Consider the following 922,746-nt stretch of genomic DNA (forward strand, 5'->3'; position numbering starts at 1 on the left):
CAACAACAGCAACGGCGCCCTGCCCTCGGCGCTCGACGACAAATCGCCTGGCGCCGTAGCGCCGGCCGATCCCCGCTACGCAGCCAAGGCCACCGAGGCCGCCGTCAAGTTCGAAGCTTTTTTTATCTCGCACATGCTGCGCCAGATGCGCTCGGGCACGCGCGAGATGGCGGGCGAAGACAGTGTCTACAAAGACCCCGTCAACAGCGACATGCTGGAACTGGCCGACAATCTGGTGGCCGACAAGATGGCAGGCCAGCGCGCATTTGGCATCGCCGACGCCATCTTGCGCCAGTTATTGCCTTCCGCCGCCGCGCCGGCAACGAAAATCGATGTCAAAGCGAACAAAGTTGCCGGCGGGCTTAATAAGCCGGCCTGAAGCGTCGCCTGTTACAGAGGTAGCGTTATCGCCCTCTATCACGAAAGAATGCCATGAGCATGATCAGCAATGCCCTGTCGGGCAGCATCGCCGCACAAGCCGCGCTCGGTGCGGCGAGCCAGAATATCGCCAACCTGCAAACCCCCGGCTACACTCGCCAGGGCGTATTGCTCAGTTCGCTTGCATCTGGTGCCGGGGTGCGATCGGCCGGCAACGGCGTGGAAGTGGGTGCGCTGATGCGCTTTTCCGATGCGTATAAAAGCCAGCAAATGTGGCGTGCCGCGTCGGACCAGGGCTTGCGCTCGCAGGCGCAGCCTTACCTGACCCAACTCGAACGTGTGATGGGCGACGACAAGTCGAGCATCAGCAACGGCATCGACGGCTTTTTCACGGCCTTGAATGCGGCCGCCGTCGATCCGACCTCGACGCCGCTGCGCCAGCAGATCATCACCTCGGCCGACGCCATGGCCCAGCACTTCAACAGCATCAACAATGTGATGAACAATCAGGTGCTGTCGCTGCACCAGCAACGCGCGGCGATGATGCCACAAGCCAACACCGCCCTGCAGAATATCGCCTCGCTGAACCAGCGCATTTCCACCTCCAACGCGGCCGGCACCAATGTATCGGGATTGATTGATGCGCGCGACCAGTTGGTTGATGGCCTGGCAGCGCAAATGGCCATCGAGGTCAGCACCCAGCCTGACGGTTCGCTCAATGTTTCGCTGAAAACCGGCCAGCCGCTGGTGATCGGCAATCTGTCGGCAACCTTGGAAAGCCGTGAAAACGTGACCGGCGAACAAAGCATGACTTTGAAATTCGCCAATTCGACGTTCAAGCTCGACAACATCGCGGTCGGCGGCCAGATCGGCGGACTGGGGGAATTCGAACAGAATACCCTGCAGCCGCTGCAGCAGTCACTGCGCGACCTGGGCAAGAGCCTGACCGACAAGATCAACAAGCAGCTGAACCTGGGCCAGACCATGACTGGCGCGCCGGGGCCGGACCTGTTCGAATACAACGACGGCGTCATGTCGATCAAGAAGACCTTCACAACGGCCGACCTGGCGCTGGCCAGTAGTGGCGGCGCTGCCGGTGATAGCAAGAACCTGCAAAGCCTTATCGACATCAAGAACCAGCCTGTCACCGTCGCCTGGCTGGGCCAGGTGCTGATGAGCGACGCCGACACCCAGCTGGTGGGCAAGCTGGGCATCGCCAGCCAGCAGAACCAGGCCTTGCTGAAAACTGCCGACACCGTGCGCACGCAAGCGGTCAACGACTGGAACGCGACCAGCGCCGTGAACAAGGACGAAGAAGCGATGAACTTGGTGGAATTCCAGAATATGTACCAGGCGAACATGAAAGTCATTTCGGTCGCCAATACCTTGTTTGACGCCACTTTGGCAATGATGGGTTAAGGAGCAAAGATCATGCGTGTAGCGAGCAGCCAGTATCAAACGATGATCAATGTATCGATCCAGCAGAACCAGGAACGCATCAATTACCTGACCCAGCAAATGTCTTCGGGCTTGCGCATTCAGGTGCCGTCGGACGATCCGATCGGCAATGTGCGCATTTCGCGCCTCACGCGCGAACAGGCGATGGTGACTCAGTACAAGGACAATATCTCTGCCGTCCAGACGCGGCTGTTGAAAAATGAGAACTACCTGTCGAGCATGGTCACCGACATGGGTCAGGCGCGCGACCTGCTGGTGTGGGCCGCCGACGGCAGCAACGCCCCGTCGGACCTGAAAGCGATGACCGAATCGCTGCGCGCCATGCGCGACAGCGTGATGTACACGTCGAACCTGAAGGACCAGGAAGGCCGCTACATGTTCTCCGGCACTGCCACCGACAAGCCGGCAATCAGCTACGACGCCAGCGCGCCGGTGGGTTCACGCTACAGCTATGCGGGGAACACCGAAACGCAAACGGTGGTGGTCGGCAACGGCATCACGCAAGCGGCCAATGTCGACGTGAAAAATCTGGAAAACTGGCTCAACAAGATCGACCAGACCATCGAGACACTGAGCGCTCCCGGCCTCAACCCGGCCGATCCGGCAGTGCGGGCGACGGTCACCGGTGCGCTGGACGGTACCGATGAAGGCATGGAATTGTTATCAGGTAAAATTGCCATCTTCGGTGGCGCGCAGAATATCCTGTCGACCCTGAACAACAACCTGGACAATGTGTCGCTGTCGAACAATAACGCCTTGCTGGAATTGAAAAAGGCCGACATTGGCGCTGCGGCCATTGACCTGACGGGCTACCAGACCGCACTCGAAGCAACCTATAAAGCCTACGGTAAAGTGGGTTCGCTGTCCCTGTTCGATATACTCTGATCCCATGCAAATCGCTCAGCTCCCCAATTCCACAGGTATCACCGGCAAAGGCAGTGGCACGGCGCGTGGCGTCGATGGCGCCTCGGGCAGTGTCGACAGTGCCAGCGCACGCACCGACGGCGCATCGCCGAGAGGCTCGGCGGCACCGCTTCAGCGTGGACTGAGCAACTGGGATCATCAACTGCAGGGCGAAATTTCGAATGCCCAGCAAACCCTCGATTACCTGGAGCGCAGCAGCAGCCAGCTGCAAGCGCTGAAAAGCGAGCTGGCCGCCAAGCTCGCCGCGCGCGCCGGCCGCGATGGCCAGGTCGAGGCGCGGGTACGCCAGTTCAGCAGTACCTGGCGCCAGCGCACGAGCGACTCGGGTGGCTCGCTCGATGCCCAACTGGGCTACAGCAGCCCGCAATCGGCGCAACAAAGCTTTACCATTCGCGGCCTGACCATGGCAAGCCTGCGCGAAGGCTCGCAAGAAGTGCTGGCGTTTGCCGTCGGCGGCGCCAATCAGGCGTTGCGGTCAGTAAGTATTGACCCTGGCTTGACGGATGAAGAAATTATTTCCCGTTTCGACCGTGCACTGATGCCATCGAATATCCGCGTGCGCCAGGGCGAGGACGGACAAGTCGTGTTCAGCACCCCCGAGTCGTCGTGGGCCAACGTGCGCGACAGTCTGTCTGTAAGGGGCAGCGGCATTCGTTTTCCGGGCGGCCAGATGAATCGCGTCAGGACCGACCCGGAACCACCCGCCATCATGCCTGAACAATGGGACACGAGCGACATCGAATCGCTGCGCGCAACCCTGCACGAGGTGGTGCAGGCACTGGCACATATCCAGCAATCGCGTGCTTCGGTCAGCCTGGCACTGGCGCAGGCCACCGCCAGGGTAGAAAGCGCCCAGGCCAAGCCAGTTGATGTCAGCATGGATACCGTGGCACAGAGCTTTACCGACAAGGCCAGCAAACCGGGCTATGATTCGCTGCTGGCGATCAGTTCCGCACTGGTCGGCATCAGCCGTGAACGCGTGATTTCGCTGCTGGGACTGCGGTAATATACGGCCTTCCTGCCTATCCTGAGTAAAGTTCACTTTGATAAAGACTGCCGCCCGCCTCATCAGTTACGCTCTTCTGGGAAAGTCCGACAAACCACTGCTCGACATCGCCAGCGTGCGCAAGGTACTGATTTTGCGTAACGACAAAATCGGCGACATGGTGGTCACCACGGCCCTGCTGCGCGAACTGAAGAAAAACTACCCGCACTGGCAAATCGATGTGGCAGCCAGCAGCGCCAATCGCGATATCATTGCCGACAATCCGCATGTCAGTGACATCATTATCTGGGACAAGCAGCCGCTGCTGCGCGATTTGCGCACCACCATCGCGGCGCTGCGCAGTCGCCGCTACGACGTTATCTTCAATCCCTACAACCGCTTTTCCATCCCCCTTTTGTTGCGCATCAAATGGCTGGGCGCGCGCTATCTGACCGGCTTTGCGATTCCCAAATACGGCACGTCGACGGCAAAGCTGGGCATGTTCGACTACACCGTACCGTGTGATCGCAACGCCCCTATCCTGGACAGCTACTTCGCCGCCTTTGGCCAATTCAAGCTGCGCAACATCGATACGCGCTACGAACTGTTCGGCGTGGACGCGCATGCCCCAGCCATCGACGCTGCCTGCGATACCCTGCTGCAGCAATACGATGGCCTGTTTTGCCTGAATTTCCAGGGAAGCAATGCGCAACGCACCGTCAGCGTGGACGATGCCAGGCGCTGCTGCGCCGCCCTCGCCGCCCGTTACCCGCGCCACGCCCTGCTGGTGATCGCCGCGCCGGGCAGCGAGGCGCGCGTGGCAGAGATCATTGCCGGCGCCGGCCATGCCAATGTCATGCTGGCGCCGCCTACGCGCCATATCCTGCAGCTGGCGGCGCTGATACGCCGCTGCGAGCTGGTGCTGTCGCCCGATACCTCGGTGATCCACATCGCCTCGGCGTTTGACAAGAAAATCGTCGGCTACTATATCCGTACCGACAACTACCGCTGGTTTTACCCAGCCAGCAGCCAGTATCGCGTCATGCTGGCGCCTGGCCTGACCCTGGCCAGCGTCAGCGCTGAAGAAACCCTGGCCGCTGTCGAAGCGCTGCTGCCTGGCCAGGCGCAAGCCCTGGCAGCCGGCTAAAAAACAGCCCAGCCACGGCGTTCACGTGCAGTTAAAAGCCGGCACGGCGCCGGCGCAGCCCGAAATCATGCCCGACCACCATCAAGGTGGATGCCACCAGGCTGGACAGCCCTACAATCAGCTGGATCAGCTTGTCGTCAGGCAAAATCCACAACGACGAATCCGGTGTTTCACAACCGGTGGCAGCGCTGATCAGCGGCGCCACCCAGGCTGCATCGGGCCTCACGTCGAGCACCACAGCGCCGTCGGCACTGGTTTGCATATAGATGTCGCCACCTTCGGCCAGCGTGAAGCAGATGCCCACGCCAGTTTCCTGCGTGCCGATATTGTCCTGCATGCTGCGGTTGTGCTCCTCGATCCACACTTCCACGTCATATGGCGTTTCCAAGTGCTCCCAGGGGCGGGGCCGGAAACGGGGGCGCGCCAGGATCTCGTCGGTTACCGTGCTGTCGGTTTGGTTGTCTGCTGCGTGCTCTGCTGCCTTGTCTGATGCGCCTTGCATGTTTGCCTTCTTTGCGGTGATGCGGCGTAACACTTTGTTCGCCAGCCATCATTATCCCCTGTTCACGCCAGCATGGACAGCCATCAATAAAACTGACAGCTATCAACTTTTAATATCAGCACGACTGACCTATCATGCTTGCCAGTTCATCAGGAAGGCAATATATGCAAGGTATAAAACGAAAAATCGTCTACGTCACCGCCTTTGAAATCATCGGCATGACCATTTCCACCGCGTGGCTCACTTTATTGTCGGGCGAAGCGCCCACCAGCACCGGGCCGCTGGCCCTGATGATCACCAGCATCGCCGTGATCTGGAACCTGCTCTACAACACGGCGTTTGAATATTGGGAAATCCGGCAGGTGTCGCGCACACGCACCGTGTGGCGCCGTATCGTGCATGCGATCGGCTTCCAGATCACCCTCGTGGTCTACCTGATCCCGCTGATCGCCTGGTGGTTGAACATCAGCCTGTGGGACGCCTTCGTGCTCGATTTTGCGCTGATGCTGATCATTCCCTGCTACAGCTTCGTGTTCAATTATGTGTTTGATGGCCTGTTCGGCGTGCCGCTGTCGGCGCAGCAACCAGAACAGCCAGCTGCGATTCAGGGCGCTTCGGCCAGCAGTTGAAGAAAGGTTCGCGCCGCCACACCGAGCGGCCGATCCTTCATCCACACCAGGTGGATCGGCAGCGCCAGGCCGTTGCCGGTATTCTTGAAGGCCAGGCGGCGCACCCGCCCCGCCGCCAGCGAGGGCGCAATCGCCGCCTGCGCAAAGTTGCCCCAGCCCAGGCCCGCCTCCACCATGGCCAGCGCCATCGGCAGGCTGTCGGTGCGCCAGTGAGACAGGCCCACCACCGGGCGCGCGTCGGCCAGTTCCAGCTCGCGGCTGGCAACGATGATCTGGCGCAGGTTGACCAGTTCCTCGATATACACGGCGCGCGCCGCCTCGCCCGGCGTATGCTGCGTAGAAATAATCGCCAGCAAGGCGTCGCTGCCCACCAGCTGGAATTGTTCCGCATGATTGATGCGCCCGCCGCCAAAGGCCATGCAGGCGCTGATGCGGCCCCGGTGCAGCAGGTCCAGCACATCATCCTGCGGTGCGGTCAAGACCTCAATATCAAGGAGCGGGTGGCGCTGCGACAGGGCCTGCACGGCGCGCAGGAAAGGCGCATGGTCGAGTTCGGCTGCAATGCCCAGCGAAATGCGGCTCTCCAGGCCCTGCGACAATTGCTGCACATGCAGGTGCAGTTGCCTCAACTGCTCGGCCACCAGGCGCGCGTGCGGTAGCAGCGCGATCGCAGCCGCGGTCGGCACGGCGATGCGTGCGCCGCGCTCAAACAAGGAAACGCCCAGTTCGGCTTCAAGGTGGGCAACCGCCATGCTGACAGCCGAAGGCGAGCGCCGCAGGGCGCGCGCGGCGCCGGAAAACGAACCGCCATCGACCACGGCCAGGAACAGTTCGATATGATGACTGGACAGTTTCATCGCGCAGGCGCCAGCCGCGCCGCGCCAGCCATCAACCTTTCCAGGTGCGCTGCAAGCCCGTATCGGCATGGATCCAGCCGCCGCGCGGACCGGCGCGATAATAGAAACCGACGCCGCCCTGCTTGAAGCTGCGCACCAGCGAACCGAGCACTTCCGAGTTCAGGTTGGCGACGCGGATATCGGCCGCCTTGCCTGAAATATGCAGCGACTGGCGTGCGGCGGGCACGCCTGCCTCGCGCAGCTTGCTGTTCGATTCGGCCGTGCGATAGCCGGACAAAATTTCCAGCGGCTGCTCGATGCCATAGCGGGCGATAAACGCCTGCGTGCCCCACAGCGTTTCAAACAGCTTGGGATCGATCGCTGTCGTCTTCTTGCCATTCACGTCGCGCAGCAGATGGCACAGTTCCTGATAGGCCGAATCGATGATCTGGCCATCTTTCCAGTACAGCAGCCGGGCTTTTTCATTGCTGGCCGGGCGCACCACTTCCAGCGTGCGCGGCTTGAGCCAGAAATCCAGGTCGAGGATCTGCGCATCGAAAATATCGGGCGGCGGCGCCATTTCAGTGATCTGCGCACCGCGCGGCGTGGTGATCGAACGGTCGACGCTGGCCAGCTGCTGCGACTGCGGCTGCGCTGGCACGCCGGTCTTCGGCGGGCGCGGCTTGGCGCCGGCCGACGCCATGGCCGGTTTTTCGGTGCGCGAAGCGCAACCGATCAGCGGCGCGGCCACCATCCCGATGGCGGCAAGGTTCATGCCATGTTGTAGAAAATTCCTGCGCGTTGCCATAGTCCATCCCCGATAAAACGATGGGGAATACTATAGCGTATTGTGCCCCGAAGAAAAACCCTCACGCTATCGTGCTGGCCATCATTTCACGCTATTTTCCATTCTGTAACGCATCAGGCGGCCGTGGCGGTGCGCAATTCGCTCGCGTCGACCACGGCCAGCTTGCTCAAGGGCTTGTCCAGCAGATAGCCTTGGGCCACGAGCGGCAGGCCCGTGGTCTCGGCGATACGCTGCAGCGCCTGCAGTGCGGCCGGCGTGTCGAGGCGCTTGAAGACCACGCGTATCTTTGCCGCATGGCACAGGGTGAGGAAATCAGCGACCGCAGTTTCATCGCTGAGGTTGCCTGCGTCGAGCTTGAAACTGTGCGGACGCAGGCGCTCCAGCAGGCCGAACGCTTCGTTGACGCTGTTGGCATTGATCGCCAGGCGAAAGCCGTTGCGGCGGTAATTGTCGGCCACATAGTTCAACAGCCAGCCCTGGTTGGCGGTGACGGTGGGCAGTTGCAGCACGATACGCTCTATTGGCAGGCCCAGCGCGTCGAGTATGCGCTGGAAGGCGTGACCATGGTTGCTGCTCACCGCACTGAGCAGGCGGTCGTGCACGCTCAGGTACAGATCGGCCTGCCCGGCCTCGGGCTGGCGGAAAAAGTTGATTGCATGCAGCATGCGGCACAGGCGATCGAGCTCCACCGATTCGTCGTCGCTGGCCGCGTGGTCGAGCAGCCGCCACAGCGACAGCCCTGCATCGGCCTTCGACACGCTGCGCGCCAGGCCTTCAAACGCCAGCACTTTGCCGCTTGCCAGCTCGCGCAGCGGCTGGAAGGCGCTAGTCACGCTGCAGTTGAAAAAGCGGCCCAGGGCCCTGCCCTCCTCGTCCAGCCAGCCACTGGTACCCGCCTGCGTCTGGTGCGACAAACGGGCCAGATAATTGTTGAGGAAGGGAAATGGCATGCTGACTCCTTGATATAGGCCTACACCGTCTGCCACCTGGCGAGGCCCGGCGACCAGGCATGCAGGTTAAGGCAGCGCCGCGCAAACGCGAACGAATGCTTTCGCCATTTGATATGCGCGGAACAGATAAGCGTATCAACAGTGGAACGGCATATGCATATGCGGAAAAAATCCTTTCCGCCCGGGCGTGCAGCCCTTACTGTGGTCCCGTACCGATATCAGCAGGAGGAATCAGCAATGTGCCAGTTACTCGCCATGAACAGCAGCAAGCCCGCGGCCCTGGGTTTTTCCTTTGCCGGCTTTGCGGAACGGGGCGGACGCACGGGCGAGCATCGCGATGGCTGGGGCATCGCTTTTCATTCAAGCGAAGGCTGCACCCTGCTGACCGACCACCTGGCCGCCATCGATTCGCCGCTGGCCAGGCAGCTGCACGAAAAACCGGTCAAGGCGCGCAATATCGTTGCCCATATCCGCAAGGCCACGCATGGCCGCATCGCGCCGGAAAACACCCATCCGTTTGCACGCACTTTATGGGGCAAGACCTGGTCATTCGCCCACAATGGTGAACTGAAGGCCTGGGACGCGCCGCAGCACGACGATTACCACGCCGAGGGCGACACCGACAGCGAGCAGGCCTTCTGCCATCTGTTGGCCGCACTGCACACGCGCTTTCCCGACGGCGAGCCGGCTCGCGCGGCCTTGCGCACAGCCATTACCGACATCGCAGCGCAGATCGCCAGCAACGGCACGTTCAATTTCATCTTGTCCGACGGCGAACTGCTGTACGCCCATTGCTCGACGCATCTGCATTACGTGATACGCGAATACCCGTTTTCCGTGGCGCATCTGATCGACTGCGAACGCAGCATCGACTTCCGCCAGCACAACCATCTCGACGACCGCATCGCCGTCATCGCCACCCATCCGTTGACGGAAAATGAAGCGTGGACAGCGTTTGCCCCGGGCGAATTGAAAGTGTTTGCGGGTGGCGCGCTGCTGCAGGAATCAGCGCCCAAGGGCGCCGTATATATACAGATCAGCTACTAGAAAGAATTAAAATACCAGTCGCCGCCATCGGCATTTTCTCGGGCTCGCGTCTCTGGCCCGCCATCTTCAGGTTCTTCGCCTTGCGCTTTTCAATATGCAGGACAGTTGACTTCAGCAAGCTACTCACGGCGCGTAGAAAAACTCAGGCGCCATTGCAGTTGCAAAAACGCTTGCGCTTGGGGTCAACCTGAGGGTCCCCCGCCACCAGGCAGGAAGGATCGAGCGCCTTCCAGCAGAATATCGTTTCCACGCCATACGGCGAACGCACATTGCCTGCTTCGGTATATCCCTGTTTGACAAAGAACGCCTGGCCACTGGTGGTGCTGTGCAGTTGCAGCGCCTTGATGCCCCACAACTTCGCCTGCGTTTCCAGTTGTTCCACCAAGGCCGTGCCAGCGCCGCGGCGCTGCGCTTCGGGCAGCAAATAGCACAGGGCCAGCTTGCCGGCGCGCGTCAGCAGCGCCACGCCAACGACCACGCCCGCGTCGACGGCGACCAGCGCAAAATTGTTGGGCGAGGTGAACCAGCACGCCACCATCTGCGGTGTTTTATTGCCCAGCCAGGCTTCCAGGATGGCCGGATCATGCCGGTGGTCGGGCGCGCAGCATTCGACGATGGAACGCCGCAATACCGTGCACGCGTCGACAGCGTCGGCCGAAGTTGCAATACGAATTTCAAGACTCATGGATACTCACAAATTATTACGGTTGCCGATACAGGCGGTATCACCCCTGCAGCGCGCGATTCCGACTATACACCAAGCGACGCGATCCGTTTTTTTCGCTCAGCAGCGCCAGCCGGCTCTAACGACGGCGGACCGTTTCAGGCTAAACGCTGGCGACGGCTTGGCCCACGAATATTTTCAACCTTCGATATCCGTTTTCTTGAAGGCATCTAAGCATATTACGAAAAGTTCGTTTCCTTTTCGGCCAGAATTTTAGACTATGTCCGTCTGCAATCACAACACGAGAAAAACATGTCCAGACAAAATGCCGCCTTGCCGTTCGCTGCATCGCCCCTTGCTGCGCGTACGCGCCGCTGGTTCCTGGCCAGTGCCATGGCCGTCAGCGCGATGGGCATGGGCTTGCCGATGGCGGCCAGCGCCGCCGAACCGGTGGTATTGCTGAACGTGTCGTACGACGTGATGCGCGAACTGTTCAAGGACGTCAACCCGGCCTTTATCGCCGAATGGCAAAAAAAGACCGGTGAAACCATCACCATCAAGCAATCGCACGGTGGTTCGAGCAAGCAGGCACGCTCGGTCGCCGATGGCCTGGAAGCGTCGGTCGTCACCATGAACCAGGCCAATGACATCGACCTGCTGGCCGACCGTGGCCTGGTGGTGACCGACTGGGCCAAGAAATTCCCGAACAATGCCGCGCCCTTCTATTCGACCATGGTGTACCTGGTGCGCAAGGGCAATCCGAAACAGATCAAGGACTGGGACGACCTGGCCAAGCCCGGCATCAAGGTGATCGTGCCGAATCCCAAGACCTCGGGCAACGGCCGCTACACCTACCTGGCGGCCTGGGGCTATGCCGTGAAAAAAGGCGGCACCGAAGCGCAGGCGCGCGACCTGGTGACGCGCCTGTTCAAGAACGTGCCGGTGCTGGACGGCGGCGGCCGTGGCGCCACCACCACCTTCACCCAGCGTGAAATCGGCGACGTGCTGGTGACGTTTGAAAACGAAGTGCAACTGGTACGCAAGGAATTCGGCGACAACTTCGAAGTGGTCTACCCGAGCGTGTCTATCCTGGCCGAGTCGCCCGTGGCCGTGGTCGATAAAGTCGTCGACCGCCGCGGCATCCGCAAGGAAGCTACCGCCTACCTGCAATACCTGTATTCGGAACCAGGCCAGGAACTGGCAGCCAAACACTTCCTGCGCCCACGCTCGGCCACCGTTGCCAAGAAATACGCGGCCAGCTTCAAGCCGATCAGCCTGTTCACGGTCGACGAGGTGTTCGGCGGCTGGAAACAAGCACAAAAGAAACACTTTGATGACGGCGGTGAGTTCGACAAGATCTACCAGAAATAATCAGCCCAGGCCCGCCCTGCCAAATATAGAAAAATCGCCTGACAACAATGCCCAGGCGATTTTTCGCATATGGGTATGCGGATCGATTCGTTTGCAAGCCGCCCGCCTAGCCTTACTCTGTCCCTGTCGCGCCAACCGGCGTCTCCACCAGCAAAAGGACAGATCATGGCTATCTCGGAAATCAACGTACGTAACCAGTTTCGCGGCAAGATCAAGGAAATCATCGAAGGCTCGGTCGTCTCCGAAGTCGACGTGGAAACCCCGCACGGCATCGTCACCTCGGTCATCACCACGCGCTCCATCAAGGACCTGGACCTGAAGGTGGGCAGCGAAGTGATCGCGCTGGTCAAGTCGACCGAAGTGTCGATTGCGAAGATTCAGTAGTTGCACGCCAATCCATTGCAACGCCCCGCCAAGTGCGGGGCGTTGGCGTTTCAAGGCGCCTATTCCCGGAACAGATAAGTAAAAGTCCTGCTCACCGGCAGCTTTTCCGTGCTGCCCTTGACCAGCACCTGCATCCGTTCGGCGTCGATGCGTTCGGCCGCTTCGATGGCTTTGACGTTGACCATGGTGCCACGGTGGATTTGCCAGAATTGGTCGGGGTCCAGGCCGCCGAGCAGGTCTTTCAAGGGTGTGCGCACCAGAGCTTCCGAGCCGGCCAGCACCACGCGCGTGTATTTCGTGTCGGCCTGGAAGAACAGCACCTCGTCGATGTCGATCAGGCGGATCTGCTTGCCCACGCTGGCCCTGATCCATTTCATTTTTTCACGTGGTGGCGCCGGCAGCGCGGCGCGCAGCGATTGCAGCAGGTCGGCCATGTCAGCCGGCTGGGCACCGAGTTTTTCGCGCAAGCGCGACAGCGCCCGTTGCAGGCGCTCGGCCTGTACCGGCTTCAACAGGTAGTCGACGGCGCCGGCGTCAAATGCGTCGACCGCATACTGGTCGTAGGCGGTGACGAACACCACGTGGGCCCGCTTGCCGATGCGCTGCGCCACTTCGAGACCGGACAGGCCTGGCATGCGGATATCGAGAAACACCACGTCTGGCTCGTGTTCCAGGAAACCATCCCAGGCGTCGTTGCCATTTTCGGCCACCAGCACAATGCGCGCTTCAGGCCAGGCTTGGGCCAGCATGGTTTGCAGGCGTTCGCGCATCAGCGGCTCGTCTTCGGCAATCAGGATGGTGGTGTTCATGCGGTGCTTTCTTTCAGGCTGGGTGCAGTTTTGATGGGCAGCAATATGTCGGCGATCACGCCGCCCTCTTCGCCGTCATGCAGGTTCAAGCTGGCGGACGGGTCGGACAAGCGCAGCCGGCTGCGCACGTTTTCCAGGCCCAGGCCGCCGTCCGGTACTTGGTTGGTAGTACATTGCGGCAAGCCCATGCCCGTATCGTGCACACGCAGGCGCAGCATGCTGTCCACTTGCTGCGCCGAGATGGTGATCTCGCCGCCACGCAAGGACGGCTCGATGCCGTGCTTGATGGCGTTCTCGGCCAGGGTCAGCAAGATCATGCTGGGTATCGTCATTTGTGCAAATTCGGCCGGCAAGTCCAGCGCATAGCGCAGCCGGGTACCCATGCGCGCCTGCATCACGCGCAAATACGCAGCCACCATGTCGAACTCGCTCTGCAAAGCGACTTGCTCGCTGCGCATCTCGGCCAGGCTGGCACGCAGAAACGCAATCAGGTCGGCCGTCAGCTCGGCGGCGCGGGGGGCACCCTGCTCGGCAAGTTGCTGCACCGCGCCCAGGGTATTGAACAGGAAATGCGGCTCGATCTGGGCGCGCAGCAGGCGCAACTGTGATTCGCTCAGTTCGCGCGCCAGGCGGTCGCGCTCGGCATCCTGCTGCAACTGCCGGGTCAGCGCTTCGTACTGGCGGTTGCGCCAGGTGGTGACGATGGCCAGCGGCACCATGTAAAACACCACCGCCACCAGCAAGGCGACGCCACCAACGCGCATCAGGCGCTCAAAGGCCATGCCCATGGAACCGGTATCGCTGAGGCCAGCGAGCAGCACGCCCGTCACCACACCAGCCATGCACATCGACACCACCAGCAGCAACTTCTTGAACTTGCCCCGCACGGAACTGCGGTAATTGAACCACACGCCTACCAGGCCCCATGCCAGCGCAAAGCCCATGCCGTTGCTGAAGAGCACAGCCTTGAGTAATTCAAACCTGGCTGGCAGCAGCAGGTGCAATACGACGCCGATCGCGCTGAACAACAGCATCAGCTTGAAGGCAGCAATAAAAAAGCCGGCACCACGGTACTTGAGCAGGAAGTCATGCAATTGCTGGCGTTCGATCGGCGTCAGTGTTGCCAGGTTGCGGGCCACGCAGCGGCGCAGGCGCCCCTGGACCTGCGCCGCCATCTCCGGATGTTTCAGCACCAGCAGCGATTCGTCATCGATGCTGCGATACCAGTCCCTGTATTTTTTCAACATGCTGCTTTCTCCGTGGCCCGTGATTCAAACATGAACGCAGTCTACGGCGGCGACCTTTGCAGGCAAAGCGGCGGGCGACGAAGCACGAAGCGGCGGGCATCAACGACGAAAACGCCACAAGAGTCCGCCGGAATTGCTGAAATAGTACGAAGTTTCCGAAATGAAATCAATACGCCACGAGAATTTTCACTCTGGCAATAGTCCGTCATTTATTTTGCACAATTGGTCCAAAATGGGCTTGACGAAACCGTGTAGCATAGACATTGCCTGCTTTTTGATGGTATCGTCTATGCTTGGCAAATATTGCCCCAGAGACATTGTTCATTTCACGAACATCAACCTCTGCGCGCAACGCCCGCCCGTGGCGCCCCGAAACTGCTGTCCCATACAAAGTCCCATGCTGAAAAAAATCTTCGCCGCCGTGCTGATGACGCTATCGACTGCGGCCATCGCCGTGCCCTTCGGTTCCCAGTCCATTCTGGTCGTCGAAGACGGCACGGGTAAAGTCCTGCTTGAAAAAAACGCCAACGTGGTCGTGCCCATCGCGTCCCTGACCAAGTTGATGACGGCCATGGTCGTGCTCGACTCCAAGGCCAATATGAAGGAAGAGATCCTGATCGATCAAAACGACGTCGATACGCTGAAACACAGCACCTCGCGCGTGCCGGTCGGCGCCACCCTGAGCCGCCACGATGTGCTGCAACTGGCGCTGATGTCGTCCGACAACCGCGCCGCCGCATCGCTGGCGCGCACCTATCCAGGTGGCCCGACCGCCTTCGCGGTGGCCGTCAACGCCAAGATCAAGGCCCTGGGCATGCGCCAGACCGTGATCGAAGAGCCGACCGGCCTGTCGCCGAACAACCAGTCGACCGCTGCCGATCTGGTCAAGATGGCCGTGGCCGCCTCGCGCTACCCGGAAATCAGCCGCATCACCACCGATTCGAAAGACGTCATCCAGATCAAGGGGCGCGATGTGGAATACCACAACACGAACCGCCTGGTGGGCGCCAAGGGCTGGGATATCGGCCTGTCGAAAACCGGCTTTACCAATGAAGCGGGCCGCTGCCTGATCATGCGCATCAAGTCGGCCGGCAAGTTCGCCACCATGATTTTGCTCAACGCACGCGCCAATTCCGTACGTGCCATGGACGCCGTCAATATCCGCCGCATGCTGGCGGCCGAAAACGGCGTCGCCGAACCGACAGTGATGCGCGCCAAGGCGAGCCGGCATAAAAAAGCGCCGGCCAAGCCATCGAAGCGCCGCCACGCTCGTTAAACCTGGCGGACGGAACTACCGCCAAATACCGCATGCTGGCGCAGCAAGGGCTTGAACAAGCTGTACAGCATTTTTTGTTCGGGCATGCTGACAGTGTCGAGCGCCTCACGATGCTGTGGTGACAACACGATATCGACCGCGGCAACATTGTCGGCAAGCTGCCCTGCGCGGCTCACACCCATCAGTGTCGCCGCCACTCCCGGGCGCGCAGTCACCCAGGCCAGTGCGATCTGCGCCTGGCTGTAGCCGCTGTCAATGGACACTTGCCTGAGCGTGTCCAGGATGGCCCAATTTCGCTCAGTAAATAATGTATCGCCAAATGGATTGGCGCCATCAAGGCGCTTGTCTGCGTCCGGCCGTTCCAGTCCCGCTGGCGCGGCATCGCGCGGCAAGCCGGCAGGTCGCGGCGAGGCGCTTTCAACAGTGGCGCGATCGTATTTTCCTGTCAGCAGGCCGAACGCCAGCGGACTCCACGGCACGATGCCCATCCCGAACTCCGCCGCCAAGGGCATGAATTCATCCTCGATATCGCGGTTGGCCAATGAGTAAAAATACTGCAGCGCAATCGGACCCGGCATGCCGCGCAGGGCTGCCAGGGTAGCGATCTTGGCAATATACCAGGCTGGCGTGTTCGACATGCCCCAGTAACGAATTTTTCCCGAGCGAACCAAGGCAGCCATGGTTTCCAGCAACTCCTCAGCCGGCGTGACCGAGTCCCACACATGTATCCAGTAGAGGTCAACATGGCCGGTACGCAGCCGGCGCAATGATGCGTCGAGCGAAGCAAGGATATGCCTGGCGCCATTGCCGCCGGCATGCGGCCCCTGGCCGTTGGCAAAACCCGATTTGGTGGACAGCACCATGCGCTGGCGCAAAGCGCTGCCCTCGCCGCCCATGAATTTGCCCAGCATTTCTTCGCTGGCGCCACTGGCATAGACGTCGGCGGTATCGATGAAATTGCCACCCGCATCAAGAAAGGCGTCGAATACCTCGTGCGACTGCGCTTCGCCGGAACCCCAGCGTGCAGTGCCGAAAGTCATGGTACCGAGGCAAAACGGGCTGACAACCAGGCCCGAACGGCCGAGGGTACGATAGTCTGTCATGGGCATGGCTTTACTTTCCGAGTGATTGATAGGAAAATAGTACTCGAGTTCTCCAGGCACCACAAGACATTTCCTATCGATCACTAAACTATATGCACGAGACCATCAAGAAAAAAGGACGGCCACTGTCGTTCGATCGCCAGGAGGCCTTGCAAAAAGCCATGCTGCTGTTCTGGCAGCATGGCTACGAGGCCACCTCGCTCAATGACATCACGGCAGCCCTCGGCGTCAAGCCGTCGAGCGTATATTCGGCATTCGGGGACAAGAAAGGGCTGTTTCTCGATGCCATCGGCCTGTACCTGTCAGGCCCCGTCACGTCGGACAGCATCATCGACGAAGCACCATCGGCACGTGCAGCGGCGTGCGAGCTGCTGCGCGTTGCGGCCATCGGTTTTACCGGCAAGGACACGCCACCCGGCTGCCTGTTGGCCAGTTCGGCGATCAGTTGCTCGGATTCGGCAAACGACGTCAGGCTGGAGCTGGCGGCGATAAGACGCGCCATCGAGGCGCGCCTGCGCGCAAAAATCCTCACCTCGATCGAGCAGCAGGCACTGCCGGACGATACCGACGCCGACAGCCTGGCGGCCATGATCATGGCCGTGATCCAGGGCATGTCGACCCTGGCCCGCGATGGTGCGACGCAGGACAGGTTGCTGGCAGTTGGCCATGCAGCCATGCGGGCATGGCCATAGCTTCGGGGCAGGTCCTTTTATTTGCTTTGCCGGTTGGTCATGATAACGCCGGCTATCGTCACCGCCCCGCCCACCAGCATCGACGCCAGCACCGGCTCGCCCAGCAAACCTGCCGCCAGCACGATGCCGAAAACCGGCACCAGATTGTTGAACACGGCCGTGCGCGATGGGCCGATCGCTTTCACGCCCTCGTAATACCAGACAAAACCGATCACCGTGCCGAACACGCCCAGGTAGCCGATGGCGGTCCACACCTGCCAGCCCAAGCTGCGCCATGGAACGCTGGCAAATTCAAACGCCGCACCGACCAGCAAAAAGGCCAGGCCCCACATGGCGGCATAGGTCGTGGCGGCCACCGGGCTCAGGCCCTTGAGCGCCACGCGCCCGATCAGGGTGTAGGCGGCCCAGCTGGAAATGCCGCAGAACATGTATATCTCGCCTGCGCCTATGCCGCCGCCATTGCCGTGCAGCAGGCCGACCAGGTCGCCGCGCGTGATCACGATGGCCGTGCCGCAAAACGCCAGCATGATGCCCAGCCACTTGATGGTCCCCAGGCGCTCGCGAAACAGCAGGGCCGAGGCCAGCGCCGTGACGATAGGGTTCAGTGCAACAAACAGCGCCGTGCGCCCGGCCGGCATGCGCGACAAGGCGGCTAAAAAGCACAGGTTGTACAGGAAGATGCCAGTCAGCCCCAGCGCGGCGGTCGTCGCCAGTTGCTTGCGGTCCAGGCGGGGCAGGCCGCCTTCGAATTTCCAGGCCAGCAGCACCAGCAGCAGCACGGCAACAAAGAAGCGCCCGCTGGCGGCGGTCATCAAAGGCATCTGCTGGGCCAGTACCCGCCCCGCAATAAACGTGCCGCCCCAGAACAGGGCGACGAAAATCAGTTTGATATAAACCAGTGGCGACTGGCTGGCAAACGTCGGAATGGCGATGGTGCGCATGAATAGTCCTGTAATGCCGCTTGTGCGGCGGATTGTGTGCCTATATATTAATGTTAATAGCGGCTCATGAAATAATGAGTAATTACTCATACCCTGCAGCGGACCTTTGATGACCTTCACGCAACTGGAAATTTTTACCCTGGTGGCCGAGCTGCGCGGCTTTTCGGCCGCTGCCATGCAGCTGGGCATCAGCCAGTCGGCCGTCTCGCATGCCTTAAAGGCGCTGGAAAAAGAGATGGGGGTGGACCTGATCGTGCGCCACCAAGCGTCGGCCGAGCTGACAGAAGTGGGCCGCCAGCTGCTGCTGCGCACTCGCGAAATCCTCGGCCTGTCCGAAGCGATGCGCCAGGAAGCGGCTGATGTCCTGGGCAAGCGCCAGGGGTCATTGCGCATCGGCTCGTTTGGAGCCACCTCGTCGCTTAATTTGCTGCCAGCGATTACCGCACAGTTCAAACAGCGCTACCCTGGTATCGAGCTGCGCATTGACGAGGGCGCCGACCATGAAGTGGTGCAATGGCTGCGCGAGCGCCGGGTCGACGTGGGTTTCGTGGTACTGCCCGACCAGCGCTTCGATACGCTGCCGCTGGTGGAAGACCAGATGATGGCGCTGCTGCCGCGCAGTCACGCCCTCGCCGGCAACGCCAGCGTCACGCTGGCGCAGCTGTGCGCGGACCCGTTCATCATGTCCGAAGCCGGTTGCGCGGCGCTGATCGAGCCACTGTTCGCCGACGCCCGGCTGAAACCCGACGTACCCTACCATATCAGCCAGATGATCACGATTTTCGACATGGTCAGCCGTGGCACGGGCGTGTCCATCGTGGCCGAAATGGCGCTGCCGCAGCGCCTGGCCAGCCAGTATCCGGAGCTGCTCGCCCTGCCCCTGGACCCACCCGTACTGCGCAAGGTGGGCCTGGCCGTGCGCGACCGGCGCCAGAATACGCCGGCCACCAATGCTTTCCTGGAGCTGGCCAGGCAGATGGCTCCCGCCTTGGCGCCGGCGCTGGCACCCAAGCTGGCAACGAGGCGCCTGCATGCGGTCTGATACTTTCGTCGAACTGATGTACCGCCGCCTGCACGGCGAGCTGCAAACGGCCGACTATATCGGCTGGGCCGACGCGCTGTTGGAACAAGGCTGCATGCTGCCCGAAATCGCCGAGATGGCCAGCTTTGCCTTCGAGCAAGCACCCGATGCGCGCGAGGTGGAGCGCTATTTTTTGCTTTGCGCACAGCAACTCGGCCTGCGCGTGCCACAGGACGAATACCAGGCCACGCGCGACCATTGGGCGCAAACCTGCGAGCAGATACTGGACGGCAGAGTGGGTCTGGACGACGGCGTCGCCCGGCTGCACGCAATCGATAATGACTGCGGCTACCATCTGATGCTGCCATGGAATGACCTGTCGGATTACGACGGCGCCGTGCACTGGCACGACCAACGCCGGCAGATCGCCGCCGAGGACATCAACCGCCTTGGCCGGGAGGCCTATGTGCGGCTGCTGACGCGCCAGTTTGCGGCGCTATGCCGGCTGCCGCAAGCCGCGCTGCCAGCGTGTTTTCCCGACGTCTGGCATTGCATCGCCTGTGGCCACGAGCATCATCGCGCTACAGATACGGCGCAGCGCGCGGCGCCCTGCCCCGGCTGCGGCGCGCCCGACACCTTGAAAAACATGCGCTACCTGGAGAACCGCCAGTACATGCTGTAAAGGCTGCGGCCCGGTTCAGCCGATCAGCCCGCGCAGCCCGCTGGCGCGCTGCGTGCGGCGCAAAATCGCGTCGAACAGCACCGCCTGGGTCGGCGACACCAGGGTGAAGAAATCGCGTGCGCGCGTGATGCCGGTATAGACCAGCTCGCGCGCCAGCATGGCGCCGCCTTCCTGCGGCAGCACCAGCACCGTGTGCCGAAATTCCGAGCCCTGCGACTTGTGCACCGTCATGGCAAACGCCGTTTCCACCTGGCGCAAGCGGGTGGCCAGCACGCTGCGCACCTTGTCGCCTTCGAGGAAATACACGCGCAAGGAGCCGGGCCGCGCCGGGTCGCGCAAGGTCAGGCCGATATCGCCATTGAACACGCCAGTGCCGTAGTCATTGCGGGTGACCATCACCGGCCGGCCCACATACCATTCGGCGCGCCGCAGCAGGCCCTCCCTTTCAAGGCGCAGTTCGATCGCCGTATTCAGGCCCGCCACGCCCCATTCGCCGTCGCGCACCGCGCACAGGATGCGAAACGCTTCAAAGCTGCGCAGCACGCTGCGCACCCAGTCATCGTGATCGTCATGGCCGTCGCTGCCCGCATTGACCAGTTCAAGATACGGCCGGTAGCCGCCCGGCGCGCCGTCACGGCCAGCCAGCGCCAGGCGCAGCACTTCTTCCGGCTGGGCCGGCACCCGCCACGCCACCCTGCCCTCGGCATCGCCGGCAAAACAGGCTTTGGCAAGTTCGGGCCGGCCCTCGTTGACGGCCTGCGCCAGCGCGCCGATCGGACCGCCGAAGCGGTGGCTGTGGCGCAGCATTACCGTCTGCTGGGCCAGCGCACCGGCAGCGCCCGCAAAACCATCGGGTATCGCCACGCCGCTGGCCGCCTGTGCATAGGCGATGGTGGCCGCATCGTAGCCACCGGACTGCGCATCGTGGCACAGGTCGCCCAGCACGGCGCCCGCCTCCACCGACGCCAGCTGGTCCTTGTCGCCCAGCAGGATCAGGATGGCGGTGGCCGGCAGGGCGTCCAGTACCGACGCCATCATTTCCAGGTGCACCATCGACGCTTCGTCGACGATCAGGACGTCCACATCGAGCTGGTTGCCCGCGTGGTGGGCAAACGCGCGCGTGCCTGGACGTGCGCCCAACAGGCTGTGCAGGGTGCGCGCTGCACCCATGCGCTGCGACAGTGTCATCAGGGGAAGTTCCGGGCCGACTTTTTCGGCCAGTCCAGCGAGCGCCTGGTCGATTGATTGCTTCAATCGTGCGGCCGCCTTGCCGGTCGGTGCAGCCAGCGCGATGCGCAACTGCCCGGGCTGCGGCGCGACGGCAAACAGCAGGGTCAGCAAACTGGCCACGGTATAGGTCTTTCCGGTGCCCGGCCCGCCCGTGATGATGGCCACCTTGCCGCGCAGAGCGATGGCGCAAGCGACTTTTTGCCAGTCCGGCCCGCCGCCTTCCGGTGGCCGGTCGAACAGCAGGTCCAGCCACTGGCGTACTTGTGGCAGCGGTGGCGCCACGGTGGTGGCAGCGCGCGTGGCGATTGCCATGCCGACCGCCGTTTCGTCGCGCCAGTGGCGGCGCAAATACAGGCGTTCGCCGTCGAGCACCAGCGGTTGATGGGTGTCGGCCACGCCGGCCGACCAGACCTGCGGCGCCCTGGCCAGCAGCGCGCACCAGTCTTCCAGGGTGGCCGGCAGCGGCCCGGAGACCGCCAGCACGGCCTGCCATTGTTCTTCCGTCCAGCCCATCAGCTGCGACGGCGCATGCGCCAGTTCCCCAAGCATCAGGCAGCTGTGGCCGCGCCCTTCCAGCTCCGACAGCACCACGCAGGCGACCGCCAGCGCAGGTGCATCGGGCTCATGCGCCTGGCTCTGCGCCAGGCTGCCGACAAAGCGCGCAAACGCCGCGCCCAGTCGGCGCACCTGGCCGGCATCGGCCACGCCATCGAAAAAGGCCAGCAAGGGTTCCACGTTGCTGCTATGCATGCGTCTCTTCCAGTAATTGATCTAGGCCGTCCAGCAGTTCGGCCTGCGGTGCCAGCCAGTAGCAGCCGTGCGTGTCAGGGTTGGCGATACCGCGCAAGAACAGGAAAATCGCCCCGCCCAGCTGGCGCGCCGGATCATAGTGTTCACCGAGCCGGCTTTTCAGCAAACGGTGCAGCGCCAGCATATAGATGGCGCCCTGGATATCGTAGCGGTGCTGGGCCATGCCGGCCGCCAGCGCCTCGGTATGATAGGCGCCATCGTTGTTGCCAAGCGCGTTCGATTTGTAGTCGAGCACCCAGTAGCGCCCATCGCGCTCGATCACCAGGTCGGCAAAGCCTTTCAGCATTCCGTGCAACTGGCGGCGCGGCAGCACCGGGCGGGGCGCGCCGTCCAATAGCAAACGCATGCACAGCTGGTCGAGCGCCTCGGTGGCCAGGTGCTCGCTGGGGAACCAGAATTCCATTTCCGGCAAGGTGCTGTCGAGCTGCGCCAATGATGCGTCCAGCAGCGGCAGCGGCGTGATGGCCACCTCGCGCAGCCAGGCGATGGCGTCCTCCTGGCGATGACCCCAGCCAGCCAGGGCGCAACGCTTGGCCAGGCGATCATCAAAAGTCGCTTGATGTACACAGTCGAAGCCTTCGCCGCCCATCCATTCAAGCTGGTTGTGCAGGAAGGTCCCGGCCAGCGAGCCACGCGGGAAACGGTGCTGCGGCGAGTCGGCAGCATGCTGCTGTGACGCTGGCGGCGCCACGCCCGTACCGTCTTCGAGCAGCGTTTCTTCCAGCGCCCGCTGCGGTACATGGCTGGCGACGGCGCCGATCTGGCGCGTCAGCGACGTAAAACTGCCAACCGACCAGTCGCGCTCGAAGCGGCCCGTGAATTGCGGTGCTTCGCGCAGCTCGGGGCGGTGCTCGATGCGGTGCAACAAGGTGGCAGGCCCGGGCTGCGCCAGGCTGGCAATGTCGATCGCGTCGCAATCGCCGCACACCTCGTGCCAGCGCTGCTGCAACTGCTCGCCCGGCAGCTTGTCGCCGCCCGTCAGCAAATACCCAAGCGCCGATTCATGCAAGGTATTTTCGCCCGCCTTGCGCGCCGCCAGCGCGGCCACGCCCAGCCATAAAAAATGGCGCGCGCGCGTCAGCGCTACATACAGCAGGCGCAGGTCTTCGTCGATGCGCGCTTCCTCCAAAAAGGCCATCGCTTCCTCCGACAGCGACAGGTCCAGGTGGCGCTCGCCCTGTTCGTCCGCATAGTCGACAAAGCTGCGGTTGCGTTTGTCGGCCTTGCGCGCCGTGACAGCGAACGGCAGGTAGACCAGCGGATATTCGAGGCCCTTCGACTTGTGCACGGTGATCACTTTCACCAGCTCGGCGTCGCTTTCCAGGCGCAGCACGCGCTCCTCGCCGCTCTCGCCGCCGCCTTCGATCTGCTCGGCCAGCCAGCGTATCAGCGCCTGTTCGCCATCGAGCTGGCGGCTGGCCGATTGCAGCAGCTCGGCCAGGTGCAGCAAATTGGTCAGGCGGCGCTCGCCACCAGTCTGCTGCAACAGCATGGCCGGCAGTTGCAACTCATGGATAAAGCGGCGCAACATGGCCAGCACGCCCTGGCGCTGCCAGACCAGGTGCAGCGCCTTGAGTTGTTCGATGCGGCGTTCCCATTCCAGTTCGTCGCTCGACAGGCGCGCCAGCGCGCCCAGCGGCAGCGCGATGGTGCGGGTGGCAAAGGCGGCCCTCGCCAGGGCGCCATCGAGCGGATTGGCCAGCGCCGCCAGCCAGCGCAGTACGTCTTGCGCCTCTTCGCTGTCGATCACGGAGTCCTTGTCGGACAAATACACGCTGGCCACGCGCCGGCGCGCCAGCGCCCGGCGTATCGCACCCGCCTCCCTGCGGTCGCGTACCAGCACCGCGATATCGGCCGGCTGCAGCCTTTCGAACCCGCCAGGACCGTCAAAGCCCGCTTGCGGGTCGTTCAGCATGGCGACGATATGCTCGGCGCAGTGATCGGCAAAATACGCGCGGTAGCTGTCGCCGCGCAGGGATTCGTCGCTGGCGCAGGCGGCCAGCATGGCCGGCAACGCACCGTCTGCATTTACCAGCCGCTCATCGCGGCCCTGGGCAGCGACCGCCTCGAACGGCAGCGGATTGGCCTCTGGCGTGCGGTAGCGGAAGGCACCAAGCGGCACTTCAGGGCGCTCGGCATGCAGGAACAGCTGGTTGACGGCGGCCACCAGCGGCGCCGTCGAGCGGTAGTTGGTACCGAGCTGGTAGTGGCGCCCCTCGGTGGCGCGGCGTGCCGCCAGGTAGCTTTGAATATCGGCGCCGCGAAAGCCGTAGATCGACTGTTTCGGGTCGCCGATCAGGAACAGGCCCAGGGTCGGGTCGTTGTCGGCAATCCGATACAGCAGGTTGAAGATCTGGTACTGGGCGGGCGCCGTGTCCTGGAATTCGTCGACCATCGCCAGCGGATACTGTTCCACGATGCGTTGGCGCAGCGCGGCGCCGTTCTCGCCCGCCAGCGCGTCGTGCAGGCGCTGCAGCATGTCGGCAAAGCCGAACTGGCGCGACTGGCGCTTGAGCTGGTCCATGCGGCGTGCGATCTTTGCTGCCGCATGCAGCTGCAAGGTGTGCGCCAGCGGCGTAATGGCCGCGAGATCACGCCCCAGTTGTTCGGTGTGTTCAAAGCATTCCGGCACGCTGGCCGTGAAGTTCTTGGCAAACGCGTCCTCGATGCCGGCCGGCGTCAGGCGCTCCCATATCTTGGCGCTCACGGCCGGCTGCAGCAACAGCGGGTCCTGCGCCCACTGGCGCAAGCCGTCAAACCATTTGAGCATGTTTTCGGGCTTCATCTTGCCGGCATGGAAGCACTTGGGCGTGGCGGCGCGATGGCCTTTGATCCACGCCTGCATGGCATTCGTCCGTTCCACCCAGCCCTGTTTCAGGCCGGCCAGCAGCGCCGCCTGCGCCTGCTGTTCGCGCTTGACCAGCGACGACAGCGACTCCTCGCTGCCCATCTCCATCATGCCGGGCCGGCGCGCCAGTTCGCGCACGCTTTTTTTCAGCACATCGACGCCGGCCCAGCAATCGAGCAGCACGGCCAGCGTTTGTTCGCGCAAGGGGTAGACCTGCTGGCGCCAGTAATCGTGGGCTGCATCCTCGAACAGTGCCTGCTCGTCGCTGACCAGTTCTTCGTCGAACAGGCTGCCGCTGTCAAACGCATGCTCGCGCAGCATGCGCTGGCACCAGGCGTCGATGGTGAAAATCGCCGCCTCGTCCATGGTTTCAGCGGCCAGCATCAGCCGGTGCGCCGCCTTTTGCCGCGCGCTGTCGTCAGGATAAAAATCGAGCAGTGCATCGAGAAACGGATCGCTGCCTTGCGACTCATTGCGAAAATAAGCAGCCGCCTCGATCAGGCGCTCGCGCACCCGGTTCGACAGTTCGCGCGTGGCGGCGCGGGTAAACGTCATCACCAGGATATCGGCCGGCAGCAAGGGGCGCGCAAAGCGCGTGTCGTCATCGCCGTGGCCCAGCACCAGCCGCACATACAGCGCGGCGATGGTCCAGGTCTTGCCGGTGCCGGCCGACGCTTCGATCAGGCGCGAGCCGTGCAGCGGAAACGCCAGTGGCTTGAGCAAATGGCTCGTCATTGTTCTTCTCCAGCACCTTCAGGCGCAACGATGGGGTCCACGGTGACATGCTCGCGCAGCCAGTCGGCCAGCGGGCCGTACAGCTCGCGCGAGCAGTCCTGCCATGCTTCCTCGGCTGCAAGCGCGGCAAACTCAGGCCACAAGCGGGCCAGGCACAGTTCCTCGCGCTCGCCGGCCATGTCAAAGCCGCCGTCATACACGGCGCGCGGATCGCCCTCCTGCACCAGCGCCAGGCCCGTCTTGCAGGCGGTGGGCAGCGGATGGTTCATGCCTTCGCGCCACAGCGCCAGCACGGCAGCCAGCGCCTCGCGCGAGGCGGCCGGCTCGAGTGGCGCCATGCTGACGATGGCGTCACGCGCCACCAGGTAGCCGGTGACGGGGAAACCGATGGCGGCGGCGGCCAGCTGGCGCAGCCACATCAGCATCAGTTTGTCGCCACGCGCCAGGCCCGACTTGTCCATCACCTTCGACGAAATCTGTTCCAGCCAGGCAATATCCCGGCCATTGCCGCGTAATTTGTCGAGCCAGTCCTCGACCAGCAGTTCGCCGAACGGCAGCGTTATGGCGCGCTTGGCGGCCACCTCGGGAAACGAGGCGCGCAAGGATAGCCAGGCGCTGCGCACCGGCACCAGCGCGTCGACCAGTTGCTCCTGCACCTGCCGGCCGATCAGGCCGATCGGCAGCACGCCTTCGCGCGCCAGTTTGTCTGCGCGCGCCTGCAAACCGGCGCGCACCTCGTCCAGCGCTTCCTCGGTGCCGCCATCGCCCAGCATGGTGTCTTCCAGCAGATAGCGCTCCAGTGCATTCAGGCCGAATGGTTCTTCGTCCTCGCCCAGCATGGCGGCGTCGGCAAAATGCACGGAGAGGCGGCGGCGGAAAAAATACTTGACCGGCTGGCGCACGAAGCTGGCCAGCTCGCCCAGGCTCAAGCGGGTGCCGGGGTCGAGTTCATACGGCCCCAGCGCCAGCGAATCGGGCGACTGGCCGGCCTCGGCATGGGCAATTCTCCATTCGCCGGCATAGGTCAGCAAGCCGCCATCTTCGAAATAGCGGCGGCTGAACGGCTGCAGTGCGTGTGTGGTGGTCAGCGTGCTCAAGTCACTGTCGAGCGACCAGCCGGCAGCCAGGTAATCGCGCAGCTGCGACACCAGCACCGAAGGCGGCTGCTCGGAATTGTCGCGTACATTGCGCCCGACCCAGCTGACATACAATTTATCGCGCGCGGCCAGCAGTGCTTCAAGCATCAGGTAGCGGTCGTCGTCGCGGCGCGAGCGGTCGCCGGGGCGCGCCATGCCGGGCACCGCCAGCAGATCGAAATCGGCCTTGGGCGCGCGGCGCGGAAAATCGCCATCGTTCATGCCCAACAGGCACACCACGCGAAACGGCACGGCGCGCATCGGCATCAGGGTGCAAAAAGTCACGCCACCGGAGACGAACTGGTGGTTCAGGGTCGGTTCGTCTAGCGCGCCCAGCCAGGCCACGCGCAATATATCCAGCGGCACCGTCTCGACAAAGCCCGCGTGCTCGCAGATTTCCAGCCAGCCCTGCAGCGCGCCTTCCAGTTGCGCCAGGGTGAGGCGGTCGCCTTCGTCGCCGGCATCAAAAAAGCTTGCCAGCAGCGAGCGCGCCTGCACGCCCCATTCAGCGGGCGTGCGCGATTGCGCCAGCACGGCGCGCCAGTGCAGCAGCGCTTCGACCAGTTGCGCCAGCGAGCCCGCCAGCGCGGCGTCCAGGCCGCCCACTTCCGCATACGGCTCGATGCCGTCGAAACTGGCGCCGCCGCCACTGGCGTAACCGAGCAACATGCGCCGCACGCCGAAGATCCAGGCATTCTGTTCACCGGCCGCACCCAGGCCCAGGCCGGCGCGGTGTTCGCGGTCCAGGCCCCAGCGCACGCCGGCCCCTTCGATCCAGGCGCCCAGGGTGTCCAGGTCGTCGCCCTGCAGGCCAAAGCGCGCGGCAAGTGCCGGCACGTCGAGCAGGTCGCGCACCTCGCTCTGGCGGCAGCGCTGCAGCGGCAGTTGTAGCAGCCATTCGAGGGCCACCAACAGCGGATTGACGCTGCGGTCCTTGACGTCGCCGATCTCGAACGGGATAAAGCGTGCGTCCGTGCGGCGGTGCTGGCCGAAGACGGCATGGATCGCCGCCGTGAAGACGTCGATATCGGGCACCATCACCACCACGTCGCGCGGACGCAGGCCGCTCTGGCTGCTGTGCGCAAACATCGCCAGCAGCTGGTCGTGCAGTACCTCGACTTCGCGCTGCACGCTGTGCGCCACGTGAAATTCGATCGAGCGGTCCTCGACTTCGGGCGGCACTTGTTCGTGCTCAAGCAGCGGCCGCAGTTCGCGAATCGCCACCTGCACCTGCTGTAGCAAGGTCACGCCCTGCTCTTCGCCGAACAGGTCGATGCGCAGGCTGTCGTCGCGCCCTTCGGCGTGCGCCTGTTCGTCGAATTCGTCGAGCATGCGGATAAAGTCGCGCCCTTGCCGGCCCCAGCTGGCCAGCAGCGGATGGCTGTGCGCATGCAGGGCCTCCAGCGGCAGCTGGGCCAGGTCCTGGCCATTGCGCTGCTGCTGGCGCTTGTAGCTGGCGCGCAGCAGGTCTCGACCTTCGATGATGTCGCCCCAGTAGTACTGGCAGGGGTTGGGCACGGCCAGCACCACCTGCGTGTGGCGCGCCAGCGCTGCCAGCGCCTGCAGGGTTTGATACGGCAAGGCCGACACGCCGAACAGCACCACCCGGCGCGGCAGTTTGCCGGCGGGCAGCTCGCCGGCGGCGATCGCCGCCAGGAAGGCGTCGTGGATATCGGCGCGGCCCGTATCGCGCTCGAAAACCTCGACGTCGGCGTTGACGGCGCGCCACAACTGCGGCTGCCACAACTGATCTTCCTTGAGCGCGATCGCTTCGCCGCGCGCCGTTTTCAGCACATTGCGCCCGGCCGCCCAGTCGGCCAGCCAGTCGGCGCGGTAGACCTGGTACTGGTCGAACAGGTCGGCCAGGCGCTCGGCCAGCTGCAGCCGCCGTTCACAATCGCCATCGGCCAGGAAGTAGCGCAGCGGCGCGAACACCGGCTCGGCCAGCAAGGACGGCAGCAGCCGCATCAGGCGCCAGGTCAGCGGCGACTTGTCGAACGGCGAAATACGCGGCACCCTTTCGCGGCCCAGCATGCTGCGGTAGCTTTCCCACAACAGGCGCGCCGGCAAGGCGATGTGGGTGGCGGCGCACACTCCCATTTCCTCGGCCAGCGCGATTTTCAGCCATTCGGCCACGCCGTTCGACTGCACCAGGAAGATATCGGTTTCCAGCGGCGCCAGCGGATGATTGCGCAGCCACTGGAAGACGGCGGCGCGCAAGTGTTCCAGCTGGTTGCCGTGCAAAATCAACAGGCCAGGCGTGATGGGAGTATGCATGCGGTGAGGTTCAGGGTGGGCCAGCGCCTATTATCGCCGCTGCCTGCGTCAGGTGGTGTCGCTGTTGGCAAAATCGAGAGAAATTTGTTGGCTATGTCACCATCAAGTGTGGGAAGGTTCCCATAGTGGCTTTGAGCAAGCTTTCCGGGGACAAAATTCTCCTGGCGTCGAGTATCCACCGCCAGCCCAGGTAACTGGGCAGATAGCGTGTCGCCACGCCATGAAAGGCGCTCAGCCAGCCGCGCAGGCGACTGTGATAGGCATTGACGTTTTGCACATGGATCGTGCCACGCACACGGATGCCTGCCCGCAAGTTCACAGCAGCGTGCATGACGCCGATTTCCCTGGCAAACACGGGATAGGCCGGATGGCCATCGCTGACCAGCAGAATGTCGCGATCGATCACCGAAGGCAGCCAGGCATGCAGTTTCGCCTTGCTGAGCTGGCCACGGCCGGCCACGAAATCAACGGTTTGCCCGGTGCGGTCGCGTGCGACCAGGATACAGACCTGTTCATTCGAAATGCCACGCTGGCGCGCTGCTCCTCCACGCCGCCGTGCCGGGCGGGTCAGGTGCCGCGATCCTTTTTGTGATTCAAGCAGATACATCTCATCGGCTTCGGCAATGCCGTGCAGGCAGCGCGGCCGGTCGTTTTTCGCCAGCGCAAGAAAACGATGGCGCCAGCGGAAGCTGGTGTTGCGGTGGATCTGCAGTTGGTCGGCCGCCTTGCGCACGGAAAACGATTCGAGCAGGCAACTGGCGTAGGCCAGCCAGCGTGTCTTGTGGTGCAGATGCGCCAGCGGCGTGCCGCTCAAGGCGTTGAATGTTTTCCGGCATGGCACGCAGCGATAACGCTGCAAGCCATGGGCATGGCCGTGCCTGTGGACACGCGTGGCGCCACAGGCCGGGCAATGCAGGTGTGCCAGCGCCGTCTGCTCGATCAGGGCGATGGCGGCATCCTGCCCGGTGCTGCCCTGCAACAGTGCGACGCCGGCCAGGCGCTGGCGGTGCGACAATTGCGAGAACTGTGCGATAAATGTGTGCCATTGAACTGGGTGCATGATCGTCTCCTGAAAGAAGAATTCTGTTCAGTTAGACGTCGGCAAGTTCAGATCGTTCCCACTTTTTTCGGTGACATAGCCAATTTGTTCGGCTACCCGGTCCAGCGCCTGCCCCATGGCAGACGTCAGGGCGCGCGCCTGCGCCAGGTCGCCACCATGGCGCAAGCCTTCCAGCGCCAGGCACAGGGCCGCGCATGCATGCGCGCCGACGGCCAGCGCCGACGACCGGGTGCGGTGGCCCAGGTCGGCCACGTGGTCCAGGTCTTCCAGCGCCAGCGCCTGTTCCATTTCGGCCAGGCCGTCGCGCGCCGTATCGACGAACAGCTGGGCGTACTTGCGCATCTTGACGGGATCGTTGCTGAAGGTCAGCGACAGCGCTGCCACGTCGAGCACCGCGACGTCGCGCGCACCGCTGTCCTGCAGCACGGTAGCCGGCGCCTGCACGGCGATGCCGCCACGCCGGCGCAGCCATTTGGCCAGCAGCTCGAACAGCTGGACCGGCGCGATCGGCTTGGTGAGGAATTCATCCATGCCCGCCTCCAGGCAGCGCAGCCGGTCTTCGCTGCCCGCATTGGCCGTCATGGCGATCACCAGCAGGCCAGCGAGCCGCGGATCGGCGCGGATACGGCGGGTGGTCTCGAAGCCGTCCATTTCTGGCATCTGCACGTCCATCAGCACGCAGTCATAGCTTTGCCGGGCCAACAGTTCCAGCGCTTCGCGGCCATTGTTGGCCACGCGCACGATGGCGCCCGCGTCTTCCAGCAGTTCGCAGCCCACCTGCTGGCTGAACACATTGTCTTCCACCAGCAGGATAGCTGCGCCCCGTATCACGTCCAGCAGCGGCGGCTCGCCCGTGCCGGCGATTTCTTCCGCAGCGCCCTCGTAGCTGTCCAGGCGGGCCGTAAACCAGAAGGTGCTGCCCAGCCCCGGCTGGCTGTGCACGCCCACCGTGCCCCCCATCAGCTCGGCCAGCTGCTTGCTGATCACCAGCCCCAGCCCGCTGCCGCCATACTTGCGCGTGGTCGACGTATCGGCCTGGTGGAAGGAGCGGAACAGCTGCGCTACTTCCTGCTGGCTCATGCCGATGCCACTGTCCTGCACCTCGAAATGCAGCATCGCATGGGGGCCGCCCGCCTCGGCCAGGCGCACGCGCACGACCACTTTGCCGTGTTCGGAAAACTTGATGGCGTTGCTGACCAGGTTCAGCAAGACCTGTTCGAGCCGCAAGGCGTCGCCGCACCAGCGCTGAGGCAAGTCGTGCGCAATGTCGAAATGCAATTGCAAATGCCTGGCGGCGGCGGCTTCGCCCAACTGGCTGGAAATATTCGCCAGCAGGGTATCGAGCCGGAACTGCCTGACCTCCAGCTCCAGCTTGCCGGCCTCTATCTTGGAAAAGTCGAGGATATCGTTGATCAGACCCAGCAAATGCTGGCCCGAATGGTAGATTTTTTGCAGGTAGTCGCGCTGGCGCGCATCGGCTACGGATTTCAGGGCCAGGTGGGCCATGCCGATGATGCTGTTCATCGGCGTGCGGATTTCATGGCTCATGTTCGACAAAAAGTCGCTCTTGGCCTGGCTGGCCGCGTCCGCACGCTCCTTGAGCTGGTGCAGCTCGGTCACGTCGGTGGACAGGCCTATCATGCCGGTCACGGCGCCCGGCGGGCCCATCGGCACTTTCACGCTCCACAGATGATGGACCTTGCCCTGCAGGTCGACAAAGCGCTCTTCGCCGATAAACTTGACGCCGGTGGCGCAGACCTGCTGCTCGCGGCCATGGAAAGCCGCCGCCAGGTCCTCGCCGATCAATTCACTGGCCTGGCGGCCCAGGACCTGTTCGATGGGGCGCTCGATGATGTCCAGCATGCGCGCATTGACGTAGCGAAAGCGCAGGTTTTCATCCTTCATGTAGACGTAGGCGTCGACGCTGTCGAGCACCGTATCGAGCAGCATGCGCTGGCCGATGGCGTTGCGGCGCGAGCGGTACAGCATCAGGATATAGGCATAGATCAGCAAGGTGCCGGCCATGCCCACGGCCAGCGCCAGCGCCGGCAAATAGCGGTCGAAGTCGCTGTAGAGTTCGCTCTTGCGCACGCGGAAGTGGGCTTTCCACTGGCCGCCGTGGTACTCGATCGGCAGCAGTTCGTCGAAATAGGCGGCGTCCTGGCCAGGCTTGGGCGGGCTTGCCGCCAGGTCGCCGCTATCATTGAACAGCAGCCGGTCCTGTGGCGTGAGGCGCAGTTCGTTGCCGGGCGCTGTCGGCACCGGTGCGCTGTACAGTGTCAGGTGCAGCAGCTGCAGCGTGTTCGCTTCGAGCGCACTGCGTACCAGTTGCGCGACGCCGAAGCCGATGCCGACCGAGCCTTTGTAGGCGGCACGGCGATCAGACACGGTGGCGCGCGGCATGCCGTTGCGGTAGACGGGCAGACGCATGCCCAGGCCGGTGCGTGAGGGTGGGCCCTTGATCAGGATCACCTGGCCCGATGCGCTGATCTCGCCGCTGTCGCGCGCCTGCGCCAGCGCCTGTGCGACGGCCGGGTTGGCGCCGATATCGACGCCCTGGCGCTCGGCTACCAGCGCATCGGGTTCAAGGAAGGTCAGTACGGTGTACTCTGCGCGCCGGCCAGGGGGGCGGATATCGAAGGCAGGATAGCCGCCCGCCACCAGGCTGTCGTCGGCGCGCACGGCGTCGACAAACGCATCGCGCTGGCCATCGGGCACGTAGACGGCGTAATTGAGCGATTCCACGGCGGGAAACTGGCCCGCGATATCAAGCCCGGACACATAATCGTGAAACTGCTTGCGCGACAGGTTTTCGTTGGTGCGGAACAGCGACTCCATGCCGCGCAGCAGGTCGGAATAGCTTTTCACGCGCGCCACAAGGCTCTGCTGGGCGCTGTAGCTGAGGCTGTCAAAGCGCTGGCGGGCATCTTCGTTGATGGTGCGTTGCGCCGCCGCATACAGGACGCCGCCGACCACCACCGCCAGCAGTAAGCCGCCGGCCCATATCCTGACCTGTAATACCGTCCAGCCCTTGCTCAGAGTATGCATTGTTGATCGCTTGTTCCAGTTCCTCGGCCTGCGGGCGTAACGACCCGTTACGCATGAGGATACTATCAAAGCTCGCCGACCATGCACCTGCTGCGAAAAAAAGCCGGGTCAGCCCGCTGCGGCCAGCGCATGCACACCACCATGCGCATCCCAGGCATCGGCGCAGCGCACCACTTCGCCTACCACAATAATGCTGGGGCTGCCCAGGCCGCTGGCCTGCAGCGCAAGCGGCAAGTCCTGCAAAGTCGACAGCAGCTGGCGCTGCGCGTCCAGGCTGGCCGACTGCACCACGGCCACCGGCGTGCCGGACGCCATGCCGCCAGCCAGCAGGCCCGCCTGTATCGACGCCACGCGTGCCACGCCCATGTAAATCACCAGCGTCAGCCCGCTCTGCGCCAGCGCTGCCCAGTTCGGCTCGGAGGCTGCATCCTTGCCGTGGCCGGTGACAAAAATCGCCCCCTGGCTCCAGCTGCGGTGGGTCAGCGGCACGCCGATGGCGGACGGTGCGGCCAGGCCGCTGCTGATACCGGGTACCTCCTCGACCCGCACGCCATGGCTGCGCAAGCAGGCGCGCTCTTCTCCACCGCGCCCGAAAAGATAAGGGTCGCCCCCTTTCAGGCGCACCACGTGCAAGCCGGCACGCGCTTCGGCCAGCATCAGGCGCTCGATAAACGCTTGCGGCGTCGAAGCGCAGCCGCCGCGCTTGCCCACTTCCACCACCCGCACGCCAGGCGCCGCATGGGCCAGGATGGCCGGGTTGACCAGGTCGTCGATCAGTATCACGTCGGCCGACGCGATCGCCTTGACCGCCTTCAAGGTCAGCAGATCCGGGTCGCCGGGACCAGCGCCCACCAGGGTAACGTAGCCTTGTGCCATGATAAACCTCCTGCTTTTCAGTAAAACTTTAAAAAAAATGGCGGATCGCAAACGATGCCGCGTACTGCTCGGGATTGCTGCCGTCCCACAGCACGCCATCACACAGGGTCGAGGCGCGCATGGGGCTGGAAGGCACGGGGGTGGCGGTCATCTCGGCCGCCTGGCGATACAGATCCAGGCGGCTGACCTGCATGGCGACGGCCAGGTAATCGGGTTCGTCGCGCAGCAGGCCCCAGCGCCGGTGCTGGGTCATGAACCACATGCCGTCTGATAGATACGGAAAATTGACGGCGCCATCCTGGTAAAAACGCAAGCCATGCGGCTCCTGCCAGGTCTTGCCGACGCCATCCTGATAATGGCCGAGGATGCGCGGCGCCAGCGATTCCTGCGCCGTATTGAGGAACCCGGGCGCGGCCAGCACGGCCGCCATGCGCAGCCGGTTGTCATCGCTCGCATCGATCCATCGGCCCGCTTCGAGCACGGCGGCGATCAGCGCACGGCAGGTATTCGGATGCGCGTGCGCAAATGCGGCGCTGGTGCCCAGCACCTTGCCCGGATGGTCGGGCCAGATGGCGCCACTGGTGGTGGCCGTCACACCCGCGCCGTCGACGATGGCCTTGTAGCCCCATGGTTCACCGGCGCAAAAGCCGTCCATCTGGCCGGCGCGCAAGGCCGCCACCATCTGCGACGGCGGCACCGTCATCACGCGCGCATCGCGCACCGGATCGATGCCGTGCGCGGCCAGCCAGTATTGCAGCAACATCGCATGGTTGCCGGTTGGGAAAGTATGCGCAAATACATAAGGACGTCCGGCGTGGCCCAGCTGGCGCGCCAGCGACGCGCCATCGACCACGCCGGCCCGCGCCAGCTCCGCCGACAAGGCCACCGACTGCCCGTTATGGTTCAAATTCATCAGTACGGCCATGTCGTTCTGCTGGCCGCCGATGCCCATCTGCACGCCGAACACCAGGCCGTACAGCACATGGGCGGCGTCAAGCTCGCCATTGCCCAGCTTGTCGCGCACGCTGGCCCACGAAGTCTCGCGGCTCAACTCGATCTTGATGCCGTATTGCTCGTCAAAACCCAGCTCCGCCGCCATGATCAGCGAGGCGCAGTCCGTCAGCGGCAGATAGCCGATCCGCACCACTTGTTTTTCAGGCTGCGCGCCTGGCATGTGACCACCCGCTTGCTCAGTCATACCATTCCTTGCTGAAAAATCTGCCGAATATTGCGGCATTTAAAAATAATGCACTGCATTGGTGCGTTGCACCAGAATGAGCTGGCCCGTCGGCATCGATATGTCATCCCAGCAAGTCCTCCACGTCAAGGATGCGCTGGGCAATCTCGGCCAGTTTCAGTTTCTTGTTCATGGCCATGGTGCGCAAGCGCTGGTAGGCCTGCTCTTCCGTCAGGCCATGATGCGTCATCAACAGGCCCTTGGCGCGCTCGATCACCTTGCGTTCCTGCAGCTTGTGGCGCGTGTCATCGAGTTCGGCGCGCAGCTTTTCTTCCTGGCGGAAACGCGACAGCGCCACGTTCAGCACCGGCGCGACGCGTTCGGCCTGCAGGCCGGCCACGATATAGGCCGACACCCCGGCCGCCATGGCGGCATCGATGCTGGCAGTGGCGCCGTCTTCGGTGAACAACACAATCGGACGGCGCTCGTCGCGGGTGGCGATAACGATATGTTCAAGCACGTCGCGCGCGTCCGATTCGGCGTCGATAATGATCAGGTCGGGTTGCAGCTGCCCTATGCGCTCGGGCAGGTAGAGGTCGGCAGGCAGCGAGGCGATGATGTCATAGCCCGCTTCCAGCAGGCCGATACGCAGGGCATTGCCGCGCTGCGCCTGGGCTGCCAGCGTACTATCCGACTGCGCAGCGTGGTCGACAATCGTATTAACGACCACGATGCGCAAGGGACGCTCAGAATGAGCAGGGATACGGCTGGACGTCATGTGGGCTTCTGCAATGGCTGATGATTTGCCACTACAACAAGCAAGAATCAAACCAGCGTCTTATTTTAGGGTCGGCATGGCAAACTCGGCGCCGGCTGCCGTCGAGGCCGGCCAGCGCTGGGTGACGGCCTTTTGTTTCGTATAGAAACGCACCGATTCCGGACCATGCGCGTGGTGGTCGCCAAACAGGCTGCGTTTCCAGCCGCCAAAGCTGTGGAACGCCATCGGCACGGGAATCGGCACATTGACACCAACCATGCCTACCTGCACCCGGTGCGTGTATTCGCGCGCGGTATTGCCGTCGCGCGTGTAGATCGCCGTGCCGTTGCCGTATTCATGCGCATTGACCAGGTCCAGCGCCGTGGCAAAATCGGGCACGCGCACGATGCATAGCACCGGGCCGAAGATCTCTTCCTTGTAGATGGTCATGTCCGGCGTGACATGGTCGAACAGGGTGCCGCCGAGGAAAAAACCGTTTTCATGGCCCGGCAGCACAAAGCCGCGGCCGTCCGCCACCAGTTTTGCGCCCTCTTTCACGCCGGTGGCGATATAGCCGGCAATTTTATCCTTGTGTACCTGCGTCACCACCGGGCCCATTTCCGCCGCCAGGTCCATGCCTTGGGTAATTTTCAGCGCCGCGATGCGCGGCACCATGGCTTCGACCAGTTGATCGGCCACATTGCCGACCGCCACCACGACTGAAATGGCCATGCAGCGCTCGCCGGCCGAACCAAAGGCGGCGCCCATCAGTGCGTCCACTGTTTGCGCCATATCGGCGTCGGGCATCACCACCATATGGTTTTTCGCGCCGCCCAGCGCCTGCACCCGCTTGCCCCGGGCGCAGCCGGTGGCGTAGATATATTCGGCGATCGGGGTCGAACCGACAAAGCTGACGGCGCGCACATCGGGGTGGTGCAGCAAGCCGTCGACAGCTTCCTTGTCGCCTTGCACCACATTGAAAACGCCATCGGGCAGGCCCGCTTGCGTGAGCAAGCTGGCCAGCAGCAGGCTGGCGGAAGGGTCGCGCTCCGACGGTTTCAGCACAAACGTATTGCCACAGGCAATCGCCATCGGGAACATCCACATTGGCACCATCACCGGGAAGTTGAATGGCGTAATGCCCACGCACACGCCCAGCGCCTGGCGGATCGACCAGGCGTCGATGCCGCCAGCCACCTGTTCACTGTATTCGCCCTTCATCATTTGCGGAATGCCGCAGGCGAACTCGACCACTTCGATGCCGCGGGTCACTTCCCCCTTGGCGTCCGTAAATACCTTGCCATGTTCGGCCGTGATCAGGGAGGACAGTTCATCGGAATGGGCCTCCAGCAATTCCTTGAACTTGAACATCACGCGGGCACGGCGCAGCGGCGAGGTTTGCGACCAGGCCGGGAATGCCGCATGGGCGGCTGCCACGGCGGCGTTCAGTTCGCCCGGTGTTGCCAGCGCAACCCTGGCGGTCACGGCGCCGGTGGCCGGGTTGAAGACGTCACTGCTGCGCTCGGAACGCGAAGCCATGGCTTTGCCACCAATAAAGTGGCCGATAGTCGGGATGCTCATTTTTTCTCCGTTATTTTGTCATCAGCCATTCATGGGCCGGATCGTTTTTAAAATGCCAGACCCGTTTCGGGCCGGCCATCACATTCAGGTAGTAGCCGTCATAGCCGTAGGGCACGGTGACCGGGTGGTAGCCGCGCGGCACCATCACCACATCGTGGTTTTCCACCGCCAGTGCCTGGTCGATGCTGCGGTCATCGGTGTAGACCCTTTGGTAGGCAAAGCCCTGTTCGGGATTGAGTCGGTGGTAATAGGTTTCTTCCAGTGAACTCTCTAGCGGAATATTGTCGTTGTCGTGCTTGTGCGGCGGGTAGCTCGACGAATGGCCCGATGGCGTGACCACTTCCACCACCAGCAGGCCATCGGCCGCCTCCGTCTGCGGCAGGATGTCGCACACATAGCGCGTGTTGGCGCCCTTGCCGCGCACCGAGCGCGTCATGGTATTCGTATCGATCAGGCGGGCCGGACGGTCGGTAGTACCCGGCGCGCTGCACAGCGCCACTTCGGCATCGGTGCTGGCCGTAATGCTCACTTGCATGGCGCGCGGTACATACACGGCTGCCGGCGGACGGTCCTCGAACACGCTGTGGCGGCTGCCGATGTCGGTCCAGACCTGGTCACCGGCCTGTACGGTAACCTTGCCCGCCAGGACCACGATGCACAGTTCGCGGCTGTCGGTTGCAAGATCAATCTTCTGTCCTGGCGCCAGCCGGTGCGCGGCAAAGCCGACATGGGTCCAGCCGGCCGATTCGGGCGTGACCTCGACGATCTTCGAGCCGGCCCGGCTTTTGACGAGCAGGCTGTTCATGCGGCCGCCCGAGCCAGCGTGGGGATTTCCCTGACCAATTTGGCCAGGTAGTCGTGACCCATCTTCGCGTACTGGTAGCTGGGCGCTACCGCCGGGTCCTGCTCGGCCTCCACCACCAGCCAGCCCTCATAGCCATGGCGGTACAAGGCGGCCAGAATGCCCGGGAAATCGATGCTGCCGTCGCCGGGCACGCTGAAGGCGCCGTTGATCACGGCCTGCAGGAAACTCCAGTGGCCGTTTCTCGCCAGCCTGATCACGTTCGGCCGCACGTCCTTGCAGTGCACATGGCAGATGCGATCGATATGTTTGTTCAGTACCGTCAGGGCATCGCCACCGCCAAAGGTGATATGGCCGGTGTCGAACAGCAGGCCGACTTCGTCACCCGTGAGCGCCATCAACTGGTCGACATCGGCCGGCGACTCCACATACGCGCCCATGTGGTGGTGGTAGGCCAGGCGCACGCCATGATCCAGCAAATGTCTGGCAAATACCGTCAATTTATCGGCATACGCCTGCCATTGTTGCTGCGACTGGAAACGTGGACGTTTATAGAGTGGGCGCGCTTCGCCCTGGATCGCGTCGGCCACTTCGCCATACACCATCACGGTGGCACCGCTCTCGGCCAGCAAGCGCAGATGGGGGCCAACGGCAGCGATTTCTTCTTCGGCCGAGCGGCTGGCCAGGCGGCCCGAATACCAGCCCGACACGCAGGCCAGGTCATATTTACCGAGCACGGCGCGCAAGGCGGACGATTCCTTGGGAAACTTGTTGCCCAGCTCAAAACCGGCATAGCCGATCTCTGCGCCCTCTTTCAAGGCGGTTTCCAAAGGCGTTTCGCCGCCCAGCGACGGCAGGTCGTCGTTCATCCACGAGATCGGGTTGATGCCGATCCTGACATTCCATGTTTGTGCGTTCATTTCAGTTGTCCTTGGCGCTCAAGTTCATAACGGGCGCGGGCGGCGCGCACGCCTTCCTGCGTCGACACTTCCGGTACTGCCACTTCCCACCAGCAACCGCCTTCTGCCGTGGTGCGCGTGTCATCGGTATCGATGCAAATCAGATAGGTGCGGCTGGCGGCGCGGGCGCGCACCAGGGCCGCTTCCAGCCCGGCAATGCCGTCCACATGTTCGGACAGGGCGCCCAGCGACTTCGCATGCAGCGCAAAGTCGATCTGTGGGGCACCATCGCCCTCCTGCAGGCAATCGGCCAGCATATTGTTGAATGGCGCATTGCCGCAGGCCTGCTGCAGGCGGTTGATGCAGCCGTAGCCGCGGTTGTCGAGCACGACGATGATCAATTTCTTGTCCAGCATGACCGAGGTGGCGATTTCCGAATTCATCATCAGATAGCTGCCGTCGCCGACCATCACGATCACGTCGGACGCCGGTTTCGCCATCTTCACGCCAAGGCCGCCGGCGATTTCATAGCCCATGCAGGAATAACCGTATTCCATATGGTAGCCACCGGGGGTGGACGTGCGCCACAGCTTGTGCAGCTCGGCCGGCAAGGTGCCGGCCGCGCAGACGACAATATCGTCGCTGGCCGAGGTGGTCGATGAGCGCTGCACGGCGCCGATCACTTCGCCGTCGTACGGCAAGCCGGCCACGTCGCGCTTGCCTGTAATGGCGCTGACCGTCTCGCGCCAGCCGGCCGCTTCACGGCGTGCCAGTTCGTTCCAGTCAGCGCTGCTGCACCAGTCCTGCAACAGGGCCGACAGTGCTTGCAGGCCGAGGGTCGCATCGGCCTGCACACCGAGGCCACGGCGTTTCAGGGCATCAAAACCGTTGACATTCAGGCTGACCAGCTCGGCTTTGGCAAACAGCGAATTGGAACCGGTCGTAAAGTCCTGCAAGCGCGTGCCGACCGCCAGCACCACATCAGCCTGGCTGGCAAGCGCATTGGCCGATGGCGCACCGGTGACGCCTATCGCCCCCAGCTGCAGTGGATGGTCCCACGGCAAGGAACTTTTACCGGCATGGGTTTCCGCCACGGGAATGCCATGGCGCTCGGCAAAGGCGCGCAAGGCTGCGCCAGCCTGGCCGTACAGTACGCCGCCACCAGCAACGATCAGCGGCTGCGTCGCTTTCTTCAATACATCCGTCGCTTCTTCCAGCTCGGACGGCACTGGCGGCAGCGCACGGAAGCGCACCACGCGAGGAGTAAAAAATTCTTCCGGATAGTCATACGCCATGGTCTGAACATCCTGCGGCAGCGCCAGGGTGACAGGGCCGCAGGCGGCCGGATCAGTCAAGGCGGCAATCGCGCGCGGCAGTGCCGTCAGCAGTTGTTCCGGATAGATAATGCGGTCGAAATAGCGCGACAGCGGCTTGAACGCGTCATTGACCGACACGCTGCCATCGACCGGATCTTCGAGTTGCTGCAATACCGGATCGGGCGCACGCGATACAAATACGTCGCCTGGCAATAACAGTACTGGCAAGCGGTTCACATGGGCCAACGCGCAAGCGGTGAGCAGATTGGTGGCACCGGGACCGATCGAGCTGGTCACCGCCATCATGCGCCGGCGCATATGGGCCTTGGCATAGGCAATCGCCGCATGCGCCATCGCCTGTTCATTGTGGGCGCGGTAGGTCGGGAAAGTATCGCGATACTGGTACAGCGCTTCGCCCAGGCCCGCCACATTGCCGTGGCCAAAGATGGCAAAGGCGCCGCCAAACAGGGCATCGCCCTCTTCCGTGCGCAGTGCCGCCAGGTAGCGCACCAGCGCCTGCGCCATGGTCAAGCGTATGGTTTTGTGTTGATACATCATGCTGCACGCTCCAGGTGGTTGCGGGTCTGTCGCCACAGCTGTATCAGCTGTTCGAAGTTGGCGCGCACCTGTGCGATCAGGGTGGCGTCATCGATCTGCCCGGCCAGCCAGCGGCGGCTTGGCTCCTGGAAAATCGTGCGCCCGACCATAAAGCCGCGGCAGGTGGTGCTGTGGCGCGCCTGCTCGAAACTGGCAGCCAGTTGCTCGATCGGCGCGTTCAGTCCCAGCAGCACCACGCCACGGCAATACGGATCGCGTTCCTGCACCAGCGCGTCGATGGCCTGCCATTGGGTAGCGGTGAGGCTTTCCAGCTTCCACCATTCCGGGTAGATGCCCAGGTTGTACAGGCGCTTGACGGCGCGCAGCACGGTGTGTTCGTCTTGCGGGAATGCATCGGACGGGATAATTTCCAGCAGCAGTTCATGACCGCTGATTTGCGCCGCATCGTACAGACCCTTGATCTGCGCTTCCTGCTCCAGCCGGTTTTCGGGCGTATCGTCCGGGTGCAGCTGCACCAGGCACTTGATCACATGTTCCTTCGGCCAGCTGATCAGGTGCGAACCGATCGAACGGCCCCAGTCGAATTGCAGCGGATTAGAACCCGGCAGTTCCACCGGACGGCCGATCCACCAGCCGCGCCCGGTCGCATCGTTGAGCGCATCGACGCCATAACGGCCATCGATCAGCACGCCGGTCTTGCCCGACAGTTGCAGTGCTTCCCGGGTTTGCGCCACGGCCCTGACCAGCAATTGTTTCAGCGCCGGGATAGCCGCTTCGCCAGCGCCGGCCTGTTGCGCCAGTTCAAAAAATTGCGTGCGGTGGTCAAAGGCGAACACACACAGTTCATCCCATTGCTTGCGCGCCACCGTCGTGCGGTGCAAGCGCGCCAGGGTCGCATCCTGGTCGGGATGGGTGAGCTTGTCGGCGTTGGCCAGGAAGTAATCGAGTTCAATCGTGGACGGCATGGCCGGCGCACAGCCGTGGCGCGACACCACCAGCGCGCCGCAGCCATTGGCGTAGCGGCAGCAGGCCTCGTAGTCTTCGCCGCGCAGCCAGCCTTTCAGGAACCCTGACAGGAAAGCGTCGCCGGCGCCCAGCACATTCAATACTTCCACGCGCACGCCACGGTAGTTGAAAGCGTCGTCGAGGTTGGCTGGAATCTCGCCATCGATCACGGCGCAGCCGAGCGGACCGCGCTTGACTACCAGCGTGGCCCGGGTCACGGCCCGTATCGCCCGCAGCGACGCCATGATGTCCAGGCCGCCGCCGGCGATCATGCATTCTTCTTGCGTGCCAACCACCAGGTCGAACTGCGGCAAGATAGCCTGCAAATGTTGCGTGACGCCCTCGTTCGAGACAAAGCGCGTCTCGCCATCGGCCTTGCCCGACAGCCCCCACAGCACGGGGCGGTAGTCGATGTCGAGCACGGTGCGCACGTTATTTGCGCGGGCCAGGGTCAACGCTTGCGTGCTGACCGCATGCATGGCGGCGGTGGAAAAATGCGTGCCGGTGATCAGCAGCGCGCGGCTCGCTGCGATAAACGCCTGGTCGACAGATGCCGCCTCGATGGCCATGTCGGCGCAGTTTTCGCGGTAGAAAATCAGCGGAAAAGTGTCCTTGTCCTTGAGGCCCAGCATCACCAGGGCGGTGAGCCGGTCAGGGTCGACGCCCACATGGCTGACGTCGCAGCCCTCTTTCGCCAGCGTATCGGTCAGGAAACGGCCCATATGGTCGTCGCCCACTTTCGACAGCATGGCGGACTTGAGACCCAGGCGTGCCGTACCGAAAGCGATATTGGCCGACGAGCCACCGAGGTATTTGGCAAAGCTGGTGGCGTCTTCCAGGGTGCTGCCGAGCTGCTGCGCGTACAGGTCCACCGCCAGGCGGCCCAGGCAGATCACATCCAGGCTACGGCCCGGGGCAAATTGTGTGGGGTTGTTCATGGTTATCCTTAAATCGTGACGCCGTCGAGTTCGCTCATAAGCGTTTGCATTTCTGCGCCGCCCGCCATCATGTCGAGCAGTTCATCCTTGCTCACCGTATCCTTGGTGAAGGTACCGAGCGACTTGCCACGGTTCAGCAGTGTGAATGAGTCGCCGACCGGATACGCATGGTGCACATTGTGGGTAATGAAGATGACGGAAATGCCCCGTTCGCGCGCCTTGTAGATCAGCTTGAGCACATTGAACGACTGCTTCACGCCCAGCGCCGCCGTCGGTTCATCGAGGATCAGCACGCGGGCGCCGAAGTGGATCGCGCGGGCAATCGCCAGGCACTGTTTTTCACCGCCCGACATGGTGCCGATGGCCTGGTGCGGGTCGCGCACCATGATGCCCATGTCGGCCAGCTTGGCGCGCGCCGTTTCGGCCGCGTAATCGATGTCCATCACCGGTACCAGCCCCAGCAGTTTTTTCATCGGCTCACGGCCCATAAAGAAATTGCGCGCCACCGACAGCAACGGCACCAGCGCCAGGTCCTGGTACACGGTGGCCACGCCCATGTCCAGCGCTTCGCTGGGTGAATTGAACACCACCGGCTTGCCGTCGACCAGATACTGGCCTTCAGTCGGCTTGTGCACGCCGGCCAGGGTCTTGATCAGGGTCGACTTGCCGGCGCCGTTATCGCCGAGCAGGCAATGAACCTCCCCCTCGCGCAAGCGCATGGTGATGTTCTGCAGCGCCAGCACGGAGCCGAAACGTTTGCTGACGTTTTCCAGCGCAAGAATATGCTCGCTCATGATTTACCTCGATTCCGTGACGCGTGAGCGTACAAAGTTATTGAACAGCACCGCGATCAGCAGCATCACGCCGAGGAACACGCGGAACCAGTCCGAATTGATATTGGTGTAGGTGATGCCGATCTGCACCACGCCGAAGATCAGCGCGCCGAAGCAGGCGCCAACCACCGAGCCGTAGCCGCCGGTCAGCAGGGCGCCGCCGATGACGGCCGCGATAATGGCTTCGAATTCTTTTTGCATGCCACGGTCGGCGGCGGCCGAACCGATGTCGCACACCTGCAAGGTAGCAAACAGGCAGGCGCAGAAGGCGGTAAAGACAAACAGCGAAATCTTGACCTTGCGCACCGGCACGCCGACGTTCTTGGCCGCGTTGGCGTCGCCGCCAACGGCGAACATCCAGTTGCCGAAGCGGGTACGCGACAGCACGAAGGAGGCGGCGCCGGCCAGCACGGCCCACCAGGCGATCACTTTCGGGATGCCCTTGACCAGCGGCGAGCCGTCGTCGAGTACGGCGATCCAGCCGTGCGCGCCCAGCCAGTGGAACAGGCCGGTAGCAACGTTACCCTGGAACAGCAAGCTTGCCAGCCAGTCGTTGGCGGCCAGGTCGCCCACGCCGCTGACGATGGTGCGGTTGGCAAACATGATCGACAGCGCCAGGGTCAGGCCGCGCAGGATAAACAAAAAAGCCAGGGTGACGATAAACGAAGGCAGGCGCGTCTTGATGACGATATAGCCGTTCAGCCAGCCCAGTGCCATCGAACCGGCAAATGCGAACACGATGGCGGCCCACAGCGGCCAATGGAAATAAATCGTGGGGATGGCGATCATCATGCCGGCAAAGCCGATCATGGAGCCGATCGACAGGTCGAATTCACCGGCGATCATCAACAGGCAGGCGCCGATGGCGATAATGCCCAGATAGGACGCGACCTGCATCCAGTTGACCACGCCGTCAAGGTTGAACATGCCGGAGTCGCCGGCGGTAATGATAAAGAAGGCAAATACCAGCACCGTGCCGGAGATGGAAGCGAATTCGGGCCGGCCGAACAGTTGCCTGGCGCGGCTGGTCTGGCCAACCCGTTCGTCGGCGGCAGGCGCAGCCTGCTTCGGGGCCGGGGTCACGCCTGGGGCGGCCAGGCTGGATTTGAGCGCAGTCATGTGATGTCCTTTCAGTTACTTGTTTGCCAGAAATACGGACGCAAGGCGTGCGCATCCTACGCGCCGCCCACGCGGGTGGCGCGGCGCTGGAACCGGCCCTCCAGCGATACGCTGCGGGCCGCTGGCAAAGTCTGGATTAGCGGAATTGCCCGGCGTACTTCTCGACCTTGGCAATGTTGTCCTTGGTGACGAAACCGGGGCCGGAACTGATATGGCGCGGGCCGTAGATCGGGGTCAGGCCATATTCGGCCAGGCGCGCCTGGTATTTGGGATTGGCGATCAGGATCTCCTTGACCTTGGCCAGGTCGGTGATCTTCTGCTGCTTCATGATGGCCATCACGGCGACCGGAATATAGCCTTGCAGGTAAGGTTGCTGGTCGATCGCGAACTGGATGCTGCCATCCTTGATGCCCTTGGTGATCTCTTCCGACAAGTCAAACGTGGCGAAATACATCTTGCCTTTCAAGCCCATTTTTTCCACCGCGCGCATGGCCGGCGGCGCCGAATCCGGTCCCAGTGCCAGCACGGCCTGGGTTTTCGGATTGCTGCGCAAATAGGCGCTGACCTTGCTTTCGATCACGCCAGGATCAACGCCGTTGGTGTCCAGCGTGGACGACTTGAAGTCGACCCCCAGCGCATCGGCAAAGCCGCGGCAGCGTTCGAACGATGAGGCATTCATCGCATAGTGATTCACGCACACGAAGGACTTGATGCCCGCTTCCTTGGCGCGCTTGCCGGCGCCCAGGCCGGCGTCATACTCGGGCTGGCCGACGTGCATGATGGCTTTCAGCTGTTCGCTTTGCGCCAGGGTGCCCGAATTGATGGTGACGAGCAGGATTTTTTTCGCCACCACCGTGCCCAGCGGTTTTTGCAGCACGCTGAAGTCGGCGATATCGGCGATCAGGCCATCGTAATTGCGCGCCGCCGATTGCTCGATCAGGCGCGCCATGTCGGCCAGGTCGCCATTCGGCGGATTACGGTAGTCGACCGTGACATTGAAGTCTTCGCCGGCCTGCTTGATGGCGTTCTTGATGGTATTCCACCAGGAATCGGAGTCCGGCGCATGGCTGACCATCACGAATTTTTCGCCCGCCGCATAGCTGGCGCCGCTGCTCAATCCCAGGCTGGCGCCGATGGCAGCGATGGCCAGGCATTTCAACAAACCCTTGCTCTTGATGCTATACATGAATGTCTCCTAGATGGATTAATTTTTATAGTTGTCAGCTTTTGATGAAGGGTGACACCGGCTTGCTCGACCGTTACGGCATGCAGTCCGGTGCACTGCGCATAGATTAGTCCAGGCTTACGGCAAACGCAATGAAATTTTCAAGAATTTTTCAAATAGAAAATTGTTTCTGTTTTTTTGAAATCGCTCTTATAATTATTGCGAGACGAACCACCCCAAAACAGGAGACACAGATGATCCAAGTAGCATTGTTTGGCGCCGGCCGCATCGGCAAAATCCACGCCGCCAACCTGGCCTCTCAGGCCGGCGTACAGTTCAAGTACGTGGTCGACGTCAACGCCGAAGCGGCCGCCGCGCTGGCCGCCGTCCATGGCGGCAGCAGCGCGTCAGTCGAAGCGGCGCTGGCCGACCCGGAGGTCAAGGCGGTCGTGATCGCGTCGAGCACCGACACCCACGCCGACCTGATACTGCGCTCGGCCGCTGCCGGCAAGGCCATCTTTTGCGAAAAGCCGGTCGACCTGACGCTGGAGCGCGCGCGCGCCTGCGCCGCCGCCGTCAAGGAGGCCGGCGTGCTGTGCATGCTGGGCTTCCAGCGCCGCTACGACCCCACATTCCATGCCCTGAAAAAACGCATCGACGCCGGTGAAATCGGTACGCCGGAGGTGCTGGTGGTCACCAGCCGCGACCCCGGCCCGCCGCCGGTTAGCTACATCAAGGTATCGGGCGGCATCTTCAAGGACATGCTGATACACGACTTCGATATCTTCCGCTGGATCCTGGACGACGCCGCCGTCAGCGTGCACGCCACCGGAAGTTGCCTGGTCGATCCGGCCATCGGCGAGGCCGGCGACCTCGATACGGCGGTGGTGACCATCCGCACCGTCTCGGGCCGCTTGTGCCAGATCAATGCCACGCGCCGCGCCGCCTATGGCTACGACCAGCGCTTCGAAGTGCTGGGCAGCAAAGGGATGCTGCAGGCGGGCAACCACAAGCCGACCGAAGTGACGGCCTATGGCGCGGTCAATGTCAGCGTGGACAAACCGGAAGACTTTTTCCTCGAACGCTACCGCGTTGCCTACGCCCAGGAAATGGCGCACTTTTTCGATGCGCTGTGCAATGGCACGCCACTACGCACCACGGTTGAAGACGGCCTGAAGGCACTGGAGCTGGCCGAAGCGGCAAGCCTGTCGTGGCGCGAACAGCGCGTCGTTACCCTGTAAGCGCCAGGAGAGCATATGTCATCGCCAACATTAAAAATCGGCATCGTCGGCCTGGGCCGGCTGGGCCAGCGCCACGCCATCAACCTGGTGCAGCGCGTGCCGAACGCCGACGTCGTCGCCGCCTGCAGCCCTGTACCTGCCGAGCTGGACTGGGCCGCACGCGAACTGGGCATCACCACCGGCTATGCCGACTATGACGCGCTGCTGGCCCACCCGGGCCTGGACGCCGTATTCCTCGTCACGCCCACTTCCATGCACCCTGACCAGATCATCGCCGCCCTGCGCGCCGGCAAGCACGTGTTTTGCGAAAAGCCGCTGTCGCTGGACCTGACCGACTGCCTGAAGGTGGAAGCGGAAGCGGCGCACCATCCGCACTTGACGACCATGATCGGCTTCGTGCGCCGTTTCGACGCCAGCTACCATGACGCGCAGCAAAAGATCGCCCAGGGCCTGATCGGCAAGCCGTATCTGGTGCGCTCGCAAACCTGCGACCAGAATGACCCCAGCGGCGCTTTCATGCGCTTTGCACCGACCAGCGGCGGCATCTTTCTCGATTGCAGCGTGCACGATATCGACCTGGCGCGCTGGCTGCTGGGCAACCCGACGCCCACCCGCGTGTACGCCAGCGGCACCAACGCCATCCACAAGGGCCTGCAGGAATTCGGCGACGTTGACAATGGCCTGGGCACGGTCGAATTTTCCGACGGCAGCATGGCCACTTTCATGGCCTCGCGCACCCTGGCGCACGGCCATGAAACGCTGACGGAAGTGTTCGGCACCAAAGGGCGCCTCAGCGTGGGCAGCAATCCGCGCCTGAACCGCGTCGAGATTTCGGACCTGCATGGCGTGCGCAATGAGTGCACGCCCGACTTCTACGCCCGCTTTGCCGACGCCTTTCTGATCGAGGCGCAGGAATTTACCGACGCGGCGCTGGGCCGGCGTACCCTGTCGCTGACCTTGAATGACGCGACAGAAGCAACACGGCTGGCGATCGCCATGACGCAAGCACTGCGCGAGCGACGCATCGTCGAGTTCTAACTAGCAGTTCGCAGCGAAAATCAGGGGTCAGATCCGCCGGGTCTGACCCCAACCTTTACTTTACCTCACCACTAACCTTCAACCGCCAACCCGGCGCTCGTCCCTATCCTTTTGCCATATGCTTGTACTGTCGAGCCTGCTTTAATAGCCAGGCGAGTCTCGACAGCCCTGTACCGTTTGAGTTAAACATACGCACGAGCAATTATTTCATTCATGTACTATACATGCCTGAAAATGTTATCATGCAAGACCCCCTCCCAGCCATACAGCCATAGGAGCATTACATGAAAGTCATCGGCATCTCTCCGCAGAGACGCAATTTCCTGCGCAAGGCGGCTGTCGCCGTGCCGGTCGCAGCCGCGGTCGGCGCCATCGGCACGGCCGGCACCGTGCTGGCCACCGGCGACGGACAAGCCAAATCGTACCAGCCCACGTACTTCAACGCCGCCGAATGGGCCACCTTGTGCGCGCTGGTCGACCGCCTGATCCCGGCCGATGCCGAAGGTCCCGGCGCGCTGCAGGCCGGCGTCCACGAATTCATCGACCTGCAAATGAACACGCCTTATGCCTACGGCAAGCTGTGGTTCATGCAGCCGCCATTCGTGCCCTCGCCGGAAGAATTCGGCTACCAGTTCCATATGGCGCCGCGCGAACTGTACCGCAGCGCCCTGCCCGGCTTTGCGCAAGCCGTACAGCGCAAGACCGGCAAGGCCTATACCGACCTGCCCGTGGCGCAGCGCGATGCCCTGATCAGCGAACTGGAAAAAGGCAGCTTGCCCATCGGCGAAGTTCCGGCCACCGTGTTCTTCAAGCAGCTGCTGCAAAACACGCGCGAAGGCTATTTCTGCGACCCGGCCCATGGCGGCAACAAGGACATGGCGGCCTGGCGCATGATCAATTTCCCGGGCGCGCGCGCCGACTATATGGACTGGGTCGAACAATACGGCGTCAAGTACCCGCTGCCACCCGCCTCCATCGCATAAGGACACACCATGGCAGACATTACATTGAAACCGGTCGACGTCGTCATCGTCGGCTTCGGCTGGACCGGCGCCATCATGGCCAAGGAATTGACGGAAGCGGGCCTGAACGTGCTGGCCCTGGAACGCGGCCCCTACCGCGACACCTATCCCGACGGCGCCTACCCGAAAACGCTGGACGAACTGACCTATATCCAGCGCAGCAAGATCTTCCAGGACATGTCGAAGAGCTCATTTACCTTCCGCCACGAGGTCAAGGGCATCGCCGTGCCGTATCGCCAGATCGGCGCCTTCAAGCCCGGTACGGGCGTGGGAGGCGCCGGCCTGCACTGGTCGGGCCAGCACTGGCGCGTGCTGCCGGAAGAGTTGAACTTGCGCAGCCATTACGAAAAGCGCTATGGCAAGAAGTTCATTCCCGAAGGCATGACGATCCAGGATTTCGGCGTCACCTACGAAGAGCTGGAACCGCATTTCGACTTCGTGGAAAAGGTGTTTGGCACCTCGGGCCAGGCCTACAAGGTCAAGGGCAAGATCGTTGGCGACGGCAATATCTATGAAGCGGACCGCTCCGACAATTTTGCGCTGCCGCCGCAAAAAGTACCGTACACCGCGCACCTGTTCCACCTGGCCGCAAAGGAAGTGGGCCTGAACCCCTTCGTGGCAGCGTCTTCGAATGCATCGCAGCCATACACCAACCCGTACAACTGCCAGATGGGGCCGTGCAATTTCTGCGGCTTCTGTTCCGGTTTTGCCTGCTACAACTATTCCAAGGCTTCCCCGCAAGTCAACATCATGCCGGCGCTGCGCCTGGCCGCCAACTTCGAACTGCGCGCCAACTGCAATGTGCTGCGCATCAACCTCGACGGCAGCAAGCAGAAAGCTACCGGCGTCACTTACGTGAACGCGGACGGCAAGACGGTCGAACAGCCGGCTGACCTGGTGATCGCCAGTACCTTTGCCTACAACAATGCCCATCTGCTGCTGGTGTCGGGCATCGGCAAGCCGTATGACCCGGTCAGCAACGAAGGCGTGGTCGGGCGCAATATCGCCTACCAGACCATGTCCACCGTGCAGATGTTCTTCGAGCCGGGCAAGAATACCAACGGCTTTATCGGTTCGGGCGGCAATGGCGTGGCAGTCGACGACTATAACGGCGACAATTTCGACCATGGCCCGCTGGGCTTTGTCGGCGGCTCGCCCGCCTGGTGCAACCCGGCCGGTGTCAAGCCGATTGCCGGCATCCCGGTACCGGACGGCACGCCGGCCTGGGGTTCGAGCTGGAAAAAAGCCGTCAAGGACAACTACACCAATACCGTCTCGTTCGACGTGCACGGCGCCAATATGGTCTACCGCGACTGCTATGTCGACCTCGACCCGACCTACACCGACGTATTCGGCCAGCCACTGCTGCGTTTCACCTTCGACTGGAAGGACAACGACATCAAGATGAGCCGCTACGTAACGGACAAAATGACCGACGTGGCGAAAGCCATGAAGCCGAAATCGATCCACGTGTCGGTGAAAAACTTTGGCGACCGCCTCGATTTGCGCAACTACCAGACCACTCACTGGGCCGGCGGCACGGCCATGGGCACGGACCGGCGCACCAGCGTCGTCAACCGCTACCTGCAAAGCTGGGATGTGCCGAACGTGTTCGTGGTCGGTTCGAGCGTGTTCCCGGTCGGCATCGGCTACAACCCGACCGGCCTGGCCGCCGCCCTGACCTACTGGTGCGCCAAGGCCGTGCGCGAACAATATCTGAAAGACCCGCGACCGCTGGTCGCCGCGTAAGGAGCGCCCCATGAAAAAACACACACAACGCTGGCTTGCCGCCCTGTCGCTGCTGCTCTCCGCTGGCAGCCATGCAGCCCCGGCCGATGCGCAACTGATCAAGCAGGGCGAATACCTGGCCCGCGCCGGCGACTGCATCGCCTGCCACACGGCGCCGCAAGGCAAACCCTACGCGGGCGGCCTCGGCATGGCGACACCGATCGGCAAGGTGTATTCCACCAATATCACGCCAGACAAAGAACACGGCATCGGCAACTGGAGTTTCGAGGACTTCGACAAGCTGATGCGTACCGGCGTGACAAAGCAGGGCTACACGGTCTACCCGGCCATGCCCTACCCTTCGTATTCGCGCCTCAGCGATGCCGACATGCGCGCCCTGTATGCCTACCTGATGCATGGCGTGCCGGCCAACGCGTCACCGAACCGCAGCTCGGATATTCCATGGCCGCTGTCGATGCGCTTTCCGCTCACCATCTGGCGCTGGGTGTTCGCACCGACACCGGCGCCGTATGTGCCAACGGCAACGGCGGGTGACCAGCAATTGCTGCGCGGCGCCTACCTGGTGCAGGGCCTGGGCCACTGCGGCGCCTGCCATACGGCGCGCGGCGTCGGCATGCAGGAAAAAGCCCTGAGCGAACTTGACGGCAGCGCCTACCTGGCAGGCGGCGCCGCCATCGACGGCTGGGTCGCACCATCGCTGCGCAACGAACACGGTGGTGGCCTGGCGCGCTGGAGCGAAGCCGATATCGCCGAGTTCCTGAAAACCGGCCGCAACAGCCACAGTGCCTCGTTTGGCGCCATGAACGACGTGGTCGCCCACTCGATGCAGTTCATGAACAAGGATGATCTGTCCAGCATCGCGAAATACCTGAAATCACTGCCGCCCGCGAATGCCAAAGCCCCGCCTTTTGTCGGCGATGACAAGATCGCCAAGGCGCTGTTTGCGGGCAAGGTCGACACCACCGGCGCGCAGCTGTACCTGAACAACTGCGCCGGCTGCCACCGCTCGGACGGCAAGGGCTACGGCAGGGCCTTCCCCGCGCTGGCCGGCAATGCGGTGCTGCAGACGGCAGATCCGACCTCGGCCATCAATATCGTGCTGTCGGGCGGCGTGGTGCCGGCCACCCATACGGCGCCCTCGGCACTGGTGATGGGCGGCTACGCCAGCACGCTGAATGACCAGCAGATTGCCGACGTCGTCAGCTTTATCCAGACCAGCTGGGGCAACCACGGCAGAGCAGCTACTGCCGCACAAGTGTCCAAGCTGCGCAAGAACGCCGTGCCGGTAAAAGGCACGACCGAGGCGTCATTCGCGCCGGGACGCAGCGGCACGCTACCCGTGTCGCCGCAAGCGCGGCCCAATGTGATGCAGCGATGATGTAAAAAAGCTCCGTAACTGGCAAGCAGGTACGGAGCTTTTCAACTTGTCGCAGCGGTATCGGCGCGCGTGTCAGCGAGCTATCAGCGATTGAAGCCATTGCTCCAGTAGCTGCCGCCGCCCGAACGGTCCTGCTTGCGCATGCGGAATTCCAGGTCATAGCGGTCGGTGGCTTCGGCCAGGTCCGCATCCTGTTCTTCACGCACGCGTTCTTCGATGCCGTTGGCGACCGCGTTGTGCAGACGCAGCATCACTGCTTGCACTGCCGATGCTGCCTTCTCAAAGGCGCCGGACAGGCTGTTGAAAGAGAAAACGGTCAGTGCTGGCAAGGTGGTGTGCGACATGGAAGACTCCTGAAGTATGCGGTATTTGGTGCAGTGCAATATCATCATAAGCGTTTCAAGATATAAAGCCACTTTCGATTTCAGATACCAGTTATTCACCTCCCTGATAAAAAGGGCATGCAACATGGGCGGCAGCAGGCGATCGTCCCATTTACAACAGCACGGCGCTGCTATACTGGTCTTCCCTGCCCTTTTCCGTTGCCTACATGCCCGCTTCCCTTTCCGATATTGCAGAACGTTATGTGCATCTGGTACTGGCCATCGGCCAGCATGATCCATCCTATGTCGACGCATATTACGGCCCGCCGGCATGGCAGGATGCTGCCGCTAACCCACTGTCGCTGCCGCAGATATCCAGGGATATCGCCGCAGTGCTGGCGCAGCTGGATGGCGGCGAAGTGAGCGCTGACGAGGAAACGCGGTTGCGCGCCACCAATCTGCGCACGCAGTTGCTGTCGATGCAGGCCAGGGTGGCGCTGCTCGGTGGCGCAACACTGGGCTTTGACGAAGAAAGTGCGCTGCTCTACGATGCCGTGTCGCCCCATCACACGCGCGCCTGGTATGAAGCCATCGTTGCGCAGGTAGCCGGCCTCCTGCCCGGCAGTGGGACGGTCAGCGAACGGGTGCAGCAATTTCGCCAGCAGTTCGTGATTGCGCCCGAGCGCCTGCAAGCGGTCATGCAGGCCGCCATCGCGGCTGGCCGCGAACGCACGCTGCGCCGTATTGCGCTGCCTCCCGAGGAAGACTTCGTGCTCGAATTTGTCACCGACAAGTCCTGGAGCGGCTACAACTGGTACAAGGGCAATTACCAGAGCGTGATCCAGATCAATACCGATTTGCCTATCTATATCGACCGCGCCGTGGACCTGGGCTGCCACGAAGCCTATCCGGGCCACCATGTGTATAACGTGCTGCTCGAGCGTGACCTGGTGCGCGGCAAGGGCTGGATGGAATACTGCGTCTATCCTTTGTTTTCGCCGCAATCGCTGATCGCCGAAGGCACGGCCAACCATGGCATCGAACTGTGCTTTACCGACGACGAGCGGCTGGCCTTCGAACAGCAGGTATTGTTTCCGCTGGCGGGGCTGGACCCCGCGCTGGCGCCGCGCTACCTGGAACTGAACCGTCTGCTGGCGAAGCTGGCCTATGCCGACAACGATATCGCGCGCCAGTACCTGGAAGGCAAGCTGGACAAGGAAGAAGCGGTGGAATGGCTGGTCAACGTGCGCCTGTATCCGGCGGAAAAAGCGCCGCAGCGGCTGCAGTTCTACGACGAGATGAAAGCCTACGTGATCAACTACAACCTGGGCCAGGACATGGCCAAGGCCTGGGTCGAACGCCAGGGCACGACGCGCGAGCAGCACTGGGCGGCGTTTCGCCAGCTGATGTCGTCGCCGCGCACGCCGGCCGGCCTGCTGGACTGACCAGGCTGATGCCTCAAGGCTGCGCCAGCACCGGCAAACTGGCCAGCGCCTTGCAGGCAGCGAGATTGAATTTTTTCTGCTTGCTCGCCTCGCTCACGGGCAGGGCCACTACCACAACCTTTTCGTCGGCCGCTCCGGAAATGCCGTACATGCGCAATTGTCCACCCCTGACCTCGTAAGCCAGCGCGCCGTCGTAGCCATGCGGCAGGGCCTTGCTGCGAAAACCGGTCAGGATTTTTCCCAGCTTCTTGTGTTTGGCCTGATTACTGACAGCGCCCAAGGCCAGTTCGCTGCCCAGCGACGGCGGCAAATCGTTGGTGTGCACATTTTGCAGGCGCAAGGCATAGTCACCACACTCGATGCCATCGGCTGTGTAGTCGATAAAAAACTGCTTCACGGAATTGGCGTACACCAGGGCAGACTTGTCGCCGATGGCGGCGATGTTCAAGCCATCGGGGGAGCCGGCGTGGGCAGAGGCGCAGATCAGAAGGCTGAGCGAGAGGGCCGTTTGTTTGCGTGTCAGTATCATGGTATTTTGTCGTTCATTTGCGTGGTGGCAGCAGGAATATTCAGTGCAGATTCTACCCGGAAGACGCATTTATGGCTCTGGCCGCAGCAATATCCAGCGCACCGACTCTCCTTGTGAAAACGCCATGCGCTGGCCTTTTTTCCGCACCTGTCTGATGGTGGGATACGCCTCGATCAGCCAGGTTCCGCTGGCCGGTGCGGCCGCGCCGCTCCATGCCCATACCACGCCATCGGGCGCTTCAGTGGCCGACGCCTTCGGACGCGAACGGTCCGGCTCGAGGAACTGATAGTGCGCCTCTACTTCAGGCACGGTGCCGTCGGTGTAGCGGTCCTCCTGCCACAGCAGGCGCCACGCCAGGTGCAGTTTTTCGCCGGCATCGTCGCTGTCGCTGCCGGTTTGCACAACCAGGCCGGGAGCACAGGCGCCGCGCACGAAATAGTTCATCGGTCCGACCACCGTAAAGGGTGCCGCAGGCTTCCATGCGCCGGCAAAACGGTCGACAAACCGGGTAGCCGGGGCAGCAACCGGCTCCCATATGCCGGCGCAAGGAACAAAACCATTCGCGCGGACCAGGCGGTTGACGGCAGGATCTGGCACCATTTCCATATCAACAGGAAAGTGCATCAGTGGCATATCGTTTTTCAGCCAGCGGTGGTAGTACCACATGCCACCGGCAAAATAATCGCGTTCGAACAGATGCATCGAGCATTCCTGCCAGGCATCGCAGGCATCGTGCATGGCCTGGCAGTACTCTTGCCAGTACGGCGTACGGGCTTCGTTAATGCCGTTTTCGCCTTCGTCCACGCGGCGCAGTACGCTCAATTGAATGGCAAGGCGCTTGCACGCATCGCTCAGTTCGAGAAAACACGGGTTTTCAAAGTTCTTGAAGTTGCGCTCTTCCAGCCGCGCCATGGCATTGCCGAACGCCGCCAGCCCGCCCTGCACATACGCCAGTGTCGAAGCGGGCAGCGAAGTTTCCAGCGCCCAGCCCTGCCGCGTCGCCTCCTGCAGGCTGGCCTTGGTCACGTCGGCCCAGGCTTGGTAGAACCCGTAATTACGGCGCCAGGCAGTCACCGAGCTCACTTTTTTGAGCAGGTGGAAAATTTTTTGGCGCTCGGTGCCAGACGGCACGATCAGGTCGCCGGCAGCCACGATTTCGCTCATGCGGGCAATCCTGCCTGCCGCGCCAGTGCCTGGCTTACCGTGGCCGCCAGGTCAGCCAGCTGGAACGGCTTGCGCAGCACCGTATTGCTGCCGATCACGCGGTCGATCGCCTCCATGTCGGCATAGCCGGTAGCAATAATCATCGGCAGGCCGGGAAACTCGCGATTGGCAATCGCCACCAGTTCAGCGCCGGTCATGCCCGGCATCAGGTAATCGGTGATCATCAGGCTGGGCTTGTCGCGGCGCAGTTCGTGCAGGCCTGCATGGCCATCCTGCGCCTGGCTGACGCTGTAGCCGAGCGCTTCAAGCGACTCGACCATGGACTGGCGCACCGAGTTATCGTCTTCGACCACCAGAATGCGCGCCCCGGCGCCGGACAGGGCGGGTGCCTGCACAGGCTCGGCTTCCTCTGCCTGCTGCGCGTGCTCGGCCAGCCGCAGCCAGATTTCAATCGTGGTACCGACACCCTGCTCGCTGAGCACGCGCGCAGTGCCGCCCGACTGCTGGGCCATGCCATACACCTGGCTCAGGCCCAGCCCGGTGCCCTTGCCGATCGCCTTGGTGGTGAAGAACGGCTCGAACACTTTGGCAACGATCGCCGGGTCCATGCCCTGGCCGTCATCGGTGATGGCGATCAGGCAGTACATGCCGGCTGGCAGCAGGCCGTCGGGCGCCTCGGCCAGGCTGGCGCGCACCAGCAGCTTGCCGCCACTGGGCATGGCGTCGCGTGCGTTGATGGCCAGGTTCAGCAGAGCCATCTCCATCTGGTTGACGTCGGCCATGACGAAGTGCAGATCGGCGTCAATATCGAAAACCAGCTGCACGCCAGAACCGAGCGAGGTCGCCATCAGTTCGCGCACGCCGTCGAACAAAGTGCGCATATCGGTAGCGCGCAGGTTCAGGCGCTGGTTGCGTGAAAATGCCAGCAACTGGCTGGTCAGCTTGCCGCCGCGTTCGCAGGCACGGCGTGCCACCTCCGCCTTGCGGCGGGCGTTCTCATCCTTGGATTGATACAAAATCAGGTCCATGCTGCCCTGGATTACATTGAGCAGGTTGTTGAAGTCGTGCGCAATGCCACCCGTCAGGCGCCCTACTGCCTCCATCTTTTGCAGCTGCACCATGGCCAGCTGCACCCGCTCCCGCTCCATCACCTCATTCATCAGGCGGTCATTGGCCTGGGCCAGGGCGCGCGTGCGCTCTTCGATGCGCGACTCCAGCGTCTCGTTGAGCTGCAGCAGCTGGGCCCTGCTCTCTCGCAGGCTTTCCGCCACCCGCATTCGCTCAGCGAGGATCTTGCGCGCCTCGTACTGGCGCTTGCGGCCGCGCAAGGCCGAGGCAACGGCGCTGCGCAGGGTTTCGGCATTCAGGGGCCGTTCCAGCAAGATGACATTGCCCAGCTGGTCAAAGGTGCTGCGCGCCGCTTGCGGGGTGCTGCCACTTTGCTTGGAAATGAGCACCACGAAGGGAAAGTCGGACCACGGCTCCTGCGTGCGCAGCCAGTCCAGCAATGCGACCACGCTGGAATCGTGCAAGGCCTCTTCGGCAATCACACAGGCGCCGGCACCGCACTGCAACTGGGCCACCATCGCATCGCAACCGGCCACCGCGCCACAGCCAAAGCCGCTGCGCGCCAGCACCTGGTGGATCACTTCGGCGTCGCGTCCGTGCGGCGCCAGGATCAGGATACGCTCGTCAAGTCCGCCGTTATCGCGCATCATCGGGTCCCGCCACCATCATGGGTGTGACGCCGTGATAGGTTGGCACGCCAGTCAGGATGCCTTCAAACCCTTCGAGTGCACCACCGATGGCAATCCCGCCCGGGCCCAGCGTCAGTTCGTGGATGGTCAGCGCATGGTTGCTGGTGCGGCTCTTGAGGACGGTAATGGCGCGGCGCAGTTTGCCGTTCGATTCGAAAAAACGCAGCAGCACGGTGGTGTCGCTCAGGTAGCTCAGGTCCACGTCGGAGCGCACTTCGCCGATCATGCCATGCTGGCCCAGCACCAGCACGGTGGTCACACCCTGCTGATTCAGGTAGGACAGCAGTTCGTGCATCTGCAGGGTCAGGAAATGTTCACCCGGCATCGCCTGCAGATAGGCGTTCAGGCTGTCGATCACAATGAATTGCACGCCTGACTGTTCGACCGAATCGCGCAGCATGTGGGCAAACTCGCCCGGCGCCAGTTCGGCCGGGTCGATATGGTGGATCGCCAGCTGGCCGCTGTCTGCGTAGGCCAGCAAGTTCATCTGCAAGGAAGCCGAACGCGAGAAAAATGTGGCCAGGCCTTCATCGAACAGATAGAACGCCGCCTTTTCGCCCCGTTCCAGGGCCGACAGCAGGCAGCGCACCGACATCGTGGTCTTGCCTATGCCGGACGGGCCCACGATCAGGGTATTGGTGCCGGACGCCAGGCCGCCGCCGAGCAGCTCGTCAAAGGCGCTGGAGCCGGTCGAACTGACATGGGCGACAAAATCACGGTTGTGTTCGGCGGCAACCAGGCGCGGGAAGATTTTCAGGCCGCCCGTTTCCATGATGTAGTCATGGTAGCCACCGCGAAACTTGGTGCCGCGCATCTTGATGACATTCACGCGGCGCCGTTCCTTGCCGAACTCCTGGGCAATCTGTTCCAGGCTGATGACGCCATGAGCAATACTGTGCAATTGCTGGTCCGGCGTGTTCGACTTGTCGTCCAGCAGCAGCACGGTGCAGTCGCGCACGGAAAAGAACTGTTTCAGCGCCAGTATCTGGCGCCGGTAGCGCAGCGGGTTTTGCGCCAGCAAGCGCATTTCGGACAGGCTGTCGAACACCACGCGCAGCGGCTTCAAGGTATTGACCCGCTCCATCACGCTCCTGGTGGTCTCGCCCAGTTCCACTTCCGACGGATGGAACACCGATTGCTGGGCGTCCGGATCCAGCGAGTTGTCGTTGGCAAGTTCCAGCATGCTGATGCCGTCCATGCTCCAGCCATGGCTTTCGGCCACGGCGTCGAGTTCGTCCGCCGTTTCCGACAACGTGATGTACAGGCCAGGCTCACCCTTTGCCACGCCTTCGAGCAGGAACTGCAGTCCCAGCGTGGTCTTGCCGGTGCCGGGCGAACCTTCCACCAGGTAGACGCGCTGGGCCGTCAGGCCGCCGCACAGGATATTGTCAAGACCGCTGATGCCGGTCGAGATGCGGATAACGGGCTTGCGCGCAGGGCGCGCGGGTGTATGGTCATTCATGGCAGGCCAGCTTCAGTTAAGAACAGCACTTCAATCAATCCAGGCGTCGAGCGGCACTGCACGATGCGCGTAGTGCCCTGAACGCTACTGACAGTTGATTGTAATTTCCCTCCATAAAATGTTGTGTTCGCCAACATACATATGCGGCTATCTTGCTGGTTTGCTGGTTCAGGGCGTGGCGGGACACGCCATCTGGTTGAATTCGCTGCCCACCTGCGCCAGGACCTCCTGCCCCAACTGGCGCAGGAGGTTCTGGCCCGCACGCGCCATGCGCGGCAGCATCTTCATGTCGACCTTGCTGACAACCACAAAGATGGCGCTGCGCTGCTGCGGCAACAGCGCCGTATAGCTCATGAAACCGGCGCCGCTGCCGGTCTTGTGCCAGATCGGCGAGGCAGCCTGTTGTCCATCAGCCAGGCGCACCCAGCCGATGCCCAGCGCATCTGCCGGCCCCGGCATATCAAATCCTTTCATGGCCGGCATGGCCGCGCGCGCCACCCACGGCTTGAGCACCATGCAGGTGGAAGCTTCGGGCGGCACCACGCTGACCAGCTTGCGCAGCCACACGCCCATGTCGAGCGGCGTGGAAAACAGCCCACTGCTGGCGGCCGTGGCGATGGTCGCGCCGCAAGGGTCGCTGTTATCCAGGTCAGGGCCACTCATCAGGCGCGCGCATTGCGCGGGCGTTGGCGTGGCCGTGGTATCGGCCATCTGCAGTGGAGCGGTAACCAGCCGCGCCAGCAGCGTTGCGTAGGGCGCGCCGCCGGCCGACGCCAGCGCGTCGCCCAGCAGGTCATAGCCGATATTCGAGTAGTCCGCTTGCGTGCCGGGCGCAGCTTCGGTCTTGCCGCCCTTCAGTTCGGCCCAGCGTACCTCGGCGCCGGGCCAGGCAAACGGCGCGGCATTTTTCGGTGGCCCGCTCGTGACGCCGCGCGGCAGGCCGCTCTGGTGCAGGGCCAGGTCACGCAGCGTGATCTCGCGTGCACCGGTGCGGCGCGGCACCGTGCGGCCCGCGCCGGCATGACGCTGCAGCGTGTCGTCCAGGCTCAGCTTGCCCTGTTCCAGCAGCCGCGCCAGCACCTCGGCCGTGAATACCTGCGAGCCGGAGCCGATGCGCACCAGCGACTGGCCGTCGGGCAAAGTACCGCTGCCAGGCCGTGTCTCGCCGCGCCCGTAGACCTGGATCAGGCCGCCATGCACCGTCACCACCACCATCCCCAAGGCACCGCTGTCGGCAAACATGCTCGAGACGGCTGCTTCATGGTCGGCTTTGGCGGCCAGTGCCGGCATGGACAGCAGCGACATACACAGGGTGGCAACAAGTTTTTTCATGGCGAAAATATTGGGTAGCAATGCCGGCAGTGTAAACGAAAAAGGCCCGCCAACCTCACGGCTGACGGGCCCGTCATGTGCTGCAATCAGTTATGCAATGCGCTCGCCAGTGGCCGGATCAAACAGGGCCGCTTTCGACAGGTTGAACGACAGCTGCATGGTCTGGCCGGGGCGTACCGCCTCGATCGGATGGGTGCGGCAAGTCACGGCAGCGCCGTTCAGGCGGGTGGTCAGCAAGGTGTCCGGACCGGTCGGCTCGACCAGGTCGACCAGGCAACCCAGTTCCTGGCCCACATCGCCGTGCGCGCTGCTGATGTCGGTGATCTGTTCCGGGCGGATGCCCAGGATCACGTCACGGCCGACGTGGCTGCGCAGCTTGTCCGCATCGAATGGCAGGTCCAGGCGCATATTGTTGCCGCCGTTTTCAATCACGGCCGACACGGCACCATTCTCGATCACCGGCTTGATGGTAATGAAGTTCATCGATGGCGAACCGATAAAGCCGGCCACGAACAGATTGGCCGGATTGTCGTAGATTTCCTGCGGCGTGCCCAACTGCTGCACCACGCCATCCTTCATCACGGCGATCAGGTCGCCCATCGTCATCGCTTCGATCTGGTCGTGCGTGACGTAGACGATGGTGGCCTTCAGGCGCTGGTGCAAGCGCTTGATCTCGGCGCGCATTTCCACGCGCAGCTTGGCGTCCAGGTTCGACAGCGGTTCGTCGAACAGGAACAGCGAAGGTTTACGCGAAATGGCGCGGCCCATCGCCACGCGCTGGCGCTGGCCACCCGACAATTGCGCCGGACGGCGGTCGAGCAGGTGCGAAATCTGCAGCGTCTCGGCGACGCGGTTGACGATCTCTTCCTGCTCGGCCTTGGCGACTTTTTTCACGTTCAGGCCAAACGCGATATTCTCGCGCACCGTCATTGACGGGTACAGGGCGTAGGACTGGAACACCATGGCGATGTCGCGGTCTTTCGGCGGCAGGTCATTGACGACCTTGTTGTCGATCATGATCTCGCCCGAGGTGACGCTTTCGAGGCCGGCGATCATGTTCAGCAAAGTGGACTTGCCGGAACCGGAGCCGCCCACCAGGATCAGGAACTGGCCGTCCTTGATCTCGATGTCGATGCCCTTGAGGACTTCGGCGCCGTTGGTATAGACCTTGCGGATATTACGAATCGATAAGCTAGACATGTTTTTCCTTAACCTTTGACTGCGCCTGCGGTCAGGCCGCGCACAAAATAACGGCCTGCGACCAGGTAGACCAGCAGTGTCGGCAGCGCTGCGATCACCGCCGCCGCCATGTTGACGTTGTATTCCTTCACGCCGGTCGATGTGTTGACCAGGTTGTTCAGGCCGACCGTGATCGGTTGCGAATCGCCGCTGGCGAACACGATGCCGAACAGGAAGTCGTTCCAGATCTGCGTGAATTGCCAGATGATGCAGACCACGAAAATCGGGCCGGAGATCGGCAGCACGATCTTGCGGAAGATCAGGAAGAAGCCGGCGCCGTCGATGCGGGCCGCCTTGATCAGCTCTTCCGGCACGCTGGTGTAGTAGTTACGGAAGAACAGGGTCGTAAATGCCGTGCCATAGACCACGTGCACGAACACCAGGCCGGTGGTGGTATTGGCCAGGCCGAAGTCGCCCAGCAGGCGCGCCATCGGCAGGATCACCACCTGGAACGGGATAAAGCAGCCCACCAGCAAGCCGGCGAACAGCAGTTCCGAACCACGGAAGCGCCAGTGCGCAAACACATAGCCGTTGAATGCGCCGATAAAGGTCGAAATCAATACGGCCGGCACCACCATTTCAAGCGAGTTCCAGAAGAACGGTTGCAGGCCGTTGCAGGTCACGCCGGTACAGGCCGAAGACCAGGCCTTGCCCCACGACTCGAACTGCCACACCTGCGGCAATGCCAGCAGGTTGCCGCTGCGGATCTCGTCGAGCGACTTGAACGACGTCGACAGGGTCACGTACAGCGGAATGATGTAATACAGGGCGAACAGAACCAGCAATAGGTACAGGACCACCCGCCCGAGAGTAAATTGATGCTTGCGTGTGTGTGTCATCTCATCGCCTTTGCGCTGCGCGTTTCCAGGTACATCAGCGGCACCAGCACGGCCACGATGGTGGCCAGCATCATCATCGCCGATGCCGAGCCCAGGCCCAACTGGCCACGGGTGAAGGAAAACTGGTACATGAAGATTGCCGGCACGTCGGACGAATTGCCCGGGCCGCCGGAAGTCAAGGCGATCACCAGGTCGAAACTCTTGATCGCGATATGCGACAGGATCAAAATCACGCTGAAGAACACCGGGCGCATGGCGGGGATCACGATGCGCCAGTAGATCGTCGGCAAGGACGCCCCGTCCACCTGGGCCGCCTTGATGATCTCGTCATCGATGCCGCGCAGGCCGGCCAGGAACAGCGCCATCACGAAACCGGACGACTGCCAGACGCCGGCGATCACCACCGTGTAGATCGACATGTCGGAATTGACCAGCCAGTCAAACGTGAACGAAGTCCAGCCCCAGTCGTGCATGACTTTTTCCAGGCCCAGGCTGGGGTTCAGCATCCATTTCCAGGCGGTACCGGTAACGATGAACGACAGCGCCATCGGATACAGGTAGATTGCGCGAAGAAAGCCTTCGCCGCGGATTTTCTGGTCGAGCAGAATGGCCAGGAACAGGCCGATGGTGATCGACAGGCCAATAAACAGCACACCGAAAATGCCGAGGTTCTTCAGCGACGTCCACCAGCGTTCGTTATCGAACAAATTATAGTATTGCGTCAGGCCGGAGAACTCGAAGTTCGGCATCATGCGCGATTCGGTCAGGGACAGATAACCGGTCAGGAAGATAAAACCATAGACAAATACCAGGCTGGCGATGAGCGTCGGGCCCAGCACCAGTTGCGGTATCCATCGATCAAATTGCTTGCGTATGGACATAGGACAGCCGTAGAAGTAGAACTGCGTAAGGCGCCCGTCCGGGCGAACGCCGAAGGGGGCCTGCGATAGCTGCAATACCTGCGATGCAGCAGCGCCGGCGGGGAGCCGGCGCTGTGGTGATTACTTCACTTTGGCGGCTTTGGCCAGTTCGGCAACAGCGTCTTTCGAGCTCATGTTGGTGTTCATGAACTTGGCGATGACGTCGGTGACGGCGCCTTGCGTGGCCGATGGCAGCGCCATGCCGTGCGCGAACGATGGCACCAGGCCGCCATTCTTGTTGCTGGCATCCATGTCGTCCATCGATTTCAGGGCACAAGCGTCGAACTTGTCCTTGGAAACGCCGGAACGCACAGGGATGGAACCCTTGTTCAGGTTGAAGATCGACTGGAACTTCGGATTCATGATGGCGTTGGCCAGCGCGATCTGCCCTTTCTTCGCATTCGCATCCTTTTGCGTGAACATGGCAAACGAATCGATATTGAAGGTGTAGGCTTTTTCGGTGCCAGGGGCGGCCACGCACAGGTAGTCCTTGCCTGGCACTTTGCCAGCGGCGGTGAATTCGCCCTTGGCCCAGTCACCCATGAACTGGAAGCCGGCCTTGTTGTTGATGACCATGGCGGTGGCCAGATTCCAGTCGCGGCCAGCCGCATCCTTGTCGATGTAGGTCTTGACCTTGCCCAAGGTATCGAACACCTTGATCATGGTCGGGCCGGTCAGCTCTTTCTGGTCCAGCTTCAGGATGGCTTTCTTGTAGAACTCGACACCGCCCACGCCCAGTGCGACGGTTTCGAAAACGGTGGCGTCCTGCCATGGCTGGCCGCCGTGGGCGATCGCGATGCCGCCCGATTTCTTGATCTTGTCAGCCGCTTCGAAGAACGCTGGCCAGGTGGTTGGCGTGCCAACGACGCCGGCTTTTTTCAGCACTTCAGGGTTGACCCACATCCAGTTGACGCGGTGGACATTGACCGGCGCGGCAACGTAGTGGCCCTTGTATTTCATGATATCGGCCACCACTTTCGGCAGGACCGCATCCCATTTGCCGGCAACGGCGGCTTCATCGATATTGGCCAGCACGCCTTCGGCGCCCCATTCCTGGATCGACGGGCCCTTGATCTGGGCGGCGGTCGGTGGATTGCCGGAAATGACACGGGTTTTCAGGGCGGTAGTGGCGTTTTCGCCGGCGCCGCCTGCTACTGCAAAATCTTTCCAGCCAAAACCGGCTTCCTTGACCATCTGCTGCAGCTGACCGACCGACTTGGCTTCGCCACCCGAGGTCCAGTAGTGCAACACTTCCACATCAGCGGCAAACGCGTTGCCGGCAAATGCCAGCGCGGTCAGGGCGGCGACCTGGGTAATCTTGAATTTCAGTTTCATCTCCACAATTCCTTTTTTGATCAAGCTTTTAGGGGGCTTCGGCGCAATTTGCCGAGAAAGGTCAATTTGCGCCTGTACCGGCGCTCTGTGTTGCCGAGACCCGCTTGCAAGCGGGTATCTCGTTTGTTTCAATTGGGGCGGGAAAGCGCCCCATGGTGTTAGAACCAGGCTTCAACCTGGAAGCCGTACGAGGTGCCGCTGGTATTGTTGTTGTAGATCGGGCCGCCGTTGTTGGCTGCGTTGACCGAGGCCGTGGCTGCATTGTTCCATTTGCCGTAGCTGACAAAGGCACGCAGTTCCGGACGCGACCACAGGCCAGGACCTGCCGAAATCGCCGGTGCGATGGTGATTTTCGTCAGGCGCTTGGTCGGGCCATTCGATTGCGTCACGCGGTCCGTGCCCAGTTCGCCAATCAGCTTGAAGTTGTTGGTGAATGCGTAGACAGGGCGTACGCCGGCCGAAGTCCAGGTCGACGAACCGGCAGCGTTCGACTCGTCTTTTTGCCACAGGGCGACGAATTCCATGCCGAAGTTGGTCATCGGCTGGATCGCCAGATCATTGAATACGCGCGTGCGCTTGACGTCCGAACCGAACGAGGTGTCGCCTGCGGCGCCGAACTGTGCACCCTTGCCAACGCCAGGACCGACGCCGTACTGCACGCCGAAGGTATTGGCGCCGCCCAGGACTTTACCTTGACGGTGGAATGCCGACAGCTGCCAGCCATTGTGTTTTTCGCCGAAAGCGTCGTTGTCCTTGCCTTCGCCGATGATGTAGGTGGCGGCCAGGTCCAGCGTGCCGTTGGTGTTGACCGGAATTTCACCGTAGATGAAGTTCTGGCGCACGGCCGACTTGGTGCTGACGATGCCGGTTGGCGACACGCTGTTGATGTCGTTGTCCTTGAAGAAGGCATACGAGAACTTGCCAGGACCGGCAGGAATGCGGTCCAGGCCGGCACCGGTACCGTTCATGTTGATGTACTGCAGATCCAGCATGTGGATGTCAGGACGGTAGTAGAAACGTTTGCCGACCCAGGCCGTGCCGCCGTTCAGGAAGTCCAGTCCCTGGGCTTCGACGTAGGCTTTGACGATGCCGACTTTGTTGTCGCCGAAGTCGGAGTTTGGTGCAAAAGCGTTGACCCAGACGGTGGCCATGTAGGTCACGTCGCCGGATTTTGCGATGGCTTTGGTGTAGCCGAATTCCGTGTAGGCGTCGCACTCATTGCCCAGACGATATTTCATGGTGTTGCCACCCAGGCCGAAGCAGCCTTGCGAGCCGCCGTCACTGGACGTGTTGCTGCCGGCGCCAGCGCGCAGGTAGCCGTGGAAGCCTTCGGAATCGGTTGGGTACATCGGGTCCGCCAGGGCGGAACCGCTGGCGATAGCTAATACGATGGCAGCAGGCAGCGCTTTCAAAGCGGCCTTCAACATGTTGCGATGCAGCATGGTAAGTCTCCTCAGTAGTTGTTTTTTTCTAGTACTTCGTGGCCGAATGTACTGGCCAGAAATCCTTCCAGCGGAGACATAGTAACTATACTACGAACAAATATCAACATATTATGTTGTAATCCTACGACTAGTCAGCCACACTTTATTTGACTATCTTTGCTCTTGCGCAAACTACTTTTTTCACACAGCCAGGCGCTGGTCCGGCATGCCAGGCGTTTTTTGGCACAGAGGCCAAATACCCTCTAGAATCCTTGGTTTTCACCATAACGACAGTTGCGCCGCAAAGACGGCGCACGCATACGAGACATTGAACGCCGCCATGAGAATTGATGAAAGAACAGACAGTGCGGGCAGCGATGTGGCCGACCGTTTCAGCGACGGGCCGCGCCTGCTGGCCGATATCGGCGGCACCAACGCCCGCTTTGTGCTGGAAACACGCCAGGGCCACCTGGAAGCGGTGGCCGTGCTGCCCTGCGACGACTATGCTTCGCTGCTCGACGCAATCAACGCCTACATGCACAGCATCGAGGCGCGCGCCGCCGGTTCGGCCCGCGTACGCCACGCGGCCATCGCGATCGCCAACCCGATCGACGACGACAATATCCGCATGATGAACCATCACTGGTTCTTCTCGATTGAAGCAATGCGCACGGCGCTGGGCCTGGACACCCTGCTGGTAGTGAACGACTTCACGGCGCTGGCGATGGCCCTGCCCTATCTGCGGCCCGACCAGCGCATGCAGATCGGCGGCGGCATGGCGCGCGCCGACAGCGTGATCGGCCTGCTCGGCTCGGGCACCGGCCTGGGCGTATCGGGCATGATCCCGGCCGAAGACCGCTGGATCGCGCTGGGCAGCGAAGGCGGCCACGTCAGCTTTGCGCCGTGCGACCAGCGCGAAATGGATGTGCTGAGCTACGCCTGGCGCGAACTGTCGCATGTGTCGGCCGAACGCCTCGCTTCCGGGCGCGGCCTGGAACTGATCTACCGCGCACTGTCCGAGCGCGCCGGCGTGATCGACGCGCAGCCGCTGCTGGCCTTTGAGATCACCAGCCGCGCGCTGGCCAACGACTGCGAAGTGTGCCTGGAAGCGGTCGACTGCTTCTGCGCCATCCTCGGCTCGATCGCCGGCAATGTCGCCATGACCCTGGGCGCCCTGGGCGGCATCTATATCGGCGGCGGCATCGTGCCGCGCCTGGGTCCCCTGTTCGAACGCTCGCAGTTCCGCGCCCGCTTCGAGCAGAAGGGCCGCCTGAACGAATACCTTGCACAGATTCCCACCTTTGTGATCACGGCAGAGCTGCCTACTTTTCTGGGCATCGCCGCCATCCTGGCGCAAAAGCTCAAGCGGGCCAATTCCGGCGCGCCGGTGCTCGACTCGGTACGCCAGGCCCGTGCACGCATGAGCCCTTCCGAGTGCAAGGTGGCCGACTGGGTGCTGAAGGAACCGAACGCCATGCTGACCCTGCCGATTGCGGAAATCGCCCAGCGCGTCGGCGTCAGCCAGCCGACCGTGATGCGTTTTTGCCGCTCGATCGGCGTGCAGGGCCTGGCTGACTTCAAGCTGAAACTGGCCTCGGGCCTGACGGGCGGCGCCATCACGGTGGCACACTGCCATGTGGAGATGTCGGACTCCGACGCCGAACTGGCGCGCAAGGTGCTGGGCAACAGCGCCTCGGCCGCGCTGGCCATGCGCGACATGCTGGATGTAAAAGCGCTGACCGAGGCGATCGACATGCTGCGTGGCGCGCGGCGGGTGGAACTGCTGGCCGTGGGCAGCGCGCGCGTGGTGGCCGACGACATGCAGCACAAGCTGCTCAACCTGGGCATCGTCAGCAGTTATTTCGCCGACCAGCAGGCGCAGGAAATGAGCGCCGCCATGCTGAAACCGGGCGACGTGGCACTGGTGATTTCACGCTCGGGCGCCCTGCCCGAACTGCTGCGCACGGTGAAGGTGGCGCAAAGTTGCGGCGCGCGCGTGCTGGCCATTACCGCCAGCGGCTCGCCGCTGTCGCGCCAGGCCGACGTGCTGCTGACCCTGAACCACCCGGAAGGCAATCTCAATTTCGTGCCGATGATCGTGCGCCTGCTGCAGCTGATGATGCTCGATATTTTGTCGGTGGGCCTGGCGCGGCGCGACACGGTGCAGCGCACCAGCGCGGCAGCACCCGATGAAGGCCAGCTGCACGGCATGCGCATCAGCGGCAAGCTGAAGTTCGGCGGCCATCTCGAATAGGATGGACGCCCCCGTGCCCTCACCCGTAGCCATCGATACGCCGGGCGGCGCCACCGTGCACGACGTGGCGCGCCTGGCCGGTGTATCGGCCATGACGGTGTCGCGCGTGATCAACGGGCGCGCCAGCGTCAGCGCCGCCACGCGTGGCAAGGTGGACGCAGCGATCGCCGCCCTGCGCTACCAGCCCAACCTGGCAGCCAGGGCCGCGCGTACCGGCACGCTGCGCATCGGCCTGCTGTACAGCAACCCGAGTGCCGCGTATATGAGCGAGTTCCTGGTCGGCGCCATGGAACAATGCAGCCAGAGCGGCGGACAGCTGCTGCTGGAGCGCTGTGGCGACCTGGCCAGCCAGCGTGCTGCGATTAAAAAACTGGTGGCGGCAGGCGTGGACGGCATTCTGGTGCCGCCGCCGCTGTGCGACTCGCCCGAGGTACAGGCGCAGTTGAACCGCATCGGCATGCCGTCGATCGCGGTCGCCACCGGCCAGCCCTCGCCGGCGATTTCCGCCGTGCGCATCGACGACTACCAGGGCGCGCTGGCAATGACGCGCCACCTCCTGGCGCTGGGCCACCGCGATATCGGCTTTATCCAGGGCGACCCGGCGCACACCCCTGCCCTGCTGCGCCAGCAGGCGTTTCTCGATGCAATGCATGAAGCAGGCTTGAGCGTGCCGCCGCAGCGGCTGGCGCAGGGACTCTTTACCTATCGTTCCGGGCTCGATGCAGCGCGCCGCCTGCTCGAAGCGTCCACGCGGCCCAGCGCCATCTTTGCCAGCAATGACGACATGGCGGCCGCCACCCTGGCCGTGGCGCACGGCATGGGCTTGCAGGTACCGCAGCAGCTTTCCGTCTGCGGCTTTGACGACACGCCGGTGGCCACCACCGTCTGGCCCGAGCTGACCACCATCCACCAGCCGATCGCCGCCATGGCGCGCGCTGCCGTGGCGCTGGTGCTCGACGAGATACGGCAGCGGCGTGCCGGCGACAGCGCGCCGGCCACGCATCGCCTGCTGGAATTTACGCTGATGGTACGGGGCTCGTCGGCGGCGCCGGGAAGTTAGGCGAAGGGCTGGGGTCAGCCCCCCGCGAGCGTTAGCGCAAGCCCTTGAGTTTGCGGCATTGAGGGTCTGAACCCGGCATTCAATTGCTGACCACGGTGTTTGCCGCCAGCGATTCGACCAGCTCCACCGACGGCGGCGAGCCGCCAGCCGCCAGGCAGGCGCCTGCACCGGCCGCCACGGCAAAGCGCAGGTGTTCGCTGCCATCGAGTCCGGGCCGGAACATCAGGCTGTACAGCAGGCCGCCGATGCTGGCGTCGCCGGCGCCGACCGAGTCGACCACGTCGATCTTCGGCGGCGCCGCTTGCCAGCTGCGCTCACCCTGGTACAAGGCTGCACCGGCGGCACCGCGCGTGTACAGGAAACCAGCTTGCGGATTCCAGCTGCGCAGCAGCGCAAACGAGGCGTCGATATCATCGTGGCGGAACAGGCCAGCCAGGTCTTCATCGGACACTTTCACCACGTCGGCCAGCGCCGTCATGCGCGCCAGCGTGGCGTCGTAACGCTGGTCCATCATCACGCGGAAATTCGGGTCATAGCTGATCTTCACGCCCGCCGCCTTCAGTTCTTCGGCCAGCGCCACCAGTTTGCCGGCCAGCGGCTCGCGCGCCAGGCTGATGCCACCGAAGTGTACCCATTGCGCGCCCTGCATCCAGCCGGCCGGCAGCTGCGCCGCGTCGAAATGCAGGTCGGCGCTGTCGTCGCCGATAAAGTAATACGTCGGTGGATGCAGCTCGTGCACGATGGCCAGCAGCGGCGACTTGGCATAGCGCTGCAAAAAGCGTGCATCGAGGCCGGCCGCATCGTTGGCCCTGGCCAGCGCATCGCCAAACACATCGAGGCTGACGGCGCCGGCAAAGGCGCTCGGCACGCCCAGCCTGGCCATCACGCGCGCCACGTTCCAGGTCGAGCCGCCGACCTGGCTGCTCCATTGGTCGCTGCCGGTGCGCAGCATGTCGGTCAGCGCTTCGCCGGCCGAGACAAAAGAAGGGAAGCCGCTCATGCTGCACCGCCGATCACGTTCAGCACTTCATAGCAGGCGCCCATGGTGTGGTAATCGGTCTTGCCGGCCGGACTTTTTTCGTTGCCGATCTTTTGATTGTCGGGCGTCAGGATGCGATACCAGGCGCCATGATCATGATCGACAAAATGTCGCCAGCTGTAGTCCCATATCTTGTCGTAGGTTTGCCAGTAGCCGTCCTCGCCGGTACGCTTGGCCAGCACGGCGGCGGCGGCAAAGCTTTCGGCCTGCACCCAGAAATACTTGTCGCCATCGCAGATCTCGTCCTGCGGGCCGAAGCCGTAATGGATGCCGCCATGCGCGCCATCCCAGGCCTTGGCCAGCGCCGTGTCGAACAGTTCGCGCGCGCGCGGCAGCAGCCAGTCGGAAGGCCCTGCCATGAATTTCGCGTGGCGTTCCATGATCAGCAGCAGCTTGGCCCATTCCGTGAAATGGCCGGGCTGGTAGCCCCATGGACGGAAGATATTGCTCTTGTCGTGCAGGTTGTAGTCCCAGTCGATGGACCAGTCGGGCTTGTAGTGCTCCCAGATCATGCCATTGGCCAGGCCAGCCTGGCGCACCGTAATATTGTGCGCCAGCGTTTCCGCACGATGCAGGTAGCGCGCCTCGCCAGTTGCCTCGAACGCGGCCAGCATCGCCTCGCAGGCATGCATATTGGCGTTCTGGCCCCGGTAGCCGTCCATGGTGGCCCAGTCGGCACTGGCAACGTCCGCGTACAAGCCGTGCTCGGGCAGCCACATGCGCTGTTCCATCAGTTCGAATGTTTCATCAAGATACGCGCGCGCTTCGCTCATGCCGGCGGCAAGCGCATGCGCATAGGCCAGCAGCACGAAAGCCAGGCCGTAGCAGTGATTCGCGCCGTCTTCCACCGTCTTGCGGCCGTCTTCCCAGTGCAGCTGCCAGGCATAACCGCCGGTGTCCGGGTCGCGATGCACGTCGCGCAAAAACGCCACGCCGTGGCGCAGCGCCGCTTGGTAGTCGTCGTCGCCGAACTGGCGGTAGGCCATGGCGTAATTGAAGATGAAGCGCGTGCTGCTGACCAGATGGCGCGTGCGGGCATCATAAATGGTGCCGTCGTCGAGGAAGAAATGGTAAAAACCGCCGCTGGCGTCGAGCGCGCGCGGATGGTAAAAACGCATGGTGTGCAGGATATGCTGTTCGAGCATGCTCTTGGAACGGAAATCGGGATTCATGAGTCTCTCATCATATTGTTATCGATAACAAATATCATAGCATGCCGCTTGCGGCCCGCGCTCGTGCCAGTTTTTAGCACCACGCGCTGGCGCCATGCTGGCGCTGGCGCTGGCTGAGCTGGTTTAGCGCGCTGCCTCCAGCGCCAGACAGGTAGTGCACGCATACGCAAGCCTGAGCGCATGGCTGGCACCAGGCGCCGTCAGATATTCGGCCAGCAAACGAGCCGGCAAATCGAGCCCCAATGCGCGCAGTGTGGCGCCATGGCGCGCCAGTTCATTGGCCACTTCCGGCTCCAGGCGTGGCCGGCCGCTACGCGCTTGCAGCGCCAGGCGCTCAAGTATCTGCGCCAGCACCAGCGCGATGCCGGAGGCCTGCTGCGCGACCGGCGGCGCCATGCTGGTGCCGGCCAGGCTTTTGAAAAAACGCGCCAGCGCCGACGGCAGCTTGCCCGCATCGACCGCGAAATCGAGCGACACCACGCGCAGCTTGCCATTCTTGGCGATCAACAGCGACACCGGCTGCCAGCCCTCCGAGTCATCGCGCGCGCGGCTGGCCAGCACGGCGCGGATATCGGCGCCATCGGCAACGGCCGCCTGCAGCCGCGTGATGCGTAATCGCAAAGCCTCCTGCGCCGGCAGCGTCAGATTCAGCACGGCCCCGGCAATGTCGAACACCTGCCAGTCCAGCTGCTGGCGCACTTCATCGAGCTGCGGCGCGGCGACGGCACTCGGCCGCAGCAGCACGCAGTCGACCGGCTGCGCCGCCAGGCCGACGTTGTCACTGATAGAGGCACCCAGCGTGTTCCAGTCGTCGAACCCGGCCTGCTGCCAGCGGGCATCGTCGAGTTCCCATAATGGCGCTGGCGCCGCGCGTACGCCGCTGTCCATCCCCAGCCGGCCGTCTGCCGCCAGCGACGCACCGGTCAATACCAGCGCCTGTTCGCACAGGCGCTGCGCGCTGCCCGCGCCCGGCCACAGGCTGACCGCATTCCAGCTGGATTCGCGTGTGAATGAGCGGTCGGTGGCGTCGGGCCGCGCCAGCACCGCCTGCACGATACGGCTTGCCGCGTGATCCCAGAATGACAGCGTGAGCCCATGCGCACCGCCACGCGTTTCCCACCAGTAGGCGCCCAGCGGCAGCAACTCCAGGGGACTGTCACCGGCGGCATCAAAACTGCGCCGCGCCTGCCCGCGCAGCCGCTGCAAGGCGTCATCCGTGGCGTGTTCGAGCGCCGTGCACAGTGCATAAATCGTCGCCATCTGGTCGAACGCCTGGCGTTCGCTGGCCTGATAATCGCGCCGCACCAGCAGGTCCAGCGTGCCGCCCAGGCCGCGCAGCATGGCGGCCAGTCGCGGCAAGCCCTCGCCGCGCGCCGACATGGTCAGCGCGCGCAACTGGCCGGCCGCGATCGCGCTGGCGTGCGACAGGCCATTGTCATACAGCTCGCCCAGCAGCCGGCGCACTTGGGCCAGGAACAGCAGTTCGGCGCTGCTGACGCCTTGCACTTCCTCGGCTGGCGCCGTTTCCATGCCCGCCGGCCATGCAAACTCCCGGCCATGCGCGCGCCAGACGCAGGCCAGCGCATACAAATGCAGCGCCTTGCGCAGCTTCACTGGTGTATCCGACACCATGCCTTCGTAGCCGGCGCCGCGCAGATAGCTGCAGGCCAGTTTCAAGGAAGGCAGTTCGATCTGCAGCCGGGCGTTGACCACGGTGGCTTGTACCTCGTCGCCGTCAAGCAGCCAGGCCAGCGCCTGCCGCACGGCCGGCTTGCCGGCCTGCTTGCACAGCAGCGCGCTATCGAACGCCAGGACTTCTTCCAGCACATCGGGCGCGGCGGCTACACCGGAGTTTTTATCGGGCAGTTCGCGCAGCCACACGCTAGCGGCCAGGATATGCTTGCAAATGCCGGGGGCCGGACAATCGCAGCGCGCCTTTTGCGGCCCGCCGCCATCGAGTGTGACCTGCTGGCCGTCCGCCAGCACGATGCCGCCGGCATCCTGCTGCCAGCCGACCTTGCCCGCCTCGACGTCTTTCAGGGCGCGCCGCAGCAGGCCCGCATTGGCCAGCGTGGCCAGGCTGTCGTCGTCGAAGCTGCGGTACACCGCTTGCCAGCTCATTGCATCACTCCCGCCAGCCATTCAGCGAAATGCTGCGGCGTCAGCGCCGCCACATGCATGCCCTGATCGGCCAGGCGCTGCGCCATGCCCCGGTCATACACAGGCTGCGCACGTTCGTCGAGCGCGGCCAGGCCCAGCAGGGTCACACGCGACTCGGCCATGCGTTTCAGTGACGCCAGCAGCGGCGCCGGTGGCGCGCCCTCCTCGAAGTCGCTGATCAGCGCAAAAATCGTCCGCTGCGGGGTGCTCACCAGCTGTTCGCAATACTGTACGGCGCGGCCGATATTGGTGCCGCCACCGAGCTGCACCGTCAGCAGCACTTCGACCGGGTCGCTGGCAAGGTGCGTCAGGTCGACCACGCTGGTGTCGAACACCACCAGCCGCACATTGACAGCCGGCAGGCTGGACAGAATGCCGGCCACCACGGCCGCATAGATCACCGAATCCATCATCGAGCCGCTCTGGTCAACGCACAGGATCACGTCCCACGGCAGGCTGCGCTTGACGCGCGCATTGAAGATGGGCCGCGCAATCACCATGCGCTGGCTTGCCACATCGAAGTGCTTGAGATTGGCGGCGATGGTGGCGCGCCAGTCGAAATTCTGCGCGCTTTTCATCTGCGTGCGGCGAAAGCGATTGCGCCGGCCAGTCACCGCATTGACAAAATCCTTGCGCAACCGCTCGGTGATTTCCTCGACCACGCGGCGGATAATCGCGCGCACCGCATCATGCATGTCGGCGCTCAGGCGTCCGCGCATGCCGATCAGCGCGCGCGCCAGCGACTGGTTCGGCTCCAGGCTGGCCAGCACCGCCGGATCGCGCAGCAGGCCGCTCAATTCATAGCGTTCGATCGCGTGACCCTGCACGCGCTCATACACCTCTTGCGGGAACAGCTTGCGCGCCTGGTTCAGCCAGTCGATGGCGCGCAGCTGGCTGGGGTCGAGCGACCCGCCACCGCCGGCGCGCCCGCCCAGCAGCATGCCCTTGCGTTCGTATTCGCGGCCATACAGATAATCGAGGCTGGCATCCAACCGGCCATCATGAGCGGACCACGCGTCATTTTGCAAGGGCTGTGCATAGCGCCCCAGGATCAGGCGCCAGCGGCGCAGCAGTTCGGCATTGTCGTGATGGTCAGCCATGCGGCGCCTCCGGTGTGGTGTTCAACCAGCCAGCCAGCGCGTCGCGCTCCAGGCAGGCAGCCAGCGCTGCGTTCAGGCGCCCGCCGGCCAGCATCTCGGCCTCGCTGACGTCGTAATGGAGTTCGGCCTGCAAGTCCTCCGGCGCGGCGCCATTGAGCAGCGCCAGCGCTTCGGCCAGCTCGCCCGTTTCCTGCGGTTTCAAGCCTGTAAACGCCAGCCGCAGATCGGGCAAGTACTGGATGAAGCTGGCCTCGTCCCAGCTGCCCACCAGTTGATTGAAACTGCGCCGCAAGCCTGGCTGCGTCAGCAGCAGCTCGGGCGCGGCGGCCATCAGGCCGGACAAAAATCGCACGGCGTCCTGCTGCGTGGCGCCCGCGCCAAAGCGCTGTTCCAGCAGCAGCGACAACTGCTGTTCGTCCCAGGCACCGTCGAGAAACAGCAAGGCCGCCGCCGCACCGCACACGCCAGCGGCGCCGTCACGCTGCTGCGTCAGGCCCACCAGATGGCGGTGCAGGTCGCCCAGTTCGAAAGCGAGGTCGGTTTCTTCTGCGGCCAGGGCGCTGCGCGCGGCGCGGCCAAACTCGCGCAAGGCCAGCAACTGGCCGACCTGCGCGCTTTCCGCCTCTGGCGCGGTGTCGGCCAGGCCATGCAGCAGAAACAGCGCGGCCGGCCAGACGCGCCGCATCAGCCGCAGCACGCCCGGATGCTCGCGCACACCCAGCGGCTCGCGCGCGCGCCACAGCGTGACCAGCGCATGGCCGCAGGCCACCACGGAAGCGAAATCCGGATCTTCATCGAGATGGTGGCCCAGCAGTGTCAACAGGTCCGGCAGCCGCTCATGCAGGCCAATCACGCAGGCACGCACCAGCAAGGCCGCAGCGCTGCCGGCCGAACGGGCGCGGCCTTCGGCGCCCAGCGCCTGCTCTTCGCGCAGCAGCCGCGCCAGCGCCACTTCCGCCAGAGTGGCGCCGTCGGCCGCCAGTTCGATCAGGCGCGCTTCGACCAGTGGCGTCCACGCATACGACCATTCCTCGAACAGCAGTTCGAGCCGGCTGCCGGACAGGAAATCAGGTCCTCCCTGCCAGCGCGCCAGCCCCGTTTCCAGGTACTGCATCAACTGGAAATAGCGGCTGCGCAGGCGATGCCGGTCCTTGCGGTACAGGTCCAGCCGCGCCAGCCGCTGCTCGCCGTCGTCCAGGCGCAGGCCGTGGCGGCGGGCCTCGGCGCGCGCGTCTTCCACCAGCGGCGGCGAACCGGCCGAAGGCGGCACGTCGCCCAGCCGGCTGCCCGTCATCTGGCGCCGCACATCGTCGAACAGGCCCTGCATGCCGTCGTCGATGGCGCCTTTGACGAAACACGAGCGCATGGCGTCAAGCAGGTCCATGCGGCCCGGTCCTGCATGGCCGCGCAAGGCCGCCAGGCGCGCTGCCTGCAGCACGGCAGCCTGCACTTCGGCCGTCGAGATGCGGTCCTGCAAGCCGCGTGCGCGGCTGTGCTGCGCCAGCGCCGTCAATTGATCGACGGCGACGGCCAGCTGATGCTCGCCGCCGCCCTTCTGCAGTGCTTCCCATGCGGCCTGGTAGTAGGCCGGCGCCGGCATGCCCGCGCCATAGCCATTGAGGGCATCGAGCCGCTCGAAGCTGTAGCGTATCAGCCAGCTGGCAGGCGCGGCCGCCGGTGCGGGACTGGGAGCTGGCGCCGTGGCCTTGGCCTGGGCCAGCAGGTCGATCAGCGCGCTGGTATGAAAGCCGCCCGTCACCACCACGATGGGGCCGTCCACCTGCTGGCGCCAGCGGGCAATATGGGCCGCCATATGGCGTTCGCGCGGCAGGCTGCCTTCCGCTTCCAGCACGGCCGGTTCGTAGTCGAGGCGGGCCATGGCGCAATAGGAAAACACATCACCGAACAGTGCACGCCAGTCCAGTAGATTGGCGCGCGAGCGCGATTCGAACAGATGGTCCCACAGTTCATCCTGGTCCCGGCAACCGGCCTGCCGCGCCAGCGCGTTCAAGTAGGCGCTGTGGGCCAGATAGCGCTCGGCCATCAGGCTGCGTGCTTCCTGATCGTTTTTTTCCCTGTCGGCGCGCGCCTGCCATGGCAGGTCGATAAACGCCAGCTGCGCGCCAAGCTCCTGCCCGGTTTTCAGTGCCACCCATTCCGGGCTGTAGTCGCAGAACGGGAAAAACGCCGACTGCGTGTGGGCCTGCCCGTCTGCTGCCGGCGCCTTTGTCTGGCACAGCAGCGCCACCGGCGGGCGCGTGCGTTCGTCGAGCAGCAGCGGCAGCATATAGTTAAAACCATCGGGCCCTTCGATCAGCACGGCGGCCGGGCGCAGTTCGCGCAGCATGGCCTGCAGGGCAAACGCGCAGGCCGGGCTGTGGTGGCGCAGCGGCGCAAAATACAGGCCGTTGGCGTGCAGTTTTTCGCGCGCCTCCGCCAAGCTGGCAGGCAATGCTACAGCCATAGCTGACGCGCCGCCTCGCCGAAGTTTTTCCACAGGTCGTCGCGCCGGCCCCGCTCGCGTACCACGGTGTCGAAGTAATGGCGCACGCGCTTGATATCGTCGGCGTTGTCCTTCAACACCACGCCTTGCAGCTGATTGGCCAGCTCGCGCGGGCGCAGCACCCCATCGCCGAAATGCAGCGCTTCGAGCGAAGCGGCATACACCAGGTTGACCGCTTCGGCGCTCGACATCACGGCGTCCGGCGTCTTGATGGCGGCGCCTTCGCGGGTCTGGCCGGCACGCAGTTCCTGGAAAGTGGTCACCAGCAGTTCGATCACATCGCGGCCCACCACCACGGTGGCGCCGATGGCGTCAAGTTCGCGCTGCAACTGCTGCATTACCAGTTCCACTTCAAAGCCATGGTCGCGGATCGGCTTGACGGTCTCGAAATTGAAGCGGCGTTTCAATGCCGACGACATTTCATGCACGCCACGGTCGCGCAAGTTGGCGCTGGCGATAATATTGAAACCGCGCCGCGCATGCACGCGCGCGTCGCCGCCGAGTTCAGGAATCATCAACTGCTTTTCCGACATCAGCGAAATGAGCACGTCCTGCATCTCGGGCGCGCAGCGCGTGATCTCTTCGAAGCGCACCAGCTTGCCCGCCTCCATGCCCTGGAACAAAGGGGATGGCACCAGCGCGCGCCGGCTCGGCCCTTCAGCCAGCAGCAACGCATAGTTCCACGAATACTTGATATGGTCTTCGGTGGTGCCGGCCGTGCCCTGTATCGCCAGCGCCGAATCGCCGCTGATGGCGGCGGCCAGCAACTCCGACAGCAGCGACTTGGCCGTACCCGGCTCGCCCACCAGCATCAGGCCCTGGTGGCCCATCAGCGTGACGATGGCGCGGTCGACCAGCGGATCGTCGCCATAAAACTTGCGGCTGACCTTCAGCGCCGCGTCGCCGAGAATAAACCGGCGCACGGCGCGCGGCGACAGCAGCCAGCCTTCCGGACGGGGATCGGTATCGGCTCGCGCCAGGCGCTGCAGTTCATCGGCATAGCGCTGTTCGGCGCTGCGGCGCACTGCGTGTTCTTGCTTGTCTGTTTCAGTCATTTTTTGTCCCGCTTAGAAGGGCGTTCTGCTTTCCCAAAATTCATCGTAGCCGCAGCTCAGGGCTACCGCATGATAATCCGCATACGCTTCGGCCAGCAACACGGGTGGTACCTCGGCCAGTGTAACGACATGCAAGTCTTTCAGCCGCTGGAACGACAGGGTCGTGAGGGCGGCTGGCTGGCGCTCCTCGGGCAGCTGGCTACCGGTAAAACCGATCCGCACTCGCAAGCCGGCACCCGCGAAATCCTTGAGGTAAGCGTCAAACACGCCGCCATCGACCGGGACAGCACGCACATAATTGCGCTTGCCGAATGCGGTACGCAGGCTGAAGTTATTACCGCTCCAGCCCAGCCGGTCATCGATTTCCAGGCCGGCCAGCAAAGCCCCGGCTGGCAGACGGTGATCGAACTGCGCGAACAGCGGCGTGATCTTGTAGTCCGCCAGATGCCGCCGCCATGCAGCGATCTGCGGCTCGTCGAGCAGTACCGCATGGGCCAGGCGCAGCAGGCTGCCCGGCTTCAACGTGACGTCGTTGTCCTGCACATCGATCAGGCAACCATCCTCCGTCGGCCGGAACATCTGCAGCAGCGCGCCATCTGGCGCCATCTCCAGCCATACCAGTTGCTGCAGCAAGCGGCCCGTGATCGGATGGCGGTGCAGATACTGCCGCCATTCGTCCACCGCCCACAGCCGGCCGGTACACATGGCTTCATACAGCCGCGCCGTCTCCAGCGCGACCACCTGCGCCACCGACTTCTTGCAGATCGACAGTTGGCGCTTTCCTTCCTTGATGCTGGCCGGATCGTCGTCCTGGCGCGGTTCGGGCAGCGCGGCCAGCAGTTTCCCCTCGGCATTGTGCAACACCGGCTTGACCGCCGCACCCAGTGTCACGACATACTCCCGCTGACCATACTGCAGCGCAAGGCGGCCACTGTCATCGAGTCCCGCATACGGTATCGTGCGGTCAGCCAGTTGGCCGGCGCTCCAGCCCATGGCTGCGGCGACGCGCTCGACCAGCAGGCGCGCCCTGTCCTGGATGGCCGCCGTGCGGTAGCGGCGCGCCACGGCCAGCAGCAGCTGGATGACGGCCGGATCGCAACCGGCTGCCAGGCTTTCCAGCAGCGCCTCGATCTGCGCGCGGCGCAAATAATGCTCGCGCATATAGTCCTGCACCAGGCTGACTGCCTGCTTGCCGGACGCATGCGAGGCCAGCGCCAGCACACCCTTTTCGCCGATGGCGCTGCCCACGTAATCGATCACCTCGAAACCGTACAGGGTCGACTTGAGGATGCGCGTATCGTGCGCGATAAACTGGCGCAACACCGCCAGCCCCAGGGCCGCGCGGCTGTCCGCCTGCAGCAGACCCAGGTAGCGCCTCAACAGCGCATTGCCGGCCGGCTCCCTGAGCTTGCAGGCCAGTACCAGCCACCAGCGCACGATATCCATCTCGACCGGCGTCGCATCAAGCCAGGAGCAAGGCGGCAAGGCCGGGAAATCGAACCAGGATAGGCCGGCCGGCGGCCTGGCTTTCAACCCCTTGCGCGCCTGCGCCAGCAATGCATCTGGCGCCAGCAGGGGCGCCAGATCTTCACCAAGCAGCTCCAGCGCCGACATCAGCACGGCGCTGACGGCTTCACGCTTTTCTTGCCGCAGGGCGCGGTACAGCGCCGGCACCACGCGTTTGTCACCGAGTCGTCCCAGCCACTCTGCCGTGCGCATGCGCAGCTCCTGCTGTTGCGACGCCAGGCTGGCCGCCACCTGGCTGGCGATGTCGGGCACGTGATGCAGCAAGCGCTGGGAAGGGCCACGCGACGCCTTCGCCTCGCCCAGCGCCAGTTCCAGCACGCGCGGCAGCCAGCGTTGCGGCAGGACCGGAAATGTCGCCAGCACGCCCAGGGTGGCGTCGAGCTGCAGCCGGTCTGGCGGGCTGCGCGGATCGGCCGCCATGCCCAGCCCCTGCTCGATCAGGTCGGGGCGTTGCTCGAAAAACGGCCAGATGCACTGCGCCGGCAAGACCGCATGGGGATACGGCTCACTCCAGTAGCGTTCGGCCAGGCAAGCCAGACCCACGGCGTCTTGCATATCGCCGGCTGCGCGCAGGCACTGGTCCAGCACCCGCAGATCGATGCTGGCGGCCGGCTGGCGCGCCAGCCAGGCGGTAAAGCCTTCATCGCTCCAGAACAGGCGGCTGCGATGGCGCGTGGCCAGCAGGTAGCGCGCCAGATGCATGAAACCCACGCCAGGCAAAGCGGCCAGCCGGTTTTTCCAGCGCAGCAACTCAGACGCCAGCGGCTGACTGAAGCATTGCCCTGCTTCCCCTGTTTCGCCATTCACGGCACGCAGCAGGCCGTGCAAGCGCCCGTCATTCCACCACGCGCACTGCTGTTCGACCTGCTGGTAGCGCTGCAAGGGATGTGGCGACGCCGGATAGGCTTCCTGGTCCGCCAGCATTTTCCGGTGAGCCATCTGCAGCAACTGCGCACGATTGTCCTGCAGCAGCCGGAACGCGTCGTCGCCCAGCGGCACGTCCGTCAAACGATATGAGGTAGCCACCGCTACCATGGCATTTTGCTTTCCCACTGCGCATCATAACCGCCGGTCGAGCTGGCCACGGCGTGGTAGTCGGCATAGGCTTCGGCCAGCAGCACCGGTGGCACGTCAAGGAGCAGCACGGCTTCGTCGCGCCACGACTGCGGCAGGCGGTAGAAGGCCAGCGTCTTGACTGCCGCAGCCATCTGTTCTTCGGGCAGCCCGCTGCCGGAAAAGTCGATCTGCGCGCGCAGGCCGGCGCTCGGGAAATCCTTGTGATATTCGGTAAACACGCCACCGTCCTCGGCCTGGCCGCGCAGGTAGCCACGTTTGCCGAAGGCGCCGCGCAGGCCGAAGGTGTCACCGACCCAGCCCTCACGGTCGGCGATCTCCCTGCCGGTCATCAGCGACGCATCGGGCAACTGGTGGGCCAGCTGGTCGAACAGGGGCTTGACCTTGTAATCCTTGAAGTGGCGCTGCCAGGCGGTGATTTGCCCGGCGTCCAGCAGCGAAGCGTGCGCCAGGCGCAGGGTGGCATGATCGTCCAGCGCGACTTCGTCGTCGTTCACGTCGAGCAGGCTGCCGTCATCGCTCGGGCGCAGCAGTGTCTGGCCGCCCTCGCCTTCGCTGATCCACACCAGCGACTGCACCAGGCGCCCGGCGATCGGATGGCGCAGCAGGTACTCGCTCCACTCGTTCGCCGGCCAGACGCGGCCCGCGCACATGGCCTCGTACAATCGCGCCGTCTGCATGGTGATGACCTGCTTGAGTTCCTTCTTGCACACCGACAGCTGCTGCTTGGCTTCCTTGGCCGCTTCGGGCGCTTCGTCCTGGCGCGGCTCGGGCAGCGCCTTGATTTCCTTGCCGTCCGGGTTGTGCAGCACCGGCTTCATGGCGCCGTCGAGCGTGACGTAAAACACCCGTTCGCCATACGGCAGGTCCAGGCGGCCGTTGTCATCGAAGCCGCCGGTCGGTATGGTACGGTCGCCCAGCTGATCCTGGCTCCAGCCCTTGCCCTGCGCGATGCGCTCGACCAGCAGGCGCGCTTTTTCCTGCACCGAGGCGGTGCGGTAGCGGCGCGCAATGCCCAGCAGCAGCTGGATCACGGCCGGATCATAGCCGTCGGCCAGGCCGTCGAGCATCGCTTCGATCTGCGCGCGGCGCGGATAATGGTCGCGGATATAGCCTTGCAACAGCGTCACCGCCAGGTGGCCGGGCGTGTAGGCAGCCAGCGCCAGGATACCTTTTTCGCCGATCGCGCTGCCCAGGTATTCGGCCAGCTTTTCGCGCCGCACTTCATCGAACACCTGTTCAGGTGTCAGCTTGCCCTGTTCGGTGTAGTACTGCGGGTAGCGCTTGGCGCTGTCCTGATAGCTTTGATAGCGCGCTGGCGCGTGCGCCTCGGCGTGCGCCGTGGCCACCTCCATGCTCGGGCCACGCGTATCCTGGGCGATAAACTGGCGCAAAATGGTTTCGCCCAGCACTGCCCGGCTGGCGTCATCGAGCAGGCTCAGATAGCGCAACAGCAGGCCATTGCCGCCCGGCTCCTTCAACTTGCAGGCCAACACCACCCACCAGCGGATAATATCGGGTTCCACCGCCGAACCGTCCTTCCAGTGGCAGGCCGGCAGCGCCTCGAACGAAAACCATGCCAGGCCAACCGGCGCCTTGCCTTTCAGGCCCTTGCGCGCAGCGGTCAGCAGCACCTCGGGCGACAGGCGCGGACCGAGGTCCTCGCCCAGCTTTTCCAGTGCCGTCAACAGCGCGGCGATCACGGTTTCGCGCGACTCCTTGTCCAGCGCCTGGTACAGGGCCGGTACGGCGGCGCGGTAATCGAGATCCGTCAGCCAGCGCGCCGCACCGATGCGCATATCCTGTTTGCCTGAGGCCAGCGCTTCGGCCACGCGCTTGCCGATATCGGGCAGGCCGGCCAGCACCTGCTGTGCGGCAGCGCGGTGCTGCTTGCCTTCGCCGAGCGCAAACTCCATCACGCGCGGCAGCCATTGCACCGGCAGCGTCGGGAACATCGCCAGTATCTCCAGCGTGGCGCCCAGTTCCGGCACGGCTGCGCCCTGGCGCTTTTCGACCGCGCGCAGGCCCAGGCCCTGGTCGATCAGTTCGCGCCGTTCGGCAAACAGGGGCCAGACCAGGGCAGCGTCGAGCATCTGCTGCGGCTTGCCGCCCCACCAGCTGCTGGCCAGGCAGACCATGGCCACGCTGTCGCTCTGGTCGCCCGCTTCGCGCATGGCGCGGTCCAGCAGGCGCAGGTCGAACGCTTGCAGGTCCTGGCGCGCCAGCCATTGCTGGAAGAAACCGTCATGCCAGAAGCGCAGGCTGTTGCGCCGCGTGGCGATCATCCAGCGCGCCATCTGCACCATGCCAAACTGCGGCAAGGCCGCCAGCTTGCCCTGGAACTCGACCACATTGCTCACCAGATTGTTTTTCACAGGCTGGTCGTCGCCCTTGCCCCCCTCGCCATTGAGCACGCGGATGGCGCCCACCAGGTAGTCGTCCTTCAGCGCCTCGTAGCGCTTCAGGGCATCCTGCTGCCACTTGTATTTGTGCTTGCCCTGCTGGTTTTCCTCGCGCTCCTTCTGCGCATCGATACGGTATTTGGCCAGCATTGCAGCGTGATTGTCGCGCAGCAGCTGCAGCGCATCATCGCCGAGCCGCGTGGCCGGTGGTGCCGGTGGCAACGGCACTTCCGGCAGTTCGCCGGCGCCCGCATCGCTGGCCGCGCCCAGCCACGACAGCGCATTGCGTATCGCCGCCTGCACCGGTTTGCTGGTTTCGGATGCCAGCGCCTGTTCGAGCAGCGCGCTTTGTTCCGGCCGCATGCCACGGCCCAGCAGCTCAGCCGCCTGCACGCGCTCTTCCGTCTTGCCGCTAACCAGCAACTGCTGCAGCAGGTCGACACGGCGCTGTTCGGGTATCGCCGCCAGGTGCGGCGCCGCTTCCACGCGCACGGTCTTGCCGCCATCGACAGCCAGGCGCACCAGAATCGCGGCAAACGCATCGGCCAGCGCCGGTGCGCCACCCAGACGCCGCGCCAGCTGCACCTTGCCGCTGGCCGACAGCAGTGCCGGCAGCTGCTCCACCAGCGCCGCATGTGCCAGCATATACTCGTCCAGCGCGCCGGGCACCAGCAGGGATGGAAACGCGCGGTCACGCTCATAGTCGGACAGGCCGCTGCGCTCGAACACCATCTGCAAGGCAGCGATCTCGGGTTCGCCCTCGGCGCTCAGCAGGCGCACCAGTTGGCCCACATGCCAGCCGCGCCGGTTGACCACGGTAGCGGTGAACCGCATGCTGTCAAAGCTGGCATGCAGCGCATCGTTAACGACGTAATGCAGCCAGTCGGGCACGGGCGCGCCGCCACGGTCAAGCGAGTCGCCCTGGTCGGCAGCCTGCAGCAACTTGCCCAGGCGAACCAGCACGTCGGTATCGATTTTTTCCGCATCGAACTGGGCATAAAACTGGTGGCGGTGGCGCAGGCTTTCCGAGGCCAGCGCGGCGTCCTTCTTGTCCATGTTGTAGGTGTAAAAACCGCTGACCAGGCGTCCCGGACGCCCCAGCAGCTTGCCGGCGCGCGGCGCATCTTTCTGCAGTTCCAGCAGCACTTGCGGGTCGCCGCCCTCGCAGACAAACGCGCAGGCGCTCTCCCATACCGGCTTGGATATCTGCGTCAGGCCGCGCAGGCCTTTTTTCAACTGATCGTAGTCATCCAGACCGACCGCCTGCTTTGCTGCTGCCAATATATTTTTGAACATAGTCAGTTGCTCCTTGTGGTTCGTATCATGCCAGCCCTACCAGGGCATTTTGGCTTCCCAATCGGCGTCGTAGGCGCCGTGCGCCGCTACCGCCAGATAATCGTTATATGCTTCGGCCAGCAAAACCGGCGGCACCTGCGCGGGCGACACGGCGCGCTGCTTCCATGGTCCCGACAGGCGCTCGAAGCTCAGTTCTTTGACGGCCGCCGGCAGATTGTCTTCGGGCAGTGCATTGCCTGAAAAGTGGATCACCACGCGCATGCCAGCGCCACTGAACTCCTTGAAATAATGGTCGAAAATGCCGCCATCCTCGGCCTGGGCACGCTGGTAGCCCAGCTTGCCGAACGCGCCGCGCAAGGTGTAGGCATCGCTGACCCAGCCCACGCGCTCGCCAATATCGATGCCGGTCAACAGGTCCGCAGCGGGCGAGGCGCGCTGCAATTGCTCGAACAGCGGCTTGACCTTGTAGTCCTTCAGGTGGCGCTGCCAGGCGGCCGCGTCCCCTGCGTCGAGCAGCGATGCGTGCGCCAGGCGCAGCGTGCTTGCGGGCGCCAGTGCCACTTCCTGGTCGTCCAGGTCGATCAGGCTGCCGTCTTCGGTTGGCCGCACTACCTGCAAAGCGCCTTCGGCGTCCTGCGCCAGCCACAGCAAACGCTGCACAAGGCGAGCGACGATCGGGTGGCCAGCCAGGTAGGCCTGCCACTCGTCGACCGGCCAGCTGCGGTCGGTGCACATGGCGTCGTACAGGCGCGCCGTCTGCATGTCCAGCACCTGTTTCAGTTCTTTCTTGCAGCTGGTCAGCGCCTGTTTCGCTTCCTTGATGCTGTCGGCGTCATCGCCATGGCGCGGCTCGGGCAGCGCCTTGACTTCCTTGCCGTCCGCATTGCGCAGCACCGGTTTCAAGGCCGCGTCGAGCGTGACGACGAACTGCCGCCCGCCGTAATCGAGTTCCAGCCGGCCATCGTCATCGAGACCGCCAGTGGGCACGGTGCGGTCGGCCAGCTGGTCTTCGCTCCAGCCGCGCCGTTCGGCGATCTGTTCGACCAGTTCACGCGCCTTGTCCTGCACCGAAGCAGTACGGTAGCGGCGCGACACGCCCAGCAGCAGCTGGATCACGGCCGGATCCATGCCGACGGCCAGGCCCTCCAGCATCGCTTCGATCTGCGCGCGGCGTACATGGAAGGCACGCATATAAGCTTGCAGCAGGCTGACCGCTACCGGTCCCGGCGCATGCGCGGCCAGGGCCAGTATGCCTTTTTCCCCAATCACGCTGCCGCGGCTTTCGTCATACGCGATAAAGGCCCGCAGCACCTGCTCGCCCAGGGCGGCGCGGCCGGCCGGCGACAGCAGGCCCAGGTAGCGGGCCAGCAGGCCATTGCCACCCGGCTCCTTCAACTTGCAGGCCAGCACCACCCACCAGCGAATGATGTCGGGTTCCACCGGCGCGCCATCGTGCCAGGTACACGCAGGCAGGGTCTCGAACGGGAACCAGTCCAGGCCGGCCGGCGCCCTGGCCTTCAAGCCTTTGAGTGCCTCGGCCAGCAGCTTGTCCGGGTGCAGGCGCGGCGCCAGGTCCGCGCCCAGGGTTTCCAGTGCCGCCATCAAGGTAGCGCTGACGGTTTCGCGGCTTTCCTTGTCCAGCGCCTGGTACAGCGCGGGCACGGCGGCGCGGCAATCAAGGTCGGCCAGCCAGCGCGCGGCCACGCTGCGTACTTCCTGTTTGCTGGACGCCAGGCTGGCAATCACCTGCAGGCCGATATCGGGCACCTTGCGCAAGACATCCTGCGCGCCCTGGCGGTAGGTCTTGCCTTCGCCCAGCGCCAGCTCCATCAGGCGCGGCCGCCAGCGCACGGGCGGCTGCGGGAACAGTTCGATCACTTTCAGGGTCCAGGCCAGCTCCAGCGTCACGTCGCTGCGCGCCACCGACAGACCCAGGCCCTGCTCGATCAGCGCCGGCTGCTCATGGAACAGCGGCCAGATATTTTCGGGCGGCAGCAGGTCATGTGGCGAACCGCGCCAACCCGGTTGCAGGCACTCGAGCGCCATCAGGTCCGGCATGGCGCCCGCTTCGCGCAGCAGATTGTCGATGGTGCGCAGGTCGATGCTAGCGGGATCCTGCTCGGCTATCCAGTCGCGCAGCGGACCGTCGTTCCATGCCGAGAACCAGCGCTGGCGTATCGGGCCATACCATAGCGCCAGCTGGCGCAGGCCAAAGCCTTCCAGTTCGAAGATGCGATCGCGGTATTCTATCGTCTGGCGCATCGCATGGTCTTTCAGCAGCGCGCGGCTGGCCGCATCGCCTTCGCCGTTAAAGGCGCGGATCACGGCGCGCAGTTGCGGCTCGTCGATGGCGTACTGCTGCTCCCTGCGCTGCTGCTCCCAATCGTACTGCTCGCGCCGGCTGCGGTTCTCCTCGACTTCCTCGCGCGCGTCTTCATCACATTTTTTCAACAGCGCGATATGGTTTTCCAGCAGGATCACCATCGCTTCTTCATCCAGAAAAGTGAGCGGCGCTTCGGGCGCCGGCGGTGGCGTCTCGTCAGCCTCGTTCGTTTGCACATCTCCCATGCGCGCCAGGGCGTTGGTGATGGCCTGTTTTACTGCTTTGCCCGCCTCGGTTGCCAGCGCCTGTTCGAGCAGCGCGCGGCGCGCCGGTGAAGGCGTGCGGCCCAGCAGTTCGGCTGCCTGCGTGCGCTCATCGAGCTTGCCATTGACCAGCCAGTGACGCAGCAATTCCAGTTGCCGCTCTTCCGCCATTGCGCTGACAAACGGCGCGGCCACCGCGCGCACGGTCTTGCTGCTGTCGACGGCGAGCGCCACCAGCACATCGTCAAAAGTGTGCGCCAGTTCTGCGGCGCCGCCTATGCGCCCGGCCAGCAAGCGCTTGCCCTGGGCCGACAAACGCGGCGCCAGCTCGCGCACATCGCCGGGCTGCTCCTGCATCACGTTGTCGATCACATTCGGCACCAGCAGCCGCTGCAGGCAGCGTTCCATCATATAGTCGGCAATATTGCGGCGCTCGAAAACCAGTTCCAGCGCCGCCGCTTCGGGCAAGCCCTCACATGCCAGCAAGCGCATCAGCAGCCGTATATTCCAGGCGCGCCGGTTGGCGCTGCTGGCGTCCTCGCGCGTTTCGCTGCAGGTAGCAAACAAGGCATCGTTGACCAGGTAGTGCAGCCAGTCGGGCACATCGGCGCCGGTCGGCTCGAACGACTGGCCCTGGTCGGCCGCCGCCAGCACCTTGCCCAGCCGCACCAGCATTTCGGGTGACAAGGTGTCGGCGTCGAGCAGGGCATAAAACTGCGCGCGCGCGACCAGGCCGGCACGCGCCTGTCTCGCTTCCTTGTCGGTGATGCCGATGGCGAAAAACGCGTGGCTGAGGCGCCCCGGATGACCGAGCATGGTGGCCCCGCGCAAGCCGGCATGGGTCAGTTCCTGGAGCACGATTTCGTGCTCGCCGGTCAGTACAAAGTCGCAGCTGCGCTGCCACAGGCTCGTGGCGCTCAGCGACAGTCCCTTGAGGCCCAGTTCCAGGGCCGCCTGCAATTCGCCGTCGACGGCGGGTTTGCTCGTATCGTTCATCAGCATCCTTGTCTTGCGCTTCTGTTGCACTGGATCAAGTTACCGATTGTATATTCTTGGCTTCCTGTTATGGCGTACGGTTGAACACGGCCCTTGCAAAGCCGCTGGACACCGGCGTATCCGGCGTGTCCGAAAATGGAAGACCCAGCGCGCGCAGGCGGGCGATGCTGGTACCTGGTCTGTCCCTGCGCTTATTTCATCGAGATGGTGGTATTCACGCCGCTGCCGCCATCGTCCGGTGCAAACCAGCGCGCCGTGACGGTCTTGGTCTGGGTCCAGAAGTACAGCGCCTGCTTGCCGTTCGGCCCCAGGTCGCCCAGTTTCGAGGCGCGCGAACCGGTAAAGCTGAAGTAGGCGACCGGCACGGGAATAGCCACGTTGATGCCCACCTGGCCGACGTCGATCTCGTTCTGGAATTTGCGCCCGGCCCAGCCGGACGAAGTAAAGATCGAGGTGCCGTTGCCGTTCGGATTGGCGTTGATAAAGGCAATCGCTTCATCGAGCGTGTCGGTTTCAACCACGCACATGGCCGGGCCGAAAATCTCCTGCGTATAGACGGAGTTGGTGGCGTTCACGTTCGAGAAAATCGTCGGCCCCATAAAGTTGCCGCCCTCGTAGCCGGCCACCTTGTGGCCACGACCGTCGAGCAGTAGCTGCGCGCCTTCGTCGACACCGGCCTGTATCAGTTTTTCGGCGCGCTGCATGGCGCTTTTCGACACCATCGGCCCCAGGTCGGCCTCGCGGTCGCTGCCCGGCCCCACTTTCAACGCTTTCGAGCGCTCGACGATGTCCGGCAACCACGAGCGTGCCTCGCCCACCAGCACCACCACCGAATTGGCCATGCAGCGCTGGCCGGCCGCCCCAAAAGCGGCGCCGATCAGGTTGTTGATCGCCTGCTCCTTGTTGGCGTCGGCCAGCACCACGCAATGGTTTTTCGCACCCATCATCGACTGCGCGCGTTTGCCCGATTCGCTGGCGCGGCGGTACACATGGGTGCCGACGGCGGTCGAACCGATAAACGAAACGGCCTTGATGTCCGGATGGTCGCACAGCAGGTTGACCACGTCCGCGCCGCCATGCACCACGTTCAAGACGCCAGGCGGCAAGCCGGCCTGGTACATCAGCTCGACCAGGTACATGGTCGACGACGGGTCCTGTTCCGATGGTTTCAGCACAAAGGTATTGCCGCAGGCAATCGCGATCGGGAACATGAAACATGGCAGCATCACCGGGAAATTGAAGGCCGTGATACCGGCGCCCACGCCCAGCGGCTGATAAATATTGTAGACATCGACGCCGTTGGCGGCGTTCTCGGCGATCTCGCCCAGCTGCAGGGTGGCGATCGAGCACGCATGCTCGACCACTTCCAGCCCGCGCATGACTTCGCCTTCGGCGTCCGGCAGGGTCTTGCCGTGTTCGCGCGTGATCAGCTCGGCCAGGGCGCCGATGTTGTCGCGTATCAGCTGCTGGTACTTGAGCATGATGCGCATGCGCGCGGCCAGCGGCGTATTGCGCCATGTTTTGAAGGCTTCCCTGGCGGTGGCAATCGCCAGTTCAACTTCGGCCGTGGTGGAAAACGGCACGCGGGCAACGATTTCCTGGGTGGCCGGATTGACCACGTCGCGCCATTCGGTGCTGATGGATGCGTGGTGCTTGCCGCCGATATGCAGGGGGACGGCGGGGACTTGGGTGAGGGACTGGTTCATTTTACGCTCCGTTAATTCGATAGGCGAAAGCCGCATCACAGCAGCGGAAATCCGGGGTCAGACCCGGCGGGTCTGACCCCAGCCCTCTGCTGCTCAGCCGAAAATTATTTTTTAACGAGATTGCACGCCGCCGCATCCATCGGCTTGAAGGCCTGGTCGGCAGGGATGGTCGACAGCACTTTCAGGTAGTCCCACGCGCCTTTCGATTCGGCCGGGGTTTTTACCTGCACCAGGTACATATCATGGATCACGCGCCCGTCAGGGCGGATCGAGGCGTTGTTCATCACCATGTCCTTGATCGGCAGCTCGCGCATTTTTTCGGCGACGATTTTCGCGTCGTCGCTTTTCGCCGCCGCCACCGATTTCAGATAGTGGTAGACGCTGGAATACACGCCGGCCTGCACCATGGTCGGCTTGGCGCCCTTGTTCAGCGCCTCGAACCGCTTGGCAAAGGCGCGGCTGCGGTCATCGAAATCCCAGTAAAAACCGTCGGCATAGACCAGGCCCTGCGCCGTTTCCAGGCCCAGTGCGTGCACGTCGGACAGGAACACCAGCAAGGCAGCCAGGCGCTGGTCCTTGCCGCTGCCGATGCGGAATTCACGTGCCTGCTTGATGGCCGAGACCACGTCGGCGCCGCCGTTGGCGAGGCCGATCACCTGCGCTTTCGAGCCTTGCGCCTGCACCAGAAAGGACGAAAAATCGGAAGCATTGAGGGGATGGCGTACGGCGCCCAGCACGGTGCCGCCATTGCGCTTGACGACCTCGCTGGCGTCTTTTTCCAGCGAATGACCAAAGGCGTAATCGACGGTGACGAAGTACCACGATTTTTGCCCCAGCCTGGTCAATGCCGCCGCCGTGCCGGCTGCCTGCGAATAGGTGTCGAACATCCAGTGAAAGCCGTTCGGCGAGCAGTCTTCATTGGTCAGCCGCCCCGTGGCCGGGCCACTGAACATGGCAATGCCGCCCTTCTCTTTCATCAGCTTTTGCACCGACAGCGCCACCGAGGAATTGGTCAGGTCGGCGATCGCATCGACCTTGTCGCGGTCTATCCATTCGCGCGCCTTGGAGGCGGCGATATCGGCCTTGTTCAAATGGTCGGCCGAGACAATTTCGATTTTCATGCCCTTGCACTCGGCTTTCAGGCAGTCTTCCATCGCCATCTGGCTGGCGATGACGGAGCCGCGCCCGCCCATCGCCGAATACGGGCCGGACATGTCGGTCAGGATGCCCACCTTGACGACGCCATCGGAAATCTGCGCCTGGGCAATAGTGGTGAAGGAAAGAGCGAGCGCAAGTGCGCCCATGGCCAGAACGGTCTTTTTCATGCAGTGTCTCCTGATGGAAGGGATATTTCTTATATGTTTAGCTGCATTCTGCATGTGTAAAAATATGTACTCAAGCGAAATTAATGCATAATTCCTTTGCAAAAATGCACAAGGAGAACACAGTGCTCGATTGGGACAATGTACGGGTCTTCCTGGAGCTCACGCGCAGCGCCGGCCTGGTGGACGCGGCGAAAAAGCTGGGCATCGATCACTCGACCGTATCGCGCCGCATGCGCAAGTTCGAAGAGCAGGTGGGCACCCAGCTGTTCGACCGCAATTACGTCGGCTACCAGCTGACGCCCGAAGGTCACCGTCTGATGGAATACGCGGAAAGCATGGAAAGCACGGTGTTCGCCGCCACCGAGGAATTGGGCGAGCACAACCGCTTGCTGTCGGGCCAGGTGCGCCTGGGCGCCACCGAGGGCTTTGGCGCTGTGGTGCTGGCGCCGCACCTGGCGCACTTTTGCGGCCGCCATCCGCATATCAGCGTCGACCTGATCGCCGTGCCGCGTTTTGTCAGCCTGTCCAAGCGCGAGGCGGACGTGGCCATCTCCATCGAGCGGCCGCTATCCGGCCCGTACGTGGTGACGAAACTGTCGGACTACCGCCTGAAACTCTATGCTACGCCGGCCTATCTGGTGCGCCATGACGCCATCACCAGCGTGGCCCAGCTGGCACAGCACCCCATCATCGGCTATGTGGACGACCTGGTCTTCAGCGCCGAGCTGCGCTATATGGACCATGTGGCGCCCGAGTCCCGGCGCGCGTTTCGCTCGACCAGCGTGCTGGCGCAATACCACGCGGCGCGCGCCGGCCAGGCGCTGGCGATACTGCCCTGCTTCGTGGCCCAGCAGTCCAGCGAACTGGTATCGGTGCTGGACGGCCAGATCGACTTGCAGAGGTCTTTCTGGATGATCTCGCCCACGGAGCGGCGCAATATCGCGCGGGTGCGGGCCTTGTGGAATTATCTGCGCGAGGTAATCGAACTGAACCACGGCTATCTGATGGGCGAGTCGTCCACGCCCCAGTGGCTGCCATAGAATCAAACCAGGAGAACATGATGCTGATGGACGCAAGCAAGGCGGTACTGGTGATTGTCGACCTGCAGGGGCGCTTGATGCCCGCCATTCACGACGGCGCAGCGGTGCTGGCGCAGAACGTGCGGCTGGCCACGATTGCCCGGCTGCTGGAGATTCCCGTGATAGGTACCGAGCAGAACAGTGCAAAGCTTGGCCCGAACGCGCCCGGGATCGCCGCACTGTGCCAGTACACCGTGCAAAAAACCCATTTCGGCGCCTGCGAGGACGGCTTGCAGGAACGCTTGCCGGCTGGCCGCACGCAGGTGATCGTCACCGGCTGCGAAGCCCATGTGTGCATGCTGCAAACAGCGATCGGGCTATTGGAACGCGATTGTGAGGTGATTATCGCCATCGACGCTGTCGGCTCGCGCCTGCCGTCCAGCCGCGATGCAGCACTAAGCAGGCTGGCGCGGCTGGGCGCGCAATTGCTGACGGTGGAAATGCTGGCCTTCGAGTGGCTGCGCGACTGCCGCCATCCGCGCTTTCGCGAGGTGCTTGCGCTGATTAAATAGCCGCTACCAGCGCTCAAAAATAACGCACCCAGGCTTGCGTCGACGTGCGCTTGTAGTTTGCAAACGCGCGGCACGGCCAGTACAGCAGCGGCATCAGCGCCAGCGCGATCAGCCACACCTGCCACACATGTTCGACGCCATAGCGGTCGCCATGATTGATACCGAGCACGGCCGTCAGGGTCCTGCCAATGATCAGGAGCAGGTACAGATGCAGCAGATAGTAGAACATCGGCGCGCCGCCAAAGACGGCGCAGGCGCGCACGAACCAGTTGTCCAGGGTTTCCAGCCAGGCCAGGCCCAGCATGCCGAAGCCCAGGGTGAACAGCAGGAAGTCCAGCGATGGCGGGTATTTCGTGAAATTCACGAAACTCATCACCGTCTGCACGGCAGTATCGCCGGCCACCCATGGCAGGTGTTCACCGTACAGGTTAAAGCCGCGCAGCACCGCCAGTAGCAGCAAGCTGCCGCCTCCCAGGGCGACCAGCCAGCGGCGCCGCTCTGCCGGTGAGCGGCTGCGCGCATACAGAGGGCCGGCTGCGTAGCCGAGCAGGATCACGCCTATCCAGGGCAGCAGCGGGTAGCTGGCCTTGATTTTCATGGCGCCGTCCGCCACCAGGTAGCCGCGCTGCAGCAGCACCGTCAGCAGGTAGTAGCCCGGCGTGCCAGGTTCCGCATGCAGCCAGGTAAACAGATGCTGGCCGGCGATAATCGCCACGCCCAGCACCAGCAGCACCTTCAACGGCAGCTTGTGCAGCACGGCTAGCGCCATCATCGACAGGCCGATGACCCAGATTACCTGCAGATACAGAATCGCCGGCGTAAACGTGCCCATCCAGGCGAAATTGACGAATACCACTTCCAGCACCACGAGCAGCAGGCCGCGCTTGAACAGAAAGCCGCTGGCGCTGCGCGGTCCTGCCGCCGGATGCGCGTACAGCCAGGCCGACAGGCCCGTCAGGAACACGAACATCGGTGCGCAGAAATGCGCCGCCGTGCGCGTGAAAAACAGCGCCGGCTCGACCGTGGAGATATCCATCGGATCGCTGACCTGATGGTGCATGAAGAAGGTCTCGCGCACATGATCGAACAGCATGATCAGCATGACCAGGCCGCGCATCACGTCGATGACGGCGATGCGGGCGCGCAAGGCGGCGGGGGGAGTCAGGGAATTGGAAATTGTCATTAAATATTGGAGGGTAGTTGACGTTACTTTTGCTACAGGCTGAAACCTGGGGTCAGACCCGCCGGGTCTGACCCCAGCTCTACGCTGCTGGCCCTAAAAAATTATGTAGCAAGCAGAAGTCTCGATCATCAAAACCTGTAATGTGCATTGAGTGTCACGGTGCGCTCGGATCCCGGCGCCACCCACAGCTGGCTGTAGGAACTGGCATAGTAGCTGCGGTTGAACAGGTTTTCCACATTCAGCGACAAGCGCAATTTGGGCGTGGGCGAGTACGAGGCCAGCAGCTTGGCGGTGGTATAGGCCGGCAAGGTAAAGTTGCTGCTGACGGCCACGTCACCTTGCCGCTCGCCCACATACTGCAGGCCACCGCCGAAGCTGGCCATCCCGGCACCGACGCTCAATTGCTGCGTGGCGATAATATTGGCGCTATGGCGCGCCACGTTGGGCAAACGAGTGCCGGTAACGATGGTGGTGTCGCCGTGCGTCACGGTGGCGTCCGTATACGCATAGGCACCCGACACGCGCAGGCCGCGCGCCAGTTCGCCCGACACGTCCAGCTCCACGCCCCGGCTGCCGACCTCGCCGGCGGCGATGGCAAAGTCGGTATTGAGCGGATTGGTGGTCAAGACATTGCGCTTGCTGATATCGTAGACCGCCACAGTGCCCGTCAGCTTGCCCGTTTCCAGTTTCGCGCCCAGCTCATACGAGCGGCTCTGCTCGGCGGGGAAAGCCTGGTTATCAATGCTGATGCCGCTATTGGGCCGGAAACCCTTGGCGGCACTGGCGTACAGCGACCACGCTTTGGTCGGCTGGTAGACCACGCCCACGCGCGGGCTGGTGGCCGACAGCGACTGGCTGTTGCTCACGTTCAGCCGATTGTTCGTCACATCCTGGTCATAGCTGTCGTGGCGCACGCCGACCAGTGCCTTCCACTGCGCACCGAGGTCGATCTGGTCCTGTGCATATACGCCGTACGCCTTCTGGCCTTCCCGGGTGTCGATCGACAGCGCCAGCGGATCGGCCACGCCGCCATACACGGGAGCAAAAATATCGATGGCGTAGGCGTTGCCAGCGGAAGGATTACGGCGCAGTTGCACCCGGTGGTCGTCAAAATGGTAGGCGTCCACACCCAGCAGCACCTCATGCTTGATCGTGCCCGTAGCGAGCTTGCCAACCAGCTCGACGCGGCCCGACACATCGGTCGCGGAAAAATCGCGGTAGCGGCGCTGACGGCGCAGGGTGCGCCCGTCGGCCAGCAGGTTGTTCGCTTCGCTCGAATAACCGGTCAGTTCGCTGTCACGATAGGACAGCCCGGCCTGCAAGATCCACCGATCCGACAGATCGTGGTGGATAAACAGCTGCTGGCCCAGCGACTTGACCGTCATCGGGCCGTCAGCGGGTTCGCCGAGAAAGCGCGACACGGGCAGCACGCCCAGCTTGCCATTGACAGCCAGCACGCCACGGTCAAACGGCGTGCGCTGGCGTACGGCTTCGATTTCATAGGACACGGTGGTATGGTCACCCAGCAGCCAGATAAACGACGGCGAGAACAGGCTGCGTTCGACCTTCAAGGTATCGCGGAAGCTGTCGCCCTCTTCATGCGCGGCGTTCAGGCGATAGGCAAAGTTCTCGCTCAGCGGCCCTGTCAGGTCGATGGCGGCACGCTTCATGTTGAAACTGCCCAGAGAAAAATCGGTACTGTATTCGGGCGCGAATTTCGGCTTCTTGGTGGTGATATTGACGGTGCCGCCCGGCTCGCCCCGGCCATACAGGGCCGACGCCGGCCCCTTGAGTACCTCGATGTTCTGCGTATTGGCCGCATCGCGCATGCCGTTGTAGCCGCGGCTGGAACTGAAACCGTTGACCATATAGTCGGAACCGAAATTCGGGTCACCCGTAAAGCCGCGCATGGCATAGCTGTCCCACAGGCCACCGAGCGGACTTTGCTTGGCAATCCCGCTGGCCAATTCAAGCGCACCAGCCAAGTTCGTCACGCCCGCGTCGCGCAGCAGGTCACCGGTCAGTACGCGCACGCTTTGCGGCAAGTCCATCAGCAGCGCATCGGTCTTGGTGGCGCCGGTGGCCGACAGGCTGCGGTAATACTGGCGCTCGCCTTTCACGTTCACCACCTCGGGCATATGGCTGTGGCCGGAGGTATCGGTGTCAGTGTCGGCGTAGGGAGCAGGATCGGCGGCAAACACCAGGGGAGTGGCGACGGCCAGGAGCAAGGCGGCGGGGCGGCGTATGTAGCGAGACATGGGTTTCGGGTTTCCTGATGGCGAAGCAAGTAAATGCAATAGCCTTGCATTGTAATTGATAATTGGTTCTCATTAAAGGGGGTTACCCATTTTTTTCAAATGCCGGCGCTGTTGCGCATCAACGCTGTTACTGCGCCGTTACAGGTACAGGCTGTTGCACGTCACCCAGACGCCGCCAGCGGCGCGCCATTGCCCGCCAGAGGCTCTGCTTTCACTTAAAATTCGCGCAGGCGGTCGAACTGCGCCAGCAGGCCGTCCGTGTCGGCGAGGTGCGTCCCCAGCTCGCGCAGGCATCCGGCCAGCACCGCATGGATTTCTTCACTCTCCACGGTGCCGATCAGCTTGCCACGTGCATCGAGTTGGTTGAAGGTGGTGACATAGGCCGCGACCATGGCAGACAAAGTAGCCTGCACGGCCTCGGCGTCCATGCTGGCATCGATGGCGCGCGTGGCGGACAACAGCGTTTTATAGGCGGTAGCAGCCTTCTTTGCCTGGGCGGTGGAAATCTGTTCACGGCCATCCCAGTCGCGAAACGGATTGTGCAGGTTTTCGGCCAGCCATGCGGGTTTGCGCGGCTGGGTGACCGACAAGTCCAGGCCTTGTGCCACCACTTTTTTATAGCTTTTCCTGACGGCCTGCGCCACGTCCAGCGGCAAGCTGCTTAGCCACAAAGTCGACAAACGTGACAATTTTTGCGGTGCTGGAAATTGCTCGGCCGTATAACCGAACAGGTCGTGCAGCATCAAGGTTTGCAACTGCGCCAGCCCGGCGATGGCGGACAGATTCGACACCGTGCCCGGCTTGCCCTGCAGCTGTAAATACGTCAGGTGTGGAAAGCGCTGCACCACGCCCTCGAGGTCGATCTCACTGAGCGCGGACAGCGACAGGCCGGCCAGGTGATCAAGGCCGGCAAAACCAGGCAAGCGCGCGGAACCAGACAGGACCAGCACGCGCCCTTCTGCTTCGCTGTGCAACTGCAACTGCGGCGAAATTTCTCCGCGCAGTATCAGCACGCCAAGATCCCGGTTCAGCAGCACCTTGGCCAGGCCGGTGGCGTCGATGCTGAGCCTGTCCAGGTGGCTGGCGCGCAGGTCCAGCTCGGCCACTTGCGACGAGCGCCACAGCAGTTCGGTGATCAGGGGCTGGCGATTGACATAATCGATCAGGGCCTGCGTCCCATGTTCCGTATGGATATGCATCAGGCAAGGCAGATGATCGAATTCGGCAAAATCCGTGACCGACTGCAGCACCGTGTCGTCGATGCGGGTGGTATCCTGGCGCAGCACATGGCCGCCGACCGTCACCTGGACGTCGCCGGACGCCGCCTTGAAACGCTGGCGCCGGGTCACGTCGATTTGCTCCCATGCACGCTGGTGATACAGGGTGTCGCCGGCATTCCAGTGGCCATGGGTGGTGGTGTCGTCGAGCACCAGCGGCGCAATATTGCCCACCAGTGTGTAAGCGGCCGGCACCTCGGCGCTGGCATAGGCGTGATCATGTTTGTCGCGCCAGAAAAAGAAATCAGGCACCAAAGGCCGCATGGCCCCCAATTCGCTCGCCTGCGGCAAGGCGTCGCCGCTCCAGTCCAGTTGCAGCACGGCAGCCAACTGCGCGCCCTTGCGCTCGCTGTTCTCCTTGAGCGCCGTCACCTGGCAGGCGACATACTGGCGCAGCTGGTTCGAATAAACGCTATAGATATCCCCAACGCGTGGCGGCACAGGCGGTCCTTTCAACGTTCGTGCAAGAAAACCGTACTCTAGCAGGAGGGAAAGCCTGGCGCTCGCACCGCTGTGACAGGCGGAAAGCGGCTTTGGCCACGCTGTCGTAGAATCGGCCATCGTCAAACAAGCAGGAGTCGCAGTGAACACACGCAATATCTACACCGTTATCATGCTGGCGCTGGGCGCCTCGTCCGCTGCCCTGGCCAGCGCCGATACCTCCCCAAAACCGGGTGGCGTCTACCAGCTCAAGCCCGGAATTTATGTTGCCAAAGGCAGCGACTGCGGCGCACCCGCCAACGCCGCCATCCGCCAGTACGACGGCCAGGGCCTGTCCACCGCCCATACGCGCGCCTGCAAGGCGACGGTGCGTAGCCACAAGCGCGGCAGCAGCACCTATACGATCGACCAGTCCTGCATCGACGCCGGCGCCGGCCCAGCACCGCGCGTGATGCAGCGCCAGCAGATCGTGGTGCAGGATGCGCTGACGTTTACACAGGTGATCAAGGGTGATCGCACGACCTACCGGTATTGCCCGGTATATCAGCTGCCGGCTGATCTGCAAAAGGCGGTGCGCTAGGCCATATCAGCCGCGTTCGCTGGCCAGCCGCTTGGCCAGCAGTTTGCCAGCCTCGTCCGCATAGGCGCGGCAGCCGTTCTTGTCGATAAAGGGATTGTGCTCGCTGGTGCGCCCGGTGGCTTTTTCCAGCAAGCCGGTGGTGCCGGGATGGACGGGAATAATGATATCGCAGGGTAGCGCCGCGACCTTGGCGATGCTGGCCTGAAACGAGGCCGCGATATCGGGCGTTTTTCCGTCGCCGGTGAACCTGAAATTGCCGCTGGCATAAGCGTTCAGGCTGTCGGCATACACGACGTTGTAACAGCGCCCGTCTTCGCACGAGGTCCAGGTCCAGGTGGTGCCGCCTGGCGTATGGCCGGGCGTCATATGTGCCGTGAGCGCCAGCTGACCCAGCTTGACGACGTCGCCCTCTTTGACCACGGTGACCTTGTCGACCTTGGCCACATGCACCACCGGCTTGGCCTGGTATTGGGGATCGTCACGGCCGTTGGTGCCGCTTTGCAGCACCTGCGCGCCCGAAGCGCTGGCCACCACGGTGGCGCCGCTGGCGCGCTGTAGCGCGGCGATGCCGCCTGCATGGTCCCAGTGGGCGTGCGAATTGAGGATCAGCTTGACGTCTTTCATGCTGAAGCCCAGCGACTCAATATTGGCGGCGATCAGTGGCGCCGATTGCGGCAGCGCGCCGTCGAGCAGGATATGGCCGCCCTCGCTGGTGACCAGCACGGCGGACAAGCCCGCCACGCCCACATACCAGGTATTGCCAACAATATTGAAGGGCTTGACGGGCGCATTCCACGCCTTGCAGTTGTCGCAGTTCACCGGCACATCCTGTGCCTGCACCATGCCCGCCGCCGTCATTGCCACCACCACCAACAGTTTTGCCAGTCTTGTCATTGTTATTCTCCAGGGTTAAAAATGGGTTTGTCCCGCCAGCGCGGTGCGTATATTGGCCGCATCGAGGCCACGCCGCTCGGCGCCATCGGCATCGAGCAGCACCACAGTGACATGCTTGCCGCCGCTCTTCATGCGCATGGTCAGGCAGCTGCCGGCCTGCTTGCTGCTGCCGGTCTTCGACAGTGCGATGTCCCAACCGGCATGGCCGACCAGCGCATTCGTGTTGTGCAGGGTGCGCGACTTGCCATTGACGGCCACGCTGGCCTGCGCGGCGGTGGTGATGCGGACGATCTCGGGATAGCGCGCGGCGGCCGCCACGATACGCGCCACTTCGGTGGCGGTCGAGGTATTGGCCGGCGAGACGCCGACCGGGTCGTCCAGGCTGGTGCGCTTCAGGCCCAGGCTGCGGATCTTCGCTTGCAGCGCCAGGTCAAACGCCGCGCGCCCGCCCGGATAGGTGCGCGCCAGGGCGGCAGCGGCGCGGTTTTCGGACGGCAGCAGCGCCAGTTGCAGCGCCACCGATCGCGGCACCTTCACGCCATCGGCCAGCATGCCATGGCGCTGTGTCGGTTCGCCATCGGCGCGCACGATGCGCAGTGCTTCATTGGGGTCCAGCCTGGCGTCGAGCACCACCATGGCCGTCATCAGCTTGGTGATCGAGGCGATCGGAACGATGGTGTCGGCGTCTTTCGCCATCAGCACCTTGCCGCTGCTGTCGTCGATCACCAGCATATGGCGCGCATTGACGGGCAGCGCCAGCATGCTGGCGGCAAGCTGCGCTGGCGCAGGCACTGGTGCTGCTGCCGGCTGGCGCTGCGCTTGCGTCGTCAAGGCAGCGACAGCGAGCAGCACCGCCGGCACGGCCAGTTTCCAGCCTGCGCGGCCAGGCATAGGCTCGGGCACCATCAGGCGCCGGATACGCAGCAGCAGCGTGCCACCGCGCGCCGACAGCATCAGCTGACTGTGATGTTGCGTAGCAGCCTGCAAGGACAACTGATGCAGCGCGCTGGCCAGCAGCGCCGGGTCCTGCAATGCCTGCGCCGCCAGCGCATCGGCCACCTGCTCGCGCTCGATCCGCATGCGCGCCGACAGCCACCAGATCACGGGATGGAAAAACAGCAGTGACTCTGCCACGCTTTGCAGCAGATTGACCAGGTAATCCCAGCGCCGTACATGGGCCAGTTCATGCGCCAGCAAGGCCTCGATCAGCGCCACCGGCATGCCGCTCAACAAGGAGGCCGGCAACAGCACAAGAGGACGGAAAAAACCGACCGTCACGGGGCTGGCCAGCGCGTCGTGCAGCTTGAGCGGCACAAGAAAACGCAAGCCCATGCGCTGCGCCAGCGCATCGAGACGCGCCTGCCAGAGGGCAGGCGCGGCCATGGCCTGACGGCGCAGCCGGGCTACCCAGGCCAGGCCCAGCAGCAGGCGCGTACTCATCAGCGCAACGCCGGCGCTCCAGGCCAGCACCAGCGAGGGCATCCATGCGTTCAGCGCAGCGACCGACAAGCCAGGGGCCGGAAGTTCGTCTGCACCGAGCAGATAAAGAAGATGCGCCAGGGGAATGCCCACGCATGCCAGCAGCGCCAGCGCGCACAGCGCATAGCGGGCACGGGCATCAGCGCTGCGCAGCAGCCACAAGCCTGACGCCGCCAGCACGCCGACAACCAGGCCCTGCCAGACGAAATACAGCAGGGACCAACCCAGCGCGGGGATCAACAGCGACAAGTTCATGGCTTGCCGGAATCTTTATTGCTGAGGATTTTTTCAATTTCCAAGCGATCGGCCTCGCTCACATGCTCGCGCAGCGCGGTCAGCACCAGCGCCTTGCCGGAGCCGGCAAACACCTTGCCGATCAGGTCCTTGAGCAGGCTGGTCTGCACTTTTTCCTGTGCCTCGACGGCCGCGTACCGCTGCGGTCGCCGGCTTTCGTCGCGGCTCAGCAGGCCCTTGCCATGCATCAGCTGCAACTGGCGCAAAACAGCAGCGTAGCTGGCGTCGGCACGTTCGAGAGCCAGCGCGTCATAGACGGCGCGCGCATCAAGCGGGCCGTGCTGCCACAGGATGCGCAGCAGTTCCAGTTCGGCGGGGGTAGGAGCAGGTTTGGTGAGTTGGGTTGTCATGCATCCAGAATAAAGTATCTAGATATTAAAGTCTAGACCTTTATTTCTGGATTGCTTCAGAATTCGCGCAGCCTGTCAAACAACTCGAGCAAGCGCTGCTGGTTCACCAGCGCCGCGCCCAGCTCGCTCTCCAGTTGCGTCAATACATCGACCAGCACGCTGTAGATTTCCTCGCGTTCCACGGTCTCGATAATGCTGGAACGGCGGTCCATCTTGTTGAAATCCTCGGTATAAGCCATTACCATGGCGTCGAGCGCGGCTGCCGCTTCGGCCGCACGCATGCTGGCGTCGATGCCGCGTGTGGCAGCCAGCAAGTTCTTGTAGGCCAGTGCCGCCTTTTTCGCCTGGGCTGCGGAAATCTGCTCGCGCCCGTCCCAGTCGCGAAACGGATTGTGCAAGTTCTCGGCCAGCCATTCCGGTTTGCGCGGCTTGCTGATAGACAAATCCAGTCCCTGCGCCACCGCTTTCTTGTAGGCCGTCTTGACGGCCTTGGCCACGTCGGCCGGCACGCTGTTCATCCACAGGCTGGCCAGTTTCGGCAATTGCTCGGGCGATGGAAAGTCGTCCGCTTCAAAGCCGAAGACATCAAACGTGGTCAGCATCTGCAACTGGGGCAGCTGGGCGATGCTTTGCATATTGCGCGCCATGCCGGGCTTGCCCCAGAGGCGCAACTGGCGCAAATGCGCAAAACGCTGCACCACCGGCGCCAGATCGATCTCCCTGACGGCGGTCAGCGACAAGGCGCCCAACTGGTCCAGGCCCTGCAAGAGCGGCAACCCGGCGGTACATTGCAATTCCAGGTCGCGCCCCTGCTCTGTCTGCTCGACCTGCAGCTGCGGCGACGGCATGGCCGTCAGCGAGAGAAAAGACAGGCCGCGATTGAGGCGCACGCTGGTGATCCCATCGGGCTGCAGGATAAAGCGGCTCAGGCGGGTAGTGCTGACATCGATCTCAGTGACCGACGGGGATTGCCAGTGCAGCTCGTTAATAAACGGATGCTGCTGGATATAGGCCATCAGTTCAGGCGTGCCGTGCGCGGTTTCAACGGTCATCAGGCAAGGCAGTTGATCCAGCTCGGACAAGTCCTTGACACCATCGAGCACGCTGTCGTTGATGCGGGTCGCGTTCTGCGACAGCTTCACGCCGCCAACGATCACCTTGTGCGCGCTGGAAGCGGCCTTGAATTGCTTGCGCAGGGCCGGATCGATCTGCTCCCAGCTGCGCTGGCGCGCCATGCTCGCGCCCACGTCCCAGCCGAACTTGTAGGTGTTGACCTCGTCTTCCACCAACGGCGGCAGATTGGCAATGAACACGTACTCAGGCGGCACGTTGGCCGTCACAAAAGCGTGGTCGAGGCGATTCCTGACAAAATAATAGCTGTAGCGCAAAGGCTGCATGCGGCTGGCCGCCGCCGCATCGGGCAAGGCGTCACCGCTCCAGTCCAGCTCCAGCACGGCCGCCAGCGGCTTGCCCCTGGGAGTCCTGGGCGGCTGGACATGGGTTACCTGGCACGCCACATACTGCTGCAGCTCGACTGAAAATACACTGTAGATATCACCGACATTCGCTATCACCATGGCTCCTTGTTAGGCAAGATGCCGGACGATAGCAAAATTCGGGCATGACTGTCGTACCGCTCAGTGCACATGCAGCTTGCGATGCATGCGCCGCAAGCCCAGCCACACGCCGGCCGCCACGAACGGCACCAGCGCGCCAACCAGGATTTCCGGATTGACCGGCAAGCCCATCACCTTGGCCGCCTTGCCGGTGTAGCTGAACAGGCCGATCACGTAGTAGGATATCGCCGCCACCGACAATCCCTCGACGGCCTGCTGCAGGCGCAGTTGCTGGGCGGCGCGTTCGTTCATCGACTGCAATATCTGCCGGTTCTGCAGCTCCTGCACGATACCCACGCGGGTACGCAGCAAGTCATTTGTATTGGCGATGCGCTGGGCCATCGCTTCCTGGCGGCTGGCCATCGCTTCGCAGGTGCTCATGGCCGGCGTCAGGCGGCGGTCCATGAATTCCCCGACCGTCGGGATGCCCTCGATGCGTACTTCGCGCAGTTCGTCGATGCGGGCGCGGACCAGGCCCATGTAGGCTTTCGAGGCAGAAAAACGGTAGCTATTGTCGAGCGACAGCTTTTCGATGCGGGCCGCCAGGCGCGTGATGCGGTCCAGCAAGGCTTGCTCGGAGGCGCCATCATCGCCGCGCGCATTATCGGTCTCGACCATCGCGGCGGCCAGGGTCGCCAGTTCATTTTCAATCGCGTTCAGCGACGGCGCGGCCTGCATGGCATAAGGCAGGCCCAGCAGGGCAAACATGCGGTAGGTTTCGATTTCCAGCACGCGCTGCACCAGCCGGCCCGACTGCTGCGAGCGCATGCCGGCGTCGCGGATAATGAAACGGCTGAAGCCGTCGGACTGGATGGTGAAGTCGGTCCACAATTCCCCGCCCTGCAGCACGCCGCTGCCAACCAGGGTATTGCCTTCGAACACACGCGACAGGCCCTGCATGTAAGTGTCGGCCGGTTCGACCGCGCGCTCAAGCACCACGTGCGCCGCCACCATCAGCTTGCCTTTCAGGCCCGCCAGCCATTGCTGCGGAAGTTGTTCGAGCGGCATGGACTCGAACGCTTGCGCCAGCGGTAGCGGAGCCCCGGGATGCTCGGCAAAAGTGAATGTCGCAAATTCCGTATGACATTCCCACTTCAGGCGGAAACGGCCGAAGTCATAATAAAAATATTTCGCTTCGCTGCTGGGACCGGTGACACCAAAATGCGTGCACAGCGCCGCCAGCGTAGCGTGCTGGGCTTGCATATTGGATACATCCTTACCTGGCTGGTCGTTGCTGTAGACGGCCAGGTGGGTGATCAGTTCTGGTGCATCGAGTTGCAAAAAGGGCCGCGAATGGATTTCCGCAGCCAGCGGCACGCGCAAGGCGTGGTTCAGACTGGAGCTAATAAGGTGCATGATTCTGCCAATAAAGTTACAAAGCTGCCTGGCCCCGTGCGGGCGACCGATGGTGACAGTGTAACAAAGCAGAATACATGCCTGACTATTGGTTGCTTTTGACTACCGGCTCTGCTGTATGCGCGCCATTTTTCACGCCTTAATCAAAGTTAGCAACGATCAGTGCTGCATCGCATGCGCCGCAGGCGCGCTGGCGAGCGGCCGGGCAACGGCATTGACCTGAATGGTTTCACGCTTCTTGCCTTCGCCTTCCAGCACCAGGGTCAGCGGCACCTTGTCGCCGGCCTTCACCTGGCCCTTGAGGTCGAGCAGCATCACGTGGTAGCCGCCCGGTTTCAGTTCGACCGCCTTGCCGGCCGGCAGCGCGAGTTCTTTCACCTGGCGCATGCGCATCATATTGTCGCTCATGCTCATTTCATGGATTTCGGCCACCCCAGCCACCGGCGAGCGCACTTCGACCAGGCGCATGGCCTTCGGCGCGGTGATCTGCATGAAGGCGCCGGTTGCCTTTTGTTGCGCAACGGTGGCGCGCACCCACGGCTCGGAGACGGTCACGGCACTTTGCGCGGCGGCGGAAAAAGAGAGTACGGCCAAAGTAGCGGCGACGACGGTTTTAAGCTGGAACATGGTAAGTCCTTTCAAAAGATTACAGGGTGTATTTGGCGGTCATCAGGGTCTTGATGTCTTGCACGCATTCGTCGGCCGTCAGTTGGTGCTTGAGGCCCAGGCGCATGCGCCCTTCCTTGTCGAGCACATAGCTGATGGCCGTGTGGTCCATGGTGTAGGAACTGCCGCTGGCCACGCGGCGGTAAAAGACCTTGTAGTTGAAGGCTGTCTGCGCCGTGTTTTTCGGATCGGTACGCAGGCCGAGGAAGCCGGGGTCGAAGGCGCGCATGTATTCGCCCAGCAGGGCCGCCGTATCGCGCTCGGGATCGATGCTGATAAAGATCACTTGCAGCTTGTCGGCATCGGTGCCCAGCTTGTTGCGGATTTCAACGGCGCGCGACAGCGCCGTCGGGCAAACGTCCGGGCATTGCGTGAAGCCGAAGAAGACCATCACATACTTGCCCTTGAAGTCGGCCAGGGTGTAGACCCTGCCGTCGGGGCCACTCAACTTGAAGTCGGGCTTATAGTCGCCACCGGTCAGGTCAATGCCGTTGTAATGGGGTTTTGGTTCTGGCTCGCCGCAAGCGGCAAGCGTCAGCATTCCCGCCGTGCCGGCGAGAAGGAATAAGCGACGTTTCATGGATATCAGGCCCGATGGGCGTAGTACTCAATGTGACCGCAAGGCGGCAGGAACGGAAAGAATGCTTCAGGCGAACGCTGGCGGGCCGCGCGGGCGGGCGCCGCGCCAGGCGAACTGCGGCAACAAAGCCTGATGGAACAGCGGCTGATACTGGTCGTGTCCCTTGATCACGGCAAGCAGCGGCGGCGGTGATGGCGGCAAGGCCAGATTGTCCGCATGGTGCATGCAGTACAGGCAGTGTTTGATATGCCGCGGCTGCGGCTCGGATGGCGGGGCCAGGTCAGCCTGCGTGTACACGGCGCCACTGGCCGAGCAAATCTCGGCGACGGCCCTGCCCTGGCTGGCGGCAAACGCGTGGGATATGGACGGCAACAGCGCATTGAGCAGCAGCGCCAGGCAGGCGAACCACAAACTCCACTGCTTGCGCTGTAAGAAATGTCCCATGCCGCGATTATAGCGGAGTATCACCGGGCAGGTCCTGGCCCGCCGAGGAACAGGCTTGGGCGCACGCCGGCCACATCGGAGCAGGCATCGCAAAACGCGGGCACCGACGCAAAGCCGGAACCGGCCGCCACTTCCGCCAGCCCACGGTCTTCATCAGGATCGGCTTGCGCCGCCGTATGCAGGGCATGCGCCAGGCGCTGTTCGCGCACCAGGCTGAGCAAGGCCTCGCCTTCTGCGAACAGGCGGGAGCGTGCCTTGTGCGGCGTTACCTGCCACAGCGCGGCCAGGCGGGCCGCCGTCCACTGGCCTTGCGGCGACTGGAAAATATGCTGCGCCAGCGCACGGCTCCAGCGCTTGCCGCCGCCATGCAGGCCCTCGGCTTCATCCTGTTCCAGCGCCAGGCTGAACACGGCCGGCTTGCCGCGACCAGGCATTACATCGCAGGCAAAACGCAGGAAGGCGGGCACCACGAAACTGTCGCCGCTGCCCAGTTTACGGGTGGCGATCTCGTTATGCAGGGTAACAAAACCCTGGCGCACGGTGACGCGCAGGCGCAGCGGAAAACGCAGGCCCAGCAGGTGTTGCGGATAATGGGAAACCAGGGCCATGTTTCAACTCGCTTGACAATGACAGCGCCCAGCATGCCATGCTTTGCGCGTGCAGTCTGTCATCACAGCGACGCGACGCCGTAATGGCGCAAGCCGTCCAGGTCGACCACGCGGATGGCTTGCCAGGCAATGCTGATCAGGCCCAGTTCAGCCAGCCGGCCCAGCGCAAGGTTGACGCGCTGGCGCGAAATGCCGGTCAGCATGCCAATTTCTTCCTGCGACAGCGCAAGCACGCTGGAGGTACGCGGATACAGCATCGGGTGAAACAGCTGCGCGATCGCCTGCGCCACCTGCGCATCGACGTCCAGCAGGCGCTGGTTCTGGATGGTGGCAATAAACTGGCCCATGCGCTCGTTGAGCTGGCGTATCACATAGGCATTGAAGGAGAGGCTTTCGGCCAGCAGCCGGTGGAACAGTGCGGCCGGCACCAGCAGCAGGCCCGAATCGCGCACGGCAACCACGTCGTAGCGGCGCAATTCACGCTTTAGCACGCTGCCCTCGCCACACCAGCCGCCGGCCGGCACGCCCGAAAACGTGGCGCCACGGCCATCGGCGTTATACACGGCCAGCTTGATCAGGCCCGCGTGCACGCCGAGCCAGTGCTGCGACGGCTCGCCGCGCCGCGCAACATGCGTACCCGCCTCGAACTGGCGCAACTCGCTGCCGGCGCGCAGCAGCGCCTGGTGGCCGGCGTCGAGGGCGAGGAACCAGTCGTGGCTGTCGAGTTCGGGCAGATCGTGTTCCATTCCATCCTTCGGCAAGTGCATCCTGGGGGGCAGCTCAGTTGTCACCAGGATGACAGTGGATTTGCGGTGGCGGTGCTATGCTGGCATCAACAGCCCCGCGCACAGGGAGCAGCAGATTTTCAATCAGGAGACGCACCATGACACCCGATTTCAATACCGGCCTGGGCAAGAACAGCGCCAACTATGCGGCCCTTACCCCGCTCGACTATATCGCCAGGGCAGCCGAAGTATATGGCAATCGCCTGGCAATTGCACACGGCAGCATGCTCCAGAACTGGCGCGACACCTATGCCCGCACGCGCCGGCTGGCATCGAGCCTGGTGAAACTGGGTGTGGGCGTGGGCGATACGGTGGCCGTGATGCTGCCCAATACGCCCGCCATGGTCGAAGCGAGCTTTGGCGTGCCGATGGCCGGGGCCGTCCTGAATGCGCTCAATATCCGGCTGGACCTGGCCTCGCTGACCTTTATGCTGCGCCACGGCCAGGCCAAGGTCTTGCTGGCCGATACTGAATTTGCCGAACTGGCGCGCCAGATGGCGGCGCAGATTCCCGGCCTGCACGTGATACAGGTCAATGACGAACTGGGGCCGCAAGTGGCGGCGTTTGCCGAGCTCGACTACGAAAGCCTGCTGGCCAGCGGCGACCCCGATTACGCCTGGCAGCCGCCGGCCGACGAATGGGATGCAATCGCCCTCAACTACACGTCCGGCACCACCGGCGACCCGAAAGGCGTGGTCTACCACCACCGTGGCGCGGCGCTGAACGCCGTGTCGAACATCCTCGAATGGGACATGCCCAAGCACGCGGTGTATCTGTGGACCTTGCCCATGTTCCACTGCAACGGCTGGTGCTTTCCCTGGACTATCGCCGCGCGCGCCGGCGTCAATGTGTGCCTGCGCAAGTTCGAACCGAAGCTGGTATTCGACCTGATGCGCGAACTGCACATCACGCACTACTGCGCGGCGCCCATCGTGCATGCGGCGCTGGCCAATGCGCCGGCCAGCTGGCGCGAAGGGCTGGACTGGACCGTGCACGGCATGGTGGCCGGCGCACCGCCACCGGCGGCGATGGTGGCGCGCATCGAAGAAATGGGCTTTGATCTGATCCACTCGTATGGCCTGACGGAAGTGTATGGCCCGGCCGCCATCTGCGCCGAGCAGGAGGAATGGGCCTGGCTGTCGCCGGAAGAACGCGCCGTCATGAAGTCGCGCCAGGGGGTGCGCTACCACCTGCAAAGCGAAGTGGCCGTGCTCGACCCGGACACCATGCAGCCGGTGACGCCGGACGGCGAACAGATCGGCGAGATCATGTTCCGCGGGAATATCTGCATGAAGGGTTATCTGAAAAACGAGAAAGCCACGCAGGACGCGTTTGCCGGCGGCTGGTTCCATACCGGCGACCTGGGCGTGCGCTATCCGGACGGCTATATCAAGCTGAAAGACCGCAGCAAGGACATCATTATTTCAGGCGGCGAAAACATTTCAAGCGTGGAAGTGGAAGACGCCTTGTATCACCACCCGCAAGTGCTGGCTGCCGCCGTGATTGCCCAGCCTGACGAAAAATGGGGCGAGACTCCGTGCGCCTTTGTCGAACTGCGTGAAGGCGCCAGCGTTACCGAAGCCGAGCTGATTGCCTTTTGCAAGAACAACCTGGCCGGTTTCAAGGTGCCGAAAGCGATCTGGTTCGGCCCCCTGCCCCGCACCTCGACCGGCAAGATCCAGAAGTTCGAACTGCGCAAGCGCATGCAGTCCGACAAGGCGATCGATGTCTGAACAGCCTCAGGGCTGGGCCGCGGGCTGCGTCACCACCAGCCGTGAAAAGCTGGCGATGCAGGCCAGCGCCGCAAAGCCGGCCGCCAGCAACAAGGCATAGGTGGTGCCGTGCGTGGCCGACACCGTGAAGCAGTAGGCCACCAGCGCGGCGCCGGTGGCCTGCCCGACCAGGCGCGAGGTGGCGACCACGCCGCTGGCGCCGCCACTGCGCTGCGGTGGCGCGCTGCCCATGATGGCTTTCAGGTTGGGCGCCTGGAAAAAGCCGAAACCAATGCCGCACAGCGCCATGCGCCAGCCGATATCGACCACGCTGGGGTTGGCTGGTATCCACACCAGTGTCAGCAGGCCGGTGGCCAGCGCGGCCAGGCCGATGCCGCCCAGCACGCCGGGCGAATAACGGTCGCTCAGCCTGCCGGCAATCGGCGCCATCACCGCCACCAGCACGGCCCACGGCGTCATCAAAAAACCCGTTTCGATCGGCGAGCGGCCCAGCGTCACTTCGAAATAGAACGGCAGCGACACAAACGCCAGGCCTTGCGCGGCGAAGGTGCAGATCGCCGTCATCGACGACAGGAAAAACAGCGGCCTGCGAAACAGGTCGACCGGCAACATCGGCGCCTGGTGGCCGCTCTGGCGGCGCAGCAGCAGGATAAAGAAGATCACCACCGCCATCAGCTCTGGCAGCAAGGTGGTCCATGGCGCATGGTGGGCGGCGTCGCCGAACAATAAAATCAGCAAGCCGAAAGCGCCCACGTTGTACAGCGCGGTGCGCGCATCCATGGTGTGGCCTGACAGCTTTGTGGCCGGCAGCATGCGGCTGGCGACAAAAAACCCGGCCACGCCGAGTGGCACATTGATGGCGAACAGCCACGGCCACGATGCGGTCGCCAGTATCAGCGAAGCGGCCGTGGGGCCGATGGCAAACGCCACCGCCACCACCAGCGAATTATTGCCAAAGGCGCGACCCTGCAAATGCCTGGGGTACAGCACGCGCAGCAGCGCCGTATTGACACTCATCATGGCGCTGGCGCCCACGCCCTGAAACAGGCGCGCCACCACCAGCGACGGCAGCGACCAGGCCAGTGCGCAAGCGAGCGAGGCCAGGGTGAACAAGAACATGCCTGAGATAAACACGCGGCGGTAGCCGACGATTTCGCCGAGGGCAGAAAACGGCAACAGGGTCGCCACCATCGCCAGTTGGTAGACGTTGACGATCCACACCGACGCGGCCGGCGTCGTGTGCAACTCACTGGCAATCGCCGGCAAGGCCGTATTGGCAATTGCCGTATCGAGCGAGGCCATGCCGACACCGATCGCCAGCGACAGCATGGCCCAGCCGCGCGCGCCGGGCGGCAGGCCATCCTCGCCGACCATGACGGCTTGCTTTATTTCTGACAATCGATCACCTTGAAATCCTTCGAGTAGCAGATACGCAGCTCGCCCGAGTGTTTTTCATAGCCCAGCCAGCGGCCTTTCAGTTGCGGATTGTGTTGCTTCATCCACTGGAACAACGCATTCTTGTCCATGCTGGTATCAGGCAATTTCAAGGCCTGGAACAGTTCACGTTCCTTCTCGAAATATTCTTTTGCCGTGCCGAAATCGCAGGCGCCATGCTTTTCCCATTCGCCCTGCAGCAGCGCTTCACCCGGCTGCATGCACATGTAGGGCAAGATCTCGGCCGGCGCCAGTTTCGGCAAATTGCCCTTGCAGTACCGCGGATGCAGGTCCGTCTTGCGCGGCGGCGTGACGGAAATATCGTCGCAGCTGGCCGGGTTGGCAGATTGTGCCCACAGGCCGTGCACGATCCAGCCGAAGTGGTTAGTTTCCGCGCACTGGAAGGCAGCCTTCTTCGAGATTTCACCACGGCGGCGCTGGCTGTCGCAAAAACCGGGCGACCAGGATAGTGCCAGCATAAAGTAATCAGTCGGCACATTCGTGCTCTGCTTGTAGCAGGTATTCTTTTCGTCCGATGGCCTGACGTCGTAATCGGCGTAGCTGACAGTGCGCGGGATGGCGCACTGGGCGTCGGCCGCCTGGGCCAGGCCACCAGCCAGGCTCAACAGGAGTGTGGCAAAGGCGGGCAATATAAAGCGCAGCTGCATGGGGTTCCTCCAGCGATGTAAAAACGCCGGCAACATGGTGCCGGCGCGGTGTTATTCAGACACAGTAAATCAGCAGACCTTGTGCATCCAGCCGTGCGTATCAGGCTTTGTACCGTGCTGCAAGCCCAGCAGTGCTTCGCGCAGGGCCAGGGTGACTGCGCCGTTTTCGTTATTGTTGATGGTCATCTCGAAGCCATTGGCCTTGGCCACGCCGACCGGCGTGATGACGGCGGCCGTGCCGCAGGCAAATACTTCGGTCATGCGGCCCGAAGCGATATCGTCGCGCCATTGCTGTACCGACAGCTTGCGCTCTTCGGTGGCGTAGCCGAGGTCTTTCGCCATCTCCAGCAGGCTGCGGCGGGTAATGCCTGGCAACAAGGTGCCCGTCAGCTCCGGCGTGACCACGGTCACCTTGTCGCCGTCCTGGTAGACGAAGAACAAGTTCATGCCGCCCATCTCTTCGATGAATTCGCGGTGCACGGCGTCGAGCCAGACGACCTGGTCGCAGCCCTTCTCTTGCGCTTGCGACTGGGCCATCAGGCTGGCCGCATAGTTGCCGGCGCACTTGGCTTCACCGGTGCCGCCCGGTGCGGCGCGCACGAAGTCTTCGCTGATCCACACGGTGACCGGTTTCACGCCCTGCGGGAAGTAGGCGCCGGCAGGCGAGGCAAACAGCACGAACAGGTATTCTTCTGACGGACGCACGCCCAGAAATGGGTCGGTGGCGATCATCAGTGGACGCATGTACAGGCTCTCGCCGGTCTTGCCTGGCACCCATTTGCGGTCGATCGAGATCAGGGCGTCGCCCGCTTCCAGGAACAGCTCGACCGGGATGGACGGCATGGCCAGGCGCGCGGCGCTGCGGTTGAAGCGCTCGGCGTTCTGTTCAGGACGGAAAGTCTTGATGCTGCCGTCGGGCTGGGCAAACGCCTTGTAGCCTTCGAAAATGGCCTGGCCGTAATGCAGCGACGAGGCTGACGGGTCCAGCATCAACGGACCGTAGGCTTTCAGTTCGCCTTGCTGCCACTTGCCGTCGCTGTAAGGAATCACCACCATATGATCGGTAAACACGCGGCCAAAGGCCGGCTTGTTCATGCGCTCGCCGCGCTCGGCGTCGGACAGGGGATGGGCGGAAGGCGTGATGGTGATATTCGATGTGGTCATGGGCGTTCGATGAGATTATGAAGTCAGGCGGCTATTGTAGTCCTTCGTCACGGCAGCAGCAGCGCGCCGCCCATGCGAGAGATACATTATCTGGCAGTATGCATGCCAAAACGCGGCGAGACAAGCGCCCCGCTGCCATCTTTGCCTGAAAACTGGTCGCAGAATTAGCGCGAATCATTCTCATTTGCGATATGATGGCGGCCTTCTCCGTTCCGCCAGCCAGCAATCCGACTCATGACAACACCCACCATCGCCGGCGCACCGGCATCGCGTGCAGCACCCACCTCGCAGCCACAGGCAAGCACGCGCCGTCGCAACAACGTGCAATGGAACTGGCCCAGCTGGAAGCAGGTCTGGTTCCAGCTGCACTGGTTTATCGGGATTACCGCCGGCACCGTTCTGATGATCATTGGCCTGTCCGGCGCGACCATCTCGTTCAAGGATGAATTGCTCGATCTGATGAACCCGGGCGTGCGCCATGTGCCGGTGGAAACACGCGCTGTGCTCACGCCCGGCCAGCTGACCAGCGTGGCGGCCGCCGGACACGGCCAGCGCGTTGCATCCGTTACTGTGTATGCCGAACCCGGCGCCGCGCCGCGCGTGTTTTTTGCGCCGAAGGCGGGCCAGCGCCGTGGCGAGTCCGTGTATGTGCACCCGTACACGGGCGCAACGCGGCCGGCGATGCAGGGCGCGGGCTTTTTCGAGTGGACCGAGTCCTTGCACCGATGGCTGCTGCTGCCGCGCGAACCGGGCCGCCAGGTACTGGGCGCGCTGGCGCTGTGCCTGCTTGGCCTGGCGCTGTCGGGCCTGTACCTGCGCTGGCCGCGCCGCCCGCTGGACTGGCGCACCTGGCTGATGTTCGACCCGGCACTGAAAGGCCGCTCATTCTTGTGGAACCTGCACTCGGTGATCGGCACCTGGTGCCTGGTGGTGTATGTGATGCTGACCCTGACCGGCCTGTACTGGAGCTACGATATCGTGCGCGACCAGATCGACGCCTGGGCCGGCAAGCCGCCGCGCATGGCGCAAGCATCCGCAAAACCGGCGCCGGCACGCGAGAAAAAACCGGAAGCGGCACACGCCGCCATCGATACCGCACTGGCCTGGAATACTTTCCAGCAACGTGCCGGCAACTGGACCCTGACCACCGTGCGCATGCCGACGCACCCGGGCGAAGCGGTGCAGTTCACCTGGCTGGCCAACGACGCACCACATGAGCGCGCGCGCAACACCATGACCATCCTGCCGGCCGATGGCACGGTTACCGAATACAAGCCCTACGACCAGCAGGGGCAAGGCGCGCGCCTGCTCAGCATCATCTACCCGCTGCACATGGGCAGCTATTTCGGTTTGCCGGGGCGCATTATCGTGACCGTCGCCAGCCTGTGCATGCCGCTGTTCGGCATCTCCGGCTGGATGTTGTACCTGGGCCGGCGCAAGGCCAAGCGCGCCGTTGCCGCCCAACGCGCCATGCTGGGCGCCGGTGCGCCCGGCCCGCATGTCAGCGCCCTGCCGACGCTGGTGGCCTATGCCAGCCAGTCGGGCCAGGCCGAAAGGCTGGCACTGGAAAGCGCGCGCGCCCTGCAGCAGGCCGGCGTGCCGGTCGACGTACAGTCGCTCGGGCAATTGTCGCCGACACAGCTGCGCCAGTATGAACACGTACTGATCGTCGCCAGCACCTTTGGCGAGGGCGAAGCACCCGATGGCGTGCGCCGCTTTGCGCGATTGCTGGACGACAGCAAGGCGCCCGATCTGGCCGGCCTGGAATTTGGCTTGCTGGCCCTGGGCGACCGCCATTACAGCCAGTTCTGCGGCTTTGGCCGCGCACTGGACTTGCGCCTGCAAGCGCTGGGCGCGACGCCGCTGTTTGCCATGATTGAAGTGGACAAGCATGACGCCCACGCACTGGCCGCCTGGTCGCAGGCGCTGGCGCGCACCAGCGGCAGCCCGATCGACGCCATCGGCCGCCAGGAAGATGCGTCGTATGAGGCGTGGCGCTTGACGCGCCGCGTGCTGCTCAATCCTGGCAGCCAGGGCGGCCAGCTGTATGAAATCGGCTTGTCCGGCCCTGCTGGCACCAGTTGGGAAGCCGGCGCGCTGGCCGAGATTATTCCGTGCAATAGCGACGGCAGCGAAGGCGAAGACAGCGGCGGCAGCGTGCCACACGCGCCGCGCAGCTATTCGGTGGCGTCCATGCCGCACGATGGCGAGCTGCAATTGCTGGTGCGCCAGGAGCGCCATGCGGGCGAGAACAACGGCGGCTATGGCGTGGCCTCGGGCTGGCTGACGCAGTTCGCGCCGCTGAGCGGTGAGATCCGCCTGCGTTTGCAAGCGAACCCGGCCTTCGCCCCGGCGCTGACCGACGTGCCGTGCATTTATATCGGCAACGGCTCGGGCCTGGCCGGCCTGCGCTCGCACCTGCGCGCGCGCCAGCGGGCGGGCTTGGGCCGCAACTGGCTGCTGTTCGGCGAGCGCCAGCAGAGCGCCGACAGCATCTGCACCGCAGAACTGGAGGCGTGGCTGCAAGAGGGCAATCTGGCGCGTCTGGACCGCACGTTTTCGCGCGACGGCGATAGCCGCGAGTACGTACAGGACCGCCTGCGCAGCGCGGTCAGTGAATTGCGCACTTGGCTGCAGGACGGCGCCATCGTGTATGTGTGCGGCAGCCTGCAGGGCATGGCGGCCGGCGTCGACGCGGTGCTGCTCGACGTGCTGGGCCAGGATGGCCTGGACGACTTGCGCACGCAAGACCGCTACCGCCGCGACGTTTATTGAACATCGACTGGCAGCTGTTGCTGCAGTGCATCACAGCAATCAGTTGAACTTGTCGCCAGCTGACCTACACTGCAAGCATGATGTCATCGCATAACCGGCTGGCGCCGCATTCCCGCGCTGCCGCTGGCGTGCCGGGAGATAATCATGTTGACGCTCAAAGTGCTGGCCTGCCTCGCCCTCTCTTCGCTGATGCTGGTGCCGCTGATGCTGCAGCGGTCCGGTCCTTCGCTGGCACAAATGCTGCAGACGCCGAATGTCGACGCCCATGCCATGTGGTCGCACTGGCCGCAGCGCTGACACCGCCATCGCCTGCGCTTGAAGCGATTGAATGTTTGATCCAGATCATGGATTTTCACCTTCAGCACGCCCACACTGAAGCCGCCCGGTCAGCCCGACCGCAGGCTGACACAGGAGCTGGCATGTTGACATCTCAATGGAAACAAGACATGGCGCTGGGCATACCCGCCATGGACGCGGCGCACGAAGCGCTGTTTGACGCAGTGGCGCGGCTGGAGCAGCTTGCGAACCTCGGCGACCCACAATTCAGCGTGGGCTTTCGGGAACTTGTCGCGGCGGTGGAACGCGATTTCCGCGAAGAAGAAGACCTGATGGAGGAAATCGGCTTTCCATCGCTGACCAACCACCGCGAGCAGCATGCTCGCGTGCTCGGCGGCCTGCACCACGCCTGGGCTGCCGTCGACGAGGGTGACGTGGAACAGGGCCGCCATGCGCTGGCCCTGCTGCCGCAGTGGCTGCTGTTTCACCAGGCAACGATGGACCTGGCGCTGGCGGCGGCGCTGGAACTGGTGCAGTGCAAGCCTGCCTGACAGCTTACAGTATCAGCACCGTCGCCTGTTCGGGCATCACCACGCGGTAGTGGCCCGGGTATTTGTCTTCGCCATCGAACATCTTGCAATACACAGGCAGGTTGATGTCGTTGACGGCGGCGTCGTTCATCGGCAGGGTGGCAATCAGTTGCTGGTCCTGCATCAGTTGCAGGGCGCTGCCCCGCTCGGGCGCGCAAAAGGCCAGCGCCTGCACTTCACTGGAAAACAGGCGTTTGTACCACGGTGTGATCGCATGCACGGCCAGCCTGGCGTCATGCAATACTTGCGCCACCCGCCCCACCGTCCAGGCATCGCGCGCCACGGCGGGCTGGATCACCATATTGGCTGTCAATTCCCCGCGGCCCTTGTTGACCAGGAAACTGCCATCCTGGGCCGCTATCTCGTCATTGATTGGCACGATGAAGACACCGCCCTCGCCCACCTTGATCGCCACCGGCGCGCCATCGCCTTGCAACGCCACCCGCACATCGTCGATAGTGGCGCTGAGCTTGGCCGGGATCAGGCGCAAGGCCATTACCACGTTACCGCGCGATACCTGCCAGACTTTTTTTGCCGTCAGATAGCTATCGCGGTACGCCGTGAAACGCACGCGCGGCGGCGCCGCCAGATTGCTGGCGGTAACCTTCACGGACTGGGGTATCACTCCGAGCAGTTCGGCTGCGACGGGCTCAGGTTCTGCTGCCGGAACCGGAGCCGGAACGGGACTGGCTGGCACCGGCTGCGCAGCAGGTGCGGGCAAGGCCGGCGCTTCATGCGTCGGCGGCACCGCTGGAGGCGTCTGCGCTTCCTGCGCATGGCCAGGCGAGATGGCGCACAGCCATCCGGCACAGGAGATGACTATCCCTATCGCGCTTTTCATACGCATGCAATTCCTTCAGCTGACAAATATCCTGCATGCATTATCGCAGAACCGTTGATTCTGAAACCATCCAGCATAAAAAGTTGCCACATACTTAATTTCATATTAGTATGCCGCAAGGCAACTTTTTATTCACCAGCGGGGAGCGGCGCATGGCGTATTACGTGGAATTGATACTGCTGGTTTCCGGCATCATCGGCATTACCCTCGGCTACCGCCGCAATGACCGCAAAACCATGCTGGCAGCGGCCTGGTTGCTGTATGTATCGGCCACAGGCGGACAACCGCTGGTCGACTTCGCTCACGGCCTGCACGATGGCTTTTATGGCGGCAAGCTGACGCAAGGCGAGCCGGTAGCCAAAGGCTGAATCTGGCGCAGATTGCTTTAATGCATAGTTGTTGACAAGGAATGTTCATGCTCTGTGTCTACAAGTTAATGCCCTCGCCAGTGGGCGAACTGACGCTGGTGGCGCGCGGCGCTGCACTGGCAGCGGTTTTGTGGCAGGACGACAAACCGACCCGGGTGCGCCTGGGCGAGCTGAGCGAAGACGGCACGCATCCGGTGCTGCTGCAAGCGCAGCAGCAATTGCGCGAGTATTTTGCCGGCACGCGCCAGCAGTTCGAGCTGCCATTGGACTTTGCCGGCACCGATTTCCAGAAGCAGGTATGGCAGGCGCTGCTGACGATACCATTCGGCCAGACGCGCAGCTATGGCGAAATCGCGTGCCAGGTCGGCCGGCCCGCCGCCGTGCGCGCGGTCGGCGCGGCAAATGGCAGGAATCCCGTTTCCATCATCGTGCCCTGCCACCGGGTGATCGGCGCCAGCGGCGCGCTGACAGGCTTTGCGGGCGGCCTGGAGGCCAAACAAACCTTGCTGGCGCTGGAGGGCATCGGCCTGTCCAGCGCGCAGGAGGCGCAAAAAACCGGGCTGGCCACGCGGCGCGCCCGGCAGGTCGACCTGGCGCAGGGCAAGCTTTTCTAGTTTATTCTCCCAGCAAGGCCAGTGACTCCAGCCAGGCCGCCTTCCATGGCCTGAGCAGCGGCTGGGTGGCAAATGCTTTTTTCAGATGCGGCATCGGCACGCGGTGCACATCGTGCAGGCCGAAGGCCAGTGTAACGGGATTCCACAGGTAATTGTTCTTGCCGCCACGCGAATTCTTGCGCACGCGCGCTCCATCGTCGCCAAAGACGCCCAGGCCGGCCAGCATGCCCTGCTCCAGGTTGACTTTGACGATGGACGCAAACGCTTGCAGGATCTCGTTGCGCTCCAGCCCCTTCAGGCTTTCCTGCGGCGCCAAAGGCGTTTCCGGCTCGACAGGCGTGGGATTGAGCAATTCCTTTACCAGCTTTAACAGGTCGCGTTCCTGGAAATGCAAACCGTCCAGCGATGCGCGCAAGCCTTGATCCTTCAGGGCAATGGCCAGGTTGCCGGAATCGCGCGTAAAGCGCAGCCAGACATCGCTGCCGCCGGCAGCCAGGTGCTGCTTGTCCTCGATAAACACCACCGGCGCCGCGTAGCGTGTCACGCCCTCGTGGAACAACTCGGCCCATTCATCCGAATAATCTATCCACACATACGGCAAGCCACCCTCTTCCAGCAGCCGCGCCAGGGTCCAGGGCGTGCCGGTCTGCGCTTGCAGCCACTGGCAAGCCTCGGCGGCGGTAGCGCGATAAGGCAAGGAAGAAAGCGTGGTGGTCATGATGGGGTTCCGTCAAAAAGAATGGTGGGCAGTGTAGCACTGCGCTGCATCCAAAGCGGCCCCGGCCGCGTTTATATGGAGCGACCATTCCTCCTGTTACAGGAAAGCCCAGGGCCTGCTTCAGCGATACGGTCGTCAGAGATACTTCTCGGGCGTCGTGTCGCCATCGACCATTTCGTACCACATTGCGTTGAGCACGGCGAACATCGCCGCCAGCGGAAGGCCCAGTATCCAGGCGAAATACCACATGATGATTCCTTTGAAGTTGAGTAAATGATGTATCAATGATCAGTAGGCGTGGCCCTTGCCGTCGCTGATGGCCTGGCCATCGACCTTGCCCCACAGCACCTTGTAGACCCAGCTGGTATAGGCCACGATCAGGGGGATGAAGATGGTGGTGACGACCAGCATGATAAACAGCGTCATGTGGCTGGACGACGAATCCCATACCGTCAGGCTGGCGCGCGGATCGAGCGACGACGGCAGGATGAATGGGAACATGGACGCGCCCACGCTGAGGATGATCGCGGCGATGCCCAGCGCACTGGCCAGCAGGGCCGGCACGGCGCGGCGCAGGCGCAGGAAAAGCAGGGCCAGCAGCGGCGCGGCAAGGCCCAGTACCGGTGCGGACCAGGTCCAAGGATGGGCCGCGTAGTTGAGGAACCAGGCGCCGGCCGCCACTTCAGCCGTCTTGAACATGGGGTTGGACGGGCCGGCCACGCTGATCGCGCTGGTAATGCGGTAGCCGTCAACCATGGTCCATAGTGCCACGCCGGCAGCCGCATACAGCACCACCGTGACGATCGCCGCCACGCTGCCGAAGGTGCGCGCCCGTTCGGCGACGATGCCTTCGGTTTTCACCTGCAGCCAGGTGGCGCCGTGCATCACCAGCATCGCCACCGAGACCAGGCCAGCTAGCAGTGCAAACGGGTTCAATAGGCCAAAGAAGCTGCCTTCGTAAAAGATATGCATGTCGTCGGAAAAGCGGAATGGCACGCCTTGCAGCACATTGCCGATGGCCACGCCAAAGATCAGGGCCGGCACGAAGCCGCCGATAAACAAGGCGATGTCCCAGCGTGCACGCCAGCTGGCGTCTTCACGCTTGCTGCGAAATTTGAAGGCGACCGGGCGCAGGATCAGCGCCACCAGGATCACGAACATGGCCAGGTAAAAGCCCGAGAACGACACCGCATACAGCTGCGGCCAGGCGGCAAAGACGGCGCCGCCGCCCAGTATCAGCCACACCTGGTTGCCCTCCCACACGGGACCGATGCTGTTGATGATAATGCGGCGTTCCAGATCGGTCTTGCCGGCAAAGGGCAGCAGCATGCCGGTGCCCAGGTCAAAGCCGTCGGTGACGGCAAAGCCGATCAGCAGCACGCCGATCAGCAGCCACCAGATCAGGCGCAGGGTTTCGTACGAAATCAGTTCATGCAAAATCACGATGCACCTCCTCAGGCAGGTTGTACGGTGGCGGGGATGGCAGCCACTGCTGCGGGCGCATGCAGTTGCGGTCCCTTGCGGATGGCTTTCAGCATCAGCTTCATCTCGATCACCAGCAGCACCGTATAGATGGCGGCAAAGCCGGCAATGGTGATCAGCAAGGTCGTCACGCCCAGGTTCGACACTGCCACGGCGGTCGGCAGCACGCCTTCGATGACCCAGGGCTGGCGGCCCAGTTCGGCCACGATCCAGCCTGCTTCAGCGGCCACCCATGGCAGCGGGATGGCGAACACGGCCACTTTCAGCAGCCAGCGGTGGGCGTCCAGGGTGCGGCGCACGGACAGTACAAAAAATGTGCCGGTGAGCAAAATAAAGAACATGCCCAGGCCGACCATCACGCGGAACGACCAGAACAGCGGCGCCACAGGCGGCACCGTGTCGCGCGCGGCCCTGGCGATCTGTTCGGGCGTGGCCAGGCGCGGATCATCGACATAGCGTTTCAGCAGCAAGGCGTAACCCAGCGACGGGCCTTTCGATTCGAACATGGCCTGCGCTTCTTCAGGTACCACGCCGCCGGGCGGCACAGCGCGGATGGTTTGCAGCGCGTCATAGGCCTTGATGCCGTCGCGTATCAGCAGCTCGCCGCGCTCGACCAGCTGGGCAATGCCGGGAATTTCGGTATTCAACGAACGCGTGCCGATCAGGCCCATCACCATCGGAATATGCAGCGCATAATGGGTTTCACGCGCTTGTTCGTCGGGAAAACCGATCGCCGTAAATGCCGCTGGGGCAGGTTCCGTTTCCCACATCGCTTCGATGGCGGCCAGTTTCATTTTCTGGTGTTCGGACGCCAGGTAACCGCTTTCATCGCCCAGCACCGCCGCCGACAGCGACGCCGCCAGGCCGAAGGCGGCGGCCACCGTCATCGAACGCTTGGCCAGCTGCACGTGACGGCCCTTGAGCAAATACCAGGCCGACACGCCCAGCACGAAGATGGCGGCCACCGTATAGCCTGCCGATACCGTGTGCACGAACTTGGCCTGCGCCACCGGATTGGTCAGCACGGCGCCAAAGTCGGTCACTTCCATGCGCATGGTTTGCGGATTGAAGGCGGCGCCCACCGGATTTTGCATCCAGCCATTGGCGACCAGTATCCACAAGGCAGAGAAATTCGAACCGATGGCGACCAGCCAGGTGGTAGCAAGGTGGCCGCGTGCGGACAATTTATCCCAGCCAAAGAAAAAGATGCCGACAAAGGTCGCTTCCAGGAAGAAGGCCATCAAGCCTTCGATCGCCAGCGGCGCGCCGAAAATATCACCCACATAATGGCTGTAGTAGCTCCAGTTCATGCCGAACTGGAATTCCATCACGATGCCGGTGGCCACGCCCATGGCGAAGTTAATGCCGAACAGCACGCCCCAGAATTTGGTCATGTCGCGCCAGATGGTGCGGCCCGTCATCACGTAGACGGTTTCCATGATGCCGAGTATCACTGACAAGCCTATCGTCAGCGGGACGAAAATGAAGTGGTACAGCGCTGTCAGCGCAAATTGTAGTCTTGATAATGCAACAATATCGAGGTCCATGATGTTCCTGTTTGTTTCCTTGGGAGTACTTCGTTAAAACAACGGTGCTACAAACTTTTTAATCTGCCCGCAAGCTGCCCAGCGCCTTGTCAAATTCCGGCGTGCCGCGCCGCGCTTCGGCCACGATGCGGCCATGGCGTATGGTCAGCAGCCGGTCCGCCAGTTGCGCTTCGCGCCGCAAATGGGTGGCGATCAGCAGGCTGCGCCCTCTGCTCTCCTCGCGCAAACGCCGCAGCACATCGGTGGCGGTGCCGGCATTGAGCGCCTCGGTGGCTTCATCGAGCAGCCACAAAGGCGAGTCATGCAGGAACAGCCGCGCCAGCGCCAGACGGCGCGACTGGCCACCCGACAGGCCCAGGCCGCCCTCGCCCAGCGGCGTGTCCAGGCCCTGGGCCAGCGCGCGCACTTCCTGCTCCAGGCCCGCTGCCCGCAAGGCATGCCACAGGCGCGCATCGTCGGCAGCCGGGTCGGCCAGGCGCAGGTTGTCGCGCAGGCTGTCCTGGAACAGTTCAGTTCTTTGGGTAAACAGACAGGCGCGCGGCGCGCTGACGGTACCGGACAAGGGCGCGATTTCACCCGCGGCCAAGGCCAGCAAGGTCGACTTGCCGGCGCCACTGGGGCCGATCAGCGCCACTTTCTCGCCGGGCGCCACCGCCAGGCTGACGGCATGCACGATGGCCGCCTGGCTACCGGCGTGACAGGCGCTGACCTGCTGCAGGCACAAGCCGGCCGTGGTGGGCTTGGGCGCCGGCGCCGGTTCTTCCTCGCGCGGATCCAGACGGCGCAGCGCCAGCAACATGCGCCCGGCTTCCAGTGCACCACGGCGCAGGCCGGCAAACGGTTCCATCGCCGTCAAGGCCAGCAGTACCGCCAGCGCTGCGGCCGGCACGCCGATCTGTTGCCGTTCGACCAGGGCGGCCGCCGCCAGCAGCGCTCCGGCCATGGTCAGGCTGGCCACCGCGCCATAGGCGGCGCCGGCATTGGCGTCCAGCCGCTGCAGGGCGATATCGGTGGCCGCCAGCGACTGGTCGATCTGCGCCAGGGCCTGGCATTGCGCAGCGATGCGCCCGGCCATCACCAGGTCGGTCTGGCCGGCCACCAGATCTATCGCGCCCGAGCGCAATTTTTCCATGCCACGCGCACGCTGGGCGGCGTGGCGGCGCGCACGTCGCAGCACGTAGAGCGCAATCGCGCCGCCACTGACTAATAACCAGACGGCAAACACCATGCCCAAGGTCGCGTCGAGAAACACCAGCGCCAGGCCGGCCAGCAGGGCCGCGCACACGGCTGTAAACACCGGTACCAGCAGGCGCAGATACAAGGCTTCCAGCGCATCGATATCGGCCGTCAGGCGAAACAGCATTTTGCTCGGCTGGCGCAGCAGGCGCCTGCCGGCGGCGGGCAGCGACCAGCGGCGAAACAGGTGCACGCGGATGGCGGCCAGCGCGGCGAACGTGGCGTCGTGCGTGACCAGGCGCTCCGCATAGCGGGTGCCGGTGCGCCCTAACGCGAGCAGGCGGATACCGGCCGAGGGTGCAAACACATCGAACGCCAGCGCGGTACTGCTGGCCAGGCCAGCGATCGAGGTGGCGGTGATGAACCAGCCGGACAGGCCCAGCAGCGCCATGCCGGCCACCACCGTCAGCGCCGACAGTGCGGCGCCCAGCAACATCTTGCGCGGCTGGCCCTGCAATAGCTGGCGCAAGATCGGATTCCGTAACAAGGTGATTTTCATGCCTGCAGCTCCCGGGTTTGCACGCCCAGCAGCACGCGGCGCGGCAAGCGCGCTGCCAGCACCGGGTCATGGGTGGCGACGATCATGGTCTTGCCTTTGGCCAGCATCAGCAGCGCGTCAGTCACGCGCGCCGCCGTTTCGCTGTCGAGGTGGGCTGTCGGCTCGTCGACCAGCAGCAGGTCGGCATGCGGATGGATGGCCACGCGGGCCAGCGCCAGGCGCACGGCTTCGCCGCCAGACAGGCCTTGCGCGCCATCGCCGAGCATGACACCGGCTTGCGCCTGGGCTACGCCGGCCAGTTCGGCCAGATGCAGCGCGGCGCCGACGCGACCGGCATCGGCATCGGCGCGGCCCAGCGTCACGTTCTGGCTGACGGAGGCGGCAAACACGTGCGGCCGCTGGCCCATCCAGGCCATGCGCTGGCGCAGGCCGGCAACATTAGCGTCGTCCAGCGCCACATCGGCAATCCGGATGACGCCGCCATCGGCTGGCAGCAAGCCGGCGATAAGTGACAACAAGGTGGACTTGCCGGCGCCGCTGGCGCCCAGCAGGGCCACATGTTCGCCGGCGCATACCTGCAAATCGAGACCGTCAAACAGCGGCGCCTCGCCGGCATGGGCGAACTGCAGTTGCTGCAGTTGCACCGCAGGCGGCGCGGCGTGGACCATCGCAGGCGCGCCGGGCTCGGCCCCGTCATCGCCGGGCATGACCAGGCCGCCATCGGCCAGGTCTGCCAGAGCGGCCAGGCCCGCCTGGCCGGCGGCCTTGTCGTGCCAGACGGCGGCCAGTTCGCGCAGTGGCTCGAAGAAAGCCGGCGCCAGCAGCAGGATGAACATGCCTTCGCCCAGCGTGAGCTTGCTGCCCCAACTGCCGAAATGGAAGGTGCCCAGCAGCGAAAAACCGATATAGGCCGCCACCATCGCCACGCCCAGTGCGGAAAACAGTTCCAGCACGGCCGACGACAAAAAGGCGATCCGCAGCACCGCCATGGTGCGGCGGCGCACGGATTGCGCGCTGGCGTCGAGGCGCCCGGCGGTTGCGTCGATGGCGCCCAGCGCGCGCAACGTGGCCAGGCCGCGCAGCCGGTCCAGCAGGAAGGCATTCATGCCACCCATTTCCACCATCTGCGCACGGCTGGCCGCCTGCGCGCCCATGCCCACCAAGGCCATGAAGACGGGAATCAAGGGGGCGGCAACCAGCAGGATCAGGGCGGCCAGCCAGGACAGCGGCGCGATGGCGACCAAGAGCGCCAGAGGCACCAGCAGCACTTTCCAGCGCGTGGGCTGGTAGCGCACCAGATAAGGCACGATGGCTTCGGCCTGCTCGGCGATCACGCTGGCGGCCTGGCCCGACTGGGCGCGCTGGCGGTCCAGCGGCGAGCGCCGCGCCAGGGCCAACGCCACCCGGGTGCGCAAGGCCGACAAATGCGCGCGCGCGGCCGCATACATGGTCCGTGCGCCCCACGCTTCTCCAGCGGCGCGCAGCAGGCCCAGCAGCAGCACTGCGGCGGCCGGCAACAAGGCCGCGCGCCAGCCGGCGCCAGCCTTCATTGCCGCCATGGTTGATGCCAGCAAGGCCGCCTGCGGCAGCCACAGCAATGCGGCGCCACCCTGCACCAGGCTGGCGAGGAGGGGAAGGACAAAGCGCGGCAACGCAGCAAACGGAGTATTCATGTTTAATTCGTAATTCTTGAGTTTTCAGACATTTCTGTAAATTCGATTTTTTGTATAATACTGCGAAACGTGACAGATATCAATTGACCTGCCAAAAATAGAGTGCAAAACTTCCAGATAATTATGAAAACTCACAATATTGAAATGACGCCGCTGATCCTGACCTTTGTCAGCCATTTCGGCGAGATGGGCAGCCGCTGGGGCTTCAACCGCACGGTGGGCCAGGTGTATGCCCTGCTGTTCGTGTCGGAACAGCCGCTGCATGCCGATGAAATCGCCGAGCACCTGAGTTTTTCGCGCTCGAACGTCAGCATCGGCCTGAAGGAATTGCAGGGCTGGGGCCTGATACGGCTGACGCGCATCCCCGGCGACCGGCGCGAATATTTCTCGTCACTGGGCGATGTCTGGCAGATTTTCCGGGTGGTGGCGGCCGAGCGGCGCCGGCGCGAAGTGGCGCCTACCCTGACAGTACTGCGCGAGTCGCTGATGGCGCCGGCCAATGAACCGGGCGACAAATATGCGCAGGCGCGCATGCGCGAAATGTATGAGCTGGTCGACCTGGCCAATACCTGGTTCGACGACTTGCAGCGGCTGTCGCCCGAATCGATGGCGCAGCTGATGAAGATGGGCGCCAAGGTACAAAAACTGCTCAATGCCAAGGATCGCCTGTTTGGCGCGGGGAACAAGGAAGAGTAGAGAGCGATGCCAAAAGCGCATCGAGGGCCAGCGATCGCTGGTCCGCCCAGAGGGAATCGAACCCCCATTCACGGTTTAGAAGACCGTTGTCCTATCCGTTGAACGATGGGCGGAAAGGTGCAGTATTTTAACTGAAGCAAGAGCAGGATTGCCTGCTCCCTGCCTGCAATGCAAAACGGGCTGTCATTTCTGACAGCCCGCTTTATGACTTTGGTCGGAGTACAAGGATTCGAACCTTGGACCCCCTGGTCCCAAACCAGGTGCGCTACCGGGCTGCGCCACACTCCGAAGACAAGATAATAAGGCCTGGCCACAATTTCGTCAATTGCCAGAGACGAATTAGATGGAAATAACTATCGCCAGGCCGCCACTTGCAAAAATTTATGCGGACAGCTTGTCGGCAATACGGCGCGCCATGCTGTCTGCCTTCAGCGCATCCTTGGCTTCGACCATCACGCGTATAAGAGGTTCCGTGCCGGATGCGCGTATCAGCACGCGGCCGGTGTCGCCCAGTTCGGCTTCCACCCTGGCGGTCTCGGCGACCATGGCGGCGTTCTGCCGCCAGTCGGTGCCGGGCGCCACGCGCACATTGATCAGGGTTTGCGGGAACAGCACCAGTTCGGCGAGGCACTGTTGCAGGCTCTGGCCGCTGCGCTTGAGCGCGGACAGCACTTGCAGCGCCGAGACAATGCCGTCGCCGGTGGTGTGCTTGTCCAGGCACAGCAAATGGCCGGAACCTTCGCCACCGAGGATCCAGCCCTTTTCCTTCATCACTTCCAGCACATAGCGGTCGCCCACCTTGGCGCGCGCAAAACCGACGCCCTGCTGCCTGAACAGCACTTCGAGCGCCATATTGGTCATCAGGGTGCCGACGGCGCCAGCCACCGGGCCGGTTGCCAGGCGGTCCTTGACCATCACGTACAGCAGCTCGTCGCCGTTATACAGGCGGCCGCTGGCATCGCACATGATCAGGCGGTCGGCATCGCCATCGAGCGCAATGCCCAGGTCGGCACCATGCTCGACAACAGCCGTAGCCATCGCCTTGGTGGCGGTGGCGCCAAAACCGGCGTTGATATTGAAGCCGTCCGGCTTGTTGCCGATAGCGATGACTTCGGCACCCAGTTCATGGAATACATGGGGCGCGATCTGATAGGCGGCGCCATGCGCACAGTCGACAACGATCTTCAGGCCGTGCAGGTCCAGCTCGTTCGGAAAAGTGCTCTTGCAAAACTCGATATAGCGGCCCGAAGCATCGTCCAGGCGCTTGGCGCGACCCAGCTTTTCGGACGGTACGCAATCCATGGGCTGCTCCAGCGCCGCTTCGATTTCCTGCTCCAGGCTGTCAGGCAGCTTGGCGCCCTGGCCTGAAAAGAACTTGATGCCATTGTCGTGGTAGGGATTGTGCGAAGCGGAGATCACCACGCCAGCCGTCAGGCGCAGCGCGCGCGTCAGGTAGGCAATCGCCGGCGTGGGCACCGGGCCGGCCAGCAACACGTCGACGCCGGCCGCCGCCAGCCCCGCCTGGAGCGCCGCTTCCAGCATATAGCCGGAAATGCGCGTGTCCTTGCCTATCAGCACGGTCGGGCGCACCTTGCTGCTTTGCGACCTGGCCAGCACCTTGCCGGCCGCATAGCCCAGGCGCATGACAAAGTCGGGAGTGATCGGGGCCGCACCCACCAGGCCGCGGATGCCATCGGTACCAAAATACTTGCGTGTCATTTTTTTCTCTTTTATTGTCTTTGATGAAATTTTAATAACTTAGTGTGCCATGCGCCATACTTTCAATGCATCGACGGTCTCCGCCACATCATGCACCCGCACGATTTCCGCACCTTGCGCCACGGCAGCCAGAGCGCCAGCGATGCTACCGGCCAGGCGCTGCTCCACCGGGCGGCCGGTTACGGCCCCGATCATCGATTTGCGCGACAAGCCGGCCAGGATCGGCAAGCCCAGTTCGTTGCGCAACTGCCGGCTTGCCCGCAGCAAGGCGTAGTTCTGTTCGACCGTCTTGCCAAAACCGAAGCCGGGATCAATGCACAGGCGTTCGCGGTCTATGCCGGCCGCCAGCATGGCATTGACGCGCTGGCGCAGGAAATTGATGACTTCGCGCACCACATCCTCGTATTGCGGGTGGTCCTGCATGGTTTGCGGCACGCTTTGCATATGCATGATGCACAGCGCGCAGTCGCTGTCTTTCACGGCCTCAATGGCGCCAGGAGCGCGGAAGCCATTGATATCGTTGATCATGTCGGCACCGGCCAGTATCGCTTCGCGCATCACCTCCGGCTTGTAGGTATCGACCGATAAAGGCTTGCCGCAGTCGCGCAGCGCATACAGCACCGGCATCACGCGCTGCAATTCTTCACGCAAAGGCAGCGGCGACGCCCCCGGACGGCTCGACTCGCCGCCGATATCGATGATGTCGGCGCCCTCAAGTATCATCTGCTCGGCGCGCGACAGGGCAAACTCCAAGTGCCGGAACTTGCCGGGGTCCGAAAAGGAATCGGGCGTGACATTGAGGATGCCCATCACCAGCGCCTGCCTGCCCTGTTCGGCGGCATGCAACTGGAAGCCGAAACGGCCGAATTGTAAATAATGTCGCATGTGAATCTGTGTGGTAGGGAAAAGTGGTAAGCGCTAACAAAAAAGGGCAAGGATCGCTCCTTACCCTTTCTTGTTGTTGCCGCCTGGCTAGCAGTCTAGCCGGCCGGCATGGTCAGGCTGGTGCCGTCACGTTTGGCGAGATGCCGCCAGCGCCACTGTCACCCGCATTGCGGCGTGGTGGAATGACTTTTGGCGGACGCGGCTCCAGGCCAGCCATGATGTCGTTGATCTGCTCGGCATCGATGGTTTCCCATTCCAGCAGCGCCTTGGTCATCATTTCGACCTTGTCGCGGTTGCTTTCCAGCAGCTTGCGCGACAGTGCATATTGCGTGTCGAGAATGCTGCGGATTTCGGCGTCAACCTTTTGCTGGGTTGCTTCCGAGATCGTCTTGGTGGCGCCACCGAAGAAACCTTCGTTTTCGCTGTCTTCGTAGACCATCACGCCCATGCTGTCGGACATGCCGAAGCGGGTCACCATCGAGCGGGCCAGCTTGGTGGCGCGCGAGAAGTCGTTCGATGCACCGGTCGACATCTGGCCAACGAATATCTCTTCCGCGATACGGCCACCGAACAGGATGGAAATTTCTTCCAGCATCTTGTCCTTGTAGGCGGACAGATTGTCGTGTTCCGGCAACTGCCAGGTCAGGCCCAAGGCCCAGCCGCGCGGCATGATCGTCACTTTATGGACCGGGTCGGCCTTCGGCAGCAGCTTCGCCACCACCGCGTGACCAGACTCATGGTAAGCCGTATTGCGGCGCTCTTCCTCGCGGATAATCATCGATTTGCGCTCGGGACCCATGTAGATCTTGTCTTTCGCGTCTTCGAAGTCCGACATTTCCACCAGGCGCTTGCTGCGGCGTGCAGCAAACAGGGCCGCTTCGTTGACCAGGTTGGCCAGATCCGCACCCGAGAAACCAGGCGTGCCGCGGGCCAGAATATCGGCCTTGACGTCGGTGCCGATCGGCACTTTGCGCATGTGCACGTTCAGGATCTGTTCACGGCCGCGGATGTCCGGCAAGCCAACCGAAACCTGGCGGTCGAAACGACCGGGACGCAGCAGCGCTTTATCGAGCACGTCGGCGCGGTTGGTGGCAGCCACGACGATCACGCCGGAGTTCGCTTCAAAACCGTCCATCTCGACCAGCAACTGGTTCAGCGTTTGTTCACGTTCGTCATTGCCGCCGCCAGTACCGGCGCCACGGTGACGGCCGACCGCGTCGATCTCGTCGATGAAGATAATGCACGGCGAATGCTTCTTGGCGTTTTCAAACATGTCACGCACACGGCTGGCGCCGACACCGACAAACATTTCAACGAAGTCCGAACCCGAGATCGAGAAGAACGGCACCTTGGCTTCGCCGGCGATGGCGCGCGCCAGCAGGGTTTTACCGGTGCCCGGAGGACCGACCATCAGCACGCCGCGTGGAATGCGGCCGCCCAGCTTCTGGAATTTGCTCGGATCCTTGAGGAAGTCGACCACTTCGTTGACTTCTTCTTTCGCTTCATCGCAACCGGCGACGTCGGCGAAGGTCACGGTGTTGCTGGCTTCATCCATCATGCGGGCTTTCGACTTGCCGAACGAGAAAGCCCCGCCCTTGCCGCCGCCCTGCATCTGACGCATGAAGAATACCCAGACGCCGATCAACAGCAGCATCGGGAACCAGGATACAAAAATCGATTGCAGGAACGATGGTTCCTCAGGCGGACGCACATCGAAATGCACGCCATTGTCGCGCAGGTCGCCGATCAGACCCTTGTCGAGGCTGGTGGCAGTGGTGCGCACCTTGGTATCGTCCATCAGCTTGGCGGTGATCGAGGAACCTTCGATCACGACATCCTTGACGCGCTTGGCTTTGACCTCATCCAGCAAATCGGAATAAGCGATGGCCTTGCTGCCGCCCGTGGCGCCATGGCTATCAAACTGCTTGAACAGCATGAACAGCAGCAGCAGTACGACGACCCAGATGGCAGATTTGGAAAACATGTTATTCACGAAGACTCCTTGGATGCAGTGCGCATCTTTTTGCTATAGCTAGAAACACGATTTTACTCGCAATAAGCAGGCCGTGCCAAAGCCTGCCGATCCGTGTGCGCCAAAAACCCGCGCCCACGTCAAAAGTGCAGTATAAACAATTTAGACCCGCAGGCCAGAACCATTGCCGCACTCCTCGTTCCCATGTGCGGATTCCAACTTAAATATCAAGAGCGGAATCGTCTTCTTCAACGGCATTTTTCAGGGGATTCTTGACGCCCCGGCCCATCAGGAATATCTCCGACGACTTGTCGCGGCTGGCCTTCGGTTTCTTTTGCACCACGACTTTGAATTCGGTGCGGAATTTTTCCACGATCTGGCTGAAGCCCATATCCTTGAAGCACTTGACCAGCAATACGCCGGAAGGCTTCAGGTGCAGCTGCGAAAATTCAATCGCCAGGTCGATCAGATGTTCCATGCGCGCGGCGTCTGCCGTGGCAATACCCGACAGATTGGGCGCCATGTCCGACAGCACCAGATCCACCTTGCGTCCCTGCAGCACTACTTCCAGCTGGCGCAGCACGCGTGCTTCGCGGAAGTCGCCCTGGATAAAATGGAAGTCGGCGATCGGCTCCATCTCCAGCATGTCGAGGCCGATCAGGGTACCATTGACGCCGCCGCCATCCTTGCCGGCCAGCTTGCGGCGCGTGTACTGCGCCCAGCTGCCAGGGGTGCACCCGAGGTCCACAATCACCTGACCAGGCTTGATCAGTTTCTCGTCTTCATCGATTTCCTTGAGCTTGTATGCGGCCCGGGCACGGTAGCCCTCTTTTTGCGCCAACTTCACATAAGGGTCATTAATGTGGTCGTGCAACCAGTTTTTGTTTAATTTCTTCTTTGCCATTCGCGTAGAATACTGCTTTTAAGGGAATTACTAAAAATTATTATGCTAAAACTTACACCCGTAGAGCGCAGCGCACTGCGCGCCGAAGCACACGCGCTGAAGCCTATCGTCATTATCGGCGAAGCGGGCTTGACACCTGCTGTCCTCAAAGAGATTGACCTGGGCCTCGATTCACACGGCCTGATTAAAGTGCGCGTGTTCGGCGACGACCGCGAAGCCCGCGTCGGAATGTACGAAACGATTTGCGGCAATCTCGGCGCCGCTCCCGTACAACATATAGGCAAACTGCTGGTAATCTACCGTCCGAAAAAAGAAGTGGTGAAGGAGAAGGTCAGTTCCGGCAAGGGTATGCGCGAAGTGACCATCGTCAAAGCCAGCGCCAGCGGCACCAAGCGCCCGAGCGTGACGAAAGTCATGATCAAGGGCAATGAGCGCGTTACCGAAGGCGGTTCCATCAAGCGTGCCAAGCCGCGCCAGAAGAGCGCCAAGAAAAGCGCACTGGGCAGCAAGTAAGCCCACCCTCAACCGCCCCAGGCGGTTGAAAAAGGAAGCGGAGCACGGGATCTTCCCTGCTCCGCTTTTTTACGCCACGATCAAGACAAGCTTATTGTTGTTTCCAGATCAGCACACCCGCCAGCAGGCTCTGCACCGCAAACACCAGCGTCGACACCCCGTGCAGCATGCCGAAACGGCTGCGCATGGCGTCGTCCATGATGCCCGATGGCGCCTGCGCCTTGAGTTCGCTCATCAAGGGCGTGATGCCGAAATGGCTGACCAGCGCGCACACCAGCATCGACAGCACCAGCGCCCCCAGCAAGCGGCGGCGCTTGGGCTCCAGCACACCCGGCGCCCATTGCAGCAAGGCCAGCAGAATCAGCGCACAGGCAATCGACAGCCAGGCCTCGGCACGGAACAGGCTGCCGGCGATATTGCCTGCCAGCACACGGTCGCTCAAGGTGGCAAACAGGGTGGGCGCGACGATAAAGCCGATGGTCCACAGGCTGCCGGCCCACAGGGTGGCAACCAGGATGCGGATGCGCGTGGGCATCAGATGTACAGCACTTCCAGGATTTCGTATTCGCGCGGGCCGGACGGCGCCTGCACTTCAACCACGTCGCCGGCATACTTGCCGATCAGCGCGCGGGCAATCGGCGACGTGACGGAAACCTTGTTCAGCTTCAGGTCGGCTTCATCGAGGCCAACGATCTGGTACGTCACTTTCTGGCCCGACTCCAGATCTTCCAGATTCACGGTCGAGGCGAACACCACGCGGCCTTCCGCGTCGAGGGTGGTCGGGTCGATGATCTGCGCGGCGCCCAGCTTGCCTTCGAGTTCGGCGATGCGGCCTTCGACGAATGCCTGGCGTTCCTTGGCGGCGTCGTACTCGGCGTTTTCCGACAGGTCACCGTGCGAGCGCGCTTCGGCGATCGCATCGATGACGATACGGCGTTCCTTGGTCTTCAAATGATGCAGTTCCTCTTTCAGGAGTTCTGCGCCGAATTTGGTCAATGGGACTGAGGTCATGTTATCTCTACTATCTGCTAGTTATCGGTGTCGTTGTTAATGCCTGCACCAAGTGAAAACCACAGAGGCCGCGCGCTGCTCTGCACGGAACTCTGTGGTTGATAAGCATGCAGTGTACCGCCTAACGGCGGCCACTGCAAATAACACGCTGGCTTACGCCTGTTGCAAGGTCTTGTGCAAGCCCTGCAGATCGTACACGCGCAACTCGTCGAGGTGACGGATGCCTTCGACAGCCGCTTCCGCGCCGGCGATGGTGGTGTAGGTCGTCACGCGCGCGGCCAGGGCCGAGGTGCGGATGGCCCGCGAATCGACGATGGCGCTGCGTTTTTCTTCGACGGTGTTAATCACCAGTACGATCTCGTGGTTCTTGATCATGTCGACCACGTGCGGACGGCCTTCGATCACCTTGTTGACTGGCGTGACGGCAATCCCGGCCGCTGCGATCACGGCGGCCGTGCCCTTGGTGGCGACCACGGTAAAGCCGGAGTCGACCAGGTCACGCGCCACTTGCACGGCGCGCGGCTTGTCCGACGACTTCACGCTGATAAAGACCTTGCCGGTCTTCGGCAGCTTGACGCCGGCGCCCAGCTGCGACTTGACGAACGCTTCGCCGAACGTCAGGCCCACGCCCATCACTTCGCCGGTCGACTTCATTTCAGGTCCCAGGATGGTGTCCACGCCAGGGAACTTGACGAACGGGAACACGGCTTCCTTGACGCTGTAATACGGCGGCACGACTTCTTCGGTGATGCCCTGCGAAGCCAGGCTCTGGCCGACCATGCAACGGGCGGCAATCTTCGCCAGCTGCAAGCCGGTGGCTTTCGAGACGAAAGGCACGGTACGCGAGGCGCGAGGGTTGACTTCCAGCACATACACGACGTCGCGCATTTCATCTTCAACTTGCTGCTTCTGGATTGCGAACTGCACATTCATCAGGCCGACCACGTTCAGGCCCTTGGCCATCAGCGCCGTCTGGCGTTTCAGTTCGGCGATGGTTTCCGGCGCCAGCGAGTATGGTGGCAGCGAGCAAGCCGAGTCGCCCGAGTGGACGCCAGCCTGTTCGATGTGTTCCATTACGCCGCCGATAAACGTGGTTTCGCCGTCGGAGATGCAATCGACATCGCATTCGATGGCGTCGTTCAGGAAGCGGTCCAGCAGCACTGGCGAATCGTGCGAGACCTTCACCGCTTCGCGCATGTAGCGCTCGAGGTCGCGCTGCTCATGAACGATTTCCATCGCGCGTCCGCCCAGCACGTAGGAAGGACGTACCACCAGCGGGTAGCCGATTTCCTGCGCCAGCGCCAGGGCGTCGGCTTCGGTACGGGCGGTACGGTTAGGCGGCTGGCGCAGTTCCAGCTTGTGCAGCATCTGCTGGAAGCGCTCGCGGTCTTCGGCCGCATCGATCATGTCGGGCGAGGTGCCGATAATCGGCACGCCGTTCGCTTCCAGGTCCAGCGCCAGTTTCAATGGCGTCTGGCCGCCGTACTGGACGATGACACCGACCGGCTTTTCGATGGCGACGATTTCCAGCACGTCTTCCAGCGTCAGGGACTCGAAATACAGGCGGTCCGAGGTATCGTAGTCGGTCGATACGGTTTCCGGGTTGCAGTTCACCATGATGGTCTCGTAGCCGTCTTCGCGCATGGCGAGGGCGGCGTGCACGCAGCAATAGTCAAATTCGATACCCTGGCCGATACGGTTCGGGCCACCGCCCAATACCATGATCTTTTTCTTGTCGGTCGGATTCGATTCGCACTCTTCGTCATAGGTCGAGTACATATACGCGGTGTCGGTCGAAAATTCGGCCGCGCAAGTGTCGACGCGTTTATACACGGGACGGATGCCCAGCGCGTGGCGCTGCTGGCGCACGGCCGTATCGGTCGTCTGCAGCAAAAAGCCCAGGCGACGGTCCGAGAAACCTTTTTGTTTCAGCTTGTACAGCGTGGTCTTGTCCAGGCTTTCCAGCTTCTGCGTATCCAGCCACAGTTCCAGGTCGACGATTTCCTTGATCTGTATCAGGAACCATGGGTCGATCTTGGTCAGGTTGTGCACTTCTTCCAGGGTGAAGCCCTGGGCAAACGCATCGCCCACGTACCAGATACGCTCAGGACCAGGCTCGCCCAGTTCTTCTTCGATCTTTTCGCGGTCCTTGGTCTTTTCGTTCATGCCGTCGACGCCCACTTCCAGGCCGCGCAAGGCTTTCTGGAACGATTCCTGGAAGGTGCGACCGATCGCCATCACTTCACCGACCGACTTCATCTGCGTCGTCAGGTGCTGGTCGGCGGTCGGGAATTTCTCGAACGTGAAACGTGGAATCTTGGTCACGACGTAATCGATCGACGGCTCGAACGAGGCCGGCGTGGCGCCGCCCGTGATTTCATTGCGCAATTCGTCCAGCGTGAAACCGACCGCCAGCTTGGCGGCGACTTTGGCGATAGGGAAACCGGTGGCTTTCGACGCCAGTGCCGACGAACGCGACACGCGCGGGTTCATTTCGATGACGATCATGCGCCCGTCAGCCGGGTTGATCGAGAACTGCACGTTCGAGCCGCCGGTGTCGACGCCGATCTCGCGCAGCACTGCCAGCGAAGCGTTGCGCATGATCTGGTATTCCTTGTCCGTCAGCGTCTGCGCCGGCGCGACCGTGATCGAGTCGCCCGTGTGCACGCCCATCGGATCGAGGTTTTCGATCGAGCAGATGATGATGCAGTTGTCCGCCTTGTCGCGCACCACTTCCATCTCGTACTCTTTCCAGCCCAGCAAGGATTCTTCGATCAGCAATTCCTTGGTCGGCGAGGCTTCCAGGCCGCGCTTGCAGATCGTTTCGAATTCTTCTTCGTTGTAGGCGATGCCGCCACCGGAGCCGCCCATCGTGAACGACGGACGGATAATGGTCGGGAAACCAACCGTGCGCTGCACTGCCCACGATTCTTCCATCGAGTGCGCCACGCCGGAACGAGCGGAACCCAAGCCGATTTTGGTCATCGCGTCCTTGAATTTCGAACGGTCTTCGGCCTTGTCGATCGCTTCCGGCGAGGCGCCGATCAGCTCGACGTTGTATTTCGCCAGCACGCCATTGTTGAACAGGTCCAGTGCGCAGTTCAGCGCGGTCTGGCCGCCCATCGTCGGCAGGATGGCGTCTGGACGCTCCTTGGCGATGATGCGCTCGACCACCGACCAGGTGATCGGTTCGATATAGGTGACATCGGCCATTTCCGGGTCGGTCATGATGGTCGCAGGGTTGCTGTTGACCAGGATGACTTTGTAGCCCTCTTCGCGCAGGGCCTTGCACGCTTGCGCGCCGGAATAGTCGAATTCGCAGGCCTGGCCGATCACGATCGGGCCAGCACCAATAATCAGAATACTTTTAATATCTAAACGTTTAGGCATTTTTCTTTTTCTCCTCCGCGTCCATCAAACCGATGAAGCGGTCAAACAGGTAAGCAACATCCATCGGGCCCGGCGACGCTTCAGGGTGGCCCTGGAAGCAGAAGGCCGGCTTGTCCGTGCGGGCAAAGCCCTGCAGGGAGCCGTCGAACAGCGATTCATGGGTCACGCGGCAGTTGGCAGGCAAGGTGGCTGCGTCAACGGCGAAACCGTGGTTTTGCGAAGTGATCAGGACCTGCCTGGTTTCCAGGTCTTGCACTGGGTGGTTGGCGCCGTGGTGGCCGAACTTCATCTTCAGCGTTTTTGCACCGGAAGCGATCGCCATGATCTGGTGGCCGAGGCAGATGCCGAAGGTCGGGATACCCTTCTCGATCAGCGCCCTGGTGGCCGCGATTGCATAGTCACACGGCTCCGGATCGCCAGGCCCGTTCGACAGGAAGATACCGTCCGGGTTCAGCGCCAGGGCCTCTTCGGCCGTCGCCTGCGCCGGCAATACCGTCACCTTGCAGCCACGCGCCGTCAGCATGCGCAGGATATTGCGCTTGACGCCGTAGTCGAAAGCGACCACGTGGTATTTCGCGTCGGCGTCAGCCAGCTGGCCATAGCCTTCGCCCAGGGTCCATTCCGTTTCGCGGTATTCATAAGCGACCTTGGTCGAGACGACCTTGGCCAGGTCCATGCCGGCCAGGCCAGGGAAGGAACGCGCCAGGTCCAGCGCTTGCGCGGCGGACGGTTCGTTGCCTTGCGTGCCGACCAGGATGGCGCCGCCCTGCGCACCTTTTTCACGCAAAATGCGCGTGAGCTTGCGTGTATCGATGCCGGCGATGGCAACGATATTTTCAGCTTTCAGATAATCGGAGAGGGACAGGGTGGAACGGAAATTGGATGCCAGCAAAGGCAGGTCGCGAATGATGAGGCCGGAAGCATGAACTTTGGAAGACTCGACGTCTTCCGGATTGACGCCCGTATTGCCGATATGCGGATAGGTCAGGGTGACCATCTGGCGGCTGTAGCTGGGGTCGGTAAGGATTTCCTGATACCCGGTCATCGAGGTGTTGAAAACAACCTCACCCGTGGTATGACCGGCGGCGCCGATCGAAAAACCTTTGAAGATCGTTCCATCAGCAAGCGCTAATATGGCTGGAACGGCAGGGCCAGAAAAAAATGGCGGCAAGGGCAACTCCTGATAAAGTTACCGTAGCTGCGCCACGTCAGACCGACCGCCAAGATACCCGAGCTGCCTGCACTCAGGGTGTTTCAACGGTCATTTTGAATGATGGGATGGGTAGTCGCTACGGTATGTGTGTGATTGGCTAAACCTTTGAATTATAACCAAAAGGCAGCTTTTCCACAAGGAAGAAAATACGGAAATTCGCGGCAAAATATTTTCAAGTCAGCACAAAACGCGCACCATGAAAAAAGCCGCCCCGCATGCGCGGAACGGCCAGGCTGGCAATATCGGCTACTACTTATGCCGTCAAAGCGGCGATTCCGGCCTTGGCGATCTGTGCATCTTCGCTGGACTTGACGCCCGACACGCCGACGGCGCCCACATAGTGGCCTTCATAAATGATGGGCACGCCGCCTTCGAGCATGCCATCGATTTCCGGCGCGCTCAGGAACGAGACACGACCGCCATTGATCATCTCTTCATAAATACGCGACTCGCGGCGGCCCAGTGCAGCCGTCTTGGCTTTCGATGGCGCGATATGCGAAGAAATCGGCGCCACGCCATCCATGCGCTGCAGCCACACCAGATGGCCGCCATCGTCGACGATGGCGATCGCCACCGCCCAGTTATTCTTGACCGCTTCCGCTTCGGCGGCGGCGGCAATTTTCTTGATGTCTTCCAGGCCCAGTACCGGTTTCGATTGCATGTTGCTTCCTTTGATGGTGATTCGGTGATTCAAAATTGTAGTCGAAAAGAACCGTCTGCTAGCCCATGCTGTTCGGTTGGCGCCCTGACCCCGCAAGCGCACCAGCAAAACCCATTAAAGCCACAGTTGCCCGCACAGACATCTCGGGCCAAGCTCGCGTCTCCGGCCCGCTTTGATGCCTTGCGCTTCTCAAGTATCAAGGCTGTTCGCGCTTGGCCTTCAGCTTTTGCTTCAGCTGCGCCATCACGGCAAAAGTGGCCTGCTCGCCTGCCAGGATGGCCTGGTTGCGGCTGGCAAAATCGTTGCCCTTCATGGTACCCAGGCTGGGCTGTATCACCACGTCGGCATCCTTCAGCTCGAACTGGTTAATGCGCTGGCCCATGATGGCAAAGGTCTGCATGATCACCTCCATCGAACTAATGGCTTTTTGCGTGTCGGTTTGCGAGGAGATATTGACGGCGATAATGAAGTCGGCGCCCATGTCGCGCGCAAAGCGCACCGGCACCGGCGCCACCAGGCCACCGTCGACGTAGGTGTGGCCGGCAATTACCACCGGCTGGAACACGCCAGGCACCGATGACGAGGCGCGCACGGCCAGGCCGGTATTGCCTCGCTGGAACAGGATCGGCTGGCCGTTTTTCAGGTCGGTCGCCACCACGCCAAACGGAATCTTGAGCTTTTCCAGCGACACGCCGCCCACCGCCTTGTTGACATAGCTTTGCAGCGCTTCGCCTTTCAGCACCCCGGACGACTTGCCGAACAGCGGCAATGCCCAGTCCGAAATGGCGGCCTCGTCCATGTCAAACGCCATTTTCTGCAGCGCAAAGCCGGAATTGCCCGCCGCATACAAGGCACCGACCACGCTGCCTGCGCTGGTGCCGGTGACGATATCGGCATTGATGCCCTGCGATTCGAGCGCCTTGATCACGCCGATATGGGCAAAGCCGCGCGCCGCGCCGCCGCCCAGCGCCAGCCCGATCTTGATCTTGCGCGGAGCAACCGGTTCGGGCGGTGTGAGTACTTGCAAGGGTTTCGGGGCAGGTGTTTCGCAGCCAGCTAGCGCAAAGGCGGCCAGGGCAAGCAGGGTCAGGCGTTTAGGGAGCATAGTAGACAAGTAGGAAGCCGCGCGCGGCAGTGGCAGCAAAGCGCCGATTGTAGCGCAAGCGACGCTGCGCCCACTGAAGCGATGCTTAATTTATCCTCGGCATACGTGTCGGCAAGCATGCGCAGGTGCCCACTCGTCAGAAATCTTCTTGACAGCCAAACCGAAACTCCATTACATTAGTTACATGTCCTCCTTCAAACTTCCATCCCCTTCCCTGCTGTCGCTACCGCGACTACTACCAGCACGCGCCTGAGTTTGCCGCTTTGCTGCGCCTGGCCACACGCCGGCGTGATTTAAAAAAACCTGGAAGGTTTGATGATGTTTGCACCATCCCCAATACACAACGCACTGTCTGCAGCCACTGCCGCTGTTGCCGACCGCCTATTGCTACCGATCGCTTGCCTGGCCTAGTGTCGCGTGGCCGCCCGGCAAGCTTGCGCCACACCCGATTTCGATTTCCCCCTATCTTCAGGAGTACCCGATCATGATGTTGCAAAATCCAGCTTCCAAATACCGTGCCTTCCCTCCCGTCAAATTGACCGACCGTCAATGGCCGAACCAGATCATCGACAAACCGCCGATCTGGATGAGCACCGACTTGCGCGATGGTAACCAGTCGCTGATCGAACCGATGAGCGCCGAGAAGAAGTTGCGGTTCTTTGAAATGCTGATCGCCATCGGCCTGAAGGAAATCGAAGTGGGCTTTCCGTCCGCTTCGCAGACCGATTTCGATTTCGTGCGCAAACTGGTCGATGAAAAGCGCATTCCCGATGACGTCACCATTATCGTGCTGACGCAGTCGCGCGACGAACTGATACGCCGCACGGTCGAGTCCGTCGTCGGCGCAAGGCGCGCCATCGTCCACCTGTACAACTCGGTGGCGCCCGTATTCCGCAAGGTCGTGTTCGGCATGTCGCGCGAAGAAATCACCAATATCGCCACCACCGGCACCACCCTCGTGAAACAGCTGGTGTCGCAGCATCCTGAAACGGAATGGGGCTTTGAATACACGCCCGAATCGTTCTCGACCACTGAACTCGATTTCTCCAAGCATATCTGCGACGCCGTCAGCGCCATCTGGAAGCCGACCCCGGCCAACAAGATGATCATCAATCTGCCGTCGACCGTCGAATGCAGCACGCCGAACGTGTATGCCGACCAGATCGAATGGATGTCGCGCAAGCTGGCGCGCCGCGATTCCATCATTATCAGCGTGCACCCGCATAACGACCGCGGCACGGCGGTCGCTTCCGCCGAGCTGGCCGTGATGGCCGGCGCAGAGCGTGTCGAAGGCTGTTTGTTCGGCAACGGCGAGCGCACCGGCAATGTCGACCTGGTGACCCTGGCCATGAACCTGTACACGCAAGGCGTGCACCCTGGCCTCGATTTCTCCGACATCGATACCGTGCGCAAGTGCGTGGAAGAGTGTAACCAGTTGCCGGTCCACCCGCGCCACCCGTATGCGGGCGACCTGGTGTTTACGGCGTTTTCCGGTTCGCATCAGGATGCGATCAAAAAAGGTTTTGCCAAACAGCAGCCCGACAGCATCTGGGAAGTGCCTTATTTGCCGATCGATCCGGCCGACCTGGGCCGCAGCTATGACGCCGTGATCCGCGTCAACAGCCAGTCGGGCAAGGGCGGCATGGCCTACTTGCTGGAACAGGAGTACGGCCTGGTCTTGCCGCGCCGCCTGCAAATCGAGTTCTCGCGCGCCGTGCAAGCCGTCGCTGACGCCACGGGTCGCGAAATCGCCGCGCAAGACATCCACGAAATTTTCCAGAAAGAATACCTGGAACAAACCGCGCCTTACGCCTACGGTTCGCACCGCATGGTGGAAGACACCAGCAGCGACGAATCGGTGCAGATCGACATCAGCCTGTCGCACCGCCAGTCGCCACTGGCGCTGCAAGGTGGCGGCAACGGCCCGATCGATGCCTTCGTCAATGCGCTGGGCCTCGATATCAAGCTGATGGACTACCATGAGCATTCGATCGGTTCGGGCGCCAATGCGCAAGCCGCCTGCTATGTCGAGCTGCGCCTTGACAACGGCCCGACCCTGTTCGGCGCGGCCATCGACAGCAATATCGTCACCGCCTCGTTCAAGGCCGTGCTGTCGGCCGTGAATCGTCGCATCAAGCAAATGGACGGCGAAAAAGCAACAGCCGCCGACATCCCCGCCACCGCTGTGTAGGCGCAGTCCTACAGGGTGTTAGCGCGATAAAAAGCGGAACGACTTGATTGTCGTTCCGCTTTTTCATTTGCAAGTATCAGTTTTTGATGCATTCCAGGTATCGCAAACCGTATAATCAAATGACAAGAAAACCATCGGGGACAGATTTTTTGCTACCGAAGGAAGCATCATGAAATTGACGGACATGAAAATAGGCGTACGGCTGGGCGCGGGTTTTGGCATGGTATCGCTGCTGATGGTGGTGCTGATCGCCACCGCCCTGTTACGGCTCGACAAGATAGGCGGTCTCAGCGAGTCCATCATCCACAGCGACTGGGCCAAGGCCGACGCCATCGCCACCATCCGCAGCAGCACGCGCTCGAACGCCGCGCTGGTGCTGGAACTGTTCATCCACGATGGCGCAGCACGCTCGAACGCCATTCACGGCGAGATCGACGCCAATAAAATCACCATCACCAAATCACTGGAAATGCTCGACCAACTGGTGCACTCACCCAAAGGCATGAGCCTGCTGGCAACTTTGAAACAGCTGCGCAAGGCCTAGGTCACCTCGTTCAGCGAAGCGGACAAGCTGTTGATGGCCGGCCAGCGCAAAGCAGCGGCCGAGCATGTGCGCAAGGATACCCTGCCGGCCCTGGCCAACCTTCAGGCGACCGTCAATACCCTCAACGACCTGCAATGCAGCCTGGTGTTGCAACGCGGTGAACAGATCCAGCAAAACATTTCGCTGGCCAATATCATGATGTCATGCCTGGGTGCGGCCGCCGTGCTGCTGGGCGTGGTCTTTGCCTGGTATGTGACGCGGTCGATCACCACTCCGCTGGCGTATGCATTGAAAGTGGCCCGCGCGGTGGCGGCGGGAGACTTGAGCAGCAAGATCGTGGCCGATGGCAAGGATGAAACGGGGCAACTGCTCCAGGCGCTGCGCGAGATGAACAACAACCTGGCCGGACTGGTGGCGCAAGTGCGTGGCGGCACCGGCGCGATTGCCGTGGCCTCGAGTGAAATAGCCAGCGGCAATGCCGACCTGTCGGCCCGTACCGAAGCACAGGCCAGCGCGCTGGAACAGACCGCTTCGTCGATGATCGAGATGACCGGCACCGTGCGCAGCAACAGCGACAACACGCGCGAGGCCGACCAGCTGGCCCGCTCGACCGCCGAAGTGGCGCAGCGCGGCGGCACCGCCATGGCGCAGGTGATCGGCACCATGGATGCCATCAACAGCTCGTCGAAAAAAATTGTCGACATCATCGGCGTGATCGACGGCATCGCCTTCCAGACCAATATCCTGGCGCTGAACGCAGCGGTGGAAGCGGCGCGTGCCGGTGAACAGGGACGCGGCTTTGCCGTGGTCGCCACCGAAGTGCGCAACCTGGCACAGCGCTCGAGCGCTGCGGCGAAAGAAATCAAGGACCTGATCGCCGACTCCGTCAGCCATGTTGACCAGGGTGCGCAGCTGGTCAGCCAGGCCGGCAGCACCATGGACGAAGTGGTGGCCAGCGTGGGCAGGGTCAGCGCCATCGTCGGCGAGATCAGCGTCGCCAACCACGAGCAGAGTGAAGGCATCAAGCAGATCAATGCCGCCATCATGCAGATGGACCAGACCACCCAGCAAAATGCGGCGCTGGTGGAACAGGCCGCTGCGGCGGCGGCCATGCACGACCAGGCCGGCGAGCTGGAAACCCTGGTCAGCCAGTTCAAGCTGGACCAGCAGCAGGCCGGCCGGCGTCAGTTGGCGCTCGGTTAATCCATTTCTAATCTGTCTGGCGCGCCAAACGTATGCCGGTAAATTGCCAACGCGCGCCGGCCGGGAAGAAATTGCGGTAGCTGGTGCGTGCATGGCCGGCCGGCGTGGCGCAGGACGAGCCGCGCAGCACATACTGGTTCAGCATGAACTTGCCGTTGTACTCGCCAAGCGCGCCTGGCGCCGTGCGGTAGCCGGGATAAGGCGCGTAGCTGCTGCTGGTCCATTGCCAGCAGTGGCCGAACAGCTGCTGCAAGCCGGCGCCCGGCACCGCTGCCGCCGGATGCAGCTGGCCGCATTGCATTGGCGCCCCATGCGCGGCCACTTCCAACTCGGCCTCCGTCGGCAGGCGCGCGCCGGCCCAGTGGGCGTAGGCGTCGGCCTCGAACAGCGACAGATGGGTGGCCGGCTGCGCCATATCGAGTGGCACCAAGCCGTGCAGGGTAAATTCCAGCCAGTTGCCCGAGCCATCCTGTTGCCAGTACAGCGGGCATGCCAGGCTCTGGCTGCGCACCCAGTCCCAGCCTTCGGCCAGCCACAGGCTGGCATTTCGGTAGCCACCCGCTTCGATGAAGGCCAGGTACTCGCCGTTCGTCACCAGGCTGCTCGCGAGCTCGAACGGGGCGACGAATTGCTGGTGGCGCGGCAGTTCATTGTCGAAGCAAAAGCCCTCGCCCGCATGGCCGATCTCGCGCAGGCCACCGTCAAACGCGACCCAACCCGCCTTGCCTGCCGGTGCTGCCACCGCGCGCGCGCAAGGCGCGTCCAGATAAGCGGGAAACAGCGCGCTTTGTGCCAGCAGGTGCTTGACGTCGGTCAGCAACAACTCCTGGTGCTGTTGTTCATGTTGCAGGCCCAGGGTCAGCAGCATGGCCAGGCGTTCGTGCTGCGCCGGGGCCAGGCCAGCGTGCATCAGGCGCGCCATGCGCGCGTCGACGTCGGCACGGTAGGCGCGCACCTGGGCCATGCCAGGGCGCGTCAGCAAGCCGCGCTGGGCGCGCGGATGCTTGTCGCCGATGCCGTTGTAATAGGAGTTGAACAGTACCCGGAAAGCCGGGTGGAACGGCGCAAAACCGTCTTCCAGCGTTTCCAGGATAAACGTTTCAAAAAACCAGGTGGTGTGGGCCAGATGCCATTTCACGGGGCTGGCGTCGGGCATCGACTGCGCGCCGCAATCCTCGTCGGACAGCGGCGCGGCCAGTTGCAGCGAATGCTGGCGCACGCGCTGGTAATGCTCCAGCAAAGGGTGGCCGGCGGCATGGGCCTGGCTATGTGCGGCGTGCATGAAAGCTCCTTAGTCGCGGATGGCGCGTGCGTGGATCACGGCGAACCAGTTCTGCTCATCGGTCCAGACGTTGGCGGTGGCAAAGCCGGCCTGTTCCAGCAGCCCGACGAAACTGGCCCGCGTATATTTGTAACTGTCTTCCGTATGGATGCGTTCGCCTTTGGCAAAGCGCCGCTGGCCGCCCTGCCAGCGCACCAATTGCTCGCTGCGTGCTTCCAGGTGCATCTCGACGCGGCTCTCGCGGGGATTGAAAAAGCCTTGGTGCTGCCATTGCCGTACGTCGAAATCGGCACCCATCAACAGGTTCAGGTGGCGCAGCATGTTCAGGTTGAAGGCGGCCGTGACGCCCAGCGCGTCATCGTAGGCGGCATCGAGCACGGCATCGTCCTTGATCAGGTCGACGCCGATCAGCAAGCCGCCGTCGGCACCGGCACTGGCGCGTACCTCGCGCAAAAAAGTGATCGCCTGGTCCGGCGTGAAATTGCCGATCGACGAGCCCGGATAGAAAAACAGCCGCTTGTTGTCGCGCACCGTGTCCGGCAGTTCGAGGCCGCTGAAAAAGTCCAGCCCCAGCCCCAGCATGTCGATCGCCGGGAAGCGCTGCTGCAGCCCGGCCAGCGACTCACTGAGGAAATCATACGAGATATCGATGGCCACGTACTGCGCCGGCTGCAACAGCGGGAACAGGCTGGCGGCCTTGGCGCAATTGCCGGCGCCCAGGTCGACCAGGGTTCTGCCTGGCCCCACGGCTTTTGCCATGTCGGCACCGTGGCGGGCAAAGATGGCCGCCTCGGTGCGCGTCGGATAGTACTCGGGCAGGACGCAGATGGCTTCGAACAATTTGGACCCCAGCGCGTCGTACAGGTACTTCGGCGAGGTCCAGGCGGACGGTGCCAGCAGGCCCTGCGCCACCTCGACTATCGTTGCAGGAGTGGCTGCTGCCTTCAAAAGGGGCTTGGCGGCGGGCTGGCGAAGATCTGTCACTGGCGGCGCAAAGGTGTTGATCATGGGCTGGCTGAATTTGTTAGAGGTGGCGTCAGGGGCAGCGGCCGCAATGCCGCAGCGGCGCAATTCAGGCATCGCGTCATGGGGAAAACAGGCTACCGGCCCCGGTTTCGCAACGGCATGGCGATGACGTTTTTCCATCATAGCCGAATATTCGAACCCCGGTCGTACGCCAGTTCACTTAGCTTTTCCATGTCTTTTCATGCCATCAGTTGCATCCTGGGCCTGCTTTGTTGCGCAAATGAAGTTGTGCAAGCAAAAGAAACAAGGCTGTCGTATACTCCACGTTGCCGGCCAAACAATCCGCCGCGCGCCAATCTCGTTTCCAGGCACCCCTCTTCCCCGCGTGCCGACGCTTTTAATCTTGCTACCAAGATCGTGACCACCATGCTCGAATTACGCCATCTGTCCAAGTCCTATGCCAACGCGCGCCCCGTGCTGGCCAATCTGTCGTGCCGCTTCGAGGCGGGCGAGTTCATTGCCATCATGGGCGACTCCGGCGTCGGCAAGTCGACCCTGCTGAACCTGATCGCCGGCCTCGACACGCCAGACGCCGGTGCCGAAGCACAGCCGATCCTGATCGACGGCATCGCCATGTCCAGCCTCGATGACGCAAGCGCGACGCGCTTGCGCCGCGCCCGCATGGGTTTCATCTTCCAGGCTTTCCATGTGCTGCCGCACCTGACCCTGCTGCAAAACGTTGCCTTGCCCCTGCTGCTCAATGGCCTGCCTCAGGAGCGCGCCGCCACCATGCTCGACGCGGTCGGGCTGGGCGGACGAGGCGACGACTTTCCACAGCAGTTGTCGGGTGGCGAAATGCAGCGCGTGGCGATCGCCCGCGCGCTGGTGCACAAGCCGGCGCTGGTACTGGCCGATGAACCGACCGGCAACCTCGATCCGGAAACCGCGCATGGCATCTTGCAACTGCTGCGTGCCGAGATCAAGGCCAACGGCAGTTGCGCGATCATGGTCACGCATTCGCTGGCGGCTGCCGAGATGGCGGACCGGACCATGATACTGACCCGCAGCGGCTTGCAAAATACAACAGGCGCCGCAAAAATGCGCGAAACACTTAGTTAATTTTACTGACCATATATCACAACTTTTGTTATCGTAGTATTATCCTTAAAATTGTCTTGGCACCAATATTTATTAATAATATGATCACCAAAGGCAATATCAAGGCATGACGATAGCGACCACCGCGGAACCGGCAGCGGTTCCGTTCCACCCTGGCCTGAAGGAGCTGTATATGAACGTTCGCCAAAAGAAACTGGAAATGATCGAAGCGATGAACCGGGCGCGTGCGCTGGAACCATCAAGCTTTGTTCCCAACAAGCTGCTCGACACCCTGATCGAAAAGCTCAATTTGAAAAATGATGCGGAATTGTGCCGCGTGCTGGAAGTGCAGCCGCCCATCATCAGCAAGATACGCCACGGCAAGCTGGCCGTGGGTGCGACGATCTTGTTGCGCATGCATGAAAAATCGGACATCTCGATCCGCGACCTGAAAGAACTGTCCTCGACCGCGACCCACTGACCTTCATGCCCTGGCCTGGCCCGCGCCCATGGCGCCGCCCGTTACGGCCAATACCGCTGGAAAAAGCTCTTTGCAGAGCAACCCTGGCAACATCAAGGAAGCACAGCCCAAACCATGCTGTCTGTTTCTGCCACCAGGTTACATCGCGCCCTACCCCACTATTCCATCAGACCGGCGTCACCCCGTAATGACGCGCATAGCGCTCGTCCAGATTCGCCAGCGGCATCATCATGAACATGTCGGCACTCTCGAAATCAGGATCCCAGGCCGGTTCGCCGCAAATCCACGCACCTGAACGCAGATAACCCTTGATCAGCGGCGGTACTTGCGGCTTGTGCGCCGCTTCCACCTTGTGGATCGGGAATGGCAGGTGCGGCGTGACGCGGTACTCGGACGGCGCCAGGTGCTTTTCCGCCAGCGCCTGGTACACCGCCACCGCATTGTGGCCGCCGTCAGCCAGGCTGATGCTGGCGCAACCGACCAGGTAGTCGCAGCGCTCGCGGCGCATGTATTCGGCCAGGCCCGACCACAACAGCATGATCACGCTGCCGCCACGGTACTTGGGATGGATGCAGGCGCGCCCCGCCTCGACCATGCGGCCGCGCAGGTGGTTCAGGCGGCTCAGGTCGAATTCATTCTCGGAGTACAAGCGCCCCAGCTTGGCGGCCCTGGAGGCGCTCAGCACGCGATAGGTGCCCACCACTTTCAGGGTATCGGCATCACGCACGATCAGGTGATCGCAGTGAGCGTCGAACTCGTCGCTGTCGAGGCCATCGGCATTGGCCAGCGAAGTGAGGCCCATGGTTTCGATAAAAACCTTGTAGCGCAGACGCTGCACTTCACGCAGCTCCTCAGCCGTGCTTGCCTGGCTGAGTACCAGTTGTACTGGGCGCGACTTGACGTCGTTTGTAGCGATTACGTTTTGCATGGTGTCATCCCTGGTTAACAAGACGACCCCAGCGTACTTGCCTAATATGTCAGGAAAATGACAGTGGAATGTCATTTCCATGACGCAAGACAAACGCCTATGACAACAGCAGAATGGCTACAAGCTGATGTGTGGCGTGTAATCAACAAACGCATCCTGGCGGCAGAAACCTACCAGTTTCATGCCCGCCTGCGTGGCGATGCGGATCGCCAGCGAACTGGGTGCCGAGATGGTCGCCAGCAAGGGGATCTGCATGCGCGCCGCCTTGCGCGCCAGCTCGTAGCTGCCGCGACTCGATAAAAACACGAAGCCGCGCCGCAGGTCGGCACCTTCCAGGGCCAGGTGGCCAATCAGTTTGTCGAGGCCGTTGTGGCGGCCGATATCTTCGAACACGTGCACGATGTTGCCTTCTGGCGTACACCAGGCGGCCGCATGCACGCCGCCGGTGGCCTGCATCAGCGCCTGGTGTGCACGCAGGCCGTTAGCGGCCTTTTCCAGCGCCAGCGGCAGGTCCACGGTGATCAGCGACGGCGGCAACGGCTCCGGCTGCAGGTCAAGCATTTCCAGGCTGTCGATGCCGCACACGCCACAGCCGCTGCGGCCCGTCAGCGCACGGCGCCGGTCTTTCAGGCGCACGAAGTCTTCCTGGGCGATGGTCAGCGCCACCTCGGCGGAATCAGGGCGCAGCAATACTTCGCAGTCGAAAATGGCGGCGGCCGACGCCACCACGCCTTCGGTCAGCGCAAAGCCACAAGCGAATGCTTCGAGGTCTCGCGGGGTGGCCATCATGACCACGTGGGAGATGCCATTGAAGACCAGCGCGACCGGGATTTCCTCGGCGACGTGGTCAATGGCGGGGATGCTGCTGGCGCCGCGATGGCGCACGATGGCGCGCTCGACGAAGCCGGCGCGCTCGATTTCAACTGTTTCAGTGTCTGCTGACATGGCTACCATGGGATTTCTGTGCAAGCCCCATGGTAAACCAGAATTGCCGCGCCGGCAGGAAGGCCGTGATCAGTCCTTCTTCGGACGACCGGTTTTCAGCTGCGGCAGGCCGGCCAGCACGTTTTGCAGGGTCGCCAAGTCGATCTGGCTGATCAGGGCCACGCCGATGCGCAGCAATTCGCTTTTCTTGATCTCGAAGCCGGCTTTCAGGCAGGCTTTTTTCACCTGGCCCAGCACTTCATATTCAGCTTCCGGCATGGTAAAGCTGTCGCGCACCAGCTTTGGCTTGCGGGCTTTTTCCTTGACGGCAACGGCGGCCTTGGCCGCTGGTGCTTTTTTGGCGGCCGCTGGCTTGGCTGCCGGTTTGATGGCAGCTTTGGCGACCGCCTTTGCGACTGGCTTGGCAGCAGCTTTGGCTGGTGCTTTTGCGGCCGCTGGCGCCGGCTTGGCAGCAGCCTTGGCCACTGGCTTGGCTGCGGCTGGCTTGGCTACTGGCTTGGCGGCTGGTTTTGCTGCTGCCGGTTTTACTGCGGCAGCCTTGGCCGCTGCAGGCTTGGCGGCCGCAGCCGGGGCCGGTGCAACTACCGGCTTGCCCGCCGGTTTGGCGCGCGACTTGGCCACCGGCTTGACAGCCGCAGCCACCGCTGGCGCAACGTCAGTGGCGGCTGCGGCATTAATCGATTCGCTGGTCGGAAACATCGAAGCAGGCGCAGCGGCAGGTTTTTTTTCTGGCGTGGTTTTGGTCATGAGTCATCCAATCAAGTAAATAATATAAACAATATATACGGTTTTTAAAAAATTTGCTCGAAAAAAAACATCAGGCGCTGGCGCGTATGGTGAAATCGACGCCCACTTCATCCCAGAATTCCTGCTCTTTTTCGATCCAGAACGACACGGTCGGATGGTGCGCCACCCAGCCGCGCTTGATATCAAGGTCGATCCGGTTCTTCATGCGCAAGCGCAGTTCGCTGAAATCGGCCTCGATGCGCGCATGCATCAGCAGGATCGACAGGCGCAGCGCCAGCACCGCCTTGGCGAAGTCGGCATCGGCCAGCACGTCGTCGATCTTGCGCAGATTGCCCTTTTGCGCCAGGATCAGGCGGCTCATGGTCTTCTGTTCGCGCGTGGTAAAACCGGGCAGGTCGGCGTTTTCAATGATGTAGGCGGCATGCTTGTGATAACCGGTCTGCGACACCACCATGCCAGTCTCATGCAGCAGGCTGGCCCAGCGCAGCGGCTTGACCAGCGCCTCGGAGGTGGGCTTCAATTGCGCATACAGGGCCAGCGCCTGCTCGGCTACCCGGCTGGCGCGGCGCTGGTCGACATGGAATTTTTCCATGCAGGCCTGCACCGACTGTTCGCGCCGGTCGCGCTTGGTCGAACGCAGGAACAAGTCCCACATCACGCCCATGCGCAGGCCCGCCTCGATCGGCGTCATCGATGGTATCGCCAGTTCGCGGAACAGGCCGATCAGGATCGCCAGGCCGCCGACGATGGTGCCGGCACGGTCGGGCCGCAAGCCGGGCAGGTCGATCTTGCTGGTGTGGCCCAGTTCAATGAAGCGGCGCGCCAGCGCGTCCAGGCTGGGGCCGGTCAGCAGGCCGTCGCCCAGCTTGTTGCGGGCGATGATGTCGGCTATGGTGCGGATCGTGCCCGACGAGCCATACGCCGTCTTCCAGTGCTGCGGCTGGTACGGCGGCGCGCCGTCCTCGAAGTGGCTGCGCGCCGACAGAATGGCAGCCTCGAACGATGGCGCGTCGATGCGCCCGCCGATAAAAAACGACAGGCTCTGCTTGACCGTGCCAAGGCTGAACGATTCGACCCGCTCCACCTCCTGGCCGCGACCAAGTATCAGCTCGGTCGAGCCGCCGCCGATATCCATCACCAGGCGCCGCTCGCCGGGAATCGCCAGCGAATTGGCCACGCCCATGTAGATCAGCCGGCCCTCCTCCTCGCCCGAAATAATTTCGATCGGGCAGCCGATGGCCTCTTCGGCCAGCGGCAGGAATGCTGCGCCGTTGCGCGCCACGCGCATGGCCGAGGTGGCCACCACGCGTACGGCGTCGAGCTGATAGCCGTCCAGGACGGCCCGAAAGCGCTGCAGGCATGCCAGCGCGCCCTGCATGGCCGCCTCGGTCAGGTCGCCATGGGCGTCCAGGCCGGCAGCCAGGCGGATCGGGTCGCGCACGCTCTTGATGACGCGGATGGTGTCGCCATCATGCTTGCCGACGTGTAAACGAAAACTGTTGGACCCCAGGTCCACCGCTGCATACATACTGGCCTCTTGTCTGGTCACTGCCCTGCCGGTTGCGCCGAAAAGCAGCCGCTGGCAGGGAAATTATATAAATCATTTAAACGATTTAAAAATCCTACCACACTACCGCCATGATATGACAGGGGCGTGACAGGATCGTGACAGCCAATGGCCCGTTTTCAAGGGACGATGGTGGTAAACAGGTAGACCGCGAAGATGACCAGATGCACCGTGCCCTGCATCACCGTGGTGCGTCCCGTGCCCAGTGACAAGGTGGCCACCATCAGGGAGAGCAGCAGCAGCACGGTCGACTTGATGTCCAGCCCCAGGGTAATCGTCAGCCCGGTGGCCAGCGACACGACCACCACCGCAGGAATAGTGAGGCCGATGCTGGCCAGGGCCGAACCGAGCGCCAGGTTCAGACTGGTTTGCAGGCGATTGGCACGCGCGGCGCGCACGGCCGCCAGGCCCTCGGGCAACAGCACGATGGCGGCAATCACGATGCCGACCAGGGTTTTTGGCGCGCCCATGGCGGCAATCGCTGTCTCCAGTGCGGGCGCCAGCGACTTGGCCAGCAGCACCACGGCGCCCAGGCACACCAGCAGCGCCACGGCGCTGATCCAGGCCACCGTCGGCGTGGGCGGTTCGGCATGCACTTCTTCGTCGCCGACGGCGTCCTTGGGCAGGAAGTAATCGCGGTGGCGCACGGTCTGCACCAGCACAAAGGTACCGTACAGCACCAGCGAAATGATGGCGATGAAGATCAACTGGCTGGAGCTGTAAAACGGTCCGGCCGCGCTCGACGTATAGTTCGGCAGTACCAGCGTCAGAATCGCGATGGCGGCCAGGGTGGCCAGCGAAGCGCTCACGCCAAGCAGGCCAAAGCGCTGCTCGCCGTGGCGGCCGGAGCCCAGCAGCAGACAAATGCCGACGATGCCGTTCAGGATGATCATGATGGCGGCGAACACGGTGTCGCGCGCCAGGCCGGTGGTTTCAGGGCCGCCGGCCAGCATCAGCGAGACGATCAGCGCCACCTCGATCAGCGTGACGGCCAGCGCCAGCACCAGCGTGCCGTACGGTTCGCCGATGCGGTGCGCCACCACTTCGGCATGGTAGACGGCGGCGAGCACGCTGGCGATCAGCCCTATCACCAGCAGGATCTGGTAAGCGCCGCCGAAGCCGAAGCTGGCGCCACCAAGGAACAGCCAGCCCACGATCGGGGCGGCAAGTGGCCATACAGGCAGGGAAGTGAGACTTTTCATGAATAGGCCTGGCAAGAGTGGAAAATGAATGCGCAAAACAATGTCTTTCGCATCATAACTTGCTTGGCTTAAATATAAGTTAGGCAGTTCAAACCACTGGTGCAGGCGTTTCCGGCGCCGCCATCACGCGGTTGCGCCCGGCTTCCTTGGCCGCCTGCAGCGCCTCGTCGGCGCGTTTGAACAGCGCCACCGTGCTGTCGTCGGCGCGGATGGTGGTCACGCCCAGGCTGGCGGTGAGGCTGAGCACGGCTTTTTCCGTCTTCACCGGCAAGGCGGCGACCGCAAAGCGGATGCGTTCGGCCACCATCAGCGCGTCAGTCAGGCTGGTGCGCGGTAGCTGGATGGCGAATTCGGCGCCCCCCAGGCGGCCCATCAGGTCGCTGTCGCGCAATTGCTGGCGGCAGATGTCGACCACGCTTTTCAGCACCGCATCGCCAACCGGATGGCCGTAGCTGTCGTTGACGCGCTTGAAGTCGTCGAGATTGAGTACCACCAGCGCGGTCGGCAGGCCGGGCCGGCGCGCCAGCGCCATCCAAGGCGCCAGCGCCTGGTAAAAGCCGCGCCGGTTCGGCACGCCCGTGGCCGCGTCCACCACTTCCAGGCGCGCCAGTTCGCCGCCGAGTTTTTCGCGCGACAGCAGCAGGTAGCCGAAGGCATTGGTCAGCATCATCAGGTACAGCGCACCGAAGCCGGCCAGCTGCATCAGTTCGGCGTCAAAGCCGGACACGAAGGCGGCCAGCACGCCGCGCGCGGCGATCAGCAGCGACAGCAGACCCATGGCGACAACCAGGAACCGGCGCAGCATGCTCGCCTCGCGCCACTGCAGCGACAAGGCGACCACGCCGGACAGGAAAAAACCGGCCACGATCAGCGAACCGCCCGCGCTGCGCAGCAATGGCGCCACATCGAACACATAGCACAGCGCGAACAGCAACACGGCCACGCCCAGCGCCGGCAGCAAACGGCGGCGCCAGCCGCTCTTGCCGGCCGCCTGCCACAGTGCACCGGCGTCGAGTGCCATGCCGGCAAACAGCAGGCTGTTGCCGAGCAAAATGGAGAGAAAATCGGGCAGCACGCCGCGCAAATACAGCAAGCACCAGGCGATCGCCTGGCACTGCTTGGCCAGCGCCCAGGTCGACATGGCGAACGACTTCTTGCGCTCGTATTCAAAGAAGAACAGCGCCGCGCACAGGCTCAGGTTGCCCAGCGCCAGCGCCAGGACCAGGGTCTTGATATCCATGCTTCAGTCCAGCCGGCGCGCGTGCGACAGCTCAGATCTCGTGTTCGACATTGGTGCTGCCATCGCCCACCTTGCTGGCCCAGGCCTGTACGAAAAAGTGCTTTTCCTCTTCGCTCGGCGCGTCGTACCAGAACACGATCAAGGTACCCTTGTGGTCATGGATTTGCGCCACTTTTTCGATGAAGTGGGCGTTGCCGGCCTGGTCGGCCATGGCCGCCGCGTAACCGTAGACGCGGGTCAGCCGCTCGATACGGTCCGGCTCGGTAAAACTGTTGGTGGCGGTAATCGTGGGGTGATCCAAGAACATGTTTGTCTCCATGGTGCCCGATCTTGCCGGCAGCTTGCCGAGGCGCCGCGGCCCTATGGGGATGATAAATCGGGTATGCTGTCAGGAGCTTATCAGATTTATCTGAATGCAACAAAACCTGGTCGCTTTCCTGGCCCCATTCCCACCCTCTGATTCATGCCCATCGACGCGCGCACTACCGCCCCTCCTCCCCTCGTGCATACCGACGGCGACCGGCGCCGGCTGGAGTTTTGTCCCGGCATGATCCAGAGTGAAATGCTGCTGTCGCGTCCCGATCACCTGCTGCTGCGCTACGCGCGCGCCATGATGTGCTTTACCCTGTTCGTGCCGCATCCGCGCCATATCCTGATGGTGGGACTCGGTGGCGGTTCGCTGCTGAAATTCTGCCACCGCTACCTGCCCGGGACACGCATCACGGTGCTGGAGCTGCGCGCCGACGTGATCGCGCTGCGCGAGCAATTCATGGTGCCGCCCGACGATGCGCGCTTGCGCATCATCGAGACCGACGCCGTCAGCTATATCCGCCAGCATCCGGCCAGCGCCGATGTGCTGCTGCTCGACGGCTTCGACGCCAGCGGCCTGCCGCCGGCGCTGGGCAGCGCCCGCTTCTATGCCGACTGCCTGCGCGCGCTGGTGCCCGGCGGCGTGCTGGTGGCCAACCTGTTCAATTACGATCCGCACTACGCGGCCATGCTGGGGCGTTTGATGCTGACCTTTCGCGGCCAGGTGTGCCACTTCGACGGCATCGCCGGCAATAACCGCATTATCTTCGCCGCCAGGCCGGAAAGGCATCAGCCCGGCCGCTCTGTGCGCATGGTGCGTCTGGTACGCTGGCGCGCGTTATTCGGCCTGGGCTACGTGAACCGCCTGCTGCCGCCCTGGCAACTGTGGCGTTTGCGGCGCCGCCAGCGTGCACCCGATAGCAACGTTGTTGCATAATCGCACTGTGCGGTTGCAAAATCAGCACGCCAGACAGCGTTTATGACACACTACCGGCTCTGCCGGCACGCTGTCGCTGAGAGCCAGATCCATCCTGAACGAGAACCTTTTCCATGCTGCGTGGCCGCCTGCCCTACACCATCTCCGCTGCGGCTGCGCTGACGTTCGTGTGCGGCATGGCCGTCACGATCGTGCTGTTTGCCGCCATCAGCCAGCTCGAGTACGACAAGATGAGCCTGAGCCTGCAGCAGCGCGCCGGCGCGCGCGTGGCCGCCATCGAGCAGGGCCTGGACGATGCGGTCGAAGTGCTGACCATTACCAACCAGCTGTTTTCCGCCGTCGTACCCGTCACGCGCCAGCAGTTCCATGACTTCACCACGCCGCTGCTGCAGCGCCATCCCTTTATCCAGGCCTTCAATTTCCACCGCCGCGTGCCGCATGCCGAGCGCGCCGCACTGGAGGCCGAACTGCGCGCCATCGTTCCCGGCTACCGCATGCTTGAAATGCATGACGGCGTCATGCTGCCGGCGCCGCAGCGCCCGACCTATATGGTGGTCGATTACCTCGAACCGATGCAGGGCAACCTGCCCGCCTTTGGCCTGAACGTGCGTCCCGACGGCCTGCTGGCCGGCGCCCTCGACCAGGCGGTGACGGGCAACCTGACGGTCGCGACCAGCCTCTTGAGGCTGGCACAGGGACCTGGCAAAGGCTTTGTCATCCTGCGCCCCGTGTACCGCCACGGCGCGCCGCTGGCCACGCCCGAGCAGCGGCGCGCGGCCCTGATCGGCGACACGGCCGCCGTCATCCGCGGCGGCGAACTGGTGCATAAAATCCTGTCCGGCGCCGAACTGCTGGACGACCCGCAACTGGAAATCAGTGTCCATGCAGGTCCTGCCGCCGACGCGGGCACGCGCATCTTTCACTACGGCGCCGCCGACGGCGACAAGCAGGCGGAGCTATGGTACGGGTTGCCGCGCTGGCTGCATTTCGCCTATCAAAACCACTATGACAGCGGCTTTGCCGCTGCTGGCCGCTCCTGGCACGTGCGCGTGGTGGCGCACCCGCGTGCCTTTATGAGCGACCACCTCGGTTCCCTGTTCACGCTGGTCACGGGCATGCTGTTCAGCCTGCTGACAGCCGCCTTCGTGCAGTCGCTGACGCAGCGCTCGCGCCGCGTGCAGTTGCTGGTCGAGCAGCGCACGGCCGACCTCAAGCGCAGCAACGAGCTGCTCAGCGAAGATGTGCGTGCGCGCCAGCGCACCGAACGGGCGCTGCAGGAAAGCGAAAAGCGCTTTCGCCGCCTGCTGGCACTGTCTTCGGACTGGTACTGGGAACAGGATGCGAACTTCTGCTTCACGCACATCACCAGTGGCTTTGCCGAGAAGTCGAACATGCCGCTTGAGCGCTTCATCGGCGCCACGCGCTGGGACCACAATCCCGAGATGCGCAATGCGCGCTGGGGCAAGCAGCATATCGCCACCCTGGAGGCGCACTTGCCCTTCTTCCACCTTGAATATGCGATGGCCGATCGCGACGGCAAGCTGCGCTGGTTCAGCATCAACGGCGAGCCATTGTTCAACGACCAGGGCGACTTCAAGGGCTACCGCGGCACCGGCTCCGAAATTACCGAGCGCAAGCTGGCCGAACAGCAGATCCAGCATATCGCCCACCACGACGTGCTGACCGGCCTGCCCAACCGCGCCCTGTTGCGCGACCGGCTGGCACAGGCGATGGCACTGTCGCGCCGCAAGAACCGTGCGCTGTGGGTACTGCTGATCGACCTGGACCGCTTCAAGTTCGTCAACGACAGCCTGGGCCACAAGGCCGGCGACCTGCTGCTGAAAACCATCGCCGCGCGCCTGCAGGCCAGCCTGCGCGAAAGCGACACCGTGGCACGCCTGTCGGGCGACGAATTCGTCGCCATCCTGGGCGAGCAGCCGGGCGAAGTATTAAGTCAGGCGGTGGTGCAGCGCATCATGGACGCCGTGGCGCAACCGGTGCTGCTCGACGGTAAGGAATTTTTTGTCACCTGCAGCATCGGCGTGGCCGTCTACGACATGACCCGGCTTGACGCGCCCGGCGACATGACCCTGAATGGCGAAACGCAGAACCTGATTGAGCAGGCCGACATCGCCATGTACAGCGCCAAGAAGCAGGGCCGCAACAACATCAAGTTCTACACCAAGGCAATGAACCAGGCCACGCTGGAACGGCTGCGCATCGAAACGGCGCTGCGCAACGCGCTCGAACGCGAGCAGTTCGTGTTGTACTACCAGCCGCAACTGGACCTGGAAAGTGGGCGCATCGTCGGTGTCGAAGCGCTGCTGCGCTGGCGCCACCCGGAACTGGGCATGGTGGCGCCCAACCGTTTTATCGCGCTGGCTGAAGATACCGGCCTGATCGTGCCGATCGGCGCCTGGGTGATGCGCCAGGCCTGCGCACAGATGCAGGCCTGGCATGCGGCCGGCCTGGGGCACTTGCGCCTGGCGGTGAACCTGTCGGCGCGCCAGTTCAATGAACCGAACCTGGTGGCATCGATTGCCGGCGTGCTGGCGGAAACCGGCCTGGCGCCAGCCTGCCTGGAACTGGAACTGACGGAAAGCCTGTTCATGCACGACGTCGCGCTGGCGGTGAGCCAGTTGCACGACATGAAGGCGCTGGGGGTACAACTGTCGATCGACGACTTCGGCACCGGCTATTCCAGCTTTGCCTACCTGCGCACTTTCCCGATCGATGTCCTCAAAATTGACCGCAGTTTTGTCGGTGACGTCGCCAGCGATGCCGACGACGCGGCCATCGTGGTCTCCATCATCGCCCTGGCGCACAACCTGAAACTGCGGGTGGTGGCCGAAGGCGTGGAAACGGCCGAGCAGCTGGACTATCTGCGCCGCCACGGCTGCGACGAAGCGCAAGGCTTTTACTTCAGCCACCCGCTGCCGGCACAGGAACTGGAACTGTTGCTGCGCGCAGAACTGCTCACGAGCTGATCACGGCCGCGCTACTACTTATTTGACGCTCAGCGAGTAATTGAATGGCACCATCATGGCGCAAGGCTGGCCGGCGCAGCGTCCGGGCGTATATTTGATCAGCATCAGGATGGAACCGGCCAGCTTGGCCGCTTCGCTGTCCGGGCTTTTCAGCACGGTCACACTCTGCGGCACGCCTGCCTCATTGATGCTGACATTGGCGCGCAAGATGCCCTCGATGTGACCGTAGGAGATCAGTTTGCCCATGGCGCGTGTAATCTGCACCATGCCCTTTTCCGGATACGGCGGCGCATCGTCTTCCTGCAATATCTCGTAGAAGCTTTTCACCAGCGCCTGCTGATCGGGCGTCAACTCGGCATACGGTTTTTCCGGCGGGACGATAAAATTATTGCCTAACACCGGGCGTATGTTCGAGCCGGTCTGCGGATCCTCGCGCTTGATATTGTAAAGCTTGGGCGTCTCCGGCTGCGGTCGCTGTGTCAACTGGAAGCTGCCATTGAAGCGGGCTTTCAGCACCTGCCCGTTCGGGTACCGTATCTCGCCGTCGCCGAACGGCTTGCCATCGATCCATGGGCCACTATAGGCGCCGCCCAGGGCAAAGGTCATGGTGCCTGTGCCTTCAGGGCCATTGCGCCAGCTGCCTTCATAACGGTTGCCACCGGCATAGGTCGCCTTGACATTGCCGACCAGCTTGCCATGCTCGAAGTTGGCTTCCAGCCTGGTGCCGCTTTTGAATACCACCGCTGCAGGCCCATGCAATTGGCCGCCCTGGTAAGTCCCCTTGTGCAAGCTGCCGTCGGCCCACTGCGCGATGCCCGCGCCTTCCGGCAGGCCCTTGGCCAGCGGACCTTCATAACGTTCGGTTGGCTTGCCATCCTTGCTCCATTGCAAAGCGCCAGGCCCATCGGCATAGCCGTCGCGGCAGGCACCACTCCAGTATGCTGCCTGGCCGGCAACCCGCGCATGTTCGACCACGCGGCAGTCCGGCGCGCCGGCGTAGCGTACGTCAGCGGCGGCAACACTGGACGCGGAGAGCAAGGCAATCAGGGGAAGGTAAAACTTCATAATATTTTGCAATAGTTAAAGTTGCAAGATATTAACATATGCTACATGACGGGAAATACGCGCATTCTCACGCCATGGCTTACAGTTTTTGCTGCAGGAACTCGAGGAAACAGCTGATGCGCTGCGCCAGTTGCGTATTGCGGTAATACACGGCATGGATCCGCTGGCGGTAGCCGGTGTGGAACGGCTGCAGCACTTTCACCAGACGACCGGCGGCAATATCATCGCGCGTCATGAAGTCGGATAAACACACGATGCCCTGGTCGTGCAGGGCCAACTGACGCAAGGTTTCACCGCTGGAGGCGGCCAGCGCCGGCACGATCTGCAAGCTGTTGCCGGCCTCGTGGCGCAGTGGCCAGTGATTGCCCGGCTCATACTGGGTAAAGCCCAGCAGGGCATGGCCGGCCAGCGCTTCGGGCGTGCCAGGTGTGCCATGGCGCGCCAGGTAGGCCGGCGTGGCCAGTACATGCAGCTCGCTGGAACTCAGGGCGCGCGCATGCAGGGTGGAATCGGCCAGCGCACCGATGCGGATGGCGATATCGGTGCGGTGTTCCAGCAGGTCGGCGATCTGGTCGTTGCTGGTCAGCTCCAGGCGAATCTCGGGGTACATGGCGCGAAACTCGGCCACGTGCGGCACCACGCAATGGAGCATGAAGGGCGAGGCGGCGTCAACGCACAGGCGCCCGGCCGGCTTCTGGTGGCGCATGCGGATCGCCTCCTCCACGTCTTCCATCGAGGCAAGGATGGTGCGCGCGCGCGCCAGGAACAACTGCCCTTCTTCCGTCAGCTCCATGCGCCGCGTGGTGCGCGTCAGCAAGGAGGTAGCCAGCTTGTCTTCCAGCCGCGACAGCGCCCGGCTGACGCCCGAGGTGGTCTGCCCCAGATGCACGGCAGCCGCGCTCAGGGTACCGCTGTCGATGACGGCCACGAAAATTTTCAGGTCGTCCGAATTGATGTCCATTCTTGCCTTTGCTTCACAGATCAGGGCATTATAATGGATTGTCGGCAATAGTCGGGGCGATGCCCCGGCCGCTCACTACATCAGGCAACGTAGAATAAAATGGCAACAAAATGGCAGATACTGCCGGCCAGCACAAACAGATGCCAGATGCCGTGGCCATGGCGCAGCTTGTGGTCGGTGGCGTAAAAGCCGATGCCGCCCGTGTAGCACAAGCCGCCGGCGGCCAGCCACAGGAAGCCGTTCCACTCGAGCGCCGCCAGCAGGGGCTTGATGCCGACGACAATCAGCCAGCCCATCAGCACGTAGATCACCAGCGACAAAATACGCGCGCCCCGGGCATAAACGTATTCCTGCACGATGCCGATCACGGCCAGACCCCACACCACGCCAAGCAGCGACCAGCCCCATGGCCCGCGCATGGTCACCAGCATGAAGGGAGTGTAGGTGCCCGCTATCAAGAGATAGATGGCGCAATGGTCGAGCCGCTGCAACACTGTTTTCGTCCTGCTGGAGCGCACGCTGTGATACAGGGAGGAAGTGATGTACAAGGTCAGCAGCATGGCTGCGTAGACGCTGCAACTGATGATTTTCCAGATATCGCCCGTCAGCGCCGCCACAACGATCAGCACCGCACCGCCGATGGCGGCCAGCACGGCGCCGACCATGTGGGAGATGCTGTTGAAGCGCTCGCCGGGGTACATGCTTAAGGCTTCTTCGACACGCAGCAGAGGACAGGGGTCAGACCCGTCGGGTCTGACCCCAGCTTTCCGCTGCGGGCCTCAATCAAGCTTCCTCGACTTTCTTGCGCGCACGTGCCGGCGTCTTGCGCGGCACCTTGGCGGGTTTTTCCTCGATAACAGGCGTCTCGACAGCCTGAACCACTGGTTCCACTTCCACTACCGCTTCCACCGCCGCCTTGGCCGGCTTCTTGGCGGCCGCCGCCTTGCGGGCCGGCGTGCGTTTTGGTTTCGGCTTGACCTCGGCTGGCGCCTCAATCACCGGCTCCGGCACGAATTGCACCACCGGCGCCGCTTCCACAACTTCCACGGCATCGACCACCGCAGCGCGCGCTTCGCGATTATTGCGTCCACCACGGCCATTGCGGCGCGAGCCGCGCTTGCTGTCTTCCGCCACTGCCTCAGCAGCTTCAGGCGCCAGCTGTGCCAGCTCCTGCAAGGCCTCAACAGCCTCGACCGGCGTTTCAACCTCGGCCACTGGCATAAAGGCCTGCGGCGCGGCGTCATTGCGGCGGTTGTCATTCTGCTTGCGGCCACCGCGGCCATTGCGGCGTGAATCGCGGCGGTTGCCGGAGTTGCCGGAGTTGCCGTTCTCGCGGTTGCCCTCTTCGGCCATCACGGCGTCAGGCACCACGCTGTCGCTGTCGATGGCGGTATCGGCGCTGCCCAGGACCGGAGCGGCGGCGGCCAGGCCGCTGCTGCGGTACACATAGGCGCCCGATTTTTCATCGCGGCCAAATTCCAGCAAGCCACGCGCCTGCGCTTCTTCCAGCAGGTTGCCGAAAGTGCGGAAACCATAGAACGATTCGCTGAAGTCGGGCTTGCGGCGCTTGATCGCTTCTTTCAGCATCGAGGCCCAGATCTTGCCGCTGTCGCCACGCTCGGACACCAGCGCATCGAAGGTTGCGACGGCCATTTCGATCGCCTCGGTCTTGCGCAATTCGTATTTTTCCTTGCGGCGCACTTCTTCGTCGGGCGTGCGCTTCGGCGCCGGCGAGTCGCGTTCATCGCGGGCATCGCGCTTGGCGGCCGTGCGGCGGCTTTCGCGCACCAGGTCGTCATAAAAGATGAATTCGTCGCAGTTGGCCACCAGCAGGTCGGAGGTCGACTGCTTGACGCCCACGCCGATCACCTGCTTGGCGTTCTCGCGCAGTTTCGATACCAGCGGCGAAAAGTCGGAGTCGCCGCTGATGATGACGAAGGTGTTGACGTGGGCCTTGGTGTAGCACAGGTCGAGTGCATCGACCACCAGGCGGATGTCGGCCGAATTCTTGCCGGACTGGCGCACATGGGGGATTTCGATCAGTTCGAAGTTCGCTTCATGCATGGTGCCCTTGAAGCTTTTGTAGCGATCCCAGTCGCAATAGGCCTTCTTGACCACGATGCTGCCCTTGAGCAGCAAGCGCTCGAGGATAGGCTTGATGTCGAATTTTTCGTAGTTTGCATCACGCACGCCGAGTGCGACGTTTTCAAAGTCGCAAAACACGGCCATGCTGAGGTTTTCCGGGGATGAAGCCATAGTATCTTTATTCTCTGGTAATGGTTTGGCCTGCCGCGATCAGATCGAAGCGGGCAGTGGCAACAGGCCTGCCTGGGAGCCGCACGCCTCCCGTTGACACATAGTATATTCGCCCGCCCCGGTTTTCACGAACACTATCGTACTGGCAGCCTGATTGACGAGCTTTGAACTTGTTTCACCTGAACGTGAAGTACTTAACACCGTGTCAATCTTTCCTCGTCTATGCTGAACTTCTCGGCACAACAAACCGCCGGTAATTTCAAGGAGCATGGAATGCGTAAAGCTATCAACCTCATCAGCCTGACCGTTGCATTGGCCTGCAGTGCCTCGTTCGCCACGGCGCAAACGGCGCCGCATGCCAAGGATCAAAGCAAACCTGGCGTCGCCAGTCCCGTCGCAGACAATTCGGACATGAACGAACGCGACAAGGCAACTGCCAGCCAGACGCCGCAGAAACAGTCGAACGCAAAAACCGACCGCAACTTGCTGGCCGAAGCGCGCAAGGTCGTGGTCAAGGACGAGTCGCTGTCGACCACCGCCCATAACGTGAAAATCCTCGTCAAAAACGGTGTGGTGACCTTGCGCGGCCCGGTCAAATCGGCCGAAGAAAAAACCAAAATCGAAGAACTGATCAAGCCGCTGTCCGGCGTGAACAGTATCGAAAACAAACTCGACATTAAAACCAACTAAGGAGTTACACCATGAGCAAAAACGCCGTTTATTGCATCGCCCAGGAACACACCCAGGCCGAAGTCATCGTCAACTCGCTGAAAGACGCCGGCTTCTCGAACAACGATATCTCGGTGCTGTTCCCGGACAAGACCGGAACACGTGACTTCGCTCACGAGCAAAATACCAAAATGCCAGAAGGCGCGGCCACCGGTGGCGTGGCCGGCATGGGTACCGGCGCCGTGCTGGGCTGGCTGGTCGGCATCGGCTCGCTGGCAATTCCAGGCGTTGGCCCATTCATTGCGGCCGGCCCTATCATGGCGGCACTCGGTGGCGCGGCCATCGGTGGCGCGGCTGGCGGGATTGTCGGCGGCCTGGTTGGCATGGGCATTCCGGAACTGGAAGCCAAGCAATACGATGACAAGGTTCGCAACGGCAATATCCTGATCTCGGTACATACGGAATCGTCGGATCAGGTGAAAGTTGTCAAGGAAATCTTTGAGCGTGCCAACGCCCAGGATATCAAGTCGACCTCGGAAGCGCACGCACCGACCTAAGCCGCAGTGCCTTGATACCTGAATGCCGCCTGCGGGCGGCATTTTTCATGGGCAACATCAAACAGGAGTAAACTGAGGGCATACTTCAGGGAGTTATCATGTCCATCTCCGCCCTCACCACCGGCACCTCGGGCCTGAGCGCCAACCAGCGCGCGCTGGACGTGGCCGCCAACAACGTCGCCAACGCCAATACGCCAGGCTTCGGGCCGCAGCGCGCCAATTTCCAGGAAAGCAGCCCGGCTGGCAGCGGCGTGACGCTTTCCGCCGAAGGACGCCGGCTGTCGGCCAGCGAAAACTCCACTGCTCCATCGAACGCCAGCGCCGCCAGCCGACCCAGTGGCGTAGGGCTGGCCTCGGAACTGACCGACACCCTGGTCTACAAGACCGGCTTCAATCTGTCGGCCAATGTCGTGAAAGCCGCCGACCAGGCGCTGGGCAGCCTGATCGATGTGAAAAGCTGAACCGGGCAGCAGCGCCACCAGCTATCGTCATGCAAGCCTGCGCCAGACTTGTATGGCCACGCTACAATTGCCGCCATGACGACCTTTCTTGCCACCATGCTGCTGGTTTGCTGCAGCGCCCTTCCCCTCTCGGCGCATTGCGTCGATTTATATGTCGCACCGCAAGGCAACGACCAGGCCGATGGCAGCCAGGCGGCGCCCTGGGCATCGTTCACGCATGCACAGTCGCAGGCGCACCCGGGCGACACCGTCTATTTTCGCGGCGGACGCTACGCCATCACGAACGGCATCAACACCTGTGCCAGCCGCACCGCCGTGGTGGACGCCATCCTGGTCAACAAGAGCGGCCGCGACGGCCAGCCGATAGTCTACCGGGCCTATCCGGGCGAAAAACCGATATTTGATTTCAGTGCCATGAAGGATGATTGCCGTATCAAGGGCTTGACCGTCACCGCCAGCTGGGTGCACTTGAAGGGACTGGAAATTACCGGTGTGCCGCAACAGCCGCAAAATCATCTCAACCATGAATCATGGGGCGTGTGGATTAACGGCAGCCATAATATTTTCGAGCAGCTCGATCTGCACCACAATATGGGGCCTGGCCTGTTCATCCAGAACGGCAGCCATAACCTGGTGCTCAACAGCGATTCGCACCACAACTACGACCCTTACACGTCGAATGGCGCCGGGCAAAGCGCAGACGGCTTCGGCGCCCACGTCAAGGCCAACCAGCCAGGCAACGTCTTTCGCGGCTGCCGGGCATGGGCCAACAGCGATGATGGTTTCGACCTGATCAATGCCTATTCTCCGGTCACCATCGAGTCCTCGTGGGCATGGCGCCAGGGCTATCTGCCCGGCACCACTACGCCGCTCGCGGCAGGCAATGGCAACGGCATCAAGGCCGGGGGCTACGGCGGCCTGTATGTGTCCAACGGCGTCACGCATACGGTGCGCTTCTCGGTGGCCTTCCTGAACAAGGCTGCCGGCTTCTATGCCAACCACCATCCGCTGGCGATCGACTTCTTCAACAATACGGCGTTTGGCAACGGCAGCAACTTCGACATGCTCGGCATAGCGCCCGATGGCTCAAAGATCAGCGTCGGCAATCTGCGCAACAACCTGGCCTACAAGGGACGCCTGGTCGTCCATGCCGAGGGCCTGGACATGGCCCACAATTCGTGGACGATGGCGACGCCCGTGACCGACCGCGATTTCGACGACGTTTCCGCCACCGGCTGGGATGCGCCACGCCAGGCCGACGGCAGCCTGCCGCTGCTGCGCAGCTACCACCTGCGCAGCAGCAGTGCCTTGATCGGCCAGGGCGTCGATGTCGGCCTGCCATTCAAGGGCACGGCGCCGGACTTGGGAGCCTTCAGCGCACCGTGACAAATACCGGATTCGAATAGAACCACAGGCTGCGGTAATTGCGGTCGTTGATATCGTTGAAGCGCTGGGTATTGTCGGCGCCAGCGGTGCGCTGATCGGCCAGCGGTTCGCCGTCCTGAGTCAGACCGGCCACATTCAGGCCCAGGTTGGTACCGCGCAGGCGGTAGTACTGGTTTTTTGAGGCAACGGTGTCATAACTGATGGTGTAATAGCCGTCCGCACCCAACTTCCAGTCGGCGCTGGTAAAGCGCTTGAGCACGCGGGTTGAGGCATTGGTCGCCACCGCATACGCCGCCGTCCCTTGCGCGGCCTTGGCGCCTACATCGCCGGCGATCAGGTCGATATGGTCGACCACCGGCTTGACGCTGGCGGACATGCCACTGTCGACCGGCTTTTCGTAGTTGTTTTTCGCCGGACTCTTGAAGCGGATGGTGATGGTCACCTTCTCGCCACTGACCACCTGCAGTTCGCCGCCCATTTCCTTGCGTTCCCTGGCGCCTGCCAGGTTGAAGTCAAGTGCATTGATCAGGTCGCCATACACCGAAAACATCTTCCCCGAGCGCAGGCCCTGCAGCAGGTCTTTTGCGGTGACGGCGCCGGTGGCGCCGTTGAACACATAATTTTTTGCGTATTCGCCGGGGAAGTAGCCGCTGCTGTTATTGCCGACGATCTTGAAGTGGGTGTCGGAATCGGTCAGGTTCCATACGCGGCGCCCTTCACCCAGCAAGGCATCCCACACGCCACCGACCTTGGCCACCACATAATCGACGCCGCCGTAGGCGCGCAGCGGTGCATTTTCGGGTGTATAAGCGGCGGTATAGCCGCCGCGGTCCGGCTCCATCTGGTTGCCGACCATGCCTTCGATGCCGAACATGATGTTGGGCGCGAGGTCGTTGAAGCGGCGGAAGTCTTCCACCGTGTAGCTGCCCTTGTTGCGCGACGGGTGGTTGATGACCGCATAGCTGGTATTCGGGTAATTGTCCTTGAGCCAGCTGATGGCCTTGAGCGCATCGTCGGCAGTCTTGTTGTAGCGCGTCTCGCCGTACTTGGTCTTCCAGGCTGCCACATCGGCGCTGTCGAACATGGCGGCGTCACGCGTGGTAAACAGGTACTCGAACTCGCGCACGCCGCGCGTGCTGACGGTCAGCTTGTCGCTGCCCTCGAAGATGCCGATGCCGATATGGTCATGGGTCGGCATATCCCATTCGAAGCCCGAGAAAATCAGCTTGTCGGCGTAGGCACCGCCTGCCGCCTGCAGCGCGGCCAGGCGCGGCAGTTCGTAGCGTTCAACGCCGGTCGCCATCGGGATCGGTGTGGCGAGCAGGTTGCCCTTGTCGTCGCGGGTCGATACGCGCAGGTGATTGGTGACCGCCATCCAGTCCAGGCCATAGCTGGTAAAGGCCTTGGCCAGCACCTTGTCCAGGGTCTGGCTGACGTCGGCGTCGGCCGACTGCGTGGTGTGGGTATGCAGGTCACCGGCAACCCAGCGCCCCTGGACGACAGGCGGCACGACAAAGGTATCGTCGCCGCCGCAGGCAGCGGCGAGAACGCCGATGGCAATCGCGGTGGGGATCAGGAGGTGGCGCGGGGACAGGCGTGGCAGGTGCAGCATCATGATTTCCAAAGGGTGGGTTGACAGTGCCAGCACCATAGCACCCGTCTGTTACCACTTGATGACGACAAATGGTTACCATAAAAACATGTGATTTTCGCACCATTTTAGTGCGCTGCACCATTTCGCTGTGCGAACGCATGTTTCACAAAACGGTTGACATGGGGTACAGGGCTGGGCAAACTGGATGACAGGAGCGAGACAATATGAACGCCAACATGAAAAACATGCAGCCTGCAATCGATCCCGAAATCGTTGTTTTCAGCGATGAAGATGAAGGCAAGGACCGCCAGTTCGTCAATGCGCTGGCGCGTGGCCTGGAAGTGCTGCGCTGCTTTCGTCCCGGTGAAATCTACCTGTCGAACGCCGACATGGCCAGGCGCACGGCGATCCCCAAGCCGACCATTTCGCGCCTGACCTATACCTTGACGAAACTGGGCTACCTCAATTATTCCGAACAGCTGGGCAAGTACCAGCTGGGCGCCGGCGTGCTGGCACTCGGTTACCGCATGCTATCCAACCTCGATGTGCGCAAGATGGCGCGCCCGCTGATGGAGGAATTGGCGGAACATGCGCAGGCGTCGGTGTCGATGGGCACGCGCGACCGCCTCAGCATGGTGTATGTGGAAACCTGCCGCAGCAGCGCCAATGTCACTTTGCGCCTGGACGTGGGTTCGCGCATCCCCCTGATGACGACGGCGATGGGCAAGGCCCTGCTTTGCATCCTGCCGCAATCGGAACGCGACTACCTGATGGACCATGCGCGCACACACGACACCGAACGCTGGCCGCGCATCCGGGCCGGCATCGAGCAGGGTTTCAAGGATTACCAGGACCGGGGCTTCTGCATCTCGGCCGGCGAATGGCAGAACGATATCCACGCCGTGGGCGTGCCCATGCTGGGCCTGGACGGCGAGCAGGTAGTGGCCTTCAACTGCGGCGGCCCGGCGTTTCTGCTGTCACGCGACAAGCTCGAGTCCGACCTGGGCCCGCGCCTGGTGGCGCTGGTCAGCAACATCGAATCCAATCTGGGCCGCGGCTAGGCGCCCTTCCACATAAGCAAAGGATCACATGATACGCGACGAAGAAACCCTCAATATCCTGCTCGACAGCATCCGCCGTTTCGTGCGCGAAGTGCTGGTGCCGAATGAAAACCTGGTGGCCGAAACCGATACCATCCCGCCGGCCATCGTGGCGCAGATGCGCGAGCTGGGCCTGTTCGGCCTGTCGATCCCCGAAGCCTACGGCGGGCTGGAACTGAGCATGGAAGAGGAAGTGCGCGTAGCCTTTGAAATTGCCCGCACCTCACCCGCCTTCCGCTCGCTGATCGGCACCAACAACGGCATCGGCTCGCAGGGCATCGTGATCGACGGCACGGAAGAACAGAAACAGCATTACCTGCCGAAACTGGCGGCCGGCGACATCATCGGCTCGTTCGCGCTGACGGAAGCAGGCTCGGGATCGGACGCGGCATCGCTGCGCACCAGCGCCGTGCGCGATGGCGACTTCTATGTGCTCAACGGCAGCAAGCGCTATATCACCAATGCGCCCGAGGCCAGCATCTTTACCGTCATGGCGCGCACCGACCCGGCCAAGCGCGGCGCCTCGGCGATTTCCGCGTTTATCGTGGAAAAAGATACGCCGGGCCTGTCGCTGGGCAAGATCGACAGGAAAATGGGCCAGCAAGGCGCGCATACCTGCGACGTGATCTTTGAAAACTGCCGCGTACCGGCCGCCAACATTATCGGTGGCAAGGAAGGCGTGGGCTTCAAGACGGCCATGAAGGTGCTCGACAAGGGCCGACTGCATATCGCTGCCGTCTGCGTGGGCGCGGCCGAACGCATGCTGGCCGACGCGCTGGCGTATGCGATGGAGCGCCAGCAGTTCGGCCAGCCGATTGCCGAATTCCAGCTGATCCAGGCCATGCTGGCCGACAGCAAGGCCGAAATCTATGCGGCGCGCAGCATGGTGCTCGATTGCGCGCGCCGGCGCGACAACCAGGAAGATATTTCGACCGAAGCGTCGTGCTGCAAGCTGTTCGCTTCCGAGATGTGCGGCCGGGTGGCCGACCGCTCGGTGCAGATCCATGGCGGCGCTGGCTATATTTCCGAATATGCGGCCGAACGCTTCTACCGCGACGTGCGCCTGTTCCGCATCTACGAAGGCACGACGCAGATCCAGCAGATCGTGATTGCCCGCAACATGATCAAGGCAGCGCAAAAATGAAGCCGGCCGCGATGGAGGACATCCCCGCCCTGCTGGCCAGCTTGCCGGCGCGCCTGTCGGCGATTCCCCAGCGCTGGGCCGCCAGCACACCCGATGCGCCGGCGCTGCACGAAGGCCCCCGCCACTGGACCTACGCCGAACTGCAGCACGCCGTGGAAGACGCGGGGCGGCTCCTGCGCGAACTCGATATCCGCCCTGGCGACCGGCTGATGGTCATCGGCGAAAACTGCGCGCTGCAGGTGGCGCTGATTTTCGCCGCGGCCAGCATCGACGCCTGGATCGTCAATGTCAATGCCCGGCTGTCGGCGCGCGAGATCGATACCATCGCCGCGCACTCGACGGCGCGGCGCGTGCTGTACCTGCATCATTCATCGAAGGAAGCGGCCGCCCATGCGCAGCGTGCGGGCAGCCGCACGGTGCTGGTCGACGGCATGGGCGAGCTGCTGGCCGGCCCCCTGAACCAGGATGCGGTGGCCGAAGCCACGCAGAGTGGCAATGAACAGGTGGCCGCACTGATCTACACCACAGGCACCACCGGCCACCCCAAGGGCGTGATGCTGACGCACCGCAACCTGCTCTTTATCGCCGCCGTGTCGAGCAAGCTGCGCGGACTGACACAGCTTGACCGCGCCTATGGCGTGCTGCCGATCTCGCATGTGTATGGCCTGGCCTCGGTAGCGCTCGGCACCCTGTATGCGGGCGCGGCCCTGTTCCTGGTGCCGCGCTTTTCGGTCGAGGGATTGTTGTCGGCATTGAAGGACGATGGCCTGACCATCGTGCAGGGCGTGCCGGCCATGTATGCCAAGCTGCTGCAAACCCTGGGCGGCCCCGGCACGCCGCTGGCCACGCAACTGCGCTTTGCCTACGCGGGCGGCTCGCCGTTGGCGCCGTTGCTGAAACAGGAAGTCGAGCAGCTGCTGGGCACCGCACTGCACAATGGCTACGGCATGACGGAAAGTTCGCCCACCATCAGCCAGACACGCCTGGAGTCGCCGCGCCAGGACGATTCGGTCGGTGCGCCGATACCGGGCGTGGAAACGCGCATTGTCGACGCCGATGGCGTTGACGTGGCGCAGGGCACGCCTGGCGAGCTGTGGGTGCGCGGACCGAACGTGATGGCCGGCTACTACAAGGAGCCGGAAATGACAGCCGCCACCATGCGCGACGGCGGCTGGCTGAACACCGGCGACATGGCGTGCCAGGGCGAGGACGGCGCGCTGTTTATCGTCGGGCGCACCAAGGAACTGATCATCCGCTCGGGCTTCAATGTCTATCCGCTGGAAGTGGAAACGGCGCTGAACGCCCACCCTTCCGTGGTCCAGTCGGCGGTAGTCGGCTGCGGCACGGCCGATGGCAACGAGGAAGTGGTGGCCTATGTGGAGCTCGACCCGCGCCAGCCGGTGACGCTCGATGCGCTGCAGGCCTGGCTGGCCAGCTCGCTGTCGCCCTACAAATGCCCGTCCGCGATTATCGTGATGGAGGCGCTGCCGGCGGCGGCCACCGGCAAAATATTGAAAGGACAGCTGCGGCAGATGGCGCAGCAGCGGCAAGGGTAGCAGTAAAAACATCATTGATTTGCACTGAACGCCAATACGCCCGACAATAAAACACCAGCGGGCAGCTTTGAACGAATCACAGAGGAGACAAACATGCATCGCACACTGACACGCACACTGACAGGTATCACCATGGCCACCCTGGTTGCCGGCGCCTGGATATCCACCGCCAGCGCCGAGGAATTCCTGGTCGGCGCCGAAATTCCCCTGACCGGCAACCTGGCGCGGGTTGGCGCCGGCATGCAGGAGGGCATCATGGTCGCGGCCGAAGTGTTCAACAAGACCAATGGCAAGCACACGGTGAAAATCATCACCGTCGACGACGAGTCGGCGCCGGCGAAGGCGATTGCCGCGGTCGAAAAACTGGCCAGCCAGGGCGTGGTGGCGATTACCGGCGGCTACGGCTCGAACAATATCTCGCCCGCCTCGGACACGGCCAACAAGCTGGGCCTGGTGTATATCACGTCGGGCGGCGTCGACGACAGCCTGGTCGCCAGCGGACGCAAGAATTTTTTCCGCATCAATAACACGGCCGGCTACGAAAAAGCCATGCTGGGCATGCTTGCCGATGTAGGTGCCAAATCGGTCTCCATCGTCTATTCGACCAAGGACGCCACCACTGGCCTGGCGAAAGACGTGGAAAAGGCCCTGCTGGCCAAGGGCGTAAAAGTGAGCAGCCACTCGTTCGATCCGGCCATTACCGACTTCAAACCCATCCTCAACAAGATCAAGCTGCAGGACAAATCGGAAGTCGTCGCCATGGTCGGCTATGAAAACGATTATGTCGGCATCATCCGCGCCGCGCGCGTGCTGAAACCGAAGATCAAGGCGATGGTGGGCGTGTGGTCGCTGGCGACGCCGAAGATGGCGGCCGACTTCCCCGACCTGATGCCGAACGTGTTCGGCACCGCCCTGCTGCCCTTCCCGACCGAATTCAAGACGGCCGACGGCAAGGCCTTCAGCGACGCTTACAAACAGCTGTACAAGAAGGAACCGGACTACCTGGGCCAGTTCGGCTATGTGCAATCGATGCTGCTGTTCGAAGCGATCGCCCGCGCGGCCGACAAGGGTACCTTGAAAAAAGGCGGCGTGGCCGAGGAAATGCGCAAGACCGACCGCGAGACGCTGATCGGCCGGGTGCAGTTTGCCGCCAACGGCGACAACCTGAACTTCGTGCACCGCATGGCCCAGCACCAGGACAAAAAAGTGGTGATCGTCTGGCCGAAGGAAAGCGCCACCGGCAAGCTGATCTACCCTGCACTGCCCTGGTAACAAGTCCTGCGCGCCAGCATTGGCCGCGCACCGATTAACGACAGCCTGGCCGGCCCCTTGCGGGCGCCAGCCGGCTGCCTGACGGGATAACGACATGACAGAATTAATCCTGCAGGCCCTGTATTCGGGCCTGCTGCAGGGCGGCTCCTACGCCCTGATCGCGCTCGGTCTGGCGCTGGTGTTCGGCACCATGAAGATCATCAACCTGGCGCATGGCGAACTGGTGCTGCTGGCCGCGTATATCGCCTACAGCGTGGAGTCCGGTCTGGGCCTGGGCCCGATGTTCGCGATTCCCGTCGCGCTGGTGATCGTCAGCCTGACTTCGGTCGGCGTGTACTACATCGTCAGCCGCATCAAAAAAGACCGCGAAATCAATTCGCTGATCCTCACCTACGGCATCGGCGTGATCCTCACCAATTTCATCTTGCTGGTATGGAAAGCCGATATCCGCTCGACCTCATCGAGCTGGCTGCAGGAAGGCATTGAAATCGGGCCATTCTTCAGCATGCGCAGCGAAGTGATTTTCTTCGGCGTCAGCCTGGTGCTGATGGCCGCCCTGTGGCGCTGGCTGTCGACCAGCTGGTATGGCCGCGCCGTGCGTGCCGTATCGAGCAACCGCGACGCGGCCAAGCTGATGGGCATCGATCCGGGCCGCACCGAAATGGTCTCGTTCCTGGTGGCGGGCATTCTGGCCGCGTTTGCCGGCGTGGCGCTGTTCAGCTATGGCGTGATCCAGCCAGCCTATGGCGGCGCGCTGACGGTGAAGGCGTTTATTATCACCGTCCTGGCCGGCATCGGTTCGATCCCGGGCGTACTGATCGCGGCCGTGCTGCTGGGCGTGGCCGAAGCGCTGACCGTCACGCTGGCCAGCTCGGCCCTGCAGGAATTGTCGGGCATGGTGCTGTTCCTGCTGGTGCTGTTCATTATGCCGAACGGCCTGTTTGGCGCGGTGCGGAGGCGCGGATGAAATCTACTTCCCTTATTTCCACCATTGGTCTGCTGCTGGCCGCGTACGTGGCGGTACCGCTGATCCTCGGCAGCAACCATTATGTGATGAGCATGGTGGTGGCGGCCCTGATTATCGGCGGCGTGGCGCTGTCCTGGGCATTGCTGGGTAACCTGGGCGGCATGGTCAGCTTCGGCCATGCGGCGTTCTTCGGCGTCGGCGCGTATGTGTCGGCGCTCACCACCGTGAAACTGGGCCTGCCGGTATTTGCCGCCATGCTGCTGGGCGGCGTGGGCGCGACGATTTCTGCCGTCATCATGCTGCCGGTATTGCGCTTGCGCGGGCCGTATTTTGCGCTGGCAATCCTGGCCTACGCGCATATCTTTCGCATCGTGGCCACCGAGTGGAGCTCGCTCACCGGCGGCTCGGGGGGCGTGGCGAATATTCCCGCCCTGCCGACGGTATTCGGCGTGGACCTGTCCGGCAAAACCGGCGCCTACCTGGTGGTGCTGACCCTGGTGGTGTGCTGCGCACTTGCCTACAGCCGCATCCGCTCCAGCCACTACGGCATCGCCCTGCGCGCCATGCACGACAGCGAAGACGCGACGCGCGTGGTCGGCGTCAACAGCACCTTGCTGAAAGGCGCGATGCTGCTGGTGTCGGCCTTCATGGCCGGTCTGTTCGGCGCCTTCAACGCCCACTATATCAATTTCCTGGAACCCGATTACGCCTTCAACAGCCTGTGGGTCACCTTGCCCATCGTGGCGGCGATTTTCGGCGGCTACCGCACCATCCTCGGGCCGGTACTGGGCGCGGTGGTGGTGTACCTGGTCGACCAGCTGATCTTCAAGTCGCTGATTCCGACCGGCCACCAGCTGGTGCTGGGCGTGCTGCTGGTGGCGATGATCGTCTTCAGCCCGAACGGCCTGCTGCCGCTGCTGAGAAAATTATTCAAGGGAAAGGAAAACACGCATGCTTGAACTTGATAATGTCTCGGTGCGCTTCGGTGGCCTGACAGCCGTCGATTCGGTCACCCTGTCGATTGCCAGCCATGACGTGATCGGCCTGGTGGGCTCGAACGGCGCCGGCAAGACCACCCTGTTCAATGCGATCTCCGGCCTGGTGCGCCCGACCAGCGGCGCGATCCGCTTCGAAGGGCGCGACATCATGGCCACCCCGATGTACCAGCGCGCGCGCCTGGGGCTGGGCCGCACCTTCCAGATCCCGCAACCGATGCATGAACTGACGGTGCGTGAAAACCTGATCGTCGCGCAGCGCTTCGGCACCGGCAAGGTCGATCATAAAAAGATCGACGAGATTCTCGATTTCACCAGTCTGTCGGGTAAATCTGAACGCGACGCGGCCAGCGAACTGGCGCTGACGGAACTCAAGGCGCTGGAAGTAGCCAAGGCGCTGGCCACCGACCCGAAGCTGCTGCTGCTCGACGAAGTGCTGGCCGGCCTGGAAACGACGGGCAAGCGCCGCTTCATGGGCATGCTCAAAGATCTGCATGCCACCTTCGGCGTGGGCATCGTGATGATCGAGCACGATATCGAGACCATCAGCAATCTGTGCCCGCGCGTGGCGGTGCTCAATTTTGGCCAGCTGATCGCCGACGGCACGCCGGACGCGGTGTTCCGCAATCCGGCCGTCATCAAAAGTTACACGGGAGCTGCAGATGCTTGAAGTGACCAATTTGCGCGCCGGCTACGGCGCCATCAACGTGCTGTGGGATGTCACGCTGAATGTTCAGAAAGGCAAGCTGACGACCATCATCGGCCCGAACGGCGCCGGCAAGACCACCCTGCTGCGCGCCGTCATGGGCCTGGTGCCGGCCAGCGCGGGCAGCATCAGCCTCGATGGCAAGCTGTTGAACGGCACGCCGACCTGGAAGATGAGCGACGCTGCCGTGACGATGATACCGGAAGGGCGCATGACGTTTCGCGACATGAGCGTGGAAGAAAACCTGATCATGGGCGCGTTTCCAAAGGCGCACCGCGCCCATCTGCGCGAGCGGCTTGAAAGCGCGTATGTCATGTTCCCGCGCCTGCGCGAACGGCGCAAGCAACTGGCGGGGTCATTGTCGGGCGGTGAAGCGCAGATGCTGGCGATGGCGCGCGGACTGATGTCGGACCCGTCGCTGTTGATTATCGACGAGCCGTCGCTGGGCCTGGCGCCGCTGGTGGTGGGCGAACTGTTCGATATCCTGGCGCGGCTGAACGACGGCCAGCGCACCATCGTGCTGGTCGAACAGAACACGGCGCGTGCGGTGAAAGTGGCGGACCATGTCTACCTGATGCAAGGCGGCAAGGTGGCCTTGTCGCAAAAAGCGTCAGAGGTGGACCTCGATCACCTGCACGAACTGTACTTCGCCCGCTAGTTTATTCCTGTTCGTCTGCCAGCTTGTCAAACACCGCCAGCGCGTCGCTGTCCAGCCCGTCCACCACGAAGGGTTCGTCGGCGTCCAGCTGGGCGGCATCGACCAGCATGCGCAGCTTGCTCAGGCGCTCGCCCAGCGCCAGCGCTTGTGCCTGCGCATCGCTGCCGTCCTGGTCGGCCTCATGCGCAATTGCATGGGTAACGGACTCGGGAAACTCCCATAGTTCGGCGATCTTTACCGACAAGATGCGCGCCTGCGCAAATACCTGGGCGATAAAATCCTCCGAGTGGGGATAAGTCTCGGGTGCGTGCAGCTGGTCGATCAGGCGAAACGCCACTACCAGGCCGACATTGCTGATCAGGCCCGCCAGGTAGGCCTCGAAGGCGTTTGCCTGCATCGATGGCGCCAGCAGGCTGGCGGCCAGTGCGCATTTTTCGGACTGGCGCCAGATCAGTGGCGTGGTGCGCACGGTCAGGCCGCCACTTTGCATGCTGACGATGGGACGGAAGGCCACGCGGGCCAGCAGCATGCGCATATTGTTTTGCCCCAGCAGCATGATGGCGCCTTCCATATTGCTGATCGACGGGCTGACGTTGTAGCGCGAATGGTAGCAGGGCCGGTTCGCTTCGCGGTAGACCTCGGCCACCAGCAGCACGTCCTGCGCCAGCTGGCGCGACAGCTCGGCGGCATTCATGTTTTCTTCTTGCAAGATACGCATCAACTGCGGAATGATGGCCGGCATGCGCGGCACCAGCGCGGCGCCTGCAAGCGGTTCACGCGCCAGCCGTGTCAATTCATCGAGTATCTGCTGTTCGGTCTGCGCTGGCACCTGCGTCGATCCCACGGCCGTCAGCCAGCGATAGTAGAAGGCGTTGATTTCGTCGATGCTGGCAGGCGCATGCCCGGCCTCTGGCTGCGGCGTCGCTGCCGTCACCGGTTCGGGCTGCTTTTCATCGTCGCCACCGAGTAATTTTCCTATCCAACCCATATGCTGTCCACGCCCTGTATGCATCACTATCGGGAAATCCCGACCACGATTTTACCTGATGCGAGGGGGCATGGCCGCCGAACTACTCTGCTTCGTGGCAGCAAACACACAGCTTGTTGCCGTCGAGGTCACGGAAATAGGCGCCGTAATAATTCGCGTGGTAATGGGGACGCAAACCTGGCGGCCCTTCGCACACGGCGCCTTGCGCCAGCGCCGCCTGGTAACTGCGGTCGACTTGCGCGCGGCTGCTGGCCAGCAGCGCCGTCATCTGGCCATTGCCGGGCGAGGCCGCCTGGCCATCGTGCGGCGCACCGAGTACCAGCAGCGGGCGCGGCACGCCGGGCGTCATCCAGCCAGCCCACGGACGGGTCGGATCGTGGAACTTCTGCACCAGGCCCAGTTCACCCAGCAGGGCCGAGTAAAAATCATGGGCGCGTGCAAAATCATTGGTACCAAGACAAAGATGGGACAGCATGCAGTTCCTTTCAAGCGACGGCGATGCAAACAGTAAAACCCTCGCCTGATTATAATGGCCCATCTCTTTTTGATGCACCACCATGACCGACGCCCTCCGCCTCGCCTTGCATCCCCCCACCGCCGCCGACACGCATGCCCTGCTGGCGTTCGAACTGGACAACCGCGCCCATTTCGAAACCTGGGTCACGGCCCGCTCACCGTCGTATTACAGCGCGGACGCGATTGCCGCCATGATCGAACAGGCGCAGCGCGAACGCGAGCAGGACCAGTCCTACCAGTTCCTGGCCAAGCTCGATGGGCAGATCGTCGGCAGGGTCAACCTGACGGCGGTCACGCGGCCGTATTTCAACAAGGCGCAACTGGGCTATCGCATCGGCGCGCAGTTTGGCGGCCGCGGCTATGCCAGCCGCCTGGTGGCGCTGCTGCTGGAACAGGCGTTCGGACCGCTGGAACTGTGGCGCCTGGAAGCGACCGTGCGGCTGCCCAACCTGGCATCGGCGAAGGTATTGCAGCGCAATGGTTTTCATCAATATGGCATGTCCGGGCAAGCCATGTATTTCGACGGCGCCTGGTGCGACTTGCTGTATTTTGAACGGCGCAAGCAGCAAGACCTCACTTAGGTCAAGAAAAACCGAGCAATTGCTCTGTGAATCGGGATTTTTTCCGTGAAAGTTATAAGCTGGACATGACGGCGCCCTTCCGGCGTCCTGTGGCCTGGTCTTCTTGCGCACTGCGTGCGCTCACTTTTACGGAAAAAAAACATGACTCACACTACGAAAAAAGCCTGGCTGGTTGGCGGCGGCATCGGTTCACTGGCCGCAGCGGCCTTTATGCTGCGCGACGGCGGCATGCAGGGCAGCAATATCACCATCCTCGAAGCGACACCGCTTGCCGGCGGCAGCCTCGACGGCGGCGGCAATGCCGAAGACGGTTACACCTTGCGTGGCGGCCGCATGCTGACCACCGACAATTACGAATGCACCTGGGACCTGTTCAAGAGCATCCCGTCGCTGGAGAACCCGGGCCAGAGCGTGCATGACGAAACGATTGCCTTCAATGAACGGCATCTGCCTCACTCGCGCGCACGCCTGGTCGACCGCAACCGCTTCAAGATCGATGTCGGCAGCATGGGCTTTTCCATGCAGGACAGGCTGGAACTGCTGAAACTGACGGAAGCCGATGAAGACACGCTGGGCAACAGCGCAATTACCGACTGGCTGTCGCCCGAGTTTTTCGACACCAAGTTCTGGTACATGTGGGCCACCACCTTTGCTTTCCAGCCCTGGCATAGTGCGGTGGAATTCAAGCGCTACCTGCACCGCTTCATGCTGGAATTCTCGCGCATCGAGACGCTGGCCGGCGTCAAGCGCACCATCTACAACCAGTACGATTCGCTGGTGCGCCCGCTGGTGGCCTGGCTGCGCGAGCAGGGCGTGGTCGTGATCCACGATTGTACGGTGACCGACATCGCCATCGATGAACAGGACGGCAAGCTGACGGCCACCGCACTGCACTGCCAGCGCCGGGGCCTGGCCGACGTGATTGCGGTGCAGCCGGGCGATTTGGTGTTTTTCCAGAACGGTTCGATGACGGACGCCTCGAGCTATGGTTCGATGGACAGCGCCCCGCCGAAGCTGAGCAAAAACGACAGCGGCGGCTGGCGCCTGTGGGAAAAGCTGGCACACGGACGCCCGGACCTGGGCCGCCCCGCTGCGTTCAACAGCAGCATCCCCGAATCGTACTGGGCCTCGTACACGGTCACGCTGAAAGAGCCGGCATTTTTCGAGAAAATGGAACAGTTCACCGGCAACAGCGCCGGCACAGGCGGCCTGGTCACTTTCAAGGACAGCAACTGGTTCATGTCGGTGGTGCTGGCGCACCAGCCGCACTTTGCGGGCCAGCCCGAGGGCGTGCAAGTGTTCTGGGGCTATGCGCTGCACCCCGACCGCATCGGCAACTTCGTTGCCAAGCCCATGTCCGACTGCAGCGGGGCCGACATCTTGCGCGAGCTGTGTGGCCACCTGAACTTCGACCTGTCTATCATGGACAGCGCCATCTGCATTCCCTGCCGCATGCCGTATATCACCAGCATGTTTATGCCGCGTCACAAAAGCGACCGCCCACTGCCAGTGCCCGTACGCTCCACCAACCTGGCTCTGGTCAGCCAGTTCGTCGAATTGGCTGACGACGTCGTGTTCACGGTGGAATACTCGGTGCGCGCGGCGCAGACGGCCGTGTACCAGTTGCTCGACGTACAGCGCGAGATACCCGCCATCCAGGCCCACGACAAGTCGCTCAAGGTCAAGCTCGACGCCGTGATCAAGGCTTTCAAGTAAGCGTCCTTGCCGACGGCTGTAGCCCAGGGTCGGTGATGCGCGTACGCAACACTTCCGACACATTGCCGATCTGGGCATCGCCATTTAAGAATGGATTCAGTCTCGCCGTGCATCGTGGCTGAGCGTTACGCGCGATGCAACGCATCCCCCGACAATCACGGGCACAGGCCCAGAGCGAGACACGATGAACAAGACGATGCAAACCGGCAGCTGGCTGCGCGCCAACAAGGGCTTCCTGATGTTCCTGCTGCTGTTCGGCGTGTTCCGAACGGCCGTGGCTGACTGGAATCCCATCCCCTCGGCCTCGATGCGGCCCAACCTGCTCGAAGGCGACGTGGTCTTCGTCAACCGCCTGGCCTACAACCTGAAAGTGCCGCTGACCGACATCGTGCTGCAACATACTGGCGAGCCGCAGCGCGGCGACATCGTCACCTTTTCCTCCCCGCTTGATGGCACGCGGCTGATCAAGCGCCTCATCGCCCTGCCTGGCGATACGGTGACAATGCGCAACGAACAGCTGGTCATCAACGGCCATGCGGCGCAGTACAGCGCGCTCGATACGGTATTTGACACCATCGCTGGCGTGGGCCAGTTACAGGCACAGCGGGTCAGCGAACAGGGCAGCGGCCAGGCGCAGGCGCACCGCATCCAGCTGCTGCCGCAACTGCCCGCCCGGCGCGACTTTGCAGCCGTCACCGTGCCGGCAGGCCAGTACATGATGCTGGGCGACAACCGTGACAATAGCGCCGACTCGCGCTATTTCGGCTTTGTGCCGCGCGAACTGCTGATCGGCAAGGCCGAGCGCATCCTGGTGTCGGCCAATATCCTCGATCACTGGCAGCCGCGATTGCAGCGCTTCGGCATGAAACTGGAGTAACGCATTCAACAACATGCAGACAGCGGGCAGGCGCTGCACGGGTGCAAGCTTTCGCGTAGCATGGCGCCATGCATATCTCTTCCCTTCCCAGCCAGCACAGCGCCAGCCAGGCGGCAGAAAAACTGACGCATTTCCTGCAGCATCACCGTGACGTGCTGCTGCTGACGGGCGCCGGCATCAGTACGGCGTCCGGCATTCCCGATTACCGCGATACCGATGGCGTGCGGCGCGGCAATGCCCCCGTGCAAGGTCCTGACTTCCGGCGCCTGGAAGCGGTGCAGCGCCGCTATTGGGCACGCAGCATGGTCGGCTACCCTGCACTATCACGCGCGGCGCCCAATCCCGGCCACCTGGCCCTCGCCCAGCTGGCGCGGCAAGGCAAAGTGGGCAGCCTGGTGACGCAAAACGTCGATGGCCTGCACCAGCAGGCTGGCAGCACCGGCGTCACCGAACTGCACGGCAGCATACACGCGGTGGTCTGTCTCGATTGCCATGCGCACTATGCGCGCCGCACGGTGCAGGACATGCTGGAATACGACAATCCGCAGATGCTGGGCACCACCGCCACGCCAGCGCCCGATGGCGACGCCCTGCTCGAACCTGCCCAGCTGGCCAGCTTCGTGGTGCCGCGCTGCCTGCACTGCGGTGGCACCCTGAAACCGGACGTGGTATTTTTCGGCGACGGTGTGCCCGCTGCCTGCGCCACCGAAGCAGCGCAAAAGATGGCGGACGCCAGTGCACTGCTGGTGATCGGCTCGTCCGTGATGGTGTACTCCAGCTTTCGCCTGTGCCGCATGGCGGCCGAAAGCGGTAAGCCGGTGGCCGCCATCAACATGGGCAAGACGCGCGCCGACGAGTTGCTTGCTTTCAAGCTTGAAGCACCGGCCCAGGACCTGCTGCCGATGGTTGCCGCGCTGCTCGGTTGAGCCACTCTGGCTATACTGGATGCCTATGCAATTAACGAGGAAAATTCATGCTGGAACTGTTGAGTGAACATGGCTGCTTTGGCGGCGTACAACGTTTTTATCGCCACGCTGCGCAGGCGATCGGCCTGCCAATGCGTTTCTCGGTATTTATTCCCGCCACGGCGGCGGGTACCGCAGGCAAGTCGCCTGCCCTGTACTACCTGGCCGGCCTGACCTGCACTGAAGAGACCTTCATGATCAAGGGTGGCGCCCAGCGCGTGGCGGCCGAAGAAGGCCTGATATTGATCACCCCGGACACCAGCCCGCGCGGCGCCAATATCGCTGGCGAAACGGATGCCTGGGACTTCGGCGCCGGCGCCGGCTTTTATGTCGACGCCACCGAAGCGCCATGGAGCACGCATTACCGCATGTACAGCTACATCCTCGAACTGCGTGCGCTGCTGGAACAGGAATTGAATATCGATCCCGAGCGCACCGGCATTTTCGGCCACTCGATGGGCGGTCATGGCGCGCTGGTGCTGGCACTGCGCAATCCGCATCTGTTCCGCTCGGTATCGGCCTTTGCGCCGATCGCCGCGCCCTCGCAATGCCCGTGGGGCAAAAAGGCATTCACGGGCTACCTGGGCAACAATGCAAGCAGCTGGCAGCAGTACGATGCCAGCACGCTGATGACCGCCTTGCAAGGACAAGCCGTACCGTTTCCTGAGGGCATACTGATCGACCAGGGACTGGCCGACAAATTCCTGCCGGACCAGCTATTCCCGGAAGTATTCGAAGCGGCCTGCCGCAACGCCGGCCAGCCACTCGAACTGCGCCGCCACGCAGGCTACGACCACGGCTATTACTTCATTTCCACTTTTGTGGAAGACCATCTGCGCTTCCATGCGCGCAATTTGGGCCGCAAGGCTGCGACAACACGCAGTTAGATAGCACGCAGTTAGTTGCACGAAATTAAGCTGCGCCATACTTGTCCAGCGCCTTGAGCACGGCGTCGGGGCGGATCGGCAAGTGGCGTACCCGCGCACCGACGGCGGCAAAAATGGCGTTGGCAATCGCCGGCGCCACCACCGTGGTCGGCGGCTCTCCCATTCCGGTCGAGGCTTCCTTGCTTTTGATAAATTCGATATCGAGCTCGGGCACGTCGGCAATCCGCAGCGGCGTATAGCTGCTCAGGTTGGTATCGCGCACCTGGCCGTTCACAAAAGCCGTGCCTTCGTGGATCGCCATGCTGACGCCCCACAAGGCGCCGCCTTCGGCCTGCGCCAGCGCGCCATCGGGGTCGACGATGGTGCCGGCGTCAATCACCATGGTCAGCTTTTCGACCTGCACCATGCAGGTATTGCGATCAACCCGCACCCGCGCCACGCAGGCGGTCCAGGTCGGCATATCGCGCTCCTGGCCGAAGGTGGCGGCGATGCCCAGCCCCGTGTCTTTTGGCATGGCCGTGCCCCAGAGCGCTTTTTGCGCCGCACGCAGCAATACTTGTACCAGGCGCTGCGCGCCACCGGTGGCGTTCGGCGCGCTGCCCGCGTTGCGGCCCGTGGCCAACAGCAGTGACAAGCGGAAATCGAGCGGATCGACCTTGGCCGCCTGCGCCGCTTCATCGATAAAACTCTCCACCGCCCAGTTGGTCCATCCCGGCGCCACAGAACGCAGCCAGCCCGGCCGGAATGTGCTGTTGGCCAAGTCGTTGGAAATGGCGCGCACGCGCTGCGCGCCGACCGTGTACCAGTGATCGGCGCCGGCGATGGCGAATGGATCGTAAGGATGGCCTTGCTTGTCCTTGGACAAAAAGGCCGGCGCCAGGACCTGGGTCGGCCAGCCGGCACTTGCCTCGTGCTGCATCGCGGTGACCTTGCCGCTGGCGTCGAACGCCATGCGCAGATGCTGCACCGAAGGCGAACGGGGCGAATCGAAGCGCGCATCGTCGGCCCGTGAGCAGATCATTTTCACGGGCCGCCCTATGGCTTTCGCGCCCAGCGCAGCCGGAATGCAATAGTCGCCGTTCAGGCGCCGGCCAAAGCCGCCGCCCAGCAAATACGTATGCAGCACCACCTGGCTTTCTGGCACCTGCAGCGCCTTGGCCAGCACCGGCAAGGTCAGCGATTGCCATTGTGTGCCGGCATGGATATGCCAGACGCCATCGATTTGCTGCGCCGTGGCGTTCACCGGTTCGAGCTGGAAATGCAGCACCGTGGCCGTCGTGTATTCGCGCTCCAGAACATGGTCGGCGTCGGCAAAGGCCTGCTCCACGCCCTCGTCATCGACCACGCGCGCGCCCAGCGTGGGATCGGCAATCTGCTTGACACCGTACTGCAAGATATCGTGTTCCGACACATGGGCGGCCGCCCCGGCGCGCCATTGCACCTGCACCAGCTCGGCTGCACGGCTGGCCGTCGCATAGCTGTCCGCGTACACCATGACCCAGCCCGGCACCGTGCCGCTGGGGTCGATCAAGGCTTCGGCCTTCAGGTAGCCCTTGATCTTTTTTGCGGCCGAGTCGTCGATGGACAGCACTGTCGAGCCATAGCGCGTCGGTGGAATCTTGGGCCGCGCATACACCATGCCGTCGATTTCGGCATCTACACCGTAGACGGCAGTGCCATCGGTTTTCGACGGCACATCCAGCGCCTGCACGGCTCGCCCGACCAGGCTGCGCTGCTGCGGCGTCTTGAGCACGATGGCGCTCAGTTGTTCGGGCGTATAGTGGCGCCCCAGCTTGCCGCGCCGCACGATCTGGCCATAGCTGATACTGCGTCCACGACCATGTACCATGCCCAGCCTGGCCGTGCAGGCCGCGACCGGCAGGCGCAGCAGCCGTGCGCCCTCCTGGATCAGCGCCAGGCGGCCGGCCGCACCGGCGCGGCTCAGCGGCTCGAAATTCTGCCACACTGACCAGCTTCCACCCGTCACCATCAGGCCCCATTTCGGGTCGCTGTCCACATAGTGCAGCCTGACCTTGCTCCAGTCCGCTTCCAGCTCGTCGGCCACGATGCGTGCCAGCGCCGTGCCGATATGCTGGCCCATTTCCGCCTTGGCGATATTCACGGTAACGATGCCGTCGCGGTCGATCGCGAACCAGATGGTGGGGTCGAACACGGGTGCGGCCGGCGCCGCAGCAGGCACGCTGGCCGCCTTGCCGGCCGCCATCGAGCTGTCTGCACGCAAAAAGGCCAGGGTAAAACCGGTGCCGGCGGCGGCGATCAGGAAGCCGCGCCGCCCCAGCGAACTGGGCTGCGATACGGCCTGTTCTTTCGGCAGCTTAAGCATCGGCCTGCTCCTGCATGCCGGCGGCCAGCTTGATCGCCTTGCGGATGCGCACATATGCCATGCAGCGGCACAGGTTGCCACTCATCACGGCGTTGATATTGGCGTCGGTCGGCTGCGGGTAGTCGCGCAGCAAGGTGGCCGCCTGCATGATCTGGCCCGACTGGCAATAGCCGCACTGCGGCGCCTGGGTGGCGATCCAGGCTTGCTGCAAGCGATGTTTGCCGTCCGGAGACAGCCCTTCGATAGTGGTCACACTGGAACCTGCCACGGCGGACACGGGCGTGATGCACGAGCGCACGGCGCGGCCATCGACATGCACGGTGCAGGCGCCGCACAGGCCGATGCCGCAGCCAAACTTGGTGCCTTTTAATTTTGCTTCGTCGCGCAGCACCCACAGCAGGGGAGTGTCGGCGTCGACATCGGCGGCAAACAACTGGCCATTAATGGTCAAATGGTGCATGGGCTTACTTTCATTTCACGGATGGCTTGCTGGCGCGCACGCGCACCACGGTCGCTTCCAGATGGGTCCAGGCAGGCTGACGGCTGCGGCTGCGGCGCAAATAAGCGGCCAGATCGGCAATCTCGGCGTCCGACAGCGACTGGGCAAAGGGCGGCATCAGCGCGCCGGGCAGGCCTTCGTCCCTGCCCACGCCATGCAGTATCACCTGGATCAGGTTGGACGGATCGGATGCGCTGACGGCGCTGTTCAGGCTCAGTTCCGGACGCAGCAGCGAAGGCTGGCCGTCGCTGTTCGAGTGGCAGGAAGCGCAGGCGGCCAGGTACAGGCTGGCGCCACGGTCGTTGTCGATCATGGCGACCTTTTGCGAGCGCTTGATGCCCGCCGCAATCACCGAAGCCGCATCGACCGGCGGGGCGACCTTGTCCTGCGGCCTGGCCAGGTCGGCAAAATAGGCGGCCAATGCACGGATATCGGCGTCGGGCGACGCATCCATGCCCTCGTGCACCACTTCCGACATGGGCCCGGCCGCCACCCCGTGCAGCGCGGTAGCGCCGTTGCGCAAGAAGGCGTACAGCTCGTCCCTGGTCCACGGCAGCGGCGCCGTATTGGCGGCCGTCAGCGGTGGCGCATACCACTGGTCGATGACGGCGCCCTGGTAGGCCGAGCCGGCCCTTTCCGCACCGAACGCATTGCGCGGTGTATGGCAGGCGGCGCAGTGTGCCAGGCCCTCGGCCAGGTAGCGCCCGCGATTCCAGTCGGCGCCTTGCGCGGCATGGCGCGGCAAGCTGCCAGGCGTAAAAAACAGCAATTTCCAGCCGGCCTGCAGGGCGCGCTGGTTGAAAGGAAACGGCACGGTGTTGGCTGGCGTGACCGCATACACGGGTGGGCGCGTCATGAACCAGGCATACAGGGCGGCAATGTCGGCATCGCTGGCCAGCGCAAAATGGGTGTAGGGAAACACGGGAAACAGATGTTCGCCGCCGCGCCCCACGCCTTCGCGCATGGCGCGCTGGAACGCTGCCAGCGACCAGCGGCCGATGCCGGTCTGCGGGTCGGGCGTGATATTGGTGGCATGGATGGTGCCAAACGGTGTGGCCATGCCGCGCCCGCCCGCATACGCAGCGCCGCCCTTGACCGTATGACAGGCACCACAATTGCCCATGCCGGCCAGGATGCGGCCCCGTTCGATCGCCTGCGCGGAAAACGCGGTGGAGGGTGGCGGATCAATCGGCGCCAGCGCGGGGCGCCAGTAAGCGGCGTACACGGCGCCGGCGGCGACCACCAGCAAGCCCAGCAATATCAGCAGAGCGATACAGATTTTCTTGAACAAGACTTTCCAGTAATTCAGTAATTCAAACATAAAACGGGCGCACTATCGGTACGCTTCCACCGTACGATTTTACGCGGATTGCGACTTGTTGTATGCAAGCAAAGTTGCCTGGCGCTGGAAAGCGCACAGCGGCAAGTGGACGCGGCGACTTATAATCCTTGTTTCAGCACGGCCCATCTTCCCTTCATGCATACCGTTACCATCATCCTCGTCCTGGTCCTGGCTGTCGTCCTGTGCGGCTTTCTTGCCCGCTCGCGCTGGGTCCGGCTGCCACTGCCGCTGATACAGATCGCCGGCGGCACCGGCCTGGCACTGTGCGGCCTGCAAGTTCCGCTCGATCCCGATATTTTCTTTTTGCTGTTTATTCCGCCGCTGCTGTTTCTCGATGGCTGGCGCATCCCCAAGGGCGCGTTTTTTTCCGATGCCCGCTCGATTTTGATGCTGGCCATTGGCCTGGTGCTGTTTACCGTGCTGGGCATGGGCTATTTCATCGACTGGCTGATCCCCACCGTACCGCTGGCGGTCGCCTTTGCGCTCGGCGCCATCCTGTCGCCGACCGATCCGGTGGCCGTGTCGGCAATTGCGGCCGGCAATCCGATTCCGCCGCGCCTGATGCATATTCTCGAAGGCGAGTCGCTATTGAATGATGCCTCCGGCCTGGTGTGCTTTACCTTTGCAGTGGGCGCCATGATGACGGGCGGCTTTTCTTTCGGCGCGGCGTCCTTGAGCTTCCTGCAGGAAGCGGGCGGCGGCATTGTGATCGGCCTGGGCATTTCCTGGGGCGTGGGCCTGGCCAACAAATGGCTGGTCAGCAAGGTCGGCGAAGAGCCGGGCCTGCAAATCCTGATCAGCATATTGATACCGTTTGCGGCCTATCTGGGCGCCGAGCAGATCCACGGCTCGGGCATCCTGGCCGCTGCCACGGCGGGCGTGTCGATGCATTACGCCGATTTGATCGGCCGTCCGCTGGCTGCCACGCGCACCCAGCGCAAGGCCGTGTGGGACACCGTGCAACTGGTGCTGAACGGCGTGATCTTCGTCTTGCTGGGCGCGCAGTTGCCTGCCACCATCGCCAGCCTGCCGGCGGCTTCGGCCGAAGTTGGCGCCGGCAGCGCCTGGAAGCTGCCTCTGTACGTGGCCGCCATCACCGTTTGCCTGACCTTCATGCGTTTCGTGTGGGTCTTCATTTCGATGAAGCTGACCTTGTTCAAGCGCCAGAAAAAAGCCGCCAGGAATGGCACTACCCTGGAAAGCAACGACCGTCCCGGTATGCGCCTGCTGCTGGTGGCCTCGTTTGCCGGCGTGCGCGGCGCGCTGACCCTGGCCGGCATTTTGACGCTGCCTCTGTTTTTGCCGGACGGCACCCGCTTTCCCGCGCGCGACCTGGTGATTTTCCTGGCCATGGGGGTGATCTTGCTGTCGCTGCTGCTAGCCAGCGTCACCCTGCCCCTGCTGACCAAGGGACTGGTGTTTGCACCGCCGGCACGCCGTTCCAGCGAAGAGCGCAATGCCCGCGCGGCCGCTGCCGAAGCGGCTGTTGCACGACTGGAAAATGTCTGTTCAAGCCTTGGTGCCGATGGCAAGGACCAGGTCACCAGCGAAGCGGCCAATCGCCTGATCGAGGCCTACCGGCGTCGCATGGCCTATGGCGAGAGCAGCAACGACGAAGCAGCCCGCCTGCACGAACTGGCCAGGGCCGAGCGCGCGCTGCGCCTCGAAGCGCTCAATGCCGAACGCGATGAACTGTTCCGCCGCCGCATTTCGGGCGAACTCGATGACGCCATCCACCTGCGCCTGCTGCGCGAGATCGACCTGCTGGAAGCGACGCTGGAAGAGTAAGGACAGTTGCTGGACAGTGGCCGGTGCGCTGTGTAGACTGGCACGCACTTTCATGAGGAATCGTATGAGCACACCAAGAACAGGCCCGGAATTCTGGGAACGCGCCGACCAGATCATTGCTTTGGCCAACGAACAATGCACGCAAAACACCGGCAATGAAGTGGCCACCTCGCTGCTGTACGCCGCCGCCCGCTTCAACGCCTTTCTGATCGCCAGCAAGGGCGATGTGGCCAAAATGCAGCAGGAAAAAGACGACGCCGTCGCCTTTTTCACGGAACAGTACAAACGCATGCTGACCGATAACTTCAACGACTACATCGCCAACTTCGACAAGTACACGCAGCCAGGAGCCGGACCGCAGGCTTGATGGCCCGGGCCGGTGCCCCACTTGTTTTTGCTTGCCGGCCCATCCTTGACCACGCATGGCAAGCTTGACTTCGCCTTTTTTTCGATTAAACTATTAACGAATTAGTTAATATGTGAAGAGCTGAAAGGAATAGTCCATGCAGGCAGATAAAATCTTCGAAGCACTGGCATCGACGGCGCGGCGCCAGATACTCGCCTATCTGTCAGAGGCGCAGCTGAGCACGTCCGAACTGGCGGCACGTTTTGCCATGAGCGCACCGGCCATTTCGCGCCACTTGTCGGTGCTGGAAAATGCCGGCCTGGTCAGCAGCGAACGGCAAGGCCAGTTCGTGCTGTACCGCTTGAATCAGGATCACCTGATCAACACCCTCAACAACTTCGCCTTTGAAATCTGTCCGGTGGCGCGTGGCCTGAAACGCGAATCGGCGGCCCTGAAAAAGACTGCGCAATGACGGCGCACCGCGCCAGCGCGGATGGGCCGGACAGCGTCGTCGATGGCGTTGTGCGCTTTGCGCCGCTGCAGTCGCTGTGGCTGAGCGGCATGCTGGCCGGCGCGCTGATCGGTGGCGCCCTCACCTTCAGTTGGCCAGCGCTGCTGCTGTTCGTCGTGAGCACGGCAACCGTGCTGCTGTTCGGCCACTCGCTGGGCAGCCACCGCAAGCTGATCCATGACAGCTTTCAATGTCCCTTGTGGCTGGAGCATGTACTGGTGTACCTGGGCGTGCTGGTGGGCCTGAGCGGCCCGCTGGGCCTGCTGCGCCAGCATGAGTTGCGCGACTATGCGCAGCGCCAGCCAGGCTGTCATCCCTATTTGCGCCATGGCGGCGGTTTCTGGCGCGATTGCTGGTGGCAATTGCACTGCCGCCTGGTCCTGGCGCACGCGCCGCAGATCGCCATCGAACCGCGCATCGCGCAAGACCGCTTCTACCGTTTCCTCGAGTCCAGTTTCATGGCGCAGCAAATACCGTGGGCTATCCTGTTTTACCTGTGCGGTGGCTGGGGTTTCGTGTGGTGGGGCGTGTGTGCGCGGGTCAGCGCAGGCGTGCTGGGCCACTGGCTGATCGGTTACTTTGCCCACAACCACGGCGCCATGCATTTCAAGGTAGCTGGCGCGGCAGTACAAGGCAGGAATATCCGTTTCACTTCCTTGCTGACGATGGGTGAATGCTGGCACAACAACCACCACGCTTATCCAGGTTCGGCCAGGCTGGGCCTGTTTCCCGGCGAGTGGGACCCCGGCTGGTGGGCCTTGCTGCTGTTGCAGCGCATGGGCCTGGTATCAGGCTTGCGCCTGCCCGCAGACCTGCCCGCGCGGCCGCAATTGCAGCTGCTTGACAGCGCAGCGCCTCAGGCGTCGTCCCGGCCTTCCAGATAGTTATTCTTGACGCGCACATAGTGTTCGGCCGAGTAGCGCAGATAGGCAATCTCGGCCTCGGTCAACGCACGTACTTTGGCGGCCGGACGGCCCACGTACAGGTGGCCGCTTTCCAGCACCTTGCCTGGTGACACCAGGCTGCCGGCGCCCAGCATCACGTTTTTTTCCACCACCACGTCATCCATCACGATGCTGCCCATGCCGATCAGGCACTCGTCGCCAATGGTGCAGCCGTGCAGGATGACCGAGTGGCCGATGGTCACATATTTGCCGATGATCAAGGGCGAGCCGTCGGGCTTGGCGGCATTTTTATGCGACACATGACCCATGGAAAAATCCTGGATATTGCTGCCCTCGCCGATCACAATGCGGTTGACGTCGCCGCGCAGCACGCTGTTGCACCAGATCGAGCAGTCGTCGCCGATTTGCACGTCGCCGATCACCTGCGCCGTGTCGTGCAGGTAGACGCGGTCACCGACAACGGGATGCGTATTCAGATAGGAACTCAAAGGCATGGTGGTCTCGCTTGATCACAAATGTAAATTGTATGCGGCGGCGAGAAAAAACGGGCAAAAAAAATCCGGCCGCAAACGGCCGGATTGTGACGATGACAGTAAAACTCAGAAACGGTAGCCGACACCAACGCCGAACAGATACGGATCAACCTTGACTTTGCTCACTTTCGCGCCGCTGATGAACACGTCGCTCTGGATCTGCACTTTCTTGACGTCGAAGTTCAGCGACCAGTTTTTGTCGAGTTTGTAGTCGACGCCGGCTTGCACAGAGTAACCCCAGCTGTCGTGCTCCAGGCGGCCAGCGCCACCGAGCAGGTTTACGTCCGATATATTGGTGTAGTTCACACCGGCGCCCACATACGGGCTGAATTGTTTCTCGGGCATGAAGTGGTATTGCAGCGACAGGGTAGGCGGCAAGTGTTTGAACGTACCGATCTTCGCGCCGTCGAGCTTGACGTCATGTTTTTGTGGGTAGGTCAGGATCAGTTCGGCTGCGATATTCGGGGTAAAGAAGTACGAGATATCGACTTCAGGGATCGTTTTGTCGCTGACATGCAGACGGTCGGATGCACCGACACCACCAACAGGAGCAGATTTATTGGCCGTATCGATTTGCACCACACGGGCACGGACCAGCCAAGGGCTTTCCTGGGCCATTGCGTTGCCGGCGAATGCGCCGATGGCGGCCAATACGATTGCTGCTTTTGCTGCGGACTTGTTCATTCTGTTTCCCTCTTTTTTGTCGTTAAGTAACGCAGCGAAGTCTAAGAGTGCGGTGCAGCAAAAACTTTGATCCACATCAAATAGTGCCGGAAGGCATAAGTTGACCCCATTTTTTCCTTGCACAGGTCAAAAAAATGATGCGCCGCAAGGTAATTTCAAACTGGTTCATGAACAGATCGTAATAGTAATGATTATCATTTGCGATATAATATGGGCTGACCTGGTGTTTATATAAGGGATGGGAGACATGGATATATTGAGGGAACTGCGTGAATCGGGGCTGAAAATCACCATACCGCGCCTGCGGATTCTGCAGCTGTTTCAAGAAGGAAATACCAAGCACCTGAGTGCAGACGATGTCTACAAACTTTTGCTGGCTGAAAAGATCGACGTGGGCCTGGCCACCATCTACCGTGTGCTGATGCAGTTTGCCGAGGCCGGCATCCTGTTCCGTCGCCATTTCGAATCGGGCCATGCCGTGTTCGAACTGAACGAAGGCCAGCACCACGACCACCTGGTGTGCACCGGCTGCGGCAAGGTCGATGAATTCGTCGACGAAGGCATCGAGTTGCGCCAGCACGAAATTGCCACCGAGCGCGGCTTCGTGCTGCATGAGCACGCCTTGTCGCTGTACGGCACCTGCGCCGACTGCACGGCAAAAAAAGTTCCTCCACGCAAGCCTTGACACCCGCCGGCCAGCACGCTGGCCCAAAAGCTTGCCATACAGCTATTTTAAATACGCGTTTGGCAAGTCGGTAATCAAGCTGTCATATTCTGCGACTACCATATCGAGATTGCCTTTTTTGCCAGCCCCCTTGCGGTACTGGCAAGGGGCGCCGATCGTTATGTAAAGGTAGCCGCCCGTGGAGTTCAACGCCTCTCGATTGCATCTTCCCCGTCATCGTTCTTCGGTTGCGGCCGACCTGTGCATCGCCACCGAGTCGGTGCAGGCTGACGCCAATAACTTCGCCGTGCTCGAACTGTTCACCGAGCGGCGCGACATGATGAGCCTGCCCGTCACGGAACAGGACCGCCCGATCGGCCTGATCAGCCGCAACATCTTCATGTCGCAGATGTCCAAGCCCTTTTATCACGAGGTGTATGGCAAGAAAAGCTGCATCGCCTTCATGGACAAGGAGCCGCTGATCGTCGATGCCGCCATGAGCATCGAAGATCTTACTTTCCGCGCCGTCGAGGCGGGCGAAAAGGCGCTGGCCGACGGCTTCATCATCACCGAAGACGGCGTACTGGCCGGCGTCGGCTTCGGCCTGCAACTGATGAACGTGGTGGCCACCTTGCAGGCCGAAAAAAACCGCCAGATCATGCACAGCATCGATTACGCCAGCGTGATCCAGCGGGCACTGCTGCGCTCGTCGTCGGCCGAACTGCGTGCGGCGCTGCCCGACGCGCACCTGGAATGGCAGCCGCGCGACGTCGTCGGCGGCGACTTTTACCTGTTTGAACGCCATGCTGGCGGCTGGTTCGCGGCGCTGGCCGACTGTACCGGCCACGGCGTGCCGGGCGCTTTCATGACCCTGATCGCCTCCTCGTCCCTGAGCCAGGCGCTGCGCGACCTCGGCCCCCATGATCCGGCCGCCCTGATCGGCGCCGTCAGCCGCGCCATCAAGACCTTGCTGGGCCAGGACCACGCCACGCCCGATGGCAGCCACGGCGCTGGTTCCAACGACGGCATGGATTGCGCCTTTTTATGCTACGACGCGGACAGGCGCCAGCTGCATTTCGCCGGCGCCAAACAGTCGCTGCACCTGGTGGCACCGGGCCAGGACGAGGTGCAATGCGTGGACGGCGCGCGCATGGGTGTCGGCTATGTCGATACGCCGGCCGGCCACGCCTGGCATAACCACGTGCTCGAGGTGGCGCCGGGCAGCCTGCTGTTCCTCACCACCGACGGCCTGCTCGACCAGATCGGCGGCGCCCGCGACATCGCCTACGGCAAGCGGCGCATGCGCGAGCAACTGCTGGCGCGCCGCGCGGCACCGGCCAGCGAGGTGGCGGCAGCCCTGCTGCACGACTTTGGCGCGTGGCAAGGCACGCAGCCGCGCCGCGACGACCTGACCTTTTTCTGTTTCCGCCTGTAGGCGAACGTTTTTCAACGCATCGACAACCAGGAGCACTGACGTGCTGTATCAAGAATTCAACGAGTTTTGGGATGTGGCGCGCAAGCGCAATATCATCTTTTTCTACACGGGCTACTTTTCGCAGCACGTTGTCAGCGCCATTTCCGAAACCATCAAGGCGCGGCTGGACACGGCCGGTGCCGCTGGCCCGACGCGCCGGCGCATCTTTTCCTCGTTTATCGAAATGTCGCAGAACGTGATGCATTATTCGTCCGACAGCCTGACGCCGAACGCCCAGCTCGACTTGCAGATGCGGCGCGGCTCGTTCTGCATCGGCACGCGCGGCGACAGCTTTTTCCTGTTGTGCGCCAATCCTGTGTCGACCGAGAACGTGGCGCAGATACGCAGCCGGCTCGAACCGCTGCACACCATGACGATGGAAGAAATCCGCCTGGCTTACAAGAAGGCACTGCGCGAGGAAGCACCGTCCGACAGCAAGGGCGCGGGCCTGGGTTTCCTGACCCTGGCGCGCGACGCCAGCGAGCCGCTGGAATTCGAATTCGCCCAGGACCCGCAGGAGCCGCACAGCACCATCTTCTGCATCAAAGCCATTATCTGAAAGAGCCGACCCAGGAAAGCATATGCAATCACCGTCCCCTTTGCCACCGTTGTTCCTCGCCGCGACACCGAGTTCGCCCGAAATCGATTTCCGCTTCGAACAGCACACCCTGTCGATCAAGGGTGAATCGTATCCTGAAAATGCGGCCGCCTTTTACGGCCCGCTGAACGCCGCCGTGCGCAACTATTGCGAGACCTGCCATGACGCGCAGATCACCGTGCATGTATCGCTGGCCTACTTCAACAGCTCCAGCACCAAGATGCTGTTCACCCTGTTCGACATCCTGAACCAGGCGGCCATCGACGGCAACCGCGTGCGCCTGAATTGGTACCACGACGAAGACGACGACACCATCCTGGAATTCGGCCAGGAGCTGCAACAGGACTTTACGGCGCTGGACTTCCACGACCACGCCGTGGGCGGCTAGCAGTGGGCGCGCAGATGTCTGCCTCCAGCCTGGAACCCGACCTGTTTACCGAGGAGGCGGCGGCGCTGGCGGCCGCGCGCCAGTTGCACGCCGACGATAACGCCAGCGGCAATGAACAGCGCCGCATGCTCGGTGAGCTGATCGTCCACTATGAACGCCTGATGCGCGAGACGCGCCGTCTGATCCGCCGCAGCGACCGCGCCGAACGCGACATGCATGTGCTCAACCGCGAACTGCAGGCGCTGGCCGGCCAGCTGGAATACCGCGCCACCCACGATCCGCTGACGGGCGCGCTCAACCGCGGCGCCGTGATCGAACAGGCGTCACTCTGCCTGGCGCAAGGCGACATGGCGCTGATCGTGCTCGACATCGACCTGTTCAAGCAAGTCAACGACGACTTCGGCCACCCCGCCGGCGATGGCGTGATCCGTGCCGTGGTCGACGCCCTGCAGGACCTGCTGGGACAGCACACGCCGATCGGCAGGGTCGGCGGCGAAGAATTCTCGGTGGTCTGGCCCACCTCCTCACCCGAGGAAGCGCAGCAGGTGGCGCAACGCATTTGTGACGCCATCGCCGCACGCCAGCAGCCGGCGCCGATCACGCGGCCGGTCACCGTCAGCGTGGGTGTCAGCTGGAACCGCGTCGGCACCGCCTTTGAACACGCCTACAGCCATGCCGACCAGGCCCTGTACCAGGCCAAGCGCGACGGGCGCAATTGCGTGCGCGTGTGGCGGGACTGCCTGCCTTAAGCTTATTTAAGCAAATCGTGGCGCGCCATGGCACCGTCGCGGCGCATGGCCGTCACGGCGCGCTGCATCGCCATATATTGCGCTTCCGGCAGTTGCTTGTTACAGGCGAGATAAGTCTGCACGCGGTTGAAGGTCAACAGCGGCACCACCATCGCGTCCCATTCCTTGCCGGCGAACGGCCGGCTGCCGACCGCCATGCCGACCGCCCACAGGTCGATGCGACCCAGCAGCAGCTTTTGCGGATTGAGCCATTCCTGTGTGACGGGCGCCACTTGCATGCCGTGCGCGCGCAAGTATTCATCGCGCGCATCACCGAGCACGGTGCCGATCACAAGGCCACGCGCATCGTCCAGGCTGCGCAAGGTAAAGTGACGGCTGGCCAGGCCATACAGCACCCATTCGGCCTCGTTCAAAGGACCGACCCAGCGAAACAGCGCTTCGCGCCCGGGCGTGCGGGCAGTGGAATAGACACAGGTGTCGGCCTCGCGCAGGGCTTGTGCATACGCGCGCTTCCAGGGCAGCAGTTCAATACTGTAGGCGATGCCGGCGCGCGCCAGCAGCTCACGCACCTTGGCCGTTTCGCGGCCAACGACGACATTGTTCTCCATCATGCTCGATGGCGGCAGGACTTCGCTGACCATGCGCAGCGTCTGCGCCACTGCCATGCCGGGCGCCATCAGCACCGCGGCCAGTATCCATGCGATAAGTCGTTGCTTCATGCTTGCCTTCCTGCCGCAGACCATGCAGATTGACGCCAAGATAGCCCTGTACTCAGGCGGCCGCAATCTCCAGCGGCCAGCCCTGGAACTGCTCGCGCAGGGCAGGCTCTGGCTCGCCACCGACGACGATGGTCGAAAACACGTCGAGCGGACTGAAAAACGCCGTACGCACACGCCCCAGTTTGCTTTCGTCCACCACCAGTATGCGCTCGCTGGCGCTGCGGATGGCGGCTTGCTTGACAGCCACTTCGTGAAAATGGGAACAACTGACGCCACGCACCGGATCGGCGCCACCGGCAGAGATAAAGGCCTTGTTGACGCCCAGGCGACCCAGGTATTGCACCGCTTCTTCCGAATAAAAGGTTTCCGACGAGGCCTGGAACAGGCCACCGAGCAAAATCAGCTGCGTGTTCTTGCGCTTGCTGAGGATATTGGCAATGTTCATGGAGTAACAAACCACGGTCAAGGCTATGTCGTCGGGCAAGACCGAGGCAAACTGCATCATGGTGGTGCCGCAGTCGATAAACAGCATGTCGCCGTCCTTGACCAGGCTGGCGGCACGCTGGCAGGCCAGGCGTTTTCGCACCGTATGCTGGTCGAGCTCTTCGGCCAGCACATATTTTTCTGCGGCAATTGGAAATGTGGCTTCCAGAACATAACCACCGAGACAGGACAGCGTGCTGTCGCCGCCGGCCAGGTCGCGGCGTATCGTCATCTCCGTCACGCCGAGCAATTCGGCAACACGGCTCAATAGTGCAGGGCCCGAGCTTTTGACAAGGGCCTGCATCCGTTCCAGCCGCAGTTGGCGCGCCTTGGCGCCCGCAGTTTGTCGCATGGTAATACTTTCGCTCTTGATAACGTGTAAGTGAGGATTGTAGCAGCAACTAATCTCGATGTTATTAGAAAAAAGTGGTTGCGCAACTAAATGTTATTGACGTAACATAAAACTGTTGCGCAAATGTTGTATGTTTTCATGCATGACATTGCCACCCCACAGCAGCAGCAATAACGCGCTCAGTGCGTTGACGGAGATTCAAGCTATGCCTATCGCCCACCATCAACCGGACCGGCCTGTGCACCACTGCGCGGCGTCGCCACAACCATGACAACTACTTCCAAATCACCGCGCGTCGTCCCGGCAGCGCCCGTCCGCACCGAAGCGGCCAAAGCCGCGCCTGCAGCTGCAGCTGTTCCTGTGATCGTGCCGGCCAGTGCCCATGGCCATGCGCGCAATCCCGGCGTGCCGTATGACAGCAGCTGGTTCGACGATATCCGCGTCAACCTGTCGGCCGCGGAACGCCGCATCGCCACCCTGCCGGGCCGCCGCTCCGTCAAGAAGGACGCGCAAGCGGGCTGGCTGCTGAAAGCCATCAGTTGCATCGACCTGACCACGCTGTCGGGCGACGACACCACCGAGCGCGTCAAGCGCCTGTGCGCCAAGGCCATTACGCCGGTGCGCCAGGACCTGCTCGACGCGCTGGGCTTTGGCGACCGCCAGCTGCATACGGGCGCCATCTGCGTGTATCACCGCTATGTGGCGACCGCCGTCGAAGCGCTGGATGGCAGCGGCATTCCGGTAGCCGCCGTGTCGACAGGTTTCCCGGCCGGCCTGATTCCGCATGACCTGAAACTGAAGGAAATCGAAGCATCGGTGCGCGATGGCGCGTCCGAGATCGATATCGTCATCACTCGCGAACATGTATTGACCGGTAACTGGAAAGCGCTGTACGCCGAGATGCAGGACTTCCGCGCCGCTTGCGGCGACGCCCATGTGAAAGCCATCCTGGCCACGGGCGAACTGAAAACCATGCGCAATGTGGCCAAGGCCTCGATGATCTGCATGATGGCCGGCGCCGATTTCATCAAGACCTCGACCGGCAAGGAAAGCACCAACGCCACCCCGCTGGTGACCCTGATCATGCTGCGCATGATCCGCGACTACCAGCAACGCACCGGCTACAAGGTCGGCTACAAGCCGGCCGGCGGCGTCTCGGCAGCCAAGGACATTCTCAACTACCAGATCCTGATGAAGGAAGAACTGGGACGCGAGTGGCTTGAACCGGACCTGTTCCGCATCGGCGCCTCGTCCCTGCTGGCCGACATCGAACGCCAGCTCGAACACCACGTTACCGGCCGTTACTCGGCTTTCCACCGCCACGCGATCGGATAATTCATATGAGCGTTTCACATTACTTCGACACCATGGACTACGGCCCTGCCCCTGAAAGCGACACCGACGCGCGCGCCTGGCTGGCGCGCCACAGCGACGGCTTCGGCCATTTCATCAACGGTGCGTTCACGCCGGCCACGGCTGGCTCCCTGTTCGACACCAATGAACCGGCCACCGGCAAGCCGCTGGCACGCATCACGCAAGGCACGCAGGCTGACGTCGACGCGGCAGTTGCCGCCGCCCGCGCCGCGCAGGAAAACTGGCACGCCATCGGCGGCCATGCCCGCGCCCGCCACCTGTACTCGCTGGCGCGCATGGTGCAGCGCCACGCCCGCCTGTTTGCCGTCGTCGAAGCCCTCGACAATGGCAAGCCTATCCGCGAAACGCGCGATATCGACGTGCCGCTGGTGGCGCGCCACTTCTATCACCATGCCGGCTGGGCGCAACTGCAGGAACGCGAATTTGCCGACCAGGTGCCAGTGGGCGTCATCGGCCAGATCGTGCCGTGGAATTTCCCGCTGCTGATGCTGGCGTGGAAAATCGCCCCGGCCCTGGCGCTGGGCAATACCGTGGTGCTCAAACCGGCCGAATTCACGCCTCTGTCGGCCCTGCTGTTTGCCGAACTGGCCGCGCAAGCGGGCCTGCCCGCCGGCGTGCTGAACGTGGTCACCGGCGACGGTGCTACCGGTGCCGCCATCGTGGCCCACCCGGACGTGAACAAGATCGCGTTTACCGGTTCGACCGACGTTGGCCGTTTGATACGCGAAAAAACCGCCGGCAGCGGCAAGTCGCTCACACTGGAACTGGGCGGCAAGTCGCCCTTCATCGTGTTTGACGACGCCGATATCGACGCCGCCATCGAAGGCGTGGTCGACGCCATCTGGTTCAACCAGGGACAGGTTTGCTGCGCCGGCGCGCGCCTGCTGGTACAGGAAGGCATTGCGCAGGACTTCTATGCACGCCTGAAACGCCGCATGGGCAATCTTCGTGCCGGCACACCGCTCGATAAAACCATCGATATCGGTTCGCTGATCGCGCCGTCGCAGCACGAGCGCGTGCGCAAGCTGGTTGAAATCGGCGTCAAGGAAGGCGCTACCTGCTACCAGCCTGATATTTCCATGCCGGTCGGCGGCAGCTTTTTCCCGCCTACCCTGCTGACCAATGTCCATCCGGCCAGCACCGTGGCCAGCGAAGAGATCTTCGGGCCGGTGCTGGTGGCGATGACATTCCGCACCCACGATGAAGCGCTGGCGATCGCCAACAACTCGCGCTACGGTCTGGCCGCCAGCGTATGGAGCGAAACCATCGGCCTGGCGCTGGCCGTGGCCCCTGCGCTGAAGGCAGGCGTGGTGTGGATCAATTCGACCAATCTGTTTGACGCCGGCGTCGGTTTCGGCGGCGTGCGCGAATCGGGCTTTGGCCGCGAAGGTGGCCGCGAAGGCTGCTACGAATACATGAAACCGCGTGCCTGGGCCAAGCGCGTGGCGCGCAAGGCGGCTGATGCCGGCAAGACAGCCGCGGCCATCGTCGACAGCGTGGCAGCCAGTGCTTCCCTGCCAATGGTCGACCGCACCGCCAAGCTGTACGTCGGTGGCAAGCAGGCCCGTTCCGACGGCGAGCAGTCGCTGGGCGTGTTCGGCGCCAACGGCAAGCTGGCTGGCGAAGTCGGCCTGGGCAACCGCAAGGATATCCGCAATGCCGTCGCTGCCGCCCATGCCGCTGCCTCCTGGTCGGCCACCACCCCGCACCGCCGCGCGCAGGCCCTGTACTACCTGGCAGAAAACCTGTCGGCACGCGCCGAAGGATTTGCTGCACGCCTGGTCGAACTGACCGGTGTCACTCTGGATGCGGCCAGCAAGGAAGTCGCGCAATCGATCAGCCGTCTGTTCGCGTATGGCGCCTGGGCCGACAAATACGAAGGCGCGGTGCATGTGCCGCCGATGCGCGGCGTTGCCCTGGCCATGGTCGAACCGATCGGCGTGGTCGGCGTGGTCTGCCCGGACGAGTCGCCATTGCTGGCCTTTGTCAGCCTGGTCGCGCCGTTGCTGGCAATGGGCAACCGCGTGGTGGTCGTGCCGGGTTCGCGCCATGCGCTGATCGCCACCGATTTCTACCAGGTGCTGGAAACCTCGGACCTGCCGGGCGGCGTAATCAATATCGTCACCGGCGCGCCAGCGACCCTGTTGCCGACCCTGGCCGAGCACGACGATGTCGACGCTGTCTGGACGTTTGGCGACGCGGCCCTGTCGGCCACCACCGAGCGCCTGTCGACGGGCAACCTGAAACGCACCCTGGTTGACTACGGCCTGGCGACCGACTGGAACGATGACCTGGCCGCCGAAGGCCCGGTCTGGCTGCGCCACGCCACGCAGATCAAGAACGTGTGGGTGCCCTACGGAGAGTAATCACTGAACATGCAGTGCCGGACTAGCCGACAGAGAGCGGCAGTCCTGGCTCACCAAGCTGCACCATTTTCATCACAATCTGGAGACAATATGTTAAAGAATATCGACCCGCTGTTGAATGCGGACGTGCTGCAAGCCTTGCGCGCCATGGGCCACGGCGATGAACTGATCCTGTGCGACGCCAATTTCCCTGCCGATTCGGTAGCCCGCCAGACCATACTGGGCAAGGTGCTGCGCATCGACGGCGTCGGCACCAAAGAAGCCGCACGCGCCATCCTGTCCGTCATGGCGCTTGACACCGCCGTCGAGGTAGCCGCCCACCGCATGGAAGTGGTCGGCGAACCCGACAACGTGCTGCCGGTGCAGCAGGAAGTGCAGCTTGAAATCAACCACGCCGAAGGCCGCGAGCGCATCATGGGCTCGATCGAGCGCTTTGCGTTTTATGACGTGGCGCGCAAAGCCTACTGCGTGATCGCCACCGGCGAGCGCCGCTTCTACGGCTGCTTCGTCTTCAAAAAGGGCGTGATTGCCCCGGAGGCGTGACATGAGCAACGTTCATGACAAGCGCGGCGTCGCGATCCTCGGCATCTATGTGGCCGACCTGGCCTTCCGTGCCGCCCATATGCCCGACGTTGGCCAGACCATTGCCGGCTCCGGCTTTGCCATGGGCCCCGGCGGCAAGGGTTCCAATCAGGCCGTGGCGGCAGCGCGCGCCGGCGCCGACGTTACCTTTATCAGCACCCTGGGTCGCGATTCGTTCGGCGACAATGCGCTGGCCCTGTGGCGCGGCGACGGCATCACGCCGCGCGTGAAACAGGTCGACACGCACCCGACCGGCGCCGCCTTTATCTACCTGAACGAGAAAAACGGCGACAACGCCATTATTGTCGTCTCCGGCGCGGCCAGCCTGATCGGCGTGGCCGACGTGGAAGCCGCTGCCGACACCATCGAACAGGCCTGCGTATTCGTCACCCAACTTGAGCAGCCGGCCGACGCCGCCCTGCGCGGCCTGCAGCTGGCCCGCGCAGCCGGCACCATTACCGTCTTCAATCCCGCCCCAGCGCTGCCGTTTGACGACGCCGTCTACCCGCTGTGCGACTTCATCACCCCCAACGAACACGAAGCGGCGATCCTGACCGGCCTGCCCGTCACCAACCTGGAAGAAGCGCGCGCCGCCGGCGACACCTTCCTGGCGCGTGGCGTGGGCTGCGCCCTGATCACGCTCGGTTCGCAAGGCGCCCTGTTGCACAGCGCCACCGAATCGGTACTGATCGCGCCGTTCAATGCCGGCTCCGTGCTGGAAACGACCGGTGCCGGCGACGCCTTCAATGGCGGTTTTGCAGCAGCGCTGGCCGAAGGCGCCACGCCACGCGAAGCTGCCCGTTTCGCCGCCGCACTGGCTGCCATTTCGGTCACGCGGGCCGGTACGGCGCCGTCGATGCCGCAGCGCGCCGAAGTCGATGCCCTGCTGGCGAAGGTTTGAGTTTTTCACGTTGTCTGAACACCTTTTGGAGTCGCCATGAAGCGCCAGTTTTCCGACCCACAGCTGAATTTTTTGGTGGGCATTAACGTCCTGATCCTGCTTGCCGCGACCGTGCTGTCGCATGGCGACTTCCTCGACGTCTACAACTTCCAGTCGATGGCCAGCCAGTTGCCTGAACTGGCCTTGCTGGCTATCGGCGTCTCGCTGGCCATGATCGCCGGTAACGGCGGCATCGATCTGTCCGTCCTAGGCATGGCCAATCTGGCCGGCGTGGTAGCTGCCACCGTGGTGCCGCTCCTGGTCGATGCGGACGCCACGCCGTGGGGCTATACGGGCATGTTCATCGTGGTGGCGCTGGCGACTGGCTTGCTCGGTGGCTTGCTCAACGGCTGGCTGATTGCCGGCGTGGGCCTGACACCCATCCTCTGCACCCTGGGCACGCAACTGATCTTCACCGGCGCCGCCGTTGTGCTCAGCAAAGGCTCGAGCGTGCGCCTGGCCAGCGCCGAGCCGATGTCAATGATCGGCAATGAAAACCTGTTTGGCGTGCCTATCCCGTTCCTGATTTTTATGGTGGTGCTGCTGGCCATCGGCTGGCTGCTGCGCTACAGCCCCTTCGGCATACGTTTGTTCCTGCTGGGGACCAATGCCAAGGCCGCGCGCTACGCCGGCATTCCCGGCACGCGCATGCTGATCATCACCTACGCCTTGAGCGGCGTGCTGGCCGGCCTGGCCGGTGTAATCATCGCCGCCCGCACCGCCAGCGTCAAAGCCGACTACGGCAGCTCCTACTTGCTGATCGCCATCCTGGTGGCGGTGATGGCCGGCGTGCGTCCGCAAGGCGGCTATGGCCGCATGGTGTGCCTGTTCTTCTCGGCCACCGCCTTGCAGCTGCTGTCGAGCACCTTCAACCTGCTCGATATTTCGAATTTTTTCCGCGATTGCGCGTGGGGCCTGCTGCTGCTGTGCTTCCTGGCTTCGGCCCGCATCAATTTCAGTGATTACCGTCTTTTTACACCGCGCAAGGGTTAATCGTAACTTCTTGTGCAACGCTGACCCAGTCCCCTCCTGGTTCAGCGACTAAATAACGAGGGTTTGGAGACAAACATGCTTACGAAAACAAAATGCGCCGCCGCCATCATCGCCTTGGGTACCCTGTCAGTTGCCGGCGTGCTGCACGCACAGAATAAAAAGCCGGTCGATATCGTCACGGTCGTGAAAATCACCGGCCTTAGCTGGTTCAACCGCATGGAAGTGGGCGTCAAGGAATTCGGCGCCGCCAACGTGGGCGTGGTCAATACACGCCAGATCGGCCCGGCCCAGTCCGACGCGGCCCAGCAGCAACGCCTGGTGGAAGACCTGGTGGCCAAGAAGGTCGATGCCATCGCCGTCGTCTCGATGGACCCGCTGACGCTGGAACCGGTACTCAAGCGCGCGCTGGACCGTGGCATCAAGGTCGTCACGCACGAGGCAGACAACCAGAAGAACACCCTGGTCGACATCGAAGCCTTCGACAACACCGCCTACGGCGCGCGCCTGAACGAACGCCTGGCCGAGTGCATGGGCAAGAGCGGCAAATGGTCGTCCCTGCTGGGCTCACTGGGCAGCCAGTCGCAAGTGCAGTGGGCCGACGGCGGCGCCAACAATGCCAAGAAATATCCGAAGATGACCTTGGTCGACGCCAAGAACGAAACCGCCAACGACGCTGAAAAAGCCTACGGCAAGGCCAAGGAAATCCTGCGCAAGCACCCGGACATCAAAGGCTTCCAGGGTTCATCCTCGCTCGACGTGCTGGGCATCGGCCGTGCCATCGAAGAAGCTGGCCTGACCGGCAAGATCTGCGTCTACGGCACCGGCCTGCCAAGCGAAGCGGCGAAGTTCCTGGAATCGGGCGCGGTTGGCGGCATCGCCTTCTGGGATCCGAAAGACGCCGGCATCATGATGAACAAGGCGGCGCTAATGCTGGTGCAGGGTAAAACGATTACCAACGGCATGGACATGGGCGTACCGGGCTATAACGCGGTCACCGTGAAAAAAGGTCCTGGCGTGGGTATTATCGTCACCGGCAAGGCGTGGGTTGAAGTCGATAAGTCCAACTACAAGAAGTATGCATTCTAATACGGCGTCCTGACCATCGGCCTGGCACCCTGCGTGCCAGGCCGACGCTGGCAACGCCTATCGCACGCCGGCCGCGTGCGACATCGTCTATCGCAGAAAGAATCGATTCATGACCAGTAACACACCGAATCCCAAGGTATTCCTGCAGCTTGAAGGCATCCACAAACGCTATGCCGGCGTGCATGCGCTGCGCGGCGTTGATCTGACCATCGAAGCTGGCGAAATTTATCACTTGCTGGGCGAAAACGGCTGCGGTAAGAGCACCCTGATCAAGATTATCTCCGGCGCCCATCCTCCCAGCGAGGGGCGCATCACCATCAATGGCCAGCCGCATGCCGCGCTGACGCCGCTGCAGTCACTGGCGCTCGGCATCGAAACGGTGTACCAGGATCTGTCGCTGCTGCCGAACATGAGCGTGGCCGAAAACGTGGCCCTGAGCGAGCAGCTGGTGGCCGGCAATGGCCGCCTGGCACGCCTCTTCGACCGCCGCGCCGTCAACGCCACCGCCGCACGAGCGCTGGCCGCCGTCGGCCTGCCGTCCGATCCCCATTTCCTGTCCACCCGCGCCGATGAACTGCCGATTGCCACGCGCCAGCTGCTGGCAATCGCCCGCGCGGTGGCCACCAGCGCGAAGATGGTGATCATGGATGAACCGACCACGTCGCTCACGCAAAAGGAAGTCGACAACCTGGTGTCCGTCATCGAAGGCTTGCGCGTGCAAGGCGTGGCGGTGCTGTTCGTCAGCCACAAGCTCGACGAGTGCTACACCATCGGCGGCCAGGCCATCGTGTTTCGCGACGGCGCCAAGGTGGTACAAGGGCCGATCGCCAACTTTACCAAGGCCGAACTGACGCACGCGATGACGGGCAAGCAGCTCGATGGTGGCCGCTACCGCAGCCCCCGCTTGCACGGTGACGGCAGCGGCGACGGCACACTGCTGCGCGTACAGGGCCTGGGCCGGCGCGGCTATTTTTCCGGCGTCGACCTGACCTTGCACAAGGGCGAAATCCTCGGCATCACGGGCTTGCTCGATTCCGGCCGCAATGAACTGGCGCTGGCCCTGGCCGGCGTGCACGGCGCCGACAGCGGCGCGATTTTCCTCGATGGCGCGCAGATCACCTTGCGCAATCCCGGTGACGCGATTGCCCAGCGCATCGGCTATGTGCCGGAAGACCGCCTCAGCGAAGGCCTGTTCCTCGATAAATCGATCCGCGAAAACATTATCACCACGGTGTTGAATACCTTGCGCAGCCGCTTCGGCGCGCTCGATACCAAACGCGCCCAGGCGCTGGCCGAAGCGACCGTCAAGGATCTGCAGATCGCCACGCCCGACGTCGACCGCCCGGTGCAGTCGCTATCGGGCGGCAACCAGCAGCGTGTGCTGATCGGCCGCTGGCTGGCGATCCACCCGCGCGTGCTGATACTGCACGGCCCCACGGTGGGCGTCGATGTCGGTTCCAAGGACATTATCTACCGCATCATCCAGCGCCTGGCCGAAGATGGCCTGGCGGTGATACTGGTCAGCGACGACCTGCCCGAACTGCTGCAGAACTGCGACCGCATCCTGATGATGCGCAAGGGCCAGATCGCCAATACCTTCAACGCCGAAGGCCTGGCCGAAGAAACCCTGTACCACGCCCTTATCTCCGACAGCAAGGTGGCTGCATGAATACGACTACCCTGAAAAACAGCAGCGTGACCCTGACAGCGTCCGATCTGGGCGCGCCGAAAATCACGCTGCGCCAGCGCCTGGCACGCCATCCGCAGCTGTTCACGCTGGCCCTGATCATCGCCGTCTGCCTGGTGGTGGGCACGATCAATCCCGAGTTCTTCCAGCTGGCGATGGTGTTCGACATCGTGCGCGCCTCTACCGTGCTGGGCCTGTTCGCGCTGGGCGTGATGATCGTGCTGGCCGCCGGCGGCATCGATGTCTCGTTCGCGGCCATCGCGGCGCTGACCATGTACGGCATCACCAAGCTGGTGATGACGCAGTTCCCTGAAACGAGCATGGTGGTGATTTTGGTCGCTGGCGCCGTCGGCGGCACCTTGCTGGGCGTGCTCAATGGCCTGCTGGTCGACTGGCTGAAAGCCCCTTCCCTGATCGTCACGATCGGCACGCAGTATCTGTACCGCGGCATTTTGCTGACCTTTGTCGGCACCGTGTTCTTCATGAACGTGCCGCATGCGATGGACGCCTTCGGCAAGCTGGCCGTCTGGCGCCACGACACGGTCACCGGCGTGCACGCAGTGCTGCCGGCCACCGTGCTGGTGCTGGTCGCCGCTGCAGGTCTCACCTGGTGGCTGCTGAACCGCACCCTGATGGGCCGCGCCGTGTACGCCATCGGCGGCAGCCTGCCGATCGCCGAACGCCTGGGATACAAGCTGCGCACGGTGCACATCTTCGTGTTTGGCTACGCAGGCTTCCTGGCCGGCCTGGCCGGCATCGTGCATGTGTCCAGCACACGCCTGGCCAACCCGTTCGACCTGGTTGGCATGGAACTGGACGTGATCGCCGCCGTGATCCTGGGGGGCGCGCGCATCACCGGTGGCAGCGGCAGCGTCAGCGGCACCCTGCTGGGCGTGCTGCTGGTCACCCTGATCAACAATGTGCTGATTTTGGCCGGCGTGCCGAGTACGTGGCAGAAGGTGATAGTCGGGACGTTTATTGTGCTAGCGGGGGCGGTGTTTGCCAGCAAGCGGTCGTCTTGAAGTTGACGGCACACGGCAGGTCGGGTTAGCGGGGCCGCCGAGGCGCAAAGCGCGTAACCCGACAACATTGTTGACACCGGCGGTGGTGTCGGATTACGCGGCTTCGCCGCTAATCCGACCTACGCGATCCGCGATGAATCAATATTAAAGAAAGTGGCGGAAAACAGTAGGAGTCGAACCTACGGGAGAACGTCTGACGCCCTCCACCGGGTTTGAAGCCCGGCCACATCACCGGATGAGTGTGCTTTCCGCGGTGCAGGAACTAGCTGTTGGCGGTGGCGGGTGTGAATGACCACTGCGCGTTCGGGCGTAAAAGATGCCCATTGCCAACACGGCGAGTATAACCGACCCGGTCGAAATACTCCAGAATCTGGATCGCCCGTTTGCGGCCCAGGCCGCTCGCGTCGCGGAAGGTGGCGGCACCCACGGCGCCTGAGCCCTGCGGCAAGACAGCTTCTGCTTCCGCTTTTTCGGCCAGCTTGCGCACCAGCAGCGCCAGCTCGGCCAGCGCGGCCGGGTGGTAGAACAGGTCGTGCACCACCTGGTTGATCTGGCCGGCCTTGGCCAGTTTGCGCAGCAGGCGGCGGGTTTCCTCTTCGCCGACACCGAATGCACGCGACAGGTCGCGGGTCCATGGCGGCTCGAAACGGCCCTGTTCCAGCGCTGCCAGCATCGGTTCGGCCACCGATTGTTCTTCCGGTGTCAGCTCCACGCTATGGCCGGGCAGGTGCAGGCTGGCGCCACGCGCCATGACCGCACCGCAGGCCAGCAAACCATCGACCAGAAAACTCCACAGCGCGTCTTCCATCTCGGCGTCGACGATGCGTTTCAAACGCCACAATTCCGGCCCCGCTTCGTCGGGGGCGCGCGCATGAAACAGCGCCAGCGCTGCCAGCACGCGCTGTTCAAGCGCCACCAGCACCGCTGGCGCCAGCAGCAAGGCGTCGCCGCCGCGCAGGGCGATGCGGCGCGTGTCGTCCGGCAGGGAGATCACGGCGGCCGGCAACAAGGAGAGCCGCACCAGCAAGGATATCCGCAAGCCCAGCGGACTTTGCGCCAGCAGCGCCGCATAATCGCCGTGCGCGACAAAGCTGGCCAGGGCGTCGAGCCAGGCTAGGCGGGCCGGGCTGCGCCGCTTGCGCGCGGGGCCGAACGGGTCGAGCACCATGCCACCGCCCACCGTCTGCGTCGCTTGCGCATTGCGCACCACAAAACGGTCGCCCGGCACCGCATGCATGGGGGCGTCGAACACCAGTTGCACGCGGGCGCTCTCGCCCGGCGACAAGCTATCGCCATCGATGACCACGGCGCGCGCCAGCTGGTGCGCCGCGCCCAGGTGCACATGCAATGGCGACCAGGCTTTCAGCTGCAGGCCGCTGTCGGGCAGCAGGGTCAGTTCGACGTCGATGCGCTCGGAACACTGGGCCAGTTCGGGAGCGACGATCCAGTTGCCGCGCTCGATGGCGTCGCGGCCGATGCCCGCCAGGTTCAGTGCCAGACGCTGGCCCGCCATGCCGGTATCGGCTGCGCGGTTCTGCGCATGGATGCTGCGCACGCGCGTCTCGATGCCGCCTGGCGCCAGTTGCAGGCTGTCGCCGACTTTCGCCATGCCCGCCAGCGCCGTGCCGGTGACGATGGTGCCCTGCCCTGACAAGGTAAATATGCGGTCCACGCCCAGGCGGAACAAGCGCCGCTCATCACGCTGCGGCAGGCTGCGCGAGACCTGCGTCAGGTGCGCCAGCAAGGCCGCCACGCCAGGATCGTTGTCAACGCTGGCATTGGTCGTGAAGACGGGACTGCCGGCCAGTGGCGTAGCGGCCAGCAGCGCTGCGATCTCAAGTTCCACCTGCGCGACCTGCGCTGTATCTGCGCGGTCGATCTTGGTCAGGGCCACGGCGCCGCGCGCCACTCCCAGCAGCTGCAAAATCGCCAGATGCTCGCGCGTCTGCGGCATCACGCCATCGTCGGCCGCCACCACCAGCAAGGCGAAATCGATGCCGGTCACACCCGAGGCCATGGTGCGGATAAATTTTTCGTGGCCGGGCACGTCGATCACGCCCAGCACCGTGCCATCTGCCAGCGGCAGATAGGCGTAGCCCAGTTCAATTGAAATGCCGCGTGCCTGCTCTTCCTTCAGACGGTCGGTATGCACGCCCGTCAGTGCGCGCGTCAATGTGGTCTTGCCATGGTCGATATGGCCTGCGGTGCCGACGATCATGCGTTCAGTTCTTCCAGTTGTGCGATAAAAGCCGGCTGATGCTGCGCTTCCAGGCAGCGCAGGTCCAGCCATAAGGTGTCTTGTGCGATGCGCCCGATAACGGGGCAAGGCAAGCCGCGCAGGCGCTGCTCCAGCGTGCCCAGCGGATTGCTCAGGCGCGAACCGGCTGCGCTGCGGACGCCCAAGCCAAAGCTGGGCAACTGGTCAACCGGCAAGGCGCCGCTGCCGATCTGGCTTTTCATCGCTTCTGCAACAACCACGTAGGCAGGACCCAGCACTGCTTGCAACTGCGGCAGCAGGGTTTCCGCCTGTGCGCGCATGGCCGATGCGGGCCGCGTCAGCAGGCGCAAGGTGGTCAGCCGTTCTGTCAGCAGGTCCGGCGCGCGGTACAGCTGCAGCACCGGCGCCAGGGCAGCCAGGGTCAGTTTGCCGACCCTCAGCGCGCGTTTCAATGGATTGCGCTTGATTTTGGCAATCAGGTCGGCGCGGCCGACGATCACACCGCATTGCGGGCCACCAAGCAATTTGTCGCCGCTGAAAGTCACCAGGTCGGCCCCGGCTGCGATGGTTTCGCGTACCGTGGTTTCATGCGGCAAGCCATATTGCGCCAGGTCGACCAGCGTGCCGCTGCCCAGGTCGACGGCGGTCGGCAGATTATGTTTTTGCGCCAGCGGCACCAGTTCATCGAGTTCCACGCTTTTGGTAAAACCGGTAATTGCGTAATTGCTGCAATGGACCTTCATCAACAGCGCTGTATCTTCATTGACGCCGTTGGCGTAGTCGTGCGCGTGGGTACGGTTGGTGCTGCCCACTTCACGCAGCACGGCGCCGGCGCGCGTCATCACGTCGGGAATACGGAAGGCGCCGCCGATTTCCACCAGCTCGCCACGCGAGACGATCACCTCTTTTCCCTGCGCCAGGGTATTTAACATCAGCAGCACGGCGGCCGCGTTGTTGTTGACGATGGTGGCCGCTTCGGCGCCCGTCAGTTCGCGCAGCAGTTCCTCGACCAGGTCGTCGCGGTCGCCGCGCTTGCCGGTATCGAGATCAAACTCCAGGTTCATCGGCCACTGCAGCGCTTCCACCACGGCCTGCACCGCACTATCGGGCAGCAATGCGCGGCCCAGGTTGGTATGCAGCACGGTGCCGGTCAGGTTGAACACGGCGCGCAGCTGCGAGCGTGATTGCGCTTGCAGCCGTTCGGCCATTTGCGCGGCGATGGCGGCGATTGAAGCGCCCTCCTCACAAACTGCGCCGGCCAGCATGGCCGTGCGCAGTTCGGCCAGCACGGTGCGCGCACAGGCCAGGGTCTGCACGCGGCCGTATTGCGCGATCAATTCCAGGCAAGCCGCGTCGCCCAGGATGCGGTCTACCGACGGCAGGCGCACGGTTTGCCTGGTGGTCATGCGCTCTGGCCCTCGCCACTGTCACTCTTGCCCAGCCACAGCAGAGGATTGCCGCTGGCGCGCTGGTAGCCCGCTTCGCCGACCAGCAGATCAAGCATCAGGCTGGCCAGGTCGTCGGCCAGCGGTTCGACGTTGTAATCGTGCTCCTGGTTGAAGACCTTGCGGTAGGTATGGCAGTCGTCGCAGGTTTCCGCGCGCGCCACTTTTTTCGGGTCGTTGGCCTTGTTGGCCAGCTTGTCGTCCTTGGCAGCGACGGGGTCGAACGGCGCCGCATCGCTGGCGTCCAGTCCTTGGTAGGCGATCTTGCCGTTCTGTTCGCAGGTCGAGCATTTGACGCGCACCATATGCCATTCGCTTTCGCAGATGCCGCAGTGCAGATAGCGGTAACCCTGCGAGCCACCGCCGATGCGTATCACGCTGGCAACCGGGTGCGAACCGCAGACCGGGCACAGCGCGCCTGTCTCCAGGTCGGGTACGCGTGCGGCGCGCAGCTGGCTGGCCGCGCTGGACCACAGGATCTGCAGCGCGGCGGCAACAAACGGCGCGTGCATCGGGTTCAGGTGGTCGCCGTTCTCATCGAGCACGGCATCGGCGCAGGTATCGAGCGCCGCGTCGTCGAGCGCGCGCAGCTGCGCCAGCACTTGCGTGAGGCCAACGGACAGCGCAGGCTGGGCTGCGGCAGTGGCGGCCAGTTCGCCCAGCAAGTCACGGAAGATGTCGCGCCAGACCGGCGGACGCGCGCCGCTGACAGGCAGCACCGGCATGCGGTGCTGGACCGCGCGGCGCAGCGCATCGGCGTCGGCCACCGGCACGGCGTCGGGTGCCAGTTCCGACACCACCGCCGCCTGCGCATCGGCCAGCGCGGCCATCAGCACCAGATAACCCTGCATGCCGGCGTCGACCGGAATGCCCTTGATATTGCCCTGTGCCAGTTCGCGCAAGCGCTGCGCCCGTGCCGTAAACAGACTGTTTGGCTGCGGCAGCAGCAGGCGCGGAATCGCGTTGTGGTCCAGGCCTTCGATTTCGCCTGGCTGGAGTATGCGTTGTACCAATGGAGTTCCCATCAAAAAACGGTGCTTAAAAAGTATTCTAGTCGATATGACGTACCGCAAGCCACAAAGGAAAACCGGGGTCAGACCCGACGGGTCTGACCCCAGCTCTTGCACTTGTGGTGAATGCAGGCAAAAACCCTTAGCGCTTGCTATTGCGTATCACCGCCTCGAACCACTTCGGATGGTGCTTGCGCGCCCAGCCATAGGTGACGGTGCCGCGCACCATGGCGCCGATCGAACCCTTGACCCACAGAGCGGCATAGATATGCACGATGATCGAACAGATAATGCCGAAGGCGCAGATCGAGTGCAGCAGCACGGCGGCGCGGATCACGGGAATCGGGAAGTAGAACGCAAAATATGCGCGCCAGATCACGATGCCCGACAGCAGCAGGCCGCACATGCAGAACAGCAGCACGAAGAACAGGATCTTCTGGCCGGCATTGTATTTGCCGATCTTCGGCAGCTTTTCTTCGCGGTTGGCAAGCACGTCATCGATCTGCCTGAGCCACTGCTTGTCGCCGTCTTCGAACTGGTTGTGGTGCCAGAAGCGCACCACCAGAATCGCGAACGAGACAAACATTACCAGCCCGGCAAATGGATGCAAAATGCGCGTCCATTGGCCGCCGCCGAACAGCAGCGCCAGCCACGCCATCGACGGATGGAACATGGCCAGGCCCGACAAGGCCAGCATCACGAAGGTGATGGCGGTGATCCAGTGATTGCTGCGCTCATTGGGGTTGTAGCGCTGTATCAGCGAATTGCCGTCCTTGTCGCGCAGCTTGTCATCATGATGCTCAACGTGGCTCATGTTGTTCCTCCCGGATGCGTTTGGCCTCTTCCAGGGCTTCGTGCTCTTCTTCCCTGCTTACCTCGTTCGGACCGACACGCGTGTAGTGGAAGAAGCCGGCCAGCGCCGTCGCGGCCATGCCGGCCACGGCCAGCGGCTTGGACCAGCCCTTCCAGAATCCCACCATCGGGCTGATGCGTGGCCTGTCCGGCAGGTTGGAATACAGCCGTGGCTTGTCGGCATGGTGCAGCACGTACATCACGTGCGTACCGCCCACGCCCAGCGGGTCGTACAGGCCGGCGTTTTCAAAGCCGCGCGACTTCAGGTCGACGATGCGCTCTTCCGCATGCACTTTCATGTCTTCCTTGGTGCCGAACACGATGGCACCGGTCGGGCAGGTTTTCACGCAGGCCGGTTCCTGGCCGACCGCCACGCGGTCCGAACAGAGCGTGCACTTGTAGGCGCGGTCGTCCTTTTTCGAAATGCGGGGCACGTCGAACGGACAGCCGGCCACGCAGTAGCCGCAGCCGATGCAGTTTTCCTGGTGGAAATCCACAATGCCGTTGGTGTACTGCACGATGGCGCCCGGCGCCGGACAGGCTTTCAGGCAGCCCGGGTCTTCGCAGTGCATGCAGCCGTCCTTGCGGATCAGCCATTCCAGGTTGCCGTCGTTGCTTTCGTGTTCGGCAAAACGCATCACCGTCCACGATTGCGGCGTCAGGTCGGTCGGATTGTCGTAGGTGCCATGGTTTTCGCCGACTTCATCGCGCAAGTCGTTCCATTCCATGCATGCCGTCTGGCAGGCCTTGCAGCCGATGCATTTCGACACATCGATCAGCTTGGCCACCGTGCCGGTCACCGGCGTCCTCGCTTGCGGCGGGGTCACGGTGGTGGCGGACAGGCGCCGGATATCTAAAGATTGCAGTGCCATTATTGAGCTCCCATCATGCTTTTTCCACCTTCACCAGGAAGGACTTGAATTCCGGCGTTTGCGAATTCGCATCCCCCACGCCCGGTGTCAGGGTATTGATCAGATACCCAGGCTTGGCCACGCCCGTGAAGCCCCAGTGCAACGGCAGGCCAACCGTGTGCACCGGCTTGCCCTCAATCATCAAGGCCTTGATGCGCTTGGTGACGACGGCCTTGGCGATGATATGGCCGCGCTTGGAACTGACGCGCACCTCGCCACCGGCGACGACGCCGATGCTTTTCGCCAGCTCTTCGCCGATTTCAACGAATTGCTGCGGCTGGATAATGGCGTTCAGGCGTGCATGCTTGGTCCAGTAATGGAAGTGCTCGGTCAGGCGGTAGCTCGTCGCCACATGCGGATACTCCTCATGCGTGCCGAACATTTTCCGGTCATCGGCGAACACGCGCGCGGCCGGATTGCTGGTCGCCTGCGGGTTTTTCGGATGCATCGGGTTGTAGCCGAGCGGATTTTCAAACGGCTCGTAATGTTCGGGGAACGGCCCTTCGGCCATCGCGCCGCGCGCAAAGAATCGCGCCACGCCCTCGCCCAGCATGATGAACGGACCCATGCCGTTTTCCGGCGGTTCGTCGACCTTGAAGTCGGGAATGTCGGCGCCGGTCCAGTTGGTGCCGTTCCATTCGATCAACTTGCGGGTCGGGTCGAATGCCTTGCCCTTCAGGTCGCACGAAGCGCGGTTGTACAGCACGCGGCGGTTGGCCGGCCACGCCCAGGCCCAGCCAAGCGTCTGGCCGATGCCGGTCGGGTCGCTGTTGTCGCGCCTTCCCATCTGGTTGCCCGCCTGGGTCCAGCTGCCGGCAAAAATCCAGCAACCGCTGGTGGTCGTGCCGTCGTCGCGCAGCTGCGCAAACGAGGCCAGCTGCTCGCCCTTCTTCACCAGCAATTTCGTGGCGTCCTTGGGATCGTACAGGTCGGCCAGAGCCTTGCCGTTGAATTCGCGCGCGATCTCTTCCGGCTGCGGGTTATGCGGCTGGGCATAATTCCACGTCAGGTTGACGATCGGATCCGGGAACTTGCCGCCTTCGGTCTGGTACATCTTGCGCATGCGCAGGAACAGGCCCGACATGATCTCAAGGTCGCTGCGCGCCTGGCCCGGTGGCTCAGCCGCCTGCCAGTGCCACTGCAGCACGCGCGAGGAGCTGACCAGCGAACCGCGCTCTTCGGCAAAACAGCTGGTCGGCAAGCGGAACACTTCGGTCATGATCTTGCTCGGATCGACTTCGTGATACTGGCCGTGCGGCTTCCAGAATTCACCGGTTTCCACCGCCAGCGGATCCATAATGACGAGAAACTTCAGTTTCGACAGCGCTTCGGTGACCTTCTGCTTGTTCGGCGCGGACGCCAGCACATTGAAGCCCTGGCAGATATAGCCGGTCATCTTGCCCTGGTGCATGTTCTCGATGGCCTGCATCAGGTCATACGGCTTGTCCAGCTTGGGCAGGTAGTCGTAGGCGTAGTTGTTCTCGGCCGTGGCAAAGTCACCCCACCACGTCTTCATGAAGCTGACGTGGAATTTGCGGTAATTGCTCCAGTAGCTGAGCTGGTTAGGACGCAGCGGCTTGGTGGCGCGCGCGGCGATATAGCCGTCGAAGTCCTGCTCGCCCTCGTTCGGCAAGGTCATGTAACCGGGCAGCAAGTTCGACATTAGGCCCAGGTCGGTCAGGCCCTGGATGTTCGAGTGGCCGCGCAAGGCGTTCATGCCGCCGCCGGCGATGCCCATATTGCCCAGCAACAGCTGCACCATGGCGCCGGTGCGGATGGTTTGCGCACCGGTCGAATGGTGGGTCCAGCCCAGCGCGTACAGGATGGTACCGGCGCGTCCCGGCACGGCGGTCGAAGCCAGTGCTTCCGCTACCTTGTGGAACTTGTCGGCCGACACGCCACACGTGCGCTCGACCATCTCGGTCGTGTAGCGCGCGTAGTGCTTCTTCATCATCTGGTAGACACAGCGCGGGTGTTCCAGGGTCGGGTCGACCTTGGCGTAACCGTCTTCGCCGATCTCGTAGTCCCAGGTAGCCTTGTCGGTATACTTGCCTTTTTCCTTGTCGAAGCCCGAGAAAAGGCCATCTTCAAAGGCATAGTCTTCGCGCACGATAAACGGCATGTCCGTGTAGTTGCGCACGTACTCATGCTGGATCTTGTCGTTCGTCAGCAGATAATTGATGATCGCGCCGAGGAAGACGATGTCCGTGCCGGTACGCGTGGCGCAGTAGTAATCTGCCACGGAGGCGGTACGGGTAAAACGCGGATCGACAACGATCAGCTTGGCCTTGTTATGCGCCTTCGCTTCCGTTACCCATTTGAAACCGCAAGGATGTGCTTCTGCTGCATTGCCGCCCATGACCAGGATCACATCGGCATTCTTGATATCGACCCAATGATTCGTCATCGCGCCACGGCCAAACGTCGGGGCAAGACCTGCCACCGTCGGTCCGTGTCATACACGCGCCTGATTATCAAAGGTCAGCATACCCATGCTGCGCACTGTCTTGTGGGTCAGGTAGCCTACTTCATTGCTGCCGGCGGACGCGGCCAGCATGCCGGTGGAGAGCCAGCGGTTGACGGTCTTGCCGTCGGCATTCTTTTCGATCAGGTTGGCGTCGCGGTCATCCTTCATCAGGCGCGCGATCTTGTCGAGCGCCACATCCCAGGAAATCGGCTGCCATTCGGTACCACCCGGTGCGCGGTACTCTGGCACTTTCAAGCGGTTTGGGCTGTGAATGAAGTCGATCAGGCTGGCGCCTTTCGGGCACAAGGTGCCGCGATTGACGGGGTGATCAGCATCGCCTTCCACGTGGATAATGCTGGAGACGGCATTTTTCGCGCCATCGCCCAGGCCATACAACAGGATGCCGCATCCTACCGAACAGTAAGGACAGGTATTGCGTGTCTCGGTGGTCCGGGACAGCTTGTATTGCCGCACTTCCGCCAGCGCCTGGCCCGGTGCAAAACCGAGCATGGCGAGGCTGGAGCCGGCAATGGTCGCGCCAGTTACCCGGAGGAACTGGCGCCTTGACATCTGAACCATATCAGGCCTCTATGAGGTGAGTAAATAAAGTAATCGTAAAATAATACAGCGCCGCAATGGCGCCATATCGCCGTATTTTACGCCTCAATCAAAAGCGAGGCAGAGCGTGACAACAAAAGTTACTAAAAAACAATACTCAGCACGATGCGGCATCGCTTGCTGCCGCTCCCAGCAGACGCGTCAATTGCGCCGCCGGCAGGCTGTGGGCCAGCCGCGCTGCCTGCCCAGACCACAGCAGGCTGAAGTCGCCACTGCCCTGCGCTTCGGCTTTCTGCTTGAGCAACAGCGAGGCGCCGCCGGCCAGTGGAAAAGCTGGTGCCAGGGTGGACATCGGCCCCGCTTGCGTCACCAGCCGGTTGGCTATGCCGCGTGCCGGGCGCCCGGTAAATACATTGGTCAGGCGCGTGGCGTCGTCGCGCGTGGCTTCCAGTGCCGCACGGTGAACCGCAGAAGTGCGCGCTTCCGGGCACAACAGATAAGCGGTGCCCGCCTGCACTGCGTCGGCGCCCAGCGCCAGCGCAGCCCGCGCGCCGCGCGCGTCGGCAATACCGCCGGCGGCAATCACCGGCAGGTTGACGGCATCGACGATCTGCGGCACCAGGGCAAAGGTACCAACTTGCGCATCGATATCGTCTGACAGGAACATGCCCCGATGGCCGCCCGCCTCCCAGCCTTGCGCGATGATGGCGTCGCAGCCATGCTGCTCCAGCCAGATTGCCTCTGCTACGGTGGTGGCCGACGACAGCACCATCGCGCCCGTCGCTTTCACGCGTGCCAGCAGTTCGGGCGCCGGCAGGCCGAAGTGAAAACTGACCACGCCGGGGCGCAGCTCTTCGACCAGCGCGCACATTTCCCCGCCGAACGGATGGCGTACCGAGGTCGGTATCGGCAGCGCCGGATCGATGCCCAGCTCGCCATAATATGGCGCCAGATGCGCGCGCCAGGCCGCTTCGCGTATGGCGTCCACTTCGGGTGGCTGGTGGCAAAAGAAATTCAGGTTGACGGGCCTGTCGGTCGCGGCGCGTATCGCGCGCATTTCAGCGCGGATCTGCTGCGCGTCGAGTCCGGCGCAAGCGAGCGAACCGAGGCCGCCGGCCTGTGCCACGGCGATGACGATCTCATGCATGGCGGCGGCCACCATCGGCGCCTGGATCACGGGCAGGTCCACGCCCAGCAAGCGGGTGAGGTGTTGGGCAGGATAGTTGTTTGTCATGGCAGAGCTTTCCGCAAAAGGCCATGCCACAAGCGTAGCGACTGGCGTTCAAAACGCCAGTATCCCATGAACCACTACAGGCTGTAGCGCAAGGTCAATGCCACATTGCGTGGCGCACCGGGCAAGCTCAGGTTCGGGCTGCTGCCGTGGCCTGACACGATATAGCGCGTGTCGCCGAGATTGTTGACGTTCAGTTGCACCTCGTACTTGCCGGTGCGATAGGCAGCCATGGCGTCGGCCGTCACATAGCCCGGCAGCAGCACCGTATTGCCCGGATTGGCATAACGGCTGCCGACGGCATTGGCACCGCCGCCCACCGTCCAGCCCTGGCCAAGGTCTTTGGTCAGCCACAGATTGGCCGTGTTACGGGACGTCAATGTGGCACGCTTGCCCTTGACGGCGACCGAGCTGGCGGTGGTCGTGCCCGGCGCATTGACACTGCGGTCGACGGCGATCGAATCGGTGATGGTGGCGTCCAGCCAGGCATAGCCGGCCGTCATGCTCCAGCCGCCGCGCAGGTCGGCGTTGAAAGTCAGCTCCAGGCCGTCGGTGCGCTGGGTGCCGACCGGCACGATGCGGTTGGTGATGGGGTCGCTGGTCTTGATATTGTCGCGTTCCAGGCGAAACAGCGACACCGTGGTGCTGGCACGTCCATCCATCAGATCGTATTTGGCGCCCACTTCGGTATTGCGCGTGGCTTCCGGCGCCAGATCGGCATTGTTGGCGGCCAGCGCGAAGTTCTCGCCGCTGGGCTGGAAGGACCGGCTCCACGAGGCGTAGTAGGATTGCGTGGCGCCAGGTTGCCAAACCAGGCCGGCGCGCGGACTCCAGGCCGAGTCGGTACGCGACAGGTTTGCCGTAGTGGCCCCCGCCGCGTTGACCAGGCGCGACTGTTGTTGGTAGCTGTCGTAACGCAAGCCTGCCAGCGCCTTCCATTGTTCGCTGAAGGTGATCGCATCCTGCACATAGCCGGCGGCCGTGTCGTAGGTGCCGAAGGTATCGCTGCGCACGCCCAGTTTCGTGCGATCCACGCGCGGCAGCACGGGATTGAAGATCGACACATTGGTCGCCACCACGGTGGCGGCCCAGCTGCTGGCGTCCTTGCCCTGGGTGCCGAACTCGGCGCCGTACAGCACTTCGTGGCGGACATTGCCGGTGACCAGCTTTTGTGTCAGCTCGGTCTGGTTGAACCAGCCGTCTTCATCGCGATTGAGCTTGGCATGGCCCAGGTTCATGGTGCCACGCACTTCGTTGACATTGCCCGAGATATTCGTGTTGTTGCGGTCAAGGTGATAATCGTAGTATCGGAAGGCATTGCGCAACGACAGCGTGTCGCTGAACTTGTGCGTCAGGGTGGCGGAGGTAGATACCACGCGCGACTGGGAAAAGTCCGCATCGCGCGCATTGGCTGCGCCATAGTAGGTGCCGGGATCCACGTTGACCGGACGGCCCTGATACGAAGGAATGCCGAAATCGGTCAAGCGCCGGTCTTCCAGGTAATCGCCCTGCAGCAGCAAGCGGGTATCGCCGGACAGGCGGATCGCCACCGCTGGCGCCAGCGCCGTACGGTTCAGCAATTGCTGGTCGCGGTAGCTGTCGGACAACTCGCGCGCGCCCGTCAGGCGCCACGATACTTCCTCACCAGCGCGGCCGACGTCGATTTCGCCACGGCGACCCGCCGTGTTGGTCAGGCTGAGCGCCACATCGGCAATGTCAATGCCAGGTTTTTTGGTAATACGGTTGACCAGCCCGCCCGACGAGCCGCGGCCGTACAGCACGGCGGCCGGCCCCTTGATCACTTCCAGGCGCTCGACGTTCGACAGGTCGCGGAAATACAGGGCATCGTCGCGGAAACCATCGACGAACTGGTCGCCGATGGCCGTGAACCCGCGAATAAAGACCTGGTCACGCTGGCCGTCACCGGTGGACAAGCCCACGCCAGGAATATTTTTCATGACATCCTGGATCGACAGCGCGTGCTGGTCGCGGATCACGGCGGCTGGCACCACATTGATGGTCTGCGGCACGTCGCGCAAAGCCATTTCCGTCTTGGTGGCGCTGCCCGAAGTGGGCGCCACATAGCCATTGCTGTCCCTGGCGGCCGTAACCGTGATGGCCGGCAAGCTTTCCTGGGCGGCTGCCAGTTGAGGCAAGGCACCGGTGGTGAAGGCGCCCAGGAGGGCGATGGTGACTGGTGTAAATACTGGCTTGCTGCGCGACTGCATACGACTCCCGTCATGTTTTTTTGAATGAGAACCATTCTCACGACAATCATACCAGCGCTTGCCCCTGCAAGGTAAGCGATATGTAAGTAACAGTACTTACAGGCAGCTCACTTGAGGTAAATAAACCACAAAAAACAAATATTAAAAACATATTTAAATTGCCTAAAAAAACTATTCCCTTGCATCAATGCTATACTTGCCGTCAGTTGGAAGACGACAATACCGATCGCTGCTTCCCTTGCCGTACCTCCATCGCCACGCTTGATGTGGCTTGCCGTAACGAATTACGCGGCACACGACGCCCCGATCCCCTGCACCTTGCAGCACCTGTTCTCCCTTTTGCAGACGGCGGCGATCATGAATACTCAACCTGCTAGGACCACCATGAAAAACCTGAATATCGGCGGGCGCCTCGGCGTCGGCTTTGCCATTGTATTACTGTTGCTGGCCGCCCTGACCGTCACCGCCATCGTGCGCATGCAAACGGCCAGCGACCTGACCTATCGCCTGATCCACACCAGCATCAAGAACCAGCGCATGGTGGCCGAATGGGCCAAGATTATCGAGATCAACAGCGTGCGCGGCGTCGCCACTTTTGAAATGAATGATCCGGCCGCGCGCGCCAAGATGGAGCAGGACCTGAAAGTGCACGCCGAACGCTCGAGCCAGTTGCAGGAACAGATCGGCGCCTCGCTGCGCAACCCGGCCGTCAAGGAACAGTTTCAGGTGGTGCGCAAGGTCCGCTCGGAGTACGTCACCGTCCGCGGCCGCGCTTTCCAGTTGAAGGCCGATGGCGACTTCGACGGCGCCAAGCAGATGTTCTACAGGGACCTCTCGCCGATTACCGCCGCCTACCTGGCGGAAGTGAAACGCTTTTCCGAGATGCAGATCGCGGCTGCCGATGGCGTGGCCGACAGCATCATGGAGTCCTATACCAGCACCCGCACCCTGCTGATCGAACTGGGCCTGCTGGCCATCGTGGTCGGCGTCGCTTTTGCCTGGCGCATCAGCCGCTCGATCACGCAGCCGATCCGCGCCGCCGTGAAGGTAGCCGAAACCGTGGCTGCCGGCGACCTGACCAGCAACATCGTGGTGGCCAGCCGCGACGAAACGGGCCAGCTGATGCATGCCCTGAAAACCATGAACGACAGCCTGGTGGCCATCGTCGGCCAGGTGCGCAGCGGCACCGATACCATTGCCACGGCATCGTCCGAAATTGCGGCCGGCAATCAGGACCTGTCGTCGCGTACGGAACAGCAAGCCAGTTCACTGGAAGAAACCGCCTCGTCGATGGAAGAACTGACCTCGACCGTCAAGCAAAACACCGATAACGCACGCCAGGCCAACAAGCTGGCCGGCGACGCGGCTGACATCGCCAGCCGCGGCGGCGCCGTGGTGGCCGACGTGGTCACCACCATGGGCGACATCAATGCCTCGTCGAAGAAAATCGTTGATATCATTTCCGTGATTGACGGGATTGCCTTCCAGACCAATATCCTGGCCCTGAACGCTGCTGTCGAAGCGGCGCGGGCCGGCGAACAGGGCCGCGGCTTTGCCGTGGTGGCCACCGAAGTGCGCAACCTGGCGCAGCGCTCCAGCGCGGCCGCCAAGGAAATCAAGGGCCTGATCGACGACTCGGTCGAAAAGGTCGATGCCGGTACGCGCCTGGTCGACAAGGCCGGCCGCACGATGGAAGAAATCGTGCAAAGCATCGGCTTTGTCACCTCGATCATGAGCGAGATCAGCAACGCCAGCGAAGAGCAAAGTGCGGGCATCGAGCAGGTGAACCAGGCGATTTCCGAAATGGACCAGGTCACCCAGCAAAATGCTGCATTGGTCGAAGAAGCCTCGGCCGCCGCCGAAGCGATGCAGGACCAGGCCAGCGAACTGGCGAAGGTGGTCAGCGTATTTCGTCTCGATAACCGCCTCGACGCCGGCGCAGCGGCGCCACTTCGCGCCAGCGCGCCCGCAGCACCAGTCAGGAAAACTCCTGCCCCTTCTGCTGCCCTGAGCCTGCCCACGCAGCGCAACAAGCCGAAGAGCAGCAGCAGCGAAGGCGAATGGGAAGAGTTCTGATCAAGCCCTGAATAACGGCGGACCAGGCACGGTCGCGGCTACAATCGCGTTTCAACTTTTTTGAAGGAAGCACCGTGCACCTGTCCGTCAACCGCCTGACCCTGCTGTTCCTGCTGGTATTGCTGGTCACCGTCATCCTGCAAGGTTGCGGCACCGTGCCGCGCCAGCAAATCAGCGCGCCTGCCTCGGCCAGCGCCGACTACTGCATCGGCCGCCTGGCCGTTACCGCGCTGGAACCCGTGCAGTTTCTGGGCGGCGCCTACCAGTTTTACTGGGGCGATATCGATACCTGGCGCGAAGACGCAGCCAGCTATCGCCGACGCGTGCTGGCTGCGCAGGCGTCCACCGAGGGCGCGCGCGTGCGCGAGCTGGTCAAGCCGGTCGAAAAACTGCCGCACGACGACGGCGTGTTGATCGTTGCACGCGAAGAAGACCAGCGGCCCCTTGATCCGAACGTGGTACAGGTCACCGGCTTTATCCACCGCGACGGCACCACGATGCGCTTTCAGAAGCGGGCCGTCAGCCGTTTGCAGGATGTAACGGAACAGCGCGCCAGGGAAATACTGGCGTCCAGCGACACCAGCAGCACAGCATTCCCGAGGGCACGGCAGGCTCAAGATGGCTTTTGCGTGATGCATGGCATGGTCAAGCTTGCGCCCCTGCCCGGCTGGCATGAAACCACGCGCACGGAGGGCAAGTTCATGCTGCAAGGCAGTGCCTATCGTTTCAGCCTGCGCACCCGCTATCTGCGTTCCCTGTCCTTCAACGAGATCGAGGCGGACAACCAGCGGCTGGTGCTGGCGGAACTGGCCGGCGGCACGAAAGACAGCACCCTGGTCGCGCAACCAGTCAGTGCGAACGTCAGCCTGCTGACCATGCCCGTCCCGGGCGGCGGCAGCAAGCACATCGCGGAATGGCGCCTGCCAGCCAGCAGCACCTCGCATGGCACGCCGGTAACCTTCCTGTATGTCTGGCCGGAATCGACTACCCCCACGGCCCAGGAAGACGCCGCCTTCCTGCAGTGGATGGCTGCGCGCCCGCAGCAAAGCACGCCGCTGCTGCAACTACAGTCCGTGCGCGCCGCCGCCGGCCAAGTCAAGCCGGCACCGGTTCGCGAAGAAAGCAAGGTGGTGTACCGCATGCAGCTCACTTACCCGGGCAAGCAGTCGTCGAACGATCGTCATTACCTGATTTTGCGCGACAACCGGCAGGTTGACGAAGGCCGCAGCGATGCCCAGGGTTTTACCCGCGCGCAGAACGCCGACTACGATGAAGTCTGGGGCACCACGGTGCTGAACAAGTAGTCAGTGCTGATCAGTGCTGGCTGGCCAGGCCCGTTTCCGTATCGGCAACCAGCCTGGCCAGTTCGCGCGGCAGCGCCTGGCCCAGGAAAGCCAGCGCCAGGGCATCGGGTTCGATGGCGGCGTCTGGCGGCAAGCTGCTTTCAAAGCCGCCCACCATGGTGCGGCAAAAGTGTGGCGACTGCGGCTGGGTTTCCAGGAACCAGCAGCCGCCATGGCTCTGCACGAAATACTCGCCGATAAAGTAGCCGAGCATGGTCCTGACCCATTGCCAGCTCTCGTCGCGGATGGCGATGTTGCGCATGGCGGCATCGACATAGGGCAGGTATTCGGCCGCATTGGTCAGCACTTCATGCGAGGGCTGGATGCCCAGGCGCTCGACAAAGCTCACCAGCGACGTGCCCAGTTGATCGTAGTACGCATCGAAAGCCCGCTGCCCCTGCTGCACCTGCTGTTCTTGTTGTTTTGAAAGCATTACCGCCTCGTGATTATCTGAATATTGTTCTCAAGCCACGCCCACGTCGACGCCGGCGCGCGCCAGCAAGTCGTGATTGCGCCTCGACAGATGCCTGACCTGCAAATGCTTGCCGGCTTTTTCATAGCGCTCGTACAGTGCTTCCAGTGCGGCAATCGCCGAATGGTCGGCCATATGCAGATGCTTGCAATCGAGCACCACGCGCGCCGGGTCGGTAGCCGGCTGGAACAGCTCCTGGAAATGCACAGTCGAGGCAAAAAACAAGGTGCCGTGTGGCAGGTAGACGCGCTCGCCTGCCGTGCTGTCATCGATATCGGCGCGCATCTCGCGCGCATGCTGCCAGGCAAAATTGAGCGCCGCGATCACGATGCCGCAAGCAACCGCTACCGCCAGGTCGGTCAACACCGTGATGATGGTGACGGCGACGATCACCAGCGCATCCTGCCTTGGCACCTTGCCCAGTACCCGCAGCGAGCCCCAGGCAAACGTTTCCTGCGCCACCACGAACATCACGCCGACCAGGGCCGCGAGCGGAATGCGCTCGATCAGGGGCGACAGGAACAGGATGAACAGCAAGATCATCACGCCGGCGGTCACGCCCGACAGGCGCGAACGGCCACCCGAGCTGAGATTGATCATGGTCTGGCCTATCATGGCGCAGCCGCCCATGCCGCCAAACAAGCCCGAGACAATGTTCGAGGCACCCAGCGCCACGCATTCGCGATTCGGCTGGCCACGCGTTTCGGTAATATCGTCGGTCAGGTTAAACGTCAACAAGGTTTCCAGCAGCCCGACCATCGCCATCAGCGTGGCGTATGGCCAGATGATTTTTAGTGTCTCCATGTTGAAAGGCACGGTGGGGAAATGCAAGGCCGGCAAGCCGCCGGCGATATGTGCCAGGTCACCCAGGGTGCGCGTGGGCAGCTGCAGCCCGAAAGTGAGCAGTCCTACGCCGACAATCGCCACCAGCGCCGGCGGCACCGCCTTCGTGATGCGCGGCAGCGCATACACAATCAACATGGTCAGGCCGACCAGTGCGCACATCATCCATAATGCCTGACCGTGCAGCCAGTGCTCGCCCTGTGGCGTTTTTTCGCGGAAATGTTCAAGTTGGGCCATGGCGATCACGATGGCAAGGCCGTTCACAAAACCGAGCATGACCGGATACGGCACCATGCGGATCAGCTTACCCAGGCGCAAGACGCCGAACAGCACCATCACGACGCCGCCCAGCACCACGGTTGCCAGCAGGTATTGAACGCCATGCTGGGCCACCAGCGCCACGATCACCACCGCCATCGAGCCGGCCGCGCCCGAAATCATGCCGGGCCGCCCCCCAAACACGGCCGTCATGGCGCAGATAATAAAGGCGCCATACAGGCCCATCAACGGATTGAGCTGCGCAACCAGGGCAAAGGCGATGCACTCGGGTACCAGAGCGAACGAGGTCGTCAGGCCGGCCAAGAAATTTTTTTTTATATTCGGGAACCATTCGGCCCGAAACGCTGCATTGATCATTGAACTATCCAGTTAAACAGTAAGAGCAGCCTGTTGCCGCACATCAAGGCGCAAGCAGGCATCAGTTTCGCAGGGGAAACCGGCGTGTAGCGATCAGTTGGAAGGTCAATGACTACATCGGCATGGTGCAATGAGACGATAAACCGCGCGCCGGGCGGCGCTGCTGGGCCAGCTGGCATTATACAAGATGCGCCATGCCATCATCATCGCCTGCGCCGCTGTCGCAGATAGGCGAAAATAGCGGCACATCACCCGATTCCACTCTTGCGGAGCTTACCACCATGCACAGTCTTGCCGATTTCCCGATTACCGAAAAATGGCCAGCGTCCCATCCCGAGCGCCTGCAGCTCTATTCGCTGGCCACGCCGAATGGCGTCAAGGTCTCCATCATGCTGGAAGAAACCGGTCTGCCCTACGAGGCGCACCGCATTACCCTGGACCAGGACGGCGTGCTGTCACCGCCCTTCCTGTCACTCAATCCCAACAACAAGATTCCCGCCATCATAGACCCGACAGGTCCGAACGGAAAACCGCTGGCACTGTTTGAATCAGGCGCGATTCTGCTGTACCTGGCAGAAAAAACCGGACAATTCCTGCCTGCGGACCCGGCGCTGCGCCATGAAACCATACAGTGGCTGATGTTGCAGATGGGCGGCGTGGGGCCGATGTTCGGCCAGCTGGGATTTTTTCACCGCTTTGCCGGCAAGGAATATGAAGACAAACGCCCTTTGCAGCGCTATGTGACGGAAGCGAAGCGTTTGCTGGCCGTGCTGGAACAGCGCCTGACGGGCCGCGACTGGATTATGGGCGAGCAATACACGATCGCCGATATCGCCATCTTCCCGTGGGTACGCATCCTCAGCGGCTATTATGAAGCGGCCGAACTGCTGGGCACGGACAATTACCCCCAGGTGCAGCGCGCGCTGGGGCGCTTTGTGGAGCGCCCTGCCGTCATCAAGGGCCTGGCCACGCCGTAGGCAAATACTTCAACAAGCGGGCGTGCACGACGCCGGCACGGCCAGCTTGCTGGCGACTGAATCGATGGACAAAAAAAACCCGCATCGCTGCGGGTTTTTTTCTACTGAATTTCTACTACTTATTACTGGAGGCGAGGACGGGAATCGAACCCGTCTAAACGGCTTTGCAGGCCGCTGCATAACCTCTTTGCTACCTCGCCTGAGGAACTGCTGCAATGCACCTTCCGGCACATCTGAAACTGGAGCGGGAGAAGAGTCTCGAACTCTCGACCTCAACCTTGGCAAGGTTGCGCTCTACCAACTGAGCTACTCCCGCATGGAGCTATTGCCATCACGCTGCATCATCGAAGGCAGCGTACAGGAAGCAAGCTGCGCTTCCCTCAAGAATTCTTGGAGCGGGAGAAGAGTCTCGAACTCTCGACCTCAACCTTGGCAAGGTTGCGCTCTACCAACTGAGCTACTCCCGCATGGAGCTTCTGTTTTCTGCTTGCTGCGCCGTGTTGCTTTATTTGCTGCTTCCAGTTTTCACTGGAGCGGGAGAAGAGTCTCGAACTCTCGACCTCAACCTTGGCAAGGTTGCGCTCTACCAACTGAGCTACTCCCGCAGGGGACTGCTATTTTACTTTTTTTTGCTACGTTTTTGCTACCACTTACAACTAGTGCAAGTATTCACTGGAGCGGGAGAAGAGTCTCGAACTCTCGACCTCAACCTTGGCAAGGTTGCGCTCTACCAACTGAGCTACTCCCGCAGTGGACAACATTGTATCAGAAGCTCTACTACACTGCCAGTACTACTTTTTTCTGCTACCGCTGTTTTACCTATGACACTTCCAGCAAACTGGAGCGGGAGAAGAGTCTCGAACTCTCGACCTCAACCTTGGCAAGGTTGCGCTCTACCAACTGAGCTACTCCCGCGTCATCAACAACAGGCCAGCATTATAGAGGGATTACAGAGGCTGTCAACGGGATTTTTAAGCCGATTTTCAGCCCGCTGTGGCTCAATGCAAATTGCCGGCCTTTTCCTTGATCAGCGGCCATGCCAGACGCAAATAATAAAACATCGACCACACCGTCAGCACGCAGGCGATCCACATCAGCTTTTCGCCCCACACATGGGTGTCGATGGCGCCGAAGATCACCTCGTGGTACAGCAGCAGCGGAATCGCCGTCATCTGGGCGGCCGTCTTGATCTTGCCGATCGAACTGACGGCCACCGATTTCGACGCGCCGATTTGCGCCATCCATTCGCGCAGGGCCGAGATGGTGATTTCACGGCCGATGATAATAAACGCCAGCACGGCATTGACGCGGTCCAGCTGCACCAGCACCAGCAAGGCGCCGGCCACCATCAGCTTGTCGGCGACCGGATCGAGAAAGGCACCAAAGGCCGAGGTCTGGTTCCAGCGGCGGGCCAGGAAGCCGTCGAACCAGTCGGTCACGGCGGCAACAATAAAGACCAGGGTGGCCACCAGGTTCTGGTCGCCATGCAGCAGCATCGACGGCGGCAGGTAGAACACGCCAACGACCAGCGGGATCAGGGCCACGCGCAGCCAGGTCAGGAGAATGGGAATATTAAAAGGCATAGGAAAGCAATCGGCCGACGGGTAAATTAAATAAAGCACCAACAAAGCGCCACTAGTCTACATGGCACGCGGGTATAAGCCTAGTCCGGTTGCGGCGGTGCCGGACCAGGCCTGTACGACTAATGCAATTGCTTGTAAATCTCTTCTGCAAGTTGGGTGGAAATCCCCTCCACGGACATCAGGTCTTCCACGCTGGCATCGACCACGCCGCGCAGGCCGCCAAAGCGCGACAGCAGTTTTTGCCTGCGCTTGGCGCCTATCCCCTCGATTTCCTCCAGCCTTGACGTCTGGCGCGTCTTGGCGCGCTTGGCACGCATGCCGGTAATGGCAAAACGGTGGGCCTCGTCGCGGATCTGCGCGATCAGCATCAGCGCCGCCGACTCCTTGCCCAATTCCTGCGCCGGTCGACCATCGACAAACAGCAAGGTTTCCAGCCCGACTCGCCTGCCCTCGCCCTTGGCCACGCCGACGATCAGGCTGATGTCCAGCCCCAGTTCGGCAAACACCTGGCGCGCCATTTCGATCTGGCCCTTGCCGCCGTCGATCAGCACCACGTCCGGCATCACGCCGTCGCCATTGGCCACTTTTTCATAGCGCCGCATCAGCACTTGCCGCATAGCCGCGTAATCGTCGCCGGGCGTGATGTCGTTGATGTTATAGCGCCGGTATTCGCCGTTCTGCATCGCATGATGATGGAACACCACGCACGAGGCCTGCGTCGCTTCGCCCTGGGTGTGGCTGATATCGAAACATTCGACGCGGATGGTGTCGAGGTCTTCCGCTTCCAGGCGCAGCGCATCGGCCAGCGCACGCGTGCGCGACTGCTGCGAGCCCTGCTCGGACAGCAAGCGCGCCAGCGAAATCTCCGCTCCCTTCTGCGCCAGCTCCAGCCACTGGCGGCGCTGCCCCTGCGGCTGAAAAATCAGGTTGATGCGGTGACCACACTGTTCCATCAACGCCACCATCAGCGCCGGCTGGTCGAATTCGAGATTCAGGATCAGGGTGCCGGGGATAAATTTTTCAGTGTAGTGCTGGGCCAGGAAAGCGGCCAGCACTTCGACTTCGATGGCTTCCTCGGCAATCGCCGCCGCATCGCTCAACTGGCTCGGAAAATAGGCGCGGTCGCCCAGGTGGCGCCCGCCGCGCACCATCGCCAGATTGACGCAGGCGCGGCCGCCCTGTACCAGCACGGCGATGATGTCGACGTCGGCGTCGCCCGTGGTTTCCATGCTTTGCTGGTGCAGCACGCGCGACAGCGAATTGATCTGGTTGCGCACCAACACCGCCTGCTCGAATTTCAGGTCGGCCGCATAGGCGTGCATTTTCTTTTCCAGGTCGGCCATCACTTCGCTTTGCCGGCCGCGCAGGAAGCGCGCTGCATTTTCCACGTCGTTTTTATAGTCTTCCTTGCTGATCAGGTCGACGCACGGCGCGCTGCAGCGGCCGATCTGGTGCAGCAGACAAGGCCGCGTGCGGTTCGCATACACGCTGTCTTCGCAAGTGCGGATCAGGAACACCTTCTGCAGTATCTGCATCGATTCCTTGACCGCCCAGGAACTGGGAAACGGCCCGAAATACTGGTTTTTCTTGTCCACCGAGCCGCGGTAGTAGACCATGCGCGGCGCATCGCCACCGGTGATTTTCAAATACGGGTAGGACTTGTCGTCGCGGAACAGGATGTTGTAGCGCGGCTGCAGCGCCTTGATCAGGTTGTTTTCGAGGATCAGCGCTTCTGCCTCGCTGTGCGTGACCGTCGTTTCCAGGCGCGCAATGCGCTCGACCATCATGGCGATGCGCGGGCTGGCCAGGTTTTTCTGGAAGTAGCTCGACACGCGCTTTTTCAGGTCGCGCGCCTTGCCCACGTACAGCACCTTGTCGCTGGCGTCAAAGTAGCGGTAGACACCGGGCAGGTTGGGCAGCCTGGCAACGGTGGCCAGCACTTGCGCGCGCGGATCGGGGGCGGGGACGACGGCGTTCAGATCGGGTATTGCTTCGGTCATTGCTGGCTCGGTTTTGGGGTCAGACCCGCCGGGTCTGACCCCAGCATTCGTCTGTGTCAAGGCGCTTGCTCCACAATCACAAACGCCACAGCATACTCTTCTTCGTCGCTGATCGTCACCTGCGCACTCAAGCGATGCTGTGCCATGAAGTCGGCCAGCACGCCGCTGCAGACGATCATCGGCTTGCCGCTCGGGTGGTTCAGCATCTGCGCGGCGGGCCAGGTCATCGGCATGCGCAGGCCCAGGCCAATCGCCTTTGAGAATGCCTCCTTGGCAGCAAAGCGGGTGGCCAGGAAGCGCACGCCGCGCACGGCACTCCTGGCGCTGCGGGCACGGAATTTTTCCAGTTCCTGCGGCCCCAGTATCTTCTTTGCAAAGCGCTCGCCATGGCGCTCGAGTGCGGCTTCGATGCGCGGGATCTTGCAGATATCGGTGCCTATGCCGTAAATCATGACTTGCCCGACCGGTTGCCGATGCGCGTGGCGACCATAATGGCCTTCATTTCGCGCACGGCGTTTTCCCAGCCGACAAACACGGCGTGGGCGACGATAGCGTGACCGATATTGAGTTCGGCAATATCCGGAATCGCGGCGATCGCCTGCACATTGGTGTAATGCAAACCATGGCCCGCATTGACCTTCAGGCCACGGGTGGCGGCAAACAGCACGCCGGCCTTGATGCGTTCGAGTTCCGCCAGTTGCTCGGCACCTTCAGTATCCGCATAGCGGCCCGTGTGCAGCTCGATCACGGGCGCACCCATGTCGGCGGCAGCGGCGATCTGCGCTTCGTCCGCATCGATAAACAGGCTGACACGGATGCCCTCGCCTTGCAGCTGCTTGACGGCCGCCGACACTTCCTTGTAATAGCGCACCACGTCCAGGCCGCCTTCGGTGGTCACTTCGGTGCGCTTTTCCGGCACCAGGCACACATCGGCAGGCTTGATGCGGCATGCAAAATCGAGCATCTCGGCGGTGACGGCCGCTTCCAGGTTCATGCGCGTCATCAACTGCGGCGCGATGGCAATCACATCGGCGTCCTTGATATGGCGGCGGTCTTCACGCAGATGCAGGGTAATACAGTCGGCACCGGCCTGCTCGGCCAGCAGGGCCGCACGCAGCGGATCGGGGTACTGCGTGCCACGCGCATTGCGCAAGGTGGCCACATGGTCGATATTGATGCCCAGGTCGATGACGGGGCCGGCAGGCTGCAAAAAACTCATGATAATTTTCCGTAAAAACTGTAGGGATTGAACATTACAACTGCATCAGATCGATCAGCATCTGGCGCGTGTTCAGGGTCGCGCCGCCGAGCTGATGGGCCAGCAGGAAGCGCATCAGCGTCTTGCTTTGCGCCTGCGTGGCCGCATCGGCATAATCTTCGCACTCCATGTCGAGCAGGGTCTTGCCGGTGATGCGCGGCCAGGCGTCGCCAGCCTGCGCCGGACGGGGGCCGCGCTCGGGGTCGACCACATACACCTGCCCTGCCTGCACCGGCTGGCGCGTGCCGGTGCAGCGCACCAGGTCGGCCGCCACGCCGGTTTCCTTCAGCAGCGCGCGCTCGAACTTGCGCAGCACGATGGGCGCCGGCTCATTGTGCGCCAGTTGATTCAAGGTAGCAACGTAGTGGTCGAACAGGACTGGATGCGGATCGTCGCGCGCCAGCAGCCTGACCAGCAATTCGTTCAGGTAGAAGCCGCACAGCAAGGCGGTTTTCTCCAGCGGCAGCATGCCACCGACCCATTCGGCGCTGGTCAGGATGCGCAGTTCGGACTTGCCGGTCCAGCCCGCCTGCAGCGGCTGGAAGGTCTGCAGCACGCCGCGCAGTTGCGAATGCGGCCGCTTGGCGCCCTTGGCAACGAGCGCGATGCGGCCAAAGTCGCGCGTCAGCACGTCGATGATCAGGCTGGTTTCTTTATGGGAATAGCTGTGCAGCACGAAGGCTGGCTGGCCCGTAACGCGGCCATCGCGCCCGGGCGGGCGGCTTGCGGTACGCCGCGGTGCTGGCGGGGATGGCACAGCGACAGGCTGCACCGGGACGGCCGGGACGGCGCCTGGCAGCGCTGGCGTGGTGGTGCTCATGCGTGTGGCGTCATCCCCTGGTATGGACTTATTCGTAGCCGTAGGCGCGCAGGCCCGCTTCGTTGTCGGCCCAGCCCGATTTGACCTTGACCCAGATTTCCAGGTACACGGGGCCGCCGAACAGCTTTTCCATGTCCAGGCGCGACTGCGTCGAAATATCTTTCAAGCGCGCGCCCTTGTTGCCGATGACCATCGATTTATGCGTGTCGCGCTCCACCAGGATGGCGGCAAACACGCGCCGCAAATCACCCTCCTGCTCGAATTTTTCGATCAGCACGGTGCTGGTGTACGGCAGTTCTTCACCGACAAAGCGGAACAGTTTTTCACGCACGATTTCCGAGGCAAGGAATTTCTCGCTGCGGTCGGTGATGTCGTCCGACCCGAAGATGGGCTGGTTTTCCGGCAGGAAGCGCTTGATTTCGCTCTGCAGGCCTTCCAGCTGGAAATGCAGCTTGGCCGAAACCGGCACGATGGCGGCAAAGTCGCGCATGGCAGCCACTTTTTGCGCGAACGGCAGCAGCACGGCCTTGTCTTTCACGCGGTCGGACTTGTTGATCACCAGGATGCACGGCACCTCTTTCGGCAGCAAGTCCATCACCTGCTGGTCGGCCGGGCCAAACGTGCCCGCCTCGATCACGTACAGAATCACGTCCGAGGAAATCAGGGTATTGGTGACGGTCTTGTTGAGCGTCTTGTTCAGCGCATTCGAGTGGCGCGTCTGGAAGCCGGGCGTGTCGACGTAGATGAACTGTGCGTCGGGCACGGTCTGGATGCCGGTGATGCGGTGGCGCGTGGTTTGCGCCTTGCGCGAAGTGATGCTGACCTTCGCGCCGATCAGCACGTTCATCAGGGTCGATTTGCCCACGTTGGGGCGGCCCACGATGGCGATATAGCCGCAGCGGAAGTTGTCGGGCATTTTGGTGGCTGTCATGCGAGTGTCGATTTCTGTTGAGTGTGAGCGGCGACGGCGGCGTCGTCGCTCTGGATGGTGGCAATGCCGGCCAGCTTGAGCTGGGCGGCGCGCGGTTTGGGCTTGCGGTTGGCAGCAGGCGACTTCAGCAGTGCCTGCTCGGCCACCTCCAGCGCCAGTTTGGCGGCGGCTTGCTCACCGGCGCGGCGGCTTCCGCCACGACCGTAAACCTGGATATTGAGTTTCGGCACCAGGCATTCGATCTCGAACTCCTGGCTGTGGGCGGCGCCGTGGGTGGCCACCACATTGTATTGTGGCAGCGAGATTTTTTTGCTCTGCAAAAACTCCTGCAGCAGGGTCTTGGCATCCTTGCCCAGCGTCAGCGGATCGACCGAGTCGAGGATGGGAATATAAAAGGCGCGGATCACAGTGCTGGCGGCATCGAAACCGGTGTCGAGAAAAATTGCCCCCAGCAACGCTTCCAGGGTGTCGGCCAGGATAGACGGACGACGGAAACCACCCGATTTCAGTTCGCCTTCGCCGAGGCGCAAGAACTGCGACAATTCCAGCTTTTGCGCGATTTCATACAGCGACTGCTGCTTGACGAGGTTGGCGCGCAGACGCGACAAATCACCTTCGTCGATGGCCTTGAAGCGTTCGTACAGGATGGACGCAACCACGCAATTGAGGATGGAGTCGCCGAGGAATTCCAGCCGCTCATTATGCAAACTGCTGTGGCTACGATGCGTCAAGGCTTGCTGCAACAGGCCAGCATCCTGGAACGTATAGCCTAGACGGGTTTGCAATAGCTGAAGATTCATTGTTGGTTCTGTGTCATCTGATTGAGTCGGCATGCCGGCGCAGTTGCGGGCGCACGGCATGCGGGGTGGGCCCCGAAGGACCAGGACGGCTTAGCGGATGCCGCCCACGCGTTTCGGATTGCTGAAATTCATCCATACCAGGAAAGCCTTGCCGACGATATTCTCGTTCGGCACGAAACCCCAGTAGCGGCTGTCCGCGCTATTGTCGCGGTTGTCGCCCATCATGAAATAATTTCCTGCTGGTACCGTGCACGTGAAGCCGTCTTCGTTGTAGTCGCAGGCTTCCTTGTGCGGGAAGTCGGTGACCTGGCCCAGGTTCAGGGTCGGCGCCGGATCGTCGTTGAGGATGCGGTGGCTGACGCCCGTCAGGTTTTCCTGCAGCTGCTTGTGATACACGGTGCTTTCGTCGTCGAGGTAGTCATCGAGCGGCGTGTAGGCAACCGGCTTGCCATTGACAGTCAGGCGCTTGTTGTCATAGGTGATTTTATCACCAGGCACACCGATTACGCGCTTGATGTAATCCTGGCTCATGTCCTTCGGATACTTGAACACCATCACGTCTCCACGCTGCGGATCATTGACTTCAATGATGCGCTTGTTGACGATAGGCAAACGAATGCCGTAGGTGAACTTGTTTACCAGGATCAGATCACCTACCAGCAAGGTCGGCACCATCGAGCTCGACGGGATCTTGAATGGCTCGTACAGGAACGAGCGCAGGCAGAACACCATCGCAATCACCGGGAAGAAGCTGCCCGAATATTCGACCCAGGTCGGCTGGCGCAGCAGCGCCGCTTCGATCGTGGCGCGGCTGCTGCCGTGCTCGGCCTTGATGCCTTCGGCGGCCAATTTGGACTGGCGCGCGTCGAATTCAAGCAGCGCGCGGTCAGCCGCTAGGCGGCGCTGTTTCGACAAATAAAATACGTCAAGGCACCAGATAAAGCCCGTGACCACCATCAGCACGAACAGGATCAGCGCGAAATTTCCTAAAATCACTTGCAGGTTCATATCAACCATCCACTTGTAAGATTGCCAGGAAGGCTTCTTGTGGAATCTCCACGGAACCCACTTGCTTCATGCGCTTCTTGCCCGCCTTTTGTTTTTCCAGCAGTTTTTTCTTGCGGCTGATATCGCCGCCATAGCATTTGGCCAGCACGTTCTTGCGCAGCGCTTTCACGTTTTCACGCGAAATGATGTTGGCGCCAATGGTGGCCTGGATGGCCACGTCGAACATCTGGCGCGGGATCAGCTCGCGCATCTTGGCGGCCACCTGGCGGCCACGGTACTGGCTGTTCGAACGGTGCACGATAATCGCCAGCGCATCGACTTTTTCGCTGTTGATCAGCATGTCGACCTTGACCACGTCGGCGGCACGGTATTCCTTGAACTCGTAATCCATCGAGGCATAGCCACGCGAAGTCGATTTCAGGCGGTCGAAGAAGTCAAGCACGATCTCGGCCATCGGCATTTCATAGATCAGCTTGACCTGGCGGCCGTGGTAGCTCATGTCCATCTGGATGCCGCGCTTGGCGATGCACAGGGTGATCACCGAACCGACGTATTCCTGCGGCATGTACAGGTTGACCGTAACGATAGGCTCACGCACTTCCTCGATGCGCGACGGGTCCGGCATCTTCGACGGATTGTCGACGTTGATCAGGCTGCCGTCGCGCTGCACCACCTCATACACCACGGTCGGCGCCGTGGTAATCAGGTCCATGTCGAATTCGCGCTCCAGGCGCTCCTGCACGATTTCCATGTGCAGCAAGCCCAGGAAGCCGCAGCGGAAGCCGAAGCCCAGCGCCTGCGACACTTCCGGCTCGTACATCAGGGCGGCGTCGTTCAGCTTCAGTTTTTCCAGCGAATCGCGCAGCGCATCGTACTGGTTCGCTTCGACCGGGAACAGGCCGGCAAACACTTGCGGCTGCACTTCCTTGAAGCCAGGCAATGGCGCGCTGGCAGGACGACTGGCCAGGGTAACGGTATCACCGACCTTGGCTGCCTTCAGTTCCTTGATGCCGGCAATAACGAAACCCACCTGCCCGGCCGACAATTGCGGCAGCGACTGCGAGCGCGGCGAAAACACGCCAATATCTTCCACCAGCTGCACCGAATCGGTAGCCATCAGGCGTATCTTGTCTTTCGGTTTCAGGGTGCCGTTGACCACGCGCACCAGCATGACCACGCCAACATAGGCGTCGTACCAGGAGTCGACGATCAGCGCCTGCAGCGGTGCGTCCGGATCGCCTTTTGGCGGCGGTACCTTGACGATCAGTTGCTCCAGCACGTCGAGCACGCCAAAGCCGGTCTTGGCCGAGCAATGCACGGCGTCGCCGGCGTCGATGCCGATCACGTCTTCGATTTCGGCAATCGCATTCGGTGGATCGGCGTTCGGCAAGTCGATTTTATTGAGGACCGGCACCACTTCCACGCCCAGGTCCAGCGCCGTGTAGCAGTTGGCAACGGTTTGCGCTTCCACGCCTTGCGAGGCATCGACCACCAGCAGCGCGCCTTCGCAGGCGGACAGCGAGCGCGACACTTCATAGCTGAAGTCGACGTGGCCCGGTGTATCGATCAGGTTCAGGTTGTAGATCTGGCCATCGCGTGCCTTGTAGTGCAGGGCCGCCGTTTGTGCCTTGATGGTAATGCCGCGTTCGCGCTCCAGATCCATCGAATCGAGCACCTGCGCCTCCATCTCGCGGTCGGACAAGCCGCCGCACAATTGAATGATGCGGTCAGCCAGGGTCGATTTACCGTGGTCAATATGGGCGATGATGGAGAAATTGCGTATGTTATTCATTAACTAATATATGTGCGAGTGACAACACTGCTTTAACAGGAATCAAGGGGATCATGCCCGGGCCAAACCCGGCACCCCGCTCATGATGAAAAAAGCGCTCCGGGCAGGACATCTGCATGTCCAGGCGAGCGCTTTTGAAGCGACATAAGCTGCTGCTGCGGACAGGAGCTTTTTCGACCTTCCCATTTTACCGGATTTCAGAGTAGAAAGCCCGTCTTTCAGCGGCCGGCACCCGGGCGGCGGTGCAAATACGCCATTCAATTCATGCCAGATGGCGGCGCACGGCAGCTTCGTCAAGGAAATAATGGCATAGCTCGGGCTGGTCCAGCTCGCCAAACAGCACCGGCACCAGCTCGTCGAAGCGCGCCAGCAAGGTCGCGTCCGGCGAGGTGTCGATATCGATGACCTCGACCGTGAAAGGTTTTTCAGGGGTTTGCAGCCCCTGCAGGGCATCGAGCATGTCCTGGCAGAGGTGGCAATAACTGCGCGAGTAAAGGGTAAAGTGCATGGGCGAGTGAATCACCCCGCTGTTGCGGGGTGAGGGTTAAAAGCTTACTTCGCGAACGGACGCAAGGAGACGAACTGCGTCGTCTCGCCGCGGCGCACCAGCAGGGCCGAGGTTTTCTTCGGATCGAGCCTGGCGACCAGCGCATTGAACTGTTTGGCGTCGCGCACGGCGACGTTATTCAGTTGCAGGATGACATCACCAGGCTGCAGACCAGCCTGGGCAGCAACGCCATCGGCATCATCGACCAGTACGCCTGCATCGATTTTCAGTTCCTGCTTCTTGGCGGTCGGCACATCGCTGACCTTCAGCCCCAGTGCGTTGCTGCTCTGCGCTTCGGGCTGCCTGGCTGTCGCCTTGCTGGCGGTTTTATCGCCTTCCAGCTCGGCCACGGTGACAGGCAGCTCCTGCTGCGCGCCCTTGCGCCAGACAGTAATGGTGGCCTTGCCGTTGACGGCCGCACCACCTACCAGGCGCGGCAGATCGGACGAGCGCTCGATCGGGGTGCCGTTGAATTTCAGGATAATGTCGCCTGGCTTGACGCCAGCCTTGTCGGCCGGACCACCGGGCTCGACCAACGACACTTGCGCGCCCTTGGCGTTTGGCAAGCCCAGCGATTCGGCCACTTCCTTGCTCATTTCGCCGATCTTCACGCCGATGCGTCCGCGCACCACCTTGCCGGTCTTTTTCAACTGCTCGCCCACGCGCATGGCTTCATCGATGGGCACGGCAAACGAAATGCCGTTGTAGGCGCCAGAAAGAGTAGCAATCTGCGAATTGATGCCGATCACTTCGCCACGCAGGTTGATCAGCGGGCCGCCCGAGTTGCCGGGGTTGACAGCCACGTCACTCTGGATCAGCGGCAGATAGTCGCCCGTATCGCGCGACTTGGCCGAGATAATGCCGGCCGTTACGGTGTTTTCCAGGTTGAAAGGCGAGCCGATGGCGATTACCCACTCGCCGACGCGTATCTTCTCGGAGTCGCCGATGGCCACGCGCGGCAGGTTGGCGCCTTCGATCTTCAGCAAGGCCACGTCGGTGCGCGCGTCCGCGCCGATCACCTTGGCCTTGAATTCGCGCTTGTCGGTCAGCGTGACGTAGACTTCGTCGGCGCCATCGACCACATGCGCATTGCTGAGCACGTAACCGTCGGCAGAAATGATGAAGCCCGAGCCGACACCGCGCTGCACTTCCTGCTCCTGCGGCGCGCGGCGGCTGCGCGGATCCTGCTGGCGCGGCACGGGCATGGCGCCACCGAAGAAGCGGCGCAGAAATTCCTGCATCTCCTGGTCACCGGCGCTGCCGGCGGCACCACCGCCCATTTTCAGGCGTTCGGTGGTGCGGATGTTGACGACGGCCGGGCCGACGGCATCGACCAGGTCGGCAAAGTCAGGCAGTTGAACCGAGCGTACTGCGGGGACGGGGGCAGCGGCGAGGGCCGGTGCCGCCAGGCCCAGCATGGCGGGCGCAAAGAAGACGCCGGCCGTCCCCAGACACAATGCGGAAAGCGTCTTCGCTGAAAGCGTTTTGCTGTGTTCACAAATATTTTTTTTCATGGAGTTATCTTTTCGAATGTTAGTCGGAGCTAGTGTCCTGCCCTGCGCACATGCCTCGGGCGCGCCCAGCGCAACAATGGCGGCCTGGCAAAACCGGCCATGGCAAACCGTACAACAATATATCGCATAAGCAAGATATCGCTAGGGGAGATAGTGTCAATCGTGCAGAAGGGAAGTGTCAAGAGGGAGCAGCCCGCATTAAGCCAGGCGTAAGGGGCGCTAGCGTTGTGGAATGGCCGCGGCGCCTGGCTGCCCGGCACCGCTGGCCACGGCTGCTGCCGCTGATGGCGCGGCCGGTGTGGGTACGGCTTCGGCGGCCAGGCGGCTGGCAAGCCGCGCCTCGAAGCCCGTGCTGATGGCAAGCCCATCTTGCCCGTCGCGCAGCACGTCGCCGATCAGGCGATAAGCCTGCCACACCTGCCGGCCCGCATCGGTATCGAGCGCGGCGAACGCCAGTTCGAGTTCGCTGGCCGCCAGTTCGCCATCGGACAAGGCCGAAATATGCTCGTGCAATCCTGGAAATGTGTCCATTATGGGTCCTGCCAGTTCGAAAGAATGGTGCTGGAGCGGTGCGGTTTGCTCAGGGGTAATGCTTGTTATGGTCGATGCATTACCAGCGCTTGTCAATCGGCATGTCCAGCAAGGGTTTGAGTTTTTCCGCAATCACCTCGCGCGCCCGAAAGATGCGGCTGCGCACGGTGCCGATCGGGCAAGCCATGATTTCCGAAATTTCTTCATAGCTCAATCCCTCGATTTCACGCAGCACGATGGCAGTGCGCAATTCGATCGGCAGCACATCCATGGCGGCGTTGACGGTGGCGGCAATCTGCTTGCTGGCAAGCACGGACTCCGGCGTGTTGTTGTCACGCAGCTTGCTGCCGTCATCGAAAGACTCCGCCTGCTCCGTATCAGTCTCGCTGGACGTGGGTGCGCGCCGGCTCTGCGTGACCAGATAGTTTTTCGCCGTATTGATGCCGATGCGATACAGCCAGGTATAAAAAGCTGCGTCGCCGCGAAAATGGCGCAGCGCCCGATAGGCCTTGATAAAGGTTTCCTGCACCACATCTTCGGCCTCCGCCGGGTCATGCACCAGCCGCGATACCAGCCGCATCAAACGCCGCTGGTATTTCGATACCAGCACGTCGAATGCCCGCCTGTCGCCAGCCTGGACCCGCTCGACCAATAATTGATCACCTTCGCGTTCTGTCCTCACACCCTGTATCCCTGGTAGCATGCAGCGTGGGCGCCTGTATGGGTATAGAGTTGGCCCGCTGCAAGAAGTTCAGTATTTGCCGCACTTTTTATGCCCCCTCCCCCGCGCCGCAATGGCGCGGCATGCAACGGCCAGTTCGCGAAACGCCTTTGTTGCCGGCAGGGCACGCTGAACCACCAGCGTGACGATGCGCCCCTCATCGTCGCTCAGGCGCAGCACCAGCAGCGACGGCCACAAGGTCGAACCGGGCAACAGCGACAACGGCGCCGTGGCCGACACTGGCCCGTGGCCATATGCTGCATGTTCCGTCAGCCGAAACTGGCCGACCGGTGAAATATCAAGCGTGTGCGGCTTTGCCCGAGAACACAGCGCAGCGAGCAACAACACGCCGCCAGCGCCACTGGACAGCGCGGCAGCCCAGCCCAGGGCGTAAGCACCCGTTGCCAGCGGCCAGGCGGCCGACAAGGCAGCCAGGCCCAGGCACGCTTGCAGCAGACGCAAACCGACAGGCGTGCGCAGGACAGCCGATACGGCAATCGACATACAATCTCAATGGGGAAATATCAGGCGCGCCGGCACCATGCCGGGCAAATTCAGGCACCAACGAACGTTGGCGCCGAATCAGCGCTCACTACGGTTTGACCGTAGCGAGCGCCAGAAGTTCAAGTTGTTACAGCTTATTTCGCTTTGCCGAAAATCAGCGTGCCATTCGTTCCGCCGAAGCCGAAGGAATTTTTCACTGCATAATCGATCTTCATGTCACGCGCCGTATTGGCACAGAAATCGAGATCGCAAGCCGGATCCTGGTTGAAGATGTTGATGGTCGGCGGCGACACCTGATGGTGGATCGCCAGGACCGTAAACACCGCTTCCAGACCGCCCGCGCCGCCCAGCAAATGGCCCGTCATCGATTTGGTCGAATTCACTACCAGGTTTTTCGCATGGTCGCCGAAGGTGCGCTTGATGCCCATCACTTCTGCCACGTCGCCTTGCGGGGTCGACGTGCCGTGCGCGTTCAGGTATTGAATCTGGTCCGGGTTCAGGCCTGCGTTGTTGAGTGCCGCGATCACGGATTTGCTGCCGCCGCTACCATCTTCCAGCGGCGAGGTCATGTGATAAGCATCTGCGCTCATCCCGAAACCATGCACTTCAGCATAGATCTTGGCACCGCGGGCCACCGCGTGCTCGTACTCTTCCAGCACCATCACGCCGGCGCCTTCGCCCAGCACGAAACCGTCGCGGTCGGCATCCCACGGACGCGACGCCGTTGCCGGGTCATCGTTGCGGGTAGACAAGGCGCGCGCCGAGGCGAAACCGCCCAGGCCCAGCGGCGACACGGTCGATTCGGCACCGCCGGCAATCATGACGTCGGCATCGCCGTACTCGATCATGCGTGCGGCTGCGCCGATGCTGTGCAAACCGGTGGTGCAGGCCGTGACGATGGCCAGGTTCGGACCTTTCAGACCATATTTGATCGAAAGGTTGCCAGAAATCATGTTAATGATCGAGGCAGGCACGAAAAAGGGCGAGATGCGGCGCGGACCACGTTTTTCGTACTCGGACTTGGTTTCTTCGATCAGCGGCAAGCCGCCGATGCCGGAGCCGATGATCACGCCGATACGGTCGGCGTTCTCTTCGGTGACCTCCAGGCCACAGTCCTGCATCGCCTGGATCCCGGCAGCCATGCCGTAATGGATGAACGTATCCATATGGCGGGCTTCCTTACCGGAGATATACTCTTCGATATTGAAACCTTTGACTTCACCGGCAAAATGCGTGGTGAATGGCTGCGCATCGAATTTGGTAATCGTGGCAATGCCCGACTTCCCTTCGATGATTGCGCTCCACGCCTCGGCAATAGTATTGCCGACAGGTGAAACGCAGCCCAGGCCGGTGACAACAACGCGACGGTTTTTAGAACGGCTCAAGCGATTCTCCTGAAGTCGGTCAGACAGGCTTAGGCCTTGACGTGGGCGGTAGCGTAATCGATCGCCTGTTTCACGGTGGTGATTTTTTCAGCTTGTTCGTCAGGGATTTCCATTTCGAATTCGTCTTCCAGGGCCATCACCAGTTCCACGGTGTCCAGGGAATCGGCGCCCAGGTCGTCGACGAAAGAGGATTCGATTTTGATGTCTGCTTCTGCAACGCCCAGTTGCTCAGCGACGATTTTCTTAACGCGTTGTTCGATATCCGACATGTTATGGCTCCAAAGTGTGTGTTACGGAAAGTGCGCGCATTTTATCAGGTTTGCGCGTCCGAATACTAATTTCGGTGTCTGCTGCTAATTCAACCGAAGCTGCTGCTAAAAGATGCGATTATAGTCAAACAGCCGTTGCACATCATGTCACAAACTGGTGTTTTCTCTATCTTTCACATCAATTCATGTACATGCCGCCATTCACGTGCAAGGTCGTGCCCGTGATATATGCCGCTTGCGGTGACGCCAGGAAAGCCACGGCGGCAGCCACGTCTTCCGGCTTGCCAAGGCGCGACAGCGGAATCTGCGTCAGCAAGGCTGCGTGCTGCTCTTCGCTCAAGGCCTTGGTCATGTCGGTATCGATAAAGCCGGGGGCGATGCAATTGACGGTGATGTTGCGGCTGCCGATCTCACGCGCCAGCGCGCGGCTCATGCCTTCCACACCGGCCTTGGCGGCCGCGTAGTTCATCTGGCCCGGATTGCCTGCCGAGGCCACCACCGAAGTGATGTTGATGATACGCCCGGCCTTGGCCTTCATCATGCCGCGCAACACGGCGCGCGACAGGCGACCAACGGCCGAGAGGTTGGTGGTGATCACATTGTCCCACTCTTCATCCTTCATGCGCATGGCCAGCTGGTCTTGCGTAATGCCCGCATTGTTGACCAGAATAGACAGGCTGCCATAGGTTTTCTGCACTTCTTCAACCACCGCTGCGCAGCGCGCCGCATCGGTCACGTTCAGGACCACGCCCTTGCCCGTCACGCCTTCGGCGGCCAGGTAATCGGTGATCGCCTGCGCGCCAGCTTCCGAGGTGGCGGTTCCGACTACGGTGGCGCCCTGCTTGCCCAGTTCGGTGGCGATGGCGCGACCGATGCCGCGCGATGCGCCTGTGACCAGTACGACTTGATTCGTCAGATTCATGAGTATCCTTAAAGATGGCTGGCGACAGTGGGGCTAGCCCACTGCCGCGCGCTGTTTATTTGAGCTGCGTCAAAATACGGTCGAGCGAGGCCTGGTCGACGATGGCGTCGCCCACCAGCACCGGGTCGATGCGCTTGGCCAGGCCCATCAGGACCTTGCCCGGACCGCATTCGATCACCTGAGTGATGCCGTCAAGAGCAACTTTCTGCATGGTTTCGACCCAGCGCACCGGGCTGGCCGCCTGGCGCACCAGCGCATCCTTGATGCCAGCGACATCGTTGACGATGGCGACATCGACGTTGTTGATCAGGGCGATCTGCGGCGTATTGAATTGCAGCTCGGCCATATAGTCGCGCAAGCGGTCCGAGGCCGGTTTCAGCAGCGAGGAATGGAATGGCGCCGACACCGGCAGTTTCATGGCGCGTTTGGCGCCCTTGGCCTTGGCCAGTTCGCAGGCACGCTCGACCGCTGCGGTATGGCCGGCGATCACTACCTGCGCTGGCGCGTTGAAATTGACCGGCTCGACCACCAGGGCCGGGTTTTCGGCTGCTGCTTCCGCACAGGCGGCGCGCACGTCGTCATCCGACAGGCCCAGCACTACCGCCATCGTGCCCTGCCCGACCGGCACGGCTTCCTGCATCGCCTGCGCGCGGAAACGCACCAGAGGTACGGCGTCCTTGAAGGCGATTACGCCGGCGGCGACCAGCGCCGAATATTCACCGAGGCTGTGACCGGCCACTACCGTCGGCAGCGGACCACCGGCTGCCAGCCAGGCGCGATAAAACGCCACGGCCGCCGTCAGCATTACGGGCTGGGTATTGGTGGTCAGGTCCAGTTCTTCCTTCGGACCTTCGGCAATCAGCTTGCCCAGGTCGAATTGCAGCGCTTCGGACGCTTCGGCCACGGTCTGTGCCACCACCGGGTTGCCGGCGAAACCGTCGAGCATCGCGATCGCTTGCGAGCCCTGGCCCGGGAAAACAAATGCAAATTGTGTCATCGTGACTCCGTTCCTTTTAATTATCTTGCAGCTTACATGCGCGCCAGCACGGCACCCCAGGTAAAGCCGCCGCCCACGCCTTCCATCATCACATTGTCGCCCTTTTTGACGCGGCCATCGCGCACGGCAAGGTCGAGCGCCAGAGGAATCGAAGCGGCCGAGGTATTGCCGTGCTGGTCGACGGTGACAACCATTTTGTCCAGCGGCAAGCCCAGCTTTTTGGCGGTGCTGTTCATGATGCGGATATTGGCCTGGTGCGGTATCAGCCAGTCGATCTGATCCGCCGTCATGTTGGCGTGTTCCAGGGCTTCATGCGCGACTTTTTCCAGCACCGATACGGCCAGCTTGAAGACGGCCGGGCCGTCCATGTACAGGAAGGCGCTGCCGGCCAGTGCGCCGCCGGCGACGTTGCCCGGTACGCTGAGGATGTCGGAATGACGGCCGTCTGCATGCAGCTTGGTGGCCAGGATGCCCGGCTCTTCGGAAGCGGTCAGGACGATCGCGCCGGCGCCGTCGCCGAACAGCACGCAGGTGCCGCGGTCGTCGAAATTGAGAATGCGTGAAAACACTTCGGCACCGATCACCAGCACGTTCTTATGCATGCCCGACTGGATGAAACTGTCGGCGGTGGCGACCGCATATACGAAGCCGCTGCAGACGGCCTGCACGTCGACCGCCGCGCAGTTATTCGTGATGCCCAGCTTGTTTTGCACGATGCAGGCGGTGCTGGGGAAGCTGCCGAAGAAGTCGGGAGTCGAGCTGGCGACGATGATCAGGTCCAGCTGGTTGCCGTCAATACCGGCCATCTCCAGCGCCTTTTTGGCCGCTTCGACACCGAGGTCCGAGGAATTTTGCGTTGGCGCCGCATAATGGCGCGCCGAGATGCCGCTGCGCGAGACGATCCATTCATCCGAGGTCTCGATGCCCTTGGCGGCAAGCTGGTCCGTCAGATCCTGGTTGGTAACGCGTTTCTCCGGCAGGTAGCTGCCGGTACCGATGATTTTGCTGTAGAGCTTGCGTACGATTGTCATGCTTGCCATCCACTAAATGCTGGAGCTTGTTGATATAGGTTCTTCCGCCACTGGCGTGCGCGGCATCAGCTCGGCGATCATGCTGGCCAGTTGGGCCTGCACATCGTTCTTTGCCGCTTCATGGGCGCGGCGCAAGGCCCATTCGAAGGAATAGGCATCGGCGCCGCCATGGCTCTTGATCACCAGGCCACGCAGGCCCAACAGGCTGGCACCGTTGTAACGCGAGGGATTCAGGCGATTGGTGATGGCTTTCAGCGCGCCGCGCGCGATCAGGGCGCCCAGCATGGTAATCGGATTGCGCTTGAATTCGGAAGTGAGCACGTCTTTCATGAAGCGCGCCAGGCCTTCGATGGCTTTCAGGGTAACGTTGCCGACAAAGCCGTCGCAGACGACGATATCGGTGGTGCCCTTGAAGATGTCATTGCCTTCCACGTTGCCGTAGAAGTTCAGCGCGCCGCGGTCGTGGTCGGCCTGCAAGAGCTTGGCGGTCAGCTTCACCACTTCATTGCCCTTGATGTCTTCCGTACCCACGTTCAACAGGCCGATGGTCGGCCGTTCGATGTTTTCCATCGCCGACACCAGCACCGAACCCATGATGGCGAACTGGTGCAAGTGATGCGGCTCGCAATCGACGTTGGCGCCCAGGTCCAGCATGTAGGTCGGGCCGTTCTTCTGGTTCGGCAGGATGCTGCAGATGGCCGGACGATCGACGCCCGACATGGTTTTCAAGACGTAGCGCGAGACGGCCATCAGGGCGCCGGTGTTGCCGGCAGACACGCAGGCTTGCGCCACGCCGCTCTTGACCTGTTCGATGGCCACGCGCATCGACGAATCCTTCTTGCGGCGCAGGGCCACTTCGAGCGGATCGTCCATGGTAACTTGTTCGGAAGCATGCAATATCGACAGGCGCGGGTGCGTCTCTGCCTTGTGCTTTTTCAGCTCGGCGCGGATCACGTCCTCCAATCCTACCAGGATCAGTTCGGCGTCAGGCTCGTGTTCAATAAAGGAAATTGCTGCGGGGATAGTAACTGCGGGACCGTGATCTCCGCCCATGCAGTCGATAGAAATTTTGATTGTCATTTGGTGTGATTCAGTACCGCTGCGGGCTTGCGGCAAGATGTGAATCGGACTGTCGCTGCAGGAATGCACAAACCTGGCCAGCGTGATTCAAAATGACGGTGTGCAAGATGAATTGCAGCCGATAAAAAAGAAGAAGCGGCGCCACGCCGAAAAACCAACGCAACACCGCTTTTATCTTACCCAACAAAACGTCGATTACTCGTCGTTTTTGGTCTTCAACACTTTACGGCCACGATAGAAGCCGTTAGGGCTGATATGGTGACGCAGATGTGTTTCGCCGGTAACTGGCTCGACGCTCAATTGCGGCGCGACCAGGAAGTCGTGCGAACGGTGCATGCCGCGTTTGGAAGGGGTTTTCTTGTTCTGTTGAACTGCCATGATGACTCCTAATACATAAGTTCTAAAATTTTAGCACAATCGATCAGCAAATTCATGCGAATCGAGTATCCCAGCGGCAAAACCTATCCGAAAACAGGCCGTACCGACATCGTATATTTCATGCTACGTTTCACTACACATTGCCATACTCGACTGCTACACGCGTTTGACACGTCTTTTACTTACTACTTATTCTGGCTTCAAGTCTTTCAGTGCCGTAAACGGCGACTTCTTTTCAGTCTTGAGAGCATCGAGCTGCGCCGTATCGGGGCAGACCTCGTGTTTGGGTACCTGCGGCAGGGCCAGCAAGGCTTCATCTTCGATCAGGGCGGCGGCATCCATGCTGCGGCTGCCGACGATCACGTCAATCGACTCATCGTCGATGATTTCCTCGATCTCGTCCGCATGCTCGTCATCTTTGCCGAGCACTAATACTGTCGAAGAATCGATATCGTAAGCAAACGGGGCCAAGCAGCGCTGGCATACCAGCTGAACGGTGCCGCTGACCGACAAGGTCAGTTGCGGGTAGCCCAGCTTGCCGCTGCCACCGGTGATTTTCCAGGCGATCTCGCCGGAAGTATCTGCGCAATCCTTGGTCAACCGGGTCATTTCAGCGACAGGAGTGACACCCTCGCGGCTCCCGCTGATCCGACAAAAATCAAAGGCGTCGATCACAAAAGCATTCATTGGTAGAAAATTTCCCCGGAAAACCAGCGATCATAACAGGGTTTTCAAGCCGGAGTCAAAGCCTGCGTGCATTTTTTTGATAACAAGCGGACTACGATAGGGTGGCCGCGCGGCAACTGCAAGCAAGATTTGCCCGGTAACGCTGCGGCAGACTACACTGGCGGCCTTGCCAGCCGCTATCCGGACCCGAATGATACCAACTTCCACCCCATTGCGCTTGATACTTGCATCGAGTTCCGCCTACCGCAAGGAGCTGCTGTCGCGTTTGCGCCTGCCGTTCGAGGTGGCCGTGCCCGACCTCGACGAATCCCCCCTCGCCTTCGAGACCCCCAGCGCCACCGCGCTGCGCCTGGCGCGGGCCAAGGCGCAAGCCGTGCTCGACCGTTTTCCGGGCAGCCTGGTGATCGGCTCCGACCAGGTCGCCACGCTGGACGGCGCGCAAATCGGCAAGCCGGGCAATCATGCCAATGCCCTGCGCCAGCTGCAAACCATGCGCGGACGCGCGGTGATCTTCCATACGGCGCTGTGCCTGCTGGATGGCCGCCAGGCGGTCGCCACTGCCGAGGTCAAAGATATCCAGACTCTGGTTACCGTGCGCGATCTGCCCGACGCCGAGCTGGACGCCTATTTGCGCATCGAACAGCCGTATGACTGCGCCGGCAGCGCCAAGAACGAGGGGCTGGGCATCGCCATCCTCGACAGCATCAACACGACCGATCCGACCGCCCTCACCGGCCTGCCGCTGATCGCATTGAGCAGCATGCTGCGCCGCGCCGGCGTGGCGTTTTTCACTATTTAACTAGAACACACCATGACCGGCACCCTTTATCTGATCCCCAACCACCTTGGCCTGTCCGACGGCCCGGAAGATGCGCTGGACCACATCATCCCCGAACAGGTGCGCAGAATTACCTCGCAACTCGATTATTTCGTCGCCGAAAACGCCAAGACGGCGCGCGCCTTTCTGAAACTGATCAACACCAAGCATCCGCTGGCAAAACCTTTGCAGGAAATTACCATTTCCGAGCTGAACGTGAATACCCCGGCGCAGGCACTGGCCAGCCTGCTGGCGCCGCTGCTGGCCGGGCGCGATGCTGGCCTGGTGTCGGAAGCAGGCGTGCCGGCGGTGGCCGATCCCGGTGCCGACCTGGTACGCCTGGCGCATCAGCATGGCGTGAAAGTGCGTCCACTGGTGGGGCCCTCGTCGATCCTGCTGGCGGTCATGGCGAGCGGACTGAACGGGCAGAGCTTTGCCTTCAACGGCTATTTGCCAACCGACGCGGCGCTGCGCGCCAAGCGCATCAAGGAACTGGAAAGCCGCTCGCGCAGCGAAAAGCAAACCCAGCTGTTTATCGAAACGCCGTACCGCAATGCGGCCATGCTGGAAGCACTGGTGACTCAATGCCAGCCGTCGACCCTGATCTGCGTGGCAACCGACCTCAGCCTTGAAACGGAAAGCATCCAGACCCTGAATGGCGGGCAATGGAAGAAACAGCTGGCGGCCGGCAAGGCGCCCGACTTCCATAAAAAGCCGACCGTATTCCTGTTGCTGGGACAATAGATCTAGTGCACGGTGCGCGAGATGCCGTGCACATAATCGTTGACCCAGGCATAGGCTGCCACCTGGATCGCCGTCAGCTCGTTTTCCGACAGCTGCAATTGCTCCAACATGGCGGCCCTGGCCGGGCCACCGTCCGCTTGCTCGACCTGCTCGACCAGCGCCAGCATATTACCGAGCTCGCCATGGCGGAACAGCAGCGCATCGCTGACCTTGCTGTTCACGCGCACACTGCTGATGACTTCGCTCATCTGCATGGAAAACAGCGTGTCCATCAAGGACATGATGCCTACCGTAAAGCCGATATCGGCATATTGATGCTGGCCCGGCCGCAGTTTTTTCGTCATCAGTTCCAGCAGCTTGCCGCGCGTGGTAGCCAGTTGCAGCAAGGGCGAGGTGAACTGCGCCGAAGTTCCCCGCCGCACATACAATAAAATCTGCAGCCAGCGCTGCAGCTGGCGGCGGCCCAGCAGCAGCAAGGCCTGGCCCAGGGTGTCGACGCGCACGCCGGCGCTGACGGCCGGCGTATTGACCAGGCGCAGCAGGTTCAGGCCGATCAGCGCGTCGTGCTTGATGCAGCGCTCCAGCTCGCGGTTGTCGGCATTGCCTTGTATGAGTTCGAGCAAATGCAGGATGACCAGCTCCGAGGCCGACATGCGCTTGCCGCTGAGAATCACAGGCCGCGCAAAATAATAGCCCTGGAAAAAATCAAAGCCCAGCGCCAGGCATTGCTCGAACTGCGCCATGTTTTCCACTTTTTCCGCCAGCAATTTTTTTCGCGACACGGCCAGCACCTGCGCCAGGCGCGGCAATTCGTCGGGCGCCAGCTGGGCGATATCGACCTTGATGACGTCGACCAGCGGCAGCAATTGCTGCACGTCGGGTGTATCGAGCACCACATCGTCGAGCGCAAAACGGAAACCGGCCTGGCGCAGTTCGCTGATGCGGGCCAGCAAGGCCGGCGTCGGGCGTACGGTTTCGAGGATTTCCAGCACCACGCGATGATGCGGCAGGAAGCCGATAAAGTCGCTCATCAGCGCCACCGCATCGACATTGATGAATGCCAGCTGCAGGCCGACCACCTGTTCCATGCCCAGCTCGGACGCATGGGCGATCACGGTGGCAGTCGCCGCGACGGCATCGCCGGTAATCATGGCCTGGTTTTCGGCACTGCCTCGAAACAACAACTCATAGGCCACCAGGCGCTGGTCGCGGTTCAGAATCGGCTGGCGGGCAATAAAGAAGTCCTGCAGCACAGCATGATGGGAGTGCAAGGAAGTAGTCATGGACCGGCCCGCGAATGAGGGCCGCGTTCAGGCTGCGGCAGGGCCTGGGCCGGCGCTTGCCGCCCCGCACCCAGTATAGCCCCAGCCTGCCGTACAACTATGTGCTGCAGCGCACGCTGTGCGCGTACATCACGCTCAGACGCGGCGCGTGCCCGTATTCCTGACGCCGCCCTTGCCGGTTTCCAGCACGAATTTGGCGCCATCGTCGCGGCCCAGCACCTTGACCAGGTAGGGCATCACTTCGCGCAGCATCGGCTCGAGCGTGTACGGCGGGTTGAGGATGAACATGCCGCTGCTGTGCAGGCCGAAACCGTCCGGCGACGGCGTGTTGACCGTCAACGTCACGTGCAGCCATTCTGTTGCCGGCAGCTGCTTGAGCTTGTCGGCGAACTGCCGCGATTCCATGCGCTGCAGCACCGGATACCAGACGGCGTAGATGCCGGACGGAAAACGCACCAGCGCGTCGGCCAGGGTATCCTTGACCTTGCGGTAATCCATCTTGTCTTCATAAGGCGGATCGATCAGCACCAGCGCGCGGCGCGATGGCGGCGGCAGCAGCGCTTTCAGGCTCTGGAAGCCGTCGGCCTTGGTGATGATGACGCGCTTGCCACGCACGGCAGGACGTTCACCCTGGGCCAGTGCATGGGCTTCGACCTTGCGGAAATTATCGGCAAGAATCTTTGCGTCGGCCGGGTGCAGCTCGAACAGGCGCAAGCGGTCCTGCTCGCGGCTGACCTGGTCGGCGCAGTACGGCGAACCCGGGTAGTAGCGCATCTTGCCGCTCGGATTCATTTCCTTGATCAGTTTCAAGTACTCGGCCAGCGAGGCCGGCAGGTCGGTACGGTCCCACAGCGGCGCGATACCAGTCTCGTACTCGGCGTTCTTCGACGCATAGCCGCCGTCGAGCGCATACACGCCGGCGCCCGAATGAGTGTCGATATAACTGTAGGCGGTATCTTTTTGATTCAGGTACTGCAACAACTGAATCTGCACATAATGCTTCAACACATCGGCGTGATTACCCGCATGAAAGGCGTGGCGGTAACTCAACATAAGCTGGCAATTCCATAAAATAAAGTAAAGGTGGGCTGCGCTTACACCGGGCAGAGCATGGGAACAGACTGGGAGGGTCAGGCTGCCGGACCAGGAAACAGCATGGACCAGCGTAATCAGCGCGCACAAATCCGCATTATCCACTAGAAACCGCCCCGGCATCAAAAAACCGCTTCAGCTCACTGGGCCGCTGCCAGGCCCGAGCTGGCCGGGCAAGGTAGAATACGCGCATCGGCGCGAGCGCCATCTGCACTGAATACTACAAAAACATGCATAGCCTGACCCTGACCACCGAGAACCGCGCCGAGATCGCCGCCGCCCTGGCTGGCCCGCGCTGGATCGTCGCCTGCCTGTGTGCGCAATGGTGCGGCACCTGCACCACCTACCGCGCCACGTTCGACAACCTGGCCGCGCGCCACCCGGACACCGTGTTCGTCTGGGTCGATATCGAAGACCAGTCCGAGGTGGTGGGCGAACTCGATATTGAGAACTTCCCGACCCTGCTGATACAGCACGACGACAACGTGGCATTTTTCGGCACCGTGCTGCCCGATGGCGGCCTGGCGCACCGCATGGTGCAGGCCCAGCAGGCGCTCACTGCGGACGAACTGGCAGCCTTGTCAACCAGCACCGGCGAGCGGTGCGGCTGGCAGCGCGACTGCAATCTGCGCACCATGCTGGCAGCAAGCTGAGGCTTTTCAGCCCAATCGCAGAGGCAAGCTGCGCAGCCGTTTTCCAGTCAGGATAAACAGCGCGTTGGCCACCGCCGGCGCGATTGGCGGCGTACCGGGTTCGCCCACGCCTTCCGGGTGCGCGGCGCTGGCGATAATGATGGTCTCGACGTGGGGCGCCTGCCCCATGCGCAGCACCGGGTAGTCGTGGAAGTTGCCCTGCTCGACCCTGCCATCCTTGAAGGTAATCTCGCCCCCCAGCGCCGCCGACAGGCCGAACAGCACGCCAGACTCCATCTGCTGGGCGATGATATTGGGGTTGACGGCCAGGCCGCAATCGATGGCGCACACCACCCGCCGTACGCGGATTTCACCGTTTTCAACCGCCACCTGCGCCACTTGCGCCACGATGCTGCCGAACGACTGGTGCAGCGCCACGCCGTGCGCATGGCCGGGCGGTGCGCTGCCGGCCCTGGCCACGGCGGCGTCCAGCACGGCCAGGTGGCGCGGGTGATGTTGCAACATGGCGCGCCGGAATGCCACGCCATCGTGCTTGCCGGCATGCGCCAGCTCGTCAATAAAACTTTCCTTGAAAAACGCATTGTGCGAGTGGCCCACCGACCGCCAGTAGCCTACCGGCACGCTGCTGTCCGCAATCACATGGGCGATGCGCTGGTTGGCGATCTCGTACGGCATATCGAATTCGCCTTCGGCGGTGGTCTTGTCCGGGCCCATGCCGGGCAAGCCAAAGTTGCGCTGCAAGTACTGGTGCGTGATCGAGGCGCTGGCCGATTTATTGTCCCAGGCGGCGATGCGGCCTTCTCCATCGAGCCGGGCACTGAAACGCGCCAGTGCAGCCGGCCGGTACACATCGTGCTTTGTATCCTGCTCGCGGGTCCAGATCAGCTGCACCGGCGCGCCGTCGCACTGCAGTGCGATGGCGACCACCTGGGCCACCATGTCCACTTCCAGCCGGCGGCCAAAACCACCGCCCAGCAGCAGCACCTCGATCGACACGTCGCTGCTGGCCACGCCGGCCACCCTGGCCGCCACGTCAACGGCGATGCCCGGCGCCTGTGTCGAGACCCACAGGCGCACCTTGCCATCCCTGACCTGCGCGGTGCAGTTGACCGGCTCCATCGCTGCATGGGCAAGAAAAGGCGCGTGGTATTCGGCCGTGACGTGCTGCATCGCCTGCACTTCCTGGCTGTCGACCTTGCCACTGGCGTGGTAGGTGTGGCCTGCCTCGCTGTCGAGCAGGCGTGCCAGGCCGGCATACACGTCGGCACTCGACAAATTCGACTGCGCGCCCGCCCGCCACTGCGTCGGCAAGCTGGCGGCAGCCTGCCTGGCGCGCCACCAGGTATCGGCGACCACCGCCGCGCAAGACACACGCTGTTCGCCCAGGGCTGGCGTCAGGTCCAGCACTTTTTTGACGCCCGGCATGGCCAATGCCACGGGCGCATCGAACGAAGACAAGGTGTCGCCCAGGCGGCGCGGCAGATGCAGGGCTGCGTACAGCATGCCGGACGGCCGTGCATCGATGCCGAACACGGCGCTGCCATTGACTTTCGACGGTGTATCGCGGCGCGCAGCAGCGTTCCCGATCAGCTTGAAATCCGCCGGCGATTTCAGTACCGGCGTGCCCGGGTCAAGCGTGCTGGCACGCTGCGCCAGGCTGGCGTAGCCGGCGCGCCGGCCATCCACGTGCACGACTTCGCCGTTCTCGGTGCGGCATTGCGAGACGCTTGTTTGCCACTGTGCTGCAGCGGCGGCCACCAGCATGGCGCGCGCACAGGCGCCGGCCTCGCGCATCGGCTGCCAGCCATCCTTGATACTGGAAGAACCGCCGGTGACAACCACGCCCAGTTCGCGCGCCGCCTTGGCCACCGTCCACTGCGCCAGTTGCTTCAGCCGTGCGCCGTCGTCGGGGTGAAACGGCAGGCTGTCGACCAGCATGGCGACGTTACCGAAGATCTTGTCGTTGGGCGCCTGCATCAGGGTGATGGACACCAAAGGCACGTCGAGTTCCTCGGCCACCAGCATCGCCAGCGCGGTATGCACGCCCTGCCCCATTTCGCTGCGCGGCATGGCCAGTACCACCTTGCCGTCGGGCCGGATCGCCAGCCAGCCGTTCAGGGCTACCGCGCCATCCTTGACCGGCAGCGGCGCGCTGCCGTGCAAGCGCTGGCGCGCCGGCAGCACGCCCCAGCCCAGCACCAGCGCGCCGACGCCGGCCACGCCCAGCCCCAGGCCTTTGAGCAGGAAACGTCGGCGGGAGGCAGGTAGCGTTACAGCCATGGGATTGGTCCAGTAGGTGTCAGTGTTCAATTGTCAAGCCAGCGCTCGACTATATCCTGCGCCAGCACCGGCCGGCTATAAAAATAGCCTTGCGCCAGCCGGCAGCCATGGCGCAGCAAAAAGGCGGCCTGTTCCTGCGTCTCCACGCCTTCGGCGATCACCGACAGCTGCATGCTCTTGCCCAGCTGGATAATGGCGATCGCGATGGCCTCGTCGTTGGCGTCGCGCGCGATATCCTTGATGAAGGAGCGGTCGATCTTCAGGGTCTGCACCGGCAACTGCTTCAGGTACGCCAGCGAGGAATAACCGGTGCCGAAGTCGTCGATGGCCAGGCCCACGCCGATGGCGTGCAGGTCGTTGATGTAGCCGAGCGCGTCGCCGGTATTCATGATCACCGATTCCGTCACTTCCAGCTGCAGCCGCTGCGGCTCGAGGCCGGTTTCGCGCAGGATGTCGGCCACCACGCCGGCCATGCTGCCGCGCTCGAACTGCTTGACCGACAGGTTGACCGCCATTTTCGGCACATGCAGGCCCTGCGCCTGCCAGCGCATCATCTGGCGGCAGGCTTCGTCCAGCACCCATTTGCCAAGCTGGTTGATATAGCCGCTATCTTCGGCCAGCGGAATAAAGCGCGCAGGGGCAATCAGGCCCAGTTCGGGATGGTTCCAGCGTACCAGCGCTTCCACGCCGATCAGGCGGCCCGTGTCGATTTCCACCTGCGGCTGGTAATTAAGGAAGATTTCGTTCTTTTCGATCGAGCGGCGCAGATAGGTTTCCAGGCGCAGCCGCTCGATGCCTTCGCCCGTCATCGACGGCGCATAGAAACGATAGCCATTGCGCCCGCGCGCCTTGGCCTGGTACATGGCCACGTCGGCATTGCGGATCAACATGTTCAAGTCCTGTGCGTCCTCGGGGAACAGGCTCACGCCCACGCTGCAGGTGACGAACAACTCGTGGCCGGTCACCAGGAACGGCTGTTCGAACATGGCAACCAGTTTTTCCGCCACCTGGGTCGCGCCGTACTGGCCGTCGACGTTTTCCAGCAGCACGATGAATTCATCGCCGCCAAGGCGCGCCAGGGTATCGCCTTCGCGCAGGCGCGCCGACAGTTGCGCCGCCACCTGCTGCAGCAATTCGTCGCCGATATGGTGGCCCAGCGTGTCATTCACATTCTTGAACCGGTCCAGGTCAATGAACAGGATGGCCAATTGCTCGCCGTCGCGCGCGGCGCGCAGCAAGGCGTGCTGCAGGCGGTCGTGGAACAGCAGGCGGTTCGGCAGCGCGGTCAGCGGATCGTGGTGCGCCAGGTGGTCGAGCTTTTCCTGCGCCTGCTTGACCTGCGTGATATCGCTGCACACGCCCACGTAATGAGTGGTCAGCCCCTGCGTGTCGCGCACCGCGCTGATGGTCAGCCATTCCAGGTAGATCTCGCCGTTCTTGCGCCGGCGCCATAGCTCGCCGCGCCAGAAGCCGGAAGCGATCAGCTCATCCCACATGCCCTCATAAAACGCTTCATCGTGGCGTTCGGAACGCGTCAGCGAGGAATGCCTGCCTATGGCTTCGGCTTCGGTGTAGCCGGTGATCTGTGTAAAGGCGGGATTGACGGCGACGATCACGTCCTCGATATCGACCACCATCACGGCGTCGGCGATATGCTCCAGCACGGTGGCCGACAGGCGCAGCTTTTCTTCGGCTTCCTTGCGCGCGGTGATGTCGGCATACACCCAGATGCTGCCTTCGCCGGGGCGCAGCGGATCGAGCGCGCAGCCGCTCACCAGCGCCCAGAACAGGCTGCCGTCGCGGCGCCGGTAATGACGCTCTTCGCTGAACTCGCCGCCGGCCGCCATGGCCGGATACTGGCGCTCGCCCGCCTTCTCGAAATCGTGCTGGGTGAGAAACACGATGGCAGTCGAGCTGCCCGTCATGGCGCCAGGGTCATAGCCAAACAACTCTTCGCAGCGGCGGTTGACGGAAACGATGCGGCGGTGGCGCACGAACATCACGCCGAACATCACATTGTCGAGTATCGCGCTCTGCTCGGTCAGCAGCGCTTCGATGCGCATTTCGTGGTGCTTGCGCTGGCTGATGTCGGCGATGATGCCGTCGACCCAGATCATGCCCGCGCTGCCGGCCTGCGGCTGGCCATTTTCCGCCACCCAGCGCTCGGTGCCGGTGGCGTCGACGACGCGGTATTCAAGCGCATACGGGCGCATCTCGGCGACCGCCTGCTTGACGGCGCGGCGGTGCGTACGGCGGTCTTCCGGGCAGATCAGGTCGACCCAGGAATGGGTGCTGCCGCGCATCAGCTGCGCGGCCGTATAGCCGACGATGTCTTCGATGGCGTCGCTGATGAAATCGATGGGGCCGTCGGGCCGGTAGCGGAACACGGCGCCCGGCACTTGCGTGACGATGGTGCGGAAGCGCTCTTCGCGCTGGCCTACGTCTTCGAACAGCTGGCGGATCGCGGCGCGCATCTGTTCGAGCTGCGTTGCCAGGCGGCCCAGTTCGTCGTTGCCGCCCGCTTCCAGGCGTGTATCAAAGTCGCCATGCGACAGGCGGTCGGAAAAGCGCATCAATCGGCGCAGCGGCCGCAACAGGCGGCGGTTCATGAACAGCACGATCAGCGCCATCGAAATGGCCAGCTGCGCGCCCAGCACGAACACATAGGCGATCTGCTTTTCGCGCAGTTCCTGCTGGCTGCGCGCATCGTCCATTTCCACCACCACATGGCCGATGCGTTCGCCGCGCACGGCGATATCGCGTTCCGCCCGGTACACATTGCCGACCGGGCGTTGCGGCGCCTGCAGGCGCATGAATTCGGCGTCACCCTGGCCCACTACCTGCACCAGCAGCACGGCGCGGTCGCGCATCACCGATTCGACCAGTGACTGGGCCGATTCGGCATTCATGTTCCACAAGGACTCCTGCATGCCCAGCGCCAGGATATCGGCATTGCGCTGCAACGCCTCGTTCAGGCCGGTATGCGCCGACTGGCGCTCGTGCACGCCGACCAGCAGATAGCTGCCGATCAGGGCCGGTATCACCAGTCCGCCCAGCACCACCAGCAGCAAGGCGCCATAGATCGAGGAACCATACAGGGTGCGAAGGCTGGCCAGCCAGCGGCGATGGGGGGAATCAGCCATGCAGGCACGGGCCTGGGTGAGTCATGCGAGCGGTCATCGAATGGTAGCGGGAGGTTACGGAAAGCGAACGGCGGAAGGAATTTTCCAAAGGCAATTATGCATGGAAAAAGCACGCAAAGTGATATCTGGCGGTACAAGCGGCAGGAATATGTACCAGAAACCACACGCCTTGCCAGCGTTTCCCTGCCTGCCCTGCAGAAAAAGCCGCGCCTTGCTATCATCGCGCCACTTTACCTAGAGGAACCACCATGACCTTCTCCATCCACTCCGCATCGATTCCCGTCTTCAAGCAAATCCTGGGCAGCCTGGCTGCCATCCTGGACAAGGCCGAAACGCATGCGCAAGACAAGAAAATCGATCCGAACGCGCTGCTGCAGTTCCGTTTTTTCCCGGACATGCTGCCGTTCGTGCGCCAGATCCAGATCGCCACCGATTTTGCCAAGGGCTGCGGCGCGCGCCTGGCCGGCGTGGCCGTGCCCCCATATGAAGATACGGAACAGAGCTTTGCCGAACTGAAGGCGCGCATCGTGAAAACCATCGCCTTCCTGGAAAGCCTGCCGGCTGCCGACATCGAAGGCAGCGAAACGCGCGCGATTACCACCGGCAGCGGCGAAAAGACCAAGCACTTCACTGGCCAGACCTATCTGTTCCACTACGCGCTGCCGCATTTCTTCTTCCACGCCACCACCGCCTACGACATCCTGCGCCATAACGGTGTTGAAGTCGGTAAAAAAGACTTTATCGGCAGCTATTGATCGCAGCGGGTCAGCTATTGCGGCGCGGGTAGCCCTGCGCCAATATCCGCACCCACACGACTTCTTTTTGTTCCGGCGTCATCGACACCCAGTGCGCCACTTCCACCACGCTGCGGCCACAGCCGCGGCAGATTTCGTCAAAGGTGGTGGAACAGACGGCCACGCACGGCGTGTCGGGGCGCTCGGGCAAATCGCCAGCCATCTCATTTCCCATCTGAACCTGCCTTCGCGATGCCGAGCTTCTCCCAGCCGTCCAGGCCCAGCTTTTCAAGCGTGGCGATATTCTTGTCGAAAATCTCGGACGCCTCCGGGAACGCCTCCACCGCGCGCTCGATGCTGTCTTCGCGCAGCAGGTGCAGGGTCGGATACGGCGAGCGGTTGGTAAAGTTGCTGATATCGTCTTCGAACGTCTCGGCAAACTGATAATGCGGATGGAAGCTGGCCACTTGCAGCTCGCCTGCCAGGTGCATGTCTTCCACCGCCGCGTCGGCCACGTCGAGGAACTCGTTGTAGTCGAGGAAATCGTTCAGCGTATACGGATGGATCAGCAGGGTCGTGTCGATCTGCTCCGGGCTGCTGTCGGCCAGTGTTTGCAATTCGTCCATCAGCATCGCCAGCAGGTCTTCCGGATTGCTCGAATCGCAGACCACGTAGCGTATCTGTTTCTTCACATGTACGGCCTTGGCAAACGGGCACAAATTGAGGCCGATCACGGCCTTTTCCAGCCAGTCGACGGTGTTGGCGATAATGACGGCGTGGTCGTCGTCGTGGCGCGGCGGGGTATTCATATACAGGACTCTCTATTGAAAAAGGTGGCCGGCAAATGGCGGCCGGCCAAAGCCAAATTGTACGCACTCTTTGCGCAGTCTCATACCTGAGGACTACCACGCTTGCGCCAGGCCATGGCGCAACTATGCTATAACAGCGGCCGAACACGGCATTGGGCGAATTTTATTGGCAATAATTGCATTATTTGCGAATGGAAACTTCCCTTTATGCTGTCATCAGGCTGACATAATTCTTGACTCAGGCATGTGGATATACGTACACTCGCTGCTTGATCATGGCTTAGTCCGATGTTTCTTCGACGACAACAATGGAACACTATGCACGAAAACTCCTTTAAATCGACCGCACTGGCGGCATTGGTCCTGGCCCTGGCGCCAGCCCTGAGCCAGGCGTACGAAGCCGGTGTTGAGAGCGATAACGCGCCAGTCGCCAGCACGACACCAGCCTTGATTCCGTTACCGCCACAGGTCACGGCAAAACTCCCCACCCTCGACAACCGCCTGCAAAAGACCGATCGCCTGATGAAAAATCTCAGCGACAGTTCCGATCCTCTGCGCGAAGCCGATGTCTGGGGCCGCATCCGCAGCGGCTATGCGATTCCCGACCTGAACAACCAGCTCGTTGCCAACCACGTCAACTGGTACGCCACCCGCCCCGACCACCTGGCACGCACCACGGCGCGCGCCTCGCGCTACATCTACTATGTGGTGCAGGAACTGGAAAAGCGCGGCATGCCGACCGAACTGGCCTTGCTGCCGTTTATCGAATCGGCCTTCAATCCACAGGCTTTCTCCAGCGCCAGTGCGGCTGGCCTGTGGCAGTTCGTGCCGGCCACGGGACGTGATTTCAACCTCAAGCAAAACATGTTCAAGGATGAGCGCCGCGGCGTGCTGGCCTCGACCGATGCGGCACTGACTTATCTGCAGCGCCTGTATGACATGTTTGGCGACTGGCAACTGGCCCTGGCTGCCTACAACTGGGGTGAAGGCTCGGTGCAGCGCGCCATCAAGAAAAACCAGTCGCTGGGCAAGCCGACCGACTTTGAAAGCCTGGCCGACCTGATGCCGGCCGAAACGCGCAACTACGTGCCGAAGCTGCAGGCGGTGAAGAATATCATTGCCAACCCTGCCCAGTATGGCCTGAGCCTGCCGGTGGTCGATAACCAGCCCTATTTTACGGCGATCGACAAAACCAGCGACATCGACATCACGGTGGCCGCCCAGCTGGCCGAACTGTCCACCGACGAATTCAAGGCGCTCAACCCGCAATTCAACCGCCCGGTCATCATCGGTGGCGAAAAGACCAAGATCTTGCTGCCGCAGGAAAACGCCGCCAAGTTCACCACCAACCTGGCGCAATGGGGCCATGCCCTGTCGAGCTGGACCACGCACAAGATCACCAACGCGCGCGAACGCATCGAAACGCTGGCGTCGAAATTCGGCACCACGGCCGATGTGTTGCGCCAGGCGAACAATATTCCCCAGCGCATGCGCCTGCGCGCCGGTTCAACCATCCTGGTGCCGAAAACCTCGGCCACGATGAACATGAACATCACCCAGGAAATCGCCGACAACGCCACCATGCTGTTCGAAGCGGACCGTCCGGAACGGGCCCTGAAGAATGCCCGCCGCGCCGTCAAGGGCGGCAAGGTACAGGCCGCGCCTATCTCGCTGGTCAAGCCACGCATTCAGCGCGGCGGCGGCAACAGCCGCGCCAAGGCACGCCACTGATCACCGCCTGATTCATCATCGCTGGGCACCACCGGCCGCCACAGTCTTGCTGTGGCGGCCGGTTTTACATTGCCCGCCCGATTTGCGCGACGCATCATGGCTACGCTCGTCGCGCTGCAGGTCGATTGCAGCTTTTCGCAAATGATGACCATCAAACCCGAAGTAGACTGATGCCGTGATGAGCGATATTTATCGGTTGTCACTTGACAACCGATAAATATCGACTTATCTTGGAGGCATGCCATGGCCCGCTCCCCGCATCCAAAAAAGGATATCGAAGCGGCATTGCGCCACGCGGAAAGCCAGGGGTGGCGCGTGGAAACGGGTGGCAGCCATGCCTGGGGCAAGATGTACTGCCCCTGGAACGACGCAGAATGCCGCTGCGGCGAATTCTGCATCGCCTGCATCTGAAGCACGCCGAAAAATGCCACCAATCATGCACGTGCTCTGCGGCGGGTGGTCGATCACTGCACCGCGCAAAAAGTGATCCTCGATATCATGCGCAAGCCCAGGGGGTAAACAAATGGACTATATCTTCACGCTCAAATATCGCCTGCCTGACGAAGGCACCGACCTGGACGCCTTGGCCGAACGCCTCGCAGCGGGCGGCTGTGACGACGCCCTGCTGGGCCTGGGCCAGGCAGGCCGGCTGGCACTGGAATTCACGCGCGACGCTGCCAGCGCACGGCAAGCCGTACTCGGCGCCATGAGCGACGTCAAGACAGTGATACCCGAAGCACAACTGGTGGAAGCATCGCCCGATTTCGTCGGCTTGAGCGATGTGGCGCAGGTGCTGGGACTGACCCGGCAGAACATGCACAAGCTGATGAACAAATACCGCCACAGCTTCCCCTCCCCCGTGCATGAAGGCAGCACCACGATCTGGCGACTGGCGCAGATCCTGTCCTGGCTGCATGCGAAAGGCAGCTACGACCTGGAAGACAGTCTGATCGAACTGTCGCAGGCCACCATGCAGGTCAATATTGCCAGGGATGCGGCCATGGCAGCGCCACTGCCTGCCGACATCGTTGCCCTGCTGCGTTAAGCAAACGTGGCATTTGCTGCCGGAAACGACACAATCGGCTGTTTGCGGCAGCCAGGAGCATTTAAACCGTGCAGTACCGTGGAAAATACGGTATAGTGTCGTAGTGCGCTGCAATATGTTACCTGCAGCAGTAAGATGCACGATAAATTTAGCAGCTTCGCAAGCCTTAGCGCATCTTCAGGATGCCGCTTATTAAAGCCCTCCCGCCTTGTGTGTCGCACCTGACACCGTCCCGGCGCAAAGCTTTTGTGCCGAAATTTCTTTTCATTTGAGTCATTTCGTTTTGGTTGGCGTAGCTATTTTGCGTTCTGCTTTTGCAAGAACGCTGATTTTCACGAAAGAAAAAGAATGACATTTGAATCCTTAGGCCTGCATCCGTCCATTATCGCCGCTCTGACCGAATCGGGCTACACCGCGCCAACCGCGGTACAGTTGCAAGCGATTCCCGCCGCGATCGAAGGCCGTGACCTGCTGGTCTCGTCGCAGACCGGTTCGGGCAAGACCGCAGCATTCATGCTGCCGTCGCTGCACAAACTGGCCAGCGCCGATCAAAGCGCCGCCGGCAAAACGCCGAACCAGGAAATGCAAGCTTCGCGCGCCCGCGGCGAGCGTCCACGCTTCAAGGCTGCCCAACCAAAAATGCTGGTGCTGACCCCGACCCGCGAGCTGGCCCTGCAAGTGACCACCAATACCGACAAGTACAGCACTGGCATCCGCCGCATCAAGGCTGTGTCAATTTTGGGCGGCATGCCTTACCCGAAACAGATGCAATTGCTGGCCAAGAATCCGGAAATCCTGGTCGCTACCCCAGGCCGCCTGATCGACCATATGGACTCGGGCAAGATCGACTTCTCGCAACTGGAAATTCTGGTTCTGGACGAAGCTGACCGCATGCTGGACATGGGCTTTATCGACGACATCGAAAAAATCGTCGCTGCCACGCCAGAAGGCCGCCAGACCATGCTGTTCTCGGCAACCCTGGATGGCGTAGTCGGCAACATGGCGCGCCGCATCACGAAAAACCCGATGGTCATCCAGATCGCCGGTTCGTCGAACAAGCATGAAAACATCACCCAGCGCGTCCACTTCGTCGACGATCTGTCGCACAAGAATCGTCTGCTCGATCACCTGCTGCGCGACGAAACGCTGGACCAGGCCGTCGTGTTTACCGCTACCAAGCGTGACGCCGACACCATCGCCGACCGCCTGAACATCGCCGGCTTCTCGGCTGCCGCCTTGCACGGCGACATGCATCAGGGCGCGCGTAACCGCACCCTGGACGGCATGCGCCGCGGCCAGGTCAAGGTGCTGGTTGCCACCGACGTTGCCGCCCGCGGCATCGACGTGCCAACGATCACCCACGTGTTCAACTACGACCTGCCGAAGTTCCCGGAAGACTACGTCCACCGCATCGGCCGTACTGGCCGTGCCGGCCGCAATGGCCTGGCGATCTCGCTGGTGAACCACGCTGAAGGCATGAACGTCAAGCGCATCGAACGCTTCACCAAGCAATTGATCCCGGTCAACGTGATCGAAGGCTTCGAGCCGAAGAAAACTGCCTCGGCACCACGCTCGAGCGCACGTCCAGGCGGCTGGAAACCAGGCGACAATCGCACCGCCGCCAAGCCAGGCCAACGTACGTTCAGCAAACCAGGCGCACCACGCAAAGACGGCGCGCCAAGCACCGGTGGTGGCTACAAGGGTTCCAACCCGCGCAGCACCGACGGCGCACGCCGCAGCTACGGCGACCGTTAATCACGGATCGCCTCGGCTGGGTTAGCGAGCAGTAAAAACGGCCACCAGATCGCTCTGGTGGCCGTTTTTTATTGTGCGGCAAAATTATTTCTTGGACACTTTCTGGCGCGACAGCTTGCGCAGCTTGGCCTGCTCGAAACGCACCTTTTGCTCATCCGTCTCCAGCACCAGAGGCGGCACCGCCACCGGCTTGCGGTTGGCGTCAACCGCCACCATGGTGAAATAGCAGCTGTTGGCATGGCGCACCAGGCGCTGCTGTATGTTTTCCGTGACCACCCGTATGCCTACTTCCATCGACGTGGTGCCGGTGTAATTGATCGACGCCAGGAACGTTACCAGTTCGCCCACGTGGATAGGTTGCAGGAACATCACCTGGTCGACCGACAGGGTCACCACGTAGCTGCCCGAATAGCGGCTGGCGCAGGCATAGGCGACGCTGTCGAGGTACTTCAAAATGGTGCCGCCGTGTACGTTGCCTGAAAAGTTGGCCATATCGGGCGTCATCAGGACCGTCATCGTCAGTTCGTGGGCCGACCAGTTCATCGCGCTGTCCAAAGTGTTCTCCAGGAGGGAAAGGTAAAAGTGATGGGGAATTGAAAACCGGCCTCAAGGGCCGGTGGCAGGCCTTACAGGGCCAGCGTATCGATGTCCGCCAGCGACTCGCGGCCCTTGTCGGAAATATCGTGCCCCTCGCCATCGGTGCGCGCCACGATATGGGCTTTCTTGCCGAGGAAGTAGGCTACCTCGGTGTCAAGCTTGGCCAGCGGATCGGCGGCGACGGCGCGCAATCCCATAATGCAGCGACGCAGGAACAGCAGCTCTTGCGCTTTATCGGTGATGGACAGACGGCCATCCCGGGCATAGCTGAGCAGCTTCAGGCCGGACAGGCGCTTGGCATTGCGGGCAACGCAAGCGCTCGGGCGCTCGGTCTTGATGCCGCGTGCAACCTGCTCCAGCGCGTCATATTCATCGGTTGTTAATTTCTCGTTCTTCATTGCTTTTCCATAAAAGGCCAGGTGTTCGGCCCCCATGGTACGCGCCCTGCTGCGCATCGGCAACAGGCAAGGTGATTCAGTGGCCGGGCGCAGCGCGCCCAGCCCGCTGAAATGGCGTCAGACCCTGGCTTATTTGATGCTGCGCAAGAGCAGCCAGGCCAGGCCGCAACCGGCCACGGCACCCGTCAGTGCCAGCGCCAGCAAGCTTTTGCTGTCGAGCACAGGGCGGCGGCCCAGGTAAATTTTGTTATGCAGCGAATTACCCATGATGGTCTCCTGTAGCAGATTTTGTGTGGTGTCTCATTATAAGAACAGAATCGTGACGCCCGCGTGACACACGGCAGTTCGCCGCTGCTTTGTGTGTGCCAGCGCCCGCTTTGTGCGATCTCTGTTGTTTTATTGGCGTGGCGTGACGCCCGTGCCACGCCACGCCTGGCCCGCCATCAGTGCATCTTGACCGGCGGCTGCGGTGGGGTCGGTTCTTCGATCGGTACCGGCTCGATGTCGGGCATTTTTTCCGGTGGCGGCGTCACCGGATCGCCCTCGGGCGGAACATGGTCGGGCTCCGGGGTGCTGTGGGCGTGCAAATCGGGTTTGCTGTTCAGTGCATTCATGGCATTCCTCCTTGAGTGCCACTGTAACGCATGCCAAAAAATACTGTCGCGCAAAGCGGCGCGGGAACCCATTCGCATCCAGACGCTTCAACCCTGAATGCTGGCAAAAGGAGTGCGACGGTCTGACCAGGCCAGATCAACTGTCAGCGGCACGAACCGGTGAAGACAGGGCAAAACGTCGATTTTTTTTACACCAGCGCGAAAGACAATAAATTTATTTGCATAAGCTATTGAATTTAAATATAAATATTTTATGGTACGGATTTTGCTGAAACGAGGTATGAGGTTATCTGAGGCAGCCGCAGCAGTGACCTGGTCCGATCAACCATTACGTTTAAGGAAATGCCATGAAACCGCTGTCCTCATTTCTGCGTCTCGCTCTCTCCGTGGCCGCCATCGGCGCCGCGCTGGCTAGCGCTCCGGCGCTCGCTGGTCCTTTGTTTACCGTCGATGAAGGTTCTGTCCCCGGTAGCGTACCCAACATTGTGGTGGCCGACCGCCTCAGCTTCGAATACCATGCGCGCGTTGAACAAACCATCGTTGGCGGTTTGGGAGGGGGGAACGATCCCTTCACTGAAGCAGGCTTTTTGACCAAGGCTGCTTTCGGCAGTCCCAGCAACGGCAGCATACCGTCGCAACTGAACGCCCTCAATGGCTATGGCATCTATGGTCTGTTCAACATTACCGGCCAGGCGGATACGTTAGGTGCCGGTATCTTCGCTAACTTTCAGACCCTGACCATGACGCTGTACATCGATCCCGGCCAGAACACGCAGCTATCGATTACCGACGTAGCAGGCTCGCCAGTGAATGTGGGTGGCGTCTCGGCGGATGACTATGCGATCGTGACTTATACCCTGAGTGTAGGCGAAGCACACATTTTCGACGGTCTGGCCCAAGGCGACTTCAAGGCCATGCTCAACGCCACGCTGACGCCGCAAGGACAGTCGTTTTTTGTCAACCCTGACCCGTTTTTCGCGTTTGAATCCCTCAGCGGCAATACGAATAGCTTCCTCGGCGGCAGCCTGACCAACAGTTTCGTGGCGATGGCCGACGGCGGCGGTCTGGAATTGTTTCAGGCAGCAGCTGTACCTGAGCCAGGCACGATCGCTTTGCTCGGTATCGGCCTGCTTGGTATGGCCATGACCTCTTACCGTCAGAAAAGAGGCTAGCGCCAAGCTAGCCACGCCTGTCTTCCAGTTTAAAACCGTTGATGCCCTCAGGTTTCTTTGGTGCGCCCACATTCCCTGCGGGCGCACATCGCGCCGCAAGCGAACTACAACAAACTCAGTGAAACGCTACTGCGTAGTTTAACTGACTGCGAGAAGGTCGCGCAGATCGTAAATCATGATGAGCGGAGGAACACGAATCGCTTGGCCTTACGTTTCATGACCTGGAAATTTGACCAACGGCCTGGCCCAAGCTTCGGTTCAACGCTATCTGAAATCATCAGGCCACATCCTGCTACCAATCAGTGTGCCGACACCCCAGGCCAGCTACATGAAGCGACGATCCCCTTTCCTCCGATTTCACGCATGACTATCCTGCGGGCGGCGCCAAGATCAACTCTGCCAGCGGGCGCCGCATCGATCGCGCATGGGCGCTCTTCCCTGCGCCTATGCGCCCCAGGAAAACGGCCTGCTCGCCGGCCTGCGAACCCAGCAGCGCATGATATTGCCCGGCCAGCTCCCGCGCCAGGTCAAGCATTCCGTCGGCGCCCGAAAAGACACGTCCTTCGCGCACGTAGCGGGCAAAGATCACGGGCGTCAATTCCGGCTGCAATTGCAAACCCAGCTGCGTGGCCGTCAGCCAAAAGCGCTGCATGGCGCGTCCGGCCGCCACGTAATCGTCGATACTGTTAGGCTGCGTGTCGGCCACCAGCACGAAGTGGGCAGCGCAATACAAGCCGGGGAGCAAATCCATCTGCAGCCGCGGCGCCAGTGTGCCGCCCATCCAGGTATTGAAGAAATTGACCCGGCGCCAACTTTGCATGATCCAGCGCATCAGCTTGGCAGTCACGGGATCTACCCCCAGCGCCTGATCCGGCATACGGTCTTCGCTGAAACGGGCACCCCATTCGATCACATTGCGATGCACCAGATGCGCCTCGGGCATGGTCAGGCGCAATTCTGCGTTGTTGAACATCAGGCGCGCGCTAGCCAGCCGCGACTTGAAGCCTTCCAGCCACGTCACGCGGTAGCCGGGTGGCAGGCAGTCCTCCAGCACCGCCTTTTCGCTGGCGCGCAACTGCCGCGTGCTGAGACGGCGCCGCTGTACGCTGCGCTGGCGGATGAAGGCGGCCAGAGGGTCAGGCTCCAGCCCTTGCTGATCGATAAAGTCTACCTCAAACGTGGGCAAGGTATCAGGCATGCCCAGGCGGCGCCGCGCTTGCATGCGCAAGCCATGAATGCTGGCTGCCAGTGCCATGCTTTCCAGCAGCCCGCCCAACGACAGCTGACTGGGGTGACCGTCCAAGTCGTACACGCTATGCGTACGCGTGTCGAAGCCATGCACGACCACTTGGCGCAGCCCGGTGACTTCAAAACGCCACGGCTGAGTGTTGTCGCCGCTGGGCGCCCAGCGCGCCAGATCGAGAATTTGTTCGAGTACTGGGTCAATTGAGAGCGCGACAGTCATTTAGCCGCCCCTGGCGGCGCGGCGCCGCTTGATGACGGCCATCGCCAGGCGCTGCAAGGGATGGCGGTTGCCGCCCGGACGCCAGGTATGCACCATCTTGTTGCGATAGGCATCGAAATGCATGCCGCGCGGCGCGGCCATCACCTTGCCACGCCCCAACAGGATCTTCAGCGCCTCGGTGGCCGCCGCGCCCGCGCACAGCTGGCAGCCCATGATGGTCGATGGCCCGCGCCGCTCCTTCAGGTTGATGGCCGACGGGTCGACCAGGTAAGGGCCATGCAGTCCGGCCGGTGCCAGGCCGACCAGGAAGCGCAGCGCTTTTTCTTCCTCGGGCAGGTCGCCCCAGCCGAAATACTGCTCGAACGTCATCTGGCCCGGCAGGAAACTGAGCACGGCCGTGCCCATGCCAAGCGGGGCGGCCGTGATCGACGGTATGGCCAGCCTGGCGCACATGGCAAAAGTGGCCTGGCGCGCGGAGAAAGCAAAGAAATCGAGGCCGTCCACGTACAGGTCGACGCCATCAAAAAAATCGGCCAGGTTGGCGTCGTTGATGCCGTCGGGGAACAGCTTGAGGTCGAGTTCGGGATTGATGTCGCGCGCCATCTGCGCCAGCACATCAACCTTCGGCTGGCCCAGGGTCGACACCATGGCGCCGGCCTGGCGGTTGAAATTGGCGATATCGAAGGTATCGAAATCGGCGATATGAAACGCGCCAATACCGAGCCGCGCCAGGGTCAGCAAATGCACGCCACCGACGCCACCCATGCCGGCGATCGCCACCCGCTTGCCGCGCAAGCTGTCCTGTTCGTCCCCGGTAACCCAGCCCAGGTTTCGGGCAAATGCCGCGTGATAAGAAAAACCGTCTGTCATGCTCACCTTTCTTGCGTCCAACAACGGACCAAGAAAGTGAGACAGCTATTCAAATAAAAAGTTCCCGCAAAACGAGAAAAACTTGCTCAGGCCAACGCTTCCTTGGCCGCCTCTTCCGGCGTCAACCCATCGTAGAACTGGTCGGTGAACCACTCGACCTGCTCTTCGATATGCTCCTGCGCCTGCTCCACCGTGGCGCCGCCGGCGACTAAAAAGCCTTCGACTTCGATACACCAGTTAATCAATTCCAGGGTTTCCGGATCGAGTTCTTCTTTCTTGGCCATCTTGCACTTTCTGAGAGTTCGTTTGCCATCACATCGGCAGGCGCCAGTTTATCATTTCCGTCCGCGCCCGCCTCCGCCTGCCATTATTTGCTGTTGCTTACCGCCACCTTTTTCTGTTCCGGATACAACACCACCTGCACATAATTGTCCATGTTCAGGTAGCGCTGGGCGGCCTGTTTTACCGCTTGCGGCGTGATGTCGCGCACCCGCTGCTCGAAACGCAGGATCTGAGCCGGGTCACGGCCCTGGGTTACCGAGCCCATCAGCTGACTCATCCAGTAATTGTTTTCCCGCATGGCCTTCTGCTGGCGCGTGATCCAGTTCAGCTTGACCTTTTCCAGATCAAGCGCGCTGGGCCCGTCCTTTTTCATCTTGTTGATCTCGGCAAAGGCGGCGGCGATCACCTTGTCGACGTTTTCCGGCGCCGTCGGCAGCGACAGCGCCACCGAATAGTGGCCGTATGGATGCTGGCCCATCGACGCTTCAAAGCCGCCGCCATAAATCATGCTCATCTTTTCGCGCAGCACCTCGATCACTTTCAGGTTCAGCACTTCGCCGAGCGCCTCCAAGGTCAGCTTCTGCTCCTCCGAATACGCCACGTCGCCGGTAAAGGTGACGGAAATCGTGCTTTTCGGCTCGCTGCCCATGTAGACAGCTTTTTTCACCACGCCCTGCACCGGGCGCATGCCGACGTCACGGTAGGCATGCGCCACTCCGGTCACCGGCAACGCGCCCAGGTAGCTGGCGACCAGGGGTTTGATCTTGTCGAGTTCGAAGCTGCCCGTAAAGATGAAGGTCATGTCGCGCGCGCTGGAAAAGCGCTGGCGGAAGATATCGAGCGAACGGTCGAGGCTGACCTTGTCAAAGTCGGCCGGACGCGGCACGCCGTCAACGCGCGGATTGTCGCCAAACATGGTGTGCTGCACAGCGTCATAAAACACCGCGTCGGGTTGTGCCAGGATGTTTTTTGCCAGGTCCTGCTGCTTGCCGATATACGAGTGGAACAGGTCGGCATCCTTGCGCACATCGTGCATGTACAGATACACCAGTTGCAGCATCGATTCGACATCGGCGCTGCTCGACGAACCGCCGAAGCCTTCGCTCAGTTCGCCCAGCGAGGCGCCCACGTTGACGGTCTTGCCGGCGACGATTTTCTGCAGCTCCAGCGGCGACATGCCCTTCAGGCCCATGCTGCCGACGACGGCGCTGGCATAGCGGGCATTGTAGATATCGGGGGCGTCATACAGCGACTGGCCACCGAAGCGGGTGGCGCCCATCAGTACCTGGTCGTTCTTGAAGTCGGTCGGTTTCAACAAAACGCGCACGCCATTGCCCAGGGTCAGCTCCGTCACGCCGATGGCGCTGTTGAGCTTCTCGCTGACGATGCTGCCGCCGGCTGGCGGGCCATCCATCAGGCTGCCGGCCACCACTTTTTCCGTGTGCGGTTCGACCTTTTGCTGCTCGGCGCTGGCGACCGCATCGAGCAACTGCTGCTCGCTGGGCACAGTGCTGCCCGGTTTCGGTTCGGCGCCCATGAAGACCACCAGTTTCTTTTGCTGCTCAGGGATGACTTTCGCCACCGCCTCGTTAATTTCCTGCAAGGACACTTGCGGCAGCAATTCACGCGCATACATCAGTTCATTGGCAATGCCGGGGATCGCTTCCTGTTCCAGAAAGTTGCGCGAATACTCGGCCACGAAGCCGGCCGAATCGGATTTGTCGCGTTCGTTGTAGCCGCGTTCGTAGTTGCGCAGCATGTTCTTGCGCGCGCGGTCCAGTTCGTCCTGGCTGAAGCCGAAGCGGCGCGCCCGTTCGTCCTCGCGCACCAGCGCATCGACGGCCGGCTGCACGCCGCCCTTGCCCAGCAAGGCATACGCGCTGAACGATTCATAGCCGCGTACCAGCTTGCCCATGCTGCTGCCGCCCTGGATAAACGGCGGATTGGCCTGCTGCGTCAGTTCCTGCATGCGCGCACTGAGCATCTGGCCGTACAGGTTCTCGATCATCTGGCGACGGTAATCGGCGATCGTCACCGGCTCCTGCGCCGGGCGGATCGGATAGCGGATGAACACGCTGTCGTCGGCCGCTTCCTTGTCGGTGACCACCAGCGCTTCCGTCTGCGAGCGCTGTGGCACTTCCGCGTACAGGCGCGGGCGCGGTCTCAGCGGATTTTTCAGCTTGCCGAAATGCTGCCGTATCATTTTTTCAGCCTGTTTCGGATCGACATCGCCGACCACCATCACGGCCATCAGGTCGGGCCGGTACCAGTCCTTGTAGAAACGCTTGATGGTGTCCGGCTTGAAGGTCTTCAGTATGTCTTCCTTGCCGATCGGCATGCGCTCGGCATAGCGTGAGCCGTTCAGCAATTTCGGATACAACACCTTGTTCATGCGGTCGCTGGCGCCCTTGCCCAAGCGAGCCTCTTCGAGCACGATGCCGCGCTCGCTGTCGATATCGGCCGGATTGAATTTCAAGCCGTGGGCCCAGTCTTCCAGCACCAGGAAACCTTTTTCCAGGTTGCCTTTTTTGTTGGTCGGGATCGGCAGCACGTAGACGGTTTCATCGAAGCTGGTATAGGCATTCAGGTCGGCGCCGAATTTCACGCCGATCGATTGCAGGTACGAAATAAGTTCATTACGCTTGAAATGCGTCGATCCATTGAAGGCCATGTGCTCGGTAAAGTGCGCCAGACCTTGCTGGTCGTCGTCTTCCAGGATCGAACCGGCTTTCACCACCAGGCGCAATTCGACTTTCTGCGCGGGACGGGCATTTTTCTTGATGTAATAGGTCAGGCCGTTCGGCAGTTTTCCGACCGTCACTTCCGGCGCCACCGGCAGCGGATCGCTCAAACGAAGTTCCGCTTGCGCCAGGGAAGCGCAGACCAGCAGCACGGCGCCCGAGATCAGGCGTAATTTACTCAGCTTCATGTATTCTCATAGGTAGATGCGACAAGCATACCTTACACCGAATTGCCGGCAGCGCTGTTAAAAATAGCTTAGCGGACATACTGCGATACAAACGGCAAGCTCCCGCCCGCAGGGCTGAACTATGCTAAAGTATCGCCGCCGGTCATGTGGACCGGCACAACAATACGTCTTCGGGGCGGGGTGCGATTCCCCACCGGCGGTAAGACCGGCAACGGTCAAGCCCGCGAGCGCTTTTCAGGCAAGCCCTGGAAAGGTCAGCAGATCTGGTGTGACTCCAGAGCCGACGGTATAGTCCGGATGAAAGAAGATGTGCGTCAGACCCACTGTCCGATCGCCTTGCGCGATACGGACTGCTGCGCCTGTGCGCTTGCCCTGCAGCGTTTTTCGCCTGTGCGAGGAGCGTTACACCATGTTAGTCAACAGCTATACCGTCCTTTCCCACGACCTTGAAGGTCGCATGCAATCGGCCCTGGCCGCCATGCGCGCCGGCGTGCCCGTCATCCTGCTTGACGATTTCGACCGTGAAAACGAAGCCGACCTGATCATTTCGGCCGAAAAACTGACCAACGAATCCATGGCTCTGTTGATCCGCGAATGCAGCGGCATCGTCTGCCTGTGCCTGCCCGCCGAAACCGTGTCCAGGCTGGAGTTGCCACCGATGTCGCCAGACAACGGCAGCCGCTATGGCACGCCGTTTACCGTCTCGATCGAAGCACGCGAGGGCGTCACCACCGGCGTGTCGGCCGCCGACCGCGTCACCACCATCCGCGCCGCCATCGCGCCCGATGCAAGGCCATCGGACCTGGTGCGCCCCGGCCATGTGTTCCCCTTGCGCGCCGCGCCCGGTGGCGTGCTGGAACGCCGTGGCCACACGGAAGGTTCCGTCGATCTGTCGCGCATGGCGGGCTTGAACCCGGCCGCCGTACTGTGCGAACTGATGAATCCGGACGGCACCATGATGCGCGGCGGCGATATCGAACGTTTTGCCGAGCTGCATGGCATGCCGATATTGACCATCGAAGAGATGGTGGCCTGGCGCAAGTTGCACGACTGACGCAGGGGAACGCAAAGGCAGCGGCTGGCAATGATAAGATGCCACGATGACAGCTTCTGCCTCCGCCTCCATCATCATCCATTTGCGCCGCCTGAACCGGGTCGCTGCGGCCTGGATCGTCAGCTGGTGGCGCTTGCTGCAATTTGCTACCCTGATCTTTTCACTGGCGCTGTCGCCGTCGAGCTATAACCGGCAGAACCGCCCCATCCTCGCGCACCGCCTGGTCAGCAACACGGCGCCCAACCTGATGTGGTTCAGCGTTGCCTGCCTGCTGGTCGGCCTGGTGCTGATCCGCATCGTGGTGGTCAGCGCGCAAAGCTATGGCCTGTCGCGCTATGCACTGGAAATGGTGGTGCGCGTGCTGGTGCTCGAACTGATCCCGCTGACCGCCGCGCTGTTCGTCGCGCTGAGGCTGACCCTGCCCGACGGCATCGCGTTTGCACAGATGCGCTCGAACGGCCTGCTCGACAAACTGCAGCGCCAGGGCACCGACCTGCTGCGCAGCGAGTATTTTCCGCGCGTGATGTCGGGCATTTTCGCCGTCTGGATGCTGGCCATTGCCAGCTGCGTCAGTTCGCTCATCCTCGCCTACCTCACCATCTACGGTTTCACGCCATGGGCGCTGCAGGGTTACACGCGGGTGGTGGGGCAGATCTTCAATCCGGCCGTGGTGCTGATCCTGATGCTCAAGGTGGTGTTTTTCAGCTTTGCCGTGGCCCTGATTCCGCTGTCGTCGTCTTATTATCCGCCCGATACAAACCGCCGACAGCGCCTGTTTGCCGCCCACGGCCTGTCCGAAATGCTGCGTTTGTTTTCCGTCATCCTGCTGGTCGAAGTGGCCTCGCTGATGGGAAATTATTACTGATGCCCGCCCTCTACCCTACTTTCTAGCCAGAAACCATGAGCACTCCTGCCAATCCAGACCAGACCGACATTACAGCGCCCGAGGCCGTGCTGCCCGCGCCGCCACCGGTGCGCCACGCCGAACTGAAGGCGGCCATTTTGCTGGTCTCGATGTTCGTGCTGATCGCCGGCTCGGTGCTGTACCTGATGTATGCGCGCGGCGCCTTCGAAGCGACACAGACGCTGGTGCTGGCCACCGATGATTCCGACGGCGTGGTGGTCGGCGCCGACCTGACCTTTTCCGGCTTTCCCATCGGCCGCGTGCAGCGCATCGAACTGGCGCCCACCGGCCGCGCCCGCGTGATCATCGACGTGCCGAAAAAAGATGCGCACTGGCTGCGTACCAGCAGCATTTTCACGCTGGAACGCGGCATCGTCGGCGGCGCCAAGCTGCGCGCCTACAGCGGCATCCTGACCGACCCGCCCCTGCCCGACGAAGCCACGCGTGACCTGCTGGTGGGCGACATGGCGGCCGAAATCCCGCGCCTGCTGGCCGCCGCAAAGGACCTGCTGGCCAACCTGGGCAACCTGACCGCCACCGATTCGGCGCTCGACACCGCCATGCGCAATGTACAAACCGTGACCGGCAAGCTCAGTGGCCCAAGTGGTGCCATGGGCCTGCTGACAGGCGACGACAAGCAATCAAGGTTGCTGATAGAGCGCGCCAACGCCCTGTTGATCACCGCCGACCAGCTGGCGCGCCGCACCGATGGCCTGGTGTCCAATGCGGATCGACGTGTATTCGGCGCGCAAGGCGTGATGACCGATGCGCAGGCAACCATCGTGCAGTTGAACGCCTTGCTGGCCGACACGCGCAACAGCCTGAAAAAGGTCGACGCCGTGCTGGTCGAAGCGCAAGCCGTGGGCGCCAACGCGAAAGCCGCCACGGCCGACCTGGGGCCGCTGCGCGCCGACGTGGAAAGCAATCTGCGCAAGGTCGAGCAACTGGTCAATGAAATCAACCGCAAATGGCCGTTCAAGCGCAATCCGGAGATTACCCTGCCATGAGAATGACTGCCCTACTCGGTGCCACGCTGCTTTGTACCTTGTTGGCCGCCTGCTCCAGCGGCCCGCCCGTGCCGGACTGGAAAATGAATGCACAAAGCGCGATCGAGCGTTTTGAAGCGGCTTACCTCGCCGGCAGGACGCTGGTGGAGCAAACCGAATTCCAGCGCGCGCGCAGCCAGGTGGCAGGCACCGGCAAGGTCGACCTGATCGCCAGGGTGGAGTTGCTGCGCTGCGCCACGCGCGTGGCCAGCCTGGTGTTCGAGCCTTGCACCGGCTTTGACGCCCTGCGCGAAGACGCCGGCGACGCCGACCGCGCCTATGCCCGCTACCTGGCCGGCACGGCGCAGCCGGCAGACGCCGCCCTGCTGCCCGAGAGCCAGCGCGCGGTGGCCAGCGCAACGTCTGACACCCAGGCGGCCAGCGCTGCAGCCGCCATCAAGGAGCCATTGGGGAAACTGGTGGCGGCCGGTGTGCTGCTGCGCGCCAACCGGGCCACGCCCGAGCTGCTCGCCATGGCCGTGAACACGGCTTCCGACCAGGGCTGGCGCCGGCCGCTGCTGGCCTGGCTGGGCGTACAGCGCCTGCGCGCGGAACAAGCAGGAGACATGCCGGAAGCACAGCGCATCGCGCGCCGCATGACCCTGGTTGGCGAACCGCCTGCACCGTAAATAGCCATGCGGCGCGCATCGGCTTCGTGCATAATCGGCACAGGCCGACCTCCCGGCCGCTGACGCAGCGAGGTACGGCGATGCAGTTCGAAGACTTCAGCTTTTCCGACGCCAGGGCGCCGGCCGCCAGCGTGGTGCCGGGCACAAGCCAGGGGCGCCTGCAGTACCTGCTCGACAATACCCCCTCGATTATCTATTGCACCGTACCGAGCGGCGACTTCAAGATGACGTTTGTCAGCAACAATGCCCTGAACGTGCTGGGCTACCATCCCGACGACATGGTGGCCGATCCCAACTTCTGGTTCGACCATATCCACCCCGACGACGCACCCGGCATTTTTTCAAGCCTGGCGCAGATCTTCGTGCAAGGTGCGCGCGCCTACGAATATCGTTTTCGCGTCAGCGACGGCAGCTACCTGTGGATGCACGACAGCCTGCGCCTGGTGCGCGACGAACACGGCGTGCCCTGCGAAGTGATCGGCTCGTTGACCGACATTACCGAGCGCAAGCGCATGGAAGCGATGCTGCAGGCGCGCGGCGAAGAGCAGCAGCGCCTGATCAGCAAGTTGCAGCAAGCGCACGAGCAGTTGCTGCAGGCCGAAAAAATGGCTTCCATCGGGCAATTGGCGGCCGGCATAGCGCATGAAATCAATAACCCGATCGGCTTCGTGAATTCAAACATGAGCTCGCTGCAAGCCTATGTCGCCACCCTGTTTGACGTGATCGGCCAGTATGAGGCCGCGATGGGCCAGCAGATCGATGGCGCGGCGCTGGCCGCTCGCGTGGCACAGGTACGCCAGCAAGCCGACCTGGCCTACCTGCAGTCGGACATGGCAGACTTGCTGGGCGAGTCGATGGACGGGCTGAAGCGGGTGCGCGACATCGTGCAGGCGTTGAAAGACTTTTCCCATGTGGGCGAAAGCAACTGGCAGGTCGCCGATCTGCATGCCGGGCTCGACACGACGCTCAATATCGTCGGCAACGAACTGAAGTACAAGGCCCGCATCGACAAGCAATACGGCCAGCTGCCACCGATCGCATGCCTGGCCTCGCAGCTGAACCAGGTCTTCATGAACCTGCTGGTCAACGCCGGGCAGGCCATCAGCGGCGATGGCGTGATCAGCATCCGCACCGGCCACCTGGACGGCTGGATATGGGTGGAGATCGGCGACACCGGGGCCGGCATTGCACCTGAACACCTGCATCGCATTTTCGAGCCTTTCTTCACCACCAAGGCGGTCGGCAGCGGCACGGGCCTGGGCCTGTCGCTGTCTTATGGCATTGTCAACCAGCACGGCGGACGCATCGAGGTGGCGTCGGAACCGGGGCGCGGCACGCGCTTTACGGTGCGCCTGCCGGTGTCGCCGCCGGCGTCGCTGGTTCAGAGCGGCTTGACGGGCGGATAGACGCGGATGGCGAGCCGTCCGCCATTCTTGCCTTCGAAATCAAGCAGCTGGGCGATCACGCGCACCGTCAGCACATGGTCGGCAGCGAGCAGCATCAGGCCATCACGGCTGATCAAATCGCGCGACAGCACCATGCCCGGCTCGAGTTCGCCCGACAGCACCGCCATGTCGCGCGGTGGCGCCTGCGTCTGGTCCATCATGCTGCGAAAGGCGGCCACCACCGCCGGATCATAGCGTTTGCCGCTGCTGTCATAAATCAGGGTACGCGCCTCGTCGGCGCGCAGGCTGCGTTGCACCATGGCGCCGATTTGCAAGCCGTCGTAGTCCGACGCCAGCGCCAGGATGCGTGCGCCGAGCGGAATGGCCAGCCCCGCCAGGCCATCGGGAAAGCCGGCGCCGTCGAAGCGCTCAAGCTGCGAGCGCAGGATGACCGACACGGAACGCAATTCGTCAAGCGCCATCAGCAGTTGTTCGGCGCGCAGCGGATGCTTGCGAAACGTGGCCAGCTGCTCGCCATTCCAGGCGCTGGCAGGCAGTTCCAGCAGATCATCACTCAGGCTGAGCTTGCCAATATCCTTGAGCAGTGCCGCGATGAACACGTCGCGCGCCTCCTGCGCTTCCAGGCCCATCGCCTGGGCCAGCTTGCGCGCCAACTCGGCCACCCTGCGTGCATGGCCGGCCAGCTTGCCGCCACGCATTTCGATCAGGTTGGAAAACACCTTGATGGTGGTCACAAACGTCGCCTTGAGCTTGTCATTGGCCGCCTGCAGGTCGTCATGCGACAGCTTGAGCTGCTGCGTGCGCACGGCAACTTTTTCTTCCAGGCTGGCATTGAGCTGCAGCAGCTGGGCGTTCTGGGTGGCCGTCAGCGCTTCCAGGCGCAGCTTGTCCTGCTCCAGAGCACGGCGCTCAAGCGCATGGCGTACCACCAGCACGATGTCGTTCTCGTCCCACGGCTTGGTCACGTAGCGGTAGATTTCACCGTGATTGATGGCGTCGAGTATCGACTGGATGTCGGCATAGCCGGTCAGCAGCAGGCGGATGGTGTCGGGCCAGCGCTGGCGCACCTGCGCCAGGAACTGCGCACCGTCCATCTGCGGCATGCGCATGTCGGAGATGACCAGGTCCACCACCTCGCTTTCCAGCATCGCCAGGCCGGCCGCGCCGCTGTCGGCTGTCAGCATGCGGTAGCCGTGCGGGCGGAACAGTCGCCGCAGGGCGGACAGGATATTTGGTTCGTCATCGACGCACAGTATGGTCGGCGGCACGGCAGCGGCAATGCTTGTCATGGTGCGGTATCCGGTAAAAGTGATGGTGCGGCCAGCGGCGCCTGGTGCACGGGCAAGGTGATGCGAAACGTGGTGCCGCTGCCCACCACGCTGTGCACATCGATGCGCCCGTGGTGCTTTTGCACGGTCGTATAGGCCAGCGACAGGCCCAGGCCCGTGCCCTGGCCGACGGGCTTGGTGGTGAAGAATGGATCGAAGATGCGCGACAGATGCTCGGGCGAGATGCCGCTGCCCGTATCCTCGACCTCGACCCACACTTCGCTGTCGTTCTCGCTGCCGGTGCGCAGCGTGATGCAGCCGCGCTGCTCGCCCATGGCGTGGGCCGCATTGACGACCAGGTTCATGATCACCTGGTTCAGCTCCGAAGGCTGGCATTCGATATCGGGAATGTCGCCGTACTGTTTGATGACATCAGCCTTGTACTTGACCTCGTTGTTGACGATATTGAGCGTGGTGTCGATGCCCTGGCGCAGGTCGGCCCAGACCCATTCCTGCAGCGCATCGGTGCGCGAAAAGTCCTTCAGATCCTGCACGATGCGACGCACGCGCACGATACCCTCTTTCGATTCGCTCATCAGCTGGCCGGTGTCGGTGCGCAGGAAAGCCAGGTCGATCTGCTCGCGCAATGCTGCCAGGCGCTGCGCCACGGCGGGCGTGGCGATGTCGGACTCGGCCTCTTCATAGGCGTCGAGCATGGCGAACAGGTCGGCCAGGTAGCCTTCGAGTGCGCCAAAATTGGAAAACACGTAACCGATGGGGTTGTTGATCTCGTGCGCCACGCCGGCGGCCAGCTGGCCGATCGAGGCCAGCTTTTCGGACTGCAGCAGTTTTTGCTGGGCCAGCGACAGTTTGTGATTCAGTTCGGTCAGCGCCAGGTTACGTTCGCGCAAGGCCATCTCGGCCACTTCGCGCTGGGCGATATCGTCGGCCAGCCGTTCGTTCATCTCGGCCAACTGTGCCGTGCGCGTCGCCACCAGGTTTTCCAGGTTGTCGTGGGCGCGGCGCAGCGCACTTTCGGCATTGTGCCGTTCGGTCACGTCGCGCAGCGTTTCGATGGCGCCGACCAGCCGCCCCTGGCGGTCGCGCAGGGGTGCGGCCGTAAAGTGCAGCCAGTGGCCGCTGGCGCCGATATTGGGAAAGAAATCCTCCGCCTCATAGGCGCCCGGTATCACCGACGACGCCTTGAGCTTGCCCTGGTACAGCCCCTGCTCGCCCAGTCCGATATCGCCCTCCACCAGCAGGTCGGCCAGGCAGGCGCGCGGCCGGCGATAAAATGCCCGCCAGTGCTCGCACGTGCCGACCATCGCTGTGGCGGTATAGCCCAGCAACTGTTCGCAGGCACTGTTCCAGTGCGTCACCACATGCTCGGTGTCGATGGCAAACGTGGCCACCGGATGGCCGTCGAAAAACGCCGACAGGGCCGCGCCGGGAAAGGTCGTGTCGTCGTCCGGTCTCATGGATTGCCTTTCAGTGTGGGAGGTCATGCCAGCATGATGCGCGAAATTTCATCGAAAGTGTGCTCGGCCTGCCGCAACAGCGCAAACCACTGTTCGTCGTCCAGTGCAAGCAGGCACCAGGCGGGTGACAGCGGCGGCACCAGCGCCGCCTCAATACCCGCCAGGTCCAGCGCGTGGGCAAGGACGTTGGCCAGGTGAACCAGCAGCGGCAAGCCGACTGCATCGAGGCGCCCGATGGCATATTGGTCGGCAACGGCCTGCTGTATTGCTTCGGGAAACTGCCAGTATGCGGCCAGCGCGCTGCCTACTTGCGCATGGTCGATGCCGAGTACGGCACGTTCGGCCTCGACCATCTGGCAATCATGCTGCTGTCGATAGTCGCGCGCCTGCGCATGCTCGGCGGGAAAGCGGGTGACCAGCACCAACGTGCCCAAGTCGTGCAGCAGGCCAGCCGTGAAGGCCGTTTCCGGGCTCACGCCCATGTGCGGCGCCAGCAGGCGGGCCACCACGGCGGTGGCCAGCGAATGGCGCCAGAAAGCCTGGAAATCAAAACCGGGCACGGGCGCAAAGCTGCCCGTCAACGCGCACGCCGTGACCATGGTGCGGATACTGTGAAAACCCAGCACGGAAACGGCCTGCGCCACGCTGGTGACTGTCGATTGCATGCCGTAGAACGACGAATTGGCAATGCGCATGGTCTTCGCCGCCAGCGCCTGGTCCAGTTCGATCTTGTGCGCCAGTACATGCACATCGATATCCGGCTGTTCCATGCTCGTCAGTAATTCCAGCACCACCGCTGGCAGTGACGGCAATGCATGGATATGCCGGATTACCTGCTCGACACTGAGCGCTGTCATGCGCCACTCCCCTGGCGGTAGCGCTGCAGCAAGGCCAGCAGGCCTGCCCCGGGGGCGTCGGGTGGCGTAGCGCGAAACACGATGGACAATCGGGCCAGCTGGTGCTGGCGCGCGGCAGCGGCATGCTCCTGGTCGCCGGCATCGTTCAACGGGGCGGCGACGATCCAGCAAGCTTCGACGCCGCGCCTGCGCAGGGCTGCCAGGCTGCCGGCGGTCAGTGCGGCGCCCTGCGCCAGCAGCACCATGCCGCTGGCGTCGAGGATGGCACGCGACAGCATCGCGCCTTCCTGTACCTGCGCCAAAGCTACCTCGCGCTCGCCTGCGTTCATGGCGGCGCTCCGGTCAGGCACAGCGTCACCAGGCTGCCGCGCGAGCGCGAGCGTGCGCCCATGGCGTGCAGCGCCACCACATAGGACTTGCCGTCGATGACAAGCAGGCGCTGCGCACCGGCATACGGTTCAAACAGCCGCGGCAGGACCAGCGCAGCTTCACAGCCCAGCAGCGCCGCGCCGCCGTCGAACAGCCGCGCGGCAGCCGCATTGATAAAGGCAATCATGCCGTCCTCGCCCAGGCCCAGGATGGGCAGCGGCAGGAACTGCAGCACCTCGCGGGCGATGCCCAGGCTGACTTCGTCGTGGCTGATCTGGTTCTGCTGCTGGCGCAGCAAGGCCTGCATGGCGTCATTGGCAACGGACAACGCCAGATTGGCCTCGCGCAGCTGCTCGTTGAGGCGCACGTTGTCGTCGTCAATGCCTTTCAGGCGGAACGCTTCGGCGATATGGGCGCGCAGTTGCTGGTCATCCCAGGGTTTGGTCAGGAATTTGAAAATGGCGCCTTCGTTGACGGCATCGGTCACGGCCTGCAATTCCGTGTAGCCAGACAGCATGATGCGCATGGTCTGCGGATACAGCAGCCTGGCCTTGCGCAGAAAATCGGCGCCCAGCATGCCCGGCATGCGCTGGTCCGACACGATCACGTCGACCGCATGGCCGGCCAGCAGGTCCAGCCCTTCCTGCCCGCTGGTGGCCGTCAGGATATGGTAATCGTCGCGCCGCAGCAGGCGCTTGAGCGCTGCAAGAATGTTTTGCTCGTCATCGACCAGCAGCAGGGTACGCCGCGCCGCGTCCGGACTTTCCGCAGAGACGGGCGTCGCCGAAGCATCTTGCACATCCATCGAACCATCCTCTCGTCGCCACAGCGACATGGGAGCTTGCCTTCAGGGCAAATTATCGTGCGGTACAGCACCGCGCAATCTTGTCTGAAATTATACGGCCAAATACGCCGTTTTCGCAGGTATTACCTGTCGACTGTTAATTGCTCACGCGGCAAGGCATGTTTCGGTAAAAGATAAAGCCGCCCAAGCCGATGGTTTTCGTCTCGGCCTTGACGCTGTAGACCAGCGCGTTCTTCTCCGCTTCAACGCGCAGCAGATTGTTCTCTTTGGTCTGGTGAGCGTGTGATCTGGCCAGATCGGGTCGCGGCGCCACTTCGAGGCGCAGTTCTGCTGTGGCTGGGTCGTAGGACCAGCGGCCCGGATTGAAAAAGGCGAAGCCGCCGTCAAAACGCAGCCGTCCATCCTTGAACTGGGTCATGCAGATGCCGGGAAACTCGCTGGGCGGGTTGTACCAGGTAGCGGCTACCTCGTCACTTGCGGCCTTGCCCGGCATGTGCAGTCCCGCCTTGCCAGCGCCCTGCCCCATCATGCCGGAGCAGCCGGCCAGCAAGGCCGTGATGGCAAAAATTGCTGCCGTATTGATACCGTTGATTCGCATTTCCGTCCCGTATTTTTAATTTCTGAAAAGCAATCATAGACCGGGGCGGCCAGCCATTCAAGCGGCCAGCGCACATAAAAAAATTTAATTGCCGGCAGCTTTCGCCGCCGCTTCGCGCAATTTGTCCTTTTTACTCTTGCGCGCACCTTTCACTCCACCATTGACGGTATCGGTCACCGCACTGACGGGCGTGGGCAATTCGGTCGGCTCGAAGCCGGCCACCACTTCGCGCACGATGCGCAGGTCGTTGCGGTTTTCGATCAGGCGGAAATGCGCTTCGGTATCGGCCGTGACGAAGCTGACCGCCGTGCCGCTCTCGCCGGCGCGGCCGGTGCGGCCGATGCGGTGCGTGTAATCGACGGCCGAGCGGGGCAAGTCATAATTGACGACGGCCGGCAAGCCGGCGATATCGATGCCGCGCGCGGCCACGTCGGTGGCGACCAGCACCTGCAGGCGGCCCGCCTTGAAATCGGCCAGCAACTGGCTGCGCGTGCCCTGGGAAAATTCGCCATGAAACGCCCCCACATGCAGGCCGGCGCGCTGCAGCTTGTCGGCCACGTGCTCGGCCGCATATTTGGTGGCAACGAACACCAGCACCCGCTCCCATTGCTGCTGCAAAATCAGATAGCGCAGCAACTGGGTGCGGCGCGGCACATCGACGGTAATCGCTCGCTGCACGATATCGGGCTTGTCCTGCGGCTCGGACGCCACCTCGATACGTACCGGTTCGGTCAACAAGCCGTCGGCCAGCGCCTGCACGCTGTCGGGAAAGGTGGCCGAGAAAAACAGGTTCTGGCGTTGCGCCGGCAGCAGCGCCAGCACGGCGTTGATTTCTTCCGCAAAGCCCATGTCGAGCAGGCGGTCCGCTTCGTCGAGCACAAACAGCGACACGCCACCGAGTTTGACGGCATTGTGCTTGACCAGGTCCAATAGCCGGCCCGGCGTGGCGACCACGATATCGGCGCCGCCGCGCAAGTCCATCATCTGCGGATTGATCGAGACGCCACCGAACAGCACGGAAATCTTCAGTTTCACCGGCAAGGGCTTGGCCAGCGCATGCACGGTCTGCCCCACTTGCGCCGCCAGCTCTCGCGTCGGCACCAGGATCAGCGCGCGCACCTGGCGCGGGCCAGTTGCCGGGGCCATCAGCGCCTGCAACAGCGGCAGCACATAAGCGGCCGTCTTGCCCGAGCCGGTCTGCGCCGCGCCCAGCACATCGCTGCCACGCAGGATGGCAGGGATGGCTTGCGCCTGGATGGCGGTAGGCGCGGCATAACCGGCCTTGTCAACGGCGCGTACGAGGGAGGGAATCAGACCCAGTGAGGAAAATGGCATGGCGGGCCTTCATGTATTCTTGAAAAGGCGCCAGTATAAAGCAATGCTTTACTGCCGCGGCATTTGCCTGACGGGGTGGCCTTGCTCATCGTAGCCGGGCATGCCGCGCCGGATCGAGTGCGAAAAATCGGGGTCGGCATTGGCGGCCCGCGCGCGCGCCGTGATATGGCCGCCGTCGCGCAACTGCGGGAAGGTAAAACCCGGCACCAGGGCCTGCACGTCGAACAGGTAGCGGTCCAGGTAACCGGACGCCAGCAGCCGGTAGTCGAACGGCAGGCCCGGCACGATGCGGCGTGCCATCTCGAAGACGATGGTGGTGCAGTTGGCGCTCAAGGTATTGTAGAACTGCGGCTTGCGTTTGAGCGTATCGGCTTCGTCAAGGTAGGCCAGGTACAGCGAGCGCATGGCGGCGCGCGGCATCATCACGCGGTACAGGTGAATGTCTTCGTCACGCGCATTGGTGCGCGTGCGTATGATGTCGCGCTCGTCGGCAGCGATCAGGCTCATTTCAAAATGCTTGAAGAAGCCGCCGATGGCGGAAAAGCTCTCGCCTTTCTCCTTGCGGATTTCGATCGAAAAAGTGAGAAAACGCCCATCGGCAAAACCGAACGACACCAGGGTGTGGGCGATCAGCGGGCCGGTCCAGTACGACAGAGCCGCGTCGACCGTGCGCAAGTCGTCGAGATTGTAGCTGCGCTGTTCCCATTTGACCGTGTAATCGTTTTCGCTGCGCCAGTCGAAATTGCGCACATTGTCGAGCGTCACCACGCTGCCCTTGACCGTGCCCGTCACATTCCTCGCCACATCGTCGGCCCAGCTGCGGTCCTGCTTTGGAGCGATCAGACTCCACCACAACAGCAGCAGCACAAAACCGCCCGCATACGGCAGCAAGGTGCGCGCGCTGCCGCGCGTCCACCACAGCGCGATGCTGCCGATGCCAAGCGCCGCCCACAGCACGGCGCCGATGGTCTGCGCGGCCACGCCACCGGCCAACTGGTACCACAGCGCCAGCGCGCCCCACAGGGCCGTCAATACAATAACAAGGGAAGCCGCCAGTTTGCCGATGGTGGCCAGCACAGAGCTGGCGCGAGATGATAAGAATGTCATGCCGGGATTATAGAGGCAAGCATGTCCCGCACGCTGTTCAGCTGTCGAGTGGCGCCCGGCTAAAAGGACGCGGCTGAAAAAACACTAGAATGAGCGACTTTGACTGATCTTGAAAGCGTCACCATGCACCCCCCATCCCCATCCTGCGCAGCTTTTCGGAAACCAAGGCGCGCGAATTCTATTGCCAGTTCCTCGGTTTTACCATCGACTGGGAGCACCGTTTCAACGATACCGCCCCGCTCTATATGCAACTGCGTCGCGAAGAACTCGTCCTGCACTTGTCCGAACATCATGGCGATGCCACGCCGGGCGCCGCGCTGCTGATCCCGGTTGACGATATCGCCGCCCTGCATGCCGAATTGCTGGCGAAGAACTATCCATATGCGCGGCCCGGCATACGCGAGGAGGACTGGGGCCGCATCATGGAGGTGGCGGACCCGTTCGGCAACAAGCTGCGTTTCTGGCAACAACTGGCGGATTCCTGATGATTAGCGGCAAAAACTGTGCGGATTGATCAAATTCCTGCTGCCCCAGCGGGTAGCCAATGCGTTATGTCGGCTGAATCGGGTTAAACTGCAACATTGCGCAACAGCAATTTTATGGGGAGTGCCTGGTGCTGGTCATACTTGGATTTATCGTCGTGCTGTTTTCCGTCTTTGGCGGCTTTGCCCTGCAGGGAGGGCATCTGGCGGCGCTGTTCCAGCCGCTGGAACTGCTGATGATCGGCGGCGCGGCGCTGGGGACTTTTTTTGTCGGCAATGACGCCAAGGCCATCCGCGCCACGTTTGCGGCCCTGCCCACCCTGTTTCATACCGCCCAATACACCAAGTCGCGCTACCTGGAACTGATGGGCCTGATGTACGACGTGCTGAGCAAGATCCGCAAGGAAGGCCTGATGTCGATCGAGGACGATGTCGACGATCCCTACCGCAGCCCGGTATTCACCAAATACCCCTACACGCTCGGCGACGAGCATTTGCTGGAATTCATTACCGACTATCTGCGCCTGATGGTATCGGGCAATATGGATGCCTACCAGATCGAGAACCTGATGGACAACGAGATGGAAACCCATCATGAAGATGCGGAAATGCCGATCCAGACGATCTCGCAGCTGGCCGACGCCATGCCCGCCTTCGGCATCGTGGCCGCCGTGATGGGCGTGGTGCATACCATGGCGTCGGTGGGCTTGCCGCCGGCCGAGCTGGGCGTGCTGATCGCGCAGGCGCTGGTCGGTACTTTCATCGGCATCTTGCTGGCGTATGGCTTTATTGCCCCGCTGGCCAGCCTGCTGCGCCGCAAGCACCATGAAACCGCCAAGATGTACCAGTGCGTGAAAGTGACCTTGCTGGCCAGCCTGAACGGCTACGCGCCGGCACTGGCGGTCGAGTTCGGCCGCAAGGTGATCTCGGCCACCGAGCGCCCGTCCTTCAGCGAACTGGAAAGCCACGTACGGCAGGTCAAGACGCGCCATTGAGCGCGGCAGCTCAGTCTTCCGGGCAGAGCACTTCCTGCTCGTTAAACAGCGTCATGGGCACGCGCTGGCCATCGACTTCCAGCTCGCGCACTGTCGGCGGCACCAGCGCAAACTCGCCGGCCTGCAGTTTTTCACGCAGCCGCTTGCAGCGCAGGATGTTGCCCGGAATCTGCCCGCGCGCATACCAGCCGCCCTCTTCCTTTTCCGCCAGCAAGACCGAGGTCGCGCGTGGATCATTGCTGATCAGCAGCACCTCCTGGCGGCCATCGCCATCAAAATCTAGCAGATAGGCATCACATTGCTGCCCTGCCCGCTTCAAACAGGCGGGCAGGCGCCAGCCTGGTTCTGCCTGGCTCCAGTCCTGCTGCAAGAAACTGGCTGGCAGCTTGCTGGTGGCCGGACGCATGGTCAGGTTGATCGCCACGTCACTAAGCGCACCGCTGTCATCGAAGCGGTCCTCGCGCTGCAGCACCGCTTCGGCGCGCGCACGGATCACGGCCGCCTCCGGGCCCTTGTAATGCTTGAGTTCCTGCAAGGCCGCCTGGCCATAGCGGGCGCCCTGGAAACGCAGGTACTCAAAATCAAACTTGTCAGCGCTGACCTGGCCGCTATTCAAACGCGCCATCTGGCTCGCTACCGACAAGCGGGCCGGATCCATCAGCGGCGTCAGCAATACCAGCATCACCAGCAAGGCGATGAACGTCGTGCCGACGTTGACATTGGCGATCCAGTTGAGCCAGTCGCCATACTTGCTCGCTGCCCAGGCATAGCCTGCCGCGTAGCAGCTGGCCACCAGCAGGCAGGCGCCAGCGATGATGCGCTCGGAGGTCCAGCCATGCGCAATAACGCGCAGCATCACGGCATAGATGGCGATGCCGACCAGCCACGGCAACAGCAGGCACGACAGGCGCGTGCCAAAGCGGATGCCGCGCGCCACGCCCAGGCCCGCCTCGCCATTCTGGAAGGCGGCATTGATCAGTACCACCAGCAAGCCGGCCATCCCGAGCAAGACGGAGGCCGCATGGCGCGTGGCCCACAGGCGCTCGAAGCCGATAAACGGCAAGGTGAGCAGGAAACCGGCCACCAGCACGGCAGCGATCGGCATCAGCCACGACAGCAGCACCAGCAGCAAGGTGCGGATACCGCGCACGATGGATGGGCGCACATCGGTAATATGGACGGCAAACGAGAACGCAAAGCACAGCACGGGGATCATGAACCAGGCCTGGCCCAGCAGTTTTTTGAGGAAATTGAGCTTGATCAACAGGAACAACTGCCCGCCCAGCCACAGCACCAGCCACAGTACGCCCACGAACAGCAACGAGAACAGCAACTGGATGCCAAGCTTCCAGGCGATTTCAAAATACGTCGGATAGCTGGCCAGGCGCCGCCCGTCCTGTGCGCTGGCCAGCACCAGGGCATGGGCCATGTAAAAACCCACCACGCAAAAGCCAAACAACTGCGCCGAGATCACGCGCAGCGGCGCGCCGGGCTTGTAGCCGCCCCAGATAACCTGCTCGGCGCCACGCGACACATCATGCAGCGCCAGCACCGTCAATACCAGCGACGCGCCCGCCATCCATACGCCGATGCGGCGCAGCGACATATGGCCCAGGCTGGATACCAGCAGCACCGGCAACAGCAAACCCATCAGTATCAGCGGCGCCAGCAAGTATGGCTCGGTGGCGGGCCATGCCTTGTCCTGTGCGGTGCTGTACAGCCAGTACAACAGCAGGCCCTGCAGCAAACCTGCCACCAGGCGCGTGACGGCGATGCGCGGCGCCACCACCGGATCAAGTAAAACAGTCGGGTTCCCAGTCGCAGCTTGCATGCCTGTCCTTTATTGTCTGATGCGCCATTGTCCGGGCATTATTGCATTTCGTTATGCCTGCCTCAAGCCGGATCGCGCAGCGGCAAGCTTTGCGCCAGTCCCCAGGCCAGTTCCGGCACGATAAACAGCCACATTACGGGTTCGCCCGTGACCAGCAGCGCCCAGCCCATCCACAAGGAAAACAGATAGCGGGCAGCCGCGTCGTAGCGGCCGAAGCGCGGCTGCGGATCGACCATGCGCAGCGCCGACCAGACCAATACTACGCTGCCCAGCAGGCAGCCGACCAGCAGATGAAACGGTTCGAACAGCGGCAGGGGCGCGCCACCGAGCCGCACGTTAAGGACGCTCAACTGATCGCGCAACAGCAGCAAGCTCCACGGCGTGAAAAACGCGCCCGTCATCAATACATCATAGATGGCGCTGGCGCGTACCACGCGGCGAAACGAGGCAAAGGAAAACATCGGCGTACTCCTGTGAAATAAAGACGGCCATGCTAAAGCGTGGAGTACACTCCAGGGTCAAGCACTTTTAACGGAGAAAGCCATGCGGATAGGCGCCATGGCGCAGGCCACGGGATTGAGCCGTGACACCCTGCGCTTCTATGAAAAACGCGGTTTGCTGCGCGCGCGGCGCGGCGCCAACGGCTACCGCGACTATCCGCCCGAGGCGCTCGACTGGCTGCGCTATCTGCGCACGGCGCAGGAACTGGGCTTTACCCTGGCAGAAATCGAAGCCGACATGCCGCTGCTGGGGGCACCGGACACACCCGAAACGGCCGCCCTGCTGCACGCGGCGCTGACGCGCAAACTGGCCAGTATCGACGCGCGCATCGCCGGCCTGGCACGGCTGCGCGGCGAGCTGGCGCGGCGACTGGGAGAACAGATGCAGGACTGTCCGCTGCGGGGAGCACCTGATGCCACTGCTTAAGTTCCTGCCTTTGCTGCTGATGCTGGCGGCGGAGGCAGCCAGGGCGGAGCTGGCCTGCGGCGATTTGCTGGCAACGCTGAAAGAAAAGCCCGCCTACCTCGTCTACCAGGGCTGCAAACAGGAAATGGCGCTGCAGGACCAGCCGTATGTGGCGCGCTACCTGATTGAGGGCAGGCATGCGCAGCAGGCGGAACAGTATCTGCGGCGCAACTACGGCCTGCCACCACTGAAGCGCTATTGCTGCATGTGGGACAGCTCACCGCATTTCTGGCGCGACCGCCGCACCGGCATCGGCTATGTGCTGGTGATGGCCTCGGGCGAGACGCTGGTGCGCACGCGCGAAGCCTGGCCGAAAATCGATGACTTCGAACTCAAGGTCAGTGCCTACGCAAGCGACCCTTGAGGCGATCAGTTCAGTTCGTGGCCGGCTACCAGTACACCATCGGCATCGGCATAAATCCAGTTCCCCGGTGACACCGCAACGCCGCTGACATGCACGCGTACGTCGCGCTGGCCGGCGCCGGTCTTGCCGCTTTTGCGCGGATGCGTGGCCAGTGCCCGCACGCCGATCTGGCAGACGTTGATTTCATCGCAGTCGCGGATGCAGCCATCGACCACGATACCGGCCCAGCCATTGAGTTCGGCCAGTGCGCCCAACTGGCCGCCCACGAGTGCGCAGCGCAGGCTGCCACCGCCATCGATTACCAGCACATGGCCCTGGCCCGGCATTTCCAGGGTGCTGCGCACGAGGGCATTGTCTTCATGCACTTTCAAGGTGGTGGCCGGGCCGCAGAAACGCGCTTTCTGGCCGAACGAGCGATACACGGGCGGCAAGACGGCCAGCGTGCCATCTGCCAGCATGGAGGCGTAATCGTCGCACAGGTCGGTGGTGGCAAAAGTCATGGCAGCTCCAGTGTCTATACTTGTAGTCCTGATTTTATGCCTTTTGCAGCGCCACCGCGCGCGTTTTTCCACCGACCCCGACCGCCGTGGCAATCGCCAGCGCCTGGAACACGCCGATGAACACGAATACCAGCGCCGGCTGGTCGCCATCCATCAGTGCGCCGAACAGCAAGGGCCCCACGGCCAGGCCACTGTCGAGACCCGAATACACCACACCATATACGCGGCCGGTGGCGTTAGGCGGCGCCGCTGCGCGTATCATCAGGTCGCGCGACGGCCCGGCCACGCCGGACGTCAGGCCGATGGCGCCCATCAGCACCACCGCGCCCCAGGCCGGTACCAGGTTCATGCCCAGCAATACCGCCAGCAGGGCCGCCGCCGAAAAGGCGATCGCCACATTGCGGTCCGGATGGGTGCTGCGTGCACCGACCACGCCGCCGGCCGCCATGCCAACCGCCGAGGCCAGCATATAGGCCATGTAGGCGCTGGTCGCCAGCGCCAGGCTCATGCCATACAGTTTCACCAGCGCCACGCTGGCAAAACTCTGGATACCACCCAGCGCAATCGCCGTGATAAAAAAGAAGGCAAAGCACATCCAGACGGCCGGCAGGCGCAGGAACGACAGCGTGCCTTCAGCCGGCGCGGCGCCCTTTACAGCAGCCACCGGCTTGAGCGGCTCGGGGCGAATGGCGTGACGGTTCAGGAACAGGACCAGCAGCACGCCAAACGGCAGTACCGAGGCGCTCATCAAGGCCACCCGCCAGTCATAGTGGGTGGCCACATACGTCATGAACACGGGCGCCAGCGCCCAGCCGATATTGCCGCTGATGCCATGCATGGAAAAGCCATACGCCACGCGCGCCGCCGACACGCGCTGGTTCAGTATCGTGTAGTCGGCCGGGTGGAACACGCTGTTGCCGGCACCGGCCAGCATGGCGCCCAGCATCAAAGCTGTATAGCTGTGCGCCTGGGCCAGCGCAAGGGCCGATACGCCCAGCAGGAAAACCCCGGAAAACAGCACGGTGCGCGCGCCGAAACGGTCGACCACGAAGCCGGCCAGTGCCTGGCCCACGCCCGAGATAATGAAAAACACCGTCATCAAGAGGCCCAGCTCCGCGTAGCTGAGGTCGAAAGCGGGTTTCAGCCAGACGAACAGCGCCGCCAGGATCAAATGATAAAAATGCGATACGCCGTGCGCCAGGCCGACCAGGCCGATCACGCGCGCGTCGCTGCGCAAGGTGCTTGTGCTTGTCATGTCATCCCCTGATTGATACTTGTCAGCTTGCAGTGTATGCAAATTACTATCGCCTGTTTTCCGATAGAATGACATTCTTTATCGACTTTCTGCCAAGCTGATGGCCGTTCCCATTTTTCGCCATACCCGCATGTGCCCGCCACGCGAAGCACCCAGCGCGGCCGTCCCCGTGACCATGATCGCGCGCGACCTGCAGCCCGATGAATTCCTGCTGCCGCACAGCCATCCGTGGGGCCAGGTGACCCTGGCGCTGGAAGGCGTGCTGCGCATTACCGCGCTGGGCAGCAGCTGGATCCTGCCGCCGATGCGCGCCATCTGGATCGCGCCGAATGTCGAACATGAAGTAACGATGCTGGAGAAAACCAGGCTGCGCCCGCTGTGCGTGCTGGCCGAGCGCGCGCCGTTTGCCGGCCGCGACTGCAAGGTACTGGAAGTATCCGGCCTGCTACGCCAGCTGATCATGGCGCTGGAGCAACTCGATCCGGGCCAGGAACCGGTACGTGTAGCACTGTTGGCCGAATTGATCCTTGATGAATTGAAACGCTCGGCGACGCGCCCGATCCGCGTGCCCTTGCCGACCGACAAGCGTTTGAAAACCCTGTGCGCCAGCCTGATCGACCAGCCCGGCTCGAACCAGACGCTGGAACACTGGGCGCACGTGGTGGGCGCCTCGGAGCGTACCCTGGCGCGGCTGTTCGAACGGGAATTGGGGCTGAGTTTTGGCCAGTGGCGCCAGCAGGTGCGCCTGGCACACGCGGCGCCGCTGATCGCGCGCGGCGTGCCGTTGTCGCAGGTGGCCGAAGAACTGGGCTATGCCAGCCAGTCGGCGTTTTCGGCCATGTTCAAGAAAACCTTCGGCAGTTCGCCGTCAGCGTTTTTTGCCGACCGGAGCCAGCACAAGGCTGGCGCCAGGTCAGGCCATGAAGTCGAATAGCGAATTTTTACCGGTATAACCAGGCAGTACGGAACCGATACCCATCTGTTCCTGCGCCGAATACAGTTTCACCAGCGCTTCGGCCTGCGCCGTCAATGCCTTGGCCAGCTCGGCCTTCTTGGTGTTGAGGGTGGTAATTTCCTTGCCGACGGTTTGCACTTCCTTGGTAATCATGCTGCTGGTGCCAGTGAGCTCGCCGATCTTGCTGCCGAACTGGTCGGCCACGCCTTTGCCGTTGTTGGTAAACAGCTTGCTGACGGCGTCGGGATCGGCCTCGATGGCGGACTTGAGTTTCTTTTCGTCCATCACGAGTTCGCCGCTCTTGCCGAGCGTGATGCCGGCGCTGGCCAGCACCGATACCGGCACGCCATTGCTGGCCGTGCGCAGTACCTGCGACATTTGCGTGCTGACCTGTTTCAGCGCCGTGTCGTATTTCAGGTCGCCATCCTGCAGGCTCTGCATTTTGGTGTTGAGCTCGTTGTAGGCATTGACGAAGCTGGCGACATTGCTGGCAATCTGGCTGCTGTCCTTGGCCACCACCAGATTGGTCTCGCCCTTGGCTTTCAGCTCGACCGTCACGCCGTCGATGGCGCTGCCCAAGGTATTGCTGGCGCTCTTGACTTCCTTGCCGGCCACGGTGGCCAGCGCGTCCTGCGCCGCCGCTGTCTGCTGCATGCCCTTGCTGGCGCTGGGCGAATAAGTGAGCAGATTGCCGATCGCCGCATCGCCCGTCACGCTGATGCGCATGCTGTTATCAAAGCCGCTCTTGCCGTTCATGGTCAGCGTGTAGCCGTCCTGGCCCTTGATCACGCTGGCGTCGACGCCGGCTTTTTTCAGCGCTGCGGCAATGCCTTCCAGCGTATTGTTGCTGCTGTCGATGGTCAAGGTGATGGCCTTGCCGTCACCGGCGGAAAACTGCTTGCCATCAACACTGCCCAGTTCGATCTTGATCTGCGCCGACGCGCCCGTGCCGATGGCCGTATTCGATGCCTTTTGCGCAGCAGTGGCCAGGGTTTGTCCCTGCGCCAGTTGCTTCACATCGATGGCGTAGCTGCCGTTGACGGCCTTGTCGTTGGTAGTAGCGCTGACCACGCCAGCCGTGCTGGACGTGGCCGAGGTCGCCAGGCCGCTGCCGCCCATGTTCTGCGCCACGCCCTGGAACTTGGCCAGCGCCGATTGCAACTGGCCCAGCGCCGACAGTTTGGTCTGGTCGCGCGTCAGGTTGTTATTGAGTTTGGTGACACCAGTATTTTGCGACAGCATCTGCTTTTCTACCTTGGCATACACTTCAGCCGAGGGTGCAGTCTGGGTGGCCGTATTGGTATAGGGCTTGCTGGTGATAGTGGAGTTGAACATGGTAGGGCATTCCCGTCGTTGTCGATCACAACACACGGTTCAGTTGATCACCGCGCGCGCCACAGAAAACCTGCTGGCCGCGCCTGGCGCGACAGCAAATTTCTGCTCATTGCTCATTATGCAGCATTACTGAAATATCAAACCAGCAAACAGAGCAGCTTTTGCTGCCCTTCCCGCATTTTACCGCATGAACTTTGAAATGGCGCTGCTGACGGCCATATCGAGCCGCGCAAAACTCAGGCCCACCTTGAAGCCGGCGCTGCTGATGATGCAATGCGACACGCCTACCCTCGCTTCAAGGATATTGGGCTTGCCATCATAAAACAATTCGAACAGCACCTTTCCCTGCTTGCCGGCCTGCACCGGTTCGGCCACCAGTACCGACATGCCGGCCGTTCCGACGTCGATGGTGCGTGCCGCCACAGGGGGAGCGCCATCCATGATTAACATTGCCTTGGCGCGCAGTATCTTGCGCGCGCTCTGCCGTTGTTCTAGTGACACTGTATTCGCTCTTCCAGAAGTTCATGTAACGCGCCATGGCGGCGCGTCTTGATAGGGCGAATATTATAGTTCCAAATAGAAATTTCGTTTAGCTCAACATAAAATGATCAATTAGACCGCATCATCATTTATTCGTGATCGCGCAGCTTGTTGAAGGCCTCGTCGATGCGCTCGACGGCAATCACCTTGATACCCTCGATCGGCTGCTTGGGCAAATTCGATTTCGGAATCATGGCCAGGGTAAAGCCCAGCTTTGCCGCTTCGCGCAAGCGTTCCTGGCCACGCGGCGCCGGGCGGATTTCACCGGCCAGGCCCACTTCGCCGAACACCACCAGGCCGCGCGGCAAGGGTTTGTTGCGCATCGATGAATTAATCGCCAGCAGGACCGCCAGGTCGGCCGCCGGTTCGGTGATCTTCACGCCACCGACCGCGTTAATAAACACGTCCTGGTCAAATGCGGCGATGCCGGCATGGCGGTGCGCCACGGCCAGCAGCATGGCCAGGCGGTTTTGCTCCAGGCCAACAGACAAGCGGCGCGCATTCGGTAAATGGCTGGTATCGACCAGCGCCTGGATTTCCACCAGCAAGGGGCGCGTACCTTCTTGCGTCACCATCACGCACGAGCCCGGCACCTGGTTGTCGTGCTGCGACAGGAACAGGGCCGAAGGATTCGACACACCCTTCAGGCCTTTTTCCGTCATCGCAAACACGCCCAGCTCATTGACGGCGCCGAAACGGTTCTTGATGGCGCGCACCAGGCGGAAACTGGAATGGGCGTCGCCCTCGAAATACAGCACCGTGTCGACGATATGTTCGAGCACGCGCGGGCCGGCCAGCGCGCCCTCTTTCGTCACGTGACCGACCAGGATAATCGTCACACCGGTCTGCTTGGCCGCGCGCGTCAGCTGCGCCGCGCATTCGCGCACCTGCGCTACCGAACCGGGTGCCGAGCTTAGCGCATCGGAATACACCGTCTGTATCGAATCGATCACCACCACTTCGGGTTTCAGGTCATGCAAGGTAGCAAGGATTTTTTCCAGCTGTATCTCGGCCTGCAACTTCAGCTCCTTGGCGTCGATCAACAGGCGCTTGGCGCGCAAGGCGATCTGCGCGCCCGATTCTTCGCCGCTGACATACAGCACGCGCTTGTGGTGCGACATATTGGCCAGCGCCTGCAGCAGCAAGGTCGACTTGCCGATGCCAGGGTCGCCGCCGATCAGCACCACGCCGCCGGCCACCATGCCGCCACCAAGTACGCGATCGAATTCCTCGATGCCGGTGCCGAAACGCGGTACGTCGATGGCGTCGATATCGTCGAGCGACAACACCGGCGCCGTTTGCGCCAGCGACATATGCTGTGGATTGGAATAGCGGTTATTGCCGGGCGCCGCATCGGCCACCGTTTCCACCATGGTGTTCCATTGATTGCAGGAGGTGCACTGCCCCATCCATTTATTGCTGATGGCGCCGCAATCGCTGCAGGTGTAATTGGTCTTGGCTTTGGCCATGGAATAGATCGCCTTTAAATAACTGGTTATATATACAGTATATACAATCATGGCGATCGCGTCACCTTGAGATCGACGCCACGTCATTTACAAAATATTCATGAATATATGCATTTTTACCATAGCAAAGAATTTAATTAAGTCTTAAGCAATTCAGCTAAAACGGGTAGTCCCGAACTTGGGGGTTGCCGTTTTTTCGTGGTATAAAGCAAGCCAGATATGATTTCAGGCAATCCAGAATGAATCGTGGTTTTTATACCATCATGGCAGCGCAGTTCTTTTCGTCGCTGGCTGATAACGCCCTCTTTTTTGTCGCCGTCGATTTACTGGTGTCCATGAATTCCCCGGCGTGGATCACGCCGCTGCTCAAACTGTCGTTCGTGCTGTTCTATGTGTTGCTGGCCGCTTTTGTCGGCGCCTTCGCCGACTCCCTGCCCAAGGGCAAGGTCATGTTTATTGCCAATATGGTCAAAATCTTCGGCTGTGCCCTCGTTTTCTTCCATGTCCATCCACTGCTGGCCTATGCCGTCGTCGGTTTTGGCGCTGCCGTCTATTCGCCGGCCAAATACGGCATCCTGACCGAATTGCTGCCGCCTGAAAAACTGGTGGCCGCCAATGGCTGGATCGAAGGCCTGACCGTCACCTCGATTATCCTCGGCACCGTAATGGGTGGCGCCCTCGTCAGCGGCCATGTGTCCGACATGCTGCTGTCGTTCGACTTCCCGCTGATCGATACGAACATCGACAACAAGTCGGAAGCAGCGCTGTGCGTGGTGGTCGGCATTTATGTCCTGGCAACCCTGGCCAACCTGAAAATCCCTGACACCGGCTGCAAGTATGCACACCAGGAACGCAATCCTGTCAAACTGATCACCGATTTTGCCAATTGCTACAGCATTTTGTGGAAAGACAAGCTGGGCCAGATCACCCTGGCGGTGACGACACTGTTCTGGGGCGCTGGCGCCACCTTGCAACTGATTGTGCTGGAGTGGGCCAAGCAGTCGTTGAACATGCCGTTCGACAAGGCGACCAGCCTGGTGGGCGTGGTAGCCATCGGCGTGGCTGCCGGCGCCATCCTGTCGGCGCGCTTTATTCCGCTGCGCAAATCGCTGACCGTGATTCCGCTGGGCATCGCCATGGGTGTCATCGTGATGATGATGACGCAAGTGCATTCCGTCTGGATCGCGTATCCGCTGCTGGTACTGATCGGTGCACTGTCGGGCTTTTTCGTAGTGCCGATGAATGCGCTGTTGCAACACCGCGGCCATGTGCTGATGAGTGCGGGCCACTCGATCGCGGTGCAGAATTTCAATGAGAACCTGTCGATCCTGACCATGCTGGCCGTCTATTCCATCATGATCCGCCTGCACCTGCCGCTGAACATCATCATTATTGTGTTCGGTCTGTTTGTGGCCGGCACCATGTACATGATCATGCGCAAGCACAAGCTGAACCAGGCTGAGCATGACAATCTGTCGCTGATTGGCGAGCAGAAACATTAACCCAACTGCAACTGCTGGGGTCAGACCCCCACGAGCGTCGGCGCAAGCCTCTGCGTTAGCGGCATTGAGGGTCTGACCCCGGATGTTAATTTGGGTTACTGGTCAAGCTGGCAGCCTGCCTTCGATGCGACGCTCGGCCGCCTGGCTTTGCCAGTCATCAGGCACCACGAAACCACGCGCCGTTTCCACTTCCCAGCCGTCAATATGCTCGACTGCAGCGACCAGCACGGGTTGCATGGAGTCGGCCAGCCTGGCCTGCAAGCTGACAATATCGAATACTTCCACGTCGCGCCCCTTGAACGGCGCCAGCCATTGCAGCTTGGGCAGAATGACGTAGCGCTCGCCCTGCACTTGCCCCGCCGTGCACCAGAACCCATGATTGTGAGTGGGGAAAATGCCCTCCATCTGCTGCAGCACGCCGTGTTCGTAAAACAGCCAGCCCTTGACGAGCGCCTGCGCCGCATGGACGGCTTGCGGCAGCAGGCTGGTGGCAGCCGGATGCACGGACAGCGCCAGCTGCCGGTCGAGGATCTTGCGCATTTTCAGGCCCAGCGTATCGGCCAGGTTAGGGCCGATCAGGTGGTGGAACACGCCAGCGTCCGGCCTGCCTTCCAGTAAATAAAACTTGGTGGCAAATTCCCAGTGCAACAGTCGATCATCGTCTTTAAGCAGAAAATCGAATTCGCCCACCGTCTCGTTACGGTTCACTTGCACCTGCAAACCGTGGGCGTGCAGCAAGCCATGCTGCTCAAAATAAAAGGCCAGCAGCTTTTCGGCGTACAGGCCCAGGCGGGAATAGAATTTCGTGCCCAGCGCGCAATCGAGTGGCGCCGGATCTGTTTGCAGGGCCGCCAGCCAGGCGGCAACCTCGCTGCTGACCGGGCCCAGGCTGGCGATCTGCCCGTTCCAGTGGCCGCTGGCCGGATCGAGCAGGTCAGGCGCATCGAGCAGCCAGGCCAGCGCGCGCACATGGGGCCGGGTCAAGTGTCCCCAGCGGCGCTCGAAACGCTGCTGGTAGTTGTCAGGCACGTGCGGCATGCGTGCCGGTGGCCAGGCACAGGTCGGCCCAAGCGCGCGCCTTGGCCTGGCCGGTCTCGTCTTGCAGCAGCAGGTCGGGGTGGAAGGTGGCCACCACGGCGGCCCTGCCCAACTGGCGCACCTTGCCGCGCACCGGTTTTTCGCCTGCAATAATGCCGGCGGCCGCCATTTGCCCCAGGGTGACGATGGTGCGCGCTTGCAGCAGCGCCAGTTCGCGCTCGAAATACGGCCGGCAGGCGGCCGATTCGGCGTCGGTCGGCAGGCGTTCCTGGCCAGCATCGTCGAGCGGGCGGCATTTCAGCAGGTGCGTGACATACACATTCTTGCCAGGTTCAAGCTTCATGGCTTTGAGCATATTGTCCAGCAATAGACCCTGTTCGCCACCCAGCGCGCGCCCTTCGCGCTCCTCGCCGCGCGACGGGCTGCTGGCAACCATCAGCCACTCGGCCTGGCGGTCGCCGTGCCCTGTCACCACGCCCTTGCGCGTCTTGCACAAGTCGCAGCGCGCACATTTGGCCACCGCCGCAGCGAGGCCATCCCAGTCCATCGCGGCGATCTCGGCATCGGTGACCTGCCTGGCCGGCGGTGGCGCAGGGGCGTCGTCGAACCAGGCGGTGGAGCTGTCTTCGGTAACGGCGACAGGTACCGGCGCAGGAGAAGATGCGGCGAGCACGACTGGCGGCGCCATCTCAGCCACAGGCTCGGTTTCGGGTTCGGGTTCCGGCTCAGCCAGCACCGCCGGAGCCTGCATCGCTATTTCCCCGGCAGCCGGCTGCACCGTTTCCTGGCGCAAGCGCCACAGCGGGCCGACGCCCATTTCATCGAGAAAGACGGCGCTGCGGCTCATAAGACGTGACGCATGACGATGGCGTCCTCACGTTGTCCATTGCTGGCCGGGTAATATCCCTTGCGCCGGCCTATCTGTTCAAAACCATAGCGCTGGTAGATATCAAGCGCGCGCGTGTTCGACGGTCGCACTTCCAGCAGCATCGAGGCCATGCCATGCTGGCGTGCGCAGTGACACGCCTGGTCCAGCAGGAAGCGGCCCAGGCCCTGGCCCTGGATGGCCCCGTCGACGGCCACGTTCAGCAGATGCGCTTCATCGACCACCAGCATCAGCACGAAATAGCCCAGCAAGGCGCCGTCGGTGTCACGCAGCACCCAGGCCGGGTACTCGCTGTCGAGCGAATCGACGAAATTGCCATGCGTCCAGGGATGGGGGTAGACGCGCTGCTCCAGCGCCGCCACCTCAGGCAAGTCGCCTGCCAGCATCGGCCGGTAATCGAGGCGCAACAGGTCGCGCTGGCCGTCCTGCATCATGGCGCCGCCCCTGCGGCCGCTTTCTCCTGCTGTATGACTAGCCGCTCGGCACTGGTATAGGCGATCTTGTTGCGCAGATACAGCGGCTGCGCCTCGGCGGCGCTCACAAAATCACCAGCGGCAAAGGCAAGCCGCGCCAGCTGGGCGATTTGCACCGCGTGCGGCATGATGTCGGCATCGGCGTCCACGGCGCAAGGCAAGGCGGCCAATGCCTCGGCGTAAGCAGCAAAGCCATTTCCGCAGGCCTTTACTTCGCCTTGCGGCGCCACCCCGGCGGGCGCGCTCAACGCTGGCGCCACCACCGTTTTCACGCCATCGGACAGATCATATTGCGCCCAGTACACCTCGCCCATGCGCGCGTCAAGCACGGCCAGCACCTGCTGCGCGCCATGCACTTGCTGGCAAGCCAATGCCATGGCATCGAGGGTCACCACGGGCACCACCGGCAAGCCGGCGCCAAAAGCGAGACCCTGGGCAATGCCGCACGCCGTGCGCACGCCCGTAAACGAGCCGGGCCCGGAGCCGTAGGCAATCGCGTCGCACTCGATCAGGGTGACACCGGCTTCGGACAGCAATTCCTGCACCATCGGCAAGATCGATTGGGAGTGGGTACGCACGCCCGACGACGAGCGTGACAAAACGGCGTCGCCGCGCAGCAAGGCGCACGATGCGAGTTCGGAAGAAGTTTCAAGGGCAAGTATGGTAGACATGGCGCGTATTTTACCCTGCCGCGCCATCGCCCGGCATGCGTGACAGTCAGGGCGGCTATAATGGAATGCTTGATCGCTGTCATTTTTGCTGAGAGCAAGCTGTATACATTGTCCCCACTCTTGTCCTGGTCCGCTCCGTGAATCCACTTCTTGCCAAACTGCAACCATATCCCTTTGAAAAGCTGCGCCAGCTGTTTGCCGGCGTGATTGTCAATCCAGATTACGCGCCCATCAGCCTGGGCATGGGTGAGCCGAAGCACCCAACGCCAGCGTTTATCGAGCAGGCGCTGGTCGACAATATCGCGGGCCTGGCCAGCTACCCGACCACCATCGGTTCGGACGCCTTGCGTGGCGCGATTGCCGGCTGGCTGGCGCGCCGCTACGCTATTCCGGCGTTGAACCCGGCCACGCAGATCCTGCCCGTCAACGGCTCGCGCGAGGCGCTGTTCGCGCTGGCGCAGACCGTGATCGACCCGGCAGCCGGATCGCTGGTGATCAGCCCGAACCCGTTTTACCAGATCTATGAAGGCGCGGCCTACCTGGCCGGCGCCGAGCCTTATTTCGTCAATTCCGATCCGGCGCGCAACTTCGCCTGCGACTATGACAGCGTGCCCGCTGCCGTCTGGGAAAAAGTGAAACTGCTGTTTTTGTGCTCGCCAGGCAATCCGACCGGCGCCGTCCTGAGCCTGACCGACTGGGAACATCTGTTTGCCCTGTCCGAGCGCTACGACTTCGTGATCGCAGCCGACGAGTGCTATTCCGAGATATACCATGGCGACACGGCGCCGCTGGGCGCACTGCAGGCGGCCCATATGCTGGGGCTGTCCACCGTCGAGCGCCCGTATGCGCGCCTGGTAGTGTTTTCCAGCCTGTCGAAGCGCTCCAACGTGCCCGGCATGCGCTCGGGTTTTGTCGCCGGCGACGCTGAAGTACTGAAAAAATTCCTGCTCTACCGAACCTACCACGGCGGCGCCATGAGCCCCGCCGTGCAGGCGGCCTCGATCGCGGCCTGGAACGACGAAACCCATGTCGAGGAAAATCGCGCAAAGTACCGCGCCAAGTTCGATGCCATCACCCCGCTGCTGCAAACGGTGATGGACGTGCAGCTGCCCGATGCCGGCTTTTATTTGTGGGCCGACGTCAGCCGTACCGGCCTGTCCGACACCGAGTTCGCACAGCGCCTGTACGCCGAATATAATGTGACGGTATTGCCTGGCAGCTACCTCGCGCGCGACGCGCACGGCATCAATCCGGGCCGCAACCGCATCCGCATGGCCCTGGTGGCCGAAACGGCCGAAGGGCTGGAGGCAGCGCAGCGCATAGTGCGTTTCTGCCAGCAGCTTTCCGCATCCGCAACAACCAACTAGACAAGACTAGATCATGAGCCAACAACTGCAAACCATCATCGACCAGGCCTGGGAAAACCGCGCCGAGATCAATCCGCGCAACGGCGGCGCCGAACTGCGCGACGCCGTCGGCCACGTCATCAATGGCCTGGACAACGGCAGCATCCGCGTGGCCGAAAAAACCTCGGGCGACTGGGTCGTCAACCAGTGGGTCAAGAAAGCCGTGCTGCTGTCGTTCCGCCTGGAAGACAACGTCGTGCTGCCATCCGACGGCACGATGCAGTTCTACGACAAGGTACCGACCAAGTTCGCCAGCTACACCGCCGAAGACTTCGCCAAAGGCGGCTTTCGCGTGGTGCCGCCAGCGGTTGCCCGCCGCGGTTCCTTTATCGCCAAAAACGTCGTGCTGATGCCGTCCTACGTCAATATCGGCGCCTACGTCGATGAAGGCGCCATGGTCGACACCTGGGCCACCGTCGGTTCCTGCGCCCAGATCGGCAAGAACGTCCACCTGTCCGGCGGCGTCGGCATCGGCGGCGTGCTCGAACCGATGCAGGCCAACCCAACCATCATCGAAGACAACTGCTTTATCGGCGCCCGTTCGGAAATCGTCGAAGGCGTGATCGTCGAAGAAAACTCGGTCATCTCGATGGGCGTATATATCGGCCAGTCGACCAAGATCTACGACCGCGCCACCGGCGAAGTGACGTATGGCCGCGTACCGGCCGGTTCGGTGGTGGTGTCAGGCAACCTGCCGTCCGAAGATGGCAAATACTCGCTGTACTGCGCCGTGATCGTCAAGCGCGTGGACGCAAAAACCCGTGCCAAGACCGGCATCAACGAGTTGCTGCGCGGCATCTGATGACGGTGCCGCAAGGCGCTTGAGGTACAAAAGTCCCGCCGCGTGCGGGACTTTTCATTTGAGGCGCCGTTTTTACTGTGCTGTGGAAAACCTGTCCTATACTGGACAGCATGAACACCTCCCAGGTTTTGATCGTCGGCGCCGGCCCGACCGGCCTCATGCTCGCCTTGCGGCTGGCCCGCCATGGCGTGGCGTTTCGCATTATCGATAAAAACAGCGGTCCGGGCGAGGCCTCGCGGGCGATGGCCGTGCATGCGCGCACGCTGGAGTTTTACCAGCAGATGGGCTTTGCCGACGAACTCGTCGCGCTGGGCATCCCGATCGAGGCCATGCATATCCACGAGGAAGGCAGGGAACTGGCCAGCCTGCCGCTGGGCGAGATAGGCGCGGGTCTCAGTCCCTACCCCTTCGTGCTGAGCCTGCCGCAGGACGAGCATGAACTGTTTCTGGTGGCCAAGCTGGCGCGGGCCCATGTCGAAGTCGAATGGAACACCACGCTCGACAGCTGGATGCAGGTCGACGGCGAAGTACGCGCCACGTTGAGCAAAAATGGCAAGGCGCAGCATGGCGTGTTTGATTATCTGTGCGGCTGTGACGGCGTGCACAGCACCGTGCGCACGCTTGCCGGTATCGAATTTGCGGGCGGCACCTATGACCACCGCTATTACGTTGCCGACGCCGAGGTGGCGGGCGGCAATACCGACCTGCATGCCCATCTGGGCGCCAACGCCTTTGCCCTGATGCTGCCGGTGCGCAGCAGCGGCATGCAGCGCCTGATCGGCATCCTGCCTGAACGCGCCAATGGCACTGCGGCATGGGTATTCGACGATGTACTCAGCGAGGTCGAAGCCCTGCTCGACATCAGGGTCGGCAAGGTCAACTGGTTTTCCACCTACCGCGTGCACCACCGCGTGGCCGCGCAATTTCGCCATCGCCGCTGCTTCCTGCTGGGCGATGCGGCCCATGTGCACAGCCCGGTCGGCGGCCAGGGCATGAACACGGGTATCGGCGACGCAGTCAACCTGGCCTGGAAACTGGCAAAGAAACTGCATGGCCAGGCCAGCGACGCCCTGCTTGACACCTACGAAGCCGAACGCATGGTGTTTGCCCGCACGCTGGTGACCACCACCGACCGCGCCTTCCAGGCCATCGTTGCGCAAGGCGCGGGCGGCAGGCTGCTGCGCCGCTGGCTGGTGCCGCGTGCGCTGCCCTTCCTGTCCGGCTTCGAGGCCGCGCGCCGGCGGCTGTTCAAAACCGTGTCGCAGATCCAGATCCGCTATGCCGACAGCGCCCTGTCCGGCGGCCACGCCGAAGAGCTGCGCGGCGGCGACCGGCTGCCGTGGTTTTACGATGGCAGGCACGACAACTACACGGCCCTGCGCAGCATGGACTGGCAACTGCACATCTATGGCGAGCCGGCCCCTGACCTGCTGGACGAAGCCCGGGCCCTGCACCTGCCCGTGCACTGCTATCCGTTCAATGGTGCGGCCAGGCTGGCAGGTTTCGGCCGCGACTGTGCCTGCCTGGTGCGGCCCGACGGCCATATCGCGCTGGCCATGCAACTGCAGGCCGGTGGCGCGCTGCGTGCGCTGGCGTTACGGCTGGGACTGGAGTTTGGCCACGGTTAGGCCGGCAAAGGGCGTGCTGCAGTGCCGCATCGCCGCGCAACGACTGTATAATGACGGCCAAGCTCGACAGTTTGCAAAAGCGCAAGCGTCGCGATCAAGCAATCCGCAGTCCTTCCCTGGCCCAACCCATTATGACCATCACACTCTACGGCATCCCCAATTGCGATACCGTCAAAAAAGCCCGTACCTGGCTGGCTGACCATCAGCAGGCGTTCACCTTCCACGACTTCAAGAAGCAGGGCCTGGAACGGGCCACCGCCCAGCAGTGGCTGACGCAATTGCCGTGGGATGTACTGGTCAACAAGAAGGGCACAACCTGGCGTGGTCTTTCCGACGAGCGCAAGGCCTCCATCGTCGACGCGGACAGCGCACTTGAGCTGATGCTGGAAAACCCATCCATTATCAAGCGCCCGGTACTGGACCGCGACGGCCAGTTCAGCGTGGCGTTCTCGAGCGAGCAATACACCACTCTTTTTGCGGGCTGAATCATGACCGCCTCGAAAACCCTGGCCCTGACCGAAAAACTGATCGCCCTGTCGTCGGTCACGCCCGACGACAGGGGCTGCCAGCAGCATCTGATCGACCTGCTCACGCCACTTGGTTTTGTCTGCGAAACCATTGAATCGAATGACGTGACCAATCTGTGGGCGCGCCGCGGCACCACCTCGCCCGTGTTCGTGTTTGCCGGCCATACCGATGTGGTGCCAAGCGGCCCGGCCGAACAATGGGCGTCGGCGCCGTTTATTCCCACGCAGCGCGACGGCAAGCTGTACGGCCGTGGCGCGGCCGACATGAAGACCTCGATTGCCGCCATGGTTGTCGCCTGCGAGGAATTTATCGCTGCCACACCGGATCACTCGGGTTCGATCGCGTTCCTGATTACCAGCGACGAGGAAGGCCCGGCCACGGACGGCACCGTCATCGTCTGCGAGCAATTGAAGGCGCGCGGAGAAAGCATCGATTATTGCCTGGTGGGCGAACCGACCTCGAGCGCGCAACTGGGCGACATGATCAAGAACGGCCGTCGCGGTTCGCTGTCGGGACGCTTGACCGTCAAGGGTATCCAGGGCCATATCGCCTATCCACACCTGGCAAAAAACCCGATCCACGTGGCGGCGCAGGCGATTGCCGACCTGGTGGCCGAACAGTGGGACGACGGCAATGAGTATTACCTGCCCACCTCCTGGCAGATGTCCAATATCAATGCCGGCACCGGCGCCAACAATGTGATTCCGGGCGCGATGGTGATCGACTTCAATTTCCGTTTTTCTACCGCCAGCACGGCCGAAGGCCTGCAGCAGCGCGTGCACGCGATTATCGACAAGTACGACTTCCAGTACCAGATAGACTGGACCCTGAGCGGCCTGCCCTTCCTGACGCCGCGCGGCACCTTGAGCGATGCCTTGTCAAAGGCGATCCTCGAAGAAACCGGCATCAGCACCGAATTGTCGACCACCGGCGGCACCTCCGATGGCCGGTTTATCGCGCAGATCTGCCCTCAAGTGATAGAATTCGGGCCGCCCAATGCAAGTATCCACAAGATCGACGAGCACATCGAACTGCGCCATATCGACCCCTTGAAGAATATTTACCGGCGCACGCTGGAGCATTTGCTGCCCGCCTGACTCACTACCGAGGCCCGTCAAGGCGGGCCAGAACACCGTCTTTTCGAGAATGCCATGACCCCGAATCCGTTTACCACGCCACGCGACCTGCTGCGCTACGCCACCACCCGTTTCAATACCGCCAAGCTGTTTTTCGGCCATGGCAGCGCCGAGGCGTTCGACGAAGCGGCCTATCTGATCCTGCACACCCTGAAGCTGCCGCTCGACAAGCTCGAACCGTTCCTGGACGCCAAGCTGCTGCAGTCGGAAGTGGCCGCCGTAATGAACGTGATTGACCGCCGCAGCATCGACCGCGTGCCGGCCGCCTATATCACGCATGAAGCGTGGCTGGGCACGTATAACTTCTACGTCGACGAACGCGTGATCGTGCCGCGCTCGTTTATTGCCGAACTGATACCGGAATACTTTTCGCCGTGGGTGCCGGAACCAGAATCGGTGGAAAACATCCTGGAACTGTGCACCGGTTCGGGCTGCCTGGCTATCATGATGGCCGACGCCTTCCCGAACGCCACGGTGGACGCGATCGATATTTCCGCCGATGCGCTGGCCGTTGCCAAGCGCAACGTCGACACCTACAAGCTGGCCGAGCGCATCAATCTGATCGAATCCGACCTGTACGCCAACGTGCCGTCCAAGAAATACAACCTGATCGTCAGCAACCCGCCTTACGTCAATTCGCAATCGATGCGCTCGCTGCCTCAGGAATACCTGGCCGAGCCGCAAATCGCCCTCGATGGCGGCAGCGACGGCATGGACCTGGTACGCAAGATCATCGCCGGTGCGGCCGAGCGGCTGACCGACGACGGCATCCTGATGATCGAGATCGGCAACGAGCGTGAATATGCGGAAGCAGCGTTTGGCGAACTGGGCCTGACCTGGCTGACGACCAGCGCTGGCGATGATATGGTGTTTTTGCTGACGGCCGAACAATTGAAGCTGGTGTAAGCAGCGCAGCGCCTTAATTTACAATACAAAGAAAAAAATGATACGTTTCCTACAAGTAAGCCTGATGCGCGGCATCAAACCGTTGCTCGAGCAAGTCGATGTCACCCTCAACCCGGGCGACAAGATCGGCCTGATCGGCGCCAATGGCGCGGGCAAATCTAGCCTGTTCGCGATGATGCGCGGCGAGCTGCACCCCGACCAGGGCGAAATCGATTTCCCGGCCAAATGGCGCGTGGCTTACGTGGCGCAGGAAACCCCGCCGCTGGACCGTGCCGCGCTCGATTATGCGATCGACGGTGACGCCACCTTGCGCAAACTCGAAGCGGAACTGGCGTACCTTGAATCGCAACCGGAAACCACCGAAAACGGTATCGCCATCGGCAATATGTACAGCGCGCTGGCCGATGCCGACGCCTACACGGTGCAGTCGCGCGGCGAGCAATTGCTGCTGGGCCTGGGCTTTACCCTGGACCAGATGCAGCAGCCGGTGGCGAGTTTTTCCGGTGGCTGGCGCATGCGCCTGAACCTGGCGCAAGCGCTGATGTGCCCGTCCGACCTGCTGCTGCTTGATGAACCGACCAATCACCTGGATCTGGACGCCATCATCTGGCTGGAGGACTGGCTGAAACGCTATGCCGGCACCCTGCTGATCATTTCCCACGATCGCGACTTCCTCGATGAAGTGGTGAACGTGGTGGTGCATATCGACGAGCGCAAGCTGAAACGCTATTCAGGCAACTATTCGAGCTTCGAGCGCCAGCGCGCGGCGCAGATGATACTGGCCGCCGGCGCGCTGGAAAAGCAGCAGCGCAAGCGCGCCCACCTGGAGTCGTTCGTGAACCGCTTCAAGGCGCAAGCGTCGAAAGCACGCCAGGCACAAAGCCGCATGAAGGCCCTGGCCAAGATGGAAGAGCTGGCGCCGTTGCGCGCCGCCGCCGAATTCTCGTTTGAATTCCGCGAGCCGCTGAGCGCCCCGAACCCGCTGCTGGTGATGGAAGACGTCGATGCGGGCTACAAGATCGAAAACGAAGCGACCGGCGAGATCACGCATAAAACCATCGTCAACGGCATCAAGTTTTCGCTGCAGATCGGCCAGCGCATCGGCCTTCTGGGCCAGAACGGCGCCGGCAAATCGACACTGATCAAGACCATCGCCGGCGAACTGATGCCGCTGACGGGCGACGCCACCATGGGCAAGGGCCTGAACATCGGCTACTTCGCCCAGCACCAGGTGGAAATGCTGCGCCATGACGAATCGCCGCTGTGGCATTTGTCGAAGATCGCGCCGACCACGCGCGAGCAGGAGCTGCGCAACTTCCTCGGCGGCTTCAACTTCCCCGGCAATATGGTGACCGCCTCGATCGCACCGTTCTCGGGCGGTGAAAAAGCGCGCCTGGCGCTGGCCCTGATCGTCTGGCAACGGCCAAATTTGCTGCTGCTCGATGAACCAACCAACCATCTGGACCTGGAAACGCGCGAAGCGCTGACCGAAGCGCTGGCCCAGTTCGAAGGCACGCTGGTGGTGGTATCGCACGATCGCCACCTGCTGCGCGCCACCACCGATGAATTCATCATCGTTGCCGACGGCAAGCTGCAACCGTTCGACGGCGACCTGGACGATTACAAGGACTGGCTGTTCAAGACCAAGCTGGGCAAAGGCACCGACGTGCTGCCGGCGGCCGGCAAGGCCAACAAGACCGATTTTCCGGTGGTCTCTCCAGTAGTTGCCGCCGCACCTGCCGCACCCGTGCGCGACAAGCGCAAGGAAGCGGAAGACCGCCAGAAAACGGCCGCCCTGCGCAAACCTATCGAAAACAAGATCAAGCGCCAGGAAGAGCAGATTGCCAAGCGCAATGCGCAAAAAGCGGAAACCGACGCCAAGCTGGGCGAGCCAGGCATCTATGACGCAGCCAACAAGGCAAAGCTGAAGCAGTTGCTGGCCGACCAGACCTTCTTTACGAAGGACCTGGCGCAGCTGGAAGCGGAATGGCTGGAACTGCAGGATCAGCTGGAAAAAATCGGCGGCTGAACCAGCCCGGCTGCCACTCCTGCAAGCCTGTATGCGCCACCTCGTCGATCCTGCCGAAGTTGAATTTTCTGCCATCCGCGCCCAGGGGCCGGGCGGGCAGAATGTCAACAAGGTGTCGAGTGCCATTCACCTGCGCTTTGCGATTGCCGCGTCCTCGCTGCCGGACGCATACAAGGAGCGGCTGCTGGCCTTGCGCGACAGCCGCATCAGCAAGGACGGCGTGCTGGTCTTGAAGGCGCAGCAATCGCGCAGCCAGGAACAGAACAAGGAAGAAGCCTTGCGCCGGCTGCAGGAAATCATCGACAGCGTGACCTTCCTGCCGGCCTTGCGGCGCGCCACCAAGCCCACGCGGGGCTCGCAGCGGCGCCGCCTGGACAGCAAGAGCACGCACAGCGCCCTCAAGCAATCGCGCGGCAAAGTGACTGACTAAGTGACTGATTAAATCGTATCGAGTGGTGGCGGACTGTAGGTCCAGTCCAGGCTGCCGCTGCTGTCTGCAAACACCAGTTGCGTGGCGGGCACCGCGCTGTGCAGCAGGGCCTTGATCTCCTTCGGCGACAGGTCATATACCTTCGCTTGCCCGGGCGGCGCCACCATCGAGCGCACGACGGTGTCGCCATCGACCAGGCCCAGCACGCAGCGGGACTGGCCAGCCGTGGCGGCGCGCTGCGCGCGGCTATGGTCGGCCAGCGTCAGCATCTGCCCCTGCAAAATTTCCGACTGTTTCACTTCCACGCGCAGCCGCGCGACTTCCTTGAGCACGGGCGCAATGCGCGCCACCAGTTTTTCGTACGGCGCCTGCTGGGCTGGCTGCAACACCAGTTCGCCACGCCGCAACTGGCCGGCCAGGGTCAGGTAGCTGCGCACTTCGGGCAATTGCGCGATGGCGTCGATTTCCTGCTGGCGCTTGCGCTGCATTTGCCCGTACTGCCCAGCACGCGCCACGCTGTCGGTGATTTTCTGTTCCAGCAGCGCCAGGTCCGGCACCAGCGGAAAGGCGCGCATTTCAACCTGCTTGCGCGCGCCGGCGCTGCCGATGCGGATGGTGCGCGCCGCCACCGCGCAGCCGAGCGCCATCTCGATCACCACTTCATCGGCGATGATGTCGCAATTGCTGGCATGCTCGATCACTACGCGGGTACCGGAAATAACGCAGCTTTCGGCACGCTGCAGCCGCACTTCGCCGTTGCGCGTCTGGATCACGGCGCCGGACGCCACGCCATCGACGCGGATATCGCCCTGCTCGCTGACCGCCGTGCCGCCCACCAGGTTGCTGTGCAACACAATGGTGCCGCCCTGCGAATGCAGTCGGCCATACACATGGCCGTGGATGGTGATATCGCTGCCGTCAAGCTGGCGCTGTTCCTGCACTTCGCCATACTCTTCATAGGCGGCGCGCAACTTCAGGTTGCCCGTGGTGCGGCTGCTCACGCCTTCGCGGCTGACGATCTTGTTACCGATGGAAATCTTGCCCTGCTCGTCGATATTCAGATAGCCTTCCACTGCGGCCACCAGGAACTCGCCGTCGCTGTAGCGTTCGACCATGGTGCCCTCGCCAGCCACCGTGGCCAGCTCGACTTCCAGCGGTGGCGGTGGTGCCAGCACGGCGCCATCGAGCGCATGGCCGGGCAAGCCGGGCACGGACGGCAGCTTGTACAGCAGGCGCGCATGCTTCTTGACTTGCGGGAAACGGTTCTTGAAACTGAGCAGGTCGAGCCGGCCATTCGAGCGCTCGCGTGGCGCGTCGTCGCGGTGTATGCCTTGCGACACTTCCACCAGTTGCGCATCGCGCCCCGGCTGGGGCGGCAAGGCGCGCGCCACCGTGATGCGCTCGGCCTTGCCGGAGGCGATCATGGCGCGCACGACACCGCTGTCGATACCGTAATGCACGCCCTTGGCCCACAGCGCGGCAACCATCTCGTCGAAATCGCGCACCATCGGCACGCGGCTGTCCTCGCTCGATGGCACGGCTTCGAAATAGCAATCGGCCACCTCGGCGCCGACCTTGATATGTTCGTACAGTTCGCGCCGCAGCGGCGAAAATGGCGCCACGCTCGCGGCAATACGTACCACGGCTTCACCCTTGGGCGCCGTGCGTGGCGCTGGTGCGTGGTACAGGGTCATCAGGAAAAGAGGATAGTCGATGCCAGCGAGCAGCATGCCGGACTGGAATAGCTGGTCAACTGCCGAACGCAGTTGCTCCGGCGCCAGCGACAAGTCAAAAAATACACCGTCCTGGCGCTGCAGCAGGCCGGGCGCAAGGCCGCCCGCCTGGTTGGCGCCATGCGCTGGTGTTGCTTCGTTGCTCACTGCGTCCCCCGATCGCGAAACTGGTCAAATTGCATTAGAACAATATCACGGCGAAGCCCGGCGTGCGCGCCGGGCGGGTTGCGGAAACGCAAAAAATTTCAGGTGTCAAACGGTGGGATACGAGGGCACGCCAAACTGAGGCTTAACGGCGCGGTGGATTGGAATAGATATCCTGGCCCACTTCATTGATCTGGCGGCGCAGGTCGCGGCGCTCATCGGGGGTCATGCGGCCCGTGCGGCGCGCTGCCTCGGCGCCTTCGCCGGCGCGGCGCTGCTCTTCCATGCGCGTGTCGAAGCTGCGTGCGTCACGCTGTTCGCGCAGTCGGTTATCATTGTTGCGCTGCTGTTCGAAGCGTTGCGACTGCAGCTGCTGCTGTTCGTCACGGCGCGGTGGCTGCTGCGACTGAGCCTGGGCAACACCACAGGCCAGTACCGCGCACAGCACGAACGAAGACAGCACGTGCACGGCAGGTGCGGACGAAGATGCGCCGGGAGCGGTGTGAATTTTTTGGCTGACGATATTCATTGAGTTCCTCTTCCGCGATGCCATACAAACATAAAGCGCAATTCAACTGAGGCCCCAGTGTATGATGCTTTACACGGTGCAGTAAGAGTAATTGGGTAAAGTTTGTAACACTATGTAATGGGTCGCGCCAGCCGCTTGCTCATGCTGCGCCAAGCGTTACTATAGCAACTAATCGACGATAACACGACACCCCAAATGACTACAACCTCCACTTCCGGCAGCAATACAACAACGCAAAACATCCACGGTCACCAGGCGAAGATCATGGTGGTCGACGACGATGTACGCTTGCGCGACCTGCTGCGCCGCTACCTGACCGAACAGGGCTTCAATGTCTTCACGGCAGAGAGCGCCACCGCGATGAACAAACTGTGGCTGCGCGAACGCTATGACCTGCTGGTGCTCGACCTGATGCTGCCTGGCGAAGATGGCCTGTCGATCTGCCGCCGCCTGCGCGGCGCCGGCGACCAGACGCCTATCATCATGCTGACGGCCAAAGGCGAAGACGTGGACCGCATCGTCGGCCTGGAAATGGGCGCCGACGACTACCTGCCGAAACCGTTCAATCCACGCGAGCTGGTGGCGCGTATCGGCGCCGTATTGCGCCGCAAGGGTCCCGACGAAATTCCTGGTGCGCCGTCGGAAACGCCGCAAACCTTCGAGTTCGGCGACTTCGTGCTGGACCTGGGCACCCGCACCTTGAAAAAGAGCGGCGAGACCGTACCTCTGACGACCGGCGAATTTTCGGTGCTGAAGGTGTTTGCGCGCCATGCGCGCCAGCCGCTGTCGCGTGAAAAACTGATGGAACTGGCGCGCGGTCGCGAGTACGAAGTGTTCGACCGCAGCCTGGACGTGCAGATCTCGCGCCTGCGCAAACTGATCGAACCCGATCCGTCCAGCCCCCTGTTCATCCAGACCGTGTGGGGCCTGGGCTACGTTTTCATTCCGGACGGACAACCGCGCTGATCGCTGGCAAGGCTAGATGAAACTTGTTCCCCATATCAGCCTGGCGCGGCTGAAAAGCGGCCTGTTCTGGCGCACATTTTTGCTGCTTGGCACCTTGACCACCGTCAGCATGATCGCCTGGATCGGCATGATTTCCGTGATCCAGCGCGAACCGCAGGCGCAGCAGATTTCGGCCCAGGTCATTTCCGTGGTAACCATCACGCATGCGGCGCTGACGCACTCGGCGCCCGAACTGCGCCGCGAGCTGCTGTTCGACCTGGTCAGCAATGAAGGCATCCGCATCTTCCCGCTCGAGGAAGACGACCGCATCGATCCGCCGCCCGACAATTACCTGATGCCCGATATCGAGGCGCTGGTGAAGGCCAAGCTGGGCCACGATACACGCTTTTCGGCCAGGGTCAACGGCGTGGCCGGCTTCTGGGTCAGCTTCAAGATCGACGACGACGACTACTGGCTGATGCTGGACCGCGAGCGCCTGCGTGGCCTGACGGGTTTCCAGTGGCTGGGCTGGGCCAGCCTGGTGTCGCTGTTGTCGCTGATCGGCGCGGCCATCATTTCCAGCCTGATCAACCTGCCGCTGTCGCGCCTGACGGTGGCCGCACGCGCGATTGCGCAAGGCAAGCAACCGGCGCCGCTACCGGAAAAAGGCCCGATCGAAATCATCGAAGCCAATCGCAGCTTCAACCAGATGGTCGACGATCTGAAACAGGTGGAATCGGACCGCGCCGTGATCCTGGCCGGCATCTCGCACGACCTGCGCACACCGCTGGCGCGCATGCAACTGGAAGTGGAAATGGCCAATCTGTCCGACGAAGCGCGTATCGGCATCCAGTCCGATATCGGCCAGATGGACGACATCATCGGCCAGTTCCTCGACTACGCCAAGCCGACCGAAGCGTCGAGCTTTACCAACGTCGACCTGAGTGCTTTGCTGAACGAGATGGCGCGCGAAACGATGCGCCTGCCCGACGTGAAAATCACCACCGTGATCGCCGACGGCGCCCACGTCATGGGCAACCCGACCGACTTGCGGCGCGTGCTGAACAACCTGATCGAAAATGCGCGCCGCTATGGCAAGACGCAGGGCAGCGAGTTCGCTGAAATCGACATCACCTGCCAGCTCAAGGGCAGCAGTGCTGCGCGGCGCGTGATCATCGATGTGCAGGACCACGGCCCCGGCGTGCCGACTGAGAAGATCGAGCAAATGCTCAAACCGTTTACCCGCCTCGACACGGCGCGCGGCCAGGCCAACGGTGCCGGCCTGGGGCTGGCCATTGTCGACCGGGTGCTGCTGCGCCATGGCGCCGAACTGCAGGTGCGCAACCGCACCGGCGGCGGGCTGGCTTTCCAGATCAGTTTTCCGGCGGCGTGACCAGCAGCTTGGTCATCAACAATTCCGTCGCGCCATAGCCATACAGCGAATCGCTTTCCAGCCCCGGTGTGTCAAAAGGCACGGATTCTTCACGGTCAAGCTTGGCCGGGTCGGCATCGGCATAGGTGGCGCGCCAGGCGCGCTGCAGGGACTCGTTGCGGCGGATAAACGAAGGCATGGGCCAGGCGTCGCGGTCCCAGTGTTCGCTGTCGCCCAGCATGGCCCAGCGCTCGTTCAGCAGCGCCATGTCGCCGGTGCGCAAGCGGCGCACGGCCTGCTCGGGACGCAGGGTTTCCAGTTCGGCCAGCGACGGCAGCGCGTCGCGTTTCGGGCCGAACATATATGCCAGCATGATGCGGCCGGCAGGCGCCCTGCGCGCTACCACGCCGACCGCATGGCCTCCACCCTGCAAGGGCACGGCAAACCAGCTGCCTTCGCGGTATGGTAAAGACTTCATCAATGTATGCTCCCAAAATCATATTCGGGACACAGTCTACGCGAGCCCTCGCTTGCGCGGCGCATGGTACGCCAGTACAGCGCCCTCGCCTACCCGACCTTTTCGTCGTAGTGAAACTGCGCCACGATCGGCCCCGCCTTGAACAGCGCTTCCTTCAGTTCCTTGTCCAGCCGCGCATCGCGCCGGCGCATCCATTCAAGCAGCATGGCCGCTTCACGCCGGCTGGTGTCGCCCGCATGCGCCAGCACGCGGCGCAGCTCGGGGTCGGTACAGGCCTCGAAACGCTGGCTGTTGAGGTCCAGCGCCTGCAGCGCGGCGACCAGCGCGCCGATGGCGCGGTGCATGTCCAGCGCAGTGGCCGGCAAGCCGGATTCTTCCAGGGGGTGATGGGACATGCTGTTTCCTTTGTGTGCGCGGGCGACATGCCTCGATATGCGCTGCATTTTCCACCGCGCGCCGGAAAATCTCAAGCGGCAAACACGCGTGCTGCCATCATCGTCCATAATCAGGCCTCGAACCTCATCAGCATCAGGAGAGCCATGATCAATTTCGACTTCTACAATCCCACCCAGATCCTGTTCGGCCAGGGCCAGATCGCCGCCATCGGCAAGCTGATACCGCCACAGGCCACAGTGCTGATGACCTATGGCGGCGGCAGCATCAAGCAGAACGGCGTCTACGATGAAGTGCGCGCCGCACTGGCCGGCCACACGGTACTCGAATTTTCCGGCATTGAACCGAACCCCAGCTATGAAACCCTGATGCAGGCCGTCGCCCTGGTAAAAAGCGAAGGCATCGATTTCCTGCTCGGCGTGGGCGGCGGCTCGGTGGTCGACGGCACCAAGTTCATCGCGGCGGCCGCCCTGCGCGAAGGCGAGGCGTGGGACATCCTGGAAAAAGGCGGCAAGATCATCGACGCCGCCCTGCCCTTCGGCACCGTATTGACCCTGCCCGCCACCGGTTCCGAAATGAACGGCTCGGCCGTCATCACGCGCAAGGCAACGCAGGAAAAGCGCTCGTTCATGAGCCGCAAGGTGTATCCGAAATTTTCCGTGCTCGACCCGACCAAAACGTTTACCCTGCCGCTGCGCCAGGTCGGCAATGGCGTCGTCGACGCCTTTGCCCACGTGATGGAACAGTACCTGACCGCCTCCGTCAACGCTTCGGTACAGGACCGCTTCGCCGAAGGCATCTTGCTGACCCTGATCGAGGAAGGCCCCAAGGCGCTGTCGCACCCGGACGACTATGACGTGCGCGCCAACGTGATGTGGTGCGCCACGCTGGCGTTGAACGGCCTGATCGGCGTGGGCGTGCCGCAGGACTGGTCGACCCACGCGATCGGCCACGAACTGACGGCACTATATGAACTCGACCATGCGCAAACCCTGGCCGTGATCCTGCCCAGCATGCTGCGCGTGCGCAAGCAGGCCAAGCGCACCAAGCTGCTGCAATACGCGGCCCGCGTGTGGGGCCTGGATGGTGGCGACGAGGACGGCCGCATCGAAACGGCGATTGCGCGCACCGAATATTTCTTCCGCCATATGGGTGTCAAGACGCGCCTGGCCGACTATGGCCTCGGTCATGACAGCGTCGACGCCGTGATTGCCGCACTGGAAGCGCATGGCATGACCGCGCTCGGCGAACAGGGCGAAGTGACCCTGGCCGTCAGCCGCAAGGTGCTGGAACTGAGTCTGTAGACTGTTGTAAAAGCGCCAGCCTGGCAGACAGCGGGCGGCGGTTCATGTTAAGCTATCAATTCGCTAGGGGTCCTGGAGCAGTCATCCGGGTGAGAGATACCCTTCGTACCTGATCTGGATAATGCCAGCGAAGGAAAGCGCAAAGTACCTCCCTCCTTTGATAGCTCCTGCGTTGGCGCCAGCCGAACATGCCACCACGAGCAATCATGCCTACACCGAATTTGTCTGTCTCCCTGTTGACCCTGGCCATCGCACAGGCTTTTGCTGCGCCCGTCTTTGCTGCTGACGCTGTCGATACACCTTCCAGCATGGCCGAAGTCATCGTTACCGCCAGCAAGGTGCCAGCCGCCCAGCGCGCCTCGGTGGGCGGCTTCAGTGACGCGCCGCTGCTGCAGACGCCAGCCGCCGTCACCGTCATTTCGCAACAAACCATGCAGGACCTGCAGATCCGCAATACCAGCGACGCCGTGCGTCTGGACGCCAGCATCAATGACGCCTACAACGCGGTTGGCTATGCCGAACAGTTCTCGATCCGCGGCTTCAAGCTCGACAACAATTCCAGCTACCGCAAGGACGGCATCGCGATTCCCGGCGATACGCAAATTCCTCTGGAAAACAAGGAACGCATCGAAGTATTGAAAGGCCTGGCAGGCTTGCAGGCCGGCATGGCCGCGCCGGGCGGCGTGATCGACTTTATCGTCAAGCGCCCCACCAATACGCCACTGCGTACGGTTACGGTCGAGGCGCGAGAACGCGGCACCGTGTATGGCGCGCTGGACCTGGGCGGCCGCCTGGACGACCCGCGTTTCGGCTACCGCATCAATGTGGCGGCGGAGCGCCTGCGCTCGTACGTCAAGGGCGCCGATGGCAACCGCAAGTTCATCTCGGGCGCGTTCGACTGGCAGATCTCGCCGCAGGCGCTGCTGCAGCTCGACGCCGATTACCAGGACAAATCGCAGATCACGGCGCCAGGTTTTCAACTGCTGGGCAACACCACCCTGCCGACCGGTGTCAGCGCCGACACGCTGCTCAACCTGCAACCGTGGACGCGCCCGGTCGACACCATCACCAGCAATCTCGGCCTGCGCTTCCAGTACGCGTTCGACGACAACTGGCACGCTACCCTCAGCGCCAACCAGCACTCGTTCAAGCGCGACGACTACACGGCGTTTCCGTATGGCTGCGGCGCGCAGGAACTGTTTCCGGGCTTCTGCAGCAATGGCGACTACGATGTGTACGACTACCGCAGCCTGGGCGAAACCAAGAAACCCTTGAGCGCGCAAGCCATGATCCAGGGCAAATTCGCCACCGGCGCCCTGCACCATGAATTCACGGCGGGCGTGGCCACCTTCCACCGCAAGGACCGCGCCGGGCGCTATGTGTACGACTACGCCGGCACCAGCAATATCTATCAGCCCGTGATCGTGCCCATCTCGAACGGCGTGCAAGGCCCTGTGCGCGAAACGCGCAACGACAAGGAAAACTCGGTTTTCGTGCAGGATATTGTGAGCTTGTCCGCCAACTGGAAGCTGCATGCGGGCCTGCGCCATATCGATGTCGATGGTTTTCAATATGTGCTCAATGCCGACCCGAGCGTGGCCGAAGTGCGCGCCAAACATGCGTTCCTGCTGCCCAACCTGGCGCTGGTCTACAACCCGCTCGACAACGTGGCCGTGTATGGCGCGTATTCGCAGGGCATGGAGCATGGCGGCACGGCCGGTATCAATGCGGCCAATGCCAACCAAGAACTGTCGCCGAGCCGCTCGAAACAGATCGAGTTCGGCGTGAAAGCCGATATCACGCCCGAGCTGATGGTCGCTGCCAGCCTGTTCCAGATCCGCAAGGGCCTGGAATTCCAGAATGCCGACAGCTTTTTCGTGCGCGCCGGCCAGGCCCAGCACCGCGGCCTGGAACTGTCTGCGCAAGGCAAGGCCAGCGCCGACCTGAACATCGGCGTATCGGTCACCGCCCTGAACAGCCAGCAGTCAGGCACCGGTGTAGCATCGCTGGACGGCAAGCGTGTGCCGAACGTGCCGGCCCTCAAGAGCGCCATCAACCTCGACTACCGCGTGCCGCAAGTGGCGGGCCTGTCGGTCAACGGCAGTTGGGAATACTCGGGCAAAAAGGCATTTGAATTCAACAACAACACCTTTGTGCCCTCGTATCATGTGGCCAACCTGGGCGCTGCCTATGCGCTGCGCCTGGCGGGCAAGCAGGCCGTGCTGCGCGCCACCGTCAACAATGTGTTCGACAAGTTCTACTGGCGCGACGTGACGCCGGAGTCCGACGGCTACCTGTTCCCGGGCGCCAGTCGCACGCTCAAGGTGTCGGCGCAGTTCGACTTCTAGACGTCAGCCAGCAGCGCTGCGAGCAGCGGCATGGTTTGCGCCATGCGCTGCTGCAAGTTGCCGTGCAGGATATGATGGGCAATCCCGCGTGATGCCAGTTCGTCCAGCAATTGCCGGTAGATCAACTGGCGCACCGCTTCCGATTCTCGCTGCAAGCCGTCCGCCACCCACGGCGTATCGGGCGCCGTGACCAGGGTCAGGTCGTACTGCGTGCTGGCGGCCAGCGCCGCCAGTGGCGCATCCTCGCCGCCAAAATAATGGCGGCTGTACAGCACCGTCATCAAAGGCGTGGTGTCGCAGATCAGCACGCCATGGGCTGCGGCACTCGCTTCGCGTTCGCGCGCGACCTGGGTGCTGGCGATCAGGAACTGGTCGCCAGCCACCGGCACCCTGCCCTCTGTTTCAACAAATTCACGCAGATACTCGGGCACCCAGACGGTGCCCAGCCGTTCGGCCAGCGCTGCCGCAAGAGTGGATTTCCCCGACGATTCGGCACCCAGTATGGCAATGCGCAACAGGGCATGCGTCATTTGAGAACCATCGCATCAGGCGCAGCCGGTGCAGCCTTTTTCCAGGCCAGCAGGCCGATCGTCGCCATCACCACGAACACGGCATACAGAATGGCCGTCAAGGTCAGGTTTTTGTAGACATACAAGCCTACGTACAGGATATCGACCACGATCCAGACGATCCAGTTTTCGATCTTCTTGCGCGACAGCAGCAGCTGGCCCAGCAGGCTGCCGGCGGTCAGGAAACCGTCTGCATGCGGCACGTCGGTATCGGTCGACTTCAGCAGCCAGGAGATCAGCAGAAAGCCGATCAGCCAGAAGCAAGCACTGCCAAGCCAGCCGCGTGGCGTGAGCCAGGTGACGGGCAAGGCCGGCACGCCGCTTTTCGGATGCAGCCAGTGATACCAGCCCCAGGCGGAGATGGCAATAAACAGCAGTTGCAAGGCCATGTCGCCATACAGGCGCGACTCGAAAAACACGAAGCCGTAAGCGGCCGACGAGATGATCGCAAACAGCCAGGCCCACGGATTCTGGCGGATATTGAGCGCCACGTTGGCCAGCGCCAGGACAAAGGAAACCAGTTCAAGCGGCGTGGTGGCAAAACCCAGCAGGAGTAGCGTATCGTTCATGGGAAGTTGGACAAGGCGGGTGGCGCAGTATGCAATACCGGGCTTGAATAAGCAAGATTGCCGCTTCACTCCTGGCGCAGGCCAAAGCCTCGCTTTGCGGCACGCGTCAGCGAGCGCTGCACGATCAGCTGATGAAACGGCCGTATCAAAAAAATATACACGCGGCCGATTCTGTTATGGCAATGCACGGCGCTGGCCAGCGTGATGCTGCCATGCGGGCCGCCTTGCGCACTGCGCAGCATCGACAGACGAAAATCAAGATGGCTGTCATCCTCGCCCACAACGATCTCGTTGTCAGTAACGGCATAGATGCGAAAGATGCCGATCCTTCCACCTTCACCACTGGCAAGCTGGCCTGCCGTCTTGATCCCGAAGCGCGCCACGATGGCGTCGCGCAGCACCATCAGCGTTTGCGCCCAGCGCGGCTGACTTGCCAGCAGCGTGCGCGCCAGCGTTTCCATGTCCATCCGTGCAGCACCCGGGTTTGGCAGGGCCACGGCATACGCATCGGCCAGGTGGCTGCCACGATACAGTGGCGCGATGGCCGCCTGCGGTGGCAAGTCCACCTTGCGCGCCTTGAGTGTGACTGCTTGCATGCTGGCCTCATGTTTTCAGTGATAACATGGCTATCATACACATAAATCACACAATGTATACAGCGATAACTTATGAGCACAGCCAGCAATAGCTATCATCATGGCAACCTGCGCGAGACCTTGATCAACGCCACCATCACCCAGCTGGCGCAGCAGCGCGATGTGACCATTTCGCTGCGCGAACTGGCGCGCAGCGTGGGTGTATCGCTTGCCGCCATCTACCGCCATTTCCCCAGCAAGGAAGCACTGCTGGCCGAAGTGGCCGCCGCCGGCTTTGCCGCGCTGCGCCGCAAATGGGACGAGGAACTGCCGCCGCTGGGCAGCCTGCCGGCGGCAGAGCGTTTCCAGCTGCAAGGCCAGCAATATATCGAGTTTGCCCTGGCTGCCCCTGCTCACTACCGATTGATGTTCGAACACCAGGATGTGCGCCAGTTCCCGGTGCTGCTGGAAGCGGCGCACGCCTGCTTTGCTTATGTATTGCAGACGGCCGGCGCGGCCGTGCGCGAGGCCGGCGTCGACATGCGCTGGCAACGCGCCGCCGCCAGCGCCGGCTGGTCGCTGGGCCATGGCTATGTGATGCTGATGCTCAGTGGCCGGCTGGACATGATCGACGGCGGCAATGAGCTGTCGCCGGCGCTGGTGCCGCGTTTTTTCCAGTTGCCGGCAGAGGCGCTGCAGCGCCAGGAGCAGCAGCCATGACAGACATACTGGACGGTATCGAATGGTTCGGCGCACTCGGCAGCTATCGGGCGCAGCCAGGGCAACTCGCCCTCGCGGGCATGCACGCTTGGGACAGCACCCGCATGGCATGGCTGCCCACTTCCCGCGACCAGCCCGACCCCATCCATGGCAAGGAGCTGCTGCAGCTCCTCAAGCAAAACGGCGCGCCGTGGCAGCAGCAAGTCATGGCGAACTACAAGCTGGCGCTGCAATCGCTGCGCGCCGTGCCCGACAAGACCATCAGTTCGGAACCCCATGATTTCACGCCAGCGGCCACCGGAGCCGCGCTGTATTGCGTGCGCATGGCCAGCCTTGAAATCCTGGCCCAGCGCCAGGGCTTCTGGTGCGAGGCCCTGGCGCTGTACCGCCAGGGTCACTGGCCTTGCGGCTTGCTGCACGATGGCACGCTGGTGGTGTTTTAACACCGCGTAAAAAACTGCATCGACCAGGTGAGATATCTCGTGCAGGGAACGATGCCTTAGCCGAGATCAGCCAAGGACGCATCCATCAAATGCCAAGTCACCTGGTCATCCGGCAAATCGAGCAGCCAGTCGCGGCGCGGTTGCGGGAACCGCGCTCCCTGGCTCAGCCAGGCCTGGCGCCAGTACTGGTTGACGATGGCCTGCAACGGATGGTCGGGCGCAACCCAGGGCTGCCAGACGCCGCTGACCGGGCAAGCTTGCCCGCAAGCGCAGCTCAACCAAGGCTCGGGCCGCGCCACCTCGCGCAGCAGGCCGGGCGCCGCGCGCGGCTGCACGGCGCCATGGTCATGTCGTATCGTCAGGCACGGCTCCCAACTCACGCTGCCATAACGGCTATTGCCATCGGCATCAAGCACGCTGAAATGGCGGAATTCTTCACCTTGCTGGAATAATCGGGCCGGCTCCGTCAAGCCCTGCCCTTGAGCGGGCCGCCAATATGCGGAAAATGGCGCGCGAGGCGCATCGCTGTGCGAGCCAGCAGGGCGCAACGCATAGTCGGCGGGCAGGAAATACGGTTTTTGTAACAGCGAGGCGGCACTTGGTTTCGGGACGGTGGGCGGCGGCCGCACGCCCTTGGCGGCATGCAGCAAGGTATCCCGGTCACCATTCCAGGGAGGCAGATCGGCGGGCGGGAGTGGCAAGACCTTGTCCAAATTAGGAAAGCGCGCATTGGGATTGAATCCCAGTTCACGATTAAGTACGCCGTAACGTTCCGCTCGGGCTTTATCAATATACGGAACCAGCATGTTTGCAAGATCAAACGGATCTCCGAATTCAATCTTGAGTTTGTTTGCGCATTTCCGGCAACCTAATGCTACTCCCTTTTGTAAGACTTTAAGAGCAAGTGCCTTGGTTTCTGGCGTACGCGGACCGCTAACTCTCCCCGTGGCCGTTCTGGGGGATGCATACATATACGACAGATTATATGCCACCGTCCCATTTCCTTGGGAAAATGCACATTCCATCATTTTTATTGCGACAGGAATATTAGCCCAATACCCTGCACCCTCATTTGCAGGTCCGACATTTAACTTATCTGCCAAAAATTCCATCGCTTGAGGATTACCCATCTGCGCCGCCTTTTGCCAGAAGGCATAAGCACGAGTGATGTCGCCGTGAACGCCGGTGCCGTTCGCATAATATGTCCCCATCCGGTCATACGCTGCCGGTATGCCCAGCCGCATTGCCTTTTCCACCAATTGAACAGCTTCTTCATTGCCGTATAAAGGATCGCGCCCTTCCACATACAGGCTTGCCAGATTGAGCATCGCTTTCCAGTGCAATCGTTCCGCCGCTTGACGCGTTAGATCGACGATTTTTTTGTAGTCGCGGTCGTCCACGAAAATTTCAGGATCTTCCAAGGCACGTGCTGCAAGAAACCAATCCTCGGCTTGCGCATCAATGGGAGGAACCTTGCTTGCCTCGATTTCACAAATGAAATCCGCGACATGCGGATTAAAAAGAGGCAGGCTTTGGTTGCGTGGCAGGACTTCTTTTTTGTCGTTAGGCATTTTGCAGGCGATTAAAGAAATATTGAGGAATACTGTCAAGATAAAAGATGACGGGAGAAAAGCGGAGTTTTTATACTTTTTCATGTTCAACCCAAACGCAACGTTGAACTTCGGCTATCTTCAAAGGGAAGCAAAAATCCGCTCATTTTCTTGTGATCCGCACTTGCAGAATCAGATTTTTTCCTGCCGCGATTTTCTCCCATCAACTCCTCCCATTTCTCAAAAGCATCCACGATCTCCCCCTTCGTTCCTCCACCGCCATCGACCAGTCCCCCGCTATGCATGCGCCACACCCGCTTGCGCAGCTCCCGCGCCACGCGGTAGTCGACGGTGGCGATATTGATTTCGCTGTCAACGGCCATGCTGCGCTGGTTCAGGTTGGCGCTGCCCAGCGTCATGAACACGTCGTCGACCAGCATCAGCTTGGAATGGATGTAGATTTCACGGTAACGCCAGCGATCCTTGTCAAACGCGCTGACATTGAGCATGGCTACTGACACCTTCAGCCCGAAATCGCTCTCCAGCGTCATCGCGCCGGGTTTGTTGATGCCGTTGGAGTGCCGCACCACGTCGGGCAACTTGACTTCAACCTCGCTGGTGATGCCGAATCCGCCTCTGACCTGCCGGGTTTTCGGTCGCTTGTTGTAGTCGTCGATCATTGTGTTTTGCCCTGTCATGCCATCGTGCCGCCCCAGTGTCGCCAGCGTGTCGTGGGTGCGCGGCACCATCTGCGCGCGCTCGGGTACCGGAATAACGATCAATACGTGCATGATGGGCATATCACGCATGGTCTTGCCCGCTTTCAAGCTGCCGGCTTTCCAGGCAGCGACCACCTTCCTGCGCTCTGCAAGCAGGTGCCGGGCCCAGTCTTCATACTGGAAGTACTGATTTTCCACATACAGGTAGCCGGCCGCCAGGCTGGCCTGGGTCACGGCGCGAAAGTAGGTTTCCTTGATGGTCTTGTCCTGCTCTTCGGGCTGCGTCAGCACGATCTGCACGGTGGAGTCATCTCGCTCGGCCTTGCGCAACAGCAGCGCCGGCGGGCTGCCACGTGGCAACTTCCTGCTGACGCTGGCATTGGCGGCCGCATGCGTGCGGTCGTCGGCCGCACGATCCCAGGCCTTCACGAAATTATTGTAGAGCGCGATCAGCGCACGGCCGCCGTCGATGCGGCAGGCATAATCCTGATAGGGCTTGAGCGTGGCAAAGCCGCCGTCCGCAGCGAGGCCCTGCAAACACTCGCGCCGTTCGTTGACGCCGCCCTGTTCGCGCCGCGTATCATTGAGCAGATGGGCGGTCGTGTCCCAATAATCGGTCACCGAGTTCAGGCCCATTACATAGCCGACGGCCTTGGCTCCCTCTTCGTGGGCAAAATCGATCAGGACCGGCTTCTGGTGGTGAGTGCCCAGGTAGAGCATGCCGGGCTTTTCGATTTCTCCCATCGTCAAGCCATGCGGCTGGCTCAGTTCGGTCTCGATACTCTTGCTGATCGCGCCGCTGTCGCCATGGCGCAAGCGAATTTCCAGACCTTCAAACAGGCCCTTGAACGCGAGCACATACCAACTGTAGCAATATTCTTCACGCGCCAGCATCGGGATATCCTCGAGCGCGATCCTGTCGGCCCTGTGACCGCCGCTGACCCTCTCTCTCGTGGCGACCGCGTCCTGCAACATCGCCAGGCTGGCTTTGGCGCTGATGTCATCAACGCGCTGTCCACTGTTTTTCCAAGGCGAGGTGCCATGTGAATGGCCCGGCATATTGTGAACCATCGGCGAACCGAGCCGGTCATGCCAGATCAACAGGCGCACCCTGACATGGCGCCGTGCGGCGGCGATCAGCAAGTCGCCAAAGGTCTCGCCACGCGGCCAGGTGACGCTGTTGCCGCGCACCAGTTCCATGCCCGGATCGAAGCCCCAGCAGCACAGGTCAATGGAATCTTCAGCCCTGGCGATCTGGCCGGCGATGTCGGCAAACGCTTCCTGGCCGCAAATGAACAGCGTGAGCTTGTTGTTATGTGTAATCGGGTGGCTGGCATTGCCTTTCAGGTTGCGGTTTTCCAGCAGCCACTGGACCGAACTGATGGCAGTGCGGCCCACTTCGTCGATATGCGTGGTTTCGTTGCGCTTGCTTGAGTCCGGCATGACGTCTCCTTCAGTGCATGGAAATTACAGATGCAAACGGCCATCGCTGGTATCGTCCAGCGCGCGCAAGCCGCGGTTCGACAGGCGCTGTTCGCTGTCTGGCGCCGCACCGTCGAAGCACGCGCTGGCCTGCAAGAAAAACTCCTCGCCATTGCCAAGCACGATGCGGTAGCGCGGCGTGCCGTCTTCGTGCTTGATCGGAATGCGGCCAAATTCGTCGCTCAAGCCCTGCTCGACTTCGGCCTCGCCCTTGTACAGCGTGTACGGCACATGGGCGTATGGCGCGCCGTCGGCATGGGCCTGGATGGTGAGGTGCAACTGCCCCTCGACCGGCGCAACAGGCGGTTCAAGCTCCGGTTGTGGCCGGTTCTTGGGCGCCAGCGTTTCCAGGTTGCCATGAAACAGCGTTGGCGACGTGGTAAAAAACTGCACCTTGTCGCTGATTTCAAGCATGCAATCGGCGCCATGCAGGCGCACACCTTTGCGGCCGCGAATATGCACCCAGTCGGCCTGGCTGATCAGCTCCAGCACCTTGTTGGCGACGATCTCGACCGCATCGGTTTGCGCGGCAATCTGCACCGGCCCGGCTGCGGCGATCAGCTTCATGCCGGCCTTGTGGACGAACAGGCGCAATGCTGCACCGATGCTGGCAAACAGGCCACCGCCGGCCGCCATCGACAGGTTGCGCCCGGTAGTCAAGGCCGTGTCGTCGGCGCTGGCAATATGCGTCGATTGCGCACTGGTGGTTGCGATGCCAGCCGCGCTGGCCAGCACCAGATGCGGCTTCGATAATTCGGGAAACGCGTTTTCGCCACTGCCGGCGCCGCCCTTGATATCGGCATGCTGGGCTTTCAGCACATCGGCTGCAGCACCTTGCTGGGCAGCGCTTTCTTGCGCGCCGTAATGCTGCGCCATGGCGGCCAGCGCCTTGTGCCGTTCGGCAGCCTCGGCCAAGCGCTGCAAGCTTTCATCCATGCTTTTGATATGCGAAGCGGCGCCAGGGCGCGCTTCGGTGGTCAGCAACATGCCGCGCCCGGCGCGCGCCACGCCCCAGGCGTCCGACGCCAGTTCCCAGCCCTCTCCGCGCGCATCCTTGCGCCCGCTGGCGTCTTCGATGCGGGTGATGCAGCCGAGCGACAGTTGGCTATGCTGATGATCGCTATTCAGTTGCGCCTGGATGCGCTGATGCGTGTCGTCGAACACCAGCTGGTTGCCGCGCCTGCCATAGCCGCCGTCAGGCATCAGTTCGGCGCTGCGCCAGCCGCCGAGCATGGATTGCCCCGGCAAATCCCACGGCGGTGCGTGGTTGCCGTTGTACACCGCACCGACAATCACGGGATGGTCAATATTGCCGTTGAGAAATTGGATCAGCACTTCCTGGCCGATGCGCGGCAACGATATCTGGCCAAACGCCTGGCCCGCGCATGGCGTCATGACCCGTATCCATGGCGAACTGCCCGCGTCAAGCTTGCCCAGCCGGTCCCAGTGAAATTGCACCTTTACCCGGCCCAGCCCGTCGGTATGGATGGTTTCGCCCGGCGGCCCGGTGACGATCGCGGTCTGCACGCCAGGAAGCGCACAAGGCATGCTGTTGAACCGTCGCCCCGGATACCAGCGTATGCTCTTGCGGATGCAACTGAAACGGTTTTCATAATGCGACTTCGCGCCCGTCCCTGCCTGGTAATTGTTGCTGGCGACATGATCGACTGACAGGATCAGGTATTCGCGGGTGCGCATGTCCGGGCGCGCCGCTTCACCTCGGGCCGGCACGGATTGCCGGGCGCTGAAGTGGCCGCCCAGCGTGAAACTGCGCCCGGCCTGGGCGCAGCGGTGATTGCCACCGGCGTCGAAGTATTGCGCCTGGCAGGCAAGTTCCTCCAGACGGCGCTGCGCCAGCGCTGCACCAGCATCAATGTTGGCATAGCCATAGCCGCTGTCCTGATACAGTTCATGGGCAAACACGTCGCCCTGCTGGTGCAGCGCATGGCCGCTGGCGCGGCTGACATAAGGCTGCTTGTAGTTGAAGCTGGCCAGCGTAAGCGAGCCTGAGGCGATCTTGCGTATCGCCTGCCAATCGCGTATGCCATCGCACTCCAGCGAGCCGGCGCCGCTGCGAAACACCATCTCGTCGGGCACGCTGGCATGGCGGTCGCATGAGTCGATGCTGTCGGCCAGCCAGGTATTGTCGCCCAGACACAGCGTATGACCGTCGGCGCGATGTTCATACCAGTAATGGATGCCCTGGTCTTCCCAGCGCCGGTGCAGATGGTTGTAATCGGTTTCATTATACTGGTTGGCGCAGGTTAATATCGCTGTTTCCGCCTGCAGGCGGTTTTGCCAGTCGCGCTCCCAATAATGAGCGAAGGTGGTTTCGCTGATGTCAATGACCGTGCGGCCGTGGAACGAGACGTTGTCCATGCGCAGCCTGGAAAACGCCAGCCACGGTTGCAGCACCATCTGGTAGAACGCGAAACCGCCATCGCTGCGCAACAGGCGAAATTCGCCCACATAGCCATTAAAATGGCGCAGGCTGCCGTCATCGCGCACCATCGAAATGGTGACCATGCGTCCCATCATCGCTGTCAGGGGCAGGTGGAGATTGTCGGACAGCAGTTCGACGTCGAAACGGAAGTCGCGTGATATTTCCTCGTGCGCCCGCAAGCTGTTGACCAGCAGCGCCGTATCGGGCGGGCCGTCCTGGTGCGGAAAATCCATGCGCAGCAAGCGGCTTTCCTGCACGCCCTTGCCTGCTGCGAAAAGGCGCGCCAGATCGGCTGCCAGCCTGCCCTCATCCATATTGCCTCCTCCAGACTTGACGCCCCAGGTCATGCTAACCAGGGTGAACGCTGGCGTATTGAGGGAACTCAAGCTAGTTGCCCAGACGCAAAAAAGCCGCATCGGCCAGGTCGGCGGATGCGGCTTTGAGCAGTCGAAAATTACTTTTTCGCGGCTTTCGCGGCTTTCGCCACCTTCGGATACTTGATCGTCATTTCCGCCAGCAGGTTGTCGGCATGGTCGACTTCCTTCATTACCCACAGCATGTAGCGGATATCGAGGTGGATCGCGCGCGTGATGGCGGTGTCGAAGTACCAGTCCTTGGTGATCGATTCATAGGTCGAATCGAAATTGAGGCCGATCAGGTCGCCACGCTTGTTCATCACCGCCGAGCCGGAGTTGCCGCCGGTGGTGTCGGCACTGGTCAGGAAGTTGACCGGCACGGTGCCCAGTACAGGATCGCGGAACTGGCCGTAGCGTTTTTCCTTGACGGCATCTAACAGCGCCTGCGGTGCTTCGAACGGCGCCTTGCCGGTGACTTTTTCAACGATGCCTTCGACGGTGGTGAACGGTCCCTTGGACAGGCCGTCACGCGGCGAGTACGGCGAGACGGTGCCGTAGGTCACGCGCAGGGTCGAGTTGGCGTCCGGGTAGACCGGTTTGCCTTGCGACTGTTTCCAGGCGATGACCGCTTGCATGTATTGCGGAATCACGCGCTCGAGGTTGCCGTCGATTTCCTTGCGGCGATCTTCCAGCGAGGCAGCCACCGGCTGCAGCTTGATGGCCAGCTGCACGAAGGCGTCGTCGGACTGCTCGAAGGCTGCCTGGTCTTTTTCCAGCCAGGCCAGGCGCTTGGCGGTATCGGCCAGCTGCGTTTTCTGGTACAGGGCAGCCACCGCGTTCGGCGCCGGCAGCAGCGCGTCCAGGCCTTGCGGATGGCTCTTCGCGGCCAGCGCTGCGTAGCGCTTCAGGCCCGCTTCGAAACGCGCCTGGTCGACCTTGTTCACGTACGACTGCTCCAGGCGCGCCAGGCGAGCCTTGATGAAGGCCAGGTCGCGCTGCTGGTAGCCTGATTCGCGCTCGGCGTCGGGCTTTTTGCTTTCCAGCGCGTAGCGGTACAGCGAGCGAGCGCTTTTCAGCAGGTCGCTATTGGTCGCCACCGACCAGGCGAACTCTTCGTCGCTGAGCGCCATGTCGCTGGCAATCGCCGCGTCCAGTTCGGCCAGCAGGGTCGGCGACACGTTCGGCTGTTTCGCATACCAGGCGCGGAACTCGGCATCCTGCACGTCCTTGATGGCGGCGATGTCCTTGCGCGCGAAACCGTCGAGCAGGCCCTGGGTTTTCTTCAGCACATTGTTGATGCTTTTCACCACGCTGGCGTAGCGCACGCTGGCAGCGGCGTCGCCTTTGGTCGCGTCAGCCATCACGGCCAGGTCGGCCTGCAGTTCGGCGACTTTGAGCGGGAAGGCCGAGTCGCGTGCATAGCGGATCTCCGACGGCAGCTTGTAGCGGCTGGTGCGTCCCGGGTAGCCGGCCAGCAGGATGCCGTCGCCGTTCTTGATGCCTTCGGCCGACACCACCAGGAAGTCCTTCGAGTGGTAGGGCACGTTGTCCGGCGACGGATCGGCCGGGCGGCCGTCCTTGCCCACATAGGCGCGCAGGAAGGAATAGTCGCCCGTGTGGCGCGGCCATTCGTAATTGTCGACGTCGCCGCCGAAGTTGCCGATCTTGTCCGACGGCGCATACACCAGGCGCACGTCGCGTATCATCATCTGGCGGATACGGTAGTACTCGAGGCCGCGATGGAAGGCCGGCACCGAGCAGCGGTACATTTTGTCGGTCTCGCATTCGGCAATCAGATCCTTGATGCGTTTTTCCACCGCTTCGTGGCGTTCGCGGCCGCTCATTTGCGCGGTCAAATCTTTGAGCACGCGGTCGCTGACGTTTTCCACCTTGTCGGTGACATACACCAGGCTGTTCGGGCCGCCCGGCAGCTCGGCTGCGCGGGTCTTGGCCAGGAAGCCGTCGGTGATGTAATTGTGTTCGGGGGTCGAATTGCGCTGCACCGCGCCGTATGCGCAATGGTGGTTCGTTACCACCAGGCCGGCATTCGACACAAAGGCGGCCGAACAGCCACCGAGCGAGACGATGGCGCTCATCGGATGCTTGCTCAAATCGGCCAGCTTTTCAGCAGGGATCTCGATGCCGACACGTTTGAGTTCGGCTTTCAGCTGCGGCAGTTGGTGTGGTTGCCACTGCCCTTCGTCGGCTTGTACGCCGGCGAACGCACCCATCAGGGCGACTGGTAACACGATAGTCTTGAACAAGGTAGGCCTCCATAAAAAGCAGGCGAAAGTATAGCCTGTCCGGAGGGCATGAGTCGGCAAAAATTACTTCACGGTATTTTGTGTATCAAGCACACCACCCTGGGCTGGCATGCGCAGCGGCAACTGCAGCCACAAACGGCAGCCGCTTCCCGACGGCGGCGCGCCGATCTCGACCTGGCCGTCGAGCGCGCGCACCCGTTCGCGGAGGCCGATCAGGCCGAAACACTGCTTCTTGCGCTGCTGCTGGGCGGTAATGCCGACGCCGTTGTCGCTGATGCTCACGTACACGGCGCGCGCGTCCGAATGGAATTCCAGCTCGACTGCGCTGGCATGGGCATGGCGCATGACATTGGACAGCGCCTCCTGGACAATGCGAAACAGCGCAATCTCGACCTGGCTGCAAATCGCCGTGAACAGCGCTTCGTCGGCGATCCGCAACTGGCAGGCGATGCCGCTGCGCTTGCGAAATTCGCTCACTTGCCATTCGATGGCCGCCTGCAGGCCAAGGTCCAGCGCCATCGGCCGCAATTCGTTCATGATGCCGCGCACGCTCCTGATGGTCGTATCGACGTTCTCCAGCATGGCCGCCACCCGGCCATGCAGCCGCGGATGCGAATGTTGGGTGCGCGCGCCAAGCATGGAAATATCGATGCGCAGGGCCAGCAGGTTTTGCCCCAGCTCATCGTGGATATCGCGCGAAATGCGCTTGCGCTCCTCTTCCTTGACCGTTTCCAGGTGCAACGCCAACTGGCGCAACTGCGCATGCGACTGGCGCAGCGCGCCATCCATCAGCTTGCGTTCGGTAATATCGGTATGCGCCACCACCACCCGCAGCGGACCATCTCCCCTGAAGCGGCTGACCCTGGCATGCGACCAGTGCGCGCCGGTGCCGGTGACAAATTCATATTCGAGTTCAAAGGCATCGGCCTGGCCGGCGATCACGGCGCGGATACCGGCAGCGAGTTCGTGCCCGGCGCCGCGCTGCCAGCGTGGGTCCGTCTCGCAGAACAGCAGATAGGACAGTTCGCCTGCCGCATGGCTGGCAAATTGCATGCAAGCCTGGTTGGCATGCACCACACTGCCATGCTGGTCCAGCACCAGCACCCGGTCGGACAGCGAATCGATGGTGGCATGGAAAAACCGCTCGGCATCGCGCAAGGCTTGCTGCGCCAGTTCGCGCTGGTGCACTTCCTGCTGCAGGTGCTGGTTGGCGAGCAACAGTTCAGCCGTGCGCTCCAGCTCGTCGCCAGCAGCTTGCTGCGGACCAGGGTAATCGCATGGCAGTAGAAGTTGCAGCAACATGGCAGATCGCGTTGATTGACATGAATGAGAATAGACTGATTTCATGCGATTGTCGCACAGATCGCAGCCATATTGCGCAGCAAGCCCGGGACAGGCTTGCTGCATTTTTACGGCATTTGCGCTGCCTGCCAGCCGCCGCCCAGCGCCTGGATGAGGGCCACCGCCGTGGTCTGGCGGTCGGCCTGCGCCTGCACCAGCTGGCGCCGCGCCGACAAGGCCGTGACCTGCGCCGTCACCACATCGGTATAGCCGACCTGGCCTGCGTTATAGCGGTTCAGCATCTGCTGCTCGACTTCATCGGCGGCGCTGGATGCCTGGCGGCGCAAATCGATCTGTTCGGCCAGCGCGCGCGTGGCCGACAACTGGTCTTCCACCGAGCCAAACGCCGTCAACACGGTCTGGCGGTAGCTCGCCACGGCTGCCGCATGCCCGGCGCGTGCCGCGTCCACGCTGGCGGTGGTCGCGCCCGCATTGAACAGCGTCTGCGCGGCTGACAGGCCGAACGACCACAGGCTGGACGAGGCATTGAACAAATCGCCGACACGGCTGGCGCCGGAGCCATACGAACCGCTCAGGCTGAAGCTGGGATAATAGGCCGAGCGGGCAATGCCGATCTGCTCGTTGGCGAGCGCCACGCGACGTTCGGCGGCAGCGATATCGGGACGGCGCTGCAGCAAGGTCGATGGCACGCCGACCGGCACTTCCGGCACCGTGATGGTCCACGGCGCCACCACCAGGCTGAAATCTGACGGCGCGCGGCCCAGCAAAATGGCAATCGCGTGTTCGAGCTGGGCGCGCGCGCGCACCTGGCTCGACAGATCGATCTGTGCATTGGCCAGCTGCGTCTGCGCCTGCAGCAGATCGGACTTGGCCGCGATGCCTGAATTGAAGCGGTTGCGCGTGATGTCAAGCACGCGCTGATAGCCTTCGAGGGTCGACCTCAAGAGCGCGATCTGGGCATCGCTCTGGCGCAGCGAAAAGTAATTGGTGGCCAGTTCACCCTGCGCCGACAGGCGTGCGGCAGCCAGGTCGGCCGCACTGACCGAAGCACTGGCTTCAGCACTCGTCACGCCGGCGCGCAGGCGGCCCCATATATCGGGTTCCCACGACGCGCCCAGCGCCGCGCGATAGTTATTGCTGGTCTGCTGCTCGCCGCCACCGCCCGAGCGCGTGCCGCTGCCAGTAAGGCTCACGGTCGGAAACAGCGAGGCGCGCTGTTCGCGCACCAGAGCACGCGCCTGTTCATACGAGGCGACGGCGGCTGCCACGTTCTGGTTCGAAATATCGATGGCCTCGGCCAACTGGTTCAGCTGCGTGTCGCCAAACAGGGTCCACCAGGGACCGCGCTCGAGGGTATCGGCCGGCGCGGCAGGCTGCCAGCCGGCGGCCTCCTTGAACGCCACCGGCGCCGCAGTGGCCGGCACTTCATAGACGGGGCTGACCGCGCAGCCGGTCAGCAGCGCCAGGGTAGCGGCGGCGGCCAGCGCCAGCACGTGCTGCTGCAGACGTGCGGGAAAGGGGGACGTACGGTGTTTTACTTGACTCATGATTGTGTGCTCGGGTTATCTGGCCCAGGAATGCGGCTCAATTGCTGCTCGTCGGCGCTGCGCGTGCGCAGTTTGTCGAGCAGGATATAAACCACCGGGGTGGTCAGCAGGGTCAATAACTGGCTGGCAATCAGGCCGCCGATAATGGCAACTCCCAGCGGCTGGCGCAGCTCGGAGCCTTCGCCAAAGCCGATCGCCAGCGGCAAGGCACCAAGGGCGGCCGCCAGCGTCGTCATCAGGATGGGGCGGAAACGCAGCAGGCAAGCCTCGCGCACGGCCTCGATCGCCGTCAAGCCGCGCGAACGTTCCGCTTCCAGTGCGAAGTCGATAATCAGAATCGCATTTTTCTTGACGATGCCGATCAATAAAAACACGCCGATCAGGGCAATGATGGAAAATTCCATGCGGAACATCAGCAGCGCCAGCACCGCGCCGACGCCTGCCGACGGCAAGGTCGACAGCACCGTGATCGGATGGATCAGGCTTTCATACAGAATGCCCAGCACGATATAGATCACCACGATGGCCGCCAGGATCAGGAACGGCTGCTCCTTGTTGCTGTCCTGGGCGCTCTTGGCCGAGCCCTGGAAACTGCCGCGCACATTGACCGGCATGCCGATCTCCGACTCGGCCTGGGCCACGGCCGCCTGGCCGTCACTGAGGGTATAACCATCGGCAAGGTTGAACGACACGGTGGTCGCCAGTTCACCACCCTGGTGGTTGATCGCGGTGGCCGTCGAGCTTTCGGCAAAGCTGCTGAACGACGACAGCGGTACCATCGTCGCCAGAGTGGTGGACAGCGCCGTGCCGCTCGACGGATCGCGCGCGGCCGTGGTGTTCGAAGTGGTTGCGGTCACCGCCGAGGTGACGGCAGGCGTCGTGGTGGTGGTACTCGAGGTATTCGAGGTATTCGAGGTGGTCGCAGTCACCGCCGAGGTGGCGGCTGACGTGGTGGTGGTGGCGGCGGCCGCATTCGAAGCCGGCACATACACCGAGCGCAGCGCTTCCGGGCTTTGCGCATAGCGTGGCGCCACTTCCATGATCACGTGGTACTGGTTCAGCTCATCGTAGATGGTCGCCACCTGGCGCTGGCCGAAGCTGTTGTACAGCGCATTGTCAATGTCGCGTACCTGCACCCCCAGTTCGGTGGCGCGGTCCTTGTCGATGCTGACAAAGGTTTCCACCCCATTTTCCGCCTGGTCGGTATCGACATCGATCAGGGCCGGCTGCGACTTCATCTGGTCGGCCAGTTTCGCCGCCCATTTTTTCAGGTCGGCCTGGTTGTCGCTGATCAGGGTGTACTGGTAGGTCGAGTTGCTGGAACGCCCGCCCATGCGCAAGTCCTGCACCGGGTTCAGGAACAGCGAAATGCCGGTCACCTTGGCCAGTTGCGGGCGCAGGCGCGCTATCACGGCCTGGCCCTTGTCGGTGCGCTGGGAAGCCGGTTTCAGATCGATGAACATGAAGCCGCCCCCTGCCCGTCCGCCCCCCGTAAAGCCCACCACCGTGGCCACGGCCGGATCGGCCTTGATGATATCGACCAGCTGGCGCAGCTTGCTCTGCATGGCCTGGAACGAGATGCTCTGGTCGGCGCGCATGCCGCCATTGATCTGGCCCGTGTCCTGCTGCGGGAAAAAGCCCTTGGGCGCAGCCGCGAACAGATACACGTTCAGGCCGACCACGAATACCAGTATCGTCATCACCAGCGCGGCGCTCGACAGGGCCCAGTCCAGGCAGTGTTCATAGCCCTTCAACAGCTTGTCGAAACCGCGTTCGAACCAGCGTGCGATGGGACCCGGTTGTTTATGCTGTTCACCGCTTTTCAGCAGCCAGGCGCACATCATCGGCGTGGTGGTGAGCGAAATGACCAGCGAAATCATCACCGCAGCCGACAGGGTCACGGCAAACTCGCGGAACAAACGCCCCACCTGGCCGCCCATGAACAGCAGCGGAATAAACACCGCCACCAGCGACAGGCTGATCGACAAGACGGTAAAACCCACTTCGCGCGCACCGAGCAAGGCCGCCTTGAAGCGGTCCATGCCGGCCTCGATATGGCGCTGGGTGTTTTCCAGCACCACGATGGCGTCATCGACAACAAAGCCGGTGGCCACCGTCAGCGCCATCAGCGACAGGTTGTTGAGCGAAAAGCCCAGCATGTACATCACGCCGAAAGTGCCCAGCAGCGACACGATGGTGGCCACCGCCGGAATAATGGTGGCGCGCACGCTGCGCAGGAAAGCGCTGACCACCAGCACTACCAGCACGATCGACAAAATCAGGGTGAACTCGATCTCGTGCAGCGACGAACGGATGGAATTGGTGCTGTCCGAGGCCACCTGCAGCTTGATGTCGCCGGGCAGCTGCGCCTGCAATTGCGGCAGCAGCGCGCGCACGCCGTCGACCGTGGCGATCACGTTGGCGCCGGGCTGGCGCGTGATCAGCACGATCACGGCCGGGTCGCCATTGAACAGGCCCAGGGTATTGGTATTTTCGACGCCATCGACCACTTCGGCCACATCGTCCAGGCGTATCGCGGCGCCATCGCGCCAGGCCACGACCAGGCTGCGGTAATCGGCGGCACTGCGCCCGCCCGAGGCCGTGCTGGCGCCAGAATAAATCTGCAGGCTGCGCGCGTCGCCCGTCACCGCGCCCTTGGGGCGATTGGCGTTGCTGGCCTGGATCGCGGCGCGCACGTCTTCCATCGACACGGCATAGTGATTGAGCTGGTAAGGCAGCAGTTCGACGCGCACGGCCGGCAGCGAGCCGCCACCGAGTTCCACGTCGCCCACGCCCTTGACCTGGGCCACTTTCTGCTGCACCAGGTTCGATACGGCATCATAGATCTGGCCAGGCGTACGCGTCTTCGATGTGAGCGCCAGGATGATCACCGGCGCGTCGGACGGATTGGCCTTGCGGTAGGTCGGGTTGCTGCGCAAGGTGGCCGGCAGGTCGACGCGCGAGGCGGCAATCGCCGCCTGCACTTCACGCGCGGCCGCATCGATCTTGCGATTCAGGTCGAACTGCAGGTTGATGCGCGCCGAGCCGGTGCTCGACGACGAGGTCATTTCATTGACGCCCGAAATCACGCCCAGGCGCCGCTCCAGCGGCGTGGCGACCGACGACGCCATGGTGTCGGGGCTGGCGCCGGGCAGGCTGGCGCTGACCGAAATGGTCGGGTAGTCGACCTGCGGCAGCGGCGAGACGGGCAGCACGAAGAACGCGCCGATGCCCGCCAGCGCTATGCCGATGGTCAGCAGCACCGTGGCGATGGGCCGCTTGACGAATGGTCCGGACAGATTCACGCAGCGCTCCCCGCCGGCGGATGGTCACCGGGCTTGTCCAGGTTCACGCCGTCTTTTGGCTTGGCCGCGAAGCGCCGGCCCAGGCGGTCAAAGCCCAGGTAGATCACCGGCGTGGTGAACAGGGTCAGCACCTGGCTGACGATCAGGCCGCCGAAAATGGCCAGGCCCAGCGGACGGCGCAACTCGGCGCCCTCGCCCCAGCCCAGCATCAGCGGCACGGCCGCAAACAGCGCCGCCAGGGTGGTCATCAGAATCGGCCGGAAGCGCAGCAAGGCCGCCTGGTAGATCGCTTCCTGCGGACTCTTGCCCTGGTCGCGTTCGGCTTCGATGGCAAAGTCGATCATCATGATGGCGTTCTTTTTCACGATGCCGATCAGCAGGATAATGCCGATAATGCCGATCACGCCCAGGTCCTGCCCGGACACCATCAACGCCAGCAGCGCGCCGACGCCGGCCGACGGCAGGGTCGACAGAATCGTCAGCGGGTGGATATAACTTTCGTACAGCACGCCGAGCACGATATACACGCACACCACGGCCGCCAGTATCAGCCACAACTGGTTCGACAGCGAGTTTTCATATGCACCGGCCGCCCCCAGGAAAGTCATGGTCACGGAAGCGGGCAAGGCGATCTCGTGCGCCGCTTCGCGGATTGCATCGACCGCGCTGCCCAGCGCCACGCCCTTGGTGGTGTCGAAACCAAGCGTGGTGGCCGGGTATTGCGCCACGTGCGTGATCTGTAGCGGCGACTGCTTTTCGGTGATGGTGGCGAACGCCGACAGCGGCGTCGACTTGCCGGAACCGGTGCGCACCTGCAGCTCGCCCAGCTCGGCCGGCGTGGTGACGATGCCCGGCTGCGCTTCGAGAATCACGCGGTACTGGTTGGTCTCGGTGAAAATCGTCGAAATGATGCGCTGGCCAAAGGCGTTGTACAGCGCGTCGTCGACGGTGGCGGTGGTGACCGACATGCGCGCTGCGCTGTCGCGGTCGATCGCCACGTTGACAGCCGCGCCGGTGGCGCCGGCGTCAGTCGTCACATTGCGCAGCTGCGATTTTTCACGCATGCGCGCCGCCAGTTTGTTGGCCCACTCGGTCACTGCAGCCGTGCTGGCGCCTTCGAGCGAAACGCGGTATTGCGTCGGGCCCGATTCGGCATCGATGGTCAGGTCCTGCGTCGGCTGCAGATACAGCGTGACGCCGGCCACTTTGGCCACGCGGTTGCGCAGGCGGTCCATGATGTCGTTCTGATTGCCGCTGCGCGAACGTTTCAGGTTGATCAGCATGCTGCCGGTATGCAGCATGGTGTTGTTGGCTGCGTCCACGCCGACCAGGGAACTCAGGGTTTCCACGTCAGGGTCTTCCAGGATGGCGCTGGCGGCCGCCTGCTGCAGGCTGGCCATGCGTTCATACGAGACCGCTTGCGAGGTTTCGATGCGCGCCTGCAGTTGCCCCGTGTCCTGCGTCGGGAACAGGCCTTTCGGAATGGTGATGTACAGGATCACCGTCAGGATGAGCGTGGCCAGAGCAACCAGCAACGTCAGGCCCTGGCGCTTGAGCACCCACACCAGCGCATGGTCGTAGCGCACAATCACGCGGTCAAGGAACGCCTGGATGCGCTGGCCGGTGGCGCCGATCTTTTCATCGGCATGGCTTTTCAGCCAGCGCGCCGACATCATCGGCACCAGCGTCAGCGACACCACGGCGGAAATCAAAATGGTAATGGCCAGCGTCATGGCAAACTCGCGGAACAAGCGCCCCACCACGTCGCCCATGAACAGCAGCGGAATCAGGACGGCGATCAGCGAGACGGTCAGCGAGATAATCGTAAAGCCGATCTGCGACGCGCCTTTCAGGGCGGCGGCCATCGGCGTTTCGCCCTCTTCGATATAGCGGGCGATGTTTTCGATCATCACGATGGCGTCATCGACGACAAAGCCGGTGGCAATCGTCAAGGCCATCAGGGACAGGTTGTTCAGGCTGTAGCCGAGCAAATACATGACGCCGCAGGCGCCGATCAGCGAGATCGGCACCGACAGGCTGGCGATCACGGTGGCACGCAGGCTGTGCAAAAAGGCGAAGATCACCAGCACCACCAGCAGCACGGAAGCGAGCAATTCGAGCTCCACGTGTTCGACCGAGGCGCGGATGCCCGTCGTGCGGTCGCTCAGCACGTCAAGCTTCATGGCGGCCGGCAAGCTCGTTTGCAGTTCCGGCAGCAAGGCCTTGATGGCGTCGACCGTCTTGATCACGTTGGCGCCGGGCTGGCGCTGCACATTGAGGATAATCGCCGGCTGCTTGCCAGCCCAGGCGCCCAGGCGCGTGTTTTCGGCGCTGTCGACGACATTGGCCACGTCCTGCAGGCGCACCGGCGCGCCGTTTTTATAGGTGATGATCAGGCGCTTGTAGTCTTCGGCCGTGACCAGCTGGTCGTTGGCGTTGATCGTAAACGAGCGCGTTGGGCCGTCGAAACTGCCCTTGGCGCTGTTGACGTTGGCCCCCGCAATGGCGGTGCGCAGCGTATCGAGTCCCAGGCCGTACGAGGCCAGCAATTTGGTGTCGCCCTGGATACGCACGGCCGGGCGCTGGCCGCCCGACAGCGATACCAGTCCCACGCCGTCGACCTGGCTGATTTTCAGCGCCAGGCGCGTGTTGACGATATTTTGCACTTGCGTGAGCGGCATAGTGTCGGACGTAATGGCGAGCGTCAGCACCGGCGCGTCAGCCGGATTGACCTTGGCGTATACAGGCGGCGCCGGCAGGTCGGTCGGCAGCAGCGAGCCGCCCGCATTGATCGCCGCCTGCACTTCCTGCTCGGCCACGTCGAGCGTCTGACCCAGGGTGAACTGCAGGGTGATGATGGACACGCCGGCGGCACTGGTCGAACTCATGCGCTGCAGGCCGGCCATCTGACCGAACTGGCGCTCCAGCGGCGCGGTGACGGTCTGGCCCATGACTTCGGGGCTGGCGCCCGGATACAGCGTCTGCACCTGGATGGTCGGGAAATCAACCTGCGGCAAGGCCGCCAGCGGCAGGAACTTGAAGCCCACCATCCCGGCCAGCACGATGGCCAGCATCAGCAGCGCAGTAGCAACTGGCCGCTTGATGAACGGGGTCGATGGACTCATTGCGCCGCACCCTTCGCTGGCGCGGCAGCCGGAGCAGCAGGAACAGCAGGGGCGGCGGCTGGCGCCGACGATGCCTGGCCAGCCGCAGCGCCCTCGGCGTGCTTGCGGTGCTGGCGGTGTTCGCCGTTCGCGCCACGGCCACCTTGGCCCTGCGCGGCAGGCTTGTCGCCGGCCAGGGTGACTTTCGCACCTTCCTTCAGGCGGTCGGCGCCTTCGGTGATCACCTTCTCGCCCGCTTCCAGGCCGGCGCGAATCTCCACCATGTCGGTGGTGGCCTGGCCGCGTGTGACGATCCGTACGGTGACGGTCTTGTCCTCTTTCAGCACATAGACAAAATCGCCGTTGTTACTGTGGCGCAGGGCCGTGACGGGCACCAGCACGGCGCCCGTGATATTGCCCATCTCCAGGCGCACATTGACGAACTGGCTGGGGAACAGCGCCATCTTGTCGTTGGCATAGCGGGCCTTGGCGCGCACGGTGCCGGTCTGTACGTCAACCTGGTTGTCGAGCGCCGTCAAGCTGCCTTTATCGAGCGTAATGCTGCGCGTGCGGTCCAGCGCCAGCGCCGGCAGCGCGACGTTCTGCGCCTGGCGTTCCTGGATGGTCTGCACCTTGTCTTGCGGGATGGCGAACTGCACGTCGATCGGCGACAACTGCGTCACCACCACCACGCCGCCGGCGTCGCCGGTGCTGACCAGGTTGCCGATATCGACCACCTTCAGCCCGGCACGGCCGCTGATCGGCGAGACTACCTTGGTGTAGCCCAGGTTCAGCCGCGCCGTGCCTTCGGCGGCGCGGTCGGTCATGACGGTGCCTTCAAGCTGCTTCACCAGTGCGGCCTGGGTGTCGACGTCCTGGCGGGCGATCGAATCCTGGCCCAGCAGGGTCTGGTAGCGCTTCAGGGTCAGGCGGGCGTTTTCCAGCTGCGCTTCATCGCGCTGGCGCTGGCCGGTAGCCTGCATCAGCGCCATCTCGAACTGCGCCGGGTCGATCAGCGCCACCACCTGGCCGGCCTTGACCATCGCGCCTTCCTTGAAGCGCAGCTCCTTCAGGATGCCCGACACCTGCGGACGTACCGTGACGGTGGATGCGGCAGTGACCGTACCGAGTGCATCGAGCACCACCGGCAAGTCCGATTTGACGGCAGTTGCCACACCCACCGTGGTCGACGGACCGCCACGGCGACCGCCGGGACCACCAGGGCCGCCTGGCCCACCCGGACCCATGGCGCCGGCGCCGCCTGGCGCGCTGGCGCCCGAGTGCGTCAGATACCATGCGCCGCCGCCCAGGGCGGCCATCACGGCCAGGGCAACCACGGTACCGACGATCTTGGAGCGGCGGCTGCGCCGTACTGGTGGGGGTGTCATCTGCGAATCCATCGCTTATCCTTTTATGAGCCGCTGGCACGGCGTAGCTATTGGCGCCCACCGAGTTGATTCACTCTGGCAGGCGCTTGTTTTTCGGGTATTTTTTACAAGATTAACGGAGAATCAAGAGCTGAAAATCAGCTGAAAAAACATCGTTCTCCATCGAGCGAGGACTCTAGCATAGTCATGTAACTGTTTCATTTCTATCTGAAACAATTGCAGACAGAAACAAGGCATCCAGCCTGCGCCAACACTCGCAAGTATCAGGCTTTCAAGGGAGAGCGCATCAGGGCCAACAGCGACTGGCAGATACAAACTCGCTACAAATCTCTGGCCACCTTTACTTGCCTTTACAGGCGCCCAATAAAAACAAGCCGGACAAAGCCGGCTTGAGGGGTTGAAGCGAATGTCGTAACACTTGAATCTTCAGGGTGGGACTTGCTTCATGAGCACGCGAAGCACTATGCCAGTGCCCCAGACGCCAGCCCAGGCTCTCGGGCCAAGCGGACCCGAAATTAATCAGTCTACTTCCCACCCATCGGATCAGTACACAAGCAATGCGTCAACGCCATGAAGGGCTTCTGTTCCCGCGTAATCGAGGACAACCAGCTCAGGTCACTGGCAATCCCCAGCGCCGCTTGCGGTGGCAGGCCGGTGGAGGCCAGGCCCAGCTTCACATGCTCACCCAGGCCCAGCGACGCCATCGCTTTCGAGCCAAACATGCCCAGCAATTTATCGACGGGCGACATGTCCTGCTCCATGTAGGCGACGCGGTAATCGGCGCCCAGGTTCGCCCGCTTGGCGGCCGAAGCGAGTGCATCGCGGTAGCTGCCGATGCGGTCGACCAGGTTACGGTCTTTCGCCTGCAGGCCGGTCCACACGCGGCCCTGCGCCACTTCATTGATTTTCTCCGGCGTGGTCTTGCGCGCCTTGGCGGCGATGTTGATAAAGTCGCCGTACACATGGTTGATCGAACCCTGTATCACTTGCGCAAAGCGCGGATCGAGCGGGCGCAGCGGGTTGCCGGCATCGGCCAGCCAGGTTGTCGGTGCGCCGGCTGTGTGGATGCCCAGCTTGTCGATGACTTTTTCGGCCGTCGGCAGTATCGCGAACACGCCGATCGAACCGGTGATGGTGGCCGCGTCGGCAATCACTTCGTCGGACGAGGTGCTGATCCAGTAGCCGCCGGAAGCGGCCACGTTGCCCATCGAAACAACGACTGGTTTACCGGCGGCGCGCGTCAGTTCCAACTCGCGGCGTATCAGTTCCGAACCGAAGGCACTGCCGCCGGGCGAATCGATGCGCAGCACGACGGCCTTGATGGCTTTGTCTTCGCGCGCCTGGCGAATCAGGCGCGAGGTGGACAAGCCCCCGATGGCACCGGCCGGCGCCACACCGTCACCGATTTCACCGGAAGCGATCACCACCCCGACGGCGTCGCCCATCATCGCCGGATGCAGGCGGGCCAGGTAGTCGCTGTAGTTGACGCGGCGGAAGCTGTTGCCGTCTTCATCTTTGGCGCCACGCGTCATCATCAACTGGCGAATTTCGTCACTCGTTTTCAGGCCGTCAACCAGCTTGGCGTTCAAGGAAGCCTTGGCAATATCGCCGCCAGTCGCTTCCAGCAGTTGCGGCAGGTTGTTGATCGAGGCCATGATAGCGCCGGCCGGCAGCTTGCGCGCCTTTTCCACTTCGGTGGTGTAGGTGGTCCACAGGCCGTCGTTCAGGTAACGGTCCGCCTCGGCCGCCGCATCGGACGGGCCATTGGCGATAAACGGCTCGGCAAAGCTTTTGTAGGTACCCACTTTCAGCAGGTTGACCGTGACGCCGACCTTGTCGAGCGCATCGCGGTAGTAATTGCGGTAGCGGCCAAAGCCTTCGAGCATTACGCCGCCCATGGGGTGGACGAATACTTCATCGGCTTTCGAGGCCAGCAGGTACTGGCGCTGGTTATAGCTCGCCCCCCAGGCCGTGACCTTCTTGCCGCTGGCGCGGAAGCGCTCGATGCCGGCCGCCACTTCGCGCAAGGACGCCAGGCCGCCGCCTTCGAGCTCATCGAGCTGCAGCACCATCGCGCCGATATTCTTGTCTTTGGCAGCGCTGTCCAGCACGGCCAGCACGTCGCGCAGCTGCACGGACTTTTTCACTTCGCCGCTGACATTGGCCAGCACCGCTTCGCGCACGCCACCCGGCGTTTCTTCCACCAGCGGGCCTTGCAGGTTCAGCACCAGTGTGGTCTTTTCATGCAGCGTCTTGGCGCCGCCGCCGAAGATGGCGATCAGGATGGCGATCACAATCAGCAGGAAAATCAGGTTGAACACGGCGCGGCGCGTGGCGTCGAGTGCACGCCAGAAGGCGCCGAAACCGCGACGCAGCGGAGGAAACGGGTTGAGTGACATTGATTGATGCTCCGTAGAGGGTGAGCTGAAAAAAAATCAATATAACTGAAACCGCCTCAATAGTCTTGTCCTGGCAACTGCGCCCTGCCCTTTTGCCTTGGCGTGGAGATCAGAAACAGCCCTGCCAGTACCAGCGCGCCGTTCAATATCAGCAGTTCCAGGCCGATGCGGTAATGCGCAAACAACCGCGCCTGTTCCTGCTCGATCAGAGCACACAACAGCGGCCCGGCCACCGCCACCAACGGCACCCAGCGGTCGCGCACGCCGCGCCGGCTGAGCAGGCCAAACGCGAACAGCCCCAGCAGCGGCCCATAGGTATAGCTGGCCAGCTTCAAAATCACCACGATCATGCTGGGGCTGTCCATCCACTTGAAGGCCATTACCAACAGCAGGAACAGCGCGCCAAAACCCAGGTGTACGCGGCGGCGCCAGCGCATCTGCGTGGCTACATCCAGCTCCGGCCTGCGCTGCAGGCCCAGGATATCGATACAAAAAGTGGATGTGAGCGCCGTCAGCGCACCATCGACGCTGGGGAACAGCGCAGAAACAAGGGCAATAAAAAAGATCAGTTGCACAATCGCCGGGAAGTGCCCGAGTACTACCGCCGGAAACAGTTTATCGCCCGTCGCGGTAACACCGACCAGCGGCGCATACAGATGCAGCAGGCCACCAAGAAACAGAAACAGCAGCAGCACGCAGGTCAGCACCACGGTGAGGCTGAGCATGTTCTTTTGCGAGTCACGCAAGGTGCGCACCGAAATATTCTTCTGCATCATCTCCTGGTCCATGCCCGTCATCGCTATCGTGATAAACATGCCGGCCACGATATGCTTCCACACATAGGCCGGGCTGTCCGGATCCAGCGTGAACACCCGCGCCAGCCCTTGCGAGCGCATGCGTTCCAGGCTGTCGAGCACGGAAAGATCCATCTCGCGCAGCAAAAACACGCTGCAGATCACCAGCCCGGCCAGCATGCAGGCCGTCTGCAAGGTATCGGTCCAGACGATGGTCTTGACGCCGCCTTCATAGGTGTACAGCAGGATCAGCAACATCACCACGGCAGCCGTGGCCCAAAACGGCACGCCAAGACTGTCGAGTATCGTCGCCTGCAAAATATTCACCACCAGATACAGCCGCGCCGTCGCCCCCAGCAAGCGCGACAGAATAAAAAACGCCGCCCCGCTCTGGTAAGAACGCCGCCCCAGCCGCAGCTCCAGATAGCGATAAATCGACGTCAATTGCAAGCGGTAATACAGCGGCAGCAAGATAAACGTGATCGCCAGGTAACCCGCTACATACCCGATCATCAGCTGCACATAGCCCAACCCATTGCTGCCCACCGCCCCCGGCACACTGATAAAAGTCACCCCCGTCAGCGTGGTGCCCACCATGCCAAACGCCACCAGCATCCAGTTGCTGTCCTTATTACCGATAAAAAAGCTCTCATTGGTGGCGTGACGGGAGGTGCGCCAGGCAACGGCCAGCAGTATCAGGAAATAGGCAAGGACGACGGAAAACAGGATGGCGGGGGACATGGAAGCGCAGGCAAATGGACAGGGGCGTGAATATACAGCAAAGGGAGGAATGCTTGCGGCGGGTGGGTGGATGATACGTTTGAAGCTCTCAAAGCTTCTAACGTAGCTCGCGCAGCCCTGCATTCATGCCGGTTTTAAGCGGACATCCCAGCGGGTGTGATGGGAAATGAGGTGGCTGCACACCGAAAATTGCTGTCACAGCGTAGTTGGCATCGATGGATCACGACAAAGCTATACGTCATCCATCAATTCGCTTTCGGCCAAAAGCAGCAGTCTTACGTCTACAAGGAAGCAACCAAGATAAAGTATTCACTGGCAGGAAGTTCACTGCGGATGTTGCATAAGTTCAATAGTGTGGCCGTCAGGTCCTCGGGTGTAGACCATGATTGTTCCGCTAGGCGCGGTTTGTGGTTCGCCGGTTGCCGTCCATCCATAAGGGGCCATGCGATTTAGCATTGCGTAAAGATCAGTCACGGCAAACGTCAAATGAGCCGAACCGACGTCGCATGGACGTTGTTTCAAAACCACTCGGTCTTCCGGTGAGTCGTACTCAATCAGCTCAACTCTATATCCATCAGGCCCCTCCAGGAGAGCATTTCTTAAATAAGCCCCCGACACACCGACCACTTGTTCCATCGCATGCCCACCGCCAAGCTCTTTGCGGTACACGAGTTGAAAGCCGAGAACTTCAGTCCAGAAATCAAGTACGCCGTCGATCGACGCGACTGTCAGCCCAGTGTGCTCGGTGCGCAATACGGTAGAGGTTTGGTCGTTCATAGGTGCATCCCGTTCTAAGAGTCGAGGCCGCAGATTTATGCGAGAGTTAAGAATCCGGTCTGGACTTCCCCCATTACTTTAACAGATGAGCGTTTGGGGCGGCCAGTCGCTTGTGACTTTTTGACGCAAGGAGTCGCCGGCCTTCGTGCTTCAGCAACAAAAACATGGGTTTGCTGGTACTACTCTTCGGACAAAATGACAAACCCTCCAACAAACGGACAGTTAGCTTGTAGAGCAGGCATCACAGCGCATCAGCAGCTTTTTCGACTCGAAGTGGGGTCGAAAATGTGATGGCGCGTAACTTGTTGATTAAGGTGGCGTTTTGGTGTGATCGCAGGCTCATGCGCTTAGAAGCCGCATGAACAGTGGATCTTGGCGAGGTGGAGGGGCTTGGGAAGATTCTAACGTACTGACGGAATCCTTGCGTCCGTACGAGTCTGAGGCGCGTTGCCAGCAAATTCTGGCAAAAATGTGACATGTCGTACCGGATAGCGGCAAAGCTACAAACCGGATACGGCATATCCTGCGCATAGAGGCAATGCAGTGGGATCTCATAAAGCAAACAACTAGTTACCTGTCCACCTCATGACCCCACTTTTCCCAAAAGGCACGCTCAAACAGAGGCACTAATATGCAAAAGCGCCCGCCTCCTTACGAAGACGGGCGCCATTACTTGCGCTTCCGGCTTACACCGGCGTCAAATAAAATACGTTATTTCGACAGCTTCACCTGCGTCAACTCCGCCGTCAGATAGCCAACCGCGCCACTGAACTTGTTGTTGTAGTTGGTGTTGATCATGATGTTGATCTGGTCTTTCAGCGCCGATGGCAGTGACGGGAAGCGGTTCCATTCGTCGCCAGGGTGCTGGAAGTTGCTCATCACGTAGGTCCAGCCGTTGATTTCGTCAACCGCATGCAGGCCGGTCGATTCTGCGCCGGCCGGGCACGACAGCAGGCGGTCGAGTTTCTTGGTGTCGACGTTGTAGCCCCACAGGAAGTTGTTCAGGTGGTTGCCGCTGTCTTCGCCGATAAACAGGGTGCGCAGTTTTTCCGAGAATTTCAGGTTGTCGGGGCTGGCGATCTTGTCCGGGTTGGCGGTGTTGCCCAGGGCGTCGCCGGTGATGTCTTCGCCGGCGATCAGCACGCTCGATTCGCTCGGTACCCATTCGCTGTCGATGGCAGCACCGGTGTCGTCCTTCTGGCCGCCGGCCAGCTTGTGCGACACGACGGCGCCTGCTACCAGTTTCTTGAACTTGACGTTATTGGCGGCCACATAGCCCGAACCGCCTTCGACCATCGAATCCTGGATATTGGCGTAGGCCGAGTAGGCAATCTTGTCCTTGGCGTTGACGGTCGTGCCTTCGTTCTTGGTGAATGCCATGCTGCCGCCCTTGAGGGCCGCGTAGCGGTGGGTTTCCAGGAAAGCAGCGGCTTTTTCCATGCCGGCCTTGACGCGGACCCAGGCGGTTTTCTTGTTCAGCACGATCTTGGTGTAGCTGGCGTCGTTCGGATCGGTCAGGGTCGAATCCATGATGTCGGTGGCCTTGATGCCACCGTCGACCAGCGCCTTGATCTCGGCGTGCGTTGCACGGCCCAGCTTGACCCATTGCAGCTTTCCGGTGGTGGTTTCGGTCAGCTGGGTCGTGTATTTGGCAACATACAGCGTGCCGCCTGACGCCAGGTCGGCGGCCTTGTCGGCCACGAACATGAACAGGCCGCCGTTGGTGTAGTCGTCGCCGCCCAGGATGGTGCGCTGGTCGGGCATCACCTGCACCAGTTCGCGCGAGTAGCGGCCCAGGCAATAGTGCTTCTTGATACTGCCGGTGCCGTCCGGGTTGACGGAAACCTCTGGCAGGTGGCCATAGTCATACGGATTGGCGGTAGCCGCATTGCCGAACACGTTGGTGCTGAATTGCTTGAGCACGGCCAGCGACTGGCCACCCAGGCCCTGGTCGAAGGCGTCCGGTTCGTACTCTTCGCTCGACAAATGGGTGTTCCATGGCGACAGGCTGGCGCCGCAGGTAATCCACAGGCCCTTGACGGACGAGGTATCGACGTTATGGTATTTCACCATCGACAGCTTGCCGGTGGTCTGGTCCTGGTCCAGCGTCAGCACGGCGATCGGCGAAGGCAGCGTGCCATAGGTGGATGCGCCGGCCTGGTTCAGCGAGTTGTATTCAAACTGCACCACGGCAAACACGGCCTTGCCCTTGATGCCGGTGACGGTAGGGTTGGCCACCGTCATCATCGAGCTGCCATCTGGCGAATCGGAGAAGAACTGGCGCTCCCTGCCCGGCACCGAAGCGTCGATAATCGGCTGGTTCTTGATATCGTAGTAGCCGCCTGCAATCATGGTACCGCCCTTGCCGTCTGGTACGCGGTCGCCGGTCAGGAAGAAGGGCTGGTAGGCCAGGTTATAGCTGTTGCTGCTGCCATCGCTGAAGTTGACCTTGAGTTTGGAGCCGACGGTGGTGGTGGCCAGTGCGGCCGGCGAACTGGCAGTGGGCGCGGCCATGCCGGTAAATTCTGCCGTGGTAAAAGTGGCGACCGGCGTGCCTGGGACCGGCGTGGTCACCGGTGGCACATCGTTATCCGAGCTGCCGCCGCAACCGGACAGGAAGGCGCTGACACCGGTCAGGCCAGCCAGCGGCAACATTGGGGCGCCGGCAAACAGTTGCAACAGGCGACGACGGGTGGACTCAGGAGCATAATTCGACATTTTTTGTTTCTTCCGTTATAAATAAATATCGTTGGACAGACCATCTTGAAGATGAAGCCGTAGCATAAACGACAAATATTTCAGCTTGATGACCAGGCCGCTGGCGTGGCCGATATGCTGGACAGAAAGACACACTGGAATGGGCAAATGAACTCGGAAAAACTGGCGCTGCTGCTGACGCGCGAAATGCCATACGGAAAATACAAGGGACGGCTGCTGGCCGACCTGCCGGGCCACTATCTGGGCTGGTTTGCGCGCGAGGGTTTCCCCTCGGGCGAGCTGGGCAGCTTACTGGCGCTGATGTACGAGCTGGACCACAACGATCTGCGCGGCCTGCTCGATCCCCTCAGGCCACGCCGTGAACCTTAAAACTGGCGCACTTTTTTTGCCAGCATGGTCGACAGCTCGCCGGACGTGACCAATGCCTGCAGTTCGCTGGCGCCGCCAACGAGCACGCCGTTGACAAAGACCATCGGAAACATCGGCCAGCCGCTCCACATTTTCAGTGCATTGCGGCGATGCCACTGGTTGAAATAGCTGCCGTATTGCAAATATTGGTAAGGCGTGCCGAGCACATCGAGTATCTTGCGGGCCTTGCGCGGAAACGGATTGAGCGCCATGCCGACCACTACCACCTGATGCGCGGCAATCGCGGCCTGCACTTCGCGCACGATATCGCCATGCTTGCTGCCGATCAGCGGGCGGGCGGCAGGATGGATCTGGGTTTCGTCGAGGATGGCGCGGGTCATGGAAGTCCTGAAAGAGGCACCTGGGGTGCGAATGGCGCATTGTGCCATGAAGGCGGCGCCGGCGAGCATTTACGCTGCCTGCAGCCTGACTGTAAAGCGGCTGCCCTTGCCCTGCCCTTCGCTGCAGGCCTCGACGCTGCCGCCGTGCAGCAGCACCAGCGCCTTGACCAGCGACAGGCCCAGCCCCAGGCCGGCTCCCTGGCGCAGCGGCGACTTGTGCACCTGCGCATACAGATCGAAGATGTTGCGCAAGTTTTCTGCCGGGATACCGATGCCGTTATCGGTCACGGCGAGCTCGACCATGCCGCCCTGCTGGCTCACCTCGATCGCAATCGCGCCACCGATATCGCTATAGCGCACCGCATTGCCGAGCAGATTGCCGACCACCTGGACCAGGCGCGTGTGATCACCATTGACGGCAGGAACGCCGTCGGCAATGTGCACGGTCAAGCGTTGCGCCTTGGCCGCCAGGCCTGATTGCAACTGCTCGGCTGCCTCGGCAACCACGGCACTGATCTCGACACGCTGTTGATTGAGGCTGATTTCGCCACGGCCGATGCGCGACACATCGAGCAGTTCTTCGGCAATATGGCTCATGTGCACCATCTGGCGCTGGATCAGTTGCGCAAACTCGGCCGTGCGGCCATGGTCGAAAGCTTTTCTTTTCAGTATTTCGGCCGCATTCGTGGCGGCCGCAATCGGGTTGCGCAATTCATGGGCAACGGTGGCAAGGAAGGCGTCCTTGCGCAGATCCGCTACGCGCAGGGCCTGGCGCGCCAGGAACAATTCGCTGACATCGCGCGATACCACCATCACTTCCCTGACGGCGCCAAATGCATCGAACACCGGACTGGTCACTACGTCCCACCAGCGCGGCGTGCCCTGGGCAGTGGGGCAAAATGCATGGAATTTCTTGATCTGGCCCATCCTGGCCGAGTCGAATGCATGCTGCGCCAGAGCCTGCGTATCTTCAGGCCAGATGCTCCACCAGACGGCGCCCGCAAGTTGCTCGGGCGTGTCGAGTTCGAGCGCAATCACGCCACCCGCGTTGAGCTGCAGCAAGCGCCCTTCCAGGTCGAGCACTTTGATACAGTCGGCAGAACTGGCAAACAGGTCGCGGTTCAGTTCTCCATCATATCCGGAGTAGCGGGCACAGCTTGATTCAGGCATGGGGAGGTGTTCCAGGTCGCATGGCAAAAAAAGGATGCGGGGGCGGAGCGTCCAGAAGAAAATACCCGACAATTTTACAGCAGTTATGCAACCCACACCGAACGCGCCTCACCGCGCGGCAAGGCCCTTCGGTGTTCATTGCACTTATTGCATCAAATAAAACCAGGCCGTAACCATTACGTTAGTTCGGCCCGGTTCCTGCGCGCCAGCCAGGCCAGCGGCAGCAGCGCCAGCAGGCAGGCCGCCACGCCAGCCCAGGGTGACAAGGCCATCGCCTGGCGTGCCACCATCAGCGCACCCAGCATGGAGCCCAGTGAAATGCCCAGGTTAAAGGCCGAGATATTCAGGCCCGACGCAAAGTCGACCGCCTCCGGCGTGTAGCGCTCGGCCGTGGCCAGCATGCCGGCCTGCAAGGCCGGCGTCAGGCCGAAGGCAAACGTACCCCACACAAACAGCATCACCACCATCATCGGCTGCGAGCCGATCGCCAGCGCCACGCCCACTTGCGTCACGGCCAGCAACAACAGCATCAGGCGCAGCGCTTTCTGCCAGCCATGATGACTGGTCAGGTAGCCACCAGCGAGGTTGCCGGCAAAGGTGGCAGCGCCAAACACGATCAGCAAGGCGCTGGCGGTGGTGCTGGAAAAGCCGCTGATGTCGGTCAATATCGGCGTAATGAAGGTGAAAGCGGCAAAGCTGCTGCCAAAACCGAAAATGGTCACCGCCATCATGGTCAGAATCGGGCCGTTGCCCAGCGCCGCCAGCTGCGTGGCCACCTTGCCGGGCGCGCCTTGCGCCAGCTTTGCCGGCAGCCAGCGCGCCATCGCGCCCAGGCCCAGGGCAGCCAGGACCGCCACGGCGAAGAAAGGCAGGCGCCAGCCCATCAGGTTGCCGAGGAAACTGCCTAGCGGCACGCCGATCACCATGGCCAGGGTCAGGCCGGCAAACATCACGGAGATCGCCCTGCCCGCCTGCGCTTTCGGCACCAGATTGGCCGCCACCGTGGCGCCGATGGCAAAAAAGGTGCCATGCGCCATTGCCGTGATGATGCGGCCCAGCAGCAATACCTCAAAGGTCTGCGACAGTGCCGCCAGCAGGTTGCCCGCCAAAAATACCGTCATCAGGCCCAGCAAGGCCTGCTTGCGCGGCAGGCGCGACAAGGCAATCACCAGTAGCGGCGTGCCGATGGCCAGCGCCAGCGCATACAGGCTGACCAGTGTTCCGGCAGATTCGAGGGAAATATGCAGGTCTTTCGCCATCGCCGGCAAGATGCCGACGACAATGAACTCGGTCACGCCGATGGCGAAAGCGCCAACGGCCAGCGACAGCACGCCAGGCGGCATTGTGGTGCTTGTAACGGTAGTGCTCATGCGGTTCTCCGGCAATCAATCAGGAATATCAGTGTAGAGCCTGCGGCATTTTTGATATAGACTCCTTGAATTGAAACACCCATGAAATGGATTCAACAATGGCCAGGCAAGACATCAACCGTGCCTTTGAAATGACGGTGTTCGTGACGGTGGTGGAAGCGGGTGGCTTTACGGCTGCGGGGCGCAAGCTGGCGCTGACGCCATCGGCCGTCAGCAAGTTGGTCAACCGGCTGGAAGCACGGCTTGGCGCACGCTTGCTCCAGCGCAGCACGCGCCAGCTGCACACCACGCCCGAAGGCGACGCGTTTTACGTGCAAAGCAAGCGCATCCTCGACGACATCGATGGCGCCGAGCGCGAAGCGGCGCAAGGCGCGGCGCCGCGCGGACGCCTGCGCATCAACTGTTTTGTCCCGTTCGGCGTGCGCCATCTGCTGCCGATCCTGCCCGAATTTGCGCAGCGCTATCCCGACATCGTGCTTGACGTGGTGATCAGCGACGCCGTGGTCGACCTGCTGGAAGACCGCACCGATATCGCCATTCGCACGGGCAAGCTCAAGGAATCGAACCTGGTGGCGCGCAAGCTTGGCGACGACGCGATGGTGGTGGTCGCCTCGCCGGCCTATCTGGCGCGCCACGGCATGCCGCTTACGCCGGCCGAGCTTGGCGAACATAATCTGCTAGCCTTCAATTTTCGTTGCCAGAACGAGACCTGGCCTTTTCTCGATGGTACACAAAGCCTGCTGCAAGTCACGCCCCGTGGCAATACCCAGGTCAGCGATGGCGACAGCATGCGACATCTGGTACTGGCCGGCATGGGACTCGGGCGGTTTTCACGGCTGCATGTGCAGCCCGATATCGACCGTGGCCTGCTGCTGCCGGTGCTCGAAGAGTTCAATCCCGGCGACCGGGAGATGGTACACGCCGTCTTCGTCGGCCCGGGCCAGCAAGTACCGGCGCGCGTGCGCGTGATGCTGGACTACCTGCTGGAAAAGGTCAGGCTGGCCTGACCAGGCCCTGCCAGGCAACGCTACATCACCTCTTCCAGCAGCAAATGCTTGCCTTCATCGAGCATGATTTCGAATTCGCTCGCCGTCACTGCCGGACTGAACAGATAACCTTGCAGCTGGTCGCAGCCCAGACTGCGTAGAAAACGCATCTGTTCCGGCGTTTCCACGCCTTCGGCGACGATTTCCTGGCGCAACTGCTGGGCCATGGTGACGATGGCGCGCGCGATGGCGCAATCGTTTTCTTCGTAGGGCAGGCCGATCACAAAGGCGCGGTCGATTTTCAAGGTGCTGATCGGGAACTTTTTCAGATACGCCAGGCTGGAATAGCCGGTGCCGAAGTCGTCCAGCGCCAGCGCCAGGCCCATGGCCACCAGTTCGTTCATGATCTCGATCACCTTTTCGGCGCCGCGCATCAGCAGGCTTTCGGTAATTTCCAGCATGATCTGGTCGGGCCGTACCTGGTAGCGCTCCAGCACTGCCGCCACGCGTGCCGGCAAGTGGGCGTCGAACTGGCGCGCCGACAGGTTGACGGCGATCACCGGCATGTGCAGGCCACGGTCTTCCCATTCGCGAATCTGGCGGCAGGCTTCGTCGAGCACCCAGGTACCGAGTTCCAGTATTAAACTGGTTTCCTCGGCGACGGGAATGAAGACGCCGGGCGAGACCATGCCGCGCAGCGGATGCTTCCAGCGCAGCAAGGCTTCCGCGCCGACGATCTGCCCGCTGCTCAAGCTCACTTTCGGCTGGTAATGCAGTTCCAGTTCCTGGTCGCCCAGGGCGACGCGCATTTCACTTTCCAGCCGCAAATGTTCCTTGGCGCGGCGGTTCATGTCTTCGCGGTAAAACAAAAAGGTCGGCTCAATGGTCTGCGCCGCTTTCGCCACGGCCACGTCGGCAAAGCGGAACAGCGCCGGCGCTTCCATGCCGTCTTCCGGGTAGACTGTAATGCCGATGCTGGCGCCCACATACAGGGCGTGGCTGTCGATGCGGATCGGCGCTTCGAGCAGGTTCAGCAGCTTTTGCGCCACATTCGCCGCGTGTTCGCGCTTTTCGATATGCAAGAGGGCGACGACGAATTTGCTGTTGTCCACGCGCGCCAGGATGTCTGCGTCGCGCAGCGCGCCACGGAACAGCTGCCCAATGGCGATCACCAGCTGGTCGCCCACTTCGTGGCCCAGGGTATCGCTGATCGAGCCGATGCGGCTGATGTCGATCACCATCAGCGCACCATGGCTTTGCTGGCGCTTCGCTTCGGCCAGGCCCTGTACCACCAGCTGGTTCAGCAGGCAGCGGTTGGGCAGCCCCGTCAAGGTGTCGTAATTGGCCATGCGCTGCATGCGCGCCTCGGCATCCTTGTGCACCGAGATATCGGAAAACAGCGAGAACACATGGCTGATTTCGCCATATTCATTGCGCACCACGCTGATGGTGACGGCTTGCGGAAACAGTTCGCCATTCTTGCGCCGACCGATGATTTCGCCGCGCCAGGAACCGTGGCCGCGCATGGCGGCGCGCACCTTGGCGCGAAACTCGGCGTCGTGCACGCCCGAGCGCAGCAGGTCCGGCGTGCGGCCGATCGCCTCAAACGGCGAGTAGCCGGTAATGCGGCTGAAGGAACTGTTGACGGACACGATGCGCTCATCGGCGTCGGTAATCAGCACGCCCTGTTCGCTGTCTTCGATGATGCGCGCGTGCAATTTCACCTTGTCGATATCGGGCAGCGGTTCGGCCAGCATGGACAGCCGCACGGCCACGCCGCAAGTCTTGCCGGACTGGTCGAGGATGGCGTGCCGCTGCATGCGCAGCCAGGTCAGCACGCCCGACTTCTTGCGGCGCAGCACATCGATGGCCACTTCGACCTGTGCCGGCAGCAATTCCACCGGGTTGGCTGTTATCTCGTCGGGCGGATACAGGAACAGGATGTGCTGGCCCAGTGCTTCGAATTCGGCATAACCGAACATCTGGTCGGCACCATGGTTCCAGCCGATCAGATAACCGTCCAGGTCAATTTCCAGCAAGGCATCGGACGGCGCCAGGCGCAGCACGGGCTGGCTGGCGCCACGCAGCAGTTCGAGTTCGACCTGCAATTGCGCCAGCGTTGCCGCCAGCTGCGTGCCGTCCTGCTGCTGCGCTTCATGGCTCAGGCGCAGGCACTGGGCTACCCGCGCCTCAAGCACGGCGTCTCCGGGCGGCGGTCAGCCTGCAGGAGGAGCGTGGATGGAGCGCTGCTGTATATGTCATGATCAAAATCCCGGGTCCGGCCTTGTTAGGCGCACAATGCTGTGAATATGATAACCTGAAATTGTTGTTCTATGTCAACATTTTACATGACTGGTGGCGGCACTTGCCCGCTCGCTCCGCCCGGCAGATAGCGCGCCAGGCGGGCAAACAGGTCAGGCTCGCGCATGCGCGCCATCCACCAGCGCAGCGCTGCGCCGTCTTCACCCACGCGCCAGGCCAGGTAAAAGGTCTCTGCCGGCTTCGGTTCTTCCACCGCCTTTTCCACCAGCAGCCCACGCGCAATGGCGGCGCGCGCGCATGGGCCCGGCAGGAAGCCGAAGCCCAGCCCCAGCACCTGGTAGTCAAACTTGACCTGCATGTTGGGCACGGTCAGCGCATCCTGCCCAAGCAGCAAGCCCACCGTACGCGGCACCAGCTGGCGCGCAGAGTCCGCCACTACCACGGCGCGGTGATGCTGCAGGTCGCCGCGCGACAATCGTCGATCGATCTGTGCCAGCGGATGCGTGGGCGCCACCGCAAACACGAAGTCCAGCATGCCCAGCGGCTGGGCAATATAGCCGCCGCCAGGCGGGCCGTCGCCGGGTGCACCCACCAGCAGATCGACGCGGCGCTCCAGCAACGCTTCCCAGGTACCGGACAAGGTTTCCTGCACCAGCCGCAAGCGCGTCTGCTGCGCCACTTCATAAAAGGCGGTGATATCGCCAGCCAGCGCCAGCGCGGAAAACACCGAATCGAGGCCGATCGCCAGTTCCGTTTCCCAGCCCGAGGCCACCCGGCGCACCCGGTGCTCCAGGTCCTGCGCGGCCTTCAGCAGATAGCGCCCTTCTTTCAGCAATTCCTGGCCAGCCGCCGTCAGCATCACTTTCGGGCCATTGCGCTGGAACACCTGCACGCCCAGGTCGTCTTCAAGTTTCGCCACCGTATAAGAGATGGTCGATGGCACCTTGTGCAGTTCCTTGCCGGCCGACGAGAACGAGCCACGGCGGTCGATGGCGTCGACGATTTGCAGGGCTTCCAGGCTGAGTCTTAGCATTCGATTTTTTCGATCATAGAGCGGTAATTTTTCCGTTTTTCTTTCTTGTACTGCAGGTCTATACTTTCTTCATCGCATCACGAAAGACGAAGTTAGCCCGGAAATGAGGGCAACGTTCCTTCGAAATTATCGCACATTAACCAACAAAGAAATGGAGCCTTACCATGTTACAAATCCGTCATAGCGAAGAACGCGGCGCAGCCAACCACGGCTGGCTCAATTCCCACCACAGCTTTTCTTTCGGCAGCTACCACGATCCGAAACACATGGGTTTTGGCCCTTTGCTGGTGATCAATGAAGACCGGGTCACGCCGGGCCAGGGTTTCGGCACGCACGGCCACCGCGACATGGAAATCATCTCGTATGTGCTCGACGGCGCGCTGGAACATAAAGACAGCATGGGCACCGGTTCGGTCCTGCACTACGGCGATGTGCAGCGCATGAGCGCCGGCACCGGTGTGCGTCACAGCGAGTTCAACCACTCGCAAACGGATGGCCTGCATTTCCTGCAGATCTGGATACAGCCGAGCGTGACCGGCATCGCCCCAAGCTACGAAGAGAAACACTTCGCGCCGGAAACCAAACAGGGCAAGCTGCGCCTGATTGCATCTTCCGACGGTCGCCAGGGTTCGGTGCTGATCCACCAGAACGCCGCGATCTACGCCAGCATTATGAAAGAAGGCGATGCGCTGGAACATGCTCTGGACCAAGGCCGCACCGCGTATGTGCACCTGATCCGCGGCAGCCTGGTAGTCAACGGCACGCCCTTGAAAGCGGGCGATGCACTGAAACTGACGCAGGAAGCCAAAGTAACGCTGGACCATGCAGAAGACGCCGAAGTGCTGCTGTTTGATTTGCCTTACTAAACCGATGCGAGGGAAACAGGCTGCAGCGCACCACGCTGCAGCAGGCAAATAGCAGCCACGGAAACCGTTTTCCTGCTTTTTGGTATGATGGCAAGGCGCGCCGGCACCGCAGTGGTGCAGCGCGCCTTTTATTTTTGATACTTACCTATATGAGCACAACCATGCAAAGCGGCGCGGACCTCCTGGCGACAGGCGAATTGGATTACACGACTTCCTGTGCACTGCCAACGCCGTGGGCCCAGTTCACGCTGCACGCCTTTGTCGAACACGCCACCGGCAAGGAACACCTGGCCATGGTGCTGGGCAATGTCGGCGACGGCGCCCCGGTGCTGGCACGCGTGCATTCCGAATGCCTGACCGGCGACGTGCTGTTTTCGCAGCGTTGCGACTGTGGCGCCCAGCTCGAAGGCGCGCTCAAACGCATCGCCGAGGAAGGCCGCGGCATCCTGCTGTATCTGCGCCAGGAAGGACGCGGCATCGGCCTGATCAACAAGATCCGCGCCTACCGCCTGCAGGAAGCGGGCGCCGACACGGTGCAGGCCAATGAACAGCTGGGCTTCAAGGCCGATGCGCGCAACTACACCTTGTGCAAGCCGATGTTCGAGCAATTCGGCATCCACAGCCTGCGCCTGATGACAAATAATCCGCGCAAGATCGCGGCCATGGAAGCGCTTGGCGTAACGGTGTTTGAACGCGTGCCGCTGCTGGTCAACCGCAACGCCTTCAACCAGCACTACCTGAACACCAAGGAAAGCAAGCTTGGCCACATGATGACACCGGCAGAAGCACCAGCGCTGGAAGACGGCGCCCTGTAAGCTTTGCCACGCGGGCCGGGCGCGTGGCCTGGTGCGCCACCTGCTTTCCTCACGCCCCAAGGATGCATGAAACTACTCGATACTGCCCTGTTGCTGGCTGGCCTGTCCGCCACCGGCACGCACGCCGCCCCGGCGCCCGCCGCGCTCCCTGCCGCCACCGCAGCCACGCCCGCCAAGCCGCCGCCGGCCACGGCAGCGCCCGCCGCAACCGAAAATGCAGCGCTGCCGCCACCGTCGTCAGCCGCGCAAAAACTGTACACGGCCGCCCGCGCCGACATCCTGCAAGTACGCGTACTGCTGAAAAATGGCCGCACCCAGTCGTCGGTCGGTTCGGGCTTTTTGATCGGCACCGGTGACCTGGTGGTCACCAACTACCATGTGGTATCGCAGTTCGCGCTCGACCCCGACACCTACGTGGGCGAATGGGTGGACACGGCCGGCCAGCGCGGCAATGTGGAGTTGCTGGCAGTCGACGTGCTGCACGACCTGGCCGTGATTCGTGTCAGCCGCCACGGCACGGGCTTTTTCAAGATGCCGGCACAGCTGGCAACGCTGACGCAAGGCCAGTACCTGTATTCGATGGGCAATCCGCTGGACCTGGGCTTTGCGATTTCCGAAGGCGCTTACAACGGCGTCGTCACGCGCAGCTTTTATGACCAGCTGATGTTTACGGGTCCGATCAATTCCGGCATGAGCGGCGGGCCCAGCGTGACGGCCAGTGGCGACGTGGCCGGCATCAATGTGTCCAAACGGCTGGACGGCGAACTGGTCAGCTTCCTGGTGCCGGCCCGCTACGCCCAGCAGTTGCTGGAGCAGGCGGCGCACCTGAACCAGCCACCGAAGGACTTCAAGCCGGTGGTGACAGCGCAATTGCTGGCGCACCAGGACGCCATGGTGGCGCGCCTGCTGGCAACCCCGTTGAGCCTGAAAGCGATGGGGCCGTATCGCGTGCCGGTGCGCGAATCGGAACAGATGCGCTGCTGGGGCCGTTCCAACGTGAAGGCCGACAAGCCCTACACCATCGACAATACGAGTTGCGCGATGGAGTCGGCGATCTTTATTTCCGGCGCCCTGCAAACCGGGCAGGTGTCGATGCGCCACGAGTTCCTGCGCAGCAGCGAGCTGGGCGCCCTGCGCTTTGCCGAGCTGGCCAGCACCTCGTTCAAGAATGAAAGTTTCGGCAGCTACAAAAGCGCCAGCCTGACCGGCCCGCACTGCACCGAGCAGTTCGTCAGGAACGCCACCGTGCCGCTGCGCGCCGTCATGTGCGTGCGCGCCTACCGCAAATTTCCCGGCCTGTATGATTTTTCCCTGCTGGCCGCCAGCACCGATGAGCCACTGATGAATCTGCAAAGCCGCATCGACGCGAGCGGCGTGTCGTATGCCAATGGCCTGCGCGTAACGCGCACCTTCCTTGAAGCGCTGGCGCGCACGCCGTCAAACAAACTGGCAGGCAAGCCATGAGAGCGCCCTATTACATCGAGATCCTGGCCGCTAATGGCGAGGTGCAACAGCGCCAGCGAGTGGAGTCCTTGCCGATCCGCATCGGCCGCAGCTACGACAACGACTTCATCCTCGACGACGCACATACGGCACCCGAACACGCCATCGTTGAAGACGACGGCGAAGGCGGCCTGCTGCTGCGCGACCTGGGCAGCCATAACGGCGTGATCCATCAGGGCAAGCGCCAGCCAACCCTGGCTTTGCAAGGCGACACCGTGGTGCGCCTGGGCCACACGCGGCTGCGCGTGCGCGGCGCCGACCAGCCGGTCGCACCTGAACGCAGCGACACCACCATGCATGGCTGGGAGGGCTTGCGCCCGGCCGTGGCTGGCCTGGCCATGATTGCGGCCTCGGCCGCTTTCAGCAACTGGCTCGGTGACGCCGAGAAGTTCGAGCCGATTTCCTATCTGATGATCATCGCCTATGCGATGGCCGGCGGCCTGGTGTGGGCCTCGGTCTGGGCCGTGGCCAACCGCCTGTTCGGCCAGACGGCGCGTTTCGGGCGACATGTCTTCATCATCGGCTGCGGCCTGGTGGCAATGGAAATGTGGGAACTGGGCAGCAGCGTGGCCGCCTATGCGCTGTCGCTCGAAGTGCTGACGCGTTATGGACGCCATATGTTCATCGTCATCATCTGCACCATGATCTTCTTCCACCTGTGGACCATCAAGCCCCAGCACCCGCGCCGCTTCGCGCTGGTGGGCGCGGTGCTGGCGATTATCGGCTCGGCCATGATTTTGCTGGGTAATCTGCAAAGCAATGGCCGCCTGTCCGACGAGCTGTATATGTCGGTGCTGTATCCGCCGGTACTGCGTCTCAGTCCCGACCATACGACCGATGCCTTGTTCAAGGATGCGCAGGCGCTGCAAAAAGGCGTCGATGCGGAACGCGGCAAGGGTGGGGACGGCGATGAAGACAGCGAGGATGACGGCGGCGACTGAACGGTCACTGCCAACAGGAAGCCCGCCGGCACGGTAACGCGCCAGCGGGCTTTTTTATTGCAGCACAGGGTGCTTACGCCTGAAAGTTGACCTCCTGCGTGCTGCGCCGGCAGGTAAACGCCAGCAGGCCCAGGCCGATCATCAGCATGGCGTAGATCGACGGTTCCGGCACGGCCGAGACCGCGGCCAGGCCGTCAGTGGAACTGAAGCTGGCGAAGCTGCTGTTGCCCGCCTTGAACTGGGCTTGCTGGAAGCCGTCGCAGCAGCTTTCCAGGCCATAAATGCTCAAGCTGTGGTTGCCGGCGGCCAAGGTGCTGCTGCCGCTCAGGAAGCCATTGCTGTTGTTGTAGCTGCCGTTCCACCACATGTCGCTGGTGCCGACGTCGAGCGCCACGCCGTCAAGGAACAAGGCGCCGCCATTCGAGAAATCAACGCCGGTGCGAACGCTCCAGCTGCCGGCCTGGGCGGTGGTGACGCCGAAATCGATGGTCGAACGAAACGCGATATTGGTCGAACTGCCGAACAGGCTGCTGTTATCGAGGGCGTTATAGCTGGCAACGGTCTTGCTGCCATAGCCCAGGGTTGGCCTGGCAACGGCGGCATCGACCACGGTTTTGTACGCGTCGGCGCTTTTTTGCGCGCCGGCAGTGGTATAGCCGGTGGAAACAGTAATGGTGCTGGCACCCGCGTTCGCGTGGGCAAACACACCAGCGGCGAGCAGGCACAGGGCAAATTCAGGCAAGTTTTTCATGATGTATCCAGTGATAAAGGGCGTGGGAGCGCTTCAGCTGAATTCACGCTGCATTGAGGCGTGTCGCCGGTGCGCTGCAAACTGCAGTAATGAGCGGCCGGTGGCATGAACCCCGCGCGGGTGGCGGACTTGCGGCAGCGCGATTGCGCCACAAGTGTCCTGGAAAAGGGTCGGGTTTCCGGAACAGGATCAAAACGGTAGACGGGTCAGGCAAGACAATGACACTATTCTATCTGAAAATTCTCAAATGCAAAGAATTTTTCTTTTTGCCATCAAAGATATTTTAGTTGCAACTATTAAAATTCGGCGCAACCAGGGAAAATGCGGCGTGTGACGTCTCTGGACGTACTTGCCGCTGCAGCCCGGGTGTCGCACCTGCGCTACAAACCGTACGGGAACTGTCGCGTGGCGCCACATTCTTTTCGCGCATGCCTGCCCCACGCGCCGGAGCTACATGGCAAAATGCATCTACGTTGCTGTTTGTCCGATAAGGGAGAAAGAGGAAATGGTCGACCTGGAAGAACTACGCTATCTGGCATTGTCATTTCCCGATACCACCGAGGAAGAGCACCACGACCGCCCCGCTTTTCGCGTCGGCGGCAAGATCTTCGCCACCCTGCCCGACGATGAACACATCAATGTACTGCTCGATGCGGAAGCGGCGCATATCGCCACCGTGATCTCGCCCACCGGCTGCGAAAAACTGCTGTGGGGAGAACGCTTGGCCGGCATCACGGTGCGCCTGGCGGACGCCGAACTGGACATGCTGGCGGCGGCCCTGACGGCGGCCTGGCGACGCAAGGCGCCGAGCGACCTGGCGAAAACCATCTCGTCCGGTTCCTGACCTCGTGCGGCGTCAGATGCGCCCGCGCCTGAATTCGCCAAGAAACTTGTTTACTTCGGTCGGCGTCATCGGCACGTCGGCGTCGCCATGCCAGGCGTACAGATACGGCGTGCCGCCGAGGCGGTCGGTCAGTTTGGCGGACAATAAAAAACGGCTGCCCAGTGGGTAGCGCCGCAGGTCAAGCAGGCGGCGCGAGCACTGCACGGCCAGCTCGGGCGAGAACGCCTGCCCCGGCACAGGGCGAATTTCCAGCTTGCCTTGAATCTCGCGCGATTCGACGGCGACCTGCCGATAGGCATAGGTATCACGGGCCATGGAGTACTCTTCCTGAACAAAGGCGCCATCTTAAAGCACGACGGCGCCTTGCCTGGTGTTTTACTGCGCCACGATGCGCAGCAGCTTGCCGTTGCTCTCGTCCGTCAGCGCATACAGGTAGCCGTCCGGCCCCTGCTTCACGTCACGCACGCGCTCGCCGATGGCCAGGCGGTCCTGGCCTATGACCTTGCCATTGCCGTCGAGCGCCACGCGGCGGATATCCTTGGCCGCCAGACCGCCGCTGAACACGCTGCCGCGCCAGGCAGGGATCTTGTCACCCGAATACACGGCCAGGCCCGATGGCGCCGGCGACGGCACCCAGGCCACGCTGGGGTTGATCATGCCGGCCACTTCGTGCTTGCCCACCGGCTCATGGGTTTTATAGTCGGCGCCATAGGTTTGCAGCGGCCAGCCGTAGTTGCCGCCGGCCACCACCAGGTTCAGCTCGTCGCCGCCGTAAGGGCCGTGTTCGGTGGCCCAGATCCGGCCCGAGACCGGATCGCGCGCCAGGCCCTGGATATTGCGGTGGCCCATCGACCAGATTTCCGGCAGCGCGCCCTTGGCAGCCAGCGGATTGCCGGGCGCCGGCTTGCCTTCGTCGGTCAGGCGCAATATCGAGCCAAGGTGGGTGGCGGGATTTTGTGCCTGCTCGCGCGCCAGGCGGTCGCCTATGCGCAGCGGCGGGTTGCCACCGTCGGCCACGCTCATCAGCAAAGTGCCGTCGGGCAGCCACAGCAGGCGCGAGCCGAAATGCTGGCCGCCGCTCTTGTCGGTGGAGACCTTGAACAAGGTCTTGATACCCGTCACCTTCTTGCCATCGAACACACCCTGCACCAGGGTCGTGCGATTCGCCTCGCTGGTGCCGGTCGCCACCGTCATATAGACGCGTGGATTCGGCTTGGCCGCATCCTGCGGGTGCAGCACGATATCGAGCAGGCCGCCCTGCCCGCCCGTAAAGACTGTCGGCATGCCTTCCAGCACCACTTCGTCGAATTTCTGGCCGTTCAGGATATGCAAGCTGCCCTGCTTGCTGGTGACCAGCACACGGCCGTCACCCAGCCAGGCGATGCCCCACGGCTGGCGCACGCCTTCAGCCACCGTCACGGCGCGCCAGGCCTGTTTCGCGGCCGGTGGTTCGCCGCTGGCGGCCAGTTCGGCGTGGGCGGGCAACATCGAGGCCCCCAGACTTCCCAGCAACAGGGCAGTGGCGAGACAAGTGCGCTTGAAGATAGGCATCGTGGAATTCTCCTGTTTGAATGAAAAAAGGCGGCAAGGAGGGCAATACCCATCTTGCCGCCTTCTTAAAATATCACAGATCGCCGGGCGCACGCGCCGCTCCATGATCGACGATCAGCGATACACCAGATAGCCTTTGGCGCACGCCCTTGAGCTGATATGGTACGAGATCAAGCCTTCAGCAGCAACGCCACCGCCTCCGCCGCTATCCCCTCTTCGCGGCCCAGATAGCCCAGCTTTTCATTGGTCTTGGCCTTGATATTGACCTGGCCCACGGTGACGCCCAAATCCTCGGCCACGTTGGCGCACATGGCGGCTATATGGGGCGCCATTTTCGGGCGCTGGGCGATGATGGTGGCGTCGATATTGCCGACCACATAGCCTGCGGCGCGCACGCGCGCGGCGGCTTCGCGCAGCAGGGTGCGCGAGTCGGCACCCTTGAAGCGGGCATCGGTGTCCGGGAAATGGCGGCCGATATCGCCCAGCGCCGCCGCGCCGAAGATGGCGTCGGTGATCGCGTGCAGCAGCACGTCGGCGTCGGAGTGGCCCAGCAATCCCAGGTGATGCGGGATCTTCACGCCGCCGATGATCAGGTCGCGGTTTTCCACCAGCGCGTGGCAGTCATAGCCCTGGCCGATGCGGAACGGTAATACGGGAGTGGTGGTCATGGTGGCTTTCAGTTCAGTTCGGGATGTTGCAAGTACAGTTCGGCGGTGGCTATGTCGCGCGGCAAGGTCACTTTCAGGTTGCGAGGATGGCCCTCGACCAGTTTTGGCGCCAGGCCCAGCGCTTCGATGGCAGAAGCGTCGTCGGTAATCGCATGCGGGTCGGGTACTTCGGACAGGGCGTGGCGCAGCAGCGCGTAGGAAAACATTTGCGGCGTTTGCGCCAGCCACAGGTTGTCGCGCGACACGGTGGTGACCGACATATTGTCTTGCTCCGCCCGCTTGACGGTGTCGACCACCGGCAAGGCCAGCAAGCCACCGGCCGGATGGTCACCCACTTCGGCGATCAGCCTGGCGATCAGGGACGGCGTCAGGCCCGGCCGCGCCGCGTCATGCACCAGTACCTGGTCCTGCCCCTGCAACACGCCTTCCAGCGCATGCAGGCCATTCAAGATACTCTCCATGCGAGTGGCGCCGCCGCAGCGCAGAACCGTCACGCCATGCCCGGGCAGCACGCTGTCGATCCAGCCGTCGTCAGCGCTGACCACCACATAGGTGTGGCTGACCAGCGGGCTGGCCAGAAAGGCGTCCAGCGCGTGGCGCAGCATCGGCTTGCCGGCGATCGGGAGGTATTGCTTGGGGATGTTTGCTTCCATGCGTGCGCCCACGCCGGCGGCCGGGATCAATGCAACATGGCGCGCGGTATTGAGTTGTTCTGTCATTGCTGCTTTCCTCACTTGGGGGCCGGCGCAACCTTGCCGGCCAGGATATTCTGAATTTCGCCATTGCAGGCCTTGCCGAGACGCGCATATTCCTGCGGCGTATCGATGGCCGCCTGCAGGGTTTCCACCTTGCGCATTTCTGCCTTGATATACGGCAGCCAGCCGGTGTCGATCTCGCGCGCCAGCGCCGCCTTGGCGGTGCCACGCGGCGCATACAGGGGGCGCGCCTCGAACCGCCTGGCCAGCGCGGCGCGCACGGTTTTTTCCACCCGAGGCAAATGGTCCATATAGGTTTTCATGTGCCGCAGCTCATGCTTGAGTATCTCATCATACGCGCAGGTACCGGGAGGAAACTCACGGCCGATATAGATGATCACGGGGGCGTAGGTCAGGCTTACGCCGATCTGTGGCGCCACGCATTCATAGCCGCTGACGGGATCGAACAGCATCGGACCGGCCAGCGCGATTTTCACCTGCGAATCGGTCTTGGTCAGGCCCAGCACGAAGGCATTGCTGCGTACCTCGCCCTTCATCACGGTCAGCGCCCGGTATGGCAGATGGGTGTCGATGCTGTAGCCATTTTGCTGCGCCGTCAGCACGGAGACCGTCTTGCTGATGGTGTCTTCGCAGCGCACCTGGAATGGCGTGCGTGCCTGTGCCTGCGCGCTCAGGCTGCAGCAGGCCAGCAACAGGAACAGCAGCGTGCGCATCCGGCAAATCAGCCTGGCTGCCAGGCGCCGCTGGTGATCTTGTCGAGCCAGAAGATGCCGATCACGGTCTTGACGTCGGTAATCGTGCCGTCGCGCACCCAGTCCAGCAATTGCGGCACGGTGGCGGTAAACGTTTCCAGGAATTCTCCATCGTCGAGCTGGCGCTCGCCTGCCACCAGACCGCGCGCCAGGAACAGTTCCAGGTGCTCGTCCGAATAGGCGATGGCGTTATGGATGGTGGAAATAAATCGCCAGTCGCTGGCCGTGTAGCCGGTCTCTTCCAGCAGCTCGCGCTGGGCACAGGCCAGGTGGGCTTCGCCCGCATCGATTTTACCGGCGGGAAACTCAATAAATACTTTGTTCAGCGGGTAGCGGAACTGGCGCTCCATCAGCACCGTGCCGTCATCGAGCAACGGCAGGATCACCACCGCGCCCGGGTGCAGGATATATTCGCGGTCGGTGATCTTGCCATCGGGCAGGCTGACCCGGTCGCGTTGCACCTGCAGGAAGCTACCGGTAAAAACGGTTTCGCCGTCGACTTTGGTTTCTAGCAGATTCGTGTCCATGCATGTTCCTTTATTCAATGAAAAACGGCGCCAGAGGCGCCGCTTTTAAAGTGGTGTTTAGCGGCGTTTGCGCAGGTAGCGCGCCACGAAACCGGGGAAGGCCAGGACCAGGAACAAGCATCCCGTAATGGCATAAAACTCCCAGGTTTGCGGAAACGCATTGCCTAGGCGCGCTTCGAGCATGTATGCCACGCTGCCGACGATAAAGTACAGGATCACCATCTCCAGCAGGCGCAGGGCCAGCGGCTTGCGCCAGCTCTTGCCATCGGCTGGCGCCGCGTGCTTCAAGGGCACGGCGGCAAACAGCTTGTCGTTGAAGAAAGGCAGGTTGGCCGCCAGGATGCCCAGAGCGATGACCAGCCAGCTGGAAGCCATGGCATCCATGCTCTTACGACACCAGCGTTTTGGAAATCGCGGTGGCGCAGGCTGCCAGGATGCTCTGTGGCAGCACGCCCAGTACCAGTACCAAGGCGCCGTTGGCGGCCAGCACGATGCGCATGTCGCCATGCACCACCAGCGCGCTGGTGTCGGTCGGCTCGTCGAACCACATCATCTTTACCACGCGCAGGTAGTAGAACGCGCCGATCAGCGAGAACAGCACGGCAACGACGGTCAGCCAGATCTGGCCCGTGCCCAGCACAACAGCCAGCACCGAGTACTTGGCCATGAAGCCCATCAATGGTGGCACGCCGGCCAGCGAGAACATGAAGGCAGTCATCACCAGTGCGAAGATCGGGCTGCGTTTGCCCAGGCCCTTGAAGTCGGCCAGTTCTTCCGCCTCGAAGCCGTTGCGGGCCAGCAGCATGATTACGCCGAAGGTACCGAGCGTGGTAAACACATAGGTCACGACGTAGTACATGGCTGCGCCATAGGCGGTGGCCGCACCGGTAGCGTTCAGCACGCCGGTGGCTTCGGTAAAGGTACCCGACAGCAAGCCCAGCAGCACGAAGCCCATCTGTGCAATCGTCGAGTAAGCCAGCATGCGCTTCAGGTTGGTCTGTGCGATCGCGGTGAAGTTACCGATTGCCAGCGACATCACGGCCAGCACCATCAGCATCTGTTGCCAGTCGCGTGCCAGTGGCAGCAGGCCTTCAGCCAGCAAGCGCAGGCAGATGGCGAACGCGGCCAGTTTTGGCGCCGCGCCCAGCAGCAACGTCACTGCCGTTGGCGAACCCTGATACACGTCAGGCACCCACATGTGGAATGGCACCACGCCCAGTTTGAAAGCCAGGCCGGCAACCAGGAACACCAGGCCGAAGACCATGATGGTGTGGTTTTCCTTGCCCGTTTCCAGAATCGCGCGTACTGCGTTCAGGTCCAGCGTGCCGGTCGCGCCGTACAGCATCGAGATACCGTACAACATGAAGCCGGAAGCCAGCGCACCGAGGATGAAGTATTTCATCGCCGCTTCGGTGGCCTTGGCGTTATCACGGCGCAAGGCGATCAGCGCGTACAGCGAAAGCGACATCAGTTCCAGACCCAGGTAGATGATCAGGAAGCTGTTGGCCGAGATCATGATCATCTGACCCAGCAGTGCAAACAGGGCCAGCACGTAGAACTCGCCGCCCAGATTACCCGACAGCATGGTGCGGTCGGTAGCATAACTGCGTGAGTAGATCAGGGTCATGGCGACGGCGCCATACGAGAACAGTTTCAGCAACTGCGACATCGGGTCCGACACGAACATGTTGTGGAACGTGTAGACAGTGGTGCCGGCGTTGAAGTCGCCCACGGTCAGCAAGGCGCAGCCGGCCAGGGTCAGCAGCGACAGCGCATAGGTGATCGAACGCTTTGCCGCAGGCAAGAACATATCGATCAGCAGGATCGCCGAGGTGGCGATCAGCAGAAAGATTTCCGCGTACAGCGGTACCAGATTGGGTGAAGTAGTCATGTTATGGATCTTCTAATTAAGGCGCCAGCTTGCCGGCATGCACGTGGGCCAGCAGGTCGGTCACCGAAGTCTGCATCGTGTCGGTGAACGGCGCTGGATACAGACCCATCACGAGCACGGCGATGGCCAGCACGGCAAGCATGAAGAATTCACGTTTGTTGATGTCGGTCAGTTCAGCCACATGCTTGTTCTTGATCTTGCCGAACACCACGCGCTTGGCCATCCACAGCGAGTAAGCCGCGCCCCAGATCAGTGCCGTTGCAGCCAGCAGGCCGATCCAGAAATTGAATTGCACCGCGCCCAGGATCACCATGAATTCGCCGACGAAACCGGAGGTCGCCGGCAAGCCGCAGTTGGCCATCGAGAACAGCACGAAGAAGGCAGCAAACTTCGGCATGCGGTTCACGACACCGCCGTAGTCCGCGATGTTACGGGTATGCATGCGGTCATACAGCACGCCGATGCACAGAAACATGGCGCCCGAGATAAAGCCGTGCGACACCATCTGCACGATACCGCCCTGCACCGAGATGTCGTTGAACATGAAAAAGCCCAGGGTGACGAAACCCATGTGGGCGATCGACGAGTAGGCAACCAGTTTTTTCATGTCGGTCTGTACCAGCGCTACCAGGCCGACGTAGATCACGGCGATCAGCGACAGCGCGATCATGAAGCCCGACAGGTAGTGGCTGGCGTCCGGCGTGATCGGCAGCGAGAAACGCAGGAAACCGTAGGCGCCCAGTTTCAGCATGATGGCGGCCAGCACGGCCGAACCACCGGTAGGCGCTTCGACGTGGACGTCCGGCAGCCAGGTGTGGACCGGGAACATCGGCACCTTGACGGCAAACGCCATCAGGAAGGCGATAAAGATAAAGATCTGTTCGCGCATCGACAGCTTGAAGGCATGCCATTCGAGGATGTCGAAGGTGCCGGTTTTCGAGCGCAGGTAGATGATCGCAACCAAGGTCAGCAGCGAACCGAAGAAGGTGTACAGGAAGAACTTGAACGAGGCGTACACACGGTTCGAACCACCCCAGATACCGATAATGATGTACATCGGGATCAGGGTCGCTTCAAAGAAGAAGTAGAACAGCAGGCCGTCCATGGCGCAGAACACGCCGATCATCAGGCCGGACAGGATCAGGAAGGCACCCATGTACTGGGCGATGCGCTTCTCGATCACCTGCCAGGCCGAGATCACCACGATGACCGTAATAAAGGCGGTCAGCGGCACGAACCACAGCGACAGGCCGTCGATACCGAGCGAGTACCAGATATTGAAAGTTTCTATCCAGGGAGCTTTCTCGACGAACTGCATGCCGTGCGCGGCATTGTCGAAATGCTGGATCAGCGGCAAGGTGCACAGCATGCTGAGCACCGCGCCAGCCAGCGACAGCCAGCGGGTAAAACCCGCTTTGCTGTCACGGCCGAGAGCCAGGACCAGGACGCCGCAAATGATCGGCACCCAGATCGACAGACTCAGGTAAGGAGGTAGTGTAGAAATCGTAGACTGCATCATGGTTCTCAGTATTCTTTTATCAGGTCAGCTTACTTAGCGGGCCAGAATGGCAGGAAATAGACCAGGGCAGCCAGCACGCCCAGGATCATCACGAACGCGTAGTGGTAGATGTAACCCGTCTGCAGTACACGCGACAGCGACGAGATCCAGCCAACCAGCTTGGCGCTGCCATTGACCAGCAGGCCGTCGATGAGCTTCTTGTCACCGAAGTTCCACAGGCCATTGCCCAACAGGCGGGCGCCGCCGGCAAACACGACTTCATTGAACTTGTCCATGTAGTACTTGTTGTCCAGCAGGGTGTGGATCGCATGGAACTTGGCAAAGAACCAGGCCGGTACGCGCGGATTGATCATGTAGCAGTAGTAAGCCGCAACCACACCGGACAGCGCCAGCCAGAACGGCGCCGTCGACAGGCCATGCAGCGCCATCGCGATCGCACCGTGGAACTCATGCGACAGCTCTTCCATCGCAGGATGGTTTTCGCCGACAAAGATCACGCCCTTGAAGAAGTCGCCATGCAGCATGGGGCCGATGGTGAAATAGCCGATCAGCAGCGAAGGAATCGCCAGCATCACCAGCGGGAACCAGACCACGAATGGCGATTCATGCGGCTTCTGGCCGGGGGCCAGGCCGTGGTGGGCGTGGTCGTCTTCCTCTTCCTCTTCATGATGGTCGTCATGCGCGTCGCCGTGGGCGCCATGGGCAGCTTTCGGTGCGTGATGGTCGTCATGACCGTGCGCGTGCGCCTGGCCAAAACGTTCCTTGCCGTGGAAGACCAGGAAATACATGCGGAACGAGTAGAAGGCGGTGACGAATACGCCAGCCAGCACGGCGAACTGGGCAAAGCCTGCGCCCCAGATATGGGTCGCTTCAACCGCTTCGATAATGCTGTCTTTCGAGTAGAAACCGGAGAACAGCGGCGTGCCGATCAGGGCCAGCGAACCGATCAGCGACGTGATCCAGGTGATCGGCATGTATTTGCGCAGGCCACCCATGTTGCGGATGTCCTGGTCATGGTGCATGCCGATAATCACGGAACCGGCGCCCAGGAACAGCAGTGCCTTGAAGAATGCGTGGGTCATCAGGTGGAACACGGCCACAGAGTAGGCCGACGAGCCGAGCGCCACCGTCATGTAGCCCAGCTGCGACAGGGTCGAGTAAGCCACCACGCGCTTGATGTCGTTCTGGATAATGCCCAGGAAACCCATGAACAGCGCCGTGATGGAACCGATCACCAGGATAAAGGACAGGGCCGTGTCGGACAGTTCGAACAGCGGCGACATGCGCGAGACCATGAAGATACCGGCCGTCACCATGGTTGCGGCGTGGATCAGTGCCGAGATCGGGGTAGGACCTTCCATCGAGTCAGGCAACCAGACGTGCAGCGGGAACTGTGCCGATTTGCCCATCGCGCCGATAAACAGGCAGATGCAGGCAACGGTCAGCAGGGCCCAGTCGGTACCTGGCAGTGACAGCAGCGCCAGTGCTTCTTTCTTGGCGAATACTTCCTGGTAGTTCATGGTGCCGGCGTAAGCGAGCAGCAGGCCGATACCGAGGATAAAGCCGAAGTCGCCCACGCGGTTGACCAAAAAGGCCTTCATGTTGGCCACGATGGCGGTCGGGCGCTGGTACCAGAAACCGATCAGCAGGTAGGACACCAGGCCCACTGCTTCCCAACCGAAGAACAGTTGCAGGAAGTTGTTGGCCATGACCAGCATCAGCATCGAGAACGTGAACAGCGAGATGTAGGCGAAGAAGCGGTTGTAGCCTTCGTCGTCCTTCATGTAGCCGATCGTGTAGATGTGCACCATCAGCGAGACAAAGGTGACCACGCACATCATCATCGCCGACAGCGAATCGATCTGGAAGCCCACTTCCATCTTCAGGGTACCGATCGTCATCCAGTTATAGATCGTGCCATTGAATGTCGCGCCGTCCATCACTGCCAGCAGCGTCTGCACGGACAGGATGAACGCGATCAGTACGCCCAGGATCGTCGCGGTATGCGACGTCTTGCGACCGACCAAATTACCCAGGAACTGGGTGCCAAGCAAACCTGCAATCGCGGCACCGGCCAGCGGCGCCAGCGGTACGGCAAGAAGGAGGTTAGGGTTGAGGAGTTGCCCCGCCATGATGAACCTTAATCGTTATTATTCGAGAGATCGAGTCTGAAAAACATCAGCCTTTGAGGCTGTCCAGGTCTTCGACGTTGATGGTATCCAGATTACGGAACATCACCACCAGAATAGCCAGACCGATAGCCGACTCAGCGGCGGCAACCGTCAGGATGAAGAAAACGAAGATCTGACCGGCCGCGTCACCCAGGAAATGGGAAAACGCGATGAAATTCATGTTCACCGCCAGCAGCATCAATTCGATTGCCATCAGCAATACGATGATGTTCTTGCGGTTCAGGAAAATACCGACGATCGAGATTGCGAACAGGATCGCGCCCAGGACCAGAAAATGTGTCAGCGTAAGTGTCATGGTGTCTCCTTAACTTCCGGCGCCGCAGGACGCTCGACAACCGGATCCATCTTGATAATCTTCAGGCGGTCGTTACGCTTGACGCGTACGGCATCGCCAGGAGCAAAATGCTTGGTGTCCTTGCGCTTGCGCAACGTCAATGCAACTGCGGCAACGATGGCCACCAGCAGCACGACAGCGGCGATCTCAAAGGCAAACACGTACTCGGTGTAGATCAGCAAGCCCAGTTCCTTGGTGCCGCCCAGGTTGATATTGGCCGGAGCGATGCTGGGCGAGAAGTTGCGGAAACCATGCCACAGCACGGCGGCCATTTCCAGCACGATGATCACGCCCACCGTCACGGACAAAGGCAGATAGCCCCAGAAACCTTCGCGCATGCGGTCGATATTGATATCGAGCATCATGACCACGAACAGGAACAGCACCATCACGGCGCCGACATACACCAGCACCAGCACGATGGCCAGGAATTCCGCTTGCAGCAGCATCCAGATGCCTGCGGCCGAAAAGAAGGACAGTACCAGGAACAGCACTGCGTGGACCGGATTACGGGCCGTGATGACGCGCGTCGCTGCCAGGATCAGGATCAGCGAGAAGGCGTAAAACAAAATTGTTTTAAAGTCCATAAAAAACCCAAGAGACGTACAGATGAACGAAGGGTGCGCCGCAGCCATCGGCTACGGCGCCTCCATCAGCGATAAGGTGCGTCGGCGGCGCGTGCGGCGGCGATTTCGTTTTCATAACGATCGCCCACGGCCAGCAACATCTCTTTCGTGTAATACAAATCGCCGCGTTTCTCGCCGTGGTATTCCAGCACGTGCGTTTCGACGATCGAATCGACCGGGCAGGATTCTTCGCAGAAACCGCAGAAGATGCACTTGGTCAAATCGATATCGTAGCGCGTGGTACGGCGTGAACCGTCGTCACGCTGCTCCGATTCGATCGTGATGGCCATCGCCGGGCAAACTGCTTCGCACAGTTTGCAGGCGATGCAACGTTCTTCGCCGTTCGGGTAGCGGCGCAGCGCGTGCAAGCCACGAAAGCGCGGCGAGATCGGTGTCTTCTCTTCCGGGAATTGCACCGTGATCTTGCGCGAAAACATGTACTTGCCAGTCAGCGCCATGCCCTTGATCAGCTCGCCTAACAGGAGGCTGCTGAAAAAATCTTTTACCTTATCCATTCGTATGCACTCTCTTACTTCCAAATATTCCAGGATGTCTGCATCCAGGCAGCGACGAAGACCAGGTAGACCAGCGTCAGCGGGATAAATACTTTCCAACCGAGGCGCATGATCTGATCATAGCGGTAGCGGGGGAAAGTACCACGCACCCAGACGAACAGCGAAACGATAAAGAAGGTTTTTGCAAACAGCCAGAAGAAGCCGCCGAAACCACCCCAGAACTCGAGGAAGCCGAACGGTGCAGACCAGCCGCCCAGGAACATGATCGAAGCCAGGGCGCCGATCAGTATCATGTTGGCGTATTCGGCCAGCATGAACATGGCGTAAGCCATGCCCGAATATTCGACCATGTGGCCGGCCACGATTTCCGACTCGCCCTCGACCACGTCGAACGGGTGGCGGTTCGCCTCAGCCAGGCCGGAAACCAGGTATATCACGAACATCGGCAGCAGCGGCAGCCAGTTCCACGACAGGAAATTTACGCCCTTGTCGGCAAAGTAGCCGATCTGCTGGCCGCCGACGATGTCGATGAAGTTCAGGCTGCCCGACACCATCAGCACGATTACCATCACGAAACCCATCGGGATTTCATACGAGATCATCTGTGCCGAAGCGCGCATCGCGCCCATGAACGAGTACTTCGAGTTCGACGCCCAGCCGGCGATGATGATGCCGTAGACTTCCATCGAGGTAATCGCCAGCAGCAGCAGCAGGCCGGCGTTGACATTGGCCAGCACCGCTTCCGGGCCGAATGGCACGACCGACCAGGCGGCCAGGGCCGGCATGATGGTCATGATAGGACCGATCACGAACAGGCCTTTGGCGGCCTTTGACGGGATGATAATCTCTTTGAACAAGAGTTTGAGCGCATCGGCGATCGGCTGTAGCAGGCCCAGGGGCCCCACGCGGTTCGGACCGACACGAATCTGGATCCAGCCGATCAGCTTGCGTTCCCACAGGGTGGCGTAAGCAACCAGGCCCATCAGCGGCAACAGCACGCACAGGATCTTGATCAGGGTCCAGAAGAACGGCCAGGTCACGCCCAGCAAGTTCTGGCCGCCGGTATTGATGACGTTTACAAATTCAGGCAGCGCCATCAGATGTTCCCCTCTGCTGTTTCAACTGTGATGTCACCGAACATGCCACCCAGGCGAGCGGTCGAGGCATGCGCCGCCGACACTTTCACCACATTGGCTGGCAAGCCGGCATGGATGGCCGCCACCAGGATGGCACTGCCGGAACCCTGCGCGACCTTGACCTTGTCGCCGGCCTTGATACCCAGCTGGCTGGCCAGTGCTGGCGACAGATGGGCTTGCGGCGCAGCGCCGTCGGCCGTGCGCAGCAAAGGCTCGGAGCGGCGTACCAGCGCGTCGGCGAAATAGATCGGCACGTCGGCGATGCGTTGCAGCGCAGGTGAAGCTGGTGCGTAGCTGGCCGCTGCCGGGGCATTTTTTGCGATATTGTTCAGCTGAGCCGACAGGTCGGTCACGCCAACGCCAAACGCTTCGTCGCGGATCGCTTCCGAGGTGTCGTAGTCGAAACCTGGCAGGCCGAGGATATTGCCCAGCACGCGCAGCACTTTCCACGCCGGACGGGTTTCCGCCAGCGGTTTCACGGTGCCGTTGAAGCTTTGCGCGCGGCCTTCGCAGTTCACGAACGTACCCGAGGTTTCGGCGAACGGCGCGATCGGCAGCAGCACATCGGCGTAATCCATGCCGTGCTTGAAGGCCGACATGGCAACCACCATGTCGGCGCCGTCGAGCGCAGCGCGGGCTGCCTGAGGATTGGCAGCATCGAGTTCCGGCTCGGCGTGCAGCAGCACGTAGGCTTTTTTCGGCACCGCAAACGCGGCTTGCACATTTGTGCGCGGCTTGGCGACCAGGTGCGCACCAACCGTGTTGGCCGCTTCCGTCAGGTAACCGAGCGTGGCGCCGGTCTGTTCGGCGATCCATTGCGCGGCAGCGTGCAGTTGCGACGCTTGCGGGTGCTGCGTTGCCGCGTTACCCAGCAAGATGGCGCCATGGTCGCCGGCCATCAGGCTGGCGGCGATATTGACGGCCACGTCCGACGCGTTGATTGCGTCGAAACCGGCAGGTGCGGCGATGTCCTTGGCTTTCGCCACGGCAACCACCACTTCCGACAAGGCGGCCAGCCAGTCGCTCGGCGCGACTATCATCTTGTTGGCGATATTGATCAGTTGCTCATCGTCGGACGCGTGCAGGATCGACAGCTTGGCGCCGCTCTTGACCGAAGCGCGCAGACGCGTGGCCAGCAGCGGATGGTCCTTGCGCAGGAAGGAGCCGATAACGAAGGCGCGCTTGATCTGGCCAAATTCGCTGATCGGCATGCCCAGCCATGGTTTGACATTGGCGTCGAGCGCGAAGTCGGTCTGGCGCAGGCGGAAGTCGACGTGCTCGGAACCGAGACCGTTGACGACTTTTTGCAGCAGCACCAGTTCTTCCACGGTCGAATGCGGCGTGGCCAGCGCGGCGATGGCGTCGGCGCCATGCTCGTGCTTGATGTTTTTCAGGCCGTGCGCCACGTATTCCAGCGCGGTTTGCCAATCGACTTCTTTCCACTCGTTGCCCTGCTTCAGCATGGGCGAAGTCAGGCGTTCGGCACTGTCCAGCGCTTCATACGAGAAACGGTCCTTGTCCGAGATCCAGCATTCGTTGACAGCTTCGTTTTCCAGCGGCAGCACGCGCTTGACCTTGCCAGCTTTCACTTGCACGATCAGGTTGGCGCCCAGGCCGTCATGCGGGCTGACCGATTTGCGGCGCGACAGTTCCCAGGTACGGGCGCTGTAGCGGAACGGTTTCGAGGTCAGGGCACCAACCGGGCACAGGTCGATCATGTTGCCCGACAGTTCGGAGTCGACCGTCTGGCCCACAAAGGAGACGATTTCCGAATGTTCGCCGCGGCCGATCATTCCCAGTTCCATCACGCCGGCCACTTCCTGGCCAAAGCGTACGCAGCGGGTGCACTGGATGCAGCGCGCCATCTCTTGCATCGACACCAGCGGGCCGGCTTCCTTCGGCTTGACGACGCGCTTGTCTTCCTTATAGCGCGATTCGCTTTTGCCGTAGCCGACTGCCAGATCCTGCAACTGGCATTCGCCGCCCTGATCGCAGATAGGGCAATCGAGCGGGTGGTTAATCAACAGGAATTCCATCACCGACTTCTGTGCCTGCACAGCTTTATCGCTGGCGGAGCGCACGATCATGCCGGCGCTGACCGGGGTCGCGCAAGCGGGCAAAGGCTTCGGCGCCTTTTCCACTTCGACCAGGCACATGCGGCAGTTCGCTGCGATCGACAATTTCTTGTGATAGCAGAAGTGCGGAATGTAAGTTCCCAATTTGTTGGCGGCGTCCATCACCATGCTACCAGCAGGGACTTCGACTTTTTTGCCGTCTATTTCGATTTCAACCATGGTGATCGTTACCTGACGCAGCTTAGATGTAAGCGGGCACTAAGCAATGCTTGTGCTCGACATGATATTCAAATTCTTCACGGAAATTCTTAATGAAGGCCCTTACCGGCATGGCAGCAGCATCGCCCAGCGCGCAAATGGTGCGGCCCTGGATGTTGTCGGCGATCGAGTTGAGCATGTCCAGGTCGTCTGGACGACCCTGCCCCTGCTCGATGCGGTGCACCATGCGGTACATCCAGCCAGTGCCTTCACGGCAAGGCGTACACTGGCCGCACGATTCCTCGAAGTAAAAGTACGACAGGCGTTCCAGCGCCTTGACCATGCAGCGTGTTTCGTCCATCACGATGACGGCGCCCGAACCCAACATCGAACCGGCTTTGGCGATCGAGTCGTAGTCCAGATCGGTCTGCATCATGATGTCGCCGCGGATGACTGGCGCAGACGAGCCACCAGGAATCACGGCCTTGATCTTCTTGCCACCACGCATGCCGCCTGCCAGTTCCAGCAGCTTGGCAAACGGCGTGCCGAGCGGCACTTCGTAGTTGCCCGGCAATTCCACGTCACCCGAGATCGAAAAGATCTTCGAGCCGCCGTTGTTCGGCTTGCCCATCGCCAAGTATTTCTCTGGACCGATGTTCAGCACGAACGGCACGGCCGCAAAGGTTTCCGTGTTGTTGATGGTGGTCGGCTTGCCATACAGGCCAAACGAGGCCGGGAAAGGCGGCTTGAAGCGTGGCTGGCCTTTCTTGCCTTCCAGCGACTCGAGCAAGGCAGTTTCTTCGCCGCAGATATAGGCGCCATAACCATGGTGCGCATGCAACTGGAACGAGAATTCGCTGCCCATGATCTTGTCTCCCAGGAAGCCGGCGGCGCGCGCCTCTTCCAGCGCTTCTTCGAAACGCAGGTATTCCTGGAAGATCTCGCCGTGGATATAGTTGTAACCCACGGTGATGCCCATCGCATAAGCGCCGATGGCCATGCCTTCGATCAGGGCATGGGGATTGTAACGGATGATGTCGCGGTCCTTGAAGGTGCCCGGCTCGCCTTCATCTGTATTGCAGACGAGGTATTTCTGGCCCGGAAACTGGCGTGGCATGAAGCTCCATTTCAGGCCGGTAGGAAAACCCGCGCCGCCACGGCCGCGCAACGACGAAGCCTTGAGGTCGGCGATGATCTGTTCCGGCGTGATCTTCTCTTCCAGGATGCGGCGCAGGGCCGAATAGCCACCGCGGTTCACATAATCTTGCAAATGCCAGTTTTTGCCATCCAGATCCTTCAGGATCAATGGATCGATATGGCGATTGTGGAGTGACGTCATTTCTTGAGTTCCTCCAGCATGGCGTCGATCTTCTCGTTCGACATCCAGCTGCACATGGTTTTATTACTGACCAGCAGGACAGGCGCATCGCCGCAAGCGCCCATGCACTCGCCTTCGACCAGCGTGAACTGGCCGTCCGGGGTGGTTTCGCGGAAATCAATGCCCAGCTTCTGCTTCAGGTACTCGGCTGCGCGTACACCGCCCGACAGCGCGCATGGCAGGTTGGTGCACACGGTGATCTTGTGCTTGCCGACCGGTTTCACGTTGTACATATTGTAGAACGTCGCAACTTCCTGCACGGCAATGGCCGGCATGCCGATATAGTCTGCCAGTTCCTTCATGGTTTCCGGCGCCAGCCAGCCCAGTTCATCCTGGGCATGGGCCAGCGCGGCCATCACGGCCGACTGGCGCTGGTCGGCCGGATACTTGGCCAGCTCGCGGTCGATTTTTTTATAGCACTGCTCTGATAACAACATACTTTTTGCCTCTTAGCGGTCAATACTGCCGAACACGATGTCTTGCGTACCGATGATGGTCACGGCGTCGGCAATCATGTGTCCACGCGCCATTTCGTCGAGCGACTGCAAATGGGCATAGTCGGGTGCGCGCAGTTTCATGCGGTACGGCTTGTTGGCACCATCGGACACCAGGTAAATGCCGAACTCGCCTTTCGGGTGTTCGACCGCGCTGTAGGCTTCGCCCGGCGGCACGTGGAATCCTTCGGTAAACAGCTTGAAGTGGTGAATCAACGATTCCATGTTGGTCTTCATGTCGACCCGGCCCGGAGGCGCCACCTTGCGGTTGCTGGTCATCACGGGACCCGGATTGTTGCGCAGCCACTCGACGCACTGCTTGATGATGCGGTTCGACTGGCGCAGCTCTTCCACGCGCACCAGGTAGCGGTCATAGCAATCGCCGTTGGTGCCAACTGGAATGTCGAAGTCCATCAGGTCGTACACTTCGTACGGCTGCTGCTTGCGCAAGTCCCACTGCACGCCAGAACCGCGCAGCATGGCGCCGGTAAAGCCCATGGCCAGCGCATCTTCCGGGGAGACCACGCCGATGCCGACGGTCCGTTGCTTCCAGATTCGATTATCGGTCAACAGCGTTTCGTATTCGTCGACATAGGTCGGGAAACGGCGCGTGAAGTCTTCGATGAAGTCCAGCAGGGAGCCCTGGCGGTTTTCGTTCAGCTTGGCAATCGCCTTGGCGTTGCGGATGATCGAGGCCTTGTGCTGCGGCATGGCGTCAGGCAGGTCGCGATACACGCCGCCCGGACGGTAGTAGGCCGCGTGCATGCGCGCGCCCGACACCGCTTCGTAGCAGTCGAACAGGTCTTCGCGATCGCGGAAGCAGTACAGGAACGGGCCCATGGCGCCGACGTCAAGCGCGTGCGCGCCGAGCCACATCAGGTGGTTCAGCACGCGGGTGATTTCGTCGAACATCACGCGGATGTATTGCGCACGCAGCGGCACTTCCAGGCCCAGCAGCTTTTCGATCGCCATCACATAGGCGTGTTCATTGCACATCATCGACACATAGTCGAGACGGTCCATGTACGGCACCGATTGCAGATAGGTCTTCTGTTCGGCCAGCTTTTCGGTGGCGCGGTGCAGCAGGCCGATATGGGGGTCGGCGCGCTGGATGACTTCGCCATCGAGCTCGAGCACCAGGCGCAGCACGCCGTGCGCTGCCGGGTGCTGCGGCCCAAAGTTCAGGGTGTAATTCTTAATCTCAGCCATTATTTCATCCCGTAATGTTCTTCGCGGATCACGCGCGGCACGTTTTCCCGCGGCTCGATCGTCACGGGCTGGTAAATCACGCGCTTCTGTTCCGGGTCATAGCGCATCTCGACATAGCCGGAGACCGGGAAGTCCTTGCGGAACGGATGGCCGATGAAACCGTAGTCGGTCAGGATGCGGCGCAAGTCGTTATGACCTTCGAACAAGATGCCCAGCAGGTCAAACGCTTCGCGCTCGTACCAGTTGACCGAACGCCAGATGCCGATCACGGACGGCAGCAGCGGCATGTCGTCGTCTGGTGCGAATACGCGCACGCGCACGCGCCAGTTGTGCTTGACCGACAGCAAATGCGAAACGGCCGCAAAACGCAGCCCATCCCAGCTACCGTCGCCATAGGTCGAATAGTCAACGCCGCACAGGTCGAGCAGTTGCTCGAAATGCAGGGTCGGATCGTCGCGCAAGGTTTGCATCACGGCCAGGTAATCCTCGGCCTTGACCACCATCGTCACTTCGCCCAGCGCAACACTGATGCTGGCGCGTTCGCCCAGGGCAGTGCCGAGGGCGTTTTGCAATACTTCTAAATGTGTTGTCATAATCTGAAGCGGCCCGGTTAGCGTGCGATCGTACTGGTACGCTTGATCTTGTTCTGCAGTTGCATGATGCCGTACAGCAGCGCTTCGGCTGTCGGAGGGCAGCCAGGCACATACACGTCAACGGGAACGATGCGGTCGCAACCGCGCACCACGGAATACGAATAATGGTAGTACCCTCCGCCATTGGCGCAGGAACCCATCGAGATAACCCAGCGCGGCTCGGCCATCTGGTCGTAGACCTTGCGCAGTGCCGGCGCCATCTTGTTGCACAAGGTGCCGGCAACGATCATCACGTCGGACTGACGCGGCGATGGACGGAACACGACGCCGAAGCGGTCCATGTCGTAGCGGGCTGCGCCCACATGCATCATTTCGACCGCACAGCAGGCCAGACCGAACGTCATCGGGAACATCGACCCGGTACGCGCCCAGTTGATCAGCTTGTCGGCCGAGGTGGTGATGAAACCTTCGCTTAATACGCCTTCAATAGCCATGGCTTATTCCCAGTCAAGGGCACCTTTCTTCCAAATGTACCAAAATCCGACCACGAATTCGGCGATAAACACCATCATCGTGACGAAACCGGCCCAGCCCAGGTCGCGCATTGCCACGCCCCACGGGAAAAAGAATGCGGTTTCCAGATCGAACAAAATAAACAGGATTGCAACCAGATAGTAGCGCACATCAAACTTCATGCGAGCATCTTCGAATGCCTCAAAACCGCATTCGTACGGGGAGAGTTTTGCTGCGTCGGGCCGATGAGGACCCAGGATGCGGCCCAGGACCTGGGGCGCAATGCCGACACCAAGGCCGACAAGAATAAACAGCAGGACGGGGAAGTAATTTTCGAGGTTCACGATTTGATGAGCTTATATTGAACGATCGGTTAAATGAGGACGCCGCGGTGATTTGCAGCGTATCTAACGCACGATCCCAATCAGGGCTACGATCAGGATCGAACGACACATCCTCGTAAAAAAAGCCAGCAACTTTGTACGAGCCATGGCTCGTGCGCCGTTGCTGGCTTCTGATTTCTGGTGCCGACGACGAGACTCGAACTCGTACAGCTTTCGCCACTACCCCCTCAAGATAGCGTGTCTACCAATTTCACCACGTCGGCGGTAAGGCCCGTATTCTACTCTGCTTTGCTGCTAAAGTTAATGCAGAAATGCATCAAAACAGAGATAAAAACGATAAATTTTTACAGCTAATGCCTCTGAATTGCGTTTTCCTGGCGTACTGCCAAAACATTGAGCAATATTCTGCCCGTAATGAGAATTACTCTCGACAAACCGACCGAATTACTTCGGAATCGTGTTTGCCGGTGCGTCGGCAGCTGGCTTGGCCGGCACGGTTGCGGCTGGCACGCCGGTGGCTGGCGCCACTGGCGCAGCCGGAGCGGCACCAGGAATGGCGCCGGCGCCGGTCACTGGCACCGGCTTGACGACCTTGTCCATCACGCCGCCGCCAACAGCAGTGGCGCGCTGGTTGGCCATCAGTGACAGCGCCAGGGTAGCGCCGAAGAAGATGGCGGCAGCAACGCCGGTCGACTTCGACATGAAGTTTGACGAACCCGTCGCACCGAACAGGCTGCCGGACGCGCCGGAACCGAAGGCGGCACCCATATCGGCACCCTTGCCGTGCTGCAGCAACACCAGCGCAATAATCGACAAAGCGGACACTACCTGTACCACGACTACCAGATTGAACATCATGTTCATTGCAATTCCATTCTTAGTTTAAAGTGATTCAATCAGCGGCGTGAATAATCGCCAGGAAATCCGCCGCCTTCAATGCCGCTCCACCGATCAGACCGCCATCGATATCCGGCATTGCCATCAATTCTTTCGCGTTCTCCGGCTTCATGCTGCCGCCGTACAGGATCTGCACGCCGGCGGCCGCTACCGCATTCTTTGCCGCCAGTTGGCCGCGCAGCACCTGGTGCACTTCCTGCGCCATTTGCGGCGTGGCCGTCTTGCCGGTGCCGATGGCCCAGACCGGCTCGTAAGCGAGCACCAGCTTCGCCACGTCGGCCTCTTTGATGGCTTCCAGCACCGCGTTCAGCTGCTTGGCTACCACGGCGTCGGTCTGCCCTGCTTCGCGCTCGTCGAGATGCTCGCCGATGCAAACGATGGGCGTGATGCCCGCTGCCAGCGCCGCAACTGTCTTGGCCGCCACTTTCGCGTCGGTCTCGCCATGATAGGCGCGCCGCTCGGAGTGACCCAGGATCACGTAGCTGCTGGCAAAATCCTGCAGCATCGCGGTCGAGATTTCCCCAGTGTAGGCGCCACTGGCCTGCGCCGAAACATCTTGTGCACCCCAGGCCAGGCTTGAACCTGTCAATTGCGCCTGGCACTGCGCCAGATAAGGCGCGGGAACACAGACAGCGCTGGCTGCGCCATCGGCGCCCAAGCCAGCAACTATTTCAGACAATAACACCGCGTTCGAGGTGCGACTGCCGTTCATTTTCCAATTTCCCACGACGAGTTTGCGACGCATGGTAGCCTAAATTTTAATAACCCGTCATTCTAACGCTACCACTGTTGGCGGTCAAACCACTAGCTGCTGCTTTCAAGCAACTTGCAACATGATCTTGCCGATGTGCGTGCTCGCTTCCATCAGCGCATGCGCCTCGCCGGCCTTGTCCAAGGGGAAAGTTTTATAGATCACGGGCTTGATCTTGCCGGCCTCGATCAGCGGCCAGACGGTGTCGCGCAAATGCCGGGCAACTGCTGCTTTGAAGGCTACCGAACGGGGACGCAAGGTCGAGCCGGTGACCGTCAGGCGGCGGCGCAGCAAGGTGCCCAGGTCCAGCTCCGCGCTGGTGCCGCCCTGCACGGCGATCAGGCCGATGCGGCCATCGTCGGCCAGGCAAGCGATTTCACGCGGCAGGTAGTCGCCGCCGACCATGTCGAGAATCACGTCGACGCCCTTGCCATTGGTCAGTTCCTTGACGACAGCAACGAAATCTTCGGTGCGGTAATTGATGCCGCGCTCGGCGCCCAGCGCTTCGCAGGCGCGCGCTTTTTCATCGCTGCCGGCGGTGGCGAACACGCGGTGACCCAGCGCGCTGGCCAGCTGGATTGCCGCCACGCCTATGCCCGAGCTACCGCCCTGCACCAGCAAAGTATCGCTGCCCGACAGCGCGCAGCGGTCAAACACATTGCTCCAGACGGTGAAGAAGTTTTCCGGCAGGGATGCGCCCTCTAACGCCGTCAGGCCTGCCGGCAGGGGCAGGCACTGGCCGGCGGGTGCGGCGCAATATTCGGCATAGCCACCACCCTGCACCAGCGCACAGACCAGGTCGCCCGCCTTGAAACCGGTGCCTTCGAAATCGCCATCAACCAGTTCGCCCGCTACTTCCAGGCCGGGCAGGTCGGAAGCGCCGCTCGGGGGAGCATATTTGCCCAGGCGCTGCAGTACGTCGGGACGGTTGATGCCGGCCGCGTGCACCTTGATCAGCAGTTCGCCCGCCTTCAATACAGGCAGGGGACGTTCGGCAATTTTCAGGACGTCAAAGGGACCGGGTTGGCTGATTTCAACTGCGCGCATGGCAAGGCTCTCTTAAGGCAAAGAGCGATTGTACGCCAAGCTTGCACGCCTTGCAGAAGCCAGACGCGCCCTGTCCTGCGCTATTCACCACCGGTTCTGGAGGTCTGCGGCAAGGGGGTGCCGGGCTTCCACCTGGCAGACAAGGCCTGCCCTTCTTCCAACTGCTCGTGCGTCATCTTGCGCACCACGGCGGCACGTTGCTCGGCCGCATTCGAAGAGCCATTGGCGGCGGCCAGGTTCCACAACATATAGGCGATCACATTATCCTGCTGCACCCCGCCCATGTGATAACGGTACATCAGCCCCAGCACCTGCTGCGCCTCGGCATGGTTCTGCTCGGCCGCCTTGCGAAACCAGCTGACAGCCTGCTTGTGGTCCTGCAGCACGGCGTTACCCGTGTAATACATGGCGCCCACCACATATTGCGCGTCGGCTTTGCCCTGCTCGGCTGCCTTGCGGTGCCAGAACATGGCTTGCTTGTAATCCTGCGGCAAGCCGCGCCCCATGTAGTACATCAGGCCCAGCAGGTGCTGGGCGTCGGCGTTGCCGGCCTTGGCCAGCGGTAAAATTTCCTTGTAGGCCAGCGCATAATTCTTGTTGTTGTAGGCGCTGGCACCTTCGCTGAAGCCGGCCTTGGCCGGCAACTGTATCGCGAACAGCATGCATAGTGTAATGATCAGTTTTTTCATCGGAATGGGATGTGGTCTGACTGCTTTTATTATCGCGCACGGCGGCGGGACACCCGGGAAATCCCTTGCTGCCCTTACTTCCAGCTGACTTTACCAAGGCCGTCGACGCTGACATCGCGGTTGGCAGGCTTGCCATACACCACCACCGACCCCAGGCCACTGAGGTTCAGCTTGGCATTGCTGCGGGCATTGACGATGGCGTTGCCCAGGCCACTCAAGTCAAGGTTGACCGCATCGGCCTCGAATTGTTGCGCATTCAGGCTGCCCAGGCCGCCCAGCGACGCCTTGAGCACGCGGCCGCGCCCGCCCAGCACCACCGAACCGGCCCCTTGCAGGTCGAGTTCGGCCTTGTCGTTATTGCCGATCCACAGCTGCATGCTGCCCACGCCGCCCAAGGTGGCGCTCAATTTGCGGTAGTCGCCCACCACCTTCACGCTGCCGGCCCCTTCCAGTGACAGGGTCAGCTCGTCGCCCGTAAAACCGGACACATCGGTGCTACCGAAGCCTTCCGAGCTCACCTCGCGCAGGTTGGGCAAGACCAGGTCGGCACGGATAGAACCAGGACTCAGCTTGAAGCCGCGCACTTCCGTTTCGATATGCAAGGTGTCGCCGCTTTGCGCCGTGCTGACATCGGCAATATAGCGCTTGTCGGCCGTGATGCTCAGCGACGCTACATTGCCCTGGCGGATGCGCACTTCCATCACGCCATCGAGCTTGACGCGCACCACGCGCGCGTCGACCGTGCGCATTTCCAGTTGCCGCGTTTCGGCAGACACGGCACGTATCAGGCCGAACGTGGCCAGGAAAGCCAGCGCAAAGTGCAGGGTTTTTTTCATTGTATTCCTTGATATCTTGTTTTTATGTGCGACGGCAAGCGGCCACTCTAGCAGCGGCCAATATTGCTGGCAATCACTTATGCGAAGAAGGCTTTTGGGGTGGCAACAAGGCGCTTGGCCCTGACCTGCACGATATGTGCTTCCGGCGTTTTGGCGAGGGCCACGCCCTGGTAGCTGGAACTGGCTACTTGCAAGGCCGGCGCCGGCGCGTAGCAGCTGGCGCCGAGCAGGACGGCGGCGGTAATGACAATGGCTTCCATGTGTTTGGCGACGTTCATGTTGATCTCCTCTGGGTGTCTGGCTGCGGTATGTGACCACTATAGCCATGCCGCCTGCACCAGGCACCCCGATTGCGACGAACTGCAATTTTGGCGGCATGGCCGGACAAAATCGCCGATGAGCGCGCGTACAGTAAATCTACATCAGAACTCTTCCCACTCGTCGGCGGCGGGCTTGGCCGCCTTGGCCGGCTTGCTTGCACGGGTGGCAGGCAGGGCCTTGGGCGCCGGGCGCGGCGCGGCATTAGCAGCGGCAGGGCGCGCCTTTTCCGGCCTGGCCGGCGCGCTGGCGGCGACCGTGTCGCCAAGGCGGAACATGCCGACCGCCTGCGCCAGGTCCACCGCCTGCTCCTGCAGGCTTTCGGCGGCGGCCGCAGCCTGCTCGACGAGGGCGGCATTTTGCTGCGTCATGGTGTCCATGTGCGTGATCGCCGTATTGATCTCGCCGATGCCGGCGCTCTGTTCGCGGCTGGCGACCGTGATCTCGCTCATGATGGTGGCCAGTTGCTGCACCGATGCCACCACCTGGCCCATGGTTTGGCCCGCCTCATCGACCAGGCGGCCGCCGGCGCCCACTTTCTCCACCGAGTCGCCGATCAGTTCCTTGATTTCCTTGGCAGCACCGGCTGAACGCTGTGCCAGGTTGCGCACTTCCGAGGCCACCACCGCAAAGCCCCTGCCCTGCTCGCCGGCGCGCGCCGCTTCCACGGCCGCGTTCAGGGCCAGAATATTGGTCTGGAAGGCGATGCCGTCAATGACGCCGATAATGTCGACGATCTTGCGCGAACTTTCCTGGATGCCAGCCATGGTGCCCACCACTTGCTGCACCACTTCGCCGCCCTTGGCCGCCACTTGCGAGGCGGACACGGCCAGCTCATTCGCCGCATGCGCATTTTCCGCATTCTGTTTGACGGTTGACGTCAACTCATCCATCGAGCTGGCCGTTTCTTCGAGTGCCCCCGCCTGCGCTTCCGTGCGCGCGGACAGGTCGGCATTGCCGGCCGCGATATCGGCCGACTCGCTGCGCACCATCGTGCTGATGGTGCGTATCTGCACCAGCACGCCGGCGATCTTTTCCACGAACAAATTGAAGGCCCTGGCGATCTGCGCCAGCTCGTCCGTGCCGTCTGCATCAAGGCGGCTGGTCAGGTCGCCGTCGCCGGTGGCGATCGCATCGAGCGCATCGCGTACCAGGCCCAGGCGGCGCAAGGCGCGTGCCACCAGCACGCTCAGCACCGTGGCGGCCAGCACCAGCACCAGTATCGCCGTCAGCACCGAAGAGCGCAGCATCGATGTCAAAGCATGGGTTGCTTCGGCGCGGTCGAGCACGGTGGCCAGCAGCCAGTCGCTGCCCGGCACTTTACTGACGTGCAAAATGCCCTCGCGCTCGCCCAGGCGGATGGTCTCGCTGTCGCCGCTCTTTTCAATCTCGGCCAGCGCCTGCGAAGTCAGCTTGGCGTCAAGGTCGGCCAGCGGTTTCAACGTCAGCTTCTCGTCCGGATGGGCGATGATCTTGCCGCCGCCATCGACCAGGAAGGCGTAGCTCGATGGTGTCGGCTTGATCGAGGCGACGTTTTTCACCACCACGTCCATCATCACGTCGGCTGCCAGCACGCCGGCCGGGCTACCCTTGTCACCGAGCGGTTCGGCAAAGGTCACCACCAGCTTGCCGGTGCTGGCGCCGATATACGGCGCGGTGATGATCGCCCCGCCGGTTGCCAGCGCCTGCTTGTACCAGGGGCGCGCGGTCGGATCGTAATCGGCGGCGCGCTTGCGCTCCTGCGAAAACACGGCATGCTTGTCGGCAAAGCCAACATAGGCCATGTCGAAGATGCCAGCCTGTTCGGCAGCTTTCAGGGCCGGCAGTGGATCTTCCTGCTGGGCGCCGATCTTCATTGACGCCACCACCGCCTGTTTCGAACGCAGCCACTCGGCAATCGCTTGCGCATGGCTGTGCGACAGCTGCAACATCTGCGTGTCGAGCGCTGCCAGGGTGCTGCTGCGGGTGGTAAAGAAGTTGGCGATGGCGACTGCCAGCATGGCCAGCACGACGATGGATACGGAGATGGCGATCAGGCGTGCCTTGAGGGAGGACAACATTGGGAGCATCCAATAAAAAGGGGAAATCGAGGGGATGGACCATCGTCAGCGATTATTATTTTCCCGTCAAGACATACTGACTCTCAATTACCGTGAAACAACAAAAACGGCCATAAAAAAACCGCCAGGGCTTGCGCGCTGGCGGTTTTGACAAGCTTGCCAGGCGAGCCCGGCATTACTTGATACGGCGTTTGAAACTGACTCTTACAGTGCTGGCGCTTCGCCGCCTTCAGCAGCTTTCATCGACAGTTTCAGGCGGCCACGGTCGTCCGTTTCCAGTACTTTGACACGTACCAGCTGGCCTTCTTTCAGGTAGTCGGCGACGGCGTTGACGCGCTCGTTGGCGATCTGCGAAATGTGCAGCAGGCCGTCTTTGCCTGGCATCACTTGCACGATGGCGCCGAAGTCCAGCAGTTTCAGTACGGTGCCTTCGTAGGTCTTGCCCACTTCGACCGATGCCGTCAGTTCTTCGATGCGACGCTTGGCTTCCTGGCCGGCGGCAGCATCGACGGAAGCGATGGTGACCACGCCTTCGTCGCTGATGTCGATCTGGGTGCCGGTCTCTTCGGTCAGCGCGCGAATCACGGCGCCGCCCTTGCCGATCACGTCACGGATTTTTTCCGGGTTGATCTTGATGGTGATCAGGCGCGGTGCGAAATCGGACAGTTCGGTTTTCACGTGCGGCATGGCTTTTTGCATCTCACCCAGGATGTGCTCACGGCCTTCTTTGGCTTGCGCCAGCGCCACTTGCATGATTTCCTTGGTGATGCCCATGATCTTGATGTCCATCTGCAGCGCGGTGATACCGTTGCGGGTACCGGCTACCTTGAAGTCCATGTCGCCCAGGTGATCTTCGTCGCCCAGGATGTCGGACAGCACGGCAAACTTGCCGCCTTCCTTGATCAGGCCCATGGCGATACCGGCCACGTGTTCTTTCATCGGCACGCCGGCATCCATCAGCGCCAGGCAGCCACCGCAAACCGAAGCCATCGACGAGGAACCGTTCGATTCGGTGATTTCCGACACCAGGCGTACCGAGTAGCTGAACTCTTCGGCTGGTGGCAGGGCGGCGATCAGCGCGCGCTTGGCCAGGCGGCCGTGGCCGATTTCACGGCGTTTAGGGGTACCGACACGGCCCGTTTCGCCGGTGGCGAACGGTGGCATGTTGTAATGAAGCATGAACGAATCGGTGAATTCACCCATCAGTGCATCGATCTTCTGGCTGTCACGGGCGGTGCCGAGCGTGGCCACGACCAGCGCCTGGGTTTCGCCGCGCGTGAACAGGGCCGAACCGTGGGTGCGTGGCAGCACGCTGGTGCGGATCGAGATCGGACGCACGGTGCGCGTGTCGCGGCCGTCGATGCGTGGCTCGCCGTCGAGGATCTGGGTGCGGACGATTTTCGCTTCGATGTCGAACAGGATGTTGTTCACTTCGGCACTGTCGATCGCCGCGCCGCCGTTGGCAGCAGCTTCGGCCGACAGGTCGGCGATCACTTCGGAGGTCGCCGCTTTCAGCTTGGCGGTACGCTCCTGCTTGTCCTTGGTTTGATACGCATCATTGATCTTGGCGTTGGCGAAATGGGCCACGCGCGCGATCAGTGCTTCGTTTTTCGGCGCAGGCGCCCATTCGACTTCCGGCTTGCCGCCGTCACGAACCAGGTCGTGGATGGCGTCGATGACGACTTTCATCTGGTCATGGCCAAACACCACGGCGCCCAGCATGATTTCTTCGGACAGCTGTTTCGCTTCCGATTCAACCATCAGCACTGCCGTTTCGGTACCGGCAACAACCAGGTCCATTTGCGAGGTTTTCAGCTGCTGGACGGTCGGGTTCAGGATGTACTGGCCATTGGCGTAACCGACGCGCGCGGCGCCGATCGGGCCGTTGAATGGCACGCCCGACACGCACAGGGCGGCCGAGGCGCCGATCATGGCCGCGATGTCCGGATCGATTTCAGGGTTGACCGACAGCACGTGAATGATGACTTGCACTTCATTCAGGTAGCCTTCAGGGAACAAAGGACGGATAGGACGGTCGATCAGACGCGACGTCAGGGTTTCTTTTTCGGAAGGACGGCCTTCGCGCTTGAAAAAACCGCCCGGAATTTTACCGGCAGCGTACGTTTTTTCAACATAATCTACTGTCAAAGGGAAGAAATCCTGGCCTGGCTTGGCATCTTTGCGTGCCACCACGGTTGCCAGCACGACGGTATCTTCGATCGACACCAGCACTGCGCCGGATGCCTGGCGTGCGATCTCGCCGGTTTCCAGGGTCACTTGATGTTGACCGTACTGGAAGGTTTTCGTAACTTTATTAAACATTGGGGTAACCCTTTTCTATTTGCCGACAGATTTTCAGGGGCTGTCGTTCACCTCACCACAGGCGGCGCATTCAAGTTGCCGCCTTTGCTATTTTGCTTTTAAATCATGTTCATCCGCATAGGATACTGCATCCACGGGATTCAATTTGGAATTTCAAATGACAAAATGCCCGCGACAGCGAACTGGCGCAGGCATTTCTGTATAAACCTTGTACGGCAAAAATTACTTGCGCAGACCAAGTTTAGCGATCAGGTCGCGATAACGGGTAGCGTCTTTGGCCTTCAGGTAGGACAACAGGCTCTTGCGACGGTTGACCATCATGATCAGGCCGCGGCGGGAGTGGTGATCTTTCGAGTGGGCTTTGAAGTGGCCGTTCAGCTCGTTGATACGAGCGGTCAGCAGTGCAACTTGCACTTCAGGGGAGCCGGTGTCGTTCTGACCACGTGCGTTGTCCGCGATAATGGCGGCTTTGTTGATGTTCTCTACTGTCATGATAAACCTTTCACATGCGGTGCACAGAGTCTGAACCCTATCCACCGTGAACTACGATTAAAAAAACTGGCTTGAGTTCAAACCAGACGCGCAAGTATATCGGAAAAATGCCTGGCTGTATCCAGTCGTGCGCTTTTTTCTCGGTGCATGATAGGATTTTCCCCTCATTCGGGAGTCACACCATGAAAAAAGCATTCAAATTTGCAACGATCCTGGCGCCACTGCTGCTGGCAGGCTGCGCCAGCATGGGTGGTCCGCCACCGCAACCGGGAGAATCGCGCGCCGCCGTCGAAGCGAAGCTCGGCGCGCCGACCAATGTCTACCAGCTGCCCGGGGGCCCGGAACTGGAATACGCGCACGGCCCTTACGGCCAGGTGACCTACATGGCGCGCTTCGGTCCCGACCAGCGCCTGACGTCGTTCGAGCAGGTACTCGACACGCCCGGCTTTGCCAGGGTCAAAATCGGCATATCGACCCGGCAGGATGTGCTGCATTTGCTGGGCCGGCCAGCCGAAACCTCGTACCTGGCGCTGCCCAAGCTATACGTGTGGTCGTACCGCTACAAGGAGTCGGGCGTGTGGGATTCGATGATGCATGTGCACTTCGACCAGGCCGGCATCGTGCGCCAGATGATGAACGGGCCGGATCCGGCCAAGGAAGAAAGAAGGTTTTTCTGGTAATACAAGCTGTTGCCTTGTTTGCATATGTGACAAAATGTAAGTTTCTAATCGACAATTATTCGTCGGACTAGGAACTTGCGCCGGTTTGACATGACAGGCCGCCATTTACATTGCATACAAGGAAGCATATGCCGCATCACCCGCACATGCAGCGCCGCTCGCATGGCCCTGCCCACCTCAGCCTTTCCCTCACCATCCTGTTGGCCTCCCTGTTGAGCGCCTGTGGCGGCGGTGGCGGGGGTGAAGCACAATCTCCCGCCACGCCACCGGTGGTCGTGACGCCGCCGGCCAGCAGTGCCGAGACCGCGCTGTCGATAACGGCAAATAATGCCGAGGCGGCAAGCGTGCTGGCATTCAGCAACGGTGCGATCGCGCTGGCCGCGGTGCAGATGACCATCGACCTGGCGGCTACGGCCACTTCCAGCAGCACCCTGTCAAAGCCCTGCGGCAGCAACGGTTCCCAAACCATCACTTTCAGCGACAACGATGGCAACGCCCGCGTCAGCGCGGGCGACAAGCTCGTTGTTGCCTATTCTTATTGCTACTCAAAAGAACTTGACGGGATTGTCGACGGCACCATGAGTGCGACTTTTGCCGCGCCAGCCAATGGCCAGCAACTGAGCGGCACCCTGAGCTTCTCGCCCGGCTTTGGCGATCATACGTCGATACCTCGTGAAGAACTTGGCGGCAGCCTGCGCTTTGACTATGCCAGCGGTGAAGTGTCGAAGCTGCTGCGCGTCTCTTCCGACGTGCAGGCATTCAAGATGGTGTATACCGATGGCGCCGTCACCAAAACCGACACTATCACTGCGCTCGACGCCCAACATGAGCTACGCATCGATACGGCGCGCGCCACCACCGGCATGCGCTACCGGCTGGCCAGTAATCTTCTGGGCGGCAGCATCGATGTCAGCACGACGACGCCATTGCGCTCCTGGTTTGAAACGCTGCCCGATGCAGGGGAGCTGACGCTGACAGGAGCCGGCAACAGCAAGGCAAGCTTGCGTGTCAATCCCAATCCAGCTATGGCCAACTTCAATGTGCTGTTCGGCGACACGGTCATCACCTCCCTACCCTCGTCGGGCACGGACTATTTGTGGAGCAGTGGCGCCTGGCTGGCGCAAAACGCCAGTCTCGCCTCCTACACCACCAAGCCCGATCTGCCCGCCAGCTTCAAGGTCTTGATTGAGCCGGATACGGCCAATATGGCGCCCAACGGCGCCCTGACCTGGACCTATACCCGCACTCTGGGAACGCCGCTGCTGCGTGACGCACAGTTCCGCGAGGTCGGCAGCGGTTTTGTCAGCATTCCAGGCATTATCAGCCAGAATGGCGCAATGCTGACAGTCAAGCCGACCAGCCAGTTGAAGGCGGGTGCCACCTATAACCTGGTGTTCGATCGCATGGCGCCGGACTCGGTACGCGACAACGCAGGCAATGGGCTGTCTACCCCGTTCGGTACGGTCGAAGTCAAGGTGAAGCGCACCATCAGCGCCAATATTGACCTGCTGGGTAGCCCCGCTTTGTTGCTCGGCCCTGCCGCGACACTGACGGTTGACGCAAGCAAATCATCGGCCAATGGCAGCCCCGTCAGCAGCTTGCAATGGCGACAACTATCCGGGCCAGCGCTGACCATCGCCAATCCCTCCGCCGCGCGCCTGACCTTGTCGACCGCGGCCCCGGCTAAAGGTGTGGCGATCATCGAATTGACGGTAAGCAATGCAGCCAATGAGACAGACAAACAGCAATTCATTATCGATGTCCTGACAGACCTGTCAGCAGCACTGGTCTTCAGCTACAGCAGTGGCAATGGCAAGGTGACAATTGACAGCAATGCCGCCACCACCGCGCCTGCCTATGTGCGATATGTCGCCGACATCAATGCCATCGATATTGGGTCGACCAAAACCATGCAGCGACTCTTGCTGGGATTGCCTGGCACGCTACGCTGGCAGGCGGGCCTGTCCGCCTCTTTTGGCACCGGCAACAGCGATGGCGTCAACGGCCGCTATCTCGGCGAGTACAGCTGCTCGTCTTCCAACGGCAACTTCCGGGTCATTGATTTCGCCCTGGATGCGGCCGGCAATCCCTCGAGGGTCGCCATTGACCTTGATGAAAATTGTGCAGGCGGCATAGTCAATAAAGTATCCATACGCTACGGCAGCGATATGCCTTTGCGCAAATAAGAAACAGGCGCCGCGATGAAAAAAGCATGGGGCGCCTGCATCTAGCGATGAATCGGACGGTGAGCCAGCGCCCACCGTCCGCATCAATGCTCGTGATCAACCTGCACAATGCTGACCGGCTTGCCTTTGGCCATGCGCCAGAAAAACACGGCGTAGCCAGACAGGCCGTATGCGACAAAGATCGGGAACAGCACTTTAGGCGGGTCGATCGAGATCAGTGCGAAGAACAGCGCCAGCAGGAACACCACGATGAACGGCACAGACTTGCGGAAGTTCACGTCCTTGAAACTGTAAAACGGCACATTGGTGACCATGGTCAGGCCGGCGAACAGGGCGATCGCCCACGAGACCCAGGCCAATTGATTGCCGGCAAACTGCAGGTCGTTCATCATCAGGATAAAGCCGGCCACCATGGCCGCCGCCGCCGGGCTGGGCAAGCCCTGGAAGAAGCGCTTGTCGACCACCGCGATATTCGTATTGAAGCGCGCCAGGCGCAGCGCGGCGCCGGCACAGTAGACGAAGGCGGCCAGCCAGCCCAACTTGCCCATGCCGCGCAGCGACCATTCATAGATCACCAGCGCCGGCGCGGCGCCAAAAGACACCATGTCGGACAGGCTGTCGTACTGGGCGCCAAACTCGCTCTGGGTATTGGTCAGGCGCGCGATGCGTCCGTCGAGCCCGTCCAGGATCATGGCGATAAAGATGGCCCAGGCCGCGTGTTCGAATTTCTGGTTCATGGCCATCACGATGGCGTAGAAACCACAGAACAGGGCCGCCGTCGTGAAGGCATTGGGCAACAGGTAAATGCCGCGGCGGCGCAAGGTTTTCTTGCCTGCGGCCTCGGCCGGCGGCACCCGCGCGAATTTACTGAAGCGCGATGCCTTGGACGTTGCCGGGTTGCCGTTCTTGCCTCGACGACGGGGAAAGTTTGCCATGTTGATCCATTTCTTGTGTGCTGCAGGGTAATCGGAACTGAAAGGCGCGCACCTTGCTGCGTGGCTGCGCCGGTATTACATTATAGAGGAGACAAGGCCCAGCGCACCCCGCTCCGCCATGCATTACTTGAACTTTACCTTGGCCACCAGGCCCAGCGTCAAACTGGTTTCGCCCGGCTCGAAGTTCGGCTCTTCCACCTGCACGCCCTCGCTTTTCGGCGCGGCGCGCAGATTGGCAGCACCCATGACATTGACCCGCTGCGCATAATTGCCCGAACCTTCGAAATCGATGCTCTCGACCACCGCGTCATTGGGATTGCGGCCCATGGCGCCGGCGATTGACGCCACGCGCTGGTTCAGGTTTTTATAAGCAGCCACGATGCGCTCATCGTCAAGCTTGCGGATGGTCTCGGGCGCCAGGCCGAAGTTCAGGCGATTCAGGGTCAGGATGGCTTGCGCCGCCGACACGGTCTTCGGCAAGGCGGCCAGATTCGTTGTCTTTACCTGCAGGGTCTGCCCCACGCGCCAGCCGGTAGGCACACGCGGCTTGGCCACGCTGCCAGCTGGCAACGGCGCCACTTCCGGATACACCGCGTAAGTATAGTAACCCTGGGTTTTCAGCACGGCTTGCGGATCGGCCTGCTTGACGATGGCCACGCCCTGGTTCATCTTCTGATTCACGCGCGAGGCGGCGGCGGCCTTGTCCTTGTCCTGCTCCTCAATCGCCAGGGTAATAATGACTTGGTCGTTCGCATGCACCACTTCGCCGCTGGCAGGTACCACCACCAGAGTGCCGGCGGTGGGCAGGCCTTGCGCATGGACGGTAGCGGCGGCAGTGACAGTGGCAGCAAACAGCATCGATTTCAGGACAGTCATGAAAACCCTTTCAAAATGGTGGCGGCAAAAACAATCATGGGGCCAGATAGCCCCATGATTTTTTACCAAGTCATTCTAGCGCGAAAATATTTACTTTGTCGCACCATCACCGCGTCGCGGTTTATTTGAACTTGACTTTGCCCACCAGGCGCATATTCAGGGTGGTCTCGCCGGGTTCGAAGCTTGGCTCGGCAACCTGGCCATCCTCGGCCATCTTGGCGCTGCGCATCATCATCGGCGCGGGCGCCGCAGGGCTTTCGCCAGCGTAATTACCGGAGCCTTCGAAGTCCACCGTATCGAGCACAGCGTCGGACACATTGCGGCCCATCGCGCGCGCGATCGAAGCGATGCGCTCGTTCAGGTTTTTATAGGTGGCGGCGATACGCTGGTCGTCGAGCAGGCGGATGGTTTCCGGCTTCAGGCCAAAATTGAGGCCGTTCAGTGTCAGCACGCCCTGAGCGGCAGAGACGGTTTTCGGCAGGCCGGCCAGGTTGGCAGTGGTCACTTCCAGGTACTGGCCCACGCGCCAGGCGGTCGGCACGCGCGGCTTGGCGACGGCACCGGCCGGCAGCGGGCGGTCTTCCGGATACACCGGGTAGGTGTAATAGCCATAGGATTTCAGCACGGCCGACGGATCAGCCTGCTTGACGATGGCGACGCCCTTGTTCATTTTCTGGTTGACGCGCGAAGCGGCAGCGGCCTTGTCCTTGTCCTGCTCTTCGATGGCCAGGGTGGCGACCACTTGGTCATTGGCATGCTTGACTTCGCCAAAGGCGGGCACGACTACCAGGGTGCCGGTGGTCGGCAAGGTTTGCGCTTGCGCGGAAAGGGCAACGGTGGCTGCGGCGGCAACCAGTACGGATTTGATCATGGATACGACTCCTCGGTGGTGGATGCAGACAGGGTCGATGTGCGCCCTGCTGCTTATGGATATGGTGAGACTGGCCTGATTCTAACGGCCAAAAATTTGCCGTGGTGCAAATTAACAAATCGTCACACTTTCCGCCCCCCGCTCACATCCGGACACACTTTAGTGCCCTGAAACAACCCCGCCAGTGCGCCGGCCCGGCTTGAAGCTGCTGCGTGCCGACCAGGCGACAGCAAGGGCAGCGAGCAGCAAGGCCAGCACAGTCCACGGAAAGACCACCACGCCGTAGCCGTCGAGCAGCACGCCACCCACCACGCCGCCACCGGCAATCGCCACGTTCCAGATGGTGGCCACCATCGATTGCGCCACGTCCATGCCGTCGCCGGCCGCGTCGGCCGATGCCGTTTGCAACAAGGTACCGGCACCGCCAAAGGTCACGCCCCACACTGCCATGCTGACATAAATCACAAACGGGTTGTCCATGCCCAGGCCCAGCGCGATGGCAATCAGGGCAAACGCGGCAATACAGCCCAGCACCAGCTTGCGCAGCCAGCGGTCGATCAGCCGGCTGACCAGCCAGATGCCGGCCATGGAACCCACGCCATACACCAGCAGCACCAGGTCTATCCGCGCGCGCAAGCCAGACGGCGCCAGGAACGGCGCGATGTAGGTGTACAGGATGTTATGCGCCAGCATCCAGGCGACGATCACCGTCAGGATGGGCCGCACGCCTGGTGTCATGAAGACCTCGGCTATACTCTGGCGCTCGCCCTGCTTTTTCCCAGGATAATCAGGCACGGCCACCAGTATCCACGCCACCAGGATAATGGCCAGGCCGGACATCACGCCGAAGATACTGCGCCAGCCCAGCACGCCGCCCATCAGGGTACCGAGCGGCACGCCCAGCGACAAGGCCAGCGGCGTACCGATCATGGCGACCGCCATCGCCCTGCCCTGCTGCGCCATGCTGACCATGCGCCGCGCATAGCCGGCCATCAGGCCCCAGGCCAGCCCGGCGGCCATGCCTGCCAAGAAGCGCGAAGCCAGCGCTACCATGTAATTGGGCGCCAGCGCGGTGATGGTATTGAACACCAGAAAGCCACCGACGGCCAGCAGCAGCACCTTGCGGCGGCGCCAGCCGCTGGTCATGGCGGTCAAAGGGATTGCGGTCAGGATCGAGCCGATCGCAAACACGGTCACCAATTGGCCAGTCATCACTTCGGAAATGCCCAGACCGTGTGAAATCTGCGGCAACAAGCCGGCGGGCAAGGTTTCTGCCAGGATGGCGATAAAGCTGGTCATCGCCAGCGCCAGCAAGGCAGCCAGCGGAAAGCGTTGGGAAATGGCAGTGGCAGCAGCGCCTGGGACAGGCACTGTGGCGGTCAAACGGTCAGTCATGTGGGTACCTCGGGTTGCGCAGGCGATGCTGCAAAAGCCTGGCGTGCCAGCTAACTGGCGGTAATGCGCGTTGCGGTCGGCAGAAACCGAAACAGATGCCGTAGCGAGCGCAACGGCAAAGGAAGGGCGTAATTGTATAGGAAACGCACCAAAAGCGTGCGCACGGGAACGCCAGTCTCCTGGCCAGCCGTCATTCAGGCATCGTTGGCCGCCTTGCGCGGCGAAAACCAGGCGTTCGATGCTGGACTGAACAGGAAGGCGCAGATGACGACAAACGTGAGAGCACCAGGCAGCACGCCGGTCTTGACAGGCACGGTTGCCAGGCTGACGGCGATGTCGATCACGCTCCACACGACATACACGGTACGTGCGCCGCGATACCCTTGCAGCATGGCCGCTGCGCTTGCCAGCGTGATTGCCAGGCCACCGAGCAGGATGGCGTATTGTGCCTCGGCTGAAATCGGGCCGCGCGCCATCCACGCCAGCATCACGGGATCGTTGCGGCCGAGGTAAGCCGAGGCCAGCGACAACAACGAGCCCAGCATCAGGAACCAGCAGCTGATGGCAACCGAAACCGGGCGCTTGAGCGAGTTCAAATTTCCGACGATAACTTTTGAATGAACCAGCATGGATTGACAGTTATTTTTTAACGGCACTGATTTTAGCTGATCGCTGCCATGCCGGTCGCACTAAAAAAAAGCCGGCTTGCGCCGGCTTCGTATGCAATAAAAAAGCTTAGTTCTTCGACTGGTCGACCATCTTGTTCTTGGCGATCCAGGGCATCATGGCGCGCAGCTTGGCGCCGACTTCTTCGATCTGGTGCTCGGACGTCAGACGGCGGCGCGAAATCAGGGTCGGTGCGCCGGCCTTGTTTTCCAGGATGAAGCTCTTCGCGTACTCGCCGGTCTGGATGTCCTTCAGGCACTGGCGCATGGCATCCTTGGTGGCCGAGGTGACCACTTTCGGGCCGGTCACGTATTCGCCGTATTCGGCGTTGTTAGAGATCGAGTAGTTCATGTTGGCGATGCCGCCTTCATAGATCAGGTCGACGATCAGTTTCAGTTCGTGCAGGCACTCGAAGTAAGCCATTTCCGGCGCGTAGCCAGCTTCGGTCAGGGTTTCGAAACCGGCCTTGATCAGTTCAACGGCGCCGCCGCACAGCACTGCCTGCTCACCGAACAAATCGGTTTCGGTTTCTTCGCGGAAGTTCGTTTCGATAATGCCGGCACGGCCGCCGCCGTTGGCCGAGGCGTACGACAGGGCGATATCGCGGGCCATGCCCGATTTGTCCTGGTACACGGCGATCAGGTGCGGCACGCCGCCACCCTGGGTGTAGGTGGCGCGCACGGTGTGGCCTGGCGCTTTCGGTGCGACCATGATCACGTCGAGGTCGGCGCGTGGCACGACCTGGCCGTAATGCACGTTGAAGCCGTGGGCAAAGGCCAGCACGGCGCCTTCCTTGGCGTGTGGCGCAATGTTTTCGCTGTAGACCTGGGCGATGTTTTCATCCGGCAGCAAAATCATGATGATGTCGGCCGCTTTCACGGCGTCATTGACTTCCGCCACTTTCAGGCCGGCTTGTTCGACCTTGTTCCACGAAGCGCCGCCCTTGCGCAGGCCGACGGTGACGTTAACGCCCGAATCGTTGAGGTTTTGTGCATGGGCATGGCCTTGCGAACCGTAGCCGATGATGGCAACGTTTTTACCTTTGATCAAGGAGAGGTCGGCGTCTTTGTCGTAAAAAACTTTCATGGTATTTCCTATGTATTTGATGAACTGCGTTGTATGGGAGTGCGGCCGGGGCCGCGTGCTGCATTTTTTATACTTTGAGGATGCGTTCGCCGCGGCCGATGCCCGAGCCGCCCGTGCGGACGGTTTCCAGGATAGAGGCGCGGTCGATCGAATCGATGAACGCGTCGAGCTTGACCTTGTTGCCCGTCAGCTCGATCGTGTAGGTCTTTTCGGTCACGTCGATAATGCGGCCCCGGAAGATGTCGGCGGTGCGCTTCATTTCCTCGCGCTCCTTGCCCACTGCTCTTACCTTGATCAGCATCAGTTCGCGTTCGATATGCTGGCCTTCGGTCAGGTCCACCACCTTGACTACCTCGATCAGGCGGTTCAGGTGCTTGGTGATCTGCTCGATGATGTCGTCCGAGCCGCTGGTGACGATGGTCATGCGCGACAGCGTCGCGTCTTCAGTCGGCGCTACGGTCAGGGTTTCGATGTTATAGCCACGGGCCGAGAACAGGCCCACCACGCGCGACAGCGCACCGGCTTCGTTTTCCAGCAAGACAGAAATAATATGGCGCATGGTTACAGGTCCTCCGAGCCGAGCATCATTTCGGACAAGCCTTTGCCGGCTTTCACCATCGGCCACACGTTTTCGGACTGGTCGGTAATGAAGTTCATGAATACCAGCCTGTCTTTCATGCCAAACGCCTCTTTCAGGGCGCCGTCGACGTCGCCCGGTTTTTCAATTTTCATGCCGACGTGGCCATAGGCCTCGGCCAGCTTTTCAAAGTCCGGCAGCGAATCCATGTAGGACTCGGAATAGCGCGAGCCGTAATCGATTTCCTGCCACTGGCGCACCATGCCGAGGAAACGGTTGTTGAGCATGATGATCTTCGGCGTCAGGTGATACTGCTTGCACGTGGCGAGCTCCTGGATGCACATCTGGATCGAGCCTTCGCCGGTAATGCAGGCAACGGTGGCGTCCGGATTGGCCATCTGCACGCCCATGGCGTACGGCAAGCCGACCCCCATGGTGCCCAGGCCACCGGAATTGATCCAGCGGCGCGGCTTGTCGAAGCGGTAGTATTGCGCGGCCCACATCTGGTGCTGCCCCACGTCGGACGTGATGAAAGCGTCGCCCTTGGTGATCTGGAATACTTTTTCCACCACCGATTGCGGCTTGATCACCAGGTCGGAAGTCGGGTATTTCAGGCAGTCGCGGCCACGCCATTCGGCGATCTGCTTCCACCAGTTGCTCAAGGCATTGACGTTCGGCTTGGCTTCGGCCGCATCCAGTTGCGCCAGGAACTCGATCAGCACGTCCTTGACGTTGCCGACGATGGGAATATCGACTTTCACGCGCTTCGAGATCGACGATGGATCGATGTCGATGTGAATGATCTTGCGCGGATGCGAGGCGAAGTGTTTCGGGTTGCCGATCACGCGGTCATCGAAACGGGCGCCGATGGCGATCAGCACGTCGCAGTTCTGCATCGCCATGTTCGCTTCGTAGGTGCCGTGCATGCCGGGCATGCCGACAAACTGCTCGCTCGAGGCGCGGTAGCCGCCCAGGCCCATCAAGGTGTTGGTGCAAGGAAAACCGAGGCGGTCGACCAGCTTGTTCAGCTCGGGTGCCGCATGCGCCAGGATCACGCCGCCGCCGGTGTAGATCATCGGACGTTCGGCTTGCAGCAGCAGTTGCACGGCTTTGCGGATCTGGCCCGCATGGCCCTTGTCGACCGGACGGTAGGAGCGCATCTCGACTTCCTTCGGATAGTCGAAATGGCACTTGTGCATGCTGATATCCTTGGGGATATCGACCAGCACGGGACCGGGACGGCCGGTGCGGGCAATAAAGAAGGCTTTCTTGATTGTCGCAGCCAGGTCTTTCACGTCCTTGACGAGGAAGTTGTGCTTGACGACGGGGCGGGTGATGCCCACGGTGTCGCATTCCTGGAACGCATCCTGGCCGATCGCATGGCTCGGCACCTGGCCGGAAATGACTACCATCGGGATGGAGTCCATGTAAGCGGTCGACAGACCGGTTACGGCATTGGTGACTCCGGGGCCGGACGTGACAATGGCCACACCGACTTTGTTGGAGCTGCGCGAATAGGCGTCGGCTGCGTGCACGGCGGCCTGCTCATGGCGTACCAGGATATGCTGGAATTTGTTTTGCTGGAAGATGGCGTCGTAGATATACAGTACGGCTCCGCCCGGGTAACCAAAGACGTGCTCGACGCCTTCTTCAGCCAGACAGCGCACGACGATTTCCGCGCCGGTAATGGGACCGATGGCCGGTCCCGAGGCAGATCCTCTTGCTTCGGTATTCATGAAACATTCCTTTCAAGGTCCATTGGAGATTGATCGGATGTTCTTTCCTGACGAGGTACGCCTGACGCTACAGTCTTCCTGCTTCCCTTTTCATGCGGTCACGACATTTCTTTGGGCACCCATAGATACCTTACAAAACAACGCTTAACGCAACTCGTTTGGCCGGAGTTTCTGTGGCGACTGTACGAACCGCTCGCGCTTGTGGCGCGGGTTAGAACAAACTGCCTACAAATGAAAGCGCGTCTTGTCGCTGGTGGCGTTGTGTGCCAGTTGCAACTTGACCATAGAGCTTTGGGGTGTTCAAAGCGTCCCATACGTTATCGCGTCGCACCATGATGGTCAAGGAAAATGTATCCCAAACCGGCTTTTTGCGCGCCTGCGGTGCAAAAATCATGCGGAAATGCACATTTTTTGCTAGCATGCGCTCAGTTTGCATAATGCAGGCCACCTCCCCCCACAGCCCACGCAGCCGCCGGCTCGCTCCTTACCGCATGGCAACAGACAAAGAACTATCCGATTTTCTCGAACATGTGGAGCGGCGCGCCTTCAAGCAGGCCGCCTACGCCGTACGCAAGGACGAATCTGCGCTCGACATCGTGCAGGACGCGATGATCAAGCTGGCCGAAAAATACGGCGACAAACCGGCGGCCGAACTGCCGGGGTTGTTCCAGCGCATCCTGCAGACGACCATCCTCGATTACTTCCGCCGCGAAAAGGTGCGCAACACCTGGGTCAGCCTGTTTTCAGGCATGAAACCATCGGGCGACGAGCATGAGGACTTTGATATACTGGAGACGTATTCGTCAGAACAGGGGTCGAGCGCCGCAGAATCTTCGGCAGATCAGGTCGAACGCGCACAAATGCTTGATTTGATTGATGAAGAGGTACAAAAGCTGCCCGCGCGTCAACGCGAAGCCTTCCTCATGCGTTACTGGCAGGATATGGACGTGGCTGAAACGGCGCTGGCAATGGGCTGCTCGGAAGGCAGCGTGAAAACACATTGTTCAAGAGCTACCCACGCGCTCGCCGAATCGCTGAAAGCCAAGGGAATACAACTATGAATACCGACGACATCAACTTCGCCTACAAAGTGCGCCACGCGCTCAACGAAAAGCTCGACGACCTGCCGGCCTCGACCACCGACCGCCTGGCGGCCGCGCGCAAGGCGGCGATGGCGCGCAAGAAGGCCGACGTCCCCGCGCGCGTAGCGGCAAGGAAGACGGTATTGGCCGGCATCGCCACCAACCTGCTGGCCGAACCGCTGTCATGGCTGGGCCGCATGAGCGTGGTGATTCCGCTGCTGGTGTTGGTGCTTGGCGGCGTCGGCATCTACCAGTTCGAGCAGGAGCAGCAGATTGCCGAACTGGCCGAACTCGACGCCGCCGTGCTGTCGGACGAACTGCCGCTGTCGGCCTATATGGACCATGGCTTCAACGCCTACCTGACGAAAAGCGCGCAATAATGGCCGACGCCACCGCAAGCAAGGCCCGCAACGGCTGGATCATCGGCGGCGCGGCCCTGGGCGCCTGCGCTCTGGCGGGCGCGTCCTGGGTATACGCCAACCAGGACGCAGCACCGCCTGCTCCCGCCGTCGCGCCGGCGCCAGTGGCGAAAGCTGCCGCGCCAGCCGCGCCGGTGAAAAATGCCGGCAAGTTGCAGTGGGCTAACCTGTCGCCGGCGCAGCAAGCGGCCTTGCAGCCGCTGGCCGGCGAGTGGAACAAGCTCGAAGCGCCGCGCAAGCAGAAGTGGCTCGATATCGCGAATCGCTTTGCCTCGATGAAACCGGACGAGCAAGCGCGCGTGCACGAACGCATGCGCGACTGGATCAAGCTGACGCCCGAACAACGGCGCACGGTACGCGAAAACTACGCGCGCTCCAAGAAGATCGATCCGGGTCAAAAATCGGCTCAGTGGGAGCAATACCAGCAGTTGCCGGAAGAACAAAAGAAAAAACTGGCGGCCGAAGCCGTGCCGAAAAAAGTCCCTGTCGTCAAACCCGACATCCGCCCGCCGGCCGTCAACGCGGTGCCTGCGGTGCCTGCGCTACCAGCTGCGCCTGCAACCGTGCCAGCCGTTCCCCCGGTCGCTCCGGCAACCCCGGTGGCGCCGCCTGCCAATACCAGCCCCGCACCCGACTATGCCCGATAACACCGTGCTTCTCAGCACCACCCCCAGCATCGGGCGGCGCTTGATCTCCATCGTGTATGAGTCCCTGCTGGCACTGGCGGTGTTGTTCCTGCCCTTCCTGGTGTTTGAACTGGCGGCACAGGGCGCCCATACGCCATTGACCGAACATATGCGCCAATGCTTGGCCTTCCTGGTGATGGGCGCCTATTTCATTCATCAATGGAGCCGCGAGGGCCAAACCCTGGCCATGAAAACATGGCGCCTGAAAGTGGTGCTGCCGGGCCACTCCCACCTGCCACTGCGCGTGGCCGCATTCCGCTACGTGCTGGCGTGGATGTGGCTGCTGCCCGGCATCCTGGTATCGTACCTGCTGGACTTGCAGCACTGGCAGGCCCTGTCGGCGATCGGCATCGGCATGCTGGCTTGGGCAAGCACTGCCCTTTTCACCGGCAATGGCCAGTTCCTGCACGACAGGCTGCTGGGTACGCAGATTGTGCAATTGCCAGCACCGGCCAAAAAGGCCAGGAAGGTCGCCGCCTGAGGTAATGCCGTTCAGTTAGCACACCTACGCCACCGGTAAACCTGCAAAGCGGATTAAGACCCCAGTCGCCGGCACAGGCGCACCGGGCCAAGCGGGTCCGAAAAATGTCGAGGGCAAGGCGCAGCGACGACGACAGTACGCTAGTACGGCTAGAAGCTGCAACGCAGCCATCGGCATTTTCTCGGGCTCGCGACTCCGGCCCGCCATTTTTACGTTTTTAAGCTTTGCGACTTTCAATGCGTCGTACACGATGAGCGCTTGACACACTTTTTCCAGGCACTTGACCTGGATCATTGAAGAAAGCTGGGCGGCTCTGCCATCATGGCACGCCATGAAAACCGCTCCTCCACCCCACGTCCATATCCTCAAGTCGCGCACGGAAATCTGTACCGAAGAAGAAGTCACGCGGCTCGTCCACACGTTCTATGCGGCGGCCCGCGATGACGCCATGCTCGGGCCCGTGTTCGGCCGTGAAGTCAAGAATTGGGACGAACATCTGGCCACTCTGGTCGACTTCTGGTCAGGCCTGCTGCGCGGCACCATGCGCTACCACGGCAAGCCGCTGGCGCAGCACGCACAGATGGAAAACCTGACGCCATGCATGTTCCGCCGCTGGCTGACCTTGTTCTTTGCCACCACCGAAAGCCTGGGCAACCCGGCACTGCAGGAAAAAGCCGACGCCATCGCCCTGCGCATCGCCGAGCGGCTATGGAAGAGCTTTGCCGAAAGCCATCTGCAGCAGCACCCTGCTTAGAACCTTTCGTAACCTTGCAGATAGCGCCATTGTCCCGCAGGCATGGCGCCCATCGAAATACGGCCTATGCGCAGGCGCTTGATGCCCACCGCCTCCAGGCCCACCATGCGGCACATATGGGCCAACTGGCCCGGTTGCACGTTTTTCAGCGCAAAGCGCAGCCGCGTTTCGTTCTGCCAGCTTACTTTCATCGGCGGCAAAGGCTTGCCGTTGAACGGCAGGCCGTGATTGAGCAGCGCCAGGCCACCTTCTGCGATACTGCCCGTCACTTCGACGATGAATTCCTGCTCCACGGTTTTTGCTTCATCGACCAGTTTGCGCGCGACGCGGAAATCCTGGGTAAATACCAGCAGGCCCGAGGCCATGGTTTCCAGCGGATTGGTGACCGTCAGGCCGATCAGATGGCGTTTCAAAAAACGCGTGATCGAGCTTGGCGCCACGTTCTCGGGCGTAAAAATCTGTTCGGGAAGCAAGCAGCTCAATGCGGGCTTGCCATCGCTGCCAGCGCCACCATTGATGCCGGCCGGCTTGTGCAGCAGGATGGTAACGGGCGGCATTTCATCGAGCGTTGCGTTTGGCAACAGCACCACCTCCTGCTTGTCCGATACGCGTGCGCCGGCCTCTTCGACCAGCTCGCCATCGACCGTGACCCAGCCGCCCTCGATATACAGTTCGGCCTCGCGGCGCGAACAAGGCAAATCTTCGGCCAGGCGCTTGGCAAGGCGGACGGTGGGCATATCGATTGGTGTGGTCATGTAAAGTGCGGAAGGAGGAAAAGCAGGTATTGTAATCGACGCGCTCAATGCAGTGGCTGGGCAACGGAAGGCTGGGGTCAGACCCGACGGGTCCGACCCCGGCTGTTACGCTGCGGCCCTGGCCAGTTGCTCGGCAAAGAAACGGTGGCCCATCTCTTCCAGGCCCAGCGTCTGCAGCACTTCCTGCAGCCGCTCCGTCGGGCGCTGGCGCGGCAGATTCTTGTAGCTGGCGATAATCAGCTCGTTCTTCATCGAATGCTCCCAACCAACCAGTTCGGTCACGCTGACCTGGTAGCCATGGGCTTCGAGCTGCAGGCAGCGCAGCACGTTGGTGATCTGGCTGCCGAACTCGCGCGTATGCAGCGGGTGGCGCCACAGTTCCGTCAGCACGTTCTTGCCCAGCGTCTTGCCCTTGTTCTTTTTCAGCACGGACGCCACTTCCGCCTGGCAGCACGGCACCAGCACCATGAATTTCGCCTTCTTTTTCAAGGCGAAATGAATCGCATCATCGGTGGCCGTATTGCAGGCATGCAGGGCGGTGACAATATCGATCTGCTCCGGCAGAAGCGTCGACTCGGTCGACTCGGCCACCGACAGCGGCAAAAACGACATGCCGGGGAACTTGAATTTCGCGGCCAGCTCTTGCGAGCGCTGCACCAGTTCCTCACGTGTTTCGATGCCGTAGATATGCGAGCCATCGTTGCCGTTCTTGAAGAACAGGTCGTACAGGATAAAGCCCAGGTAGGACTTGCCGGCGCCATGGTCGACCAATGATACGCCGGGATGGTCGAGCTGCACTTCGCGCAGCAGCGGCTCGATGAACTGCGTCAGGTGATACACCTGTTTCAACTTGCGGCGGCTGTCCTGGTTCATCTTGCCGTCGCGCGTCAGGATATGCAGCTCCTGCAGCAAGGCAATCGACTGGCCGTCCTTGATCTCGGGCATATTGCTGGCGGCCGTGATCACGTCTTTAGTCGCAGCTGCCGCTGGTGCCGCGGCCCTGGCGTGCTTGGTCGAACTGGCCATCTTAGTGACTGCCTTCGCTGACCTGGTTGATGGTGTATTTCGGGATCTCGACGACGAGATCAGCCTCGGCCACGATGGACTGGCACGACAGGCGCGACACGGCTTCCAGGCCCCAGGCTTTGTCGAGCATGTCTTCTTCCAGTTCGGTTGCTTCGTTCAGCGATTCGATTCCTTCGCGCACCAGCACGTGGCAGGTGGTGCAAGCGCACGATTTTTCGCAGGCGTGCTCGATATCGATATCGTTTTCCAGCAGGATGTCGCAGATGGACTTGCCGGCAGGAGCTTCGATGACGGCGCCGTCCGGGCAAAGCTTGGCGTGCGGCAGAATAACGATTTGTGGCATATTTCCTCTGATTTCAATGATTACCGGCGCCGAGCAAGGCAGCGCCAGGCTGACTGTTACGCGACCTGGTCCAGCGACTTGCCGGTCAGCGCGGTGCGCACGCTGCGGTCCATGCGGCGCGCGGCAAATTCTTCGGTGCCGTCGGCCAGGGCCTCGATCACGCGCTTCAGGCCCTGGTGATCGACGGCGCCGGTTTGCGATTGCGCGATGGCGCTGCGCACCTGGTCCATCAGGCCGTCGACGGTTGCGCGTTCAAGCGCGTCGAGCAGCGCGCCATCTTCATCGAGCGCCGATTGGGTGGCCAGCACGATGCGCTCGGCTTCGACCTGCTCTTCGCGCAGCGCGCGCGCCACCATGTCGACATCGGCCGAGGTGTAGGAATCCTGCAGCATGCGCGCGATCTCGTCGTCGGCCAGGCCGTAGGCCGGCTTGACGCTGATCGACGCTTCCACGCCGGAGCGCAATTCGCGCGCCGACACCGACAACAGGCCGTCCGCGTCCACCTGGTAGGTGATGCGAATGCGCGCGGCGCCCGCCACCATCGGCGGAATGCCGCGCAGTTCAAAACGCGCCAGCGAACGGCAATCGGTGACCAGTTCGCGCTCGCCTTGCAGCACATGCACCGCCAGTGCCGTCTGTCCGTCCTTGAAGGTGGTAAATTCCTGGGCCCGCGCGCACGGTATGGTCGAATTGCGCGGAATGATTTTTTCCACCAGGCCGCCCATCGTCTCGATGCCCAGCGACAGCGGGATCACGTCCAGCAACAGCCAGTCATCGCCGGCGGCGCGATTGCCGGCCAGCAGATTGGCCTGGATCGCCGCGCCCAGCGCCACCACTTTGTCCGGGTCGATATTGGCGTGCGGGATGGTGTGGAAGAACTCGCTGACAACGCGCTGCACGTGCGGCATGCGCGTGGCGCCGCCCACCATCACCACGCCGTCGACGTCGTCGGCATCCACGCTGGCATCGCGCAAGGCCTTCTTGATGGCGTTCATGGTCTTGGCCACCAGATGCTGGGTCATGGCCGCAAAGTCCGACGCCTTGATGCGCAAATGAACTTCCTCGCCCGAGTTCAGCACGGCGTCGATGCTGGTTTCCGGCTTGCTCGACAGCAGTTCCTTGACCTCGCGCGCCTTGACCATCAGGATCGCCGTGTCTTCGTCCGACAGCGGTGCCAATTTTGCCTGCTCGCTGATCCAGCAGAACAGGCGGCGGTCGAAATCGTCGCCGCCGAGAGCCGAATCGCCGCCGGTAGACAGCACTTCGAATACGCCCTTGGAGAGTTTCAGAATCGAGATGTCGAAGGTGCCGCCGCCCAGGTCATACACGGCGTACACGCCTTCGGAGGCGCTGTCGAGGCCATATGCAATCGCGGCGGCGGTCGGCTCGCTCAACAGGCGCAGCACGTTGATGCCGGCCAGCTGGGCCGCATCCTTGGTGGCCTGGCGCTGGGCGTCGTCGAAGTAGGCGGGCACGGTGATCACGGCGCCGACCAGGTCGTCGCCGAGCGAGTCTTCCGCGCGCTGGCGCAAGGTGGCCAGGATCTGCGCCGAAATCTCGACCGGGCTTTTCACGCCGGCCACCGTTTTCAGCTGCACCATGCCAGGCGTATCCTGAAAGTCGTAGGGCAGGTTTTCAGCATAGGCGATGTCTGCCAGGCCGCGCCCCATGAAGCGCTTGACGGAGACGATGGTATTCTTCGGATCGGTAGTCTGCGCGTCCAGCGCCTTGTAGCCGATATTGGCGTGACCGTTCGGCAGGTAGCGCACGACAGACGGCAGCAAGGCGTGGCCGTCTTCGTCATTCAGCACTTCAGGGATGCTGTTGCGCACGGTGGCGACCAGGGAATTGGTGGTGCCCAGGTCGATGCCAACGGCCAGCCGGTGCTGGTGCGGCGCGGTCGACATGCCTGGTTCGGAAATTTGCAGAAGTGCCATGATATTCGTGCCTCGATGATGGATTGCGTGGTGCCGCAGAAACTGTAGCGCGCATTATAAGGCGCGAGCAGGACTCACGCTGAAGACTCACGCTGCTCAGGCCTCTATGGCCTCGAACGCAAAACGTACTTCTTCGCCGAATTTGTCGAGGAACATCAGCGAGCGCACGCTTTGCGCGGCGTTCACGTAGTCCTTTGCGTCGAGCTGGGCGCCCACCTGGGCCAGCAAGGTCTTGCGTTCGCCGCGCAGCTGGCGGTCCAGCAGCTCGAGCGCATCGGCATCCCTGGCGGCACGCGCATCGCCCAGTTCTTCGCGCCACTCCATCTGCTGCATCAAAAAGCTGACAGGCATGGCCGTGTTCGACTCCGTCTGCAGGTCAACGCCATTGAGTTCGCACAGGTACTGAGCGCGCTTTTGCGGGCTTTTCAGGGTCTGGTAGGCTTCGTTGGCGCGCGTGGCCCATTGCATCGCCACGCGCTTTTCGGCGCTGCTGGCGTTGATGAAACGGTCCGGGTGGACCTTGCCCTGCACGTCGCGGTATGCGCTGTCGAGCGCTGCCTGGTCGAGCGCAAACTGCGGCGGCAACTGGAATAATTCGAAGTGGTTTTGCATAGATGTCGGTGATCGCCGTGCCTCAATCGATGAGTACAGCGCACCGACCAGGGACTTGCCAGCTTGTTAGATTCTGAAGCTTTCGCCGCAGCCGCAGGCGTCTTTTTCGTTCGGATTGTGGAACTTGAAGCCTTCGTTCAGGCCTTCGCGGGCGAAATCGAGTTCCGTGCCGTCGATATATGGCAGGCTTTTCGGATCGACGAACACTTTTACGCCATGCGATTCGAACACGCTGTCTTCGGCCGCCACTTCATCGACATATTCAAGCTTGTAGGCCAGGCCCGAGCAGCCGGTGGTGCGCACGCCGAAGCGCAGCCCCATGCCCTTGCCGCGGCGTTCGATATAACGGTTTATGTGCTTTGCCGCTTTTTCGGTCAGTGTAATCATGTATCTCTCCACAACCGTCCCTGCCTTGCGGCAAGGGACGCAATGCCAACGAATTTAAGCTGCCGCTGGGTGACGGGTCTTGTAATCCAGGACCGCTGCCTTGATGGCGTCTTCTGCCAGGATCGAGCAGTGGATTTTCACCGGTGGCAACGCCAGTTCTTCGGCGATCTGGGTGTTCTTGATCGACAGTGCCTGGTCCAGCGTCTTGCCCTTGACCCATTCGGTCACCAGCGAGCTCGAGGCGATGGCCGAACCGCAGCCGTAGGTCTTGAATTTTGCATCTTCGATCAGGCCATCGGCGCCGACCTTGATCTGCAGCTTCATTACGTCGCCGCAAGCAGGCGCGCCCACCATGCCGGTGCCGATGGTGTCATCGCCCTTGTCAAAGGCGCCCACGTTGCGTGGATTTTCGTAATGATCGAGTACTTTGTCCGAGTAAGCCATGTTGATGCTCCTTAAATATGCTTGCCAGCCCCGATTGGGGTCAAATTGTTACAAAGTGCCTGGAAAACCGTAGCGAGCGGAAGTGAGTTGTGGCCGAGAAGCGCAACTGTGCTTGAGCACAGTGAGCATCGCAGGCCGCAAATCGCGACGCGCAGTAGGTTTGACAGGTACTTTTAGTGGGCTGCCCATTGAATGGAATTAATATCAATGCCATCTTTGAACATATCCCACAGCGGCGACAGTTCGCGCAGCTTGTGCACTTTCGATTTCAGCAGGTCGACGGCAAAGTCGATGTCGGCCTCGGTCGAGAAACGGCCGATGGTGAAACGGATCGAGCTGTGCGCCAGTTCGTCGCTGCGGCCCAGGGCGCGCAGCACGTACGATGGCTCCAGGCTGGCCGAGGTGCAGGCCGAACCGGACGACACGGCGATATCCTTGATCGCCATGATCAGCGACTCGCCTTCGACGTAGTTGAAGCTGACGTTCAGGTTGTGCGGCACGCGGTGATCCATGTCGCCGTTGATATAGACTTCCTCGATTTCCTGCAGGCCCTTGGCCAGGCGGTCGCGCAGCGCCTTGATGCGACCAATCTCGACATCCATTTCTTCCTTGGCGATGCGGAACGCTTCGCCCATGCCGACGATCTGGTGGGTCGGCAAGGTGCCCGAACGCAGGCCGCGCTCATGGCCGCCACCGTGCATTTGCGCTTCGAGGCGCACGCGCGGCTTGCGGCAGACGTACAGCGCGCCCACGCCTTTCGGGCCATAGGTTTTATGGGCGGTGAAGGTCATCAGGTCGACCTTGGTCTTCTGCAGGTCGATCACCACCTTGCCGGTCGCTTGCGCGGCGTCGCAGTGGAAGATGATGCCTTTCGAGCGGCACAGGGCACCGATTTCGTCGATCGGCTGGATCACGCCGATTTCGTTATTCACAAGCATGACCGAAATCAGGATGGTGTCCGGGCGGATGGCGGCGCTCAGTTGCTCGATGGTGATCAGGCCGTTATCTTGCGGCTCCAGGTAGGTCGCTTCGAAACCCTGGCGTTCCAGTTCGCGCACGGTGTCAAGCACGGCCTTGTGCTCGGTCTTGACCGTGATGATGTGCTTGCCTTTGGTCTTGTAGAACTGCGCCGCACCCTTGATCGCCAGGTTGTTGCTTTCCGTGGCGCCCGAGGTCCATATGATTTCGCGCGGATCGGCATTGACCAGCGCAGCAACGTGGCCACGCGCTTCTTCCACGGCTTTTTCCGCAGTCCAGCCATACATGTGGCTGCGCGAGGCAGGATTGCCGAACTGCTCGCGCAGGTAGGGAATCATTTTGTCGGCGACGCGTGGATCGATCGGCGTGGTGGCCGAGTAGTCCATATAGATCGGGAAATGCGGTGCCGTTTCAAAGTGCACCTGGCCTGCGTTTTTTTCTGGGGCGTTCATCAATAACTCCATGCGATCAGCAACTAGTATTTTGGTCTTCTTATCCGAGCGTGGCATGGTTACGGTGCATCACCATCACGTTTTGCTCGGCGTTCTTTTGTCTCTGCTGGTCGACCAGGTCCTGCAGCGACACAGAATCCAGATAATCAACCATTTTTTCATTCAGCGTGGACCACAGCTCGTGCGTCATGCAGCGCGCGCCGGTGGCCGCGTCGGCGCCGTGGCAATGCTCCTTGCCACCGCACTGGGTGGCGTCCAGCGGCTCGTCGACAGCGATAATGATGTCGGCCACCGTCACCTTGTCGGCACGGCGCGCCAGGCTGTAGCCGCCGCCGGGACCTCGGATCGATTCGACGATCTCATGGCGGCGCAGCTTGCCGAACAGCTGTTCCAGGTAGGACAGGGAAATCGACTGGCGCTGGCTGATGCCCGACAGCGTGACCGGACCCTTGCCCTGGCGCAGGGCAAGATCGATCATCGCGGTCACGGCAAAACGGCCTTTTGTGGTCAGACGCATACATCCTCGGTTCAGCTGGGTTAAAATATTGCGGCTTTTCAACTCCTCGGCTCAGCTTCTGAAGCCCTGAGTAGTTGAATGAATTAGTCAAGTATAACAAATCCGCAGCGGTTTGTCAGAGAGGCCTCAATTCCGCAGGATGGGCAGGGCCGTGCCGGCCGCAACAGCCGTTGCGGCGGCAGGAAAACAAACATTCAGGGGGCTTCAGTTGCCGCGCAGTGCGGCCCGTACCTTCATCAACTCGAACCCCAGCAGATTCAAGCCGTCCCAGCTTGCCGGGTCGAGGATGCGCGCGTTGTCCGAGGCCAGGCCCACGCCCCAGATGCGGTCGACCGGGCTGGCTTCGACGATGATGCGCTCGCCGGTGGCCAGCAAAAATTTGCGCAGCGCGGGCTTTTGCGAGAACTTGGCGTAGTTGCCGTCGAAGACGATGCCGGCGCGCGCCGCCTCCCACACTTTGGCGTCGAAATTGGCCACTTCGCGGCCCAGCTTTTTCACTTCCGACGGCCGCTCGGCGGCCACGATGCGCGCCTGTACCTTGGTATCGCCAAACAGGGCGGCTTTTTGCGCCATCATGTAATGCTCGGCCGTGGCATAGCGCACGCCGGCCAGGCTGAATGGCGAGGGAAACCACTGGCTAAGGCAACTCTTGTCAGCCAGTTGCGCCTGGGCCGGCGTATGGCCCCAGAAATGCAGGTAATCGGGCACGCCGCCGGCAGCGATCCAGGCCTTCAATTCTTCAACGTTATTGATATGCATATTCCTCGTACTTCTCGCTTGTGGCCGTGCATGACAAAAGCGAAATTGTAACTGAAGGCTGCATCGCCCTTTCAGAAGTGGCTTCAGCGTAGCCTCGCGTCGGCAGCTACGCTACGCCCTGGAGCCATGCGGCAGAACCTGGCCTTACTCGGCGTCCGGCTGACACGCTGGATGCGCCAGCTGGAACGCGGGCAGCTGCGCGCACGCCGCATCGATGCGCACCAGCGCCGGAAACGGCGCCAGGTCGACCTCAAAGCGCCGCGCGCTGAACAGGTGCGGCACCAGGCAGCAGTCGGCCAGGGTCGGCGTAGCGCCATGGCAGTATGTGCCCATGTGGCCGGCGCGCGCCAGCATCGCGTCGAACGTGACCAGTCCCTGGCGCAGCCAGTGCTGCTGCCAGGCCAGCTTGGCTTCTTCGCTCTGGCCCAGTTCCCCCTTGATATATTTGAGCACCCGCAAGTTGCCCAGTGGGTGGGTATCGGCCACCAGGGTCAAGGCCAGCGCGCGTACGTGGGCGCGGCCGGCCGCATCGGCTGGCAGCAGCGGCGGGTTGGGACGCGTCTCTTCCAGGTATTCGAGGATCGCCAGCGACTGGCCGATCAGCACGCCGTTATCGTCTTCCAGCGTGGGCACCAGCGCCGACGGATTGACCTGGCGATAGGCCTCAGCCAATTGCTCGCCCCCGCTGCGCAGCAAATGCACGGGCACCGCCTGGTACTCCACTGCCTTGAGGTTCAGGGCAATGCGCACGCGGTAGGCGGCCGAGCTGCGGAAATAGGTATAGAGTTTCATCAGGCTTTTTCGCGGTAGTGGAGCACGTCCTGTTCTATGCTGCCGAAGATGCTGGCACCGGTGGCGTCGCGCATCTCGATCCTGACGGTGTCGCCAAACTTCAAAAAGCCCGTTTTCGGCGCGCCGTGTTCGATGGTTTCATACATGCGCACTTCGGCCAGGCAGCAATAGCCCACGCCGCCGTTGTCGATGCTGGAACCGAACAGGTTACCCTGCTTGTTCGACACCGTGCCCGAGCCGATAATGGTGCCGGCCGCCAGCTCGCGCGTCCTGGCCGCATGCGCCACCAGCTGGGCGAAATTGAAGGTCATGTCCTCGCCCGCATTGGGCTTGCCGAACGGCTGGCCGTTCAGTTCCACCAGCAGCGGCAGGTGCAGCTTGCTGTCACGCCAGGAGACACCCAGTTCGTCGGGCGTAACGGCGACCGGAGAAAATGCACTGGCCGCTTTCGACTGGAAGAAACCGAAGCCTTTCGCCAGTTCGCCCGGAATCAGGTTGCGCAGCGAGACGTCGTTGACCAGCATCACCAGGCGTATCGACGCGGCAGCATCGGCCACGCTGGCGCCCATCGCCACGTCGCCAGTCACCACCGCCACTTCCGCTTCCAGGTCGATGCCCCATTCTTCCGACAGCGCAAAGATGGGGTCGCGCGGACCGATAAAACTGTCCGAGCCGCCCTGGTACATCAGCGGATCGGTATAGAACGACGCGGGAACCTCGGCGTTGCGCGCCTTGCGCACCAGCTCGACGTGATTGATATAGGCCGAGCCGTCGGCCCACTGGAAGGCGCGCGGCAGCGGCGAATGGCACAGCGCGGCATCGAACGGCCGTGCACCCTGCGCCTGGCCGGCATTCAGGCTTGCGTAGGCCAGCTCCAGTTGCGGTGCGATGGCATCCCAGTCGTCGAGCGCGGCTTGCAAGGTGGCGGCGATGGCCGGTACCGGCAGGTACTGGCTAAGGTCGCGGCTGACGAGGACCAGCGCGCCGTCGCGGCTGGCGTTCTTGAGGGTGGCGAGTTTCATGGTGGTGTCCTTGTACGAGGTTTTTCACCATTAGAATCTTCCTGGGTCTATCATGCAAACAATATTTATCTCTCGATTTATCGGATTACCTCATGAGTCCCAGCCTGCGCCAGATGCGCGCCCTTGTCGCCCTTGCCAAGACCGGCAGTTTTACCCTCGCCGCCGCCTACCTGCACGTCACCCAGTCGGCCCTGAGCGGCTTGATCAAGGAGCTGGAAAGCATATTGGGCGTGCGCGTGGTCGAGCGCAGCACGCGCAAGGCGCAATTGTCCGAGATCGGCCGCGAACTGTATCCGCTGTTTGAAAAGATGATCGAGGACCTCGACGGCGCCATGGCCGGCATCGCCCAGCGCAAGGCCTTGAAAACCGGCATGGTGCGCATCGCCGCGCCGCAGATGATGTCGTGCACCCTGCTGCCCGAAGTAATCGCGGCCTACCGCCAGGCGCATCCGGACGTGCAACTGCGCCTGGTCGACTGCCCGGTGGAGCATGTATCGGGCCGCGTGTTCAGCGGCGAAGTTGATTTCGGCATCGGCCCCGAACGCGACCCGACGGCGGAAATCGCTGCGCAAGTGCTGTTTGAAATGCCGTTCGTGCTGGTGTTTCCCGAACAGCATCCGCTGCGGCACAAGGAAAAAATCACCTGGGCCGACGTCGGCGACTACCCATTCATTGCGCTGCAGGGCCAGTTTACCGAACGGCTGCTGCGCGACATGCACGGCGCGTTTCGCGAGCTGTCGCTGAACCCGTATAACGAAGTGACCTTCATGACCACCGCGCTGGCCATGGTCAGCGCCAACCTGGGCGTGACAGCCTGTTTGCCGTATGCCGAACCGATGGTGAAGCTCTACCAGTTGCAGATGCGCACCCTGCACGAACCGGAACTGACGCGGCGCTTTTTCGTGTACACCAAAACCGGCCGTTCGCTGTCGCCGGCTGCCGAAAGCTTTATGGCCTTTTTGTTCAAGTTCGTCGAGACGCACAAATGGAATCTCGGCAGCGGCGCGCCGGCGGCGCCAGTATAATCGCCGTTCATTGATAGCCGCAGCCGACATGAACCAGCCATCGCATGCCTTGCAAGACCTGTCCGAGATCGACGCCGCCACCATCGCCATCAACCAGCGCATGCAGCACTTCGACGGCCACAGCCAGGTATGGCTGTTCGGCTATGGTTCGCTGATCTACAAGGCCGACTTTCCGTTTATCGAACGCCGCCCGGCCAGCATCGCCGGCTGGACCCGGCGCTTCTGGCAAGGTTCGCACGACCACCGCGGCACGCCGCTGGCGCCAGGCCGCGTGGCCACCATCGTGCCGCAGGCCGGCGCCGTCTGCGACGGCATGGCCTACCTGATCACGCCCGAAGTGTTCGCCCACCTCGACCACCGCGAAAAGAACGGCTACCTGCGCCTGGCCACCACCATCACCTTTGACGACGGCGGCGCAACAGAAGGCCTGGTCTACATTGCCAACGAGGAAAACGCGGCCTTCCTGGGCGTGGCTCCCGAACTGGACATCGCGCGCCAGATCGCCAGCGCACATGGCCCGAGCGGCCCGAACAGCGACTACCTGCTGCACCTGGCCAGCGCGCTGCGCGAGCTGGGCAAGGTTGATGCGCATGTGTTTGCCATCGAACAGCATCTGGCGCAACTTGCGCAGGCAAGCGCGCTGCAAAAGACGCGCCAGAGCTGACGCTCCGGCGTCATGCGACCAAGGGTAGCATGGCCTGCTGCACCAGATGGCTGTCGACATATTGCGTCATGGTGACGATCTTGCCGTTCCTGAAGGTGTACAGGTGGGAGAACGAGGCTGTCATGGCGCGCCCGGTGGCTTTGTAGACGCCAGAATACACGCCGAAGACCGCAATCTGCTCACCCTGCTCCAGGTAGTGATGCGCCTGTGCGCGGTAGTCGATCCATTCAGTCGCCAGGCGCTGGAACACATGCGCGATGATCGCTTCGGCGCCCACATAGGTGCCGGCGTAGGGAAAACCTTGCGCTTCAGTCCAGCGCGCATCGGGCGCCAGTACGGCCAGCAGCCGGGTGACGTTTTCGCTGGAAGCGCCCTCATAGGTCGAGCGCAATGTGTCAAGATTGGTGCTCATCGCATCAGCCCCACGCCATTTCACCGAGCGCCACCTTGGCACCGATATTCAATGCCACGTCCATGCCCGCCTGCGGATAGCGCTGTTTCATGGCCGCGATCAGCGCCGTGCTGTCGGCGGCCTTGGCCAACTCCTCTTCGAAGGCCAGCAGATAGCTACGCGTATAGGCGATGCCAGAGGCGTCGGTCGGCGCGTCTGCGGTGGCATGGCCAGCGACCACGATCCGTGGCTGACGGGCGGCCATCGCGTCGAGGTTGGCGATCCAGGCTGCGCGCAGGGCGGGCGTGGCGGTATCGGCGGTCCACACATGAACACCGGAGAACACCATCACGCCACCAAAAATCGCGCCCAGCGACGGCACCCATAGATAGCGCCGGTTGGCCAGCCCGGTGGCCTGGATAATTTCGATCTGTTCGCCGTCGACGGTGAACTCCGGCGCATCGAACGCCGTTGGAAATACGATATCTGCACGGCTCTGCGGACCATCTTCTTTCAGTTGCGGCCCCCAGGCGGCAAGTTTCTTTTGCACGCTGGCCTCGATTGCAGCGAGCGTATCGGAAGCGGCCAGCACCGGCACGCCGGGAAACGCGGCGTGAATGGGAGCGAGGCTGAAGTAATAATCGGGGTCGCTCTGGCTGACGTAAATCGCCTTGAGCGGCGTGTTGCCCTCTGCGATGGCGGTGGCCAGCGCCTGACCATCGGACAATCTGAAGCCGCCGTCGATCAGCACGGCTTCAGTGGCGCCAGCGAGCAGCACGGGCGAGCGGAAAAAACCATCCTGGCCAGCGGGAAAGTGCTTCCAGGTAAGTGGGGTGCGAGTTGTCATGTTATGGCTCCATTCAGGTTGAGGTGGTAGATCAGATTGCGCAGCCATCGGGACCACATGCCGGGCCGCCGAGAATGTGGTCTGCTTGCGCTTCGGTGGACAGCTGCTGGCGCAGATAATCGCTCCACGCTTCGGTACGACCCAGCCAGTTGCCCAGGTCGACCGGTACCATGCGGCCATCGGCATATTCGATGGACAGGGTGGGAAAGCCCTGCCCGCCCAGGCGTGCCAGCAAGGCGCGGCTGTGCGCGACATGCTGTTCGGTGGCGGCGCCTGCCAGGCGGTTGAAGGACTCGGCAAACAGGCCGGCGTCCAGTTCCAGCTGCTGCGCCAGCCCTGCCAGCACGCCGGCGTCGGCAACGCGCTGGCCCAGCACATAATGGGCATGCTGGATCAGGTGCAGCATGGCCAGACCCAGGCCGGCGATCTCCTGCGCAGCCAGGATGGCGGTGGTTGGCGGAGTCGAATCGAACACGGCGCCCGTGTCGCGCAGCAGGCCGTCGAAATACGCCTGCCCGAACGGCTGGCCGGTCGCCTCGGCGATGCGCTGGTCATGCGCCATCACATGGCGGCGCAGATTGTCGTTCACGCTCTGGCGACTGGCGCCGCTCATCATGCCGCCGCCATGCAGCGCGATGGCCAGGTCGTCAATTGCCTGCGCGGCGGCCAGGAGGGGCGCGGCGCCGTAGCACCAGCCACACAGCGGGTCATACACATAATGCAGTACCGGCTGGCTTATTGCGGCCATGTCATTTCTCCCTTGATGACTTTCGCGCTCAGTTCCAGTGAAGCGCTTGCACCAGCCTGCGGGAATTTTTCCTTCATGGCCTTGACCAGCGCAGCCGAGTTCTTTGCATTTGAAGCCGCCGTTTCGAACGCCTGCAGGTAGTTGCGCGTGTAATCGAGCGCCGCCGTGCCGGCCGGCGCCGCACCCAGGAAGTGTCCCGGCACGATGGCTTGCGGCTGCAGTGCGGCGATCTGGTCCAGCGTGGCCAGCCAGTTGGCGCGCGACTGCGGCGTTTGCGTGTCGGCCACCCACAAGTGGATGCCGCTGCTGATGATGACACCGCCGGCGACGGTTTTCAGCGACGGTATCCACAGATAGCTGCGCTGCGGGCTGGCGCCGTCCAGGCCCCTGATCTCGATGGTCTTGCCTTCCAGCGTCAGATGGTCCGCGTGCAGCACTTGCGGCAGCACCAGCGCGCGTGGTGCATTGTCTTTCATGATCGGCGACCAATAGGCCAGCTTGGCGTCCATATTGGCCTTGATGGCGGCCACCGTCTGCGGCGTGGCGACAATTTTTGCAGCCGGAAAAGCGGCGTGGATAACGTCCAGGCCAAAGTAGTAATCGGGGTCGCTGTGGCTGATATACACAGTGCTCAAGGTCTTGCCGCTGTCCTTGATCTGTCTGACCAGCGCGAGCGCATCGTCGTGCTGGAACTGGGCGTCGATCAGGATCGCCTCGCGTTCACCGCTGAGTATCACCGAACTGACCGGGAAGATCGCCTTCTCGCCCGGATTGTAGACTTGCAGCTGCAGTGGCGCGGCGGCATGTGCGGCCGGCAACAAGGTGGACAGGCCAACGGCGAACAGGGTGGCGATCAGGTGGCGACGGTGCATGCTGGTTTCCTTTAACAGTTCAGGCCCGAACAAAGGGCGACAACAGCATGGTAGCCCTGCCAGCCTGTTCGATAAATCACTTAGAATGCAATGGATTGTTGCTCGAATCGAGCAAATAACACTTTGAAAGGAAGCGCCCAATGGACCGCATCGCTGCTGCGAAAGTGTTCGTGACCATCGCCGAATGCGGCAGCCTGAGCGGCGCCGCCGAACTGCTCGACATGTCGCGTGCGATGGTCACCCGCTATCTGGCGGAGATGGAAACCTGGGCCGGCGCGCGCCTGTTTCACCGCACCACGCGCCGCATCAACCTGACGGCCGCCGGAGAGATCACCTTGCTGCGCTGCCAGGAACTGCTGTCGCTGGCCGACAAGATGCCCGGCGTGGCTGATACCGGCGACGAGGAGCCAAGCGGCATCCTGCGCATTGCCTGCTCGCAGTCGCTGGCGCAGGCGACCCTGGCGGCGGCGATCGCCGCCTACCTGAAACGCCACCGGCAGGCGGCGGTCGACCTGCGCATCGACAACCGCGCTGTCAACCTGGTCGAGGAAAGAATCGACCTGGCGATCCGCATCACCAACCAGCTCGATCCCGGCGTGATCGCACGCCCGCTGGGCATCTGCCACTCGGTGGTGTGCGCCTCGCCCGCCTACCTGCGCGAGCATGGCACGCCACTTCAGGCTGCGGACCTGGCCACGCATGATTGCCTTACGTACACCTATTTCGGCAAAAGCCTGTGGCATTTCGAACATGCTGGCGCCACCGTCAGCGTGCCCGTCAGCGGCAGCCTGAGCGCGAATGAGTCAGTGGTACTGCTGCAGGCTGCGGTAGAAGGCGCCGGCATTTCGCTGCAACCGGTGTTTTCGGCCGCGCCGCTGATCGCCAGCGGGCAGCTGGTGGCCCTGCTGCCCGGCTACCAGCCGCACTCGATGGGCATCCACGCGATTTATATGTCGCGCGCCCACCCGAGGGCGATCAGCCGCACCATGCTGGCGTTCCTGGGCGAATGGTTTGCGGCGCACGAGACGTGAACCGATACTGGCCAAGATAGCAGCGGCCACAGTCGGGCGGCAGTTTGCGAACCACCATGCCATTGAGCCTGGCATCATGGCGTCTTCCGCATCAGCTAAAACAGATCGAGCTGCCCCGCATTGCCCCCCTTGCCCTTGACTCCCATAGTCGGCACCACCAGCGGACGCCGGAACTGGGTGCTGTCGAGCTGCCTGAAACGGCCGCCCTTGCCGTGCAGGCCAAGGCGGTGCACGGCTTTCTCGAATCGCTGGCGTATCAGGTCGGCCCACACGCCTTCGCCATGCATGCGCGCGCCGAAGCTGCTGTCGTAGTCTTTGCCACCGCGCATTTCGCGCACGCGGTTCATCACGCGCTGGGAACGTTCCGGGAAGTGGGCTTCCAGCCATTGCTGGAACAGCGGGTTGACTTCCCACGGCAGGCGCAGCACCACGTAATGGGCGTTGATGGCGCCGGCGTCGCGCACCGCTTCCAGCAATTGTTCGATTTCCGGTTCGGTCACGAACGGGATAATCGGCGCGATGCTGACGCCGACGGGAATGCCGGCGTCGGTCAAACTACGGATGGTGCGCAGGCGACGCGCCGGGGCGGCCGCGCGCGGCTCAAGGGTGCGCGAAATGGCCGGGTCCAGCGTGGTCAGGGTGATTGCCACCGAGGCCAGGTGCCTGGCCGCCATCGGCGCCAGCAGATCGATATCGCGCTCGATCAGGGACGACTTGGTAATCAGGCCCACTGGATGGTCGCATTCATGCAGCACTTCGAGCACGCGCCGCGTCAGTTGCCGCTCGCGTTCACATGGCTGGTAGGCGTCGGTATTGACACCCAGCGCAATCGGTTCGGCGACATACGACGGCTTGGCCAGTTCGCGCCGCAGCAGTTCGGGCGCGTTGACCTTGGCGAAGATGCGGCTTTCGAAATCGAGGCCCGGCGACAGGCCCAGGTAGCTGTGCGTGGGGCGCGCAAAGCAGTAGATGCAGCCGTGCTCGCAACCGCGATACGGATTGAGCGAGACGCCGAACGGCAGGTCGGGCGAGGTGTTGCGCGACAGGATGGTGCGCGCCTGCTCGTCGCTGACCTGGGTTTTCCAGGCGCTGGCGGCCTCTTCGCCTTCTTCGTCGGGCGCGCTCCAGCCGTCATCAAAGCCCTCGCGCCCATGCACCTCGTAGCGGCCCTGCAGGTTGGAGACGGCGCCGCGCCCCTTGCGCGCCTTGAGCGATTGCGGCGGCAGCATGGCCTGGCCGGCAAAACTGTCGTCATGCTGCGGGAAGATTGCTTTCATGAACGGCCCCATTAACTGTATATACGTACAGTATACTATGCCGCCATCAAGGCAATATCAAGCGTGGCCACTCGCTTATTTCACGCTTTTTGCATCAAATGACGTGATATAGCTCAACTGTTGCGCGACAAAGCCGTCAAATGCGGTGATCAGGGGCGCAAAACAGGCGGCCTCCTGTTCCAGTTGCATCAGGGCGTAGCAAGTCGCCTCCAGGGTCGACAACTGGTCTGGCGCATGCGCTTTGCGGATCAAATAGTGGGACGGCGGCGTGTCGCGCAGCGGCAAGCGTGGCAGGCGTTGCAGGGCGGGATTGAGATACAGCATCTTGCGGCTCTTGCGCCAGGTGGCGTCCAGCACCACCAGCCGCAAGCCGGCCGGGTCCTGCAGCAGCGCAGCATCGAGCGGCGGCGGTGGCGCGATGCCCAGCGAGCGGTCGCCTGGCGTATCAGGGTACAGCAGGACGTTATGCTTGCCAGCCAGCAGCGCATCGAGCTCCCCGGCAGCAAAGGACTCGCCGGCGACCAGGCGGCTGTTGGGCAAGCTCAGGTGCAGCAGGCGTGCGCTGCCCTTGGCGTTGTGCACTTCCAGCGGATGCTGGAGCAGCAATATCTCAACCTGGTGCGCCAGCGGCCGCACCCACTGGCAGATGCAGCCGGACTGCGCGCGCAAACAGGTGGCGCAGCGTTCGCGCCGGGAAGAAACGGGATCAGTCTGGGAAGTCATGGTGGGGCGGTCTATGCATCAGGACCGCGATTGTAGCGCCCCACCCTGCCGGGGGTTGTTAACTTGCTTAAAACTCTTCCCAGTCGCCGGCAGTGGCCGCCAGCGCCTTGCGTGGTTTGCCGGGAGCCGCGACGGCAACCGGATGGCGCTTGCTCACGGGTGCGGCAGCCGCAGCGCGCGTCACCTGCGCGGCGTCCAGCTTGAACAGGCCCACCACGTCGGTCAGGCGTGAAGCCTGTTCCTGCATCGATTCGGCGGCGGCCGCCGCTTCTTCCACCAGTGCCGCGTTTTGCTGGGTCACCTGATCCATCTGGCCGATGGCCTGGTTGACCTGTTCGATGCCAGTGCGCTGCTCTTCGCTGGCGTCGGTGATCTGGTTCATGATCTGCGTCACGTGGCTGATGCTCTGCACGATTTCTTCCATGGTGCGACCGGCCTTGTCCACCAGTTGCGAACCGGCTTCGACTTTTTGCACGGAGTCGTCGATCAGCCCTTTGATCTCCTTCGCCGCCTGGCTGGAGCGCTGGGCCAGATTGCGCACCTCGCTGGCCACCACCGCGAAGCCCCGACCCTGCTCGCCCGCGCGCGCAGCTTCGACGGCCGCATTCAGGGCCAGGATATTGGTCTGGAAAGCGATCGCGTCGATCACGCTGATAATGTCGACGATCTTGCGCGAGGAATCGTTGATCGAGCCCATGGTGCTGACCACTTCCGACACCACCGCGCCACCACGGCTGGCGATCTGCGAGGCGTCGATCGCCAGCTGGTTGGCGCTGCGCGCGTTGTCGGCATTGAGTTTCACGGTGGAGGTCAGCTCTTCCATCGACGAGGCTGTTTCTTCGAGCGAGCTGGCCTGCTGCTCGGTGCGCGACGACAGGTCCAGGTTGCCGGCTGCAATTTCGCTCGATGTGGTGCCGATGGAGTCGGTGCTGGCGCGCACCTGGCCGACGATGCTGACCAGCTTGTCGTTCATCTCTTTGAGTGCGTGCATCAACTGCCCTGTTTCGTCTGTGCTGTCGACCACGATATCGCTGGTCAGGTCGCCAGTCGATACCGCTTGCGCCACTTCCACGGCGCGCGTGATGGGCCGCGTGATCGAGCGGGTGATCCAGTAGGCGCAGGCGATGCCGAGCAGAATGGCCGCCACGCCCAGCGAGGCCAGCAGCACGCGGCCGTTTTCATAACCGGCGCGGATCTCGCCGGCCGTCACGTCGAGCAGTTGCGCTTCGAGCCTGGCCAGTTTATCCAGCGAGGCCAGGTAAATATCGCGCCTGGCGGACATCTCGCCTTCATACAAGCGCTTGCCCAGTTCCAGGTCGCCCGCACTCTTGGCCTTGAACACCTTCTTGCGCACTTCCGTATAGGCCTTGCGGCTGGCGAGCACGTCCTGGTACAGCGATTGTTCCTGGGCGTTCAGCTCGCTCTTGCCGATCGTATCCTGGATTTCCGTGGCGCGCGCGGACGAGGCCGCCATTTCTTTTTCGAATTGTTTCTGGTGTTCGGGGTCGCTGACCTTCCAGGCCGCCGCCGTGCGCGCGGCGTTCACTTCGACGACCTTGGCCCACTCACCGATCAGGCGCTCGTTGCGCACCTTGACCTGGACCAGTTCATCGGTCTGCTTGCTGGCATGTTGCATCTGTACGATACCGATCACCGTGAGTGTGGTGAGCAAGGCCAGTACTGCGGCAAAACCTCCACCGAGACGTACGCCGATCTTGAGGTTTTTCATGATGTTGTCCTATCTGACAAGGTTGCCGCGCAGCCGCAGGTGCATCGCGCGCTGAGGCTGATTGTGAGCGCATCAGATAGGCATTGCAAGAAAGAAGCTTCAAAAAAGCAACAGCGTGAAATGACGTCAGTTTTGATTGACGATAATCAATTTCGACGTATCGAAGCCCAGCCCTTGCGCTTTATCAAGCAAGCGCTTTTGCAAGGCCGGATCCATGGTGGGCGTGCGCGACAGCAGCCAGAAATACGATTTGTCGGGGCCGCTGATCATGGAGTAAGCATAGTCCTGCTGGTCCAGGTCGAAGACGATGTAGGAGCCATAAAAGGGGCCGAAAAATGACACTTTCAGATAGCCTTCGTCCTTCTTGTCGACAAAATAGGCCTTGCCTTCGGATTCTTTCCAAGCCGCGTCGGCATCCTTGTAGCCGCGGTTGAGCACTTTCAGGCCGCCGTCCTGGCGCAGGCTGTATTCGGCCGTCACATGGCTCAGGCCCTTTTCAAAGGAATGGTCGAGACGCGCGATTTCATACCATTTGCCCAGGTATTTGGTGGTATTGAAATTGGTCACCGGAACAATATTGTCGGGACGACCGACGCAGCCGGCCAGCAAAGCGGTAAACATCAGCGGCAACAGCAGTTTTTTCATGAGGTACTCCGTACAGATCGGTAAAACCGATTGTAGCGCTTATCCGGTCGCACCATCGCTGCCCAGCATCTCGTCGAGCTGGGCCAGAGTGCCCTGGTCCTTGACGACGGCGCGCAACCACAGGTGCAGCGGCATTTCGCCCCAGCTGGCCGCCTTGTCGGCCAGGTAGGCCACGGGGCTGTGCGGCTCGGTGCGGCGGAAAAAATCGGCCACCTGGCGCAGTTGGGCCAGCGCCTGCTGGCGCTGCACAATGGCACCAACATTGCCAATGCCATTTGCCGTCGGCGCACCGGGCAGCACCGCCACCAGTTCGGCACCCAGCGGCATGGGCGCGATAAAATGGATGGCGTTTTCCAGCGCCTCGCGGGCGGCGCGAAAGCTGGGTCCATCGATGCCGAAACACGCGTCGACGCAGCGTTCCAGCACCAGCAGCGACTGCATGCAGTACTGCGCATCGGCCAGCAAGGCGTCGCTGAACTGGCGCGTGTTTTTCTGCCGCGCCGCTTCCATCTGCGCCAGCGTCGCCCACTCTTCCTGGCGCACCTCGCCCCAGCCCTGGTCCGGCACTTGCGCACTGGCCGCCGCGCGCTGGCGCGCCGAGTCGAAATCCTGCAAAGAGAAGCGGCCATCGGCGCCGTCGGTCAGCGGCACTTCGCGCACCAGTTGCGGCGTGCGCGTCAATAGCCAGAACAGGTTGCCGATACGCTGTTCCGGGTCGCCGTCGTCGAGCGGCGGATACAGGCCATCCCAATAGCGCTCGCACAGGCCCGACAGTAGCGCAAAGCCGTCGCCCAAACCCCGGAAATGGCGCGTCTTGGCGTGCGCCTCGGCCAGCCAGACGGCCACGCGCAAGTCCTTGCTGTGCGAGGCGATCAGCTGCTCGCAGCGGGTGGCGACGAATGGCCAGTCGGCCTCCTTCAACGCCACCACCCACTCGCCCTGGTCCAGGCTGGGATCGTCGTGCTGGCGCGCGCGGGCAATCGCGTCGAGCTCCTGGCTGAAGGTGAGGTCCTCGCCGCAAGGCCTGATCGGGCTGACCGGCTGCAGCAGTTGGTCCAGGTTGAACATGGTGCGCTCCCCTCAGTTGATGCTCAGTTAATAGTGTAGGTGAGATGGCCGTGGGCATCGGCGCCCACGTGGATGGTCGACAGCGGCAGCGCGTCGGCCATGCGCGCCAGCACCGCCACGGCGATCTCGGGCAGCACGCTGCCATTGAGTATCTGGTCGACATTGCGTGCGCCCGAATCGACTTCGGTGCAGCGCGCCAGCACCGCCTCGACCAGCGCCTCGTCCATGCTGAAGCAGGCCTGGTGATTGCGCGCGATGCGCTGACCGATGCGCGCCAGTTTGAGCCTGATGATCTCGGCCAGCACGGCGTCGTTCAGGGGATAGAACGGCAGCACCTTCAGGCGCCCCAGGAAAGCCGGCTTGAAGTGTTTCACCAGCTGCGGACGCACCAGTTCTGCCAAAGCCCCGGGCGTCGGCAGGCTGTCTTCCGGCTGGTTCAGGCAGGCGGCCATCATGGCGGCCGAACCGAGGTTGGAGGTGGCGATGATGATGGTGTTGCGAAAGTCGATTTCGCGCCCTTCAGCATCATCGAGTACGCCCTTGTCGAACACCTGAAAGAACAGTTCTAGCACGTCAGGATGGGCTTTTTCCGCTTCGTCCAGCAGCACCACGCTGTAGGGCTGGCGCCGCACCGCCTCGGTCAGCACGCCACCTTCGCCGTAGCCGATGTAGCCGGGCGGCGAGCCTTTCAGCCCGGCCACGCTGTGCGCTTCCTGGTATTCGCTCATGTTCAGGGTAATCAACTTGTGCTCGCCGCCATACAGCAAGTCGGCCAGCACCAAAGCCGTTTCGCTCTTGCCGGTGCCGGACGGGCCGGTAAACAAAAATACTGCTTGCGGCTTGTCCGGGTCGTCCAGATTGGCGCGCGCCGTACGCACGCGCTGCGCCACGGCGGCTATCACATGATCCTGGCCCAGCACCCGTTCGCGCAAGGCCGCGTCCAGCGTCAAAACTGTGCGGATATCGTCCCTGACCATTTTGCCGAGCGGGATGCCGGTCCAGCCGGCAACGATGCCGGCCACCACCTGCGCATCGACTGCCAAAGGTACCAGCGGCGCATCACCTTGCAGCGCGGCCAGTTCGTCCTTCAAGGCCAGCAAGGCACAAGCGCCCGCTTCGCCGGGGCGCTCACGCTGCAGGCCGGCGCGCAGTTCGGTGATTTGCGCCACCAGCGTTTTTTCCACCTGCCAGCGCTGCGCCAGGGCAGCGATTGCCTGCCGGTGCAGTTGCGCGTCGCCCTGCAGTTGACGCAGCCGCGCGCTGGCGGCCGGGCCTGGCTGTTCGCCGCTGGCCTGTTCGCGCTCGAGCGCGGCGATTTCAACGACGACGCGTTCAAGCTGGCAGCTGGCGTTTTCCAGCTGCGCCGGGGTCGCGCTTTGCCCCAGCGCGACCTGGGCGCAGGCCGTATCGAGCACGCTGATGGCCTTGTCGGGCAACTGGCGCCCGCTGATGTAGCGGTGCGACAGGCGCACGGCGTCGACGATGGCTTCGTCGCGCACGCGGATATTGAAGTGGCGTTCCATCAGCGGCGCCATCTCGCGCAGCATGGCGCAGGCGATTTCCTCGCCGGGTTCTTCCACCTTCACCACCTGGAAACGGCGCGCCAGAGCCGCGTCCTTTTCAAAATACTTCTTGTATTCGCTCCAGGTGGTGGCGGCGATGGTACGCAAGGCGCCGCGCGCCAGTGCGGGCTTGAGCAAGTTGGCCGCATCGTTCTGGCCGGCCTGGCCGCCGGCGCCGATCATGGTGTGCGCCTCGTCGATAAACAGGATCACCGGACAGGGACTTTTCGTCACCTCGTCGATAACGTTTTTCAGCCGGCTTTCAAACTCGCCCTTGACGCTGGCGCCGGCCTGCAGCAAGCCCATGTCCAGCGCGTGGATACGCGCGCCCTGCAACACCTCGGGCACGTCGCCGGCAGCGATGCGCAAGGCCAGCCCCTCGACCACGGCGGTCTTGCCGACGCCTGCCTCGCCGGTGAGGATAGGATTGTTCTGGCGTCGGCGCAGCAGGATGTCGACCGCCTGGCGTATTTCATTCTCGCGCCCGATCACGGGGTCAAGCTTGCCGTCGCGCGCCAGTTGCGTCAGGTCGGTGGTGAACTGGTCCAGCGCCGGCGTCGGGCTGGCCTGGATGGCAACGGTGTTGTCTGGCGTCTCGCTCGGCTGGGGCGTGGCGCTGGCTTCTTCGGTTGAGCCGGCCGTCAGTTTGTCGGGATGGTGTTTCAGTTGCTCGACGCTGAAGCGCGCAAACAGCTTCGAGCCGCGATAGGCCAGTTGCGACAGTTCCGGCTCCGTCAGCAAGGCCAGCAACAGGTGCCGGCTGCGGATGGCCGCAGCTTGCCCTGCGCCGAGGGACGCGATCAGCCACGCATGTTCGAACAGCAGCGGCAAGTGGCGCGAGAACACGGGCGTGCGCGCGCTGCCGGTCTTGAAGTTGCCGATCTCGCGGCGCAGATCCGTTTCCAGCGCCGTGATGCTGATATCGCTGCGGCGCGCGGCCACGGCGATATCGCTGTTCTCCTGTTCCAGCAAGGCCAGGAACAGGTGTTCGATATCGACTTCGTACTGGCCCAGCCCCATGCAGAGACTTGCGGCGCGGGTGGCGGCCGTGCGCGCCGTGTGATTGAGTCTGGCGATCAGGGTTTTGAGGTTGTTGCTCATGCGGCGGCTCCCTTGCGGTTGATCGAATACCGCAGCGACGATGGCTGCAGCACGGCGTCGAAACTGACAGGCTCGCTGGCCTGCGCCACGGCCAGGGTGGCGCTGATGACAAAACTGACGCGGTTGATGGAACCGGCCTCGCGCTCCAGGCGCGCACGCACATGGCGCAAGCGCGGTTCGTGGCGTTCGATGGCGGCGGTCAGGGCGGCGCAGATGCGGGCGCGGTCGTCGCTGCTCGACAGGCACATGCCGGCAAAGTCGATCAGGCCGTAGTTGACGATGGAGGCGGCGCATTCGGGATAGCCATCGAGCGCGCCGGCCGGCAAGGCCACGCGCGTATTGAGCAGCTCTTCAAGGTCGCGCGCCACCGCGTCTTTCAACTGCTCGACCGACAGCCGCACCAGGTGACCGCCGGCGGCACCGTCGCCCATCAGGCGGTCGAACAATCCCGGCACGAAACCGGCTGCTGCGTTGAATGGAAATGACATGGCGGCCTCTTTGGAAAAAACACGCGGCAGGCGTCGCACTGGCGCCTGCCGCGCAACTGCTCAATTACTCAAAGCCGCGCCATCACACCACGCGGTTGGTGGCCAGGTCCCAGCCGCCCGAGGTATTGCCGCCGACACCGCCGGTGACCTTTTGCTGCGTGTATTTCCACTTCACTTTCGAGAACTTGAAGCCCACGTGTTCACCCAGGATGTCGCCTTCTGCCACGTTGGGCGTGACGGCGCCGATCAGCACGTTCTCGATTTCGATTTCAAAATACTTCACGCGCTCGCCCTGGCCGTCGGCGCGCATGAATTCGAAACGTGCTTTAGGGATGGTCTTGCCGGCCGAGCAGGTCTGCAGCAGCACCGGCGAGGACAGGTCGGCCAGCTTGGAGATGACGATGTCCTTGTGCTCGCAACGTTCGGCCGTGTGGCCGCCGCCGGTCGAGGCGGTGGCCGACTTGGGCTGCTCCACGCTCCAGCTGACCGATTTGCACTCGATCCAGTCCTTGTGCTTGTCATCGGTCGATTCGCCCTTGATGCCGTCTATCTGCAGATATACATCGATTGCCATGGTGTGCTCCTCTGGTTGAACAAAAAATCGGATGGATCAGGAATTGGTCGACTTCGGCAGCTCCGCGACCAGTCGGAGCGAAACGGACAGCTCGTCGAGCTGGAAATGGGGCCGCAAAAACGATACGGCGCGATACACACCGGGCCGCCCCGGCACTTCGTGTACCTGCACCGACGCTTCGCGCAGCGGGAACTGCGCCTTCTGATCCTGGCTGGCGTTATCGTCGAGCAGCACGTAGGTCATCAGCCAGCGGTTCAGGAAATCCTCGACATTCGAGGCGGCGGAAAAACTGCCGATCTTGTCGCGCATCATGGCCTTCATGTAGTGGGCGATGCGCGAGACGGCAAAGATGTACTGCAGTTGCGATGACAGCAGCGCATTGGCGTTGGCCGCCTCGCTGTTGTACTTGCGGCTTTTCTGCGTCGACTGGGCGCCGAAGAAGGCGGCGTAGGCCGTGTTCTTGCAGTGAACCAGCGAGATGAAGCCGAGGTCCGACAGCTCCTTTTCGCGCCGGTCGGTGATTGCCACTTCGGCCGGGCATTTCAGGGCCACGTCGCCCTCGTCGGTTTTGAAGGTGTGGGTCGGCAGGTCGTCGACCAGGCCGCCGCCTTCCACGCCGCGGATCGCCGCGCACCAGCCGTAGTCGGAAAAGGCGCGCGTGAGCTTGCTGCCAAACGCGTAGGCAGCGTTACACCACAGGTATTTCTGATGGTCGCTGCCGTCGACTTCCTCGACAAAATTGAAGCCTTCGACGGTGGTGCCGTCGACCGGATTGAACGGCAGGCGGCCCAGGAAGCGCGGCAAGGTCAGGCCCACGTAGCGCGCGTCTTCGGACTCACGGAAAGCCTTCCATTTGGCGTACTCGATGGTGTCGAACACCTTGGCCAGGTCGCGCGGCTTGCCCAGGTCGCCGTAGGTTTCCAGGCCAAACAGTTCCGGCGCGGCCGACGCGATGAACGGTGCGTGCGCGGCGGCAGCGATATGCGACATCTGCTCGATGAAATACATGTCTTCGGGCTGGCGCGAGATGGCGAAGTCGCCCAGCAAGGCCGCGAATGGCGCGCCGCCGAAGGTGCCGAATTCTTCCTCGTAGATCTTCTTGAACATGGTGCTCTGGTCGAACTCCAGCGCCGACTGGAAGTCCTTTACCAGCTCGCGCTTGGTGGTGTTGAACATGCGGATCTGCAGCCGCGTTCCGGTTTCGGCATTGCCGACCAGGTAGTGCAGGCCGGTCCAGCTTTGTTCCAGCTGCTGGAAGACCGGCGAGTGCATCACTTCGCTCAGCTGGGCCGAGATCAGCTGGTCGATCTGCGCCACCCGTGCGTCGAGGGTGGCCGACAGGCTGCTTGACATCAGCACCGTGCCGTCGAGCACCTGCCCCACCAGCTCGGCGATCAGGTCGCGGGCACGCGCATGTTCGGCGTCGGACTTGGCGACCCGGCTCTGTTCGACGATCTGGTCCAGCAGGTCGCTCGATGCGGGCGCAGCAAAAGCGGGCGAGGCCTTGATTTGTGCCTGTGCATTCATCTCAATCCTCCTTGATCGCGCGTTGCGGTTGCAGGGCGGCCAGGCTGTCGGTGTTGTTCAGCACTTCCGTCAGCAGGTCTTCCAGCTTGTCGTTGCCGGCCAGTTTGTTGCGCAGGTCGGCCAGCTTGGTGCGCGCTTCGAGTAGCTTGCGCAGCGGCTCGACCTGCTGCACCACCGACTCCGGACGGAAGTCGCTCATGGCGCGAAAGCGCAGGTCGACCGGAAAGGTGCCGCCTTCGCCGCTCAGGCGGTTCTGTACCTGGAAGCGCGCCACCGGCTCGACGCTGCCCAGCACTTCGTCGAAATTGTCCATGTCGATGCCGACGAACTTGCGGTCTTTCAGGCGCCGTTTCTCGACCTGGGAATCACCACCGAAGTCGCCCAGCACGCCGACCACGAAGGGCAGCTCCTTGTTTTCTATCGTGTCGCCGATCTCCACGTCATACGTCATCTGCACGCGCGGCGCACGCACCTGCTGCAGCCGCTTCTGGACACTGTCAGGCTTGGCCATGGGGTTTCCTTCGCAAAGTCGATGGGGAGGCGCCGCCAGGGCGCCCGGTGAACTGCTGCTTACTTCAAGCCACTGAATGGGTCGGCGCCGCCTTTTGCAGCTGGTGCGGCTGCCGGCGCCGGAGCAGGCGATGCCGCCGCACGCTTGCCGCCGGCCGCCGTGCGCCTGGCCGGCGGCACCAGCACGTCGTCGCCGATGCTGGCGCGCAGCAGCTTGGCCAGTTCCTGCGCTTCCGAACGCAGCGAACCATTCAGGTTGTTTTGCCGCGACAGGTCGGCCAGCGCCTTGCCCGACAAGCGCAGGCCGCTGACGGCGACGATGCTGTTGGCGACCTTGTCTTCGGAGTCGCGTTCGAGCGCTTCAAGCGCATGGCTGATGGCGTCGCCATACTGGCCGCGATCGAATTTCAGCTGCGCCAGCTGCAGCCACGGCGCCTTGTCGGCCGGATAGGCGCTGCCGCCTTTTTCCAGCAAGGTGTAGGCCTTGCCGTACTGGCCGGCGCGCGCTGCCACATCGGCCTCGGACAGCACTTGCGCCAGGGTCGGAGCCGGTACCGGCTTGGGGGCAGGCGGTGCGGTAGTGCAGGCGGCCAGCAGGAAGGCGCAGGCCAGGCAAGCCAGGCGGGGTGGATGCATGCGTGACTTCATCTTGAGTTTCCTTCACGTAAAGGACGCTGCCGCTAGGAAAGATGGGCGACGCCGTTGGAGGCCATTATTGATCGCGCTATTTTTTGCCAGCTTGAGCTTGATCAGCAAAGAATAAGTTCAATTCAGGCATGCCATCAACGCAGATAAACGCTGATCTGGCGCAGGCATTTCAACGCTCAGATATCGTGTTTGTGCCAGCGCAAACGGCCAACCATGCCATGCGTTTAAATAGCGGCAGCACTTTATTTCCGCATGTTTACTTTCTGAGAGGCCAGCCATGTGCCCTTCCCTGCCGCTGCGCTGTACCGCCTTCGCGCCGTTGTCGATGTTGCTGCTGTTGTTGCTGCTGCCCCTGTCCGGCTGCGCCGGTGGCGCCATCGGTGGCATGACCAATGCGGCACTGCAGATGGTGGGCCTGGCCAAGCCGGCGCCCGAGGTGCCTGACGCACAAAAGCCGCCGCGCAAGGTCAGCATCCGCCTGCATGCCGGCCAGCGCCTGAACACCGATCCGCAAGGCCGTCCGCTGGCGCTGGTGGCGCGCATCTACAAGCTGCGCCAGAGCGCCGTCTTCGAGCAGGCACCGTACGACAGCTTCCTGGACACGGCCAGGGAAAAAGCGCTGCTGGGCAGCGACCTGATCGAGGTGCAGGAAGTGCTGCTGGTGCCGGGCCAGCACTACGAGATACAGGAAAAAGTCGGCCGCGAGGCGGCCTTTATCGGCGTGGTGGCACTGTTTCGCGCCCCCGCCGCGCAGCGCTGGCGCGCCACCTTTGCAGCAAGCGACGCCGAACGCGATGGCGTCACCATCGGCCTGCATGCCTGCGCCTTGAGCGTCGGCGCGCAGGCCGGCCTGGCGGGCGCGCGCTGCGAGCAATGACGACAAACCCATCACCAGCACACCACCGACACAAGGAGAACAGCATGGCCATGGCAGCGAAAGTCCTGTGGGGAGAGGGTCAGTTTTTGCGGCCGCAGCACTTCCAGCGCCAGGATCAATATCATGAAACTCGCCTGCACCAGACCGCCAGTGCGCTGCATCCGTATGCCTGGGGCGTGGCGCACATGCAGTGGGATCTCGATGCGCTGAAGACCGGCACCCTGCGCCTGCAGGCGCTGTCGGCGATCTTTCGCGACGGCGAAGTTTTTGATGCCGCTGGCGATGGCAGCGGCGGCGATAGCCTGCCGCCGGCGGTCGACCTGGCCGCGCTGCCGGCCGCGCTGCAGGAAGTGACATACTATGCCGCCCTGCCCGTGCTGAACCGCGAAGGCCTGAACTATACCGCGCAGGCCAATGGCGCCGGCGCGCTGCCCGACACCCGCTACACACACGCCATGCGCGCCACGCCCGACCTGTATACAAGCGCCAGCGTGGCCGAAGTGGCCTACCTGAAAAAGACCGTGCGGCTGATCCCCGACAGCGAGGCGCGTGGCTCCTACGACTGCCTGCCTTTGATCACGCTGCGCCGCACGGTGACGGGTGGCTTCGAGCCGGTGCCCTCATTCATGGCGCCCAGCCTGTCGATCGGCGGCGCGCCGCGCCTGCAGGACCTGCTCGAACACCTGCTCGACGCCTTGCAGGCCAAGGTGGAGGCCCTGCACGGCCACCACCGCGAACCGAGCCGCAACGTGATCGAGTTCCGCTCGGGCGATGTATCGTCGTTCTGGCTGCTGCATACGGCCAGCACGGCCGCTGCTACCCTGATGCACTATGCGCGCCATCCGGCGCTGCACCCGGAGCGCCTGTACGAGGCGCTGCTGTCGCTGGCCGGCGGCCTGCTCAGCTATGCGCGCCACCATACCCTGGCCAGCCTGCCCGTCTACGACCATGCGCAGCCGGGCGCCTGTTTTGCGGCGATCGACGCCATCATCCGCGAACTGCTCGACACCGTCATTTCGTCGAAATACTTTTCCATCGCTTTGGTGGAAAGCAAGCCGTCCTATTACCTGGGCAAGCTCGATTCGGGCAAGGTCGACCAGCACACCACCTTGTACCTGGCGATCCGCGCCGCCATGCCGGCCATCGAACTGGTCGACATCGTGCCGCTGCGCGTGAAAGTGGGGGCGCCTGACGACGTGGAAAAATGCGTGCTGTCGGCCATGCCGGGCGTGAAACTGTCGCATGCGCCGCAAGTGCCGGCGGCGATTCCAGTGCGGCCCGACACGTATTATTTTGCGCTTGAAAGCCGCGGCGGCTTGTACGAGCACATGCTCAAGGCGCAGTCGATCTCGGTGTATGTGCCGAGCGGCATACGCGAGCTGCAACTCGAACTGATCGCGGTGACGGCATGAGCCAGCTGATCGAACGGCGTTCGGCACCTTCGCTGCTGGTACCACGTGGACCTGCCCCCACCGGCGTCAACGCCGGCAGCGCCCTGCTCGACCTGATGCACGAAGGCTTCTACATGCTGTTCCTGCTGAGGAATGGCTGCTCGCCCGGCGACGAACAGGGCTTCACGGAACACATCAACACCTTTTTGGCCGACTACACGCGCGAAGCGAAAAAGATGCGCGCCGATGACGACGATATCGAAGCGGCCAAGTACGCGTTCTGCGCCGCCGTCGATGAAATCATCCTCGCTTCGCCGTTCGATATACGCAAGCCCTGGGAACGGCGCCCGTTGCAGCTGCTGATCTTCGGCGACCAGCTGGCCGGCGAGCATTTCTTCGACCGTCTCGACGCGCTGCGCGGCAAGGGCGGCATGCGGGTGCAGGCGCTGCAGGTGTTCCACATGTGTTTGCTGCTGGGTTTCCAGGGAAAATACGCGATCGACGGCGGCGAAAAACTCAGCTACCTGACGGCCCGCCTGGGCGACGAGATTGCTCATATCAAGGGCAAGAGCCGTGGCTTCGCGCCGCGCGCCGAACGCCCCGACCAGGTGGTCAACCAGCGCCGCAGCGACCTGCCGCTATGGGCTCTGACCAGCATCTTCGCGCTGCTGGCGCTGTGCGCTTATCTGGGCCTGCGCGCCCACCTGACGCGCAATACACAAACCACGCTGGCCGCCTATGCCGACCTGGTGAAACTGGCGCCACGGCCAGCCCATTTGACAATTACCTTGCCCTGATTTACTGGGCGATGCGAAATTCGATGCGCCGGTTCCTGGCCCGACCGTCGACGGTGGCATTGCTGGCTACCGGGCGGTCCGGCCCCTGGCCCGAGGTCAGCACGCTGTCCGGTGCGATGCCCTTGCTGGCCAGGTAGCTGCGCACGGCTTCGGCGCGTGCCTGGCTCAGCGACACATTGCTGGCGCGCAGGCCGGTATTGTCGGTGTGGCCGATCACCTCCACCTTGCGTCCCTTGAGCTTTTGCATGGCGGCTGCCATCTCGTCGAGTATGGCCAGGCCATGTGGTGTGATGCTGGCCTGGCCGCTGTCGAATTCGATGATGCGCTTGTCGAGCGCCGTATCGAGCACGCCCTGGTCAACCGCGGCGACGCGCAAGCCATTGTTGACCGTGTAGGTGGGATTGAGGCTGGTGGCGATCTCGCTGGCGATCTGCTGGCGCTGCATTTCGTTGGCCACTTCGCCGCGCAGACTGACGCTGCTGCCGTCGATGCTGAGCTGGCCGCGCGTGATCAGTTTCAAGTTCGGCGTCAGCAGCTTTTGCACATGGGCGTTCCAGTTGGCCGGCACCGACACGGCGCCCACCGCCACCTGGTCGACAACGCGGTCAAAGCCATACAGTTCGCTAAGCCGTGTCAGCACGGCCGCCTTTGATGCTTCGTCGACAACAGTGCCGGTTACCAGTATCTGGCCAGGCTGTGGCGACGCGGGCGCCGGCGCCTGGGTTTGCGCCTGGACGTTGAAAATTGCTGCCAGCAGCAGGAACAGCGAGATCGGTTTCATGTCCATCCTTCAGTGAAAAGTATCGGCCAGCAAGGCGCAGGCCGAGCGCAGCGACAACTGTTCCTGCTGCAGGCAGGCGGACAAATGGCGCAACTCCGGCTGCTGCGCCAGGGCGTCTTCAACCCAGTCCAGCTGGTCGAGCACGATCAGGCGTTCGCACGCCGCCTGCGGGTCGATCAGCGCGCGCAGTGCATGCGGATCGGCGCCGCAAAAACCGACCAGTAGCACCGGCGCGTCACCCAGGTGGGTAAAGAACAGCGCCAGTTCAAAGTCCAGCGGCTGCAGGAAGGGCAAAATCAGCTGCAGCCAGTAGCTGGCCACCAGTTCGCGCTGGCCTTCGTCGAGCGGCAGCGGCAGCACCAGGTTTTTCTCCAGCCGAACACACCCGCTGTGCCGCAGCGGCTGCAGCAGCATGCTCAGGCTTAGCAGCAGTTCACGCACGGTGACGGGAAAGGTGGGCGAGGCGAGCATCGTTTGCAGCGAGTGCAAGGTCTGTGCCTGCAGGAAGCTTGACAGCCGCGCCGCATGGCCAGGGTCGCCGGGGTCGACCTGCACCACCTCGCCGGCCAGCGCCTGCAGCTTGGGTGCCGGATCGGCCTGCGACAACAAACCGGCGCACAGGTAGTCGAGGCGCTGCCACAGCGGCTGCAGCACCAATGGGCTGCAGCCGACAAAGGCGCCGGCGTCCGGCACCTCAATCGCGCTCATGGCCATGAAGGGGAAGCGGCGTTGCGACACATCGCAACTGGCCTCCAGGCGCCCGGCGATGGCGCGCCGGCTGCGCGTACCGACAAAGGCAAAGCGCAGCGGCGCAAGCGCGTCGTAATTGAGCTTCCAGCGCGGCGCCATCGTCAGGGCGCTCATCACCTGCGCCAGCCAGTCGTCAAGCAGTTGCACCAGTGCGTGACTGTCGCAGGCCTTGACGAAGTCGCCACGCGCAGGCAGCTTGCCAAAGTAAGCGAGGCGCACGGCTTGCGCCATCGCCGTCATGGCGCCGCTCCCGCCTGGGCCACCGCCGCTTCCGGTACCAGTACCGGACCACCGACGATCGTTTCCGGCAGCTGCATGCCGCGAAAACCCTGCTCCTGCACCGCCGCAGCGGCGGCGCTGGTTTCCGGGCTGCTGGTTATTTTCAGGTCGACCGCCACCGCCACCTCGCCGCGCGTCCAGCGCAATTCGAATACGCCGGCGTCCTTGCGCTGCTTGACGGCGGCGTCGATCATGCGTTTCAGGCCGAATTGCCCCGGCTCGTTGAACAGCTCCACCGTGCGCCCGTCAAAAGTGGTTGCGGTGATCTTCGCACCGGAGCTGCCTTGCGGGCCCGGATGCACCATATTGGTCCACTGGGCCGGCGTATTGCGGTAGCGTAGCTGCTGGTCATCGATTTCCACCGTGTACTCCAGCGTGCCGGGCGCCGGCGACGGCAGGATCTGGAACACGGTCTGCGCCGCGCCGGAGGTGGCCGCCGCGCCACCGGCGCCAAGTGGCGCGATCCAGCCTGGAAAGCGTGCCACCATCTGCGGCGACAGGCTGATGCCCATGTCGGCCCAGGTACGCGGCGCCAGCACGTCGCCGCGCCGCACCACCAGCGGCCCCATCGCGGTCGTGACGAACCTGGCCACCAGTCCTTCGGGGCCGAAGAACTGGCCGATTTCAAGGTGGCTCGCTTCGATGCGGGCGCTTGGCGCAAACGGATATTTGTTCGCCAGCGAGCGCTGGAACGGCTCGTACACCTGCGCCGACCAGGTCTTGTTGACTTCCAGTTCCGCCGGCGCCACGATCACCGCAAAGGTCTGCATCAACGGGCGCACCAGGATCGGCCGGATCGCCTGCTTTTGCGCGTCGCTCATGCCGGTCAACATCTGTTCGTCGACCAGTTTCAGGGCGTCGGCCAGTTCCGAGCCGCTGCCCTCCAGCGTCTGCTGCATGAACTGCTTGGCGCCGGGGCCGGCGTCGCCCTGGTTCTTCAGTTGATTCAAACGGCTGCGCAATTTCGACAGCGCTTCCAGGTAAGCGCGCATCAGGGAAGCATCTTTCTCTTTTGCTGCCACCAGCTTGCCGACACCAGCAAATTCGCGCCCGATCGGCCCTATCGGCTTGTCGAGCCGGGCCGGGTCGACCTGCGCATTCAGGCCCGGGTTGGACGTGACTTGCGACGGCGTGCGGCGCAGGAAGGTATCCTTCAGCCAGGCGATGATGCCGCTTTCGGCCTGGCGCAACTGGGCGTTCTGCAGGGCCGGGTTGTCCCACGAGGTTTCCTCGTAAATCGTGGTCAGCAGCCTGGCGATCGGCGACGATTGCGGGTCGCCCAGCCGGTTCATGGCCTGCACCGCGCCATCAAAACCTTTCAGGTCGGCCACCGCCATGCCCTGCACGAACTTTTGCCATTCGCGCGTGTAATCGGCCTTGTACAGTTCCACCAGGTTTTTCTCGATCTGTTCGGGGCTGCCCTCCAGGGTCAGGTCGTCGGTGGAAGCGCTTTTCAGCACCCAGTCGGCGCTTTGCAGTTCGCGGTTGGCGGCCTCGCGGAAAGCGCCTGCCACGAATTTTTCCCAGGCCTGGCGCGTGTAGGCGCCGGAGACGGCGTGGCTGCCCAGCAGCAGGCCCTGGTCCGCCTCGCCGACGATGCGCGCCACCGTCACGCCGGGAAAGCGGGTCGAGGCGCGCGCCTTGACGTCCGCATACACACGCTCGCGCGCCGGCATGCCGCGCACCACGCGGCGCAGGTTTTCGCGCGCCTGGTCGACCAGCGCCAGCTTCTGTTCGATGCGCGGCCAGGACGGATCGTCCACCTGCGCCAGGTAAAACGTCAGCAGCCTTTCGGCACTGCGTATCATCTGCTCGCGCGGCATGGCGCCGCGGTTGTTTTCCAGCCAGCCGCGCCAGAAGCGCGCCATCTGGTCGTTCAGATGGCTGCTTTCGGCATGGTTTTTATCGGCCAGCATCAGATAGGTTTTCAGTGCGTTATAGGCGTCTTCGACATTGGTGGCGCTGGCCGCCTGGTAAGGCTGGTTGCGGGCGGTGCGCGCTTGCGGTACGCGCGAGGCCAGCTGCAACTGCTCGGCATTGGCGTTCATCTCGGCCAGCAAGCCTTCCAAGCCGGCCGTCACCGGTTCGAGCATCACATGGCGCGCGCCGGCAAAATACTCCTCGCGCAATTTGCGCTCCAGCAGTTCGCCCTGGTACAGCCCCAGGCGCAGCGACCATGGGCTGTGGTGCCGGTAGGCGTCCAGCTGCTCGATGCGGTCCTGCAGTATCTCCAGCGCTTCCAGGCGCGATTGCAAGTCCAGCCGCTGCTCCTGCAAGCGCAGCACCTTGTTCATGTCCGCTTCGACATTGGCCACCAACTGGCGGTTGCCCAGGTAGGACCAGCTCCAGCCGCCAAGGCAGGCGCCCAGCAACACGGTGGCCGTGAAAAACACCGCATACTTGAAGCGCAGCCGGTGCCGGCTGGCGTAGTTGGAGACCAGGTATTTGTCGGCAAAGATCACCTTGCGAAACAGGTCGAGCAAAAAATATCCGTGCTGGCGCTGGCCGGCCGCCACCGGTGGCGGCACGTAAGTCAGGTCGAAGCGCTGCGCCACCTGCTGCGAAGAAGCGCTGACCGGCACGCCTTCCTGCAACGCACTGGTCAGATAAAATCCGCGAAACACGGGCTGGAACTGGAACGGATTTTCCTCGAACAACGTGCCGATAAAGGCCCGCAGCGACGGCTTGATGGCGGCAAATTCGAGCGGAAACGTGAACACCCCGGGCGGCATGGTCTTGCGCTGGCGGTGCGCCATATTGGCCAGGCTCAGCTCGGTCAAGCCGGCGTGCAGCTCGTCGAAACTCTGGTCGAAGAACGCCAGCAGTTCCGGCGTCGGCAGCTTGCGCTGGTAGGGCATGGTGGCGCCCCAGGCCCGTTCGCGTTCGCTGCGTTCGGCGTCGAGAAAAAACTCGCTGAAGCCGGCGATCAGATCGGCCTTGGTAAATACAATGTACAGCGGCGCGAACACTTCCAGGCGTTCGATCACGTCCTGCACCCGCTTGCGCAGGCTGCGTGCCAGCTGCATGCCGACATCCGGGTCGCCTTTCAATTCGGCGATGCTGACCGCAATGATGATGCCGTTGATTGGCGCCTTGCGCCGGTATTTTTTCAGCAGGTCGAGAAAACCGAACCATTCGCCACGGTGCTCCTCGACCACCGAATAACGCCCGGCCGTATCGAGCACGATGCCGTCGGTGGTAAAGAACCAGTCGCAATTGCGGGTGCCGCCCACGCCCTGCACCACCTTGCCATCGGCAAACGGAAACTGCAGGCCCGAATGCAGGATTGCACTGCTTTTGCCGGCGGCGGGGTTGCCGATGACCATATACCACGGCAATTCATACAGGGCTGCCGCACCCGATTGGCGGCCCAGTTTGGAGGTCTTGATGGTCTCGATGGCGGCCAGCAGCCCGGTGCGCACGGCGTCGATCTCGCCATCTCCGGGCGCGGCGGCCTGAGCCGCATTGGCGGCGGCGATTTCGGCCTGGTTGAGAATGACCTGCCCCAGCGCGTGGGCGTCGCGGCGCGCACGGCGCCGGCGCAGCAGCCACAGCGTCAACCAGATCACGAAGGCCAGCAGCAGCAAGGCCAGCGCCCAGGCCAGCGCCAGTTCCAGCACTTCAGCCCCCAAATAGAGCAACAAGGCCAGCGCCACGAAGCCGAAAATGGTCAGCTGGCGGCTATCGGTGAGGAAATTCCAGATTCGTCGCAGCATGGTGGGTCCTGGTTGAGTCCGACAAAACGGGCGCCGCCGCAAGGGCGAACCAAACCATGCTGACAGTAAAAAAGCCGTGCTTTGTTGACGTGTGACAAGTTTTTCGACCCGGGCCACGCCACCCGGCACGCCCTGCTTGACGCTGCACAAGCATGAGTTCGCCTAAGGAAATCCGGTCGCGGCGCCGGGCTAGAATGGCTGGCGCGCAGGCCCTGGCAGTCAATTGCCCAGTACGCCGCGCTGGCGCAGTTCCGCATGGCCGAAGTCCATCATGGTCCAGCGCCCGCCCCAATGCAGGCCCACCGATTCGGCCGTCACGCCGTACAAACGGTAGCCACGCATGGCCCAGGCATTTTTTTCGGAAATAATGAGTTTTCCCTCATGCATGAATGCGCAATCGGCGGCCAGGCCGTACTGGTGATAGCTTTGAAACGCCTTGGCGTTGGTCACGTTCGGCCCGGCGGCGGCCAGCTGGTCTTGCCGCGCCGGACTGCGATAGCCTTCCAGCAGCACCATGTCATAGCCGTGCATGTCCTTCATGATCTTGAACACCAGCAGCAGGCGCTGCGCAAAATCCTGGTCCAGCAACTGCCAGTTGCGGCTGGCGCCGCCCAGCAGCGGACGCAACTGCGTCACCTCGGCAGTGGTAAAGACCAGCGGCGGCAAGGCTGGCGGGGGCGCCAGTTGCTCGCCCTTGAGCAAGTCGCTGACCTGCTCGTTGATCACATATTGCCGGTCCGCATAGCCGCCCAGGGCGATGCGGTCGCTCCAAAGCCAGGCCAGCAGCGGTGGCGCCACGATCAGCAGCGCGCCAGCGAGCGACAGCCAGCGGTGCTGCAGCAGCCACTGCCAGCCTTGCGCAACGCCGTAGCCGGAGCGGTGACCAAGATGTTGCAGCCGCGCGCCGCCGCCGTGCTTCAGCTTGCGGACACGGCCATGCATGCGCCAGCCCAGGTTGACCATCGCCTGCACCAGTACGGCGCGGCCCGAGGGAAACAGCAGCAGCCAGCAAGCAAACGAGGCAAGCAGGAAATACATCAGGATCACGGCGATCAGCATCGGACACTCCGTCAGGGGTTGCCAGCAGGTATCGGCAAATCGTAGGCGCGGGCGCCCCGACAAGGCGCGGCATTTATCAAACGAGATCGAATTTGCACAAGTGCAGAGGTACTATTTTGGCGACAAGCACAAGCAAAGGTGGCCGCAAGAGTGGCCCGGACCTGCTGGCCCCGGCCGGCATGGCGGACAGCAACCGCATCCTGTCGCAGCTGGAACACGGCAGCACGCCGCTTTCCGCCCTGCGGCCGGCACTGCACTGGCGGCACGGCTGGCGCGCCATCGCTGGCGTCGTGCTGGGGATCATGTTCCTGCTGCTGGCCTGGCTGGCCTGCGAGGCGATGCTGGCGGTGCCAACGCACGCACCAGCGGTCGTGCAGCGCAGCACGCTGCCCGCCGCCGCACCATCACCGACAGAAATGCACGTTCCGGCGGCCGCCACCATTATCAATCTGCCGCCTGCCGCCGAACCCGCGCCACAGGCTGCGGCGGCGCAGCACAAACAGCATGCGCCAGCCCGGCAGGCGGCAGCGCGCGCGATGCCACTCAAGCCCAGGCCGAGCGCTACGGCCAGCGACAGCGACGTGACCTTGCTGGCGGCAATCCTTGCCCATGGCAAGCGATCGGCGCCACCACGCGACGTGGTGCTGCGCAAGGATGAAGAAGAAACAGCCAGCCTGCTTCAGCGCTGCCGGCAACTGGGCTTGATCGAAGGCATGCTGTGCCGCGCGCGCATCTGCGCCGGCCGCTGGGATAGCGACCCGGCCTGCCATTGAGTTGGACTCAGCGTATGGCGGCGATGCGCCCTTCCAGGAAAACCCGCATCAGTTCCAGCACGGCCTGCGGCTGCTCCTGGTGCGGCGTATGGCCGCATTGTTCGATCATCGCCGGCACCGCATGCAAGGCTGTTGCCACGATGGCGTCGACCTGGGCCGCGCTGCCGTACTGGTCCGCGCTGCCCTGCATCACCAGCGCCGGGCAGGTGATCGAGGCCAGCAGGTATTCGATATTCCAGAATTGAAATCCATGGCTGAGCCAGGTTTCCGACCAGGCCTTGAAAATAGTCTGCGTCTTGTCGCCATGGTATTTTGCCAGCGCGCGCAATTTGCCGGCGTCAAAGGCCGCATTGGCGGTGCGGATGCCGGCCAGCGTCACCGCTTCGACAAACACATGCGCCGCTTCGATAATAATGGCGCGCAAGTACGCCGGCTGCTGCGAGGCATGGATCAGGGCAATGCTGCCACCGTCCGAATGGCCGATCACGATATGCTCCTGCTGCGGAATCAGGCGCTCGAGCACTGCGGGCAATTCACGCAGCGCGTAGTCGTGCAGATAATGCAGCTGGCGCGGCGCCGTCAATGGCGACGACAAGCCGTAGCCGAGCCGGTCATACAGCAGGCCGCGGCAGCCGGTGGCCTGGCATAGCCGGGCAGGAAAATCCCTCCACATGGCACACGAACCCAGGCCCTCGTGCAGGAACACCAGCACCGGCCGCGCCGGGTCGCCGGCGATCAATTCGTAATACAACTCGTGGTCAGGGCTGAGTGTCAATATCGGCATGGGCAGGCGCATCACGAAGAACAGGATCCCTGCATTGTGCCATCGGCGCACCCGGCACGCTGCCATCACCGTAAAAATAGCTGACAGGAAAACGCATCTGCGACGGGTTTGTCGCAACGCAAACCTGCTGGCACCCACACGGCGCAATACCCTCAGCGCACGCCTAGAATGAACCTCGCCATTCGACCACAGACTGGCTCGCAGTCCAACGCATCAAACAGGAGACCATCATGGATACACAATTACAAGATCGTACAGGCAGCAACCTGCAGCCCGAGGCCACGGATATGCCGCAGGAAGGAAAAACCGCACAAGACGCCGGCGGCCAGGAGGCAACGGCAAACCTCAGCGGTTCTTCGTTTACCACCTACTTTATCTGGCGCGCCAATGGCGTCCATGCCAACGTCAATTTCACGCAAGCGCGCGTACGCGCCAATTCCCGCGTTTTCTTGAACATCAGCGAGTACGGCGCGAATGCCCAGAACCGCTTTATCGGCGCGGCCCGTATGGCGGTGTACAACATCGCCCCGTATGACGGCGGCTTCCGCGCCTGGGTCGACATTTCATGGAACAGCCCGCTCAATATCCGCTTCGACGTGCTGGTCGATCCTTGATACAGGGTGCCCCCTCGGCATGATTACTGCCTCCAACGCAAAAAGCCCAGTCCGTAAAGACTGGGCTTTTTACTGTCTTGCATATTCTGGCTCCCCGACCTGGACTCGAACCAGGGACCTGCGGATTAACAGTCCGTCGCTCTACCAACTGAGCTATCAGGGAAGTGAGGCCGTATTATATACGCCGATTTTTCCTGTGTCCAGAAGCAATCTGCACGCCATCATCAAAAATCACGCTTCTACTCCGCACCCAGGTAGATGAACTTGAACAGGAAGATGGCGGCGATGATATACGCCACTACCGATACCTGCCTGCCCTTGCCCGTCAGCAGTTTCAATACCGCATAGGTAATGAAACCGAAGGCCACGCCGCTGGCGACCGAATAGGTGAATGGCATCATCAGTGCGGTAATCGCCGCCGGGATGCTTTCGGTGCTGTCGTCCCAGTCGATAAAGGTCAGTTCGCGCAGCATCAGGCAGGCGACATACAACAACGCCGGCGCGGTGGCGTACGGCGGCACGGTATGGGCCAGTGGCGCAAAAAACAGGCTGCCCAGGAACAAGAGCGCGACGGCAACGGCCGTCAGGCCCGTACGACCACCCGCCTGCACGCCGGCCGCGCTTTCGACAAACGCCGTGGTGCTCGATGTACCGAGAAAGGCGCCGGCGGCGATCGCCGTGCTGTCGGCCAGCAGCGCCTTGTTCATGCGCTCCATCTTGCCGTTCTTGAGCAGGCCGGCGCGGTTGGCTACGCCCATCAGGGTGCCGGTGGCGTCGAACAATTCAACCAGGAAAAACACCAGCACCACATTGACGATGCCGACCGACAAGGCACCCATGATGTCGAGCTTGAACAGGGTCGGTTCGAGCGAAGGCGGCGCAGAGACAATGCCGTTGAAGTGATTGCCACCAAAGAAAAAGCTCGACACCGTGATCACCAGGATGCCGATCAGGATGGCGCCCGGCACCTTCAGTCGATCCAGCGCGACGATCATGAAAAAGCCGACAATGGCCAGGATGGGCGCCGGCTGGTGCAAGTCGCCCAGCGCGATGATGGTGGCCGGATTCGATACCACCACGCCGGCGCTTTTAAGCGAAATGATCGCCAGGAACAGGCCGATGCCGACCGTGATCGCCGTGCGCAGCGCCGGTGGAATGCTGTTGATGATCAGCTCGCGCACCTTGAACAGGCTGACCAGGATAAACAGGCAGCCGGAAATGAAAACGGCGCCCAGCGCCACTTCCCAGCTCATGCCCATGCCCTTCACTACCGTGTACGAAAAGTACGCGTTCAGGCCCATGCCAGGCGCCAACGCGATCGGGTAGTTCGCGTACAGGCCCATGATCAGGGTACCGATGGCGGCGGCCAGGCAGGTGGCGACAAACACGGCATCCTTGGGCACGCCGGCATCGCCAAGGATGCTGGGGTTGACGAAGATAATGTAGGCCATCGTCAAAAATGTGGTCAGGCCGGCCAGCAGCTCGGTGCGCACATTGGTGCCGTTGTCCTTCAGTTTGAAATAGCGTTCCAGGAACTGCATGCGTAACCCCTTGTCTTGTTTTTGTCGTGCAGAGACGATCGTTTATTTGGCCGCCGTATCGGCCGGCTTGAAGGCCCACCAGCGGCTGCCGGCAAAATTCCATACCAGGCCCAGGCCTGTCGCCAGTACCTGCGCCAGCCAGACATGCCAGCCCTGCTCATGCACAAGGAACCACATCAGGCCGGTATTGATGCACCAGCCGACAGCCAGCAAACTGAAGTACTTGGCGGCCGCCTCGCCATGGCCCTTGTCGCTCTTGAAGGTAAAAAAATAATTGAGCACATAGTTGACCATCGAACCCATAATATAGCCCAGTCCGGAAGCGACGGCGGCGGCATCGACGCCAAAAAATGTCACGCCGGTCCACAGCACGGCATACTGCACAAGCGTGCCGGAAGCGCCGACGGCGGCAAAACGCAGGAACTGGTGATGCAGGGCATGAGACATGGTTGATTTCACCTGGAACAATTATGAGCAGCCGGGCAGGCAACAACAAAAAATGGCTACGATTGCTCGTAACCATTTTTCACCCTGCATTTTACTGCAAGTTGCGACAAGGATTCAAAATCAGGTGCTCAATTCTTGCCTTGGCGACGGCTGCGGCGCCAGACCAGCAAGGCGATCAGCGCCAGCAAGGCGGCCACCCCAGCCGGCACGATAAAGTGCGGCAAGCGCGCCAGCAGTGGCGTTTCGCCACCGCTGCGCGCCTGCGCCACGTAGGCCGGCGTAACCGTCACTGCCGGATTGCCATATTGCTTGAGCACATAGTTGGCGATCGAGGCGATCTGCTCGTCGGTCAAGGCTTGCACATAAGAACGCTGGTCGAAGCGCGGCATGAACGCTTCCACCTCCTCGCCTTCCTTGCCGATCTTGCGCTCGACGCCGAACAGGATCGCCGATACCAGATTGGCCGGCGTGGCCGCACCGGTGGCCGTGTTGTTGAAAAGGGCCGGATACGCCTGGCCCGTGCTGCCGGCGCCGCTGGCCGAATGACAACTGGCGCAATAGCCACTGAACAGCACCGCGCCGCTGTTGAGCGAATGGTGCTCGGTGGAACTGGCCATGCCGCGAAAGGCCGCTTCTTCGCTGACGGCGCTGCCATAGCTGTAGGCGGCCTTTTGCTGGCCGGCGGCGCGCACCGGAGGCACTGTGCGCAAGTAGGCCACGATGGCGGCCACGTCATCGTCGCGCAAGAACTGCAAGCTGTTCTGGATCGCCTCGGCCATGCCGCCGGCCGCCTGTCCCTTGCCTTCCACATGGCCGGTTTTCAGGTAGGTGGCGATTTCCGCATCGCTCCAGCCGCCGATGCCGCTGATCGCATCCGAGGTGATATTCGGCGCATGCCAGGAACCGAGGTCGGCGCCTGCCAGCTTCTGGCTGCCCACTTCGGCCATCAGCATATTGCGCGGCGTATGGCAGGCGCTGCAGTGCGCCAGCCCTTCGGCCAGGTAGGCTCCCCGGTTGATCTGCGCGCTCTTGCCCGCATCGGGCACGAAGCGCTTGTCGTCGAGGAACAGGGCATTCCAGCCCAGCATCGACAGGCGCACATTGAAGGGAAACGGCAACTTGGTCTGGCGCGCCGGCTCGTCCACGGGTTTTACGGCGTGCATGAAATAGTAATAAAGGTCGCCCACATCGGCGTCCGACAGCAGCGCATAGCTGGTGTAGGGCATGGCCGGATACAGATGGCTGCCGTCGGCGCGCACGCCCTGGCGCAGCGCGCGTGCAAAATCGGCTTGCGTGTAGTGGCCGATGCCGCCTTTTTTCGATGGCGTGATATTGGTGGCGTAAATCGTGCCCAGCGGCGAATCGATGGCGTAACCACCAGCGTAGGGCTTGCCGCTGGCGGCCGTATGGCAAGCCATGCAGTCGGCGGCGATCGCCAGGTAGCGGCCGCGTTCCAGGCGCGCGTCCTGGCCGGGCGAGGCTGATACGGCGGCCGGCACGGCGGGACGGTCCGGCGTTAGCGTCACGGGCGGCGCGGCCAGGGCCGAAGCCATCGCCGCCAGCAATAACGCCGAGGCGCTCAATAAACGGCGCATCATGACGCCTCCCGCGCCAGGGTGCGGGCAATATCGTCGGCCGCGCGCAAACCGAGCGCGGCCATGCTCAGGGTGGTGTTGACCACGCTGGCCGACGGCATCGCGCCGCCGCCGGGCAGCCACAGGTTGGCATGGTCGTGGGCGCGGCAATTGCCGTCCACTACCGAATCGTGACGGTTGCTGCCCATGATCACGCCGCCCATGATGTGGTTGTTCGCGTTCAGGCTGCTGGTGATATTGAATTCCACCGCGCCGAACAGTTTGCCTATATGTTCCAGCTGGGCATGCGCAGCCTTGGCGCCGTTGCGCACATAGTCGCCCACGTCATAATAAATATCGGGGCAAGCCAGGCCCAGCGGATCCTTGCGCGTGCGGCTCAGTGTCAGGCGGTTATGCGCTTCCGGCAAGGGTTCCAGGCTGATCGACAGGTCGACGCCAAACGCAGCACGGCGGCGGATCTCGTCGTCCAAATCTTTGCCGACCAGGCCCAGCTTCAGTGCCTGCTGGGTGGCCGGGCCAACCCGCGTGATGTTATTGAGAATCATCTTGTTGGCCGAATACTGCGCGCGGAAGGCGCCGTCGCGCGGCCCCACCAGGCAGCTGCTCTGCGCCGGACCGCGGCCGGTCCAGATCGGTTCATTGGCCAGAAAGGTACAGTGGAAACCCGAATGGTCCATCATGTTGCGGCCGACCTGGTCGGAACTGTTGGCGATGCCGTTCGGATTGTTTTTGTTCGCCGCGAGCAACAGCAAGCGCGGTGTCTCGATGCCATTGCAGGCGATCACGAAAGCCTTGCCGGTCGCCATGTGTGACTGTTTCTTGGCGTCATACCAGTGCACGGCCGTCACGCGGTTGTTCTGGTCCGTGTCGATGCGGTACACCACGGCTTCGGCCAGCACGCCGGCGCCATTCAGCTCGGCACGCTGCACATGGTGGATGCCGTTGTACATGGCGCCGATCGGGCAGATCGGCTGGCAATTGTTGTTGCCGCAGCAGGTAGGGCGGCCCTGCCATGGGCGCGTCGAACGGCCTTGCGGAATCGGCACGGAACGGTAGCCGTGCGGGTTGACCACTTCGGCAAAGCGCTTATCGCCGTAGCCCCATGGCACCATGTCCATCGGATAAGGCTGGCTGCGTTCGCTGGGCGACTGCAGCGCAGGGTCATTCGGGCCGGCCACGCCCATTTCCTGTTCGGCGCGGCAATAATACGGTTCCAGCTCGTCATAGGAAATGGCCCAGTCGCGCCCTACCCCGTAATTGCTTTTCATGCGCATGTCCGACGGCAGATGGCGCCAGCATGACGCCGCCCAGTGCCAGGTGGTGCCGCCGACGGTGCGCAAATATCCCTGCTGGAAACTGCTGCCGCTTGGGCCGGACAATTCCACGTAGTTATTTTTCGGAAAATACAGCGGCGCCGGCGCGTTCTGCGCTTGCGGATACAGTCCCTGGAAGTCGGATCCGACGCGGTTCTCAAACGGCATATTGCGCCAGTTCTCCACCGCCTGGCCGCGCTCGATGCGCAGGCCCGCTTCCAGCATGATCACGGAATGGCCTTGCGCGGCCAGCTGGTCGGCCATCATCGCGCCGACCACGCCGGAGCCGACAATGACCACATCGGCAACGACGTCGCCATTACTCTTGAATTCGGGGGATTTCATTGTACTTGCTTGCCTTTCGGTTCGGGAGTGCCGGTGGTGGCCGGGGCAGGTACCGGTTTTGGTGCGACAGGCGCGGACACCAGGATAGGCGGCGGCGCCTTGAGCCACCACAGCGGACCATAATTGCAGTACGTCGGCACCACTTGCCCATCCGCCACGGTGCGGTACATCAGCGCCTCGGCATACGCCACCACGATGGACTTCGTGCCATTGGCCGGGTTGCCGGCCACCGTGCCCGTGTACCAGGCGGCCACGATGGCCAGCGCCAGTTCGCGCAAGGCAGGATCGGCATCGGTGGCGGCAGCCAGCAAGTCTTTGGCCGGCTGGCCGGTTTTTACCAGCGCGCCCAGCCTGGGCAAATGCCCGGCAAAGCCCGGCACATTGCTGCGCATGGCCTGCTCGATACGCGCCGCCGTTTCCGCGCGCAAATCCTGATGGCCGGTAATCGCTTGCGACAAGGTGTAAAACAGCATGCTGCCCGGCGCAGGGCTAGCAGCCGCCACGCCGGACGGCATCGCCGCCGACAAGGGATTGCTCCAGAAACCGGCCTGCGCCAGCAAAGCCGCCAGCCCGATCAGGGCATGGCGGCGCGTAATGCGCGGCAGAGCAGCATCGGAAGAGGTGGAGAGAGTGGAATCCTGCATGAAGCTCCCGCAATTTATTGTTGTGTTGACCTGGATACTTGTGTTGAATCGTATTTGAGCAAATACAGTCTGTTTGTCATTATCCTACAAAAATAAATTGTTCGCCAATGTAGTATTACTACCTTAACAATATCAGGGCAACAGGCACAGGCGCAGATGTGGCCTTTCGGGATACGACCCCGGCGAAAAACTAAGCGTACGGCAGCTGCGTGCGCGCATGGCGTAGCGGAACATTCCGTTCGTCATCGAAATCCATGGTCTCGGGATCGGGATCCGAAGCCAGCGGTGCGCCCATGAACTTGAGCCAGATAAATCCGGCCAGGCCGGCAACAAACGAGGCCAGCAGGATCGCCATTTTCGACGCATTGATCAGCTCCGCCTGGCCCACGAAGGCAAGGTTGGTGATAAAGATCGACATCGTGAAGCCGATACCGCCGAGCAAGCCCGCACCGAGCACGTGCCGCCATGCGAGGTCCAGCGGCAGGCGGCAGGCGCCCAGCGTCACGGCAGCGAAGGTGAACAGGAAGATGCCGACCGGCTTGCCAAGACCCAGCCCCAGCAGGATGCCGGCGCTGTTGGTTGACAGCAGCGACTGCGCCCAGCCGGCGCCGATCACGATGCCGGTATTGGCCAGCGCAAAGATCGGCAAAATCAAAAAAGCGACTGGCTTGTGCAGGACATGTTCGAGCCGGTACGAAGGCGAAGTGGCATCGTCCTCGACAGCCGTATCGGGAATGGCAAAGGCCAGCAGCACGCCGGCGATGGTCGCGTGTACGCCGGACTGGAGCATGAAAAACCACATCGCCGCGCCGCCCAGCAGATAGGGCCACAGCACCATCACGCGCAACACGCGCTGCATCAGCAACAGTGCGGCAAACACGCCCAGCGCCACCAGCAGGCAGGCGAACGACAGCTGCGTCGTATAGAACACGGCGATAACGATAATGGCGCCGAGGTCGTCCATGACAGCCAGGGCCGCCAGGAACACCTTCAAGGACGCCGGCACCCGCTTGCCGAGCAAACTGAGCACGCCTAGCGCGAAGGCGATGTCGGTGGCCATCGGGATGCCGATGCCTGCCTGTGTCGGGGTGGCGCCGTTGAACGCCAGATGTATCAGCGCCGGCACGGCAATGCCCCCGGCCGCCGCCAGGATGGGCAGCATGGCACGGCGCAGGTCGGACAACTCACCGTTGTAGAGTTCACGCTTCAGTTCCAGGCCGATCAGCAGGAAGAAAATCGCCATCAGGGCGTCGTTGACCCACAGTTCAACGCTCAGGCCGGCAATATGGCGATGCCAGAAACCCAGATAGTCCGTTCCCAGCGCGGAGTTGGCCAGCGCCAGCGACACCAGCGTGCAGACGATCAGGATAATGCCGCCGGCTTTTCCGGACTGCATGAATTCATTGAATGTTCTGGAGAGTTTTTTTTCGATGCGCATGGTATGTTCGGCCCCCTGTCCTGCCGGATGGGCACGCCATTATCTATGGTAGAGATAGTTAAAGAAGTCGGACCAGTTACAGTCGCGCCTCAGCAAGTATCGATCAGGCAACGCACGGCACATGGCGCAGCAGCGCGGCGCGCGTGTCGACGGGAATAATGGAGAAAGGAAATGCAGGAGAGCAGCAGGAGCATGGGCAACGGGCGCAAGTATGGTGCGTGGCGGCCCGACCAGCGCATGTCCTGTCATACCTGTTAAGTATGATCACCCTGGCACGATTATACAGCACGCACCATGCGCGGAAGCAGCACGCCGGTGCGTCTATGCCTCGCGCGAGTGCGCGGACGATGGACGCAAAAAAGGCCTTGTGCTTGCACACAAGGCCTTCTGTATTCTGGCTCCCCGACCTGGACTCGAACCAGGGACCTGCGGATTAACAGTCCGTCGCTCTACCAACTGAGCTATCAGGGAAAAGAGGCCGCATTATATACAGCGATCTTGCCACTGTCCAGATTCTCGCAGGAAAAAACTCAATACGCGCTCAGCCCGGCACTTCCTGCGGCGCGTAGTCAAACACCAGCACCCGTGCCAGCCACGGCTTGAGCAGCTCGACAAAGGCCAGGTGGGCCGGATGGGAGAGATAAACATCGCGCGCGGCGGCGCCGTCGAAGGTCAGCGTAAAGCAATCGGTAAAGCCATCGTCGAGGCCCTCCGGACTGATGTTTTCGCCGCATTCGAATTGCAGCACGCCGGGCACGCTGTATTTGAGCAGGGAAAATTCATGCACGAGCTCGGCATGTTTAGCAGGCGTGATGTCGCTGTTGAATTCGCACAGGACGATATGGCGCAAGGCGGCGGTGCAGGTCATGGTGGCTATCCCTCTCGTAACGTTCAGAAAGAGGATAGCGCAAATCGGCCAAGCGGGTTGGGGGCAGCAAAAGATGCTTGGCGTGAAATGTGGCGCTGAAAATGAAAAAGCCACGTTTTTCAACGTGGCTTTCAAATTCTGGCTCCCCGACCTGGACTCGAACCAGGGACCTGCGGATTAACAGTCCGTCGCTCTACCAACTGAGCTATCAGGGAAAAGAGGCAATATTATATGTCGTTTATATCGTATCTGCAAGACTTATCAAATACGACTGCTACGACTTTCTACTGCCTTCGGTGCCACTCTTGCAAGCAGCACCGAAGAAGCAAGATCTTAAAGCACTTTGGCAATCGCGTCAATCACGATGTCGATATTGCGCGAATTCAATGCTGCCACGCAGATACGGCCGGTATCGACGGCGTAGATGGACTGCTCGCGCAGCGAAGCCACTTGCTCTTTGGTCAGGCCGGAGTACGAGAACATGCCGATTTGCTGGCGCACGAATTCGAAATCGTGGCCTGGCGCTTTGTCCTTCAGTTTTTCAACGAAGGCGTTGCGCATTTCGCGGATGCGCACGCGCATGCCGGCCAGCTCTTCTTCCCACAGCTGGCGCAGTTCCGGGGTCGACAGCACGGTGGCAACGACCTTGCTGCCGTGTACTGGCGGGTTCGAGTAGTTGGTGCGCACCACGCGCTTCAGTTGCGACAGCAAACGCGTCGCTTCTTCGGCACTGGCCGCGACCACGCTCAGCGCGCCGACGCGCTCGCCATACAGCGAGAACGACTTCGAGAACGAGTTCGACACCAGCAGCGGGCCGCCGGCGTCGGCAAAACGGCGCACCACGGCGCCGTCTTCGGCGATGCCGTTGGCAAAGCCCTGGTAGGCCATATCGAGGAACGGCACCAGGCCGCGCGTGGTCACTACGGTAATGATCTGGTCCCACTGGGCGACAGTCAGGTCGGCGCCAGTCGGGTTGTGGCAGCAGGCGTGCAGCACCACGATGGAGCCGGCCGGCATGTTGTTCAGGCTGGCCAGCATGCCTTCGAAATTGACGCCATGGGTGGCGGCGTCGTAATAAGTGTAGTTGTTGACTACGAAACCGGCGCTTTCAAACAGCGCACGGTGATTTTCCCAGCTCGGGTCACTGATATGGACCTGGGCACCGGGTGCGAAACGCTGCAGGAAATCTGCGCCGATCTTCAGTGCGCCCGTACCACCGATGGCTTGCACGGTGACGGCGCGGCGCTCTTGAATCACGGCACTATCGGCCCCAAATACCAGTTCTTGTACCGCTTTATCGTAAGCTGCGAGACCTTCGATCGGCAGGTAAGTGCGTGGCGCGGCCTGTTCGATCAGGATCGCTTCAGCTTTGCGTACGCAAGCTAACAGAGGCACTTTGCCGTTGTCGTCATAATAAACGCCGACGCCGAGATTGATTTTAGCGGGGTTCTGATCCGCGTTAAATGCTTCGGTGATACCCAGAATCGGGTCACGTGGGGCCATCTCGATGGCGCTAAACAGACTGGCAGAAACAGTTGGGTTCGTCATGATAAGATTGGATTCGATTGGAAGCAGGTTCACAGCGGAGTTGTTGACAGCGCCCAAATTACGTCAATACTGCTTCGGGGCCGCCAGCAGAGGTCTATTCTAACAAAGGTCTGATTCACATGCCCGATTTATCCAGCGTCAACGACACCGAACCGACAGTCGTTACCTTCCCCGATTCGCCGTTCAAGCTGCACCAGCCCTTTCTGCCGGCCGGCGACCAACCGACCGCGATCGCGCAATTGTCCGAAGGCATCAACGACGGCCTGGCCTTCCAGACCCTGCTCGGCGTGACGGGCTCGGGCAAGACCTATACGATGGCCAATGTGATCGCCCGCATGGGCCGCCCGGCCATCATCTTTGCGCCGAACAAGACCCTGGCCGCGCAGCTGTACAGCGAGTTCCGCGACTTCTTCCCGCAAAACGCGGTCGAATACTTCGTCAGCTACTACGATTACTACCAGCCGGAAGCGTACGTGCCGCAGCGCGACCTGTTCATCGAGAAAGATTCCTCGATCAACGAGCATATCGAGCAGATGCGCCTGTCGTGCACCAAGTCGCTGATGGAGCGACGCGACGTAGTGATCGTCGCCACCGTCTCGGCCATCTACGGTATCGGTAATCCGAACGAATACCACCAGATGATCCTGACCTTGCGCGTGAAGGATAAAGTCAGCCAGCGCGACGTGATCGCGCGCCTGATCCAGATGCAATACACGCGCAATGAAGTCGACTTCGGGCGCGGCACGTTCCGCGTGCGCGGCGACACCATCGATATCTTCCCGGCCGAGCACGCCGAACTGGCGGTGCGCCTGGAAATGTTCGACGACGAGATCGAATCGATCCAGCTGTTCGACCCGCTGACGGGCCGCGTACGCCAGAAGATCCCCCGCTTTACGGTGTACCCTGGTTCGCACTACGTTACGCCACGCTCGACCGTGCTGCGCGCCGTCGAAACCATCAAGGAAGAACTGCGCGAGCGCCTGGAATTTTTCCGCAAGGAAAACAAACTGATCGAAGAACAGCGGTTGGAGCAGCGCACCCGTTTTGACCTGGAAATGATGGCCGAGATCGGCTTTACCAAGGGCATCGAAAACTATTCTCGCCATCTGAGCGGCGCCCTGCCCGGCCAGCCGCCACCTACCCTGGTCGACTATCTGCCGCCCGACGCCATCATGTTCCTCGACGAGTCGCATGTGCTGACCGGCCAGCTGAGCGCCATGTACAACGGCGACCGTTCGCGCAAGACCAACCTGGTCGATTACGGCTTCCGCCTGCCGTCGGCACTCGACAACCGGCCCTTGAAATTCGAGGAATTCGAACAGAAGATGCGCCAGACGATTTTTGTCTCGGCCACGCCGGCCGAGTACGAAAGACAGCACTCCGACCAGGTGGTGGAACAGGTGGTGCGTCCAACCGGCCTGGTCGACCCGCAGATCATCGTGCGTCCGGCCAGCAGCCAGGTCGATGACCTGATGTCGGAAATCGTCGAGCGCATCAAGAAAGACGAGCGCGTGCTGGTCACCACCCTGACCAAGCGCATGTCCGAGCAGCTGACCGAATACCTGAGCGACCATGGCATCAAGGTGCGCTACCTGCACAGCGATATCGAAACCGTGGAGCGCGTGGAAATTTTGCGCGACCTGCGCCTGGGCACGTTTGACGTACTGGTCGGCATCAACTTGCTGCGCGAGGGCCTGGACTTGCCCGAAGTGTCACTGGTGGCCATCCTCGACGCCGACAAGGAAGGCTTTTTGCGTTCCGAACGCAGCCTGATCCAGACCATCGGCCGCGCCGCACGCAACCTGAACGGCACGGCGATCCTGTACGGCGACCGCATTACCGATTCCATGCGCCGCGCCATCGACGAAACGGAACGGCGCCGCGCCAAGCAGATCGCCTTCAACACCGCCAACAACATTATCCCGATCGGCGTGAAAAAATCGATCCGTGAAATGATCGACGGCGTCTACAGCCCGCAGGAAGCGCGCGACAACCTGCAGGTGGCGCAGGAAGCCGCCAAGTTCGAGGCCATGAGCGAAAAACAGGTCAGCAAGGAAATCAAGCGGCTGGAAAAACTGATGGTCGACCACGCCAAGAACCTGGAGTTCGAAAAAGCCGCGCAGGTACGCGACCAGCTGCATATCCTCAAGCAGCAGCTGTTCGGCGCGCCCGGTACCGACAATGTGACGTCGATCCTGGGCAAATAGCCATCCGCCTTACGGCGCCCGCACGAAGGCCGTCACGGCATCGACCAGCGCGGGTGCCAGCGGCAAATGCGGGTTGCTGTAGGACGGCAGTTGCTGCGTCAGGTCGCCACTGACCAGCTTCAGTACATGGTTCATGCCCGGTACAATCACCAGCTTCGCCTTCGGTGCAGCAGCCGACAAGGCCTGGGCGTCCGCCACCGACACCTGCAAATCACTGCTTCCCTGCACTATCAACACCGGCATGCGCAAGGCGCCCACCGCCGCGCGCGGGTCGACCTTCAACGTTGAGATCAGATACGGCTGCACCGAAGGGCGGTACAGCGCCAGCAGGGCTGGCGGCACGTCGGCTACCTGCTCGCCGCGCTTGAGCGCCAGCAAGATGCGCTCGTTCTGCGCATACAGGTCAGCCGGCAGGCGTGGTTTGAGCTGCGCGCGCAGTATGTCGTCCAGCGCGCTGCCCGCAGCGGCCATCAATACACAACCGTCGACCTGCGCCTGCCGGCAGGCGACCATTGCGATCAGCGCGCCTTCGCTATGGCCGGCCATCACGATGCGCGTAAAGCGTGAATCGGCGCGCAGCTGGCGCAGCCATGCGGTGGCGTCATCGATGTAGTTGTCCAGGCGCAAATCGGCTTCGCGCACACCAGGCAGGGCGCTGGCACCGACGCCACGCTTGTCATAGCGCACCGATGCGATGCCGGCGTGCGCCAGCGCATCGGCGACCATGCGCAAGGAATCATTGTGCCCAGGTAGCGCGGCGCTGTTGCCATCGCGGTCGGTGGGGCCGGAACCGGCATGCAGCAGCACCACCGGCACCCTGCCCTCGACCTCGGGTAGCGACAAAGTGCCATGCAGCGCGCCACCGGGCACTGCCAGCGTCACCTCCTGTTCGCCGGCGGCGGCATGTGCCGGCAAGGCCAGCATCATGACCAGCACACCACATATCCATCGCTTCATTTCAATTCTCCCTTTTATTGAACATCGAGCTGCTTGTACTGCAGCAGCGAATACAGCACGGCCACCGGCGCCCAGGCAATCGCCGGCACCAGCAGCAGCCAGCCGGGTACGCCCGCCGCCAGCAAACCCAAGCCCAGCAAGCCGCTGCCGACCATCAGCCTGGCTGCCAAGCGGTGCGTGGCATACCACACGCGCTCGCTCGACAAGGTCCACGGCGTGCGGATACCCAGATAAAAATTGCGGCGCACCTTGCCCATCGGATTGCCGGCCAGTATCAGCATCACGAACAGCCCGGCCGGCACTGCACGGTCGATCGGCACTGCCATGCCGATGGCACTGGCCAGCACCAGAGACTGCACATAAGCGAGCAGCACCAGCACGATGCCGAAGTTGTAGTAGTAGGTCGATTCGAACCTCGCTATGCCATGATCGCGCGGCGACAGTGATGGCAACACCAAGGCCAGCAGCGTGATGACCGCCATCAGCCCCGGTCCCAGCAGCCACAGCACCGCACGCGGCGCATAACTGTCGGCCTCGCCACGCCAGTTCCAGTGCACAGCCACTACCTCGGGCAACTGCGGCCAGGCATACACGATGGCGGCACTGACGGCCGCAATCATCAACAGGCTCAGGGCGATAAAGCGCGCTTTCATCATTTGCTCTCCTTTTGGTGAACATCGGTCAGGTCCAGCATCCACGCCAGCACATCCTGCAACACGGTGGTATTGAGTCCGTACCAGATGGTCTGGCCTTCGCGCCGGCGCGTGATCAGGTCGGCTTCAGACAGCACGGAAAAATGGTGCGACATGGTGGGTTTGCTCATGTCGAAGTTGGCAGCCAGGTCACCGGCCGTCATCTCGCCGGCCCGCAGCAAGCGCAGGATTTCACGCCGTGCAGGGTCGGCAATTGCCTTGAAAGCGAGGTTGGTGGCACTCATATTAAGACATGCATCTAATTAGATAATGATCTAAATATAATCAAGATCGCCAGGCTGGTCAAGCATCTTGTTAAAATTACGGCAAGGAATAATCGAGTTCGTAAAAATGCTGGCCGGCTTCGATGCGGATGGCCATCGTGCCGCTGATGCCCTCAAGCTGGCCGGTACCGGAATGCGGCACGATCACAATGCTCAATTGCTGCTTGCCGTCGGCCATGGTGCCGGCGTGCTGCACCACGAAGCTGCCCTGCCGGCCCTGCAATACGCCGGTAATCGCCTCGATGGCAACATAGCCGGCCGCGCCTTTGGTATCGGTGACGGCACTGAGCATCTCGCCGCTGGCAGTGGCTGCCAGCTCGCCCGCATACACCTTCTCCAGCAGCATACGGCCCAGCGCCGTGCGCCCGGATTGTTGCGGCGTGGCAGCCGGTGTCATGATGACGCTGAAGCTTCCTGAAACACGGGTACTCATGCGATGATCTCCTTGCATCTGCGGCGCAGCGAGGGCGGGCGCCGCCAATTGACAAAATGCGGCAAACAGGCAGCCCAGTATGGGGAGAACAGCGCCACAGGGTTTCATGATTTCTTTCCATCAAAACGAAAACACCAGCCTAACGCCACACGAGAGCATCATATTGGATAAAGCCGACAGCACCATCAATTTACTGACAGAACTCGAACACGCCCCCAAAGGCATCGTCGATCCGCGCGCTACGGCACGCAGGATACGGCTGGCAACCTACCCGCCTGCTGCCCCGCTGGCGCCGTTTGTGGATTATTTCTGGGTAGTGCAATGGGACCTGCGCGGCCGTGCGCCGGAGACACAGCGCGTGCTGCCGTATCCGAATGCGCACCTGGTGTTCGATACCGGCCGCACGGCCATTCATGGCGTGGTGCGTGGCGCGTTTGAGCGGCCTCTGGCAGGCGCTGGCAAGGTAGTGGGCATGCGGTTCGCGCCGGGTGGCCTGCGCCCTTTTATTGGCCAGCCGCTGTCGTCATTTACCGACAGCACGATCGCCGCCGATGCGCTGCTGGGCATGCTGGCCGGGCTTGCGGAGTTGCTGGTATTGCAGCAACCGGACGACAGCGCGATGGTGGCACAAGCCCAGGCAATGCTGCTGGCGGCACTGCCGGAAATCGATGACGCGGCGCGCCTGGCTAGCAGCTTGGCCGGCAGGCTGGCCGCAGCGGTGGCGGCGCCGAACGGCCCTGCCAGCGTTACACAGCTATGTGAAAAAATGGCGATCAGCGAGCGCCGCCTGCAGCGCCTGTTCGCCGACCAGATCGGCGTCAGCCCGAAATGGGTCATCCAGCGCTATCGCCTGCAAGAGGCGATCTGGCGGCTGGCCCAGCCCGATGCACCCGACCTGGCCAGCCTGGCGTTGGAGCTGGGCTTTTTTGACCAGGCGCATTTCAGCGGAAAATTCACGGCACTGGTCGGCAGCACGCCGCTCGACTATCGCCGCTCGCAACTGCCCGCAGCAGGCGCAGCATTCAAATAGGCGGCCAGCCAGCCCAGCCCCTCCTCGGTGCGCCCGCGCGGACGGTATTCGCAACCGACCCAGCCGTCGTAGCCGAGTTCGTCGAGCAGCGCAAACAGATACGGGTAATTGACTTCACCATTATCAGGTTCATTGCGCGCCGGCACGCTGGCGATCTGCACATGGCCGATGCCGTCAAAGTGCTGCCTGAACTTCATGGCGATATCGCCTTCGACGATCTGCGTGTGATAAAAATCCATCTGTACCCTGACATTGGGCGCACCCGATTCCAGGCGCAGCGCATGGGCCTGCGCCTGCGTCACGAGGAAGTAGCCAGGCATGTCGCGCCCGTTGATCGGCTCGATCAGCAGTTCGATACCGTGCTCGCCGACGGCCCTGGCAGCGTAGTTCAAATTGGCCAGGTAGGTGGCTTGGTGCAGCGCCAGGTCGGCGCCCGCTGGCACCAGCCCCGCCATCATGTGCAGACGCGGGGTGCCCAACGCCAGCGCATAGTCGATGGCCTGCGCCACGCCCGTGCGAAACTCCTTTTCGCGGCCCGGCAGCGAAGCGAGGCCGCGCTCGCCCGCCGCCCAGTCGCCTGGCGGCAGGTTGAACAGCACATTCTGCAGGCCATGCTCGCGCAGCCAGCCGGCCACGTCCGGCGCCGCATGCTCGTACGGGAACAGGAATTCGACACCCTGGAAGCCGGCGCCGGCAGCCGCAGCAAAGCGCTGCGGAAAAGGCACTTCATTGAACATCATGGTGAGGTTGGCGGCAAAACGGGGCATGCGGGTCTCCTTGAATTTGTCTGCACCGGGTTCGACAGTGTATGCCAGGCGCGCTTACGCTGGCCGCCGCTGCCTGACGGTGCTGGCGGCCAGCATGTCGAACAGGGTGCGTGAGGCCGGCGGCATCGCGTGCCGATGCTTGCTGATCAGGCCCAGCGTACGCTTGACGGCGGGATGAATCAGCGGCACGCCAACCACCATGCTTTGCCGCTCCGGCAGGATGGACAGGGCCGGTACGGCGGCAACGCCCAGGCCCGCCTCCACCAGCGCCAGCACGCCCGACACGTGATTGACCTCGCACGATATCCACGGGTGCTTTTCCACACCCGACAGCGCGGCGTCGAGCACGCTGCGGTTGCCGCTGGACTTGGCCACGGCGATATAGCGTTCATTGACGGTATCCTTCCAGCTCAGCTTCTTGCGCCCGGCCAGCCGATGGTCGTGCCGCATCGCCAGCACATAGTTCTCGACATAAATCGGCTGGAACAGAATTTCCGGATTTTCCGCACCCGTAAAGCAGATGCCGAAGTCTGCCTCGCCGGCCAGCACGAGATTGAGCACATCCTGCGCACTTTCGTCATGCACGCGCACGCGAATTTTTGGGAACTGCGTGCTGAAGCGCTGGAGCACGTCGGGCAAAAAATGCCGGACGGCCGACGGCACGCAGGCAAACGTCACCGTGCCGGTGCGGTGCGCGGCAAGGTCGGCCACGCCCAGCACGGCGTCCTCGAGGCCGTTGAGCGCGTCGCGCACGTTCACCAGGAAAACCTGTCCCACATTCGTCAGTTGCACGCGCCGCGTGGTGCGTTCGAACAGCCTGACCCCCAGCACATCCTCAAGTTTATCGATGCGGCGGCTGAGCGCCGGCTGCGAAATAAAAAGATCGGCGGCGGCCTGGCGAAAGCTGTTGCGCTCGGCCACGGCGACAAAAGCCTGGAGATCGTGGAGATCATAATTGATGCGCTGCATGCATTAATCCCTGGAAAAATTGCAATTATCAAATAATGCCATTTCAACGATGATGGGGCATGAATAACGCCTCGCCAAGGCGGCATCGCCAAAAAAATGGAGACCTGAGCTTCTTCCCCTATCTGGAAAAGTCTGTCTCGCCGCGTGCCGCCTTTTACCTCGAATCGGACTGCATGGCGTGGCCCTGCCGCCGGGTCACATGGAAAACTTTTAACACAGGAGCACTACCATCTCTTACCCCACTCTGCTGCAAACATCGCGTCCACTGCTCGCCGCACTGGCGCTGCTCGCCGCCGGCATGACCCAGGCGGCCGACATCCGCGTAGTCAGCTCGGGCGGCTTCGCTCAGGCCTATAAAAACCTGGCGCCCGCATACGAGCGCGCCAGCGGCGACCATCTGCAGTCCGAATGGGGGCCATCGATGGGCACGACCAAAAATGCCATTCCCGCACGACTGGCGCGCGGCGAACAGATCGACGTCGTCATCATGGTCGGCGATGCGCTCGACAAGCTGATGCAGGAAGGCCGCCTGGTCCCCGGCAGCAAGGTCGTGCTGGCAAACTCGCCGATTGCCTGCGCGGTGCGCCACGGTGCGGCCAAGCCGGACATCAGCACCACCGAAGGCCTGCGCAAAGCCTTCCTGCTGGCGAACAAGGTGGCCTATTCGGACAGCGCCAGTGGCGAATACATCGAGAAGCAGCTGATGAACAAGCTGCAGATCGCCGAGCAGATGCAGGGCAAGGCAGCCAGGATTCCTGCCACCCCGGTCGGTGAAATCATCGCCCACGGCCAGGCCGATTTTGGCTGCCAGCAGCGCAGCGAACTGATGCCGGTCGAAGGCATCGACATCGTCGGCCTGCTGCCGGCAGAAGTGCAGATGATGACCGAATTTTCTGCCGCGCTGGTGCGCGATGCCAGACAGCCGGTAGCCGGACGCTCCCTGCTGCGTTTTCTGGCCTCGCCCGCCAGCTCCGGCGCCATTGAGGCCACCGGACTGCAGCCCGTGGCGGTGCCAGCGCCCATACCGGCAACACACTAAACGGTTACACTTCGTTCTTCACAACAGGTATTAACAGGTAAACCATGGCCATTCATTCTACCGCCACACCCGTCGCCGAAGCCGTGCCGCCGCGCGTGCCCGGGCGCGCGCCCTCGCGTATCGCCACCGTCATCCGGGTGACGAGCGGGAACTTCATCGAAATGTACGATTTTTTTCTGTTCGGCTTTTATGCGACGTATATTTCCAAGGCGTTCTTTCCCGCCACCAGCGAATTTGCCGCCCTGATGATGACCTTCGCCACCTTTGGCGCAGGGTTTTTCATGCGTCCGCTCGGCGCCATTATCCTCGGCAGCTATGTCGACCGCATCGGCCGGCGCAAGGGCCTGGTGCTGACCCTGGCCATCATGGCGTCCGGCACGGCGCTGATCGCCTTCGTGCCCGGCTACGCCACCATCGGCCTGCTGGCGCCGTTGCTGGTGCTGCTCGGGCGCCTGCTGCAAGGCTTCTCCGCCGGGGTTGAACTCGGTGGTGTGTCGGTCTACCTGTCCGAGATGGCGACACCAGGCAACAAGGGCTATTACGTCAGCTGGCAATCGGCCAGCCAGCAGGTTGCCATCATCTTTTCAGCGGCGCTCGGCTACTTCCTCAACCAGACCCTGAGCCCGGCCTTTATCGCCGACTGGGGCTGGCGCATCCCCTTCTTCATCGGCTGCTCGATCATCCCGGTGGTGTTCTATATCCGCAGCTCGCTGCAGGAGACCGAGGCCTACCTGTCGCGCAAGTCGCATCCGACCTTCCGCCAGATGTTGAAGACCATCGGCCTGAACTGGCCGCTGGTGGTGACCGGCGCGATGCTGGTGGTGCTGACCACGGTAGCGTTCTACCTGATCACCGTCTACACGCCGACCTTCGGCAAGAGCGTGCTCAAACTGAGCACCGAGGAGAGCCTGCTCGTCACGCTGTGCGTCGGCCTGTCGAACTTTATCTGGCTACCGGTGATGGGTGCGCTGTCGGACCGCATCGGCCGCTGGCCCATCATGGCGCTCTGCGCGGCGCTGACCATGCTGACCGCTTATCCCTCGCTGTCCTGGCTGGTCGGCCACCCCAGCTTCAACCATATGGTGATAGTGGAATTGTGGTTTTCCTTCCTGTACGGCAGCTACAACGGCGCCACCATCGTCGCACTGACAGAGATCATTCCGGCCAGCGTGCGCACTACCGGCTTTTCGCTCGCCTACAGTCTGGCCACCGCGCTGTTCGGTGGCCTGACGCCGCTGGTATCGACCTTGCTGATCGAGAGCACTGGCGACAAGGCTGCGCCAGGCTACTGGATGGCGGGCGCCGGCGCCATCAGCCTGCTGGCTACCTGGCTGGTCTACCGCGGCATCGTCAGGGAACGCCATCCCATGCCGGCTTGATGCGGCCCAACAGGATCAAGGCCAGGCTGGCCGGCGCATCTTGAACAGGCGGTCCGCCGTGATTTCAAAATAATCGGCCGGACCGCCGGCGCGCAAGATGGGCGCTGCGGCGGCCGTGTCGTACACGCCATCGACCAGCAGGTGGCGCGCAATATGCACGCCCACCACCTCACCCAGCACCAGCCAGCTGCCGACGCCGTCGCCATTGAGGCCCTGCAGTTCAATGATCTGCGTGCGCCGGCATTCGAACGACACCGGACTTTCGGCCACGCGCGGCACCGCTATCATGCGCGAAGCGACCGGCGTCAGGCCGGCCAGCGCGAACTCATCGACTTCCGGCGGCGCCGGCGTACAGCTGGCATTCATCGCCTCGGCCAGCGGCCGCGTCGCCAGGTTCCACACGAATTCGCCGTTCTCTTCAATATTGCGCAAGGTGTCCTTGCGGCCGATGCTGGCAAAGCCGATCAGCGGCGGCGTGTAATTGAAGGCATTGAAAAAACTGTAGGGCGCAAGGTTCAGCACGCCGGCATTGCTGCGCGTGGCGATCCAGCCGATCGGACGCGGCCCGACAATCGCGTTGAAAGGATCGTGCGGCAGGCCGTGGCCGTGGGCAGGCTCGTAAAAATGGATGTGATCGCTCATGGGGTTTCCTGTGATGGTGGTCGGGGCCAAAAATGGCAGCTTAACAAAATCATCGAGCTTTGGTATTCATGCGCCATTTTTCGAACTCCCGGCGATATTGCACACTGCCATCGGCGAGCTGCAGAAGTACAATACATTCGACCATTTCCTTCCGCAACCATGCAAAATACCGACCATGAGCCGTGCACAAAACGAAATTCTGCTGGAAATCGACCAGTTCAAGCCTGGCCCTGCTGACGATTGGCGCGAGATGGATGCACTGCTATCGGAACTTTGGCAGGGGCAGGTCTGCGAAACTTGCCTGCCGTTCTTGTTTCGCGTTTTTGAACGATTCCCCCACGATGATGGCGCCGGCGTCCTGTGGGGCATCGTGCATGGGATTGAATCGACTGATCTGAATTACGAGCAAGCCCTGCGCGACTCGTTGTCGCGACAACCTTCCGAGCTCGGTCAGATCATGCTTCACCGTATCGATAAATGAAGACTTCCTGAGGTCCGGTCAGGCCAGATATGGGGTGGACTGGCACTGCGGCTGGGCAAACCATCCAAGCTGACCCGCATCACGCTCAAAAGAAGAATGGACGAAAGCCGCGATAAATCGCGCAAACCGGCAAGCTGACATGCGGCACGGCGCATCTTGCGCTACCTTCGGGAGCACCATCTGCATTACCTGCGAAAGCTGTTTACAGCACTGTTGCAAATTTGCATACTGGTGCCTCTTCCATCCCGCAAGCACACAGCAGATGAGCATCCACCCAGCGCAGCGCAACTTTATGATCGGCCATCGCCATCAAGGCTGGCGTATTGCAGCCATCACCATCTTGCATCTGGCCGTATTCTGGGCTGCCACGCGGCCTGTGTACACCAGCATGGCCCCGGACCGGCGCGTGTGGATACAACTGGTGCAGCCGCAGCAGCCAGCAATGACGCCGCCAGCAATCCTCGCTCCCGGCCCTGCTGCGCCAGCGCTTCCTGCAAGAGCCCGGGAAACCCCCTCGGCATCAGCACCCGTATCAGCAACAGCTCCCGCACCAGCAGCGACAGGGACACCGGACCAGCCTGACAAACCTGAAGAGAACACACAGCCGGCGCCGCAGACGCCATCGACCGCCGTACCTACCCTGGCGCAGCAGGCCCTGCAAGCCGTCGGCGCCATCGACCGCCAGTTGCGCAAAGAGCATCCGCAGGAGTTCGTGGCGCCACCCGATACGCCGCAGGCACGCCTGGCGAAAGGCTTCGAGGAAGCGCATGCAGCGGTCCGGCCGAAGTGGCATGAGGCGGCCCGCATCGAGCTGTGGAGCGCACCGAACGACCCGAAACGCATTTACCGCGTCATTACGTCGAGCGGCGAATACTGCATTTATATGCCCGACAAGGGCAGCATGTCGCTGAACCTCAGCGCCCGGTCCGGTTATGCCGGCTTTGGCGGCGGTACGGCGGCGCCGTGTCCGATACGGTTTTAATCCAGTGAAAGCGCCAGCAGCGCGCTAATGCCGTTCAGTTGGCGCCCCTGCGTCACCATTAAACCTGCAAAATGGCTTAACGCCCCAGGCCAGCAATCCGCTGGGTGCTTTTCACTGCCAGGCGCGTGCCATCGGGCGAAAACTGCACGCCATAGGCGCAGCCCAGGTTCAGTGCCTTCATGGCCGCTCCAGGCGGTACACGACAGAATCGAGATCGTAGTGTTTTTCCCTGCCCGTGTACTGCATGCCCAGGCGCGTCATGACCTTGATCGAAGCGGCATTATCAGGGTGGGCCACGGCGACCAAAAACGGCGCGTTGATCACGTTGAAAGCATGATCGACGATGGCGGTGGCCGCCTCGCTGGCGTAGCCCTGCCCCCATCCTGCGCGCGCCAGGCGCCAGCCGATTTCGTGCGGCTGCGTTTTATCGCCGCCGAGATGCTGCAGGCAAGCCAGGCCGACCATGACTTCGTCGTCCTTGCGTATCAAGGCCCACCACGAATAGCCCCACTCGGCCCAGCGCCCCATGATGCGGACGACGGCGGCGCGCGTGTGCTCTTCCGTCTCGGGCTGGCCGGCATTGAGGTAAGTCATCACCTCGACATCGGAGTTCATGGCGTGCATGGCCTCGTAATGCTGCTCGGTGACGGGTTCGAGGCGCAGCCGCGCCGTGTGCAGTATGGTCATGCGCAATTCCTTGAGGCGAAAAAAAAGACGATACACGATCGTCTTTTTTCTGCCAACGCACAAGTAATGATTACTTGCCCGTTTCGCCTTTCTTGATCCACGCCGCCAGCTGGTGCGGGCGCAGGCCGTCATAGTCTTCGAACGGCTGATGGATCCACGGGTTGTGCGGCAGTTCTTCCAGGTAGTAGTCAGGGCGCACGACGGAGCAGCCCTTGAGCCAGATCACGGCCGATTTGACTTCGGTCACGCCCGGGAAATTGTCTTTGAGGTGACGCGTGACTTTGTCGAGCGTGACGCCCGAATCGGCCAGGTCATCGACCAGCAGGATGCGGCCAGCCAGCGGGCCCTTGGTCATCGTCATGTATTTGGCGATATCGAGGTCGCCCTGGGTCGTGCCTTTGTCTTCGCGATAGGAACTGGTCGACAGGATCGCCAGCGGCAAATCAAAAATGCGCGAGAATACGTCGCCGGGGCGCACGCCGCCGCGCGCCAGGCACAGCACCTGGTCAAACTTCCAGCCCGACTCATGAACCTTGAGCGCCAGGCGCTCGATCAGGCGGTGATATTCTTCCCAGTTCACCCACAGGTGCTGGTCATTGCTTTGTGGCGTAGTCATGATGTTCTGTCTTTATGCTTGGCTTGAAAAAATCCGCCTTGCGGCGGATTGGGTGCTACGCGTTTATTCGAACGGGTGGCGCAGGACGATCGTTTCTTCGCGATCCGGACCGGTCGAAACCATGTCCACCGGCACGCCGACCAGCTCTTCGATGCGCTTGATGTAAGCGCGCGCGGTAGCCGGCAGCGCGTCCATCGACTTGGCGCCGACCGTGCTTTCGGTCCAGCCCGGCATCTCTTCGTACACCGGCACGCAACGGGCTGCTTCTTCAGCGCCTGATGGGAAGATGTCGACCGACACGCCATCGATGGTGTAGCCGGTGCACAGCTTCAGCGTTTCGATACCGTCCAGCACGTCCAGCTTGGTCAGGCACATGCCCGACACGCCGTTGATCTGCACCGAGCGGCGCAGCAAGGCGGCGTCGAACCAGCCGCAGCGGCGGGCACGGCCCGTCACGGTGCCGAATTCATGGCCCACTTGCGCCAGATGATGGCCAACGCCGGCATCGGTCGGCAGTTCCGACGGGAATGGGCCCGAGCCGACGCGCGTGGTGTAGGCCTTGGTGATGCCCATGATGTAGTGCAGCATGCCAGGACCGACACCCGAACCGGCGGCGGCATTCCCGGCCACGCAGTTCGACGAGGTAACAAACGGATAGGTGCCGTGGTCGACGTCGAGCAGCGAACCCTGTGCACCTTCGAACAGCAGGTTGGCGCCGGCCTTGTGCGCTGCGTACAGCGCGCTCGACACGTCGGTCACCATCGGACGCAGGCGCGGCACATAGGCCAGCGCATCATCGAGGGTTTTCTGATAGTCGACTTTCGGCGCCTTCAGGTAATGTTCCAGCACGAAGTTATGGTAATCGAGGTTTTCGGCCAGCTTTTCGGCAAAGCGCTTCTCGTTGAGCAGGTCGGCGATACGGATCGCGCGGCGAGCCACTTTGTCTTCGTAGGCAGGGCCGATGCCCTTGCCGGTGGTGCCGATCTTTGCATCGCCACGCTTGGCTTCACGCGCCAGGTCGATCGCGGTGTGGTAAGGCAGGATCACGGGCGCCGCGTCCGACACTTTCAGGCGCGAGGCGACTTCGACGCCGACTTTTTCCAGCTTGTCGATTTCGCGCAGCACGTCCGGCACCGACACCACCACACCGTTACCGATGTAGCATGCCACGCCTGGACGCATGATGCCCGAAGGGATCAGTTGCAGCGCGGTCTTGACGCCACCGATGACCAGCGTGTGGCCTGCATTGTGGCCGCCCTGGAAGCGCACCACACCCTGGGCGTGATCGGTCAACCAGTCGACGATCTTGCCTTTACCTTCATCGCCCCATTGGGTGCCGATGACAACGACGTTCTTTGCCATAATTTTGTTTGACATCACTCAACCTAAGTTTTTAAGAATCCAGCTACTACCATTATCGGCAAGTACCAGCACGCGATCGCACTCGAACTCGTCTTGTTCATTACTGTGACCCGGCAAACTCTGGATCACGACCTCGCCCGCCTTGCGCAACTCGGCGATTTTTTCCTTCAATTCTGGCGCACTGCCCCACGGCGCGCGGATGGAATGCTTGCGCTCCGCGGTCGGCAACAGGCGCGCCAGTTCGCGCAAATCGAGCGAGAAGCCGGTCGCGGGACGAGCCCGGCCGAACGCTTCGCCGACGTGGTCATAACGGCCGCCGCGCGCAACCGCGTTCGGCAAGCCAGGTACATACAGCGCAAACATCGCGCCACTTTCATATTGGTAACCGCGCAGGTCGGCCAGGTCGATCGCCACTTCGGCGCGACCCAGTGCCGAGCCAGCCAGCGCAGCCAGTTCAGCCAGCGCCTTTTGCACGCCAGGCAATGGCGGCAGCACTTCGCGCGCACGCGCCAGCACGTCGATGTCGCCATACAGGTTCGGCAGAGCCAGCAGCGCGTCGCGCGTGACGGCATCGTAGGAGGCGGTCAGCGCGCGCAAGCCTGGCGCATCTTTTGCGCGCAGCAGGCTGAACAAGGCCGCTTCGTCGCGGCCGGCGGCGGCGTCCTGCGCAATAATAGCGCGCAACAGGCCGACGTGGGACAAATCGAGGCGCACGGCATCAAAACCAGCCAGTGCCAGCGAAGCGAGCGCCAGTTCCTGGATTTCGGCGTCCGCTTCCAGGCCGGCATGGCCGTAGATTTCGGCGCCGATCTGCAGCGGTTCGCGCGTCGCATGCAGGCCCGAAGGACGGGTATGCAGCACACTACCGGCGTAGCACAGGCGGGTGACGGTGGCGCGGTTGAGCAGGTGGGCGTCGATACGGGCCACTTGCGTGGTCATGTCGGCGCGCAGGCCGAGCATGCGGCCCGAGAGCTGGTCTACCAGCTTGAAGGTGCGCAGATCGGTATCCTTGCCGGCGCCGGTCATCAGCGACTCCAGATATTCGAGCAGCGGCGGCATCACCAGTTCATATCCGTAAAGACGGAAATTATCCAGCATGAGGCGGCGCAGCTCTTCGATCTTGCGCGCTTCCGACGGCAATACATCGGCAATATTTTCGGGCAAAAGCCAATTCGGCATGAGGGAGCGAGATACGGGAGAAAGTTGAAAAATGCATCAGGCGAGGCAGCGGCGGGCGCGCCAGGCAAGAGGCCGAACCTGATATTTTACGCGAAAAAGTGTGGTTACAGGGATAAGTTGTCGCCACGGCGATCACTGAAGGCAAAAAAAACGCCCTTTTCACCCGCCTGCATGGCCATCGCAGCCATAAAAAAAAAGCGGAGCCAGCATTGCTGCCGGCCCCGCTTCAAGTACTACTCTTGGATTACTTCTTCGGTGCGCTCGCCACGCCAGCCGAACCGCCAGCCTTGAAATACTTGAAGAACTCCGAGCTCGAATCAACCACCATCACATCGCCCTTGTCCTTGAACGTGGCGCGGTAGGCTTCGAGGCTGCGGTAGAACTTGTAGAACTCGGGATTGCGGCCAAACGCTTCGGCGTAGATTTGCGAAGCCTTGGCGTCGCCCTCGCCGCGCAGCTTCTCGGCTTCGCGGTAGGCTTCGGCCAGGATCACCGTACGCTGCTTGTCGGCATCGGCCCGGATCTTCTCGGAATCGGCCGAACCGGTGGAGCGCAGCTCATTGGCCACACGCACGCGCTCGGACTTCATGCGTTCGTACACCGAGTTGTTGATCTGCTCGACGTAGTCAACTCGCTTCAAACGCACATCAATGATCTCGACACCGATCGCTTTCGCTTCGGCCGACACCTTGGCCAGGATCGCTTCCATCACCTTGCCGCGCTGGCCCGAGATCACTTCGCGCACCGTGCGCTTGGTGATTTCGTCATTCAGCGCAGCCTTGACGATTTGCGACATGCGGTTACGGGCCGGATTTTCATCGCCGCCGAAGCTGCGGAAATACAGCAGCGGATCACCGATGCGCCATTTCACATAGGCATCGACCAGGATGTTTTTCTTCTCGGCCGTGATGAAGCGCTCCGGCTCAGGTGTATCCAGGGTCAGGATACGCTTGTCCAGATACAGCACGTTCTGGAACGGTGGCGGCAGCTTGAAGTACAAGCCCGGTTCGCGTATCACTTCCTTGACTTCACCGAGGGCGAAGACGACTGCGTATTTACGCTGGTCGACCACGAACACGGTCGACGACAACAGCATGATCGCGATAAAGCCCGCGATCAGGGCGGCTACGATACGGTTCATCAGCGGCTCTCCCGTTCACGCGAAGAGCGGCGCGTATTAACTTCGACTGTCGGCATGGCGTCCTGTGGCAAAACAGTGGTGGTGGCAGGGGCAGCGGTACGGGCGGCAGCGGCGCTGGCGTCGGTCGCGGCCGTCTGTGCGATCAGCTTGTCGAGCGGCAAATACAGCAGGTTGCTGCCGCTTTTCGCGTCGACCATAACCTTGCTGGCGCTGCTGAATACTTGCTGCATGGTTTCCAGGTACATGCGATCGCGCGTGACTGCCGGCGCTTTCTGGTACTCGACCAGCACCTGCTTGAAGCGCGACGCATTACCAGCAGCGTTCTCGGTCACCATGGCGCTGTACGCTTCGGCTTCTTCCATCAGGCGGAAGGCGGCGCCGCGCGCTTTCGGAATCACGTCGTTGGCGTAAGCCTGGCCTTCATTTTTCTGGCGTTCGCGATCCTGGCCCGCTTTCACGGCATCGTCAAACGCGGCTTGCACCTGTTCGGGCGGCTGCACCGCCTGCATGGTCACGTTGGTGATCAGCGCGCCGAGCTTGTAGCGGTCAACGATCTGCTGCATCAGCTTCTGGGTTTCATATGCGACTTTTTCGCGCCCTTCGTACAGCACGAAATCCATCTTGCTGCGGCCGACCACCTCGCGGATCGCCGTTTCGGCGACCTGGCGCAGGGTGTCTTCCTGGTCGCGATTCTGGAACAGCCAGTCGACCGGGCCCTTCAGCGTATATTGCACGGCGAACTGGATGTCGATAATGTTTTCATCGTCGGTCAGCATCAGCGACTCGCTGGCCTGCTTGTTGCGCAGCGACTGGCGGTAGCCGACTTCCACCGTACGCACCTGCGACACGTTGACGGTTTCGTCCGTCTGGAACGGATACGGCCAGCGCCAGTTGAGACCGGCCGGTGCGGTACGCGCGTATTTGCCGAACGTCATGACGACGCCATTCTGGCCCTCTTGCACGATAAAAGCGCCGCTGGCCAGCCAGATGAAGACGGCGATGACGCCGACCACGCCGGCGGTGATGCCGGCACCCTTCATATCCGGACGCGGGCCACCACCGTTGTTGTTGCCGCCGTTGCCGCCGTTGTCGGGACGATTCTTCTGGCCGAAAAAAGCATTCAGGCGCTGATTGAAATCGCGCCACAGCTGATCGAGGTCCGGCGGACCTTCGCCTGGCTTTTTGCCTTCTTGGGCTTTCTTGCCGTCGTCCTTGTTATTGCCCCAGCGGGGGTCATTCAGGGACAACTTCAAGCCTGTTTTTTTGAGTAGGGAGACAAGCATAACTATCGTGTTCCGACTTTGGAGTGGGTGGAAATACCATCGTCCGGGCCAATTTCTTTGGCCTGGTCCGGGGCGGCGCCATCGTGCTGGCCAGCTTGATCGTCTTGCTCCTGCGGCTCGTCGATCAACTGGCTGTCCTGTGCTGCATCGTACTGATAGAGGTGGGCGGAACGTGGCGCGCTCTTGGCCATCTCGACGATGGCCTCGCGCAACAAGTCCAGCCCGCTGCCCTTGTGCGCGCTGACGAACACACGGCTGAGCACGCCATTTTCATCGCGCTCAACCGAAGGCTCCAGCCCGGCCGCGTCGATCTTGTTCCACACCAGAATTTGCGGTATATGATCGGCGCCGATCTCTTGCAAGACCAGGTTAACCTGCTCGATCTGCTCCATGCGTACCGGCGACGAAGCGTCGACGACGTGCAGCAGCAGATCGGCGTGGATGGTTTCTTCCAGGGTGGCGCGGAACGCCGCCACCAGCTGGTGCGGCAATTCGCGCACAAAACCCACTGTGTCCGAGATCACCACGTTGCCCACTTCCTGGCCCAGATAAACCCGGCGCGAGGTAGTGTCGAGCGTGGCGAACAACTGGTCGGCCACATACACGCCGGCCTTGGTCACGGCGTTGAACAGGGTCGACTTGCCGGCATTGGTATAGCCGACCAGCGAGACTGAAAACGTGTGATTGCGGCCACGCGAACGGCGCTGCGTTTCGCGTTGCTTGTGCAGCTTTTCCAGCCGCGCGCGCAGCGCCTTGACACGGTCGCCGATCAGGCGGCGGTCGGTCTCGAGCTGCGTCTCGCCGGGGCCGCGCAAGCCGATACCGCCCTTTTGCCGCTCAAGGTGAGTCCAGCCGCGGATCAGGCGCGTGGCCAGATGCTGCAGCTGGGCCAGCTCGACCTGCAGCTTGCCCTCGTGGCTTTGCGCGCGTTGCGCAAAAATGTCGAGTATCAGGCTGGTACGGTCGAGCACCCGCACATTCAGGCGCTTTTCCAGATTGCGCTGCTGTGCCGGCGAAAGGGCGTGGTTGAAGATAACGATTTCCAGGCCATCGTTGACAACGGCGTCGCCAATCTCGTCAGCCTTGCCGCTACCGACAAAATAGGCGGAATCGGGACTGGAACGTTTGGCCGTGATGGTGGAAACCGGGTCGGCGCCAGCCGAGCGCGACAACAGCATGAGTTCCTCCATGCTGGCGGCAAAGTCGCTGTGACCGAAGTCAACTCCGACTAGTGCCGCGCGCATGATGGCAACATAGAGGTTGTCGCGGGCGCCGATGCGGATGCATCAACGCCGCTGGCACGGACGCAGGCGATGGAAGGTGAAAGGCGCGGGACCGTCAGGCTCAACGGCTTACTCCGCTTCGGATTCAATATTGAGATTGACGGCACGGGCCGGCACCACGGTCGAGATGGCATGCTTGTACACCATCTGTGTCACTGTATTGCGCAGCAATACGACGTATTGATCGAACGATTCGATATGGCCCTGCAATTTAATGCCATTGACCAGGTAGATCGAGACAGGAACATGCTCTTTGCGTAATGCATTGAGGAATGGGTCTTGTAACAGTTGCCCTTTGTTGCTCATAACAGCTCCGTTTGTTTATGTTGTTGTGTAAGAATTGGAGGCGACTCGCTTGATTTCAAGTGCTCTCGCACCTCTCTCACAGAGAAAGATGCTCTACAGCTACTGTAACCTGTTTTCACGATCGCTGTCGCGCATGGCGCATTAACACTTTATTATTTTGGCGTTAATGCCCATGAATGGCAATATTATTTCCTGCTGGCGCCGCATTATCACTGCGGCGCCTTAATATGCACTTAATTGCGCTGATTTACGTGTCCCTTACTTGCTTGGCGTACGTGCAAACGGATTTTTACCGGTACGCAGTTCAATCCGCAATGGCGTGCCGACCAGTGCAAAGGTATCGCGAAAATGTTTTTCCAGATAGCGCTTGTACGGGTCGCCGACAGCGTCGAGCGCATTGCCGTGAATCACGATCACCGGCGGGTTCATGCCGCCCTGGTGGGCATAGCGCAGCTTCGGACGGATCGAACCCTTGCGGCGCGGCTCCTGCTTCTCCACCGCTTCGATCAGGGCGCGCGTCAGCTTCGGCGTCGACAAATCGCACATCGCGGCTGCATACGCGGCGTTGAGCGACTTCATCAGCGGACCGATGTTGGTGCCCTTCAGCGCGGAAATGAAATGCATCTGTGCGAATGACAGGAAATCGAGCTTGCGGTCGATATCGATCTTGATCTCGTCGCGCTGGTGCGATTGCAGGCCATCCCACTTGTTGACGGCAACTACCAGTGCACGGCCCGATTCCAGGATAAAGCCGGCGATATGCGCGTCCTGTTCCGAGATATCCTGCTGTGCGTCGAGCATCAGCACCACCACGTTGGCTTCCGAAATCGACTGCAGCGTCTTGACCACCGAGAATTTCTCGATCGCTTCGAACACCTTGCCGCGGCGGCGGATACCGGCCGTGTCGATCAGGGTGTATTGCTGGCCGTCGCGCTCGAACGGAATCTCGATCGAGTCGCGCGTCGTGCCCGGCATGTCGAAGGCGATCACGCGCTCTTCACCGAGCAAGGTGTTGATCAGCGTCGACTTGCCCACGTTCGGACGGCCGACCAGCGCGATCTTGATGCCACGGTCGGCTTTTTCCAGCTCTTCCGGCTCATCCGGACGCTGCGCGAACGCCAGGTCCAGCATCACTTCGACCAGGTCGTTGACGCCGTCGCCGTGCGCGGACGAGATCGCATACGGATCGCCCATGCCCAATTCATAGAATTCGGACACCACGGCCGTATAGCGCATGCCTTCGCTCTTGTTGACCACCAACAGGACCGGGCGACCGCTCTTGCGCAGGAAGTCGACAATGGTCTTGTCATGCGGCGTCAGGCCCTGGCGGCCATCGACGATGAATACCACCACGTCGGCCTCGGCCACGGCCTGCTTGGTCTGCAGAGCCATCTGGAACATGATGCCTTCCTTGGCGACGGGTTCGAAACCACCCGTATCGATGACCAGGAAGGGACGTTCGCCGACACGGCCTTCGCCATAGTGACGATCGCGCGTCAACCCAGGCAAATCCGCCACCAGCGCATCGCGCGAGCGGGTCAGACGATTGAATAAAGTCGATTTCCCAACATTGGGTCGACCTACTAGTGCAATTACCGGCTTCATTTGTATTACTCGACCGCGAGAGCGGTCACTGTCCCTGATTGGGTTTGAAAAATCAAATTCGAACCGGCAACGACAGGAACCGAAACAATCGGGCTGCCGTCGGTGCTGACCCGACCTATTAATGCGCCATCTTCCCGTGACAGGAAGTGGATGTAACCTTGATAGTCGCCGATGGCCACGCTGCGGCCATACGATGCGGGCGTGGACAGGCGGCGGCGCGCCAGCGCCTCGTTCTTCCAGGCGCCCTGCCCGCCTTCGCGGGCGAATGCCAGCACGGTGCCCTGGTCATCGGCGGTAAACAGGAAACGCTGGTCGACCGCCACGCCCACATCGGACGAGACCGGCTTGGTCCAGCGCGGCACGCCCGTGGCGGCGTCGAAACAGCCGGCTTTGCCCTGGTACGTGACGGTGCACACTTCGCCTTCGAATACCACTGGCGTGCCGGCGATGTCGGAGACGCGTTCGAGCTCAGTGGCGCCGCGCGGTTCGCTGACCACGGTTTCCCAGCGCACCACGCCGGTGGCCGCCGTCAGCGCCACCAGCTTGCCGCCCGGCTGGGCGACGTACACATTCGTGCCGCCGAGCACCATGCCCGGCGCATTGCGCAGGGTCAGGGCTGGCGTCGTGCGCTGTACCACCCATTTGCGCTCGCCGGTTTTGGCATCGAAACCGAGGATGCGGTTGTCGACGCTGCGCACCACGACCATGCCTTCGCCGACCACCGGCGCCGTCAGCACTTCGCTCGACGCCTGGGCTTTCCACAGTTCCTTGCCATCGGCGTCAAACGCCAGCACGGTGCCCTTGGCGCCGCCGACCGCTACCACGCTGCCGTCGGTACCGGCGCTGGACGTAATATCGGTGCCGGCCTTGATGCGCCAGGTTTCACGGCCGGTGGCCGCATCGATGCGCGCCAGCGCGCCATCGGCGTTGACCACATACAGGCTGCTGCCGGACAGGGCCGGAGTGAACGCATACACGCCCGACTTGCCGATCGAATACTTCCATGCTTCGCGCACGGCCATGCTCGATTTTAACTCGACCAGCTTGGCCGGCTCGGTTTTCGGATCTTTCTTGGAAAACGGATTCCATGACGAGCAACCCGCCATCAAGACCAACAGGCTTGCCGCTACCAGTTTTTCAGTGAGACGCATAAATGTTATCCAACCTTTTTCTTGTACTTGTAAGGACTATCAGGCAGCCGCTGGTGCGGTCTTGGCCTTCTCTTCCGGCACGCTGCCGCCGATCGCTTCCAGTTTCACCTGGATCAGCTGGCGACCCGGGTTGTTCTTGTCGGTCGCGGTGAACGCGGCCAGGTAGGCGGTGCGCGCATCGGCCAGCTTGTTTTGCGCGACCAGGATATCGCCCTTGCGGTCGGCCACGGCACCGGCAAATTGCGGCACGCTGGCGCCCGACAAGGCCTTCAGGGCGTCGTCGTAGGCTTTTTCATCGAGCAGCACGCCAGCTAAGCGCAGCTTGGCGATCACCTTGTACTCTTCGTTGCCATGGTCAGCCACCCATTGCAGCTGGGCCTTGGCGGTTTTCATGTCATTCGCGTCGAAGGCCGCCTTGGCCGCAGCCAGGCCACTCATCTGTGCGTACGCCGTGCTGCCGAAGCGCGACTGCATGTCGCCGGCCGCGCGCTGGATCTTGGCCGTGTCCTTGGCGGCGATGGCGCCTTGCAGCTCATCGTACAGCTGGCCTGCCTGCGCGGCCTGCGTGCGCTGGTAATACTGCCAGCCGGCCCAGCCGCTGTAGCCGGCCAGCGCCACGATCAGGACCCAGGAGGTCAGGTTGCCGTAGCGCTTCCACCATGCCGAGAGGGATGCCAGTTGTTCTTGCTCTTCGTGATCGTATGCCATGAGTCGTCAGTGTAATGAGTAGTGGATCGAGGGGTACGCCATGTTGCCACATCGCTGTGGCAACGTAGTTCAATGGTGGTGATGCACATGGCCGCCAGGGCCGTGGTCATGACCGCAATCATGGTCACCGATAATCTGGTCGACCACGTAATCGACGACATCGTCGAACGGCACCGTGTTCTGCTGCGCCGCGCCTTCGGCGTCGCGCATCGCTTTGACGGTAGCGACGTGGTTGGCAACTTCATCGTCGCCGAGGATCACGGCAAACGACGCGCCGCTGGCGTCGGCCTTTTTCATCTGCGTCTTGAAGCTGCCGCCACCATTGCTGGCGGCGCAGTGCAGCACCACGTCCAGGCCGGCGTCACGAATGCGCTCGGCCAGCACAAACGCTTGCAAGTCCGCCTGCTCGCCCTGGTGCACCAGATAGACATCGCACTGGGCTGGCTGTTCAGGCTCGGCCGCGTCTTTCATCAGCAGCACCAGGCGTTCGACGCCCATGCCGAAGCCGACCGCCGGGGTCGATTTGCCGCCGAACATCTCAACCATGCCGTCATAGCGCCCGCCGGCGCAGACCGTGCCTTGCGCGCCCAGCTTGTCGCTGACCCACTCGAACACCGTGCGGTTGTAGTAATCGAGGCCGCGCACCAGGCGTGGATTGATGGTGAACGGAATATTGTTGTGGTTCAAAATCTTTTGCAGGCCGTGGAAGTGCGCCAGCGATTCTTCGCCCAGGTATTCCAGCAATTTTGGCGCGCCATTGACCAGTTCCTGCATGGCAGGATTCTTGGTGTCGAGGATGCGCAGCGGATTGCTGTGCAGGCGGCGCCTGGCTTCTTCGTCGAGCAGTTCGCTGTGGCTTTCCAGGTAAGTAATCAGGTCGGCACGGTGGCGCAGGCGCTCTGCGGCATCGCCGATCGAGTTCAGTTCCAGGCGAATGCCTTCCAGGCCCAGGTCATCCCACAGGCGGCGCGACATCATGATCAGTTCGGCATCGATATCCGGACCGGCAAAGCCGATCGCCTCCACGCCGAACTGGTGAAACTGGCGGTAGCGGCCTTTCTGCGGGCGCTCGTGGCGGAACATCTGGCCTTTGTACCACAGTCGTTTAGGGCCTTCGTAGACGAGGTTGTGTTCGACCACGGCGCGTACCACGCCGGCCGTGCCTTCAGGACGCAGGGTCAGGTTGTCGCCGTTCATCGAATCGGTGAACGAGTACATTTCCTTTTCCACGATATCGGTGACGGCGCCGATGGCGCGCGCGAACAATTTCGTCTCTTCCACGATCGGCGTGCGGATCTGCTGGAAACCATAGCTTTGCAGCACGGACTGGGCGGTGTTTTCAAACAATTCCCACAGCGGCGCGTCAGCCGGCAGCACGTCGTTCATGCCTTTTACTGCTGTAATCTTTTCTGCTTTTTTCTGTTCGGACATGGGGTTCTACTTTTCTGTTTTTATTGGTTCAGGCGGCAGTCGCTGCGCTGTAATGACTCTGGACATACTTCAGGACGATATCCTGGAATTCTTCGACGATGCGCTCACCGCGCAGGGTGACCACTTTTTCGCCATCGACAAACACCGGCGCAGCCGGCGATTCGCCAGTGCCCGGCAGGCTGATGCCGATATTCGCATGCTTCGATTCACCGGGGCCGTTGACGATGCAGCCCATCACAGCCACGTTCATCGCTTCCACGCCCGGGTACAGTTTTTTCCATTCCGGCATCTGCTCGCGCAGATAGGTCTGGATATTGTCGGCCAGCTCCTGGAAGGTGGTCGAGGTGGTACGGCCGCAGCCCGGGCAAGCGATCACCATCGGCGCGAACTTGCGCAGGCCCATGGTTTGCAAAATCTCCTGGCCGACAATCACTTCGCGCGTGCGGTCGCCGCCCGGCTCTGGCGTCAGGGAAATGCGGATAGTGTCGCCGATACCCTCTTGCAGCAACACCGACAGCGCCGCCGTCGAGGCCACGATGCCCTTGCTGCCCATGCCCGCTTCCGTCAGGCCCAGGTGCAGCGGATAGTCGCAGCGCCTGGACAGCTCGCGGTAGACAGCGATCAGATCCTGCACCCCGGAAACCTTGCACGACAGAATGATCTTGTCGCGCGCCAGGCCCAGCTCTTCGGCGCGCACGGCGTTTTCAATCGCCGACGTGATCAGCGCCTCATACATCACGGCCTGCGCCGGCCAGGGCTGGTCGCGGCCGGCGTTTTCATCCATGATGCGCGCCAGCAGCGCCTGGTCCAGGCTGCCCCAGTTCACACCGATGCGCACCGGCTTGTCGTAGCGGCAGGCCGCTTCGATCATCTGCGCATATTGCGTGTCGCGCTTGGCGCCCTTGCCGACATTGCCCGGATTGATGCGGTACTTCGACAGCGCACGCGCGCAATCGGGATAATCGTTCAGCAGCGTGTGGCCGTTATAGTGGAAGTCGCCCACCAGCGGCACGTCGATGCCCATCTTGTCGAGCTGGTCGCGGATATACGGCACGGCCATCGCACTTTCCGGCCGGTCGACCGTCAGACGCACCAGTTCCGAGCCGGCACGTGCCAGTTCCTTGATCTGGATCGCCGTGCCGATGGCGTCGGCAGTATCGGTATTGGTCATCGACTGCACCACCACGGGGGCGTCGCCGCCCACCCAGATCTGGCGCTGGCCGTGGGCGATCAGTACCTTGCGGCTGTCGCGCCGGCTGGACGGGCCGGAGCCGATCGCTGTATTCGAAGTCACCATAATATTATCTTGTCAGTTATTTGATGTTCACGCGGGCAATCGTGCCGCCCGCAATGCGCGGCAGCTCCAGCCTGGCGCCGCGCAGGGTCGCTTGCACCACTTCGGGTTTGCCCACCACCAGCACCGCAGGGCCGGTGATATCAAAGGTTTCCGTGCTGCCCGCCTTGACCAGGCGCGAAATCAGCGGCGTACTGCCAGGGCGGCGAATTTCAACCCAGGAATCCTGTTCCACTTTCAGCACCAGCGCATTGGCGCTGGCGACGGCCGGCGCTGCCGCCGGCGTCTCGGCTGCCGGCGCAGGCACGCTAGCCGGCGCTGGGGCCGTGACTGGTGCCGGCGCACCAGTGCCGGCCCCGGTCCCGGCATCACCGGCCGGTGGCACGGAAATCAGCGGCACAGACGGCGTCTGCACCGGCGACAAATCCTGGCCCGGCTTGATCAGGGTGGTTTCCACCGGCGCGGTCACGCCGCTATGCACGGCGTCCTTGTCGCCATGGGCAAACAGGGCTTCAGGCACATAACCCATTTTATAGGCGCCAAAAGCGGCAGCAGCCACCACCGCCACGGCGCCGGCGATCCACACGCCGGAATGCGAGGAGCGCTGCGTCATCGACGGGAAGCGCGACTCGGAAAACGTGGCGGAAATATCGCGGCGCGCCGGCGTGGCCTGGTGTTCCTGTACCGGCGTCGGCGGATGCACTGCTATCATCGCCACCAGCGGCGCCGCATCGAGCCGCACCACCTTGGCATAGGCGCGCACGAAACCGCGCACCACGGCCAGGTTCGGCAAGGCCGCCATGTCGCCCTCTTCCAGCGCCACCACCTGGCGCGGCGCCAGCTTGAGCTGTTCAGCCACCTGTTCCACCGGCCAGCCCAGTGCTTCGCGCTGCGCCTTCAGTTGTGCGCCTGCCAACGCAAGATTGCCCTGGGGTTGCTGCTCAGGTGTTTCTGCCCGCTCTGAATTCATTGGTATCCCTGTCTCACTCATCAAACGCCCCACTTTGATAAGCAGCATATTCGGGCGAGCCGGAGTGGTGGCGGCGCAATTGCGCTACCAGGCCAGCTTCCGCACCCGCATCTCCGAGCTTATGCCGCACCTTGATCGCTAGCCACAGCACATCGGCCGTCTGGCTTTCCATAATCGTTACACCGCCAAGGCGCTCAAGATAACGCGCCGCCTGCCGGTAGTCCTGTTGTTCGTAATACGTGCGCGCAAGGCCAATGCAAGTGCTTGCCACGCCCGGCGCAATACGCTCCGCGCGCAGCCAGTAAGCGCTCGCACGCGCATAATCCTTCACCGCCAGGCTGCAAGCACCGCCATTGTTCAGCGCCTTTTCCGGCGTCACATAGGCAGCATCTTGCAGCGCGGCGTCAAAATACGCCAGCGATTGCGCCGCGCGCCCGGTCTGGCACAGGAACTGACCATAATTATTGCTCAACTCGGGATTGTGGGGCGCAAGGCGCAATGCGTAAAGAAAATCTTTTTCAGCAGGCTCGGGCTGGCGCATGGCAGCGAGGATCAGCGCACGCATGCCATGAACCTGGGCCTGTGCATTGGCATCGCCCGGCGCCAGAGTAATCGCCTGCTCCACCTCGCTCAGGGCGACGCCGAACTGGCCTTGCTCATAGTAGGCGCTGGCCAGCTGCAGGCGCAGTGCAGCGCGCTCGCGCAAGGAAGCAGCCTGCCCCTTGTCTGCGGTGGAAGCACAGCCGGCCAGCAGCACGGCCAGGCTGACAACAGCCATGGCAAGCGCGCGAGGGTAAGCCATGCCTCCCCGCATCAGGAGCGGATCTCGACGATCTTGCCGAAATTGGCGCCGAACTTTTGCTGGTATTCCGTCATTTTTTCCATCCGCTCCTGCACCCGCGTACGGTCCTTGACTTCGCCAGCGAGCTGACCGCAGGCCGCATCGATATCGTCGCCGCGCGTCTTGCGCACGGTGGTGATAATGCCGCCATCCATCAGCACCTGGGCAAACGCCTTGATGCGCGGGTTTTTCGAGCGGAACAGGCCCGACTCGGGGAAGGGATTGAACGGAATCAGGTTGAACTTGCAGTTCACGCCGAACTCGCGATCCTGCACCAGGGCCAGCAGTTCGCGTGCGTGCTCGTCGCTGTCGTTGACGCCGTCGAGCATGCAGTATTCAAAGGTGATGAAGTCGCGCGGCGCGAATTCCAGATAGCGCTTGCAGGCTGCCATCAATTCCTTCAGCGGGTATTTCTTGTTCAGCGGAATCAGGCCATCGCGCAAGGTATCGTTCGAGGCGTGCAGCGAGACGGCCAGGGCCACCGGCACTTCCTGCGACAGCTTGTCCATCATCGGTACCACGCCCGAGGTCGACAGGGTCACGCGGCGGCGCGACAGGCCGTAGGCGTTATCGTCGAGCATCAGTTTCAGGGCGGTGACAGTCGGCTCGAAGTTCAGCAGCGGCTCGCCCATGCCCATCATCACCACGTTGGTGATCTGGCGCTCGCCCTTCGGACCGGGCTCGATGCCCTTGGTGCGGCGCAGTTCGAATTCCGCCATCCACAGCTGGCCGATGATTTCGCCAACGCTGAGGTTGCGGTTGAAGCCCTGCTTGCCGGTCGAGCAGAAACGGCAGTTGACGGCACACCCAGCCTGGGTCGAGATGCACAGGGTGCCGCGATTTTCTTCCGGGATAAATACGGTTTCCACGGCATTGCCATTGCCGACGTCGACCAGCCACTTGCGGGTGCCATCAAGCGAGGTATGGTCGCTGATAATCGCCGGGGCGCGCACTTCGGCGCGCGTAGCCAGCTTGTCGCGCAGCGACTTGGCCAGATCGGTCATGGCGTCGAAGTCGGAGGCGCCAAACTGGTGTATCCAGCGTTGCAGTTGTTTCGCACGAAACGGTTTCTCTCCCAACTCGGCGCAATAAGCGATCAGTTGCGCGGGATCGAGGTCCAGCAAGTTGGTGAGGGTAGTCGTCGTCATGATGTTGCCTATTCTAAAAATCCGTCCCCGCGCGCAGAAGAAACAAGCGCAGCGGAAACGGGTGGGGATAAAGTTATTTCACAGATAACGCCAGGAAATAACGTTATCCAAGGCTATCAAGCCTTCAGTTCTGGGAAGAAGTAAGCGATTTCCACTTTGCCAGCTTCGACAGCGTCCGAACCGTGTACGGCGTTGGCATCGATCGAATCGGCGAAATCGGCGCGGATCGTGCCTTTTTCTGCTTTTTTCGGATCCGTTGCGCCCATCAGGTCACGGTGGGCCAGAACGGCGTTTTCGCCTTCCAGGGCCTGGATCATTACTGGACCGGAAACCATGAAGTCAACCAGGTCCTTGAAGAAGCCGCGCTCTTTGTGCGCTGCGTAGAAGCCTTCAGCTTGTTCGCGCGACAGTTGGGTCATGCGGGCTGCAACGATCTTCAGGCCAGCGTTTTCGAAACGGCTGTAGATTTGGCCGATTACGTTTTTTGCAACTGCGTCTGGTTTGATGATCGACAGGGTGCGTTCGATTGCCATGTGTGAAAACTCCAATAAAAAGAAAGGTTTAAAACAATAATTGATAGTTCAATCAACCTTCGATTTTACCATACTACACCCCATGTCACCCAGCATCGCCGTCACGATCCTGCAACCCAACTGCGTTTAATGCAATCTTAAGCTGGTTTTTTTGCAAAAAAGCGGGGCCATGCTATCCTTGCAGAAAGAAGTAAATCGATTTGACAACACGGAGGCTTTATGAATCAGAACATGCAACGCACCTTTGACCTGTCGGGAGGCATGCAACAAGTACGCCATCAGGTCTTGCGCAATACCTACTGGCTGCTGGCGCTGTCCATGATACCGACCGTGCTGGGTGCCTTTATCGGCGTGCAGATGCACCTGCCGATGCTGACCGGCGGCATGGGCTTCATCATCTTCATGGTGGTGGCCTTCGGCTTCATGTACGCGATTGAAAAAACCAAGAACTCGGGCCTCGGCGTCGCCGTCCTGCTGGGCTTCACCTTCTTCATGGGCCTGATGCTCACACCTATCCTGACCCGCACGCTGGGCTACTCGAACGGCGGCATGCTGATCATGACAGCCTTCGGCGGCACGGCCACCATCCTGGCCGTGATGGCGACGATCGCCACGGTATCGAAGCGCGATTTTTCGGCGATGGGCAAATGGCTGTTCGCCGGCGTGATCGTGCTGATCCTGGCCTCGATCGCGAACATCTTCCTGGGCCTGTCGGCACTGTCGATCGTGATCTCGGTGGTGGCGATTGCGATCTTCTCGGCCTACATCCTGTATGACGTACAGCAGATCATCAACGGCGGCGAGACCAACTACATCTCGGCCACCCTGCGCATCTACCTGGACGTGTACAACATCTTCACCAGTTTGCTGTCCCTGCTGGGCTTCGCCGGCGGCAGCCGCGATTAAGCGCAGTCGCAAAAAACGTCCATGGCTGCGTTGCGGCGCCTTGCCCTGAACGTTTTTGCGAAGCGCTTATCCTTGGAATGATGCAGCAATAAAAACCGGCTTCGGCCGGTTTTTTTACATATCTACGTTTGTACATAGAACAATTCTTTTTGGAAATAACAAGCGATGCACCTCTATAATGGTCCGTCTCCCCTTGACACATCCCCACCATGACCCTGAACACGCTCCTGATTGTCACTGTCGCCAGCATTGGTATTTCTTGGTTGATACACAAGATGAGCGGAAAATTTCCGCCACTGGCGGCGCTGCTGCTGCTTGACGTGGCGTTCAGCGTGGTCGTGTTCGGCATGCCGACGACGGCCGGCGGTACGCGCATTACCGATGAGCAGGTCGCGATCTGGCTGGCCGTGATGGCGTATGGCGCTTTTCTGGCGCAGTACGTCAGACAGCTACCCAAGGACGCTACGCAAGTGCTGGGCTTGCTCGGCTTGCTGGCGCTGGCGTATTGGTGCGGGCAGACACTGATCGGCGGCATGTCGCTGGGCGCCGTTTATGCGAGCCTGCCACTGGCCTTGTTGTTGGGCTTTCTGTACCGGGTGGGCGGCATGCTGCGCACCAACCTGCAACACCAATACCGCATGCTGAAGGGCGGCGTGGTCAACAGCACGCATTACCGGTCAAAGACCATCACCATCGCTTACCAGCCCGGCAGTGAACTGGTGCAACTCGACCTGCTGCCCGACACTATCGAAGACGAAGACGGCAACGCTCTGCCGGTGCAGCGCCAGCGCCTGGCGTTGCCACTGCTGGCCACGCGCAAGAGGAGCAGAGCTGATACCACGCCTTTGCTGGTGGCTAGTGTCAGCGCCTGGTTTCGTGAAAAAACCCAAACAGCTCTGCGTACGTCCAACACCACCCACTACGTGCCCGGTTCGATCGCGACCGGCTACAGCGGCGCCGACTCGGTTACCGTGCATATTCCCGCCACCACGGTGACCACCACACAATTGAGCGGCGGCACCTACGAAAGTGGCACGGGCTTCGGTACCTTGTGGATGACCATCACCAGCGACGGCCAGACGCGGCGCCTCAGTTTCGCGACCAATCTCAGCACAGGCAATGCCGTTGAAGAGACCTGCAAGGCGATTGCCGCCCATGTACAAGCGCCGCTCGATGCACAGGAAGCGCAGCTCGCCGCTGCCGCCGAACAACAGCGCCTGCAAAAGGAACAGCAGCAGCGTGACGACGACGCGGCGCAAGTGCAGCAAGCTCATGCAACGAAAGAATGCGCAGCTGCTGCCGCGCAGGAAATCGTGCGCGCAGCCGGCTTGAGCACCTTGCCTGAAGAAGTGTTCATCCACTATACCGGCAACAAGCAGGGTGGCGTGAGCGAATTGATCGCCGCCGACCGCCACGGGCGCGGCGTGCTGGTGTATGAGAATGGCGCCAGTACCTGGCAAGGCCCCTGGGCCGGCGCGCAAGTGTCCTGCGACGAATTCTGCTTGCACATCAAGCTGGTGGATGCAGCTTACCGCCAGCAGCACCTGAAAGAGCGGCGCGCCTCGCTGCTGCGCAAAGAGGGCAAGCTGGTACGCCAGGAGTGGGCCGACCGCATCAGCATCCTGAGCGGCCAGGCACCTGCTTAAACCAGGTCGAACACCGCCATCGATTCCACGTGCGAAGTATGCGGAAACATATTGACGACACCAGCTTTGCTCAATTTATAGCCCGCTTCCAGCACCAGGATGCCGGCGTCGCGCGCCAGGGTCGACGGGCTGCACGATACATACACGATACGTTTCGGCAGCATATCGGGGCGCACTTGCGCCAGGCCGACCAGCGCCTGGCACAGGGCCATGGCGCCGTCGCGCGGCGGATCGACCAGGATACGGTCAAACTTGCCCAGCGCGATCAGGTCTTCAGTGGTGACTTCAAACAGGTTGCGGGTCGAGAACGAAGTTTTTTCCGACAGGCCATTGGCCAGCGCGTTTTCCAGCGCGCGCTCGGTCAGGGTGGTGCTGCCTTCGATGCCGACCACTTCGCTGCCTTGCGTAGCCAGCGGCAAGGTGAAGTTGCCCAGGCCGCAGAACAGGTCGGCCACGCGGTCGGCAGGCTGCACTTCCAGCAGGCGCAGCGCTTTCGACACCAGCACGCGGTTGATATGATGGTTCACCTGAGTAAAGTCGACCGGCTTGAACGGCATCCTGACGCCGAACTCGGGCAGCAGATAGTGCAGCTGCCGGTCGAGCGGATAGAACGGCACGGCTGTTTCCGGGCCTTTCACCTGCAACCACCATTGCACGCGGTATTCGTCGGCAAATGATTTGAGCTTGCTTTCGTCGTCTGCCGTCAACGGCGCCATAATGCGCAGCACCATCGCCGTGACATCTTCACCGATGGCCAGCTCGATCTGCGGCATCTGGTCGAAGATCGACAGCGAACCGATCAGCGCGCGCAGCGGCAACAGCATGTTTGATATATGCGGTGGCAGGATTTCGCAGCTGTCGATATCGGCGACAAATGCCGACTTCTTTTCGTGGAAACCGACCAGTACCGTTTCTTTTTTCTTCACGTGGCGCACCGACAGGCGGGCGCGGTAGCGGTAACCCCAGGTCGGGCCATACATCGGGCGCATGATGTTTTCGGCGCGCACCTTGCCGATATGCCACAGATTGTCTTCCAGCACGCGCTGCTTAATGGCGACCTGGGCCGATGGCTCCAGGTGCTGCATCGAGCAGCCGCCGCAATAATCGAAATGCTTGCACTTAGGCGTCACGCGCAGCGACGACTCGCGGTGCAGCGCCGTCATGCGGGCCGCTTCCCAGTTTTTCTTCTTTTTGAACGTCACGAAGCTGACCCGTTCGCCCGGCAAGGCGCCTTCGACAAACACGACCTTGCCCGGCGAGCCGTCTTCATTCTCGATATGGCCGACGCCGCGCGCGTCCATGTCGAGCGATTTGATTTCGATGATATTTTCTTGCATAGCGATCAATAGGTAAAAGTGGGCCAGGACACAGGGCCGCGCTGAAACTTGAAGGAGGATGGAGAAAGGTCAGGCGCCGCGAGCGGGGCGTATGATAGCAGATGCAGGCCCGCAGCGACCGGGCCAGAGCGTCTTACAACAGCGAATCGCGCACCACGCCGCGTGCCGCCATCGCCCGTTTCAGCTTGATCAGGGCTTCCTGCTGGATCTGGCGTACCCGTTCGCGCGTCACGCCCATTTCCTCGGCCAGCGTTTCCAGCGTGGCCGGATCGTCGTTGTCGAGGCCAAAGCGGCGCATGATCACCACGCGCTGCTTGTCGGGTAGCTTGCCGAGCCAGTCGCGCACCAGCAACGTCATTTCATGGTGTTCGGCGCGCGCGTCGGGGCTGTCTTCGGCCGCGCCGGGCAGCATGTCCATCAGGGAAGACTGCGGGTCGTTGTCGAGCGGGGCGTCGAGCGAAGTCGCGTGTTCGGACAAAGCCAGGATATCCTGCACCTCTTCCACCGGCCGGCCCACCAGATGGGCGATGTCTTCGGCCGACGCATCCTTGCCGTCGTGGTGCTGCGCTTCAAGATGGTATTTGCCGCGCAGGATCTGGTTCAGTTCGCGCACCATGTGCACCGGCAGGCGCACCGTGCGCGCCTGGTTCATGATGGCGCGTTCGATGCTCTGGCGTATCCACCAGGTGGCATAGGTGGAAAAACGGAAACCGCGCTCGGGCTCGAACTTGTCGATGGCGCGCATCAGCCCGATATTGCCTTCCTCGATCATGTCGAGCAGCACCACGCCGCGATTGATGTAATGCTTGGCGATCGACACGACCAGGCGCAGGTTGTGCTCGATCATGATTTGCCGCGCGTCGAAATTGCCCTGCTTGGCCAGAGTCGCGTAATGCACTTCCTGCGTCGCCGTCAGCAGCGGGCGCGTGCCGATCTGGTTCAGGTAGTGCTGGGTGGTGTCGGTCGACAGTTCGGCCGCCAGCACTTTTTTCAATTCGTCGACGCTGTCGACCAACACGCTGGCGACGGCCGCGTCACCAGTGTCGGCCTCGGCAGTATCCATGCCGTCAAACTCGCCTTCATCCTCCGCCAGCAGCTCGTCCACCACTTCGTCGTGCGGGTCCGGTTCATCGGCATGCGGATCGTGCGGCGCGTTTTTCATTGCTTTACCTAACGGTTAGGCAGGAACCTGGACGGATCGACGGGCTTGCCCTGCTGGCGGATCTCAAAGTGGAGCTTGACGCGGTCGGCATCGGAATCGCCCATTTCGGCAATGGCCTGGCCCTTGCTGACGCTCTGCCCTTCCTTCACCAGAATGCTGCGGTTGTGCGCGTAAGCCGACAATAAACTGTTACTGTGCTTCACGATAACAAGATTACCATAACCCCGGATGCCGCTGCCAGCGTACATTACTTTTCCGGCGCCAGCGGCCACCACTTGCTGGCCAGCCTTGCCGGCAATATCGACGCCCTTGTTCTTGCCTTCGTCGAAAGTGCCGATCACCTTGCCCTCGGAAGGCCACATCCAGCTGAGCTTTTCATCGCCACTGGCAGGCAGGGCAGCGGCCGGCGCTGCCGCAGGGGCAGCAGTCACGGCCGGTTTGGCTGGCACGGCCAGCGGCGCGGCCGGTGGTGTCTCGGACACGCCTGCATCGCTGCGCAATTCGGCCAAAGTGGCATCGGAATACGGCCGCTTCTCGCCGCGCGGACCATTCTTTTTCGGCACCACCGGCGCGGCAGGGCGTACTTCGGTGACAGCCGGCATGACGATGGCCGAAGTCTGGGCGCCGCCCGTGTCGCCGGCCGGCGGCAGCACGCGCAGCACCTGGTCGACCTTGATGTCGTTCACATCGCTGATGTTGTTCCAGGCCGCCAGGTCGCGGTAGTTCTGGCCGTGTTCGAGTGCAATTCGCAACAACGTGTCGCCGCGCTTGACGGTGTACAGGGCGGGATCGCGGTCGCGCGCCTCGCTCGCTGCCGCGGTGCCCGGCGCATGCTGGCGTTCGACCACGGGCGCCTGCACGCCGGTGGTGCCGCAAGCGCTGAGCAGCATGGCCAGCGTGATGCCGCTGAGGAGTAGCTTGGTTTGTTTCATCATTCGCATGTCGTTATCTGTCCTGCTTGCTGGCTGATCCGCGGATCAGATGGTGCCCGGGCACAAAGGCACGAAATGGCAGTCTTCCAGGGTTTCGCTGGTCCACTCCATTTTTCCTGCCCGGGTAATGAGTTGTAAACGCTGTAATTTGTCGCCCACCGGCGCTACCAGGCGCCCGCCTATCGTCAATTGCTCCAACAGGGCTTGCGGCACTTCCAGGCCGGCTGCGGCAAGGATGATCCCGTCAAAGGGCGCCGCCTGCGGCAAGCCTAGCATACCATCTCCGTACTGCAAGCGCAGGTTCGGCACGCGCAATGGGCGCAAGTTGGCCTTGGCCAGCTCATGCAGCGGCTTGATGCGTTCGATGGAAAACACCTCTTTCGCCACCCGCGACAGCACCGTCGCCTGGTAGCCGCAGCCGGTGCCGATCTCGAGCACGCGCTGCAGGGGGCCGCCATTGCGCATCACTTCGATCATGCGCGCCACGATATACGGCTGGGAAATCGTTTGCTGGTGGCCGATCGGCAGCGACGCATCGATATACGCCTGCGAGGAAAATGCCTCGTCGACGAACAGGTGGCGCGGCACGGCCTGCATGGCGTCGAGCACCAACTGGTCCTTGACGCCCTGCCGGGCGATGCGTGCCACCATCGCGCGCCGCACAGCGTCCGAGACCAGCGGGTTTTGCCTGGCCGTCGCCGCGGGGGCTGGTTGCGCCCGTTGATTGGCTATCGCCTGCGCGCGCGACGGCGTGATGCCGTTTGGCGCGCCGTAAGCTGGCGCACTGCCGCGCACGGCGTTTTGCGCCTTGTTCTGGGTCGCCGTTTGCGGCGTGGCGATGCGCGACTGGGCCAGCGTGGGTGCGGCACCCTGGCGCTGTGGCTTGCCGGAAAGGGCATCGAGCGATAAAGGAAAACTGCGAGGAACACTGCGCGGTTTGTCGCTCATGCCAGGCCTTTCGACAACGCGTCGAGTTGCGTCACATGGGTCAGGTCGATCTGCAGCGGCGTGATCGACACCTGCCCTTGCGCCACCGCATGAAAGTCGGTGCCGGGGCCGGCTTCGCGGGTGGCACCCACCGGGCCGATCCAGAAGATTTCGCGCCCGCGCGGATCGAGCGCGCGTATCACCGGCTCGGCCGAATGGCGCTTGCCCAGCCGGGTGGCGCTGATGCCCTGCAGCTGATCATATGGAATGGCGGGAATATTCACGTTCAGCAGATACGGCTTTTGCAGCTCGTCAAAACGGCGCTCGACAATGTCGCGCGCCACGCGCGCGGCCGCATCGAGATTGACCCAGCCATACTCGGCCTGTGAAAAGGCGATTGCCGGGATGCCGAACAGATAGCCTTCCGTGGCGGCCGCCACCGTGCCCGAATACAGGGTGTCGTCGCCCATATTGGGGCCGTTGTTGATGCCCGACACCACCAGGTCAGGGCGCTCGAGCATCATGCCGGTCAGCGCCACGTGCACGCAGTCGGTCGGCGTGCCGTTGACATAATAAAAGCCGTTGCCGGCCTTGTGCACCGACAGCGGCCGGTCCAGCGACAGTGAATTGGAGGCGCCCGAACGGTTGCTGTCGGGCGCCACCACCACGATCTCGGCTATCGGCGCCAGCGCATCGGCCAGCGCGGCCAGGCCCGGCGCCAGGTAGCCATCGTCATTACTGATTAAAATTCTCATGCCAAGATTTTACCCGAAGCAACGCCCGTACTGCGTATGCAGACCATGCAATAGGGCATTGTTTGTATTGCTGGCCAATGACCCGCCCTTTCATGCCAGAAACAGACTTATTTACGCCAGATTCTGGCATAAAAAGCGCGTAGCCTTGCAGAATTGAATTTTTCCAAGCCGTTGAATATAAAAGAAAATTAACCGGCACCAGCGTACCGGCCAGAACTGTAGCTAGGACTTCGCTGGCAGGTTGCGGAAAAACTCGATGACCTCGGCAGTCTCACGCGTGCGCTTGAACGGCGGCAGGCTTTGCCAGATGCGCTTGCCATATGGCTTGGAAATCAGGCGCGGATCGCAGATCATCAGCACGCCGCGGTCGCCTTCGTCGCGGATCAGCCGGCCGGCGCCCTGCTTCAGGTTGATGATGGCTTCCGGCAGCGAATGATGCATGAAACCGTTCTTGCCCTGCTTTTCCATCACCTCGATGCGGGCCGCCAGCACCGGATCGTCGGGCGGCGCAAACGGCAGCTTGTCGATGATCACCAGCGACAAGGCGTCGCCGCGCACGTCGACGCCTTCCCAGAAACTCTGGCTGCCGATCAGCACGCCATTGCCGGCCGCACGGAACTGGTCCAGCAATTCGGTGCGGCCACGGTCGCCCTGCACGAACAGCGGGAAATTCAGGCCGCGCTGCTTGAATTCGTCGGCCAGCCGTTCGGCTGCACGTCTTACCGCGCGCAAGGTAGTGCACAGGAAGAAGGTGCGCCCGCCCGCCGCTTCGATGATCGGCAAGGCGCAGTCGATCACGGCGTCGGTATAGCCGAGCGAATTGGGCTGCGGCAGGTTTTGCGGCACGAACAGCAAGCCTTGCTGGCCGTAATCGAATGGCGACGGCCAGGTGTGCGACGGTTCGCCCGTCAGCCCCATCTGTTCGGAAAAATGTTTGAAGTCGTTTTTCACGGCCAGCGTGGCCGAGGTAAAGATCCAGCTGCGCGGCGTGCCTTCGCGCTGGTTATTGAAAATCGGTGCGATCGACAGCGGGGTTTTATGCAACTGCAGCGAGCTGGAGAACGCTTCGACCCAGAACACGGCTTCTTCGCCGGCGGCGATCTTGGCTTTTGGGTCGAACTTCCAGCTCGATAGCTGCTGCGCCAGTTCCACGCCGCGCACGCGGCACTGTTCCAGCGTCTCGGCCCGTTCAGCCTGGGTTTCCAGCACCGCCACCATGCCGTCGAACTCGTCCTTGAGGGTTTCAAGCGCCGGGAAAAAGTCGCTCGACGACGCAATCTGCGGCAAGGACATGCGCACGATATCTTGCGGGAACGTCAGGCGCAGGTCGCGTGCGGCTTTCTCCACCACCGTCACCGTCTTGGCCCAGTCGATGCCGCGCGCATGGGCCAGGCCTTCGGCCAGCACGTCGCGGCACAATTCGAGGATTTGCGAGGTCGACACCGTATTGCCGAAGAACAGGGTGGCGGTATCGGGCAGCTGGTGCGCCTCATCGAAGATGATGGTGTTGGCCGAGGGCAGCAATTCAGCCACGCCGGTGTCCTTCAGCGCCACGTCGGCAAAGAAGAGGTGGTGGTTGACCACCACCACGTCGGCCTGCTGGGCTTCCTTGCGCGCCTTCATCACGAAGCAATCCTGGTAATACTGGCATTCGGCGCCCATGCAGGTATCGCGCGTGGAGGTGACGAGATTCCAGATCAGGGCGTTTTCGGGCACCTTGGCCAGCTCGGCCTTGTCACCGGAACTGGTCATCTTGATAAACCGCGAAATCTCGCGCAAGTGGCCCACGTCGTCGCGCGAGGTCATGCGCCCGTTCTGCAAGGTGCGTTCCAGGTGGTAATGACAGACGTAGTTCGAGCGGCCCTTCAGCAAGGCAACAGAAACCGGCGCCTGCAGCGCGGCGCGCACGGTAGGGATATCGCGCAAGAACAATTGATCCTGCAAGTTCTTGGTACCGGTGGAAACAATCGTCTTGCCGCCCCACATCAGGGCCGGCACCAGATAGGCAAAGGTTTTGCCCGTACCCGTGCCTGCTTCGGCGATCAGGGTAGTCTGGCTGTCGATGGCGTGGGCGATGGCCTTGGCCATCTCGGTTTGCGAACGACGCGGCTTGTAACTGCCCACCGCTGGGCCCAGCGGGCCACCGGCGCCAAACAGGCGCTCGATGTCGGCGTCGTGCTTGCCGGGTTCGGCTGCCACCACGTCGGCTGGCTCGGACAGCAAGCCGTCTTGGCTGGCAGGCAATATTTGGTGATCGGTCAAAATAAACTTAAGTAAGGACTGGACCGGACGCTACTGGCGTCCCTCAGGCGGGCACATCGGGCACCAATTGCATTTTCAGCAAGGTGATATGGTCTTTCAATTGCAATTTGCGCTTTTTCAGGCGCCGCAGTTGCAGCTCGTCATGATGGCCATCCAACACCAGCAACTCGATGACGGCATCGAGGTCGCGGTGTTCGACGTCCAGTTCAATCAGGCGCCGCTGTATATGCTGTGCATCGCTCATGTGTTGCGTTCCAGAGAATGTGGGAGTAGCGCCGGCATCACCGGCAAGGCCGTAGTTTAACCTGCCGCACGCGATACGGCACGCCATTTCAGGGCCGGCACTATCAGGTATCAATTGTCGCCGATAGGCGGTGGCGGTGCGCTGGCGGCTGCGGCCGCACGGGCGGCCTTGGCGGCGGCCTCTTTCTCGCGCTCGGCCAGGCGTTTGGCGACGCGTTCCTGGCGTTTCACCGCTTCGGCCTGCTTGCGCGCAAAATTGGCTTCGCGCGTGGCGCGCTGCGGCGCCTCGGCAGCATCCTGCGCAGCCTGCTGTTTCAGCTCGGCAGCATGCTGGGCCTGGCGCTCGGCCAGGGTCGGCCCGGCTGGCTTGGTCGGCTTCGCTTCCGGTGCCACCACTTTAACGGCCTTCGACGTGGCGGCAGTGCGCTCGGCCAGCTCATCGCGCGCATCCTGTTGCGTGCGCGCCAGGTCGGCGTCACGCAGGCGCACCGATTCGGCCCGCTGGAAATGGCTGGCTTCGACTTCGATGGCGCGCAGGCGCAACAGGGTCAAACGGCGGATTTCCTTGGCCTTGTCCAGGCAGTTGGTCACAAAGAACCGGTCATAGCACACCAGTTCGCGCGCCGCATAGGTACTCTCGGCGGCGGCACGTTCGCTGGACACCTGCTTGAGCTTGGCGTTGGCTTCGGCCATCGTCACGGTGGGCGCTACCTGCGGCATGCCCACCTCATCCAGGGCGGCCTTGTCCTGCACGGCGCAAGCCGACAGCAGCAGCGCGCCTGCCAGCGCAGCGCCCAACTTGATACTTGCCATCATTGTCATCCTTTGCATTCCTGCCTCAAACGATCGCGTCGGCTGCGCCGCGCTGTTCTTTTTCCATGTATTCGCGCGATTGCATTTCGACGATGCGCGAGACGGTACGGTGAAATTCATTGGCCAGCATGCCGTTCGTATACAGCTGCTCGGGCGGCACTTCGGCCGACATGATCAGCTTCACCTTCTGGTCATAAAACACATCGATCAGCCAGGTGAAGCGGCGCGCCTCGGACGACTGCGCCGCCGACATGGCCGGTATTGCCGACAATATCACTGTATGAAAGCGGCTGGCGATTTCAAGGTAATCATTTTGCGAACGTGGTCCGCCGCACAGGGTGGCAAAATCAAACCAGATAATGCCGCCGGCGCGGCGCAGGCAGTGGATTTCGCGGTTTTCGATGCGGATGCGCGCATCTTCGTCGGCCGTCTCGGCGATGCGAACATACGCGTCACGCAGCGCCTTGTCGGTGGCCGCGCCCAGCGGCGTATAGTAGCTGTCCACCTGTTCCAGCGCACGGCCGCGATAGTCAACGCCGGCATCGACATTCATCACGTCGAGCTTCTCTTTCAGCAGCGCGATGGTCGGCAGCATGCGGTCGCGGTGCAGGCCGTCCGGGTACAACAGGTCGGGATCGTAATTCGACGTCATGATAAAGGACACGCCGTTGTCGAACAGGGCCGACAGCAGGTTGTACAGGATCATCGCATCGGCGATGTCCGAGACGTGGAATTCATCGAAGCAGATCAGGCGGTATTTCTTGGCGATCCGTTTGGCGACCTCGTCGAGCGGGTCGGCCACGCCCTTCAATTCATCGAGCTGCTGGTGCACGCCACGCATGAATTCATGGAAGTGCAGGCGCGTCTTGCGCACCACCGGCACCACCGAATAAAAACTGTCCATCAAAAAGGACTTGCCGCGCCCTACCCCGCCCCACATGTACACGCCTTTCGGCACGGCTGGACGATTGATCAGGCGCTTGAAGGTGCTTGAGCGCTGGCCCTTGTAGGCCACCCATTCGTCAAAGCACAGTTGCAACCGGTCGACGGCGCGGCGCTGTGCCGCGTCGGCCTTGAAATCGCGCTGCTGCAACGCGTTCTGGTAAAACTCTTCTACGTTCATGGGGCTCGATTCAACGCACAAGGGCGCTGGCGGCAAAACAGCCGACAGCGCCCCGTAGGACTAACTGCGATTAAAAGTTCAGGGTACGCTTGTCAACCGCCAGCGCCGCTTCCTTGGTCGCTTCCGACAGGGACGGGTGAGCGTGGCAGATGCGCGCGATATCTTCGGCCGAAGCCTTGAATTCCATCGCTACCACGGCTTCCGAAATCAGCTCGGAAGCCATCGGACCGACGATGTGCACGCCGAGGATTTCATCGGTGGTGGCGTCGGCCAGGAATTTCACCATGCCGGACGTATCGCCCAGCGCGCGTGCACGGCCATTGGCCAGGAACGGGAAGCTGCCTGCCTTGTAAGCGATGCCTTCGGCTTTCAGCGTCTGCTCGGTCTTGCCTACCCACGCGATTTCCGGCGAGGTGTAGATCACCCATGGAATCGTGTTGAAGTTGGTATGGCCATGCTGGCCGGCGATACGCTCGGCCACGGCAACGCCTTCTTCTTCGGCTTTGTGCGCCAGCATCGGGCCGCGCACCACGTCGCCCACCGCCCAGACGTTCGGCAGGTTGGTCTTGCAGTCGCCGTCGACGGCGATAAAGCCGCGTTCGTCCAGTTGCAGGCCCACTTTGTCGGCGGCCAGGCCGTTGGTGTTCGGCGTACGGCCGATCGAAATGATCAGCTTGTCGAACACAGCGCTGACAGCTTCGCCCTTGGCATCGACGTACTCGACGGTGACATTGTCCGCACCCGGGGTAATGGTACCGATCTTGCAACCGAGGCTGATCTTCAGGCCTTGCTTGGCAAACAGCTTGCCGGCTTCCTTGGCGATCTGCTCGTCGACCGCACCCAGCAATACTGGCAGGCCTTCGAGGATGGTCACGTCGGCACCCAGGCGGCGCCATACGCTGCCCATTTCCAGGCCGATCACGCCGGCGCCGATCACGCCCAGCCTGGCCGGTACGGCGTCGATCGCCAGTGCGCCGGTGTTCGACAAAATCAGTTTCTCGTCAAATGGCGCGCCCGGCAATTCGCGGGCGTTCGAACCGGTAGCGATGATGACGTGCTTGGTCGTCAAGGTTTCGTTGGCGGCGCCAGCCACGCTGATTTCGTAGCCTTCGCCAGCGGCGCCGGCGAACGATGCGCGGCCGTGGAAGAAGGCGATCTTGTTCTTCTTGAACAGGTACAGGATGCCGTCGTTGTTCTGCTTGACGACGGTATCCTTGCGCTTCAACATCTGGCCCAGGTTCAGTTTCAGGCCGGCGACATCGATACCGTGCTCGGCGAAGCTGTGGCCCGCGTGTTCGAAATGCTCGGACGATTGCAGCAGCGCTTTCGACGGGATGCAGCCGACGTTGGTGCAAGTGCCGCCAGGAGCAGCGCCGCCCTTGGCGTTCGACCACTCGTCGACGCAAGCAACGGTAAAGCCCAGTTGGGCGGCGCGGATTGCGGCGATATAGCCGCCAGGGCCGGCGCCGATAACGACGACGTCAAATTGTTTAGTACTCATGTTTTGTTATTCCAATCTCTTCGTCAGGGACGAAAATCCACAATAGAAGGTAAATCACCACGCCAAAGCCGAAGGTCAGCGTAAACAGCACGAACACCAGGCGCCAGATCCATGCTTCCATGCCGGAAGCGCGGCCCAGGCCGCCGCAGACGCCGCCCAGCCAGCGGTCATTGTGCGAGCGGCGCAGCCGGCTGAACTCTTGTACCAGGTCGTTCGAAGGACTATCGCCGAACGTAGTGTCCGGTTTGTCCAGGTTGATGCCGCCCAAAAGCTTGGCCTTGGCTTGCGCAAATTCGCTATCGCTCAATGCGCCAGCCAGGTGTAACTCATGCAGACGCTTGATTTCTTCAGAGACGTTCATGGGAATCCTCTTTGAGTTGAGATCAGCCAGCTGCGTCTTCTGGCACGGGGTACAACGGTGCTGCTTGCACTGCCCCGGCGGCTGCGCCGGGGCGTACGTGGTACTACAGCTCAGGTATTACAGGTCCAGCAGCAGGCGTGCCGGATCTTCCAGTGCTTCTTTCATCGCGACCAAGCCCAGTACGGCTTCGCGGCCATCGATGATGCGGTGATCGTAGGACATTGCCAGGTAGTTCATCGGACGAATCACGATCTGGCCGTTTTCCACGACAGCACGGTCCTTGGTCGCATGCACGCCCAGGATGGCCGATTGCGGCGGGTTGATGATCGGGGTCGACAGCATCGAACCGAAGGTGCCGCCGTTCGAGATCGAGAAAGTACCGCCGGTCAGGTCGTCCAGGGTCAGCTTGCCTTCTTTTGCCTTGGCGCCGAATTCGCCAATTTTCTTTTCGATCTCGGCGATCGACATCTGGTCGGCATTGCGCAGGATAGGCACTACCAGGCCACGTGGCGAACCGACCGCGATGCCGATGTCGAAGTAGCCGTGGTAGACGATGTCATTGCCATCGACCGAGGCGTTGATGATCGGGTACTTTTTCAGGGCGGCAACAGCGGCCTTGACGAAGAAGGACATGAAGCCCAGCTTGACGCCATGCTCTTTCTCGAACTTGTCCTTGTACTTGTTGCGCAGTTCCATCACTGGCGCCATGTTCACTTCATTGAACGTGGTCAGGATGGCGTTGGTCGATTGCGATTGCAGCAGGCGCTCGGCGATACGGGCGCGCAGGCGGCTCATCGGCACGCGCTCTTCCGGACGGTCGCCCAGGTTGGCGGCGGCTGGTGCGGCGACTTGCTGCAGGGCTGGCTTGGCGGCCACTGGCGCAGGAGCGGCAGCAGCTGGCTTGGCGGAAGCGGCCAGGGCATCGCCCTTGGTCACGCGGCCGTCTTTGCCGGAACCGGCGACGTCGCCGGCGGCCAGGCCTTTTTCGGACAGGATCTTGGCGGCGGCAGGCATCGCCACGTCACCCTTGGTGGCAGCGGCGGCAGGCGCCGAGGCGGTCGCGGTTTCCTGTGCGGCGGCAGCCAGGGCCGGTGCAGGGATGGCCGACACTTCCAGCGGGCTGACCTTGGCCGAACCTTCGGTATCGATGATGGCGATCACTTCGCCGGCAACCACGGTGGCGCCGTTGTCCTTGATGATTTGCACGATCACGCCAGCGGCTGGCGCCGGCAATTCCAGTACCACTTTATCGGTTTCGATATCGATCATGTTCTCGTCGCGCGAGACTGGCTCGCCGACTTTTTTATGCCATGCCAACAGGGTTGCTTCTGCGACCGACTCCGACAACTGGGGTACTTTGACTTCGATTTGTGCCATGTAAAACTCCGTTTATTTTGTTATTGCGGCGCCGCCACTGCGTAGCAGCGGCGGCGCTCCGTGACAGTTGCCGACCGTTTACTTGGTCAGAATAAAGCCCTTCAGCTTCGAGAATGCCGTTTCCAGCAGATCTTTTTGCTGGGCGTAGTGCTTGTCATAGTAACCGACAGCCGGCGACGCCGAAGCAGGACGGCCGGCGTATGCCAGGCGTTGACCGGCTTCCAGGCCTTCGAAGATGTTGTGCTGGATCTGGAACCAGGCGCCCTGGTTTTGCGGCTCGTCCTGCGCCCATACCACTTCGACCAGGTTCGGGAACTTTTTCAGTTCCGCAGCGAACGACTTGTGCGGGAACGGATACAGCTGTTCCAGGCGCACGATGGCCGTGTCAAGCTGGCCGCGCGTCTTGCGTGCGTTGACCAGATCGTAATACACCTTGCCCGAGCAGGCGATCACGCGCTTGACCTTCTTGGCGTCGATTTTCTCGTCGACTTCGCCGATCACGGTCTGGAAGCTGCCCTTGGACAGGTCGGTCAGCGGCGAGCCGGCGTCCTTGTTGCGCAGCAGCGACTTCGGCGTCATGATCACCAGAGGCTTGCGGAACTGGCGCACCATCTGGCGGCGCAGCAGGTGGAAAATCTGCGAAGCCGTGGTCGGCTGCACCACTTGCATGTTGTTGTCTGCGCACAGCTGCAGGAAACGCTCGGGGCGGGCCGACGAGTGCTCCGGACCCTGGCCTTCGTAACCGTGCGGCAGCATCATGACCAGGCCCGAAGCGCGGCCCCATTTTACTTCGCCGGAGCTGATGAACTGGTCGATGACCACTTGCGCGCCGTTGGCGAAGTCGCCGAACTGGGCTTCCCAGATCGTCAGCGTGTTCGGCTCGGCGGTCGAGTAGCCGTATTCGAAGGCCAGTACGGCCTCTTCGGACAGCACCGAGTCGATGACGGTGAACGGCGCCTGGCTGTCGGACACGTTTTGCAGCGGAATGTAAGTACCGGCATCCCAGCGCTCGCGGTTCTGGTCGTGCAGCACCGCGTGGCGGTGAACAAAAGTACCACGGCCGGCGTCCTGGCCGGTCAGGCGGATCGCGTAGCCGGACGACACCAGCGAAGCGTAGGCCAGGTGTTCGCCCATGCCCCAGTCCAGGTTCATTTCGCCACGGCCCATGGTGCCGCGGTCGCCCAGGACTTTTTCAACCAGCGAGTGGACCTTGAAGTTTTCCGGCACGGTGGTGATGCGGCCAGCCAGGCGTTTCAGTTCGGTCATCGGCACGGCCGTGTCGGCCGAGTCGGTCCATTTCTTGTTCAGGAACGGCAGCCAGTCGACTGCGTATTTGTTCTTGAAGTTCGAGATGACCGGGTCGACGGTATGCTTGCCGGCGTCCATCGCGTCGCGGAAGGCGGCGACCATCTTGTCGCCATCTTCGGCGCCAATCACGCCTTGCGCCACCAGCTTGTCCGCGTACAGCTTGCGGGTGCCCGGATGCTGGCCGATTTTCTTGTACATCAAAGGCTGGGTCAGCGCTGGCGTATCTTGCTCGTTGTGGCCCAGTTTGCGGTAGCAGATGATGTCGAGCACGATGTCCTTCTTGAACTCCATGCGGTAGTCGAGCGCGATTTGCGTCGCCAGTACCACGGCTTCAGGATCATCGGCATTGATGTGCAGTACCGGCGCTTCGATCATTTTCACGACGTCCGAGCAGTACAGGGTCGAGCGTGCATCGCGCGGGTCGGAGGTGGTGAAACCGATCTGATTGTTGATGACGATATGCACGGTACCACCGGTGTGGTAGCCACGCGTTTGCGCCAGGTTCAACGTTTCCATGACCACGCCCTGGCCGGCGAAAGCAGCGTCGCCGTGCACCAGGATAGGCAGCACTTGCGCGCCTTGCGCGTCGCCGCGGCGGTCCATGCGGGCCTTGACGGAACCTTCGACTACCGGGTTGACGATTTCCAGGTGCGACGGGTTGAACGCCAGCGACAGGTGGACCGGGCCGCCTGCGGTGGCGATGTCGGACGAGAAGCCCTGGTGGTATTTCACGTCGCCGGCAGGCAGGTCGTCGCCGTGCTTGCCTTCGAATTCTTCAAACAGTTCCTGCGGCGCCTTGCCCAGGGTGTTGACCAGTACGTTCAGGCGGCCGCGGTGGGCCATGCCGATGACGATTTCCTGCACGCCTTTTTCGCCGGCGCGCTGGATGGTTTCATCCATCGAAGCGATAAAGGTTTCGCCGCCTTCGAGCGAGAAGCGCTTCTGGCCGACATAGCGTGTGTGCAGATAGCGTTCCAGGCCTTCGGCTGCCGTCAGGCGGTCCAGGATGTGGACTTTTTTCTCGGCGCTGAAATTCGGGGTGGAGCGGATCGATTCGAGTTTCTCTTGCAGCCAGCGCTTTTCGGCCGGGTCGGAGATGTACATGAATTCGGCACCGATCGAGCGCGTGTAGGTGTCGCGCAGGTAGTTCAGCAGATCGCGCAGGGTGGCGGTCTCGGGGCCGAAATAGGTATTGCTGATGTTGAACACGGTGTCCATGTCGGCATCGTTGAAACCGTAGAAGCTCGGCTCCAGTTCCGGCAATGCAGGACGTTCCTGGCGCTGCAGCGGGTCCAGGTTGGCCCAGTGCGAACCGAGGTAGCGGTAAGCGGCGATCAGCTGCGTGGCGGCGACGCGCTTGCGGCCCATTTCGGCGTCGAACGAGGCGGTAACGGTGCGGATCGGACCAGCCTTGGCGCGCTCGGCGAACGAGGCAACCACGGATGCGTGGCCGACGTCAGGCTTGTTGGAACCGTCGACGGCAGGTACGTGCTGCATCGCGTCGAAATACGCACGCCAGTTGTCAGGTACCGAGCCGGGATTGTTCAGATACGCTTCGTACAGGTCTTCCACGTACGGAGCATTCCCACCGAACAGGTAGGAGTTGGTCGTTAATTGTTGCATATATTGCTCACCTCTCTTCGCGCTTCGCGAGGAATTAGCGGGTTAATCTAACCTTCCGCGACACGGCCTGACCGGTTAGCGGATTGCACATCAAGTTGTGGGGAAGGGCTTGTTTATTGCACCAGCATTCTGCATACCGTCATTCAGAGTAGCACGCGGTATTGTAACGCAACAACTGCCGCCTGACTTTTATTTGGCAAGCAAACGTAAGGTTTTACCGGAATGGCGGTCTTTCGCAAGCGCCCAACCCGGCCACCAAGCACGAATTGCGCTTGCAGGCATTTCCCATATCACTCAACTGTTTGCTTCGCATCTTTGCAGCGGCAAGCCATATGGTGGATTTTTTAATCAACACAGGATTTCCGGTGATGAAGTCCGCTTAGTGCTGGTTTTTCCGGCGCAGCAGGTACACCGCCGCGCCGAGCGCAGCCCACGCGCCCAGCACCGCGTAAGGCCGCCAATCCGTGTTAAAGCCGATGACGAGGATCAGTACCGACATCACTGCACCGCACTGGCACACCACGCAACCACGTTCGCCGGCAACACAAAGCCACTGCTCAGTTCTGGATGACTGCGCACCACCTTACGCGCAGAAATACAGATGCAGAAATACTTGATCAGGATCGGCACATTGATGGCGAGGAACAGGAAGGTCAGTTCGGTGGGCAAGAGAAGACCGACGCTGGCCAGCTGGAAGACAGCGAAGCAAGCTACGTGGGGCGACTTCCAGCGTGGGTGGATTCTGGCAAACACCTCCGGCAAGGCGCCGCTGCGCCCCATCGCATACAGATTGCGGCTAAACCCGTACGCTTCGTTATCTCATGCAACGACAAATTGTCGCGCAGATACATCCGTCGAATCTTGCCCAAAATTTCCATGGTGATCACCCTGTTTTCTCCTGCCTAGAAAGTAGGCAGCAGTAGTAGAACACTTGGGTCAATTTTCGATCAGCATTCCCCTTGTAGGTGGGTCAATTTTCGGTCAGCGACAACATATGGGCCGCAAACAGAAGTAAACGCAACATTACTATTTTGTAATGCAGTACGCCGGAACGCTCCGCTAGAATCAACGCGTCAATGTTGGCAGCTTGTCATACTGCAACGCGTGACATCTGCGGCGGTGATTGGCGTCTTCGGGCGTCGTTGTAGCGTGCAATGCCATCGTTGAGCAACCGCTAGCGAAGGCGATATGTATGAAACGATAACACTGGCGGGCGGCGAGCATGCGGTTCTGGCATTGAACGGACGTGCGTATGCGGAGGTATATGTCGCGACCGTTCAAGCGATATGCGTTGCCCGCAGCCCGAAAGGTTTGTATCAGCGCGCGTTGGACGGCAAGCTCAATGGAATGACGGGCCTGCAAGCGCCCTACGAACCGCCATTAGCGCCAGAGATACGCATCGATACATCGACCTTGGACGTCGAGGAATGTATCGCTCTTTTGCTCGCGTATGAACCGTGCGTTTCGAGCGGATCCAATCGAACCGAAACGCGGTAGTCAAGGGATGAACAGAATGGTTTCAGCAATTCCCGCGTCGCGCGAACCCGTGGCGACATCAACAGATTCTCCAACCGACAGTGGCTTGCGCTGCCTGATACAAATGGCAGGGTTCCACGGCATTCCCGCAGATGAAGAAATGCTTCGTCACTCGTTTGGGCACGGAGCGCCATTCGGCAATGAGGCTATTCTGCTGGCGGCGCGAAGCTTGGGCTTCAACGCCAGACAACTCAGGCAGGATGCTCGCCGCCTTCACCTTGCACCGTTGCCGACGATTGCCCAAGATAAGGAAGGACGCTATTTTATCCTCGCCAAAATCGACCAAGATGCTACTCAAAATTTGGAGTCCACCGTTTCATACAACGATGCCTCCGTTCGCGGACGCGTGCTCATACAGCGTCCCGGCGAACCACCCCAAGTGCTTACTCTCGCCAACTTCCTTGACCAGTGGACCGAAGAACTTATTTTTTTTACCAGCAAGGCTAGCTACATAGGCGCGACCTCACGTTTTGACTTCACCTGGTTCATTCCTGCGATTGTCAAATACAGGCGGCTGCTCGGCGAAGTATTGCTCATTTCACTGGTTCTTCAATTGATCGGCCTAGCCACGCCGATGGCATTTCAGGTAGTGATGGATAAAGTGCTCGTCAATCACGCAATGAAGACCCTGAACGTCGTCGCTATCGGACTCGTTTGTGCAACCTTGTTCGACTCTGTGCTCACGTTAATCCGTACCTACGTTTTTTCACATACCAGCAGCAAGATTGACGTCGAGCTAGGCGCGCGGCTATTTACGCACCTTCTGAATTTGCCAATCGCGTATTTCCAAGCTAGACGTGTGGGCGATTCCGTGGCCCGTATCCGCGAGCTGGAAAATATCCGTGCGTTTCTAACCGGCAATGCGATGACGCTCGTGCTCGACGTTATGTTCTCCTTCGTTTTTCTTTCGGTAATGCTTTGGTACAGCCCCGTGCTGACTTTGATTGTGGTCTGTTCGATACCAGTTTACTTTGTGCTGTCGCTGGTCTTTACCCCAATCCTGCGCACGCGGCTGAACGATAAATTCAACAAAAGTGCCGAAAACCAGTCATTCCTAGTCGAGACCATAACTGGCATCGATACAGTCAAGGCGATGGCTGTAGAACCACGCTGGCAGCAAAAATGGGAGAAACAACTGGCGTCGTATGTGTCGGCCGGGCTTTCCGCTACAAACGTAGGTATGGTTGCCAGCGGGGGCGTGACGTTAGTAAGCAAATTGGTGACGGCAGCCATCATGTGGTTCGGCGCCGCATTGGTCATCGATGGCCAACTGTCGGTTGGCGAATTGATCGCATTCAACATGTTATCCAGTCAGGTGGCCTCTCCGATCATCCGGCTTGCTCAGCTTTGGAATGACTTTCAGCAGGTCGGCATTTCCATGGGACGGCTCGGCGATATCTTGAACACCCGCACGGAAGTTGCGACGCAAAAGTCCCGGCTGCCGCGTCTGGCCGGCGCAATCGAATTCGATAACGTTTCCTTCCGGTACCGACCGGATGCGCCTATCGTCATTCAGGCGTTGAGCATCAAAATACGGTCGGGCGAAGTGATCGGTATCGTTGGGCGCTCCGGCTCGGGAAAGAGCACGCTGACCAAGCTAGTTCAGCGCCTCTACGTACCCGAAAAAGGCAGGGTGCTGGTCGATGGCCACGATATTTCTATCGTCAATGCGACGTCATTGCGCCATCAGCTGGGCGTAGTCTTGCAAGAAAACACGCTCTTTATGCGCAGCATTCGTGACAATATCGCGCTCAGCAATCCGGCCTTGCCGATCGAAGCCATCATCGACGCGGCCAAGTTGGCAGGTGCACATGAGTTCATCTGTGAATTACCAGAAGGCTACGATACCGCCGTCGGCGAAAACGGCACCGGGCTGTCGGGTGGACAGCGTCAGCGTATTGCGATCGCGCGCGCGTTGATTGCGAATCCGCGCGTACTCATTTTCGATGAAGCGACTAGCGCGCTCGACTATGAGTCCGAGAGCATCATCCAGGCCAACATGCGCCGCATTTGCCAGGGCCGCACCGTGCTCATCATCGCGCATCGACTCTCGGCAGTGCGTGACGCGGATCGCATCGTGGTAATGGAGCGGGGCCAGATTTCAGAAGTTGGCAGTCATCAGGAATTGTTGTGCAATCCTCACGGCATTTACACCCATCTGCATCGACTCCAGCACGGCGATCACGAAAGTAGGGACGAGGACGCTCTCCCACCGGAACATTGCGGCGGGCGTGGAGTCACCACATGACAATGCGCCACAGAATGGCAGCCTACCGGGACCTTTTGAAACTCTATCGTGCAGCCTTAGCTCATGCATGGCAGCGCCGGCATACCCGAGCCGCACGTCTGTTCAGCGAGCAGGAAGCCGAATTTCTGCCTGGCGCGCTTTCGCTGCAAGAGAGACCGGTCTCGTCGACCGCAATGGTCACAGCTAGGGTGCTGTGCCTGCTGATCGCGGTGCTCATCATTTGGTCCATCCTCGGCCATATTGATATCGTGGTTAGCGCGCAAGGCAAGATTATACCAAGTGGGCACATCAAAACCATCGCTTCCGTCGATACTGCCAGCGTGCGTGCGTTGCACGTCGTGGAGGGGCAACAGGTAAAGTCTGGCGATGTGCTTGTCGAGCTCGACACCAGCGCGAGCGATGGAGAACGCGACAAGGCAATCGACAGTCGCAGTGAGGCCGTTCTGCAGGAACTACGTGCGCGCGCCCTGATTGCAGCATTGACTAGTAATGAACGCCCGCGGTGGCCCTCTCTCCGTGCGTTGCAGCACGAAGATTCTCGCATTACAGCTGTGCAGTCCCGCGCGGAGGAACTGCATCTCGAAGGCGTGTATCGCGACTATCTCGCGAAACTGACTCGTATCGACGGTGACATTGCACGCTACACCCAGGCCCTACCACTGGTCACCCAGACTGCACAGGATTACGGCGCACTGCTGAAATCGCACGATATCTCGGAACATGCTTGGCTGGAGAAAGAGCACGCGCGCGTTGATCTGGAGGGACAACTTGCGGATGCGAAGAACCAGCGCGCTGCGCTACGGGCCGAAACCCGACGAGATGCCTATGACCAGCTGACTGAGGGCACCAAATCGAGGGCCGCTGCGGATCAGGATGCCATTCGGTTCGAGTCCCACAGCAAGTTACTGCGACTCATTGCACCTGTCGATGGCGTGGTGCAACAGTTAACCGTTCACACGATCGGCGGTGTCGTCGCGGCCGCGCAACCTTTGATGGAGATTGTGCCCAATGAAAAAACCGTCGAGGTCGAGGCAACCGTCGATAACAAAGACATCGGGTTCGTGCAGGAAGGCCAAGCCGCGCAGGTCAAGGTCGGCGCATTCGAGTACACCAAATACGGCACCGTTCAAGCGACCGTGGCGCATGTGTCGAGGGATGCAGTGCAGGACGAGAAAAAAGGCCTGCAGTACCTCAGTCGCATCACGCTCAGTCGCGCGACGATCAATGTGGACGGCCGCACGCTCGCGCTAACACCAGGTATGGCAGTCAACGTTGACATTAGGACGGGTGATCGTCGCATTATCGAATATTTCTTGGCGCCATTACTTCAACATCAGCGCGAGAGCTTGCATGAACGTTAAAATTTTTCGATCTACCTCTGCGACAACGTTTCTGTACCAGCTTGGGTTCCTAATCATCACGCTGGCGTGTGCTGGGACAACGGTCGCGGCGGGGCCAATGGACTTGCTCCGCGCTGCATGGTCCGATCCTTTGGCCACCCGCCCGGCCGTGCTCGATCACGGCCATCCTCTTCCGGGGGATGAATTCATTCTTGGTTGCTCGGTCACCAGCCTTGACGATGCGCCCTTGAGTCTCGAACGGGCCGTGGACCTGGCACTTTGCACCAATCCAAAAGTTAAGAACACATGGCTCGGCATCAAAGTGCAAGCCGCCGCACTGGGTGTGGTGGAAGCGGCTTATCTGCCGACCGTTTCGGCCAACCTGGGACGTGAGCGCAGTGCAACAGGCTATCCCGACTCGCCTGTCCCAGCCAGCACAGTATCAGGCAACACTGCCTACGCCTCGCTCAACTGGCGACTGTTCGACTTCGGCGAGCGCGCCGCCGATCGCGAGTCGGCCAACCTTTTACTGGTGAGCGCCATCGAAACCCATGACGCTATGTTGCAGAAAGTCATGGAAGACACGATCCAGGCATACTTCGATGCGCAGAGCGCGCGCGCGACATGGCAGGCGAAAGAGGAAGGTGAGCAGATCGCCAACGCGACCTTTGCCAGCGCCCAGCGCCGGGAGGGGCATGGCGCGCTGGCACATGGCGATACGTTGCAGGCAGCAGCCGCACATGCGCATACATCGCTCGATCGCAATCGGGCGCTGGGCGACTATCTCAAAGCCTGTGCTGTCCTTGTCTACATGATGGGCATTCCGCCCGATTCCGAGATCGTCCTGGCCGACATCGACCCGGTGGTGGCCGCGTCGCCGCTCATGCCCCAGTACAGCAGAGTTGATCTCGCCGCATGGTTAGAGGAGGTTCGGCGCACACATCCTTCCATTATGGCTGCACGATCCCAATGGGAAGCCGCACGCGCGACGCTCAGGTCCACCCAAGCGTCTGGAAGGCCGACTATCGACTTCGCGGCAAATTATTACAGAAACGGTTACCCGAACCAGAGCATTTCTGGTGTCGGTTCCCATGTGCGTACCGTAGGGGTTTCTATTTCATTTCCGATTTTCTCGGGTTTCTCCTACACATACAAAGTCCGTCAGGCCGCAGCATTAGCGGAGCAACGTGAAACGAACGTGCTCGAAACAGAACATGACATATTGACGGACCTCGTCAAAGCCTATTCAGATGCGCGCTCTGCACTTGAGAGCTTGGATGCGTCCGCTTTGCTTCTCTCCGCCGCGCAGGGAGCGCTAATCTCATCTCAGCGAAAATATGACAGAGGCGCTACCGATATCACCGAAATTCTGAATGCACAAAAAGAACTTGCGGATGCCAAAAATGAACGCGTGCGCGCGATAAATGACTGGCGCTCAGCAAGACTTCGCCTAATGGCTGCTGCCGGTCAACTTGGGAGAAAGCAACTGGCGGTCGGCATGGTGAATTAGGAAAGACCAATTCGTCGCCGTTTTTCGGGAAGACTCAACTAAGGCTGCCTGTTCAAATGCATGATCTGATAAAGAGAGGTTGTTAATATGATATATAGATTTTTCGCTTGGTACCGTTCCATGCCACTGCTGCGTCGAAGATTTTTGGTTTTCATGCTTGTTCCGGTCCAGGAATATATTTTTTTGGGACCTTCCAGGATGGCTTTAAATTTTATCGCGAAGTCAAGTCCAAATCTTGCGATAGCATTATTGCCGGCAATCTTGGTTATGGGGGTAATGACAGCGGCAATTATATGCATTTTTGCATACGAATTTTTAGGTGTTGGGAAGGAGATAAAAAATAGGTTTATTCGGTTATTTGTATTTTCTTGTGTCATCGGTTTTATTTTTACTTGGGTAATTTTTCCGTTGCATGTGATAAAATGATTGGAGATCAATAATGAGCACAGTAGGAGTAGCCGGCGTTGTCGCCGGAGTCATCGACGGATCAAGTTCAATTATTCAACACATTCAGGAACTCCAAAAAAATCCGAACGATCAGGTTGCGTTTGCCCAGGTTAATGCGGATTACCAGAATACTATTGCTGCTATGACGGCGCTGGTGCCGGGAATAGGGGCGAGTACTGCTTTTGTGGCGCTTAGTGCCGATTTCAATCTTTTAATTCAAAAGATTGGAAATGGGGCTGAGTTTAGCAAGTCTGATTTTATCCCGATCGTGGGGAATGTTGTAACTCTTACCGGGCAGGTCGTAGAGGCTGCTGGTCTGGCAGGAACGCCGGCAACGGGTGGTCTCAGCTTGGTGGCGGGTATCACAGCAGGTGAGGTGTTTGATGGACTAGGCGCTGCGGTCAATTTCTATGGTCTGGGCGTGGATATAAAGGATGTTCGCGCCACGCTTGGCCAGTTGGCAGATGCGATGGCGTCGAGCACTAACGAATCGGCACCCACAACAATTCCCCAAGTGATTATTACCGGAGATCGGGTCACGACGATCAACTCGGCTTGGTCTAGCGACGGGAAAACTTTGACTGAAAATTTATCTGACCAAAGTACCAGATTCACGACCGTCTCCCCAGATGGCACATCGGTAACAAAAGTTTTTCAAGAGGCCGATGGGCACACCTCGATGACGCAATCCGAATTTTATACTGACAGCAGTCGGTCTACATTGTCTTCTGCCGTTGAAAGCGCAACTGACTCTGCGACGAACAAAACCACGATAACGACCACTTATTACAACTCCGGCACTCCGACGTTTGACACCGAAGTAATCGATAACGCAAACCCAGGTACAATTATCGGATCAGCGACTGGATCGCTCAATCAAGATGGATCAATTTCTAGTGGCTCCATAAATGGAAGCGGAATCCAAATCAACGCGAATGGTGCAAATATAACACTAAATTCCGGCGCTCAAGTAAGTAGCGCGGGTTTAGATAATACGATTAACGCAACCGGAGCCCAAATTAACGTCGAGGACAATTCGCGCGCGAATATTTTTGGCGACAATGACTTAGTCACGGGGGGCGCTAATGATAATTATGGCGTCTATGGAAGCAATAATTCGGTGTTTTTGACAGCCGGTTCCAGCGTCTGGCTCGGTGGAAACGGGACGTCCGGCAATGATGCCGTGTTTGCGAACGGAGGCACAGTAACAGTTTCCGACTCATTTGACGCCTCTATTTCAGGCGGGACCATCTATGCTGGAAGTAACGATTTTCTTTCGATATTCGGTGATAATACTCATGCCATTGTCAATGGAAACAACACCGGGATCGTCAATTTTGGGGCATCCGACGTGACAACTGTATATGGTTCATATGACAGAATTGATAATTACGGCAATGGCGATATAACTAGCAACTATGGCGCGGGTGACGCCACTTATAACAATGGTTCATTCGAGCAAAATTACAATTACGGTGACGACGATTACGGCTGGAACGGAGGTGCGTCGGATACAAACTATGATGCAAACCCGACTAACACCGGAGGCGGCTATACACCTGATCCTAGTCCCGGCGATGGGGGCGATGGTGGCGGCGATGGGGGCGGAGGCGGTGGGGGCGATGGGGGCGGCGGCGATGGCGGCGATGGCGACTATGACAGCTCTTACGGTCGTTCAACTAGGGTCACGATGTCTGATTCGACCGCAGCTAGCAATGTCGGAGCGCTCGCGCAACACGATAAAATGCATGGCAATGCAAGCGCGGGGGCAAGATGGGACCATCGCACGATCAGTTGGTGCCTGGGAAGCGGCGGGCAGTTCAGTGGCAGTATGAACCCCGCTGAAGAAAAAGCGGCAAAGCAAGCGTTTGCCGCATGGGGCGCAGCCACCGGATTGACCTTCATGGAAATAGCACCGGGGGCTGGGGCTGATATCACCGTTGGCATGGGCAGCTTTAATACGCCGGACACCAATGTCACTGGCATCACAACGCTGAAGACAGTTGACGGCAAAATTCAGCCTGGGGTGGTCGTCCGCGTGGAAGACACGTCCAAAGATCTGCTTGTTGCCGGTGCCGACGGTATAAACGTGTACGGCGGCACCGACGTAACCTTTAGTCAAGCATTGCTACATGAAATCGGCCATGCACTCGGCTTCGGCAGCAACTCAGACCCGACTTCGGTCGAGTCATATGATTTGAACGCCGCTAACCGCATTTTAGGCGTCAATGATCTTAGCCGTGCCGCAGCGATGTATGGCAAAGACAGCGACACCGTTCAAAGTACTCAGCAGATTGTCCAGGCGATGAGTTCATTTGCGCCAGCATCAATGGTGAATAGCGAAGCTGCAAACAACGCGAATATTATCACCCCATCTAACCTGTTCATAAGCCGTCAGGCACACGCGATCCGATAATCACTTTGCTCATCGCGACCCAAATTGCCCCACCGTGCCGATCGAAATTTGACCGAGGGCGGGGTGCTGCGTTCTTGAGTGTCGGCGGCGGATAAGCGTACCAAATATGGAAGGGGAATTAGTGGAGGTCGAAGCCCAGAACGAATTCCCCTTCCGCCTTCGCGCTTTATTTAATGACATAAACGATTTAGTTCATTATCCATTTTTACGCACTTTCATTCTCTCCAGCGGCGTTCGGATCGGCCTTGTCCGCTTTGCGCTTCTGTTCCCGCGCCTTGATCCCCTCGGCCGCCATGCTGCTGTGCTGGAAGTTGTACGACTCGTTTCCGGTCTCCACGATGTGGCAATGGTGGGTCAGCCGGTCCAGCAGCGCCGTGGTCATCTTGGCGTCGCCAAACACGTTCGACCATTCGGCGAAACTCAAGTTAGTGGTGATGATGACGCTGGTGTGCTCGTACAGTTTCGACAGCAAGTGAAACAGCAAAGCGCAGGGTTCTGTCGCATTAGCGCCCATACGATCCGTGCATTCTTGTTGGCCAACGCAACTGTTGCTACATTCTTATTGCGGCGACCCATCAACGTTCGTAGCCATTCATGCCCTTGAGTTGTTCTCAGCGTGACGGACTACTGATCTGGCGCCGTGAATGAGCAAAGTGCGCAAGTAGCAATCGCCACGCTTACTAATTCCCAGCAGATTCGATTTGCCCCCGGTTGAATGTTGGCGCGGAACGAGCCCCAGCCAAGCGGCCAGTTGGCGACCACTTTCGAAATTGCGTGCGTTGCTAATCGATGCAACCAATGCGCTGGCCGTGATCGGAGCAATACCCGGTATTTTCTCCCAGCTTAAGGCTCAATGCGCTAGCGCGGTGCCATGCCTGGATCTGCTGCTCCAGTTCGCGAACGTGGCGATCGAGCGTAGGCGGCCAATTGCACCATAAAAAAAAGCGAACCCGCAGGCTCGCTTTTTTGCTTGCTACATCCGCATGATATTAAGCGCGCTGATCCAGCGGCTTGACTTCACGCGTGGTCGAACCGACGAACAATTGACGCGGACGGCCGATTTTTTGTTCCGGGTCGGCGATCATTTCGTTCCATTGTGCAATCCAGCCGATCGTACGGGCCATGGCAAAGATACCGGTGAACAGCGATACCGGGATGCCCAGTGCGGACTGCACGATGCCCGAGTAGAAGTCGACGTTCGGGTACAGTTTGCGCGAAACGAAGTAGTCGTCGTTCAGTGCAATCTTTTCCAGTTCCATCGCCAGCTTGAACAGCGGGTCGTCCTGCAGGCCCAGTTCGGCCAGCACTTCGTAGCAGGTTTCACGCATCAGCTTGGCGCGCGGGTCGAAGTTCTTGTACACGCGGTGGCCAAAGCCCATCAGCTTGACGCCAGAGTTCTTGTCCTTGACTTGCTCGATGAAGGCAGGGATGTTCTCGACGGTGCCGATTTCCTTGAGCATGTTCAGTGCTGCTTCGTTGGCGCCGCCGTGGGCAGGGCCCCACAGGCAGGCGATACCGGCAGCGATACAGGCGAACGGGTTGGCACCCGACGAACCGGCCAGGCGGACGGTCGAGGTCGAAGCGTTCTGTTCGTGGTCTGCGTGCAGGATCAGGATGCGGTCCAGGGCGCGTACCAGCACGTCGTTGACCTTGTAATCTTCGCACGGGTTGGCAAACATCATGTGCATGAAGTTGGCGCTGTACGACAGGTCGTTGCGTGGGTAGGTGAACGGCTGGCCGATCGAGTACTTGTAGGTCATCGCGACCAGGGTCGGCATCTTGGCGATCAGGCGGATGGCCGACACTTCGCGGTGGCGCGGATTGTTGATGTCCAGCGAATCATGGTAGAACGAGGCCAGCGCGCCGACGGTGCCGACCAGGATCGACATCGGATGCGCGTCGCGGCGGAAGCCACGGAAGAAAAATTGCATTTGCTCGTGCACCATGGTGTGCTTGGTGACGGTGTCGACGAACTTGGCTTTCTGTTCCGCGTTCGGCAGTTCGCCATTCAGCAGCAAGTAGCACGATTCCATGAAGTCGGCGTTGACGGCCAACTGTTCGATCGGGTAACCGCGGTACAGCAGTTCGCCCTTGTCGCCGTCGATGTAGGTGATCGACGAATTGCACGAGGCGGTCGACATAAAGCCTGGGTCGTAGGTGAACTTGCCGCTACCGGCGTACAGCTTGCGGATGTCGATGACGTCCGGGCCGACAGTGCCTTTGTAGATCGGAAATTCAAGCGATGGGCTGCCATCGGAGAACGACAGGGTAGCTTTTGTGTCAGAGGTATTCATGGGCTCTTCCTTCTCGGGAGTGAGTCGAAATTAAAATCAAAAATTCTGGCTGCAATTCGCTTCGCATCGTACAAAGCTACAGCGCGCCACTCGCACCGTTTGCAAACTATCGCCCAGGCGGCTAGGCAATGCGCAGTCGTTGCAGCAGTGCGCGCACATGCGGCAGATCGACTTCGCCTTCCGGCTCTTTACGGGCCAGTACCAGATCCATTAACGCATTGTCCGACAAATCGAGCAAACGCGTCAGCGCGTCGACTTCTTCGTCGGTCAATCCGGTTTCATGCGCATCGAGAAAACGTGTCAGGATAATATCGTTTTCCAGCAGACCACGGCGCGCGCGCCAGCGCAGGCGGGAGCGGTTGGCCGGGTCGGCCTGATGCGGGGACAAAATTGATTCTGTCATTGGTTTTACCATCTTGCGCGTGCCGTCGGAAACGGCACGGTACTGCTTTGCCGGCGCCACCCGGCAGGACAAGGGCCACTCCCCTGCCCTGCCTGGGCCGCGCCGGCGGGATACGTTCTGAACGGTCAGATCGCGCGGCGTACCATCAGTTCCTTGATCTTGCCGATCGCCTTGTTCGGATTCAACCCTTTCGGGCAGACGTCGACGCAGTTCATGATCGAATGGCAGCGGAACAAGCGGTACGGGTCTTCCAGGTTGTCCAGGCGCGCGCCGGTCGCTTCATCGCGCGAATCGGCGATGAAACGGTAGGCTTGCAACAGGCCGGCTGGCCCCACGAATTTGTCCGGATTCCACCAGAACGACGGGCACGAGGTCGAGCAGCAAGCGCACAGGATGCACTCGTACAGGCCATCGAGCTCTTCGCGCTGTTCCGGTGTTTGCAGACGCTCTTTTTCAGGCGGGATCGAGTCGTTGATCAGGAACGGCTTGATCGAATCGTACTGCTTGAAAAATTGCGTCATGTCGACGATCAGGTCGCGGATCACCGGCAGGCCTGGCAGCGGACGCAGCACGATAGGCTCGGTCAGCTCGTTCAGGTTGGTGGTGCAGGCCAGGCCGTTCTTGCCATTGATGTTCATCGCGTCCGAACCGCACACGCCTTCGCGGCACGAGCGGCGCAGGGCCAGCGAGTCATCGACGTCCGCCTTGATGCGCTGCAGTGCGTCGAGCAGCATCTTGTCGGTGTCTTTCAATTCGACCGTGACGTCCTGCATGTACGGCTTGGCGTCCTGGTCCGGATCGTAACGGTAAATTTTCAGTTTGAGAGTGCGTGCCATGGTATAGCCTTAGAAAGTACGTGGTTTCGGTTTGAAGGTATCTACCGTCAGCGGCTTGGTCACGACCGGCTTGTAGTCCAGTCGGTTGCCTTCCGAATACCACAGAGTGTGCTTCATCCAGTTGTCGTCGTCGCGGGTCGGGTGATCGTCCTGGGCGTGGGCGCCGCGCGATTCCTTGCGCGCCGCTGCCGAGATCATGGTCGCTTTTGCCGTTTCGATCAGGTTGTCCAGTTCCAGCGCTTCCACTCGGGCGGTGTTGAACACCTTCGATTTGTCCTTGAAGGAAACGTGCTTGCGACGCTCGTCGAGCTTCAGGATTTCTTCGACGCCCTTGTTCAGCATCTCGTCGGTACGGAACACGCCGCAGTATTTTTGCATGGTGGCGCGAATGTCGTTCGCCACGCCCTGCACGGTTTCCGTGCCGGTCGAGTTTTCCAGGCGCGCCAGGCGGCTCATTGCCAGCTCGGCTGCATCGGCTGGCAATGGCTTGTTTTCCTTGCCTTTCAAGCCGCTGTTGACGATATGGTTGCCGGCCGCGCGGCCGAACACCACCAGGTCGAGCAGCGAGTTGGTGCCCAGGCGGTTGGCGCCGTGCACCGAAACGCAGGCGCATTCGCCGATTGCATACAGGCCGTTGACCACTTTGGCCGACTTCTCCGGGCCGGTCGGGGTGACCACCTGGCCGTGGATATTGGTCGGAATGCCGCCCATCTGGTAGTGAATCGTCGGTACCACAGGAATCGGTTCCTTGGTGGCGTCGACGTTGGCGAACTTGTGGCCGATTTCCAGGATCGACGGCAGGCGCTTGGCGATGGTATCGGCGCCGATATGGCGCAGGTCCAGCATCACGTGATCCTTGTTCGGACCGCAGCCGCGACCTTCCTTGATTTCCTGGTCCATCGAACGCGACACGAAGTCACGTGGCGCCAGGTCTTTCAGGGTAGGCGCATAACGCTCCATGAAGCGCTCGCCTTCCGAGTTGATCAGGATGCCGCCTTCGCCGCGCACGCCTTCGGTGATCAGCACGCCTGCGCCGGCCACGCCGGTCGGGTGGAACTGCCAGAATTCCATGTCCTGCAGTGGCAGGCCGGCACGTGCCGCCATGCCCATGCCGTCGCCGGTGTTAATGAAGGCATTGGTCGAGGCGGCAAAGATACGGCCCGCACCGCCGGTGGCCAGCACCGTGGTTTTCGCTTCCAGGATCATGCATTCGCCGGTTTCCATTTCCAGCGCAACGACACCGATCACGTCGCCTTCGGCGTCACGGATCAGGTCCAGCGCCATCCATTCGACGAAGAAGTGGGTACGTGCGCGCACATTGCGCTGGTACAGCGTGTGCAGCAGGGCGTGGCCGGTACGGTCGGCTGCCGCGCAGGCGCGCTGCACCGGCTTTTCGCCGAAGTGGGCCGTGTGGCCGCCGAACGGACGCTGGTAAATCGTGCCGTCCGGGTTGCGGTCGAACGGCATGCCGAAGTGTTCCAGTTCGTACACGACTTTTGGTGCTTCACGGCACATGAATTCGATGGCATCCTGGTCGCCCAGATAGTCGCCACCCTTGACGGTGTCGAACATGTGCCAGAACCAGTTGTCTTCGGCCATATTGCCGAGCGAGGCGCCGATGCCGCCCTGCGCTGCCACGGTGTGCGAGCGGGTCGGGAAAACTTTCGACAGGACCGCGACGTTCAGGCCGGCTTCAGCCAGCTGCAACGACGCGCGCATGCCGGAACCGCCGGCGCCAACGATTACCGCATCAAAGCGGCGGGTAGGAATTGCAGATTTATATGCTGCCACGATTACACACTCCAGAGTATCTGTACCGTCCAGCCGGCACAAGCGATCAGCCACAGCATGGTGGCAATTTGCAGGGTCAGACGGAGGCCAGCGCTTTTCACGTAGTCCATCCAGATGTCGCGTACGCCGACCCATGCGTGGTAAAACAGCGCCAGGAACGTCACCAGGCTGAATAATTTGAACCATTGCTGAGCGAACAGACCAGCCCAGCCTTCATAGCTGAAGTTTTGTGCGGTCAGGAAAGAGATCAGCAGGATGGCGACATAGGCCACCATGACGATGGCGGTGACGCGTTGCGCCAGCCAATCGCGCAAGCCGTAGTGAGCACCGACGACGAGGCGTTTCGGTCCGATGTTATTGTCTGCCATGTTTAAAATACTCCAAACAGTTTCAAAGCGACCAATGCGGTCAGTATCAGGCTGATGACCAGCACCGACGAGGCGGTCTTGCGTGCCGGTTGTTTTTCGATAGCGACGTGCACATCCATGAACAGGTGGCGGATACCAGCGCAGAAGTGGTGCAGGAAAGCCCATACCAGGCCCAGCGTGATCAGCTTGACGAACCAGTGCGATGCGATGCCCTGGAAGTAAGAGTAGGACATTTCGGAACGCAGGCTCAGTTCCAGCATGTACAGGATGCACGGCAGCAGGGCGAACATGATGAAGCCGCTGATACGATGCAGGATCGAGACGATGGCGCCGACCGCCATGCGGTAGTTCGACAACTCGGTAACATGGATGTTACGGAATTGCGGCCGTTCTTTTTTTGGTACTTCTTTTACGGCTTCAGACATAACAAAAACCTCCCCTTTGAACTGAACTAAATATTGGAAGCCGCGATTTTCGCCGATTTTCGCAGGCCCTACCAATATGTATTGTTACACATAACCAAAATGGTTTTTTACTACACGATACCGCGCTACTTTCCGTAGTTCACGTAATTTAATTACAGAAACGCTGGCAAAAAACGACCCGCCGATGGCATACGCCTGGCGGGCCGCGCTTTGCCTGCGATTTCTGCTGTCTCCGGCACCTGCTTTCGCAAGCGCTTTTCCAACGATGCACGTCAGCTTGTCTGCTTGTTCGGGCGCCGGCTGGCGCCCCGCAGCTTCAGCTGAGTTCATTCTGATAATGGTGGCGGCTGGTCAGGTACAGGCCGCGGCGCAATTCTACCGGCTTGTCGCCATACGTGAATGACACGCGCTCGGAACTGAGCATCGGCGTGCCCGGCGCGACGCCCAGCAGCTGGGCAGCGTCTTCGTCGGCGCACACGGCGCGGATCTGCTCGGACGCGCGTATCATGCGCGTGCCGAATTCGGTTTCAAACAGGCCATACATCGGTCCCTTGTATTCCACCAGGCGTTCAAACGTCAGGCCCTTGAAGATCTGCCCCGGCAGCCACAGTTCCTCGACGATAGTCGCCACACCGTCGAAATACTGCACTCGCTTGATAAAGATGACTGCGTCGCCCGATTTCAGTTCCATCAGGCGCGCCACGTCGGCCGGCGCACGCACGCGCTTGACTTCGATGAACTTGCTTTCGGGATAATGCGGCACACCTTCGTCCGGCACCAGGCGCAGGAAGCGGAAATGTGCGCGCGCCTCGTGGTGGGTCGACACAAACGTGCCCTTGCCCTGGCGGCGCATGACAAGGTTTTCGGCTGCCAGCTCATCGATTGCCTTGCGCACGGTGCCCTGGCTGACCTTGAAACGGCCGGCCAGTTCGACTTCGCTGGGGATCAGCTCGCCCGGCTTCCACTCGCCCGACTGCAGGCTTTGGGTGATCAAAGCCTTGATCTGCTGGTACAGGGGGCTGAAGGTGGGCGAAGCCACAGCAGCGGGGGTGGGGGTCGGCGCGGCAGCCGTCAAAGCGGCAGTGGCAGGAGGATTGGGCGTGGCCGGTGCGTCCGCAGTCGGACCGATTGCCTCGCTTGCAGCAGTGGCATGGTTGGTCAGATTGGACGAGGCGGAATTCATAGTGCGACATTTCAACACAAATCACTCTCCGCGTCCAGTAAAACCCCTGCAGTTATCTGTCTTATATAAGACATAAGATAGGATTGACAGAAGCAAATCGGAGGCCTACACTGCCCCGATAAACTGATGATTTCATCCCGGCGCGTTGCTGGTCAGCCACTCTGGCCTGTAGCAGCGCGGGCGCAATGGCGCACACCACTGGCAATTCGGTGGCACCAGCCGGTTTTGGTATCATTACAGTTTTCCGAACAAGCGTAAGCCCAGCTTCCAGCCCGTTTTCCTTCCCATTTTTGGAGATTCATCATGGCAAAAACCCCTATGCGTGTTGCAGTAACCGGCGCCGCCGGCCAGATCGGCTACGCCCTGTTGTTCCGCATCGCCAATGGCGACATGCTCGGCAAGGACCAGCCTGTTATCTTGCAATTGCTTGAAATCGCGGACGAAAAAGCCCAGAAGGCGCTCAAGGGCGTGATGATGGAAATCGACGATTGCGCCTTCCCGCTGCTGACGGAAATGACCGCCCACTCCGACCCGATGACCGCCTTCAAGGATGTCGATGTGGCCGTACTGGTTGGCGCCCGTCCACGCGGCCCAGGCATGGAACGCAAGGACCTGCTGGAAGCCAATGCGCAGATCTTCACGGTGCAAGGCAAGGCGCTCGACGCCGTCGCTTCGCGCAATGTGAAAGTACTGGTGGTCGGCAACCCGGCCAACACCAATGCCTACATCGCCATGAAATCGGCGCCATCGCTGCCAGCGAAAAACTTCACCGCCATGCTGCGCCTGGACCACAACCGCGCGCTGTCGCAAGTCGCTGCCAAGACCGGCACCGCCGTGAAAGACATCGAGAAGCTGACCGTGTGGGGCAATCACTCGCCAACCATGTATGCTGACTACCGTTTTGCCACCGTCGGCGGCAAGGCCGTGAAAGACCTGATCAACGACCAGGAATGGAACGCCAACACCTTCCTGCCGACCGTCGGCAAGCGCGGTGCAGCGATTATCGAAGCACGCGGCCTGTCGTCGGCAGCGTCGGCAGCGAACGCCGCCATCGACCACATCCATGACTGGATACTGGGCACCAATGGCAAATGGACCACCATGGGCGTACCGTCCGACGGTTCGTATGGCATTCCTGAAGGCACCGTGTTCGGTTTCCCTGTGACCACGGAAAACGGCGAATACACCATCGTTCAAGGCCTGGAAATCGATGCATTCTCGCAAGAGCGCATCAACCTGACCCTGAAAGAGCTGACCGAAGAGCGCGAAGGCGTGAAACACCTGCTCGCTTAAGTAAAGTGCAGTTCAGGCGGCGCGGTGTACACTGCGTCGCACGCCACAAGGCCGCACCGCGCATGTCGCGGCGCGGCCGTTTTATCAAGCAGTTTTCATCAGCAGAGATGCCTTAACGCATGCACCCCTCCGAGGTTTTATTCCAAGGCAAACGCCAGCCGCTGTTGCTCGCCGCTTGCGACCACTACGCCGGCTCCGAAAAGCTGATGCGTAAATCGATTGCTTTGCAACAAGAGCTTGGTCCTTTGTTCGACATCACCTTCGATTGCGAAGACGGCGCCAGCGCCGGCAATGAGGAAGCCCACGCGCAGATGGTGGCCGAACTGCTGGCCAGCGATGGCAACCAGTTCAACCGCATCGGCGTGCGCGTGCACGACGTCGACAGTCCGTTTTTCGCGCGCGACGTGGAAATCGTCTGCGCCGCTGCCCAGCGCATCGCGTATATCGCCGTGCCCAAGGTCAACGGCGTGCAGGACGCCATGCTGGCGATCGACCTGATCAACCTGCACGCGCGCCGCGCCGGCCGCGACAACCTGCCGGTGCACATCCTGATCGAGACTCACGGCGCGCTGCGCGACGCGTATGCGATCGCCGCTCTGCCCCAGGTCGAATGCCTGTCGTTCGGCATCATGGATTTTGTCTCGTCCCACTACGGCGCCGTGCCCGCTGCTGCCATGCGCACGCCCGGCCAGTTCACGCATCCGCTGGTGGTGCGCGCCAAGCTGGAAGTGGCAGCCGCCTGCCACGCCCACGGCAAGGTGCCGTCGCACAATGTAACCACCGACGTGCGCGATTCGGCAGTGGTGGCAAATGACGCCCAGCGCGCGACAGCCGAATTCGGCTACACGCGCATGTGGAGCATCCACCCCGACCAGATCAAGCCCATTATCAAGGCCTTCACGCCCCGCCTGTCCGAGGTGAATGAAGCGAGCAATATCCTCAACGAGGCGCTGCGCGCCAATTGGGGACCGATCGCGCAGAATGGCCGCTTGCATGACCGCGCCAGCTACCGATATTATTGGACCGTTTTGCAACGCGCCAAGCTGGCGGGCCTGGGCCTGCCCGAGGCGGCTGCTGCATTACTGAATCCGCCCACGACCAGCACTACCGAAAACTGACAGGAATACCACGATGTCCCTCTCCAAATTAGCCCTGGCCTGCAGCGTCGCGCTGGGCGCCATGACGCTGGCCCTGGCGCCGGCCAGCTACGCTGCCACCGATACCAAGACACCGGCCAAAGCCAAAACCGCCAAAGCCAAAACCGCCAAAGCCGCGAAGACTGCCAAAGGCAAGGCAAAAGCGCCGGAAAAGGCCGAGAAACCGGTCGCCATGCCGGCCGAACCGAACGAGGAAACCGACGAGCCCGATACCGCCGGTTCGTCCACCACCCAATTCAATTGCGAACTTGGCAACAAGATTACCATCTACAGCAATGCCACCGATGACTCGCATATCGCCTTGCGCTGGCAAAAGCGACTGCATAGGCTGAGCCGTGTTGGCACCACTACCGGCGCCCACCGTTTTGAAAACCGCTTCTACGGTCTGATCTGGATCGGTATCCCGGCCAAAGGCATGCTGCTCGATTCCAAGCAGAACCGCCAGCTGGCCAATGAATGCAAGGATGCCGAGCAGGCCAAACCGATAGTGGCGACCGAGGCGCCGGTGTCGCTGGGCGTCGTCAAGCCTGCTGCTGCGGCTAATGCAGGCGTGACGACCGAGGCGCCGGTATCGCTGGGCGCCATCAAGCCTGCTGCTGCGGCTGATGCAGGCGTGACGACCGAGGCGCCGGTATCGCTGGGCGTCGTCAAGCCTGCTGCTGCGGCTGATGCAGGCGTGACGACCGAGGCGCCGGTATCGCTGGGCGCCATCAAGCCTGCTGCTGCGGCTGATGCAGGCAGCAAGGAGTTCCCTCGGGAACCTGGTGATGTTTTGCACCCTGAATAATCAATGATACGACGACACCCAACAAGGAGAGGCCATGCCCAGTAACACTTTGAATACGCTCAAGGACTTTACGATTTCAGCCAGCAAAAAGGGACAGTTCTACTCCCTGCCCGCACTGGAGAAAAGCCTGGGCATTAATGTCTCGCGCCTGCCGGTGTCGATCCGCATCGTGCTCGAATCGGTGCTGCGCAACTGCGACGGCAAGAAGGTCACCGAAGAACACGTCAGGCAACTGGCGAACTGGGGCCCGACCGCCGAACGCACCGACGAGATCCCGTTCGTGGTGGCGCGCGTGGTGCTGCAAGACTTTACCGGCGTGCCGCTGCTGGCCGACCTGGCCGCGATGCGCAACGTGGCCGCCAAGATGGGTATCAATGCCAAGAAGATCGAGCCGCTGGTGCCGGTCGACCTGGTGGTGGACCACTCGGTGACCATCGATCATTACCGCGAGAAGAAAGCGCTGGACCTGAACATGAAACTGGAATTTTCGCGCAATAACGAGCGCTACCAGTTCATGAAATGGGGCATGCAGGCTTTCGACACCTTCGGCGTGGTGCCGCCGGGCTTCGGCATCGTGCACCAGGTCAACCTCGAATACCTGGCGCGCGGCGTGCACAGCACCGGCAAGAAAGCCGGCGACGTGTACTACCCTGACACCCTGGTCGGCACCGATTCGCACACCACCATGATCAATGGCATCGGCGTGGTCGGCTGGGGCGTGGGCGGCATCGAGGCAGAAGCCGGCATGCTCGGCCAGCCAGTGTACTTCCTGACCCCGGACGTGATCGGCGTGAACCTGTCGGGCGCGCTGCGCGAAGGCTGCACCGCCACCGACCTGGTGCTGACCATTACCGAACTGCTGCGCAAAGAAAAAGTCGTCGGCAAGTTCGTCGAGTTCTTTGGCGAAGGCACCGAGTCCCTGACCCTGACCGACCGCGCCACGATCGCCAACATGGCGCCGGAATACGGCGCCACCATGGGCTTCTTCCCGGTCGACGACGCCACCATCGATTACTTCAAGGGCACCGGCCGCAGCAAGGCTGAAATCGACGCCTTCCAGAGCTACTTCAAGGCGCAGAACCTGTACGGCGTGCCAAAAGCGGGCGAGATCGACTACACACGCGTGGTGGAACTGGACCTGGCATCGGTGGCCCCATCGCTGGCCGGCCCGAAACGCCCGCAAGACCGTATCGAAATCGGCAACGTGAAAGCCAACTTCGCCGAGCTGTTCGCCAAGCCGACCACCGAAAACGGCTTTAACAAGAACCCTGCCGACCTCGCTGCCGTATACGAAACCACCAACGGCGTGAAAGTGTCGAACGGCGACGTGCTGATCGCCGCGATCACCTCGTGCACCAACACCTCGAACCCGAGCGTGATGCTGGCCGCCGGCCTGCTGGCGAAAAAAGCCGTCGAAGCGGGCCTGAAAGTAGCGCCGCACATCAAGACGTCGCTGGCGCCCGGCTCGCGCGTCGTGACCGAATACCTGACCGCCGCCGGCCTGCTGCCCTACCTGGAAAAACTGGGCTTCGGCGTAACGGCCTACGGCTGCACCACCTGTATCGGCAATGCCGGCGACCTGACGCCGGAACTGAACGCGGCCATCACCACGCACGACATCGTCGCTTCGGCCGTGTTGTCGGGCAACCGCAACTTCGAAGCCCGTATCCACCCGAACATCCGTTCGAACTTCCTCGCTTCGCCACCGCTGGTAGTGGCCTACGCCATCGCCGGCAACATGACGCGCGACCTGATGACCGAACCGGTTGGCAAGGGCAAGGGCGGCAAGGACGTTTACCTCGGCGATATCTGGCCGACCTCGGCTGAAGTGTCGGCCATGATGAAGTTCGCCATGAACGCCAGGGTATTCAAGGACAACTACGCCGACGTCAAGGGCGCGCCAGGCAAGTTGTGGGAGAAAGTCACGACCGTGTCCGGCCAGGTCTACAACTGGCCGAAATCGACGTATATCGCGGAACCACCGTTCTTCGACAATTTTTCGATGACGCCACCGGCCGTGGCCACCGGAATCGAAGGTGCGCGTGCACTGGGCGTGTTCGGCGACTCGATCACCACCGACCATATCTCGCCAGCCGGTTCGATCCAGGAAAACGGCCCGGCCGGCAAATGGCTGAAGGAAAACGGCGTGTTGAAGGCGGACTTCAACTCCTACGGCTCGCGTCGCGGCAACCATGAAATCATGATGCGCGGCACTTTTGCCAACGTGCGCATCAAGAACCGCATGATACCTGCCAAGGCAGACGGCTCGGCGGTCGAAGGCGGCATCACGATCCACCAGCCGTCCGGCGAACAGATGTCGATCTACGACGCGGCCATGAAGTATGTGGCCGAAGGCACGCCGACCATGGTGTTCGGCGGCGAAGAGTACGGTACCGGCTCGTCGCGCGACTGGGCGGCCAAGGGCACCCAGCTGCTGGGCGTGAAAGCCGTGATCACCCGCTCGTTCGAACGCATCCACCGCTCGAACCTGGTCGGCATGGGCGTGTTGCCGCTGCAATTCATCGGCGACGACAGCGTGCAGACGCTGGGCATCACCGGCAATGAAACGTTCGACCTGAAAGGCCTGGAAGGCGAGATCAAGCCACAGCAACTGGCAACGCTGGTGATCCACCGCGCCGACGGCACATCGAAGGAAGTGGCGGTGCTGCTGCGTATCGACACCCCGATCGAAGTCGATTACTACAAGCATGGCGGCATCCTGCCATTCGTGCTGCGCCAGCTGCTGGCCGAGTAAGCGATCAGCTGTAGCGTCGTGAGCAAAAACGCCGGTTCCGACCGGCGTTTTTTTTGCGCTATTTTCCCGGTTCAGGCTTGAAATTGCCGCAAGCGCCATGATCTGCATTCTGCTTGTGCATCCGTGTGGCCATATCCTCTACAATACGGTTATAAGGGTTCGTCATTGCGAAGTTGACTTTGCCTGATCCATTTTTTTCACTTTCCGAGACTCTTATTCCGCTATGCGTCGTCCTTCCAAAGATTCATCCCATAAACTGACTGCCGACAGCCAGCGCCTGGTCACCTTTGCCCAGGCGGTCGTCCAGGCAGCGAGCCGTCTCGAAGAGCGGTCCTGGGAACACAGCCTGGATACGCAGCTCCAGAAGTTACTCAAGACCGGTCATCAGGACACCATCGACAATACGCTTGGCAACCTGTTCAAGGAAGACCTGAACGCCTACGACGTACTGATGGACAGCGTCGAAGCCGTCAGCGAAAGCACGGTCATCGTGCATGAAGACGTGCGCTATGATGCGCTGCTGGTGGCCGTGCCTATCCTCGCCTGGACGCGTTTTTCGATCGCCTCCGGCAGCATCGCTGCCGAAGCGCACGGCGTGCTGTCGGCGCATTTCTCCGCCCACCTGCTGGCCGACGATACGAAAATGGCCATGGCGCCTACCTTGTATTCGATCGACCAGTTGCCGCGCAGCCATGTTGAAACCTACGCCAAGACGCAAAAGCTGGCGCAGGCGGCGCTGAAAGGCTCGACCCTCAAGCCGTCAGGCAAAGAAGCGGAAACGGCGCCCTTCCTGGCCGACACGCGCTACCTGCTGGTGGCAGTCGTGGCGCCAGCAGGCAGCCCGCTGTTCCGCTGGCAAATGCCGGCCGCGCAGAATGACTTTATCGTCGAGCGCAGCGCTGCGCTCGATCAGTGGCGGGTGCAGGCCACGCCGACGATCGCCCGGCTGTTGCCCGGCTGCGGCCTGGAACTGCTGCTGCCGGAAGCGTATTACGTGGCCTGCCGCGAAGCAGACAAACTGATCCGCCCGGTCTCGGTGCGCGCCGCCGTGCACTACCTGACGCACACGCTGGCCATCGAACCGTCGGAACTGCGCGCCGTGATCGCCGGCTTCGGCGAAGAGTCCATCGATGGACAGGTCGACGAATACCGCATCGCGTTTACCCTGCGCCAGGCGCCGGAAGTGATCTACGGCATCGTCTGGCCGTTGTACGGCCAGGAAGACGAGGACGGCACGCCGATCGAAGGCCTGATCCAGGTCGGCATCGGCGCGCTCGACAAGCAGAAAACGCCGGTCGAGGAAATCATCGAGCACCTCAATGAAGCCGGCATCGTGCAGGTCAAGCGCCATGCCGAGCGCTATGTTGCCGAATATTGCGACGACTGCGGCGCACCGCTGTTTGCCGACCCGGTCGGCGAGCTGGCACACGCGGAAATGCCGGAAGATACGCCGCAAGGCAGCGAGCACTTCCATTAATTGATGCAGACGTAAAAAAGGCGGAACCCCGGTTCCGCCTTTTTTACGTTCAATCCACCAACATCACCACTGCGAATACGGATGGCGTATCAGGTTGGCGTTGTAGTAACGCGCATCATCGGACACTTCTTCGCCGATCCAGTCGGGCTTGTCGAACGGCTGGTCTGCCGAGTGCAGCTCGATCTCGGCAACCACCAAGCCCGCATTCGCCCCCAGGAACTCGTCGACTTCCCATACCATGCCGGCATACATGATGCGGCGCCGGTATTTCTCGATCAAAGGCTGCTCGCACAGGCCGTCGAGCAGTTCGCTGGCGTCGGCCAGCGGAATCGGATACTCCCATTCGCCACGGCTGTTGCCCACGTTCGGGCCCTTGATGGTCAGCATGGCGTGGTTTCCCTCGATGCGCACGCGCACCACGCGTTCGCGCGTCGACGACAGATAGCCCTGGCGCAGCAGTTCCGGCTCGGCCAGGTCGCGCCAGCCGTCATTGGCGAGCAGGAATTTACGTTCGATCTCGACGCCCATGATCACCTCCTCAATCGAGCGATAGCAGGATGGGCTGCAGCATGGCTGCGCCCAGTGCCGCACTGCGCGCGCCGTTCCAGCCGACGAGAGGGTCGGGCAGGTCGGCATTTTCCTTGAACGGCATTTCCAGCGTCAGCGCCAGGCAACCGAAATGGTGGCCGATGTATTTCGAGGCCAGGGTCAGCATGTCGGACTTGTATTTGCTGGCGGCGTAGCCGAATTTGTCCTGGAAATCGGGACTGGCCTGCTTGTAGCGCTCGATGAAGGCCTTCTGGTGCGCGGCCTGCTCCGGCGTGAAGTTTTCCAGCATCTCGTTGCCGGCCACAAAGTTGTACGGCAGCGCTTCATCGCCATGGATGTCGAAAAACATGTCGACACCGGTTTCGTGGATCTTGTTTTTCACACACAGCACTTCCGGGCTGGACTCGAGTGACGGCGTCATCCATTCGCGGTTCAGGTTGGCGCCGGCCGCATTGGTGCGCAGGTTGCCGCGGATCGAGCCGTCCGGATTCATGTTCGGCACGATGTGGAACACGGCGCGCGCAAGCAACTTGCGCGCGATCGGGTTGGCGTTGTCCAGCAGGGAATCGATCAGCCCTTCGACAAACCATTCGGCCATCGATTCACCCGGGTGCTGGCGCGCGATGATCCAGATTTTCTTTTCTGCCTGCGGGTCGCCGATGGTCACCAGGTTCATGTCGCGGCCATCGACCGTGCTGCCCAGGTCGGACACGCGCACCAGAGGATGTTCGGCCACTTCGCCCAGCAGGCGCAGATGGCGCTCCCACGAATACGGCTCGAAGTAGGCGTAATACACGCTGTCGAGTTCCGGCGTGTGCGTGATCGTCATGACCTGGCCGTCGAAGCTGGTGGGCACGCGGAACCAGTTTTCGCTGTCGTAGCTGGCCACGGCCTGGTAGCCTTCATAGCCGGCCGGATAGGTCGCCTGGCCGGCGTTCAGGAAGCGCAGGGTGCAGGCCTGGCCACGCGCGCCTTGCAGGCGGAAATGGAACCACTGGTGGATGTCGGCGTGGCTGTCCTTGCGCAACTTCAGGTCGATGGCGCCGGCACTGGCGGCGTTCACCACCTCGATGGCGCCGGAGTCGAAGTTCTGGCTGATTTTAATGGTCATGTAACGATCCTGTAGAGATATAAAGGCGTTGTCAGTGCCACGGCGCGGTCTGCTGGAGCGCGCCGCAACGGCAAAACCGCAGTGTAAGCGATCCCGCCATTTTCCGCCCTTTGCCCTTGTTCGCAAAGCCTGGCCGGCGATTTTTTGCACCATTTGGTGGCATTGTTGGCAAACTGCGCGGCTGAGCCACGAAAAAACGGCCCGTGCTGAAGTCAAGCGCATAAAAAAATGATTTGTAACAAGTCTGGAAACATTCCAGGCCCCTGCCGCCCCCTATAATTCTTTTTTTTTGTGACCATCAAGAAAGAGTGTGGACAAGAAGTCAAGCAATATCCAGGAAAGAAAACTGCGTGAAGCACAGGCACGCCGCGAACATATCATCGCCGTGGTCAAGGACCTCATCAAGAAAGGCGGCGCGCGCGCCGTGTCGATCCGCAAGGTGGCGGAAGCGGCCGGCTTTTCGACCACCGTGGTGTACGCCCTGTTCCGCGACAAGGCCACCCTGATTGGCCAGGCCATGGACAAGGATATGCTGGCATTGTTGCAGGCCATGCGCAGTGCCAGCGAGGCCGGCACCAGCGCATGGGAACGCATTGCTCTGATGGGACGTGCGTATGTAGCGTACGGCCTGCGCCACCGCGACGAATACGCGCTGATGTTCATGGAGCAGCGGCCACATGCTGCCATCGACGCGGTCGAAGTGGAACACGGCAATATCGAGCAGGACCCCTACGCCTATGCGCTGCACCTGTTCGGCGAACTGGCGCGCAGCGGCCAGGTAGGCGAGGGCGAGGCGGCGCTGCACACGATGACGCAGATCTTCTGGCAGGCGCTGCACGGCATGGTGTCGCTGCGCATCGTGATGGACGATAGCGACCCGTGGACGCCGCACATGGAACCCGGCAGCCATCTGGACGACCTGCTGGCGGTGGTGACCGAAGGCATACGGCTGCGCTTTGCACCCTGAATGCAAAAAAGGTGGCCGAGGCCACCTTTCTTTTTTCTAGCTACCGCGAGTTATTTCACAGCCGCATCTTCGTTGTACATGCTGGCGTATTTCCAGCCGAAGTACAGGATAAAGGTGTAGCACAGGGCCGGCACGATAAACGACAGTTGCAGACTCATATGATCGGCCAGGAAACCCTGGATGAACGGCACGATGGCGCCGCCGACGATGGCCATGCACAGGATGCCCGACCCCTGGCCGGTTTGCGCGCCCAGCTTGTTCAGCGCCATGCTGAAAATGGTCGGGAACATGATCGAATTGAACAGGCCGACGGCGATCAGGGCCCACATGGCGGTGTGGCCGGTGCCGAACACGGCCACCAGGATCAGCGCGATCACCACAGCAGCGTTGAAGGCCAGGGTCTTGCCCGGGCTGACATAGCGCATCACGGCGAAACCGACGAAACGGCCGATCATCGCACCACCCCAGTAATAGCTGACGAAATGCGCGGCATCGGCCGGCGTCAGGCCGGCGATATGGCTCTCGCCCAGGAAGTTGATCAGGAAACTGCCGATACTGACTTCGCCGCCCACGTACAGGAAAATCGCCAGCGCGCCCAGCACCAGGTGGCGGTGCGACCAGATCGAGACCTTGTGGCCTTCGCGGTCCAGCTTGGCTTCATCGTCCGCATGCGAAATGGTCGGCAGCTTGGCCAGCGCAAACAGCACCGCCAGCCCCACCAGGGTGGCGGCCAGCGCCAGGTAAGGACCCTGCACGGCGGCCGCTTCCTTGGCGCGGTAAGCCAGTTGCTCGGCCGCTGGCAGCAGGTCGAACTGCTGTACCGTCAGCACGGTGCCCGACAAAATCAGGATACCGCCCAGGGTCGGCGCCACCGTGGTGCCGAGCGAATTGAACGCTTGCGTCAGAGTCAAACGGCTCGACGCCGTTTGCGGGTCGCCCAGTTCGGTAACATAAGGATTGGCCGCTACCTGCAGCACCGTGATGCCGGCCGCCAGAATAAAGAAAGCCAGCAGGAACAGCGCATAGCTGCCGGTCGACGCAGGGTAGAACATGGCGCAGCCGGCAGCGGCGATCAGCAAGCCGGCGACGACGCCGCGCTGATAGCCGATGCGCTTGATCAGCGCGCCGGCCGGCATCGAGACAATGGCATAAGCGCCAAAGAAACAGAATTGCACCAGCATCGCCTGCACATAGGTCAGCGTGTAGATCGAGCGCAAGTGGGGAATCAGCACATCGTTCAACGATGTCAGCAGTCCCCACATGAAAAACAGCACCGTGACAATTACCAGGGCGCCCGTATTGTTCGCACCGGCCTTCGTAGCGCGTACGCCCGGGCCTTGCTTTACGTGTTCCATACCTTCTCCATTTCAGTTCCTCAGATAATGTTGTCTTGCAGTTTCCTTATATCTGTCATGCACCACGCAGCGGGTCATGCAGGCAGAAGGTCTGAAAACAACAGCAGCAAGCATTCAAGTGTCGTAGTAATACTACTTCATTATGGTTGCATTATGCCTGAAAGCCCCGAATTACGCTGCTTGCGCCACCATTATTCGATAATTGAATAGCCGACATTTGAAATCAAAAGTATACTTATAACTTGAGAAGGCTATACTTATATTGCGGTGCAGCAGTTGCTACACCCCAACTAACTGGAGCCTGCCATGTCAACCACATTCATGTATCACAGCACCCCATCGAACAACATCGTTGCCACGCTGGCCAACATCGTCAAAGGCATCAGCGCCTTCCTGTCGCAAGGTCCGGACCACCGCGAACGCGCTTACGAAGAAGCCTACCTGGCCGAAGCGACCGACCGCTACGACCTCGAATACCGCATGCGTGAACTGTCGCGCGCACATCCGCAACCAAGCTGGATGAGTGGCCTGGGTCGTTAAGCAGTACTGCAGCACCTGCCTTGCCTGTACTGCCAGAAAGCCAGCAAGCCCCTTGTCCACGCCTCGCGCGTCCGCGACAATATCGATAGCACCATCCTGCTCGCCCTCAGGCTTGAGCTGGGGATGGGCTATATAGGGCAATATTGCCAGGGCCGCTATGTTGCGGCGCACCATGGCTCTAATAGTTGTAAAATCGAATTTTTGCTAGTTTTACTACGAGATTCTACTTAGATGCTACCTTTCCAGCATGCCCTCGTCCTGCGCATGGACGCGGAACTGCTGCCACCGTTGCAAATGCGAAATCCTGACCAAGCGCTGCTGTTGCCTGCATCTCCGGCAAATTGACACGTGCACGGCAGTTTGCCGCTAACTGTGCACGATCGTACATACATTGCAAAAAGACAAAGCTACGCTGTTAAAAAAACAGGAGCTTGCAATGTCTGCCACCACCGCCAATACCCAACCGAATGACGCTTTCAGCAGCGCGGCGCTGTCCACCCTCCTGGGGGACGATACGTCGCAGCGGCCGATCGACGGCCTGCGCCGACTGATCGATGCCGGGCTGGACGATATTCCCCTGCCCGGCCACGGCAGCACCTTGCGGCGCTGGCAGGCGTTGGCCGCAGTGGCCGCAATCGACCTGTCGCTGCTGAAACTCTACGAAGGCCACACCGACGCGCTGGCCATCCTGGCCGAGATCGACGGCACGCAGGTTCCTGCTGGCAGCAACTGGGGTGTCTGGTGCGCGGAAATGCCGGGCGCGCGCCTCAAGCTAAGCCAGTCGGCCGACGGCCACTGGCAGCTCGATGGCCGCAAGGCCTGGTGCTCGGGCGCTGCCGGCTTGAGCCACGCGCTGGTCAGTTGCTGGAACGAGGCCGGCGAGGCCGGCCTGGCGTCGGTGGCGCTGGCGCAGCCCGGCGTCACGGTCACGCACGAAGGCTGGCAGGCGGTCGGCATGGCTGGCAGCGGCAGCGTTGACGTGCTGTTTGCCGCTGCCCATGCCACCCCTGTCGGTGCGCCGGGCGCCTACCTGGCGCGCCCCGGCTTCTGGCATGGCGGCGCCGGCATCGCGGCCGGCTGGTATGGCGCCGCCTGCGCCGTGGCCAGTTACCTGCACACGCGCGCCGGTCATGCCACGCCCGACCCGGTGCGCCTGGCGCAGCTGGGCCAGATCGACTGCGCGCTGCGCGCCGCCGGTGCCCTGCTGCGCGAAGGCGCGGCCGCCATTGACGCCCAGCCGCAGCGCGACTGCATGGAACTGGCGCTGCGCCTGCGCCTGGCCGTCGAAGACTGTGCCACCCTGGTGTTGCAATTGACCACGCGTGCGCTGGGCGCCGGCCCGCTGTGTCGCGATGCGCGCTTTGCCCGCCTGGCCGCCGACCTGCCGGTCTTCCTGCGCCAGAGCCATGCCGAACGCGACCAGGCTACCCTGGGCGGCATCGTCGCAGGCGTAGCCGAACATCCATGGGGGCTGTGACATGCGCATGCTGATGATCCCCAAACAAGAGCGCCAGATCGAAGGCGAGGGTACGCCGGACGCCGACTGGCAGGCTTGGCCCGGCCTGGCCGCCCTGCCGTCCATCACGGCGCGCGAACTGGTGCCGGGCAGCGCGCGCGCCGTAATCGTCGCGCCCCACCCCGACGATGAAATCCTGGCCTGTGGCGGCCTGCTGCAGTTTCTGGCGCAACAAGGCAGCGAGGTACTGCTGGTGGCCGTCACCGACGGCGGCGCCAGCCATCCCGGTTCCAGCCTGTGGCCAGCAGAACGCTTGAGCCGCGTGCGACCCGATGAATCAAGGCAGGCCGCCGCCGCGCTGGGTATCTCGCCGGCATGGCTGCGCCTGCACCTGCCCGATGGCGGCGTCACCGCGCGCGAAGCCCACCTGGGCGCCATGCTGCGCGAAATCCTGCGCCCGGGCGACACCGTGCTGACCACCTGGCGCTTCGATGGGCATCCCGACCATGAGGCCTGCGGGCGCGCCTGCGCCGCGGCCGCGCCGTCCTGCGGCGCGCTGCTGGTGGAAATGCCGGTCTGGACCTGGCACTGGGCCGCACCAAACGACGCGCGCGTGCCCTGGCAGCGCGCGTACCGCCTGCTGTTGCCCGACGAGCTGCTGCGGCGCAAGCGCGACGCCGTGCGCTGCTTTGCCAGCCAGGTCGAGGCCGACGCTTCCACCGGCCAGCCGGCCATCCTAGCCCCATATGCCCTGCAACGCCTGCTGCACCCATGCGAGGTCTACTTCCGATGAACCTGACATCGACCACCGGCGACGCGCGCGGCGCCTATTTTGAACAGCTGTACCAGGACGATGCCGACCCGTGGCGCGTGAGCCAGCGCTGGTATGAAGCGCGCAAGCGCGCGCTGCTGCTGGCCTGCCTGCCGCAACAACGCTATCGCAACGCCTATGAACCTGGCTGCGGCAACGGCGAGCTGACGCTGGAACTGGCGCGCCGCTGTGATCGCCTGCTGGCGGCCGATTTTTCCGCCGAAGCGTTGCTGCTGGCGCGGCAAAAGCTGGCCGACGCACGGCAGGAAGGCAATGTCAGCTTCGAGCGCCACAGCCTGCCGCAGGACTGGCCGCGCACCAGCAAAGGGGCGGAAAAATTCGACCTGGTCGTCATCAGCGAAATCGCCTATTACCTGTCGGCCGAAGAACTGGCGCAAGTGGTCGAGCACAGCGTGGCCGGCCTGGCGCCGGGCGGCAGCATTGCTCTGTGCCACTGGCGCGCACCGTTCACGCAGCGCATCTTGTCGACCGTGCGCGTGCATGATGCCTTTCAGCACGCGCCCGGCCTGCACTGCCTGGTGCGTCACGAAGAAAGCGATTTCCTGCTTGGTGTGTGGTCCAACGATGAGCGCTCGGTAGCGCAGAAAGAAGGTTTCGCATGATCGGCATCGTGGTTCCTGTACATAATGAAGAAGCCTGCCTCGAGGCGTGCCTGCGGGCCTTGCGCAATGCCGCTACCTGCGACGCACTGGCTGGCGAAGCGGTCAGCATCGTCATCGTGCTTGACACCTGCAGCGACCGCTCGCAGCGCATTGTGCTCACTCACGCCATGCAGGCCGACGCGCGCTGGCGCCTGGACTGCATCGCCATCGATGCGCGCAACGTGGGCGCCGCGCGCGCCGCAGGCGCCCGGCTGCTGCTCGAACGCGGTGCGCGCTGGCTGGCGTTCACCGACGCCGACACCTGCGTCGCACCGGACTGGCTGTGCAGCCAGCTGAGGCAGGGTGCCGACGCCGTCTGCGGCACCATCGCCGTCGACGACTGGTCGGTACACGATGGCGACGCTGCCGCCCTGCGCGAGCATTTTGCCCGTACCTATAACGACAGCGATGGCCACCGCCATATCCACGGCGCCAACCTGGGTGTGTGCGCCCGGGCCTACCGTCGCGCCGGCGGCTTTGCGCCGCTCGCCTGCAGCGAAGACGTGGCGCTGGTCGCCGCCCTGCAGGCCACGGGCGCGCGCATCGCCTGGAGCGCCGCCCCGCGCGTGACCACCAGCGCGCGCCGTGACGCCAGGGCCAGGGGCGGCTTTGGCGATACCTTGCTGCAGGTGGTGGGTGCGATGGGGGCGGCAGGGGTGGTCAAGGAACTGGTGACCTCAGTGGGGCAGACGCCGGGCCAGCAGCTTGGTGCAGTGTACTAGCACACTGCACCGAAGCCGCTTTTACCCTTGCGCGAAGCAAGCCCGAGGTAACAGGAGTAGCCGTACATACCTGACTCCTGTAGAGTACATGACCATCAAAAATGTAACTGTCATTTTTGATCGACTCAAGCAGGAGCCAATTGTGCAAAATCAATTCACCGATACGAGCAAGCGCAGGCAGCCACGTTCGTGGACCACCAGGCGATGGATTAATACATGCCGGTACGTGGGCCGCCGCTGGCCGATGCGCCCATATCCATGATGCGTTCGCCCAGCGCGATGCCCCACTCGCTCATTTGCATGCCGTGGCGCAGCGCCTGCTTCTGCCAGCGGGCCAGTGCCGCGTCGATTCCGGCACTGGTGTCGGCCGAGCGCAGGCTGCGCGCCAGGCTCAAGGCATTGGCAGCGGCCTTGGCGGCGCCGCCGGCCGTATGCGGGCGCGGCACGGAGGCGGCGTCGCCCACCAGGAGCACGCGGCCAAATACCATCTGCGGCACCTGCATGTCGAGTATGGCCTGCACGAACGGCTCGGGCGTCGCTTCGACCAGGCGCGCAAAGCTGGGGGCCAGCAAAAGGGCTGCGTCGCGGCGCAAGGCAGCAACCGCTTCCGGCCGCATGGCGCCTGGCGGCAGCGAAAAAGCATGGGCCACGCCATCGCGGTCAGTCAGGGCCTGCACCAGCTGCGCACCGGCCGTTATTTTGCGGTACCAGACCCAGTTGCGCCGGCGCTGGCCCGGCTGCGTGGATTCATTTTCGCCAGGCACCAGGTATTCGAGCAGCATATGGTCGTCGCCTTGCTGGAAAGCGAAGCTGTCGGACAGCTTGCCCTGCAGTACCTGCGGCAAGCCATGCTCGGCTGCCAGCCCGCGCCAGGCAACATAGCCGGCATATTCGGGGGCAATGCCGGGCAGCAGTTGCTGGCGCACTGTCGAGCGCGAACCGTCGGCGCCGATCAGCAGGTCGGCCTGTTCGACACGGCCGCTGGCAAACCGGGCCGTGACGCGTGCGCCGTCCTGCTCGAAGCCCTGCAGGCGTTCTCCGGCCTGCAGCACGCCGTCCGGCAGGGCCCGCCGCATGCTGCCATGCAGGGTGTTCCAGGAAGTCTGCATCTGCGGCATCATGGCCCGACTGACAATCTCGTCCTGCAGATTCAGGTAGATGCGCTCGTGCGACATCACGCCCAGCGGCACGGCATGCGGCACGTGGGCAAAATCAAATACCGCTTCGACCTCAGGCTGCAGCACGATGCCGCCACCACGGCTGTCGGGCACGCCGGCCGAGCGCTCGAATACCTGCACCTCCCAGCCGATGGCGCGCAGCGACACTGCGGCGAACAGGCCGCCGAGCGAGCCGCCGATAATGATGGCGCGAGGCCGGGAAGTGGTGGGGTCCAGCATTGACATGATCGTTCTCCTTGGGATGGCCTGGCCTGGGGTCCAGGCATACCGCCGAGCTTATCCCAATGACGAAAAAAAACACTCGTCCTTCGGTATGCGTGGCTCATCCCAAGGTATGAGCGCTTAGCGCAGCGCCTGTGCCAATCCAGGCGCAAATTCGGCGCCATGCGGCACTTGCGCGGTCGAGGCCTTGAGCGTGTCGCCGATCGGCTCGGCGCGGCCGTCCAGGCAGCGGCCGAGGAAGTTTTCCGTCACCGCGTTAAAAGCAATATTGTTGACGGGCCGCGCGAAACCATGGCCTTCGTCGGGAAACACAACGTAAGTGACCGGGATCTTCTTGGCCGACATGGCTTCGACGATCTGCTCCGACTCGCGCACATTGACACGCGGGTCGTTGGCGCCCTGCCCGATCAGCAGCGGGCGCCGGATGTCGCCGGCAAAATTGAGCGGCGAACGCTCGCGCAGCAGGGCCTTGCCCTCTTCCGTGTTCGGGTCGCCCATGCGCTTGTAGAACTGCTGCTTGCCCGCTTCCCAGTACGGCGGTATGGTCTGCAGCAAGGTGAACAGGTTGGACGGACCGACGATATCAACGCCGCAGGCAAAGGTATCTGGCGTAAACGCCATGCCGGCCAGGGTCGCGTAGCCGCCATACGAGCCGCCCATGATGGCCACCTTGTCGGCGCCCGCCACGCCGCTCTTCACGGCCCACTGCACCGCGTCGAGCAAATCGTCGTGCATCTTGCGGCCCCATTGCAGGTCGCCGGCCGAGATAAACTGCTTGCCGAAGCCGGTCGAGCCGCGGAAATTGACCGACAGCACGGCGTAGCCGCGATTGGCCAGCCACTGGTGGTAGCCGCGATAGCCGTAGCTGTCGCGCGCCCACGGGCCGCCATGCACCAGCAGCACCATCGGCACCGGCGTGCTGGCGCGCCCGCTGCCGCTTGCATCAACCGATTTCGGCAGCGACAGATACGACACCAGCGTCAGGCCATCGCGCGCCCTGATTTCCTGCGCGTGCATAGGCACCAGCGGCGCGCCTTCCAGCTCGGGCCGCGTCACATACAGCTGCTTCAGGCGTTTGGTCTTGCGCTCGTATAGCCAGGCTGATGCTGGCGCGGTGACGGGGTCGACCGACAGCAGCCACTTGTCATCGGCATCAGTGCGCGAACTGACACTGAACTGGCCCTTGACGTTTTTCTTCAGAAACGCCAGGTCGTCCCGGATGTCATTCGACAGCGGCACATATTCCTGGCGCAGGTATTCGAGTCCATACGCCTGCGCGCGGCCGGTGCGCGGGTCGTACAGCGCATCGGCAATATCGGCGCGCGGATCCTGTGCCAGCACCATGCTCTTGCCGCTGGCCACATCCTGCGCCAGCAATGCCGAGGTATTGCGGCCGCGCGAATCGGTCCAGTACAGCGTCTTGCCATCGGCCGTGAAACCGAGCGGCGCGGTGGTCTGCGAGTCGTCCAGCCCCACTTCGGTCAGCGGCGTGGTGTCGACCTTGCCGTCCACCATGCGGTAATAGGGCGAGCCACCATCGCTGCGCGCCTTGCTGGCCATGCGCAAGGTGAGCGTGTCGTCGGCCAGGTAGCCCGCATAGCCGTCGTTCTGCTGCACCAGCGTCAGCTTGCCGCTGGCCAGCTCCAGGCTGTACACATCGTGCCAGCGTGCGTCACGGTTATTGATGCCGACCAGTATGCGATCCTTGACCTTGCTGCTGATCTGTATCACCCGCACGCGGGTTTTTTCAAACGGCGTGTAACTGATCTGCTTGCCGCTGGCCACGTCTACGCCGTACAGCAAAAAGTTTTCGTCGCCGCCCTTGTCCTGGATATACAGCAGTACTGTCGAATCAGGCGACCAGAAGCTGCTGCGCACGGGCCGCAGCTTTTCATCCGTCAGCACGCGCGCGTGCGACGAATCGCTGGCCGGCGCCACCCACACATTGAGCACGCCATCGCGCGGCGCGATCCACGACAGCCACTTGCCGTCCGGGCTGATCCTGCCACCGGACTTGCTGGGATTGCCGAAAATTTTGGCGCGCTCGATCAATGGTGTGGCGTCGGCAGGAACCTGGGCCTGCGCAGGCAGCAGGCTGGCAAACAACAGGACTGGAACAATCGGCAGAAGACGGCGAATCATGGTCACCTCGTGGCTGGTTAGGGGAAAAACTGAATATTTTTTATTGCCAATAAATCATAGATCAAAGCAGGCTTGCCAGGTTGGCCGGCATGCCGAACGCCTGAAATAGCGTGACATGACGCCAGAATCGCGGCATGAAGGGCACGTGCATGAAACATGGCTTTTCATGCAACAGTGCAAAAACACCACACATTGCTACGAAACACCACGTGCCACATGGACGCATTGTTCCGCCAAAAACTATAATTGCGATTGCTTCTCATTTGCATTCTTATTTACAGATTTTTATTTTCCAGGAGTTTTGATGTCCCGCCACTGCGCCCCAGCCCACCCCGCCTTCGCCTTGCATCCGTTAAGGCGCGCCGCCAGGGCCACTCTGCTGTGCGCAAGCGCTGCCCTGACTATGCTGCCGGCCCACGCCGAAACGGATACCGGCGATGCCCTGGCCACGCAGCCCGACGCTACCATGCCCGCCATTACCATTACCGGCACCGCCGACAAGGGCAGCACCACCGAGAATTCGCGCTCGCTCGCCTCCGGCAAGTCGACCCTGTTCAAGGGTTTCGAATCGAACCGCGAGATTCCGCAGCCGGTCACCGTCATCACACGTCAGTTGCTCGATGACCGCGCCTTCTTCGACATGAACGAAGTGCTGCAGAACACGCCCGGCGTGACGGTCGATTATGTCGACAGCGAACGGGTACAGTATTTCTCGCGCGGCTATTCGATCGACGCGATGCAGGTCGATGGGCTGACGATCACGCAAGGCGGCTCGATCTTTATCCAGCCCGACACCGCCGTGCTCGATCACGTGGAAGTGCTGCGCGGCGCCTCCGGCATGCTGCGCGGCTCGGGCAGCCCGTCGGCCACCGTCAATATGGTGCGCAAGCGACCGACCAAGACCTTCCAGGCCAACCTGGGCCTGTCGCTGGGTTCCTGGGACCGCCGCCGCCTGGAAGCGGACGTCTCCGGCCCGCTCAATGAAGACGGCAGCATCCGCGGGCGCATGGTTGCCGTAAAGGATAAAAAAAAATTCTTCCAGGATGCCAAGGACGAAAACCGCAAGGTGCTGTACGGCGTGCTGGCGATCGACCTGAGCAAAAACACCACCTTGACCACCAGCTTGCAGCACACCGACCTGGACGCCACCGGCGCCTGGGGCGGCCTGCCGGGCAACTTCGACGGTTCCTCGCTGAACTTGCCGCGCAACACCTACCTGGGTGCCGACTGGAACCGCTGGAACCGCTACAACCAGCAAGCGTTCGTGGAGCTGGAACACCGCTTCGAGAACGAATGGACCGTCAAGCTGAGCAGCGAATACACGCGCATGCGCATGGACGACAACGGCTTCAAGCAAAGCTATTTCACGCGCTCGTCGACCACCAACCCCTACCTGTTCGGCGTGACCACTTCGCTGTACACCGGTGACGCCGGCGACCAGGAAGCCACGGGATTGACGGCCAGCGGCCCGTTCACACTGTTCGGGCGCAAGCACCAACTGGTGTTCGGCGGCGAAAGCCTTCGCACCAAGACGCGCGGCACGGCCGGCCTGTTCAATCTGAACCCCTTGACCAATGTCGATATCCGCACCTGGAACCCGTACACCAGCTATATCGACCGCGACGTGACGGCGACCAATACCTTGACCCCGACCTATACGCGCCAGCAGGGCCTGTTCGGCACGGCGCGTTTGTCGATCACCGATCCGCTGGCCGTGATCATCGGCGCGCGCGCCAGCTGGTGGGATTACAAGGCGCCCGCCTCGCCCGCCACCAACTATGAAATCAAGCACGAGATCACGCCATTTGCCGGCCTCACCTACGACATCACGAGGCAGGTCAACGCCTACCTGAGCTACACGGAAATCTTCACGCCGCAAAACGTCAAGGACGTCAACAACCAGCTGCTCAAACCGATCACCGGCGAAGATTACGAAGCGGGCCTGAAAGGCGAATTTTTCGGCGGCAAGCTGACCGCCTCGGCCGGCATCTTCCGCATCAACAACGAGGGCCGCGCGGTCGACGATACCAGCTCTGCCAACCCCTGCGGCCTGTCCAACCCGACCGGCTACTGCCGCATTGCCGATGGCAAGACGCAAAGCGAAGGGTGGGAGCTGGAAGTGACCGGCGAAATCATGCCGGGCTGGCAGGTCTCCGGCGGCTACACCAACACCCGCACCAAATACCTGGTCGACCCGGCCAAGGCCAATCTGGGCCAGCCGCTGCGCAGCATGGACCCGCGCCAGCAACTGCGTGTGTTCAGCAACTACCGCGCCAGCGGCGCGCTGCAAGGCCTCACCTTTGGTGGCGGCGTGGCGGTCCAGGACGACTCGTACATGCGTGCCGGCACCCTGACCGCCGCCCAGGGCGGATATGCGATCTTCAACGCCATGGCCGGCTATGAGTTCAGGAACGGCTACGCGCTGCAGGTCAATGTCAACAACCTCGACGACAAGGTGTACTACAAGAAATACGGCGCAACCGGCCTCGCCTACTACTACGGCGACCCGCGCAACGTGGTGATGACCCTGCGCGCCAGGTTCTGAGCGTTGGCCCTACGCGGCCATTCCCCGCCAGTCTTTATCGGTTCAGTCGACTTGCCTGGCGGCGACAGATATTCGTTCGCCGCTGGCAGTGAGGTCTGCGACCGATACTGCCCTGAGCGCGCGTTCGAACTCCAGCCGGGCCGATGCCAGCGCAGCCATCGTTGCGGCATCGGCGGCGCGCGCCAGCAGGCAGGACGTTTTCTCTTCATCCTTGCCAATCGCAAACAGCTCAGGCGAGCCAAGGGCCAGATAGATATCCATTAATGAGATGTCTGTCAGTGGCCTGGCGAGCAGCCAGCCGCCCCGGTGCCCCTTGGTCGACGTGACGATCCCTGCCTCGCGCAGGCCTGCCATGGTCCGGCGGACCACGGCGGCGTTGGTCTGCAACATTTGCGCAATGACTTCCGAAGTAGCGGGAGTCTCCATCAGATCGAGATGCAGCAGTGCATGCAAGACTCTGGAAAGGCGTGTGTCGTAACGCATCGTATCGGGTCCAATCAAGTAACAATAAAAGATGCAAGACTTTGACCAAGCAGCCAAAGTCATGCTACATTAGATATTACATGGGATGGCAGGTCACCGGTGCCGACATTTCACCGACAGCGCTCGATATCGCGCGCGCCAGTGCCAGCACGGCCGGCGGGGCTGGCCAGATATCGTTCCTGCGCTGCGATCTTGGCGACGCCTTTCCGGACGGACAATACGATCTGGTGTGCGCCACTTTCCTGCACTCCCCGGTCCACTTCGACCGGATCAAGGTGCTGCGCCGTGCCAGCAGATCAGTGGCAAGCGGCGGCCTGTTGCCGATCGCGTCGCATGGATCGCGCCTGCCATGGTCATGGTCGCCGGTGGACACGGTGTGCCAGTCCAGTGAGTACGCGCTGGCAGAACTGGAAGCAAAGGTTGTCCCTGCCCTACCTAGACCTAGGCATAAAGTCAACTACCCGATGCTGCTGCAATTCGGCCTAGCTCGCAGCAGCCATTTCCTTTCGGTATTCACGCTCAACTGCGGCCAGCAACAATAATAAGCCTTCAGTATCTGACACGACACCCGGCAGTGGCGAAAAGTAATTGAATCCGGCATCGCTGATGACGAGAGACACAGTGCCTCCACCGGGAAAGATGTAGTAGAGGCCATATGTTCCGTCATTGGACTGCGTAGAAACAGCCACATTGATGGCTGACGCCACCGACTGTAAGCTGCTACGTAGCTTTGCAGTCTTTCGCTTGCCCAGTAGTTGTTGACGCAAAGCAGTATCAGAGAGGCAAATACCGATGACTAGCACTCCCAGCCCTATTGCCGCGAAAACAGCTTCTCGCAACCAATACACCGTGCTGCCCCCCCACATCTTGTTTCAATTGACCAACTATACTCCTGAACTAAAAGCCCTGAACGTCAGGGCTTTTTCTTTTGTACTGCGCCCGATCCCAAAAATGCATTCAGATTTTTTTGCATTGTGCGGGTACAAAAAGCGCATGCAGGGCCTCGATCTATAACGCCGTTAAGCAGGAATTTTCCCCAACCAGTGTCCGATCGTAAGCAATTCGATGGCTTGGAGTGCTGACGGAATCAAGACCTGGCAACAGCCTCAGATTGATGGCGCGCGTGCACTAAGCGCCTCGATGGGATCCCCACAGGCGCCGGAGACAGCCTGGCGATTGGCGGATCGAAGGAATGACCTACTGCTATCGCCGTCTAACCCAGGCCATCGCGGTATATCGATTTTCTCTTGCCAAATTTCTTACCAAGGCGGCTAAAAATGAAAAAGGCCAATCCGAAGATTGGCCCAAGTCATTGATTCTTTTGGTCGGGGCGAGAGGATTCGAACCTCCGACCCCGTGCACCCCATGCACGTACGCTACCAGGCTGCGCTACGCCCCGACAAGGTGAAGATTATAGCAGACGCTTTTGGGTTTTTACCATGCTTTCAGCAGGATAAATATTGCATGTCAGAACACCAGGCAACGGCGTTCATTCTCCCAGCAGCAGTGCTGTCAGCGCCACGCGAAAACCGGCCACCAGTGGATCGATCTTGACGTCGGGTTTGTGCAGCACGCGCACCGGCAAGCCCTGGAACATGGCGATAATGGTATCGATACGGCCGTCCAGCATGTCTTCATCGGCAGGCAGGCCGCGCTTGATGCGGGCGTCCCTGACGATGGACACGAACAGCTTGCGCGAGCGGCGATCGGCGCACTGCAGCTTGGCGGCGATCGGCGGATTGCGCGAGGCCTCTGAATGAATCTCCAGCGGCATCATCCACACTTTCGGATCCATACCTTCAAGCACGCGCTCGCCGGCGAGGTCGATCAGGGCCTGCAGCGGATCGTCCTGCTGCGCCAGGTCGCGCATCATGTCCGACACGCGTTCCATGTTCTGCTCGACAAAGGCCGCAATGATGGCGTCCTTGCTGTCGAAATAATTGTAGATATGGCCTGCACTCATGCCTGCGGCCTTGGAAATCTCGGCCATGCTGGCGCCGTGAAAACCGCGGCGGCTGAAGCAGCTTTCGGCTGCATCGAGCACTTGCCGGCGCCGCGTATTGGCACGCTCGGGGTCAGGATGCTTTTTTTCAACTTGGTTCATGTCTTTTCCAGTCGCGCGCCGGCCCTGCCCTTGCAGACAGGACCAGCGTCGGCGTGCCCTTGATTACCGGGCTGCGCCAGCCGCTGCGACGGCTGTTTGCTCAGGTTGCCAACCGCCGCCCAGCACCTTGTACAAGGTTACCAGGTTGGTCGATTTGGCCAGGCGCGCCGTGATCAGGCTCTGCTGCGCCGAGTACAGCGCACGCTGCGCGATCAGGGCGTTCAGGTAGGTCTCGGCGCCCTGCTTGTAGCGCGCATCCTGGATCGCATAGCTCCTGGTCGAGGCATCGACCAGCGCTTCCTGCGACTGCAAACGCTCGTCGATGGTGCCGCGCTGGGCCAGTGCATCGGACACTTCACGGAAGGCGACCTGGATTGCCTTTTCGTACTGCGCCACCGAGATTTCACGATTGACCTTGGCGATATCGAGGTTGGCGCGGTTCACGCCACCATCGAAAATCGGCAGGCTGATCTGCGGAATGAAACTCCAGCTGCCGCTGCCCGACTTGAACAGGTCGGACAGATTGCTGCTGACCGAACCCGCCGTCGCCGTCAGCGAAATGCGCGGGAAAAAGGCCGCGCGCGCCGCGCCGATATTGGCGTTGGCAGAGCGCAGGGTGCGCTCGGCCACCAGCACGTCCGGGCGGCGTTGCAGCACGTCCGACGGCACGCCGGCGGGAATGTCGGACAGCGATGTCACCGCGCCGAATTCGCCTTGCGGCAACAGTTCGGCTGGCACGCTGCTGCCGACCAGCAGCGCCAAAGCGTTCTGGTCCAGCGCGACCTGGCTGGTGTAGACGGCGACGTCGGAACGGGCCAGCTCGACACTGGTCTGGGCATCGTACTTGTCCAGGCCTGAGGTAGCGCCGGCACTGAAACGGCGCTCGGCCAGGCTGTAGCTGGCCTGCTGGCTGCGCAGGGTTTCCTGCGCCACGCTCAGGCGCTGCTGGTCGGCTACCAGGTTCAGGTAGCTGCTGGCCACGTCGGACACCAGCGTGATCTGCTGGGCGCGGCGGGCTTCTTCGGTGCCCAGGTATAGCTCCAGCGCGCTGTCGGACAGGCTGCGCACGCGGCCGAAGAAGTCCAGTTCATACGCCGAGATACCCAGGTTGGCCGTGTACTGGCGCGTAATCGATGCTTCGCCGTTCGGGCTCTGGTTTTTCGGAATACGCGTGGCCGTCTGGCCACCCGAAGCCGACAGGCTCGGAATCAGTGCAGCGCGCTCGATGCCGTAGGTGGCGCGCGCTTTTTCGATGTTCAGGATCGATACGCGCAGGTCACGGTTGTTGGCCAGCGCCAGCTCGATGACCTGGCGCAGGCGCGCGTCGGCAAAGAACTCGCGCCAGGCGAGGTCGGACACCGCCGTGGCGCCGGCGGGCGCATCGGCCTTGTACGACGGGCCGGTCGGCCAGGCGCCTGGGGACGGCGCCGCCGGACGTTCGTAGGTCGGAGCCAGGCTGCAGCCGGCCAGCAAGGCCAGCGCCGCCATGGAAAGTAGCGTTTTTTTCATATTAATGTGCATCCTTGGAAAGCGTGACGGCTGGCGCACCAGGCGAAGCTGGCGTGCTTGGCGTGGTCTTGTCGTCGGACTTCGAGAAGAAGCCGCGCACCAGCACGAAGAACACCGGCACGAAGAAAATACCGAGGAAGGTGGCCGACAGCATCCCGCCCAGCACGCCGATACCGATGGCGTTCTGGCTGCCCGAACCGGCGCCGCTGGAAATGGCCAGTGGCAGCACGCCCAGGCCGAAAGCGATCGAGGTCATCAGGATAGGACGCAGACGCAGGCGCACTGCGTGCAAGGTCGCGTCCAGCAGCGACATACCCGATTCCTGCATTTCCTTGGCAAACTCGACGATCAGAATCGCATTCTTCGCCGACAAGCCCACCACGGTCAGCAAGCCCACCTGGAAGTACACGTCATTCGACAAACCGAACAGCCAGGTACCGAGCACGGTGCCCATCACGCCCAAAGGCACGACCAGCAGCACCGAGAACGGAATCGACCAGCTTTCATACAGCGCGGCCAGGCACAGGAACACGATCAGCAGCGAAATGGCGTACAGCTGCGGCGTTTGCGAACCGGACTCGCGCTCTTCGAGCGAAGTACCGGTCCAGGAAAGGCTGATGCCGGCTGGCAGTTTGGCGACCATTTCTTCCATCGCATTCATGGCAGCACCGGTACTTTGACCAGGCGCCGGCGTGCCGAGAATTTCTACCGACGGCAAGCCGTTGTAACGTTCCAGGCGTGGCGAGGCATAGATCCACTTGCCGGTGGCAAAAGCCGAGAACGGCACCATTTCGCCGGCGGTATTGCGTACGTACCACTTGTTCAGGTCTTCCGGCACCATGCGCGAGCTGGCTTCGCCCTGCATATAGACCTTCTTGACGCGACCGCGGTCGATGAAGTCATTCACATAGGCACTACCCCAGCCGACGCTCAGCACGCGGTTGATCTCGTCGATCTTCAGGCCCAGCGATGTGGCTTTCTGCTGGTCGATGTCGATCTTGTACTGCGGCGTATCTTCCTGGCCGTTCGGACGCACGCCGACCATGACCGGATTTTGTGCGGCCATGCCCAGCAGCTGGTTACGCGCCGCCATCAGGGCGTCGTGTCCCAAGCCAGCATTATCTTGCAGCTGCATGTCGAAACCGGTGGCGTTACCCAGTTCCAGCACGGCCGGTGGTGCAAACGTAAACACCATCGCATCCTTCAGTTGCAGCAGCGCACCCATGGCACGGCCTGCAACGGCGGAAGCCTTGGCGTCGCCGGCCTTGCGTTCGGACCAGTCTTTCAGGCGCACGAAGGCAATACCGGTGTTCTGGCCGTTGCCGCCGAAGCTGAAGCCGGCCACCGCAAACACGGACGCGACATTGCCTTTTTCGTTTTCCATGAAATGCTTCTCGACCTGCTTGATGACACCGAGCGTGCGCTCTTGCGTGGCGCCCGTCGGCAGCTGGATCTGGGTAAACAGAATGCCCTGATCTTCTTCCGGCAGGAACGACGTTGGCAGGCGCATGAACACCAGCACCAGCGCTACCAGCAGCACGGCGTACATCAGCATCGAAGGCAGGCGGTGCGTGATCATGGTGCCCACGAAGCCTTGATATTTATCGCTGCTGCGATCGAAGCCGCGATTGAACCAGCCGAAGAAACCCTTGTTGGTGGCGTGATGGCCTTTTTCAATCGGTTTCAGGATGGTGGCGCACAGCGCCGGCGTAAATACCATTGCGACGATCACCGACAGCACCATCGACGACACAATCGTGATCGAGAACTGGCGATAAATCACACCGGTCGAACCGGAAAAGAAAGCCATCGGCACGAACACGGCCGACAGCACCATGGCGATACCCACCAGCGCGCCGGTAATCTGCGTCATCGACTTGCGCGTCGCTTCCAGCGGCGACAAGCCCTCTTCGCTCATCACCCGCTCGACGTTTTCCACCACCACGATGGCGTCATCGACCAGCAAGCCGATCGCCAGCACCATCGCGAACATGGTCAGGGTATTGATCGAGTAGCCAAAGGCGTTCAGGATACCAAAGGTACCAAGCAGCACCACCGGTACGGCCATGGTCGGGATCAGGGTGGCGCGGAAGTTCTGCAGGAACAAATACATCACCAGGAATACCAGGATCACCGCTTCAACCAGGGTTTTCACCACTTCTTCGATCGACAGCTTGACGAATGGCGTGGTGTCAAACGCTACCACGGCCTTCATGCCGGCCGGGAATTGCTTGCCCAGTTTTTCCACCATCGCCTTGACGGCGGTAGCGGTATCGAGCGCGTTGGCGCCGGTGGCCAGCTTGATGGCGATACCGGTTGCGGCATTGCCGTTGTAGCGTGCCACCGTGTTGTAGTTCTCGCGGCCCAGCTCCATGCGGGCGACGTCTTTCAACAGTACTTGCGCACCGCTGGTGGTGGTTTTCAGCAGGATCGCGCCGAACTGTTCGGCGGTCTGCAGGCGGCTTTGCGCCGAGACGGTGGCGTTCAGCTGCTGGCCAGCAACGGCTGGCGCGCCGCCCAGTTCACCGGCCGACACTTCGGCGTTCTGCGCCTGGATCGAGGTGATGACATCTGCCGGGGTCAGCTGGAAGCTTTGCAGCTTGGCCGGATCGAGCCAGATGCGCATGGCATATTGCGAACCGAACAGAGTGACGTCACCGACACCGGGTACGCGGCTCAGCGGATCGACCACGTTGGCGGCCACGTAATCGCTCAAGTCGGTCTGGTTCATCTTGCCGTCTTCGGAAATGAAACCGAACACGATCATAAAGTTCTTGGTAGCCTTGGCCACCACCAGGCCCTGTTGCGTGACAGCGGACGGCAGCAGTGGCGTGGCCAGCTGCAGCTTGTTCTGTACCTGCACCTGGGCGATGTCGGGATTGGTGCCGTTGGTGAAGGTCAGCGTGATGCTGATGCCGCCGGTCGAATCGCTCGACGAAGACATGTAGCGCAAGCCATCGATGCCCTTCATCTTCTGTTCGATGACCTGGGTCACGGCGTCTTCCACCGTTTTGGCCGAGGCGCCAGGGTAGGAACCGCTGATCGAAATCGACGGCGGAGCGATGCTTGGATACTGCGCAATCGGCAGGCTGAGGATCGAAATCACGCCGGCAAGCATGATGACGATCGCGACCACCCAGGCAAAAATCGGGCGGTCAATGAAAAAACGGGCCATTAATATTCTCCTGAATTATTGGGCGCTGGCGGCTGGTGCTGACGCGGCTGGTGCTGCACCAGGGGCGGCTGCTGCGCCACCGGCGGCGGCAGGCGCAGCGGCAGGCACGGCAACGGCAGGCGCACCCGGCTTGATTTTCTGCAAGCCTTCCACGATCACGCGATCGCCGGCGGCCAGGCCAGACGTCACGATCCAGTTGGTGCCCGAGGTGCCGTTGGTGGTGATGACACGCTGTTCAACCTTGTTTTCCTTGTTCAGGATCATGGCGGTAGCTTCGCCCTTCTGGTTACGCGAGATGCCCACTTGCGGCACGGTGATGGCTTTGTCATCGATACCCGTTTCCAACTGGGTACGCACGAACATGCCTGGCAGCAGCTCGCCTTTCGGGTTCGGGAACAGCGCGCGCAACACCACGTTGCCGGTGGTTGGCTCAACGCTCACACCGGAAAACTGCAGCTTGCCCGATTCGCTGTACTTGCTGCCATCTGGCAGGATAAGGTTGACCTTGGCCTGGCCATCGCTGGCTTTCTTCAGGCTGCCATCGGCCAGCTGGCGCTTCAGGCGCAGCAGGTCGGTGCTCGACTGGGTCACGTCGACATAGATAGGATCGAGTTGCTGCACGGTGGTCAGCGCGTCGGCCTGGCCTGCAGTGACCAGTGCGCCGGCGGTCACGGTCGAGCGGCTGGTGCGGCCGCTGATCGGCGCCGTCACGGTGGTGTAGCGCACATTGATATTGGCCGATTCCAGCGCTGCGGTGGCCGCTTCCACGTCGGCCTTGGCCTGCTCGTAGGTAGCGACGGCATCGTCGTATTCCTGGCGGCTGACGCCTTCGATGGCAACCAATTCCTTGTAGCGCGCGACTTTCGGACCGGAAGTCAGCAGGTTGGCCTTGGCCTTGGTCAATGCGGCCTTGGCCGAATTGTAGGATGCACGGTAGCTGGCCGAATCGATCTGGTACAAAGGCGTGCCGGCTTTCACATCGGCGCCTTCGACAAACAGGCGCTTCTGGATAATACCGCCCACTTGCGGGCGCACATCGGCCACTTGATATGCATTGGTCCGGCCGGACAACTCGGCCACCATCGGCAACGCGGCCGGATTAACAGTAAACACGACAACCTGCGGCGCTTGCTGCGGCGGAGGCGCTGCCTGTTTTTTACTGCAGCCGGCCATGATTACAGTGGCGCACAGAACGGCAATAGCGCCGCTCGTACGCGGCGACGTCAGGGAAAATGTTGGTTGCATCTTGGACTTTCTGAAAAAGAAGCGGGCTTAGTGTCGTTAGAAATGAGGTAATTTATTAACGCAGATCAAAGAATGAACGATCATTCTAAAATCGTCAAGCAGATTTACAATTAATGTACGGAAACTTTTCTGTGAATTCAATTGCCAATCAGGTAACAATAGCAATGGGCGAGAAGATGATGCTGAGCACATAATGTAGCAGGCTCAAGCGCTTTGCGCTCGCCAGCATCAGAATCATATGCTGCAGTGCGGTATCTGTTGGGCGGCGAGCGTGTCGCCAGAGATGGCAGGGGTGGTTTCAACCGGTGCGGCGATGCTGGTCAGGATGATCACCGCATTGTGCGTCACCCCAACGGAGAACTGGCCTGCCGTTGGGTTCAATCCTGAATCGGGATTATTTCCACTTGCCGCGCAAGTCCTGGACTTTTTGCTGCAACAGCTCCGGCGTCGCGTCCTCTGGCGCCACCGGCATGCCGACGGCCAGCGACAGGCGCGAACGCAGGCCTGCCTTGAAGGCGCGCTCGAACAGGTGGCCGTTGCGGTGACTGAGCAGATGGCCCCACAGGCCGCGCAGCGCCAGCGGGATCACTGGCACCTTGCTGCGCGCCACAATTTTCGACACACCGCCCTTGAATTCATTGATCTGTCCCGTGCGAGTGAGCTTGCCTTCCGGGAAGATGCACACCAGGTCGCCTTCGTGCAGTGCCTGGGCGATATCGACAAAGGCGCGCTCCATCAGGAAAGGATCGTCCTTGGCAGAGGCGATCGGAATCGCCTTGGCGGTGCGAAATAACCAGCCCATCAGCGGCATTTTGAATATTTTATGATCCATCACGAAACGGATAGGGCGCGGGCTGGCCGCGACGATGACGATGGCGTCCACATAGCTGACGTGGTTGCACACCAGCACGGCCGCACCCTCGGCGGGAATGCGCTCGCCATCGACCACTTTCACGCGGTGCACGGTCTGGATCAATATCCAGGCCAGGAAGCGCATCAGGAATTCAGGCACCAGCGAGAAGATATACGCCGCCACCAGCGCGTTCAGGATGGCGGTGACGAGGAACAGTTGCGGGATGGTAAAGCCTTGTCCCAGCAGCACGATGGCCACGCCGGCCGCCGCCACCATGAACAGGGCATTGAGGATATTCATGCCGGCGATCGTGCGTGAAATATGTTTCGGGTCGCAGCGCGTCTGGATCAGCGCGAACAGCGGCACGATGAAAAAGCCGCCGAACACGCCTATCATGACGATATCGAACAGGATGCGCGGCACGCCGGCCTGGCTGACAAAGGCCAGCGCATCGACGATTTGCGTATTCGCGTAGGCATTGCTGGCAAAGTACAGATCGATGCCGAACAGCGACAGGCCGATCGAGCCGAACGGCACCAGGCCGATCTCGACCTTGTGACCGGACAATTTTTCGCACAGCAGCGAACCGGTGCCGATGCCGACCGAAAACACCGTCAGCAGCAGCACGAACACGCCATGGTCGCCATGCAGGAAATCCTTGGCGTAGACAGGGAACTGCGCCAGGATCAGCGCGCCATAAAACCAGAACCAGGAGTTGCCCAGCATGGCCAGGAAGACGGGGCGGTTCTTGCGCGAAAAATTCAGGTTGCGAAACGATTCGGCCACGAAATTGATGCTGACCTTCAGGTCCGGTTCGGGCGCCGGCGTGCGCGGCACGCGATAGCTGGAGATCAGGCCGAAGACCGACACCACGATGGTCGCGCCAACCACCAGTTCCACCCCCAGCGGCTTGTGCACGATCAGCACCGCGCCCAATATCTCGCCGAGCAGGATGCCGACAAAAGTACCCATTTCGATCAGGCCATTGCCGCCGACCAGTTCCTCGGGTTTCAGTTGCTGCGGCAAATAGGCATACTTGACGGGACCGAACAGGGTCGAATGGATGCCCATGCCGACCACGGCCGCCATCAGCAGCCACAGCGTATGCGTCATCCAGCCGGCAGCGGCGACGGCCATGATGGCCAGCTCCATCCATTTCACGAAACGCGCCAGGCCGGCCTTTTCGAATTTGTCGGCCAACTGGCCGGCGGTGGCCGAAAACACCACGTAGGGCAGGATAAACAGGCCGGGGATCAGATTGGTGATGGTGGACGGATCGAGCGTGGTCCAGCTCAGGGCATCGTAGGCCAGTATCACCATCAGCGCCGTCTTGAACAGATTGTCGTTGAAGGCGCCAAAGAACTGGGTCCAGAAAAACGGCCCGAAACGACGCTGCGACAATAAGGAAAACTGGCTGCTCTGACTCATGGCGTGGGAATGGGAAGTGAACGAATTGCTAAAATACAGCACTATCTTGCGCACGACAATCTGAATGTCGTGCTATTGCTTCTAATCAATACCGGTACCCCTGAGAAATTACATGCTGGCAACTTCTTCTGAAAATTGCCACATGGCTATAAGAACACCCTTTTTCTTAATAATAAGGTAAGGTGCGCATATTATCGGGAGCGACTTCCTGTTGCACCCTGTTCTGCCAGGAAAGCCGACCTATGTTTGTATTGACACCGCTGGTATTGCTGGGCTTGTTGATTACCGCCTTTGTCTTCGCGCTGAAAAGCCGCCGCAAAGTGGCGGACCTCGAAGCCGCCACCGCGCGCTTGCGCCGCGAAGTCGACAGTATCCAGGAGCGCCTGAAAGTGCTCGATCTCGGACCTACGGTGCCACGCGCCAGCGCCGAAGCCACGATGGGGGCCAGGACGCAAGCCCGGGTGGAGCCCGCGCCGCCAGTGCCTGTACCGATACCTGTGCCGATACCCGTGCCCGCGCCTGTGCCAGCTTCGGCGCCCGAGTTTGTGCCACCGGCGGTAACCATTTCGCTAGCCAAGCGTGAACGCCAGAGCGCACCGCCTGCCACGCCACCTGTGCCGCCCGTCAAGGCTGCCCCGCCCCTTCCACCCCTCCCGCCAGCGCCAGCCAACACGCCGGTCTGGGTCTCGCGTGGCAATACTCCTGCCAGGGACTCTACCGGCAACGAGCTGTTTGCCAAGGCCAAGACCTGGCTGTTGACCGGCAACCTGGTCGCCAAGCTTGGTTTGCTGATCCTGTTCCTGGGCGTCAGCTTCCTGCTCAAATACGTGGCGGCGCAAGTGACGGTGCCGATCGAGCTGCGCCTGGCCGGCATCGCGCTGGCCGACATCGCCCTGCTGGCCTGGGCCTGGCGCATCCGCCTGACCCGGCCCGGCATCAGCCTGCCACTGCAGGGCACGGCATTGGCGATATTGATGCTGGTGACCTTTGGCGCCTTCCGCCTGTACGAACTGATGCCTGCCACCCTGGCCTTCGTTTTGCTGTTCGTGCTGACGGCGTTCACCTGTTTGCTGGCGGTGCTGCAAAACGCCGTCTGGCTGGCCGTGTTCGGCATCGTCGGCGGCTTTGCCGTGCCGGTCCTGGTGTCGACCGGCGGCGGCAGCCATATTGGCCTGTTCAGCTACTACGCGCTGCTCAACGCGGGTGTGTTTGCCATTGCCCTGAAACGTGCCTGGCGCGTGCTGAATGTGCTGAGCTTTGGCTTTACCTTTGCCGTCGCCACCGCCTGGGGCGTGCTGCGCTACACACCTGAACACTATCTGTCCACGCAGCTGTTCCTGATCCTGTTCGTGCTGTTCTATGTCGGTATCGCGATCGCCTATTGCGCGCGCCAGGCGCCGCGCCTGAAACACTATGTGGACGGCACGCTGGTGTTCGGCACGCCGCTGGCGGCCATGGGCTTGCAGTACGGCCTGGTCAAGGACCTGCATTTCGGCCTGGCGTTTTCCTCGCTGGCGGGCGGCCTGTTCTATACCGGCCTGGCGCTGGCGCTGTGGCGCCGCCACAGCGGCCACTTCAAATTGCTGGCCGAAGCCTTCCTGGCGCTCGGCATCGTGTTCGGCACCCTGGCAATACCGTTTGCGCTCGATGGCCGCTGGACTTCGGCCGCCTGGGCGCTGGAAGGCGCCGGCATCGTCTGGGTCGGCCTGCGCCAGCGCCAGCCGCTGGCCTGGGCTTTCGGTCTGCTGGTACAGGCCGGCGCCTGGCTGTCTTTCCTGGACATACTGGCCGATATGGATACGGCAACGGCGCTGCAGTCGAATCTGTGGCTGGGCTTCCTGCTGCTGGCCGCCGCCGCGCTGCTGATGGCGATCAACTTCCGCCGCCAGCAAGGCGTCGTGCACGCCAGGCTGTCGCCGGCGCTGATGCAGGGCCTGTCGGTGGTGTTTATCACTGGCGCCACTGCCTGGCTGCTCGGCGGCCTGTGGACGGAGATTCTGCTGCGCACCGACAGCTTGAAGCAACTGAACCTGCTGACCGTCAGCGCGCTGGCCGTTGCTGGCGGCCTGTTCTGGCTGGGGCAGCGCCTGCAATGGACGGCGCCACGTCTGCTGATGCTGCTGGTACAACTGCTGGCCGGCGCCGCCTTGTTGCTGCACATGGGGTTGAAATGGAGTTTTGCCCCGTATTACCTGTTCCACAGCACCTTTTTCAGCGCGCTGCTGCTGGCGGCGGCAGCCTTGGCCAGTGCATGGTTTGTCCAGCGCCAGGCACGCGTGCAAGCTGATCCGAAGCTGGCATGGACCGCGCTGCCGCTGCTGCAATGGAGCGGCGTGCTGTGGTTCGTCGGCGTTTTGTATCCGCTTTGCGGGGTTCTGTTGCGCCTGATCGATCACAACGGCCCCTTGCAAGATCACCTTTTCGAGCACTTCATGGCGCTGTATCTGATTGCAGCAGTCGTCGGCACGCCATTGTTTGCACTGCTGGCGCGCCGCCTGGCCTGGCTGCAATTGCGCTGGTTCACGATCGCCGCCTGGATCGGCCTGGGCCTGTGGAGCGTCAATATGCTGCTGGCCTTGTACCTGCGGGACTACGTGCCAACCGGCCTGTCCTGGCTGGCGCTGGCCTTCGCGCTGGTCACCGGCGAATACATGCTGCGCACCTGGTCGCGCGCCGGCTGGCAGTTCGAGCTGCGCATGCTGCGCTTGCTGCATACGGTGCGCACGGCTGCGCCATGGTTGATGCTGTGGCCGCTAGGCGCGATTTATCTGGACGCATGGCTGGCTGGCCAGGGCGACGACGTCAGCCCTGCCTGGTCGCGTTATCTGCCGGCCTGGGCCATGATGCTGGTACTGGCCTGGCTGATCCGCCGCTGCCGTGCCGGTGGCTGGCCGGTGGCGCCGATTGCAAGCTGGTACCAGCACTATCTGATACCGCTGGGGGCAGCGTGGCCGCTGCTGCTGATCGCCACCTGGAACCTGATCGACAACGGCGCGATGGCGCCCCTGCCCTATCTGCCTTTGCTCAATCCGCTCGATATCAGCAGCGGCCTGGCGATACTGCTGGGTATCGCGGCTTGGCGGCTGCTGCAATCAAGCCAAACGCCATGGCTGGATCAATTCAAGCCGCGCGCGCCGCTGGTGGCCGCCTGTCTTGTCTACGGCTGGTTCAACCTGATGCTGCTGCGTACAGTATCGAACTACATGGGCGTGCCGTACGAATTCGACGACCTGATGGCCTCGCAGTTCGTGCAAGCCATGCTGTCGCTGGTATGGAGCATTACCGCCCTGCTGCTGATGCGCCATGCGGCGCAGCACCAGCGGCGCCAGCAATGGAGCCTGGGCGCGGCGCTGCTGGTGCTGGTGGTGGGCAAACTGTTCCTGGTCGACTTGTCGAACTCGGGCAGTATCGCCCGCATCGTGTCGTTCGTGGGCGTGGGCCTGCTGATGCTCTTGATTGCTTACCTGGCGCCGTTTCCCAAGGCAGAGACCGTAATTGAAACGAAAGCGGAGGGTGCATGAAACTGAACTTGCTGCTATGCGCGACACTGGCCTGCGGCACGGCGCTGGCGCAAACCACGCCGGACCATCCGTCCGGCTACGGCTGGAGCATGCCGGTAAGCGTGCCGGCCGGTGCCGGCGTGGCCCGCTTGCCGCTGCCCAGGGAAGTCTACCTGCACGCGCGCACCGGCAACCTGGCCGACGTGCGCCTGGTCGACCGCGACGGCCAGCGCCTGCCGTTCGCCATCAGCACGCCACCGGCGCAGTCAAACACGCAGCGCAGCAACATCGCCGCACGCATCTTCCCGGTAACCGGCAGCACGGCGAGCGGCGGCGGCTTGCAAAATGTGGAAATCCGCACTGGCAGCGACGGCCAGCTGTTGTCGGTCAGCGCCAGTGCCGGTGCTGGAACTGGTACCGGCACTGGCGCGGCAGGCAAGACCCTGCAAGCGCTGATCCTCGATATCGGCCAGCAAGCGCCAGGCAGCCGCATCGGCGCGTTGCGCTTTACGCCGCCCGCCAATGCCGGTGATTACAGCGCCCAGGTGTTGCTGGAAGTGAGCGATGACCTGAAGCAATGGGATGGGGTAGGCACCACGACCTTGAACTGGCTCAGCAACAGTGACACGCAGACGCTGGCCAACGACAGCATCGTCTTTGCGCCACGCGCCTTCCGCTATGCGCGCCTGAGCTGGCAGGACGGCCAGCCGCTGGTGTTTGCCGCCATCGCAGCGCAGGCCGTCAGCGAAACCGAGGCGGTGCTGCCGCGCGCGTCCATTGTGCTGCAAGGCGTGGCCGGCAAGCAGGCCAACGAATGGCGTTACGCCACGCCGATTGCGATTCCCGCCGACAGCATCGCACTGCAATTTGCGCAAGCGAATGTGGTGCTGCCGGTGACCCTCGGTGTCTATCGCCAAAGCAACTATGTGCCGCAGCGCCGGCTGCATCTGCACCGCCAGGCGCGCCCCGCACAAGGCGACTATTTCGACCCCTTGTTGAGCACCAGTTTTTACCGCATCAGCGACGCCGGCAAGGAACGCGTTTCAGGAGAACTGGCGATGCCGGTGGTGCAGACCACGCAATGGATATTGCGCCCGCAGACAGATGGCACGGCGTTGCCGGCCCAGCCGCCTTCCCTGCGCCTGGGCTGGACACCTGAAACGCTGGTGTTCCTGGCCGGCGGCAAGGGACCCTATCGCCTGGTGTTCGGCAAGGCCGACGCCCAGCCTGTGGCGCAGCCGCTATCACAAGTGGCGCCCGGCTACCGCGCTGGAGAATTGCAGGCGCTGCCGATTGCAACCGTGGGTGCACTGACGGCGCGTGCCGGCGTCGCAGCCGAAAACACCGCTGCAGCGGACCAGGGCCTGCCGTGGCGCCTGGCGGCGCTGTGGGCCGCACTGCTGCTGGGCGTGGGCGTGCTGGGCTTCTTTGCCTGGCGACTGCTGTCGCAGATGAAGCAGGAGCAGCCGCCGCAGTAACTGCTACTGGCGCAGCAGCGCCTTGAACGTTTGCGGCATCCACGGCCGCGCCGCCAGCATGAAGCTGATGGCGCGGCGTTCTTCAACCGGCAGGCGCGCGTCTTCCTGGTGCTGGCGCGAGAACTCCACCGCCACCTGCTGCAGCCGCTCCAGCAGCGCTGCAGTGGATTTTTTCGACAGCATCACATTCACCAGGCGCAGCAGTTCGCTGTCGCCATCGAACTGCGAGTTCAGGTAGTCGTCGTAGGCTTCCTGCTTGAAATAGGCATGGATGGGGCCGTTCGGTATCCAGGCAAAGGTACGCGCCACCAGCAGCTTGACCCGGTTGTTCGGCAACAGTTCCAAAAAACCGATCTTGTCCAGGCGCAGCAGGCAACTGACGGCCTGCGCTTCGCTGATGTCGTAGATGGCGAGGATCTGTTCCAGCGACAGCAAGTTCAAGGCCGAAACGGCAACGATGAACAGCCTGGTGTCTTCGATGATTTCCTTTTCCTGCGCATAGGTCAGCCCCGTGATCAGGGTGGGCGCAGCCTGGGCAGCCTGCACGGCTAGCGCCAGCTGCTGGAAATCGCTGTCGATGGCCACCAGGATCTGCTCCACGCGCTGCAAGGTAAATTGTTTGAGCGAAAACATGCGCTTGACGCTGGCCTCGGACACATTGATGCGCCGTGCCAGTTCCGCGTAAGTCACCGAGCGCGCCTTGAGCAGGCGCTTGAGGGCTTCGATCAGGGCATGGGTCTGCTGCATAATCATCCTGGGCTTGATAAAGAGCAACATAGTATCAAAAAGTGATACCCGCAGTATGGGCGGCCACTACGAGTAGCATTTACATTGACCTGCCTCACGCCATCGACAATGATGGTCATGCCAATTCGGCCACTCTGAAGGAGAAACACCATGAAGCTGACCACACGTTTGTTGCCACTGTACCTTGTGCTGAGCTTGTCCGCTGCACTGCCATCGATGGCGCAGGCCGCGGCCTCCGAAAACCTGTCACGCGGATCGCAAAACCTGAGCCAGGGTTCCGCCGTGGTAGTGGCCGGCTCCATGTCGATGCTGGTGGCCTCGGGCCAGGTGATGATCGCCAGCCTGGAAGCGGTAGGCGAAGGCGTGGTCATCGTGCTCAAAGGCGCGTCGGACGCTGGCAGTGCATCGATACAGCTCAGTAGCCAGGCGGCGCAAGGCTTGTCGCTGGCCGTCGGCACTGTGGTGAGCGTGGTGGCGGTGTCTACCGGCCACGTGCTGGTGGCGTCGGGCAAGGCCATCGCCTTTATTCCGAACGAACTGGGCAAGTCGCTGCTGTATCACTCGAAGGCATAAGCCATGAAACAGCTGACCGCCCTTGTTTTGAGCCTGCTGCTGGCCGGCGCCGCCCATGCGGGGCGCTCGTGCGAAGAAAAACCGACCGAAGCGAACACCGTCGTCAAATCGATGGCGCTGGCGCAAAAGACCATGCAGGCGCTCGACGCCTCGGGCGCGCAGGTGGCGCTGGTGGCGCGCGCGGGCCAGGACCTGTCAAAATACAAGTTGCGCTATTCGCACATGGCGCTGGCCTGGCGCGACCATCCGCAGGGACGCTGGCTGGTGGTGCATGAGCTGAACGAATGCGGCACGGCGCAATCGTCGCTGTACAACGAGGGACTCGGCAATTTTTTCATGGATGATGTATTCATGTATGAAGCGCTGATCCTGATCCCCAGCCAGGAAACGCAGCAGCAACTGGCACGCCTGCTGGCGTCGAACACGCCCAAGCGCCTGCATGAGGCTCACTACAATATGCTGGCCTATCCGTTTTCCACCAAATACCAGAATTCGAACCAGTGGGTGCTGGAAACCCTGGCTGCCGCCAGTAACGAGCCGGGCAAGATCGAAACACGCGCCGAGGCGCAGGGCTGGCTGCAAAGCGCGAGCTATGTGCCGCAAACGCTGAGCATTCCCGCGGCCACCCGCCTGGGCGGGCGCATGTTCCGCGCCAATATCGCCTTTGACGACCACCCGTTCGCGCGCCGCATGACGCGCCAGATCGACGTCGTCAGCGTCGACTCCATCGTGCGCTTCATGCGCCAGCGCGAACCGCAGGCGCAGGAGATCGTGGTACGGGGCGACTGACGGCCGCCCCGTACCTGCTTAAAACACCCAGAGCTTGTCGACCGGCATATGCAGCCAGTATTTACCGGCGTCGAGTTTATGGCGCGAATAGGCGCGCAGGCTGAGGTTGTCGATGCCGCCGCGCTCGAACAGGCACTCCCAGCGGTCGCCCAGGTACATGCAGGTCAGCAGCGGCAACTCGATCGCGTTCTCGACCTGGGTCGCGCTGACCTTGACTTCCTCTACCCTGATCATGGTGGTCACGTCAAGGCCGGTATTGACGCCGCGCGCCACGCCCTGCAGCGGTGCACCGTCGATCTGCAGGCTGACCCGGTTGCCTTCGCGCTGCAGCACCTTGCCCGGCAGACGGTTGTTGCTGCCCATGAATTCGGCCGTAAACAGGGTGTCCGGCGTTTCATACATGCTTTGCGGCGTGCCCTGCTGCTCGATCTTGCCGTTATTGAGCAGCAAAATACGGTCGGAAATGGCCATCGCCTCGCCCTGGTCGTGCGTCACCATCAGCGCCGACAGGCCCAGGCGCACGATCAGTTCGCGCAGAAAGGCGCGTGCTTCCTCGCGCAGCTTGGCGTCCAGGTTCGACAGCGGTTCGTCGAGCAGGATCACCGGCGGGTTGTACACCAGCGCCCTGGCAATCGCCACGCGCTGCTGCTGGCCACCGGACAATTGATGCGGATAGCGCTCGCCCAGGTGGCCCAGGCCCAGCTGCGTCAGCACTTCCTTGACGCGTTCGGCAATATCGGAGGTGCCCATCTTGCGCAGTTTCAGGCCATAAGCGACGTTGTCGAACACGGTCTTGTGCGGCCACAGCGCGTACGACTGGAACACCAGGCCCAGGTTGCGCTGTTCGGCCGGCATCTCGAAGTGTTTCGCGCCGTCGTACACATTGCGCGCGCCGATGTCGATGGTGCCCGCCTTCGGGCTTTCCAGCCCGGCGACAGCGCGCAGCAAGGTGGTCTTGCCGCTGCCCGAAGGCCCCAGCAAGGCGACCACTTCGCCTTTTTTCAGGTGCATCGAAACACCTTTCAGGATCTGGTTGGCGGATGCGCCCGTGCCATAGTCCAGGTGCAATTCATTGACGGTCAGTTCATTCATGATAAGGTCTCAGTCTTTTTTTAGTTATGCAGCTCAGTTATGTAACTTCACGCCGAAGCGCAGCGCGATGCCCAGGCCAATGGCCACCAGGGTGATATTGATGAATGACAACGCCGCCACCAGATCGGTCGAGCCGCCGGCCCACAGCGATACCAGCATCGCGCCGATCACTTCGGTGCCGGGCGAGAGCAGGTAGACGCCGGTCGAGTATTCGCGTTCGAAAATCAGGAACACCATCAGCCAGGCGCCCAGCAGACCGTATTTGATCAGTGGCAGCGTGACGTCGCGCGTGACCTGGCCACGGCTGGCGCCAACGGCGCGCGCCGCCTCTTCCAGCTCCGGCCCCACCTGCAGCAGCGCGGTGGAAATCAAACGCATGCCGTAGGCCATCCATACCACCGAATACGCCAGCCACAGGGCGAAGATGGTCGAACGCACTTCGCGCAGCACCGGGATTACATGGCCGCTCAGCCACAAGGCCACGCCGTTGTCCATGCCCTTCAACATGCCATCGAGCCAGGCCGGCACGAACAGGAATACCCACAGGAACGACAGGCCGGCCAGCAGGCCCGGCACGGCGCGTGGCACCAGCACGCTGTAGTCGAGCAGGCGGGTGATGCCGTCCTGCTTGCGGTGCATGGCCAGCGCGATAAAGCTGTAGCAGCCGACCGCCAGCGCGCCGCCGACCACGCCGATCAGGATGGTGTTGACGATGCCGCGCACCAGCGAAGGCTGGTCGAAAATGTCGCGGAAGTGTTGCAGGGTCAGTACGTCGGCCAGGTGCACACCCTCGCCCCAGTACTGCACGAACGAGCGCAGCACGATGCCCGTCAACGGCAGGATGATGGTGAAGATCAGCCAGCCAGCCAGCAGCGCAAACGCCAGCCACTTCCAGCGGCCCAGCGGCATCGCCTTGCTGCGCGCGCCCTTGCCCTTGATCGACACGTATTTGTTGGCCGATTTCAGCAACCAGCGCTGTATCATCACCAGCGGCATGGTCACCATCACCAGGCAGACGGCGACGGCAGCCATCAGGTGGTAGGACGGCGTGCCCAGTTTATTGGTCAGCTTGTACAGATAGGTCGGCAGCACCAGATGGCCTTCCGGGTCGCCCAGCACCAGCACCAGGCCGAACACCTCGAAGCCGAGGAAGAACACCAGCACGCCGGCATACGCCAGCGCCGGCATGATCATCGGCAGCGACACATTCATCATCACCTGCACCGGCGAGGCGCCGGCCACGCGGGCCGCTTCCTCGACGTCGGAACCCAAGCTTTTCAGCGCCGACGAAGCATACAGGTACACGTGCGGCACGTGCGTGAGGCCAGCGATAATGACGATGCTGGTGAAGGAATAGATATTCCAGGGCACGAAGCCGAGCAGCTCCTTGGCCCAGATCGAGTAAAAGCCCACCGGCCCCATCGACACCACGTAGCCAAAACCCATCACCATCGGCGACACGAAGATCGGCACCAGCAGCATCGGCGCGACCCAGCCACGGCCCGGCAGATCTGTACGCACCATCAGGAAGGCCAGCATGCCGCCCAGCGGCACGGCGATCACGGTCAGGCCGAAGGCCAGCATCAGGCCATTCTTGAAGGCCATCGAGAAATCGGGATCATCGAAGATGAAACGGTAGGAATCGAAGCCGAATTCGCGCACCGGCATAAAGAACGGTGCGGACAGGAAGCTTTGATAAAAAATCAGGAACAGCGGCAGGAAAATGGCGACCAGGGTGATCGCCACGACCACGCCGCGCGGCCAGTTCAAGCGCGACAAGGGAGAGCGCGACCGTGCAGGCAGCGGCAAAATGGCAGTTTGCATGATGAATCCAATGAATGAGGGATGCGGCATCCCTGCGCAGGCGAAACTGCGCAGGGTCAGGACGGCATTACTTTTTGCCGGCTGTTTCTTTCCACTGCTTTAAGAATGCCATGCGCTTGGCCGGTCCCAGAAATTGCAGGATGATCGGATGCACCGGCACCGGCTTGACGTTGGCGGCGCCGATTTCCTTGATCAGGTCAGCCGAAGTGGTCTCGCCCGTTACATCAGCGCGGATCGCATACAGCTTGGCGCCGTTGGCGATGATGGTCTGGCCACGGTGCGACAGGATGTAGTCAAGCCACAGCTTGCCGGCGTTGACGTTCTTTGCGTTCTTGTTGATGAACTGCACGCGCGACAGGATCAGGGTGTAATCCTTGGGCAGCACCACGCCGATCGACGGATCGGTCTTGGCGCGTACCAGGGCGTAGGAACCCAGCACGTTATAGCCGATCAGGTTTTCGCCCGACGAGATGCGCTCCATCATGGTGCCGGTCGACGACTGTACGCGTACCTTGGCGGTACCGAACGCGTTCTGCAGCGCCAGGAACTGCGGATACTGCTTGGCGTCCTGCGACATGAACATGAAGCCCACGCCCGATTTTTCGATATCGTAGGTGGTGACCTTGTCCTTGAATTTCGGCGTGGTGATCAGCTTCGCGAAGTCATCATGGTTTTTCGGCACTTCCTTCGGATCGAGCAAGCGCTTGTTGTAGACGATGGCGGCCGGCTCGAACGTGGTGCCGTAAGCCTGGTCGTCCCACATCGCCCAGCCGGGGATCTTGGCCGCTTCGACCGACTTGTATTTCAGGGCGTAGCCGTCCGAGGCCAGGCGCATCTGCAAGTCCATCGCCGACGACCACATCACGTCGGCCGTATTGCCGCCGGCAGCCACTTCGGAAATGAAGCGGTTGTACACTTCGGTGGAATTCATGTCGTTGTACTCGACCGAAATGCCGGGATACAGCGCGCTGAAATCCTTGATCAACGGCGCGGCGGCCTTGCTGTCGGTGGCACTGTAGATCACCACCTTGCCCTCTTTCTTGGCCGCGTCGATGATCTTCTGGTAGTCGGCCGGATAACCGGCCGGCACTTGTGCGCAAGCGCCACCAGTGGCGCCGGCGAAAGCGGCGGCCAGGGCGATGGCGAGTATGGTCTTGGTTTGCATGGTTGTCTCCGTCTGTGATTGTTATAAGGTTGCTTGCAATGGCGTCAGCGCATCAGGCCCAGTTCGGCGGCCTGCCTGGAGTAGCGCTCGACTGCCTGGTTGACATACTGTGTCAATTTGTCGCCCGTCAGCGCGAACGGAAACATGCCGGCCTGCGCGCGCCACTGGGCAAACTGCGGCGTGGCCATGGCGCGCTCAAAAGTGGTTACCCAGCGCTGGTAGTCCTGCTCAGGCACTTGCGGCCCCATCCACAGGCCGCGGATGATCGGCCACACCACGTCGATGCCCTGCTCGCGCGCCGTCGGCACGCCGGCCAGCACACCGGGCAGGCGCTTTTCCGACAGCACTGCCAGCACGCGCGCCTGACTATCGTCCGCGTTCAAGGTCGCTTCCGAGGTATCGCCCGACATTACCTGCACGTAGCCGGCCTGCATCGCTGTAAAGACTTCGCCGCCGCCTTCCAGCGCCACGAAGCGCAGCACTTTCGGATCGATGCCGGCGTGGCGCGCCACCAGCGCCATCTTCAGCCAGTCCTGGCTGCCGATGGTGCCGGACACGCCGATCAGTACCTTGTCAGGGTGGCGCTTGAGCGCGGCGATCAGGTCGGCCAGGGTTTTATAGGGCGAATCGCTGCGCACGGCGATCATGCCGTAGTCGGCGCCCAGCGCGGCCACCCAGCGTACGTCGCCCGCCTTGGCGTTGCCGAACTTGCCCTGCGCCAGGTTCAGCAGCGAGCCGCCCGAAAACGCCACCAGCGTGTTCGCTTCGGCACGCCGGCGCTGCGAACCCATCGAACGCCAGGCGACTGCGCCGATGCCGCCCGGCAGATAGCTGATGCGCACCGAAGACGCGAACGGCGCCGACGCAGCGCTCTGCAGCAAGCCATGCCGGGCCAGCTTGCAGGTCAGGTCCATGGCGCCACCCGGCTTGGACGGCACCACGCACTCGACGTCGGGTGCCGCCGCGCCGGCAAAGGCAGGCAGCAACGACAGCAGCAACAACGCGGTGCGCAGCATGGCCATGGTTTAGAAGCGGTGCTGGATGCCGGCGATCAGGCCACGCTGCGTGTCGCCGAAACCGGCGTCGTCACGCGACAGGCTGACCAGCTGGCCATGCTTGGCCTTGGCGTAGGCGCCAGCCACATACAGGTCGGTGCGTTTGGACAAGGCGTAGCGCACGCGCGCCACGTACATGATTGGATCGGCGTCCAGGTTGGCGGCAACGTTTTTCACGTCCTGGTAGTAGACCACGCCGGTCAGGGTGATCACCGGGGTGGTCTTGTAGCTGACGCCGCCCCAGTACAGGGTGCCGCGCACATCGGCGCGGTTGGCGGCGGCCGGATCGAGCTTGTAGTCGCGCGCCGCAGCCTGCACTTTCCAGGCACCTTCTTCGTACATGGCAGCTAGGTGCAGCACCGTGTTCTTGTCGCGCGCGCCGCCGGTGATTGCATTGCCGTTGATGCGTTCATAAGTGGCCAGCACGCTGACCGGGCCGCTCTTGTAGTTGACGGCCGTCGACAGCTTGGCGCTGTCCGAGGTGCTGCTGCTCTGTTCGCCGAATCCGTAGGAAGCGCCATAAGTCAGATCGCCGGTCTTGCCCGAATACTTGACCAGGTTGTCGAACGCGGTGGTCATGCCATATTTGCTGGGACCGCTTGCATTGGCTGACGTGGCCCAGGAGTAGAACGGCGCATAAGCCATCGGATCGTAGGGCAGCACGAAGTCGTACACGGTGGTAAACGAGCGGCCCAGTACCACTTTGCCGAACGCACCTTCCAGGCCCACATTGGCCTGGCGCTTGAACAGTGCGCCGTCGGCCGCGCCGGTATCGACCAGGATGCCGCCTTCGAGGTTGAACACGGCTTTCAGGCCGCCACCGAGGTCTTCGCTGCCGATAATGCCCCAGCGCGAAGTATTCATGCCACCCGAGCTCACTTGCGTGACCGAGTCTTTCGACGGACCGGCGTTGCTGGTGGTGCTGACGCCGGCGTCGAGACGACCGTACAGGGTCACGTTGGACTGCGCCTGGGCGGCGCCGGCAACAGAGAACAAGGCCAGGGCGGCCAGTGGTAATGCGGTAGTCTTCACAGGAATCTCCCTTTAGTTATATTTTTTGGTGATATGCCCGATTCGTTTTCTGAATCAGGATCACACTATATGAGCTGCATCCTTTCAATTGGCTTTCAGCCAGGCAGATGTCGCCGGCCAGCCACAAGCGGCCCATAACAACCCAAAACAACCCAAAACAGCCCAAAAGGAGCAGCGCCTCGCTTACACTGCACCCACGACAACGAATGGCGGAGACCATGCGCATACTATTAGTGGAAGACCATCTGGAGCTGTCGCACTGGCTGGCAAAAGCCCTGCGCGACGCGCACCTGACGGTGGAGACAGTCCATAACGGCGCCGATGCCGACGCCCTGCTGCATACGCAGGATTACGCGCTGGTGCTGCTCGACCTCAGCTTGCCGAAAATGGATGGCCTCGATGTGCTGCGCCGGCTGCGCGCGCGCGGCGGCACGCGCGCAAAAACGCCCGTCATGATACTCACGGCGCGCGGCGGCATCGATGAAAAAGTGCAGGGCCTGAACCTGGGCGCCGACGATTACCTGGCCAAGCCGTTCGAGCTGGCCGAACTCGAAGCGCGCGTGAAGGCGCTGCTGCGCCGCAGCCAGGGCAACGAGGCGCTGGTGCATACCTGCGGCGCACTCAGTTTCGACACCATCACGCGCATGTTCAGCTATGGCGGCACGGCGATGGCCCTGACGCCACGCGAACACGCTGTACTCGAAGCGCTGATCTCGCGCCTGGGGCGGGCCGTCTCGAAAGAAAAACTGTTCGATGAAGTATTCGCGCTGGCCGACGACGTCAACCTGGACGCGATCGAACTGCTGATACACCGCGTGCGCAAGAAACTGGAACAGGGCGGCCTGGCCGACGCCGCCGCTATCACCACCCTGCGCGGCATCGGCTACCTGCTGCAACCGCGCAGCGCCATGCCGGCCGCCGCCGCCAAGTGAAACCAGGTATCGACCAACCCCGCCTCAGCTGGCTGGAACGGCTGCAGCGCCACCTGCAGACGCGGCGCCTGGGCAGCCTGCGCAACCAGCTGCTGCGCTGGCTGCTGATTCCGCTGGTGATGCTGGTGCTGCTCGACGCCGTTTTCGTCTACCGCAATGCGCTCGACGCGGCCGACATGGCCTACGACCGTTCCTTGCTGGCGTCGACCCGGGCGCTGGCAGAGCGCGTCTCGATCGAAGGCGGCAAGGTGGTGGCGGAGGTGCCCTATGTCGCGCTCGACAGCTTCGAGACCGATACCCTGGGCCGCATCTACTACAAGGTGACCGGCATCCACGGCGAGCTGGTGTCGGGCTATGGCGATTTGCCGGCGGTGCCGGCCAATGTGCCGCGCTCGCAGAATTACCCGGCGCTGGTGCGCTTTTATCACGCCGACTATCACGGCAAGCCGATCCGCATTGCCGCCCTGCTGCAGCCGGTGTTTGACGACTCCATGCGCGGCATCGCCCTGATACAGGTCGGTGAAACGCTGGACGCGCGGCGCGGCCTGTCGAACCAGATCCTGCTCGACACCTTGACGTGGCAGGCGGCGATGGTGCTGGTGATGGCGGCGATGGTGTGGTTTGCCGTGCGCCTGGTGCTGCAGCCATTGATGCGGCTGAAAACCGAAGTTGAAACGCGTGCCCTGTCCAATTTGTCCGATGTCGACCCGGCCCTGGTGCACCGCGAAATGCGTCCGCTGGTATCGGCCATGAACGGCTCGATGGCCAGGCTGCAGCAGTTGATTGCCAGCCAGCGCCGCTTTATCGCCGACGCCTCGCACCAGCTGCGCACGCCGCTGACGGTGCTGAAAACCCAGGCCGAACTGGCGCTGCGCGCCTGCGACCGCCAGCCCGACAATCCCCAGGCGGTGGCCGCCCTGCGCGACATCGTCGCCAGTATTGCCGCCACCACCGATTCGACCGTGCTGCTGGCCAACCGCCTGCTGACCCTGGCGCGCATCGAGCATGGCGACGAACACCTGTTGATGGAAGACGTGTCACTGCGCGACCTGGCCCAGCAGGTAGGGCTGGAGATGGCCATGTCGGCCGTCGGCCGCGAGATCGACCTGTCGCTGGAAGCGGAGCTTGACGCCACCGTGCAGGGCCAGGCGCTGCTGCTGCACGAACTGCTGGTCAACCTGGTCGACAATGCGCTGCGCTACACGCCAGCGGGCGGCAGCGTGGCACTGCGCGTGCATCCGCCACAGGAGGCAAGACAGGGGCCAGTGCTGGAGGTGCAAGACAGCGGCGCCGGCATACCCGAATCCGAACGCGAACGCGTGTTTACGCCGTTCTACCGTGTGTCGTCGGCACTGGAACGCAATCCGGGCGGCGCCGGCCTGGGCCTGGCCATCGTGCGCGATATCGCCGCCCTGCATGGCGCCCGGCTGGAACTGGGCACGGCCGACAACGGCCACGGCTTGCTGGTGCGGGTACAGTTCAATAGCGGCAGCAGCAGTGGCACGTGGCCGGGAAATATTTCCGCACAGACATCAATGTGACATTTTTTGGCGTTTTACACCGTGTGCGCCTGACATAAAAAATAACTTTGTTATAGAATCCGGCTCCCACCAAGCGATGAATCCCTCGCCGCATTGGTGCTCACTGGATAAATCATGAAAAAACAACTGTTCGCGGTCGTCGTCGGCGCCGCCCTGGCCCTGCCAATGTTTGCACAAGCGCAAAGCAGCTATGTCGGCGTCAATGCCGGCCGTTCGGAATTGAAATTGTCGGGCGACCTGGGTTCGGGAAAAGAAGACAAGACCGGCTACAAAGCGTACGCCGGCTACAACTTCACGCAAAATTTCGGCCTGGAAGCGGGCTACGCCAATTTCGGCAAGCTCAAGGACAACGATGGCGCCACCGCCGTCAGCATGGAAACGAGCGCCTTCTACCTGGCCGGCACCGCCACCATGCCGATCAACCCGCAGTTCTCGGCTTTCGCCAAGGCTGGCGTCTCGCAAAACCGTACAAAGGCCACCGTCAGCGGCTTTGGCCTGCGTTTCAGCGGCAAGGAAGATAAAACCGCCGCCATGTTCGGCGTAGGCGCTGCCTACCATGTCAACCAGAACGTGTCGGTCGTTGCAGAATACGAAAACTTCGGCAAGACCTACAGCGAAAACGGCGCGAAACTGAAAGCGTCGATGCTGTCGGCTGGCGTGCGTTACCAGTTCTAAGTATTTCATATCGAGCCAGTTGCTGGCGGATAGCAAAAACCGGCTGAGGTGAATGCACCTCAGCCGGTTTTTTTGTGCGCGCATGGTGCGCGATGGCGGCCGATGTTACCATCGCGCCCTGCCTATCAAACAAGGATACCTGCCATGATGACCAAAGAAGAAGTAACCGAACTGTTTGACAATATCGCCGAAAACGCGCCCTGGGACCTGACCCAGCCGCTGCTGTGGGGGTACTACTTCACCAACCCGACGCCGGAAGCGCTGGAGCAGGCGGCCGGCGTGCTGGCGATCGACGGCTACCGCCCGGTCGAACTCTACCAGCCCGAACTGGAAGACGCCGCCGCACCACCGGTGTGGGTGCTGCATGTGGAAAAAGCGGAAGTGCACAATGTCGACAGCCTGCACGCACGCAATGGCGAGCTGCAGCAGTTTGCGCTGGAACAGAAGCTGGCCAGCTATGACGGCATGGATGTGGGGCCGGTCGGCGCAGCGCAGTAACCAGAGGTGTAATATCCGGCACGCCAGCCAGCAAAACGTATTCAAAGCCCGGTCGCCCGCAGAGGCTCCCCGGGCCAAGCGGGCCCGAAAAATGTCGAGGGCAAGGCGCAGCGACGACGACAGTACGCATGTACGGCCAAGAGCTGCAACGCCGCCATCGGCATTTTCTCGGGCTCGCGTCTCCGGCCCGCCATTTTTGCCTTGCGACTTTCAATGCGCTGGACAGTTTATCAGCTGAGGTTTTCCAGCCGTATCTTGGTCACCGTGCCAACCACGCTATCAAGCGCTTCCATCTGTTCAATGGCGGCCGTAACGTTTTTCTCCTGCGTCTGGTGCGTCAGCATGATGATATCGGTATGCGTCTCGCCGTCGGCCGGTTCCTTTTGCAGCATGGCGTCAATCGAAATGCCACGGTCAGCCAGAATGCGTGTCAGGTCGGCCAGCACGCCCGGCTGGTCGGCCACATGCATGCGCAGGTAGTAGCTGGTGGTGATTTCCGACATCGGCAAGATCGCAATATCGGTCATCGCGTTCGGCTGGAAGGCCAGGTGAGGCACACGGTGTTCCGGGTCGGCCGTGGCCAGGCGGGTGATGTCGACCAGGTCGGCAATCACCGACGAGGCGGTCGGCTCGGCGCCGGCGCCACGACCCGAATACAGGCTGGCACCCACGGCATCGCCATGCACCAGCACCGCGTTCATGGCGCCTTCGACGTTGGCGATCAGGCGCTTGGCCGGGATCAGGGTCGGGTGCACGCGCAGCTCGATGCCTTCCACGCCATTGACGGTGGCGCGCTTGGTGATGCCCAGCAGCTTGATGCGGTAGCCCAGTTCTTCGGCGTAGCGGATATCGATCGCATTGAGGTTGCTGATGCCTTCCACGTAAGCCTTGTCGAACTGCACCGGAATGCCGAAAGCGATCGCCGACATGATGGTGGCCTTGTGGGCCGCGTCCACGCCCTCGATGTCGAAGGTCGGGTCGGCTTCCGCATAGCCCAGTTGCTGCGCCTGTTTCAGCACGGTGGCGAAATCGAGGCCCTTGTCGCGCATTTCGGACAAGATGAAGTTGGTGGTGCCGTTGATAATGCCGGCTATCCATTCGATGCGGTTGGCCGTCAGGCCTTCGCGCAGCGCCTTGATAATGGGGATGCCGCCGGCAACAGCCGCTTCGAACGCCACCATCACGCCCTTTTCCTGGGCGGCGGCAAAGATTTCATTGCCATGCACGGCCAGCAGCGCCTTGTTGGCGGTGACCACGTGCTTGCCGTTGGCGATCGCCTGCAGCACCAGGGTTTTCGACAGGTCGTAGCCGCCGATCAGTTCGACGACGATATCGATTTCAGGGTCGTTGACGATGATGGACGGATCGTTGACGACCTTGCACGCACCGTTGATCAGGCCTTCGGCCCGCGCCACGTCGCGCACGGCGACAGCCACCACTTCGATGCCGCGTCCGGCACGGCGTTTGATTTCTTCCTGGTTGCGCTGCAAAACGCTGAACGTGCCGTAGCCTACATTGCCCAGGCCCAACAGGCCGATCTTGATGGATTTCATAATGGTCTTGTGCTCATGAGTGGCGCGGGCAAACCGCCCGCGCCAGGTTGATCGATACTGCTGCTGGCCGGCTCACAGCCGGCTGTGACGCTTGCGATAACCTTCCAGGAAGCGCGCAATGCGCCCCATCGCCTCGGTCAGGTCGTCCGAATTCGGCAGGAAGACGACGCGGAAATGATCGGGCGCGATCCAGTTGAAACCGGTGCCCTGCACGATCAGCACCTTGGCCTCGGCCAGCAATTCATAGGCAAACTGCTGGTCGTCGGCGATCGGGTAGACGGCCGGGTCCAGCTTCGGGAACATGTACAGCGCGGCCTTCGGTTTGACACAGGTGACGCCCGGGATATCGGTCAGCAGCTTGTGCGCCAGGTCGCGCTGTTTCAGCAGGCGCCCGCCCGGCCCCACCAGGTCGTCTATGCTCTGGTAGCCGCCCAGCGCCGTCTGGATCGCAAACTGCCCCGGCGCGTTGGCGCACAGCCGCATCGAGGCCAGCATGTTCAGGCCCTCGATATAATCCTTGGCGTGGCGCTTTTCGCCCGACACCACCATCCAGCCGGAGCGGTAGCCGCAGGAGCGGTAATTCTTCGACAGGCCATTCAGGGTAATGAACAGCACGTCGTCGGCCAGCGAGGCAATCGACACGTGCTCGGCTTCGTCGTACAGTACCTTGTCGTAGATCTCGTCGGCGAAAATGATCAATTGATGCTGGCGCGCCAGCTCGACGATCTGCAGCAGCACCTCGACCGGGTACAGCGCGCCGGTCGGGTTGTTCGGATTGATGACGACGATGGCCTTTGTTTGCGGCGTGATTTTCCGGCGCATATCCTCGATATCGGGATACCACTGGTTCTCTTCGTCGCACACATAATGCACCGGATTGCCGCCCGACAGGCTGACGGCCGCCGTCCACAGCGGATAGTCGGGCGCCGGCACCAGCACCTCGTCGCCACTGTTGAGCAGGGCGTTCATCGACATGACGATCAGTTCGGACGCGCCATTGCCCAGGTAAATGTCGTCGATGGTGACGCCGGCGATGTTCTTGCCCTGCGTGTAGTGCATGACGGCCTTGCGCGGCGCGAACATGCCCTTCGAATCGGTATAGCCGGCGGCATTTTGCAGGTTGAGCATCATGTCGCGCACGATCTCGTCGGGCGGATCGAAACCGAACACGGCGAGGTTGCCAATGTTCAGTTTGGTAATCTTGTGGCCTTCTTCTTCCATTTGCCTGGATTTTTCCAGGACCGGGCCGCGGATGTCGTAGCAGACATCTGCCAATTTGTTCGATTTCTGAATCGGTCGCAAAATAAATCCCTGTCGTGATGCGGCGCTGAGCCATGGCGCGCCTGAACTGCCCCAATGCATTGCAAGGCGAAAACGAGCATTCTCGCCGAAAGCAGGCCATTTTATCAAATTAAACATGGTCAACCCCAGCATTTCGCGTCCATCCTGCCACGCCTGCCCATATACCGGGCAGCAAGCTGCGGCGCCCTTCTTCATGTTCTCTTAATCTTCGCTGGTTAGCATGCACAGGCATGTCAAGGTTTGGATTGCAGTTTGGAAAGCTTGCGATTTTTCATTCGCTCTTTCGTGTTGTTTATGGCATCCTGAAGGCCTGCGCCACATGTTTTTTTTGCAAGCAACACACTGATTCACCGAACCGAGTATCTGACCCACCATGAAACTGCACGCCTCCAGCACCCAGCAATACCAGACCGTGACCGGCTATGACGCCACCGGCGTGGAAATCAACGCCGAACACTTCGGCTACAGCCTGATCGTCATGCCGGAAACGGCGCCGCGCGCCTGGGATGTGACGCGCTTCGAAGACCTGACCGAAGCGCATTTCGAGAAGATCCTGGCCGACGCCCCCGACGTGGTAATCCTTGGCACCGGCGAACGCCAGCGCTTCGTGCATCCTAAACTGACGGCATCCCTGACGATGCGCCGCATCGGCGTTGAATGCATGGACAGCCAGGCTGCCTGCCGCACCTACAATATCCTGATGGGCGAGGGCCGCAAGGTGACCCTGGCCCTGATCCTGCCCGCAGCGCAGACTGTTACCGCCGGCGCATGAGCCTGCACATGCGCGAGCTGCACGCATCGAAAGCAGCGATGTGGACCCTGTTCGGGCTGTTCGTCGTGCTGACCATCTATGCACTGGGCATCCGCACCCTGGTGCCGCCCGACGAGGGCCGCTATGCCGAAATGGCGCGCGAGATGTTTGCCAGCGGCGACTGGATCACCACCCGCCTCAATGCCATCAAGTATTTCGAAAAACCTCCGCTGCAAACCTGGATGAATGCGTTGACCTTTGCCGCCTTTGGCCTCGGCGAATGGCAGGCGCGGCTGTGGACCGGCTTGTGCGGCATTCTCGGTGTCGGCATGACGGCTTGGGCCGGCCGCAAGGTATTCGGTCCACGCGTCGGCCTGTATGCAGGCCTGGTGCTGGCGTCGAGCCTGTTCTGGCTGGCCTCGGGCCAGATCAATTCGCTCGACATGGGTTTGTCGGGCATGATGACGCTGACCCTGGCCAGCCTGCTGATCGCCCAGCGCGATGAAGCGACGGCTAGCGAGCGGCGCAACTGGATGCTGGTGTGCTGGGCCGGCATGGCGCTGGCGGTGCTGGCCAAGGGCCTGATCGGCCTGGTACTGCCGGGCGCCGTGCTGATCCTGTACAGCCTGTTCGCCCGCGACTGGCGCATCTGGAGCCGCTTGCACCTGGTCAAGGGCACGCTGCTGTTCTTTGCCATTGCCGCGCCATGGTTCATCCTGGTGGCCCTGCGCAACCCCGAGCAGCCGTATTTCTTCTTTGTCCACGAACACTTCCAGCGCTTCATGATGAAGGGCCACAAACGCGAAGGCGCCTGGTACTACTTTCTGGTGCTGCTGATCCCCGGCATGCTGCCCTGGATCACCTTGTTGCCGCAAAGCCTGGCCGCAGGTGCCAGGCGCCAGGCCGGCGCCTTCCAGCCGCGCCTGATGATACTGGTCTGGGCGGTGTTCATTTTCCTGTTCTTCAGCTATTCGACCTCGAAGCTGCCCGGCTACATCGTGCCGATCTTCCCGGCGCTGGCGCTGCTGGCAGCACTGTTGCTCGACGCGGCCTCGCGCCGCCAGCGCATGGTTTTCGCCGCCCTGGTGAGCGTGCTGGGGCTGGCCGTGCTGCTGGCCGTACCGATCACGCTGGCCCTGATCACGGCCCGCGACGAAGCCCACCTGGCGGCCCTGCATGGCTACCAGCCATGGGTAATGGCCGCAGGTTTCCTGGTGATGGCCGGTGGTTTGCTGGCGTTGCTGCATGAACGCCAGTCGCGGCGCGACCTGGCCGTACTGACGGTGGCCGTGGCAGGCTTCCTGGCGACCCACAGCATCCTGGCAGGCTCGGAACTGTATGGCCAGAACCGCGCCGGCACCGACCTGCTGCCGCAGATCCAGGCCGAACTGAAACCCGATACCAAGCTGTATTCGGTCGGTATCTACGAGCAGTCGCTGACGTTCTATCTGCAGCGTCCGGTGACTCTGGTCGCTTACACCGATGAGTTCGCTTTTGGCCTGAAACAGCAGCCTGAATTGTCCATGCCGGCGATAGAGACTTTCATCACGCAATGGAAAAATGACGCCAAAACAGGCGTACGCAGCTTGGCCATCATCAGCCTGGACCGGTATGAAGACTTGAAACACCGCGGTGTCCCCATGCATGTCGTTGCCGAAGATGCACGCCGCATGATCATTGCCAATTTGTAATAAAGCCGTGGCCCAAGCATGCGCCACGACAGCAACACCGGCAAGAGCGGCCAGCCATCAGGGTTTGCCGCGATTGCCCGCCCTTTCGCAGCACGAACCTCAGCCCCGCCCCCGCTGAAATTGGCCGTGCCGCAACATTGAGAAGCTTTAAAATGGAAGTGCCTGCAAACACGATTTGCGGGCGGCTTTCGCGAGTGCGCCGCATGGCGAATGACCAGCCTGAACCGAGAAACTGTGAGTGCAGCATGACAAACATTACGACCCCGCCCCTGCCATTTTTGCCGTTTTCCAAGCCCACCATCGACGAGGCCACGATTGCCGCCGTCGGCGAGGTGCTGCGCTCGGGCTGGATCACCAGTGGCCCGCAAGTGCAGGCTTTTGAAGCGCAGTTGTCCGAGTACTTCGGCGGGCGCCCCGTGCGCACCTTCAATTCCGGCACCTGCACCATGGAAATCGCGCTGCGCATCGCCGGCATAGGCCCTGGCGATGAAGTCATCACCACGCCCGTGTCGTGGGTAGCCACAGCCAATGTGATCCTCGAGGTGGGCGCCACGCCGGTGTTTGCCGATATCGACCCCGTCACGCGCAATATCGACCTCGACAAGCTCGAAGCGGCGATCACGCCGAGGACGAAAGCCATCATTCCCGTCTATCTGTCGGGCTTGCCGGTCGACATGGACCGCCTGTATGCGATTGCCCAGCAATACAATTTGCGCGTGGTGGAAGACGCGGCGCAGGCTTTCGGCTCATCGTGGAAAGGCCAGCGCATCGGCGCCTTCGGCGACTTTGTCTCGTTCAGCTTCCAGGCCAACAAGAACATCACCACCGGCGAAGGCGGCGCGCTGGTGCTGAACAACCTGGAAGAGGCCAGGCTGGCCGAAAAATTCCGCCTCCAGGGCGTCTCCCGCAGCGGCGTCGACGGCATCGATGTCGACGTGCTGGGTGGCAAATACAATATGAGCGACATCATGGCCGCCATCGGCCTGGGCCAGTTCGCCAATATCGAGGCGATTACCGCCCACCGCCGCGCGCTGGCGCGCCATTATTTTGCCAGGTTCGGCAGCGATTTCGAAGCGGCCAGCGGCGCGCAACTGCCAGTGGCCGACTTTGACAACAGCAACTGGCACTTGTTCCAGATTATCCTGCCCGATCGCGGCCCCGACACGCGCGCCACCTTTATGCGCCAGATGGCTGAACTGAATGTGGGCACCGGCTTTCATTACGCGCCTATCCATCTGTTCAGCCTGTACCGCGCCCGTGGTTTTACGGAAGGCATGTTCCCCCATGCGGAAAAAATCGGCCGCCTGACCGTCACCCTGCCGATGTTCTACGCCATGACCCTGGCCGACGTGGAGCGCGCCGTGGACGCCGTCAAATCCATCCTGATCAACCAAGCGGTGCCATCATGAAACCCGAACTGTCGGTCATCATCCCGATCTACAACGAACAGGAAGGCCTGGCCAGCCTGTTCGCGCGGCTGTATCCGGCGCTCGACGCCTTGCAGACCACCTACGAAATCATTTTCGTCAACGATGGCAGCCGCGACAATTCCGTGGCCCTGCTGGCCGAGCAATTTCGCCAGCGCCCGGAAGTGACGCGGGTAGTGCTGTTCAACGGAAACTACGGCCAGCATATGGCGATCCTGGCCGGCTTTGAGGTATCGCGCGGCCAGATCATGGTCACGCTCGACGCCGACCTGCAAAACCCGCCCGAGGAAATCGGCAACCTGGTGGCCAAGATGCGCGAAGGCTACGATTACGTGGGTTCGATCCGGCGCAAGCGGCAAGACTCCGCCTGGCGCACGGTGGCCTCGAAAATGATGAACCGCCTGCGCGAACGCATCACCAATATCAAGATCACCGACCAGGGCAATATGCTGCGCGCCTATGGCCGCAATGTGATCGACCTGGTCAACCAGTGCGCCGAAGTGAACACCTTCGTGCCGGCGCTGGCCTACACGTTTGCCCGCAAGCCGACGGAAATTATCGTCGAGCACGAAGAGCGGGCGGCCGGCGAATCGAAGTATTCGCTGTACAGCCTGATCCGCCTGAACTTCGATCTGGTCACCGGTTTTTCGCTGATCCCGCTGCAGATCTTTTCCATGCTGGGCATGCTGCTGTCGTTCAGCTCGGCCGCGCTGGTAGTTTACCTGCTGGCGCGGCGCTTCCTGTTCGGCGCCGAAGCCGAAGGTGTGTTCACCCTGTTCGCGATCGCATTCTTCCTGATGGGCGTGATCCTGTTCGGCATCGGCCTGGTCGGCGAATACGTGGGCCGCATCTTCCAGCAGGTGCGTGCGCGTCCGCGCTACGTGGTGCAGACCATCTTGCAGGACGGCATGGCGCAAGCCGAGGCCGAAGCCGCACCGTATGTGCGCCTGGAAAAACGCCAGGTGGCCCGCTGATGCGCGCCGTGGTTTTCGCCTATCACAATGTGGGCGTGCGCTGCATCAAGGTGCTGCTGGCCGGCGGCGTCGATATCGCGCTGGTCGTCACGCATGAAGACAATCCACAGGAAAACCTGTGGTTCGAATCGGTCGCCGGCCTGTGCCGCACCGAAGGCATTGCCTTTGTCACGCCGCCAGATGCTGGTGCCCCGACGCTGCTGGCGCAAGTGCAAGCTGCCGCGCCCGATATACTGTTCAGCTTTTACTACCGCCATATGCTGCCGGCCAGCATTCTCGATGTGGCGCCGGCCTACAATATGCACGGCTCGCTGCTGCCGCAGTTCCGCGGCCGCGCGCCCGTCAACTGGGCCGTGCTGCACGGCGCCACCGAGACCGGCGCCAGCCTGCACGCAATGACGGTCAAACCGGACGCCGGCGCTATCGTCGCGCAGACTGCCGTACCGATTTTGCCCGACGACACCGCTTTCGAGGTGTTCGGCAAGGTCACCGTGGCCGCCGAGCAAACCCTGTGGCGCGTGCTGCCGGCCCTGCTCGATGGCAGCGCCCCGCTGCTGCCAAATGACCTTACCCAGGGCGGCTACTTTGGCGGGCGCAAGCCGGCCGACGGCCGCATCGACTGGAGCTTGCCGGCGCAGCAGGTCTACAACCTGCACCGCGCCGTCGCGCCGCCCTACCCTGGCGCATTTACCGAACTTAATGGCGTCACCTATGTGATCGGGCAAGCCAGGCTGGGAAAGCAGGCGCCGGTCGCCCTGCCGCCAGGCCTGGCCGTGATTGACGGCGCCATCGTCGGCGTCTGCGGCGACGGCCGGCTGCTGGCCATTTCCTCCTTGCATGCCAATGATCAACCGATTTCTGCCGCACAACTGCAAGTCCAGCTGACCGCCCGTGTCAGCCCTCCAAATTCCACTCAAGAGAAATTTATATGAAAAAAGTCCTTATCCTCGGCGTCAACGGTTTTATCGGCCACCACCTGTCCAAGCGCATCCTGGAAACCACCGACTGGCATGTGTACGGCATGGACATGAACTCGGACCGCATCACCGCCGTGCTGGAAAACCCGGAATACAAGTCGCGCATGCACTTCTTCGAAGGCGACATCACCATCAACAAGGAATGGGTGGAATACCACGTCAAGAAATGCGACGTGATCCTGCCGCTGGTGGCGATCGCCACGCCGTCGACCTATGTCAAGCAGCCGCTGCGCGTGTTCGAACTGGACTTCGAAGCCAATTTGCCTATCGTGCGCTCGGCCGCCAAGTACGGCAAGCACCTGGTGTTCCCGTCGACCTCGGAAGTGTATGGCATGTGCCACGATGAAGAGTTCGATCCGGAAAACTCGGAACTGATCTGCGGCCCGATCAACAAGCCGCGCTGGATCTATTCGAACGCCAAGCAGCTGATGGACCGCGTGATCTGGGGCTATGGCATGGAAGGCCTGAACTTCACCCTGTTCCGCCCGTTCAACTGGATCGGCGCCGGCCTCGATTCCATCCACACGGCAAAAGAAGGTTCCTCGCGCGTGGTGACGCAGTTCTTCGGCCATATCGTGCGCGGTGAAAATATTTCGCTGGTCGACGGCGGCGCGCAAAAACGCGCATTCACGTATATCGACGACGGCATCGATGCGCTGATGCACATTATCGCCAATCGGAACGGCATTGCCAGCGGCAAGATCTATAATATCGGCAATCCGGGCAATAACTATTCGATCCGCGAACTGGCCGGCATGATGCTGACCCTGGCCACCGAATATCCCGAATACGCCGACGGCGCGCAGCACGTCAAGATCGTGGAAACCACCTCGGGTGCCTACTATGGCGCCGGCTACCAGGACGTGCAGAACCGCGTGCCGAAGATTACCAATACCTGCGAAGAACTGGGCTGGGCGCCGACCACCACCATGAGCGACGCGCTGCGCCATATTTTCGACGCCTACCGCAGCCAGGTCACGCAGGCGCAAGCGCTGATGGATTAATGTTGAGCAAACCCTTATTGACACTGAAGATCGACGTCGACACCTATCGCGGCACCCGCGAAGGTATCGAGCCCCTGGTGCGCATGCTGGCCGCGCACCAGGCCCAGGCAACGTTTTTGTTTTCGCTGGGCCCTGACCATACGGGCTGGGCCTTGCGCAGGGCCTTGCGGCCCGGTTTTTTCAGCAAGGTCTCGCGCACCTCGGTAGTCGAGCACTATGGCTTGAAAACCCTGATGTACGGCACCTTGCTGCCGGGGCCGGACATCGGCAAGCGGTGTGCGGATCAGTTGCGCGCCGTGCGCGACGCCGGCTTCGAATGCGGCATCCATACCTGGGACCACACCTTGTGGCAGGATAACGTGGCCCGCCGCGACGCCGACTGGACCACCGCCATGATGCGCAAGGCCGCTGCCCGCTTTGCGCAGGTGTTCGGCGCGCCGGCGCGCACCCATGGCGCCGCCGGCTGGCAAATGAACCTGAGCGCCTTTGTCGAGCACGATGCGGCGGGCTACATGTACGCCTCGGACGGCCGCGCCATGCTCGACGAACGCGGCGCCATGGTACGCGCCAGCGACGGCCCGCACCGCCTGCGCAATGGCAATACGGTACTGCAGTGCGTGCAGCTGCCGACCACCCTGCCGACCCTCGACGAATTGCTCGGATGCCAGATTGATGGCAAAATGCTCACCACCAGCAATATTGCCGACCATATCCTGTTTCTGACGGCCGAAAATCGCCGCGATCATGTCTATACTTTGCACGCAGAACTTGAAGGACAGAAACTCGCCCCCATTTTCAAGCAACTGCTGACAGGCTGGCAAGCCCAGGGTTATCAATTGGCCTCGATGGCCGAATATCATGACAAGGTCAAACAGTCCGAATTGCCGGTCTGCCCCATCACCTGGGACGAGCTGCCGGGCCGCTCGGGACGCCTGATCGTGCAGGGCAAAGCCGCCTGAATGCTGTATTGTTCCACCTGGATGCGTTGCCAGGTTAAAAACAGCGCTGATGATCACCGTTCAGGAGAGAACCTGTGGCTGAGAGCCTATCCCTCGTCGCCGTACCCGATTTTACCGCCGCCATGACCAGCGACAAAACCTTTCAACTGCTGGGCCGTCCAGCCAAGGCCACCGTCTTGTTCTTCTACCCGAAAGACAACACGCCTGGCTGCACCACGGAAAACATCGCGTTTCGTGATGCCTACGAAAAATTTACCGCCGCCAATGTGGAAATCTACGGCATTAGCCGCGATTCCCTGCGCTCGCACGAAAGTTTCAAGGCCAAGCTGGAACTGCCGTTCGAGCTCATTTCCGACCCCGACGAAGCGATGTGCTTGCAATTCAATGTCATGAAGATGAAACAGATGTACGGCAAGACCGTACGCGGCGTCGAGCGCAGCACGTTTGTGATTGACGCTGAGGGCCGAATAGTGAAAGAATGGCGAGGCGTGAAGGTCGCAACTCACGTGGAAGAAGTGCTGGAATTCGTGGCGCGTCTGAACTGATGCGCATGTCGGGTTTCCAGCAAGCGTCGTTCAACCTATCGTTCAGTTCACAGCAGCCATCGCCATTTTGAGTCAACGAAGCGCCTCACTCCACTCCCCCAGCCGGGCTATCCGCCCGCTGATGGACCTCCTTACCGGCCCCGAGGCCGGCCAGCCGGCAGTCATATCGTCCTGTCCCATTGTTGTTCCCGCATCCACCCCATGCTGCGCCGCCGAAAGTTGGCTGCCCGTGGGAGATTCATTCCAGAAATTTTTTGATTGAGATCCTGATGCCACTGCCAAAATTACCGAGCAAGCCAGCCACTATCCTGGCCACAGAAGATTATCCAACCGCAGGCGCAGCGCGCCCGGCCACCAAAACCCCGGCAGCCAAGAAAGTGGCTGCACCGATCATTGAAGCGGCGATCGCCGAAGTTGCAAAACCGGTCCGCAATGCGGCCACCAGGATCAAGCAAGTGGCGGCATTGATGGTTGCCAAGCCGGTGCCTGTCGCGGCGCCAGCGCCAGCGCCGGAACCAGTTGCCGCTCCAGCACCTGTAGCCAAGGCCAAGTCCAAGCCTGCCGCCAAGGCCAAGGTCACCGAGGTGCCAAGCGCCAAGGTCACGCCGATCAAAGCCGTCAAGCAGGCCGAGCAAGCCCATCCGGCCAAGCACAAGCCGGTCGAAGTGCCGCTCAAATCGTCGGCCAGCCGCGCCGCCGACCAGCGCGGCGTCACCAAACTGTTCGTGCTCGACACCAATGTGCTGATGCACGACCCATCGTCGCTGTTCCGCTTCGAAGAGCACGATGTCTACCTGCCGATGATGACGCTGGAAGAGCTGGACAACCACAAGAAGGGCATGACCGAAGTGGCGCGCAACGCACGCCAGGTGTCGCGCACGCTGGACGCCCTGATCAGCAATACCGATGACGACGCGATCGAAAAAGGCATTCCGCTGGCGAAATTGGGCAACAAGGACGCCAAGGGCCGCTTGTTCTTCCAGACGCGTTTGCAAAGCGCCGACCTGCCAGCCGGCCTGCCGGTCGGCAAGGCCGACAACCAGATCCTGGCCGTGGTGCGTTCGCTCGAATCGGAACAGGAAGGCCGCCCGGTAGTGCTGGTGTCGAAAGACATCAATATGCGCATCAAGGCGCGCGCCCTGGGCCTGCCGGCAGAAGACTACTTCAACGACCATGTGATGGAAGACACGGACCTGCTGTACTCGGGTATCGTGCAACTGCCGGACGACTTCTGGAACAAGCACGCCAAGGACATGGAATCGTGGCAGGAAAGCAAAAACGGCTACAGCTCGACCTTCTACCGCGTTACCGGCCCGTTCATTCCATCGTTGCTGGTGAACCAGTTCATCTACCTGGAACCGAAAAACGGTGAAGCGCCGTTCTACGGCCAGGTGAAACAGATCAACGGCAAGACGGCCGTGCTGCAGACCCTGCGCGACTTCAGCCACAACAAGAACAATGTATGGGGTGTGACCGCGCGCAACCGCGAGCAGAACTTCGCGCTGAACCTGTTGATGAATCCGGAATGCGACTTCGTCACCCTGCTGGGCCAGGCCGGTACCGGCAAGACCCTGCTGGCCCTGGCCGCAGGCCTGGCGCAAGTGCTGGAAACCAAGCTCTACAACGAAATCATCGTTACCCGCGTGACGGTGCCGGTCGGCGAAGACATCGGTTTCCTGCCGGGTACGGAAGAAGAAAAGATGTCGCCATGGATGGGCGCCTTCGACGACAACCTGGAAGTGCTGAACAAGTCCGACTCGGATGGCGGCGAATGGGGCCGTGCGGCAACGCAAGACCTGATCCGTTCGCGCATCAAGATCAAGTCGCTCAATTTCATGCGCGGCCGCACTTTCGTGAACAAGTTCCTGATCATCGATGAAGCGCAGAACCTGACGCCGAAACAGGTCAAGACCCTGGTCACGCGCGCCGGTCCCGGCACCAAGATCCTGTGCCTGGGCAATATCGCCCAGATCGACACGCCTTACCTGACCGAAGGTTCGAGCGGCCTGACCTATGTAGTCGACCGCTTCAAGGGCTGGTCGCACAGCGGCCACGTGACCCTGGCGCGCGGCGAACGCTCGCGCCTGGCAGACCACGCCAGCGAAGTGCTGTAGGTTTTTACGAGGCAGCGAGCTGCCTCGGTAGTTGAAAAGCCCCGGCCGCAGCGATGCGGGCGGGGCTTTTTTCTTGCCGGGTGCTTTATGCGCTGTGCTGCTGGCGTAGCTCAAACACCTCGCCGTTCTTCTGCAGCAAGCCGCGCAACAGCAGCTCATCAAGGCGCAGCCTGATGGTTTCGCGCAGCTGCGGGCTGGTGGACCTGAAGCCGAACAGGCGCGCCACGTACTGGGCAATTTCGACCAGACCTGCACCATAGTTTTTCTGCAAGGTGTCGAGGATGGCGGCATCGATTTCCTGCGGCGGCAGCATGTCGGGTTTGCGCAGCGTGTCCGAGACCACGGCGCTGCGGTCGCGGATAAGCACCACCGTGTCGGCCATGCTGAGGAAACGCTCCGTCATCAGCATGCCATCGAAGCGGATGGCGGCATCGATGGCCCGTTCCACCGCTGCCTGGATGCGCGCGCCGGTGCGTTTCAGGCCCCAGGCGGCGCGCAGGCGCATCACCACTTCATCGACATGCACCGGGCCTTCCAGGCGCACGATTTGCCTGACCAGTTCGCTCAAGGCCGCCACCGGCATGTCGTGCAGTTCATCGGCATGGGCAGGCTTTGCGGGAATCGCTTCGACATACACTGGCGGGCGCTGGCGATCAGTCCTTTCCAGGCCGATTTCCGCATGGTCTTCGCGCTCCACGGTGACCACCGATACGGTCGGCTTGCGTTCCTGGCGGCCATTGAGTTCGGCGCGCGCCGCCAGTTCCACCCTGGCCGCATCGATGGCCAGTATCAGGCGCTGCAATTCGTTGTTGGGCCTTTGATACCAGTCCAGGCTCCAGATGCGGTGGATGATCCAGCCATGGTCTTCCAGCACGGCCTGGCGCAGCCGGTCGCGGTCGCGCGCGGAACGCGAGCGATGGTAGGACTCGCCATCGCATTCGATACCCAGCAGATAACGGCCAGGATGCTCAGCGTCGGCGATGCCCAGGTCGATGAAAAAGCCGGCGATGCCCACCTGCGGATGCACTTCATAGCCGCATGCCTTGACGGCGTCGGCGACCTGCACTTCGAACGGGCTGTCATATTCGCGGCCCGAGACGCGCGACAGGCCCAGCTTGCCGGTTCGGGCGAAATGCAGGAACAGCTTGAAGGCGGCCACGCCACGCCCCCTGGCTCGTTCCAGGTCGATGTCTTCATCGGTAATCGAGGCGAACACTTCGCAGCGGCGCTTGGCGCGGCTGATCAGCACATTCAGGCGCCGCTCGCCGCCCTCGGCACTCAGTGGACCGAAGCGCATGGCCATATAACCGAGCTTGTTGCGGCCATAACCGACCGAAATAAAGATTACGTCACGCTCGTCGCCCTGCACGTTTTCCAGGTTCTTGATAAAGAACGGTTCGCTGGCATGCTGCTGGAAAAACGGTTCCACGTCCGGATGCTGGCGGCGCAACAGTTCCAGTTCATCCTGGATCGCGCGCCGCTGTTTGACCGAAAAGGTGGCCACGCCCAGCGAGTGTTGCGGCGCGTTGCGCGCATGGTCGATGATGGCGGCAGCAATCACCCTGGCTTCTTGCGCATTGGTGCCGGTATTGCCGGAATCGAAAACACCGTCGGCGATATGGTGAAACTGCAGGCCCATGCCTGCTTCACGGGTGTACGGGCTGGGTACGATAAACAGCTTGTTTTCATAAAACTGGCTGTTCGATACCGCGATCAGCGATTGATGGCGGCTGCGGTAATGCCAGCGCAGCATGCGCTGCGGCAAGCCGCGTGCCGTAAACAACCCCAGGATGCTTTCGATATCGGACATCTGCGCATCATCGTCGCCATCCTCGTCAGGCTCGGCACTGGTCATCTTGGAAAAGAATTTGGTCGGCGGCAACTGGCGTTCATCGCCCACGACCACTACCTGGCGCGAACGCGCAATCGCCCCCAGCGCATCGACCGGCTGGATCTGGCTGGCCTCGTCCATAACCAGCAAATCGAAGCTCAATTGCCCGGCCGGCAGGAACTGGGCCACCGACAGGGGGCTCATCATGAACACCGGTTTCAGAGCCTGGATGGCGGGCGCCGCCCTTTGCATCAGGCGGCGGATCGGCATATGGCCCTTGCGCTTGGCCATTTCGCCGCGCAACACGCCCAGCGGGCCGATCGCGCCGCCGCCCTGCGGGATGCGCCGGTGGTGGGCGCGCACCACTTCCAGGCTGGAAGCGGCAATGCGATCTTTGTCCATCTGCGCGAAACTGGCGGCCAGGCGGCCGTGCAGATGACCGTCAAAATGCGCCAGCGCCTGGTCGCTGCCAACCTGGTCGGAAAACAGCGCCTCGAAATATGCCATGGAAAAGGTGCACATGGCCTGCGCCGGCAGCAGCAGGCCCGCTTCGAGCTGGGTGACGATTTCGCCGATGCCCAGCTGGCGCGCTTTGGCACAGCGGTCGCGGTAGATCACCCATTTCGACAGTTCTTCGGAAAATTCGACCCACAATCCCAGCCGGCCCAGCAAGGCAAACGCCGGCAAGTCGCGTATGGCCGGCACCTCGAACAGTTTCTCGTTATTGGTGCACAGCTCGCCATACAGCGCGTCCAGGTCGACCAGCAACTGGTCCTGCGCCGCCTCGATCTCCAGCGCCCGCCGCAAGGCAGCATCGCGGTCGTCGTGGCGCGCCACCATATGGCGCAGTGCCTGGTGCCCGGCCAGCCACTGCGCGCTGCTGCGCAAATGATTCCAGTCCGACTGCGCTCCTTGCCATGCCTCACCAAAGGCGCCAGCTGCCAGTTCGCTGGCGGCATCGAGACGGGTTTGCAGCGCCTGCATCTCGATCAACAGATCAAGCCGGGCTATTTTTTCAGCCGTGCCTGGCGGCACGTTCAGCATCACGGACGCACAGCCGGCCAGGCAGCTTTCAAACCGCGCCACCTGTTCCCCTATCCGTTCCAGCGATGCCGTCTCCACGCTGGTCCACTCGCGAAACGCCGCATCATCTTGCCAGCCATTGAACCACAGCGCATCGAGCAAGGGCCGGAGTTCCTGCAGCAGGCTGGCCAGCAGCGCGGCGCGCCGGCAGATCTCCGTGCGGTCCGGCAATTTGCTGGCGATCAGGCGCGGCTGCGCGCCCAGGCCACGCAGGCTGCGCATCCATGCCACCAGCGCCAGCAGCGGCGCCGAACGCGTCTGCGCGCCGCGCCAGTCCGCGCCAAAAGCGCCAGTGCCAAAGGTTTGTTGCGAGGCGATGCGCTCGATCAGCCTCCTGCCTTCGGCAAGATCATCGAGAATTTCCAGCTGCTCCGGCAGCGGCGCGTCTGGATTGCGCAACACTCCCTTGACCTGCTTGCTGGCGGCGCGCCATTCGCCGTTGACGAAACGCAGCAGGCTGTCGCCATGCGCGGCCAGTGTCTGCCGCGCGCTGCCAAGGTCGACCTGCCAGGCGCTGCTGCTGACTTGACTGTCCAGCCGCGCCTGCAGGCCTTCCAGCGCAGCGACCGCTTGCGCCAGGTCGGCCGCCTGTTCCACACCCTGGTCCCATACCGTCGAGATAAACACGTCGGGACTCACATCCGGCGCGCTCGCCACCTTTTGCGCCGTCTGCACCAGGCGGTTGAGCTCGCTGTAGCTGGCCAGATAACTGGCCGCATCGACACCGAGCAGGCGGCCCAGCAACACCACCTCGCCGGCCAGCCGGCCGAGCAAGGTTTTCAAGCTGGCGGCCCGCTCGAATGCCTGCGCGTTCGCATAGGGCGGCAAGCCGGCCAGTTGTTGCCGCAAGTCCAGCACATCGCGCTGCCAGGCATCGGGCTTGACCTCGCCTGCCAGGGCGGCCGTTATGCGCTGCAACTGCACACCATCGTCGACCAGGGCGACCAGGCCTGCCGCCTGGCCGTCCCAGCCGGGCGAGCGCAAGGCCGCCGCAGACAGCCTGGGCGCTGCAGCCACTTCGCGCGCCAGTTCGGTCAGATAGTCCATATCGCGCAGCACGGCCGGCGCCATGGTGTCGAGCGACAGGGCGAGATCGGCCTGCTGCGCGGCAAGCGATTGGCAACGCGCGCGCAAGACCGTAATGCGCGACACCAGGCGCTCGACATCATTCGGCAATATCACCTTGAGCGCCACGCCGCGCCATGGATGATCGTGCGGCTCGCCGATCTCGACGATGCGCTGCGCCAGCTCTTCGACCACGGCCAGGCGCTGCTGCACATCATCGGGCGACCAGCTCTGCGGCTGCTGCAGCCGGATATCGACCGGTTTGACATTTTCCTGGCGCAACTTGCTCAGTTCGCCGATCACCTGGTAGGGCGTCAGCATGGCGGCCGGGTGGCGCCGGTGCAGGCGCGCGCTGTGCGCATTGAGCTCATTGCGCGCCGCCAGCAGGCGGCTGTTGAGCGTGGTGGCCGTATCGCCCTTGGGCGAACCGAGTTCCGACGTGCGACGCAGCTCGTCGAGAAACATCTTCTTGTTGGCTTTATTGCTGTGCAATTCGATACAGGCGTCGCCCACGCCGGCCTGGTCCAGCCGGCGCTTGACCACTTCCAGTGCGGCCATTTTTTCCGCCACGAAGAGCACCGTCTTGCCGTCCGCAATCGCCGAGGCGATCACATTGGCAATCGTCTGCGATTTGCCGGTGCCGGGCGGGCCCTGTATCACCAGGTTGCGCCCGGCCCGTACATCGTGCACGGCCAGGGTTTGCGAGCTATCGCAGTCGACGATATGCAGCAGCTCGGCCGGCGAAATATGCTCGTCGAGATTGGCGTCTTCGGGTATGGTCGATTCTTCAAAGGCGAAACCATCGGACAGCAAGCCGCGCATCAGCGGCTGATTCGTCAGAGCGCCCTCGGGCCAGATAGCCGGATCGAGGTCGCGGTACATCAGGAATTTGGAAAACGAAAAAAAGCCCAGCACGATGTCGTCGCAATCGACCACCCAGCCTTCCTTTGATTTGACGGCGTCCCTGACGGCTTCGATATACTCCAGCGGATCGAATTCGTCACCCGCTTCATAGGCGGGCATTTTCAAATGGTGCACGCGTTCGAGTAACGCTTCCAGCGACAGATTCGACGAATGATCTTCCTGGCGCCATTTCAATTTGAATTGCTCGGCGGCGTTCCCGCGCTCCAGGCTGACAGGGATCAGTATCAACGGCGCATGGCGCACGTTTTTGGCATTCAATGGATCGAGCCATTTCAAGGTACCGAGCGCCAGGAAAAGAATATTTACGCCCTGCTCTTCTTCCAGGGTGCGCGCATCGAGATACATGTCGAGCAGGCGTTTTTGCAGCCCTTTTGACGTCAGCCGCGTTTGCAGTCTGGTGTCGGCGTGGCGCGACAAAACTCCACGCTCATCGACGCTGTTGTCTATGCTGTCATGACCCGGCTGCGCCAGGTCGCCGGCTTCATCGACGTCCTCGTCATTTTCCGTTTTACCGAGATCGACCTTGTTTGCTTCCTTGCCCGGCAAAAAAGTAAATGACCGGCTTTCCGACACCATCAGGCGGAAAATTTCGCTGGTCTTTTCATCGACCACATCGATGGTACGCGCCGTGGTCGACGAGCGCGGGATATTGAGCAGGCGGTTGCGGGCCGTCAGGTCCAGCAGCTCGGTGCGTGCGCGTTCAAGCTTGGCGTCTGCCGACAGGCTGCCCTGTAAAAACGTTGATTCAAATGCAGGTACCACGACGTCCGCGTCATTCATTGTCGTCTCATCATTTCACTATAAATTGGGCCACTGGGGGTTTATCTGTAACTTTACTCTTTAAAGCAGATTGACGAAGCCAAAGAGTTTACTGAATAAAAATAGCGCGTAGCGGACATGGCTTTTTCTTATGCCATGTTTTAATACTATTCCCTGCCATCAACCATTTCCTGCAATGCACCCAGTCTTCCAATTCCTGCTTGCCACCTTCCTGTTCATGCTGATCCACGTTTCCGTGATGGCTCTGTGCGCCCGTGCTTTCGGCATCACTATTCGCCGCATCGCTTATGGCGTGGGCCCCACCGTGCTTTCAATCGGAAAGGCGCAGATCAGGCTGCTGCCATTTGCCGGCAGCGTGGTGCTGAAAGATACGCGCGAACAACAGATTTACGATGACGAATCTGGCGGCGACATCTACAACGAGCGGCCGCTGTGGCAGCAGCTCGCCGTGTTGCTCAGTGGCGTGGCGGTGCCCTTGATACTGGCGCTGGGCTTGCTGGGCGCGCAGGGCTGGCCCAGTTTTACGGGCGCTTTTGCGCAGATTATCTCGGGCGCGCTGGCGCCTTTGCACATGGCGCAGCTGCTGCTGGCCGATGGAGCCTCGTTTGCCGCTACGCATGGCTTTGTGTTGTTGTTCGCCCTCGTGAGTGTGAAACTGTGCGCGTTCAACTTGCTGCCGTTTGGCGGACTGAACGGTGGCCAGGCGCTGCTGGCGCTGGCGCGTGGCGGCAAACCTTATGTGGCGTGGGAAGAGACGGTGGCGAAATGGCTGCTGCTGCCGGGGCTGGCAGTCACGCTGGCCTGGCTGGTGGCGTTCGGATTTTTTTGCTGGAGCCAGCCATGAGCGCGCCGCGGCTGACACGCCATGCAACCTGGCCTGGCTTGGCTGGGCTGGTCTTGATTTGCCTGCTGCAACTGTGCTGCACGCTGGCACAGGCCGCCATCACGGTGCCGCCCCTGCAGTCGCACGTGAATGACGTGGCCGGCGTGTTGGCCGCACGCGGCCCGGCCATCGATGCGCAACTCAAGGCCTTCGAAGCGCAGACCGGGCACCAGGTGTTCGTGCTGACCGTGCCATCGACCGGCACCGGAAACTCGATCGAAGCGTACGCGTTGGCCGTGTTCGAGCAATGGCAGCCGGGCCGCAAGGGCCAGGACGATGGTGCACTGCTGGTGATCGCCACCGGCGACAAGACCATGCGCATCGAAGCGGGCTATGGACTGGAAGGCAAGCTGACCGACCTGCAAAGCGCGCGCATCGTGCGTGAGGTGATTACGCCAAAGTTCAGACAGGGCGATATCGAGGGCGGCGTGGCCGATGGCGTCGAGGCTATGCTGGCCGTGATAGGGGGCCAGCCATTACCGGCTCAGGCGGCCGCCGCAAAAGCTGAAGAGAAGGAAATTTCCGGTGCGGCAAAATGGATAGTGCTCGGCATCTTCGGCTGTCTGGCGCTGTTTGCGTTGGGCATGTCGCTGTTTGCCGGTGTATTTGGTCTGCTGGCAAGCATTGCCGTGGCCGTTGCCGTCGTGATGCTGGCGAAGGGAGACAGCCGTGCCGCGGCCTGGGCCGGCGCCGCCGTGCTGGTGCTGGCGTGGCTGCTGCTGCGCTGGAAAATGGTGGCCGCGAATGTGCGCAGGTATCACTTGCCCAAGGCACGGCACAAGCTGCTGGCGTGGCTCAAGGTGTATCTGTTTGCAATGGGATTTGCACGCGGCGGCCCGCAGCGCAAGCGTGAACGTGATGACGGGCGCCGCAGTGATAGTGACAGTGACAGCGACTCGTCAGGCAGCAGTTCGTCGGGAAGCAGCACAAGTGGCACCTCAGGTAGTGGCGGACGCTCCGGCGGTGGCGGAGCGTCCGGATCGTGGTAAGGCCAGTGGCCTTGCCACGACTTGTTACTTAGCCCACCAGCACCAGCTTGCGGTTGACGAACTCCATAATGCCCAGGTCCGACAGTTCGCGGCCGTAGCCGGAGTTCTTGACGCCGCCAAACGGCAAATCAGGCGCCGTGACGGCAGGCGAGTTGATAAAGACCATGCCGGTGTCGATCTGGCTGGCCAGTTTCTTGGCGCGTGCGATATCGGCCGTAACGATGGTGCCGCCCAGGCCAAATGGCGAGTCGTTGGCCAGCTTGATCGCCTCGTTTTCATCCTTGACGCGGAAGATCATGGCGACCGGCGCAAAGAACTCCTGGTAGTAGACCGGATTGTCCGGCTTCACATCGGTGAGGATGGTCGGCTCCATGAAGTAACCGGTGCGCTCCATGCGCTTGCCGCCCAGCAGCACTTTCGCACCGCCTTCGACGGCCTGGCCCACTTGCTTGACTGCCAGTTCCAGCGCCGCCTTGCTCGACAGCGGCGCCACGGCTGTAGCCGCGTCCATCGGATCGCCCGCCTGCAGCTTGGCCAGTTCGGCCTGGAAGCGTTCGACAAAGGTGTCGGCAATGCTGTCGACCAGGATAAAACGTTTCGAGCCGTCGCAGACCTGGCCAGAGTTCTGCATGCGGCCGATCACGGCCAGCTTCACGGCCAGGTCCATGTCGGCGTCGCCCAGCACGATAAAGGCGTCGCTGCCGCCCAGTTCCATGGTGGTCTTTTTCAAGGCCTTGCCGGCGGTAGCGGCAACCGAGGCGCCGGCACGTTCGCTGCCGGTCAGGGCCACGCCCTGCACGCGCGGGTCGGCAATCGCAGTGGCCACCTGCTCGCTGGAGAAGAAAGCGTTGGTATAGGCGCCGGCAGGGGCGCCGGCGTCCGTGAACAGTTTTTCAAACGCCAGCGCGCATTGCGGCACGTTCGACGCATGCTTGACGACCAGGGTATTGCCGGCCATCAGGTTCGGGCCGGCCACACGGGCCAACTGGTAGTAGGGGAAATTCCACGGTTCGACACAGAAGATCACGCCCAACGGCGCGATTTCAACGCTGGCTTCGCCGCGCTTGACGTCGAGTTGTTTCGGCGCCAGGAACTGCTCGCCATTCTCGGCATAGTAATCAAGGATTTGCACGCACAGGGACACTTCCTGCTGCGCTTCCTTGAACAGCTTGCCCATTTCCAGGGTAATCAGTTTGGCAAAATCATCGCGCTGCTCTTTCAACAGCATGGCCGCTTTCTTGACCACTGCCTTGCGCTCGGCGAAGCTGCGCTGGCGCCAGTCGCTCTCGAAGGTGGTGGCTGCCTGGGCCAGGATGGTTTCCATTTGTGCGTCGCTGTGCGGCGTGAAGGTTTGTTCGATCTGTTCGCTGTACGGATTCGTGGTCTGATAGCTCATCTGTTTTCCTTTTTCATGACGCCTCGCGATTGCGTGGGTACTTTTTCAGTATGCACTACATCGCCGCAACACACTGTTCGCAGACGTACATAGTGGCGGCATCAGATATTTGCCCAAAAGCAGGACTGGACGTATGCTGCCTGTTTTAAATGCATGGGAGCGCCATCATTTTCCACTACCCTGCCCTGCTGGCCATTCGCGCTTACCAGCTCTACCTGTCGCCGCTGAAGGGATATGCGTGCGCCTTCCGCGTGCTGACGGGTCGCGACAACTGTTCGGCCTATGGCTATCGGGTGATCGCGCGCTTTGGCCTGCTGCGCGGCCTGGCGCTGCTGCGACGCCGCACCCGCGCCTGCAGCCAGCATTTGCAAGCACATCGTGCGGCAGCGCCTGCCACACGCTGCCATACGGCACGCCACCAGGCGCAGGCAGGCTATTGCGACTGTGACCTGCCATCTGCCGATTGTGCGGCCTGTTCCTGCGATGGGAGCGACCTGATCGATTGTTGCGACTGGCCACGCGAAAAAAAGAAAAAACAGCATTAGTTCACATATTTATAAAGCATACATTCATAAAGTAAATAACTGCCATGGCGATTCTGAATTGGCCGCCAGGCTGCCTGGCGGCCTATACTCGCGCCGTCTCCTCACCACTGGCACCCATGCTTACCGTTCCCAGCCCGCACTCCTTGCGGGCTTGTTGTTCGCAATACTTTTCCACACTGTCCACCATGTCCGGGAGCACGCCATGATCGTGCGCGAGCGCCCTTCGGCGCTACGGCTGTTCCTGATCGTGCGTGGTTCGATTTTGCCGCGCATTCGCGTCACCCTGATCGTCAATACCCTGATCGCCACCCTGGTCACCTGGTGCCACGGTACGCTGTTCGACCATAAGGTGATCCTCACCACAATTCCGTTTACGCTGATCGGCCTGCCGCTGGCGATCTTCCTCGGTTTTCGCAACACGGCTGCCTATGACCGCTACTGGGAAGGGCGCAAGCTGTGGGGCGAACTGGTGCTGCGCAGCCGCAATTTTTCGCGCCAGTGCCAGAGCATGATCAGCAGTGATACGGTGGCCCATGCGAAACTCGGACTCGACGATGTGCGCGTGCGCATGGTCTGCCGCACCATCGCGTTTTGCCATGCGCTGCGCCATCAGTTGCGCGATTCGACAGGTGCGGCCGACCTGCAACCGCTGCTGCGGCCCGGCGAATGGGTACTGGCCTGCAAGTCGTCGAACCCGTCCGACTACCTGATGCAGCAGATGGGCCAAGACCTGGCCACCTGCGTGCGTGAAAAACGCATCGACACCATCCTGGCCGCACAGCTCGACAATTCGATCTCGGCCATGGTCGGCGCGGGCGCCTCGTGCGAACGCATCCGCGGCACGCCGATTCCGTTTTCGTACTCGCTGCTGCTGCACCGCACGGCCTATCTGTATTGTTTCCTGCTGCCGTTCGGCCTGGTCGACTCGCTCGGTTTCATGACGCCGTTCGTGGTGGCCATCGTCGCCTACACCTTTTTTGGCCTCGACGCGCTCGGTGACGAGATCGAAGAGCCGTTCGGCGAAGACGCCAACGACCTGCCGCTGTCGGCCATCTGCCGCACCATCGAAATCAACCTGCGCGAGTCGCTGCAGGATGAACAGGCTCCGCCGCCGATGCAGCCGGAAAACTTCATGCTGACCTGAGCGGCACCAGGCGCCGCACGGTTCGTGCGCCGCTTGACCTTCCCATGGCAGCAAGGCTTATAGTGGTGCAGTCAACCATTGAGGAGGAATCGCCATGTACCAGTTACAAGTTGAAAACATGACCTGCAACCATTGCGTCAGCGCCGTCACCAAGGCCGTGCAGTCGGTCGACCCGCAGGCACAAGTGCAGATCGAACTGGAAGAAAAAAGCGTCAGGGTCGGCACCGACAAGGCGCTCGAAGCGATCAGCGCAGCCATCGTGGATGCTGGTTATCCGGTAACCAGCGCACAAGCACAATAGCCACACGGTGCGGCAGCTCAGCCATCGAGTTCCGGATAATGCCGGAAGATGCCTTCCTGGCTGAACGGCAGGCGCCGCTTCGACTTGAGGTAGCGGGCAATGTTCGGCCGTGCCGCCACGCTGTGGTGCAGGTCGGACAGCGCCTGGTAGCGCGGCGCCAGCCTTTCCATTGCCTGCGGAAACGCATAATGCAGCCCGGCGATCATCTGGAACAGCGACAGATCGCCATACGTCAGTTTTGCCCCCACCAGGAAGCTGCCCCGGCTGCGGTTGTTGGCCAGCACCTGGTTGAAATAATCGAGGAATTTCGGCAAGCGCGTGTCGCGAAAGTCCCTTGCACGCAAGGCAGCGGCCGCCGCCTGGTCTTCATAATACTGGCCCATGGACAGCGGATGATGCGTGTCGTGCACTTCCGTCAGCCAGTCGGCTATGGTCAGCTGCAACTGGTTCAGCCACAGCCGGCCCGCCTCGGCACGCGGCGCCAGGCCCAGTTGCCTGCCCAGATAAAACAGAATATTCGGCGTCTGCGCCAGCAGCAAATCACCATGGCCAAGCACGGGCGGCGCATACGCCGCCTGCGGCGTGGCGTCGCCATCAAGGCAGGCCAGCATCGCGGGCATGCCCTGCTGCTTTCCCTTGCGCTCGGGCAGGCGCGCCACGTCCTGGTAGTCGGCACCGGCCTCTTCCAGCGCAAGGCGAACGAATTCGCCACGCCCCTGGATGGTGGGCCAGTAGTACAGCAGATACGGTGCGCTCATGGATGACCTTTCAAGATTGGCAAAGCTGGATTAATCAAGGCTCAGCAGGTACGCCGCCATGTCGCGCGCATCTTCGGCTCCCACGCCCATGTTCGGCATGGCCGTCTGCGGTTTCACGGCTTGCGGATCGCGTATCCATTGCTGCAGATGCGCGTCAGTATTGGCCAGACGGCCGGCCAGGTAGCGCCGCTGCGCCAATTTATCGAGCGGCGGCCCCACAAACACCTCCGAGCCGGTGATACCGGGGATCATGTGGCAGGCCCGGCAGGCGAACTGCGTCAGCGCCAGCTTGCCCCGTTCGATGCTGGTGGCCCGGTCAGTCGAGCGGCCACGCGTGCTCTGCGACTGCAGTTTCAATGGCGCCGTTGTGGCGGACAGGTGCGCATAGTCCTGCGCCGACAGCCTAGGCAACTGGCCCAGGAACGCTACCACCGCCCACAGTTGCTCTTCATCCAGATGATGGCCCCAGGCCGGCATGCCGCTCATCTTGATGCCGTGCCGCGTGATCCAGTACAACTCGTTGTTGCGCCAGCGCCTGGCCGCGTCCACCAGCGGCCCTGGCACGGGTTGCATGCTTTGCCCGATCAGCGCCTGCGCCACGCCAGGTGCGCCATGGCACTGCACGCAGTGCTGGCGGTACAGGCCGGCGCCTGCCACCACTTGCACTCTGGCGGCTGCACCGGCCAGGGCTGGGGGCACCCTCAGCTCGCTGGCATAGTGGCGCACCGATTCGTGCATGCCCTGCTCCAGCAGGCTGTACACGGGCTGCCAGTGCTGTCTGGTGGCGCCGATGTTGTACCAGCCGCTTTTGAGCACGAGCCAGCCTCCCAGTGCACCTGCGCCCGCGCACAGCAGCAAGGTGGCGGCGATGGTGCGAATGATGGTGGCGCGGCGTGATGTCATCGGGACGGCTCCATGGCGACAGTACGTTTCTATTGAAAACAAGGAAACAATGTCTTTGTCGTATTATAAAGATCGGTCAGGTTTCAGCAGGAAGCAATCGTGCGCAAGCCCTTTCTCCACTGTCGGACACTGTTTTCCCTGGCGTCAGCCTGGCGTGCCTGCCTGCTCGGCTGCGCACTGCTTGCCACCGCCTGCGACAGCCGCGAGACACCAACGCCACCGGCCTCGCCTGCCAGCATCGGCAACGCCGAACGGGGCCAGCGCCTGCTGGCGCAGTTCCAGTGCGGCGCCTGCCACCAGATTCCGAATGTACCAGCGGCGCGCAGCCAGATAGGTCCCAGCCTGGCCAACCTGGGCAGGCAAAGCTATATCGCTGGCCAGTTTCCGAACCAGCCCGAGACCCTGGTGCGCTGGATCGTCGATCCGCAAGCCATGCAGCCAGGCACCCTGATGCCTGCCATGGGCGTGTCGCCGGAACAGGCGCGCGACATGGTGGCTTACCTGTATGGCTTGCCATGACCACAAATTTCCGGCAATCGGCACTGCATCCGGCTGGGGCCGATGCGGCCATCATTCACAACCTGTCGTGGCTGCTGATCATCGGCGCCAGCGTGATCCTGCTGGGCATGATGGTGCTGCTGGCGCTGGCGCTGCGCCGGAAAAAAACCGGCGCGCCGCTGCGGCCGCTGCGCTGGCTTGTCGGCGGCGGCGTGCTGCTGCCGCTGGTGGTGCTGACGGCGCTCCTGGCCTGGAGCACCTTGCGCAGCGCCCACCTGACGCGGCCCTCGTCGCAGCATGCGATCAAGATCGCGGTGACCGCAAAAATGTGGTGGTGGGAAGTACGCTATACGGACCCGGCCAGCGGGACGGACATCGTGCTGGCCAATGAAATCCGGCTGCCGGCCGGGCAACGCGTCTACCTGGGCCTGTCCAGCGATGATGTGATCCACAGCTTCTGGGTGCCAGCGCTGGCCGGCAAGGTCGATATGCTGCCGGGGCGCCTGCATGGCATGACGGTGCGCGCCGACCAGCCCGGCATCTATCGGGGCCAGTGCGCCGAATACTGCGGCGAACAGCATGCGCGCATGGCGCTGCATGTGGTGGTGCAGACGCCTGACGAATTCGCCGCCTGGCTGTCCGCGCAATCCAGGCCTGCTGCCACGCCGGCCGGCGCGCTGGCCCTGCGCGGCCGCGATGCCTTTATCGCCCGGCGCTGCGTTGCCTGCCACGCGGTGCGTGGCGTGGCGGACGAGGGCGCACTGGGCCCGGACCTGACGCATATTGGCAGCCGCCTGTACCTGGGCGCCGGCACCTTGCGCAACAGTCGCGGCGCCATGGCCGGCTGGATCGCCGACCCGCATGCCAGCAAGCCGGGTGTGCGCATGCCGGCCGCCGGCGACCTCGACGGCCCTACCCTGGCAGCCATCACCGCTTACCTGGAGCAGTTGCAATGACCTACTCCGCATTGCCAAGCTCCCTGCCGCGTCCACCGGACGAGTTGGCCAGGCTGGAAGCAGTCTGGCGCACGCCCACGGGCTGGCGCTTCTTTACCACCGTCAATAACAACAATATCGGCCTGCTGTATATCGGCACGGCCATGCTGTTTTTCTTGCTGGCCGGCATCCTGGGCCTGTTGATACGGCTGCAGTTGGCAGTGCCGGAAAATGATTTCTTGTCGGCCGGCACTTATAACCAGATATTTACCATGCACGGCACGGTGATGATGTTTTTGTTCGCGATTCCCGTGGTCGAGGCGATCGCCGTCTATTTGCTGCCCGGCATGCTCGGTGCGCGCGATTTACCGTTTCCACGCCTGTCGGCCTATGCATTCTGGGCGTATGCGGTCGGTGGCCTGGGGTTCTTTACCAGCCTGTTCTGGGGCATGGCGCCCGACGGCGGCTGGTTCATGTATCCACCGCTTACCGGCAAGCAATATTCGCCGGGCCTGAATGCCGATTTCTGGCTGCTGGGCATCGGTTTTATCGAGATCTCGGCAATTGCCGGCGCCATTGAGCTGATCGTCGGCATCCTGTACACGCGCGCGCCGGGCATGAGCCTGTCGAAAATGCCGGTGTATGCCTGGGCTATGCTGGTGGTCGGCGTGATGATCGTGTTTGCGTTTCCTGCCGTGATTGCCGGCACCACCCTGCTGGAAATGGAGCGGGCGTTCGACTGGCCCTTCTTTATCGTCGAGCGCGGTGGTGATCCGCTGCTGTGGCAGCACTTGTTCTGGTTCTTCGGCCATCCCGAGGTCTACATTATCTTTTTGCCGGCCGCCGGCATGGTGTCGACCATGATACCGACGCTGGCCGGCACTGCCCTGGTCGGCCACCGCTCGATCGTCGCGGCCTTGCTGGCGGTAGGGTTTTTCAGCTTTGCGCTGTGGGCCCACCATATGTTGACGGCCGGCCTGGGCCTGCTGGAAATGAGCCTGGTGTCGGCTGCCAGCATGGCCGTGGCGATACCGACCGCCGTCCAGGTGTTTGCCTGGATCGCCACCTTGTGGCGCGGCAAAGCCTCGCCCGCCCAGGCACCGACGCTGTTTTTGCTGGGCTTTATGTTCATCTTCGTGCTGGGGGGATTGACGGGCGTGATGGTGGCCGTGCTGCCGTTCGACTGGCAGGCGCACGACAGCTATTTTATCGTGGCCCATTTGCACTATGTGCTGATCGGCGGGATGGTGTTTCCGATGTTTGCCGGCTTTTACTACTGGCTGCCACTGGTCAATGGCCACCGGCTGTCCGAACGCTGCGCGCGCTGGGTCTTCGGCCTGATGTTCGGCGGCTTCAACCTGGCGTTTTTCCCGATGCACCTGACAGGCTTGTGGGGCATGCCGCGCCGCGTCTACACCTATCCGGCCGACATGGGCTGGAACAACTTGAACCTGGCGTCCAGCATCGGCGCCCTGATCCTGGCGCTGAGCATCGTGCTGTTCTTTATCGACCTGGTGCACACCCTGCGCAAACCGCCGCAGGAGCACGGCAACCCGTGGCGCGCCGCCACCTTGGAATGGCTGCCGATGGAAGACTATGCCGTGCGCAGCATTCCCGATATAGGCTCGCGCCACCCGCTGTGGGATCAGCCAAACCTGCCCGAAGAAGTGGTGGCCGGCCGGCACTGGTTGCCCGGCACCGTGACAGGCTTGCGCGAAACCATTATCACCAGCCCGATACAGGCGCGGCCGGTGTACTTGCAAATCTTGCCCGGCGACAGCGCCTGGCCTTTGATCGGCGCGCTGGGCACGGCCGGCTTCTTCCTGCTGTTGACCATCGCGCAGACGCTGCTGGCTTGGAGCTGCGGGATTGCCGCCATCGTGGCAATCATTGCCTGGATGTGGCAGTCCGACAGCACCCCGCCCGTGACGACCGCGCAGGTATCGGATACGCTGGTGCTGCCGGTCGGCATCAGCGGCCCTGCATCGCATTCCTGGTGCGCCACCATCATCATGCTGGTGGTCGACGCCAGCATCTTTGCCGCCTTCGCCTTTGCGCATATCCACAGCGCGATGGCGCTGCAGATCTGTCCGCCGCCGGGCGCCAGATTACCCGCGCCGCTATGGCCCTGGGCCGCCTGCGCGCTGTTGATACTGGGTTCGGCCATGATGTTATGGGCACGGCGCTTGCAATCGAGCAATCGCCAGGGACTGCTGCGCCTGGCCGTGCTGCTGGCGCTGGCCTCGGCCGTGGCCGGCTTCGGCATGGCGTGGTACAGCCAGGCGCAGGCTGGCCTGTCGCCGACATCCAGCGCCTGGGCCGCCACCGTGGCAGCCTTGCTGGCCTACCAAGGTTTCCATGTGGTGATCCTGGCACTGGTGGCGGGCTTCCTGTGTGCGCGTTCGTGGGCCAACCGCTTGCTGCCGAGCCACCGCGCCACGCTCGACAACTGCAGCCTGCTATGGCACGGCACGGTCCTGCAAGGCAGCGTCGGCATTGCCATCGTGCACCTGATGCCGTCACTGATGGGCTAAGGATAACCTCAATGCGCGCACAGGACCATTTGCTCCGTCATCTGCTGCAACCGTCGCTGCCGCTGCTGATCTGGGGCGTGCATTTTTTCTTTTGCTATATCGTTACGGCCGAGCAAATGCGCTTCGGCAAGCTGTCACTGTTGTGGACGGTAGGGATCGCCTCGCTGCTGGCGCTGGCGTTGTTGTCAGTGTTGTGCTGGCGCGCGCTGCGCCGCCTGCATGCGGGTAGTGCAATCAGCATGCTGGACTGGGCCAGCGCCGCCTGCGCCGTGCTTGGGTCGCTGGGCGTGGCACTGAGCTGCCTGCCGATGGTGCTGCTGCTCGGCTAGCTCAACTGCATCAGCCGCAGCACGTCTTGCGGGCTGCGCCACCCTGTGCCATCGACAGTCCCAGGTTCTGCAGGATCGGGCAATCGGGCTGGTCGTCACCGTGGCAGGAAGCGGCCAGCTGACTGAGGGTATCGCGCATGTCGGTCAGTTCGGCGATGCGCTGGTTCAGGTCCGCCACATGAGCCAGCGCGATGGTTTTCACGTCGGCGCTGGCGCGCTGGTCGTTCTGCCACAGCGACAGCAGTTCGCGTATCTGTTCCAGCGAAAAGCCCAGGTTGCGCGAACGCTTGATAAAGTGCAGCGCGTGCAGGTCCTGCGGCGTGTAGATGCGGTAGCCGGCATCGCTGCGCGCGCTCGGTTTCAACAGCGTAATGCTCTCGTAGTAGCGTATCATTTTTGCCGAGACCCCGGTCTCGCTTGCCGCCTGGCCGATATTCATTATGATCCCTCTTTGTGATGCGCCTTGCCGGCCTTCCAGCGCCGCAGCAACAGCGCATTGCTGATCACGCTGACTGAGCTGAACGCCATTGCCGCACCGGCCACCATGGGGTTTAGCAAGCCGAACGCGGCCAGCGGAATGCCGATCAGGTTATAGATAAACGCCCAGAACAGGTTCTGCCGTATTTTGCTGTAGCTGCGGCGCGAAATATCGATGGCGTCTGCCACCAGGGCCGGATCGCCGCGCATCAGCGTGATGCCGGCCGCGTGCATGGCCACGTCGGTGCCGGTCGACATGGCGATGCCGACATCGGCCGCCGCCAGCGCGGGCGCATCGTTGATGCCGTCGCCTACCATGGCGACCTTCGCACCGGCCGCCTTCAGTTCCATGATTCTAGCGGTTTTATCGGCCGGCAGCATTTTGGCCGCCACGGTACCGATGCCCAGCAGCTTGCCGACCGCATCGGCACTGCCCTGGTTGTCGCCAGTCAGCATGACGGTCGTGATACCGAGTGCATGCAGCCGTGCAATCGCCTCGCGCGCGCCGGGCTTGGGCTGGTCGTTGAAAGCGAACAGGCCCAGCAGTTGCTTGCCGGAAGACAGCCAGGAAATCGTATTGCCGGCCGCTTCCAGCACCTGCGCCTGGCAGGCCAGTGCCGACAGGTCCACGCCCTGTTCCTGCATCAGCCGGGTGCTGCCGAGTCTCAAAGCCAGGCCATCGACCTGCGCCGCCAGGCCGCGGCCCGGCAGGGCCGACAAATCGTTGGCCGGCAAGGCCACGATGGCGCGCGCGATGGCCGCCTCCAGCACGGCCTTGGCCAGGCTGTGTTCGCTACCCGACTGTATGCTGGCCGCCAGTTGCAGCAAGCGCTCTTGCGTCACGCCGTGGGCATGCAGTGCTGCCAGCGACGGCCTGCCTGCCGTCAGGGTGCCCGTCTTGTCGAACACTACCGTGGTGACGCCATGCGCCACTTCCAGCGCTTCGGCGTCCTTGATCAGGATGCCGTAACGGGCCGCCACGCCGGTGCCGGCCATGATGGCGGTCGGCGTGGCCAGGCCCAGCGCACATGGGCAGGCGATCACCAGCACGGCAACAGCATTGATAATGGCGGTTTCCAGGTCGCCATTCGCCAGCCACCAGCCCAGCAGGGTCAGCAGCGCCAGGCCCAGCACCACGGGAACAAAAATGGCGCTGACCTTGTCGACCAGGTGCTGGATCGGCGCCTTGGCGGCCTGCGCGTCTTCCACCAGGCGGATAATGCGCGACAAGGTGGTATCCACGCCCACCGCAGCAGTGCGCACCAGCAACAAGCCATCGCCATTGATGGCACCACCGGTGACCTGGTCGCCCACATGCTTGTCGACCGGCAGGCTTTCACCAGTAATCAGCGACTCATTCACCTGGCTGGCGCCTTCCAGCACCACGCCATCGACGGCGACCCGCTCGCCGGGCCGTATCACCACCAGGTCGCCCAGCCTGACCAGTTCTACCGGTACATCGACCTCGAGGGCGTCGCGGCGCACGCGCGCCGTGGCGGGACGCAGCACTTGCAAGGCCCGGATCGCCGAGGCTGTCTGGCGCTTGGCGCGCCCTTCCAGCCATTTTCCCAGCAGCACCAGGGTGATCACCACGGCCGACGCCTCGAAATACAGGTGCGGCATCATGTCGCCCGCCGTCAGCCATTGATAGACCGACAAGCCATACGCGGCGCTGGTACCGAGCGCCACCAGCAGATCCATATTGCCGCTGCCCGCCCTGAGCGCCTTCCAGCCCGCCCTGTAGAAGCGCGCGCCCAGGTAAAACTGCACCGGCGTGGCCAGGGCGAACTGGCACCAGCCAGGCAGCATCCAGTGCACGCCCCCCCAATCCAGCAGCATCGGCAGCAGCATCGGCAGGGCCAGCAGGCCGGCAAATACCACCTTGATCCCATCATGCGATGGCGATGGCGCTGGCGCACTGGCTGCGCCGCCGGCTGGCACTGGCACGCTGGCCTGGTAGCCGGCAGCGGTGACTGCCGCAACCAGGGTCGAGGCTTGCACGCCGCTGACCGTCACGCGCGCGCTTTCGGTGGCCAGGTTGACGCTCGCGGCCAGCACACCGGGCACTTTCAGCAAGGCCTTCTCCACCCGGCCCACGCACGAGGCGCACGTCATGTCGGCCACCGACAGGTCGATCTGCGTGCTGGCCACGGCATAGCCGGCCTTGTCCACCGCCGCCTGCAAGGTGGCCAGCGCAAGGTGCTGGCTGGACGCCACCCTGGCAGTATCGGTGGCCAGGTTGATGCTGGCGCTGCTTACGCCCGGCACGGCCGCCAGCGCCTTTTCAACGCGGGCGGCGCACGAGGCGCAGGTCATGCCTTCGACCGTGAATGACTGCAGATAAGGGGAAGCTGGCGGCATGGAGAGCATCCTGTAGACAAGAGTGTATGACTACAGGATGCGCCCTCCAACGATGGGAAGGTCAAGCGGAAATCAGCGTACTATGCAGTCGATACCGTCCGACTTGCCCGGCGTGCTGTTGCTGGCGGTCGGGATGTTGCCGGAACCGAACGCGACCGGCAGCGTAAACTGCATGCCCGGATTGGTCGGCAGCATGACTGGCGGCTGCTTGAAGCTAGGCGTAAAACCGAACTGCCCGGCGGCGAACTCGAGCACCCCGGCTGGATTGCTCACCACGATTTGTCCACTGGTCACCGACGTGTAAAGCCCTGGCGCCAGCGCCGGCCCTTGCGGCAGTGCCGTTTTCGGCGGCGTTGAGCCTGGTGCAGCAGAGCCGCCGGCGCCGATATATTCGGCCATGAAATAGGTGCCGCGGATGCCGATGGTGGCGACCGGCGTTTTCAGGGAAAACTTTTCCTTGTTGCGCTTGCCCAGCAAGCCCGACAGGGAGCGCAGCCCGCCCTTGACCAGGTTGAACGAGGCCTGGTCACCGTCAGGCTGGTCGGCCTGGTAGGCAAACTGTTCGACCACAAAGGTGGTGCTTGGCTTCAGCGTGATCTCGCTGTTGTCGATGAATTTCACCAGGGCATAGGTGTTCTTCTCGGTAATAAGCGTGTCGCCCGATTCCACCTCGGATTTCAGCGACAGTATCTTGACCTTGCCATCGGCCTTTTTCGCCATCATCGGCCCACTCAGCTGCGTCACCGTGCCGGCCACCTGGGCGAACGCATGCAGGCTGATGCTCATCAGCACCAGCCACAGCATGGCGCCCGCCAGCATCGACCTAGTTGCAATAGGTCTTTTTGATACCATTTTGAGGGTCATCTGTGGCTTTCTTCGTCGATTCTTTGGAGGTCGCGCTCGCCAGCAGTGGCGTGCTCACGTTGTTGGGCGTATTGAACTGGTTGAGCGGGTTGTATTGTTCGCTGAGCGCCGGCAAGGTATTGCTGGCGCTGATGATGGTGCTTGGCGGCAGCACCGGCGTCGTCACCGGCTGGGCAACCAGCACCGAGGCCGGCACCGTCACACGGCCGTTCGGTGCGAGCAGCGAGACGGGTGAGCCGCGGCTGTTGATGCGTACCGTTTCGGCGGCGGTCAGGTCGCCGTTTTTCGCCAGCACGGCGATGCTGCCAGCGGCCTGCGTATCGAGCGCGGAAGCGCCGGCAAAGGTGACGCCGTTACCGGCCGTCACGGCAATGGCGCGCGCCGCACTGACGCGTGCGCCGTCACCAAAGGCCACGTCCGTGCTGGCGTCAATGGTGACGTCGTTGCCGTTGACGACACCCTGCACATTGACGGGGCTATGCGCGATCAGCGTCACATTGCCGCTGCTGGCATTGATCGCATGGCTCTCGATGCCACCCGTGCTTTCGATGCGCACATCGCCGGCACCGGTCGACACGCTTCCCAGCACCAGCACGGCAGGCGCACTGGTATTGGTCAGTGCAATGCCACCGGCGCCGCTGTTGCTGGCACTGAAGTTCCTGACACGGTTGCCAGTATCGTTCAGCACGGTGCCGGTTTGCGATTGCGTGGCCAGGCTGCCGGCAACCACGGCGCCGCTCTGGCTGATGGCGCCGGCGGCAGCGTTCAGGCGGATGGTATTCGCGGTCAATGCCGCGAAACGCAGGTCACCGGCGGCCTGGTTCACGGCCAGGTTGCCGCCGATATTGATGGCGCCTGCGCTCTGGCTGAAGCTGTTGCTGACCGTCATATTGCCCTGCCCACCGAGCAGGCCGCCGGTCTGAGCATAGTTGGCCACCGTCAGCACATTGTTGAGCAGCAAGCTGCCGCCGGTGAGGTTCAGGCCGCCGCGCGAGTTCAAACTGTTGAGCACGGTATCGCCAGCCGCCGCCGTGTACACCACGTTGCCGGTACTGGCCGCGAAATCGGCCGCCAGCACATTGGCCCCGCTAGGCGCCACGCCCCCTTCCCAGTTGGCAGCGTCGCTCCACAAGCCACCGCTTGCACCGATCCAGGTCGACAAGGCGCGCTGCGCAATGCTGGCCTGGGCCACGCCGCTGTTCGAAGTCAATACATAGTTGCCGGCATCGCTCCCTGCCAGCTGGAAGCCGCCCACTGCCACGGTTTTACCTGTGCCGAAGTTGCGGTCGGCAAAGGTGCCGCTGCCGCCCGCCAGGCTGACGGCATCCTGGCCGATCACGCCCGCCACCGTGCCGCTGACACTGGCCACTTGCGTGCCGTCATATATCTTGTCGCTGGCACTGACGCTGGCCAGGGTCAACGCCGCGCGAGCAATGCTGGCGCTGGTAACGCCGCCGGTAGCGGCCAGCCGGTAATTGCCGGCGTCCGTGCCCGACAGGGCGATATTACCCACCGTGACTGCCTTGCCGGTGCCGGCGTTCTTGTCAACAAACGCCGCGCTGGCCGATGCGCTCAGCACATCGCCAACGATACGGTCATCGCTGATCGCCACCTGCGCGCCGGTCGCGCCGTCATACACCTTGTCGACACCCGTATAGCCCAGGTCCAGCGTACGCTGCGCGATGCTGGCCGTTGCCGTGCCACTGGTCGTGGCCAAAATGTAGTTGCCCGCATCAAGGCCGGACAGGCTCGCATTCTGCACCGCTACAACTTTGTTACTACCAGCGTTCTTGTCGGCAAAGGCGCCGGAAGCCGTGGTTGTCAGGACGTCACCGGCAATACGGTTGTCGGTCACCGCGACCGTGGCGGCAGTGCTGCCGTCATACGTTTTGCCGGCTGCTGCAAAGCCCAGCGCCAGCGTACGTTGCGTAATGGTGGCGCTGGTGGCGCCGGTGGTCGAGGCCAGCGTATAGTTGGCAGCATCGGTACCGGACAGGCTGGCGCTCTGCACCGTCACGGTCTTGTTGGCGCCGGCATTTTTGTCGGCAAATACACCTGTCGCCGTTGCCGTCAGAACGTCGCCGGCAATACGGTTGTCGGTGACGGCGACCGTGGCGGCGGTATTGCCGTCATAGGTTTTACCGGCTGCTGCAAACCCCAGCGCCAGCGCACGTTGCACAATGGTGGCGCTGGTGGCGCCGGTGGTCGAGGCCAGCGTATAGTTGGCAGCATCGGTACCGGACAGGCTGGCGCTCTGCACCGTCACGGTCTTGTTGGCGCCGGCATTCTTGTCGGCAAATGCGCCGCTGGCCGTTGCCGTCAGCACGTCACCAGCCACGCGGTTGTCGGTGACAGCGACTGTGGCGGCGGTATTGCCGTCATAGGTCTTGCCTGCAGCCGTGAAACCCAGAGCCAGCGCACGTTGTGTAATGGTGGCGCTGGTGGCGCCGGTGGTCGAGGCCAGTACATAGTTGGCTGCATCGGTACCGGACAGGCTGGCATTGCGCACGGTCACAGCTTTGTTGGCGCCGGCGTTCTTGTCGACAAACGCGCCAGTCGCTGTTGCTGTCAGCATGTCGCCAGCCACGCGGTTGTCGGTCACCGCGACCGTGGCGGCGGTATTGCCGTCATAGGTCTTGCCTGCAGCATTGAAACCCAGCGCCAGCGCACGTTGTGTAATGGTGGCGCTGGTGGCGCCGGTGGTCGAGGCCAGTACATAGTTGGCTGCATCGGTACCGGACAGGCTGGCATTCTGCACGGTCACAGCTTTGTTGGCGCCGGCGTTCTTGTCGACAAACGCGCCAGTCGCTGTTGCTGTCAGCATGTCGCCAGCAACACGGTTGTCGGTCACCGCGACCGTGGCGGCGGTATTGCCGTCATAGGTCTTGCCTGCAGCATTGAAACCCAGCGCCAGCGCACGTTGCGTGATGGTGGCGCTGGCGGCGCCGCTGGTCGATGCCAGCACATAGTTGGCCGCATCGGTACCGGACAGGCTGGCGTTCTGGACCGTTACGGCCTTGTTGCTGCCGGCATTCTTGTCGGCAAACGCGCCGCTGGCCGTTGCCGTCAGCACGTCACCAGCCACGCGGTTGTCGGTGACAGCGACTGTGGCGGCGGTGTTGCCGTCATAGGTCTTCCCGGCAGCCGTAAAGCCCAACGCCAGCGCACGTTGCGTAATGGTGGCGCTGGTGGCACCGGAGGTCGAGGCCAGTACATAGTTGGCTGCATCGGTACCGGACAGGCTGGCGTTCTGGACCGTTACGGCCTTGTTGCTGCCGGCATTCTTGTCGGCAAATGCACCGATGGCCGTTGCCGTCAGCACGTCACCGGCGATACGGTTGTCAGTGACGGTGACCGTGGCGGCAGTGTTGCCGTCATAGGTCTTGCCTGCAGCATTGAAACCCAGCGCCAGCTCGCGCTGGCTAATCGTGGCGCTGCTGGCGCCGGTGGTCGAGCTCAGCACATAATTGGCGGCGTCAAGACCGGACAGGCTGGCGTTCTGTACCGTCACCGTCTTGCCGCTGCCAGCGTTCTTGTCAGCAAACACACCGGTTGCCGATGTTGTCAGTACATCACCGCTCACACGATTATCGGTGACCGTCACGGCAGCATTTGTGCCGCCATCGTAAGTTTTATTGACGCCGGTAAAGCCGAGATTGAGCGTGCGCGCCGTGATGCCGGCACTGGTCTTGCCGGAGCTTGTATTGAGTACATAATTGCCCGCGTCGCTGCCGCCCAGGTTGCTGCCCCCCACGCTGTAGTTGACGTCCTTGCTGGCGCCCACGTTCTTGTCGGCGAAATTGGCCGAGGCGCCCGACAACTGGACCTGGTCGCCACCGATCACGCCGGCCAAGGTGCCGCTGAGGCTGGCGCTGGTACTGCCATCGTAGACTTTGCTGGCGGCGCTGACACTGGCCAGGCTGAGGCTGGCGCGGCTGATCTCGGCCGTACCAGTGGCGGTCCCGGCCAGGCTGTAATTGCCCAGCTCATTACCGCTCAAAACCAGGCCGCTGAGATTGACCTGCTTGGCGGCGCCGGCATTTTTGTCCACAAATTGCGCCGTGCCGGTCACGCCCAGGGTGTCGTTACTGACCGTGTTACCCAAGCTTAGGATCGCATTGGCAAAGCCTACCTGGCCGTCATAAACTTTGCTACCGCCCAGGATCACGCTCAGCGCGCGCGGCGTGATGGCCAGCGTGGTGGTGCCTGCATACGTGATATCGTATTTGGTCGACCACAGCCCACCCAACGCATAATTGCCGACATTCACGGCATTGCCGTAGCTGGCGGTGCCGCTGGCGGCCACATCGCCGTTCGTCAGGCCGACATAGCTGAGCGTGCCGGCATTGGCCAGCACGCCATCATAGACCTTGCTGGCCGCGCCGCTGGCACTCACCGCCAACGGTGTCAAAAAGGCTTTCAGCATCGGCGTGGTATAGCCGTCGTAGATGCGCCAGACGGCATTTTCGCCAAAATTGAAGCCTCCGAACTGGGCTTGCTGCTGCATTTGCGCCGTGGAGCGGCCACTGGCACCACCCCGGTCAAAAGGAGTGCCGGCAGTGTCGCCATTGAAATAGGCATATTCCACGACCGCCCCCGAATCAGCGCGCCCGATCACCGCGCCCACCGTATTGAAGTCAAGACCATTGCCCGACACATGGCCCGAGAAATACAGCCGACTGGCGCTGCTGCCCACCACGCTCCAGCCGATCACGCCGCCCAGATTCTGGCGCGCAAGCGTTTCGTCGCTGTTGCTGGCCAGGCCGATGGCGCCGGTCGCATACACATCTTCAATCGTACCGCCGTTGCGCCCGACCAGGCCGCCCACATTCGCGCCGCCGCCCACGCCGCCGGTGGCATACGCTTGCGAGATGTTGCCGTCGTTATTGCCAACCAGGCCACCGACATTGCTGTTGCCGCTAACAGCCATGCTGCTGCTGACGTTGCTGATCGTACCGCCATTGTTGCCGACGACGGCGCCGACATTGTTGCCGCCCGTGACGCTACCACCCAGCATGGCCAGGTTGCGGATGGTGCCACCCTGTACCCTGGCGAACAGGCCGCTGCCAAAGAACGAGGGGTTGGCGCCGCCGTTGATGGTCAAGCCGCTGATGCTGTGACCGGCGCCATCGAAAATGCCCTCATACGCCGCATCGTCGCCTTTGAACAGCGGTGTGAAACCGGTGCGCACGCCTTCCCGGGTCCAGCTGGCGGTGCCGCTGGCGTCGATATTGGCCGCCAGAATATAGTTTTTATTATAGCTTTGCGTGGCGATGCCTTGCAGGCCATACACATCAGCGATCTGGTACGGCGTCGCGACATCGCCATTGCCGCCCTTGACCCGCAGGAAGGTACCACTGCCGATATTGAAACCGCTGGCGGAAAATGCCGGCAGGTTGGCGTTATTCTGGACCCAGTTGCCGCCTTCAAGGAAAAACTCGCCGCCCACAATGAGTGGGCTGCTGGACGTGATCAGATTGTCACTGCTGTTACCACCGCCGCCAACGTTCAATTTCAGGTTATGCAGCACAGTGAAAAAACTGTCGAGGTTGATGCCTGTGCCGCTATTCAACACCAGATTGGTCACGTGGTCGCTGATGCTGAGCGAACCGGTTTGATTGATGGTGCCGGCATTGCTGCCGCCGATGGTCAGTGTGCCGGCGATAACCTGGCCCAACTCGTTATTGGTCAAACCCAGGCTGTCGGCGGGCTTGGCGCCGACAACGCCCAGCGTTATTTGCCGGCCCGGACTCATCGGCGTCAATGTAACGTTATTGCCCCTGATGAGGCCGAGGCCAAAAGTGATATTGTCTGCTTGCAACTGCAGCGTATTTCCGGTCAGCTGATTGCTGCTGCTATCGGTGCTTGTCAGGGTGATGCCGCCGTTGGCGTTATTCGCGCGCAAGGTCAGGTCGCCGAAACCGACCTTGGTATTGACCGTGCCGGCGCCCGTCACGCTGGCGCCCGACAGATAGGCGTTGCCGCCGTTGGTATTGATCGCCGCGTTCAGGTTCAGGTTCGCGCCGTAACCGTAGAAGGTGCCGCCAGTGGCGTCATTGGCAGACAGGACAACGGCGCCGGCCGAGGTCGTGATCGGCGAGTTGACATTGATGCTCTCGCCGGCTATCGCGCTCAGGCCGACGCCCGGGTTGGCCATATTGATGGCGCTGTTGAAATTGATCTGGTGCGTCGCCTGCAGCGTCACATTACTGCTGGCATTGGAAATGGTGTCCGCGCCAATGCTGGCGGTACCGGTCGACGGCGCGTCGCCAAAGTCATCGAAACTGCCCAGTTCACCGGGGTAGACGGCCACGACATCGATATCATAGGGATCGATCAGCCAGTTGCCGCGCTTGCCGCGCGACGAGGCAGTGTCGACACGGATGCCCTTGATGTCGAGGTAATGGCCCGAGGTTTCCACCAGGCCGCCGTTGCCCGAGGCCGCGCCGCCGCGTGCCGAAATGCTGCCCAATACGCGCGCCGTCTGGTCACCCCATACAATCACCTTGCCGCCGTCGCCGTTGGCGACCGCGTCGGCCTTGATGCTGGCGCCGCTGTCCATCGCCACCTGGCGCGCATTGCTGATCGCCGGATTCTTGCCCTGGTAGTCGCCACCCAGCAGCACCGTGCCACCGCCCATGACGCCGCTGACATCCACTCTGGCGTCGCCCTGCATGCCGACCTGGTCGCCCAGCACCGTCACCTCGCCCCCCTTGCCCGCCGTGCTGGTGGCGGTAGTGACACTGCCATTTTCCAGCAGCGCCTTGCCGGTGGCTTTCAATACGATCTTGCCGTTCTCGCCAAGCACCGCGCTATTGGCATTGAGCACGCCACGCTGGTTCAGCAGCGCACCGACCATGCCGATGCGTCCGCCCTGGGCCACGATCTGGCCCACATTGATGGCACGGTCCGCAGGGGCAGACAGCACCACGCGCAGGTCCGGGTTGGCGGCATCGGCCAGTTGCACGCTGTGGCCTGCGGCCAGCAGCACGTCGCCGTTGGGCGCGGTGATAATGCCGCTGTTTTCCACGTTCGGCGCGATCAGCAGAATCTGCCCGCCGCTGCCGGCATGGATGGCGCCTTGGTTGAGGACGGCGCCGGCCTGCTCGCCGGCATTGAAATTCATCTTGCCGGCCAGGAAGTCCTGGTTCGACAGCGCCAGGCTGGACGCCACCAGGCCGGCCACGTCGACCCGTGCATCACGGCCGAACAGCACGCCATTCGGATTGATCAGGAATACCTTGCCGTTCGATTGCAGCGAGCCGAGGATCTTGCTGGGGTCTTGACCGGTGATGCGATTGAGCACACTGCTGCCGGCGTTTTGCTGGACAAACCGGGTGATCTCGCCCTGGTTCACCGAAAAACTCTGCCAGTTGATAATGGTGTTGGGCGTGTTCGTGATCGTAAACAGATTGCCCTGCTGGTTGAACGTGGCCTGGCCATGCACCACTTGCGGCAGGACCGGATTGGCGTGGGCCGCATTGAAGCAGGCGGCGATCAGCAAGGCCAGCGCAGTGCGGCGCAGCGGCGGCTCGGAAGTGCGGTCGACGGGCGCGATGCGCGATGGTTTTTGTTTGGTCATGATCATTTATCCTCGAGGCTCAGTACGACAGCGCAACTCTGAAATGCAGGCGATTGGCGTCGCGGCGCCCGGTCTGGCCGGCATTGACTACATGGGCGTAGTCCAGCTGCAGGTTGGCGTAGCGGCTCAGCAGAATGCGTAGCCCCAGGCCGGTCGAGCCGATAGCCATGCTGTCGATTTCGCCGGGCAAGGCGTGATTGCGGCGCACCCACCCGGTGTCATAAAACGCCAGCGCGCGGCACTGGTAGCTGCTGTCGCCGCACCAGTTCGGCGTGTACAGCTCCAGGTTCAGGTTGGCGCCCGAGTCATTGGCCACTTCGCGCTCGAGAAAGCCGCGTACGGTGGCCGCGCCGCCGACGCCGAACTGCTCGCCCGGCACCAGCGCGTCGGGCGTGTACTGGCCGTTGAACAGCGCGCGCCATTGCCAGTCGTTTTCCAGTACCTGGGTATAACTGCCCGCGAGGCGCAGGGTGCTGTAGCCGGCCCTGGCGCCGGAACGCGCCAGCGTAAAGTCGTGCTGGCTGCCATTCTTGCCGCCGGCAATATTGCGCGCCAGGGTCAGGCCCACGCTGGCCTCGCCACGCGGCAAGCTCCAGGCGCCGATATAGGCGATGCTCACCGGATGCACCGTCACGTCGGTGCCCAGCTCCATGCCGAAGAACTGCAGGCTGTTGCGGTAGGCCTTGAAGTCCAGGCCATACACCAGCTTGGGTTCGTAGTTGTCGCGCTTGCCGAAGTTCTGATTGTAGCGCGCACCGGCCGTGGTGCCGCGGCCGCTGACGGCCAGGTCGACAATGCCGGCCGACACCGTGCCCGAATCGACGTTCGAATAACTGGCAAAAAAATCGAGCGAATCGCCGAGCAGGTACAGCGGCACGTGGTAGCCGAGGCCGTACACGCCGACCTGGTTGGCGTGCTCCAGCGAGGTGGTGTATTGCAGGCTGGCCACATGATCGAGGCCCCACAGGTTGGCATGCTGCAGCACCACCCCGGCGTGGGTCTTGCCGGAGTCCTTGCTGCCGGTATTGTCGACATTGAGCGTGGCTTTCCAGGGGTTTTCATCGACCACCTTGATGTCGGCGTCCACCGTACCCTCGGCCTCGCCGCCAGCCAGTTTGACTTCCATCTTGCGGGCCGGGTTTTCATTGGCCAGCGTCAGGCTTTGCCCCAGGGACACCATGTTGGGCGTCTGTCCTTCGACCAAGGCTGGCAGGGCACGCCGCACATTGGCGTCATCGACATGCTGGTTGCCGGTAATGGCCACCTTGCCGACCTGCGTCTGCACCACGTTCAGGTGCACGGCGCCATGCGCCAGTTCCTGCTCCGGCAAGGCCACCAGCACCATGGTGTAGCCGCGCGCGCGATAGGCATTTTCCAGCGCCTCGACGGCTTGCTGGATGGCGCCAAAGTCGCGCTGCCGGCCGGCAAACGGCGCCACCAGCGATTGCACCAGTTGCGGCCCCAGCAAGGTGTCGCCGCTGACCTCGTAGCTGGCGATATCAAATAAGGGAACGGCACTGTCGGCAGCCTCGGTTTGGGCGTTCGCGCGTGCCGCGCAGAACAACAGCGCGGAACCTGCAAGCAGGCGCACCAGACGATAATTCATGTGTGAGAGTTCTTGTGGTTGCATGGCCAGCCAGGCGTGTCTGGACCATCAATTGATTGAAAGCAAAGTTTAGACGGATTTTGATTTCCAGTCAGAAATATCTATGCTAATGATGGTTATTTTGTTTCAAAACTGGTAACACCGTCCCAGTCCTCTCCGGGTGGATCGCTGCGGTACTGTCGCAGACGGGCGCCATACAGCCGGCGCAAGCCATCGTCTGGCAGTTCCATCAAGATTGCCTCAGCGCCATTCCAGTCGCGGGCCCGCAACAGTTCCAGCACGCGCGACCAACGCGCCAACAGCGCCAGTTCATCCGCATCAACGTCGCTGTGCAAGCCGCGCGGCTCGAAAATGGCTACCGGCTCAGTCTTGCCCTTAACCCGCACGCGGTCCAGTTCGCGGTAGGCAAATTGCGGCGCCTGCGCACGCGTAAATTCGCTCACCGCGATGCCCACGCCATACACCTTGGTAATGCCTTCCAGGCGCGCGCCCAGGTTGACCGCGTCGCCCATCACGGTATAGGCACGGCGGATGCGCGAGCCCATATCGCCCACATGCATCAGGCCACTGTTGATGCCGATGCCGATCTGCAGCGCCGGCCAGCCGCGCGCCTGGAACTCCTGGTTCAAACGACCTGCGCTCTTCTGCATCAGCAGAGCGCTGGCCACGGCCCGGCCAGCATGGTCGGGAAACGCCACCGGTGCACCCCAGAAGGCCATCACGGCGTCGCCGATATATTTGTCCAGCGTGCCGCCGTGGCTGTCGCGGATGTCTTCCGACATGGCAGTCAGGTAGAGGTTGATATACTCCCGCAACTGCTGCGGCGTCATCTGCTCCGAAATGGCAGTAAAGCCGCGCACGTCGGCAAACAGCACCGTCAGTTCGCGGCTTTCACCGTCCATGCTGTAGCGGTCGGGATTGTCGGCCATCTGCGCCACCAGTTCCGGCGCCACGTATTGGCCGAAGCGCGACACCAGCGCCCTGCCCTTGCGCACTTCGAAAAAATAGCCCCAGGCCAGGTTGGCAACGAACAGCGCCGCGATCAGCAATAGCAGCACGGCAACATCGAGCGCCGCATCAAAGCTGTGATACAGCCACCAGTTCAGCCCCAGCGCACCGGCCAGCGCGCTACCTGCCAGCAACACGGCTGCTGCCGGCGTGGCCAGCGCCAGCGCGCAGCCCAGCAGCAGGCCCGCCAGCACCACCTGGCCAAATTCGATTGCCAGCGCATAGTCGGGGCGCGACTTGAAATGGCCGTCGAATATCGATTTGATCAGGTTGGCATGCACTTCCACACCAGGAAACTCGGCATTGACGGGCGTGGCACGGATATCGTTCAGGCCTGCGGCGGTGGTACCCACCAGCACGATGGCGCCGTGCAGCACCTGCGCCGGCACTGCGCCCATCAGCACATCGGCCGCCGACACATACCGAAAGGCACCGCCGTCCGGGCCGCCCCTGCCGCGAAACTGAATCGTGGTGGTCAAGGCTTCGCCGACCGGAATATCGAGGCGTCCGCGCGGCGTAAAGATAGCGATGCGGTCCAGGCCGCCGTGCTCGCGCTCGGCCTCGGACAAGTTGTCGGCGCTCTGGCTGAACACGGGTGCAATCGCGCGCGCCTTCAGGAACACGCTGGCCGTGGCCAGCGACAGCGACGGGTAGTACGCGTCGCCGATGCGCTGCAACAGGGTCGACGAGCGCAGCACGCCATCACTGTCGGTCAGGGCCGTGAAGATGCCGGCCCCTTGCGCCGCCTGCTGCAGCTGTGCCAGGTTGGCTTCATAGCCGGGCGCCGTAAATGCCGTCACCGTGCGCCCGTTCAGGTCGCTCACGCTGAACGCCGGCTTGGGCAGCACGCCCTTCTTTTGACGGTCCGACACGCTGTAGCCAAGCACCACGGGCTGGCCGCGCATCGCCTCGGCAAACAGGGCGTCGTAATCCATCTGCGGTTTCAAACGTTCAAGCTGGCTGCGCAGCCCGGGCACGCCCGCCAGTTCGCCCCTGGCAAGCTGGGCCAGCACGCCATAGCCGGAGCTGGTATCGGCTTCCGGGAACGAAATATCGAAACCGACCGCAGCCACGCCATAGTGGCCCGTCAATTGCGTGACCAGGCGCGCCTGCACGTCGCGGCCCCAGGGAAAGCGGCCGATCTGGTTCAGGCTTTTTTCATCGATATCGACGATCACGATGCGCGTGTCGAGCTGCGGCTGTTCCGCGCGCATGCGCATGTCACCGAGCATGGCGTCGAGCCGGCCGACCGTATCGCTACCGAACAAACCGATGCTGGCGCAGGCGGCCAGCAGCGTCAACAACATGCCCAGCAGCAGCCGGCCACCATGCTTTTTCAATGCACCAGGCCAGCGCATCAGGGCACGTAACCGGGAATGGCCGCTTCGTCGACGGCGTCGATCTGCTCGGGATGCATGTGCTGCTGTGCAAAGGTCAGGTAAACTTTGCTGCGAATAAAGACATCGAACAGGTCGGGGTCGATATGGCCGTTCAGGCTGAAGTGGCCGAGGATGCGCAGCGACTCCGACAGCGACTTGCCCTTCTTGTAGGGCCGGTCTCGCGCCGTCAGTGCCTCGAAAATATCGGCAATCGCCATCAGCCGCGCCGGCACCGACATCTGCTCGCGCGTCAGCCCGCGCGGATAGCCGTTGCCGTCCATGCGTTCATGGTGGCCGCCCGCGTATTCCGGCACTTTTTGCAAATGCCTGGGCCACGGCAGCGCCTCGAGCATGCGGATCGACACCGCAATATGGTTGTTGATGATCTTGCGTTCTTGCTCGGTCAGGGTACCGAAACGGATGGTCAGGTTTTCGACTTCATTGGCATCGAGGAAATCGCGCTCGACACCGTCAGGCCCGACCCAGCGCCGCGCCGCGATCGTGCGCACCCGTTCCTGGTCGGCCGGCGACATGCCTTCGCCGCCGATATTGGCATGTCGCAAAAAGTCGCGCTCTTCGCGCAGCACAATCTGCTGCTGTTGCAATGCTTTCACGATCTCGTGCTGGCGTTCAGGCGCCGCCAACTGTTCTTTCAAGGCGGCAATTTCTGCGTCGCGCAGCAGCACTTCGAAGCGCGTGTCGATCAGGTGGATGCGGTCATGGATGGTTTCCAGCTTGGTGGCCTTGTCGACCACGTGCACCGGGGTGGTGATCTTGCCGCAGTCGTGCAGCAAGCCCGCCAGCCACAGTTGCTTGCGCTCGTTCTCGCTCAGCTGGAAACCGGCCATCGGGCCATGCGTGGTGGCGTGCACGGCGTCGGCCAGCATCATGGTCAGCTCGGGCACGAACTGGCAGTGGCGGCCCGTGTACGGCGACTTTTCATCGATGCCGATATTGATCAGGTTGACCAGGGACTCCAGCAATTGTTCCAGCTGGCGCAGCAGCAATTGATTGGTCAGCGCCACGGCCGCCTGCGCCGCCAGTGCCTCGATAAAGCGCTGGTCGGTGGCGGAAAACGCCTGTACCGCACCGGTCTCGCGATCCTGGGCGTTAATCAGTTGCAGCACGCCGATCAGCTCGCCTTCATGATCGCTCATCGGCACCGTCAGGAAGGACGTGGAACGGTAGCCATAGTGGCCGTCAAACGCGCGCATGCCCGAAAAATTGAATTCACCCGACTGGTACACATCGTCGATATTGACGGAAACGCGGCGGTGCGCCGCATACGCCGCCACCGAGCCAAGATTCGGAGTGCCGTCGTCCTGCCACAGCGCCACGCCGGGCACGCCGATGGCCACGCCGGCGCTGGCGCCCTGGCGCAGCCCCAGGCTGTCATTGATACTGATATGAAATTCGAGGCTGCGCCCGTCCGCGCCGGGACGGTACAAGGTGCCGCCGTCGGCGCCCGTCATGTCCTTGGCGACCAGCACGATGCGTTCGAGCAGGGGTGTGATATCGCCGCCGTGCAGCATGCCGGCCGCCGCGCCACGACCCAGTTCGACGCTCAGTTCAGTCAGCTGGTCGAGCCGCTGGGCAATTTGCTCGGGGTGCAGCTGGAGCATGATGGGGGCATGGGAAAGTGGCAACAAGCACTAGTGTAACGTTGCCAGCTGTCAGCTGTACATTCCAAAAAGGCAACAACTGAAAATAGATTTCCGAAACACAACAATTATAAAAAAATGCCGTTTTGGGCACGACGATTAGAATAGAATCAACAATCGTTACACTATAACAAGGCAGCGATGAAATTCACCTTCAGGGGCGTGCGCGGTTCGATCCCTTCGCCCGGCCCGCATACGGTGCGCTACGGCGGCAACACGACCTGCATCGAAGTACGCACGGCCAGCGACGCCCTGCTGGTACTCGATGGCGGCAGCGGCATCTTTGCCCTTGGCCGCGCACTGCCGCCGGGGCCGGCCACTGCCCACATCCTGATCACCCACAGCCACTGGGACCATATCCATGGCCTGCCCATGTTCGCGCCGCTGTTCATGCGCGGCAGCCGCGTGCACCTGTATGGCGCGGCCGACGCGGCCGGCAATGGCATCGAACACGTGATGGCCACGCAGTTGCAGAACAACTATTTTCCCGTCAGCGAAACGGCCATGGCGGCCGAGATCGACTACCGCACCGTGGCCGTCGGCGAGCGCTTCGAAGTGGCCGATGCGGTGGTAACGAATGCCGAAATGAATCATCCGGTGATCAACCTCGGCTACCGCATCGAGTCCGGCGGCGCTTCGCTGTTTTTCAGCGGCGACCATGAACCGTTCCACAATCCGCACACTGAAGGCTCGCCCGCACACGCCACCTGCCAAGGACACATCGCACAGCGCCAGGCCGCCATCGACGCGGTGATTGCCGGCGTTGACGCCCTGATCATGGACTGCTCGTACACGCGCGAGGAATATGAAACCAAGCGCGGCTGGGGCCACGGCACCTTCGACGGCGCGCTTGAACTGGCCGTGCGCTGCGGCGTCAAGCGGCTGTATTGCACCCACCATGAACCGGGCCGCAGCGACGAGCAGCTGGAAGCCGTGTTTGCCGACGTGATGGCGCGCTTTACCGGCCGGCTGGGCGCGTTGCAGGTGTTCCTGGCGGCCGAGGGGATGACGGTGGCGCTGGCTTAGACCGATGTATGTTGGATAACGAACGGTAGCGGCTGGCGGACAAGGGCATGATGAACTTTCATTACTCAAGGAGAGCACCATGACCCAGCAAAGCGATAAAGCGCGCGAACAACAGCAGCGCGAAGATCAGCAGGCCCAGCATGAAGCGAACAAAAGCCGCCAACAGGCCGAGCAGGACAAAGGCGCGATACGCCAGAATGACGGACTGAAGGAACACCAGGGTGGCGACAAAGGGCCACGGGGCCAGTAGAATCACCATCAAGGAGCTGCGGCTCCTTTTTCTTAACTGCTTCCGTGCCGCCACATGAAAAATCTGCTGACGATTGCCTGCCTCGCCCTGTTTGCCGCACTGGCCACCGCCGTGCTCGGCTTCCTGGCCCTTAACGTGCTGCCCTGCTCCTGGTTCGGCAGCGCTGCCGAAGGTGCTTGCGGCTATGGCGCCACCTTTGCCGTACTGGGCGCGTCGCCATTTGTGTTTTTGGTGCTGCTGGTGGCGTTTTGCATCGTGTACGCGCGGCGACAGGCAAAGGCATCAAAAATCGAGCGATAAAAAAAGGAGCCTGAAATGAAAGGCTCCTTTTTCAATTGCGAAGATATCGCATTACATGATGTGGTGACCGATCCACCAGGCCACTGCCGCCACAAAAGCCGACGCCGGTATCGTGAAAATCCAGGCCCAGACGATATTGCCTGCCACACCCCAGCGCACGGCCGACATTTTTTGCGCCGAACCGACGCCAACGATGGCGCCCGTGATCGTGTGCGTGGTCGACACCGGGATGCCCAGTGCGGTCGACACGAACAGCGTGATGGCGCCGCCCGTTTCTGCACAGAAGCCGCCTACCGGTTTCAACTTGGTGATCTTCTGGCCCATGGTCTTGACGATGCGCCAGCCACCGAACAGGGTGCCGAAGCTGATCGCCGTATAGCACGAGATGATGACCCACAGTGGCGGCATGGCGTCAGCCGCGCTGGAGTGGCCGGCAGCAATCAGCAGCATCCAGATAATGCCGATGGTTTTCTGCGCGTCGTTGCCGCCATGGCCCAGGCTGTAGGCAGCAGCCGAAGCCAGCTGCAGGCGGCGAAACCATTTGTCGACCTTGCGCGGCGTCGAACGCACGAATATCCACGATACGATCAGCATCATGATCGAGCCGAACACAAAGCCCAGCACCGGTGCGATGACGATAAAGGCGACGGTTTTCCACAGACCGGCCGCGACCAGCGCGCCGGTACCGGACTTGGCGACAGCGGCGCCCACCAGGCCACCGATCAGTGCATGCGAGGACGACGAAGGTATGCCGTAGTACCAGGTAAATAAGTTCCAGACGATGGCGCCCATCAGCGCGCCGAAGATCACATACTGATCGATCACCATCGGATCGATGGTGCCCTTGCCCACCGTGGCAGCCACGGTCAGCTGGTGAAACACGAAAATGGCAACAAAATTGAAAGTGGCAGCCATGGCAACCGCAGTCTGCGGTTTCAATACGCCCGTCGAGACCACCGTGGCGATCGCGTTGGCGGCATCGTGGAAGCCGTTCATGAAGTCAAACAGCAGCGCCAGGGCGATCAACAGGCCGAGCACGTAGATGCTGATTTGTATGGTCATTGGTAGATTCTTTTCTGATTCTGGTTCAGGACAGGCCCAACGCTTACGCGTTTTCGACGATGATGCCTTCGATGATGTTGGACACATCTTCGCAACGGTCGGTCACGGTTTCCAGAAGCTCGTAGATCGCCTTCATCTTGATCAGGGTGCGCACGTCCGGTTCGTCGCGGAACAGCTTGGACATGGCGGCGCGCATCACGTGGTCGGCGTCCGACTCCAGACGGTCGATCTCTTCGCAGATGGCAACGATCTTGCGCGAATTGTCCATATTGTGCAGCAGGGCGACGGCGTCGCGCACTTTTTCGGTACAGGCCAGCACCAGTTCGGCCAAGCGCTTGGCTTCCGGCGTGACGGCTTTCAGATCATACAGGGATACGGTTTGCGCCGCGTCTTCCAGCAGGTCCAGGATGTCGTCCTGGCGCGTGATCAGCTGGTGAATGTCGTCGCGGTCGATCGGCGTGATGAAGGTCTTGTGCAGCATTTCCACGGTGGCGTACGTCACCTTGTCGGCCTGTTTCTCGATGCTCTCGATGGCATGCACGCGGTTTTCCAGGTCGTCGAAATTGGTCATCAGGCCAAGCATCTCTTTTGCGCCCTTGACGCACAGTTCCGCGTGCTGGTTAAACAATTCAAAAAACTTGCCCTCGGTGGGCATCAAGCGTCCAAACATGTCATTCTCCGTTAAGCATAGCGTCGTGTTATTTACTGCAGAAAGCCGCCCCGGTAATGCGGGGCGGCCGATGGAATGCCAGTGTTGATGTATCAGTCGCCCTGGTAAAGCGCCAGGCCACCACTGTAATTGCCAAATTTGGTGTACTGCCCCATGAAAGTAAGGCGGATGCTGCCGATAGGCCCGTTACGCTGTTTGCCGATAATGATTTCGGCCGTGCCCTTGTCGGGCGAATCGGGGTTGTAGACCTCGTCGCGGTAAATGAACAGGATCACGTCGGCATCCTGCTCGATTGCGCCCGATTCGCGCAAGTCCGACATGACCGGACGTTTGTTCGGGCGCTGTTCCAGCGAGCGGTTCAGCTGGGACAGTGCAATCACCGGGCAACCGAGTTCTTTTGCCAGCCCTTTCAGGCCACGTGAAATTTCGGAAATTTCGGTCGCCCGGTTGTCGCCGGGGCTATTGGCCGACATCAGCTGCAAGTAGTCGACGATAATCAGGCCGAGCTTGCCGCACTGGCGCGACAAACGGCGCGAGCGGGCGCGCAATTCGATGGAATTGAGCGCCGGCGTTTCATCGATATACAGCTGCGCGTCGTTCATCTTCTGGATGGCATTGGTCAGGCGCGGCCAGTCCTCGTCATTCAGGCGACCGGTGCGCAGACGGTGCTGGTCAAGCTGGCCAACCGAACCGAGCATACGCATGGCCAGCTGGGCGCCGCCCATCTCCATCGAGAAAACGGCCACCGGCAAGCCGCTGTCGATCGCCACGTTCTCGCCGATATTGACGGAAAACGCGGTCTTGCCCATCGACGGACGGCCAGCCACGATCACCAGGTCGCCCGGCTGCAGGCCGGAAGTCATGCGATCAAGGTCGATGAATCCGGTCGGCACGCCGGTGATTTCACTTTGGTTGTCACGGCTGTAGAGTTCATCGATGCGCTCGACCACTTGCGTCAGCAGGGGCTGGATCGCGGTCCAGCCCTGGGCGCCACGCGCACCTTCTTCGGCGATCGCGAAGATCTTCGATTCGGCTTCGTCAAGCATCTGCTTGACTTCCTTGCCTTGCGGACTGAAGGCCGTGCCCGAAATATCGTCGGCCACGGTGATCAGCTTGCGCAGCACGCCGCGGTCACGCACGATCTCGGCGTAGCGGCGGATATTGGCAGCCGATGGCGTGTTCTGCGCCATCGCGTTCAGATAGGCGAGTCCGCCCACGTCGTCGGCCTTGCCAAGCTGGGTCAGGGTTTCAAAAACAGTAATCACATCGGCCGGCCTGGAGGCGTTTACCATCTTGACGATTTGCTCGAAGATGATGCGATGGTCATAGCGATAGAAATCATCCGCATGCATGAAATCGGCAATGCGGTCATACGCGGCATTATCGCGCAGCAGGCCACCGATGACGGACTGTTCTGCTTCGATCGAATGCGGCGGTATGCGGAGGGAATCGACTTGTGGATCTGAGGGGGCGTTCATGGCGCGAATTATACCCGCTTCGGCGTCCGGGCAAAAATAAAGGGCCGAAAATCAGCGAAAAAAAGGCCACAAAAAAGCCGGGCGAACCCGGCTTTTTTCTATTGCGGCAATGCCTGCAGGCCGAGGCCTGCAAACGATTTACGCGTTTGCGTCTGGTACGACAGCGATCACTACTTCCACTACCACGTCGGTGTGCAGAGCAACCGAAACGTTGTGCTCGCCAACAGTTTTCAAAGGGCCGGTAGGCATGCGGATTTGTGCTTTTTCAACAGCAAAACCTTGCTTGGTCAGCGCTTCGGCGATGTCGAAGTTGGTGACGGAACCGAACAGACGGCCATCGACACCAGCTTTTTGAGCAACTTGAACGGTCAGACCGCTCAGTTTTTCGCCCTGGGCTTGCGATGCGGCCAGTTTGGCGGCAGCAGCTTTTTCCAGTTCGGCGCGCTTGACTTCGAATTCGGCGATCGCCGAAGCGGTAGCACGACGGGCCAGGCGTTGCGGGATCAGGAAGTTACGTGCGTAACCGTCTTTGACTTTGACGACTTCGCCGAGGTTACCGACGTTGACAACTTTTTCTAACAGAATGATTTGCATAGTTCTTCTCCAGGAATATCTGACCGATTAAGCGTGGTGCAGATCGGTGTATGGCAGCAGCGCGAGGAAGCGAGCGCGCTTGATTGCGGTGTCAACCTGGCGCTGGTAGTGCGCTTTGGTACCGGTCAGGCGTGCTGGCATGATCTTGCCGTTTTCCTGGACGAAGTCTTTCAGCGTATCAACGTCTTTGTAATCGACTTGTTCAACGTGTGCTGCGGTGAAGCGGCAGAACTTCTTGCGTTTGAACAGTGGATTTTGCTGTTTGCGTTTTTCTTTAAGCTTGAGCTTATTTTTGTCGAACTTTTTACCGAATGCCATTCTAGGCTCCTGTATCTGTAAATGCGCTAGTCAGTGTGACTGCACTAAAATCAATGATGTGAAACACCAAACTCTTGCTGTTGCGGCTTTTTCTGGCCAGGAAACCCGTGAACTGATAGACCCCGCCCAAGCTTGCCTGGCTGAACCGGCCTGAAATTTCGCCAGCGGCCAGCGCGGCAAGTTCAAACTCGGTCAAACGGGCAATACCGGCTTCCATCTGCTGCGAACTGTGCTGCAATACTGCATTCACGATTGGCAACCCTGCCGGGGTGTAGCGCAATATTTCGCGCTCGGCAATGATGGCGGTAACTTGTAACTGGTTCAGCGCACGATCCTGGTCAATTAGGCTGCTGCGGCTGGAGCGGCTGCTGGTGCTTCGGTGCGGTGGCTTTTGGCCGCATCTTCACGTTGTACCGATTTCATCATCGGCGAAGGAGCTGTTTCAGCTTTCTTCATTTTAACGGTCAGGTGACGCAACACGGCATCATTGAATTTGAATGCTGTTTCCAACTCGACCAGGGTCTCGTTGTCGCATTCGATGTTCAGGCAGATGTAGTGTGCTTTAGGCAGTTTCTGGATCGAGTAAGCCATTTGACGGCGGCCCCAATCTTCCACGCGGTGAACCGAACCGCCGCGGGTGGTTACGCTGGCTTTGTAGCGTTCGATCATCGCGGGCACTTGCTCGCTCTGGTCCGGATGGACGATAAAGACTATTTCATAATGACGCATGCAAACTCCTTCAGGTCGGATTGATAATCGCCCACCCCGGCGTCAAGACGGGTGTGGGAAGGTCAGCCGAAGATTATAACCGCCTTTTGCAATCCGATCAACCATTGCTTGCCCTGCCGCTCGCCCGACGGCACCTGCGACAGCGTTTTTGCGCGCCATACGATTTTTTTCCATCGAAATCGGCGGAAAACACCGAAAGTCGCTTGCATAGTCGGCGATACTGTACAAAAATACAGACTGTTCATATAGACAGCATTTTACTATGCACCCACCATCCATGATCAAGCTGACAGCACGACAAGAACAAATCCTGAACCTGATCAAGGACGCGATTGAAAACACGGGTTTTCCTCCGACCCGCGCCGAAATCGCCAATGAATTGGGTTTCAAATCGGCCAATGCGGCCGAAGAGCATTTGCAGGCCCTGGCCCGCAAGGGCGCCATCGAGATTTCGCCGGGCACGTCGCGCGGCATCCGCCTGATCGGTGCGGCGGCGAGTGCTTCTGCAGCCGAGCCGGCGCTGCCGAAAGTGCCGGCCGCGCTGCTGATGTCGCTGCCGCTGATCGGCCGCGTGGCCGCCGGCTCGCCCATCCTGGCGCAGGAAAACCTGGAAGCGAGCTACAACGTCGACCCGGCCCTGTTTTCAGGCAAGCCCGACTTTTTGCTGAAAGTGCGCGGCTGGTCGATGCGCGACGCAGGCATCATGGACGGCGACCTGCTGGCCGTGAAAAAGATCGACAGCGCCAAGAACGGCCAGATCGTCGTCGCCCGCATCGGCGATGAAGTCACCGTCAAGCGCTACAAGAAGACCGGCACCCTAATCGAACTGCTGCCGGAAAACCCCGACTTCAAGGTCATTACCGTGACGCCCGAAGACGAGTTTGTCCTCGAAGGCCTGGCGGTCGGCCTGATGCGCAGCTGGCACTGAGTGAGCGCGCCCTCATAAACCTGCTGCGCAGCCCACTCTCGGGCATCCGTTGCTCGCTACGGTTTCTGAAGGCACGGTGGCATTACCATTTAACAAGAAAAACAAAGGGCCGCAACAGCATCGCTGTTACGGCCCTTTTTATTGCCGGAGAGATTACTCTTCCAGCGCGCTCTTGAAATCATCGAGCAGATCGGCTTCGTCTTCGATGCCGACCGAAACGCGGATCAGCGATTCTGCGATGCCCATGCTGGCGCGGCGCTCGGCACCCATCTCGTAGAAGATGGTATGCGCTACCGGGATGACCAGGGTGCGTGTGTCACCCAGATTGCTCGCCGGAATCGCTACCTTCAAACGGTTGAGGTAATCGAAGCAGTCGATACCGTCTTTCAATTCAAAGCTGAACAGCGAACCATAGCTGCGAAACAGCTCAGTCGCCAGCGCATGCTGCGGGTGCGAAGCCAGGCCCGGATAATGCACGGCTGCCACGCGTGGATCGGCCTGCAGCATGGTGGCCAGCGCCAGCGCGTTCGAACAGGTGCGGTCCATGCGCAAGGCCATGGTTTCGGCGCCGACAGCGATATGGTGCGCCGCTTCCGGTCCCAGCGAGGCGCCGAAGTCGCGCAGGGCCTTGGCGCGGATCTGGGCTATGCCCCACTGTTTCGGCGCTGCCTTTTTATAGTTCTCGAAAATATTCGGGTACTGCGTCCAGTCGAACACGCCCGTATCGGTCAGGCTGCCGCCCAGGGCATTGCCGTGGCCGCCGATCGACTTGGTCAACGCATTGACCACCAAGCCTGCACCGACCGATTTCGGGCGGAACAGATAAGGCGTGGTCATGGTGTTGTCGACGATATACAGGATGCCTTTGTCGCGGCACAGCGCACCGATCTTTGCCAGGTCGGCGATCTGGGTGCGCGGATTGGCGATGGTTTCAACGAACACAATGCGCGTTTGCGGCGTGATGGCGGCGGCCACGTTGGCGACATCGGTGGCGTCGACAAACGACACGGCGATGCCCTGGTTCGTCACCGTCTGCCACAGGCTGTTGGTATTGCCGAACAAAAAGGCCGACGACACAACATGGTCGCCCGCACGCAGCAGTGACTGCACCACGGCGCCGATGGCGCCCATGCCGGTAGCAAAGCACAAGGTCGCCACGCCGTCTTCCATCTGGTTGACCTTGTCTTCCAGCGCGGAGACAGTCGGATTGCCCTGTCGGCCATAGCGAAAGCCCGGCTCCTTGCCCTGGAACACCGACGCCAACTGGCGCGCGTCGCTGTAGCCAAACGCCACCGAGGTATGCATGGGCTTGTGCAGCGAGCCGTGTTCGATGCCCTTGCGGCGGTCGTTATGCAGGATGGTGGTGGTAAAGCCGTAGGTTTTTTTATCGTTCATGATCGCGGAGAAAAAAAGCCCGGCGCAGGCCGGGCTGGTTACTTATGCTTCGGTGGTCGCCAGGTTCAGGTTCAGCTGGGAACGCGGCGTATCTTCGGGCGCTGCCGCCTTGGGATTATGGCGCGCATATTCCAGGCGGTCCAGGTAGTCCTGCGATACGTCGCCGGTCACGTAGACGCCGTCGAAGCACGACGCTTCGAAGCTGGTCAGGGCCGGGTTGACGTCGGCAATCGCCTGCTTCAGGTCGTCGATATCCTGGTAGACCAGGTAATCGGCCGTGATTTCGCGGCACACTTCTTCGGTGGTGCGGCCGTAGGCGATCAGTTCGTCGCGCGTCGGCATGTCGATGCCGTACACATTCGGGTAGATCACCGGTGGCGCGGCCGAGGCGAAAATCACCTTTTTGGCGCCCGCTTCGCGCGCCATCTGCACGATCTCGCGGCTGGTGGTGCCGCGCACGATGGAGTCATCGACCAGCAGCACGACTTTATCCTTGAATTCGGACGGAATCGCGTTGAGCTTCTGGCGCACGGATTTCTTGCGCGCCGCCTGGCCCGGCATGATGAAGGTACGGCCGATATAGCGGTTCTTGATAAAGCCTTCGCGGTACTCGATATTGAGCGCCAGCGCCAGCTGGATGGCGGCCGGACGCGAGGAGTCGGGAATCGGCATGACCACGTCGATGCCGCCTTCTGGCAGTTCGCGGCGGATCTTTTCGGCCAGGTACTCACCCATTTTCAGGCGCGTGGCGTAGACCGAGGCACCGTCGATGACGGAATCGGGACGGGCCAGGTAGACGAATTCGAACACGCAAGGGTTGAGGCTGGCGTTGTCGGCGCACTGCTGGCTGTGCAACTGCTTGTCGGCATCGATGAAGACAGCTTCGCCCGGCGCAATATCACGCACGAAACGGAAGCCCATGCCTTCCAGCGCCACCGATTCGGAGGCGATCAGGTACTCGGCGCCCTGCTCGGTTTCATTGATGCCCAGGCACAGCGGACGGATGCCGTGCGGGTCACGGAAGGCCAGCAAACCCACTCCGGCGATCTGGGCGACAGCCGCATAGCCACCCTTGACGCGGCGGTTCAGCACGGTGACGGCCTTGAAGATGGCTTCAGGATCGAGTACCAGGCCAGTGGTAGCCTGGTGGATTTCATGGGCAAGCACGTTGAGCAGCACTTCCGAGTCGGAATCGGTATTGATGTGGCGGCGGTCGTTCTTGAACATCTCCTGTTTGAGCTGTTCCCAGTTGGTCAGGTTGCCATTGTGCGCGAGGGTAATGCCGAACGGCGCATTGACATAGAACGGCTGCGCTTCTTCCTCGCTCGACGAGCCGGCGGTAGGATAGCGGCAGTGGCCGATGCCGGAGTTGCCTTGCAGCGAACGCATGTTACGCGTACGGAAGACGTCGCGCACCAGGCCATTGGCCTTGTGCATGGAAAACATACTGCTGTGATTGGTCGCAATCCCTGCCGCGTCCTGACCGCGATGTTGCAAGAGCAACAAGGCATCATAGAGCAATTGATTGACAGGTTGATGGGAAACGACGCCGACGATGCCACACATGGTGTGCTCCTGTAACTGTGTTACTGATTTAAAAAGATCAAAATTTCACATGCTGCGCGTAGGCGGCAGGCAGATAAGGCTTGATGGCGCGCGCGCCCTGTTCGGCGTATGGACTGAGCAAGGCGTTCTTCCAGAAAGGCTGTTGCGGAATGGAGGTCATGCCGCACAAGATGACGGTGGTCAGCACAATTACAAGGCCCCTCGCCGCGCCGAACAGGCTGCCCAGCAGGCGATCAACCAGGCTCAGCCCTGTTACCTTGACCAGCGCATCGACCGTCATGCCCAGCAGTCCCATCAAAATGCGCACGCCGATAAACAGCAGCACGAAGGCCAGCAGCAGGCGCACGGCCTCGCCCGGAATCACGGCAGGCAGGAATTTCGCCAGGGTCGCACCATAGGCATTGGCGGCGACAAACGCCACCACCCAGCTCACCAACGACAGGATTTCCTTGATCAGGCCACGCATCATGCTGATCAATACCGACGTGGCCAGCACGAACAACACCAGATAATCGAAGATCGTCACGCCGTCAGCCTGCCACGGTTACATTGCTCACGCCGGCACCAGGCTGCCACCCAAGCCCAGCTTTTGCAGCTTGGCACGGGTTTTTTCTGCCTCGTCGCGGCTGCCGAATGGCCCGACGCGCACGCGGATGCGCTGGCCACCGCCACTGGACACTTTTTGCGTATAGGAACTGATGCCAGCGTCGCGCAATTTCGCCTGCAATTCATCAACCTTTTCCTGCGTCGCCAGCGCGGCCACCTGCACCACGAAGCGGCCAGAATCGGCCTCGGCCGGTTTTTCCTCGGCCTTGGCAACAGGCTTGGCCTCGGCCTTGACGGCAGGCTTGCCTTCCAGGATGGCCAGCGCGCGCGCCGCATCGTCATTCGATTTTTCCACCTTGACCGGTTTCGGTTCGGGCTTCGGCTCAGGCTTGACGTCATGTTTCGGCTCGGGCTTGGGTTCAGGCTTGACCTCCCGCTTGGGTTCGACCCTGGGCTCCGGTTTTGTTTCGTGCTTGGGCTCGACCTTGGGCTCGACTTTCGGTTCGACCTTAATCGGCTTCGGCTCGACATACGCCGGCTTCGCCGGTTCGGCGGTGGCCACCACGGTGGCAGGTACCGGGGTTGGCATCGGCACGGGCTTTGATTTGGCCGGCAATGGGGTATCGACGATTTCTTCCGACTGGTCCAGGCCATTGTTGGCCGCGCCCTGCGCCGGCACCGCCTGCACCGGAGCCGGTGCAGGTGTGGCGGCTACTTTGTCCTTCGACGGAATCTCGATGGCGATATCGTTGACGGGCGCCTTTGGTTCCGAATCGAGCAGCATCGGCAAGCCGACGGCCACGCCCAGCGCCAGCGCGATGGCGCCGATCAGGCGGCGACGTGCACGTTTCTTTTCCGGCAAGGCCGGATCGGGCACATCGCGGCCAGCACGGCGGCCACCACCACCGGAGGTGTTGGCGGCACGCTTGCGAGTCGGCGACTGTGCTTCGCCAGGAACATAAAAGCCGCTGTCTTCGCCAGAGGATTCTTGCTTGTTTTTAAACAGTTTCGAGAACAAGCCCATGCGTCATTTTCAGTCGAGTGCGTTTCAGTGAAGTGAGGATTTCCTGGCCTTCATCACGCCGGCGACGGTGAGGAAAGAACCAAAGACCACAATTCTATCATTCTCACCGGCCCGGCTCATTGCATTTGCAAAAGCTTGTGCCGGGTCATCGAAAACTGACACCGTATGATCGCCACTGTCCGGCTTGTCTTCCAGCATGAGCTGCACCTTGGCCGCCAGCTCGGAAGCGGTGGCCGCGCGCGGCGAGGGCAGGCCTGCCAGGCACCAGTGATCGACATGTTCACTCATGGCTGCCAGCACGCCATCGATATCCTTGTCCTGCATGGAACCGAAAACGGCATAGGTGTAGGGGTGAAAGCCCATATTGCCCAGGTTCTGGTTCAGCGCGGAGGCCGCGTGCGGGTTGTGCGCCACGTCGAGGATCACGCTGGGGCGGCCCGGCAAGACCTGGAAACGGCCCGGCAGTTCCACCGTGACCAGGCCGGTGCGCACTTCCTGCGCGCCGACGGGCAACTTAAGTTTGAGCACTTCCAGCGCGGCCAGCACGGCGGTGGCATTGAGGATCTGGTTGGCGCCGCGCAGGCTCGGGTAAGCCAGCGAATTGCGGCGCTGCTCGCGCCCGCCGTAGTTCCACTGCTGCTTGTCGCCCGAATAATTGAAGTCACGCCCCATCAGCCACAGGTCCGCCCCGATGGCGTTGGCATGGTCAATCAGCGATTGTGGCGGCACCGGGTCGCTGCAGATGGCTGCCTTGCCGGGGCGGAAGATACCGGCCTTTTCAAAGCCGATCGCCTCGCGCGTGTCGCCCAGGTAGTCGGTATGGTCGATATCGACACTGGTAACGATGGCCACGTCGGCGTCGATCACATTGACGGCGTCCAGGCGCCCGCCCAGGCCCACTTCCAGGATCGCCACGTCCAGTTGCGCATGCGACAGCAAATGCAAAATGGCCAGGGTGGTGAATTCAAAATAGGTCAGCGGGGTCTCGCCGCGCACGGCTTCGACGGCATTGAAACTGGCGACCAGCTCGTCGTCGCTGGCCATCTCGCCCAGCACACGGGCACGCTCGTTAAAATCGAGAAAGTGCGGCTTGATATACAGGCCCACTTTGTAGCCGGCGCGCAACAGCACCGATTCCAGCATGGCGCAGGTCGAACCCTTGCCGTTGGTGCCGGCCACCATGATCACGGGGCAGGCAAAGGCAAGCTGCAGGCGCGCCTTGACGGCCTGCACGCGGTCCAGGCCCATATTGATCTGGGTTTCCGAATGCCGGGCTTCCAGCATGGCGAGCCAGTCTGGCAAAGTGGTGGGGAGGTTTTGCATGGGAGAGTTCTTGAAAGAATGCGCGAGGCAGGGAGACAATTAACCCAAAACAAAGTCTGGGGTCGGACCCTGCAGGGTCCGACCCCGGCTGTTCAAGGGTTCAGGTGCAAGATCAAGCTAATACTTCCACCGCCTGGTTTTGCAACAGTGCCAGCAAATGGGCGATTTCTTCGCGCATCTTGCGGCGGTCGACGATCATGTCGACGGCGCCCTTCGTCACCAGGAACTCGGCGCGCTGGAAGCCTTCCGGCAGTTTTTCACGCACGGTGTTTTCAATCACGCGCGGGCCGGCAAAACCGATCAGCGCTTTTGGCTCGGCAATCACCACGTCGCCCATGAAGGCAAAGGAAGCCGACACACCGCCCATGGTCGGGTCGGTCAGCACGCTGATGAAGGGCAATTTCTTTTCGGCCAGCTTGGTCAGCATGGCGGTGGTTTTTGCCATCTGCATCAGCGACAGCAAGCCTTCCTGCATGCGTGCGCCGCCGGTGGCGGTGATGCAAATGAACGGTACTTTCTGTTCCAGCGCGATCTGCGCGCCGCGCACGAAGCGCTCGCCGACCACCGAACCCATCGAGCCGCCCATGAATTCGAATTCAAAGCAAGCCACTACCACCGGCAAGCTCATGATGGCGCCGCCCATGACGACCATGGCGTCGGTCTCGCCGGTCGCTTCCATGGCGGACTTCAGGCGGTCCGGGTATTTCTTGCTGTCCTTGAACTTCAGCGTGTCGACCGGCAGGATTTCCTGGCCGATTTCATAGCGGCCGCCGGCGTCAAGCAGGCTGTCGAGGCGCTCACGCGCGCGGATGCGCATGTGATGGTCACATTTCGGGCAGACATGCAGGTTCGATTCCAGGTCAGTGCGGTACAGCACGGCTTCGCACGACGGACATTTGACCCACAGGCCTTCCGGCATGGTCTTGCGCGCGGCAGCATCAGAGCGCTGTATGCGCGGTGGCAGCAGTTTTTCCAACCAACTCATATTTTTCTCCTGGTACCCTTGTCGGGCAAGAATGTCGTGTCGGTGCGTCGGTGGACGCCCCCGGCGAACGATGATGGGACAGCCGCGTCTTGCGGCGGCCCTGTTTTATCTATTGCACAATATCAGCCAATTCGGTGGCCGAAGTGTAGCCGTTTATCGCCGGGCTGTCGAACTTTGCCATATTAACGCATTGCTTTGGAGATAATATTGTCAGGCATCGAGCGCGGCGCGAATACCGGCCGTAAAGCTGCGTACGGCTTCCGCTTCGCCACCTTGCGGGGCATTTTCTATTTCCTGGATAATGCGGCTGCCGATCACTACGGCATCGGCCACTTCCGCCACGGCGCGCGCAGTGGCGGCGTCGCGGATGCCGAAACCGACGCCGATCGGCAGTTTCACGTGCTGGCGGATGGCGGCCAGGCGTTCGGCCACTTGTGCAGTATCGATATTGCCGGCACCGGTCACGCCCTTGAGCGACACGTAATAGCTGAAGCCGCCACCGACCTTGGCCACTTGCGCGATGCGCTCCTCGGTCGAGGTTGGCGCCAGCAGGAAAATCAGATCCAGGCCACCGGCACGCATCGCGGCGGCAAAGTCTTCGCACTCTTCCGGCGGATAATCGACGACGATGGCACCATCGGCGCCCGCCTCTTTTGAGGTGGCAATAAAGTCGGTGATGCCGATGCGCTCGATCGGGTTGGCGTAGCCCATCAGCACCACCGGCGTGTGTTGGTTGGTGAGACGGAACTGGCGCACATACTCGAACACATCGTGGATGCCCACATTGAATGCCAGCGCGCGCTCGCAGGCACGCTGGATCACGGGGCCTTCGGCCATCGGATCGGAAAACGGGACACCGAGTTCCAGGATGTCGGCGCCGCCGGCGACCAGTGCGTGCATCAGCGGCACGGTGGCGTCAGGGCCGGGGTCGCCGGCGGTGATAAAGGTGACCAGGGCGGTCTTGTTGTGGGCTTTTAAGGAGGCAAAGGTTGCGCCGATACGGGACATGGAGTATCTCTTTTCTAAGGGAAATTGAAGGCTGGGGTCAGACGGGGACGCCGAGTTCCGGCGGGTCTGACCCCGGTTGTCAACAGCTGTAATGATCAGCTGAAATTCAACCCCATGCGCTCGGCCACCGTATGCATGTCCTTGTCGCCACGGCCCGACAGGTTGACCAGTACGCTTTTCTCTTTTGGCAAGGTTGCCGCCAGCTTGGCCGCGTAGGCCAGCGCGTGCGACGATTCCAGCGCCGGAATGATGCCTTCGATATGGCAGCAATCGTGGAAGGCCTGCAGCGCTTCGTCGTCGGTGATCGAGACGTATTGCGCGCGGCCCGAGTCTTTCAACCAGGAATGCTCAGGCCCCACGCCAGGATAGTCGAGGCCGGCAGACACCGAATGCGTTTCGATAATCTGGCCGTTAGCATCCTGCAGCAGATAGGTGCGGTTGCCATGCAGCACGCCGGGAAAGCCTGCCGTCAGCGAGGCCGAGTGCTTGCCTGTTTCCAGGCCTTCGCCGGCCGCTTCCACGCCGATCAGCTGCACATCCTTCTGGTCGACATAAGGGTAGAAAATGCCCATGGCGTTCGAGCCGCCGCCGATGCAGGCCAGCACGTAGTCGGGCTGGCGGCCCGTCATTTCCGGCATTTGCACCAGGCACTCTTCGCCGATCACGGACTGGAAGTCGCGCACCATCATCGGATACGGGTGCGGGCCGGCGACGGTGCCGATAATATAAAACGTGTTTTCGATATTGGTGACCCAGTCGCGCATCGCTTCGTTGAGCGCATCTTTCAAGGTCTTCGAACCGGACTCGACCGGCACCACGGTAGCGCCCAGCAACTTCATGCGATAGACGTTCTGCGCCTGGCGCTTGACGTCTTCGCTGCCCATGTACACCACGCATTCAAGGCCGAAGCGGGCGCAGATGGTGGCGGTGGCCACGCCGTGCTGGCCGGCGCCCGTTTCGGCGATGATGCGTGGCTTGCCCATGCGCCTGGCCAGCAGGGCCTGGCCGATCACGTTGTTGATCTTGTGTGCGCCCGTATGGTTCAGGTCTTCGCGCTTGAAATAGATCTGCGCGCCGCCGGCCATCTCGGACCAGCGCTTGGCGTGGTAGATCGGCGACGGACGGCCGACAAAGTGTTTCAGCTCGTAGCGGAACTCTTCGAGAAATTCCGGGTCGGCACTGTAGCGTGCATACGCATCTTTCAGCTCGGCCAGCGCGTGGGTCAGCGTTTCAGCAACAAACGCACCGCCGTAGGGGCCGAAGTGGCCGCGTGCGTCGGGAAAAGCGTAATCGGCAGCGTGGAACAGCGGCGCTGCGCCGCTGGTATTGAATGGCTTGGTCATGGGGTATTTCCTCTGGCAATGATGGCATCGGCGTCCTGCACCGCGGCGATAAACGCGCGGACTATGGACGCGTCCTTGATGCCCTTGGACGCTTCGACACCACTGCTGATGTCGACCGCGTAAGGGCGCACGCGCACCACTGCGTCAGTCGCGTTGTGTACGCTCAAGCCACCACTCAAAACGACCCGAGGCGCGAGTTCTTCTGGAATAAGGGACCAATCAAACACCTTTCCTGCACCGCCGTAGGCGTCCACATAGGTATCGAGCAAAAGGCCGGAAAACAAGGGACTGGCGGCGCGATAGCGCTGTTCGTATTCTAGCAAATCTTCCACGCTTGTGTCGGGCTTGACGCGGAAAACCTGTACGAACGGCGTATTGACGGCGGCGGCGATGGCGGCGCTGTGTGCCGGCGTCTCGTCGCCGTGGAATTGCAGCAGCGACAAAGGCGCCAGCGCCGCGACCGCCTGCACTTCTTCCACGCTGGCATTAACGAACAGGCCCACGCTGGCCACATATGGCGGCATGGCGGCGATCAGGCCGGCCGCCTGTTGCGGCGTGACATGGCGCGGGCTTTTCGGATAAAACACGAAGCCGATCGCATCGGCGCCGGCGGCAACCACGGCCTGGACGTCTTCGACGCGGGTCAGGCCGCAGATCTTGATACGGGTGCGTGGCATGGGGTAATCCTTTTAAATCAAAACCAGGGCAAGGCGCTGCTGGCGTCCTGCGGCAAGCCCCATTGCGGGTCGTAATCGATTTTCGCCAGATACAGGCCATCGGGCATGAAGGTCGGCGCGGCCGCATGGCGGTCTTTGCTTTGCAGCAGATACGCCAGCCACTCGGGTTGTTCACGACCGCTGCCGATATACACCAGCGAGCCAACCAGGTTGCGCACCATATGGTGCAGGAAGGCATTCGCGGTGATGGTAAAGATGACCATATCGCCGCGCCGTTCGATCTGGATGTCATGCATCAGTTTGACAGGCGACTTGGCCTGGCACTGGGCGGCGCGAAACGCCGTGAAGTCGTGCCAGCCTATCAGTGGAGCCACCGCCTGGCGCATCAGTTCGACGTCCAGCGGACGGAAAAAGAAGCCGGCGCGCCCTTCCACCAGCGGCGAACGGGTCGGATTGTTGTACAGCACATAGTGATAGGTACGCGCGCGCGCGCTGAAGCGGGCGTGAAAGAAATCATTGACGGTGGGGTCGCCAGGCAATTGCCTGGCCCAGCGCACCGCGATCGAGGATGGCAGGAAGGCATTCACGCCGCGCACCCAGGAATGGATGTCGCGGTCCAGGACGGTATCGAAATGGACGACCTGCTCGAGCGCATGCACGCCGGTATCAGTGCGGCCGGCGCAGGTGGTGGCCAGGCGCACGCGGGCAAACTTCTCCAGCGCATTTTCCAGCTGGTCCTGCACCGTCAGGCCGCTTTCCTGCTTCTGGTAGCCATGCCAGGCCAGCCCGTCATACTGCAGGCCCAGGACAATGCGCTTCAATGGCGTTGCTTCGTTAGTATTTTGCATCGCCGCATTATACCGGCGTGCATGATTAACTCAGCAATGCCTTCATGGTATTCGCCTTGGCTACCTGCTCGGCGCTGCCGCCCTTGATCACTTCATCGATCAGCTCGCGCGCGCCTTCCTTGTCGCCAATCTCCTGGTAGGCGATCGCCAGGTCCAGCTTGGTGTCCATTTCCATATGGATGGCCGACAGCGGGTCGTCCACGCCGACACTGGCCGCCGCCTTGCCCTCGTTCAGGTCCAGGTCGATGCCGGTGAGGTCAAATTCCTGCGGCGCCGGCGGCGTTTCTGCGGGCACTGCCGGGGTCGGCGGCGTCACGGGCGTCGCTGGTGTTGCGGGTGTCTCCATGTCAAAATCATCGAGGTCAATATTTTTCAATGGATCGGGCAGCGGCGTCAGGCCAGGGCCCAGGCCATTGGCGGGGCCGCCTGGCGGCTCCAGGTCCAGGCCGAAATCCATGCTGGCGTCGTACTGGTCCGCATCCTTGCCCTCCACCTTGCTGGCCGATGCATTGGCCGGCAAGGTGGAAGATGCGGGCATGACGATCGGGTCACTGGTCGAGACCGGTTCAAAGTCAAGGCTGTCAAGATCGAAGTCGAGCGGATGGCGCTCGTCGCGCGCAGGCACGGCAGCAGGAGCAGCAGCGGTTGCCAGCGCGGGCTCGGCCGGCGGCAAATCGATATCGAAGGCGCTTTGATTGAGCGGCAAGTCCGCGCTCTGGTCGTGCAACGGTGCTTCGAGCGGCTTGCTCAGGCTGACCACCGCATCGACATCGGCGTCACCGTACAGCGGATTGGTCGGGTCGAGCGCGGCGCCCATGGCGGCCGCCAGCGGCCACTCGTCGCCGTGGCCACGGGTCTGGCTGTACAGTTCGCTGGCTTGGTCTTCAAAGGCGGCCACGTCCTTGCGTGCCGAATAAATTTCCAGCAGCTTCAGGCGCGCCGCATGGCGCTCGGGGTTGGCGCGCAGGGCTTCCTTGAGAATATCTTCCGCCTGACCATCGCGGCCATAGGCGATATACACATCGGCTTCGGCCACCGGATCGACTTCATTCGAGGCCAGCGCCGTGCTGGCCACCACCGCCGCCACACCGGCCGCAGCGGCGCCGGTACCGGTCCCGAACAGATGATTGCTCGCTTCAGACTGCTGGTCTTCCGGCGCAAGATCATGCGGCGGCTCGGCATCGGTCCCGGTCCCGGTGTCGGCAAGCGACGGTTCATCCGGTGGCAGCACGGGCGCGATGTACTCGTGCGCCGGCGGCGTGTCTTTCTTGCGACGCGCGATCACCAGCGCGGCGACGGCCGCCAACAGGGCGGCCAGGCCGATGCCGATGGCGCCCAGGTGATCGTTGATCTGGTCGGTGAAGCTCGGCTCCTGCTGCGGCTTCTTGACCAGCGGTACCGGCTTGGCCTTGGGCACCGGTGGCTGCGGCGCAATCGGCTGCGTTGCCGGCGCGCTGGCGGCGACCTCGTCAGGCTTGGCCGGTGACGGTGCGCTCTTGTCGGCCATGGCCTTGTTCTTCACGGCCATCAGCTTTTCCAGGTCGCTGACGTTCTTTTCCAGCTCTTTGACGCGCGAGGCCGCTTCGTCCACCTGCCTGGCCTTGGCAATCTTTTCTTCCTCGCTGGCCACAGCACTCTTGCCGGCCGCCTTGGCTGCCGGCTCGGCTTTCGACAGTTTCAGCTTGTCTTGCGCTTCGCTCACCGCGGTCGGCTTTTCTTCGACCTTGGTGGCGCCTATCTTGCCGGCCGTGCTTTGTTTGGCCTGCGCCGCGCGCGCAGGACGGCTTTGCGCCACCTGCCCGGCCAGCTTGTTGCGGTAGGCTTCGAAATCGATGGCATGCGCGGTGACCACGGCCTTCGCCTGCGCCGTATCGGTGGCGCGCACGGTATCGTCTGACGGCACGGCCAGGATGCGCCCGGCCTGCATGCGGTTCATGTTTTCGCCCTGGAAGGCGTCGGGATTGGCGCGATACAAGGCCACCAGCATCATGTCGAGCGAAACGCCCGATGGTTTCAGCTCACTGGCGATACGGCTCAGGGTATCGCCGCGCCTGATGCGGTAGTTGGACTTGGCGGCGGGCGCTGCCGGCGTGGCTGGCGCCGCCCCACTGGCCTGCCCCTTGCCTGGCTGCACGGGCGCAGCCACTTGCGCGCCACGCGTCTGGCGCGCTTCCGGGCTATCGAGCACGAAAGCATATTCGCGCGTCTGCACACTGCCCTTGCTGCTCAGTTCGACCATCAGGTTGACCAGCGGTTCGGTCAGCGGTTGGGCCGAGCTGATGCGAATATAGGGGATGCCGCTACGCGTCTCGATGGCAAACGTCAGGTTGTTCAAGGCGGGATTGAAGTCAACCACGGCCCGGCGATAGGCATCGGGCGGCGCCAGCTTGGCCAGCAAAGCCGACGTTTCGCCCGGTTTGACGGCGCTCAGTTCGACTTCCGCTCGCAGCGGCTGGCCTGCGGCAGACAGCACCGTAATTTTGCCCAGCTCGGCCGCGTACGCCGCCGGTGACAATAACACCGCACAAGCGACAGCGCTGCTGAGTGTTTTGATGACAAGGGAGGCGACTCGGGGACGAGTGTGTACAGGCATAATTGGTGGCATCTTGGTTGGCGTGGGAAAACAGTTACTTTTCCAGAGGTATCAACATATCATCATGCCCATGGGGATGCAAGCGCCACATGGTTGAGGGGGCAAGGGGCGTGGACGAAAAAAAAGCCGGGAAAAGCTCCCCGGCCTGTGCTGGCTACTGCCTCAGCCGTGCAATCACTTGTCGAGCAAAATGCGCAGCATGCGGCGCAGCGGCTCGGCCGCGCCCCACAGCAACTGGTCACCGACGGTAAAAGCGGACAGGTATTCGCCGCCCATGCTCATCTTGCGCACGCGGCCGACTGGAATCGTCAGGCTGCCCGTGACGGCGGCCGGCGACAGGTCGCGCACCGATGCTTCGCGCGTGTTACTCACCAGTTTCACCCACTCGTTGTTGCTGGCGATAATGTCGTTGATCTCGTCGAGCGGCACGTCTTTCTTGAGCTTGATGGTCAGCGCCTGCGAGTGGCAACGCATGGCGCCGATACGCACGCACAGGCCGTCGACGGCAATTTCCTTGCTGCCGAAGTCGACACCGCGTCCGAGGATCTTGTTGGTTTCGGCGCCGGCCTTCCATTCTTCCTTCGACTGGCCATTGCCCAGGTCCTTGTCGATCCACGGGATCAGGTTGCCGGCCAGCGGCGCGCCGAACTGCTTGATTTCGTCCGCGCTGTAGCCGTGCTGGGTGGCCAGCACCTGGCGGTCGATTTCCAGGATGGCCGAGGCCGGGTTTTCCAGCAGCGCCTTGACGGAACTGTTGATGGTGCCGAACTGCGTCAGCAATTCGCGCATGTGCTGGGCGCCGCCGCCCGATGCCGCCTGGTAAGTCATCGACGTCATCCAGTCGATCAGGTCGTGCTGGAACAGGCCGCCAAGGCCCATCATCATGCATGAAACGGTGCAATTGCCGCCGATATAGTTCTTCACGCCTTTGCCCAGCGCATCCTTGATGACGTGCAGGTTGACCGGATCGAGCACGATGACGGCGTCTTTTTCCATGCGCAAGGTCGAGGCCGCATCGATCCAGTAGCCATCCCAGCCGGCAGCGCGCAGCTGCGGAAACACCGCGCTGGTGTAGTCGCCACCCTGGCAGGAAATAATGATGTCGCACTTGGACAGTTCGGCGATGCTGTTGGCATCCTTGAGTATGGTCTCATTCTTGGCCATCGCCGGCGCCGCGCCGCCCGTGTTCGAGGTGGTGAAAAACACCGGTTCGATATGGGCAAAATCGCCCTCTTCCTGCATGCGTTGCATCAGGACCGAACCGACCATACCGCGCCAACCTACCAAGCCTACTAATTTCATTACCATTCCTCGAGAAGAGACGGCCAGGGCCGTCATTGAAATATGTTACGCCAGTGCTTTTACGACTGCATCGCCCATCGCTTCGGTGCCCACCAGGGTGGTGCCCGCTTCATGGATATCGGCGGTGCGCAAGCCTTGCGCCAGCACGCTTTTCACGGCCGTTTCAATCCGCTCGGCTTGCTCGGCGCGATTGAGCGAATAGCGCAGCATCATCGCCGCCGACAAGATGGTTGCCAGCGGATTGGCAATGCCCTTGCCGGCGATATCGGGCGCCGAACCGTGCGACGGTTCGTACAGACCCTTGTTGTTGGCGTCCAGCGAGGCCGACGGCAGCATGCCGATCGAACCGGTCAGCATGGCGGCCGCGTCCGACAGGATGTCGCCGAACATATTGCCAGTAACCATCACGTCGAATTTCTTCGGCGCCCGCACCAGTTGCATGGCGGCATTGTCGACATACATATGGTCGAGCGCGACATCAGGGTATTCCTTGTGCACATCGGTCACGATATCTTTCCAGAACTGGAAGGTTTCCAGCACATTCGCCTTGTCGACGCTGGTCAGGCGCTTGTCGCGCTTTTGCGCGGCCTGGAAGGCGACGTGGGCGATGCGGCGGATTTCCCCTTCCGCATAGCGCATGGTGTCAAACCCTTCGCGCTGGCCCTTGAACGGACCGTCCGGGCACTCGCGCACGCCACGCGGCTGGCCGAAATAAATATCGCCGGTCAGTTCGCGGATAATCAGAATATCGAGGCCAGACACCACTTCGGGCTTCAGGGTCGAGGCGCCTGCCAGTTCCGGGTACAAAATCGCCGGACGCAGGTTGGCGAACAGGCCCAGATTCTTGCGCAGGCCCAGAATGGCTTGCTCGGGACGGAACTGGCGCTCCAGATTGTCGTACTGGTAGTCGCCGACGGCGCCAAACAGCACCGCATCGGCCGCCTTGGCCAGGGCCAGGGTGGCCTCCGGCAATGGGTGGCCATGGGCTGCATAGCCGGCACCGCCGACAGGCGCCGTTTCGAGTTCAAATGATTCGCCGAGCACATTCAGGACCTTGACGGCCTGGGCGACGATTTCAGGACCGATACCGTCGCCGGGCAGGATAGCAATTTTCATGTTTTGACAGGATTAGATTGTGTTGGCGAGCCAGGGCTGGTTGGCGAGGTGGCGTTCTTCAAAGGCGCGGATATCGTCGGCGTGGCGCAAGGTCAAACCGATATCGTCGAGGCCATTCATCAGGCAATACTTGCGGAAAGCATCGATCTGGAACGGATACGACACCGCCCCATTGCTGGTCGTGACACACTGCTGCTCCAGGTCCACCACCAGTTTGTAGCCGGGAAACGCCTTGACTTCATTGAACAGGTGATCGACCTGGCTTTCCGACAGCACGATCGGCAGCAGGCCGTTCTTGTAGCAGTTATTGAAGAAGATATCGGCAAACGAGGGCGCGATAATTGCGCGAAAGCCATATTGATCGAGCGCCCACGGCGCGTGTTCGCGCGAGGAACCGCAGCCAAAATTTTTGCGCGTCAGCAAAATCGACGCACCCTGGTAGCGCGGCTCGTTGAGCACGAAGTCCGGGTTCAGCGGACGGCGGCTGTTGTCCTGGCCCGGTTCGCCATGGTCCAGGTAGCGCCATTCGTCGAACAGGTTGGGGCCGAAACCGCTGCGGTGGATCGACTTCAGGAATTGCTTCGGGATAATCGCGTCGGTATCGACATTGGCGCGGTCCAGCGGAGCGACCAGGCCTTCGTAAATCGTAAATTTATCCATGCTCTACTCTATCTGCTCGGTAGGACGGGGGCGCTTGGCGCCAGCATCGTCACAGGGTTATTTTCCGCCGGCGCCAGTGACAACCTGGCCGACTTTCTGCACATCGCGGCCAATGCCCGAGACGGTGTTGCAGCCGGCGAGAACGATCGTGGCGATCAGGAGGGTGAAGAGTTTTTTCATTTTTTTCAGGTAATAAGCTAAAGGTAGCGTTAGTGTAATTCAGCGGCTCGAAGCTGGGGTCAGACCCGGCGGGTGACCCCTGATTTCAGTTGCGTTACCACGCAGTTTTTTAACTCATCGCAGGCCACGCACATCAACAAAGTGCCCGGCAATCCCCGCCGCAGCCGCCATCGCCGGCGACACCAAGTGGGTACGCCCGCCCTGCCCCTGCCGGCCTTCGAAGTTGCGGTTCGAGGTCGAGGCGCAGCGTTCGCCCGGCTCCAGGCGGTCGGCATTCATTGCCAGGCACATCGAGCAGCCCGGTTCGCGCCATTCGAAACCGGCGTCCTTGAAGATGCGGTCCAGGCCTTCTCGTTCGGCCTGATCCTTCACCAGGCCCGAACCCGGCACCACCAGCGCCAGGGTCACGTTCGAGGCGCGATACTTGCCGCGCACCACGCTGGCTGCCGCGCGCAAGTCTTCGATGCGCGAATTGGTGCACGAACCGATAAACACCTTGTCGATGCGGATATCCGAAATCGGCGTATTCGGCGTCAGGGCCATGTAGACCAGCGCCTTTTCGATGGCATCGCGCTTGACGCTGTCCTTTTCGTTGTCGGGATCGGGCACGCGGCCGTCGATGCCGACCACCATTTCGGGCGAGGTGCCCCAGGTGACCTGCGGCTCGATTTCGGCAGCGTTCAGGGTGACGACCAGGTCGAAGCGCGCACCCGGGTCCGAATGCAGGGTGCGCCAGTAGGCAACGGCGCGGTCCCAGTGCGGGCCGACAGGCGAAAACGGCCGGCCCTTGACGTAGTTGATGGTGGTGTCGTCAACGCCGATAATGCCGGCGCGCGCACCGGCCTCGATCGCCATGTTACAGACCGTCATGCGGCCTTCCATCGACAGCGCGCGGATCGCCGCCCCGCCGAACTCGATACAGTAGCCGGTGCCGCCGGCCGTGCCGATCTTGCCGATAATGGCCAGCACGATGTCCTTGGCCGTCACGCCGGCCGGCATCACGCCGTCGACCTGCACCAGCATCGATTTCGATTTTTTCTGCAGCAAGGTTTGCGTGGCCAGCACGTGTTCGACTTCCGAGGTGCCAATGCCGTGCGCCAGCGCGCCGAAGGCGCCGTGGGTGGACGTATGCGAGTCGCCGCATACCACCGTCATGCCGGGCAAGGTCGCGCCCTGCTCGGGCCCGATCACATGCACGATGCCCTGGCGCTTGTCGTTCATGTTGAAATACGTCAGGCCGTAGTGCCTGGCGTTCTTGTCCAGGGTTTCGACCTGCAGGCGCGAGACCGGGTCGGCAATGCCGTCGGCGCGGCTGGTGGTCGGCACATTATGGTCGGCCACGGCCAGATTGGCGGAAATGCGCCACGGCTGGCGCCCGGCGTCGCGTAGTCCGTCGAATGCTTGCGGGCTGGTCACTTCGTGCACCAGATGGCGGTCTATATACAGAATGGTCGTGCCGTCTTCGTCGGCGCGCACCACGTGGGATTCCCAGAGTTTGTCGTAAAGCGTCTTCATCATGAGTTATGCAGCAATGCCACAGCCTGTAGTAAGTGAGCAAGTGAATCCAGATTCATACGGTGATCCGCAAGGATTATGCCATATTTTACCCATTACAGAACCGAAAGCGGCCGATCCACAAGATTAGCGATACAAAGTTTGGTCACTTTGTTGGATTTGAGCTGGAAATTGCCGATTCAGCCGCTCTTGTGGCATCGGGCCACGTCAACAAACCCGCGCCCCGAAGCAAGCACGGTGGCCCTGCATGGGCATAGGCGTTTGGGCAACTTTCGTGTATTGTATTTTGACAACAATTTCAGGAAGGATTGCACTGATGAGACTGCGTTTTTTGGCGGCAACTGCCCTGGCCACGCTTGCTGCCAGCCATGCACTGGCGGCCACGCCCGGCGAAGCCTGCCTGCAGGACTTGCGCGCCCTGCCCGGCTTCTTGCTGGAAAACGATACCGGCGCGCGCCAGCACCTGGCGCAAAAAGGGCAAGCATATTTCGACCAGGCGCTGGCCAGCGCCAGCGAGGCGGCGGCCAATGCCAACGATGAGGCCGCTTGCAATATCGCGCTGTCAGCGTATCTGGGCAAGTGGCGCAAAGGCCATCTGCAGATCGTGCCGAACCAGGGATTGAGTCTGGACAAAACCTCCAGCAACGCCACGCCGGCGATAGCCACCCCGGACAGGGCGCCCTCGCTGCAACTGCTGTCCTCGCACACTGCGCTGCTGACATTGCCCAGTTTTTTTCCCCAGTACGCCAAAGCCATCGCCGATTTACTGGCAAGCAAACACAGCGAGCTGACACATCGGCGCAACTGGATCATCGATGTGCGGCGCAACAACGGTGGCGACGACAGCACGTATGCATCCCTGTTGCCATGGATCGCGTCAGGCGAGAGCGTCAACATGGGCGTGGAATGGCTGTCGACGCCGGCCAATATCGCCGGCCAGGAAACTATCTGCGCGCTGTATGCCCCCGGCAACGCCAGCTGCATGAAGCACATGGCCCAGGCCGTCACCCGCATGCGCAGCGTGCAGCCGGGCCAGTTCGTGGCGCAAAGCGCCGACGGCCCCATGGCCTATGCGCCATTTTCCAGCCAGCAAGGACAGCCGGCACGGGTGGCGGTGCTGGTCGACCGCGATTGTGGCAGTTCATGCGAACAATTCCTGCTCTCAGTGCGGCAGAGTTTTCGCGTCAAGCTGATCGGGCGCAACAGCAATGGCGCGCTCGATTACTCGAATCTGCGCATGCAGGCGCTGCCGTCAGGCCTGCGCCAGATCGCTTACGCCACCTCGCGCTCGGCCCGACTGCCGCATTTGCAGGTTGACCTCGATGGCATCCAGCCCGATATCTATCTGCCGCCACCGAAGGACGAAGCGGGTCGCGCCGAAGAAGTGCTGCGAGTACAGCGCTGGCTGGAAGGCGGCAGCTTGCGCCCGGTTGACGAAGCGAAATAAAAAAGCCTGCGGCAGGATGTCTGCCGCAGGCTTTTTCTGAAGATGCAAGTACTTACGCTGCCATGCGCACCGCGCCGCGGCAGCCATCCATCAGGAAGGACAGCCCCACCACCAGCACCAGTTCGCCTTCGGCCGAACGGGCGGTACCGGTAATGCCTTCGACGGTAATGGCCGTCATCGGCTTGATCACCAGGTCTGCAGTACCGTCGACGGCTGCCACTGCCAGGATATACGGCTGCGGCGCGGCCACCACGATGCCGACCCGCTCGCTGCACGGCTCGTACCCGAGCGAACCGGCCAGCGAACGCACCGGCAATGGACGGCCCTGGTCTTTCAGCACCGGCGCACCGCCCACTTCCATAAACGTTTCCGGCAACTCGACCACGCGCTGTACCACCGCCATCGGCAGCGCCAGCGCGGCACCCGAGGTCGATACCAGCATGGTCGGCACGATCGACAGCTCGATCGGCAGGCGGATGGCAAATTTCGTACCCTTGCCCAGCACCGACTCGATATGGATGGCACCACGGTTTTTTTCCACCGCAGTTTTCACCACGTCCATGCCGACGCCACGGCCGGAGACGCTGGAAGCGACTTCCTTGGTCGAAAAGCCTGGCAAGAACACCAGCTGGAAGCATTCGTCGTTGCTCAGTTGCGCGTTTTCGCTGATCAGGCCTTTTTGCTGTGCCTTGCTGCGCAGGAAGACCGGGTCCATGCCCTTGCCGTCATCCTGCAGCACGATCATCACGCTGTTCGCTTCCTGCCATGCTTTCAGGGAAATATACGACTTCGCAGGCTTGCCGGCTGCCAGACGATCTTCTGGCGACTCCACCCCATGGTCGAGCGAGTTGCGCAGCATGTGCACCAGCGGATCGTACAGGCTGTCGACCACCACGCGGTCGACTTCCGTTTCCGCGCCTTCGATGGTCAGTTCGACATCCTTGCCCAGGTCCTTGGCCAGCTCGCGCACCAGGCGCGGGAATTTCTGGAACAAACGACCCACCGGCTGCATGCGCGTGGCCAGGGTGGCCCTTTGCAGTTCAGTCGAGTAACGCGACGCGCGTTCCAGGGTTTCCGCCAGGGTCGCCATCAGGGTGGCGGCCTGGCCTTCGAATTTGAATTGCAGCAAGCGTTCAAGCAGCACGGCGGCCTGGTTGGCCGCTTGCACCGATTCGCCGGCCACTTCCAGCAGGGCGTCGAGCTTGACGGCGTCGACGCGAATGCTGTCTTCCTTGACCGGCGCCGCATGACGCATGTCCGGGCGCTCTTCGCGCACCACGCCATCGACGGCCTTGGCGGCCGGCCTGGCGGCGGCAGGTGCAGCCACGGCAGCAGCAGCAGGCACAGCAACCGAAGCGGCAGGCGCGACCACAGCCAGCTGGCTGCCGGCCGGCACCACGGCGTTATACAGGGCCGCCCAATCCAGGCCATCGGCACCGATCACTGAAACAGCGGCAGCGGCAACAGGGGCGGCAACCACAGGCGCTTCCACCACCGCCGGCATTGGCGCGGCGGCGACAGGCGCATCCATGCTCTTGCCTTCGATGGCGTTGGTAAGGATGAGTTCCAGCTCTTCCGGCATGGCCGGCAGGCTTTCCGGCGCGGCGCCGTTGGCCAGCTCCGTCAGCTGGTCGGCCACGAAGCCGGACGCCTGCAGTGCCGCCTCAATGGCGATCGGCGTCACCGGCGCGGCGCCCGTGCGCAGCGCGTCGAACAGGTTTTCGGTCAGGTGGCAGGCCGCAACCAGCGCAGGCAGGCCCATGAAACCGGCGCCACCCTTGATAGTGTGAAAGGAACGAAACACCGCATTGAGCGTTTCCTTGTTGTCCGGATCGCGTTCGAGACGCAGTAAGTGCTCTTCAACATTAACCGCAAGATCCATCGCCTCGACGACGAAATCCTTGAGCATATCGTCCATTAGAATCCCAAATCGGCAAGAAGGTCATCGACATTATCCTGGTCCAGCGCCACCGACGGCACGGAAGGCCCTTGCATCAGCGGCGCTTCCTGTTTCTGGGCAAGCTTTTCGCGCACTTCGGCAGGAGCGTTGTCACGCAGCAACTGCGCGAGCTCATTCTCGACCGTTTTAGTGATATTGACAACTTTTTTGATCAGCTGGCCCGTGATGTCCTGGAAGTCCTGCGCCATCATAATTTCCAGCAAGCGCGCTTTTTCCGCCTCGGTTGCCTCGGTGACGGCCTGCGCGAACTGGCGCGAATCACCGGCCAGGGCCTTGAACTCGTCCAGGCTCAGCTTGCCGTCGAACAGCGCAGTCCAGCGGCTGTCCATGTCCTTGGCCTTTTTCGAGAGCACATCCTGTGCCGGCATGCCTTCGTCGAGCGTGTTCAGCACCTTGTTGGCGGCCTGTTCGGTCAGGGTCGCCACATATTCCAGGCGGTCCTGCGCGTCGACGATCTGCGACGACGCCTCCGTCAGCGCCTTGTCATAGCCCAGTTCGCGCAGCGAGTCGTGCAGCAGGCGCACGATGCCGCCCAGGCGTTCGAACATCGGCTTGTCGGACTGGTCGACCGGTTCAGTGGCGAGGGCGGCAGCTGCTGGCGCAGGTTCCTCCACGCCAGGCGCCGGGGCGGCCGGCTGCGCAGCTGCGGCTGGCGCGGCGCTGGCCGATACCGAGTCGAACAGCGCGTCAAAATCATCGTCCGCAATCACTGCCGGAGCTGCCTGCGCGGGCGCCGGCTTGGGCGCCTCGGTGCGTTGGGCAGATACTTCATCGAATAAGGCATCGAAATCATCAGCGGCGTTGGTCATATCCCTGCTTCTCCATAATTTGTCAAAATTCCGCCTGAACTGTGCGTTTTACAGACTACTACCCACAATTTCTCGATTAAGATGATTTGAGGCAATACCGCTGCGATGATGCGAGTGTAGCAGGGCGCCGCCCTGTTGTTCAATCTCAAAACGCGCTTCCTGCCGTAAACCATGCCTGCAATACCTTTTCCGCACGGAAATATCTGTATCAGGTGTTGTATTTTGAAATACTACCATTGGCGCGCCGGCAAGAGCAGCTATCCGGCGAGAAAACCTTGCCGCAAGCCACTTGCCGCCAAACCAAAAGCAGCAAATGATCATCCTTTCGCCAACGTTGTCTATACTGAACCGGCACAACTGTTGATAAATATCAAATCGTTACATGAATACCATCATGCTACCCAGCCTACAATAAGGCAGGCTGTGCGCAACGGTTCACTTTAAGAAAGAGCTGTCATGTATAAGAAAATTCTGATCGCCACTGACGGTTCAGCCGTCTCCAACCTGACTGCCTGCGCCGGCGTCGCGTTCGCCGAACAAATGCATGCCGACATCCTTGCCCTGTACGTCGCGCCCGAATACCAGTACCCGGTGTATATCGAAATCATTCCACCCAGCTATCCCAGCGAAGAAGAATACCGCATCGCCATGCGCCGTGCCGGCAGCGGCCACTGGCAGCCCATCCTGGACGAAGCTGCCAAGCGGGGTCTGGAAGCGAGCGGCCTGACAGCCTTTTCCGACAGTCCGGCGCAAAAGATCGTCGAAGTGGCGCAGCTGCAGCATTGCGACCTGATTTTCATGGGCTCGCATGGCCGCAGCGGCTGGGGCCAGTTGTTGCTGGGCAGCGTCACCAACAAGGTGCTGTCGCACTCGACCTTGCCGGTGCTGGTACACCGCCTGATCAAGGAGCCGCCGGCCCAATGACGCACCGCGCCAGGGATCCCGGCGCGACGGGCGTTTTCGCCCGGCCTGGCCCCCTTTTCTGATGCCTTAACAATCGCCGCCCGGCGAACCAACCTACTGACGCTATGATACGTATTGTGATTGCCGACGACCACACCATCATGCGCGAGGGCCTCAAGCGCATACTGGACGGCGCGCCCGAGATCGACATCGTCGGCGAAGCCATCGACGGCTTCGAAGTACTGAACCGGGTGCGCCAGGGGGGCTTCGACCTGCTGTTGCTCGACCTGTCGATGCCGGGCCGCAGCGGCGTCGACCTGATCCGCCAGATCCGCAGCGAGGCGCCCAAGCTGGCCATCCTGATCCTCACCATGCACGAAGAAGAGCAATATGCCGTACGCGCCATCCGCGCCGGCGCGCAGGGCTACCTGACCAAGGAAAGCGCCGGCACCCAGCTGGTCGGCGCCATCCACAAGGTGGCCTCGGGGCGGCCGTACATCAGCGCAGAAGTGGCCGAGCAGCTGGTGCTCAACATCATGATGCCCAATGAAAGCCTGCTGCACAAACAATTGTCGGACCGCGAATTCGAAGTGTTCTCACTGCTGGTGGCCGGCAAGTCGATCACGGAAATCGCCAACAACCTGCACCTGAGCGTGAAGACGGTCAGCACTCACAAGACCCGCATCATGCAGAAAATGGGCATGAGTTCACTTTCAGAAATGGTGCAATACGCCGTCGCCCACCGCCTGCTGTCGCCCTTCAAGACCTGAATCAGCCCGCCGCGCGCGCGATCATCAGTGTAGGATTAATCCTACACCACCCACCTTGGCTCCTACTGCCATATTCAGCCTCGGCTGATATTAATTCACTACGTGTGTTGGCATACTGAAACCAGTTGCCGAGTTGCTGGAAATTATTTCTTTACATCGCACGTTTCAACGCTACACATATTAAACGCCAGGGCCATGCCGGCATACGGCGCAGCCCCTGAGCATTTCGCTGTTCCAACATGACCGACCTGCCACCAGGAGATGAACATGCTGTCCACGCACACGTCTGAAAACCGTCCGACTTCGCCGACACTCCAGTCGCCTTCCATGGAAGCGGGACGCCAGCGCCAGGGACGGTTGTGGTCAAACCTGAAAGAAGTCTGCGATCTGCTGCATATTTCCACCGCCTGCGCCATCGCCGCCGACGAACTGCTGTTCCAGCACGTGCAGTTCAAGACCGGCCAGCGCATCCACACCATCGGCCAGCCCTTCGACACCCTGTACATCGTCAATTCGGGCTTCCTGAAAACCGTGCTGATCGACGAATTCGGCAATGAACAAGTGCTCAGCTTCCCCATGAAAGGCGACATGCTGGGCGTCGACGGCATCCACACCCGCCATTACTCGTCGGAAGCGGTAGCGCTGTCCGACTGCGACCTGATCTTGCTGCCATTCAAAAAGCTGACGTCACTGGGCCGCGTGCATCTGGAGCTGGAAAACGTCATGTACGGCGTGATGAGCCGCGAACTGGTGCGTGAGCAGGCGATGATCGGCATGCTGGGCGCGCTCTCTGCCGAAGCGCGCGTGGCCCGCTTCCTGGTCTCGCTGGCCGACCGCTTCGCGCAGATGGGCTACTCAAGCAAGCTGTTCAACCTGCGCATGACGCGCCATGAAATCGGCAGCTACCTGGGCCTGACGCTGGAAACGGTCAGCCGCACCTTGTCGGCTTTTAATGAAATCGGCCTGATCACGGTCGACCAGCGCACCATCGGCATCAAAGACCCGGAAGCGCTAAAGACCTTGCGCCGTCTGCCACCGTCGCGCTCGCGCGCCAAGCAACTGGCCGCCGCCAAGCTCAAGGCCGAGACCCATGCCGCCAACGCCGCCGCCCTGGAAACACCGCAGTTGCTCGCCGTGTGACTCACCCGTACAGGCTTGACCCGGCCGGAGCACGCGCTCCTGCCGGGTCTTTTTTCGTGCGCACGAAAAGACGGTTTTCTGATGATGAATTTCTCGTGATCTTCTCTTAAATAAGGCTTGCATTTCCGGTCACATTCAACAATAATGCAAATACGAATCATTCTCAACTGAGACAAGGAAAGCCACCCATGCACAGCTCGAAACCAGCCATGATCCAGGATGCCGCCGCCGCCCATGTCCGTCCGCCCGTCAGCATGGCGCAGCCGGCTCGCCGCATCACCAGCGAAACGCTGCTGCAGCAGGGCCGCGAAATCGAAATCGAACACAGCGGCAAGATTTACCGCCTGCGTGTCACGCAACTGAACAAACTGATCCTCACTGCCTGAGCCCGCTGCGGCTGAACCGGCAGTCCATCCTTTTCGCAAGCCAGTCGTGCGCCTCCGGCGCGCCCGCCAGCGTCACTACCGCACAGGAGCGCTTGATGGCGAACGACCGTATAGACACGATGTTGGCGAGCAATCATGAACGGCAGCCCGAACTGATGCTGTCGAATGTGCTGCACCTGATGTCGCACTATCACGCCAACGCGGCGTGTCCGAAACTGGCGTCGGTCATCGAACGCCACCTGCAGGTGTTGTCCAGCCTGCCGAGCCTGGCGCCGGTGTTGCAGGCCACCTGCCAGCAGCTGTCGCAGCAATGGGCAGCGATGGTCACGGCCACCGTCAACCCGCCCAAACCGGCCAAGGGCACCTTGCTCGAACGCCTGGACCGCCTGCTCAACCCCACGCGCGCCCTGCCGCTGGCGCGCGCTGCCCACCCTGTTCCATCGCCACGCTTTACAGGAAACCGCCATGTGTGACAAAGACAAGTCCTTGCCCGTTATCAGCAACTGTGCCGCCAGCGACGCCGACACGGCGGCACTCACCTCGCGCCGCCGGCGCCTGTGGGAACTGTCGCATACCTGCCACTGTCCGCTGGTCGGCGTCGGTTTGCCGCTCGGTTATTTGCGCAAGCTGGTCGGCAAGATGACGGGCGGCCGCGTGCTGGCCGACGACTACGAAGTGCACGTCGGCGCGGTCACCGAATGCGGCGCGCGCAACCGTCTGTCGGAGGCGCTGCAGAAGGAACTGGAACGCCGCTACGCCCCCGTGATCCTGCGTTTTCGCGGCGCCAAAAGCAAGGAACAGGTAGCCCAGCTGTGGCGCACTGCGGTGGCCAATGGCGATGTGTCCGGCGCCTTCTGGGCCGGCCTGACCCATCCGCGCTGCGATGCGGAACTGGAAGAGCAGATGTGCCGCGACCTGCACATGATCCAGCACCAGGCCGGCGCCTGCGTACGCGCCGACATGGGCAAGTTTACGGCCTTGCAGGAAGAAAATGCGCGCCTGGCGCAGGAACTGTCGAGGCTGCAGCAACGCAGCCAGGCCATGTTGCAGGAGAAAACCGGCGAACTGGAACGCCAGGAAGCGGTACTGCTGCGCACCCGCCTTGACTCGATCAGCAAGGACAGCGTGATCGAGGAGCTGCGCGCGGAACTGGCGCAACTGCAGGCCGTTATCCCGTCGCTGGAATCGCGCACCCGTCTGGTCGAACGCCTGGCGCAAATGGATGAGCGCGAAAAGGAATTGCGCCAGCAAATTACCGAGTTGAAAGCCCAGCCAAAACCTGCCGCAGTCGCGACGCCGCAGTCGCCCAAGCTGGAGGTGCCTGACGGCGGCAAGCTGAAAATGCCGATCCGGCTGGTCGACCAGAGCGTGCTGTGCGTGGGCGGACGCAGCGGCAACGTCGCCACCTACCGCGCCCTGATCGAACGGGTCGGTGCGCAATTTGCCCACCACGATGGCGGCCTGGAAGACAATGCCAACCTGCTCGATTCGAGCCTGGCGGCGGCCGACCTGGTGATTTGCCAGACCGGCTGCATCAGCCACAGTGCCTACTGGCGCGTGAAGGATTATTGCAAGCGCACCGGCAAGCGCTGCGTCTTTATCGACAACCCCAGCATTTCCAGCTTGGCGCGCGGCCTGCAGGAAGTGAGCGGCGAACTGGAACCGGCCATCCAGGACGGCACGTCGCAATAAGCTGTCAGGCGCGCAGTTCGCGCTCGATGGCCTGCGCAAGGATGGCATCGTCAGGCAGGGTGTCGGGTGCGAAGCGCCCCACCACCCTGCCATCCTTGCTGATCAAAAACTTCTCGAAATTCCACAACACGTCGCTTGGCTTTTCTTGCGTGATGCCATAGCCGGCCAGCTTGGCGCGGAAATCACTGCCCGGTTTTTCCTGCGCCTGCGGCTGGGCGGCAACCAGTTGTTGATACAACGGATGCTGGTCTTCTCCCTTGACGGTGATTTTTTCAAACATGGGGAACTGCACGCTGAACTTGCTGGTGCAAAAATCGGCGATCTCTTCGTTACTGCCCGGCTCCTGCGCACCAAAATCGTTGGCAGGAAAACCCAGCACCACCAGGCCCTCAGCCTGCTTGTCCTGGTAAAGCTTTTCCAGGCCTTCGTATTGCGGCGTCAGGCCGCAGGCCGAAGCCACGTTGACTACAAGCAGCACCTTGCCACGGTAGGCGGCCAGGCTGGTGGCCTGGCCATTGATCAGTTTGACGGGAATCGTCTCGATATTGTCGCTCATGCTGTCTCCTGAGAATGGGTGGAAACAGCCATGATAGCTTGCCAGGTCAATACACGTCGCGGCGGTAGCGGCCTTGTGCCGCGAGCGCATCGAGGGCCGGGCGGCCCAGCATCTCTTCGAGCGCCTGGTCGACGCCGCCGGCCATGCCGGACAGGCTGCCGCAAATATAGATCGCCGCGCCCTGCGCCAGCCACTGCAAGACTTCATCGGCATGGCCGCGCAGGCGGTCCTGCACATACAGGCGCTGCTCCTGGTCGCGTGAAAACACCAGGTCCAGGCGCGGCAAGTCGCCGCTGGCGTGCCAGCGCTGCAGTTCTTGCTGGTAATGCGCATCGTGGGCCGCATTGCGCTCGCCAAACATCAGCCAGTTGCGCTGCTGGCCGGCCAGTATGCGGCTCTTCAAATGACCACGCAGGCCGGCGATGCCGCTGCCGTTGCCGATCAATATCAATGGCCGTTCGGCATTGTCTTCCAGCCGGAAACGCCGATGCTGGCGTACGCGCAGTTGTACCAGCTCACCGGGCTGGGCCGCCTGCGTCAGCCATCCCGACGCCACGCCCAGGCTGCCATCGGGATGGCGGTGCTGGCGCACCAGCAGGTGCACGCGGCCTTCCTGCGGTATCGAGGCGATCGAATATTCGCGCGGCTTCGATGGGTCGCTTGGCGCGGCGAGCTGCACCAGGTCGCCCGACTGCCAGGCGGGCAAGGCGCCGCTGGCGGGCGCCAGTTCCACGTGATAAATCGGGCCACCGGCGCTGCCGGGATTAAGCAGGCGGCGCTCCGTCAAACGCCAGTCTTCGAACGCAGGCGCGCTCCAGTCGGGCGCATCGCTGGTGCCGGCCAGATGGCTCAGTTGCTGGAACCAGGCGGCAATCGCCGCGCTGGCGCTGCGGTCGACCTCGATGCGTTCGAACAGCGGGGACGCGCCCTGACCGGCCAGCCAGGTGTCGAGCGCGCGGCCAAAGCCGCAGAACTGGCTGTAGCTGCGGTCGCCCAGCGCCAGCACGCCGTAATGCAGTTGCGGCAGCGGCAGTTCGCCCGTCATCAGGCGGCCAATAAAGGCAGCGGCATTGTCGGGCGCGTCACCCTCGCCATAAGTGCTGACCAGGAACAACGCCCGCTCGGCCTGCTGCAGCTCCTGCGCCGTTACTTCTGCCAGTGCGCACACGCGCACGGCGACGCCGGCCAGCTGCAGGCTGTGCGCCGTCTGCATGGCCAGCTCTTCGGCATTGCCGGTCTGGCTCGCATACGCCACCAGCCAGGCCGGATTGCCGGCCAGCGCCGCTTTGGCGGCAGCAGCGGCGCGGCGCCTGGCGCGCGCACGCAGCCAGGGCGCCAGGCACACGCCGGCATAACTGAAGGACAGGCCGGCCAGCAGCAACAGCCGCGTCATATCGTGGGTAAAAATCATGAGGTATCAGTCGTCAAGCAGGGCCAGCAGGGCACTGCTCAGGTATTCCTGGCAAGCCTGGCCATCGCGCTGCACAAAGCGGACCGCCAGGCCCTGCTGTTCGGCCAGCGCCATGCCGGCGTCGATACCCAGCACGGTCAAGGCGGTAGACCAGGCGTCGGCCGCCATGCATTGCGCATGCACCACGGTGACGGAAGCAAGATCATTGCTCAGCGGCATGCCAGTGCGCGGATCGATGGTATGCGCATAGCGCACAGTGCCATCATGGAAGAAGCGGCGGTAGTCGCCCGAGGTAGCGACCGACAGGCCATGCAGCGCCAGCATCATTTCCGCAGGATGCAGCGCAGCATCGGTGCCGTCAACCTGCTCCAGCATCACCCACCACGGTTGCCCGTCCGGTTTGCAGCCGGCGCCGCGCAACTCGCCACCGACCTCCACCAGGTAATGGTCGACGCCCTGGCTGTCCAGGTAGCGCGCCAGCCTGTCCACCGCATAACCCTTGGCAACAGAAGATAAGTCCAGCTGCACCCCGCCCGGCTGGCGCACGCGGCGCGTGGCGCTGTCAAACTCGATGCGGCGACCTTGCGACAACAAGTGCCGCACGGTCGCCGCATCGGGCGCCCGGAAGCCGGGCTGGTCGTGGCGGTTCTCGGGGCCAAAGCCCCAGGCATTGACGAGGGCGCCGGCGCACGGGTCATAAGCACCGCCGCTCAGCTGCGATACCTGCAGCGCAAAGCCCAGCACTTCGCCAAAGGCGGCCGGCAGTTGCTGCCAGCTGCCTGGCACGGCGCGGTTGAAACGGCCCAGGTCGGAGTCAGGCAGCCAGTGGCTCATCTGCTGTACCACCAGGTCCAGCTGCTGTTGCAAGCCCTGGCGCAAGTCGGCACTGCCGGCGCGTCCGGGCAGCGCAGTGTCGACCAGGCGCACCGACCAGCTGGTGCCCATGCTCAAGCCGTGCAGCTCCCGGACCGCAGCGCCAGGCGGCGGCGTGCGATCGTCCAGCTGCAGTGGCAACAGTACCCGGCGCATCGCTTATTCCGGCAACACTTCCACGGTGGCTGCATAGGTCATGCGGCGCTCCGGCATGGCTGGCGGCTGGCCGGCCACCGGTGGCGTGGCAGCTGGCCAGCTGCTGTTGACGTAATACATGCCGGCGGCCGGCACGGTGAAGGTGATTTCGCCCCTGGCGTCGGTGCTCTGGCGGATTTCACCGAGCACGCCGCGATAGCGCACGCCACCTGGCACCAGGCTGAAGGCCTGGTTGGCAGCCGGTTTGCCGTCGATCAGGAAACGCCAGGTGGCTTTTTCGCCCGCGCGCAATTCGTTCGGGTGCGTGACGGGCACCAGTTCCAGGCCCACGCCGGTCGGCTTGAAGACGCCGGTGCTCGCTTCGTCCTTGCTGAAGAAGGTTTCCAGGCGGCTGGCGGTGCGCGTGACCTTCACGTCCTGCGCATCGGCCGGCATGTCTTTCTTGAAGGTTTCTTCGTTGCCACGGAAACGCTTCTGCTCGCCGTTGACCTTGTAGCTGGCCATCACGTTTTGCGAGACGATGGCGGCTTTATAGGTACCCGGTTTTTCCATCTTGACGTCGAACACGCTGCGCAGGCGGCCGGTGACCATATTGGCCGGCGCGACGGTGGCGCCATCCGGGCCGGTGACGACCAGCGCATCGAGACGCAGCGGCTGGTGATCGATCTCGAACAGGCCTTCGGAGATGGCGGCATCGACCGTGACCCAGGCATCCTTGCTTTCGACCATCGTGCTCGACGGCACCATCCACGGACGGTGGGCATGGGCGTTCAGTGCCAGGCCGGCCAGGGCCAGCGCGATCAGCGGTTTGTTCAATTGCTTCAACATGATGGGTGCGCCTTAAGGTTTGAGTTGGACGACGACGTTACCGAGTTCTTCCTTGCCTTTGGCAGGGACGGACTGGGCCGACTTCGGCGGCCACTGGAACGGTACGCGCACCAGTTCGCGGCCACCGGCTTCGCGCGCCGCTTCCACTACCAACTGGTATTCACCGGCCGGCAGCTTGTCGAGCACGGCTTTGGAACCAGGGAAGGTCAGGTTGTGTTCGCCTGGCGCACGGGTGGCGCCGCTGACGCCATCGACCGGCATGGCCAGGTCGCGGCCGCTCTTGCGCCACCACGAACGCATATCCTTGAGCCACTTCTCGCCCGCCTTGTCCTTCTTCTTCACGTCGTACAGCACGGCCAGGTTACCGACCACTTTCTGGTCTGCCGATTCCAGCCAGGCAGCCACGTAAGGGCGGTGGTATTCCGCTACATTCAGTTGCGGGATTTCAAGCTTGAGGGCCAGGTCGGCCGCCATCGCCGAGGTGCCGATCAGGGGAAGACCGAGCGCAAGGGAGTAGCGTAATTTCATGGTGTGCCTGTCAAAGTAAGGGAAAAAAACATCAATGGATAAACAGCAGCGCGATCGCGCAGGGTATCAAAATACCGAGGCCGACCATCGGCCAGGTAAACGGCCGATTGGCCGCATGAAACTTCAGTATCAACAGCCCGGTCAGGCAGAACACGATGCACAGGCCGGCAAAAATATCGATGAACCAGATCCAGGCCACGCCCGTGTTGCGGCCCTTGTGAACATCGTTGAGCCAGGAGATCCAGCCACGGTCCGTCAGTTCGTATTCCGCAGCGCCGTCTTCCAGGCCGATGCGCACCCAGGCGTCGCCGCCCGCCTTCGGCAGCGGCAGATAGACCTCGTCGAGGCTCCATTCGGCCGGACGGCCACCGGCATTGAGCGACCACTGCTGATTCAGCCAGCGCTCGGCCGCAGCCGGCATCGGCGCGTTGGCGCCATCATGCTTTGCAGCAAAGGTGGTTAGTTCCGTGACCAGGGGCGCGGGCAGTTGCGCCTTTTGCCGTGAAACGACGGGCCTGGCTTCGATCTGGCTGGCGTGATTCAGGGTAATGCCGGTAATGGCGAACAGAAACATCCCCAGCAAACAGAGTGCCGAACTGATCCAGTGCCATTGATGCAATTGCTTTAACCACACGGCGCGGCTGGCGTTGCTGCGCGACACGTCAGCTTGCTTCATTCATATCCTTCAATGGGGAATTGCAATAATCAATATCCAACAAATGATAATGATTATCATTTATTAAGTCAATATGCCACAGGCATACAGACCACAACGTTTTGTAACAACTTTGAAACATGGGGCGGTGGCGGCGACGTGCCTGCAAAGTACGCTGTCGAACAGAGCAAGCCTGGTGTGCGGCCTATGCTGTTGTTCAGGACAACCACAAACGGAGCACACCATGACTTCCTACACCAGCGAACAGATCGCCACCATTGCCGACAAGATCAAAAGCGTCAAATTCGGCATGTTTACCACCAGCGACGATACGCGCACGCTGACCAGCCGCCCGCTGACCCAGCAGCAAGTCGACGAGCAGGGCCAGATCTGGTTTTTTGTCACGGACGAGGCAGCCTACACGCGTGACCTGCTGAACAATCCGCAAGTGAACGTCAGCTTTGCCGAGCCGAGCGACAGCCTGTATGTGTCGGTCTGCGGCCGCGCCGAATTGCTGAAGGACCGCGCCAAGGCGGAAGAGCTGTGGAACCCGATCGTCAAGGCCTGGTTCCCGGGCGGCCTCGACGATCCTCACCTCTCCTTGATCAAGGTCACCATCCAGTCGGCCGAATACTGGGACAGCGAAGCCAGCAAAATGCGCCAGTTCTTTGAAATGGCCAAGGCTGCCATCACGGGCGACACGCCGAAAGACCTGGGCGAACACGGCCGCATCAACCTGTAAATATTTTTACCCGGGTTTTATTGACTTTCAATTTAATCCGGGTAAAATTAGCTGCTTACCTATTCCACAAGGAGGCAGCATGACCCCATCCCCCCTCACCGCCTTTGCCGGCAAGCGCAAGGTGGCCGCCGGCAACTTGCATGCGGTGGCGCAAACGCTGAAGGAACTCGTGACCACAGAACCCGACGCGCAAATCCTGATATTCAATGATGACAATGGCCAGCAGGTCGACCTGAACCTGCACGGCAGCCTGGCCGAGATATTGCAGCGCCTGCCGCGTGCGCAGGGCGCGGTGGAAGAAACGCTGGCGACTGCTGCGCCGCGCACGGCTGGCCGGCCCAAACTGGGGGTGGTGGCGCGCGAAATCACCCTGCTGCCGCGTCACTGGGAATGGCTGGCGACGCAGCCGGGCGGCGCTTCGGTGGCGTTAAGGAAACTGGTGGAGCATGCGCAGCGCGACAACAGGAGTGTCGACGAGCAGCGGCAGGCGCGTGAAACCGCCTACCGCTTCATGAGTGCGCTGGCCGGTGATGAAGCAGGCTTCGAAGAAGCGAGCCGCGCGCTGTTTGCCGGGCAGCGCGAAGCCTTTTTAACACAGGTAGCGAGCTGGCCGACCGACGTACGGGAGCATGTGCTGCAACTGGCACAAGCGGCATGGAGCGCCAGCTAAGCGACTGCACGTCTACACGCCGGTACTGCCGGTGGTGTCGGGCGCATTGTCGGCATTTTGCCTGCTCTGGCCCGCACTGCCGCCCTGGTGCTGCGGCAGACGGTCGGCGCGCCGCACTTCGCCGATGGAAAACAGATCGTCGCCGATATCGAGTCCCCGTTCACTGTCAACTAGCACAAAATATTCGCCATCCTGCGCATGGCTTTGCCGGTTGCCGCTCTGCGTTCCGGCATCTTGCTGAGTGCCTGCCTTGGGCGCCGGCTCCGGTGAAAGTTTCTGTGCCATGTCAACCTCCGTCAATGATGTGCTGCGTGATTGCAACCTTTTCAGCATAGTCCATGGCGATGGCGACAGACATAGGAAGTCATCAGATTGCGATGTAGGATTCATCCTACATCGCAAAACAAGGGACGACCGGCTGGCTGCCTGTTGTTTCAAGCTCAAGACGGGGTATCAGCCGCCACGGCTGCCCCCACTGCCACCACCAGACGAACCCGAGCCGCCGCTCTGCTTGTTGCCATCATTTTTATGGCTCTGGCTGCCAGCGCGGCGTGCTTCTTCCGACGTGAATTCGTGGGCCGTACCTTTTTCATGGGCGGCGCGTCCGCCTTCGCTGGCGATTTCGCGCTGCTGTGCCGGATCCATGGAAGCAAAACCGCGTTTGCTGGTATCGCTTTGCTTGTTGCCGCCACTGTCTTTGCCGCCTTGCTGACCTTGTTTGTTGTCGCTCGATGTAGCCATGATCATCTCCTTGATTGTTGATAACGTCGGTTACGGAACCACGCTTATGCATGGGAACAGTCATCTTAGTGCGTGAGCCAGCAACTCAGAATAGGAGCATGACAAGACGATCTGTAGGAACTTTCCGGCCTGCGGTGGCCAGGTTACTATTGGTTTTTGATCGACGGTACCAGACACTCAACCGTATCCGGCCCCTGCCCCGGCACGCGAAAAATGGCCGCGTCCGCTGTGACATACACCAGCTCGTCAGGCAGGGGTTTGATCGCATGACCGCCCGTAAATGCGCCGAACGAGGGCAACATGGCACGCCGTGGCCCCAGCAAAAAACACGGCAGGCGCAAGGTCTCGCGCGCGGCGCGCAAGTGAAACACGGGGTGGACATGGCCGGCCAGCACATAAGCGTCCGTCTCAAGGTCCGGATGATGGCACAGGGCAAACGGCCCCACCCGGTGCGGTTCGTCAACCATGGCAATACCGAGGCTGGCCGGCGGATCGCCCGCATGCAGGTCATGGTTGCCGCGCACCAGGGTCAGGCGCAAGGCCGGATGGCGCGCGCGCCAGGCCTGCATGGCGGCCAGGGTGGCCGGCGCACGGGCTGCCCTGGCGTGCAAAAAGTCGCCGAGAAACACGATTTCCTCGCAGGCAAAAGTCGCTATCAATTGCTCCAGTGCCTGCAGATTCTCGTTGGTGGTGCCGTGCGGCACCGGTACGCCCAGTGAACGAAAGGCGGTGGCCTTGCCGAAATGGATGTCGGCCACCAGCAGCATCTTGCGCGACGGCCAGTAAATGGCTTTGCCGGCCAGCAGCCACAGCGTTTCGCCGGCCAGTACAACTATGCTATGCGTCATGCAGCCGCTTTCTCCAGTTCGCGCACCAGGCGCGCCACCCGGTCCGACAGCTTTTCGGTGGTCAGCTTTTCGCGGAAACGCTCGACCATCAGGCCGAAGGCAAATGGCGAGGCGCGCTTCAGGGCTTGCACGCTCAAATGGCGCTGATGCAGCTCGCGCAAGGTGGCGCGCAAGCGTGTCAGTTCCAGTTCCTGCTCCAGCACTTCGCGCTGCGCCTGGGTCAGCAGCAGGTTGCCGGCATCATGCTTGCGGAACACTTCAAAAAACAGCGACGACGAGGCCTGCAACTGGCGCGTGCTTTTCGGCTGGCCCGGATAGCCCTGAAACACCAGGCCGGCGATGCGGGCGATTTCGCGAAAACGGCGCTGCGACAATTCCGTCGCGTTCAGGCTGGCCAGCACGTCCTCCAGCAGCTTATCGAGGCTGAACAGCGGCACGGCGCCGCCCGTTTCAAAGGCAAACAGCGGCGCAAAGTCGATATCGTCGGCGCCCAGCAATTCAAAACCGTAATCGTTGACGGCGATCGACAGGGTGGCCGGCTGCACGCGCGCAATCCGGTACGCCAGCAGGGACGCCAGCCCCAAGTGCACCGAGCGGCCAGCAAACGGATACAGGAACAGATGATGGCCTTCGCGGCTGGACAATGTTTCCACCAGCAGGCTGGTGCGCGTGGGCAGGCTGGACCATTTCTGCTGGATCGCCAGCAACGGCGCCAGCGCGCGCATTTCCGGCCCGGTGGCCTCGCCATCCTGTGCCTGCTGCAACTGGTCGAGCACGGCATGCGCCAGCTCCGACGACAGCGGCATCTTGCCGCCCTGCCAGCGCGGCACGGCGCCACGGTTGCCGGTGGCGCGGCGCACATAGGCCGTCATTTCATGCACCCGCACGAATTCCAGGATGCGCCCGCCAAACAGGAAATGGTCGCCCTGCTTCAGGCGCGAAATAAACGATTCCTCGATGCTGCCGATCTTGCCGCCACTCATATATTTCACTTGGATCGACGATTCCGAGACGATGGTGCCGATGCTCATGCGGTGGCGCCGCGCCAGCGCCGCGTCCGGCACGCGATAGACACCCTGCTCGTCCGGCAACACGCGCTTGTACTCGGGATACACGGTGAGGCTCTGCCCGCCGCGCGCCACGAAATCGAGCGCCCACTGCCATTCCTGCGGCGTCAATTGCCGGTAGGACCAGGCCGTGCACACTTCCTCGTACAGTTCTTGCGACTGGAAGCCGCCGCCGAGCGCGATCGTCACCAGGTGCTGCACCAGCACATCGAGCGGCTTGTCCGGCACCGGGCGCGCTTCGAGCTGGCCTTGCGCCAGCGCCTGGCGCGCGCCGGCCGCTTCCAGCAACTCCAGGCTGTTGGTCGGCACCAGGGTCACGCGCGACACCCGCCCCGGCGCATGGCCGCTGCGCCCGGCGCGCTGCACCAGGCGCGCGATGCCTTTCGCGCTGCCGATCTGCAAAACCCGCTCGACCGGCAAAAAGTCCACGCCCAGGTCCAGGCTCGAGGTGCACACCACCGCCTTTAACGTGCCCGCTTTCAGGCTTTGCTCGACCCACTCGCGCACCTCGCGCGCCAGTGAACCATGGTGCAAGGCAATCAGGCCGGCCCAGTCGGGCCGCGCATCGATCAGGTGCTGGTACCACAGTTCCGCTTGAGAACGGGTATTGGTGAATACCAGGGTGGTGGCGCTGCCGTCGATTTCCGCGATCAAGGGCTGCAGCATCTGGATGCCCAGATGGCCGCCCCAGGGAAAGCGCGTTGGATTGAGCGGTATCAGGCTGTCGACCACGATGCGCTTGCGCACCTTGCCTTCGACCAGCACGCCGCTGTTGTGTTCACCGAGCAGCACGTTCTGCGCCTGCTGCAAATTGCCCAGGGTGGCCGAAACACCCCAGGTAATCAAGGCCGGATTCCAGCGCCGCAGGCGCGCCAGCGCCAGCTGCACCTGCACCCCGCGCTTGCTGCCCAGCAGCTCGTGCCATTCGTCGACGATCACCGTTTCCAGCAAATTGAAGCGTTCGTGGGCATTGGCCTGCGACAGCATCAGGGACAGGCTTTCGGGCGTGGTGACCAGCACGTCGGGCCAGGCTTTTGACTGCCGCGCGCGCTGGGCCGCACTGGTATCGCCGGTGCGCGCCTCGATGCGCCAGCCGGGCGCCAGTGCTTCGCCCGAGGCTTGCAAGGCGCGCACGGTATCGGCCGCCAGCGCGCGCATCGGCGTGATCCACACCACGCGCAAGCCCTGCTTGCGGCTTTTGCGCACCAGCCGATCGGAGCGCAGCAAGGCGCCGAACCAGACGGCATAGGTTTTGCCGGAACCGGTGCTGGCATGCAGCATGCCCGGCTGGCCGCTGGCGGCCGCGCGCCAGACCGCGCGCTGGAATGGAAACACGGTCCAGCCCTTGGCGGCAAACCAGTCGTCGATGCGCTGCGCCAGCGCGCTTTTGCTCACGCTCGCCCCTTCACTGCGCACCCGTCAGCAAGGCTTTGAGCGTATCGAGCGTGTCGGCGTCGGCGATCGCCTTGTCGTCACGCTGGCGCAGGATGCGCGGAAAGCGCACCGCTATGCCGGCCTTGTGGCGGCCGGACGCCGCGATGCCCTCGAAACCGATCTCGAACACCAGCGTCGGTTTCACGCTGCGCACGGGGCCGAATTTTTCTATCGTGGTCTTGCGGATCACGGCGTCGACCTTGCCGATTTCGGCATCGGTCAGTCCCGAATAGGCCTTGGCGAACGGCACCAGCTTGCGCTGACCGTCTTCATCGTCATCCCACACGGCAAAAGTGTAATCGGTGTACAGCGAGGCGCGCCGGCCGTGGCCGGCCTGGGCATAGATCAGCACGGCGTCGACCGAAAACGGATCGACCTTCCATTTCCACCAGGTACCCACATCCTTGGTGCGGCCGACGCCATACGCGGCCGAGACCGCCTTGATCATCATGCCTTCCACTCCGCGCGCGCGCGACTCCTTGCGGATGGCGGCGAGTTCTTCCCAGCTGTCGGCCGTGATGCGCGGCGACAGGCGCAGCACCGGGTCGGCAATTTTTTCGATCAACGCTACCAGCAGCGCGCGCCGCTCGTGCTGCGGCAGGTGGCGGATATCGACGCCGTCGAGTTCCAGCACATCGTAGGCGACCAGCGCCGCCGGCAATTCGGCCAGCAGCTTGTTCGACACCGTCTTGCGGCCCATGCGCTTTTGCAGGTCGGCAAACGGCGACGGCGTATCGCCCGGCTGCCAGATCAAGATTTCGCCATCGATCACGCAGCCTTCCGGCAAGGCGATGCGGGCCAGTTCGGGAAAGCGTTCGGTAATCAGTTCTTCGCCGCGCGACCATAGCCAGGTGGTGCCGTCGCGCCGCAGCAGCTGGGCGCGCATGCCGTCATATTTCCATTCGACCAGCCAATCGCCCACCTCGCCCAGGGTGTCGGGCGCGGCCTGTAGCGGGTGAGCCAGGAAAAACGGATAGGGCTGGCCGCCGCGCAGTGCATGTTCGCCGTCGCTCTCTTCGCTGATCAGCTTTAAAAATCCCGCTGCGGTGGGGCTGACCTTGCCATCGGTCCAGCCCATCAGCCGCTGCGCGATCAGCTTGCTGTCGACCGCGGCGATGGCGCAGAGCGCGCGCGTCACCAGCAGTTTCGACACGCCGACCCGGAAACCCCCGCCGATCAGCTTGGTCAGCAAAAAGCGTTCACGCGTTTCCAGTTCATCCCAAAAGCCCAGCAAGGCGCTGCGGATGGTATCGGGCGCGGCGCCGCGCAAGGGCGCGATGCGCTGTTCGACCCATTCGGCCAGGCCGATATCGCTGACGTGCCCGGGCGCGGGCAGGATCAGGGCGATGGTTTCGGCCAGGTCGCCAACGGCCTGATAGGCCTCGTCGAACAGCCAGGTGTCGAGCACGGCCGCTTCGGTCGCGTACTCACGCAGCAACTTGGTGGGCACGGCCTGGCGCGGCTTGCCGCCAGCCAGGAAATACACGGCCCAGGCCGCATTCTCGGGTGCGGCGCTGGAGAAATAGGCTTGCAGCGCGGCCAGCTTGCGGCTGGTCGAGGTGGTCTCGTCGAGCTCGGCATACAGGCGGGCGAATTCACGCATGGGGCGCTCCCGCAGTGTCGTCCCCTGCGGCGCTGGCCACCGCCTCGTTGACGGCGTCGTTTGCCGCGTCGGCCGCTTCGTCATCGCCGTATTCCGTCTCGAAGCCGCCCGCCTGCCAGCCGTTCTGCTGCAGCCAGCGCACCATGATGGGAATCGAGCCGTGCGTGACGATCACGCGCTCCGCTTCGGTGGCCTTGATGGCGCGCATCAGGCCGGGCCAGTCGGCGTGGTCGGACAGCACAAAACCGCGATCGACGCCACGCCGGCGGCGCGCGCCGCGCAGCAGCATCCAGCCGCTGGCAAACGCATCGCTGTAGTCGCCGAAGCGCTTCATCCACGACGAACCGGCGGCCGACGGCGGGGCGATGACGATGGCCGTTTTCAAGGCCGCCTTGTCGCCCACGTCACCCACCATCACCGTGTGCGGCAATACCACGCCGGAGGCACGGTAGACTTCGGTCAACGCCTGCGCCGCACCATGGCAGATGATGGGGCCGATTTCAGGATCGAGTCCGGCCAGGATGCGCTGGGCCTTGCCGAAAGCGTAGCAGAACAGCACGCTGGTACGCCCTTCGGCCGCGTTCTTGCGCCACCACTGGTTGATCTCATCGTAGACGGTCTGCGACGGCTGCCAGCGGTAGATCGGCAGGCCAAACGTGGATTCGGTAATGAAGGTGTGGCAGCGCACCGGCTCGAACGGCAGGCAGGTCGGGTCGGACTCCAGCTTGTAGTCGCCCGAGGCCACCCACACTTCGCCGCCGCACTCCATGCGCACCTGGGCCGACCCGAGCACGTGGCCGGCCGGGTGCAGCGAAACGGTTACGCCGTTTTGATTGATGCGCTCGCCATATGCCAGGCCCTGGATATTGACGGGACCCAGCCGCGATTGCAGCACCTTCACGCCCGATTCAGCGCTCAGGTAATGGCCATGGCCCACGCGCGCATGGTCGGCGTGCGCATGCGTGATGATGGCGCGCTCTACCGGGCGCCACGGGTCGATATAAAACTGGCCCGGCACACAATACAGGCCTTCCTTGCGCACTACCACCATGTCACTCATGCCAGTTCCATTCTTTACTCAAATGTCACCATTTTAGCGCTGCAAGCCTTTGTGCTCTGTCCGACAACGCACACTATGCAGGGGCAACGAACTCGGCCATGAATGTCCTGGTGCTATTTTCAGGAAACGCGATGGTGACCTGGCCGCCCGCCACCGACAGCACGGTGCCGATATCAAAGCGTGGCACGCGCACCTTGCTGCCGACGGCGATCTGCGGCGTTGCAGGCGCTTCTGGCCCTTCCTGCACCATGGTCGCCAGCGTACTTGACTGCAAAGGCTTGTCAAGGGTGATCGGCACCGCCACGGCTGGTGGCGACAGGCAGTTGTCGCAGTTGCAGCAGCGCTCGAATTCGCCCGCGTCGCCAAAGTAATCGAGCAGCAGCTTCCACCGGCAAAAGCCGCTCTGCGCATAGGCTACCATCTGTTCCAGTGCCTGCTTGTCGCGTTCCTGTTTTTCAATATAGATCTGTTGCAGTTGCACATACGACGGTGTCCTGGCCGTCACCGCTTTCAGGCAATAGCCAAGCTTGCGGTCCTGGCGCAGCAACTTGCCATCCTTGAGTAGCTTCAAGCACACTTTCAGGTGACCTTCGGAAAAATCGGGCAGGCGACTGGCCAGTGCATCTACAGTAAATGTGGCCGGCAATTCCTGCGCTTCGAGCACGATGGCGGCCAGTTCGGTAGCGGTTGGATAATGCCTGGCAAGAAAAAATTGCTGCAAGCGCTTGTCTTCCTGGAAGTACAGCAAGGTGCAGTCTGCCGGCAAGCCGTCGCGCCCGGCCCGCCCTGATTCCTGATAGTACGCTTCCAGGTTGGCCGGCACCTGCAAGTGGATCACGAAGCGCGTATCGGGCTTGTCGATACCCATGCCAAAGGCATTGGTGGCCACCATGATGCGGCGCTCGCCACGCATGAACAGGTCCTGGTGCTCCTTGCGCTCGTGCGCCGCCAGCTTGCCGTGGTAGCAGGTCACGCTTTCACCGACTTCCTGCAATGTCGCGGCCAGCGCTTCGACGGCTTTTACCGTGGCCGCGTAGATGATGCCGACGCCGGCCGTTTCACGCAGCAAACGCAGCACATGATCGTGTTTTTCCTCGGCATTGGTGACTTGGATCACGCTGTAGCGCAGGTTGTCACGGTAAATGCCGGTATTGATCACATGCAACTGGCGCGCACCCAGCTGGGCGCCGATATCGTCGATGACGTCATTGGTGGCCGTGGCGGTCAGCGCCAGCACTGGCGGGCGCCCCAGCACGCACAGGGCAGCGGCGATTTCCAGGTAAGCCGGCCTGAAATCATGGCCCCATTGCGAAATGCAATGGGCTTCGTCAATCACCACCAACGACGGTGGCGTGGCAGCCAGCAGCGTCAGGAATTCGGCGGTGGCGAGGCGTTCCGGCGTACAAAAAATGATCACCTTGCCGCCGGCCGTGATGGTGGCGATGGCCTCCTGCTCTTCGGCGCGCGACAGGCTGCTGTTGAGTTGCACGGCGGTAATTCCCAAGCCAACCAGCTTTTCCTGCTGGTCTTTCATCAGCGAGATCAGGGGAGAAATCACGACCGTCGGGCCGGGCAGCAAGGAGGCGGGAATCTGGTAGCACAGCGACTTGCCGCTGCCGGTGGGCATGATGGCCAGGGTATCGCGGCCGGCCAGCACGCTGTCGATCACCTCCTGCTGGCCCACGCGCAGGCGCTCGACGCCGAACACGGAGCGCAGCAGGCGCTGGATTTTCTTGGCGGGGGTGTTTGCCGGTGTCTTGCCGGCGCTATGGGGTAATGCAGTGGCGAGGGTGGCCATCTTGTATCCGTCAGGTGAATGCCGGCGCCCGTGCGCCAGCGTCAGCTCACTCTACGGTTGTGACCGGCAGCGCACCATAGGACGGCTACCACTGCCTTTGTAGGACTTCAGGAAGGAAAAAGAATGGCCCAGAACAGCATCAGCATACCAATAACCGAGACGCACCATACGAGGGTGCGCACGACAGGAATCCCGAACGCATACAAGGGCAGATACAGCACACGCGCGCCCAAGTACAGCGCTGCGCCGTACAGGGTCAGGTTGTTGTGTATGCCAGCTACATGGGCGATCAGCACGGCAACAGCAAACAGCGGCAGGGTTTCAAACAGATTGGCTTGCGCCCGTTTCAGGCGCGCGGTGACCTTGCCCACGGGTGGGCCGGGTTCGTCGCGCGCGCTCATATTGTATTGCGTGCCCGTTTCACGGTTGCGCAGGCTCGAAGGCAGCAGTATCTGTACCAGCGCCAGCACCAGAGTCCAGGCCAGTATCGTCAATTCAGGAGTCATGCTCGTCTTTCAGGTAGTTAAAACCGGGCAAGATTGCCCGGCTTACGATTGTTCCAGCGCCGCCTGCAGTTCCAGCAGGTCGTAGGGCTTGCGCAGCACGCTGGCCGAAAAGCCCAATTCGTCCATCGATTCCTTGCCGTAACCGGTGGAAAAGATGATGCGCATGCCAGGCTTGTCGCGCAGCACCATGCGCGCCAGTGCGATGCCGGACATGCCAGGCAGGCTGACGTCGGTAAACAGGATATCGAATTCCTGCTCATTGAGCAGTTCCCACGCCGATTCACCGTCCGACACGCCGCTTACAGTATGGCCCAGCATGGCCACCAGTTCGCACACCATCAACTGCGAATCGAGGTTGTCTTCCACCACCAGGATTTTCATCGAAGTGGGCACGTCTGCCGGTGGCGCCGGTGCGTGGCCTGTCAGGTCCAGCCCCGGCGTGCCGGCCGCCGCGCTGTCGGCCTGCGTGGCGGACCAGTCGAACTGCCGCGCGCGCAGTTGTTGCTGGCGGTTGGCCAGCACATGGCGCAGCTTGCGCGCCAGTTCTTCGCGGCGGTACGGTTTGCTCAGCAATTCCACGCCCGCGTCGAGCCGTCCTTCGTGCACGATCACATCCTGCGCATAGCCGGAGGTGAACAGCACGGCGATATCGGGCTGCATCTCGCGCGCCATGCGCGCCATGTCGGTGCTGCGCACGGGGCCGGGCATGATCACGTCGGTAAACAGCAAATCGATCTGCGCGCCGCTTTGCAGCACAGCCAGCGCGCTTTCGCCGTCCTCGGCTTTCAATACCTTGTAGCCCAGGTTGCCCAGCATGTCGACCACGGTGGCACGCACGCCCACGTCGTCTTCCACCACCAGCACGGTTTCGGTGCCGCCCGTGACCACGCCGCTCAGTTCATCTTCGTCCGCCGCTTCCGCCATCAGGGTGCGCGGCAGGTAGATCTTGACGCCCGTGCCATGCCCGGGCTCGCTGTAGATGCGGATATGGCCACGGCTTTGCTTCACAAAACCATACGCCATCGACAAGCCCAGGCCGGTGCCGGCGCCTTCGGGCTTGGTCGTGAAGAAGGGCTCGAAGGCCCGCTGCAGCACCGGCCCGCTCATGCCCTTGCCGGTATCGGTCACCGACAGCATCACGTACTGGCCGGCCGCCATGTCAAGGTTGTGCACATACTGCTCGTCAAGCACCACATTGCCCATCTCGATGGTCAGCTTGCCGGCGCCGTCCATGGCGTCGCGCGCGTTGATGGCCAGGTTCAGGATCACGTTCTCGATCTGGCTCCGGTCGACCAGGGTATTCCACAAGCCGGCGCCGCCCACCAGCACGATATCGATCGCTTCGCCCAGGGCGCGCCGCAACAGCGCATCCATGTTGCGCACCACGCGCGACAGGTCGGCCACCACCGGCTGCAAGGGCTGGCGGCGGGCAAAGGCCAGCAGATGCGACGACAGCTTGGCGCCGCGCTCGACAGCGGCAATCGCCGTGTCCAGGCGCTGGCGCATTACGCCGTCATCGCCGGACAAATGGTGCAGCAGGTGCAAGTTGCCCGAGATAATTTGCAGTACATTGTTGAAATCATGCGCGATACCCCCTGTTAATTGCCCCACGGCTTCCATTTTCTGCGCCTGGCGCAAGGCGTCTTCAGCCTTGGTACGCTCGCTGACTTCCTGTTCGACCCGGTGCTCCAGGGTTTCGTTCAATTCATGCAGCGCTTTTTCGATGCGCCGCCGTTCCGTGATATCGGTCTTGACGGCGATCAGGGCACGCGTTTGACCATGCTCATCAACCAGGCGGCTGACATTGCTCGACACCCACACCTGCATGCCATCGGGCTTCAAATAGCGTTTTTCCAGGCTGAACGATTCGCCAGTTTCCACCAGGCGACGGAACAGCAAGGTATTGCCCGGAACATCGTCAGGATGCATGATGTCGTTCATGTTCATGCTCAGCAGCTGTTCGGAGGTGCGGCCCAGCATGGTGCACAAGGCACCGTTGACGCGCTGGAAGCTGCCGTCCAGGCCCAGCTCCGACAAGCCGACCGAGGCCTGGCCGAAGATGGCGGCCATGCGCTCCTGACTGGCGTGCAATTCATTTTCGATCAGGCGGCGCTCGGTCACATCAAAAGACACGCCGACATAGCGGCGCTGCCCCGGCGCCGGGCCGTCGACCACTTCGCCCTGACGGGCGATCCAGCGCACTTCGCCGTCCAGCGGACGGCGCACGCGGTATTCCACGTATTCAAGCGGGTTTTGCGCCAGCTCCATGCGGCTGGACCCGACTTTGTCCAGGTCGCGCGGGTCGATCAGGCCCACCAGCAGTTGCTGCGTGACGAATGCATCGTCGGCAATGCCCCAGATGCGGCGGAAGGTCGGCGAGACATCCATCTTGCCGCTCTCGGGGAACCACTCGAATGTACCGATGCCGCCGGCCTGCTGCGCCAGGCTCAGGCGCTCTTCGCTTTCGATGCGTTGCGTGACATCGCTGCCTTCGACCAGGATGCCGCCAACCACGCCGTCGTCATCCTTGATCGGCTGGTAGACGAAATCGACATGGCGCTGCCTTTGCTTGCCATCGGCGGTGTTCAGCTCGACCATCAACTGGCGCCCCTTGAACGGCACGCCGGTACGGTAGACCTCGTCCAACAGGTCGATGAAGCCCTGTTTGCGCACTTCCGGCAAGGCCTCTTCGACGCTCTTGCCCAGCAATTCACTGCGCCCGACCAGGCGCAGATAGTGTTCGTTGGCCAGCTCGAAAACATGTTGCGGCCCGCGCAGCACGGCCATGAAGCTGGGCGCCTGCTCGAACAGGGCGCGCAACAGGCCGCGCTCTTCGGCCACGCGCCGGTTGGCGTCGCGCGCCGTCAGTTCCAGCGCCGTGCACAGCACGCCGTCAGCCTGGCCGCCCGCGCCGTGCACGGGCGTGTAGAACAGGTCGAAATACTGCTCGACGGGCATGCCGCCGTGCAGCAGCGGCAACGCCTTTTCACGAACTACCTGGGTTTCACCACGCAGGCCGGCGGCGAGGATGGGCGCATGCCAGTCCCATATTTCGGGCCAGACCTCGGCCACGGTACTGCCCAGCGCCGCCGGGTGGCGCCCGGCCGCGATCCTGATGTATTCGTCGTTGTAGATCATCACGTGCTCGGGGCCCCACATCAGCACCATCGCCATCGGCGAATTGAGCACGATGTCGACACTGGTGCGCAGGTTGGCTGGCCAGCCGGAAATGGCGCCCAGACTGGTGGCAGACCAGTCAAGCTTGCGTACCAGCTCGCCGGTGATGCCGCCGCCGCGCGGCTGATCGTTATCGATGGAATCGCTCATGGCATGGCCACTGGCGCATCGAGATTGCACTGGCGCGGCAAATTGAGCGTGAAGATGGTGCCCTGGGTGGCCGACGAACTCACCTGCACCGTGCCGCCATGCGCCTTGATGAACATGTCGACCGTGTACAGGCCCAGCCCCAGGCCCTGCCCCGTCTTGCGCTTTTCACCGCTCTGGTGGAACGGCTCGAACAGGGTAGGCAGCAGCGCAGGATCGAGCTCGCCCCGGTTCAGCACGCGGATCTCGATATGGTCGGCGGCGCGCCCGTTGAGTACCAGTTGCACCGGCGCGCCCGGTTCGCCATGCGTCAGCGCATTGGCCAGCAGGTTGGAAATGACTTGCGACAACAGCCCCGCATCGCACTGGGCATGCAGTTCGCCCATATGGCTCAGCGTGATGCGCGCCGGCTGGCCCGGCATGTCGAACTCATCGACGATGGCCTGCGCCAGCGCCAGGTAGTCGTGCATGCCGCAACGCAGCTCCATGGTGCCAGACCGGATGCGCGCCAGGTCCAGCAGCTGGTCGACCATGCGCGCCATGCGCTTGGCACTGCTTTCGATGCGTTGCGCCGTGATGATCACCTTCGGATGCTCGCTCATCATCGGCAGCAGCATGGCGCCGTTCATTACCACCGACAGCGGCGTGCGCAAGTCGTGGCCGAGCACCGCCGTAAACAATTCGTTCAGGTGCAGCGCGTGGCGCAGTTCGGTAAGCTGGGAGGAGAGCTCGCGCTTTTGCTGGTACAACTGCACCAGCACCTGCACCTTGCTTTGCAACGCCTTGACGTCGATCGGCTTGAACAGGAAGTCGACGGCGCCCGCCTCGTAGCCGCGAAAACTGTAGCTCGGTTCGCGTGTGGCGGCCGTCAGGAAGATCAGGGGAATATCGCGCGTGCGCGCGCTGCCGCGTATCAGTTCGGCCAGTTCGAAGCCATCCATCTGTGGCATTTGCACATCGAGCAGCGCCAGCGCCACCTCGTGGGTCAGCAGAATTTCCAGTGCTTCGGCGCCTGAACTGGCCTTCAGGATAACGATGCCAGGCCGGGCCAGCACGGCCTCCAGAGCCACCAGGTTTTGTGCGATGTCGTCAACGACTAGGATATGGATAGGTGCGGTCACGGATCAGTCTTCAGGCATGGCGACGGCCGGCCGGCGGCGTGCGGGTCAATAAAAGTTACAAAACAGGAATTTGGATATCAAAAGCTTAACGTTACCGCGATAATGTGTATCTTACACGTACTGCACCATCCGCACCGCCGGACTGTGCAAGCGTGCAGCTCAGTTTGCCAACAAAGCCAGGCTGGCAGCCAGTTGCCGCACGTCCAGCAGACGGTCGGCGCCCGCCCGTCTGAGCGCCGCAGCCGGCATCATCGCCGACGAGGCCGTTGCCGGGTCCTGCACCCAGGCGTAACCGCCCAGCTGGCGCACTTTTGCCAGCCCTTCGGCGCCATCGGCCGAGGCGCCGGTCAGGATAATGGCCAGCATCTCGCGCCGGTAGGCGACGGCCGCCGTTTCCAGCAGCACATCGATCGACGGGCGCGAAAAATACACGGGCGCTTCCAGCGACAGCGAAAAACTGCGTTCCGACTCGATCTGCAAATGGTAGTCGGGCGGGGCAAAATACACCACGCCCGGCTGCAAGGGTTCCTTGTCTTGCGCTTCGCGGATCGGCAGCAGGCAACGCGCGCCATACAGCTGGGGCAAGCGGCTCGACCGGCCTGGCGCCAGGTGCAGCACCACCACCACGGTGGCGCGGCAAGTGGCCGGCAAGGCGCACAGCAGCAAGCCCAGCGCTTCGACGCCGCCGGCCGAGGCGCCAATGGCGATCAGGCGCAGGCCTTCCGGCGGCGCAACAATGCTGGTCAACGGTGCACGGTGCGGCAGCATGGTCACAACACCTTTCAGGCCCGTTGGAAGATTTTTTCTGCCTGGCACAGTTCGCGGAAATTGCCCGCATGCCGGCTGAAATGCAGGCTTTCCTTCATGCCCAGCCCCAGGAAACCGCGGTTGACCAGCGCCTCATGGAACAGGCCCAGCGCGCGGTCCTGCAGATCCTTGTTAAAGTAAATCATCACATTGCGGCAAGACACCATATGCACCTCGGAAAACACACTGTCGGTCGCCAGGCTGTGGTCGGCAAACACGAAATGGCGGCGCAACCGGCGGTCGAAAATCGCGCCTTTGTAAGCGGCCGTGTAATAGTCGGACAAGGAACGCTTGCCGCCCGAACGCCGGTAATTGTCACTGAACTGGGCGACGCGGTCGACTGCATAAATGCCGGCTTCGGCGGCAGCCAGCGCATCGACATTGATATCGGTAGCATAAATCATGGTGCGTTCCAGCAAGCCCTCTTCTTCCAGCAAGATCGCCAGCGACCACACCTCTTCGCCGCTGCTGCAACCGGCGACCCATATCTTGATCGAAGGATAGGTATGCAGCACCGGCACGACTTTTTCGCGCAGCGCGCGGAAATACGCCGGGTCGCGGAACATCTCGCTGACCTGCACCGTAAAGAACTGCAGCATCTGCAGGAACATCGCAGGCTCGCGCAGGATGCGGTCCTGCAACTGCGACAAGGTTGCGCAGTCGAACCGTTCGAGCGCCTGGCGCATGCGCCGGCGCAACGAGGCCACCGAATAATCGCGGAAGTCATGCTGGTACCTCAGCAATATCCCTTCCAACAATAATTTCAGCTCAATATCAAAAATTGCATCATCATCTAACAATGGTCTGTTACCTTTGCCTGGTTTCCCGGACTACATGGGGACCTGATCGATGCTAGCAGATCGTCCTGCATTTTTCCTTATGAAAAGGCTGGTGTACGTTCGCTAACGAACACTGAGCAGGCATCAGGCGTCCACGCCCTTCATTCCCTCTTCGGTATAACGTGCGCCAGAGGCCGCGCCGAGTGGAAATGCGCGCGCCATGGCGGCCAGCTCAGTTGCGTCCAGCCGCACCTCGAGCGCTCCCATGTTGTCTTGCAAATAAGCAATCCGCTTGGTGCCGGGTATCGCGATGAGATCGTCGCCCTGCGCCAGCAGCCAGGCCAGCGCCAGCTGGGCCGGCGTACACCGTTTCGCTTGCGCCATTTGCCGCAGCAACGCCACCATGGCCTGGTTGCGCGCCATGTTCTTATCCGCAAAACGTGGGTTGAAGCGGCGAAAGTCACCCTCGGCCAGCACGCCGACATCCTCGATGGCGCCCGTCAGGAAACCGCGCCCGAGCGGACTGTAGGCAATGAAGCTGGCGCCCACGGTGCGGCAGGCGGCCAGCACGCCCTGCTCCGGTTCGCGCGTCCACAGCGAATATTCGCTTTGCACGGCGGCCACCGGCGCGATCGCAGCGGCGCGCAGCAAGGTGCCAGCGCCCACTTCGCACAGGCCGATCGCGCGGATCTTGCCCTGCTGCTGCAATTGCAACAGCGCGCCCATCGATTCCTCCAGCGGCGTATCGAGGTTGACACGGTGCAGGTAAAACAGATCGATCGCGTCCACGCCCAGCCGCCACAACGACGCCTCGCAGGCCTGGCGAATATATAGGGCGCTATTGTCGACCCGGCGCGCATAGCCGCCCGGCTCACGTACCAGCCCGCACTTGGTGGCCACCAGCACGCGCGAGCGCCTGCCTTGCAGAAAACGGCCCAGCAATTGTTCGTTGTGGCCAAAGCCATAGGTATCGGCCGTATCAAACAGCGTCACGCCGGCATCGAATGCCGCTGCCAGGGTGGCCAGCGACTGCGCTTCGTCGGTGGCGCCATAAAACTCGGACATGCCCATGCAGCCGAGGCCGAGTGCTGAGGTAGTCAGTCCGCTATTGCCGATTTGTCGCATGGTGTTTCTCCGGTGACGGTTGAAAAGCACCAGTCTGGCGCGTCTTGAGCAGCGGGGGAAGGTCCGGTTTCGTGATACCTTTATGGCATGAGAGCCCTGGATACCCATGCACTGAACCTGTTCTGCGCGGTTGCCCGCTGCCTGAACTTTCGCCAGGCGGCGCAGCAGTTGCACATGACGCAGCCGCCCCTGTCGCGCGCCATCAAGGCACTGGAAGACAAGCTCGGCACGCGCCTGTTTGAACGCGATACGCAAGGCGTGGCGCTGACCGGGGCCGGCGCGGCACTGCTGCCGCAGGCGCTGCGCATCCTGGCGTTGCTGGACCAGGCCGAGCGCTCGCTGGTACGCGGCAGCGCCGCGCCGCAGCTGCGCCTGGGCCTGACGACGTCGGTCGAGGCTGGCCTGTTCCGGCCCTGGCTGGCGCAGCTGGAGGCGCAGCTACCTGCAACCACTGTGCGCCTGCAGGCGGGGCCGTCGCCATCGCTGATCACGGCCGTACGCAAGGGCAAACTCGACGCGGCGCTGGTGGCCTTGCCGGCCAATACCTTTGAATTGGCGGTGGAAACCCTGCTGCGCCAGCCGATGATGGTGGCCTTGCCAGCTGGCCACGCGCTGGCGCGCAAACGCCGCCTGCGCCTGGCAGATTTGCAAGCATTCCCCGTATTCTGGTTCGAACGCGCGCGACAGCCGGCCTTTTTTGACCATTGCCAGCAGGTATTTTCTCGCCATGGCTACGCCCCTGCATTCCTGCGCGAGCCGGCGGATCATCATGTGCTGCTGGCCGAAGTGGCCACCGGCAAGGGCGCGGCGCTGCTGGCCGACTCGTTTCGCGCGCTGCGCCTGGCAGGGGTGGCCTACCGTGCGCTGGCCGAGGGCGACGAACTGGCGCTGCAGATCGCGCTGGTGTGGCCAGGCGAGAAGACGCACCCCGCACTGGCATGTCTGCGAGGTCAGGCAAACGCCTGAGCTGCACGCAATCGCGCCAGAAGCGCTACCATGTCGCCTTCCCTCTTGCTTCCCTATTCCTGAGCTTTCACGACCATGACATTTACCATCAGCGACGCCGCCTACAGCACCGACACTCCTGCCGCCAAGCAAACCATGTATGCAGACCTGCGCTCGCAGCTGCAAGGCCTGCTGGCCGGCGAAAGCGACCTGATCGCCAATACCGCCAACTTCAGCTCGCTGGTGTTCAACACCATGCCGGGCCTGAACTGGGCCGGTTTTTATTTCCTCAAGGGCGATGAACTGGTGCTGGGACCATTCCAGGGCAAGCCGGCCTGCATCCGCATCAAGAAGGGCCGCGGCGTGTGCGGCACCACCGTGGTCGAAGGCAAGTCCATTGTGGTGCAGGACGTGCACGCGTTTCCCGGCCATATCGCCTGCGACGTCAATTCGCGCTCGGAACTGGTGGTGCCGATCTTCTCGAACGGCGTCGTGGTCGGCGTGTTCGACCTTGACAGCCCCCTGCCCGGCCGCTTCGACGATGTCGATGCACAGGGCATCGAGTCGCTGGTGCGCGCGCTGGAAGCAACCTTCGCCTGACTAGCCGGGATTGATGCTCATGCAGGGCGCCGGCCAACAGCGCCAGCATGGCAAAACATCACGCTGCTTTAACCTTGGCACGGCGCAGCGGTTGCTTGAGCAGTTGCACCATCAGCACGCCCAGCAAGGTCACGCCACCGCCGATCACATCGTAGGCGTGCAAGGTTTCGCCAAGAAACAGCATGGCGATCATGACGGTAAACACCGGCAGCAGATTCATCAGGGTGGTGGCGCGGCTGGGCCCCAGTTTCGCCAGCCCGTGCATCCACATGAAAGGGGCAAGGATGGAAGCCGGAATGCCGGCGAACAGCACCAGCGGCAGGCCGGCTTTGGTCACGGGTGGCGCCGACTGGCTCAGGTAGTAGATAAACAGCACGGGCACGGCGCACCAGACCTGCACCAGCAGCGAATGCCAATTGTTCAGCGGTATCTTCCAGCGCTTGAGCAGCACGCCGTAGCCTGCATACGACAGGCAGGCCAGCAGCATCAGCCCATCGCCGGTGGCGGCACCATGCGCCAGCAGCGCGGCCGGGTCGCCATGGCTGAGCAGGTACGCCAGTCCCAGCAGCGACACCAGGCCGCCGCACACGCCGCCGACGGTGGCCGCTTCGCCCAGCAGCAGCACCGACAGGCCGACTGCCAGCAACGGCATCATCGACGCCAGGATGCCCATATTGGTGGCCGAGGTCGTTTGCGCGGCGATATACGCCAGGCACTGGTACATCACCATGCCCAGCATACCCAGCACAAACAGCTTGCCCAGCCACGGCTTGACGACGGCGCGCAGCTTCCAGACAGGACGGCCGAACGCCAGCGCCAGCAGCACGCCGGCCAGCAGCCAGCGGAAAAACGAGATGGCCGCTGGGTCGATCACGCCGACGGCCATCTTGCTGACGATGGTATTGATGGCCCAGATCAGCACGGCGAACACGGGAAACAGATAATGCCTGGCCTGCATGGCAACTCCTCGATACAAGAGTGCGCATTTTCGCATGCGCGCTGCCGTTGGCAAGCTGCACGGATGCAAGATGAGCAAGCTGTCATCAATGCTAAAATCGAAACATCTTTCATTGAGCAAAAGGATGGTCGCATGAACCCAGTGCCGGAGACGAATGGCGATGAAACCGGCAGCGGCAGCGCGCCGGCATCGCCCGCCCCCATCAACCTGGGCAAGGACGACGCACCGACCGTACTGGGCAAGCTGCGCACCCTGGTGCAGGACAAGACCCGCTTCGAGCCGCAGGACATCACGCCGCTGGCTGAAGACGATGCGCAGCAGGACTTTTCACTGCATGTCAATTACACCTTCGACGCCCGCCTGGAAAAACGCCATATCAATGGCTATTTCACGCCGTCAGCGAGCGATCACTGCTGCGCCAGCCATGAAGTCGTGCCACTTGCGCAGGCGCAAAACCGCGACCGGCTGCGCCGCGCGGCGGCCAGGCTGGGCACGGCACTGAGCAGCGCCGGCCACGCCTGCGATGCAGTTGCCGATGGTCTGTACCTGGGTCACGCCGTCAAGCAATGGCACCTGGACACCTGCAACAGCTGCGCCGGCCACGGCCGCGTCAATTGCACCACCTGCTACGGCAGCACCACGGAAACCTGCTGGAACTGCCACGGCCGGCGCACTGTCAGCTGCGACGCCTACGGCTGCTACGGCAGCGGCAAGGTGTCGTGCTCGTATTGCAGCGGCAGCGGCTTCGTCATGGAAAACGTCGCGGAACAGGTGATGGTGGAAGTGCCCACTACCGTCTACGAGAACGGCAGTTCGCGCACCACCTACCACACGGAGTGGCGCACTAACTACCGCAATGTGCAGCGCACGTGCCACCAGTGCAACTTCGGCAAGGTCACTTGCAACACCTGCCACGGCAACGGCAATGTCAATTGCGGCACCTGCCGCGCCAGCGGCAGTGTCACTTGCCGCACCTGCAGCGGCGTCGGCGATTTGCGCTGCAACCCTTGCGACGGTTCCGGCAAGGTCGGCAGCGCGGCCTGGGTCGACGTGCATGTGGCGCCCGGCTACAGCGTCAGCCTGCCGGAACAGGCGCCCGACGACGCGTGCCGCATCCGCGATAAAGAAGGTGTGCGCTCACTGGCAGCGCTTGCCTCCAGCCTGGCGCTGGCGCAAGTGAGTGTTGACGACCAGGACCTGCCGCAGCAAGTCGATGCCCTGTATGCCGGCAAGCTGCGCATCGTGCGCCTGGACGCCGCCTGCAATGGCGAGTCGCATCACCTGGTGGCCTACGGCAATGACCTGCGCTGGCTGACGCTGGACGATATCGTCGAAAAACTGCTGCGCGGCGACCTCAAGGTACTGAGCGACGCGCTGGCGGGCAGCGCCGACGATGGCCTGTTTTCATCCCATATACAGGGCCTGCTGACGCCACTGCGCGATGTGGCCGCGTCCGAACTGAACGCCGACGTGATCGAAGCGGTACTGAGCGGCGAGACCAATCACGCCCACGCCGAGGTGGTGTCGGCCGACTACGCCAGCAGTGTGCGCACCTGCGTGCTCGGTGCGCTGCGCCAGGTGTACACCCGGCTGGCCAAGCAATTCTGGTGGAAAGGCGCACTCGGCGCGCTGGCCGCCACCATCGGCGTGTGGTTCTTCTTCGGCCGCGGCATGGGGGCGTTTGCCGGCCTGCTGGCCACCGGCTCGGCCTGGCTGCTGTTCAAGCGCCAGGTCAGGGCGGTGCTGGCCGAGGCCCTGGGCGGCAGCAAGCAGGCCGAGCGGGCCATGCTGATCGCCGGCAAGGGCGGCCGCCACCAGCTGGCCTACACCCTGGTGCTGGCGCCGGCCATCGCGGCGGCGCTGGGCGCCGGCTATGGCCTGCCGGTGCGCCAGCGGGCCGGCACGGCGCCAGTGCCGGCCATCGCTTCGACGCCGGTGGCGCCGCACGTGGCCAGCGTACCGCAGGACGCCAGCGCAGCGAAAGCCTTGAAATTGTATGAAAACGGCGAAAAGGCGCAAGCGCTGGCGATGCTCGACGTGCTGGTCAGGAAGGGCAATGCCGATGCCTACGGCCTTTACGGCTGGATGATCCTGATGGGCGAAGGACGACCGAAAAAACCGGGCCAGAGCATCCCCACCGCGCAGGAACGCCAGGCATGGCACGCCGACGCCAAGCCGTGGATCACGCGTGCGCTGGCGAAAAACGACAGCTACGCGCTGGCCGCCAAGGGCGTGATGCTGGCCGAAGGCTGGCAGGAACAGCGCAACATGCCGCGCGCGCTCGAGTTGTTGAAACAGGCAGCGCAAAAAGGCAATACCGAAGCGATGCACGTGCTGGGCCTGTACCACGTGCGCGGCTACCAGACCCCTGTCAACAACAAGGAAGCGCGCAAATGGTTCACCATGGCCGCCGACAAGGGCAGCGCGGGCGACATCTACAACCTGGGCCTGATGGACTGGGAAGGCGCCGGCCTGAAAAAGCCGGACCGCGCCAGCGCCATGCAGAGGTGGAAGATTGCCGCCGCCATGGGCGAGGAACGGGCCATCAAGGCGGTGGCGCAGGGAAAACCGTAAGGATCAGGCTTGGGCGCCTGGCAAGGCCGACAAGGTAAAAATCTCAAAACCGGTTTCCGTCACGGCCAGCGAATGTTCAAACTGGGCCGACAGCGAGCGGTCCTTGGTCACGGTAGTCCATTTGTCCGGCAACACTTTTACCTGGTAGCTGCCGACATTGATCATCGGCTCGATGGTGAAGATCATGCCCGGTTCGAGCACGATGCCGGTGCCGGCGCGGCCGTAGTGCAGCACTTGCGGGGTGTCGTGGAATACCTTGCCCACGCCGTGGCCGCAGAAGTCGCGCACCGACGAAAAGCCCTGCGCTTTTGCCACCGCTTCGATAGCGGCGCCGACGTCGCCCAGGGTCGCGCCGGGGCGCACGGTGTTGATGCCGACCATCATCGCCTCATACGCAGTGTTGACCAGGCGATTGGCCAGGATCGAGACGGCGCCGACCTTGAAAGTGCGGCTGGTATCGCCGTGCCACTCGTTGAATTTCGGCGTGACGTCGATATTGAGGATATCGCCCACCTTCAAGATCTTGCTCTCGGACGGAATGCCGTGCGTGACCACGTGATTGACCGAAATACAGCTGGCGTGCTTGTAGCCGTGGTAGTCGATGGTGGCCGGAATGGCGCCGGCGGCGCGCATGAATTCCTCGCACATGGCGTCGAGTTTGGCGGTCGAAATGCCGGGTTTGACGAACGGCGTGATGTAGTCGAGCGTGTCGGCGGCGATGCGGCCGGCCGCGCGCATGCCTTCGAAACCTTCTTCGTCATGCAGCGGGATTTTCTTGCCGTGTTCAAGCTGGGTAGAGTAGCGCATGGTGTGTGTTCTTTATTTTGATTAATGTGTGGTGTGTGCGGCCCAGCCGCGCACGGCGTCGTGCGAGGCGCGCAGCATGGCGTCGACGCTGGCGGGGATCGCGCGGTCCTGGGTCAGGTAAGGTTTGACGACGGCTACCGGTGCGTCGATCAGCATGAACTTGAGCACCAGATGATCGAGGCCGGTCGTGGCGCAGCGGCTGAAGCAGGCGTCGAGCGCGGCCTGTTCCTGTTCCAGCGCGGCCTGCAGTTCCTCGTCGAGGCCGCCGTTGAAATCGGGGCTGTCCTCGCATTGCAGCAGAAAACGCGCATACACGGGCTTGCGGCGGCACCAGTCCAGCAAGCCATGTACGCCGGCCCAGGTGTCGCCCTCGCCCCACAGGCTGGCCACTTCCTCACGGAAGTCGCTTTTCACGCGCAGCCAGGCACGCGCCAGGATGGCGTTGCGCGAATCAAAGCGGTGATACACGGAGCCGATAGGCGCGCCCGCCTTGACCGCGATGGCGGACATTGACACCGCTGCAACGCCGCATTGGGCCGCGACCGTGATGGCGCTGTCGATAAAATGATTTTCGTTGAATTTGGCTAGTCTGACCATTCAAATAGAATAGCAATTCTAATTGAATCCGTCAAGCATACCGGGACTTGCCCCCTGCTGCAACTCCGCCGCTTGAGACAGCGATTTTCAGCGTGGCAATTTATACCGTACCAGCAGCGTAGGCCCCTTGCCGCCAGATGGCGTCAGCAGTATCTCGTCACCTGGCTGCATTTCTTCATACATCACGGTGCAACAGGTTGGCATCGAGTGGCCGCGCGCCGGATAGACGCCAACGTCGGTGTGCAGGGTTGCAGCGCGTACGTCCACGCTGGTCTCGCCGGCTTTTCCCGCTTCTTGCAGCAGTTTGCGCAGCGCGGTGACGAAGTCCCCTTTGCTGAGCCTGGCAGGTGTTTGGCTCGCTTGCGGGCGAACAGCAGCATCGTTTTTCATGGCAGTTTCTTTCGGCATATACGTTGCCGCCACTATATCATTCACCCTTGCCTCCTCTTGTCGTAACCACTCTTTTCGGTGACATAGCCTTTTTTATGAGGTCCAAGCCCCATCCCATAAACACCGGGCCTGCCTTACAATGCAATGTACCAACCCTCACAGGAGTACCGCTTGCATACGCCCCCTTTTATCGCCTCCGCCCGTTTTGACGATCCCCGCCTGGCCTTGGCACAGGTGCAAGACATCTACCGCGCCAGCATCGATCACTTGCGCGATGCGCTGCAGCGCTTTGTCGCCGGCGAAGACATGCAGGAACGGGTACGCGCCTGCTATCCTTTCGTGCGCATCCAGACCGAGACCGTGGCACGCGCCGATTCGCCGCTGGCCTACGGCTTCGTGGCCGGCCCCGGCGTGTTTGAAACCACCCTGACGCGCCCCGACCTGTTTGCCGACTATTACCTCGACCAATTCACGCTGCTGCTGAAAAACCATAACAATGGCCAGAAGGTCACGCTGGAAGTGGGCGTCAGTTCGCAGCCGATACCGGTGCATTTTTCGTTTGCCGAGCATGACCATATCGAAGGCAATATGGACGCGGGGCGCCGCATGGCCATGCGCGACCTGTTCGACCTGCCCGACCTGGCGGCGATGGACGACGGCATCGCCAATGGCACGCACGAACCGGCGCATGGCGAAGCGCAGCCGCTGGCCTTGTTTACCGGCCCGCGCGTCGACTACTCGCTGCAGCGCCTGCGCCATTACAGCGGCACTTCGCCGCAGCATTTCCAGAACTTCGTGTTGTTTACCAATTACCAGTTCTATATCGACGAATTCATCCGCCTCGGCCACGCCCTGATGCAGCGCGCGCCGGATACCGGCACGCCCTCGGACGACGACGGCTATATCGCTTTCGTGGAACCGGGCAATGTGGTGACGCGCCGGGTCGGCCACGCTGCACACCACGACGATGTGCTTGGCGCCGCGCCGCCGCGCCTGCCGCAGATGCCGGCCTACCACCTGCTGCGCGCCGATGGCAGCGGCATTACCATGGTCAATATCGGCGTGGGGCCGGCCAATGCGAAAACCATTACCGACCATATCGCCGTGCTGCGTCCGCACGCCTGGCTGATGCTGGGCCACTGCGCCGGCCTGCGCACCACGCAAAGCCTGGGCGACTACGTCCTGGCGCACGCCTATGTGCGCGAAGACCATGTGCTCGACGAAGACTTGCCGCTGTGGGTGCCGATCCCGCCGCTGGCCGAAATCCAGCAGGCACTGCAGACAGCGGTGGCAGAAATCACCCAGCTGACAGGACTGGACCTGAAACACATCATGCGCACCGGCACCGTGGCGAGCACCGACAACCGCAACTGGGAACTGCTGCCGCAGCGCACGCCCGAGCGCCGCTTCAGCCAGAGCCGCGCGATTGCGCTCGACATGGAAAGTGCCACCATTGCCGCCAACGGCTTCCGTTTCCGCGTGCCGTATGGCACCTTGCTGTGCGTCAGCGACAAGCCGCTGCACGGCGAAATCAAGCTGCCCGGCATGGCGAATCATTTTTACCGCGAGCGGGTCGACCAGCACTTGCGCATCGGCATCCGTGCGGTGGAACTGCTGCGCCGCCAGGGCGTGGACCGGCTGCACAGCCGCAAGTTGCGCAGCTTTGCCGAGGTGGCGTTCCAGTAATCCGTCAGGAGAAGAAGCGTGGATCGTAGTGCCGGCGCCGCACGGTGCCGGCAGTTATCGCCGCCGCGTCAGGATGGCGGGGGTTGAGCAGCACATTGCATAAGTTCGCTGATCTGCAGCACGCACCCGCCGGCGTTACAGAAAGCGATCGAGGATTTTCCTCGTCTGCTTGTCGATGGTAAACATGTCGCGGATCAGGAACTGTATCCCATGGCTGTCGGCAATCAACAGGGAGGCAGCGCCGATGCGGCGGATATCCTCTTCGCCCTTGAGCACGAATTGCGTCTCGCCACGGTCGGTATCGACCTGCCAGGTGCACGGCGTGGCATAGCTCGACACGCTCTTCACGCGCGCGATCTCGGGCATGAATTCGCGCCCTTCCAGCTCCTCGGTCAGCAGCGCGCGCGAAGCTGGCGGCAAGTCGTTCAGATGCTCGATCCACGCCACTTCCTTGCCGTCGCCCTGCACCAGCGAAATGCCCTCGTCGGGCGACTGGATCGGAAACGCGCGCACCGGCGCCACGCCTTCGATCACCTGGCCGTCAGACGTCGTCATCAACAGCTTGCCATAGGGATTGCGGCTCAATGCAAAAGTAATCTCGGCCATGTTTATTCCTTGTCTTCCAATACCATTTCGGCGGCGCTGCGCGCCTGCGCTTCGTACAGGCGGTAGTACGCGCCCTCTTTGGCCATCAGCTCGTCATGGCTGCCCACCTCCACCACCTGGCCACGGTCGAGCACCACCAGGCGATCGGCCCGCTGCAAGGTCGACAAGCGGTGCGCAATGGCGATGGTGGTGCGGCCCTGCACCAGATTGTCGAGCGCCTTCTGGATTTCCTTCTCGGTCTCCGAGTCCACCGACGACGTGGCTTCGTCCATGATCAGGATGCGTGGGTCGATCAGCAGGGCGCGCGCGATCGAAATGCGCTGGCGCTCGCCGCCGGACAGGCCCTGGCCACGTTCGCCGACCATCGAATCGTAGCCCTGCGGCAGGCGCAGGATGAATTCATGCGCATGCGCGGCGCGCGCGGCGGCGATGATCTCGTTGCGCGTTGCGTCCGGCTTGCCGTAGGCGATATTTTCGGCGATGGTGCCGAAGAACAGGAACGGTTCCTGCAGCACCAGGCCGATATTTCGGCGGTAGTCGGACACGGCAAACGAGCGGATATCGACGCCGTCGAGCAAAATCGCGCCTTCCGACACATCGTAGAAACGGCAGATCAGGTTGACCAGTGTGCTCTTGCCCGAACCGCTGTGGCCGACCAGGCCGATCATTTCACCAGCCTTGATGTTCAGGGTAATGCCGCGATTGACGGCCCGGTTGCCGTAGCGAAAACCAACTTCGCGCAGGTCGATCCGGCCTTCGATCTTGTCCAGCTTGACCGGTTGCGACGGCTCGGGCACGCTCGATACATGGTCGAGAATATCGAAGATGCGCTTGGCGGCCGAGGCCGACTTCTGCGTCACCGACACGATGCGGCTCATGGAATCGAGACGGCCATAAAAGCGCGTGCTGTAGGCGATAAACGCGGTCAATACCCCGACCGTGATTTCGCCGCGCGACAGTTGCCAGATGCCGAAGCACCAGATCACCAGCAAGCCCATTTCGGTCAGGAACGACACCGTCGGCGAGAACAGCGACCAGACCTTGTTCAATTTGTCATTGACGGCCAGGTTGTGCGCATTGGCATCGCGAAAACGCGCCGCTTCGCGTTTTTCCTGGGCAAATGCCTTCACCACGCGGATGCCGGGAATGGTATCGGCCAGCACATTGGTCACTTCGCTCCACACACGGTCGATCTTTTCAAAACCGGTGCGCAAGCGGTCGCGCACCAGGTGGATCATCCAGGCAATGAACGGCAGCGGCGCCAGCGTCATGATGGCCAGCCACGGGTTCATCGACCACAGGATGGCGCCGGTCATGATGATCATCAGTACATCGGACGCAAAGTCGAGCAGGTGCAAGGAAAGGAACACGCAGATACGGTCGCTGCCGCTGCCGATGCGCGACATCAGGTCGCCGGTGCGCTTGCCGCCAAAAAATTCCAGCGACAGTTTCATCAAGTGTTCATAGGTAGCCGAACGCAGGTCGGCGCCCATGCGCTCGGATACCAGCGCCAGCACATAGGTCTTGCCCCAGCCCAGCAGCCAGGCCAGCAGGGCCGAACCGAGCAGGCCACCCATGTAGTAGACCACCAGCCAGGGGTCGATCTTCTGCCCGTTCTGGTACGGGATCAGCACATTGTCCATCAGCGGCGCCGTCAGGTACGGCGGGATCATGTGCGCGGCGGTGGAGAGCAGCATCAAGGTGAAACCGAGCGCCAGCTGGCCACGATACGGGTGGGCGAAGCGCCACAGGCGGAACAGGGTCCAGGTCGACGGCGGCGTATGCAGCACCTTGGCACAGACCGGGCATTCTTCCTGGTCCGGTTCGAGCGGCGCCTTGCAGCTGGGGCACACTTCCTGCTCGGCTGCCAGCACAGGCTGGCCCGTCAGGTGGCTGTCGAGGCGCTCGACGAATTGCTCCAGCACGCGCATCGCATGCAGGTTCTGCCCAAGCGTAAAACGCCACGACGCCAGGCGGCCATGGTCGTCGAACAGTTCCAGGTGACCGACACCGGCGTGGTCGTGGTGCGCCAGGCGCAGGCCGGGGCGATATGACCAGTGTTTCCACTCGGTTTCGCCGGGTGCACGCGCCAGCAGACGCTTCTCAGTGACAACTATTATGCCTTTTGTGAAACGTAATCGCGCGTCGAGGTCAACCTCAACGCTACTTAAAACGTTCTCCCCGGTGAGCAGGTTCTTTTCGACCTGCGCCAGCCATTGTTCAGGCAGCGTGGTGGCGGGGGTTGGTAGTGCGGGAACGATCAGTTCAGTTGTCATCGTAAAGCATGCTCCGGCTCATGGCCTGGCCCTTCAAGGGCAGATTGGGGGATGGTGTAGCGGGACGGCGGCCGGTAGATATACCAGTGGCAATTTCCTGTATTGTATCGAATGGATGCTGCTATTTTGCAACATCAGTAGCAAGTATACAGTAACAAGCTGTTGCGTAAATGTCCCAACTTGCTGGTGCAGGAGAACAATTCTTCATGACAAGGCAACAATTAGTAACAATTGGCGCTGCAACAGAAGCAGAATAAGAGAAGCAAATGCGACAGGAGCCCCTTAAAAGTGGCACACTGCGCATACCCGGGATAAAGAACCAAGCACGAGCCTGAAAAGTCTCTGTAGAGCCACCTAAAGTATCTGGCGCCCAGACGCCTGGCTTGTAATCAAGAAACCACTTACATGATCAAGAAGAAGAACATCGAATTTGTCCGCATCAGCCACCTGCGCGGCCCCAACATCTGGACCTACCGTCCGGTGATCGAGGCCTGGGTCGATATCGGCGAACTGGAAGATTTCCCCTCCAACACCCTGCCCGGCCTGTATGAGCGGCTCGTTGCATGGCTGCCCGGCATGATCGAGCACCGCTGCGGCGTCGGCGAACGGGGCGGCTTTTTCGAGCGCCTGCGCGAAGGCACCTGGTCGGCCCACATTCTCGAGCACGTGGTGCTGGAGCTGCAAAACCTGGCCGGCATGCGCACCGGCTTCGGCCAGACGCGTTCGACCAGCCAGCGCGGCGTGTACAAAATGGCCTTCCGCACGCGCGAAGAACAGGTCGGCCGCGCCTGCCTGGAAACGGCGCGCGCACTGCTGATGGCAGCCATCAACGACACCGCCTTCGATCTTGAAGCAGAACTGGCGCCGCTGCGCGACATGGTCGACTCGCGTTGCCTGGGCCCAAGCACGGCCAATATCGTCGATGCAGCCACCGAACGCAGCATCCCTTCCCTGCGCATGAACGACGGCAACCTGGTGCAACTGGGCCATGGCGCCGCGCAGCGGCGCATCTGGACCGCCGAAACCGACCGCACCAGCGCGATCGCCGAAGGCATCGCCAGCGACAAGGACCTGACCAAGTTCCTGCTCAAATCGTGCGGCGTGCCCGTACCCGAAGGCAGCCTGGTGCGCAGCGCCGAAGCGGCCTGGGAAGAAGCGCAGGATATCGGCGTGCCGGTGGTGGTCAAGCCGTACGACGGCAACCATGGCCGCGGCGTGTCGCTCAATTTGATGACGGAGGCCGACGTAAAGGCCGCGTATGCACTGGCCGCCACGCAAAGCGACAGCTCGGCCGTGATCGTTGAAAGCTTCATTACCGGCGACGAACACCGTTTGCTGGTGGTTGGCAACAAGCTGGTCGCCGCCGCCAAGGGCGAATCACTGTGGGTTGACGGCGATGGCGTGTCGACCATACTGGAACTGGTCAACACGCAGATCAATACCGATCCGCGCCGCGGCGAAGGCGAAGATTTCCCGCTCGGCACCGTACGGCCACATGAATCGGGCGAGATCGTGCTGGAACTGCAGCGCCAGGGCATGACGGCCGATTCCGTGCCGCAAGCGGGCCAGAAAGTGCTGATCCAGCCTAACGGCAACGTCGCCATCGACGTCACCGACGAGGTGCACCCATCGGTGGCGCATGCGGTGCTGCTGGCCGCGCGCGTGGTGGGGCTGGACATTGCCGGCATCGACCTGGTGGCGAAAGACATCACGCGTCCGCTCGAAGAGCAGCGCGGCGCGATCATCGAAGTCAATGCCAGCCCGGGCCTCCTGGCCCATATCAAACCGGGCGTGGGCAAGCCGCGCGCGGTCGGCGCGGCAATCGTCGACCATTTGTTCGCACCGCAGGAAACCGGCCGCATACCGCTGATCGGCGTCACCGGCACGCGTGGCGCCAGCCTGATCGTGCGCATGCTGTGCAAGCTGCTCAATCTGTCCGGCCTGCATACCGGCGCCGTCTGCGGCGAAGGCATGTTCCTCGACCAGCGCCGCGTGGTCAGCGGCAATTGCGTGAACTGGGACGCGGGCCAGCGCCTTCTGCTCAACCGCACCGTGCAGACCGCCCTGTTCGAAAGCAATCCGCGCATGATCCTGGCCGAAGGCCTGGCGTATGATCGCTGCCAGATCGGCATCGTCACCGACACCGGCAGCCTTGATGACGTCAAGGATTTCGATGTGCAGGACGATGCGGGCCTGTACAAGGCCGTGCGCAGCCAGGTCGACGTGGTATTGCCGACCGGCGTGGCGGTACTGAACGCAGCCGAACCGCTGGTGCTGGAAATGGCCGCACTGTGCGACGGCAGCGTGACCTTGTACGCCCAGGACGGTGACCTGCCCGGCATCGCCGCCCACCTGGCCGAGGGAAAACGCGCCGCTTTCGTGCGCGGCAACCATATCGTGCTGGCCGATGGCGGCATCGAAACCGTGCTGCTGTGCCTGGACCTGCTGAAACCGGCCACCGCCGGCAACGTCGACTGCGTGCTGGCGGCCGTCGCTGCGGCCTGGTCGCTGAACCTGTCCACCGATCTGATTTGCGCGGGACTGCGCACGTTTGATGCGGCGCCGGGCAGCATCGGCAACTGACAGGCGACTGAAAGTACAAGCCCGGCGCGAGCCGGGCCCACAAGAACACAAGGAATACGGTTAATTATGGAAGTATCTCGCGTACGGGCCCTGCGTGGCCCCAACCTCTGGAGCCACGACACCGCCGTGGAAGCCATCGTTTCCTGCACCACGCAGGAACTCGACATTGCCCAGCTGCCTGGATTCGAAGCGCGCCTGCGCAATATCTTTCCACATCTGATCCCGCTGCAACCGCTGGGCAACTACAACGCCGCGCCGATGGCGCAGGTGCTTGAACTGGTGGCGCTGGGCCTGCAGGCGCAGGCCGGCTGCCCGGTCACCTTCAGCCGCACCACGCCGACGGTGGAAACCGGCATCTTCCAGGTGGTGGTCGAATATTCGGAAGAAGCGGTCGGCCGCCTGGCATTGGAACTGGCGCAGCAACTGTGCCTGGCTGCGCTGGAAGACCTCGCTTTCGACCTGGCCGGCGCCCTGCAGCAATTGCAGGACCTGGACGAAGACGTGCGCCTGGGACCGTCGACCGGCGCCATCGTCAACGCGGCACTGGCCCGCAATATTCCGTTTCGCCGCCTGACCGAAGGCAGCCTGGTGACGTTTGGCTGGGGCAGCAAGCAGCGCAAGATCCAGGCCGCCGAAATGGACGGCACCAGCGCGATTGCCGAAGCGATCGCCCAGGACAAGGAACTGACCAAAAAACTGCTGGACTCGGCCGGCGTGCCGGTGCCCCAAGGCCGCGTGGCGGCGGACGCCGACGACGCCTGGGCCGCCGCACTGGAAATCGGCCTGCCGGTGGTGGTCAAACCCAAGGACGGCAACCAGGGCAAGGGCGTCACCGTCAACGTCACCACGCGCGAACAAATGACGGCCGGCTTTATCGCGGCGCAGGAATTTCGCGACGATATCCTGGTCGAACGCTACCTGCCGGGCCATGATTTCCGCCTGCTGGTGATCGGTAACAAAATGGTGGCGGCGGCGCGCCGCGATCCGCCGCAAGTGGTCGGCGATGGCCGCCACACGGTGCGCGAACTGGTCGACCAGGTCAACCTCGATCCGCGCCGAGGCAGTGGCCACGCCACCTCGCTGACCAAAATCCGCTTCGACGACATCGCCCTGGCCACACTGGCCAAGCAGGGTTATGCGGCCGACTCCGTGCCGGCTGTGGGCCAGCGCGTGGTCCTGCGCAATAACGCCAACCTGTCGACCGGTGGCTCGGCTACCGACGTCACCGTTGACGTGCATCCGGAAGTGGCGGCGCGCGCGGTGGCTGCCGCGCACATGGTCGGCCTCGATATTTGCGGCGTCGATGTAGTGGCCGAGAGTCTGTTGAAGCCACTGGAAGAACAGAACGCCGGCGTCGTCGAAGTCAATGCTGCACCGGGCCTGCGCATGCACCTGGCGCCCTCGTTCGGCAGGCCGCGCCCGGTCGGTGAAGCCATCATCGCCGCCATGTTTGCCGAAGGCGACAACGGCCGCATTCCGGTGGTGGCCGTCACCGGCACCAACGGCAAGACCACCACCGTGCGCCTGATCGCGCACCTGCTGACGGCCTCGGGCCTGCGCACCGGCATGACCAATACCGATGGCGTGTATATCGAAGGGCGCCAGATCGACAGCGGCGACTGCAGCGGCCCGCGCAGCGCGCGCAACGTGCTGCTGCATCCGGACGTTGATGCGGCCGTGTTCGAAACGGCGCGCGGCGGCCTGCTGCGCGAAGGCCTGGCCTTCGACCGCTGCCAGGTGGCCGTGGTGACCAATATCGGCGCTGGCGACCACCTGGGCCTGAACTACATCACCACCGTGGAAGACCTGGCGGTGTTGAAGCGCGTGATCGTGCAGAACGTTGCCGACAGCGGCATGGCGGTACTCAACGCCACCGATCCGGCGGTGGCGCGCATGGCGAAAAACTGCAGCGGCAGCGTGACCTTCTTTGCAGCCGACAAATCGCATCCTGTGATGGCCACCCACCGCGCCCAGGGCAACCGCGTGGTGTATGTGGAAGACGGCAAGCTGGTGGCCGGGCAAGGCGCCCAGCGCCATGAAATCGCGCTGTCACAGGTGCCGATCACGCGCAACGGCGCGATCGGCTTCCAGGTCGAAAACGCCATGGCCTCGGTGGCCGCCGCCTGGGCCGTCGGCCTGGAGTGGGATGCGATCCGCGCCGGCCTGAAGTCGTTTGCCAACGAAAACGACAACGCACCGGGCCGCTTCAATGTGTTCGACTATAAGGGCGCGACCCTGATCGCCGACTACGGCCATAATCCGGACGCCATCCTGGCGCTGGTGCAGGCGGTGGAAAGCATGCCGGCCAAGCGCCGTTTGGTAGTCATCAGTGGCGCCGGCGACCGCCGCGACGAAGATATCCGCCAGCAGACGGAAATCCTTGGCGCCGCGTTCGACGATGTGCTGCTGTACCAGGATCAATGCCAGCGCGGCCGCGCCGACGGCGAGGTCGTCGCCCTGCTGCGCCAGGGCCTCGATGGCGCCAAACGCACCAGCCATATCGATGAAATCAACGGCGAGTTTGTTGCCATCGATACGGCGCTGGCACGTCTGGGAGAAGGCGACCTGTGCCTGATCCTGATCGACCAGGTGGAAGAAGCGCTGGCGCATATCGCCAAACGCGTGGCCGAAGCGTAAGCGACCTGCTGCGATGAAGAGGCGGCGCCGATGCGCCGCCTTTTTTTCGTGCTGCCCCATTGCACCAGCGTGGTGCAAACACCACTCACATCACGTCGAAAATAATGTAATTTCTGGCATGGAAATTGCACATAAGAAACCATAACATCGGTTGACGACAAGGCGGTGCAGGCATGGTGGGCAAAATCTCGCGGTTTATCGGCAAGCTGACGGTGGGGCGCAAGCTGGCCCTGATTTACCTGCTTGACCTGTCCGCCGTCATCTTCATCTCCGGCATCCTGATCAACGAAAAATACATCGCCATCGATTTTTCGCGCAAGGAGATGGCCGGCAACGCGTATATCGCCGTGGTCCGCGACGCCATGCTGCCGCTCGCGCGCACCAGCACCGAAACCCGGGGCGCACAAGCGGCGTCAAACATCGCCCACGCCGAAAGCATACTGGGCGGCACGATGCGCAGCGCCGAACTGGCGGCCGAATTTGGCGCCCTGCTGGCGCAACCGCACAAAGTCAGCACAGCCACCGACACTATCGCGCCGTCGCCCGTGTTTGTTGCCGGGCGCGCACTGCTGACGCGCGTGGCCAATCAATCAAATCTGATCCTCGACCCTGACCTCGACAGCTACTACACCATGTCGCTGGTGATCCTGCGCTTTCCGGAACTGCTGGAAGTGATCAACAGCATGCGTGAACTGGCATTCAAGCTGGCCACCGCCGAAGGCGCGCAGCGCCAGCGCATGCAGACCCAGTTCCTGATCCTGGAGGGGCGCATGGACGCCACCATGGGCGGCATCGGCAGCGACTACACGGAAGCATTCGAAGCGAGCACGCCGCTGCTGCGCCGTCACCTGGAAGGCTCGCGCGCGGCCCTGCGCGACGCCGTCAGCCAGTTCCGCGCCAGCACCCAGGCGCTGGCCGGCGCCGAAGCCTATCCGGCCGGACGGCAGGAACTGCTGCTGCGCGACGCGCAAGCAGTATCCGCGCTGCAGCTGGCCTGGAAGGATGCCCAGGACGAGCTGCAGCGCCTGATCCAGCTGCGGGTCGACGGCTTTTTCACGCGCATGTGGCTGCACCTGGGCACCGCCGTGCTGCTGCTGGTAATGATACTGGGGCTGGTGTTTTTCGTCGCCCGCCAGATCGCCCTGCCAATCCGCCGCCTGGCCCGCGTGGCGCAGGAGGTGCGCGAAACGGGCGACCATGGCCTGCGCGCCGACTGGCACAGCGTGGACGAAATCGGCCGCCTGGTGGGCGCCTTCAATAGCATGCTGGAACAGCTCGACTTCCAGCGCGTGGCGCAGCAGGAACTGGTGGCGCGCGCCAGCTCGTTTGATGCACAACGCCAGCTGGTCGACGCGATTCCTATTCCGCTGATGGTCACTTCGATCCCGCACCACCAGGTGCTGCACGCCAACCAGGCCGCGCATGCATGGCAGCAGGGACTCGGACTCGATCCCTGGAGCCGCGGCATGAGCGCGCAGGCCCGTTCGCGCTTCTTCCAGCGCCTGAGCGACCTCGGTGCCGTCGATGAATTCGAAGTGCTGTGGCATAGCGGTGACACGCCGACCTGGGCCCTGATCTCGGCCCGCCTGATCGACTACCAGGGCCAGCGCGCGGTGCTGTCGACCTTCACGCCGATCAACAAGATGAAGCAGATGGAGTCGCGCCTGGAACTGTGGGCCAAGGTGTTCGAGGCCTCGGCCGAAAGCCTGATCGTGATGGACGCGAACATGCGCATTATCGCCGTCAACCAGGCCTTCCGCCGCCATTCGCAGTACGACTTGGTGGAACTGATCGGCAAGCGGCCGGCCTTTCTGCTGGCGCCCGACAATAGCCCCGAACAACTCGACAACCTGCGCCACACGTTGGTGCGGCGTGGCTACTGGCAAGGCGAAATCTCGATCCAGCGCAAGTCGATGGAAAGCTATCCGGCCTGGCTGGTAATGAACGCCGTGCGCGACACGGCTGGCGTTACTACCCACTTTATCGCCAGCTCGCTCGACATCAGCGAGCGCAAGGCCAGCGAGCGCCAGATCGAGCACATGGCGCATCACGATGCGCTCACGGGCCTGGCCAACCGCCATGTATCGAACCTGCGCCTGGCCGCCGCCATCGCGCAGGCGCGCCGCAATGGCGAAAAGGTCGGCGTGCTGTTCATCGACCTGGACCGCTTCAAGAACGTCAACGACGCGCTGGGCCACCATGTCGGCGACGCGCTGCTGCAATCGGTGTCAGGGCGCCTGCTGCAGCTGGTGCGCGACGGCGATACCGTCAGCCGCCTGGGCGGCGATGAATTCGTGGTCATCCTGAACGGCATCGACGATGTCGAGGCCATCGGCCACCTGCTGGAAAAGCGCCTGATCCCCGCCATGCGCGCACCGCACCAGGTGGCCGGCAGCGAGCTGTATGTGTCGTGCAGCGTGGGCGTGGCGGTGTACCCGGACCATGGCGACGACCTCGACACGCTGATGCGCCACGCCGACGCCGCCATGTACCAGGCCAAGAGCGGCGGGCGCGACAACGCGCGCATGTTCTCGCCGCAGCTGCAGGACCAGCAGTTGCAGCGACTGCACCTGGAAAGCGATCTGCGCCACGCCATCGAGCGCCAGCAACTGGTGCTGCACTACCAGCCGCGCATCGACGCTATCAGCGGCCTGCTGCAGGGTGTGGAAGGCCTGATCCGCTGGAACCATCCGCAGCGGGGCTTGATTGCGCCCGACAGCTTCATTCCCGTGGCCGAAGAGTCCAGCCTGATCGTGCCGATCGGCGCTTGGGTGATACGCGAAGCGTGCCGCCAGCATGTGGCCTGGCGCCAGGCTGGCATCGGCGCCATCGCCGTCTCGATCAACCTGTCGGCGATCCAGCTGAAAAACGGCGCGCTGCTGGCGACCCTGCGCGAGGTGCTGGCAGAATTTTCCGTCGCGCCGGGCCAGATCGAATTCGAGCTGACCGAATCGATCCTGATGAACAATGTGGACGAGACCATCGCCATCCTGCAACAGATAAAGGCACTGGGCTTCGGCCTGTCGATCGACGATTTCGGCACCGGCTATTCGAGCCTGAACTACCTGTGCCGCTTCCCGCTCGACAAGCTGAAGATCGACATGAGCTTTGTGCAGAACATCCATGAGTCGGCGCAAAATCTGGCTGTTACCAAAGCCATCATCGGCCTCGGCCACACCCTGGGCTTGACGGTGACGGCCGAAGGCGTGGAAAGCGCGGCCGACGCCGCTGTGCTGCGCCATGCCGGCTGTGACGAACTACAGGGATATTATTTTGCCCGGCCGATGCCGCAGACGCAACTGCTGGACTGGCTGGAAGGCATCGAGCAGCCTTTGCCGGCCTGCGCCTGATCTCAGTTCGCGCCGGCGTCGGCGATCGCTTGCGCCGCCACCGCGCTGGCGCGCATCTCGGCGGCGAACATGGCCGTGGCGTGCGAGATGGCCCGCGTGGCGCGCGACAAAAAGACCGACCAGTGGCGCTGGTCGACCAGCAGCATCTCGATGCAGAACCAGACCTGGCCGCGCACGGCATGTCCCTTGACCAGCTTGATGCGGCGGTTGACTTCGTCAAGCGCGGCCAGCACGCGCTGCAGTTCCTCCGGCGTATCGATCGACCAGACATTCGGCAAGATCAGCTTGGCGAACTGGGCGTCGTCTTCATCGAAGCACAGCACATAGCCCATGCCCTCGAAGCGGAAGGCGATGTCACCATCGCTATCGAGGCTGGCCTGGTAGCCTTCGGCTTGCAGATGCTGGAGCAGGAATGCGGTAACGGAAGTATTGCTGGCCATGGTAGATCCTTTCAGGGGCGATGCCGGCAAACCGTGATGGTGCCGCTGCATACCTCCTCAACGACGCTACCAGCCCAAAATACAAAATTATTTTGAGCGCGAGTAAAATTTTCCTGAAAGCATCGTTTTAGCGCCAGACTTGATCTGCCGCAAAGTAAAACGGCACGGCACTTTTATGCTGTCAGTTCCTGATCACATTGCGGCGGAGAGCGGCATGGGTGGCGCACAAACAGTTCCTCATCAATTATTCCAGCCCGATATCCCGGCGCGGCTGGACATGCGCACCTGCGCGCTGGTCGAGCATGCGCTGGCGCTGCAGGACATGGCCGGCACCGGCGCGGCAGCCCTGTTCCTGCACTGCCACGACGTGCCGCTGGCCACCGCCCTGCGCGTGCTGACCAGCGGGCCGCAGCGGCGCAAGGCTGGCCCACACCTGTTCGCCCGCTTGCGCCCGCGCGCAGGGTCCGGCAAGCGCACGCCAGCATCGTGATCGCCGTCACCAACCCTTCGTTCTTCCCGTCCATCGTGGCCGGCATCGCCGCCGTCGAACGCCTGGCCGAACTGCTGGGGCGCATGCGACTTAGTTCGTCACGACCTTGACCTGTTTCACGTCCAGGGTCGACTCGCCAAAGGTTTCCTTGTCGAATTCACCGGTCAGTTCCACCAGCGTCGTATGGTCGATCTTGACGCCCTGTGGAAAGCGCTTGGCGTCGATTTCCACCGTCATCTTGCCGCTGGCATCGGTAAATTCATACTCCTCGCCACCCTTGTGGCTGGTCAGCTTGCCCTTCACCTTCACGTATTGATCGTCCTTGGCCTTGGCCAGCACGTCCTTCGCCGTGGTCAAGGCCACGCTCGATGGGCCGGTGTAGCCGCTTGCAGCGGCGGGCGCCGTATTCGACGGCCCGGTGTAGCCGGCAGGCTGGGCGATGGCAAAGGCAGAGGCGGCAATCATGGCACTCATGCAGGAGATGGTCAGTATTTTTTTCATGGTCAATCCTCTTCGGTAGTGGTGGAGTTTGCCTGTCGCTGCAGGCACAAGCGCATTACACCGAGCCGACATTAACCGTATCTTAAGGTGCAGCCCCGGCTGGGAAATCCAGGGTCACGCCCAGGCCTCGACCGTCCAGGCCAGGACCGAACGCCAGCGCAATGCCATGCAAGTCGGCAATGCGCTTGACGATGGAAAGGCCCAGTCCACTGCCAGATTGCTGCTGGCCCAGCACGCGGAAAAAGCGCTCGCTGAGGCGCTGCCGGCTGGCCTGGTCCACCCCGGGCCCATTGTCGCGCACGCTGATGCGGGGCCGGCCCGCGTGCAGTTCGGCCACCAACTCGATGCGGCTGCCGTCAAGGCAATAGCGCAGCGCATTGTCGAGCAAGTTGCGCAGCACAATATCGAGCATGGCAGGGTCTGCCTCAACCGATTCGAGTTCGCAGCGCGCGGCCAGCACCATGCTGCGCCTTGCCGCCTCTGGCGCGTGGAGTGCCAACAGGTTTTCCAGCACCGGCGCCAGCATCACGGGCTGGCTGGCCAGTTGCCCGCGCGCCAAAGGGTCCAGCCGTGCCAGGGTCAGCAGGCTGTCGACCAACGCCGTGACGCGCGCAATATCGCGGCGCAGCTTCTGGAATGGCGCGACCAGATCGGGATGCTGGCGCTGCAGCAGTTGCACATGCATGTGCAGGCCGGCCAGCGGCGTGCGCAGTTCGTGGGCGGCGTCGGCCGTAAAGCGGCGCTCGGACTGCAGCGCCGTGTCCAGCCGCGCCAGCACGCCATTCAGGGCCTGCACGATGGGCAGCAATTCGCGCGGCTGGCCGGCCGGTTCCACCTGCGCCAGGTCGTCGGGACTCTTGCCGGCAATCGCCGCGGCGGTCGCGCGCAGCGGTTTGAGCACCCTGCCCGTCAGCAGCCAGCACACCAGCGCCAGCAGCACCAGGAAGCCGGCGATCGGCAGCCACAGGTGCTCGGCCAGTTCTTCCAGGATATCGTAGCGCTTCTTGTATTGCTGGCCCACTTGCACCTCGAAGTGGCGCTGCTCGTCACGTATCACGAATACGCGCCAGCGGCGCTGCGCCACTTGCGGGTCGGCAAAGCCGTCGCTATCGTCAAAGTCCGTCACGAAAGGCTGCGCCGGCGCGCCGCTGCTGCGTTGCACCACCTTGCCGCCAACCACGATCTGGTACTGCATGTCGACCTTGCGCGCCGGTCCGCCGGCCCCTTGCGCGCGTTCCAGCAATCCGCGCTGCTGCCAGTCGGTGGTGGCGGCCATCAGCATCTGGCCCGATTCCTCCAGCGCATCGTCGAACACCTCGTTGGTTTCATGCCAGGCGATGATGGTGACGATGCCCAGGCTGGCCAGCCACAGCACCGTACTGGCGGCCACGATGGCGGCCAGCAGGCGCCGCCGCAACGACCAGGGCGTGAGTTCAGCGCTGGCTGTCATCGTTTTTCAGCCGGTAGCCCAGGCCGCGCACCGTCACGATGCTGTCGGCGCCGAATTTCTTGCGCAAGTTATGGATATACACTTCGATGGCATTGCTTTCCACTTCATCGCCCCAGCCGTACAACGCTTCCTCGATCTGCGCGCGCGTGACGATGCTGTTTTTTCGCAGCAGCAGCGCGTACAGCACATGGTATTCGCGCGCCGTCAACGCCACCGGCTGGCCGTCCAAGCTGGCCTGTTTGGTCTCGATATTGAGGGCCATGCCGGCGTGCGCCAGCGCATTGCTGACCTGGCTGGCGCCGCGCCGCACGGCGGCCCGGATACGCGCCGACATCTCTTCCAGTTCGAACGGTTTCACCAGGTAATCGTCGGCGCCCAGGTCCAGCCCTTCGACCCGGTCGGCCAGCGCATTGAAGGCGGTGATCAGTATCACCGGCACGGCGTTGCCGGCGCTGCGCAATTGCGCCAGCAAGGCGTCGCCGCTCATGCCCGGCAGGCCCCGGTCGAGCAGCACGCAATCATAGTGATGGGTCATCAGGGCGGTCTGCGCCGAATCGCCGCGTTCGACCCAGTCGACGGCGTGCTGGTCCAGGCGCAACCAGGCCAGGATGGTTTCACCGAGGGAGATATCGTCTTCGGCCAGCAGGATGCGCATGGGATGCTCCAGAAAAAGTCAGCCGCCAGTATGGCCCGCCCAGTGTGGAGCGGCAAGATGAACGCCATCTTAAAAACGCCAATACACTTGATGCTGTTTGCAATACTAAAGTACAACATACAGGCAGTCGAGCCAGGCCAGCCGCAGCGCCGCCACACCTCATCGACAGCAGCCATGTAGAGGAGATCGTCAACAAGCTGGCCAGCGCCATCGACAGCTGCCTGGCCTGATTTCAAAACCTCAGCCGCGCCCGCTTGTTCCCACGGTGGAAATCAGAGTGGCGCCGCAGGTGGTCTTGTGGCCTTCGAAGGCGACCGGCACGCCATCGATCAGCACCTGCGGATCGCCTTCCGCAATCGTGCAGCGCACATGGCCCTTGACCGGACACATGCAGGGATCGCCCTTGCGCGCCACAGCCACCCCCAGCACCGTACTGTTCGGCGCCGCCCCCATCACCTTGCCGCCGTGGCTGGTGGGGTCGTTCAAACGAATCACGCCACGCATGCTGCCTCCTGCTCAGTGTTCATTGCGAAAACCCCTGCACATACTCGGGCGCATCATTGCGCAACCCCCACCACGGCAGATACGCATGATTGCCACCGCGCGCGCGGAACCATGGCTGATCAAACTTGATCGGCCGCACCACAGCCGGTGGTGCTACTACCAGCGCCACGGGGGCCGCCAGATCGCTGGTACCGGCGATCAATACTGGCTTGCCGAAGTGATGCGAGTAAGCGATCCCCAGCGCCACATTAGTCAATGCCGTGCCGGCGCCCGTCTCGCCCAGCACGGCCGTCAGATTGAAGCTTTGTTTCAGAAAATCGAATTCCGGCAGCTCCATCGTCAGTGTCTGCGCCAGCGCGCCGATACGATCGGATGAATCCTTGTGCGTATTGCCCGCATCGTGGATCACATAGCCGATATCGGTATCGACCTTGCCCACTTTTTCTGCAGCGTCCGCAATGGCCGCCGTCCAGGCCTGCACCAGGCGCGGAGGCTCGCCCTTTTTCAGCTCGAAGTCGGCGATAGACTTTGTGCTCGGATAACCGAGCCAGGCCAGCGGCGCCCGCTCGGTCTTGAAGTCGGGGCCGGCCAGGATCAGCAGCACCAGGTTTTCGTTGATCTGCCGGTCCAGGGGCCGGCTGGGAGCATCCCAGTTCATGACCCAGACGGTTTCTTTCGGGTGGGCTTGCAGGTAGTCGAGGGCGGCGGAGAGGGAGGTAAAGCCGGCGTTGGGGCCGCCCATGGTCAGGCGAACGTCTGGCGGAGTGGAACGGGTCCAGAGAGATGGCGAATGGATATTTCCAATATTAAAAACATCTGCTACATATTCTCGGACAAAATTTTCTGTCTCTACCGGATCAAGCTTACCTTCTGGCAAAGCATATTCGATATGGATACCTGCCAGTTCACGCCAACGAGACTTATTTTCCGTTGAATGGACATTATAAAAATATTCTGGATCCGCGTAGTACACGCTGTACATCAAATCGAACATCTCTTCGACGTATTTCTCATGATAGCCATCGAATGTTTCTGAACCATTATTTCCTACGGCAACAGATGTGATGCTTTGAAGCTTGGAGTATTTTTCCGGCTTATCCCGGACCATTTCATCGCCAGGATTCGGTTTCACCAGTCCCAAGGTCCACAATAATTGCCATTGCGTCGGGTAGTCCTTACGCTGCAAAGGGTTAAGCCATTGCAAGCCGACAACTTGGGCCATAAAAGGTCTTTTGATACGAGCAGAAGGATCGACAAGGGCGCTCTCCAGCGGCTTGGAAGATAAATGAATATGAGTGCAGGCGGTTATAGCACATAGAACAAGAAACACCATGACTACATAAATGAAAAATGATTTCGACATAATTATCCACCCCATTGGTAAATAGATGTTTTTACCCGGCATCAATGAATGAAAGATTCAGCAAAGTTCATCCATGGACTAGTTCTCCCGAGTTCGGCCTTGTGTCACGAGCAGGATTTTCTCGACTATTTATTATCTTTTCAGGCAGGAAAACCTCACCCCCTTCTTGGTTTGCCCATATTGACAAGGTCATCTTGTGACGTTTAGCCTTGCTGAAATATTCGCCAAACTGTTTTGCTGGATTGTGCTTATCCAGTCCATCCAACAACCGCCAATCCGCCGCCACCCGCAACTTGCGCAACGCCTCAGGTTTGATATTGCACACCCCCACCGCCACGTCATACGCCAGCGCCCGTTCAGCGTGCATGGGATTGGTCATAATGGTGGAGTGGTCGGTGGCATATGCGCCGGCCTGGATGCGCAGCATTTCTTCGACCTTCGCACCGCGCCATGTCAGATAATCGGCGCCGGGCGTGGCGTGGGGCAGTTCCTGTTCTACTTTCTGGCCGACGGGAACTTTTTTCTCGCGGATGGCCTGCGCACGAATGACCGCGCGCTGTTCGTAGCGCAAACGCGCTTCGTCGTCGGCTGTGCCTTTTGCAATGTCCATTCTTTGCGCTTCCAGCCTTTTTTCCTCGCCTTGCAGGCCGCCGCGCGGAATGGCATGGTTGGCAAAATAATCATCGTCCGGCGTGCGCTGCTTGCCGGCCTGGCGCGATTCGCCCGCGGGGTCATAGCCTTCGTCGAATTTGTCGCTCAGTTCGCCGAAACGCAAAGATTGGGGCGTGAATGACGGTGTCAGGTCGGGCGCAGCCAGCTCGATTTTCCAGTGTTTGTCAGGCGAGGCATTGGTGGGTTTTTTGACCAGTTTGGTCAGCAGCAGGAACAGCGGCGCAAAGCCCACCGTCAGGATGGTGGCAAACTCGCTCTCGCTCGCGTCCATGCCGCGCTTGATCGAGTACGACGCATATTTCTGCGCCGGAAACCAGAAATCCTTGCCGCCAGGCTCAGGACGTCGCCAGTGATCAAGCCAGTAGTCATAGGCGCCCTGCTTGCCTACCTCGAAACCCTGTGCAAACACGCGCTGCACATACACGCCTGCGGCATTGGTGGCCGCCAGCTCTGCGCCATTGAGGCCGCGCCAGCCGATGCCCTGGATGGCGATCGACGACACCACGATATCGTGCGGATTGCAATATACGGTCACGCGGCCATACGACGATTTCTTGCCACCGCGCGCGGCGCCGGCGATGCCATATTGTTCGCGGTCGGCAGCGGCGGTAAAGCCATGTTGCGCATTGGCCATCCACTCATCGATGCGCTCATCGGTTTGCACTTCGCCCAGGCTGGCGCGCTGGCGGATGATTTCAAAGAAATTCTTCAACGTTTCAAGGCGCGCGTCCACCGTGACCCGGCCCGTGCTGCCATCGGCGGCGCGCAGATTGCTGCCGATCCAGTTCTCGGAAAAATTACTTTCCGCTACGCTGTAAGGCGAATTGCAGATCACATAATTGTCGGCCACGCAGGCAAACTTGCCCTCCACTGCCGGTAATTTTGCGCCCAAAAATGCTGCCGCCATCGCCACCATCGTGCCCTGGCTGTGGCAGACGATGGTGATGGGCACATCGGCCTGCTGCTGGCGGATCGCCTCGACCAGCCTGGCCAGGCGATATGCGGCCAGCACGAAATACGGCCGCGGTGGACAGCTGAACACCTGCCGTTCCGGGAACGGGTTCATATGCTCGATGGTGGTCCACAGAAACAAGTCCTGGCTCAGGCCATCCTGCCACAAATCGGCCAGTGCGCTGCAGCCGTTGGCAAACGGCCCGCCGCCCCAATAGTCTTCTTCATTCAGGTAAATGCCCTTGCCATACTTCTGCAGTTCCTCGCCGGAAGCCTTGTAGCCCCAGCGGAAGCGGATCACGGGCGAAAAGCTGGCCGCATCCATAATCAGGGTGTCGGCCGACATCTCGGGATTGAGAAAGCCGTCATCGGTGATTTCCTTGCCGTAGGAGACAGGCGCCAGCTCCCCGCCTTCTACACCGTGATGCACAAGGTGTTCGCAACAGCGCTTGAGGCGGTTGTTCAGCCCCTTGCACATGCCCTGTTCTGCCGCCTCATACCACTCGCCATCGGAATTGACGCCGTGCACGAAAATAATCATGCCCGGCAGCGGCAATTGCTGCACCGTCACCTTGTCACTTTGCAGATAATCGGCACTGCAGGCAAACTGGCCGTGCAGGTCAACTTTCGGGTCGTCACACAGCGGTGGGCGTGGATCAAAGGTCATGGTGGCAAGTCCTGTCATCGAGGTTCATGGACGGCGGCTGAAGAAAAAGCCTTTCAGCCTTTGCAAATGATCGGTCAGCACCTTGGGGCCACGCCCGTTGGCGTCACTCTTGCCCGTCAGGGCGCTATCGTTTTCGCGCTCGATATGCACCTCCACGCCTTCGACAGGCTTGCCGTCGGTGGCGCGTACCAGTTGCGGCACGCGGCCCAGGTCGCCTTCACTGAAAACGGGCAGCTCCGCCTTCATGCTGGCCGGACCGTTCCAGTGGTGACCATCGGTCTTGATGGTCAGGGCACCCGGCCCGCCAAGCTCGACGGCACCGCCCGACAGTTTCAAATAGGCGCCACCGGTCGTCATGAAGGTGATTTCATCGTGCGCCATGCCGACCAGTCGTGTGCCGGCCGACAAACGGATTTCCGTGGCAGCATCCGCCTGCAGCAGGTCGTGCTGGCTTTGCAGCAAGAATTTGCCGTAGTGCGCCACTTGCACGATGCCGTCCTGGTGCGCAAACAGCGACAGACCCTTGCCCGCATTGATATTGCAGCGCTGCGCTGCGCTCAGTTGTAACTGCTGCAGGGCCACCAGGTCGATATTGCCACCGGCATGGCCGGCGATGGTTTTCGGCGTGGACAGAGCCACGCCGTCGGGTGCGGTGATGCTGATTACCGGTTTGTCGGCCGCGATGGCGCTGGCCAGCGCTTCGCTGCCGGCAGTTTCCGGCGCCAGCGCCTGGTGCTGCGCGGCGTATTCGCCCATCGACTTGAACAGTTCCAGGCACTCTTTCATCAGCGCCGCATGCTCGCTGCTGTCAAGCTGCTTGCCGTTGGCAGCCAGTTGCTGCCAGCTTGAAATCAACAGCGAGCGGGCCGTGCGCAGGCTGCCGCTGGCGTCGCTGCGCAATTCAAACCCGTCGCCACGCTGCTGGCCGGCGCCACCGCTGCGCGGTTCGCTCAGATGACCGAGGTTCAATTGCGTTGCCGCATGGTCGCTGGCCAGCTGGGCGCCGATCTGGCCCGGCGTATCGTCCAGACATAGCTGATTGCCGCGCGCCCCGCGTATTTCACGGCTGCGCAGACCCGACAGATAGCGATTGCCAGGCAAGCCGCCACGCTCACTCAGGCCGGGCGGCACGGCCACCGCGTTGTACAGCTGGCCGACAATGATGGGCCGGTCCGGGTCGCCACCAAGAAAATCGACCAGGACTTCGCTGCCGATGCGCGGCAAGCTCACTGCGCCGCACTGCCGGCCGATGCCGGGGCCATTGCCGGTCCAGCTCGATGCAACGCGTACCCAGGCCGAATCGCGCTCGGTGTTCGAGGCACCCGAGCCGTTGGCATGTGCATGGTCTTGCGCACGCGTGGCAACAAAGCGCACCTTGACCCGGCCCAGCGCGTCGCAATGCACCTCTTCATTGCCTGGGCCCACTACCAGCGCGCTTTGCAGCCACACCACGGGCAAGTCGCTGCGCGGGTCGAACGCGGGCACGATAGCGACGCCGCGCCGCACGCAGCTGAAACGGTTGCGGTAACGCAAGACGGTGCCATCCGCTGGCGAGGCCAGGCTTGCATCGACGGCCCAGTGGTTCTGCGCAAACAGGCGGTCGATGCGTGCATCGACGCCCTTCGGCAAGTTATTGCTGGCCAATACCGTCAGCGACGTGATCACGAAACTGCGCTGCTCGACGGCATGGCTGTCGATCTCCGCATGGCCCTGCAAGCTGAACCATTGCCCGGCGCAAAAATCGCGTACACAGCCTTCGCCCTCGAAGCACTTGGTTTCCAGGTCGTGGCGCGCCATCGCCAGCTCACCGAGCCGGGCATGATCGTCGCTGCCGGCGCCGGCCTGTGGCATCTGCACGATGTAATCGTCGAGGGTGGCCGCCAGTTGCTGCCCGTTGGCGCCCTGCTGCGCCATGCCGTATGCGCGCGTGTGCATGAATTGCGGGTTGAGCGGGTGGGCGTCGTCCCAGCTGTGACGCTCGGACGTTCCCGGCTGCAAGCGGCGCACGGCGTTCCAGGCCGTGACGGTATCGCGCTGTTCGGTGGCGTCGTCACGGTGATAGCGAACCAGGCCGGCCGCGTTTTGCGCCAGCCGGCTGGCGTCATCGAACAGCAGCACGGTGTGAGCGGGAAAGTCGTCGCCTTGCGCGCCCGGCGTCGCGGGCTGGCCCGGACAGATGCACCAAGCGATGCCGCGGCGGCGCAACAGGCGGCGGATAAAGGCCGCGTCCGATTCATTGTGCTGCATGGTGAAGTCACGCGGCAGATGCTGGCGCGCCGCCAGCGCCGGCTCGATATCGAGCGCCAGGCTGGCCGCCAGGATGGCATTGCCCTGGCGCCATTCTTCGAACAGCAGCTGCACGATCTGCAATTCGTTCTTGTCGAGAAATACGCGCGTATTGATGCGCTTGTCCATCAGCGCCAGCGCATCGCGCAGTACCAGCTGATACGTGGCCAGGCCGCCATCGCTCTGGCCGGCGCTGGCCTCGGCGACGATGCCGCACACGCTGCGCAACGCGCCACGGTCAGTCACGATCTGCAACTCGGCCGGCACGGCGATGAATTGCTTGAGCGGCAGCTGCGCGTCGGTCGCCACGCACAGGATGCGGTAGTCGATGCCGCCACAGAGGGTTTCCGTGCCGTGGATACGCTGCGGCAGCAATACATCGTCATTGATGCCCTGCGCGTAAGCCAGGCGCAGGCGCAGCGGCCGGTTGGTCGTCGTCATCAAGCTTTTTTCCAGCGCCATCCATTGTGCAAAATCGTTGTCACTTTCCACGGCATGCCCTCCCCATGTGGCTGATATCTCAGGCGGAACCATCAAAACGCAGCTCGTAATGCATGTCGTCGCGGTCGGCCTGTGGCGGCTCGGTCAGCAGAAAAGCATGCTGGCCCAAGCAGGCGCCATCGCTGCCGCCCAAAGTGCAACCGTGCACGGCGTCGCGGCGCAGCACCAGTCGCACCTCGAAGCTGATGCACGGCAAACCGAACAGCGCCAGCATCTGGCGCAGGGCAACCGCACCCGGGCGCCCTGGCAGGAAGTCGTCATATTGCTCGCGAGACAAGGGACCCAGCCGCAGCCTCAGGCGCAGGTCGGCGCGCCGGCAGCGCTCGCCCAGCATGGCGCCGCCGCCCAGCACCGCATTGCTGCCGGCCAGTCGCGTATGCTCGTGTGGCGCACGGCTCACCCAGGCCGCAATAAAACGCTGCACCCGTATTTCCACGCCAAAATAGTCGGCCAGTACGGCTTGCATCACTTCGGCCGTGGCCGGCCGCTGGCGCAGCAGGGCGGCGTAATGGGCCAGCACATGCGCGGGCAAGCCGTCGGGTACCGGCTGCCGCGCATCGGTTGCAATGCCGGCCAGCGCCAGTTGCAGCGGCAGGAAGTCGCCGCCATCGTCATTGCCCTGGCATTCGATGCGGTAACGGGCCCAGGCCTGGTAAAACAAGCTCAGCGCGCGCTGCGAGAGGCCGTCGAGCCAGGCGCGCGGGCCGGTGTCCCCGGTGTCACGCTCATGGCGGTCGATCGTATCGGTGTAGTGCAGCGGCAGGTTGCCGTGCAGGCCCAGAAAACCGATCATGGCGGCGCGCACATGAAACCGGCCCTCGTCATCGGTCCAGCAGTCTTCGATCTGGCCAGGCGCAAACGCCAGGCTGGTGCTGCCGTGCAGGTGCAGAACCTGCTCGAATACCAGGTCCGCTGCCACTCCCTGTTGCGCCAGCCAGGCCGCCAGCAGGCGCAGCGCCTGGAAAAAATCGAAACGCCCGGGCCGCGCCAGCAGTTGCGCGATCAAATCAGGGATAAGCTCAGGGATCACAGCAGGGTCTGGCTTCCATTGCGGGGCAGGCAACACAGCAACTCCTTTCCACTCTGGTGCGACAGGACGATCAATCGGGTATAGCTGGCAAGGTGCACATATAACCCGAGAAAATGTTCGATCACTTGCGCGAACGCATGCAGGCCGCTGCCGACAAAGGCCTCCTCGTCCACCGTCAGCAATACCTCGATGCCGAACACCAGGCTGCCGCCCCCTTCGTCTGCCAGCCAGGTGCTGGCGGGGCGCTGGCGCAAGCCGGTGATGCCGGCGATCTGGCCCGCGGCACTGGCGGAACCCGGCAAGTTGTACAGCTCCAGGATTTGCTTGAAAACCGGCAAGCCCTGCTGGCCCAGCGACTGGTGATTCAGCGACAGCTGGGCAATCAGCCGCCAGTGAGCCGGCGCGCCCGAGGCAAAGCGGCAAAGAGCGGATGGTTTGCGCAGCAGGCGCACCGGCAAGCTGCTGGCCGGCCCTTCATGGCGCAAGTCGCCACCGGCCGCGCCATAAGCCATGCGGGTCGGCAAGTCGCGGTTGCTGCAGGTGAGATTGATCGACACGGTCTGCGTGCTGTCATGCAGCGGCGCCATGGTGCTGTCGACAAAGGCGATGCGCATCTCGTAGCCGGGGTGGCTTAGCGCCATGACTTCGTCGCGCCGCGCCAGCCAGTAACGGCCGCGGCGCCCACCGGCCTCGCCGTGGCGCATCGAGTACAGAGGGGAATAAGTGTCCAGCGCCGCATCTTGCCCGCTGGTACCGAGCACATGCACGCTGTCGACACTGTAGATATCATAGCAATGCGCCTGCCGCACGGACGGCAGCAGCGGGTAATCAACGCTGGTGTGCGTCAGGCGCAGCGGATTGGCCGCCTGGGCAAACAGATTGACGACCGGCGTGCAGCCGGTCAGCAGGTTGCGCTTAGCCAAAGGCCGCAGGATGCGTGCGATAGCGGAGTCGGCGTGCACGCCGGCCAGCAGCAAGTGCACGGTGCAGCGGCGGCAATCGTCGGGCAGCAGCGCCTGGATTTGCGCCAACTCAATATCGATAAAGTTGAATTTGTCGGGAAAGGCAAAGTATTCGGTCAGCAAACGATAGGCCGGGTGCGAGGTGGCCTGGAACGGGAGCAACGCTTCACCTGCTGCAAAACCGACCGCCGCGACGGGCACCTGGCCCAGCACCAGCCAGCGCCCCGCACCAGCGCCGTCGACGATCTCCACGCAGGCGCCGCGCACATGCAGGAACAGGGCGTCGCGCAAGCTCGCGCACAAGGCCGGCTCACCGTCGAGTAACAAGCGCAGCGACGGCACGGCCAGGTTGCCGAGGGCAGGCACGGCGCCGGTGGCTTCGACGCCGATGCTGATGGCGGAGCCCAGTTCGCTGGCCAGGTGCAGCGCTGGCGGCGCCGCCAGCACGGCTTGATAGCGCACCTCAAACAGGCGCAGCGGCGCCACCGTCACATCCCAGGCCGTACTGAACTTGCAGGCCACGCCCTGCTGCTCCTGACCATGCATGACGGTGCCGCGTGGAATCACGACCGGCCCGACATCGTCATGGTCATCATTGTCGACGCGGGCAATCGAACACGACGGAAACGGCCGCAGATAATGCGGAAAATTCACATCCAGCAGGGTATCGCTGAATTGGCCAAATGCATCGTCAAGCCGCTTGGCCGTGCGCGCATTGAACATGGCAACCGCCTGCAGCATGCGCGCCAGGTGTGGATCGCCGGCTTCGCCCCCAGCCATGCCAAGCGCGCCGGCCAGCGCCGGATAGCGCCGCGCGAACATCTGGTTATGCGCACCCAGGGTGCCCAGTTCGCGCTCGTAATAGTGCAGCAGCTTGTCCATCACCGCCCTCCCCAATGCCAGGTTCCCCTTGCATTATTGGCGCAGCGGCCACCATCAAAGTTGCGATTAAACAAGTTTCCCGGTCACACTTCATCATCTTGCACGGCAAGTTATCTTCATTTTTTATCAATAGTAATTGACTTATTCGAAACAATCGCTTTAAATCGGGAAGTTACTTAAAATCAATTTACTGCGCCCCACGCCCTATGGAATTGCTCGATCCGGTGCAGCAAGCTGCACCACATGACGACACGCTCAGCGCGCACTACGAAATGCGCCGGCTGCTGGGCGAAGGCGGTTATGGCCATGTGTATGAAGCGTGGGACGCCAAGCTGTGCCGCAGCGTGGCGCTCAAGCGCCTCAAGCAGCATGCCGACATGCTGCATCCGGAGAAGCTGCTCAAGGAAGCGCGCCTGGCGGCGTCCCTGCGCCACCCCGCCTTCGTGCGCATTTTTTCCATCGATGGCGACGGCAAGAGCCAGGCCATCGTGATGGAACTGGTCGAAGGCCAGACGCTGGGGCAGTTCATGCACGCTGCGTCAGTCGAACTCGACACGGCACTCGATATCGCCAGCCAGATCGCCGACGCGATGGATGAAGCGCACGCGATGGACCTGGTGCATGGCGACCTGAAACCATCGAATCTGATGCTGGAAGCAAACGGCAAGGTGCGCATCCTGGACTTCGGCCTGGCACGCCAGCTGGACCCACAAGCGACGCAAACCACGCTGCTTTGCGACCTGCAGGGGACGATTGCCTACATGGCGCCCGAGCGCCTGATGGGCCGCCTGCCCGACATGCGCGGCGACATCTATGCGCTGGGCGCCATGCTGTACGAAATGCTGGCCGGCCAGCGCCCGTTCGCCCACCTGAACGGCCTGGCCCTGGCCGCTGCCCATATGCAATCGAACGCGGTCTGGGCGGCCATGCCATCGTCCGTGCCGCCAGCCATCGATGCGCTGGTGCGTTCGATGACGGCGCATGAACCGCTGGAGCGGCCAAGGACCATGCGTGATGTGCGCGAGGCGATTGCGGCGCATCGCAACGCATCAGGCACTGCTCCTTTGCCGTTAGCGGAGACTGCGTTGCAGCCGAAAGCCCCCTCGAGTGTCGCCATTCGCCTGCCGGTTCCGCGCAAACGGACCTTGCAAATCGGTGCCGGCTTCGTGCTGGCGGCTGCTGCGGCAGCCTGGCAGTGGCCCAATGTCACCGCAGTCGTTGCATCATTCTTCACCGATAAAAAAACAAGCGTGCTGTATTCAGAGATGACAAGCATGGCAGCCGGAATGGCGGCATTGCGCGCGTTTGATCGAGATACCGAGCAAGAGCAGGCACTTGAACATTTCAGTACCATCATCAGACACAATCCGGAGCACGCGGCTGCCAATGCAGGCCTGTCACTGGTTTTCACCTTGCGCTATCTGGGCACCAGCCGTGACGAAACCTGGCTGCAGCGGGCGGAAGTGGCGGCAAAACAGGCACTGGTAACCGACGACCAGCTCGCTCTCGCCCATGTGGCGCAAGCCTGGGTGCTTGAGCACCGAGGCGACCGCGCACGTGCCCTTCAGGAAACAACCATCGCCTTGAACCTGGACCCGACCAATCCCATGGGTTTGTATGGCAAGGCACGCCTGCTGATCCATGCACAAAAAATTGAATTGGCACGTGCCTTGCTGGACAAGGCCATGATGCTTTATCCGGACGATACTACTTTCGTGAACCTCATGGGCATCATGGAATATGACTTGGGCAATTACACCGCTGCTGAAACGCTGTTTCGGAAATCGATACAGATGGCGCCTCACGTAAGCTCGGCATATGCACAGCTCAGCGCTACGCTTGAACGGCTAGATCGCAGCGACGAAGCGCTGCAAGTTGTGCAGCAAGGCCTGCAAGTGCAGCCAGACTGGGAGCTATATACCAATCTCGGCAATGCCCTGTTCAACAAGGGTAACTATCTGGGTGCAGTCCAGGCATTCAAGAATGCGGTTTCAGAAAATAAAGGAAATCCGGGTAACTACCTGCTATGGGCGAATCTGGCAGACGCCCAGCGCTGGGTTCCCGGCCAGATCGAGCGCTCGCACGATTCCTACCGCCGTGCAATTGCGCTCATCAAGGTCATGCTGCAGCACTCGCCAAACGACCCCACGATCAACTCGCGACTGGCCTTGTATTTTGCCTATGCCGGATCGCGCGACGATGCGTTGAAGCACCTGGCCCATGCCACCGCACTTGCGCCCGGTTTGCCGGACATCCATTTCAGGGCAACCCTGAGCTATGAGCTGCTTGGCATGCGCAATGAAGCGATCACTGCATTGCGCCAGGCTGTAGCACGCGGCTATCCCATCAACCTGATCGAGTCGGCGCCCGATCTATTGGCATTACGGCGAGATGCTCGCTACCAGGATTTACTTATTAACTTGGAAAGAAATCAGAAAATATGACCTACGAAAAACCCTGGATGAAGTTATCTGTTCATTTCGATGCAAACCAGATCACCAACCAACTCAACTATACATTTACCTCCTGCGACGGCAGTGCCCATCCGCAGCAGGGTCCTGATACGGGGGGCGTGCAATTCCAGCCGGGCCAGCACGTTTATCTCGATATCAATTGTTGCGGTACCGGTGGCTTTCTTGATTTCCAGATCGTCGATTGCAACCTGATCACCATACCTCAGATTACCCAGATCGCGCCCGAGCTCCCCACCCTTTACTCGCCGCCGTCGCCGTTCGTACAATGCGTGGGTGCTACCTATGCCGTACCGCTCGATTTCAAAACTCATGTCTTGCCGCCAGACCCGGCCCAGCCCGACCTGCGCCGTATCCGCCAGGAATGGCAACAGACACTGGAGGTCGCTGAGAACAAAGGCCGCTGGGAACTGATCTTCGTCATGACTGTGCGTATCATTCGCGGCGAGCAAGCGTTGCCGGAATTGCGGGTATTCAGTTTTGATCCGGAAGCATCCGTCGGCGGAAGGGTCAAACCGTAAGCCATTGACATCATCCCTGCATCGAGTGCTTTCGCTGCAACAGAACCTGAAAAATCTGTTTGAGCAGCACCAACCGACGTTGAAAGTCAGGCCGGCGGGACGACTATCATATAATCGCCTCCCCGGCCACCCGAAAGCCCGCCATGCCAGTTCTTAAGTCGCTACCCCACCTCGCCCTGCTCTGCCTGTGCACCGCCGCCAGCACCGTGCACGCCCAAGCTGCAGACGATGCGGTGACACCTTACCGTCCATCCGTATCGAGTCCGGCGCAACTGCCGGTGCCCGGGCAGCTGGAACTGGAACTGGGTGGCCTGCAAACCAGGCTGGACGATGACCGCAGGGCCAGCCTGCCTTATACCGTCAAGCTGGCCTTCAACGAGGCCTGGGGCGTGGTGCTGGGCGGTGAAGCTTTTGTTTCCGAGCGTGACGGCAGCAATGGGCGCAACCAGGGCCTGGGCGATACCACGGTCGAACTCAAGCACGCTTTCCTGGTCAACCCGGCCACCGCCTTCGGCGTGGAGCTGGCCGCCAAGGTGCCGACGGCGCGCAAGGTGATCGGCAGTGGCAAGGCGGACTACAGCGTCAATGGCATCTACAGCCAGGATATCGCCAGCGTGCATATGGACAGCAACTTGAACCTGACGCGCATGGGCGCCGTCGATGCGGGCGAAGGCCGGGTGCAGACGGGCGCGTCGCTGTCGTTGTCAGTACCGCTGGACGAACACTGGGGTGCCACGGGCGAGCTGTCGGGTACGCGCCGCTCGGGCGCCGACAGCACGGCCCAGCTGCTGCTGGCCACTACCTACAGCCCGACCAAACGGCTGGCGATCGACTTCGGCTTTGCGCGCGGACTCAATCGCGCCTCGCCCAGCTGGTCGTTCTTCAGCGGCTTTGTGATGCCACTGGCACGCCTGTGGTAGCGGCATCACTCAGGTAGTGGACAACACCTTCGGCCCGGCTGCCCCGGGCATGCTGTTGAGTGACAATTGCTGCCCCCGCTCCACCATGCGGCCGACATACCAGGCGGTAAAAGCCTCCGTTTCCAAGGGCCGCGCAAACCAGTAGCCTTGCGCTTCGTCGCAGCCGGCCTGGCGCAAAAAGGCCAGCACTGCCTCGTTTTCAACCCCTTCGGCCACTACCCGCAGCCCTAGGTCTTGCGACAGCGAAATCATGGCCCTGACCAGGCCTTGCTGGCGGGGATCGCTTTCCAGTTCACGGATAAAGGACTGGTCGATCTTGACCACGTCGGCCGGCATGCGCTGCAAATAGGCCAGGCTGCTGTAGCCGGTGCCGAAGTCGTCGATCGCCAGGTGCACGCCGCTGGCGGCAAGCGCCTCGAGCGTCGCATTCGCCCGGGCAGGCTGGGCCATGATCGCGCTTTCGGTGATTTCCAGCTCCAGGCAGTCGCGTGGCAGGCCGCGCTCGTCCAGCGCCTCGGCCACGCGGCTGGCCAGCTCCGGTTCAAGCAGGTTAATCGCAGATACGTTGAGCGACAACTGCAGGGCCAGCCCCGCCTGGCGCCAGGCGCGCTGCTGGTTCAACGCGGCATTGAGCACCCAGGCAGTAGTGGCCTGCGCCAGGCGCGAACGCTCGATAAAGGGGATGAATTCGGCCGGGCCGATGGGGCCGAGCGTCGGATGGTTCCAGCGCAGCAGCGCTTCGGCGCCCACGCACAGGCCGCTGGCGATATCGATGCGCGGCTGGAACACCAGGCGCAGTTGGTCGTCTTGCTCCAACGCCGTGGCAAAGTCGCCCAGCAAGGTGAAGCGGCGCCGGTACAAACTGTCTTCATGGGCGGAATATACGGCGACATGGCTGGCGCGTTCCGTAGCGTCGTGGACCGCGCTCTGGGCGCGGCGCAGCACGCTCAGGCAATCGGCCGTGCCCACTTCGAACGGCGCCACGCCAACGGCGGGGGTGGCGACGAAACTGCTTTTGATGGTAGCGATCGCAGTGGCAATCTTCGCTTCGATCAAGGGTATGCACACATCGAGCGTCATGCCCGGCGCGCCCAGCACCGCAAACTGGGTGGTCGCCACGTGATACACCTTGCGGCCATTGCCGATTTCGTCGCGTATCCATGCGGCCGCATCGTTGACCAGCACGTCAAGGTAGACCGAGTCCATCGCGCGCGCGGCGTGCGCCAGCTGTTCCGGCGTCGCCAGGTTGATCAGGATCGCCAGGCGCCACTCGCCGTTGGGGCGCTCGTTTTGCATGTCATCGAAATCCTCGATGAACTGGGTGCGGTTCGGCAGGCCGCTGATCGAGTCAACGCGCCCGATCGCATGCATCATCTCGATCTGCGCCATGACCATGCCTGCCAGGTCGTTCAGGCAACTGATTTCCTCGTCTGTCGTCTGGCGCGGCGCGGTGCCAAGCACGCACAAGGCCCCCAGGCAATGGCCGTCCTGCGTGACCAGTGGCGCGCCCGCGTAGTAGCGCACACCGTCTGTCGCCAGCCTGCTGTCGCGGTAATACTCATCGGCCAGCAAGTCGGCGATGACCAGCGTTTCGCCTTCGTCTGCCACTTCACCGCATGGCGCCTTCATGCGCGGGATCGAGCTGTGGTCTATCCCGACACGCGACTTGAACCACTGCCGATCAGTATCGGTGAGCGACACTGCTGCAACGGGCAAGTTGAACAGCCGCGAAGCCATGCGCGTAATGCGGTCGAACGCCTCGCTGGGCGGGGTGTCGAGCAGATTGAGCTTGCGCAGCGCCTGCATGCGGCGCGCTTCATTGATATGGCAGGAATCGGGGTTGGTCATGGTCGGGCCTGGTTGCACGTCAGAATTGGCCAGTCCAACCCGGGCGTTGGTCACGCCTGGTAGTTGGCAATATTTCTCTCAATACAATACAAGGTCAGGGTACTTGAAAAGAAAAATGCCTGGAAGCACATATAGTACCCCGAAATTACATTGAAGTAATTTTCATTGGCCAAATGAAATTTTTTACGGTTTACTACGTTGTTTGACGGCGTAGCGCTTCAGCCGAACAATCAGACTTTTTCCTGTCAAAGTTGCTGCTGCGTGGCCTTCGCGCCGGGTCGGTAATGGTAAAGTACGGCTTGCTGCGGCCAGCACCCTCCAGAACAACGTTTACCTTCAAAGACTTACATGAATATGCAGTCAAACCACGAGCTCGCCAACATTGCCAGGAGCAAGCTCACGCCGATGATGCAACAATACCAGCGTGCGACTTTTAAGCAGCAATTCTAGCCCACGCGGAACGATTCATCGGCCTCATATTTTTTTTCAGTCCCCCTTGTATCCCCTCAACGTCAAGCATGCCACATATGAATCGTATGATCTCAATGCATTGCTCACGGCGTGGTCGAAATCATCAGTAATTTGAGGTTTTCCTAACAATCTGCCCATGCCTTTCGCGCGTCGTTTTAAGCGATCCGCCAACGTCTGGACACTGCCTTCCTTTCCGTCCTTTGAGCCTTTTGCCAAAATCCGGCAACCGTGCTATGATCAGGACGTTTCCGAACAGCCAATTTATTTATTGTCGTGCGCGGAATTCGTTGACCAAGCTAGCGCGTCGTCTATGTAGTAGCGTCCACATCGCTTACATGGAGGGCGCCGATCGCGGCTCGCTTGGCCTGCAATGTGGATTATGGATACTAAGCAGTGGAAAGATGGGCGCATTTTATGCGCCTGTTTTTCGTCCAAACGAAAGACAAAAAATGAATCAGCAATGGCGCGCGTTGGTTGTTGAATGTTTGCAGGAGGCGATGTCAAGGAATCCGGACAGGCCCGTGGCGGGCGCTCCGTTCAGCCAGCTGTTGAAGCGGCGAGCTGAGGTGGAAGGGCTCGACTTTCCTCCCGCCCCTTTCAAAAAATTTCTTCCCTTCGTAGAATCGTTCAAAGACGTCGTCATCGTTCAAACTCGCCCTGGTCAAGACGCCCTGATAGTGCCGTCGGATCGCGCGGATCTTCTTTCCAGCCCTAGCGATTCCAGAGCCAATCGCCTACGGGACGACATCTTCTTGGCCTTGACCAGCTTGGGAGCACGCTCTAACGCTGATCCTTTCTATCTGCGCGAAAGCGACGAAATCAACTGGTTTGGGCATGGGCAAGCTCGTCCGCAAAACGCCCTGCCTTTCCCCAAGGCGAGCTTTGAGCAAGAGATCGCCGACCGCACAGCCTTCATTGACTCAACGGAAGAAACCCTTCCCCATGAGAATAAAGCTAGGCTGTCCGCTGCGCTCCAAGCGACCTCACCTCTTGGCGCATTCTCTAGGGAAATCAAAAACCTGCAACTGTCGCAAGCGTGGCATCGATTCCGCATGAGGGCAATATTGACTAGGCTTCAGCGCTGGGCGTCCGATAGCGGCTTGGAGTGGAAGTCCGCGTGGATCTCCGAAAACAGCGCGACATCGGAGCAAGTCCCGGCGGCGGAGCAGATTCCCGTTCCACAGGCCGACGTGCTCGCCGGCGCGTTCGGACGGGAGTTTTTCACGGCCTTGGCCGAGGTGGTCAGCGACGACGACCTTCACAGGATATCCATTCCGCTGGATTTGGTCGCGAAGGCATGGAGAGCCAAGGGGCTTTGACAAATGCCGACTGCTCTTTTGGCAGGAGTTCCGTTGAGATTGGTGCGCCAAGCAACGGCCGCCCTCTCCCCAATCATGCGGGAGGGCGCGTGGAAGATCAAATTTGTTTCTGGGTCTGAGAAACTTTCACACATTGGCATTGCAGCGGTCGACGATCTGCTTAAGAAAGCCGCCGATCTTGACAGCGCTCATATCGTTGGCTTCCAACAAACGGGCGACCGTAGCGTGGTGGCGCAAAAGATCCGCCAACATTTTCGCTTTCGCTGGGGTGATGCGGAGCCCATGTGGGCTGCGGCCAACGACGCCACTCGCTTTTTGGCTTATGTGCGCGAAATTCTCGCCGAGGAAGAGCTTTGGCGCGAACATGTCATGCCACGCGACAAAAGCAGCCCTCTCATTCTTCCTGCCAACCTGTTCACGCGGAAGGCGGGCCACGAAGACATTTGGGAAGCATGCGAAATTTTCGGGCGGGGCGCTGAACACTATACGCAACTGGCGAAAAAAATTGACAAATTTGAGCGAGACCATCGAAAGGCTTATACCCCGAACTCGCCCATGTTCATGGTGGACCGAGCCGATTTGGTATGGAAAGACGCGGGGCCTTACCACGGGTCCACGCCATTTCCTAAGCAGTGGAAGTATTCGCTCAAGCTGATCGATGCCTTCCACTATGACGTCGAGCACCAAAAGGGAACGGGATTCACCATGACCGATTCCGCCAAATCGACCTTCTCGGTCAAATCAACGAACCACGCTAATATCGATTGCCATGGGTATCGCTCTCACAAGAAAAAATAAACGAAGCTTCCCAGCCATCGCCACTCCTCAAAGCTCTCTCCCACGCCACTCATCCACGGGGATCAATTTCCAGCCAAGCTATCACCCTATTTCATCGGGCGTGGACGCCGGATGACGTCTTAACAGGGGCGCTTTAAATATTCGTGAACGATTTCTTTCGACGGCGTATTGACTGGCTCGTTTGCCATGACGGCCTACGTGAGGCGCGAAATTCGTGACTAACGTTGCCTTGCCTGACTCAAGCGCGATACGCGTCTCGCATCGGGTCATATTCATGCTTTTTATTTATTTCTCTTGATTAAAAAAACCACTTTATCTATGGTTTCGCCAAGACGTTTTTTGCTCAATTCGCAACTCCAGACGGTAATCACTTGCCAGCCTAGTGCTACAAGTTGCGATTCTTTTCTGGCGTCGCGTTCTTGATTTGCGTGAATTTTAGGCCGCCAATATTCAATGTTGCTGGCGGGAGCCCTGCCTTGACGGCAACTGTGTCCGTGCCAAAAACATCCATGCATGAAAACAACAGTTTTGTAGCGTGGAAGCACTATATCTGGGGTTCCAGGCAATCGATTGTCATCCACGAGATAGCGGAACCCCATCCGATGTAGCTCTTTACGAAGCACCAGCTCAGGAGCAGTCCCCGTCTGCTTTACGCGCTTCATCAGCGCTGAGCGCTGCTCGGACGATAAGGTGTCAACCAAGGTTTATCGCAGCCGAGCGATTGCGGAGAGCGTCGCGGCGAAGCCCAGCAAAGGTGGAACCGCGTCGCCGATCCATTTGGTCACGCTTGACCTGCTGGGAGGACTCCCTTCATCCACAACAAACGAAAATGAATCCGGGAACGACTGGACTCGAGCAGCCTCATGCGGTGTTAGCACTCTGCGAACCAGCGGATGAATATAGCGTCCGCGTCCGGGCGTGAGAAAACCGGTGGTGATTGTTTGCGCCGGCTTGTCCCACTTCATTCTTCCGTAAACAGAAGGATAGGTATGGCCGTTTTTGTGGCAATCCGGCCTGACCTCGTCAGGTAAATCATACAAATCATTGTCGAACAGGTGATTTATTCGGGTGACGTTTTCCTCAGAAAAAATAGGAACTGTGTCCATGACGCCGCGCCCCTCCCCAGACGACAAATCGTCGCGCACGAGATCTCCGATAGCCCATTCCAATGACCGGGAGTCGTTACGCAAACCCTTCGCTACGTCTTTGATTGAAAGTCCAATATCCGCGTCATTTTTGCACGCGATCAGGAAATAGCGTTTTCGGGTCTGCGCGCCGCCCAATTCGTGCGCGGCCAGAACGCCGCTATCGATCCACTTATAACCAGCGGCATTGAGCAACGTTTTTGCGGTATTGACAACATCGCTTTTATCGTTAACTACCTCTGGAACGTTTTCGAGCACGATCGCCCTTGCCCGGAGCCCCACGCCTATCGCCACAGCTGTAATGTAAAGCAGATTTCTCGGGTCTTCCCGCCTAGTTTTGTTATTAAGGTTTGAGTGCCCCTGACAAGGCGGTCCAGCAAGGAAGAGGTCAATCTTTCCAACCTCCCCCGCCAGGTCTGGATCCAAGATCTCTGGCTCGTAAGCAAAGCGCGAATCCGTCCCCGAGCCGCTAACGTGCCAATCGACAATGCTTGACGCGTTGGTGTGAAGTAGATGCTTCGTTCCGAAATTTTTTTGATGGACCAAAAGTCCTTCGCCATCCACGTCAATAGCGGCGACCGCTTCAAGCCGGCGCCCCACGGCAATTGCCGCTTGCGTTGCGCCAAGAGTCAGACCGCCACACCCGCAAAACGCGTCGACGATTCGAATCGGCGCATCGCTTGGCGGCGCATCGTTATAAACAGCGCCACCTCTCAAAAAACTTTGCCACCATGCGGACGCCGGTGGCCGATCCGACCCTGCCACATTGGCAACGCTAGAATTCCAAACCCCGTCCCCAATCCGCAGCGTTCGCGTCACTCTATCGTTCGCGTAAGCGAACTGCTCCAAAACTTCACTATTCATTCATTCAACCATAACAACTGCCGCCTCCGCTTCAATGACAGCGCGACATTCTTCCTCGGGCAAAATCTCAAGGAAGAGATTGGACCTTAGACGCCGAAGACGCTTCACCAAAGTTCTGATTTGATCAATCTTCAAATTCGGAGAGTTCTTATCGGCGCTGGGGTATTGGAACCGCAACAGCGCGCGAGCGAAGTTGCGGGCATTTGCATAGCCTTGGCGAAACAAGTGGCTTCTATAGAAGTCAATCTGTCCTGCATGGACTAGATGATACCGGTCCTGCGCTGCCTCGTCGAGAGTAAGTTCGGCTCGCAACCACAAGCGGAACAAGAGATTTTCATTCCGCGCTCCAATTCCATAGTTTGCAAGCTTGGTTCCGACGGCCGGGTTTCCGTAACGCCACTCAACCAGCTCGGAAAAATGAACCACACTCAACCAGAGCCAGAACTCGGGGTCGCTCAACATCACAGGCTCAGCAGGAATCATACTATGAACTAGCCTTGCAGCCTGTCCCTCAAACATGTTGCGCTCCCGGTCGTTCTTGATGCCATCCGGCCACTGCGACCTCAAGCCACAAAGCGCCTCCCGCAGGGCCACGACATAGCCCTCGTCCAACGCCCCGTCTCCTCGCTCCCGGATGGCAGGCTCAGCAACCACGTCGCCTCCTATGCGACGGCTCGTCAAAAATGCATTTGCATCAGCGCCGGTAATTGTCGAATATCTCATTTTCAGCTTTCAGCAATAGTTCTCACGGTGTTTTGGTCGGCATGCAATGCGGCTCTCAGGGCCGGCGTGCCGGGCTCTTTCACCCACGCTTTGAGTTTGGCCAAGTCGCATGCCTGAACTTGAGACAGCCGCTTCAAAAAAGCCGCTAAGGGGCTGTTCTGAATCGCCTCATCGTCACCCTCCCACTCGGTGGCGCTTTGAGCCAAAAGCTGACAAGAAATTTCAGCGGCGAGCATTGACAATGCAGGCCTAGCGATCCGCTGATTCGACTCAACAGCCAACTTGTTATACGCATCAATGTGGACATGAACTTTCGCCATCTGACGATCCTTAGTCGCAGGCTCGTTCATGCCGCCGAAATATTGGACGTGATAAAGCGTCTTGGCGGGCAATCCCATCCGCTTCCACCCTTCGTCATCCATTGGCTCAACATCAAACCCTTCCGCCACCTTCGGCGGACGCAACGTGAAGGTCTTCTTGGCAAGCCAGTGTCCAAGCAAGAACGGGTTGCCAGGCTGCTTTGGCAACTCCTTGCTCAGGCAAAGAGCTACATCAATGTTGGCCATGCCGCCGCCACCGATCTGGCCCAAAATTTCGTCCCCGACCTTAATCTCTTCGGGCAGGCCATTGCTCAACGGCACCATTGCCACCACGCATGTCCTCTTCAAAAACGGCTCCACTACAGTGACCGCAAGAACGAGTTCATCGGATGTGAGCGATGCCCCACCCAACGATTCGACACTAAAGTTCGGCCGCACGCTGAGCGATAGCTTGCGAAGATGCTGTGGTTCCACAACGTGAGCTGTTTCCGAAGTGAATTCAGCATCTTCAAAGAGCCTGATGTCCGCGCTCTCCAAAATGCGTTCAAGAGACGCCGCGCCAAAAAACGGACGCACATCCCTCGCGGCGGATTTGTGCCATGTGATCTTGCTCATGCTACATCCTTGTCAATGTCTGGGCGCAGCCGCACTGTCCAGGCAGGGTCATACTCTTCGGAAATGATCGTGAATTTTGCCTTCTCATGCTTTGAAAGCAAAAATCGATACACAGCGCCCTCTGCGTCCAAGCGCGTGGCGGTGATGCCGGAAATCTTGACTTCCAGCTTGAGATCGTCACCCTCTTCATTGTCATCCTCAATGACTGGACAGTTGATCCTAAGTCTGAGGGGGACCTCGTCTTCTTCGTGCTTGTCATCAAGCCAAACGACGAAAACGCTCGTCAGGCGCAACTTGCCTGACGGGGTCGCCTCTGCCGATGGCTGCTTTGAAAACTCAAGATGCAAGGGCGACGGAGCACCGTCAGGCGGAGCCGCGTTTCCAAATCCTTGCGGTTTAAAATAGCTTCCCAACGCGCGCTCCAACTGCCCCAACCGCTTTTGCTTTGCCGGGGCCGGAGGAGCCGCCTCGGTTTGAAAGCGCCGCAACCCGTGTCTAAGCCTGCTGATGACCGCCTCAACCATGCGCTTAGCCAAGCCGGTATCGTCACGTAAATTGATTGAATCTGGATCCCACCGGTCATGCGCCGGCGGCTCGCTCTTCTTGAGCACTAAATCAATCTCCTCACTGTCGGAAGCCAAGAAAGCGCCTGCAACGGGTGGCGAGGCCTCAGAGAACTGCTTGTAGGCGACCACCATCAGCGGCGCCCGGATCAACGCAACCGAATTGCACTTATCGCCAGGCACGACAGGTGTGCCTGTTTGATCCACCGGGATGACGACCAAACCGCCGGTTCCAAGTGGGACGCCCTCAAACGCGTTGAGTTTGAGTCGTTTTTGTGCCCCAGCCGCTGGCTCAGCAACAGATGTGGCGATTTCAAATGCCTGAATAAATGGCTTTAATGCAATATTTTTTTTAGGCCGCGGAATGTGCTCCTTTCCGTCGGCCTCAATAATTGCAACATCAAGCTTGTTTTGAATGAGGCGCGGCCACCACCAATCTTCCACTCCCTTCATGATCAATTCCATATTGACGTCGGAGTCGACGATCAAAATAGATGTTCCACATTGGCCTTCGGCTCTGAGTTCAAATCCCAGCTTTTCAGCGAGCTCATCGGCTTGCGCATTTTCAAGCGGGTCCACAATCACACGGCCGAGATCGTCCTTGCGCTCGACGGAGCCTAGCCAAGCGCGCCCGCTATACATCGTCCCTTTGAATTCATGGCTGGGATAGTAGCCGCAGCCGAATATACGAGTCCGCTCAGCTCCATCCGCGCCTTGGAAACGGGTGTATGCAAATATCGTTTGGATCGCTGAGCTTGACGAGTAAACTGATTTACCGAAACCGTAAGATCCCCCCGTGCCGTGCGCGGTGCGCGCCTTGGACCGGTCGCCCAGAGACAACAGGAGCCGGTAAAAATTCGAACCTTTGTCGTGAGGATCTCCCGATAGTCCTTCCGCGTTGTAGTCGTCCACGTAGAGCAGCCGCAGTGGAGTTCTAGACTTGTTGAGCGAGATCAAGCAGTTTGGAGCAAACTGCAGCGCGGCGTTTCGAGCCTCAATGGCTCCCAAATCCGCTGCGTCAACAAACGTCTTTTTCTTCGCGCCGGTCAAAGAGATTTCGCGAAAATAAACTTCAACCTTGGCTCCTGTGCCAGCATCAACGGAATTTTGTATCGCCTCGCGCGCCAACACATGCTCAGGCTGCATCCCTGGGGATTTTAGAGTGTTGGCATAAGCTTCGCCTGCAGCGCCCCCCATAGGGTCGCTGGCGTGAAAAATCCATCCCATCATTGATTCCTTGTCATTTCAACTTGAACTCATTCGCGTCCTTACGCAACGCGGCATGAAACTTGGCTTTTAGCAATTTTACCTCGGCGTCAATGGCCGCGAAAATTTTTTGAACGTCTGCCTCTGAATACTCGTAGTTGTGCGTGTTGGCCAGATTGCCGATCAGCCGCATGGTTTGCGTCGCCTTAGTAACCCGAGCCTCCGCTAGTTCTACGAACTTTCCCCGCTTGTCGCGCATACGACCTCCAATTTTTCTACATTTTTGCAATGTAGCGTCGTAAGCAATTATATATCAATATTTTTGACACAATATGCATTTTTTACCCACACGTATGGTTTGAGAGAGAAAGGATGCTAGCTGAGCATCATGGTCATGCTACCCAAGCGCAAAGAACGAACCTCAGTAAGGACACACGACTGTTGGATGGTCAGAGTAGCCCAAAGGAAGCGTCTGTATTTGCATGAGCTTCTCCTAGCGATCCTGCGGGCGGGGCGGCAACCGAAGCGCATTGAGCAGTGAGCAAGGGGTGGCGGTAGGCGCGATCAGGAAAGCCGCTACATCCTAAGCGGTGGTGTCGCAGTTGAGTCGCAAAGCTAGAAATGATTGTTATTTGCAGCCTCCAAATCGTAAATATTGTTCAGGTCGGTGCGCACCAACGTTTAACGATTATCGAAATGCAACAGCTGCCAGAATTTTTTTGCCCCACAGCACATGAACCTGCTTCCTCTGCGAGCATGCGCCCAAAATCGGTCTGCCCGACAAGTCGGATTGATGGCGACTAAATTCTCAATGTGAGCGTATGCTGGCCCACGTCACATCCAACCGACTGCACACATCCGATCGCTCGCAGCCTCGCCCCCCGCTCGCTACGGCGCTACCCTTGAAGCGGGGAGCCCGCTCAAGTTTTGACTCCTCGTGAGACAAACGCGCATCGCGTTGGCGAATATGTCATTTTGGTGGAATGCTCGCCGAATTGATTGTGTAGGCACACGGCTTGTAAATAATTCGCGGCAAGCAACCAAAATTTAGAAATTTGAGCAATAATCATAATTAATTTATCACCGTTATCAAAGATTGCCGAATAATAATTTTACCTCTCAACGTTTCATCATGTGATTGCATAAGGAATGGATATGAGCGACTCACCGGTTCAACCAAGCTATACGAGTTTTGAAGCGCCTCCATGCCCTCGCTGCGGCTATGGTGCCTTCGGGGCAGTTCAACGGGTGGAATCCTCTTTTACGAACACGATTTTTGAAAATCATGTCATCACTTGTAATAGCTGTTTGCGTCGAAGCAGCGAATGCGCGGCCATCGTCTCTCAGTCCAGCTATCCGCGCTCGGCGCCTCCAATTGACATTGACGCAATTCGCACCAGCGTTCGCGATGAGACGATCAAGAGTTGGTTGGGCCCGCGACCTGGTGACGCTTAGCTTTTAAACGACCGTTGCCCTCACGCTCCGACTTACCCAACCGCTAAAACGCCACGCGCATGTCAGCTCCTCGTCGCCCCAACGCTTTGCGATCGCCTCTCGCCGGTCCAGCCGCCTCTTGTGCGCCGTGCTGTGGGCCCCTTCATGCATAGCCGTCGCATAATAATCGTAGGCGCTATGAAAGGACTTTTTGGCCGGCAGGCGTATTTCATCCAAGGCCGGCACTTAGCTGGGATCGGTGCCACCATGAACGACGAGCAGGCCCGTCTTTTCCTCGAGCACCTGGATCACCGCCTCCGCCTTGGCGACAGGGGCGAACAATGTTTCAGAAGCTTCCAGCGGGAAGACACCGCCCATTTGTTGAGCATTGAAGACGACATCTGCGGCTTACGATCGGCCTCATGAGCAAAAATTCCCTTCTAGCTCGATAGCTAGTTTGATTGCCATTACTTTGCTCGTGACTATTCGTTCCTAACCAAGCAACTTATTGAACGTCTCGAACAGCCGTTGAGCCCGGTCCAAGGTCGTTTGGACCGCAAGTGTGTCGTCATCAAGGTTAGCAGGGTGTTCCAGCAGCCATCGGTATGGACCAAAGTGATCGAAGTTCGCGACCTCCGGCGGCATCAGCTTGAACAGTGCTTCTGCCTTCTTCACGATCCATGGCGTCACAGCGGCGTCCATCAGTGACTCTCTGGTCACCACATGCTTAGCTGGCGGCTTGTAGGCCGCATTGAGAATCTCAACGAATAGATCCGCGTCGAAGAGGTCTTCCACATCGGCCTCTATCTGATCGACGAAGTCGGCGCAGGTGTAAAAGTGCCCCGCTTTCAGAATGTCCGCTTTCTTCAGATTTTCAATCTTGGTCTTGTCCCCGTTGGCGATGTCCGACAGCACCGCCACGTTGAGGTTGTTGCCACCGAAGAGGCGCACGAAAGGCGCAAGCTTATCAATCCCACCCCCCGGGCACAAATTCCATTTCCCGTTCATGCCTTCGCGCCCGCGTTTGATCAGAGCCTGCGACAGCACTTTCAGATAGAGGATGTCCGATGGCCCCTCTACTCGTCAAGCTCGATATCTTCGAATTTGTATTTCGATGAGGAATCTCTCCGCACACGCACCACGACACTCCGATTTACCATTGGACCGATGAGATCATCGAGCGCCTCGGCAAGCCCGTTGATGTGGTAAGTCGTCACATCCGAGGACACCTCAATCCAATCCTTGTCCAGATCAACCGCCCTTAACACGCCCCGCAATGCCTCCTCGACAACGGTGGGGTCGGATACGGGCTTCGGATTCAACCGCTTGATCGCGTTGTTGAGCGCCTTGCGATTGTCTGGCCGAAGCGCGACTGGCTCCCCCCCCGATGCGGAGCTCACGTCAAGTTGACCAAATGTCTTCCCTGTTGGAGCCAAATTTCTCGCGAGCTTCAAAAAGGCCGATTGATAACCGGGGTCAGGAACCAAAGCCTCAAGCTGCGCGGCATCGCCGGATGCGGTTGCCCGTAGCACGCCTAGGAAGCGCTCAGCGATCAAGTCAGGATCGACTGTCGTTTTAAAGAAGTCACGTTGTGGCGGTTCTTGGATCGCCACGCTGAATTGATAGCTGCCTGGGGGCATTTGGAACAGCCACGCTCGGCAAGCATCTTGAACCTCTCGCTTAGGGTCCCCACGCCGCCTCAATGGCATGCCTTGTGACTCCTCGATTGTTCGATGCAGGATCGACTGGATGCCCTTCACTTTGTCGACCACCAAGTCCAACGGCGCGCCGCCAACCACCACCTCTCCTCCCTTGATGGAGAAGTTCACCTGTCCAGGCAAGAAAGCGACCTGGGCCTCCTGCTTCGATTCTTCGATCCAGATAGCCTGCACCAGCGCTTGCAATTGGGCTGACGCGAAATCCGGCATGTCGCCCCGGCCAAGCATGAGGAAACAGAGTTGCGCTGCTTTCTTGAAGGCGCCCGCCTTAAACCAAAGCGACGCCGCGCTCACCGCCGTGATCCCTAGAGTGCGTGTTTTTCCAAGGTCCACCTCAAGCAATGCCTGGTTTTCGGCATCCGCTGCCTTTCCATAGAGAATGCGGGCCGCCACCATATCCCTGCGCCGGACTTCGAACTCGGCTTCTGAAGCCAGCCTTTCGCTCTCCGTATGCCATTGGGACCAAGACATCAATCCTCTCCCATATGCGCGATCGCGATCAGCTTCTCGCGAAACCCAATGACTGCAGCCAAAGCGGGAAGATTGCTACGCCCTTTTTCTGTTTGCAGCAATTTCTGGCGGAGCCTAGCCCTAACGGTCGACTCTCCGCCTGCGTTGACACCCGATATCTCCATGCGCAAACAAGTCTCCATGTCGTCAATATCAGCGGCCCCCAGTGGAGCGACGTAATAATCAGCACCAGTGAGAGTCTCGGCGCGACGCACGGCGACCAAGCCAGCCAATGCTTCGACCGCAGCGAAGGACACCGCATATGCCCCTTGTTCCGTGGCGTCGATTTCGTTTGCGTGCGCTCGTGCGACGGCAGCCGTCGGCGCATCCCAAGGCAAGACGCACTCGGCCCCCTCTTTGCGATATTCAGCCGCAACATTAACGGGACTTTCATGGTGGTGGCGACTCAGGCAGACCGCAGCGGCTTCGGCATAGGCGTCGCCCAGCGCCTTTGTGACGCCAGGATGCCGCGCGCCGAGATCGGCTAACCGCAAAAGAATCGGCATAGGTGCTCTCTTGTCATTATTTTGATAATTTAATCATAATTCAAAAATAGGGCTTCCAGCCACCATATTTTGCACTCGCTCTATGCCAAAACCACAAGATAAAATTGCTACTTCCGCGCTTGCATCGGTCATCCCCCAGAATAGGATGCAAGAACAAACGAAGCGCGCAATACGCATCAATGTGCCGAGGTCGCGTTCCACGTTGGCAACTTGTCGATTCCAAGCTTGCATCCGAAATATCCCGCCTTCGTTTGGGCAACGTCGGCCTCCAATGATTCAATGATCGTTTGGCGCAAAGGCGATGGATTGGCAGTCTGAGTCGGTTTGAGCAAATCCAAAGCCGTCGATCCATCATTCGACGCAGCGCGTGGATCGCTCCCCGCCTTGAGCAACATCAGGAATGTCGCGCGCTGGGCTCCGCCCCACACCTCGGTTCCGCATAGATAGGCCATGGGAGTGTCGCCATTCTTGTTCTTGGCATTGGGCGACGCGCGGCACTTGAGAAGCCATTCGACTGCCCGTGGGTCGCTACCCTCCGCATATTTAATGCTCGCCATGTGGTGCAGCGCCATAAGGCTGGGAATTCATAAACGCGCGCCTGTGGTGGCCTGCGCTGCATACAACAAGCATTCTTTTCCTGGATTCTTGATGGTCGGAATGACTGAGATATCCCTCATGAGGATTTTCAATGGGCGGGGTCGACGTCTCGACGCCGGACGAAAACACGGGCATGATGGCTACGATTGCGCCTATGAGATCGTTGTCTTCGATGGGTTCTCTCGCTTGCAAATCAGTCGAGAACCCGCGCTGATAGTTCTGCGATAATTCGTGCGCCTCATCAATGTCCATGGCAAATTTGAAGAGACTTCCCTAGTTGCCGGGCTCTTGGAATTTTGTCGCGATCTCCGCGACTTGCAGCAAGCGCGACAATCCAATCTCACTTGGGCCGCCGAGCGCTCCCAACCACATTGAAAAATCCGAGTCCATGTCCATACCTTTCGTTGAGCCGTCCACATCAAATAAAAAACGCGTTGCAAAAGCAGCCGCGCCCAACCACCACCGATTGCCAACCGATCAAAAATCTTTAGGAATGACAAACCTCGGCAAACGCGCCGCTAGACATTCCGAGCCGCCGCCAACGCATTGTTGCGAGCGCCACCAAGCGCATCATGCGGAACCGGCGCCGCTTGGCCGCTTCCATATTTCACAAACGGCTTCGGCCAACAGCGCCCCGCGCCGCTCAATGGCCTCCTCGCTCCAGTCAGCAAAGCCATGGAAATAGCGATTGAGCCGCAATACAGAGTGCTGATATTCATTGAGCTTCAAAGCGAAGCCCCCATTGCTTGCCGCTGGGTTCAAATACTTGTTCAAGAGCGTGAGGTTCCCCAGCGTTTGCAGCGCAGCGTTGCGCTGTCGAATTGGCTCTTGAAGATGCAAGAATTCGTCTTTGGCGAGCCAATGAATTTTTGATATCTCCTTCGGGACCGCGACGCCCTGCAGCGGCCAATGCTCGCTCCACGACACTGGCATGACATGCTCGATCTGCAGCAGTTGCTGGACTTCGAGACTCTCGCTCTTCTTGCTGCGATCGCGCAGCTCCAGGCGCTCCAAGATGACGCGGAGCGCCGGCGCCTTCAACTCGGAGCCGACCGCCCTGCGCCGAACACTGTCCGCAACCTCGGCGTCCGTCGGCCAACTTCTGGTCGAGCCTCGGCTGCCCATCAATTTCGCGGCAAGCGCCGCTAGGACAGATGCTGGCTTCAATCCCATCAAAGACCGTATGACCTCGACGAAGAAAATGTTGTATTCCTTATTTTCGCCGCCAGTGATGACACGCCTCGCAACAAATGATTCGACGAGCGCGAGGCTTTCGGTCAACTGAGTCTCATCGAGGCCGGCGTCCACTTCCAGATACATCACGAGAGGGAGCGCGGTGGACACGTCGAAGTCAATGAGCACGCGGCGCAGATCGGTGCTTGGCAGAGATACGGCAGAGGCGGACTCGTAGCGCTCGTAAACCTGGCTGTGGCGCACGAAGTCCGCAAGCTCATGCTCCACCGAGCCATACTTCGGCGGCGTGGACGATATCCAGTGGCGGTATTCCTCGTTCACGCGGCGGGCGTCGATCATGGCGCCGGTTTTCGTCATCAAGAAGTAGCGCAGGCCAAGGTCCAGCCTAGAATAGGTCCGGCCGCCGCGCGTGGTCTCCGAGCTCCAAAAAGGCGTCTCGAACTGGCTCCAATATTTATCAAAAATCGCGTCGCGATCCAATTTCTGCTTTTCTGCGCGCATGAAGATCAAACTGCGCAGCAAATCCGACTGGGACAATGGCCGGCCTTGGGAGTTGAGGGAATAAAAGATCTCCTGCGAGTCGTCCCCCTCCGACAAGACAATCTCCACGACGCAAAAATCCTGCTTAAGCGACTGAAAAAGAGAAAATGCCAAGTCCTCTTCCGCCCTGCCCGTCTTCGCTGCGGCGCCTGCGAGATGCGCGCGAATGCTGGCGTCGAAATACAAATAGGCCTCGACCAAATTGCTCCGCAGCTTTGGCTTCCTCTTCTTCGGCAGTTTGATGAGTGGGTATCGACGCTCGACCTCAGCGCGCGTCTTGGCCGACAGGACGCCTTTGAAGACGTCGCGGTTGAGCAATGTCGGCCATAACTTGAAGACTTCCTCCTCTGGCTTCTCCATTGATTCAGGATCAGGGTTTTCCAAGAATCTGTTAATGGGCTTGGCGAGCGCCAGCCATCCTTTGGACTGCGCGACATCGCGGAAGGCGCACAATAGAAGTTGCAGCGTCGTCAGCCGTTGCTGCCCATCAATGATGAGGAATCGCTTCACCTCCCGCGGCGACTCCGCTTTGACGCCGTCGATGATGAGCGCGCCAAGATAATGTGGAGTAGTCGAAACGCCCGCGATCTGCAGGTTCGCCTTTTCGCTGATGTCCTCCCACAGCGTCTCCCATTGCGGCTTTTGCTGCCAAACGTATAGCCTCTGAAACATGGGCACGATGTAGCGTAGCTGGGAGCTGAACAGGGTGTCTAACGTGCGGGGATTCGCTTGCATGTCAATCTTTCTAATTTTTTTTCGGGCCCAACCTGCTTTGAGCTGATACAGGTAATTGAGGGTGAGGAATGGCCTAGGAAGTGGCGACACATTTATATCAGGTCCTCAGAATCCGGCGGCTCCGACCTCTTAGCCAGACGCGCTTCAATGTAAGCGCATCGCTGTCAATTTTTCGTCGTCGCTGGCAGACCGAGGCCAGCCGTCGTCAATCTCAAAGGGATCTCCTAAATGATCGTAAGCTTCGGGGAGCAGGTTTTGCCTCTCGTCGTCATCGCCCACATGATCGTTTCTGCCCATAGCCTATGCGCCTAAAAAATTAGCGGCTCTCGCCGAAAGGAAATGCGATCAATCCCAACAAATGTGCGCCGCCAAATACTCGTTGATCACGATGCGAACGTCGCGCCCTTCGACAATCGACGCGTTGTAGCGATACCGCCCTTCTTGAACGACTATCCAGCCGCTGGGCGACATGTCTTTCCCCTCGACCAATCGCTGCATGGCGCGACTGCCCACTTCGGGCCAGACGCTCGAAGCCTTTGGATTCTCGAATTCCTCGCGCTGCTCGTCAGTCATAAGCATCAAAGGCTGCAAGCCAACATAGTCCGGCTCCTCGGCGCACAACTCATGGAGTTCATACAATCCGTGCCCCTTGGCGAGTTTGATCAGGACTGTGCGCGCGCGATTCCATTCCGGCATGAACATGGCTCTGCCGTCAGGCATCGATTTGGATCGCTCGATGCGTGTTTTGAGCGCGGGTTTTACCGTCAAGATTCTGCGGATCTTTTCGCGCTCGATGTCTTCTGGCTCCGTCGAGCCAGCGACCACGCAAGCGATCAGGCAGGCAAGATATTCTTCGTCCGCTGAAAATCCATTGTTGCATTCAAAGCATGCTGCAACCACGAACAAATTGGTCGGCAACGGCTCATCAAGGAACACCTTCGATGGACAATGGTCTTTGGTGCCAGTCTGGCCGCCACAAAACGCGCAATACGCGAGGGTGCGGACATCCCCGTAGTTCGGCAGTTGCTGCATGTTCGCTTTCAAAAGATTTGCGCCGGTGATCAGCAGTTTTTGCTGATCGCCACCAATATAAACTACTATTGCTTATAAATAAACACCCGTGATGTTCACGCAACAGGCTAGGGCTCATGACCAAGGCAAATCGACTTGGCGGATAACTTTCAAGAATGAATCTAAGGGGAACATATGTCGCAAACTCTTTTCCCAGCGGGGGCGTCCATCGCTGTTCTCGATACGAACGTATTTCGTGGAATGGGACACGAAGAGCCGGAATGGCTGGGTGCGTTTGAGGAAATATCGAAGCACAATTTTGTGTTTTCAATCTCCGATCTAGCGTTCGCCGAGGTTGGATACCAATTTACCTCCGGCCAGATCGGTTTGGCGACTTTCAACAAGGCCATCGAGCTCGCCGAGCGCTTTATTTCTGTGGATGTTCCGCTCTTCCCTTCCAAGACGGACATCATGGGAATGATCGGCGCAAAAGACACGATTCGGAAATTCGATCCCGCAGAGGTCTCGTCGGCATCTAAGAAGGCTTGGTCCGCACTAAAGTCCTTGTCCACTCTAAGCGACGACCAAAAACAGCAACAAGCCGTGATATTTCAGGAAGCCATAGAGGAGGATAGAGCGCACTGGATAAATTTCTTCTCGAAGAAAGCCGGTGGACTGGATCTCCAAAGTCCTGGCTACCTCCAAAGGCAATTTGATCAGCTCGATCAAGCAGAATGCTCCCCACCAATTTCGTCAACGCGTTTCGATTTTAAGACTCGGCACTTTTATCGAAAATGCCTTCATTTTCAAAAGCAAGAGGAAGCATACGATCCGACTCACGAAAAAAAGAAAAATGATGGTCTTGACGACGACCTACTTCACTATCTGGCCGTGCCTGCGTATGTGCTGACAGTCGACAAGGGAATAATTGCTGCGGCGAATGATATAGAAAGCTTCCAATCCAATTGGATCATGAAGCCTGAAGATTTTGTCGCAGCATGGAAGGCGGGGAACTTGCCACCGCTTGCATGGCCGGCTGTCGCCCCTAATCGCCCCGTGCCTGCATCACATTGATGCCGCACCTCATCTAGCGATGACATGCAACACGCCTAGTCGCCGCAATGCATCTACTGGGCGTTTCTGCCTTCGAGCTGCCAGAGCCTACAAAACACGCTTCAAAGTCGCCCGCCGCCCCGGTGCAATCCGTCGCGCAAGACCGACGGATCTCAAGTTTGTCCCACATGGCAATGACAAGGAGTCGTGGGTCCTTTCCGATCCACGATTAGCATCCACATTGGCATTTCCCCATTAGGCTCCCGCAACTTGAATGGCCACTCGTCGAGATACGTAGCCAGCCCAGCGCTCGGCACGCGCGTTGATAAATAGGTTTCACGCCGTCGATGATCGGGAGCGATACGGTCAGCTTTTTCGTGGTATTAAACTGAAAAATATTGAGCAGACCATCAATGAATGCCCGCGCCGCGACAACGGCGGATGGATTTTGGCGGGAAGATTATAATGGCAGCATGCGTGATCCACATGTCTACCGCGTGGGGCGTCGTGAAATGAACACCAGCTTGATTTTTCAACCTACTGAAGGAATTTATGACTTGCCTTGAAGATTTGAAACAGCGACTCGCAACTCTCGGGCTAACCCCGTTACCCCATTATTATGAACCTTTTCTTGAAGCGATTTGCGAAGGAAAAACGCCGGATATCATCGCAGTTTTTTTGCATCGCTTAAATAGTTGGCCTCGTATTCTATTAGAAATTAGCCGTCGATATGACATATCGGACACCGATTACGAAAAATTGAAAGAAAATTTCTTAGAACACGGCAATGACGTTCTTTTCCAGCAAATCGTAGAAAATTTACCTGCGCGAAAGGATGCTCTGCAGGGCATAAGTTTGCCCCCGTTCGAACTCCACGCAGCAAGGGAGAAAGTTGGCACCTCGCAGCGACGTGCGGAATTTGAGAGTATTCTAGCTGAGCAGCAGTCGCGCGCTGGCGCGGCTGGCGTCCGCAATCAGCAAGAGATCGATGACTTGCGGAGGAAATTCATCACCGGAGCAATGACAGCGAAGGACCTGCGCGATGCGTTATCGGGATCATCGCCGCCAAATCCTTGAATCAGGGTCTCATGGCTTAAGCCACAGCTCTAGGGCGCTCATCTGCTCATCAGTCCAGATAATTGGCGCATGCGCTTTTAGGCTCAGCATAGACAACATCGCCTGATACTGATCCCAGTGCAGGCTGTTTAGCACATTCGACAGCACAAGCGGACGGTTTTCGTCCGCGTTTGCCATGCTCAAAGCGACCAATGCCAAGGCGGGCCGGTTTGAACCCGCAGCTTCGACAATTTCAAAAAAAATGGCCTGTCCCGTTGGGGACGCCTGGTGGCGTTCATCTGTCATTTGCAGTCCTTGGGTAAAGACCATTTCTTAACTCCAGATTTTGCCTAACGCAATAGCTAAAACCTCCCTATTCGAACCAATGCGCATCATGGCAAGAGCCGATCAGTGGTGCAAAGTTAGTGGCCAATGGGCTCTTTCTGCCACTCCCGCGATGTCGTATCCGAAGAATTCGTCCGCCCCGTCATGAGTCATGCCATCCTGCGGACGAGCTCAAAGATGATCGCTTTCGGGTCGTAGACCACCCGCTGATCTCCATCGACCTCCGCCAACTCAAGGATGGCGTCATCGTGCCCCTCGACAAACACCTGTTCGGAGTCATCTGCCTGCTTCAGTAAGGCTTTCGCGCGATCGGATGTGTCCATCCGCAGGCTCTTCTAACTTGATTCGCCGCCGTTATTCTTCGAAGTTTTTTCCATCTCAGCGCTGCAGAACACTGTCGTAGTCTTGAATCCATTCCTTGTGTGCATCCATGGCGGTCATTTGCTTTTCCAAGCCCAGCATGTATTCCGCCATGAGCTCCGCTTCCTTGGCCGCCGAGAAGATCGCCATGGGGTCGGCGGACACTGCCTTGATCCAGTGCTGAAGGTAGGCCGCGTGGTTGTCGATGTGACTTTGGGTCATCGGCACGCCAGTCTCGGCCGCCAAGATCGCCGAACAGATCTCCGCCCTTAACTCCTCCACAGCATAGGCCTCGTCACCCCACCGCTTCGCGATGGCCTCTTGCCGGTCCAGCCGCTTCTTATGCAGTGTGCTGTGAGCTCCCTCATGCAGAGCCGTCGCATAATAGTCGTAGGCGCTATGAAATGACTTTTTAGCCGGCAGGCGTATTTCATCCAGGGCCGGCACATAGCAGGCATCGGTGCCACCATGAACGACGAGCAAGCCCGTCTTTTCCTTGAGCGCCTGGATCACTGCCTCCGCCTTGGCGATAGGATCGAACAGTGTTTCAGAAGCTTCGAGCGGAGGGACGCCGTCCATTTGCTGGGCATTGAACACGACATATCGCCGGAGCGCAAAGGCCTTGCGTTCCGGTTCCGTTGCGCTCGTTCCGCCCGTGCCTTGTGCTCCGGCCGCCTCACTCCCGCGGCCACTTCCGCGATTGCCGATGGACGAAGCCCGAGGCCTCCCGTTTGAGGTGCCCGTGGTTGTGCCTGTGCCTGTGCCTGTGCCGGCGCCATTGCCGACGGCAGCGGTAGCCTCGTTGGCAGCACCGCCCCTACCGACTTCGACCAGCTTCACTATGGCCGTGCCCTTCTCACCGCGGCGCACCTGCCAGCCGTTCGCCTGGGCCTGTTGATACGTAGCCCAGCGCGGATCCGCCCTGCCTTGCGGGTCAGCCCGGCCAGCCAAGGCTAGAAGCAGCCTGTTCACGCCTCGATAGCCGTTGCTTGTGGCCAAATTCACCGGCCGGAGCGATTGGGCCGCCCAAGGCTTTTGCCACGGAGTATTCCCGCTTTTCATCGCCTCGATCAGTGTGAGAGCGATCTCTGATTTTACGTCGGGTTTAGTTCCAGCACTTTCGATTGAGGAGCGGGCGTATTCACTAGATTGGACAACTGGGTTCTCGACTGGCATGTCTCACCTCTTATTTTTATTTTTTATTTTCCCCAATGAATGCTCGATTAAGCGTTGACACATAAAGGCCAAGGCTACGAGCACTCAATACCCCTGGGAGTAATCTCTTGGTCTTGGATGCTCGCCTTTTGAACCTGGATGCTTGCCTCTTGACCTAGGATGCGCGCCCTTCGTCCTTGGGGAAGTGCATCTCGGTCGTGGATGCGTGCGCGCGGCAACATCTTTGATCCACAAATTCTTTGATGAACTCGATCCATGTGTTCTTGGTTCGTTAACATCTTCCGAATCACTGCAGCCAATTCCAGCGACAAGCTAGGCTCCTCTTCACAGCGATGCTCTTTTAACGAATGGCGCGCACCAAATCGCAGCTCGACGCTTAAAGAAAACATCAAAGAAAGCACTGCAGCATCCTTCCCCTCACCCTCACCCTTGCCCGTGGCCGTGGCCTTGCCCTTCCCTTCTTGCCGCTCATAAATCATCTCCTTCCGAGCCCTAAATCCAGCTCTTCCAATGCCGGCGTCATCGCTTGAAGCCGCGTCATCCTGACTGTTTCCAAGGTCGCCAATAAGATCAATATCCGCATCCTTTAGCAGTTCTTCCTGGGTAACAAAGTCGTGAACAGCATCCTGATCACTGTCGTGAGCAACGTCGGTAGCAATGTGGTGAGCCCTCAGTGTGGGACGTCCTGGCCTGCCTGGTGTCGGAGCAAGATCCTGCACTTTGATGACCAAGCATGGACAACTGAGACAGACTTTCAAAGTTCTATTCATTTCCCGCATTTTCTTCCTCTCTTTTTTGACTTCCCACTTCTTGGCGCAGTTCTAGCCGGATACCACCATCCCCGATGTTGCTGGCTCAAGCTTGCGCTGCTAACTTGAGCTTGGGATGCCGGCTTGAGCTTTGGCTGCTGACCTGAGCTTTGTCTGCTGACCTGAGCTTGGGCTAGTGGCTTGCGCCTAGGCTGCGGGCCTGAGCCTGGGCCGTGGACAATTTTTGCCGTTCCTGTCGATGGATATGGACAGGCACTTTTCGTTAGCGCTGCGAGTTCGTTAGCACTGCAAGATGGACTGCTAAAATGTGTGGCTATCCGCCGGTTTATTACCAGCATAATTGCCAAGGCGCGACGAACGGCTGCCGCCACCGTTCGGCCAAAGATGCAAATTCATCATTCATTGATCGCATCACTCCTCACACCCGCCATCTTTCTGGATGCTCTCTTTTCTTTAAGATCAAGCGCTTCATTCAGCATCGCTGATAGCTCCTCCACGCTCGGCAAGTCGTGCAAATCGCTGGGCAGCTCGCCGTGCACCGGCTCGCTCTTGGTCAATGGCACCAGCTCCGCACGAGAACCAAACCCGGGTGCCTGCGAATCCAAGCTGGCTCCAATCGGGATAACAGAAGAACCGGACGAGCCGGAAAAACCGAGATTAGAAGTGCTGGGCATAGCGTGTCCTGCTGGTGTTAGAACTGCTGCTGAGGCGCCTAGCACAGCTGACGCTGATTTTGTAGATGAGGCTGAGCTCGTGGCAGAAACCGGAGTTGCAGCTGTTGCTGCTGGGGTTGCTGCTGGGGCTGCTGCTGGTGTTGCCGCAGGAATTGGCGCTACGGCTAGGGTTGATACTGCGATCGAGGCTTCGGATAACACAGAAGGGCTACCAATAAACCCCGCCCCTCTGCTAATTTCTTTTGTCCAAGCGGCCGGCATGTGAGCCGCCCTGGCCTTTTTCATCTTGTAGTGCGGCCAGAACAGCTCGTATGCCTGGCCGCCGGTAAAGAGCGCCAGGCGCACCCCTTTGCCATCCGCGGTTGGGCCGAGACGCGAACCCAGCTCCGATGGCTTGTAAATGGCAATCTCGTCACGCGCGAACGAAAGCGTCGTCGAGCTGCCTGAGCCACTCCCTCCGCTGCTGCCGTAGGAAACATTTGAGCGCTCAACCTCTCGGGAGCCCAGGGCCTTGCACATTTGCTCAGCGGTGTCTCCTTGCATGAGCTGCCCCACCAGGACGGTGCCGGCCATCGACACCATCGCCTTGACCATCAGGGCGCCATGGATCTCCTCCAGCTGCGCCAAGTCTTGGCAAGCCAGGATGCAGCGCACGCCTCGCGAGCGGCCGACCTCCAAAAGCGGCCGGATCGGAACCTTGCCCATCTGCGCCGACTCGTCCGCGATGATCCAAAGCTTGCGGCTCTCGTCGTCATCCATCTCCACGCTGTTCACGATCGCCGAGACGGTGCCAATGATTCCCTCCAAATAGCCCTTAGTGAGCTCCGGATAGGCGCCATGCCCTTGAAGAATGATTTGGCGGCGCACGCCCCGGGAATGTTCCCCGCTACTTCTATGGCCACCTTCCCGCTCAACTTCACCGGCTCCTTTCGAGCTATCTTTCCGACGGGCTGCCCCTTCAACTGCCTCCCCGCCCCTCCTTTTACCTTTCCGGCGTGCGCCTCGCTCAACGGGCTCACCATCATCAATGGTGCCACGACCTTCAATGGTGCCGCGACCTTCAATGGGGCCGCGATCTTCAATGGCGTCGCGACCTTCAATGGCGTCAATGGCGCCGCGACCTTCAATGGCCTCGCCAATATCATTGGCTGGTATCCCGCCATGCGCCCATTCCACAAAGCTGACACGGCGATCCTCCGGTGTTTCACCCCAAGCCTCGGCCAGGTCAAAAATAGACGCGCAGAACGAGGAGAGATTGATCAAAATGCCCTGCGTCGTGACCGACGCCTTCTCGACCGACCGCATCGCCTCCGGATGACACGCCTCCATGATTTGCAGAATATTGGCCTGCGGGATCGACATCATCTCCGCGAGCTCGCGCCATCCCCACGCGCTTCCCCGCGTCGTCTTCAAATAGATCATGAAGCCGACCACGATCTGCCTCGCCGCGTTGGACCACATCGGGTCCTGGGCCTCCTTGATCATCGCCGCGGCAAAGCGCCGCATGTCCCCGATGTTCCGCATGTCCTTGGCGATGTCCCAAGCAAGCGAGCGGGCATCCCACGGCGCCATGATCTCGGGCTCGCCAAACCCCTTTGTGAACTCTCCCTTGGGATCGAAAAGAAGCAAGCTCTCGCCCGCATCAATCACGGCCTGAATCATTGGCTTGAGCGCCGTCGACTTGCCAGACCCCACCCCGCCCACCACAAGGACATGCCGAGTCCACATGTCGGCCGGATAAGGCACGTCAGGGGCAATGGGATGATCCGGCCGGCGCTTCACCCTATTCGCCAGCGTTCGATTCAGCGCCGCGGCCGCTTGGGCGCCCACATGTCGCGCCGATCCTCTCAGCACAAGTAGGCCATTGCGCGGAGCGAGATAGATTTTCGCCAGGAACACTGCGGGCAGACACGCGACCCACAGCGCAAACATCAAGCGAGAGATCAAAGCGACCCTATCCTCCGCAGACAACGAGCCCAGAAACTGGACATAGCTGCGGGCCGCTTCGGGAAATGCCCAGCTCCAAACCCCATGCAAGGCCAAGCGCGTGAGAGAGATGAAGTGAAGCGAGAGGGAGCCCTGAGGGTCATTCAACCAGGGAAGCGCGCGCCAAGACAGCATTAGCGCCGCCACGCCCAAAAAAGCGCCAAGCGTCGCGCTCGCGCCGATCCATCCCACCACGCCCACCCGCGCCACCGAGGGCGCGGCCGGACCCGAAATGCCCAAGTCATATTCGATCCGTTCGCTGTCGTTGCCCATCGCTTCTCCCTATGCCAATAACAGGACTGCGAAGGGAAATTAGATTCCGACACGGACGTTGGCCATATTGATGAGCGGCCAGCGCCGCCGTCTGTCAGCCAAAGAACTCCGACTAGGCTGAAGTCGCTTTCAGTTTGCAGTCCGAGGCAGGAAGACAACCACTCGGAGGAAGCAAATGAACGCAATGACGCAATATGCAACACCAGAAGAAACCATGCTCGCCTACGTCAACATCGGCGCTCGCCAGAAACAGATCTTGCAGGGGATGGCGCGGAGATACATTCGAGGAACCTATTTCAGCGAGCCGCTGGACCTCATGCATGAAGCCCTATTCCTGACAATCGAGCAGCGCCGCCGCTGGCCCAAGAGCGTCAATTTTGAGATCTACATGGTCATGACCATGCGCAGCATTGCGGGGGCTGATCGAAACAAGCAATCAACCCAAAAAGCTTCCCTCATTCCCCTCGAGGACATTCTCGAATGGTCGTTTGAGGCGGAAAACTTCCACCTCTCAGCCGAGGAGATGATCCTGAGAGCCGAAGCCCGACTGGCCAACGACATTTCCACCAAGACGATCTTGGGCCAACTTCGCGCCAGCGCCGACAATGTCGCCGGAGATGTTCTCGCATGCCTTCTGTCGGACATGCCGGCCAGAGACATTAGATCCACCCTGGGGCTGACCGTTGCCGCATACGACGCGGCGAGAAAAAGGGTCTTGCGAAAGTTTAAAAAGTCGGAGAGACTCTGATCCGGTTGTGACGGCGGAAGCACTCTTCCTGCCGCTCATGCCACGCCCAGATCGCGGCGCATGGCGAAACGAAGAGGCTCTCTCCGATGATTCGAAACACTAAGAAAAATGACGCGGGGAAACCCGCGCCCCAATCGAAGTCCAGCAAGGCGAAGCCCGCAGACGCCGGGCTCTCGCCGCTTGAGGCGTTCCTTTTTAATTGCAATGAACTCCCCTCCGATGGCTTCGCCCATGATGGTCCAGCTGACGATTTGACAAACAAGGATGAGACTCCTGAAACGCTTGCGCGGGCCTTTGAACAATGGCGCATCGCCAACGAAGCCCGCGATCGCAAGCCAGCGCCGAATCAGTTGGCAGCGAAACCAGCGACTGCATCTGGCGCCACCGCAGTATCACCAAGCTCACCACAGTCACTCATCTCCCCTACCTCACCCGTCGCTATCGACTCAGCCGAGGAAACAGCGAAAAAAAGGCATCTTGCCCGCATGGGCTCAGCAATTACACATGCAAAAAAGCAAGTCCGCATCAAGGGAGATTCGATGTGTCAGCTTGGCATCAAGGACGGCGACATGGTCGACATCGAACTCAATGCGGAGCCCAAGGATGGCGACATCGTGTGCGCGGATGTCGTTGGCGTAGGCCGCGTGGTGAGAACACTCAAGATCATCGGTGGCGCATATGTCTTGGTCGCCTCGAACCCAGCATTTGACGCCATTCCCGTGCTCGAGGAGTCGGACATGCGCATTCTGGGCGTCGTGGCTAGGCCACCCAGCAGCATTCATTGAACATAAATCCATACATGGACGAGGCCGCAAGAGCAATGCTCTAGCGGCCTCATCCACTACCTACCTCACGAGTCAGCGTCCCGGCCGGAAGCCGATCCCGCGTTTGCTGTTGCCGGCTAATCCCAAAGCAGCCATGGCGTCCTCAACGATCGCTGCTGCCCGCGCCCGCGACCTTGCCTCGTCCTTCATCCTGCGGGCATGACTGGTCTCCTCTTTCTCGTCTCTTTCACGCTCTTCGATTTCTGCGGCCTCCTGCAAAGACAGGCAGTGGCGCGAGCAATACCACTCGACCAGGTCATCTATGCAAACCATTGGGGTGAAATTGAAGATTTGATAGGGAATGAAAAACTGTCTGTTCCGCATTTGCCGCCAAATGGTCGAGGGGGAAATCCCCAGAATTCGAGCCAGCTTGGTGACGTTGATGAATGCCGACTGCACCTGAAAGTCCCTGACGAGCATGAGCTTCACGCGCATGCGCTCGGCTTGCGCCGTGGCTGCAAGAGAGAGATTGCCAGTGCCAGCGTCTTCATTGCTTGAGCAGCGACATTCCCCTACGCAATTGCATTGTTTTCCATAAAAGCTATTCATCTTTTCTCCGTTTGTGAAAGGCCGTGGCTGACTGGCCAGCCTTAGCACTGCCCACGGTTTGGGACTTCAGCCGCCCGGCCGACGGACGGCTGGGCCGTGCCGCTCGGCCGCTCCCCTACATTGGAAGGAATATTTCGACACTGCTCAGCAAACCTGTGAGGGCCCGACCACGCACGCATGTCAGGCAGCCGCCAAGCATCCGGCCTAATTGCTTTCCATTTCGGGAAGTCGATCACAGCAAATCAGCAAGCGATGAATAGATGATGACAAACTATGGAAAAGAAGGCGTGGCAATAGAGGCTCCGGCGCCAGAAGATGACTGGGATCTTCCGCAGCCGGCCCGATCACGCCGTGTAGACACTTTCATTGCGCCTCCGTTTGATCCGGTTAAGAATCCGCGAGAAATCGAGAAAATAGCTCTGCCGGTGGCTAAAGGTTGTCCCTTGCGCCTGCCGAGCCTCTTTGACCCTGATCGATGCCCCGCATTTATGGCAAGAGGCCCCCTATTTAGCTCGGGCCGGACCATGCTGGGCATACCCCACGACGGCCCGGTAAAGGCACAGGGAAAATACTCGTTAACGCTCTGTGGCGAACGGCTGTATATGAGGGATAAACAGGTCTGGCATGCCGTCATGAACATCGTCAAGCGCGCGCCTGCCCATAATGTTCCGATCCGCATAGAGCTGGGCGCAATTGCAACGCTGATCGGGTCATCTGACCATGGCGGCCGCGCCTTGCGACGAGTCTGGCAAAACGTTGAGCGATTATCGCGCGCGACCATAGAGGTGACGCTTCGCGACGGCCATGCCCACAAGGGCAAGTTGCTTGGGGCCGCATATCGCCAAGACGGTAAATATTTCATTGAGCTCGACATGCAATGGATGACTGCCGCCTTCTGCCTAGACTATCAATTCAAAATAAATTGCAAGCGCCGCAACGGCCTGACCTCTTCGCTCGCCCAGTGGCTCCATGATTTTTTGTCGACTCACAAAAGCTCGCCGGGCCTCTCGCTAGGCTATCTGCGTGACCTGTGCGGCTTCGATGGACAGCACAGGAAATTTCCAGCGGCGATTCGCGCCGCACTGGCCGAGCTAAAAAACTCCACAGCTGCGCTTGTCGCAGATTTTGAGATTATCAAAAACGGGAGATCCAGTGATTATTGGAATGTTGTCATCGTGCGCGGTCCAGAACAGCCATCATTCACAGGTCCGTCATCCCCCGAAGCCATCGACAGGACGGAAAGTCGATGTATTCGAAAAACTGGCTGGGTCGTGCTTTAACGGTTTGGACTTCGCCAGCCGAAGTCTGCTCATCAGTAAGCAAAGCTGACGGGCTTAACAGAGCGGATGAATTTGCGAAGGCTGGCCATATCGGGTTTAACCAGGAAGTTTCTCGGGCTTAATGGGGAAAATCAGCCAAGCAACTCGGGTTTAGAGGGGAAGATGCTCGGGTTTACTTAGGAAGTTCCTCGGGCTTAACCGGGACGCACGGCCCACATCTATAGAAGATAATAGATAAAAAAATAGAAGACCGTTGACAGCGGCTTTGCCTTTGGCAAGCCGCATCTACTCTGCGCGCCCACCTCGCAGCTTCCGCGGCGCCACCGCCGCGGACCTCTTGGAATCCAGACCTCGCAACTTCAAAAAACCAGCCGCTGAGAATATCGAATAAACCTCAATAAATACCGCTTGTCAGATGCTTTTTCGCTGCAACAAATTGCAGCGAAAAAAACTCGTGCCTTAAAAGCTCTAAAAAACTCACACTACATAACGTTCTGGCATTCAAAAGAGTCTCTTTTGGCCTAACACAACAACTTTTTCTATATTTTTTGCATAAATTTGGTGCCCAAACCCGAGAATTTTCTAACCATACTTAAAAAAACTCTTGTCTGCAAGCCCTTGCCAACTCTTGTTGTTTACGGGATTGGTTGAGCGTGGATGGCAGTGCTGCGATTGCGCTGCAAAAACACCGTTCGAATGCCTGACAAGCGGGCGGCTTAAAAGCCCTTTCGTCAGCAGAGAATGGGTCCACTTTCAAAGCCAAACCTAGGAGAAAAACATGGCAGCCATCGTAGAACGACCACGCAAGAACAAGTGCAGCACTTGGCAAGCAACAGTCCGAGTCAAGGACCACCCGTCAGTGAGCAGGACATTTGCATCTCGAGAGGATGCCGCTCAATTCGCCGAGAGCGTGGAGAGCAAGCTGAAAGAACTTGTGCTGAAAGAGGCGAAGAAGAGAGCGCGACTTCAACCAAAGCAAGCATCGCTTGAAAACCTGCTTGACGAGCGCTTAGTCGACATCCTGACAGCCTACCGAGACAGCAACGACGCCACTGAGAGGCAGAAAAAAAATCTACCGACAATCATAAAGGTTGTCGGCAGCGCCTCGCTTCGCGAGATTAATTCATCTTGGAACAAAAAGTATGTCGAGCGGATGCGAGTAAGAAAAACAAGGGTTGGTAGAACCTTCTCATACGGGACAATTTCTATTCACTTGCAGATTATGGCTCTAGCTTGCAGGTGGAGGGCCGACAGCTTGAACATCCCAGCTCCCGTGCTTCAATTTTCAAAAAAACACTTCCCAAAGCATTGGGAGAACAAGCGATCACGAAGGCTTTCTGAAGATGAGCAAAAGCGACTCGAGGCAACGCTTGAAAGCCATAATGCGCCATCAAAAAACCAATGGCTCATTTTAATGCGATTAGCATTGGAAACAGGCGCTCGCCTTCAAGAACTGGTTCTGGCGGAATGGGCAGAGTTCGATCTGAACAGGAAATTGTGGACCATTCCTGCGGTCAAAACGAAGTGCAACAAAGAACGCGCTGTGCCGCTGTCGACCTTGGCAATGGAATATATGAGAGAACTGCTGAACGAGGCAGTTATGGGAAATCCTCGCATATTCCATCGGCTGGGCCAGCCTCTCAGTGTCTCTGCAGCATTTCACAAATTCGTGAATAAGACCGGGCTGATCGACTTTAGATTCCACGATCTTCGCCACGAAGCTATTAGCCGCATGGTGCTTTACAAGCGCAAGCTTTCGATTTTTGAAATCATGACAATTGTTGGGCACAGCAAGCTCTCAATGCTCATGCGATATGCCAATCTCAGGGGCGACGAGCTAGCAGATCGAATGGACTAACTTCCCGCAGCGGGCGGTTAGATGACCGCCCTTTTATTCGATTGCCTGGACGATAAATGCACACTTGCAAATGCCAAGGGGAAGGAGACAGGTTTTGCTTTCAATCACAAAAATAAATTCTTCATCAAATCAAGCAAAAAAGGGGCATAGCGCAAAAGGCTACCTGCATTACTTAGGAGGTCCTATGGACACGACGCGCCAGCGAGGAGACTTTGACGACTATGCTCGGGGACCTGATGGGGACTTGGGGCCTCCGCCATTCTGGACTGGTGGCGGCGCCGCGCTGCTCGGGCTTTTTGACCATGCCGAGCGCGAGCATGTAGAGCGCTTGGCGAAGGGATTTCATCCACTATCAGGCGAGGCCTTGGTCAAAGGTGCCGGCGACAATCATGTCATGGGGCTCGACATGACCTTCTCCGCTGTCAAGGATGTCTCGGCGATCTTTGCCGGCGCAGACAAAGCCACGCGCGATGCGCTCATCGCTTGCTTGCAGGACTCGGCAAAAAGCGCTCTAGCCCATGTGGAAAGCAACTCAATCACCAGGCATGGCCAAGGCGGCAGGATAAAGCAGCAGGCGGGCGCCACGATCTCAGCCTGCTATACGCATTTCAGCAGCCGCGCCGGCGAACCCCAGTTGCATATCCATGGCTTCTTCTTCAACTTGGCCAAGCGCAAAAACAGCAAGGAATGGAGCGCCCTGGAACACCGCGCCCAGTTTGAGGCAAAGATTGCAACGGGCATTCTCTTTCGCGTCGAGCTAGCGAGCCGGCTGCGGGGCCTTGGCTTCGACGTGGAGCCAGCCGGCCCTTACTTTACGATTCGCGGAATCGACCAAGGACAACGGGATGCCTTGTCGACGCGCTCAAAGCAAATTGCAGAATATATGCGTGAATGCGGCATGCTTGAGGCGGATGGAGCCGTCGCGCGGGAAATTGCCGCCCTCAACACCCGCTCCGCCAAGGCCGAGCCTTCGCTGCCAGATCTTCTTCAAAGCTTCAAGGAAATGGCCGCAAAGCTGGGCTTGACGCCAGAAGCCGTCGCCTCGATGCGGACCGGCCGCGACAAGACTGTGCATCCAGACATTGAAACACCTTTTGAAATTGATCGCGATGCAGTGTTGGCCGAGCTTTTGGAGAGCCAATCGTGCGCGACCGCCCAAGATGCCCTCGCCCTCATCTGCGAAAAGGCAATGGGCCACTGGAACGCGGAGGAATGTCTGGCGGAGCTTGAAAAGTTCCTGGCTCACTCCAATGTCGTTCAACTTGGCCGCACCGAGCATCTCACCGAGATCTTCACGTCGAAGGCCACCCTGGATCTTGAAGCCTCGATCAGCGCCGCGGTGGAGCGGCTCTCCCTGGATCGAGCGCACCGTGTCGCCCGCTCCGTCGTTGGCCATGAGTTCGACCGCTTGGAACAGGAGCTCAAAGCCAAGCTGGGAGTCGGCGTCTCCTTGGACCAACAGCGCGCCGCGGCCATGCACATCGCCTGCGACACCGGCCGGCATGCATTCGTTGAGGGTTGGGCGGGAACAGGCAAAACGACCCTGCTGAAGGCCCTGGGCGTCGCCTATGCAGCTGCGGGGTTCAACGTCTCAGGCTGCTGCCAGTCGGCTGCGGCAAGCTTGAACTTGGCGCGAGAGGCGGACATACCTTCGCGCACGATCGCCAGCATGCTCTTGTCGCTTCAAAAGGGCAGAATGAAACTCGATTCCAAGAGCATCTTGATCCTCGACGAGGCTGGCATGGTCGGCTCCCGCGAATTTGGCCTTTTGCAAGCGGAGGCCATCAAGGCCGGCGCGAAGCTGGTTTCGGTCGGCGACGCAAAGCAGCTGCAGCCCATCGACGCGGGCGGTATCTTTCGAGCGCTTGCCAGCCGTCACGGCAAGGCCGAAATCTCAAACATTCAGCGACAACGGACCGACTTCTCTCCCCTGCTCGCATGGCTGGATGCTCGCGGGAGCCTGTCGAAGATTCAAGTCCAAGCTTTGCGCGAGACGCCGGAGGAGGCGCGGCTGCAAGCGCTCGAATCGATTTGCGCGGGCGACGCAAAGCTGGCGCGGGCATTTGAAAAATGGAGGGACCGCTACGATTTCGCATGGATGCGCAAGGCCGTGGAGCTCTTCGCAATGGGCGAGGCACGCGCCGGCTTGAAAATGCTTGACGAGCGCGGGAGGCTTAAGCTGGTCTCGGGCCACTCCGCCACCGTTGCCCAATTGATCGAGGCGTGGGACCAAGACAAGGCGGCCTTGCCGCAGAAGGCGATTATCGCCGGCACGCGGGCAGAGGTTGCGGAACTCAATGCCATGGCCCGGGCCGCTCTTGTCGAAAGGGGCATAGTTCGCGATGCGGATGGAATTGAGGCCGAGATCATCCACCGCGACGACACCACCGACATCAAGCGCTTCGCGCCTGGCGACCGCATCGTCTTCACCAAAAATGACAGGTCGCTGGGCGTGTCCAATGGCGTGGCGGCCACCGTTGTGGTCATTGAACGCGCTGCGGCCGGCGCCATGCTTGTGGTGGAGCTCGACGAGCCAAACGAGCGACAAGAAAAGATCGTTCGCATCCCCGCATCGTTTGGGCGTTTTGACCATGCCTTTTGTTTGACGAACCACAAGAGCCAGGGCCGCACGTTCGAATCGGCGTATGTATTGGTAAATCCTCGAATGGCCGATCGCGAATGGAGCTATGTCGCGGCCAGCCGCTCCCGCTTCGCGACCACCCTTTATGCAAACCTTGGAGCCTTGGGTGCTGTCGATCCGGAATCCCATCAGCATCAGGACGGCGCGCTGAGCGAGCGGGGAAAAGCATTGGATGCCCTGGCCTTTGGCATGAGCCGCAGCCGAGCCAAGGGCACCACGCTCGATTACGAGGCTCCCATTGTAAAACCAGTGAATTCGCGCGCGTCTTCGCCAAGATGGGCGACATCGTTTCAAAAGCTTATCGCGACGGCGATCGGACGAGTTCGTTCAGGCGCCCGACTTTTCGGCCTCACTGCCAACGGCAACGCTAAGGCCAGCGCAGGGCTTGGCTCCAGGACCAATGTCGGCGCCATCTCGCCAGCGACATGCTCTGTCCGCTTCTCTCCGTTGCCCACTTGCCTGCCCTCTTCTTCCAAAGATTTAGCTATGTCTTCCACCACTGATTTGCCGGGCTCGCCGCAGCGAAAAGTTCAACACAAAAAGCCGCCGGCTACCCGGCTTGGCGAGCACGAATTAGGGCTGAGCCGATAGAGATTTTACTTGTGGGGGTAAGAGCGAGACGACTGAAATGAACGAAATGACTGCCAGGAGCACGACTATGGATAGCGTGAACGCTGAGGATGATGCATTGAACGAAAGGAGCTCGGCGAACCATGCGGAGCATATGACAGATATGAATTTGCCTATGAAATCCGGAAAGCCTGGCAAGCCAAGTCTGTGGGAAAGTCGGGGCGTCTATTTTCAACTGAATCCAAAACGAAAAGCGCGGCTTCGTGAAATTGCCCGCTCAAGGGGAATCGAGGATTCGCCGCTCAAAGCGCTGGCAGCATACATTGACGAGGCGCAGGACGGCCCGCGCGGATCACCAGTTCCTACGGAGTTCGACACTGCCGGCTACATCGACGACCTTCGATCCATGCTTTGCAGTCGCCTCGATGGGCTGGAGCAATCCATGGATCAGATTCATCAGATGGTAAAAGAAGGCGCCCTCGAAGAAGGCGTCAACAAGAACATGAACATGGGGCCGCCCCTAGCTGGGCCTATCAAAGAAAATATGATTTCATATGAGCCGCCATCACTGCTTGCTTGGCTAGACGCGCCCATTGAGGACGGAGGCCTAGCGGTGTATAGCCTGGCACTGCTGCAAGCCCGTTGGATGGCCACCAAAGCGGATGCCCGGGAACTTGGCAAGATTGCCTTCGAGCTCATTGTCGAGGCGTTGCATGTCGATGGCTGTGCCGTCGACGACAGCTACGAGATGAGAGTGCTCTTGGCAAACATGGACCCGCAGTCGCCACTAGCAACCAGCATCGCTCAGTCCCTTTTTCATCCAATTCATCTTGCCTGCAAAAAGAATTCCAGCGGGGGGTGGCATGTCGCCACATTCCAAGAAAAAAACTCAATCGCACTTGGCCAGCAACTCGCTTGGCATGGCAGCTAGCATCAATGCCAAAGGGGCCTTGCCATCTATTCCAGGAGGCTAGGCGACCTTTGCGAAGCGACTCTCTTTATCGAAGGACCACTAGGGAAATACGTGATTCCGTCATGTCCTGCTACTCGGCATCCAAGGCCGCCTGAAGTGCCTCGATGTTCTCGCCCTCCGCAAATATCACTGACCAAACAGCTACGTCGCGCATATCGCCTGGCGTCGAGTCAATATAACGCTCCACAGCAGATACGCCGGCCGACCAGACTACAGAGCAACGATGCTCCATCAAAATTGCATCTACGCGAGGACGCTGAGCGGCTGAAATAATCAAATGGCCGTTTTGAACGACCAGTCGTCCTCCAGTTAAATCGTCGATCATGCGCTTCCTTAATTGCCCCAGACAAACGAAGCCAAATATGCTTAACGGGCGCTGCTGGTTCGCCTCAGCGCGCATATGAAAAGCATATACCAACGGTGCGTCAGGTGTATAAAAAATGGAGCTTTCGAATTCACTCGACAGCTCCACTTTTCCATCGCTGTTTTCAATTCCATAGATTCGCTGGCAAGCATCTACAAGGGGGTCTCATCCTCCATGACGACTCATCCGATATGCGCACCCTTCTCCTGTTATTTACGAGTGCGTATGGCGTTAGTTAAGCTTTTCAGGTTCCACTCAACCCCAGCTTTCGCTTAACCTCTTTTCCAAGTTCGGTCTTTTGAAACGAGGGGTTTTCCTCTGCTTGATTTAAGATTTCTTCTCGGTAGTCCTGCAACCGCTCCTCATCCGTCATTCCGAGCTTCTTCCCATATTTTTTTGCAAGTAACTTGAAAGTGGCATCGGAATGCATCCACTCCCGAATGATGTTCTCTCTTTCAGTGACCAAGCGTGTTTTTTCCGCCAACAGCGCTTCTTTCTGAGCGAGCTGAGCTTCGCTTTTTTCTAGGCGAATTTTCATTTCCGCCATGGCCGACCTGTCTAAGCTCCGTGCCGCCTGCGCTTTATTGGCAGCTATGACTGCGTCCGTCTTCGCTTGATTGGCAGCAATAGTTGCTCGCATCGCCGCCGCCCGCGCAAATCCTGCATCTTGGTTGGCTTTACGGCTTGACTCATGGACGTAGGTCGAGTGAGCTTGGTCTGACATATTCACCTCTTGGTTAGCTTTACTAAATGGTGAGCAACGGGCGCTCATCACTATGATCATCATTATAAATTTGGTTCTATTCGGACTAGACGCTAGCAATCAGGTCCATCGATACTTCCTCTACCTGGCCGGACCAGAAGGTTCAGCGCGGGGCGCCGCACTATCGTGTTGGCTCCAATCGTTCAAAAACATCTCCGAACGCCTGATGCGCATCACAGTTTGGCTACCGGGCCAAACCTTGAAAAAGACCTATATTGAGCATGGGACGGCTCGCAATGCTCTGCGTAGACGCCCCTTCCTGCTTTTACGCTTTTATCAGAACTTAGCATTCGTGAGATTAACGAACCACAGCCGCGCATCCCCATCAATTGGTCCCTGATAGGACATCTTGACGAACATGGACGAAATAAGATAATCGGCGTTCGAATAAAACGTATTGTCTTCGCCAGTTGATTGCGGCAATAGCTGGCGCGGAATCCGTGGCCCTGCTGTCCTGAGCTGCTGAGATGAATAGATCGATGGCGACATAATTCCTCGATAAGCGCGCATGGCACCAAGGGACAGATGTCTGTCGTCCGACTTGAGATCCACACTGCAAATCACAACGCCATCAACTTTCTGAGATTTCTTCTCAGAGCTCCATATCAGCGCACTAAATTTAATGCATTCCAACGGGCGTGTTTGATTCATTGATTGCGTGTATCGGGTGCCAGAATGCTCCCTTGAACCCAGCGTCTCGGAATAGTCATCAATGTGAATGCTTACGCGTGGCCAGAAATTTCCAAAGCTCTCCAGCGGGTAGCGCTCAAACAGCTTGTAGAGCGGAGTGCTCTCTATCGACTTCCCGGCCCAACGAGGATCTGTCGGGTGCGGCCCGTCGATGAGAATTCTTACTCCATTGATAAACCTCGGAGTGCCCTCTCCGGCAGCGATCACGGGCGCCGTTGGCTGGCTGGTTGGACCGTTGCCCGTTGCAGAGGTCGGCACCGTTCCGTTGAGCATCGCGCCCACCGTGTTGATCGCTTGCTGAAGCTGGACATTCGAACCTCCCTGCATGCCCGGGTTGGCGCATGCGGACAGCAGAAATGGGACGAGCGCAATGAGCGGCGCCGATAAAATTTTTCGCATCATAATTCCTATACAGTTAAATAAAACACATCAATGCAGTGATAGCCCTACGGTTGGGCGCGATCGCAGTGCAAGGCGCGCGCTTCGCGCTGCACCTTGACGCAGGCCATTGCTATCGGGCAAGGATTTCGATTCGATCGATCCACGTTGTGATTTGCGCCTTCGAATAGCCCACCATGAGTTGGAAGCGGCGCTTGCGAAGCTGAGAGCGCTCAAACTCGTCATCCTTCACGACGATTCCCAATGCAAAGGTGGGCGGGAGGCCGTCGATTTTTGCGGGAATTTCGTCCAAGCTTGCATTCGCGCTAGCATCTTTGAGAGACCCCATCCATACGTCACTGCCCAACTGGATTACAGCTTGTCCGCTCTTATCAGCGGCTATTGTCCAAGCCAGAGAGCCATCGCCGTATAAGCCAATTTCTGACAGCGCATCTACAAGGCAAGCTAGCTTTTTAATTTCCTCCACCCGGTCCATGCTGATGTCGCGTTGAGCTGTCCATGCAGCGCGCGCTTTGAGCATGCTTTCAATCTGCGCGTCCTGACGCTCGGCCACATAGGCCACTCCTCTGGCAAAGCTCATTGGATTTATCTTTTTATCGATCGGTGCCCAATGGCGATAAAAGTCGCTCACAAGAACAGGCCCGACTTTATTAAACGAAGCTGCAAAATGCGCTTTGGTTTCACATATTCGAAACATGCCGCCGCTGCCTTTCCGAATAAGCTCATCCCCTCGCCACGTCACGGTGATTGGCTCTCCAATCACGAACTCAAGCGGAAATACAAAAAAATAGATGTTAGTGCTGTTTTCTTCGACTGAGCAGGCCATGTCAGAAAACCGGAAGGTTTGATCAAATCGCGGCTCGAACGGATTATCAAGCCTGGTCGCTCTAACGTTGTCAACGTGGGATATCAACCGCGCTTCATCGCGCTCGAAATTGATCATCAGGTCGAATTGAGAACAGGAATATGTCCACTCCACCCCGTTCTCGTCGCCAGTGGCGACGCCAGCCTTGTCCGCAGACATGAGCGCAGCTTCACGCCGAGCAGCAGCCTTGCGGCGGCTGAGAGACGTCAAATTCCAGATCCAGAACAAAATGACGACGACAGGCCCAACCAGAGGGTCGAACCAAATCGCTATGATTGATCCGAGGACCTTGAGCCAAAAATTCGTTAGTCGAATCGGCGCACCATTTGTAGAGATAGACATTCCTATACCTTTTATTTATTTTTTGTTATTTATAAGCAATTTCTACTTGCATCGTTACATGCAGAAAAAGGCCTGCCATGCCGCTAAATTCAATGGACGGCGCCGCTATCCATACAGCGACCTAGTCCCGAGCGCTTTCAGCGCCGAATGGCTAGCTTTGGCCTCTCGCTGTCACTGGGCTGACAACTTGGACGTCTCACACGTCTCATCCATTAGTCACATGGAACTTCCCCCCAACTCATTGCGTTGCGGAAAGCTTTGCGCCCAACGCATAGTAAACCATTTTAGTTGAATTTCAACCTTTTAAGTCCTTCAAACAAATAAGCCTAGTAGCCACCATTCGGGTTGAACCATCACAAGGACGCCCCATGGAATCTCAACGACTCAAAAAAATTTCCCAAACAGTGGGAGCCGCGATCGCAAGCCACAGGGTCCGAGTCGGCCTCACTCAAGAGGATGTTGCCGAGCGCCTGGGGGTCGGCAACGAAGCCATCTCCCGACTTGAACGTGGCATTGTCCTGCCATCGATTCCCCGCCTGTCTGAGCTTGCGGAGCTTTTCGATTGCCGGATGGACGAACTGCTGCTAACGGCAAGCGATCGCAAATCCGACCAGGCCGCTGCCATGGAGGCTCATCTCAGCGACCTATCATCAGAGGACCGGGAATTTGTCGTCAATCAAGCGCGCGCCACTGCTGACTACCTGCGCGACAAAGCAAACGCAGCTCTCCGTTAGCCAATCCTTCCCACCACATTCCCTCAACGGGACAGCAAGCGAAAAATGCAAAGGAATTTTGAGAAAAATTGCATAGATTCACTTGCTGTCGGCTAAGCAATGCATTGCTTTCAAACAGACAGAAAAATAACGCAGTGACTCCCGGAAAGATTGAATCTATGCGACATCAGTTGAATGATTGAAGATATTCGCCATCTTGACTATGGCGAGGCGAGACGGGGACGGGGACGGGGACGGGGACGGGGACGGCTTTGAGTTGAGGTGATTTTCCGCTGCGCCTCCAACTTTCGAGTTAGGACGCCGGATGGAAATACGCAGGAGGAGGTGTAGGGAGGTATAAAGTGAAAAAGCTCTTAGAACCGAGCACGCCAACGCACAGTGTGACGGCGCGGGCGGCTGTGGGCTTGGACTTGCCGCTTACAGAGATTTTGGCTTCAAATGATTTTAGTCAATGTAGCATTTGCTCAAGATGGATTTTGGCCAAGCCGCATTAATTTGCGTATGAGACTCGGCGGCATTCCGGATGAGCTTTGAAATGCCCTGGTCATGTGCGCCAGATCGGAAAAACCCTCATCACACGCAATCATCGTAAGGCTGTCACTGGAGGAGAGTCGATGCGATGCGCGAATCAAACGGGACGCTTGCCGAAGCGCTTCTGCAGTGATATTCGCTTCCCTCAGTCGCCGCTCCAACGTCCGTTGATGGCAACCTAGCTCGCGGGCAACGCTCGCGATAGGAAGATGGCCCCCGCTTTCGAACACCAAAGCCACCTCTGCGGCGGCCGAACCGTCGATCCCCAGTATGGCGGCAGTGGTGGTCAAGCTCCGCCTCTCCGCTCCGTCCGGCAGTTGAGCATTGCGCCGCGTGGTTCTCATCATAGTTTCGACAATCGCCAAGGTGCCTTGGCGACAGCTATCAGGATCGTCTCCATGAGCCATCAGGGCTCCAGCTGCGCCGTTGCCGTTGCCAGCGGCATTGCGAGAACTGTTGCGTGAGCCGCTATTGAGCCGGCGCGCGTAGCCATTTGCGCCCAAGCTGGTCTGCACTCCCAGCTTCGCCGACTGGTTATAGGCGTTGAACGCGACAAGCACATCCGCTTCTCGCTGGAACGACGAGAGAAGCAAATAGCCAGGATTGATGTCGGTGGCGAGGAAGTCATTGACCATACGCTCAACGACGCCTGCGCCGGCTCCCTCTGCGGTCCTAGCCCGGCCGGCAGCATGGTAGCGCTGATACGGCAAGTGCCCATTGATGACATGCGAGACAGCCGAGACAAACCTGTTCATCGGCGTCCAGCCGGCCCTTCCCTCAAGAGCATTTACTACAACGTGATATGCAAGTGAGTTCGGCATTTCTCGATTCCTAGTATGACGTTTTGGCAATTCTTCGGCAGGCCGAGGGGGCAGATAGAAAAGCAGCGATTGTCTGTAAACGAAAAAGGCTGCGAACGTCGCAGCCACGGGAGCAAAAGTGTGTCTAAGCTAGGCGCACATGAAAACAGTCGACAAATTCTCGGTTGCTGACTTGGAGCTATGCACTGAAATACTTCTGGGCTTCCAGCAGCATATCTTCGCCTAGTTAAGTTTCCATGATACAACGTTATCTAGAAGAGAACGTCTTTTTAGAAGTTTTTTTGTTCTATGCACTGCTAGGTCTAATGGCCTGCGCTTGAAATATGCGCAACGAAGATAGGCCGCTTCATTGATGACATGAAAACTCCAGGATGTGCATCGCTAGCCATCAATGGAAAAGTTTATCTCGGTAGCTTGAACCGCAGCCTCGACGCGCTGAATGTCGACAGACAGAATATCTGTGATCCGCTTGGCGAACGATCGATGCTCTGCCAAATTGCTCCAAGTCCTTGCCGCCGCGTCGATCACAGGAAGCCAGGTGATCTCGAAAATGCCAAGCCACCCGATCACTCTCTCGATGGAGGCATGCTCGACCATTCCAAGCACATTGCTTTGGTCATCAATCCAAAACGCCTCCACTTGGCTCATATCAGCGATGCTTGTGAATAATTGGCCCTTGCGGATCGCGGCCGCCAGTGTGGAGGTGACTTTATTGTTTCGCTGCCAGGCAAGAAGGTCAGCCTTTTCGTAAAAGCATTTTTGATTCGCTCCTCCGCCCTTGGCGCCTGCCTGGATATATGAAGGCCCCGTTCCTTTAACGCGCATAGATTCGAGCGCGCTCACTGAGCTGCGAAGAAAAATTGCCGCCTCACTGGTCGTCAAAGCCACAGTGTCGGGAAGTCGATGCAGTCGTTCGAGCACGTCCAACTGAGCGAGAATTTGATTCGATAACCCCATGAAATGTCGGCCTTCTTACACTTTAGTAATTGAAATAGTAGCATTATTTCCATACTCAAAGCAGACCAAACCAACAAGGCCGAAAGATTACTTATTTTTGGAGTTATGAATATATCACTAAGACGGCATGGCGCGACTATTCGTTAGCCGCACCATTTTCATCCTAGCACTATAAGTTTTGCGGGCTTGGGCTAGTCAACATTGTTCCCATAGTCTTGCTTGCCACATGGGCCGTAATTATTCTCGAGGTCTTTTCCGACTTCCTCAATCAGGCTTAACGGGAAGCGATCATCAAAGTTCTCGTTCAGCGCCCAGACCAAATCCTCGTCAGGCCGATCAAACCCATTTTCGGCTTCTCTGTCAAAGGATGCAAAATCAACAAGGGGCGTGAACCTATCCTTGACCCAAGCCGTCATTTCTTCGATAGCTTCGTCTTTGTCATACGAGGGAAAGATAGGTGGCAAATACTCGGCAAGCTTAGGATGTTGATACAGGTCATCGCGGAATTTCCCAAGCTGCGTATTGTCCATTTTTTGGACGGCTTTGCTCAACAATGACCAGTTGTTATAGCCAAGAGCAACTGCGATCATATCCAAAGTTTCTGCTTGGCTGAGTGCCGCGTTTTCACGCCGCCCTTGCTTGGCAACGAACTTGAGTTTTTTAAAAATAAATTCCGGGGAACAGATACCCATAGCAGTAGCTCCACAACGCGTAATAAACGGCCCAACCCGCAGTTCCGAAGCGTTGAAAAGGTGCCTAGGATATTTGTAAATTGATATGCAGTTGCTAAACGCTTCGCTAAGCGGGTTTGCCGGCCTACTGCAAGGCACGCGAGAATTATAGCAAGTTTTCCCGTCCTCATAAAGATCAACTCAGACCGGACCAATAAGGGCAGGCACCTCAAAAGATGCGGATATGGCATGGAACGGGCCTTCCGCGAAAATGTCGCTTCTGCTAGCGGGTCGTGGCGCTACGCATCGGCCTGCACCACCTTGCGCGGCCTGCCTGTGCGCGGCTTCGGTGGTTTGCAAACATGGGGCTCAGGGGCCGGCAACATGGGCCAGTCCGCCGGCTTCAAAGCGTTGTAGATATTTGGGGCAGTGGCCAAGATCGCCTGCTCAATTTTCGCCATCCACTCCCGGAGCACGATCCATTCGGCCCGGGTGTAGATTTCTGTCACATTTGCATGTGAATGGTTGAAGAACGCGCTCTTGATCACGTCGGGCACGCTGATTGAGGTCATGAGCGCGCCGAACGAGCGCCGCAAATCATGGTTTGTCAGCCGCTCGATGCCAGCCTCCGCGATAACGGCGGAGCGAAGCTCGTCGGGATTCGTGTAATAGCCTGTTTTCGAGAACTTGCTTCGCGCGGGGAATACGAAATTTCTCGATTTAGTCCCGAAGCCCCTTTTTAGAACTTCCTGCGCCGCGGCCGCCTCGCGCAGCTTCAGTAGGTTCAACGCCATGGGAGTGATCGGAAGGCGATGATTTTTGTTGCCCTTGGTTTTGTAGAAGAAGACATGCGGGCCGTATTCATCATCTTCGAGGGCGACATGGCTGGTGGTCTTGCGGACATCCTTGGAAACCAACGCCCCCCACTGACATTTTGCATGCTCGGAGCGGCGGCATCCCCAAAGCAGCATCAGGATGAGATAGTGTATTCCCGTCCCGTTGTCGTTGGAAAGTCCCTTGCTCCAAGCCGCCTCCAAGAATGGCCCCAGCGTCTTGGAAGGCGACAAGGGATTGCGCTTTGAACCTTCGGCGTAGAGAGCCTCCTTTTGGGCGCGGGTTTGATACATGCTGTCCAAGACCAGCACCGTGAAAGGATTCGCCCTGAGCTGCGGCTCACGATTGGCGCTCGCAGCATTGAGGGCCTCCGTCCCGATATGCCATGCCACCGCCGCAGCAGCCCAACGGAACGCCTGCTCGTTGGCTACTGGATGGATATCTCGGCCCTCCAAGAACTTCGTCTTGATTTCCTCGGGAGCGATGTCGCGGAGCTTTCGCCCAAGCCAGCCCCATTTTTCATATTTTCTGACGCCTCGGTCAATCGCCCGCAAAGTCTCCGCCGATGCAGGCCTCACCGTTCGGGTCTTCACATGCTCGCGATACATGGCAAATGCGCCGCCCAAAGTGAGCTCAGCAGCAGAAATCTTGCGCGCTTCGGCATTCGGGTTTTTCCCGTTTGCAAGCATCTCCAATGCCATTGCCGCAGCTTTGCTTCGGGCCAAGACCAATGGCCCCTTGCCGCCCTCAACCATAAAATCGGCAACATTGCCGACCGTGGGCATGATCGATTTTCCGTGGATCTTGCGGCGAATGATGAAAGTTTTCTTCTTGGCGATCCGCACTCCAAAGCCGGGCGGAGCCTCTTGGCTCGCATCGTAGACTATGTAATCCTTTCCGCCGGGATTCGCCTCGAATATCAAGGCGCCATCGCCATCAATGCCCACAGGCTTTTTGTCAATGCTCAGCCGCTTGATAAGCGGCATCGTTAGTTCGACTTTCATCTTGTTCCGTTCAGGAAAATGGAGCGCCGCCCACGCATTCACGGGGACTGTGCAATGACTTTAACGTATAATCCGCTGTCCACGTCCAAACCCCTAAGGGGACCGAATAACATAGTCAAGTCATTGTTTTATAAGATAATTGTATATTTCAATGCTTGCTGGGGGACTGGATCTAATTATATCTTCAATTTCCGTGCTTCAGTTCCCAATGCGCTCCCTAATTTGGAGCGGAACTTGATGGCACTTTGGGGAATACTAAGCCAAACAAAGGATCTAGAATTTTGCCTAAGCTGTTGAATAAAGAAGAAAAACAAGAAAAATCGAAGGCGTCCAAATGAACGCAACTTCAATGCAGAAGCTCACGCCGATGATGCAACAATACATGGGCATCAAGGACAATCACCCGACGATGCTGGTGTTCTACCGCATGGGCGACTTTTACGAGCTGTTTTTTGAGGATGCGGAAAAAGCCGCGCGCTTGCTGGGCATTACGCTGACGGCGCGCGGCGCGGCCAGCGGCAATCCGATCAAGATGTGCGGCGTGCCGTTTCATTCGCTCGACGGCTACCTGGCCAAGCTGGTCAAGCTGGGCGAGTCGGTGGCCATTTGCGAGCAGATCGGCGACCCGGCCACAAGCAAGGGGCCGGTCGAGCGCAAGGTGATGCGGGTGGTTACGCCGGGCACGCTGACGGACGCCGACTTGCTGCCGGAAAAAGCCGAGCGGCCGCTGCTGGCCCTGTGCAGCATCACGCAGCGCAAGACGGTGACCACCGGCCTGGCCTGGCTGTCGCTGGCCAGCGGCGCGCTCAAACTGATGGAGTTTTCGGGCAGCAGCGAAACGGTGGCCTTGCGTCTGCAGCAGGAGCTGGAACGCATCGTGCCGGCCGAGATCCTCAGCGGCGACCAGGGCGCGCTGTTTGAAGACCATCCGACGACCCATGTCAACCGCGTGCCGGACTGGCATTTCGACGTGGCCGCTGGCCACAAGGCACTGCTCGATCAATTGGGCGTGGCGACACTGACCGGTTTCGGTGCCGATGGCCTGGGCGCCGCGTTCGGCGCGGCCGGCGCGCTGCTGCGCTATGCACAGTCGACGCAGGGGCGCGGCCTGCAGCATGTACGCTCCTTGACCACGGAAACGGAAAGCGAATTTATCGGCCTGGACGCCGCGACCCGGCGTAACCTGGAACTGACGGAAACCATTCGCGGGCAGGAATCCCCGACCCTGTTCTCGCTGCTCGACCATTGCCGCACCGCCATGGGTTCGCGCATGCTGCGCCATTGGCTGCACCATGCGCGGCGCGAGCAGGGCGTGGCGCGCGCGCGCCACCAGGCAATTGCCGCGCTGATGCACAGCGAAGCGGCGGCGCCACTGGCCGCCACCCTGTCGCAAGTGCCTGATATTGAACGCATCACCACCCGCATCGCGCTGCTGTCGGCGCGTCCGCGCGACCTGGCGGCGCTGCGCGATGGCCTGCTGCAGTTGCCCGCCTTGCGTGAACGGGTTACCCACTGCTACGGCGGCGAACCGTGCGACGGTTTGCTGGCCGACATCCATGCAGCACTGGCCACGCCGCAAGCTTGCCTCGACCTGCTGGTGCGCGCGGTGGCGCCGGAGCCGGCCGCGATGGTGCGCGACGGCGGCGTGTTTGCGCGCGGCTTTGACGCAGAACTGGATGAATTGCGCGCGCTGTCGGAAAACGCCGGCCAGTTCCTGGTCGAGCTGGAAACACGTGAGCGGATCCGCACGGGGATTGCCAACCTGCGCGTGGAATACAACAAGGTGCACGGCTTTTATATCGAGGTCACGCACGGCCAGACCGACAAGGTGCCGGACGACTACCGCCGCCGCCAGACCCTGAAAAACGCCGAGCGCTATATCACGCCGGAACTGAAGGTGTTCGAAGACAAGGCCCTGTCGGCGCAAGACAAAGCGCTGGTGCGCGAGAAGCTGCTGTACGACATCCTGCTGGCCGACCTGGCGCCGCATATCGGCACCCTGCAGACCATCGCCCAGGGCCTGGCCCAGCTCGACACCCTGAACGCGCTGACCGAGCACGCGCAGCAGCACAACTGGGCCGCGCCGCAACTGGTCCAGGAGCCGTGCATCAATATCGTCGAAGGCCGCCACCCGGTGGTGGAAAAGCAGATTGAGCGCTTTATCGCCAACGACTGCCGCTTCGTCAATGAACGCCGCTTGCTGCTGATCACCGGCCCGAACATGGGTGGTAAATCGACCTTTATGCGCCAGGTGGCATTGATCACCCTGCTTGCCTATGTGGGCAGCTATGTGCCGGCCGCTTCCGCCACCATCGGCCCGATCGACCGCATCTTTACGCGCATCGGCGCCACCGATGACCTGGCCGGCGGGCGTTCGACCTTCATGGTGGAAATGACGGAATCGGCGGCCATCCTGAACGGCGCCACCGAACACTCGCTGGTACTGATGGATGAAGTCGGCCGTGGCACCTCCACTTTTGACGGCCTGGCGCTGGCGTGGGCCATCGCACGCCACCTGATCGATACCAGCCGCAGCTTTACCCTGTTCGCGACGCACTATTTTGAACTGACGCAATTGCCTGACAGCCATCCGAGCGCGGCCAATGTGCATCTGTCGGCCGTCGAGCACAAGGACAGCATCGTTTTCCTGCACGCCGTGCAGCCAGGTCCGGCCTCGCAAAGCTATGGCTTGCAGGTAGCCCAGCTGGCCGGCGTGCCGCAGCCGGTGATCAAGGCCGCGCGCAAGCACCTGGCGCGCCTCGAAGCGCAGGCGCTCGACGCTACGCCGCAACGCGACCTGTTTGCCGCGCCGGCCTCCGATCCATATGCCGAGCAGGAAGAGGAAACGGCGCCACCGGCAGCCCTGAGCGAAGCGCAGCAAGCGTTGCTGGACGCGATTGACGGGCTCGATCCCGATGCCTTGACCCCGCGCGACGCGCTCGAGCAGCTGTATCAGTTGAAACGGCTGGCTGCCGCATGAGCTTGAAGCGTCGCATCGAGTACCCGCCCCGGCTGGCCGCTGGCTTGCTGGTCGCCTGCGCCTGCGCCTGGCTTGCGCCGGCACTGGCCAACGCTGGAAATCCCGGCTTTGAATTTGCCGTATTGAGCCACTCCTTCCAGGCCGGCCCCGATGACGGGCCGTTGAAAAAAGCGATCGCCGGCGCCAGCGCCTTCAATGCCTCGTTCGTGGTGGCGACCGGCATCAAGGCCACCAGCGAAGCCTGTAGCGACAAGCTGTACGGCCAGCGCAAGGACTTGTTCGAGTCCAGTACTTCACCTCTCATCGTTTCGCTGTCGGCCAGCGACTGGGCCGGCTGCCGCAATTCGCGCGGACGCGGCAACGCCATCGAACGGCTTAACCGCTTGCGCGATGTGTATTTTGGCGACAACCAGAGCCTGGGGCAGCGCAAGCTGAACCTGTCGCGCCTGTCATCGACGGCGAAGTTTCGCAGCTATGCGGAAAACTCGCACTGGGAAGTCGGTGGCGTGCTGTTTGCCACCGTCAACCTGCCTGCCAATAACAATCACTACCTGCCCGAGGCCGGCCGCAACAGCGAATTCGAAGACCGGCTGGTGGCCAACCGCGCCTGGCTGCAGCGCCTGTTCGCGATTGCGCAAGGCAAGAAGCTCGACGGCCTGGTGCTGTTTTCCGACGGCGACGTCGGCGTGCTCGATGAAGAAGAGAGTTCGCTGTTGCCCAGCTTTAACTCGAAGCAGGATGGCTTTGCCAGCCCGCGCAAGCAGATCGGCCTGCTCGCAAAGAAATTCGGCGGCAAGGTGTTACTGGTCGATACGCAGAAAGAGCGTGACAGCAAAGGCAAGCGAACGCGCCAGGGCGACACGCCGGCCATCCACTGGAAAGACAATGTGGGCCATGTCAGCGTCGACAGCGACTGGGTGGCGATTGCGGTACGCACCGGCAAGACGCCGCTGTTTGAAGTGCGCGAGCGCGCCACCAGGCCTGCACTGCCGCGCCGTTAATCAGAAATACTGCTTTACAACCAGCGTCACGACGCCTGAGCAAACCGTAGCGAGCGGCAGTGATTTGTGGCCGAGAAGCGCAACCGTACTTCAGTACGGTGAGCATCGCCGACCGCAAAGCGCGCCGCGCAGCAGGTTTGGTCAGGTGTTATCGATTAGTGAATTGGATGGCTACGGAAGTGATCGCCTTCGCCACCTTCGTCGCCTTCATCACCATCTTCGTCGTCATGACCGTGGCCATGTGCCCCGTGCACGTGACCGTGGGCGATTTCTTCGTCGGTGGCTTCACGTACGTCGACCACGTTCAGTTCAAAACGCAGCGCGATGCCGGCCAGCGGATGGTTGCCATCGAGCACGACTTTGTCGTCGGCGATATCGGTGACGGTGAAGATCATCGCTTCCTCGTCCGGCGAATCGCTTTCCGGCATGCCTTCGAACTGCATGCCCACTTCCAGCGGCTCAGGCAGGCGGTTGCGTGGCTCGACCTTGACCAGCGCCGGGTCGTACTCACCGAAAGCATCATCCGGTTCGATCTGGATCGTGTTGGAATAGCCAACTTCCTTGCCGTCGAGCTCTTCTTCGATCTTCGGCAGGGTGTTTTCATAATCACCGTGCAGATAGACCATCGGCTGGCGACCATCTTCGATCAGATTGTCTTGCGCGTCTGACAGTTTGTAGTTGACAGTCACGACCGTATTTTTGGCAATCTTCATTATGCTTCCTTTCATTGTATAAGCTGCCAAATTATACCTTTCCGCCGCCAACGACAGGCGCCTTCCTGCATTTGCGGTTGTTATAATGGGCGCATGAAAAAATTAACCCTCCTCGGCGACATCACGCCGGCGCAATTTTTGCGCGACTACTGGCATAAAAAACCGCTGCTGATCCGCCAGGCCGTGCCTGGCTTCAAGCCCCTGCTGGACTTCAAGGCCCTGGCCGAACTGGCCAAGCTCGACCATGTCGAGTCGCGCCTGGTCAGCCAGGCGGGCGGCCACTGGACCATGCAGCAAGGCCCGCTGGCCAGCCTGCCTTCCCTGAAACAGAAGCAATGGTCCTTGCTGGTGCAAGGCGCCAACCTGCACAGCGCCGACGCCGACGCCCTGCTGCGCCAGTTCCGCTTCCTGCCCGACGCGCGCCTAGACGACCTGATGGTCAGCTTCGCCACCGACGGCGGCGGCGTGGGTCCACATTTCGATTCCTATGACGTGTTCCTGCTGCAAGGCCAGGGCAAGCGCCACTGGCGCATCGGCGCGCAGCAGGACCTGAGCCTGATCGACGGCCTGCCGCTGAAAATCCTCAGCAACTTCACGCCCGACGAAGAATTCACGCTGGAACCAGGCGACATGCTGTACCTGCCACCGCACTACGCGCACGACGGCGTGGCCATCGGCGACTGCCAGACCTATTCGATCGGCTTCCGCTCGCCGTCGTTCCAGGAACTGGGCGAAGCGTTCCTGCAATTCATGGCCGATTCGATCGACCTGCCCGGCATCTACAGCGACCCCGACCTGAAAGCGACCAGCAAGCCGGCGGAAATCCCGCGCGACATGCTCAGCGTGATCACCGAAGAGATGAACAAGGTGCGTTTCACGGAAGAAGACGTCACCATTTTCCTCGGCGAACACCTGTCCGAACCGAAGCACAATGTATTCTTCACACCACTGGCCAAGCCGCTGACTGTGGGACGCTTCACACAAGCGGCACACAAAAAAGGTGTAGTGTTGTCACGCAAGACGCTAATGCTGTATCGTGGCAAGAATGTCTTCATCAACGGCGAGTCGTTCGCGATTGGCCGTGCCGATAAAACGGCGCTGGAGACGCTGGCCAATGACCGCGCGCTTGATGGTGCGGCCGTGGCCCTGGCATCCGATGACGTGATGGAAGCGCTGTACACCTGGTATCAGGATGGCTGGCTTGAACTGGCCTGAATGAGGCGCAACGCAGCAGATGTGGTGGAACACAGGCAAAAATGAAGAGTCTGTGCTGGCGCAAAGAAAGATGAGGTTTTAATATCGTTTTGACGCGCTTTCGCAAAACTCTTACACTTGCTTGCAATTTGCCTTAGCAAATATTGCGATATCACAAAATAGTTGCGAATTTGCCTCTTGCTCCTATTGCGACGCACCAAAAATCGCTATAATATTCGGTTAGGAAGTTTCCGTTGTCTGGCAGGCACCTCCTGGTACGAAAAGCCTTCGAAGACGACCTAACGAGCGATAATTACCGGTAATTATTCATCGCAACAATATTGATTTATTTTTTGAAATAATTAAGGAAAACAAATGAAAAAATCCCTGCTGATCGCCTCCCTGATGGTTGTTGCTCTGGCTGCTTGCAGCAAAAAAGAAGAAGCTCCTGCACCAGCACCAGTAGTTGAAACCCCAGCACCAGCACCAGTAGTTGAAGCTGCTCCAGCACCAGCTGCTGACGCTGCTGCTTCGGCTGCTACGGATGCTGCTGCTGCTGCTTCGAGCGCCGCTTCGGCTGCTTCGGACGCTGCTGCTGCCGCTTCGTCGGCTGCATCGGCTGCTAAGTAATTAGCACCCCGTAGTGAAAAAGCCGGCCTTCGGGCCGGTTTTTTTACGTCTGTCGCCTTGTCTTGAGCAACAACAGGCAATAAAAAAGCTGGCACCGTTTCCGGGCCAGCTGCCTTGCGGCGGGTTCGCACCCACCGCCCTGCGGTCCTTGCTTTAGGATTACTTCAACTGGTCGTTCAGCAAACCCAGGATCTTCTCGGCTACTGGCGAGACATCGGGCTGGCCTTCGTTCGTCAGGATGCTGACGGTGCTGGCAGAACCGGTGGCGGCAGCCTTGACCAGCACGCGGTAGCGCTGCGCGCCCTTGTCCTTGTCGTCCGACGAGCCCCAGCTGAACAGTTTCGAGAAGAAGCCATCTTTCTTGACGACGTCCGGATCGACGTAGCGCACAAAGTACGTGCCCTGCGTACGGTCGCGGTCTTCGACGGTAAAGCCGACGCGGTCCAGCGCCAGGCCGACACGGCGCCAGGCACGGTCAAAACCTTCGTCGACTTCGATCGCACGCGCCGGCGTGGCGACATTGCCGACCAGCTTCGCATGCTGTGGCTGCACAATCGCGGCGTCGACTGCGGTACGGGCTTGCGCTTCATCGCCGGCTGCGCCCAGGCGCGTCATCAGACGGGCCAGGAATTGTGCTTCCAGGCCAGGATCGTTAGGGCGTGCGGTCCAGGTGGTGCTTTCCTTGTCACGGCCGGTAATCACCTCTTCCACGCCACGGTGGCTGATGTAGATCTCGGTCGAACCGTCGGCCAGGCGTTCCACGCGGGTGCGGTATTTGTCTTTTTCGCCGCTCGAATACAGGCCGTCGAAGACCTTGCCGATGGTGCTGCGAATGATATCTTGCGGAATCTTGGCGCGATTTTCATTCCACTCGGTTTCCATGATGCCGGCTGTCGGCTGGTCGAGGGCGATGGTAAAGCCCGAGTCTTCCCAGAATTGCTTCAGTTGCGGCCACAGCACTTCAGGCGACTGCTTGACGACCAGCCAGCGCTGGTTGCCCGCGCGTTCGACCTTGACGGCGCCGGCCGTAACCGGTACCACGCCGACCACGCCATCGGCGCCAACCACGGTCGGCGTAGCGGCGCCGGCATTGCGCTGGGCATTGTAGCCGGAGGCGGTCGCCACGCCATTCTTGGCATCAGGCAGGGAATAGCGGTTGTCTTGCTGCAGTTGCGTCAGGTCGGGCGGCACGTCGAGGGAACTGGCTTTCTTGACCGCCTTGTAGTCGACCTTGTCGCCGCCGACTACCGAACTGATCATGCCGCAGCCGGCGAGACTGGCCGCGACGGCGCCTATGACGAGGCCACGCATGGCAATGGTGGCTGGCGCCGGGGTGGTTTTCTTGCTATTAGTCATGTCGTTACTGGATAAGAAGCTAAGTGGCAGCTGAAATCAGGGAAGGTCCGGACTGTACGAGTCCGGGCTCAGGATAAGACGCCAGCGTCGCGCAAGGCATCGCGCACGGTGGCATGGTACTGATCGGCCAGCGGCACCAGCGGCAAGCGTAAGCCGGCAGGCATCAGGCCCATTTCCGCCAGCGCCCATTTGACGGGCACCGGATTCGGTTCGACAAACAATTTCTGATGCAGGGGAAAGACCTTGTTATTGATGGCAATCGCCGTGGCGCGGTCGCCGGCCATGGCGGCAACGCACATCTCGTGCATGGCGCGCGGGGCAACGTTGGCCGTCACTGAAATATTGCCGTGGCCACCGCACAGCATCAACGCCATGGCGGTCGGATCATCGCCCGAATAGACGGCAAAATCGGCGGGTACCAGGCGCAGCAGGTCAATGCCACGGCCCACATTGCCAGTTGCATCTTTCACGCCAACGATATTACGGATCGCGGCCAGGCGCACGATGGTCTCGTTGCTCATGTCGGCGACGGTACGGCCCGGCACGTTGTACAGGATCACGGGAATATCGACGGCCTCGGCGATGGCCTTGAAGTGCTGGTACATCCCTTCCTGGGTAGGACGGTTGTAGTAAGGCACAACTTGCAGGACAGCATCGGCACCCGCATCTTTCGCGTAACGCGTCAGCTTGATGGCTTCCGCCGTGGAATTGCCGCCAGCGCCGGCGATGACAGGAATGCGGCCATTGGCATGCTCGACGGTCAGCTTGATCAGCTCGCAATGCTCTTCCACGCTGACGGTTGCCGATTCGCCGGTCGTGCCGACGATAACGATGCTGTCTGTACCCTCGGCAATATGCCAGTCGATCAGCTTGCGCAGGCCTGGAATGTCCAGACTGCCGTCAGCGTGCATCGGGGTGACGATTGCTACAATGCTACCCTTGATCATAGTAAGTTTATAGCGCCGATAAATAAAACAACGATTGTAGCGGATAGCCCGCGCCTGTGGTGCATTCTGCGAGCGGAATGCCGCTCAAAACGCTGGCAACAAGGCTGCCAGCCGTGGAAAATCAGGCCTTACGGCGCAAATTCGTTGCACCAGAGCAGCTTTCGGCTGCTCCACGCGGCCTTCTTCAAACGCCACCACGCGCAAGCCCTGCTGCAAGGCCAAAGCCAGCAATTCGCCTTCCTTCAGCAGGAACTTCGGGTTCGATGGCTTGCCAAACTCTTCATTGCCGTCGGCAAAGGTTTCGTATACCAGCACGCCATCGGGCGCCAGGCTGGCGATCATGGCATCAAACAGCGGGCGGTGCAGGTAGTTGGTGACGACAATGCCGGCAAAGCGGTCGGCCGCAAAGGGCCATATGGCGCCAGGCGCCTCCAAGTCGACCAGCGAGGTGGTGATGCCGGCGCCAAACGCCTTTTCCAGCATTTCCGGGTCATGGTCGAGCGCGATTACCGGATGACCGAGGCTGACCAAGTGGCGTGCGTGGCGCCCGCCGCCGCAAGCCAGGTCCAGTACTTCCCCACCCGGCAGCAGCGGCGCCCAGCGGCGTACCCAGCCGGAGATGCTCTCGGCATTATTTTTTTGTTCAGTTGCTTGCATCGAAATATCCATCAGTTGCTTGTTCTACCAGTCGCCTAGCCCAGCAAAAACGTCAGCGGCGAAGCCAGCATGACGAAAATGCCCACCACAAATTTGATCGAGGCCATCAGAGCGCCGTCCAGCACGCCCAGGTACATCAGCAATACCAGCGCGCCGAACACGTACATGCCGTAGCGCTGGAGATTGGCGTAAGGACGCGCCAGCGCCACCGGCAGGATGCCGACCATGATGATGCCGCCAGCCATGGGTGGTATGGGAATCATGTTAAACACAAACATGGCGGCATTGACAGTGATGCCGGCGCCGGCCATCTTGCCCAGGAATGTACCAAGTTCGGTAGGCGGCAATACGCTCAGCAGGATATAGGCTATTGTCCAGGCAAAACCCATCACGAAATTCGAACCGGGGCCGGCAAACGCCACCCAGCCCATCTGCTTCTTCGGATTGCGCAGGCGGTTGTAATCGACCGGCACCGATTTGGCATAGCCGAACGGCACCTGTATCGTGAAATACAACAGCAGCGGCAGGATCACCGTGCCGAAAGGATCGATATAGCGCAGGGGATTGAGGCTCAGCCGGCCTTCGTTGAAGGCAGTCGTATCGCCGAAATAGCGGGCGACATGGGCACGCACGACCTCGGGCATGGAAATGGCAAAAAGAACGGGTACCAGGTACACCGCGACGGTTTGGACTATCGTGTTGAAATCGCTCATGACCGCGATTCTACCAGAGGCGCCATTGCCACTTTCTTATGCCTTTATTAAAGGCAAGTAAAGCCGTCGGGCGGCACCCGCCTACAGGCCCAGCGCGGCCGGGTCGCCTCGGCCCACGCGCACCACTTCAGGCTCGTCACCGGTCAGGTCGATCACCGTGGTCGGGCCATGCGCACAGACACCGCCGTCGACAATCAGGTCGACCAGCTTTTCCAGGCGCTCGCGGATGGTGTCGGCGTCGGTCAGGCTGTCTTCGTCGCCCGGCAAGGTCAAGGTGGTGCCCAGCAGCGGCTGGCCCAGCTCTTCCAGCAAACATTGCACGATGCGGTGCTCGGGCACGCGCAGGCCGATGGTCTTGCGCGACGGGTGGCTGAGGCGGCGCGGCACTTCCTTGGTCGCTTCCAGAATAAAGGTATAGGCGCCCGGGGTAGCCGCCTTGAGCAGGCGGAACTGGCGATTGTCGACGCGGGCATACACGCCCAACTCGCTCAAGTCGCGGCAAAGCAGGGTCAGATGATGCTTTTCATCGATGCCGCGGATGCGGCGCAGGCGCTCGACGGCGCCCTTGTCATCGAGCTGGCAGACCAGCGCGTAGCAAGAATCGGTGGGCAAGGCCACCACGCCGCCGGACTGGATGATTTGCGCGGCCTGCTTGATCAGGCGCAATTGCGGATTGTCAGGGTGAATCTGAAAAAATTGACTCATGGGTTTGCTGACTGCCGAAGCAGTTTTTATTGAAGTGTCATCATTGTACGCCGCGCAGCGCGGCGATGCGTTCCTCCAGCGGAGGGTGGGTGGCGAACAGCGCGCCCCAGCCGCCCTTGCCGTTGATCCCCAGCGCCTGCATCGACTGCGGCAACTCGCCCGGCGCCACGCCACCTAAGCGCGCCAGCGCATGCATCATCGGCGTCGGGCTGCCCAGCAGTTTGGCCGAACCGGCGTCGGCACGGAACTCGCGCTGGCGCGAAAACCAGGCGACGATGATCGAGGCCAGCAGCCCGAACAGCACTTCGCACACCATCACGGTGACGAAGTAACCGATGCCGCGCCCGCCTTCGCGGTTATTGTTTTTCAGCAACATATTGTCGACAAAGAAGCCCACCACCCGCGCCATGAACACCACGAAGGTATTCACCACGCCCTGTATCAGGGTCAGGGTCACCATGTCGCCATTGGCGACGTGGGCGATCTCATGGCCCAGCACGGCTTCGACTTCATCGCGGTTCATGCTTTCCAATAATCCCGTCGAGACCGCCACCAGCGCCGAATTCTTGAACGCGCCGGTGGCAAACGCGTTCGCGTCACCCTGATACACGGCCACCTCGGGCATGCCGATGCCGGCCCGCTCGGACAGCGCGCGCACGGTATTGACCAGCCATAATTCAGTCGAGGAAGCGGGATTGTCGATCACGCGCGCGCCCGTGCTCCACTTGGCCATCGGCTTGCTGATCAGCAGCGAAAAGATGGAACCGGTAAACCCCACCACCAGGGAAAACACCATCAAGCTGCCCAGGTTCAGGGCACTGCCGCGCGCTGGATTGCCGACACCCAATAAACTGAGGACGAGCGTCAGCACCAGCATCACGGCCAGGTTGGTGACGATAAACAGGACGATGCGTTTCATGGCGATGGCTCCGGCAGCAATTCGATAACAGGCAGATAGGGATGGCACAGCGGTTATCAAGCTTGCCAGAGCGGGCTTAGTCTCGACTTAAAACCAGTCGTGCCAGATCGGAGTGACATTGCCTGGCAGCGGCGGCAGCAGCGCAAAGTCCACGCGCGACTCGCCCGGCGCATGGAAATCGGTGCCGCGCGAGGCGAGAAAACCGTAGTCGTTGGCCAGGCGCGCATATTCCGGATACTGGTCCGGGCTGTGGCTGCCCGTCACCACTTCGATGGCCACACCACCCAATTGCTTGAATTCATCAAACAGCACGCCCTGAGCCATGTCGCTGAAGCGGTAGCGGCCAGGATGGGCAATCACCGCCACGCCGCCGGCGCCGCGGATCCAGCCGACCGCTTCGGCCAGGGTGGCCCAGCGGTGCTCGACATAGCCAGGCTTGCCTTCGGACAGGTATTTCTTGAAGACGTCGGGAATATTTGCGCATTTGCCCGTTTCCACAATATAGCGGGCAAAGTGGGTGCGCGACATCAGGTCGGGGTTGCCGACAAACTTCAGCGCCCCTTCATAGGCGCCGGGGATGCCGGCCAGGTCCAGCTGGCGGGCAATTTCACGCCCGCGCGCATCGCGCCCCGAGCGGGTCTGGTCCAGGCCACGTACCAAGCCAGGATTATTTTCATCGATCTGCAAGCCGACAATATGCACGGTCTGGCCAGCCCAGGTAATTGAAATTTCCACGCCGGCAACAAAGCGCATGCCCTGCTCCACCGCTGCCAGACGCGCCTCGGCAATGCCGGACACCTCGTCGTGATCAGTCAGCGCCCATACGTCGACGCCAGCCTTGCGTGCGTAAGCGGCCACGGCGGCTGGTGCGAGGACGCCGTCGGAAATATTCGAATGACAATGGAGGTCGACTTTAAGCATGGGAGACAATACCGTGCACAGGTGAGCGATGTAAGAAGTTTTTATTGTACGCTGCCTGCCGGGGCACGGCAGCGTTAGCATCATATTGTGGCAAGAAACTCTTCCACCATGCGCGCCAGCGCCCGTGGCTGGTCGTGGTGCAACATATGGCCAGCGTCCTCCATCATCCTGCAGCGCACGTCCTTCAAAAAGCCCAGGCGACGGTCGATTTCAAGCCGCGCCTCTTCTTTCGGCCCCATCCATTCCCACATATTGGTCTCTGCCGCCTCGACCCACAACACCGGCGCCGTGATGCGGCGCCAGCAGGCCATCACTTCCTCAACCTGGTACAGCATCGGGTTGACGCGCTTGTGGCGCGGGTCGCCGGCGATATCCCACTCGCCCGCCTCGTTCCTGACCGACCAATGTTCGGCCAGGAAGGCGGCACGCTCGTCGCTCAGGCGCGGATTGGTCTTTTGCAAGCGCTCGGCCACCGCCCGCAGGCTCGGATAGCTGCGCATCAGCGCCGGCTCGCGCAATTCGTCCAGCCATTTGGCATAGCGGCCAGGCGCCTGCTCGGGGCGGGTCGCCATCATGCCGAAGCCTTCCAGGTTGATGAAGCTGGCGAGGCGTTCGGGCCGCACGCCCGCATACAGGCCAGCCACATTGGCGCCCATGCTGTGACCCAGCAGGTTCACCGGCAACTCGGGCGAATAATGCAGCAGCATGGCGTCGAGGTCGGCCAGGTAGTCGGGGAACCAGTAGGTGTCGGACTGCGTGTAGTCGCTCTGGCCAAAACCGCGCCAGTCGGGGGCGATCACATGCCAGTCGCCCTCGATCTCATCGACAACGAACTGGAACGAGGCGGCCACGTCCATCCAGCCGTGCACCATGAACAAAATTGGCGCGCCTTCGCGGCCCCAGTGGCGCGCATGGACGCGCGCGCCACGGATGTTGATAAATTCGGAACGAGAAAGTTTCATGAGTAGCTACCTTGAAAGTGGCGCAGGCGTCGCCACATGCTGTGTCTGAAAGTAATGTGCCGCCATAAAAGTACGACCGTTCTTAATTATACCGGATCGCTTGCCGCCGTTCTGGCTTGTCTTGCAACAGCGTAAAATAGCGTTATCCCGGCCTTTCCACCCTTGCCTCAGGTTCATCATGACACTCTACCAACTGGGCGCCGAGGCGCCACAGATTGCTGCTTCCGCGTTTGTTGCCGACACGGCCAATGTGATCGGCAAGGTTACCCTGCATGAAAACACCTCGGTCTGGTTTGGCGCCACCTTGCGCGGCGACAACGAACGCATCACGGTTGGCGCCAACAGCAATGTGCAGGAAGGCGCGGTGCTGCATACCGACCCCGGCTATCCGCTCGACGTGGGGCAGAACGTCACCATCGGCCACCAGGCCATGCTGCACGGCTGCACCATCGGCGACGGCACGCTGATCGGCATCCAGGCGGTGGTGCTCAATGGTGCGAAGATCGGCAAAAACTGCCTGGTCGGCGCCGGCGCGCTGGTTACCGAAGGCAAGCAATTTCCCGACAATATGCTGATCATCGGCACGCCGGCCAAGGCCGTGCGCACCCTGACGGCGGACGATATCACCAAGCTGCAAGGCAATGCTCTCAATTATGTACAGCGCGGCCAGCTATTTAATACGCAACTCAAGAAGATTGGATAACACTTATGACGACTGATACCAGCGGCGCGATCATCGCCCCCATCGCAGGCCAGGATACGCTGCAAAAATTTATTTTTGATAACGCCGCCGTGCGCGGCCAGTTCATCGACGTTTCGCACACGTGGCAGGAAGTGGTGTCGCGCCACGCCTACCCGCTGGCCGTGAAAAAGGTCCTGGGCGAAATGGTGGCAGCCGCCGCCCTGCTGTCGGCCAACCTGAAATTCAATGGCTCCATCATCATGCAGATCCATGGCGACGGTCCGGTGCACCTGATGGTAGTCGAGTGCGACTCCGACCTGCGCCTGCGCGCTACTGCCAAGCTCGCTCCGGACACGGACATCGTTGACGGCGCCACCGTGCCGCAGCTGATGAACGCCAACGGCAAGGGCCGCTTCATCATCACGCTCGATCCGGCCGACAAGGTGCCGGGCCAGCAACCGTACCAGGGCATTGTGCCGCTGGACGGCGACGACATGGCGACCGTCATCGAAAACTACATGCTGCGCTCGGAACAGCTCGACACGCGCTTGTGGCTGGCCACCGACGACACCACCTCGCGCGGCCTGCTGCTGCAGAAGCTGCCGCACCACGGCGGTAAAGCCGAAGCGACGCCGGTGTCGGAAGAAGATGCACTCGACACCTGGAACCGCGCCGTGATGCTGGCGTCGACCCTGAAAGAGGAAGAAATCCTGGCCACCGACATCGATACCCTGATGCAGCGCTTGTTCTGGGAAGAAACCATCCGCGTGTTCGATCCGTTGCACCCGAGTTTTCATTGCACGTGCACGCGTGAAAAAGTGGGCAATATGCTCAAGATGCTGGGCGAACAGGAAGTCAACGACGCGCTGGCGGAAATCGGCCATGTTGGCGTGAATTGCGACTTCTGCGGCCAGCATTATGATTTCGATAAGGTCGATTGCGCACAGCTGTTCATTACCGATGCGCCGGCCGAGGTGCTGATGCCGCCGGCAACCAGCATCAATTAACTTTCGCAACACCGCATCCCTGCGCCGCCGTCCTGGCGGCGTTTTTTTTGGCCGTCATCAATCCGTCATCGCTGCGTCATCAGCGCGTCACGCTTCGCCGTTACGCTGCTCAGCTTGCATTGTTACCCACCTACAACAGGCCATGATGAACACGAATCTGACGCTGGCATTGCGCCGCCATTCCTTCCATTTAATGCTGGGCTGCGCCGCCGGCACTGCTCTGCCCGCGCTGGCGCAAACGGCCGTGGCCGCTGCGGTCGCCTCCGCTACCACCGAGATGGCCGCCCCGGTCGAGGACAACGCGCCGATCGCCACGGTGGAGATCTCTTCGCGCAAGACACGCTCGTCTGTCGCCCTGAGCAAGAATGAAATCCAGAAAATACTGCCCGGCACCAATCCGCTGAAAGCGCTGCAAACCCTGCCTGGTGTGAGCTTCCAGACGGCAGATCCCTGGGGCAACAACGAGCAGAACCTGTCGCTGTTCGTGCACGGCTTTTCAGGCCAGCAACTCGGCTATACGATGGATGGCGTGCCGCTCGGCGACCAGCAGTATGGCAACTACAACGGCCTGTCGCCGCAGCGCGCGGTGATCAGCGAAAACGTGCGCAGCGTGGTGCTGTCGTCGGGCGCCGGCGACCTGGCCACCGCCTCGACCAGCAACCTGGGCGGCACGATTGAAACCTTTTCCAGCGATCCGCTGGCCACGCAGGGCGCCAGCGTGCAGCAAACCGTCGGCAGCCACCGCACCTCGCGCACCTTTGCCCGTTACGACACGGGCGCCTTTGGCGAAGGCAGCAGCGCTTATTTCTCCATCCTGCACCACGAAGCGCGCGCCTGGGACTTCGATGCGCGCCAGGGCGGCGACCAGTTCAACACCAAGTTCGTCAACCGCAGCGAGGCCGGCAAGCTGACGCTGTTCTTCAACTACTCGGACAAGATCGAGCCGAACGAAGACAGCACCGTGCACGTGGCCGGCGAAACCAGCGCGCCGTACACGCGCCCCTTCCTGTACCCGAACTTCGGCGCGGCCCTCAATTACCTGTCGCCCACCGGCGGCACGCCGGCGGCCGACGGCAACAACTACCGCAACTACTACAGCGACGCGCAGCGCACCGACTACCTGGCCTATGCCAAATTCGACGCCAACCTGGCCGAAGGCGCCACCTGGTCTAACCAGGTTTATTTCCACAAGGATGGCGGCGCCGGCGTGGTGGCCGGTCCGATCGGCGTGGCCGGCCTGCCGGCGCTGTTCGGCGTGTACTACCCGAACCAGAACCTCAAGCAGGTATTCGGCAATTCCGGCTACGCCGTGCGCACTACCGAATACGATATCAAGCGCGGCGGATTCATTTCCACCCTGCGCAAGGAAGTCGGCGATCATCAGCTGGAAGCAGGCCTGTGGCTGGAACAGAACCGCTCCTCGGCCTACCGCCGCTGGTACGCACTCGACGTCAACAACCCTACCTCGCCGTACGACCGCCCCCGCAATCCCCTGATCACGCAATACGGCAGCGAGATCGACAACAAGGTGGTGCAGTTGCACCTGCAGGACGAATGGAAGCTCACGCCGACTATGGCGCTGCAGGCCGGCTTCAAGTCCAGCCTGCAGTTTGCCGACGGCCAGTTCCCCGTGCAGCCGGCCAATGGTGCGATTTCGGGTGGCTCGACGGCCTTGCCGGTCGGTTCGATCGACACCAAAAAATGGTTCTTGCCGCAGGTCGGCGGGCGCTGGGATGTGACGCCGCAAGACCAGCTGTATTTCAATATCCAGAAAAACATGCGCCAGTTCGTCACCTATGGTGGTGGCGGCGCCTCGCCGTGGAGCCTGGCCAGCCAGTCCGCCTTCGACCTGTTCAAGCGCGACGCCAAACCGGAAACGGCGCTGACCTATGAACTGGGCCTGCGCGGCAACCACCCGCTGCAGCTGGGCGCCATCACGGCCATCGACGGCCAGGTCAGCGTCTATCATGTGGACTTCAGCAACCGTTTGCTGCAGATCAGCCCGACGCCGGTGATCTCGTCGATTATCGGCGGCAACCCGGTGCTGGCCAACGTCGGCAGCGTGCGCACGGACGGCGTCGACCTGGCCGCCACCGTCCACTTCGGCAACAATTTTTCGTTCTACAATGCGCTGTCGTACAACCGCTCGCAATACGCGGACAATTACTTCAATGGCGCTACCCTGGTGCCGACGGCCGGCAAGAACGTGCCCGGTTCGCCCGAGTGGCTGAACAAATTCGTCGCCACCGCCAATGTGGGCGAGGTGGAATTCCAGCTGATCGGAGACTATGTGGGCAAGCGCTACGCCACTTATACCAATGACTTGTCGGTGCCCAGCTACTTCCTGATGAGCCTGGGCGTGTCGGGCAAGCTGCCGGCGCTGGCGAGCTGGCTGAAAAACCCGCGCTGGCGCGTCAACGTCAGCAACCTGGCCAACCGCGAAGGCGCGCTGAACGTGGTGGTCGGCGCCGCCGACAAGACCTACAACACCTTCCCGATCGCGCCGCGCCAGGGATTCCTGACCCTGACGGCGGAGTTCTGATGCGCGCGCCCGTTTTGCCCCAGCGCCATCTGTCGCGGCGTCGCTTTGTTCAGGCCGCCGCCGGCACCCTGGCGCTGGCGGCGGCGCCCGCTTTCGCGGGGATGCTGGCCACCGGCCCCACCCGGCCGCTGGTGTATGGGCATCGCGGCGCCAGCGCGCTGAGGCCAGAGCACACGCTGGCGTCGTATGCCAAGGCGATTGCAGACGGCGCCGATTATGTCGAGCCCGACCTGGTCGCCACCCGCGACGGCGTGCTGGTGGCGCGCCACGAAAGCAATCTGATCGAGACCACCGATGTGGCGCGCCGGTCTGAATTTGCCAGCCGGCGCCGCAAGAAAATGGTCGACGGCACCTGGCACGACGGCTGGCATGTCGATGACTTCACCCTGGTGGAACTGAAAACCCTGCGCGCCATCGAGCGCTTGCCCACTATCCGTAGCGGCAACACCGTGTACGACGGCCAGTTCCAGATACCGACCTGGGAAGAAATCATCGAATTTGTTGCAGCGCAATCGGCCGCCACCGGGCGCGTGATCGGCCTGGTGCCCGAGCTGAAAAGTTCCACCTACTTCAGCGACGCGGGCCTGGCGCTGGAAGACCGTTTCCTGTCGACCATGCTGGCGCACGAATATACGCGCCGCGCCCCGGTCGAAATCCAGTCGTTTGAAACGGCCAACCTGAAGTATTTGCGCAGCAAGCTGGGCAAGCGTGGCAATGTGCGGCTGATGCAACTGGTGCTGGGGGGCGAACTGCGCCCGGTCGACGTGGCCAAGGCCGGCGGCACGCTGACCTTCGGGCAAATGCTGCAGCCACCCGGCCTGCGCGACATTGCCGCCTATGCCGACGTACTGGCGCCACCCACGCGTGGCGTGATACCGCTGGGTAGCGACCAGCGCCTGGCCAGCCCCACCAGCGTCGTCGACGATGCCCATGCGGCGGGGCTGCTGCTGCATACCTGGACCTTCCGCCCGGAAAACCGCTTTTTGGCGGCCGACTTCAGGGACGGCAATGGCGAGAATGCGCGCAACGAGGCAGGCTCGGTGGCAGAAATGCGGCGCTATATCGCCACCGGCCTGGACGGCTTTTTCAGCGATGATCCGGGCTTGGGACGTCTTGCCACAGGATAATAATTAGTTACATCTTTTTATTTCAGGGCGTGGCCAGTGGCTACGCCCTTATTATTCATGTTTTGAATTACTGAAATTGGAATTTGAAATTGGACGTATATCGCGGCTTCCATTATTGTGCAATGCAACAACACACATTCATGGAGGGCTTATGTCCACATTGACCAGCACTTACAGCACCGACAGCCACGACGGCTACTTCAGCAACCTCGGCCGCGCCACGCGCGCTTTCCTGGGCGCCCTGCTGGCCTCGAAACCGTATGCCGCAACCGCTGCCACGGCAGAAGAAGCGCGCCACACGCGTCCAAGCAAGCGCGATATCGCCCTGCTGAACTCCGAAGCAGCACGCTACGAACACCTGATGCCTAACCTGGCCAGCGAACTGCGCTTCCTGGCCTCGCGCGGTTAAAAAGTGTCCATGGCGGCGTTGCTTCGCCTCGTCGTACTGGCGTAATGCCTTCGGCTTTGCGCCTTGCCCTGAACACTTTTTTATTAATAATTTACTTGAACTGAGAAATATGATGATCCTCGAAACTACCCTGATCGCCCTGGCCGTTGCCGTTACCGCCATCCGTTTTTACCTGATCTCGACCGGCAAGGGCGAGTTCTAAGCAATCCCCAGAACAAAGATGGCGGTGCCGGCCACAACGCTTAGCGCCCGGTCTCTTTCAAGTAAGCATTACGCGTCACCACGGCCGTATTGCTGAAGTCGCTGAAAACGCCATCAATGCCGGCGCGGAAAAATCCCCGCAATTCGCTTGCCGGGTCGCCTTTGTACACGCCGGCCAGATATTTCGCCTCGTTACGGAACGTATAGCTGTGGACAAACAGGCCGGCCTTGTGTGCATCGGCGATCAGGCTCGTGGGCGTGGCGTTGTTGACGTCGGCAGCCGAACCGGTGTACGGCGTGCCATCGGCATTGGTGGCTTTGAACGGTGAAATCGTCAAGGCCATCACTTGTGGTTTCCACGGACCGATACCGTCGGCGTAGGTCTTGATTTCAGCCAGGCCGGCCGGCGTCAGCATGTCACCGAAGAAGCGGCCGTCGCCAGCCAGCGTCCAGCTGTACGGGCGGCCATCGACGAAGTTGTAGACATCGTTGGTGCGGTAAATCATTTCACCTGTCTTGTAATTGACGTCATTGCCGTCAACCAGCTGCACCATCTTGCTCGTCAAACCAGCAGCGCGCATATACTTCAGGCTGGCCGGATCAAAGCTCTGGACATAAATCGCCGCTGTTTTGCTGTTCAGGTTATTGTCCTTGACGATCTTCACAATCGCGTCTTCGAACGGATGGCTGCCGCTGCCGCAACCGTTGGCGCTTGCCTGGGCATTATTCCATACCGGATTTTTCGATTCCGGATACACCGAAATCGTGCGCCCGCTCGATGCGCTCTTGGCCCTGGCAATATCGATCACTTCCTGCATCGTCAGCACAGGATATTTGCCATTCAATTCAGTCGGGCGCGATTCGCGCGCGTCGTAGGTCGTGCCGCCTATCCATTGTTTCAGTTCGGCCACGGTAAAGTCGCTGATCGACCAGTCGCCCGTATGGTCTTCACCGTCGACGATCAGCGATTTCAGTACCGATTTCGGATTGGCCGGATCGGTCAGGTCGGTCAGATATTGCGCTGGCCCGCCGTAGGTGGCCAGCGAATAGCCGACATTGACCAGCCGGCCTGGCACCGTGCGCTTGCGTGCAGCGACCTGGGGATTGGTCAGTGCGACAGTGCTGATATTGGTGTTGTCGCTGAGCCAGGGATTATGGCGCGCCACCAGCACGCAGTCTTTCGACATGTGCACATCGAGTTCCAGCGAATCGGCACCGGCGTCGGCCGCCGCCTCGTAGGCCGGCCGGGTTTCTTCAGGATACAAGCCTGGCAAGCCGCGGTGGGCCACCACCAGCGGCGCCTTGCCGTCCAGCGTCTGCAGCGACTCGGTGCTGCTGCCACCGCAAGCGGACAAGGCCAGCACCAACAGGCATGGCAAGGGGTATTTTTTGATGATCATGGCTGGCGCATTTCCTGGTTGATTATCATTATGGGAGCAGTTACCGGGCAATGCGCAGCGATTGCCCGAAAAACCGTGCTGCCTTATTGTAAAAACCAGGTATGACAGGATGATGACGCCAGCGGCTGCGCAACAGCCATGCAGCGGTGATCTGTCAGTGAGGCGCAGCCGCGTCGGCTGGCGTTTCCATCAGTGGCGGGATCTGGCCCTTGCGCACGATCTGCACGAAAATCTCATTTTGCTTGACCATGCCCAGCTCATAGCGGGCACGCTCCTCGACCGCGCCGGTGCCGTCCTTCAGGTCGCGCACTTCGGATTCGAGCTTGGCGTTACGGGCTTTCAATTCCACATTCTTTTGATTCGCCTGCGCAACTTGCGCTTCCATGTCGGCAACGCGCAGCCAGCCGCCTTTACCCGTCCAGAGGGGAAATTGTATCAACAGCAGCAGTGCTGCCAGGGCAAGCGTAATCAGGCGCATGGGTATCGGTTAAAAAACCGGCCGGAAAATTCCGGCCGGCCAGTTGATGATATTACTTCAATTACTTCAGATTATAGAACGCATCGCGGCCAGGGTAGGAAGCGATATCGCCCAGATCTTCTTCGATGCGCAGCAGCTGATTGTACTTGGCCATGCGGTCCGAACGCGACATCGAGCCGGTCTTGATCTGCAGGGCGTTGGTACCGACAGCGATATCGGCGATGGTCGAGTCTTCCGTTTCACCCGAACGATGCGAAATGACGGCCGTGTAGCCGGCGCGCTTGGCCATTTCGATGGCGGCGAAGGTTTCGGTCAGGGTGCCGATCTGGTTGATCTTGATCAGGATCGAGTTGGCGATGCTCTTCTGGATGCCTTCTTTCAGGATCTTGGTGTTGGTGACATACAGGTCGTCGCCGACCAGTTGCACTTTCTTGCCCAGTTCGGCGGTCAGGATAGCCCACCCTTCCCAGTCGCCTTCATGCATCGCGTCTTCGATCGAGATGATCGGGTACTTGTCGCACCAGGTCGCCAGCAGGTTGGTGAACTCGGTGGCGGTCAAGCTCAGGCCTTCGCCGGCCAGCTCGTACTTGCCGTCCTTGAAGAACTCGGAGGCGGCGCAATCGAGGCCGATGGCCACTTGCGTGCCTGGCTCGTAGCCGGCTTCTTCGATCGCCTGGATGATCAGCTTGATGGCTTCTTCATGGTTGGCCAGCGATGGTGCGAAACCGCCTTCGTCACCAACGTTGGTGTTCAGGCCCTTTTTGTGCAGGATCTTTTTCAGCGTGTGGAACACTTCAGCGCCGTAACGCACGGCTTCCTTGAAGGACGGCGCGCCCACTGGAATGATCATGAATTCCTGGATGTCCAGGTTGTTGTCGGCGTGTGCACCACCGTTGATCACGTTCATCATCGGCACTGGCAGCTGCATTGCACCCGAACCACCGAAATAACGGTACAAAGGCAGGCCGGCTTCTTCGGCGGCAGCCTTGGCCACGGCCATCGAGACGGCCAGGATGGCGTTGGCGCCCAGGCGCGATTTGTTTTCGGTGCCGTCCAGATCGATCAGGGTGCGGTCCAGGAACGCCTGTTCATTGGCGTCCAGGCCCATGATGGCTTCGGAGATTTCGGTATTGATATTCTCGCATGCCTGCAGCACGCCCTTGCCGAAGTAGCGCTTGGCATCGCCATCGCGCAGTTCCACGGCTTCGCGCGAACCGGTCGAAGCGCCCGACGGCACGGCAGCACGGCCCATCACGCCGGACTCCAGCAAGACGTCGCATTCGACGGTCGGATTGCCGCGCGAGTCCAGGATTTCACGGCCGATAATGTCAACAATAGCACTCATATCATTCTCCAAAGTTAAGCGTAACAGGGCTGCACACTGCGTTCTGATGCGCAATTGCACAAAGAGGGTAAAGAAACTCCCGGCGTAGACTAACGTACCGGGAGCGGTGCTTCAAGGCCTAACACAATCCAACCACGTTTATTCGGCGGTGGCGTTCGCTTCCTTGTGGGCCAGCGCTGCCTTGATAAACGAGGTGAACAGCGGGTGGCCATCACGCGGGGTCGATTTGAATTCCGGATGATACTGCACGCCCATATACCATGGGTGGGCATTCTCGCCTGTGCGCGGCAACTCCATGATTTCGCACAGGTCTTCGGTCGGGGTACGGGCGGCTACCACCAGGCCTGCCGCTTCCACGCGCGGCAGGTAGTGATTGTTCGCTTCGTAGCGGTGACGGTGACGCTCGGTCACCACGGCACCGTAGATCTCGGCAGCCAGCGTACCTGGCTTGATTTCGCAGGTTTGCGCGCCCAGGCGCATGGTGCCGCCCAGGTCCGAGTTGGCGTCGCGCGTTTCAACCTTGCCGTCCTGGCCTTGCCACTGATCGATCAGGGCCACCACCGGTTGCGCGGTATCGAGGTCGAATTCGGTCGAGTTGGCAGAGCTCAAGCCGGCTTTATGACGTGCATATTCGATCAGCGCAACTTGCATGCCAAGGCAGATGCCCAGGTAGGGAATCTTGCTTTCACGGGCGAACTGGGCCGCCATGATCTTGCCTTCCACGCCGCGCTTGCCGAAGCCGCCCGGCACCAGGATGGCGTCATATTTGGCCAGCCCGGCGCAGCCGGTGGTTTCGATTTCTTCCGAATCGATGTACTCGATATTGACCTTCGACTCGTTGTGGATGCCGGCGTGGCGCAGTGCTTCGGTCAGCGATTTGTACGACTCGGTCAGTTCCACGTACTTGCCGACCATGCCGATGGTCACTTCCGACTTCGGATGCTCGAGCGTGTAGATCAGCTTGCTCCAGACCGACAGGTCGGCCGGTGCGGGATTCAGGTCCAGCGCGTCGCAGATGATTTTATCGAGGCCCTGGTCGTGCAGCATTTGCGGCACTTTGTAGATGGTGTCGACGTCCCATACGGAAATCACGGCGTCTTCCTCGATGTTCGAGAACAGCGAGATCTTCGCGCGCTCGTCTTCGGGAATCGCGCGGTCGGCGCGGCACAGCAGCGCGTTGGGCAGAATGCCGATTTCGCGCAGCTTTTGTACCGAGTGCTGGGTCGGCTTGGTTTTCAACTCACCGGCCGAGGCGATATACGGCACCAGGGTCAGGTGGACGAAGGCCGTATTCTTGCGGCCGGCGCGCAGGCTCAGCTGGCGTGCCGCTTCCAGGAACGGCAGCGACTCGATATCGCCGACGGTGCCGCCGATTTCGCACAGGGCCACGTCGTAGCCTTCGGCGCCACGGCGGATGTAATCCTGGATTTCATTGGTGATATGCGGAATCACCTGCACGGTCTTGCCCAGATATTCGCCGCGGCGTTCCTTGCGGATCACCGATTCATAGATCTGGCCGGTGGTGAAGTTATTCACCTTTTTCATGCGGGTGGAAATGAAGCGCTCGTAGTGGCCGAGGTCGAGGTCGGTTTCGGCCCCGTCGTCGGTAACAAACACTTCACCGTGTTGCATCGGGCTCATCGTGCCAGGATCGACGTTGATATACGGGTCGAGCTTGAGCATGGTGACTTTAAGGCCGCGCGATTCAAGGATCGCGGCGAGAGAGGCGGCGGCAATCCCTTTACCAAGGGAAGACACAACGCCACCAGTGACGAAGACAAATTTGGTCATTGCAGATAGTGCCGAACGGCACGTGCGGGAAATTGAAATTATACACTAAAGCGGCGGTACAAGAACTGCTGCGGCGCGGAATATTGCGTCAAGGGCCGCCTGTCCGCGCGCTGCCAGGGCGTAACGACAAGCAGCGCGCAGATCGGCAATAGTTGAAATATTTACACTCTTATAGATTATGTGAATGAGCGAACAGACCCCGAGGTCGCCCTGCCACAAACTGGAATTTTTCAACGGAGGTAAATCATGAGCTATGAAGAACGCGACGCCTATGGCATGTATGTGGACCGTGGCCATAAGGGTCCTGGCCCCGAACTGATGGGCGCCGACACCCTGATCGGCGACCACGTGCATAACGCCAAGGATGAACATCTCGGTGAAATCAAGGAAATCATGATCGACATGCGCAGCGGCAAAATTGCCTACGCCGTGATGTCGCACGGCGGTGTTTTCACCATCGGCGAAAAGCTGTTTGCCGTTCCCTGGGAAGCCCTGCTGCTCGATACGGTCAACAAGCGTTTCACCCTGAACATCGACAAGGAACGCATCGAAAACGCCCCCGGCTTCGACACGGACAACTGGCCAGACATGGCCGACACCACCTGGTCCAACGAGATCCATAGCTACTACGGCACCACCGCGCGCTGATAGCGCGTGCCGGAGACAGGCTACCGCGCCTGCCTCCGGCACTTTGCTGCCTGCCACGCAAATTCATCCGCCAGCGAGCATCAAGCGCATCGGCACATAGGCAATGCCATCCTGCTCCACCTTTGGCATCGTCGCCACAAAACCCAGGCTTTCATAAAATGGCAAGGCATATACCGAGGAATTGACGGTAAAGCCCGTCGTATTGCCCCTCGCAATCGACGCATCGCGCGCTGCCTGCCACAACTGCAGGGCGATGCCGCAGCGGTGCAGCGCGCGCGGCACGAACAGGTGGAACAGATGCGTGTTGTCGCGCATCGCCACCACGCCGGCCAACTGGCCATCGAGATGGGCGATCTGGTACCGGTATTTTTCCTGCGACAGATAATTTTCGATGGCCGGCAGGCGGCAGTGTTCGATGAATTTCTCGGCCCCGGCGCCGTCCGGATGCAAGGTCAGAAATGGCATCAGGTCGTCGATCAGCGCGACGATGGCGGGCGCGTCGGCGAGCAGCGCCGGGCGCAGCACAAGTTCAGGCAGGATAGTCATGCACAGAGCATGCCATGACGCCCTGTGCGGCGACAAGCTTTAGCATGCATAAACGTTATTGAGTCGCCAGGCTCACCACAGACCAGCGACCATGCTCAAGGCGCTCCAGGCCAGCCTGTTCGAAGCGCCACAGGTGCAGCCAGCGGTTCTCCAGCAACTGCCTGACCAGCGCATGCTTGTTGATCACCGCCTCGATCGCCGCCCTGGGCGCATCGATCACCACGGTCAGCCGCAGCGGCTCGTGCATCGCACGCTCGCCGTCGTGCAGCGACTGGTGCGACAGGCCGATGCGCAAGTCGCCGCCGTTGCCCTCGAACACGCCAATGGTGCCGCCGACCACGTTGTGCAGCAGCTTGTTGCCGCTGCCCAGGCGCTGCGGATCGCAGGTCGATGCATGATATTGCCAGTTGATCCAGTGCGCCACCACCATCGGCGCGGTCATCAGCAATTCCAGCACGCTGCCGTCGGCATCTTCGCCGCTGTCGTAGTCATGCAGGAAGCTGCGCCCGCCCAGCGTCACCCCACGGCTGCGGTGTCGTGGCGCGATCAGCAACGCCGCATTGCCGGCCAGCCCCCATTCAGGCCGCGTTTGCGCGCCGTCGTTGCCACGGCGGCGCAGCTGGTTCAACAGCACATCGTATGGCGCATGCGGGTCCAGCTGAACGCTGGTGGCCCGCTCGCGGCGCACCTGGTCGCCGGCTTCGGCAAACACCGCCTCCATCTTCTGCCAGCGCGGGCGCGCCAGGTCCGGCAGCAAGTCCAGATCGAAACCCTCGATCTCATCGGTGGTGGTGTTATGCAGGGCAGCCACGAACACCGTGGCGTCCGGGACCATGATGGCGCGCGCGCACAGCCCGCGCCGCACTGCGCCGTCATTGAGCAGTTGCGCCAGGCTGCGCGCGTTGACTTCGCCGCTCTGGCCGCAGCAGGCCCCGCAGTCCAAAGCTGCTGCATGGGCGTTGTTGAACGACTGGCTGCCGTGGCCGACCAGCAGCACCAGCGGCGCCAGGCAGCGTTCCAGGCCCATGGCATGCAGCACCCGCGCCGCCAGTGCAACGCGGGCATCGAGGTCCAGCCCCACCAGTTGCGGCCGGCAAATGGCACGGTAGCGGGCAGGCAGGCCATGCAGGTCGTCGCGGCTGCGTTTTTTCTTGCTGGGCAACAACCAATTGCCCAGTTTGCCCAGATAACCCAGGCCAGCTGCTTCGACGTAGGAAAAGGCAGCGCCGGGCCAGTGGCTGGCCGCCAGCCACTGCTCGGCCCTGCCGAGCCGGGACTGGCGCGCGCGGCCGGCAGCGATTTGCAGCAGTGCATCGGTATCGCGCTCTTGCGGCGCGGCGCTGGCGATGCGGTCACACACCTCGACGGAAGGCGCCAGCAAGCCGGGCAATTGAGGGCGGCGCGCCGGCGTCGCCAGCGGGGTGTACGCTGCCGGCAGGCCGAAAAAGCCGGCAAAACCCAGCGTCTGCACGGCCGGCCACGCAGCCTCCATGGCACGGCGCAGCGGTTCGCTGCGCACGTCGATGCAAAACACCGCCTGCACTTCGATTACTGGCGGTGCCGGTGCTGGCGGCGCATTACCGGCCGAGGCCAACGCTTGCGCCAGTTCGCGCTGATAGCCCACTTCCAGCGCACACTGCCACAGTTCGTCAGCCAGCAAGTTGCGTTCCGCCTCTTCCAGCACCTGCGGCGCCTGGCGCCAGGCCTGCTGAAGTGCCAGAAACGCTTGCCGGTGGCCTGCATCGTCGCTCGCTTCGAGCAGCACTGCGCCCCAGGCCAGGCGTATCGCCAGCAACTCGCGCAGGTGCGCGTCCTTGCCTCCTTCCAGGCCAGCCTGCCAGCCCAGATAAGCGCACCATGAGGCCCAGCCATTGACACTCAGCAATACCGACTCCAGGTAATCGGCCCACACCGCAGGCTCCAGCCCCATGCGTTCAAGCGCCCAGCGCTCGGCATCGCCGGCCGTGGCGGGCAAGGCCTTGATGGCGCGCCCCAGGTTAGGCAAGCCCATCAGTAAGCCTATGGCAGGGTCATTTTGCAGGGTCTCTTTCCAGAAGCCGTACAAGCCCTGATCACGCTGCGGCTGCCAGCCAGCCTGCTGCTGATCGAAGTAGGCGGCGCAGGTCTGGCTGACCTGATGCGTGACGGCCTGGCGCCAGGACAGCCGCGCGTGGCGTTTCGGATCATTGTCCAGTACGTCGATCAGCAGCGGCAACTGACGCAGTTGTGAATTGGTATGCAAGATGTTGACGCACTGCTCCGGCGTCATGCCGGCCGCCTGCGCTTCGGGCAATTGCTGCAGCGCCTGGGCCAGGTCGGCCGCGCTGATGCGCCCGGTTTGCCAGGCGCGGCGCAACTGCTCGCGCGGCGCGAACACATGGATGGCGCCCAGTACGGCCATGCGCGCAGCCACCCGGCGTACCGGCATGCCGATACGCGACCAGTGCGGATTGACAGCAATGGCGCGGTCCAGCGGCCAGGCAGGCGCTATCGCCTGGCACGCCTGGTTGCAAACGCGTTCGATATCGGCGCGCCTGGCCACTTCTGCTACGCCAGCGTCGCTGGTGGCGGTGGAAGACAGCTGCCTGGTAAAAGTATCCATCATCAGTTTCCGGTATGGTTGTCAGGGGGCGCTGCCAGGGGGCGGCGAGTGGGCCAGAGCAGCAGCGCCAGGCGCGTGTAAGCCTCGTCAAGATAGAAACCGGCGTAGCTCCAGCGACGCCAGCGCGACAGCCACTGTGGCCGCAGTTGCAGCAGCGACTGGCACAGATACAAGGCGGACATGCCGATCAGTGCGATCATGCCCAGCCGGTGATCAGGCGTATCGTGCAGGCCTAGCGGCAGCGCATGCCCGAGCATGGCGGCAAGCGTAAGGCCAGCCACCATCAACAGCCCGGCCAGCAGCGGCGCAGCACGTGCAGGCGAACCGGCCCGGGCTGCAGGCAGCCACAGCAGCGGAGCCCAGGCCAGCCCCAGCACCGCGCTCCACCACCATGGCCACGCTGCCACGCCAGGCAGGCTGGTCAGCAGCAATACTGTCGCTATGGCCAGCAAGGGTGCCAGCGCCATGCTGATGGCGCCTGGTGACGACAGCGCATGCAGGGCGCGCAGACGCGTCTGGCGCACCACGCTGGAAGCCGACAGAAAAGCCTGTGCCTTGTACAGCGAATGGCCGATCAGATGCAGGGCCGCCAGGGTATACAGGCCAAGCGCGCATTCGAGCAGCATGAAGCCCATCTGCGCGACGGTCGACCAGGCCAGCCTGACCTTGATACTGGTACGTGTCAGCATGACCATGCCTGCCAGCACGGCGCTCGCCAGGCCCAGCGCCATCAGCAAGGCGCGTGCCGCGCCTGCCTGATCGAGCATGGCGGCAAAGCGGATCAGCACAAAGCCGCCCAGGTTCACCACGCCGGCATGCATCAGCGCCGACACCGGGGTCGGTGCTTCCATCACCTGTATCAGCCAGCCATGCACTGGCAGCAAGGCGCTGCGCAGCGTGACGGCCAGCACCAGCAGGACGGCGCTCGCGTGCAAGGGCATCGACAGCCCCTGCTGTGCAATATGTTCAAACAGGACGGACAGCGAGCCGCTGCCCGTTTCGTGCCAGGCCAGCGCTGCTGCGCCCAGCAGCAGCAGGTCGGCCAGGCGGTCGGCAATCGTCTTTTTTTGCGCGGCCAGCACGGCGAACGGGCGCTCCGGGTAAAAGCACAGCAGATGGCGCAGCGCCATGCCGGTGGCGGCCCAGGCCGCGATCAGCAGCAGCCAGTGGTCCGCCAGCAGCAGCAGGTGTACGCTGGCCAGCACCGCCGCAAGTGCGCCGATATAGCGGCGCTGATTTGCCTCCCCTTGCAGGTAGCGGGACGAAGTGGCGCCGATCACCGTGCCGAGCAACTGCACCAGCACGGCCAGCACCAGCCCCAGCGCAGTGACGTTGATGATGCCGTGCCACTGCGCGCCACCGGTGCCTGTCAGCAGGGAAATGGCGCTTTGCAGCAGCGCGAGATACGACACGCCCTGAAACAATCGCCACAGGGCCGGTGGCTGCAAACGCCCCAGGCGGGTGGCTGCCGCCATCGCAGCGAGCAAGGCGGCAGGCGCCAGGGCCCAGGCCAGATGCAACACTTCAGCTATCGTCACTGCATACCTCATTCTCAATGGATCGTACACATGATGCCCGGGAAACGAACGCATGTAAAATAGATTGATCAGAACAAACACATGCAGAAAACAGAATGATTCAGCTCGAGCAGTTCAATTTCCATCATCTCTTTTACTTCTGGCGCGTGGCCAAGCTCGGGCACCTGACGCAGGCGGCCGAGGAATTGCACACCTCGCAGTCGGCCGTTTCGGCGCAGATACGCCAGCTCGAAGCGCGCATCGGCGAGCAGCTGTTTGCGCGTGAAGGCCGCCGTCTTGTGCTGACCGATACCGGCCATCTGGTGCTGGCCTATGCCGACAATATCTTCGGGCTGGGGCAGGAGATGCTGGGGCGCCTGCACGGCCGCTCGGCCGGCATTACCCGCCTGCGGGTGGGCAGCGTGGCGACCATGTCGCGCAACTACCAGGAGAACTGGATCCGCCCCGTGCTGGCCGACCCCTCTGTCGTGCTGACTTTGGAGTCCGGGCTGCTGGAAGGCCTGCTGGCGCGGCTGGTGCAGCACCAGCTCGATGTGGTGCTGGCCAATGAAACCATCCCGGCCAACCCCGATTCGCCATTGCATTGCAGTTTTCTGGGCCGCCAGTCGATCTCGCTGGTCGGTCCGGCCAGCAAGTGGGCATCGCAAAGCCTGCGCATCCCGGAAGACCTGGACGGCGTGGATATTGCTTTGCCGGGCCCGCGCCACGCCTTGCGAGCGCAATTCGATGCGCTGTGCGCCAGCGCAGGGGTCAGTCCAAGGCTGCGTGCCGAAGTCGATGACATGGCCATGCTGCGCCTGATTGCGCGCGACAGTGGCTGGCTGACTGTGCTGCCGGAGGTGGTGGTGCAAGATGAGCTGCGTGCCGGCTTGCTCGTCATTGTCGGGCAGTCTGCGCATCTGGAGGAGCGTTTCTACGCGATCACCAAGCCGCACCGGCATCGCATTGAAGTACTGGAGCAACTGCTCGCCGGCGCGCCCGAGTCACCGGCGCGCCACTGAGCAGACAACGGTGGGCTAGAACTCGGACCAGTCGTCGCTGGCCGACGACGACGGGGTTGGGCTTGATGAGCGCGCCAGTTGCTTCGGTGCCGGCTGGCGCTTGGCAGGCGCAGGCCGGGCCGGCGTCGCGGCTGGGGCTGCCGCCTGTGGTGCGGCCGCCGACATGCGCTCGCTGTCGGACAGCTGGAACACATTGACCGCCTGCGACAGCGCCGTCGCCTGGTCCTGCATGGCGCTCGATGCGGCCGCGGCCTCTTCCACCAGCGCTGCATTTTGCTGGGTTACCTGGTCCATCTGTGCAATCGCCTGGTTGACCTGCTCGATGCCCGTCTTTTGCTCTTCGCTGGCCGACGCAATGTCGCTGATGATGCTGTTGACCCGTTGTACGCTTTGCACCACCTCGTCCATGGTAGCGCCAGCCCGGTCGACCAGCTTGCTGCCCTGGTCGACCTTGGTGACCGAGTCATCGATCAGGGTCTTGATCTCTTTCGCAGCGCTGGCCGAACGCTGCGCGAGGTTGCGCACTTCCGTCGCCACCACCGCAAAGCCGCGACCCTGTTCGCCTGCCCGCGCCGCCTCGACGGCAGCATTGAGCGCCAGGATATTGGTCTGGAAAGCGATGCCGTCAATGACGCCGATAATATCGACGATCTTGCGCGCCGACTCGTTGATGGCGGCCATGGTGTCCACCACTTCGGCCACCATGGTCCCGCCGCGCACTGCCACGTCGGAGGCCGAATTGGCCAGGTCGCGCGCTTCCCGTGCGCTGTCGGCGTTCTGCTTGACGGTCGAGGTCAGCTCTTCCATCGAGGATGCCGTTTCCTCCAGCGAACTGGCTTGCTGCTCGGTGCGCGACGACAGATCCATATTACCGGCAGAAATTTGTGCCGATGCCGTCGCTATCGTATCCGTACCATTACGCACATTCTGGACGATGCCGACCAGCGATGTGTTCATCGTGCTCAGGGCCAGCATCAGCGCACCGGTTTCGTCCTTGCTGCGCACAGTGATGTGCCCGCTCAGGTCGCCCTGCGCCACCCGCTGCGCCACCGTCACCGCCTCGTGCAGCGGGCGTGTGATGTTCCTGGTAAGCAGCAGGGCCAATACCGCCGCCAGCAGCGCCGCCAGCATGCCGCCACCTATCATCATCATGTCGGTACGGGCACGCTGCTTTGCGGCATCCTGTGAACGTTGCTGCAGCAGATCCTGTTCATTCTGCCTGATCTGGCCCAGCACGACACGCATGCCATCCATGCCGGCCTTGCCTTTGCTCGACTGTTCCAGCGCCACGACTGCGGCCATCGCCTCAGCCGCCTCGCCACCACTGCGCCGCAGCGCAATCGCCGGCTCGATCGCGTCAGCCAGCCACTTCTGTTCGGCTTCAGACAGCTCTTTGATACGCTGCTGCTGCGCCGGGTTATCCGAGGTCAGGTCGCGCAGCTTGGCCAGGCGCTGGTTGAAGGTTTTCTTGCCTTCGTTATACGGTTCGAGCGAGGCCTCGTGACCGGTGAGCGAAAAGCCGCGTTGCCCGGTTTCGATATTGATCAGGCTTTCGAGCACGCCGCTGGCTTCACCGAGCACTTCATAGGTATGCACATTGATTGCATTGGCGGCAGTGAGCCGGTTGAAGTTGATCTCGGCAATGGTGACCAGTGTTACCAGCATGACGATGATGGCGCCGAAGGCCAGATACAGGCGCGCACCGATTTTAAGATTGGACAATTGCATGGGTATATTCAGAATTGATGAATTGATGTATGACCAGCGCTGGATAAGCGACATCTCCACTACCAGCGCGGCACTGCTGCGGTGAAATCAGTCCTTGAAAATTCTGAGCAACATGACCGCCGGCGATACGGCGCCGATCTTGCGGTCTGTCTTGGCGGCCTCGATCACCTCGACCAGCTCATCATATTTATCGGCCTGGCGGTCATCGAGATTGGTCATGTTCATGCTCCAGCGCGTAAACGTGCGAAATTTTGCCGGCTCGTTATAAAGAATGCGTGAATTCTTGTGGCGCGGATCTTTTTCAATTTTTTTGTACAGCGCCTGCAGGGTATCGAGCGGCCCTTCCAGCACCTGCAAAAACCAGCCGCCGTTATAGAACAGGCTACCGGTGACGTCCATGGTCTGGTTATTGTTCTTGGCAGTTTTTTGAATATCGGCAAGTGCTTCGGCTGACATTTTTCGTGTTGCCTGGCTCATATAAACAAGTTGATTGATCGACATGCTATTTCCTTAAAATTAATTGGTCGTGTGAACTTTATGTTCCCTGCGATACTTGCTCAAGGCGTCGCCAAGCTGGCCGAGCGCCGTCATGATCCTGATGCCGCGCGGCGAACTGTCCAGTGCGCCCACGCCGGCACCGCCGACCCAGATTTCCACCACTGGCGGCACCATGCCGCGCAGCGTCTTTAAAAACGGTACGATCTTGCGCTTCGGAAATGCAGCGCTGAAACACAGGCAGACGATATCGGCGTGATAATCGCCAACCGCATGTGCAATTTCTTCCAGCGGCGTCTGCGCCCCCAGGGAAATGCCGCAAGCGCCGTGAAACGTCGCGACCGCCTCCACCATCAGCAGACCCAGCGTATGCAATTCACCTGGCGGCGTGGTCATCAAAATGCGCGGCAAACCATCGGGCTGCTGCGCCAGCGATAATTCTTCCCGTATCAGGTTTTGCAACACCTCGGTGTACATATGCTCGTCGCGTATGCCGATTTCCCCGCGCTCCCATGTTTGCCCCACTGCCATGTTCAGTGCACACACCACGTCGAGCACAAACCTTTCCAGCCCCAGCTGGCGCACTTCCTGCCTTAACCTTTGCGTCAAGGCGTTACGGTCGCGACAGCGCAACATGGCCATCAGGGCCGCCACCACTGCCGTATCGGTGTCATCCGACACAGCAAGCGGCAGCTTTGGCTGCAGCAGCGACGCCAGGCTTTGCTCGTCCAGCGGCACCACTTGCGACGGCCGCATGCCCGCATCGATCAGGCGCTTGACCAGTTTCAGGCGTACTGCCTGTTGCGCGGGATAAGTCCGATGGCCGCTGGCATCGCGTTGCGGCGCGGGAAAACCATAACGCTCTTCCCATTTACGCAGTACCTCCTTGGAGATCCCGGTTTCCAGCGCGATGCTTGCAATTGTGTGTATATCTGACATGGCACCCTGATTCGCTGAAATGTCTAAGACAAATTATGGATTATTACTTACTGGAATGCAATAACTTATTTCTCGCAGGAATTTAATTTTTCAAATAAGAAACAATTTTAATGTCTGTTGCACGGCCCGGCGTGGCGCGCACGCCACGCCCTTCGATGCGGCCGCGCCCGCCTCAGCAAAAATCGCGGCTGCCGGGCCTCAGCCTGCCCAGCAGGTGCGACATGTCGACCAGGCGCTTGGCCACCAGATTGCGCACCATGCCTTCCTGCTGCCACACACCATAAACACCCAGCAAGGGCGCGCCGAGCACCTCTTTGCGCTGCTGCTCCACCAGTGACGGCCAGACGATCACATTGACGGTGCCAGTTTCGTCTTCCAGCGTCAGGAACAGCACCCCCTTGGCGGTGCCGGGGCGCTGGCGCACTGTCACGATGCCGCAGGCGCGCGCCAGTTGGCCGTTGGCATAACAGTTCAGGGTGGAAGCAGGCATGAAGCGCTGCGCCAGCAATTGCTTGCGCAGCAAGGCCAGCGGATGACGGCCCAGGGTCAACCCTTGCGTACGGTAATCGCTGACGATGCTGGCGCCTTCAGTCGGTGCCGACAATTGCGGCAACTCCTCTTCGGGCGTGGTGGCGCGCAGCAAGTCCTTGTCAGGCGCGGCGCCGGCGGCCTGCCACAAGGCTTGATGGCGATTGCCGGCCAAGGCCTGCAGCGCATTGCCGCCGGCCAGTATCTGCAAGTCGTGGCGATCCAGATGGGCCCGGCGCGCCAGGTCGGCCACGTCAACAAACAACGCGATGGCGCGCGCGTCCTCAATGCGCTGTGCCGCTTCGGCGCGCATGCCGAACAGGGTATTGAAACCGAGCCGCACGGCCGGTGCAGCGAAGTCGCCTTCCAGCGCCGCCTCCCAGCCGCTGACGGCCACGTCGACGGGAAACACTTGCACCCCATGGCGGCGTGCATCCTGCACCAGCTGAGAGGGGCTGTAAAACCCCATTGGCTGGCTGTTGAGCAAGGCGCACAGAAAAGCGGCCGGTTCGTGGCATTTCAGCCAGGAACTGGCATACGTCAGCAGCGCAAAACTGGCTGCATGCGACTCGGGAAAACCATATTCGCCAAAGCCTTCGATCTGGCTGAAAATGGCTTGCGCGTAGGCTTCATCATAGCCATTGGCAACCATCGCACCGACGATACGCTCATGATAATTGTTCATGCCGCCCTTGCGTTTCCAGGCCGCCATGGCGCGCCGCAACTGGTCCGCTTCGCCGGGAGAAAATTTGGCAGCGATAATTGCCACCTGCATCACCTGCTCCTGGAAAATCGGAATACCCAGGGTGCGGCCCAGCGCTTTTTCCAGCCCCTTCGGATACGCCACCGCCTCCTTTTGCTGGCGCCGCTGCAAATAAGGATGGACCATGCCGCCCTGAATCGGCCCGGGCCGCACCAGCGCCACTTCGATCACCAGATCGTAAAATATGCGCGGACGCAGCCGTGGCAGCATGCTCATCTGCGCACGCGATTCGATCTGGAACACGCCGATGGTGTCGGCCTCGCAGATCATGTCGTAGGTGGCCTTGTCCTCGGGCGGAATATCCTGCATCACGAACGGTTCGCCACGGCGCAGGCTGACCAACTCGAAAGCCCGGCGCAGCGCCGACAACATGCCCAGCGCCAGCACGTCGACTTTCATCAGGCCCAGCTCTTCCAGGTCGTCCTTGTCCCATTCGATCACGCTACGACCCTCCATGGTGGCGTTTTCGATCGGCACCAGGCGCGACAGCTTGCCTTGCGCGATCACGAAACCGCCCGGATGCTGCGACAAATGGCGCGGAAAACCCAGCAGTTGCTGTGCCAGCGTCGCCCACTGGCGCGACAGCGGCGCCTCCGGGTCCAGCCCGCTTTCGGCCAGGCGATTGAGCAAGTCGCGCTTGCCGTCGAACCAGCGGTGCGCCTTGGCCACTTTTTCCACGATGGCCAGGTCCACGCCCAGCGCCCGGCCGCTGTCGCGCAAAGCGCTTTTCGGCCGGTAACTGATCACCACGGCCGCCAGTGCGGCACGGCGCCGGCCATATTTGCTGTAGATATATTGAATCACCTCTTCGCGCCGCTGGTGTTCGAAGTCGACGTCGATATCGGGCGGCTCATTGCGCTCGCGCGACATGAAGCGCTCGACCAGAGAATTGCCGCGAGCCGGGTCCACCTCGGTGATATGCAGGCAATAGCAAACGGCCGAATTGGCGGCCGAACCCCTGCCCTGGCACAGGATATTTTGCGACCGGGCAAAACGCACGATGTCGTAGACGGTCAAAAAATACGGCTCGTAGGCCAGGTCCGCAATCAGTTCCAGCTCGTGCTCGATCTGCGCCTGCACATGGGCAGCAATACCGAGCGGAAAGCGCGCGCGCGCGCCATGCCAGGTTTCTTCGCGCAAGTAACTGGCCGGCGTATGACCGGGCGGCACCAGTTCATCGGGATATTCATAACGCAGGCTGCCAAGCGAGAAATCGCACTCGCGCGCGATGCGCACGGTTTCTTCCAGTGCCTGCACCGGATACACATTGCCCAGGCGCAGCCGCGTGCGCAGATGCTGCTCCGCGTTTTGCGCCAGCGCATAGCCACACTCGGCCACCGGCTTGCCTACCCGCACCGCACACAGGGTGTCGAGCAGGGGTTTGCGCGAGCGCACATGCATGCACACATGGCCCACCGCCACCACCGGCAAGCCCTGCGCCTGTGCTACTGCCTGCACGGCGTGCCGGTGCGCATCATCCTGGGCGCGCAGCAGCAGGTTCAGGCCGATCCAGTTGCGTTCTTTTTCGCCTTCCATGGCGAAGGTGGCCTGCATCCACGCCGCCTGCTGGCGCAAGGCGGTGGCATCGGCTGGATAAGCGGGCAGCAAGATCATCAGGCAACCGGGCAAGCCTTTCAGATGTGCGAACTCGGGCGACGGTGCGGCGAAATCGTCTGGTGTCAGCAGATAGCGTCCCTTGGCCGCGCGCGTGCGCGCCATGGTGATCAGCTCGGACAGATTGCCATAGCCCTCGCGGTTTTTCGCCAGCGCCAGCAGCGACCAGGCAGGGCTGCCATCGGCATGTGTCAGGTGAAAATGCGAACCGATAATCAAGGGGAAGTCCGCCCGCTTGGCCACGCCATGGGCGCGCACCACGCCGGCCAGCGAACACTCGTCCGTGATGGCCAGCGCGCTATAGCCCAGTTCGATGGCGCGCGCCACCAGTTCCTGCGCATGCGAAGCGCCGTGCAGGAAGCTGAAGTTGGTCAGGCAGAACAACTCTGCGTAATCGGGCAAGCTTGCCGCCACCATGATGCACCTCAATACTGTATATAAACACAGTAATTATACGCAAGTCAAAACCGGCGGCGCCTGCGGTGAAATACGGTGGACACAATGGTGCAAAGCAGCACCTGAAAGGGGCATCATGCACCAAGGCAATGCAGACAAAGAGGCAACAAAACCGCTGCGTACCAGGAAACAACAGTCAGGCTTTATTTGCAATAAGAAAACACGGTATTGCTGGCAGATAGTTAAAAGTTGGCACTAAAATCAAATGACAAATTCACTTGGAGATACCCGCGTGCCGACCCTGACTACCTTGCGTAAAGCCGTTCTCATCAGCCTGTATGGCAGCGCCGCTCTCGGCGTATTTGCCTCGCCCGCCATGGCGCAAACCAGCGACGCCGGCAGCACAGCCGACGCGGGCGCAGTGCAAACGGTCAGCGTGGTCGGCTCGCGCCGCGTCACGGCCAGCTCCTCCACCGACACCATGGTGCCGGTCGATATCATCCCGATGACCAAGGTCGCCGAGCAGGGTGGCCAGTTCGACCTGGGCCAGTCGCTGCAATATATTTCGCCATCGTTCAATTCGACGCGCCAGACCGGCGCCGATGGCGCCGACCTGATCGACTCGGCCGCCCTGCGCGGCCTGGGTTCGGACCAGACGCTGGTGCTGGTCAATGGCAAGCGCCGCCACACCACGGCGCTGGTCAACCTGTTCGGCGCGCGCAACCGCGGCAATACGGGTACCGACATGAATGCGATTCCGCTGCTGGCGATCAAGAACGTGCAGGTGCTGCGCGACGGTGCCGCCGCCCAGTACGGCTCGGACGCGATTGCCGGCGTGATCGATATCGAACTGAAAAAAAGCCTGGGCTGCGAAGCGGTAGCCGGCTACAGCCAGTATTCGGAAGGCGACGGCAAAAACTACATGACCTCGGCCTACTGCGGCATGGCGCTGGGCGAGAAGGGCACGATTGCGATCACCGGCGAATACCTGGACCGTGGCCGCTCGAACCGCGCCGACGCCGACAGCATGCGCATCATCGGCGACACCAAATCGGAAAACAAGACCTTGTACGTGAATGGCGACTATGCCACCAGCGCCACCAGTAAACTCTATTTCACAGCCGGCGCGCAGACGCGCGATGCGTCCAGCGCCGCGTTTGGCCGTGGCGGCATCGGCAGCGACGATATTCCATCGCGCAATTCGGCCGCCATGTATCCGAACGGTTTCGTGCCCTTTATCAACGGCAAGATCGACGACCAGTACGCCACCATCGGCCACCGTGGCCAGATCGGCGAATGGAATGCGGATTTCTCGCAGACCTATGGCTACAACAAGATGCGCTACGACATCAGCAACACCCTGAACGCGTCGATCGCCAACCTCGATTTATTGAACGGTGGCAAGGGCGTCAGCGCCAGCCGCTATGACGCGGGCGGCTTCTCGTTCCAGCAACTGACCACCAACGCCGACTTCAGCCGCTATTACGACACCGTAATGAGCGGCATGAACGTGGCTTTCGGCGCCGAATACCGCAGCGAAGAGTACAAGATTATTGCCGGCGAACCTGGCTCTTATATCGACGCCGACGGCGTGGGCGTGGGCGGCAATGCGGGCAGCCAGGGCTTTCCCGGCTTCCAGCCCGGCGACGCCACCAAGGCCAAGCGCCACAGCATCGCCGCCTATGGCGACGTGGAACTGGACATCACGGAACGCCTGAAGACCCAGGGTGCCGTGCGCTATGAAAAATTCAGCGACTTCGGCTCCACCGTCACCGGCAAGCTGGCCGCCAGCTACAAGGCAGCGCCAACTGTGCTGCTGCGCGGCTCTGCCAGCACCGGTTTCCGAGCACCGTCCTTGCAGCAAGTGTATTTCTCGTCGACCTTTACCGACTTTATCGGCGGCGTGCCGACCGACGTGGTGCTGGCGCCAAACGGCGGCGCGGTGGCCAATGCGGCCGGCATCCCGAAACTGAAGGAAGAAAAATCCACCAGTTTTACCTTCGGCACCACCTGGACCCCGACGCAAGACGTTTCCGTCACGGCCGACCTGTACAACATCAAGATCAAGGACCGCATCGTGCTGTCGGGCCGCTTCAACGCCGACAACTACCCTGACCTGGCCGCCCGCCTGTCGCTGCTGGGCGTGGGCGAAGCGCAATTTTTCGTCAACTCGATCGACACCCGCACGCGCGGCCTGGACCTGACCGCTTCGCACAAGGGTGAGTTGTTCAGCAACCGCCTGACCACTTTCCTGGCGCTGAACCTGAGCAAGACGGAAGTGACCAAGGTCAAGACCCCAGCCTCCCTGACCGGCTTTGAAGACGTGCTGCTGTCCGAACGCGAACGCCTGTTCATCGAACAAGGCGGCCCGCGCTCGAAAGCCACGCTGGGCTTCGACTACCTGACCGGCAAACTGGAATCGAACCTGCGCGTGATCCACTTCGGCCCGCAAACCCTGGGCACTTTCAGCGGCACCGCCGAAGGCGTACCGAACGCACGCTACAAGGCCAAGACCTCGGCTGACCTGAGCTTTACCTACAGCATCAGCAAAAACACCAAGCTGACCTTTGGCGGCAACAACATCTTCAACGTCAAGCCAACCACGCAGAACGCCGACGAAACCGACAACGGTTTCAAATATGACAGCGTGCAGTTCGGCCTGAATGGCGCATCCTGGTTTGGTCGCTTGTGGGTGAAGTTCTGATGTAATGCAGCAGCAACAGCAGGCACCGGCAGCGGTGCCTGCAATGCCGTAGCGTGCTCAGCGTCTGATCAAGGCCAGGAACTCCTGGCGCAGGCTGGAGTCAGTCAGGAAGCTGCCATGCATGACGCTGTTGATCATGCGCGCATCGTTGTCCTTCACGCCGCGCCACTGCATGCAGAAATGGTCGGCCTCCATGATCACCGCCAGCCCGTCCGGTTTCACCTTCTCCTGCAGCAGCGTGGCCAGTTGCGTCACCGCCTCCTCCTGGATTTGCGGCCTGGACATGATCCAGCCAGCTAGCCGCGCATATTTCGACAGCCCGATCAGATTCGAATGCTCATTGGGCATCACGCCTATCCAGACCTTGCCCATCACCGGGCAAAGATGATGCGAGCACGCACTGCGCACGGTAATCGGTCCGATAATCATCAATTCGTTCAGGCGTGACACATTGGGAAACTCGGTCACCGCAGGCGCCGGCGCATAGCGGCCGCCAAACACCTCGTTCAGGTACATTTTGGCGACCCTGCGTGCGGTGTCCTGCGTATTGTGGTCATTGACGGTATCGATCACCAGGCTTTCCAGCACCCCTTGCAGGCGCTGGCTCACTTCATCAAGCAACTGGTCCATTTCGCCAGGCTCGATATGCTCGGAAATATTGTCATTGGCATGAAAGCGCACGCGCCTGCTTACCAACCGGGCCCGGATACGCGCCGACACAGGAGCGGCGTCATCCCGATAGGCAAGATACTGCATATTCATTGTTCTTATTCCCTGGTAATTGAACTGGTGAGCCCTGCTTCCCAGCAACACGTGCTGCCGCAGCAATGGCTACTTTATACCCATGGATCAATATTATTACCAGAACATAAAAAAAGCTACTGATTAGTAGATTAAATTTTTGTTTGGCTGAAAATCAGGCAAGCGTCGTTGCATCATTATCAAAACGGGATGATCGGAATAGACGATGGACTAAAAAAACTACCATGGCATGAGCGCCACGCCGTCACTGCGCCACGGAAGGTTCAGCCGGACAATCAGCCGGAATAAACCACCGGCGTCCTTCCGCCTCGTATTCCTCAAGACTTGGCAGCCCGACCTCCAGGCGGCGTCGGTTGACCAGGGCGCGGTCATCGACCGGTTCCATGACCAGGTGGCAGCGATCGGGCCGCGAGAATTGCGTGCCATACTCCTGAGGGCGACCTTCGTTGGCGGCGATGCGATCGGAAAGGTAGGCAAGATCACGCGCTGCGGCTATGCCATTTTTGACCGAGGCCACCAGAAGCGCCCGCGCTTCACGCTGGAATGCGAGGTCACTATCGGCATGTTGCGCCAATAACCAGGCGCTGTGACTGTCTTTTGCCGTCCCTGGCCAGCCACACGCCGCGATGATGTCCTTGAGTTGCCTCAAGTTCTTTTCATCGATGACCTTCCAGCGTTTTTGCAACGCCTCTTTTTCAGCAGGCGTGCCCTTCGAATTTTGCTCCAGAACGTTCCACTCTTGCCGGATTTGCTGATCGTTGCTGGCCATATCGTTCAAACGCGTGCCGATGGCAGTACAGTCACTGTTGCCTGCGCTTGCCTGCAAAGCGCAAACAAACAAGCCCCAAAAAACCAGTCGCTTCTTCACAAAAAACTCCTCTCCTTGCTTGCTGCCGATGGTTCGACTGTGTACGATTGCGGCCTTCAAGCGGTGATACAGTTCAGTTAGCGCCCTATGCTATCAGGAAACCCGTAAAACGGATTAATGCCACAGTCGTCAGCACAAGGCGCACCGGGCCAGCGGGTCCGAAAAATGTCGAGGGCGAGGTGCAGCGACGAAGACAGTACGCATGTACGGCGAGGAGCTGCAACGCAGCCATCGGCATTTTCTCGGACTCGCGTCTCCGGCCCGCCATTTTTACGTTTTTACGCCTTAATCCGTCCGACACCTTAACTGAACGGTATTAGAGCCTTCAAGCGATATGCTTTCCTGCTAGCGCCACAATCTCGCACTGCATATTCTCTATCGCCCGCTCGTTATATTGACTGGCAAAATAAGCATCGCCAAACAATTGCCCGGCCTGCGCCTTGGCACACAAGTGTTGCAGCGCAAGTGCGCGCTGATGGTTGAAATGCGCCGGCTCGACATGTGCATATTCGCGCACGATGGCTTGCGTATAGGCACGGTAGACCTCTTCGTCCTGGCCCAGGATGGCCAGGTCGGCGCTCAGCATCACGTCCTTGAGCGGGTGGACAATCGCCGGGCCCTGGAAGTGGTCGGTAGCGCGTATCAGCTGGGCGACTTCCTGGCTATCGTCGGCATCCAGGCCGCTTCCCAGCCACAGCTGGGCGCTGGCTTCCTCGCTCGAATACAGCGCGTCTTCGTCGTGGCTGTAGACGGCGTCGTGGAACCAGAAGGCTTTTTTCAGCAGTGCGCTGTGGTGCGCCGATGCATAGGTATTGTCGGCCCAGACGCGAATCTCGGACAGGCCGTGCACCAGGTGGTCGAGGTTGTGATAGTGGCGCTCAGCGCCGCCGTAGGCTTCAGGGCCTGTCAGGTGGGCGAACCAGTGATCGAACAGTGCAATCTGTTCGCCTGAAGCACCCGCATACGGCCACAGCGCTTGCCATTCCTTGCGCAGGCAGTCGAGTATCCAGGCCTGGTAGGCAGGACCGGGAACGAATTTTTTCATGGTCCAGTTCCAGCCCACCGGCCCTTCCAGCGCCTTGACGAAGCTGGAGCTGACGGAACCGAGGTCGCGCGGCGGCATCACGAAAATGGTTTTTGCGCCTTGCAGCACGTCGACATTGGTTTGCTGGATCAGGTTTTCATAGTCGAAATCGGCGGTGGTGCGGATGCCGCGGATCAGGTAATCGCAGCCATGCTTTTTCGCCGCACGCGCCGTGTAGTCGCCCTTGACGATCACCACCTGCACATTGTCCCAGCCGCATTCGCGGGCGCTTTGTTCGATGATGCGCTTGCGGTCTTCGGCGGGAAACTGCGGCTTCTTGGCCGGGTTTTGCGACAGGAAGACGATCACCTCGTCGGCCAGCGACCGCGCTTCGCCGATCACCCACATATGGCCGTTGGTGATGGGGTCGAGGGTGCCTGAAAAACCGATCTTCTGCATGCTGCGCTCCGTTCATTAATGTACTTATTGCGCAGACAATATAGGCCCGCGCCGCGCACGTCAATGCAGCATGCCAAAGATCCGTATCAGATCGCTATTTTTTCCGCGGCAGCGGAAACTCCACCCGCACGCACAAGCCGCCCAGCCGCGCGGAACTGTCCAGCACCAGGCGCGCGCCATGGCGCTCGGCAATCGCCTTGATAATGGCCAGGCCCAGGCCGCTGCCATTGGCGTCGGTGCCCGGCACGCGGTAGAAACGGCTGAACACGCGTTCGCGTTCGTCCTCGGGAATGCCGGGGCCACTGTCTTCCACCGACAGGGTCACCCCGACCGGGCTGGAACGCAGGTCGATATCGACCCGGCCGCCCTGCGGCGTGTACTTGATGGCGTTGTCGACCAGGTTGCGCAGCAAGATGTTCAGGGCGTCGGCCTGGCCGGCGGCGCTGGCTTCATCCATGTGATGCAGCCCCAGGTCGATCTTGCGCGCCTGCGCCACGCCAGCCATGTCGCCCAGCGCACGCTTGACGACCTCGTTCAGGTCAACCAGCTGCAACTGGTCGCCGCTGGCCGCGCTCGCTTCCTGGCGTGCCAGCACCAGCAACTGTTCGACCAGTCGCGTGGCCCGCTCGATGCCGGCGCTGACGCGCGAAATGGCCAGGCTGCGTTTTTCTTCCGATTCGGCACGTTCCAGGCTCAGCACCTGCAACTTCAGCGCCGCCAGCGGCGTGCGCAATTCATGCGCGGCATCGGCCACGAAATGCTGCTGCGCGTCGAACGCGGTTTTCACGCGGTCGAACAAGAGGTTCAATTCATGCACCAGCGGGCGCACTTCGTCGGGCAAGCCGGACTCGGACACGGGAGACAGATCGTCGGCCTGGCGCGCCGCCACCTGCTTGCGCACGCGCGAGACGGGCGCCAGCGAACCGCTGACCACCCACCAGACGACCAGCATCAAAATCGGCGCCATCAGCGCGATCGGGCCGACGGTGCGCAGCGCCAGGCTGCCCGCCATGCGTTTGCGCACCGCCATGTCCTGGGCGATCTGGACGGTCTGGGAACTGGTCTGCACGGAGAAGATGCGATAGGTTGTGCCGTTGGCCTTGACGTTCGAAAAACCCAGCACGGCGCGCTGCGGCAGTTCGGCGCGCGTGATCGAACGGAACACCTGCACGCCGTCCGGCGTCCACACTTGCACCACCATGTCGTTATTGGCCGGATCGGCAGGCAATGCTTCCGCCTGGTTGGCCAGCGGCGCGCCCGAGCGCAGCGACAGCGCCATCTGTTGCATGTGGTAATCAAAAATCTGGTCGGCGTCGTACAGCGCACTGCGATAGGCAATCGCCGCCTGCGCCAGCGCGGCCATGATAATGGCGGCCAGCAGGAACCACAGCAAGCGGCCGCGCAGCGAGTGCGTTACCGTCACCTTGACCTTCATTCTCATGCCTTGGGCACCATGTAGCCGAGTCCGCGCACGTTCTGGATCAATTCGCTGCCCAGCTTCTTGCGCAAGCCGTGGATATACACTTCAACGGCATTGCTGTTGACTTCATCTTTCCAGCTGTACAGCTTTTCTTCCAGCTGGGCGCGCGACAGCACGATGCCGGGCCGCGCGATCAGCGCTTCGAGCACCGCCCATTCGCGCGCCGACAGGTTGACCGCATGGCCGTCCGCGATCACTTCGCGCGTCAGCGGATTGATCGACACGCCCTGGTGTTCGAACACCGGTTCCGGCCGCCCGGAGGCGCGCCGCAGCAAGGCGCGGATGCGCGCCAGCAGCTCGTCGAGATCATACGGTTTGAGCACATAGTCGTCGGCGCCGGCGTCCAGGCCAGCAATGCGCTGCTCGATGGCGTCGCGCGCGGTGGCCACCAGCACCGGGGTGTCGAGCTTGCGCAGGCGCATCGAGCGCAGCACTTCCAGGCCATCCTTGCGCGGCAGGCCCAGGTCCAGCAGCACCAGGTCATAGGTCTGCGTCTGCAGGGCCGTATCGGCCATGTCGCCATCCTTGACCCAGTCCACCGCATAGTGCTCGGCGCGCAGCAGGTCCAGCACTACCTCGCCGATCATGATGTCGTCTTCTACCAGCAATAAGCGCATGGTTGCTCCTTTTTCTTTATCAGCCCAAGCGCACCGGAATAAAAATCTTGTCAGGGCCACGCTGTATCAGCAAAGCCACCGACTTGGCCGATTTGTCGACCACGTCGCGCACTTGTTCGACGGTGTTGACAGGGCGGCCATTGACCGACAATAACACGTCGCCAGGTTGCACCCCGGCATTGGCGGCTGCACCGCCCGCGTCTTCCACCAGCAGGCCGGCGCTGATGCCCGCTTCGCGCTTTTCATCCGATTGCAATGGACGCAGCGCCAGGCCCAGTTTCACCTTGCCGGCCACGCCATGCTCGGGCGCCGCTTCGGCCACCTTGTCGGCGGCATTGCCCAGCGTGACGTTCAAGGTGACGATCTTGCCGTCGCGCCAGACATCCATGCTGATCTTGTCGCCCGGCAGCGCAATGCCGACCATGGCCGGCAAATCACCCGAGGCGATGATGCGCTCGCCATTCATCTTGCGGATCACGTCGCCCGATTTCAGGCCCGCCTTGTCGGCCGGACTGCCGCGCTCCACATTGGCAACCAGCGCGCCTTCGGGCGTGGCCAGCTTGAACGAGTCGGCAAAGCCCTGGTTCACTTCCTGCACCGTCACGCCCAGCTTGGCGTGGCTGGCCTTGCCGGTGGCGACGATCTGGTCCTTGATGCGACCGGCCAGGTCGATCGGGATGGCGAACGACAGGCCCTGGAAGCCACCCGTCTGGCTGTAGATCTGCGAATTGATGCCGACCACTTCCCCGCGCGTATTGAACAGCGGTCCACCCGAGTTGCCGGGGTTGACCGCCACGTCGGTCTGGATAAAGGGCACGTTGCTGTCGTCGGGCAGGGAGCGGCCCTTGGCGCTGACCACGCCGGCCGTCACCGTGCTGTCGAAACCATAGGGCGAGCCGATGGCCAGCACCCATTCGCCCACTTTCAGGTCATTCGAATGGCCCAGCGGCACCACCGGCAAATTGCTGGCATCGATTTTCAGCACCGCGATATCGGTCTTCGGATCGCTGCCCAGCACCTTGGCGCGGAACTCGCGGCGGTCGTTCAGTTTGACCGTCACTTCGCGCGCATCGCGCACCACGTGGGCATTGGTCATGATGACGCCGTCCGGGCTGACGATAAAGCCGGAACCGAGGCCATGAGTCGGCACGTCGCGCCCGCCACGCTGGCCGCCTTGCGGGCCCTGGAAGCGGCGGAAGAATTCAAGGAAGGGATCGTTGCCGAAATCGTCGGCGCCAGCCTGGCCGGAGTTATCGAGCGCCACCTTGGTGCTGCCGGTGACACTGATATTGACGACCGCCGGGCTGTTGCGCGCGGCGATCTGGCTGAAGTCGGGCAGGGCCACCAGCGGAGCGGGCGCCGCCGTTGCTGCGGCGGGCGCGACGGCGGAGGCCACCGGGGCGGCAGGCGCGCCATTGGCACCGGCATTGTTCTGATGTACCACCATTGCACCACCAGCGCCGAGCACGCCGATCGCGGCCAGCGCGGCGACGGTACGTTTGATTTTCAGCGATGGACTGGCCGTTTTTTGTTCTTGGTGTTCCATGGATTGCTCCTCATTCAATGAGACTTTGATGTATGCAATATTGGGCCACCAGACTTAGGCGCTGCTTAACATTTTTCCATTGAGAAACACGCCCTCAGTCTTTTTTCAGCCATTTAAGCATCGTCTAATTCAGTCTTTCCAGCAGGCCTGGACGTGACACTGGCCGGATCAACCGGCCAGTATTTTACTGCATCAGAAGGATGGGGAATCCTTCCGCCATGTCAGCCCTGGGCTGAAGGCTCAGGCTGCCTGGCGCTGTTCCAGTGCGCTGAGATTGTCGCCAACCACTTCACCGATCTCGATCTTGCGCGGTTTCAGCGCTTCCGGCACTTCACGTACCAGTTCGATCGTCAGCATGCCGTTTTCAAACGTGGCACCGGTGACCTTCACATGGTTGGCCAGCTGGAAGCGTTGTTCGAAATCGCGGGCGGCAATACCGCGGTGCAGGAAGGTGCGTTCGACGCCATCTTTCTGCTTGCGGCCAGTCACTTGCAGCGAGTCGCGCTCGGCGATGATGTCGATTTCGGCACGGGAAAAACCGGCCAGCGCCATCACGATGCGGTATTTGTCTTCCGATACCAGTTCGATGTTGTACGGTGGATAGCTTGGTGGTGCATCGGCGCGCTGTTCGTTGAGCAACTGGGCCAGGCGGTCGAAGCCGATGGCGGAACGATACAGGGGGGCAAGGTCAAATGGTCGCATGATAAATATCCTTTTAGATTGAAGCGATAAGAGGGCGGACCTCACAATGAGCATCCGCTTGCTACCCAATCTAAGGACGATCAAGCGCGCTTCAAGACCTTGAAAAACGCGATTTTTGCCCCAGTGCCAAAAATATTTTTTGGCTGTTCAACTTGCCCAGTCTGTATCAACGGCAGGCATAAGCCTTGCCGATCCATTCATTGGTCATGCTGGTCCCCTGTTGCGACCAGACTACATCGCTGGCATTGAGCGCAACGGCGGCATTGATGGCCTTGGCCTTGGCGTTCTTGCTGCCGATGGACGAGCTCAGGCCCACAAAGATGGCATCGGCGCCATTGACATTGCCCAGGAAACGGCAGCTTTTGACATTCTGCTCGCCTACTTCGCGGATGTTATTGGAGGTGACCGTGGTGCAAGCTGCCAGCAGCGCGATGGTGGCCACCAGGGCCGATTGTGTCAAACGTGTCAACATGAAAAACCTTTCTATGGATAAATAAACAGACGCAGCACACGGCCACGCCATGAAGAAAATACGAAGATGGCCGTTTCTTTATCGATCGCAAAACAACACGCTGGACAGCGCCGTGCGGTTGCTCACACCCAGCTTCTGATAAATCATGTGCAACTGGTTGCGCACCGTGGCCGGTGATTTGTCGAGCGTACGGGCAATCGTCTTGTAAGGCGTGCCGTGCATGGCCATGGCTGCCACCGCACGCTCGGCGGGCGTCAGGCGCTGCATGGCACCACCGCCATCTTTTAAACTAGTGCCCTGCGGTCTCATGATCGATACTCCTTTGCCGGTGACGGGGCCACGCATGTGACCCTTCACTGCCTTGTTCGCTGGCCGCCACGCTGCGGTTCAATCTTTTTGCAGATTTTTTAGGCTATGTCACCATCAAGTGTGGGAAGGTTCCCATAGTGGCTTTGAGCAAGCTTTCCGGGGACAAAATTCTCCTGGCGTCGAGTATCCACCGCCAGCCCAGGTAACTGGGCAGATAGCGTGTCGCCACGCCATGAAAGGCGCTCAGCCATCCGCGCAGGCGGCTGTGATAGGCATTGACGTTTTGCACATGGATCGTGCCACGCACGCGGATGCCGGCACGTAAGTTCACTGCAGCGTGCATGACGCCAATTTCTCTGGCAAACACGGGATAGGCCGGATGGCCATCGCTGACCAGCAGAATGTCGCGATCGATCACCAAAGGCAGGCATGCAGTTTCGCCTTGCTGAGCTGGCCACGGCCGGCCACGAAATCAACGGTTTGTCCGGTGCGGTCGCGTGCCACCAGGATGCAGACCTGTTCATTCGAGATGCCGCGCTGGCGTGCCGCTCCTCCCCGCCGCCGTGCCGGACGGGTCAAGTGCCGCGATCCTTTCTGTGATTCAAGCAGATACATCTCATTGGCTTCGGCAATGCCGTGCAGGCAGCGCGGCCGGTCGTTTTTTGCCAGCGCAAGAAAACGGTGGCGCCAGCGAAAGCTGGTGTTGCGGTGAATCTGCATTTGGTCGGCAGCCCTGCGCACGGAAAACGATTCGAGCAGGCAACTGGCGTAGGCCAGCCAGCGGGTCTTGTGGTGCAAATGCGCCAGCGGCGTGCCGCTCAAGGCGTTGAATGTTTTTCGGCAAGACACGCAGCGATAACGCTGCAAGCCATGAGCATGGCCGTGCCGGTGGACACGCGTGACGCCACAGGCCGGGCAATGCAGGTGTGCCATTGCCGTCTGCTCGATCAGGGCAATCGCCGCATCCTGCCCGGTGCTGCCCTGCAACAGTGCGATGCCGGCCAGGCGCTGGCGCTGCGACAATTGCGAGAACTGTGCGATAAACGTCTGCCATTGAACTGGGTGCATGATCGTCTCCTGAAAGAAGAATTCTGATCAGTTAGACGTCGGCAAGTTCAGATCGTTCCCACTTTTTTCGGTGACATAGCTTTTTTTTTAACCCAGCGGCCCAGCAATGCAGCGACAACTGTTCAGGTAATGTTTCCTCCGTGCTATATAATCGCCAGCGGCCTGCCTGCCCCGCCCACACTTCTTTCCACTCCATGAGCGCATTGCCCGTCAATCCCGCCGAACTGCTTGCCGCCATGGCAGCGGGTGACCAGCGCGCGCTCGATGCCTTGTACCGTGCCTGGTCGCCGCGCGTGCGCGTGTTTGCGCGGCTGCAGCTGACCGGCTGCGGGCTCGATGCGGAGGCGATCGCCGACGAAGTCACGGTCGACGTGTTCCACGATGTGTGGCGCGCGCCGATGCGCTACGACGGCCGGGTTGCCTTCGGTACCTGGCTGCTGACGCTGGCGCGCAACAAGGCTGTCGACCAGATCCGCCGCCACGGCAAGCGCCAGGCGCGCGAAGAATCGATCGACCGCGATGGCTACGACCAGGCGCAGCTCGATGAAATCAATCACGACCCCGGTCCGCAGGCCCAGCACGAACAGCAGCAGCGGCGCCATGGCGTGCTCGATTGCCTGCGGCGGCTGCGCAACCCGCTGCAGCGCGAAAGCCTGACCCTGTGGGCCATCGATGAGCTGTCGGTGGCCGATATCGCCCTTATCCAGCAGGCGCCAGCGGGCACCGTCAAGACGCGCCTGTTCCATGGCCGCCTCAATTTGCGCCAGTGCCTGGAGCGCTGGCTGGTACAGGAAGGCCGACATGACTGAACCGTTGAACCCCAAAGATCAACGCTTGCGCGACATGCTGCGCGAGGCGCTCGATGCCGAAGCGGCCGCCATGGCGCCCGATGCGGGCCTGGCGCAACTGCACCAGCGCCTGCGGCCGCCTGCCTGGTGGCGCCGCCTGCGCTGGCCCACCCTGGCGCCATGGGCGGTCACCGCGCTGGCCAGCCTGTGCCTGGCGCAAGGCTGGATGTTATGGCGAACGCACGATAGCGCTGCCGACCAGTTGCAATGGCGCAGCCTGCCCGGCATGGAAGTACGCGGCACGGCAACACTGCGCGCGCGCTTCGCCCCCGGCGCGACTGTGGAAAAAGTGAACGCCGCATTGACACAGGCCGGCGCCGGCATTGTCGCCGGCCCGCTGGCCGACGGCAGCTATCTGCTGGACGCCGCCGACCCACCGGCGGCGCTGCGCAGCCTGCAGGCCAACGGCGCCATCGTCGCCAGCATCGAACTGCGCCATCCATGAAGCGCAGGCTGTGCTGGGTGCTATTGCATTGCCTGGCCAGCGGCGCGGCGAGTGCCGGCGAACGCCACGCGCTGCTGATCGGCGTGGGCGAATTGCCGGCACTGCCGCGCGCGGCCTGGCTGGCTGGCCCCGTCAACGACGTGGCCGCCATGCGCGCCGCGTTGCGCCAGCAAGGCTTTGCCGAGCGCCATATCGACAGCCTGTCCGATGGCGGCGCGTTTGACGCCGCCCCCACGCGCGCGGCCATCCTGGCGCGCCTGGCGCAGCTGAAAAAAACCCTGGGTAAGGATGATGTGCTGCTGTTGTACTGGTCCGGCCACAGCGTGCTGGCGCCAGGCTATCCCGGCGCTGCGGCGCAACCCCAGCGCACCCGCCTGCTGACGCGCGACAGCCGTCCCGGCCCTTCAAAGCAGCTCGATGGCGGCATCGGCAGCACCGAACTGGGGCGCGCCATTGACGCACTGTCTGCGCGCCAGGTACAGGTGGTGGCCGTGTTCGACACCTGCCATGCGGCGGCCGGCACGCGCAGCGATGACGGCTTGCACTGGCGCGGCCTGTCGGCCAGCGAGATCGGCTGGCGCCAGTCGGCCGGCAATGAAACAGGAGCGGGACCAGGATCGGAACCGGCCCGCGCGCGCCCCCGTTTTGTGGGCTTCTTTGCCGCCGAAGCGCAGCAGCGCACGCCCGAGGCGCGCAGCGTGACCGCACCGGGCCAGGCGGCGGGCTTGTTTACACGCGCGGTGATCGCCGGCCTGCAGGCGCAGCCAGCCACTTATGCAGCCTGGGCAGGCAACGCCAGCGCGCAGTACCGCGCGGCGCTGCAGTCGTATCAGCTGCCCCGCTCGGCCTGGCCCTCGCCCGTGTATGCGGGCTTGCTCGACGCGTCCTTGTGGCATGCAGGAGAAAACGCTCACACCGCACCCTTGTGGCCAGTACAGCGCGATGCACAGGGCTGGAAATTGCCGCATGGCCTGCTCGACGGCGTGCGCAGCGGCGACCTGTTCGAGGCAGGCGGCACTCGCTGGCGCGCCAGCGAAGTGGGCTGGAACGGGGCGCGGCTGGTGCTGGCGGCCGACAGCCGGCCAACCCTGCCCGCCATGAACTCCATGAACTGGGCGCGCCGCACGCCGGCGCAAACTGCCCAGGGCCGTATCGCCGCGCTGCTGGCGCTGCCGCCATCGCCGGGTGCGCCCTTGCTGGACGCGCGTATAGAACTCACTTTGCCGGGCCAGGCGCCGCGCCAGTTGCCGCTGGCCGATGGCGACCTGGGAACGCTGCCGGCCGGCACGCGCATCCGCATCAGCGTGGAAAACCGCGGCGCCGCTTCGGTCGACCTGGGCCTGGCGCATTTGCCGCTGCACGGCGCCGCCACGTCCATCTACCCTGCGCTGGCCGGTGACAGCAACCGCATGCCGCCGGCCAGCGGCAACGCCATCAGTGTTTTTGAACGCAGCTTTGTCGTCAGCGGCCCTGCCTATGGCGTGGAGTGGCTGGTACTGGTGGCCGCACCGGCCGTGAATGGCGCCCCGCCGCGCCGCTTCGCCATACTGGAAGCGCTGCCGGCAGCCACGCGCGGTGGTCCAGACCTGGCGCCGTCAGGCACGCCGGAACAGGCGCAGTTGGCGCGCGTATCGTGGAAGTCCGTGCCATGAAGCGCCTGCTGCTCGCGCTGATGCTGGCCTGGCCCATGAGCAGCATGGCAGCCGACAGCTGCAGGGCCACCATCGCGCCGTGGCTGGCGCAGGCCAACGACGCCAATGCGGCCGAGCAGCCGGCCGTGTCGCTGCCGCTGTTCGAGCGTTCGCTGCAGGCCTGCCGGCAGGCGGGCGACCAGGCCGGCGTGGCCAGCAGTCTGCTGGGCCTGGGCCAGAGCCTGCAGATGCTGCACCGTTACGCCGACAGCGAACAGGCGCTGCTGGAAGGCTGGGCCATCCGCCAGAAGATCGGTGATGGCGATGCTGATCCTGGCCGCGAGAACATGTACTACCCGAGCGAATTGATGTATCTGTACCGCCAGTGGAGCCGTTTCGAACTGGCCTGGCAGTGGGGCGATATTGCGCTGGCGGCCAAGGCGCGGCTGATCGGCAAGGACACGGTGTCGTATGGCACCAGCCTGTCGAATTTGTCCGGCGTGGCGCTGCAGACCAAGGAGTACGCGCGCGGCCTGCCGTATGCGCAGCAGGCGATGGATACCTGGCAGCGCACCTCTGGCGAGAACAGCACCGACCACGCCTGGGGCATGCGCGATGTCGGCGTGCTGTTGCTGCGCATGGGGCGCATGCAGGAAGCGCGTGGCTACCTGGAACAGGCTTATCGGATACGCCTGGGGGCGTTCGGCGAAGACAGCACCGAGACGCAAACCAGCGTCAACGACATGGCCAACTGGCACACCCTGGCCGGTAACGACCGGCAGGCGCTGTCGTTCGCCCAGCGCGCGCTGGCCAGCGCCGTGCGCCGCTCCGGCGTTGATTCGATGCAGGCCAGCGTGGCCTTGAGCCGTTTGAGCGGCATCCATTTGCGCCTGGGCGAAAGCGGCAAGGCGCTGCAGGAAGCCGAAGACGGCCTGCGCATCCGCCGCGCGCTGTATGGCGACCGCCATGCGCATACGGTCAATGCCTGGCAGGATGTGGCGCAAGCAGCGCTGGCCGACAATCAACTGGGGCGCGCCGAGGTGGCGACAGGGGAAGCGCTGCGCCACTGCCGCAGCGTGCACGGCGACACGGCTGCGGCCTGCGCCTTGCACCAGCTGACACAGGGCAGCGCGCTGCTGGCGCTGGGCCAGTACCAGAGCGCGCTGGACGCGGCGCAGTCGGCGGCGCAACTGGCCATGTCAGGCAGCCAGGCGCTGCCCGGCGACGAAGCCGAAGCGCTGCTGCTGGGAGCGCAGGCGCAGATCGCGCTGGGCCGGCAAGCAGCAGCCGTCACAGTTCTCGGCGCGCTCGAAGCGCGTTTGATCCAGGCCGCACCAGCATCGCAGGAACTGCTCGACACAGTGCGCCAGGCGCATCTGCTGGCGCGCGCTGAAGTGAGCTACGCCGCCGGCCTGCCGGCGCTTGCCGGCGAGGCGTCAAACATGGCGCAGCACCTGGCCGCCACGCGCGGCCTGTCGCACCCAGCTTACGCGCAAGCCTTGCTGGACGCGGCCGGCCTGCAGGCGCGCGCGGGCGAGCTGGCCATGGCCCGTGAACAGGCGGCGCGCGCACTGGCCGTTGCGCTGGCCAATGACAACACCTTGCTCGTAGCGCGCGCGGCGGCGCAACTGGGCGCACTCGAAACAGATGATGCCGCCATTTTCCTCGGCAAACAGGCCGTCAATGCGCTGCAAACGGCGCGCGTGGCCACTAGCGGCTTGCCGGTCGCGGTGCGGCTGGGCTTTGTGCGGCAAAAGCGCGCCGCCTACGCCCAGCTGGCCGACCGCCTGCTCGACCAGCGCCGCATCCACGAAGCTGAAACCGTGCTGGCGATGGTGCGCGAAGACGAGTTTCACAGCCTGGTACGCAGCAGCGCCGACCCGCGCGCCACGCGCCTGGACTACACGAGCGTGGAAAGCGCCTGGCAGCGCCAGTTCGCCGCCAGCGGCGCGGCCCTGCGCGCCGGCGCCCGGGCGCTGGCCGTGGCGCGCGAACAGCAGGCGCAAAACCTGGCGCAGGCCGATGCTGCACTGGCTGCCGCCCAAGGCACGATGGCCAGCCTGGTCGACGATGCTGCCAGGGCGCTGCTGGCGCTGCCGTCGGCACCTGCGGCCACGCCCCTGCGCAATGCTGCCGACGCCAGCGTGCAAGCGGCCCCATTGAAGCGCGGCACCTTGCACCTGACTTACCTGGTAACGGGCCAGCGCCTGCGTATCGTCGCCCGGCGCGCCGGCCGTAGCACCACCCATGTCTACAACGTTGCCATCGACGAGAGCGCGCTGGCCCGGCATATCGCCCGCCTGCGCCGCAGCGCGCAGGACCCGGGCCTGGACGCCAGAGCCGATGCGCAAGCGCTGTATGCGCTGCTGATCGCCCCGGCGCACGCGGAGCTGGCGCGCGCCTCCTCGCTGTCACTGTCGCTGGGCGGCGTGCTGCGCTACCTGCCGTTCGCCATGCTGCATGACGGGCGCCGCTGGCTGGTCGAACGGCTGCCCGTTTCGCTGCAGGCCAGCGCCAGCACAGCGGCACCGGCGCCAGTACTGCCCCGCGCGCCGTCGATGGCGCTGTTCGGCCAGACCGGCGCCAGCGACGAATTGCCGGCCCTGCCCTTCGTGCAGCGCGAACTGCAGGCCGTCGACGCCATCGAGCGGGCCGCGCGCATTCCCAGCCGCGTGTATCTCGATGGCGAATTCACCGCCGACGCGCTGCGCCAGGCGCTGCCCGCAAATAGCAGTGTGCATATCGCCAGCCACTTCGTGCTGCGCTCGGGCGCAGGCCAGGATTCCTATCTGCTGCTCGGTGATGGCCAGAAACTGAGCCTGGCCGAGCTGGGTGACGACCGCTACCGCTTCGGCGGCCTGGACCTGCTGACCTTGTCGGCCTGCGAGACGGCGGTGCCGGCCGGCACCGACGACACGGGCCGCGAACTCGAAGGCCTGGCCTGGCTGGCGCGCCAGCGCGGCGCGCACAATGTGCTGGCCAGCCTGTGGCGCGTGTCGGACCAGTCGACCGCCGCCCTGATGCACGACTTTTATGCCGCCCTGAAACAAGGCAAAAGCAAGCCGCAAGCCTTGCGCCACGCGCAGCTGCGCCAGTTGCGGGCCGGCCGGCAAGGTGCCGCAGGCCGGGCCGGGCGCGGTCTTACGCCACTCGACACGCCATCGCCGGCTACTGCGGACCAGTTGCGCGACCACCCTTTCTACTGGGCCGGTTTTATCCTGCTCGGTTCCTGACCTCTTGTTTAACTACCTGCCACTCATGCCCATTACCCCGCGCCCCTTGTTTGCCCTGCTGTTCGCCGTCGCCTGCCATGCGCAGGCCGCCATACCCATCGTGCTCAATGTCGACGCCAGCAATGTGGCGCAGCAGATTTTCCAGATCAAGGCATCGATACCGGCCGTTCCCGGCGAGATGATCCTGCTCTACCCGCAATGGATACCAGGCAACCACGGCCCCAGCGGGCCGCTGAATCAACTGGCGGGCCTGCGCCTGTCGGCCAATGGCCAGAACCTGGAATGGCGGCGCGATCCGGTCAATATGTTCGCCTTCCACGTCACCGTACCAGCCGGCGCGTCCACGGTCGAAGCGCAGTACCAGTTCCTGTCGCCGGTCGAAGCGAACCAGGGCCGCATTACCATGACGCGCGAAATGCTGGGCGTGCAGTGGCAGGCCATGGCCCTGTATCCGGCTGGCCGGCCCACGCGCGAAATCAGCGTGCAGCCGAATCTGACCTTGCCGGCCGGCTGGCAGTTCGGCAGCGCTCTGGAAGTGCAAAGCCAGGCGGCAACGCCGCAAGGCCAGCAGGTGGCCTTCAAGCCGCTGGACCTGGAAACCCTGGTCGATTCGCCGGTGTTTGCCGGCCGCTATTTCAAGCGCATCGACCTCGATCCCGGCGCCAGGTTCCCGGTCCACCTGAACCTGGTGGCCGATAGCGCCGACAGCCTGGAAGCGACGCCGGAACAGATCGCGCCGCACCGCGCGCTGATGCAGCAGGCGTATAAATTATTCGCCTCGCGCCATTACAGACATTACGATTTCCTGCTGGCGCAAAGCGATGAATTCGGCGGCATCGGCCGCGAGCATCAGCAGTCGAGCGAGAACGGCGTGAAGCCCGGCTACTTCAGCGACTGGGACAAGACTGCACCGGTGCGCGTGCTGCTGCCGCATGAACTGACGCACTCGTGGAACGGAAAATTCCGCCGTCCGGCCGGCCAGGACACGCCGGACTTCAACACACCGCTGCAAAACAGCCTGCTGTGGGTCTACGAAGGCCAGACCCAGTACTGGGGCAATGTGCTGGCGGCGCGTTCCGGCCTGGTCGACCCGGCGCACATGCGCGACCTGTTCGCCGCCACCGCCGCACGCTACGACGTGGCGCCCGGGCGCAGCTGGCGCACCCTGGCCGACACCACCAACGATCCCGTCATCAACGCCCGCCGCCCGCAGGGCTGGAGCAGCTGGCAGCGCGACGAGGATTACTACATGGAAGGCGCACTGATCTGGCTCGACGTCGACACCCTGATCCGCGAACTGTCGCACGAGCGCCGTTCCCTGGACGACTTCGCACGCGCATTTTTTGGCGTCAACGACGGCAGCACCACGCCGCTGCCCTACACTCTCGACGATGTGGTGGCGGCGCTCGACAAGGTGCAGCCTTACGACTGGGCCACCTTCCTGCGCAGCCGCGTGGACGGCCACGGCCCCGGCGCGCCGCTGGACGGCCTGGCGCGCGCCGGCTGGAAGCTGGTCTATCGCGACACGCCCACGGCTTTCCTGAAAGCCGATGAAGAGCGCAGCAAAAGCACCGACCTGACGTATTCGCTGGGCGTGGTAATCGACAAGGATGGCAAGCTGGGCCGGCTGCTGTGGGACGGTCCCGCCTTCAAGGCTGGCCTGTCGGGCAACACGACCTTGCTGGCGGTGAATGGCACGGCCTATACGCCCAAACTGTTGAAAGCGGCCATCAAGGCCGCCAAAGATGGCAGCGAACCCATCAATTTGCTGGTGAAAAAGGGCAAGCAGTTCCAGACCGTCGCGCTCGACTATCACGGCGGCCTGAAGTATCCGCAGCTGGAACGGCTTGCCGGTACGCCCGATCGGCTGGGCACCATCTTGCAAGCGTTGAAATAAGGCTATCGCGCGCTGGTGTGCGCGCTGCCGTTTTAAGATGGCACAGATTTCCATCCGAGGAGAAATGATGATCACGCTCTACACCTGGACCACGCCCAACGGCCGCAAGCCCACCATCCTGCTTGAAGAACTGGGCATTCCCTACCGCATCGAAGCGATCAATATCGGCGAAGGCCAGCAATTCACGCCGGAGTTCCTGGCCATTTCGCCCAATAACAAGATCCCTGCCATCGTCGACGAAGATGCCGAGGGCGGTGCGCTGCCACTGTTTGAAAGCGCCGCCATCCTGATTTACCTGGCAGAAAAACACCAGCGTTTCCTGGCGCCGTCAGGCCCTGCTCGCTACAAGGCGCTGGAATGGCTGAGCTGGCAAATCGGCGGCCTCGGTCCCATGCTGGGCCAGCTGGGCTACTTCGAGCGCGCCGAGGAAAAGTCCGAACAAGCTTTAAAACGTTTCCGGGAAGAAGCCGAAAGATTGCTCAAGGTAATGGAAAAACAGCTGAGTGCAGCGCCGTGGCTGGCCGGCAGCGAGTACACCATCGCCGATATCGCCGCCTATCCGTGGGTCCGTGCGGCAGAAGAACGCTTGAAGGACACGCTGGGTGCGCAAATCGAAACGAGTCCCGCGCTGCAGCGCTGGCTGACGCTGGTGGGCGAACGCCCGGCCGTGCAGCGCGGCATGGCCCTGCCCAAAGTCTGATTGATTGGTGTATGCTGACAGCATGAACAATGACACCGACATCCAGCTCAGCGGCCCTTTCAAGGCCACCGACGGCTCCGGCCGTGCCCACGACATCAAAGCCATCCGCATTTTCGACGAAGGCTACGGCATTATCGACGTATATGTCGATTTTTCCGCCCCGCTCGAAGCGGGCGCGTATAAAGACAAGACCCTGGTCGGCCATATCCTGGCGCGCCTGCGCAGCCTCGGCTACGTCGGCCCCGACTTCGGCCATGGCGACCTGGGCCTGCAAGACAAGAAACTGATCGTGCTCGAAGCACCGGAAGAGTTTTCCGCCTTTGCCGCCAGCAAGGGCTGGAAAGATTTATCGGCCGAATTCGACGACGAGTAAGTTTTTACCCCTCCACTGCGCCGCACCCGCTTTTTGCCGGTGCGGCGTTTTTCATGGTGCTTCCGGCTGTGCCAGATAGCGCGCGCTCCAGGCCGCGATCACGTTGGCGACATAGGCCGCATCGTCGCGCCCGGTCAGAAGATGATCGGCGTCGTCGAGCGAAACAAAGCTTTTCGGGTGTTTCGCGGCCGTGAAAATATCCATGGCGTTCGACAGGCTGACGGTGGTGTCGTTCGGCGCATGCATCACCATCAGCGCGCGGCGCAGGCCGGCGATGCATTCTTTCAGGCTGTGGCTGCCCGCATCGTCGACGAATTGCTGGCGGATGCGAAACGGCCGCCCTTGCAGCTGCACCAGCGCCTCGCCATCGGCGGCGATCTGGTCCAGGTGGGCGCTGAACATGCGCGTCACGTACGCCGGCGTGCTGGGCGCCGCCAAGGTCACCACGGCAGTCGCTTCCGGCACCTGCGCGGCAGCGGCCAGCACGGCCGCACCACCGAGGCTATGGCCGATCAGCAATTGCGGCGCAGCGTGTTTTGCCCGCAGAAAATCAGCGGCAGCGACCAGGTCGTCGACGTTCGAGGAAAAATTGGTGGCCGCAAATTCGCCTTCGCTGGCACCGAGACCCGTAAAGTCAAAGCGCAGCACGGCGATGCCGTGTTCGGTCAGCCCCTGCGCAATGCGCCGCGCGGCCAGCACATCCTTGCCGCAAGTAAAACAATGGGCAAACAGCGCATACGCGCGAATCGCGCCCTCGGGCGCATCGAGCCGCGCCGCCAGCCGATGGCCGTGTGCGCCGGGGAAGTCTTGCCGGGTGGATTTCATAAGTGTTTATCAAAAGCTGCCGCATATGCCCGGCGATGGAGCATTGTAGCGCCACTGGCGCAAGCATGTTCTGGGCTACAAGCACGCCAGCAAAGTGTATTAAAACACCAGTCACCCGCACAGGCTTCCCGGGCCAAGCGGGCCTGAAAAATGTCGAGGGCAAGGCGCAGCGACGACGACAGTACGCATGTACGGCTAGGAGCTGCAACGCCGCCATCGGCATTTTCTCAGGGCCGCGTCTCCGCCCGCCATTTTAAAGTTTTTAGGCCTTGCTCTTTCAATGCGCAGCACAGTTTAGGGCATCAGGTTTCCCGACGTCGATGTGATATGAGATTCAACTGAACAACCCATGCAAATACCAGCGTGGCGCTTCTTCCGCATTGCCTGCAATGCGTTCGCGGTAAACCCAGTAATGGGCATGGTCGCTGCCCTCGGCGATGAAATAATCGCGCGCCTGCGACTGGCCCCACCAGCCCGCTTCTATGCGCTCGGCCATCGACACCATCTTCAAAGGTGAACCGTAAAACGGACGGTTTTCACGTATCAACAGGGCGATCGGCTGGGCCAGCAGCCAGCCGGGCCTGGGCATGCCGGGCAGGCCCGGCGGCAAGTCGGGTGCGGCGCTTTTGGCGGGTGCCCTGGCCGGCAGCGGCAGCCAGCGGTTGGCCGCTTCGGGCCGGTAGTCGGCTTGCGGCATGGCCTGCAATACATTCTCCACGCCCAGGCGCGCCACCAGCAATTCCATCAGACGCTGGCGTTCCTGCGGCGTGCCGCCCGGCTCGGGAAACAGGCTGTCGCTGGGTGGCGCCATCGCCTGCACTTGTGGCGCGGACAAGCTCAAGCCGATCACGGGTGCGTCCAGCTTTACTTGCGCCAGCCGCTCGCGCAGCAGGCGCACCAGATGCTCATCGCGCCAGACGGCCTCGCCCAGCGCCAGCACCAGCACGGTGGGCGGTTTCGCCACCCGGCCCCGCTCATGGATCAGCAGCAATTCGATGCGCGCGACAGCCAGTTGATGCGCGCACAGCCAGCCCGTCATTTGCTGCAGCAGGCGACGCGCGCCGAACAGCAGCGCGTCGGCGTTTTCCACGCGGTCGAACAATTCCAGCGCGGCGCAAAAGCTCGGTGGCGCTTGTATCCACACGAACAATTCCGTGCTGTGGCCGTGCGCATCGTCGAGCATGTCAAGCAAAGGCCGTCCGCAGCGGCGCTGCAGGCCTGGCCGCGGCAAGCGGCGCATTTGCCCCAGGCTGATGCAGCCTATGCCTTCAAACCAGTCCAGATACGCGCGTGCTGGCGGCAACAGGGCGCACGGCAAGCGATCAAGCTGGCGCACCAGGCTGGCCATGCCAAGGGCGCGCGCCGATCTTGCGCCGGCCTTTGCACGCCCTTGCGCCAGCAGCCAGGCGCCGCGCGCCGTCGGCGCGCACGACAGCACGGCCGTGTAGCCGAGTGCACGCAAGCTCGCTTCGATGTTGCGGCACAGCGCGCGCACGCCACCGAACAGGCGCAGGCTGGCGCCCGCGTCGACCAGCAAGGTCGCTTCCTCGGCGCTGGCCACCTGCGGCGAATATTGCAGCAGCGCCAGCGCCACCTCCTGCAGTGCCTGCGCTTCCAGCTCAAGCGAGCGTTGATGCACGCGCACCTGCGGCGCCAGCATCAGGGCGCCGGCGCGGCGCATGCCCGGCTTGATACCTGCCGCGCGCGCCAGCGGCGACAGGGCAATTACCTGTTCGTGCTCGAGCACGATGCACAAGGTGTCAGCCGACCAGTTCGGCAAGAACACGTCGAGCGGGAGCCGGGGCAGGCAAAGGCCGATCCAGAGGCGCATGGCGCTGCAGTAAAGAAGGAGGTTGCAAGGGCAGGAACAGCGGCGCATCGCGCTGCGGTCCCCGGCGTTTGATAAAGCCGAGCTCGATGCCGCCGGCGGCCGGCCGCACCGACAGGCGCAGCGGCGCCGGCGATGCATCTTGCGCGCCATGCAGCGGGCGCAGCATGAAAAACAGGGTGTTGCCGCCCTGCGCCGCCAAGTGCAGCCGGCGCAGGCTGTCGGCGCGTACCTGGCTTTGCCAGAACAGCAGCGCGCCGCAACTGCCGCTGCGCAAGATGTTTTCCGCCGCCCACAAGGCATCCTTGCTGCTGGCGCTGCGCAGCCACAGCAGTTGCGACGGATGCAAGCCTTGCGCGGCCAGCGCCAGCGCCTGTGGCGGATGCGGTGGCTGCAGCAGCACGATGGGCAAGCCCTGCAATTGCGCCAGCGCCGGCGCCAGCAGCCGCAATTCGCCACTGCCGGCCTGCTGTACCAGCAGGTCGACCAGGCTGCCCGTGGGCCAGCCGCCGCCCGGCAGCTGTGCCGACAAGGCGGCAAAGCCGGTGTCGATGCAGCGCGCCGCACCCTGACCCAGCTGCGAGGCGCGCCACAAGGACGGGTGCAAGGCTTCCGGCGAGGCCATCAGTTCGGAATGTTGCATGAAAGTACCCAAGGAAAATACTGTATGAATATACAGTACTATTCGCAGGCCGTTTTGGCAAGGCTTATCTGTCTGTGCATGCTCTGCAAGCCGCAGCAGGGGCCGCTTCGCGGTGCCGGAACACTGGTAGTGATCACGATTGCTGTACCATCAGTACTCTCCTTACCGGCCAGCATGGCAGCGCCGGTTTCTTATTCTTCAAGGACATCTGATTTGACCACCATACAATTGATCAGCGCCGTCATCTTTGGCCTCGCCCTCATCCATACCTTTGCCGCCAAGTCGTTTGACCTGCTGGCCGACCGCCATCCGCGCCATGCCGGCCTGTTTCATCTGCTGGGCGAGGTGGAAGTCGTGTTCGGTTTCTGGGCGTTTATCCTGATTATTGCCATGGCCTTCGTTTCCGGCGGCGACGCAGCAATCAGCTATGCCGAATCGCGCCATTACACGGAACCGCTGTTCGTCTTTGTCGTCATGGTGGTGGCCGCTTCGCACCCCGTGCTCGACGCCGTGCAGCGCCTGCTGAAAGGCGTGGCGCGCGCCATGCCACTGCGTACCGAACTGGCGCTGGCCTGGCTGGGCCTGGCGCTGGTGCCGCTGACCGGCTCCCTGATTACCGAGCCGGCTGCCATGACGCTGGCGGCGCTGATGCTGGCGCCGCAAATCTTTCGCCCAGGCATACCCGAATGGCTGAAATATGGCGCGCTGGGCGTGCTGTTCGTTAACGTTTCCATCGGCGGCACGCTGACCTCGTATGCAGCGCCGCCGGTGCTGATGGTGGCCACCACCTGGAACTGGGACAGCGCCTTTATGGCCAGCCATTTTGGCTGGAAAGCGGCAATTGCCGTGCTGGTCAACTCGACCGGCGCCTGCCTGCTGTTGCGCAAGTATTTGCACAGCAATACCTCCGACATCAAGCCGAAACCGGGCGCCGTCGAGCTTCCGAAAGTCCCACTGGCCATCAGCCTGGTCCACCTGGCCGTGCTGGCCGGCGTGGTGGCCCTGGCGCATCACCCGGTATTGTTCATGGGACTGTTTCTATTCTTTCTCGGTTTCGTGCAGGCGTATGAACGCTATCAAAGCCCCCTGATCCTGAAGGAAGGTTTGCTGGTCGGCTTTTTCCTGGCCGGGCTGGTGGTGCTCGGTGGCATGCAGCAATGGTGGTTACAGCCGATTGTGTCAAACCTGCAGCCGCTGGCCCTGTTCTTCGGCGCGCTGGGCCTGACGGCGATTACCGACAATGCCGCCCTCACCTACCTCGGTTCGCTGATCGTTGGCATCGGCGAAGAAGCCAAATACATGCTGATGGCGGGCGCGGTGGCCGGCGGCGGCCTGACGGTGATCGCCAATGCGCCGAATCCGGCCGGCGTGGCCCTGCTGCGGCGCGGCTTCGACAGTGAATCGATAGGCGCGCTGGGCCTGCTGGCCGGCGCCCTGCCGCCCACCATCGTGGCGGCGCTGGCCTTCCTGCTGCTGTAATCGCTAGCGCCGCCGCTGGTGGCGCGCAAAAAAGTCCAGCAGCAGCTTGCTGGCATCGGGCCCCGGCTTGGCATTGAACGGCAGGCTGGCGTCGCCACCACTCCAGGCGTGCTCCAGCTGCTCGATCTGCGCCACCCGCAGCAGCAACTGCCCGCCCACCTGGTAATCATGCAGGTCATAGCCATGCGCGGAACTACGGCTGCCCACAGCGCCCGGCGGCCAGCGCTCAGCTGTCACCACGGTGTCCGACGGCATGCGGTTCAGGCGTATGCTCTGGCGCACCAGCTGGGCCTGGTTAATGGGGCGCACCACATTGTCTTGCCGGCCCTGGATCAGTACAGTAGGCAGGCGCGGAAACATCGGCTGGCGCGCCAGCACTTCATCGATGGCGCTGTCGACCCGGCTGGCGGCCCCGTGCTGCATCACATGCATGGCGCCGATCAGGCTGTGGCCGGCGCCAAACATGGGCCCCGAATGCAGGCCCACGGCGGCAAACAGCTGCGGATGGTTCAAGGCCACGATATGGGCCATGCCGGCACCGGCGGACATGCCGCAAATATAGATGCGTGTAAGGTCGACAGGGTAGCGCGCCGCCACCTGGGCGATGGCGCCAACGATCAGGCCAACGTCGCCGCCGCCATCCTGGGTAAGCTTTTCATACCATTTCCAGCAGCGCCGCGCATGCGAGCGCAGCGACTGCTGCGGATACAGCACCGCATAGCCCTTGCGTTCGGCCAGGCGATTCATGCGCGCGCCTTCGGCAAACTGGGTGGCGCTCTGTTCGCAACCATGCAGCATCACCAGCAGCGGCCGACCACGGCTGCGCATGGCGACGCTGGGTGCCTTGTCGGGTAAATACAGATAATACGGCAGGCGCCGGCCGGGCAACTGCCCCGGCTCCACCAGCGGCGCATAGTGCGAGGCCAGCCACTTGCCCGGCGCGGGCGCGGCCTTCTTGCGCACGCGTGGCGGCGCCAGCGGCTTGGGGCCCGACGGCGCGGCCTTGGCCACCGCTTTGCGGCGCGGTTTGGAAGCGGGCTTGGCTGACGGTGGACCGAACAGCACCTTGGCCAGCCTGGTGGCCGTGCGCTGCTGCGTCTTGCCGGCACGCAGCAAGCCGCGCAGCCAGGTGGTAGCAGGTTTAACCATGATCGCTGAGCCTCCTGATTGGATACCATAGCGTACCGCACTTGCAGCATGGCACTGCACGATCCTGAGCATTTAAAAGTTCCCCTGACACAATTGAGGCAACTCAAACGCCTGCCGGGCGCCATGCTTATTCTGGACGCTCACTACGCACGCCATCCACTTGACTGGAAAAAAACACCATGAGCTACCTGGACCGCGACATGCTGGGCATATACCGCAACGACACCGGCCCCGGCCCTGCACTGATGGGCGCCGACACCATGATCGGCGACGATGTCCACAACCACAGCGATGAAGAACTTGGTGAAATCAAGGAACTCATGCTCGACATGCGCAGCGGCCAGATCGCCTATGCCGTGCTGTCCTTCGGCGGCATGCTGGGCCTGGGCGGAAAGCTGTTTGCCGTGCCATGGGAAAAGCTGACCCTGGACACCGTCAACAAGCGCTTCCTGCTGAACCTGGCAAGCAGCCAGCTGAAAGACGCACCAGGCTTTGACCACAACAACTGGCCCGATATGGCCAGCGACGCGTGGCACCAGCAGATGGAGGCGTTTTATGGCAGTAGCGCAGGCAGGATCAGGCGCGAAGCGCCGTAATCCGACACCACCGTGACGTCAACAATGTTGTCGGATTACGCGACGTCGTCTATCGCTGCATCGACTCCCACACTTTCTGCAAGCGCTTGGCCGACACCGGCATCGGCGTCCTCAGTTCCTGCGCAAACAGCGACACGCGCAGTTCTTCCAGCATCCAGCGGAAATCGACCAGTTTCGGGTCGGTATTCTTGCCGGCCTGGCGGTCTTTTGCCTGGCGCAGATACGGCGCGGCGGCCGATTGCCATTCGGCCATGAGCCTGGTATCGCGGGCCGGGTCGGCGCGCAGTTTTTCCAGCCGCACGTTGATCGCTTTTAAATAACGCGGGAAATGCGACAGCTGGGTGTATTCGTTTTCCGTCAGGAAGCGTTTATGCACCAGGCCTTGCAACTGGGCCTGGATATCGGTCGCAGCCGGCGCCGGAATATTCTGCAAGCGCTTGGGCAGGCCGTGGAACTCCGTCAGCACTTGCGACAGCAGGCGCGCGATTTCATTGACCAGCAGCACCAGGCGTGACTTGCCTTCCGCCTGGCGTTTGGCGAAGGAAGCGGCGTTCAGCGGCAGCGGGTCTTGCAGGCAGGCGATGTCGATTGCCTTGTTGATGATCTGCTCGCGCAGTTCTTCCTGCGAACCCAGGGCCATGAACTGCATGCCCATCTGCTGCAGGCCCGGAATGCTTTTCTCGACGAACTTGATCTGCTCCTTCATCTGCAGCGCGAACAGCCGGCGCAGGCCGACCTTGTGCGTGCGCGCCGCCACGGTCGGATCGTCGAATACTTCCAGGTCGCAGTGCGTGCCCTTGTCGACCAGGGCCGGAAAGCCGATCAGGGTCAGCTTGCCCTGCACGATTTCGAGCAGCTCCGGCAACTCGCCAAAGGTCCAGCCGGTCAGGCCCATATGCTGGGCGACGCTATTGGCGGCTGGCGCCGGTGCTGCTGCGCCCTTGGCAGGCGCCTGCGCCTGCGATTGCAAGCGCGCGGCCACCTGGCTGCCGGCCACCTTGGCGCCGGGCGTAGCCGTACCGGCAACCCCCGATACCTCGGCCAGCTTCTGGAAACTCTGGCGCGCCTGGCCGCCGAATTCGGCCTGCAAGGTGGCCAGGTTGCGGCCCATGTCCAGCTGGCGGCCATGCTCGTCGATCACCTTGAAATTCATGAAGTGATGGGCAGGCAGGGTTTCCGGCTTGAAGTCGGTGGTCAGCACATTGATGGTGATCTGCGTGCGGATGTCCGCGATAATGGCGTCGACCAGGTCACCACGGCCAAATACGCCGGCCTCGTGCACGCGCTCGCAGAATTTCGCGGCATAGTCGGGCAGCGGCACGCAGTGGCGGCGCAGCTTTTGCGGCAAGGATTTCAACAGCAGATGCACTTTTTCCTTCAGCATGCCCGGCACCAGCCATTCGCAGCGCTCGCGCGGCAACTGGTTCAGCGCGTACAGCGGCACACTCAAGGTGACGCCATCGCGCACGCTGCCCGGCTCGAAGTGGTAGGTCAGGCCCATTTCCAGGCCCGTCACCGACATGGTTTTCGGGAACAGATCGGTGGTCACGCCGGCCGCCTCGTGGCGCATCAGCTCTTCGCGGTTCAGATACAGCAGCTTCGGGTTGTCGCGCGTGGCCTCCTTGTGCCACTTCTCGAAGCCGGCGCCATTGCATACCTCGGCCGGCAGCAGCTGGTCGTAAAAGGCGGCGATCAGTTCATCATCGACCAGCACGTCGAGGCGACGCGACTTGTGCTCAAGGTTTTCAATATCCTTGATCAGCTTGTGGTTGTGCGCAAAGAACGGCGCGCGCGTGTCGAAGTCGCCGCCCACCAGCGCGTCGCGGATAAATATTTCGCGCGCTTCCGGCAGGTTGAAATTGCCATAATTGATGCGGCGCTGGCTGTACACCACCAGGCCATACAGCGTAGCGCGCTCCGATGCGGTGACCTGTGCCGAACGTTTTTCCCAGCGCGGCTCGCCCCACGATTTTTTCAGCAGGTGCACGCCGACTTTTTCCAGCCACTCGGGTTCGATCTTGGCCACGCAGCGCGCGTACAAGCGCGTGGTGTCGACCAGTTCGGCCGCCATGATCCACTTGCCCGGCTTTTTCAGCAGTGAAGAACCAGGCCAGATATGGAACTTGATGCCGCGCGCGCCAAGATAGCCAGCGCCCGGTTCGTCCTCGCCCTTGAAGCCGATATTGCCCAGCAAACCGGTCAGCAAGGCCATATGCAGGTTGTCATACGTGGCCGGTGCCTCGTTCAGGCGCCAGCCCTGCTCCTTGACGATGGTCAGCAATTGCGAGTGCACGTCGCGCCACTCGCGCAGGCGCATCTGCGACAGGAAATTGCTGCGGCAGTTGTCCTGCAGCTGGCGGTTGGTTTTCTTGTGCTCGATGGCCGCTTCGAACCAGCGCCAGATTTTCAGGTAGCTGAGGAACTCCGATTTTTCATCGGCGAACTTCTTGTGCGCTTCATCGGCCGCCTGCTGGTGCTCCATCGGCCGGTCGCGCGGGTCCTGCACCGACAGCGCGGACGCCACGATCAGCACTTCGCTCAAGCAGGCGTTGTCCAGCGCAGCGAGGATCATGCGGCCGACGCGCGGGTCGAGCGGCAGCTTGGCCAGCTTGTTGCCCAAAGGCGTGAGTTTATTGACGTCATCGACGGCGCCCAGTTCCTGCAGCAGCTGGTAGCCGTCGGCAATCGCGCGCGCCAGCGGCGGCTCGATAAACGGGAAGGTTTCCACGTCCGTCAGGTGCAAGGATTTCATGCGCAAAATGACGGCCGCCAGCGAGGAGCGCAGGATTTCGGGTTCCGTGAATTTGGGGCGCAGCAGATAATCCTGCTCTTCATACAGGCGGATGCAGACGCCGTCGGCCACGCGGCCGCAACGCCCGGCGCGCTGGTTGGCGGCCGACTGCGCGATCGGCTCGACCTGCAACTGTTCGACTTTATTGCGGTAGCTGTAGCGTTTCACGCGCGCCAGGCCCGCATCGACCACATAGCGGATGCCGGGCACCGTCAGCGAGGTTTCGGCCACGTTGGTGGCCAGCACGATGCGGCGTGCATTGCTGGTCTTGAAGACGCGCTCCTGCTCTTCGGCCGACAGGCGTGCGAACAGCGGCAGGATTTCCACATGCGGCGGATGGTGCTTGCGCAGCGCTTCGGCGCAGTCGCGGATCTCGCGCTCGCCGGGCAAAAATACCAGCACGTCGCCCGAACCGATACGGCACAGTTCTTCCACGCCATCGACGACGGCGTCCATCAGGTCGCGCTTTTCGCGCGCGGCGGCGGTGCGCTGGCCCGGTTTGTCGGGATTCGCGGCACCGGGCATCGCCACCTGTTCGCGCTCGACCGGACGGTAGCGCACTTCCACCTGGTACAAACGGCCCGACACTTCGATCACGGGCGCCGGTTTTTCAGGCGAGCCGAAATGGCGTGCAAAACGTTCCGCATCGATGGTGGCCGAGGTGATAATGATTTTCAGGTCGGGCCGGCGCGGCAGCAGTTGCTTCAGATAGCCGAGCAGGAAATCGATGTTCAGGCTGCGTTCGTGCGCCTCATCGATAATGATGGTGTCGTAGTTTTTCAGCAGCGGATCAGTCTGTGTCTCGGCCAGCAAAATACCGTCCGTCATCAGCTTGACGGACGCGCCCTTTGTCAGCGTATCGGCAAAGCGGACCTTGAAACCGACGGTTTCGCCCAGCGGCGTACCGAGTTCCTGCGCGATGCGCTTGGCGGTCGACGAGGCGGCAATCCGGCGCGGCTGGGTGTGGCCGATCAGGCCCTTCTGGCCGCGCCCCAACTCCAGGCAGATCTTCGGCAGCTGGGTGGTCTTGCCCGAACCCGTTTCGCCGGAAACGATGATCACCTGGTTTTCCTGCAGCGCCTTGGCGATCTCTGCGCGCCGGCCCGAGACCGGCAAGTCTTCCGGGTACGTGATCACAGGCAGCGGATTGCGGAAGGTTTTTTCCGTCTCGCGCGTGGCGCGGGCGGCATCGCGCGCGACGTGGGCGGCATCGCGCGCGATGCGGCCTTGCGCAGCCTGGCGGCTGGCGGGCGCACGCTGGCGAGCGTCCGGATTGGGCACATTCGCAACAGTGGAAGGGGGGGAAGACTTATTGCTGGCTGAAGACATTGTTTTTTTACGGGTTTTTTAGGCGCGCACATCGCGCAGCGAATTATAATGCGCTTAATGGAAAACCCTATTCAATTCGTCCAATGGCTGCGCTCCGTCGCGCCCTATATCCACGCCTTTCGCGGCAAGACCTTCGTGGTCGGCTTTCCCGGTGAGCTCGTCAGCGCCGGCGCGCTGCAGGTGCTGGCCCACGACCTCTCGCTGCTGCATGCGCTCGATATCAATGTCACCGTGGTTTACGGCTCGCGTCCGCAGGTAGCCGAACAGCTGGCGCTGCGTAATGTCGAAGGCCGTTTTCACAACGGCGTGCGCATTACCGACATCGCCGCGCTCGAATGCGCCAAGGAAGCGGCTGGCGAATTGCGCCTCGATATCGAGGCCGCCTTCAGCCAGGGCCTGCCGAATACGCCGATGTCGAACGCAGCGATCCGTATTATTTCAGGCAACTTCATCACGGCGCGCCCGCTGGGCGTGATCGATGGCGTGGACCTGGAACTGACCGGCATCACGCGCAAGGTCGACGCCGAAACCATCCACTCCATCCTCGGTTCCGACGGCCTGGTGCTGCTGTCGCCGCTGGGCTTTTCACCGACCGGCGAAGCGTTCAACCTGACCATGGAAGACGTGGCCTGCAGCGCAGCGATCGCCCTGCATGCCGACAAGCTGATCTTCATTACCGAAACGCCGATGATGGCGGACGTCGCTGGCGTGGAAATTCGCGAGCTGTCCTCGCACCAGGCCGAAGCCGTGCTGATGGCGGGCTTTTTGCCGGACGCCACCGCCTTCTACCTGAAACACTGCGTGAAGGCCTGCCATAACGGCGTTGACCGCTCGCATATCGTGCCGTTCACGATGGACGGCTCGGCCCTGCTGGAATTGTTTACCCACGATGGCGTGGGCACCATGATCAGCCATGAAAACCTGGAAAGCCTGCGCCAGGCCACCATCGAAGACGTCGGCGGCATCATCAAGCTGATCGAACCGATGGAAGCGGACGGCACACTGGTCAAACGGGGCCGCGAACTGATCGAACGCGAAATCGATTATTTCTCCGTCATCGAGCACGATGGCGTGATTTTCGGCTGCGCCGCGCTGTACCCGTTCCCGGCCGAGAAAATGGCCGAAATGGCCTGCCTGATCGTCAACCCCGAAGTGCAAACCCAGGGCGACGGCGAGCGTATCCTCAAGCATATGGAAAACCGCGCCCGCGCCGCCGGCCTGACCAAGCTGTTCGTGCTGACCACGCGCACTTCGCACTGGTTCAAGAAACGGGGCTTTTTGCCAGCCACCGTGGATGACCTGCCGAAGGATCGCCAGCATATGTATAACTGGCAGCGCAAGTCGCAAGTGTTGATCAAGACCTTGTAATTAAACTCGAAGAAATGGCCGCTCTGCCTTGCGCACGGCGGCCATTTTTATTGGACGACTCTTCCCATTACGGTGGAAAAGCCTTCGGCGGAACCAAAGACATGCTCCTTCCCCTGGGCGACCAGGATGGCATCGGCCAGTTCGCGGAAGGCGCCCTTGCCGCCTTCTTTCACCAACACAGCGCTGGCGCGCGCCTGCACGTAGACGGGGGCGTCGGCCACCGCATACGACAGGCCGCAGGCGGCAAATGCGGGCAGGTCGATGCTGTCGTCGCCGATGCAGACGGTCTGGTTCACTTCCACGCCCGCTTGCGCCATCAGCTCGCGGCAGGCGGCATGCTTGTCTTTCACGCCAAACTGGTACAGGGTGATGCCAAGATCTGCCACGCGCTTGCGCAAGGTAGGCGAATCTCGGCCCGACAAGACCGCCACGCGCACGCCGTTTTCTTCCAGCAGGCGCATGCCCAGGCCATCGCGCACATGGAAGCGTTTCAGGCATTCACCGGTGGCGTCGTAATAAATGCCGCCATCGGTCAGCACGCCATCGACATCGGTAATCACCAGGCGGATATCGGCCAGGGTCGGCAACGGTGCCGGCGTTTCGCCCGCCATCAGCGCACGCACCCTTGCCAGGCATTCCGGCGTATCGACGCCGGGGCCGGAAGGCGCCACCTTGAAGGCGCGGATGCGCAGGCCGGCCGCCAGCAGGCGCAGTTGTTCCAGCTTTTCCGCCTGCTCCAGCATGGCGGCCGGCAAGGCCGAATACGCGGCCAGCACTTCGCGCCGGTAGGCATACACGCCCACATGTTTCAAATACCGGGCCGGCGCATCATCGCGCGCGAACGGGATCGCCGCGCGGCTGAAATACAGGGCGTCGCCATTGGCGGCCAATACCACCTTGACCGTATTCGGATTGCACGCCTCGGCAGCATCGATGTCATGGCACAAGGTACCGACCTGCACCGAACTGTCCGCGCGCATGCCTTCGGCCAGCAAGGCGATATCGCCCGGCCGCACCAAGGGCTCGTCGCCCTGCAGGTTGATATAGATGTCGGCATCCACCGTCTGCATCACTTCCGCCAGGCGGTCGGTGCCGGATGGGTGGTCAGGCGAGGTCATCACGCAGCGCCCACCAAAGCCGCGCACGGCGTCCAGCACGCGCGCGTCATCGGTGGCCACCACCACCGTGTCGACACCGGGCACTTGCAGCGCCCGTTCATACACATGCTGCACCATCGGTTTGCCGAGAATCTCAAGCAGCGGCTTGCCGGGCAGGCGCGTGGAGGCATAGCGGGCCGGAATGACGATGGCCAGGCGCGGGTTCAATTTACCGTTTTCCATTAATTGATATTGAGTGCAGGGAAAGACTTGACCAGGTCGTCCAGCGCTTTCAATTGCGTCAGGAACGGTTCGAGCTTATCGAGCGGCAAGGCGCTCGGGCCATCGCAGCGCGCGTTGTCAGGATCGGGATGGGATTCCAGGAACAGGCCGCCGATGCCGACGGCCAGGCCGGCGCGGGCCAGGTCGGCCACTTGCTGGCGGCGGCCACCGGAGGCGGCGCCACCGGGGTCGCGCTGCTGCAGGGCATGGGTGACGTCAAAAATGATCGGCAGATCGTTGCAGGTGCGCTTCATCACGCCAAAGCCCAGCATGTCGACCACCAGGTTGTCGTAGCCCAGGCAAGTGCCGCGATCGCACAGGATCAGCTGTTCATTGCCCGCTTCCTTGAATTTTTCAACGATATTGGCCATCTGGCCAGGGCTCAGGAATTGCGGCTTCTTGATGTTGATCACCTTGCCGGTCTTGGCCAGGGCCACCACCAAGTCAGTCTGGCGCGCCAGGAAGGCCGGCAGTTGCAAGACGTCGACAACTTCGGCGACCTGCTGCGCCTGCCATGGCTCATGCACGTCGGTAATGATGGGCACGTCAAACGCCGCCTTGACGTCCTGGAAAATGCGCATGCCCTCTTCCAGCCCCGGACCACGGTAGGAGTGGATAGACGAGCGGTTGGCCTTGTCGAAGCTGGCCTTGAAAATATAGGGGATGCCGAGTTTTTGCGTGACGCGCACATATTCTTCGCAGGCGCGCAGCGCGAGATCGCGCGATTCGAGCACGTTGATGCCGCCAAACAGCACAAACTTGCCTTCATTGCTGACACTGATGTCCTTGACTTTGACCGAGACCATAGGGGATTCCATTCTTGTTGGGCGGGCAGGCCGCGTGGTTGAGGCAAGCGTGATTGATGCAATACTTGCGCAAGATCGCACTTGCGCGACAACACATCTTACTAGCTGGGGCGGCACAGATCAAATTTGATCTGGCGCAAGGGCGATCAACAAGCCGCGCTGCCGGCCGGGCATGGCTACCGGTAGCGCCGCGCAAAGTGCCTTATAATCACGCTTTATCTTTACACCGATTCAGGAGCACAGATGGCCCGCACTATCCATTGCGTCAAACTCAACAAGGAAGCCGAAGGACTGGACTTCCCGCCGTACCCGGGCGAACTGGGCAAGAAAATTTACGAATCGGTGTCGAAAGAAGCCTGGGCTGCCTGGCTCAAGCACCAGACCATGCTGGTCAATGAAAACCGTCTGAACCTGGCCGACGCGCGCGCCCGCAAATACCTGGCCACGCAGATGGAAAAGCACTTCTTCGGTGACGGCGCCGATGCCGCCATGGGTTACGTGCCGCCAACGGAATAAGTTGCATACCGGCCCGTGACCCGTCACGGGCCGTTCCACGCCATCCCCAGCCGTTTCACGGCATCCCTCCTTCGTTTCGTCGCAGTCCACTCGCCGCCCACGCCGCTTGCAGGCAAAGTGTCTCCATCGACAACGACTTTCCAAGGCGGACACCATGCAACAGCTCTTCAGCCACACTCCCCTCTACGTCTGGGCCATCCTGGCTTTTCTCGTGTATCGCGGCGTGCTGGCCAGCCGTGCGCGCGAAGTAACCTTGCGCAAACTGTGCATCATTCCGCTGGTCATGCTGGCCCTGTCGCTGTCCGGCGTGCATGGCAGCTTCGGTTTTGACGGCATCGCACCATACGCCTGGGCCGCCGGTGCGCTGGCCGGTGGCCTGCTCGCCTGGTCGCTGACCAGCCCAAGCAAGCTGACCGCCCACCCTGAGCGTGGCACGATGGAGCTGGCCGGCAGCTGGCTGCCTTTGGCTTTGATGCTGGGAATCTTTTGCATGAAGTATGCGGTGGCGGTCAGCCTGGCGATCCATCCGGCCTATGCCCATGTGACGGGTTTCGTGCTGACTGTCTGCCTGCTGTACGGCGTTTTCAGCGGCATCTTCCTCGGTGGCTTGCTGCGTACGCTGGCAGTGTACCGGGCGGCGCACATGACAAGCGGCCCGCAGGGGGCCGCTGTTTAAGTTCAAGACAGCGCTGGCGATCAGTAAGCCAGCGTACGCACGCCTTCAGGCGTGCCCAGCAAGCAAACATTGGCGCCGCGTGCAGCAAACAAGCCCACGGCGATCACACCGACGATCTGGTTGATCTGCTGCTCCAGCGCCACCGGATCAAGAATCTGCAAGCCCAGGACGTCGATGATTTCGCCGCCGTTGTCAGTGATAAAGGCTTCATCGCTATTTGGCTTGAGGCGCAGACGCGGCGTGCCGCCCAGTGCAGCCAGCTGGCGCGAGACGGCGGCGCGCGCCATCGGCACCACTTCCACCGGCAGCGGGAAGGCGCCCAGGGTCTCGACCAGCTTGGAGCCGTCGGCGATGCAGACGAACTGTTTCGCTACCGACGCCACGATTTTTTCGCGCGTCAGGGCCGCGCCACCGCCCTTGATCATGGCGCCGCCAGCCGTGATTTCATCGGCGCCATCGATATACACGGCAATCTCGCTCACATCGTTCAGGTCGAACACGGCGATGCCGTGGCCGGCCAGGCGGGCGGCCGTCGCTTCGGACGAGGCAACCGCGCCCTTGATGCTGTCCTTGATACTGGCCAGTTCATCGATGAAAAAATTGGCGGTCGAGCCGGTACCGACACCGATGATTTCGCCTTTTACAACATAATCAATCGCGGTGCGGGCTACGGCTTGTTTCAATTCGTCTTGGGTCATGGCGGGAACGCTGAAGTGGAAGTGGAAGTGGAAGTGGCGCTATTTTACTGGATCGCCAGGCCGCCAGGCAGGGCCACGGGCGGCGGCGCAACAGCCGGCAGGCGGGCAAAGATGAAAATTTTTGCCCCAAAGCAATTCTGATGCCAAATTATGGGTTGCCCAGGCAATGTATGCGAAAATGTCAGATTGACCGAAATAACGCTTCAGGAATAGTAAATGGCTCACAGTAAACAGGTACTTGTTGTCGATGACAGCCGGGTTTCACGTTTGATGGCGCATCAGTTCATTCTCAGCAAACATGCCGACTGGCAGATCACTGAAGCGGCCACGGGCGAGGAAGCGCTGGAAAAAGTCAAGGCGCTCAATCCTTACCTGATCCTGCTGGACGTCAATATGCCGGGCATGGGTGGCCTGGCAACCGCCGAACAGTTGCGCGCCCTGTATCCGCAGACCCATATCTTCCTGGTGACGGCGAATGTGCAAAATGCCATCCGCAACCGTGCCAGCGAATTGAAAGTGGGCTTCATGGAAAAGCCCATCACGGAAGTGCGCATCCACGCGCTGATCGATACGCTGGACGCGTGAGCATGGTCAACCTGTCCGAACTGGAAAACGACGCACTGGTCGAAATCTTCAATATCGGCGTGGGCCACGCGGCGGCCTCCATGAGCGAGATCGTCAACGAGGAAGTGGCCATGTCGGTGCCCTCGATTACCTTCCTGAACCGCGCCGATGCGGCTACCCTGCTGGGCAACAAGCGCGACGGCGACCGCATCTGTGGCGTCAGCCAGCATTACGACGGCGCGTTCGCCACCGAAGCCATATTAATGTTTCCGGAAGACAAAAGCCTGGAAATCGTGCGCCTGATGGTGGGCGACAGCATGCCGCTCGAGCAGTTGACGGAAATGGAACAGGAGGCGATGAGCGAAATTGGCAATATCATCCTCAATTCCTGCGTGGGCACCCTGGCCAACCTGTTCGACAGCGAGCTGCACGGCTCCCTGCCCGTCTACCATGTGGGCACCAGCACGGAAATCCTGTCCGTCTTCGGCGAACACGGCGACGACGTGGTGCTGATGCTGCATATCGACTTCGTGCTGGCCAAGCACCAGATCCACGGCTATGTGGCCTTTGTGCTGGACCTGTCCGCCTTGCACGACCTGAAAGAACAGGTCAACCGCTACCTGGCCAAGGTCTTTGGACCGGCGTGAGTACCATGGCTGACACCTTGCAGCGCTTGACCCTGCTCGAAAGCATACTCGGTGCCGTCAATCTGGGCGCCATCGTGCTCGACGAGAACCGCAGCATCGTGCTGTGGAACCGCTGGCTGGAGCGCCACTCAGGCTGGAAAGCCGACAGCGTGCTGGGCCACGATTTTTTCGAGGTGTTCCCGGAACTGCAGCAAAAGCGCATCGAATCGGCCATCACCCAGGCCCTGCGCGACAACTTCCAGTCGCTGCTGTCGCAATCGCTGCACAAGTCACCATTCCCGCTGTACCCGCAGGCGGCGGTGAGCAGCGAAGGCCGCGAGCGCATGCAGCAGGCGGTGGCCGTCACGCCCATCAGCCTGCCCGATGCACCACGCCATTGCCTGATCCAGATTACCGATGTGACCATCGCCGTGGGCCGCGAAAAACTGTTGCGCGAGCAGACCATGGTGTTGCGCTCGCAGACCTTTTCGGACGGCCTGACAGGGGTGGCCAATCGCCGCCATTTCGACGTCGCGATCGACAAGGAAATGCGTCGCGCCAGGCGTAACGGCAGTCCGCTGTCGCTGCTGATGATCGATATCGACCACTTCAAGGACTATAACGACCAGTACGGCCACCAGCAGGGCGACGCTTGCCTGAAGCAAGTGGCCAGCGCGCTCGCTACCATGCTCAACCGCTCCGGCGATGTGCTGGCGCGCTACGGTGGCGAAGAGTTTGCCGCCATCCTGCCCGACACCGTACCGGCCAAGGCACTGGCCCTGGCCGAGGCGATCCGCAAGGGCGTGCGCGCCTTGTCCATCGACAACGGTCATGAAGACGGCGCGCCGCGCCATATTACCGTCAGCATCGGCGTGGCCACCCACAGTGGCACCGCGCCGCTGGACATGGACCAGCTGATCGGCGCCGCCGACCGTGCGCTGTACCAGGCCAAGGATGGCGGACGCAACCGCGTCGTCAGCAACGCCTCGCATCGCGCACCGCCTGCCTGATTATCTGCCTTGCAAGGTGAGCTGCCGCACGCAGGGCGGACGCCTCCTGTGGTCAACTCCATGACATGAACGCGGCGCGCCTGTTGCCGCCACCATTCAACCACCATGACCACGGAGCATCACATGAGCACAATGACCTTGCCGGAACTGGCAAAAAAGATGGCCGACATCGATTTTCTGATGTTGTCGACACGCGCCGAAGACGGCCAGCTGGCGGCCCGCCCGATGAGCAATAACGAGGATGTCGATTACGACGGTACTTCCTGGTACTTTACCTGGAGCGACGCGCGCATGGTCGACGATATCCGCCGCGACCCAGCCGTCGGCCTGTCCTACCAGGGCAAGGCCCATCTGTTCGGCGCGCCGCCGCTGTTTATCGCCGTCGAGGGCCAGGCCGAGCTGATCACCGACCAGCAGGCTTTTGAAGCGCACTGGGATGACAGCATGAACCGCTGGTTCAAGCAAGGACCGGCCACGCCAGGAATTATCCTGATCAAGGTGCAGGCCAGGCGCATCAATTACTGGGATGGCGAGGAAGAAGGCGAGATCACCTTGTAAGCCAGCGCTCCGGCAATAAACCGGCATTGCCGGGCGACTGCAAAAAGCCGCCCAGCACCTCGCGCAAGAACGGCAGCCTGGCTGTCATCGAGGCCAGGCCCAGCTGGGTGGCGCCAAAATAATGGGACACCAGTTCGGCCTGCTGCTCCATGTTATAGCTGGCCAAGCTCGTGCCCCGCACGCTGCTGTCGTAGCGGTAGGCGCGCTGGCGGAAATAGCCGCCGAACAGCGCCAGCAGCAAGCCATGCAAGATGCAGTTGTAGCCCAGCTGCCACTGCCACACATGCACCATCTCATGAATAAAGAACAGTTTGCCGCCGGCATCCTCGCGTGAAAAGTCAATGCGGTACTGGGCCGGCATGAAATACAGGCTGCCGCGCGGCGTCATGGCCGTGTTCTGGTCCTGCAAATTGAAGGGAAGAAAAGAGCCGCGCACCACGCGCACGCGCGTGGTGTCGATGGCGTTCTGGAAGACGCTGCGCACCATGGCGATTTCACCAGCAGTCAAGGGACGGCGAAAATCAGGCATGGATATCCTGGAAGAAAAAACGGCAAGCGCGGAAGGCTCGCCGGTGGATCACAACTTCGGCGGAGCGCCTAGGCGGAACGCAGGCCGCTGGCGGCCTTGGCGATTTCCGTAATGCGGTCCCAGTTGCCGGCCGCAATGGCGTCTTTTGGCGTCAGCCACGAGCCGCCCACGCAGACGACGTTTTTCAGTGCCAGGAACTGCGACGCCGTGTCCTGCGAAATGCCGCCGGTCGGGCAGAACGTGACGTCCGGCAGCGGGCCGTAGATGGCGTTCAGCATGCCGATGCCGCCAGCTGGCACGGCCGGGAACAACTTCAGTTGCAGGAAGCCGTTTTCACGCGCTGCCATCACTTCACCCGGGGTCATTACGCCAGGCAACAGCGGCAGGCCACTGCTTTTTGCTGCGGCAACCAGCGCGCTGGTCAAGCCAGGCGAGACGCCAAACACGGCGCCCGCATCGCGCGCTGCGGCAAATTCTTCAGGACGGGTGAGCGTGCCGACGCCTACGATGGCGCCCGGCACTTCCGACATGGCGCGGATCGCTTCCAGGCCGTGCTTGGTGCGCAAGGTCACTTCCAGCACGCGGATGCCGCCCGCCACCAGCGCGCGCGCCAGCGGTACGGCGTGTTCAGGATCGTCGATCGCAATCACGGGGATCACGCTCGAGGTACGCATAATTTCCAGGAGTGTCATGGTCATTTTATTTCCTTGCCAAAAAGTCTTCATCGGAGCCCGGCACAGTATCGCCGACATTCTCGCCTTCGTGCAAGGGCACGGTGGTAGGAATCGGCGACGGCAGGCCAAACGTGGTGGCGCCCTCTTCCGCCGCGCTGACGGTGGAGCGGAACATCGAAAACAATTCGCGGCCCATGCCGATATGGCCGGGCGACAAATCAGTGGTGACAGGCGAACGTGCATGCCATACGTCAGCCGGTACCAGTGCTTCGAGCACGCCGGTAAACGCATCGAGACGGATCACGTCGCCGTCGCGCACCAGGCCCAGAGGGCCGCCAGCGAGGATCTCGGGCGAGACGTGGATGGCGGCAGGCACCTTGCCCGATGCACCCGACATGCGGCCATCGGTGACCAGCGCCACATGGCGGCCGGCGTCCTGCAGGTTGGCCAGCGCCGGCGTCAGTGCGTGCAGTTCCGGCATGCCGTTGGCGCGCGGCCCCTGGAAGCGCAGCACGGCAACGAAATCGCGGTCCAGCGTGCCGGCCTTGTAGGCGGCCATGAAATCTTCCTGCGAATTGAAGACGATCGCCGGCGCTTCGACGGTGCGGTGCTCGGGCTTGACAGCCGATACTTTCATCACCGCGCGACCCAGATTGCCGGCCACCAGCACCATGCCGCCGTCCGGCGCGAACGGGTTCGAGGCCGGGCGCAGCACGCTTTCGTCGGCGCTCGCGGCAGGGGCATCTTTCCAGAAGACCTTGCCGTCTTCGCCGAGGAAGGGCTCCATGCAGTGCGCGCGCAAGCCATGGCCGAGGATGGTGTTGACGTCTTCGTGCAGCAGGCCCGCGTCCAGCAGTTCGCGGATCAGGTAGCCGGTGCCGCCAGCGGCGTGGAAATGGTTCACGTCGGCGTCGCCGTTCGGATAGATGCGCGTCAACATCGGCACGATGGCCGACAGCTCATTGAAGTCATTCCAGTCGATCACGATGCCGGCCGCCTTGGCAATCGCCACCAGGTGCAGGGTGTGATTGGTCGAGCCGCCCGTGGCCAGCAAGCCAACCACGGCGTTGACGATACATTTCTCGTCGACGATATGGCCAACCGGCAAGTAGCTGCCGCTTTGCGCCGTGATCACGGCGGCGCGCTGGGCTGCGGCGGCGGTCAGGGCATCGCGCAGCGGCGTGTTCGGCGTAATAAAGGCGGCGCCCGGCAGGTGCAGGCCCATGACTTCCATCAGCATCTGGTTGCTGTTCGCGGTACCGTAAAAGGTACAGGTGCCGGCGCCGTGGTAGGCTTTCGACTCGCCTTCGAGCAAGTCTTCACGCGTTGCCTTGCCTTGCGCATACAGCTGGCGCACCTGGGCTTTTTCCTTGTTCGACAGGCCCGACGTCATCGGGCCGGCCGGCACGAACACGGCCGGCAAGTGGCCGAAGTGCAGCGCACCGATCAGCAGGCCCGGCACGATCTTGTCGCACACGCCCAGGTACAGCGCCGAGTCGAACATATTGTGCGACAGCGCCACGGCGGTCGACATGGCGATGGTGTCGCGCGAAAACAGCGACAATTCCATGCCTGGCTGGCCTTGTGTCACGCCATCACACATGGCAGGCACGCCACCGGCGAACTGCGCCACCGCACCCACTTCGCGCACGGCCTCTTTGATAATCTGCGGAAAACCTTCGAACGGCTGGTGCGCCGACAGCATGTCGTTGTACGACGAAACGATGGCCACCGACGGCTTTTTGTATTCCCTCAGCGACAGCTTGTCGTTGGCCGGAAACGCGGCAAAGCCATGCGCCAGGTTGGTACACGACAGCGCGCCGCGCTGTACGCCCTGGATGCGAGCCGCGTCCAGGTGCGTCAGATAGGCGCCGCGCGAGGGCCGGCTGCGCGCGATAATGCGCGCTGTTACGGATTCGACTACTGGATGCAGCGCCATGATGGATTCCTTAAAAAGTATTTTGTGAAATTTTACTACAAAATGGATGAGCAGAAGCACTTTTGCTTGGGCCAACGCCGTAAATATGCCATTTTTTTGCCGCTTTTCAATGCGTCCACGCCAAGCACCACCTTTGCGGACACACCACCTCCATCGCCTGATTCAGTGGCCAATCGCGCTGAAAAAAACACGATGGCGCCGAACCGGCGATACAAAGTGTAGTGAATTTACTTTTTTCTGATGTATTATTCTCATATCATCGCCGGCAGCGCATGTTTCAGGCGCGCCGCACTTCCTTATAACCGAGACCAGTATCCAGCCGACCGCCATGTCCACTCCCGCCCTCACCGCCTTGACCAGTTTCCAACAATTGCAGGCCCACAGCGCCAGCATGCGCGACGTGCACCTGCGCCAGCTGTTTGCCGGCAACCCGCAGCGCTTTGCGCAAATGACCATCGACGCCGCCGGCCTGCTGCTCGACTACTCGAAGAACCGGGTCGATGCGACCAGCATGGCCTTGCTGATGGACCTGGCGCGCGAACGCGGCGTCGAAGCGCAGCGCGAAGCGATGTTCGCCGGCGAGAAAATCAATCTTACCGAACATCGGGCCGTTCTGCATACTGCCTTGCGTGCGCCGCGCGGCACCAGGCTGGTGGTCGACGGCCAGGATATCGACTTTGATGTGCACGATGTATTGCAACGTGTGAAAGCATTTACCGACAAGGTGCGCAACGGCAGCTGGTTGGGTTACACCGGCAAGCCGATTTCCGACGTCGTCAATATCGGCATCGGCGGCTCCGACCTGGGTCCGAAAATGGCCTGCCTGGCGCTGCGCTCCTACGCCAACCCGGGCCTGGAAATGCATTTCGTGTCGAACGTTGACGGCCACGACATGGAAGCGACCCTGTCGAAAGTCGATCCGGAAACGACCTTGTTTATCGTTGCCTCGAAAACCTTTGTCACAGCCGAAACCATGCTCAACGCCAATACGGCGCGCGCCTGGTTCCTGCTGGAAGGCGAGGAAAAAGACCTGGCCAGGCACTTCGTGGCAGTCTCCACCAACGCGGCGGCCATCGTCGAGTTCGGCATTGATCCGGCCAATATGTTCCCGTTCTGGGACTGGGTCGGCGGACGCTATTCGGTCTGGTCATCGATCGGCCTGGCCGTGGCGCTGGCCGTCGGTTTCGAATACTTCAGCGATTTCCTCGCTGGCGCGCATGCGATGGACCAGCATTTCCGCACCGCGCCCTTGGCCCAGAACATGCCGGTGGTACTGGCCATGGTGGGCTTCTGGAATCGCCAGTTCCTCGATTGCGGCTCCGTCTCGATCGCACCGTACCACCAGGACCTGTCGCGCTTTGCCGCCTACCTGCAACAGCTGGACATGGAAAGCAATGGCAAGCGCGTCACCAAGGACGGCGAGCCGGTCGGCGTGCCAACCGGCCCCGTGATCTGGGGCGATTGCGGCACCAACGCCCAGCACGCCTACTTCCAGTTGCTGCACCAGGGCACCGACATCACGCCGATCGACTTTATCGCCGCGCTGCGCGCCACGCACGACCTGCCGGGCCACCATGACGCCCTGCTGGCCAACTGCTTTGCGCAGTCGGAAGCGTTTATGACCGGCAAGACAGGCGAGGAAGTGCGGCTTGATCTGCAGGCGCAAGGCTTGCCTGCCGATCAAATCGAAGCACTGGTGCCGCACAAGACATTCCCGGGCAACCGTCCGAGCAACACCATTCTGATGGATCAACTGACACCATCGACCCTGGGCGCGCTGATCGCCCTGTACGAACACAAAACTTTCGTGCAAGGCGTGCTGTGGAACGTCAACAGTTTTGACCAATGGGGCGTGGAACTGGGCAAGGTACTGGCCAAGAAAATCCAGTCGGAACTGACCGGCCAGGCGCAGCCGGAACTGCACGACAGCTCGACCAATGGCCTGATTTCACTTGCACGCGCCGCCAAGGCAGCCTACTAAAACATGAATATTTACGAAATCAAGGTCGTCAGCGATCAAGCGATGCAAGTGGGTGAATGCCCCTTGTGGCACCAGCAGGAAGCAGCCCTGTACTGGGTCGATATCGACGGACGCGCCGTGCATCGCCTGCATCCGGATAGCGGCAAGCACAGCAAATGGGAGATGCCGACCGAACCATCGGCGCTGGCCATTAATGCCGGCGGCGGCCTGATCGTGGCGCTGCGCAGCGGCTTCGCGCATCTCGATACGAACACAGGCAGCCTGGCGCACATCGCGCCGGCGCCATTCGACATGGCCACCACCCGCTTCAACGATGGCAAGGTCGACCCGGCGGGCCGTTTCTGGGTCGGCACGATTTTTGAGCCGCGCAATGCGGATGCGGCGGAAATGTTTGTGCTGGAAAAGGGTCAGGTACGCAAGGTCTGGTCGGGCGGCATGACGGTGTCGAATGGCCTGGGTTTTTCACCGGACCAGCGCACCATGTACCACTCGGACACCACCACCCACCGCATCGACCGCTTCGACTTCGATGCGGCCACCGGCGCCATTTCCGCGCCGCAACCTTTTCAGCGCTTTTCCACCGACAAAAAGGCGGCCGACTACGGCGGGCGCCCGGACGGTGCTGCGGTCGACAGCGAAGGCAATTACTGGTCAGCCATGTTCGAAGGCGGCAAGATCCTGCGCTTCGCACCCGATGGCAAGTTGCTCGGGGAAATCACGGTGCCGGCCCGTTGCCCGACCATGGTGACCTTCGGCGGCGCCGACCTGCGCACCTTGTATATCACCACCGCCAGCCATAACCGCTCGAAGGAAGAGATTGCCAACTACCCGTTGACCGGCTACGTGCTGTCGGTGCGGGTGGATGTGGCGGGGCAGCCGGAAACGGCTTACCAGGCGTAAGAGTAACGGGGTCAGCCCCTCAATGCCGCTAACGCAAAAGTCATTGCTAACGGGCGAGGGGGTCTGACCCCAGCCTTTGGAGGTTGGGTTGAGTTACCTCGAAAGCACCTTGCGTATCGTCTCTGCCAGCTCGGCCGCCACGAACTTGGCCACATAGCCATCTGCGCCCACGCCCTTGACGTGATCTTCGTTGGTCGAACCGGTCAGCGACGAATGGATCACCACCGGAATCGACGAGAAGCGGCCATCGTTCTTGATATTGCGGGTCAGGGTGAAACCGTCCATTTCCGGCATTTCCAGGTCGGTCAGCACCAGCGCGACCTTGTCTTTCGCGGTCTTGCCTTCGGTCGCCGCCTGGGCCGAGATCGCTTGCAAACGCTCCCACGCCTCCTTGCCAGTCTTGGTCATAATGAATGGCACGCCCATCGCTTCCAGGCCTTTTTCGATCAGCGACCTGGCCAGCGAGGAATCGTCGGCAGCCAGGATCACGGCGCCGGCCGGCAGGCGCACCTGCGGGCCGATGCTGGTCTTGTCGATATCGGGTTCGCCGGAAGGCAGCACATTGCGCAGGATCTGCTCGACGTCCAGCACTTGCGCCAGGCGCGTCTTGTCGGTATCGCCGTCGAGACGGGCAATGCTGGTGACCAGACCGCCACCGACGCTCGATTCGGCCGACAGCACCTGATTCCACTCCAGGCGCACGATTTCATCGACCTCTTCCACGGCAAACGCCTGCGTCGAGCGGGCGAACTCGGTCACCATCAATATCTTCAGGCCGTTGCTCTTGCAGCCGACTGCCATCGGCAGGTCGATCACCGGCACGATCTGGCCACGGATATTGACCACGCCCAGCATATGCGGATGTGAACCTGCAACGGCCGTAATGGCCGGCATTTCCATGATCTCGCGTACCTTGAACACATTGATGCCGAACAGTTCGCGGCTGGTCGAGTGGTCGCTGGCCCCTAGCCTGAACAGAAACAGTTCGAATTTATTATTGCCTGTCAGGCTGGTGCGTTCGTCGACATCTTGCTGCATTGAATTCATTATTCCCCCTGGAGCCGTCTTGTTGTGCGTAATTGAAGTCCGCCTTGCCGCATGCTTTCATGACTGAATGCCTGGTACGGTAGGTCGGAAGGCGGATTCGGGGCATGGCCGACGCTACAGCGCAGTATATTGTCGCTAACTTGCTTGTCAGCGTATTACGCCGATTATACGGTCAATTTATTTCCGGAAAGCTACTTAAATTGTTTACAAGCCTTTGCACACGCTTTTCTTGCCGATGTTGTTGCTATAGCGCAAATTCGTACGGTGAGCCTGGAAAATTTCCTTTGAAACAATGATTTTTTTGCAATTTATGTTGGTGTGGCAAGGTTAGCCGACAAGTCTATAATGCAGGAATGGCGAGACAGCGTTCAATGTAGTAAAATTTCTTGCAATTGACAGTTCTACGTAGTAAATTTACACCATGAATTTACAGTAGCATAGACTGCGGTTCACGCGGCGATACAAGCGCGGCGTTGCGCCACGGCGCTGCCAGCGATCAGCACCTTCCCGGCTCCGGCTCCTTTACTTTTGCGACGACATCATATTATGGCTCTTACCGATTTTGACCTGGTCCTGTTTGGCGGCAGCGGCGATTTAGCCATGCGTAAATTACTGCCTGCAATGTATGCGCGCGATGTCGCGAACGACCTGCCGCCAACGGCGCGCATTATCTGCGTGGGCCGCCAGGACAGCGGCCAGGACGCTTTCCTGAAAATGGTGGAAACCAATTCCCGCCCGCACATCAAGGCCAGCACCCTGAATGACGCCACGTGGAACAAGTTCTGCGCGCGCATCGTCTACGTGTCGCTCAATGCCAGCGATGCCAAGACCTATGCACCGCTGGTGGAAGTGCTGCGCGGCGACGCCAACCTGACGCGCGTGTACTACCTGGCGACGCCACCGCACCTGTTTGCGCTGATTTGCGACAACCTGGAAGAAAATGGCCTGGTGACGCCAAATTCGCGCGTCGTGCTGGAAAAACCGCTGGGCCGCGACCTGGCCAGTGCCAAGCAGATCAATGCCGAAGTGGGCAAGGTCTTCCAGGAATCGCAGATCTACCGTATCGACCATTACCTGGGTAAGGAAACCGTGCAGAACCTGATGGCTTTGCGCTTCGGCAATATCCTGTTTGAGCCACTGTGGCGCCGTGAATGGATTTCCGACGTGCAGATCACCATCGCCGAGAAACTGGGCGTGGGCAACCGCATGGGTTACTACGACACCTCGGGCGCGCTGCGCGACATGCTGCAGAACCACCTGCTGCAGCTGCTGTGCATCGTGGCGATGGAACCACCGACCTCGATCGCGCCGGACGCCGTGCGTGACGAAAAGCTGCAAGTGCTGCGCTCGCTGAAAAAATTCACGCCGACCACCCTGTCGCAAAACATCGTACGCGGCCAGTACCGTGCCGGCCATGTCGACGGCGCCACCGTGCCGAGCTACCGCGACGAGCCCGATGCGCCGCAACATTCGCGCACCGAGACCTTTGTTGCAATGAAAGCCGAAATCGACACCTGGCGCTGGGCCGGCGTGCCGTTCTACCTGCGCACCGGCAAGCGCATGGCCGACAGCCTGGCCGAAATCGTCGTGCGCTTCAAGCAGATCCCGCACTCGATCTTCAACCAGCCAACGTCGAGCTTCCAGCCGAACTGCCTGGTGATCCGCCTGCAGCCCGACGAAGGCCTGAGCCTGAACCTGATGGCCAAGACGCCGGGCGAAGGCATGCGTTTGAAACCGGCCGAACTGGAACTCGATTTCCGCGAATCGTTCAAGACCCCGCGCATGGACGCCTACGAGCGCCTGCTGCTGGACGTCCTGCGCGGCCAGCTGACCCTGTTCATGCGCGGCGACGAACTGGAAGCGGCCTGGGAATGGGTCGAACCTATCCTCGACAGCTGGGAACAGAACGACAGCGCCCCGATCCCGTACACGGCAGGTACCTGGGGCCCGGCCGCAGCGAGCGCACTGATCGGGCGTGATGGCTTGCAATGGCGTGAAGAGGCGCTTCCCGAAGACTAACTTGGAAGTGCAAGGAGCCTGGCCTTGCAAGGCCAGGCCGTTACGCAGGCGTGGAGCGGTGCTCCACGAATTCCCTGCTTCACCTTTGCCCGAAGATAGAAGATTAATTTCATGCTGCTTGACTCCATCCGCACCCAGCTCGACTCGCTCTCCAAATCGGAGAAAAAAGTCGCGCTGGCGGTGCTGGAACAGCCGAACCAGACGGTCAGCCAGAACATCACGGCGCTGGCGAAAAACGCGCAGGTGTCGGAGCCGACCGTGGTGCGTTTTTGCCGCACCCTGGGTTACGATGGCTGGCACGAGTTCAAGCTGCGCCTGGCGCAGGGCCTGGCGCTGGCCATGCCGGGAGCCAATGAGCAGCCGGCGCAGGATGACCTGGCGGCCGACCTGGTCAATAAAATCTGCAGCCGTTCGATCAATACCCTGCTCGACCTGCGCAACAACCTGAACCCGGAAGCGATACAGCGCGCGCTCGATATTTTGTCGCGCGCCAGCAAGATCGAATTCTACGGCCAGGGCACCTCGGGCATCGTGGCCGCCGATGCCCAGCACAAGTTCTTCCGCTCGGGCGTGCCGACGGTGGCCTACAGCGACCCGAATATCCACAGCATCGCGGCGGCCCTGCTGCGCGGCGGCGATGCGCTGGTCGCCATCTCGCAGCGCGGCAACAGCCCGGCGCTGGTGCGCTCGGTCAAGCTGGCGCGCCGTGGCGGCGCCGACGTGATCGTGCTGGCACCATCGGGCACGCCGCTGGCCGACCTGGCCACCGTGCTGATCCCGATCGACCTGGTGTTCAATACCGACCCCTACACGCCGATCTCGGCGCGCCTGGCTTACCTGGTGGTGATTGACGTGCTGGCCGTGGGCCTGGCGCTGCAGCGCGGGCCGGAGTTCCGCAAGAAGATGCAGAATGCGCAGAAGGCCTTGCAGGAATTTGATATGCAGTTTGATTCGTTTATAGGATAGGCAGCAGAAATCTGGGGTCAGACCCGCCGGGTCTGACCCCGGCCTTAATTACTTTCAGTATAATCTCCAGCCATGAACCAATTAGACCAACTCAAACAATTCACTACCGTGGTGGCCGATACGGGCGACTTCCAGTCGATCCAGGCCTACACGCCGCGCGACGCGACCACCAATCCTTCGCTGATCCTGAAGGCGGTGCAAAAGGACGAATACAAGCCGCTGCTGGAAAAGGCCGTGCGCGACCATCCGAACGCCTCGCCTACCGAGATTATCGACCGCCTGCTGATCGCTTTTGGCAGCGAGATTTTGCAAATTATCCCGGGCCGCGTATCGACCGAAGTCGACGCCCGCCTGTCGTTCGATGTGGAAGGCACGGTGGCCAAGGGCCGCGACCTGGTCGCCCTGTATTCGAACGCCGGGATTGAACGCGAGCGCGTGCTGATCAAGATGGCCTCGACCTGGGAAGGCATACGCGCTGCCGAGATCCTGGAAAAGGAAGGCATACGCTGCAACATGACCCTGCTGTTCTCGCTGTCGCAGGCGATCGCCTGCGCCGAGGCGGGTGCCCAGCTGATTTCGCCGTTCGTCGGCCGCATCTACGACTGGTACAAAAAATCGACCGGCATCGACTACATGGGCGCGGAAGATCCGGGCGTGCAGTCGGTCAAGCGCATCTACAACTACTACCGCAAGTTTGGCTACACCACCGAAGTGATGGGCGCGAGCTTTCGCAATACCTCGCAGATCCTGGAACTGGCCGGCTGCGACCTGCTGACCATCAGCCCGGACCTGCTGCAAAAGCTGGCCGACAGCGATGCGCAGGTAGCACGCAAGCTGAGCGCCGAAGCGGCGCCGGGCACGAATATCGTCAAGATGTCGCTCGATGAAAAATCGTTCCGCTTCATGATGAATGAAGACGCGATGGCGACCGAAAAACTGGCCGAAGGCATCCGCGCTTTCTGCGTCGATACGGGCAAGCTGAAACAGCTGATCTCGGCCCTGCGCTAAGCGGCGCGAGCATAAAAAAGCGGCGTCCGTGCATTGTACGGCGCCGCTTTTTTCATGACTGCACGATCAGGAGCAGCGGAAGGTCGCCACACCCTGGTAGTTGGCACCATTGGCCAGCACCACCTTGTAGCCGCCGATGACCAGGTAGCGGCCAGCGCCTGCATCACCGAGCGCCAGCAGGCTGCCGCTGCTGCCGCCCAGGAAACCACCGCCGATCACCGTCGATGCGGGCGCAGCCAGCAGGCCGGCACCGCTGATGCTGCCGCTGCTGCCGCCGGCGCTGGTGTTTACCGTCATCGCCAGGCTTGCACCGGTGGCACCAAACGACAAGGTGGCACTGCCGCTGGCCGTGCCGAAATAGGCGTCCTGGCCGATCACACTGCCACCAGTATAGCTCGGCGCCGTGAACGTGCCGGCGTCGCAAGTCAGGTTGCCGCTGACAGGCAGCGCCGCAACGGTCTTGTAGACGTTGTAATGGGCGCTGGCGTTATTGCCGGTCATCACGGTGGCGCCCGTGCTGCGGGTAATGGTGCCGGTGAACCAGCGCCCCTGCGCAAAGCTGGCGTCGCCGCTGATCTCGCGCGTAATGGCCGGCGTGCCCGTGAAGGCATTGCCGGAGATCTCGCTCAACGCGCCATTGGCGGCCTGGCTGACACTGGTCAGCGCGCCCGTGCTCTGGCTGGCGACGGCCAGCAGCAGATAGCGGGCGCTGGCGTTGCCAGCGAATGGGGCACTGACGCTGCCTGTGTCGCCGCTCACTGGCGTAACTGGTGTCACTGGCGCGACGGGATTGGCCGGCGTGACGGCGGCGGCGTTGTCGGAGGAAGAAGAGCCGCCACCGCACGCGCTCAGGGCAGCAGCCAATAAGGTGATGAGCAGCAAGCTGCCCGGTAACTGTTCAGGTCGTTTCATATTTCTCTTTATAAAGTCAGCTAACGTCGTGCATGACGAAAGCATGGTGTTCCGTCATTATTATCTTAAGGATAATAGTAAAAAACGCCGTTCCTCGTCGCACGCCTGACCAGGCCGCTGGCGCTACAATGGGCGGTTCCAACCAGCCACGAGCCGCACCTCATGTCGCCAAGCAAGTCCGCCATCACCATCCGCCTGGGCCGCCGCGCCCGCGCGCGCATTGCCGAACACGGTATGCGCGCGCTTGACGTCGCCATCGTGCCGGCTGCTGCGGGCGGGCCGAAGGGACTGATCCTGCACCAGCTCGACTGCTGGCTGTTCGGCGACTTCCTGCCGCAAGCACCACGCCGGCGGCAGTTCATCGGCGCCTCGATCGGCGCCTGGCGCATGGCCGCCGCCACCCTTGCCGATCCGGTTGCCGCGCAGCGCCGCCTGGTGCGCGAATACGTGGGCCAGCGCTACCCCGACAAACCCGCTTCGACCCATGTCAGCCGCACCTGCCGCGCCCTGCTGGGTGCCATGCTCGACGGCCAGGACGCGCAGTTGCTGCAGCACGCGCAGCACAGCCTGGCCGTGCTGGCGGTACGCGGCATCGGCCCTCTGGCCCGGCCCGGCGTCTGGCGCGACCGGCGCGGCTTTTTGCTGGCGGCAGCCGGCAATACGCTGGCGCGCGACCGGTTAGCCGCCTCGCTGGAACGCGTGGTGTTTCATGCGGGGCCGGACGGCGCCAGCTGGCTGCGTTCACGCTTCGACGCCTTCAATGGCCACTTCGTGCCGCTGGCGCAGGACAATCTGCGCGACGCGCTGCTGGCCTCGGGCTCGATTCCACTGGTGCTGGACGCCGTCACCGGCATCGCCGGTGCGCCGCCCGGACGCTACTGGGACGGCGGCCTGGTCGATTACCACTTGCACCTGCCCTACCAGCGCGAACCGGACCTGGTGCTGTATCCGCATTTTTCCGACCATATCGTGCCAGGCTGGCTGGACAAGGCTATGCCCTGGCGCCGCGTGCGCGGCCAGGATGCGGCGCTCGACAACCTGATCCTGGTCTCGCCCTCGCCCGCCTTTGTTGCCAGCCTGCCCAACGGCAAGCTGCCGGACCGGCGCGACTTTGCCCATTATGGCCAGGACCACGCGGCACGCATCCGCGACTGGCGCCGGGCCATCGCCGAAAGCGAGCGCATGGCTGCCGCCTTTGCGCGCTGGGCCGAGCAGCCCGACCTGCGCCAGGCGCTCGACCTGCACGCTTGAACCAAAAACAACAGCCGCGCGCTGGCGCACCAGAGCCGTGCGTATTTCATACCAACAATCATTTTTGCGTGGTAGGATTTACGTAACGCCACCCTCATTCTTGGCTCAAGGCATGGCGTTTTGACGCTTTTGTTTTGTTGTCAGTATTTCCGGCCCCGACCCCGCCTCGCGCACCACTGCGCTGTCACACCGCGTTTGAACACGATCTGCCGCCGTCATGCCCGTGTAGCATTTTCATTGGAAAATGCCTGATTGATCACTGCCACCAAAAGACATTATGAAAATACTGACCAACATTCGTATTGGTGCGCGCCTGGGTATCGGCTTTGCCGTGGTGCTGCTGCTGGCAATTGTCTGTACCTCGTTTTCCGTCATCAACGCCTGGAGCAACGCGCAGGCCACGCGCGCGATGATGGAAAAGCCGCTGGCCAAGGAGCGCCTGGCGTCCGACCTGTACCTGCTGATCTACTCGGCGATCGAACGCACCACGCTGATCGCCAAAAGCTCGGATGAAACCTTGTCCGTAACATTTGCCGAGGTGATTGCGGCCGGCACAAAAAAGGGTGGCGGCCTGCTGAAACAGATGGAGGCCATGCTGTCGAGTGAAAAGGAAAAAGCCACTTTTGCCGACGTGATGCAGGTACGCGGCGTATATCAGCAGGCCAAGCAGGCCGTGATGGCGGCCAAGAAAACCGGCCAGGTCGAGGCTGCCGAGCGCGTCTATACCCAGCAATACATGCCGGCCGCCCAGGCCTACCAGGCCAAGGTACAGGGCTTCCTGGCCGAGCAGCGCCAGGCCATCGATGACACGGCCCAGGCGATCGAACGGGCCAATAGCCGCAGCCTGACGCTGACGGCCATCCTGGCCGGCCTGATGATCGTCTTTGGCAGCCTGTGCGCCTGGTTGATCACGCGCTCGATCACGCTGCCGCTGCAGGCAGCCATTGCGGTGGCAACTACCGTCGCCGAAGGCGACCTGCGCACCACCTTCGGCCAGCCCACGCGCGATGAAGTGGGCGACCTGATGCACGCGCTGAAAGGCATGAACGATGCGCTGACCAAGGTGGTGTCGCAGGTGCAGACGGGCACCGATGCGATTGCTACGGCGTCGTCGGAAATTGCGGCAGGCAACCTGGACCTGTCCTCGCGCACGGAACAGCAGGCCAGTTCGCTCGAAGAAACTGCCTCGTCGATGGAACAACTGACCGCCACCGTGAAACAGAATGCCGACAATGCGCGCCAGGCCAACCAGCTGGCCCTGTCGGCGTCGGAAGTGGCCGAACGCGGCGGCGGCATCGTGGGCCAGGTGGTCGACACCATGGGTGCCATCGATGCCTCGTCGAGAAAAATCGTCGACATTATCGGCGTGATCGATGGCATCGCCTTCCAGACCAATATCCTCGCGCTGAACGCGGCGGTGGAAGCGGCGCGCGCCGGCGAACAGGGGCGCGGCTTTGCCGTGGTGGCCAGCGAAGTGCGCAATCTGGCGCAGCGCTCGGCCAGTGCCGCGAAAGAAATCAAAAACCTGATCGACGATTCGGTGGCGCAGGTCAACGGCGGCAGCCGACTGGTGCAGCAGGCCGGCAGCACCATGAACGAGGTGGTCGACAGCGTGCGCCGCGTGACCGACATCATGGCCGAAATCACCTCGGCCAGCGCCGAGCAGAGCATGGGCATCGACCAGGTCAACCAGGCCATCACGCAGATGGACCAGGTGACGCAGCAAAATGCCGCGCTGGTGGAAGAAGCGGCGGCGGCCGCCGAAAGCATGCAGGACCAGGCGGCGCAACTGGCGCAGGTGGCCGGCGGCTTCAAGCTGCTGCAGATGGCCACGCCACCGGTGGCAGTGGCGGTGAAGAAGACCGTGCCGGTACGCGCCACGCCGGCAGCGCCGCCACGTGCCCCGGCAGCGCGAAAAAAGCCGGCACTTGTCAATGCCGAGCAGGACTGGGAAGAATTTTAAGCTCAGCGCCGGTACGCTTTGCTGCGGTCAGCCTTCCAGGAACATCTGCTGCAGGTCGTTCAGGAAGCTCAGGCCCAGCTCTGTCGGCCTGATGATCTGGTGATCGCGGTACAGCAGGCCCTTCGCTTCGGCCACATTGAGCGGCTGCTCGATGGCGTTCAGCGCCACACCGGTGCGCTCGGCAAACAGATTCGGTGAAAAGCCGCCTGTCAGGCGCAGGGTATTGAGCATGAACTCGAAACCCATTTCCTCGCGCGCCAGTTCACGCTCTTCCTGCACCGGACTACCGACCCGCACCGCGTCCATATAGGCGCGCGGCTGCTTGTAGCGGGCCTGGCGCAGCACGCGGTGCGGGAACGAGATCTTGCTGTGGGCGCCGGCGCCGATGCCCAGGTAATCGCCGAACTCCCAGTAATTGCGGTTGTGGCGTGCCTGGCGACCCGGCTGGGCATAGGCCGACACCTCATAGCGGCCATAGCCCGCCTGCGCGGCACGCGCGGCCACCATGTCGGCGATATCGGCGCTTTCGTCGTCGTCGGGCAGCGCCGGCGGATATTTCGCAAACAGGGTGTTCGGTTCCAGCGTCAGATGGTACAGCGACAGGTGCGGCGGCGCGAACGACAGCGCCGTTTCCAGGTCCGCCTGCGCTTCGGCCAGTGTCTGCGACGGCAGCGCGTACATCAGGTCGAGATTGAAATTGTCGAAATGCGCGTGCGCGATCTCCACCGCACGGCGCGCCTCGTCGTCGTCATGGATGCGTCCCAGCGATTGCAGGTGACGGCGATTGAAACTCTGGATGCCGACCGACAGGCGATTGACGCCGCTGGCACGGTAGGACTTGAATTTTTCCGTCTCGAACGTTCCCGGATTCGCTTCCATGGTGATTTCGCAGTCGGGTTCGAGCGGCAGCAAAGTGCGCACGTCCGACATCAGCCGGTCCAGCCCGGCCGCCGACATCAGGCTGGGTGTGCCGCCACCGATAAAGATGGTGTGGATCTTGCGACCCCAGATCAAGGGCAACGCCATTTCCAGGTCCAGCCGCAGCGCCGTCAGGTAGTCGTCTTCCGGAAAGCCTTGCTCCTGCTTTACCTCATGCGAATTGAAGTCGCAATACGGGCATTTTTTTACGCACCACGGAAAATGGATGTACAGCGACAGCGGCGGCAGCGCCGTCAGGTTCAGGGCGCCTGGCTGCAGATAGCGCAGGGCCGCACCGGCGGCGCCGGAAATGCCGTCCTGCGGCGCCGGGGTGTTGCCGGGCTTGCTGCCTGGCCGGGCAATGCTGCCCGCAACCTTGATGGGTATCATCGCAGTTTCTCGACCAATACGCGCAGCGCCTGGCCGCGGTGCGACAGCGCATTCTTTTCGTCGGCCGTCAGCTCGGCCGCGCACTTGCCCAGGGCCGGGATATAAAAATGCGGATCGTAGCCGAAGCCGCCCGCACCGCGTGGCGTGGCGATCATTTCGCCATGCCAGCGCGCGTCGGCGATCACCGGCTGCGGATCGTCGGCGTGGCGTACGTACACCAGCACGCAATAGTAATAAGCCGACTTGTCGGCATGCGGCTCCAGGTCCGCGATCAGTTTGGCGCTGTTGGCCGCGTCCGACTTTGGTTCGCCCGCATAACGCGCCGAATATACGCCAGGCGCGCCACCGAGTGCATTGACGCACACGCCGGAATCGTCGGCCAGCGCGGGCAAGCCCGTCAGGCGCGCAGCATGGCGGGCTTTTTGCAGCGCGTTTTCAACAAAGGTGTGGAACGGCTCATCGGCCTCTGGCACGCCGTACTCGCCTTGGGCATGCACGGCAAAGCCGATGGTCGAGAGCAGCTCGTTGAATTCCTTGAGCTTGCCGGCGTTATTGGAGGCGAGGATGAGGCGTTGGGTCATGTCAGTAGTCCGGTTGAAGTGCCGGCATTGTAAACCTTTTGCGCCCTGCCCACCTCGCCGGCAAGGATCAGCTTACAGCCCCAGCGCCTGCTTTTGCAGCTTGACCAGCTCGGCAATGCCACCCTGCGCCAGGTCCAGCAGGCGGTTCATTCCGGCGCGGTCGAACGCTGCGCCTTCGGCCGTGCCCTGCACTTCGATGAAATGGCCAGCCTCGGTCATCACCACGTTCATGTCGGTATCGCAGTTCGAGTCTTCGACATAATCGAGGTCCAGCACCGGCATGCCCTGGTAGACACCGACCGAAATAGCAGCGACAAAGCTTTTCACGGGAATCGCGGTGATCGCGCCGCGTGCCTGCAACTGCGCAAACGCATCGTAGGCCGCCACCATGGCGCCGGTGATCGAAGCCGTGCGCGTGCCGCCGTCGGCCTGGATCACGTCGCAATCGAGATGCAAGGTACGCTCGCCGAACGCTTGCAAATCGAATGCGGCGCGCAGCGAGCGACCGATCAGGCGCTGGATTTCCTGGGTGCGGCCCGACTGCTTGCCGCGCGCCGCTTCGCGGTCCATGCGCGTGTGCGTCGAGCGGGGCAGCATGCCGTACTCGGCCGTCATCCAGCCTTGGCCCTTGCCCTTCAGGAAACCCGGCACCTTGTCTTCGATGCTGGCGGTGCAGATGACCTTGGTGTCACCGCACTCGATCAGTACCGAGCCTTCGGCATGCTTGGTGTACTGGCGGGTGATGCGGATGGTGCGCAGCGCGTCGACGGCGCGGCCGCTCGGGCGGGTGTCAAATGTCATGTGGGGAGTCCTGTAGGGTTGGAATGCGGCAGCGATTTTAACACCGCGCACCAGCGCGCCAGATAGCGATGACCTCAAGGACAAACTGACTGAAAAGCAACATGCACACGTGTACAACAATCCTGCCCCACGCCAGGCAAATTTCTTTACAATGCCGTAAAACGCACACTATTCTGCACCATGAGCCATTTCATGAGCAAAAAACAGGCCACCCCATGACGGTGGCCCTGTTTTCTGGGCGCGGGCGGTCTTGCCTGCGCTGGCTGATTAAGTGTATAAGTGACTGTATACAAGACCAAATCGGGGAATCCTTTGAGCATTTCAAGCATGACAGGCTACGCGGTTGCCACCAGCGAAGGGGCTGCAGGCACGCTGACGATTGAAATCAAGAGCGTCAATTCACGCTTTCTCGATCTGCAATTTCGTATCAACGATGATTTGCGCACGCTCGAACCGGACCTGCGCGCCGCCGTCATGTCGGCCATCACGCGCGGCAAGGTCGAAGTTCGCCTGAGCTTTGGCCGCAAGGCCGCCACCGCCGGCACGCAGGCACTGAACCTGCCGCTGCTGGCCGAACTGGCCCGATTGCAGTCGGAAGTGGGCCAGCATTTCGTGTCGGCGCCCGTCATGTCGGTGGCGGAACTGCTGCGCTGGCCTGGCGTGATCGAAGAAGCGCAAGTGGGGCAAGAGTCCTTGCAGGCGGATGTGGGCGCGCTGACGAAACGCACCATCGCCGCCTTTGTCGACAGCCGCAAGCGCGAAGGCGCGGCGCTCGAAGCGGTGCTGATCGCGCGCATCGAAGCGATGGAAGCCATCGTCAAGCGCATCACCCCATTGATTCCGCAAGTAGTCGCCGCCTTCCAGCAAAAAGCCATCGAGCGCATGCAGGACGCGCTGGGCCTGGCCAGCCAGGGGTCGAATTCGGCTCTGTCGCGCCAGGACGCGATGGAACGCATCCGCCAGGAAGTCATTTTGTACGGCATCCGCATCGACGTGTCGGAAGAACTGGCGCGCCTGTCGGCGCACCTGAATGAAACGCGCCATATCCTGGTCAAAGGCGGCCAGGTGGGCAAGCGCCTGGACTTCATGATGCAGGAACTGAACCGCGAAGCCAATACACTGGGCGCCAAAGCCTCGGTCAAGGAACTGGCCGACGCCTCGATGGACCTGAAACTGCTGATCGAACAGATGCGCGAACAGGTGCAGAACCTGGAATAGCAAGCCACAAGCCGGCCATGGGACTGGCCGCGCGCCTTGCCTGTTGGTAAAATAGCCGATAGTGCGCCGCCCGCGCAAGCGCGGCGCAACCCTCACACGCCATGGAAAAATACGCATGACCCACCCTAACGCCTTCTCCGGCAGCCTGTTCGTGGTCGCCGCGCCATCGGGCGCCGGCAAATCGACCCTGGTCAACGCGCTGCTGGCGCAGGAACCGGCCATCAAGCTGTCGATCTCGACCACCACGCGCGCCCCGCGCCCCGGTGAAGAGCACGGCCGTGAATACTATTTCACCAGCGCGGAAGACTTTATCGCGCGCGCCGACAAGGGCGAGTTCCTGGAATGGGCCGAAGTACACGGCAATTACTATGGCACCTCGCGCATCATGGTCGAGCAGCAGATGGCGGCCGGCACCGATATCTTGCTGGAAATCGACTGGCAGGGCGCGCGCCAGGTGCGCAAGCAGTTTCCGCGCGCAGCCGGCATTTTCATCCTGCCGCCATCGATCGATGCGCTCGAAGAGCGCCTGAACAAGCGCGGCCAGGACGAACCGCACGTGATTACGCGCCGCCTGCTGGCGGCCGGCGGCGAAATCGCCCACGCGCCAGAGTTCGAATATGTTATTATCAATGAAGAGTTTACGGTCGCTTTGTCCGAACTGAGCGCGATCGTGAGAGCGGCCCGTTGCCGGTTTGCGCAACAAGCGGCCCGCAACGCCTCGCTTTTCGCCCAACTGGGTTTGCACGCAGAGTAAGTTAATCTCGCTCTTTCATCGTGCGCCACAGTTCACACAGCGCCACGCACCAATCATTAGGAGTTACCATGGCCCGTATTACCATTGAAGATTGCCTGAAACAAATCCCTAACCGTTTCCAGCTGACCCTGGCAGCGACCTATCGTGCACGCCAGTTGCTGCAAGGCCACACGCCTAAAGTCGAAGCCAAGGACAAGCCTACCGTCGTCGCACTGCGCGAGATCGCCGCAGGCAAAGTCGGCATCGAAATGCTGAAAAAGGTGCCGATGTAAGTGGAGTGCGCGTGACGAGACAGTGCTGATTCCTGGTTCTGATTTTTCCTTTATTCACACTGTGAAGTAACGCGACGTTTTATGAGTCTGACCCCAGCCGACACGACTTCAGCACCACCGCCGCCCCTGGCCCCGCGCCAGGCGGCAAAACCGCAGGTCGCCAATGCGTCAGGCGCAGGCACGCCAGCACCGCCGGTGGCTGGCGTGGCGTCCGTCAGCCACCTGATGGACAAGCTGGCCGAATACCTTTCCCCTGTCGACCTGAAAAAGGTCAAGGAAGCCTACCGCTTCTCCGACGAAATGCACCTGGGCCAGATGCGCCGCTCGGGTGAACCGTATATCTCGCACCCGATCGCCGTGGCCGAAATCTGTGCCGACTGGAAGCTCGACGCGCAAGCCATCATGGCCGCCCTGCTGCACGATGTGATGGAAGACCAGGACGTCAAGAAAGACGAACTGATCGAGCGCTTCGGCGCGCCTGTAGCGCATTTGGTCGACGGCTTGTCGAAGCTGGAAAAAATTGAGTTCCAGAGCCAGATCGAAGCCCAGGCGGAGAACTTCCGCAAGATGCTGCTGGCCATGGCCTCCGACGTGCGCGTGATTCTGATCAAGCTGGCCGACCGCCTGCACAATATGCGCACCCTGGACTTCATGACGGCGGCGAAAAAAGCCCGTATCGCCAGCGAGACCATGGAAGTGTATGTGCCGATCGCGCACCGCCTGGGCCTGAACAATATCTTCCGCGAATTGCAGGATCTGTCGTTCTCGCATCTGCACCCGATGCGCTACCGCACCCTGGCGAAAGCCGTCAAGGCAGCGCGCGGCAACCGGCGCGAAGTGGTCAACAAGATCCTCGAAGCGGTAAAGAGCACGATGTCCATGGCCGAGATCGACGCCGAAGTGACGGGCCGTGAAAAGTCGCTGCACGACATCTATAAAAAAATGCGCAGCAAGCACCTGTCGTTCTCGCAGGTGCTTGACGTATATGGCTTTCGCGTGGTGGTCAACAACTTTGCCGACTGCTATGTCACCCTGGGTACCCTGCACAGCCTGTACAAGCCGATGCCGGGCAAATTCAAGGATTACATTGCGATCCGCAAGCTGAACGGCTACCAGTCGTTGCACACGACCGTCATCGGCCCGTATGGCACGCCGGTGGAATTCCAGATCCGCACCCAGGAAATGCATCGCACTGCCGAGTCCGGCGTGGCGGCGCACTGGCTGTACAAGAGCGGCGAATCGAACCCGTCCGACCTGCAGCAGCGCACCCATGCATGGCTGCAGTCGCTGCTCGACATCCAGCAGCAGACGGGCGACTCGGCCGAGTTCCTGGAACACGTCAAGGTCGACCTGTTCCCCGATTCGGTCTATGTGTTTACACCGAAGTCGAAGATCATCGCCCTGCCGCGCGGCGCCACCGCCATCGACTTCGCCTATTCGATCCACACCGGCATTGGCGACCAGACGGTGGCCGTGAAAATCAACAACGAAACTTCGCCGCTGCGCACCGAGCTGCACAATGGCGACATCGTCGAGATCATCACCGATTCCTCGTCGCGCCCGAGCCCGACCTGGCTGTCGTTCGTGCGTACCGGCAAGGCCCGTTCGGCGATTCGCCACCACCTGCGCACGATCAATCTGCCCGAATCGGTTTCGCTGGGCCAGCAACTGATGTCGCAGGCTTTGCTGACCCTGAACATCGACGCCGACCTGCCAGCGCCGCTGGTCGAACGCCTGCTGAACGAATCGAGCGCCAATTCGCTCGACGAACTGTATGCCGACATCGGCATCGGCAAGCGCATGGCCACGCTGGTGGCGCGCCACATCTTTGGCCTGATCGGCGGCGAAGCGGCCAGCATGCCGGTCGAACACAACAGCGGCAGCGAACTCGACCCGGTCACCATCTGCGGCAGCGAAGGCGTCTCGGTGCAACTGGCACCATGCTGTTTGCCGATCCCGGGCGACCACATCATCGGCCAGCTGCGCCGCGACCAGGGGCTGCTGGTACACACCAGCGACTGCACCCAGGCCAAGCGCCAGCGCATCAAGGAACCGGACCGCTGGATCGCGGTGCGCTGGGGAACCGAACTGAACCGCCGTTTCGACTGCCGCATCAAGGTGCTGATCAACAGCGAACGCGGCATCCTGGCGCGCGTGGCCGCCGAGATCGGCGAGTCCGACGCCAACATCATCTACGTGGGCATGGACGAAGACAAGGACAACGTGCTTGACCAGCTGCGCTTTACCGTGCAGGTCAAGGACCGCGTCCACCTGGCCGCCCTGCTGCGCAATGTGCGCCGGGTCGCAGGCGTGAACCGCATCCTGCGCGAACGTCACTAATATTGTTGGCAAAGACCTGGGGTCAGACCCGACGGGTCTGACCCCGGATTTCTGCTGCAGGCTACCGACTTATTTTAGCGACGCGCCGCAAAAACTCCTGATCCCCTACGGCAAACTCCGCATGGATTGCAGACCGCAACTGAGCCACGCTCTGCTCTGTCAAATTCTCCTGAAATAGCGACTGATAGGTCTTTTGCCGTTCAGTCAGCGTAGCGCCAAGACTCAGATACACAGGGTGTGGTGTGAGCAACTCATCCAGCCTACCCTGCGAATTGCCGCGATAGCTGGACCAGCGATATTGCCCGGGCAACGCCGCGATTCCGGCCCTGACCGGATTGAGTTCAATATAGCGCTGGCAGGTCAACAAATACCGCTCACTTTGCACCAAGCAGGATTTGTAACGCCCTTCCCACAAGCTGCCGCTACGACCATGGCGCCAGTTGAAGTACTGCGCATATCGCTGATTCAGCGATTTCATCAGCAGGGACAGATGAGCTGCTTCTTGGGTGGAGAGTAAAAAATGTATGTGGTTGCTCATCAAAACGTAAGCGTGTAACTGGCAGGGGATGGTAGCGAGATAGCTGAGCAAGTACGCGAGATAGCGCCGACTATCTGCATCATCGATAAAACAGCTTTGCCGGTTCACGCCGCGTTGAATAATATGCAAAGGAATGCCTGGTAACACAAGGCGCCTGGTACGTGGCATGACAAATCCCTGACGAGCCAAATGATCAGTGTGGCTGCACCTGTCACCCACTACTCTGCGCTACCACAACCTACCCTTCCCCCGGTGCCGGATACGTCACCTCCAGCAACTCCAGCTCCTGTGCCCCCAGCGGCGTATTCAAGACGATCACATCGCCCTCGCGCGCCTTGGTGATCGCGCGCGCCATCGGCGAGACCCAGCTGATCTTGCCGTTCAGCGGGTCGAATTCGTCGATGCCGACGATGGTGATGGTGTGCTTTTCGCCGTCGCTGGTCAGGTAGGTGACGGTGGCGCCGAAGAAAACCTGGTCGTTGCCGTGGTGCACGCTGGGGTCGACGATGGCGGCCAGGTCCATGCGCTTGGTGAGAAAACGGATGCGGCGGTCGATTTCGCGCAGGCGGCGCTTGCCGTAGATATAATCGCCGTTTTCCGAGCGGTCGCCGTTCGAGGCCGCCCAGTGCACGATGCGCACCACTTCCGGACGGTCGACATCGATCAGTTGCAGCAGTTCGCTGCGGATGCGCTGGTAGCCGGCCGGCGTGATGTAATTCTTGGCGCCAGCGGGAATCGCCAACGCCAGCGCAGCGGCTTCTTCATCGTCGTCGTTGTCGGACTCTTTTACAAATGCTTTATTCATCTGCCTATTGTAGCCCCGCCAGCTGGCCGGCACCCCTTGTGCGCGGGCTTTTTTGACGTATCATCGGGAGAATATGTTTGGAGCCGGATGAGAAAACACTATCGTTTCAGGCGCTGGCTATTCGCGCCGCTGGTTTACCTGGCTGCCATTTTCCTGCTGATCGAGGAATGGCTGTGGGACACCGGTGCGCGTGCAATGCAGGTGGTGGCGCAGTTTCCGCCGCTGCATGCGCTCGAGGCGCGGATACAGCGCCTGCCGCCCTACTGGGCGCTGGCGGTATTCGTGCTGCCGGCCTTGCTGCTGTTTCCCGTCAAGCTGCTGGCCCTGCTGGCGATTGCGCGCGGCCATGCCTTTTCCGGCATCGGCGTAATTGTTGCGGCCAAGCTGGGCGGCGCAGCAGCGGTGGCGCGCCTGTACACGCTGACCCGCCCTACCCTGTTGAGCTTGCCGTGGTTTGCCAGCTGGCATGGCCGCTTTATGGAAATCAAAGATCGCTGGATCGCCAGCCTGCAAGCGACGCGCGCCTGGCGCCGCATCAAACGCCTGTCGAACTCGCTGGGCAGCGCGCGCCGCGCCTGGTGGCGCAGGCTGCGCATGGGCGCCGGCAGGCGCGGCCGCCACAACTCACGCCCGGCCCGCGTGCTGCGCCGCTTCGCCGCTTTCTGGCGTGCCCGTCGCTGAGACCATGAAAAAATCTGCCATGCCTGATACCCCCCGCCTGGCGCCGGCGCTGCAGGCCGCCGCCAGCGACGCCTATCTGTTCGACGCGGCCAGCTGGCAAGTACTCGATGCGAATCGCAGCGCTTGCGGCCGTCTGCAGTATGCCTTGCCCGAGCTGCAAGCGATGACCTTGCTCCAGCTGGCGCCGCAATGGCCGGCCGGGCAGCCAGTGTTCGACCAGGGCATCGGCGCCGAGGCCATCGTGCAGGCCAGGCTGCAACGGCGCGATGCGGCCATCCATGCCGTGCGCCTGCGCCTGACGCGCACCGAACACCAGGGACGCACGCTGATCCTGGCGCTGGGCGAGGACCTGCGCACGCCGCAAGAGACCGCCGCCGCACTGGCGCAGGTGCAGTCGCGCTTCAATGCCATCGTCTCCAATACGCCGGGCCTGGTGTACCAGTTCAGCATGACTGCCGACGGGCGCGCCGGCTTTCCCTACCTGAGCGATGGCTGCCAGGCCTTGCTGGGCCTGTCACCAAAACAGCTGCATGCGCAGCCTGAGTTGTTCTACCAACTGATTTTGCCCGAAGACCGGGCCTCGTACCGCGACTCGATGCAGGCGTCCAGGCATGCGCTGTGGAGCTGGAACTGGGAGGGACGCATCTGGGTCGAGGCGTGGAAAGACGTCAAATGGATCAACCTGCGTTCGACCCCGCGCGCGCTGGAGCATGGCACGGTGCAGTGGGAGGGCATCATGACCAATATCACGGAAAGCCGGCTGGAACAGATCGAGGTACGCCAGTCGCGTGCGCGCCTGGCAGAACTGACGGCGCATATCGACAAGGTCAAGGAACAGGAACGCACGCGCCTGGCGCGCGAACTGCATGACGACCTGGGCGGCAACCTGACGGCGATCAAGATGGCGCTGGCGATGCTGACGCGCCGCCTGCCCGCAGGCGACGCGCTGCTGCAGGAAAAGGCCGGCTATGTCGACGACCTGGTCGACCGCAGCATCGACGCCGTGCACCGCATTTCGCTCGACCTGCGCCCGTCCATGCTGGATCTGGGACTGGTCGCCGCGCTGGACTGGCAAGTGCGGGAATTTTCTCGCCAGGCCGGCATCGAATGCGTATTTGCCTCGAACCGCAAAGAGATCGACCTGAGCCTGGACCAGGCCACCACCCTGTTTCGCATCGCCCAGGAAGCGCTGACCAATATCGCCAAGCATGCGCGGGCCAGCAAGGTGGCGGTGCGGCTGGACAAGCAGCGCCAGCATATACGCCTGTGCATCAGCGACAACGGCGTCGGCCTGCGCCCGCTCGATCGCGCCAAGCCGCAATCGTTCGGCATCCGCGGCATGAGCGAACGCGCCAGCGCGCTTGGCGGCACCTTGCAGCTGGCCGACGCCGCGGGTGGCGGAACGGTGCTGACCATAAAAATCAGGCTGGCCACGCCCCGGGAGGCGATAATAGCAGCTGCTGCCAGTACGCCCACGCAACATGGCCTGCGGCAGCCAGACGTCAGGGAACCATAAAGAAACACATGCAGAAACGAACGCAGTCATGAAAGAAAAAGCCATTATCCGGGTATTCATCGCCGACGACCATGCGATCGTGCGCGAGGGCCTGAAACAGATCCTGGCCGACACCAGGGACATCATCGTGGCCGGCGAGGCCGAAAACGGCCACGATGCGATCAAGGGCTTCCGCGCGTCCAAGTGCCAGGTGATGCTGCTCGACATCTCGCTGCCCGACCGCAGCGGCATCGACGTGCTCAAGCAGATCAAGAAGGAAAAACCGGAACTGGCGGTGCTGATGCTGTCGATGCACAGGGAAGACCAGTATGCGATCCGCTCGCTCAAGGCGGGCGCGGCCGGCTACCTGACCAAGCAGAGCGCGCCGCGCGAGCTGGTGACGGCGATACGCCAGGTGGCCGAAGGCTTGAAATACATCAGCGCCGCGCTGGCGCAGGAACTGGCCAACACGGTCGGCGAAGACCATGAAATAGCGCTGCATGAAACCTTGTCCGACCGCGAATACCAGACCCTGGTGCTGATCGCCTCGGGCAAGACGGTGGGCGCCATCGCCGAAGAACTGAAGCTGTCGGCCAAGACCGTCAGCGAATACCGCGCGCGGCTGCTGCTGAAAATGAAGCTGAAAAACAGTGCCGAGCTGACCCATTATGCGATCCGCAACCAGCTGGTGGAGTAGTGGCGGGCAAGGTATCGCGCGAATTGGCGGCCCTTCGCCTTGCTGCTCGCACAATAAGTGCTTTGCCAACTCGCATATCATGGCGATAATTAGCAGATATCTAAAAAGGCCGTGCCTCAATGTCCAGTAAATTGCCCTCCCAGCCGGCCAGCGCACCTGTGGCCGCCGTGAATCCCGCCACGAATCCCGCCGACATTGCGCGCGAAGCGTTTCGCCGCCTGGCGACGCGCCGCATCGCGCCTACGCCGAACGCCTACCGCGACATCTACAACGAAATCGCCGGCATCAGCGAGCCGGTTGACAGCGCCGCCCCCGCCGCCGTGCTGGCCGCCAGCACACCGCCCGACAATGGCGCCGAAAACGTGCTGAGCCAGTTTGCCGCCAAAATGAGCGAGTCCGGCGGCGAACTGGGCGACTTCGGCCGCCGCTTCCAGCGCGCCCTGAAAGCGCGCGACTGGGACAGCTATGCGCGCACCCTGGCGCAGCTGTCGGAAAAGCAGGCCAGGAAAGGCGGCGGCATCGAATTGCCGCCACTGCCGGACGGCGAACAGACGCGCACCCTGCGCGAGTTGCTGAGCCGTACCCTGGGTTTTGCGGTGGCGACCTTGCTGACCGGCACGCCGGCACTGGTGGAAGAAGCCGAATCGCTGGGCGCGGCCATCAAGCAGGCACATACGGAAGACGCGCTGAACGAAGCGGCCGTGCGCCTGAAGCAGCTGTGCTACCAGATCGAACTGAAAAGCGGCGATACGGCCGAGCAGCAGGAATTGCTGCTGCGATTGTTCAAGCTGCTGCTGGACAATGTCAGCCAGTTGCTGGACGACGACAGCTGGCTGCGTGGCCAGGTCGATGCGGTGCAGAACCTGATTGCCGGCCCGCTCGACCAGCGCGCGCTGGAAGACGCCACGCGCAGCCTGAAGGAAGTCATCTACAAGCAAAGCCAGCTCAAGCACAGCCTGTCGGACGTCAAGCTGACCGTCAAGAACATGATGATGACCTTTATTGACCGCCTGGGCCAGGTGGCGGCCAGCACCGGCGACTTCCATGAAAAGATCGGCGGCTATTCCGACAAGATCAGCCAGGCGGAAAATATTACCGACCTGAACCAGGTGCTCAACGAGGTGCTGCACGAAACGCGGCTGATACAGAGCGAGGCGCTGGCTGCGCGCGACAAGATGGTGCTGGCGCGCCAGGAAGTGCAGGATGCGGAACAGCGCATCCACAGCCTGGAAGCGAAGCTCCAGCATATGAGCGAACTGGTACGTGAAGACCAACTGACGGGCAGCCTGAACCGCAGAGGCCTGGACGATGTATTCGAACGCGAAACGGCGCGCTCGGACCGGCGCGGCACGCCGCTGTGCATTGCCATGCTGGACCTGGACGACTTCAAGCGCCTGAACGATACCTATGGCCATCTGGCGGGCGATGCAGCGCTGAAACACCTGGTCAAGATCGTCAAGGACACCTTGCGCTCGATGGACGTGATCGCGCGCTTCGGCGGCGAGGAATTTTTAATCCTGCTGCCGGAAACCACGGTCGAAGCGGCGTCCTCCACCATGACGCGGCTGCAGCGCGAACTGACCCGCCATTTCTTCTTGCACGATAATGAAAAGGTGCTGATCACCTTTTCCGCCGGTGTCGCCCTGCGCCGGCCCAATGAAGACCAGGCCGAACTGGTCAAGCGCGCCGACCGCGCCATGTACCAGGCCAAGCAGTCGGGCAAGAACCGTGTGGTGGTGGCAGACTGAAAATGACACTGGCATGCAGCCGAAATCCGGGGTCAGACCCGCCGGGTCAGACCCCAGCCCTTCTTTTTACCGCTATATTTTTTTTATTTTTGCCATAAAGTATCAAAAAACGCTGCCGTAGAGAGCCAGCCATTGATGCCTCTTCATAGGGAAAACACGAAAAAACCTGGATTTTTGACCTAAACTTTTTCAAGCAGCGTCCGTTAATCTTTACAACTACGGTTTGAGTGCTCCGGAAGGTGGGAGCAGACCAAGGTGAGCAGGCACAGAGCCAGAACCCGCACATCGGGAGCATCAAAATGGCCGCAATTATCAACACCAATATCGCATCGCTCAATTCGCAACGCAATCTGAGCACCTCGCAATCCGCACTCTCCACCTCCCTGCAACGCCTGTCGTCCGGTCTGCGCATCAACAGCGCGAAAGACGACGCTGCAGGACTGGCAATTTCCGAGCGCTTCACCTCCCAAATTCGTGGCCTCGACCAGGCCCGCCGCAACGCCAACGACGGCGTGTCGCTGCTGCAAACGGCTGAAGGTTCCCTGCAATCGACGGGCGACATTCTGCAACGTGTACGTGAGCTGTCCGTGCAATCGGCCAATGCCACCAACTCGGCAGGCGACCGCAAGGCCATTCAACAAGAGGTAGGCCAGTTGTTGTCGGAAGCGGACCGTATTTCGCAAACCTCGGAATTCAACGGCCTGAAACTGCTCGACGGCTCGTTCGGCACGGCCAGCTTCCAGGTCGGCGCCAATGCCGGCCAGACCATACAGGCCACTACCGCCAACTTCCGCACCAACAATTATGGCAACAATGAAGTCGGCACTTCGGCGCCGACAACCGCCCTCGGCTTGCAATACACGCCTGGCTCGTTCGATATACAGGGCTTGCAAACTGCCACCATCACCGTTGGCAGTGGCGATACGGCTCAAGCGCTGGCCACCAATATCAACGGCGCCAGCGAAAAAACCGGCGTCACTGCCACGGCAAAAACCGATGAATCGGCAGTCTTTGTTGCCGGCGGCGTGTATTCGCTGGCCGTCACTTCCGATAATGGCACGCCTGCCAACGTGGCCTTTACCGTCGGCAATCCGCTCAATGCGACCAATCTGGCATCGTCTGTCAGCGCTTTCAATGATGTCTCGGCGTCGACCGGCGTAACAGCCAAGCTCAACAGCACAAACGACGGCGTAATCCTGAGCAACTCCGCCGGCAACAATATCACCCTGGTCAACGGCAGCGTCAATCCTGCGCATACCGTGACGGCGGCATCCATCAATGGCGCAGGGACCGTCGGCACACCGGCCGTGATCGCTGCCAGCGGTGGTACGGCCACCACCATGGGCTATGTTTCGTTTAATTCCGACAAGGGCTTCTCGGTTGGCGGCGTGACTGGCACCAATGCCGTGACCGCCATCGGCTCGACGCTGAACTCGGTCTCCGGCATTGATGTGTCGACTGTCAAGGGCGCCAGCGATGCACTGAAGATCCTCGATTCGGCACTGGCCAGTGTCAACAACCAGCGCGCGTCGTTCGGCGCCTTGCAGTCGCGCTTTGAAACGGCGGTGACCAGCCTGCAATCGACGTCGGAAAACCTGTCGGCTTCGCGCTCGCGCATCCAGGATACCGATTTTGCGGCAGAGACCGCCAAGCTGACGCGCGGCCAGATCCTGCAACAGGCAGGCACCGCCATGCTGGCCCAGGCCAATTCCCTGCCCAATGGCGTGCTGTCGCTGCTGCAAGGACGTTAATCCAACTGAAACAGGCGTCTCCAGGGCGCACCTGCATTCCCATCCCCGGCCGGATTATTCCCGCCGGGGATTTTTTTGATAAAAAAATAATAAAACAAGTTTCTTTCATTTAATTTTTTTACGGCCTCAAGTTTGCGGAAAATTTGTCGATTACACGCCAGCCCTGGCAACAACTTGAGAGTGAAATTAAAAAATATACCAGCCTTGCTTTACTAAACTTTCCACGCGGCACTCCGTTAATAATAATAACTGCGGTGTGAGTGTCCCGGAACGGAGGGGCGGACCAAGGTACCAGGCATATAGCCAAAACATATTGTTAGGAGTTTCAAAATGGCCTCAGTAATCAACACCAATACCGCGTCCCTGAATGCGCAACGCAACCTGAGCACTTCACAGTCGGCCCTGTCAACCTCATTGCAACGCCTGTCCTCGGGTTTGCGCATCAATAGCGCAAAAGACGATGCTGCAGGCCTGGCGATTTCCGAGCGCTTCACCTCGCAGATCCGCGGTCTCGACCAAGCCAAACGCAATGCCAACGACGGCGTGTCGCTGCTGCAAACGGCCGAGGGTTCGCTGCAATCGACGGGCGACATTCTGCAACGTGTACGTGAATTGTCAGTACAATCGGCCAATGCCACCAACTCGGCAGGCGACCGCAAGGCGATCCAGGCCGAGGTAGGCCAGCTGCTGTCGGAAGCTGACCGCATCTCGCAAACTTCGGAATTCAACGGCCTGAAACTGCTGGACGGCTCGTTCGGTTCGGCCTCGTTCCAGGTTGGCGCCAATGCTGGCCAGACCATCCAGGCTACCACCGCCAACTTCCGTACCAATAACTACGGCAACAATCAATCCGCCAGTGCGCCGCCTCCTACCCTCGCTGGCAGCACCGCTACTGCTTACGCAGGCGGCACGTTTGATATCCAGGGCCTGAAAACGGCGCAGGTGACGGTTGCAACTGGTGACACTGCGCAAACGCTGGCAGCGACCATCAATGGCAAAACAGCCGATACCGGCGTGACGGCAACCGCCAAAACCGAAGAAGCAGTCCAGTTTGATGCCGCCGGCGTCTATTCGCTGGCCGTCAAGTCCGACAACGGCACCGCCGCCAACGTGACGTTCACGGTGGGCGCGAAGAACGCATCGGGCCTGGCCTCGGCAGTCAGCGCCTTCAATGATGTTGCTTCGACGACTGGCGTGACGGCCACGCTAAACGACGCCAAAGACGGCCTGGTGCTGACCAATGCTGCCGGCAACAATATCACGATCGACAACAAGAGCACGACGTCGACCTTTACTGCCGCTTCGAGAGCTGCAGATGGTACGGCAGGCTCGGCCGCCACGGTGGCAACCGGCGGCTCGGCAGTGAGCATGGGTTATGTCTCGTTGAACTCCGACAAGGGTTTTTCGATTGGCAATGACTCGAATGCAGGCCTGAATGGCGTTGCCGCTGGCGCTGCCAAGCTGAACTCGGTATCGAGCATCGACGTGTCGACCGTCAAGGGTTCGAACGATGCGCTGAAGATTCTCGATTCTGCGCTGGCCAGTGTCAACAGTCAGCGCGCTTCCTTCGGTGCCTTGCAGTCGCGTTTTGAAACGGCTGTCAGCAACCTGGAATCGACTTCGGAAAACCTGTCGGCTTCCCGTAGCCGTATCCAGGATACCGACTTCGCATCGGAAACAGCCAAGCTGACGCGCGGCCAGATCCTGCAACAAGCTGGTACCGCGATGCTGGCCCAGGCCAACTCGCTGCCTAACGGCGTGCTGTCCCTGCTGCGCGGTTAATTTCCGCCCGGTAGTACCGTAGCTTAGCCCTCCCCGGCCGATCCAGATATTGCATCTTGATCCGCCGGGGAATTTCCGTTAAAGGACAGCATCATGGATATCCAGGCAACAGGCGGCCTAGCGGCCGCAGCGACACAGCGCACCGCGCTCACGCCGGCCAGCAGCACGGCATCAAGGCCGGCAGCGGCGACACCGGTACCAGCGGACAGCGGCGTCAAGGCCAGCGACAAGGAGGAATCACCGTCCGAGCTGAAAGACGTCAGGCAGGCCGTCAGCGACATCAACAAGGCGATGCAGTTCATGTCGCGCGAACTGGAATTTTCGGTCGATACCGACAGCGACCGCACCATCGTCAAGGTGATCGACCAGCAGACGCGCGAAGTGATACGCCAGATGCCTACCAAGGAAGCGCTGGAGATCGGCAAGGCGCTGGAAAAAGTACAGGGTTTGCTGATCAGGCAAACCGCGTGAAGCACGCCCTGTGCCGCGCTTGGGCGGCATAGGGCAAACAGGCACCCGAATACCCCTCTAAAGTATGGATGGATTATGCCGTTAACAACGTATATTCATGCATTCCCATAGGAGGTTATTGTGGCTGTTTCATCCGTCAGTACCGGTGGCGTTCTCGACGTAAATGGCCTGGTCAGTCAGCTGATGGCCGTCGAGAGCCGCCCCTTTGTCGCCATGCAGGACAAAGAGAAGGCCATTACCGCCCAAATTTCCGCCTATGGCACACTGAGCGGCGCCGTCGGCGCCTTCCAGACTACCGTCACTGCGCTGGCCGATTCCTCGAAATACAAGGTGGCCAACGCCACCACCACGGACGACAAGGTTCTGACTGCAACAGCCGGCAAGGATACCGTCAAGGGCAATTACAGCGTCGAGGTGAAGCAACTGGCCCAGGCGCAAACAATCAGCGCTGCCGGCCAGGAAAGCACCTCCGCGCTGATCGGCTCGGGCGCCAGCACGGTGCTGACATTTGACTTCGGCAGCGTCAAGGGCGGCACCCTGACCGGTGGCAAGTACACCGGTTCCACCTTTGAACTCGATGCCGCGCGCGCAGCGCGCACCGTCACCATCGACAGCAGCAATAATTCCCTGCAAGGCATACGCGACGCTATCAACAAGGCCGGCATCGGCGTCACCGCCAGCATTATTTCCGACGGTAGCGACAAGCCGAACCGCCTGGTGCTGACCTCGGACAAGAGTGGCGAAACGTCGAGCATGCGCGTGTCGGTGGCCGGTGACCAGGACCTCAGCGATTTGCTGTCGTATGCGCCGAATGGCACGCAGAACATGACGCAAAGCAATGCTGGTCAAAATGCCAATCTGACCGTCAACGGCGTGGCCATTACCAGCCAGACCAATAACGTCGACAATGCCGTGCCTGGCGTGACGATGACGGTGGCCAAGATCGGCATCAGCAGCGTTGGTGTCAGCATGGATACCTCTGGCATCAAGACGGCGCTGACCAATTTCGTCAAGGCCTACAACGACCTCAACACCACCATCGACGGTCTCACCGCAGTCACGCCCGGCCTGAAACAGGGTGCGGCGCGCACCGGCGGCCCGTTGGTGGGCGACTCCACGACCAACAGTTTGCAAGCCAGCTTGCGCAAGCTGTTTGGCTCAAGCGTGCCTGGCCTGGATGGCAGCGTGACCAGCCTGAGCCAGCTTGGCGTTGCCTTCCAGAAGGACGGCACCTTGAAACTCGATACCGGCAAGCTGCAAACGGCGATCGACAAAAATTCGAACGATGTCATCAAGCTGCTGGCGACGTCGGGCTCGACCTCCGACAGCCTGGTCAGCTTTGTCAGCTCGACCAGCAATTCCAGCGTCGGTACCAAGGGCATCTCGATTTCCAAACTGGCAACGCAAGGCACGCTGGTCGGCAGTGCGCCGGCCGGCCTGGTGATCAGCGCCGGCATCAACGATAACCTGTCGCTGACCATCAATGGCGTGGCCACCAAGGCGACCCTGGTGCCGGGCACTTATACGGCAGACAGCATGGTCAGCCACTTGCAGTCGCTGATCAACGGCGCCTCGGGCGTGACCGACGCTACTGCCGGCGTCAAGGTAAGCCAGGAAAACGGCGTCATCAGCATCGTGTCGAACAAGTATGGCTCGTCTTCGAAGCTGGAAATTACCGGCAATGGTGCCGACGAACTGTTTGGCACACCGACCATGACCACCGGTGTCGACGTGGCCGGCACCATCGATGGCGCGCTTGCCGTCGGCAGCGGCCAGACACTGACCGGTTCGCCCGGTTCCGGCAGCGCCGGCATTGCCGTGCTGATCAATGGCGGAAAGCTGGGCGATCGCGGTACGGTGAATATTTCAAAGGGTGTCAGCGCCTTGTTTGCTACCATTACGGATAATTACCTGGGAACATCTGGCCTGATCCAGAACAAGAATGACGGCTTGAACAAGAGCATTGCCGATATCGACAAGCAGCGCGATGCGCTCAATACCCGGCTGACGCTGACCGAGGCGCGCTTGCGCAAGCAGTACAGCTCGCTTGACGTGACGCTCAGTTCGATGAACAGCACCAGCAATTATTTGACTCAGCAACTCGCGGCGCTGGCCTCGATGTAACCAACATCTCTCAGAGGAATACGAATGTTTGGATCTTCAAACAAGGGCGCACAGTCCTATGCCAAAGTGGGCCTGGAAACAGGCATAGGCGCCGCTTCGCCGCACAAACTGATCGCCATGCTGTACGACGGCGCCCTGGTGGCCGTGCTGAGTGCGCAGATGCATATGAAAGCGGGCAATATCCCGGAAAAAGGCAAGTCGATTTCGCGCGCCATGCAGCTGATCGACCATGGCCTGCGTGCCAGCCTGGACAAGAATGCGGGCGGCGAAATCGCTGAAAACCTCGACGCGCTGTATGAATACATGGGCGCGCGCCTGCTGACGGCCAATTTGAAAAATGATCTGGCCATCCTGGAAGAAGTGCAGGGTCTGCTGACCGACCTGCGCGATACCTGGAATGCCATCGGTACACCGTCCGGCGTCGGCATGGCCACCACCGATGCTCCTGTTTCCCGTCTGAACAGCTACGCGAGCGCCTGACATGATGACCAACCAACAAGTACTGGCCGCGTATGAAGCAATGCAGGCCCTGACCGCCCGCATGCTGGTCGCCGCCGGCAATGCCGAATGGGATGAACTCGAAAGCCTGGAGCAGCAGATCGCCAGGCATGCGCAGCGTCTGAAGGACAATGAAGCGCAAGTCGTGCTGGAAAGTGCCGGTCGCCTGCGCAAGGTTGCGCTGATCAGGCAGATGCTGGAAGACGACCGCAAAATCCGCGATCTCGCCATGCCATGGATGGCGCAGTTGTCCAAGCTGATCAACAGCACCGGCACCGAACGGCGCCTGGCCAACGCCTATAGCGTCTAAGCGCAGGACCCGGCGTCATGCTGCCCAACACCGTCGGCATGGCGCCGGTCACGCCGGTCAAGGGCACGCGTCCCGGCGACGCCGTCGCCGAGCCGCGCCAGGCCGAATTCCAGCGCTCATTGCAGGGCATGGTCGGCAAGTCGATGAATGGCCAGGTGATCGGACGCATGACCGACGGCAGCTACCTGGTACGCGTGGCCGGCACCCCGGCGCGCATGCAGTTGCCGGCCGGTACCGAACTGGGCGCCAACGTCCCCTTGCTGCTGATCGGCATCAATCCCCGTCCCTCATTCCAGATCGGCGCCGGCCCGGATCCGCGCGCCGGCACGATGCTGACCTATGCCGATGCGCAAGCCGAGCCCGAGGCGGCTGTCGCGCAAGGTGCGCAAGGCGCTCAGGCAGGCATGCGGGCCGGTGGTACGCAAGCCGCGCTGCTGGGCCGTGCGCCCTTGACGCCAGCGAACTTGCTGCCGTCGCTGAATGCCGACACCCCCGCCCCTGAACTGAGCAGCACCGCGCGCGCCATCAGCACCGTGCTGAGCCAGGCGGAAAGCGTGCCCGGCGCGCCACTGTCACTGGTCGGCAAGACCAGTCTGATGGCCACGCCCGGCACCGATCCATCGCAAGTGGCGCAAAACCTGCGCGACGCGGTCGGCAGCAGCGGCCTGTTCTATGAATCGCATGTGGCCGAATGGGCCGATGGCAAGCGGCCGCTGGCGTCCTTGCTGCTGGAGCCGCAAATGCAGAAAACCTTGCAGGGCGAAGTCATGAAGAACGGCACCGACCTGGCGCAAGCGCAGCTGATCAACCTGCAACTGCACACGCATGAACAGGCCAGGGTGCAATGGCAGGGCGAAGCCTGGCCAGGACAAAAAATGCAGTGGGATATCACCAAGGACGAGCCGGACGGCAGCCAGCACCCGGGCCAGGACGAAGACGCCACCGCCTGGCGCAGCAGCGTGCGCTTCCAGTTTCCCTTATTGGGCGACTTGTCGGCGCAGGTGGTGTTGCAAGCAGGAAAAGTCCAGATCCAGATGCAGGCCGGCAGCGAAGCAAGCGCCGAGACCTTGCGCCAGCATGCGGCGCGGCTGGAAGCGTCCATGGAAGCGGCAGGCTGGCCGCTGTCGTCACTGACGATTGCCGGCAAAGCTGGTGGAGACGACAATGCTGGATGACGGCAAGCGCAAGATGCCGCAGACGGCGGTCGCGCTGGCCTACCAGAGCGGCGCGCAAGCGCCCAAGGTGGTGGCCAAGGGCAGTGGCCTGATTGCCGACAAGATCATCAGCACGGCGCGCGAACATGGCGTGTTCGTGCATGAATCGAAGGAACTGGTGGCACTGTTGATGGATATCGACCTGGACAGCCAGATTCCGCCCGGCCTGTATCGGGCGATTGCGGAACTGCTGGCCTGGTTATATCATATCGAATCTGCGAAAGGCGGGCCGCTCCCGCCACCGCCCGATACCGTAGCGGCGCTTCCCACCGACACATCAGAACAATAACGACAGGCATCAATGCAAGCACATATTATGGATTCCGGCCTCGAAAACTGGCATGACTTTGAAGTGGAATCACGGCGGGAAATCGTCGCGCTGCTGCGCAGCATCGGCGAAAAGAATCAGTTGATACGCATGCAGGTGCATGGCGAATCCGATGTTTGCGTCACTTCCATTCTCGATATCGATGCCGAGCGCGACATGGTCATCCTTGACCGCCCCGTCGATACCGGCCAGAGCCGGCGCATGGTCGCCGCCAGCGGCATCACGTTTGAAACCTCGCTCGACAAGATCCGCATCCTGTTTTCCAGCAATTCGGTGGAAGAATGCGTGCATGGCACCACGCCGGCCCTGAAAATGGCCATCCCCACCACCCTGATCCGCTTGCAGCGGCGCGAGTATTACCGCATGAGCACGCCGGTCAGCAATCCGGTGCGCGCGACCATTCCCATGATCACCGAGGAAGGCACGGCCAACATGCCGTTCCCGCTGGCCGATATCAGTTGCGGCGGCATCGCCATCATGGACAACAAACTGGTGCTGGGCGATACCATCGGCAAGAACTATCCGGGCTGCCGGATTGACCTGCCCGAGATCGGCATCATCACGGTGACGTTGCAGATTCGCAACTCGCTGGACATGACCCTGCTGAACAACAAGCTGAACCGCCGCCTTGGCTGCCAGTTCGTCGACCTGTCGCGCGGTACCCTGGCGCAAGTGCAGCGCTATATCACGCGCCTCGAGCGCGAGCGCAACGCACGCATTGCCGGCCTCGGCTGACAGCCTTACAGGTTCATGCCGCCCGACACTTCGATGCGCTGGCCGGTAATCCAGCGGTTGCCAGGCTGCAGCAGCGAGGCGATGGCGCCGCCGATATCATCGGGCAAACCTGCCCGGCCCAACGCGGTGACCGAGGCAATGTGGGCATTGACGGCAGGATTGTCGCGCACCACGCCACCGCCGAAATCGGTCGCAATCGCGCCCGGCGCCACCACATTGACGGCGATGCCGCGTGGACCCAGTTCCTGCGCCATGTAGCGGCTGAGTACTTCCACGCCACCCTTCACTGCCGCATACGCCGCACGGCCAGGATAGCTGAAGCGGGCCAGTCCGCTCGACAGGTTGACGATGCGCCCGCCATCGGCCAGCAGCGGCAACAGTTTCTGCGTCAGGAAAAACACTCCTTTCAGGTGCACATTGACCATGTCGTCGAACTGCGCCTCGGTGGTCTCGGCGATCGACGCCTCCAGGCCGCTGCCGGCGTTGTTGACCAGATAGTCGAACTGCGTGCGCTGCCAGTCGCTGGCCAGCACCTTGCTCACGACGGTGGCAAAATCGGCAAAGCCGCGCGTATCGGCCACATCCAGCTTGAGCGCGACGGCGCGGCGGCCCAGCGCCCGGATCTCGGCGACGACGGCGTGCGCTTCGTCGGCGTTGTTGCGGTAGGTAATGATCAGGTCAACGCCAGTCTCGGCCAGTTTCAGTGCGGTGTTCTTGCCCAGGCCGCGGTTGGCGCCGGTAATCAGTGCGACAGGTGTGCTCATGATGGATTCCTTATAGTGGTTGCAGGTAATGAGTCGTATCGCTCATTGACAGAACCAGTATATTGTCGCCATCAGCATTGATAAACCGCGCCAATCTGATCACACTGATCGGACCAGCCGTACAATCGGCCTTTTTTAAGCAACCATCCATTCGCGCTCGATCAGCGCGCTGAGCCAGTCCATGAACACCCGTGTGCGCTTGGGCAAGTCGCGCCGGTGCGTATATAACAGGGCGATAGCCATCGGCGGCGCCACATACTGCGGCAGCACCGCCACCAGCGTACCGGCGGCAAGATGAGGGCGCGCGCCGCTCATCGGCATCTGCGCGATGCCCATGCCGCCCAGGCAGGCGTCCTGGAACGCTTCCGTATTGTTGACGGTGACATTGCCGGCCATCGGCAACTGATGCAACTGGCCCTCCAGCACATACTCGAAACCGGCCGAGCGGGCGCCCAGCGTGCTGACGTAATGCACCAGGCGGTGCTGCGACAGCTCATCGATAGTGAGCGGCGTACCGTAGTGCGACAGATAGGCAGGGCTGGCGCAATTGACCATCGGCACCGTGCCCAGGTAACGGGCGATCAGCGACGGGTCCTGCACGTCACCGGCCCGCAGCACGCAGTCGAAGCCCTCGCGCACCAGATCGACGCGCCGGTCCGTGCTGCTCACCTCGACCTGTATCTGCGGACAGGCGCGCAGGAATTCGCCCAGGTGCGGCATCACCAGCTGGCGTGCGGCCACGGTGGGCATGTCGATGCGCAAGCGGCCACGCAGCACGGCGCCGTCGAGACGGAACATGTTTTCCATGTCGTCCATGTCGGCCAGCATGTCCTTGCAGCGCTGGTACAACACCAGGCCGTCCTGGGTGACGCTGACCTTGCGCGTGGTGCGGTTGAGCAAGCGTGCGCCCAGCAGCAGTTCCAGCTCGCGCACATGTTCGGACACGCTGGCCTTGGGCAGGCCCAGGCTGGCGGCCGCCTGCGTAAAGCTGCTCAGCTCGGTAACCCGCACGAAAGTCTTCATCAGTTCCAGCTTGTTCATGCGCGAGCCGGCATCTGCGTCAAACTTGCATATTCATGATCTCGTGGTACGACGACACCAGTTTGTTGCGCACCTGCACCGTCGCCTGGAACTGGATGCCGGCTTTTTGCGACGCCACCATCACGTCCGACAGGCTGACAGAATCGTCGCCCATGGTAAAGCGCTTGCCGAGGTCAGCCGAGGTCTGCTGCGCGCTGGCAACCGAGTCGAGCGCGCCCTTGAGCGCGTCGGCAAAATTGACCCTGGCGGCCGGCGCTTCCATCTGGATCGCCGGCACTTTCGCCTCCGGCCGCGTCGCCGCAGCCTTCAATTGCGAGATCATTGCCTCGATCCTGCTGCTGTCTATACCACCTATACCACCTGTTTTCACTATGCCTCCCGATTCCTGTCTGTTGCCTCCAGGGCACAAAACCCTGGCATGCAAGGCAGCGCCGGGTACAATTAGTGCTACCGTACGTTGCCAGTGTTCCACAATACCAGCAGGAAAGCCAGCCGCTCGGCCGAGCAGGCGGCAAAACCACCTTCTATTTGGACGATCAAAGCGCATGACAGGAGCGGATAATTCCTCTTATCGCTCCTCGTTTCGCAGGCGGCGGCCTCCACCAACCCCACCATACCAGCGCCACGGAAGGCAATCATGGCTGTAGCGGAAGAGATTGAATTGAACCAACCCCCACCGGCGCCGGCCCCCGCGCGCTCGCCGGTAGAATCCGTGCAAGCATTTGCCAAGACGCCGATGGGCAAGAATTTCCTGCGCGGCCTGGGCGTGGCGGCGCTGGTGGCGATCGGCGTGGCGCTGTATATGTGGAACCAGCCACCGGAATACAAAGTCCTGTTTTCCAATTTCACGGACCGCGACGGCGGCGCCATTACCGCCTCGCTGGACCAGCTGGGCATCAAACACAAGTTTTCCGAAGGCGGCGGCGCAATCCTCGTGCCTACCGAGCAAGTCCACGATGCACGCCTGAAACTGGCCGCACAAGGCCTGCCGAAAGGCGGCAACGTGGGTTTTGAGTTGATGGAAAACCAGAAACTGGGCGTCTCGCAATTCCTCGAGCAGGTCAATTTCCAGCGCGCGCTCGAAGGCGAACTGGCCAAATCGATCGAATCGGTAGCCGCCGTCGAGAGAGCACGCGTGCACCTGGCCCTGCCCAAGCCTTCTGTCTTTGTGCGCGACCAGCAAAAACCGACCGCTTCGGTGCTGCTCAACCTGCACCCTGGCCGCGGCCTGGACCAGCTGCAAGTGAGCGCGATTGTGCACCTGGTGGCGTCCAGCGTGCCGGAATTGCTGCCGATCAATGTGACCGTGGTCGACCAGGCCGGCAGCCTGCTGTCCAGCCAGGAACGCGACAAGGACCGCGCCAACGGCATCAAGAGCCTGGACCCGAACCAGCTGAAATACGTGCAGCAATTGCAGCAAAGCGTGATCAAGCAGGTCGAATCGATCTTGCTGCCGATCGTCGGCGAAGGCAATGTGCGCGCCGAAGCGACCGCCGACGTCGATTTTTCGCAAAGCGAACAGGCGGCCGAGACCTACAAGCCGAACTCGCCGCCGGAAGCGTCGACCATCCGCAGCCAGCAAACCAGCGAGTCTACCGGCGCCGGCAATGCCAATCCTTCCGGCGTACCGGGCGCGCTGTCGAACCAGCCGCCAGGCGTGGCCACGGCGCCGCTGACGGCCGAGGCGCCAGGTGCGCCTGGCGCAGCCACGCCGAGTCCGCCATCACAGAAGGAATCGACCACCAATTATGAAGTCGACAAGACCGTGCGCTACGAGCAGAAGTCGATGGGCGGCCTGCGCCGCCTGTCGGTGGCGGTGGTGGTCAACTACCGGCGCAATGTCGCCGCCGACGGCAAGGTGACGGTGACGCCGATTTCGCCAGCTGAAATGGTGCAGATCAACAACCTCGTCAAGGAGGCGATGGGCTATAACAAGGAGCGCGGCGACAGCTTCAGCGTGGCCAATTCACCGTTCGACGGCATCGACCGCGCGCCGGAAGGCAAGCTGGAATGGTGGCGCGATCCGGCCAACCTGCCGCTGGCGAAAGAACTGGCAAAATTCCTGATCACGGCGCTGATCCTGCTGTATCTGTTTATCAAGATCGTGCGACCGATGCTGCGCCCCGTCATGCGCAAGATCGACGACTTCGGCGCGCCGCCACCCGCGATCGAGCCGGAACTGGCGAAAACCGGCGAAGACAACGAAGTGCTGCTCAGCGAGGCGGAGCTGGAAGAGCTGGAAGAAGACACGGCGCGCGGCTATCGCGAGAACCTGGCGATGGCCAGGAAGCTGGCGCAGGATGACCCAAGAGTGGTGGCCAACGTAATCAAGGCATGGATAGGCAATAATGACTGAATCGACGGGACTGCAAAAAGCGGCCATCCTGATGCTGGCCCTGGGCGAGAGCGAAGCGGCCGAAGTGATGAAATATCTGGGCCCGCGCGAAGTGCTGAAACTGGGTGCGGCGATGGCTACCATGAAGGGCATCGCGCACGAACAGGTGGTCGAAGTACTCGACGACTTCCGCGAACAGACGGAACTCAATTCCACCGTCGGCCTCGATTCGGACGAGTATATCCGCCAGGTGCTGACCAAGGCGCTGGGCGACGACAAGGCCTCGGTGTTGCTGTCGCGCATACTGGGCGGCAAGGATGCGTCCGGCATCGAATCGCTGAAATGGATGGATTCGCAATCGGTATCCGAGCTGATCCGCAACGAACACCCGCAGATCATCGCCACCATCCTGGTCCACCTGGAGCGCGACCAGGCCTGCGAAATCCTCAGTCACTTCACCGACCGCCTGCGCAACGACGTGGTACTGCGTATCGCCACGCTCGACGGGGTACAGCCGGCTGCGCTGCGCGAACTGAACGACGTGCTGACCAAACTGCTGTCGGGCAATGAAAACATCAAGAAATCGTCGCTGGGCGGCGTGCGCGCTGCGGCCGAGATTCTGAACTTCATGAGCGGCGAGCAGGAAGGCTCGGTGATGGACAATATCAAGAACTACGACAACGACATGGCGCAAAAGATCATGGACGAAATGTTCGTGTTCGACAATGTGATCGATATCGACGACCGCGGCATCCAGCTGCTGCTGCGCGAGGTGCAGTCGGAAATGCTGATCATCGCCCTGAAAGGCGCTTCGCAGGAGCTGCGCGAGAAGATCTTCAAGAACATGTCGCAGCGCGCCGGCGAGATGATGCGCGAAGACCTCGAATCGAAAGGTCCGGTGCGGTTGTCGGAAGTGGAGTCGCAGCAGAAACAGATCCTGCAGATCGTGCGCCGCCTGGCGGACGAGGGGCAGATAGTACTGGGTGGAAAAGGCGAGGATTCGTTTGTCTAATTTTATTCCCAAGGAAAAGCAGACAGCGTATCAGCGCTGGGAAATGACCTCGTTTGGCGACGACCGTCCCAGCGCGGTGGCGGCACGCAAGCTGCTTGAACCCGAGCCGCAGGCCGAGGCCGATCCCTTTGTCGATCTGCTTGAGGAAGAACTGGCGCCACCGCTGCAATATCCGACCCAGGAAGAAATCGACGCCATCCGCGAGGCGGCGCATGCCACCGGCTTCGAGGAAGGCCGCAGCACCGGTTACGCCGAAGGCCATGCGGCCGGCCACGCCGATGGCCACGCAGAATCGTACGCCGAGGGCCGGCAGGCTTCGAGCGTGGAACTGGCGCACCTGCAGACCATTGCAGTCGACTTCGGCACGGCGCTGCAGCAGGCCGACGAACTGATCGCCAATGAGGTGATGGAACTGGCCTTGCAACTGGCCAGGTGCATGCTGAAAGCCGCCCTGCCCGTGCGCCCGGAACTGATGCTGCCGATGGTGCGCGAGGCCATCGAATACCTGCCCGTGCTGCAACAGCCGGCACTGCTGATGCTGAACCCGGAAGACGCGCAGGTGGTGCGCGACGGCATCGGCGATGAACTCGACAAGGGTGGCTGGCGCGTGATCGAAGATCCGACCGTGGAACGGGGCGGCTGCAAGATCGACACTGCCAGCAATCAGATCGATGCGCAGGCATCGACCCGCTGGCAGCGTCTCACGCACGCGCTCGGCAAAGACCTGGACTGGCTGGCACCGTGAACGACCAGACCGCCAATTCGCATGCAGCGCGCTGGCGCGCCTACCTGAACGACTGCTCGGCCGTGGTCAGCTTTGTGGAACCGATGCAGATCTCGGGACGGGTCACGCGCGTGGCCGGCCTGGTGATGGAAGCGGTCGGCTTGCGCCTGGCCGTCGGCGCCGCCTGCACCGTGCCGCTGCCCAATGGTGGCCGGGTCGAGGCCGAAGTGGTCGGTTTCGAAGGCGACCGCCTGTTCCTGATGCCGCAAAGCGATGTCGAAGGCATCGTGCCGGGCACGCGCGTGTTTTCGGTCGAGCCGGCGATACCGCGGCCCGGCAGCGTGGCGCACCCGCGCCGCCGTCCCAGCGACCGCGCGCGCCATTTGCCGGTCGGCGCGCAATTGCTGGGCCGCGTGCTCGACGGCGCAGGAAGGCCGCTGGATCAATTGGGCCCGCTGCACACCACCGACAGCGCACCGATCAACGTGCGCCCCGCCAATCCGCTGGGCCGCGCGCCCATCGTCTCCACACTGGACGTGGGCGTGCGCTCGATCAACGCCATGCTGACGGTGGGACGTGGCCAGCGCATGGGCCTGTTCGCCGGCTCCGGTGTCGGCAAAAGCGTGCTGCTGGGCATGATGGCGCGCTATACGGAAGCGGACGTGATCGTGGTCGGCCTGATCGGCGAACGGGGCCGCGAGGTCAAGGAATTCATCGAACAGATCCTGGGGCCAGAAGGCCTGGCGCGCTCGGTGGTGGTGGCGGCGCCGGCCGACACGCCGCCGCTGATGCGCCTGCAGGGCGCGGCCTACGCGACGGCGATTGCCGAACACTTCCGCGACCAGGGGCAAAACGTGCTGCTGATTATGGATTCGCTGACCCGCTACGCGATGGCGCAACGCGAGATAGCGCTGGCGATCGGCGAGCCGCCCGCCACCAAAGGCTATCCGCCGTCCGTGTTTGCCAAACTGCCGGTGCTGGTGGAACGGGCCGGCAATGGCGAGGAAGGCGGCGGCTCGATCACCGCGTTTTACACCGTGCTGACCGAGGGCGATGACCAGCAGGATCCGATCGCCGACTCGGCGCGCGCGATTCTCGACGGCCACATCGTGCTGAACCGCCGCCTGGCCGAAGCGGGCCACTACCCGGCGATCGACATCGAACAGTCGATTTCGCGCGCTGCCCATTCGATCACCACCCATGACCACCAGCAAAAGGCACGCAAGCTCAAGCAACTGTATTCGCGCTACGAGCGCAGCCGCGACCTGATCAGCGTCGGCGCCTACGCCGCCGGCACCGACCCCGTGCTGGACCAGGCGATTGCCCTGCATGAACAGATTGAAGCGTTTTTGCAACAGCAAATTACCGAACGTGTCAGCATGGACGAGAGCTTGGGGCAACTTGCCGCTCTGTTCGAGTGATTGAAGCGTATCTGCCGGACATATAATTGAATCATGGCATCTCCTTCCCAACTAGCAACCCTGATCGACCTGGCCCAGCGCGAGACCGACGACTGCGCCAAGCGCCTGGGCGCGGCCTTGAAGACGCTCGACGATTGCCAGCAAAAGCTGCAGATGCTGACTGGCTACCGAGATGACTACGCGCAACGCTTTGAGGCGAGCATGGCCAGCGGCATCACGCCCATGGCTTACCGCAACTTCCAGGATTTCATGCTCAAGCTGGAAAGCGCCATCACGGGCCAGCAGCAGGTAGTCAATCACGCGCAGGCGCGCAGCGAACATGAAAAGACCAGCTGGCAAACGGCGGAGCGAAAACGCATGTCGTACACCACGCTCAATAACCGGGCGCAGGAACAGGCCTTGAAGCTGGAAAACAAGCGCGACCAGAAAGCCATGGACGAACACGCGGCACGGCAAGCTTATTACAAACGTTAATTTACGCTGATTTACGCTGGCAGCAGCGCCACAGGGCCCATCATGCAGACCCCGATTTCCCAGATTTCCTCCCCGAATGCCAAGCCGGCGCCAGCCAAGCGCGAACTGCAGTCCGGCAGCGCGCCCGACGGCGACTTCCAGCGCACCCTGAACCGCCAGCTGGAACAGCGCCAGGCCCATGGCCGCGCCCAGGTGCAAACGCCGGCACAGGCGCCGGCCAAAGCTGCGCCGCCCCCTGCGCCAGCGACCAGCAAGGCGACTGAGCAAGCGGGCGCCGAGCAGGCCCATGCCAGCACAAGCAAGGAAGCGGCCCCGGCCGAGAAAGACAGCGAGAGCAGCGAGGCGGAAGAAACTGTCACAACGGAAGCGAAGCCACCAGCCGACCCGATCACCGACATGCTGGCCCTGGTGGGCAGCATCAAGCTGGCGATGCAACAGCCGGCCGGCGGCGACGCGGGCGCGCGCGCGCTGGCGAAGCTTGACGGCAAAATCGACGGCAAGACCGATGGCAAGAGCATCAGTGCGGCGCAGTTGTTGGCCGGACAGAAGGCAGCGACCGAAACCGTGGCAGACAGCGTGCTCGACGATGGCAAGGGCGGCGGTTTTGCCGCCAGCCTGGGCAAGGCGCAGGCCGCTGCCAGCGTGCAGGCCGGCAAGCCTGACGCAGGCAAACTGGCGCTCGACGCGCAACTGGCGGCCACCGCCAAAGCCGGCGCCGCGCTGGCCGAACCGCTGCCCAAGGACGCGGCACCCGACCTGACCCGCCTGGCCGCACCCCTGGCGCCAGGTGCCCTGCAGCAGGCCGCAGCAGCGGCTGCCGTGCCGGCCGACAAATTGATGGGCCGCGTCGGTACGCCGGCCTGGGACCAGCAACTGGGGCAAAAAGTGGTGTGGATGGCGGCCGGTGGCGACCAGAGCGCCACCCTGACCCTGAACCCGCCCGATCTCGGTCCGCTGCAAGTGGTACTGACAGTGACCAATGACCAGGCCGACGCCGCCTTCATGTCGGCCCAGCCGGAAGTACGGCAGGCGCTGGAAGCGGCCCTGCCGCGGCTGCGCGACATGATGGCCGAAGCAGGCATTACGTTTGGCAACGCCACCGTGTCGGACGGCTCAGCCCAGCAACAGAGCAGCCAGCGCGACGGTTCCGGCAATGGACGTGGCGGCAGCGGCACGGCCACGGGCGGCGAGATCGCCATTACCCAGAACAGCAGCCGCAGCAGGCCGACACTGGGCGAAGTCGATACCTTTGCCTGAAAGTTGGCGCCAGCAAGCAGGTTGAGCGCATCAAGGCTCTTTTCAACAGTTGGTTCTGCGCATCCCTTGCCGATAATGACATAATGGCGTCGTGTTCCATTTCCATGCAGTCGAGTACCATTGAAAGCAAATCCAAAAATGAAAGCAGATCCGAAAGCCGATGCGGCGCTGGCACCTGCAGGGGCTTCCAAAAAGAAGCTGATGATCATCATCCTGGCCTCGGTCCTGGTGGCCGGCGGCGTGGGCGGCGGCGCGGCCTGGTATTTCTTGCATGGCAAGGGCGACCAGGAAGAATCGTCGCCATCGAAGAAAAAGAAACATTCAGCAGAGAAAGCCGGCCCGCCCGTATTCGTGCCCATCGACTCGTTTACCGTCAACCTGCAGCCGGAAAACGGCGAGCAATACCTGCAGATCGCATTCACCCTGCAGGTGGCGAACGCCGAAGAAATGGAAACCATCAAGCTGAACATGCCGAAAGTGCGCAGCCGTTTGTTGCTGCTGTTGTCCGGCAAAAAGGCGTCCGAGCTCAATACGGTGGAAGGCAAGCAGCAACTGGCGGCGGAAATCGTTGCTCAAGTGAACCAGCCATTCAGCGAAAAAGGGCCGGAACAAGATGTGACGGACGTATTATTTACCGCATTTATCATTCAATAAGCAGCCATGGCCGATAATTTCCTTTCCCAGGAAGAAGTCGATGCCCTTCTGAAGGGCGTCAACGGAGACCAGGACGACGCGCAGACGCCGGAAGACGTCACGGGCGTTCGTACCTACAACCTGGCGACCCAGGAACGCATCGTGCGCGGCCGCATGCCGACGCTGGAGATTATCAACGAGCGCTTCGCACGCTTGCTGCGCGTGGGCCTGTTCAACTTCCTGCGCCGCAGCGCCGAAGTGTCGGTCGGCTCGGTGCGGGTGTCGAAGTACAGCGAATTCATCCGCAACCTGGTGGTGCCAACCAATCTGAACCTGGTGCACATGAAGCCGCTGCGCGGTACGGCCCTGATGGTGTTCGATCCGGGCCTGGTGTTTTTGCTGGTCGATAATCTGTTCGGCGGCGACGGGCGTTTCCATACGCGCGTCGAAGGCCGTGACTTTACCCAGACCGAGCAGCGCATCATTTTGCGCATCCTCGATATCGTCTTCGAGGCGTACACGAAATCGTGGGAACCGGTGTTCCCGGTCGAGTTTGAATATATCCGCTCGGAAATGAACACCCAGTTTGCCAATATCGCCACACCGAACGAGGTGGTGGTGGCGTCGACCTTCACGGTAGAGCTCGGTTCCGTGTCGGGCCAGATTCACTTCTGCATGCCGTATTCGATGATCGAGCCGATCCGCGATTCGCTGACCTCGAGCCTGCAGGGCGAGGCGCTGGAAGTGGACAAGCGCTGGATCCGCCTGATGACGCAGCAGATCCAGATCGCCGAAGTGGAACTGGTGGCCTCGTTAGGCACGGCGCGCGTATCGTTCGATGAAATCCTGAACATGAAGGTGGGCGACATCATTCCGCTGAATATTCCTGAACTGATCGCCGCTACCGTCGACGGCGTGCCGGTGATGGATTGCACTTATGGCGTGCTGAACGGACAATATGCCTTGAAGGTCGAGAAACTGCTCGCCAATTCCGATAACATCAACAATCATTAAGATACTGCGGGCCGACCATGGCCCCTGCCCGAACCACAGGAGAGTGACATGTCTGACAATCTGGACGACCAAAGCGCGGAAGACGACTGGGGCGCGGCGATCGCCGAGCAGGCCAAGGCCGAAGCCGAAGCGCTGCAAAACGCCGCCGCCAATACCGCCAGCGCGGCCAGCGCCGCCGTATTCAAGGATTTTTCGAAACAGGCGTCGAAGTCGGAAACCCATAACGATATCGATTTCATCCTCGATATCCCGGTGCAACTGACGGTCGAACTGGGCCGCACCAAGATCGCCATCAAGAACCTGCTGCAACTGGCGCAAGGTTCGGTGGTGGAACTGGACGGCCTGGCCGGCGAACCGATGGACGTGCTGGTCAACGGCTGCCTGATCGCACAAGGCGAAGTGGTGGTGGTGAACGACAAGTTCGGCATCCGCCTGACCGATATCATCACGCCGTCCGAACGTATCCGAAAACTCAATAAATGAAGCCTGGCCTGTTTATTTCCACCATGCTGCTGCCGCTGGCGGCGGCATGCTGCATTGCGCAGGCGGCCGATGTGCCGGCTGCCACTGCCACCACGGCCAGCGCGCCAGCCGCACCTGCGGTTGACACTGCTGCTGCGCCGGCTGCAAATGCGGCTGCTCCGGCCGCCACCGCACCCCTGCCCGCCATGCCGCCCGGCGCGCCGATGACGATGGCCCCCACAACATCGAGCGGCAGCCTGCTGCAAACCATTTTCGCCCTGATGTTCGTGCTGGCCCTGCTGATCGCGCTGGCCTGGGCCATGAAACGCTATGGCCCGAAAGCGCTGGGCGGCAACAGCAAAATGCGCGTGGTCAGCTCGCTCAACCTGGGCGGGCGTGAACGCATCGTGCTGATCGAAGTCGCTGACCAGTGGATCGTGGTGGGCGCCTCGCCGGGCCGCATCAATGCACTGGCCACCCTGCCACGCCAGGAAGGCGAGCTGCCGACCTTGTCCAGCGCGCAGAATGGCCCGGCCGCCGCCAATTTTTCCGAGTGGCTGAAACAGACCATCGAAAAACGCAATGGGAAATAAGCAGGCGATGGCGTTGAACAATCCGAAAACGATCTTGACATGGCTGCTGGCCGGCGTCGCACTGGCCCTGCCGCTGTGGGCGCTGGCCCAGCCCGGCATTCCCGCCTTCAACAGTGCGCCGGCGCCCGGTGGCGGACAAAGCTATTCGCTGCCGCTGCAGACGCTGATCCTGATGACGTCGCTGACGTTCCTGCCGGCGGCCTTGCTGATGATGACCTGCTTTACCCGCATTATCATCGTGCTGTCCCTGCTGCGCCAGGCGATCGGCACACAGTCGGCGCCGCCGAACCAGGTGATGGTGGGCCTGGCGCTGTTCCTGACCCTGTTCGTGATGGGCCCCGTGTTCGACAAGATTTATACCGACGCATATTTGCCCTACCAGGAAAACAAGATCACCATGCAACAGGCGCTCGACAAGGGCGTCGATCCCCTGAAAACCTTCATGCTCAAGCAGACGCGCCAGGCCGACCTGGCCCTGTTCGCCAAGATGTCGCGCTCGCCCGCCCTGCAGGGACCGGAAGACGTGCCGCTGCGCATCCTGGTGCCGGCCTTTGTCACCAGTGAACTCAAAACAGCGTTCCAGATCGGCTTTGCGATTTTCATCCCCTTCCTGATCATCGACATGGTGGTGGCCAGCGTGCTGATGTCAATGGGCATGATGATGATGTCACCGGCCACCATCTCGCTGCCGTTCAAGCTGATGTTGTTCGTGCTGGTCGATGGCTGGCAGTTGCTGCTCGGCTCGCTGTCACAAAGTTTCTACTAGGGGCCGCAATGACACCCGAAAGCGTCATGACGATGGGCCGCCAGGCCATGGAAATCACCCTGCTGGTGGCCGCACCGATGCTGCTGGTCGCGCTGATCATCGGCCTGATCGTCAGCATTTTCCAGGCCGCCACCCAGATCAACGAAGCGACCCTGTCCTTTATCCCGAAACTGGTCGGCATCTTTGTCGCCATCGTGGTGGCCGGGCCGTGGATATTGTCCGTCATGCTCGACTATATGCGCCAGGTGTTTACCGGCATTCCAAATTTGGTCGGTTGAGATGCTGCAAGGGCAACCGCCGTGCTGACCCTGACCAGCATCGAACTCAATACCTGGATCGCAGCACTGCTGTGGCCGCTTAGCCGCATTCTCGGCCTGGTGGCGGCCGCGCCGCTGTTCGGCAATGCGGCCGTACCCATCAGCACCAAGGTCAGCCTGGGCGTGCTGCTGGCCATGATCATTGCCCCCACCGTGCCGGCCCTGCCCGCCACGGATCCGATGTCGATGGCCGGCCTGTTGATACTGACGCAGGAAATGCTGATCGGCCTGGCGATGGGATTTTCGATCCGCATCGTGTTTGCCGCCGTCGAGATGGCCGGCGAGATCAGCAGCCTGACCATGGGCCTGGGTTTTGCCTCGTTCTTCGATCCGCAAACCAAGGGCCGCTCCTCGGCCATCAGCCAGTTTCTCACCATGCTGGCCACCTTGATGTTCCTGACGGTGAACGGCCACCTGGTGCTGCTGGCGGCGCTGGCGGAAAGCTTTGTCAGCCTGCCGATTTCCGCCAGCCCGATCAACGGCGGCGGCTTCCAGCAACTGGCGGCCTGGGGCGGCGAGATCTTCCGCTCGGGCGTGCAGATTTCGTTGCCCATCGTCGCCGCCTTGCTGCTGACCAACGTCGCGCTGGGCATTCTGACGCGCGCCGCGCCACAACTGAACATTTTCGGCATCGGCTTTCCCGTCACCCTGGGCGTGGGCCTGCTGGTGCTGGCGATGGTGCTGCCCTACCTTGCGGTACCGTTCCAGAACATGTTTTTGCGCGGCATAGAAACGGCGCGTTTGCTGCCGCGCGGCTTTGCCGAGCGCGAACGGCCACCACCTCCGCCGCCAGCCAATCCGCTGCGCCCGGCGTCGCCACTCCAGAGCGCACCTTAATGCTGACCGCCGCTGAGTGCAAAGCGCCAGCGCCGGCTGTCGAAATGCAGTTTCAGGCTGTGGTATTTCACCAGGTAGCGCACGCCGACGGCGGCCGCCGCAAAGCCCGACAAGGCGCCGATGCCCAGCGCCCAGCGGGGACCGAACACATCGGCGACCCAGCCGACGATGGGTGCGCCCAGCGGCGTGCCGCCGGCCGCAATCGCCATCACGATGGCCATCACGCGCCCGCGCATGGCTGGCGCCGTCGACAGCTGCACCGCACTGTTGACGGTGGTGGTAAAGGTTTGCGCGGCGATGCCGATGATCACCAGCATGATCCCGAACAGCCAGTAATTGGGCATCACGGCGGCCAGCGCGCAGCCCAAGCCGAACAGGGCGGCGGCGCCCAGCAGCAGCGCCAGGCGCGGCTTGTCGCGTCCGGCCGCCATCAGGGCACCGGCCACCGATCCGCAAGCCATGATGGAACTGAGCACGCCATACTGGCTGGCGCCCGCATGGAAGGCCGTGACCGACATGGTGGATAAAAAGATCGGGAAATTCAAACCGAAGGTGCCGATCAAAAACAGCATCAGCAGCACCGACACCAGGTCGGGCCGCCCGCTGACATAGCGGAAGCCTTCGGCAAAGCCGGCACGGCTGGCCTTGATGCGCGGCGCGCGGCGCAACAGGGCAGTGCGCAACAGCAACAGCGAACCGATCACGCCGGCAAACGAGAAGGCATTGATAATGAATACCCAGCCGGTGCCGACGCTGCTGATCAACAGGCCGGCCACGGCCGGCCCCAGCATGCGCGCCGCGTTGAACGAGGTGGAATTGAGGGCCACGGCGTTCGTCAGGTCGTCCTCGCTGACGAGCTCCGAGACAAAGGTCTGGCGCACGGGCGAATCGAACGCCGTCACACAGCCCAGCAACAGCGCAAACACATACACATGCCACAGTTCCACCCGTCCGCTGATGCACAGCAATCCCAGGCCCAGCGCCAGCAGCCCCATCGCCGCCTGCGTGCACAGCAGCAATTTGCGCCGGTCCAGCAGGTCGGCTGCCATGCCGGTCAGCGGCAGCAGCAGCAATTGCGGGCCGAATTGCAGCGCCATGACGATGCCGACTGCGCTGGCGTTGTGCCGGGTCAGCTCGCTCAGTACCAGCCAGTCTTGCGCGGTGCGTTGCATCCAGGTGCCGACATTCGAGACCAGGGCGCCACCGGCCCAGATACGGTAATTGGGATTCTTGAGCGAGCGGAAAGTATTGAGCATCTGGTGAGGGGGCCTCCTTGCCTGGGTAATGCAACAGTGGTGACGGATCAATCCGCCAAGCGTTTCAGCAGCGCCATGGCCTGCTGCAGTTGTGCCGTTTCGGCCGCGGTCAACCGGCTCTCGATGGTACGCGCCAGCCAGTCTTCACGCGCCGCGCGGCTCGCTTTCACGAGGGCGCGGCAATGGTCGGTCAGGCTCAAGATGGTCTGCCGCTTGTCGAGCGGGTCGGGCGCGCCCGTCACCAGCTGCGCGTCAACCAGGGCCTGCACGATGGCGGCCATCGACTGCGGGCGCATGCCTTCGGCGCGCGCCAGGCTGCTGACGGTGGCCGGGCCATCGCGCTCCAGGCGGCTCAGCACCGATGCCTGCGAGGGCGTGACGTCGGCAATATGCGCTTCTTCACGCAGGCGGCGGCGCAGCTTGCACACCTCGATGCGCAATTCGCCGGCCAGCAGCAGGACTTGTTCGTGATGTTCGGTGGCGTGCATTGATGAGGGCGCTTATGTTGAACGACCTCAATTATAACATATCAGCAGTCTAACTGCACAGTTAGACTGCACATATCCTTTGTGCGTAAAAAAGCCGGGGCGGAAGATTCTTCCAGCCCCGGCTCGCCGGCTTATCGGTCACTGAAACTAGTTGATGTAGTTAAACAGCGATAAGCCCGACACTTGCGTAAACGTTTTTTGCGCCGCCTGCAGGGTAATTTGCTGCTGGGTGAACAGCGACACGGTCTTGACCATATCCAGGTCTTGCAGGTCGGACAAGGTAGCCGAGTATTGCAAGTCCAGGTCGTCGCCGGAACTGGCCAGGTAATCGAGTTCCTTCATGCGTGCGCCCACTTCGGCGGTGACCGACAGCACATTGTCGTAGGCCGTGCTGAGGACGCTGCTGGCTGCGCTCAGGTTGTTGGCCAGGCGGGCCTGGCCGGCGCCGCCCTCGCCTGTCGAGCGCAGATCGCCGATCAGCCTGGTCATGGTGGTAAACAGCGATTCCTTGCTGCTCGGTGCCACACCGAATTTGTCCTGATCGGAAGGCTTGCCGCTGATCACTACTTGCTGGCCGTCGAAATTGATCGCGTCGCCCGACTTGTAGGTCACCGGCACGGCAGGATTGGGCACTGGCTGGCCCAGTGTCAGGTCATTGATGGTGTAACTGGTCACGGCCGAGTCGCCGGTGCCGGTAACGCTGAAACTGATTTCGTATTTGTTGCCGGTCAGCTTGCTGGCATCGGTGACGGTGCTGCCGGTAATGATGGCGCCGCTGCCGCGCGTAAAATTGCCGCTGTCGGGGGTGACGGTAAATTTGCCGTTGCCGGTCATATTGTTTTCAAACACCATCGCGCCCGAATCGCTGGTTGCCAGGAAACGCGACGAACCCACCTGCAGCTCGCGCTGGCCCTGGTCGCCCGCATAGGCGGCGCCGGTCGGTGTCTGGCTGAACGGCTGAGTGCTCGATTTATAGCCGCCGAACAAATAGCCGCCGGCGCCGTCGGAGGTGTTGGCGATGCCCAGCAAGTCGGTCATGCGCCCTTCGAGCTCCTTGGCGATGGTGGAGCGCTCTTCGTCACGCAAGCCCGGATTGCCGGCCTTGACCACCAGCTCCTGCACGTCGGCGATCAGGTTGGTGGTGCTTTTCAGCGCCAGCTCTTCCTGCGACAGGAAATTGGTGGCGTTCGAGCGGTTGGTTACAAACTGGGTATTGAGCGCCTGCGACTGCGTCACTTCCAGCGCGCGCGCCGAAGCGATCGGATCGTCGGCCGGCGTCAGGTTCTTGCGGTTGGTCGACAGCTGCATCTGCGTGCGGTTCAAGGCGCTTTGCAAAGTGTTCAGCTGGGTGCTGCCCTGCTCGTAAATCATTCGTGTGCTGATGCGCATGATGCTGCCCTTCCTGATGGCGGCGGCAATGCCGCTGCTAAATAATGATTAGCGTCCGAGGCCGATGACCACGTCGAACAGGGTACTGGCAATCTGCATGACCTTGCCGCACGCCTGGTAGGCCTGCTGGTAGCGCAGCAAATTGGCCGCTTCTTCATCGAGATTGACGCCCGACACGGCCTGCTGCTGGTTGGTGGTCTGTTCCAGCAGGGCCTGACTGGCCAGCCCGCTGACCTGCACTTCGCGCGTCTTGTTGCCGACAAAACTGACGGTTTCCGCATACGAACCCTGGAATGTGGCCTTGCCGCCGTCGAGGATATTGGTGGTCTGCAAGGCCGCCAGCGCCGCCGCATTGCGGTTGTCGCCCACCCCGCCCGTGTTTGGCGCAATGGTGTACTTGTCACCATTGGCCGGCACGCCAGTCATGGCCACGTTGATGCCGCCAAAGCTGTAATTGTCGCCTTCCTTGTAGGGAATGCTGGCAGTGCCAGCGGCATAGGTGGTGCTGTTGCCGTCTATTCCCTTGACGGTGACGGCCTTGTCCGCAGGAAACCCGCTCAGCGCATTGCTGGCCTTGTCGTAGCTCAGGGTGACCGGGGAAGTCAGGGTATTGCCCGCTTCCAGGTAAGTCTTGTCGACGGTGCCCGCCGACAATTTTCCGCTGCCGGTGTTGGAGACCGGCGCACCGGTGGTGATCGGTGCGGCCGCCGCCAGCTTGTTGCGGTCGGTAATCAGAACGCCGAGGCCGGCAGCCACATTGGCGGTCGGCTTGATGACATAGTTGTCGCCTTCGGCAGCCGTGCCCGAAATCGAAAAATCGACGCCGTCGATGGTTTGCGGCGTGGTTTGCGGATACGGATTGATCACGGTGCGCGCGCCGTCGGTCTGGCGCGTCACCACATAGTTGCTGCCATCGTATTTCAGGCTGTAGTCGCTGGCCGTCAGCGCGCTCGGGTCGGTGATCTTGGCCGACAGCACGGTGGTGCTGGATGCGCTATTGAGGCGGCTGGCGCCGATCTGCGGGTCCGGGATCTTGAAGAAATCGCCACCCATGTCGCCGTTCAGGTCCTGGCCCAGCTTGTGCTGTTCGTTGAAGGTCGTGGCCATCGCGGCGGCGACCTTGCCCAGCGAATTTTGCACGCGGTCCAGGGTCCCACTGCGAAACTCCAGCAGACCGCCCAGCGAGCCGCCCGTCAGCGCGTTTTCCGGCAGGATGGTCACGTTCTTGCCCGTGACATAGCCCACTTCGACCCGGTTCGGGTCGGTCAGCGACGGCGTGGCGGCCAGCTCGAAACTGCGGTTGGCCACCACCAGCGGCTGGCCCGAGCCGATCGACAGCGTAATCGTGTTGTTCGAACCCGGCTGCGCTGTGGTCTTGACATATTTGTTGAGTTCATTGACCAGCTGGTCGCGCTGGTCCAGCAAGTCGTTCGGCTGGGTCTGCGGGTCGACCGTCAGCTGCGAAATCGAGGTGTTCAGTTCGGCGATTTGCTTGGCGTAGGTATTGATCACCGCCACGTTCGAGGTGATTTGCGAATCGACGCCAGAACCGATCTCGGACAGGCGCGCGCTCAGGCTCTGGAAGCGGCCCGTCAGCGAACCGGCGCTCGACAGCAAGGCCTGGCGCGACGATACCGACGACGGATTCGAGCTGAAGTCCTGCACGCCCTTGAAAAAATCCTGCAGCGACGGCGACAGGCCGGCCGTGGAATCGGCCAGCAGGTTGTCGATCTGGCTGATCTGGGTGTAATAGGCATTCAGCGAACTGGTGTTGCTTTGTGCGGCATTCACCTGGGTCGACATGAAACTGTCGTACTGGCGCTTGATCTGCGACACTTCCGTGCCGGTGCCGACATAGCCGTAGCCTTCGAAGTTGGCATTCGACGTCTGTTGCTCGACGGTCTGGCGATTATAGCCGGCCACGTTCACGTTGGTGATGTTATGGCCGGTCGTCGACAGGCCCACTTGCGCTGCGAGCAAGCCACTTTTACCGATACTGAGTAGATTCGAGGTCATGGTGTCTTTTTAGGTTCCTGTCCTGATTGTTTACGGCAGCCGTGGCGAAAACTTGAAGCCGGTATTGACGAGAGGCTGCGGCACACCCTATCCGACCAGCGAACCCTTGATGATTTTTGTCAGTTTGGCAGCGTAATTCGGATCGGTGGCATAGCCGGCCTTTTGCAGGCCATGCGCGAAGGCGCTGGCGTCGCCGGCGGCGGCCAGCACTTTTTCGTAGCGTTTATTGCCAGTGATTAACTGTGCATAATCCTTGAAGCTGTCCGCATAACTGTCGTAGGCACGGAATTTCTCGACCTTGCGCTGTGCCTTGCCATTGACGTATTCGGTGGTAACGGCCTCCGTGACCTTGCCCTTCCAGTCGGCGCTGGCCTTGATGCCGAACAGATTGTGGCTGCTGCTGCCGTCGCGGCCGATGATTTCGCGCTTGCCCCAGCCTGTTTCCAGCGCCGCCTGGCCCAGCATGAACTTGGCCGGGATACCGGTGCTGCGGCTGGCCTCTTCCGCATGCACGCCCAGCTTTTCCTGGAAGGCGCGCACATGCGGCGCCTGGGTCGAATTGGCCTTGTCGCTCAAAGTCTTGCCGGTCCCGGCCACGGTCCCGGTGGCGCCTTCGGTCACGGCGCCCTGCTGCTGGCGGAACGCGGCCAGGGCGGCGGACATGCTCGACGAGCGCGGCGATGCAGTCGCCTCGGCCTCGCCATCGACAGCCGGGGTCAAGGTCGATGACAGTTGCCGCAGCAACACATCGGCCAGGCCAGTACCGCGCTTGGCCAGGCTCTGGCTGGTCTGCTGGTCCAGCATCGAGGTATACATCTTGCTTTGCTGGCTATCCATGATGCCGTCCTGCGGCGACGCGTCGCGCATGCTTTTCATCATCATGTTGATGAACATGGCTTCGAACTGCGTGGCCGCCTCTTTCAGCGCGGCAGGATCCTTCGCCTTGGCGGACTGGCGCAAGCCATCCATGCCCTTGACGTCGTAGGCGGCGGTATTGCTGAGGTCGGTCTGGCTGATCATGGCATGCCCCAATCAAATGATTTCAAGTTCGGCGCGCAAGGAACCTGCTGCCTTCATCGCTTGCAGGATGGCCAGCAAGTCCTGCGGCGAGGCGCCGATTGCGTTAAGGGCTTTCACCACATCGGACAGCGCGGCGCCGCCCTTGACCAGCATCACCTTGCCCGGTTCTTTGTTGATATCGATCTGCGCCGTCTGCGTGACGACCGTGGTACCGCGCGACAAGGGCGGCGGCTGGCTGACCTGCGGCTCGGTATTGATCGTCACCGACAAGTTGCCGTGCGAGATCGCACAGGTTTCCAGGGTCACCGACTGGTTCATCACCACCGAACCGGTACGCGCGTTCATGATGACCTTGGCGGCCAGGCGGGCCGGGTTGACTTCGATGCTTTCCAGCTGGCCCAGGAAAGCCACGCGCTGGTCGCTGCCGGCAGGCGTGCGCACCTGGATCACGCGCCCGTCAAGCGCGGCGGCCGTGCCGGGGCCATAGCGGCTGTTGACGGCCTCGACCACCCTGCTGGCGGTGGCAAAATCGGTGGCGTTCAATTCGAGGCGGATAATGTCGTTGGCGCCCACTGCGCTGGCGACGCTGCGTTCGACCGTGGCGCCGCCAGAAATGCGGCCCACGCTCAAATGGTTGACGGTGACCGAACTGCCGGCCGCCTGCGCGCCCACGCCGCCGACCAATACATTGCCCTGCGCCATGCCATACACCTGGCCATCGGCGCCCTTGAGCGGCGTCATCAGCAAAGTGCCGCCGCGCAAGCTCTTCGCGTTACCCATCGACGATACCGTGACATCGAGCATCTGGCCCGGCTGGGCAAACGCCGGCAACGACGTCGTCACCATCACGGCGGCAACGTTTTTCAGTTGCAGGCTGGAGCCTTGCGGCAGGTTGATGCCCTGCTGCTGCAGCATGGCGGCCACGCTCTGGATGGTAAACGGGGTCTGCGTGGTCTGGTCGCCGCTGCCGTCCAGGCCCACTACCAGGCCATAGCCCATCAACTGATTCTGCCGTACGCCGGCAATGCTGGCCAGGTCTTTCAGGCGCTCGGCCTGAGCCAGCGGCGCGATCAGCAATGCCGCCAGTGCACAGGCGCCCAGCAGGCGGGGGAAAGTGACGGTCGCCATCATCAGAACGGCAGCAGGCTGAGGAAGAAGCGCGAGGCCATCGAGGCCATCTCGGCACGGTCGATCTGGCTGTTGGTGCGGTATTCCACGCGCGCGTCGGCCACCTGGGTCGACGGCACCACGTTGCCGATGCCGATCGTATCCGGATTGACCATGCCCGAGAAACGGATGAATTCGATGCCCTTGTTCATGGCGATCTGTTTCTCGCCAGCGACGATCAGGTTACCGTTCGGCAGTTCTTCAATCACCGTCACGCCGATGGTACCGGAAAAGGTGTTGCTGGCCGACTGATTGTCGCCAGCCGAGTTGCTGAGCTTGCCTTCGGCCGCTACCGAGCCGCCGAAGCGCCCTTGCAGCAGGCCGGGCATGCCGAAACTGGCGCTATTCGATTTGTTGCCCGAGCTGGCACCCGCCTTGACGGCGTTGGTGCGTTCGGTAATGGCGATGGTCAAAGTGTCGCCCACATGGCGTGCGCGGCGGTCTTCGAAGGCCGGACGGTAGGTCGACGGCTGGTAAATGGCGCCATTGGTGGCCACCACCGGTTCGGGCATCGGCGCGCGCGTGGTGGTTGGATAAGGCACGATCGAGGTGGGGGTAACCGCGCAGCCGGACAGGATGGCTGCGGCAAGGATGGCGATGATCGGGTAATTGATGGAACAAGACATGGTAAGCCTCCGCTGCCATCCGCAGGCGGATGGCATGACAAAATTTAAAGCTGTGAAAGTTTCTGCAACATCTGGTCGGACGTGGTGATCGCCTTGCTGTTGATTTCGTAGGCGCGCTGGGTCTGGATCATGTTGACCATCTCTTCGGCCACGTTGACGTTCGAGGTTTCGATATAACCCTGCATCAAGAGGCCGGCGCCATTGGTGCCCGGAGTATTGGTCTGCGCCACGCCCGAGGCGCCGGTTTCCATGTAAAGGTTTTCACCTTTCGACTCCAGGCCGGCCGGATTGACGAAGGTGGTCAGCTGCAGCGAGCCGATCTGCGATGGCGCCACCGTATCGGGCAAGGTCACCGACACCGTGCCGTCACGCGCCACGGTCAGGCTCAGGGCGTTGGCCGGCACGGTAATTGCCGGCTGGATCACGAAACCTTCGGAGGTCACCAGCTGGCCGTTGGAGTCGGTCTGGAACGAACCGTCACGCGTGTAGGCGGTGGCGCCGTCCGGCAGCAGCACCTGGAAAAAACCGGCGCCATTGATCATCACGTCGCGCGAATTGCCGGAGGCCTGCGGATTGCCTTGCGTGTGGATGCGTTCGGTGGCCACGGTGCGCACGCCGGTACCGATCTGCAGGCCCGAAGGCAGCTGGGTCTGCTGCGACGACTGCGCGCCAGGCTGGCGCACGTTTTGATACAGCAAGTCTTCGAACACGGCGCGCGACTTCTTGAAGCCGGTGGTGCTGACGTTGGCCAGGTTATTGGCGATCACATCCATCTGCGTTTGCTGCGCTTCCAGGCCTGTCTTGGCAATCCAAAGGGAACGTATCATGATTCTTTCTCCAATAACAGCGCGCGCAGGCCCTGTGACAATTTCTATGTAACCATTATGCGGCTCGGCTTATCAATTCAAAGCGAGGATCTGGGTGGCTTTCGCCGCGTTGTTCTCGGCATTCTTGAGCAGGCTCATTTGGGTTTCGAACTGGCGCGCCAGCGCGATCATGGTCACCATCGAGTCAACCGGACTGACATTGCTGCCCTCCAGCGCACCGGTGGTCAGCTTGACGCCCTGATCAGCCGGCGGCACGCTGCCGTCCTTGACGCGGAACAAGCCGTCGTCGCCACGCACCAGCATCTGCTCGGGCGGGTTGACCAGCTTGATGCGGCCCAGCACGGTCGACGGGCCCGGCGGCACATCGGTTGAAATCGTGCCCACCGTGCCGTCGCCGGCGATCGTCACCGTCACCCCGGGCGGCACCGACAGCGGCCCCGTATCGCCCTGCACCATCAGGCCGGACTGGGTTTGCAGCATGCCGTTTTCGTTCAGTTTCAAGGCGCCATTGCGGGTGTAGGCTTCCGAACCGTCGGCCGACTGCACCGCGATCCAGCCATTGTTTTCCACCGCCACATCGAGCGAGCGACCCGTGTGCTGCATCGGACCTTGAGTAAAGTCGGAGCCGACCGTTGAATCGACGACAAAGGTGCGCGTCGGCATCATGCCATCGGCCACTACCGGCACCGCACGGAACGAGTCGAGCTGGGCCCGGAAGCCCGTGCTGGTCGCGTTCGCCAGGTTGTTGGCGGTGGTCGCCTGCTTCTCCATGATGTGCTTGGCACCGGAGCTGGCGGTATAGATAAGACGGTCCATATAGTCTCCTGCTTCGCTTACCGGAGGTTGACCAAGGTTTGCAGGATGGAATCCTGAGTCTTGATGGTCTGCGCATTGGCCTGGTAGGCGCGCTGGGCAGTGATCATGTTGACCAGTTCAGCCGTGAGGTCGACGTTCGACGCCTCTACCGACGATGCGCGCAGATTGCCTGCCGTGCCCGTGCCCGGTTCACCGATGATCGGGCCGCCCGAGGTCGAACTTTCCGTCCAGGCATTGTTGCCCACGGGCTGCAAGCCGTTCGGATTGGTAAATGAGGTCAGGATGATCTGGCCCAGGTCGCGCGTCTTGCCGTTGCTGTACTGGCCCTGGATGATGCCGTCGGATCCGACTACGAAGCGACTCAACTGACCGGCCGCATAGCCATCGGCCACGGTTTTCTTTTCACTGGTGGCAAGGCCGAGCTGGGTCGAATTGCTGAAATCGACCTTGATCGCCAGGTTGGCGTTCGCGCCGGTGGCCGGGAAGATCGGCAGATTGACAGTCACTGGCAATACTTGCGGCGGGTTCAGTGCCAGCATCGCGCCCTTGTCCAGGCTGCCGACACTATTGAAGATCAGCGAACCGGTTTTCATTGCTGGCACTACTGTTGCGGCGGCAATCGCGGCATCGATCTGGTCCGGCGTGCGGCCCGAATTGATGCCGTTGGCTACGGCGCCGCTGTACGTTTCGCTGATCGCGCCCAGTTGCGCGGCATTCGCGCCGGCGGCAGCGGCAGCGCTGCTGACAGCGGCGCCGGCCGCATTGGCATAGGCCACGGCGGCGGCGCTGACATTGGCCGTCGATTGCGGCACGGCCGTCACGGCAGCCTGGTAGGCGTTGCGCGCAGCCAGCGCGGCCGGGTCGGACAGCAGGGCCGAAGCGGCTTTGGCGCTGGTCACTTCAAGGTCATCGGAAGCCGAATACACGTCCCAGGTATTGGTACCGGTCTTGACGTAAAACATCGACATGGTGTGTGCATTGCCCAGCGAGTCGTAGACGGCGATGGGAATCTGCTTGTTGTACGAGGTCGGGTCGGTCATGCTGAAGGGCACGGTGGTCGGCATATCCGAGTTGGAATTGAGATTGACCTGGGTGTCGACCTTGCTGGTAGCCTGCGGGCTCATGTCGCCCGGATCGATCTGCAGCGGGATAGGCGCGCCGGCCAGCACCTTGCCGTTGGCATCGACCGGATAGCCGGTCAGCTGGGCATTCTGGGCATTGACGATAAAGCCATTCTTGTCGACCTGAAACTGGCCATTGCGCGAATACTGGATGGAACCGGCTGCATTGGTGCGGAAAAATCCGCCGCCATTGATAGCGATATCGAGCGGATTGGCCGAGCTTTCCAGGTTACCTTGGGTAAATGATTGCGCCACCTGCGCGACCGCTACGCCGATACCGGCCTGATTACCTGCCACGCCATACAGCGAGCTGGCGTAAATGTCGGCGAACTGCGCCTGCGACTGCTTGAAACCGACGGTGCCCGAGTTGGCGATATTGTTGCCGATGACGTCCAGCGATTTGGCGGCGCCGTTCAAGCCGCTCAGGCCTTGTTGGAAAGACATTGTATGCTCCTGGTAAGGAATTTTTTCGTTAGATGGTCAGGCAGCAGCGGTCGTCAAGCTGCAAAGGGTTTTTGCAGCACTTACAAGATCTGCTTCACGTCGGCCATGCTGATGCTGCCCACGCCCGGCACATTGAGTTTCACGCCGGCCGTGCCGGTCGATACGCTGGCTACCGAGCCGAAAGTCAGGCCGGTGGCGTCCTTGAGTTTTTCGCCGCCGCGCGTGGCAACCACCTCGAAAGTATAGGCGCCGTCGGCCAGCACGATGGGCTTGCCGGCCGCGTCCTTTTCACCGGTTTCGCCATTCCAGCCCAGCGGCACGGTGCCCGCTTCCTGGGCGCCCATGTCGATAGCATGCACTTCCTTGCCAGCGCCGTCATAAATGACGACCTTGACACTGTCGGCTGGCGTCGCCAGATCCACGCCCAGCAGGGCGGCACTTTTGCTCAGGGTAATGCCCTTGCCGGCCGTCAGCACGCCATGGCCGATGATATTGGCGGCCTGCATCGATTCGGCTTGCTGGTAGCTGGTTTTCAAGGTTTCCAGCGTGGTGTTGAGCTTGTTCACACCAGTGACCGTCGACAACTGGGCCAGCTGGCTGGTCAGCTGCGCATTGTCGAGCGGATTCATCGGATCCTGGTTTTGCAGCTGGGTGACCAGCAGGGTGAGGAATTTATTGGTGTCCTCCTCCACGCTGCCGGCAGCGGCCGTGGTTTTCTTCGGATTCATCGTCGCCATCAAATCGTTGGCGACGGCGGGAGTGCTGGTATCGATGGTTGCCATAATGGTCAATCAGGCCTTATTGGCCGAGTGTGAGTGTTTTCAGGAGCAGCGACTTGGCCGCATTCATGGTTTCCACATTCGTCTGGTAAGAGCGCGAAGCGGACAGCATATTGACCATTTCATCGACAGTATTGACGTTGGGCATGGTCACATAGCCCTTGTCGTCGGCCAGCGGATTCTTCGGGTCGTATACCAGTTTCATCGGCGAAGGATCCTCGATCACCTTCTGCACCTTGACGGCGGTGCCGCCATTGGCCAGCGGCACGGCTTCAAACACCACCTGCTTGGCGCGGTAAGCCTCGCCACTGGCGCTGGTGGCGCTGTCGGCATTGGCCAGGTTGCTGGCCACCGTATTGAGGCGCTGCGCCTGGGCGCTCATTGCTGAACCGGAAACATTGAAAATATTAAACAGCGACATGATTATTGTCCTCCCTGGATGGCCGTCAGCATGCTCTTGATCTGCGAATTGAGCAGGGTGATGCTCGCTTCATAACGAATCGCATTGTCGGCAAAGGCATTGCGCTCCAGGTCCATGTCGACCGTATTGCCGTCGACGGCGCCCTGGGCCGGCGCGCGGTACAACAAGGGCGTGCCATCCGGCATGGTCTCGACTTTGGCGCCGATGGCGGTGTTGGCGGCCACGCCATTGCCCGGCAGATGCTTGGCCGCCGTACCGGTCAGGGCCGGTGCCACGCCTTCGCTGCGGGCCAGCACGCCTTTCAGGGCGCTGGCGAAATCGACGTCACGCGCCTTGTAGTTTGGCGTATCGGCGTTGGCGATATTCGAGGCGAGCAATTCCTGGCGTGTCGAACGCAAGCTCAGCGCAGACTCGTGGAAGCGCAGGTAATCGTCGAGTTTCCCTATCATGTCAGGCTCCGGAAAGGTCCGCCACTGGCGCCGATGGCGGAAGGATGGCGATATGTATGATGACAGCAAATGATGACAGGGATGATAGTACGATTCTTGGCAGCAATACCATCGCCGGATCAGACCATACTTTCGCCTCTTAATCCACGCATCAATGACCGTAGGCAAGACTATCATGGCAGTATTCCAGAGGCCTATCACCATGAAAAACATCTTCCTCTCGCTGCTGTCAGCACTTGTTGCATTGGCGCCACTGACGCCGGCGCAAGCACAGACAGCCGGCCGCCAGTCGCCGGAAGCGTTGCGCCAGACGGTACAGCAATTCCTGCAAGTGCAGAGCAATGGCCTGCCGGGGCAAGTCACGGTCACGGTCGGCGCGGTTGATCCGCGCCTGAACCTGGCTGCCTGCCCTGCGCCGCAAGCCTTTATGGCGCCGGGCAGCCGCGCCTGGGGCAAGAGCACGGTGGGCGTACGCTGCACCGCGCCGGCCAACTGGACGATTTACCTGCAAGCCAATGTGGCGGTGGTGGGCGACTATATCGCCAGCGCCGTGCCGCTGGCGCAAGGGCAAATCATCGATGCCAGCCAGCTGGTGACGATGCAGGGCGACCTGGCGGCATTGCCGGCCGGCATCGCCACCAATATCGAGCAGGTGGTGGGCGCCAGCACCAATATGTCGCTGCCAGCGGGCACGCCGATGCGCACCGACACCTTGCGCCGGCCACCGGTGGTGAAGCAGGGGCAACTGGTGCGGGTAGTGTCCAGCGGCAATGGTTTCCAGGTAGCATCAGAAGGCCGCGCGATCGGCAATGCCGGCGACGGCCAGGTAGTGCAGGTACGCACCCAAGGGGGCCAGCAGATCAGTGGCGTGGCGCGCGCAGGCGGGCTGGTCGAAGTGGCGTTTTAACGCAATATAAACTTGCCTGGACAGCGATATTTGTCATCTGGCACACTAAAGTTTCAGGATTAGTGGCCGATAAAGACTCATATCCCGGAGTTTTTTGACTTCGACCAGACGAGGATCACGTTGTGAAAATTACCGATAACATCAAAAGCACTCCCGGCTTGCCGGTCACGCCGGCGGCCACGTCCGGCGCCCGCAACACCGAGAAGGCGCAAGCTGCCCCGGCATCATCGGACAGCGTACGCCTGTCGCCGCAAGGACAGGCACTGGCGACCAGCGCAACGACCAACAGCAATAGCGTGTTCGACACCAAGAAAGTCGAACGTATCAAGCTCGCGATTGCCGATGGCCAGTTCCAGGTCAACTCCGAAAAAGTGGCGGACGGTCTCCTCGACACGGTCAAGGACCTGCTGCACTCACGAAATAGATAGGTTCCTCCATGCAATCCGTTACTCCGTTTTCCAGCCTGCGCGACGAGCAACAGCTCATGACCACACTGCTGGCATTGATGAAACAGGAACAGCTGCATCTGGTTGCAGCCGACATCGATGCAATTTCGGACATTACGGTACGCAAGACAGCACTGATCGGGCAATTGAGCCAGCTGGCGCAACAACGCCACCAGGCGCTGGCCGCCGCCGGCTTTGCTGCCGGCGAAGACGGCATGGACGGCTGGCTGGCCGGCGCCGGCGAGACCGAAGCGGCACCGGCCTGGCAGGCGCTGCTAGCCACCACGCGCGCGGCCAAGGAACAGAATCGCCTGAACAGCCTGCTGGTCAACAAACACCTGCTGCACACCCAGGGCGCACTCGGTGCCATGCGCCCACCAGCCCAAAGCGGCAACTTCTACGGCCCCAGCGGCCAGACCACCACCAATACTACCCACCGGCGCGTCGTGATCGGCTAAGCACGCAGCACGTTTACAGTTCTGCTTGCAGACAGGCGTTCGCGCCAGCGCAATCCAGGACGCTCCACCAGCATATGCAAGGCAGCGGCAAGCAGCAGCGCCGCGACTATATACACGCAAAAAGCCGGCAAAGGCATGGCAGCGAGGCTGTCGCTCAGCATGCTGTCGACAGCGTGAAACACCTGCTTGTGCGTCAGGTACAAGCAAAAAGCCAAGGTGGCCAGCCTATGCGCGCCCGGCACGCGCCAGCGTCCTGGCCAGGTCCGGCTACTGGTGCAGCCAGCCAGCAGGCACGCAAAGCTCAACGCCAGCAAGGGATAGCCGAATACGATGCCGACAAAACCGGGCACACCCTGCATCAGCCACATCGTGCCAGCCACGCCCGCCGCGCCCAGCCATAGCAAGCATGCAGCATGCCTCATCAGTTGTTCCCACGTAGCAGGCCTGAAGCTGCGCAGCACAGCGAGCATGGTGCCAGCGAGCAAGCCATCGAGTCTTGTTGGTGTTGGAAAGTAGATCAGGCCCACGAAGCGCTCGACATAGTCAGCCGTACCCTGCACTGGCGCCAGGTAGTGCTGCCACAGCGCAGCGCGCAGCAGCATGCCGCCTGCCAGCACGCCAAGCGCCAGCAGCCAGGTCAGGCGCGACGATGTACCCGGCCCACAGTGGACCAGCAACCACGCCAGCGGCGGAAACAGCAGGTAATAATGCTCTTCCACACAAAGCGACCAGGCGTGCGAAAACGCCCGCAGATCCATATCGGCCGGCAACAGATTGACAGTAAAACTGAGGAATTGCCAGGCCGGCCGCATGCTGTCAGCCTCGCCCCATGCCGGCATCAGCATGTACAACGCCAGCACGAACAAATACGGCGGCAAGATGCGCAAGGCGCGGCGCAGCATGAAGTCGCGCCACCACGACCACCAGGCTGGCCGGGTGCCGGTCGCAAACGGGCGCAGCACTTGCCAACCAATCAGATAGCCGCTCAGCACGAAAAACAGATCGACGCCCATCCAGCCGTAGCCGACCAGCACCCCGGGGAAGTGTACGCCGTAACTCTCCAGGTGATACAGCATGATCCAGGCGATGGCCAGCGCGCGCAGCAGATCGAGCCCGGGCAGACGCCCGGACGCCATGTCAGCCACCAGCCTGCCTGGGCTTGTGCCCAAGCTTGGTCAATGCCGTCATCAGAGTTGCCACATGATCGCCCTGCACTTCAATCACGCCATCCTTGACTGTACCGCCCGAGCCGCACTGCGTGCGCAACTGCTTGCCCAGCAGGGCCAGCGCGATGGCGTCCAGCGGCAAGCCCTTGACCACGGTGACGCTCTTGCCGCCACGGCCCTTGGTCTGGCGTGACACCCGCACGGCGCCGTCGCCGACCGTCGCGGTCCTGGCGGCGGCCTTGCATGTGCATTGCGCCAGCGGCTGGCGGCATGCCGGGCACATGCGGCCCGTTTCGGTGGAATAGACCAGGCCGCCCTGGGAGTTATTTTTCATGGTAATGGTCGGCTAAAAAAGTACCGGGGTCAGACCCCCTCGAACGTTGGCAATGACCTTTGCGTTGGCGGTGTTGAGGGTCTGACCCCAGAATTTGCTTGTATATGCCGCGATTGTAGCAAGCGGCAAGGCCAGCCGCTGCCTGATTATTGCGGGTTGACAGGCAAAGGCGCCGGTGCGGTCGGCACTTCCGTCACCGTGTCGGCGATACCGGACAAAATCGTCACGGCGACGCGGCGGTTGCGCGCCCGCCCTTCCGGCGTGGCGTTGTCGGCCACCGGAATATTATCGGCGTGGCCGACCGCCGTCAGACGCTGCGCCTCTACGCCGCTGGCGATAAACAGGCGTACCACGGCGCTGGCGCGCGCTGATGACAGTTCCCAGTTCGAGGCAAAGGTGGAATTGCTGATCGGCTGGACGTCGGTATGGCCTTCCACCTGCACGTCATGGGCGTCGCCGCGCAGCAGCACGGCCACCGCACGCAGCGCCTGGTCCGATTCAGCCGTCAGGCCGGCCGCGCCCGGATCGAACAGCACGCTGGCATTGATTTCCACGCTGACGCCACGGCTGGTCTGGGTCACGCGTACCTTGCCTTCTTTGACCAGTGGCGCCAGGGTCGAGGTCAGGTCCTGCGCCAGGCGCGTCATGTGTTCGCGTTCGCGGCGTATCGCTTCGGTACGGCGTTTCAGGGCCGGGTTCGGCAGCGCGATCGCCTGCGGCGCCTCCATCTGGATCGGCGGCGCGCCCTTGTCGAGGCTGAAGGCGGTGCCGATGGCGTCGGAAAACACGCGGTACTTGCCCTCATTGACCTGCGAAATGGCGTACATGACGACAAAAAAGGCGAACAGCAGGGTAATGAAGTCGGCGTAGGAGATCAGCCAGCGGTCCTGGTTGTCCGGCTCTTCGTCATATTTCCTGCGCGCGCGCCGCATCATGGTCAGTGCTCGTGCAGCAGGCTGGCCACGCGCTCTTCAATGATGCGCGTATGGTCGCCGGTGGCGATGTCGTAGAACACGGCGGCCGTGATTTCATACTGCACCACGCGGCGCGAGACGATGGCTTTCAATTTGTTGGCCACCGGCAGGAACAGCAGGTTGGCCAGGCCGACGCCGTAGATGGTCGACACGAACGCCACCGCGATGCCGCCACCGAGCTTGCCGGGGTCGGTCAGATTCTCCATCACGTGTATCAGGCCCAGCACGGCGCCCAGGATGCCGATGGTCGGCGAATAGCCGGCCGCCGATTCCCACACTTTCACGGCCTGGCGCTCGGCCAGTTCATAGGCGGTGATTTCCACGTCGAGCAGCTGGCGCAGCTTGTCGGGCGCGATGCCGTCAACGATCATGCGCAAGCCCTTGGCGTTAAAATGGTCTTCCGTGTTTTCCATTATGCGTTCCAGCGCCAGCGTGCCGTCGCGGCGCGCCGTCAGGCTCCACAGGCCGATGTCGCGGCCCAGTTGCTCGCGCGGGTCGGCTGGCGGGAAAAATACCCAGCGCAGCATTTGCAGGCCGCGGACAAACGTACGCAGCCGCGTTTGCAGCAGCACCGCGCCAAAGGTGCCGATCACGACAATGGCGAAGGCGGCCGGCTGCAGCAAGGAGGCCATCTTGCCGCCCTCGAGCGCCTGGCCGACCAAGAGGCCCGCCAGCGCCAGCGCCAGCCCGATTACGCTGGACCAGTCCACGCCTGCTCCCTCAAGGTTGCGCGCAGGCGCGCGACGGCCTGGGTATGCAGCTGCGAGACACGCGATTCGGACACGCCCATCACGGCGCCAATCTCCTTGAGATTGAGCTCTTCTTCGTAATACAGACTCATCAGTATTTTCTCGCGTGGCGGCAGCGCGTCGATGGCATCGATCACGGACTGCCGGAAGCCGGTATCGAGCAGCGAGCGCAGCGGGTCGCTGTCCTCGTCGACGCAATGGCGGTCGAGGAAGCTGTCATTGCCGTCCGTATCGTGGAAGTCTTCATAGTAGACCAGCTGGTGGCCTCCGCCCTCGCCCAGCATTTCCTGATAGTCGACCAGCGAAATCTTGAGCAGCTTGGCCACTTCCGATTCGGTCGGCGGATGGCCGAGGCGCTGCTGCAAGGTGCTCATCGCCTCTTCGACCTTGCGCATGTTCTGGCGCATGCTGCGCGGCATCCAGTCGCTGCTGCGCAACTCGTCGAGCATGGCGCCGCGGATACGCAGTACGGCATACGTCTCGAACTGCGCGCCATGCGTTTCTTCATAGCGGGTGATGGCATCGAGCAGGCCGATCATGCCGGCCTGGATCAGGTCGTCGACCTCGACCGAAGGCGGCAACTTGGCCTTCATGTGGTGCGCCAGACGCTTTACCAGCGGAATATGCTCCGTCAGCAAATGATCCTTGTTCGATTTCCCTTTGACCGTGTACATAGGCTAGTTATTATTATCTTGTGAGAATGCTGCAAAATCATCAGGCGCTGAAATGGTGTGGACTCCCCGTCTGGTACAAGGTGGTGCCCAGCACCGGCGCCGCCGAGCGGGCCAGCCGTTCGGCCAGTCCGCGAAACGCCACCGATGCCCCAGCCAGCGGAAACGCATCGATCACACTGCGGCCCAGCCGCGCCGCGCGATGCAGGTATTCATCGGCCGGAACCGAGCCCATCGACGTCAGTTTCACGGCCAAGTAGCGACTTGCCGCTTGTGCCATATTATCGTATACCACCTTTGCTTCCGATTCGGAAGCGCCGGTGACGAGAATGCCGAAAGGACGGCGGCCCAGTTCCTGGTTCAGGCGCTTGATCAGGCAGTAGGCGGCCTTGATCGAGGTGGCGCTGGTAGAGACTTGCACCACGATATCGGCACTGGACATCATCGGCACCGGGAAGCAGGCACCGCCCTGCCCGGCCATGCTCATGTCGCCGTCGACCAGCACGATGCCGGCCTGGCGCGCCATGACTTCAAAGGTCTTGGCCAGGCGCCGTGCTTCGTCCTCGCTGGCGTAGCCGGGGCCGTCCATCAGATGGCCGCGCGCGCCCAGGCTGGCCACGCCGAAGCCTTGCGGCACCTGGTGGATCACCTGGTTCAGGCCGCATTGCTGGCGCGCCACGTCGAGCAGGCTGGCGCCATGCGCCAGGCCCAGCCGTGAAGCGACGCCGTCGCCGCTGGTGCTGGCGTCGAGCAGCAGCACCTCATTGCCGGCGTGTGCCAGCGAAGCGCCGAGGTTGACCAGCATCGCACCCTTGTCGTCCTGCGGCGTGGCCGACAAAAACGTCAGCACGCGTGGCTGCACGCCAGCGAGCATGCGACGCAAGCCTTCGGCCTGGTCGAAATCAAAATTAGCCACCATGCACCCCGCGTGCTTCATTGTTGCGGGTGGCGGCCTGGGCCATCAGCAGCGGCAGTTCATCGTCCGCAAACTGGGTCGCAACGGAATCACGCTTGAGCTTGAAGGCGCGGTCGATCAGGTAGCCGCGGTCGGCCAGGTACAGATCTTCCGGCACGCGCTGGCCGTTCGACACATAGAACAGATTGAGTTTCTGGCGTATTACCACGTCGAGCACATTGCCGATCGAGGCCGCTTCATCGAGCTTGGTCATGATGCAGCCGGCCAGGCCGCTGCCCTGGTAGGCGCGCACCACTTCATTGAGTGTTTCCTGGGTCGCGGTCGAGTTCAGGCACAGCAGGCGTTTGACATCGGCGCCGGCGCCCGACAGCATCGCCACTTGTTCCGTCACCATCTGGTCGCGCTGGCTGACGCCGACCGTATCGATCAGCACCGTATGCTTGTTCTTGAGTTCTTTCAGGGCGATGCGCAGGTCGGCCTCGTCCTTGACCGAATGCACCATCACGCCGAGGATCTTGCCGTAAATGCGCAATTGCTCATGGGCGCCGATACGATAGGCATCGGTGGTGATCAGGGCCAGCTTTTCCGGGCCGTGGCGCATCACGCAGCGCGCGGCCAGCTTGGCGGTGCTGGTGGTCTTGCCGACACCGGTCGGGCCGACCAGGGCGAACACACCGCCTTGCTCGAGCATCGCGTCTTCGTTGGCCATGGTGTTCAGGTTGCGGCTCAGCACGGTCTTGATCCAGCGCATGCTGGCAACGCCGTCCAGGCCGGCTGGCAGCTTGTCGATCAGGTAGCGCGCCAGGCTGGCCGAAAAACCGGCCGCCAGCATTTCGCGCAGCACCACCATTTTTTGCGGCTCGCGATGCTGGGTGGCGCCCCAGGAAATTTCTGCCAGCTGGGTTTCCATCATGCCGCGCATGGCGCGGATTTCATTCATCATGCCGTCGATATCGGCCGAGGCATTCTTTTTTACATGCGCCAGCGCGCTGGCCATCATCTGCTGCATGCGCGCCATGTCCAGGCCTTCGGCAGGCGCCGTGGCGGGACGAGCCGGCGCCGCGGACGGGCGCTGCGGCACGGCAAACTGGGTTTGCAACTGCGGACGCGGCTGCGCCATTTCGGAGGCGGCTGGCGGCGACGACAGCGAGGCGGCGTCATCATTTGCCAGCGCAAGGATTTCCACCATGCCATCGCCCTGGCGATTCGACAGGATTACGGCGTCCGGACCGAGCGCTTCACGCACCTTGCGCAGCGCATCGCGCGAGGTCGGCGCAGTAAATTTTTTCACATTCATGGCCACACTCCCATGGCTGGGTTGGCGTATTGCTGGCTGAACTGTGTGACCATCATCGACTCCTGTTGCGTGAGCGATGCCTCCCAGATGGGACACGGATCACTCTGACAGGCTCCATTATTGGGGATGCGCCAAAGAAATGATAGAAGGAACAGGACCGGAAATGGCCCGTATTTCAATTTGCCGCGCGGAAATTGCTAGTTTACTGTGCGCCAACCAGACTGGTCACTCTAATCGTCTTGGTTTCCGGCACTTCCGCATGCGACAGCACCTTCAATTGCGGCAAGGCGCGGCGCAGGAAACGCGACAGCAGCGCGCGCAGCGGCGCCGGCACCAGCAGCACCGGCGTCAGGCCCATCGCTTCCTGCTGTTGCGCGGCCAGACCTGCCTGATGGGCGATGGTGTCGGCCAGGCCGGGTTCGATGCCGGAACCATCGCCGCCGGCGCCCATCGCCTGCATCAGCAGGCGTTCCAGGCGGTTATCCAGCGTCATCACCGACAACTCGGCGGCGCCGGGGAACAGCTGCTGCACGATGGCGCGGCCCAGCGACACGCGCACCAGGGCGGTCAGGTCGCTCGGGTCCTGCGTGTGCACGGTATGCTCGGCCAGGGTTTCGATAATCGTGCGCATGTCGCGGATATGCACGCCTTCCATCAACAGGTTCTGCAGCACTTTTTGCAGGGTCGACAGCGACAGCATCTTCGGCACCAGGTCTTCTACCAGGCGCGGCGCGTCCTTGCCCAGGTGGTCGAGCAGCGATTGCACTTCGGCGCGGCCCAGCAGTTCGGAAGCATGCGAGGTGATCAGGTGATTCAGGTGGGTCGCCACCACGGTGCCCGCGTCGACCACCGTATAGCCCATCGATTGGGCCTGGTCGCGCAGGGCCCCATCGATCCAGGTGGCAGGCAGGCCGAAGGCCGGGTCGGTAGTCGCTACGCCAGGCAGGCTGCCGCTGGCCATGCCGGGGTTGATCGCCAGGAACTGGCCATTGAACGATTCGCCCACGCCCACTTCCACGCCCTTGAGCGTGATGCGGTAGGCGGACGGCTTCAGCTCCAGGTTGTCGCGGATATGCACGGGAGGCGCCAGGAAGCCGACTTCCTGGGCGAATTTCTTGCGGATGCCCTTGATACGCTTGAGCAATTCGCCGCCTTGCGACTTGTCGACCAGCGGGATCAGGCGGTAGCCGACTTCCAGGCCCAGAGTATCGACCGGCATGATGTCCTGCCAGCTGGCCTCTTCCTGTTCCGGCGCCACGGTCGCCTGCGGCGCCTCGGCCGGCGTTTCCGCTTCGGCTTTCTTCTTCTGCGCCGTCTTGGTGATCATATAGGCCGAGCCGGCCAGCGCGCCGGCCAGCAGCAGGAACACCAGGTTCGGCATGCCGGGAATCAGGCCCATGCCGCCGATAATGCCGGCGGTGATATACAGCACTTGTGGCTTGGCAAACAGCTGGCCCACCAGCTGGGTACCGATATCCTGGTCGCTGGCCACGCGCGAGACGACGATACCGGCCGCAGTGGAGATGATCAGCGAAGGAATCTGCGCCACCAGGCCGTCACCGATGGCCAGCAAAGTGTAGTTCTTCAGTGCATCGGCAAAGCCCATGTCGTGCTGGATCAGGCCAACCAGCAGGCCGCCAACAATATTGATGACGGTGACCATGATGCCGGCAACCGCATCACCGCGCACGTATTTGCTGGCGCCGTCCATGGCGCCGTAGAATTCCGCTTCCTGCGCCACTTCCGTGCGGCGGCGGCGCGCTTCGTCCTCGACGATCAGGCCCGCGTTCAGGTCGGCGTCGATCGCCATCTGCTTGCCGGGCATGGCGTCGAGCGCAAAGCGGGCGCCCACTTCGGCGATACGGCCAGCGCCCTTGGTGACGACGGTAAAGTTAATGATCGTCAAGATGATAAACACCACGATACCGACCGTGTAGTTGCCGCCAATCAGGAAATGGCCAAACGCTTCAATCACCTTGCCGGCCGCGTCCGCGCCCGTATGGCCTTCGGTCAGCACCACGCGGGTTGACGCCACGTTCAGCGACAGGCGCAGCATGGTCGATACCAGCAGGATGGTCGGAAAGGCCATGAAGTCGAGCGGCTTGACTGTGTACAAGGCCGTCAGCAGCACGATGATCGACAGTGCAATATTGAAGCTGAAGAAGATATCGAGGATAAACGCCGGCAACGGCAGCACCATCATTGCCAGCAGCATGATGATAATGATAGGCGCAGCCAGGCCCTTGCTGGCATTGTTGTTCATGCTGCTCAGCCAGGCGGGCATTCTCAGGGCGTTCATGGTGTGCTTCCTTTATTGTTCTTGTCTGCATCTGGCGCGGGTTTGATCTGCGAGGCAGGATGATGCGGGTCCAGTTCGGGCGGCACGTCGAGTTTTTTCGGCTTGTCGGGGCGCTGGCCCTGACCGTTGCCGTAGCTGCGCAGCTGGAATACATAGGCCAGCACTTCGGCCACGGCGCCGTACAGGGCTTCCGGAATCTCGTCGCCGATCTCGGTATGCTTGAACAGCGCGCGCGCCAGTGCCGGCGCTTCCAGGATGGCGACCTTGTGTTCGCCCGCCAGCTCGCGGATTTTTGCGGCCACCTCGTCGGCGCCCTTGGCCACCACCTGCGGCGCGCCGCGCGAATTTTCGCCGTATTTCAGCGCCACCGCATAATGGGTAGGATTGGTCACCACCACGTCGGCGGTCGGCACGTCGGCCATCATGCGCCGGCGCGACATCTCGTGCTGCATCTGGCGGATTTTCTGTTTGATCTGGGGGTTACCGTCCGACTCCTTGGCTTCCTGCTTGACTTCCTGCAGGGTCATTTTCATCTTGTTGGCGTAGTGCCACATCTGGTACGGCCCGTCAATGGCGGCGATCAGGCCCAGTGCGCCAACGATAAACATAAAGGCGCTGATCAGCATGCTGATCATGTGGCCCGAACCGGAGCGCAAGGACTCGACCGACAGGCCCAGCACGGCATCCTTGTGATGCTGCATCACCAGCCAGGCGACAAAACCCACCACCAGGGTCTTGGCCAGCGCTTTGAGCAGTTCGACCAGGGCGTTCTTCGACACCATATTGCCCAGCCCGCGTATCGGATTGAGCTTGCCGAAATTGGGCGTGAACGCTTTCGAGCTGAACAGCCAGCCGCCGACCAGCAGCGGCGACGCCAGCGCCACCACCATAATGGCCACCGCGTACGGCAGGCAAGTGAGCAGCACGGAAGTGACGTCGCTGGCGACGCGCAAAATCATGAGATTCGGATTGAGTATCTGTTCCCGGTCCAGAGTCAGGCCGGACACCATCACGGCCGTCAGCCGGCGTACGATGGCGTCGCCGGCAAACCACAAGCAGCAGCCCGACGCCATCAACACCGTGAACGTCGCCACTTCACGCGATCGCGGAACGTCGCCTTCCTCACGCGCCTGCTCGAGGCGCTTCGGTGACGCTGATTCGGTCTTTTCTGCGTCGCTGTCTTCCGACATCAATCAACTCCGGTGAAGTCCTGCGGCCACGACTGGCGCATGATGGACTGAACAAGCAGTATTATTGCCGCCCGGCCAGAATTGTCATGCGGCGAACAGGAGGGCAAATGCCCTGTATTTCGGCGCGATTATCGTGAGCGCTTGCTGTCGGCCTGCTTCACTGTCTGTTCGATGGCGCCAAAGATTGATTTGCCATCCTCGCCCAGCATCTCGATTTTCAGCGTATCGCCAAACAACATGTAGGGCGTGCTGATCACGCCATCGGTATTCAATTCCTGGTTACGCCGCTCAACGATGCTGCAAAAGCCCTTCTTGACTTCCTTGTTGGCGATGGCGCCGGCGCTCACCACGCTGCCGGCGCGGGCCGATCGCGTCTGGCACAGGTGCGCCAGCAATTGCGGGTAGTTGAAGGCCATGTCGGCGCCCGCCTGCGGCTGGCCGCTCAATTTGCCGTTCAGGCTGCAACGCACGGGCAGATGTATCTTGCCGCCGCGCCAGGCGTCGCCCAGTTCATCCGGGGTGACCGCCACCGGCGAGCAGGCTGTGGCCGGCCTGGACTGCACAAAACCGTAGCCGCTGGCCTGTTCCGCCTGCGCCAGGTTGCGCAAGCTGATGTCGTTGACCAGCATCAGCAGCTTGATGTTCATGTGTGCCTGGTCGGCCGTCGCCCCCATTGCCACGTCATCGGTAATGACGGCTATGCCCGCTTCGTAATCGATCCCCCACTGCTCGTACGCGAGCGCGATCTCGTCCTGGGCACCCAGGAAAGCGTCGCTGGCGCCCTGCTGCAGCCGGGGCGCATCGCGCAGGTCGGCAGGAATATCCTGGCCGGCCGCCTTGCAGGCGCGCTCGATTTGCTGCAAATAAGCAGCACCCACCGCCCGCTGGCTGCTGCGCGGCAAGGGCGCCATGCAGTTGGCCGGGTCGAAGTCGAAAGCGCGGTGACCGCGCCCGCTGTTGAGGGTCTGGTACAGCAGGTCCAGCTGGGGCGCGATAAAGGTCCAGTCGTCGAGCGCCTTTTGCAAGGTGGAGGCGATGCCATCGGCCAGGTGCGCCGTTTTCAGGTCGCGCGAGACGACAGCGAGCTGCCCATCGCGGGTGCCGTCGTTCAGTGTGGCTAATTTCATGTACGGAAAACTTTGTCAAATACGGAGAAAACACGCCAAAAAGCCGGGAACACCCGGCTTTGAAAGGCAGGAAGGTTGCTCAGGCCAGCAAGGCGATCTGCTCTGGCGTGAGATAGCACCATTCGCCTTCTGCTATGCCCAGCGATGCGAGCGTCAGGCTGCCGACGGCGGAACGATGCAGCGCCGTGCAATGGTTGCCGGCGGCGGCCAGCATGCGCTTGACCTGGTGGTATTTGCCCTGTTCGAGCACGATTTCCAGCAGGTGCTCGCCACGCTGGACGCAGACCAGTGCCGCCAGCGGCGCCGGTTCGTCGTGCAGCTGCACCCCGGCCAGCAGCAGCGCTACCAGCTCATCGGTCACGGGCTCTTGCGTGGTGGCCTGGTAGATCTTCGGCACATGGCGCTTCGGCGACGATTGTGCATGGATAAACGCACCATCGTCGGACATCAAGAGCATGCCGGTCGTATCGTGGTCGAGCCGGCCGACCGGCTGCACTTCGCGCCAGGTGAACTGCTCGGGCAGCAGTGTCAATACGCCCGGATGATGGCTGGGTTTGCGCGAGCATTCAAAATTGGCCGGCTTGTGCAAGGCCAGGTACAGATGCTGGCGGTAAACCCACTCTTCCTCGAACACGTGCAGCACCAGGCCGTCGGTCTCGACGATGGTGCGGTAATTGGTCTGGGTTACGCCATCGATGACGACCTCGCCGTCATCGACCAGGGAACGGCAATACTTGCGGGTGCCGAAACCCTGCGATTGCAGAATGCGGTCTAGGGATAATTTACTCATGGGCGTGACTTTAACAGATGCGCACCATGACGTGAAGACGAGGCTGGCGCACAGATATGACAAATTACAAGGACTGTTTTTTGATCTAGCCCCAATTTCCTTTGAGATATGTCAAATAGCAAGAAAGTCGTATTGCTAGACTGAAACCTCATTAGGAATCCGCCTAATGAACGTTAGGAATAAAGGTAGGCCAGCTGAGGAGGACAGCGTTATGACACATACACACACCATTGAACTGCAGGGCAGCATCGAACAGATGCGCACCCGTATCGCCATCGAACAGGGCGCCATGCATCAGGTGCAATTGAGCGTGGCGCGCTGGCGTGGCGGCGTGGCCTGCACGCACGGATGCCGGCCCGGTCCTGCCATGGCCGCCAGCCAGGTCCGATGGCATGCTGCCGCGCAGGATCATTTCCTGTGCTGGCTGGCCGGGGGCGGTTTTGCCCGGGCCATCGAAGACGAAGTATTGAACCATGACCCTGTTGCGTCCGCGCAGGGGGCCACGCATGAGACCGCAATCGACCCGGCACCAGTGCCAGCACGGCCAGCCCCTTGTCCTGACTGTACGGCCTGACCGTATTGCACAACCAGGCAAGGTAACGGCATGGTCGCCTTCACGATGGCCGATAACGGCCAGGCAAAAGGAAACGGCGGCATTGCGCCGCCGCTCCCAAGTCCCATCGGGACCTTAGTGAGGAATATAAATTCACTCAAGACCGCATCGTCGATGCAGCACGTAGTTCCAGGACATACAGATCAAGTTCGCACTGACATAGTTGATGTATATCACCCTCCCTTGAGAAGAACTACTGTTTCAATATAGCCCACGCAGCAAGATTTTCAAGGTCAAATGCCCGGGCATTGAAAACTATTCGCCTTCGGTACGCTTAGCGCAGCGACGGCTGGGCTTGTTTAACGGCAGCCTTCATGGCGCCAGCGCCCATGGCGGCGCCAAATTTCTTCAGCACCCGCTCCGGCAGGCCTTCATGCTGCGTGTAGTCGACAATGTCTTCGGCCTTGACGATATCGCGCGCCACGCTGTCGACGGTACCGAAATCGTCGGCCAGGCCCATCTCGACGGCGCGCGCGCCGGTCCAGAACAGGCCGGAAAACGTTTCCGGCGTTTCTTTCAGGCGCTTGCCGCGCCCTGCGCGCACCACGGCGATGAATTGCTGGTGGATTTCATTGAGCATGTTCTGCGCATGTGCCTTGTGCTTCTCGCTCAGTGGGCTGAACGGATCCATGAAACCCTTGTTCTCGCCGGCCGTCAGCAAGCGCCGTTCGACGCCGACTTTTTCCATCGCACCCGTAAAGCCGAAGCCATCCATCAGCACGCCGATGGAACCGACCACGCTGGCCTTGTTGACATAGATGCGATCGGCGGCAGCGGCGATGTAATAGCCGCCCGAAGCGCACATTTCATCGACCACCACATATAAAGGCTTGTCGGGATAGCCTTTGCGCAGGCGCAACATTTCATCGACGATCATGCCGGCCTGGACGGGACTGCCACCGGGGCTGTTAATGTGCAATACCACTGCCACCGAGCCGGTGTCCGAAAATGCCTTGTCCAGTGCCGGGATCACGACCGCAGCCGAGCCGGCGCCTTCGGAGTCGATCTCGCCGCTGATATCGATCAGCGCGGTATGCCGGCCCAGGGTTTCCGTGTCGCCCATATTGTTGTAATCATAAAATACCCACAGTGCGAACAGCACGATCAGCAAACTGAATAGCTTGAAAAAGATGCTCCAGCGCCGATGCGCGCGCTGTTCCTGCACGGTCGCGAACACGAGCTTTTCCAGCACCGTGCGTTCCCATTGACTGTTGCCGGTGCCGGCAGGAATGTTCGCCGGTTTGTCGTTGATGTTATCGCTCATGATTCACTTTATCAAATTGCCGCGCGCGGCATCACATAGTCATCAGGCTGCCAATACAATTGCCCGTCGCGCTCACTGACAGCGATCGGGCGCAAGCGGCCACCCTTGCACGGGCCGCCCGCACACAAGCCGCTGTCCGGCACATAAATGGCGCCATGGGTCGAACACATCAGGTACAGGCCGCTCGATTCGAAAAACTCGCCTTCGGCCCAGTCCAGCTCGATCGGCACGTGGACGCAGCGGTTCAGGTAGCCGTACGGCTTGCCGTCGTAGCGCACGACAAAACCGGTGGTCGCTTCGCCGCCAGCGAGCACGGGAAAGCGCACGCCCTTGCCGCCTTCGGCGACGGCATCGACAGCGCAGATCAGGATGTCTTGCACGTCAGCCATCAGGCGTGCTCGCTCAGCCATTGATGCAGCTGTGCGACATTCGCGGCCGAATAGACAGATTTACATTCCCGCAACTGCGACACGGGATGAGCGCCGTATTCGACTGCGATGGCGGCCGCGCCCGCATTGCTGGCCATCAGCAGATCGTGGGTGGTATCGCCGATCATCACGGTGCGGCGCATGTCCTGGCCCAGCTCGCGCGTCAGTTCCTGCAGCATGGCCGGATGGGGCTTGGAAAAGGTTTCATCGGCGCAGCGCGTGGCGTCGAACAGCGACAGCAGCTTGACGGCATTCAAGGCGCGGTTCAGGCCGACACGGCTCTTGCCGGTGGCAACGGCCAGGAAATAGCCGTTTTGCGACAGGTCGAGCAGCATCTCCTGTACCCCGTCGAACAGCACCAGTTCATGGTCGCGCGACAGATAATGATAACGGTAGCGTTCAACCATGCGCGCATGGTATTTCGCCTCGACGTCAGGCATCACGAGCTGCATCGCTTCCTGCAGGCCCAGCCCGATCACGTGCGAGGCCAGCAGATCGGTCGGCACTGGCAAGTGCAAGTCCTTGGCCGCCGCCTGGATGCAGCGGACGATGGTCGACGTGCTGTCCATCAGGGTACCGTCCCAATCGAAGACGATCAGATCAAATTGCTTTCTTGCCATGTTTCCCGACGTTCCAGCCGCCGGCTCCTTGAGTGGTAAAAAGTTGACCGCTGACTACCTTGTGAGTAGTCCCACGGTACCGAATATGCCGGATATCATTAACGAGTGGCAACGGCGAGTGGTTTGCCCAAGCTTACCAAGAAACGCTCACACTCGGCGGCCAACGGCGCATTCAGGGTCATCGTCTTGCCGGTTTCCGGATGCACGAAGGTAATCTGATGTGCGTGCAGGAACATGCGCTTCAGGGCGCCGCGCGTGGCGTCGGCTTTCAACAGCGCGCGGTTGAGGGCAAAATCACCGTATTTATCGTCGCCGGCAATGGCAAAGCCGGACGAAGACAGATGAACGCGGATCTGGTGGGTACGGCCGGTTTTCAGTTCAGCTTCCAGCAAGGCGAAGTTGTTATATTTATGCAACAACGAAAACACCGTATGTGACGCCAGGCCGTCGGCCTGCACCGCCACCCGGCGCTCGCCTTCGGCCGTCGTATATTTGTGCAGCGGCAGCTTGATATGCTGGCGCGCGTTCTTCCAGTCGCCCGCCACCAGCACCAGGTAGCGCTTGTCGGTCACGCCGTCGCGCATCTGCTCGTGCAGGTTGGTCAGCGCGGAACGCTTTTTCGCCAGCAGCAGCAAACCCGAGGTGTCGCGGTCCAGGCGGTGCACCAGTTCCAGGAACTTGGCATCCGGACGCGAAGCGCGCAATTGCTCGATCACGCCGAACGACACGCCCGAGCCGCCATGCACGGCTACGCCGGCCGGCTTGTCGATCACCAGCATTTGCGCATCTTCGAAGATGATCTTGAACTCGGCAGCCGGCGCACCGGTCGGTGCTTTTTCGGCCACGCGCACCGGTGGAATGCGTACCACGTCGCCTTCGGCCAACCGGTACAACTGGTCGATACGGCCCTTGTTGACCCGCACTTCTCCCGAACGCAAGATGCGGTAGATGTGGCTTTTAGGCACGCCCTTGCATACTCTTAACAAGTAGTTATCAATACGCTGGCCTGCTTCTTCTTCGGCGATGGTAACGAATTGGGCTTGCGGCTGAACCGGGGGTGTTGAAGGGGGAACAACATCATTTTGACTCTTCATTTACTATGTCTTCCCAGAAATCTCTCTAAGTCCTTCATTTTGAATATATAATTGTTTTTGCTGCGGCCCTGGCTGCTGCTGGTGTAAGAATAAAAGCACATTTTACACAGGGGCGTCTCCACCGGCCTCGCCAAATTGCAAATTCGGTGGAAAAAAACGTATACGCACCACCCTCGCGCCCATCAAGGTTGCACCGTAGTTGTAATCGGATAAGCGCGGGGATGCTGAAGAGAGTGATCTGGATTAAAAGGATAAGTACCCGTTAGCGCGACTTATCGAGTCGGGCTCGCGGGTTGATGAAGTTGATAACGCTTGCCGTTTTCGCCAAACCCCGTATGAAGCCACACTATTGAGGGTTGTCGATGAATAGGCTGAGGCCAGGCCTCGCCATCGCGATTCCAGTAGGTGAGCCGGCTTACGCTTTGGCTCTGAATTTGCTGACCGCCTGCATTCTCTGCTCCCGCGATTTCGGGCTGCATCAGATGAGTACAGGTGTCATGTCACTCGGCATGTCGATCGACATCACCGCGCCTGTTGCGGCCGTAACGCATATGCGTTGTTGCTCCGCACAATTAGGCATTCCCCCACCAACACTCCCGTTCTCGCGTATATCCCTGTACTTTCGCCGCTTCCTGGTAAGCGGCTTTGAGATGGCCTACGGGTCGCGGAGTTATAAAAATGAAACGCATGTTGTTTAATGCCACGCAGCAAGAAGAACTGCGCGTAGCGATTGTCGACGGACAAAAACTGATCGACATCGATATCGAGACAGCCGGGCGCGAACAGCGCAAGTCGAACATATACAAGGGCGTGATCACGCGGATCGAGCCTTCGCTCGAAGCGTGCTTCGTCAGCTACGGTGAAGATCGCCACGGCTTCCTGCCGTTCAAGGAAGTTGCCCGCACTTACTTCCGCGAAGGCGTCGACGTCCGTAACGCCTCCGTCAAGGAAGCGCTGCGCGAAGGCCAGGAAATCATGGTCCAGGTCGAAAAAGAAGAACGCGGCAACAAGGGCGCGGCGCTGACCTCGTTCGTTTCGCTGGCCGGCCGCTACCTGGTGCTGATGCCGAACAACCCGCGTGGCGGTGGCGTATCGCGCCGCGTGGAAGGCGAAGAGCGCCAGGAATTGCGCGAAACCATGGATAAACTGGACTTGCCAGCTGGCATGTCCGTGATTGCCCGCACCGCCGGCATCGGCCGCAACGTCGATGAACTGCAGTGGGACTTGAATTACCTGATGCAACTGTGGCGCGCCATCGAAGGCGCCGGCAAGTCGGCCAACGGCGCCTTCCTGATCTACCAGGAAAGCTCTCTGGTAATCCGCGCCATCCGCGACTACTTCCAGCCCGATATCGGCGAGATCCTGATCGACACCGACGAGATCTACGACCAGGCCCACCAGTTCATGAGCCACGTGATGCCCGACATGGTGCACCGTGTAAAGCGCTACAGCGACGACGTGCCGCTGTTTTCGCGCTTCCAGATCGAACACCAGATCGAAACGGCGTACTCGCGCACCGTGCCACTGCCATCGGGCGGCGCCATCGTGATCGACCACACCGAAGCGCTGGTCTCGGTTGACGTCAACTCGGCCCGCGCCACGCGCGGCGCGGACATTGAAACGACCGCCTTCAACACCAACTGCGAAGCGGCCGAAGAAGTCGCCCGCCAGCTGCGTTTGCGCGACCTGGGCGGCCTGATCGTGATCGACTTCATCGACATGGAAGTGGCCAAGAACCAGCGCGAAGTGGAACAGCGCCTGAAAGACGCGCTGCACCATGACCGTGCCCGTGTACAGATGGGCAAGATTTCGCGCTTCGGCCTGATGGAACTGTCGCGCCAGCGCCTGCGCCCTTCGCTGTCCGAAGGCTCGCACGTAACCTGCCCGCGCTGCTCGGGCACCGGCCACATCCGTGATACCGAATCGTCCGCCCTGCAGGTGCTGCGCATCATCCAGGAAGAGGCGATGAAGGAAAACTCCGCCACCATCCACGTCCAGGTACCGGTCGACGTGGGCGCTTTCCTGCTGAACGAAAAGCGCGGCGAAGTGCTGAAAATCGAAAACCGCCACCGCATCGCCGTGATCCTGATCCCGAACAAGCATCTGGAAACCCCGCACTACAAGCTTGAACGCATCAAGCACGACGATCCACGCCTGGAAGACAGCCAGGCCAGCTACAACCTGGCCGAAAGCGCCGAAACCGACATGGCCTACAGCAAGCGCCAGAAGGAAGATGCCAAGCCGCGCCAGGAAGCCGTTGTCAAGACGATTACCCCTGACCAGCCAGCGCCGATGGTCGAGCGCAAGCCGGTGGAAGTCAAGCCGGCGCCAGTGGCCACGCCACCTGCACCGCAAGGTTTCTGGGCCAAGGTCGTCAGCTTCTTCAATGGCCCGCAAGCGCCTGTGGTCACCGCCCCCGCGCCTGTCGCACCAGTAAAACCGGCTGCAACGCCGGACCGTGGCGACCGCAACAGCCGTGGCCCGCGTGGCCGTGGACGCAATGGCAAGCCAGGCCGCGAGGAACGCGAACCAGGCCAGGCTCGTCCAGTTGCTGACGATGCCGCAAAAGAAGCCGAAGCACTGGAAAAAGCCGTGCGCCCACCACGCCAGCCACGTCCGCCACGCGAACCGCGTGAAGCAGGCGAGCTGACGGCAGCGGCGCCACGCGAACGCGCAGAACGCGGCGAGCGTCCTGAACGTGCCGAACGTGCGGATCGTGCCGAGCGCGGGCCACGCCAGCCGCGTGAAGCGCGCGAACCACGCGCCGACAAGCCGGTCACGAGCGAACTGAAAGCCGATGCCAAGCCAGAGTTCAAAGCCGAGTTCAAGGCCGATGAGCTCGCTACCATAGGCGTGATCGCCACGCCGGTCAATGTTATCGTGCCAGCCAACGGTCCAGCGACCGACGTACCAGCGCCAACCAGCCTGGACAAGCCAGCGGCAAATGCCGGCCCTGAAGGCGAGGAAAGCGATGTCGAAGGCGAAGGCGAAGAACCGCGCCGCCGCCGCCGTCGTGGTGGCCGCAACCGCAACCGCCGCGACCGCGAAACGGGCGAGCTGATCGAATCGGCAAACGGCGAGAACGATGGCCAGGAAGCGCCTGCCGTCAGCTTTACCGTGGCCCCGGCCGAAGATGTTGCGCCTGCACTGGCCATCGTTACCACTGCCGCTTTGGTGGAAGTAAGCGCCACGCCAGCACCGCAGGCCGATGCCGTGGTGGCAGAGGTAGTGGAAGTGGCTGAAGTGATGACGGTCGCTGAAGTGGTGGAAGCAGCGCCAGTGGCCGAGCCGGTTGCTGAAGTGGCGCCAGCCGCTGCAGCTCCAGTACCAGCACCGGCACCGGCACCAGCCGAAGTGATCGTGCCCGAAGCGCCGGTGGAAGCCGTTGTTGCAGCAGCGCAAGCTGTGCCAGCCGCAGCGGAACCTGCGCCAGCGGCCGAGTACAGCTTTGCCGAAAAAGCGGTGGAAGCACCGGCGCCAGCACCTGTCGAAGCACCGGCCGTGGCTGAAGTCGCTGCCGAACCTGCTCCTGCAGCAGAACCGGCACCGGTGGCTGCGCCTGTGTTTGAACCGGTGGCCGAAGTTGCCGCACCTGCTGCTGTTGCAGCGCCAGCGCCAGCGCCGGTTGCAACCGCGCCGGCTGCCGTCGCGGCCCCGCTGGATCTGACGGCAGTGCTCGGTTCGGCTGGCCTGACGCTGGCCGCCACCGACCCGGAAAAACTGCGCCTGGCGCAGGAAGCGGCCGCCAAGGCTGTCGCACCGGTACGCAAACCACGCGAACGCAAGCCATTGCCGCCGCAGTCGGATGAGCCGTTGATCCAGGTCAACACGCAGCGTCCATAAGCGGATCGGGTCCGCCCAGCCGCACACGATAAAGGGGGAGCTCAGGCTTCCCCTTTTTTTATGCCTCTCACTTTGCCAGCCATGCACAGCCCCATCGACACCACTCCCGCCCCGGTCAGCCTGCGCAGCGCCTTCTGGTACTGGCTCAAGCTGGGCTGCATCAGCTTTGGCGGCCCGGCCGGCCAGATTGCCATGATGCACGCCGAACTGGTGGAAAAGCGGCGCTGGATTTCCGAGCGGCGCTTCCTGCATGCGCTGAACTATTGCATGCTGCTGCCGGGGCCGGAAGCAACCCAGCTGGCCATCTATATCGGCTGGCTGCTGCACCGCACGCGCGGCGGCATGATCGCCGGCCTGTTGTTCTTGCTGCCGTCGCTGTTATTGTTGATCATCCTGTCGTGGATCTACATGGCGTATGGCCATGTCGGCGCGATCGCCGGCGTGCTGTACGGCGTCAAGCCGGCCGTCGTCGCGCTGGTGCTGGCCGCTGCCTGGCGCCTGGGTCGGCGCACCTTGCGCACACCGGGACTGCAGCTGATCGCCTTTCTCTCGCTGCTTGCGCTGGCCGTGTTCCAGTTGCCGTTTCCCCTGCTCGTGCTGTGCGCCGCCCTGGCGGGCGCGGCTGGCGGCTACCTGCTGCCGGCCCAATTTCACCCCAGCAATCAAAGTCATGGCGGCAAGCAAAGCTATGGCCCGGCCCTGATCGACGACGATACACCGACGCCGCCGCACGCGCGTTTTGGCTGGCCGCGTTTGTTGATGACGTCGCTATTGGGCATCCTGCTGGCCGTGCTGGGCTGGCTGCTGCTGGCCTGGCTGGGAGGACGCGAACACATGCTGGCGCAGATGGCCGTATTTTTCAGCAAGGCCGCCCTGCTGACCTTTGGCGGCGCCTATGTCGTACTGCCGTATCTGCACCAGGGCGCCGTCGAGCATTACCACTGGCTGGCCAGCTCGCAGATGATGGACGGCCTGGCGCTCGGTGAAACCACGCCCGGCCCTTTGATCATGATCGTCGCCTTTATCGGCTTCGTCGGCGCCTGGGGCCAGGCCGTGTTCGGCGAACACTTGTTGCTGGCAGGCGTGTGCGGCGCACTGGTCACGGCCTGGTTCACCTTTTTGCCTTCTTTTATTTTCATCCTGGCCGGCGCGCCGCTGGTGGAAGCGACGCGCGGCAACCTGCACCTCGACGCCCCTTTGAACGCCGTCTCGGCAGCCGTGGTGGGCGTGATCGCCAGCCTGGCGCTGTTCTTCGGCCAGCATGTGTTCCGGCTGGAGCAAGCGGTGCCGCAGTGGGACTGGCTGGCGATTGCCCTCGCCGTGGTGGCCAGCGTGGCCTTGATCAAATATCAAATCGGCACCATCAAATTGCTGCTCGCCTGTGGCATCTTCGGCCTCGTGCTATCGTATCTGCCTTGAACCACTTTAGGCAGTTGCAATACATGTATGCTTGACAAGATCATCTACCTGGCCAGCGCCCGCAATGGCGCCGTGGCCGTACCGCAACTGCTGGAGCAGCCGACCGGCAGCGTGGCCGACCGCCTGGGCCGGCCGCTGCACGACTTGCGCATTTCGATTACCGACCGCTGCAATTTCCGTTGCGTGTATTGCATGCCCAAAGAGGTGTTCGACAAGAACCACGTCTACCTGCCGCACTCGGACTTGTTGTCGTTCGAGGAAATCACGCGCATCGCACGCCTGTTCGTGGCCCATGGCGTGGAGAAAATCCGGCTGACGGGTGGCGAGCCACTGCTGCGCAAGAACATCGAACGGCTGGTCGCCATGCTGGCCGGCTTGCGCACGCCCTCGGGGCGGGCGCTGGACCTGACCCTGACCACCAATGGTTCGCTGCTGGCAAAAAAGGCGCAATCGCTGAAGGATGCGGGCCTGAACCGCGTCACCGTGTCGCTCGACTCGCTCGACGATGCCACCTTCAGGCGCATGAACGATGTCGACTTCGCAGTCGCCGATGTGCTGCATGGCATCGATGTGGCGCACCAGGTGGGCCTGGGGCCGATCAAGGTCAATATGGTGGTCAAGGCCGGCATGAACGACCAGGAAATCGTGCCGATGGCGCGCCACTTCAAGGATAGCCCTTATATCCTGCGCTTTATCGAATACATGGATGTGGGCGCCTCGAACGGCTGGGACCTGAAAGAAGTCATTGCCTCGGCCGAGGTAGCGCGCCGCATCAACCAGCACATGCCCCTGGCACCGGTCGACCCGAACTACACGGGCGAGACGGCCTCGCGCTGGCGCTACCTCGATGGCGGCGGCGAGATTGGCCTCATTTCCAGCGTCACGCAGGCGTTCTGCTCGGACTGCAGCCGGGCCCGCCTGTCCACCGAAGGCAAGCTCTATACCTGTTTGTTTGCCAGCGGCGGCCACGACCTGCGCGCCCTGCTGCGCGATGGCCGCAGCGACGACGAGATCTCCAGCGCCGTGGCGCAATTGTGGCGCGGCCGCAGCGACCGCTATTCGCAATTGCGCACCAGCCAGACCAGCAAGATCAACCTTGTAGGCCAGGCACTTGAGCCAGGCAAAAAGAAAGTGGAAATGTCGTATATAGGCGGCTGATTTGCGCCCGAGGGCCGCAGCCGCTGCTACCATGGCGTCTGGAATCACCACCGCAAGCATCCGCATGATAGCGAAACAAGATATTACCGGCCTGATACTGGCCGGCGGCCTGGCTACGCGCATGGGGCTACAGGACAAGGGCATGCTGGCGCTGCACGGCCAGCCGCTCGCGCAGCACGTGCTGCAACGCCTGGCACCACAGGTGGGGCCGCTGGCTTTCAATGTCAACCAGCACCACGAACACTATACCGGCTTCGGCCTGCCCATCTGGGCCGACGACCTGGCTGGCCATTGCGGCCCGCTGGCCGGCTTGCAAAGTGCTCTGCGCCGCGCCAACACGCCGTATCTGCTGAGCGTGCCATGCGACTCGCCGCTGCTGCCGCCGGACCTGGCCAGCCGGCTAGCCGCTGCCTTGCTGGCGCAGGATGCCGATCTGGCGATCGCAGTCACCGAAGAGCCTGACAGCAACGGCGGCGCGCCGCAACGCCGGCGCCATCCCGTGTTTTGCCTGGTAAAAACTTCCGCCCTGCCCCAGCTCGATGCCTATCTGGCCAGCGGCGAGCGCCGGGTCGGCGCCTGGCATGGCGGTTTGAAGCTGGCCGAAGTGCTGTTCGAGGACGCTGCCGCGTTTTGCAATATCAATGCGCCCGACGACCTGGTCCGGCTCAACGCGGATGGCCTCTCGGTCGAGATGGCACAAGCGTTGCTGGCAGCGCGCGCCACGCCCGTCACGGAAACTGAAAACTTGCCGCTGGCAAAGGCGCTGGGGCGCATCCTGGCGCTTGACATCATTTCGCCGATCAGCGTGCCCGCGCATGACAATTCGGCCATGGATGGCTACGCCCTGCATGGCGCCGACCTGACCGGCGACGCGCCCGTGACCCTGGCGGTAGTCGACACCATCCTGGCCGGGCGGCCGGGCACGGTGGCGATTCACGCGGGGCAATGCGCGCGCATCATGACGGGCGCCGTAATGCCCGCCGGCTGCGACAGCGTGGTGCCGCAGGAACTGGTGCTGCAGGCCAACGAGCAACAGATCACCGTGCGCCCCGATGCGATCAAGGCTGGCGACAACCGCCGTTTCAAGGGCGAAGACCTGATGCAGGGCCAGCCGGCGCTGCTGCAAGGCAAGCGCCTGGGACCGGCCGAACTTGGGCTGCTGGCGTCGCTGGGGATAGCCGGCGTCACCGTAAGGCGGCGGCTGCGGGTGGCGCAATTCTCTACCGGTGACGAATTGCGCCAGCCGGGCGAGCCTTTGGCAGCCGGCAGCATTTACGACAGCAACCGCTACACCCTGCTGGGCATGCTGGAGCGCCTCGGATGCGAGCTGCTCGACATGGGCAGCGTACGGGACCAGCCTGATGCGCTGGAAGCGGCCCTGCGCAGCGCCTGCGCCACGGCCGATGTCATTATCACCTCGGGCGGCGTATCGAGCGGCGCGGCCGACCATACGCGCGAGATCCTGGCGCGCCTGGGCAAGGTGGCCTTCTGGCAAATCAATATGCGCCCGGGCCGACCGATGGCCTTCGGCGAGATCCACGCCGATGGCCACTCGGCCCTGCTGCTGGGGCTGCCCGGCAATCCGGTGGCGGTGATGGCGACCTTTTATTTCCTGGCCCGCCCTACCCTGCTGCGCATGATGGGCGCCAGCGCCGAAGCATTGCCACTGATCAGCGTGCCAGCGCAGGCGGCAATCCGCAAGAAGCGTGGACGCACCGAGTACCAGCGCGGCATCGTCGAGCACGACGCGCACGGCCGCCAGCAGGTACGCGTGACGGGCGCGCAAGGCTCGGGCATCTTGCGCTCGATGACGCAGGCTAACTGTATGATCGTGCTGCATGAACAGCAAGGCCATGTGGCGGCAGGCGAGCTGGTCGATATCATGTTGTTCCACGGATTAGTCTGATCACGCACCTTCCCTCCTGAGCGCAGGCCGATGCGCTCAACATTATTTCCTAATAAAAACAATTACTTGCTCACACCCATGCACATATCGGCATGGGTGTGCGTTAGCGCACAGATGTTTAAATATTTACAACAACAATTGCAATAGTTATATTTGTTGAATGTCATTAAGATTTCTTCCGTGATAACATCGAGCCTCACCAAGAAGGCTTATCTGACATGATTTCCCACAAGAAACTTACAACGCTGGCAATTGCGCGTCTGAATGACCTCTGCAGGCTGGGCGCATGGCTGTTGTTCAGCGTGTTATTTCTCGCTGCCATGCCTGCCATGCCTGCCGAGGCGCAGGCGAAAGGCAAGCTGCGTGGCGATCTGGAAGACTGCAGCTGGGACCGCCCCGGCGCCGATCCCTTCATGGGCGACGTGGTGGCCGCCGTTGACCACTACACCGATATCGCGCCAGCGGTACGCGAACAATTGAAACAGCGCATGCATGCGCGCCAGTACGATGAGATCGTCGTGATCAGCCGCGATACCATCCGCGGCAAGCAATATTACGATGCACGCATCAGCGAGATGCATTTTGGCCAGGGCCACGTCTGCCGCAATGTCACGCGAGCGGGCTGGAGTGACAAAATGGAAGAGCGCGGCCTGGTCTACTGCGTGCAGGGTATATGCATCCTGGTGCCGACCATCTGCCGCAATGTCAGCCGCATCTCGCCGGCCGGCAGCGGCACACCACGCAGCACCAGCGCCGGCGGCATGGGTGCTCCCGCCGGTGCGGGTGGCGCGGCGTCTTCGGGCGTCGTTACCATCGGCGGCCCCGAGGAAGGCCCGCCCATGTGGGACAATCCCGACGCCTTGCACGGTGGCGTGTCGATCGGCGATGCGCTGCCACCGGTAGTGGCCTATGCGCCGTTCGTACCGTACGAACCGGTGCGCTTCGTCAGCAATACACCTGCGCCATCCGGTGGCGGCGTGCCACAGGGTAGCGGTGGCCCTGGCTACATCAATACTTCACCCGTGCTGCCGAACACTGTCGCGCCGATCTTGCCAGTCAGCGAGCCAAATATCCTGCCGGCCGTGCCCGAGCCGCAGACCTGGGCTATGCTGCTGGCAGGCCTGGCGTGCATAGGCTATGCCACGCGGCGACGCAACAGAAAATAAGCGCTACTCGCCCTCGGCCGTATCGCCCGCCGCTCCCAGCAGCAGGGCCGCCGTTTCGCCGGGCAAGGCCTCCACCGATTTGAGCTTGCGCGCCATCTGCCGGCTGCGCACTTCGGCGCTTTCGATATTTCTGGCCGCCTTTTCCAGGGTCAAACGGGTTTGCGACAGCACTTCACCGAACTTGCCGAATTCCGTCTTCACGGCGCCCAGCACCTGCCATACTTCCGACGAGCGTTTTTCCAGCGCCAGCGTCCTGAACCCCATCTGCAAGCTGTTGAGCAAGGCAGACAAAGTCGACGGCCCGGCGATGCTGACCCGGTGCACGCGCTGCAAGTCGTCGGCCAGGCCAGGCCGGCGCATTACTTCGGCGTACAGACCTTCGGTCGGCAGGAACAGGATGGCGAAATCGGTGGTGTTCGGCGGCAGCAGGTATTTGTCGGCGATGGTTTTTGCCTCGCCACGTACGGCCCGTTCCAGTTCGCGCCCGGCCAGCGCCACGCCCTCGGCGTCGGCTCGTTCCGCCGACTCGACCAGCCGCTCATATTGCTCTTTCGGGAACTTTGCATCGATCGGCATCCATACGGGTGGCCCGCCATCGACCAGGCCCGGCAGTTTCAGCGCGAACTCGACCCTGGCGCCACTGCCCGGCACGGTTTCCACGTTCTTGGCATATTGATCGACGGTGAGCACTTGCTCGAGCAGCATTTCCAGCTGCACTTCGCCCCAGGTACCGCGCGTCTTGACGTTGGTGAGCACCCGCTTCAGGTCCCCCACGCCCAGCGCCAGCTGCTGCATCTCGCCGAGGCCCTGATGGACTTTTTCCAGCCGTTCCGACACCTGCTGGAACGAGGCGCTCAAACGCGTCTCCAGCGTGGCGTGCAGCTTTTCATCGACCGTCTTGCGCATTTCTTCCAGGCGCGCGCCGTTATCCGTCTGCAAATCGCGGATCTTGCTTTCCAGAGTGGCGCGCACTTCCAGCATGCGCTGGGCATTCGATTCGGTCAGCTGGGACAGGGTCTGGTTGGTGCTGTCGGCGAAACGCGCCAGGCTTTGCGCCTGCTCCTCGCGCCCCACCTTGCCCTGCGCCTGTATCTGCGTGCGCAGGCTGTCAAGCTGCTGCAAGGTGGCGGCCTGGAACTGCGCCAGCCCGGCCGCCAGGTCCTGCCGCGTCGCCTGTGCCGACGCCTGCAGCTGCAGCCGCACTTCGCGTTCGACCCGGTCGATGCGTTCCAGGCTCTGCGCCTGGTGCTGCTGCACCAGCGCCAGGGTGGTGACGCTGTCGCCAGCGTTGCCACGGGGCCGCAACAGCAGCAGCACCAGCAACACCATCACGGCCGCTGCGGCCCCCAGCAAACCATAGAATTCGAGCGAAGTCATGGGATCAGTCCGGCTTGTTGCGCATCCAGTCGGCGGTCTGGTAGAACGACTCCATCAGCCGCACACGCAGGGACTCTTCAATGCCGGTGTCTTCCATGGCCCAGGCCATGGCGCGCAGCCACTGGTCGCGCTCGCTGGTGCCGATGGCGTACGGCAAATGGCGCGCGCGCAGCCTTGGGTGGCCGAATTTTTCGATATACAGGTCCGGCCCGCCCATCCACCCCGTCAGAAAGAAATACAGCTTGTCGCGCGAGCCTTCGGTCGAGCTCGGATGCATGGTGCGGATGCCGGCAAACTCGGGCTCGAGCTCCATCAGGTCGTAAAAGCGGTCGACCATCTGGCGCAGCACGGGCGCGCCGCCGATGGTCTCGTACAGGGTGGTGGCAGTGGTATCGGTCATGGCCGCCATGATAGCGCAAGCAACTGGCGCCGTCGCGGCTGCGCTTACACCAGCGCCAGCTTGCGCAAACGCCGTGTCGACGGCCAGCGCGCCAGCCCCACTTCATCGCGGATCGCCGCGCAGGCGGCGAGCACGCGCTCGCACTCATGGTCGCGCAAGCCGGCGTTCAGCGTCAGGCGTACCAGCGCGCGGTTTTTCGGCGTGGCCGGCGCGCAAAACAGGGCGCCGTAGATGCCATGTCGCTCCAGTGCCTTGCGCAGCACCAGGGTGTCAGGTTCGGTGCCCGCTTCGAGCGCGATGATCTGCTCGGTGCCGTCGCTGACGTTGTAGCCCAGCTCCAACAGACCCTGGCGCAGATGCATGCTGTGCCGGCGCAGGGCGGCGCGGCGCGCGTCGGCGGCGCAGATAAGATCGAGGGCGGCGTCGAACCATGCCAGTTCGTGCTCGAGCAGGCAGGAGCTGAAAATGGCCGGGCGCGAGGCCGACAGGAAATAGCCCTTGAACTGTGCCGAGCAGGTGATCAGGCCGGCGCGCCCGGCAAACGCCTTCG

Annotated in this window: 815 protein-coding genes, 14 tRNA genes, 5 pseudogenes and 2 riboswitches (2 of these 836 running past the window's edge); of the genes and pseudogenes, 295 read left to right on the plus strand and 539 right to left on the minus strand. The window is 61.6% G+C overall.

The genetic code is table 11. From position 1 onward, the window contains the following. The 5 genes from ACQ4WM_RS02340 to ACQ4WM_RS02360 form a co-directional block, all read left to right on the plus strand. Positions 1–379, plus strand: partial view of a rod-binding protein gene (locus ACQ4WM_RS02340; RefSeq protein WP_436545107.1) — the 3' portion only. Its footprint begins 14 nt before the window's first position; the window shows 379 of its 393 coding nt (coding positions 15–393); the start codon falls outside the window, past its left edge; the stop codon is at positions 377–379. 53 nt (positions 380–432) lie between these two features. Further along, a complete protein-coding gene (gene flgK, locus ACQ4WM_RS02345; RefSeq protein WP_436545108.1) occupies positions 433–1,797 on the plus strand; it encodes a flagellar hook-associated protein FlgK in 1,365 nt (454 codons plus the stop codon). 12 nt (positions 1,798–1,809) lie between these two features. Continuing rightward, positions 1,810–2,721: a flagellar hook-associated protein FlgL gene (gene flgL, locus ACQ4WM_RS02350; RefSeq protein ID WP_436545109.1), complete on the plus strand. Its 912-nt coding sequence runs from the start codon at positions 1,810–1,812 to the stop codon at positions 2,719–2,721. A gap of 4 nt (positions 2,722–2,725) precedes the next feature. Next, positions 2,726–3,766, plus strand: a complete 1,041-nt coding sequence (locus ACQ4WM_RS02355) for a hypothetical protein (protein WP_436545110.1) — start codon at positions 2,726–2,728, stop codon at positions 3,764–3,766. 133 nt (positions 3,767–3,899) lie between these two features. Next, positions 3,900–4,892 (plus strand): glycosyltransferase family 9 protein, encoded by a 993-nt coding sequence (locus ACQ4WM_RS02360; protein ID WP_436545111.1) that lies wholly within the window; start codon positions 3,900–3,902, stop codon positions 4,890–4,892. 31 nt (positions 4,893–4,923) lie between these two features. Here ACQ4WM_RS02360 and ACQ4WM_RS02365 read toward each other — a convergent pair whose 3' ends face one another. Continuing rightward, complete coding sequence (locus ACQ4WM_RS02365) at positions 4,924–5,394, minus strand: hypothetical protein (RefSeq protein WP_436545112.1); 471 nt, start codon at positions 5,392–5,394, stop codon at positions 4,924–4,926. Positions 5,395–5,558: 164 nt separating this feature from the next. Here ACQ4WM_RS02365 and ACQ4WM_RS02370 point away from each other — a divergent pair, with 164 nt between their 5' ends. Next, positions 5,559–6,023: a PACE efflux transporter gene (locus ACQ4WM_RS02370; protein ID WP_436545113.1), complete on the plus strand. Its 465-nt coding sequence runs from the start codon at positions 5,559–5,561 to the stop codon at positions 6,021–6,023. On the opposite strand, the gene ACQ4WM_RS02375 is transcribed toward ACQ4WM_RS02370, so the two are convergent. The 3 genes from ACQ4WM_RS02375 to ACQ4WM_RS02385 form a co-directional block, all read right to left on the minus strand. Then, positions 5,999–6,880 carry a LysR family transcriptional regulator gene (locus tag ACQ4WM_RS02375; RefSeq protein ID WP_436545114.1) on the minus strand — a complete coding sequence of 294 codons (882 nt, stop codon included), beginning with the start codon at positions 6,878–6,880 and terminating at the stop codon, positions 5,999–6,001. The genes ACQ4WM_RS02370 and ACQ4WM_RS02375 overlap by 25 nt on opposite strands. 31 nt (positions 6,881–6,911) lie before the next feature. Next, entirely contained in the window at positions 6,912–7,634 is a 723-nt protein-coding gene (locus ACQ4WM_RS02380) for a YcbK family protein (protein ID WP_436545115.1), read from the minus strand. A gap of 146 nt (positions 7,635–7,780) precedes the next feature. After that, positions 7,781–8,617 (minus strand): EAL domain-containing protein, encoded by an 837-nt coding sequence (locus ACQ4WM_RS02385; protein WP_436545116.1) that lies wholly within the window; start codon positions 8,615–8,617, stop codon positions 7,781–7,783. A 237-nt stretch (positions 8,618–8,854) separates the two neighbouring features. Between ACQ4WM_RS02385 and ACQ4WM_RS02390 the strand changes: the two genes are divergently transcribed. Further along, positions 8,855–9,664, plus strand: coding sequence for a class II glutamine amidotransferase (locus tag ACQ4WM_RS02390; protein ID WP_436545117.1), 810 nt, complete (start codon positions 8,855–8,857; stop codon positions 9,662–9,664). A 142-nt stretch (positions 9,665–9,806) separates the two neighbouring features. Here the strand turns inward: ACQ4WM_RS02390 and ACQ4WM_RS02395 are convergent, their stop codons facing one another. Beyond that, positions 9,807–10,349, minus strand: a complete 543-nt coding sequence (locus ACQ4WM_RS02395) for a GNAT family N-acetyltransferase (protein WP_436545118.1) — start codon at positions 10,347–10,349, stop codon at positions 9,807–9,809. A gap of 372 nt (positions 10,350–10,721) precedes the next feature. Between ACQ4WM_RS02395 and ACQ4WM_RS02400 the strand changes: the two genes are divergently transcribed. Further along, on the plus strand, positions 10,722–11,699 hold the full coding sequence (locus tag ACQ4WM_RS02400) for a sulfate ABC transporter substrate-binding protein (RefSeq protein ID WP_436546188.1): 978 nt from the start codon (positions 10,722–10,724) through the stop codon (positions 11,697–11,699). Positions 11,700–11,864: 165 nt separating this feature from the next. Continuing rightward, positions 11,865–12,083: a TOBE domain-containing protein gene (locus tag ACQ4WM_RS02405; RefSeq protein ID WP_436545119.1), complete on the plus strand. Its 219-nt coding sequence runs from the start codon at positions 11,865–11,867 to the stop codon at positions 12,081–12,083. 59 nt (positions 12,084–12,142) lie between these two features. On the opposite strand, the gene ACQ4WM_RS02410 is transcribed toward ACQ4WM_RS02405, so the two are convergent. Both ACQ4WM_RS02410 and ACQ4WM_RS02415 read right to left on the minus strand, forming a co-directional pair. After that, positions 12,143–12,892 carry a LytR/AlgR family response regulator transcription factor gene (locus ACQ4WM_RS02410; protein WP_436545120.1) on the minus strand — a complete coding sequence of 250 codons (750 nt, stop codon included), beginning with the start codon at positions 12,890–12,892 and terminating at the stop codon, positions 12,143–12,145. After that, positions 12,889–14,139 carry a sensor histidine kinase gene (locus ACQ4WM_RS02415; RefSeq protein WP_436545121.1) on the minus strand — a complete coding sequence of 417 codons (1,251 nt, stop codon included), beginning with the start codon at positions 14,137–14,139 and terminating at the stop codon, positions 12,889–12,891. The genes ACQ4WM_RS02410 and ACQ4WM_RS02415 overlap by 4 nt, the downstream gene beginning before the upstream one ends. A 397-nt stretch (positions 14,140–14,536) precedes the next feature. Here ACQ4WM_RS02415 and ACQ4WM_RS02420 point away from each other — a divergent pair, with 397 nt between their 5' ends. Continuing rightward, positions 14,537–15,415: a serine hydrolase gene (locus ACQ4WM_RS02420; protein WP_436545122.1), complete on the plus strand. Its 879-nt coding sequence runs from the start codon at positions 14,537–14,539 to the stop codon at positions 15,413–15,415. Here the strand turns inward: ACQ4WM_RS02420 and ACQ4WM_RS02425 are convergent. Further along, complete coding sequence (locus ACQ4WM_RS02425) at positions 15,412–16,518, minus strand: aldo/keto reductase (RefSeq protein WP_436545123.1); 1,107 nt, start codon at positions 16,516–16,518, stop codon at positions 15,412–15,414. The genes ACQ4WM_RS02420 and ACQ4WM_RS02425 overlap by 4 nt on opposite strands. A 92-nt stretch (positions 16,519–16,610) precedes the next feature. On the opposite strand from ACQ4WM_RS02425, the gene ACQ4WM_RS02430 reads away from it, so the two are divergent. Next, positions 16,611–17,210, plus strand: coding sequence for a TetR/AcrR family transcriptional regulator (locus ACQ4WM_RS02430; RefSeq protein ID WP_436545124.1), 600 nt, complete (start codon positions 16,611–16,613; stop codon positions 17,208–17,210). A gap of 17 nt (positions 17,211–17,227) precedes the next feature. On the opposite strand, the gene ACQ4WM_RS02435 is transcribed toward ACQ4WM_RS02430, so the two are convergent. After that, positions 17,228–18,151 carry a DMT family transporter gene (locus ACQ4WM_RS02435; protein WP_436545125.1) on the minus strand — a complete coding sequence of 308 codons (924 nt, stop codon included), beginning with the start codon at positions 18,149–18,151 and terminating at the stop codon, positions 17,228–17,230. Positions 18,152–18,260: 109 nt separating this feature from the next. Between ACQ4WM_RS02435 and ACQ4WM_RS02440 the strand changes: the two genes are divergently transcribed. Both ACQ4WM_RS02440 and ACQ4WM_RS02445 read left to right on the plus strand, forming a co-directional pair. Further along, entirely contained in the window at positions 18,261–19,193 is a 933-nt protein-coding gene (locus tag ACQ4WM_RS02440) for a LysR family transcriptional regulator (protein ID WP_436545126.1), read from the plus strand. After that, on the plus strand, positions 19,183–19,854 hold the full coding sequence (locus ACQ4WM_RS02445) for a hypothetical protein (protein WP_436545127.1): 672 nt from the start codon (positions 19,183–19,185) through the stop codon (positions 19,852–19,854). The genes ACQ4WM_RS02440 and ACQ4WM_RS02445 overlap by 11 nt, the downstream gene beginning before the upstream one ends. A 15-nt stretch (positions 19,855–19,869) precedes the next feature. Here ACQ4WM_RS02445 and recD read toward each other — a convergent pair whose 3' ends face one another. The 16 genes from recD to ACQ4WM_RS02525 all read right to left on the minus strand — a co-directional run bounded on the left by recD (position 19,870) and on the right by ACQ4WM_RS02525 (position 46,045). Continuing rightward, positions 19,870–21,834 (minus strand): exodeoxyribonuclease V subunit alpha, encoded by a 1,965-nt coding sequence (gene recD / locus ACQ4WM_RS02450; RefSeq protein WP_436545128.1) that lies wholly within the window; start codon positions 21,832–21,834, stop codon positions 19,870–19,872. Beyond that, positions 21,827–25,477 carry an exodeoxyribonuclease V subunit beta gene (recB, locus tag ACQ4WM_RS02455; protein WP_436545129.1) on the minus strand — a complete coding sequence of 1,217 codons (3,651 nt, stop codon included), beginning with the start codon at positions 25,475–25,477 and terminating at the stop codon, positions 21,827–21,829. Before recB ends, recD begins: the two co-directional genes overlap by 8 nt. Further along, positions 25,474–28,890, minus strand: coding sequence for an exodeoxyribonuclease V subunit gamma (gene recC / locus ACQ4WM_RS02460; protein WP_436545130.1), 3,417 nt, complete (start codon positions 28,888–28,890; stop codon positions 25,474–25,476). Before recC ends, recB begins: the two co-directional genes overlap by 4 nt. Before the next feature lie 91 nt (positions 28,891–28,981). Then, positions 28,982–29,950 (minus strand): IS1595 family transposase, encoded by a 969-nt coding sequence (locus ACQ4WM_RS02465; RefSeq protein ID WP_436545131.1) that lies wholly within the window; start codon positions 29,948–29,950, stop codon positions 28,982–28,984. 27 nt (positions 29,951–29,977) lie between these two features. Further along, on the minus strand, positions 29,978–32,998 hold the full coding sequence (locus tag ACQ4WM_RS02470) for a CHASE domain-containing protein (RefSeq protein WP_436545132.1): 3,021 nt from the start codon (positions 32,996–32,998) through the stop codon (positions 29,978–29,980). Between the two features lie 108 nt (positions 32,999–33,106). Continuing rightward, on the minus strand, positions 33,107–33,874 hold the full coding sequence (gene cobA / locus ACQ4WM_RS02475; RefSeq protein ID WP_436545133.1) for a uroporphyrinogen-III C-methyltransferase: 768 nt from the start codon (positions 33,872–33,874) through the stop codon (positions 33,107–33,109). Between the two features lie 28 nt (positions 33,875–33,902). Further along, a complete protein-coding gene (locus ACQ4WM_RS02480; RefSeq protein ID WP_436545134.1) occupies positions 33,903–35,072 on the minus strand; it encodes a CmpA/NrtA family ABC transporter substrate-binding protein in 1,170 nt (389 codons plus the stop codon). Positions 35,073–35,175: 103 nt separating this feature from the next. Further along, positions 35,176–35,829, minus strand: a complete 654-nt coding sequence (locus tag ACQ4WM_RS02485; protein ID WP_436545135.1) for an ANTAR domain-containing response regulator — start codon at positions 35,827–35,829, stop codon at positions 35,176–35,178. 60 nt (positions 35,830–35,889) lie between these two features. Beyond that, complete coding sequence (locus tag ACQ4WM_RS02490; RefSeq protein WP_436545136.1) at positions 35,890–37,389, minus strand: CoA-acylating methylmalonate-semialdehyde dehydrogenase; 1,500 nt, start codon at positions 37,387–37,389, stop codon at positions 35,890–35,892. A 10-nt stretch (positions 37,390–37,399) separates the two neighbouring features. Next, positions 37,400–38,194 (minus strand): 5-deoxy-glucuronate isomerase, encoded by a 795-nt coding sequence (gene iolB / locus ACQ4WM_RS02495; RefSeq protein ID WP_436545137.1) that lies wholly within the window; start codon positions 38,192–38,194, stop codon positions 37,400–37,402. Further along, positions 38,191–39,111: a myo-inosose-2 dehydratase gene (gene iolE, locus ACQ4WM_RS02500; RefSeq protein WP_436545138.1), complete on the minus strand. Its 921-nt coding sequence runs from the start codon at positions 39,109–39,111 to the stop codon at positions 38,191–38,193. Before iolE ends, iolB begins: the two co-directional genes overlap by 4 nt. Beyond that, on the minus strand, positions 39,108–40,964 hold the full coding sequence (iolD, locus tag ACQ4WM_RS02505) for a 3D-(3,5/4)-trihydroxycyclohexane-1,2-dione acylhydrolase (decyclizing) (RefSeq protein ID WP_436545139.1): 1,857 nt from the start codon (positions 40,962–40,964) through the stop codon (positions 39,108–39,110). The genes iolE and iolD overlap by 4 nt, the downstream gene beginning before the upstream one ends. After that, positions 40,961–42,907 carry a bifunctional 5-dehydro-2-deoxygluconokinase/5-dehydro-2-deoxyphosphogluconate aldolase gene (locus ACQ4WM_RS02510; protein ID WP_436545140.1) on the minus strand — a complete coding sequence of 649 codons (1,947 nt, stop codon included), beginning with the start codon at positions 42,905–42,907 and terminating at the stop codon, positions 40,961–40,963. Before ACQ4WM_RS02510 ends, iolD begins: the two co-directional genes overlap by 4 nt. 8 nt (positions 42,908–42,915) lie before the next feature. Beyond that, positions 42,916–43,701, minus strand: coding sequence for an ATP-binding cassette domain-containing protein (locus ACQ4WM_RS02515; RefSeq protein ID WP_436545141.1), 786 nt, complete (start codon positions 43,699–43,701; stop codon positions 42,916–42,918). Between the two features lie 3 nt (positions 43,702–43,704). After that, on the minus strand, positions 43,705–44,859 hold the full coding sequence (locus ACQ4WM_RS02520) for an ABC transporter permease (RefSeq protein ID WP_436545142.1): 1,155 nt from the start codon (positions 44,857–44,859) through the stop codon (positions 43,705–43,707). 136 nt (positions 44,860–44,995) lie between these two features. Then, entirely contained in the window at positions 44,996–46,045 is a 1,050-nt protein-coding gene (locus ACQ4WM_RS02525; protein WP_436545143.1) for a sugar ABC transporter substrate-binding protein, read from the minus strand. Between the two features lie 233 nt (positions 46,046–46,278). Between ACQ4WM_RS02525 and iolG the strand changes: the two genes are divergently transcribed. From iolG to ACQ4WM_RS02550, 5 genes are all read left to right on the plus strand, one after another. After that, positions 46,279–47,265 (plus strand): inositol 2-dehydrogenase, encoded by a 987-nt coding sequence (gene iolG / locus ACQ4WM_RS02530; protein ID WP_436545144.1) that lies wholly within the window; start codon positions 46,279–46,281, stop codon positions 47,263–47,265. A 15-nt stretch (positions 47,266–47,280) separates the two neighbouring features. After that, positions 47,281–48,303, plus strand: coding sequence for a Gfo/Idh/MocA family oxidoreductase (locus ACQ4WM_RS02535; protein ID WP_436545145.1), 1,023 nt, complete (start codon positions 47,281–47,283; stop codon positions 48,301–48,303). Positions 48,304–48,587: 284 nt separating this feature from the next. Continuing rightward, positions 48,588–49,286, plus strand: coding sequence for a gluconate 2-dehydrogenase subunit 3 family protein (locus tag ACQ4WM_RS02540; RefSeq protein WP_436545146.1), 699 nt, complete (start codon positions 48,588–48,590; stop codon positions 49,284–49,286). Between the two features lie 9 nt (positions 49,287–49,295). Next, positions 49,296–51,074 (plus strand): GMC family oxidoreductase, encoded by a 1,779-nt coding sequence (locus ACQ4WM_RS02545; RefSeq protein WP_436545147.1) that lies wholly within the window; start codon positions 49,296–49,298, stop codon positions 51,072–51,074. A 10-nt stretch (positions 51,075–51,084) separates the two neighbouring features. After that, entirely contained in the window at positions 51,085–52,452 is a 1,368-nt protein-coding gene (locus tag ACQ4WM_RS02550; protein ID WP_436545148.1) for a cytochrome c, read from the plus strand. Between the two features lie 83 nt (positions 52,453–52,535). Here the strand turns inward: ACQ4WM_RS02550 and ACQ4WM_RS02555 are convergent, their stop codons facing one another. Continuing rightward, positions 52,536–52,703, minus strand: a complete 168-nt coding sequence (locus tag ACQ4WM_RS02555; RefSeq protein WP_436546189.1) for a DUF3563 family protein — start codon at positions 52,701–52,703, stop codon at positions 52,536–52,538. A gap of 299 nt (positions 52,704–53,002) precedes the next feature. Between ACQ4WM_RS02555 and ACQ4WM_RS02560 the strand changes: the two genes are divergently transcribed. After that, complete coding sequence (locus ACQ4WM_RS02560) at positions 53,003–54,220, plus strand: hypothetical protein (protein ID WP_436545149.1); 1,218 nt, start codon at positions 53,003–53,005, stop codon at positions 54,218–54,220. Positions 54,221–54,233: 13 nt separating this feature from the next. On the opposite strand, the gene ACQ4WM_RS02565 is transcribed toward ACQ4WM_RS02560, so the two are convergent. The 10 genes from ACQ4WM_RS02565 to ACQ4WM_RS02610 all read right to left on the minus strand — a co-directional run bounded on the left by ACQ4WM_RS02565 (position 54,234) and on the right by ACQ4WM_RS02610 (position 66,239). Beyond that, entirely contained in the window at positions 54,234–54,749 is a 516-nt protein-coding gene (locus ACQ4WM_RS02565; RefSeq protein WP_436545150.1) for a hypothetical protein, read from the minus strand. 69 nt (positions 54,750–54,818) lie between these two features. After that, the gene (locus tag ACQ4WM_RS02570; RefSeq protein ID WP_436545151.1) at positions 54,819–55,913 is read right to left on the minus strand and encodes an Imm71 family immunity protein; all 1,095 of its coding nucleotides are present in this window, start codon (positions 55,911–55,913) and stop codon (positions 54,819–54,821) included. After that, positions 55,910–57,628: a response regulator gene (locus tag ACQ4WM_RS02575; protein WP_436546190.1), complete on the minus strand. Its 1,719-nt coding sequence runs from the start codon at positions 57,626–57,628 to the stop codon at positions 55,910–55,912. The genes ACQ4WM_RS02570 and ACQ4WM_RS02575 overlap by 4 nt, the downstream gene beginning before the upstream one ends. Continuing rightward, on the minus strand, positions 57,618–59,132 hold the full coding sequence (locus ACQ4WM_RS02580; protein WP_436545152.1) for an ATPase domain-containing protein: 1,515 nt from the start codon (positions 59,130–59,132) through the stop codon (positions 57,618–57,620). Before ACQ4WM_RS02580 ends, ACQ4WM_RS02575 begins: the two co-directional genes overlap by 11 nt. A gap of 168 nt (positions 59,133–59,300) precedes the next feature. Continuing rightward, positions 59,301–60,464 (minus strand): D-alanyl-D-alanine-carboxypeptidase/endopeptidase AmpH, encoded by a 1,164-nt coding sequence (gene ampH, locus ACQ4WM_RS02585; protein WP_436545153.1) that lies wholly within the window; start codon positions 60,462–60,464, stop codon positions 59,301–59,303. Between the two features lie 90 nt (positions 60,465–60,554). Beyond that, complete coding sequence (locus ACQ4WM_RS02590; RefSeq protein WP_436545154.1) at positions 60,555–61,664, minus strand: ABC transporter ATP-binding protein; 1,110 nt, start codon at positions 61,662–61,664, stop codon at positions 60,555–60,557. 8 nt (positions 61,665–61,672) lie between these two features. Then, positions 61,673–62,542 (minus strand): carbohydrate ABC transporter permease, encoded by an 870-nt coding sequence (locus tag ACQ4WM_RS02595; protein ID WP_426076038.1) that lies wholly within the window; start codon positions 62,540–62,542, stop codon positions 61,673–61,675. Further along, a complete protein-coding gene (locus ACQ4WM_RS02600; protein ID WP_436545155.1) occupies positions 62,539–63,423 on the minus strand; it encodes a carbohydrate ABC transporter permease in 885 nt (294 codons plus the stop codon). Before ACQ4WM_RS02600 ends, ACQ4WM_RS02595 begins: the two co-directional genes overlap by 4 nt. Before the next feature lie 120 nt (positions 63,424–63,543). After that, positions 63,544–64,797 (minus strand): ABC transporter substrate-binding protein, encoded by a 1,254-nt coding sequence (locus ACQ4WM_RS02605; protein ID WP_436545156.1) that lies wholly within the window; start codon positions 64,795–64,797, stop codon positions 63,544–63,546. 158 nt (positions 64,798–64,955) lie between these two features. Continuing rightward, positions 64,956–66,239: a maltoporin gene (locus ACQ4WM_RS02610; protein ID WP_436545157.1), complete on the minus strand. Its 1,284-nt coding sequence runs from the start codon at positions 66,237–66,239 to the stop codon at positions 64,956–64,958. Between the two features lie 322 nt (positions 66,240–66,561). Between ACQ4WM_RS02610 and ACQ4WM_RS02615 the strand changes: the two genes are divergently transcribed. Both ACQ4WM_RS02615 and ACQ4WM_RS02620 read left to right on the plus strand, forming a co-directional pair. Beyond that, on the plus strand, positions 66,562–68,475 hold the full coding sequence (locus tag ACQ4WM_RS02615) for a glucokinase (RefSeq protein ID WP_436545158.1): 1,914 nt from the start codon (positions 66,562–66,564) through the stop codon (positions 68,473–68,475). A gap of 13 nt (positions 68,476–68,488) precedes the next feature. Beyond that, complete coding sequence (locus ACQ4WM_RS02620) at positions 68,489–69,535, plus strand: LacI family DNA-binding transcriptional regulator (protein WP_436545159.1); 1,047 nt, start codon at positions 68,489–68,491, stop codon at positions 69,533–69,535. A gap of 79 nt (positions 69,536–69,614) precedes the next feature. On the opposite strand, the gene ACQ4WM_RS02625 is transcribed toward ACQ4WM_RS02620, so the two are convergent. The 11 genes from ACQ4WM_RS02625 to ACQ4WM_RS02675 form a co-directional block, all read right to left on the minus strand. Beyond that, on the minus strand, positions 69,615–70,535 hold the full coding sequence (locus ACQ4WM_RS02625) for a carbohydrate kinase family protein (protein WP_436545160.1): 921 nt from the start codon (positions 70,533–70,535) through the stop codon (positions 69,615–69,617). Then, the gene (locus tag ACQ4WM_RS02630; RefSeq protein ID WP_436545161.1) at positions 70,532–71,746 is read right to left on the minus strand and encodes an AGE family epimerase/isomerase; all 1,215 of its coding nucleotides are present in this window, start codon (positions 71,744–71,746) and stop codon (positions 70,532–70,534) included. Before ACQ4WM_RS02630 ends, ACQ4WM_RS02625 begins: the two co-directional genes overlap by 4 nt. A 123-nt stretch (positions 71,747–71,869) precedes the next feature. Beyond that, entirely contained in the window at positions 71,870–73,867 is a 1,998-nt protein-coding gene (locus ACQ4WM_RS02635) for an SWIM zinc finger family protein (protein WP_436545162.1), read from the minus strand. Further along, the gene (locus tag ACQ4WM_RS02640; protein WP_436545163.1) at positions 73,864–75,006 is read right to left on the minus strand and encodes a VWA domain-containing protein; all 1,143 of its coding nucleotides are present in this window, start codon (positions 75,004–75,006) and stop codon (positions 73,864–73,866) included. The genes ACQ4WM_RS02635 and ACQ4WM_RS02640 overlap by 4 nt, the downstream gene beginning before the upstream one ends. Continuing rightward, on the minus strand, positions 74,999–77,470 hold the full coding sequence (locus ACQ4WM_RS02645; protein WP_436545164.1) for a DUF5682 family protein: 2,472 nt from the start codon (positions 77,468–77,470) through the stop codon (positions 74,999–75,001). The genes ACQ4WM_RS02640 and ACQ4WM_RS02645 overlap by 8 nt, the downstream gene beginning before the upstream one ends. Next, positions 77,461–78,564 (minus strand): ATP-binding protein, encoded by a 1,104-nt coding sequence (locus ACQ4WM_RS02650; RefSeq protein WP_436545165.1) that lies wholly within the window; start codon positions 78,562–78,564, stop codon positions 77,461–77,463. The genes ACQ4WM_RS02645 and ACQ4WM_RS02650 overlap by 10 nt, the downstream gene beginning before the upstream one ends. Positions 78,565–78,576: 12 nt before the next feature. Further along, positions 78,577–81,126: a DUF4132 domain-containing protein gene (locus ACQ4WM_RS02655; RefSeq protein ID WP_436545166.1), complete on the minus strand. Its 2,550-nt coding sequence runs from the start codon at positions 81,124–81,126 to the stop codon at positions 78,577–78,579. After that, positions 81,120–84,863 (minus strand): DUF4132 domain-containing protein, encoded by a 3,744-nt coding sequence (locus ACQ4WM_RS02660; protein WP_436545167.1) that lies wholly within the window; start codon positions 84,861–84,863, stop codon positions 81,120–81,122. The genes ACQ4WM_RS02655 and ACQ4WM_RS02660 overlap by 7 nt, the downstream gene beginning before the upstream one ends. 36 nt (positions 84,864–84,899) lie before the next feature. Beyond that, positions 84,900–88,445, minus strand: a complete 3,546-nt coding sequence (locus ACQ4WM_RS02665; protein WP_436545168.1) for a DUF4132 domain-containing protein — start codon at positions 88,443–88,445, stop codon at positions 84,900–84,902. A 191-nt stretch (positions 88,446–88,636) separates the two neighbouring features. Continuing rightward, positions 88,637–90,151 (minus strand): CoA-acylating methylmalonate-semialdehyde dehydrogenase, encoded by a 1,515-nt coding sequence (locus ACQ4WM_RS02670; protein WP_436545169.1) that lies wholly within the window; start codon positions 90,149–90,151, stop codon positions 88,637–88,639. Positions 90,152–90,255: 104 nt separating this feature from the next. Then, the gene (locus ACQ4WM_RS02675) at positions 90,256–91,476 is read right to left on the minus strand and encodes an ABC transporter substrate-binding protein (protein ID WP_436545170.1); all 1,221 of its coding nucleotides are present in this window, start codon (positions 91,474–91,476) and stop codon (positions 90,256–90,258) included. A 122-nt stretch (positions 91,477–91,598) separates the two neighbouring features. On the opposite strand from ACQ4WM_RS02675, the gene ACQ4WM_RS02680 reads away from it, so the two are divergent. Together ACQ4WM_RS02680 and ACQ4WM_RS02685 are read left to right on the plus strand one after the other, a co-directional pair. Next, on the plus strand, positions 91,599–92,516 hold the full coding sequence (locus tag ACQ4WM_RS02680; RefSeq protein WP_436546191.1) for a LysR family transcriptional regulator: 918 nt from the start codon (positions 91,599–91,601) through the stop codon (positions 92,514–92,516). A gap of 20 nt (positions 92,517–92,536) precedes the next feature. Continuing rightward, positions 92,537–93,067, plus strand: coding sequence for an isochorismatase family protein (locus ACQ4WM_RS02685; protein ID WP_436546192.1), 531 nt, complete (start codon positions 92,537–92,539; stop codon positions 93,065–93,067). A gap of 13 nt (positions 93,068–93,080) precedes the next feature. Here ACQ4WM_RS02685 and ACQ4WM_RS02690 read toward each other — a convergent pair whose 3' ends face one another. The 3 genes from ACQ4WM_RS02690 to ACQ4WM_RS02700 all read right to left on the minus strand — a co-directional run bounded on the left by ACQ4WM_RS02690 (position 93,081) and on the right by ACQ4WM_RS02700 (position 98,226). After that, on the minus strand, positions 93,081–94,250 hold the full coding sequence (locus ACQ4WM_RS02690) for an acetyltransferase domain-containing protein (RefSeq protein WP_436545171.1): 1,170 nt from the start codon (positions 94,248–94,250) through the stop codon (positions 93,081–93,083). A gap of 128 nt (positions 94,251–94,378) precedes the next feature. After that, a complete protein-coding gene (locus ACQ4WM_RS02695) occupies positions 94,379–96,508 on the minus strand; it encodes a TonB-dependent siderophore receptor (RefSeq protein WP_436545172.1) in 2,130 nt (709 codons plus the stop codon). 215 nt (positions 96,509–96,723) lie between these two features. After that, positions 96,724–98,226, minus strand: coding sequence for a leucine-rich repeat domain-containing protein (locus ACQ4WM_RS02700; RefSeq protein WP_436545173.1), 1,503 nt, complete (start codon positions 98,224–98,226; stop codon positions 96,724–96,726). A gap of 142 nt (positions 98,227–98,368) precedes the next feature. On the opposite strand from ACQ4WM_RS02700, the gene ACQ4WM_RS02705 reads away from it, so the two are divergent. Then, complete coding sequence (locus tag ACQ4WM_RS02705; RefSeq protein ID WP_436545174.1) at positions 98,369–98,806, plus strand: hypothetical protein; 438 nt, start codon at positions 98,369–98,371, stop codon at positions 98,804–98,806. Positions 98,807–98,812: 6 nt separating this feature from the next. On the opposite strand, the gene bla is transcribed toward ACQ4WM_RS02705, so the two are convergent. From bla to ACQ4WM_RS02755, 10 genes are all read right to left on the minus strand, one after another. After that, entirely contained in the window at positions 98,813–99,700 is an 888-nt protein-coding gene (gene bla / locus ACQ4WM_RS02710; protein ID WP_436545175.1) for a subclass B3 metallo-beta-lactamase, read from the minus strand. Between the two features lie 15 nt (positions 99,701–99,715). Then, on the minus strand, positions 99,716–101,434 hold the full coding sequence (locus tag ACQ4WM_RS02715; RefSeq protein ID WP_436545176.1) for a M56 family metallopeptidase: 1,719 nt from the start codon (positions 101,432–101,434) through the stop codon (positions 99,716–99,718). Beyond that, on the minus strand, positions 101,431–101,823 hold the full coding sequence (locus tag ACQ4WM_RS02720) for a BlaI/MecI/CopY family transcriptional regulator (RefSeq protein ID WP_436545177.1): 393 nt from the start codon (positions 101,821–101,823) through the stop codon (positions 101,431–101,433). The genes ACQ4WM_RS02715 and ACQ4WM_RS02720 overlap by 4 nt, the downstream gene beginning before the upstream one ends. 56 nt (positions 101,824–101,879) lie before the next feature. Beyond that, entirely contained in the window at positions 101,880–103,400 is a 1,521-nt protein-coding gene (locus ACQ4WM_RS02725) for a hypothetical protein (RefSeq protein WP_436545178.1), read from the minus strand. A 60-nt stretch (positions 103,401–103,460) separates the two neighbouring features. Beyond that, complete coding sequence (locus ACQ4WM_RS02730; RefSeq protein WP_436545179.1) at positions 103,461–104,795, minus strand: DUF3422 family protein; 1,335 nt, start codon at positions 104,793–104,795, stop codon at positions 103,461–103,463. A 159-nt stretch (positions 104,796–104,954) separates the two neighbouring features. Beyond that, on the minus strand, positions 104,955–105,422 hold the full coding sequence (locus tag ACQ4WM_RS02735; protein WP_436545180.1) for a copper chaperone PCu(A)C: 468 nt from the start codon (positions 105,420–105,422) through the stop codon (positions 104,955–104,957). A gap of 19 nt (positions 105,423–105,441) precedes the next feature. Beyond that, a complete protein-coding gene (locus ACQ4WM_RS02740) occupies positions 105,442–106,041 on the minus strand; it encodes an SCO family protein (RefSeq protein WP_436545181.1) in 600 nt (199 codons plus the stop codon). A gap of 66 nt (positions 106,042–106,107) precedes the next feature. Next, positions 106,108–106,485: a DUF2946 family protein gene (locus tag ACQ4WM_RS02745; RefSeq protein WP_436545182.1), complete on the minus strand. Its 378-nt coding sequence runs from the start codon at positions 106,483–106,485 to the stop codon at positions 106,108–106,110. 20 nt (positions 106,486–106,505) lie between these two features. Then, a complete protein-coding gene (locus ACQ4WM_RS02750) occupies positions 106,506–107,093 on the minus strand; it encodes a helix-turn-helix transcriptional regulator (RefSeq protein ID WP_436545183.1) in 588 nt (195 codons plus the stop codon). Positions 107,094–107,155: 62 nt separating this feature from the next. After that, positions 107,156–107,839, minus strand: coding sequence for a Crp/Fnr family transcriptional regulator (locus ACQ4WM_RS02755; RefSeq protein WP_436545184.1), 684 nt, complete (start codon positions 107,837–107,839; stop codon positions 107,156–107,158). Between the two features lie 137 nt (positions 107,840–107,976). On the opposite strand from ACQ4WM_RS02755, the gene ACQ4WM_RS02760 reads away from it, so the two are divergent. Beyond that, positions 107,977–109,611 (plus strand): acyl-CoA synthetase, encoded by a 1,635-nt coding sequence (locus ACQ4WM_RS02760; RefSeq protein ID WP_436545185.1) that lies wholly within the window; start codon positions 107,977–107,979, stop codon positions 109,609–109,611. Positions 109,612–109,617: 6 nt separating this feature from the next. Here the strand turns inward: ACQ4WM_RS02760 and ACQ4WM_RS02765 are convergent, their stop codons facing one another. The 3 genes from ACQ4WM_RS02765 to ACQ4WM_RS02775 all read right to left on the minus strand — a co-directional run bounded on the left by ACQ4WM_RS02765 (position 109,618) and on the right by ACQ4WM_RS02775 (position 112,877). Next, on the minus strand, positions 109,618–110,985 hold the full coding sequence (locus ACQ4WM_RS02765) for an MFS transporter (protein WP_436546193.1): 1,368 nt from the start codon (positions 110,983–110,985) through the stop codon (positions 109,618–109,620). Positions 110,986–110,996: 11 nt separating this feature from the next. Further along, positions 110,997–111,713, minus strand: coding sequence for a ribonuclease T2 family protein (locus ACQ4WM_RS02770; RefSeq protein WP_436545186.1), 717 nt, complete (start codon positions 111,711–111,713; stop codon positions 110,997–110,999). A gap of 69 nt (positions 111,714–111,782) precedes the next feature. Then, positions 111,783–112,877 (minus strand): branched-chain amino acid aminotransferase, encoded by a 1,095-nt coding sequence (locus ACQ4WM_RS02775; protein WP_436545187.1) that lies wholly within the window; start codon positions 112,875–112,877, stop codon positions 111,783–111,785. A gap of 234 nt (positions 112,878–113,111) precedes the next feature. On the opposite strand from ACQ4WM_RS02775, the gene ACQ4WM_RS02780 reads away from it, so the two are divergent. The 3 genes from ACQ4WM_RS02780 (at position 113,112) to ACQ4WM_RS02790 (ending at position 116,479) form a co-directional block, all read left to right on the plus strand. After that, positions 113,112–115,652, plus strand: coding sequence for a PepSY domain-containing protein (locus tag ACQ4WM_RS02780; protein WP_436545188.1), 2,541 nt, complete (start codon positions 113,112–113,114; stop codon positions 115,650–115,652). Positions 115,653–115,796: 144 nt separating this feature from the next. Then, the gene (locus ACQ4WM_RS02785; protein WP_436545189.1) at positions 115,797–115,949 is read left to right on the plus strand and encodes a hypothetical protein; all 153 of its coding nucleotides are present in this window, start codon (positions 115,797–115,799) and stop codon (positions 115,947–115,949) included. 122 nt (positions 115,950–116,071) lie between these two features. After that, on the plus strand, positions 116,072–116,479 hold the full coding sequence (locus ACQ4WM_RS02790) for a bacteriohemerythrin (protein ID WP_436545190.1): 408 nt from the start codon (positions 116,072–116,074) through the stop codon (positions 116,477–116,479). Positions 116,480–116,483: 4 nt separating this feature from the next. Here ACQ4WM_RS02790 and ACQ4WM_RS02795 read toward each other — a convergent pair whose 3' ends face one another. After that, complete coding sequence (locus ACQ4WM_RS02795) at positions 116,484–117,365, minus strand: hypothetical protein (RefSeq protein ID WP_436545191.1); 882 nt, start codon at positions 117,363–117,365, stop codon at positions 116,484–116,486. Positions 117,366–117,511: 146 nt separating this feature from the next. On the opposite strand from ACQ4WM_RS02795, the gene ACQ4WM_RS02800 reads away from it, so the two are divergent. Beyond that, complete coding sequence (locus ACQ4WM_RS02800; RefSeq protein ID WP_436545192.1) at positions 117,512–117,727, plus strand: hypothetical protein; 216 nt, start codon at positions 117,512–117,514, stop codon at positions 117,725–117,727. A gap of 47 nt (positions 117,728–117,774) precedes the next feature. Beyond that, positions 117,775–118,341: a methylated-DNA--[protein]-cysteine S-methyltransferase gene (locus tag ACQ4WM_RS02805; protein WP_436545193.1), complete on the plus strand. Its 567-nt coding sequence runs from the start codon at positions 117,775–117,777 to the stop codon at positions 118,339–118,341. A gap of 1 nt (position 118,342) precedes the next feature. Here the strand turns inward: ACQ4WM_RS02805 and ACQ4WM_RS02810 are convergent, their stop codons facing one another. The 6 genes from ACQ4WM_RS02810 to cydD form a co-directional block, all read right to left on the minus strand. Further along, a complete protein-coding gene (locus tag ACQ4WM_RS02810; protein WP_436545194.1) occupies positions 118,343–119,059 on the minus strand; it encodes a hypothetical protein in 717 nt (238 codons plus the stop codon). Positions 119,060–119,194: 135 nt separating this feature from the next. Then, positions 119,195–119,308, minus strand: a complete 114-nt coding sequence (gene cydX / locus ACQ4WM_RS02815) for a cytochrome bd-I oxidase subunit CydX (RefSeq protein WP_436545195.1) — start codon at positions 119,306–119,308, stop codon at positions 119,195–119,197. A gap of 39 nt (positions 119,309–119,347) precedes the next feature. After that, entirely contained in the window at positions 119,348–120,502 is a 1,155-nt protein-coding gene (cydB, locus tag ACQ4WM_RS02820) for a cytochrome d ubiquinol oxidase subunit II (protein WP_436545196.1), read from the minus strand. Positions 120,503–120,513: 11 nt separating this feature from the next. Beyond that, complete coding sequence (locus ACQ4WM_RS02825; protein ID WP_436545197.1) at positions 120,514–122,088, minus strand: cytochrome ubiquinol oxidase subunit I; 1,575 nt, start codon at positions 122,086–122,088, stop codon at positions 120,514–120,516. 58 nt (positions 122,089–122,146) lie between these two features. Next, a complete protein-coding gene (gene cydC / locus ACQ4WM_RS02830) occupies positions 122,147–123,823 on the minus strand; it encodes a thiol reductant ABC exporter subunit CydC (RefSeq protein ID WP_436545198.1) in 1,677 nt (558 codons plus the stop codon). After that, the gene (cydD, locus tag ACQ4WM_RS02835; RefSeq protein WP_436545199.1) at positions 123,820–125,496 is read right to left on the minus strand and encodes a thiol reductant ABC exporter subunit CydD; all 1,677 of its coding nucleotides are present in this window, start codon (positions 125,494–125,496) and stop codon (positions 123,820–123,822) included. The genes cydC and cydD overlap by 4 nt, the downstream gene beginning before the upstream one ends. Before the next feature lie 123 nt (positions 125,497–125,619). Here cydD and ACQ4WM_RS02840 point away from each other — a divergent pair, with 123 nt between their 5' ends. Beyond that, entirely contained in the window at positions 125,620–126,192 is a 573-nt protein-coding gene (locus tag ACQ4WM_RS02840; protein WP_436545200.1) for a GbsR/MarR family transcriptional regulator, read from the plus strand. A gap of 38 nt (positions 126,193–126,230) precedes the next feature. Here ACQ4WM_RS02840 and ACQ4WM_RS02845 read toward each other — a convergent pair. The 6 genes from ACQ4WM_RS02845 to ACQ4WM_RS02870 all read right to left on the minus strand — a co-directional run bounded on the left by ACQ4WM_RS02845 (position 126,231) and on the right by ACQ4WM_RS02870 (position 131,672). After that, a tRNA-Arg gene (locus ACQ4WM_RS02845) sits at positions 126,231–126,305 on the minus strand. 98 nt (positions 126,306–126,403) lie between these two features. Continuing rightward, positions 126,404–126,480 (minus strand) — tRNA-Pro (locus ACQ4WM_RS02850). 93 nt (positions 126,481–126,573) lie between these two features. Then, the gene (glmM, locus tag ACQ4WM_RS02855) at positions 126,574–127,911 is read right to left on the minus strand and encodes a phosphoglucosamine mutase (RefSeq protein ID WP_436545201.1); all 1,338 of its coding nucleotides are present in this window, start codon (positions 127,909–127,911) and stop codon (positions 126,574–126,576) included. Positions 127,912–127,950: 39 nt separating this feature from the next. After that, positions 127,951–128,796 carry a dihydropteroate synthase gene (gene folP, locus ACQ4WM_RS02860; protein ID WP_436545202.1) on the minus strand — a complete coding sequence of 282 codons (846 nt, stop codon included), beginning with the start codon at positions 128,794–128,796 and terminating at the stop codon, positions 127,951–127,953. 112 nt (positions 128,797–128,908) lie between these two features. Continuing rightward, entirely contained in the window at positions 128,909–130,789 is a 1,881-nt protein-coding gene (gene ftsH / locus ACQ4WM_RS02865; RefSeq protein ID WP_308920202.1) for an ATP-dependent zinc metalloprotease FtsH, read from the minus strand. Between the two features lie 199 nt (positions 130,790–130,988). After that, positions 130,989–131,672, minus strand: coding sequence for an RlmE family RNA methyltransferase (locus tag ACQ4WM_RS02870; RefSeq protein WP_436545203.1), 684 nt, complete (start codon positions 131,670–131,672; stop codon positions 130,989–130,991). Positions 131,673–131,714: 42 nt separating this feature from the next. Between ACQ4WM_RS02870 and ACQ4WM_RS02875 the strand changes: the two genes are divergently transcribed. After that, the gene (locus ACQ4WM_RS02875) at positions 131,715–132,185 is read left to right on the plus strand and encodes a YhbY family RNA-binding protein (RefSeq protein WP_065307652.1); all 471 of its coding nucleotides are present in this window, start codon (positions 131,715–131,717) and stop codon (positions 132,183–132,185) included. Between the two features lie 91 nt (positions 132,186–132,276). Here ACQ4WM_RS02875 and ACQ4WM_RS02880 read toward each other — a convergent pair whose 3' ends face one another. The 6 genes from ACQ4WM_RS02880 to ACQ4WM_RS02905 all read right to left on the minus strand — a co-directional run bounded on the left by ACQ4WM_RS02880 (position 132,277) and on the right by ACQ4WM_RS02905 (position 139,565). Further along, positions 132,277–132,720 (minus strand): DUF4149 domain-containing protein, encoded by a 444-nt coding sequence (locus tag ACQ4WM_RS02880; protein ID WP_436545204.1) that lies wholly within the window; start codon positions 132,718–132,720, stop codon positions 132,277–132,279. After that, complete coding sequence (gene greA / locus ACQ4WM_RS02885; RefSeq protein ID WP_308920198.1) at positions 132,720–133,196, minus strand: transcription elongation factor GreA; 477 nt, start codon at positions 133,194–133,196, stop codon at positions 132,720–132,722. The genes ACQ4WM_RS02880 and greA overlap by 1 nt, the downstream gene beginning before the upstream one ends. A 153-nt stretch (positions 133,197–133,349) precedes the next feature. Next, entirely contained in the window at positions 133,350–136,586 is a 3,237-nt protein-coding gene (carB, locus tag ACQ4WM_RS02890) for a carbamoyl-phosphate synthase large subunit (protein ID WP_436545205.1), read from the minus strand. Then, on the minus strand, positions 136,579–137,757 hold the full coding sequence (gene carA, locus ACQ4WM_RS02895) for a glutamine-hydrolyzing carbamoyl-phosphate synthase small subunit (protein ID WP_436545206.1): 1,179 nt from the start codon (positions 137,755–137,757) through the stop codon (positions 136,579–136,581). Before carA ends, carB begins: the two co-directional genes overlap by 8 nt. 295 nt (positions 137,758–138,052) lie before the next feature. Further along, positions 138,053–138,460 carry a GlcG/HbpS family heme-binding protein gene (locus ACQ4WM_RS02900; protein ID WP_436545207.1) on the minus strand — a complete coding sequence of 136 codons (408 nt, stop codon included), beginning with the start codon at positions 138,458–138,460 and terminating at the stop codon, positions 138,053–138,055. Between the two features lie 196 nt (positions 138,461–138,656). Continuing rightward, positions 138,657–139,565 carry a patatin-like phospholipase family protein gene (locus ACQ4WM_RS02905; protein ID WP_436546194.1) on the minus strand — a complete coding sequence of 303 codons (909 nt, stop codon included), beginning with the start codon at positions 139,563–139,565 and terminating at the stop codon, positions 138,657–138,659. 484 nt (positions 139,566–140,049) lie between these two features. On the opposite strand from ACQ4WM_RS02905, the gene leuA reads away from it, so the two are divergent. From leuA to ACQ4WM_RS02920, 3 genes are all read left to right on the plus strand, one after another. Further along, the gene (gene leuA, locus ACQ4WM_RS02910; protein ID WP_436545208.1) at positions 140,050–141,756 is read left to right on the plus strand and encodes a 2-isopropylmalate synthase; all 1,707 of its coding nucleotides are present in this window, start codon (positions 140,050–140,052) and stop codon (positions 141,754–141,756) included. Between the two features lie 169 nt (positions 141,757–141,925). Then, the gene (locus ACQ4WM_RS02915; protein ID WP_436545209.1) at positions 141,926–142,300 is read left to right on the plus strand and encodes an MCP four helix bundle domain-containing protein; all 375 of its coding nucleotides are present in this window, start codon (positions 141,926–141,928) and stop codon (positions 142,298–142,300) included. 33 nt (positions 142,301–142,333) lie between these two features. Then, positions 142,334–143,503 carry a methyl-accepting chemotaxis protein gene (locus ACQ4WM_RS02920; RefSeq protein WP_436545210.1) on the plus strand — a complete coding sequence of 390 codons (1,170 nt, stop codon included), beginning with the start codon at positions 142,334–142,336 and terminating at the stop codon, positions 143,501–143,503. Positions 143,504–143,510: 7 nt separating this feature from the next. On the opposite strand, the gene egtB is transcribed toward ACQ4WM_RS02920, so the two are convergent. Both egtB and egtD read right to left on the minus strand, forming a co-directional pair. Further along, the gene (gene egtB / locus ACQ4WM_RS02925) at positions 143,511–144,785 is read right to left on the minus strand and encodes an ergothioneine biosynthesis protein EgtB (RefSeq protein WP_436545211.1); all 1,275 of its coding nucleotides are present in this window, start codon (positions 144,783–144,785) and stop codon (positions 143,511–143,513) included. Between the two features lie 9 nt (positions 144,786–144,794). Further along, positions 144,795–145,934: an L-histidine N(alpha)-methyltransferase gene (egtD, locus tag ACQ4WM_RS02930; RefSeq protein WP_436545212.1), complete on the minus strand. Its 1,140-nt coding sequence runs from the start codon at positions 145,932–145,934 to the stop codon at positions 144,795–144,797. A 243-nt stretch (positions 145,935–146,177) separates the two neighbouring features. On the opposite strand from egtD, the gene ACQ4WM_RS02935 reads away from it, so the two are divergent. Together ACQ4WM_RS02935 and ACQ4WM_RS02940 are read left to right on the plus strand one after the other, a co-directional pair. Next, complete coding sequence (locus tag ACQ4WM_RS02935; protein WP_436545213.1) at positions 146,178–146,870, plus strand: ABC transporter ATP-binding protein; 693 nt, start codon at positions 146,178–146,180, stop codon at positions 146,868–146,870. Positions 146,871–147,042: 172 nt separating this feature from the next. Further along, positions 147,043–147,330 (plus strand): hypothetical protein, encoded by a 288-nt coding sequence (locus tag ACQ4WM_RS02940; RefSeq protein ID WP_436545214.1) that lies wholly within the window; start codon positions 147,043–147,045, stop codon positions 147,328–147,330. Positions 147,331–147,496: 166 nt separating this feature from the next. Here ACQ4WM_RS02940 and ACQ4WM_RS02945 read toward each other — a convergent pair whose 3' ends face one another. The 7 genes from ACQ4WM_RS02945 to ACQ4WM_RS02975 all read right to left on the minus strand — a co-directional run bounded on the left by ACQ4WM_RS02945 (position 147,497) and on the right by ACQ4WM_RS02975 (position 154,266). After that, positions 147,497–148,258: a GNAT family N-acetyltransferase gene (locus ACQ4WM_RS02945; protein WP_436545215.1), complete on the minus strand. Its 762-nt coding sequence runs from the start codon at positions 148,256–148,258 to the stop codon at positions 147,497–147,499. A 117-nt stretch (positions 148,259–148,375) separates the two neighbouring features. Beyond that, positions 148,376–149,212: a formate dehydrogenase accessory sulfurtransferase FdhD gene (gene fdhD / locus ACQ4WM_RS02950; protein ID WP_436545216.1), complete on the minus strand. Its 837-nt coding sequence runs from the start codon at positions 149,210–149,212 to the stop codon at positions 148,376–148,378. A 60-nt stretch (positions 149,213–149,272) separates the two neighbouring features. Then, positions 149,273–149,950, minus strand: coding sequence for a hypothetical protein (locus ACQ4WM_RS02955; RefSeq protein WP_436545217.1), 678 nt, complete (start codon positions 149,948–149,950; stop codon positions 149,273–149,275). A gap of 70 nt (positions 149,951–150,020) precedes the next feature. Further along, positions 150,021–151,478, minus strand: a complete 1,458-nt coding sequence (locus ACQ4WM_RS02960) for a Ppx/GppA phosphatase family protein (protein ID WP_436545218.1) — start codon at positions 151,476–151,478, stop codon at positions 150,021–150,023. Positions 151,479–151,636: 158 nt separating this feature from the next. Further along, complete coding sequence (locus ACQ4WM_RS02965) at positions 151,637–152,719, minus strand: calcium:cation antiporter (RefSeq protein ID WP_436545219.1); 1,083 nt, start codon at positions 152,717–152,719, stop codon at positions 151,637–151,639. An 88-nt stretch (positions 152,720–152,807) separates the two neighbouring features. Further along, positions 152,808–153,959: a GGDEF domain-containing protein gene (locus ACQ4WM_RS02970; protein ID WP_436545220.1), complete on the minus strand. Its 1,152-nt coding sequence runs from the start codon at positions 153,957–153,959 to the stop codon at positions 152,808–152,810. A gap of 31 nt (positions 153,960–153,990) precedes the next feature. After that, positions 153,991–154,266 (minus strand): hypothetical protein, encoded by a 276-nt coding sequence (locus tag ACQ4WM_RS02975; RefSeq protein ID WP_436545221.1) that lies wholly within the window; start codon positions 154,264–154,266, stop codon positions 153,991–153,993. A gap of 240 nt (positions 154,267–154,506) precedes the next feature. Between ACQ4WM_RS02975 and ACQ4WM_RS02980 the strand changes: the two genes are divergently transcribed. Together ACQ4WM_RS02980 and ACQ4WM_RS02985 are read left to right on the plus strand one after the other, a co-directional pair. Continuing rightward, positions 154,507–155,205, plus strand: a complete 699-nt coding sequence (locus ACQ4WM_RS02980; protein WP_436545222.1) for a spermine/spermidine synthase domain-containing protein — start codon at positions 154,507–154,509, stop codon at positions 155,203–155,205. Between the two features lie 113 nt (positions 155,206–155,318). Further along, the gene (locus ACQ4WM_RS02985) at positions 155,319–158,192 is read left to right on the plus strand and encodes a bifunctional diguanylate cyclase/phosphodiesterase (protein WP_436545223.1); all 2,874 of its coding nucleotides are present in this window, start codon (positions 155,319–155,321) and stop codon (positions 158,190–158,192) included. Positions 158,193–158,210: 18 nt separating this feature from the next. Here the strand turns inward: ACQ4WM_RS02985 and ACQ4WM_RS02990 are convergent, their stop codons facing one another. From ACQ4WM_RS02990 to ACQ4WM_RS03005, 4 genes are all read right to left on the minus strand, one after another. Then, positions 158,211–159,257 carry a hypothetical protein gene (locus tag ACQ4WM_RS02990; protein WP_436545224.1) on the minus strand — a complete coding sequence of 349 codons (1,047 nt, stop codon included), beginning with the start codon at positions 159,255–159,257 and terminating at the stop codon, positions 158,211–158,213. A 79-nt stretch (positions 159,258–159,336) separates the two neighbouring features. Next, positions 159,337–160,218, minus strand: coding sequence for a LysR substrate-binding domain-containing protein (locus tag ACQ4WM_RS02995; RefSeq protein ID WP_436545225.1), 882 nt, complete (start codon positions 160,216–160,218; stop codon positions 159,337–159,339). An 80-nt stretch (positions 160,219–160,298) separates the two neighbouring features. Then, complete coding sequence (trhA, locus tag ACQ4WM_RS03000) at positions 160,299–160,919, minus strand: PAQR family membrane homeostasis protein TrhA (protein WP_436545226.1); 621 nt, start codon at positions 160,917–160,919, stop codon at positions 160,299–160,301. Positions 160,920–161,001: 82 nt separating this feature from the next. Next, positions 161,002–162,474: an NYN domain-containing protein gene (locus ACQ4WM_RS03005; RefSeq protein ID WP_436545227.1), complete on the minus strand. Its 1,473-nt coding sequence runs from the start codon at positions 162,472–162,474 to the stop codon at positions 161,002–161,004. 273 nt (positions 162,475–162,747) lie between these two features. Between ACQ4WM_RS03005 and ACQ4WM_RS03010 the strand changes: the two genes are divergently transcribed. The 4 genes from ACQ4WM_RS03010 (at position 162,748) to ACQ4WM_RS03025 (ending at position 165,547) form a co-directional block, all read left to right on the plus strand. After that, entirely contained in the window at positions 162,748–163,164 is a 417-nt protein-coding gene (locus ACQ4WM_RS03010; protein ID WP_436545228.1) for a BON domain-containing protein, read from the plus strand. Positions 163,165–163,175: 11 nt separating this feature from the next. Next, positions 163,176–163,700: a hypothetical protein gene (locus ACQ4WM_RS03015; protein WP_436545229.1), complete on the plus strand. Its 525-nt coding sequence runs from the start codon at positions 163,176–163,178 to the stop codon at positions 163,698–163,700. Positions 163,701–163,798: 98 nt separating this feature from the next. Beyond that, positions 163,799–164,161 (plus strand): flagellar basal body protein, encoded by a 363-nt coding sequence (locus ACQ4WM_RS03020; protein ID WP_436545230.1) that lies wholly within the window; start codon positions 163,799–163,801, stop codon positions 164,159–164,161. Positions 164,162–164,236: 75 nt separating this feature from the next. Then, on the plus strand, positions 164,237–165,547 hold the full coding sequence (locus ACQ4WM_RS03025) for a right-handed parallel beta-helix repeat-containing protein (RefSeq protein WP_436545231.1): 1,311 nt from the start codon (positions 164,237–164,239) through the stop codon (positions 165,545–165,547). Here the strand turns inward: ACQ4WM_RS03025 and ACQ4WM_RS03030 are convergent. Beyond that, positions 165,534–167,162, minus strand: a complete 1,629-nt coding sequence (locus ACQ4WM_RS03030) for a CehA/McbA family metallohydrolase domain-containing protein (RefSeq protein WP_436545232.1) — start codon at positions 167,160–167,162, stop codon at positions 165,534–165,536. The genes ACQ4WM_RS03025 and ACQ4WM_RS03030 overlap by 14 nt on opposite strands. 203 nt (positions 167,163–167,365) lie before the next feature. On the opposite strand from ACQ4WM_RS03030, the gene ACQ4WM_RS03035 reads away from it, so the two are divergent. From ACQ4WM_RS03035 to ACQ4WM_RS03070, 8 genes are all read left to right on the plus strand, one after another. Further along, entirely contained in the window at positions 167,366–168,202 is an 837-nt protein-coding gene (locus ACQ4WM_RS03035; RefSeq protein ID WP_436545233.1) for an IclR family transcriptional regulator, read from the plus strand. Between the two features lie 28 nt (positions 168,203–168,230). Beyond that, complete coding sequence (locus ACQ4WM_RS03040) at positions 168,231–169,385, plus strand: acyl-CoA dehydrogenase family protein (RefSeq protein ID WP_436545234.1); 1,155 nt, start codon at positions 168,231–168,233, stop codon at positions 169,383–169,385. Continuing rightward, positions 169,382–170,941, plus strand: coding sequence for a class I adenylate-forming enzyme family protein (locus ACQ4WM_RS03045; RefSeq protein ID WP_436545235.1), 1,560 nt, complete (start codon positions 169,382–169,384; stop codon positions 170,939–170,941). Before ACQ4WM_RS03040 ends, ACQ4WM_RS03045 begins: the two co-directional genes overlap by 4 nt. 93 nt (positions 170,942–171,034) lie before the next feature. Further along, positions 171,035–172,213 (plus strand): ABC transporter substrate-binding protein, encoded by a 1,179-nt coding sequence (locus tag ACQ4WM_RS03050; protein ID WP_436545236.1) that lies wholly within the window; start codon positions 171,035–171,037, stop codon positions 172,211–172,213. 94 nt (positions 172,214–172,307) lie between these two features. Next, positions 172,308–173,180, plus strand: a complete 873-nt coding sequence (locus ACQ4WM_RS03055) for a branched-chain amino acid ABC transporter permease (RefSeq protein WP_436545237.1) — start codon at positions 172,308–172,310, stop codon at positions 173,178–173,180. After that, entirely contained in the window at positions 173,177–174,139 is a 963-nt protein-coding gene (locus ACQ4WM_RS03060; RefSeq protein ID WP_436545238.1) for a branched-chain amino acid ABC transporter permease, read from the plus strand. The genes ACQ4WM_RS03055 and ACQ4WM_RS03060 overlap by 4 nt, the downstream gene beginning before the upstream one ends. After that, positions 174,132–174,845, plus strand: a complete 714-nt coding sequence (locus ACQ4WM_RS03065) for an ABC transporter ATP-binding protein (RefSeq protein WP_436545239.1) — start codon at positions 174,132–174,134, stop codon at positions 174,843–174,845. The genes ACQ4WM_RS03060 and ACQ4WM_RS03065 overlap by 8 nt, the downstream gene beginning before the upstream one ends. Then, a complete protein-coding gene (locus ACQ4WM_RS03070; protein WP_436545240.1) occupies positions 174,838–175,539 on the plus strand; it encodes an ABC transporter ATP-binding protein in 702 nt (233 codons plus the stop codon). Before ACQ4WM_RS03065 ends, ACQ4WM_RS03070 begins: the two co-directional genes overlap by 8 nt. A 1-nt stretch (position 175,540) precedes the next feature. Here the strand turns inward: ACQ4WM_RS03070 and ACQ4WM_RS03075 are convergent, their stop codons facing one another. Both ACQ4WM_RS03075 and ACQ4WM_RS03080 read right to left on the minus strand, forming a co-directional pair. Further along, the gene (locus ACQ4WM_RS03075) at positions 175,541–176,527 is read right to left on the minus strand and encodes an HDOD domain-containing protein (RefSeq protein ID WP_436545241.1); all 987 of its coding nucleotides are present in this window, start codon (positions 176,525–176,527) and stop codon (positions 175,541–175,543) included. An 82-nt stretch (positions 176,528–176,609) separates the two neighbouring features. Then, positions 176,610–177,002: a VOC family protein gene (locus ACQ4WM_RS03080; RefSeq protein ID WP_436545242.1), complete on the minus strand. Its 393-nt coding sequence runs from the start codon at positions 177,000–177,002 to the stop codon at positions 176,610–176,612. Between the two features lie 82 nt (positions 177,003–177,084). Here ACQ4WM_RS03080 and ACQ4WM_RS03085 point away from each other — a divergent pair, with 82 nt between their 5' ends. The 5 genes from ACQ4WM_RS03085 (at position 177,085) to fghA (ending at position 182,069) form a co-directional block, all read left to right on the plus strand. Then, positions 177,085–177,624: a GNAT family N-acetyltransferase gene (locus tag ACQ4WM_RS03085; protein ID WP_436545243.1), complete on the plus strand. Its 540-nt coding sequence runs from the start codon at positions 177,085–177,087 to the stop codon at positions 177,622–177,624. A gap of 141 nt (positions 177,625–177,765) precedes the next feature. Next, positions 177,766–179,340, plus strand: a complete 1,575-nt coding sequence (locus ACQ4WM_RS03090) for an oleate hydratase (RefSeq protein ID WP_436545244.1) — start codon at positions 177,766–177,768, stop codon at positions 179,338–179,340. A gap of 184 nt (positions 179,341–179,524) precedes the next feature. Then, positions 179,525–180,217, plus strand: a complete 693-nt coding sequence (gene lepB / locus ACQ4WM_RS03095) for a signal peptidase I (protein ID WP_436545245.1) — start codon at positions 179,525–179,527, stop codon at positions 180,215–180,217. Between the two features lie 68 nt (positions 180,218–180,285). Then, on the plus strand, positions 180,286–181,143 hold the full coding sequence (locus tag ACQ4WM_RS03100) for an NAD-dependent protein deacetylase (RefSeq protein WP_436545246.1): 858 nt from the start codon (positions 180,286–180,288) through the stop codon (positions 181,141–181,143). Between the two features lie 47 nt (positions 181,144–181,190). Further along, complete coding sequence (gene fghA, locus ACQ4WM_RS03105; protein WP_436545247.1) at positions 181,191–182,069, plus strand: S-formylglutathione hydrolase; 879 nt, start codon at positions 181,191–181,193, stop codon at positions 182,067–182,069. Positions 182,070–182,094: 25 nt separating this feature from the next. On the opposite strand, the gene ACQ4WM_RS03110 is transcribed toward fghA, so the two are convergent. Genes ACQ4WM_RS03110 through ACQ4WM_RS03120 form a run of 3 tightly spaced genes read right to left on the minus strand, consistent with a single transcriptional unit; the run spans position 182,095 to position 186,233 of the window. After that, on the minus strand, positions 182,095–184,413 hold the full coding sequence (locus tag ACQ4WM_RS03110; protein ID WP_436545248.1) for a xanthine dehydrogenase family protein molybdopterin-binding subunit: 2,319 nt from the start codon (positions 184,411–184,413) through the stop codon (positions 182,095–182,097). After that, positions 184,406–184,873 (minus strand): (2Fe-2S)-binding protein, encoded by a 468-nt coding sequence (locus ACQ4WM_RS03115; protein ID WP_436545249.1) that lies wholly within the window; start codon positions 184,871–184,873, stop codon positions 184,406–184,408. Before ACQ4WM_RS03115 ends, ACQ4WM_RS03110 begins: the two co-directional genes overlap by 8 nt. Before the next feature lie 10 nt (positions 184,874–184,883). After that, entirely contained in the window at positions 184,884–186,233 is a 1,350-nt protein-coding gene (locus tag ACQ4WM_RS03120) for a c-type cytochrome (RefSeq protein ID WP_436545250.1), read from the minus strand. 156 nt (positions 186,234–186,389) lie between these two features. On the opposite strand from ACQ4WM_RS03120, the gene ACQ4WM_RS03125 reads away from it, so the two are divergent. From ACQ4WM_RS03125 to ACQ4WM_RS03140, 4 genes are all read left to right on the plus strand, one after another. Next, positions 186,390–188,042, plus strand: coding sequence for a Na+/H+ antiporter (locus ACQ4WM_RS03125; RefSeq protein WP_436545251.1), 1,653 nt, complete (start codon positions 186,390–186,392; stop codon positions 188,040–188,042). Between the two features lie 64 nt (positions 188,043–188,106). Next, positions 188,107–188,409 (plus strand): DUF3144 domain-containing protein, encoded by a 303-nt coding sequence (locus ACQ4WM_RS03130; protein WP_436545252.1) that lies wholly within the window; start codon positions 188,107–188,109, stop codon positions 188,407–188,409. Between the two features lie 136 nt (positions 188,410–188,545). Beyond that, positions 188,546–188,860: a metalloregulator ArsR/SmtB family transcription factor gene (locus ACQ4WM_RS03135; RefSeq protein ID WP_436545253.1), complete on the plus strand. Its 315-nt coding sequence runs from the start codon at positions 188,546–188,548 to the stop codon at positions 188,858–188,860. After that, positions 188,857–189,783, plus strand: a complete 927-nt coding sequence (locus ACQ4WM_RS03140; protein WP_436545254.1) for an acyl-CoA desaturase — start codon at positions 188,857–188,859, stop codon at positions 189,781–189,783. Before ACQ4WM_RS03135 ends, ACQ4WM_RS03140 begins: the two co-directional genes overlap by 4 nt. On the opposite strand, the gene ACQ4WM_RS03145 is transcribed toward ACQ4WM_RS03140, so the two are convergent. Together ACQ4WM_RS03145 and ACQ4WM_RS03150 are read right to left on the minus strand one after the other, a co-directional pair. Then, positions 189,756–190,298, minus strand: a complete 543-nt coding sequence (locus tag ACQ4WM_RS03145) for a gamma carbonic anhydrase family protein (protein ID WP_436545255.1) — start codon at positions 190,296–190,298, stop codon at positions 189,756–189,758. The two genes, ACQ4WM_RS03140 and ACQ4WM_RS03145, sit on opposite strands and share 28 nt — an antisense overlap. Positions 190,299–190,403: 105 nt before the next feature. Next, entirely contained in the window at positions 190,404–191,021 is a 618-nt protein-coding gene (locus tag ACQ4WM_RS03150) for an OmpW/AlkL family protein (protein WP_436545256.1), read from the minus strand. Between the two features lie 247 nt (positions 191,022–191,268). Here ACQ4WM_RS03150 and fur point away from each other — a divergent pair, with 247 nt between their 5' ends. The 5 genes from fur to ACQ4WM_RS03175 all read left to right on the plus strand — a co-directional run bounded on the left by fur (position 191,269) and on the right by ACQ4WM_RS03175 (position 194,894). Then, entirely contained in the window at positions 191,269–191,706 is a 438-nt protein-coding gene (gene fur, locus ACQ4WM_RS03155) for a ferric iron uptake transcriptional regulator (protein ID WP_436545257.1), read from the plus strand. A 199-nt stretch (positions 191,707–191,905) separates the two neighbouring features. After that, positions 191,906–193,120 carry a SpoIIE family protein phosphatase gene (locus tag ACQ4WM_RS03160; protein WP_436545258.1) on the plus strand — a complete coding sequence of 405 codons (1,215 nt, stop codon included), beginning with the start codon at positions 191,906–191,908 and terminating at the stop codon, positions 193,118–193,120. Positions 193,121–193,160: 40 nt separating this feature from the next. Continuing rightward, complete coding sequence (locus ACQ4WM_RS03165; RefSeq protein WP_436545259.1) at positions 193,161–193,718, plus strand: SiaB family protein kinase; 558 nt, start codon at positions 193,161–193,163, stop codon at positions 193,716–193,718. Positions 193,719–193,740: 22 nt separating this feature from the next. After that, positions 193,741–194,145 carry a DUF1987 domain-containing protein gene (locus ACQ4WM_RS03170; RefSeq protein ID WP_374694278.1) on the plus strand — a complete coding sequence of 135 codons (405 nt, stop codon included), beginning with the start codon at positions 193,741–193,743 and terminating at the stop codon, positions 194,143–194,145. A gap of 14 nt (positions 194,146–194,159) precedes the next feature. Then, complete coding sequence (locus tag ACQ4WM_RS03175) at positions 194,160–194,894, plus strand: GGDEF domain-containing protein (protein WP_436545260.1); 735 nt, start codon at positions 194,160–194,162, stop codon at positions 194,892–194,894. Positions 194,895–194,896: 2 nt separating this feature from the next. On the opposite strand, the gene ACQ4WM_RS03180 is transcribed toward ACQ4WM_RS03175, so the two are convergent. Both ACQ4WM_RS03180 and ACQ4WM_RS03185 read right to left on the minus strand, forming a co-directional pair. Continuing rightward, on the minus strand, positions 194,897–195,613 hold the full coding sequence (locus tag ACQ4WM_RS03180) for a substrate-binding periplasmic protein (RefSeq protein WP_436545261.1): 717 nt from the start codon (positions 195,611–195,613) through the stop codon (positions 194,897–194,899). A 52-nt stretch (positions 195,614–195,665) separates the two neighbouring features. Beyond that, complete coding sequence (locus ACQ4WM_RS03185; RefSeq protein WP_436545262.1) at positions 195,666–196,448, minus strand: DeoR/GlpR family DNA-binding transcription regulator; 783 nt, start codon at positions 196,446–196,448, stop codon at positions 195,666–195,668. 267 nt (positions 196,449–196,715) lie between these two features. Between ACQ4WM_RS03185 and deoC the strand changes: the two genes are divergently transcribed. The 8 genes from deoC to ACQ4WM_RS03225 all read left to right on the plus strand — a co-directional run bounded on the left by deoC (position 196,716) and on the right by ACQ4WM_RS03225 (position 206,498). Further along, on the plus strand, positions 196,716–197,783 hold the full coding sequence (deoC, locus tag ACQ4WM_RS03190; protein ID WP_436545263.1) for a deoxyribose-phosphate aldolase: 1,068 nt from the start codon (positions 196,716–196,718) through the stop codon (positions 197,781–197,783). Between the two features lie 5 nt (positions 197,784–197,788). After that, entirely contained in the window at positions 197,789–200,188 is a 2,400-nt protein-coding gene (locus tag ACQ4WM_RS03195) for an aldehyde dehydrogenase family protein (RefSeq protein WP_436545264.1), read from the plus strand. Positions 200,189–200,278: 90 nt separating this feature from the next. Continuing rightward, positions 200,279–200,731: an RbsD/FucU family protein gene (locus ACQ4WM_RS03200; protein ID WP_436545265.1), complete on the plus strand. Its 453-nt coding sequence runs from the start codon at positions 200,279–200,281 to the stop codon at positions 200,729–200,731. A gap of 1 nt (position 200,732) precedes the next feature. Next, on the plus strand, positions 200,733–201,671 hold the full coding sequence (rbsK, locus tag ACQ4WM_RS03205) for a ribokinase (RefSeq protein ID WP_436545266.1): 939 nt from the start codon (positions 200,733–200,735) through the stop codon (positions 201,669–201,671). A 36-nt stretch (positions 201,672–201,707) separates the two neighbouring features. After that, a complete protein-coding gene (locus tag ACQ4WM_RS03210) occupies positions 201,708–202,703 on the plus strand; it encodes an ABC transporter permease (protein ID WP_436545267.1) in 996 nt (331 codons plus the stop codon). Between the two features lie 75 nt (positions 202,704–202,778). Beyond that, complete coding sequence (locus ACQ4WM_RS03215) at positions 202,779–203,789, plus strand: substrate-binding domain-containing protein (protein ID WP_436545268.1); 1,011 nt, start codon at positions 202,779–202,781, stop codon at positions 203,787–203,789. 109 nt (positions 203,790–203,898) lie between these two features. Then, positions 203,899–205,458: a sugar ABC transporter ATP-binding protein gene (locus ACQ4WM_RS03220; RefSeq protein ID WP_436545269.1), complete on the plus strand. Its 1,560-nt coding sequence runs from the start codon at positions 203,899–203,901 to the stop codon at positions 205,456–205,458. Next, positions 205,455–206,498, plus strand: coding sequence for an ABC transporter permease (locus ACQ4WM_RS03225; RefSeq protein WP_436545270.1), 1,044 nt, complete (start codon positions 205,455–205,457; stop codon positions 206,496–206,498). Before ACQ4WM_RS03220 ends, ACQ4WM_RS03225 begins: the two co-directional genes overlap by 4 nt. Before the next feature lie 154 nt (positions 206,499–206,652). On the opposite strand, the gene ACQ4WM_RS03230 is transcribed toward ACQ4WM_RS03225, so the two are convergent. The 9 genes from ACQ4WM_RS03230 to ACQ4WM_RS03270 all read right to left on the minus strand — a co-directional run bounded on the left by ACQ4WM_RS03230 (position 206,653) and on the right by ACQ4WM_RS03270 (position 219,418). After that, positions 206,653–206,748 (minus strand) — tRNA-Sec (locus ACQ4WM_RS03230). Positions 206,749–206,760: 12 nt separating this feature from the next. Continuing rightward, on the minus strand, positions 206,761–208,716 hold the full coding sequence (selB, locus tag ACQ4WM_RS03235; RefSeq protein ID WP_436545271.1) for a selenocysteine-specific translation elongation factor: 1,956 nt from the start codon (positions 208,714–208,716) through the stop codon (positions 206,761–206,763). Further along, the gene (selA, locus tag ACQ4WM_RS03240) at positions 208,713–210,122 is read right to left on the minus strand and encodes an L-seryl-tRNA(Sec) selenium transferase (protein ID WP_436545272.1); all 1,410 of its coding nucleotides are present in this window, start codon (positions 210,120–210,122) and stop codon (positions 208,713–208,715) included. Before selA ends, selB begins: the two co-directional genes overlap by 4 nt. Next, the gene (fdhE, locus tag ACQ4WM_RS03245; protein WP_436545273.1) at positions 210,119–211,186 is read right to left on the minus strand and encodes a formate dehydrogenase accessory protein FdhE; all 1,068 of its coding nucleotides are present in this window, start codon (positions 211,184–211,186) and stop codon (positions 210,119–210,121) included. The genes selA and fdhE overlap by 4 nt, the downstream gene beginning before the upstream one ends. Before the next feature lie 127 nt (positions 211,187–211,313). After that, positions 211,314–211,985 carry a formate dehydrogenase subunit gamma gene (locus ACQ4WM_RS03250; RefSeq protein ID WP_436545274.1) on the minus strand — a complete coding sequence of 224 codons (672 nt, stop codon included), beginning with the start codon at positions 211,983–211,985 and terminating at the stop codon, positions 211,314–211,316. Next, a complete protein-coding gene (gene fdxH / locus ACQ4WM_RS03255; protein ID WP_436545275.1) occupies positions 211,972–212,895 on the minus strand; it encodes a formate dehydrogenase subunit beta in 924 nt (307 codons plus the stop codon). The genes ACQ4WM_RS03250 and fdxH overlap by 14 nt, the downstream gene beginning before the upstream one ends. A gap of 13 nt (positions 212,896–212,908) precedes the next feature. After that, on the minus strand, positions 212,909–215,980 hold the full coding sequence (fdnG, locus tag ACQ4WM_RS03260) for a formate dehydrogenase-N subunit alpha (RefSeq protein ID WP_436545276.1): 3,072 nt from the start codon (positions 215,978–215,980) through the stop codon (positions 212,909–212,911). A gap of 136 nt (positions 215,981–216,116) precedes the next feature. Continuing rightward, positions 216,117–217,193 carry an NAD(P)H-dependent flavin oxidoreductase gene (locus ACQ4WM_RS03265; protein WP_436545277.1) on the minus strand — a complete coding sequence of 359 codons (1,077 nt, stop codon included), beginning with the start codon at positions 217,191–217,193 and terminating at the stop codon, positions 216,117–216,119. Positions 217,194–217,267: 74 nt separating this feature from the next. Next, positions 217,268–219,418 carry a TonB-dependent receptor gene (locus ACQ4WM_RS03270; protein ID WP_436545278.1) on the minus strand — a complete coding sequence of 717 codons (2,151 nt, stop codon included), beginning with the start codon at positions 219,416–219,418 and terminating at the stop codon, positions 217,268–217,270. Positions 219,419–219,802: 384 nt separating this feature from the next. Between ACQ4WM_RS03270 and ACQ4WM_RS03275 the strand changes: the two genes are divergently transcribed. After that, the gene (locus ACQ4WM_RS03275; protein ID WP_436545279.1) at positions 219,803–221,494 is read left to right on the plus strand and encodes a methyl-accepting chemotaxis protein; all 1,692 of its coding nucleotides are present in this window, start codon (positions 219,803–219,805) and stop codon (positions 221,492–221,494) included. A 74-nt stretch (positions 221,495–221,568) separates the two neighbouring features. After that, positions 221,569–222,798: a hypothetical protein gene (locus ACQ4WM_RS03280; protein WP_436545280.1), complete on the plus strand. Its 1,230-nt coding sequence runs from the start codon at positions 221,569–221,571 to the stop codon at positions 222,796–222,798. A gap of 10 nt (positions 222,799–222,808) precedes the next feature. On the opposite strand, the gene ACQ4WM_RS03285 is transcribed toward ACQ4WM_RS03280, so the two are convergent. Next, a complete protein-coding gene (locus ACQ4WM_RS03285; protein ID WP_436545281.1) occupies positions 222,809–223,270 on the minus strand; it encodes a hypothetical protein in 462 nt (153 codons plus the stop codon). Positions 223,271–223,300: 30 nt separating this feature from the next. Then, entirely contained in the window at positions 223,301–224,788 is a 1,488-nt protein-coding gene (locus tag ACQ4WM_RS03290) for a SulP family inorganic anion transporter (RefSeq protein WP_436545282.1), read from the minus strand. Positions 224,789–225,069: 281 nt separating this feature from the next. On the opposite strand from ACQ4WM_RS03290, the gene ACQ4WM_RS03295 reads away from it, so the two are divergent. Then, positions 225,070–225,765: a glutathione binding-like protein gene (locus ACQ4WM_RS03295; protein WP_436545283.1), complete on the plus strand. Its 696-nt coding sequence runs from the start codon at positions 225,070–225,072 to the stop codon at positions 225,763–225,765. A 126-nt stretch (positions 225,766–225,891) separates the two neighbouring features. On the opposite strand, the gene ACQ4WM_RS03300 is transcribed toward ACQ4WM_RS03295, so the two are convergent. The 28 genes from ACQ4WM_RS03300 to ACQ4WM_RS03435 form a co-directional block, all read right to left on the minus strand. Beyond that, a tRNA-Cys gene (locus ACQ4WM_RS03300) sits at positions 225,892–225,965 on the minus strand. 40 nt (positions 225,966–226,005) lie between these two features. Further along, positions 226,006–226,081 (minus strand) — tRNA-Gly (locus ACQ4WM_RS03305). Positions 226,082–226,156: 75 nt separating this feature from the next. Next, positions 226,157–226,232 (minus strand) — tRNA-Gly (locus tag ACQ4WM_RS03310). A 62-nt stretch (positions 226,233–226,294) separates the two neighbouring features. Then, positions 226,295–226,370, minus strand: a tRNA-Gly gene (locus ACQ4WM_RS03315). 68 nt (positions 226,371–226,438) lie between these two features. Next, positions 226,439–226,514 (minus strand) — tRNA-Gly (locus ACQ4WM_RS03320). Positions 226,515–226,604: 90 nt separating this feature from the next. After that, positions 226,605–226,680, minus strand: a tRNA-Gly gene (locus tag ACQ4WM_RS03325). 83 nt (positions 226,681–226,763) lie between these two features. Next, the gene (pgsA, locus tag ACQ4WM_RS03330) at positions 226,764–227,348 is read right to left on the minus strand and encodes a CDP-diacylglycerol--glycerol-3-phosphate 3-phosphatidyltransferase (protein ID WP_065306612.1); all 585 of its coding nucleotides are present in this window, start codon (positions 227,346–227,348) and stop codon (positions 226,764–226,766) included. Positions 227,349–227,467: 119 nt separating this feature from the next. Beyond that, a complete protein-coding gene (gene uvrC, locus ACQ4WM_RS03335) occupies positions 227,468–229,348 on the minus strand; it encodes an excinuclease ABC subunit UvrC (RefSeq protein ID WP_436545284.1) in 1,881 nt (626 codons plus the stop codon). Positions 229,349–229,404: 56 nt separating this feature from the next. After that, a complete protein-coding gene (acpS, locus tag ACQ4WM_RS03340) occupies positions 229,405–229,800 on the minus strand; it encodes a holo-ACP synthase (protein ID WP_436545285.1) in 396 nt (131 codons plus the stop codon). Further along, positions 229,797–230,567 carry a pyridoxine 5'-phosphate synthase gene (gene pdxJ / locus ACQ4WM_RS03345; RefSeq protein ID WP_436545286.1) on the minus strand — a complete coding sequence of 257 codons (771 nt, stop codon included), beginning with the start codon at positions 230,565–230,567 and terminating at the stop codon, positions 229,797–229,799. Before pdxJ ends, acpS begins: the two co-directional genes overlap by 4 nt. Before the next feature lie 34 nt (positions 230,568–230,601). Continuing rightward, entirely contained in the window at positions 230,602–231,426 is an 825-nt protein-coding gene (gene recO / locus ACQ4WM_RS03350) for a DNA repair protein RecO (protein WP_436545287.1), read from the minus strand. Between the two features lie 28 nt (positions 231,427–231,454). Continuing rightward, complete coding sequence (gene era / locus ACQ4WM_RS03355) at positions 231,455–232,357, minus strand: GTPase Era (protein ID WP_436545288.1); 903 nt, start codon at positions 232,355–232,357, stop codon at positions 231,455–231,457. Further along, entirely contained in the window at positions 232,354–233,157 is an 804-nt protein-coding gene (rnc, locus tag ACQ4WM_RS03360; protein WP_436545289.1) for a ribonuclease III, read from the minus strand. The genes era and rnc overlap by 4 nt, the downstream gene beginning before the upstream one ends. Before the next feature lie 90 nt (positions 233,158–233,247). Next, positions 233,248–234,165 carry a signal peptidase I gene (gene lepB, locus ACQ4WM_RS03365; RefSeq protein ID WP_436545290.1) on the minus strand — a complete coding sequence of 306 codons (918 nt, stop codon included), beginning with the start codon at positions 234,163–234,165 and terminating at the stop codon, positions 233,248–233,250. Position 234,166: 1 nt separating this feature from the next. Next, positions 234,167–235,957, minus strand: a complete 1,791-nt coding sequence (gene lepA / locus ACQ4WM_RS03370) for a translation elongation factor 4 (RefSeq protein WP_436545291.1) — start codon at positions 235,955–235,957, stop codon at positions 234,167–234,169. A gap of 262 nt (positions 235,958–236,219) precedes the next feature. Next, complete coding sequence (locus ACQ4WM_RS03375; protein ID WP_436545292.1) at positions 236,220–236,465, minus strand: glutaredoxin family protein; 246 nt, start codon at positions 236,463–236,465, stop codon at positions 236,220–236,222. Positions 236,466–236,509: 44 nt separating this feature from the next. Further along, on the minus strand, positions 236,510–238,018 hold the full coding sequence (locus ACQ4WM_RS03380; protein WP_436545293.1) for a DegQ family serine endoprotease: 1,509 nt from the start codon (positions 238,016–238,018) through the stop codon (positions 236,510–236,512). Between the two features lie 219 nt (positions 238,019–238,237). Continuing rightward, positions 238,238–238,549, minus strand: a complete 312-nt coding sequence (locus ACQ4WM_RS03385) for an RseA family anti-sigma factor (protein WP_436545294.1) — start codon at positions 238,547–238,549, stop codon at positions 238,238–238,240. 79 nt (positions 238,550–238,628) lie between these two features. Continuing rightward, complete coding sequence (gene rpoE, locus ACQ4WM_RS03390; protein WP_436545295.1) at positions 238,629–239,231, minus strand: RNA polymerase sigma factor RpoE; 603 nt, start codon at positions 239,229–239,231, stop codon at positions 238,629–238,631. 69 nt (positions 239,232–239,300) lie between these two features. Then, complete coding sequence (locus tag ACQ4WM_RS03395; protein ID WP_436545296.1) at positions 239,301–239,774, minus strand: hypothetical protein; 474 nt, start codon at positions 239,772–239,774, stop codon at positions 239,301–239,303. Positions 239,775–239,908: 134 nt separating this feature from the next. Continuing rightward, the gene (fabF, locus tag ACQ4WM_RS03400; RefSeq protein WP_436545297.1) at positions 239,909–241,159 is read right to left on the minus strand and encodes a beta-ketoacyl-ACP synthase II; all 1,251 of its coding nucleotides are present in this window, start codon (positions 241,157–241,159) and stop codon (positions 239,909–239,911) included. A gap of 29 nt (positions 241,160–241,188) precedes the next feature. Then, a complete protein-coding gene (gene acpP / locus ACQ4WM_RS03405; RefSeq protein WP_020653257.1) occupies positions 241,189–241,428 on the minus strand; it encodes an acyl carrier protein in 240 nt (79 codons plus the stop codon). A gap of 178 nt (positions 241,429–241,606) precedes the next feature. After that, positions 241,607–242,350 carry a 3-oxoacyl-ACP reductase FabG gene (gene fabG, locus ACQ4WM_RS03410; protein ID WP_436545298.1) on the minus strand — a complete coding sequence of 248 codons (744 nt, stop codon included), beginning with the start codon at positions 242,348–242,350 and terminating at the stop codon, positions 241,607–241,609. A gap of 55 nt (positions 242,351–242,405) precedes the next feature. After that, positions 242,406–243,347 (minus strand): ACP S-malonyltransferase, encoded by a 942-nt coding sequence (gene fabD / locus ACQ4WM_RS03415; RefSeq protein WP_436545299.1) that lies wholly within the window; start codon positions 243,345–243,347, stop codon positions 242,406–242,408. A gap of 32 nt (positions 243,348–243,379) precedes the next feature. Then, positions 243,380–244,378, minus strand: a complete 999-nt coding sequence (locus ACQ4WM_RS03420) for a beta-ketoacyl-ACP synthase III (RefSeq protein WP_436545300.1) — start codon at positions 244,376–244,378, stop codon at positions 243,380–243,382. Between the two features lie 12 nt (positions 244,379–244,390). After that, on the minus strand, positions 244,391–245,458 hold the full coding sequence (plsX, locus tag ACQ4WM_RS03425; protein WP_436545301.1) for a phosphate acyltransferase PlsX: 1,068 nt from the start codon (positions 245,456–245,458) through the stop codon (positions 244,391–244,393). Positions 245,459–245,653: 195 nt separating this feature from the next. After that, positions 245,654–245,836, minus strand: coding sequence for a 50S ribosomal protein L32 (rpmF, locus tag ACQ4WM_RS03430; RefSeq protein WP_010399517.1), 183 nt, complete (start codon positions 245,834–245,836; stop codon positions 245,654–245,656). Between the two features lie 189 nt (positions 245,837–246,025). Further along, a complete protein-coding gene (locus ACQ4WM_RS03435; RefSeq protein WP_436545302.1) occupies positions 246,026–246,523 on the minus strand; it encodes a YceD family protein in 498 nt (165 codons plus the stop codon). Between the two features lie 190 nt (positions 246,524–246,713). Between ACQ4WM_RS03435 and ACQ4WM_RS03440 the strand changes: the two genes are divergently transcribed. Both ACQ4WM_RS03440 and ACQ4WM_RS03445 read left to right on the plus strand, forming a co-directional pair. Next, complete coding sequence (locus tag ACQ4WM_RS03440; RefSeq protein WP_436545303.1) at positions 246,714–247,322, plus strand: Maf-like protein; 609 nt, start codon at positions 246,714–246,716, stop codon at positions 247,320–247,322. A 12-nt stretch (positions 247,323–247,334) separates the two neighbouring features. Further along, the gene (locus tag ACQ4WM_RS03445) at positions 247,335–248,084 is read left to right on the plus strand and encodes an SAM-dependent methyltransferase (protein WP_436545304.1); all 750 of its coding nucleotides are present in this window, start codon (positions 247,335–247,337) and stop codon (positions 248,082–248,084) included. 2 nt (positions 248,085–248,086) lie between these two features. Here the strand turns inward: ACQ4WM_RS03445 and ACQ4WM_RS03450 are convergent, their stop codons facing one another. Both ACQ4WM_RS03450 and ACQ4WM_RS03455 read right to left on the minus strand, forming a co-directional pair. Next, positions 248,087–249,367 carry an EAL and HDOD domain-containing protein gene (locus ACQ4WM_RS03450; protein WP_436545305.1) on the minus strand — a complete coding sequence of 427 codons (1,281 nt, stop codon included), beginning with the start codon at positions 249,365–249,367 and terminating at the stop codon, positions 248,087–248,089. Between the two features lie 135 nt (positions 249,368–249,502). Continuing rightward, entirely contained in the window at positions 249,503–250,420 is a 918-nt protein-coding gene (locus tag ACQ4WM_RS03455; protein ID WP_308925536.1) for a 23S rRNA (adenine(2030)-N(6))-methyltransferase RlmJ, read from the minus strand. Positions 250,421–250,689: 269 nt separating this feature from the next. Here ACQ4WM_RS03455 and ACQ4WM_RS03460 point away from each other — a divergent pair, with 269 nt between their 5' ends. Further along, positions 250,690–251,112, plus strand: coding sequence for a thioredoxin family protein (locus tag ACQ4WM_RS03460; RefSeq protein WP_436545306.1), 423 nt, complete (start codon positions 250,690–250,692; stop codon positions 251,110–251,112). A 6-nt stretch (positions 251,113–251,118) separates the two neighbouring features. On the opposite strand, the gene ACQ4WM_RS03465 is transcribed toward ACQ4WM_RS03460, so the two are convergent. Next, positions 251,119–253,392 (minus strand): xanthine dehydrogenase family protein molybdopterin-binding subunit, encoded by a 2,274-nt coding sequence (locus tag ACQ4WM_RS03465; RefSeq protein WP_436546195.1) that lies wholly within the window; start codon positions 253,390–253,392, stop codon positions 251,119–251,121. Between the two features lie 26 nt (positions 253,393–253,418). Beyond that, positions 253,419–256,535, minus strand: coding sequence for a bifunctional diguanylate cyclase/phosphodiesterase (locus ACQ4WM_RS03470; protein WP_436545307.1), 3,117 nt, complete (start codon positions 256,533–256,535; stop codon positions 253,419–253,421). 248 nt (positions 256,536–256,783) lie between these two features. Between ACQ4WM_RS03470 and ACQ4WM_RS03475 the strand changes: the two genes are divergently transcribed. Further along, complete coding sequence (locus ACQ4WM_RS03475; protein ID WP_436545308.1) at positions 256,784–257,290, plus strand: DUF1993 domain-containing protein; 507 nt, start codon at positions 256,784–256,786, stop codon at positions 257,288–257,290. A 10-nt stretch (positions 257,291–257,300) separates the two neighbouring features. On the opposite strand, the gene ACQ4WM_RS03480 is transcribed toward ACQ4WM_RS03475, so the two are convergent. Both ACQ4WM_RS03480 and ACQ4WM_RS03485 read right to left on the minus strand, forming a co-directional pair. After that, entirely contained in the window at positions 257,301–257,492 is a 192-nt protein-coding gene (locus tag ACQ4WM_RS03480) for a DUF1289 domain-containing protein (RefSeq protein WP_436545309.1), read from the minus strand. A 1-nt stretch (position 257,493) separates the two neighbouring features. Further along, a complete protein-coding gene (locus tag ACQ4WM_RS03485; protein ID WP_436545310.1) occupies positions 257,494–258,078 on the minus strand; it encodes a DUF1415 domain-containing protein in 585 nt (194 codons plus the stop codon). A 318-nt stretch (positions 258,079–258,396) separates the two neighbouring features. Between ACQ4WM_RS03485 and ACQ4WM_RS03490 the strand changes: the two genes are divergently transcribed. From ACQ4WM_RS03490 to ACQ4WM_RS03505, 4 genes and pseudogenes are all read left to right on the plus strand, one after another. Then, positions 258,397–259,809 (plus strand): transglycosylase SLT domain-containing protein, encoded by a 1,413-nt coding sequence (locus ACQ4WM_RS03490; RefSeq protein ID WP_436545311.1) that lies wholly within the window; start codon positions 258,397–258,399, stop codon positions 259,807–259,809. 243 nt (positions 259,810–260,052) lie between these two features. Then, positions 260,053–260,328 (plus strand): annotated as a pseudogene (locus ACQ4WM_RS03495) (hypothetical protein). A 4-nt stretch (positions 260,329–260,332) separates the two neighbouring features. After that, positions 260,333–260,854, plus strand: coding sequence for a helix-turn-helix transcriptional regulator (locus ACQ4WM_RS03500; RefSeq protein ID WP_436545312.1), 522 nt, complete (start codon positions 260,333–260,335; stop codon positions 260,852–260,854). 348 nt (positions 260,855–261,202) lie between these two features. Beyond that, positions 261,203–262,609 (plus strand): DEAD/DEAH box helicase, encoded by a 1,407-nt coding sequence (locus ACQ4WM_RS03505; protein WP_436545313.1) that lies wholly within the window; start codon positions 261,203–261,205, stop codon positions 262,607–262,609. An 84-nt stretch (positions 262,610–262,693) separates the two neighbouring features. On the opposite strand, the gene ACQ4WM_RS03510 is transcribed toward ACQ4WM_RS03505, so the two are convergent. From ACQ4WM_RS03510 to ACQ4WM_RS03525, 4 genes are all read right to left on the minus strand, one after another. Then, positions 262,694–263,152 (minus strand): acyl-CoA thioesterase, encoded by a 459-nt coding sequence (locus ACQ4WM_RS03510; protein ID WP_308925526.1) that lies wholly within the window; start codon positions 263,150–263,152, stop codon positions 262,694–262,696. Between the two features lie 83 nt (positions 263,153–263,235). Further along, the gene (locus ACQ4WM_RS03515; RefSeq protein ID WP_436545314.1) at positions 263,236–263,604 is read right to left on the minus strand and encodes a hypothetical protein; all 369 of its coding nucleotides are present in this window, start codon (positions 263,602–263,604) and stop codon (positions 263,236–263,238) included. A 129-nt stretch (positions 263,605–263,733) separates the two neighbouring features. Beyond that, positions 263,734–263,871, minus strand: a complete 138-nt coding sequence (locus ACQ4WM_RS03520; RefSeq protein ID WP_436545315.1) for a hypothetical protein — start codon at positions 263,869–263,871, stop codon at positions 263,734–263,736. 176 nt (positions 263,872–264,047) lie between these two features. Continuing rightward, positions 264,048–264,218 (minus strand): hypothetical protein, encoded by a 171-nt coding sequence (locus ACQ4WM_RS03525; RefSeq protein ID WP_436545316.1) that lies wholly within the window; start codon positions 264,216–264,218, stop codon positions 264,048–264,050. A 347-nt stretch (positions 264,219–264,565) separates the two neighbouring features. Here ACQ4WM_RS03525 and pepA point away from each other — a divergent pair, with 347 nt between their 5' ends. Beyond that, the gene (pepA, locus tag ACQ4WM_RS03530) at positions 264,566–265,390 is read left to right on the plus strand and encodes a flocculation-associated PEP-CTERM protein PepA (RefSeq protein WP_436545317.1); all 825 of its coding nucleotides are present in this window, start codon (positions 264,566–264,568) and stop codon (positions 265,388–265,390) included. Positions 265,391–265,757: 367 nt separating this feature from the next. Here pepA and ACQ4WM_RS03535 read toward each other — a convergent pair whose 3' ends face one another. The 4 genes from ACQ4WM_RS03535 to ACQ4WM_RS03550 form a co-directional block, all read right to left on the minus strand. Then, positions 265,758–266,855, minus strand: a complete 1,098-nt coding sequence (locus ACQ4WM_RS03535) for a nitroreductase family protein (protein ID WP_436545318.1) — start codon at positions 266,853–266,855, stop codon at positions 265,758–265,760. Beyond that, complete coding sequence (locus ACQ4WM_RS03540; RefSeq protein ID WP_436545319.1) at positions 266,856–267,725, minus strand: ThiF family adenylyltransferase; 870 nt, start codon at positions 267,723–267,725, stop codon at positions 266,856–266,858. Between the two features lie 86 nt (positions 267,726–267,811). Next, positions 267,812–268,009 carry a hypothetical protein gene (locus ACQ4WM_RS03545; RefSeq protein ID WP_308925517.1) on the minus strand — a complete coding sequence of 66 codons (198 nt, stop codon included), beginning with the start codon at positions 268,007–268,009 and terminating at the stop codon, positions 267,812–267,814. Between the two features lie 83 nt (positions 268,010–268,092). Then, positions 268,093–270,936, minus strand: coding sequence for a M16 family metallopeptidase (locus ACQ4WM_RS03550; protein ID WP_436545320.1), 2,844 nt, complete (start codon positions 270,934–270,936; stop codon positions 268,093–268,095). 162 nt (positions 270,937–271,098) lie between these two features. After that, a riboswitch (FMN riboswitch) is annotated at positions 271,099–271,249 on the plus strand. Between the two features lie 96 nt (positions 271,250–271,345). Here ACQ4WM_RS03550 and ribB point away from each other — a divergent pair. The 5 genes from ribB (at position 271,346) to ACQ4WM_RS03575 (ending at position 275,975) form a co-directional block, all read left to right on the plus strand. Continuing rightward, the gene (gene ribB, locus ACQ4WM_RS03555) at positions 271,346–271,990 is read left to right on the plus strand and encodes a 3,4-dihydroxy-2-butanone-4-phosphate synthase (protein ID WP_436545321.1); all 645 of its coding nucleotides are present in this window, start codon (positions 271,346–271,348) and stop codon (positions 271,988–271,990) included. A 46-nt stretch (positions 271,991–272,036) separates the two neighbouring features. Further along, positions 272,037–272,855, plus strand: a complete 819-nt coding sequence (locus ACQ4WM_RS03560) for an MlaE family ABC transporter permease (protein WP_436545322.1) — start codon at positions 272,037–272,039, stop codon at positions 272,853–272,855. 35 nt (positions 272,856–272,890) lie between these two features. Next, the gene (locus ACQ4WM_RS03565; RefSeq protein ID WP_436545323.1) at positions 272,891–273,901 is read left to right on the plus strand and encodes an MlaD family protein; all 1,011 of its coding nucleotides are present in this window, start codon (positions 272,891–272,893) and stop codon (positions 273,899–273,901) included. Beyond that, the gene (locus ACQ4WM_RS03570) at positions 273,898–274,569 is read left to right on the plus strand and encodes a hypothetical protein (protein ID WP_436545324.1); all 672 of its coding nucleotides are present in this window, start codon (positions 273,898–273,900) and stop codon (positions 274,567–274,569) included. Before ACQ4WM_RS03565 ends, ACQ4WM_RS03570 begins: the two co-directional genes overlap by 4 nt. An 80-nt stretch (positions 274,570–274,649) precedes the next feature. Continuing rightward, positions 274,650–275,975: an ATP-binding protein gene (locus ACQ4WM_RS03575; RefSeq protein WP_436545325.1), complete on the plus strand. Its 1,326-nt coding sequence runs from the start codon at positions 274,650–274,652 to the stop codon at positions 275,973–275,975. On the opposite strand, the gene nosR is transcribed toward ACQ4WM_RS03575, so the two are convergent. The 8 genes from nosR to ACQ4WM_RS03615 all read right to left on the minus strand — a co-directional run bounded on the left by nosR (position 275,951) and on the right by ACQ4WM_RS03615 (position 283,792). Continuing rightward, positions 275,951–277,264, minus strand: coding sequence for a response regulator c-di-GMP phosphodiesterase, NosR family (gene nosR, locus ACQ4WM_RS03580; RefSeq protein WP_436545326.1), 1,314 nt, complete (start codon positions 277,262–277,264; stop codon positions 275,951–275,953). The two genes, ACQ4WM_RS03575 and nosR, sit on opposite strands and share 25 nt — an antisense overlap. Continuing rightward, positions 277,261–278,721, minus strand: a complete 1,461-nt coding sequence (locus ACQ4WM_RS03585) for an ATP-binding protein (protein ID WP_436545327.1) — start codon at positions 278,719–278,721, stop codon at positions 277,261–277,263. Before ACQ4WM_RS03585 ends, nosR begins: the two co-directional genes overlap by 4 nt. Before the next feature lie 23 nt (positions 278,722–278,744). Next, on the minus strand, positions 278,745–279,578 hold the full coding sequence (locus ACQ4WM_RS03590; protein ID WP_436545328.1) for an HDOD domain-containing protein: 834 nt from the start codon (positions 279,576–279,578) through the stop codon (positions 278,745–278,747). Then, a complete protein-coding gene (locus tag ACQ4WM_RS03595; RefSeq protein WP_436545329.1) occupies positions 279,575–279,907 on the minus strand; it encodes a hypothetical protein in 333 nt (110 codons plus the stop codon). Before ACQ4WM_RS03595 ends, ACQ4WM_RS03590 begins: the two co-directional genes overlap by 4 nt. Further along, complete coding sequence (locus ACQ4WM_RS03600; RefSeq protein ID WP_436545330.1) at positions 279,904–280,752, minus strand: response regulator; 849 nt, start codon at positions 280,750–280,752, stop codon at positions 279,904–279,906. The genes ACQ4WM_RS03595 and ACQ4WM_RS03600 overlap by 4 nt, the downstream gene beginning before the upstream one ends. 136 nt (positions 280,753–280,888) lie before the next feature. After that, the gene (locus tag ACQ4WM_RS03605) at positions 280,889–281,350 is read right to left on the minus strand and encodes a hypothetical protein (protein WP_436545331.1); all 462 of its coding nucleotides are present in this window, start codon (positions 281,348–281,350) and stop codon (positions 280,889–280,891) included. A gap of 84 nt (positions 281,351–281,434) precedes the next feature. Beyond that, positions 281,435–282,685, minus strand: a complete 1,251-nt coding sequence (locus ACQ4WM_RS03610) for a DEAD/DEAH box helicase (RefSeq protein WP_436545332.1) — start codon at positions 282,683–282,685, stop codon at positions 281,435–281,437. Positions 282,686–282,733: 48 nt separating this feature from the next. Then, positions 282,734–283,792: an Lnb N-terminal periplasmic domain-containing protein gene (locus ACQ4WM_RS03615; protein ID WP_436545333.1), complete on the minus strand. Its 1,059-nt coding sequence runs from the start codon at positions 283,790–283,792 to the stop codon at positions 282,734–282,736. Positions 283,793–283,926: 134 nt separating this feature from the next. Between ACQ4WM_RS03615 and ACQ4WM_RS03620 the strand changes: the two genes are divergently transcribed. Continuing rightward, positions 283,927–284,277: a glyoxalase superfamily protein gene (locus ACQ4WM_RS03620; protein ID WP_436546196.1), complete on the plus strand. Its 351-nt coding sequence runs from the start codon at positions 283,927–283,929 to the stop codon at positions 284,275–284,277. A gap of 128 nt (positions 284,278–284,405) precedes the next feature. Next, positions 284,406–285,269: a flagellar motor stator protein MotA gene (gene motA / locus ACQ4WM_RS03625; protein ID WP_436545334.1), complete on the plus strand. Its 864-nt coding sequence runs from the start codon at positions 284,406–284,408 to the stop codon at positions 285,267–285,269. A 10-nt stretch (positions 285,270–285,279) separates the two neighbouring features. Here the strand turns inward: motA and ACQ4WM_RS03630 are convergent, their stop codons facing one another. Beyond that, positions 285,280–287,100, minus strand: a complete 1,821-nt coding sequence (locus ACQ4WM_RS03630) for a DUF4153 domain-containing protein (RefSeq protein WP_436545335.1) — start codon at positions 287,098–287,100, stop codon at positions 285,280–285,282. 62 nt (positions 287,101–287,162) lie between these two features. After that, complete coding sequence (locus ACQ4WM_RS03635; RefSeq protein ID WP_436545336.1) at positions 287,163–287,561, minus strand: hypothetical protein; 399 nt, start codon at positions 287,559–287,561, stop codon at positions 287,163–287,165. A gap of 82 nt (positions 287,562–287,643) precedes the next feature. Between ACQ4WM_RS03635 and ACQ4WM_RS03640 the strand changes: the two genes are divergently transcribed. Beyond that, positions 287,644–288,027 carry a MerR family transcriptional regulator gene (locus tag ACQ4WM_RS03640; protein WP_436545337.1) on the plus strand — a complete coding sequence of 128 codons (384 nt, stop codon included), beginning with the start codon at positions 287,644–287,646 and terminating at the stop codon, positions 288,025–288,027. Beyond that, positions 288,014–288,430 (plus strand): DUF4952 domain-containing protein, encoded by a 417-nt coding sequence (locus tag ACQ4WM_RS03645; RefSeq protein ID WP_436545338.1) that lies wholly within the window; start codon positions 288,014–288,016, stop codon positions 288,428–288,430. Before ACQ4WM_RS03640 ends, ACQ4WM_RS03645 begins: the two co-directional genes overlap by 14 nt. Positions 288,431–288,435: 5 nt before the next feature. Here the strand turns inward: ACQ4WM_RS03645 and rraA are convergent, their stop codons facing one another. Both rraA and ACQ4WM_RS03655 read right to left on the minus strand, forming a co-directional pair. Then, positions 288,436–288,930, minus strand: coding sequence for a ribonuclease E activity regulator RraA (gene rraA / locus ACQ4WM_RS03650; RefSeq protein ID WP_436545339.1), 495 nt, complete (start codon positions 288,928–288,930; stop codon positions 288,436–288,438). Positions 288,931–288,964: 34 nt separating this feature from the next. Beyond that, complete coding sequence (locus ACQ4WM_RS03655) at positions 288,965–290,185, minus strand: MFS transporter (protein WP_436545340.1); 1,221 nt, start codon at positions 290,183–290,185, stop codon at positions 288,965–288,967. Positions 290,186–290,285: 100 nt separating this feature from the next. On the opposite strand from ACQ4WM_RS03655, the gene ACQ4WM_RS03660 reads away from it, so the two are divergent. Further along, complete coding sequence (locus ACQ4WM_RS03660; RefSeq protein ID WP_436545341.1) at positions 290,286–291,119, plus strand: AraC family transcriptional regulator; 834 nt, start codon at positions 290,286–290,288, stop codon at positions 291,117–291,119. On the opposite strand, the gene fliD (ACQ4WM_RS03665) is transcribed toward ACQ4WM_RS03660, so the two are convergent. The 3 genes from fliD (ACQ4WM_RS03665) to radA all read right to left on the minus strand — a co-directional run bounded on the left by fliD (ACQ4WM_RS03665) (position 291,099) and on the right by radA (position 294,484). Further along, the gene (gene fliD / locus ACQ4WM_RS03665) at positions 291,099–292,475 is read right to left on the minus strand and encodes a flagellar filament capping protein FliD (RefSeq protein ID WP_436545342.1); all 1,377 of its coding nucleotides are present in this window, start codon (positions 292,473–292,475) and stop codon (positions 291,099–291,101) included. The two genes, ACQ4WM_RS03660 and fliD (ACQ4WM_RS03665), sit on opposite strands and share 21 nt — an antisense overlap. Before the next feature lie 180 nt (positions 292,476–292,655). Then, positions 292,656–292,976 carry a PilZ domain-containing protein gene (locus ACQ4WM_RS03670; protein WP_436545343.1) on the minus strand — a complete coding sequence of 107 codons (321 nt, stop codon included), beginning with the start codon at positions 292,974–292,976 and terminating at the stop codon, positions 292,656–292,658. 128 nt (positions 292,977–293,104) lie between these two features. Next, on the minus strand, positions 293,105–294,484 hold the full coding sequence (radA, locus tag ACQ4WM_RS03675) for a DNA repair protein RadA (protein WP_436545344.1): 1,380 nt from the start codon (positions 294,482–294,484) through the stop codon (positions 293,105–293,107). Between the two features lie 239 nt (positions 294,485–294,723). Here radA and lplT point away from each other — a divergent pair, with 239 nt between their 5' ends. Then, positions 294,724–295,986, plus strand: coding sequence for a lysophospholipid transporter LplT (lplT, locus tag ACQ4WM_RS03680; RefSeq protein WP_436545345.1), 1,263 nt, complete (start codon positions 294,724–294,726; stop codon positions 295,984–295,986). A 102-nt stretch (positions 295,987–296,088) separates the two neighbouring features. Here the strand turns inward: lplT and ACQ4WM_RS03685 are convergent, their stop codons facing one another. From ACQ4WM_RS03685 to tsaB, 4 genes are read right to left on the minus strand one after another with little or no spacing between them, the layout of a single operon-like run. After that, positions 296,089–297,024 carry a DUF1853 family protein gene (locus tag ACQ4WM_RS03685; RefSeq protein WP_436545346.1) on the minus strand — a complete coding sequence of 312 codons (936 nt, stop codon included), beginning with the start codon at positions 297,022–297,024 and terminating at the stop codon, positions 296,089–296,091. Then, positions 297,008–297,871, minus strand: a complete 864-nt coding sequence (locus ACQ4WM_RS03690) for a uracil-DNA glycosylase (RefSeq protein WP_436545347.1) — start codon at positions 297,869–297,871, stop codon at positions 297,008–297,010. The genes ACQ4WM_RS03685 and ACQ4WM_RS03690 overlap by 17 nt, the downstream gene beginning before the upstream one ends. Then, entirely contained in the window at positions 297,868–298,344 is a 477-nt protein-coding gene (gene rimI / locus ACQ4WM_RS03695) for a ribosomal protein S18-alanine N-acetyltransferase (protein WP_436545348.1), read from the minus strand. Before rimI ends, ACQ4WM_RS03690 begins: the two co-directional genes overlap by 4 nt. After that, entirely contained in the window at positions 298,341–299,054 is a 714-nt protein-coding gene (gene tsaB, locus ACQ4WM_RS03700) for a tRNA (adenosine(37)-N6)-threonylcarbamoyltransferase complex dimerization subunit type 1 TsaB (protein ID WP_436545349.1), read from the minus strand. The genes rimI and tsaB overlap by 4 nt, the downstream gene beginning before the upstream one ends. Positions 299,055–299,191: 137 nt before the next feature. On the opposite strand from tsaB, the gene dapC reads away from it, so the two are divergent. The 8 genes from dapC to arfB all read left to right on the plus strand — a co-directional run bounded on the left by dapC (position 299,192) and on the right by arfB (position 307,919). Then, on the plus strand, positions 299,192–300,421 hold the full coding sequence (gene dapC / locus ACQ4WM_RS03705; RefSeq protein ID WP_436545350.1) for a succinyldiaminopimelate transaminase: 1,230 nt from the start codon (positions 299,192–299,194) through the stop codon (positions 300,419–300,421). A gap of 13 nt (positions 300,422–300,434) precedes the next feature. Then, a complete protein-coding gene (gene dapD / locus ACQ4WM_RS03710) occupies positions 300,435–301,262 on the plus strand; it encodes a 2,3,4,5-tetrahydropyridine-2,6-dicarboxylate N-succinyltransferase (RefSeq protein ID WP_436545351.1) in 828 nt (275 codons plus the stop codon). A 110-nt stretch (positions 301,263–301,372) separates the two neighbouring features. Then, positions 301,373–302,890: an FAD-dependent monooxygenase gene (locus ACQ4WM_RS03715; protein ID WP_436545352.1), complete on the plus strand. Its 1,518-nt coding sequence runs from the start codon at positions 301,373–301,375 to the stop codon at positions 302,888–302,890. Between the two features lie 131 nt (positions 302,891–303,021). Beyond that, complete coding sequence (locus ACQ4WM_RS03720) at positions 303,022–303,375, plus strand: ArsC family reductase (RefSeq protein ID WP_436545353.1); 354 nt, start codon at positions 303,022–303,024, stop codon at positions 303,373–303,375. 3 nt (positions 303,376–303,378) lie between these two features. Continuing rightward, positions 303,379–304,515 carry a succinyl-diaminopimelate desuccinylase gene (gene dapE, locus ACQ4WM_RS03725; protein ID WP_436545354.1) on the plus strand — a complete coding sequence of 379 codons (1,137 nt, stop codon included), beginning with the start codon at positions 303,379–303,381 and terminating at the stop codon, positions 304,513–304,515. Between the two features lie 54 nt (positions 304,516–304,569). Continuing rightward, positions 304,570–305,460: a 50S ribosomal protein L3 N(5)-glutamine methyltransferase gene (gene prmB / locus ACQ4WM_RS03730; RefSeq protein WP_436545355.1), complete on the plus strand. Its 891-nt coding sequence runs from the start codon at positions 304,570–304,572 to the stop codon at positions 305,458–305,460. Positions 305,461–305,497: 37 nt separating this feature from the next. Next, positions 305,498–307,489 carry an ATP-binding cassette domain-containing protein gene (locus ACQ4WM_RS03735; RefSeq protein WP_436545356.1) on the plus strand — a complete coding sequence of 664 codons (1,992 nt, stop codon included), beginning with the start codon at positions 305,498–305,500 and terminating at the stop codon, positions 307,487–307,489. A 31-nt stretch (positions 307,490–307,520) separates the two neighbouring features. After that, entirely contained in the window at positions 307,521–307,919 is a 399-nt protein-coding gene (arfB, locus tag ACQ4WM_RS03740; protein WP_436545357.1) for an alternative ribosome rescue aminoacyl-tRNA hydrolase ArfB, read from the plus strand. A gap of 8 nt (positions 307,920–307,927) precedes the next feature. On the opposite strand, the gene ACQ4WM_RS03745 is transcribed toward arfB, so the two are convergent. Both ACQ4WM_RS03745 and ACQ4WM_RS03750 read right to left on the minus strand, forming a co-directional pair. Further along, positions 307,928–309,799, minus strand: coding sequence for a flagellar assembly protein A (locus ACQ4WM_RS03745; RefSeq protein ID WP_436545358.1), 1,872 nt, complete (start codon positions 309,797–309,799; stop codon positions 307,928–307,930). A gap of 142 nt (positions 309,800–309,941) precedes the next feature. Beyond that, the gene (locus ACQ4WM_RS03750) at positions 309,942–310,325 is read right to left on the minus strand and encodes a hypothetical protein (RefSeq protein WP_436545359.1); all 384 of its coding nucleotides are present in this window, start codon (positions 310,323–310,325) and stop codon (positions 309,942–309,944) included. A 264-nt stretch (positions 310,326–310,589) separates the two neighbouring features. Between ACQ4WM_RS03750 and ompR the strand changes: the two genes are divergently transcribed. Both ompR and ACQ4WM_RS03760 read left to right on the plus strand, forming a co-directional pair. Further along, positions 310,590–311,291: an osmolarity response regulator transcription factor OmpR gene (ompR, locus tag ACQ4WM_RS03755; RefSeq protein ID WP_232730910.1), complete on the plus strand. Its 702-nt coding sequence runs from the start codon at positions 310,590–310,592 to the stop codon at positions 311,289–311,291. A gap of 16 nt (positions 311,292–311,307) precedes the next feature. Further along, on the plus strand, positions 311,308–312,663 hold the full coding sequence (locus ACQ4WM_RS03760; protein WP_436545360.1) for a sensor histidine kinase family protein: 1,356 nt from the start codon (positions 311,308–311,310) through the stop codon (positions 312,661–312,663). Here ACQ4WM_RS03760 and ACQ4WM_RS03765 read toward each other — a convergent pair. Continuing rightward, a complete protein-coding gene (locus ACQ4WM_RS03765; RefSeq protein ID WP_436545361.1) occupies positions 312,644–313,120 on the minus strand; it encodes an Imm26 family immunity protein in 477 nt (158 codons plus the stop codon). The genes ACQ4WM_RS03760 and ACQ4WM_RS03765 overlap by 20 nt on opposite strands. Before the next feature lie 89 nt (positions 313,121–313,209). Further along, entirely contained in the window at positions 313,210–313,515 is a 306-nt protein-coding gene (locus tag ACQ4WM_RS03770) for a ferritin family protein (protein ID WP_436545362.1), read from the minus strand. Positions 313,516–313,659: 144 nt separating this feature from the next. Between ACQ4WM_RS03770 and ACQ4WM_RS03775 the strand changes: the two genes are divergently transcribed. Together ACQ4WM_RS03775 and ACQ4WM_RS03780 are read left to right on the plus strand one after the other, a co-directional pair. After that, positions 313,660–314,817, plus strand: a complete 1,158-nt coding sequence (locus ACQ4WM_RS03775; RefSeq protein ID WP_436545363.1) for an iron-containing alcohol dehydrogenase — start codon at positions 313,660–313,662, stop codon at positions 314,815–314,817. A 55-nt stretch (positions 314,818–314,872) separates the two neighbouring features. Beyond that, a riboswitch (TPP riboswitch) is annotated at positions 314,873–314,970 on the plus strand. A 53-nt stretch (positions 314,971–315,023) separates the two neighbouring features. After that, complete coding sequence (locus ACQ4WM_RS03780) at positions 315,024–317,165, plus strand: TonB-dependent siderophore receptor (RefSeq protein WP_436545364.1); 2,142 nt, start codon at positions 315,024–315,026, stop codon at positions 317,163–317,165. Here the strand turns inward: ACQ4WM_RS03780 and ACQ4WM_RS03785 are convergent. From ACQ4WM_RS03785 to ACQ4WM_RS03795, 3 genes are all read right to left on the minus strand, one after another. Next, a complete protein-coding gene (locus ACQ4WM_RS03785; RefSeq protein WP_436545365.1) occupies positions 317,162–317,695 on the minus strand; it encodes an AAA family ATPase in 534 nt (177 codons plus the stop codon). The genes ACQ4WM_RS03780 and ACQ4WM_RS03785 overlap by 4 nt on opposite strands. Next, a complete protein-coding gene (pnuC, locus tag ACQ4WM_RS03790; protein WP_436545366.1) occupies positions 317,692–318,303 on the minus strand; it encodes a nicotinamide riboside transporter PnuC in 612 nt (203 codons plus the stop codon). The genes ACQ4WM_RS03785 and pnuC overlap by 4 nt, the downstream gene beginning before the upstream one ends. A gap of 65 nt (positions 318,304–318,368) precedes the next feature. After that, positions 318,369–318,899 (minus strand): DUF2867 domain-containing protein, encoded by a 531-nt coding sequence (locus tag ACQ4WM_RS03795; protein WP_436545367.1) that lies wholly within the window; start codon positions 318,897–318,899, stop codon positions 318,369–318,371. Positions 318,900–318,971: 72 nt separating this feature from the next. Here ACQ4WM_RS03795 and ACQ4WM_RS03800 point away from each other — a divergent pair, with 72 nt between their 5' ends. Further along, positions 318,972–319,598, plus strand: a complete 627-nt coding sequence (locus ACQ4WM_RS03800) for a TetR/AcrR family transcriptional regulator (RefSeq protein ID WP_436545368.1) — start codon at positions 318,972–318,974, stop codon at positions 319,596–319,598. Further along, positions 319,595–320,041, plus strand: a complete 447-nt coding sequence (locus ACQ4WM_RS03805; RefSeq protein WP_436545369.1) for a hypothetical protein — start codon at positions 319,595–319,597, stop codon at positions 320,039–320,041. Before ACQ4WM_RS03800 ends, ACQ4WM_RS03805 begins: the two co-directional genes overlap by 4 nt. 56 nt (positions 320,042–320,097) lie before the next feature. On the opposite strand, the gene ACQ4WM_RS03810 is transcribed toward ACQ4WM_RS03805, so the two are convergent. The 13 genes from ACQ4WM_RS03810 to ACQ4WM_RS03870 form a co-directional block, all read right to left on the minus strand. Next, entirely contained in the window at positions 320,098–321,696 is a 1,599-nt protein-coding gene (locus ACQ4WM_RS03810) for a tetratricopeptide repeat protein (protein WP_436545370.1), read from the minus strand. 2 nt (positions 321,697–321,698) lie between these two features. Next, positions 321,699–323,753 carry a phospholipase D-like domain-containing protein gene (locus ACQ4WM_RS03815; protein ID WP_436545371.1) on the minus strand — a complete coding sequence of 685 codons (2,055 nt, stop codon included), beginning with the start codon at positions 323,751–323,753 and terminating at the stop codon, positions 321,699–321,701. A gap of 24 nt (positions 323,754–323,777) precedes the next feature. Continuing rightward, positions 323,778–326,549, minus strand: coding sequence for a type VI secretion system Vgr family protein (locus tag ACQ4WM_RS03820; RefSeq protein ID WP_436545372.1), 2,772 nt, complete (start codon positions 326,547–326,549; stop codon positions 323,778–323,780). Positions 326,550–326,689: 140 nt separating this feature from the next. Beyond that, on the minus strand, positions 326,690–328,855 hold the full coding sequence (locus ACQ4WM_RS03825; RefSeq protein WP_436545373.1) for a S46 family peptidase: 2,166 nt from the start codon (positions 328,853–328,855) through the stop codon (positions 326,690–326,692). A 63-nt stretch (positions 328,856–328,918) separates the two neighbouring features. After that, positions 328,919–330,157, minus strand: a complete 1,239-nt coding sequence (locus ACQ4WM_RS03830) for a PAS domain-containing sensor histidine kinase (protein WP_436545374.1) — start codon at positions 330,155–330,157, stop codon at positions 328,919–328,921. 107 nt (positions 330,158–330,264) lie between these two features. After that, entirely contained in the window at positions 330,265–331,704 is a 1,440-nt protein-coding gene (locus ACQ4WM_RS03835) for an efflux transporter outer membrane subunit (protein WP_436545375.1), read from the minus strand. Further along, positions 331,701–335,009 carry an efflux RND transporter permease subunit gene (locus tag ACQ4WM_RS03840; RefSeq protein WP_436545376.1) on the minus strand — a complete coding sequence of 1,103 codons (3,309 nt, stop codon included), beginning with the start codon at positions 335,007–335,009 and terminating at the stop codon, positions 331,701–331,703. The genes ACQ4WM_RS03835 and ACQ4WM_RS03840 overlap by 4 nt, the downstream gene beginning before the upstream one ends. Further along, entirely contained in the window at positions 335,006–338,134 is a 3,129-nt protein-coding gene (locus tag ACQ4WM_RS03845) for an efflux RND transporter permease subunit (RefSeq protein WP_436545377.1), read from the minus strand. The genes ACQ4WM_RS03840 and ACQ4WM_RS03845 overlap by 4 nt, the downstream gene beginning before the upstream one ends. Continuing rightward, positions 338,131–339,513, minus strand: a complete 1,383-nt coding sequence (locus ACQ4WM_RS03850; RefSeq protein ID WP_436545378.1) for an efflux RND transporter periplasmic adaptor subunit — start codon at positions 339,511–339,513, stop codon at positions 338,131–338,133. The genes ACQ4WM_RS03845 and ACQ4WM_RS03850 overlap by 4 nt, the downstream gene beginning before the upstream one ends. A gap of 512 nt (positions 339,514–340,025) precedes the next feature. Next, complete coding sequence (gene sppA, locus ACQ4WM_RS03855) at positions 340,026–341,900, minus strand: signal peptide peptidase SppA (RefSeq protein WP_436545379.1); 1,875 nt, start codon at positions 341,898–341,900, stop codon at positions 340,026–340,028. Positions 341,901–341,956: 56 nt separating this feature from the next. Further along, a complete protein-coding gene (locus ACQ4WM_RS03860; RefSeq protein WP_436545380.1) occupies positions 341,957–343,435 on the minus strand; it encodes a sodium:solute symporter in 1,479 nt (492 codons plus the stop codon). A 324-nt stretch (positions 343,436–343,759) separates the two neighbouring features. Next, on the minus strand, positions 343,760–344,212 hold the full coding sequence (locus ACQ4WM_RS03865) for a VOC family protein (RefSeq protein ID WP_436545381.1): 453 nt from the start codon (positions 344,210–344,212) through the stop codon (positions 343,760–343,762). Between the two features lie 711 nt (positions 344,213–344,923). Continuing rightward, the gene (locus ACQ4WM_RS03870; RefSeq protein WP_436545382.1) at positions 344,924–346,930 is read right to left on the minus strand and encodes a PhoX family protein; all 2,007 of its coding nucleotides are present in this window, start codon (positions 346,928–346,930) and stop codon (positions 344,924–344,926) included. 147 nt (positions 346,931–347,077) lie between these two features. On the opposite strand from ACQ4WM_RS03870, the gene ACQ4WM_RS03875 reads away from it, so the two are divergent. After that, the gene (locus ACQ4WM_RS03875) at positions 347,078–347,299 is read left to right on the plus strand and encodes a DUF3820 family protein (RefSeq protein ID WP_436545383.1); all 222 of its coding nucleotides are present in this window, start codon (positions 347,078–347,080) and stop codon (positions 347,297–347,299) included. On the opposite strand, the gene ACQ4WM_RS03880 is transcribed toward ACQ4WM_RS03875, so the two are convergent. The 3 genes from ACQ4WM_RS03880 to ACQ4WM_RS03890 all read right to left on the minus strand — a co-directional run bounded on the left by ACQ4WM_RS03880 (position 347,296) and on the right by ACQ4WM_RS03890 (position 350,219). After that, positions 347,296–347,679 (minus strand): glutaredoxin domain-containing protein, encoded by a 384-nt coding sequence (locus ACQ4WM_RS03880; protein WP_436545384.1) that lies wholly within the window; start codon positions 347,677–347,679, stop codon positions 347,296–347,298. The genes ACQ4WM_RS03875 and ACQ4WM_RS03880 overlap by 4 nt on opposite strands. 69 nt (positions 347,680–347,748) lie before the next feature. Beyond that, positions 347,749–348,849: a PAS domain-containing sensor histidine kinase gene (locus tag ACQ4WM_RS03885; RefSeq protein WP_436545385.1), complete on the minus strand. Its 1,101-nt coding sequence runs from the start codon at positions 348,847–348,849 to the stop codon at positions 347,749–347,751. A gap of 176 nt (positions 348,850–349,025) precedes the next feature. Then, complete coding sequence (locus ACQ4WM_RS03890) at positions 349,026–350,219, minus strand: MFS transporter (RefSeq protein ID WP_436545386.1); 1,194 nt, start codon at positions 350,217–350,219, stop codon at positions 349,026–349,028. Between the two features lie 98 nt (positions 350,220–350,317). Between ACQ4WM_RS03890 and ACQ4WM_RS03895 the strand changes: the two genes are divergently transcribed. Next, the gene (locus ACQ4WM_RS03895; protein ID WP_436545387.1) at positions 350,318–351,226 is read left to right on the plus strand and encodes a LysR family transcriptional regulator; all 909 of its coding nucleotides are present in this window, start codon (positions 350,318–350,320) and stop codon (positions 351,224–351,226) included. A 20-nt stretch (positions 351,227–351,246) separates the two neighbouring features. Here ACQ4WM_RS03895 and ACQ4WM_RS03900 read toward each other — a convergent pair whose 3' ends face one another. Both ACQ4WM_RS03900 and ACQ4WM_RS03905 read right to left on the minus strand, forming a co-directional pair. Next, a complete protein-coding gene (locus ACQ4WM_RS03900; RefSeq protein WP_436545388.1) occupies positions 351,247–353,403 on the minus strand; it encodes a putative bifunctional diguanylate cyclase/phosphodiesterase in 2,157 nt (718 codons plus the stop codon). A gap of 146 nt (positions 353,404–353,549) precedes the next feature. Continuing rightward, entirely contained in the window at positions 353,550–354,500 is a 951-nt protein-coding gene (locus ACQ4WM_RS03905; RefSeq protein ID WP_436545389.1) for a LysR family transcriptional regulator, read from the minus strand. Positions 354,501–354,664: 164 nt separating this feature from the next. Between ACQ4WM_RS03905 and ACQ4WM_RS03910 the strand changes: the two genes are divergently transcribed. From ACQ4WM_RS03910 to ACQ4WM_RS03925, 4 genes are all read left to right on the plus strand, one after another. After that, complete coding sequence (locus ACQ4WM_RS03910; RefSeq protein WP_436545390.1) at positions 354,665–355,366, plus strand: pirin family protein; 702 nt, start codon at positions 354,665–354,667, stop codon at positions 355,364–355,366. A gap of 161 nt (positions 355,367–355,527) precedes the next feature. Then, positions 355,528–356,181, plus strand: coding sequence for a GTP cyclohydrolase II (gene ribA, locus ACQ4WM_RS03915; RefSeq protein WP_436545391.1), 654 nt, complete (start codon positions 355,528–355,530; stop codon positions 356,179–356,181). A 66-nt stretch (positions 356,182–356,247) separates the two neighbouring features. After that, positions 356,248–357,645 carry a S1 family peptidase gene (locus ACQ4WM_RS03920; RefSeq protein ID WP_436545392.1) on the plus strand — a complete coding sequence of 466 codons (1,398 nt, stop codon included), beginning with the start codon at positions 356,248–356,250 and terminating at the stop codon, positions 357,643–357,645. Then, positions 357,642–358,625, plus strand: coding sequence for an FHA domain-containing protein (locus ACQ4WM_RS03925; RefSeq protein ID WP_436545393.1), 984 nt, complete (start codon positions 357,642–357,644; stop codon positions 358,623–358,625). The genes ACQ4WM_RS03920 and ACQ4WM_RS03925 overlap by 4 nt, the downstream gene beginning before the upstream one ends. Positions 358,626–358,698: 73 nt before the next feature. On the opposite strand, the gene ACQ4WM_RS03930 is transcribed toward ACQ4WM_RS03925, so the two are convergent. After that, complete coding sequence (locus tag ACQ4WM_RS03930; protein WP_436545394.1) at positions 358,699–359,376, minus strand: CCXG family PEP-CTERM protein; 678 nt, start codon at positions 359,374–359,376, stop codon at positions 358,699–358,701. A 505-nt stretch (positions 359,377–359,881) separates the two neighbouring features. On the opposite strand from ACQ4WM_RS03930, the gene ACQ4WM_RS03935 reads away from it, so the two are divergent. Further along, positions 359,882–360,220, plus strand: a complete 339-nt coding sequence (locus tag ACQ4WM_RS03935; protein WP_436545395.1) for an MmcQ/YjbR family DNA-binding protein — start codon at positions 359,882–359,884, stop codon at positions 360,218–360,220. A gap of 12 nt (positions 360,221–360,232) precedes the next feature. Here the strand turns inward: ACQ4WM_RS03935 and ACQ4WM_RS03940 are convergent, their stop codons facing one another. The 31 genes from ACQ4WM_RS03940 to rpsO all read right to left on the minus strand — a co-directional run bounded on the left by ACQ4WM_RS03940 (position 360,233) and on the right by rpsO (position 388,863). Next, positions 360,233–360,535 (minus strand): hypothetical protein, encoded by a 303-nt coding sequence (locus ACQ4WM_RS03940; protein WP_436545396.1) that lies wholly within the window; start codon positions 360,533–360,535, stop codon positions 360,233–360,235. Positions 360,536–360,595: 60 nt separating this feature from the next. Continuing rightward, positions 360,596–361,771 (minus strand): PQQ-dependent sugar dehydrogenase, encoded by a 1,176-nt coding sequence (locus ACQ4WM_RS03945; RefSeq protein WP_436545397.1) that lies wholly within the window; start codon positions 361,769–361,771, stop codon positions 360,596–360,598. A gap of 170 nt (positions 361,772–361,941) precedes the next feature. Further along, complete coding sequence (gene ispF / locus ACQ4WM_RS03950) at positions 361,942–362,439, minus strand: 2-C-methyl-D-erythritol 2,4-cyclodiphosphate synthase (RefSeq protein WP_436545398.1); 498 nt, start codon at positions 362,437–362,439, stop codon at positions 361,942–361,944. An 8-nt stretch (positions 362,440–362,447) separates the two neighbouring features. Next, positions 362,448–363,158: a 2-C-methyl-D-erythritol 4-phosphate cytidylyltransferase gene (gene ispD, locus ACQ4WM_RS03955; protein ID WP_436545399.1), complete on the minus strand. Its 711-nt coding sequence runs from the start codon at positions 363,156–363,158 to the stop codon at positions 362,448–362,450. Between the two features lie 11 nt (positions 363,159–363,169). Further along, on the minus strand, positions 363,170–363,868 hold the full coding sequence (locus tag ACQ4WM_RS03960; protein ID WP_436545400.1) for a hypothetical protein: 699 nt from the start codon (positions 363,866–363,868) through the stop codon (positions 363,170–363,172). 8 nt (positions 363,869–363,876) lie between these two features. Then, positions 363,877–364,434: an NUDIX domain-containing protein gene (locus tag ACQ4WM_RS03965; protein WP_436545401.1), complete on the minus strand. Its 558-nt coding sequence runs from the start codon at positions 364,432–364,434 to the stop codon at positions 363,877–363,879. Between the two features lie 57 nt (positions 364,435–364,491). Beyond that, positions 364,492–364,818 carry a DUF2818 family protein gene (locus ACQ4WM_RS03970; RefSeq protein ID WP_436545402.1) on the minus strand — a complete coding sequence of 109 codons (327 nt, stop codon included), beginning with the start codon at positions 364,816–364,818 and terminating at the stop codon, positions 364,492–364,494. Positions 364,819–364,822: 4 nt separating this feature from the next. Then, entirely contained in the window at positions 364,823–366,325 is a 1,503-nt protein-coding gene (nuoN, locus tag ACQ4WM_RS03975) for an NADH-quinone oxidoreductase subunit NuoN (protein WP_436545403.1), read from the minus strand. 16 nt (positions 366,326–366,341) lie between these two features. Then, the gene (locus tag ACQ4WM_RS03980) at positions 366,342–367,844 is read right to left on the minus strand and encodes an NADH-quinone oxidoreductase subunit M (protein WP_436545404.1); all 1,503 of its coding nucleotides are present in this window, start codon (positions 367,842–367,844) and stop codon (positions 366,342–366,344) included. Between the two features lie 29 nt (positions 367,845–367,873). Continuing rightward, on the minus strand, positions 367,874–369,976 hold the full coding sequence (nuoL, locus tag ACQ4WM_RS03985; RefSeq protein WP_436545405.1) for an NADH-quinone oxidoreductase subunit L: 2,103 nt from the start codon (positions 369,974–369,976) through the stop codon (positions 367,874–367,876). A 46-nt stretch (positions 369,977–370,022) separates the two neighbouring features. Then, positions 370,023–370,331: an NADH-quinone oxidoreductase subunit NuoK gene (gene nuoK / locus ACQ4WM_RS03990; protein WP_065310662.1), complete on the minus strand. Its 309-nt coding sequence runs from the start codon at positions 370,329–370,331 to the stop codon at positions 370,023–370,025. Then, entirely contained in the window at positions 370,328–370,957 is a 630-nt protein-coding gene (locus tag ACQ4WM_RS03995) for an NADH-quinone oxidoreductase subunit J (protein WP_065310661.1), read from the minus strand. Before ACQ4WM_RS03995 ends, nuoK begins: the two co-directional genes overlap by 4 nt. Before the next feature lie 65 nt (positions 370,958–371,022). Next, positions 371,023–371,511: an NADH-quinone oxidoreductase subunit NuoI gene (gene nuoI, locus ACQ4WM_RS04000; RefSeq protein WP_065310660.1), complete on the minus strand. Its 489-nt coding sequence runs from the start codon at positions 371,509–371,511 to the stop codon at positions 371,023–371,025. A 14-nt stretch (positions 371,512–371,525) separates the two neighbouring features. Continuing rightward, on the minus strand, positions 371,526–372,608 hold the full coding sequence (gene nuoH / locus ACQ4WM_RS04005; RefSeq protein ID WP_312434382.1) for an NADH-quinone oxidoreductase subunit NuoH: 1,083 nt from the start codon (positions 372,606–372,608) through the stop codon (positions 371,526–371,528). Beyond that, positions 372,608–374,941, minus strand: a complete 2,334-nt coding sequence (nuoG, locus tag ACQ4WM_RS04010; RefSeq protein ID WP_436545406.1) for an NADH-quinone oxidoreductase subunit NuoG — start codon at positions 374,939–374,941, stop codon at positions 372,608–372,610. The genes nuoH and nuoG overlap by 1 nt, the downstream gene beginning before the upstream one ends. 22 nt (positions 374,942–374,963) lie before the next feature. Continuing rightward, positions 374,964–376,259 carry an NADH-quinone oxidoreductase subunit NuoF gene (gene nuoF / locus ACQ4WM_RS04015; protein WP_312434384.1) on the minus strand — a complete coding sequence of 432 codons (1,296 nt, stop codon included), beginning with the start codon at positions 376,257–376,259 and terminating at the stop codon, positions 374,964–374,966. Continuing rightward, on the minus strand, positions 376,256–376,735 hold the full coding sequence (gene nuoE, locus ACQ4WM_RS04020; RefSeq protein WP_076567078.1) for an NADH-quinone oxidoreductase subunit NuoE: 480 nt from the start codon (positions 376,733–376,735) through the stop codon (positions 376,256–376,258). The genes nuoF and nuoE overlap by 4 nt, the downstream gene beginning before the upstream one ends. A 12-nt stretch (positions 376,736–376,747) precedes the next feature. Continuing rightward, complete coding sequence (locus ACQ4WM_RS04025; protein WP_065310655.1) at positions 376,748–378,001, minus strand: NADH-quinone oxidoreductase subunit D; 1,254 nt, start codon at positions 377,999–378,001, stop codon at positions 376,748–376,750. Then, on the minus strand, positions 378,001–378,594 hold the full coding sequence (locus ACQ4WM_RS04030; RefSeq protein ID WP_436545407.1) for an NADH-quinone oxidoreductase subunit C: 594 nt from the start codon (positions 378,592–378,594) through the stop codon (positions 378,001–378,003). The genes ACQ4WM_RS04025 and ACQ4WM_RS04030 overlap by 1 nt, the downstream gene beginning before the upstream one ends. Positions 378,595–378,611: 17 nt before the next feature. After that, a complete protein-coding gene (locus ACQ4WM_RS04035; RefSeq protein ID WP_010399733.1) occupies positions 378,612–379,088 on the minus strand; it encodes a NuoB/complex I 20 kDa subunit family protein in 477 nt (158 codons plus the stop codon). A gap of 3 nt (positions 379,089–379,091) precedes the next feature. Next, positions 379,092–379,451: an NADH-quinone oxidoreductase subunit A gene (locus ACQ4WM_RS04040; RefSeq protein WP_094441197.1), complete on the minus strand. Its 360-nt coding sequence runs from the start codon at positions 379,449–379,451 to the stop codon at positions 379,092–379,094. Positions 379,452–379,629: 178 nt separating this feature from the next. Further along, positions 379,630–379,714, minus strand: a tRNA-Leu gene (locus ACQ4WM_RS04045). Between the two features lie 181 nt (positions 379,715–379,895). Beyond that, on the minus strand, positions 379,896–380,315 hold the full coding sequence (gene secG, locus ACQ4WM_RS04050) for a preprotein translocase subunit SecG (RefSeq protein ID WP_436545408.1): 420 nt from the start codon (positions 380,313–380,315) through the stop codon (positions 379,896–379,898). 28 nt (positions 380,316–380,343) lie between these two features. After that, on the minus strand, positions 380,344–381,093 hold the full coding sequence (tpiA, locus tag ACQ4WM_RS04055) for a triose-phosphate isomerase (RefSeq protein ID WP_436545409.1): 750 nt from the start codon (positions 381,091–381,093) through the stop codon (positions 380,344–380,346). A gap of 72 nt (positions 381,094–381,165) precedes the next feature. Beyond that, entirely contained in the window at positions 381,166–382,146 is a 981-nt protein-coding gene (locus tag ACQ4WM_RS04060; protein ID WP_436545410.1) for an NAD(P)H-quinone oxidoreductase, read from the minus strand. Between the two features lie 80 nt (positions 382,147–382,226). Continuing rightward, positions 382,227–382,835, minus strand: coding sequence for a tetratricopeptide repeat protein (locus ACQ4WM_RS04065; RefSeq protein WP_436545411.1), 609 nt, complete (start codon positions 382,833–382,835; stop codon positions 382,227–382,229). A gap of 74 nt (positions 382,836–382,909) precedes the next feature. After that, positions 382,910–383,671, minus strand: coding sequence for a GIN domain-containing protein (locus tag ACQ4WM_RS04070; protein WP_436545412.1), 762 nt, complete (start codon positions 383,669–383,671; stop codon positions 382,910–382,912). A gap of 77 nt (positions 383,672–383,748) precedes the next feature. Continuing rightward, positions 383,749–383,949, minus strand: a complete 201-nt coding sequence (locus ACQ4WM_RS04075; protein ID WP_436545413.1) for a hypothetical protein — start codon at positions 383,947–383,949, stop codon at positions 383,749–383,751. Positions 383,950–384,093: 144 nt separating this feature from the next. Next, complete coding sequence (locus tag ACQ4WM_RS04080; protein WP_436545414.1) at positions 384,094–386,049, minus strand: methyl-accepting chemotaxis protein; 1,956 nt, start codon at positions 386,047–386,049, stop codon at positions 384,094–384,096. Between the two features lie 204 nt (positions 386,050–386,253). Beyond that, positions 386,254–388,371 carry a polyribonucleotide nucleotidyltransferase gene (gene pnp, locus ACQ4WM_RS04085; RefSeq protein WP_436545415.1) on the minus strand — a complete coding sequence of 706 codons (2,118 nt, stop codon included), beginning with the start codon at positions 388,369–388,371 and terminating at the stop codon, positions 386,254–386,256. A gap of 222 nt (positions 388,372–388,593) precedes the next feature. Further along, the gene (gene rpsO / locus ACQ4WM_RS04090; RefSeq protein WP_010399743.1) at positions 388,594–388,863 is read right to left on the minus strand and encodes a 30S ribosomal protein S15; all 270 of its coding nucleotides are present in this window, start codon (positions 388,861–388,863) and stop codon (positions 388,594–388,596) included. Positions 388,864–389,045: 182 nt separating this feature from the next. Here rpsO and bamE point away from each other — a divergent pair, with 182 nt between their 5' ends. Then, entirely contained in the window at positions 389,046–389,543 is a 498-nt protein-coding gene (gene bamE / locus ACQ4WM_RS04095) for an outer membrane protein assembly factor BamE domain-containing protein (protein WP_436545416.1), read from the plus strand. A gap of 128 nt (positions 389,544–389,671) precedes the next feature. After that, positions 389,672–391,729, plus strand: coding sequence for an Ig-like domain-containing domain (locus ACQ4WM_RS04100; RefSeq protein ID WP_436545417.1), 2,058 nt, complete (start codon positions 389,672–389,674; stop codon positions 391,727–391,729). Positions 391,730–391,812: 83 nt separating this feature from the next. On the opposite strand, the gene pssA is transcribed toward ACQ4WM_RS04100, so the two are convergent. From pssA to ACQ4WM_RS04140, 8 genes are all read right to left on the minus strand, one after another. Continuing rightward, entirely contained in the window at positions 391,813–392,664 is an 852-nt protein-coding gene (pssA, locus tag ACQ4WM_RS04105; RefSeq protein WP_436545418.1) for a CDP-diacylglycerol--serine O-phosphatidyltransferase, read from the minus strand. Between the two features lie 123 nt (positions 392,665–392,787). Next, complete coding sequence (locus ACQ4WM_RS04110; RefSeq protein ID WP_436545419.1) at positions 392,788–393,540, minus strand: SIMPL domain-containing protein; 753 nt, start codon at positions 393,538–393,540, stop codon at positions 392,788–392,790. A gap of 121 nt (positions 393,541–393,661) precedes the next feature. Beyond that, positions 393,662–394,411 (minus strand): SIMPL domain-containing protein, encoded by a 750-nt coding sequence (locus ACQ4WM_RS04115; RefSeq protein ID WP_436545420.1) that lies wholly within the window; start codon positions 394,409–394,411, stop codon positions 393,662–393,664. A 159-nt stretch (positions 394,412–394,570) separates the two neighbouring features. Next, the gene (locus ACQ4WM_RS04120; protein ID WP_436545421.1) at positions 394,571–395,806 is read right to left on the minus strand and encodes an MFS transporter; all 1,236 of its coding nucleotides are present in this window, start codon (positions 395,804–395,806) and stop codon (positions 394,571–394,573) included. A 194-nt stretch (positions 395,807–396,000) separates the two neighbouring features. Further along, positions 396,001–396,351: a hypothetical protein gene (locus ACQ4WM_RS04125; protein WP_436545422.1), complete on the minus strand. Its 351-nt coding sequence runs from the start codon at positions 396,349–396,351 to the stop codon at positions 396,001–396,003. Between the two features lie 190 nt (positions 396,352–396,541). Continuing rightward, a complete protein-coding gene (gene ilvC, locus ACQ4WM_RS04130; protein ID WP_436545423.1) occupies positions 396,542–397,558 on the minus strand; it encodes a ketol-acid reductoisomerase in 1,017 nt (338 codons plus the stop codon). Positions 397,559–397,625: 67 nt separating this feature from the next. Beyond that, positions 397,626–398,117 carry an acetolactate synthase small subunit gene (gene ilvN, locus ACQ4WM_RS04135; protein ID WP_065310638.1) on the minus strand — a complete coding sequence of 164 codons (492 nt, stop codon included), beginning with the start codon at positions 398,115–398,117 and terminating at the stop codon, positions 397,626–397,628. A gap of 2 nt (positions 398,118–398,119) precedes the next feature. Continuing rightward, positions 398,120–399,871, minus strand: a complete 1,752-nt coding sequence (locus ACQ4WM_RS04140) for an acetolactate synthase 3 catalytic subunit (protein ID WP_436545424.1) — start codon at positions 399,869–399,871, stop codon at positions 398,120–398,122. Between the two features lie 491 nt (positions 399,872–400,362). Here ACQ4WM_RS04140 and ACQ4WM_RS04145 point away from each other — a divergent pair, with 491 nt between their 5' ends. The 5 genes from ACQ4WM_RS04145 (at position 400,363) to ACQ4WM_RS04165 (ending at position 403,293) form a co-directional block, all read left to right on the plus strand. After that, positions 400,363–400,932 carry an RNA polymerase sigma factor gene (locus ACQ4WM_RS04145; RefSeq protein ID WP_436546197.1) on the plus strand — a complete coding sequence of 190 codons (570 nt, stop codon included), beginning with the start codon at positions 400,363–400,365 and terminating at the stop codon, positions 400,930–400,932. After that, complete coding sequence (locus tag ACQ4WM_RS04150; protein WP_436545425.1) at positions 400,929–401,333, plus strand: DUF3619 family protein; 405 nt, start codon at positions 400,929–400,931, stop codon at positions 401,331–401,333. The genes ACQ4WM_RS04145 and ACQ4WM_RS04150 overlap by 4 nt, the downstream gene beginning before the upstream one ends. After that, positions 401,333–402,019 (plus strand): DUF3106 domain-containing protein, encoded by a 687-nt coding sequence (locus tag ACQ4WM_RS04155; protein WP_436545426.1) that lies wholly within the window; start codon positions 401,333–401,335, stop codon positions 402,017–402,019. The genes ACQ4WM_RS04150 and ACQ4WM_RS04155 overlap by 1 nt, the downstream gene beginning before the upstream one ends. Continuing rightward, positions 402,009–402,539: an RDD family protein gene (locus ACQ4WM_RS04160; protein WP_436545427.1), complete on the plus strand. Its 531-nt coding sequence runs from the start codon at positions 402,009–402,011 to the stop codon at positions 402,537–402,539. Before ACQ4WM_RS04155 ends, ACQ4WM_RS04160 begins: the two co-directional genes overlap by 11 nt. Positions 402,540–402,870: 331 nt before the next feature. Further along, positions 402,871–403,293: a group III truncated hemoglobin gene (locus ACQ4WM_RS04165; protein WP_436545428.1), complete on the plus strand. Its 423-nt coding sequence runs from the start codon at positions 402,871–402,873 to the stop codon at positions 403,291–403,293. Here the strand turns inward: ACQ4WM_RS04165 and ACQ4WM_RS04170 are convergent. The 12 genes from ACQ4WM_RS04170 to ACQ4WM_RS04225 form a co-directional block, all read right to left on the minus strand. Next, complete coding sequence (locus tag ACQ4WM_RS04170) at positions 403,290–404,048, minus strand: rRNA pseudouridine synthase (RefSeq protein WP_436545429.1); 759 nt, start codon at positions 404,046–404,048, stop codon at positions 403,290–403,292. The two genes, ACQ4WM_RS04165 and ACQ4WM_RS04170, sit on opposite strands and share 4 nt — an antisense overlap. Positions 404,049–404,153: 105 nt before the next feature. Next, complete coding sequence (locus tag ACQ4WM_RS04175; protein ID WP_436545430.1) at positions 404,154–405,074, minus strand: class I SAM-dependent methyltransferase; 921 nt, start codon at positions 405,072–405,074, stop codon at positions 404,154–404,156. Position 405,075: 1 nt separating this feature from the next. Then, positions 405,076–405,417, minus strand: coding sequence for an ISC system 2Fe-2S type ferredoxin (gene fdx, locus ACQ4WM_RS04180; protein ID WP_034750070.1), 342 nt, complete (start codon positions 405,415–405,417; stop codon positions 405,076–405,078). A gap of 56 nt (positions 405,418–405,473) precedes the next feature. Beyond that, positions 405,474–407,354, minus strand: coding sequence for a Fe-S protein assembly chaperone HscA (gene hscA, locus ACQ4WM_RS04185; protein ID WP_436545431.1), 1,881 nt, complete (start codon positions 407,352–407,354; stop codon positions 405,474–405,476). A gap of 96 nt (positions 407,355–407,450) precedes the next feature. Next, positions 407,451–407,966 carry a Fe-S protein assembly co-chaperone HscB gene (gene hscB / locus ACQ4WM_RS04190; RefSeq protein WP_436545432.1) on the minus strand — a complete coding sequence of 172 codons (516 nt, stop codon included), beginning with the start codon at positions 407,964–407,966 and terminating at the stop codon, positions 407,451–407,453. A 66-nt stretch (positions 407,967–408,032) separates the two neighbouring features. Further along, on the minus strand, positions 408,033–408,353 hold the full coding sequence (iscA, locus tag ACQ4WM_RS04195) for an iron-sulfur cluster assembly protein IscA (RefSeq protein ID WP_010399774.1): 321 nt from the start codon (positions 408,351–408,353) through the stop codon (positions 408,033–408,035). Between the two features lie 54 nt (positions 408,354–408,407). Further along, positions 408,408–408,797 (minus strand): Fe-S cluster assembly scaffold IscU, encoded by a 390-nt coding sequence (iscU, locus tag ACQ4WM_RS04200; RefSeq protein ID WP_436545433.1) that lies wholly within the window; start codon positions 408,795–408,797, stop codon positions 408,408–408,410. A 173-nt stretch (positions 408,798–408,970) separates the two neighbouring features. Then, entirely contained in the window at positions 408,971–410,227 is a 1,257-nt protein-coding gene (locus ACQ4WM_RS04205; protein ID WP_436545434.1) for an IscS subfamily cysteine desulfurase, read from the minus strand. Positions 410,228–410,267: 40 nt separating this feature from the next. Beyond that, positions 410,268–410,744, minus strand: coding sequence for a Fe-S cluster assembly transcriptional regulator IscR (iscR, locus tag ACQ4WM_RS04210; protein WP_436545435.1), 477 nt, complete (start codon positions 410,742–410,744; stop codon positions 410,268–410,270). A 204-nt stretch (positions 410,745–410,948) separates the two neighbouring features. Then, a complete protein-coding gene (gene ybiA / locus ACQ4WM_RS04215; protein ID WP_436545436.1) occupies positions 410,949–411,503 on the minus strand; it encodes a riboflavin biosynthesis intermediates N-glycosidase in 555 nt (184 codons plus the stop codon). A 144-nt stretch (positions 411,504–411,647) separates the two neighbouring features. After that, positions 411,648–412,295: a maleylacetoacetate isomerase gene (maiA, locus tag ACQ4WM_RS04220; protein ID WP_436545437.1), complete on the minus strand. Its 648-nt coding sequence runs from the start codon at positions 412,293–412,295 to the stop codon at positions 411,648–411,650. Further along, positions 412,295–413,317, minus strand: coding sequence for a fumarylacetoacetate hydrolase family protein (locus tag ACQ4WM_RS04225; protein ID WP_436545438.1), 1,023 nt, complete (start codon positions 413,315–413,317; stop codon positions 412,295–412,297). Before ACQ4WM_RS04225 ends, maiA begins: the two co-directional genes overlap by 1 nt. A 92-nt stretch (positions 413,318–413,409) precedes the next feature. Here ACQ4WM_RS04225 and ACQ4WM_RS04230 point away from each other — a divergent pair, with 92 nt between their 5' ends. Both ACQ4WM_RS04230 and ACQ4WM_RS04235 read left to right on the plus strand, forming a co-directional pair. Next, complete coding sequence (locus tag ACQ4WM_RS04230; RefSeq protein ID WP_436545439.1) at positions 413,410–414,342, plus strand: LysR family transcriptional regulator; 933 nt, start codon at positions 413,410–413,412, stop codon at positions 414,340–414,342. A gap of 67 nt (positions 414,343–414,409) precedes the next feature. Then, a complete protein-coding gene (locus tag ACQ4WM_RS04235) occupies positions 414,410–415,006 on the plus strand; it encodes a gamma-glutamylcyclotransferase (RefSeq protein WP_436546198.1) in 597 nt (198 codons plus the stop codon). Between the two features lie 10 nt (positions 415,007–415,016). Here ACQ4WM_RS04235 and ACQ4WM_RS04240 read toward each other — a convergent pair whose 3' ends face one another. The 4 genes from ACQ4WM_RS04240 to ACQ4WM_RS04255 are packed head-to-tail and all read right to left on the minus strand — an operon-like array spanning position 415,017 to position 417,864. Next, on the minus strand, positions 415,017–415,418 hold the full coding sequence (locus ACQ4WM_RS04240) for a nuclear transport factor 2 family protein (RefSeq protein WP_436545440.1): 402 nt from the start codon (positions 415,416–415,418) through the stop codon (positions 415,017–415,019). Positions 415,419–415,422: 4 nt separating this feature from the next. Continuing rightward, complete coding sequence (locus ACQ4WM_RS04245; RefSeq protein ID WP_436545441.1) at positions 415,423–416,244, minus strand: MBL fold metallo-hydrolase; 822 nt, start codon at positions 416,242–416,244, stop codon at positions 415,423–415,425. A 31-nt stretch (positions 416,245–416,275) separates the two neighbouring features. Continuing rightward, a complete protein-coding gene (locus ACQ4WM_RS04250; protein WP_436545442.1) occupies positions 416,276–416,992 on the minus strand; it encodes a DsbA family protein in 717 nt (238 codons plus the stop codon). Continuing rightward, positions 416,980–417,864, minus strand: a complete 885-nt coding sequence (locus ACQ4WM_RS04255) for an MBL fold metallo-hydrolase (protein WP_436545443.1) — start codon at positions 417,862–417,864, stop codon at positions 416,980–416,982. Before ACQ4WM_RS04255 ends, ACQ4WM_RS04250 begins: the two co-directional genes overlap by 13 nt. Positions 417,865–418,004: 140 nt before the next feature. Here ACQ4WM_RS04255 and ACQ4WM_RS04260 point away from each other — a divergent pair, with 140 nt between their 5' ends. Beyond that, positions 418,005–418,895, plus strand: a complete 891-nt coding sequence (locus ACQ4WM_RS04260) for a LysR family transcriptional regulator (protein ID WP_436545444.1) — start codon at positions 418,005–418,007, stop codon at positions 418,893–418,895. Positions 418,896–418,990: 95 nt separating this feature from the next. Here the strand turns inward: ACQ4WM_RS04260 and ACQ4WM_RS04265 are convergent, their stop codons facing one another. From ACQ4WM_RS04265 to ACQ4WM_RS04315, 11 genes are all read right to left on the minus strand, one after another. Then, on the minus strand, positions 418,991–420,172 hold the full coding sequence (locus ACQ4WM_RS04265) for a PA0069 family radical SAM protein (RefSeq protein WP_436545445.1): 1,182 nt from the start codon (positions 420,170–420,172) through the stop codon (positions 418,991–418,993). A 75-nt stretch (positions 420,173–420,247) separates the two neighbouring features. After that, entirely contained in the window at positions 420,248–420,895 is a 648-nt protein-coding gene (locus ACQ4WM_RS04270) for a tRNA-uridine aminocarboxypropyltransferase (RefSeq protein ID WP_436545446.1), read from the minus strand. Between the two features lie 67 nt (positions 420,896–420,962). Continuing rightward, on the minus strand, positions 420,963–422,624 hold the full coding sequence (locus ACQ4WM_RS04275; RefSeq protein ID WP_436545447.1) for a methyl-accepting chemotaxis protein: 1,662 nt from the start codon (positions 422,622–422,624) through the stop codon (positions 420,963–420,965). A gap of 126 nt (positions 422,625–422,750) precedes the next feature. Further along, positions 422,751–423,269: a lipocalin family protein gene (locus tag ACQ4WM_RS04280; protein ID WP_436545448.1), complete on the minus strand. Its 519-nt coding sequence runs from the start codon at positions 423,267–423,269 to the stop codon at positions 422,751–422,753. A gap of 39 nt (positions 423,270–423,308) precedes the next feature. Continuing rightward, on the minus strand, positions 423,309–424,337 hold the full coding sequence (gene tssA, locus ACQ4WM_RS04285; RefSeq protein ID WP_436545449.1) for a type VI secretion system protein TssA: 1,029 nt from the start codon (positions 424,335–424,337) through the stop codon (positions 423,309–423,311). Positions 424,338–424,360: 23 nt separating this feature from the next. Continuing rightward, on the minus strand, positions 424,361–427,000 hold the full coding sequence (gene tssH / locus ACQ4WM_RS04290) for a type VI secretion system ATPase TssH (protein WP_436545450.1): 2,640 nt from the start codon (positions 426,998–427,000) through the stop codon (positions 424,361–424,363). After that, the gene (tssE, locus tag ACQ4WM_RS04295; RefSeq protein ID WP_436545451.1) at positions 426,997–427,488 is read right to left on the minus strand and encodes a type VI secretion system baseplate subunit TssE; all 492 of its coding nucleotides are present in this window, start codon (positions 427,486–427,488) and stop codon (positions 426,997–426,999) included. The genes tssH and tssE overlap by 4 nt, the downstream gene beginning before the upstream one ends. Before the next feature lie 82 nt (positions 427,489–427,570). After that, complete coding sequence (locus tag ACQ4WM_RS04300) at positions 427,571–428,062, minus strand: Hcp family type VI secretion system effector (RefSeq protein WP_436545452.1); 492 nt, start codon at positions 428,060–428,062, stop codon at positions 427,571–427,573. Positions 428,063–428,098: 36 nt separating this feature from the next. After that, entirely contained in the window at positions 428,099–429,589 is a 1,491-nt protein-coding gene (gene tssC, locus ACQ4WM_RS04305; RefSeq protein ID WP_436545453.1) for a type VI secretion system contractile sheath large subunit, read from the minus strand. 1 nt (position 429,590) lies between these two features. Then, complete coding sequence (gene tssB, locus ACQ4WM_RS04310; protein ID WP_436545454.1) at positions 429,591–430,100, minus strand: type VI secretion system contractile sheath small subunit; 510 nt, start codon at positions 430,098–430,100, stop codon at positions 429,591–429,593. Between the two features lie 59 nt (positions 430,101–430,159). Then, positions 430,160–430,735, minus strand: a complete 576-nt coding sequence (locus ACQ4WM_RS04315) for a tetratricopeptide repeat protein (RefSeq protein ID WP_436545455.1) — start codon at positions 430,733–430,735, stop codon at positions 430,160–430,162. A gap of 289 nt (positions 430,736–431,024) precedes the next feature. Here ACQ4WM_RS04315 and tssJ point away from each other — a divergent pair, with 289 nt between their 5' ends. Genes tssJ through icmH form a run of 3 tightly spaced genes read left to right on the plus strand, consistent with a single transcriptional unit; the run spans position 431,025 to position 433,812 of the window. Then, positions 431,025–431,624 (plus strand): type VI secretion system lipoprotein TssJ, encoded by a 600-nt coding sequence (tssJ, locus tag ACQ4WM_RS04320; RefSeq protein ID WP_436545456.1) that lies wholly within the window; start codon positions 431,025–431,027, stop codon positions 431,622–431,624. A 44-nt stretch (positions 431,625–431,668) separates the two neighbouring features. Further along, the gene (tssK, locus tag ACQ4WM_RS04325; protein ID WP_436545457.1) at positions 431,669–433,036 is read left to right on the plus strand and encodes a type VI secretion system baseplate subunit TssK; all 1,368 of its coding nucleotides are present in this window, start codon (positions 431,669–431,671) and stop codon (positions 433,034–433,036) included. Beyond that, positions 433,033–433,812 carry a type IVB secretion system protein IcmH/DotU gene (icmH, locus tag ACQ4WM_RS04330; RefSeq protein WP_436545458.1) on the plus strand — a complete coding sequence of 260 codons (780 nt, stop codon included), beginning with the start codon at positions 433,033–433,035 and terminating at the stop codon, positions 433,810–433,812. The genes tssK and icmH overlap by 4 nt, the downstream gene beginning before the upstream one ends. A 1-nt stretch (position 433,813) precedes the next feature. On the opposite strand, the gene ACQ4WM_RS04335 is transcribed toward icmH, so the two are convergent. The 4 genes from ACQ4WM_RS04335 to ACQ4WM_RS04350 form a co-directional block, all read right to left on the minus strand. After that, the gene (locus ACQ4WM_RS04335) at positions 433,814–434,593 is read right to left on the minus strand and encodes an OmpA family protein (RefSeq protein ID WP_436545459.1); all 780 of its coding nucleotides are present in this window, start codon (positions 434,591–434,593) and stop codon (positions 433,814–433,816) included. Positions 434,594–434,602: 9 nt separating this feature from the next. Then, positions 434,603–435,583, minus strand: coding sequence for a type VI secretion system-associated protein TagF (gene tagF, locus ACQ4WM_RS04340; RefSeq protein ID WP_436545460.1), 981 nt, complete (start codon positions 435,581–435,583; stop codon positions 434,603–434,605). Continuing rightward, complete coding sequence (gene tssM, locus ACQ4WM_RS04345; protein ID WP_436545461.1) at positions 435,580–439,338, minus strand: type VI secretion system membrane subunit TssM; 3,759 nt, start codon at positions 439,336–439,338, stop codon at positions 435,580–435,582. Before tssM ends, tagF begins: the two co-directional genes overlap by 4 nt. Before the next feature lie 219 nt (positions 439,339–439,557). After that, positions 439,558–440,397 (minus strand): M15 family metallopeptidase, encoded by an 840-nt coding sequence (locus tag ACQ4WM_RS04350; RefSeq protein WP_436545462.1) that lies wholly within the window; start codon positions 440,395–440,397, stop codon positions 439,558–439,560. A 116-nt stretch (positions 440,398–440,513) separates the two neighbouring features. Here ACQ4WM_RS04350 and ACQ4WM_RS04355 point away from each other — a divergent pair, with 116 nt between their 5' ends. Further along, a complete protein-coding gene (locus tag ACQ4WM_RS04355) occupies positions 440,514–441,170 on the plus strand; it encodes a hypothetical protein (protein ID WP_436545463.1) in 657 nt (218 codons plus the stop codon). A 7-nt stretch (positions 441,171–441,177) separates the two neighbouring features. On the opposite strand, the gene ACQ4WM_RS04360 is transcribed toward ACQ4WM_RS04355, so the two are convergent. Next, a complete protein-coding gene (locus ACQ4WM_RS04360) occupies positions 441,178–441,954 on the minus strand; it encodes an alpha/beta fold hydrolase (RefSeq protein ID WP_436545464.1) in 777 nt (258 codons plus the stop codon). Positions 441,955–442,184: 230 nt separating this feature from the next. Here ACQ4WM_RS04360 and ACQ4WM_RS04365 point away from each other — a divergent pair, with 230 nt between their 5' ends. After that, positions 442,185–442,568 carry a hypothetical protein gene (locus tag ACQ4WM_RS04365; protein ID WP_436545465.1) on the plus strand — a complete coding sequence of 128 codons (384 nt, stop codon included), beginning with the start codon at positions 442,185–442,187 and terminating at the stop codon, positions 442,566–442,568. A gap of 87 nt (positions 442,569–442,655) precedes the next feature. Here ACQ4WM_RS04365 and ACQ4WM_RS04370 read toward each other — a convergent pair. The 11 genes from ACQ4WM_RS04370 to ACQ4WM_RS04420 form a co-directional block, all read right to left on the minus strand. Then, positions 442,656–442,731 (minus strand) — tRNA-Asn (locus ACQ4WM_RS04370). A gap of 76 nt (positions 442,732–442,807) precedes the next feature. Next, positions 442,808–444,109, minus strand: coding sequence for an NCS2 family permease (locus tag ACQ4WM_RS04375; protein ID WP_436545466.1), 1,302 nt, complete (start codon positions 444,107–444,109; stop codon positions 442,808–442,810). A gap of 42 nt (positions 444,110–444,151) precedes the next feature. After that, on the minus strand, positions 444,152–444,556 hold the full coding sequence (locus tag ACQ4WM_RS04380; RefSeq protein ID WP_436545467.1) for a GtrA family protein: 405 nt from the start codon (positions 444,554–444,556) through the stop codon (positions 444,152–444,154). A gap of 128 nt (positions 444,557–444,684) precedes the next feature. Further along, entirely contained in the window at positions 444,685–446,154 is a 1,470-nt protein-coding gene (locus ACQ4WM_RS04385) for a c-type cytochrome (protein WP_436545468.1), read from the minus strand. Beyond that, on the minus strand, positions 446,151–447,809 hold the full coding sequence (locus tag ACQ4WM_RS04390; protein ID WP_436545469.1) for a GMC family oxidoreductase: 1,659 nt from the start codon (positions 447,807–447,809) through the stop codon (positions 446,151–446,153). Before ACQ4WM_RS04390 ends, ACQ4WM_RS04385 begins: the two co-directional genes overlap by 4 nt. Then, a complete protein-coding gene (locus ACQ4WM_RS04395) occupies positions 447,806–448,453 on the minus strand; it encodes a sugar dehydrogenase complex small subunit (RefSeq protein WP_436545470.1) in 648 nt (215 codons plus the stop codon). The genes ACQ4WM_RS04390 and ACQ4WM_RS04395 overlap by 4 nt, the downstream gene beginning before the upstream one ends. A 190-nt stretch (positions 448,454–448,643) precedes the next feature. Beyond that, positions 448,644–449,891, minus strand: coding sequence for a Na+/H+ antiporter NhaA (gene nhaA, locus ACQ4WM_RS04400; protein WP_436545471.1), 1,248 nt, complete (start codon positions 449,889–449,891; stop codon positions 448,644–448,646). 395 nt (positions 449,892–450,286) lie between these two features. Next, positions 450,287–450,362 (minus strand) — tRNA-Asn (locus tag ACQ4WM_RS04405). Between the two features lie 70 nt (positions 450,363–450,432). Then, positions 450,433–450,759: a Dabb family protein gene (locus ACQ4WM_RS04410; RefSeq protein ID WP_436545472.1), complete on the minus strand. Its 327-nt coding sequence runs from the start codon at positions 450,757–450,759 to the stop codon at positions 450,433–450,435. 139 nt (positions 450,760–450,898) lie between these two features. Beyond that, positions 450,899–450,974: transfer RNA gene (locus ACQ4WM_RS04415), tRNA-Asn, on the minus strand. 118 nt (positions 450,975–451,092) lie between these two features. Continuing rightward, positions 451,093–452,307, minus strand: a complete 1,215-nt coding sequence (locus tag ACQ4WM_RS04420) for an amino acid aminotransferase (RefSeq protein ID WP_436545473.1) — start codon at positions 452,305–452,307, stop codon at positions 451,093–451,095. 119 nt (positions 452,308–452,426) lie between these two features. Between ACQ4WM_RS04420 and uvrB the strand changes: the two genes are divergently transcribed. Continuing rightward, a complete protein-coding gene (gene uvrB / locus ACQ4WM_RS04425) occupies positions 452,427–454,514 on the plus strand; it encodes an excinuclease ABC subunit UvrB (protein ID WP_436545474.1) in 2,088 nt (695 codons plus the stop codon). A gap of 9 nt (positions 454,515–454,523) precedes the next feature. Here the strand turns inward: uvrB and ACQ4WM_RS04430 are convergent, their stop codons facing one another. From ACQ4WM_RS04430 to ACQ4WM_RS04445, 4 genes are all read right to left on the minus strand, one after another. After that, positions 454,524–455,471: an alpha/beta hydrolase gene (locus ACQ4WM_RS04430; RefSeq protein ID WP_436545475.1), complete on the minus strand. Its 948-nt coding sequence runs from the start codon at positions 455,469–455,471 to the stop codon at positions 454,524–454,526. Between the two features lie 14 nt (positions 455,472–455,485). After that, positions 455,486–456,127: an SdpI family protein gene (locus tag ACQ4WM_RS04435; RefSeq protein WP_436545476.1), complete on the minus strand. Its 642-nt coding sequence runs from the start codon at positions 456,125–456,127 to the stop codon at positions 455,486–455,488. Next, on the minus strand, positions 456,124–456,408 hold the full coding sequence (locus tag ACQ4WM_RS04440; RefSeq protein WP_436545477.1) for an autorepressor SdpR family transcription factor: 285 nt from the start codon (positions 456,406–456,408) through the stop codon (positions 456,124–456,126). Before ACQ4WM_RS04440 ends, ACQ4WM_RS04435 begins: the two co-directional genes overlap by 4 nt. A 76-nt stretch (positions 456,409–456,484) precedes the next feature. Then, a complete protein-coding gene (locus tag ACQ4WM_RS04445) occupies positions 456,485–456,880 on the minus strand; it encodes a DUF3224 domain-containing protein (protein ID WP_436545478.1) in 396 nt (131 codons plus the stop codon). Positions 456,881–457,043: 163 nt separating this feature from the next. Between ACQ4WM_RS04445 and ACQ4WM_RS04450 the strand changes: the two genes are divergently transcribed. After that, positions 457,044–457,910, plus strand: coding sequence for a DUF6597 domain-containing transcriptional factor (locus tag ACQ4WM_RS04450; protein WP_436545479.1), 867 nt, complete (start codon positions 457,044–457,046; stop codon positions 457,908–457,910). On the opposite strand, the gene otnI is transcribed toward ACQ4WM_RS04450, so the two are convergent. After that, complete coding sequence (otnI, locus tag ACQ4WM_RS04455; RefSeq protein WP_436545480.1) at positions 457,865–458,677, minus strand: 2-oxo-tetronate isomerase; 813 nt, start codon at positions 458,675–458,677, stop codon at positions 457,865–457,867. The two genes, ACQ4WM_RS04450 and otnI, sit on opposite strands and share 46 nt — an antisense overlap. A 54-nt stretch (positions 458,678–458,731) precedes the next feature. Further along, positions 458,732–459,646, minus strand: coding sequence for a LysR family transcriptional regulator (locus ACQ4WM_RS04460; RefSeq protein WP_436545481.1), 915 nt, complete (start codon positions 459,644–459,646; stop codon positions 458,732–458,734). Positions 459,647–459,944: 298 nt separating this feature from the next. Between ACQ4WM_RS04460 and ACQ4WM_RS04465 the strand changes: the two genes are divergently transcribed. Both ACQ4WM_RS04465 and ACQ4WM_RS04470 read left to right on the plus strand, forming a co-directional pair. Continuing rightward, positions 459,945–460,685, plus strand: a complete 741-nt coding sequence (locus ACQ4WM_RS04465; protein ID WP_436545482.1) for a substrate-binding domain-containing protein — start codon at positions 459,945–459,947, stop codon at positions 460,683–460,685. 44 nt (positions 460,686–460,729) lie between these two features. Beyond that, positions 460,730–462,064 (plus strand): MFS transporter, encoded by a 1,335-nt coding sequence (locus ACQ4WM_RS04470; RefSeq protein WP_436545483.1) that lies wholly within the window; start codon positions 460,730–460,732, stop codon positions 462,062–462,064. 15 nt (positions 462,065–462,079) lie between these two features. Here the strand turns inward: ACQ4WM_RS04470 and ACQ4WM_RS04475 are convergent, their stop codons facing one another. Next, positions 462,080–462,706 carry a flavin reductase family protein gene (locus ACQ4WM_RS04475; protein WP_436545484.1) on the minus strand — a complete coding sequence of 209 codons (627 nt, stop codon included), beginning with the start codon at positions 462,704–462,706 and terminating at the stop codon, positions 462,080–462,082. On the opposite strand from ACQ4WM_RS04475, the gene ACQ4WM_RS04480 reads away from it, so the two are divergent. Together ACQ4WM_RS04480 and ACQ4WM_RS04485 are read left to right on the plus strand one after the other, a co-directional pair. Further along, a complete protein-coding gene (locus tag ACQ4WM_RS04480) occupies positions 462,705–463,187 on the plus strand; it encodes a hypothetical protein (protein ID WP_436545485.1) in 483 nt (160 codons plus the stop codon). The two genes, ACQ4WM_RS04475 and ACQ4WM_RS04480, sit on opposite strands and share 2 nt — an antisense overlap. 262 nt (positions 463,188–463,449) lie before the next feature. Continuing rightward, positions 463,450–464,169 (plus strand): hypothetical protein, encoded by a 720-nt coding sequence (locus ACQ4WM_RS04485; RefSeq protein ID WP_436545486.1) that lies wholly within the window; start codon positions 463,450–463,452, stop codon positions 464,167–464,169. Between the two features lie 177 nt (positions 464,170–464,346). Here the strand turns inward: ACQ4WM_RS04485 and ACQ4WM_RS04490 are convergent, their stop codons facing one another. The 17 genes from ACQ4WM_RS04490 to ndk form a co-directional block, all read right to left on the minus strand. Beyond that, a complete protein-coding gene (locus ACQ4WM_RS04490; RefSeq protein WP_436545487.1) occupies positions 464,347–464,856 on the minus strand; it encodes a GNAT family N-acetyltransferase in 510 nt (169 codons plus the stop codon). A 70-nt stretch (positions 464,857–464,926) separates the two neighbouring features. Continuing rightward, positions 464,927–465,472, minus strand: a complete 546-nt coding sequence (locus ACQ4WM_RS04495; protein ID WP_436545488.1) for a phosphoribosyltransferase — start codon at positions 465,470–465,472, stop codon at positions 464,927–464,929. A 63-nt stretch (positions 465,473–465,535) separates the two neighbouring features. After that, on the minus strand, positions 465,536–466,849 hold the full coding sequence (locus ACQ4WM_RS04500) for an adenylosuccinate synthase (RefSeq protein WP_436545489.1): 1,314 nt from the start codon (positions 466,847–466,849) through the stop codon (positions 465,536–465,538). A 3-nt stretch (positions 466,850–466,852) separates the two neighbouring features. Further along, positions 466,853–468,013, minus strand: coding sequence for an ATP phosphoribosyltransferase regulatory subunit (locus ACQ4WM_RS04505; RefSeq protein ID WP_436545490.1), 1,161 nt, complete (start codon positions 468,011–468,013; stop codon positions 466,853–466,855). A gap of 244 nt (positions 468,014–468,257) precedes the next feature. Beyond that, complete coding sequence (hflC, locus tag ACQ4WM_RS04510; protein ID WP_436545491.1) at positions 468,258–469,154, minus strand: protease modulator HflC; 897 nt, start codon at positions 469,152–469,154, stop codon at positions 468,258–468,260. Further along, positions 469,154–470,437, minus strand: a complete 1,284-nt coding sequence (hflK, locus tag ACQ4WM_RS04515) for an FtsH protease activity modulator HflK (RefSeq protein WP_436545492.1) — start codon at positions 470,435–470,437, stop codon at positions 469,154–469,156. The genes hflC and hflK overlap by 1 nt, the downstream gene beginning before the upstream one ends. A gap of 2 nt (positions 470,438–470,439) precedes the next feature. Beyond that, entirely contained in the window at positions 470,440–471,681 is a 1,242-nt protein-coding gene (gene hflX, locus ACQ4WM_RS04520; protein ID WP_436545493.1) for a GTPase HflX, read from the minus strand. 108 nt (positions 471,682–471,789) lie between these two features. Then, entirely contained in the window at positions 471,790–472,026 is a 237-nt protein-coding gene (gene hfq, locus ACQ4WM_RS04525) for an RNA chaperone Hfq (protein ID WP_008450615.1), read from the minus strand. A 258-nt stretch (positions 472,027–472,284) separates the two neighbouring features. Further along, on the minus strand, positions 472,285–473,631 hold the full coding sequence (der, locus tag ACQ4WM_RS04530; protein ID WP_436545494.1) for a ribosome biogenesis GTPase Der: 1,347 nt from the start codon (positions 473,629–473,631) through the stop codon (positions 472,285–472,287). 5 nt (positions 473,632–473,636) lie between these two features. Continuing rightward, positions 473,637–474,782, minus strand: a complete 1,146-nt coding sequence (gene bamB, locus ACQ4WM_RS04535) for an outer membrane protein assembly factor BamB (protein ID WP_436545495.1) — start codon at positions 474,780–474,782, stop codon at positions 473,637–473,639. Positions 474,783–474,821: 39 nt separating this feature from the next. Then, complete coding sequence (locus ACQ4WM_RS04540; protein ID WP_436545496.1) at positions 474,822–475,490, minus strand: tetratricopeptide repeat protein; 669 nt, start codon at positions 475,488–475,490, stop codon at positions 474,822–474,824. A 69-nt stretch (positions 475,491–475,559) separates the two neighbouring features. Continuing rightward, positions 475,560–476,921 carry a histidine--tRNA ligase gene (gene hisS / locus ACQ4WM_RS04545; protein WP_436545497.1) on the minus strand — a complete coding sequence of 454 codons (1,362 nt, stop codon included), beginning with the start codon at positions 476,919–476,921 and terminating at the stop codon, positions 475,560–475,562. A 28-nt stretch (positions 476,922–476,949) separates the two neighbouring features. Further along, positions 476,950–478,218 (minus strand): flavodoxin-dependent (E)-4-hydroxy-3-methylbut-2-enyl-diphosphate synthase, encoded by a 1,269-nt coding sequence (gene ispG / locus ACQ4WM_RS04550; protein ID WP_436545498.1) that lies wholly within the window; start codon positions 478,216–478,218, stop codon positions 476,950–476,952. 16 nt (positions 478,219–478,234) lie between these two features. After that, a complete protein-coding gene (locus ACQ4WM_RS04555; protein WP_436545499.1) occupies positions 478,235–479,131 on the minus strand; it encodes a helix-turn-helix domain-containing protein in 897 nt (298 codons plus the stop codon). Positions 479,132–479,198: 67 nt separating this feature from the next. Next, entirely contained in the window at positions 479,199–479,987 is a 789-nt protein-coding gene (gene pilW, locus ACQ4WM_RS04560) for a type IV pilus biogenesis/stability protein PilW (RefSeq protein WP_436545500.1), read from the minus strand. Between the two features lie 11 nt (positions 479,988–479,998). Then, positions 479,999–481,174, minus strand: a complete 1,176-nt coding sequence (gene rlmN, locus ACQ4WM_RS04565) for a dual-specificity RNA methyltransferase RlmN (protein ID WP_436545501.1) — start codon at positions 481,172–481,174, stop codon at positions 479,999–480,001. 116 nt (positions 481,175–481,290) lie between these two features. Beyond that, entirely contained in the window at positions 481,291–481,707 is a 417-nt protein-coding gene (ndk, locus tag ACQ4WM_RS04570) for a nucleoside-diphosphate kinase (RefSeq protein ID WP_183675977.1), read from the minus strand. 219 nt (positions 481,708–481,926) lie between these two features. Here ndk and ACQ4WM_RS04575 point away from each other — a divergent pair, with 219 nt between their 5' ends. Further along, positions 481,927–482,613, plus strand: coding sequence for a Bax inhibitor-1/YccA family protein (locus ACQ4WM_RS04575; protein WP_436545502.1), 687 nt, complete (start codon positions 481,927–481,929; stop codon positions 482,611–482,613). A gap of 275 nt (positions 482,614–482,888) precedes the next feature. Further along, positions 482,889–484,259: a hypothetical protein gene (locus ACQ4WM_RS04580; protein ID WP_436545503.1), complete on the plus strand. Its 1,371-nt coding sequence runs from the start codon at positions 482,889–482,891 to the stop codon at positions 484,257–484,259. On the opposite strand, the gene rlmD is transcribed toward ACQ4WM_RS04580, so the two are convergent. The 15 genes from rlmD to ACQ4WM_RS04655 form a co-directional block, all read right to left on the minus strand. Next, positions 484,256–485,596, minus strand: a complete 1,341-nt coding sequence (gene rlmD, locus ACQ4WM_RS04585) for a 23S rRNA (uracil(1939)-C(5))-methyltransferase RlmD (RefSeq protein WP_436545504.1) — start codon at positions 485,594–485,596, stop codon at positions 484,256–484,258. The two genes, ACQ4WM_RS04580 and rlmD, sit on opposite strands and share 4 nt — an antisense overlap. Before the next feature lie 133 nt (positions 485,597–485,729). Continuing rightward, positions 485,730–486,758 (minus strand): RNA polymerase sigma factor RpoS, encoded by a 1,029-nt coding sequence (rpoS, locus tag ACQ4WM_RS04590; RefSeq protein WP_436545505.1) that lies wholly within the window; start codon positions 486,756–486,758, stop codon positions 485,730–485,732. An 8-nt stretch (positions 486,759–486,766) separates the two neighbouring features. Next, complete coding sequence (locus ACQ4WM_RS04595; protein WP_436545506.1) at positions 486,767–487,693, minus strand: peptidoglycan DD-metalloendopeptidase family protein; 927 nt, start codon at positions 487,691–487,693, stop codon at positions 486,767–486,769. A gap of 42 nt (positions 487,694–487,735) precedes the next feature. After that, positions 487,736–488,638: a protein-L-isoaspartate(D-aspartate) O-methyltransferase gene (locus ACQ4WM_RS04600; RefSeq protein WP_436545507.1), complete on the minus strand. Its 903-nt coding sequence runs from the start codon at positions 488,636–488,638 to the stop codon at positions 487,736–487,738. Further along, the gene (gene surE, locus ACQ4WM_RS04605; RefSeq protein ID WP_436545508.1) at positions 488,635–489,372 is read right to left on the minus strand and encodes a 5'/3'-nucleotidase SurE; all 738 of its coding nucleotides are present in this window, start codon (positions 489,370–489,372) and stop codon (positions 488,635–488,637) included. The genes ACQ4WM_RS04600 and surE overlap by 4 nt, the downstream gene beginning before the upstream one ends. Positions 489,373–489,594: 222 nt before the next feature. Next, positions 489,595–491,616, minus strand: a complete 2,022-nt coding sequence (gene yoaA, locus ACQ4WM_RS04610; protein WP_436545509.1) for a DNA repair helicase YoaA — start codon at positions 491,614–491,616, stop codon at positions 489,595–489,597. A gap of 61 nt (positions 491,617–491,677) precedes the next feature. Next, positions 491,678–491,878 carry a YdcH family protein gene (locus ACQ4WM_RS04615; RefSeq protein WP_065310554.1) on the minus strand — a complete coding sequence of 67 codons (201 nt, stop codon included), beginning with the start codon at positions 491,876–491,878 and terminating at the stop codon, positions 491,678–491,680. Positions 491,879–491,988: 110 nt separating this feature from the next. Further along, positions 491,989–492,693, minus strand: coding sequence for a hypothetical protein (locus ACQ4WM_RS04620; RefSeq protein WP_436545510.1), 705 nt, complete (start codon positions 492,691–492,693; stop codon positions 491,989–491,991). A gap of 22 nt (positions 492,694–492,715) precedes the next feature. Further along, the gene (gene zapE / locus ACQ4WM_RS04625; protein ID WP_436545511.1) at positions 492,716–493,813 is read right to left on the minus strand and encodes a cell division protein ZapE; all 1,098 of its coding nucleotides are present in this window, start codon (positions 493,811–493,813) and stop codon (positions 492,716–492,718) included. Positions 493,814–493,883: 70 nt separating this feature from the next. Beyond that, positions 493,884–495,314, minus strand: coding sequence for a dihydrolipoyl dehydrogenase (gene lpdA, locus ACQ4WM_RS04630; protein WP_436545512.1), 1,431 nt, complete (start codon positions 495,312–495,314; stop codon positions 493,884–493,886). Further along, on the minus strand, positions 495,304–495,675 hold the full coding sequence (locus ACQ4WM_RS04635) for a PspC domain-containing protein (RefSeq protein ID WP_436545513.1): 372 nt from the start codon (positions 495,673–495,675) through the stop codon (positions 495,304–495,306). Before ACQ4WM_RS04635 ends, lpdA begins: the two co-directional genes overlap by 11 nt. Positions 495,676–495,792: 117 nt before the next feature. After that, the gene (gene odhB / locus ACQ4WM_RS04640; RefSeq protein WP_436545514.1) at positions 495,793–497,052 is read right to left on the minus strand and encodes a 2-oxoglutarate dehydrogenase complex dihydrolipoyllysine-residue succinyltransferase; all 1,260 of its coding nucleotides are present in this window, start codon (positions 497,050–497,052) and stop codon (positions 495,793–495,795) included. A 78-nt stretch (positions 497,053–497,130) separates the two neighbouring features. Beyond that, the gene (locus ACQ4WM_RS04645; protein ID WP_436545515.1) at positions 497,131–499,983 is read right to left on the minus strand and encodes a 2-oxoglutarate dehydrogenase E1 component; all 2,853 of its coding nucleotides are present in this window, start codon (positions 499,981–499,983) and stop codon (positions 497,131–497,133) included. Between the two features lie 379 nt (positions 499,984–500,362). Beyond that, positions 500,363–500,482: an LPXTG cell wall anchor domain-containing protein gene (locus ACQ4WM_RS04650; RefSeq protein ID WP_436545516.1), complete on the minus strand. Its 120-nt coding sequence runs from the start codon at positions 500,480–500,482 to the stop codon at positions 500,363–500,365. After that, positions 500,482–500,763, minus strand: a complete 282-nt coding sequence (locus ACQ4WM_RS04655) for an APC family permease (protein WP_436546224.1) — start codon at positions 500,761–500,763, stop codon at positions 500,482–500,484. The genes ACQ4WM_RS04650 and ACQ4WM_RS04655 overlap by 1 nt, the downstream gene beginning before the upstream one ends. A 408-nt stretch (positions 500,764–501,171) precedes the next feature. Between ACQ4WM_RS04655 and ACQ4WM_RS04660 the strand changes: the two genes are divergently transcribed. The 5 genes from ACQ4WM_RS04660 to ACQ4WM_RS04680 all read left to right on the plus strand — a co-directional run bounded on the left by ACQ4WM_RS04660 (position 501,172) and on the right by ACQ4WM_RS04680 (position 509,480). Next, positions 501,172–501,480 carry an adenylyl-sulfate kinase gene (locus ACQ4WM_RS04660; protein ID WP_436545517.1) on the plus strand — a complete coding sequence of 103 codons (309 nt, stop codon included), beginning with the start codon at positions 501,172–501,174 and terminating at the stop codon, positions 501,478–501,480. 16 nt (positions 501,481–501,496) lie between these two features. Beyond that, positions 501,497–503,767, plus strand: coding sequence for a type I secretion system permease/ATPase (locus ACQ4WM_RS04665; RefSeq protein ID WP_436545518.1), 2,271 nt, complete (start codon positions 501,497–501,499; stop codon positions 503,765–503,767). Beyond that, complete coding sequence (locus tag ACQ4WM_RS04670) at positions 503,764–505,128, plus strand: HlyD family type I secretion periplasmic adaptor subunit (RefSeq protein ID WP_436545519.1); 1,365 nt, start codon at positions 503,764–503,766, stop codon at positions 505,126–505,128. The genes ACQ4WM_RS04665 and ACQ4WM_RS04670 overlap by 4 nt, the downstream gene beginning before the upstream one ends. Beyond that, on the plus strand, positions 505,118–506,617 hold the full coding sequence (locus ACQ4WM_RS04675) for a TolC family protein (protein WP_436545520.1): 1,500 nt from the start codon (positions 505,118–505,120) through the stop codon (positions 506,615–506,617). Before ACQ4WM_RS04670 ends, ACQ4WM_RS04675 begins: the two co-directional genes overlap by 11 nt. 439 nt (positions 506,618–507,056) lie before the next feature. After that, a complete protein-coding gene (locus tag ACQ4WM_RS04680; protein WP_436545521.1) occupies positions 507,057–509,480 on the plus strand; it encodes a matrixin family metalloprotease in 2,424 nt (807 codons plus the stop codon). Positions 509,481–509,685: 205 nt separating this feature from the next. On the opposite strand, the pseudogene ACQ4WM_RS04685 reads toward ACQ4WM_RS04680, so the two are convergent. The 10 genes and pseudogenes from ACQ4WM_RS04685 to ACQ4WM_RS04730 form a co-directional block, all read right to left on the minus strand. Next, a pseudogene (locus tag ACQ4WM_RS04685) lies at positions 509,686–509,967 on the minus strand (ATP-binding protein); the annotation flags it as partial. Continuing rightward, a pseudogene (locus ACQ4WM_RS04690) lies at positions 509,901–510,394 on the minus strand (IS110 family RNA-guided transposase); the annotation flags it as partial. The pseudogenes ACQ4WM_RS04690 and ACQ4WM_RS04685, both read right to left, overlap by 67 nt. A gap of 75 nt (positions 510,395–510,469) precedes the next feature. Continuing rightward, positions 510,470–511,774, minus strand: a complete 1,305-nt coding sequence (gltA, locus tag ACQ4WM_RS04695; RefSeq protein ID WP_436545522.1) for a citrate synthase — start codon at positions 511,772–511,774, stop codon at positions 510,470–510,472. A 121-nt stretch (positions 511,775–511,895) separates the two neighbouring features. Continuing rightward, positions 511,896–512,177 carry an FAD assembly factor SdhE gene (locus ACQ4WM_RS04700; protein ID WP_436545523.1) on the minus strand — a complete coding sequence of 94 codons (282 nt, stop codon included), beginning with the start codon at positions 512,175–512,177 and terminating at the stop codon, positions 511,896–511,898. 125 nt (positions 512,178–512,302) lie between these two features. After that, positions 512,303–513,013, minus strand: coding sequence for a succinate dehydrogenase iron-sulfur subunit (locus ACQ4WM_RS04705; RefSeq protein WP_436545524.1), 711 nt, complete (start codon positions 513,011–513,013; stop codon positions 512,303–512,305). Positions 513,014–513,022: 9 nt separating this feature from the next. Next, positions 513,023–514,804 carry a succinate dehydrogenase flavoprotein subunit gene (sdhA, locus tag ACQ4WM_RS04710; RefSeq protein ID WP_436545525.1) on the minus strand — a complete coding sequence of 594 codons (1,782 nt, stop codon included), beginning with the start codon at positions 514,802–514,804 and terminating at the stop codon, positions 513,023–513,025. 2 nt (positions 514,805–514,806) lie between these two features. Further along, complete coding sequence (sdhD, locus tag ACQ4WM_RS04715; RefSeq protein WP_436545526.1) at positions 514,807–515,172, minus strand: succinate dehydrogenase, hydrophobic membrane anchor protein; 366 nt, start codon at positions 515,170–515,172, stop codon at positions 514,807–514,809. Positions 515,173–515,174: 2 nt separating this feature from the next. Further along, positions 515,175–515,597 carry a succinate dehydrogenase, cytochrome b556 subunit gene (gene sdhC / locus ACQ4WM_RS04720; RefSeq protein WP_436545527.1) on the minus strand — a complete coding sequence of 141 codons (423 nt, stop codon included), beginning with the start codon at positions 515,595–515,597 and terminating at the stop codon, positions 515,175–515,177. 84 nt (positions 515,598–515,681) lie between these two features. Then, positions 515,682–515,927 (minus strand): hypothetical protein, encoded by a 246-nt coding sequence (locus ACQ4WM_RS04725; protein WP_436545528.1) that lies wholly within the window; start codon positions 515,925–515,927, stop codon positions 515,682–515,684. Continuing rightward, complete coding sequence (locus ACQ4WM_RS04730) at positions 515,914–516,780, minus strand: GntR family transcriptional regulator (protein ID WP_436545529.1); 867 nt, start codon at positions 516,778–516,780, stop codon at positions 515,914–515,916. The genes ACQ4WM_RS04725 and ACQ4WM_RS04730 overlap by 14 nt, the downstream gene beginning before the upstream one ends. Positions 516,781–517,083: 303 nt before the next feature. On the opposite strand from ACQ4WM_RS04730, the gene ACQ4WM_RS04735 reads away from it, so the two are divergent. From ACQ4WM_RS04735 to ACQ4WM_RS04755, 5 genes and pseudogenes are all read left to right on the plus strand, one after another. Then, positions 517,084–518,073, plus strand: coding sequence for a malate dehydrogenase (locus ACQ4WM_RS04735; RefSeq protein WP_436545530.1), 990 nt, complete (start codon positions 517,084–517,086; stop codon positions 518,071–518,073). A 119-nt stretch (positions 518,074–518,192) separates the two neighbouring features. After that, complete coding sequence (locus tag ACQ4WM_RS04740; protein ID WP_436545531.1) at positions 518,193–519,191, plus strand: HpcH/HpaI aldolase/citrate lyase family protein; 999 nt, start codon at positions 518,193–518,195, stop codon at positions 519,189–519,191. 13 nt (positions 519,192–519,204) lie between these two features. Then, positions 519,205–519,732, plus strand: a pseudogene (locus ACQ4WM_RS04745) (hypothetical protein); the annotation flags it as partial. Between the two features lie 319 nt (positions 519,733–520,051). Continuing rightward, positions 520,052–522,772 carry an aconitate hydratase AcnA gene (gene acnA, locus ACQ4WM_RS04750; RefSeq protein ID WP_436545532.1) on the plus strand — a complete coding sequence of 907 codons (2,721 nt, stop codon included), beginning with the start codon at positions 520,052–520,054 and terminating at the stop codon, positions 522,770–522,772. A gap of 223 nt (positions 522,773–522,995) precedes the next feature. Next, the gene (locus ACQ4WM_RS04755; protein WP_436545533.1) at positions 522,996–524,249 is read left to right on the plus strand and encodes a DUF2863 family protein; all 1,254 of its coding nucleotides are present in this window, start codon (positions 522,996–522,998) and stop codon (positions 524,247–524,249) included. A 63-nt stretch (positions 524,250–524,312) separates the two neighbouring features. Here the strand turns inward: ACQ4WM_RS04755 and ACQ4WM_RS04760 are convergent, their stop codons facing one another. Next, a complete protein-coding gene (locus ACQ4WM_RS04760) occupies positions 524,313–524,777 on the minus strand; it encodes a CYTH domain-containing protein (protein WP_436545534.1) in 465 nt (154 codons plus the stop codon). 10 nt (positions 524,778–524,787) lie between these two features. Continuing rightward, on the minus strand, positions 524,788–525,909 hold the full coding sequence (locus tag ACQ4WM_RS04765; protein ID WP_436545535.1) for a M14 family metallopeptidase: 1,122 nt from the start codon (positions 525,907–525,909) through the stop codon (positions 524,788–524,790). 310 nt (positions 525,910–526,219) lie between these two features. On the opposite strand from ACQ4WM_RS04765, the gene ACQ4WM_RS04770 reads away from it, so the two are divergent. Continuing rightward, complete coding sequence (locus ACQ4WM_RS04770; protein ID WP_436545536.1) at positions 526,220–526,876, plus strand: TetR/AcrR family transcriptional regulator; 657 nt, start codon at positions 526,220–526,222, stop codon at positions 526,874–526,876. A 50-nt stretch (positions 526,877–526,926) separates the two neighbouring features. On the opposite strand, the gene fucP is transcribed toward ACQ4WM_RS04770, so the two are convergent. Then, positions 526,927–528,231, minus strand: a complete 1,305-nt coding sequence (gene fucP, locus ACQ4WM_RS04775; RefSeq protein WP_436545537.1) for an L-fucose:H+ symporter permease — start codon at positions 528,229–528,231, stop codon at positions 526,927–526,929. Between the two features lie 306 nt (positions 528,232–528,537). On the opposite strand from fucP, the gene ACQ4WM_RS04780 reads away from it, so the two are divergent. From ACQ4WM_RS04780 to ACQ4WM_RS04800, 5 genes are all read left to right on the plus strand, one after another. Then, positions 528,538–528,771, plus strand: coding sequence for a DUF3563 family protein (locus tag ACQ4WM_RS04780; protein WP_436545538.1), 234 nt, complete (start codon positions 528,538–528,540; stop codon positions 528,769–528,771). Between the two features lie 436 nt (positions 528,772–529,207). Next, positions 529,208–530,248, plus strand: coding sequence for an acyl-CoA dehydrogenase family protein (locus tag ACQ4WM_RS04785; RefSeq protein ID WP_436545539.1), 1,041 nt, complete (start codon positions 529,208–529,210; stop codon positions 530,246–530,248). A 13-nt stretch (positions 530,249–530,261) separates the two neighbouring features. Then, positions 530,262–531,020, plus strand: a complete 759-nt coding sequence (locus tag ACQ4WM_RS04790) for a PIG-L deacetylase family protein (protein WP_436545540.1) — start codon at positions 530,262–530,264, stop codon at positions 531,018–531,020. Continuing rightward, positions 530,999–531,661 carry a class I SAM-dependent DNA methyltransferase gene (locus ACQ4WM_RS04795; protein ID WP_436545541.1) on the plus strand — a complete coding sequence of 221 codons (663 nt, stop codon included), beginning with the start codon at positions 530,999–531,001 and terminating at the stop codon, positions 531,659–531,661. Before ACQ4WM_RS04790 ends, ACQ4WM_RS04795 begins: the two co-directional genes overlap by 22 nt. Continuing rightward, complete coding sequence (locus ACQ4WM_RS04800) at positions 531,658–532,422, plus strand: glycosyltransferase family 2 protein (RefSeq protein ID WP_436545542.1); 765 nt, start codon at positions 531,658–531,660, stop codon at positions 532,420–532,422. Before ACQ4WM_RS04795 ends, ACQ4WM_RS04800 begins: the two co-directional genes overlap by 4 nt. 209 nt (positions 532,423–532,631) lie before the next feature. On the opposite strand, the gene ACQ4WM_RS04805 is transcribed toward ACQ4WM_RS04800, so the two are convergent. Beyond that, the gene (locus ACQ4WM_RS04805; RefSeq protein ID WP_436546199.1) at positions 532,632–533,819 is read right to left on the minus strand and encodes an FAD binding domain-containing protein; all 1,188 of its coding nucleotides are present in this window, start codon (positions 533,817–533,819) and stop codon (positions 532,632–532,634) included. Between the two features lie 123 nt (positions 533,820–533,942). Then, the gene (locus ACQ4WM_RS04810) at positions 533,943–535,964 is read right to left on the minus strand and encodes a S9 family peptidase (protein ID WP_436545543.1); all 2,022 of its coding nucleotides are present in this window, start codon (positions 535,962–535,964) and stop codon (positions 533,943–533,945) included. 304 nt (positions 535,965–536,268) lie between these two features. On the opposite strand from ACQ4WM_RS04810, the gene ACQ4WM_RS04815 reads away from it, so the two are divergent. Beyond that, on the plus strand, positions 536,269–538,509 hold the full coding sequence (locus ACQ4WM_RS04815) for a TonB-dependent siderophore receptor (RefSeq protein ID WP_436545544.1): 2,241 nt from the start codon (positions 536,269–536,271) through the stop codon (positions 538,507–538,509). 42 nt (positions 538,510–538,551) lie between these two features. On the opposite strand, the gene ACQ4WM_RS04820 is transcribed toward ACQ4WM_RS04815, so the two are convergent. After that, positions 538,552–538,992 carry an RrF2 family transcriptional regulator gene (locus ACQ4WM_RS04820; RefSeq protein WP_436545545.1) on the minus strand — a complete coding sequence of 147 codons (441 nt, stop codon included), beginning with the start codon at positions 538,990–538,992 and terminating at the stop codon, positions 538,552–538,554. Between the two features lie 80 nt (positions 538,993–539,072). On the opposite strand from ACQ4WM_RS04820, the gene ACQ4WM_RS04825 reads away from it, so the two are divergent. Next, positions 539,073–539,534, plus strand: a complete 462-nt coding sequence (locus ACQ4WM_RS04825; RefSeq protein ID WP_436545546.1) for a class I SAM-dependent methyltransferase — start codon at positions 539,073–539,075, stop codon at positions 539,532–539,534. A gap of 250 nt (positions 539,535–539,784) precedes the next feature. Next, the gene (locus ACQ4WM_RS04830; RefSeq protein WP_436545547.1) at positions 539,785–540,006 is read left to right on the plus strand and encodes a hypothetical protein; all 222 of its coding nucleotides are present in this window, start codon (positions 539,785–539,787) and stop codon (positions 540,004–540,006) included. Positions 540,007–540,314: 308 nt separating this feature from the next. Here the strand turns inward: ACQ4WM_RS04830 and ACQ4WM_RS04835 are convergent. The 6 genes from ACQ4WM_RS04835 to ACQ4WM_RS04860 form a co-directional block, all read right to left on the minus strand. Next, a tRNA-Pro gene (locus ACQ4WM_RS04835) sits at positions 540,315–540,391 on the minus strand. 90 nt (positions 540,392–540,481) lie between these two features. Continuing rightward, the gene (locus ACQ4WM_RS04840; RefSeq protein ID WP_436545548.1) at positions 540,482–541,096 is read right to left on the minus strand and encodes a TetR/AcrR family transcriptional regulator; all 615 of its coding nucleotides are present in this window, start codon (positions 541,094–541,096) and stop codon (positions 540,482–540,484) included. Positions 541,097–541,159: 63 nt separating this feature from the next. After that, a complete protein-coding gene (locus ACQ4WM_RS04845) occupies positions 541,160–542,605 on the minus strand; it encodes an efflux transporter outer membrane subunit (protein WP_436545549.1) in 1,446 nt (481 codons plus the stop codon). Position 542,606: 1 nt separating this feature from the next. Further along, on the minus strand, positions 542,607–545,780 hold the full coding sequence (locus ACQ4WM_RS04850; protein WP_436545550.1) for an efflux RND transporter permease subunit: 3,174 nt from the start codon (positions 545,778–545,780) through the stop codon (positions 542,607–542,609). A 15-nt stretch (positions 545,781–545,795) separates the two neighbouring features. Further along, on the minus strand, positions 545,796–547,025 hold the full coding sequence (locus ACQ4WM_RS04855) for an efflux RND transporter periplasmic adaptor subunit (protein WP_436545551.1): 1,230 nt from the start codon (positions 547,023–547,025) through the stop codon (positions 545,796–545,798). Between the two features lie 394 nt (positions 547,026–547,419). Continuing rightward, the gene (locus ACQ4WM_RS04860) at positions 547,420–549,306 is read right to left on the minus strand and encodes an MFS transporter (protein ID WP_436545552.1); all 1,887 of its coding nucleotides are present in this window, start codon (positions 549,304–549,306) and stop codon (positions 547,420–547,422) included. A gap of 242 nt (positions 549,307–549,548) precedes the next feature. Between ACQ4WM_RS04860 and ACQ4WM_RS04865 the strand changes: the two genes are divergently transcribed. Continuing rightward, complete coding sequence (locus tag ACQ4WM_RS04865) at positions 549,549–552,827, plus strand: DUF2339 domain-containing protein (protein ID WP_436545553.1); 3,279 nt, start codon at positions 549,549–549,551, stop codon at positions 552,825–552,827. Continuing rightward, on the plus strand, positions 552,824–554,284 hold the full coding sequence (locus ACQ4WM_RS04870) for a DUF3999 family protein (protein ID WP_436545554.1): 1,461 nt from the start codon (positions 552,824–552,826) through the stop codon (positions 554,282–554,284). The genes ACQ4WM_RS04865 and ACQ4WM_RS04870 overlap by 4 nt, the downstream gene beginning before the upstream one ends. 3 nt (positions 554,285–554,287) lie before the next feature. On the opposite strand, the gene ACQ4WM_RS04875 is transcribed toward ACQ4WM_RS04870, so the two are convergent. Next, on the minus strand, positions 554,288–555,031 hold the full coding sequence (locus tag ACQ4WM_RS04875; protein ID WP_436545555.1) for a helix-turn-helix domain-containing protein: 744 nt from the start codon (positions 555,029–555,031) through the stop codon (positions 554,288–554,290). Positions 555,032–555,181: 150 nt separating this feature from the next. On the opposite strand from ACQ4WM_RS04875, the gene ACQ4WM_RS04880 reads away from it, so the two are divergent. Further along, complete coding sequence (locus tag ACQ4WM_RS04880; protein WP_436545556.1) at positions 555,182–555,604, plus strand: hypothetical protein; 423 nt, start codon at positions 555,182–555,184, stop codon at positions 555,602–555,604. A gap of 3 nt (positions 555,605–555,607) precedes the next feature. Continuing rightward, complete coding sequence (locus ACQ4WM_RS04885; RefSeq protein ID WP_436545557.1) at positions 555,608–556,393, plus strand: DUF2145 domain-containing protein; 786 nt, start codon at positions 555,608–555,610, stop codon at positions 556,391–556,393. A gap of 18 nt (positions 556,394–556,411) precedes the next feature. On the opposite strand, the gene ACQ4WM_RS04890 is transcribed toward ACQ4WM_RS04885, so the two are convergent. The 5 genes from ACQ4WM_RS04890 to ACQ4WM_RS04910 all read right to left on the minus strand — a co-directional run bounded on the left by ACQ4WM_RS04890 (position 556,412) and on the right by ACQ4WM_RS04910 (position 562,561). Further along, positions 556,412–557,485, minus strand: a complete 1,074-nt coding sequence (locus ACQ4WM_RS04890; protein WP_436545558.1) for an ABC transporter ATP-binding protein — start codon at positions 557,483–557,485, stop codon at positions 556,412–556,414. 33 nt (positions 557,486–557,518) lie between these two features. Then, positions 557,519–559,309 carry an ABC transporter permease gene (locus ACQ4WM_RS04895; protein WP_436545559.1) on the minus strand — a complete coding sequence of 597 codons (1,791 nt, stop codon included), beginning with the start codon at positions 559,307–559,309 and terminating at the stop codon, positions 557,519–557,521. Between the two features lie 67 nt (positions 559,310–559,376). Continuing rightward, on the minus strand, positions 559,377–560,474 hold the full coding sequence (locus tag ACQ4WM_RS04900; RefSeq protein WP_436545560.1) for an ABC transporter substrate-binding protein: 1,098 nt from the start codon (positions 560,472–560,474) through the stop codon (positions 559,377–559,379). Positions 560,475–560,518: 44 nt separating this feature from the next. Continuing rightward, positions 560,519–561,490 carry a Bug family tripartite tricarboxylate transporter substrate binding protein gene (locus tag ACQ4WM_RS04905; RefSeq protein WP_436545561.1) on the minus strand — a complete coding sequence of 324 codons (972 nt, stop codon included), beginning with the start codon at positions 561,488–561,490 and terminating at the stop codon, positions 560,519–560,521. Positions 561,491–561,499: 9 nt separating this feature from the next. Then, entirely contained in the window at positions 561,500–562,561 is a 1,062-nt protein-coding gene (locus ACQ4WM_RS04910) for a porin (RefSeq protein ID WP_436545562.1), read from the minus strand. 218 nt (positions 562,562–562,779) lie between these two features. On the opposite strand from ACQ4WM_RS04910, the gene ACQ4WM_RS04915 reads away from it, so the two are divergent. The 4 genes from ACQ4WM_RS04915 to ACQ4WM_RS04930 all read left to right on the plus strand — a co-directional run bounded on the left by ACQ4WM_RS04915 (position 562,780) and on the right by ACQ4WM_RS04930 (position 566,207). After that, on the plus strand, positions 562,780–563,493 hold the full coding sequence (locus tag ACQ4WM_RS04915; protein WP_436545563.1) for a response regulator: 714 nt from the start codon (positions 562,780–562,782) through the stop codon (positions 563,491–563,493). Between the two features lie 32 nt (positions 563,494–563,525). Continuing rightward, positions 563,526–565,034 (plus strand): sensor histidine kinase N-terminal domain-containing protein, encoded by a 1,509-nt coding sequence (locus ACQ4WM_RS04920; protein WP_436546200.1) that lies wholly within the window; start codon positions 563,526–563,528, stop codon positions 565,032–565,034. A gap of 114 nt (positions 565,035–565,148) precedes the next feature. Next, complete coding sequence (locus ACQ4WM_RS04925) at positions 565,149–565,709, plus strand: outer membrane beta-barrel protein (RefSeq protein ID WP_436545564.1); 561 nt, start codon at positions 565,149–565,151, stop codon at positions 565,707–565,709. A 144-nt stretch (positions 565,710–565,853) separates the two neighbouring features. Then, the gene (locus ACQ4WM_RS04930) at positions 565,854–566,207 is read left to right on the plus strand and encodes a ribonuclease E inhibitor RraB (protein WP_436545565.1); all 354 of its coding nucleotides are present in this window, start codon (positions 565,854–565,856) and stop codon (positions 566,205–566,207) included. 230 nt (positions 566,208–566,437) lie between these two features. Here the strand turns inward: ACQ4WM_RS04930 and ACQ4WM_RS04935 are convergent, their stop codons facing one another. Together ACQ4WM_RS04935 and ACQ4WM_RS04940 are read right to left on the minus strand one after the other, a co-directional pair. Continuing rightward, positions 566,438–567,760, minus strand: a complete 1,323-nt coding sequence (locus ACQ4WM_RS04935) for a homoserine dehydrogenase (RefSeq protein WP_436545566.1) — start codon at positions 567,758–567,760, stop codon at positions 566,438–566,440. Positions 567,761–567,832: 72 nt separating this feature from the next. Further along, complete coding sequence (locus ACQ4WM_RS04940; protein WP_436545567.1) at positions 567,833–569,062, minus strand: pyridoxal phosphate-dependent aminotransferase; 1,230 nt, start codon at positions 569,060–569,062, stop codon at positions 567,833–567,835. Between the two features lie 373 nt (positions 569,063–569,435). Here ACQ4WM_RS04940 and ACQ4WM_RS04945 point away from each other — a divergent pair, with 373 nt between their 5' ends. The 9 genes from ACQ4WM_RS04945 to ACQ4WM_RS04985 all read left to right on the plus strand — a co-directional run bounded on the left by ACQ4WM_RS04945 (position 569,436) and on the right by ACQ4WM_RS04985 (position 579,504). Next, on the plus strand, positions 569,436–569,834 hold the full coding sequence (locus tag ACQ4WM_RS04945) for an Mth938-like domain-containing protein (RefSeq protein ID WP_436545568.1): 399 nt from the start codon (positions 569,436–569,438) through the stop codon (positions 569,832–569,834). An 8-nt stretch (positions 569,835–569,842) separates the two neighbouring features. Beyond that, positions 569,843–571,504, plus strand: coding sequence for a glycosyltransferase family 39 protein (locus tag ACQ4WM_RS04950; protein WP_436545569.1), 1,662 nt, complete (start codon positions 569,843–569,845; stop codon positions 571,502–571,504). Between the two features lie 245 nt (positions 571,505–571,749). Continuing rightward, positions 571,750–572,913, plus strand: coding sequence for a DegT/DnrJ/EryC1/StrS family aminotransferase (locus tag ACQ4WM_RS04955; RefSeq protein WP_436545570.1), 1,164 nt, complete (start codon positions 571,750–571,752; stop codon positions 572,911–572,913). Further along, complete coding sequence (locus tag ACQ4WM_RS04960) at positions 572,910–573,905, plus strand: glycosyltransferase (protein ID WP_436545571.1); 996 nt, start codon at positions 572,910–572,912, stop codon at positions 573,903–573,905. Before ACQ4WM_RS04955 ends, ACQ4WM_RS04960 begins: the two co-directional genes overlap by 4 nt. Beyond that, entirely contained in the window at positions 573,905–574,837 is a 933-nt protein-coding gene (locus ACQ4WM_RS04965) for a formyltransferase (RefSeq protein ID WP_436545572.1), read from the plus strand. The genes ACQ4WM_RS04960 and ACQ4WM_RS04965 overlap by 1 nt, the downstream gene beginning before the upstream one ends. Then, a complete protein-coding gene (locus ACQ4WM_RS04970; protein WP_436545573.1) occupies positions 574,834–575,886 on the plus strand; it encodes a bifunctional UDP-4-keto-pentose/UDP-xylose synthase in 1,053 nt (350 codons plus the stop codon). Before ACQ4WM_RS04965 ends, ACQ4WM_RS04970 begins: the two co-directional genes overlap by 4 nt. Beyond that, positions 575,886–576,845, plus strand: a complete 960-nt coding sequence (locus tag ACQ4WM_RS04975) for a polysaccharide deacetylase family protein (RefSeq protein ID WP_436545574.1) — start codon at positions 575,886–575,888, stop codon at positions 576,843–576,845. Before ACQ4WM_RS04970 ends, ACQ4WM_RS04975 begins: the two co-directional genes overlap by 1 nt. A 74-nt stretch (positions 576,846–576,919) precedes the next feature. Continuing rightward, positions 576,920–577,390, plus strand: coding sequence for a peroxiredoxin (locus ACQ4WM_RS04980; protein WP_436545575.1), 471 nt, complete (start codon positions 576,920–576,922; stop codon positions 577,388–577,390). A 269-nt stretch (positions 577,391–577,659) separates the two neighbouring features. Further along, positions 577,660–579,504: a PhoH family protein gene (locus ACQ4WM_RS04985; RefSeq protein WP_436545576.1), complete on the plus strand. Its 1,845-nt coding sequence runs from the start codon at positions 577,660–577,662 to the stop codon at positions 579,502–579,504. Between the two features lie 85 nt (positions 579,505–579,589). Here the strand turns inward: ACQ4WM_RS04985 and ACQ4WM_RS04990 are convergent, their stop codons facing one another. Next, positions 579,590–585,187 carry a DUF3320 domain-containing protein gene (locus ACQ4WM_RS04990; RefSeq protein WP_436545577.1) on the minus strand — a complete coding sequence of 1,866 codons (5,598 nt, stop codon included), beginning with the start codon at positions 585,185–585,187 and terminating at the stop codon, positions 579,590–579,592. 175 nt (positions 585,188–585,362) lie between these two features. On the opposite strand from ACQ4WM_RS04990, the gene ACQ4WM_RS04995 reads away from it, so the two are divergent. Both ACQ4WM_RS04995 and ACQ4WM_RS05000 read left to right on the plus strand, forming a co-directional pair. Continuing rightward, positions 585,363–586,031 (plus strand): site-2 protease family protein, encoded by a 669-nt coding sequence (locus tag ACQ4WM_RS04995; protein ID WP_436545578.1) that lies wholly within the window; start codon positions 585,363–585,365, stop codon positions 586,029–586,031. Next, entirely contained in the window at positions 586,028–587,059 is a 1,032-nt protein-coding gene (locus tag ACQ4WM_RS05000; RefSeq protein WP_436545579.1) for a TPM domain-containing protein, read from the plus strand. The genes ACQ4WM_RS04995 and ACQ4WM_RS05000 overlap by 4 nt, the downstream gene beginning before the upstream one ends. A gap of 28 nt (positions 587,060–587,087) precedes the next feature. Here ACQ4WM_RS05000 and ACQ4WM_RS05005 read toward each other — a convergent pair whose 3' ends face one another. Beyond that, entirely contained in the window at positions 587,088–588,455 is a 1,368-nt protein-coding gene (locus tag ACQ4WM_RS05005; protein WP_436545580.1) for an NAD-dependent succinate-semialdehyde dehydrogenase, read from the minus strand. 149 nt (positions 588,456–588,604) lie between these two features. Between ACQ4WM_RS05005 and yidD the strand changes: the two genes are divergently transcribed. From yidD to ACQ4WM_RS05020, 3 genes are all read left to right on the plus strand, one after another. Further along, the gene (gene yidD / locus ACQ4WM_RS05010; RefSeq protein WP_436545581.1) at positions 588,605–589,000 is read left to right on the plus strand and encodes a membrane protein insertion efficiency factor YidD; all 396 of its coding nucleotides are present in this window, start codon (positions 588,605–588,607) and stop codon (positions 588,998–589,000) included. Between the two features lie 202 nt (positions 589,001–589,202). Next, positions 589,203–590,144 (plus strand): bestrophin family protein, encoded by a 942-nt coding sequence (locus ACQ4WM_RS05015; protein ID WP_436545582.1) that lies wholly within the window; start codon positions 589,203–589,205, stop codon positions 590,142–590,144. Between the two features lie 94 nt (positions 590,145–590,238). Then, a complete protein-coding gene (locus ACQ4WM_RS05020) occupies positions 590,239–590,445 on the plus strand; it encodes a heavy-metal-associated domain-containing protein (protein WP_436545583.1) in 207 nt (68 codons plus the stop codon). Between the two features lie 17 nt (positions 590,446–590,462). Here ACQ4WM_RS05020 and ACQ4WM_RS05025 read toward each other — a convergent pair whose 3' ends face one another. Next, on the minus strand, positions 590,463–591,203 hold the full coding sequence (locus tag ACQ4WM_RS05025) for a glutathione S-transferase (protein ID WP_436545584.1): 741 nt from the start codon (positions 591,201–591,203) through the stop codon (positions 590,463–590,465). Positions 591,204–591,233: 30 nt separating this feature from the next. Then, a complete protein-coding gene (locus tag ACQ4WM_RS05030; protein WP_436545585.1) occupies positions 591,234–592,106 on the minus strand; it encodes a c-type cytochrome in 873 nt (290 codons plus the stop codon). A gap of 99 nt (positions 592,107–592,205) precedes the next feature. Between ACQ4WM_RS05030 and ACQ4WM_RS05035 the strand changes: the two genes are divergently transcribed. From ACQ4WM_RS05035 to ACQ4WM_RS05050, 4 genes are read left to right on the plus strand one after another with little or no spacing between them, the layout of a single operon-like run. Continuing rightward, entirely contained in the window at positions 592,206–592,625 is a 420-nt protein-coding gene (locus ACQ4WM_RS05035; RefSeq protein ID WP_436545586.1) for a c-type cytochrome, read from the plus strand. Continuing rightward, positions 592,622–593,560: a cytochrome c oxidase subunit II gene (gene coxB / locus ACQ4WM_RS05040; protein ID WP_436545587.1), complete on the plus strand. Its 939-nt coding sequence runs from the start codon at positions 592,622–592,624 to the stop codon at positions 593,558–593,560. The genes ACQ4WM_RS05035 and coxB overlap by 4 nt, the downstream gene beginning before the upstream one ends. Beyond that, positions 593,557–596,073 carry a cbb3-type cytochrome c oxidase subunit I gene (locus ACQ4WM_RS05045; protein WP_436545588.1) on the plus strand — a complete coding sequence of 839 codons (2,517 nt, stop codon included), beginning with the start codon at positions 593,557–593,559 and terminating at the stop codon, positions 596,071–596,073. Before coxB ends, ACQ4WM_RS05045 begins: the two co-directional genes overlap by 4 nt. A gap of 11 nt (positions 596,074–596,084) precedes the next feature. Next, positions 596,085–596,402 carry a hypothetical protein gene (locus ACQ4WM_RS05050; RefSeq protein WP_436545589.1) on the plus strand — a complete coding sequence of 106 codons (318 nt, stop codon included), beginning with the start codon at positions 596,085–596,087 and terminating at the stop codon, positions 596,400–596,402. A 10-nt stretch (positions 596,403–596,412) separates the two neighbouring features. Here ACQ4WM_RS05050 and cueR read toward each other — a convergent pair whose 3' ends face one another. The 7 genes from cueR to ACQ4WM_RS05085 form a co-directional block, all read right to left on the minus strand. Then, positions 596,413–596,841, minus strand: coding sequence for a Cu(I)-responsive transcriptional regulator (gene cueR, locus ACQ4WM_RS05055; protein WP_436545590.1), 429 nt, complete (start codon positions 596,839–596,841; stop codon positions 596,413–596,415). Beyond that, positions 596,841–599,240, minus strand: a complete 2,400-nt coding sequence (locus ACQ4WM_RS05060; RefSeq protein WP_436545591.1) for a heavy metal translocating P-type ATPase — start codon at positions 599,238–599,240, stop codon at positions 596,841–596,843. Before ACQ4WM_RS05060 ends, cueR begins: the two co-directional genes overlap by 1 nt. A gap of 72 nt (positions 599,241–599,312) precedes the next feature. Beyond that, positions 599,313–600,044, minus strand: a complete 732-nt coding sequence (locus ACQ4WM_RS05065; protein ID WP_436545592.1) for a FecR family protein — start codon at positions 600,042–600,044, stop codon at positions 599,313–599,315. Between the two features lie 19 nt (positions 600,045–600,063). Then, positions 600,064–607,686 (minus strand): YDG domain-containing protein, encoded by a 7,623-nt coding sequence (locus ACQ4WM_RS05070; protein WP_436545593.1) that lies wholly within the window; start codon positions 607,684–607,686, stop codon positions 600,064–600,066. Positions 607,687–607,705: 19 nt separating this feature from the next. Continuing rightward, entirely contained in the window at positions 607,706–609,292 is a 1,587-nt protein-coding gene (locus tag ACQ4WM_RS05075) for a ShlB/FhaC/HecB family hemolysin secretion/activation protein (RefSeq protein ID WP_436545594.1), read from the minus strand. Positions 609,293–609,408: 116 nt separating this feature from the next. Beyond that, on the minus strand, positions 609,409–611,658 hold the full coding sequence (locus ACQ4WM_RS05080) for a CHASE2 domain-containing protein (protein ID WP_436545595.1): 2,250 nt from the start codon (positions 611,656–611,658) through the stop codon (positions 609,409–609,411). Continuing rightward, a complete protein-coding gene (locus ACQ4WM_RS05085) occupies positions 611,658–613,301 on the minus strand; it encodes an HD domain-containing phosphohydrolase (protein WP_436545596.1) in 1,644 nt (547 codons plus the stop codon). The genes ACQ4WM_RS05080 and ACQ4WM_RS05085 overlap by 1 nt, the downstream gene beginning before the upstream one ends. Positions 613,302–613,481: 180 nt before the next feature. On the opposite strand from ACQ4WM_RS05085, the gene ACQ4WM_RS05090 reads away from it, so the two are divergent. Next, positions 613,482–614,366 (plus strand): MBL fold metallo-hydrolase, encoded by an 885-nt coding sequence (locus ACQ4WM_RS05090; protein WP_436545597.1) that lies wholly within the window; start codon positions 613,482–613,484, stop codon positions 614,364–614,366. Between the two features lie 61 nt (positions 614,367–614,427). Here the strand turns inward: ACQ4WM_RS05090 and ACQ4WM_RS05095 are convergent, their stop codons facing one another. After that, positions 614,428–614,625, minus strand: coding sequence for a hypothetical protein (locus tag ACQ4WM_RS05095; RefSeq protein WP_436545598.1), 198 nt, complete (start codon positions 614,623–614,625; stop codon positions 614,428–614,430). Between the two features lie 45 nt (positions 614,626–614,670). On the opposite strand from ACQ4WM_RS05095, the gene ACQ4WM_RS05100 reads away from it, so the two are divergent. Beyond that, entirely contained in the window at positions 614,671–614,916 is a 246-nt protein-coding gene (locus tag ACQ4WM_RS05100) for a hypothetical protein (RefSeq protein ID WP_436545599.1), read from the plus strand. Positions 614,917–614,967: 51 nt separating this feature from the next. Here the strand turns inward: ACQ4WM_RS05100 and ACQ4WM_RS05105 are convergent, their stop codons facing one another. The 8 genes from ACQ4WM_RS05105 to ACQ4WM_RS05140 all read right to left on the minus strand — a co-directional run bounded on the left by ACQ4WM_RS05105 (position 614,968) and on the right by ACQ4WM_RS05140 (position 620,012). Further along, positions 614,968–615,978 (minus strand): inorganic phosphate transporter, encoded by a 1,011-nt coding sequence (locus ACQ4WM_RS05105; protein ID WP_436545600.1) that lies wholly within the window; start codon positions 615,976–615,978, stop codon positions 614,968–614,970. A gap of 43 nt (positions 615,979–616,021) precedes the next feature. Next, positions 616,022–616,648, minus strand: coding sequence for a DUF47 domain-containing protein (locus ACQ4WM_RS05110; protein WP_436545601.1), 627 nt, complete (start codon positions 616,646–616,648; stop codon positions 616,022–616,024). A 92-nt stretch (positions 616,649–616,740) separates the two neighbouring features. Further along, complete coding sequence (locus ACQ4WM_RS05115) at positions 616,741–618,126, minus strand: replicative DNA helicase (protein ID WP_436545602.1); 1,386 nt, start codon at positions 618,124–618,126, stop codon at positions 616,741–616,743. A 138-nt stretch (positions 618,127–618,264) separates the two neighbouring features. Next, a complete protein-coding gene (rplI, locus tag ACQ4WM_RS05120) occupies positions 618,265–618,720 on the minus strand; it encodes a 50S ribosomal protein L9 (protein WP_436545603.1) in 456 nt (151 codons plus the stop codon). Positions 618,721–618,747: 27 nt separating this feature from the next. Beyond that, on the minus strand, positions 618,748–619,038 hold the full coding sequence (rpsR, locus tag ACQ4WM_RS05125; protein WP_010400024.1) for a 30S ribosomal protein S18: 291 nt from the start codon (positions 619,036–619,038) through the stop codon (positions 618,748–618,750). 1 nt (position 619,039) lies between these two features. Continuing rightward, entirely contained in the window at positions 619,040–619,363 is a 324-nt protein-coding gene (priB, locus tag ACQ4WM_RS05130; RefSeq protein WP_436546201.1) for a primosomal replication protein N, read from the minus strand. A 17-nt stretch (positions 619,364–619,380) separates the two neighbouring features. Further along, positions 619,381–619,767: a 30S ribosomal protein S6 gene (rpsF, locus tag ACQ4WM_RS05135; protein WP_010400028.1), complete on the minus strand. Its 387-nt coding sequence runs from the start codon at positions 619,765–619,767 to the stop codon at positions 619,381–619,383. Positions 619,768–619,829: 62 nt separating this feature from the next. Continuing rightward, positions 619,830–620,012, minus strand: coding sequence for a hypothetical protein (locus ACQ4WM_RS05140; RefSeq protein WP_436545604.1), 183 nt, complete (start codon positions 620,010–620,012; stop codon positions 619,830–619,832). Between the two features lie 32 nt (positions 620,013–620,044). Here ACQ4WM_RS05140 and lexA point away from each other — a divergent pair, with 32 nt between their 5' ends. After that, positions 620,045–620,695: a transcriptional repressor LexA gene (lexA, locus tag ACQ4WM_RS05145; RefSeq protein WP_436546202.1), complete on the plus strand. Its 651-nt coding sequence runs from the start codon at positions 620,045–620,047 to the stop codon at positions 620,693–620,695. A gap of 153 nt (positions 620,696–620,848) precedes the next feature. On the opposite strand, the gene ACQ4WM_RS05150 is transcribed toward lexA, so the two are convergent. The 16 genes from ACQ4WM_RS05150 to leuC form a co-directional block, all read right to left on the minus strand. Next, entirely contained in the window at positions 620,849–622,090 is a 1,242-nt protein-coding gene (locus ACQ4WM_RS05150; RefSeq protein WP_436545605.1) for a cystathionine gamma-synthase family protein, read from the minus strand. A gap of 42 nt (positions 622,091–622,132) precedes the next feature. After that, positions 622,133–623,656, minus strand: a complete 1,524-nt coding sequence (gene purF / locus ACQ4WM_RS05155) for an amidophosphoribosyltransferase (protein ID WP_436545606.1) — start codon at positions 623,654–623,656, stop codon at positions 622,133–622,135. Positions 623,657–623,693: 37 nt separating this feature from the next. Further along, on the minus strand, positions 623,694–624,182 hold the full coding sequence (locus ACQ4WM_RS05160) for a CvpA family protein (RefSeq protein WP_436545607.1): 489 nt from the start codon (positions 624,180–624,182) through the stop codon (positions 623,694–623,696). Positions 624,183–624,209: 27 nt separating this feature from the next. Beyond that, positions 624,210–625,226 carry an SPOR domain-containing protein gene (locus tag ACQ4WM_RS05165; protein WP_436545608.1) on the minus strand — a complete coding sequence of 339 codons (1,017 nt, stop codon included), beginning with the start codon at positions 625,224–625,226 and terminating at the stop codon, positions 624,210–624,212. A 24-nt stretch (positions 625,227–625,250) separates the two neighbouring features. Then, on the minus strand, positions 625,251–626,549 hold the full coding sequence (gene folC / locus ACQ4WM_RS05170; RefSeq protein WP_436545609.1) for a bifunctional tetrahydrofolate synthase/dihydrofolate synthase: 1,299 nt from the start codon (positions 626,547–626,549) through the stop codon (positions 625,251–625,253). Between the two features lie 112 nt (positions 626,550–626,661). Then, the gene (gene accD / locus ACQ4WM_RS05175) at positions 626,662–627,534 is read right to left on the minus strand and encodes an acetyl-CoA carboxylase, carboxyltransferase subunit beta (protein ID WP_436545610.1); all 873 of its coding nucleotides are present in this window, start codon (positions 627,532–627,534) and stop codon (positions 626,662–626,664) included. Between the two features lie 210 nt (positions 627,535–627,744). Continuing rightward, entirely contained in the window at positions 627,745–628,542 is a 798-nt protein-coding gene (gene trpA, locus ACQ4WM_RS05180; RefSeq protein WP_436545611.1) for a tryptophan synthase subunit alpha, read from the minus strand. Between the two features lie 95 nt (positions 628,543–628,637). Further along, a complete protein-coding gene (gene trpB, locus ACQ4WM_RS05185; protein WP_436545612.1) occupies positions 628,638–629,885 on the minus strand; it encodes a tryptophan synthase subunit beta in 1,248 nt (415 codons plus the stop codon). Then, the gene (locus tag ACQ4WM_RS05190; protein ID WP_436545613.1) at positions 629,882–630,562 is read right to left on the minus strand and encodes a phosphoribosylanthranilate isomerase; all 681 of its coding nucleotides are present in this window, start codon (positions 630,560–630,562) and stop codon (positions 629,882–629,884) included. Before ACQ4WM_RS05190 ends, trpB begins: the two co-directional genes overlap by 4 nt. A 17-nt stretch (positions 630,563–630,579) precedes the next feature. After that, entirely contained in the window at positions 630,580–631,410 is an 831-nt protein-coding gene (gene truA, locus ACQ4WM_RS05195) for a tRNA pseudouridine(38-40) synthase TruA (RefSeq protein ID WP_436545614.1), read from the minus strand. 25 nt (positions 631,411–631,435) lie between these two features. After that, positions 631,436–633,931, minus strand: coding sequence for a motility hub landmark protein FimV (locus ACQ4WM_RS05200; RefSeq protein WP_436545615.1), 2,496 nt, complete (start codon positions 633,929–633,931; stop codon positions 631,436–631,438). Positions 633,932–634,177: 246 nt separating this feature from the next. Continuing rightward, positions 634,178–635,305 carry an aspartate-semialdehyde dehydrogenase gene (gene asd, locus ACQ4WM_RS05205; RefSeq protein WP_436545616.1) on the minus strand — a complete coding sequence of 376 codons (1,128 nt, stop codon included), beginning with the start codon at positions 635,303–635,305 and terminating at the stop codon, positions 634,178–634,180. 45 nt (positions 635,306–635,350) lie between these two features. Continuing rightward, on the minus strand, positions 635,351–636,421 hold the full coding sequence (gene leuB, locus ACQ4WM_RS05210; protein ID WP_436545617.1) for a 3-isopropylmalate dehydrogenase: 1,071 nt from the start codon (positions 636,419–636,421) through the stop codon (positions 635,351–635,353). 12 nt (positions 636,422–636,433) lie between these two features. Continuing rightward, a complete protein-coding gene (gene leuD, locus ACQ4WM_RS05215) occupies positions 636,434–637,081 on the minus strand; it encodes a 3-isopropylmalate dehydratase small subunit (protein ID WP_436545618.1) in 648 nt (215 codons plus the stop codon). Positions 637,082–637,138: 57 nt separating this feature from the next. Next, positions 637,139–637,261, minus strand: a complete 123-nt coding sequence (locus ACQ4WM_RS05220) for a lipoprotein (protein ID WP_436545619.1) — start codon at positions 637,259–637,261, stop codon at positions 637,139–637,141. Positions 637,262–637,375: 114 nt separating this feature from the next. Then, entirely contained in the window at positions 637,376–638,779 is a 1,404-nt protein-coding gene (leuC, locus tag ACQ4WM_RS05225) for a 3-isopropylmalate dehydratase large subunit (protein WP_436545620.1), read from the minus strand. A 313-nt stretch (positions 638,780–639,092) separates the two neighbouring features. On the opposite strand from leuC, the gene ACQ4WM_RS05230 reads away from it, so the two are divergent. Next, a complete protein-coding gene (locus ACQ4WM_RS05230; RefSeq protein WP_436545621.1) occupies positions 639,093–640,223 on the plus strand; it encodes a S41 family peptidase in 1,131 nt (376 codons plus the stop codon). A gap of 52 nt (positions 640,224–640,275) precedes the next feature. On the opposite strand, the gene ACQ4WM_RS05235 is transcribed toward ACQ4WM_RS05230, so the two are convergent. Continuing rightward, positions 640,276–642,141: a chemotaxis protein CheA gene (locus tag ACQ4WM_RS05235; RefSeq protein ID WP_436545622.1), complete on the minus strand. Its 1,866-nt coding sequence runs from the start codon at positions 642,139–642,141 to the stop codon at positions 640,276–640,278. Beyond that, positions 642,141–642,992 carry a protein phosphatase CheZ gene (locus ACQ4WM_RS05240; protein ID WP_436545623.1) on the minus strand — a complete coding sequence of 284 codons (852 nt, stop codon included), beginning with the start codon at positions 642,990–642,992 and terminating at the stop codon, positions 642,141–642,143. The genes ACQ4WM_RS05235 and ACQ4WM_RS05240 overlap by 1 nt, the downstream gene beginning before the upstream one ends. Positions 642,993–643,448: 456 nt before the next feature. Between ACQ4WM_RS05240 and ACQ4WM_RS05245 the strand changes: the two genes are divergently transcribed. The 6 genes from ACQ4WM_RS05245 (at position 643,449) to ACQ4WM_RS05270 (ending at position 647,883) form a co-directional block, all read left to right on the plus strand. Further along, entirely contained in the window at positions 643,449–643,916 is a 468-nt protein-coding gene (locus ACQ4WM_RS05245) for a universal stress protein (RefSeq protein ID WP_436545624.1), read from the plus strand. A 104-nt stretch (positions 643,917–644,020) separates the two neighbouring features. Further along, positions 644,021–644,665 carry a response regulator gene (locus tag ACQ4WM_RS05250; protein WP_436545625.1) on the plus strand — a complete coding sequence of 215 codons (645 nt, stop codon included), beginning with the start codon at positions 644,021–644,023 and terminating at the stop codon, positions 644,663–644,665. A 327-nt stretch (positions 644,666–644,992) separates the two neighbouring features. Further along, on the plus strand, positions 644,993–645,805 hold the full coding sequence (locus ACQ4WM_RS05255) for a Crp/Fnr family transcriptional regulator (RefSeq protein ID WP_436546203.1): 813 nt from the start codon (positions 644,993–644,995) through the stop codon (positions 645,803–645,805). Between the two features lie 188 nt (positions 645,806–645,993). Further along, positions 645,994–646,191 carry a hemin uptake protein HemP gene (gene hemP, locus ACQ4WM_RS05260; RefSeq protein WP_436545626.1) on the plus strand — a complete coding sequence of 66 codons (198 nt, stop codon included), beginning with the start codon at positions 645,994–645,996 and terminating at the stop codon, positions 646,189–646,191. A 95-nt stretch (positions 646,192–646,286) separates the two neighbouring features. Continuing rightward, positions 646,287–646,664, plus strand: coding sequence for a hypothetical protein (locus tag ACQ4WM_RS05265; RefSeq protein ID WP_436545627.1), 378 nt, complete (start codon positions 646,287–646,289; stop codon positions 646,662–646,664). Continuing rightward, the gene (locus tag ACQ4WM_RS05270; protein ID WP_436545628.1) at positions 646,657–647,883 is read left to right on the plus strand and encodes a DUF2325 domain-containing protein; all 1,227 of its coding nucleotides are present in this window, start codon (positions 646,657–646,659) and stop codon (positions 647,881–647,883) included. The genes ACQ4WM_RS05265 and ACQ4WM_RS05270 overlap by 8 nt, the downstream gene beginning before the upstream one ends. Before the next feature lie 4 nt (positions 647,884–647,887). Here ACQ4WM_RS05270 and ACQ4WM_RS05275 read toward each other — a convergent pair whose 3' ends face one another. From ACQ4WM_RS05275 to ACQ4WM_RS05300, 6 genes are read right to left on the minus strand one after another with little or no spacing between them, the layout of a single operon-like run. After that, a complete protein-coding gene (locus tag ACQ4WM_RS05275) occupies positions 647,888–648,439 on the minus strand; it encodes a glutathione peroxidase (RefSeq protein WP_436545629.1) in 552 nt (183 codons plus the stop codon). Between the two features lie 46 nt (positions 648,440–648,485). Then, positions 648,486–649,850: a sulfite reductase subunit alpha gene (locus tag ACQ4WM_RS05280; protein ID WP_436545630.1), complete on the minus strand. Its 1,365-nt coding sequence runs from the start codon at positions 649,848–649,850 to the stop codon at positions 648,486–648,488. 6 nt (positions 649,851–649,856) lie between these two features. Beyond that, positions 649,857–650,879, minus strand: coding sequence for an FAD:protein FMN transferase (locus tag ACQ4WM_RS05285; protein ID WP_436545631.1), 1,023 nt, complete (start codon positions 650,877–650,879; stop codon positions 649,857–649,859). A gap of 3 nt (positions 650,880–650,882) precedes the next feature. After that, positions 650,883–651,707 carry a DUF4198 domain-containing protein gene (locus ACQ4WM_RS05290; protein WP_436545632.1) on the minus strand — a complete coding sequence of 275 codons (825 nt, stop codon included), beginning with the start codon at positions 651,705–651,707 and terminating at the stop codon, positions 650,883–650,885. A gap of 12 nt (positions 651,708–651,719) precedes the next feature. Then, positions 651,720–652,235, minus strand: a complete 516-nt coding sequence (locus tag ACQ4WM_RS05295; protein ID WP_065310441.1) for a DUF2271 domain-containing protein — start codon at positions 652,233–652,235, stop codon at positions 651,720–651,722. A 31-nt stretch (positions 652,236–652,266) separates the two neighbouring features. Next, positions 652,267–652,911 carry a PepSY-associated TM helix domain-containing protein gene (locus ACQ4WM_RS05300; RefSeq protein WP_436545633.1) on the minus strand — a complete coding sequence of 215 codons (645 nt, stop codon included), beginning with the start codon at positions 652,909–652,911 and terminating at the stop codon, positions 652,267–652,269. 223 nt (positions 652,912–653,134) lie between these two features. Here ACQ4WM_RS05300 and ACQ4WM_RS05305 point away from each other — a divergent pair, with 223 nt between their 5' ends. Further along, entirely contained in the window at positions 653,135–653,632 is a 498-nt protein-coding gene (locus ACQ4WM_RS05305) for a pyridoxamine 5'-phosphate oxidase family protein (RefSeq protein ID WP_436545634.1), read from the plus strand. Between the two features lie 79 nt (positions 653,633–653,711). Continuing rightward, positions 653,712–654,302, plus strand: coding sequence for a DUF2239 family protein (locus tag ACQ4WM_RS05310; protein ID WP_436545635.1), 591 nt, complete (start codon positions 653,712–653,714; stop codon positions 654,300–654,302). A gap of 12 nt (positions 654,303–654,314) precedes the next feature. On the opposite strand, the gene ACQ4WM_RS05315 is transcribed toward ACQ4WM_RS05310, so the two are convergent. From ACQ4WM_RS05315 to ACQ4WM_RS05375, 13 genes are all read right to left on the minus strand, one after another. After that, the gene (locus tag ACQ4WM_RS05315) at positions 654,315–654,587 is read right to left on the minus strand and encodes a hypothetical protein (RefSeq protein WP_436545636.1); all 273 of its coding nucleotides are present in this window, start codon (positions 654,585–654,587) and stop codon (positions 654,315–654,317) included. Positions 654,588–654,755: 168 nt separating this feature from the next. After that, on the minus strand, positions 654,756–655,043 hold the full coding sequence (locus ACQ4WM_RS05320) for a KGG domain-containing protein (protein WP_436545637.1): 288 nt from the start codon (positions 655,041–655,043) through the stop codon (positions 654,756–654,758). 146 nt (positions 655,044–655,189) lie between these two features. Next, a complete protein-coding gene (pdeM, locus tag ACQ4WM_RS05325) occupies positions 655,190–655,891 on the minus strand; it encodes a ligase-associated DNA damage response endonuclease PdeM (protein WP_436545638.1) in 702 nt (233 codons plus the stop codon). Further along, positions 655,888–658,353 carry a ligase-associated DNA damage response DEXH box helicase gene (locus ACQ4WM_RS05330; protein WP_436545639.1) on the minus strand — a complete coding sequence of 822 codons (2,466 nt, stop codon included), beginning with the start codon at positions 658,351–658,353 and terminating at the stop codon, positions 655,888–655,890. Before ACQ4WM_RS05330 ends, pdeM begins: the two co-directional genes overlap by 4 nt. A gap of 10 nt (positions 658,354–658,363) precedes the next feature. Continuing rightward, the gene (locus ACQ4WM_RS05335) at positions 658,364–659,995 is read right to left on the minus strand and encodes an ATP-dependent DNA ligase (protein WP_436545640.1); all 1,632 of its coding nucleotides are present in this window, start codon (positions 659,993–659,995) and stop codon (positions 658,364–658,366) included. After that, positions 659,988–661,055, minus strand: a complete 1,068-nt coding sequence (locus tag ACQ4WM_RS05340; protein ID WP_436545641.1) for a ligase-associated DNA damage response exonuclease — start codon at positions 661,053–661,055, stop codon at positions 659,988–659,990. Before ACQ4WM_RS05340 ends, ACQ4WM_RS05335 begins: the two co-directional genes overlap by 8 nt. Positions 661,056–661,128: 73 nt before the next feature. Continuing rightward, entirely contained in the window at positions 661,129–662,853 is a 1,725-nt protein-coding gene (locus ACQ4WM_RS05345; RefSeq protein ID WP_436545642.1) for a RecQ family ATP-dependent DNA helicase, read from the minus strand. 107 nt (positions 662,854–662,960) lie between these two features. Further along, positions 662,961–663,359 carry an MAPEG family protein gene (locus tag ACQ4WM_RS05350; protein WP_436545643.1) on the minus strand — a complete coding sequence of 133 codons (399 nt, stop codon included), beginning with the start codon at positions 663,357–663,359 and terminating at the stop codon, positions 662,961–662,963. Positions 663,360–663,401: 42 nt separating this feature from the next. After that, the gene (locus tag ACQ4WM_RS05355; RefSeq protein WP_436545644.1) at positions 663,402–666,686 is read right to left on the minus strand and encodes a PAS domain-containing protein; all 3,285 of its coding nucleotides are present in this window, start codon (positions 666,684–666,686) and stop codon (positions 663,402–663,404) included. Further along, positions 666,683–667,804, minus strand: a complete 1,122-nt coding sequence (locus ACQ4WM_RS05360) for a hybrid sensor histidine kinase/response regulator (RefSeq protein ID WP_436545645.1) — start codon at positions 667,802–667,804, stop codon at positions 666,683–666,685. Before ACQ4WM_RS05360 ends, ACQ4WM_RS05355 begins: the two co-directional genes overlap by 4 nt. Positions 667,805–667,963: 159 nt before the next feature. Then, the gene (locus ACQ4WM_RS05365) at positions 667,964–668,572 is read right to left on the minus strand and encodes a chemotaxis protein CheB (RefSeq protein WP_436545646.1); all 609 of its coding nucleotides are present in this window, start codon (positions 668,570–668,572) and stop codon (positions 667,964–667,966) included. Between the two features lie 14 nt (positions 668,573–668,586). Beyond that, positions 668,587–669,411 carry a CheR family methyltransferase gene (locus ACQ4WM_RS05370; RefSeq protein ID WP_436545647.1) on the minus strand — a complete coding sequence of 275 codons (825 nt, stop codon included), beginning with the start codon at positions 669,409–669,411 and terminating at the stop codon, positions 668,587–668,589. A gap of 123 nt (positions 669,412–669,534) precedes the next feature. After that, a complete protein-coding gene (locus ACQ4WM_RS05375; RefSeq protein ID WP_436545648.1) occupies positions 669,535–670,515 on the minus strand; it encodes an aldo/keto reductase in 981 nt (326 codons plus the stop codon). Between the two features lie 87 nt (positions 670,516–670,602). Here ACQ4WM_RS05375 and ACQ4WM_RS05380 point away from each other — a divergent pair, with 87 nt between their 5' ends. Together ACQ4WM_RS05380 and ACQ4WM_RS05385 are read left to right on the plus strand one after the other, a co-directional pair. Beyond that, the gene (locus ACQ4WM_RS05380) at positions 670,603–671,481 is read left to right on the plus strand and encodes a LysR family transcriptional regulator (RefSeq protein ID WP_436545649.1); all 879 of its coding nucleotides are present in this window, start codon (positions 670,603–670,605) and stop codon (positions 671,479–671,481) included. Between the two features lie 75 nt (positions 671,482–671,556). After that, positions 671,557–672,060, plus strand: a complete 504-nt coding sequence (locus tag ACQ4WM_RS05385; protein WP_436545650.1) for a GAF domain-containing protein — start codon at positions 671,557–671,559, stop codon at positions 672,058–672,060. Between the two features lie 58 nt (positions 672,061–672,118). On the opposite strand, the gene ACQ4WM_RS05390 is transcribed toward ACQ4WM_RS05385, so the two are convergent. Further along, on the minus strand, positions 672,119–673,018 hold the full coding sequence (locus ACQ4WM_RS05390; protein WP_436545651.1) for a DMT family transporter: 900 nt from the start codon (positions 673,016–673,018) through the stop codon (positions 672,119–672,121). Between the two features lie 132 nt (positions 673,019–673,150). Here ACQ4WM_RS05390 and ACQ4WM_RS05395 point away from each other — a divergent pair, with 132 nt between their 5' ends. Continuing rightward, positions 673,151–675,592, plus strand: coding sequence for a hypothetical protein (locus tag ACQ4WM_RS05395; protein WP_436545652.1), 2,442 nt, complete (start codon positions 673,151–673,153; stop codon positions 675,590–675,592). A gap of 3 nt (positions 675,593–675,595) precedes the next feature. On the opposite strand, the gene map is transcribed toward ACQ4WM_RS05395, so the two are convergent. The 3 genes from map to ACQ4WM_RS05410 form a co-directional block, all read right to left on the minus strand. Further along, positions 675,596–676,399, minus strand: a complete 804-nt coding sequence (gene map, locus ACQ4WM_RS05400) for a type I methionyl aminopeptidase (protein WP_436545653.1) — start codon at positions 676,397–676,399, stop codon at positions 675,596–675,598. A gap of 21 nt (positions 676,400–676,420) precedes the next feature. Continuing rightward, positions 676,421–676,996 (minus strand): TetR/AcrR family transcriptional regulator, encoded by a 576-nt coding sequence (locus tag ACQ4WM_RS05405; RefSeq protein WP_436545654.1) that lies wholly within the window; start codon positions 676,994–676,996, stop codon positions 676,421–676,423. Positions 676,997–677,083: 87 nt separating this feature from the next. Continuing rightward, a complete protein-coding gene (locus ACQ4WM_RS05410; protein WP_436545655.1) occupies positions 677,084–677,386 on the minus strand; it encodes an HNH endonuclease in 303 nt (100 codons plus the stop codon). A gap of 144 nt (positions 677,387–677,530) precedes the next feature. On the opposite strand from ACQ4WM_RS05410, the gene ACQ4WM_RS05415 reads away from it, so the two are divergent. Further along, positions 677,531–679,072 (plus strand): AMP nucleosidase, encoded by a 1,542-nt coding sequence (locus ACQ4WM_RS05415; RefSeq protein WP_436545656.1) that lies wholly within the window; start codon positions 677,531–677,533, stop codon positions 679,070–679,072. 135 nt (positions 679,073–679,207) lie between these two features. On the opposite strand, the gene ACQ4WM_RS05420 is transcribed toward ACQ4WM_RS05415, so the two are convergent. Then, a complete protein-coding gene (locus ACQ4WM_RS05420; protein WP_436545657.1) occupies positions 679,208–679,678 on the minus strand; it encodes a cyanophycin metabolism-associated DUF1854 family protein in 471 nt (156 codons plus the stop codon). Positions 679,679–679,680: 2 nt separating this feature from the next. Then, complete coding sequence (locus ACQ4WM_RS05425) at positions 679,681–681,954, minus strand: cyanophycin metabolism-associated ABC transporter (RefSeq protein WP_436545658.1); 2,274 nt, start codon at positions 681,952–681,954, stop codon at positions 679,681–679,683. Between the two features lie 405 nt (positions 681,955–682,359). Between ACQ4WM_RS05425 and ACQ4WM_RS05430 the strand changes: the two genes are divergently transcribed. The 3 genes from ACQ4WM_RS05430 to ACQ4WM_RS05440 all read left to right on the plus strand — a co-directional run bounded on the left by ACQ4WM_RS05430 (position 682,360) and on the right by ACQ4WM_RS05440 (position 690,524). Further along, complete coding sequence (locus ACQ4WM_RS05430; protein WP_436545659.1) at positions 682,360–684,537, plus strand: cyanophycin synthetase; 2,178 nt, start codon at positions 682,360–682,362, stop codon at positions 684,535–684,537. Between the two features lie 66 nt (positions 684,538–684,603). Beyond that, positions 684,604–687,174: a cyanophycin synthetase gene (gene cphA, locus ACQ4WM_RS05435; protein WP_436545660.1), complete on the plus strand. Its 2,571-nt coding sequence runs from the start codon at positions 684,604–684,606 to the stop codon at positions 687,172–687,174. Positions 687,175–687,347: 173 nt separating this feature from the next. Next, positions 687,348–690,524: an EAL domain-containing protein gene (locus tag ACQ4WM_RS05440; RefSeq protein ID WP_436545661.1), complete on the plus strand. Its 3,177-nt coding sequence runs from the start codon at positions 687,348–687,350 to the stop codon at positions 690,522–690,524. A gap of 2 nt (positions 690,525–690,526) precedes the next feature. Here ACQ4WM_RS05440 and ACQ4WM_RS05445 read toward each other — a convergent pair whose 3' ends face one another. Continuing rightward, positions 690,527–690,964: a T3SS (YopN, CesT) and YbjN peptide-binding chaperone 1 gene (locus ACQ4WM_RS05445; protein WP_436545662.1), complete on the minus strand. Its 438-nt coding sequence runs from the start codon at positions 690,962–690,964 to the stop codon at positions 690,527–690,529. A 175-nt stretch (positions 690,965–691,139) separates the two neighbouring features. Here ACQ4WM_RS05445 and ACQ4WM_RS05450 point away from each other — a divergent pair, with 175 nt between their 5' ends. After that, positions 691,140–691,454, plus strand: coding sequence for a hypothetical protein (locus ACQ4WM_RS05450; RefSeq protein WP_436545663.1), 315 nt, complete (start codon positions 691,140–691,142; stop codon positions 691,452–691,454). A gap of 90 nt (positions 691,455–691,544) precedes the next feature. Here ACQ4WM_RS05450 and ACQ4WM_RS05455 read toward each other — a convergent pair whose 3' ends face one another. The 9 genes from ACQ4WM_RS05455 to tssF form a co-directional block, all read right to left on the minus strand. After that, positions 691,545–691,955, minus strand: coding sequence for a YgiW/YdeI family stress tolerance OB fold protein (locus ACQ4WM_RS05455; RefSeq protein ID WP_436545664.1), 411 nt, complete (start codon positions 691,953–691,955; stop codon positions 691,545–691,547). 82 nt (positions 691,956–692,037) lie between these two features. Further along, on the minus strand, positions 692,038–693,405 hold the full coding sequence (locus ACQ4WM_RS05460) for an ATP-binding protein (protein WP_436545665.1): 1,368 nt from the start codon (positions 693,403–693,405) through the stop codon (positions 692,038–692,040). Continuing rightward, positions 693,389–694,060: a response regulator gene (locus tag ACQ4WM_RS05465; RefSeq protein WP_436545666.1), complete on the minus strand. Its 672-nt coding sequence runs from the start codon at positions 694,058–694,060 to the stop codon at positions 693,389–693,391. Before ACQ4WM_RS05465 ends, ACQ4WM_RS05460 begins: the two co-directional genes overlap by 17 nt. Positions 694,061–694,300: 240 nt before the next feature. Further along, a complete protein-coding gene (locus ACQ4WM_RS05470; protein WP_436545667.1) occupies positions 694,301–694,564 on the minus strand; it encodes a PAAR domain-containing protein in 264 nt (87 codons plus the stop codon). Between the two features lie 19 nt (positions 694,565–694,583). Further along, on the minus strand, positions 694,584–695,927 hold the full coding sequence (locus ACQ4WM_RS05475; protein ID WP_436545668.1) for a hypothetical protein: 1,344 nt from the start codon (positions 695,925–695,927) through the stop codon (positions 694,584–694,586). 67 nt (positions 695,928–695,994) lie between these two features. Then, positions 695,995–698,217 carry a T6SS effector phospholipase Tle3 domain-containing protein gene (locus tag ACQ4WM_RS05480; protein WP_436545669.1) on the minus strand — a complete coding sequence of 741 codons (2,223 nt, stop codon included), beginning with the start codon at positions 698,215–698,217 and terminating at the stop codon, positions 695,995–695,997. 24 nt (positions 698,218–698,241) lie between these two features. Further along, positions 698,242–700,995: a type VI secretion system Vgr family protein gene (locus ACQ4WM_RS05485; RefSeq protein ID WP_436545670.1), complete on the minus strand. Its 2,754-nt coding sequence runs from the start codon at positions 700,993–700,995 to the stop codon at positions 698,242–698,244. A 28-nt stretch (positions 700,996–701,023) separates the two neighbouring features. Next, on the minus strand, positions 701,024–702,034 hold the full coding sequence (gene tssG, locus ACQ4WM_RS05490; protein WP_436545671.1) for a type VI secretion system baseplate subunit TssG: 1,011 nt from the start codon (positions 702,032–702,034) through the stop codon (positions 701,024–701,026). Then, complete coding sequence (tssF, locus tag ACQ4WM_RS05495) at positions 702,031–703,878, minus strand: type VI secretion system baseplate subunit TssF (RefSeq protein ID WP_436545672.1); 1,848 nt, start codon at positions 703,876–703,878, stop codon at positions 702,031–702,033. Before tssF ends, tssG begins: the two co-directional genes overlap by 4 nt. Before the next feature lie 206 nt (positions 703,879–704,084). On the opposite strand from tssF, the gene ACQ4WM_RS05500 reads away from it, so the two are divergent. The 3 genes from ACQ4WM_RS05500 (at position 704,085) to ACQ4WM_RS05510 (ending at position 707,790) form a co-directional block, all read left to right on the plus strand. Next, entirely contained in the window at positions 704,085–706,322 is a 2,238-nt protein-coding gene (locus tag ACQ4WM_RS05500) for a protein kinase domain-containing protein (protein ID WP_436545673.1), read from the plus strand. Next, positions 706,319–706,870, plus strand: coding sequence for a hypothetical protein (locus ACQ4WM_RS05505; protein ID WP_436545674.1), 552 nt, complete (start codon positions 706,319–706,321; stop codon positions 706,868–706,870). The genes ACQ4WM_RS05500 and ACQ4WM_RS05505 overlap by 4 nt, the downstream gene beginning before the upstream one ends. Positions 706,871–707,013: 143 nt before the next feature. Beyond that, positions 707,014–707,790, plus strand: a complete 777-nt coding sequence (locus ACQ4WM_RS05510; protein WP_436545675.1) for a transporter — start codon at positions 707,014–707,016, stop codon at positions 707,788–707,790. A gap of 9 nt (positions 707,791–707,799) precedes the next feature. On the opposite strand, the gene ACQ4WM_RS05515 is transcribed toward ACQ4WM_RS05510, so the two are convergent. After that, entirely contained in the window at positions 707,800–709,638 is a 1,839-nt protein-coding gene (locus tag ACQ4WM_RS05515; protein ID WP_436545676.1) for a sensor domain-containing phosphodiesterase, read from the minus strand. An 872-nt stretch (positions 709,639–710,510) separates the two neighbouring features. On the opposite strand from ACQ4WM_RS05515, the gene ACQ4WM_RS05520 reads away from it, so the two are divergent. Further along, the gene (locus ACQ4WM_RS05520) at positions 710,511–711,428 is read left to right on the plus strand and encodes a hypothetical protein (protein WP_436545677.1); all 918 of its coding nucleotides are present in this window, start codon (positions 710,511–710,513) and stop codon (positions 711,426–711,428) included. Positions 711,429–711,431: 3 nt separating this feature from the next. After that, positions 711,432–712,226, plus strand: a complete 795-nt coding sequence (locus ACQ4WM_RS05525) for a hypothetical protein (protein ID WP_436545678.1) — start codon at positions 711,432–711,434, stop codon at positions 712,224–712,226. A 281-nt stretch (positions 712,227–712,507) separates the two neighbouring features. Here the strand turns inward: ACQ4WM_RS05525 and ACQ4WM_RS05530 are convergent, their stop codons facing one another. The 15 genes from ACQ4WM_RS05530 to ACQ4WM_RS05600 all read right to left on the minus strand — a co-directional run bounded on the left by ACQ4WM_RS05530 (position 712,508) and on the right by ACQ4WM_RS05600 (position 725,928). Beyond that, positions 712,508–712,927, minus strand: coding sequence for a very short patch repair endonuclease (locus tag ACQ4WM_RS05530; RefSeq protein WP_436545679.1), 420 nt, complete (start codon positions 712,925–712,927; stop codon positions 712,508–712,510). 3 nt (positions 712,928–712,930) lie between these two features. Then, on the minus strand, positions 712,931–714,235 hold the full coding sequence (locus ACQ4WM_RS05535; RefSeq protein WP_436545680.1) for a DNA cytosine methyltransferase: 1,305 nt from the start codon (positions 714,233–714,235) through the stop codon (positions 712,931–712,933). After that, the gene (locus ACQ4WM_RS05540; RefSeq protein ID WP_436545681.1) at positions 714,236–714,958 is read right to left on the minus strand and encodes a DUF6339 family protein; all 723 of its coding nucleotides are present in this window, start codon (positions 714,956–714,958) and stop codon (positions 714,236–714,238) included. A 2-nt stretch (positions 714,959–714,960) separates the two neighbouring features. Next, positions 714,961–715,893: a hypothetical protein gene (locus tag ACQ4WM_RS05545; RefSeq protein WP_436545682.1), complete on the minus strand. Its 933-nt coding sequence runs from the start codon at positions 715,891–715,893 to the stop codon at positions 714,961–714,963. Next, on the minus strand, positions 715,890–717,686 hold the full coding sequence (locus ACQ4WM_RS05550; RefSeq protein ID WP_436545683.1) for a hypothetical protein: 1,797 nt from the start codon (positions 717,684–717,686) through the stop codon (positions 715,890–715,892). Before ACQ4WM_RS05550 ends, ACQ4WM_RS05545 begins: the two co-directional genes overlap by 4 nt. A gap of 10 nt (positions 717,687–717,696) precedes the next feature. Next, complete coding sequence (locus ACQ4WM_RS05555) at positions 717,697–717,921, minus strand: hypothetical protein (protein ID WP_436545684.1); 225 nt, start codon at positions 717,919–717,921, stop codon at positions 717,697–717,699. Positions 717,922–719,120: 1,199 nt separating this feature from the next. Further along, positions 719,121–719,342 (minus strand): zincin-like metallopeptidase domain-containing protein, encoded by a 222-nt coding sequence (locus tag ACQ4WM_RS05560; RefSeq protein ID WP_436545685.1) that lies wholly within the window; start codon positions 719,340–719,342, stop codon positions 719,121–719,123. Next, entirely contained in the window at positions 719,343–719,474 is a 132-nt protein-coding gene (locus ACQ4WM_RS05565; protein WP_436545686.1) for a hypothetical protein, read from the minus strand. It lies immediately after the preceding gene. A 114-nt stretch (positions 719,475–719,588) separates the two neighbouring features. Beyond that, positions 719,589–720,104: a hypothetical protein gene (locus tag ACQ4WM_RS05570; protein ID WP_436545687.1), complete on the minus strand. Its 516-nt coding sequence runs from the start codon at positions 720,102–720,104 to the stop codon at positions 719,589–719,591. A 68-nt stretch (positions 720,105–720,172) separates the two neighbouring features. Continuing rightward, positions 720,173–721,285, minus strand: a complete 1,113-nt coding sequence (locus ACQ4WM_RS05575; protein ID WP_436545688.1) for a hypothetical protein — start codon at positions 721,283–721,285, stop codon at positions 720,173–720,175. After that, positions 721,285–721,830, minus strand: a complete 546-nt coding sequence (locus ACQ4WM_RS05580) for a hypothetical protein (protein WP_436545689.1) — start codon at positions 721,828–721,830, stop codon at positions 721,285–721,287. The genes ACQ4WM_RS05575 and ACQ4WM_RS05580 overlap by 1 nt, the downstream gene beginning before the upstream one ends. A gap of 176 nt (positions 721,831–722,006) precedes the next feature. Next, a complete protein-coding gene (locus tag ACQ4WM_RS05585) occupies positions 722,007–722,387 on the minus strand; it encodes an ankyrin repeat domain-containing protein (protein WP_436545690.1) in 381 nt (126 codons plus the stop codon). After that, on the minus strand, positions 722,374–722,679 hold the full coding sequence (locus tag ACQ4WM_RS05590) for a hypothetical protein (protein ID WP_436545691.1): 306 nt from the start codon (positions 722,677–722,679) through the stop codon (positions 722,374–722,376). The genes ACQ4WM_RS05585 and ACQ4WM_RS05590 overlap by 14 nt, the downstream gene beginning before the upstream one ends. 318 nt (positions 722,680–722,997) lie before the next feature. Beyond that, positions 722,998–724,896, minus strand: a complete 1,899-nt coding sequence (locus ACQ4WM_RS05595) for a DUF262 domain-containing protein (RefSeq protein WP_436545692.1) — start codon at positions 724,894–724,896, stop codon at positions 722,998–723,000. Between the two features lie 345 nt (positions 724,897–725,241). After that, a complete protein-coding gene (locus tag ACQ4WM_RS05600) occupies positions 725,242–725,928 on the minus strand; it encodes a hypothetical protein (RefSeq protein ID WP_436545693.1) in 687 nt (228 codons plus the stop codon). Positions 725,929–726,102: 174 nt separating this feature from the next. On the opposite strand from ACQ4WM_RS05600, the gene ACQ4WM_RS05605 reads away from it, so the two are divergent. From ACQ4WM_RS05605 to ACQ4WM_RS05615, 3 genes are all read left to right on the plus strand, one after another. After that, a complete protein-coding gene (locus tag ACQ4WM_RS05605) occupies positions 726,103–726,981 on the plus strand; it encodes a hypothetical protein (RefSeq protein WP_436545694.1) in 879 nt (292 codons plus the stop codon). Between the two features lie 392 nt (positions 726,982–727,373). Next, the gene (locus ACQ4WM_RS05610; protein ID WP_436545695.1) at positions 727,374–727,526 is read left to right on the plus strand and encodes a hypothetical protein; all 153 of its coding nucleotides are present in this window, start codon (positions 727,374–727,376) and stop codon (positions 727,524–727,526) included. Next, positions 727,513–728,037: a hypothetical protein gene (locus ACQ4WM_RS05615; RefSeq protein ID WP_436545696.1), complete on the plus strand. Its 525-nt coding sequence runs from the start codon at positions 727,513–727,515 to the stop codon at positions 728,035–728,037. The genes ACQ4WM_RS05610 and ACQ4WM_RS05615 overlap by 14 nt, the downstream gene beginning before the upstream one ends. A gap of 9 nt (positions 728,038–728,046) precedes the next feature. Here the strand turns inward: ACQ4WM_RS05615 and ACQ4WM_RS05620 are convergent, their stop codons facing one another. From ACQ4WM_RS05620 to ACQ4WM_RS05640, 5 genes are all read right to left on the minus strand, one after another. Continuing rightward, positions 728,047–728,346 (minus strand): hypothetical protein, encoded by a 300-nt coding sequence (locus ACQ4WM_RS05620; protein ID WP_436545697.1) that lies wholly within the window; start codon positions 728,344–728,346, stop codon positions 728,047–728,049. Positions 728,347–728,510: 164 nt separating this feature from the next. Then, complete coding sequence (locus tag ACQ4WM_RS05625) at positions 728,511–728,684, minus strand: hypothetical protein (protein ID WP_436545698.1); 174 nt, start codon at positions 728,682–728,684, stop codon at positions 728,511–728,513. 55 nt (positions 728,685–728,739) lie between these two features. Beyond that, on the minus strand, positions 728,740–729,897 hold the full coding sequence (locus ACQ4WM_RS05630) for an ArdC family protein (protein ID WP_436545699.1): 1,158 nt from the start codon (positions 729,895–729,897) through the stop codon (positions 728,740–728,742). Between the two features lie 74 nt (positions 729,898–729,971). Next, complete coding sequence (locus ACQ4WM_RS05635) at positions 729,972–730,667, minus strand: hypothetical protein (protein WP_436545700.1); 696 nt, start codon at positions 730,665–730,667, stop codon at positions 729,972–729,974. A 395-nt stretch (positions 730,668–731,062) separates the two neighbouring features. After that, positions 731,063–733,600 (minus strand): type IV secretion system DNA-binding domain-containing protein, encoded by a 2,538-nt coding sequence (locus ACQ4WM_RS05640; RefSeq protein ID WP_436545701.1) that lies wholly within the window; start codon positions 733,598–733,600, stop codon positions 731,063–731,065. A 175-nt stretch (positions 733,601–733,775) separates the two neighbouring features. Between ACQ4WM_RS05640 and ACQ4WM_RS05645 the strand changes: the two genes are divergently transcribed. Both ACQ4WM_RS05645 and ACQ4WM_RS05650 read left to right on the plus strand, forming a co-directional pair. Beyond that, positions 733,776–734,348 (plus strand): hypothetical protein, encoded by a 573-nt coding sequence (locus ACQ4WM_RS05645; protein WP_436545702.1) that lies wholly within the window; start codon positions 733,776–733,778, stop codon positions 734,346–734,348. 86 nt (positions 734,349–734,434) lie between these two features. After that, positions 734,435–735,133, plus strand: coding sequence for a LexA family protein (locus ACQ4WM_RS05650; protein ID WP_436545703.1), 699 nt, complete (start codon positions 734,435–734,437; stop codon positions 735,131–735,133). A gap of 72 nt (positions 735,134–735,205) precedes the next feature. On the opposite strand, the gene ACQ4WM_RS05655 is transcribed toward ACQ4WM_RS05650, so the two are convergent. Further along, a complete protein-coding gene (locus tag ACQ4WM_RS05655; RefSeq protein ID WP_436545704.1) occupies positions 735,206–735,721 on the minus strand; it encodes a hypothetical protein in 516 nt (171 codons plus the stop codon). Positions 735,722–735,981: 260 nt separating this feature from the next. Here ACQ4WM_RS05655 and ACQ4WM_RS05660 point away from each other — a divergent pair, with 260 nt between their 5' ends. The 4 genes from ACQ4WM_RS05660 (at position 735,982) to ACQ4WM_RS05675 (ending at position 743,001) form a co-directional block, all read left to right on the plus strand. Then, positions 735,982–737,001, plus strand: coding sequence for a hypothetical protein (locus ACQ4WM_RS05660; protein ID WP_436545705.1), 1,020 nt, complete (start codon positions 735,982–735,984; stop codon positions 736,999–737,001). A gap of 778 nt (positions 737,002–737,779) precedes the next feature. Beyond that, entirely contained in the window at positions 737,780–738,859 is a 1,080-nt protein-coding gene (locus ACQ4WM_RS05665) for a site-specific integrase (RefSeq protein WP_436545706.1), read from the plus strand. 70 nt (positions 738,860–738,929) lie between these two features. Then, positions 738,930–742,091, plus strand: coding sequence for a MobF family relaxase (mobF, locus tag ACQ4WM_RS05670; protein ID WP_436546204.1), 3,162 nt, complete (start codon positions 738,930–738,932; stop codon positions 742,089–742,091). Between the two features lie 67 nt (positions 742,092–742,158). Next, positions 742,159–743,001 carry a hypothetical protein gene (locus ACQ4WM_RS05675; protein ID WP_436545707.1) on the plus strand — a complete coding sequence of 281 codons (843 nt, stop codon included), beginning with the start codon at positions 742,159–742,161 and terminating at the stop codon, positions 742,999–743,001. A 112-nt stretch (positions 743,002–743,113) separates the two neighbouring features. Here the strand turns inward: ACQ4WM_RS05675 and ACQ4WM_RS05680 are convergent, their stop codons facing one another. The 4 genes from ACQ4WM_RS05680 to ACQ4WM_RS05695 form a co-directional block, all read right to left on the minus strand. Further along, on the minus strand, positions 743,114–743,368 hold the full coding sequence (locus ACQ4WM_RS05680; RefSeq protein ID WP_436545708.1) for a hypothetical protein: 255 nt from the start codon (positions 743,366–743,368) through the stop codon (positions 743,114–743,116). Between the two features lie 283 nt (positions 743,369–743,651). Further along, entirely contained in the window at positions 743,652–744,131 is a 480-nt protein-coding gene (locus ACQ4WM_RS05685; RefSeq protein WP_436545709.1) for a hypothetical protein, read from the minus strand. 315 nt (positions 744,132–744,446) lie between these two features. Further along, positions 744,447–745,262 carry a hypothetical protein gene (locus tag ACQ4WM_RS05690; RefSeq protein ID WP_436545710.1) on the minus strand — a complete coding sequence of 272 codons (816 nt, stop codon included), beginning with the start codon at positions 745,260–745,262 and terminating at the stop codon, positions 744,447–744,449. Positions 745,263–745,371: 109 nt separating this feature from the next. Beyond that, positions 745,372–746,466 carry a hypothetical protein gene (locus ACQ4WM_RS05695; RefSeq protein ID WP_436545711.1) on the minus strand — a complete coding sequence of 365 codons (1,095 nt, stop codon included), beginning with the start codon at positions 746,464–746,466 and terminating at the stop codon, positions 745,372–745,374. A 368-nt stretch (positions 746,467–746,834) separates the two neighbouring features. Between ACQ4WM_RS05695 and ACQ4WM_RS05700 the strand changes: the two genes are divergently transcribed. Beyond that, positions 746,835–747,200, plus strand: coding sequence for a helix-turn-helix domain-containing protein (locus ACQ4WM_RS05700; protein WP_436545712.1), 366 nt, complete (start codon positions 746,835–746,837; stop codon positions 747,198–747,200). Positions 747,201–747,664: 464 nt separating this feature from the next. On the opposite strand, the gene ACQ4WM_RS05705 is transcribed toward ACQ4WM_RS05700, so the two are convergent. The 4 genes from ACQ4WM_RS05705 to ACQ4WM_RS05720 form a co-directional block, all read right to left on the minus strand. Beyond that, on the minus strand, positions 747,665–748,366 hold the full coding sequence (locus ACQ4WM_RS05705; protein WP_436545713.1) for a helix-turn-helix domain-containing protein: 702 nt from the start codon (positions 748,364–748,366) through the stop codon (positions 747,665–747,667). 567 nt (positions 748,367–748,933) lie between these two features. Then, on the minus strand, positions 748,934–749,509 hold the full coding sequence (locus ACQ4WM_RS05710) for a hypothetical protein (RefSeq protein ID WP_436545714.1): 576 nt from the start codon (positions 749,507–749,509) through the stop codon (positions 748,934–748,936). Between the two features lie 191 nt (positions 749,510–749,700). Then, the gene (locus ACQ4WM_RS05715) at positions 749,701–750,201 is read right to left on the minus strand and encodes a hypothetical protein (RefSeq protein WP_436545715.1); all 501 of its coding nucleotides are present in this window, start codon (positions 750,199–750,201) and stop codon (positions 749,701–749,703) included. A gap of 278 nt (positions 750,202–750,479) precedes the next feature. Continuing rightward, positions 750,480–752,018, minus strand: a complete 1,539-nt coding sequence (locus ACQ4WM_RS05720) for a tyrosine-type recombinase/integrase (protein ID WP_436545716.1) — start codon at positions 752,016–752,018, stop codon at positions 750,480–750,482. Positions 752,019–752,352: 334 nt separating this feature from the next. On the opposite strand from ACQ4WM_RS05720, the gene mutS reads away from it, so the two are divergent. Both mutS and ACQ4WM_RS05730 read left to right on the plus strand, forming a co-directional pair. After that, positions 752,353–754,998 (plus strand): DNA mismatch repair protein MutS, encoded by a 2,646-nt coding sequence (gene mutS / locus ACQ4WM_RS05725; protein WP_436545717.1) that lies wholly within the window; start codon positions 752,353–752,355, stop codon positions 754,996–754,998. Then, the gene (locus ACQ4WM_RS05730; RefSeq protein ID WP_436545718.1) at positions 754,995–755,999 is read left to right on the plus strand and encodes a hypothetical protein; all 1,005 of its coding nucleotides are present in this window, start codon (positions 754,995–754,997) and stop codon (positions 755,997–755,999) included. The genes mutS and ACQ4WM_RS05730 overlap by 4 nt, the downstream gene beginning before the upstream one ends. Before the next feature lie 155 nt (positions 756,000–756,154). Here ACQ4WM_RS05730 and ACQ4WM_RS05735 read toward each other — a convergent pair whose 3' ends face one another. Next, entirely contained in the window at positions 756,155–756,712 is a 558-nt protein-coding gene (locus tag ACQ4WM_RS05735) for an FKBP-type peptidyl-prolyl cis-trans isomerase (protein WP_436545719.1), read from the minus strand. 93 nt (positions 756,713–756,805) lie between these two features. Between ACQ4WM_RS05735 and ACQ4WM_RS05740 the strand changes: the two genes are divergently transcribed. Next, the gene (locus tag ACQ4WM_RS05740; RefSeq protein ID WP_436545720.1) at positions 756,806–757,927 is read left to right on the plus strand and encodes a JmjC domain-containing protein; all 1,122 of its coding nucleotides are present in this window, start codon (positions 756,806–756,808) and stop codon (positions 757,925–757,927) included. Between the two features lie 354 nt (positions 757,928–758,281). Further along, the gene (locus ACQ4WM_RS05745) at positions 758,282–758,536 is read left to right on the plus strand and encodes a hypothetical protein (RefSeq protein WP_308925056.1); all 255 of its coding nucleotides are present in this window, start codon (positions 758,282–758,284) and stop codon (positions 758,534–758,536) included. A gap of 159 nt (positions 758,537–758,695) precedes the next feature. Here the strand turns inward: ACQ4WM_RS05745 and bamC are convergent, their stop codons facing one another. The 8 genes from bamC to ACQ4WM_RS05785 all read right to left on the minus strand — a co-directional run bounded on the left by bamC (position 758,696) and on the right by ACQ4WM_RS05785 (position 765,716). Next, a complete protein-coding gene (gene bamC, locus ACQ4WM_RS05750; RefSeq protein ID WP_436545721.1) occupies positions 758,696–759,892 on the minus strand; it encodes an NlpB/DapX family lipoprotein in 1,197 nt (398 codons plus the stop codon). Positions 759,893–759,960: 68 nt separating this feature from the next. After that, positions 759,961–760,839, minus strand: coding sequence for a 4-hydroxy-tetrahydrodipicolinate synthase (gene dapA, locus ACQ4WM_RS05755; protein ID WP_436545722.1), 879 nt, complete (start codon positions 760,837–760,839; stop codon positions 759,961–759,963). Positions 760,840–760,923: 84 nt separating this feature from the next. Continuing rightward, the gene (locus ACQ4WM_RS05760; protein ID WP_436545723.1) at positions 760,924–761,496 is read right to left on the minus strand and encodes a class I SAM-dependent methyltransferase; all 573 of its coding nucleotides are present in this window, start codon (positions 761,494–761,496) and stop codon (positions 760,924–760,926) included. 35 nt (positions 761,497–761,531) lie between these two features. Continuing rightward, the gene (locus tag ACQ4WM_RS05765; protein WP_436545724.1) at positions 761,532–762,209 is read right to left on the minus strand and encodes a site-2 protease family protein; all 678 of its coding nucleotides are present in this window, start codon (positions 762,207–762,209) and stop codon (positions 761,532–761,534) included. An 81-nt stretch (positions 762,210–762,290) separates the two neighbouring features. Beyond that, positions 762,291–762,914: an L-threonylcarbamoyladenylate synthase gene (locus ACQ4WM_RS05770; RefSeq protein WP_436545725.1), complete on the minus strand. Its 624-nt coding sequence runs from the start codon at positions 762,912–762,914 to the stop codon at positions 762,291–762,293. A 40-nt stretch (positions 762,915–762,954) separates the two neighbouring features. After that, a complete protein-coding gene (gene htpX / locus ACQ4WM_RS05775; protein WP_436545726.1) occupies positions 762,955–763,833 on the minus strand; it encodes a protease HtpX in 879 nt (292 codons plus the stop codon). Positions 763,834–763,920: 87 nt separating this feature from the next. After that, positions 763,921–764,754, minus strand: coding sequence for a 3',5'-nucleoside bisphosphate phosphatase (locus ACQ4WM_RS05780; RefSeq protein WP_436545727.1), 834 nt, complete (start codon positions 764,752–764,754; stop codon positions 763,921–763,923). 80 nt (positions 764,755–764,834) lie between these two features. Continuing rightward, positions 764,835–765,716: an alpha/beta fold hydrolase gene (locus tag ACQ4WM_RS05785; protein WP_436545728.1), complete on the minus strand. Its 882-nt coding sequence runs from the start codon at positions 765,714–765,716 to the stop codon at positions 764,835–764,837. A gap of 178 nt (positions 765,717–765,894) precedes the next feature. Between ACQ4WM_RS05785 and ACQ4WM_RS05790 the strand changes: the two genes are divergently transcribed. The 5 genes from ACQ4WM_RS05790 to ACQ4WM_RS05810 all read left to right on the plus strand — a co-directional run bounded on the left by ACQ4WM_RS05790 (position 765,895) and on the right by ACQ4WM_RS05810 (position 771,483). Continuing rightward, positions 765,895–766,419, plus strand: coding sequence for a gamma carbonic anhydrase family protein (locus ACQ4WM_RS05790; RefSeq protein ID WP_436545729.1), 525 nt, complete (start codon positions 765,895–765,897; stop codon positions 766,417–766,419). A 5-nt stretch (positions 766,420–766,424) separates the two neighbouring features. Then, positions 766,425–767,405 (plus strand): Hsp33 family molecular chaperone HslO, encoded by a 981-nt coding sequence (gene hslO / locus ACQ4WM_RS05795; protein ID WP_436545730.1) that lies wholly within the window; start codon positions 766,425–766,427, stop codon positions 767,403–767,405. Positions 767,406–767,547: 142 nt separating this feature from the next. Beyond that, positions 767,548–769,947: a TonB-dependent receptor gene (locus ACQ4WM_RS05800; protein ID WP_436545731.1), complete on the plus strand. Its 2,400-nt coding sequence runs from the start codon at positions 767,548–767,550 to the stop codon at positions 769,945–769,947. After that, on the plus strand, positions 769,947–771,074 hold the full coding sequence (locus ACQ4WM_RS05805) for a glycerophosphodiester phosphodiesterase family protein (protein ID WP_436545732.1): 1,128 nt from the start codon (positions 769,947–769,949) through the stop codon (positions 771,072–771,074). The genes ACQ4WM_RS05800 and ACQ4WM_RS05805 overlap by 1 nt, the downstream gene beginning before the upstream one ends. Positions 771,075–771,225: 151 nt before the next feature. After that, positions 771,226–771,483 carry a hypothetical protein gene (locus tag ACQ4WM_RS05810; protein ID WP_436545733.1) on the plus strand — a complete coding sequence of 86 codons (258 nt, stop codon included), beginning with the start codon at positions 771,226–771,228 and terminating at the stop codon, positions 771,481–771,483. A gap of 242 nt (positions 771,484–771,725) precedes the next feature. On the opposite strand, the gene ACQ4WM_RS05815 is transcribed toward ACQ4WM_RS05810, so the two are convergent. The 4 genes from ACQ4WM_RS05815 to pyrG all read right to left on the minus strand — a co-directional run bounded on the left by ACQ4WM_RS05815 (position 771,726) and on the right by pyrG (position 776,698). Beyond that, the gene (locus tag ACQ4WM_RS05815; RefSeq protein WP_436545734.1) at positions 771,726–773,084 is read right to left on the minus strand and encodes a glycerophosphodiester phosphodiesterase family protein; all 1,359 of its coding nucleotides are present in this window, start codon (positions 773,082–773,084) and stop codon (positions 771,726–771,728) included. Between the two features lie 154 nt (positions 773,085–773,238). Then, complete coding sequence (gene ftsB / locus ACQ4WM_RS05820) at positions 773,239–773,562, minus strand: cell division protein FtsB (RefSeq protein ID WP_436545735.1); 324 nt, start codon at positions 773,560–773,562, stop codon at positions 773,239–773,241. A gap of 61 nt (positions 773,563–773,623) precedes the next feature. Continuing rightward, positions 773,624–774,907: a phosphopyruvate hydratase gene (gene eno, locus ACQ4WM_RS05825; RefSeq protein WP_436545736.1), complete on the minus strand. Its 1,284-nt coding sequence runs from the start codon at positions 774,905–774,907 to the stop codon at positions 773,624–773,626. A gap of 138 nt (positions 774,908–775,045) precedes the next feature. Beyond that, positions 775,046–776,698, minus strand: a complete 1,653-nt coding sequence (gene pyrG, locus ACQ4WM_RS05830) for a CTP synthase (protein ID WP_436545737.1) — start codon at positions 776,696–776,698, stop codon at positions 775,046–775,048. 246 nt (positions 776,699–776,944) lie between these two features. Here pyrG and ACQ4WM_RS05835 point away from each other — a divergent pair, with 246 nt between their 5' ends. Continuing rightward, entirely contained in the window at positions 776,945–777,346 is a 402-nt protein-coding gene (locus tag ACQ4WM_RS05835) for a PRC-barrel domain-containing protein (RefSeq protein ID WP_436545738.1), read from the plus strand. 63 nt (positions 777,347–777,409) lie between these two features. Here ACQ4WM_RS05835 and ACQ4WM_RS05840 read toward each other — a convergent pair whose 3' ends face one another. From ACQ4WM_RS05840 to ACQ4WM_RS05850, 3 genes are read right to left on the minus strand one after another with little or no spacing between them, the layout of a single operon-like run. Then, positions 777,410–777,892 carry a GNAT family N-acetyltransferase gene (locus ACQ4WM_RS05840; RefSeq protein WP_436545739.1) on the minus strand — a complete coding sequence of 161 codons (483 nt, stop codon included), beginning with the start codon at positions 777,890–777,892 and terminating at the stop codon, positions 777,410–777,412. Positions 777,893–777,947: 55 nt separating this feature from the next. Further along, positions 777,948–780,494, minus strand: a complete 2,547-nt coding sequence (locus ACQ4WM_RS05845) for a YbcC family protein (RefSeq protein WP_436546205.1) — start codon at positions 780,492–780,494, stop codon at positions 777,948–777,950. A gap of 2 nt (positions 780,495–780,496) precedes the next feature. Then, positions 780,497–782,044: an NADH-quinone oxidoreductase subunit L gene (locus ACQ4WM_RS05850; RefSeq protein WP_436545740.1), complete on the minus strand. Its 1,548-nt coding sequence runs from the start codon at positions 782,042–782,044 to the stop codon at positions 780,497–780,499. An 86-nt stretch (positions 782,045–782,130) separates the two neighbouring features. Between ACQ4WM_RS05850 and ACQ4WM_RS05855 the strand changes: the two genes are divergently transcribed. Next, positions 782,131–783,033 (plus strand): LysR family transcriptional regulator, encoded by a 903-nt coding sequence (locus ACQ4WM_RS05855; protein WP_436546206.1) that lies wholly within the window; start codon positions 782,131–782,133, stop codon positions 783,031–783,033. A gap of 15 nt (positions 783,034–783,048) precedes the next feature. Here ACQ4WM_RS05855 and ACQ4WM_RS05860 read toward each other — a convergent pair whose 3' ends face one another. The 4 genes from ACQ4WM_RS05860 to ACQ4WM_RS05875 all read right to left on the minus strand — a co-directional run bounded on the left by ACQ4WM_RS05860 (position 783,049) and on the right by ACQ4WM_RS05875 (position 789,517). After that, complete coding sequence (locus ACQ4WM_RS05860; RefSeq protein WP_436545741.1) at positions 783,049–784,761, minus strand: methyl-accepting chemotaxis protein; 1,713 nt, start codon at positions 784,759–784,761, stop codon at positions 783,049–783,051. An 87-nt stretch (positions 784,762–784,848) separates the two neighbouring features. Next, positions 784,849–785,262, minus strand: a complete 414-nt coding sequence (locus tag ACQ4WM_RS05865; RefSeq protein WP_436545742.1) for a BLUF domain-containing protein — start codon at positions 785,260–785,262, stop codon at positions 784,849–784,851. Positions 785,263–785,277: 15 nt separating this feature from the next. After that, positions 785,278–786,195, minus strand: coding sequence for a MerR family transcriptional regulator (locus tag ACQ4WM_RS05870; protein WP_436545743.1), 918 nt, complete (start codon positions 786,193–786,195; stop codon positions 785,278–785,280). A 172-nt stretch (positions 786,196–786,367) separates the two neighbouring features. Continuing rightward, positions 786,368–789,517 (minus strand): error-prone DNA polymerase, encoded by a 3,150-nt coding sequence (locus ACQ4WM_RS05875; protein WP_436545744.1) that lies wholly within the window; start codon positions 789,515–789,517, stop codon positions 786,368–786,370. A gap of 244 nt (positions 789,518–789,761) precedes the next feature. Between ACQ4WM_RS05875 and ACQ4WM_RS05880 the strand changes: the two genes are divergently transcribed. After that, positions 789,762–792,200: a TonB-dependent receptor plug domain-containing protein gene (locus ACQ4WM_RS05880; protein WP_436545745.1), complete on the plus strand. Its 2,439-nt coding sequence runs from the start codon at positions 789,762–789,764 to the stop codon at positions 792,198–792,200. Positions 792,201–792,257: 57 nt separating this feature from the next. Here ACQ4WM_RS05880 and folE read toward each other — a convergent pair whose 3' ends face one another. From folE to ACQ4WM_RS05930, 10 genes and pseudogenes are all read right to left on the minus strand, one after another. Further along, a complete protein-coding gene (folE, locus tag ACQ4WM_RS05885) occupies positions 792,258–792,962 on the minus strand; it encodes a GTP cyclohydrolase I (RefSeq protein ID WP_436545746.1) in 705 nt (234 codons plus the stop codon). Between the two features lie 244 nt (positions 792,963–793,206). Then, positions 793,207–793,890, minus strand: coding sequence for a DUF6624 domain-containing protein (locus ACQ4WM_RS05890; RefSeq protein ID WP_436545747.1), 684 nt, complete (start codon positions 793,888–793,890; stop codon positions 793,207–793,209). A 265-nt stretch (positions 793,891–794,155) separates the two neighbouring features. After that, the gene (coaD, locus tag ACQ4WM_RS05895) at positions 794,156–795,313 is read right to left on the minus strand and encodes a pantetheine-phosphate adenylyltransferase (RefSeq protein ID WP_436545748.1); all 1,158 of its coding nucleotides are present in this window, start codon (positions 795,311–795,313) and stop codon (positions 794,156–794,158) included. A 94-nt stretch (positions 795,314–795,407) separates the two neighbouring features. Continuing rightward, positions 795,408–796,748, minus strand: coding sequence for an ATP-binding protein (locus ACQ4WM_RS05900; protein WP_436546207.1), 1,341 nt, complete (start codon positions 796,746–796,748; stop codon positions 795,408–795,410). 2 nt (positions 796,749–796,750) lie between these two features. Further along, entirely contained in the window at positions 796,751–797,410 is a 660-nt protein-coding gene (locus ACQ4WM_RS05905; RefSeq protein WP_436545749.1) for a response regulator, read from the minus strand. 19 nt (positions 797,411–797,429) lie between these two features. Then, positions 797,430–798,956, minus strand: coding sequence for a Do family serine endopeptidase (locus tag ACQ4WM_RS05910; RefSeq protein WP_436545750.1), 1,527 nt, complete (start codon positions 798,954–798,956; stop codon positions 797,430–797,432). 240 nt (positions 798,957–799,196) lie between these two features. After that, positions 799,197–799,658, minus strand: a complete 462-nt coding sequence (locus tag ACQ4WM_RS05915) for an Hsp20 family protein (protein ID WP_436545751.1) — start codon at positions 799,656–799,658, stop codon at positions 799,197–799,199. Positions 799,659–799,824: 166 nt separating this feature from the next. Next, a complete protein-coding gene (locus ACQ4WM_RS05920) occupies positions 799,825–800,130 on the minus strand; it encodes a hypothetical protein (RefSeq protein ID WP_436545752.1) in 306 nt (101 codons plus the stop codon). Between the two features lie 78 nt (positions 800,131–800,208). Then, positions 800,209–800,439, minus strand: coding sequence for a response regulator transcription factor (locus tag ACQ4WM_RS05925; RefSeq protein WP_436545753.1), 231 nt, complete (start codon positions 800,437–800,439; stop codon positions 800,209–800,211). 103 nt (positions 800,440–800,542) lie between these two features. Continuing rightward, a pseudogene (locus ACQ4WM_RS05930) lies at positions 800,543–801,507 on the minus strand (IS1595 family transposase). A gap of 194 nt (positions 801,508–801,701) precedes the next feature. On the opposite strand from ACQ4WM_RS05930, the gene ACQ4WM_RS05935 reads away from it, so the two are divergent. The 7 genes from ACQ4WM_RS05935 (at position 801,702) to ACQ4WM_RS05965 (ending at position 810,634) form a co-directional block, all read left to right on the plus strand. Further along, entirely contained in the window at positions 801,702–802,316 is a 615-nt protein-coding gene (locus ACQ4WM_RS05935; protein ID WP_436545754.1) for an RNA polymerase sigma factor, read from the plus strand. Then, a complete protein-coding gene (locus ACQ4WM_RS05940; protein ID WP_436545755.1) occupies positions 802,309–802,800 on the plus strand; it encodes a hypothetical protein in 492 nt (163 codons plus the stop codon). Before ACQ4WM_RS05935 ends, ACQ4WM_RS05940 begins: the two co-directional genes overlap by 8 nt. Then, positions 802,797–804,452 (plus strand): caspase family protein, encoded by a 1,656-nt coding sequence (locus ACQ4WM_RS05945; protein ID WP_436545756.1) that lies wholly within the window; start codon positions 802,797–802,799, stop codon positions 804,450–804,452. Before ACQ4WM_RS05940 ends, ACQ4WM_RS05945 begins: the two co-directional genes overlap by 4 nt. Further along, positions 804,449–807,664: a CHAT domain-containing tetratricopeptide repeat protein gene (locus ACQ4WM_RS05950; RefSeq protein ID WP_436545757.1), complete on the plus strand. Its 3,216-nt coding sequence runs from the start codon at positions 804,449–804,451 to the stop codon at positions 807,662–807,664. Before ACQ4WM_RS05945 ends, ACQ4WM_RS05950 begins: the two co-directional genes overlap by 4 nt. Positions 807,665–807,689: 25 nt before the next feature. Next, positions 807,690–809,561, plus strand: coding sequence for a M61 family metallopeptidase (locus ACQ4WM_RS05955; protein WP_436545758.1), 1,872 nt, complete (start codon positions 807,690–807,692; stop codon positions 809,559–809,561). A 64-nt stretch (positions 809,562–809,625) separates the two neighbouring features. After that, positions 809,626–810,261, plus strand: coding sequence for a glutathione S-transferase family protein (locus tag ACQ4WM_RS05960; RefSeq protein WP_436545759.1), 636 nt, complete (start codon positions 809,626–809,628; stop codon positions 810,259–810,261). A 22-nt stretch (positions 810,262–810,283) separates the two neighbouring features. Continuing rightward, positions 810,284–810,634 carry a hypothetical protein gene (locus tag ACQ4WM_RS05965; protein WP_065310711.1) on the plus strand — a complete coding sequence of 117 codons (351 nt, stop codon included), beginning with the start codon at positions 810,284–810,286 and terminating at the stop codon, positions 810,632–810,634. A 51-nt stretch (positions 810,635–810,685) separates the two neighbouring features. Here ACQ4WM_RS05965 and ACQ4WM_RS05970 read toward each other — a convergent pair whose 3' ends face one another. The 3 genes from ACQ4WM_RS05970 to imuA form a co-directional block, all read right to left on the minus strand. Next, positions 810,686–811,459: an alpha/beta hydrolase family protein gene (locus ACQ4WM_RS05970; RefSeq protein WP_436545760.1), complete on the minus strand. Its 774-nt coding sequence runs from the start codon at positions 811,457–811,459 to the stop codon at positions 810,686–810,688. 334 nt (positions 811,460–811,793) lie between these two features. Next, on the minus strand, positions 811,794–813,290 hold the full coding sequence (locus tag ACQ4WM_RS05975) for a Y-family DNA polymerase (protein WP_436545761.1): 1,497 nt from the start codon (positions 813,288–813,290) through the stop codon (positions 811,794–811,796). Continuing rightward, on the minus strand, positions 813,220–813,930 hold the full coding sequence (gene imuA / locus ACQ4WM_RS05980; protein ID WP_436545762.1) for a translesion DNA synthesis-associated protein ImuA: 711 nt from the start codon (positions 813,928–813,930) through the stop codon (positions 813,220–813,222). The genes ACQ4WM_RS05975 and imuA overlap by 71 nt, the downstream gene beginning before the upstream one ends. A 213-nt stretch (positions 813,931–814,143) precedes the next feature. On the opposite strand from imuA, the gene ACQ4WM_RS05985 reads away from it, so the two are divergent. Next, positions 814,144–815,409, plus strand: a complete 1,266-nt coding sequence (locus ACQ4WM_RS05985; protein ID WP_436545763.1) for a putative Na+/H+ antiporter — start codon at positions 814,144–814,146, stop codon at positions 815,407–815,409. Positions 815,410–815,412: 3 nt separating this feature from the next. Here ACQ4WM_RS05985 and ACQ4WM_RS05990 read toward each other — a convergent pair whose 3' ends face one another. Beyond that, complete coding sequence (locus ACQ4WM_RS05990; RefSeq protein WP_436545764.1) at positions 815,413–816,558, minus strand: extracellular catalytic domain type 1 short-chain-length polyhydroxyalkanoate depolymerase; 1,146 nt, start codon at positions 816,556–816,558, stop codon at positions 815,413–815,415. Positions 816,559–816,606: 48 nt separating this feature from the next. Here ACQ4WM_RS05990 and ACQ4WM_RS05995 point away from each other — a divergent pair, with 48 nt between their 5' ends. Both ACQ4WM_RS05995 and ACQ4WM_RS06000 read left to right on the plus strand, forming a co-directional pair. Next, positions 816,607–816,741 carry a hypothetical protein gene (locus ACQ4WM_RS05995; protein ID WP_436545765.1) on the plus strand — a complete coding sequence of 45 codons (135 nt, stop codon included), beginning with the start codon at positions 816,607–816,609 and terminating at the stop codon, positions 816,739–816,741. Next, positions 816,738–817,154, plus strand: coding sequence for a PRC-barrel domain-containing protein (locus ACQ4WM_RS06000; RefSeq protein ID WP_436545766.1), 417 nt, complete (start codon positions 816,738–816,740; stop codon positions 817,152–817,154). Before ACQ4WM_RS05995 ends, ACQ4WM_RS06000 begins: the two co-directional genes overlap by 4 nt. 49 nt (positions 817,155–817,203) lie before the next feature. Here the strand turns inward: ACQ4WM_RS06000 and hrpA are convergent, their stop codons facing one another. Beyond that, a complete protein-coding gene (gene hrpA / locus ACQ4WM_RS06005; protein ID WP_436545767.1) occupies positions 817,204–821,274 on the minus strand; it encodes an ATP-dependent RNA helicase HrpA in 4,071 nt (1,356 codons plus the stop codon). A gap of 57 nt (positions 821,275–821,331) precedes the next feature. Here hrpA and argA point away from each other — a divergent pair, with 57 nt between their 5' ends. Then, positions 821,332–822,642, plus strand: a complete 1,311-nt coding sequence (gene argA / locus ACQ4WM_RS06010; protein ID WP_436545768.1) for an amino-acid N-acetyltransferase — start codon at positions 821,332–821,334, stop codon at positions 822,640–822,642. Positions 822,643–822,689: 47 nt separating this feature from the next. On the opposite strand, the gene kdsB is transcribed toward argA, so the two are convergent. Then, positions 822,690–823,967 carry a 3-deoxy-manno-octulosonate cytidylyltransferase gene (gene kdsB, locus ACQ4WM_RS06015; protein WP_436545769.1) on the minus strand — a complete coding sequence of 426 codons (1,278 nt, stop codon included), beginning with the start codon at positions 823,965–823,967 and terminating at the stop codon, positions 822,690–822,692. 14 nt (positions 823,968–823,981) lie between these two features. Next, entirely contained in the window at positions 823,982–824,827 is an 846-nt protein-coding gene (gene kdsA / locus ACQ4WM_RS06020; protein WP_436545770.1) for a 3-deoxy-8-phosphooctulonate synthase, read from the minus strand. Between the two features lie 243 nt (positions 824,828–825,070). On the opposite strand from kdsA, the gene ACQ4WM_RS06025 reads away from it, so the two are divergent. After that, positions 825,071–825,343 (plus strand): oxidative damage protection protein, encoded by a 273-nt coding sequence (locus ACQ4WM_RS06025; RefSeq protein ID WP_065310347.1) that lies wholly within the window; start codon positions 825,071–825,073, stop codon positions 825,341–825,343. Positions 825,344–825,497: 154 nt separating this feature from the next. Beyond that, complete coding sequence (locus tag ACQ4WM_RS06030; protein ID WP_436545771.1) at positions 825,498–826,019, plus strand: DUF6622 family protein; 522 nt, start codon at positions 825,498–825,500, stop codon at positions 826,017–826,019. 20 nt (positions 826,020–826,039) lie between these two features. On the opposite strand, the gene rpiA is transcribed toward ACQ4WM_RS06030, so the two are convergent. After that, positions 826,040–826,717 (minus strand): ribose-5-phosphate isomerase RpiA, encoded by a 678-nt coding sequence (gene rpiA, locus ACQ4WM_RS06035; protein WP_436545772.1) that lies wholly within the window; start codon positions 826,715–826,717, stop codon positions 826,040–826,042. 216 nt (positions 826,718–826,933) lie between these two features. On the opposite strand from rpiA, the gene ACQ4WM_RS06040 reads away from it, so the two are divergent. The 4 genes from ACQ4WM_RS06040 to ACQ4WM_RS06055 all read left to right on the plus strand — a co-directional run bounded on the left by ACQ4WM_RS06040 (position 826,934) and on the right by ACQ4WM_RS06055 (position 829,475). Then, the gene (locus tag ACQ4WM_RS06040; RefSeq protein WP_436545773.1) at positions 826,934–827,302 is read left to right on the plus strand and encodes a response regulator; all 369 of its coding nucleotides are present in this window, start codon (positions 826,934–826,936) and stop codon (positions 827,300–827,302) included. A 2-nt stretch (positions 827,303–827,304) separates the two neighbouring features. After that, the gene (locus ACQ4WM_RS06045; protein WP_436545774.1) at positions 827,305–827,928 is read left to right on the plus strand and encodes a chemotaxis protein CheC; all 624 of its coding nucleotides are present in this window, start codon (positions 827,305–827,307) and stop codon (positions 827,926–827,928) included. Between the two features lie 5 nt (positions 827,929–827,933). Continuing rightward, positions 827,934–828,917, plus strand: coding sequence for a GGDEF domain-containing protein (locus ACQ4WM_RS06050; RefSeq protein ID WP_436546208.1), 984 nt, complete (start codon positions 827,934–827,936; stop codon positions 828,915–828,917). A 123-nt stretch (positions 828,918–829,040) separates the two neighbouring features. Then, a complete protein-coding gene (locus tag ACQ4WM_RS06055) occupies positions 829,041–829,475 on the plus strand; it encodes a pyridoxamine 5'-phosphate oxidase family protein (RefSeq protein WP_436545775.1) in 435 nt (144 codons plus the stop codon). Here ACQ4WM_RS06055 and ACQ4WM_RS06060 read toward each other — a convergent pair. From ACQ4WM_RS06060 to edd, 3 genes are all read right to left on the minus strand, one after another. Continuing rightward, positions 829,465–830,004, minus strand: a complete 540-nt coding sequence (locus tag ACQ4WM_RS06060; protein WP_436545776.1) for a Rhs element Vgr protein — start codon at positions 830,002–830,004, stop codon at positions 829,465–829,467. The genes ACQ4WM_RS06055 and ACQ4WM_RS06060 overlap by 11 nt on opposite strands. A 68-nt stretch (positions 830,005–830,072) precedes the next feature. Further along, the gene (locus ACQ4WM_RS06065; protein WP_436545777.1) at positions 830,073–830,702 is read right to left on the minus strand and encodes a bifunctional 4-hydroxy-2-oxoglutarate aldolase/2-dehydro-3-deoxy-phosphogluconate aldolase; all 630 of its coding nucleotides are present in this window, start codon (positions 830,700–830,702) and stop codon (positions 830,073–830,075) included. 1 nt (position 830,703) lies between these two features. Then, positions 830,704–832,617 carry a phosphogluconate dehydratase gene (edd, locus tag ACQ4WM_RS06070; RefSeq protein WP_436545778.1) on the minus strand — a complete coding sequence of 638 codons (1,914 nt, stop codon included), beginning with the start codon at positions 832,615–832,617 and terminating at the stop codon, positions 830,704–830,706. A 328-nt stretch (positions 832,618–832,945) separates the two neighbouring features. On the opposite strand from edd, the gene pgi reads away from it, so the two are divergent. Next, the gene (gene pgi, locus ACQ4WM_RS06075) at positions 832,946–834,598 is read left to right on the plus strand and encodes a glucose-6-phosphate isomerase (RefSeq protein WP_436545779.1); all 1,653 of its coding nucleotides are present in this window, start codon (positions 832,946–832,948) and stop codon (positions 834,596–834,598) included. Between the two features lie 3 nt (positions 834,599–834,601). Beyond that, positions 834,602–835,498: an SMP-30/gluconolactonase/LRE family protein gene (locus ACQ4WM_RS06080; RefSeq protein WP_436545780.1), complete on the plus strand. Its 897-nt coding sequence runs from the start codon at positions 834,602–834,604 to the stop codon at positions 835,496–835,498. A 93-nt stretch (positions 835,499–835,591) separates the two neighbouring features. Here ACQ4WM_RS06080 and ACQ4WM_RS06085 read toward each other — a convergent pair whose 3' ends face one another. After that, the gene (locus tag ACQ4WM_RS06085; protein ID WP_436545781.1) at positions 835,592–836,545 is read right to left on the minus strand and encodes a chemotaxis protein; all 954 of its coding nucleotides are present in this window, start codon (positions 836,543–836,545) and stop codon (positions 835,592–835,594) included. A 546-nt stretch (positions 836,546–837,091) separates the two neighbouring features. Between ACQ4WM_RS06085 and zwf the strand changes: the two genes are divergently transcribed. The 3 genes from zwf (at position 837,092) to tal (ending at position 840,538) form a co-directional block, all read left to right on the plus strand. Next, positions 837,092–838,564 (plus strand): glucose-6-phosphate dehydrogenase, encoded by a 1,473-nt coding sequence (zwf, locus tag ACQ4WM_RS06090; protein WP_436545782.1) that lies wholly within the window; start codon positions 837,092–837,094, stop codon positions 838,562–838,564. A 111-nt stretch (positions 838,565–838,675) separates the two neighbouring features. After that, complete coding sequence (locus ACQ4WM_RS06095; RefSeq protein WP_312438326.1) at positions 838,676–839,530, plus strand: SIS domain-containing protein; 855 nt, start codon at positions 838,676–838,678, stop codon at positions 839,528–839,530. Positions 839,531–839,602: 72 nt separating this feature from the next. Then, entirely contained in the window at positions 839,603–840,538 is a 936-nt protein-coding gene (tal, locus tag ACQ4WM_RS06100; protein WP_436545783.1) for a transaldolase, read from the plus strand. Between the two features lie 66 nt (positions 840,539–840,604). On the opposite strand, the gene ACQ4WM_RS06105 is transcribed toward tal, so the two are convergent. Beyond that, complete coding sequence (locus ACQ4WM_RS06105; protein WP_436545784.1) at positions 840,605–841,450, minus strand: hypothetical protein; 846 nt, start codon at positions 841,448–841,450, stop codon at positions 840,605–840,607. A gap of 162 nt (positions 841,451–841,612) precedes the next feature. On the opposite strand from ACQ4WM_RS06105, the gene ACQ4WM_RS06110 reads away from it, so the two are divergent. Together ACQ4WM_RS06110 and ACQ4WM_RS06115 are read left to right on the plus strand one after the other, a co-directional pair. After that, positions 841,613–842,701: a patatin-like phospholipase family protein gene (locus ACQ4WM_RS06110; protein ID WP_436545785.1), complete on the plus strand. Its 1,089-nt coding sequence runs from the start codon at positions 841,613–841,615 to the stop codon at positions 842,699–842,701. A gap of 277 nt (positions 842,702–842,978) precedes the next feature. Then, complete coding sequence (locus ACQ4WM_RS06115; protein WP_436545786.1) at positions 842,979–844,664, plus strand: methyl-accepting chemotaxis protein; 1,686 nt, start codon at positions 842,979–842,981, stop codon at positions 844,662–844,664. A gap of 27 nt (positions 844,665–844,691) precedes the next feature. Here the strand turns inward: ACQ4WM_RS06115 and hemW are convergent, their stop codons facing one another. From hemW to rph, 3 genes are all read right to left on the minus strand, one after another. Beyond that, a complete protein-coding gene (gene hemW / locus ACQ4WM_RS06120) occupies positions 844,692–845,972 on the minus strand; it encodes a radical SAM family heme chaperone HemW (RefSeq protein WP_436545787.1) in 1,281 nt (426 codons plus the stop codon). Further along, positions 845,969–846,553, minus strand: a complete 585-nt coding sequence (gene rdgB / locus ACQ4WM_RS06125; RefSeq protein WP_436545788.1) for an RdgB/HAM1 family non-canonical purine NTP pyrophosphatase — start codon at positions 846,551–846,553, stop codon at positions 845,969–845,971. Before rdgB ends, hemW begins: the two co-directional genes overlap by 4 nt. A gap of 72 nt (positions 846,554–846,625) precedes the next feature. Beyond that, complete coding sequence (gene rph, locus ACQ4WM_RS06130) at positions 846,626–847,354, minus strand: ribonuclease PH (RefSeq protein ID WP_436545789.1); 729 nt, start codon at positions 847,352–847,354, stop codon at positions 846,626–846,628. Positions 847,355–847,681: 327 nt separating this feature from the next. On the opposite strand from rph, the gene ACQ4WM_RS06135 reads away from it, so the two are divergent. From ACQ4WM_RS06135 to ACQ4WM_RS06150, 4 genes are all read left to right on the plus strand, one after another. Further along, positions 847,682–848,572 (plus strand): YicC/YloC family endoribonuclease, encoded by an 891-nt coding sequence (locus ACQ4WM_RS06135; protein ID WP_436545790.1) that lies wholly within the window; start codon positions 847,682–847,684, stop codon positions 848,570–848,572. A gap of 115 nt (positions 848,573–848,687) precedes the next feature. After that, complete coding sequence (gmk, locus tag ACQ4WM_RS06140) at positions 848,688–849,326, plus strand: guanylate kinase (protein ID WP_436545791.1); 639 nt, start codon at positions 848,688–848,690, stop codon at positions 849,324–849,326. Positions 849,327–849,394: 68 nt separating this feature from the next. Then, the gene (gene rpoZ, locus ACQ4WM_RS06145; RefSeq protein WP_010400723.1) at positions 849,395–849,598 is read left to right on the plus strand and encodes a DNA-directed RNA polymerase subunit omega; all 204 of its coding nucleotides are present in this window, start codon (positions 849,395–849,397) and stop codon (positions 849,596–849,598) included. An 81-nt stretch (positions 849,599–849,679) separates the two neighbouring features. After that, on the plus strand, positions 849,680–851,938 hold the full coding sequence (locus ACQ4WM_RS06150) for a RelA/SpoT family protein (RefSeq protein ID WP_436545792.1): 2,259 nt from the start codon (positions 849,680–849,682) through the stop codon (positions 851,936–851,938). 61 nt (positions 851,939–851,999) lie between these two features. Here ACQ4WM_RS06150 and ACQ4WM_RS06155 read toward each other — a convergent pair whose 3' ends face one another. Both ACQ4WM_RS06155 and greB read right to left on the minus strand, forming a co-directional pair. Further along, positions 852,000–852,644, minus strand: a complete 645-nt coding sequence (locus ACQ4WM_RS06155; protein ID WP_436545793.1) for a transposase — start codon at positions 852,642–852,644, stop codon at positions 852,000–852,002. A 70-nt stretch (positions 852,645–852,714) separates the two neighbouring features. Then, positions 852,715–853,281 carry a transcription elongation factor GreB gene (gene greB, locus ACQ4WM_RS06160; RefSeq protein WP_436545794.1) on the minus strand — a complete coding sequence of 189 codons (567 nt, stop codon included), beginning with the start codon at positions 853,279–853,281 and terminating at the stop codon, positions 852,715–852,717. Between the two features lie 87 nt (positions 853,282–853,368). Here greB and ACQ4WM_RS06165 point away from each other — a divergent pair, with 87 nt between their 5' ends. The 13 genes from ACQ4WM_RS06165 (at position 853,369) to ACQ4WM_RS06225 (ending at position 867,115) form a co-directional block, all read left to right on the plus strand. Further along, positions 853,369–853,962: a hypothetical protein gene (locus ACQ4WM_RS06165; RefSeq protein WP_436545795.1), complete on the plus strand. Its 594-nt coding sequence runs from the start codon at positions 853,369–853,371 to the stop codon at positions 853,960–853,962. A gap of 19 nt (positions 853,963–853,981) precedes the next feature. Continuing rightward, on the plus strand, positions 853,982–855,478 hold the full coding sequence (locus tag ACQ4WM_RS06170; protein WP_436545796.1) for a sensor histidine kinase: 1,497 nt from the start codon (positions 853,982–853,984) through the stop codon (positions 855,476–855,478). A gap of 28 nt (positions 855,479–855,506) precedes the next feature. Further along, positions 855,507–856,154 carry a response regulator gene (locus ACQ4WM_RS06175; protein WP_436545797.1) on the plus strand — a complete coding sequence of 216 codons (648 nt, stop codon included), beginning with the start codon at positions 855,507–855,509 and terminating at the stop codon, positions 856,152–856,154. A 119-nt stretch (positions 856,155–856,273) separates the two neighbouring features. Then, entirely contained in the window at positions 856,274–857,902 is a 1,629-nt protein-coding gene (locus tag ACQ4WM_RS06180; protein ID WP_436545798.1) for a GGDEF domain-containing protein, read from the plus strand. Between the two features lie 299 nt (positions 857,903–858,201). After that, a complete protein-coding gene (locus ACQ4WM_RS06185) occupies positions 858,202–859,653 on the plus strand; it encodes a flagellin (protein WP_436545799.1) in 1,452 nt (483 codons plus the stop codon). Positions 859,654–859,983: 330 nt separating this feature from the next. Beyond that, on the plus strand, positions 859,984–861,435 hold the full coding sequence (locus ACQ4WM_RS06190) for a flagellin (protein WP_436545800.1): 1,452 nt from the start codon (positions 859,984–859,986) through the stop codon (positions 861,433–861,435). A gap of 93 nt (positions 861,436–861,528) precedes the next feature. After that, positions 861,529–861,906, plus strand: coding sequence for a flagellar protein FlaG (locus ACQ4WM_RS06195; RefSeq protein WP_436545801.1), 378 nt, complete (start codon positions 861,529–861,531; stop codon positions 861,904–861,906). Positions 861,907–862,026: 120 nt separating this feature from the next. Continuing rightward, a complete protein-coding gene (gene fliD / locus ACQ4WM_RS06200) occupies positions 862,027–864,030 on the plus strand; it encodes a flagellar filament capping protein FliD (RefSeq protein ID WP_436545802.1) in 2,004 nt (667 codons plus the stop codon). 24 nt (positions 864,031–864,054) lie between these two features. Continuing rightward, positions 864,055–864,510 (plus strand): flagellar export chaperone FliS, encoded by a 456-nt coding sequence (fliS, locus tag ACQ4WM_RS06205; RefSeq protein ID WP_436545803.1) that lies wholly within the window; start codon positions 864,055–864,057, stop codon positions 864,508–864,510. 1 nt (position 864,511) lies between these two features. Continuing rightward, positions 864,512–864,838, plus strand: a complete 327-nt coding sequence (locus ACQ4WM_RS06210) for a flagellar protein FliT (RefSeq protein ID WP_436545804.1) — start codon at positions 864,512–864,514, stop codon at positions 864,836–864,838. Positions 864,839–864,855: 17 nt separating this feature from the next. After that, positions 864,856–866,013 (plus strand): flagellar hook-length control protein FliK, encoded by a 1,158-nt coding sequence (gene fliK / locus ACQ4WM_RS06215; protein WP_436545805.1) that lies wholly within the window; start codon positions 864,856–864,858, stop codon positions 866,011–866,013. Continuing rightward, positions 866,003–866,341 (plus strand): EscU/YscU/HrcU family type III secretion system export apparatus switch protein, encoded by a 339-nt coding sequence (locus ACQ4WM_RS06220; RefSeq protein ID WP_436545806.1) that lies wholly within the window; start codon positions 866,003–866,005, stop codon positions 866,339–866,341. Before fliK ends, ACQ4WM_RS06220 begins: the two co-directional genes overlap by 11 nt. Positions 866,342–866,353: 12 nt before the next feature. Then, positions 866,354–867,115 (plus strand): flagellar brake protein, encoded by a 762-nt coding sequence (locus ACQ4WM_RS06225; RefSeq protein ID WP_436545807.1) that lies wholly within the window; start codon positions 866,354–866,356, stop codon positions 867,113–867,115. A 5-nt stretch (positions 867,116–867,120) separates the two neighbouring features. On the opposite strand, the gene ACQ4WM_RS06230 is transcribed toward ACQ4WM_RS06225, so the two are convergent. The 3 genes from ACQ4WM_RS06230 to fliE all read right to left on the minus strand — a co-directional run bounded on the left by ACQ4WM_RS06230 (position 867,121) and on the right by fliE (position 869,242). Continuing rightward, positions 867,121–867,879: an SDR family NAD(P)-dependent oxidoreductase gene (locus tag ACQ4WM_RS06230; RefSeq protein WP_436545808.1), complete on the minus strand. Its 759-nt coding sequence runs from the start codon at positions 867,877–867,879 to the stop codon at positions 867,121–867,123. Between the two features lie 135 nt (positions 867,880–868,014). Beyond that, complete coding sequence (locus ACQ4WM_RS06235) at positions 868,015–868,920, minus strand: LysR family transcriptional regulator (RefSeq protein ID WP_436545809.1); 906 nt, start codon at positions 868,918–868,920, stop codon at positions 868,015–868,017. 19 nt (positions 868,921–868,939) lie between these two features. After that, positions 868,940–869,242 (minus strand): flagellar hook-basal body complex protein FliE, encoded by a 303-nt coding sequence (gene fliE, locus ACQ4WM_RS06240; RefSeq protein WP_436545810.1) that lies wholly within the window; start codon positions 869,240–869,242, stop codon positions 868,940–868,942. Positions 869,243–869,557: 315 nt separating this feature from the next. On the opposite strand from fliE, the gene fliF reads away from it, so the two are divergent. The 13 genes from fliF to fliR all read left to right on the plus strand — a co-directional run bounded on the left by fliF (position 869,558) and on the right by fliR (position 880,765). Then, positions 869,558–871,276, plus strand: coding sequence for a flagellar basal-body MS-ring/collar protein FliF (gene fliF, locus ACQ4WM_RS06245; protein ID WP_436545811.1), 1,719 nt, complete (start codon positions 869,558–869,560; stop codon positions 871,274–871,276). After that, a complete protein-coding gene (gene fliG / locus ACQ4WM_RS06250; RefSeq protein WP_436545812.1) occupies positions 871,269–872,267 on the plus strand; it encodes a flagellar motor switch protein FliG in 999 nt (332 codons plus the stop codon). Before fliF ends, fliG begins: the two co-directional genes overlap by 8 nt. Positions 872,268–872,310: 43 nt before the next feature. Then, positions 872,311–873,012 carry a flagellar assembly protein FliH gene (locus ACQ4WM_RS06255; protein ID WP_436546209.1) on the plus strand — a complete coding sequence of 234 codons (702 nt, stop codon included), beginning with the start codon at positions 872,311–872,313 and terminating at the stop codon, positions 873,010–873,012. Then, on the plus strand, positions 872,997–874,412 hold the full coding sequence (fliI, locus tag ACQ4WM_RS06260) for a flagellar protein export ATPase FliI (protein WP_436546210.1): 1,416 nt from the start codon (positions 872,997–872,999) through the stop codon (positions 874,410–874,412). Before ACQ4WM_RS06255 ends, fliI begins: the two co-directional genes overlap by 16 nt. Positions 874,413–874,445: 33 nt before the next feature. Then, positions 874,446–874,886: a flagellar export protein FliJ gene (fliJ, locus tag ACQ4WM_RS06265; RefSeq protein ID WP_436545813.1), complete on the plus strand. Its 441-nt coding sequence runs from the start codon at positions 874,446–874,448 to the stop codon at positions 874,884–874,886. A gap of 42 nt (positions 874,887–874,928) precedes the next feature. Further along, positions 874,929–876,143 (plus strand): flagellar hook-length control protein FliK, encoded by a 1,215-nt coding sequence (locus ACQ4WM_RS06270; RefSeq protein ID WP_436545814.1) that lies wholly within the window; start codon positions 874,929–874,931, stop codon positions 876,141–876,143. Between the two features lie 138 nt (positions 876,144–876,281). Further along, on the plus strand, positions 876,282–876,797 hold the full coding sequence (gene fliL / locus ACQ4WM_RS06275) for a flagellar basal body-associated protein FliL (RefSeq protein WP_436545815.1): 516 nt from the start codon (positions 876,282–876,284) through the stop codon (positions 876,795–876,797). Between the two features lie 6 nt (positions 876,798–876,803). Next, positions 876,804–877,790 carry a flagellar motor switch protein FliM gene (fliM, locus tag ACQ4WM_RS06280; protein ID WP_436545816.1) on the plus strand — a complete coding sequence of 329 codons (987 nt, stop codon included), beginning with the start codon at positions 876,804–876,806 and terminating at the stop codon, positions 877,788–877,790. A gap of 48 nt (positions 877,791–877,838) precedes the next feature. Beyond that, entirely contained in the window at positions 877,839–878,273 is a 435-nt protein-coding gene (fliN, locus tag ACQ4WM_RS06285) for a flagellar motor switch protein FliN (RefSeq protein ID WP_436545817.1), read from the plus strand. Next, on the plus strand, positions 878,270–878,845 hold the full coding sequence (gene fliO, locus ACQ4WM_RS06290) for a flagellar biosynthetic protein FliO (RefSeq protein WP_436545818.1): 576 nt from the start codon (positions 878,270–878,272) through the stop codon (positions 878,843–878,845). The genes fliN and fliO overlap by 4 nt, the downstream gene beginning before the upstream one ends. Beyond that, positions 878,835–879,611, plus strand: a complete 777-nt coding sequence (fliP, locus tag ACQ4WM_RS06295; RefSeq protein WP_436545819.1) for a flagellar type III secretion system pore protein FliP — start codon at positions 878,835–878,837, stop codon at positions 879,609–879,611. The genes fliO and fliP overlap by 11 nt, the downstream gene beginning before the upstream one ends. 8 nt (positions 879,612–879,619) lie before the next feature. Next, a complete protein-coding gene (gene fliQ / locus ACQ4WM_RS06300; RefSeq protein WP_436545820.1) occupies positions 879,620–879,889 on the plus strand; it encodes a flagellar biosynthesis protein FliQ in 270 nt (89 codons plus the stop codon). Between the two features lie 21 nt (positions 879,890–879,910). After that, positions 879,911–880,765 carry a flagellar biosynthetic protein FliR gene (fliR, locus tag ACQ4WM_RS06305; protein ID WP_436545821.1) on the plus strand — a complete coding sequence of 285 codons (855 nt, stop codon included), beginning with the start codon at positions 879,911–879,913 and terminating at the stop codon, positions 880,763–880,765. Here the strand turns inward: fliR and ACQ4WM_RS06310 are convergent. The 13 genes from ACQ4WM_RS06310 to flgB all read right to left on the minus strand — a co-directional run bounded on the left by ACQ4WM_RS06310 (position 880,762) and on the right by flgB (position 893,584). Beyond that, the gene (locus ACQ4WM_RS06310; protein ID WP_436545822.1) at positions 880,762–882,021 is read right to left on the minus strand and encodes an MFS transporter; all 1,260 of its coding nucleotides are present in this window, start codon (positions 882,019–882,021) and stop codon (positions 880,762–880,764) included. The genes fliR and ACQ4WM_RS06310 overlap by 4 nt on opposite strands. Before the next feature lie 47 nt (positions 882,022–882,068). Continuing rightward, positions 882,069–882,509 (minus strand): MarR family winged helix-turn-helix transcriptional regulator, encoded by a 441-nt coding sequence (locus tag ACQ4WM_RS06315; protein ID WP_436545823.1) that lies wholly within the window; start codon positions 882,507–882,509, stop codon positions 882,069–882,071. A gap of 147 nt (positions 882,510–882,656) precedes the next feature. Beyond that, positions 882,657–883,898, minus strand: coding sequence for a flagellar hook-associated protein FlgL (gene flgL / locus ACQ4WM_RS06320; protein WP_436545824.1), 1,242 nt, complete (start codon positions 883,896–883,898; stop codon positions 882,657–882,659). Between the two features lie 48 nt (positions 883,899–883,946). Further along, positions 883,947–885,914: a flagellar hook-associated protein FlgK gene (gene flgK, locus ACQ4WM_RS06325; RefSeq protein WP_436545825.1), complete on the minus strand. Its 1,968-nt coding sequence runs from the start codon at positions 885,912–885,914 to the stop codon at positions 883,947–883,949. An 87-nt stretch (positions 885,915–886,001) separates the two neighbouring features. Next, positions 886,002–886,934: a flagellar assembly peptidoglycan hydrolase FlgJ gene (flgJ, locus tag ACQ4WM_RS06330; protein WP_436545826.1), complete on the minus strand. Its 933-nt coding sequence runs from the start codon at positions 886,932–886,934 to the stop codon at positions 886,002–886,004. Positions 886,935–886,946: 12 nt separating this feature from the next. After that, entirely contained in the window at positions 886,947–888,062 is a 1,116-nt protein-coding gene (locus tag ACQ4WM_RS06335; RefSeq protein WP_436546211.1) for a flagellar basal body P-ring protein FlgI, read from the minus strand. Between the two features lie 2 nt (positions 888,063–888,064). Then, on the minus strand, positions 888,065–888,727 hold the full coding sequence (locus tag ACQ4WM_RS06340) for a flagellar basal body L-ring protein FlgH (RefSeq protein ID WP_436545827.1): 663 nt from the start codon (positions 888,725–888,727) through the stop codon (positions 888,065–888,067). 44 nt (positions 888,728–888,771) lie between these two features. Beyond that, complete coding sequence (gene flgG, locus ACQ4WM_RS06345) at positions 888,772–889,554, minus strand: flagellar basal-body rod protein FlgG (protein WP_436545828.1); 783 nt, start codon at positions 889,552–889,554, stop codon at positions 888,772–888,774. A 72-nt stretch (positions 889,555–889,626) separates the two neighbouring features. Further along, entirely contained in the window at positions 889,627–890,370 is a 744-nt protein-coding gene (locus ACQ4WM_RS06350) for a flagellar basal body rod protein FlgF (RefSeq protein ID WP_436545829.1), read from the minus strand. 17 nt (positions 890,371–890,387) lie between these two features. Continuing rightward, positions 890,388–891,935 carry a flagellar hook protein FlgE gene (locus tag ACQ4WM_RS06355; protein WP_436545830.1) on the minus strand — a complete coding sequence of 516 codons (1,548 nt, stop codon included), beginning with the start codon at positions 891,933–891,935 and terminating at the stop codon, positions 890,388–890,390. Positions 891,936–892,015: 80 nt separating this feature from the next. Continuing rightward, positions 892,016–892,717, minus strand: a complete 702-nt coding sequence (locus tag ACQ4WM_RS06360; RefSeq protein WP_436545831.1) for a flagellar hook assembly protein FlgD — start codon at positions 892,715–892,717, stop codon at positions 892,016–892,018. Between the two features lie 16 nt (positions 892,718–892,733). Beyond that, positions 892,734–893,135 carry a flagellar basal body rod protein FlgC gene (flgC, locus tag ACQ4WM_RS06365; protein ID WP_152243586.1) on the minus strand — a complete coding sequence of 134 codons (402 nt, stop codon included), beginning with the start codon at positions 893,133–893,135 and terminating at the stop codon, positions 892,734–892,736. A gap of 2 nt (positions 893,136–893,137) precedes the next feature. Then, positions 893,138–893,584 carry a flagellar basal body rod protein FlgB gene (flgB, locus tag ACQ4WM_RS06370; protein ID WP_436545832.1) on the minus strand — a complete coding sequence of 149 codons (447 nt, stop codon included), beginning with the start codon at positions 893,582–893,584 and terminating at the stop codon, positions 893,138–893,140. A gap of 202 nt (positions 893,585–893,786) precedes the next feature. On the opposite strand from flgB, the gene flgA reads away from it, so the two are divergent. The 3 genes from flgA (at position 893,787) to ACQ4WM_RS06385 (ending at position 895,395) form a co-directional block, all read left to right on the plus strand. Then, positions 893,787–894,491 carry a flagellar basal body P-ring formation chaperone FlgA gene (flgA, locus tag ACQ4WM_RS06375; protein ID WP_436545833.1) on the plus strand — a complete coding sequence of 235 codons (705 nt, stop codon included), beginning with the start codon at positions 893,787–893,789 and terminating at the stop codon, positions 894,489–894,491. A 122-nt stretch (positions 894,492–894,613) separates the two neighbouring features. Continuing rightward, positions 894,614–894,919, plus strand: a complete 306-nt coding sequence (gene flgM / locus ACQ4WM_RS06380) for a flagellar biosynthesis anti-sigma factor FlgM (RefSeq protein ID WP_436545834.1) — start codon at positions 894,614–894,616, stop codon at positions 894,917–894,919. An 8-nt stretch (positions 894,920–894,927) separates the two neighbouring features. Then, complete coding sequence (locus ACQ4WM_RS06385) at positions 894,928–895,395, plus strand: flagella synthesis protein FlgN (RefSeq protein WP_436545835.1); 468 nt, start codon at positions 894,928–894,930, stop codon at positions 895,393–895,395. Here the strand turns inward: ACQ4WM_RS06385 and ACQ4WM_RS06390 are convergent. From ACQ4WM_RS06390 to ACQ4WM_RS06440, 11 genes are all read right to left on the minus strand, one after another. Next, the gene (locus ACQ4WM_RS06390; protein WP_436545836.1) at positions 895,392–896,531 is read right to left on the minus strand and encodes an acyltransferase family protein; all 1,140 of its coding nucleotides are present in this window, start codon (positions 896,529–896,531) and stop codon (positions 895,392–895,394) included. The two genes, ACQ4WM_RS06385 and ACQ4WM_RS06390, sit on opposite strands and share 4 nt — an antisense overlap. 1 nt (position 896,532) lies before the next feature. Beyond that, on the minus strand, positions 896,533–896,895 hold the full coding sequence (locus ACQ4WM_RS06395; RefSeq protein WP_436545837.1) for a translation initiation factor Sui1: 363 nt from the start codon (positions 896,893–896,895) through the stop codon (positions 896,533–896,535). A gap of 146 nt (positions 896,896–897,041) precedes the next feature. Beyond that, positions 897,042–897,827, minus strand: a complete 786-nt coding sequence (motD, locus tag ACQ4WM_RS06400; RefSeq protein WP_436546212.1) for a flagellar motor protein MotD — start codon at positions 897,825–897,827, stop codon at positions 897,042–897,044. A gap of 5 nt (positions 897,828–897,832) precedes the next feature. Beyond that, on the minus strand, positions 897,833–898,579 hold the full coding sequence (locus ACQ4WM_RS06405; RefSeq protein ID WP_436545838.1) for a flagellar motor protein: 747 nt from the start codon (positions 898,577–898,579) through the stop codon (positions 897,833–897,835). Next, the gene (locus tag ACQ4WM_RS06410) at positions 898,561–899,292 is read right to left on the minus strand and encodes an RNA polymerase sigma factor FliA (RefSeq protein ID WP_436545839.1); all 732 of its coding nucleotides are present in this window, start codon (positions 899,290–899,292) and stop codon (positions 898,561–898,563) included. Before ACQ4WM_RS06410 ends, ACQ4WM_RS06405 begins: the two co-directional genes overlap by 19 nt. A gap of 40 nt (positions 899,293–899,332) precedes the next feature. Then, positions 899,333–900,205, minus strand: coding sequence for a MinD/ParA family ATP-binding protein (locus ACQ4WM_RS06415; protein WP_436546213.1), 873 nt, complete (start codon positions 900,203–900,205; stop codon positions 899,333–899,335). Further along, a complete protein-coding gene (flhF, locus tag ACQ4WM_RS06420; RefSeq protein WP_436545840.1) occupies positions 900,198–901,502 on the minus strand; it encodes a flagellar biosynthesis GTPase FlhF in 1,305 nt (434 codons plus the stop codon). Before flhF ends, ACQ4WM_RS06415 begins: the two co-directional genes overlap by 8 nt. A 202-nt stretch (positions 901,503–901,704) precedes the next feature. After that, complete coding sequence (flhA, locus tag ACQ4WM_RS06425; RefSeq protein WP_436545841.1) at positions 901,705–903,801, minus strand: flagellar biosynthesis protein FlhA; 2,097 nt, start codon at positions 903,799–903,801, stop codon at positions 901,705–901,707. After that, the gene (flhB, locus tag ACQ4WM_RS06430) at positions 903,798–904,991 is read right to left on the minus strand and encodes a flagellar biosynthesis protein FlhB (protein WP_436545842.1); all 1,194 of its coding nucleotides are present in this window, start codon (positions 904,989–904,991) and stop codon (positions 903,798–903,800) included. Before flhB ends, flhA begins: the two co-directional genes overlap by 4 nt. Before the next feature lie 128 nt (positions 904,992–905,119). Then, positions 905,120–906,118 (minus strand): fumarylacetoacetate hydrolase family protein, encoded by a 999-nt coding sequence (locus ACQ4WM_RS06435; RefSeq protein WP_436545843.1) that lies wholly within the window; start codon positions 906,116–906,118, stop codon positions 905,120–905,122. A gap of 79 nt (positions 906,119–906,197) precedes the next feature. Next, complete coding sequence (locus tag ACQ4WM_RS06440) at positions 906,198–906,908, minus strand: pseudouridine synthase (RefSeq protein WP_436545844.1); 711 nt, start codon at positions 906,906–906,908, stop codon at positions 906,198–906,200. 211 nt (positions 906,909–907,119) lie between these two features. Here ACQ4WM_RS06440 and ACQ4WM_RS06445 point away from each other — a divergent pair, with 211 nt between their 5' ends. After that, positions 907,120–907,482 (plus strand): hypothetical protein, encoded by a 363-nt coding sequence (locus ACQ4WM_RS06445; protein ID WP_436545845.1) that lies wholly within the window; start codon positions 907,120–907,122, stop codon positions 907,480–907,482. Positions 907,483–907,795: 313 nt separating this feature from the next. Here the strand turns inward: ACQ4WM_RS06445 and ACQ4WM_RS06450 are convergent, their stop codons facing one another. The 4 genes from ACQ4WM_RS06450 to ACQ4WM_RS06465 all read right to left on the minus strand — a co-directional run bounded on the left by ACQ4WM_RS06450 (position 907,796) and on the right by ACQ4WM_RS06465 (position 910,927). After that, positions 907,796–908,785, minus strand: coding sequence for a S49 family peptidase (locus tag ACQ4WM_RS06450; RefSeq protein WP_436545846.1), 990 nt, complete (start codon positions 908,783–908,785; stop codon positions 907,796–907,798). 11 nt (positions 908,786–908,796) lie between these two features. Next, positions 908,797–909,174 (minus strand): Rieske (2Fe-2S) protein, encoded by a 378-nt coding sequence (locus ACQ4WM_RS06455; protein WP_436545847.1) that lies wholly within the window; start codon positions 909,172–909,174, stop codon positions 908,797–908,799. Continuing rightward, positions 909,174–909,833 carry an HAD-IA family hydrolase gene (locus ACQ4WM_RS06460; RefSeq protein WP_436545848.1) on the minus strand — a complete coding sequence of 220 codons (660 nt, stop codon included), beginning with the start codon at positions 909,831–909,833 and terminating at the stop codon, positions 909,174–909,176. The genes ACQ4WM_RS06455 and ACQ4WM_RS06460 overlap by 1 nt, the downstream gene beginning before the upstream one ends. Positions 909,834–909,931: 98 nt before the next feature. Beyond that, positions 909,932–910,927 carry an RluA family pseudouridine synthase gene (locus tag ACQ4WM_RS06465; protein WP_436545849.1) on the minus strand — a complete coding sequence of 332 codons (996 nt, stop codon included), beginning with the start codon at positions 910,925–910,927 and terminating at the stop codon, positions 909,932–909,934. A gap of 678 nt (positions 910,928–911,605) precedes the next feature. Between ACQ4WM_RS06465 and ACQ4WM_RS06470 the strand changes: the two genes are divergently transcribed. The 5 genes from ACQ4WM_RS06470 to ACQ4WM_RS06490 all read left to right on the plus strand — a co-directional run bounded on the left by ACQ4WM_RS06470 (position 911,606) and on the right by ACQ4WM_RS06490 (position 920,419). Next, positions 911,606–914,770, plus strand: coding sequence for an Rne/Rng family ribonuclease (locus tag ACQ4WM_RS06470; protein ID WP_436545850.1), 3,165 nt, complete (start codon positions 911,606–911,608; stop codon positions 914,768–914,770). Between the two features lie 60 nt (positions 914,771–914,830). Beyond that, positions 914,831–916,189 carry a chromate efflux transporter gene (chrA, locus tag ACQ4WM_RS06475; protein WP_436545851.1) on the plus strand — a complete coding sequence of 453 codons (1,359 nt, stop codon included), beginning with the start codon at positions 914,831–914,833 and terminating at the stop codon, positions 916,187–916,189. 27 nt (positions 916,190–916,216) lie between these two features. Further along, positions 916,217–917,347, plus strand: a complete 1,131-nt coding sequence (gene moaA, locus ACQ4WM_RS06480; protein WP_436545852.1) for a GTP 3',8-cyclase MoaA — start codon at positions 916,217–916,219, stop codon at positions 917,345–917,347. A gap of 64 nt (positions 917,348–917,411) precedes the next feature. Next, positions 917,412–919,253 (plus strand): molybdopterin molybdotransferase MoeA, encoded by a 1,842-nt coding sequence (moeA, locus tag ACQ4WM_RS06485; RefSeq protein ID WP_436545853.1) that lies wholly within the window; start codon positions 917,412–917,414, stop codon positions 919,251–919,253. A 302-nt stretch (positions 919,254–919,555) separates the two neighbouring features. Then, a complete protein-coding gene (locus tag ACQ4WM_RS06490) occupies positions 919,556–920,419 on the plus strand; it encodes an MHFG family PEP-CTERM protein (protein ID WP_436545854.1) in 864 nt (287 codons plus the stop codon). Positions 920,420–920,422: 3 nt separating this feature from the next. Here the strand turns inward: ACQ4WM_RS06490 and ACQ4WM_RS06495 are convergent, their stop codons facing one another. The 3 genes in view from ACQ4WM_RS06495 to cqsA are tightly spaced (at most 44 nt apart) and all read right to left on the minus strand, a layout consistent with a single transcriptional unit that may run on beyond the window. Then, the gene (locus ACQ4WM_RS06495) at positions 920,423–921,796 is read right to left on the minus strand and encodes a DNA recombination protein RmuC (protein ID WP_436545855.1); all 1,374 of its coding nucleotides are present in this window, start codon (positions 921,794–921,796) and stop codon (positions 920,423–920,425) included. Positions 921,797–921,800: 4 nt separating this feature from the next. Next, positions 921,801–922,196, minus strand: a complete 396-nt coding sequence (locus ACQ4WM_RS06500; protein WP_436545856.1) for a group II truncated hemoglobin — start codon at positions 922,194–922,196, stop codon at positions 921,801–921,803. Between the two features lie 44 nt (positions 922,197–922,240). Continuing rightward, a protein-coding gene (gene cqsA, locus ACQ4WM_RS06505; RefSeq protein WP_436545857.1) for an alpha-hydroxyketone-type quorum-sensing autoinducer synthase crosses the window boundary here: on the minus strand, positions 922,241–922,746 show its end. 745 nt of this gene lie beyond the right edge of the window; only the last 506 of its 1,251 coding nucleotides appear in the window; its start codon lies beyond the right edge, outside the window — the gene reads right to left on this strand; it ends in the stop codon at positions 922,241–922,243.

The sequence above is a fragment of the Janthinobacterium longum genome (assembly GCF_051380735.1).
GTDB lineage: Bacteria > Pseudomonadota > Gammaproteobacteria > Burkholderiales > Burkholderiaceae_D > Janthinobacterium.

Coding starts and splice junctions, on each gene's coding strand:
- ACQ4WM_RS05570 (WP_436545687.1), bottom strand. CDS start 720,104: ATGAACGGGAAATGGAATTTGTGCCCGGGGGGTGGGATTGATAAGCTT.
- ACQ4WM_RS02875 (WP_065307652.1), top strand. CDS start 131,715: ATGCTAAAACTTACACCCGTAGAGCGCAGCGCACTGCGCGCCGAAGCA.
- ACQ4WM_RS03005 (WP_436545227.1), bottom strand. CDS start 162,474: ATGGCTTCATCCCCGGAAAACCTCAGCATGGCCGTGTTTTGCGACTTT.
- argA (WP_436545768.1), top strand. CDS start 821,332: ATGGAAAACCCTATTCAATTCGTCCAATGGCTGCGCTCCGTCGCGCCC.
- ACQ4WM_RS04955 (WP_436545570.1), top strand. CDS start 571,750: ATGACAAACATTACGACCCCGCCCCTGCCATTTTTGCCGTTTTCCAAG.
- ACQ4WM_RS05910 (WP_436545750.1), bottom strand. CDS start 798,956: ATGGAACACCAAGAACAAAAAACGGCCAGTCCATCGCTGAAAATCAAA.
- zapE (WP_436545511.1), bottom strand. CDS start 493,813: ATGAACGTAGAAGAGTTTTACCAGAACGCGTTGCAGCAGCGCGATTTC.
- pnuC (WP_436545366.1), bottom strand. CDS start 318,303: ATGAACGATACGCTACTCCTGCTGGGTTTTGCCACCACGCCGCTTGAA.
- ACQ4WM_RS06065 (WP_436545777.1), bottom strand. CDS start 830,702: ATGACCATGACACTCCTGGAAATTATGCGTACCTCGAGCGTGATCCCC.
- ACQ4WM_RS02425 (WP_436545123.1), bottom strand. CDS start 16,518: ATGACAGACTATCGTACCCTCGGCCGTTCGGGCCTGGTTGTCAGCCCG.
- ACQ4WM_RS02550 (WP_436545148.1), top strand. CDS start 51,085: ATGAAAAAACACACACAACGCTGGCTTGCCGCCCTGTCGCTGCTGCTC.
- ACQ4WM_RS05465 (WP_436545666.1), bottom strand. CDS start 694,060: ATGCGCATCCTGCTGGCCGAAGACGATATCTCCCTCGGTGAAACCATC.
- ACQ4WM_RS05280 (WP_436545630.1), bottom strand. CDS start 649,850: ATGATTTTTACCCACGATATGACGCGGCTGTTGCTGCTGGCCGGCCTG.
- cphA (WP_436545660.1), top strand. CDS start 684,604: ATGGAAGTATCTCGCGTACGGGCCCTGCGTGGCCCCAACCTCTGGAGC.
- ACQ4WM_RS05805 (WP_436545732.1), top strand. CDS start 769,947: ATGCGCGCGCCCGTTTTGCCCCAGCGCCATCTGTCGCGGCGTCGCTTT.
- ACQ4WM_RS06170 (WP_436545796.1), top strand. CDS start 853,982: ATGCCTGATACCCCCCGCCTGGCGCCGGCGCTGCAGGCCGCCGCCAGC.
- fliM (WP_436545816.1), top strand. CDS start 876,804: ATGGCCGATAATTTCCTTTCCCAGGAAGAAGTCGATGCCCTTCTGAAG.
- ACQ4WM_RS04460 (WP_436545481.1), bottom strand. CDS start 459,646: ATGCAGCGCATCAATTATGATCTCCACGATCTCCAGGCTTTTGTCGCC.
- fdxH (WP_436545275.1), bottom strand. CDS start 212,895: ATGGCACTGCAATCTTTAGATATCCGGCGCCTGTCCGCCACCACCGTG.
- ACQ4WM_RS05315 (WP_436545636.1), bottom strand. CDS start 654,587: ATGGCACAGAAACTTTCACCGGAGCCGGCGCCCAAGGCAGGCACTCAG.
- ACQ4WM_RS05650 (WP_436545703.1), top strand. CDS start 734,435: ATGATTCGAAACACTAAGAAAAATGACGCGGGGAAACCCGCGCCCCAA.
- iscR (WP_436545435.1), bottom strand. CDS start 410,744: ATGCGTCTGACCACAAAAGGCCGTTTTGCCGTGACCGCGATGATCGAT.
- ACQ4WM_RS04965 (WP_436545572.1), top strand. CDS start 573,905: ATGCGCGCCGTGGTTTTCGCCTATCACAATGTGGGCGTGCGCTGCATC.
- mobF (WP_436546204.1), top strand. CDS start 738,930: ATGCCAAGGGGAAGGAGACAGGTTTTGCTTTCAATCACAAAAATAAAT.
- ACQ4WM_RS03590 (WP_436545328.1), bottom strand. CDS start 279,578: ATGACAGCGCTCAGTGTCGAGCAGGTAATCCGGCATATCCATGCATTG.
- ACQ4WM_RS05375 (WP_436545648.1), bottom strand. CDS start 670,515: ATGCGACAAATCGGCAATAGCGGACTGACTACCTCAGCACTCGGCCTC.
- hemW (WP_436545787.1), bottom strand. CDS start 845,972: ATGATACCCATCAAGGTTGCGGGCAGCATTGCCCGGCCAGGCAGCAAG.
- ACQ4WM_RS05500 (WP_436545673.1), top strand. CDS start 704,085: ATGGAATTGCTCGATCCGGTGCAGCAAGCTGCACCACATGACGACACG.
- ACQ4WM_RS06255 (WP_436546209.1), top strand. CDS start 872,311: ATGACCTCGTTTGGCGACGACCGTCCCAGCGCGGTGGCGGCACGCAAG.
- ACQ4WM_RS03130 (WP_436545252.1), top strand. CDS start 188,107: ATGAGCACACCAAGAACAGGCCCGGAATTCTGGGAACGCGCCGACCAG.
- ACQ4WM_RS04670 (WP_436545519.1), top strand. CDS start 503,764: ATGACAATGCGCCACAGAATGGCAGCCTACCGGGACCTTTTGAAACTC.
- ACQ4WM_RS06025 (WP_065310347.1), top strand. CDS start 825,071: ATGGCCCGCACTATCCATTGCGTCAAACTCAACAAGGAAGCCGAAGGA.
- ACQ4WM_RS04270 (WP_436545446.1), bottom strand. CDS start 420,895: ATGACTTCCCAGACTGATCCCGTTTCTTCCCGGCGCGAACGCTGCGCC.
- flhB (WP_436545842.1), bottom strand. CDS start 904,991: ATGTCGGAAGACAGCGACGCAGAAAAGACCGAATCAGCGTCACCGAAG.
- ACQ4WM_RS03945 (WP_436545397.1), bottom strand. CDS start 361,771: ATGCCTATCTTCAAGCGCACTTGTCTCGCCACTGCCCTGTTGCTGGGA.
- ACQ4WM_RS02545 (WP_436545147.1), top strand. CDS start 49,296: ATGGCAGACATTACATTGAAACCGGTCGACGTCGTCATCGTCGGCTTC.
- ACQ4WM_RS04030 (WP_436545407.1), bottom strand. CDS start 378,594: ATGACAACACATTTAGAAGTATTGCAAAACGCCCTCGGCACTGCCCTG.
- nuoG (WP_436545406.1), bottom strand. CDS start 374,941: ATGGTTGAAATCGAAATAGACGGCAAAAAAGTCGAAGTCCCTGCTGGT.
- ACQ4WM_RS04435 (WP_436545476.1), bottom strand. CDS start 456,127: ATGATGAAAGCGCGCTTTATCGCCCTGAGCCTGTTGATGATTGCGGCC.
- ACQ4WM_RS04740 (WP_436545531.1), top strand. CDS start 518,193: ATGCACCCCTCCGAGGTTTTATTCCAAGGCAAACGCCAGCCGCTGTTG.
- ACQ4WM_RS02900 (WP_436545207.1), bottom strand. CDS start 138,460: ATGCAATCGAAACCGGTACTGGGCCTGGAAGACATCAAGAAAATTGCC.
- ACQ4WM_RS05105 (WP_436545600.1), bottom strand. CDS start 615,978: ATGACCATACAAATCAGCATCTACGTGCTCGGCCTGTTGATCGCCCTG.
- ACQ4WM_RS03820 (WP_436545372.1), bottom strand. CDS start 326,549: ATGGATGAGGGCAGGCTGGCAGCCGATCTGGCGCGCCTTTTCGCAGCA.
- iolB (WP_436545137.1), bottom strand. CDS start 38,194: ATGAACAGCCTGCTCGTCAAAAGCCGGGCCGGCTCGAAGATCGTCGAG.
- ACQ4WM_RS06155 (WP_436545793.1), bottom strand. CDS start 852,644: ATGCCACGTACCAGGCGCCTTGTGTTACCAGGCATTCCTTTGCATATT.
- ACQ4WM_RS05300 (WP_436545633.1), bottom strand. CDS start 652,911: ATGAAGCAAGCTGACGTGTCGCGCAGCAACGCCAGCCGCGCCGTGTGG.
- ACQ4WM_RS05575 (WP_436545688.1), bottom strand. CDS start 721,285: ATGTCTTGGTCCCAATGGCATACGGAGAGCGAAAGGCTGGCTTCAGAA.
- ACQ4WM_RS05790 (WP_436545729.1), top strand. CDS start 765,895: ATGACACTCTACCAACTGGGCGCCGAGGCGCCACAGATTGCTGCTTCC.
- ACQ4WM_RS02520 (WP_436545142.1), bottom strand. CDS start 44,859: ATGACTGCGCTCAAATCCAGCCTGGCCGCCCCAGGCGTGACCCCGGCC.
- ACQ4WM_RS05875 (WP_436545744.1), bottom strand. CDS start 789,517: ATGGTGGCGGCAAGCTTGCCCGATTACGCAGAGTTGTTCTGCCTGACC.
- ACQ4WM_RS05085 (WP_436545596.1), bottom strand. CDS start 613,301: ATGCTCCAGCTGCACCCCGAGCAAATTGCCCAGCGGCTCGACCAGCTG.
- ACQ4WM_RS05655 (WP_436545704.1), bottom strand. CDS start 735,721: ATGAATAGCTTTTATGGAAAACAATGCAATTGCGTAGGGGAATGTCGC.
- ACQ4WM_RS02730 (WP_436545179.1), bottom strand. CDS start 104,795: ATGCACCTTATTAGCTCCAGTCTGAACCACGCCTTGCGCGTGCCGCTG.
- ACQ4WM_RS04070 (WP_436545412.1), bottom strand. CDS start 383,671: ATGAAAAAAACCCTGCACTTTGCGCTGGCTTTCCTGGCCACGTTCGGC.
- ACQ4WM_RS04820 (WP_436545545.1), bottom strand. CDS start 538,992: ATGCGTTACGACACACGCCTTTCCAGAGTCTTGCATGCACTGCTGCAT.
- ACQ4WM_RS06175 (WP_436545797.1), top strand. CDS start 855,507: ATGAAAGAAAAAGCCATTATCCGGGTATTCATCGCCGACGACCATGCG.
- pnp (WP_436545415.1), bottom strand. CDS start 388,371: ATGTTTAATAAAGTTACGAAAACCTTCCAGTACGGTCAACATCAAGTG.
- ACQ4WM_RS03140 (WP_436545254.1), top strand. CDS start 188,857: ATGACGGCGCACCGCGCCAGCGCGGATGGGCCGGACAGCGTCGTCGAT.
- tssM (WP_436545461.1), bottom strand. CDS start 439,338: ATGCTGCGACGAATCTGGAATTTCCTCACCGATAGCCGCCAGCTGACC.
- tssK (WP_436545457.1), top strand. CDS start 431,669: ATGGCCATGGCAGCGAAAGTCCTGTGGGGAGAGGGTCAGTTTTTGCGG.
- ACQ4WM_RS03020 (WP_436545230.1), top strand. CDS start 163,799: ATGTCCATCTCCGCCCTCACCACCGGCACCTCGGGCCTGAGCGCCAAC.
- ACQ4WM_RS04800 (WP_436545542.1), top strand. CDS start 531,658: ATGATCGGCATCGTGGTTCCTGTACATAATGAAGAAGCCTGCCTCGAG.
- ACQ4WM_RS05515 (WP_436545676.1), bottom strand. CDS start 709,638: ATGACCAACCCCGATTCCTGCCATATCAATGAAGCGCGCCGCATGCAG.
- ACQ4WM_RS04880 (WP_436545556.1), top strand. CDS start 555,182: ATGAAGCTGACCACACGTTTGTTGCCACTGTACCTTGTGCTGAGCTTG.
- ACQ4WM_RS05620 (WP_436545697.1), bottom strand. CDS start 728,346: ATGGTCTTTACCCAAGGACTGCAAATGACAGATGAACGCCACCAGGCG.
- ACQ4WM_RS03290 (WP_436545282.1), bottom strand. CDS start 224,788: ATGATCAATGCAGCGTTTCGGGCCGAATGGTTCCCGAATATAAAAAAA.
- ACQ4WM_RS03295 (WP_436545283.1), top strand. CDS start 225,070: ATGCACAGTCTTGCCGATTTCCCGATTACCGAAAAATGGCCAGCGTCC.
- ACQ4WM_RS03060 (WP_436545238.1), top strand. CDS start 173,177: ATGAAATCTACTTCCCTTATTTCCACCATTGGTCTGCTGCTGGCCGCG.
- ACQ4WM_RS05065 (WP_436545592.1), bottom strand. CDS start 600,044: ATGCTGTGGCTGGTGCTGATGAGCATCAGCCTGCATGCGTTCGCCCAG.
- flgC (WP_152243586.1), bottom strand. CDS start 893,135: ATGTCGCTGTTTAATATTTTCAATGTTTCCGGTTCAGCAATGAGCGCC.
- ACQ4WM_RS05940 (WP_436545755.1), top strand. CDS start 802,309: ATGACTGAACCGTTGAACCCCAAAGATCAACGCTTGCGCGACATGCTG.
- ACQ4WM_RS06500 (WP_436545856.1), bottom strand. CDS start 922,196: ATGACCGATACCACTGCCACCACCCTGTACGAGACCATCGGCGGCGCG.
- ACQ4WM_RS02395 (WP_436545118.1), bottom strand. CDS start 10,349: ATGAGTCTTGAAATTCGTATTGCAACTTCGGCCGACGCTGTCGACGCG.
- ACQ4WM_RS04995 (WP_436545578.1), top strand. CDS start 585,363: ATGCACCCAGTCTTCCAATTCCTGCTTGCCACCTTCCTGTTCATGCTG.
- ampH (WP_436545153.1), bottom strand. CDS start 60,464: ATGAAAAAACTTGTTGCCACCCTGTGTATGTCGCTGCTGTCCATGCCG.
- ACQ4WM_RS02735 (WP_436545180.1), bottom strand. CDS start 105,422: ATGTTCCAGCTTAAAACCGTCGTCGCCGCTACTTTGGCCGTACTCTCT.
- ACQ4WM_RS05555 (WP_436545684.1), bottom strand. CDS start 717,921: ATGCGCGACAAGCGGGGAAAGTTCGTAGAACTAGCGGAGGCTCGGGTT.
- ACQ4WM_RS03735 (WP_436545356.1), top strand. CDS start 305,498: ATGATACGTTTCCTACAAGTAAGCCTGATGCGCGGCATCAAACCGTTG.
- ACQ4WM_RS02515 (WP_436545141.1), bottom strand. CDS start 43,701: ATGAGCGAGCATATTCTTGCGCTGGAAAACGTCAGCAAACGTTTCGGC.
- hflK (WP_436545492.1), bottom strand. CDS start 470,437: ATGCTTGTCTCCCTACTCAAAAAAACAGGCTTGAAGTTGTCCCTGAAT.
- era (WP_436545288.1), bottom strand. CDS start 232,357: ATGACAGCCACCAAAATGCCCGACAACTTCCGCTGCGGCTATATCGCC.
- ACQ4WM_RS05950 (WP_436545757.1), top strand. CDS start 804,449: ATGAAGCGCCTGCTGCTCGCGCTGATGCTGGCCTGGCCCATGAGCAGC.
- ACQ4WM_RS04465 (WP_436545482.1), top strand. CDS start 459,945: ATGACCCAGGCGGCCGACATCCGCGTAGTCAGCTCGGGCGGCTTCGCT.
- hslO (WP_436545730.1), top strand. CDS start 766,425: ATGACGACTGATACCAGCGGCGCGATCATCGCCCCCATCGCAGGCCAG.
- ACQ4WM_RS04755 (WP_436545533.1), top strand. CDS start 522,996: ATGCGTCGTCCTTCCAAAGATTCATCCCATAAACTGACTGCCGACAGC.
- ACQ4WM_RS02825 (WP_436545197.1), bottom strand. CDS start 122,088: ATGGACCTCGATATTGTTGCATTATCAAGACTACAATTTGCGCTGACA.
- ACQ4WM_RS02655 (WP_436545166.1), bottom strand. CDS start 81,126: ATGGTAGCGGTGGCTACCTCATATCGTTTGACGGACGTGCCGCTGGGC.
- ACQ4WM_RS04760 (WP_436545534.1), bottom strand. CDS start 524,777: ATGGGCGTCGAGATCGAACGTAAATTCCTGCTCGCCAATGACGGCTGG.
- hflX (WP_436545493.1), bottom strand. CDS start 471,681: ATGCGCGCGGCACTAGTCGGAGTTGACTTCGGTCACAGCGACTTTGCC.
- tssA (WP_436545449.1), bottom strand. CDS start 424,337: ATGTTCAACCTGGACCAACTGCTGCAGCCGGTCAGCCCGATCAGGCCT.
- rplI (WP_436545603.1), bottom strand. CDS start 618,720: ATGCAAATCATTCTGTTAGAAAAAGTTGTCAACGTCGGTAACCTCGGC.
- bamC (WP_436545721.1), bottom strand. CDS start 759,892: ATGACTAATAGCAAGAAAACCACCCCGGCGCCAGCCACCATTGCCATG.
- ACQ4WM_RS04485 (WP_436545486.1), top strand. CDS start 463,450: ATGAGCATCCACCCAGCGCAGCGCAACTTTATGATCGGCCATCGCCAT.
- ACQ4WM_RS04160 (WP_436545427.1), top strand. CDS start 402,009: ATGCCCGATAACACCGTGCTTCTCAGCACCACCCCCAGCATCGGGCGG.
- ACQ4WM_RS06340 (WP_436545827.1), bottom strand. CDS start 888,727: ATGTCTTGTTCCATCAATTACCCGATCATCGCCATCCTTGCCGCAGCC.
- ACQ4WM_RS05075 (WP_436545594.1), bottom strand. CDS start 609,292: ATGAATTATCGTCTGGTGCGCCTGCTTGCAGGTTCCGCGCTGTTGTTC.
- acpS (WP_436545285.1), bottom strand. CDS start 229,800: ATGATTTACGGCATAGGCACCGATATCTGCAAGATCCCGCGCATCGAA.
- ACQ4WM_RS06055 (WP_436545775.1), top strand. CDS start 829,041: ATGAGCACAATGACCTTGCCGGAACTGGCAAAAAAGATGGCCGACATC.
- ACQ4WM_RS03225 (WP_436545270.1), top strand. CDS start 205,455: ATGAATACGACTACCCTGAAAAACAGCAGCGTGACCCTGACAGCGTCC.
- greA (WP_308920198.1), bottom strand. CDS start 133,196: ATGACCTCAGTCCCATTGACCAAATTCGGCGCAGAACTCCTGAAAGAG.
- nuoK (WP_065310662.1), bottom strand. CDS start 370,331: ATGACACTTACGCTGACACATTTTCTGGTCCTGGGCGCGATCCTGTTC.
- der (WP_436545494.1), bottom strand. CDS start 473,631: ATGAAGCCGGTAATTGCACTAGTAGGTCGACCCAATGTTGGGAAATCG.
- ACQ4WM_RS03850 (WP_436545378.1), bottom strand. CDS start 339,513: ATGGATTCGCAGATGACACCCCCACCAGTACGGCGCAGCCGCCGCTCC.
- ACQ4WM_RS05960 (WP_436545759.1), top strand. CDS start 809,626: ATGATGATCACGCTCTACACCTGGACCACGCCCAACGGCCGCAAGCCC.
- motD (WP_436546212.1), bottom strand. CDS start 897,827: ATGCGGCGCGCGCGCAGGAAATATGACGAAGAGCCGGACAACCAGGAC.
- ACQ4WM_RS06050 (WP_436546208.1), top strand. CDS start 827,934: ATGGCTGACACCTTGCAGCGCTTGACCCTGCTCGAAAGCATACTCGGT.
- ACQ4WM_RS03645 (WP_436545338.1), top strand. CDS start 288,014: ATGCCACTGCTTAAGTTCCTGCCTTTGCTGCTGATGCTGGCGGCGGAG.
- iolD (WP_436545139.1), bottom strand. CDS start 40,964: ATGATGTATCAACACAAAACCATACGCTTGACCATGGCGCAGGCGCTG.
- ACQ4WM_RS06150 (WP_436545792.1), top strand. CDS start 849,680: ATGAGTCTGACCCCAGCCGACACGACTTCAGCACCACCGCCGCCCCTG.
- ACQ4WM_RS06180 (WP_436545798.1), top strand. CDS start 856,274: ATGTCCAGTAAATTGCCCTCCCAGCCGGCCAGCGCACCTGTGGCCGCC.
- ACQ4WM_RS04540 (WP_436545496.1), bottom strand. CDS start 475,490: ATGGCATACGATCACGAAGAGCAAGAACAACTGGCATCCCTCTCGGCA.
- ACQ4WM_RS05615 (WP_436545696.1), top strand. CDS start 727,513: ATGACTTGCCTTGAAGATTTGAAACAGCGACTCGCAACTCTCGGGCTA.
- ACQ4WM_RS05390 (WP_436545651.1), bottom strand. CDS start 673,018: ATGCAGGCCAGGCATTATCTGTTTCCCGTGTTCGCCGTGCTGATCTGG.
- ACQ4WM_RS02665 (WP_436545168.1), bottom strand. CDS start 88,445: ATGAACGATACGAGCAAACCCGCCGTCGACGGCGAATTGCAGGCGGCC.
- ACQ4WM_RS05685 (WP_436545709.1), bottom strand. CDS start 744,131: ATGTCAGACCAAGCTCACTCGACCTACGTCCATGAGTCAAGCCGTAAA.
- recB (WP_436545129.1), bottom strand. CDS start 25,477: ATGACGAGCCATTTGCTCAAGCCACTGGCGTTTCCGCTGCACGGCTCG.
- ACQ4WM_RS04620 (WP_436545510.1), bottom strand. CDS start 492,693: ATGATGGCAAGTATCAAGTTGGGCGCTGCGCTGGCAGGCGCGCTGCTG.
- ACQ4WM_RS03660 (WP_436545341.1), top strand. CDS start 290,286: ATGGCCGTTCCCATTTTTCGCCATACCCGCATGTGCCCGCCACGCGAA.
- ACQ4WM_RS05480 (WP_436545669.1), bottom strand. CDS start 698,217: ATGACCTTTGATCCACGCCCACCGCTGTGTGACGACCCGAAAGTTGAC.
- purF (WP_436545606.1), bottom strand. CDS start 623,656: ATGTGTGGCATCGTCGGCGTCGTTTCCCATCAACCTGTCAATCAATTG.
- ACQ4WM_RS02490 (WP_436545136.1), bottom strand. CDS start 37,389: ATGAGCATCCCGACTATCGGCCACTTTATTGGTGGCAAAGCCATGGCT.
- ACQ4WM_RS03810 (WP_436545370.1), bottom strand. CDS start 321,696: ATGAAAAAGTATAAAAACTCCGCTTTTCTCCCGTCATCTTTTATCTTG.
- ACQ4WM_RS03615 (WP_436545333.1), bottom strand. CDS start 283,792: ATGACATTCTTATCATCTCGCGCCAGCTCTGTGCTGGCCACCATCGGC.
- ACQ4WM_RS04665 (WP_436545518.1), top strand. CDS start 501,497: ATGGTTTCAGCAATTCCCGCGTCGCGCGAACCCGTGGCGACATCAACA.
- rraA (WP_436545339.1), bottom strand. CDS start 288,930: ATGACTTTTGCCACCACCGACCTGTGCGACGATTACGCCTCCATGCTG.
- ACQ4WM_RS05800 (WP_436545731.1), top strand. CDS start 767,548: ATGATGAACACGAATCTGACGCTGGCATTGCGCCGCCATTCCTTCCAT.
- imuA (WP_436545762.1), bottom strand. CDS start 813,930: ATGCAACATTCCGAACTGATGGCCTCGCCGGAAGCCTTGCACCCGTCC.
- ACQ4WM_RS05900 (WP_436546207.1), bottom strand. CDS start 796,748: ATGAAGGTCAAGGTGACGGTAACGCACTCGCTGCGCGGCCGCTTGCTG.
- ACQ4WM_RS04725 (WP_436545528.1), bottom strand. CDS start 515,927: ATGAACTCAGCTGAAGCTGCGGGGCGCCAGCCGGCGCCCGAACAAGCA.
- prmB (WP_436545355.1), top strand. CDS start 304,570: ATGACCCCGAATCCGTTTACCACGCCACGCGACCTGCTGCGCTACGCC.
- ACQ4WM_RS03880 (WP_436545384.1), bottom strand. CDS start 347,679: ATGACCCGCGCCATCCTCGACGAAACCCAGATCCATCCTGCCGCCCGC.
- ACQ4WM_RS06395 (WP_436545837.1), bottom strand. CDS start 896,895: ATGAAAAATAACTCCCAGGGCGGCCTGGTCTATTCCACCGAAACGGGC.
- ACQ4WM_RS04655 (WP_436546224.1), bottom strand. CDS start 500,763: ATGGGGCGCAGCGGCGCCTTGCCGGAGGTGTTTGCCAGAATCCACCCA.
- ACQ4WM_RS02905 (WP_436546194.1), bottom strand. CDS start 139,565: ATGCTCCCTAAACGCCTGACCCTGCTTGCCCTGGCCGCCTTTGCGCTA.
- iscA (WP_010399774.1), bottom strand. CDS start 408,353: ATGATTACACTGACCGAAAAAGCGGCAAAGCACATAAACCGTTATATC.
- plsX (WP_436545301.1), bottom strand. CDS start 245,458: ATGACAATCAAAATTTCTATCGACTGCATGGGCGGAGATCACGGTCCC.
- ACQ4WM_RS05630 (WP_436545699.1), bottom strand. CDS start 729,897: ATGCCAGTCGAGAACCCAGTTGTCCAATCTAGTGAATACGCCCGCTCC.
- flgL (WP_436545109.1), top strand. CDS start 1,810: ATGCGTGTAGCGAGCAGCCAGTATCAAACGATGATCAATGTATCGATC.
- ACQ4WM_RS03510 (WP_308925526.1), bottom strand. CDS start 263,152: ATGAACTGGTCGGCCCACGAACTGACGATGACGGTCCTGATGACGCCC.
- ACQ4WM_RS03835 (WP_436545375.1), bottom strand. CDS start 331,704: ATGAGTCAAGTAAAACACCGTACGTCCCCCTTTCCCGCACGTCTGCAG.
- ACQ4WM_RS03895 (WP_436545387.1), top strand. CDS start 350,318: ATGGCCAGGCAAGACATCAACCGTGCCTTTGAAATGACGGTGTTCGTG.
- ACQ4WM_RS06105 (WP_436545784.1), bottom strand. CDS start 841,450: ATGAAACGACCTGAACAGTTACCGGGCAGCTTGCTGCTCATCACCTTA.
- ACQ4WM_RS04785 (WP_436545539.1), top strand. CDS start 529,208: ATGTCTGCCACCACCGCCAATACCCAACCGAATGACGCTTTCAGCAGC.
- ACQ4WM_RS03635 (WP_436545336.1), bottom strand. CDS start 287,561: ATGTTTTCCTTTGCCTCGTTTCGCCGCGTGGTACGCGCCAGCGCCATC.
- ACQ4WM_RS02540 (WP_436545146.1), top strand. CDS start 48,588: ATGAAAGTCATCGGCATCTCTCCGCAGAGACGCAATTTCCTGCGCAAG.
- fucP (WP_436545537.1), bottom strand. CDS start 528,231: ATGGAACACGTAAAGCAAGGCCCGGGCGTACGCGCTACGAAGGCCGGT.
- ACQ4WM_RS02635 (WP_436545162.1), bottom strand. CDS start 73,867: ATGAGCTGGCAAGCGGTGTACCGCAGCTTCGACGACGACAGCCTGGCC.
- flgK (WP_436545108.1), top strand. CDS start 433: ATGAGCATGATCAGCAATGCCCTGTCGGGCAGCATCGCCGCACAAGCC.
- ACQ4WM_RS06085 (WP_436545781.1), bottom strand. CDS start 836,545: ATGAATTCAATGCAGCAAGATGTCGACGAACGCACCAGCCTGACAGGC.
- ACQ4WM_RS02420 (WP_436545122.1), top strand. CDS start 14,537: ATGCTGAAAAAAATCTTCGCCGCCGTGCTGATGACGCTATCGACTGCG.
- ACQ4WM_RS02940 (WP_436545214.1), top strand. CDS start 147,043: ATGAACGTTCGCCAAAAGAAACTGGAAATGATCGAAGCGATGAACCGG.
- fabD (WP_436545299.1), bottom strand. CDS start 243,347: ATGACACAATTTGCATTTGTTTTCCCGGGCCAGGGCTCGCAAGCGATC.
- ACQ4WM_RS05265 (WP_436545627.1), top strand. CDS start 646,287: ATGGCGAACGACCGTATAGACACGATGTTGGCGAGCAATCATGAACGG.
- ACQ4WM_RS06350 (WP_436545829.1), bottom strand. CDS start 890,370: ATGGACCGTCTTATCTATACCGCCAGCTCCGGTGCCAAGCACATCATG.
- dapE (WP_436545354.1), top strand. CDS start 303,379: ATGACCGCCTCGAAAACCCTGGCCCTGACCGAAAAACTGATCGCCCTG.
- ACQ4WM_RS05740 (WP_436545720.1), top strand. CDS start 756,806: ATGAAAAAATTAACCCTCCTCGGCGACATCACGCCGGCGCAATTTTTG.
- ACQ4WM_RS03805 (WP_436545369.1), top strand. CDS start 319,595: ATGACAGACATACTGGACGGTATCGAATGGTTCGGCGCACTCGGCAGC.
- ACQ4WM_RS02365 (WP_436545112.1), bottom strand. CDS start 5,394: ATGCAAGGCGCATCAGACAAGGCAGCAGAGCACGCAGCAGACAACCAA.
- flgB (WP_436545832.1), bottom strand. CDS start 893,584: ATGATAGGGAAACTCGACGATTACCTGCGCTTCCACGAGTCTGCGCTG.
- ACQ4WM_RS05705 (WP_436545713.1), bottom strand. CDS start 748,366: ATGGTCAATGACTTCCTCGCCACCGACATCAATCCTGGCTATTTGCTT.
- ACQ4WM_RS06435 (WP_436545843.1), bottom strand. CDS start 906,118: ATGAAATTAGCCACACTGAACGACGGCACCCGCGATGGGCAGCTCGCT.
- ACQ4WM_RS03285 (WP_436545281.1), bottom strand. CDS start 223,270: ATGCTTTCAAAACAACAAGAACAGCAGGTGCAGCAGGGGCAGCGGGCT.
- ACQ4WM_RS04170 (WP_436545429.1), bottom strand. CDS start 404,048: ATGACCACACCAATCGATATGCCCACCGTCCGCCTTGCCAAGCGCCTG.
- ACQ4WM_RS06115 (WP_436545786.1), top strand. CDS start 842,979: ATGAAAATACTGACCAACATTCGTATTGGTGCGCGCCTGGGTATCGGC.
- ACQ4WM_RS04680 (WP_436545521.1), top strand. CDS start 507,057: ATGAGCACAGTAGGAGTAGCCGGCGTTGTCGCCGGAGTCATCGACGGA.
- ACQ4WM_RS05785 (WP_436545728.1), bottom strand. CDS start 765,716: ATGAAACTTTCTCGTTCCGAATTTATCAACATCCGTGGCGCGCGCGTC.
- ACQ4WM_RS05270 (WP_436545628.1), top strand. CDS start 646,657: ATGTGTGACAAAGACAAGTCCTTGCCCGTTATCAGCAACTGTGCCGCC.
- ACQ4WM_RS02775 (WP_436545187.1), bottom strand. CDS start 112,877: ATGACCACATCGAATATCACCATCACGCCTTCCGCCCATCCCCTGTCC.
- ACQ4WM_RS05970 (WP_436545760.1), bottom strand. CDS start 811,459: ATGAAATCCACCCGGCAAGACTTCCCCGGCGCACACGGCCATCGGCTG.
- ACQ4WM_RS02770 (WP_436545186.1), bottom strand. CDS start 111,713: ATGCAGCTGCGCTTTATATTGCCCGCCTTTGCCACACTCCTGTTGAGC.
- ACQ4WM_RS03500 (WP_436545312.1), top strand. CDS start 260,333: ATGGACTATATCTTCACGCTCAAATATCGCCTGCCTGACGAAGGCACC.
- fur (WP_436545257.1), top strand. CDS start 191,269: ATGGATATATTGAGGGAACTGCGTGAATCGGGGCTGAAAATCACCATA.
- ACQ4WM_RS05720 (WP_436545716.1), bottom strand. CDS start 752,018: ATGAAAGTCGAACTAACGATGCCGCTTATCAAGCGGCTGAGCATTGAC.
- fghA (WP_436545247.1), top strand. CDS start 181,191: ATGCTGGAACTGTTGAGTGAACATGGCTGCTTTGGCGGCGTACAACGT.
- rpsR (WP_010400024.1), bottom strand. CDS start 619,038: ATGGCATTCGGTAAAAAGTTCGACAAAAATAAGCTCAAGCTTAAAGAA.
- uvrB (WP_436545474.1), top strand. CDS start 452,427: ATGCCCGATTTATCCAGCGTCAACGACACCGAACCGACAGTCGTTACC.
- ACQ4WM_RS02970 (WP_436545220.1), bottom strand. CDS start 153,959: ATGGATATCAAGACCCTGGTCCTGGCGCTGGCGCTGGGCAACCTGAGC.
- ACQ4WM_RS05115 (WP_436545602.1), bottom strand. CDS start 618,126: ATGAACGCCCCCTCAGATCCACAAGTCGATTCCCTCCGCATACCGCCG.
- folE (WP_436545746.1), bottom strand. CDS start 792,962: ATGAATATGCAGTATCTTGCCTATCGGGATGACGCCGCTCCTGTGTCG.
- ACQ4WM_RS03965 (WP_436545401.1), bottom strand. CDS start 364,434: ATGGACACGAATCTGCTAGAAACCAAAGTCGACGGCGAAACCGTTTTT.
- ACQ4WM_RS04025 (WP_065310655.1), bottom strand. CDS start 378,001: ATGGCTGAGATTAAGAATTACACCCTGAACTTTGGGCCGCAGCACCCG.
- ACQ4WM_RS05340 (WP_436545641.1), bottom strand. CDS start 661,055: ATGAGTGACATGGTGGTAGTGCGCAAGGAAGGCCTGTATTGTGTGCCG.
- ACQ4WM_RS03080 (WP_436545242.1), bottom strand. CDS start 177,002: ATGCTGTCCCATCTTTGTCTTGGTACCAATGATTTTGCACGCGCCCAT.
- rnc (WP_436545289.1), bottom strand. CDS start 233,157: ATGAATCTTCAGCTATTGCAAACCCGTCTAGGCTATACGTTCCAGGAT.
- ACQ4WM_RS02575 (WP_436546190.1), bottom strand. CDS start 57,628: ATGCGCGATAACGGCGGACTTGACGAGCGTATCCTGATCCTGGCGCCG.
- ACQ4WM_RS04080 (WP_436545414.1), bottom strand. CDS start 386,049: ATGTTGTCCTCCCTCAAGGCACGCCTGATCGCCATCTCCGTATCCATC.
- ACQ4WM_RS04420 (WP_436545473.1), bottom strand. CDS start 452,307: ATGACGAACCCAACTGTTTCTGCCAGTCTGTTTAGCGCCATCGAGATG.
- flhA (WP_436545841.1), bottom strand. CDS start 903,801: ATGAACGCCCTGAGAATGCCCGCCTGGCTGAGCAGCATGAACAACAAT.
- ACQ4WM_RS05680 (WP_436545708.1), bottom strand. CDS start 743,368: ATGATCGACGATTTAACTGGAGGACGACTGGTCGTTCAAAACGGCCAT.
- ACQ4WM_RS03070 (WP_436545240.1), top strand. CDS start 174,838: ATGCTTGAAGTGACCAATTTGCGCGCCGGCTACGGCGCCATCAACGTG.
- ACQ4WM_RS04495 (WP_436545488.1), bottom strand. CDS start 465,472: ATGACTACGCCACAAAGCAATGACCAGCACCTGTGGGTGAACTGGGAA.
- ACQ4WM_RS04475 (WP_436545484.1), bottom strand. CDS start 462,706: ATGAGCGATCACATCCATTTTTACGAGCCTGCCCACGGCCACGGCCTG.
- ACQ4WM_RS05345 (WP_436545642.1), bottom strand. CDS start 662,853: ATGGCCACCCTCGCCACTGCATTACCCCATAGCGCCGGCAAGACACCG.
- ACQ4WM_RS02995 (WP_436545225.1), bottom strand. CDS start 160,218: ATGGACATCAATTCGGACGACCTGAAAATTTTCGTGGCCGTCATCGAC.
- ACQ4WM_RS03200 (WP_436545265.1), top strand. CDS start 200,279: ATGTTAAAGAATATCGACCCGCTGTTGAATGCGGACGTGCTGCAAGCC.
- ACQ4WM_RS03515 (WP_436545314.1), bottom strand. CDS start 263,604: ATGAAGAACGAGAAATTAACAACCGATGAATATGACGCGCTGGAGCAG.
- ACQ4WM_RS06060 (WP_436545776.1), bottom strand. CDS start 830,004: ATGCCTGATTTTCGCCGTCCCTTGACTGCTGGTGAAATCGCCATGGTG.
- fliD (WP_436545342.1), bottom strand. CDS start 292,475: ATGTTCAACTCCACTATCACCAGCAAGCCCTATACCAATACGGCCACC.
- fliF (WP_436545811.1), top strand. CDS start 869,558: ATGGCTGTAGCGGAAGAGATTGAATTGAACCAACCCCCACCGGCGCCG.
- ACQ4WM_RS03455 (WP_308925536.1), bottom strand. CDS start 250,420: ATGTTGAGTTACCGCCACGCCTTTCATGCGGGTAATCACGCCGATGTG.
- cydD (WP_436545199.1), bottom strand. CDS start 125,496: ATGAATACTCCGTTTGCTGCGTTGCCGCGCTTTGTCCTTCCCCTCCTC.
- ACQ4WM_RS05920 (WP_436545752.1), bottom strand. CDS start 800,130: ATGTTGACACGTTTGACACAATCGGCCCTGGTGGCCACCATCGCGCTG.
- ACQ4WM_RS05030 (WP_436545585.1), bottom strand. CDS start 592,106: ATGACATCACGCCGCGCCACCATCATTCGCACCATCGCCGCCACCTTG.
- ACQ4WM_RS02445 (WP_436545127.1), top strand. CDS start 19,183: ATGCGGTCTGATACTTTCGTCGAACTGATGTACCGCCGCCTGCACGGC.
- ACQ4WM_RS04675 (WP_436545520.1), top strand. CDS start 505,118: ATGAACGTTAAAATTTTTCGATCTACCTCTGCGACAACGTTTCTGTAC.
- ACQ4WM_RS04115 (WP_436545420.1), bottom strand. CDS start 394,411: ATGATCAAATCCGTACTGGTTGCCGCCGCAGCCACCGTTGCCCTTTCC.
- ACQ4WM_RS04645 (WP_436545515.1), bottom strand. CDS start 499,983: ATGCAACAATTAACGACCAACTCCTACCTGTTCGGTGGGAATGCTCCG.
- trpA (WP_436545611.1), bottom strand. CDS start 628,542: ATGTCCCGTATCGGCGCAACCTTTGCCTCCTTAAAAGCCCACAACAAG.
- ACQ4WM_RS05285 (WP_436545631.1), bottom strand. CDS start 650,879: ATGCGCCGGGTACTGTTGCCACTGCAGCTGGACGATCGCACGCCGCCG.
- ACQ4WM_RS05840 (WP_436545739.1), bottom strand. CDS start 777,892: ATGACTATCCTGCCTGAACTTGTGCTGCGCCCGGCGCTGCTCGCCGAC.
- ACQ4WM_RS05715 (WP_436545715.1), bottom strand. CDS start 750,201: ATGGGTATCTGTTCCCCGGAATTTATTTTTAAAAAACTCAAGTTCGTT.
- ACQ4WM_RS03015 (WP_436545229.1), top strand. CDS start 163,176: ATGAGCAAAAACGCCGTTTATTGCATCGCCCAGGAACACACCCAGGCC.
- egtD (WP_436545212.1), bottom strand. CDS start 145,934: ATGATGGAAAAACGTCATCGCCATGCCGTTGCGAAACCGGGGCCGGTA.
- ACQ4WM_RS02525 (WP_436545143.1), bottom strand. CDS start 46,045: ATGTATAGCATCAAGAGCAAGGGTTTGTTGAAATGCCTGGCCATCGCT.
- hfq (WP_008450615.1), bottom strand. CDS start 472,026: ATGAGCAACAAAGGGCAACTGTTACAAGACCCATTCCTCAATGCATTA.
- ACQ4WM_RS05015 (WP_436545582.1), top strand. CDS start 589,203: ATGATCGTGCGCGAGCGCCCTTCGGCGCTACGGCTGTTCCTGATCGTG.
- ACQ4WM_RS05395 (WP_436545652.1), top strand. CDS start 673,151: ATGAACCCAGTGCCGGAGACGAATGGCGATGAAACCGGCAGCGGCAGC.
- ACQ4WM_RS02745 (WP_436545182.1), bottom strand. CDS start 106,485: ATGGGACATTTCTTACAGCGCAAGCAGTGGAGTTTGTGGTTCGCCTGC.
- fliQ (WP_436545820.1), top strand. CDS start 879,620: ATGACACCCGAAAGCGTCATGACGATGGGCCGCCAGGCCATGGAAATC.
- ACQ4WM_RS02440 (WP_436545126.1), top strand. CDS start 18,261: ATGACCTTCACGCAACTGGAAATTTTTACCCTGGTGGCCGAGCTGCGC.
- ACQ4WM_RS05745 (WP_308925056.1), top strand. CDS start 758,282: ATGAAAAAATCCCTGCTGATCGCCTCCCTGATGGTTGTTGCTCTGGCT.
- ACQ4WM_RS05590 (WP_436545691.1), bottom strand. CDS start 722,679: ATGGACATTGATGAGGCGCACGAATTATCGCAGAACTATCAGCGCGGG.
- ACQ4WM_RS04260 (WP_436545444.1), top strand. CDS start 418,005: ATGGACCGCATCGCTGCTGCGAAAGTGTTCGTGACCATCGCCGAATGC.
- ACQ4WM_RS03180 (WP_436545261.1), bottom strand. CDS start 195,613: ATGAAGCAACGACTTATCGCATGGATACTGGCCGCGGTGCTGATGGCG.
- leuA (WP_436545208.1), top strand. CDS start 140,050: ATGATGTTGCAAAATCCAGCTTCCAAATACCGTGCCTTCCCTCCCGTC.
- gmk (WP_436545791.1), top strand. CDS start 848,688: ATGACCCACCCTAACGCCTTCTCCGGCAGCCTGTTCGTGGTCGCCGCG.
- ACQ4WM_RS06225 (WP_436545807.1), top strand. CDS start 866,354: ATGCAAGCACATATTATGGATTCCGGCCTCGAAAACTGGCATGACTTT.
- ACQ4WM_RS02390 (WP_436545117.1), top strand. CDS start 8,855: ATGTGCCAGTTACTCGCCATGAACAGCAGCAAGCCCGCGGCCCTGGGT.
- dapD (WP_436545351.1), top strand. CDS start 300,435: ATGAGCCAACAACTGCAAACCATCATCGACCAGGCCTGGGAAAACCGC.
- ACQ4WM_RS06040 (WP_436545773.1), top strand. CDS start 826,934: ATGGCTCACAGTAAACAGGTACTTGTTGTCGATGACAGCCGGGTTTCA.
- ACQ4WM_RS04110 (WP_436545419.1), bottom strand. CDS start 393,540: ATGACTGTCCTGAAATCGATGCTGTTTGCTGCCACTGTCACTGCCGCC.
- ACQ4WM_RS03445 (WP_436545304.1), top strand. CDS start 247,335: ATGACCGGCACCCTTTATCTGATCCCCAACCACCTTGGCCTGTCCGAC.
- ACQ4WM_RS06465 (WP_436545849.1), bottom strand. CDS start 910,927: ATGAAGAGTCAAAATGATGTTGTTCCCCCTTCAACACCCCCGGTTCAG.
- ACQ4WM_RS03175 (WP_436545260.1), top strand. CDS start 194,160: ATGTCTGCCTCCAGCCTGGAACCCGACCTGTTTACCGAGGAGGCGGCG.
- ACQ4WM_RS03765 (WP_436545361.1), bottom strand. CDS start 313,120: ATGAAGTCTTTACCATACCGCGAAGGCAGCTGGTTTGCCGTGCCCTTG.
- ACQ4WM_RS05150 (WP_436545605.1), bottom strand. CDS start 622,090: ATGAACGATAAAAAAACCTACGGCTTTACCACCACCATCCTGCATAAC.
- ACQ4WM_RS04300 (WP_436545452.1), bottom strand. CDS start 428,062: ATGGCAATCGATGTATATCTGCAGATAGACGGCATCAAGGGCGAATCG.
- ACQ4WM_RS04395 (WP_436545470.1), bottom strand. CDS start 448,453: ATGCAGGATTCCACTCTCTCCACCTCTTCCGATGCTGCTCTGCCGCGC.
- ACQ4WM_RS03485 (WP_436545310.1), bottom strand. CDS start 258,078: ATGAATACCCCGCCGCGCCACGACGACGACCACGCCGTCATTATCGCC.
- otnI (WP_436545480.1), bottom strand. CDS start 458,677: ATGCCCCGTTTTGCCGCCAACCTCACCATGATGTTCAATGAAGTGCCT.
- ACQ4WM_RS05470 (WP_436545667.1), bottom strand. CDS start 694,564: ATGCGTGGCGTGATTCGTTTGAACGACCCCACCAGCCACGGCGGCAAG.
- ACQ4WM_RS04700 (WP_436545523.1), bottom strand. CDS start 512,177: ATGACAGAATCAATTTTGTCCCCGCATCAGGCCGACCCGGCCAACCGC.
- ACQ4WM_RS04125 (WP_436545422.1), bottom strand. CDS start 396,351: ATGCTGGGCTCGTTGTTGTCGCTGGCCTCGGCTTACCTCGGCCGCAAC.
- rpsF (WP_010400028.1), bottom strand. CDS start 619,767: ATGCGTCATTATGAAATAGTCTTTATCGTCCATCCGGACCAGAGCGAG.
- ACQ4WM_RS05220 (WP_436545619.1), bottom strand. CDS start 637,261: ATGAAAAAACTCTTCACCCTCCTGATCGCCACGATCGTTCTCGCCGGC.
- ACQ4WM_RS03215 (WP_436545268.1), top strand. CDS start 202,779: ATGCTTACGAAAACAAAATGCGCCGCCGCCATCATCGCCTTGGGTACC.
- ACQ4WM_RS05100 (WP_436545599.1), top strand. CDS start 614,671: ATGAAAAATCTGCTGACGATTGCCTGCCTCGCCCTGTTTGCCGCACTG.
- sdhD (WP_436545526.1), bottom strand. CDS start 515,172: ATGGCAGACAATAACATCGGACCGAAACGCCTCGTCGTCGGTGCTCAC.
- tsaB (WP_436545349.1), bottom strand. CDS start 299,054: ATGTCTACCATACTTGCCCTTGAAACTTCTTCCGAACTCGCATCGTGC.
- selA (WP_436545272.1), bottom strand. CDS start 210,122: ATGACCACCAGGCAAACCGTGCGCCTGCCGTCGGTAGACCGCATCCTG.
- ACQ4WM_RS02630 (WP_436545161.1), bottom strand. CDS start 71,746: ATGAATCCCGATTTCCGTTCCAAGAGCATGCTCGAACAGCATATCCTG.
- lexA (WP_436546202.1), top strand. CDS start 620,045: ATGATCAAGCTGACAGCACGACAAGAACAAATCCTGAACCTGATCAAG.
- ACQ4WM_RS04595 (WP_436545506.1), bottom strand. CDS start 487,693: ATGATGAAACAAACCAAGCTACTCCTCAGCGGCATCACGCTGGCCATG.
- cydC (WP_436545198.1), bottom strand. CDS start 123,823: ATGAAAATCACCTTGTTACGGAATCCGATCTTGCGCCAGCTATTGCAG.
- ACQ4WM_RS02980 (WP_436545222.1), top strand. CDS start 154,507: ATGATCCAGAGTGAAATGCTGCTGTCGCGTCCCGATCACCTGCTGCTG.
- ACQ4WM_RS02485 (WP_436545135.1), bottom strand. CDS start 35,829: ATGACGTCCAGCCGTATCCCTGCTCATTCTGAGCGTCCCTTGCGCATC.
- ACQ4WM_RS04845 (WP_436545549.1), bottom strand. CDS start 542,605: ATGAAAAAAACGCTACTTTCCATGGCGGCGCTGGCCTTGCTGGCCGGC.
- lpdA (WP_436545512.1), bottom strand. CDS start 495,314: ATGAGTACTAAACAATTTGACGTCGTCGTTATCGGCGCCGGCCCTGGC.
- ACQ4WM_RS02470 (WP_436545132.1), bottom strand. CDS start 32,998: ATGCATACTCTGAGCAAGGGCTGGACGGTATTACAGGTCAGGATATGG.
- ACQ4WM_RS03120 (WP_436545250.1), bottom strand. CDS start 186,233: ATGTTTGAATTACTGAATTACTGGAAAGTCTTGTTCAAGAAAATCTGT.
- ACQ4WM_RS04265 (WP_436545445.1), bottom strand. CDS start 420,172: ATGAAAGCAATCTTCCCGCAGCATGACGACAGTTTTGCCGGCCAGGCC.
- flgK (WP_436545825.1), bottom strand. CDS start 885,914: ATGACCTCGAATCTACTCAGTATCGGTAAAAGTGGCTTGCTCGCAGCG.
- ACQ4WM_RS04445 (WP_436545478.1), bottom strand. CDS start 456,880: ATGAGTACCCGTGTTTCAGGAAGCTTCAGCGTCATCATGACACCGGCT.
- ACQ4WM_RS02405 (WP_436545119.1), top strand. CDS start 11,865: ATGGCTATCTCGGAAATCAACGTACGTAACCAGTTTCGCGGCAAGATC.
- ACQ4WM_RS05645 (WP_436545702.1), top strand. CDS start 733,776: ATGAACGCAATGACGCAATATGCAACACCAGAAGAAACCATGCTCGCC.
- ACQ4WM_RS05320 (WP_436545637.1), bottom strand. CDS start 655,043: ATGGCTACATCGAGCGACAACAAACAAGGTCAGCAAGGCGGCAAAGAC.
- fliN (WP_436545817.1), top strand. CDS start 877,839: ATGTCTGACAATCTGGACGACCAAAGCGCGGAAGACGACTGGGGCGCG.
- map (WP_436545653.1), bottom strand. CDS start 676,399: ATGCGCTACTCTACCCAGCTTGAACACGGCAAGAAAATCCCGCTGCAT.
- ACQ4WM_RS04410 (WP_436545472.1), bottom strand. CDS start 450,759: ATGACCTGCACCGCCGCCTTGCGCCATATCGTCCTGTGCGAATTCAAC.
- arfB (WP_436545357.1), top strand. CDS start 307,521: ATGCGCCACCTCGTCGATCCTGCCGAAGTTGAATTTTCTGCCATCCGC.
- ACQ4WM_RS03760 (WP_436545360.1), top strand. CDS start 311,308: ATGAAACTTGTTCCCCATATCAGCCTGGCGCGGCTGAAAAGCGGCCTG.
- ACQ4WM_RS04580 (WP_436545503.1), top strand. CDS start 482,889: ATGAGCGGAAAATTTCCGCCACTGGCGGCGCTGCTGCTGCTTGACGTG.
- iscU (WP_436545433.1), bottom strand. CDS start 408,797: ATGGCTTACTCGGACAAAGTACTCGATCATTACGAAAATCCACGCAAC.
- pgsA (WP_065306612.1), bottom strand. CDS start 227,348: ATGCCTTTTAATATTCCCATTCTCCTGACCTGGCTGCGCGTGGCCCTG.
- ACQ4WM_RS05595 (WP_436545692.1), bottom strand. CDS start 724,896: ATGCAAGCGAATCCCCGCACGTTAGACACCCTGTTCAGCTCCCAGCTA.
- ACQ4WM_RS06440 (WP_436545844.1), bottom strand. CDS start 906,908: ATGAGTAAATTATCCCTAGACCGCATTCTGCAATCGCAGGGTTTCGGC.
- ACQ4WM_RS05610 (WP_436545695.1), top strand. CDS start 727,374: ATGAATGCCCGCGCCGCGACAACGGCGGATGGATTTTGGCGGGAAGAT.
- ACQ4WM_RS02375 (WP_436545114.1), bottom strand. CDS start 6,880: ATGAAACTGTCCAGTCATCATATCGAACTGTTCCTGGCCGTGGTCGAT.
- ACQ4WM_RS05990 (WP_436545764.1), bottom strand. CDS start 816,558: ATGGTTAAACCTGCTACCACCTGGCTGCGCGGCTTGCTGCGTGCCGGC.
- ACQ4WM_RS03085 (WP_436545243.1), top strand. CDS start 177,085: ATGACCGACGCCCTCCGCCTCGCCTTGCATCCCCCCACCGCCGCCGAC.
- ACQ4WM_RS05640 (WP_436545701.1), bottom strand. CDS start 733,600: ATGGGCAACGACAGCGAACGGATCGAATATGACTTGGGCATTTCGGGT.
- ACQ4WM_RS04440 (WP_436545477.1), bottom strand. CDS start 456,408: ATGAGTGCCACCAACCTCGCTTTCAAGGCAATTGCCGACCCTGCACGG.
- nosR (WP_436545326.1), bottom strand. CDS start 277,264: ATGACAAGCATTGCCGCTGCCGTGCCGCCGACCATACTGTGCGTCGAT.
- ACQ4WM_RS02675 (WP_436545170.1), bottom strand. CDS start 91,476: ATGAAAAAGACCGTTCTGGCCATGGGCGCACTTGCGCTCGCTCTTTCC.
- coxB (WP_436545587.1), top strand. CDS start 592,622: ATGACCACAAATTTCCGGCAATCGGCACTGCATCCGGCTGGGGCCGAT.
- ACQ4WM_RS03470 (WP_436545307.1), bottom strand. CDS start 256,535: ATGGCTGATTCCCCCCATCGCCGCTGGCTGGCCAGCCTTCGCACCCTG.
- rimI (WP_436545348.1), bottom strand. CDS start 298,344: ATGATGCAGGACGGCCAGCGCGACCTGTTGCGCCTCGATTACCGGCCG.
- ACQ4WM_RS05955 (WP_436545758.1), top strand. CDS start 807,690: ATGCCCATTACCCCGCGCCCCTTGTTTGCCCTGCTGTTCGCCGTCGCC.
- nuoH (WP_312434382.1), bottom strand. CDS start 372,608: ATGGCGCTGCCTGAATTTGTAAACGTCATCAATACCGGCGGCCAGAAC.
- ACQ4WM_RS05110 (WP_436545601.1), bottom strand. CDS start 616,648: ATGTTTGGACGCTTGATGCCCACCGAGGGCAAGTTTTTTGAATTGTTT.
- fliO (WP_436545818.1), top strand. CDS start 878,270: ATGAAGCCTGGCCTGTTTATTTCCACCATGCTGCTGCCGCTGGCGGCG.
- hflC (WP_436545491.1), bottom strand. CDS start 469,154: ATGAACCGTATCGTAGCCGCCCTGATCGCGGGCTTTATCGCGATCATG.
- ACQ4WM_RS03910 (WP_436545390.1), top strand. CDS start 354,665: ATGTTACAAATCCGTCATAGCGAAGAACGCGGCGCAGCCAACCACGGC.
- ACQ4WM_RS05000 (WP_436545579.1), top strand. CDS start 586,028: ATGAGCGCGCCGCGGCTGACACGCCATGCAACCTGGCCTGGCTTGGCT.
- nuoN (WP_436545403.1), bottom strand. CDS start 366,325: ATGACTACTTCACCCAATCTGGTACCGCTGTACGCGGAAATCTTTCTG.
- ACQ4WM_RS03025 (WP_436545231.1), top strand. CDS start 164,237: ATGACGACCTTTCTTGCCACCATGCTGCTGGTTTGCTGCAGCGCCCTT.
- ACQ4WM_RS05250 (WP_436545625.1), top strand. CDS start 644,021: ATGATACGTATTGTGATTGCCGACGACCACACCATCATGCGCGAGGGC.
- ACQ4WM_RS04895 (WP_436545559.1), bottom strand. CDS start 559,309: ATGCAAACTGCCATTTTGCCGCTGCCTGCACGGTCGCGCTCTCCCTTG.
- ACQ4WM_RS02690 (WP_436545171.1), bottom strand. CDS start 94,250: ATGACAATTTCCAATTCCCTGACTCCCCCCGCCGCCTTGCGCGCCCGC.
- hscA (WP_436545431.1), bottom strand. CDS start 407,354: ATGGCACTTCTGCAAATTTCCGAACCAGGCATGTCGACCGCGCCGCAC.
- ACQ4WM_RS02650 (WP_436545165.1), bottom strand. CDS start 78,564: ATGACTGAAACAGACAAGCAAGAACACGCAGTGCGCCGCAGCGCCGAA.
- ACQ4WM_RS05915 (WP_436545751.1), bottom strand. CDS start 799,658: ATGCGACCATTTGACCTTGCCCCCCTGTATCGTTCCGCCATCGGCTTC.
- iolG (WP_436545144.1), top strand. CDS start 46,279: ATGATCCAAGTAGCATTGTTTGGCGCCGGCCGCATCGGCAAAATCCAC.
- ACQ4WM_RS02355 (WP_436545110.1), top strand. CDS start 2,726: ATGCAAATCGCTCAGCTCCCCAATTCCACAGGTATCACCGGCAAAGGC.
- ACQ4WM_RS05385 (WP_436545650.1), top strand. CDS start 671,557: ATGACATTTACCATCAGCGACGCCGCCTACAGCACCGACACTCCTGCC.
- ACQ4WM_RS02565 (WP_436545150.1), bottom strand. CDS start 54,749: ATGATACTGACACGCAAACAAACGGCCCTCTCGCTCAGCCTTCTGATC.
- pdxJ (WP_436545286.1), bottom strand. CDS start 230,567: ATGAGTTTTTTGCAGCCTGCCGGCCCCGTCATCGACCTGGGCATCAAT.
- ompR (WP_232730910.1), top strand. CDS start 310,590: ATGGTGGTCGACGACGATGTACGCTTGCGCGACCTGCTGCGCCGCTAC.
- ACQ4WM_RS03265 (WP_436545277.1), bottom strand. CDS start 217,193: ATGACAAACAACTATCCTGCCCAACACCTCACCCGCTTGCTGGGCGTG.
- coaD (WP_436545748.1), bottom strand. CDS start 795,313: ATGCAGAAGATCGGTTTTTCAGGCACCCTCGACCCCATCACCAACGGC.
- ACQ4WM_RS03930 (WP_436545394.1), bottom strand. CDS start 359,376: ATGAAAAACTTGCCTGAATTTGCCCTGTGCCTGCTCGCCGCTGGTGTG.
- ACQ4WM_RS05460 (WP_436545665.1), bottom strand. CDS start 693,405: ATGACAGCCAGCGCTGAACTCACGCCCTGGTCGTTGCGGCGGCGCCTG.
- ACQ4WM_RS05850 (WP_436545740.1), bottom strand. CDS start 782,044: ATGAGGTATGCAGTGACGATAGCTGAAGTGTTGCATCTGGCCTGGGCC.
- ACQ4WM_RS04790 (WP_436545540.1), top strand. CDS start 530,262: ATGATCCCCAAACAAGAGCGCCAGATCGAAGGCGAGGGTACGCCGGAC.
- ACQ4WM_RS04505 (WP_436545490.1), bottom strand. CDS start 468,013: ATGCCGAATTGGCTTTTGCCCGAAAATATTGCCGATGTATTGCCGTCG.
- ACQ4WM_RS03600 (WP_436545330.1), bottom strand. CDS start 280,752: ATGGATGTGCAAGATGCTTCGGCGACGCCCGTCTCTGCGGAAAGTCCG.
- ACQ4WM_RS04925 (WP_436545564.1), top strand. CDS start 565,149: ATGAAAAAACAACTGTTCGCGGTCGTCGTCGGCGCCGCCCTGGCCCTG.
- ACQ4WM_RS06080 (WP_436545780.1), top strand. CDS start 834,602: ATGAATATTTACGAAATCAAGGTCGTCAGCGATCAAGCGATGCAAGTG.
- ACQ4WM_RS03550 (WP_436545320.1), bottom strand. CDS start 270,936: ATGAAGCTGAGTAAATTACGCCTGATCTCGGGCGCCGTGCTGCTGGTC.
- ACQ4WM_RS05760 (WP_436545723.1), bottom strand. CDS start 761,496: ATGCAAGCAACTGAACAAAAAAATAATGCCGAGAGCATCTCCGGCTGG.
- ACQ4WM_RS04990 (WP_436545577.1), bottom strand. CDS start 585,187: ATGAATGACGCGGACGTCGTGGTACCTGCATTTGAATCAACGTTTTTA.
- ACQ4WM_RS02725 (WP_436545178.1), bottom strand. CDS start 103,400: ATGGTGATAGCGAATGTCGGTGATATCTACAGTGTATTTTCAGTCGAG.
- hemP (WP_436545626.1), top strand. CDS start 645,994: ATGCACAGCTCGAAACCAGCCATGATCCAGGATGCCGCCGCCGCCCAT.
- ACQ4WM_RS04470 (WP_436545483.1), top strand. CDS start 460,730: ATGGCCATTCATTCTACCGCCACACCCGTCGCCGAAGCCGTGCCGCCG.
- ACQ4WM_RS05625 (WP_436545698.1), bottom strand. CDS start 728,684: ATGGACACATCCGATCGCGCGAAAGCCTTACTGAAGCAGGCAGATGAC.
- ACQ4WM_RS03770 (WP_436545362.1), bottom strand. CDS start 313,515: ATGTCCCATCACCCCCTGGAAGAATCCGGCTTGCCGGCCACTGCGCTG.
- ACQ4WM_RS04905 (WP_436545561.1), bottom strand. CDS start 561,490: ATGCTGCGCACCGCGTTGTTGCTGCTGTCGTTGCTGCCTGCCTTTGCC.
- ACQ4WM_RS05290 (WP_436545632.1), bottom strand. CDS start 651,707: ATGTTGAAGCAATTGAACAAACCGCTGATCGCGCTGGCCCTGGCCGGC.
- ACQ4WM_RS03780 (WP_436545364.1), top strand. CDS start 315,024: ATGCCTACACCGAATTTGTCTGTCTCCCTGTTGACCCTGGCCATCGCA.
- ACQ4WM_RS05765 (WP_436545724.1), bottom strand. CDS start 762,209: ATGAGCGATTTCAACACGATAGTCCAAACCGTCGCGGTGTACCTGGTA.
- ACQ4WM_RS03785 (WP_436545365.1), bottom strand. CDS start 317,695: ATGACGCATGCCCTGTTGCGCATTGCCATACTGGGTGCCGAATCGTCG.
- ACQ4WM_RS05240 (WP_436545623.1), bottom strand. CDS start 642,992: ATGACCAACGCCGCTGATGATTTCGATGCCTTATTCGATGAAGTATCT.
- ACQ4WM_RS03720 (WP_436545353.1), top strand. CDS start 303,022: ATGACCATCACACTCTACGGCATCCCCAATTGCGATACCGTCAAAAAA.
- ACQ4WM_RS02535 (WP_436545145.1), top strand. CDS start 47,281: ATGTCATCGCCAACATTAAAAATCGGCATCGTCGGCCTGGGCCGGCTG.
- ACQ4WM_RS05695 (WP_436545711.1), bottom strand. CDS start 746,466: ATGTCTATCTCTACAAATGGTGCGCCGATTCGACTAACGAATTTTTGG.
- ACQ4WM_RS03010 (WP_436545228.1), top strand. CDS start 162,748: ATGCGTAAAGCTATCAACCTCATCAGCCTGACCGTTGCATTGGCCTGC.
- ACQ4WM_RS02385 (WP_436545116.1), bottom strand. CDS start 8,617: ATGCCATTTCCCTTCCTCAACAATTATCTGGCCCGTTTGTCGCACCAG.
- ACQ4WM_RS04890 (WP_436545558.1), bottom strand. CDS start 557,485: ATGAATGAACTGACCGTCAATGAATTGCACCTGGACTATGGCACGGGC.
- rbsK (WP_436545266.1), top strand. CDS start 200,733: ATGAGCAACGTTCATGACAAGCGCGGCGTCGCGATCCTCGGCATCTAT.
- acnA (WP_436545532.1), top strand. CDS start 520,052: ATGCCCAGTAACACTTTGAATACGCTCAAGGACTTTACGATTTCAGCC.
- dapA (WP_436545722.1), bottom strand. CDS start 760,839: ATGATCAAGGGTAGCATTGTAGCAATCGTCACCCCGATGCACGCTGAC.
- ACQ4WM_RS04600 (WP_436545507.1), bottom strand. CDS start 488,638: ATGAGCGACAAACCGCGCAGTGTTCCTCGCAGTTTTCCTTTATCGCTC.
- ACQ4WM_RS05080 (WP_436545595.1), bottom strand. CDS start 611,658: ATGCGCTGGCCTGGTGCATTGAAAAAGCATGGTGGCCGGCTGCTGCTG.
- ACQ4WM_RS06360 (WP_436545831.1), bottom strand. CDS start 892,717: ATGGCAACCATCGATACCAGCACTCCCGCCGTCGCCAACGATTTGATG.
- ACQ4WM_RS03385 (WP_436545294.1), bottom strand. CDS start 238,549: ATGGACACATTTCCAGGATTGCACGAGCATATTTCGGCCTTGTCCGAT.
- nuoE (WP_076567078.1), bottom strand. CDS start 376,735: ATGTTGTTATCAGAGCAGTGCTATAAAAAAATCGACCGCGAGCTGGCC.
- ACQ4WM_RS04780 (WP_436545538.1), top strand. CDS start 528,538: ATGTCAACCACATTCATGTATCACAGCACCCCATCGAACAACATCGTT.
- ACQ4WM_RS02915 (WP_436545209.1), top strand. CDS start 141,926: ATGAAATTGACGGACATGAAAATAGGCGTACGGCTGGGCGCGGGTTTT.
- ACQ4WM_RS05870 (WP_436545743.1), bottom strand. CDS start 786,195: ATGTCAGATATACACACAATTGCAAGCATCGCGCTGGAAACCGGGATC.
- ACQ4WM_RS03185 (WP_436545262.1), bottom strand. CDS start 196,448: ATGCGACAAACTGCGGGCGCCAAGGCGCGCCAACTGCGGCTGGAACGG.
- ACQ4WM_RS05525 (WP_436545678.1), top strand. CDS start 711,432: ATGCCGACTGCTCTTTTGGCAGGAGTTCCGTTGAGATTGGTGCGCCAA.
- ACQ4WM_RS03090 (WP_436545244.1), top strand. CDS start 177,766: ATGACTCACACTACGAAAAAAGCCTGGCTGGTTGGCGGCGGCATCGGT.
- ACQ4WM_RS02760 (WP_436545185.1), top strand. CDS start 107,977: ATGACACCCGATTTCAATACCGGCCTGGGCAAGAACAGCGCCAACTAT.
- ACQ4WM_RS03065 (WP_436545239.1), top strand. CDS start 174,132: ATGCTTGAACTTGATAATGTCTCGGTGCGCTTCGGTGGCCTGACAGCC.
- ACQ4WM_RS05425 (WP_436545658.1), bottom strand. CDS start 681,954: ATGACAACTGAACTGATCGTTCCCGCACTACCAACCCCCGCCACCACG.
- ACQ4WM_RS04500 (WP_436545489.1), bottom strand. CDS start 466,849: ATGTCAAACAAAATTATGGCAAAGAACGTCGTTGTCATCGGCACCCAA.
- ACQ4WM_RS05945 (WP_436545756.1), top strand. CDS start 802,797: ATGAAGCGCAGGCTGTGCTGGGTGCTATTGCATTGCCTGGCCAGCGGC.
- ACQ4WM_RS03960 (WP_436545400.1), bottom strand. CDS start 363,868: ATGCGCACGCTGCTGTTCCTGTTGCTGGCCTGCTGCAGCCTGAGCGCG.
- ACQ4WM_RS03525 (WP_436545316.1), bottom strand. CDS start 264,218: ATGAATGCACTGAACAGCAAACCCGATTTGCACGCCCACAGCACCCCG.
- greB (WP_436545794.1), bottom strand. CDS start 853,281: ATGAATAAAGCATTTGTAAAAGAGTCCGACAACGACGACGATGAAGAA.
- ACQ4WM_RS04150 (WP_436545425.1), top strand. CDS start 400,929: ATGAATACCGACGACATCAACTTCGCCTACAAAGTGCGCCACGCGCTC.
- ACQ4WM_RS03970 (WP_436545402.1), bottom strand. CDS start 364,818: ATGGATGCCATGGCTTCCAGCTGGCTGGTCATCGCTCTGGGCATCCTG.
- ACQ4WM_RS06235 (WP_436545809.1), bottom strand. CDS start 868,920: ATGAACAAGCTGGAACTGATGAAGACTTTCGTGCGGGTTACCGAGCTG.
- ACQ4WM_RS04840 (WP_436545548.1), bottom strand. CDS start 541,096: ATGAACCAAGTTGAAAAAAAGCATCCTGACCCCGAGCGTGCCAATACG.
- fdhE (WP_436545273.1), bottom strand. CDS start 211,186: ATGGGAACTCCATTGGTACAACGCATACTCCAGCCAGGCGAAATCGAA.
- bamE (WP_436545416.1), top strand. CDS start 389,046: ATGAAAAAAGCATTCAAATTTGCAACGATCCTGGCGCCACTGCTGCTG.
- ACQ4WM_RS04490 (WP_436545487.1), bottom strand. CDS start 464,856: ATGACCATACTGCACACGGCGCGGCTGCGCCTCGAACCCGTCACCGAG.
- ACQ4WM_RS03480 (WP_436545309.1), bottom strand. CDS start 257,492: ATGGCTGGCGATTTGCCCGAGCGCCCCGACACGCCGTGCGTGGCCGTC.
- ACQ4WM_RS05860 (WP_436545741.1), bottom strand. CDS start 784,761: ATGCAATTGTCCAATCTTAAAATCGGTGCGCGCCTGTATCTGGCCTTC.
- ACQ4WM_RS02600 (WP_436545155.1), bottom strand. CDS start 63,423: ATGTCCATACGCAAGCAATTTGATCGATGGATACCGCAACTGGTGCTG.
- ACQ4WM_RS05535 (WP_436545680.1), bottom strand. CDS start 714,235: ATGAATAGTGAAGTTTTGGAGCAGTTCGCTTACGCGAACGATAGAGTG.
- ACQ4WM_RS03195 (WP_436545264.1), top strand. CDS start 197,789: ATGAGCGTTTCACATTACTTCGACACCATGGACTACGGCCCTGCCCCT.
- ACQ4WM_RS02800 (WP_436545192.1), top strand. CDS start 117,512: ATGGCGTATTACGTGGAATTGATACTGCTGGTTTCCGGCATCATCGGC.
- ACQ4WM_RS02965 (WP_436545219.1), bottom strand. CDS start 152,719: ATGAAAAGTCTCACTTCCCTGCCTGTATGGCCACTTGCCGCCCCGATC.
- ACQ4WM_RS04805 (WP_436546199.1), bottom strand. CDS start 533,819: ATGCTGGACCCCACCACTTCCCGGCCTCGCGCCATCATTATCGGCGGC.
- ACQ4WM_RS02785 (WP_436545189.1), top strand. CDS start 115,797: ATGTTGACGCTCAAAGTGCTGGCCTGCCTCGCCCTCTCTTCGCTGATG.
- fliJ (WP_436545813.1), top strand. CDS start 874,446: ATGGCATCTCCTTCCCAACTAGCAACCCTGATCGACCTGGCCCAGCGC.
- trhA (WP_436545226.1), bottom strand. CDS start 160,919: ATGTACCCCGGCGAGCGCTTCAACAGCATCTCCCACATGGTCGGCGCC.
- ACQ4WM_RS06385 (WP_436545835.1), top strand. CDS start 894,928: ATGCAATCCGTTACTCCGTTTTCCAGCCTGCGCGACGAGCAACAGCTC.
- ACQ4WM_RS02410 (WP_436545120.1), bottom strand. CDS start 12,892: ATGAACACCACCATCCTGATTGCCGAAGACGAGCCGCTGATGCGCGAA.
- ACQ4WM_RS05905 (WP_436545749.1), bottom strand. CDS start 797,410: ATGCGCTTATTGCTGGTAGAAGACGACATCATGATCGGCGAGGTAGTG.
- ACQ4WM_RS04075 (WP_436545413.1), bottom strand. CDS start 383,949: ATGAACGTCGCCAAACACATGGAAGCCATTGTCATTACCGCCGCCGTC.
- odhB (WP_436545514.1), bottom strand. CDS start 497,052: ATGGCACAAATCGAAGTCAAAGTACCCCAGTTGTCGGAGTCGGTCGCA.
- ACQ4WM_RS02935 (WP_436545213.1), top strand. CDS start 146,178: ATGCTCGAATTACGCCATCTGTCCAAGTCCTATGCCAACGCGCGCCCC.
- ACQ4WM_RS05710 (WP_436545714.1), bottom strand. CDS start 749,509: ATGGGGTTATCGAATCAAATTCTCGCTCAGTTGGACGTGCTCGAACGA.
- ACQ4WM_RS04430 (WP_436545475.1), bottom strand. CDS start 455,471: ATGAAGCGATGGATATGTGGTGTGCTGGTCATGATGCTGGCCTTGCCG.
- ACQ4WM_RS03110 (WP_436545248.1), bottom strand. CDS start 184,413: ATGCTTAAGCTGCCGAAAGAACAGGCCGTATCGCAGCCCAGTTCGCTG.
- ACQ4WM_RS05665 (WP_436545706.1), top strand. CDS start 737,780: ATGGCAGCCATCGTAGAACGACCACGCAAGAACAAGTGCAGCACTTGG.
- ACQ4WM_RS02400 (WP_436546188.1), top strand. CDS start 10,722: ATGGCCGTCAGCGCGATGGGCATGGGCTTGCCGATGGCGGCCAGCGCC.
- ACQ4WM_RS02645 (WP_436545164.1), bottom strand. CDS start 77,470: ATGGCTGTAGCATTGCCTGCCAGCTTGGCGGAGGCGCGCGAAAAACTG.
- ACQ4WM_RS03045 (WP_436545235.1), top strand. CDS start 169,382: ATGAAGCCGGCCGCGATGGAGGACATCCCCGCCCTGCTGGCCAGCTTG.
- rpoZ (WP_010400723.1), top strand. CDS start 849,395: ATGGCCCGTATTACCATTGAAGATTGCCTGAAACAAATCCCTAACCGT.
- ACQ4WM_RS05585 (WP_436545690.1), bottom strand. CDS start 722,387: ATGGCGAGCATTAAATATGCGGAGGGTAGCGACCCACGGGCAGTCGAA.
- ACQ4WM_RS03870 (WP_436545382.1), bottom strand. CDS start 346,930: ATGTCGAATTATGCTCCTGAGTCCACCCGTCGTCGCCTGTTGCAACTG.
- ACQ4WM_RS05295 (WP_065310441.1), bottom strand. CDS start 652,235: ATGAAATTACGCTACTCCCTTGCGCTCGGTCTTCCCCTGATCGGCACC.
- ACQ4WM_RS04915 (WP_436545563.1), top strand. CDS start 562,780: ATGCGCATACTATTAGTGGAAGACCATCTGGAGCTGTCGCACTGGCTG.
- lplT (WP_436545345.1), top strand. CDS start 294,724: ATGAATCGTGGTTTTTATACCATCATGGCAGCGCAGTTCTTTTCGTCG.
- ACQ4WM_RS03640 (WP_436545337.1), top strand. CDS start 287,644: ATGCGGATAGGCGCCATGGCGCAGGCCACGGGATTGAGCCGTGACACC.
- ACQ4WM_RS02715 (WP_436545176.1), bottom strand. CDS start 101,434: ATGAACTTGTCGCTGTTGATCCCCGCGCTGGGTTGGTCCCTGCTGTAT.
- ACQ4WM_RS06460 (WP_436545848.1), bottom strand. CDS start 909,833: ATGGCAAGAAAGCAATTTGATCTGATCGTCTTCGATTGGGACGGTACC.
- ACQ4WM_RS06135 (WP_436545790.1), top strand. CDS start 847,682: ATGACAGGCTACGCGGTTGCCACCAGCGAAGGGGCTGCAGGCACGCTG.
- ACQ4WM_RS02590 (WP_436545154.1), bottom strand. CDS start 61,664: ATGTCTAGCTTATCGATTCGTAATATCCGCAAGGTCTATACCAACGGC.
- ACQ4WM_RS06185 (WP_436545799.1), top strand. CDS start 858,202: ATGGCCGCAATTATCAACACCAATATCGCATCGCTCAATTCGCAACGC.
- tssB (WP_436545454.1), bottom strand. CDS start 430,100: ATGGCCAAGCCTGACAGTGTCCAGAAGCGGCTGCAGCAGGTGCGTGCG.
- ACQ4WM_RS05770 (WP_436545725.1), bottom strand. CDS start 762,914: ATGAGTCAATTTTTTCAGATTCACCCTGACAATCCGCAATTGCGCCTG.
- ACQ4WM_RS05925 (WP_436545753.1), bottom strand. CDS start 800,439: ATGAGACCGCAGGGCACTAGTTTAAAAGATGGCGGTGGTGCCATGCAG.
- ACQ4WM_RS02670 (WP_436545169.1), bottom strand. CDS start 90,151: ATGAACCAGTCCCTCACCCAAGTCCCCGCCGTCCCCCTGCATATCGGC.
- ACQ4WM_RS05550 (WP_436545683.1), bottom strand. CDS start 717,686: ATGATGGGATGGATTTTTCACGCCAGCGACCCTATGGGGGGCGCTGCA.
- ACQ4WM_RS05365 (WP_436545646.1), bottom strand. CDS start 668,572: ATGCTGCCGCACCGTGCACCGTTGACCAGCATTGTTGCGCCGCCGGAA.
- carB (WP_436545205.1), bottom strand. CDS start 136,586: ATGCCTAAACGTTTAGATATTAAAAGTATTCTGATTATTGGTGCTGGC.
- ACQ4WM_RS04900 (WP_436545560.1), bottom strand. CDS start 560,474: ATGCAAACCAAGACCATACTCGCCATCGCCCTGGCCGCCGCTTTCGCC.
- recO (WP_436545287.1), bottom strand. CDS start 231,426: ATGAGCACCACCACGCCAGCGCTGCCAGGCGCCGTCCCGGCCGTCCCG.
- ACQ4WM_RS05070 (WP_436545593.1), bottom strand. CDS start 607,686: ATGACCAAACAAAAACCATCGCGCATCGCGCCCGTCGACCGCACTTCC.
- sdhC (WP_436545527.1), bottom strand. CDS start 515,597: ATGTCTGAAGCCGTAAAAGAAGTACCAAAAAAAGAACGGCCGCAATTC.
- ACQ4WM_RS05310 (WP_436545635.1), top strand. CDS start 653,712: ATGACCCCATCCCCCCTCACCGCCTTTGCCGGCAAGCGCAAGGTGGCC.
- ilvC (WP_436545423.1), bottom strand. CDS start 397,558: ATGAAAGTTTTTTACGACAAAGACGCCGACCTCTCCTTGATCAAAGGT.
- hrpA (WP_436545767.1), bottom strand. CDS start 821,274: ATGTCTTCAGCCAGCAATAAGTCTTCCCCCCCTTCCACTGTTGCGAAT.
- ACQ4WM_RS05355 (WP_436545644.1), bottom strand. CDS start 666,686: ATGAGCGATTCCATCGATAACGATCAGCCGCGCGGCGGCGGCATCACC.
- ACQ4WM_RS05965 (WP_065310711.1), top strand. CDS start 810,284: ATGAACAATGACACCGACATCCAGCTCAGCGGCCCTTTCAAGGCCACC.
- ACQ4WM_RS04635 (WP_436545513.1), bottom strand. CDS start 495,675: ATGAACGTCTCTGAAGAAATCAAGCGTCTGCATGAGTTACACCTGGCT.
- ACQ4WM_RS04970 (WP_436545573.1), top strand. CDS start 574,834: ATGAAAAAAGTCCTTATCCTCGGCGTCAACGGTTTTATCGGCCACCAC.
- flgA (WP_436545833.1), top strand. CDS start 893,787: ATGAAAAACATCTTCCTCTCGCTGCTGTCAGCACTTGTTGCATTGGCG.
- bamB (WP_436545495.1), bottom strand. CDS start 474,782: ATGCGTCTCACTGAAAAACTGGTAGCGGCAAGCCTGTTGGTCTTGATG.
- ACQ4WM_RS06110 (WP_436545785.1), top strand. CDS start 841,613: ATGTCGCCAAGCAAGTCCGCCATCACCATCCGCCTGGGCCGCCGCGCC.
- ACQ4WM_RS02610 (WP_436545157.1), bottom strand. CDS start 66,239: ATGCTGCATCGCAACATGTTGAAGGCCGCTTTGAAAGCGCTGCCTGCT.
- ACQ4WM_RS05880 (WP_436545745.1), top strand. CDS start 789,762: ATGACAAATTCACTTGGAGATACCCGCGTGCCGACCCTGACTACCTTG.
- ACQ4WM_RS04830 (WP_436545547.1), top strand. CDS start 539,785: ATGACTAGCACTCCCAGCCCTATTGCCGCGAAAACAGCTTCTCGCAAC.
- ACQ4WM_RS03030 (WP_436545232.1), bottom strand. CDS start 167,162: ATGATGCTGCACCTGCCACGCCTGTCCCCGCGCCACCTCCTGATCCCC.
- ACQ4WM_RS05780 (WP_436545727.1), bottom strand. CDS start 764,754: ATGCTTAAAGTCGACCTCCATTGTCATTCGAATATTTCCGACGGCGTC.
- ACQ4WM_RS05045 (WP_436545588.1), top strand. CDS start 593,557: ATGACCTACTCCGCATTGCCAAGCTCCCTGCCGCGTCCACCGGACGAG.
- ACQ4WM_RS02685 (WP_436546192.1), top strand. CDS start 92,537: ATGCTGATGGACGCAAGCAAGGCGGTACTGGTGATTGTCGACCTGCAG.
- ACQ4WM_RS04155 (WP_436545426.1), top strand. CDS start 401,333: ATGGCCGACGCCACCGCAAGCAAGGCCCGCAACGGCTGGATCATCGGC.
- ACQ4WM_RS04350 (WP_436545462.1), bottom strand. CDS start 440,397: ATGCTGATCGCCGTGATCCTGATGTATTTCCTGCTTGCCTCGTTTGCT.
- fdx (WP_034750070.1), bottom strand. CDS start 405,417: ATGCCACAAATCGTTATTCTGCCGCACGCCAAGCTTTGCCCGGACGGC.
- ACQ4WM_RS06455 (WP_436545847.1), bottom strand. CDS start 909,174: ATGGCTGACGTGCAAGACATCCTGATCTGCGCTGTCGATGCCGTCGCC.
- ACQ4WM_RS04950 (WP_436545569.1), top strand. CDS start 569,843: ATGCGCGAGCTGCACGCATCGAAAGCAGCGATGTGGACCCTGTTCGGG.
- acpP (WP_020653257.1), bottom strand. CDS start 241,428: ATGTCGGATATCGAACAACGCGTTAAGAAAATCGTCGCTGAGCAACTG.
- kdsA (WP_436545770.1), bottom strand. CDS start 824,827: ATGGTCTCGGTCAAAGTCAAGGACATCAGTGTCAGCAATGAAGGCAAG.
- ACQ4WM_RS03505 (WP_436545313.1), top strand. CDS start 261,203: ATGACATTTGAATCCTTAGGCCTGCATCCGTCCATTATCGCCGCTCTG.
- ACQ4WM_RS05735 (WP_436545719.1), bottom strand. CDS start 756,712: ATGAAGATTGCCAAAAATACGGTCGTGACTGTCAACTACAAACTGTCA.
- ACQ4WM_RS02510 (WP_436545140.1), bottom strand. CDS start 42,907: ATGAACAACCCCACACAATTTGCCCCGGGCCGTAGCCTGGATGTGATC.
- ACQ4WM_RS06095 (WP_312438326.1), top strand. CDS start 838,676: ATGCTGCTTGACTCCATCCGCACCCAGCTCGACTCGCTCTCCAAATCG.
- ACQ4WM_RS03145 (WP_436545255.1), bottom strand. CDS start 190,298: ATGCCTTTGAGTTCCTATCTGAATACGCATCCCGTTGTCGGTGACCGC.
- mutS (WP_436545717.1), top strand. CDS start 752,353: ATGAACGCAACTTCAATGCAGAAGCTCACGCCGATGATGCAACAATAC.
- ACQ4WM_RS02625 (WP_436545160.1), bottom strand. CDS start 70,535: ATGAGCGGCTTCCCTTCTTTTGTCTCGGCCGGCGAAGCGCTGACCGAC.
- ACQ4WM_RS02555 (WP_436546189.1), bottom strand. CDS start 52,703: ATGCTGCGTCTGCACAACGCGGTCGCCAACGGCATCGAAGAACGCGTG.
- ACQ4WM_RS05565 (WP_436545686.1), bottom strand. CDS start 719,474: ATGGGCGGTGTCTTCCCGCTGGAAGCTTCTGAAACATTGTTCGCCCCT.
- ACQ4WM_RS04245 (WP_436545441.1), bottom strand. CDS start 416,244: ATGACAACTCGCACCCCACTTACCTGGAAGCACTTTCCCGCTGGCCAG.
- ACQ4WM_RS05095 (WP_436545598.1), bottom strand. CDS start 614,625: ATGGTGATTCTACTGGCCCCGTGGCCCTTTGTCGCCACCCTGGTGTTC.
- ACQ4WM_RS03890 (WP_436545386.1), bottom strand. CDS start 350,219: ATGAGCACTACCGTTACAAGCACCACAATGCCGCCTGGCGTGCTGTCG.
- asd (WP_436545616.1), bottom strand. CDS start 635,305: ATGAAATTAGTAGGCTTGGTAGGTTGGCGCGGTATGGTCGGTTCGGTC.
- egtB (WP_436545211.1), bottom strand. CDS start 144,785: ATGCACGCCGCACATAGCCAGGCCCATGCCGCCGGCCACCCTTTGCTG.
- pepA (WP_436545317.1), top strand. CDS start 264,566: ATGAAACCGCTGTCCTCATTTCTGCGTCTCGCTCTCTCCGTGGCCGCC.
- ACQ4WM_RS03565 (WP_436545323.1), top strand. CDS start 272,891: ATGAGCACTCCTGCCAATCCAGACCAGACCGACATTACAGCGCCCGAG.
- ACQ4WM_RS06390 (WP_436545836.1), bottom strand. CDS start 896,531: ATGGCGTCCGGGCGTCTGCCCGGGCTCGATCTGCTGCGCGCGCTGGCC.
- ACQ4WM_RS05635 (WP_436545700.1), bottom strand. CDS start 730,667: ATGAATAGAACTTTGAAAGTCTGTCTCAGTTGTCCATGCTTGGTCATC.
- ACQ4WM_RS03435 (WP_436545302.1), bottom strand. CDS start 246,523: ATGAATGCTTTTGTGATCGACGCCTTTGATTTTTGTCGGATCAGCGGG.
- ACQ4WM_RS03210 (WP_436545267.1), top strand. CDS start 201,708: ATGAAGCGCCAGTTTTCCGACCCACAGCTGAATTTTTTGGTGGGCATT.
- ACQ4WM_RS04380 (WP_436545467.1), bottom strand. CDS start 444,556: ATGTCTCATGCCCTGCATCACCAGTTCCTGCGTTTTGCCGCCGTCGGC.
- ACQ4WM_RS03540 (WP_436545319.1), bottom strand. CDS start 267,725: ATGACAGACGGTTTTTCTTATCACGCGGCATTTGCCCGAAACCTGGGC.
- ACQ4WM_RS04960 (WP_436545571.1), top strand. CDS start 572,910: ATGAAACCCGAACTGTCGGTCATCATCCCGATCTACAACGAACAGGAA.
- ACQ4WM_RS03380 (WP_436545293.1), bottom strand. CDS start 238,018: ATGAAAAAAAATATTTGTGAACACAGCAAAACGCTTTCAGCGAAGACG.
- folP (WP_436545202.1), bottom strand. CDS start 128,796: ATGCGACATTATTTACAATTCGGCCGTTTCGGCTTCCAGTTGCATGCC.
- ACQ4WM_RS02960 (WP_436545218.1), bottom strand. CDS start 151,478: ATGTATGCAGCGGTGGACCTGGGGTCCAACAGTTTTCGTTTACACGTC.
- ACQ4WM_RS04615 (WP_065310554.1), bottom strand. CDS start 491,878: ATGAGCGATGCACAGCATATACAGCGGCGCCTGATTGAACTGGACGTC.
- ACQ4WM_RS03865 (WP_436545381.1), bottom strand. CDS start 344,212: ATGAACGACCAAACCTCTACCGTATTGCGCACCGAGCACACTGGGCTG.
- ACQ4WM_RS03220 (WP_436545269.1), top strand. CDS start 203,899: ATGACCAGTAACACACCGAATCCCAAGGTATTCCTGCAGCTTGAAGGC.
- ACQ4WM_RS02870 (WP_436545203.1), bottom strand. CDS start 131,672: ATGGCAAAGAAGAAATTAAACAAAAACTGGTTGCACGACCACATTAAT.
- nuoI (WP_065310660.1), bottom strand. CDS start 371,511: ATGGATAAGGTAAAAGATTTTTTCAGCAGCCTCCTGTTAGGCGAGCTG.
- trpB (WP_436545612.1), bottom strand. CDS start 629,885: ATGACCAAGCCATTCAATACCAGCGGCGCAGCGCCGCTGTTCCACGCT.
- ACQ4WM_RS03795 (WP_436545367.1), bottom strand. CDS start 318,899: ATGCAAGCAGTCACACTCAAGGCGCGCAAGGTGGACTTGCCACCGCAG.
- ACQ4WM_RS06355 (WP_436545830.1), bottom strand. CDS start 891,935: ATGTCTTTCCAACAAGGCCTGAGCGGCTTGAACGGCGCCGCCAAATCG.
- ACQ4WM_RS05975 (WP_436545761.1), bottom strand. CDS start 813,290: ATGCGCCTCTGGATCGGCCTTTGCCTGCCCCGGCTCCCGCTCGACGTG.
- ACQ4WM_RS04870 (WP_436545554.1), top strand. CDS start 552,824: ATGAAACTGAACTTGCTGCTATGCGCGACACTGGCCTGCGGCACGGCG.
- ACQ4WM_RS05580 (WP_436545689.1), bottom strand. CDS start 721,830: ATGCCGATTCTTTTGCGGTTAGCCGATCTCGGCGCGCGGCATCCTGGC.
- ACQ4WM_RS06165 (WP_436545795.1), top strand. CDS start 853,369: ATGAGAAAACACTATCGTTTCAGGCGCTGGCTATTCGCGCCGCTGGTT.
- chrA (WP_436545851.1), top strand. CDS start 914,831: ATGCCTCTCACTTTGCCAGCCATGCACAGCCCCATCGACACCACTCCC.
- ACQ4WM_RS03560 (WP_436545322.1), top strand. CDS start 272,037: ATGACAGCTTCTGCCTCCGCCTCCATCATCATCCATTTGCGCCGCCTG.
- ACQ4WM_RS05600 (WP_436545693.1), bottom strand. CDS start 725,928: ATGCAGCAACTGCCGAACTACGGGGATGTCCGCACCCTCGCGTATTGC.
- hisS (WP_436545497.1), bottom strand. CDS start 476,921: ATGTCCGAACAGAAAAAAGCAGAAAAGATTACAGCAGTAAAAGGCATG.
- rpsO (WP_010399743.1), bottom strand. CDS start 388,863: ATGACAGTAGAGAACATCAACAAAGCCGCCATTATCGCGGACAACGCA.
- ACQ4WM_RS05090 (WP_436545597.1), top strand. CDS start 613,482: ATGAAATTCACCTTCAGGGGCGTGCGCGGTTCGATCCCTTCGCCCGGC.
- ACQ4WM_RS03170 (WP_374694278.1), top strand. CDS start 193,741: ATGCAATCACCGTCCCCTTTGCCACCGTTGTTCCTCGCCGCGACACCG.
- ACQ4WM_RS02795 (WP_436545191.1), bottom strand. CDS start 117,365: ATGCGTATGAAAAGCGCGATAGGGATAGTCATCTCCTGTGCCGGATGG.
- ACQ4WM_RS02985 (WP_436545223.1), top strand. CDS start 155,319: ATGCTGCGTGGCCGCCTGCCCTACACCATCTCCGCTGCGGCTGCGCTG.
- flgJ (WP_436545826.1), bottom strand. CDS start 886,934: ATGATCAGCCAGACCGACCTCAGCAATACCGCCGCCTACGACGTCAAG.
- leuB (WP_436545617.1), bottom strand. CDS start 636,421: ATGAAAATTGCTATCCTGCCCGGCGACGGTATCGGTCCTGAAATCGTC.
- ACQ4WM_RS06450 (WP_436545846.1), bottom strand. CDS start 908,785: ATGAGCGATAACATCAACGACAAACCGGCGAACATTCCTGCCGGCACC.
- ACQ4WM_RS05995 (WP_436545765.1), top strand. CDS start 816,607: ATGGCACTGCACGATCCTGAGCATTTAAAAGTTCCCCTGACACAATTG.
- ACQ4WM_RS04335 (WP_436545459.1), bottom strand. CDS start 434,593: ATGAAACCGATCTCGCTGTTCCTGCTGCTGGCAGCAATTTTCAACGTC.
- ndk (WP_183675977.1), bottom strand. CDS start 481,707: ATGGCAATCGAACGCACCCTGTCGATCATCAAACCAGACGCAGTTGCA.
- ACQ4WM_RS03450 (WP_436545305.1), bottom strand. CDS start 249,367: ATGACTACTTCCTTGCACTCCCATCATGCTGTGCTGCAGGACTTCTTT.
- ACQ4WM_RS02435 (WP_436545125.1), bottom strand. CDS start 18,151: ATGCGCACCATCGCCATTCCGACGTTTGCCAGCCAGTCGCCACTGGTT.
- ACQ4WM_RS02640 (WP_436545163.1), bottom strand. CDS start 75,006: ATGGCTGACCATCACGACAATGCCGAACTGCTGCGCCGCTGGCGCCTG.
- fliP (WP_436545819.1), top strand. CDS start 878,835: ATGGGAAATAAGCAGGCGATGGCGTTGAACAATCCGAAAACGATCTTG.
- ACQ4WM_RS04165 (WP_436545428.1), top strand. CDS start 402,871: ATGAAAACCGCTCCTCCACCCCACGTCCATATCCTCAAGTCGCGCACG.
- ACQ4WM_RS03750 (WP_436545359.1), bottom strand. CDS start 310,325: ATGAATATCGTCAGCCAAAAAATTCACACCGCTCCCGGCGCATCTTCG.
- ACQ4WM_RS03920 (WP_436545392.1), top strand. CDS start 356,248: ATGAAACTACTCGATACTGCCCTGTTGCTGGCTGGCCTGTCCGCCACC.
- radA (WP_436545344.1), bottom strand. CDS start 294,484: ATGGCCAAAGCCAAGACCAATTACACCTGCAGCGATTGCGGCGCCATC.
- ACQ4WM_RS03150 (WP_436545256.1), bottom strand. CDS start 191,021: ATGAACAAGTCCGCAGCAAAAGCAGCAATCGTATTGGCCGCCATCGGC.
- ACQ4WM_RS03715 (WP_436545352.1), top strand. CDS start 301,373: ATGAACACCTCCCAGGTTTTGATCGTCGGCGCCGGCCCGACCGGCCTC.
- ACQ4WM_RS03845 (WP_436545377.1), bottom strand. CDS start 338,134: ATGAGTCCATCGACCCCGTTCATCAAGCGGCCAGTTGCTACTGCGCTG.
- ACQ4WM_RS02570 (WP_436545151.1), bottom strand. CDS start 55,913: ATGAGCGAAATCGTGGCTGCCGGCGACCTGATCGTGCCGTCTGGCACC.
- ACQ4WM_RS04120 (WP_436545421.1), bottom strand. CDS start 395,806: ATGACTGACCGTTTGACCGCCACAGTGCCTGTCCCAGGCGCTGCTGCC.
- ACQ4WM_RS02740 (WP_436545181.1), bottom strand. CDS start 106,041: ATGAAACGTCGCTTATTCCTTCTCGCCGGCACGGCGGGAATGCTGACG.
- ftsB (WP_436545735.1), bottom strand. CDS start 773,562: ATGCGCCTGATTACGCTTGCCCTGGCAGCACTGCTGCTGTTGATACAA.
- ACQ4WM_RS02720 (WP_436545177.1), bottom strand. CDS start 101,823: ATGACAACCCAACTCACCAAACCTGCTCCTACCCCCGCCGAACTGGAA.
- ACQ4WM_RS03100 (WP_436545246.1), top strand. CDS start 180,286: ATGCATATCTCTTCCCTTCCCAGCCAGCACAGCGCCAGCCAGGCGGCA.
- rpmF (WP_010399517.1), bottom strand. CDS start 245,836: ATGGCAGTTCAACAGAACAAGAAAACCCCTTCCAAACGCGGCATGCAC.
- ACQ4WM_RS02380 (WP_436545115.1), bottom strand. CDS start 7,634: ATGAACCTTGCCGCCATCGGGATGGTGGCCGCGCCGCTGATCGGTTGC.
- ACQ4WM_RS03685 (WP_436545346.1), bottom strand. CDS start 297,024: ATGCCGCACGTGCCTGACAACTACCAGCAGCGTTTCGAGCGCCGCTGG.
- ACQ4WM_RS03075 (WP_436545241.1), bottom strand. CDS start 176,527: ATGGGTTGGATAGGAAAATTACTCGGTGGCGACGATGAAAAGCAGCCC.
- maiA (WP_436545437.1), bottom strand. CDS start 412,295: ATGAAACTCTATACCTATTTCCGCAGCTCGGCCGCCTACCGCGTGCGC.
- pilW (WP_436545500.1), bottom strand. CDS start 479,987: ATGGCTTACCCTCGCGCGCTTGCCATGGCTGTTGTCAGCCTGGCCGTG.
- ACQ4WM_RS03595 (WP_436545329.1), bottom strand. CDS start 279,907: ATGAACGCAGGCGAGCGCGAGGTAGCTTTGGCGCAGGTACAGGAAGGC.
- ACQ4WM_RS02695 (WP_436545172.1), bottom strand. CDS start 96,508: ATGTCTCGCTACATACGCCGCCCCGCCGCCTTGCTCCTGGCCGTCGCC.
- ACQ4WM_RS03800 (WP_436545368.1), top strand. CDS start 318,972: ATGAGCACAGCCAGCAATAGCTATCATCATGGCAACCTGCGCGAGACC.
- ACQ4WM_RS04575 (WP_436545502.1), top strand. CDS start 481,927: ATGAATCAGAACATGCAACGCACCTTTGACCTGTCGGGAGGCATGCAA.
- rlmN (WP_436545501.1), bottom strand. CDS start 481,174: ATGACGACGACTACCCTCACCAACTTGCTGGACCTCGATCCCGCGCAA.
- ACQ4WM_RS05810 (WP_436545733.1), top strand. CDS start 771,226: ATGTCCACATTGACCAGCACTTACAGCACCGACAGCCACGACGGCTAC.
- moeA (WP_436545853.1), top strand. CDS start 917,412: ATGATAGCGAAACAAGATATTACCGGCCTGATACTGGCCGGCGGCCTG.
- edd (WP_436545778.1), bottom strand. CDS start 832,617: ATGGCGCTGCATCCAGTAGTCGAATCCGTAACAGCGCGCATTATCGCG.
- ribB (WP_436545321.1), top strand. CDS start 271,346: ATGTTAGTCAACAGCTATACCGTCCTTTCCCACGACCTTGAAGGTCGC.
- ACQ4WM_RS05445 (WP_436545662.1), bottom strand. CDS start 690,964: ATGGCCAGCAATACTTCCGTTACCGCATTCCTGCTCCAGCATCTGCAA.
- ispD (WP_436545399.1), bottom strand. CDS start 363,158: ATGACAGAACAACTCAATACCGCGCGCCATGTTGCATTGATCCCGGCC.
- recC (WP_436545130.1), bottom strand. CDS start 28,890: ATGCATACTCCCATCACGCCTGGCCTGTTGATTTTGCACGGCAACCAG.
- pdeM (WP_436545638.1), bottom strand. CDS start 655,891: ATGACGCATAGCATAGTTGTACTGGCCGGCGAAACGCTGTGGCTGCTG.
- tssC (WP_436545453.1), bottom strand. CDS start 429,589: ATGAATGCACAGGCACAAATCAAGGCCTCGCCCGCTTTTGCTGCGCCC.
- lepB (WP_436545245.1), top strand. CDS start 179,525: ATGAACAAGACGATGCAAACCGGCAGCTGGCTGCGCGCCAACAAGGGC.
- ispF (WP_436545398.1), bottom strand. CDS start 362,439: ATGACCACCACTCCCGTATTACCGTTCCGCATCGGCCAGGGCTATGAC.
- fliS (WP_436545803.1), top strand. CDS start 864,055: ATGTTTGGATCTTCAAACAAGGGCGCACAGTCCTATGCCAAAGTGGGC.
- ACQ4WM_RS04850 (WP_436545550.1), bottom strand. CDS start 545,780: ATGGCCCGTTTTTTCATTGACCGCCCGATTTTTGCCTGGGTGGTCGCG.
- ACQ4WM_RS02660 (WP_436545167.1), bottom strand. CDS start 84,863: ATGTTCAAAAATATATTGGCAGCAGCAAAGCAGGCGGTCGGTCTGGAT.
- ACQ4WM_RS02880 (WP_436545204.1), bottom strand. CDS start 132,720: ATGCCCACGCGCATCCGCATCCTGGTTGCCACCCTGTGGGCCGGCAGC.
- folC (WP_436545609.1), bottom strand. CDS start 626,549: ATGCAAAACCTCCCCACCACTTTGCCAGACTGGCTCGCCATGCTGGAA.
- ACQ4WM_RS04365 (WP_436545465.1), top strand. CDS start 442,185: ATGGATACACAATTACAAGATCGTACAGGCAGCAACCTGCAGCCCGAG.
- ACQ4WM_RS03420 (WP_436545300.1), bottom strand. CDS start 244,378: ATGACAATCGTACGCAAGCTCTACAGCAAAATCATCGGTACCGGCAGC.
- secG (WP_436545408.1), bottom strand. CDS start 380,315: ATGAACATGATGTTCAATCTGGTAGTCGTGGTACAGGTAGTGTCCGCT.
- ACQ4WM_RS05230 (WP_436545621.1), top strand. CDS start 639,093: ATGAGACTGCGTTTTTTGGCGGCAACTGCCCTGGCCACGCTTGCTGCC.
- ACQ4WM_RS03275 (WP_436545279.1), top strand. CDS start 219,803: ATGAAAAACCTGAATATCGGCGGGCGCCTCGGCGTCGGCTTTGCCATT.
- ACQ4WM_RS03690 (WP_436545347.1), bottom strand. CDS start 297,871: ATGAGCCGCAGCGCCGTCTTTCTCGATGAAATGGGCGTCGGCCCGCTG.
- leuC (WP_436545620.1), bottom strand. CDS start 638,779: ATGATGAAGACGCTTTACGACAAACTCTGGGAATCCCACGTGGTGCGC.
- ACQ4WM_RS05700 (WP_436545712.1), top strand. CDS start 746,835: ATGGAATCTCAACGACTCAAAAAAATTTCCCAAACAGTGGGAGCCGCG.
- ACQ4WM_RS02975 (WP_436545221.1), bottom strand. CDS start 154,266: ATGTTCTTGGATCACCCCACGATTACCGCCACCAACAGTTTTACCGAG.
- ACQ4WM_RS03655 (WP_436545340.1), bottom strand. CDS start 290,185: ATGACAAGCACAAGCACCTTGCGCAGCGACGCGCGCGTGATCGGCCTG.
- ACQ4WM_RS04230 (WP_436545439.1), top strand. CDS start 413,410: ATGAGTCCCAGCCTGCGCCAGATGCGCGCCCTTGTCGCCCTTGCCAAG.
- ACQ4WM_RS05935 (WP_436545754.1), top strand. CDS start 801,702: ATGAGCGCATTGCCCGTCAATCCCGCCGAACTGCTTGCCGCCATGGCA.
- uvrC (WP_436545284.1), bottom strand. CDS start 229,348: ATGACCGAAGCAATACCCGATCTGAACGCCGTCGTCCCCGCCCCCGAT.
- ACQ4WM_RS04795 (WP_436545541.1), top strand. CDS start 530,999: ATGCGAGGTCTACTTCCGATGAACCTGACATCGACCACCGGCGACGCG.
- fdhD (WP_436545216.1), bottom strand. CDS start 149,212: ATGGTAGCCATGTCAGCAGACACTGAAACAGTTGAAATCGAGCGCGCC.
- ACQ4WM_RS06315 (WP_436545823.1), bottom strand. CDS start 882,509: ATGCACGCCACCGAACATCACGAACAAGTCCTGCTGCTGGCCGGCGAA.
- lepA (WP_436545291.1), bottom strand. CDS start 235,957: ATGAATAACATACGCAATTTCTCCATCATCGCCCATATTGACCACGGT.
- ACQ4WM_RS03575 (WP_436545325.1), top strand. CDS start 274,650: ATGCAGTTCGAAGACTTCAGCTTTTCCGACGCCAGGGCGCCGGCCGCC.
- ACQ4WM_RS05255 (WP_436546203.1), top strand. CDS start 644,993: ATGGAAGCGGGACGCCAGCGCCAGGGACGGTTGTGGTCAAACCTGAAA.
- ACQ4WM_RS02780 (WP_436545188.1), top strand. CDS start 113,112: ATGACAACACCCACCATCGCCGGCGCACCGGCATCGCGTGCAGCACCC.
- tssH (WP_436545450.1), bottom strand. CDS start 427,000: ATGAGCAACAACCTCAAAACCCTGATCGCCAGACTCAATCACACGGCG.
- ACQ4WM_RS03055 (WP_436545237.1), top strand. CDS start 172,308: ATGACAGAATTAATCCTGCAGGCCCTGTATTCGGGCCTGCTGCAGGGC.
- ACQ4WM_RS06190 (WP_436545800.1), top strand. CDS start 859,984: ATGGCCTCAGTAATCAACACCAATACCGCGTCCCTGAATGCGCAACGC.
- ACQ4WM_RS03775 (WP_436545363.1), top strand. CDS start 313,660: ATGATCAATTTCGACTTCTACAATCCCACCCAGATCCTGTTCGGCCAG.
- tssE (WP_436545451.1), bottom strand. CDS start 427,488: ATGTCATTTCCATTCAACGCAGCAGCCGGTTTCGTGCCGGGATTGTTC.
- ACQ4WM_RS06470 (WP_436545850.1), top strand. CDS start 911,606: ATGAAACGCATGTTGTTTAATGCCACGCAGCAAGAAGAACTGCGCGTA.
- ACQ4WM_RS03860 (WP_436545380.1), bottom strand. CDS start 343,435: ATGTCCCCCGCCATCCTGTTTTCCGTCGTCCTTGCCTATTTCCTGATA.
- ACQ4WM_RS05245 (WP_436545624.1), top strand. CDS start 643,449: ATGTATAAGAAAATTCTGATCGCCACTGACGGTTCAGCCGTCTCCAAC.
- ACQ4WM_RS04815 (WP_436545544.1), top strand. CDS start 536,269: ATGTCCCGCCACTGCGCCCCAGCCCACCCCGCCTTCGCCTTGCATCCG.
- rdgB (WP_436545788.1), bottom strand. CDS start 846,553: ATGACCCAACGCCTCATCCTCGCCTCCAATAACGCCGGCAAGCTCAAG.
- ACQ4WM_RS02560 (WP_436545149.1), top strand. CDS start 53,003: ATGCCCGCTTCCCTTTCCGATATTGCAGAACGTTATGTGCATCTGGTA.
- rpoS (WP_436545505.1), bottom strand. CDS start 486,758: ATGAAAAACGCGCCGCACGATCCGCATGCCGATGAACCGGACCCGCAC.
- ACQ4WM_RS04390 (WP_436545469.1), bottom strand. CDS start 447,809: ATGAAATCCCCCGAATTCAAGAGTAATGGCGACGTCGTTGCCGATGTG.
- ACQ4WM_RS02605 (WP_436545156.1), bottom strand. CDS start 64,797: ATGAAACTGAAATTCAAGATTACCCAGGTCGCCGCCCTGACCGCGCTG.
- rph (WP_436545789.1), bottom strand. CDS start 847,354: ATGACATTTGACACCCGCCCGAGCGGCCGCGCCGTCGACGCGCTGCGC.
- tal (WP_436545783.1), top strand. CDS start 839,603: ATGAACCAATTAGACCAACTCAAACAATTCACTACCGTGGTGGCCGAT.
- yidD (WP_436545581.1), top strand. CDS start 588,605: ATGCATGGGAGCGCCATCATTTTCCACTACCCTGCCCTGCTGGCCATT.
- tpiA (WP_436545409.1), bottom strand. CDS start 381,093: ATGCGTCGCAAACTCGTCGTGGGAAATTGGAAAATGAACGGCAGTCGC.
- ACQ4WM_RS02810 (WP_436545194.1), bottom strand. CDS start 119,059: ATGACCACCACGCTTTCTTCCTTGCCTTATCGCGCTACCGCCGCCGAG.
- ACQ4WM_RS05845 (WP_436546205.1), bottom strand. CDS start 780,494: ATGGATACTTTTACCAGGCAGCTGTCTTCCACCGCCACCAGCGACGCT.
- ACQ4WM_RS05540 (WP_436545681.1), bottom strand. CDS start 714,958: ATGAGATATTCGACAATTACCGGCGCTGATGCAAATGCATTTTTGACG.
- fliE (WP_436545810.1), bottom strand. CDS start 869,242: ATGATCTCGCAATTGAAGGCTGCGGCGACGCGGCCGGAGGCGAAAGTG.
- ACQ4WM_RS03465 (WP_436546195.1), bottom strand. CDS start 253,392: ATGGCTGTAACGCTACCTGCCTCCCGCCGACGTTTCCTGCTCAAAGGC.
- ACQ4WM_RS05050 (WP_436545589.1), top strand. CDS start 596,085: ATGCGCGCACAGGACCATTTGCTCCGTCATCTGCTGCAACCGTCGCTG.
- ACQ4WM_RS03125 (WP_436545251.1), top strand. CDS start 186,390: ATGCATACCGTTACCATCATCCTCGTCCTGGTCCTGGCTGTCGTCCTG.
- ACQ4WM_RS04035 (WP_010399733.1), bottom strand. CDS start 379,088: ATGGCTATTGAAGGCGTATTAAGCGAAGGTTTCATCACCACCTCGGCC.
- ACQ4WM_RS04765 (WP_436545535.1), bottom strand. CDS start 525,909: ATGACCATTAAAATCAGCCAGAACTTCGACTCCGGCGCCATCGAGGTG.
- nuoL (WP_436545405.1), bottom strand. CDS start 369,976: ATGGCGGGGCAACTCCTCAACCCTAACCTCCTTCTTGCCGTACCGCTG.
- ACQ4WM_RS05020 (WP_436545583.1), top strand. CDS start 590,239: ATGTACCAGTTACAAGTTGAAAACATGACCTGCAACCATTGCGTCAGC.
- ACQ4WM_RS02755 (WP_436545184.1), bottom strand. CDS start 107,839: ATGGAACACGATCTGCCCGAACTCGACAGCCACGACTGGTTCCTCGCC.
- selB (WP_436545271.1), bottom strand. CDS start 208,716: ATGATCGTCGGCACCGCAGGCCATATCGACCATGGCAAGACCACATTG.
- ACQ4WM_RS05405 (WP_436545654.1), bottom strand. CDS start 676,996: ATGGTCAGACTAGCCAAATTCAACGAAAATCATTTTATCGACAGCGCC.
- ACQ4WM_RS03585 (WP_436545327.1), bottom strand. CDS start 278,721: ATGAGACCGGACGACGACACGACCTTTCCCGGCGCGGCCCTGTCGGCG.
- fliL (WP_436545815.1), top strand. CDS start 876,282: ATGAAAGCAGATCCGAAAGCCGATGCGGCGCTGGCACCTGCAGGGGCT.
- ACQ4WM_RS05545 (WP_436545682.1), bottom strand. CDS start 715,893: ATGAGCAAGATCACATGGCACAAATCCGCCGCGAGGGATGTGCGTCCG.
- ACQ4WM_RS04735 (WP_436545530.1), top strand. CDS start 517,084: ATGGCAAAAACCCCTATGCGTGTTGCAGTAACCGGCGCCGCCGGCCAG.
- rlmD (WP_436545504.1), bottom strand. CDS start 485,596: ATGCAAGAAAATATCATCGAAATCAAATCGCTCGACATGGACGCGCGC.
- ACQ4WM_RS06230 (WP_436545808.1), bottom strand. CDS start 867,879: ATGAGCACACCTGTCGCACTGATTACCGGCGCCAACCGCGGCCTGGGC.
- cobA (WP_436545133.1), bottom strand. CDS start 33,874: ATGGCACAAGGCTACGTTACCCTGGTGGGCGCTGGTCCCGGCGACCCG.
- ACQ4WM_RS03250 (WP_436545274.1), bottom strand. CDS start 211,985: ATGAGCCACGTTGAGCATCATGATGACAAGCTGCGCGACAAGGACGGC.
- ACQ4WM_RS02480 (WP_436545134.1), bottom strand. CDS start 35,072: ATGACTGAGCAAGCGGGTGGTCACATGCCAGGCGCGCAGCCTGAAAAA.
- ACQ4WM_RS04705 (WP_436545524.1), bottom strand. CDS start 513,013: ATGGCACGCACTCTCAAACTGAAAATTTACCGTTACGATCCGGACCAG.
- ACQ4WM_RS03545 (WP_308925517.1), bottom strand. CDS start 268,009: ATGGCCAAGAAAGAAGAACTCGATCCGGAAACCCTGGAATTGATTAAC.
- icmH (WP_436545458.1), top strand. CDS start 433,033: ATGAGCCAGCTGATCGAACGGCGTTCGGCACCTTCGCTGCTGGTACCA.
- iolE (WP_436545138.1), bottom strand. CDS start 39,111: ATGAACGCACAAACATGGAATGTCAGGATCGGCATCAACCCGATCTCG.
- ACQ4WM_RS06030 (WP_436545771.1), top strand. CDS start 825,498: ATGCAACAGCTCTTCAGCCACACTCCCCTCTACGTCTGGGCCATCCTG.
- ACQ4WM_RS03995 (WP_065310661.1), bottom strand. CDS start 370,957: ATGGACTTTAAAACAATTTTGTTTTACGCCTTCTCGCTGATCCTGATC.
- ACQ4WM_RS03135 (WP_436545253.1), top strand. CDS start 188,546: ATGCAGGCAGATAAAATCTTCGAAGCACTGGCATCGACGGCGCGGCGC.
- ACQ4WM_RS04855 (WP_436545551.1), bottom strand. CDS start 547,025: ATGCAACCAACATTTTCCCTGACGTCGCCGCGTACGAGCGGCGCTATT.
- ACQ4WM_RS05505 (WP_436545674.1), top strand. CDS start 706,319: ATGACCTACGAAAAACCCTGGATGAAGTTATCTGTTCATTTCGATGCA.
- ACQ4WM_RS05410 (WP_436545655.1), bottom strand. CDS start 677,386: ATGAAAAACGATGCTGCTGTTCGCCCGCAAGCGAGCCAAACACCTGCC.
- ACQ4WM_RS04810 (WP_436545543.1), bottom strand. CDS start 535,964: ATGATTCGCCGTCTTCTGCCGATTGTTCCAGTCCTGTTGTTTGCCAGC.
- ispG (WP_436545498.1), bottom strand. CDS start 478,218: ATGGTGACTTCGAATACAGCGATCGGCTCCGGCCCGTCCAGCCGGCGC.
- ACQ4WM_RS02370 (WP_436545113.1), top strand. CDS start 5,559: ATGCAAGGTATAAAACGAAAAATCGTCTACGTCACCGCCTTTGAAATC.
- ACQ4WM_RS02955 (WP_436545217.1), bottom strand. CDS start 149,950: ATGACCAAAACCACGCCAGAAAAAAAACCTGCCGCTGCGCCTGCTTCG.
- ACQ4WM_RS02465 (WP_436545131.1), bottom strand. CDS start 29,950: ATGCACCCAGTTCAATGGCACACATTTATCGCACAGTTCTCGCAATTG.
- ACQ4WM_RS05815 (WP_436545734.1), bottom strand. CDS start 773,084: ATGATCATCAAAAAATACCCCTTGCCATGCCTGTTGGTGCTGGCCTTG.
- ACQ4WM_RS02580 (WP_436545152.1), bottom strand. CDS start 59,132: ATGAATGACCATACACCCGCGCGCCCTGCGCGCAAGCCCGTTATCCGC.
- ACQ4WM_RS05690 (WP_436545710.1), bottom strand. CDS start 745,262: ATGATGCGAAAAATTTTATCGGCGCCGCTCATTGCGCTCGTCCCATTT.
- ACQ4WM_RS04205 (WP_436545434.1), bottom strand. CDS start 410,227: ATGAACGCCCCAGAAAAAAACGCAGGCCAGGTGCACTTTGAAACGGCA.
- ACQ4WM_RS03935 (WP_436545395.1), top strand. CDS start 359,882: ATGGTCGACCTGGAAGAACTACGCTATCTGGCATTGTCATTTCCCGAT.
- ACQ4WM_RS03535 (WP_436545318.1), bottom strand. CDS start 266,855: ATGACTGTCGCGCTCTCAATTGACCCAGTACTCGAACAAATTCTCGAT.
- ACQ4WM_RS03905 (WP_436545389.1), bottom strand. CDS start 354,500: ATGCTAAGACTCAGCCTGGAAGCCCTGCAAATCGTCGACGCCATCGAC.
- leuD (WP_436545618.1), bottom strand. CDS start 637,081: ATGGATAAATTTACGATTTACGAAGGCCTGGTCGCTCCGCTGGACCGC.
- ACQ4WM_RS06270 (WP_436545814.1), top strand. CDS start 874,929: ATGCAGACCCCGATTTCCCAGATTTCCTCCCCGAATGCCAAGCCGGCG.
- zwf (WP_436545782.1), top strand. CDS start 837,092: ATGGCTCTTACCGATTTTGACCTGGTCCTGTTTGGCGGCAGCGGCGAT.
- ACQ4WM_RS03520 (WP_436545315.1), bottom strand. CDS start 263,871: ATGGGTAATTCGCTGCATAACAAAATTTACCTGGGCCGCCGCCCTGTG.
- recD (WP_436545128.1), bottom strand. CDS start 21,834: ATGCATAGCAGCAACGTGGAACCCTTGCTGGCCTTTTTCGATGGCGTG.
- ACQ4WM_RS05005 (WP_436545580.1), bottom strand. CDS start 588,455: ATGAGCTATCAGACCACGAATCCGTACAGCGAACAGATCGAACAAACC.
- ilvN (WP_065310638.1), bottom strand. CDS start 398,117: ATGCGCCATATTATTTCTGTCTTGCTGGAAAACGAAGCCGGTGCGCTG.
- ybiA (WP_436545436.1), bottom strand. CDS start 411,503: ATGCATATCAATAACGTTGAAGAATTGAAGGCCTGGATCGCTGCCGGC.
- ACQ4WM_RS04140 (WP_436545424.1), bottom strand. CDS start 399,871: ATGAATACCGAAGCAAGAGGATCTGCCTCGGGACCGGCCATCGGTCCC.
- ACQ4WM_RS02790 (WP_436545190.1), top strand. CDS start 116,072: ATGTTGACATCTCAATGGAAACAAGACATGGCGCTGGGCATACCCGCC.
- ACQ4WM_RS05420 (WP_436545657.1), bottom strand. CDS start 679,678: ATGGCCGAGATTACTTTTGCATTGAGCCGCAATCCCTATGGCAAGCTG.
- ACQ4WM_RS05510 (WP_436545675.1), top strand. CDS start 707,014: ATGCCAGTTCTTAAGTCGCTACCCCACCTCGCCCTGCTCTGCCTGTGC.
- ACQ4WM_RS04945 (WP_436545568.1), top strand. CDS start 569,436: ATGAAACTGCACGCCTCCAGCACCCAGCAATACCAGACCGTGACCGGC.
- cydX (WP_436545195.1), bottom strand. CDS start 119,308: ATGTGGTATTTCGCCTGGATACTGGGCCTTCCGCTGGCGGCGATGTTC.
- glmM (WP_436545201.1), bottom strand. CDS start 127,911: ATGACACGCAAGTATTTTGGTACCGATGGCATCCGCGGCCTGGTGGGT.
- ACQ4WM_RS03830 (WP_436545374.1), bottom strand. CDS start 330,157: ATGTTGCTGCAACTTCTACTGCCATGCGATTACCCTGGTCCGCAGCAA.
- ACQ4WM_RS05235 (WP_436545622.1), bottom strand. CDS start 642,141: ATGGACGATATGCTCAAGGATTTCGTCGTCGAGGCGATGGATCTTGCG.
- ACQ4WM_RS04730 (WP_436545529.1), bottom strand. CDS start 516,780: ATGAATTCCGCCTCGTCCAATCTGACCAACCATGCCACTGCTGCAAGC.
- ACQ4WM_RS05415 (WP_436545656.1), top strand. CDS start 677,531: ATGTACCAACCCTCACAGGAGTACCGCTTGCATACGCCCCCTTTTATC.
- ACQ4WM_RS05190 (WP_436545613.1), bottom strand. CDS start 630,562: ATGCCACGCACCCGTATCAAGATCTGCGGCCTGACCCGCGTCGAAGAC.
- ACQ4WM_RS04385 (WP_436545468.1), bottom strand. CDS start 446,154: ATGATGCGCCGTTTATTGAGCGCCTCGGCGTTATTGCTGGCGGCGATG.
- ACQ4WM_RS02920 (WP_436545210.1), top strand. CDS start 142,334: ATGGCCGGCCAGCGCAAAGCAGCGGCCGAGCATGTGCGCAAGGATACC.
- bla (WP_436545175.1), bottom strand. CDS start 99,700: ATGACAAGACTGGCAAAACTGTTGGTGGTGGTGGCAATGACGGCGGCG.
- ACQ4WM_RS05455 (WP_436545664.1), bottom strand. CDS start 691,955: ATGAAAAAAATACTGACCATCTCCTGCATGAGTGCCATGATTGCCGCC.
- ACQ4WM_RS04375 (WP_436545466.1), bottom strand. CDS start 444,109: ATGCAGTTCCTGGAACGCTATTTCAAACTGAAGGACAACGGCACCAAT.
- ACQ4WM_RS05835 (WP_436545738.1), top strand. CDS start 776,945: ATGAGCTATGAAGAACGCGACGCCTATGGCATGTATGTGGACCGTGGC.
- ACQ4WM_RS05275 (WP_436545629.1), bottom strand. CDS start 648,439: ATGAGCGACAATATCGAGACGATTCCCGTCAAACTGATCAATGGCCAG.
- ACQ4WM_RS03460 (WP_436545306.1), top strand. CDS start 250,690: ATGCATAGCCTGACCCTGACCACCGAGAACCGCGCCGAGATCGCCGCC.
- ACQ4WM_RS02805 (WP_436545193.1), top strand. CDS start 117,775: ATGCTCTGTGTCTACAAGTTAATGCCCTCGCCAGTGGGCGAACTGACG.
- ACQ4WM_RS04280 (WP_436545448.1), bottom strand. CDS start 423,269: ATGAAAAAACTGCTGTTGCCGCTGATGTTTACCGCTTTGCTGGCCGGC.
- ACQ4WM_RS05430 (WP_436545659.1), top strand. CDS start 682,360: ATGATCAAGAAGAAGAACATCGAATTTGTCCGCATCAGCCACCTGCGC.
- tssJ (WP_436545456.1), top strand. CDS start 431,025: ATGTGCCCTTCCCTGCCGCTGCGCTGTACCGCCTTCGCGCCGTTGTCG.
- pssA (WP_436545418.1), bottom strand. CDS start 392,664: ATGGCAAACTTTCCCCGTCGTCGAGGCAAGAACGGCAACCCGGCAACG.
- tssF (WP_436545672.1), bottom strand. CDS start 703,878: ATGGACAAGCTGCTGCACTATTACGAGCGCGAACTGGGCACCCTGGGT.
- ACQ4WM_RS05350 (WP_436545643.1), bottom strand. CDS start 663,359: ATGACTCCTGAATTGACGATACTGGCCTGGACTCTGGTGCTGGCGCTG.
- accD (WP_436545610.1), bottom strand. CDS start 627,534: ATGAGTTGGTTGGAAAAACTGCTGCCACCGCGCATACAGCGCTCTGAT.
- ACQ4WM_RS05520 (WP_436545677.1), top strand. CDS start 710,511: ATGGGCGCATTTTATGCGCCTGTTTTTCGTCCAAACGAAAGACAAAAA.
- hscB (WP_436545432.1), bottom strand. CDS start 407,966: ATGCAAAACCACTTCGAATTATTCCAGTTGCCGCCGCAGTTTGCGCTC.
- ACQ4WM_RS03440 (WP_436545303.1), top strand. CDS start 246,714: ATGATACCAACTTCCACCCCATTGCGCTTGATACTTGCATCGAGTTCC.
- ACQ4WM_RS03490 (WP_436545311.1), top strand. CDS start 258,397: ATGCACGAAAACTCCTTTAAATCGACCGCACTGGCGGCATTGGTCCTG.
- ACQ4WM_RS02840 (WP_436545200.1), top strand. CDS start 125,620: ATGAAAACTCACAATATTGAAATGACGCCGCTGATCCTGACCTTTGTC.
- ACQ4WM_RS03395 (WP_436545296.1), bottom strand. CDS start 239,774: ATGTCGATTGCCGTATCGGCTGTCCTGCGCACGCCTGTCGGTTTGCGT.
- ACQ4WM_RS04315 (WP_436545455.1), bottom strand. CDS start 430,735: ATGCATCCACCCCGCCTGGCTTGCCTGGCCTGCGCCTTCCTGCTGGCC.
- ribA (WP_436545391.1), top strand. CDS start 355,528: ATGCAAAGCGGCGCGGACCTCCTGGCGACAGGCGAATTGGATTACACG.
- ACQ4WM_RS03605 (WP_436545331.1), bottom strand. CDS start 281,350: ATGCGAATCAACGGTATCAATACGGCAGCAATTTTTGCCATCACGGCC.
- ACQ4WM_RS04885 (WP_436545557.1), top strand. CDS start 555,608: ATGAAACAGCTGACCGCCCTTGTTTTGAGCCTGCTGCTGGCCGGCGCC.
- fliG (WP_436545812.1), top strand. CDS start 871,269: ATGACTGAATCGACGGGACTGCAAAAAGCGGCCATCCTGATGCTGGCC.
- sppA (WP_436545379.1), bottom strand. CDS start 341,900: ATGTCACTCAACCCGTTTCCTCCGCTGCGTCGCGGTTTCGGCGCCTTC.
- ACQ4WM_RS05730 (WP_436545718.1), top strand. CDS start 754,995: ATGAGCTTGAAGCGTCGCATCGAGTACCCGCCCCGGCTGGCCGCTGGC.
- flgL (WP_436545824.1), bottom strand. CDS start 883,898: ATGCGCATCAGCACACGAATGATTTACGAGCAGGGCAGCACCCAGCTG.
- ACQ4WM_RS06195 (WP_436545801.1), top strand. CDS start 861,529: ATGGATATCCAGGCAACAGGCGGCCTAGCGGCCGCAGCGACACAGCGC.
- ACQ4WM_RS04360 (WP_436545464.1), bottom strand. CDS start 441,954: ATGCCGATATTGACACTCAGCCCTGACCACGAGTTGTATTACGAATTG.
- ACQ4WM_RS04825 (WP_436545546.1), top strand. CDS start 539,073: ATGGGATGGCAGGTCACCGGTGCCGACATTTCACCGACAGCGCTCGAT.
- ACQ4WM_RS04065 (WP_436545411.1), bottom strand. CDS start 382,835: ATGAAAAAACTGATCATTACACTATGCATGCTGTTCGCGATACAGTTG.
- ACQ4WM_RS05865 (WP_436545742.1), bottom strand. CDS start 785,262: ATGTCGATCAATCAACTTGTTTATATGAGCCAGGCAACACGAAAAATG.
- ACQ4WM_RS04935 (WP_436545566.1), bottom strand. CDS start 567,760: ATGAAATCCATCAAGATCGGCCTGTTGGGCCTGGGCAATGTAGGCTAC.
- ACQ4WM_RS05335 (WP_436545640.1), bottom strand. CDS start 659,995: ATGCGTGAATTCGCCCGCCTGTATGCCGAGCTCGACGAGACCACCTCG.
- cueR (WP_436545590.1), bottom strand. CDS start 596,841: ATGAATATCGGCCAGGCGGCAAGCGAGACCGGGGTCTCGGCAAAAATG.
- ACQ4WM_RS03050 (WP_436545236.1), top strand. CDS start 171,035: ATGCATCGCACACTGACACGCACACTGACAGGTATCACCATGGCCACC.
- ACQ4WM_RS06210 (WP_436545804.1), top strand. CDS start 864,512: ATGATGACCAACCAACAAGTACTGGCCGCGTATGAAGCAATGCAGGCC.
- ACQ4WM_RS05605 (WP_436545694.1), top strand. CDS start 726,103: ATGTCGCAAACTCTTTTCCCAGCGGGGGCGTCCATCGCTGTTCTCGAT.
- htpX (WP_436545726.1), bottom strand. CDS start 763,833: ATGAAACGCATCGTCCTGTTTATCGTCACCAACCTGGCCGTGATGCTG.
- fliK (WP_436545805.1), top strand. CDS start 864,856: ATGCTGCCCAACACCGTCGGCATGGCGCCGGTCACGCCGGTCAAGGGC.
- ACQ4WM_RS03885 (WP_436545385.1), bottom strand. CDS start 348,849: ATGCCTGAATCAAGCTGTGCCCGCTACTCCGGATATGATGGAGAACTG.
- ACQ4WM_RS04860 (WP_436545552.1), bottom strand. CDS start 549,306: ATGAGTCAGAGCAGCCAGTTTTCCTTATTGTCGCAGCGTCGTTTCGGG.
- deoC (WP_436545263.1), top strand. CDS start 196,716: ATGACAACTACTTCCAAATCACCGCGCGTCGTCCCGGCAGCGCCCGTC.
- ACQ4WM_RS04060 (WP_436545410.1), bottom strand. CDS start 382,146: ATGCGCGCAGTTGAAATCAGCCAACCCGGTCCCTTTGACGTCCTGAAA.
- ACQ4WM_RS04250 (WP_436545442.1), bottom strand. CDS start 416,992: ATGGCCGCAATAAGCCAGCCGGTACTGCATTATGTGTATGACCCGCTG.
- ACQ4WM_RS06445 (WP_436545845.1), top strand. CDS start 907,120: ATGACACATACACACACCATTGAACTGCAGGGCAGCATCGAACAGATG.
- ACQ4WM_RS04660 (WP_436545517.1), top strand. CDS start 501,172: ATGTATGAAACGATAACACTGGCGGGCGGCGAGCATGCGGTTCTGGCA.
- pgi (WP_436545779.1), top strand. CDS start 832,946: ATGTCCACTCCCGCCCTCACCGCCTTGACCAGTTTCCAACAATTGCAG.
- ACQ4WM_RS05475 (WP_436545668.1), bottom strand. CDS start 695,927: ATGTCGAAATCATTTTTCATTTATGTAGTCATGGTGTTTCTTGTTCTA.
- ACQ4WM_RS06335 (WP_436546211.1), bottom strand. CDS start 888,062: ATGGCGACCGTCACTTTCCCCCGCCTGCTGGGCGCCTGTGCACTGGCG.
- ACQ4WM_RS02990 (WP_436545224.1), bottom strand. CDS start 159,257: ATGAAGTTTTACCTTCCCCTGATTGCCTTGCTCTCCGCGTCCAGTGTT.
- nhaA (WP_436545471.1), bottom strand. CDS start 449,891: ATGCGCATCGAAAAAAAACTCTCCAGAACATTCAATGAATTCATGCAG.
- ACQ4WM_RS02750 (WP_436545183.1), bottom strand. CDS start 107,093: ATGGCCCTGGTTTCCCATTATCCGCAACACCTGCTGGGCCTGCGTTTT.
- ACQ4WM_RS02430 (WP_436545124.1), top strand. CDS start 16,611: ATGCACGAGACCATCAAGAAAAAAGGACGGCCACTGTCGTTCGATCGC.
- ACQ4WM_RS04225 (WP_436545438.1), bottom strand. CDS start 413,317: ATGAAACTCGCCACCCTCAAGAACGCCAGCCGCGACGGCGCGCTGGTC.
- ACQ4WM_RS04480 (WP_436545485.1), top strand. CDS start 462,705: ATGGGGTTTCCTGTGATGGTGGTCGGGGCCAAAAATGGCAGCTTAACA.
- ACQ4WM_RS04930 (WP_436545565.1), top strand. CDS start 565,854: ATGATGACCAAAGAAGAAGTAACCGAACTGTTTGACAATATCGCCGAA.
- ACQ4WM_RS03115 (WP_436545249.1), bottom strand. CDS start 184,873: ATGCACCATTTGACCATTAATGGCCAGTTGTTTGCCGCCGATGTCGAC.
- ACQ4WM_RS04985 (WP_436545576.1), top strand. CDS start 577,660: ATGCCACTGCCAAAATTACCGAGCAAGCCAGCCACTATCCTGGCCACA.
- ACQ4WM_RS03035 (WP_436545233.1), top strand. CDS start 167,366: ATGAACGCCAACATGAAAAACATGCAGCCTGCAATCGATCCCGAAATC.
- ACQ4WM_RS06410 (WP_436545839.1), bottom strand. CDS start 899,292: ATGTACACGGTCAAAGGGAAATCGAACAAGGATCATTTGCTGACGGAG.
- ACQ4WM_RS05305 (WP_436545634.1), top strand. CDS start 653,135: ATGACTTCCTACACCAGCGAACAGATCGCCACCATTGCCGACAAGATC.
- eno (WP_436545736.1), bottom strand. CDS start 774,907: ATGAGTGCTATTGTTGACATTATCGGCCGTGAAATCCTGGACTCGCGC.
- ACQ4WM_RS06045 (WP_436545774.1), top strand. CDS start 827,305: ATGGTCAACCTGTCCGAACTGGAAAACGACGCACTGGTCGAAATCTTC.
- ACQ4WM_RS05140 (WP_436545604.1), bottom strand. CDS start 620,012: ATGAACAGTCTGTATTTTTGTACAGTATCGCCGACTATGCAAGCGACT.
- moaA (WP_436545852.1), top strand. CDS start 916,217: ATGCTTGACAAGATCATCTACCTGGCCAGCGCCCGCAATGGCGCCGTG.
- ACQ4WM_RS06000 (WP_436545766.1), top strand. CDS start 816,738: ATGAGCTACCTGGACCGCGACATGCTGGGCATATACCGCAACGACACC.
- ACQ4WM_RS03630 (WP_436545335.1), bottom strand. CDS start 287,100: ATGCAAGCTGCGACTGGGAACCCGACTGTTTTACTTGATCCGGTGGTG.
- ACQ4WM_RS05675 (WP_436545707.1), top strand. CDS start 742,159: ATGGATAGCGTGAACGCTGAGGATGATGCATTGAACGAAAGGAGCTCG.
- ACQ4WM_RS04145 (WP_436546197.1), top strand. CDS start 400,363: ATGGCAACAGACAAAGAACTATCCGATTTTCTCGAACATGTGGAGCGG.
- ACQ4WM_RS06310 (WP_436545822.1), bottom strand. CDS start 882,021: ATGCTCAATACTTTCCGCTCGCTCAAGAATCCCAATTACCGTATCTGG.
- ACQ4WM_RS05165 (WP_436545608.1), bottom strand. CDS start 625,226: ATGGGCTTGTTCTCGAAACTGTTTAAAAACAAGCAAGAATCCTCTGGC.
- ACQ4WM_RS04275 (WP_436545447.1), bottom strand. CDS start 422,624: ATGAAAAACCTCAAGATCGGCGTACGTCTCGGTGGAGGTTTTGCCGCA.
- ACQ4WM_RS05380 (WP_436545649.1), top strand. CDS start 670,603: ATGAGAGCCCTGGATACCCATGCACTGAACCTGTTCTGCGCGGTTGCC.
- ACQ4WM_RS02615 (WP_436545158.1), top strand. CDS start 66,562: ATGAGAATTGATGAAAGAACAGACAGTGCGGGCAGCGATGTGGCCGAC.
- ACQ4WM_RS03610 (WP_436545332.1), bottom strand. CDS start 282,685: ATGCCATTTTCCTCACTGGGTCTGATTCCCTCCCTCGTACGCGCCGTT.
- gltA (WP_436545522.1), bottom strand. CDS start 511,774: ATGAATACCTCTGACACAAAAGCTACCCTGTCGTTCTCCGATGGCAGC.
- ACQ4WM_RS04865 (WP_436545553.1), top strand. CDS start 549,549: ATGTTTGTATTGACACCGCTGGTATTGCTGGGCTTGTTGATTACCGCC.
- fabG (WP_436545298.1), bottom strand. CDS start 242,350: ATGAATCTGACGAATCAAGTCGTACTGGTCACAGGCGCATCGCGCGGC.
- ACQ4WM_RS04175 (WP_436545430.1), bottom strand. CDS start 405,074: ATGGCCAGTTCGACCAAGCACGCCAGGGCCGCGGCACCAGCGGCAGCT.
- ACQ4WM_RS05660 (WP_436545705.1), top strand. CDS start 735,982: ATGATGACAAACTATGGAAAAGAAGGCGTGGCAATAGAGGCTCCGGCG.
- ACQ4WM_RS03375 (WP_436545292.1), bottom strand. CDS start 236,465: ATGCACTTTACCCTTTACTCGCGCAGTTATTGCCACCTCTGCCAGGAC.
- ACQ4WM_RS05025 (WP_436545584.1), bottom strand. CDS start 591,203: ATGAGCGCACCGTATCTGCTGTACTACTGGCCCACCATCCAGGGGCGT.
- tagF (WP_436545460.1), bottom strand. CDS start 435,583: ATGACGGCGATGGCGCAAGCCGTGCGCCTCGCTTACTTTGGCAAGCTG.
- ACQ4WM_RS03815 (WP_436545371.1), bottom strand. CDS start 323,753: ATGCCGGACTCAAGCAAGCGCAACGAAACCACGCATATCGACGAAGTG.
- rpiA (WP_436545772.1), bottom strand. CDS start 826,717: ATGACCCAAGACGAATTGAAACAAGCCGTAGCCCGCACCGCGATTGAT.
- ACQ4WM_RS06495 (WP_436545855.1), bottom strand. CDS start 921,796: ATGACTTCGCTCGAATTCTATGGTTTGCTGGGGGCCGCAGCGGCCGTG.
- ACQ4WM_RS03925 (WP_436545393.1), top strand. CDS start 357,642: ATGAGAGCGCCCTATTACATCGAGATCCTGGCCGCTAATGGCGAGGTG.
- ACQ4WM_RS03875 (WP_436545383.1), top strand. CDS start 347,078: ATGAACTCGGAAAAACTGGCGCTGCTGCTGACGCGCGAAATGCCATAC.
- ACQ4WM_RS05440 (WP_436545661.1), top strand. CDS start 687,348: ATGGTGGGCAAAATCTCGCGGTTTATCGGCAAGCTGACGGTGGGGCGC.
- flgG (WP_436545828.1), bottom strand. CDS start 889,554: ATGATACGTTCCCTTTGGATTGCCAAGACAGGCCTGGAAGCGCAGCAA.
- ACQ4WM_RS04650 (WP_436545516.1), bottom strand. CDS start 500,482: ATGTCGGTACTGATCCTCGTCATCGGCTTTAACACGGATTGGCGGCCT.
- ACQ4WM_RS03980 (WP_436545404.1), bottom strand. CDS start 367,844: ATGATGCAGTCTACGATTTCTACACTACCTCCTTACCTGAGTCTGTCG.
- pyrG (WP_436545737.1), bottom strand. CDS start 776,698: ATGACCAAATTTGTCTTCGTCACTGGTGGCGTTGTGTCTTCCCTTGGT.
- ACQ4WM_RS02595 (WP_426076038.1), bottom strand. CDS start 62,542: ATGACACACACACGCAAGCATCAATTTACTCTCGGGCGGGTGGTCCTG.
- ACQ4WM_RS04255 (WP_436545443.1), bottom strand. CDS start 417,864: ATGCACCGTCGCCACCTGATCGCCACCCTGTTCGCCGTTGGCCTGTCC.
- ACQ4WM_RS03475 (WP_436545308.1), top strand. CDS start 256,784: ATGACCTTCTCCATCCACTCCGCATCGATTCCCGTCTTCAAGCAAATC.
- ACQ4WM_RS04240 (WP_436545440.1), bottom strand. CDS start 415,418: ATGAGCACCAATCTTGACACATTGCGCTCGACCTATGAGGGCGCTTCC.
- ACQ4WM_RS04100 (WP_436545417.1), top strand. CDS start 389,672: ATGCCGCATCACCCGCACATGCAGCGCCGCTCGCATGGCCCTGCCCAC.
- ACQ4WM_RS02765 (WP_436546193.1), bottom strand. CDS start 110,985: ATGGTCGGCGAGGATGGCCTGCCGCCCGGCGCGCGCGGCTGGGCCATG.
- flhF (WP_436545840.1), bottom strand. CDS start 901,502: ATGAATGTGAAAAAATTTACTGCGCCGACCTCGCGCGATGCGCTGCGC.
- truA (WP_436545614.1), bottom strand. CDS start 631,410: ATGCAAAATACTAACGAAGCAACGCCATTGAAGCGCATTGTCCTGGGC.
- ACQ4WM_RS04875 (WP_436545555.1), bottom strand. CDS start 555,031: ATGCAGCAGACCCATGCCCTGATCGAAGCCCTCAAGCGCCTGCTCAAG.
- ACQ4WM_RS02415 (WP_436545121.1), bottom strand. CDS start 14,139: ATGTTGAAAAAATACAGGGACTGGTATCGCAGCATCGATGACGAATCG.
- ACQ4WM_RS05450 (WP_436545663.1), top strand. CDS start 691,140: ATGCTGTCAGTTCCTGATCACATTGCGGCGGAGAGCGGCATGGGTGGC.
- surE (WP_436545508.1), bottom strand. CDS start 489,372: ATGAGAATTTTAATCAGTAATGACGATGGCTACCTGGCGCCGGGCCTG.
- ACQ4WM_RS03940 (WP_436545396.1), bottom strand. CDS start 360,535: ATGGCCCGTGATACCTATGCCTATCGGCAGGTCGCCGTCGAATCGCGC.
- nuoF (WP_312434384.1), bottom strand. CDS start 376,259: ATGACGTCACTCCACAATCGCCATATCGATCCATTGATCCTGAAGGAT.
- ACQ4WM_RS02945 (WP_436545215.1), bottom strand. CDS start 148,258: ATGCAAAACGTAATCGCTACAAACGACGTCAAGTCGCGCCCAGTACAA.
- ACQ4WM_RS03270 (WP_436545278.1), bottom strand. CDS start 219,418: ATGCAGTCGCGCAGCAAGCCAGTATTTACACCAGTCACCATCGCCCTC.
- ACQ4WM_RS05060 (WP_436545591.1), bottom strand. CDS start 599,240: ATGCCGCCAGCTTCCCCTTATCTGCAGTCATTCACGGTCGAAGGCATG.
- ACQ4WM_RS03040 (WP_436545234.1), top strand. CDS start 168,231: ATGATACGCGACGAAGAAACCCTCAATATCCTGCTCGACAGCATCCGC.
- ACQ4WM_RS06220 (WP_436545806.1), top strand. CDS start 866,003: ATGCTGGATGACGGCAAGCGCAAGATGCCGCAGACGGCGGTCGCGCTG.
- ACQ4WM_RS03570 (WP_436545324.1), top strand. CDS start 273,898: ATGAGAATGACTGCCCTACTCGGTGCCACGCTGCTTTGTACCTTGTTG.
- ACQ4WM_RS04975 (WP_436545574.1), top strand. CDS start 575,886: ATGTTGAGCAAACCCTTATTGACACTGAAGATCGACGTCGACACCTAT.
- lepB (WP_436545290.1), bottom strand. CDS start 234,165: ATGAACCTGCAAGTGATTTTAGGAAATTTCGCGCTGATCCTGTTCGTG.